The following is a 906,572-nucleotide window of genomic DNA, read 5'->3' as shown; positions in this document are numbered from 1 at the left end:
GCGCCCGCGGGCCGGACGCCGGGTGCCCCGGCCTGGACGGTCGTACTGGGACCGGTCGCGACGGCCGTCGCGGTGCTGCTCGCCGGGACGGCGATGAGCTCGGTCGTGCAGGGCGCGGCCTGGTTCGCCCACGCCGCCGTCGCGGTCGTGCTGGTCTCGCTGGTCGGCGGCCTGCTGCTGCCGCTGCGGGCCTGGCTGGTCGCGCCCGGCCAGCTGCTGGTCCTGGTCCTGCTGGTGACCGCGTGGTTCACCGGCAGCGGCGTGCTCGGGGTGCTCCCCGGGCCGTCGGCGTTCGCCGAGCTGTCGGGGCTGCTCGGCGGGGCCGGGCAGCAGATCGACAGCGGCCTGCCGCCGGTCGCGGCGAGCCCGGAGATCCTGCTGCTGGTCACCCTCGGGTTCGGCACGATCGCGATCGCGGTGTTCGGGCTCGCGGTGACCGTGGCCGCCCCGGCCGCGGCCGGGGTGCCGCTGCTGGTGGTGTTCGCGGTGCCGACGGCGCTGCAGCCGGGCCTGCTGCCCTGGTGGACCGTGGTCGCGGCGACGCTCGGCTACGGCGTGCTGCTGCTCCTGCGTCCGGACCGGCTGCGGCAGATCCCGGCCGGAGCCGCGGTCGTCGCGGTCGCCGTCGTGGGCTCGCTGCTGGCCGGACTGCTGGCATCGTCGGTGGGGACCTCGGGTCGCTTCGACGCCACCGGAGGGACCGGGGGCGACGCCGACGGCTCGATCGGGCTGAACCCGTTCACCTCGCTGCGCGGGCAGCTGACCCGCAGCGAGCCGCGGCCGCTGTTCGGCGTCCGTGGACTCCGGACCCCGACCTACCTGCGCGCGCTCACCCTGCAGACCTACGTGCCGCAGGAGGGCTGGAAGGCGGGGCGCCCGCTGCCGGGCGTGCCGCTGACCGGGCCGCTGCCGCCGTCGACGTCCGGGCCGGCCGCGTCGCAGGACGTGCAGGTCGAGAACCTGGGCTTCCGCGACTACTGGCTGCCGGTGTTCGGCGACCCGACCCGGATCGCGGTGAACTCACCGAGCTGGGCCTACGACACCGACGGCGGCATCGTCTACAGCGAGCGCGCACAGTCCGAGGACGGCTGGACCCAGTCGATGCGGCTGCCGGAGCCGTCGGCCGACCAGCTGCGCGCGGCGTCCGGGCCGACCACGGTCGACCGGGCCTACCTCGACGCCGACGGTGTCGACCCGCGGGTCACCGCGATCGCCCGGGAGGTGACCGCCGGGGCCACGACGCCGTTCGACCGGGCGATGGCGCTGGAGGACCACTTCACCGGGCCCGGCTCCCCGTTCACCTACAGCCTGGCGACCGCGCCGGGTGGCAACGGCGACGCCCTGGTCGACTTCCTGACCCGCGGCCGGACCGGCTACTGCGAGCAGTACGCCTCGGCGATGGCGGTCATGCTGCGCGCCGTCGACGTCCCGGCCCGGGTGGCGGTCGGTTTCACCGCAGGCGACGCCGACGGCTCCGGGGCCCGCACGATCACCACCGAGGACGCCCACGCGTGGGTCGAGGCGTGGTTCCCCGGCTACGGCTGGATGACCTTCGACCCGACCCCGCTCGCCGACGGCCGCACCATCGACCCGGCCTACGTCCAGCAGGCCCGGGAGCAGGACGGCGGCACGCCCGCCGCCGAGCAGACCCCGCAGCCCGAGCCGTCCGCGACGCCGCCGCCCCCCGAGGCCGGTGGCCCCACCCCGGAGCCTCCGCCCACCGAGGAGCAGGCGGCCGACCAGCCGTCGGCCGCGACCGGGTCCTGGTGGCCGCTGGTCGTGGCGCTGCTGCTGGCGGCCGCGGTGGTGCTGACCCCGGGCCTGTGGCGCCGGCACCAGTACTCCCGCCGGGCCGGGCTGGCCCGGGCGGGCGGCGACGGCGCTGCGGCGGCGGCATGGGACGAGGTCCTGGCCGCCTCCCGCGACCACGGGGTCCCGGTGCCGCCCGGGGACACCGTCCGCGCGGCCGCCGACCGCATCACCGAGCGGCACGGCCTGTCCGGGCGCCCCGCCGAGGCGCTGCGGGAGCTGGCGGGCCGGGTCGAGGCGAGCTGGTACGGCGGGATGCTGCCCGAGCCCGGCACGCTCGACGGCCCGGTGGACGAGGTGCGGACGGCGATCGCGGCCGGCGGGACGTCGTTGCGGGCCCGGGTGCTGCCGGCCTCGGTGGTTCCGGAGGCGGTCCGGCGCGGGCGCCGTCCGTCCGACGACGACCCGACGGCCGACGACGGCGCCGCCGACACCGACACGGCCGGAGAACCCGCCGAGCGGGGCTGACCCGCCCGGCGAGCGCCGTCGGCCCGCCCACCGTCCGCGCGATGATCCGCTCCGCGCGTGCGTCCGGACGCACGCGGGCCGCGGATCTCCGCGCGGGCGCGGGGTTCGCAGCCCCCAGCGCCCCGACCAGCGGCCGGCGTCCGGTCGGCGGCGTCACCCGGCCGACGGCGGTCGACGGCGCCGGTCCGGCCCGTGCGGCGGCTCCCGTCCACCGGCGACCGCTGGTGCCGACGGTCGGCACATCGGGCAGCCGGTGCCGGGCACACGACAGCGGGGCGGGTCACCGAGTCGGTGTCCCGCCCCGCCGGGCGTCGTACGGGCGGCCGGGTGGGCCGCCCGGTGTCACTCCTGCTCGAAGCGGCGCCGGAAGCGCTCCTCCATACGGCCGGTGAAGCCACCGCCGCTCTCGCCGGACTGCTTGTCCTTCGGGGCGGCCCCGCCCTGACCGGTCGTCTCCTCGCCGCCGCGACGGGCGCCGATCGAGGTGACCGCCAGCAGCGCGCCGCCGAGCATGGCGAGGAAGCCGACGATGCTGAGGATCGGCAGGTCGCCGAGCCAGAGTGCCCGGAAGGGAATCCCGGCGACGAGCAGCACGAGGCCCACCACGAACAGGACGGCGCCCTGGATGCGGCGGCGCCGGGCGGGCTTGCTCCGCCGGCTACCGCTGACCGAGGACGCGAACTTGGGGTCCTCCTGGTAGAGGGCGCGTTCGATCTGTTCGAGCAGGCGCTGCTCGTGCTCGGAGAGCGGCATGCCTTCACCTCCGGCACACGTAATCGGACGGTAGGCCGCAGTCGACCCGGGCCTCCTCGCCCCGGCCGGTACGACGGGCGCCCCAACCTGGGCGTCTGATGTCCAGAGTACGAGGCGAATCGTGCCGCGACCACCCGGACCGTCCAACCCGCTCGGCTGATCGTCGAGCGGACGGCGTGGCGCGGCGTGTCGTCGCTCACCCGGACTGTCGCAGACCCACCCGGACGGGGGTGGGCAGCCGGGTGAACGTCGGACGACCGGTCACCGACGGCAGCCGGAAGGCGACCGTCGGCCACCGGCGGCGGGGACGGGTGTCAGTACCGCCGGGCGAGCAGATGCAACCGCGGGGCGACCTCGGCGAGGGCGCCGACCTGCGACGCGAGCGCGTCCAGCTCGTCACGCTCGTCGCGGCCCGCCGTCTCGCCCTCCTGGCCGGGACCGGGCAGCCACGCCTCGAGGGTGCCGTCACCCTGCAGGATCTCGGTCCGCAGCCGTCCGGTCTCGGCGGTGAGCTCCTGCAGCCGGTGCGCGTCGAACCGGCGCAGCAGCCGGTCGTCGGTACCGGTGCGGCCCTCGGGGTCGGTGAGCAGGGCACGGGCCTCGGCGAGCCGGCCCGTGGCCAGTCGCCCGATGAACGCGCCGTAGCGCCCGACCGTCAGCACCGACACCGCCCCGCCCGGGGCGGCGGCCGCGGCGAGCGCGGCGAGCACCCGGCCCGGGCCGTCGACGACCTCGAGCAGCCCGTGGCCCAGGACGAGGTCGGCGCCGTCGGCCGGGGCGACCTCGGCGAGGGTGTCGACGTCGCCGTTCACCGGGGTGATCCGGTCGGTCACGCCGGCCTCACCGGCGCGCCGGGCCAGCGTCGCCAGCGCGTTGGGACTGGTGTCGACGACGGTCACCGCGCAGCCGGCGATCGCCAGCGGCACCGCCCACGTGCCGCTGCCCCCGCCGACGTCGAGCACCCGGGGCGCGGCCCCGGTGTCCCGGCGGACACGGTCGATCTCCCTGTCCAGCACCCGGAACACGGCGGCCCCGCGCGCTGCTCCGGCCTGCTCGCGTGTCGGCGATCCCACGGCACCGAGACTAGTGGCCCCCGCCGGTGCCCGGCCCGCCCGCCCGCCGGGACGCCCACGACCGGGCGCCCGACGATCACCTGCACTCCGCTCGGCGACCGTGCCGGACCGCACGGTACGTTGGGTGGGTGCAGGTCGTCGCCACGCTCAGTCTCAAGGGTGGCGTCGGCAAGACCACGGTCGCACTGGGTCTGGCCGGCGCGGCGCAGCGGCACGGCGTCTCCACCCTCGTGGTGGATCTCGACCCGCAGGCCAACGCCACCACCGCGCTCGACCCGGAGCCCACCACGGCGACCGTCGCCGACGTGCTGGACGAGCCGCGCCGCGCGGTGGTCGAACGGGCCATCGCGCCGTCGGCGTGGGGCGAGGGCCTCGACGTGCTGGTCGGCGCGGAGCAGACCGAGCGGCACAACCACCCCGACCCGGGGGCGGCGCAGCTGTACCGGCTGGACCGCGCCCTGCAGCGGCTGGCCGGCGAGCTGATCACCGACGACTCCGGTGGCTCCGAGCACGCCGAGGAGCGCTACCGGCTGGTGATCGTGGACTGCCCGCCGTCGCTGGGGCAGCTGACCCGCAGCGCGCTGTCCGCCGCGGACCGGGCGATCCTGGTGACCGACCCGACGATGTTCTCGGTGTCCGGCGTGCAGCGCGCGTTCGACGCGGTCCAGACCGAGCGCGAGCGGTCCAACGACCGCCTGCAGCCGCTGGGCGTGCTGGTCAACCGGGTGCGGCCGCGCAACACCGAGCACGAGTTCCGGATCTCGGAGCTGCGCGAGCTGTTCGGCCCCCTGGTGTTCAACAGCGTCCTGCCCGACCGCTCGGCGGTCCAGCAGGCCCAGGGCGCCTGCCTGCCGATCCAGGCCTGGGACACCCCGGGCGCCCGGGAGATCTCCGCGGTGTTCACCGCGCTGCTGGGCCGGGTGCTGCGCAGCGCCTCGCGCCCCGCCGCCTCGGCCTGACCGGCCCCTCCCGGTCCGTTCCTCGGCCCCGCCCGCTCCCGCTCTCCTGCCGTCCGCCGATCCGCTCCCCCGTGCGGCCCGCCGCTCCGGCGGACGGACCTCACCGGGGCAGCAGCAGCTGCACCCGGGTCACGAACTGCTCGGCCTGGCGCAGCAGGTCGTCGGCGGCACGCCGGTCGATGTGCCGCCCGATCCCGGCCTCGGCCTCGATCCGCAGCCGCGAGCACCCGGCGAAGAACGCCGCCCACTCCTCCAGCTCCGGAGCGACCTCGGCGAGGAGCCGCCAGACGTCACGCGGGGCGCCCCGGCGGGTCCGGGGCCGGGCCCGCATCGCCAGCACCGCCGCCCCGGCACGCAGCGCGGCGAGGTAGGCGGCCGGGTAGCGACGCAGCGGCTCGGTCTCCCGGTGCGCCTCGGCGAGCTGCTCGGCGGCCTGGCGCAGCAGCCCGAGCGCATCCCGCGACGGCGGGGCGGGCGCGGGCGACCGGAGGGGCACCGGCCCGGCCGGACGGGCCGCGCCCTCGTCCGACCCGGCAGCGCTCCCGGCCTGGCGGGCCGTGCCCCCGGCCGGACGGGCCGTGCCCCCGGCCGACCCCGCGGTGCTCCCGGTCCGCTGCGGGGCGCCCCCGTCCGCCGGCACGTATGCGCCCGGCAGGGGGATCACCTGCCCGGACCGGCCGGCGGCGCCTGTCTCCCCGGCCCGACCGGGCCGGCCGGTGCACCCGGTCCCGGCCGGGTCCGCACCGGTCCGGCCGCTCCCCCGCCGGGACGGCGCCGCCCCGGCGGCGGCCCCCGTACGGTCGGCGGCGCCCCGTCCCGCGCCCCGGGCCGCGCCGCAGTCCAGCGGCCACAGCCCGTCGGCGACCGGCCGCACCCGGCCGGACCGCCGCTCCGGCCGCGCGGCGCCCGCCGGGGCGTCGCCCGGCCGTCGCGCCCCGGCGGACCGCGGCGACGGCAGCGCCAGGTCCAGTTCCATCGTCCTGCTCCGCACGCGCACCTCCCGCATCTCCCGCACCTCTCAGTCGACCTTCACCAGGTCCCACACGCCCGGACCGGACCGCATCCGCAGCACCACCTCACGCGGCGGTTCCTGCGGGTCCTGCACCGACCGGGCGAGCACCCGCCAACAGCTCAGCCGATCCCCGCCCACCGGCATCGGCGACGGGAACGGCCACGGGGACTCCTCGATCCACTGGTCCCGAACCCCGGTGACCAGGAAATGTTCCCCGCGGCGCGACGGACGCCGCGAGAACTCGACCGGCTCACCGTTCTGCCAGCGCACGTCGATCGCCGCTGGCTGGCGGGACCGGAACAAACGCGAGAAGCCGCCCACTGGCATCACCACGCCCTCCACCCGGTGGCCGGGCCTCGGTTCCCACCACCGGAATCGGTCTCCGGGACGCCCGGCGACGGGGTGCTTCCCCCACTCCGCCCACCGGACGCCCGGCGTCGAACGCGCGTTCGACATACGTCAGTAGAACGCGTGTTCGATCGTCGCGTCAAGTCGGGTGACCGGGTGGCGCCACTCACCCACCGGCACCGTGGCGGGGTGCGCGGTCCGGACCCGCCGGGACCGGCCGGGCGTGGTGTGATGGGGACATGTACCCGGACACCGACCCCGCCCCGGCGCGGGCGTGCGGTCCCCGCCGGGGCCGGTGCTCGCGGTGACCGCCGCACCGTCACGGGCGCGCCTGGTCGGCCTCGGCCGCAGCGAGTTCGCCGACCGGCTGGGCGAGGCGATCGACGTCTACGTCACCGCGATGGGCTACCCGCGGTCGACCGCACGCCAGCGCCGCTCGCTGTGGCTCGAGCACTCCTACCGGCCGGGCTGGCGCTCGGTCGGCTGGCTCGACGAGCAGGACCGGCTCACCGGCATCGGCTACGGCTACTGGGGCGGCCCCGGGCAGTGGTGGTTCGAGGAGGTCCGCCGCGGGCTGCGTGCCCGTCGCGGGGAGCCCGGGGCCGTGAGCGCCGACTGGCTGACCGACTACTTCGAGCTGACCGAGCTGCACGTCCACCCGCAGGCACAGGGCTCGGGCATCGGCGAGTCGCTGCTGCGGGCGCTGGCCCGCGACGCCGCCCGGGCCCGGATGCTGCTGTCCACCCCCGAGTACGGCCGCGCCACGCCCGGCCGGGCGTGGCGGCTCTACCGTCGTGCCGGGTTCGTCGACGTGCTGCGCGAGCACCTGTTCACCGGGGACCCGCGCCCGTTCGCCGTGCTCGGACGCGAGCTGCCGCTGCTTCCCACGGATCACCCGACACACGCCCCCGAGTGACGCCGGGACCGTCGTACCCGGGTGGCACGATGACGCCATGCCGCCGCACCGCACCGCGCCGCCCGCACGCCGTCGATCCCGGACGCGTGCGCTCGTGCTGCTCGCGGTGCTGGCCCTCCTCGCGCTGACCGGTTGCACCCGGGTCCAGGTGGCCCTCGCCGTGCAGCCGGACGACACCGTCGACGGCACGATCGTCGTCGCGACGCCCGAGGGCGCACCGGACGGCCGCGGCCCGCAGCTGGAGGTCCCGGCCGACCTCGCGGGCGAGGTCGAGCTGTCGCCGTACGACCAGGACGGCTTCGTCGGCACCCGTGCGGCCTTCGAGAACCTGACCTTCGCCCAGGTCTCGCAGCTGAACCTGCTCGGCGGGAACGCGTCGGGACGGGCGAACCTGGAGCTGCGCCGGGTCGGGGAGCGGATCGCCGTGCAGGGCCGGGCCGACCTGACCACGATGCCGGTGGACCGGGCCGACGTGCGGCTCGCGATGAGTTTTCCCGGCGAGGTCGTCGAGTCCGACGGCGAGACCGACGGCGGCACCGTCACCTGGGAGTTCGTCCCCGGTGAGGTATCGCAGATCAACGCCTCGGTGATCTCGACCGATCCGAACGCGCCGTCGATCCTGGGCTGGTCGCTGCTGCTGGCCGGGCTCGTCGTCGTCGCGGCGGGGGCGGCCGTGCTGCTGGCCCGGCGCGACCGGAACCCGCCGATCCGGCGCTGAGGGCGCGCCGGACCGGCGGGGGTGGCCGACCGGAACCGGTCAGAGGTCGACCACGACCTTGCCCGTCGTCCCCGCCTCGACGGCCTCGTGCGCGGCGACGACGTCGTCGATCCCGAACCGGGTGACCGGCAGCGGGGTCAGCGCTCCGTGCGCGGCCGCGACGCCCAGCCCGTGGGCCGCGTCGGCCAGCACCGGGCGGGGCATGGTGTAGAGCAGCGCGAACCGCAGCACCGCGTTCGCCCCCATCAGCGCGCGGACCGGGATCGACGGATCCTGCGGGGTGGCGGCGTAGGAGACGACCGCGCCCCCGTTGCGCAGCACCGCGAGGTCCTGGGCCAGGTTGTGGGCGAGCGAGACCTCGACGATCCGGTCGACCGGTCCGGCGGCGTCGAGGATCGCGGCGCCGGGATCGCCGTCGCGGTAGTTGACGACGTGGTGCGCGCCGGCGGCCCGGGCCAGCTCGGCCTTCTCCGGACCGGACACGGTGGTCACCACGGTCGCCCCGGCCCAGCGGGCGAGCTGGATGCCGTAGTGCCCGACCGCGCCCGCACCGCCGGTGACCAGCACCGTCCGTCCGGCGACCGGGCCGTCGGCGAACAGGCAGTGGTAGGCGGTCATCGCCGGGACACCCAGGCAGGCGCCGAGGTCGTCCGGCGCGCCGTCGGGCAGCACCGTGGCCTGCTCGGCCGGCAGCACCGTGTACTGCGCGCAGGTGCCCCACTCGGCGAGCGCGGCGCCGCCGTCGCCGCCCGGCGACGCGAGCCAGGTCCAGACCCGCTGCCCGACCCGGGACGGGTCGACCCCCTCACCCACGGCGTCGATCTCGCCCACGCCGTCCTGGTGCGGGATGCGGACCCCGTCGAAGGGCCGTGACGTGGTGCCGTCGCGGGTCTTGGTGTCGGTCGGGTTGACCGCCGAGATGCGGACCCGGACCCGGACCTGGCCAGGACCGGGCTCCGGGGTGTCGATCTCACCGACGGTCAGGACGTCGCGGGCGGTGCCCTCACGGGAGTAGCCGGCTGCCTTCATCCGGGCCATCCTGCCGTCGCCGGTCCGGGCCCGCACCCGGTGCGGCACGACCGGCGTCAGGCGGCGTCGCGGCGCTCCTCGGCCAGGGCGGCGACGGTCTCGCGGGCGGCGGCCCGGCGGGCCTCGGCGCGACGACGCCGCACCCGCCACCCGACGACGCCGGCGACGACCACGACCGCCAGGACCACCCAGCCGGCGATCCCGAAGGCCTTCTCGAACTGCTCGGCGGCCTCGCGCAGCAGGAACCCGGCGGTCACGTGCACGGCCGACCAGACCGTCGCCCCGACGACGACGGCGGGCAGGAACCGCCGCAGCGGCAGACCGGACGCCCCCGCCGCGGCCGGGGTCATCGTGCGCACCACCGGCAGGAACCGGGCGCCGAGCACCGCCCACGGACCCCAGCGGCGCAGGGTACGGGCGGCGTCGTCCCAGGCGTCGCGGCCCATCCGGCCGATGATCCGCGACTCGCGCAGCCGCGGGCCGAAACGGCGGCCGATCGCGTAGCCGATCGCGTCGCCGCAGGCGGCGGCGACCGCGACCACCCCGGTGACCAGCACCGCGGCCGGGACGTCCGGGACGGCCATCGCGGCGGCGATGAGCACGGTCTCGCCGGGCAGGACCAGCCCGACGCCGATCGTGGTCTCGCCGAGGGTGACCAGCCCCGCGACGAGCACCACCACCCACAACGGGACGGAGGTCAGGAAGTCGATGATCTCGGTGATGGGAGGCTCCTCGGCCGGGGTGACGGGGCCGCGTCAGTCGACGCAGGGCACCCCGTCGGCGGTCAGCTCGGGCTGGGTGTCGGCGGGCGGGGTCGGGTCACCCCGGGGCGCCGCGGCCCGTCCGGTCCCGCTCTCCGCCGGGGCCGGTGTCGCCGGCGCGGCGGAGTCCGCGTCGTCGCCGTCTCCGGGGTCGGCCGGTGCCCCGGGCGCGGCCAGCCCGGCGAAGAACGCCGTGACCTGCCCCGGGTCGACCTTCACCGCGACACCCTCGCTGCCGGTCCGGTAGTCGGCCCGGCCGGTGGGGATGGTGCGGAAGGTGACCCGGTCACCGCGCAGCTGCGCGGCGTGCGCGAGCATCGAGGTGAGGTCCCAGCCCTGGTCGAGCACGACGGCACCGTTGACCGCCTGCATCAGGTCGGCGACGGCCGTCGGGTCGGTGAGGGTGCCCGCCGAGAGGAGCCGGTGGGTCAGTCCCGCGAGGAACGCCTGCTGGCGGCGGACCCGGTCGAGGTCCCCCTCGGGCAGCCCGTGCCGCTGCCGGACGAACTGCAGGGCCTGGGCGCCCTGCACGGTCTGCGGGCCCGCGGCGAAGTCGGCGCCGGAGTAGCTGTCGCGCACCGGGGCCCGGAGGCACACCGGGACGCCGCCGAGCGCGCGGGTGATCTCGGCGAACCCGGCCAGGTTGACCTGGGCGTAGTGGTCGATCGAGACGCCGGTGAGCTCCTCGACGGTGCGCACGAGCAGCCTGCTGCCCGCGGCGTTGGCCTCCCGCTCCAGGTCCGGCCCGCTCAGCCCCCGCCGGATCAGGTCCGGCCGGGCGATCGCCGCACCGCGCGCCAACGCAGAGTTGATCTTGTGTGTGCCGAGGCCGGGAACGTCGACCCAGGAGTCGCGCGGGATCGACACCGCGGAGGCGCCGAGGTCGGGGTCGTCCGGGATGCGGACCAGCATCAGGGTGTCGGTGTTGTCCTGGCCGTCGGCGTCGCCCGCGTCCAGGGCGTCGAGGACCTCGCGGGGCAGCGGGTTGCCGCGGGCGTCGACCCGGGAGTCGCTGCCGACCAGCAGGATGTCGGTCGCGCCGTCGGCGACGTGCGGTCCGGTCACGTCCGCGGTGGTCAGACCGCTGGTGCCGCCGACCATCGCCCAGCCGGCGCCGGTGGCGAGGAAGACCGCGACCGACAGTGCCGCGACGAGACCGCGGGCGCGGTGCCGCAACGAGGCGGGGGCGCGCTGCTCGGCGCGGGGCCAGGGGGCGACGGGGCGGATCGGGGTGGTGGGGCGGGTGCCGGGGTCGGCGGGCCGGGCCCGCGGGCCGGCCGACGCGGGGCGTCCGGCGGGCCGGGCCGGGCCGCCCGACGGAGCACCGGGGACCGCGCGCGACGGACGGGGGCCGGCCGGGGCGCCGGGGCGGGCCGCCGGCGGGCCGCCGGAGCGGGGCCACACGCCCGGCGACCGGGTGTCCCGCGGCGCCGTACCCCGGGTCCCGGCCCGCGGCGCGCCCGGAGCCGGCGGGACGCCGGGGACACGGGGTGCCCCGGCCCGGTCCGGACGCGGACGGTCCGGGGGCACCGGGCCCGGCGGCGGCGTCACGCGATCCCCCGCCCGCGGACGGCGCCCGGCTCACGCCTGCGGTCCTGCGCGGCCACCACGGTCCGGACCACCTCGACCACGCCGGCGTCGGCGATGACGTAGATCTGGTGGCGGCCCTCGCGGCGGGCACGGACCAGCCCGGCGAGCTTGAGCTTCGCCAGGTGCTGGCTCACCGTCGCCACCGGCTGGCCGAGAGTCGTCGCGAGGGTGCCGACGTCGCGCGGGCCGTCGGCGAGCAGCCAGACGATCTGCAGCCGCGAGGTCGCGGCGAGCATCCCGAACGCCGCGGCCGCGTCGGCCAGCAGCTCGGGGTCGAGGGGCTGCGGGTCCTCGGGGGCGGTCTCCACCGGGCCTCCAGACAGTTGCGTCACTTACGCAACTGTTACCGTACCGGGCGGCACCGGACGCGGTGCCGGGGACCGGAGGGACACCGTTGGACCGGACGATCGGGCGCGACGGTGCCGCGGCGCGGCCACCGCCCCCGCCGGCCGATCCGCCCGTCACGCCCGGCGAGCCCGCACTGCGGCACTGGGCGGGCGCCGACGCGTTCGCGCTGCTCCGGGGCCTGGAGTCCGCGCGCCGCGGCCTGTGCGAGGACACCGCCGCACTGCGCCTGCACGCCCACGGTGACAACGCCACCGATGCCGTCCGGCGCCCGGGCGCGGCCGTGTGGGCCCGCCGCGCGCTCGCCGGCCCGTTCTCCGGCCTGATGACCGTGCTCGGGGTGCTGCTCGCCGTCGCGGGCAGCCCCGGCAGCGCGACGCTGGTGCTCGTCGTCGCCGCGCTCGGCGTCGGGCTGCGCCTGTGGCACGCCGCCCGCAGCGACCGGCTGTCGCGGGAGCTGCGCGCGCACGCCGCGACCACCGTGACGGTCCGCCGCCGCCCGGCGCCCGGGACCGCACCGCGGGACAGCGAGGTGCCGCCGGAGGACCTGGTGCCCGGCGACGTCGTGCTGCTCGGCGCGGGCGACCCCGTCCCGGCCGACGCGCGGCTGCTGCACGCCCGGGACCTGCTGGTCGACCAGTCGTCGCTGTCCGGGGAGCTGCTGCCGGTGACGAAGGCGCCCCCGTCGTCGCGGGAGCCGCGCCCGGCGCCGCGGCGACGGCCGTCGCGGGCAGGGACCGACGACCGCCCGCTCACCGCGCTCCCGGCGCTGCTGTTCGCCGGGAGCACCGTGGTCCGCGGCACCGCGACGGCGGTCGTGCTGGCCACCGGGGCGCACACCCACACCGAGGAGCTGGCCGGGCGCGGCCGCCGTCCCCGTCCGGAGTCCGAGGTGGACCGGGGACTGCGGTCGGTGCGGCGGGCGCTGGTGCGCTGCATGCTGCTCGCGGCGCCGCTGGTGCTGCTGGTGAACGTCGAGGTGTCCGGTGACGTGCGGCAGGCGCTGCTGTTCGCCGTCGTCGTGACGGTCGGCCTGGCCCCGGAGCTGTTGCCGCTGATCGTCGGGACCACGCTGCTGCGCGGCGCGGCCCGGCTGCGCGAGTCCGGGGTGCTGGTGACCCGCCCGGAGGCCATCCACGACCTCGGCTCGATCGACGTCGCCTGCCTGGACAAGACCGGCACGCTCACGGAGGACCGGGTGGTGTTCACCCACTCCGTCGACGTCGACGGCCGCCCCGACCCCGCCCCGGCCGACGCGGCCGCGGTCGCGGTGCGCTTCCAGACCACCCCGCGCGACGGCCTCGACGACGCCGTGTCCGCCGCCGACCGGGACGGGTCGGCGCTGCTGGCCCACGGCCTGCTCACCCGGGTCGAGGAGCTGCCGTTCGACCACTCCCGGCGGCGCTCGGCGATGGTGCTGCGCGACGCGCACGACCCCGGTGAGCTGGTGATCGTGCGGGGCGACCCGGACACCGTGCTCCCCCGCTGCACCCGGGTCGCCCGCGACGGCGGGGCCGTGGAGCTGACCGCGTCGCTGCGGACCGCGGCCGCCGACGCCGCGGCCGGGCACCGCGCGACCGGGCTGCGGGTCGTCGCCGTCGCCACCCGCCGGACGCCGCTGCTGCGTCCGCTCGGCGCCGGTGACGACGACGACCCCGAGCGCGACCTGCTGTTGCTGGGCTTCGTCGGGATGGTCGACCCGGTGCGGGAGTCCGCGGCCCGCGCGGTGGAGCGCTTCGCCGAGCAGGGCGTCGCGGTGAAGGTCCTGACCGGCGACGACACCGCCGTCGCCGAGCAGGTGTGCGCGCGGGCCGGGATCGCGGTCACCGGGGTGCTCGACGGCACCGGGCTCGACGCCCTCAACGACGTCGCGCTGGCCCGAGCGGTGGCGCGCACCACCCTGTTCACCCGGCTCGGGCCGTTGCAGAAGGAGCGGGTCGTCGCCGCGCTGCAGGCCCGCGGGCACACCGTCGGGTTCCTCGGCGACGGCCTCAACGACGTCGGCGCGCTGCGGATCGCCGACGTCGGGATCGGCGTCGACGGGGCGGTGCCCGCCGCCCGGGCGGCCGCGGACATCGTGCTGGCCGACCGCAGCCCCGACGTCGTCGTCTCCGCGGTCGAGGAGGGCAGGCGGACCCTGGGCCGCGCCACCCGCTATCTGACCGTGACCGCGGCGCTGAACGTCGGCAACGCCCTGTCGGTGCTGGTCGCCTCGGCGGTGCTGCCGTTCCTGCCGCTGCTGCCCGCACAGCTGCTGCTGCAGGGCGTGCTGTTCGGGGTGGCCGCACTGTCGTTGTCGTTCGACCGGGTCGAGCCGGGCTGGACGGCGCGGCCCCGGCGCTGGGACACCCGCGGGATGCTGTGGTGCATGGCGGTCCTCGGGCCGCTGGCCTCGGCGTTCGACCTGGTCACGTTCTGGGCGGTGTGGCGCTTCCTGGGCCTGGACACCCCGCAGGAGCAGGCGGTGTTCCAGGCCGTCTGGTTCATGGAGGGGGTGCTGTCCCAGGTCCTGGTGCTGCTCCTGCTGCGGACCCGCGCCGGGCGCGCCGCCCGGCCGGTGGTGGCGACGGTGTCGGCCGTGGTCCTGGCCGGGCTGGCGGTGCCGTTCACGCCGCTCGCCCCCCTGTTCGGGATGGCGGCGCCACCGCCCGCGGTGTGGCCGCTGCTGGCCGCCGTCGTGCTGCCGTTCCTGTCGTGTGTGGCCGCGACGCGGCCGCTGTACCTGCGTCACGTGCTGGGGATCCGCGCCGCGGACCCCCGGCAGGAGAAGGAGAGGATCCGATGACCCCACCCGGACCGACCCAGCTGCTCGTCGTCCTGCTGGTCGTCGTGCTGCTGTTCGGCGCGAAGAAACTGCCCGACCTGGCCCGCTCGGTGGGCCGGTCCACCCGCATCCTGAAGTCCGAGCTGGGCGGGACCCCCGACGACGGCGCGGCCCGCTCCGAGGACCGGGCCCTCGAGGAGCGGCCCGCCGGGGAGCCGGCGGCCCGGGAGCGGGTCGCGGAGGAACGGACCACCGGCGAGCGCTGACCGTCGCGGGGCCGGGGACGCACGTCCCCGGCACCGCGGGCCGGTTCAGAGCAGCGAGGACCAGTAGGTCCAGAAACGCTGCAGGATCAGCCCGACGACCACCAGGAACCACAGCACCACCGGCACCGCGTGGTAGCCGGTGATCCGGGTGTGCAGCGCACGCGCGCCGCCGCCGAGGGCGTCCAGGGTCGCGAGCAGCGCGTACCAGAAGATCGGGATCGTCACCGCCCACACGACCATGCAGTACGGGCAGAGCGCGCCGATCCGGTACAGGCTCTGGACGATGAGGTAGTGCACGAAGAGGACGCCGAGCGCGGACCCGGCCGTCAGCCCCACCCACCACCAGCGCGGGAAGCGGGCCCCGGCCAGCAGGGCCGCACCCGTCGTCACCACGACCGCGAACGCCCCGATCCCGAGCAGCGGGTTCGGGAACCCGAAGAACGCCGCCTGCGGGGTCGTCATGACCGACCCGCAGGACAGCACCGGGTTGATGCTGCACGACGGCGTGTAGGCCGGGTCGATCAGCAGCTCGATACGCTCGACGGTCAGCGTGAACGCCGAGATCAGCCCCAGCACGCCGCCGACGACGAGCAGCCACGGCAGGAACCGCGGTACCGGCCCCGGCACGGCCGGGGCGCCGGTGGTGACACGGGAGAACTCCTCGGTCCGCGCCGTGGAGGGGACGCTCACCGGTTCACCGCGGCGTCGAGGGCGTCGGTGATGTCCTGCACCGAGCGGAGCTGCACCTTCTCACCGTTGACGAAGATCGTCGGGGTGCCCTCGACGCCCGCGGCGAGCCCGGCGTCCTTGTCGGCCTGGATCTTCGCGGCGGTCGCCGGGTCGGCGACGGCGGCGTCGTAGGCGTTCAGGTCGAGGCCGAGGTCCTGGGCGTAGCCGCGGAACACCGTCGCCGCGTCCGGGGACTCGGACCAGTCGCGCTGGGTCTGGAACAGGCGCTCGTACATCGGGTGGAACGCGCCCTGGGCGCGGGCGGCCTCGCCGGCGAGCGCGGCGGCCTCGGCGTTCTGGTGCATCGGCAGCGGGAAGTTGCGGAACACGAACTGCACGCGGTCGCCGTACTGCTGCACCAGCTGGTCCATGATCGGCTGGACCTGGCCACAGGCGGGGCACTGGAAGTCGGCGAACTCGACCAGGGTGGCCGAGGCGTTCGGGGCGTCGTTGAGGCGGGCGGCGTCGGCGGTGACGAGGCTGTCGGGCGCACCGGCGGCGGCGCCGGTCTCCGGGGTGCCGGGTCGCGTCGCGAACAGCAGCGCGGCCACGATCAGCGCGAACGCGCCGACGACGGCCAGGGAGATCTTGACGTTGCGGGTCATCGGGAGTCTTCCTCCACGGGGCCCGGCGCGGTGGCCGGGTCGGAACGGGTGCGGGGACGCGGTGGCGGGGTGACCGCACGCCTCAGTTGCGGTCCACGCAGAGGTGTTCCACCGGCGACGGCGCGCACAGCGTCCGTTCCGGTGCGGCGGGCGGCGCGGTGCCGGTGTGCCCGGCCGCCAGGACGGCGACCACGGCGACCGGCAGCAGCGACGGGGCGGGCACGTCGTCGTCGCGGCGGGGGGCCTGCTCGCAGTCCCCTGCGTGCATCAGCGTGAGCGGGTGCTGCGAGCAGTCCGAGCCGACGACGACCGCCGGGGCGGCGCCGTGGGCGCCCGGGGCGGTCGCGACGGCGGGGCCCGCGCACAGCACCAGGGCCAGGACCAGCAACGCCATCGGGGCGAGGACGCGCACGTGCCTCACCCCACCTCTCCGCTCCGACCACGGCCGGACGCCTCCGGCAGCGCCCACGACGATACCGAGGGGCCCTCGCCGCCCCGGTGCTCCCCCACGGCCCGCGCGGGTGGAGACCGGCCGCCGCGCCGGGACGCCCGGTCGCCGGACCGCTACGTTCGGTGCGTGAGCTTCCCCGATCCCGGCGCGGTGTGGCGCCCCGCCACGACCACCGAACGCGCCGTGACCTCCCCGACCGGCTCGTGGACCCGGTTCGCCGCACCCGGCGCGGAGGTCGGTGGCGGGTTCGGGCTGTTCGAGTCGTGGATCCCGGCGGATTCCCCCGGTGCGCTGCCGCACCTGCACACCGGGTTCACCGAGAGCTTCTACGTCCTCGACGGTGCACTGCGGGTCATGACCGGCGACACCTGGACCGAAGCCGGGCCGGGCGACCTGGTGCACGTCCCGCACCGGGGGGTGCACGCGTTCCGCACCGGCCCGGACAGCGACGCGCGGTTCCTCATCCTGTTCGTGCCCGGCGCACCGCGGGAGCGCTACTTCCGGGGGCTGGCGGAGTTCGCGGCGCGGGCGACCCCGCCGTCGGCGGAGGAGGTCGACGCGTTCGCGCTGACCTGCGACCAGATCAACCTGCGCGACCACCCCGGCTTCACCACGCCGCTCAGCTGACCAGGCCGGCCCGGAACGCCAGAGCGACGAGCTGTACCCGGTCACGCGACTGCGTCTTGGCGAGCAGGTGTCCGATATGGGTCTTCACCGTCGCCTCGGAGACGACGAGGTCGGCCCGGATCTCGGCGTTGGACCGGCCGTTGCCGACGAGGACGAGCACCTCCCGCTCCCGCGGGGTCAGGTCGGCGAGCGCGGCGACGGCGTCCACCGACGGCTCCGCGGCGGCCGGCTCGGGTGCGGTGAGCAGCGGCCGGGTGGCGCGCAGCAGCCGCCGGGTGGAGACGGGGTCGACGACCGAGTCGCCGCGGTGCACGGTGCGGACGGCCTCGATCAGGTCCTGCGGGGACACGTCCTTGAGCAGGAAGCCGCTGGCACCGGCGGCGATGGCCTCGGTGACGGACTCGTCGAGGTCGAAGGTGGTGAGCACCAGGACCCGCACCCCGGGGTGCTCGGCGACGACCCGGCGGGTGGCGGCGATGCCGTCGAGGCGGGGCATCCGTACGTCCATCAGCACGACGTCGACCTCGGTGCGGTCCAGCTCGGCGAGCGCGGCCTCGCCGTCACCGGCCTGGGCGACGACGGCGAGATCGTCGCACGAGTCGAGCACCATCGCGAAGCCGGTGCGGACCAGCTCCTGGTCGTCGACGAGCATCAGTCGTACGGGGTTCACCGTTCTCCTCGGGCCGGGGGTGTGAGGGGCAGGCGCAGCCGGACCGTCCAGCCGCCGTCGGCGTGCGGACCGGCCTCGACCGAGCCGCCGTGCAGGGCGGCGCGCTCCCGCATGCCGGTCAGGCCGTGGCCGCCGCGCGGCGGGGTGGGGACGGGGCCGCGGGCTCCCTCGTCGTGGACGCGCACGGTCAGCTCGTCGGTGGTCCACCGCAGGTCGACGTGGGTGGGCACGCCGGGCCCGGCGTGCTTGATGACGTTGGTCAGCGATTCCTGCACGATCCGGTAGACGGTCAGGCCGGGACCGGTCGGGAGCTCCCGCGGGGTGCCGATGGTCCGCAGGTCGACCGGCAGCCCGCCGGTGCGGACCTGCTCGACGAGTGCGGGGACGTCGCCGGCGCCGGGCTGCGGACGCGCCGGGTCGGTGTCGGTGTCGTCGTCCGGGCCGGTGTCGCGCAGCATCGACAGCAGCCCGCGGACGTCGGACAGCGCGGACCGGCCCGTCGACGCGATGCCGGAGAGCACCTCGACGGCCTTCGCCGGGTCGCGCTGCGCGGCGAACTGGCCGCCGTCGGCCTGGGCGATGATCCCGGACAACGAGTGGGCGACGACGTCGTGCACCTCGCGGGAGATCCGCGACCGCTCGGCCAGCAGCTCGAGACGGACCTCCTGGCGGCGGGCCTCCTGCAGCAGCCGGTTGCGTTCGCGCAGGTCCAGGGTGCGGCGGTGGGCGGCGCGGCGCAGCGACCCGAGCAGCCACACCAGCAGCGGGACCGTCGCCATCGCGCCGAACAGGGCCAGTACCACCAGCGGGGTCATGTCCGGGGAGGCGAACAGCGCCGCGGGACCGCGCGCCACGAACGGTCCGAACACCCCGACCGTGAGCACGACCAGCGCCAGCCAGCCGGCCCAGCGGGGCCCGTAGGCCACGGCCGAGTACCCCATGACCAGCGACGGCAGCAGGAACGCGGCCATCGTGCCGGGCAGCGCGAAGGAGCAGACCAGCGCGACGACCGCGGTGGCGATCGCGGCGGGCATCGGGTACACGCGGCGCAGCGGCACCGGCAGCGCCGCCAGCACCGAGACGACGAGCGCCTCGATCCGCATGTCCGAGCGGACACCCTTGCCCTCGAGGGTCCAGCTGATCGCGACCCAGATGAGCAGCGCGGCCAGCACGGCGTCGACGACGACGGGGTTGCGCCGCCCGAGGGCGACGGCCCGCTCGACGAGCGTGGGCGCCTCCGACGGGCTCGACCGGAGTGCGGGCAGCCGGCGCAGGGAGTCCCGCATCCGGGTCGCGATGCTCATCGCGCCTCCTCCCGCACCGGGTCCGATGATCCCCGGTACCCGATCGTGTCGGGCGCGCGGCCCGTCGTGCCGTTCTGCATGTCCCGAGCCTCCCGCGCCGCGGACCCGCCGGGCATCGGAGCGGGGTCCGATCCCCGGTCTCCGACCGTGGGCGGAGAACCGGCCGCGCGCACGGAGACGCTGTGCACCAGCGCCTCCAGCGGACCGCGCCCGACGAGCCCGCGCCAGGCCCACGCGGAGGCCACGGCCAGGCCCGCGACCAGCGCCGTCGCCGCCCACGGCGCGGTCTGCGGCCACTCGCCGAGCGAGGCGAGCAGCGCGATGTGCCCGGCGTAGAGGGTCAGCGCGAGCGCGCCGGTCGCCGTGAGCGGGGCGAGCAGCCGACCCCCGTACCGGGCGGCGAGCAGGCACAGGCCGAGCACGGCGACCGCGACCCCGGCGGCACCGACGACGTCGAACGGGCTGCCGCTGTGCGGGGTCGCGGCGAGCAGCCAGGCGGGCGTGGTGGTGGCGACCGTGCCCAGGGCGCTGCCGCCGAGCAGCTGCAGCGCGAGCTCGGCGGGGACACCGAGCCGGTCGGCGACGGGCGCGACCGACGCGAGGAGCGCGTCGCGGCCGCCCAGGACGTCCAGCGCCAGCCAGGACCCGCCGTACCCGAGCACCGCGCCGACGGCCCCGCCGGCGACCAGCCTGGTGCCCGCCGTGCGCAGGTCGAGCCGGCCGACCGCCATCCCGAGCAGCAGGAACGGCATCCAGGTCAGGACCGGGTAGGCACCGCTGAGCAGCACCGTGTCGAGCGCGTGCACGAGCCCGGCGGGCGAGGTGAGGTCGGCCAGGTGCACGGTCGCGCCGAGCACCGTCTGCCCGTCGGCGTCGGTCGGTGACCCGAACCGGGCGCGCAGCACCCAGGACAGCAGCGGCCCGGCGACCGCCCAGACCGCGGCGGCGACCGCCAGCGCCCGGGCCGGGGCGAACAGCACCGGCAGGAGCAGCCAGAACAGCACCCCGTAGACGACGAGGATGACCATCGGCCCGCTGCTGATCTCGGCCAGGAGCAGCCCGAGGACCACCAGGAGCAGTCCGCGGACCGCGATCCGGCGGCGCAGCCACACCCGGTTCCGCGCGGTCGGCGCAGCGAGGACGGGCGCGGCCATCAGGGCCAGCGACACCCCGCCGAGCACCGCGAACAGCACCGCCGCGCGCCCGTTCACCACCTGGACCGGCCAGGACGACCCCGCGGCGACGGCGACGTGCGCGACGATCATGCCGAGCACGGCGAGGCCGCGGGCGGCGTCGACACCGGCCACCCGGGCGCGCCCGGGACGGTGCCGGCCGCGCGGCCACGACCCGCTGCCCGGTCCGGCAGGTGGCGCCGACGGTGGGACGGGGGCCCGGTCTGTCGTAGTCATGCCGCAACGGTGCGGGCCGGGGCGCCCCGGGCGCGTCGGAGCGGGGAACGATCTGCGCTGTCCGACCACGGTCGTAGGGCCGCCCTCGTGGGCGACCCCTCCTCCGTGATGGTCGTCGCGCCCGGTCACGGTGCGCCGGCTGCACCTGCAGGCCCTGCGCACCGCCGCGGGCACACCGACGTCCTGGGGGAACAAGTGCCGGCGGCGGGCCGAGTCGCCCGCCGCCGCCCGTCCGTCGGCACTCCGGACTCAGGACCCTGATGGGGTCGTGGTGCCGCGGCCGCCGGTGCTGCCGCTGTCGGCGCCGCCGCCGGTCCTGTTGTCGCCGTCCCTGCCGCCGCCGTCCCTGCCGCGGCTGTCGGCGTTGCCCGCCTGCGGGGTGCCGGTCGACGGGCCGCCGCTGCCCGCGCCCTCGTCCGGTCCGGTGCCGGTCGCGTCCGGGGCGCCGTTCCCGGTACCCGGGCCGGATCCCGACCCCGATCCCGGTGCGGTGCCCGGACCCGAGGTGGGACCGGATCCCGCCGTGGGCTCGGGCCCCGGCGCGGTGCCGGGTCCCGCGCCGCCGTCGGAGGGCTGACCCGCGCCGGAGCCGCCGGGGTCCGACGGGCTCGTGCCCGCACCGGGTGTGACGGGCCCGCCCGGGTCCGAACCGCCCGGTGGGGTGCCGGGCGACCCCGGGGGCGCACCCCCGGCCGGGGCGCCGGGCTCTGCCGGGACGGTCCCGGAACCGCCGGGCGCCGGAGCGACCGGGCTACCCGGGCCGCCCGGGGCCGCAGGGCCGCCCGGGGCCGGTGCATCCGGTGCCGGCGGAGCGGCGGGTGCCGCCGGGGTACGGCGGACGCCCGGCGCCGGGCGCGGTGCCGTGGGATCGGCCCGCCGCTCCCCCGGGCCCGCGGACGGGTCCGGGCGGGACGCGCGGTCGGTGTCCGGGTCGGTGCGGCGCGGCTCCGGCGACACCGGCCGGTCGCGCTCCCCGGCCCCGGAGGAGCCCTCGGGCGCCGGGACGAGAGGAGCCGGGGCACCCGGGAGGCCGGCGGTCGCCCCGTCCGGGCGGGTCACCGCCGTCGGGTCGGTCGCGCCGGGCCAGCCTGCGCCGTCGCTCTGCTGGGAGGCCAGCGCGACCGCGCCCGCGGCCGCACCGGCGGCCGCGAGCAGCGACCCGACCAGCACCACGGCCGTGAGCCGGGGGATCGGGCGCGACGTGACCGCGGGGACACCGTGCAGGGTCGGGTCGGGGCCGGTCGTGGGCGGCCGGGGCGGGATCGCGTCGGGGGCCGGGACGGCCGTCGCCACGGTCGCGCCCGTCCCGGTGCTGCCCGGCGCGGCGGCCGCCGATGCCTTGCTCCCGGTCGACGGGATCGGGTCCGGGTCGGCGGGCACCGTCGTCCCGCTGTCCGGTCCCGTGGAACCGCTGCCCGATCCGGTGGAGCCGCTGTCCGGCGCCGTCGGCCGACCGGCCGGCGTGGGGGAACCGCTGTCCGGCACCGGGGGATCCGTCGTCGCGGCGCCCGGGGGCGCACCGTCCGGTACGACAGCACCCGACGGTGGGGCACCCGGGTGCTCCACGTCCGGATCCGGCGCCTGCGGGCCCGGGTCGACGGACCCCGGCGCGGTAGCCGGGTGGGCCGGCGTCGGCACGGCCGACACCGGCACGGCGGACGCCGGGTCGTCGGCGTCGGCTGCGAGGGCGTCCGGCGCTGCCGCGTCCGGCGCTGCCGCGTCCAGCGCTGCCGCGTCCAGCGCTGCGGCGTCCGGCGCTGCGGCGTCCGGCGCTGCGGCGTCCGGCGCTGCGGCGTCCGGCGCTGCGGCGTCCGGCGCCGGGCCTGCCGGAGCGAAGGTCGCCGGGTCCGGGGTTGCCGGGGCCGGCGTTGCGGCGCCCGGGGCCGCGGACACCGGGTCGGCAGGGGCCGGAGCACCGGGCACCGCCCGGGGTCGCGTCCCTCCCGCCCCGAAGGCCTCGATGCCCGGAGGACCGGGCTCGTCCGCGGGCGGTGCGACGGGTGGCGCCACCCCCAGGAACGGCGAGGTCGGCCGCAGCGGGGGCCGCGGAGGCGGCGGCCGGGACGGTCGGCGCGCGGGCCGTCCCGCTGGGTCACCGGTGGCGGGGTCGGCGCCGGTGTCTCGACGCCTCACCGCCCCTGCGTCGTCCGCGACCTCACCATCGGTGTGGTCGGCGTCCCCCTGCCCCGACACGAGGCCCCCTCTCCGCACGGCGTGCGCGCGATTGTCGAGCCCCCGGACACCGCACTCCAGGCCCCGCGACGGACGTGCACCCGTCCGGGGGCGTGGACCGCACGGCCGGGTGACCCCGTCCGGACGGGCCCGCCGACCTCGGACCGTCGGTACGCCTCCTGCGACGCACAGTGATCGGTAAGGGTGGCCTTCGCCTCGGATGCTCGTTCGGAGCGCGCGATACCACCGGTTACAGGTACGTTCGGTCACGATTCAGTGGGCCGTCCGGGTGAGTCCGGACGGTTCGTCGCGGCGAGGAGGGGAGGTCGGGTGTCCGTGGCCGACCGGCGAGTGACCGTCCCGCACCACGGTGCGGAGCGGTCGACGACGACCGCCGACCCTCTGCGCGAGGCCCTGCGCTCCCGTCACGACCGCGCCGCGACCGACGTGCGCGCCGCGGGACGCAGCGGCGACATGCCCGCGCTGCTGGACGCGACCCGTCGCGTCCAGCAGGTCCTCACCACCGCCCGTCGCGACCTCGGCCCGGACGACGCCGACACGCTCGTCGCCGAGGGGAGCCTCGCCGTCGCGCTGCTGCTGGGCTACGACCGTACCGGCGGGCTGGGGATCGCCACCCGCAACCTCGCTGCCCGCGAGGCGCTGCTGGGCCCGGACCACCCGGCGTCGCTCGCGGCCGCCGACGCCCTGGCCGCGGCCCACCGGGTGACCGGCGACGCCGAGGAGGCGGTCCGCCGGCACGAGGACGTGATCACCCGGCGGGCGCGGGTGCTCGGCGGGACCCACCCCTGCACGATCGCGTCCCGGGCCGCGCTGGCGCTCGCCCGTGCCGACACCGGCGACCTGCGCGGCGCGGCCGGCCTGCTCGCCGCCACGCTCGAGATCGCCGAGCGGGTACTCGGCGCCGGGCACGCGGTGACCGACGACGTGCGGGAGCTGCTCACCGACTGCCGCGCCGCGGCCGACACCGCGGGACACGTCACGGCACCCCCCACGGCGACCACCGATGGTCCCGCCGTGCGACCGGCCGCGGAGCCCACCGCCGGTCCCACCGCCGGTCCCGCCGTGCGGCCCGCCGGGGAACCCGCCGACGGGCCCGAGCCGCCCACGGGCGTCCTGCCGCAGATGCGCCCGCCGTCCGAGGAGCCCGAGCCCCCGACCGGCGTCCTCCCGCGGATGCGTCGTCCGCGCCGGGAAGCCGAGCCCACGACCGGGGTCCTCCCCCGGACCCCCGACCCGCGTGAGGAGACCCTCCCGCTGTTCTTCGACCGGCCCTCCGGCCCGCTGCCCGTGGTGCGCTGACCCGGCCCGGCGTCACGGACCCGCCGGCGAAGATTGACCATGGGGGCCGGTGTCGTCATCGTGGGCGGGGTCCGACACCGGTGTCGGCGACCAGGAGGTGGACCGGCCCGTGGGCAGGATGGACGACCGGACGGTGCTCGTCACCGGGGCCGGGCGCGGCATCGGCCGCGCCACCGCACTGCGGCTCGCCGGGGAGGGCGCCCGGGTCGCGGTGACCGACCTCGACGGCGACACCGCCGCCGCGACCGCCGCGGAGCTGGGCGGGGCCGGGACCGCGTACGCCCTCGACGTCGCCGACCCCGACGCCGTGCGCGACACCGTCGAACGGGTCCGCGGCGACCTCGGCCGGATCGACGTGCTGATCAACAACGCCGGCTGGGACAAGGTCGGCGCGTTCGTCGACTCCGACCCGGCCGACTGGGACCGGATCGTGCGGATCAACCTGTTCGGGGTGCTGCACACCGCGCACGCCGTCGTCCCGCATTTGATCGCGCAGGGGTCCGGGACGGTGGTGAACCTCGCCTCCGAGGCGGGCCGCGTCGGGTCCAGCGGCGAGGCGGTCTACTCCGCCGCCAAGGGCGGGGTCATCGCGTTCACCAAGACCCTCGCCCGCGAGGTCGCCCGGCACGGTGTCAACGTCAACTGCGTGTGCCCCGGGCCCACCGACACCGCGCTGTTCGCCGACGTCGTCGAGGGGAACGACCGGCTGCGCGACGCCCTGGTGAAGGCGATCCCCTTCCGCCGCCTGGCCCGCCCCGAGGACGTCGCCGCCACCGTCGCCTTCCTCGCCTCCCCCGACGCCGACTACCTCACCGGGCAGACCGTCAGCGTCAGCGGCGGCCTGTCCATGCTCTGACCGCAGCCCCCGGGAGGACCCCCATGACCCTCGACCCGAGCACCTACACCCAGCTGCGGTTCGAGCGCCGCGACGACGGCGTCCTGCTCATCACCATCGACAACCCGGCCAAGTACAACGCCGCCGACGAGGTCCTGCACGGCGAGCTCGCGCGGGTCTGGCGGGACGTGTCGTCCGACGCCGCCACCCGGGTCGCGGTGATCACCGGGGCCGGGAGGGCGTTCTCCGCGGGCGGGGACCTCGGCATGGTCGAGCGGATGGCCGGCGACCACGAGCGCGTCGCCCACATGCTCCGGGAGATGTCCGACCTGGTCTGGAACATCATCGACTGCGAGAAGCCGGTCGTGTCGGCGATCAACGGGGTCGCCGTCGGCGCCGGGGTGGTCGTCGCGCTGCTCGCCGACATCGCGATCGCCGCCGAGGACGCGAAGCTGGGCGACGGCCACGTGAAGCTCGGCGTCGCCGCCGGGGACCACGCCGCGATCATCTGGCCGCTGCTGGCCGGGATGGCGAAGGCCCGCTACTACCTGCTGACCGGCGAGATGGTCACCGGCGCCGAGGCCGAGCGGCTCGGGATGGTCGCCAAGGCGGTGCCGCGCGAGCAGGTCCTCGACGAGGCGCTGCGGGTCGCGCACGCCCTGGGCACCGGCTCCCAGCAGGCCATCCGGCTCACCAAGCGGGCACTGAACTCGTGGCTGCGCAGCGCCGGACCGGCCTTCGAGCAGTCCGCCGCCTACGAGATGTTGACCTTCATGGGCCCCGACGTGGTGGAGGGCGCCGCCGCGCTGCGCGAGAAGCGTCCCCCGAACTTCCCCTCGGCACGGGGCTGACCCTGGGGCAGGGTGGGTGCACGCGCGTCCCACCACACGCCAGGAGCACCACCGTGACCCTCACCGGATCGCCCGCGGAGACACCGCCCACCGACCCGGCAGGCCGCCCGGCCCTGCACGCCCTGCACGACCGGCTCGCCACCGCGGTCCGGCCCGCCGCCGTCGCCACCCGGGCGATCGACCGGCTCCGGATGGCGCACGACGCGTCGCACTTCGCCCGCACCCCGGCCGCGGTGGTGACGGCATCGAGCGCCGCCGAGGTCGCCGCGCTGTTCCGCGCCGCGGGCGGGGTGCCGGTGACCTTCCGCTCCGGCGGGACGAGCCTGTCCGGCCAGGCCGTCACCGACGGCATCCTCGTCGACGTCCGCCGCCACTTCCGCGGCATCGAGATCGAGGGCGACGGCGCCCGGGTGCGGGTCGGGCCGGGCGCGACGGTGCGCTCGGTCAACACCCGCCTGGCCCGGTACGGCCGGATGCTCGGCCCGGACCCGGCCAGCGAGGTCGCCTGCACCCTCGGCGGGGTCGTCGCGAACAACTCCTCGGGCATGGCCTGCGGCACCGCCGCGAACAGCTACGCGCTGCTGGACTCCGTCGAGTTCGTCCTGCCCTCGGGCACCACGCTGGACACCGGTGCCCCCGGCGCCGACGACGAGCTGCGCGCCCGCGAGCCCCGGCTGTGGGCGGGTCTGGCGCGGCTGCGCGACCGGCTCCGCGGCGACGCGGCGCTGCGCACCGAGATCGAGCGCCAGTTCTCGCTGAAGAACACCATGGGCTACGGCCTGAACTCCTTCCTCGACCACCACGACCCGGTGCAGATCCTGGCCCGGCTGCTCGTCGGCTCGGAGGGGACGCTGGCGTTTCTCGCCTCGATCACCATGCGCACCGTCCCGGTGCTCGCCCACACCCGCACCGGGCTGCTGGTGTTCGACGACCTCGCCGCCGCCAACCGCGCGCTGCCCGGCCTGGTGGACTCGGGCGCGGCGACGATCGAGCTGCTGGACGCGACGTCGCTGCGGGTCGGACAGGGCGATGGGGCTGCGGTCGACGCCGTCCCCCTCCTCGGTTCGCTGACCGTCGACGAGCACGCCGCGTTCCTCGTGGAGTACCGCGGGCACACCGTCGAGGAGGTCACCCAGCTCGCCGGGGACGCCTCCGGGCTGATCTCCGGGCTGCCGCTGCGGGGCCCGCGGGAGCTGTCCGCGGACCCGGTCGCGAAGGCCGGGCTGTGGACGCTGCGCAAGGCGCTCTACGCCAAGGTCGCCGGCGCCCGCCCGCCGGGCACCGCGGCGCTGCTGGAGGACGTCGCCGTACCCGTCCCGGACCTGCTCGCGACCTGCGAGGGCCTGATCGCGCTGTTCGCGAAGCACGACTACGACCACGCCGTGATCTTCGGGCACGCCAAGGACGGCAACGTCCACTTCATGCTCACCGAGGACCTCGACGACTCGGGCACGGCGGGCGGCCGGGACCGCTTCGGCCGGTTCACCGACGACATGGTCGACCTCGTGCTGGCCCACGGCGGGACGCTCAAGGCCGAGCACGGCACCGGCCGGATGATGTCGCCCTTCGTCCGCCGCCAGTACGGCGACGAGCTCTACGAGGTCATGCGGGAGATCAAGCGGCTCTGCGACCCGCAGGGGATCCTCTCCCCCGGCGTCGTCCTCGACGACGACCCGACCGCGCACCTGGCCGGACTCAAGTCCGCCCCGGCAGTCGAGTCCGAGGTGGACCGCTGCGTGGAGTGCGGGTTCTGCGAGCCGGTCTGCCCCAGCCGTGACCTGACCACCACCCCGCGGCAGCGGATCGTGCTGCGCCGCGAGATGGCCGCCGCCCGGGCCGCGGGCGACGAGGCCCTGCTCGCCGAGCTGGAGGCCGACTACGCCTACGACGGCGTCGACACCTGCGCCGTCGACGGCATGTGCGGCACCGCCTGCCCGGTCTTGATCAACACCGGCGACCTGGTGCGACGGCTGCGCGGCGAACGCGACCACGGCGCCGCGGGCGCGGGCTGGACCCTCGCGGCGAAGCACTGGGGCGCCACCACCCGGGCCGCCGGGCTGGCCCTCACCGTCGCGCGGGCCGTACCCGGCGCCGCACCCGTCTCGGCCGCGCTGCGCCGGGTCGCCGACCGCGAGCAGGTCCCGCAGTGGAGCCCCGACCTGCCCCGTGGCGGCGGGAACCGGGTCCCCGGCGGGCTCGTGTCCACCGACGCCGACCTCGTCCTGTTCTCCTCCTGTACCGGCGCCATGTTCGGCTCGGCGGGCACCGGCGCGGGCGAGGCGTTCGCCCGGCTCTGCGCGCGGGCGGGCCTGCGGGCGAGCGCACCCGCCGGCCTGGGGTCGCTGTGCTGCGGCACGCCGTGGAAGTCCAAGGGGCTCACCGAGGGCGCCGCGGCGATGGCCGAGCGGGTCCTCCCCGCGCTGTGGACGACGACCCGCGCCGGGGCGCTCCCGGTGGTGTCCGACGCGTCGTCGTGCACCGAGGGGCTGCGGGTGATGGTCGCGGCCGGGCCCGAGCGCTACCGCGGCCTGCGGGTCCTCGACGCCGTCGAATTCACCGCCGACCGGATCCTGCCCGCGCTCACCGTGCCCGCCCGGCTGGCCCGGCTCGTGCTGCACCCGACCTGTTCGGCCACCCAGCTCGGCCTGCTGGACCCGCTGCGGCGCCTGGCCGGGGCCGTCGCCGACGACGTCGTCGTCCCCGACTCGTGGAGCTGCTGCGGGTTCGCCGGGGACCGCGGGATGCTGCACCCGGAGCTGACCGCGGCGGCCACCGCACCGCAGGCCTGGGAGCTCGCCGGGGTCGACGCCGACGCCCACGCCTCCTGCAACAGGACCTGCGAGCTCGGCATGAGCCGTGCTACCGGGCGTGACTACGAGCACGTCCTGGAGGTGCTCGAACGGGTGACTCGATGAGCGATTCTCGTGATCCTGAGGCGTCTTTTTCGGTCAAGTCCTTGTTTAGACCCCCCGGGACCGGGGATGAATGTCCGTGATGCGCGTTCCGTCGGGGGTGACGCGCACCCGGAAGGAGTCCATGACCGTGACCGTGGTGACAGGTGGGGCCGCGGCGAACGCCGTGATGGCGGTCGTCCGGGTCGAGGCACCCGCGGGCGTCGAGGCGGACGTCGTGGAGGCAGAGCTGACCCGTGCCCTGTACACGCACCGCAAGCGTCCGATGACCGTCGAGCTGTCCCTGGCCGACGGCACCGGCCCCTGGCCGCGGCGCGGACCCGCCCGGTACGCCTTCGTCGCCGTGCTGACCATGTCCGGGTGCTCCGAGCCGGAGCGGCTCGCCGCCCGCATCGAGAAGACGGCCCGCAAGGCGATCCGGCGCCGTTTCGGCCGTCCGGCCACCGCCGAGGTCCGCACCGGGATCTCCGGCGCCGAGGCGGGCGCCTACTGGTTCAGCGTGCGGGGCACGCCGCACCGGCAGTGCTGACCCCCGCGGCGGGGTCGCGGCGTGAGACGGGCCACCGCTGTTTCCGTTCGGGCGCGCCCGTGCCGCATCCTGTGTGCCGCCGCCGGCCCGGGCGGGAGCCGACGAGACGGGGAACGACCACCGTGCTGACCATCCTCACCTCCGAGAACGGCGGTTGACCGCCGCCGCACCGCCTCCCCTCGTGGAGGCCGGCCCGAAGGGTCTCCGCACCGGAGCGCTGGGTCTGTGGGGCAACACCGTCATCGGGCTCGGCGCCACCGCGCCGGCCTACAGCCTGGCCGCGACGCTCGGCTACGTCGTCCTCGCCGTCGGCGAGAAGGCGCCCGCGATGTTCCTCGTCGCGTTCGTGCCGATGCTGTTCGTCGCCGTCGCCTACCGCGAGCTGAACCGCGCGGTGCCCGACTGCGGGACGACGTTCACCTGGGGCACCAAGGCCTTCGGGCCGTGGGTCGGGTGGATGGGCGGCTGGGGCGTCGCGGTGTCGGCGATCATCGTGCTGGCCAACGTGGCCGAGATCGCCGCCGTGTACACCCTGCGCGCGCTCGGGTTCGTCGCCGCCGCCGAGAACACGCTGGTCAAGGTCGGCGTCGGGGTGCTGTTCATCCTGGTCATGACCTGGGTCAGCCATCGCGGGATCGTGCTGTCCGAGCGGTTCCAGAACGCGCTGATCGTCTTCCAGATCGTGGTGCTCGCCGTCCTGGCCGCCGGGGCGCTGTGGCTCGTGTACTCCGGCGACGCCGGCCCGCAGGCCGTGCTGCCGAGCTGGAGCTGGTTCGACCCGACCGGGATCACCGGCTCCGCCGCCGCGCAGGCGCTGATCCTGTGCATCTTCGTGTACTGGGGCTGGGACGCCTGTCTGGCCGTCGGCGAGGAGACCCGCGGCTCGACGAGCACCCCCGGCCGGGCGGCGCTGCTGGCCACGGTGATCCTGCTGGCGATCTACGTCGTCGTCGCCGTCGCGTTGCAGTCCTACGCCGGGTTCGGCGCGACCGGGATCGGCCTGGCGAACCCCGAGCACTCCGAGGACGTGCTCACCCTGCTCGGCGCCCCGATGGGCGGCACGGTGCTCACCGCGGTGCTGCTGCTGACCGTCGCGGTGTCGGCGGCGTCGTCGACCCAGACCACAATCCTGCCCACCGCGCGCGGCGCGCTGGCGATGGCCGTCTACGGGGCGGTCCCGCGCCGCTTCGGCAGCGTCCACCCCCGCTACGCGACGCCCGGGTTCGCCACCGTCGTCATGGGGCTGTCCGCGGTGGTGTTCTACCTGGTGCTGGGACTGGTCAGCTCCGACGCGCTGCTCGACACCGTCGCCTCGCTCGGCCTGGCCGTGGCGTTCTACTACGGCATCACCGCCTTCGCCTGCGTCTGGTACTTCCGGCGCACCCTGCTCCGCTCGCCGCGCGACCTGCTGCTGCGCGGCCTGCTGCCGCTGCTCGGCGGCGTGGTCATGGTGTGGGCGTTCGTGCAGAGCTCGGTCGACATGCTCGACCCCGCCTACGGCGAGACCTCCTTCGGTCCGGTCGGCGGGGTGTTCGTGATCGGCGTCGGCATGATCGCGCTCGGTGTGCCGCTGATGCTGGCCTGCGCGGTGCGGCTGCGGCCGTTCTTCCGCGGCGAGACCCTCGACGAGGACACCCCGGTGCTCGTCCCGGAGACGGGGGAGCCGCCCTACGGCGGTTCCTAGGCCGCACGGGGTGCGCCGGCCCGGCCGGAGGGACGATGATCGGGCCGGTGAACGCCCGCATCCTGCTCGTCGAGGACGACCGCACGATCGGTGACGTCCTGCGCGGCAGCCTGACCGGGCACGGCTACGACGTCCGGTGGGAGCAGGCGGGCGGCCCGGCGCTCGCGGCGGCCGGGCACACCCCGTTCGACCTGGTCCTGCTCGACCTCGGGCTGCCCGACCTCGACGGCGTCGAGGTGTGCCGTCGGCTGCGCACGCTGCGCCCCGACGCGGTGCTGGTCGTGCTGACCGCCCGGACCGCGGAGATGGACGTGGTGCTCGGACTGGAGGCCGGCGCCGACGACTACCTGACCAAGCCGGTACGCCTGGCCGAGCTGCTCGCCCGGATCCGGGCGCACCTGCGGCGCGCCGGCGGCGACCGCACCGGGGACGTGCTGGAGGTCGGGGACCTGCGCGTCGACACCGGGGCGCGCCGCGCCACCGTCGCCGGGCGGGAGCTGGTCCTGCGCACCCGCGAGTTCGACCTGCTCGCCCGGCTCGCGACCGACCCGGGCACCGCGCTGAGCCGCGAGGTGCTGATGACCGACGTGTGGGACGCGCACTGGTTCGGCTCCACCAAGACCCTCGACGTGCACGTGGCCGCGGTGCGCCGCCACCTCGCCGCGCACGACGGCCCCCGGGTCCCGCTGATCACCACCCTGCGCGGGCACGGGTACCGCCTGGAGCTGCCCGGGGGCCTCCGGTGAGACGCCGCATCGTGCGCCTCACCCTCGTCGCGGTCGGGGTGACGCTGGTGCTGTTCGGGGTCCCGCTGGCCGTCGGGCTGGAGCGCTACACCGTCGCCCAGCAGCGCGAGTCGCTGCAGCGCATCGCGGACTTCGCCGCCCGCTCGGTCTACGACGACGTCGTCCACGACCGGGTCCCGGCCCGGCTGCCCGACGGCCGCGACGACGACACCGCCGTCGCGCTCTACGACTCCGACGGCGACCGCACCACCGGCGACGGCCCGCCGGAGGGCGACGAGGGCGTCGACCGGGTCCTGGACCGGGGTCTGTCGTCGTCCCCGCCGGGGCAGCTCGTCGCGGTGTCCCCGGTGACCGACGGCGACGACGTCGTCGGGGTGGTGCGCGCGGCCCGCCCGGCCTCGGCGGTGTGGTCCTCGCTCGTGCCGCTCTACCTCGGCATGGTCGCGCTGGCCGGGCTGGTGCTGGTCGCGGTGTGGGCGCTCGCGATGCGCCTGGCCGCGCACCTGTCGGCGCCGCTGGAGTCGATGGCCCGCGACGCGGCCCGGCTCGGCGAGGGCGACTTCGGGGTCCGTCCCGCGCCCACCGGCATCGGGGAGCTCGACCGTGTCGGGTCCGCGCTCGGCCACACCGCAGGCCGCCTCGACGACCTGCTGGCCCGCGAGCGGGCGTTCTCCGCGGAGGCCTCGCACCAGCTGCGGACGCCGCTGGCCGGGCTGCGGCTGCGGCTGGAGTCCGCGCTCGACGACCCGGCGCTGCTGCGGCCCGCGACCGTGGAGGACGGGCTGGCCTCGGTCGACCGGCTGGAGCGCACCATCGACGAGCTGCTGCTGCTCGCCCGCGAACGCAGCCGTGACGCCGTTCCGGTCGACCTCGCCCGGCTCTTCGACGAGGCGCAGGCCGAGTGGGGCGACCGGCTGTCCCGCGCCGGGCGGTCGTTCTCGGTGTCCCGCGACGGCGCCCTGCCCGATCCGCCCGCCTCCGCCGCGGCGGTCCGCCAGATCGTCGCCGCCCTGCTCGACAACGCCGTCCAGCACGGGGCCGGCGCGGTCGCGCTGACCGCGCGGGAGGCCGGGCCGGACGCCGTGGCCGTCGACGTCGCCGACGAGGGGCCCGGGGTGGCCGAGGAGGACCTGTCGGGCAGCGACGGCCGGCGCGGCCTCGGGGTCGCCCTCGCCCGGCGGCTCGCCGAGGCCGAGGGCGGACGGCTCACCGCCCGCCGGTCGCCGTCGGTGGTCACCCTGCTGCTGCCGCTGGAACCGGCCCGGGACGGCCGATCGCTTACCTCCTTCTAACCTCCACCTCATTCCCCGTGGCACACGGGCTCCCTACCGTCGGTACCGGACATGATCGACGACGGTCGGCACCGGGAGGCCCGCATGACCACGACGCCCGACCAGCGGATCCGCGACGCCCTCACCGCCGACCCGGTCCTGCGGACCCTCGGGTTCGACCACCGCTCCGTCGGGTCCGCGTCCCCGCCCGCGGGGCCGGGCATCGTGCTCGGCTGGTCCGGGCAGTGGGCGGCGTCGGGTTCGGCGGCGCTCGGCACGGTGGTCGTCGACGTCGTCGGCGTCGACGGACGCACCCGCACGGCGGTGCTGGCCCGGATCGAGGTCGTGCTGTCCGGGCTGCGCGACGGCCCCGTGCGACGGGTCGGGGCCGGGTCCCCCGCGGACGGTGTCACCGTGCTCGCCGGCACCGGCGAGCCCGCCGGCCGGACCGCAGCCGGCGCGACCGTCGGGTAGCGACCGGTCACCGCCCCCATCCGTGACGGGCCCGGCGGAACGGACACGACGGCGTATCCGCCCAGGTGGGGGGCCGTCACGGCGATCTTGACCTCGCGTACGGTGCGGCCCATGGCTTCCGACACGAGCAGGCCCACGGACGGCAGCACGGCGACCGGTACCCCGGAGACCGACGATGCGGCCGGCTCCGTCGCGACGGACCGGGCGACCGCCGACGGCCCCGCCACGACCGCCACCGACGCCGCCGACGGCGCGGCCACCGGCACGACGGCCACCGGCTCCACCACGGCGGGCTCCACCGTCACCGACGGCACCGCCACCGACGGCACCGCGACCGACGGCACCGCGACCGGCTCCGCCGCGACCGCGGGCGCGGCCACCGACGACTCCGCCACCACCGGCCGCGCCGCCCCCGTGCGCACCGCGGCCGCCACCCCCGCCGGGCCCCCGGCCGACACCGCCTCCGGCGGCGGCCTCGCCGGTGCGGGCGCCGTCGTCGCCGCGGGGCTCGGTCTCGCCTCGCTGACCGGCACCTCCGTCGGCGACATGCTGCGCGAGCGCGAGTCGCTCGTCGGGCAGATCCAGGCCGCGACCGGCAGCCCGGGCGACACCATCGAGTCCTTCTACGGCGCGCCCTGGGACGTCGCCGCCGTGGTCAACGGCGTCGTCGCGCTGGTCGCGGTCCTCGTCGGGCTCGTCCTGGTCCTCGGCCCGGCCGCCCGGCCCGCCGCGGGCGCCTGGGTCCGGCCGGTCGCCCTCGGCGGCCTGGTGCTCGGCGTCCTGGGGCTGCTGGTCTCCGGCGGCATGTACCTGGACCTGTTCGCCTCGACGCCGGTCCTCCCGCAGATGCCGGGCATCCCGGGCCTGGGCTGACCCGCCCCGGTCGGTGACCCGCGCCGGTCCCCGGACCCACCGCGGCACCGACCGGGTCACCCCGTTCACCCGCTCGATCGCTTCCGCTTCCGGTCGCCGCGGTCCCGTCCCTAGGTTCGGCGCAGGTCACCGCCCGGTGGCCCCGTCGCACCCGCCGACCGCGGGCGACCGGGAGGAACGCCGTGCCGCTTCGGTCCCCGTTCGCGACGACGCTCGTCGCCGTGGTCCTGCTGCTCGTCACCGGCGGTGTTGCCGCGGCCGGGCCGGCGGCGACGCCCGAGCAGCGTGCGGCCACCGCGGTCGAGGCCGCACTGCGCCAGATCGGGCTGCCGTTCGTGTGGGGCGGCAACGGGCCGGAGAACGGCGACCGCGGCTTCGACTGCTCCGGGCTGACCGCGTTCGCCTACGGCAAGGCCGGCGTCGTCCTGCCACGGACCGCGCACGCCCAGTACCGCCGCGGCCCGCGGGTCCCCGCCGGCTCCCCGCTGCGCCCGGGTGACCTGGTCTTCTACGGCACCGTCGACAAGGTCCACCACGTCGGACTGTTCGTCGGGCAGGACCGGATGGTGAGCGCTCCGACGTTCGGGCTGCCGGTGCAGACCTCCTGGTACCGGTGGCGCGGCGACGACTACCTCGGCGCGACCCGACCGGCGCAGGCCACCGACGGCGTCCCGGACCCGGCGGTCCGGGAGACGCCGGACCCGTCGATTCCGGACGAGCCCTGGTTCGACGCCCCCGCCGCACCGCGACTGCCCACGTCGCCGACGGCCCCGCGGCGGGCCCCGGCGACCCGCTGACTCCGCCGGTGGCACCGGGGGCGTGGAGCGGCGACGCCGGCACCCGCCCCGTCAGGACGCGTCGGCCACCGGGGTGTCGACCGCGACCACGGTGAGACCGAGGGAGGGCACCAGCCTCAGGGCCCGGGCCGCAGGCGCCGCCGGGTCCAGTACCACCACGACCGCGGTCCCGTGGGCACGGGCGCGGTCGGCGGCCGCGCGCAGGATCGTGACCCCGCGCAGTCCGAGGAAACGGACGGCGTTGAGGTCGAGTACGACCCGGCCACCCGCCGCGAGGTCGACGGCGGCGAGCACGCGCACCTCGACCGCGGGTCCGGTGGCGAGGTCGAGGTCGCCGGACACGCCGATGACGACGGTCGCGGCGGGACCGCACCCGACCTCGACCTGCGGGCCGGCGTGAGCGGGCTCGGGCTCGGGGACGAGGAGGAGACGACGGGATGGCGTGGGCGCGGTCATGGGTCCGCCAGGAGGGAGGTGGCCGGTCCCGTTGCGGGAACGGTCGGCCCGTGGTGCCGTCGGGGCACTGAGCTGTACCGGACGGCCGAACGGCGACGGCTCCGAGGAGGCGTCGCCCGAAGATGTGTCGAGCTGGACCGGGGTCGTCACGGTCGACGGCCCGGTCCGTCACCGTAGCCGTCGCCGGCACCGGGTGTCCAGGGTGCGGTCCGCTCCCCCGGCGGGCCGGCGCCCCGGCGGGGATACTCACGACGATGCCGACCGCACCGGAGATCCCCCGGGCTGCCGGGCCCCGACCGCCCGCCGGAGCCCGGTGACCGGGCCCGTCGTCGCCCGCCTCTGGCGTCCCGTCCTGCTCGTGGCGCTGGTGGGCGTCGCGGTCGTCGTCGCGATCGCCGTCGGGGTGCCCTCGGTGGAGCAGCTCCACGACGGCCTGGCCGGGACCGGATGGGCGGGACCGCTGCTGTGGGCGGCACTGTACGCCGGACTGTCGCTCACCCCGGTGCCGGTCAGCCTGCTCGCCGTGCTCGGCGGGGTGCTGTTCGGGTTCGGCGAGGGGCTGCCCGCCACGCTCGCCGGGAAGTTCGTCGGCGCGGCGGTCGGGTTCGCCCTGGCGCGGCGGCTGGGCCGGGACACGGTGCTGCGGCTGGTGGACCGCTCGGGCCGGGGCGCGGAGCGGATGGCGGTGGTCGACGACCTGGTGCGCCGTCGCGGCGTCCTGGCCGTGGTGGGGGTCCGGCTCGCGCCGGTCCTGCCGTACTCGGTGCTGAACCTGCTGTGGGGGCTGACCGCGGTCCGGTTCCGGCACTACCTCCTCGGCACCGTCCTGGGGGTCACCCCGGGCACGACGGCGCTGGTCGCGGTCGGCGCGTTCGGCACCGACCCCGGGTCGCTGCCGTTCCTGGTCTCGGTGGCCGGGCTCGGGGTCGTCGTGCTGACCGGGGTCGTCCTGGCCCGGCGCCGGCCGACCCGCTCGCGCGCCGACCCGCCCGCGAACGGCTGAGGGCTCAGCCGGGCCCGACCGTCGCGGCGACGGCGCGGTGGTCACCGACGTCGAGTGGCAGCACGGCCGGGTCCCGCCCGGTCAGGCGGCCGAGCGCGATCAGGTGGTCGAGCTGGGCACGCGGCGTCGCCGCCGGGAACGTCCGCCCGTCGACGAGCCGCCGGCCGCCGGTCACCATCGCGGGGAGCGAGCCGGGCAGGTTCAGGTCCCCGGCGACGACCACCGGCCCGGGCAGCCCCGCCGCCCAGCGCCGCAGCGCCCGGAGCTGGCGGACGGCCGTCGGCGGGGCGAAGGACAGGTGGGTCGCCACCACCGTGAGCGTCCCCAGCTCCGCGGCGACGGCGACGCGCGGCTCGTCGGGGAACCAGGCGAGCCGGGTCCCCCCGCCGGGGGCGGGCACCGGCACCGGCAGCCGGCCCCGTCCGGCCTCGAACCCCAGCACGTGCCACCGGCGCACCGGGAGCCGGGAGAACAGCGCGACGCCGTAGCGCGGCCCGGTCGCCGGGTCGCCGGGGCCGCGCAGGACCGGGGGGTCGAGCGGGGTCCACGACGGCAGCGGGTCCGGACGCGGCTCGCCGTGCATGGTCGCGGCGGAGCGCCAGTCCACGGCACCGAGCCCGGCCGCGAGCAGCGACGGCTGGTCGTCGCCCGCCGAGCGGGACTGGCCGGTGTCGACCTCCTGCACCGCGACGACGTCGGCGCCCACCCCGGCGACGGCCGCCCCGAGCGCGGGGCCGGTCAGGCACCGCCCGTCCGCCCCACGTCCGGAGGCGAGGTTCAGCGACGCGACCCGCACGGCCGCGGTCAGCGGGCCGCGGCGTGGCGTCCGCGGGCCCCGCGCAGCGCCGGGACACCGGCGAGGAGGCCGCGCTGCGGGATCCCGTCGACCGGTTCGGCGGCCGCCCCCAGCTCGGCGAGCACGTCGTTCGCGGCGAGCACCCCCGACATCGACGAGCGCTCCATCAGCCCGGCGAGGTAGGGCGTCTCCACGAAGTCACCGGCCACCCGCAGGCCGCGCGCGTCGGTCCGCACCCCCGGCCGGGTGCCCGCCGTCCCGGGCGGGAACGCGGGCGCGGTGGCCTCCAGCCGGTCGTACCGGTCGAGGACGGTCGCGTCCGCGGTCTCGGGCCACAGCACGGCCAGCTCGGCGCGCAGCGCGGCCGCGGCGGACGTCGCGTCGGGCTCGGCGCAGGAGTAGGAGTGCAGCTCCAGCACCGAGCCGCCGGTCGCGGCGGCCCAGCGGGCCGAGGGCTCCTCCAGCCGGGAGTAGACGGTGACCGAGTCCAGGGTCGGCTGGCCGCTGACGGCGCTGAACACCGCCCGTCCCGGGGCGACGTCGCGGTCCAGCCACAGTCTGCTGACCGCGAACGGGGGCGCGACGCGCAGCGCCGCGCACTGCGCGTGCAGCCGCGGCGCCGCCGCCGCCAGCGCGGGCGAGCCGGTGACGACCGCGCGCAGCGCGCCCGGGTCGAGGGCGAGCACGAGGTGCCGGGTGGTGGTCGCCGCGGGGCCCTCGATCCGCCAGCCGGCGCCGTCGGGGTGCACCGCGGTGACCCGCGCCCCGGTGCGGACCTGCGCCCCGAGGGAGGTGAGGTATCGCCACAGCGGCTGCCAGACGGCGGTGGCGTGGTCGGTGCACGGGGCGTCGAAGGCGATGCCCTCGGGGTTGCCGAGGAAGTAGTAGTGGAACATCGCGACGAGCTCGGCGGCGGACAGGTCGCCCTGGTTGCAGAAGAACGACCGGGCGAACGCCTCGAACAGCATGCTGCGGGTGCGCTCGGTCATCCCGAGCCGGTCGAGGAACGACGCGGCGTCGACGCCGTCGAGCTCGGCGGTGGTGGTGGCCCGGTCGTAGGCCAGCAGGGCGCGTCCGGCGTCGGGGTCGGCGGAGGTGAGCTCGCGGCGCGACAGGCTCCGGCTGCGCAGCGCCAGCGCGAGCAGGTTGAACGGCGGGGCGGCGGGCAGCCCCGACAGGTCCTCGTCGGGCCACCGCGCGGAGATCACCGGGTAGTGCCCGACCGGCCACAGGAACGACAGCTGCGGGTCGGCGCGGCGCAGGATCGACCGCCAGGTGTAGTACTGCCGGAAGAAGGCGTGGAAGCCGTGCTCGACCTGCGCGACGGTGCCGTCGGACAGGGTGTGCGGCCAGGCCCCGAGCCGTCCGCCGAGGTGGTCGGCCGCCTCGAGCAGGGTGACCCGCACCCCGCGTTCGGCCAGCACCACCGCCGCGGACACCCCGGCGATCCCGCCCCCGACGACGACCGCCTCCGACCCGGCGGGCACCTCACGCGGCAGCAGCGGGTCGGGTGTCACCAGCCGTCGTCGGCGCATGCGCAGCGGTGCGGCGCGGCGCCGCAGCGGGTCGGTCACAGGGTCCCTCCGGGACGGACGTGCGGACCGTGTCCGCCGGGGTGGCGGGCAGCGGATTCGTGGGCAGCGGAGTCGTGGGCAGCGGAGTCGTGGGCAGCGGAGTCGTGGGCAGCGGAGTCGTGGGCACCGCGGTGACGGGCCCCGGGGCGGTGGGCCGCGCGGTCGCGGCGCAGGACGAGCGCGTACGGGACCGCGACCAGCCCCATCAGCACCCCGCCGACCAGGGCCGAGCCGGGCAGGCCGAAGAACACCAGGTGGGCGAGCACCGAGGAGGCGTAGACCCACAGGTACAGCGCGGCCGCGGGCCCCGAGCGTCGTGGGCCGCCGGGCAGCGCACGGTGCAGCGTCCCGACGATCAGCAGCGAGACGACCAGCCAGCCGGCGTAGTTGGTCAGCGGGATGCCGGGCACCAGCGGGAGACCCGGGTCGGGGCGCGCCCAGACCCAGTGGCCCGCGTCGACCATCTGCGGGTCGAGGAACACGTCCCAGGCGGCCAGGGCGAACGCCCCGACGGCGACGACCCCCGGTCCGCGCCGGGCCAGCGCCCGGCCCACGACGAGCGCGGGCCAGGCCATCATCGTCCACGCCATGGGCACGACGAGCGGGACGCCTGCCACCTCGGCGCCGAGGGTGCCGGTGTAGGCGTAGTCACCGAACGGCCACCCCGTGGCGAGCCCGACGGACTCGGCGACCAGTCCCCCACCGCCGGCGACGCCGAGCAGCACCAGCCCGCCCCGGGTGCCGTGCACCCGGACGACGTCGGCGACCGCGGCCAGGAAGAACACCGCCACGCTCAGCACCGTCACCGACGTCCGCAGCGGGGCGGGGGTGAGCGGGTAGAGGATCTGTACGGTCACCGCTCCGGCGACCAGCACCCAGGCGGGCAGGGCCGTGCGCAGTGCCCGGGGGGAAGCGGCCAACGCCACGCGGGAACCTCCACACGGTCCGGTCGGGGGTGGTCCCACGGTGCCACCACCCGGGCACGCCCGCGCGTCGTCCGCGGCCGCGGCGACGTCGCGCGGCCGGGCCGCCCCCTCCGTAGGGTCGCCTGCGTGCTCCTCCGCCGGCCGCTGCGCGCCGTCCGTCCGCTCGTGGCCGCCGGGTCCGTCCTCGCCGCGGCCGGGACGGTGCAGGCCTGGGTGAACCGGGCCGGGCTGCGTCGCCCGCCCGCCGCGCCGCCCACGGTGACCGTGCCGGTGTCGGTGCTGGTCCCGGCCCGCGACGAGGCACACCGGATCGCACCGACGGTGCGGGCGCTGACCGGGCAGCGCGGGCTGGCCGACGTCGAGATCCTCGTCCTCGACGACGGCTCCACCGACGGGACCGCCGACGTCGTGCGCACCGCGGCCGCCGGCGACCCCCGGCTGCGCGTGCTCACCGGTACCCCGCCCCCGCCCGGCGTGGTCGGCAAGCCGCACGCCTGCGCCGCGCTGGCCGCCGCGGCCCGCGGCGAGATCCTGGTCTTCGTCGACGCCGACGTCGTCCTCGTCCCGGACGCCGTCGCGGCCGCGGTGGCGCTGCTGCGCGACCGGGACCGGCCGCTGGACCTGCTGTGCCCGTGGCCGCGGCAGGTCGCCTCCGGCCCGCTCGGCCGGCTGGTGCAACCGCTGCTGGCCTGGTCGTGGCTGACGACGCTGCCGCTGTCGGTCGCCGAGCGGTCCGGACGGGCGTCGATGGCCGTCGCGAACGGACAGTTCCTGCTGGTCGAGACGGCCGCACTGGCCCGGGCGGGCGGCTGGGCCGCGGTGTCGGGCGCCGTGCTCGACGACATCGGGCTGGCCCGGGCGGTCCGCGCCGCCGGGGGCCGGACCGGCATCGCCGACGGGTCGCAGGTCGCGTCCTGCCGGATGTACGCGTCCGGCGCGGAGCTGCGGGCGGGCTACCGCAAGTCGCTGTGGGCGGCGTTCGGCTCGCCCGCCGGGGCGGTCGCGGTCGGCGCCGGGCTGGTGCTGGTCTACGTGCTGCCCGCGCTCGCCGCGCTGACCGGGTCGCGGGCCGGGCTGCTCGGGTACGCCGCCGCCGTCGCCGGGCGGGTGCCCGCCGCGCGGTGGGTCACCGGGCCGTCGGGCGGCGGCGGCGCGGTCGACGCGCTCGCCCACCCGGTGTCGGTGCTGGCCCTGCTCGGGCTACTCGCGTCGTCGTGGGCGGGCAGGCTACGCGGCACGCTGAGCTGGAAGGGGCGTGCGCTGTGAGCCGGGTCGTGGTGGTCGGCGCCGGGCTGGGCGGGCTCGCGGCGGCGGCGCGGCTCGCCGCCGCCGGGCACGCGGTCACCGTGTTCGAGCGGGCCGACACCCCGGGAGGGAAGCTCGGCGTCGTCACCCGGGACGGGTTCACCTTCGACACCGGTCCGTCGCTGCTCACGATGCCGGACCTGCTCGACGACCTGTTCGCCGCGACCGGCGGTCCCGCGGACCTGCCGGTCACGCCGGTCGACCCGGCCTGCGGCTACGTCTTCGCCGACGGCACCCGGCTGGACCTCCCGCACGCCGTGGCCGCGGTCCCGGCCGCCCTCGACGCCGCCCTGGGCGACGGCGCCGGCGCGTCCTGGACGGCGTTGCACGAGCACTCGCGACGGCTGTGGGACCTCGTCGGGGAGCCGGTCCTGCGCCGCCCGCTCACCACGGCCGCGCTCGCCCGGATGAGCGCCCGCCCGGCCGACCTGCGCGCGGTCGCGCCGTGGCGGACCCTCGACGGGCTGGGCGCGCGGCTGCTGCCCGACCCGCGGCTGCGGACCTGGCTGAACCGCTACGCCACCTACTCCGGTTCCGACCCGCGCCGCACCCCCGCGGTGCTGGCGGTGACCGCCTTCGTCGAGCAGGAGTTCGGCGCGTGGTGGGTGCCGGGCGGGCTGCGCCGCATCGTCGACGCCGTCGTGGACCGCTGCGTCGCCCTCGGCGTCACGCTCCACCCGGGCACCCCCGTCGACGAGGTCCTCGTGGAACGCGGCCGTGCCGCCGGGGTCCGGGCCGGGGGCCGCGAAGTGCGGGCCGACGTCGTCGTGTCCGGGGTCGACGCGCACGTGCTGCACGAGCGGCTGCTCCCCCGCGACGTCGCGCGCCGGGCCCGCAGGCGGCTGCACCGCACGCCCCGCTCGACCGCCGGGTTCGTGCTGCTGCTCGGGCTGTCCGGCCGGGAGCCCGGGCCGGCGCACCGGGTCTGGTTCCCGCGCGACCAGCACGCCGAGTTCGACGCGATCTTCGGTCGCGAGCCCCGCCCGGTGCCCGACCCGACGGTGTACGTGCACACCCCCGACGACCCGGCGCTGCGCCCCGACGACGCCTCCGAGGGCTGGTTCGTGCTGGTCAACGCGCCCCTGCACGCCCCGGGGCGCGGTGTCGACTGGGACGCCCCCGGGCTCGCGGAGCGCTACCGGGACCGGGTGCTCGGCGTGCTCGCCGCCCGCGGCGCCGACGTGCGAGACCGCCTGCGGTTCGCCGAGGTCCTGACCCCGGCCGAGCTGGAGCGGCGCACCGGTTCGCCGGGCGGCGCGATCTACGGCACCGCCTCGCACGGCCCCCGGGCCGCGCTGCGCCGGCCCGCCAACCGCGGCCCGGTGCCGGGCCTCTACCTGGTGGGCGGGTCCGCGCACCCGGGCGGCGGCATCCCGCTGGTGCTGATGTCGGCCGAGATCGTCGCCGGGCTCATCGGCCCGGCGGGGACTCCGGGAACCGCGGCGGGGTCGTCCGGACCACGCCCACCGCGAGCTGCACCAGCCCGACCGCACCCAGGACCGTCCAGGTGAGGGCGAAGACGGTCCCCCACGACACCCCGACCAGTGGCGGGCCGGCCGGGAGCACCGCCGCACCGAGTGCGGGCAGGGCGACCACGACCAGCCGGGTCGGCCGCTCGGCGACGGTCACCGCGCCCACCCCCGGCATGCCGACCGACTGCGCGCGGGCCCGCAGGAACTCGTGCACGAAGACCAGCGCGAGCGCCGCGAGGACCCAGCCGGGCGCGGCGCCGAGCGCGACCAGCACCGCCCCGAGCAGCAGGTCCCCGAGGCGGTCGGCGACGGCGTCGACCACCGCACCCAGCGGCCGGGCCCGCCCGGTGCGCAGCGCGACGGCACCGTCGAGGCCGTCGAGCACCCCCGCCGCGACCACGAGCAGGGCTGTCACCGCCGTCCACGGCGCCCCGGCCGGCGCGACCGCCCATGCCCCGGCCAGCACGACCACGCCGGACAGCGACAGCACGTCCGGTGGGACCCGGGCGACCGGGCCCGCGGAGAGGACCCGCACCATCCGGAGCCAGCCGCGTACCACCGGGGAGGGCCGGATGCCGCCGTGCAGGGCCGACCAGCCGTCGTCGTCCCCGGTCGTCATCGGACCAGCGTGCCAGCGCCGCACGGGGGGCGCGCCGTGAACCGGGCCCGCGCCCTCGCCCGCCGGCTCGGGAACACCTTCCCCGGCAGCGACATCGCGCTGTGGGCCGCCGGTGCGACCTACTTCGGGGTGATCGGGCTGGTCCCGCTGGCGATGGTGGCGTTGTGGGGCGTCGGCGCGCTGGCCGGGCCGGGGACGGTGACCACGGCGATGGAGGCGGCGATCGGCGGGCTCCCCGGCGGGCACGGCACGCCCGAGGCGCTGCGCACACTGGCCGCGGTGTCGCTGTCGATGGCCTGGTGGCAGGCGCTGGTCGTGCTGTTCCCGGCCAGCCTCTACGGCGAGGGCCTGCGCCGCGCGTTCGTCCAGATGTCCGCAGCCCGCGACCGTCTCACCGGCTGGCGCGGCCGCGCCGGGCTGCTCGGGGTCGCGGCGGTCGCGCCGTTCCTCGTGCTGGTCGTGCTGGGCGCGGCGCCCTACGTCGGGCCGCTCTACGCCGCGGGTGGCTGGTCGCTGGTGTGGGGCGTCGTGGTCGCGTTCCACGTGGTGTGGGTGACGCTGTCGACCGCGCTGCTCGCGGTGTTCGGGCTGGTCGGGCCGGGGCGGCTGGGCCGGCGCGCGCTGGTGCTCGGCGCGTTCGGCACCGGGTCGGTGCTGGCCGGGTTCCTGCAGGGTTTCCTGCTGTTCCTGGCCATCCCGATCGAGTGGTCGGCGCCGTTCGCCGGGCTGCCCGTGGTCGGGACGGTGTCGGCGCTGGCGCTGTGGCTCTACCTGCTGCACATCCTGGTGCTGTGCGGGTTCCGCGCCACCGTGGTGCTCGACGAGGTCCTCACCGCCCGGGACCGGTGATCCCGGGCGGTGCGGACCTGCCGGTCACATGCCCATGCCGCCGTCGACCGGCAGGCCGGCGCCGTTGACGAACCGGGCGGCGTCGGAGGCGAGGAAGGTGACCGCGTCGGCGATGTCGGCGACCTCGCCGAGCCGGCCGGACGGGGTCAGCTCGACCACCGCCCCGACCGCGGCCTCGGGGCTCTCGAACAGTCCGAGACCGGCGGTCTCGACGGCGAGCTTCTGCCCCATCGCGGTCGGCACCAGCCCGGGGTAGACGCAGTTGACGCGTACCCCGTAGCCGAGCTTGCCCGACTCCATCGCCGCGACCCGGGTGAGCCGGTCGACGCCGGACTTGGTCGCGGAGTAGCCGGCGATCGCGGGGAACGCGATGGTGGCGGCGACCGAGGACACGTTGATCACGGCGCCGCCACGGCCCGCCGGGCCACCCGGGCGCATCGCCCGGAACGCGTGCTTGATGCCGAGCATCGTGCCGAGCAGGTTGATCTCGAGCATCCGGCGGACGTCGTCGGGCTCGGTGTCGACCAGCAGCTGGGTGACTTCGACGCCCGCGTTGTTGACCACGACGTCGAGGGCGCCGAACCGCTCCACGGTCTCGGCGACCGCGGCGGTCCAGGACGCGTCGTCGGTGACGTCGAGGTGCACGAACCCGTGCTGCTCGCCGAGGGACTTCGCCAGTGTGGCGCCTGCCTCGTCCTGCAGGTCGGCGACGACGATCCGGCCGCCGGAGTCGGCCATCGCGCGGGCCATCCCCTCGCCCAGTCCCTGTGCTCCTCCGGTCACCAGCACGGTGCGTCCGGTCAGGTCGATCTGCGTCACGGCGACTCCAGTGTCGATCGGTGATGGGGGCCACACCCTGCCGCGATCTCTGACCAGTTGTCAAGATATCGTCGGGCGGGCGTCCAGAACGAGGGCGTCGGAGGCGCAACGGTCGGTTACAGTGGCTGTCGAGCGGACGACGGGAGGGGGCCGCGTGGCACGGGCGAACCCGGTCGACAAGCACGACGCGCGCCGGCGCGCGCTGGCGGACTCGGCCCTGCAGACCCTCGGCGAGCTCGGCTACGCCCGGGCGTCGCTGCGCGAGATCGCGCAGAACTCCCCGTACAGCCACGGCGTCGTGCACTACTACTTCGCCGACAAGCTGGAGCTGATCGTCTACTGCGTGCGTCAGTACAAGGCGGTGTGCGTGACCCGCTACGACGGCGCCGTCGCCGACGCGACGACGGCCGACGGCCTGGTCACCGCGTTCGCGGACAAGCTGTGCGAGACGGTCGTCGACGAGGCCCCGATGCACCGCCTCTGGTACGACCTGCGCGCCCAGAGCATGTTCGAGCCGAACCTGCGCGAGGCCGTCGGCCAGATCGACCGCACCCTGGAAGACATGGTGTGGCGGGTCGTGACCCGCTACGCCGAACTCGCCGGCACCGAGGTCGCGCTGGGCCGGCACGCCGCCTACGGGATGGTCGACGGGGTGTTCCAGCAGGCGCTGCTCGGGTTCCTGAGCGGCGAGGACCCGCACGCGCTGGACACGCTGCGCACCGAGGTGCGCGACCTGCTGCCACTGACCCTGCGCCCGGCGCCGGTCGGCGCGGGCGCCGGGGCCTGAAGCCGGCACTCAGTCCGGCGCGGTGTCTTTCCCGCCGTGTGCCCGGGCGATGCCGTGCGCTGCGGCGCGCAGCGCCGGGACGAGGGTGCGGGCCCGGCCGTCGTGCGGCTGCACCGTCGACAGCGCCGCGACGACGGCCCCGTCCCGGCCGCGCACCGGGACCGCGACACCGGTCGCGTCGGGGTGCACGTGGCCCTCGGTGACGACGTGGCCGTCGCGCCGGACGCGGGCGAGTAGGACCCGCAGCCGGTCCGGGTCGGTCACCGTGGCGGGGGTCCGTCGTTCCAGGGGCGCCGCGAGCACCCGTTCCTGCTGCTCGGGCGGCGCGTGGGCGAGCAGCACCAGCCCCGATGACGAGACGTGCAGCGGCAGCCGCCCGGCGATCCGGGTCAGGTTGACCACCGCCCCGGGCGCGGAGAGCCGCTCCAGGAAGATGACCTCGTCGCCGTCGAGGACACCCAGCTGCACGTGGTGCCCGACGACCGCGTGCAGGTCCCCGAGGAACGGCAGGGCCGCGGCCCGCAGGGTCAGCGTCGGCGACGCCCGCTGCCCCAGCTCCCACAGCCGCATCCCGATCCGCAGCCGCCCGGAGCCGGTGCGGGTGAGCAGCCCCTGCTCGACGAGCTGCCCGACCAGCCGTGACGCGGTCGCGACGTGCAGCCCCGAGGCGCGGGCGATCTCGGCGACGCCCAGCTCGGCCCGCCCGGGCTCGAACACCGACAGGATCCGCACCGCCCGGGCCAGCACCGGTTCGCCCCCGACCACGGGTCGAGTCTGCCCCAGGGTGCCTCCCCGGTCACGCGGCCCGGTGGCGATCACCTGCCCGTGACGCCGCGACGGGCGGGCCGGCCCGGGCCCGTCGTCGCGGGTGCCCCGTACGGACCGTCGGACGGATACCGCCCCGTGGCTCAGCCCTGCGGGACGCGGAGGCCCGACATCCCGCCGTCGACCGCTAGGACGGCGCCGGTGAGAGAGCGCTGGTGCGGGTCGGCGAGGTGGAGGATGGCCCGCGCGACCTCCTCCATCCCCACGAGGCCCCCGGTCGGCTGGCGGCTGCGCAACGCCGCGAGCTCGGTGTCGGGGTCGGCGGCGGCGTCGAGCAGCCGGCCGATCCACGGGGTGTCCACGGTGCCGGGGCACACGCAGTTGACGCGGATGCCGTCGCGGACGTGGTCGGCGGCCATGGCCCGCGTCAGGGACAGCACGGCCCCCTTGCTCGCCGAGTACAACGCCCGGTCGGGCAGTCCGGCGGTGGCCACGATGGAGCCGACGTTCACGACCGAGGCCGAGCCCGCGCGGCGCAGTGCGGGTAGCGCGGCCCTGGTCGTGCGCACCAGCCCGAGCAGGTTCACGTCGAGAACCCGACGCCACTCGTCGAGGTCGTTGGCCTCGACGGTGCCGGCCGCGCCGACACCGGCGTTGTTGACCAGGATGTCGATCCGGCCGAACGCCGTCATGACCTCGTCGACGGCGGCGGTGACGGAGTCGTCGTCGGTGACGTCGGCGCGCACGCCGAGCAGCGGGCTCGGCACATCGCCCGGATCGAGGTCGAGCACGGCGACCCGGGCGCCGCGCGCCGCGAACAGGGCCGCCGTGGCTGCGCCGATGCCGGAGGCCCCGCCGGTGACGACGGCGGTCAGCCCGGCGAAGTCCGCGCGGGGGTCGGTGGTGGTGTCGGTCATGGCAGGGTCTGTCCTCCGTCGACGTGCCAGGACTGCCCGGTGACGAACCGGCTGGTGTCCGAGGCGAGCACCAGGGCCAGGTCGGCGACGTCCTGCGGGGTGGTGAGACGTCCCATCGGGATGCCGGTGCGGTACTTCGCGGGGTCACCGTGGATCTGGCGCTCCGGGCCGACGCCGAGCTCACGCCACTGGGCGCGTTGCAGCTCGGTGTCGCAGGAGCCGGGGCACAGCGTGTTGACCCGGATCTGCTCGGCGGCGAGTTCCAGCGCCAGGCAGCGGGCCATCATGTCCGTGGCCGCCTTGGACGCGCAGTACGCACCCAGGTCCATCCGCGGGGTCCGGGCACAGTTCGAGGTGACCACGACGATCGAGCCGGGCCCGCCGCGGGCACGCATGTGGCCCGCCGCGGCGCGCACCGACAGGAACGCCGCCCGGGTGTTGACGGCGAACTGGGCGTCCCAGTCCTCGACGGCGGAGGTGACCAGGTCACCGGCCCGCAGGATGCCGGCGTTGTTGACGAACACCTCGGGTGCCCCGAGCCGCTCGACGACCTCGGCGAACGCCCGGTCGACGGCGTCGGCGTCGGTGAGGTCGGCCGACACCGGGACGCCGCCGAGCTCCTCGGCGACCAACCGCGCGCCGTCGGCGTCCTTGTCGATCACCGCCACCCGGGCCCCGGCGTCGGCCAGCGCCGTGGCGATGGCCCGGCCGATGCCGCGGGCCGCGCCGGTGACGGCGGCGGTGCGACCGGTGAGATCGAGTGCGGTCACGACGCGACCTCCCCGGTGGTGTGGTCGGCGTACCGGGCCCGCATGGTGAGCAGGGACGCCAGGCTGATCACGGCGGTGGCGACGAGGAGCGCGGCCATCGGCCAGGACGCCTGGTCGTAGGCGACCAGCAGTGCGCTGGCCACGAGCGGGACCAGCCCGCCGAGCATGCCGCCGATCTGGTAACCCAGGGAGGCACCCGAGTAGCGGAGCGCGGGCGGGAACATCTCCGAGTACAGCGCCGCCTGCGGCCCGTACATCAACGGGTGCCCGATGCCCATGATCACGATGACACCGAGGAACAGCAGCGGTGTCGACATCGTCTCGATCAGCCAGAACAGCGGGAACGCGAACACCGCCACCAGGATCGCCCCGGCCGCGAACACCGGTCGTCGGCCGACCCGGTCCGACAGCGCGCCGAACAGCGGGACGGTGCCGCACATGATCACGGCGGCGACCAGGACGGCGGCGAGGAACGTGCCGCGCGGGATGCCCAGGTGCGACGTGGCCCAGGACAGCCCGAGCACGGTGACCAGGTAGAAGACCGTGTTGATCACGATGAACGCGCCGGCGGCGCCGAGCACACTGCCCGGGTGCCGGGCCAGTGCGTCGCGCACGGGCAGCCGTGCGGTCTCCCCGGCCGACTGCATCTGCGCGAACACCGGGGACTCCATCAGCCGCAGCCGCACGACGAGCCCGACGACGATGAGCAGCGCGCTGGCCAGGAACGGCACCCGCCAGCCCCAGGACAGGAAGTCCTCGTCGGGCAGGCTGCTCACCGCGGAGAACGCCGCGGTGGACAGCACGAGCCCGAGCGGGCTGCCGACCTGCGGCCACGACCCGTACCAGCCTGCTCTGCCGGGCGGCGCGTGCTCCACGGCCATCAGCACCGCACCGCCCCATTCGCCGCCGACGGCGACGCCCTGCACGAACCGGAGCGCCACGATGAGGACCGGGGCCAGGATGCCGATCTCGGCGAAGCCGGGGACCAGACCCATCGCCAGGGTCCCGAGGCCCATCGCGAGCAGCGAGACCACCAGCATCTTCTTGCGGCCGACCCGGTCGCCGTAGTGACCGAACACGATGCCGCCGAGCGGGCGGGCGGCGAAGCCCACCGCGTAGGTGGACAGCGAGGCGAGCAGGCCCGCACCCGGCGAGAACTCGGGGAAGAACAGTTTCGGGAACACCAGCGCTGCGGCGGTGCCGTAGATGTAGAAGTCGTACCACTCGACGGTGGTGCCGATCAGGCTGGCGAAGGCGACCTTGCTGCTCTGCCGCCGGTTGCCCGGTGGTGCGTGTACTGCGCTCACTGACGGCTCTGTCATGGCACGGGACCTCTTGTCGATCGATGTCAGGGGGTGGGGGCGGATCGAGCGCTGGGCGCCAGGGCGGCGTCGAAGGCGCTGGTGATGGCCTCGCGGGCCTTGCCGGCCCGGGCGGCGTCGCCGACGACGAGCACCGTGCTCCCGGGGTCGACGGGCAGTCGGCGGGCCAGTTCGGCGCCGCGTCCGGTGCGGAGCCGGTAGTAGAGCGCGTCCCGGATCCGCGGGGAGGCGAACAGGCGGGCAGCCGCCCGCGAGCGGGCGGCACGGGTGCGCAGCAGTCGGGGGACGACGGCGCCGAGGCCGAACCGGTAGTGCGCGCCGGTGGCCACGACCACCAGGTCGGCGCCGCGCAGGTCGTCACCGGCGGCTTCGGAGCCGTAGCGGAACCGGACGCCGCCGAGCCGGCAGGTCCGTTCCAGCTCGTCGATGTAGGCGGTGAACGTCGGTTCGGCCGCGGCGACGTCGTTGAACCGTGGGGCGAGCCCGGTGAGCCGGAACGCCCCGCCGGGGCGCTCCGCCCTGTCGATCACCGTGACGTCGTTGCCCTCGGCGACCTGGGAGGCGTAGGTCAGCCCGGCCGGTCCGGCGCCGAGCACCACGATCCGGCGGCCTCCCGGGGCGCTCGTGCCGGCGTAGACGTCCTCCCGGCCGGTCGCCGGGTTGACCACACAGGACAGCTGCGCGCCGGAGCGCATGTTCGTGATGCAGTGGTTGCAGGCCAGGCAACGCCGGACGGGGACTCCGGCCTGCGCCTTGGCCACCCAGCGCGGGTCCGCGATCAGCGGGCGGCCCAGGGCCACGATGTCGAGCTTGCCGTCGGCCACGGCGCGGGCGGCGAGGTCGGGGTCGCCGAGCCGCCCGACCCCGATCACCGGGACGTCGACGAGCTGCTTCATCCGTGCCGCGTACTCGACGAACGTCGCCGCGGGGTACGCCATCGGTGGGATCATCCGCTCGGCGGCGGGCAGGGAGCGGTAGTGCCCGGCGGTCACGCTGACCGCGTCGGCACCGTTCTGCTCCGCCCACCGGCCGACCTGCATGCCCTCGTCGGCGGTGAGCCCCCCCGGGAAGAAGTCCTCCACCCCGATCCGGAAGATCACCGGCAGGCCCGGGACCTCGGACTTGATGCGGCGCAGGATCTCCAGCCCGAACCGTGCCCGGTTCTCCAGCGACCCGCCGTAGGCGTCGGAGCGGGTGTTCTCCAGCGGGGACAGGAACTGCGAGATCAGGTAGCCGTGTGCGCCGTGCAGCTCGACCATGTCGAACCCGGCCCGCTGTGCGCGGGCCGCCGCGGCCACGTAGGCGTCGACCGTCTCGCGGATCCGGGCGGCCGACATGGCTTCCGGGACGGCGAGCTCGGCGTCGATCTCGAAGACCGGGGTGGGCACCGCCGACGGCGCCACGGGGGTGGTGCCGGAAACGACGGACCGCGCCCGGCTGCCGCCGTGCCCGAGCTGGATCGACGCCCGCGCCCCGGCCTCGTGCAGCGTGTCCACCAGCCGGCGCAGGCCGGGCAGGAACATGTCGTCGTAGATGCCCAGCTCGCGGAACCGGTGCTTGCCGGCGATCTCGGGTGAGGCCATCTCGACGGTGACCAGGCCGACACCACCGTCGGCGCGGGCCCGGTAGTAGGCGAGCGTCGCCTCGGTGACGTGCCCGGCGTCGTCCGCGAGGCGGGTGGTCATCGAGGGCAGCAGCGTGCGGTTGCGGAGCCGCACGCCCCCGATCTCGATCGGGTCGAACAGGCCGGGGACCTCAGCCACGGGGCAGCTCCGCCCGCTCGACGGCCGCCCGCAGCGTGGCCCGCTCGGTGTCGGGCACCGGCTGCAGGGGTGGGCGGACGTGCGCGGCGTCGATCCGGCCCAGCTGCGCCAGCGCCACCTTCATCCGGTTGTGCCCGTCCAGGAACGGATCCGCGTAGCAGGCCTCGGCGAAGGGCTGGATGCGGTCCCAGACCCGGCGTGCCTCACCCAGGTCCTGCTTCTCCACCGCGCGGAACAGCTCCACCTGCAGGTCCACGACGACGCTGCCGTGCCCGGAGAGGATCCCGTCGGCGCCGAGCACCAGGGAGGCGAGCAGCGAGCGGCTGAAGCTGGACAGCAGCGACACCGGCCGGTCCAGCGCTCGCAGCGCCCGCAGGTTGCGCTCGTAGGCGACGATGTCGTTCGACCACTCCTTCACCGCGACCACGCTGTCGATCTCGGAACAGATCCGGACCAGCGTGTCGGTGTCCAGCCGGAGTCCCGACGTCGCCGGGTAGACGAACGCGATCATCGGGAGCGACGTGGCATCGGCGATCGTGGCGTAGTGGCTCACCGCCATCTCCGGGCGCAGCTGTGCCCCGCCCTCGAACACGACTGTGGGGAACACGAGCAGCCCGTCGGCTCCGGCGGCTTCGGCATCCGCGGCGATCCGCGCGGCCTTGGCCGAGCCGTCCTGGTACACCCCGGAGATGACCGGGACCCGCCCGGCGACCTCGTCGAGGACGATGTCGAGCTGGCGGCGCTGCTCGTCCGCGGTCAGCGTGGCCACCTCGGAGGCGTGCGCGTTGGTCGTGATGCCCGCGACGCCCTCGACGTCGAGCAGCGCACGCAGGTGGCGGCGGAGGTTGGTCTCGTCGATCTGCAGGTCGTCGGTGAACGGGAGCAGATGCGCCGGGATCACCCCGTGGAAGGAGACCATCGTCGGTTCCGTCCTCTCGTCGTCGGCTCGGCTTCTCCTCGTCGGATCAGCGCGCTGACACCGACGCTAGGCCGGTCGACCATGCGGGATGAAATGCCGTTTCAGCACCGCTTATGCTTCCGGTGCATGACAGAGATTCCTGCGGAGCACGGAGTGGAGTTCCGGCATCTCCGCGCCTTCGTGGCCGTTGCCCGGGAGCGGAACTTCACCCGCGCTGCGCACCATCTCCGGATCACCCAGCCTGCTCTGAGCCGCACCGTCGCCTCGCTGGAACGACTGCTCGGCACCACGCTCCTGGCACGGAACCGCCGGACGGTGCAGTTGACCGCCGCCGGTCAGCAGGTCCTGCCACACGTGCACCGGGTGCTGGCGGCGCTCGACGAGGCGGTCGGCGCCGCGACCGGCGCACCTCCCACCCTGCGGGTCGGCTTCACCTGGGGCTCCACGGCCGAGTACACCGCGCCGATCGTGCGCGACTTCGAACGTGCCCACCCGGACGTGACGGTGGAGATCCGGCGTTACGACGACACCGTGGCCGGTCTGGCAGACGGGCGTACGCACGTGGGTTTCCTGCCGGGTGACCCCGGTGACCCCCGGTTCGGGACGCTGGTGCTCGCCGACGAGCCCCGCGTCGTGGCCCTGCCGGCGGACCACCGGCTGGTGGACGGCGGGACCGTGGTGCTGGACGACCTCGCCGACGAGGCGATCGTGATCAACGTGGTGTCGGGCACGACCACGCTCGATCTCTGGGAGCCGGCCCGGCGCCCGGACACCGTCGTGCATGTGCGGAACGTCGACGAATGGATGGAGGCGATCGCGGCCGGGCGGGGCGTCGGGCTCACCCCCGCGTCCACCGGACGGCTCTACACCCACCCGCAGATCCGCTACCGGCTCGTCTCCGACTCGCCACGGGTACCGATCACGCTGGCCTGGCCCCGGTTGGCCGCGCACCCGCTGGTCGCGGACTTCGTCGCCAGCGCCGAGCGCCTGCGACACCTGTCCGATCCCACCACCACCTAGGCCGGCGTGACCCGCAGCGGCATCGACGCCCAGGCGCGCATGGTGTTGTTCGGCCGTCGGCGCGGTGGCCCGGCGGGGGTGATCGTCGCGACCCGCGCGGCGAGCGCGGCCAGCACCGCCTCGGCCTCCAGCCGGGCGACGTGCTGGCCGACGCACTGGTGCAGCCCCATCCCGAACCCGACGTGGCCCGACGGGTCACGGTCGAGGTCGAAGGTGCCCGCGCCGGGGCCCCAGTGCCGAGGGTCCCGGTTCGCCGAGCCGAGGAACATCAGCACCTTGCGCCCGGCCGGGACCCGCACGCCGGCGAGCTCGGTGTCGGTCGCCGTCGTGCGGAAGAAGGTCTGTACCGGTGACTCCCAGCGGACCGCCTCGTCGAACGCGACCCGGGCGAGCCCGGGGTCGGCGCGCAGCCGCGCCCACTGATCCGGGTACCGGGCGACGGCGTGCAGCACCGCCGCGAGCCCGGTGACGGTGGTGTCGACCCCGGCCGACAGGAGCGACCGCACGACCAGCGGAGCCTGCTCGGCGGTGATGTCGCCGCGGTCGGCGGCGGCCCAGATGTCGGCACCGAACCCCTCCCCGGCCAGGGCGTCGCGGGCGCACTGGGCGTTCACCCAGGCCGAGAGCTCCCCGAGCCGCGGAAGCTTCTCCTCCAGCAGCGCGTTGCGCGGGCCGAAGGCGTTGAACAGCAGGTCGCCGTAGGGCAGCAGGTTCTCCCGGCCCTGCTCGGGCAGCCCGACGGCGTCGGGGAACACGCGCAGCGGGAACGCCTCGGCGACGGCGGGGACGGCGTCGAACTCGTACCCGCCGGCCAGCACCTCGTCGACGAGGATCTCGGCGTCGGCCGCCCAGCGCTCCCGCAGCACGCGCAACGCCCGGGGGCCGAGGACCTTCCCGAGCACGCGGCGGGGCGCGTCGTGGTGCGGCGGATCGGCCTCCAGCAGCAGCGACGGCGGCCGCCACGGTGGTTCGGTGTGGAAGTTCAGCATCCCGACCCCGGCCCCGGAACGGAAGGACTGCCAGTCGACGAGCGCGGCCCGGACATCGGTGTAGCGGCCGAGGGCGAGCACGTCGTAGCGGGTGAGCCGGACCAGCGGGCCCGCGGCGCGGAGTTCCTCGTGGAACGCGAGCGGGTCGGTGAGGACCTCGGGGGCGAACGGGTCGACGTCGGTGGTGGGCAGGTGGTCGAGCGCGGCCGTCATGGGCGCTGCCTTCCGGTCGGATCGGGTCGGGGTACGGCTCAGAGGTCGAGGACCAGTCGCGGGCCGACCGAGCGCGAGACGCAGACGAGCATGCAGTCGGCGGCGGCGCGCTCGTCGTCGTCGAGGACGGAGTCGCGGTGGTCCGGCTCGCCCGCCAGCACGGTCGTCTCGCAGGTCCCGCAGGTGCCCTGCCTGCAGGAGGACAGGACGTCGACGCCGGCGTCGGCGACCGCGTCGAGCACGCTGCGCCCGGGCGGCACGGTCACCTCGGTCCCGCGGCGGGCGAGGTGGACCGCGAAGGCGGTGTCGCGGACCGGGCCGGTCGCGCGCGGGACGAAGCGCTCGGTCCGCACCGTGTGCGACGGCCACCCGGCCGTGGTCTCGGCCAGCGCCGCGAGCAGCGGGGCGGGACCGCAGCCGTACACCCGGGTGTCCGGGGTGGGCCGCCCCAGGAAGCCGGGGAGGTCGAGCAGGCCGTGCTCGTCCTGCGGAACGATCCGGACCCGGTCCGCGTGGACCGCGAGCTCACGGGTGAACGCCATCGATGCGCGGGTACGGCCGCCGTAGAGCAGCGCCCAGTCCGCGCCGAGCAGGTCCGCCGTGGTGATCATCGGCAGGATCGGGGTGATCCCGATGCCGCCCGCGACGAACAGGTAGCGCGGGGCCGGGACCAGCGGGAAGTTGTTGCGCGGCCCGCCGAGACCGATCTCGTCCCCGACCGCGAGGCGGTCGTGGACCCAGCCCGAGCCGCCGCGTCCGGCGGGCTCGCGCAGTACGGCGACGCGGTAGCGGTGGGCGTCCCACCGGTCCCCGCACAGCGAGTACTGGCGGGTGTGCCCGCCGGGCAGGACGAGGTCGACGTGCGCACCGGGGGTCCAGTCCGGCAGCCGCCCGCCGTCGGCGGCGACCAGCTCCAGCGACACCACGCCGTCGGACTCCCGGTGGCGGCCCGCCACCCGGACCGTGCGGTTCTCGGCACCGGTCACCGCTGCTCCCCTCGTCGTCGAGGAGCCGAGCATCCGTCGCGAGGCCACCGTCCGGGAAGGCGACTCTCGCTCAGTGAGAGACCGGGTTCAGGCGGTTCCCGCCAGGCTCCGGCCGGCGGCCCGGCCGGAGAAGATGCAGCCACCGAGGAACGTGCCCTCCAGCGCGTTGTACCCGTGCACCCCGCCCCCGCCGAACCCGGCGGCCTCCCCCGCCGCGTAGAGCCCGGGGATCGGTTCGCCGTGGGCGTCGAGGGCGCGGGAGTCGAGGTCGGTCTGGATCCCGCCGAGGGTCTTGCGGGTCAGCACGTGCAGCTTCACCCCGATCAGCGGACCGGCGGCGGGGTCGAGGATCCGGTGCGGCGCCGCGACCCGCCCGATCCGGTCACCGAGCGAGCGGCGGGCGTTGTGGATGCCCTGGACCTGGGCGTCCTTGCTGTAGGGGTGGGCCAGCTGCCGGTCACGGGCCTCGATCTGGCCGCGGATCAGGGCCGGGTCGAGCGGCGGGGCGTCGGTGAGGGCGTTCATCCCCGCGACGAGCTCGTCGAGGGTGTCGGCGACGACGAAGTCCTCCCCGTGGGTCGTGAACGCCTCGACCGGGCCGGGCGCACCCCGGCTGAGCAGCCGTTCGCGGAGGAAGGCACTGCGGCGACCGGAGGTGATGTCGGGGTTCTGCTCGGAGCCCGACAGCGCGAACTCCTTCTCGACGATCTTCTGGGTGAGCACGAACCAGGAGTGGTCGTAGGGCGCGATGTCCGGGGTGGTGCGCAGGTGGCGCAGGGTGCCGAGGGTGTCGTAGCCGGGCAGGTACGGCGCGGGCAGCCGCCGCCCCAGCGCGTCGAACCACATCGACGACGGCCCGGGCAGGATGCGGATGGCGTGGCCGGGCCAGACCGGGTCCCAGTTCACGACGCCCTCGGTGTAGTGCCACATGCGGTCGCGGTTGACCAGCCGCACACCCGCGTCGGCGGCGATGTCGAGCATCCGGCCGTCCACATAGGCGGGCACCCCGGTGATCATCGACGACGGCGGGGTGCCCATCCGCCCGGGCCAGTACCGGCGGACCATCTCGTGGTTCGCGCCGATCCCGCCGGTGGCCAGGACGACCGCGGGCGCGGAGAGGGTGAACTCCCCGGTCACGTCGCGGTTGCTGGGTGCGCCGCGCGGCGAGTCGTCCGGGGCGAGGACGGCGCCGCGGACGCCGGTGACGGCGCCGTCGGTGCGGACCAGCCCGTCGACGCGGTGCCGGTGGTGGAAGGTCACCAGCCCGGCCTCGGCGGCGCGCAGGGCGGAGTCGACGAACGGTCCGACGACGCCCGTACCGGTCCCCCAGCTCACGTGGAAGCGGGGCACGGAATTGCCGTGGCCGGTGGCGGTGAGGTCGCCGCGCTCGGCCCAGCCGACCGTGGGGAGGAAGGAGATGCCCAGCTCGGTGAGGTAGGCGCGCTTCTCCCCCGCGGCGAACTCGACGTAGGCGCGGGCCCAGCGCGCGGCGTGGGTGTCCTCGTCGTCGAGGCGGTCGAAGCCGGCGCTGCCCTGCCAGTCGCTCCAGGCCAGCTCGACCGAGTCGTGCACCCGCATGCGGCGCTGCTCGGGGCTGTCGACGAGGAAGATGCCGCCGAAGGACCACCACGCCTGCCCGCCCAGGTCGACCGGCCCCTCCTGGTCGACGACGGCGACCCGGCGGCCCCGCCGGGTCAGCTCGTGGGTGGCGACCAGACCGGCCAGCCCGGCCCCGACGACGATCACGTCCGCGTCCATGCCACTCCCGTTCGTCGCCGGCCCACCGCACCCCGGCAGGGGCGGCCGGTACGCACAGAGGTATCAGATCCGCACCCGGGAACGGGTGACGGGCGGGTCGCGGCACCCGTGCGCCGCGACCCGCCCGCCGGGGCCCCGGGGTCAGCGCACGACGGTCGTGGTCACCCGTGTGGCGTTGTTGGCGAGCTTCGGGTCACGGACCTGCGACGGGGCGACGCCCGCGTCGAGGGTCCGCACCCCGGCCGCCGTGCGGTCCACGGTCACGGTGATCGTGAAGGTCCGCTCGGTGCCCGCGGCGATGCTCGGGACCAGGTAGGCGACGCTGCGGCCGCCGCTGACGATCCCGCCCTGGGCCGCGGTGGCCCGCAGACCGGTCGGGAGGGTGACGGCACCGGCGACCCGGGTCGCGGTGGCCGGGCCCGCGTTGCGGATGGTCACGGTGACGGGGGCGGTGGTGCCCGCCTTCATCGTGCCCGGCACGCCGAGCCTGATCGAGAGGTCGGCCTCCCGCGGGATCACCGGCGCGGGGGTCACGGTGAGGGCGAACGTGGTGCTCATCGTGCCGGCGGTGGCGGTGACCGTCACCGGGCCCGCGGTGTCACCGGCGGACAGTGCCGGGCCGGTGGCGACGCCGTCGGCGCCGGTGGTGGCGGTGGCGGTGGCCCCGCCGGGGAAGGCGGCGCTGCCGCCGGTCACCGTGAAGGTGACGTTCTGGCCCGCCACCGGGGCGTTGCCCGCTCCGGTGAGGGTGGCCGACAGCGGCTGGGCGAAGACGGTGCGGACCTGGGCGCTCTGCCCGTTGCCGCCGGTTGCGGCGAGCGCGGTCGGGACGACCGGGTTGTCGAAGTCCACCGTGGTGCCGTTGATCCGCAGGTTGTCGACGCCCGAGCGCAGCCCCGGGTTGCCGCTGCCCTGGTTGATCCCGATCCCGCCGATGACGACGGCGTCGGGCAGCGCGGCCTTCACCGCGGCGAAGTCGGCGGTGTAGGTGTCGAAGCCGTACCGGTTCGGCGTGCCGGTGCCGGTGATGCTGCCGCTGGCCCACCAGCCGCCGCTGCCCGCGGGGGTGCTCGACGCGGGCCACGTCTGCCACGCCCCGGTCTGCACCGGGGCGGTTCCGGTGTAGACCGGCTCGAACACCAGGGTCGTGAAGGTCGAGCCGTCCTTCATCGGGTTGACCGGGATGTTCAGGGCGGGTGCCTGCTGCGGGCCGCCCACCTGCTCGACGAGGGTCTGGTACTCGAGGTCGGTGATCTCCGAGAGCTTGCGCCCGTCGAAGGCCTGGGCGTACACGGTGACCTTGTCACCGCCGCCGGGGGTGTCCAGGCGCAGGTAGCCGTGTCCGGTGCGGGCCCTGGCATCGTCGACGACGGCGGCCGTACCGGCGTTGCGGACAGCCGTGCAGTACCCGGTCGGGCTCACCGTCGCGCCGCACGCCGGGATCTGGTCGTCGGAGACCCGGACGCCGTCGGCGGCGGCGGCGGTCCCGGCGACGAGCGGGACGAACCCGACCGCCGCCACCAGCGCGGCCGCCAGCAGGCGCCGTCCGCCCACCCGTGCTCCGTGCTCCCCGATCCGACGCGCCATGACTGCCTCCACCGCTCCGCCCGTCCCCGGGCCGTCGTCGCCGGGGCCTCTGCGCTCCCGACGGCCCCTGTGTCGTGGCGGCGGCTACGGTCGCTACACGACCTCATCAGAGCTGATGACCCACTCGGAGCATCACCAGGTGAGCCGGTCGGGGCACGGTCGGCTCCCACCGTCGACGCAACGACGACACGCAGACGGACACGCCGGACCGGTCGTCGGACACCGGCCACCGGTCCGCCCGCGGGCGGGGCCGGCCACCGACCGGACCGGGATTCGCAGCGCGTCACAGCGGTCCGGCCGACGGATCACAGGAGTGCCCTCTACCGTTGATCCGGTCAGCGGGACGAGCGTGGGAGGTGGACGTGCGGACCGACACCCGGCCCGGCCACGGCCCCTCCCGCCCGCGGTGGCACGTACCCGGGCTGCTCGGCGCCGCGCTCGCGCGGCCCGCGACCGGCGCCCTGTTCGACGGGCCGGCCGAGGACCCCGGTGACCACTTCTGCTCCGCCTCGGTGGTCGAGTCCACCACCGGCGACCTCGTCGTCACCGCCGCGCACTGCGTCGCCGACGGCGACGCGGACGCGACGACGGTGTCCGGCACCGCCGGGACGCTCGACGAGGACCAGTGGCAGCTCGACCGGCCCGGCCTCGACCAGGGTTCCAGCGGCGGCCTGTGGCCGACCGGCCCGGACGACTCGGAGATCCTGGCCGTCACCGGTGGCTACCAGCAGGGCGGGGACTCCCCCGACGTCTCCCACGGCGCCGACCTCGGCCCGGCCGTGCAGTCGGCGTACCGCTCGGCCGGGGGCACCGACTGAGCCGGCTCGTCGCCTGGTGGGACCGCCACCAGGTCGCGCTGTACCTGGCCGCGATCCTCGCCGGGGCGCTCCTCGGTCTCCTCGCGCCGCGGGTCGCGCCCGCGCTCGCCGCGTCGGTCACCCCGCTGCTCGCGCTGCTGCTGTTCGCGACGTTCCTCGCGGTCCCGCTCGTCGACCTCGTGCGGGCCCTGACCGGCACCCGATTCCCGGTCGTCGTGCTGGTGGCGAACGCCGTGGTGGTCCCGCCGGTCGCGATCGGACTGTCGCGATGGGTCGCCGACGACCGCGGCCTGCTCGTGGGCGTCCTGCTCGTGCTGCTGACGCCGTGCATCGACTACGTCGTCGTGTTCACCGGGCTCGCCGGCGGCGCCCGCGCGCAGATGCTCGCCGCGACGCCGCTGCTGATGGTCGCGCAGATGCTCCTGCTGCCCGGCTACCTGTGGCTCGCGGCCGGACCGGAGGTCCTCGCCGTGGTCGAGGCCGGGCCGTTCCTGCACGCGTTCCTCGTGCTGGTCCTGGCCCCGCTGGCCGCGGCGGCCCTGGTCCAGGGCCTGCGACGACGGCGCCCGACCGGCCGCGCAGCCCGTGTCGAGGGCGCCGTCGCCGGGGCGATGGTGCCGCTGATGGCGGCGACCCTGACCGCGGTCGTGGGCTCGCAGATCGCCGCCGTCGGGGCGCAGGCGCTCACCCTGGTGCGGCTGGTGCCGCTCTACCTGGCGTTCGTCGTCGCGGCCGTGGTGATCGGTCTGCTCACCGCCCGGGTGGCCCGCCTGGACGTGCCGGCCACCCGGGCGGTGGTGTTCTCGGTGACGACCCGCAACTCGCTGGTCGTCCTGCCGCTCGCGCTGGCGCTGCCCGGCGCGCTCGCCCTCGCCCCGCTCGCCGTCGTCACCCAGACCCTGGTCGAACTCGTCGCCCTGGTCGTGCTGGTACGGCTGGTGCCGGTGCTCGTCCCCGCCCGGTGAGCGGTCGGCCCGGTCACCGGGCCGGACCGCGCCCCGCCCAGCTCCACGCGTACGACGGGTCCTCGCAGGCCCGTCCGCCCTCACCGAGGGCCAGCGGCCGGAACGTGTCGACCATGACCGCGAGCTCGTCGAAGGACTCCGCGCCGAGCGCCCGCTCGACCGCGCCGGGCTGCGGGCCGTGGCTGTGCCCGCCCGGGTGCAGCGAGATCGACCCCTGCCCGATCCCGGAGCCCTTGCGGGCCTCGTAGTCGCCGCCGCAGTAGAACATGACCTCGTCGGAGTCCACATTGGCGTGGTAGTAGGGCACCGGCACGGCGAGCGGGTGGTAGTCGACCTTGCGCGGCACGAAGTTGCAGATCACGAAGCCGGAGCCCTCGAAGACCTGGTGCACCGGCGGCGGCTGGTGCACGCGGCCGGTGATCGGCTCGAAGTCGGCGACGTTGAACGTGTACGGGTACAGGCAGCCGTCCCAGCCGACGACGTCGAACGGGTGGGTGGGCACCACGTAGCGGGTGCCGGTGATCCCGTCGGGCCCGCCGCGGTGCTTCACCAGCACCTCGACGTCGGTCTGCTCGACGAGCAGCGGCGCCCCCGGTCCGTGCAGGTCGCGCTCGCAGTACGGGGCGTGCTCGAGCAGCTGGCCGTAGCGCGACAGGTACCGCTTGGGCGGGGCGACGTGCGACGACGCCTCGATCGCGTAGGCGCGCAGCGGCTCGGACCCGGTGGGGACCCAGCGGTGGGTCGTCGCCCGCGGGAGGACGACGTAGTCGCCCCCGGCCACGTCCAGCGCCCCGAACACGGTCTCCACGATCGCCGCCCCGGACTCCAGGTAGACGACCTCGTCGCCGACGGCGTTGCGGTAGAGCGGGCTGGTCTCCCCCGCCACGACGTAGGAGATCCGCACGTCGGCGTTGCCGAGCACCAGCCGGCGCCCGGTCACGACGTCGACCGACTTCCAGTCCGGGGTGCCGAGGTCGTGCAGCCGCAGGTGGCGCGGGAGGAGCGGCCGGTTGTCGGTCAGCGACTGGTCGCCCGGGTCCCAGGGGGTGGCGTCGACGATCGCCGACGGGACGCCCGCGTGGTAGAGCAGCGAGGAGTCCGAGGAGAAGCCCTCCTCCCCCATCAGCTCCTCGTAGTAGAGCGTCCCGTCGGGACGCCGGTGCTGGGTGTGCCGCTTCGGCGGGACGTCACCGGCTCGCCTGTAGTACGCCATCGTGGCCCTCCTCCGGTCCGTTCGATGTCCGTGCCCGTGGCGGTGGCGCCGTCGTGCCGCGGGCGGTCGCGCGGGCGAGGGCGGCCGCGACGTCGTCGCGGGACGGGGCGGCGAGCACGGCGGCGACGTGGGCGTCCGGGCGGAGCAGCCATACCTCGTCGGGCCGGGCGGCCAGGGCGGCCGTCACCGTCGGACCGCGTCCGTCTCCGTCCCCGTCTCCGTCCTCGTCCCCGTCCTCGTCGAGGGCTCCGGTGCCCGTGCGGCCGTCCAGCTCGGCGAGGGCGAGCACCCGGACCGGGCCGGGCGCACCGGCCGCCGCTGCGGCGACCGCGTCCGCGTCCGCCAGTGGGCCGGTGAGCAGCAGGAACCCGTCGCGGGCCAGCGCGCGCAGCCGTCCCGGACCGGCTGGGGAGCGCACCGGGGCGTCCGGGACGAGCACCCCCGGTCCCGCGGGCGGGACCTCGCCGCGGGCGGGGCGCCCGGCGAACGGGCGACGCGCGTCGGCGGTGGTCAGGGCGGAGTCGACGTACCAGAACGGCTCGGCCAGCCGGCCCGAGTCGACCCGCGCCCGGGCCGCGGGGTCGGTCGCCGCCGCGGCGAGGACCTCGGCGCGGGCCCGCACCCGCTCCGCGTCCCGCGGGACCAGGAAGTCCATCGTCGCGGTCGTGACGGCGACGTTCTCCCGGGCGGCCGCGTGCCGCTCGGCGTGGTAGCTCTCCAGGAGCTCCTCCGGCGCCCAGCCGCGGCCGACCCAGGCGATCTTCCAGGCGGCGTTCTCGGCGTCGGCGACGCCGGAGTTCAGCCCGCGGGCACCGAACGGGGACACCAGGTGTGCCGCGTCGCCCGCCAGCAGGACCCGGCCGCACCGCATCCGGTCCACCACGCGCGAGTGGAACCGGTAGACCGAGGACCAGACCACCTCGTGGTCGACGTCCCCGATGACCGCGCGGATCCGGGCGTCCAGCGCGCCGGACGCGGTCTCGGCGTCGAGGTCGTACCCGGCCGGGACCTGCCAGTCGATCCGGAACGTCGAGTCCGGACAGGGGTGGACCAGCACCTGGCGGCCCGGGTTCGCGGCCGGGTCGAAGTGGAAGCGGCGCTCGGTGGCCCACCCCGGGAGGTCGGCGCGGACGTCGCAGATCAGGAAACGGTCGTCGAAGCTGGTGCCCTCGAAGGTGACCCCGAGCAACTCGCGCAGCGCGTCGCCGCGGGCACCGGCACAGACGACCACGAAGCTCCCCGCGACCCGCCCACCGCCGTCGAGGGTGACGGCGGCACCGTCGGCGGACTGCTCCACGCCGACGACGTCGTGCCCCCAGCGCAGGTCCACCAGGGCCTCGTCGGCGATCCGCTCGTCGAGTATCTGCTCGGTCCGGGCCTGCGAGAGGTTCACGAACGGCGGGAACGCGGGCCGCCCCGGCTCGGCGAAGGTGTGGGCGAACAGCTCGGTGTCGCGGTGGAAGGTGCGCGCGGTGGTCCAGGTGACGCCCTCGTCGGCGATCCGGCGCCCGGCGCCGACGGACTCCCAGACGTCGAGGACGTCGCGCTGCTGACAGATCGCCTTCGACCCGGCCCGGTCCCGCTCCGGCCGGCGGTCCAGCACGACCGTCGGGACGCCGTGGCGGGCCAGCAGCAGCGCGGTGGTCTGCCCGACCGGCCCGGCGCCGAGCACCAGGACGGGCGACGACGGCCAGGCCGGCGCGGCGGACGTCGACATGGGGTTCCCTCCCCTCGCCGGTGCCTCAGCCCTGCAGCCGGGCCCAGACCTCCTGGTCGCGTTCCGCGGTCCAGATCACCGGACGCTCCACACCGGACAGCTCGTCCCACAGCCGGGAGACGTCGAACGGCAGACAGTGCTCGAAGATCGGCCAGTGCCCGTAGTCGTCGACGAGTGCGGCGTGGGTCGCCTCGAACGCCTCCTTCAGCGTGCCGCCGCGCCCCTGCACCGCGCCGACCTCCCGGATCATGACCTGCAGGAACCCGCGGGTCTGGGCGATCGCGGCGTCGACCTCGGCGCGGCCGCGGCTGACCGCGCCGCGCCCGCCGACGAGTTGCTCGGTGCCGAGCGCGGCGAGCCGGTCGAGGGTGTCGCCCGCCCAGTCGCGGTGGAACGCGTCACCGGTGTAGAGCGCGGCCCGGGCCTCCACGAGGTCACCGGCGAACAGGATCCGGTGCCGCGGCAGCCAGGCGGTGATGTCGCCCTCGGTGTGGCCGCGGCCGTGGAACTGCAGCACCAGCTCGCCGCGGTCACCGCCCAGGTCGAGGGTGAGACGGTCGGCGAAGGTGAGCGTCGGCCAGGTGAGTCCGGGCACGGAGTCGGCGGCCTCGGCCAGCCGCGGCATCCGCGCGAACTCCGAGGCCCAGTCCTCCATGCCACGCTCGGCGATCAGGGCCGCGGTCGTCTCGTGCGCGACGACGGTCTGCGCGTCGAACGCGCTCGCGCCCAGCACCCGGACCGCGTGGTAGTGCGACAGCACGAGGTACCGGACCGGCTTGTCGGTGTGCTCGCGCAGCATCGCGAGCCACTTCCGGGCGGCGACCGGGGTGGCGAGGGCCTCGAAGCAGACGACGAAGTCCTCCCCCTCGATCGCGCCGATGTTCGGGTCGCCCTCGGCGGTGAGGGCGTAGACGCCGTCCGCGAGCACCTCGAGGGTCTGCTCCTTGGCGGCGGTGTCGGCGGAGGAGGCGAAGGGCTTGGCCACGGCGGGTGTCCTCTCGGAGCCGGAAGACGGGCGGCGACCGCGGCGACCCGTCGTCGGGACCTCCGACCGGCCGGGCACCCCCGACGATCAAAGGTTGAATCACTTGTGCAGGACCGTAGAGGGCCGCGCCGCCCGGCGCCAGGGCCGATCCGGCGGCGCGCGCCGAGCGGTTCAGGTCCGCCGGTTGATCCAGTCCGCCCGGTGCGCCGCCCGGGCGAGGCGGACGAGCAGGGTGTTCAGGGCGGCGAGGTCGTCGGCGCCGAGCAGCGCCGCCCACTCCGACTCACGGCGGTTGTGGGTGCCGAACGCGGCGACCAGCCGGTCGGTCCCCGCGTCGGTCAGCGACAGGTGCACGGTCCGCCGGTCCCCGGCGGCGGGCGTGCGCCGGACCAGCTCACCGGCGGCGAGGGTGTTGGCCAGGCTGGACACCGCGGCCCGGCTCATCCCGCACAGCTCCGCCGCCCGGCCCGCCTCCTGCCCGCCCGCGACCCACAGCGTGAACAGCAGCCGGAACGCCGACCAGCTCCATCCGGCGGGGCGGTGCACGGTCGACTCGAGGTCGTAGACCAGGGAGCCGGCGATCCGGTGCAGGTTCAGCACCAGCGCCATGGCCTCGCGGTCGGTACCGGGGAGCCGATCGCCGGCGCGGGCGAGCGCGACGTCGGTGAAGGCGAGGAACCCGTCCGCGCCGTTCCCGCTGCCGTTCCCGCTGTCGTCCACGCTGCTCATGCTGTTGTCGGCCCCGCCCCGTGCGACCGCCTCCCGGCCCGGTGACCGCGCCCCGGCTGCCGGCGGGTCCCCGCCCGGCCCGGCGGTCCCGGCCCGGGCCGCGCCGCCGCCGAGCCCCGCGAGGAACGCGGCGACCACCTCGCCCGGCGCCGCCCCCGCTCCGCCCGGCCCCGGCGTGGCCCCCGATCCGCCCGACCCCGGCGACGTCCCCGCTCCGCCGGACCCCGGCTCGCCCAGTGCCTGCACCCCGTGGAGCAGGGCCAGCAGCTGCTCCACGAGCACCCCGTCGGGGGCCGGGGCGACGATCCCGCCCGCCCGCCGGCCCTCCTCGATCCGGGCCGCCAGCCGGGTCCGCCACCGCGCGGTCACCTCCGCGAGGACCGCGGCCGGCCCGGGTCCGGACGCCGCGACCCGGGCGAACGGCGTCCCGGTGTGCGCGATGACCTCCTCGCAGAACATGTGCAGCGCCGCCACCCCGGACAGCCCGGCCGCACGCCGCGCCACCCGGGCGTCGAGGTCGTCGAGGGCCCGCCGGAACGCGCACTCCACGATCGCGGCGCGGCCGGCGAAGTAGTGCGCCGGCGCCCCGTGTGCGACCCCCAGTGCCGCGCTGACCTCCCGCAGCGTGACCGCGTCCGGACCGCGCTCGGCGATCAGCCGCCAGGCGGCGTCGGCGATCTCGCCCCGGCGCTGCTCGTGGTCCACCCGCTTCGGCACGGCCGCTCCTCGTGGTAGCTCACGTTTTTTCTACACCAGGAGAACCATGCCGGGCCGTGCCAGATCCGGACGATCCTAGTCCATTCGGGCTAACGATGAGTCGTCGTCGCCCGTCACCGGGCTGCTCGGCCTGACCCTCGCGCTCGGCGGCTCGGACACCCCGCGCGAGGCCCCGCACGGCGCGAACACCGTCATGCCGGCCCGGCTGTTCGTGACGGTGCACGGCAGCGGGGGCGACATCGTCGACGCGCCCACCGGGCGGCCCCACCCCGACGCACCACAGGTGCACGTCGACGTCGAGCGGCGCCAGGTCGGGATCCGCGTGCCGCACTCCGCATGGGACCCCGCCGACGCGACGCACCCCGGCGGCGCCGTCGTCGGCGTTCTCCGACGCGGCCTTTAGGTTCCCCCAGCCCTTCGAGGCGCCCTACCGGAACCAGAAGCGCGCGATCGCGGACGGCGACCTCTCCGGGACGTTCTCGCCGGTCAACCCGTACCTGCGGGAGTTCCGCCACCTCGACGCGCCGGTCGACGCCGACGCCGAGGACGTGCTGGAGATCCGATCGGCCGGGGTCGGCACCGTGACCGTCGATCCGGAGCGCGCCGGCGTCGGGTGCGACGCCCGCCTCGACGTGCACACCGACGGCCCGCTGACCGTCATGCTCGACGACTGCGGCCGGACCGAGACCTTCGACGGCAGCGACTCCGGTGGCCTGGCGAAGCCGGCGACGTTCGCGCCCGCCGACCCGCTGGCGCCGCTCGGCAACCCGGCGCAGGGCACGCCGCTCCCGCCGGAGGTGGGCAACGCCCCGCAGGCGCCGCTGCAGGAGCTCCCGCCCCTGCGGTTCCCGCCGAACCAGCTCGGCCAGGACCCGGCGCCCGGTGACGGCGCACAGGAGTCCCCGACCGGCTGACCCTCCGCACGGGCACGGGCACGGGCACGGGCACGGGCCCCCGGGACACCCGGGGGCCCGCTCCGGTGGGTCAGGACGCGACTCAGGCCTTCAGCAGGGCCTCGGCCAGGGCGTCGGGGCGGGTGAAGCAGCCCTCGTGGCTGCCCGGCACGGTGACCGGGGTGACCCCGAGCCGCTGCGGGAAGCGATCCCAGCCGTACTCGCCGGGCGGCAGCGCGACGTCCTCGGTCGAGAGCACGTAGGCCACCGGCACCCCGAACGTCGCCGGGTCGATCGGTTCCACGGTCTCGGTGAAGTACTGCAGCGGCTGCGGCACCAGGAGCTCGTGCACCAGGCGCTGGACCGGCTCGTCGGCGTCGTTCATGAATGCGCCCTGCCACACCTCGAACGGCAGCGCCACGGAGTTGTCGCCCGAGGCGGCGGCCTGTCCCTCGAACAGCTCCCGGTACTGCGGGGGCACCTCGTCGTTGAGCGAGCGGCCCGCGGCGGGCACGAACGCGCTCCAGTAGACGAGCTTGCGCAGCCGGGGGGAGACCCGGTGCGCGGCACCGGTGATCACGTAGCCGCCCCAGCTGTGCCCGACGAGAGTCACGTCGGTCAGGTCGTGCGACTCGATCAGGTCGACGACCGCGTCCACGGTGTCGGACAGCCGGTAGCGGGTCGGGTCGTCACCGTCGTGCAGCCCCGGCAGGGTGGGGGTCAGCACGCGGTGCCCCGCCGCACGCAGCCGCTCGGCGACCGGGCGCCAGGCCCAGCCCCCGTGCCAGGCACCGGTCACCAGCACGAACGTCTCGGACATCGCTCACTCCTCGTCGAGGTCGGAACGGGGCAACGGCCCCCGGCGGGTGAGCCTGGCGGACCGGCGGGGCCCGGAGAAGAGGCCGTGCGGGTCGTGCCGAAAGGGGTCCCGACTGAGACGATCCGTGGAGAGATACCCCCTCGGTATCCGTGTCAGGATCAGAGTCATGGACGAATCAGTGGTGATCGTCGGTGCCGGGATCGGGGGCCTCTCGCTGGCCCTCTCGCTGCACGCCCGCGGCGTCCGGGTCACCGTGCTCGAGCGGGCGGCCGAGCTGCGCGAGGTCGGCGCCGCCGTCGCGCTGTCGGCGAACGGGCTGCGCCCGCTGGACGAGCTCGGACTGCTGGGCGAGTTGGAGAAGGTGTCCGCCCAGCCGACCGAGCTCATCCACCGCGGCTGGCGCGACGACGAGCGGGTGACCGCCTTCCCGGTCGGCTCCGACGGCAGCTACCGGCGCCGCTTCGGCGCCCCCTACCTGGGCATCCACCGCGCCGAGTTCCAGCGGGTACTCGCCGGCGCCTGCCCCGCCGGGATGGTGCGGCTCGGCTGCGAGGTGACCGCGGTCGACCCGGACGGGACGGTCACCCTCGCCTCCGGGGAGCGCGTCCGGGGCTCGGTCGTCGTCGGTGCGGACGGGGTGCACTCCCGGGTGCGCTCGGTCGTCGACCCCGCGGCCCGCCCCCACTACACCGGGACGTCGGCCTTCCGGGGGATCGTCGACGTCGCCGACGCCCCGCTGCTGCCCGACCCGGGCGCGATCCAGTTCTGGATGGGCCCGGACGCGCACGTGCTGCACTACGCGATCGGCCCGCACGCCGAGCAGATCAACTTCTTCGCGGTGCTGGAGGGCCCCGACCCGTGGACGGGCGAGACCGGGCCGACCGACACCGCCCCCGGCACCCTGGCGCGGGCCTTCGGCGGCTGGTCCCCGGGCGTCGTGCAGATGTTGACGGCGGTGCCGCAGTCCCCGCGCTGGCCGCTGTACACGCTCCCCCCGATGACGCGCTGGTCCCGTGGCCGCGTCGTCCTGCTCGGCGACGCCGTGCACACGATGCTGCCGCACCACGGTCAGGGCGCGAACCAGTCCATCGAGGACGCGGCGGTGCTCGCCGACCTGCTCGCCGCCCCCGGTGCGCTCGACGGCGGCCACACCGCGGTGTTCGACCGCTACCAGCGGCTGCGCCGGGCGCGGACCCGGTCGATCCAGCGCAGCTCGCTGGTCACCAGCGGGCTGCTGCACCTGCCCGACGGCCCGGCGGCCGACGCCCGCAACGCGGGGCTGACCGGGCTGGACCCGTGGTTGACCTGGATCCACGGCGTCGACGCGCGGGCCGGCACCCGGCCCGTACCGGCCTGACCCGGGATTCAGCTGATCCACCTCTGAATCGGACCCTTTCCGGTCTTTGTGTCTACAGAGTCGCGCGCCTACCGTCAGGTGACGCGCCGGATGCGAGGGAGGTGACGGGAATGGATCTGCGGCAGCTCCGCTACTTCGTGGCGGTCGCGGAGACGCGGCACTTCGGCCGCGCCGCCGAGCGGCTGCACATGGCCCAGTCCCCGCTCTCCCAGGCCATCCGCCAGCTGGAGAGCCAGGTCGGCGCCACCCTGTTCGAGCGCACCACCCGCCGGGTCGACCTGACCCCGGCGGGGGCGTCGCTGCTGGAGGACGCGCGGCGGATCCTCGCCGGTGTCGAGGACGCGCGCCGCCGCGTCGAGCAGGTCGCCGCGGGTACCGAGGGCGTGGTGACCGTGGGTGCCACCGACCTCGCCGCCTACCGGCTGCTGCCGCGGCTGGCCCGGGTCGCCGCCCGCCGGATGCCGGGCGTCTCGCTGCGGTTCCTGCCCGGGCTCCTCACCGCCGCCCAGGAGGACGCGCTCGACGAGCGCCGCATCGACCTCGCCGTGCTGCGCCCGCCGGTGGTGCGTCCGGAGATGTCGGTCCGCCCGATCGCCCAGGAACGGCTCCTCGCGGCGCTGCCGGCCACGCACCGGCTCGCCGGGGCCGGGACGGTCGCGCTGGCCGAGCTGCGCGGCGACGACTTCGTCGCCTACGGCGCCCCCGGGTCGGTGGTCGACTCGGTCGCCACCCAGGGCTGCCTGGACTCCGGGTTCCTCCCGCGGCGCCGCACCGAGGCCCGCGACACCCCCATCCTGCTCACCCACGTCGCCGCCGGTGCCGGGGTCGCGTTGCTGCCCGAGTCGGTGCGCGCCCTGGGCACCGAGGGCGTCGTCTACGCCGACCTGGACCGCGAGCTGCGCGTCGACCTGGCCCTGGCCTGGCGCACCGACGACGACTCCCCCGCCCTCGTCCGGCTGCTCGACGTGCTCGCCGAGCGCGCCCACGAGCTGGACCCCCGCCCCGCCACCGTCCCCGGAGGACCGCAGTGAAGATCGTGGCCGTCGAGGCGATCCCGTTCGCCGTGCCCTACCGCAAACCGCTGCGGTTCGCCTCCGGCGAGGTGCACTCCGCCGACCACGTGCTGGTGCGGGTGCACGCCGAGGACGGCGTCGTCGGCGTCGCCGAGGCCCCGCCCCGCCCCTACACCTACGGCGAGACCCAGGCCTCCATCCGCGCGGTGGTCGACACCGTCTTCGCCCCCGAGATCGTGGGCCTGAGCGTGTTCGAGCGGGAACGGATCCACGCCGTCCTGGACCGCACGATCGGCAACCCCACCGCGAAGGCCGCGATCGACATGGCCGTCTGGGACGTCATCGGGCGCCGGCTCGGCGTCGGCGTCTCCGAGCTGCTCGGCGGATACACCGACCGGATGCGGGTCTCGCACATGGTCGGCTTCGCCCCCGACGACGTGATGGTCGCCGAGGCGCAGCGGATGCGCGACGAGCACGGCGTCACCACCTTCAAGGTCAAGGTCGGCCGCCGCCCCGTCGCGCTGGACACCGGCGCCTGCCGGGCGCTGCGCGAGGCGCTGGGCCCCGACGTGGAGCTCTACGTCGACGGCAACCGCGGCTGGACCGCGTCGGAGGCGGCGCGGGCCCTGGACGAGATGGCCGACCTCGGCCTGACCCTGTCCGAGGAGCTCATGCCCGCCGACCAGGTGCTCGGGCGACGCTGGCTCACCGCCCGCACCACCGTCCCGACCGTCGCCGACGAGTCCGCAACCCGACCCGGCGAGGTGACCCGCGAGCTGCTCGACGGCGCCGCCACCATGATCAGCATCAAGACCGCGCGGACCGGGTTCACCGGCTCGCAGCGGGTGCTGCACCTGTGCGAGGGACTCGGCACCGAGGTGGTCATGGGCAATCAGGTCGACGGTCAGCTCGGCACCGCCTGCACGGTCGCCTTCGGCGCGGCGCACCGCCACACCAGCGCCCGCGCCGGGGAGCTGTCGAACTACCTCGACATGAGCGACGACCTGCTCATCGAGCCGCTGCGGATCAGCGGCGGCGAGCTGCGCGTCCCCGGCGGGCCCGGGATCGGCGTCGACGTCGATCCCGACAAGCTCGCCCACTACCGCACCGACACCTGAGCACCGCCCCACCACAGGAGAGAGACATGTCCGAGACCGCCACCGCCGCCGGCTCCGGCGCGAACGCCACCGCCACCTTCGCGAAGAAGGAGCGCACCGGCGCCGCCGCCGACCCGGCCCGGGTGTCCGCCATCGCCACCGACACCCTGCAGGCCCTGCACGAGGTCATCCGCAAGCACGAGGTGACCTATGCCGAGTACGACGCGCTCAAGGCGTGGCTGATCCAGGTCGGCGCCGACGGCGAGTGGCCGCTGTTCCTCGACGTGTTCGTCGAGCACGTCGTGGAGGAGGTCGCCAACGCCGACCGCCGCGGCGCCGTCGGCACCATCGAGGGCCCGTACTACGTGCCGGGCGCCCCGGTCATCGAGTCCGGGTCCGCGATGCCGATGCGTCCCGACGAGAAGGGCACCCCGCTGCTGTTCCAGGGCACCGTCACCGACCTCGACGGCACCCCGGTCGCCGGCGCGACGGTCGATCTCTGGCACGCCGACGACGAGGGCTACTACTCCCAGTTCGCCCCCGGCATCCCCGAGTGGAACCTGCGCGCGGTCGTCCACACCGGCGCCGACGGGCACTTCGCGTTCCACACCATGCAGCCCGCGCCGTACCAGATCCCGACCGACGGCTCGACCGGCGCGTTCATCGACGCAGCGGGCTGGCACCCGTGGCGGCCCGCGCACCTGCACCTCAAGGTGTCCGCGCCCGGCAAGCAGCCCGTCACCACCCAGCTCTACTTCGACGGCGGGGACTACGTCGCCGACGACGTCGCCCAGGCCGTCAAGCCGGAGCTGGTCCTGCACCCCGGCCCGGCCGCGAGCGGCACCGGCAACGAGGTCACCTACGACTTCGCGCTGGACCCCGCCTGATGGCCCGCTTCGCCGTCCGGATGGAGGTCGACCTCCCCGCCGACATGGACCCCGACGCCAAAGCCGACCTGCTGGCCCGGGAGAAGGCCTGGTCCCAGCAGTGGCAGCGGTCGGGTGAGTGGGTGAGCATCTGGCGCTGCGTCGGCGAGTACGCCAACCTCTCGATCTTCGAGGTGCGCGACAACGAGCAGCTCCACGAGATCCTGTGGGGCCTGCCGCTGTTCCCGTACATGACGATGCAGGTGACCCCGCTGGCCACGCACCCGTCGGACATCCACGCCTGAGCCCCGCCGGGGCGCCCGGACCCGGTGACGGGCGCCCCGGCGGCCACGCCGACGGCTTCACCGCCTCCGGGCACCCGGCCCGGGACCGGTTCGGCGAGCACCTGCTCGGCTGAGCCCGGCCCGTTTTTACCGTCGGCTTCCCCAGGGCTGTCCGCGGGCTGAGGTGGGGCGTCCTAGCGTCGGGGACACAGCGTCGACCGTCCCCGGAGGCCCGATGATCCAGCCGGATCTGCAGCTCGTCGGACCCGCCGAGTTCGCCCGCGACCAGACCCTGCTTCTTCTCGCCGGCGACCCGGCCCTCACCCGGTCCGGTGTCACCTTCGCGAGCGTCGTCGCGCTGCCGGGGATCGGCGGGTCGTACGCCGTGCCTGCCCGCGCGACCGAGGACGTGCTCGCCCTGACCTGGTCGCCGCCGCGCGCCGCGGCCGACGGCACGGTGTGCCAGCGCGTGTGCCTGTCGGTGGTCCCGTCCCGCGACGGGCACCGGCGCGGGGGCGCAGCGGTCCTGCGGGCCGCCGGGCGGGCACTGCTCGGTGCGGGCGGCTCGGTGCCCGGCGTCGCAGCGATCGGCGTCGCGCGGCCGCACATCCAGCGCTGCGTCGGCGACGGCGTCGTCACGACCGGGTTCGACGTCCTCAGCCGGGGCTGACCCCGGTCCCGCCCGGCCCGGCGGCGCCGCCGAGGAAGCCGCGGAGCAGCCACCCGGCCTGCGCGACCGCCGGCTCGGTGGAGTCCCCCGGTGACGTGGCGTGGCTGACCACCAGCCGCACCACCCCGTCGACGAGCCGGGGCAGGTCCACGACCCCGGCCAGGGCCGGGTGGAGCGCGGAGATCTCGCGCAGCAGCGCCGTCGCCGCCCGGTCGCGCACCACGTCGGGCCGGGCCGTCACCAGCGGGAGCAGGCTCTCCCCCACGCCGTCGTCGACGGTGAGGATCGACGTCAGGAGCGCGTTGCGCGCCCCGTACTCCAGCACGTCGCGGACCGCGGCCACCACGCCGGCGACGGCGTCCGCGGGGTGGGCGCGCATCTGTTCGCACATCACCGCGACGAACCCGTCGGTCTCGCGGCCGACCAGTGCGCTGCCCAGCTCCGCCTTGGTGCCGATCTCGTTGTAGAGGTGCTGGCGGCTGATTCCCGCACGCCCGGCGACGGCGCTCATCGTCAGCGACGACCACCCCGACTCCGTCGTGATGTCCCGCGCGGCGTCGAGGAGCCGCGTGCGGAGAACCTCCCGCCGCTCCCGCCGGAACGCACCCGAGCCCGCCACGCCTGCACTGTACAGAGCAACCACCGATGACTGATCTGTTGACAGATAACCCGTGATTGTCAACTATTCCTACGGGCGGTCGACGACGACCGCGCTCCGTCCGGTCAGGAGGCAGCCATGAGCACGGCGGCGGGAACCACACGCGAGGGAGCCGGCGGCGACCGGCCCGCGGACCCCGGGCGGCCCGTACCCACCCCGGGGATCACGCTCCCCGTCGTCGCACTGCCGACCCTGGCGTTGTTCCTGGGCTCGCTCGCGGCCTGGGTGGGGGCGACCGCCCTGGTCCTGACCGGGACCGACCCGTGGCGCTACCTGGTCACGGTGCCGGTGCACGCCCTGGTCACGTTCGCGATGTTCACGGTGCTGCACGAGACCGTCCACCTCGCGGGCGGACGCCTGCGGTGGGTCAACGAGGTGCTCGGCCGGCTGTCGATGCTGTTCGTGGTGGCCTGGGCCGCGTTCCCGATGCTGCGTTACCTGCACATCGAGCACCACCGCAACACCAACGAGGACACCTCCCGCGACCCCGACGCGTGGACCGAGTCGGGCCCGGCGTGGAGCTGGCCGCTGCGCTGGATGACCATCGACCTCTGGTACGTGCGCTTCTACCTGCCCCGGATCCCGAGCAGACCGCGGGCCGAGCTCGTCGAGCAGGCCGTGGTGTTCCTCGTCGTGGTCTCCGCGTTCGTCGCGACGGCCATGACCGGCCACGGCTGGGAGCTCCTGGTGATCTACCTGATCCCGCAGCGGCTGGGCATCGCGCTGCTCGCCTGGTGGTTCGACTGGCTGCCCCACCACGACCTCGGCGAGACCGCCCGGTCCGACCGGTTCGCCGCGACCCGCATGCGGGTCGGCTGGGAACGCCTGGTCACCCCGCTGATGCTCGGCCAGAACTACCACCTGGTCCACCACATCCACCCGACCGTCCCGTTCTACCGCTACCAGGACGTGTGGCGCCGGGCGATGTCGGACTGGCTCGACCGCCCGGTCCCGATCACGACGGTCCTCGGCTCGGACCTGTCCCCCGCCGAGTACCGGGCGTGGCGACGGCTGACCTCCCACACCGACCGCGACGCCGACCTCCCGACCCGCCCGCACCCGCTGCGCGTGACCGCGGTGGACCGGCTCACCCCGGACGCGGTCGCGGTCACCCTGGAGGTGCCCGGCGAGCTGCGCGACGTGTTCGCCCACCGCCCCGGCCGCCATGTCACCGTGGGTGCGCGGATCGACGGCGAGCTCGTGCGGCGCAGCTACTCGATCTGCTCCACCGACGGGTCGGCGCTGCGCATCGCCGTGCGCCGCGTCGACGGCGGACGGTTCTCGACGTGGGCGGGCTCCGCGCTCGCCGTCGGCGACACCCTCGAAGTCACGCCGCCCTCGGGGCAGTTCGTCCTGCCCGCCGGCCCCCGCGGGGACCGCACCGTCGCCGCGGTCGCCGCGGGCAGCGGCATCACCCCGGTCATCGCGATCCTCACCGCCGCCCTCGACGAGGACCCCGACCGCCGCGCCGTCCTGCTCTACGCCAACCGCGACACCGAGCACACGATGTTCGCCGACGAGCTCGACGCACTCGTCCGCCGCTCCGGGGGGCGGCTCACCGTCGTGCACCACCACTCGCGGTCCGGTGCCGCCGGGTCCGCCGACGGGTCCGCACCGGACGGCACGACGCGCACCGTCGTCCCGGGCCGCCTCGGCGCGGACCGGTTCGCCGAGCACCTCACCACGCTGCCGGTGGACGACGCGGACTGGTTCCTCTGCGGGCCGCCGCCGATGCTCGACGAGCTCGTCGGCGTCCTCGACGCCCACGGCGTCACCCCGGACCGGGTCCACCGGGAGTTCTTCGTCGCCCCCTCCGGCGACGACGGCGACGCCGTCCCGACCCGTCCGGCCGTGGTCACCGTGCGCCGCGGCGGGCGGGAGACCGTCACCCGGAGCCGGGGCACCGCGTCGCTGCTGGAGACCGCACTCGAGGCCGGGGTCGAGGCCCCGTACCTGTGCGCGGGCGGCATCTGCGGCACCTGCCGCGCGCAGGTCGTCACCGGCGCGGTGCACATGCAGCAGAACTACGCCCTCACCGACGACGAGGTGGCCTGCGGCGCGATCCTCACCTGCCAGTCCCGGCCCACCACCGACGAGGTGACCATCGACTACGACCGGTGACACGCGCATTCCGGTCGATTCCCGGGAACCCGGCAGCACCGGCGACCGCGGCACCGACCGGGGAGTGAGCGCGGTCCGCCGACCGGCCGGTCAGATCGCGCCGGTCAGCTCCCCGGTGACCACGCGGCGCTCGTTCTCCGTCCGCCAGGCGCGGTAGTCGGCGTCGTCGGCGGCGGTCCCGATCCGGGCGATGCAGTCGGCGCAGAGGTCCGCGACCTGCAGCAGGCAGTCCTGGCCGCAGTCCCGGCACGCGATGAGCTCAGCGATGGGGTCGTTCACGGTCGCTCCGGACATGACCCCGAGCCTACCGAGGGCGCCCGGCAGCCCCGGCGTGGCCGGTCCGACACGCGGGACCGGCCCCGGCGTCGACGCCGGTCCACGAGCCGGTCCGGCAGCGTCCCGGCGGGCGGCGTCCACGACCGCTCGGTCGCCACGGAGGCGCTCCGACCGAGGTGGTCGTGGGCGGGCGTCGGCGAACGGCCCGTCCGCCGCGTGGTCGAGCGGGCTGTCGAACGGCCCGTCGACGAGCCCGTTCACCTGGACGACGGTGTCGCAGATGCTGTCGCGCCGCGGAGACGAGTGGCGCACGTCCGGACGGGGTCGGCTAGGTTTTCCACGGCCGCCCGACGGGGCCGAGGAGGTGGTTCGTGCGCGGCGACGACGACGCGGTCGAGAGCACGCGGTCCGACCTCGTCCACGCCGCGATGGCGGCCCACGACTGGTCCTCCCACCCGCTCGGCCCGCCCGAGCGCTGGTCACCGGACCTGCGCAGCGTCGTCCGGATGCTGCTCGACTCCCGGTTCTCGATGTGGATGGCGTGGGGCCCGGACCTCACGATGTTCTACAACGACGCCTACCGGGGCGACACGCTGCGCGACAAGCACCCGTGGGCGCTCGGCCGCTCCGCGCGCGAGGTGTGGGCCGAGGTCTGGGACGACGTCGGCCCGCTGATCGGGTCGGTGCTCGCCGGCGGCGGGGCCACCTGGGACGAGGACCTCCTGCTGTTCCTCGAACGCAGCGGCCACCCCGAGGAGACCTACCACACCTTCTCCTACAGCCCGCTGCACGAGGACGGCGCCGTCGCCGGGATGCTGTGCGTGGTCACCGAGAACACCGACCGCGTGCTCAGCGAACGGCGCATGCAGACCCTGCGCGACCTCGCCGCCGACCTGGGGCCGACCCGCACCGGGGCGCAGGTGTACGCGGCGGTCGGGCGCGCGCTGGCCGGCAACCCGCAGGACGTGCCGTTCGGGCTGGTCTACGAGTTCACCGAGGACGACGGGACCCGGCTCGCCGGCTCCGCGGGCATCGCGGCCGACGCGCCCGGTGCCGATCCGGCCGGCTGGCCGCTCGACCCGGTGCGCGAGGGCGGCACCGCGGTCGTCGAGGACCTGGCCTCCCGCCTGCCGGGCCTGCCCCACGGCGCCTGGCACCGGCCGCCGTCGCACGCCGTGCTGGTCCCGCTCGCCGGGGCGCAGGGCGAGACCCGGATCCGGGGGGCGCTGGTCGTCGGGCTGAACCCGTTCCGGACCTTCGACGAGCGCTACCGGGCCTTCGTCGACCTCCTGGCGGGCCAGATCGGGGCCGCGCTGGTCGCCGCGGGTGCCTACGAGGCCGAGCGCGAGCGGGCCGAGGCGCTCGCCGAGCTCGACCGCGCCACGACCGACTTCTTCTCCAACGTCAGCCACGAGTTCCGCACGCCCCTGACGCTGATCATGGGACCGGTCGAGCGGCTGCGCGACGACCCGCCGGGGCCCGACCGGCTCGCCGCGGAGCTCGACGTCGTGCACCGCAACGCGCTGCGCCTCGGGCGGCTGGTCACCACGCTGCTCGACTTCTCCCGGCTGCAGGCCGGACGGCTGCGCGCCACGTTCGAGCCGACCGACCTCGCCGCCTTCACCACCGAGCTGACCAGTCTGTTCCGGTCGGCGATGGAGCGCGCCGGGCTGGACTACACGGTGGACTGCCCGCCGCTGCCCGGGCCGGTCCACGTCGACCGGGAGTCCTGGGAGAAGGTCGTCCTCAACCTGCTGTCCAACGCGCTGAAGTTCACCCTGGACGGCCGCGTCGCGGTCGCCCTGCGCGCCGACGGCGACGACGCGGTCGAGCTGACCGTCGCCGACACCGGGGCCGGGATCGCGGCCGAGGAGCTGCCCCGGCTGTTCGAGCGGTTCCACCGCATCGCCGGCGCCCGCGCCCGCTCGACGGAGGGGTCGGGCATCGGGCTCGCCATGACCCGCGAGCTGGTCACCCTGCACGGGGGGACGATCACCGCGGCGAGCACCGCGGGCGCGGGCACCACGTTCACCGTCCGGATCCCGACCGGCACCGCCCACCTCGCCCCGGACCGCGTCGCCGACACGGCGTCGGGCGGCGCACCGACCGCGACCTCGGAGGCGTTCGTCGGCGAGGCGCTGCGCTGGCTGCCCGGCCCGGCACCGGCGCCCGCACCCGTCGTCGAGGAGGGGGCGGACGCACCGGTCTCCGCGGGCCGGATCCTCGTCGCCGACGACAACGCCGACATGCGCGAGTACCTGCAGCGGCTATTGGCCGACCGCTACGAGGTCCAGCTCGTCGAGGACGGGAAGTCCGCGCTGACCGCGGCCCGGGAACGCCCGCCGGACCTGGTCGTCACCGACATCATGATGCCGGTCCTCGACGGCATGGAGCTGCTCGCGGCGCTGCGCGGCGACCGTCGTACCGCCGGGGTGCCCGTCCTGCTGCTCTCCGCCCGGGCCGGTGAGGAGGCCGCGATCGAGGGCCTCGGCGCCGGTGCGGACGACTACCTGGTGAAGCCCTTCTCCGCGGCCGAGCTCGTGGCCCGGGTCAACGCCCACCTGAAGCTGGGGCGGGTCCGCCGCGACGCCGAGGCCCGGTTCACCGCCATGCCGATCTGGCCCCGGCCCTGATCTGGGTCGCGGACCCGGACGGCGCGTGGACCTACGTCAACTCCGGCTGGCAGGAGTTCACCGGCCGGGAGGCCCCCGCGGACCTCGGCGACGGCTGGACCGACGGGCTGCACCCCCAGGACCGGCAGCGCTACCGCGACCGCGTGACCCCGGCGCTCGCGTCCGGGACGGGCTGGCAGATCGAGTACCGGCTCCGCCGCGCCGACGGCGCCTTCCGCTGGATCCTCGAGCACGCCGTCCCGCTGCACACCGGTACCGACGGCACGGTCACCGGCTGGGTGGGCAGCGGCACCGACATCAACGCCCGGTACCGCGAGTCCGAACGCCAGACGCTGCTCGCCCGGCTCAGCCGGGAGCTGGACGGCTCCGACGGCGTCGACGACCGGCTGCGGCGGCTGACCGCGCTGCTCGTCGAGACCCGGCTGGCCGACGTGTGCACGGTCCGCCGCGTCGACGACGCCGGGCATCTCGTCCGCATCGCCCGGTACGGTCCGGACGCCGCGACCGAGGAGGCGCTCGACGAGCGCCCCGCCGACACCTCGTTCGGCCTCCAGGTCCTCGACACCGGCGCCGCCGTCCTGTGGGACGACACCGCCCCCGGCGCGACGGTCCCCGGCTCCTCGATCCCCGCACGCTCCGCGATCGGGGTGCCGCTGTCCGCGCGCGGCCGGACGCTGGCCGTCCTGGTGCTGGTCCGGGGCCCGCGGACCACGCCGTACACCCCTGACGACATCGAGCTCGTCACCGAGCTCGCCGACCGGGCCGCGCTCGCGCTCGACAACGCGCTGCTGCTCGCCGACGAGCGGGCCAACGCCGACCGGCTGGCGCTGCTGCAGCGGGCCACCGCGCAGCTGTCGGCCGCCGCCGACCCGACCGAGGTGGCCCGGACCGTCGTCACCCATCTGACGGCGCTGCTCGGCACCTGCCGGATCGCGGTCTACGAGCTCGACCCGGCCGGGCAGCAGCTGCGGGCACTGGCCCTGCACGGCGTCGCCGACCCGCAGGCGTGGCGCGAGGTGCCGCTGACCTCGCCGGTGCCGGCGGCGGTGACCGCCCGCCGGGCCCGCGCGCTGTGGCTGGAACCGGGCACCGACTGGCGGGAGCGCCACCCGGAGATGGCCACCCTGCTCGACGCGCAGGGCCACGCGACCGTCTTCACCCTCCCGCTGGTCACCGCCGCCCGTACCGTCGGCGTCATCGCGGTCGCGTTCGGGACGCCGCGCCCGCTCACCCCGAACGAGCGCGCCACCCTGCTCGCCCTGACCGACCCGGCCGCGCAGGCGCTCGAACGCGCCCGGCTCTACCGCGCCGAGCGGGAGGTCGCCCACACCCTGCAGCGCACGCTGCTGCCCACCCGGCTGCCCGACCTCGACACCGTGGAGATCGCGGTGCGCTACCAGGCCGGCGCCGCGGGCACCGAGGCCGGCGGCGACTGGTACGACGTCGTCGACCTCGGCGACGGGCGGGTCGGGCTGTCGGTGGGCGACGTCGTCGGACAGGGCGTCGCGGCGGCCGCGGTGATGGCCCAGCTGCGTACCGTGCTCTCCGGGGCCGTCCGGCAGGGCCGCGACCCCGCGTCCGCGCTGGACCTGCTCGACGAGTTCGCGACCTGGATCCCCGGCGCCCGCTACTCGACGGCGGCCTGCGTGGTCGTCGACCCCGGCCGCGGGGAGCTGCGCTGGGCGCGGGCCGGGCACCTGCCCGTGCTGGTCGTCGACGAGAACGGCAGCCGCTACCTCGCGGGCGGCCACAACCCCGTCCTGGGCCTCCGCGGCCGGCCGCCCTTCGGCGAGGGCGTCGCCCCGATCGCGGCCGGGCAGACGCTGGTCCTCTACACCGACGGGCTCGTCGAGCGCCGCGGCGAGGTCGTCGACGAGGGGCTGGACCGGCTGGCCCGGATCGCCGCCGAGGTCGCGGGGCTGCCGCCCGAGCAGTTCGCCGACCAGATCGTCGGCCGGGCCCTGGCCGGGGCCGCCCACACCGACGACGCCGCGCTGGTCTGCGTCCGCGTCCTCCCGCCCGACATCGACCTCACCGTCCCCGGGTCCGCCCGGGAGCTGCCGGCGATGCGCCGCCGGGTCCGGCGGTGGGCCGGCCACGTGGGCCTGGGCGAGGACCTCGGCGACGACCTGGTCCGCGCGATCGACGAGGCCGCCGCCAACAGCGTCGAGCACGGCTACGCCGAGTTCGACCCGCCCGGCGAGGTGCACCTGCGCCTCGGCTACACCCCGCACGACGGCGTCCGGGCCCGGGTCGCCGACACCGGCCGCTGGCGGCCGCCGCTGCCCGACCCCGGCTACCGCGGTCGCGGCCTGCAGATGATCCGCGCCATCGCCACCACCGCCGAGATCGACACAGCGGGCGGGGGCACCGTGGTGCGCATGCAGATCACACCGGACCCGCGCACGCCCGCCGTGGCGCAGCAGCCCGCGCCGCCCGTACGGCCCTCCCCCGGACGCCGGCGCACCGAGCTGCACGACGACGGCCGCAGCGGCGACGCCCACCGCCTCACCCTGGCCGGCGACCTCGACCTCGCCGGGGCCGCCGAGATCCGCGACCGGCTCCTGGAGCTGGTCGCCGCCGGGCCGGTGCTCCTCGTCCTCGACGGACCGACCTACGTCGCGAGCAACGGCGCCGCCCTGCTCGCCGAGGCCGCCGACCGGGCGGGCGCCCGCGGGCACCGGCTGCGGGTCGAGGTGCCGCCGGGCCCTGCGCGGCACGCGCTGGAGCTCTCCGGGCTGCTCACGCTCCTGGGGTGAGGGCCCGTAGGCCCGGCACACAGCTGCCTGCCGAGCCGCCGCGAGCGGGTCAGCGGCAGACCACGTCGTCGGGCGGGAGTGTCCCGTCCACCAGGAACGACGTCGTGACCCCCAGCGCGCACGGGGTGTCCCCGACACCCGCGTAGACGCCGTGGCCGCTCCCGTTCTCGACGACGAGCCGGGCCCGGTCGCCGAACTTCTCCCGGAGGAGTTCACCGCCGCGCAGCGGGGTCACCGGGTCGTGGCGGTTCTGCACGACCAGCACGTTCGCCGGGCCCTCGTCGAGCACAGCGACCGGCGGCTCGGCGGGCTCGTACGGCCAGAAGGCGCAGGGCAGCACGTTCGCGCTCGCCGCGCCGTACACGGGGAACCGCTCGCGGTCCTGCGCCACCGCCCGCTGGTAGACCGCGACGTCCCGCGGCCAGGCGACGTCGTTGCAGGTGGTGGCGAGGAACGCCGTGTACGCGTTGTCCTGCGGCGACGGGCCCGCGGGCGGTGCCGGGGCGGGCGGCGCGTCGCCGGACAGCAGCGACTGCCAGGCCGCGGCGGTGCTGCCGTAGAGCGTCGGGCCGTACAGGCCGACGAAGGTGGCCGCCCGGAACATCCGGCCGTCGACCCCGCCCGACGGCCGGTCGTCGAGCCGCGCGGCGAGCCGGAGATAGGTCTGCCGCACCTCCTCCGGGGTGGCGCCCAGCCCGTAGGTGCCGTGCCGGTCGGCGGCCCAGCGGGCGAAGTCCCCGAAGGTCTCCTCGGCGCCGAGTGCGTAGCGGCGGATGCCGTCGGGGTCGAGGTGGGTGTCACCGACGTTGCTGTCGAGTACGACGCGGTCGGAGCGGTCGGGGAACAGGGAGGCGTAGGCCGCCCCGAGCGCCGACCCGTAGGAGAAGCCGAGGAAGCTCGCCTTCTCCTCGCCGAGCGCGGCGCGGATGCGGTCCATGTCCCGGGCGACGTTGGCGGTCGTGACGTGCCGCAGGTGCCCGTTGCGGTCGTTCGCCGCGCACCGCTGCGCCACCTCCCGCGCGACCTCGGCCGTCCGCAGGACCGCCGCGTCGTCGGCGGCGTACGGCGGGATGTTGCCGATGTAGTCCTGGTCGGTGGTGAACCCGCAGCTCACCGGGTCCGAGTGACCGACCCCGCGGGTGTCGAACCCGATGATGTCGTAGCTCTCCTGCACGCTCGCCGGCAGACCGCGCTTCACCAGGTCGTTCGCGAACGCCAGCCCGGACCCGCCCGGGCCCCCGGGGTTCAGGATCAGGATCCCGCGGCGCTTCTCCGGCTTCGTGCTCGCCAGCCGCGACACCGTGATCGTGATCTGCGCGCCGTCGGGGCTGCCGTGATCCAGTGGCACCGGGATCTGCGTGCACTGCAGCGCCACCAGCGGCGCCACCACGTCCGCGGGGCAGGGGCCCCACTCCGGCACCGCCGCGGGTTCCGCCGCCCCCGCGGGTGCGGCGACCGCCGCACCGATCAGCCCGGCCAGCAGCGCCGGCACCGTCGCCCGTACGAGCCTCCGTCGTCCTCGCATCGTTCCCGTCCCCTCGTCGCGGTCGGGACGGACGCTAGGAACGCCGTCCGGCTCCGCACATCGATCCGACGGCCACGGCCTCCGACCGAAGTCGTAGTGCGGGACCTTCGGCCGGGCCGGGCGTGCCGCCCGGCCCTGCCCTGCACCCGGCGTCCGGCGGAGCATCGGATCGGGGACGACGGAGGAGGTCACCATGGTCGAGGCCGGGGTGCGGGGGCAGTTCACGGTGATGGTCGCGCTGGCCGGCGCCGACCGGCGGTCGCTGGACACCGCGGCCGCGATCGGGACCGAGCTGGCGGGGCAGGGACTGCGGCCACTCCTCGTCCGGGCGGGCGACGCCCACACGCTCGCCGGGGTCGCCGGGGTCGTGCTCGTCGGGGCGTGGGGCAGGCCGTGGGCCCGCGCCGCCGCGAGCCGGTTCCTGCACCGGCACGCGACCGTGCTGCGGGTCCGTCCGCTGTGGATGGTCGACGCCGCGCCCGCCGGGGACGGGCACCCCCACCCGGTGCCGGCGCCGGATCTGGAGCTCCCGGTGCGGCTGCACACCGCCGGGACACACGACGGGCGGGAGTGGGCGGCCGGGCTCGCCGCCGCGGCGGTGTCGCGGTGACGGCGTCGCCGTCCGGGCCGGACGTGCTGCGGCGGGCGCTCGCGGCGGCGGTGCGCGCGCCCTCGGTGCACAACACCCAGCCGTGGCGCTGGCGGGTCACGACCGACCGGCTGGAGCTGCACGCCGACCCCGACCGACGGCTGCCCTACACCGACCCCGACCGGCGCGACCAGCTGGTCAGCTGCGGGTCAGCACTGGGCTTCCTGCACGTCGCGCTCGCCGCGCTCGGGGCGGGCCACGAGATCGTCCGGTTCCCGACCGGGGACCGGAACCACCTGGCGACGGTCCGGCTCACCGGGACGCCCCCGGAGCCCGCCGACCGCACGGTCGCGGCGCTGGCCCGGGCCATCCCGCGCCGTCGCACCGACCGGCGGCCCTTCCGCGAGGGCGTGGACTCGCGGCACGCGCGCGCGGTCCTCGGCGAGCACGCGGCGCGCTACGGCACCACCCTGCACAGCGTGACCGACGCGGTCGCCCGCGAGCATCTCGCCGCGCTGGAGGACACGGCCGCGCGGGAGATCCGCGCCCGCCCCGGCCAGGCCGCCGAGCTGCTGGTCTGGACCCACCGCTACCCGGGTTCCCACGACGGTGTCCCGGCCGGGTCGCTCCCCCGCGGCGCCCCGTGGCGGCCGGGCCCCGACCTGGGTGTGCGCTTCCCGGGCGGCTCGCTGCCGGCCCGGGCCGCCGCCCGCGACGAGGCCACGATCATGGTGCTGACCACCCACACGGACGACGACCCGGCCCGGCTCGTCGCCGGGGAGGCCGCCGGGATCGTGCTGCTCGCCGCCACCGCGCTCGGTCTCGCGACCTGCCCGCTCTCGCGGGTGCTGGAGACCTCGCGGACCCGGGCGGACCTGGCCCGGCAGGTCCTGCGCACCGCCGACCACCCGCAGCTGCTGCTGCGCGTCGGCCGGGCCCAGGACGACGCGGAGCTGCCGGAGACACCGCGCCGGAGCCCCGCCGACGTCCTGCTGCACTGACCGCCGCACCGGCTGCCGCGCCGGCGTCCCGGTGACGGGGAGCACCCGGGCGCCGGGACCTTCGGCCCGCCCGGTGTGCCCGGAACGCCGGTTAGCCTCGGTCCGACGACGACCCGGCCCAGGAGGACGACGATGACGATCTCGGTGTTCCTGCTCGACGACCACGAGATCGTCCGCCGCGGGCTGGCCCAGCTGCTCGGCATGGAGGACGACATCGAGATCGTCGGCGAGGCCGCGACCGCGGCGCAGGCCCTCGCCCGCGTCCCCGCCCTGCGCCCGGACGTCGCACTGCTCGACGTCCGGCTGCCCGACGGCGACGGCGTCTCGGTGTGCCGCGACCTGCGCTCCGCGGTCGTCCCACCGCCGGCCTGTCTGATGCTGACCTCGTACTCCGACGACGAGGCACTGTTCGGCGCGATCATGGCCGGGGCCGCCGGGTACCTGCTCAAGCAGGTCGCGGGCGTCGACCTCGTGGGAGCCGTGCGCACGGTCGCGGACGGCGGTTCACTGCTCGACCCGCGAGCGACCGCCGCGGTGCTGCAGCGGCTGCGCACCGGCGGCTCCGACGCCGACGCCGACCCCCGCTACGACACCCTCAGCCCACAGGAACAGCGGATCCTCGGGCTCGTCGCCGACGGGCTCACCAACCGTCAGATCGGCGCCACCCTGCACCTGGCCGAGAAGACCGTGAAGAACTACGTGTCCTCGATCCTGCACAAGCTCGGGTTCTCCCGGCGCACCGAGGCCGCCGTGTACGCGGTCGAGCGCCGCCACGGGCACTGACCCGCTCAGTCCAGCGGGACCCGCCACCGCAGCCGGGTGCCACCGGTCGCGACATGCTCGGCGACCGAGGTGCCGCCGAGCTCGGCGGCCCGGTCGGCGAGGTTGCGCAGTCCGCCGCGCCGGCCGGTGGGCGCGATGCCGCAGCCGTCGTCGGTGACCTCCACGGTCAGCTCCTGCCCGGCGTCCACCGACACGTGCAACGTGCTCGCACCGGAGTGGCGGACCGCGTTCGACACGGCCTCGCGCACCACGGCCAGCAGGTGCACGCCGACCTGCGCGGGCACGACGGTGTCGATCGGTCCCGCGGTATCGACGGTCGCGTCGATCCCCGATGCGGCCGTCGCGTGCGCGACCACGTCGAGCAGCTGCCGCCGCAGACCGCCCTCCTCCTGATCCGCGGTGTGCAGGTCGAAGATCGAGGTGCGGATCTCGCGGACCGTGCGGTCCAGCTCGTCGACGGCCTGACCGACCTGCTCGCGCACGCCGCCGCCCGCGGGGTCGTCGCCGAGGCGGCGCAGCGAGCCCTGCAGCGTGAGGCCGACCGCGAACAGCCGTTGGATGACGTGGTCGTGCAGGTCGCGGGCGATGCGGTCGCGGTCGGCGAGCACCGCGACCTCGCGCTGGGTCCGTTGCTTCTCCTCCAGCTCCAGGGCCAGCGCCGCCTGCTCCGCGAACGACACCAGCAGCGGCACCTCCGACGGCCGGAACGGCGGATCGCCGGGGGCACGGCGGGCGACCAGGACCCCGCTCACCCGGGCCATGGCCCCCATCGGCACTGCGACCACCGGCCCGCTGGCGCCGTCACCGCTGACCGCGGCCTCGGAGACGTCGGCCAGGACCGGCTGACGGAGCTCGACGGCCCGGTGCAGGAGTGCGTTCTCCGGGCCGCCGACGAGCGGCGGGCGGCCCGCGGTCGCGCCCTCCCGGAAACCGCCGTCGTGGTCGGGGCCCAGCGCGAGCAGCGTCCCGTCGGCGCGGGACAGCTCCAGGCTGCGCCGGGCGATGAGCGCGAGCGTGCCGGCCTCGCCGGTTCCGGCCAGCACCTCTCCGCGGATCTCGGCCAGCGCCTCCAGCCACTGCTGCCGGAGCAGGCCCTGTTCGAACAGGTCGGCGTTCTGCACGGCGATCCCGGCCGCGGCGGCGAGCGCCATCAGGATCAGCTCGTCGTCGGCGGTGAACTCGGTGCCGGTGCGCTTCTCGGTGAGGTAGAGGTTGCCGTAGACGGCGTCACGGACCCGCACGGGGACGCCGATGAAACTGCGCATCGGCGGGTGGTGCGGCGGGAAGCCGACGGAGGCCGGGTGCGTCGACAGGTCCTGCAGGCGCAACGGCCGGGGGTCGGCGATCAGCTGGCCGAGCAGGCCACGGCCCTCGGGCGGGCGCCCCAGCGCGGTACGGGTCGCCTCGTCCAGGCCGACGTCGATGAAGCGGGCGATGCTGCCGTCCGGGGCGAGCACCCCCAGCGCACCGTAGCGGGCGTCGACCAGGTCGACCGCGGACTGCACGATCCGTTGCAGCGTGGTGTCCAGCTCGAGGCCTGCCGCGACCCCGAGCACCGCGTCGAGCAGCCGCTGCGTCCGGCGCCGGGTGGAGGCGATCTCGGCGAGACGCTCCTGCACCTCGGCGATGAGGTGGTCCAGGCGCAGCCCGGCCAGGATCCCGGAGATCTCCCCGGCCCCGTCACCGGTGTCGTCGGTCGTCACTGGCACCGCCTCCCCGGGGAGGCCGCGTCCCGGGCCGCCCCACCCCGACGATACGGCCGTCGAGGACCGGGACCTTCGCACCTGTCCGACCGGAACCGGCAGCGCCGACCATCGCCCCCGCAGGCACCGGTGAACGCCCGGTCCCGGGAAGGACGCACATCATGGACACCGTCGGTGCGGACGCGCCGGTCACCCCGATCCTCGGTCTCGACGCCGCGACGACCGCCCGGGTGCTGGCCACGGCGGGTCGGGCGCCGTCGCTGCACAACGCCCAGCCGTGGCGGTTCCGGACCGGCGCCGACCACGTCGAGCTGCGGGCCGACCCCGCGCGACGGCTGCCGGTCGCCGACCCGACCGACCGCGAGCTGCGGATCGGCTGCGGGGCGGCGCTGTACTCGCTGCGTCTCGCGCTGACCGGGGCCGGGATCCGCCCGCTCGTCACCCGCCTCCCCGACCCGTCGGACCCGGAGCTGCTGGCGGTGGTCCGTCGCGGCGCGACGATGCCGCCCACCCCCGAGCAGCGACGGCTGCTGGAGGCGGTGCCGCGCCGGCACACGAACCGGCGACCGTTCTCCGACGTCCCGGTGCCGGCCCCGACCCGCACCGCGCTCACCCGCGCCGCCTACGAGGAGGGCGCCTGGCTGCAGCTGGTGACCGACCCGGACGACCTCGCCGTACTGGGCCGCCTCGCCCGCGAGGCGCACGCCCGCCAGTCCGCCGACCCCGCCTTCGTCGCGGAGATGGCGGCCTGGACCGGGCGGCACGGCGGCCACGACGACGGTGTTCCCGCCTCCGCGGGCGGACCGCTGCCGGCCCCGAACCACCCGTGGGTGACCCGGGACTTCGGCGGCCCCGCCCACCCGCGGCCCGCGCCGGCCGCGTTCGAGTCGGCGCCGCTGATCGCGGTGCTGACCTCGCACCTCGACGGCCCCCGCGACGACCTGCGCGCCGGCGAGGCCCTGGCGCGGGTACTGCTGACCGCGACCGCCGAGGGCCTGTCGGCCTCGCCGGTGTCCCAGCTGGTGGAGGTCCCCGACGTGCGGGAACGGGTGCGCCGCTCGCTCGCCCGGGACCGGCCCCCGCAGGTCGTCCTGCGCCTGGGCCACGGGGTCCCCGTCCCGGCGACTCCGCGGCGCCCGGCCGCCGACCTGATCGACCCGGGCTGACCCGGAGCACCGGCCCGGGACCTTCGTCCCGGGCCGGCGGGCCCTCCGGTGGGCCGCGGACCACCCTTCGCCCGGAGCCCCGTCCACCGGCGCGGACGACGATCGGGTGACGGGTCCACACGGGACCCGCCGGCTCCGGAGGGCGTGATGGACCTCGACCTCGCGCGGTGGCAGTTCGCGATCACCACCGTCTACCACTTCCAGTTCGTCCCGCTGACGATCGGTCTGTCCCTGCTCGTCGCGGGCCTGCAGACCACCTGGTACGCCACCCGCGACGAGCGCTGGCTCCGCGCCACGAAGTTCTGGGGGAAGCTGTTCCTGATCAACTTCGCGATGGGCGTCGTCACCGGCATCGTGCAGGAGTTCCAGTTCGGGATGAACTGGAGCGACTACAGCCGCTTCGCCGGCGACGTCTTCGGTGCCCCGCTGGCGATCGAGGGACTGCTCGCCTTTGGGATGTTCCTCGTCGCGATCAGCGCCTGGAACCTGGTGCGCGGCCGCCACCGGGAGGTGTTCCACCCCTCCATCCGGGTCGGGCTGTGGACGACGCTCGCCGGGAGCCTCGGCGTCGTCCTCACCGGGGACCTGCAGGCCCGGCTGATGACCCAGCAGCAGCCGATGAAGATGGCCGCGGCGGAGGCGCTCTACGACACCGTCGCGCCGGCGTCGTTCTCGGTGTTCACCATCGGCTCGCTCGACGGCACCCGGGAGCTGTGGAGCCCGCGGGTGCCACGGCTGCTGTCGTTCCTGGCCACCGGCACCTGGGACGGCGAGGTGGCCCCCGGTGTCGTGACCTCCGAGCTCGCCGCCGGCATCACCGACCCGACCGCCCGCGACGCCATGGCCGCCTACCGCAGGCACGCGATCGCACCGGAGGCCGTCGCCGACGCCGTCGCCTACGCGGTCGGCACCTCCCCCGAGATCGACGTCAACGAGATCCTCGTCCGGCCGGTCCGGCAGCGCTGAGCGCCGGCCGGGCCGTCACCGGCCTGGCCCCCCGCCTCCCCGACGATCACCGCCGACCCGGCCGACGCCGCCGCGGTGCACGAGCGCCGCAGGGCTGCCCCGTCGGCGGCGGCCCGCCGCGCCTTCCGGCCCGGCTCCTGAGGAGGCTCCCGGCCGAGCTGCGACCGGGCGTGGGCGTGCGGCCCGGCGACCCGTGTGTCACATTACGGAGGCGCGACCGTGCCGTCCCGTGGTGCGGTTCCGGCCGTTCCCGCACCGGCCAGGGTCGCGTGGTCGCTGTCTCGGCGGCTCGTTCCGACGCGTGAGCCGTGCGGTCGTGAGGACCGCCCGTCCCGTGTCCCGAGGGTCGACCGGAGAGCTCGCATGACTACGTCCCCACCCACCGGCACGTCCCCCCGTCCGACGACGGCGGGCGGGTTCGGCGAGCTGGCCGCCCTGGTGTCCGGGGCGGGTCTGCTGCAGGAGGCCCGTCGCACCTACCTGCTCCTGTTCGCGGCGAACGCGGTCCTGCTCGCCGGCGGCCTCACGCTGTTCGTGTGGCTCGGCCCGTCCTGGTGGCAGCTGCTGCTAGCGGTGTTCTTCGCGGTCGTGACCACGCAGCTGGCCTTCATCGGCCACGACGCGGGCCACCGTCAGATCTTCGCCGGCCGGCGTGCCAACGACGTCGTCGGCTACCTGCACGGCGGGCTGGTCGGGCTGAGCTACGGTGCCTGGGTCACCCAGCACACCGCACACCACGCCCATCCCAACCACGCCGACGACGACCCGGACATCGACATCCCGGTGCTCGCCTTCAGTCCCGAGCAGGCCGCCGCCACGCGGGGCCCCGTCCGATGGATGGTCGGCCACCAGGCGTACCTGTTCCTCCCGCTGCTGTTCCTGGAGGGGTGGAGCCTGCACCTCACCGCCGTCCGGGCGATCCTGCGTCGAGAGGTCCCCCGCCCGCGGCTGGAGGCGGCGTTGTTCGTCGCGCACGCCGTCGGGTACCTGGGGGCGGTGTTCTGGGTCCTCGCGCCGGTGCAGGCCGTCGCGTTCGTCGTCGTGCACCAGGGGCTCTGGGGGGTGTACATGGGTCTGGCGTTCGCTCCGAACCACAAGGGGATGCCGGTCATCCCGGCGGGACGGCGACTGGACCACCTGCACAAGCAGGTGCTGACCTCGCGCAACGTGCTCGGCGGCCGGGTGCTCGACGTCGCGCTGGGCGGCCTGAACTACCAGATCGAGCACCACCTGTTCCCCCGGATGCCGCGCCCGCACCTGCGCCGCGCTCAGCCGATCGTGCAGGAGTTCTGCACCACCCACGGCCTGCCCTACACCCGGACCGGTCCCCTGCGTTCCTACGCCGAGGTCCTCCGCCACCTGCACGAGGTCGGCGCCCCGCTGCGGCGACCCACCGGGCCACCGGCCGACTGACCCGTCCCCGGGTCCGCTCGGGGCGACAACCCCGAAGGAGAACCATCAGCATGGACGACCCGACCCCCTCGACCGCCTCACGCGACACCACCCCGGACGAGCTGTGCCCGGTCTGCCCGCACCCCTGGGAGGATCACGACGCGATCGACCGGAGGTTCTGCTCGGCGAAGATCGCGGGTGGGTCCTCGCAGGGGTGCGTCTGCGCGAAGAAGTGACCGCACCGCGCCGTACCGCCGCCGGGGCGGGGTGACTACGTCGCCACCAGCAGCTGCTGCCCCAGCGCCCGCAGCGGGTCCGTGTCACGGGGCAGCGCCGCGACCGGCCGTAGACCAGCGGCGGCGAGCTCGGCCCACCACTGCCGTTCGGTCAGGAAGATCCGGTCGGTGCCGGCGCGCAGGTCCCCGCTGCCGGCGGCGGCCGCGCCCGGACGCGCGGACATGAGGAACTGCATCGACACCAGCGCCGGGAGGTGCTCGCGGGTCGACTCGACCAGGGCGAGCACCCCGCCGGGGGCCAGCACCCCGCGGAGGGCGGCGAGCGTCGCGCGGACGTCGACGGCGTTGTGCAGGACGTTCGCCGCGACGACGAGGTCGTGTCGGCCGTCGTGGGCGGCCAGGTCGGTGGTGACGTCGAGCAGCGCGGTCCGCACCCCGGGGAACCGGGTCGCGGCCAGGTCGAGGAAGAACCGTGAGACGTCGGTGAACAGGTAGTCGACCGGCGCCTCCCCCAGGCCGTCGAGGACGGCGCGGGTGCTGCCGCCGACGCCGACGCCCAGCTCCAGGACGCGCAGCGGCTCCGCCCGGGTCCGTGCGGTGGTCGCGGCGAGGTGGGCCAGCGCCCCGTTGAGGTAGGTGTTGATCGTGTTGTCCTGGTAGCTCGCCAGGGCGGTGGCGATCTCGCCGTCGGGGAACAGCAGCGCCTGCAGCGGCACCTCGTCGCGCAGCAGCTCGGGCAGGTGGGCCATGGCGGCGGCGAAGAACTCGACCATCGCGGGCGGGTAGCCCAGGTCGGTGCAGGCCGCGTGCAGCGCGCCGTCCGGCTGCGGCCCGGGGTCGCCGTGCGCGGCGAGCTCGGCCCGCCACCGCCGCACCAGCCACGCGTGCCGCGGGGCGACGTCGGGGTCCCCCGCGTCGAACACCGAGGCCATGGCACGCAGCGCGACGGCGTCGAGCCGGGCGACCGCGTCGGCGGGGCCCGCGTCGCCGGCCGGTGCGCCGCCGGACAGCGCGGCCCGGCCCGCGGCGTCGGCCGCGGCGACGTCGTCCGGCCCGGCGACGGGCAGCAGGACCGTCGCGTCGGTGCCGGTGAGTCGCCGCGCGAGCGGCCCGACCCGGCTCCGCACGAACGCGGGGAACGGCTCGTGGGCCCGGCCCGGGCCGGCCAGCCCGGCGGCGGGCCGGGCGGCCGCGGCGGCGGGCCGGGCGACCGCCAGCAGCTCGGGGTCGTCCGGGTCGAGCAGGACAGCGCCGCCGGGCGCCGTCCCGCCACGTCGGGCGGCAGGCCGACCGCGCCCAGCAGCCGGACCGCCTCGGCGCGGGCGCCGGCGGCGGACAGGCCATGGAGCCGGCGCAGCGGGCGGGCGACGGCGGCCCCCGCGGTGCGGGCCGGGTTGAGCTCGTGGACGGGGTGCTGCCCGACCAGCGCGACGACGCCCGGGGTGCGGTCACCCACCGGCCACGGCGTGGCGGCACCGGCCAGTGCGAGGGTGCCCCCCGGCCGCACCCCGGCCAGTGCCCGGAGCAGGGTGGTCTTGCCGCAGCCGGACGGCCCGGTGACCACGGTCAGCCCGCCGGGCCGCACGGGAACGACCACGTCCGCGGCGGCCCCGGGGACGGCCGTGGTGACGTGCCGCGCGTCGAGGACCGGTACCGCGGTGGGCGACGGCCGTGCTCCTGCCCCGGACGGCGGCGGACCGGCCGGGGACGGCGGCGGCGCGGGGGCGCCCACCCGCACGACCCGGTCGGCGACCGCGGCGACGGCCGGGTCGTGGGTGACGACGAGGGTGACGCCGCCGCGGGCCCGGAGCAGCTCGACGACGACGGCGGTCGAGGCGGGATCGAGGCCCGCGGTGGGCTCGTCGAGCACGAGCAGGGCGGGGTCGCCTGCCAGCGCCCTGGCGAGCGCGACCCGGCGGGCCTGGCCCCCGGAGAGCCGGTCGGGCCGCAGCCCCCCGACGGCCGCCGGGTCGAGGCCGACCGCACGGAGCGCCGCATCGGGGTCGGGGACGGGCAGCTGGGCCCGGGCGTCGCGCAGCGGGTGCAGCGCCGGGTCCTGCCCCGGCTGGCCGCCACCCCCTCGGTGGACGAGCTGCGGTACTGACCCGGGCGCCCCGGACCGCGTCCGGGGCGCCCGCCGGGCTCACCCCTGGCCGGGGGCGACCGGCAGACCGGTCCGGAACAGCTCCTGCTCCAGCCACACCGCCGCGGCGACGCCGCTCCCGGCGCCCACGCTCACCAGTGTCACGCCGTCGGGCAGCCCGGGCTGACGGGCCGCGTCGCCGGCGGCGGAGACCCCCGGGACCGAGGTCCGGCCGCACTCGTCGACGGCGATCGTGCCGTCGTCGAGCACGGTCGCGCCGAGGCTCCCGGCCAGCGCGGTGCCAGGGCGGGTCGGGGCGCGGTGGTAGATGCCGTCGCGGGCGAGGGTGGTGCCGTCGGCGAAGCGGAGCTCGAGCGCGCCCAGGTCGCCGTCGATCGCCGTGATCGGGGACTCCACGACCCGCACGCCGCCCGCCTCCAGGTTCGCCGCGACCCAGCCGGGCAGCTCGGCGGGGCCGTGGGTGGCGAGGACGACGTCGTCGCTGAACCGGTCCCGCACGTAGGCGGCGAGCATCCCGGCCAGGCCGTTGCCGATCACCACGAGCGCCATGCCGGTGGTCTCGTAGCCGTGGCAGAACGGGCAGTGGAACACCGAGCCGCCCCACCGCTGCGCCAGCCCGGGCACGTCGAGCGGCTCGTCGACCTGGCCGCCGGCCAGCAGCAGCCGACGCGCCCGCACGACGGCGCCGTCGTCGTCGAGGTCGAGGGTGAAGTCGTCGAGGGCGCCGCGCACGCCGACGACCCGGCCCGCCCGGCGGGTCACCGTCGGGTAGGCGTCGACCTCCGCGCGGCCGTCGGCGAGCAGCTGCGCCGGGTCCGCGCCGTCGCGGCCGAGGTACATGTGCATCTCGGCGGCCGGGGCGTTGCGCGGCTCGCCGGCGTCGACGAGCAGGACGCGACGCCGCTGGCGGCCGAGCACGAGGGTCGCCGACAGGCCCGCGGGCCCACCGCCGACGACCACCACGTCGTAGGTGTCGTTCACGCGTTCTCCAGTTCCGTGCGGACGGCGGGCAGGACCTCGGTCGCGAGGCGTTCGACGTTGGCGAGCACCGCGTCGTGCTCGCCGGAGGACTCGACGTGCAGCAGCACCCGGCCGGCCCCGCTCCCCCGGACCAGGTCGACGAGCCGGCGGACACAGAGCTCGGGCGGCCCGATCGGCTGGCGGGCGAGGATGCCCGCGGCCAGCTCGTCGGGGGTGGGCCGCGGACCGCGGTACTCCTCGACCAGCACGTACTCGGCGTAGCCGGAGGCGAACACCGGCGCCAACCGCTCGTAAACGACCCGTTCGGCCTCGGCGACCGAGTCGGTGACATGGGCCAGGGCCCCGGTACCGTGCACCGGGCGCGCCGCGGTGAGCTGCTCGTAGTCGGCGACCAGCCGTGCCTGCTCGTCGGCGGTCTGAGAGAAGAAGAACAGCATCGGCAGGCCGTGCCGGGCGGCCAGCTGCACCCCGGTGGCCGAGGTCGCGGCCACGTGCACCGGCGGGTGCGGACGCGTGTACGGCTCCGGGCCGGGTGCGACCTCGCGGAACCGGTAGTGCTCGGAGTCGGCGGACACCCGCCCGGTGAAGGAGTCGAGGACGAGGCCGAGCGCCTCGGGCAACCCGGTGCGCCACCGCTCGATGCCGGTGCCGAGGACCTCGTGGTCCACCACCGGCCCGGCCCGGCCGACGCCGAGGTCGAACCGGCCGCCGGAGAGCTGGTCGAGCAGCGCCGCCTGCTCCGCGACGTGCACCGGCGGGTGCGTCGGCAGGATCGTCACGGCCGTGCCGACCCGCACCCGCCGGGTGCGGCCGAGCAGGAACGCGGCCAGCGTCGTCGCGGAGGGGTTGACGCCGTAACCGGTCAGGAAGTGGTGCTCGGTGGTCCACACCGACGCGAACCCGTGCGCCTCGGCCGCCTGCGCGACGTCTGCGGCCAGCGCGAACACCTCGGTCGCGCTCTGCCCGGGGAAGCGGTGGGTGAACAGCATGACGCCGAACGAGGGAGGAGCCACGCGCTAACAGTATCGGATGTCGTTATCGCCTGCTGACTTGTCGGCCCACACGACGGCCATCGACCGTGGCGCCGGACGCCCCGGACCCGGACGCCTACGTCGGCACGTCCCCGTCCCGTCCGCACCGGACGACGTCGGCCACAGCCGGATCCAGCCTCTCACCTGCCGACCGTCCGATCGAGGGGTTCCCGCCCGACGCCGATCGGCCCTGTTAACGTCCCGGCGGATGTCCGAGCGCGACGAGGGTCGACGGCCGGGGAACCGCAGGGCCACGTGATCGTGGACGCGATGGCGGCGCTCGCGGGCTGCTTCGGCGCGGGCCTACTGGTGGTCGCGGCGGTCGCACTGATCGCGGAGTCGGGCCTGCTGGTCGGCGTGGTGCTGCCCGGCATCAGCGTGACGGTCGGACTCGGCGTCCTGGCCGGGGCCGGCGCGGTGCCCGGTGTCGCCGCGGGCCTCACCGCCGCCGTCGCCGGCGCCGCCGGGCCGAGCCTGGGCTACTGGCGGGCTCGACGGGGCGGCCCGTCGGCGCTGCGCAGCAGGCGCGGCATGCCGGCCGCGGCAGTCCGGGTGCTCCGCCTCGCCGAGCGTCGTCCGGCGCTCGCGGTGGTGCTCGGCCAGTGGTTCGCGGTGGTCCGGACCCTGGTCCCGCGCGTCGCGGGCGGCGTCCTGCCGTACCACCGGTTCGCGGTGGTCAGCATCCCGGTGGCCGCCGCCTGGGGACTCGGCACGTTCACCCTGGGGTGCCTGCTCGCCCAAGGCTCGGCGACTGCAGCCCGGCTGGTGGCGGCGCAGCAGACGACGGCGACCGTGCTCCTCGCGCTCCTGCTGCTCACGGTGGTCGGAGTACTCGTCCGCGGGTTCGTGCGTCGACGCGCGATCCCGGGTGGGGCGCGCCCCGCGGCCGACGTCGCGGACCGGCCCGGCCGACGTCGTCACCGGCGGTGAGCCCGGACCGGCGCGGCCTGGCTCAGACCCCTCCGGCCTCCTCCGCTGAGGGTGACCGCGCTCCGTCGACCACCAGGGCAGGGCGGGCGATCACGTCGACGAGGTGCTCGGCGCGCGCGGCCAGGGCGGGCTGGTCGCCCAGCCAGGCGAGGCCTGCGATGAGCGCGAGCAGGTCGGTCCCGTCGAGGCCGCTGCGGGCCTGCCCGGCTTCCTGGGCCCGGCCGAGCAGTCGCGCCCCCGACGCGCGCAGGCCGACGCAGGACTCGTGCAGGGCGGAGCGGGCTCCTCGACCGCCGAGACCATGGCTTCGGTGACACCGCGGTAGACCGTGGTGAAGCGAACGCACTCGCGCACCCAGGACAGGAGCGCCTCCTCCGGCGCCGCCAATGGCAGTGGCGCTGAGCTGGCTGTTGCAGCGATCCCCGAACATGCTGCTGATCCCGGAGGCGACATCGGTGACGCACCTGCGCGAGAATCTCGCCGGCGCAGCCACCGTGCTGTCCGAGCAGGACGTAGCGGAGCTCGACACCATCGGGCGCTGACCCGGCTCTCTGCGACAGGGGGCCCGCTCGGCGAGCGGGGGGCTGCTGCGCGCGCATCACACCCGAGCGGGCCGGGCATCCGGAAGCGGGCCACCTCGATGTCGAGTCGATGGAGCTACCTGCCGACCCGGCCTGCTCCAGACCTTCTCCACCGCGCCCGCCGGCTCGGCGACCGCGGACGGCTGGGCCCGCCGCCGCTGAACGGCGCGACCGCGACCTGGCCGTCGCGCGCGCACGCATGGCGGCGCTCACGGTCGCAACGCCTGTGTACGTGCACCCGAGAGCATCGTGCTGGAGACCCGGACCGTCGCGGGCGCGCCCGGTGCGCCGGACGTCCCCGTCCTCGTCTTCTCCCCCGTGCAGGGCACGGCCAGGCCGGCGCTGGTCTACATGCACGGGGGTGGTTTCGTCCTCGGCGACGCCGCCGGCGACCAGGAGCTCCCGGCCCTGCTCGCCGCGGAGCTGGAGGCGGTGGTCGTGAGCGTCGACTACCGGCTGGCCCCCGAGAGGCCCTTCCCCGCCGCGATCGACGACTGCTACGCCGTCCTGTGCTGGCTCGCGGGCCACGCCGACGAGCTCGGCGTCGACACGACCAGGATCGGGATCGGCGGGGTGAGCGCGGGCGGCGGACTCGGCGCGGGCACAGCCCTGATGGCGCGACCGGGGCGGCCCCGCGCCGCGCTTCCAGTTCTCCGCCGTCCCCGAGCTCGACGACCGCCTGGAGACCCCGTCGATGCAGACCTTCGTGGACACACCGTTGTGGAACCGCCCGAACGCGGTCGAGAGCTGGCGCCACTACCTCGGCGACCGCGACCCGTCCGAGGAGGTGTCCCCGTACACCGCGCCCGCACGGGCGACCGATCTGGCCGGTCTACCGCTCACCTACCTGTCCGTGTGCGAGTTCGACCCGCTCCGCGACGAGGGCATGGCATACGCGCAGCGCCTCGTTCGAGACGGCGTCCCGACCGAGCTGCACCTGTACCCCGCCACGGCTCCGGTGGCCTCGTGCCCACTGCCGAGCTGTCACGGCGGATGCGGACGGAGTTCGTCGCCGCGATCGGACGTGGGCTGGACTCGAAACCCGCCCCCACCGACGATGCGGTCGTCGCACCGGGGTTCCTGGCTACGTGAGCAGGAAACCGGCGTCCACGGGCACGGTCGTCCCCGTGATCCGCTTCCCGGCGTCGGAGCAGAGGAACGCGATCACCTCGGACACGTCGGCCTCGGCCAGGGCGTCCCCCGGCATCAGGTTGAACCGCATGGCGTTGCCGAGCCCCTCGTACTCGGTCAGCCACTGCGGACGCGCGGACGCGCTCTGCGGCTGCCCGGATCCTGCCGGCGAGCACTGCAACAGCGGTCATGGATGCTGCACTCGACAAGCCAAGCGGTGGCCGCACCCTCTCCGGCCGACACGCCGCACGGCCTGCATCAACTCGACGACGGCAACGCGGCCTCCCGGAGCACCGCGCCGTCCGAGCAGGGCCTACTTCAGCATGAAGCCGGCGTCCACCCGCACCTCTGTACCGGTGACGTAGCGGGCGTCGTCGCTGACCAGGAACGCGATCATCTTCGACACGTCCTCGGGCTGTACCACGTCCACGGGCATCAGGTTGCCGCGCATCGGGCCGGTGAGCCGCTCGTGGGTGCCCATCCAGTCGACGAACCACTGGTTGTTGGACATCTCGGTGTTCACGCCGGTGGGGTGCACGACGTTGACCCGGATCATCTCCGGCGCCAGCTCCCACGCCAGCGTGCGCATCAGCGCGATCAGCCCGTGCTTGGCCACGTTGTAGTGGGTGCAGCCGGCCACCGAGCGCAGGCCGCCGGTGGAGCCGGTGAGCGTGATCGCCCCGCCGCGCTTCCCGGAGATCATGTGCGGGATGAACGCCCGGCAGACCTTCCAGCCACCCGTGACGTTGATGTCGAGCATGTCCTGCCACTGCTCGTCGCTGAGCTGCCACGTGCTGTCCGCGGCGCCCATGACGCCGGCGTTGGACACCAGCGCGTCGACGCGTCCGAACTCGGTCATCGTGACGTCCGCGGCACGCTGGACCGCCGCGGTATCGCGGATGTCGGCCTCGATCGCCAGGCAGCGCCGGTCGTGCTTCTCCACCAGCGCCACGGTCTCGGCCATGTCGTCGGCGGTGCTCATCGCGTAGTCGATGGTGGCGATGTCGCCCGGCGCGTCGAGGATGACGACGTCGGCGCCCTCGCTCGCGAGCGTGACCGCGTGCGAGCGGCCCTGCCCGCGCCCGCCGCCGGTGATCACCGCGACCTTGCCGTCCATGCGGCCCATGTCAGTTCCTTCCGTCTCTCTCACGCAGCGAAGAACTCACGCAGGACACCGGCCAGCTCCGCCGGCTGCTCCAGCGCCATGCTGTGTCCGCACTCGGCGATCTCGACGTAGCGCACGTCGTCGCTCACGCGCTCCATCTGCCGGCGGGTCTCCTCGCCGATGAACAGTTCACTGGCCACCGCGAGCACCGGCATGGGCAGCTTGGTCCGGCCCCACTCCTCGTCGAGCGCGATGTTGGTGAACGTGGCGCGGTAGACCTCGAAGATCGCCCGCAGCCCGCCCGGCGCGGACGAGCAACGCGTCCACTCGGCCACGCAGTCCGGAGTGATCGCGGCGGGGTTGTAGGTCTCGTTCTTCATCCACGTCGACCAGAAGATCTCCTCCCGACCGCTGATCAGCATTTCCGGGAAGTCCGGGACGTGGAAGAAGCCGACGTGCCACAGGAAGTGGCTGGACCGCACGTTGTCGGCGGTGAGCGCCGACCAGTCCTCCAGCCCGAAGCCGGGCAGCAGCATCTCGCCGTAGGACAGCTTGGTGACGCGCTCGGGGAACGTGGCGGCGACGGCGTAGGCGAACGCGGCGCCCCAGTCCTCGCCCGCCACGGCGAACGTCTCGTGGCCCAGCTCGGTGAGCAGCGCGCCGACATCCTCGGCGATCGTGCCCATGTCGTAGCCGCCCTCGGGCCGCTCGGAGTCGCCGAACCCGCGCACGTCGGGGGCGATCACGGTGAAGTGCTCGGTGAGCAGCGGGATGACGCGGTGCCAGTAGTACCAGGTCTTCGGCACGCCGTGCAGCAGCACGAGCGCGGGCCCCGACCCAGCGGTGACGTAGTGCAGCCGCACCCCGTTGACGGTCTTGCGGCCGTGCGTGACGGGGGTGCCGGCGTGGTCGGTGACGTCCAACATCAGTGCTCCCTGGTGGTGCGGTCGAACCGGGTCACGATCTCCACCAGCGCGGCCGGGTTCTCCTCGGCGATCCAGTGCCCGGCCTGCGGCACCGACTCGACGGTGACGTTCTCGGCGACCTCGCGGCCCATCTCCTCGGTGACGGAGTCGAACAGGCTGACCTGGCCGTGCAGCCCGAGCACAGGCATCGTCAGCTTCCCGTTCGCCGCCAGTGCCGCCCGCGTGTCGACGGCGTCCTGCTCGAAGGCGCGGTAGAGGTCGAACCCGGCGCGCATCGCGCCCGGCTCGGCGTACGCGGCGGCGAAGTGGTCGGTGTCCACCGCGGTGGGGCGGAAGCCGAGCTTGTCGTAGAAGTGCTGCAGATACCAGCGCTCGCGGCCAGCGGTGAGTGCCTCGGGCAGGTCCAGGATCGTGTGGAACGCGAAGTGGAACAGGGTGGGGTCGTTCTTCATCCGGTCGTGCACCTCGGTGCCGGGCAGCGGCGCCTCCCCGTAGCCCATGGCGCGGGTGTCGCCGGGGTAGCGGAGGGCGTACGCGGTGGCGAGTTGGCCGCCCAGGTCGTGCCCGAGCACGAAGGCGGGCCCGGTCAGCCCGAGATGGTCGTGCAGGAGCTGGTGGATGTCCTCCGCCATCTCCCGCTTGGTGTAGCCACCGGGAGGCAGGTCCTCGACCCGTGGGTCCACGGTGCGGCCGAGGTCCAGACGCGGGCGCGACGTGTTGCCCGCGCCGCGGTAGTCGGGCGCCACGACGTGGTAGCCCTCGGCGGCGAACATCGGCAGGACGTGACGCCACTGCCACGAGGTCTCCGGCCAGCCGTGCAGCAGCACCAGCGTGTCCTCGCCGGTCCCGGCCTCGTAGTAGTGCATCCGGACGCCGGTCTCCAGCAGAGCGGTCCCGGTCATCTCCGCGAGGTCGTTCATGCCGCCACCGCCTCCCCGAAGAACTCCAGATAGATCCGCGCCAGCTCGTCGGGCCGCTCCAGGGACGGGTTGTGCCCACACCGCTCGATCACGACGCTGCGGACGTCCTGCGCGACCGGCTCCATCTGGTGGCGGACCTCGTCGCCGAAGAACGCCTCGCCGCCGACGGCCAGCACCGGGATGGTCAGCTTGTGTTCGAACTGGGGTGCGTTCTGCTCGCCGTCGAGGTCGTTGGCCCGGTACACCTCGAGGATCGTGTGGGTGCCGCCCGGCGACTCCAACCAGCGGACCTGCTCGTCGACGTCCTCGTCGGTGGCTGCGCTGGGGTCGTACATCTCGCGCTTCATGAAGAACGACCAGAACTCGCGCTCCCGGCCGGGCATGAGCATCTCGGGGTAGTGCGGCACGTTGAAGAAGTCCAGGTGCCACATCGTGCGGGTGTCCTCCTTCTTCAAGGTCCTGGTACGACCCGCGACGTCGTCGCTGCCGTACCCGAGCCCCGGCAGGAGCATCTCCTGGAACACGAGTTGCTCCACGCGGTCGCGGTGGAACGCGGCCACCGCGTAGGCGATGGCGGCGCCCCAGTCCTCCCCGACGATCCGGAAGCGCTCGAAGCCCAGGTGGTCGGCGAGCGCGACGATGTCCTGCGCCATCGTCTGGGTGTCGTACCCGGTCTGCGGCCGCTCGGAGTCGCCGTAGCCGCGGCAGTCCACCGCGACGACGGTGTGGTGCGGGGTGAGCAGCGGGATCACCTTGCGCCAGAAGAACATCGTCTTCGGCACGCCGTGCAGCAGGATCACCGGGTCGCCGGAGCCACCCATCGCGTAGTGGATGTTCACGCCGTTGACCTCGGGGCGGCCGTGGGTGAGCCGCTGTCCGGCGTGGTCGGTCATGTCGTAGGTGCCCATGGGGACCTCCGTTCCGTCCTACTTGAGCATGAAGCCGGCGTCGATCGGCACGGTCGTCCCCGTGATCCACTTGCCCGCGTCGGAGCAGAGGAAGGCGACGACGTCGGAGACGTCGCGCTCGGGCAGCGCGTCCACCGGCATGAGGTTGAAGCGCATGGCGTTGCCGAGCTCCTCGTGCTCGGTGAGCCACTGCGGGAAGTAGTCGTTGTTCGACATCGGCGAGCCGACACCCGTCGGGTGGATCGTGTTGACCCGGATCGACTCCGGCGCCAGCTCGCGCGCCAGCGTCCGCATCAGGCCGACGATGCCGTGCTTGGCCGCCGTGTAGTGGGTGCAGCCGGCGACCGCGCGCAGGCCCGCGATCGACGACGTGATGAGGATCGTGCCGCCGTTGCCGCCCGCGCGGATGTGCGGGACGACGGCGCGGCAGGACTTGAAGACGCCCGTCAGGTTGATGTCGATCATGTCGTCCCAGGCCTCGTCGGTGAGCTCCCAGGTGTTCTCCGACAGGCTGAGGATCCCGGCGTTGGCCAGGTGGATGTCGATGCGCCCGAACTCGCTCATCGCCGTGTCGGCGAGGCGCTCCATGTCCGCGGTCTTCCGGACGTCGGCCTCGATCGCGACGCAGCGCCGGTCGAGCTTCTCCACCGCGGCGACGGTCTCGTCCAGGTCACCGGGCCGCCCCGTCGGGAACGGGACGGTGGCCACCTGCTGCGTGATGTCGCAGACGACGATGTCGGCGCCCTCCTGGGCCAGCCGGATCGCGTGGGACCGGCCCTGCCCGCGCCCGCCGCCGGTGATCACGGCGACCTTGCCGTCGAGCTGCCCCATGTCAGTCCTTCCCGTGCTGCGCGAGCGCGCGGCGGTTGTGTTCGGTGATGGCGTCGGTCAGGTCGCGGTAGGGCTCGTCCCACGGGTCCTTGAGCCCCCAGCCGCGGCCGCCGGTGTTCTCCACGTAGCCGCACCAGTGCCAGCCGGCGAACCACGGCTCGTCGAGCACGGCGTCCAGGGCGGCGCCGTAGTCGACCCCGCGGGCGGCGTGGTCGGGCAGCCCCTCGCGGTGCGGGTTGAGCTCGGTGGGCGTCCAGTTGCCGGTGTCGGCGACGATCACCGGCTTGCCCCCGCACTGTTCGCGCCAGCGCGCGAGGTCCGCGCGCAGCTGCGTGCGGGACTCCTCGGTCGGCTCGGTGAAGTACTGCACCGACAGCACGTCGACGAAGGGCTCCATCGCCCGCAGCACCGGCTCCGGGATGCCTTTGTTGCCGTTGAACCGGTCGCCGAGGATCAGGTGGTCGGGGTCGTAGCGGCGGATCGCCGTCACGATCGTCTCGTAGTAGCGGCTCGCGACGTCGTAGAGCTTCTTCTCCCGCTCGGCCGCGTCCAGGCCCTGGAGCTCGGCGAAGTCGGCGCCGGAGGCGTGCGGCAGCCAGGCCGGGATGTCGACGAGGAAGTAGCCGAGCAGGTCGGGCGAGTCGGCGTGCTCGGCGGCGATGCTGCGCGCGAGGTAGTCGCACCAGACCGCGAAGTCGTCGCCTCCGTGAGCAGGGTCCATGGGCCGGAACGCGGGGTAGCCGTTCCAGTCCTCGATCTCCTGCACCGGCACCTGAGCGACGTAGGGGATGCCCGCCCCGCGCAGCTCGGCGGCCGACCACGGGGTGGAGTGCTTGAGGTCGATCGGGTCGCCGAACCAGTCCAGCGCCTCACCCCAGCCGCCGGCGACGTACTCCTGCGTCCAGCCCAGCGTGTTGAACGACCAGTTCCGCAGGTCGGCGACGGCCCCGTCGGCGATCCAACGTTCGCGGGAGCCGTAGCGCTCCCGCCAGATGTCGCGGTTGTAGGGGAACTTGAGGTTGGTCTCGTCCACGTGGTTCAGGGCCAGGGACAGGAACGGTTCCCCGTCCGGGTCGACCAGCCGCCCGTCGCGGACTGCGAACGTCGCCATCTCTACAGCTCCCCGGCGAAGAATCGGAGGTAGTGCCCGGCCAGCTCGTCGGGCGACTCCTCGGCGAGCTGGTGGCCCCACGGCAGGGTCACCGCCCGCACGTCGTCGGCGACCTCGTGCATCTGCCGCTCGTTGTCGGCGCCGATGAAGTGCTCGCTGCCCACGGCCAGCACCGGCATCGGGAGCCGGGTCTTCGCGGACTCCCTGTTCTGGTCGCCGTCGGTGAGCGTGGCCCGGTAGATCTCGCACATGCACTTCACGCCGCCGGGCGAGGAGTAGCAGCGCACGTACTCGTCGAGCGCGTCCGGGGTGATCGCCGACGGGTCGTGCGTCTCGTGCTTCATGAAGTAGGAGAAGTACTCCCGCTCGTGCCCGCTGATCAGCATCTCCGGGAACTCGGGCACCGAGTAGAAGTTGATGTGCCAGAGCCAGACGTAGCTGCGGACGTTGTCCGGGGTCAGGAACGAGTAGTCCTCCAGCCCGAACCCGGGAAGGATCATCTCCTGGTAGACCAGTTGCTGGACGCGGTCGGGGTGCCGGGCGGCGAGCTGGTAGGCGGCCGCGGCGCCCCAGTCCTCGCCGACCACCCGGAAACGGTCGTGCCCGAGCTCGGTCATCAGCTCGGCGAAGTCCTCGGCCACGTTCGCCATGTCGTAGCCGCCGTCGGCGTGCTCGGAGTCCCCGAGCCCGCGCATGTCCGGCACCACCACCTGGTAGTGCGGCGTCAGGAACGGGATCACGTGCCGCCAGTGGTAGGAGGTCTTGGGCACCCCGTGCAGGAGCAGGACGGGCTCCCCCTCGCCTGCGGTCAGGTAGTGCAGACGCACGCCGTTGACGGTGGCGCGGCCGTGGCGGACGAGGTCCCCGTTGTGGTCGACGATTCTCATGGGCTTCCCTCTCAGAGCAGGTCGTAGACGGTGCGGTTGAAGTCCGCGATCGGGTCGACGTACTCGCCGTACGGCTCGTCCCACGGGTCCTTCATGCCCCACCCGCGCGAGAGGTTCTCGACGTAGCCGCACCAGTGCCAGCCCAGGAGCCACGGCTCGCGCACCAGGTCGGTGAACGTGTCGATGTAGTGGCGGGCGCGAGTGGCCTGGTCCGGGACGCCGTCCATCGTGCGGTGGGGGTTGAGCTCGGTAGCGGTCCAGTTGCCGATGTCGGGGATGAGGATCGGCTTGCCGACGCGCTTGTACAGGCCGCGGGCGTGGGTGATCATGTGGTCGCGCGAGGCCTGGTCGTTGCCCGGGTAGTACTGCACCGACAGCACGTCGATGTAGGGCTTCGCGGCCTCGAGCACCACGTCGGGCAGCTCGTTGTCGCCGTTGTAGCGGTCGCCCAGGATCAGGTGGTGCGGGTCGTAGGTGCGGATGTGGCGGTGGATCGTCTCGTAGTACCTGGTGGCGATCTCGAACAGCTTCGCCTCGCGCTTGTCCCCCTCGAGCCCCTCGAGCCCCGGCCAGTCCGCACCCGCGGGGTGGCGGAACCACAGCGGCGCGTCGACGAACGAGTAGCCGATGAGGTTCTTGCTCGCCGCGGCGTCCACGCAGATGCTGCGCGCGAGGTAGGCGCAGTGGTCGTCGAAGTCGGCGTCGAAGACGTCGGGGTAGTACGGGCGCCCGTTCCAGTTCTCGTTCTCCGCCAGGCGCATCTGGATGATGTAGGGCATCCCGGCGGCCTCCAGGTCGGCCACCGTCCACTGCGACCCGTGCTCGACGACCACGATCTGCGACCAGTCGAACTTCTCGCGCCAGCCGCCGCCGATGTACTGCTGGGTCCAGCCGATCGAGTTGAAGCCCCAGTTGCGTAGGTCGGCGACGACGCCCTCGGAGATCCAGCGCTCCCGCGAGCCGCCGTAGCGCTTCTGCCAGACCTCCAGGTTGTGCGGGTACTTGAGGTCGGAGTCGTCGATGTGGTTCAGGCCGACGGACAGGAAGCCGTTGCCCAGCGGGTCCACGAGCCACCACCGGTCGCCGTCGCGGTCGAGCCGGAACGCCCCGGTGGCGTCGAAGGTCCAGCGAGTCGAGCCGCCGTAGCTGTCGATCTCGGACAAGGTCTTCCCCTCAGCGCGGGAGGCACGAACGCACGTAGGCGTCGGCCTTGGCCAGTTCGTCGGTGATGTGGTGCAGGGGCCAGCCGCCGGTGCCGTGGCACTTGAGGCTGGCGGGGCCGGAGTAGCCGACGCGGGCGAGCGTCCCGAGCGGGACGGCGTGGTCGAGGGTGCCGCCGACGCGGGGCAGCTGTTGCTCCCCCGCCCCGAAGTTCAGACCGTCGACGCCGTGGCGGTAGGCCCGGTCGATGTCCCAGATGTAGTAGTAGAAGAGCTTCCGGCGCTCGGCGAGCCAGGTGATGGCCTCGCTGATGCCGTCCTGCATGACCCACAGGTGTGGCGGGGCGAGGCAGATCCCGAGGTTCGGGTGGTCGATGTCGCGTACCAACCGCTTGATCTGCGCGAGTGTGTCGACGCCTTCGTCCCAGCGCTGCTCCTCGCCGTGACCGGACTCGAAGTCGGCGTTGAACGGCACGGTGAGGTGGTTCTCCACGGCGATCCGGACGCCGTCGCGGGCGGCGGCCTCCACCAGGGTGGGGAGGAACGTCGCGACGAAGTCGGGGTAGTTGGCCTCGCAGTCGAAGATCACGGTGTCGATGCCGAGGTCGCGGGCGAACTCGATGCGCTCGAGCATCTCGTCCTGTGTCTTCCCGTACATCGTCAGGCCGCAGGGGCGCACGCCGTAGCGGTCGAGCACCGCGCGGATCGCCGACGGGTCGTCGCCCGGGGTCACGTGGTGGGCCAGCGGCGCGGCCGAGGACCACAGGTTGACCTCGGTGAACCCGAGCCCGGCGAGTTCGCGGATCGCCACCTCGAGCGGATAGTCGTGGTACGGCAGGATCTCTGCGGTGTAGCGCACTTCTCTCCTCACGCCACGATCAGCGGCCGCAGGGTGCGGTGGGCGACCTCCAGGCCGGTGTGGATCCGGTCCTCGGTGCCGCCCCAGACCGGGTCCTCGTGCTCGACCGAGAGCACGCCGTCGAAGCCGCCCTCGTAGAGGGTGTCGACGACCCGGCGCCAGTCGACGTCGCCGAGGCCGGGCACCCGGTAACGCCACCAGCCGACGTCGAACGGGTCCTCGCGCCGCACGGCCTTGCCCGGCCAGCCGTAGCGGTGGCGCTCGTCCGGGAAGAGCTGGATGTCCTTGGCCTGGGCGTGCGGGATCCTGTCCACGTAGGGGCGCAGCGCCTCGACCGGGTCGATGCCCATCCACACCAGGTGGCTCGGGTCATAGTTGAGGTAGAGCCCGAGCGAGAACATCCACTCCCACAGCTCGGGCGAGTAGGCGAGGTTGCCCGGGTAGCCGTCCGGGTGCCAGCCCTCCATCACGCAGTTCTCGACGATCAGCTTGACGCCGTGTTCGCCGGCCCGCTCCACCAGCGGTGGGAAGATCTCCTCGGCGTCGCGCAGGTTCTCCGCCACCGTCCGGCCGGGATGGCGCCCGACGAACGTCCCGACGGTCGGGCAGCCGAGCAGCGCGGCGGCGTCGATGCAGGCCGCGAGGTGGGCGTGCACGGCGGCGCGTTCGGCCGGGTCGGGGTGCAGGTTGTTGTCGTAGAACGCCAGCGAGCTCAGCGTCAGACCGTGCTCGTCGAACAGCGCGCGCGTGGTGTCGGCCTCGCGCTCGCCGAACGCGGCGACGTCGAGGTGGCTGGCGGTGAACGGCCGGTCGCCGATCGCCGGCCAGGCCGCCACCTCGAGGGCCTCGTAGCCCGCTCCCGCGGCCCATCGGGCGATCTCGTCCAGCGGCCGATCGGGCAGACAGGCGGTGAGCATTCCGAGTTTCACGAGGGCACCTCCACCCAGGTCGAGGACTCCGACGAGCGGATCACCGCGTCGGTCAGTGCGGCAGCACGCAGGCCGTCGGCGAACGTGGGCAGCCCGTCCGGTGCATCGCCGTGGACCGCGGAGTAGGTGTCGGCCACGAACGCGTTGAAGCAGTCCTGGTAGCCCTGCGGGTGGCCGGGCGGGAGCAGTGAGTACCGTGCCGCGGCCGGCGAGTACGCGGGCGTGCCGCGGTGCAGCACCCGGTCGCCGTCGCGGTCACCGATCCACAGCTGTTCGGGCGACTCCTGGTCGAAGCGGTAGGCCGCCCGCTCGCCGTCGAGGGAGATGCGCAGCGCGTTGCGCCGGCCGAGCGCGGTCTGGCTGACCACGACCGAGCCGGTGGCGCCGCTGTCGGTCTCGAACTGGACGGTGCTGGCCGTGCCCCCGCCCGCGGTCGCGGCGAGCAGGCGGGTGATCCGGTGCCCGCTGGTGAACTCGACCAGGTCGCACCAGTGCACACCGACGTCGGCGAACGCACGGTGCGCGCCGCCCTCGGCGGCGTCGCCGCGCCATCCGGCCGGCGCTCCGGCCGCCTGCCAGTCCTGGAGGTAGGCACCGTGCAGCAGGTGCAGCGGCCCGGCCCCGCCCGCGTGGACCCGGGCCCGGATCTCCCGGGCCGCGGGGTGGAAGCGGTAGACGAAGGGCACCGTCGCGACCCGGCCTCGGGCCGCGGCGACCAGCGCCCGCGCGTCGTCCAGCGTCGTCGCGAGCGGCTTCTCGCAGACCACCGTCTTGCCCGCGGCCAGCGCCCGGCGGGCCAGGGCGACGTGGGTGGAGTTCGGGGTGCACACGTGCACCACGTCGACGTCGTCGGCGTCGATCAGGTCGTCGCCGCTCACGGCCGCGGTGCGGGCACCGAGGCGGACGGCGGCCTCCTCCGACCGGTCGGGGCGCGAGGCCGCGACGCGGGTCACCTCGCCCCCGGCCGCCCGGACGGCGTGTGCGTGCACGCCGCCGATGAACCCGGCGCCGATGATCCCGGCGCGGAGCCTGTCCGCCATCGCTTGCTCCTGTCTCAACTCGTCGTCACGGTCAGCCCGGCCCGGTCCAGCGCGCCGTCGAGCCAGGCGCGGCTGATCCGGGCCGCCTCGGCCGGGTCGCCGTCGTAGGAGTCCAGCTCGACCACCAGCCAGTCGTCGTAGCCGACCTCGGCGACGGCGGCGAGCACGCCGTCCAGGTCGAGCGCGCCGCGGCCGAGCGGCAGGAACGTCGCACCGTCGGACCCGAGGTCCTTGAGGTGCACGTGCCGGATCCGGTCCGCGTGGCGGCGGATGAGCGCGGCCGGGTCGCCACCACCGGCGGCCAGGTGGGCGGTGTCCGGGCAGAAGCCGATCGTGGACCGGGAGAACACGGCCTCGATCTGTTCCGGGGACTGGCCGATCGTGCCCAGGTGCGGGTGGTAGCAGGCGGACAGGCCGTGTTCCGCCGCGATCCCGGCGACCGTGTCGAGGGCCCGGGCGAGCCGGTCGTGGTCGCCGTCGGCGATCCCCTGCGCTCGCGGCGCACCGCCACCGACCACCAGCTGTGCCGCGCCGAACCGGGCGGCGTCCTCAGCGGCCCGGCGTACCCGGTGCAGTTCGTCGGGCAGGATCTCGGGGTAGACGAAGTTCCCGCCCGTGTAGACCCCGACCAGCGACAGCCCGGTCTCGTCGAGCAGCCGGTGCAGTGAGCCGGGGTGGTCGTCGCGGACCTCGGCGAACTCGCGCACGTTCCCGTCGAACATCTCGACGCCCCGGTAGCCGGCGGCGGAGATCTCGCGCAGCGCCCGGTCCATGTCTCCGGGGACCCGGTAGACGAGGTCCTTGACGCTGGTCACCCCGGCCGCGGCGCCGGTGACGCCGCCCCAGGTGATCGAGTGATAGCCGAGACGCACGACCCACCTCCTTCGGTGCGGCCACGGCGCCGCACTTGCGATCGATGCGATGACAGTAAAGTTTGATCTACACAAAAGTCAATGGACTATCCTCGGAAGCCTGGCCGAGGCGGAACGAGGAGGTCGCCGAGTGGGACCGTCCGTGCAAGGGGTCGCGCCGGACCAGCTGGACACGCTGGTCACCGTGCTCGACCTGGTTCGTTCCGGCGGCGCGCGCACACGTCCGGAGCTGGCCCGTCGCTCCGGGCTGGGACGCACGGTCGTCTCGCAGCGGCTCGGGCAGCTGGAGGCAGCGGGCCTGGTGACCGAAGGCGACCTCGGCACGTCCACCGGAGGCCGGGCGCCGCGCGAGCTGCGCTTCCGTGCCGATGCGGGGGTGCTGCTGGTGGCCTCGCTCGGGGTGACCGGATTCGACGCCGGTGTGGCCGACCTGAGCGGACGTCTGGTCGACCACCGGAGTCGCGCCTGGGACATCGCCACCGGGCCGGAGGCCAGCCTGAGCCGGGTGGAGAGCCTGTTCGACGAGCTGCTCGCCGACCGGGGCGCTCCCGCCGTCTGGGGCGTCGGTCTGGGGGTGCCGGGCCCCGTCGAGTTCGCCTCCGGTCGGCCGGTGGCGCCACCGATCATGCCGGGCTGGGACGGCTACCCGGTCCGCGACCGGCTGGCCACCCGCTACGACGCGCCCGCGTTCGTGGACAACGAGGTCAACCTGATGGCGCTGGGCGAGTACCGGGCGGGCCGGGGGGTCGGGTCCCCGGACCTGGTCCTGGTCAAGATCGGTACCGGGATCGGCGCGGGACTGATCTCCGGCGGACGGCTGCACCGCGGCGCGCAGGGCTCGGCGGGCGACATCGGGCACGTCGGGTTGACCGGATCGGTCCCCGGCGCGGAGCAGGTGGTGTGCCGTTGCGGCAACGTCGGCTGCCTGGAGGCGTTCGCGGGCGGTGCAGCACTGGCCCGGGATGCGACGGCGGCCGCCCTGGACAACCGGGGGGAGCACCTGACCGAGCGGCTGGCGAAGGCGGGCGAGATCACGTCCGACGACGTCGTGCGCGCCGCCGAGTTCGGCGATCGGGTCGCGGTCGAGCTGTTGTCGCGTGCCGGTCGCCTGGTCGGCGACACCGTGGCGGCCATCGTCAACTTCTTCAACCCGTCGACGATCCTGCTCGGCGGCCGGGTCGGGACCTCCGGCGATCTGCTGTTGGCCGGGGTTCGCCAGTCGGTCTACCGCCGGTCTCTGCCGCTGGCCACCCGCGACCTGCAGATCGCGCGGGCGTCGCTGGGCGAACGGGCGGGCCCGACCGGGGCGGGCTGCATGGTCGTCGACGAGCTGTTCGGCCGGGACCTGCTGGCCCGGTGGATCCCGCACGGCAGCCCCGCCGGGATGCCTGGTCTGCATCCGAGCTCGCGCGCAGACGCCTGACGGGACAGCGGTCCACGGCCCAGCCGGCGCCGAACCGTCGGGGCCCGCGGCTCGCGCCCTGGCCCACCGCGCAGTCGGATGGCGAACCGGGCGTCGTGCAGCGGTGGGCGTGCCCCACCGATCCGGTTGCCGCGGCGGAGGGACGACGGGCGGTGTGTCTCAGGAGCGGTGCGTCTCAGGCACGGTCGGTCCTCCCCAGCAGAGCGTCGGAGATGATCCGCAGCTGGATCTCCGACGTCCCCTCGAAGATCCTGGTGAGCCGCGCGTCCCGCCAGTAACGTTCGGCCGGGAAGTCGGTGGTGTAGCCGGCGCCGCCGTGGATCTGCAGGCCCTCGCTGGTCACCCGCTCGGCCATCTCGGAGGCCACGAGCTTGACCATCGAGGCCTGCGTCGGGCTGGGCCGGCCGGCGTCGACCGCGGTGCACACCTGGTACATCAGGGCCCGCGCGGCCTCGACCTGCGCCGCCATGTCGGCGATCGTGAACCGCAGCGCCTGGTTGACGCCGATCGGGCGGCCGAACTGGACCCGCTCACCGACATAGGCGATCGAGTCCTCCAGCGCCCCGCGGGCCAGCCCGATCGCGCGGGCCGCGGTGTGGATGCGGGCGGTGTCCAGGTCGCCCATGGCGATGCGGAAGCCCTTGCCCGGTTCGCCGACGATCTCGCTCGCCCAGGCGCCGTCGAAGGCGAGCTCCCAGGTCCTCCAGCCGTGGTACCCGATCTTGCGGACCGGGGTGCCGGTGACGCCCTCGGGCAGGGTGCCCCGTTGCTTGGGCATGAGGAAGCAGGTCACCCCGCGCGAGCGGTGCGCCGGGTCGACGGGCTCGGTCCGCGCGAAGACCTGCAGGTAGTCCGAGCCGTCGGCGAAGGTGCACCACATCTTCTGACCGGTGATCCGCCAGCCCTCGCCGTCCGGGACCGCGCGGCAGCTCAGGTTGGCGACGTCGGAGCCCGCCTCCGCCTCGGACAACGCGAACGCGCTGAGGAACTCGCCGCGCGCCATGGCGGGCAGGTAGCGGGCGCGCTGGTCGGCGTCGAAGCCGGCGGTGAACTGCTGCCCGCGGGCGATCAGGCTGGCCACGCTCATCCAGGCGCGGGCCAGCTCCTCGACGATGATCGCGTACTCGGACAGGCCCAGGCCGAGCCCGCCGTACTCCTCCGGGATGAGGATGCCGAAGAAGCCCAGCCCGGCCATCTTCTCCCGCAGGGCCATCGGGATCTCACCGTGCTCGGGGTCGAGCACGTTGGCGACGGGCAGGACCTCCTTCATCGCGAACTCGCGGGCCATCGCCTGGATCGCCAGGCGGTCCTCGGTGAGGAACGGTTCGGTCATCTCTCCGTCTCCGTGGGTCGATCGCGCAGGTGGATCCCGAGCCCGGCCCGGCCGGTGGCGAGGTGGTCGCGCAGGACGAGGTCGTCGTCGTAGTCCCCGCCGTTCTGCCTGCGGAACGGGAGCGGGGTCGTGTGCGGGACGGCGAGGACCCGCTCGCACAGCTCCCTCGCGGCCGTGGCGAACTCGTCGTCGGACACCCGGTTCGCGCCCGTGACGACGACGGGCGGCAGGACCTCGTAGCCCACGTAGAACAGGGTGCCGTGCTGCAGGGGGAAGAGCAGCTCCTCGAGGTGCCCGTGGACGCCGCGGGGTCCGAGGTCCGGTCCACGCCCGCCGACGGTGGTCAGGACGAGGGCCCGCTTGCCGGCGAGCGGGCCCTCGCCGTAACGCAGCGTGCGGCCGGGGTGGTCGGGATCGACGACGCCGTAGGCGAAGCCCTTGAGGAACACGCGGTCGAACCAGCCCTTGAGGATCGCGGGCATGCCGTACCACCACAGCGGGAACTGGACGACGAGCGTGTCGGCGGCCGCGACCTTGTCCTGCTCGGCGCGCACGTCCGCGCTCAGCGTCCCGGCGGTGCGGGCCTGGGCCGACACCGGCCCGACCCGGAACCGCTCGTCCGGGTCGTGGCCGTAGTCCGCCGCCGTGACCACCGGGTTCCAGGCCATGGCGTGCAGGTCGGAGACGACGACCTCGTGCCCGGCCCGCTCGAGCGCGGCGACGCCCGCGTCCTTCAGCGCACCGTTCAGCGAGCGGGGCTCGGGGTGGGCGAGGACCCAGAGGACCTTCACGCCACGAGCTCGACGATCGCGGCCAGGCCCTGGCCACCGCCCATGCACATCGTCTCCAGGCCGTAGCGGCTCCCGCGGCGACGCATCTCGTACGCCAGGGTGGTGAGGATCCGGCAGCCGGTGGCGCCCGCGGGGTGACCGAGGGAGATCCCCGAGCCGTTCACGTTGAGCCGCGGCTCGTCCGAGGGGAGGCCCCATTCCCGCAGGCAGGCGATGACCTGGGCCGCGAACGCCTCGTTGAGCTCGATCAGGTCGATGTCCGCCCACTCCAGCTCGGCGCGCTGGAGCGCCGTGGCGACCGCGGGCACCGGCCCGATCCCCATCGTCCGCGGCGGCACGCCGGCCAGCGCGGAGGTCACGATGCGGAGGAACGGGGTGAGGCCCAGCTCGGCCGCCCGCGCGGCGGTGGTCACCACACAGACCGACGCCCCGTCGCTCTGCCCGCAGGCGTTGCCCGCGGTCACCGTGGCGTCCGGGTCCTCGTGGCGGCGGACCGGCCGCAGCCGCGCCAGGTCGTCCAGGGTGAGACCGGCGCGCGGGTGCTCGTCGAGGGTCACCACGGTCTCCGGCGTGCGGCGGGTGCCAGGCACCGTGACCGGCACGATCTCCTCGGCGAACCGGCCCTCCTTCGTCGCCGCGACGGCCTTCTCCTGCGACCGGAGCGCGAACTCGTCCTGCTCGGTGCGGCTGATCGCGTACTCGGCGCGCAGGTTCTCGGCGGTCTCGAGCATGCCGCCGGGGACCGGGAAGTGCACCCCGCCCGCGGTGGTGCGGCCCCGGGTGATCCGGTTGACCATCCGCAGCTCGTCGCCGCGGACCCCTTCCTGCAGGCCCAGCGCGTAGTACTCGGCCTGGCTCATCGCCTCGACACCGCCGGCGACGACCAGGTCCGCCCAGCCCTGCCCGACGGTGAGCGCCGCCTGCAGGACGGCCTGCAGCCCGGAGCCGCAGCGGCGGTCGAGCTGCATGCCGGCCACGCCGACGCCGAGGCCCGCGTTCAGGGCGGCGACCCGGCCGATGGCGGGCGCCTCGCTCGTCGGGTAGCAGTAGCCGAGCACGACGTCGTCGACGTCGCCCTCCCCCAGCCCGGTCCGGGCGATCAGCCCCTGCAGGGCCTGGGTGGCCAGGTCCGCGGCGGTCAGGGTGGCGAACACCCCGCCGTCGACGCCGACCGCCGTGCGCACCGGGTCGCAGACGACCACATCGGACGGGCTCACGTCGGGACCTCCGTGCTGCTGTACAGCCGCGCCGCGAGCTCGCGCAGCGCGGCAGCCTTGATCTTGGAACCGTTGGTGCCGACGGTGGTCGGCATCTGCTCGACGAGGTGCACGGAGTCGGGCACCTTGAACGTCGCGAGGGCCTGGGCACACCAGGCCCGCAGCGCGGCCGGGTCCGGGGTGGTGCCGGGCACGGCCTCGACGAACGCGACGGCCCTGGTGTCCCCGTCCACGGTGACGCCGACGACCTTGCTCCGGGCCACGTCCGGGTGCTCGGCGAGGCGGATCTCGATCTCGGCGGGCTCCACGAGGAAGCCGCGCAGCCGGAACGAGTCGCCCATCCGGCCCGCGTAGTCGAACGCGCCGTCCGGGTGGACCGTGCCCAGGTCGCCGGAGCGGAACCAGCCGTCGGCGGTGAACGAGCGCGCACGGATCGCACCGTCGGTGTCGCCGAGGTAGCCGTCGACCACGGCGTAGCCGCGGAACTGCAGCTCGCCGGGCTCGCCCGCGGGCGGCGGCCCGCCCGTGACCGGGTCGACGGCGCGCACCTCGATGTCCGGGGACACGGGTCGACCGCCCGCCCGCCAGCGCGCGGGCGCCGGGTCGTGCTCGTGCCAGAACGACAGCAGCGAGAACAGCTCGCTGGAGCCGAAGATCCCCATGGTCGGGGTGCCGGTCTCCTTCTCGGCCCATTCCGCGACCTGGATCGACTTGCCGTAGAAGTCCCCGATGAGCAGGCGGCGGCACGCGGACAGGTCGCCGCCGTGGGCGCGGTGGCTCTCCATCAGCCGCCCGGCCACGTCGTCCGCGCAGGCCAGGTGCGTCACCCCGAACTCGCCCATGTGGGCCACGACCAGGTCGTCGTCGAACGTGGGCTCCAGCAGCGCCGCCCCGCCGGCGGCGATCGCGGCGAGCGCCGGGACGTAGCCGAAGACCCCGGACAGCGGCAGCACGACCAGGCTGACCGACTCCGCGTCCCAGCCGCCCGCGGCGGCGACGTTCCGGGCGTGGGTGGCCACGCCGCTGCCGAGGTGGGCGGCGAGCTTCGGCATGCCGGTCGAGCCGGAGGTCGTGAACGCCACGGCCAGGGCGTCCCGGGTGCCGCGCAGCGCCTGCGGGTCGGCCGCACCCGACGGCGGGCCGGGCACCCAGGCCCCCGCGCCGACGTCGTAGGTCGCGGCGGCGGCCTGGTCCGCGGGCGGGCGGCCGGGTCCGGTCACGACGGCGATGCCGGGGGCGGGCACGTCCGCCTCGGCGACCGCCTCGCGCAGCCTCGCCCGCAGGTCCAGGCCGAGGAAGTCGTGGGCGATCAGCACCACCCGCGGCCGGGCCCGGTCCAGGACGTGCGCGACGTCCGCCACGCCGTAACGGGTGTTGATGCCGATGACGTGGGCACCGAGCGCGGCCGCGGCGAACTGCGCCACCAGCGACTCGGACCAGTTCGGCAGCCACACGCCCACGCAGTCGCCCTCGCCGACGCCGTGGGCCCGCAGGTCCTCGCGCAACGTGAGGACGCGTGCGACCAGCTCCGCGCGGGTGACGCGGCGCGGGGCGGGCCCGCCGTCGATGACCACGGTGCTCTCCGGGGCGGCCGCGGCGGTGTCGGCCAGCAGGTCGGCCAGGGTGGTCGCGCGGCCGGTCATGCGGCACCCCGGCTCTCGCGGGCGCCCAGCTCACCGAGCCAGCCGTGCAGGACGTCGGCGAAGCCCTCGACCTCCTCCATCGGATAGTGCCCGATGCCGTCCAGCAGGGTGTAGCGGGAGTCCGGGATGAGCTCGGCGGCGCGCCGGACGTCGGCGGGGTCGAGCCACAGGTCGTCGTCCCCGACGACGAGGTGGGTCGGGCAGGCCACGCCGTCGAGCTCCGCCAGCACGTCGTGGGTGGCCCAGCCGATGAGGTCGCTGGTGGAGATCTCGGGGTCCTCGCGGCGGTGCATGCGCGCGATCAGCTCCGCCCGCTCGGCCGCCACCCGCCGCCCGACGACGGCGAGCGTCCCGAGGTAGGTCCGGTCCGACCGGCTGGGCGCGGCCGAGTCGACCAGCTCACGTTCCAGCCCGCGGACGCTCAGCATGGCGGAGTCGGTGCCGCCGTGCGCCGCCAGCGCGACGGCGCCGGCCAGGCGCTCGCCGCGGCGCACCGCGAGCTGCAGGGTGATGGCGCCCCCGATGGAACAACCCACCACGAAGGGCCGGTCCATCCCGAGCCGGTCCATGAGCTCCTCGCACCACTGGGCGTAGACACCCAGGTCCCGCACCGGGCCGCCGGGGGCGGGCTCCGAGCGACCGTGCCCCGGCAGGTCCGGGACCACCACCCGGTAGCCCAGCTCGGCGAGCCGCGGCTGGACCTCCCGCCACTGCACACCGTTCTGACCCGCCGTGTGCAGGCACAGCACCGGCTGCCCCGCGCCCTCCTCCAGCACGAAGGCGCGGGTCCCGCCCACCTCGACGTAGTCGGCCCTCATCGTGTCCCCTCCGTGCGGGCGAACGCCCGCGCCTCGTCGACCAGCGCGACGACCGCCGCGGTCAGCCGCAGGTACTCGTAGGCACTGCCCTCGACCTCGAACTCGTCGCGCAGGGTCCGCTCGGTGAAGTCGTTCCGCGGACCGGTCAGCAGCCCGGCCCACACGACGTCGGGCGCGGAGACGACGAACGTCGGCCCGTCCGGTGTCCGGGTCCCGGCCTCGAGCACCCGTCCCTTGTAGACACGGAACACCACCAGGTCGCCGCCGAGGCGCAGGCCGAGGGTGCCGTCCCAAGTGCCGGTGGCCCGGGTGAACGCGGCCGACTCGCCGAGCGCGGGGGCCAGTGCCCGCGCCCACTCCACGGACGGGAAGGACCGGCCGAGCCGGGCGCGGCGGTCGTCGACCGCCTCGCGCGCCGTGACCAGCGCAGCCGACCGGCCCACCTGCACGATCTCGTCGTGCTGGTTGCGGACCACCACGTGCCTGCCGACGACACCGTTGCGCAGTGCCGACGTGCGACGGGTGCGGGTCACCGTCATCTCGTAGGTGACCGAGTCGCCGACGTGGATCGGCGCCACGAAATCCCAGTGCGTGTCGAACGCCGCCTCGACGTGCCCCGACAGGCCGCGCTCGTGGTGCCAGCCGAAGAAGCCGGCCAGGCCCAGCGGACCGTGGACCAGCGGGCGGCCGTCGGCGGACCGGCCGTGCTCGGTGTGCAGCGCGGCCCGGTCCCCGCTGACCTCGGCGAAGGCCGCGACCACCGCCGCGGAGAAGCTCCGTGCCGGGCCGGTGTAGACCTGCCCGACCTCGAAGTCCTCGAAGTGGGGCGCGGCCGCCCCTGCCCCGGGCCCACCGGCGTACACCGGCGACCCGGTGGTGGCACTGGTGCTCATCGACCGTCCTCTCCGACGGGCCGTCGCGATCGTCGTACCCGACGAGCTCGCGACGACACGAACGAACGTTCTTACGCCTGCCATGCAATCAGCAGCTTCCCGGCCCGTCAAGAGCAGGAGCGCCGTAGCGGGTGCGCTACCGTGAGCGACATGAACGACCGTTCCCCGACCCTGGTCGCCGAGACGGGGCGGCGGAACGAGGCCGCGATCCTCAACGCCGCGATCCACGCCTTCGGCACCCAGGGCTTCAACGGCGCCTCGATGCGCGACGTGGCCCGCGGCGCCGAGACCAGCCTGTCCAACCTCTACAACTACTTCCCGTCGAAGTCGAAGCTGCTCGCCGCGGCGCTGCAACACGCCAACGCCGAGTTGCGCAGCCGCGTCCTGTCGGCCGTGGAGCTGGCCGGCGACGACGCCCCGTCCCGCATGCGCGAGGCGGTCCGCGCGCACGTCGGGTTCGTCGTCGAACACCAGACGGCGACCCTGGTGGCGACCAACGAGCTCCGCTACCTCGACCCCGAGGACCGCGCCGCACTGGTGGAGGACCGGGACGCCACCCAGGACGCCTTCGAGCGCATCGTCGCCCAGGGCGTCGCCGACGGAGCCTTCCGCACGCCCTACGCCACCGACGCGGCACGCACGATCCTCGGTGCCGTCGCGGCGATCGCGAGCTGGTACCGCCCGGACGGCGCACTGGGCCGCGGCCAGCTCGCCGAGCAGTACGCGCGCTACGCCCTCGCCCTGCTCGAGGCCCCCCTCACGCACTGACGCCCGCCGCGGGGGGCGACCCGGCGAGATGCCTCTTGTCCGCTGTGACCCGAGTCGCTAGCGTCTTAAGAACGATCGTTCGTACTCGTGTCGGAGCCCCTCGTTCTCCGGCACCCTCACCGCCGCACCGTTGCGGCCTGGAGGTGGACCCGGATGGACCAGCACGCTCCCCCGAAGAAGATGGGCCGGCTCGCTGCCGCGGCGGTCTTCGCCACCGCGCTCGAATGGTTCGACTTCCTCATCTACGCCACGGCCGCCGCCCTCGTGTTCGGGCACCTGTTCTTCCCCTCGGTCAGCCCGGTGGCCGGCACCCTGGCCTCCTTCGCGACGTTCGCCGTCGGCTTCGTCGCGCGACCGCTCGGCGGCATCATCGCCGGGCACGTCGGCGACCGCTTCGGCCGCAAGCCCCCGCTGGTCGCCGCCATGCTGCTGATGGGCGTGGCGACGTTCGCGATCGGCGTCCTGCCCGGGTACGCGACCATCGGGATCTGGGCACCGATCCTGCTGGTGGTCGCCCGCCTGGTCCAGGGCCTGGGCGTCGGCGCCCAGTGGGGCGGCGCCGCGCTGCTGCTCACCGAGCACGCCCCGGTCGAACGGCGCGGGTTCTACGGGTCGCTCGTGCAGACCGGCGCCATCGCAGGAGCGGTCGCGGGCAACCTCTTCTTCCTCCTGCTGACCACCATCCTGTCCGAGGAGCAGTTCATCGCCTGGGGTTGGCGCGTCCCGTTCCTCTCCGGCCTCGCCCTGGTCCTGATCGGCGCCTACGTGCAGCTCAAGATCGAGGACACCCCGGTGTTCCACGACCTGCAGCAACGGTCGGCGGAGTCCCGGCGCGACGCCGGACTGCGCAAGGCACCGCTCGTCCAGGCCGTGCGGCACTACTGGCGCGAGATCCTCCAGGCCGCGGGCGCGTTCTTCGTCGTCAACGCCACCTTCTACATCCTGATCAGCGGGATGCTGAGCTACGCCACCACACAGGTCGGCATGTCCCGGTCGGCGATCCTGTGGTGCGTCATGGGCGCGGGCCTGACACAGGTCGTGTCGATGCCGTTCTTCGGCGGTCTGACCGACCGGATGGGCTCGCGGAAGAAGCTCTACCTCACCGGCACGGTGCTGATGGCGGTCTGGGCCTTCCCGATGTTCCTGCTGATCGACACCGGCTCGCTGCCGCTGGTGTTCCTCGCCCTGCTGGTCGGGTTCACCATCCACGCGACGATGTACGGCCCCCAGGCCACCCTGTACGCCGAGATGTTCCCGGCGGACGTCCGCTACTCGGGTGCCTCGCTGGGCTACCAGTTCGCCTCGGTGTTCGCCGGCGGTCTCGCCCCGTTCATCATGACCGCGTTGCTGGCGGGCACGGGTGCCTCCTGGTCGGTCGCGCTCTACATCATCGCCACGGCCGTGGTCACCTTCGTCGCGGTGGTGACGCTGAAGGAGCGCTACCGCCGCGACCTCTACGAGACCTCCGACGCCGAGGCGGCCGGATCCGTCGCCACCCCGGGCTGAGCGCTCCGCCGGCTCCCGGCCCCACCGCCGCACCGGGATCGACCGGATGCCCCGCGGCGCCGCCTCGGCGACATCGGGCGCGCACGGACCCGACCACCCGGCGGGCGCCGGCCGCCACGGGCCGAAGGTCCCGCTCTTCCCTGCCGTCCGATCCTGACCCCCGTCCGTCGCGGTGGCCTAGCGTCGCCCCGGTCGGAAGGACGGCAATGGACCGGATGGCTGTGCAGCTGCGGAACGTCATCGTCGCCAGCGACGAGTACCGGCGCGCGGAGGCCGCCGCCCTCGGCGTCGGCCTCACCGAGTCCGCGGCCCTCGGCGAGCTCTACCACCGCGGGCCGCTGCCGCCCTCGGCACTGGTGACCCGGCTCGGCGTGGCGTCGGCGAGCGTCACCACGCTGCTGGACCGGCTGACGGCGGCCGGGCTGGCGCAGCGCGTGCCGCATCCCACCGACCGGCGCAGCGTCCTCGTCGTGCTGACGCCGCGCGGCCGCCAGGCGACCGCGGCGATGTTCACCATGTTCACCGAGGACATCCTGCGCGCGGTGCACTCCGCGCAGCCGGAGCACGTCCGCGAGTTCACCGCCGTCCTGGCCCGGATCGCCGCGATGCTGCACCAGCGGGTCGCGGACCCGGCGACCGTGCTGGTCGTCGTCCTGAACACGACGGTCGGCGTCGCGCAGGAACGTCGGGCCACCGGGGCCGAGGCGGCGCTGCGGGTGCGGGCCGCCCCGCGGGCGACGGAGACCTGGCCCCGGCGGGGCGGGCCGAGCGGTTCAGCTGCTCTCCGCGCCCGACCCGACCGGCTCGGCACCGCAGGTGACCCGTGCCGCCGCCGGAACCACCAGCACCGGGACGTGGGTACGCCGCAGCACGGCCAGCGCCGTGCTCCCGAGCAGCTCCGTCCGCCAGGTGGACCGCCCCCGAGACCCCACCACGACGACCGACGCCGCCTCCCGACGGGCCGCCTCGGCCAGGGCGCGGGCGGTCGCCCGCGCCGGGCCGGGCACCGGGTGCGGGGCCGGCACCCGCCGCAGGGTCACCCCGCGGCCGTCGCCGTCGAGCGGCACCGCGCCCCGATCGTCGTCGCCGACGACGACGGCGACCCGGGGCCGTCCGGGGAACAGCGCCTCGGCCTCGTGCAGCGCCTGCGCCGCCCCCGGCGACCCGTCCCACCCGACGACCACCGGCCCCGTCCGGGCCCGCTCGCGTTCGTCGACGAGCATCGGGAACGGCACGACGAGCACCGGAACGGGGCTGTGCTGGACGACGAGGTCGGTCGTGCTGTCCAGCACCGCGGAGACGCCGCTCAGGCCGCGGGCCCCGACGAGCACCAGGTCCGCACCGCTCTCCTGGGCCACGGCCGCGAAGCGCAGGCCGTCGCCGCCGTAGCTGCGTGCCACCCGCGCCGTGGCCGTCCACCCCTCCGCCCGGGCGACGACGCAGCCGAGCCGTGCCACCCGTTGGGCCTCGGCGGCACCCTCCTGCTCGACGAGCCCCATCAGCTCGTCGACGGTGCGGGCCCGGTCGACGAGCCGGCGTCGCAGGACGTCCCCGGCGAAGGGTGGCGTCCACAGGTGCAGCACGGTCGCGTCGGCGCCGGGCAGCAGGTCGGCGGCCACCCCCAGTGCGGCGATCGCGGCAGGCGACCCGTCGAACCCGACCAGCACGCGGGGGCCGGCCGCCGCCGGACCCGTCATCCCGCCACCCGCCGGGAGACCTCGGGACGGACGACGGCCACCGGGCAGGCGGCGTGGTGCACCAGGGACTGGGCGACCGAGCCCAGGACGAGACCGGCGAGACCTCCCCGTCCACGCGCACCGACGACGACCATCCCCGCCTCGGCCGAGGCCCCCTTCAGGGCCGCCGCGGGCGAGCCGTGGGTCACGTGCGTCGTGACCGGTACGTCCGGGTACTTCTCGCGCAGCGCCGCCACCGCCTGCTCCAGCTCCTCGGCCTGCGCGCGGCGCAGCTCCACCGTGTCGAGCAGCACCGCGACCGCCGGATCCATGGCCGGTTCCCCCCAGGCCCGTACGGCGACCAGTGCGGTCCGCCGCTGCGCGGCCGTCTCGACGGCGTAGGCGAGTGCCGCCTCGGAGCCGTCCGACCCGTCCACCCCGACGACGACGGGGCCGTCGGCGGCCTCGTTCCCCCGTACGACGACGAGCGGGCAGTGCGCCGACGCGGTCAGTGCGACACCCGTCGACCCCAGCAGCAGACCGCGGAAGCCACCTCGTCCGCGGTTGCCGACCACGACGGCCGCGGCGTGCCGTGACTCGTCGGCGAGCACCGCGGCCGGTCTCCCGTCCCGGACGACGGTCCCGACCCGCTCGGGGGGCAGGAGCGGGGCCACCGCCGCGGCCGCCGCCCGGAGGTGGTCCTCGGCCGCCGCGACGGTGGCCGCCCTCAGCTCGGCCCACACCTGGGGTCCGGCGTCGGCAAGCAGCGGCGGGTCCGTGGCCACCGCGACCAGGCGCAGGGGGCGTCCGGCCGCGGCCGCGTCCCGGGCCGCCCACCGCACCGCCTTCAGCGCGGACTCCGACCCGTCGACACCGACGACTTCGGGGGACTCGTTCGCATCGTTCATCGGGCTCCCTCCCTCGTCCCCCAGGCTGGCCCACTGCCCGCCGTCCGCGCCCCGGCCGAAGGGCCCCCGCGGCCGGGCCGGAGGGCGCGTCCGGCGACGGACGGTGGCGCCGGGCTGAGCCGTCGGGACGCCTGCGGTCCGGCCACCACCGACGTCGAGGTCCGCCGGCTCCGACGGATCTCCGCGACGACGGTGTGGACGCCGGCGTAGCTGCCCTCGGGGAGGTCGGTCAGCCAGAGACGGAGGCTGCCGCCGACCCTCAGGCGTCGGCCTGCGCGAGGACGCGCCGGCGCGGCACCGGGGAACCGCAGCCCGTCGAGCACCCGGTACAGCGTCCACCCCAGGTGCGCGTCGAGTGCGACGTCAGCACCGGACGTGTCGTCCGTGGTGGTGCCGATCCGTCCCGGAGAAATGTCGCCGGAGAATCGTCGCGACCGGCTTGCACGGAACACATACCTCACGCCGTGCTGCAATCTCGGAATCGGAGAGAGCCGTTCCCCCGGCGCTCAGGGGAACACCGGGGCCGGCCACTCTCCCTGAGCGTGGCCGGCCCCGGCCCTCGTCCACCCGCCTGCTCCCCAGCGGCGGGTGGACGGCATCCCCCCGATGCCTCCATGGTGCTCGGGGCCGGCGGGGAGGCGAAGGGCCGAAAGGCCCGGGCCCGGTGGCGTCGGCCCGGAACCCTCTACCGGGGACCCGGGCGGCAGGGAGCGCGTCGGTACCCGGCAGTGAGTCGGCCGCTCACCTCGTCGACGAGGATCTGCAGGTCAGGGTCGTTCGGAGCCCCGTCCGGTCACCCACATCAGACCCGTGACGACGACCGCGAGCCAGGCTCCGCCGAGCGTCCAGCTGGTCGCGACGTCGGTGACCCAGTGCACCCCCAGGTAGAGCCGGCTGAGGCTGATCGTGAGGATCGCGGCGGCGGCGACGGCGCCGACCACGACCCGCCATCCGGGGGACCGCACCGCGCGCCCCAGGACCACGGCGACGATCCCGATGACCACGATCGCCCCGAGGGCGTGGCCGGAGGGCAGCGACAGGTCGGGCTCGACGACCAGCTGGGTCGCCACCGGTGGTCGGGTGCGGCCGTAGACGTCCTTGAAGGTCGGCACCAGCACCGCCACGCCGCCGGTCGCGACGGCGACGGCCACTGCGTCCCACCAGCGACGCATCACCAGCAGGACGGCGACGGCCGCCGCCGCGAGCAGCAGCGTCCCGTTCGTCCCCCCGTAGCGGCTGACCGCCTCCATCAGCGACGTCAGGTCCGGGGTGCGGTGGGCGACCATCCAGTCCAGCACCGGCCGGTCGGCCCCGGCGACGATGCGGTTCGGGGCGTCCTCCACCGCGTCGACGACGACGGCCTGCGCCATGTAGAACGCCACCGCCGCACCCGACCCCCACAGCACCGGGCCGGGGACACGGACGTCGCGACCGATCAGCGGGCCCGACGTCACCAGGCCCACCCGGTGGGCGAACAGGACGGCCGCGACGAGCAGCCATCCGAGTGTCAGGACGAGTCCCGCGGCCTGCTGTGCATCGGCGGTGTTCACCGCGCAACTGTCCCGCGCCGGTGCTGTGGCGGCGCTGAGAGCGCCGGCCCGGGACGTACGGGGACACCGGACGCGACCGTCCGGGCTCACGGCTGCGTCTGGTACTCCCGCGCGACGTCGACCAGCATCTGGTGCATCGCCAGCTCCGCCGGCGCCCGCAGCCGGTCCGGCCGGTGCGCCAGCAGCACCCGCCGCGACGGCGCCTCCCGTCCGAGGCCGAGCACCCGCACGTCGGGGCGGGGTGCACTGACCGCCGTCCGCGGGGCCAGCGCCACTCCGACGCCGACGCTGACCATCGCCTGCGCCTCCTGGTAGTCGTTCGCCTCGAAGGCGATGCGCGGTGAGAACCCGGCGGCCCGGCAGCTGCGTTCCAGCACCTCGGCCACCGGGTGGTCGTGCGCGCGGACGATCCAGTCCTCGTCGGCAAGCTCGGGCATGGTGACGCTGCGGCGGCGGGCGAGGCGGTGGTCGTCGGCGACGACGAGGACGGTCGGGTCGTCGAGCAGCGGGGTGAGCGAGAACTGCCCCGGGTCGACCCGGTCCCAGGCGTAGTCCCAGAGCAGCGAGATCCCGACCCGGCCGCTCTCCAGCATCGCGATGAGCTCGTCGTGGCGGGCGCTGCGGACGTCGAGCCGGATGTCGGGGTACTGGCGGCGGAAGCGGCTGACGACCCGCGGCATCAGCGCGCTCGCGATCGTCGGGAACGTACCGATCGCGAGCGTCCCGCGGCGCAGCCCGGCCAGCTCGGCGAGGTCCGCCTCGGCGGCCTCGAGGCGGCGCAGCACGTGCCGGGCGTGCCCGGCGAGCACCGCGCCGGCCTCGGTGGGGAGCACCCCGCGGGCCTGGCGCTGCAGCAGCGGCTGGCCGGCCTCCTTCTCCAGGCGGCGCAGCTGCTGCGACACCGCCGACGGTGAGTAGCCGAGCTGTTCGGCGGCCGCGGTCATGGAGCCGGAGTCGAGCACCGCGGCGAGCAGCGCGAGCCGTCGGACGTCGAGCACGGGGCCTCCGGGGGCCGGTCGGCCGCTCGAAGCGACCGATGACGAGGGGTCGGTGAATCGGCGTTGTACTGGGGGTCGTGCAGTTCTGCTTCACACAGCGGAGCTGGACGGTCTCGATCTGATGCCGGTCTGTCGCTCCGTTCCGGCCGTCACCAGCATGAAGCAGGACTTCACGAGGGTGCCACAACTCGTGATTGTGCTGCACGTCGGTCGGCGTCACCGTCGACGACGTCGCCGACCTCCGGCGGCCGCGCCGTAACTCCGGGAGCAGCCATGCGAGACATCTCCGCCACGTGGATGCGCGGTGGGACCAGCAAGTGCTGGGTCTTCGCCGCCGACGACCTCCGGGTCGACGGCCGCACCGCGGACGAGGTGCTGCTCCGGCTCTACGGCAGCCCGGACCCGCGCCAGATCGACGGCGTCGGCGGCGCGACGTCCACCACCAGCAAGGCCGTCATCCTCTCCCGCAGCACCCGCCCCGGCGCGGACGTCGACTACACCTTCGCCCAGGTCGGCATCGCCGACGGCCGGGTGGACCGGACCAGCAACTGCGGGAACTGCTCCGCGGTCGTCGGGCCGTGGGCGCTGCGCCGCGGGTGGGTCGTCCCCACCGGGGACGTCACCGAGGTCCGCGTCCACAACACCAACACCGGCCAGCTGATCGTGCTGGAGGTGCCGACCCCCGGCGGGCGCGTCGTCGAGGAGGGCCACGAGCACATCCCCGGGGTCCCGACCCCCGGCGTCGGCATCCGCATGTGGTTCGTCGACCCGGCCGGTCGCACGACCGGGTCGCTGCTGCCCAGCGGGAACCCGGCCGACGTCGTGCACGGCGTGCCGGTCACCCTCGTCGACGCCGGCGCCCCGGTCGTCGTCGTCCCGGCGGCGGCCGTCGGGATCACCGGGCACGAGTCGCCCGCCGAGATCGACGCGCTGCCGGGCCTGCTGGACCGGCTGGACGTGCTCCGCCGGGCCGCGGCCGTCCGCATGGGCCTGGCCGACACCCCGCGCGACGCCGCCCGCGCCGTCCCCAAGCTGGCGCTGGTCGCCGAGGGCGCGCCGGGCCGGTCCGACGTGGCCGTCCGCATGCTGTCGATGGGGCGCACCCACCCGGCACTCGCCGTGACCGGCAGCATCGCGCTCACCCTTGCGACCCGCACCGCCGGTACCGTCCTGCACGACCTCGTCGCGACGGAGCGGGAGGACCTGCTGATCGACACCCCGGCCGGCGTGATCGCCACCGTGTACGGCTGCCGTGACGGTCTGCCCGCGGTCGCGGTCCGCCGCACCGCGCGCCGGATCGCGGACGCGCTCCTGGCCCTGCCGGAGCCCGCGCCCGCCGCCACCGTCTCGACCGCCGCGGTGCACGCCGCCTGACACCGCCCCGGGACCGGCACCACCGGCCGGATCCCGCCCACACCCGGACCGCTCCGAGCCACGAAGGACAACGATGTCTCCGCAACTTCTCTCCATCCTGGTCCTGGCCGGCATGTTCGTCGTCGCGACGATGCTGCCGATCAACATCGGGATCCTCGCCTTCGTCGCCTCGTTCGTGGTCGGGACGTTCGCCCTCGGCCTCGACGAGAAGGAGATCTTCGAGGGCTTCCCGGTCTCGCTGTTCATCACGGTCGTGGGTGTCACGTACCTGTTCTCCGTGGCGAAGCTGAACGGCACCATCGACCTGCTCGTCGACGCCGGGATCCGCCTGGTGCGGGGCCGCGCGATCCAGGTGCCCTGGGTGCTGTTCGCCGTCGCCGCGGTGCTCACCGCACTCGGCACCTTCACCCCGGCCGCCGTCGCGCTGCTCGTCCCGGTCGGCATGAACTTCGCGTTCAGGTACCGCATCAGCCCGCTGATGATCGGCATGATGGTCATCTGCGGCGCGCACGCCGGGGCGTTCTCTCCGATGGCCGTCTCCGGGGCGCTGGTCTTCGGGATCGTCGCCGACTCCGGCCTCGCCGTGTCCCAGGCCGTGCTGTTCTTCGCCAGCCTCGCGTTCAACGCCCTGCTCGGCGGCATCACCTACCTGCTGCTGCGCCGTCGTGGCGAGGAGAGCTTCGTCGAGCGGCCCGAGCCCGCCGCCGACGAGCTCCCCACCGGGGGCGGCGGTGTGGCGACGATGGTCCGCACGCAGCCCCGCGTCGTGACCTGGCAGCAGCGCGCCACGCTCGTCGCGCTGGTCGGCCTCGTCGTCGGCGCCCTGGCCTTCCACCTGCAGATCGGCTTCCTGGCCCTGGCCGCCGGTGCCGTGCTGGCCCTGATGGACCGCGACAACCTCGGCAAGGCGATCGACGGCATCAGCTGGCCGACGATCCTGCTGGTTGCGGGCATGGTCACCTACGTCGGTGTACTGGAGCACGCGGGGACGATCGAGTGGGTCTCCGAGGGTGCCGTGCACCTGGGCGCCCCGCTGCTGGTGGCCCTGGTCCTGTGCCTGGTCGTCGGCATCACCTCGGCTTTCGCGTCCTCGACGGCGATCCTGACCGCGGTGATCCCGATGGCGATCCCGCTGCTGCTGACCGGGTCGCTGCCCGCGGCGGGCGTGATCGCGGCGATGGCCATCTCCACCACGATCGTCGACGTGTCGCCGTTCTCCACCAACGGCGCCCTGGTGCTGGCCAACGCCCGGGGTGTCGACCGCACCCGCTTCTACCGCCAGGTCATCACCTACACCTGCGGAATCGTGGCCCTCGGCCCGCTCGCCGCGTGGGCGGTCCTGGTCCTGCCCGGGGTGTTCTGACCCCGCAGGCCAGGACCCCCGACGACGTCGGGACGGGACCCCACCCACGCGACCGGGGCGTCCCTGACCGACCTCCGTGTGCCGGTACCCGCTCCCCGCGGGTGCCGGCACACGGCGTCCCGGGGCCGGGGCTGCCTGCCCGCCGACGACGACCACGCCGTCCGCGCCCGGCTGACGTCCGACGGATGTCCATCGGTGTCGATCGTCGAAGGCCGCCGCAACGGGGCAACAGCACCGGCCTCTGAGCTGCACCTCTGTGCGGCGGGCCGGGCTCGAACCGGCAACCTGACGGGTTATGAGTCCGCTGCTCTGACCAATTGAGCTACCGCCGCGGCGAGCCGGAGAGTACCGGAGCCGGGACACCCCGCACCCGCGTCACCCCGGTCCTCCGCCAGGGCCGCAGGGGACCCGGCCTAGGCTGCGACGCCATGCGGCTCGGTTACCTCACGCACGTCACCGGTGACGATCCGTCACGCGCCTACCGCGAGACGATCCGGTTGGCGGAGCGGGCCGAGGAGCTCGGGTACGACTCGTTCTGGGTGGCCCAGCACCACGACGGGCATCTCGGTGGGCGGCTGCCGTCGCCGCTGGTCCTGCTGGCCGCGGTCGCCGAACGCACCCGGCTGATCCGACTGGGGACGGCCGTCGTCGCGTTGCCGCTGGAGGACCCGCGCCGGCTCGCCGAGGACGCCGGCGTGCTGGACGCGCTCTCCGGCGGGCGCCTGGAGCTCGGCATCGGCGCGGGTGCCGACCCCGACGCGGCGCGACGCTTCGGGCGTCACCACGACGACCGGCACCGTGACACCGTCGCCGCGCTGGACGTCCTGCTGGAGATGCTGCCGCCCGCGCTCGCCGCGCAACGGGTGTGGTGGGCGACGGCGACGCCGTCGTCCGTGGACGCCGCCGCGGCCCGCGGGGTGGGTGTGCTGTCGGGCAGGCCGCCGTCGTCGGACGGCGACGTCGTGTCCGAGCTGGCCCGGTACTGGACCTACGCCCGCGGGGTCCCGCGCGTCGCGCTGTCCCGGCCGCTGCCGGCGGGCCACTCGACCGGCCGGATCATCGACGACCTGCTGGCCGACCCCGCCCTGCCGTGGGCGGGCGAGATCGTCGTGCAGGCTCAGCCGTCGACCGTGCGCGCCGACGTGCACGACGAGGTGATGGAGCGGGCCGCGCGCTTCGTGCGGCCGTTCCTCGGGGTGGCGGGGCCGGCGCACGGGCCCTCGGTCGTCGAGGAGGTCGACACCGACGAGCCCACGCCCGCGATGCGACCGCGGCCGGTGGTGCGGCCGCACCGGTAGGTCGTGGCGACCGCTCACCCCCGTCGCGCGAGCTCGGCCAGCCACTTCTTGAGCAGCACCGTCTCCGGCGCCCCGAGGACGTCGTTGTCGTCGGGCAGCGCGAGCAGGGCGGCCGCGGCGTCGCCGACCCCCGGCCCGCCGGGTGCGTGCTCCGCATGCCCACCGGTGATCGCGGCGAGGGTGGCCTCGCGCATGTCGGCCGACAGCCCGGGGTCCGGGCGCGCGGTGATGATCTGCCGCAGGGTGACGCCGACGTTGGCGGCGAGGACGTGGGCCGCGGCGCGTTCCGGGCGCACGGTGAGCCGGCCCCGGCGGTCGGCCTCCCGGGTCAGGCCGAGCAGGGCGGCGGCGGTTCCGTCCTGGGCGGACGGCCGCCGCCCGGGGGTGACCTGCCCGTACATCAGGGCGTAGAAGCCCGGGTTGGCGAGGCCGAACTCGACGTGGGCGTCCCACCCGTCGCGGATGTCCTGGATCGGGTCACCGCTGGACTCCTGGGCCCGCTTCGCGGACAGGTACTGCTCGAACCCGTGCTCGACCACGGCGTCGAGCAGGCCCTCCTTGCTACCGAAGAAGTGGTACAGCGTGGGGAGGCGGACGCCGGCGGCGTCGCAGATGGCCCGCAGCGGGACGGTCTCCCCCGGCGACGCCGCGATGAGGTCGGCGGCCGCACGCAGGAGCCGGTCCCGGGTCCCGACCTCGGCCGGTTGATCTGCCACGGGCCCACTGTAGGACGCCCGGCCGGGGCCGGGGCGCGGACCGTGGGCCGGCCACCGCCCTCCCCCGGCGCCCACCGGATCACCCTCAGCGCGTGGTGTAGCCGCCGTTGGCGAAGATCGTCTGGCCGGTGATCCAGCGCCCCTCGGTCGCGAGGAAGCGCACGATCGGCGCGATGTCCTCGATCTCGGTGAGCCGCCCGCCCATGGCCATCGACTTGTGGAACTCGACCCGCTCCGGAGTCTCCTGCGGGTAGAAGAACGGCGTGTCCATCGGGCCGGGAGCGACGTTGTTCACCGAGATGCCGCGGTCCGCGAACTCCTTGGCGGCCGCACGGGTGAAGTGCTCGACCGGGGCCTTGCCGCCGGCGTAGGTGGAGTAGCCGTCGGTGAAGGCCGCCAGCAACGACGTGACGACGGTGATGATCGCGCCGTTGTCGGCGAGACTGCGGCCCGCCTCCTTGATGAAGAAGTACGCGGCCTTGGAGTTGATGTCGAACATCGCGTCGTACTCGGCCTCCGTGGTGTCCACGATCGGCTTGCGGAGCACCTTGCCGACGGCGTTGACGGCGACGTCGATCGGCCCGAGCGACCCCGTCGCGTCGGCGAAGAGCTGCTCGACCTGCGCCGGGACGGTCAGGTCGCCCTGCAGGAGCACCCCTTCGCGACCCGCCGCCTCGACCGCCTTCAGCGTCTCCTCGGCCTCGGCGCGCGAGGACGCGGAGTTGTAGTGGATCGCGACGTTCGCCCCCGCCTCGGCGGCCTGGCGGCTGATGAGGCCACCGAGGTTCTTGCCGCCCGCGGCGACGAGCACGTTCCGGCCCTGCAACGACTGCGTGGTCATGCGTCCTCCCAGATCGAATGTATCGCTTGTATATTCCTGTGTATCAGTCATACAGAGCGATGTCGACCGGGGCCGCTCAGAACGCCCAGGTGCCGGTGATCAGCGCGACCCCCGTGACCGCCAGCAGCCCGACGACGACGTGCTCCCCCGTCCCACCCGTGCGGAACCGCAGCGCCCGCGGCCAGCGGATCCCCTCCAGCGGCCAGAAGGCGAACCGGTTGCCGTTCGAGGTCAGCTCGTCGCCGATCGCCCCGACCCAGCAGCCCGCGCCGGCCGCGACACCGGTCCAGACCGCCGTCTCCCCGGACAGCAGGAAACCGGTCCCCCACCACGCCAGCAGCCCGACCGCGGCCGCGAAGACCGGCGAGTGCGACAGGCCACGGTGCGAGACCCCGGTCGTCACCCGGGACAGCCACCGGATCGCCCGGCACAGGAGCCAGGTGACCGGTGGCAGCGACCGCGCGGCGACGCTCGACGGGTGGTCGAGGTCGGGCGCGAAGGCCGCCAGCGCGCACACCACCACGACCACCGGCACCAGTACCGGGGGCGGCGGGACCGCCGAACAGACCGCGAGCCCCAGCACCGCGCCCGACAACGCGTGCGTACGCCCCATCATCGTGACCCCAACCCCTTCCGAACGAACACGGAGGGTAACCGCGCGACACCGTGACGCCGGGCCGCCGACACGCGTGCCGGTCTTGACCGTGCCCGCCGGGCCGCGCAGGCTCGCAGCGTGACGGACCGGTGGCGCAACTGGGCGGGCAACCAGCGCACCCGTCCGATCAGGACGGTCCACGCCCGCGACGCCGACGACGTCGTCCGGGCGGTGCGCGACGCCGCCAGGAGGGACCTGCGGATCCGCCCGCTCGGCAGCGGCCACTCCTTCACCGGCATCGGCGTGCCCGACGGCGTCGCCCTCACCGTCCCCGCCGACCCCGCCGCGATCCGGCTCGACGGCGGGCTCGTCACCGTCCCGGCCGGGATCACCCTGCACACGCTGAACCGGTGGCTGTGGGCCCACGGCCGCGCCCTGCCCAACCTCGGCGACATCGAGGCCCAGACCGTCGCCGGCGCGATCTCCACCGGCACCCACGGCACCGGCGCCGGGTACCTCGGCATCGCCGACGGGGTGCGCGGGCTGCGCCTGGTCGACGGGCTCGGGGAGCTCCACGAGCTGGGCCCGGCCGCCCACCCCGACCTGTTCGACCTGGCGCGGGTGGGGCTCGGGGCGCTCGGTGTCCTGGTCGAGGTGACGCTGGCGACCGTGCCCGCGTTCCACCTGCACGCCCGCGAGTCCGCGCGCCCGCTCGCCGAGGTCCTCGACGGCCTCGACGACCTCGCCGCCGGCCACGACCACGTCGAGTTCTACTGGTTCCCGCACACCACGACCGCGGTGCTCAAGACGAACGACCGGACGGAACGGCGCTCGCCCGGGCGCGGCCGGGTCGCCGCGCTGGTCGACGACGAGGTGCTCGGCAACGGCGCGTTCGGGCTCGTCCAGCGCGTCGCCGCGCTCGCCCCACCGCTGGTCCCGCGGCTCAACCGGGTCATGGCCGGGCAGATGGCCGCCGGGGAGTACGTGGCCCCGTCGTACGCGGTGTTCTGCAGCCCGCGCCATGTCCGGTTCCTGGAGATGGAGTACGCCGTGCCGCGGGCCGCGCTGTCCGAGGCGTTCGACGGGCTGCGGGCCGCCGCCGCGCGGCACGCCCACGACGTCGCGTTCCCGGTCGAGGTGCGGATCCTGCGCGGCGACGACATCGCGCTGTCCACCGCGTACGGACGGGACACCGCCTACCTCGCCGTGCACGTCCACTCGGGACGCCCGCACGAGGCGTACTTCGGCGCCGTCGAGTCGGTGCTGTCCGCACTGGACGGACGGCCGCACTGGGGCAAGCTGCACACCCGCACCGCGGATCAGCTGCGGCCCCGCTACCCGCGGTTCGACGCGTTCGTCGCCGCACGTGACCGGCTCGACCCGGCGGGCCGGTTCCGCAACCCCTACCTCGACCGGGTCCTGGGAGTGCCGTGCACGTCGACGACCTGACCACACCCGCGCTGCTCGTCGACGCCGCCGCGCTGGAGGCGAACCTCGCCGACATGGCCGCGCTGCTGCCCGGCCCGCGGCTGCGCCCGCACGTCAAGGCGCACAAGACGACCGAGCTGGCCCGGCGGCAGGCCGCCCACGGCCACACCGGGTTCACCTGCGCCACCGTGCGGGAGGTGGAGGGCATGGCGGCGGCCGGGCTGGGCGCGGACCTTCTGCTCGCCAACGAGGTGCTCGACGCCCGCCGGCTCGGCGCCGTCGTCGGGTCGGGCGCGCGGGTCACCGTCGCGATCGACTCGGAGCAGACGTTGCGGGCCGCCGTGGACGGCGGCGTCCGCGAGGTGCTCATCGACGTCAACGTCGGCCTGCCCCGCTGCGGCATCGCGCCCGCGCGGGCCGGGGCGCTCGCCGACGCCGCCCGCGCAGCCGGGCTCGTCGTGCGCGGCGTGATGGGCTACGAGGGCCACCTGCAGATGCTCGACGACGCAGCCGAACGCGCCCGGCTCACCACCGAGTGCACCGACCGGCTGCTGGCCGCGCACGCCGACGTCGGCGGCGAGGTGGTCTCCGGCGGCGGCACCGGCACGCACGCGATGAACACCGCCTGCACCGAGATCCAGGCCGGGTCCTACGCCCTGATGGACACCGCCTACACCGCCGCCGGGCTGCCGTTCCGCCAGGCGCTGACGGTGCTGTCCACCGTGGTCTCGACGACCGCACCCGACGGCGACATGCCCGGCTGGGCGGTCGCCGACGCGGGCCTCAAGGCGTTCGGCATGGACCACGGCAACCCCACGGTGCCCGGTGGGAACGTGTGGTTCTGCTCCGACGAGCACCTGGTGTTCGCCGCCGACGCCCCGCCGCGCACCGGTGACCGGGTGCGGGTCGTGCCGGCGCACGTCGACCCGACCGTCGCGCTGCACGAGCGGATGCACCTCGTCGACGGCGACGAGGTGCTGGAGACCTGGGCGGTCGACCTGCGCGGCTGGTGAGGCCTACCGGCCGAACCTCTCCCCCAGCGCCGCCAGGCCCGCACCGAACACGCCGTTCGCGAACAGGCCCGCGAGGTCGCCCTCGTCGGTGCCGTCGGCGTCGAACTCGGTCCACCACTCGCCGAAGGTGTGCCCGACCGCGGTGACCGGGGCCAGCCGCACGGTGGAGACGTAGCGGCGCACCGGGAACGGCGACTCGAGGATCTCGTAGGTGAGGGCGTGGCCGCGCTCGTCGAGTGCGGTCAGCTCCTCGACGACGGTGCCGCCGCCGTCGGCGAGGGTCAGGCGTCGCTGCGCGCCGATCTCGCTGCCGGAGGCGCCGCGGATCAGCTCGCAGGTCGCGATCGCCGGGTGCCAGCGGTGCAGGCCACCGAAGTCGCGGACGTGCGGCCACACCTCGGCCAGCGGTGCCGTGATCACGGCACTGGAGTAGGGACGGGGCATCGGGGACTCCTCCTCGGGAGTGTCAGGACTGCCGGCGCAGGTGGGGGGCCTGCGCCGCGAGCTGGTCGAGCTGGCTGCGGACGTCGTCGAAGCCGCTGTCGACCCGCAGGTCCAGCGCGATCGACGCGGCCAGCTCCGCGGTGTCGTGGAAGGCGGTGCGGGCGACCTCGAGGCGGGCGCCCACGGTGCGGGCCACCTCGCTGCCCTGGCCCGCGCCCTCCAGGCTCTCCCCCATCCGCGCGGTGCGCAGGGCCTCGGCGAGCTCGGCGTCGAGGTTGCGGCCGATGTCGTGCAGCCAGTCCTTCGCCGGGCCGTCGGGCACCGTGCGCACGACGCCGTGGAAGGCGGTCACCGAGCCGACGCAGCCGGAGTAGGCGCGGGCCCAGCGCGACCCCGCGACGAGGCCGTCGGGCACGGAGGCGGGGGCGTTCCCGGCGGCCCGTCGCATGGCCTCGCGCTCGGCGGGGCTCGCGGAGCGCAGGTAGGAGCGGGCCAGCGCCTGGGCGGGCAGCCCGACGAACAGCACCGCCGGGACCGCGCAGAACACCGCCGAGGCGATCGCGTAGCCCAGCGTCCGGCCGAGCAGTTCGTCGGCCGGGTACTGCCCCACCTGCGTGATGCCGACGATCACCCCGATCAGCACACCGAGGGCCGCCCCGGCCAGCAGGAGCCCCAGCCACCCGTGCGCGGCGAGTGCGTGCGACACCCTGCCCCCGCGCACCGCCGTCCGTCGCCGCCAGTCCCCGCCGGGCGGCGGAGCGTCCATCCCGCGCGCCATCACCGCTCCAGCACGTTCTTGAAGGCGCGCGTCTGCTCGGTCAGCGCGGTCTCGGTCGGCAGCCGCTCCATCGACGAGGCCCCGTAGAAGCCGTGGCAGACCTTCGCCGTGCGGAGCACGTGCGCGGCGTCCTCGGGCATCGCGACCGGCCCGCCGTGGACGAGCACGAGCACGTCGTCGCGGACCTCCAGCGCCGCCTGCGCCCACTCGTCGACGAGCGCGACGCAGTCGTCGAGGGTCTTCGCGGTGCCCGCCCCGATCGCGCCGCCGGTGGTGAGCCCCATGTGGCACACCACGATGTCGGCGCCGGCCCGGGCCATGGCGCGGGCGTCGTCGGCGGAGAAGACGTACGGCGTGGTGAGCATGTCCTTGGCCCGCGCAGCGGCGACGAGGTCGACCTCCAGCGCGTAGCCCATCCCGGTCTCCTCCAGGTTGGCCCGGAAGGTGCCGTCGATCAGCCCGACGGTCGGGAAGTTCTGGATGCCGGCGAAGCCGAGCGAGGACAGCTCGTCGAGGAAGCGGTCGGTGAACAGGAACGGGTCGGTGCCGTTGACCCCGGCCAGCACCGGGGTGCGGCGGACCACCGGCAGCACCTCGGCCGCCATCTCGACGACGATGTCGTTGGCGTTGCCGTAGGCCAGCAGCCCGGCGAGCGAGCCGCGGCCCGCCATCCGGTAGCGCCCGGAGTTGTAGATGACGATGAGGTCGATCCCGCCGGCCTCCTCGCACTTGGCCGACAGCCCGGTGCCCGCGCCGCCGCCGACGATCGGCTCGCCGCGGGCGGCCATCCCGCCGAACCGCTCCATCAGCTCCGCGCGGCTGAACCGCCTCATCGCCGTACCTCCTGCCAGGCCGAGAGCACCGCGTCGGCGAACTCCGGGTCGTTGACGTGGTGCGCGACCCGCCGGACACCGTCCGGGGAGTCCACACCGGCCTCGATCGCGGCGAACAGCGCCGCGTCGGCCTCGGGATCGTGGAACGCCGCGCCCGGCGCGTCCAGTGCGGACACCCCGCCCAGCGGGAGCAGGAACCGCCACGGCCCGGTCAGCGCGTTCAGCTTCGCCGCCAGCCAGGCCCCGATCTCCCGGTTCTCGTCGACGGTGGTGCGCATCAGGGTGACGTTCGCGTTGTGCTCGTGGAACAGGCGGCCGGCGAAGCGTTCCGGGACGGTCGCGCGTGCGCCGAAGTTGACCATGTCCAGGGCGCCGCAGGACCCGACCCACGGCACCGCGGTGCGGGCGATCGCGTCGAGCCGGTCGGGGCCGCAGGCCATCACCCCGCCGACGAGCAGGTCCGCGACCTCGGTGGTGGTCAGGTCCAGCACCGAGTCGACCAGGCCGGAGTCGACGAGCTTCTCCATCGACGGCCCGCCCGAGCCGGTGGCGTGGAAGACCAGGGCGTCGACGTCGTCGCCGAGCCGTTCGCGGACCGCGGTGACCAGCGGCGTGGTCACCCCGAACATGGTCAGCCCGACGGCGGGCAGGTCGGCACCGGTCTCCGGCGGCGGGGCGGTGACGGCGGCGGCCAGCATGTGCGCGGCGTTGCCCAGTACCCGTCGCGAGATGCGGTTGAGGCCCGCGACGTCGGTGACGGCGTTCAGCATCGCGACGTCGCTCGCCCCCACGTAGGGCGCGGTGTCGCCGGAGGCGACCGTGGAGACCATCAGTGTGGGCACCCCGACCGGGAGGTCGCGCATCGCCGGGGTGACCAGCGCGGTCCCGCCCGAGCCGCCGAGCCCGAGGACGCCGCCGACGTCGTCGCGGCCGGCGAGGAAGGCCCGCAGCGCCTGCGCCATCGCCCCCACCGCGCTGCCGCGCTCGCCGGTGAACACCGCCTCGGCGCCACCGGGGTGGCAGGCGGCGACCTCGGCCGCGGTGACGTCCGGACCGGGGCACGCCGCACCGGAGGTGGACACGTCCACCCGGCGCACGTCGGCGCCGTCGGCGGCCATCAGCTCGGCCACCCAGGCCAGCTCGGCGCCCTTGGTGTCGAACGTGCCGATCACGTATGCGGTCCCCACACAGGAGTTCTACCCGGACCCGGGCACCCGGGGCGAGAGCCGGAGCCCGGACGGCGCAGGGCACCATGGACACGCCCCCTTCCGCCGGGCTCGTGACCTCGGGGCCCGTGACGTCGTTGGAGAGACATGCTCGGTCAACCGGACGACCCGCGAGGCATCGTGCTCCCGCTCGACGGGCGGCCCGGCGGAACGGAGACCGGCGCCCCCGACCGCAACGGTGGCCCGCGTCCCCTCCGCAACGGCGCCCCTCCCCCCGGCCCGGCACTGCTGCTGAGCTGGACCCCCACGCCGGCCGTCGACGACGACCGCACCTGGGCGACGCTGTCGGCGTCGAGCGAGCTGGCTCGGCGGCTCGCGCCCGACGCCGGCCGCGCACCCGCCGCCGGGCTCACCTTCCGGCTCGCGCTGCCCGAGGTGTTCGGCGCCGAGCCGCTGCTGCGCCTGGCCGGCGGCGAGACGGCCGCGGCGGCCCCCGGGTCGTCGGCGCTGGTACCGGTCGCACCCACCGCACCCGGTGACCGGCACGGCGCCGGGCTGGGCCTGCTCACCCTGACCACGGCGGCCGAGATCGCCGCGACGGGCACCCAGACCCGGGTGCTCGACGAGCTGACCGCCGCGGTCGACCAGCTGGCCCCGGCGTGCGTGATGCGGCTGGACTCGCGGCTCCGCGCGGCCGAAGAGTCGCTGCGCGAGGCCCAGACCGAGCTGCTCGAACGCGGCTCGCTCGTCGTCGACGGCGACGCGACCGGCAGCGGCTCCCCGTCGCGCGGGCTCGAGACGGCCGTCGCGAACCTGTCGGTCCTGCGCCACCAGACGCACGCCTGGATCGCGGGCTGGGAGCGGGTCGTCGCCGGGGCGGACCCGTCGGGCACGCCCGGCCTGGCGCTGCGCGACGCGCTCGGTGAGGTCGGCAAGCTCGGCTGGACCGGGTTCCCGGCCGCGGTGCACGGCGCCTACCAGGCACTCGTCCTGGACGCCCGGCGCATCCTGCTCACCGCGGCCGACCACCTGCTGCGCGCCCCGAACCGGCCGCTGACCGCGCTGCGGCCCCTGGTCGAGAGCGACCTCGCGGGCCGGGCCGCCGACGTCGCGCGGCTGCACCGGCTGCTGACCACGCTGTCGACGCTCCCGCAGACCGTGCGCAAGCGCTCCGGCGGGATGATGCCGAACCTGATCGCCGACCAGGCGGCGGCCAACGCACGCAGCCAGGCGCTGTTCACGCGGATGGCGAACGCGCTGCGCTCCCCGGTGTGGGACGGCCGGGTCGTCGTCGAGGTGCGGTCGCTCGACTCGGGCGAGCTGCAGGTGCTGCGTTCGGTCTGACCCCGGACACGTCACGGCCCTCCCGTCCGGCGCGGAGCCGGACGGGAGGGCCGTGGACGGGTGTCGCGGTGGGTCAGCGGGCGACGGCCTTGGCGCGCTTGCGCGCGTCCTTCGCCGACGCCTTGGCCTGCTTGGCGGCCTCGGCACCGGCCACCGACGCGCGGTCGGCCAGGTCCGAGCCCAGCTTCGCGGCCTGCGACTGGGCCTGGGTGACCAGGGTGGAGAAGCGGTCGGCGTACTCGGGGGCGCGCTTCTCCGCGCGGGCGGCGGCCTTGCGGGCCTGCTTCTCCCAGCGGACGCGGCGCTTCTCGGCCTCGCGCACCCACCTGTCACCGGTGCGCCCGGCGGCCTTGCGGTACCGGGCGCCCTTCTTGTCGACGACCTTCTCGAGCTGAGCACCGCGCTTCTCGGCCGCCTTCGCCAGCTTGGCGCCGCGCTTCTCGGCGGCCGCGGCCTGCTTCTGGGCGGCCTTCGAGGTGCGCTCGGCGGCGGCCGAGAGCTGCTCGGACCAGGTGGACGCCTTGTCCGAGGCGACCTCGGACAGGTGCGCGGCCTGCTCGGAGGCCTTGCCGCCCCACTCGGTGGCGCGCTCGCGCACGACCGGGCCGTACTCCTCGACGGCCCCGGTCAGCTTCTCCCGGCTGCCCGCGGCAGCCGCGGCGATCGAGGTACCCGCGCCGGCCAGTCCCGCGGCGAGCTGGGCACCGGTGTCGGAACCGGAGCCGGACAGCCGGGCCTGGGCCCGCCCGGCGGCCTGGCGCGTCCGGTAGGCGTGCGACGGCTTGCCGTGGGTGTCGGCGGCCGCGATGAGCAGCCCGCCGAGCAGGCCGACGTTCTTCAGGAAGTGGATCTGCTGGTCGGCGCGCTTCTGCTGGTCGGTCTCCTCCCAGAAGGGGTGCCCGGCCAGCGTGGTCGGGACGAGCGAGGCGGCCAGCGCGGTGGCCGACAGGCGGGGGAACTTGCCCAGCGCGAGCAGCGAGCCCGCCACGATCTTGACCCCGGCGTCGACCTTGATCAGCGTCTCGTTGTCCGGGCGCCGGTCCAGCGGGGCGTTCTCCACGACCTTGTCGATGGCCGGGGCGGCCTGGTCGAGGACGGGTTGTGCGGCGGGAGTCAACGCGTCGGCGTTCCGCAGCTCGTTGATTCCGCCGTAGATGAACACGGCCGCGAGGGCGGGTCGGGCTACACGTCGCAAGACTGGCATGGGGCACCTTTCCCCGGCTCGTCCGTCCGCAAACCCGGGGTGGGTGTGGCGTCACCGCCGTGGGATGGCAATCATGCCCGGGTGACGAACGGACGGCGGGCCATCGGGCTCGACATCGGAGGAACGAAGGTCGCCGGAGCGATCGTGGGCGAGGATGGCACGGTCCACGCCGAGCTGCGGCGCAACACCCCGGACACGTCCGATGCGGACACGATGACCACCCTGTTGCGGGAGATGGTCGAGGAGCTGCGCGGCGACGCCGAGGGGGCGGACGTGTCCGCGATCGGCGTCGGTGCCGCGGGGACCGTGGAGTGGCCGGTCGGCCGGATCCGCTGGGCACCCAACAACAACTACGAGAACTGGGACGTCCGCGGCCTGCTGGAGTCCGCGTGCGGGCTGCCGGTGGTCGTCGACAACGACGGCAACGTCGCCGGTCTGGCCGAGGCCCGGCTCGGCGGGACCCGCAACGACCACATGGTGCTGCTGACCGTCGGCACCGGCGTCGGGGCGGGGATCGTGCTCGACGGGAAGATCTACCGCGGCCCGCACGGGCTCGGTGCCGAGGTCGGGCACATGAACGTCAACCCGGACGGCCCGCAGTGCGGCTGCGGCAACTACGGCTGCCTGGAGGCGGTCGCGTCGGGAACCGCGCTGACCCGGATGGGCCGCAGCGCCGCCCTGCACGACCCGCGGGGCATGATCGCGACCCTGGCCGCGGAGGCCGGGGGCGAGGTCACCGGCCAGCACGTGACGATGGCCGCGATGGCGGGCGACAGCACGGCGGCGTCGCTGTTCCAGCGGCTCGGGCGGTCGCTGGGGATCGGCATCGCCAGCATCAACGCGATCTTCGAGTTCGAGGTCGTGCTGATCGGCGGCGGCCTGGTCGACGCGGGCGAGCTCCTGCTCGAGCCGGCGCGCCGGGCGGCCCGGGAGTTCCACTACGGCCCGCCCGAGGTCCGTCCGATCCCGCCGGTGCTGCCCGCCACCTACAAGGGCGACGCCGGGAAGATCGGCGCGGGGCTGCTGGCGCTCGAGGAGACGTGATCTCGCTCCGCGACCGGTTCGGGACACGACTACGCTCGGACGGGTGACACTCCTGCTCGGACCGGTGCTGCGGCACGTCGACGAGACCAGCGCACTGATCTGGGTGCAGACCTCCGACCCGTGCCGCGTCTCGGTACTCGGCTGCGACGCCGCGACCTTCGAGGTGGCCGGCCACCACTTCGCCCTGGTGCAGGTGACCGGGCTGACCCCGGGCACCCGCACCGCCTACGAGGTCCACCTCGACGGCGAGCAGGTCTGGCCGCTCCCGCACTCGCCGTTCCCGCCGAGCCTGATCGCGACGCGCGGCGCGGACACCGACGCACACCAGCGGATCGTCTTCGGTTCCTGCCGCTACGTGAAGCCGGCCGACCCGAAGCTGGCCCGGGAGTACGGCCTCGACGCGCTCGACGCCTACGCCGGCCGGATGGCCGGGCTGCCCCCGGAGACGTGGCCGACCACGCTGCTGCTGCTCGGCGACCAGGTCTACGCCGACGAGCTCACCCCACAGACCCGGCGGCGGATCGCCGGGCGGGGGGAGCGGCACCCGGACTGGCCCGACGACGAGATCGTCGGCTTCGACGAGTACTCGGGCCTCTACCGCGACACCTGGTCGGACCCCGAGGTGCGGTGGATGCTCTCCACCGTCCCCACCGCGATGATCTTCGACGACCACGACGTCCGCGACGACTGGAACACCTCCGGCGCCTGGCGCGAGCAGATCGCCCGCACGCCCTGGTGGTCCGAGCGCATCTGCTCCGGCCTGGCCTCCTACTGGGTCCACCAGCACCTGGGCAACCTGTCCCCCGCCGAGCTCGCCGCCGACCGGACCTGGCAGGAGGTGCAGGCCGCGGAGGGCGACGTCTGGCCGCTGCTGTCCGAGCGGGCCGCCCTGTGGGACCGCGAGACCGGCGACGGCGACGACACCCACAAGGACGAGCGGTTCTCCTTCTGCTGGGAACTGGGCCGCACGCGGCTGATCGTCATCGACTCCCGCAACGGGCGGATCGTCGAGTCCACACCGCGCCGGATGGTGTCCGACGCCGAGTTCGACTGGATCTCGGCGAAGGCGCTCGCCCCCGGCGACATGGACCACCTCGTCCTGGGCACCTCGGTGCCCTGGCTGATGCCCCAGGTCATCTCCGACCTGGAGGCCGCGACCGAGAAGGGCGCGAACGGGTCCGGCCGGGTCGCCGCCGTCGCCGAGTGGGCCCGCCAGGAGGCCGACCTGGAGCACTGGCCCGCGTTCGGGCACTCCTTCGCCCGGCTCGCCGAGCTGATCCGCGAGGCGTGCCGCCCGCGCGCCGGGGACGCCCCGCCGGCCACGGTGTCGGTGCTGTCCGGCGACGTCCACCACTCCTACGCCGCGGTCGCCGACGTGCACACCCACACCCCCGGGGACCGGCCGGGCCGCGGCCCGGAGGGCACCCGGGTCCACCAGCTGACCTGCTCACCGGTGCACAACGTGGTCCCCGCGGTGATGCGGGTGATGTTCCGGATCACCTGGTCGCGTCTGCTGGGCAGGATGACGACCCGCTGGACCCGCCGGACCGGGACCGGCAGCGCGGGCGTGGCCTGGGAGCGGACGACCGGTCCGCTGTTCGGCAACCTCGTCGCGACCCTGGAGACCGACGGACGACGGGCGTCGTGCCGGTTCGAGCGGCCGCGCTCGGCCGCGGTGCTCGACACCGCGGCCGAGGTCGTGCTGACCCCGCAGGCCCCGCCCATGGCGGCGCGGCAGCGGAGGGGGACCACCCCGGCGGTCTGACCGGGGCGGCGGCGACGGCCCGTCAGTACCCGGTACGGGCCAGCCAGCCCGTCCAGACCTCGGCGTCGCCGAGGACCTGGAGACGGTCGTCGTCGGCGGGGATGCGGCGGGTGACGCCCCGGAGCAGGTCGGCGGCGGTGCCTCGGACGGCGGCGTCGCCCTTGCCGTGCCCGTGCTCCCAGACCACGCGCCCGCCCGCGCCACGCACCATCCACTCCCCCGCCGCGTCCGGCACGTCGTCGGTGGAGTGCAGGTGCAGCGTGGCGCCGTCGGCGAGCGGTGGCTCGTCGGCTGCGGGGCGGGCGGCGAGCAGGCCCAGCCACTCCGAGACGCCGTCGGCGGCGACCTGCGGGTCGATCGGGAACGGCGCCCCGAGTGCGACGGCGGCGTCGGCGCGGTGCACCGTCGCCTCGTGCAGCCGCCGCCGCACCCACCACGCCGAGGGCTGCGGACCGGTGAAGGTCCACACCGGCGCGGTCGGCCCGGCCGCGACGACGGCGTCGAGCAGCTCGGTCGCACCGTCGCGCAGCCACTGCGCCGCGACCTCCGGGCCGCCCTCTGGCGGCTTCCCGCCGGGCACCTCGCGGGGGTCGAGGGCCTCGGTGGCGCCGGTGGCGACCATCCGGGCCGCCCACCGGTGCCCGCGCCCGACGTGGCGGAGCAGCTGCAGCAGAGACCAGCCCGGACAGGTCGGGACCGGGGTGGCCGGATCGGCCGTCGTCAGGAGGGTGGCCAGCCGGTCGTTCTCCGCGAGGAGGACGGCGGCGTACGGGTCGACCGCGGTGCGGTCCGGTGTCGTGGTCATGAATTCGTACCCCCGGTCGCGGAACATGTGGGCGGGTTGCGGCGAGTCGTGCATGACGATCGCGGAGTTCGGGTAGGTAAGGATCATGCCGCCTCATCGCGACTGGACGCGACGGGGCGCGGGGCGGGCACTGCTGTACTGGCCGTTGACGGCCTTCTTGTTGGTGGCCGCATTCCCCGCGTACTCCGTGGTGCTGGTCATCGCCTCCGGGATCCTGCTGCCCACCCTCGGGCTCGTCGCCGGGCTGGCCGGGAAGCGCTGGCGGGCGCGCAAGCTCGCCCGGGCGCGTCGTGCGCTGTCCGACGTCGTGGACCCCCCTCTACCCGCCGACGACGACCTCGTCGCGCACGAGGACGAGCCCGACGCGTTCGGCTCGGAGACGTCCTGGCCGACCGGCCGGCACGCCCGCCGGGTCCGCGAGCAGCCTGCTCCGGCCACCGGGGAGCCCGCGGCACGCGACGCGGCCTGATCCGCACCGTACGGCCCCTGTGACGCTCGCCGAGTTCCTTGTACGTCCGATACTAGGATGTCAAACTAAACCGGCCGGGACACCACCGTCCGCCCGGCGGGAGGAACGTCCCCGATGAGCACGGACACGAACGCACAGGCCGAGCTGCACGTCCCCACGCACCCGGTCCGTTTCGTGACCGCGGCCAGCCTGTTCGACGGGCACGACGCCGCCATCAACATCATGCGCCGGATCCTGCAGCGACAGGGCGCCGAGGTGATCCACCTCGGCCACAACCGCTCGGTCGACGAGGTCGTGACCGCCGCGATCCAGGAGGACGTGCAGGGCATCGCCATCTCGTCCTACCAGGGCGGGCACGTCGAGTACTTTTCCTACCTGGTCGAGCTGCTGCGCGAGCGCGGCGCCGGCCACATCAGGGTCTACGGCGGGGGCGGCGGCGTGATCGTCCCCGAGGAGATCGAGCTGCTGCACTCCCGCGGTGTCGCGCGCATCTTCTCCCCCGAGGACGGCCAGCACCTGGGCCTCCCCGGAATGATCAACATCATGATCCGGGAGTGCGACACCGACCTGACCGCCGAGGGCGCGTCGTCGGCGTCCGCGGTCGGCTCCGCCTTCGCAGACGGGGTGTTCTCCGGCGAGACCGCAACCCTCGCCCGCGCGCTCACGATGGCCGAGACCGGGACGCTGCCCGACGAGGTCCGCGAGCGCATCGCCGCCTCCGAGCGCCCGGTGCCGGTCCTCGGCATCACCGGCACCGGCGGCTCCGGCAAGTCCTCGTTGACCGACGAGCTGGTCCGCCGGTTCCGGCTCGACCAGGAGGACAAGCTCCGCATCGCGGTGCTCGCGGTGGACCCGACCCGGCGCAAGGGCGGTGGCGCGCTGCTCGGCGACCGCATCCGGATGAACGCGCTGTCCGGTGACCGGGTGTTCTTCCGCAGCCTCGCCACCCGCGGCAACGACGGCGGCTCGCTGCCCGAGCGACTCGGCGACACCATCGCGGTGCTCCGCTCCGCCGGGTTCGACCTGGTGGTCGTCGAGACGCCCGGCATCGGCCAGGGCGACGCGGGCATCGTCCCGTTCGTCGACCACTCGCTGTACGTGATGACGCCGGAGTTCGGTGCCGCCTCCCAGCTCGAGAAGATCGACATGTTGGACTTCGCCGACGTCGTCGCGATCAACAAGTTCGAGCGCCGTGGCGCCGAGGACGCCCGCCGTGACGTCGGCCGCCAGCTGGTGCGCAACCGCGAGGAGTTCGGCGCGACCTGGGAGGACATGCCGGTCTACGGCACCTCGGCCGCCACCTTCAACGACGACGGCGTCACCGCGCTCTACCAGCACCTGCGCGACCTGCTCGCCGAGGGCGGCCTGACCGTCGGCGAGGGACGTCTCCCCCGCGTCGACACCAAGACCTCCAGCGACTACGCGGCCGTCATCCCGCCGGAGCGGGTCCGCTACCTCGCCGACATCGCCGGTGCGGTGCGGGACTACCACGCCGACACCGAGACCCACGCCCGGGCGGTCCGCACCGCGCAGCACCTGCGCACCGCCGCCGAGCTGGTCGGCGGCGACGACCTGGACGAGGCGCTGCGCGCCGCGGAGAAGAAGGTCCCCGCCGAGTCCGCCGAGCTGCTGGAGTCCTGGCCGTCGCGGGTCGAGGACTACTCCGGCGACGAGTACGTCTACACCGTGCGGGACAAGGAGTTCCGCACGAAGCTGACCCGCGAGACGCTGTCCGGCAACCCGGTGCGCCGGGTCGCGCTGCCGAAGTTCGACGACGACGCCGCGCTGCTGCGCTTCCTGCGCCGGGAGAACCTGCCCGGCTTCTACCCCTTCACCGCCGGGGTGTTCCCGTTCAAGCGGGAGGGTGAGGACCCGGCCCGCATGTTCGCCGGCGAGGGCGACCCGTTCCGCACCAACCGGCGGTTCAAGTACCTGTCGGAGAGCTCGGAGGCCAAGCGGCTGTCCACGGCGTTCGACTCGGTCACCCTCTACGGCCACGACCCGGACACCCGCCCCGACATCTACGGCAAGGTCGGCACCTCGGGCGTCTCGATCGCGACCCTGGACGACCTCAAGGCCCTCTACGACGGCTTCGACCTGTGCTCGCCGACGACCTCCGTGTCGATGACGATCAACGGCCCGGCGCCGACGATCCTCGCCTACTTCCTCAACACCGCGATCGACCAGCAGGTCGACCGGTTCCGCGACGAGCAGGGCCGCGAGCCCGACGGGGGTGAGCGCGAGGAGCTCGTCGCCTACGCGCTGGCGAACGTCCGGGGCACGGTGCAGGCCGACATCCTCAAGGAGGACCAGGGCCAGAACACCTGCATCTTCTCCACCGAGTTCTCGCTGCGGATGATGGCCGACATCCAGGAGTGGTTCATCGCGCACAAGGTGCGCAACTTCTACTCCGTCTCGATCTCCGGCTACCACATCGCCGAGGCCGGGGCGAACCCGATCAGCCAGCTCGCCTTCACCCTCGCGAACGGGTTCACCTTCGTCGAGAGCTACCTGGCGCGCGGTATGGACGTCGACGACTTCGCGCCGAACCTGTCGTTCTTCTTCTCCAACGGCATGGACGCCGAGTACACGGTGATCGGCCGGGTCGCCCGCCGCATCTGGGCGGTCGCGATGAAGGAGCGCTACGGGGCCAACGAGCGCTCCCAGAAGCTGAAGTACCACGTCCAGACCTCGGGACGGTCCCTGCACGCGCAGGAGATGAACTTCAACGACATCCGCACCACGCTGCAGGCGCTCTGCGCGCTCTACGACAACGCGAACTCCCTGCACACCAACGCCTACGACGAGGCGGTCACCACGCCCACGCAGGAGTCGGTGCGCCGCGCGATGGCCATCCAGATGATCATCAACAAGGAGTGGGGTCTGTCGCTGAACGAGAACCCGCTGCAGGGCTCGTTCGTCGTCGACGAGCTCACCGACCTGGTCGAGGAGGCCGTGCTGCGCGAGTTCGAGTCGATCGCCGAGCGCGGCGGCGTGCTGGGCGCGATGGAGACCGGCTACCAGCGCGGCCGGATCCAGGACGAGTCGATGCTCTACGAGCACCGCAAGCACACCGGTGAGCTGCCGATCGTCGGCGTCAACACCTTCCTCAAGCCGGCCGACCCGGACGAGGCGCACCAGGAGATCGAGCTGGCCCGCGCCACCGAGGCCGAGAAGCAGTCCCAGCTCGACCGGCTCGCGGACTTCCAGTCCCGGCACCGCACCGAGGCCGAGCAGGCGCTGCGGCGGCTGCAGGACGTCGCGACCGGTGACGGCAACGTGTTCGACGAGCTGATGCGGGCCGCGCGGGTGTGCTCGCTGGGTCAGCTGACGACGGCGTTCTTCGAGGTCGGCGGACAGTACCGGCGCAACATGTGACGGCGGGCGGGGCCGGTCCACCCGGCCCCGCCTCCCTCACCAGCGGCCGCGCCGGTTCGGGATCCGCGCGGCCGCCAGGCCGACCACCGCGAGCGCCACCGCCAGCACCCCGTAGGCGATCCCGGCGGCCACGCCCGGGTCCTCGGCGGCGGTGACGGCGGCGGTCAGCACCGACACCGCGGCGATGCCGCCCATCTGCCGGAACATGATGCGCAGCCCGGACACCGCAGCGACCTCGTCGGGCACCAGGTGCATGCCGGCGTTGTTGGCGGCCGGCCCGGACAGGCCCGTGCCCAGGCCGAGCAGGGTGGAGCCGGCGAGCAGCCACACCGTGGGCCCGCCGAACAGGGGCGCGACCGCAGTGACCACCAGCCCGGCGACGACGGCGACCAGGCCCCCGAGCAGCAGCGGCCGGAAGCCCAGCCGGCGCAGCAGCGCGACCGCGGCCGCCGAGGTGACGATGGTGCCGATCGCGCGGCCGGTCAGCAGCGCTCCGGCGACGAACGCGGGCAGGTCGTAGCGGACCTGGGCGTAGAGCGGCAGGGTCGCCGAGAACCCGATCACCACGGCGCCGAAGACGACGTTGGTGACGTTCATGATGCCCAGACCGCGCCCGGCGAGCAGGTGCACCGGGACGACCGCGTCGGGCCGTCGCCGGGCGTGCCGGACGAACACCGCACCCGCCGTCAGCGCGACCACCCCGGCCAGGGCGGTCCAGCCGGGCCCCGACCCCGGCGAGCCGAGCCGGGTGATGGTGAGCATCGTGGCCAGCAGGGTCACGACGAGCAGCGCGATCCCGACGGCGTCGATCCGCGCGGTCCGCCGGTGCGGAGGGTCGTCGACCAGGGCCAGCCCGACGGCGACGAGCAGGATCCCGATCGGCACGTTCACCAGGAAGATGCCGTGCCAGGTCCAGGTGGTGAGCACCAGCCCGCCGACCAGCGGTCCGAGGATCGCGCCGATCGGGAAGACGCTGGTGAACAGGGCGAGCGCCCGGTCCCGGTCACGTCCGAACTGGTGCGCGACGATCCCGTTGGCGGCCGGCAGCATCACGCCGCCGGCGAGGCCCTGCACCAGCCGGCAGGCGATGAGCACGCCGATCGAGGGGCTGAGCGCGCTCAGCCCGGACATCACCGTGAACACGGCGACCCCGGCCAGGAACATCCGCCGGCCGCCGAAGCGGTCGGACAGCCAGCCGCCCAGTGGCAACGCCAGGATCTGCCCGACGGCGGCGACGGTCACGACCCAGCCGGTCCAGGCCAGGTCGGCGCCGAGGTCGCCGCTGATCGTCGTCAGCGCGGTGGCGACCGACGTCCCGTCGAGGGAGAACATCAGCAGCGCCAGACCGACGACGGCGAAGACCGGCACGCGCCGGGGCAGCGGGTCCTCGCCGGGTGGCCCGGCGGAGCCGTCCCCGGCCGGGCGGTGGGTGTCGTGGGCGGCGTCGGTCACGTGGTGGGCACACCTGTCTTCCCGGAGGAACCGGACATGATGTGCTTACCACAAGCTAAACAGTCGGGCGGTGGCAACGCCCACCCACGTCAGCGGCGGGACCGGCTCCGGCGACGCCCGCGGTTCCACCCGCCGAGGATGCCGATGGCCTCGACGAACGACTCGGCGGCCTTGGAGAGCTTGCGACCGGCCTTCTTCATCGGGGGTCCTCCCGGGGTGCTGCTGGGGTGGTGGGGGCTTCTCCACCGTGGCAGACGGCGGAGCGTGCCGGACGGCGGGGGTGTGCTCCACACGGGTGACGAAACGGACACATGTCCTCCCGTTCCGAAGACGATTCCACCTGCCCGGAGCACCGTCTCCCGGCGTGTCGCACACCTGCGTACGCGGACGGAGCAGCGCACCCCGTGTTCCGGAGCGTCACTCCTCCATGCGGAGGGACCTGCCCTTGTTCACCGCGCGTGATCGCCGGCGGGGCGGGATGCTGCTCGGACGGGTCTCGTCCCGGAGGGGGATCACCGATGTCACCGGACGTCATGCTGTGGGTCGTCGTCGCCGTCGTGGTACTGGTCGTGCTGGGCCTGGCCCTCGTGGTCGGGTCCCGGGTGCGCGGCCGCCGGAGGACCGCCGCCCTGCGCCGGCACTTCGGGCAGGAGTACGACCACGTCGTCGAGCAGTCCGGTGGGAAGGACCGCGGCGAGACCGAGCTGCGCCGTCGGCTGAGCCGGCGCCGGGAGCTGGACGTGCGCGACCTCGACGCCGACGAGCGCGAGCGGTTCGCCGGGGACTTCGCGGGTGCGCAGAACGCCTTCGTCCGCACCCCGCGGGCCGGGCTGCGCGACACCGACCTGCTGCTGCAGCAGGTGATGCGCACCCGCGGCTACCCGGTCGAGCACTTCTCCGAGCGCGAGGAGATGATCTCGGTCGACCACCCCGACCTGGTCGGGCACTACCGTGCGGCACACGCCGTCGCCGTCGCCGAGGACGACGCCGACACGGAGTCGCTGCGCCGGGCGATGCTGGACCACGGCTACCTGTTCGACGAGCTGATCGGCGCCGGGCACCCGGAGAGCACGCAGCGGACGCTGCCGGCGTCGTGAGCGGGACGGCCGAGCTGCCGGGCGCGGCCGGACCGGAACGCACCGACGAGATCCCGGCCGGCCTGCCGGGCGCGGGTGACGTGGTGGGCGGGCGCTACGAGCTGCGCCACGTGCTCGGCCGGGGCGGGATGTCGACGGTGCACCTGGCCCACGACCGGGAGCTGGACCGCCCGGTCGCGGTCAAGCTGCTGCTGCGCGCGGGCGACCACGGCGACGTCGCCCGGCTGCGCGACGAGGCCCGCGCCGCCGCCGCGATCGACCACCCCGGCGTCGTCACCGTGCACGACACCGGCACGACCGGGCACACGGCCTGGGTCGTCATGTCCTACGTCGAGGGCGAGACCCTCGCGCGGCGCATCGGGCGGACCGGCCCGCTGGAGCCGCGGGAGGTGACCCGGATCGGGGCTGCCGTGTCCGAGGCGCTCGCCGCCGCGCACCGGGCCGGGGTGGTGCACCGCGACGTCACCCCCGGCAACATCATCCTGCGCCCGGACGGGACCGTCGTCGTGACCGACTTCGGCATCGCGCGCCTCGGCGACGGCGCCGGGCGCACCCGGACCGGTCATGTGATCGGCACCCCGCTCTACCTGGCCCCCGAGCAGGGCCGCGGCGCCGCGCACCTCGACGGCCGTGCGGATCTGTACGCGCTGGCCTGCTGCCTGTTCACCGCGCTCACCGGACGGCCGCCGTTCACCGACGCCGACCCGCTCGCGGTGGTCGTGGCGCACCTGCGGGAGACGCCGCCACGGCCGTCGTCGCTGCGCCCGGGCGTCCCACCCGCGCTGGAGGAGGTGCTCCTGCAGGCCCTGGCCAAGGACCCGGACCGGCGCCCGCGCGACGCCGCGGCACTCGCCGCCCGGCTGCGCGCGGTGCACGGCGACCCGGCTCCCCCGCCGGTCGGCACCCGGGAGCGACCCGCCGGTGACGACACCGTCCCGGCCGCGCCGGGGGTACCCGGGGACGGGGCGGGGACGCACGCGCTGGACAGCACGCTGGCCGAGGTCGACCACGACGACGGTGCCGCCGCGGACCGCCGTCGCAGGGCCGGAGCGCTGCTGCTGGTGCTGGCCGCGCTGCTGCTGCTCGGCGCGGTCGTGGCCCTCCTGCTGTTCTGAACCGGGCTCAGGCGGGGGCCGGGGTGCGCCGCAGGACCAGGGCGAGGCCCAGCGCCCCGGCCAGCAGGGCGCTGACGTAGCCGACGACGCCCGCCCAGCCGGCGTGGTCGTAGGCGACCCCGCCGACGGCGCCGCCGATGCTGGACCCGGCGTAGTAGCCGACCAGGTAGAGCGACGACGCCTGGGCCGGCACCGCACCGGGCAGCATCGCCGAGCGCCGCCCCACCCAGGAGCTGGCGACCGAGTGGGCGCCGAAGAAGCCGACGGTCACCAGCAGCAGGCCGGCCAGGGTGGTGAGGAGCAGGTCGGGCAGGGTCACCCAGATCCCGCCGAGCGCGACCAGCGTCGCCACCCACAGCACCGGGCGGCGCCCGAACCGGTCCCCCAGCCTGCCCGCGCCGGTGGAGGCCCAGCTGCCGGCGAGATAGCCGAGGAACACCAGCCCCACCAGGGTGCCGGGCAGCGAGAACGGCGGGGCCAGCAGCCGGAACCCGAGGTAGTTGTAGACGGTCACGAACGCGCCCATCAGCAGGAACGCCATCCCGAACAGACAGAGCAGGCCCCGGTCGGTGAGGTGGCGGCGCAGCGGTCCACCGAGGTCGCGCAGGCGCGTGCGGGCCGGGGCGGGCGCCGTCGCGGGCGGCAGGAGCAGCCGGAACGCGACGGTCGCGAGCACCGAGACCGCACCGACGGCGGCGAGTCCGGCCCGCCAGCCGCCGAGCTCGGCGACCCAGGACGCGACGAGCCGCCCGGACAGCCCGCCGAGGGTGTTGCCGGCGATGAGCAGCCCGACCGCGCCGCCGAGGTGCCGCGGCGCGACCTCGTGGGTGAGGTGGGCCATCGACAGGGCCGGCAGCGCCGCGAGGGCGATGCCCTGCAGCCCGCGGACGACGACGAGGGTTTCGAAGGTGGGCGCCAGCGGGGCGAGCAGTGCGAGGACCGCCGACGCCGCGAGCGCCCAGGTCATGACCCGCGCGCGGCCCCAGGACTCGGTGAGCGCGGACAGCGGCAGTACGGCGAGGGCGAGGGTGCCGGTCGTCGCCGACAGGACCAGGCTGGCCGTCGACGAGGGCACGCCGAACTCCGCCGAGAGCGTCGGCAGCAGCCCCTGCACGCTGTAGACCAGCACGAACGTCGCCAGACCCGAGAGCCACAGGGCGATGCCGAGCCGCCGGTAGCCGGGGGTGCCGCGCTCGTGGGGCGGGGCGGACCGGGTGGCGGTCGGAGCCGGGGGACGCTCGGTCGTTGTCATCGCACACGACCGTAGGCGTCGGCGTCGGATGCGTCCAATGCATGTGTCGTCGAGGTAGCATGCATTGATGCATGAGTCGTTGGCACCGGCGCTGCACCGCTTCGTCGCGGTCGCGCGCGACGGTCACCTCACCCGCGCCGCGGAGCGGATCGGGGTCCCGCAGCCCACGCTGTCGCGGGCGATCGCCCGGCTGGAGAGCGAACTGGGCGTCGCGCTGTTCCGGCGGTCCGGGCGCGGGCTGGCGCTGACCGCGGCCGGGCGGACGCTGCTGCCGCGGGCCGAGGCCGCGCTGGCCGAGCTCGGTGCGGGCGTCGCCGAGCTGGCGGGCGACGCCGACCCGGTCACCGGCCGGGTCGCGCTCGGCTTCCTCGGGACGATGGGCACCTTCGCGGTGCCGGGGATCCTGCGGGAGTTCCGGGAGCACCACCCGCGGGTGCGGATCGAGCTGGTGCAGGTGCCGCACGCGGCACTGCTGGAACGGGTCCGTGACGGCCGGGTCGACCTGGCCCTCACCTCCCCCGTGCCCGACGAGCCGGGCCTGGTCGCGACCCCGCTGGCCGAGGAGGAGCTGCGCCTCGCGGTGCCGTCCGGGCACCGGCTGGCGGGCGCTGGTGCCGCGGACCTCGCCGAGGTCGCCGACGACCCGTTCCTGCTGTTCGCCCGCGGTTACGGGCTGCAGGGGGTGGTGGAGTCGTGGTGCGCGCAGGCCGGGTTCCGCCCGCGCCGGGCGTTCGAGGGCGGGGAGACGGCGACGCTGCGCGGTCTGGTCGGGGCCGGGCTGGGCGTCGCGCTGCTCCCCGCCGGGCCGGACGTGCCGGGGGTGGTGCAGGTGCCGGTGCGCAGCCCGCACACCGTGCGGACGCTGGGGATGGTGCACGCGGCCGACCCGCGGCCGACGGCGCCGGTGCGGGACCTGCGGGCGTTCGTCGTCCGGCACGGGCCACGGTGGCTGGCCGACCACGGGTGAACCGGGGTCGGCGGGCCCGGCGGACGGCCGCGGTGCTCGACGGGGACGCGTCCGGCCCGGCCCCGGGATACCGTCGGCCCCATGACTGCGCGGACTGCGGCACCGGTCGACGACGAGGGACGCGAGGTCGGAGTCCCGGGCAGCGTGCGGCGGGTCGTGTCGATCGTGCCGTCGCTGACCGAGGCACTGGAGGCGACCGCGCCCGGCATCGTCGTCGGCGCGACCGACTGGTGCACCCACCCCGGCGACCTCGGCGCGGAACGGATCCGGGGGACGAAGAACCCCGACGTCGAGCGGATCGTCGCGCTGGCCCCGGACCTGGTCGTCGCCAACCAGGAGGAGAACCGCCTCCCCGATCTGGACGCGCTGCGCGCCGCGGGGCTGCCGGTCTACGTCACCGACATCCGCGACGTCGACGGCGGCCTCGCCTCGCTGGGCCGACTGCTCGACGCCTGCGGGCTCGGCGAACCCGGCTGGCTGCGCGAGGCCCGCGAGCTGTGGGCCGACGTCGAGCCCGCGTCGCCGCGGCGGCGCGCCGTGGTGCCGATCTGGCGGCGGCCGTGGATGGCCGTCGGCTCGGACACCTTCACCGGCGCGGTGCTGGACCGGATCGGGATCGACAACGCACTCGCCGGCTCCCCCGAGCGCTACCCGCGGATCGACCCCGCGGCGCTGCCGGAGCACGACCTCGTCGTGCTGCCCGACGAGCCGTACCTGTTCACCGCCGACGACGGGCCCGAGGCGTTCGACGCGCCGTCGGCGCTGGTCAGCGGGCGGCTGCTGACCTGGTACGGGCCGAGCCTGGTGGAGGCGGCGCGGGAGCTGCCCGCCGCGCTCTGGACCCGCTGAGCGCCCCCGGGCGTCGTCACCGCGGCGGGACGAGCGCCGCGACGAGGGCACGCAGGTCGGCCGCCATGTCGAACCCGCCGGGGTCGGCCGGGGCGACCGGGGCGCCGCCGGGAGGGCGGTCGAGCAGCCACTGGACCTGCAGCCCGTCGGCCGCGGCCAGCAGCAGCCGGGCCACCCGGTCCGGGGTGAGCTCCCCGGCGGGCGCCGCGCCGGCTCCGGGGTCGGCACCGGGGTCCGCACCCGGACCCGCTCCGGGCTCCAGCTCCGCGGCGAGCGCGGTCCGCAGCCGGTCGTAGCGCCGGGCGAACCAGTCGTGGGCGGCGTGGCCCGGGTCGGTCGCCTCGGCCGAGGTGACCGCGTACAGCCGGACCAGACCGGGCTCGGACCCGTTGTCGCGCACGGTCTCCAGCAGCGCCTCGGGGCCGCTCCCGGGCTCGGCGCGCGCGGCGGCGGAGCGCTCGTCGCGGGCCTGCAGCACCGCGACCAGCAGCGCCTGCTTGGACCCGAAGTAGTGGAACAGGGTCGGCTCGCTGACCCCGACCCGGCGCGCGATCTCCTTCGTCGACGACGCGTGGAAGCCGCCGGTCGCGAACACCTCCAGCGCCGTGTCCAGGATCTGCTCCCGCCGCTGCCGCCCCTTGGCGTAGCGCCCGCGTCCCGTCGTCACCGGTCGAGGCTAACCCACGAATCCCGAGTGTCACTAGGTTTTCACGGGTACGGTGGCCCCATGCCTTCCGTCGACGAGGACCTGCTCACCACGCTCATCGCCCGGCTCGATCTGGAGGCGAAGGTCCGGCTGCTGACCGGGGCCGACTTCTGGTCCACCCCGGCCGAGCCCGCGATCGGGCTGCGCCGGATGGTGCTGTCGGACGGCCCGTCCGGGGTGCGCGGGGAGAGCTTCGACGAGCGGTCGCCGTCACTGTCGCTGCCGTCGTCGACGGCACTGGGGGCGACCTGGGACCCGGAGCTCGCCCGCCGCTACGGCTCGGCCCTGGGCGCCGAGGCCCGCCGGCAGCACGCCGACGTCGTCCTCGGGCCGACGATCAACCTGCACCGCACCCCCTTCGGCGGCCGCCACTTCGAGGCGCTGTCGGAGGACCCGCTGCTGACCGGCGAGCTCGCCGCGGCCTACGTGGAGGGGCTGCAGGCGCACGGGGTCGCCGCGACACCGAAGCACTACGTCGCCAACGACGCCGAGTCCGAGCGCTTCACCGTGGACAACGCGGTCGACGAGCGGGCGCTGCACGAGCTGTACCTGGCCGCGTTCGAACCGGCCGTCACCCGGGCCGGGGCGTGGGCGGTGATGTCGGCCTACAACGCCGTCAACGGCGCGACGATGAGCGAGAACCCGCTGCTCGCCGAGCCGCTCACCGGCGAGTGGGGCTTCGACGGGCTCGTGATGTCGGACTGGGGCGCGGTGCGCACCACGGTCGCGTCGGCGCGCGCCGAGCAGCACCTGGTGATGCCCGGCCCGGTGGGCGCCTGGGGCGAGCGCCTGGTCGCCGCGGTGCGCGACGGCGAGGTCGAGGAATCCGTCGTCGACGGCAAGCTGCGGAGGCTGCTGCGCCTGGCCGCCCGGGTCGGCGCGCTGGAGGGGGCACCGACGCCGCCCGCCGTCCCGGCCGCCGAGGACGGCGCCGCCGTGGCCCGCGGGCTCGCCGCCGCGGGCAGCGTCCTGCTGCGCAACACCGGCGAGCTGCCGTGGGACGCCTCGTCGCTCGGCACGGTCGCGGTGCTCGGGCACAACGCCGCGCTCGCCCGCACCCAGGGCGGCGGGAGCGCCACGGTCCGACCTGCCGCGGTCGTCGCGCCGCTGGACGGGCTGCGCGCCGCGCTCGGCGAGGACCGGGTGCGGTACCGGCTGGGCGCGCAGGTCGCCGAGGGCGTGCAGCCCTTCGACCCGGCCACGGTCACCGACCCGGTCACCGGGGAACCCGGACTGCGCGCGGTGTTCCGCGCCGCGGACGGCTCCGCGCTGCGCAGCGAGCACCGGCTCGGCGCCTCGCTGATCTGGATGGGCGCCGAGATCCCCGACGGCGCCGAGACCGTCGAGGTGTCGGCACGGTGGGCACCCGAGCCCGGGACGCACCGGGTCGGGGCCGCCGCCGTCGGGCACGTGACGGTGCACGCCGACGGGACGGCGGTGCTCGACACCGAGGCCGTCCTGACCGGCGACGAGGGTCCGGGCGCGGCGATCTTCGAGGCCCCCTCGGTGACCGGGGAGGTCGGCACCGACGGACCGGTCGACCTGGTGTTCCGGTTCCGCCCGTCCGGCGGCGAGGCCGGCATGGCACTGTTCGCGCTCACCGTCGGGACCGAGACCGTCGTCGCCGACCCGCAGACCGAGGTGGCCGCGGCGGCCGCGCTGGCGGCGGCCTGCGACGTCGCCGTCGTCGTGGTCGGGACCAGCGACCGGATCGAGAGCGAGGGCTTCGACCGCACCTCGCTGGCGCTGCCCGGCCACCAGGACGACCTGGTCCGGGCCGTCGCCGCGGCCAACCCGCGCACCGTGGTGGTGGTCAACTCCGGTGCCCCGGTGCTGCTGCCCTGGCGCGACGAGGTGGCCGCGGTGCTGCTCGGCTGGTTCGGCGGCGAGCGCTTCGGCGACGCCGTCGCCGACGTGCTGCTCGGGCACGCCGAGCCGGGCGGGCGGCTGCCGACCACCTGGCCCGCCACCGGCGAGGAGCGCTCGGTGCTCTCCGGGCGCCCGACCGGCGGCGTCCTGCGCTACGACGAGGGCGTGCACGTCGGGCACCGCAACTGGCTGCGCCACGGCGAGACGCCGGCCTACCCGTTCGGGCACGGGCTCGGCTACACCACCTGGACCCTCGACGACGCCGTCGCCGGGCCCTGGTCGGCCGACGGCGTCGCGGTGACGGTCACCCTGACCAACACCGGCCACCGGGCGGGCCGCCAGGTCGTGCAGGCCTACCTGTCCCGGCCCGGCTCCGACGTCGAGCGGCCCGCCCGCCGGCTGGCCGGCTGGGCGGTCGTCGACGCCGCCCCCGGCACGACGACGGCCACCGTGGCGGTGTCACGGCGCGCGTTCCGCCACCGTGCGGGCGGGACGTGGGCGACCGAGCCGGGGACCTACGACCTGCACCTCGGGTTCTCCGTGTCCGACACCCCGCTGCACGCGACGGTGGAGGTCGTCGGCGAGGGCTGAGCGGTCAGCCCGTGGCGGGCTCGAGCGTGACCTCGTCCACCGGACCGGCGCGACGCACGTGACGCTGGACAACTCCGCCGACGACGTCCCGGTCGACGACCTCGTCGACCGGCTCCTGGCGGCCCGTTCCCGGCTGAGCCGGGCCGGTCGGGTCAGCCGGCGTGCGCGGCCCGCACCAGGTCCGAGCTCTTCTCCCCGATCATCATCGTGGTGATGTTCGGGTTGATCGCCGGCAGGAAGGGCATCGCCGACGCGTCGGCGACCCGCAGACCCTGCACCCCGCGGACCCGCAGCTGCGGGTCCAGGACGGCGCCCGGGTCGCCGTCGGCGCCCATCCGCGCGGTGCACGCCGGGTGGTACACGGTGTTGTGGGTCTTGGTGATGTAGTCGGCGAGCTCGTCGTCGGTCACGGCGTCCGGGCCCGGCGCCAGCTCGGCGGCGATCCACTCCTTCAGCTGCGGCTGCTCGGCGATGCGGCGGGCCAGCCGGACGCCCGCGGTCATCACCCGCATGTCGTGGCCCTCGGGGTCGGTGAAGTAGCGCGGGTCGACCCGGGCCCGGTCCCGGAAGTCGCGGGTGCGCAGCCGCACGGTCCCCCGGGACCGGCCACGGGTGACGTTCGGGGTGAGGCAGAACCCGTTGTCGGTGGTCGGGTAGCCCCACCGCAGCGTGTTCATGTCGAACGGCACCGAGCCGTAGTGCATCATCAGGTCCGGCCGGTCCAGGGCCGGGTCGGTACGGGCGAACAGCCCGATCTCCCACCACTGCGTCGACTCGGTGACCATCGGCTTCGCCGCGTCCCAGAAGACCAGGCCCTCGACGTGGTCGTCGAGGTTCGAGCCGACGCCGGGCAGGTCCGAGCGGACCTCGATGCCGAACTCGCGCAGGTGCTCCCCCGGGCCGATGCCCGAGAGCATCAGCAGCTTCGGGGTGTCGATCGCCCCCGCGGAGAGGATCACCTCGCGCTCGGCGTGCGCGGTCTCGCGGCCCGGGCCGATCCCCCGCTGGTACTCGACGCCGGTGGCGCGGGTGCCGTCGAACAGCACCTGCGAGGCCCAGCAGTCGGTGCGCACCTCCAGGTTCGGGCGCGAGCCCAGGATCGGATGCAGGTAGGACACCGACGCCGAGGCGCGGGTGCCGTCGGGGAAGGAGTTGATCTGGAAGTACCCGGCGCCGTCGGTGACGGTGTGGCCCTCGTTGAACCGCACCGTCGGCATGCCGACCTGCGCGGCGGCGGCCAGCACGGCGTCGCCGCAGGGGTCCTTCGCGGGGATCTGCATGAGGTTGACCGGGCCGGAGCGGCCGTGGCCGTCCCAGTCGCCGTCGTTGGTCTCCAGGCGCCGGATCAGCGGCCAGCACTCGTCGGCGGACCAGCCGGTCAGGCCGGACGCGGCCCACTCGTCGAGGTCCTCGCGCGGGGTCCAGAAGGCGATGCAGGAGTTGTGCGAGCCGCAGCCGCCGAGCACCTTCGCGCGGGCGTGGCGCATGTGGGAGTTGCCGCGCTCCTGCGGCTCGACCGGGTAGTCCCAGTCGTAGCCGGAGTCGAGCAGCGCCATCCAGTCGGTGAGCCGCAGGATGTTCGGGTCGCCGACGTCGGACGGGCCCGCCTCCAGCAGCAGCACCCGCGCCGCGGGGTCCTCCGAGAGCCGCGCGGCGAGCGCGCAGCCCGCCGAGCCGCCACCCACCACGATGTAGTCGAACCGGTCGGTCACGCCGTCTCCCCCATGCCCTGCTCGATCTCCTTCGCCCGGTGCTCGGGCAGACAGCCCAGCCCGTGGCGGCCGCGCAGCCGGAACCACGCCAGCCCGGCCAGCGCCACGACCCCGATGAACAGGAACGCGATGAACCGCAGCCACCCGGTGCCGTAGACCTCCTCGCGCGGCCAGGCCAGGTTGATCGCCATCGCCGCGCCCCACAGCACCGCGAGCACGTTCACCGGCAGGCCGAGACGCCCCAGCGAGAAGTACCCCTTCTGGCCCTCGTCCGGCCACTGCCCGCGCAGCCGCCGCACCAGCATCGGCACCGTGACCAGCAGGTACGCGATGTAGATCATGATGATCGCGACGCTGGTGACCGCGGTGAAGACCTCGGGCACGCCGATGTTCGCGACCAGGATCAGGATTGCGACCAGCCCGACGACGATCGCCGGCACCACCGGCGTCTTGTGCTTCGGGTCGATCCGCGCCAGCACGGAGCCGGCGGGCAGTGCGTTGTCGCGGGCCATCGCGAACATCAGCCGGATCGCCGCGGTGTGCACCGCGAGCAGGCAGACGATCACCGCGATGCTGATGGTGATCAGGAAGACCCGGCCGATCGTGCCGCCGGCGACCTCCAGCAGCACGAGCTGCCCGCCGCCGTCCTTGCTGCCCAGGCGCGGGTCGGCCAGGTCCGGTGCGGCCAGGATGATCCCGAGCAGGATCAGCCCACCGAGCACGAACGACGCGACGACCGCGCGCAGGATCGCCGCCGGGGCGGTGCGCCGCGGGTCGACCGTCTCCTCGCCGAGCGAGCTGGCGGTGTCGAAGCCGTACATCACGTAGGCCGAGGCGAGCGCCGCGACCAGGAACGTGCCGAAGTAGCCGCCGCCGCCCGCCGCCGGCGCCGGGGTCTCGAACAGCACCGAGACGGGGTTGCGGATGCTCAGCAGCAGCGCCACGACGATGACGACGGCGGCGATCAGCTCGATGAACACCCCGGTGGAGTTGATCCGCGCCATCAGCTTCACCCCGACCGCGTTGATCACCGTGGTGAGCACGATCAGGATCGCGCCGAGCAGCACGCCGTTGACGGCGGCGTCGCCCGCGTCGGAGGCGTCGCCGACGAGCTGGAAACCCGACCAGATCTGCGGGAACGTCAGCTGCGCGGCCAGCGCGACCGCCGCCAGCGACACCACCGAGGCGGTGAACATCATCCAGCCGGCCAGCCAGGACACGGTCGGCCCGGCCAGCTGCTTGGACCAGTTGTAGACCGACCCGGCGACCGGGTAGCGCCCGGCCAGCTCGGCGAAGGACAGCGCGACCATGAACTGGCCGGCGAACACCATCGGCCAGGACCACCAGTAGGCCGCGCCGCCGGTGCCGAAGCCGAAGTAGAACAGCTGGAACGTGCCGGTCAGGATCGAGATGTAGCTGATCCCGGCCGCGAAGCTGGCGAACTTGCCGATGCTGCGGTCGAGGGTCTGGCTGTAGCCGAACTCGGCGAGCCCTCCCCCGTCGCCGTCCGCGTCGCGGGAGGGGTCCCGCCGGGTCGGTTCGGGAACGGTCATCGTGGACCTCCTGGGCCGTTGCGTCGCGTCATCATGGCGGCCTCAGCGGCCCGAGAACCATCCCTGGGGCTGCGGAGCGGTGTTGGTCCACACGTGCTTGATCTCCTGGTACTCGGCCAGCCCGGTCGGGCCCAGCTCGCGGCCGTTGCCGGAGCGGCCCATGCCGCCCCACTCCGCGCCCGGGAAGTACGGGTGGAAGTCGTTGATCCAGACGGTGCCGTGGCGCAGCGCGGACGCGACCCGGTGGGCGCGGCCCATGTCGGCGGTGAACACCGCACCGGCCAGCCCGTACTCGGTGTCGTTGCCCAGGCGGACGGCCTCCTCCTCGGTGGTGAACCGCTCGACGGTCAGCAGCGGGCCGAAGGTCTCCTCACGGATCAGCCGCGAGTCCGGCGCGAGGTCGGTGATCACCGTCGGCAGGTAGAAGTAGCCCTTCCCGAGGTCCGGGTCGTCCGGGCGGGCGCCGCCGCAGCGGATCGTGGCGCCCTCGGCGCGGGCGGCCGCGACGAAGTCCTCGATCTTGGCCAGGTGCGCGGCGGAGACCAGCGGGCCGACCTCGACGCCGTCGGTGAGACCGTTGCCGAGCCGGATCCGCTGCGCGCGGCGCACCACCTCGTCCACGACCGCGTCGGCGACCGAGTCCTCGATGATCAGCCGGGCCCCCGCGGAGCAGACCTGGCCGGAGTGCAGGAACACCGCGAGCATCACGTAGTCGACGGCGAGCTCGAAGTCGGTGTCGGCGAAGACGATGTTCGGGTTCTTCCCGCCCAGCTCGACGGCGGTGCGCTTCACCGTCTCGGCCGACGCCCGGATGATCTTCTGGCCGGTGGACAGGCCGCCGGTGAAGCTGACCATGTCCACGTCCGGGTGCTCGGTCAGCGGGGCGCCGACCGACGGCCCGTCGCCGAGCACGATGTTCACCACGCCGGGCGGGACCCCGATCTCCTCGCACAGCTCCACCAGCACGATCGAGGTCAGCGGGGTGACCTCGCTGGGCTTGATCACCATCGTGTTGCCGGCGGCGATCGCCGGGGCGACCTTCCAGGACAGCTGCAGCAGCGGGTAGTTCCACGGGGTGATCAGCGCGCAGACACCGACCGGCTCGTGCACGATCCGCGACACCACGGCCGGGTTGCCGGTGTCGACGATCCGGCCGGCGTCCTTGTCGGCGAGCCCGGCGTAGTAGCGGAAGACGGCGGTGACGTCGTCGACGTCCTGGCGGCCCTCCGCGATCGTCTTGCCGGTGTCGAGGGTCTCCAGCCGGGCGATCTTCTCCCGGTCCCGCACCAGCAGGTCGGAGATCCGCCCGAGGAGCGCACCGCGCTCGCCGGTCGTGGTCCGCCGCCACGGTCCGTCGTCGAAGGCACGGCGCGCGGCGGCGACGGCACGGTCGACGTCGTCGGGTCCGGCCTGGTCGACCTCGGTGACCGTCGAGGCGTCGTAGGGGTTGATCACCGGGGCGGTCCCGGCGGACCCGGTGGTCCAGCTTCCGTCGATGTAGAGGCTCGGCACGGCGCGAGCTTTCACCGGGAACCGGTCGGTGTGCAAACCCGGGCCGGACACCCGTGTGCAGGGACACGGTCACGCCTTCCAGCCGCCCCACGTGGCAACGTACGGAATGCCGGGTTAGGGTTGCGCAATGAGCAACACGGTGCGCGGACGGGAGCCCGGGGTGCAGTCGGTCGACCGGGCCATCACCCTGCTGACCCTGCTGGCCGACCGCAGCGAGGCGGGGGTCAGCGAGCTCGCGGCCTCGCTCGACGTCCACAAGTCGACCGCCTTCCGGCTGCTCGGGGCGCTGGAGGAGCGCGGCCTGGTCGAGCAGATCGCCGACCGCGGCAAGTACCGCCTCGGGTTCGGGCTGATCCCGCTCGCCGGCCGTGTCGCCGAGCGCCTGGAGGTCACCACCCAGGGCCATCCGGTCTGCGAGACGCTCGCGGAGCGGCTCGGCGAGACCGTCAACATCGCCATCCCCGACCGCGGGTGGGCGGTCAACGTCGACCAGGCCCGCGGCCCGTCGATGGTCACCACGTTCAACTGGCTCGGCCGGATCACCCCGATGCACAACACCTCCAGCGGCAAGGTGCTGCTCGCCTCGGTCGTCCTCGACGACCCGGGAACGATGCCGGACACCGTGCCGGAGCAGGGCCGCGACACGCTCGTGGAGGAGCTGCGCCGGGTCCGCCGGCACGGGTACGCGTGGTCGCTGGAGGAGCTGGAGACCGGCCTCAACGCCGTCGCCGCGCCGGTGGTGGACCACGGCGGTGCGGTGGTGGCCGCGCTCTCCGTGTCCGGGCCCGCCTACCGGCTCTCCGCCGAGCGGATCGAGCGGATCACCCCGGAGGTCGTCGCCGCGGGGCGTGAGATCAGCCGTCGCATGGGGTTCTGGCGCGACCGCTGAGCCGCGGGCCTACGGCGGCGGGGCCGGCGCGGGCCCCTGCAGGCGTTCCAGCACCGGCGGCAGGGTGCGCTCCAGCTCGTCGCCGTGCCGCTCGAACTCGCGCCGCAGGAACGGCGCCGCCAGCTTCAGCAGACCCTTGAGCCGTACCCGGGCGTGGAAGCTCACGACGCTCCCCCCACCCTCGGCCGGCTCGACGACGATCTCCTCGGTCGCGGTGACCGTCGGGTTCTCCCCGACGAACACGACCCGACCGGCCGTCAGCTCCCGCAGCGTGTGGTCGAGCTCGCTCTCCCGTCCGCCCCACACCGACACCGTGTGCCAGGCGGCGCCGACCGCGACCGGGCCGCCGCCGTCGGAGCGGGTGCTGGAGCGCACGGTGGGGTCCCAGATCTCGCTGTGCCCGTGGTCGGCCAGGTAACCGAGCACCGTCTCCGCAGGGGTGGACACCGTCATCACCCGCTGGACGCCGACCACGACGCTCCTCTCCCCGACCGGGCGCCGCTCGGGACCCGGCCCGCTGCTCCCGACCGGCGCAGATGGTCTCACGGCGACCGGTCATGATCGCGAGCCCCGTGCCGGTTTCCCCGGAACGCCCGTGCCGGGGGCGCGCGGCACGCACACTCCTCCCGACGCGGGCGGGCCGGGCGGGCCCGCCACCGACGACGGAGGTGCCGCGGTGCACGACCGAGACCGACCGGGGACGCCGTGGACGAGTGGCGGGCCCCGCCCCGGACCGCGCCCGTCGTCGGACGGGACGGCGCACTCCGACCCGGACGGTCTCGACGGCGCCGCGACGGCGCTCGACCGCGTCGCCGAGGGCCTCACCGGGGACGCGGCGCTCGTCGGCCCCGCCGTGCCGGTGCCCGGCTTCGCGGCCGGGACGGCCGCCGCGGCCTGGGAGGACGCGATGGTGCGGGCCGTCCGGGAGCACGCGGGGCACACCGCGTCGACGGCGTCGGCCCTGCGCGCGGCCGCCGCGGCCTGGCGCGCCGCCGACGACGACGCCGCGGTGGCGTTCGCCGGACGCGCCTCGTGAGCGCCGGGCCCGCGCTGGGCGACCTCGTGACCGCCGACCCCGGCGCGTGGCTGCGCCGCGCCGGCACCTGGGACGGGGTGTCCCGGGCCCTGTCCGACCGCGCGGCCGAGCTGGACCGCTGCGCACCGGGGTCGTGGAGCGGGGCCGACGCCGACGCGGCCGCGCTCGCCCGCGCCGAGCAGGTGCGCAGGCTGCGTGCCGACGCGGGTACCGCGTCCCGGGCCGCGCAGGTGTTGGGCACCCACGCCGGTGAGGTGCTCGACGCCCAGCGCCGGCTCGTCGTCGCCGCACTGGCGGTGCACCCGCAGTTCGTCGTCGACCTCGAGCGCGGCACGCTGTGCGCCGGCCTCGGCGCGCAGCCGCCGGGTGTGTGGCGACTGCCGGCGATGGTCGCCCGCTTCGGAGCGGACCTGGTCCGCCTGTCCACCGCGGTCGCCGACGCCGTCGGCGCCGCCGCCCGGTCCGACCGCGCCACGGCCGCCGCGCTCGACGCGCTCCGCCCCGCCCCCGCGGCGGTGTCCCGCCCGGTCGCGTCCGCCGCGGCGCCGCCCGCCGGTGCGGACGGCGGCGCCGTGCGGTCCTGGTGGACCGGGCTGCCCGGGGCCGACCGGGAGCAGCTGCTGCACACCCGGCCCGGGCTCGTCGGCGGGCTGGACGGTGTGCCGGTCGCCGACCGGGATCGGGCGAACCGGGTCCTGCTCGACGCCGAGCTGTCCCGGCTGCGGGCCCGGGCGGCGCTGCTGGACCGGGCCGGGGACACCGCGGGCGCGGACCGCGCCCGGCGGGCCTCGGCCGGACTGGAGACCACCCGTCGACGCCTGGACGCCGGCGACGCGTACCTGCTCCGCCTGGAGCGCGGGACCACCGGCGGGCGGCTCGTGCTCGCCGTCGGCGATCCGGACCGCGCCGCGCACGTGCTCACCCACGTCCCGGGGACGACCGCGGGCTGGGGCACGGTGCCCGGTGACCTGGCCCGGGTCGAGGCGACCCGCGCCGCCGCCCGGGCGGCCGCGCCGGGCGGTGCCGTCGCCGCGGTCCTGTGGACCGGCTACGACGCTCCCCCGGACCTGCTCGCGGCGGCGGACCCCGCTGCCGCCCGCGCCGCCGCCGGGGACCTGCGGTCCTTCCAGGACGGCCTGCGGGCCGGGCACGCCGGACCGGTGCACCTGACCGTCGTCGGGCACTCCTACGGCTCGACGGTGCTCGGGAACGCCGCCCGGGGCGGCGGCCTCGCCGCCGACGACGTCGTGTTCGTCGGCAGCCCCGGGACGGGCACGGGGCACGCCTCCGAGCTCGGCAGCGCACCCGGGCACGTCTGGGCGACGACCGCGCGGCACGACCCGATCGGCCGGGTGCCCGGGGTCGAGGTCTTCGCGACCTCGCGCGGTCTCGCCCCGACCGGGCTCCTGCACGGCCCGGACCCGGCGGCACCGGGGTTCGGTGCACGGGTGTTCGACTCGGCCCCCGGGTCGGCGCTCCCGCGCCCGGACGACCCGGCCACCCCGAACGACGAGTCCGCGTTCGCCGCCGCGCACGGCGGCTACTGGGACCCCGGCTCGCCGAGCCTGCGCACCCTGGGCCGGATCGTCGCCGGAGCATCCGTTCCGCCGTGACACTCCGTCGTGATCGATCCGCTTTGCGAGACCACCGCACGGCCGTCCGGCCGAACGAACGACCGCTCAACGAACCAGAGATGGGCCAGGTCACAGGTAGTCGTCAGACCAACCGCGACTAGCCTGTCCCGGACGTGGGCACGGGCAGTAGCATGCGGGCGTGACCGAGACCGAGAGCAGACCGGCACGGCGCACCGGCCGTCCGCCACTGACCGACCGCGCGACACTGCTGGCCGCTGCGCGCGAGCTCGGCTTCTCCGACCTGACGGTCGGCGCGGTGACCGCCCGGGTCGGCGTGAAGTACTCCACGTTCTACCGCCACTTCCCCAGCCTGGAGGCGCTCGTCGCCGCGCTGGTGGACGACGTGGTGACCGACGACGTCTTCCCCGCGACCGACGAGGGCCGGTGGCAGGAGCAGATGCTGGCGTTCGCGGCGGCGACGTTCGACGTGATGGCCGAGCACCCAGGCCTCGCCCCCGCGATGGTGCGGCTGCCGGAGTCACCCGACGCGATGATGTCGGCGTTCCGGCGACTGACCGACCGGCTGCTGGAGGCGGGCTTCACCGCCGAGGACGCGGCGCTGGGCGCCTCGACCGCCATCCACATGGGAATGCAGCCGTGGCTGACTGCCAGCTCCTCCGGCACCGGGGACGCGCGTCGGCGCGACCAGGTGCTGGAGTCGGCCGAGCCGTTCGACGCCCAGATCCGGGCGGTGTTCCGCGACCGGATCGACGACCCGCCGCGCAGCTGGACGCTGAGCCGCGTCGAGCTGGTCGTCGCCGGGCTGGAGACCCGTCTGGCGTCCTGACCCCCGACACGACGACGCCCGGGGTGCTTCGCGTGAGCACCCCGGGCGTCGGCGTCGGATCAGGCGGTCAGGTGGGAACGACCTGGTCCGCCTGCGGACCCTTCTGACCCTGGGTGACCTCGAAGGTCACGGTCTGCCCCTCGTCGAGGCTGCGGTATCCGGAGGACTGGATCGCGCTGAAGTGGACGAACAGGTCCTGCCCGCCTCCGTCCGGCGTGATGAACCCGTACCCCTTCTCCGCGTTGAACCACTTGACGGTTCCCTGTGGCATCCGGATGTCTCCTCGCGTCTTGCCGGTTCCTACGGGGTGGACATTAGCCGTACCGGAGCCCGCCGTGCTACACGCGACGTGCGATCGGGTACCGGCGCGTCGCGTCGGGCGTCCCGTTCGCCCGTTTTTCCGGGCCCCCGGCGCGCTCAGCCGAGGATCGCGGCCAGCACCAGTCCGCCGCTGGTCGCGACGAAGGACAGTCCGCTGACGACGCGGAAGACCGGGTGCCGGACGACGTCCGGTCTCCAGGCCATCGGCAGGAACAGCGCCGGGTTGACCCAGGTCCCGAACACCAGTACGGCCACGAGCCAGCCCGGCAGCTCCGGCGCGGCCAGCCCGACGGCGACCAGGATCAGCCCCATCAACACGACGTCGAGATGCGCCTGCAGCAGCCGGCGCGGCTCCACGATCCCGATCCGCCGCCACGCGTCGGGGCGGGTCACCGACACGACCACCGCCCAGCCCAGCATCGCACCGAGAGCGAGCTCGACGAGCCCGATCCGCACCATCGCGTCCATCCGGTGATCGTGACGGTCGACCGGCGACGGACCGGCACCGGCTCACCGGCGCGGGATCAGCCCGCCCGCGTAGAGCGCCCACGCCACCAGCAGCGGCTGCCCGGCCAGCCGCGCGGCGCGCTTCGTGTCGGTGTCGAGACCGAACCCGTCGACGCGGTTGCGGTACTGGGAGACGTTGCCGGGGACGATCGCGGTGAAGAACGCGGCGGCCAGGCCGCCGACCCGGCGGCGCTCCTTCGGGAGGCCGGCCAGCGCGGCGCCGAGCGCGATCTCGGCGGCCCCGGAGAGCAGCACGACGTCGTCGGTGTCCATCGGGACCCACGGCGGGACCTGGGCACGGAACTCGCGGCGGGCGAAGGTGAGGTGCGAGGTCCCGGCGAACACCAGCATCGCGCCGAGCGCGAGGCGGGCGACGTCCTGCCGGGTGCGGGTGGCCGTCGTGCGCGTCATGTTCCGACCGTGCCACGACCCGGGCGGGCGGGCGCGCCGGACCGCACCGCCGGGCGCCCCGTCAGGGACGCTCGCGCAGCTCGATTCCGGCCGGGGTGGTGGCCCCCGCCAGCCCGCAGACCAGGTCGAGCTCGGCGACGACGTTCTGCAGCACCTGCGCGACGCCGCGGGCCCCGTCCAGGGCGAGCCCGTGCACGAACGGGCGCCCCAGCAGTACGGCGCGGGCGCCGAGCCGGACCGCGGTCGCGACGTCGGCCCCGGTGCGCACCCCGGAGTCGAGCAGCACCGGCAGCGCGTCGCCGACGGCGTCGACGACACCGGGCAGCGCGTCCAGTGAGGCGACAGCGTGGTCGATCTGGCGGCCCCCGTGGTTGGAAACGACGACACCGTCCACACCGGCGTCGGCGGCACGGCGGGCGTCGTCGGGATGCAGGACCCCCTTGAGCAGGATCGGAAGCCGGGTCCGCGAGCGCAGGGTCGCCAGGTCCTCCCAGGACAGCCGCGGTCGCGAGTAGACCCGCAGGAAGGTCTCCACGGCCGCCCTCGGGACGGGCGAGCGCAGGTTGTCCCGGAACCGTCCGGGGGCGTTGCGGGTGATCTCGAGCAGGGTGCGCACGGCCTGCGGGGTGACCTTGGGCGGCGCCCCGGCCGACGGCGCGGCGAGGGTCTGTTCCACGAGGCCGCGGAACACCGGGTCGGAGGTGTACTGGGCGATCCCGATGCCGCGGGCGAAGGGCAGGTGGCCCAGGTCGAGGTCGCGGGGGCGCCAGCCGAGCATCGTCGTGTCGAGGGTGACGACCACGGCGTCGCAGCCGGAGGCCTCGGCGCGGCGCAGGAAGCTGTCGACGAGCTCGTCGGAGGTGGACCAGTACAGCTGGAACCAGGTGGGGCCACCGACCGCGGCGATGTCCTCCATCGGCGTCCCCGCCTGGTTGGAGATCACCATCGGGACCCCGGCGGCCGCGGCTCCGCGGGCGACGGCGAGGTCGGCGCCCCGCCGGACCAGGTCCAGCGCGCCGATCGGGGCGAGGAGCAGCGGGGCGGGCAGCGTGCGGCCGAACAGCTCGACGGTCAGGTCGCGCTCGCCGACGTCGCGCAGCACCCGCGGCACGATCTCCCGGCGGGCGAACGCCGCCCGGTTGGCGCGCATCGTGGTCTCGGCGCCCGCGCCGCCGGTGACGTAGGCGTCGGCGCGCCGGCTCATGGCCCGCCGCGCGCGACGCTCCAGCTCGTCGGGACCGGTCGGGACCCGGGGACGGGCGCCGGAGACGCCCTCACGGTAGATCCGTTCCTGCCGAGCCCGGCCCGGTGCCGTCATGGCGCCCTCCCCCGTCGTCGCGCGGTCAGCCTACGGGCCGTGCCGACCGCCCCGGACGGACCCGGGGCCGGACCGCGTCCAGGGGGCGGCGGGCCGGACGGTCACCGTCCCCGCAGGTCGGCCAGGGTCAGGACCTGCCCGCGGATCCCCCAGCCGCCATCGGCGACCTCGTCGACGAGGACCATGGTGTTGGCGCGGACGTCGTCGCCGAAGGTGGCGGCGTAGAGGTCGGTGACCTTCTCGACGAGCTCGCGCTTGGCGTCGGCGTCGAGCAGGCCCGCAGGGACCTTCAGGTTGGCGAACGGCACGGGTGTCTCCTGTTCCGGGTGGACGGTCGGGTACGGCGTGGTGGTCAGTGCGGGTCGGCCGCGTTGAGGCGGGCGACGACCTCGGCGTACTCGCCGCGGGCCTCCGCGTGGCGCAGCGGCAGCACCCGGTCGACGAGCACCTCCCCGCCCGGTGTCGGGGCCTGGAGCAGGGTCAGCACCTCGGCGACGAAGTCGTCGAGCGGCATCGCGATCGGGCTGTCCTGCTGGCCGGGCAGCAGCTCCGTCGCCACCGACGGCGGCACGATCTCGACGAGCTCGACGGTGGTGTCGGCGAGCTGCAGGCGCAGCGACTCGGTGAGCATGTGCACCGCGGCCTTGGTGGCGTTGTAGCTGGGCGTCGCGGCGAGCGGGACGAAGGCCAGACCGGACGACACGGTGACCACCGACGCGACCGGCCGTCCCCGCAGGTGCTCCACGAGCGCGCCGATCAGCCGGATCGGGCCGAGCAGGTTGGTGGTGACGACCTGCTCGGCCGAGGCGAGGAAGCCCTCGGGGCCGTGCCAGTCCTCGACCCGCATGATCCCGGCCATCGCGACGAGCACGTCGAGGTCGGGGTGCCGGTCGAGGACCTCGGTCACGGCCTTCGTGACGCTCGCCGGGTCGGCCGTGTCGATCTCGACGGCGTCGAGGCCGGGGTGGGCGGCGACGAGCTCGTCGAGCAGGTCGCGCCGCCGGCCGCCGAGGACCACGGTGTTGCCGCGCTCGTGCAGCGCCAGGGCCAGGGCGAGTCCGATGCCGCTCGTCGAGCCGGGGATGAAGACGGTGCGTCCGGTGATCTGCATGTCCCCACCGTCGCCGCGCGGCGGACGGGACGGCAGAGACCGGTCATCGGGGGATCGCCGGTCCCTGGTTGCCCGGCGGGTGCCCACGGATACTCGATGCCGTGGACCGAGCAGCCCTGGCCGACTTCCTGCGCCGGCACCGCGCCGGCCTCCGCCCCGGCGATGTCGGGCTCCCCGACGGGCCGCGCCGGCGCACGGCGGGGCTGCGCCGCGAGGAGGTCGCGGCGCTCGCGGTCATGTCGACCGACTACTACACGCGGCTGGAGCAGCAGCGCGGCCCGCAGCCGAGTGAGCAGATGCTGGCGTCGCTGGCCCGGGCGCTGCGGCTGGGCAGCGAGGAGCTCGACTACCTGTTCCGGTGCGCGGGCCGCAACGCGCCGGCGTCGGGCCCGGTGTCCGAGCACGTGGCCCCGGCACTGCTGCGGGTGCTGGACCGGCTGCACGACAGCCCGGCCCTGATCCTGACCGTGCTCGGCGAGACGCTCGTGCAGAACGACATGGCCCGGGCGCTGTTCGGCGACCACACCCACCACACAGGGCTCGCCCGCAGCGAGGTCTTCCGCTGGTTCACCGACCCGGACGCCCGGCGCATGTACCCGCCCGACGACCGGCCCCGCCAGAGCCGCGCGCAGGTCGCGACGCTGCGGGCGGCACTGGCGATGCTCGGGCCCCGGTCGCGGGCCGGGGAGCTGGTGGGGGTGCTGTCGGAGCGCAGCCCCGAGTTCGCCGCCCTGTGGGAGCTGCACGAGGTCGGGCGCCGGTTCGCCGACCACAAGACGCTGCTGCACCCCGAGCTCGGCGAGCTGGAGGTGGACTGCCAGGCGCTGTTCACCGAGGACCGGTCCCAGGCGCTGCTCGTGCTCACCGCGGCGCCGCGCAGCGAGACCGGACGACGCCTGGAGCTGCTCCGGGTGATCGGCAACGAGCAGTTCAGCGCGGGCTGAACCGGGTACCGGTCATGCGTTCAGGCGCACCGGGAGCGCCGTGAGCGCGTGGATCAGCGTGCTCTCCCGGTACTGCCCGGGGGCGCCGGCGAGCACCATGTCCGGGAACCGCGCGAGCAGCGTCCGGAACGCGACGTCGGCCTCGAGGCGGGCCAGCGGGGCGCCGAGGCAGTGGTGGATGCCGTAGCCGAACGCGAGGTGCCCGGAGGTGTCGCGATCGGGGTCGAACCGCTGCGGGTCCGGGTAGCGCCCGGGGTCGCGGTTGGCCCCGATCAGCGAGACCAGCACGACCTCGCCGGCCGGGATCGTCACCCCGGAGTACTCGACGGGCTCGTCGGTGAAGCGGATCGTGGCGAGGTTGACCGGTCCGTCGTAGCGCAGGAACTCCTCGACCGCGTGCGGAACGCGGTCGGGGTCGGCGCGCAGCCGGGCGTGCCGGCCGGGGTCGCGCAGCAGCGCCAGCATGCCGTTGCCGATGAGGTTGACCGTGGTCTCGTGCCCGGCGACCAGCAGCAGGAACGCCATCGCGGTGACCTCGGTGGAGCTGAGCGAGTCGCCGTCCTCCGAGGCGCGGACGATCTCGGACAGCATGTCGTCGCCGGGGTGGGCGGACTTGTCGGCGACGAGCTCGGACAGGAACTGCGCCATCGACGCGGCGGCCGCGGCGCGCTCCTCGTCGGGGCCGCTGGAGAGCAGCAGGTTCGACCAGTGCCGGAAGTCCTCGCGACGCTCCCCCGGGACGCCGAGGATCTCGGAGATGACCGTCATCGGCAGCGGGAACGCGAAGTGGTCCAGCAGGTCCAGCTCGGGACCCGCCTGCTCGGCGGCGTCGGCGAGCTCGGTGGCGATCTGCTCGATCCGCGGCCGCAGCCGGGCGATCGCGCGGACGGTGAACGCCCGCCCGACCAGCTTGCGCAGCCGGGTGTGGTCCGGCGGGTCGGCGTTGAGCATGTGCCCGACGAGCGAGTCGGCGAACTGGCGGAACGAGGTCGCACCGTGCCGCTGCAGCACCTCGGGCAGCCGCCGGGAGTCCTTCCGCAGCCGCGGGTCGTTCAGCGCGGCGCGGGCGTCGTCGTAGCGGGTGATCATCCAGAACGTCAGCCCGTTCGGGCCGGTCGCACGGGTGACCGGACGCGCGTCGCGCAGCTCGCGGTAGAGCGCATCGGGATCGTCGAAGAAGTCCTGGTCCAGCACCACCGGCCGGGTGTCGTGGTCGATCGTCATCGTCGGCTCCTCGTCCTGGGTGACCTCGGCTCTCGCCAGGATTACACTCCTCGTGCAAAAATGCACTCGTGAGGAAAGGGACGGAACGGCGGCCGTCGGCCCGGGAGCGGAACCGGCGGTCCATCCTGGACGCCGCGCAGGCCGTGCTGCGCGAGGACCCGGACGCCTCCCTCGACGAGGTCGCGGCCCGCGCCGGCGTCGTCAGGCGCACCGTCTACGGTCACTTCACCAGCCGTCACGACCTGGTGGTCGCACTCGTCCGGGCGGCGTCGGCGGACTTCGTCGAACAGGTCGGGGAGGTCGACCCCGACGCACCCGACCCGGCCGGCGAGCTCGCGGCCACCCTCCTGCGCACCTGGAGCACGTCGCGGCGCTACGGCCCGGTCATCGCACTGGCCCGCCGGACCGCCGACGACGAGATCCGCGCCGCGATGGCGCCGTTCCACACGATCATGATCCGGCTGCTGGAGAACGGGCAGCGGGCCGGTGTGTTCTCCCGGCACGTCGCGGCCCCGGTGCTGGCCGAGGTGCTGCAGGCGGGGTCGATGGCCTACCAGCACGCCGCACGGGACGGGCGGTGGGACGGCGACGAGGCCGACGTCGCCCTCGGGCACCTGCTGACCCTCGGGGTCCCCGTGGCCGACGCGCGTGCCGCGGTCGCCCGGGCGACCGCGGCTTGACCTCGACCCGACTCCAGCTCCTACGGTCGCCGGCATGTTCACCGACGAGGAGATCAGCTACCTGCGCGGCCGGCGGATCGGCCGGCTCGCGACCGCCCGACCGGACGGGACGTTGCAGGTCAACCCGGTCGGATTCGGCGTCAACACGACGCTGGGGACCATCGACGTGGGCGGGTTCCGGATGGAGCGCAGCCGCAAGTTCGGCAACGTCGCCGCCAACGGTCAGGTCGCGTTCGTCGTCGACGACGTGCTCTCGACGGACCCGTGGCGGGTGCGGTTCGTCGAGGTCCGCGGACGGGGCGAGGCGCTGACCGAGCCGACGGACTCCGCGGGGCAGACGACGAGGTCGGGACCGATCATCCGGATCCACCCGACGCGGGTCCTCACCCTCGCACTGTCACCCGAGGATCAGCAGGTGGATCCGCACGAGGCGGGGGTCCGGGCGCGCGACGTGGGGTGAGACCGCTACAGCATCGCGTCGATCTCGCTGCGGTGGAACGCGAGCGGCGTGGCGGGGAACCCGTAACGGTCCTGGTGTCGTGTCCCCGACCCGCACCACCCGCAGCGGCCCACCGCGTCGTAGACCGCCCGGCCCTCCAACTCGGCCCGGCGGGCCGTGACTGCACGGTCGGCGCGGGTCGGCCGCGGGGCCGACCGCCGCGCGGGGCGCGCCGTCGATCGGCCGGACAGGCGGGAGTACAGCCAGATGCCTGCCACCGGCAGCGCGACCAGACCGGCGGCGACCACGAGCCACTGCAGGACGCCGATCACCGTGCCGACGACGAGGACGGCGAGCACGACGATCCCGATCGCCTGGGCGAGCTTGAGCACGACGTTCGACATCGCGGATCCTCCACGTCCGGTGCGGGTGGTTGCGGTCCCGATCTCGGATCGCCGCGGTATCGCGTTACACCGCCCCGGCGGGCCCGTGCACCGTCGCGCGCGGCGGTCAGCCGCCCGGTTCGCGGACGTCCGTCGACGGGCTCGTGCAGCACCCGGGCCGCGCAGCCATCTCGGCAGATGGACGGGGCCGGCGGGCCGCTGGACCACGCTCTCCCGCGGCAGGGCGATCCGGTCGAGACGGTGTACCTCACGGCGGGTACTCCAGGGCTCCGGGCGAAGGGCGTACACGGGAGCGGCCGTGACCGCGGCCGTCCACGACCGCCGGATCGTCCCCGGAGACAGAGCGACCCCCGGAACCATCGGTATGGCTCGGGGGCCGATCGCGGGTGGCTGCCCGGGTCACCTGAGCGACCCCGGGAAATGCTCCTCCGATTGGACTCGAACCAATAACCGCCCGATTAACAGTCGGGTGCTCTGCCATTGAGCTACGGAGGACCGTTCACGCCGTTCCAGGTGGTGTTCCCGGCGACGAGAAGAACTCTACAACACTCCGTACAGCCCTCTCGCAACCCCCCGTTCGGCCGCTGTTCCCGCAGGTCGGAGCCCCATCCGGGTGGCGGTCGGACAGCGGCCGCGGTCCGGGTACGGTCGCGGTCGGAGGTGAGGGGAATGGTCAAATTCCTCGTGGGTGTCGCCGTCGGGTACGTCCTCGGCACCAGAGCCGGTCACGAGCGCTACGAACAGCTCGTCCGTGCCTATCACCGGGCGGCGGACCACCCCGCGGTGCAGGGCGCCGCGGGCGTCGCGCGGGCGGGTGTCGAGGGTGCGCTCGACAAGGTGCGCGGCGGCCAGAACACCGGGCACTGAGGGCTCGCCCCGTCCCGTGACCCGTCCCCGGGCCACGGGACGGGCGGGTCAGCGTGTGCGGGCCACCGCGAAGACGCGGCGGAACGGGAACCAGGTGCCGCCGTCGGCGCTCGGCGGGTAGGCCGCCCGCAGCCGGGGCGCGAGCTCGCGGACGAACGCGTCGTAGGCGTCGTCGTCGAGGGCGTCGCGGACCGGGCGCAGGGCGGTGCCGGAGATCCAGCGCAGGATCGGGTCGTCGCCGTCGAGCCGCTGCAGGTAGGTCGTCTCCCAGGCGTCGACGTCGGCGCCCGCGGCGGCCAGGATGTCGGCGTAGCCGAGCGGGTCGAGCACCGTCTCGGTGCCGCGCAGCAGGATCCGGTCCCGCCACTGCGGGAGCGTCGCGACCTCGCGGGTCAGCACGTGTGAGGGGGCGTCGAAGTTGCCGGGGACCTGCACCGCGATCCACGCGCCGGGCGCGAGCGAGGCCATCCAGCGGCGCAGCACGTCGGGGTGCTCCGGCACCCACTGCAGCACCGCGTTGGTGACGAGCACCCCGGTGTCGCGGGGCGGGGTCCAGTCGCGCACGTCGACCTGCGTGGCGTCGACGCCGGCGGCGCGGGCCGCGGCGACCATGTCCGGGGAGGAGTCGAACGCCTCGACCGTCGCCGTCGGCCACCGACGGGCGAGCAGCCCGGTCAGGTGGCCGGGGCCGCAGCCGGCGTCGACGACCCGGGTCAGCGCGGGGTCGGTCTCGCCCACCCGGGCCAGCAGGTCCAGGAACGGGCGCGAGCGGTGGTCGTCGAAGGCGCGGTAGAGCTCCGGGTCCCAGCTGGTCGTGGTCACGGTTCCTCCGGGAGGCGTGCGGCGATGCCCTCGGCCAGCCTCCGGGCGGCGACCGGATCGGTCCCCGGGTCGGGCCGGACCTGCAGCACCAGCCCGTCGCGACCGGGGACCCGGCGCTGCAGCACCCAGACCCCTCCCCCGGGCAGCTCACGCCGGTTGCGGGTGCGGATGGACTGGGTGACCCGCTCCTGCACGGCCTGCGGCACCTTCCCCGGTTCGACGAGGCGGAACCGCAGCGGGCGCCCGTCGGCGAGCAACTCGGTGCCGGGGGCGATCTGCTCGGCCGAGGTCGGTGTCACGACCAGGCTGGTCTTGTCCCAGGTGGCCTTCGCGATCTCGTGCCAGCCCAGCCGCTCGCCGCCGGGCGGCCAGATCCCCCACGAGGTGACCACGAGCATCCCGTCCGGGGCCTGCGCGGTGGCGACGACGGCCTCGGAGTCGGCGAGGGCGTCGGCGACCGCGTCGGGCACCGGCTCGCGGCCGAGCAGCCGTGCCCAGAAGCCCGTCACGACGCGACCCCGGACGCCTGCTCGCGCAGCTGGATCTTGTACTGCTCCAGCGGGACGAGCACGCCGAACAGGTCCATGTACTCGTCATGGTCGGTCTCGGCATTGGTGCGCTGCAGCTGCGACTTGAGGTCGGCGATCTCGCGCTCGACCAGGCCGAGCCGGACCCCGGCGAGGACGCCGTTGACGTAGCGGACCTCGTCGGTGTTGCGCTTGGGGAGCTCCAGGTTCTCCACGGCCAGCTCGCTGACCAGGCGCTTGACGTCGTCGCCCGCGCCCTCGGCGACGACGGCGTCGAGCCAGTCCGACCCGTCCAGCCCGGCGCACACCCCGCCCGCGGCCATGATCGCCCGGTGCACCGCGGCCAGCTGCGGATGGGTGAACCCGGCCTCGGGCAGCTCGTCGAAGCCGGGTCCGACGACGCCGGGGATCTGCAGGGCCGCCTTGAGCGCCTCGCGCTGCAGGTGCAGCTGGGTGTCGTCGCGCTTCGGGGCGGGCAGCGGGGCGCGGCGCCGGGAGCGGCCCCCCTCGGGCGACACGCCGGCGCTCTCGCGCACCCGTCGCACGACGACGGCGATGTCGTCCCAGCCGACCCAGCCGGCGAGGCGCCGCGCGTACTCGTCGCGCAGGTCCTCCCGCTTGATCTTCGCGACGATCGGTACGCAGCGCTGCAGGGCGGCGACACGGCCCTCGGCGGTGTCCAGCTGGAGCTTGTCCAGCTCGGTGCGGATGACGAACTCGAACAGCGGCTCCCGGCGGGCGACGAGGTCGCGCACCGCGGTGTCGCCGTGCCCGAGGCGCAGGTCGCACGGGTCCTGGTTGTCCGGCGCGACGGCGACGTAGAGCTGCGTGGCGAAGCTCTGGTCACCGTCGAAGGCCTTCTCGGCGGCCTTCTGACCGGCCGCGTCGCCGTCGAAGACGAACACGACCTCACCGCGGTCGAAGGAGTCGTCGCCGATCAGCCTGCGGATGACCGAGACGTGCTCGCTGCCGAACGCCGTGCCACAGGACGCGACCGCCGTGGTCACCCCGGCCAGGTGCATCGCCATGACGTCGGTGTAGCCCTCGACGACGACCACCTGCCGGGTCTTCGCGATCTCCCGTTTGGCCTGGTCGAGGCCGAACAGCACGTGGGTCTTGCGGTAGACCGGCGTCTCGGAGGTGTTGAGGTACTTGGCCTCGATGCCGTCGTCGTCGAACAGCCGGCGCGCGCCGAAGCCGACGACGTCGCCGCCCAGGTCGCGGATCGGCCACAGCAGACGCCGGTGGAACCGGTCGATCGCACCACGCCTGCCCTCCTTGGAGATGCCGGCCTTGATCAGCTCGTCCAGCTGGTAGCCCTGTGCCAGCAGGTGCTTGGTGACGGTGTCCCAGCCCGCCGGGGCGTAGCCGCAGCCGAACTTCTCCGCGGCCGCGGCGTCGAAGCCGCGGTCGGCGAGGAACTGCACGCCCGCCCGGCCCGCGGGGGTGGCGAGCTGCTCGGCGTAGAACGCCTGGGCCTTCTTGTTGATCTCCAGCAGGCGGCTGCGGGTGCCGCGGTCGCGCTGCACCGAGGACCCGCCGCCCTCGTAGGTCAGCCGGACCCCGCACCGCTCGGCGAGCCGCTCGACGGCCTCGGGGAACCCGATGACCTCCATCTTCATGACGAAGTCGATGACGCTGCCGTGCTCGCCGCAGCCGAAGCAGTGGAACGTGCCGTGCGAGGGGCGGACGGTGAACGACGGGGACTTCTCGTCGTGGAACGGGCACAGGCCCTTCAGCGAGCCCGCCCCGGCGCGGCGGAGGGCCACGTACTCCTCGACGATCTCCTCGACCCGCGTGCGGTTGCGGACCTCGGTGATGTCGGCGTCCCGGATCCGTCCTGCCACGCCGGCCAGTCTAGGCGTCCCCGGCCCGGCGCCCCGGTCCGCCCGCTGCCGGTGCGACGGCGTCTCCGTCCGGCTGCCCGGACGGGGCGGCGACGGCGACCACCCGGCGGCCGCGCAGGCCGGGCACCCGGCCCAGCCCGACGAACATGCCGACCAGGGCGATGCCCAGGCCCAGTACCGCCTGCACGGTGAGCGGCTCGCCGAGCACGGGCACGGCGACCAGCGCCGTCGTCGCCGGGACCAGGTTGAGCAGCGACGACACGAACACCGTCGAGCGGCGTCGCAGCAGCACGAACATCAGCACGAAGGCGCCCGCCGAGTTCACGACTCCCAGGAAGGCCACGGCCGCCCAGCCCGACGGCGCGCGGGGCAGCCAGTCCGCACCGAGGAACGGCCAGGCGACCAGGGTCGCGACCAGCGAGGTCGCCATCTGGACCACGACGCTGGTCACCACGGGCGTGCTGTCGTTGAACCGCTTCTGGTAGAGCGTGCCGGCCGCCAGCGACAGCATGCCCAGCACCGGGAAGACGAGGTTGCCGCCGAGACCGGCACCGAGGTCGTCGGCCAGCACGACGTAGACGCCGGTGGCGCCGATCAGGAGTCCCAGCACCGGTCCGACGCCCAGGCGGGTGGCCAGCAGCAACGGGGTCAGCAGTCCGACCAGCAGCGGCGCCATCCCGAGGATGAGACTCGACAGCCCGGCCGGGACGCCGGAGGCGAGCCCGCTGTAGACGAAGGTGAACTGCCCGACCTGCAGCAGCAACGCCGTGACCGCGAGGTGCAGCCAGGACCGGCCGCGCGGCAGGCCCGGTCGCAGCACCGCGACCGCGGCGAGCATCACGACCAGCGCGATCACGAACCGCCAGAACAGGACCGCGGGCACGTCGGTCGACCCGGTCGCGATCTTGCCCGCGATGAAGCCGGACGCCCACAGCGGGACGAAGAGCACGGCCAGCACCGGGACGAGCCAACGCGAGGAGGTCACGCCCTCACTCCATCGCAGTGCTAACGATCGGGGCAAGCCGGGGTGGCGGGAGCCTCACCCCCGGGTCCGGTCAGGCCGCGACGACGGCCGGCGGCTCCAGGTCGGCGAGTGCCGAGGCCAGGTCCGGGTGGTTGCGCATCCCGTGCAGGACCGCCCGGACGCCCGGCACCATGCGCGGCGCGACGCGTGCGGCGCCGATCAGCCGGACGTCCAGGCCACGGTTCCGCGCCACGTGGCGCAGGTGGTGCAGCGCCCGCGCCCCGCGCGCGGTGACCCCGGTGCCCAGGTCGACGAGGACGTGCCGCACCGGCGCCCACCCGGCGCCGGCGACGGCGAGGTGCGCGTCGACCTGGCGCAACAGCGACGCGCCCGCCGCCGCGTCCAGTTCGCCCTCCACGCGGATGCGGAGGACGTCCTCCCGGGGACGGTCGGTGCGGGCCCTGCTCTCGTTCATCACGCTCTCCTCCCGGATCGTCGTCTCCCTCATATCTGTAGCGCACGGTGAAAATTTTCGCCATTGAGTAGCTACACTCGGAGTCGACGGACGACCGGCCCGGGTGTCCGGGAGTGCGCCGCGGGCCGCGAGAGAGGACCGACCATGGCACTGGACCGACTCGACGACCCCGACTACCCGACCGTCGCGATGGGCCAGGCCGCGCACCTGCTGGAGGTCGAGCCCGCCTTCCTGCGCAGCCTGGACAGCGCGGGCGTGGTGAATCCGCACCGCTCCGCCGGCGGGCACCGCCGCTACTCGCGCAACCAGCTGGAGCAGGCCGCCCGCCTGCGCACCCTGCTGGACGAGGGACACCCCCTGGGGTCGGCGTCGTGGATCGACCGGCTGCGCGGGGAGCTCGCCGACAGCGAGGACCGCCTCGGCGCCGCGCACCGCGAGATCGAGCGGCTGCGCACGGAGCTCGCACAGCTGCAGCCCGAGCTCGGCGACACCGCTCGCTCGATCCCTTGACAGCAGAAAATCTGAAGCTATAACTGGAGATATCCGGAGCTCCTCTCCGGAGTACCGACCCGACGAAGGACGACGAGGAGTCAGCCGGCCGGTCGCGAACCGGCACGGCTGGAAGGGAGTGGTTCACGATGCTGCTGCGTACCGACCCGTTCCGGGCCCTGGACCGGCTCGCCGCGCAGGCGTTCGAGTCCGGCGGCACATGGTCGCGCCCGGCGGCGATGCCGATGGACGCCTGGCGTCACGGTGACGAGTTCGTCGTGGAGTTCGACCTGCCCGGCATCGACCCGGACGCCGTCGAGCTCTCCGTCGAGCGCAGCACCCTGACGGTCAAGGCGGAACGACGGCCCACCCACACCGGAACCACCGACCAGGTCGAGTGGGTCGCCTCCGAGCGGGCCTACGGCGTGTTCGCCCGTCAGCTGCTCCTGGGCGACAACCTCGACACGTCCGCCATCCACGCGTCGTACGACGCCGGAGTGCTGCGCATCCGCATCCCGGTCGCCGAGGCGGCCAAGCCGCGGACGATCACCGTGGAGTCCGGGCACGATGCCGACCGGCCGAGGATCGGCACCTGACCCCCGGTGCCCGGGTCCGGCCGACTGCCGGGCCCGGGCACCGGGCGGCCGCAGCCGTCACCGCGCCCGGGTCCGGGCCACCGCTCTGCGTGGGAGGCGGGCTGCCCTGCCCGTCCCGGCACGCGCCGGGCGGGCAGCCCGTCCTGGGCGTGCCGGGCCGGCCACGGCGCCATCTCGACGAGCGCGAGCACGAGTACCCCGAGCGTTCCCCCGGCCGCCCCGGCCGTGGTGGACAACAGGTCGATGAGCGTGATCACGCCCCCGCGGTCCGCCCCGACCCTGTGAACGGACCGGGAGCCTCCTGGCAAGCTACTTCACCCTGAGTGACGAACACGCGGCGTGTTGGCGCGGTTCCGGCGCGCGCGTTCGCGACCATCTACTGCGTGCGTGTACGAGGTGTGCGGGTCGCCGGGCTTCTGGCGACGATGATGGTCATGGCCGGGTGCGGATCCCCCGGGTCGTTCGTGGACGTGCTGGACGCGGCGCTCGACACCGGCGCCGTCGACGTCGGTGTGGTCGCCCCGGTGACACCCGGGACCGTGGAGGGCGCGGCCGCGGGCAGCGCGTCGACGACGCTGAAGACGCTGGCGGTGAAGGGCCGGGCCCCGAAGACCGGCTACACCCGCGAGCAGTTCGGACGCCGCTGGGCCGACATCGACCGCGACGGCTGTGACCAGCGCAACCAGGTCCTCTCCCGGGACATGGACCGCGAGACGTTCAAGGCGGGCACGCACGACTGCGTCGTGCTCACCGGGTCGCTGCGCGACTCCTACACCGGCACCACCATCTCCTTCACCCGCGGTCAGGGCACCAGCGAGAAAGTGCAGATCGACCACGTCGTCGCGCTGTCCGACGCCTGGCAGAAGGGCGCCCAGCAGCTCGACGCGACCACCCGGGAGAAGATCGGGAACGACCCGCTGAACCTGATCGCGGTCGACGGCCCGACCAACGGCCGCAAGAGCGACGGCGACGCCGCGACCTGGCTCCCGCCGGACAACCGCTACCGCTGCGCCTATGTCGCGCGGCAGGTCGCGGTGAAGAAGAAGTACAAGCTGTGGGTGACCAGCGCCGAGCGCGACGCGATCGACAGGGTTCTCGGGACCTGCCCGACCCGCGCCGTGACCAGCGAGGCCGACGCGGCGAAGCCCGCGGTCACCCTGCGCTGACCCCTGCCGACCCGGCCCCGCCGTCCGACCGGGCGGCGGGGCCGGTCGGCGTCCCGGGGCCGGTGTGGTCTCAGGGCCGGCAGAGCGTGCGGTGCCAGGCGTGCGCCTGCGGGTCGGTCAGCGTCGCGACCTGGTCGATCACGACGCGCAGCCGCGCCCGGTCGTCGGGGGCGGCCGTCCAGTCCTCCGCGCGGGCCGGGTCCAGGGCACCGGGCCCCCGGGCGCACAACGCCGCGACGAGGTCGTGCAGCAGGTCGCGCTGGCGGGACTGCATCTCCAGCCGCCGCGGGTCGCTCATCACGTAGCGGGTGGCCAGCGCCTTGAGCACCACGACCTCCGCCGCCGCGACGACCGGGACCACCAGGTCGGCGCGGTGCCGGGCCAGCGGTGCGTCGCCGTAGGTGTCCAGGGTCGCGTCGGTGGCGGCCAGCGCGAACCGGCCCACCAGCTCGGAGGTCATCCGCTTCATCGCGACCAGGTCGTCGCCCGCGGCGGTGGCGGCGTCGAACCCGCGGACCGCACGGACCACCGGCAGCGCGTCGAGCCGGGCGGCGGCCTCGGCGCAGGCGCCCTCGTCCTCGCCGAAGCGCAGCGACGCCTCCACCGCGAGCGCCGCGCGCTCCGCCGGCGAGGACAGCACGGCCAGGTCCATGCGGCCGGCGTGCACCGCGTCCTCGACGTCGTGCACCGAATAGGCGACGTCGTCGGCCCAGTCCATGACCTGGGCCTCCATGCTCCGCACCCCCGGCCGGGCCCCGGCGCGCAGCCACTCCAGGGCGGGCAGGTCGTCGGTGTAGGCACCGAACTTGCGCTCCGCGCCGCGCCGCGCCCACGGGTACTTGGTGGCGGCGTCCAGCGTCGCCCGGGTCAGGTTGAGCCCACCGGGGACGAGACCGTCGCCGGAGCGTGCCTTCGGCTCCAGGCGGGTCAGGATGCGCAGGGTCTGGGCGTTGCCCTCGAACCCGCCGCACTCCGCACCCGCGACGTCGAGCGCCCGCTCGCCGTTGTGCCCGAACGGCGGGTGGCCGATGTCGTGGGCGAGCCCGGCGGCGTCGACGACGTCCGGGTCGAGCCCCAGCTCCTCGGCGACGCCGCGGCCGATCTGAGCGACCTCCAGCGAATGGGTCAGCCGGGTCCGCGGGATGCCGCTGACCTCGGCGCCCTCCCCCGGCCCGACCACCTGGGTCTTGCCCGCGAGCCGGCGCAGCGCCGCGCAGTGCAGCACCCGGGCCCGGTCCCGGGAGTAGGGGCTGCGCCGCTCGACGCGGCCGCGCTCCCCCAGCCCGGACCCCTTCGGGGCCTCGGGGTGGCGGCGCTCCGCGTCGGCAGCGGTGTAGCCCGGATCGGCCGGGGCGTGCTGGACGCTCATCCCAGACCGCTGCTGGCGGTGTCGACCGAGGCGTGGGTCAGCTCGTAGAACAACAGCGCACCGGTCTCGCGGTAGATGTAGCGGAGCTGCGTCTCACGGGTCTGCACGATCGGGCCGCTGCGGGTCGGTGAGGTGTAGGCCTTCAGCCCGGCGTCGCGGGCCATGGTGCGGGCCCGCAGGCTGTGCCACGGGTCGGACACCAGCAGCGCCGAGGACCAGCCCTGCTGCCGCGCCGTCGCCGCGACCGCCTGCAGGCTGCCGAGCGTGTCCGCGCCCTCGGGCACGGCCTCGACCGCCGAGGACGGCACGCCCTGCTCGATCAGCCAGTCCCGGCTGGCCTCCGCCTCGGTGTAGCGGTCCCCCGTCCGCCCGCCGCCGACGGTGACGATCCGCGGGGCCACGCCGTCGCGCCACAGCTGCTCGGCGTGTTTGAGACGGTTGGCCAGCACCGCGCTGGGCTCGCCGTTGTACTGGGCGGCGCCGAGCACGACGACCGCGTCACTGGGGCGCTGGTCGTCGACCCGGGCGACCTGCCACACCCGCAGCGCGGTCACCCCGACCACCGCGACGAGCATGACCAGCCCGCCGACGAGCAGCCGCGCGCCCCAGGTCATGCCGGTCCGCACCGGGCGCCGCACGGTGCGCCGGTCCGGGCCGGGCTCCGGCGGTGCGCCGCCGAGCCCGCGCCGCGACGACGTGCCGGTCATCCGCCGATCCGACCGGCGGAGGAGGCGAGCGCCGACGCCGAGCGCCCGGCGCGCAGCGCGACGACCTGGGCGACGATCGACACCGCGGTCTCGGCCGGGGTGCGGGCACCGAGGTCGAGACCGACCGGCCCGTGGACCGCGGACAGGGCGTCCTCGGTGACCCCGGCGGCGAGCAGCCGCTCGCGGCGCGCGGCCTGGGTGCGCCGCGACCCGAGCGCCCCGAGGAACCCGCGGCCGTGGGCGAGGCCGTCGAGCAGGGCCGCGTCGAAGGCCGGGTCGTGGTCGAGCAGCACCAGCACGTCGGCCTCGGTGAAGGCGGCGACGGCGGCGCGCGCGTCGTCGACGGTGGTGACGGTGCGGGCGCTCCAGCCGAGCAGGCCCGCCTGGGCGTGCAGGGCGGCCCCGAGCGCACCCTCGCCGACGACCAGCACCGACGGGACCGGCACCAGCAGGTCGACCAGGACCGCGGTGCCGTCGACGTCGAGCCGCTCGGTGGCCGTGGCCCCCCGGCGCAGCAGGGCGCGGGCCTGCTCGGCCGCCGCGGCGGTGACCCCGCCGAGGTCACCGGTGGGCTCCTCCAGGCCGGGCCCGGTGAGCACGAGGGCCGCGCCGGTGTCCACGACCGACAGCAGCGCGGCGGGCCGACCGGCCTCCAGCGCCTCCCCCAGCGCGGCGGCGGGAGCGGCGGGCAGCGGGTGGGCGAGCAGCGTCGCCCCGCCGGCGCAGGCGAGTCCGGCCGCGACCGCGGAGGACTCCCCGACGTGCGCCTCGCGCACCGTGGCCGTCCCGGACGCCGCCTCGGCGGCGAGCGGGTGCGCGGAGTCGTCGAGGGCGCCGAGGTAGAGCAGGCCGCCGACCTCGCCGTCGGTGGTGCCCGCGACCAGCTGGCCGGACTCGACGGAGCCGAACCCGTGCCGGTCGAGCACCCGGACGACGCCGATCCCCGGGCCGCCGGTCACCGCCCAGCGGCGCAGGGCCGCGCCCAGGTCACGACGGGGGTCGGCCGGTGGCCGTGCCGCGGAGGAGGTCGCCGAGGTGCTCACGGTCGCCAGGGTAGCGACGGGGCCTGACGGTGAGCTGAGAACGGGCTACAGCGCGCCGCTCACGAGGACCGTCCGTCGCGGTGGCCCGATCTCGTCGGCGACGTCGGACAGTGCCGACCGCACGGTGGCGGCCGCGACCACCACCCAACCAGGACCAGCACCGCGAACAGCACCACCGCCGCCCCGACGACCGGGGGCAGCGCCGTCCGCGCGGCCAGCGCGTTCGTGCCGGGCACCAGGGTGCCGAACGGGACGGTCACCGCCCACCAGGAGGCGCTGAAGGGCATCCCCCGGCGCAGGGCGTGGCCGATCAGCACCGCCGACAGCACCGTCCAGCCGGCCGCGAAGCCCCAGGCGGGCGCGCCGTAGCGCAGTCCCGCACCGATCGCGAGGCCGGCGAACGGCTCGGGCAGCAGCCCCTGTGCCTCCCCCGCGAGCAGGTTCGCCGCCGTCACCGACTGCCCGAAGGGTCCCAGCACGATGACGACGGTCGGGGTGTCGGCCAGGGCGAGCCCGGCCGTGCCGAGCCGGACCAGCACCCGTCGCAGCACGCCCAGCGCCACCGGCGACGCCGCCGCGAGCAGCACAGCACGGTCCCCACGACGCGCAGGCCCGGCTCCGGCACCGGGAACGAGGTGGTCGCGACCGCGACGATCCCGGCCCCCGTCACCGCCCCGGACCAGGGCGGACCGGCCTGTCCCGGGCGGGACGTGATCACGGAGGGGATGACCCGCCCCGGCGTTGCACCGAACACCGGTACCGCCGTTCGGGTCATCACAGGGTGACCACCGCGACGGCTGCGTGCCGGAACCGTACGATTCCGGCACGCGTTGAACGCGTCAGACACCCATCAGACCGCGAGTCAGGAGTCATGGACCCCACCTGCAGTCCGCGCGCCGACCGTCCCCGTGACGGCCGGCGACCCCGCATCGTCCTCGTCCCCGCCCACGCCGTGCACATCCCGGCCGGGCCCGAGACCCGGGCGGTGACCTCCCGGTGATCGGCACGATCCTCGGCATCCTCCTGGGCATCCTGGTCGTCCTCGTGATCACCGCCCTGACCGGCTACTTCGTGGCCCAGGAGTTCGGCTTCATGGCCGTCGACCGCTCCCGGCTCAAGGCCCGTGCGGCCGAGGGCGACACCGGAGCGTCCCGTGCCCTCGACATCACCCGTCGCACCTCGTTCATGCTGTCGGGCGCCCAGCTCGGCATCACCGTCACCGGTCTGCTGGTCGGTTACGTCGCCGAGCCGCTGATCGGTAACGGCATCGGTGAGCTGCTGGGCCTGGTCGACGTCCCGCTCGGCGTCGGTGTCGCGATCGGCACCGTGATCGCGCTGCTGTTCGCCACCGTCGTCCAGATGGTGTTCGGCGAGCTGTTCCCGAAGAACCTCGCCATCGCACGGCCGGAGCCGGTCGCGCGGTGGCTGGCGCTGTCCACCAAGACCTACCTGGCGCTGTTCGGGTGGCTCATCCGGATCTTCGACGCGGCCTCGAACCTGCTGCTGCGTGCGCTGCGGATCGAGCCGGTGCACGACGTCGAGCACTCGGCCACCCCGCGCGACCTCGAGGCGATCATCGACGACTCGAAGGACTCGGGTGACCTCAACCCGGAGTTCGCGGTGCTGCTGGACCGCGCCGTCGACTTCGGCGACCGCACCGCGCGGGCCGCGATGATCCCGCGGCCGCGGGTGTCGTGGGTCCGCGCCGACGCGACCGTCGAGAGCCTGGTCGGCCAGATGGCCGTCCAGCACTCGCGGTACCCGGTGCTCGGGCCGCCCGCCGAGGCGACGGACACGGAGAACGCACTGGAGCTGGTGGGCGTGGTCTGCCTGAAGGATGTGCTGGCCCTCGCCGACCGCGACGACCGGCCGTTCGACGAGGTGCTGGTGTCGGACCTGATGCGGGCCCCGGTGCTGGTGCCCTCGTCCCTGCCGCTGCCGCAGGTGCTGGCCCAGCTGCGTGCCGACGACGAGGAGCTGGCGTGCGTGCTCGACGAGTACGGCGGCCTGGCCGGCGTCATCACCGTCGAGGACGTCGCCGAGGAGCTCGTCGGTGAGATCACCGACGAGCACGACCAGGCCGGGACGGATCAGGCACTGCGGTCCGACGACGGCTGGGTCGTGCCGGGTGACCGGCACGTCGACGAGGTCGGCAGGCTGATCGACGCCGAGCTGCCCGAGGGCGGCTACCAGACCGTCGGCGGTCTGGTCATGGCCGAGCTGCAGCGGCTGCCGGACGCCGGGGACGCGGTCGTCGTGACGATCCCGGCCGAGAGCCCGGACGACGGGGACCGCGCCCTGCGTCTCGTGGTGCAGGAGGTCGACCGGCGGGTCCCGTCGGCGGTCCGCCTGGAGTGGACCGAACCGGTGACCGCCGGTTCCGAGCAGGACAGCGACGAGCGGGAGGTGCGGGCATGAGTGCCTTCGAGATCGTGGTGTCGATCCTGCTCGTCGCGGCGAGCGCGTTCTTCGTGGCCGTCGAGTTCGCGCTCGTCGCAGCCCGGAACTACCGGCTGGAGGAGGCGGCGCTGACCTCGGCGTCGGCACGGGCGGCGTTGCGCAGCGCCAAGGACATCTCGCTGCTCCTGGCTGGGTCCCAGCTGGGCATCACGCTGTGCGTGCTGGGGCTCGGTGCGATCACCAAGCCGGCCGTGGACGACGCGCTGCGCCCGGTCCTGGAGGGCTGGGGCGTCCCCGGCGGGGTCGCGGGGGTGGCGTCGTTCGTCGTCTCGCTGATCGTGGTGACGTTCCTGCACCTGGTCGTCGGGGAGATGGCGCCGAAGTCCTGGGCGATCTCGCACCCGGAGCGCTCGGCGATCATGCTCGCGATCCCGATGCGTGCGTTCATGGTGACCGCCCGCCCGGTGCTGCTGCTGCTCAACGGCGCCGCCAACCGCTGCCTGCGCTGGTGCGGGGTGGAGCCGGTGGACGAGATGGCCTCGGGCCGCAACGCCGACGACCTGCGCCAGCTGGTCGACCACTCGGCGAAGACCGGCACCCTGGACCAGGGGCGCCGTGACCAGCTGGTCACGGCGCTGGAGCTGGAGCGGACCCCGCTGGGCGAGCTCGCCCGCGAGCCGTCCGCGGTGGCCGCGGACGACGACGTCGCGGCGATCCAGGCGACCTGCCGCCGGACCGGTCACCTCCGGCTCGTCGTGCGGGACGGGGACACCCCGATCGGGTACGTGCACGTCCGCGACACGCTGACGCGCGAGCCGGGGACCCGGGCCCGGGACCTGATGCGTCCGGTGCTCACCCTGCCGGCGGACACGCAGTACCACACTGCGGTGAACACGATGCGTGAGCAGCGTGCGCACCTGGCGCTGGTGGAGTCCGACGACCGCCCGGTCGGCATCGTCACCCTCTCCGACCTGGTCGAACGGCTCCTTCCCGAGCCGGTGTAGGAGCGACCCCGGACCGGGTACCCGCGCTGCGCCCGGTCCGGGGCGGTCCTACTCTGGGTCGCCTCCCGATCACCCACGGAGGTTGTGATGACCGCTCCGACGCTGCGCCCCGCCGATCTCGACGACACGGCGCTGGCCAGGCTCAAGCAGCTCGAGGACCGCATCGGCGGCCCACTCGTGGCCTACCGGCCCGAGTCGCCCTACGCCGCGCTGACCGCCGAGCAGCTGGAGGAGGTGCGCCGCGCCGAGTCCGAGCTGGGCGTGCAGCTGCTGGCCTACCGACGCTGACCCACTCACGACGAACGCCCCTGCCCGGATCCCGGGCGGGGGCGTTCGTGGGTCCGGAGCCTGCTCAGCAGCCGAGCAGGCGCGTCGCCAGGTAGGTCTCGACCTGGTCGAGGGCGACCCGCTCCTGCGCCATCGAGTCGCGCTCGCGGATCGTCACCGCCTGGTCGGTGAGGGTGTCGAAGTCGACCGTGATGCAGAACGGGGTGCCGATCTCGTCCTGGCGGCGGTACCGGCGGCCGATGGCGCCGGCGTCGTCGAAGTCGACGTTCCAGTTCTTGCGGAGCTGCGCGGCCAGGTCCTTCGCCTTGGGCGACAGGTCGGCGTTGCGCGACAGCGGCAGCACCGCGGCCTTGACCGGGGCGAGCCTGCGGTCGAGCTTCAGCACGACCCGCTTGTCGACGCCGCCCTTGGCGTTGGGCGCCTCGTCCTCGGTGTAGGCCTCGATGAGGAAGGCCATCATCGACCGGCCGACACCGGCGGCGGGCTCGATCACGTACGGCTTGTACCGGGTGTCGGAGGCCTGGTCGTAGAACGACAGGTCGACGCCCGAGTGGTTCGAGTGCGCCGTGAGGTCGAAGTCGGTGCGGTTCGCGATGCCCTCGAGCTCGCCCCACTCCTGGCCGGTGAAGTTGAACCGGTACTCGATGTCGACGGTGCGCTTCGAGTAGTGGGAGAGCTTCTCCTTGGCGTGCTCGTAGTGCCGCAGGTTGTCCGGCGAGATGCCCAGGTCGGTGTACCAGCGGGTGCGCTCGTCGATCCAGTACTGGTGCAGCTCCTCGTCGCTGCCGGGCTCGACGAAGTACTCCATCTCCATCTGCTCGAACTCGCGCGTGCGGAAGATGAAGTTGCCCGGGGTGATCTCGTTGCGGAAGCTCTTGCCGATCTGGCCGATGCCGAACGGCGGCTTCTTGCGCGAGGTCGTCTGCACGTTCAGGAAGTTCACGAAGATGCCCTGCGCGGTCTCCGGGCGCAGGTAGTGCAGCCCCTCCTCGGACTCCACCGGGCCGAGGAAGGTCTTGAGCATCATGTTGAACTCGCGGGGCGCGGTGAACTGCCCGCGGGTGCCGCAGTTCGGGCAGGGGACCTCGGAGAGGTCGTTCTGGTCGGCCTGCTCCGGGTCGCGGCCCTTGCGCTCGGCGAACTCCTCGGCGAGCTGGTCGGCGCGGTAGCGCTTGTGGCAGGACTCGCACTCGACCAGCGGGTCGGAGAAGGTGCCGACGTGGCCCGACGCGACCCAGGTCTGGCGCGGCAGGATGACCGAGGAGTCCAGGCCGACGACGTCGTCGCGGCCGGTCACCATGGTCTTCCACCACTGGCGCTTGATGTTGTCCTTCAGCTCGACGCCGAGGGGCCCGTAGTCCCACGCCGACCGGGTACCGCCGTAGATCTCACCGGAGGCGAAGACGAATCCGCGCCGCTTGGTCAGCGCGACGATGGTCTCGATCTTGGCGGAGGTGGGCTTGCTGGCCACTGGCGGTACTCCAGAGAAGGTGGTTCGGAGGTCCCCCGGATACGGGGTCTCCCAGATTACCGACCCGCCATGCATCCCCACCCCCTGCCCCGCCCCACCCCCCCGCTCACCTACCGGTCGCGCGCTCGTTGCGAGAACGCTTTCCCGATCGGATGCGCGTTCTCCGAACCCGAGCGCGTTCAGAGAACCGTGGTGAGGAGGGAGTGGAGGCGGGTGGTCAGAGGGGTGATGGGGTCCAGGTCGTGCCACGTCCAGCGGACGACGTGGCGGACCCCGGGCTGGGCGCGGAGGGCGTCCTCGCGGCGCTTCTCCCGTTCGACCGCGTCGCCGAGGCGTTCCCCCGGACGCAGCGAACGGCCGTACTTCTCCATGCCGTCGAACTCGCCGATGACGCCCGCGTGCTCCCACCAGAAGTCGACCCGCCCGACATGGCGGCCCCGGGCGTCGCGGACGACGTGCTGGAGCTCGGGTGCGGGCAGCCCCGCCCGGCGCATCCGGACCCTGCTGCGCGACTCCCCCGGGCCGTCGGCGCGACCGTCGGCGACGACCAGGACCGCCCGCGCCCGGGCGACACCGCGTCGCCCGGCCGCGGCCCCGACCGCGGCCGCGAGCTCGTCGACCGTGACGTGCCCCCGGAACAGGGCTGCGTCGGCCACGGTGACGGCGGACTCGAACGAGCAGCTCCGGGCGACGTCGACCACGGTCCGGGCGACCGCGGTCACCGGCGTCGTCCCGACCGTGACGACGTCTCCCGCGGGGAGCGGTGCGGCGTGCAGGTGGACGTGACGGCCGGCCCGGCCACCGGCGGGCAGGTCCCGGGTGAGGTGCATCCGCCGTAGCGCGATCCCCCACGACGGCAGGCCGTGCATCACCACCGCGGTGGCGTGGCTCAGTACCGCGCCCGGAGCGAGCAGCGGGAGGGTCGCCTCGACGAGCCGCCGGTGCCGGGCGTCGGCGTCGGGCCGGGACGGATCGTCGGGCTCGACGTAGACGCCGGGCCGGACCCGGGTCAGCCGGCCCGCCCGGATCGCCGCCCGGACGCCCTCGTCGGTGTGGCCCTCCGCGAGCAGGTCGCGACGGCGGTGCAGTGACCCCATGGGACGACCCTGCCCCGTCGACCGCCCCCACGACCCCACGACCACCGCCTCTGTGGACAAACCACCCCGTCCGAGGACGAACCCGCGGACGCGCGTGCGTTCGTGGAACGCGTGTCCGATCGGGCACGCGTTCTCCGGCCCCGGACGCGTTCCCGGGTGTCTAGCTCAGCAGGCTGGGGTGGTGGACGGGAGCGGCGCCGGCGGTCACCGTGATGAGGGACTCGTAGGTCGCCTCCGTGGTCGTGTCGGCCTCGGCCAGCAGCGGGTGCACGTGCTCACGGACCTCGAACGGCCCCAGGGCGCGCCGGTAGGCGTCGACGGAGTCGAAGCGGACGGTCAGGACCCACTGCCCGGCATCCTCGATCGCCCGGCCCGCCTCACCTCCGCGGCAGCCCGGCCGGGCGGCCAGGAGCTCCAGCGCGCGGGCCGCGCGCGCGGTGAACGCGGCCTCCTCGGAGGGGGACACGCGGAAGCGGCAGACCAGCAGCACGGCGCGACGATAACGAACACGCCTACCATGTGGGGTGCGGCCGGCACGGCACAGCAGCGCCGGGGGGTGTGGCCGCCGCCTCCGGGGAACGGACGGGTCCACCACATGTCTGCCGCAGCCCAGACCACGCACGCACCGGGAGCCGGCCCGGGTGCGGACGACGACCACCACCCCGCGCCCGAGCCCGGCCCGACCCGCGACCCGCGCACCCTGGCCGCCGCGGGCGACCTGCTGCGGGCACTCGCCGCACCGGTCCGGATCGCCATCGTCCTGCAGCTGCTGGAACACTCCCGGTGCGTCCACGACCTGGTGGACGCGCTCGGGGTCACCCAGCCCCTGATCAGCCAGCACCTGCGGGTCCTCAAGGCCGCCGGGGTGGTCGAGGGCGAGCGGAAGGGCCGTGAGGTGCTGTACTCGCTGGTGGACGACCACCTGGCGCACATCGTGGTGGACGCCGTCGCCCACGTCGAGGAGGACACGTGACGGAGACGACCGACCGGACGACCACGGCGACGATGACGCAGCGGTCCACCGCCGGGCCGCGCGGCATCCGCGCCACCCGGCAGCGGGCCGCCGTCACCGCGCTGCTCGACCGTCTGGAGGACTTCCGGTCCGCCCAGGAGATCCACGAGGAGCTGCGGCGCGCCGGTGAGGGCATCGGTCTGACCACGGTCTACCGGACGCTGCAGACCCTCGCCGACGGCGGCGAGGTCGACGTGCTGCGGGTCGCGTCCGGCGAGGCGGTCTACCGGCGCTGCGAGACCGAGCACCACCACCATCATCTGGTGTGCCGCCGGTGCGGCGCCGCCGTCGAGATCGAGGGCCCCGCGGTGGAGTCCTGGACCGAATCGGTCGCGCAGAAGCACGGCTTCACCGAGGTGTCGCACACCCTGGAGATCTTCGGCCTCTGCGGCCGCTGCTCGGCGGGGTGACTCCCGGGGCTCAGTCCCCGCAGCCGGGGACGGCCTGCAGCTCCCGGCCCCGGGCGAACGGGTCGGCGGGGCGCGGGTCCGGGGTGGGCGCCCACCGGCCGTCGACGAGGGCGTAGGTCCAGGCCGGACCGCGCCGCGCCAGGTCGGTCAGCGCGTCGACCAGGCGGTCGACGTCGGAGGGGCCGGTGCGCAGGCCCAGCGAGGCCCGCACCGCGTCGCCGCCGCCGGTGAGCCGCTCCAGCAGCGGGTGCGCGCAGAACCGCCCGTCGCGGACACCGATGCCGTACTCGGCGGACAGCGCCGCCGCGACGAGGCCGGCGGGCAGCTCGCCGAGGGTGAACGAGACGGTCGCGGTGCGGTCGGCGTCGGGCCCGTCGTCGAAGCAGGACAGGATCCGCAGGCCGCGGACGGTCGCCAGGCCCGCGCGCAGCCGGGCGGCGAGCTCGCGCTCGTGGGCGGGCACGACGTCGTCGATCAGGTCCTCGAGGGTGCGGCAGGCCGCGCCCAGTGCGGCGGCGCCGAGCACGTTCGGGGTGCCGCCCTCGTGGCGTTGCGGCGCGGGCAGCCACTCGGTGACGGTGCCGCCCGGGCCGTCGACGGCGTCGTCGGCCGTGACGCCGACCGACCGGACCGCTCCCCCGCCCGCGACGTGCGGCTCTGCGGCGTCGAGCCAGTCCCGGCGGCCGACGAGGACCCCGGCACCGAAGGGCGCGTAGAGCTTGTGCCCGGACAGCGCGACGTAGTCCGCGCCCCACCCGGCCAGGTCGACGCGCCGGTGCGGGGCGAGCTGCGCTGCGTCGACGCACAGCCGGGCGCCCGCGGCGTGCGCGATCCGGGCGATCTCGGCGACCGGGAGGAGCTCGCCGGTCACGTTGGACGCACCGGTGACCGCGACCAGCGCGGCGTCGGGACGGGCGGCGAGCTCGGCCCGCAGCGCGTCGAGGGTCGCGGCGATGCTGTGGCCGGCCCGCACGACCCGGTGCTCGGCGCCACCGGAACCGCCCCGCCAGGCCAGCAGCGTCGCGTGGTGCTCCAGGTCGAGGGTCACCACCGGGCCGGGCACGGCGCGCGCGAGCAGGCCGAGCGCGTCGGTGGTGTTGCGGGTGAACACCGCGACGTCGTCGGCGCGGGCCCGGACGAACCGGGCGACGTCGGCGCGGGCGTTCTCCACCAGGGCGGTGCAGACCTTCGAGGTCCAGCCGGCGCCGCGGTGCACGCTGCCGTGGTAGGGCAGCACCTGCGCAACGTGCGCGGCGACGCTCTCCAGCGCCGGCGCCGACGCGGCGGAGTCGAGGTCGCAGTAGCGGGCCCACCTGCCGTCGACGAGCGGGACGGTGAGGTCCGCGCCGACGACACGGGGCAGCGCGTGCTGGACGGGACGCGACAGGGCGAGGGTCATGATCGGGCCTCCGGCCGATCTCGGGGACCCGGCGTGGCGCACGGATCCGCGCTTGCCGACTGCGGGTGTCGCGTCGGCCCGGTCATCACCCGGGGCACCCCACCGCGGAGGAGGGTTGCCGTCCAGCGAGCCGGGGCTTCGCGCTGGCACTCGTGACCTTCGCGGCCGAAGCTAGCAGACCGTCTCAGAAGGAGACACCGTGACCGTCGCCACCCCGGATAGCGTCTGAACGATGACCGACACGCAACCCGCCCCGGGCACGGTACGGCGGATCGACGTCCCGGAGTCCGGCGAGCTTGCCCAGCTGGCGGCGGTGTTCGACGACCTGCAGTACGTGCTGCAGTGCTGCGAGCACCTGGTGACCGCGCTCGGCGGTCCGGAGTCCGGCCCGGTCCGGGTGGCCGCCGACCCGGCCCTGGTCGAGGCACTGTGGACCGGCGCGGTGATCGGCTACGTGCGCTGCTTCTCCGGCCGCACCAAGACCCTCACGAAGGACGACCTGTCCTCCCTGGAGCTCGAGGGTGACGTCACCGGGTTCCACGACATGATGTCGACGCTGCGCGACCACTACGCGTCGCGGCACGTCAACCCGCGTGAGTCCTACGAGATCGGCGTCGCCCAGTCCAACGACGGCGACCCGCGCGGTGTCGCGGTCGTCTCCACCCCGCGCCCCCAGGTCGACGAGACCACGGTGCGGCTGCTCGGCCGGGTCGCCTACAGCCTGTCCGGCCTGGTGGACGCGCGGATGACCAAGGCCCAGAACGACGTGCTGGGCGTGGCGCACGCGATGACCGCGGGCCGGCTGGCGGCGCTGCCGATCGTGCACCTCAGCGACTCCGGGGACTCCGCCGGGGAGACCACGGACACCGACGGCTGACGGGTGCGGCCGTCCGTGCATGGACGGCCGCACACCGGCTACCCGGTCACCGAACGTCCACGACGAGAGGTGACCCATGACAGCCCGTACGACGACCGCCGACGCCGTCCGCAGCGCCCTGCACGGTCTGGAGTTCCCCGCTTCCAAGGACGACCTGGCGTGGACCGCCGAGCGCAACGGCGCCGACGCCGCGACGGTCGAGGCCCTGCGGGCGGTGCCGGCCGAGGAGTACTACACCTCGATCGGTGCCGTGGTCTCCGCCACCGACCTGCGCGACGACGACCCGGCCGCGCAGACCGCGGGCGACACCGACGGGGAGACCCGCGAGGAGACCGAGCAGCTGCGCCGGCAGCGACGCACCGGACACAACGCCTCGGGCCTGTCGGAGTCCGGCACGGACGCCGACCCGGTCAACCCGATCGCCGAGGAGCTCGGGACCAACCGCAAGAAGTGACCGGGCCACGGCCGGGGGTGCGCCCCCGGCCGGGCGGTCTCAGCTCTCGACCAGCTCCGCGCGCATGCTCGACGCCGAGGACACGACCAGCATCAGCAGGGTGCCCATCGGCCCCTCACCCAGCCCGGCCGCGGGGAAGGCGTAGCGCAGGGTCACGTCCCAGCCGCGCTCGCCGCGCACCGCCCGGGGCGTGCCGAACAGGCCCTCCCCCACCCCGAGGCCGACCCGGCGCGGCACGTCGTGCTCCGGGTCGTCGGACTCCGGCAGGTCCCACGCGACGACGCAGGTCAGGTTGAGGACGGGCAGGCCCTCCTCCAACTCGGTGCCCTGCACCACGCACAGCACGCCGCCGTGGGCGAAGGTCAGCGCGCCGTCGTCGTCGGTGGTGACGTCGTGGAATCGCTCCAGCGCCCTCCTGGCGATGGTGAGCATCCCGGAGATCACATCGGTGGTCACGGTGTCACTCCATCGTTCGGGACGGCGGCGGCCGTGTCGATGCTCGAGCCCGGTCCGCGACGCTCGGAAGCTCCCCCGAAACGCCGGTCCCGGCGCGCGTAGATCTCGATCGCCTGCCAGATGTGGCGCCGGTCGAAGTCCGGGAACAGCGTGTCCAGGAAGACCATCTCGGCGTAGGCGCTCTGCCAGAGCAGGAAGTTCGACGTCCGCTGCTCCCCCGAGGAGCGCACGAACAGGTCGACGTCGGGCATGTCCGGCTCGTCGAGGTACCGGGCCAGCATCCGCTCGTCGATCTTGTCGGGGTTGATCCGGCCCTCCGCGGCGAGGCGGGCGAGATGCCGCACGGAGTCGACGATCTCGGCGCGGCCGCCGTAGTTGACGCACATGGTCAGGTTCAGCACGTCGTTGCCACGGGTGCGCTCCTCGGCGATCTCCAGCTCCTTGATCACCGACCGCCACAGTCGCGGGCGCCGGCCCGCCCAGCGGACCCGGACCCCCATCGCGTCCATCTCGTCGACGCGGCGGCGGATCACGTCGCGGTTGAAGCCCATCAGGAACCGGACCTCATCGGGGCTGCGCCGCCAGTTCTCGGTGGAGAACGCGTACGCCGACAGCCAGCGCACGCCCAGATCGATGCATCCGCGGGCGACGTCCATCAGCGAGGCCTCGCCCCGCTTGTGGCCCTCCGTGCGGGGCAGGCCGCGGGCGTTGGCCCAGCGGCCGTTGCCGTCCATCACCAGGGCGACGTGGCGTGGCACCAGCTCCGGCGGGATCTCCGGGGGCCGGGCACCGGACGGGTGCGGTGCGGGAGGCTGGAACGGCACGTCGCCGACCTTACGTCGGGGACGGCGGACGGGTTCAGTCGCGGTGGTCGGGCTGCGGCCAGGCCGGCACGGCCGGGTCCTCCAGCCGCTCGATGGTCTCGCGCAGCCGGCGCATCCCGCGGTGCCCGCGGATCCGGTCGGCCTCCGACATCGGCTCGGACTCGTCGGGCCGGATCACCGGCAGCATCGGGATGGCCGGCCACGCACCGTCCTCGGTGCGGGCCCGGACCTGACGCATCGCGCGGGTGGGCCCGTCCTGCGGGGACTCCGGCATCGCCTCGGTGCGGACCGGGAACTGCTGGGTCGGCGGCACCGGGATGCGCTGCGTGGCGGCCGGGAGACGGTGGGTGCGACCGGTGTGGTCGTCGTCCGGCGGCGGGGTGTGGGGTCGGTTCACGACTGCCTCTCCGACGGGGCTGGGGTCCCCTCGATCACAGGAGCGTAACGAGACCGCGGAACCGGTTGCCCATCGAAAGCGATGATCACCCGGTGGAGTCGGCGGAAGTCCCGTGCGACGCGACCGGCGGCACCACGACGGGCGGCGCGTCCGTACGTCAACCGCTCGACGAAGCGGACGGGCCGCTCACGGCACCCCACGCCGGGACACACGTCCGACCGGACTAGCCGAGGAGAGCGTCCGGGGGTGTCGCTTCTCCGCCGTCCGGCGGTTCCGGGGCGGGCCCCGGCACCCCGGGTGCGACGACGGCGGCGGGCCGGACCCGGGCGCGGCGGTCGACCAGGGGCAGCGAGCGCAGCTGCCGCTCCAGATGCCACTGCAGATGCGCCGCGACCAGGCCGCTGGCCTCACGCCGGGTCGGGGTGCCCGAGGCGTCCGCGGTGTCCCAGTCGCCGTGCAGCAGCGCGGACAGCAGGGCCACCGTCTCGGTCGCCGGGGTCACCGAGCCCGGCGGGCGGCAGCGCGGGCACACCATGCCGCCCCCGGCGACGGTGAACGACCGGTGCGGGCCGGGGGTCGCGCAGCGCGCGCACTCCGACAGCGACGGCGCCCACCCCGCGTGGCTCATCGCCCGCAGCAGGAACGCGTCGAGCACCAGGGCCGGTTCACGGGCGCCGTCGGCCAGCGCCCGGGTGGCGCCGAGCAGCAGCAGGTACACCCGCAGGCTCGGCTCGCCTTCCTCGGACACCAGCCGGTCCGCGGTCTCCAGGATCGCGCAGCCGCAGGAGTACGCCGACCAGTCCGCGACGATCGCCGGGGCGAACGCGTCGACCGTCTGGGCCTGGGTGACCACGTCCAGCGTGCGCCCGGTGTAGCACTGGACATCGACGTGGTTGAACGGCTCCAGCCGTGCGCCCCACCGCGACCGGGTGCGGCGCACGCCCTTGGCGACCACCCGGATCTTGCCGTGCCGGCGGGTCAGCATCGTGATGATCCGGTCCGCCTCGCCCAGCTTCTGCACCCGGAGCACGATCCCGGTGTCGCGGTAGAGCTGGGCCACGCACCCAGTCTAGGTCCTGCTCAGAACCCCAGCTTGCGCAGCTGCTTCGGGTCCCGCTGCCAGTCCTCGGCGATCTTCACGTGCAGGTCGAGGTGCACCCGGGTGCCCAGCAGCTTCTCGATCTGGCGACGGGCGTCGCTGCCGACCTGCTTGAGCCGGGCACCGCCCTTGCCGATCACGATGCCCTTCTGGCTGGACCGCTCGACGTAGATGATCGCGTAGATCTCCAGGAGGTCCTTCTTCTCGATCGTCTCCTCGACGACGACGGCGATCGAGTGCGGCAGTTCGTCGCGCACACCCTCCAGCGCCGCCTCCCGCACGAGCTCGGCGACGAGCACGTCGGTCGGCTCGTCGGTGAGGTCGCCGTCCGGGTAGAGCTGCGGGCCCTCCGGCAGCAACCCGACCAGCAGGTCCGAGAGCAGCGACACCTGGAAACCCGACCGCGCCGAGGTCGGCACGACCTCGGTGAACTCCATCAGGGCCGACACCTCGGTGAGCCGCTCGGCGACCTGCTCGGGGCGGGCGGTGTCGGTCTTGGTGACGACGGCGACCACCGGGGTGTGCGCGGCGATCCGCCGCAGCTCCTCGGCGATGAACCGGTCGCCCTTGCCGACCTTCTCGTCGGCGGGCACGCAGAACCCGACGACGTCGACCTCGGACCAGGTCTCGCGCACCAGGTCGTTGAGCCGCGACCCGAGCAGGGTCCGCGGGCGGTGCAGCCCCGGGGTGTCGACCAGGACGATCTGGGCGTCCGGGCGGTGCACGATCCCGCGGATCGCGTGCCGGGTGGTCTGCGGGCGCGAGGAGGTGATCGCGATCTTCTCCCTGACCAGCGCGTTGGTCAGCGTCGACTTGCCGGCGTTGGGCCTGCCGACGAAGCAGGCGAACCCGGACCGGAAGCCCTCGGGCTGTGCGCCGGTCACGCCGCACCCAGCCGGTCGAGGATCTCGCGGCCGATCGGCAGGGCCGCCGTCGCCGCCGGGGACGGTGCGTTCAGCACGTGCAGGATCGAGCCGGGGCGGCCCGCGCCGTCCGGACCGGCCTGGTCGAGGAACAGGAAGTCGTCGACCAGGGTGCCGTCGGCCTTCACCGCCTGGGCCCGCACCCCGGCGCCGGCCGGGTGCAGGTCGGCGGCGGTGACGTCGGGCAGCATCCGCTGGATCTGGCGGACCATCGCCCGCGTCGACAGCGAGCGGCGGACCTCGCCGATGCCGTAGCGCCAGTGCGTGCGCGCCACCTTGACCATGCCGGGATAGGTCAGCGTGCCCAGCAGCTCCTTCGGTCTGATCGTGCGCCAGTCGTAGCCCTCACGGGCCATCGCGAGCACGGCGTTCGGGCCGGCGTGGACGGTGCCGTCGATGCCGCGGGTGGCGTGCACCCCGAGGAACGGGAACGCCGGGTCGGGCACCGGGTAGATCAGGCCGCGGACCAGCGAGGCGGCCCGCTCGGAGAAGCCGGAGTACTCGCCGCGGAACGGCACGATCCGCACCCCGGGGTCGGCACCGGCCAGGCGGGCGAGCTCGTCGCAGCGCAGGCCGCCACAGACGACCGCGCGGGTGCCGAGCAGGTCACCGCGGGTGGTGCGCACGACGACGTCGGACGGGCGGCGGGCGAACCCGGTGACGGTGCGGCCCAGGTGGACCTCGCCGCCGTTCTTCTCCACCAGCTCGCCGAGCTTCTCCGCAACCAGCCGGTAGTCGGTGATGCCGGTCGAGGGCACCCACAGCGCGGCGAGACCGCGGACGTCGGGCTCGTAGGTGCGGATGCCGTGCTCGTCGAGGCGGTGGTTCTCCACGCCGTTGGCGGCGCCGCGGCGGGCCAGCTCGTCGAGCCGGGGCAGCTCCTCGGGCTCGGTCGCGACGACGAGCTTGCCGCACACCTGGTGCGGCAGGTCGTGCTCGCGGCAGAACGCGATGGTCTCGGCACACCCGGCGACGGCCAGACGTGCCTTGTAGCCGCCCGGCGCGTAGTACAGCCCGGAGTGCACGACGTTGGAGTTGTTGCCGGTCTGGTGGTTCGCCAGGCGCTGCTCACGCTCGACGACGGCGACGCTGAGCCCGTTGCGGGTGGCGGCGTACGCGGTGGCCAGGCCGACGATCCCACCGCCGACGACGACCAGGTCGTAGCGCGGTGTCGCGGGCAGCCCGGTCACCGGGCACGCTCCGCGGGGAAGGTCGTGCGGGCAGCCATCAGGTCCTCCTCGCGTCCCGCCCGTGGCGGGACGGTCACGTCCGTCGGTCGCTCCCCGTGGCCGGGGGCGGCCAGGTCAGTGCCGGTCGGCGCCGGCGTGCTCGGTGGGGTCGCCGGCGACGTGGTCGGGCACGTCGGACTCCCGGGCGTCCCCGCGCGGCTCGTCGTGGCCGGTGTCCTCGGTCTCGGCCGGCTCCAGCGGGCTGACCAGCACCGAGGTGATGCGGACACGGCCGCGGGCGTCCTTGCCGCCCTCTCCCTGCAGCCGCAGCAGGCCGTCCAGCTCGGCGGTGGCGCCGGGCAGCGGCACCTTGCCCAGCCGTTGGGCGAGCAGCCCGCCGACGGTGTCGACGTCGGCGTTCTCCAGCGCCTCGTGCAGCTCGTCCTCGCGCGGGGTGCCGCGGAACCGGCCGGCGAACAGCTCCTCGAGGTCCTCGGCGGGCAGCCGGGCGGAGACCCGGAAGGCGCCGTCGGAGGCCTCGGCGACCTCGGGCACCTCCTCGGTGTCGTACTCGTCGGTGATCTCGCCGACGATCTCCTCCAGGATGTCCTCGATCGTCACCACGCCCGCGGTGCCGCCGTACTCGTCGACGACGACGGCCATGTGGTTGCGGGTGCGCTGCATCTCGCGCATGAGGTCGTCGCTGCGCTTGGAGTCCGGCACGAAGGCCGCGGGGCGCAGGATGTCGAGCAGCGGGACCTCACGCTCTCCGCGCCGGGCCTCCTCGCGGGCCCGGACCAGGTCCTTGAGGTAGGCGATGCCGATGACGTCGTCCACGCCCTCGCCGAGCACCGGGATGCGTGAGTAGCCGCTCTTGAGCGCCAGGCGCAGTACCTTCTCCACCGGGGTGTCGCGCTCGGTCCAGATGAGGTCCGGCCGCGGCACCATGATGTCGCGGACCGGGGTCTCCCCCAGCTCGAACACCGAGTGGATCATCTTGCGCTCGCCCTCGTCGACCACGCCGCGGTTGCTGGCCATGTCGACGAGCTCGCGCAGCTCCACCTCGGTGGAGAACGGGCCGTCGCGGAAACCGGGGCCCGGGGTGATCGCGTTGCCCAGCAGGATCAGCAGCTTCGCCAGCGGGGACAGCACGACGCCGATCGCGCGGATCGGGCCCGCGAGCAGCAGCCCGATCCGGTAGGGGTGCTGGCGGCCCAGCGTCCGCGGGCCGACCCCGATCAGGACGTAGCTGGCGAGCACCATGAGAACGCCGGTGAGCAGCAGCCCGATCCAGGTGGCGGAGAACAGCGGCGCGAGCGCGACGGCCAGCAGGATGATCGCGACCGTCTCGCAGGTGACCCGCAGCAGCATCAGCAGGTTGACGTGCCGCGGCCGGTCCGCGACGACGGCGGCGAGCGCCTTCGCGCCGGCGCGGCCGGCGCGCACCACGGCGTCCACCCGGGCGCGCGAGATCGACATGAGGGCCGAGTCCGCGGCGGCGAACACCCCGGCCAGCAGCACGAGCAGGACCGTCGCGACGATCAGCCAGACGGTGGTCACTTCTGCTCCTCGGAGAACGTGGTCGTGGGTCTTCCGGTCACCGGCCGGACTCGTCCTCGAAGCCGGCGGCACCGAGCAGGCGGTCGTCGCTGCGCTTCTGGGCGTCCCGGGCGCGCTCGCGGGCCCGGTCGGACCGCCAGCGGACCAGCAGCCGGTTCTGCAGTGCGAACATCTCGCGCTCGTCCTCGGGTTCGAGGTGGTCGTACCCCAGCAGGTGCAGGATGCCGTGCACGGTCAGCAGGTGCAGCTCGTCGGCCAGGGTGTGCCCGGCCTTGCGCGCCTGGTCCCGGGCGAAGGCCGGGCAGAGCACGACGTCGCCGAGCAGGGCCGGACCCAGGTCCGGCGCATCGGGGCGCCGGGTGTCCTCGACGAGGGAGTCCATGGGGAACGCCATGACGTCGGTGGGGCCCGGCTCGTCCATCCAGCGGACGTGCAGCTCCTCCATCGCGTCCAGCCCGACGGCGGTGATCGCCAGCTCGGCGGACGGGCTCACCTTCATCGCGTCCAGCGCGTACCGGGCCACCGACACGATCTGCGCCTCGTCGACCGTGATCCCGGACTCGTTGACGACCTCGATGCTCACGCCGCCGCTGCCCTGCCCCTGCTCGCCGATACGGATGTAGGGGGCAGCCTAGACGGCCGTACCGACGGTCCCGGTGCCACCCGCCCCCCGGTCACCGCCGCCGGTCGGGACGCCGCGCCGGGCCGTTGCGGGGTGCGCCGTGGCCGACGGCCGCCGTGCGGTGCTCGGACGCGTCGAACCGGGCGTAGGCGTCGACGATGTCGGACACCAGGCGGTGCCGGACCACGTCGGCGCTCTCGAGCCGGGAGAAGTGCACGTCGTCGACGCCGTCGAGGATGTCCTGCACGACGGCCAGGCCGGACCGGGCGTTGCCCGGGAGGTCGACCTGGGTGATGTCGCCGGTCACCACGATCCGCGAACCGAAGCCGAGCCGGGTGAGGAACATCTTCATCTGCTCGGGCGTGGTGTTCTGCGCCTCGTCGAGGATGATGAACGCGTCGTTCAGGGTCCGGCCCCGCATGTAGGCCAGCGGCGCGACCTCGATCGTCCCGGCGGCCATCAGCTTCGGGATGGACTCGGGGTCGATCATGTCGTGCAGCGCGTCGTAGAGCGGGCGCAGGTAGGGGTCGATCTTCTCGAACAGCGTGCCGGGCAGGTAGCCCAGCCGCTCCCCCGCCTCGACCGCGGGCCGGGTCAGGATGATCCGGTTGACCTGCTTGGCCTGCAGCGCCTGCACGGCCTTGGCCATCGCCAGGTACGTCTTGCCGGTACCGGCCGGACCGATGCCGAAGACGATGGTGAAGGCGTCGATGGCATCGACGTAGCGCTTCTGGTTGAGCGTCTTGGGGCGGATGGTCTTCCCGCGCCGGGACAGGATGTCCAGGCTCAGCACCTCGGCCGGGGACTCGCCCAGGCGCTCGTCGGCGGTGTTCTCCGCCGAGAGCATCTGCACGGTGCGGCGCACGTCGTCCGCACCGACCAGCTGGCCGCGCTCGGCCAGGGTGATCAGCTCGGCGAACACCCGCTCGGCGAACGCGACGTCGCCCGGGTCCCCGGACAGGGTCAGCTCGTTACCGCGGACGTGGACGTCGGCGGTCAGCTCCTCCTCGGCCGCGCGCAGGCTGTCGTCGCGGGAGCCGAGCAGGGACAGGACCGCGGTGTCCGGCACGGCCATCCTCGACCGGACGGTCCCGCCCGGTGCCGCGGTGGACCGCAGGTCGGTCCGGGGGGTGGAGCCGGGTTCGGTGCCGGTCAAGAGTGTGTTCGCCTGCCTCGTACGTCGGGTCGCCGGACTGCGCCGATCGTACCGGTCGGACCGCCGACGGCACCCGCGGATTCTCCCGCGGATCAGGCGGGGGCGCTCAGCCGTTCCACGGCCTGCAGCGCGGCGGCCCAGCCGGGGTGGGCGACGTCGATGAGCTGCAGGTGGTTCGCGCCCTCGACCCGCACGAGCTCCGACCGGTCACCGGCGGCCGTCGCGGCGGCGACGAAGTCCTCGCTCTGGGAGAGCGGGACCACCTCGTCGGCGGTGCCGTGCACGCACACCGACGGCACCCCGAGCGGGACGGCCTCCAGCGGACTGGTCGCCCGGAAGCGGGCCGGGTCGGCGCCCGGGGTCGCCGCGACGAGGTCGGCGACGGCGCCGTCGCCGAGCAGCATCCCGCCGGCCAGGTCGAGCACCCCGGCCAGCGAGACCACCCCGGCCGGGCGGACCACGGGCGTCGCGCCCGGGTCGCCGGGGGCGAGCGTCGCGCGCATCGCCAGCCAGCCCGCGAGGTGCCCGCCCGCCGAGTGCCCGAGCACGACGAGCCGGCGCAGGTCGAGCCGGGTGGAGCGCAGGGTGGCGAGGTGGTCGGCGGCCATCGCGACGTCGTCGAAGGTGGAGGGCCAGCCACCGCCGGCGCCCACCTTCCGGTACTCGATGTTCCAGACCGCGAAGTCCGCCGCGACCAGCGCGTCGACGACCGGACGCATGATCGTGAGGTCGGTGCCTGCCCGCCAGAACCCGCCGTGCACGACGATCACGGTGCCGCGGGGCAGGTCCCGGCTCGCCGGGAAGGTCAGCTCGCCGAACTGGTCGGGCTGGCCGCCGTAGGCCATCCGCTCGGTCCGCGGGGCGGTCTCGTCGCGCGGGGGCCGCCGCGGGGCCGCGGGGGCGTCGTTGCCGCAGGCGCCGAGCAGTGGAGTGGCGGCGAGGCCTGCCAGCAGCGTGCGGCGTCCGATCCGGGGAGCGTGGTCACTCACGCGGCGGATGATGACACCCGCGCCCGGTCCCCGACGACCGGTTCGCCGGATCGTGACCGGCGTCCGCGTCCCTCCCCGCCCTGCTCCCAGGGTCACCCTCGTAGCGCTCTAAGCCCCGAAAGTGACACTGGGGGCGCCCTGGGACGGGTCGGCGAGGGGGCTCAGCGGGCCCAGCGGCCGGTGCGCACGGCGAGCGCACCGAGCGCGACGCAGGCCGCGGTGGAGGCCCGCAGCACCTCCGGCCCCATCCGGACCGGGACGGCGCCGGCCTCGGCGAGGCGGTCGAGCTCGGCGTCGTCGACGCCGCCCTCCGGTCCGACGGCGAGCAGCACCTCCCCCGCCGCGGGCAGCGCGACCGAGGCGAGGTCCTCGCCCGCGGACTCGTGCAGCACCAGCGCGGAGTCGGCGGCACCGACACGGGCGGCGAGCTGCGCGGTGGTCACCGGGCCCGCGACGTCGGGCTGCCACGGGCGGCGGGCCTGCTTGGCGGCCTCGCGGACGGTGGACCGCCAGCGTTCGAGGGCCTTCGCGCCGCGCGGGCCGTCGTCCCAGCGGGTGACGCAGCGGGCCGCCTTCCAGGGGACGAACCCGTCGGCGCCGGCCTCGGTGGCGGTCTCCACGGCGAGCTCGCCGCGGTCGCCCTTGACCAGCGCCTGCGCGACGACGACGCGGACCGCGGGTGCAGCCACCCGGGTCACCTCGTGCAGCCGCACGGTCAGCGCGCCCCGCCCGGCGACGTCGACGACCTCGGCGCGGGCGAGCCCGCCCCGGCCGTCGGACAGCACCAGCGCCTCGCCGGGGCGCAGCCGTCGCACGGTCGCGGCGTGGCGTCCCTCCGGGCCGTCGAGCACCGTGTCGGAACCCGGGCCCGGGAGGGAGCCGACGTCGTCGACCAGGAACAGCGGCGCCGTCGTCACCGGGTCAGCGTCCGGTCCAGCTGTCGCGCAGCTTGGAGAACAGGCCGTGCCCGTTGCGGGAGCCGCCGATCAGGTCCGGCTGCTCCTCACCGCGCAGCTCGGCGAGCCGGCGCAGCAGGTCGGTCTGCTCCTTGTCCAGCCGGGTCGGCACCGCCACCTCGACGTGCACGAGGAGGTCGCCGTGGCCGTCGATCCGCCCGGTGGAGCGCAGCCGGGGCATGCCCTTGCCGCGCAGCGTGCGGACCGTGCCGTGCTGGGTGCCCGCCTCGACGTCGATCTCGGCGACCGAGCCGTCGAGCAGCGGCAACGGCAACGTGGTGCCGAGCGCGGCCGCGGTCATCGGCAGCGGGAGCGTGCAGTGCAGATCGGCGCCGTCGCGGGTGAACAGCTCGTGCGGCGCCTCCTCCACCTCGACGTAGAGGTCACCGGCGGGACCGCCGCCGGAGCCGACCTCGCCCTGGCCGGACAGGCGCACCCGCATGCCCTCGGCGACGCCCGCCGGGATCTTGACGGCGACGGTGCGGCGCGACCGGACCCGGCCGTCGCCCGCGCACTGGCGGCAGGGGTCGGGGATGACCTCGCCGAACCCGCGGCAGGTCGGGCAGGGCCGTGCGGTGACGACCTGCCCGAGGAACGAGCGCTGCACGCTCTGGATCTCCCCGGAGCCGCCGCAGGTGTCGCAGGCGGTGGGGTGGGTCCCCTCGGCGCAGCCGGAGCCCTGGCACTGGGTGCACAGGACGGCGGTGTCGACGGCGAGGTCGCGCTGCACACCGGCGGCGCAGTCCTCCAGCGTCAGCTCCATCCGGATCAGCGCGTCGGCGCCGGGCTGGACCCGGCTGCGCGGGCCGCGCCCGCGTCCGCCGCCGGCGGTGCCGCCGAAGAACGCGTCCATGATGTCGCTGAACCCGCCGAACCCGGCGAACGGGTCGCCACCGCCACCACCCCCGCCGCCGCGGGCGTCGAGGGGGTCGCCGCCGAGGTCGACGACCCGGCGCTTCTCGGGGTCGGTCAGCACCTCGTAGGCGGCGCTGACCTCCCGGAACCGTTCCTGTGCTGCGGGGTCGGGGTTGACGTCCGGGTGCAGCTCACGGGCGAGCTTGCGGTACGCCCGCTTGATCTCCGAGGCGTCGGCGCCGCGCTCGACGCCCAGGATCCCGTAGTAGTCGCGTGCCACCTGGCTCTTTTCCTCTGGGAAGTACGTACAACAACGATGAAAGGTCTACCGACCGGTCAGGATCTCACCCACGTACCGGGCGACCGCATGCACCGCCGAGATCGTGCCCGGGTAGTCCATCCGGGTCGGTCCGACGACGCCCATCCCGCCCAGCGGGGTACCCGATCCGTACCCCACCGTGACCACGGACGCGGTGCGCAGGTCCTCGGCCTCGTTCTCCTCGCCGATCCGGACCGTGACCAGGCCGGAGTCCTGCGAGGCCGCGAGCAGCCGCATGACCACGACCTGCTCCTCCAATGCCTCCAGGACCTGACGGAGCGAGCCGGGGAAGTCGGTGTGGCTGCGGGTCAGGTTCGCCGTGCCGCCCAGCACCATCCGCTCCTCGGGGTGCTCGACGAGTGTCTCGATGAGCACCGTCGCGAGGTGCAGCAGCGGGGTGCGCAGGTCCTCCGGCGCGGTGTCGGGCAGCTCGGCGACGGCCGCGGAGGCCTCGGCCAGCTTGCGGCCGTTCAGCGCGTTGCCGAGCATCTCGCGCAGCCGGGCGACGTCGGCGTCGGCGAGCACGTCGCCCAGGTCGACGACGCGCTGGTCGACCCGGCCGGAGTCGGTGATCAGCACCAGCATCAGCCGGGCCGGGGTCAGCTGCACGACCTCGAGGTGGCGGACCGTGGAACGGGTGAGCGTCGGGTACTGCACGACGGCGACCTGGCGGGTCAGTTGCGCGAGCAGCCGCACCGAGCGGCGCAGCACGTCGTCGAGATCGACGGCGCCGTCCAGGAACGTCTGCACGGCCCGCTTCTCGGCCGACGACAGCGGCTTGACCTGCGAGATCCGGTCGACGAACTGCCGGTAGCCCTTGTCGGTCGGGATCCGGCCCGCGCTGGTGTGCGGCTGCGCGATCAGGCCGTCCTCCTCGAGGACGGCCATGTCGTTGCGCACCGTCGCGCTCGACACCCCGAGGTTGTGCCGGTCGACGATGGCCTTCGAGCCCACGGGCTCCTGCGTCGAGACGTAGTCGGCCACGATGGCCCGCAGCACGGCGAACCGCCGCTCGTCGGCGTTCATCTCCTCGCACCTCCCCCGCTGTGCCCCGTCCATCCTAGGCGCCCTCGTGGCCGCGCGGCCGGGGCACGCGGCGTGGCACGGTGGGTGGGGTGATGTCCGCACGCCGCTTCGGCCGGCGCTCCCTGCTCGTCGGTGCCGGTGCCGTCGCCCTGGTCGCGGTGGGTACGACCGACCGCTGGCTCCCCGTCGGCGACGTCGCCGGGACCCCGGACCCGGCCGCGCTGCGGGCCCGGATGCTGGCGGGTGTCGTCCCCCACTCCGGCCTGGCGACGGCGACCGGCCGGCTCGGGCTGCCCACCGTCGCGCCGATCGGGTCCGCGGCCCGGCTGCTGTCCACGACCACCCGGATCCGCGTCCAGGTCGCCGACGCGGGCCGCTGGCGGGTCGACGAACTGACGCCGGTCGGCGAGGTCGACACCTACCGCGACGGACAGGTCGAGCGGATCTGGGACTACGGCGCGAACCGGCTGACCACGGTCTCCCCGCTCGCCCCGGTGCGTTTCCCGCGGGCCTCGGACCTCGCCCCGGCCGACCTGGCCCGCCGGCTGCTCGGCGCGACCCCCGACGACCCGGTGACGGCGCTGCCGGCACGGCGGGTGGCCGGGCGGGCCGCGGCCGGGCTGCGGGTGACCCCGGCCGACCCGGACAGCCTGGCCGGGCGGATCGACGTGTGGTCGGTCCCCGTCGGCGACGGCGCCCTCCCGGTCGCGGTCGAGATCGCCGCCCGGGACGGCGCGGGCCCGCTCCTGGAGACGGCGTTCGAGGCGGTGGACACCGCCGCGCCGCGGGCCGCGGCGCTGGTCCCGGCGCCGTCGTCGTCGGCGGAGCGGGTGCGGGCCCGTCCCGACGACCTGACCGGCTCGCTGCGCGGGGCCGGCGCGGTGCCCCCGCCGGACCGGCTCGCCGGCCGGGACCGGGTTGAGCTGCCGGTGTCCGGGGACGTCCCGGCCGCCGAGCTGCTGCCCGGGGTCGGTGTCTACGGCACCGGGGTCGGCCGGTTCGTGCTGGTCCCGGCCGGGCCGGAGGTCGTCGACGGGATCGTGCGCGGCTCGGCCGCCGCGGGCGGGGTGGACGTGGCCGGCCTGCCCGGCGGCTCGGCCGCCCGGGTGGCGACGCCGCTGCTCAGCCTCGTCGTCGCCCGTCGGCGACGGCGCGGGGTGCTGCTGGCCGGGACGGTGCGGCCCGGTGTCCTGGAGTCCGCCGCCGTCGAGCTGATGGGGACCCGCCGGTGAACGACCCGGTGGTCGCGACGCACGCCCTGACCAAGCGGTTCGGCCGCGTCACCGCCGTCGACGGCGTCGACCTGGCGGTGCCCGCCGGCTCCCGGTTCGGACTGCTGGGCCCGAACGGCTCCGGCAAGACGACGCTGGTGCGGATGCTGCTCGGGCTGGTGCACGCCACCTCGGGGTCGATCGAGGTGCTGGGCTCGCCGATGCCGCGGGCCGCCCGCACGGTGCTGCCGCGGGTCGGTGCGCTGGTCGAGTCCCCTGCCGCCTGGCCGGGGCTGTCGGGCCGGGCGAACCTGGCCCTGCTCGACGCGGCGGGCTCGGTGGGCGGCCCGCTGCACCGGCCCGCCGACCGGCGACGACGCGTGCAGGAGGCCCTGGAGCAGGTCGGCCTGGGCGGGGTCGACCGCCGCCCGGTGCGGGCCTACTCGCTGGGGATGCGCCAGCGCCTGGGCATCGCCTCGGCGCTGCTGCGCGCCCCGGCACTGCTGCTGCTCGACGAACCGACCAACGGCCTGGACCCGCGGGGCATCGGCGAGATGCGCACCCTGCTGACCGCGCTGAACGAACGGGGCACGACCGTGGTGCTGTCCAGCCACCTGCTCTCCGAGGTGGAGACGCTGTGCACCCGGGTCGGGGTGATGGACGCCGGGCACCTCGTGCTCACCCAGGACCTCGACGAGCTGCGGGCACCGACCGGCCGGGTCGTCGTCCGCACCCCGGCCCCGGCGGCCGCGGCGCGGGCGCTCGGCCGGGCGCTGGAGTCCGCCGACGGCGACCGGCTCGTGGTCCGCGCCGTCGACCCCGCCGGCCTCAACGCGCACCTGGTGCGGGCCGGGGTGCCGGTGGCGTCGCTGGAACCGGAGCGCCGCACCCTGGAACAGGTGGTGCTGGAACGCACCGGTGACGGCTCGGACCGGGTGGCGACGGCCGGGCGGGCGGTGGCGCGGTGATCCTCGTCGAGCTGGCGCTGCTGCTGCGCCGCACCCGGGTGTGGCTGTGCTGGCTGCTGCTGTGCGCGCTGCCGGCGCTCGTCGCGGTGGTCGTGTCGGCCACCGGGATCCTCCCGCCGCCCGGGCAGGGGCCCGCGTTCCTGTCCGCGGTCGCGACGAACGGGCAGATCTTCCCGGCGTTCGCGCTGGCGCTGGTGCTGCCGATCCTGCTGCCGATCACCGTGGCGGTGGTCGCCGGGGACACCGTCGCCGGGGAGGCCGCCGCGGGGACCCTGCGCTACCTGCTGATCCGGCCGGTCGGACGGCTGCGGCTGCTGGTGGCGAAACTGGTGTCGGTGGCGTTCTTCGTGGTCACCGCGGTGACGCTGGTGGTGCTGACGTCCTACGCGGTGGGGATCGCGGTGTTCGGCACCGGCACCACCACCGCCACCGGTGGTCTCACCCTGCCCCCGGTCGACGCCGGGCCCGGCTCGGTCGCGTCGCTGTCCGGGACGGTGATCGAACCGGTGGACCTGGCGACCCGGACCGGGCTGACCGTGGCCTACCTGGCGCTGTGCATGCTCACCCTGGGCGCGCTGGGGATCTTCTTCTCCACCCTGACCGACTCACCGCTGGCGGCGGCGCTGGCGGTGCTCGCGGTCGTGGTGACCAGCGCGTCGCTGCAGGCCCTCGACGCCTCGGCCGCCTTCGTCGACTTCCTGCCGACGGCGCACTGGCTGGCCTGGATCGACCTCTACCGCGACCCGGTCCTCTACGACGCCGCCCGCACCGGGGCGTGGGTGCAGGCGGGCTGGGTCGCCGTCGCCGTCGGGGCGGCGTGGGCGAACCTGGCGACCAAGGACATCGCGAGCTGAGTGCCCGCCGCGCCGGACCGCCTCAGCCCGCGGCGCGCAGGGTGCCGCAGGCGGCCGGGGCCTCGTCGATCGGTGCGGTGGACAGGGCACGGACGACCAGGCCGATCACGGCGTCGTCGGCGGGCAGGCCGCCGTGGCCCACGGTCGAGCCCGGGCACAGCTGCTGCAGCTCCACGTTGACCGCGCCGTCGAGGCGGGCCGAGGTCGGCGGGGTGACGACCTGGTCACGGTCGGTCCACACCGACAGCCAGGGCACCGCCGTCCCGGCCCCGGCGAGCTCGCCCAGCAGTGCCGACCCCGGGGCGAGCTGACGGCACGCCTGCGGGCACGCCTCCGGGGACACGGCCGCGGCGGAGCCGGCCACCGTCGTCCCGGCCAGCGGGGAGCCGATCGACACGATCCGCCGGGCCCGGGCCGGGCCGTCGTCGCGGATCGCCCAGAGCCCCGCGACGACGCCGCCCGCGGAGTAGCCGACGACGTCGACCGACGGCGCCCCGGCGTCGGTGGCGACGGTGACCGCGCGGTCCAGCACCGCCACCTGCCGGTCGAGGTCGCCGGTGCCGTCGCCGTCGAGGGCCAGGACGCGCGCGTCGCGGCCCTGGGCGCGCAGGGCCCCGGCGAGGACCTCCAGGCCGGTGCGGTCGCCGCCGTAGCCGGGGACGAGCAGGACCGGGCCCGGCCGGTCCTGGGCGACGGGCCCGCCGGCGCCGCGGGGCCCCTCGGGCAGGGCCGTGACGACCGCGGCCACCACGCCCAGCGCGACCAGCAGTGCGGCGACGACCAGCAGCGCCCGGCGGCGCGGGCTCACCGGGCCCCCGCCGGGGTGCCGGCCGCCGCGATGTCGTCGGCGATCAGCAGGTCGGTGACGACCCGGTCGGCCAGCAGCCGTCCGCGGTCGGTCAGCACCGCACGGCCCGCGGCGTGCGCCGCCGGGTCCAGCAGCCCCTCGGCGACGGCGCGGGCGGCGGCCGCGCGACCGCCGTCGTGCAGCAGGGTCAGGGCCATGCCCTCGGCGAGGCGCAGCCGCAGCATGACCCGCTCGGTGTGCCGCTCGTCCGCGGTGAGCTCCTCGCGACCGCCCTCGGGGGTCTCCCCCGCGGCGAGCGCGCCCGCCCAGCGCGCCGGGTGCTTGACGTTCCACCAGCGCGTCCCGGCCAGGTGGGAGTGGGCGCCGGGGCCGATCCCCCACCAGTCGCCGTCGCGCCAGTAGCCCAGGTTGTGCCGGCACTCGGCGCCGGGCAGCGACCAGTTCGACACCTCGTACCAGGACAGCCCGGCGTCGCGCAGCCGCGCGTCGAGCAGCTCGTAGCGGGTGGCGGCGACGTCGTCGTCGGGGGCGGGCAGCTCCCCGCGGCGGACCCGGCGGGCCAGGGCGGTGCCGTCCTCGACGATCAGCGCGTAGGCCGAGACGTGGTCCACCCCCGCGTCGAGGACGGCGTCGGCGGAGGCGCGCAGGTCGTCGTCGGTCTCGCCGGGGGTGGCGTAGATCAGGTCCAGGTTGACGTGACCGAACCCGGCGGCCCGGGCCTCCCGGGCGGCGGCGACGGCGCGCCCCGGGGTGTGCGTGCGGTCCAGTACGGCGAGCACGTGCGGGGCGGCGGACTGCATGCCCAGCGAGATGCGGGTGAACCCGCCGGCCCGGAGCCGGTCGAAGAACTCCGGTGAGACCGACTCGGGGTTGGACTCGGTGGTGACCTCGGCGTCGTCGGCGAATGGGAGGTGCTCGCGGGCCGCGTCGAGCACCGCGACGAGCCGGTCGGCGCCGATCAGCGACGGGGTGCCGCCGCCGACGAACACCGTCTCCACGGTGCGGTCCCCCACCGTGCGGGCGGCGAGCGCGATCTCGGCGCGGGCGGCGGCGAGCCAGCCGTCCGGGGACGCGGCGTCGCCCGCGAGCTCGGAGGCGGTGTAGGTGTTGAAGTCGCAGTAGCCGCAGCGGGTCGCGCAGAACGGCACGTGGACGTAGAGCCCGAAGGCCGGCGGCACGGAGGTCACGTCCGGCGAGTGTGCCACCGCCGGGCCGGTCGGTGCCGGGCGCACCTCGGGCCCGGACCGCTCCCCGACAGGTCCGGGGCGCACGGGGCGGGCCGGTCGCGACGGGGTGGCATCCGGGGGCCCCGCGGTGGACGACGGGTTCCACCGGGCCCGTGACCCGGGGATTCCGGGTGAACCGGACACCGCGCGGCGAACGTCCGGACCTATCCGCCCCTCCCTCCCAGGATGCGAACATCACTTTGTGGCAGGTCCGGACACCGTGGCACCCTGTGTCCGTGCCCGCACTCCGTCTCCGCCTCGTGGCGCGTCGCCACGTGGATCTGAACCGGACTCGTAGCGCGCTCTGTCGTCGTCGCTGATCCGACGGCCCCTCCCGAACCGCCCCGGGCCGCTCCGTGCCCTGTCCCGGGCCGGGGTGTGCCCGGTTCGCCCGACATCGGAGCACCCACCACATGGCGCCCTCGAAGACCGCACCCCGCCGCCCGAAGGGGCAGGGGCAGTGGAAGCTCGGCCACCGCGAACCGCTGAACCCCAACGAGCGCAGCAAGCGCGACGACAATCCGCTGAACGTGCGCGCGCGGATCGAGAACGTCTACGCCCGGCGCGGTTTCGACTCGATCGACCCCGCCGACCTGCGCGGACGGTTCCGCTGGATGGGGCTCTACACCCAGCGCAGGCCCGGGATCGACGGCGGCCGCACCGCGGCGCTGGAGCCCGAGGAGCTCGACGACGAGTACTTCATGATGCGCGTGCGCCTCGACGGCGGGTCGGTGGACGTCGCGCAGCTGCGTGCGCTCGGTGAGGTCTCGCAGCGCTACGGCCGCGACACCGCCGACGTCACCGACCGGGAGAACATCCAGTACCACTGGATCCGCGTCGAGGACGTCCCGGCGATCTGGAAGCTGATCGAGCCGCTGGGCATGCAGACCACCGAGGCCTGCGGTGACTGCCCCCGTGTGGTCATGGGGTCCCCCGTCGCCGGAGTCTCCGCCGACGAGGTGGTCGACCCGACCCCGGCCATCGACGAGATCGTGCGCCGCTTCATCGGCGACCGCGAGCTGTCGAACCTGCCGCGCAAGTTCAAGTCCGCGATCTCCTGGCAGCAGGACGTCGCACACGAGATCAACGACATCTCCTTCGTCGGCGTCGAGCACCCCGAGCACGGCCCCGGCTTCGACCTGTGGGTCGGCGGCGGGCTGTCGACCAACCCGCGGATCGCCGAACGGCTCGGCGCCTGGGTCCCGCTCGCCGAGGTCCCCGACGTGTGGCACGGCGTCGTCCAGGTGTTCCGCGACTACGGCTACCGCCGCCTGCGCCACCGCGCCCGCATCAAGTTCCTCATCGCCGACTGGGGCCCGGAGAAGTTCCGCCAGATCCTGGAGGACGAGTACCTGGGCCGGAAGCTCGTCGACGGCCCCGCCCCGGCGGTCCCCGAGCGGCCCATCGACCACGTCGGCGTCCACAAGCAGAAGGACGGCCGCAACTACGTCGGCGTCGCCCCGCCGTCGGGCCGCGTGTCGGGCACGACGCTGCTCGCCGTCGCCGACGCCGCCGAGCGCGCCGGGTCGGATCGCATCCGGTTCACCCCGTACCAGAAGATCGTCGTGCTGGACGTGGCCGACGACAGGCTCGACGGGCTGATCGAGGACCTGAACCGGCTCGGCCTGCCGGCCCGGCCCTCGACCTGGCGCCGCTCGACGATGGCCTGCACCGGCATCGAGTTCTGCAAGCTCGCGATCGTCGAGACCAAGGAGCGGGCGATCCGGCTGGTGGAGGACCTGGAGAAGCGCCTCGCCGACGTCGTCCCGGACGTGCCGATCTCGCTGCACCTCAACGGCTGCCCGAACGCCTGCGCCCGCACCCAGGTCGCCGACATCGGCCTCAAGGGCCAGATCGTCACCGACGCGGGGGGCAACCAGGTCGAGGGCTTCCAGGTGCACCTGGGCGGCGGGCTGGGGCTGGACTCCGGATTCGGCCGCAAGCTGCGCGGGCTCAAGGTCACCAGCGCCGAGCTGGGCGAGTACGTCGAGCGCGTGGTGCGCCGCTTCGCCGAGCAGCGCGACGGCGACGAGCGGTTCGCCCAGTGGGTCCTGCGGGCCGACGAGGAGGACCTGAAGTGAGCGGGCGCGTCACGCCGTTCCACTGCCCGTACTGCGGCGAGGAGGACCTGCGCCCGGCCGAGCGGTCCGAGAGGGTCCCCGGCGCCGCCTGGTGGTGCGCCGGCTGCCTGCGCACCTTCGTCGTGACCTTCGTGGGGATCGGCGTCCCCGAGACCTCGGGAGCGGAATCATGAGTGTTGCCCTGGAGACCGACCTGCGCGCCACCGCCGAGCGCGGTGCCGCCGAGCTGGGCCCGGACGCGACCGCCGAGCAGCTGCTCGACTGGGCCGCGGAGACCTTCGGCGACCGGCTGATCGTCGCCTCCAACATGCAGGACGCCGTGCTGGTCGACCTGGCCCAGCGGGCCCGGCCGGACATCGACGTGCTGTTCCTGGAGACCGGCTACCACTTCGCGGAGACCATCGGCACCCGCGACGCGGTCGACGCCGTCTACCCGCAGCTGCGCATCGTGGACGCGCAGGCGGACCAGACGGTCGCCGAGCAGGACGCCGAGTACGGCAAGGACCTGTTCGCCCGCGAGCCGGACCGCTGCTGCGCGCTGCGCAAGGTCGTCCCGCTGGAGCGGACGCTGTCCGGCTACGACGCCTGGGTCACCGGTGTCCGCCGCGTCGAGGCCCCGACCCGGGCGAACACGCCGCTGGTCACCTACGACGAGAAATTCGGCCTCGTCAAGATCAATCCGATCGCCGCGTGGTCCGACGACGACATGGACGCCTACATCGCCGAGCACGGGATCCTGGTGAACCCGCTGGTCGACGCCGGCTACCCGAGCATCGGCTGCGCGCCCTGCACCGCGAAGCCGAAGCCCGGCGAGGACCCCCGCTCCGGCCGCTGGGCCGGACGTGCCAAGACCGAGTGCGGGCTGCACGCATGACGACCGTGGAGGAGACCCCCGTGACCGCCGCCGTCACGACCCCGGCGCTGGACGCCCTCGACGCACTGGAGTCCGAGGCGATCCACGTGTTCCGCGAGGTCGCCGGCGAGTTCGACCGCCCGGTGATCCTGTTCTCCGGCGGCAAGGACTCGACGCTGCTGGTGCACCTGGCCATCAAGGCGTTCGCGCCGGCCACGGTGCCCTTCGGCCTGCTGCACGTCGACACCGGGCACAACTACCCGGAGGTCATCGAGTTCCGGGACCGGATCGCCGCGCAGTACGGGCTCCGCCTGGAGGTCGCCCGCGTCGAGGACTACCTCGCCGACGGGCGGCTCGTCGAGCGCGCCGACGGCACCCGCAACCCGCTGCAGACCCAGCCGCTGCTCGACGCGATCGCCGAGCACCGCTTCGACGCCGTGTTCGGCGGCGGCCGCCGCGACGAGGAACGCGCCCGGGCCAAGGAGCGGATCATGAGCCTGCGCGACGCGTTCGGCCGCTGGGACCCGCGCAAGCAGCGCCCGGAGCTGTGGAACCTCTACAACGGACGGCACGCCGCCGGTGAGCACGTCCGCGTCTTCCCCATCTCCAACTGGACCGAGCTCGACGTCTGGCGCTACATCCGGCGCGAGGGAATCGAGCTGCCGTCGATCTACTACGCCCACGAGCGCGAGGTCTTCCAGCGCGACGGCATGTGGCTCGCCGAGGGCCCCTGGGGCGGAGCGCGCGACGGCGAGCAGCTGGAGCGCAGGTCCATCCGCTACCGCACGGTGGGCGACGGCTCGTGCACCGGCGCGGTCGAGTCCACCGCCACCACCCTCGACGAGGTCATCGCCGAGGTCACCGCGTCGCGGCTCACCGAGCGCGGCGCGACCCGGGCCGACGACCGGCTGTCCGAGGCCGCGATGGAGGACCGGAAGAAGGAGGGCTACTTCTGATGACGGGCACTGCCGACACCACCTCCCGGTCCCTGCTGCGCTTCGCCACGGCGGGCTCCGTCGACGACGGCAAGTCCACCCTGGTCGGGCGCCTGCTCTACGACACCAAGTCGGTGCTGGCCGACCAGATCGAGGCCGTCGAGCGCGCCTCGGTCGACAAGGGGATGTCGACGCCGGACCTGTCGCTGCTCGTCGACGGCCTGCGCGCCGAGCGCGAGCAGGGCATCACCATCGACGTCGCCTACCGCTACTTCGGCACGCCGACCCGGGAATTCGTCCTCGCCGACACCCCGGGCCACGTCCAGTACACCCGCAACACCGTCACCGGCGCGTCCACCGCCGAGCTGGCGGTGCTGCTGGTCGACGCCCGCAACGGCGTGGTCTCCCAGACCCGCCGGCACGCCGCGGTGCTGTCGCTGCTGCGCGTCCCGCGCCTGGTCCTGGCGATCAACAAGATCGACCTGATCGAGTACGACCAGGCGAAGATCGCCGACATCGAGCGCGAGTTCACCGAGCTGACCCGCTCGCTGGGCTTCACCGACGACGCCGTCCAGGTCATCCCGGTGTCCGCGCTGGTCGGGGACAACGTGGCGTTCCGCAGCGGGAACACGTCCTGGTACACCGGGCCGACGCTGCTGGAGCACCTGGAGTCGGTCCCGGTCGACGGCCCCGACGCCGACGCCCCGTTCCGGATGCCGGTCCAGTACGTGATCCGCCCCAGGAACGGTGCCGAGTCTCGCTCCGCTGACGCTTCGCTCGGTGACCTGCACGACTACCGCGGCTACGCCGGCCAGGTCGCCTCCGGCACCGTCCGTCCGGGCGACGAGGTCGTCGTCCTGCCCGAGGGGCACCGCACCACCGTCTCCGAGGTCCGGACCGCCGACGGCCCGCTGGCCGCCGCCGGGGCGGGCCTGAGCGTGACGGTGCTGCTCGCCGACGACATCGACGCCCCCCGCGGCGCCCTGCTCGCGGCCGCGTCCGACGTCCCGGAGGTCACCTCCGAGATCGATGCGACGCTGTGCTGGCTGGCCGAGAAGCCGCTGCTCCCGGGCGCGCGGCTGCTGCTCAAGCACGGCACCCGCACCACCCAGGTGATCGTCGGGACGCTGGGGTCGCGGCTGGACACCGAGAGGGTGTCCTACGCCGCCGCCCCGGAGAAGCTGGAGATCAACGACATCGGTCGGGTGTCGCTGCGCGTCGCCGACCCGCTGCCGGTCGACTCCTACGCCCGGGTCCGCACCACCGGCGGGTTCCTGCTGATCGACCCGCCGACGGGCAACACGCTCGCCGCCGGTCTGGTGGGCGACCCGCTCGCGGCGGTGCCGGCCGCCGGCTGACCGCTCCGCGCCGTCCACGGCCCCCGCACCCGCTCCGGGTGCGGGGGCCGTGTCGTGCCGGGCGGGGTGCCCGGGCCGGGCGGTCGTGGCCCGGGTCACCCGGACGCGCCGACGAGGCACCCGCCGCGGCGCGTCCCCGCAGCTCAGCGCCCCGCGGCGGCCACGTGTCCGGACAGGTTTCCCGTCGTCCCGACCAGCGGACGACGACTTGTCGACCCCCTCGATCCGTTCCACCATGGTCGGGTGACCACGACCGCCGCCCCCGCCGACCGGACCCTCGCGTCCGGCCGCGCGCAGTCGGACCCGGCGGTCTCCTGGCACCTCGTCGCGCACCTCGAGCGGTTCTGGCCGTCGCGCCGGCTCGACGCGTTCGACGAGTTCTGTCGCCGGGGTTGAGGCACCTCCCCCGACCGACCTCCCACCACGTACCGCGGACCCCTCGCACGGGTCACGGACGCTCCCGCACGCCCGGCGTGCGCAGGAAGCAGGATCATGTTCGACCCCTCGCTCGCGCTCGCCGGCCTGCTCGTCGGCTTCCTCGTCGGCCTCACCGGAATGGGCGGCGGTGCGCTCCTGACCCCGTTGCTCGTCCTGGTGTTCAAGGTCAACCCGCTCACCGCGATCTCCTCGGACCTGCTGACCTCGCTGGTGATGAAGCCGGTCGGCGCCGCGGTGCACGCCCGGCGGCGCACCGTGCACTGGCGGCTCACCGGGTGGCTGGTGCTCGGCGCCGTCCCCGCCGGGTTCGCCGGCGCGGTGGTCATCGGGATGATCGGGAAGGGCGTCGGCGTCGAGGACCGGCTCAAGGTGTTCATCGGGATCGCGCTGGTCGCCTCGGTGCTGACCACGCTGTTCCGGCAGGTCATGGACCGGCGCGGCAGCCGCAACGCCGTCGACGTCGACGCGCCGGTGGACGTCCGTCCGCTGCGGACGGTGCTGATCGGCGTCGTCGGCGGGCTGGCGGTCGGGATGACCTCGGTCGGCGCCGGGTCGCTGATCATCGCGATGCTGCTGCTCGCCTACCCGCAGCTGCACCCGTCGCGGCTGGTCGGCACCGACATCGTGCAGGCGATCCCGCTGGTCGCCGCCGCGACGGTCGGGCACCTGTTCTTCGGCGACGTCCAGTTCGGCCTCGCCGCGGCGCTGCTCGTCGGCGCCCTGCCCGGCGTGTGGTTCGGCGCGCGGCTGTCCTCCGGGGGCACCGGCCGGCTCATCAAGCCGGTCGTGACCGCGGTGCTGCTCGCCTCGGCGCTCGCGCTGCTCGGCGTCCCCGGCCCGTGGGTGCTGGTGGCGACGGCGATCGCGCTCGTCGTGACCGTGGCCCTGCTGCCGCGCCGCCGCCCGGTCGTCGCCGAGCCGGAGCGGGTCCCCGAGCCGGTCGGCGCCCGCGACTGACACCGACCGGGTCCGGCTCCCCCGGGACGGCTCAGGCCGCCGGGACGGCGCGGGACGCGGCGCCGCGCAGGGCGCCCAGCACGGCGCGGGCGACGGCGTCGTTGTAGCGCAGGCTCTGCGCGTTCATCCCGGGCCGGGTGAACGCCCCGGCGACCTTGACCGTCGTGTGCGGCCCGACGGCGAACCGTCGCTCGTGCACCCCGCCGTCCGCGGTGTGCAGCGCGCCGTCGGCCGGACGGACCGACAGCAGGCCGGTGTTGCGTAGCGGGGCGCCGTCGTCGTCGTACAGGACCTCCTCGACGGCCTCGCCGCGGGCGAGCAGGCCGCGCAGCAGCCCGTCCACCGTGCGCGAGACGCTCGGGTCGGGCAGCCGGGCGTCGACCAGGACCCGGGTCGACACCGGACCCGCCCCGGCCAAGGTCGTGCTGGTGGCGTGGAAGCCGTCGGCGTCGATGTCGACGCTCATCCCGGCGCCGAGGAACCGCAGGTACCCGGCACGGGACAGGGCGAGCATCTGGCGGACCCGAAAACCGGGTGGGCCGGAGGCGACCGAGTTGAAGAACGACTGCCACCACGGCATGTCCCTCGCCTGCGAGCGCGGCGAGAGCACCCCGGACCCGGCCAGGCGGGTGGTCTCGGTGTAGACCGACAGCATCGCGACGAACGCGCCGAGGTGCGGGGTGTGCCGCTCGTCGACGTGCCGGCGCAGGTCCTCGGCGATGCGTTCGCGCACCAGGGGTTGCAGGGCGTCGAGGTCCGGGGCGTGCACGCCGTCGAGCGGGCGGTCCAGCGCGGTCAGATCGAGCCGGTCGAGCGGGTCGGGCACCAGCTCGGCGATCAGCGCCGCCTCCTCGGGCGAGCCGTGCGCGACGGCGGCGAACCGCCCGGCGAACTCGTCCCACCCGGCGCGGACGCGGTCGGGGTGGCCGACGAACAGCTCGTGGTACCAGCCCCAGCCGATCTCCTTGGCCATCAGCGGCCACACCCGGGTGGCGACGTCGACCGGGCCGCCGGAGGCGATGAGGTCGTCGGTGACGTCGGGGCCGAGGAACCGCGGCAGCGGCGGAAGCCCGGCCCGTAGCTGGTAGTGGGTCTTGGAGTGGTAGGTCGCGCCGCGCGGGGACCCGCCGACGAGTACCGGCTCCCGCCCGCACGGCTCGTACCGCAGCCGGCCCGGGTCGGCGTCGTCCGGGTCGGCGACGAAGCGCCCACCGCGGCCCTCGAACAACAGCACCACGAGGTCGACGAACGCCAGCCCCAGCCCGCGGGCCAGCACGGTCTCGCCCGGCGCGATCACCGAGAGGTCGGAGTCGGAGGTCTGCTCCGGGGGCAGGTAGCGCAGGCCGAACTCGTCGGCGCGGGCGGCGAGCGCGATCTCGTCGTCGGTGGGGGTGGCGTCGAGGTGCCCGGAGGCGAGCACGACGGCGTCGCCACGCAGAACGGTGCCGTCGGCCAGGGTCACGAGCTGCCTGCCGTCGGCCTCGTGGAGGGCCTCGGCGGTGGTGCGGTGCACGTGCACCCGCATCCCGGCCGGCGCCCGGCCGACGACCTCGCGCAGCACCGCGGCGAGGTAGTGGCTCTGCAGCCGCCGCGACGGGAACGTCGACGCCGTGACCTGTGCCAGCTCGTCGGCGAGCTCCGGGCCGAGCTCGGCCCGCGGGTCGCCGTGCTCGCGCAGGTCCTGCGCCCAGTCCCAGAACGACGGGCCGGGTGCCACCGGGCCGTCGCAGACGACCGAGGAATCGGTCCACATCGTGACGTCGGCGGCCATCGAGTTCATCGCGAGCAGCGGGGACTGCGCGTGCCGCCAGATGCGACCCGCCCCGGCCGGGAACGGGTCGACGAGGTGGACGTCGACGCCGGGCCCGGCGAGGGCGTCGGACAGCAGCTCGGGCGCACTCGCGACCATGCGTTCCAGCACGCCGGCCCCGCGGGGGCCGGCGCCGACGATCACGACGGACGGGGCGTGCGGGCCATGGGACATCGGGGCGCTCCTGGGTCGGCGGGCGGAGGTTGACGACCCCTCACGGCGCCCACCGCAGGCGGCACAGGTCGACGTGCCTGCGCCTCACCAGCCGGAGACCCATGGATGCCACGGTAGGTCGCCTCCCTCGCCGTGGCCACCCGCCACGGTCGGTCCACCGGCCTCAACGCCGTACCGGGCCCCCGGGATTCCGCACCCCGCCCGCGAGCGCGGGACCGGTGGCGGCACGGTCGTCAGGCGGCCGGGCCGGCCAGGGTGACGTGCAGCGGCCGGTCGGTCCCCGCCGTCGTGGCGACGGCCTCGGCGAGGATCTCCAGGACCGTCGCGTGGGTGCCGGGGTCGGCCGCGGCGAGCGGACCGTCGGCGACGACGAGCTCGACCGGTCCGGCGGGCAGCCAGGACAGGTCGCCGAGGCAGTCCGCCAGCGCGTCGAGGTTGTGGCCGTAGTACTCGGGGAAGCTCAGCGCCCGGCCGAGGGCGGACAGGACCGCGGCGCGGTCCGCGACCCCCTCGACGACGGCGACGAGACCGGAGCCACCGGCCCGCCCCCGGGCCGCGTCGACGGCGGGGGCGGTTCCGGCGCTCTCACGGGGAAGGGTGCTCACCTCGAGACGTCTACCACGACGAACGAGGCGTAGTGGTCGGCCGTGTAGTAGTACTCCCCGCCCGATCCGGTGACGATCCGCCGGGCGCCGCGGGTGCTCGCGCCGGGGGTCGGCACGGTGAACTCCGTGTAGTAGCCCGAGGACGTCGCGGGCAGGATCCCCTCCCGGTTCTGGAAGGTCGTCCCGTCCTGGCTGTACGGGTACGGCCCACCGGAGCGGATCAGCCGATAGGTGTCGGTGGCCTGGGACGGCAGCGACGACAGCGCCCGCACCGGCAGCCCGGACTCCTGCTCCCCCGGCACGGCGGCCGGGGCGGCGGGAGCGGCGACGGCGGCCGGCACGGCCGGAGCGGGTGCGGCGGCGGCCGCGGCGGGCAGGGCGAGGCCGAGGGCGGCCAGAACGGCGACGAGTGCCCCGACGATCAGGGCACGCGTCCCGGACCGCGCATCCGGTCGAATGATCATGGTCCGGACGCTAGGTGGGGTCACCCGTTCGGGTACAGACGTCGCGACGAACCGCCACCGTCCCGTCACCCGCCGTTTCCACGGCTACCGCGACGACCACCCTCCGTTCGACCGCCGACCGCATCGGCGGGTCCGTGACGGGCCATGATCACGACCGGTCACCGCGTAGGTGCGCCCGGTCACCGTGTCCTGCGTCGCACCCCTGTTCTACGCGCAGTAAAAGTGCGTTGAAGCGGGTACAACGGAGCTCGAGAGACCAGGAACGACTGCGCATGACACGCCCCGATCCCGACACGTTCAACGGAGAACGTCGCATGACCGCAGAGCTGATTCACCCCCTGCCCGAGGCTCCCGCACCCGTGGAGCTCCCGGCACCCCAGGCCGGCCGCTCGACCGTGGACCGGCTGCTGGACTCGATCGACGACCTGGTGCGCCGGCACCGCGCGCTCGCCGCGCACGACGGCGCCTCCGCCGCCCTGCACGCCGAGCTGATCGCTGCCGAGCTGGACCAGCAGGTCGCGATCCTGCGGACGATGCCCCGCCAACCCGGCAGGTGACCGCGCGGGTCAGAGCTCCGCTGCCGCCGGGATGATCTCCGACCCGAACACCCGCAGCGGCTCGATCGCCGCCACGTCCGGCACCACGGTGTGCACGTGCTGCACACCGAGTGCCGCGTAGCCACGCAGCTCCTCGACCGCGGCCTTCGGGTCGGCCGGGTCGAGCCGTGCCATGACCGTCTTCTCGATCTCGTCGTAATCGCGCCCGACCTCCTCGCAGCGGGTGCGCAGCACGTCCAGCTTGCGCTCCAGCTCGGGGCCGCCGAACAGGTTGCACGCGTCGGCGTACTGCGCGACCAGGCGCAGCGTCTTCCGCTCCCCACCGCCGCCGATCAGGATCGGCGGGTACGGCCTGCGCAGCGGCTGCGGCGTGTTCAGCGTGGCGCCGAGCCGGTAGTGGGCGCCCTCGAAGGGACCGTCGTCGTCGCTCCACATCTGACGGGCGATGCGCAGCGTCTCCTCCAGCCGCTCGAACCGCTCCGCGGTCGGCGGGAAGAACAGCCCGAGCCCGGTGGCCTCCTCGTCGTTCCAGGCGGCACCGATACCCAGCATCGCGCGCCCCTTCGACAGCACGTCCAGAGTGGTCACGGCCTTCACCAGCAGGCCGGGGTCGCGGTAGGTCACCGCGGTCACCCAGGCCAGCAGGTCGACCTTCTCGGTGCGGGCGGCCAGGTAGCCGAGCACCGTGTACGCCTCGAGCATGTCGGTCTCGACCGGCCCGACCGGCCGGATCTGCCAGAGGTGGTCCATGACGCTCACCCGGGAGAAGCCCTGCTCCTCGGCCGCGACGGCGATCCGGGACAGGTCGTCGGCCAGGCCCGTCGGCCCGGCCGGGTAGGTGAAGTCCGCGATGTGCAGTCCGATCTCCACGGCATGTCCTCTCGTAAACGGAGCCAACTCCGTTTCGAGCGTAGCCCTCTCCCGGCGACCGGCGCCACCGCGCCCATCGGACCACGGGCGTCGCCGGTTCGGTCGGCTCCGTCACGTCGCGCACGACCGTTCGGTGCGGTTCACTGATCCCGTGATCGCGCTCGTGCGGAGGCTGCACATCGACCTGGGCCGGACGGCCGGGGCCCTCTGTCCCCGCTCCTGACCCCGTCCCCCGCACCCCCTCGTACAGGAGATCACCCATGCCTCTCGTCACCTTCGCCGTCAGCGGCCAGGGCACCGGCGTCGCGCAGACCGTCGCGGTCGACGGCGCCGGCTACGTCATCGAGACCGACGCCTACCCCGCCTTCGGCGGCAAGGACGAGCACCCCAGCCCGCTCGCCTACACGCTCGCGTCGCTGTCGTCGTGCAACCAGGTCACCAGCTCGATCGTCGCGAAGGAGCTCGGCATCACGATCGAGCACGTGCGCTTCGACGTCGCCGCCGACTTCAACCCGACGACGATGACCACCGGGACCCACCGCGACGGCGAGACCACCTTCCAGAACCTGCGGGTCGACGCCGTGATCACCACCGACGGCACCGACGAACAGGTCGCGCAGCTGGCCCGGGAGACCGAGCGCCGCTGCCCGGTGTCGCAGCTGTTCGCCCTGGCCGGGGTGTCGATCACCAGCACTTGGACGAAGGCCTGAGGTCCTAGTCTGCGGGGGTGGCAGACACCGTCGACTCCCCCGAGCTCGTCCACCTGGCCGTCGAGGCCGGGATCGCGACGATCACCCTGGACTCCCCGCGCAACCGCAACGCACTCTCGGCGCAGCTGCGCCGGGAGCTGATCGCGCACCTCGACGCGGCGATCGCCGACGCCGCGGTACGGGTCATCGTGCTGACCCACACCGGCACGGTGTTCTGCGCGGGCATGGACCTCAAGGAGTCCCGCGGCGCGGGCGCCGAGCAGCAGGGCGTCACCGAGGTGCCGCGGATCCTGACGACGCTGTGGGACTCCCCCAAGCCGGTCGTCGCCCGGCTGTCGGGCCCGGCCCGCGCCGGTGGGGTCGGGATCGTGGCGGCGTGCGACATCGCCGTCGCCGCCGAGTCGGCCACCTTCGCCTTCTCCGAGGTCCGGATCGGGGTGGTGCCCGCGGTCATCTCGGTGACCGTACTGCCCCGGTTGTCCGCCCGCGCCGCGCACGAGCTCTTCCTCACCGGGGAGACCTTCGACGCGCGGCGCGCGGCGGCCGTCGGGCTGATCAACAGCGCCGTTCCGGCGGAGGCCCTCGACGACGAGGTGACCCGCTACACCGGCATGCTGCGCCTCGGTGCGCCCGGCGCCCTGGCCGGGGCGAAGGCGATGCTGCGCCGCGAGCGCCCGGCGACGATGTCCGACGACTTCGCCGCGATGAACACGCTGTCCGCCTCGTACTTCGCCTCCGAGGAGGGGCAGGAGGGCATCCTGGCCTTCGGGGAGAAGCGGACGCCGTCCTGGGTACCGGAGGGCTGAGCCCCGCGCCCCGGCCCGGCTCGCCCCGGCCCGGGCCCGCTCCGGCTCGACCAGGCCCGGCTGGCCCCGCGCCGGCCCGGCTCGCCACGGCCCAGCTCGCCACGGCCCGGGTCCATCCCGGCCCGGACAGCCGAGTGGCACACCGGGCACCTCGGACCCCCTCGGGCAGGTTCACGGCGTACCACTCGTCGGTGCGTGGTCCAGCGCCCCGGCCGATCTCCGCGACGATGCGCCCGGGCTCGTCGCGCAGGTCGAACCGGGTGTAGCGGTAGATCCGCCACCCGGCGTCGACGAGGCGGGTCACCCTCGTGGCGTCGCGCAGGACCCGGTCGGGGCCGGTGTGGTCGGCGCCCTCGTACTCGATGCCGACGCGCGGCGCGGGATAGGCGATATCGAGCCACACCGCGCGGCGCCGGGCGTCGTCGAGCACCGGGTGCTGGACCTCAGGTTGCGGCAGGCCGGCCCGGACCAGGAGCAACCGCAGCCGGGTCTCGGGCGGGGACATGGCGCGCCGGTCGGCGAGCCCCAGGACGCCGGGAACGCCGGCCACCCCGCGCAGCCCCCGGTAGCGGACCGCGAAGTTCAGCAGCAGGTCCGGAGCGAACCCGTGCCGGAACGCCAGCGCGTCCACCGCGACGACGGCGGCGGTCTCGTCGCGACCCCGGGCCAGGTCGAACGCGGTCCGCAGCGGCGTGGTGACCCGGACCCCGTCGCACCACCCGATCTCACCGGGGTGCAGCCGGTCGCGGCGCACGCGCACCCCGGCCGGGGCCCGGGCCCGGACCGGGAGCACCACGTCGACCGGCGCCCCGGCCGGCGCGCACGGTGCGCCGGACAGCTCAGCCGCGGCCCATCCCGCGATCACCCCGCGACCGCCGGACCAGCGGAACACCGCCCGGCACCGGTCGGCGTGTCCGAGCGGGACGAGGTGCCGGGCGGCCCAGGTGTCGGGCAGCACCCGGACGAACGCCGGGCCCTGCAGCCGTCGCGCCGTCACGAGGCCCGCGCCGACGGCGGCCGAGCCACGGAAGATGAGGGGCCACCCCGGCACGTCCACCGACGCAGGATCCGGGGACACCGCGCCGGGCGGGGCCGTTCGGCGTCGCCGGTGTGCGATCGCGAACCGGTCCGGTCGCCGGAGTGCGCCGAGTGGCACACCACGGACCCGGGACCGGCCCCGACGGGTCCACGGTGTGCCACTCGGCAAAGCGGGCCGGGCGGCCCGGAGAGCCGGGGGGGGTGCTGCGAGGGGGTCCTGCTGCGGCTCGGCGAAGGGGTTCCGCGGCGGCGGGGCGAGGTGCGGCGGTGGGGCGGTGGGGCGGGCCGCCGAGGGGCGGGGAGCCACCGGGCGCGCCTACCCTGGAGAGCATGAGCGTCCCCGTCGTCAGCACCGACCCGGGCGCGGCACCGGACCTGCTCGCCGGGCGGCGCCTCGTCGTGCTCACCGGGGCCGGGCTGTCCACCGACTCCGGCATCCCCGACTACCGCGGCCCGGGCGCACGACCGCGCAACCCGATGACCTACTCCGAGTTCGTGTCCGGGGAGCCCGCGCAGCGACGGTACTGGGCGCGCAGCCACGTCGGCTGGGCCCGGATGCGTCGCGCCGACCCCAACCCCGGACACCGCGCGCTGGCCGCACTGGGGGCGGCGGGCGTCGTCGACGGACTGATCACACAGAACGTCGACGGCCTGCACTCCGTGGCCGGCAGCCGCGGCGTGGTCGACCTGCACGGGCGCATCGACGAGGTCGTCTGCCTGGACTGCCGCCGCATCACCCCGCGCGACGCGCTGCAGGCCCGGCTCACCGCGCTCAACCCCGGCTTCACCGAGGCGCACAGCGCGCAGGTCGAGACGGCCCCCGACGGCGACGCCGCGGTGGAGATCACCGACGGCTTCCGGATCGCGCCGTGCGCGTCGTGCGGCGGGGTCCTCAAACCGCACGTCGTGTTCTTCGGGGAGAACGTGCCGAAGGACCGGGTGGCGCGCTGCTACGCGATGGTGGCCGCGCTGACCCCCGAGGACGGCGCGCTGCTCGTCGCCGGGTCCTCGCTCACCGTCATGTCGGGGCTGCGGTTCGTCCGGGCCGCGCACCGGGCGGAGGTGCCGGTCGTGATCGTCAACCGCGGGGCGACCAGGGGCGACGAACTCGCCGACCTGCGCGTCGACGCGGGCTGCTCGGAGGCGCTGGCCGCACTCGCGGCCCAGCCGGTCTGAGCGCTCAGGCCCCGCCGTCGCGACGCCCGCGGGGGGTGTCGAAGCGCCGGGTCGCCCGGTCGGCACCGATCGCGACCAGCGCGCACGCGGGCAGGACCACCACCGTCACGAACACGACCTGCGCCACGAACGGCAGGCCGGTGAGCCACAGCTCGAACGCGTCCCAGCCGTCGATGATCGTGCGCACACTCCACACGGTAGTCCCCGGGCCCAGGCATTAGGTTCGGGGCCATGTTCGCTGTCTACGCGCAGGAGCCCAACGCCGACGCTCCCCTCGACTCCCTCGTCGTGGGCGAGCGGCCCGACCCGGAGGTCCCCGACGGCTGGGTCTCCGTCACCGTCTCCGCCGCCAGCCTCAACATGCACGACCTGTGGACGCTGCGCGGGGTCGGCATCAAGCCCGACCAGTTCCCCATGATCCTCGGCTGCGACGGCGCCGGGACCCTCGACGACGGCACCGAGGTCGTCCTCTACCCGATCATCGGCGACCCTGACTGGCGGGGCGACGAGACGCTCGACCCGAAGCGCACCCTGCTCACCGAGCGCCACCAGGGCACGATGGCCGACACGGTGATCGTCCCGGCGCGCAACGCGGTCCCCGCCCCGAAGGGCCTCACCCCCGGCCAGGGCGCCGTCCTGGGCACCGCCTGGCTGACCGCGTACCGGATGCTGTTCACCAAGTCGGGCCTGCAGCCGGGCCAGACGGTGCTCGTCCAGGGCGCCTCCGGCGGCGTCTCGACGGCACTGGTCCAGCTGGGCCGCGCCGCGGGCTTCCAGGTGTGGGTCACCGGCCGCGACGAGGAGAAGCGCGCACTGGCCGAGCGGCTCGGCGCGCACGCCACGTTCGAGTCCGGGGCGAGGCTGCCGGGCAAGGTCGACGCCGTCATGGAGTCGGTCGGCGAGGCCACCTGGAAGCACTCCATGCGGGCGCTGCGTCCCGGTGGCCGCATCGTCGTCTGCGGCTCCACCTCGGGCCCGAACCCGCCCGCGGACCTGCAGCGGCTGTTCTTCCTCCAGCTCGAGGTGGTCGGCGCGACCATGGGGACGCGGCAGGAGCTCGCGGATCTCGTGAACTTCGTGGCGACGGCCGGGATCGCGCCGGAGATCGGGACAGAACTGCCGATGGACTCCGCGAAGGAGGCGTTCGAGGCGATGGCCGCGGGGCGCACGGCGGGGAAGATCGTCCTGACCCGCTAGGGCGTTACGTGATCCGGGTGTGATGCAGTCGTGATGTCGTTGGTGAACGTCAAGCGGTCTACGTAATCGCTGGTCGTCGGCCTATCGGTCATCGCTGCGTGACGACCGCCCGGCGCTCGGGGGACGTTTGCCCAGGACAGGGTCGGATTTCGCCCGTTCGGCAAGTACAGTGCGTCATCGTGACCGAGCCTTTGAGTCGACGGGCGTCGGGGACTGCCACCATGGCTGCCCCGACGCCTGGAGCCGCGGGTGTCGTCGAGTTCCTGGACCGGGTCGACCACGCCGTGGCCACAGCCCTGTCCACCAACCCGTCCTCGACGGACGTCAGCCGTGACGGCTGGCGGGTCCTGTTGATGCTCGCCCGCGGCACCGGCCGCAGCATGGGCGAGGTCGCGGGACACACGTCGCTGCCCGCCCCCACGGCCACCCGGATCGTGGACCGCCTCGTCGAGAAGAAGCTGGCCTACCGGTCGGCCGACCCGCTCGACCGGCGCCGCGTGCTGGTGCACCTGTCGGCCGAGGGCCGGACGGTCGTCGAGTCCGTCTGCCAGCGGGTGCAGCGCATCCTGTCGCCGCGCCGTGCCCCCGCCGCCCGGCCCGCGCCGTGCGACGGGCCGATCCCCGGCCCCCGGGCGGGCTCGGTCATGTAGACCGCCCCCGCGCTCCCCCGCCCCCCACCACGTACACGTCGGGCCCGACCCCCAGCCGGGAGTCGGGCCCGCTTCGCGTCCGGGGGGCTACTTCTTGGGCTTCTCGGTGGCCGTCCCGCCACCGGTGGACAGCGCGGCGACGAAGGCCTCCTGCGGGACCTCGACGCGGCCGATCGTCTTCATCCGCTTCTTGCCCTCCTTCTGCTTCTCCAGCAGCTTGCGCTTGCGGGAGATGTCGCCGCCGTAACACTTGGCGAGGACGTCCTTGCGGATCGCGCGGATCGTCTCGCGGGCGATGATCCGGGCGCCGACGGCGGCCTGGATCGGCACCTCGAACTGCTGGCGCGGGATGAGCTCGCGCAGCTTGGTCGCCATCGAGGTGCCGTAGGAGTACGCCGACTCCTTGTGCACGATCGCGGAGAACGCGTCGACGGCCTCGCCCTGCAGCAGGATGTCGACCTTCACCAGGTCGGCCACCTGCTCGCCGGCCTCCTCGTAGTCGAGGCTGGCGTAGCCGCGCGTGCGGGACTTCAGGTTGTCGAAGAAGTCGAAGATGATCTCGCCGAGCGGCATCGTGTAGCGCAGCTCGACGCGGGTCTCGGACAGGTAGTCCATCCCGCCGAGCTGGCCGCGCCGGCTCTGGCAGAGCTCCATGATGGTGCCGACGAACTCCGACGGCGCCAGGATGGTGATCTTGGTGATCGGCTCGCGGACCTCGGCGACCTTGCCCACCGGCCAGTCGCTGGGGTTGGTCACCTCGATCTCCTCGCCGTCGTCGGTGGTGACCTGGTAGACGACGTTGGGTGCGGTGGAGATCAGGTCGAGGTCGAACTCGCGCTCGAGCCGCTCGCGGGTGATCTCCAGGTGCAGCAGGCCGAGGAAGCCGCAGCGGAAGCCGAAGCCGAGCGCGGCCGAGGTCTCGGGCTCGTAGGTGAGCGCGGCGTCGTTGAGCTGCAGCTTGTCCAGCGCCTCGCGCAGGTCGGGGTACTGCGAGCCGTCGATCGGGTAGAGCCCGGAGTAGACCATCGGCTGCGGCTCGCGGTAGCCGGTCAGTGGCGCGGTGGCCCCGTTGCGCTTGGACGTGACGGTGTCGCCGACCTTGGACTGGCGGACGTCCTTCACCCCGGTGATGAGGTAGCCGACCTCGCCGACCCCCAGGCCGGCGGACGGCTTGGGCTCCGGGGAGACGATGCCGATCTCGAGCAGCTCGTGCTCGGCACCGGTGGACATCATCTTGATCTTCTCGCGCGGGGAGAGCTTCCCGTCGACGACCCGGATGTAGGTGACGACGCCGCGGTAGGTGTCGTAGACCGAGTCGAAGATCATCGCGCGGGCGGGGGCGTCGGCGTCGCCGACCGGGGCGGGGACCTGCGCGATGACGGCGTCGAGCACCGCCTCCACGCCCTCACCGGTCTTGGCGCTGCAACGCAGCACGTCCTCCGGCTCGCAGCCGGTGATGTGCGCGATCTCCGCGGCGTAGCGCTCCGGGTCCGCGGCGGGCAGGTCGATCTTGTTCAGGACCGGGATGATGTGCAGGTCCTTCTCCATGGCCAGGTACAGGTTGGCCAGGGTCTGCGCCTCGATCCCCTGCGCGGCGTCGACCAGCAGGATCGCGCCCTCGCACGCCTCGAGCGCTCGGGAGACCTCGTAGGTGAAGTCGACGTGGCCGGGGGTGTCGATCAGGTGCAGGACGTGCTCGGTCTCGACGCCGTCGGCGTTCTTCGCGGTCCACGGCAGTCGGACGTTCTGCGCCTTGATCGTGATGCCGCGCTCGCGCTCGATGTCCATCCGGTCCAGGTACTGGGCCCGGGCGTCGCGATCGCTCAGCACCCCCGTGACCTGCAGCATCCGGTCGGCCAGGGTGGACTTCCCGTGGTCGATGTGGGCGATGATGCAGAAGTTCCGGATGCGCTCCGGCGGGGTGAACGTGCGGTCGGCGTACGTCGTCACTCGGCTGTACTCGGCTTTCGCTCATGCGTGGGGCTTCGGGCACTTCGGGTGCTCAGGGCACTCGGGGCTCGGGGCACTGGGTCCCATCGTCCCATGTCGGGCCGGGCGACCGCCGTGGTGGCACCGCAGATCGTCACACGCCGTTCACGCGGCGCGTCCCGGCGTTGCCGCACGCCCGCCGATCGCGGACGATCGAACGGGTACGCCACCCCCACCCGGAGGAGTCACCGTGTCGGTCACCCCCGTCCCCCCGCTCGACCGACTGGGCGCCGCCCGCGTCGTACTGGCCCGCAAGAAGAAGCTGGGCCTCACCTGGGACAAGATCGCCGAGGCGTTGGGCCACCCGGTCGAGTGGTCCACCTCGGCCCTGCTCGGACAGCAGACGCTGACCCGCGAGCAGGCCGAGACCGCGGGTTCGCTGCTCGACCTGGACCCCGACGTCGTCGACGCGCTCACCCTCCCGCCGGTCCGCGGCGCGGCCGCGGTGGACCTCACCGACCCACTGGTCTACCGGCTCTCGGAGATGGTCCAGGTGTACGGAACGACGATCTCGGAGCTGGTCCGCGAGGAGTTCGGCGACGGCATCGTCTCGGCCATCGACTTCGAGCTGGACCTGCAGCGGGTGCCCGACCCCAAGGGCGACCGGGCCGTGATCACCCTCAACGGGAAGTTCCTGCCCTACCGCGTCTGGTGACCCGGCACAGGGCGCGACGACGCCGCTGGTAACCTTGTGCGTCGAGCGCTCGGCGTGCTCGCCCGAAACGGCCTGGACCCTCTCTCCAGTGATGCTGTTCGGTGCCGCCGGAGCGGACCCGGACGAGAACACTCACCAGCCGACCAGCAGGCAGGAAGACCAGAGGCAGACGTGGCCAACATCAAGTCGCAGATCAAGCGAGTCAAGACCAACGAGAAGCGCCGGCAGCGCAACAAGTCGGTGAAGTCGTCGGTCAAGACCGCGATCCGCCACTTCCGCGAGGCCGCCGACTCCGGCGCCGACAACGTCGTGGAGCTGCAGCGCAAGGCGGCCAAGGCCCTCGACAAGGCGGCCGGCAAGGGCGTCATCCACCGGAACCAGGCGGCCAACCGCAAGTCGGCCCTGGCCAAGCGTCTCAACGACGTCCAGGCCTGAGCCACCCCGGTTCTTCCGACGACGGCGCCGCCCCACCCGGGCGGCGCCGTCGTCGTGTTTCCGGACCCCGGGCGGCCCGGCACGGCCGGTGTCCCCGGGGCCGAGCGGGGCGGCACCGTCGCCGCTCCCGGGTCCCGCGGGGCGGCACCGTTGTCGCTCCCGGGTCCCCCGGGGCGGCGCTGTCGGAGCGCTCGGTGGTCCGGCCGGGTCAGCGCGGGGTGCGCGCGGACACGACGGCCAGCACGGCCCGCTCCAATGCGTACCCCGCGTCCGCGGCGACGCCCTTGACGTCGGCGTTCACCCGCGCCGTCGCCGCGATGGCGACGCCGAGCTGCTCCGGGCGCCACTGCCGGACCGTCTGCTGGGCCTTGCGGATCTTCCAGGGCGGCATGCCCAGCTCCCCGGCCAGCCGGTTCGGGTCGCCCCGCCCGGCCGAGCCGACCTTGGCCAGGGTGCGCACCGAGTCCGCGAGCGCGTCGGCGATCAGCACGTGCGGGACACCGAGCACCAGCGCCCACCGCAGCGCCTCCATCGCCGCCCGCCGGTCCCCCGCGACCGCCGCGTCGGCCACCGCGAAGCCCGAGGACTCGGCCCGGCCACGGTGGTAGCGCCGCACCCCGGCCTCGTCCACGGCGCCGCCGGTGTCCGCGACGAGCTGCGCGGCCGCGGCCGCCAGCTCCCGCAGGTCCGACCCGACCGCCTCGACCAGCACCGCGAGCGCCCCGGGCGTGATCGTGCCGCCGTGGCGGCGGACCTCGTCGCGCACGAAGTCCGACCGCTCGTCGGCGCGGGTGATGCGGTTGCAGGTCACGGTGTGCGCCCCGGCCTTGCGCATCAGGTCCAGGACCGCCTTGCCCTTCGCCCCACCGGCGTGCTGGACCACGAGCACGATCCCGTCGGCCGGGTCCTTCACGTAGTCGGCGATGGCGGCGGTCATGTCCTTGTTCGCGTCCTGACCGTGGGTGAGCACGATCACCCTGCCCTCCGCGAAGAGCGAGGGGCTGAGGTGCCCGGCGAGCTCGCCGGGTGCCACCTCGGAGGTGCGGAAGCGGCGCAGCTCGGTCTCCGGATCGCGCTGCCGTGCGCGCCGGACCAGGTCGGACACCGCCCGCTCGGCCAGGAACTCCTCGTCCCCGACGACCAGCTGCAGCGGCCCCGGTTCGCTCGTGCTGCTCACACCCCCATGGTGGCCCACACCTCCGACAACGGGTGAGCCGCGTCCCGACCGGAGGACGCCGTCTGGCGGTGGGGCAGCCCGCTCGCGTACGGTCGTCGTCGATTCCGGCGCCCGGCGTCCGGAGCACCACAACCGCATATGGCTCATCCAGAGGGGCAGAGGGAACGGCCCGTTGAAGCCCCGGCAACCGGCGTCGCACGACGATCCGCCCAGACCTGCGCGTTCCGCGTGGCGAGGACGTCGACGAACACGGTGCCAATTCCGGCCCGCCACGTCCGGCGGGACAGATGAGGAGATCTCGTGACTCTCACTGCTGCGCCCGAAACCACCTCCGCCCACGACCTCGGTTCCGCGCGCGCTCTCGCGTGCCGCGAGTGCCGCCACGAGATCCCGCTCGCCGCGGAGTTCGCGTGCCCGCGCTGTTTCGGCCCCCTCGAGGTCGCCTACGAGTTCCCGACGGTCACCCGCGCCTCCATCGAGGCCGGGCCGAAGTCGATCTGGCGCTACAAGGACCTGCTGCCGGTCCCGTCGACCGTCGAGCAGCACGCGAACACCGAGCCCGGCCTGACCCGGCTGATCGAGGCCGACAACCTGGCCCGCGCGCTCGGCGTCCGCAAGATCTGGATCAAGGACGACACGGGAAACCCGACGCACTCGTTCAAGGACCGCGTCGTCGCCGTCGCGCTCGCCGCCGCCCGTGAGCTCGGCTTCTCGGTGCTGTGCTGCCCCTCGACGGGCAACCTGGCCAACGCCGTCGCCGCCGCGGCCGCCCGCGCCGGCTGGGACTCGGTCGTGCTGATCCCGTCCTCGCTGGAGCAGGCGAAGATCGTCACCACCGCCGTCTACGGCGGCACCCTGCTCGCCGTCGACGGCAACTACGACGACGTCAACCGGCTCGCCACCGAGCTGGCCGCCGAGCACGAGGACTGGGCGTTCGTGAACGTCAACGTCCGGCCGTACTACGCCGAGGGCTCGAAGACCCTGGGCTACGAGGTCGCCGAGCAGCTCGGCTGGCGGCTCCCGCAGCAGGTCGTGGTCCCGGTGGCGTCCGGCTCCCAGCTCACCAAGATCGACAAGGGGTTCACCGAGCTCGGCACCCTGGGTCTGGTCGAGCCCACCCCGTACACCGTGTTCGGCGCCCAGGCCACCGGCTGCTCGCCGGTCGCGCGGGCCTTCGAGGCCGGCCACGACGTGATCCAGCCGCAGAAGCCGGACACCATCGCGCGCTCGCTGGCGATCGGGAACCCGGCCGACGGCCCGTACGTCCTCGACTCGGTGCGCCGCACCGGCGGCTCGGTGGGACACGTGTCCGACGAGGAGGTCGTCGCCGGCATCCGGCTCCTGGCCCGCACCGAGGGCGTGTTCGCCGAGACCGCGGGCGGGGTCACCATCGCGACCACCAGGAAGCTGCTCGAGGCCGGGGCGCTCGACCCCGACGCCGAGACCGTCCTCATGATCACCGGAGACGGCCTCAAGACCCTCGACGCCGTCTCCGGCGAGGTCGGCCCGACGGCGACCGTGCCGTCGACGTCCGCCGCGGTCCGCGAGGCGCTGGCGAACCGGGGCTGACCGGCCCCGCCGGCCGGGCGCCGGACGGGGGTCGCCCCGCGCGACCACCGTCAGCCCGGCCGGGTCGTCGCCGGTCAGGGCCAGGTCGCCGGACCGGTCGGTGCGTGCGACGACGATCCCCGCCCCGGCGAGCCGGTCCACCAGCTCCGCGTTGGGGTGCCGGTAGCTGTTGCCGTTGCCGACGCTGATCACCGCCGCCCGCGGCGCGACGGCCGTGATCAGCCGCGGGACCACCTTGCGGGACCCGTGGTGGGGCATCTTCAGCACGTCCGCTCGCAGGTCGGCCCCGGAGTCGAGCAGGTCGTCCTGGGCGACCAGCTCGGCGTCGCCGGTCAGCAGGATCGTCGCGGCCGGGGTGGTCGCGCGCAGCAGCAGCGAGATGTCGTTGACCGCCGTCCCGTCGCTGCCGTCGACCGTCAGGGGCGGGTGGACCGGACCGAGGACCTGCAGGCGCAGCTCCGGCCAGCCCAGCGCCATCCCGCGCGCGAGCCCCACCACCGGGGCACCGGCCTCCTCGGCACGCCGGGTGATGTCACGCAGCCCGGACGCCGGTTCCCGTACCGGCCCGACGGCGATGCCGCCCGCGGCGCGGCCACGCAGCGCGCCGGCGAGTCCGCCGTCGTGGTCGGCGTGGAAATGGGTGATCACCACGAGCTCCAGGACCCGGACGCCGAGCCGGTCCAGGCAGGTGTCGACGGCGTCGTCGGTCGGCCCGGTGTCGACCAGGACGGCGTGCCCGGGGGTACCGGTGGCGAGGACGAGCGCGTCGCCCTGACCGACGTCGCAGGCCACCATCCGCCACCCGGCGGGCGGCCATCCGGGCGGTGCGAACCGGGTCGGGACGAGGACGACGAGCAGCCCGACCAGCAGGGCCAGCAACAGCGCCCGCAGCCGGGGCACCCGGCCCATCGCCAGCAGCACGACCAGCACCCCGGTGAGCAGCAGCGCGCCGCCCGCCCCCGCGGGCCACGGCACGGTGGCACCGGGCACCGCGGCGGCCCGGTCCCCGACCACCACCAGCCACCACACGAACGGTCCCGCCAACCAGGCGCAGCACCATGCGGCGGCCGGGCTCACCGCGGACAGCACCGCACCGAGCACGCCCAGCACCGTCGCGGGGGCGACGGCGGGCGCCGCGAGCAGGTTCGCCACCACGGTGACCAGCCCGACTCCCCCGTTGAGCCCGGCGATCACCGGCGCGGTGGCCAGGGCCGCGGCGACCGGGACGACCAGTGCCTCGGCCGGTCCGGACGGCAGCCCGCGCCGTCGCAACGCCGCCGTCCAGCCCGGGCCGAGCAGGACCAGTGCACCGGTGGCGACGACGGAGAGCACGAACCCGGCGTCGACGGCCAGGGCGGGGGCGGCCAGCAGCAGGCCGAGCACGGCCACCGCCAGCGCGGGCACCGCCGACCGGGCCCGGCCGGCCGCGAACGCGATCAGCACCACCCCGCCCATGACCGCCGCCCGCAGTACCGACGGTGACGGCCGGGCCAGCACGACGAACCCGACCAGGACGAGCATCGCCGCCGCGGCCGCGATCCGCGGGTCGGTCCGGAACAGGCGCAGGAGGAGCAGCACCGCCCCGGTGATGATCGCGACGTTGGCCCCGGAGACGGCGGTGAGATGCGCGAGCCCGGCGGTGCGGAAGTCCTGCTCGGTCTCGGCGAGCTGGGCGCGGGTGTCCCCGATCGCGAGCCCGGGCAGCAGTCCCGCGGGTGCCTCGGGCAGCGCGGAGACCGCCGCGTCGCGCAGGCCGTCGCGCAGCGCCCCGGCCCCGGTCTGCCACCAGGGCGGCGCGGTCACGTCCTGCGGCGCACCCCGGACCGTCAGCACGGCGACCGTGAGGTCGGGGCGCTGTGCGGGCATGAGCAGCCCGGCGGCGGAGACCTCCTGGCCGGGGAGCAGCCCGGTCCAGCTCGCCGCCGGGGCCAGGAGCAGGAGCTTCCCGCCGGTGGTCGCCCGGTCCCCGCCGACGGTGGCCGTGACGAGCTCGGTGGGTACCAGCGCCATCGCCCGGGCGGCGCCGGACTCGTCGCCACCACCGGTGGTGCTGCGCAGGACCCGGGGGTCGTCGGTGAGCCGGACGCGGACCTCGGCGGCGGCGCCGCGGTCGGCGGGTGCCCGCAGCGGGTGCGACGCCAGCGCGGCCGCGTGGACGGTGACCAGGACGGCCGCGACGAGCGCGCACCCGGCCGCGGCGAGCACGATCGAGGACGGTGCCGCGGCACGGGCGCTGGTCCGGGCGCGGAGCAGCGCGACCGGCAGGGCGAGCGCGGCGAGGGCGGCGGCGGTGATCCCACCCGCGGTGCCGCCGAGCAGTCCGGCGAGGACGGCGGCCCACGTGGCGAGCGCGGCGGGGACGAGGCGCAGGTCGGGTGGGGCGGGACGCTCGGCCTGCCCCTCGTGCTCGTCGTCGTGCTCCCCGTGGACCGGGTCGGCCCGGCGGGCTCCGGCGCGGGTCACACCCGCACCAGTTCCTGGAGCTGGGCGAAGCGGCGCTCGCCGATGCCGTCGATCTCCCGCAGCTGCTCGACCCGGCTGAAGCGCCCGTTGGCATTGCGCCAGTCGATGATCTTCTTCGCGGTGACCGGGCCGACGCCGGGCAGGGCGTCGAGGTCGGACGCGGTCGCGGTGTTCAGGTCGATCTTCCCGCCGGGGGCGCCGGGCGGGGCGGGGGCGGCGGCCGCGCCCGGTTCGGTGCCCGACGCGGGCTCGGAGCCCGGGGCGGGCAGGACCGGGGCGGCGTCGGCGGCCGGTGGGACGCCGACCGCGATCTGCTCGCCGTCCCCGAGCCGCCGCGCCAGGTTGAGCACGCTGAGGTCGACCTCGGGCAGCGGGCCACCCGCGGCGTCGAGGGCGTCGGCGACGCGCGACCCGTCGGGCACCCGGACGAGGCCGGGCCGGACGACCCGCCCGACGACGCTGACGACGAGCGGCCCCGCGGTGACCGGGGCCGCCGCGGCGGGTGCCGGTGCGCCCGCGTCCGCCGACCGGTCCGTCTCCCCGGCCGCCGCCCCGCCGGGCACCGCCGTCACCTCGGGGAGGCCGCCGACGGGCTGCACGGTGGGGCGGTCGAGCCACACACCCACCCCGGCGACGAGCGCACCGACGAGCACCACCGCCACCAGCGCGAGCGCACCGGGGCGGCCCGGGTCGACCCGCGCCCCGGCCAGCGACGACGGCAGCCACCGCTGGGCCCGGCGGCGCAGCCAGGAGGGGCGTCCGCCGTGCGGGCCGTCGTCGGCGAGGGTCTCCTCGGGCGGGGCGGGGTCGTCCCGGGCCAGCAGGGCCAGGGGGTGGCCGGCGTCGGGGTCGGCGGTCCACACCGGCCTCGCGTCCTGCGGGTCGGCGGGCCACTCCGGTCCCGCACCGTGCGAGGCGTCGGGGTCGGCGTGCCGGACAGGTGTCGCACGGTGCGGGGTGTCGTGTCGGGAGGCGGGCCGCATCGGACCCGGCGGAACGGCACCGCTGACATCGTGCGGCGGGAGTGGCCCGGGTGCGGGCGGTCGTCCGGGGCGTGACCCGGCCGGGCCGGGAGGCACCGGCAGCGCGGGCAACGGGACCGTCGGGGGATCGAGCCGGTCCGCGACCGTGTCCGGCCGCCCGCGCCTCCCGATCCCGGCGAGCCGCCGGGCCGGGTCGAGGGCGGTGTCGGTCCTGGTCACGCATCCGACGCTAGGTCCGTGACACCCGTTCCGACCGGCCGGTGTCCGGCCTGTGGACGGATCCGTCGCTTGGGGACCGACGGCATCCCGTGGGCCGTCACGGTGCCGGATCGTCGGCGGTCCGTGCTACACACCGGCGGGGCCCGTCGGCCCGTGGCAGGGCGGCCGGAGCCGGCCCCCTCGACGAGGCGGTCAGCCCGCCGGCACCACCACGACCCCCACCAGCCCCGGTCCCGCGTGCGCCCCGATCACCGCGCCGACCTCGGAGACGTGCATCCCGGCGGCGTCGGGCAGCTGTTCGCGCAGCCGATCGGCGATGTCCTCGGCCCGGTCCTCGGCACCGAGGTGGTGCACGGCGACGTGCGCCCCCGGGCCCGCCGCGGAGACCGCGAGCGCGACGAGCCGTTCGGTCGCGCGCGAGGTCGTCCGCACCTTCTCCAGCGGCGCGATCCGGCCGTCGCGCAGGTGCAGGATCGGCTTGACCGACAGGGCCGTGCCCACCAGCGCGGACGCGGCACCGATCCGCCCGCCACGGCGCAGCCGTTCCAGGTCCTGCACCGCGAACAGGACCCGTGCCCGTGCGGCGACGGCACCGGCCACGGCCTCGACCTCCTCCGGGGCCTCACCTGCCCCGGCGGCGTCGGCGGCGGCCAGCACGGCGAAGCCCAGACCCATCGCGATGGCGCCGGAGTCGACGACCCGGATCCGGTCCGGGGCGACCGCCTGTGCGGCGAGCCGGGCCGCGTCCCAGGTGCCGGACAGCTCCCGGGACAGGTGCACGGCCACGACGGCGGGGGCGCCGTCGTCGAGCAGGGCGGTGAAGCGCTCGGCGAACGCGGCCGGGGTCGGGCGCGAGGTCTGCACCAGCAGGGTGCGGTCGGCGAGGGCGGTGATCAGCTCGGCGGCGGAGACGTCGACACCGTCCCGGGCGGTGCGCTCGCCGAGCCGCACCTCCAGCGGGACGACGTGGATGCCCCGCCGTTCCGCGACGCCGGGCGGCAGGTGGGCGGTGGAGTCGGTGACCACGGCGACCGGCGAGGGGGGCACGGCCGGACCCTATCCACCCGTCGGGCGGAACAGCGGTGCCAGTGCCCGCTGCGCGGCGAGGTAGCGGCCGTGCGCGTCGTCGAGGCGGCCGCGGGTGCGCGGGTCGGGGGTGAACTCCCGGTCGACCCGCACCATGCGCCCGGCGAGCTCGTCGACCGAGGCGGCGTCGCCGGTCGCGAGCGCGGCGAGCATCGCGGCACCGAGCACGCCGGCGTCGCGCTCGGCGGTGCGGCGCAGCGGCCGGTCCAGCACGTCGGCCTTGATCTGGCACCAGAGGTCGCTCGCCGCACCACCGCCGCAGGCGGCGATCGTGTCGGCGCGACGGCCGGCGGCGGCCTCCAGCGGCCCCAGGACGTGCCGGGCGGCGTGCGCGACGCCCTCCAGCACGGCGCGGCCCAGCTCGGCGGACCCGGTGGCGAAGCCCGCGCCGAGCCAGTGCCCTCGCAGGTCCGGGTCCCACAGCGGGGCCCGTTCCCCGGCGAGCTGGGGCAGGAACAGGACCTGGCCCGGGTCGGCGCAGGCGGCGCGGTCCAGCAGCTCGCCCGGTGCGACGCCGAGCACCGCGGACGCCCAGGTCAGGGCGTCGCCGCCGGCCTGGGTGGGCCCGGCGTGCACGTGCAGGCCGCGCCACGACGGGAACGTGACGATGCCCGGGGCACCGCCGCCGGGCGTCGCGGCGAGGGCCAGGACCTCCGAGGTGCCCGCGATGTCGATCGCGTCGCCGGGGGCGGCGATCCCGCCGCCGAGCAGCGCCGCCCAGGCGTCCATCGTCCCGACGGCGACGGGCAGCCCGGCCGGGAGCCCGCCCGCACCGGTGGTCTTCCCCGCGACCGACGCGGGGTCGGCCAGGGGCGCCGGCATCGCGCGCAGCCCGGGGACGAGCAGGTCGAGCCAGTCCGGGTACCGGCCGTCGGGGCCGAGGAGCCCGGTCGAGGACAACGGGTCGGCCACGGCGGTGCCGATGAGCCGTTCGAGCAGCCAGTCCTTGGGGGCGAGCAGCCTCCGTGCGCGGGCCCACGCGTCGGGCCGGTGCGCGGCGAGCCAGGCGGCGCGGGCGGCCGCGTGCGAGGCGTCGACGGTGCCCAGCCCGCCCCGGACCCGGGCCCGGTCGGCGGGGATGAGCCGCTCGGTCAGTGCCGCCGCGACCGGGCCGCACCGGCCGTCCTGCCAGGTGATCGCCGGGTGCACGGGGGCACCGTCGTCGTCGACGAACAGATGGGTGTTGATCTGGGCGCACACCCCGACCGCCGTCACCCCGGCCAGTGCCGGGCCGAGCGCGCCGACCACCTCGGTGAGCCCGGACCACCAGTCGTGCGGGTCCTGCTCGGCGTGCCCGGGTGCGGGCCGCGCGGTGGGATGGGCGGCCCGGGCCGCGGCGACCCGGACGCCGTCGCCGGTGAACACCGCGGCCTTGACCGAGGTGGTGCCCAGGTCGATGCCGAGCAGGGTCACGGCCGGTCCCCCACGGCCGCGAGGAGCCCGGCCAGCGCCTCTCCGACGGCGGCGTGGCCCGCCCAGCCCCAGTGCAGCCCGTCGGGGTTGCCGTGTCCACCGAGGACGTGCTCGCCGACCAGGGCGGGCACGTCGAGCACCGTCACCGCCGGGGCGCCGGCCGCCCAGCGGTGGATCGCGGCGTCGGTGGCGGCGCGGTGCGGGTGGGCCAGGCCGTAGTCGGCGGCGCGGTGCACCGACGGTGCCAGCGCCACCACCGGCAGCCCGGGGCGCAGCGCGTGCACCCCGGCGCGGCAGCGTTCCAGGTAGGCGGCGGTGAGGCGGGGCGGCAGGGTCGCCGGTCCCCCGCCGGGCAGCCGCGCCAGTGCCGGGGCCAGCCGCGGCTGGGCGCGCCGGTAGGCGCTGCGGGCCGCGTGGCGCAGCGGGGCGGGCCGCAGTACCGGGATCAGCTCGCGCAGCGCGGTCGGCAGCGGAGACGGCAGCGAGTCCATCCCGGACACCCCGAGCACGACCGCTCCGACCCGCGGCAGCGCCGCCCACACCCGCGGGTCCCCGGTGATCGCCGACCAGGCGTGCCGGGCGGTCCACCCGGCACGCGCGACGATCTCGGCGCGGCCCCCGAGCCGGGCGGCGGCGATGTTGGGCCACAGCCTGGGCTCGTCGGCCGGGCAGGGCCGCTCGGGGCCGTGGAAGGCCAGCGAGTCCCCGACGACCAGCAGGTCAGGCACCGATGTTGTACCCCGACAGGCGCCAGCGGGGGTGGTCGTCACGACGGGCGACGACGGCCCAGCGGGTGTTGCCCAGCCCGCCGATCACCGGCCAGGACGACTGCGGCAGGTCGAGCAGCCCGCACACCATCCCGGCGATCATGCCGCCGTGCGCGACGAGCAGCACGGAGCGCTCCTCCGGGTCGGCGGCGTACTCGAGGTCCAGCTCCTCGACGACCGGCAGCGACCGGACGACGACGTCGACCCGGGACTCCCCACCGGGCGGGGTGAACCGCGGGTCGGACCGCCACTCGGCGATCGCGCCCGGGTCGTCGGCACCGATCTCGGCGATGGTGCGCCCCTGCCAGTCCCCGAGGTGGGTCTCCCGCAGCCGCTTGTCCACCGACAGCGGCAGCCCGACGGCCTCGGCCACGGCGGTCGCGGTGTCGTGGGCGCGGGTCAGGTCCGAGGTGATGATCCGGTCGAACCGCTCCTGCGCGAGCCGCGGCGCGACGGCCGCGGCCTGCGCGCGCCCGGCGTCGGTCAGCCGGGTGTCCAGGTGTCCCTGCATCCGGCCGACGGAGTTGTACTCGGTCTGCCCGTGCCGCAGCAGGGTGACCCGGCGCAGCGTCATGCAGTGCCGTCCGGGGCGCCCTGGGGGTCGGGCACCTCGATCGCCGGGCAGTCCTTCCAGAGCCGGTCCAGGCCGTAGAAGCCGCGCTGCTCGGTGTGCATGACGTGCACGACGATGTCGTTGAAGTCCAGCAGGACCCAGCCGTTGTCCTTGTCGCCCTCGCGCCGGGTCGGCTTGCTACCGCGCTCGCGCAGCTTCTCCTCGACCTCGTCGACGATGGCCTGGACCTGACGCTCGTTGGCCGCCGACGCCAGCACGAAGCAGTCGGTCAGCGCGAGCTGGTCGGACACGTCGAGCGCGACGATGTCGACGGCCTTCTTGTCGGCCGCGGCGGCCGCAGCCACCTTCGCCAGCTCGACCGCCTCCGGTGATGCCGTCACCACACTCTTCCCTTCACGACCACGATTGACCTCGACAGTGTGTCAGCCGGGCACCGGGGGCTTGGGCGGCGGGCACCGGGCGGGATAGGTTTCCGCCTCACGGTGGATCGTCGAAGGAGACTCCCCATGCCCCTGGCGCCCGATCTCGAGGGCACGCAGTGCGAACCGGTCAGCTTCGCGTGGGCACGGGACGACGTGCTCCTCTACGCGGTCGCCGTCGGCGCGGGGGGTGAGGACCCCACCGCCGAGCTGTCGCTGACCACGGAGAACACCGGGGGCGTGCGGACGGCGGTGCTGCCGTCGTTCGCGGAGATCGTCACGGCGGGCGCGAAGGTCGACCTCGGTGACGTGGACGCCTCGCGCGTCGTGCACGCCGAGCAGGCGTTCCGGGTGGTCGGCCCGCTGCCGGTGGAGGGGCGGGTCCGGGTGACCGCGACGGTCACCGAGGTGCTCGACAAGGGGTCCGGGGCGCTGGTGCGCACGGAGGCCGAGGCCGTCGACGCCGGCACCGGCGAGCCGGTGCTGACCAGCACGAAGACGTTGTTCCTCGGCGGCGAGGGCGGCTTCGGCGGCACCCGCGGTGACAGCGCGCCGAGCCCCGTCCCCGACCGCGCACCCGACCACGAGGTGACCTACCGGACCACGCCCGGCCAGGCCCTGCTGTACCGGCTGACCGGGGACCGCAACCCGCTGCACAGCGACCCGCAGTTCGCCGCGAAGGGCGGTTTCGACCGGCCGATCCTGCACGGCATGTGCACCTACGGGTTCACCACGCGTGCGCTGGTCGCGACCGTCTGCGACGGCGACGCCCGTCGCCTCGTCGCGATGGACGCCCGGTTCACCCGGCCGGTCGTGCCCGGGCAGTCCCTGACCGTCTCCGTGTGGGACACCGGCGACGGCACGGTCGCGTTCCGGACCGCCGTCGACGGCGAGGTGGTGCTGGACCGCGGCACCGCGGAGGTCACGGCGGCGGCCCCGTCCGCCTGAGCGATCAGGACGCCGCCGCGGTGACCCGCGGCGGCGCCGGGTCCCCCGGGTAGTCCTGACCTCCCCGATAGGCGAGGGCGCACAGCGCGTCGAGTGCCGCGAGCTGCGGGTAGGTCCGGTCCGGGTCGCCCCGGTGCGGCCACCGGTGGTCCAGGTGGCGGAAGGTCACGGCGCGGTGCCGCGTGGTGGCCAGGAAGCGCGGGTTGTCCCGCACGAAGCGGGCGTAGGCGTGCCGGAGCGCGGGGTGGCGGCCCAGCTCGGTGCGGACGAACCGGTCGACGTCGGCGCCGATCTCGTGGACGTACTCCCCGCAGGGGGCGACGACGAACGGCACCACCCACGCCTCGTGCACGCAGAGCAGGTCGCGCACGGCGCGCTGGCGGTGCCCGGCGTTCTCGCTGCGCGACATCCACGCGGCGACGACGGCGCGGCGGCGCGTGCCCATCCGGGCCAGTACGGCCGACGACGGCCAGGGGAACGACGTCCGGAACGGGATGTGGACCAGGTCGCCGTCGACGTGCACGTCGTGGTCGGCGACGCCGCCGCCGGAGTCCTGCACGAGCTGCGCCGACACCGCGCCCCACGGGGCGAGGGTGTGCATCGCGGCGTGGGCGTCCCGGCGGACGGGCTGCGGCACCGCGCGGAGCAGCAGACCGGCCACCGTCGGGGTGGGGACCTCGATCACGAGGATCACCGTAGCCCGATCGGCGCAGCACAGCGTGACCGATGGTCGACTATTGCACTGCGTCGTCACCCGTTCGGCGCTGCGTGATCGGCAGCCGGTAGAGCGCGGCGGCCGGCTCGCGACCGTCCGGGAAGCGCCATCCGGCGGGCGCGGCCCCGGTGCGGACCCAGCCGGCCGCCCGGTAGAGGCGTTCGGCCGGGACGGACTCGACGACATCGAGCACCCCGTCGCGGCCGCGGGCCGCGAGCGCGGTGGCGACGCCGGCCAGCAGGGCGCGGGCGTGCCCGGCACGACGGACCGCCGGGTCGACGAACACCCGGGTCAGCCGCAGCGCACCGGAGTCGCCCGCGCCGTCGACATCGTCGGCGACGAGCGCGGCGTGCCCGGTGACCCGCTCCCCCACCGTGACGACCAGTGCGGTGACCAGTCCCGGCGGGGAGAGGAACGCCGCCGGGTCGGCCGGCCAGGTCGACGGGTAACGGTCGGCGGCGTGCACGGCACGCAGTACCGCGACGCAGCCCGGCAGGTCGTCGTCGGTGCGGGGGCGCACGACCACGTCGGGACGCCGGGTCAGCGCGGACGCAGGACGTAGCCGGTGTAGCCGTACTCGGCGCCGAACCGTTCCCGCACGGCGATCTCGTCGCCCACCTCGTCCAGCGCCGCCGGGTCGACGCCATCCTCCCGCAGGGTCGCGATCCGGCAGGCCAGCGGCCGGTAGTAGGCGTCCCAGTCGGAGTCGGGGAGCAGGTAGACCGCCTGCACCGTGTACCCGGCGCGCTCCGCGGCGGCGACGTTCTCCGCGGTCGTCCGCATCCCCGGGTAGCTCCTGTCCCAGAACTCCCGCGCGCCGGGCGACGGCTCGGTGGTCGTCCACTCGGCCTCGGTGAGGACCAGCACACCGCCCGGGGCGAGCAGGCGCCGCCAGCCGGCCAGCGCGGCGTCGAACCCCATGATGTAGGCCGCTCCCTCGGACCAGACGAGGTCGGCCTCGCCGTCGGGCAGCGGGAGGTCGTCCATCGCCGCGACGAGCGGACGCACCCGCTCCCCCAGCCCGGACGTCGCGGCGCGGGTCCGCAGCCGCCGGAGGAAGGGCTCGTGCAGATCGACGGCGACGACCTCACCACCGGTCGCCGCGGCCAGCGGGAGCGTCGAGGGGCCCGTCCCGCAGCCGATGTCGACGATCCGCGGCCGCTCGGGCAGGTCACCGGCCAGCCGCAGCAGCAGCGCCGTCGTCTCCTCCGATCCCGGCGCCTCACGGGGCAGGTCGTCGTGGGCGGCCAGGAAGACCTGCTCCAGCGGTGTGCTCACGCCCGCGCATGATGCCCGCACCGGGCCGTCACCGCACCACCGGAACGTGTGCATGATGGAGTGGTGCACGTCGACATGCTCCTGATGGCGATCCCCCCGCTCGCGATCTACTTCCTGTGCGCGGGTGTGGTCGGGGTGGAGAGCATCGGGGTCCCGCTCCCCGGCGAGATCGTGCTGGTCGGCGCGGCGCTGCTGGCCGCGCGCCCGGGGTCCCACATCGACCCGGTCGCCGTCGCGGCGTCGGCGACGGCGGGTGCGATCGTCGGTGACTCGATCGGCTACTCGGTCGGGCGCCGCTACGGCACCGGCCTGCTCGACCGGCTCGGCCGTCGCTTCCCGAAGCACCTCGGCCCGGCCCACCTCACCGTCGCCCGCCGCATCTTCGACCGGCACGGGGTGTGGGCGGTGCTGTTCGGCCGCTTCGTGGCGATCCTGCGGATCCTGGCCGGGCCGCTGGCCGGGACGATGAAGATGCGCTATCCCGCGTTCCTCGCGGCGAACGCCACCGGTGCGGTGCTGTGGGCGGGCGGCACGGTCGCGCTGATCTACCTGCTCGGCATCGTCGCCGAGACCTGGCTGAAGCGGTTCTCCTGGATCGGGCTGCTCGTCGCCGTCGTGGGCGGGCTGTTGGTGTCGCGGTACGTGCGGCACCGGGTCGAGCGGGCCGCCGCCCGGGAGGAGACGGCGACCTGAGCGCCGATCAGCGCGGCGCGTGAGCGGTGTAGACGATCCCGCCGCCGAACGAGCGGGCGTCGAGGAGCCGTAGCCCCTCGGCGTTCCAGCCGTCGGGGAACAGCCGCCGGCCGGCACCCTGGACCACGGGGTGGTGGAAGAGCCGGAACTCGTCGACGAGCCCGGCGGCGATGAGCGTGTGGCAGAGCGTGATGCTGCCGGTCAGCACGATGTCGGTGCCCGGCTGCTCCTTGAGCGCCGCCACCTCGGCCACCGGGTCCCCGGACAGGATCGTGGAGTTCTGCCACTCCGGGTCGGTCAGCGTGGAGGACACCACGTACTTGTCGACCTGGTTCAGGTAGTCGGTGATGCCGGTGGCGTCGTCGGTCTGCGCGGGCCAGAAGCCGCGGAAGTCGCAGAACGTGCGACGGCCGAGCAGGGTCGCGTCGGACGCGGCGTCCTGGCGGTGCAGCTCGGCCAGCATGTCGCCGCCGTCGTCACCTCCGGACCCGGCGCTCGGGTCGAACCAGTCGCCGAGGAACTCGACGGCGCCGTCGAGGGTGATGTTCTGGGTGATCGCGAGGGTGCGCACGGGAGGTGCCTCCACGGTCGTCGGTGCGTCGTACACCGGGGTCGACCGCGGAGGCGTCCCGGACTCATCGCTCGCTCAGCCGTCGACGACGGTGATCGCCGACGCCGGGCAGCCGCGCGCCGCGTTGCGCACGGCCTGCTCCTGGCCGTCCGGCGGGGTGTCGGTGAGCAGCTCGACGACGGCGTCGGAGTCGCGCTGGTCGAACACGTCCGGGGCGGTGAGCAGGCACTGCCCCGAGCCGACGCACGCGTGCTGGTCGACCTCGACCTTCATCGCGCTCCCCTCCCTCACCAGCGGACCGGCAGGCTGCGGACGCCGCCGGTGATGTGGTCGGTGCGCACGTCGAGCTCGTCCATGCCGACGGCGAGGTCCAGCCCGGGAAGCCGGCGGGCGAGCGTCGCGAACACCGCGCGCAGCTCGGTGCGGGCCAGGCTCGCGCCGATGCAGAAGTGCGGCCCGTGGCCGAAGCCGACGTGCCCGCGCTCGGTGCGGTCGGGGTCGAAGGTCTCGGCGTGGTCGAAGACGTCGACGTCGCGGTTGGCGGCGTTGACCGAGAGGATCACCGCGTCGCCGCGCGCGATCGTGACCCCGGCGATCTCCACGTCGTCGTGGGCGTAGCGCAGCAGCCCCAGGTCGCCGGGCGCGCCGAGGCGCATGACCTCCTCGATGACGGCGTCGACCCGGCCGTCCGGGTCCGCGGCGAGCCTGTCCCACTCGTCGCGGTTGGTCATCAGGAACAGGATGCCGAGCCCGATCCGGTTCACCGTGGTCTCGTGGCCGGCGAACAACAGCCCGACACAGAGCCGGACCATCTCCGGGTAGCCGAACCCGGGGTCCTCGGCCTGGGCCTGCACGAGGTCGGTGATGACGTCCTCGCCCGGCTCGGCGCGCTTGCCCTCGGCGAGCCCGGCCATGTAGCGGCCGAACTCCTCGCGGGCGACGTGGGCGTCCTCCCCGGAGAAGGTCGCCATCCGGTCGGACAGGGCGCGGAAGTACTCGCCGTCGGACTCGGGGACGCCGAGCAGCGAGCAGATGACCGCCACGGGCAGCGGGAAGGCGAGGTGGGCGTGCAGGTCCACGGTGGCATCCGGGCCCGCGGCGTCGTGCTCGGCGACCATCGCGTCGACGTAGCCGTCGACGAGGTCCTGCACGTGCCCGGACAGCGTCCGCATCCGCTTGGCGGAGAAGGCCGGGGTGAGCAGCCGGCGCATCCGGCCGTGCTCCTCCGCCTCGTTCTCGTAGGTGCCGGTCGGCCCGTCCTGGACGGCGGCGGTGCTGATCCTCGACGCCTTCTCCGGCTCCGGGTGCGACCGGCCGAACCGCTTGTCCCCGAGCAGCTCGCGGACCTCGGCGAACCGGGTCACCAGCCAGGCCGGGTCCCCGGCCGGGGTGGTCACCGGCGCGATCGGCGCCTCGCGGCGCAGGACCTCGTAGAACGGCGCGAGGTCGAGCAGGTTCGGTCGGGTGAACGGCAGGCGGGGACGCTCGGTGGCGAGGGTCATCGACACTCCTGGGGTCGTGGTGGTGATCCCCAGCCTACGATTTATTGGCAGTATCTGCCACGAATGTGCCCGGAGTGCGCCGGACCGTCCCCGAACGGGCGGGTCGGGGACGGTCCGGGCCCGCGGTCACGCCGGGCTGTCGAGCAGCTCCTGCAGGTACTGGTCGATCTGCGGCATGTAGGTGGGCGCGACGCCGAACAGGGCGAGGTGCCCGAGCAGGTCGTCGACGACGCGGATCGTCGCGTGCGGGGTCAGCTCCAGCTCGGCCTCGTGGTCACGGACCGGGAAGAACATGTCCTCGTTGATCGGGATGACCCGGGCGACGGACTCGTTGCGCCCGAGCGCCTCGGCGAGGTCGCCGCCGGTGTGACGGGCGACGTCGCCCCGTTGCCACTTCCACGCCATGCACAGCAGGTCGTTGGGGTCCATCGCGGTGAAGTACGGCTCCAGGAAGCCGGCCATGAACGCCTCGCGGGACTCGAACTCCAGGGCGCGCCACACCTCCTGCTTCCAGAACTCGGTGGAGAACCCCATCACCGCCCAGATGCCGGCGTGCCGCTTCAGCCCGGCCTCGACCTCGGTGTTGCTGCGGTAGTTGCCGCCGGCGAAGCCGGGGTCGGAGGTGATCGCCTCGACCAGGGCCTGCGTGTAGAGGAAGTCGTGCGGGGTGTTCTGCGCGGTCCCGGCGATCGGCGCGGCGCGGCGCACCTTCTGCGGGAACCGGACCATCCACTCGTAGGTCTGCTGCGCGCCCATCGACCCCCCGACGACCAGCGCGAGCCGGTCGATCCCGTAGTGCTCGCGCAGGAGCTGCTCCTGGGCACGGACGTCGTCGCCGATGCGGACGTGCGGGAAGTTCGACATCGCGATGCCCGCGTTGGCACCCGAGGCGTTGTGCGGGCTGGTCGACAGACCGTTGCCGATCTGGTTGACCACGACGATGAAGTACCGCTCCGGGTTCAGCGCGTGGTCCGGGCCGATGTAGACGTCGCGGAAGATCTGGTGCGTGCCCGAGTACCAGGTCGTCACGAGGATCGCGTTGTCCTTCGCCGCGTTCAGCGTGCCGAAGGTGGCCACCGCGAGCTGCAGGTCGGGGATCACCCCGCCCTCCTCCAGCGCGAACTCCCCCAGGCTGATCAGGTCGTAGTCGCCGTGGAACTCGTGGGTGTAATAGGGATTCTCGATCGCCGTCGGCTGCGCTGTCGTCCCGGTCGTCACTGCTGTCACGCTCCTGCTTCGTCGAAGACGCGGACCGGGGCCGACTCTTCTCCCTTGTGACGCGTGGCACAAGATCCCGACCGGGCCGTGCTCAGCTCCAGGCGACGACGAGCACCAGCATCGTCACGACGATGCCGAGTCCCAGCACCGTCATCAGCAGCCAGGCCGCGGCGTTCGGTGGCGCCGCGGCGGGGGCCGGGTCGGTACTGCGGCGCAGCTCGGCGAGCTGGGCGGGGTCGAGGATGGGCACGGTCAGGTCGTCGGAGTTCATATGGTGGTAACGCGCGGAGACGGGTCGCAGGCACTGCGTCCCCGTCTCTCGTGTGCCGCAGGAAGATCGATGTCGCGGACGGTGGTTCACGTCCGCCCACCGGGCTCACTTTCCGTAGACCGGGAACACGCGTTGCATGACTCACCGTGATCGGTCGGGTCGCGGCGTCGCACCTCGCAGAGGCTTCCCGGACCTCGCAGCCCCCGCAATGGCTGCGAGGTCGGGGCACGGTGTGCGGGGTCGGGTCGCCACACGCCGGGCGGCGGGGACGCGCCGTCGATCCGGGCGGACAGCCAGTCCCGTGCGTACCGCAGCGCGGTCGCGGCGACCGGGGTGTCGTGCCCGGCGAAGCCGTGCGGGACGCCCGGGTGGACGCGCAGGTCGACCTCGGCCCCGGCCGTCGCGAGCCGGGCGGCCATCGCGAGGTCGTCCTCCAGCAACACGTCGTCGGTACCGACCGTCATCAGCAGCGGCGGCAGGCCGGTGAGGTCGGCGAACACCGGGGAGAGGTCCGGGACGGTCCGGTCGGCGACGTGGCCGGCGTGGGCGCGCAGGAAGTACTCGCCGGCGATGCGGCGACCGGCCGGGGTGCGGGCGCTCAGGTCGTAGGTGCCGTACCGCAGATCGGCCCCGGCGACCCGATCGGCCAGACCGCGGTCGCGCAACCGCAGCAGCGTCGTCACGGCCAGGGTGGCCCCGGCGGAGACGCCCGTGAACGCGACCCGGTCGGTGCCGAACAGCTCCGGCGCCCGGTCGAGCAGCCACAGTGCTGCGGTCGCGCAGTCGTCGGGGGCGGCGGGCCAGGGGTGCTCCGGGGCGAGCCGGTGGTCGACAGCGACGACCGCGACGCCGAGCGCCTCGGACAGCGCCCGGTTCCCGACGTCGTCCCGCGCGGCCGAGCCCAGGTAGGAGCCGCCGCCGTGGATCTGCAGGAGCACCCCGCGCGCCGTGCCCGGCGGGCGGCAGATCCGCACCGGCACCCGCCGGCCGTCGGCGACGGCGGTGTCCCCCAACGCGGGCGGCACCGCGGGCGGTGGCGTGCCGGCCGCGGCCCGGACCGCGCGCAGCTCGTCGGCGTCGGCGGGGCCGCGGCCCGCCGGACGGGAACGGTAGAAGGCCCGGGTCCGCTCGGCGTCGGCCGGCGGGACCGGCACAGTCAGGGCGTCGAGGGTGACACGCACGGACCGGTCAGTCCTGCCCGCGGCGGGTCAGCACCATGGGACCGTCCTCGGTGATCGCGACGGTGTGCTCGGAATGCGCCGTGCGCGAGCCGTCGGCGGATCGGATCGTCCAGCCGTCCGGGTCGAACACGATCTCGTCGGTGGTCCGGGCGAACCAGGGCTCGAGTGCGAGGGTCAGCCCCGGGCGCAGGGTCAGGCCGCGGCCGGCCCGCCCGGCGTTCGGGATGTGGATGTCGCCGTGCATGGTGCGGCCGAGGTCGTGCCCGCCGAACTCGGTGTTGACCGGGTAGGCGTAGTCGCGGGCGACCCCGCCGATGGCGGCGGAGATGTCGCCGAGCCGGTTGCCCGGCCGGGCCGCGTCGATCGCGGCCTCCAGGGCGTCCTCGGTGGCCCGGATGACGCGCAGGTCGCCCTCGTCGGCCGTGGTGCCGACGACGACCGTCCGGGCGGAGTCGGCGACCCAGCCGTCGATGCTGACGGCGATGTCGGCGCTGAGGACGTCGCCGTCGCGCAGGACGTAGTCGTGCGGGAGCCCGTGCAGCACGGCGTCGTTGACCGACAGACAGATGACGTTGCGGAACGGGCCGCGCCCGAAGGACGGGGCGTAGTCCCAGTAGCAGGACTCGGCGCCGCGTTCGGCGATCATGCCGCGCACGTGCTGCTCGATGTCGAGGAGGTTCACGCCGACGTCGGCGATCCGGCCGACCTCGGTGAGCACCTCGGCGACGAACCTGCCGGTCGTGTGCATCCGGTCGATCTCGGCCGGTGTCTTCAGTTCGATCACGGTATTACTATACCGGACCGTCACGGCTTGCCGGTACAGTAATACCGACCCTACGCTCGATGCATGGTCCGTCAGCCCCTCACGCCCGAGCAGATCGAGGCCGGCCGCCGTCTCGGCGCGCTGCTGCGCCGGGCCCGGGGCGACCGCGACCCGGTCGACGTCGCGCGGGCGGCCGGCATCTCCCCCGAGACGCTGCGCAAGCTCGAGACCGGACGGCTGCCGTCGCCCGGGTTCGGGACGATCGTGTGCCTGGGCGAGGCGCTCGGGGTGCCGCTGGAGGAGCTGGCGGCGGAGTGGCGCGGGAGCGACGTGGCCATGGAGGCGGCCGGGTAGCGGTGCCCGGGTCTCCCGGGGCCGTGCGCCGGTCGGCCACCCGTCCGGCGGGCCCTCGCCGTCGACGACGCACCGGCCGGCACCGTCGAGCCACCGGCGCCACACGACCCGGTCGGGCCGCCGGTGGACCGGCGGCCCGTCCGCGTCGGACGCCTCGCGGTGGAACCGGGACACGAGCGCGTCGGACACACGCTCGAACTCGACGGCCTCCACGGGTCCCGGGTACCCGACGCGGCCGGGTCCGTCGATCGGGTTGCGGCCCGCCGGAATGGCCGACGACGGGGCGAGGTTGACCGGAGCGGTGCCGGACGGCGCCGGACACCCGTGGGAGGAGCACGAGATGAGTGACGCGTCGGCCCCGTTCGACATGGCGGCGATGAACCGCGCCGTGATCGAGGAGTTCCGGGCGACCGGAGGACGGGCGGGCGGCATGTTCGAGGGCAAGCCGCTCGTGCTGGTGCACCACACGGGAGCCCGGTCCGGCACCGAGCGGATCGCACCCCTGGTCCCGCTCCTCGACGGCGAGCGGATCTTCATCTTCGCCAGCAAGGGCGGCGCCGACACCAACCCGGACTGGTACCACAACCTCCTGGCGAACCCCGACACCCGCGTCGAGCTGGGCACCGAGACCCTGCCCGTGCGGGTGCGGGAGGTCACCGGTCCCGAGCGGGACGAGGTCTACGCCCGCCAGGTCACACTGGAGCCGCAGTTCGGCGAGTACCAGCGCTCGACGAAGCGGACCATCCCGGTGCTGGAGCTGCAGCGGACCTGAGCCCGCCCCCCGGTTCAGGCCCGCCGCGTGGCCGGCCGGTCGCCTGTCGATCAGTACCTGAGCGCGCTCGCGTGGGGCGCGCACAGCACTCCTGTGCTGATCGACGGGGACGTCGTCGTCGCCCGGGGTGGGTGGGGGCAGGATCCGCACTTCTCCCCGGGCGCGGCGCAGAGGTGCACCGGTACCTCCACCGTGGCGATCACACCCGGCCCACCGACGGGCCGGCCGAGCTCCCGTCCACCCGGCGGCCCTCGGTCCACGCACCTGCGCACGCGAGTGGCCGGGCCCTGCACCGCACCCGGACGCCCGTCGACACCGTCGGTGCGGTTCCGCGACGATCCGGGTCGGGCGGTCACGTACCGGATGTGTAACCGCGGGATGCCAGTCGGAGAAACCGCAGGTCAGGCGTCCGGATTCAGGTAGAGACTCCGCTTGGAGATGTACTGCCGCTGGGGGAACATCGACCACCCGAAACGCCGCTCGTCCGGCCACTGACCTGCGAATTCACTGGTTATGACTGGTCGTCCTTGGGCGTCGCTGGTCAGGCTGGTTTGTACCGGATTTGTACCGGCCTGCCGTGTCCCACTGCTCCACTACGTCGCTGAGCGCGATCCCCGACCGTCGCGGGCGACAGTCTGAGCCTGGGCGTTGGACAACGCTTGTTTCGTCCCACCGGGAGACGTAGGCATCGACTGACAACCGGCCGGTCCGGTGGCGCCCCCGCTCGCGAGGCATGGCGTTGACAAAATTATTTGTCAACGGTCAGGATGAGGGCATGCACGAGGTGAGCACCATCGAGGACCCGGCCGCTGCGGAGGCGTCGCTGGATCCCCTGCGGCGTCAGATCCTCGGGGACCTGATCGAGCCGGGGTCGGCTTCCACCATCGCCGCCCGGCTCGGCATCCCGCGACAGAAGGTGAACTACCACCTGAGGGTCCTCGAGCAGCATGGCCTGGTCGAGCTCGTCGAGGAGCGGCGCCGCGGCAACTTCACCGAGCGGATACTGCAGGCCACGTCCGCCTCGTACGTGATCTCCCCTGGCGCGCTCGGGCGGCTCCAGCCCGACCCGGGCCGTGCCCCGGACCAGCTTTCGGCGCGGTGGCTGCTCGCCCTGGCGTCCCGACTGGTGCGCGACGTGGGCACGTTGCTCGCGGGGGCGCAGCGAGCGCGTAAGCCGGTGGCGACCTTCGCCATCGACGGCCAGATCCGCTTCGCCTCCGCGGCGGACCGGGCCGCCTTCACCCAGGAGCTCGCCGCCGTCGTCACCGAGCTGGTGGCCAGGCATCACACCGGCCAGGAACCGGGGACGGCCGGGACAGGCAAGCTCAACCGCCTGGTCGTCGCCCTGCATCCCGCCGTTCCCGACACCGCCGACGGCCACCTCCGCTGATCTCGTCCACCACCCGTCGAAGCACCCCTCCGGCCCCCATCGGAGCAGGTCGGAACCACCGCTGAGGAGCACCGCCATGTCCAAGAACTTCGAGATCCGCAAGGCCGTCGTCCTCGAGGCCACACCCGAGCAGGTGTGGCGAGCTATCGCGACCCCGGAGGGCCAGGCCGCCTGGTCCCCGGATCCCTACCAGGCGAAGGACGGGATGGAAGTCGAGGCCACTGAGAACGAGCGCTTGGTCGTGCGCACACCGAAGGCCGAGAACGGCGCCTTCCATGCGTTCGAGTACCTCGTGGCGGCCGACGACGACAGCACCACTTCCCTAACTTTCGTTCACAGCGGCTACCTCGGCGACGACTGGGAGGCCGAGTTCGATTTCGGTGAGATGAGCGGCTACGGCTGGGACATGTATCTGCACACCCTGGCCGAGTACCTGAAGCACTTCGCCGGACGGCCCGCCAATTTCGTCACCGCCCAGGGGCCGCCGTCCTCTGCGACGCCGAACTCGTGGGCGACCCTAGAGAAAGCCCTCGGCGTCGAGGGTCCGTTCGAACAGGGGCAGAATCTGCGTCTGACCCCGCAGGGCCTGCCCGCGTTGGAGGGGGTGGTCGACTTCGCCTACCCCGCGTTCGTCAACTTCCTCGCGTTGCGCACGGACGACGGTCTCTACCGCTTCCACGACAACTCGGCGATGGGCATGCCCCAGGCCGTGGGCCACTACATCTACGCTGCCATCGACCGTCAGGCCACCGAGCAGGCATGGTTGGACTGGCTCGAGCGCGTGTTCTCCTGACCGCCCCCGGGCCTCATCCGCGCGGACGCGGTCCGACCCGGCGTGCGGTTCAGAAGTTGAAGCGGAACGAATCAGCACGATCCACGGACGTGTGAGGTTTGCGATCGCACACGCCCGACCTGCGTGACATCGCTCTCGCGGCTGTCGCTGTCTATCGCCGTTGGTGGACGCGCTGACGAAGGATTGACGAACAGCTATCTCGCCGCTCGGTCCCCGGGCAGACTGCCGTGTCGTCTGCTCCCCCGCCGACCGAATCCGTCGTCGACGCGCTGATCGACAACCCCTCCCCACCGAGGACGTCCGTATTCTGGCGCCGGCGGTTCCGGGCCTCTATGCCTGGTGGTCTCCTCTACGTCGGCCTCGCGACGAGGCTCCGCACGCGGCTCGCCTCGAACCACCTGCGTCGGAGTGGCAGTTCAACCCTGCGCCGCACACTCGCCGGCCTTCTGCTCGACGAGCAGGAGTACCGGACGCGCTGGAGCGATCGCGTCGTCCTGGTCGACGACGACGAAGCTCGGCTCACTCAGTGGATGAGCGAGAACCTGCGCGTCCCCTGGTGCGAGTACCCGACCCCCCGGGCCGGTGAAGCTGATGTCATCCGGGCTCTCGACCCGCCCCTCAACGTCGACCACGCCAGGGGCCGCCACCAAGGTCGTCAGACGGCCCGACGGCACTACTACGACAGCGCCGGGCCGCGTCCGTCCGACGGACAGTCGTGGCCGGCTTGGAAGCCCACGCCAAACTGGCGCTTGTCGGCCCCGACCAGGAGATACGGCGGACGGATCGACCCGGGACCGAAGTCGCGCTCGGTCTCGCGACGCTGAGGGAGCATGACATCGCTCATGCGAGTGAGAACTGACCGCCGACCACGTGCGGCGGCCAGCGCCAAGACCCTGGCGACCCGAAGGAGCAAGTCAAGCACCGACGACTCCGCCGTCGTGTGGATCTACCGGAAGCAGACCCGGCCGGTGATCGACGACGGCGCGACGGCCATCAACGAGCTGGACGCCGTCGTGGGCGCGGGAGGCTGGTCGTCGGTGAGGGCGCCGAGGACGCGGACGGCGTAGGCGGGGTCCATGTGCTCGCGGACCTGGTCCGGAGTGAGCTGGACGACGTCGACCTCGACGCCGAAGAGGTCCGCGTCGTCCGCCAGATGAAGCGGATGGTCGGTGCTCCCGCCTACCTGGGCGAGCTGAAGTCACGGTCGAGCCGCCGCACGGTCGAGCTGCCGGACATCGTCGCCGACGCGCTACGCGACCACATCGCCACCTACCCGCCTGCGGTCGTCGAGATCGAGGACCGGACCGACCCGCGCAACGTCGTCGTGCGGCCGGCCCGGCTGCTGTTCGTCACGGGCAACGGGCTCCCGCTGCACCGTTCGAACTGGTCGACGGTCTGGCGCTCGGCCGTGCGCCGGGCACGCCTCCCCCAGGGGTTCGGGCTGCACGGGCTCCGCCACTACTTCGCGACCCTGTTGATCCACAACGGGGCATCGGTCAAGACGGTGCAGCTCGCACTGGGACACAGCTCGCCGATGATCACCCTGAACACCTACGCGCACGAGTGGCCGGACGCCCTGGACCGCACTCGGATGCTCGTCGACACCGCGCTCGGTGCGGCTCTGCGCTGACCATCCGAGTCAGGTGATCTTGTACCGGATTTGTACCCGCGGGGGTGACCGTCGGAGAATTCGCAGGTCAAGCGTCCGGATTCAGGTAGAGACTGCGCTTGGAGATGTACTGCACCACCCCGTCCGGCACGAGGTACCAGACCGGCCTCCCCGCACCCACGCGCGCCCGGCACTCGCTGGACGAGATCGCCATCGCGGGCACCTCGACCGTCGTCACCGACCCCTGGGGCAGGTGCCCGTCGGCCAGCTCGTACCCGGGCCGGGTCACGCCGACGAAGTGCGCGTAGCGGAACAGCTCGTCGACCTTGCGCCACGACAGGATCTGCTGGAGGGCGTCGGCGCCGGTGATGAAGAACAGCTGCGCGTCGGGCATGGCGGCGTGCAGGTCGGCGAGGGTGTCCGCGGTGTAGGTGGGGCCGTCACGGTCGACGTCGACGCGACTGACCGAGAACCGGGGGTTCGACGCCGTCGCGATGACCGTCATCAGGTAGCGGTCCTCGGCCGGCGAGACGTCGCGGCCGGTCTTCTGCCACGGTCGCCCGGTCGGCACGAAGATCACCTCGTCGAGGGCGAAGCGGTCCGCCACCTCACTGGCGGCGACGAGGTGGCCGTGGTGGACGGGGTCGAACGTCCCGCCCATCACGCCGATCTTGCGCTGCATCGACGCAGACTATGTCGGTCGCCCACCCGGCGGCATCCCCGGATACAGGTGGCGGAACTGGACGCTGATGCGCGGACCGCTGCGCGCCACCTTCGGCACGCTGTGCTGCCAGGTCCGCTGGCACGTCCCGCCCATGACCAGCAGGTCGCCCGAGGCGAGCGGGAACGACACCGACGCCCCGCCGCCGGTCGGGCGCAGCCGCAGCGGCCGCGTCGCGCCGAGGGCGACCAGCGCGACGACGGCCTCGGGCCGCTCGCGGGCGACCCGATCGCCGTGCCAGGCCACGCCGTCGGCGCCGTCGCGGTAGAGGTTCACGCCGATCTGGGTGAAGTCGTGGCCGTAGCGCTCCCCCAGCGTCCGGCCCATGTCGCGCAGCCGGTGGGGCACCGCGTCGTCGGGCAGGACCCAGCGGTGGGTGAGGCGCGGCTCGTCGACCACGCGGTCGTACATGCGGCGGCGGTGGCCGCGGAACGGCACGGTCGCGCGGAGCAGCGCGAACAGCTCGTCCGCATCGGGGGCCCAGCCGACCGCGACGTCGACCCACGCCCCACCGGTGAGCTCGTGCCGGTACGCCGGGGCCACACCCCCGGTCGCGAAGAGCGAAGCCTGCCCGCCGACGTCCACCTCCCGAACGCTACGCCCGATCGAACGAGAGTTCGAGCGACGTCTCTGCGACGATCTTCGTCATGTCCTCGCGTGCCGACGGTGCCGTGCTGTCCTACCTGGGTCTGCGGCGTGCCGTCGGCGTGATCGGGATCCTGCTCCCGTTCGTGCTGGTGACGGGCGACCTGGCCCTCGGCGGCGACGGGCTGCAGGACTCCATCAGCCGCTACTACTACTCGCCGATGCGCGACGTGTTCGTCGGCTCGCTGTGCGCGGTCGGCGTGTTCCTCTTCTGCTACCGCTACGAGCGGCCGGACAACCGGCTCGCCAACATCACCGGGACGGCGGCGATCGCCGTCGCACTGCTGCCCACCCGGCCCGACGGCGCGGCGACGACGGCGGCGACCGTCGTCGGGTACCTCCACCTGGCCGCGGCGACGGTGTTCTTCGCGGGCCTGGCCTGGTTCTGCCTGGTCCTGTTCACCCGCGGCGGATCCGGGACGCGGAGCAAGGCTGCCCGCAACCTCGTCTACCGGGTCTGCGGCGCGACGATCGTGACCTGCCTCGTGCTGGCCGCACTGGACGCGGCACTGGTGCCCGACGCCGTCGCCGAGCGGTTCCACACCCTGTTCTGGCTCGAGGCCGTCGCGATCCTCGCGTTCGGTGTCGCGTGGTTCGTCAAGGGCGACACGATCCTGAAGGACCCACCGACGCAGGACCCGGCGCCGGTGATCTGACCCGCCCGTACGGCACCGGCCCCGCAACGGCGGACGGGCCGGTCCGGACACCCCTCGAGGGTCCGGACCGGCCCGTCGCGGGACCGGGGTCGGTCAGCCGACCGGGGTCGCCGGCGCCGACGGCAGGTCGCCGCCGGTGGCACCGGTGATCATGTCGACGACGCTGTCCAGCGGGGCCGGCAGCGCGAGGTCGTGCTTCTTGTCGTCGTGCTTCTTGTGGTCCCACTTCTTGTGGTGACCGTGCTTCTTGTGGTGGCCCTTGTCCTTGTCACCCTCGTGCTTCGAGTGACCCTTGTCCTTGCCACCCTCGTCGTAGCCGGTGGTGCCGGCGAAGGCCGCGGCGGGGGCCGCGACGGCCAGGGGGAGCAGCGCTGCGCCGACGAGCGCGCCGCGAACGGACTTCCGCATCTCACAACCTCCATGGTTGGTCGTTAGACCGTCGCAAACGGTCTTGCCCACTCAACGAGGGGCGACCGCGCCCGCAACGCGCATTCACCCGTTCGCGTCACCTGCGGAGATAACTGATAGTCAGATGTCGACTACGGCAGGTGGGTGACCGGATCAGCCGCGCGAGCGAGCGGCGGCGGCGGCCAGGATCGGCAGGTACGCGTCGAGCACCCACGGGATCGACAGGACCGACGGCGCCGAGCTCGCCACCACCCGGTCGGCCCCGACGACCGGGGCGAACCCGCCACGGGCCATCGCCGGCAGCAGCCCGACGCCGGGCGCGCTCCGGAAGGCCTGCTCCTCGGCCGGCGTCGCGAAGAAGCCGATGACGAGGTCGGACTCGACGCGCGAGAGCAGCTCACCGCTGACGGTGTAGTAGACCTCCCCACCGCCCGGCGCGTTCTGCTCGACGTAGGGCGCCAGGGTGAGCCCGAGGTCGGTGACCAGCTGGACGCGGACGTCGCCCGCCCGGAAGACACCGAGCGCACCGGAGTCCATCCCTCCGGTGTAGACGAACGTGGCACCCGCCAGCTGCGGGTACCGCTGGGCCGCCGTGCGCAGGCGCTGCCCGGTGGAGTCGATCAGCTGCCGGGCCCGCGCCGGGTCGCCGAACACCTGACCGGCGATCCGGGTCTGGTCCTGCCAGCCGGTGGAGTAGGGGGCGTCGGGGTAGGCGACGGTCGGGGCGATCGCGGACAGCTGGTCGTACTCGGCCCGCGTCAGGCCCGAGTAGGTGGCCAGCACCAGGTCCGGCCGGGCCGCAGCGACCTGTTCGATCGGCGTCACCGACAGGTCGTCGGAGCCGATGACCTGCGGAAACGCGCCACCGTGCGCGGTGATCGCGTCGCGCACCCAGGGCAGCACACCCTCGGCGTCGCCGCCGTAGACGGTGCGCGGGATCGCGACCGGCAGCACCCCCATCGCCAGCGCGACGTCGGTGTTCGCCGCGCTCAGCGTGACGACGCGCTGCGGCCGGTCGGGGACGACCGTCTCCCCCAGCGCGTGCCGCACCGTCACCGGGTAGCCCTCCGCGGCCACACCGTCGGCGCCCTGCCCGTCCTGCGGCCGGGTCCCGCACCCGGCGAGGACCAGCAGACCGGCGGCGCCGGCGAGGACGCCGCGACGGCTCACGGAACGGGCGGACAGGGGTGCTGCGGCACGCGGCACGGCAGGCCTCCTTCGATCTGGGAAGGCGAGCCTAACCTGACCTGAATGTCGTCTCTGCGTGATCCGCATCGCTCGTTCGGCGCCCCGGGGGCCGCACCCGTCGCGCGGGGCCGACACCCCGGCCGGAGCGTCCGGACCCGCGGGTAGCGTCGCGACCATGCGTGCTCCGGACACCGGCGACCGGGCCGACCGCGACGCCGGCCCCCGCTCCCCCGCGCCCGGGCCCCCGGCCCCTCCGCCCGCGCCCGGCGGACGTCAGCGGCTGCACGAGTCCGCGGCCCCGCCGCCCGCGGGTCCCCCGGGTGCACCCGGCCCGGTGCTGTCCCCGCCCGCACCGCCGGTGCCCGAGGGCCGTCCCGTCGACCGGCCCGGCGAGCCGGCCGCCGTCGCGCCGGCCGGGCCGTGGCCGACCGTGCGACCGCCGTCGCTGCGGGCCGTCGTCATCGGCCGGGTCGCGGCCGGGGTCGCGGCGGCGTGGTTCGGCGTCGTCTACTCGATCACCACCGACGTCCACGCCCGCGCCGACCACCTGCTGGCCGCGATCGTCGTCGGCGGGCTGCTGAGCCTGCTCGGCGTGGTGCTGCTGTGGCTGTCGGCGTCGCGGATCCCGGTGCGGGTCGCCCCGTCCCGCGGGCCGGACATGGGACTGGTGCGCGACCGCGCGGCCGCACGGAAGGTGCTGCGCTCGGGAGGCACCCCGGACGGTGAGCAGCGCAGGCTGATCGCCGTCGACGTGCTCGCCGACGCCCGGCTCCCGCAGGTCGCGGGCGCGGTGTTCGCGCTGCTCGGCCCGCTGGTCATGGCGGCGGTCAACGCCTCGGGGCCGCTCGGCTGGGCCGGCCCGCTCACCGCCGGGCTGATCGTCGTCGTGCTGGTGCTGGTCGGATGGCGGACGTGGGCCGCGCACGCGCTGCACCGGCTCGCCGACCGCAGGCACACCGTCCCGCGCTACGAGGAGTCCGGCGCGCCCTGGCGCCCCTGGCCCTGACCCCCGCTCCGGGGGCGCCGCTACAGGCCCGCGGCGACGAAGGACAGCTCGGCCTCCATGTCGGTGCGGGCGTCGTCGCCGTGCCGGTCCAGGGCGTAGCGGTGCCCGATCGCCGCGGCCAGCAGCCGGGCGGCGCCGCGGATCCGATCCGGTGCCCCGCCGCCGGTGTGCAGCACCTCGTGCACCGCGTCCTCCAGCTCGCCGGAGCGGCGCAGCAGCGCGTCACGGACGACCGGGTGGGTGTCGGCCTCGCGCCACAGCAGGTGGGACAGGACCGAGGACGCGTCGAGCGCCCGGTCCAGCGCGGTGACCAGCGCACGCAGCCCGGCGAGCACGTCCCCGGCGACGGCGACGTCCGCCCCGCGCACCGGGTGCGGGAGCCGTTCGACGAGCGCTTCGAGCAGGTCGGGCTTGCGGCGGAAGTAGTAGTGCACCAGCCCCTTCGGCACCCCGGCACGCTCGGCGATGCGCGAGGTGGGCGTCGCGTCGAAGCCGTGCTCGGCGAACAGCCCCTCGGCCGCGTCGAGGATGCGGTCCCGGGCGGGTGCGTCCGGGTCGAGCTCGTGGTCCACGGTGCGATCCTCCCCCGGACACGGCGGGGGCCGCGACCCCTCCGGGTCGCGGCCCCTCACCTGGTCGTCGTGCTGCCGGACGGTCAGTGCATGGCGACCGTGCGGTGTTCCGCGTTCGCCGCGGGCAGCGCCGAGGCCGCCACGACGACCGCGAGGACGCCCGCCACCCAGGACGTCCACGACGCCCCGGTCAGCACGCTGTAGCCCATCACCCAGGGGGCGAGGAACAGCAGCACGCCGAGCACACCGTGCACCCATTCGCTCGCCACCGAGCCGGGCACGGCGAGCGACCAGAGCGACGTGGCGGCGAGCACCACGCCCAGTACGACCATCGTCCACGCGGCGGCGGCGTTCGTCGTCGTCACGAGAGGCGAGAGGGCCGTCAGCACACCGATCACGAGAGCGGCCCAGTCCTGCCACCGCTGCCAGGTACGACCAGTGGTCCCAGCCATCGTCAGTCACCTTCTCCTGTGAGGTCCCTGTGGGGATGCCTCCGGTCTACTCTTGGTTGGCCGGCCGGTCAAGGCCGGGCGAACGGTGGCACAAGTGAGGTGCAAGTCCCCGGCCGGCGGGTGGGCGCACGGTCTGCGGTGTCGAGAGACCGACCGCCCCGAACCCGTAGGAGACCCCGGTGACCACCGCCCGCGACACCCGTACCGCCGACCTGGTCGGCATCACCCTCGCCCACCGCGTCATGCGGGTCGACCTGCACCGGCTCGCCGACGCCGCCCGCGCGATCGCCGACGGTGCGCCCTGCCCGGACCGGCGCGCCCACGCGCTGCGGACCTGGCTGGAGCAGCTGGAGCACGAGATCCACGGCCACCACACCGCCGAGGACGACATCGCCTGGCCGGTGATCGCCCGGCACGCCGGGCACGCCGTCGACCTGGACGAGCTCAGCGACGACCACGGCCGCCTCGACCCGCTGCTCGCCGCGGTGCGGGAGGCCGCGGCCGCCGTCGTCGCCGCGGCGCAGGGACCGGCCCGGGCGCGGGCGGCGGGCGTGCTCGCTGACCGGCTCGCCGTCGTCCGCGACGAGATCGACGAGCACCTCGACGCCGAGGAGCGCGACCTGTTCCCGGTGATCGAGCGCCACGTACCCGCCGACGACTGGGACGCCGTCGTCGCGCAGGTGCAGAAGTCCGGGCCGGGCCTGCGGTTCATGCTGCCGCGGATCGTCGCCGTGACCACCCCGCAGGAGTGGGCCGGGATGCGCCGCGAGGCCGGGCCGGTGGTCGTGCTGATGGAGCGGCTGCTGCGCGGCGGCTACCGCAGGCGCTGTGCGCTGGTGTTCGGCACGTCCTGAGCCCCGGGAGCCGGTGCCGTCGAGTGGTCGGCGACGGCCGCCGGGAGCAGCCGCCGGGCGCGGTCGCGCCACACCGGGGCACCCAGCTCCGCGGCGACCCGCTCGGCCTCGCGCAGGTGGTGGACCCGGCCGCCGCCTGCCGGGTCGAGCAGCCCCTCCAGACCGGCGAGCACCAGGTCGGTGGGGCCGAGCGCGATCGTGCCCGACGACAGCCCCGCGACCGTGCCCGTCCACGGGCGCAGCTGCTCCCGGTACCGCGCGGCGACGTCCCGGTCGGCCAGGCCGACCGCCACCTCGGCGCGCACGCAGGTCCAGATCAGCCAGTAGTAGCTGCGGGCCAGCTCCGCGTCCGGCGCCCACACCTCGCGGGCCCGGACGGGGTCGCCCGCGTGCAGGTGGGCCAGCGCGAGGAAGTCACCGAAGGTCGGCGGCAGCGCGTCGCGGAGCGCCTCGAGCTCGGGGACCAGCTCGCCGAGGCGGCCCTGGTCGTACCGCACGACGAACCGCCCCAGCAGCCCCATCAGCGCCCCGTTGACCTGGCCGGCACCGACCAGCCGGGTCGCGAGCTCGGAGTAGCGCTCCTCGGCGGTGTCCAGCTCCCCCGCGACGAGTGCGCGCAGCGCCGCGAAGATGTAGGCCCAGCCGAGCGTGAACTCCAGCTGGCCGCCCGGGGCCCCGGCGACGGCGGCCTCCGCGTGCCGTGTCGCCGCGTCGAGGTCGTGGCGGCCGGCGGCGACCATGAGCTGCAGGTGGTGGGCCTGCGTGCGGTAGCCGGCGTGCCCGGCCCGGCCGCCGAGCTCGGCCAGCTCCTCCCCCACCGGGGCCAGCTCGTGCCACAGGTCCGGGGCGAGGACGGCGAAGAACCGGGCGTTGAGCGCCCGGCAGCGCAGCAGCGGGTCGACGCCGCGCCCGGTGAGCGCCATGGCCTCCGCCGAGGCGGAGCGGACCCGGTCGTCGTCGTGCCCCTCGATCTCGAACACCAGGGCGGCGAGCAGCCGCACCCGCCGGTCGACGGCGTCGGGCGGGGTCGCCGCGAGCTCGGTCTCGATGAGGTCGATCAGCTCGGCGTCGATGTTCTGGCCCGGCCGGATGGTCCAGCTGACCGGGGTGTCGTAGCTGGTCAGGACGGCGCCGAGCCACTGCGGTGCGGCGGCCGTCGCCTGGTCGACGGCGGTCCGGCGCTCGGTGAGGGCGGTGTGGCCGTCGCCGCCGCGGGCGAGCTCGGCGACCAGCGCGCAGCGCAGGGCGAGCTCGTCGTCGACGCCGGTCCCGGCCCGTCCGGCGAGCTCGACGGCGCGGCCGTAGAACCGGGCGGCCTCGCGGTGCGAGCCGAACCCGGCGGCGGCCGCGGCGGCGGCACGGACCGCGGCCAGGGCACGGTCCGGCTCGACGGCGGACCCGGCGGCGAGTGCGTGGTGGGCCAGCGGGACCGGGTCGTCGGGCCGCCTGCGGGTGAGGATCGCGTGGGCCGCGGCGTGCAGCCGGGCGCGACGCAGCTGCGGGATGTCGCCGTAGAGGGTGTCGCGGACCAGGTCGTGGGAGAACCGCAGCCGTCCCGGCCCGGGTTCGAGCAGCATCCCGCCGAGCACCGCGGGCTCCAGGGCGTCCAGCGGGTCGGCGCCGTCGGCGGAGGCGGCGAGGTCGAGGGCGTCGTCGGTGTCCAGGTCGCGGCCGAGCACCGAGACCCGGGCCAGCGCGGTGCGGGTGATCGCGGGCAGCCGGGCCAGGCGCCGGCGCAGCACCTCGCGGACCCCGGCCGGGACGGCGTCGGCCGCGGCGGACGGGCCCTCCGCGGCGACGAGGCGGGCCAGCTCGCGGACGAAGAGCGGGTTCCCGCCGGTCCGTTCGGTGATCCGGGCGACCAGCTCGGGCGCGGCGGCGGGCACGCCGTGCCGGTCCAGCATCCCGGCGACGTCGCCCGCGGTCATCGGCGCCGGCTCGATGCGGTCCGCCGTGGGCTCGGCGAGGGCGGCGAGCGCGGCCTGAAGCTCGGCACCCGCCTCGGCCGGGCGCAGGCCCGCGGCGACGAGCACGGGCAGCTCCGTGACCCCGGCGACGACCGCGCGCAGCAGGGCGAGGGTCTCGGACTCGGCGCGGTGCAGGTCGTCGAGGACCAGCAGCAGCGGCCGCTCCCGCCCCGCGACGGCGAGCAGCTCCACCACCGCCCGGGCCAGCCAGAACGTGACCTCGGCGCCGCCGGGCCCGGCCGGGGAGCGCAGCGGGGCGAGCCGCTCGCCCAGGTCGGCGGGCGGGTCGTGCGCCGTGACGAGCGCGTCGACGATCTCCCGCCACGCCCAGGCCGGCGGGGCGCCGTCGATCTCCGGGCACCGGCCGGTGACGGCCGTCCAGCCGTCGGCGGTCGCGGCGGCGGCGAACGCGGCGAGCAGCGTGGACTTGCCCGCGCCCGCGTCGGCGGCGACGAGCACCAGCTGCCCGCCGCCGCGGGCCCGCTCCGCGGCGGCGGTGAGCCTGCCGAGCTCGGCCGCCCGCCCGAGCAACGACGGCGTCCTCGCGGGCGGGTCGCCCGGTGCCGGTCCGGGCGGACGCGGTGCGGTCCCGGTCGCGGGCGCGTCGGCGCGGCCGGCGGGACCGACACCGGGACCCCCGCCGGTGCCGCCACCGGGGTCGCGGTGGGCGAGCACGTCCGCCTCGATCGCGCGCAGCCCGGGGCCGGGGTCGACACCCAGCTCGTCGGCGAGCAGGCGCCGGGTGCGGGCCAGCACGGCCAGCGCGTCGGCCTGCCTGCCGGTGCGGTACAGCGCGACGGCCAGCAGCCCGACCGCGTCCTCGCGCAGCGGGTGCTCCCCCGCCAGCGCCGTCAGGTCCGGGACGACGGCGTCGGCCCGGCCCAGCCGCAGCCGTGCGCGGGCCCGCCGCTCGACCGCGACCTGACGCAGCTCGTCGAGGCGTTCGGCCTCGGCGCGCGCCCAGGCGGCGTCGGCGAACTCGGCGTAGGCGGGACCGTCCCACAGCGCCAGGGCCTCGCCGAGCAGGGCGTCGGCCCGGTCCGGTGCGGCCGCGGCGGCGCGGTCGAGGAGGTCGGTGAAGGCGCGCGCGTCGAGCCCGTCGGGGCCGAGTGCCAGCGCGTAGCCGGGTGGGCGGCTGACCAGCACCGTCGGGACCGCCCGCGGGGACCGGTCGGGTTCGAGCACCCGTCGCAGCCGGGAGACGTGGACCTGCAGCCCGCCGTGCGCCTGCGCGGGCGGGGCGCCCTGCCACAGGTCCTCCACCAGCGTGTCGACGGCGACGACCTCGCCGCCGGCCGCGGCGAGCCGGGCGAGCAGCTCGCGGCGGCGGCCGGAGCCGACCTCGACCGCCGCGCCGCCGGCCGTCACACGGAGCGGGCCGAGGACCCGGACCGTGACCTTCTGCACCCCGGCAATCTAGGACGCGGCGACGCCGGTGTCAGCCCTCCCGGGGTGATCGCCCGGAGGATCAGACCGGCAGCAGCGCCTGGACGACGTCGGTGAGCTGCGCGGCGGTACGGCACTCGTGCATCGGGAGCACCTCGCCGTAGCGGGTGGCGGCCGAGTCGCCGGAGCCCCAGCTGCGCTCGGGCTCGGGGTTGAGCCAGTGCGCGTGCCGGACCCGCCCGGCCATCATCGCCAGCGCCCGCAGGTTGGGGTCGCGGTAGTTGGTGCGGCCGTCGCCGAGCACCAGCAACGACGTCCTCGGGGTGAGCGCGTCGCCGTGGTGCTCCAGGAAGTCACCGAACGCGCTGCCGTAGTCGGAGTGCCCGTCGAACGCGGTGAGCGTGGCCTCGCGCAGCACCCGCTGCATCACCCCGGACAGCTCCGCGCCGGGTTCGAACAGGTGCGTGACCTCGTCGGTGCGCTCGATGAACGCGAACACCCGCACCTTGGAGAACTGCTCGCGCAGCGCCTGGACCAGCAGCAACGTGAAGTGACTGAACCCGGCGACGGACCCGGACACGTCGCACAGCAGCACCAGCTCGGGGCGGCCGGGACGGCGCACCTTGTGCGCCGGGTCCATCGGCACACCGCCGGTGGACATCGACCGGCGCAGCGTGCGCCGCAGGTCGAGCCGGCCGCGGTTCGAGCGGCGCCGCCGCGCCGACAGCCGCGACGCGAGCCGCCGGGCCAGCGGCTGCACGGTGCGGCGCAGGTCGGCGAGCTGGGTGGCGTTCGCGGTGAGGAAGTCGACCTGGTCGGTCTGGGTGGGGGTGGTGGTGCGGGCGATCTGCTCGCGGCCGCGCTGCTCGGCGGTGCGGCGGCGGACCTCCTCGCGGACGACGTCGCGGAACCGGGCGATGCGGTCGCGGATCTCGCGGCGGCGGACCTCGGACACGAAGTCGGTGTCGCCCTCCTCCCGCAGCCCGTCGAGGATCCGGGCGAGCAGCGTGTCCGGGGACAGCGCGCCCAGCGCCTGGTAGGCCGACCAGTTCGGCTTCGCCGCCTGCCCGCGGACGCCCTGCCCGGCGGCACCGGAGGTCCCGATCGCGTCGACGGCGGCGCGGGCGAGCTCGCGCAGGGTCTCCTCGTCGCCGTCGCGGAGCAGGTCGGCGAGGATCTCGCGCAGCGCGTCGACGTCGACCGGGCCGGTGCCCTCCCCGGACTCGTCGTCGATCCGCGGGACGTCGACGTCGGACGACCCGGCGCCCAGCGCGGGCGGGAACCACAGGTCGAACAGCGCGTCGAAGGTGCCGCGCTGCCCGGAGCGGCGCAGCAGCGCCGCGGCGAGCCCCTCCCGCAGCTGGTCGCGGTGCAGCAGGTCCAGGGCGCCGAGCACGCGGGCCGCGTCGACGGTCTCCCCGGGGCCGACCGCGACGTGGTGGCGGCGCAGCGCGGAGACGAAGTCGACGAGGTGCCCGGGCAGGCCGTGCTCGGGGGCGAGCGCGGTGGCGGGCGGGGTCGTCACCGGTCCATCATGCGTGACGCGGGCGTGATCAGCGAGGGTGGCCGGCCCACCGTCCACAGGCTCCGGGCGTAGGACGCGGTGGTCTCGCCGGGCCAGGACCCGACCCCGGTCCGGCCGCCCGGGTCCGGGTGCCGGGTGCGGACGGCGTCGACCCCGCCCGAGTCGTCGCGGAGCACGTACACCGGCGCTCCGGTCGAGCCGCCGAGCCACGACCGGAGCGCCGGGGTGCACCGCGGTCCCACACCGCGGGGGTCCTCCGCCTAGAAGGCGGGGTCGATCGGCACCGGCTGCGGGGTGAAGGGACGGTCGCCCTCGACCAGGCGCAGTGCTCCGCCGTGGCCGCCGGGGCCGTTGGCGTAGTCGAGGATCTTCCGCAGGTCGCTGATGCCGTTCGTGCCGGGAGCCGGAGCCAGGTTCAGCGTCGAGAGGACGCCGAGGGCGCGGCCGTCGGCGGTCAGGTAGCCCGAGCCGGAGTCACCGGGCACGCCGGGCGGGACGGTGACGACGGTGTGCGTCCAGCCGCCGCCCCCGGTACCGGTCGAGGTGCCGGTCTTCGGCTTCAGCGCGCGCACGCCCTGGCGCAGCGAGGAGTTGCCGTAGCCGTAGACGATCCCGCCGGTCGCGACGCCGTCGGCGGCCACCCCGGTCGGGCCGCCGTAGAACGGCACCGTGGGGCTCGTGCGAGCGGCGTCGTCCGGGCTGAGCTCGACCAGCGCGAAGTCGTTGAACCGGCAGGTCTCCGGGTCGGTCTCGCCCCGCTCCTGCATGCTCAGCCAGGAGGAGTACACGAGCCGGCCCGGTGCGGCGGCGCCCTCGACCTCGACCGGGGTGCCGAGCGGGAGCGACCCGGCCTCGCACCCGTCCACCTCGGTGGATCCGCCGGTGCCCGCGCAGTGCGCGGCCTGCCCCAGGTAGGTCGCGGACCCGTCGGTGAAGACGAAGTTCGCGGTGCACTGCGCACCCTCGGGTCCGGTACGGGTCATGACCCCCGGGTGCACGCCGGCGTCCGGGGCGCCGTCCTGCGCCGACGCGGTGCCGGCGGTGGCGAGCCCGAGCGCGAGCACGGCGCCGGCGGCCAGTCCGGCGCGCAGCAGGCGGCCGGCGGTGCGGGGCAGTTCCGGGAGGGCGGTCATCGGTGGACCTCCGGTCGCTGGGGAGCGTGTAACCGGGACAACTCGCGCCACGCGTCCCGGTTACGCCCGGTGCCCCGATCGATCCGATCTTCACTCCATAGGGGTGCAGACCTTGACAGCCGATCAGCGGTGCGTGACTGGGCCGTTCAGTTCAGCCGCAGCTCGGCGGCGGCCTTGTCGGCGTCCGAGCGGTGCTTCAGCACGACACCGAGGGTGGCGCGGACGGCGTCGTCGTCGAGGGTGTCGAGGCCCAGGGCGAGCAGGGTGCGGCCCCAGTCGATCGTCTCGGCGACGCTGGGGGCCTTGCGCAGCTCCATCGCGCGCAGCACCCGCACGGTGCGCACCAGGGCGTCGGTGAGCTGCTCGGTCAGCTCCGGGACGCGGGTGAGCACGATCCGCCGCTCCAGGTCGGCGTCGGGGAAGTCCAGGTGCAGGAACAGGCAGCGGCGCTTGAGCGCCTCGGACAGCTCACGGGTGGAGTTCGAGGTCAGCAGCACGAACGGGCGCCGGTTCGCGGTGACCGTGCCCAGCTCGGGGATGGAGACCTGGAAGTCGGACAGGACCTCCAGCAGCAGGCCCTCGACCTCGACGTCGGCCTTGTCGATCTCGTCGATCAGCAGCACGGTCGGGTCGGTGCGCCGGATCGCGGTGAGCAGCGGGCGCGGGAGCAGGAACTCCTCGGAGAACACGTCGTCGCGGGTGGCGTCCCAGTCCGCGCCGTCGTCACCGCGCTGACCGGCGGTGATCCGCAGCAGCTGCTTGGCGTGGTTCCACTCGTAGAGCGCGCGGGCCTCGTCGATGCCCTCGTAGCACTGCAGGCGGACCAGCCCGGACTCCGTCGCCGCGGCCACGGCCTTGGCCAGCTCGGTCTTACCGACGCCTGCGGGGCCCTCGACGAGCAGCGGCTTGCCGAGCCGGTCCGCGAGGAACACCGTCGTCGCGACGGCGGTCGAGGCCAGGTAGCCGGCGTCGGCGAGCCGGGCGGTCACGTCCGCCACGGAGCCGAAGACCGGGCGGTGGGCGGGGCTGTCGGACGACACGCGATCATCCTGCACGCCCGGCCCGCCGCGCGTCGGACGGGTGGCCCGGCTCACACCCCGGCGGCCCGCGTCGGGTCGTTGTCGGGGGTCGGGTCCACCATGGGCGCCGTGACCACCGCATCGAGCACCGACCTGCGCGAGCGCGCCGAGACCGTCCTGCAGCAGCTGGCCGGCCCGCAGGCCCGGCTGCGCGAGGACCAGTGGAGGGCGATCGAGGCGCTCGTCGCCCAGCACCGCCGCGCGCTGGTCGTGCAGCGCACCGGCTGGGGCAAGTCCGCGGTCTACTTCGTGGCGACCGCGCTGCTGCGCGCTCAGGGCGCCGGGCCGACGGTGATCGTGTCGCCGCTGCTGGCGCTGATGCGCAACCAGATCGACGCCGCGATCCGCTCCGGGATCGTGGCGGTCACGGTGAACTCGGCGAACGCCGACGAGTGGGACGCGGTCTACGCCGACATCGCGAACGGCGACGTCGACGTGCTGCTCGTGTCCCCGGAGCGGCTCAACAACCCCGACTTCCGGGACCGGGTGCTGCCGGAGTTGGCGGCGAGCGCGGGGATGCTGGTGGTCGACGAGGCGCACTGCGTCTCCGACTGGGGCCACGACTTCCGCCCGGACTACCGGCGGCTGCGCACGCTGATCGCCGAGCTGCCGTCGGGGATCCCGGTGCTGGCGACCACGGCGACGGCGAACGACCGGGTCGTCACCGACGTGTCCGAGCAGCTCGGCATGGGGCGCGACCAGCAGGACACCCTGGTCCTGCGCGGCTCGCTGGACCGCGAGTCGCTGCGCCTGGCGGTGGTCCGGCTCCCGAGCCCGGCGCGGCGGCTGGCCTGGCTCGCGGCCAGGCTCGACGAGATGCCCGGCGCCGGGATCGTGTACACGCTCACCGTCCAGGCGGCCGACGACGTCGCCGAGTTCCTGCGCGAGCGCGGTGTCGCCGTGCGCTCCTACTCCGGGCGCACCGACCCCGAGGACCGCCTGGCCGCCGAGTCCGACCTGATGGAGAACCGGGTGAAGGCCCTGGTCGCGACCTCCGCGCTGGGCATGGGCTTCGACAAGCCCGACCTCGGGTTCGTCGTGCACCTCGGCGCGCCCGCCTCGCCGGTCGCCTACTACCAGCAGATCGGTCGTGCCGGGCGTGCCTTGGACCGGGCCGAGGTGGTGCTGCTGCCCGGCCGCGAGGACCGCGACATCTGGGCCTACTTCGCGTCGCTGGCGTTCCCGCCCGAGCCGCTGGTCCGCCAGACCCTCGCCGTGCTGTCGGACCGGCCGCAGTCCACTGCCTCGATCGAGACCCGGGTCGACCTGTCCCGCACCCGGCTGGAGATGCTGCTCAAGGTCCTCGACGCCGACGGCGCCGCGAAGCGGGTCAAGGGCGGCTGGGTCGCGACCGGCCGGGAGTGGGTCTACGACACCGAGCGACACGAGCGCGTGAACTCCGCCCGCCGGTCCGAGCAGCAGGCGATGCTCGACTACATCGCGACCACCGAGTGCCGGCTGGTGTTCCTGCGCCGCCAGCTCGACGACCCGGACCCGACGCCGTGCGGGCGCTGCGACACCTGCACCGGCACCGTCTGGTCCGACGAGGTGTCCGCCGACGGCGAGCAGGCCGCCGCCGAGCGCCTGACCCGGCCCGGGATCGAGGTCGCGCCGCGGAAGATGTGGCCGTCCGGGATGAAGGACATCGGGGTCCCGCTGTCCGGGAGGATCGGCGCGGGCGAGCAGGCCGCGTCCGGCCGGGCGATCGGACGGCTGTCCGACATCGGGTGGGGCACCCGGCTGCGCGAGCTCGTGACCGGCGGCGACGACCCGGTGCCGGCCGACGTGCTCGACGCGCTGGTCCGGGTGCTCGCCGGGTGGGGCTGGGAACAGCGCCCGGTGGGCGTGGTCGGGATCGGCTCACGCACCCGCCCGCACCAGCTCGACCACCTCGCCCGGCGGATCGCCGAGATCGGCAGGCTGCCGCTGCTCGGCACCCTGTCCCCCGCCGGCGAGCGCCCCGCGGCGACCGAGAACTCCGCCCAGCGCCTGGCCGCGGTGTGGGAGGGGCTCGACAGCGCGACCGTGCCGGACCTGTCCGGGGTGGACGGGCCGGTGCTGCTGGTCGACGACGTCGTCGACTCGGGCTGGACGATGACGGTCGCCGCGCGGGCGCTGCGGCGGGCCGGGGCTCCGGAGGTGCTGCCGCTCGTGCTGGCCGTCGACGGCTGACCGCGTCGTGACGACGACACTCCAGCAGGTTAGGTTAGGCAGACCTGATCTCATCGAGGAGTGTGCATGTCGCAGAGCCAGGCCCGTCGGATCCCGGTCCTCGTCGTCGTCCTCGCCGCCGTGCTGCTGCTCGCCGGGTGCGGCGGGCCGGCGGCCGCCCCCGCACCCGCCCCGGCCGGCACCGGCGACGGCACCTTCCCGGTCACGCTGACCCACGCGTTCGGGGAGACGACGGTCCCGGCGCCGCCGACCCGGGTGGTCGCGCTCGGCGCGAACGACCTCGCGGTGGCGCAGACGCTCGGTGCCCCCGTCGTCGGTGCGGTACGGAACCCGGCCGGGTCCACCCCGCACCTTCCCTACCTCGCCCCGCTCCCCGCCGAGGTGCTGTCGATCCCGGCCGAGCAGACGACCGTCGACCCGGAGCAGATCGCCGCCTTCCGGCCGGACCTGATCCTCGCGACGAGCGCTTACCAGATCGCCGACCGGGCGACCTACGACCGGCTCGCCCGGATCGCGCCGACCGTGGTCTACCCGCGGACGCTCTACGGCTCCCCCATGCAGGACGACGCGCGCCTGATCGGCCGGGCACTGGGCCGGGAGGCCGAGGTCGAGGAGCTCATCGGTGACGCGGACCGACGGGTCGCCGAGGTCCGCGACCGGTTGCCCGGCCTCGTGGGGAAGACCTACCTCTACGGACAGGCCCGCGGCGAGGTGCTGCCGATGGTCGTCGGCGAGCAGAACCTGTCGACGGTGTTCATGCGGTCGCTGGGCCTGCAGGTCCCGGAGTCCTTCCGGTCCGCACCGGCGTCGGACGCGCTGGCCCCCGGGACCGTCGGCGTCTCCTACGAGGAGGTCTCCCGGCTCTCCGAGGCCGATCTGCTCCTGATGACCTTCGCCGCCGCCGGTGACCGCGCCACGTTCGAGGGCAACGAGCTGGTCCGGCGGGTGCGCGCGGTCCGTGACGGCACCTACACCGCCCTCACCCTCGACCAGGCCGTCGCCCTGCAGGCCCCCAACGTGGTCTCCACCGGGTGGCTGATCGACCAGCTGCGGCCGTCGCTGGAGAAGATCGCCGCCACCGGCTGACCCGCCGCGACGACTACCCGCCGGTAGGGTCGTGGTCGTGAACCCACCCGACATCGCGCTGAAGGCCATGAACGCGGGCCACCGTCTGCTGATCCGGCTGACCGGTGGGAAGGTCGGCCACTCGGCGATGGGGATGCCCGTCGTCGAGCTGACCACCCGCGGCCGGCGCTCCGGCGAGCCGCGCACGGTGCTGCTCACGGCACCGGTCCACGGTGACGGGAGCTACGTCGTCGTCGCCTCCCGGGGCGGCGACGACCGCCACCCCGCCTGGTTCCTCAACCTGCGTGCGGACCCGGACGTCGAGGTCGCCGTGCAGGGCGGGCCACGCGTGCCCATGCGCGCCCGGATCGCCGACCCGGCCGACCGCGCGACGCTCTGGCCGCAGATCGCCGGGAAGTACCGCAACTACGCCGGCTACCAGCGCAGCACCACCCGGGAGATCCCGCTGGTCCACCTGGAGCCGCGCGGCTGACCGGCCACGCATCATCAGAGCAGATGATTCCGGAGATCCGGATCATCTTCGTAGGGTCGGGGTATGTCCGGTCCTGCCGTGCCTGCGGAGGCGGTCCCCCCGCAGGCGTCGTCACTGCAGCTCTCGGTCCTCGGTGGTGTGCGGGCGAGCCGTGACGGCGACGACCTGGCGCTCGGCGGGCCGCGCCCGCGGGCGCTGCTCGCCGCGCTCGTCGTCGCCGCCGGGCGTCCGGCCACCGAGGACCTGCTCATCGACGCCGTCTGGGACTCCGAACCCGCCCCGGCCTCGAAGCAGGCGCTGCACACCTACGTCGCCCGGCTGCGGGGTGTCCTGGAGCCCGGCCGCTCGGCCCGCGGGGCCGCGACGGTACTGGTCCGCGGCAGCGGCGGCTACGCCCTGGCCGTCCGGCCCGAGCAGGTCGACGTGTGGGCGATGCGCGAGCTCGCCGCCCGCGGCGCGACCGCGCTGGCGCAGCGACGCCCGCACGAGGCGGTGTCCGTGCTGGACCTGGCGCTGGCCACCGGCGACGGCACCCCGTTCGGCGACCTCGCCGACCGCGCCTTCCTGGCCGCCGAGGTGGCCGCGCTGACCGAGCTGCGCGCCGGGATCCGCGAGGACCGGGCCGCCGCCGCGCTCGCCACCGGCGAGGACGTGACGCTGCTCGACGACCTGGCCGCGCTCACCGCCGAGTACCCGCTGCGCGAGCGCGCGTGGGAGCTGCGGGCCCGCGCGCTCTACCGCGCCGGGCGCCAGGCCGACGCCCTCGCCGTCCTGCGGACCGCGCGGGACCTGCTCGCCGAGGAGCTCGGCGTCGACCCGGGGCCCGGACTCGCCGCGACCGAGCGGGCGGTGCTCGCCCACGACCCGGAGCTGCTGCACCGGGCCCCCGCCGCCGACGCCCCGGCGCCCGCCGCCGGGGCCACCCGCAGGCCGCTGCCGGTGCCGTCGACGGCGCTGCTCGGCCGCGACGACGACCTCGCCGGGCTGCGCGCCGCCCTCGACGCCCACCGGCTCGTCACCGTCGTCGGCCCCGGCGGGGTGGGCAAGACCCGCGTCGCGCTGGCCGTCGCCGCCGACACGGGCGGTCCGGTGTGGTGGACCGAGCTCGCCGACCTCGCCCCGGGGACCTCCGGCGCGCTGCTCGCCCCCGTCGTCGCCGAGGCCGCCGGGGTGCTCACCGCCCAGGGCGCCGACCAGCTCGCCGCCGCCCTGGCCGGCACCCCCGGCCTGCTGGTGCTCGACAACTGCGAGCACGTCCTCGACGCCGTCGCCGAGCTGCTCACCACGCTGCTGCCCGAGTGCCCCGGCGTGCGGGTGGTCGCGACCAGCCGCGAGCCCGTCGACCTGCCCGGTGAGCAGCTGCTGGAGCTCGCGCCGCTGTCCCCCGCCGCGGCCGAGCAGCTGTTCCTGGACCGCGCGTCGGCCGCGGCGCCCGGCGTGGCCCCCACCGGCGACGACCGGGCCCGCGTCGCCGAGGTCTGCGCCCGGCTCGACGGGCTCCCGCTGGCCGTCGAGCTGGCGGCCGCCCGCAGCCGCACCCTGTCGGTCGGGGAGATCGCCGACGCCCTCGACGACCGGTTCTCCCTGCTCGTGGGGGCCGGCCGGGGCACCCCCGCCCGGCACCGGAGCCTGGAGCACACCATCGCGCTGTCGGTCGACGACCTCGGCCCGGCCGATCGGTGGCTGTTCGGGGCGCTGTCGGTGTTCACCGGCGGGTTCGACTCGGCCGCGGCCGCCGACGTCGCCGGGGTGCCGGTCCGCGACGGGCTGGCCACGCTCGTCGCGAAGTCCCTGGTCGGCGTCGACACCGGCGCACCGGGCCCCCGCCGGTTCGCGCTGCTGGAGTCCCTGCGTGCCTTCGGCGACACCCTGCTCGACGACGCCGCGCATACGGCGGCCCGCACCGCGCACCGGCGCTGGGTCCTCGACGTCGTCACCGAGGCCGACGCCGCCTGGCTCGGCCACGACGCGGCCCGCTGGTTCGGGCGGGTCCGAGCCGAGCAGCCGAACGTGCGGGCCGCGTTCGGGGCCGCGCTCGCCGACGGGAGTACCGCCGCGGTCGACGACGCGCTGCGCCTGGCCGGGGTGCTGGGCTGGTACTGGTACCGCTTCGGCCGGGTCGCCGAGGGCATCGGGTGGGCCACCGCCGCGCTGGCCGCGGCCGGGCCGGACGCCGACCCGGAGGCCGTCGGGCTGGCGCACTTCGCCTCCGGTCCCCTGCGCTACCTGGCCGGTGACCCGGCCGGTGCGGCCGCCGACGTCGCCGCCGGGCTGGAACGGATGGACCCGGCCCGGCACCCGACGAAGGTCGCCCGCGGGCTCGCGTTCCGGGCCTACCTGGCCGCGGCGGCCGACCCGGCGGCCGCACAGGCCCTGCTGGGCGAGGCACTCGCGGTCTCGCGCGCGGCCGGGGACGGCCCCGGTGAGTCCGAGACGCTGATGGCCGCCGGGCACCTCGCGCGCCTCGGCGGGGACACGGCGACGGCGCTGGACGTGCTGCGGTCCGCGGTGGCCGTCGCGCGGCGGGCCGGGCACGGGTTCGCCGACGGGTCCTCGCGCTGGCACCTGGTGAAGACCCTGCTCGACCGCGGCGACCCGGCCGCGCTGGACGAGGCGGAGTCGCTCGTGCGGTTCCTCGGTGGCGAGCCCGACGTGACGTCCTGGCTGGTCGCGGTGCACGCCCTCGCGGGCGCGTTGGGGCAGTCCGGGGACGGCGTACGGGGCGCCCTGCTGCTGGGGGCGGTGTCCGCGGTCGGCGGCGAGGTCGGCTACCGGCCCGAGGAGATGGACCCGCAGGACTCCGAGCGCAACGTCGCCCTGGTCCGGGCCGCGCTCGGCGGCTCGGCGGAGCGGTACGCCACCGCGTTCACCGAGGGCGTCGCGGGTGGGCGGGCGGCGATCGCCGCAGTCCTCGACGAGCTCGGTGACGGCGGCACCGTCGCCACCCGGGTGGTGGGCCGGAGCGCCTGAGCCGCGCTCCGCGGGACCGCGTGCAGGACCCTGCAAGGCCGCTGCAAGTGGAGTGCCAGTGGCCCACCGCAGAGTTCGTGGTGTTCGCCCCACCGGCCGCCCGGGCCGCCGGGGCCACCACCCGAGGAGACACCATGAACGCCACCCTGCGCAGCCTCGCCCGGCTCGGCCTCATCGCCGCGGCGACGAGCACAGTCCTGTTCGGCACCACGGCCTGCAGCCTCGCCTCCGTCCCGGCGGACAGCGTCGAGCAGCAGATCGTCAGCAAGCTGGGCGCGCAGGGCGTCTCCCTCGACAACGGGAAGGCCGACTGCGCCACCGACCTCGACGCGACCGTCGGGGCGAGCCGGACCTGCGAGTTCCACTCCGGTGGCCAGCCGGTCGGCGCCGTCGTCACCGTCACCGCCGTCGACGGGGACACCGTCTCCTTCGACATCACCACCGAGCCCCGCCCGGTGCCGAAGGCGCTGCTGCAGGACACCGTCGGCTCGCTCGTCGCGCAGAACGCCGGCGTCCCGATCGACGCCACCACCTGCGACGGCGACCTCGCCCCCACCACCGGCCAGGCCGTCGGCTGCCGCGTCACCTCCGACGAGGACTCGATCGACGTCCGCGCGACCGTGACCGAGGTCCAGGGCGGTCTGGTCAACTTCGACGTCGAGCAGGTCTGAGCCGTGCGGACCGCGACCTGGCTCTCCGCGCTCGCACTGGTCCTCGTCGCCGGCGCCCCGCTGACCGCCTGCTCGACCGGGCCGGAACGGCAGGTGTGCGGGGTCCTGGAGGCCGACGGCGACGACTACCTCGAGGTGGACCCGGCCGCCTGCCCTGCGCCCGAGGCGGTCGTGTCACCGGCCGGACCGCGGTGGGTACCGGTGTCCGCACTCGACGACGACCACGACCACCACCGCACGGTCGTCGCCCGGTCCCCGGGTACACCGCGGACCTCCGCCGCGCGGACCCCGGCACCCCGGGCGACCTCGGCGCCGCAGACCACGAGGAGGACCACGACGAAGACGACGACGACGACGAGTCCGAAACGGACGACCCGGTCCCGGTGAGCACCGTGCCCCGGTCACCGCGGGCCGGCCGCCGGCGGGCGCGGGGTCCGCCGGCGGCCCGCCCGGGGACGCCGGGTGGGCCGGGGCACCGGGCCACGGGCTCCGCGCCGCCGCAGCGGTGCGGGACCGTGTCGCCCCGGGCCCGGCTCCGGGCCGTGACCCCGCGTGTCAGGCCGTGGCCGGACCCCAGCGCAGCGTCAGCCGGGTACCCGCGCCGTCCACCACCACGTCCGCCGGCCCGGCCCGGTCCACAACGGACCCGCGCTCCGCACCGCCACCGGGACCGGCGAGCGACGGGACGACCGCCTCGATCCGCAGGTCCGCCGCGTGCGGCCGGCCCGCGTCGACCCACCCCGCGACCAGCCCGGCCAGCCGTTCGGCGGCGCGGTCACCGTCCGGCCCGCAGGCCCGCACCGTCGCCTCCGGGTTCGCCAGCAGCACCGCGCACCCGTCGCCCGCGACCAGGCCCAGCGTCGCGCGGACACCACCGAGGTCGAACAGCGCCGGTGCCGCCCCACCCTCGGCCGGGCCGAACAGCCGCACCACCCCCGGGTCGGCGACCGCGCACCACAGCCCGAGCCCGTCCCACAGATCCGCCACCGTGCCCGCCGCTGCCACCGGCCGGTCGGAGCCCGCACCCGTGGTCGCGCGGGCCAGCGCCCGCGGGTCCGGGACGTCGGCGTCATCGGAGCCGCAGGCGGGCTGCACCCGCCACCGGCCGTCCGGCAGCGCGACCTCGGCGCCCGGGTCGGCACCCTCCCCGCGCAGCCGGACGAACGCGCAGCTGCGCACCGACCGCGAGTGCAGCCGTCCCGGAGCGGTGTGGACAAACGCCACCGACAGCTGGCTGCCGCGCACCGTGAGCGGCAGCAGCAGCCGGCCGCCGGGCGCGAGCTGGGCGACCCACTCCGGCCGAACGCCGGTGGAGCCGACGGTCAGCTGGATCCGGTCGTAGGGCGCCGCGGGCGGGTACCCGAGCGCCCCGTCCCCGACGACGACGTCGACGTCGTCGAACCCGGCGGCGTCCAGGTTCGCCCGGGCCCCGGCGACCAGGTCGTCGTCGATGTCGAGGGTGGTCACGGCCCCGTCCGGACCGACCAGCTCCGCCAGCAGCGCCGCGTTCCAGCCGGCCCCCGCACCGATCTCCAGCACCCGGTGTCCCGGCCCGGCCTCCAGCTGTTCCAGCATGATCGCGACCATCGACGGCTGGGAGACCGAGCTGACCGTGACGCCGTCGTCGATTTTGATCGGGACGGCGACGTCGGCGTAGGCCCCGCCGGGGTCGAGGGCCGGCAGGAACAGGTGGCGCGGCACCGTCTCCAGTGCCGCGCGGACCGCGGAGGTGCGCACCCGGCCGTCGCGGACCAGGGACGCGACCAGCGCGGAACGGGCGCGGTCGGCCGACATGCGGGCATTGTGCCCTGCCGCCGTCTAGAGCAGAACGAGGTCGTCCGCGTGGACGAGCTCGCGCCGCTGCTCGGGCGGCAGCTCGCGGGTCCGGCGGCCGATCATGTGCGGCAGCTCGGTCGCGTCGTAGGAGACGACACCCCGTGCGATGGCCCGTCCACCGGGGGCGAGCAGCTCGACGACGTCGCCGGCGTCGAAGTCACCGGACACGCCGTGCACCCCGGCGGCGAGCAGCGAGCGACGACGGCGGCGGACGGCCTCGACCGCGCCGTCGTCGAGGTCGAGGGCCCCACGGACGTCGGCGGCGTGCCGCAGCCAGAACCGGCGGGCACCCATCCGGGTCCCGGCGGCGCGGAACACGGTGCCGACCTCCGGGCCGTCCTCGGTGGTGGCCAGGGCATCGGCGATCCGGTCGGCGGAGGTCAGCAGCACCGGGATCCCGGCCGCCGACGCCATCGCGGCCGCCTCGACCTTGGTGGCCATGCCGCCGGTGCCCAGTCCCGACCCGGGGCGGGTGACGCTGACCCCCGCGAGCTCGGCCGGGTCGTCGACCTCGGTGATCAGCGACGTCCCGGGGTCGCGCGGGTGGCCGTCGTAGAGGCCGTCGACGTCGGAGAGCAGCACGAGCGCGTCGGCGCCGACGATGTGCGCGACGAGCGCGGCGAGCCGGTCGTTGTCGCCCACCCGGATCTCGGCGGTGGCGACGGTGTCGTTCTCGTTGACCACCGGAAGCGACCCGAGCTGCAGCAGCCGCTCCAGCGTGCGCTGGGCGTTGCGGTAGTTCGAGCGGCGGATCATGTCGTCGGCGGTGAGCAGCACCTGCCCGATGCCCTGCCCGTGCCGGGCGAACGACGCCGAGTAGGCGTGGGCGAGCAGCAGCTGCCCGACCGACGCGGCGGCCTGCTGGGTCGCCAGGTCACGCGGCCGGCGTCGCAGCTGCAGCGGCGCGAGGCCGGCCGCGATCGCCCCCGAGGAGACGAGCACGACCTGCGCACCGGCGGCGCGACGCCCCACCAGGGCGTCGACCAGGGCGTCGAGCCGGGCCGGGTCGAGACCACCGGTCAGGCTCGTCAGCGACGACGACCCGACCTTCACCACGATCCGCTTCGCCGCACCCAGTGCGGCGCGCGTGCTCACGCGGGTCTCACTCCTCGATCTCGTGGTCCGACGAGTAGCGGGCGCCCGCGGCGAGCTCGGCGTCGGACAGGTGGTTCCGGCGCGCGCCCCGGGCGCGCTTGCGCTCGGCGGCGCCGACCCGGTCGTTGCCCTCCAGCCGGATGTCGGTGCCGCGCCCGGTGAGCAGGGCGGCGACGCCGGCCGGGGTGGACGGCTCCCAGTCGAAGGTGACCTGGCCGACGGTGACCGGGCAGCCGGGGACGGCTCCGGCCTTGGCGAGCGCCTCCTCCACGCCGAGCCGGGCGAGCCGGTCGGCGAGGTAGCCGACGGCCTCGTCGTTCTCGAACGCGGTCTGGCGGATCCACCGCTCGGGGCGCTCCCCGCGCACGATGAACCCGCCGTCGAGCTCCGGGTCGGGCGTGATGGTGAAGCCGGTGTCGTCGACGGCGCGCGGGCGCAGCACGATCCGGCTCGGCTCGGCCTCCGGGCGCGCGGCACGGGCCGCGGCGACCCGCTCGGCCATCGCGAAGCTCAGCTCCCGCAGCCCGGCCCGGGACGCGGTGGAGATCGCGTACACCGGCCAGCCGAAGCGCTCGGTCAGGTCCTCGCGGACCATGTCGACCAGGTCCGCGGCGTCCGGGACGTCGATCTTGTTGAGCGCGACCAGGCGCGGGCGCTGGTCGATCCGCTCCCCCAGCGCGCTGGTGCCGAGAGCCTCGGCGTAGTGCGCCAGCTCGGTCTCCAGTGCCTCGATGTCGGACACCGGGTCGCGCTCGGTCTCGAAGGTCGCGCAGTCCACGACGTGCACCAGCACCGAGCAGCGCTCGATGTGGCGCAGGAACTCCAGGCCGAGGCCGCGGCCCTCGGCGGCACCCGGGATGAGGCCGGGGACGTCGGCGACGGTGAAGGTGTCGTCCCCCGCGCTGACCACGCCGAGCTGGGGCACGAGGGTGGTGAACGGGTAGTCGGCGATCTTCGGGCGGGCCGCGGACAGGGCCGCCACCAGCGAGGACTTGCCCGCGCTGGGGAACCCGACCAGGCCGACGTCGGCGAGGCTGCGCAGCTCCAGGGTCAGCTCGACCTCGTCGCCGGGCTCACCGAGCAGCGCGAAGCCGGGGGCCTTGCGGGCGGCGGAGGACAGCGCGGCGTTGCCGAGCCCGCCCCGTCCGCCCTCGGCGGCGACGAACCGGGTGCCGACACCGACCAGGTCGGCGACGACCTCGCCGCCGGCGTCGAGAACGACGGTGCCGTCGGGGACCCGCAGCTCCAGGTCCGGGGCGTTCGCGCCCTGCTTGAACGCACCCTGCCCCTGCGTGCCGTTCTTCGCCTCCGCACGGGGGCGGTGGTGGTAGTCGAGCAGCGTGTGCACACCCGCGTCGACGACGAGCACGACCGAGCCGCCCCGGCCGCCGTTGCCGCCGTCGGGGCCGCCGAGCGGCTTGAACTTCTCGCGGTGTACCGAGGCGCAGCCGTTGCCCCCGGCACCCGCGGTCGCGTGCAGCACGACGCGGTCCACGAACCGGGACATGACGGTGCTCCTGTCGTTGTCGTAACCGCGGCGGGGCCGCGGTGGGTGGTGACACGACGAACGGCGGGCCCCCCGTTACCGGGGTGACCCGCCGTCGGCGTCGCTGTGCTGGCGGGTCGCTCAGACCTCGGCCGGCACGATGTTCACGGTCTTGCGGCCGCGCTTGGAACCGAACTCGACGGTCCCGGCGGCGAGGGCGAACAGCGTGTCGTCCTTGCCGCGCCCGACGTTGACACCCGGGTGGGTGGCGGTGCCGCGCTGACGGATGAGGATCTCGCCGGCCTTGACCGACTGGCCGCCGAAACGCTTCACACCCAGGTACTGGGCGTTGGAGTCGCGACCGTTACGGGAGCTGGACGCACCCTTCTTGTGTGCCATGACGCGGGCTCCTTACTTGCCGATCGCGGTGACCTGGACCTTCGTCAGGGGCTGACGGTGCCCCTGACGCTTGTGGTACCCGGTCTTGTTCTTGAACTTGTGGATCCGGATCTTCGGACCCTTGGTGTGCTCGACGACGGTGGCCGTCACCGCGGAGGTGAGGCCGCTGGCGTCGGTGGTCACCTGGTCGCCGTCGACGAGCAGAACGGCGGGCAGAATGATCTCGGCGCCGGGCTCACCGTCGAGCTTCTCGACGGTGACCACGTCGTCGACGGCCACCTTGTACTGCTTGCCGCCGGTCTTGACGATCGCGTACATCGCTGACGCACGACTCCTGAACATCGGGGGCGCATCTGGTGCGCTCGGGCTTTCACAGCTCGCGCCGGTCCCCGGCGCGCACACCACGGCCCCCGTGCCGAACACTGTCGTGTGCAGAGGCGTGGCTTCTGTCGGTCAAGGTTACGCGACCCCGTCGGAGTGCTCTCCGCCGGGGTCGCCGTCACCCTCCGTCCTGGGGCGGACCCGCCGGACGGGAGGCCGCCCGGCGTGGACGGCGGGTACGGGTGACGGCCGCGGCGGGCTCCGGCTGCGCGGCGACGGCCGGAGCGGCCGCCGTTCCCGCGTCGGCCGGTGCCGTCGTGGCCGCCGGCGGAGCGGACTCCTCCGGCGTCGAGGCGGTCGTGATGACCACCGCCTCACCACCGCGGACCGGGGCGCCGCCGGAGCGGCTGACCCGGCGGCGGCGCGGTGCGGGTGCGTCGGGCTCCGGGGCGGCGGGGGGCGTCCCCGCCGGCTCCGGGGCCACGTCCTGGGCCGGGGCCACGTCCTGGGCCGGGGTCGCAGCCTGCGGGGCCCCGGTGGGCTCGGCGACCACCGGGGCGGCCGAACCGGTCAGCTCACCGCGCGGCTCGGCGACGACGGTCTCGTCGTCGGCCGGGGCCGGTGCGGGTGCGGCGTCGGTGACGGTGGTGTCGGCCGTGGCCGGCACGGAGACCCCGGTGGACCCGGCGGCCGCGCCGTCGTCGCCCTTCGGGCTTCTGCCCGCGGCGACGGCCGCGGCACCCGCGGCGGCGTCGACGCGCGCGGTGTCGCCGGAGCCGTCCCGGTCCCCGGCACGGTCGGAGCCGTTGCGGTGTCCGGAGCCGTTGCGGTCGGGAGCGTGGCGGTCGGCGTCGTGGCGGTCGGCGTCCCCGTTCCCGGAGCCGCCGTGGCCGGACTCGCCGTTGCCGGGCTCGCCGTTGCCGTTGCCACCGCGGCGACGACGGCGACGCCCGCCGCCGTCGGAGTCGCCGTTGCCGGCGTTCCCGGAGCCGGACCCGTTGCCGGATCCGCCGCCGTTGCCGTTCCCGTTGCCGGAGCCGTTCCCGTTGCCGGAGCCGTTCCCGTGCTGCCCGCCGTTGCCGGAACGGCCGTGCTGGTGATCCGGACCGGTGTCGGTCGAGACGATCACGCCCCGCCCGCGGCAGTGCTCGCAGGTGGTGGAGAAGTGCTCCAGCAGCCCGCCGCCGACCCGCTTGCGGGTCATCTGGACCAGACCGAGCGAGGTCACCTCGGCGACCTGGTGGCGGGTGCGGTCCCGGGCGAGGCACTCGGTGAGGCGGCGCAGGACCAGGTCCCGGTTCGCCTCGAGCACCATGTCGATGAAGTCGACGACGATGATCCCGCCGATGTCACGCAGCCGCAGCTGGCGGACGACCTCCTCGGCCGCCTCCAGGTTGTTGCGGGTGACGGTCTCCTCGAGGTTGCCGCCGGAGCCGGTGAACTTGCCGGTGTTGACGTCGACGACGGTCATCGCCTCGGTCCGGTCGATCACCAGGGTGCCGCCCGAGGGCAGCCAGACCTTGCGGTCCAGCGCCTTGAGCAGCTGCTCGTCGATCCGGTACTCGGTGAAGACGTCGGACGGGCCGGTGTGGCGGTGCATCCGGTCGGTGAGCTCGGGCGCGACGTGCCCGACGTAGCCGGACACGGTGTCCCAGGCGTCGGCGCCGGACACGATCAGCTTCGAGAAGTCCTCGTTGAACTGGTCGCGGACGACCTTGACCAGCATGTCCGGCTCCTCGTAGAGGAGCGTCGGGGCCTTGGGTGCGCCCGGGCCGGTCTTGTTCGCCTTCTCCTTGACGACCTCCCACTGCGCCTGCAGGCGGCGGACGTCGCGCTCGAGGGCTTCGTGCGAGACCCCCTCGGAGGCGGTCCGGATGATCACACCGGCGTCGGCCGGGACGATCTCCTTCAGCATCTCCTTGAGGCGCTTGCGCTCGGTGTCGGGCAGCTTGCGGGAGATGCCCGCGGCGCCGCCGGAGGGCACGTAGACCAGGAAGCGGCCGGCGAGGGAGATCTGCGTGGTCAGCCGGGCGCCCTTGTGGCCGACCGGGTCCTTCGTGACCTGCACCAGCACCTGGTCGCCGGAGGACAGCGCCTGCTCGATCTTGCGCGCCTTGCCGTTGAGGCCGGCGGCGTCCCAGTCGACCTCACCGGCGTAGAGCACGGCGTTGCGGCCGCGCCCGATGTCGACGAAGGCCGCCTCCATCGAGGGCAGCACGTTCTGCACGCGGCCGAGGTAGACGTTGCCGACCATCGAGCTGCCGGAGTTGCCGCCGGTGATGAAGTGCTCGACGAGGATGTCGTCCTCGAGCACGCCGATCTCGGTGCGGTCGGAGCGCTGGCGGATCACCATCTGGCGGTCGACCGACTCGCGCCGGGCCAGGAACTCCGACTCGGACAGGATCGGCGGACGGCGGCGGCCCGCGTCGCGGCCGTCCCGCCGCCGCTGACGCTTGGCCTCGAGCCGGGTGGAGCCGCGCACGCCCTGGACCTGGTCGTCGGAGGACGACCCGGAGTCCTGGCGGGACTCGCTCCGGGCCTCGCGGACCCGGGTGACGGTGTTGGGCGGGTCGTCCTCGGAACGGTCCTCGACGTCGGACCCCCCGCGACGACGACGGCGCCGCCGGCGGCGCGAGCCGCCCGGGGACTGCTCGTCGGAGTCGTCGGCGTCCTCGGAGTCGGAGTCCTCGGAGTCGGCCCCGGTGGAACCGGCGTCCTCGGAACCGGACTCGTCGGAGTCCTCCGAGTCGTCGCCGTCCTCGCCGGAGTCCTCGCCGCCCTTGCCGCGGCCGCGGCCACGACGGCCCCGGCGGCGACGACGGCGGTTGCCGTTCTCGTCCTCGCCGTCGTCGTCGGAGCCGTCGCCCCGGTCGTCGGCGTCGGTGGTCCCGTCGGGGTCGGCGTCGTCGGCCGCCGGGGTGGCGGCCCCGGAGTCCGCGGCCGGGGACGCGGTGGTGTCGGTGTCGCGGTCCTTGCGACGGCGGCTCTTACGGCCGCGGCGGGCGCCGCCGTCGGTGCCGTCCTCGCCACCGGGCTGCTCGGCCGCGTCGTCGACGGCGGGCTCGGCGGCCGCCGGGGCGGTCTGCGCGGCGCCCTGGGCGGTGGGGGCCTGGAACATCGGGACGGCGAAGACCGGCGCCAGTGCGGGCGCGGACCCGCCCCGGGAAGCACCGGAACCGGTGTCGAACGGGTTCGCCCGGACCTCGGTGGTCGCGTCCCCGGCGTCGGCCGAGTCGATGTCGAGCACGGCTGCGGCCTCGGCGAGTGCGGCGTCCGGCGTGTCGGCCGCGGGGGCGGCCTCCGCCGCGGCGGGCTCGGCCCCGTCGGTGGGGTCCGGGGAGGTGGCCCCGGCGGCGTCCGTGACCGGGCGCAGCGCCGCGACGACCTGCTCGGCCGTCGCACGGGTGATGCTGGACTGGGCGCTACGGACCTCCTGGCCCAGACCGACCAGGGTCGCCAGGACATCGCGGCTCGCCGTGCCCAGCAGCTTGGCCAGGGCATGGACCCGCATCTTCTCCGGCAGCTCGGAGAGCCCGCCGGTGCTACCGGCGGGCGCGTCGTTCACGGACATTCAGCTCCTTCGCCCCCGGGCGCCTCACGTCGGAGGCGGCCGCTCAGGGACCTTGCGCGTACGTTCCGCAGCTCGCGCGGGTTGCGCGGTACGGCACATCTGGTGTCGCTCCCCGGTCTTCGGGGATGGTGCTCGACGCCGGACCGGAGGCGGGAAGTGCCGTCCGCGTCAGGAACCGTCCGGCCGGGCCCGGGTCGCCGGGACCGCACCGAGCGGATCCACCAGGTCGCACCCGTCGTCGAGCAGGCCCTGCGCCAACCGGGTGGCCGTCACCGGTACCGGCGGCGCCAGGTCTGCGACGACGGTGAGCGCGCCCAGTACGTCATCGGGTCGGACGGTCGGTGTCGTCAGCCGTACGACCGCCGTCAGTATCGCACAGTCGGTGACCGAACCCGGGGAACCCGCCGCCCCGGACGGGACATGATCGGCCGGTGTGCCGCTCACCTGCGGTTCGACCGACAGAGTCACGACGGCGGCGCGCACGTCGATCTCCTTGCGCCCGGACGGGGTCACCCGGGTCACCACGACCGAGGTCTCGGCGAGGAACCGCTCGACCGCGGACCGCACCTCGGCGGGGTCGAGCCCGCGGATCTCGAGCCGCCAGCGGGCGGCGTCGATCCGGTCGGCCAGCGCGGGCGGCGTCGCGACCGCCGCCGCGACGACGTCGAGCCCGTCGGGCAGCGCCCGGTCCATGGCCTCCCGGACCAGCTCCGGGTCGACCTCGCGGGTCAGCCCCATCTCGACGTACTCGGCCTCGCTGGCCGCCCCGGTCGGGGCGGCACCGACCCAGGACAGCCGCGGGTGCGGGCTGAAGCCGTGCGAGTGCGAGACCGGGACACCGGCCCGGCGGACCGCGCGTTCGAAGCTGCGGGCCACGTCGCGGTGCGAGAGGAACCGCAGCCGGCCGCGCTTGGCGAAGCGCAGGCGGACCCGCTGCACCGTCGGGGGTGCCGGGTTCGCCGCAGCTCCTGCCTTCACGCGTGCCATGACCGGTGAGTCTAGGAGGCCGCCCGGCCGCCCCGACCGGGACGGTCTACTGCTCCAGTACCAGCAGCGCGTCGCCGGCGGGCCGGAACCCGGCACGCCGGTAGAACGCGGCGCTCCCCGCGGTCGGGGCGAGCATCAGCCGCCGGTACCCGCGGGCCCTGGCGTGCGCGACGACCGCCGACAGCAGCACCCGCGGCACCCCCGCCTCGGTGAACGCGGCGAGGACGAAGGCGTTCCCGACCTGCCCGGTGCGCGTGCCACGGCCCCCGGGGCGGGGCATCTGCACGGTCTCCAGCACGTTGATCGACCCGACCGGTGTCCACCCGGCGCGGTCGCTGCCCGCCTCGGCCACCCAGAACGCCCGGCGCGGCTGCTCGACCCGCCACCAGGCGGCGAACGACTCGGCGAACGACGGGTCCTCGACCGGCCGCCCGGCGCGCTCCTCCAGCCAGAGGCGGCGCAGCCGGGCGAGCGCGGCGACGTCGCGTTCGTCGGCGACCCGGACCCGCAGGCGTCTGCCGCCGTACTCCCAGGAGGACCCGTCGGCGTCGGCGACGGCCGGGTCCGGGATCGAGGACAGTCCGTTCTCAGCCACCCGGGTGTGCGCCCCCGAGCGACCCCGCGGCCGAGGCCGTCGGGTTGACCACGGTCAGCGGCAGCAGGGTGGTCCCGCTGGGGCCGACCTCGATGTCGGTACCGGTGGACGGGCAGACGCCGCAGTCGAAGCACGGCGTCCAGCGGCAGTCGTCCTGCTCGCGGCCGTCGAGCGCGTCCTGCCAGTCCTCCCAGAGCCAGTCGCGCTCCAGGCCGGAGTCGAGGTGGTCCCAGGGCAGGATCTCGTCGGCGTCGCGCTCGCGGGTGGTGAACCAGTCCAGCGACACCCCCTGCGGCTCCAGGGCCTCGGCGGCGGAGTCGACCCAGCGGCGGTAGGAGAAGTGCTCGGACCAGCCGTCGAACCGGCCGCCGTCGCGCCAGACCTTCTCGATGACGGCGCCGACCCGGCGGTCGCCACGGGCGAGCAGTCCCTCGATCAGCGAGGGCTCGCCGTCGTGGTAGCGCATGCCGATGTTGCGGCCGATCTTCCGGTCGGCGTTGACCGCCTCGCGCAGCTTGCGCAGCCGGGAGTCGACGACCTCGGGGTGGCACTGCGCGGCCCACTGGAACGGGGTGTGCGGCTTCGGGACGAACCCGCCGATGGAGATGGTGCAGCGGACGTCGTTGCGCCCCGACGCCCTCCGCCCGGCCTCGATCACCCGGTAGGCCATGCCGGCGATCTCCAGGACGTCCTCGTCGGTCTCGGTGGGCAGCCCGCACATGAAGTACAGCTTGACCTGCCGCCAGCCCTGGGAGAACGCCTCGGCGCAGGTCCGGATGAGGTCGTCCTCGGAGACCATCTTGTTGATCACGCGGCGGATGCGCTCGGAGCCGCCCTCGGGGGCGAAGGTCAGCCCCGAGCGGCGGCCGTTGCGGGAGATCTCGTTGGCCAGGTCGATGTTGAACGCGTCGACCCGGGTGCTCGGCAGCGACAGCGAGGTGTTGGTGCCCTCGTAGCGGTCGGCGAGGCCCTTGGTGATCTCGGCGATCTCGGAGTGGTCGGCACTCGACAGCGACAGCAGGCCGACCTCGTCGAAACCGGAGGCGCGCACCGACGCGTCGACCATCTCGCCGACGCCCTGCAGCGACCGCTCCCGCACCGGGCGGGTGATCATCCCGGCCTGGCAGAACCGGCAGCCGCGGGTACAGCCGCGGAAGATCTCGACGCTGGCCCGCTCGTGCACGGTCTCGGCCAGCGGGACCAGCGGCTTCTTCGGGTACGGCCAGTCGTCCAGCTCGATCGTGGTGCGTTTCTGCACGCTCGCGGGGACCCGCTCGTCGGCCGGGGTGACGGCGGCGATGTGACCGTCGTCGGCGTAGGTCACGTCGTAGAGGGACGGCACGTAGCAGCCGGGCGTCGACGACAGCCGCAGCAGCAGCTCCCGGCGCCCGCCCGGGCGTCCCTGCGCCTTCCAGTCCCGCACGACGTCGGTGATGTCGCCGACGACCTCCTCGCCGTCACCGAGCGCGGCGAGGTCGACGAAGTCCGCGACCGGCTCCGGGTTGAACGCCGCGTGCCCACCGGCGACGACGACCGGGTGGCTCTCGTCGCGGTCCCGGGCGTGCAGGGGGATCCCCGCCAGGTCGAGCGTGGTGAGCAGGTTGGTGTAGCCGAGCTCGGTGGAGAAGGAGACGCCGAGGACGTCGAAGTCACCGACCGCGTGGTGGGCGTCGACGGTGAACGACGGCACCCCCGACTCGCGCATCAGGGCCTCGAGATCGGGCCAGACCGCGTAGCAGCGCTCGGCCAGTGCGTCGGCGCGCTCGTTGAGGACCTCGTACAGGATCTGGACGCCCTGGTTGGGCAGGCCGACCTCGTAGGCGTCCGGATAGAGCAGTGCCCAGCGGACGGCCGCGGAGTCCCACGGCTTGACCTGCGAGTTCCCCTCACCGCCGACGTACTGCACCGGCTTGGCGACGCGGGGCAGGATCGGCTCCAGGGCGGGGAATACGGAGGTGGGTGCCACGCTGCACCAGGGTAGCCACGTCCGTTCGGGACGAACCAGCGGGTCGCGTCCGACCGAACGCGGGGTGTGGAACCCGAGCAGTACACCGACGTCGGCGCGGTCCGGCTGTGCCACCGGTCCTTCGGCGACCCGGCCGGCCCGGTGGTGGTTCTGGTGATGGGCCTGGGTCGTCCTTGGACTGGTGGCGCGACGACCTCTGCGCCGCCCTGGCCGGCCGCGGGTTCCGGGTGGTGCGGTTCGACAACCGCGACGTCGGCCGCTCGACGCACCTGTCCGGCCCCGGATCTCGGCCTGGGGGTTCCTGACGCGCCGGGCCCGGCCGGTCTACACCCTGGCCGACATGGCCGACGACACCGGCGGGCTGATCGCCCGGGTCGCGCCGTCCGGGGCGCACGCCCGCTGAGGCACGCGTCACGGCGGACCGGCGGGCCGGGCACCTACGCTGGCGCCGACCTGCTCCCCACGCGCGTCCCCGAACTCCCAGGAGACCCCCGTGCCCGTGACCGACGCCGAGCTGCACGCCCGGTTCCGCCCGCTGTTCGAGAAGATCGCCGCCGGCGCGGTGGAGCGCGAGCTGAGCCGCAGGCTGCCCGTCGAGGAGATCGCCGCCCTGCGCGACGCCGGGTTCGGCGCGGTCCGGCTGCCGGTGGAGGCCGGCGGCGCGGGGGCCTCGCTGCGTCAGCTGTTCGCGCTCCTCGTCGAGCTGGGCGCGGCGGACTCGAACATCCCGCAGGCGCTGCGGACGCACCTGCTGTTCGCCGAGCTGTGGTCGGCCGGTGCCGCCGACGACCCGGTGCTGCGCGGTCGGCTGGAGCAGGTCGCGGCCGGCAGGCTCGTCGGCAACGCCATCTCCGAGCGCGGCGGCGTCGTGCGCAACTCCTCCACCACGGTGCTGCGCCGCGACGGGGACAGGCTGCTGCTCGAGGGCGAGAAGTTCTACTGCACCGGCACGCTCTACGCCGACCTCGTCGACGTCGTCGCGCTCGACGAGGACGGCAGCCGGGTGAGCGTGCTGGTGGAGACCTCCGCGCCCGGTGTCGAGCGGGTCGACGACTGGCGCGGGTTCGGGCAGAAGCTGACCGCCAGCGGCACGACCCGGTTCACCGCGGTCGAGGTCGACCCGGCCCAGGTGCGACCCGCCCCGACCGATGCCCACCAGCCGGTCCGGCAGGGGTTCCTGCAGCTGGTGCAGCTGGCGGCGCTGGCCGGGATCGCCCGCCGCGCCGCCGACGACGCCGCCGCCTACGTCCGCGACCGGCGCCGCAACTGGCCCTACGGCAACGCCGACCTGCCCAGGGACGACCCGCTGGTGCAACAGGTCGTCGGGAAGGTCGACGCGGCCGCGTTCACCGTCGCCGCCGTCGTCGACGCCGCGGCCGCCTCGCTGGAGCGGGCGTTGTCCGAGCCCGGCCACGGCCCGGCCGCCGAGCTCGACGTGTACCGGGCCCAGTCGACGGTGCCGCAGCTGGTGCTGGACGCGACCTCGGAGCTGTTCGAGGTCGGCGGCGCGTCCACCGTCGACGTCGACCGGGCGCTGGACCGGCACTGGCGCAACGCGCGCACCCTCGCCGTGCACAACCCGATCGTCTACAAGCAGCAGGTGGTCGGGGCCTTCGCGCTGAACGGGACGGTGCCGGTGCTGTCGCTGTCCCCGGGCGTCGCGGGCTGAGCGGGGCTCACCGGCCGGCGCGGGCGGTGAGGGCGGCGCGCGTGGCGTCGTCGGCGGCAGGAAGGTCTCCAGCGCCAGCTCGGCGAGGGTGACGTCGCGCCGAGCCTCCGGTGGTCGGGTTCGACATCGTCGTGACCGACGGCGACGGCCGGATCGCGCAGGTGCACGGCTTCGACGTCCTCCCCGCCCTGTAGCGGGCCGGGCCGGTCAGTGGACGACCGGCCCCGACGACGGGCCGTGCGCCCAGGACGGCGGCGGGCCGGGTTCGGCCCGCCGCCGCGGGACGACGAATGCGGCCACGGCCGGCAGCCCGGCCAGGAGCATCCCGTGCTGCAGGCTCAGCAGGTAGCCGAGCCCCCGGCCCAGCGCGAACGGCGCCTGCGGGTCGAACAGCGTCCACGCCGAGCCGGCCAGGAGCAGTACGGCCCCGGTCAGCGGTGCACCCGGGGACAGACGGGCGGCGAGCACCACCGCGCCCAGCAGCAGCCCGCCGACGAGCAGCAGACCCGAGCCGGCGGGGACCCGGTCGAGGTCCATCCCCGCACCGGCGACGACCAGCGCCACCGCCGTCTCGACGAGCCCGACCAGGATCCCCACCAGGTGCCGCACGATCGCCCCTCCGCCGACCCGGACGGATCGGAAGCTATCAGCGCTTCCCGTTCGGCAGGGCCAGTCGGTTGATCGTGCCCAGGACCTGCATGTACTGCTTCCACAGCGGCCCGGTCGTGTACTCCAGCCCGTACTCCCGGCACAGCTCCCGGACCTCGGGGGCGATCTCGGCGTAGCGGTTGCTGGGCAGGTCCGGGAACAGGTGGTGCTCGATCTGGAAGGACAGCTGGCCGGTCATCAGGTGGAAGTACCGGCCGCCGTCGAGGTTGGCCGAGCCCAGCAGCTGACGGACGTACCACTCGCCGCGGCTCTCGTCCTCCAGCTGCTCCTCGGTGAACTGGACCGCGCCGGTCGGGAAGTGGCCGCAGAAGATGACCGCGTGCGTCCAGACGTTGCGCACCAGGTTCGCGGTGAGGTTGCCCGCGAGCACCGGCAGGAAGAACGGCCCGGCCAGCGCGGGGAACGCGACGTAGTCCTTGAGGATCTGGCGGCCGGTCTTGCGGCCGATCGCCTTGATCTGCTGCCAGACCCGGCTCAGCGGCTTCTGCCCCGCCACGACCTTCTCGACCTCGAGGTCGTGCAGCGCGACGCCGTACTCGAAGAACAGGCTGAGCAGGAAGTTGTAGAGCGGGTTGCCCAGGTAGTACGGCGTCCACCGCTGTTCCTCGGACAGTCGCAGGATCCCGTAGCCCACGTCGCGGTCCTTGCCGACGACGTTGGTGTAGGTGTGGTGCATGTAGTTGTGCGAGTGCTTCCACTCCGCCGAGGACGAGACGTTGTCCCACTCCCAGGTCGACGAGTGGATCTTCGGGTCGCGCATCCAGTCCCACTGGCCGTGCATGACGTTGTGCCCGATCTCCATGTTCTCGAGGATCTTGGCGATCGAGAGCATGGCGGTCCCGGCGATCCAGGCCGGGGGCAGGACACCGGCGAACAGCAGCGCGCGGCCGCCGATCTCCAGGGCGCGCTGCTTGCGGATGACGCCGCGGATGTACTCGGCGTCCGAGGCGCCGCGCTCGGCGAGGACGCGGTCGCGGATGGCGTCGAGGCGACGGCCGAGCTCCTCGATCTGCTCGGCGGTCAGGTCGGTGGTCGCGGCCACGTCCTCGCGGCGCGACGACGGCACGAGTTCCAGCACCGGGCGCTGCGGGTGCTGCTCGCGGCCGGTCTCCTCCGGGCCGGGCTCGGCGTGCGTGGGGTTCTCCAGGACGGCGGTCATGAGGACCTCCTTCGGTCGGAGCGGGTGGATCAGGGAAGGTCGATGCGGGCGGGCCCGCACGCGGAGTTGATGCAGGTCTGGACCAGGTCGCCGGGCTCGCCGTGCGCCTCGCCGGTGCGCAGGTCGCGCACCCGGCCCTCGCGCAGCGGCAGCACGCAGCCGAAGCAGATGCCCATCCGGCAGCCGCTGGGCATGAGCTTCCCGGCGGCCTCCCCCGCCTCGAGGAGGCTCTGGCCGGACTCGACGACGACGTCGTCGCCGCCGAGGTCGACGGTGCCGCCGGTGCCCTCGGTGGCGCGGGCCGGCGGGGTGAAGCGCTCGGCGGTGACGCCGTCCCAGGCACCTTCCAGGGCGTCGAGCAGGCCGTCGGGGCCGCAGGCGTACACGGCCCGGTCGGCCCTGTCGGCGACGGCGGCGTCGAGGGTCGTGGGGTCGAGCCGCCCGGAGACGGCGCTGTGGCGCAGCACGACCCGCAGCGACGGGTGCCGCGCGGCGAGGCCGGCCAGCTCGGCGCGGAAGATCGTGTCCTCCGACGTGCGGGCGCCGTGCACGAGCACGACGTCGGGCATCGTCCCGGCGCGGTCGAGCGTGCGCAGCATGCCCATCACCGGGGTGATGCCGCTGCCCGCGGTGACGAACAGCAGCTTCTCCGGGAGCGGGTCGGGCAGGACGAAACCGCCCGCCGCCTGGTCGAGCTCGACGATCGTGCCGATCGGCAGGTCGCGGACCAGGGTCGGCGACACGGCGCCGCCGTCGACCTCCTGCACGGTCACGGTGAGGTGCTCGGCGTCCTCGGGCGAGGTCAGCGAGTAGCTCCGGGTGAGCCGGACGCCGTCGACCTCGACGCCGATGCCGACGTACTGGCCGGCGCGGTGCCCGGCCCAGGCGCGCCCGGGCTCGATGGTCACCGAGACCGCACGGCCGGTCTCGCGGCGACGGGCGACGACCCGGCCGCGCAGCGACGTGGTCGACCAGAGCGGGTCGACCAGTGTCAGGAAGTCCTCGGGCAGCAGCGGGGTCGTGAGGGCGCTCGCGGCGGCCAGCAGGCCCCGGCGGCGCGAGGTCGTGCCAGGAGCGGATCGGAACATGACATCAACTGTGCACGGTTTGATGTCACATAGCAACCGGTGCCTCCTGGATCCTGTGTCACATGCTCGCCTGTTATTCTTCGTGTCATGGTCGAGGACCCGGAGTCGGCGGACTGGCGCACCATCGACGAGCTGGCGCGGTCCAGCGGTGTCACGGTGCGCAACATCCGCGCCTACCAGTCCCGGGGGCTGCTGCCTCCGCCGCAGGTCAAGGCCCGGACGGGCTACTACGGCCCCGGTCACGCGGCGCGTCTGGAGCTGATCCAGGACCTGCAGGACGAGGGCGTCAAGCTCGACACGATCAAGAAGCTGCTCGACACCACCGGTGGCTCCACCGAGCAGGTCGTGCAGTTCATCCGGACCGTCCGCGCGCTGTTCGCGCCCGAGGACCGGCAGATCGTGCACCTCGCCGAGCTCGCCGAACGGTACGAGAGCACCGACGTCGGCGTCGCCAAGCGCGGGGTCAAGATGGGCCTGCTGCGCGAGCTGGGCGACGACACCTACGAGGAGATCAGCCCGCGGCTGATGAACGCCGCGGCCGAGCTGACCGGTCTCGGCATCCCGATCACTCGCTCGCTCGACGTCGTCGAGCAGCTGCGCAAGCACGCCGACGCCGTCGCCCGGCTCTACGTCGATCTGTTCCTCGGCGAGATCTGGCAGCCCTTCGACGCCGAGGGCCGTCCCGACGACCAGTGGCCGCGTGTCTACGAGACGATCGAGCGGATGCGCCGCATCTCCGGCGAGGTCATGATCGCCGTGCTGGAGCTGGCCGTGGCCGAGCGGGTCGACGTCACCTTCGGCCGCGACATCGTGCGCAACGTGAAGACCACGAGCGCGGGTCCCACGGTCGCACCCGACGCCGCGGAGCCGTCCACGGACGGGGCGGAGCGGTCCTGACCACCGGCGCCGGTCAGCGCCCGCGCAGCGCGCGGGAGACCACGGCCCGGGTGTCGGCGGGGTCGATGACGTCGTCGATCTCGAACACCGTCGCCACGCCGAGCGCCTTGCCGCGCTCGTAGTACCCGGCGACGAGCTCGTCGTAGCGGGCCCGCCGCGCGGTCTCGTCGGTGATCGCGGCCAGCTCGTCGCGGAAGCCGAGGCGGACCGCGCCCTCCAGCCCCATCCCGCCGAGCTCGCCGGTCGGCCAGGCCACGGTGAGCACCGGCGCGTGCAGGTCACCGCCGGCCATCGCCATCGCGCCGAGGCCGTAGCCCTTGCGCAGCACGACCGTCACCAGCGGCACCGTCAGCCGTGCGCCGGCGACGAACATCGCCCCGAACCGGCGGACGGTCGCGGTGCGCTCGGCGTCCGGGCCGACCATGAACCCCGGGGTGTCGCACAGCGACACGACCGGCAGCCCGCGGGCCTGGCACAGCGCCAGGAACGCGGCGGCCTTGTCCGCGGCGTCGCCGTCGATCGCGCCACCGAGGTGCTCGGGGTCGTTGGCGATCACGCCGACGGCGCGGCCGTCGAGCCGGGCCAGTGCGGTGACCAGCCCCGCGCCGAACCCGCCGCGCAGCTCGACGACGGAGCCGGTGTCGCACAGGGTGTCGACGACGCGGCGGACGTCGTAGGCGCGCAGCCGGTTCTCCGGGACGAGGTGGCGCAGCAGCCGCTGGTCGGCGTGCCCGCCGGCCACCGGGTCCCCGGCGACGTGGCGCAGGTACCGGCGGGCCGCGGCGGCCGCGGCCCGGTCGTCGGGCACGAGCAGGTCGACCACGCCGTTCGCCCACTGCACCGGCATCGGGCCGACATCACCGGGGGCGACGACGCCGAGCCCGCCGCCCTCGATCATCGCCGGGCCGCCCATGCCCAGGCTGCTGCCCTCGGTCGCGACGATCAGCTCGCAGGCCCCGGCCAGGGCCGCGTTGCCGGCGAAGCAGTAGCCGGCGACGACCGCGACGGTCGGGACCCGGTCGCGCAGGCGGGCGAACAGCCGGAAGGTCGGCACGTCGAGCTGGGTGACGGCGGAGGTGTCGGTGTCCCCCGGCCGCCCGCCGCCGCCCTCGGCGAACACGACGACCGGCAGCCGGTCGCGCTCGGCGAGCTCGAGGAGCCGGTCGGTCTTGCGGTGGTTGAGCACGCCCTGGGTGCCGGCGAGCACGGTGTAGTCGTAGGCCAGCACGGCGACCGGGCGTCCGCCGACGGTCCCGGTGCCGGTGACGATCCCGTCGGCGGGGGTGCGGGCGACGAGCTCGGCGGTGCTGCGCCGGGCCCGCTGCGCCGCCAGGGTCAGCGCGCCGTACTCGACGAGGCTGTCGGGGTCGAGCAGGTCGGCGACGTTCTCCCGGGCGGTGCGCCGCCCTGCCGACCGCCGGCGTGCGACGGCGGCGGGCCGGCCGGCGTCGAGCCCGCCGTGGTGGCGGTCGCGGACCTCGGCCAGGTCGGGCCGGATCCGGTCGGGGTCGACGTCCTCGCCACGGCCGGGGGCGTCCGCGGCGTCGGCGTCGGCGAGGACGGCGAGCAGCTCCCCCGCCTCGACCGCGTCCCCGACGGTGACGACGACCGTCTCCACCCGGGCCGGCCGCTCCGCGATGACCGGGTGCTCCATCTTCATCGACTCGAGGACGACGACCTCGCCGCCCGCGGCGACGACCTGCCCGGCCGGGGTGGGCAGCGCCACCACGACGCCGGGCCGGGACGCGCGCACGGCGGTCCGGTCCGCGGGGACCTCGACCGCCGGGCCCGGCGCCGATCCGTTCCCGGCGGCGTCACCGGTCGCGGGCGCACCGGGCGCGGGCAGCACGGTCTCGCGGGGCGCCGCGGCCAGCTCGGCCAGGTGCCGGTCGACGAAGGTGGTGTCCAGTGTCCCGTCGACCAGCTCGGGGCGGGCGAGGACGGCCTGCAGCAGCCCCAGGGTGACCGCGACGCCGGCCACGTCGAACCCGGCGAGGGCACGCCGGGCGGCGGCGGCCGCGGCCGCCGGCGTCGCCCCGCGGGCGACGACCTTGGCCAGCAGCGGGTCGTAGCGGGGCCCGACCCGGTACCCGGCGTAGCCGTGGGTGTCGACGCGGACCCCGCGCCCGGCGGGCGGCTGGAAGCGGGTCAGGGTCCCGGCGGCCGGGACGAGGGTCCCGAGCGGCCCGACGGTCTCGGTCGTCACCCGGGCCTGCACCGCGGCCCCGCGCGGCGCGGGCGGGGTGGCGAGGCCGAGGTCGGCGAGCCGGGCGCCGTACGCGACCCGCAGCCCCAGCTCGACGAGGTCGAGGCCGGTGGTCTCCTCGGTGACGGTGTGCTCGACCTGGATCCGCGGGTTGACCTCCAGGAACGCGATGTCCTGCCCGGCGAGCAGGAACTCGACGGTGGCGAGGCCGCGGTAGCCGTCGCACAGGCGCAGCGCGGCCTCGTGCAGCCGCGCGCGCACCGGGGCGGGCACGGCGGGGGCGGGCGCGATCTCGACGAGCTTCTGCCGGCGGCGCTGCGCGGAGCAGTCCCGGTCCCCCAGCACGACGGCGCCGGTGCCGTCGCCGAGGACCTGCACCTCGACGTGCCGGGCGGCCGGGAGGAGGCGTTCGACCTGCACCGCACCGTCGCCGAACGCGGCGAGTGCCTCGGACGAGCAGCGGCGCACGGCGTCGTCGAGGTCGGCCGGGTCGGTGACCGGGCGCATCCCGCGCCCGCCGCCGCCGGAGCGGGCCTTGACCATGACGCCGCCGCCGGGGCCGAGGCGGGACAGCAGCGCGGCGCCGTCGGCGGGTTCGACGGCCTCCAGCACCGGTACGCCGAGCGCCCCCGCGTGGTCGCGGGCGGCGGCCTTGTCCCCGAACAGCTCCAGCGTCCGCGGCGACGGCCCGACGAACACCACGCCGGCGTCCGCGCAGGCCCGGGCCAGCGCCGGGCTCTCGGAGGCGAACCCGTAGCCGGGGTGCAGCGCACCGGCCCCGCCGTCGACGGCGGCCCGCACCAGCGCGTCGACGTCGAGGTAGGCGGCGGCGCCGGTGCCGGGCAGCGCGACGGCGGCGTCGGCGCGGGCGACGTGCGCGCAGGCGGCGTCGTCGGCCGCGTGCACGGCGACCGTGCGCACGCCCAGCCCCGACGCCGTCTCCATGATCCGGACGGCGATCTCGGCGCGGTTGGCGACGAGCAGCGCCCCGGGGAGCGCGGGGCTCAGGACAGCAGGCCCGCGGCCCGCAGCGCGGCGCGGACGTCCTCGTGGTGCCACTCGTCCAGCGGCACCAGCGGCAGCCGGATCCCGCCGGGCATGAGTCCCAGCTCGGCCAGCGCCCACTTCACCGGGATCGGGTTCGGCTCGGAGAACAGCGCCGCGTGCAGGCCCGCGAGGTCGGCGTCGAGCGCGGAGGCGGTCTCGGCGTCACCGGCGACGGCGGCCTTGCACATCCGGGCCATCGTCTCGGGGGCGACGTTCGCGGTCACCGAGATGTCGCCGTGGAACCCGGCGAGCATCGACGCGCGGGCGGTGCCGTCGTCACCGGAGTACAGCGCGAAGTCGTCCAGGCCCAGCGCGACGAGCTCGCGGACCCGGTCCAGGTCGCCCTTGGCCTCCTTGAGGCCGACGATGTTCGGGATCTCCGCCAGCCGGGCCACCGTCGACGGCAGCATGTCGCAGGCCGTGCGACCCGGGACGTTGTAGAGGTACTGCGGGATGTCGACGGTCTCGGCGATCCGCTTGAAGTGCTGGTAGAGGCCCTCCTGCGGAGGCTTGTTGTAGTACGGCGTCACGAGCAGCGCGCCGTCGGCGCCGGCCGCCCGCGCGGCGCGGGTCAGGTGGATCGCCTCGGCGGTGGAGTTCGCCCCGGTGCCGGCGATGACCGGGACCCGGCCGTTCGCGACCTCGATGGTGCGCCGCATGACCTCGGTGTGCTCGAGCACCGACAGCGTGGACGACTCGCCGGTCGTGCCGACCGAGACGATCGCCGCGGTGCCCGCGTCGACCTGCCGCTCGACGAGCTCGCCGAGGGCCGTGTGGTCGACCTCGCCGCTGTCGTGCATCGGGGTCACGATCGCGACGATGCTTCCGGTGATCATGCCGGGCCTCCCTGGTACCGCTGCTCCTGCCGGTGCGACCGTAGCAAGCGGGACCGACGTCCCGGTGCGGGTTTCCTCTCAGCCGCCGGCTCAGCCCAGGGCCAGCCGGGCCGGCTGGACCGACCGCGTGATCCGGCGCACCGCCTGCACCGCGATCATCCCCGCCGCGACGGTCGCGACGACGGTGACGGCGATCGGCCGGTCGTTGGCGACGACGCCCAGCAGCGCCCAGCACAGCGCCCCCGCGAAGCCCGCGAACCCGGCGGTGGAGCCGACGACCGACAGCACGACCGCGGTGAGGATCACGAGCAGCAGGATCGCCGCGACCTGCGGGAGCACCCCGTCTGACGGCAGCCCGACCGCGACGCCGGCCGCCATCAGCCCCAGCACCAGCGCGGCCGAGGACCAGCCGAGATAGACGGCCAGCGGCAGTCGCATCGCCAGCCGTTCCGCCCAGCCGTCGGCGACGCTGCGGGACAGCCGTCCGTAGACGACACCGAGCGCGACGACGAGCAGGACCAGCAGCACCTCGGCGGTGACCACCCAGCGGTTCGAGAAGGCCGCGATCCACAGCGGGTTGAGCACCGCGGTCGCCGCGACCCACCAGCCGACGCGGCGGTGCACCTCGCGGCCGCGCTGGCCGGGCAGCAGGGCGTAGCCGGCGTAGACCAGCACGCCCAGGTAGATCAGACCCCAGATCGAGAACGCCCATCCCGCGGCCAGCAGCGGGGTGTCGTAGTCGCGCGCGACGGCGCCGATCCCCGACCCCCCGGACGCCGACACGAGTACCTGCAGGATCGCCAGGACCGCCACGACGACTCCACGGACCAGGTCCGCGGTCGTCGGGCGCGGGGTGAGCACGGTCATGGCCCACATGGTGGACCGCGGGGACGGCCTCTGCCATCCGGCCGTCGGGGGGATTCGATCTTCCCGCGGGCCGGGGGTCAGCCGAGCGGCAGGAAGAACAGGTGGACGTCGCGCGCGTCCTCCGGGGAGAGCAGCACCCCGCCGGGCAGCCTGCCGTACTCGACGAAGCCGCGGGCGGCGTAGAACGCGGGCAGCGGGGTGCCGCCGCGGGCGCCGAGGGTCAGCATCGCCAGGCCCGTCTCCCGGGCGTGGGCGACGGCGGCGTCGAGCAGGACCGTGCCGAGACCACGTCCCTGCAGGTCAGGGCGGACCATGAGACGCTGCACGTCGGCGCGGTGCGCGGCGATGCCGGTGCCCGGGACCAGGAAGACCGTGCCCAGCGGGGCGGTGTCCTCCCCCAGCACGAACATCCGGGACGCGCCGGACCGGGCGGCGTCGACGGTCTCGACCGCCAGTGCGCGGACCTCGTCCGGGTCGGCGCCGGGCACGAAGTCCACGGCGCCGCCGGCCTCGGTCACGGCGATCCAGAGGTCACCGAGCGCGGCGGCGGCGCCGGGGTGGGGGTCGACGACCCGGCGGACGGCCGGGACGCCTGCGGTCACAGGTTCGGGAACCAGAGCTTGATCTCCCGGTCGGCCGACTCCGGGGAGTCCGAGCCGTGCACCAGGTTGGAACCGGTCTCCAGGGCGAGGTCGCCACGGATGCTGCCGGGGGTGGCCTTCTCCACCGGGTCGGTGCCGCCGGCGATCTGCCGCCAGGCGGCGATGGCGCGGGGGCCCTCGACGACCGCGGCCAGGACCGGGCCGGAGGTGATGAACGACAGCAGCTCCTCGAAGAAGGGCTTGCCGTCGTGCTCGGCGTAGTGCTGGGCGGCCAGCTCACGGTCCACCGTGCGCAGGTCGAGGGCCACCAGACCGAGGCCCTTGCGCTCGATGCGCGAGACGACCTCACCGACGAGCTTGCGCGCGACGCCGTCGGGCTTGACCAGGACGAGAGTGCGTTCAGTCACGCGCGACAGGGTAGCGACGACCCGCCGGGGGTCCGGCACCCACCGTCACGAGTGCGCCCGGACCGCCGTGTGTCAGTCCTGCTGCTGCGACGGCAGCGTCCCCGCCGCCATCCGGCGGGCCACCTCGCGCCGCATCCAGACCAGGACCGCCCACACGAGGATGAACACCACCGCGACCACGACCAGCGAGGACAGGAACACCAGCGCCGCGACGAGCAGCGCCACCTGCAGCACCAGCGCCGCGGTGAGCCCCCACGGCCGCCGCTGCACCCCGGACGCCAGGATCATGGCGACGGCGATGCCCGCCACCACCCCGAAGCCGAGCGCGGTCGACCCGGTGCCGAAGCGCGGGAGCACCAGCAGCGCCAGGAGGACGACGATCGCCTCCAGGATCAGCGTCGCGGCGAACACGCCGCGGGCACCCTTCATGGGGTCGGTGGGCGGCGGCCGCACACCCTCGGGCACACCCGGCACGTCGCTCACTCCGGTTCCTTCCCGAACAGCGCCCGCGCCTCGCCGACGGTGACGACCGACCCGGTGACGACGACGCCGACCCCGGACCCGCCCGCCTCCTCGGCGATCTCGCGGGCCTGCTCGACGGCCTCGGCCAGCGACGGCTCGACACTGACCCGCTCGGACCCGAAGACCTCGGCGGCGAGCGCGCCGAGTTCGTCGGGGTCCATCGCACGGGGCGAGGAGTTGGTGGTGACGACGACCTCGTGCAGCGCCGGCTGCAGCCCCTCCAGGATGCCGCGGGCGTCCTTGCCCTGCAGCACCCCGATCACGCCCACGAGCCGGGTGAAGCGGAACTCCGAGCCCAGCGCGCCCGCGAGCGCGGTGGCTCCGGCCGGGTTGTGCGCGGCGTCGAGCAGCACGGTCGGCCGGTCCGGCCCGCCCTCGACGGGCTCGAGCCGCCCGGGTGAGCGGACCGAGGCGAACGCGGCGCGGACCGCGTCGGGGTCGAGGGGCTGCGCGGTGCCGGCGCCGACGAGCGCCTCGGCCGCGGCCAGTGCGACCGCCGCGTTCGACGCCTGGTGCTCGCCGTGCAGCGGCAGGAAGATCTCGTCGTAGCGGCCGGACAGGCCCTGCAGCTCCAGGCGCTGCCCGCCGACGGCGAGCTCCCGCTCCACGACGCCGAATTCGGCGCCCTCCCGGGCGACCTGTGCGCCGACCTCGGCGCAGCGCTCCAGGAGGACCTCGGCGACCCGCTTGTCCTGGGCCGCGAGGACGGCGACCGAGCCCTCCTTGATGATCCCGGACTTCTCGCGGGCGATGTCGGTGATGTCGTCACCGAGGTACTCGGCGTGGTCGAGCCCGACCGGCAGGACGACGGCGACGTGCGCGTCGGCGACGTTGGTGGCGTCCCAGCGCCCGCCGAGACCGACCTCGATGACCGCGGCCTCGACCGGGGCGTCGGAGAACGCCGCGAAGGCCATCGCGGTGAGCACCTCGAACTTGCTCAGCGCGGGCGCGTCGCCGCGCCCGGCGTCGACGAGCTCGACCAGCGGCTCCACCTCGCGGTAGGCCGCCACGTAGCGCTCGGGTGTGACCGGGCGGTTGTCCAGGTTGATCCGCTCGGTGGCGCGCTGCAGGTGCGGGCTGGTGTAGCGCCCGGTCCGCAGCCCGATCTCGGTGAGCAGCGCGTCGACCATCCGGGAGGTGGAGGTCTTGCCGTTGGTCCCGGTCAGGTGCACGACCGGGTAGCCGCGCTGCGGGTCGCCCAGTGCGTCGCACAGCGCCTGCATGCGCTCCAGCGACGGCTCCATCACCGACTCCGGCCAGCGCCGGTCCAGCGCCGCGTCGACGGCGAGGAACTCGGCGTAGCCGGTCACGGTGGACTGGGCCGGGACGACGTCGGGGTCTCCCCCGCCGCGGATCTCGTCCAGGACGGCCGCGATCAGGGCCTCCTGGGTGTCCTCCGGCGCCGCGTCGGACGCCTCGGGGGCGTCGGAGCGGTCCTCGCCACCGGGCTCGTCGTCCTGCTCCTGCTCGGCGTCGCCGCCGGACGGCTCACCGTCGGGCGAGTCGCCGAACCCGCCCTCGGCCCACCGGTCGCCGCCGTAGGTCGGCGAGTCGGCCTCGGTGAAGTCGTCGAACTCGTCGTACTCCTTCGCCACGGCGGGATCAGGCCTCCGGGAGCGCGGCGAGCCGCGCGGTGATGCGGTCGATGTCGGCGACGGCGGTCGCGTGCCGGGCACGGATCCCGTCGACGACCTCGGCCGGTGCCTTCTCGGTGAACTTGGGGTTGTTCAGCTTCTTGTCCGCGGCGTCGCGCTCCTTCTCCGCGGCGGCCAGGTCGCGGCCGAGCCGGGCGCGCTCGGCGGCGACGTCGATCGCCCCCGAGGTGTCGAGCTCGACGGTGACCGGCCCACCGGAGGTGGCGACCTCGAAGCTCGCGGTGACGGCGAGGTCGTCACCGGCCGGGTCGAGCCGGGTGAGGAAGCGCAGCGCGCGCTCGTGCGCGGTCAGCCCGGCGGCGTCGAGGCCGGTGAGGCGGGCGGCGACGGCCTTGCGGTCGGGCAGGCCCTGCTCGGTGCGGAACCGGCGGACCTCGGTGATGACCTTCTGCGCGTCGGCGACCCGGGCCGCGGCGGCCGGGTCGACCGGCGCCCCGGTGCCGTCGGCCGTCGGCCAGGCCGCGGTCACGACGGTCTCGCCGCCGGTCAGCGCGGTCCACAGCGCCTCGGTGACGAACGGCGCGATCGGGTGCAGCATCCGCAGCAGCGCGTCGAGGACGTGTCCGAGGACGGCCCGGGTGCCCGGCTCGGTGGCCGGGTCGTCGAGCTGGGTCTTGCACAGCTCGACGTACCAGTCGGCCAGCTCGTCCCATGCGAAGTGGTACAGCCCCTCGGTCGCCTTGGCGAACTGGTAGCCGTCGAGCAGCTCGTCGGTCTGCTCGCGGACCTCGGCGAGCCGGCCCAGGATCCAGCGGTCGGCGTCGGTGCGGTCGGCCTCGACGGGCAGCGGCAGACTCGCGTCCGCGCCCTTGGCCAGCGCGAACCGGGTGATGTTCCACAGCTTCGTGGTGAAGTTGCGGGACCCGGCGACCCACTCCTCCGACAGCGACATGTCGGTGCCGGGATTGGAGCCGCGGGCGATGGTGAACCGCAGCGCGTCCGCGCCGTAGGAGTCGATCAGCGCCAGCGGGTCGATGACGTTGCCCTTGGACTTCGACATCTTCTTGCCGTGCTCGTCGCGGATGAGCCCGTGCAGGTAGACGTCGCGGAACGGGGCCTTCCCCATCACGTAGGTCCCGAACATCATCATCCGGACGACCCAGAAGAACAGGATGTCGTAGCCGGTGACCAGGACCGAGTTCGGGTAGTAGCGCTCCAGGTCCGGGGTCTCGTCCGGCCAGCCCAGCGTGGAGAACGGCCACAGGCCGGAGGAGAACCAGGTGTCGAGGACGTCGGGGTCCTGGCGCCAGCCCTCGCCCGACGGCGGCTCCTCGTCCGGTCCGACGCACACGACCTCGCCGGCCGGGCCGTACCAGACCGGGATGCGGTGGCCCCACCACAGCTGCCGGCTGATGGTCCAGTCGTGCATGTTGTCGACCCAGTCGAAGTACCGCTTGGCCTGCTCCTTCGGGTGCAGGACGGTCTCGCCGGAGCGGACCGCGTCGCCCGCGGACCGGGCCAGCGGCTCGACCTTGACGAACCACTGCAGGCTCAGCCGCGGCTCGATCGGGACCCCGGTGCGCGAGTCGTGCCCGACCGAGTGCAGGTAGGGGCGCTTCTCGGCGACGATCCGGCCCTGCGCGCGCAGCTCCTCGCGGATGGCCTCGCGCGCCTCGAAGCGGTCCATGCCGTCGAAGCGGGTACCGGTCCCGGCGATGGTGCCGGCCTCGTCCATGATCGTCGGCATCGGCAGGTCGTGGCGGCGGCCCAGCTCGAAGTCGTTCGGGTCGTGCGCCGGGGTGATCTTGACGGCGCCGGAGCCGAACTCCGGGTCGACGTAGTCGTCGGCCACGACCGGGATCCGCCGCCCGGTGATCGGCATCTCGACCTCGGTGCCGACCAGGTGCGCGTAGCGCGCGTCGTCCGGGTGCACCGCGATCGCGGTGTCACCGAGCATCGTCTCGACCCGGGTGGTGGCGACGACGAGCGAGGCGTCCCCGTCGCCGTAGCGCATGGAGACCAGCTCGCCCTCGGTCTCGATGTGGTCGACCTCGATGTCGGAGATCGCCGAGCGCAGCGCCGGAGACCAGTTGACCAGGCGCTCGGCCCGGTAGATCAGCCCGTCGTCGAACATCTTCTTGAAGACGGTGGCGACGGCGCGGGACAGGCCCTCGTCGAGGGTGAAGCGCTCGCGCGACCAGTCGACACCGTCGCCCAGGCGCTCCATCTGCCCGAGGATCGAGCCGCCGGACTCGGCCTTCCACTGCCAGACCTTCTCCACGAACGCCGCACGGCCGATCGTGTGCCGGTCCGGCTCGCCCGCGGCCGCCATCCGCCGCTCGACGACCGACTGGGTCGCGATGCCGGCGTGGTCCATGCCGGGCAGCCACAGCGCGTCACGGCCCTGCATGCGGGCGCGCCGGGTCAGCACGTCGATGAGCGTGTGGTCCATCGCGTGGCCCAGGTGCAGGCTGCCGGTGACGTTCGGCGGCGGGATGACGATGCAGAACGGGTCCTTGTCCGACGACGGGTCGGCCCGGAAGTACCCGGCGTCGACCCAGCGGCGGTACATGTCGCCCTCTACCTCGCCCGGGGTCCACTTCGCGGGCAGGTCGGCGGTACGCGCTGGCAGGGTCTCGGTCACATGTCAAGTCTACGAGTCGACACCGACACGATTCCCGGCCCCCGGACCCGCGCGCTCAGGACCGGAAGTGCGCCTTGGGGATGACCCCGTGCACCCCGACGGTCCGGTCCACCACCTGCGAGACCGCGAAGTCCGCCGCCGCGGAGAGGTAGGCGTAGGCCGTCGCGCGGTCCATGCCCCGGTCCTCCTGCAGGAAGTCGAGCGCGTTGACCACGGCCCGGCGCATCGCGACGTCCAGGTCGCCCTTCTGGCCGCCGACGCTCCCGTCCGGGTCGGAGAGCCCGATGGGCACCCAGGCGTGCGGGGTCTCGCCGAACGGGTGGCCGAAGGCCACCGACGGCGCCGTACCCTCCCCCGGCCGGCACACGGTGAGCCGGAACGTGGCACGCAGCGAACCCTCCAGCGCGGTCAGCGCGACCTCCCCGTCACCCATCGCCAGGTGCGGGTCGCCGACGTGGAACAGCGCCCCCTCCGCGCGGACGGGCAGGTAGAACGCCGAGTCCGGGCCGAGCAGCCGGATGTCGATGTTGCCGCCGCCCAGGGTCGGCGGGATCGAGTTCAGCTCCGGGGCGTTCTCGGCGTCGGCCGCGGCGTGGGCGACCCCCATGGTGCCCATGAACGGGCGCAGCGGGAACGACACCTCCTGGCCCTCGCCGAACGCCAGGTGGGCCTCGGGGCCGTCCGCCCCGTCGCGGACCGGGGTGAACACCGAGACGGTGCCGTAGCGCGCGGGGTCGCCGGTGGCGCGCCCGTCGGTGGCCGGCGCGGCATGACCTCGTCGAGGGCGATCCCGGCGGGCGGCGCGCCGGACGCGGTGCGCCCGAGCGCCCCCTTCCCGTGCCTGCTGGAGACGACGCCGTAGGGCACCCGGGGCACCGCGGACAGGGTCTCGACCTTCAGGACGTCGCCGGGGCGCGCACCCTCGACGAACACCGGCCCGGTGATGACGTGCGGGCCGTCGGCGTCGACGTCGCGCGGTGTGCGCCGGTAGTCCCGGGCGACCGCGACGGCATCGGAGAGCACACCGTCGGCCGCGACCCCGTGGCGCCCGAACCACGCGACCGGGTCCCGGCCCTGGTCCTCCAGGATGCCCTCGTGGGAGACGGTGTCGATGGTGACGGTCTGCCCCGACCGCATCGTCAGCACCGGAGCGGCCCCGATCGCCGGGACGTAGCCCCAGCGCACGTCGGCCGGGTCGGACCCGAGGTAGTGGTCGCCGGGGATGTCGCCCGCACCGGGCTGCAGCGGACCGTCCGGCAGCGTCGCCGCGACGGACCCGGGGACGGTGGCGGACGTGCCGCAGCCGGCCAGCCCTCCGGCCGCGGTGACGGTGGCGGCCGCGCGGAGGAAATCGCGCCGGCCGAGCGCGGCGAGCAGCGGGCGGGGATCGGGGGGAGCCATGTCCCCACCCTCACCCGCGTCCGTGACGTCCGGATCACCGCTCGTTTACGCCCGGCCCACGGGCAGCAGCAGACACCACGGCCGCGGCCACCCCAGCACCCCGCCGACGGCCGCCGGGTCGCCCCGCCGGAGCAACGCCGGGTCGAACGCCCGCACCCGGCCGCAGCCGGGCTCGTAGACGCGCCACCGGCCGTCGTCGTCGACGCCCAGGACCAGCACCCAGTGCCGCGGCAGCCACCGGGATCCGACCAGCAGCGGGACCGGACCGACGGCGGCGGGCACCGCGGCGAGCGCGTCGCGGGTCGCCGGGCGGATCCGGAACGGTCCCGCGGCGGGCGCGTGCCGGCGCAGCCACGCCCGCATCCCCCACGGCGTCGTACCCAGGGCGCGCGGCCAGAGCCGGTTGGCCTGGCGGTGCGCGGTCTGCTGGGCGGCGGCGAACCGGTCCGCCACCACGCCGGGCCACCCCGAGCCGGCCAGCACCGCGGTCACCACCAGCACCGAGGGTCCGCACGTGACGCCGTCGACCTGGCGGCCGAGCAGGGTGCCGGGTGTGAGCTCGTCCATGGCGGACACCCTCCCCCGGCGGCGGGCGACGCGGCACCCCCGGCGGGTCTTCGGGACCGCCACGCGGCTACGGCCACGGCTGCCTGCCGGCACGGCCCCGGCGGTGAGCGCGTGTGGTCGCGGCCGGTCCGGGCGGACCCGACCCGGTGTCGCCCGGGTGGTCGGGCGGGTTCTCGCCCTAGGCTCGGCGACATGCCCGTTCTCACACCCGACGTCGTCGAGTTCCTCAACCACGGCACCCGTACCGGAATGCTCGGCTGGACGGCGAAGGACGGGCGCCCGCTCGTCGCGCCGGTCTGGTTCCTCGTCGAGGACGACACGATCGTCTTCGACACCGGGGCGGACACCGCGAAGGGGCGGGCGATCGTCCGCGACCCGCGGGTCGTGCTCACCGCCGACCTGCCCGCGCCGCCGTACGCCTTCGTGCAGGTGCAGGGCGTCGCCGAGATCAGCACGGACCCCGACGAGCTCCTGCGCACCGCGACCGCGCTCGGAGGCCGCTACATGGGCGCCGACCGGGCCGAGGAGTTCGGCCGGCGCAACGGCGTCCCCGGCGAGCTCGTCGTCCGGATCCGCCCGTCGAAGGTGGTCGCCCACCTCGACATGACGGCATGATCGGTTGACCAGTCCGGTTCATCGTCCACCGTCGCGGCGGGCGATGAGTTCGGCCGTCGGCGTCGGTCCATCACCCCGAGAGGACGGTGGACCATGACGCAGCTCGACCTCCGGCACGGCACGCAACGGGTCTTCGCGCACCTGCTGGTGAGCACCCTGGTGGTGTCGGTCGTGAACTTCACGGTGTGGTTCGCCGTGACGTTCTGGGTGTTCCTGGAGACGGGGTCGGTCGCGGCGACCGGCATCATCGCCGGGATCTTCCTGGTGGCGACGGCGCTGACCGGGATCCCGTTCGGCGGGGTCGTGGACCGGTTCGGCAAGCGCGCGGTCATGCAGGTCTCGGCGGCGGTGTCCGCCGTGGTCTACGCGCTGTGCCTGGTCCTGCTGCTGCTCGCCCCCGAGGGGGCGTTCCGCGACCCGACGGACCCGTTGCTGTGGGCGCTGGTCGTCGCGCTGATGCTGGGTGTGATCGCCGGGAACCTGCGCACGATCGCGCTGCCGACGCTGGTCACCCTGCTCGTCCCGGCCGCGGTCCGGGACCGCGCCAACGGGCTGGTCGGGACCGCGACCGGGGTGAGCTTCCTGGTCACCTCGGTCGCGTCCGGGCTGCTCGTCGCGGTGGACGGGATGCGGTCGGTGCTCGTCGCCGCCCTCGTCGTGCTGGTCGTGTCGCTGGTGCACCTGTCACGGGTCCGGATCCCGGCCGTGCCCGCACCGGCCGGCCCGGCCGTCCCCGTGACCGTCGAGGAGCGGGGCGGCCTCGACCTGCGCGGCACCGTCCGGCTCGTCGCGGGTGTGCCGGGGCTGCCCGCACTGATCGTGTTCTCCTGTGTGAACAACCTGCTCGGCGGGGCGTTCATGGCGTTGATGGACCCCTACGGCCTGTCGATGATGTCGGTCGCGGCCTGGGGGCTGCTGTGGGGCGTGCTGTCCGCCGGGGTGATCGTCGGCGGGCTCCTCGTCGCCCGGATCGGGCTGGGCAGCCGCCCGGTCCGGACGTTGCTACTGGTCAACGCCGTGCTCTGGGCCTCGACGATGCTGTTCCCGCTGCAGGCCTCGATCCTGATGCTCACGCTCGGCATGGCGGTGTTCATGCTGCTCATGCCGTTCGCCGAGGCCGCCGAGCAGACCGTGCTGCAGCGGGTCGTGCCCTACGGGCGGCAGGGCCGGGTCTTCGGGTTCGCGCAGAGCGTGGAGCAGGCCGCGTCGCCGCTGACCGCGTTCCTGCTGGCCCCGTTCACCGAGCTGGTGGTGGTTCCCTACATGAGCGACAGCGGCGCCGGTGCGGCCGCGATCGGCTCCTGGTTCGGCACCGGCACCGCCCGCGCGATCGCCCTGGTGTTCGTGGTCTGCGGCGCCCTGGGCGTGGTGCTGACCCTCGCAGCCCTGGCGAGCCGCCCCTACCGTCGTCTGTCCGCCGCCTACGCGACCGCGCCCACCGGTTCCGTCACACCCGCCGCGGAGGGTGCAGCCACCGCGCCCGACAGGTCCGACGCGGCCGACAGTTCCGACGCGGCCGACAGTTCCGACGCGGCCGACAGTTCCGACGCGGCTGACAGGTCCGACGCGGCCGCCGGGCCCGACACGGCCGGTGCTACCGATGTGCCCGACGCGGTCACAGGGACAGGCACGGGCCCGGACGCCGGGCGGGCCACCCCGCCCGCGGCCCCTCCGAGCCCGGCCGCGGTCCCTGCGACCCCGGCCGCCGTGGCCGTGACCACCACCCCCGTCCCCGGACCGGCCACCACCGCCCGGCCCCCCGCGGAGCCGGACATCGCCCCCCGGCGCTGACCACGGAGCCGTCCCCTTGATCCACACCCCCTGGCGGGCTCCCACACCCGTCGCAACAGGTGTGGGAGCCCGCCGGAGGGTGTGGACGCGGCCGGAGACGTCGTCGCACCCCGGCGGGGGTCGGCGCACCGCTGCCGGCCACGCCGGAGGCTGCGGACGCGGTCGTCAGGTCCGGCGCAGGGTGGTGGTCCAGAGGGAGGCGCCGGCCTGGTCGCGCAGGTGGACCTCCAGGGTCGTCCCGTCGGGGGCGACGTCGAGCTCCCCGAAGTGCTGGAACCCCTCCAGTGGGCTCGCCCCCTGCCGGGACGGTCCGCGCACGAACTCCGCCCGCGGACCGAAGGTCGGGTCGAGCTCGTTCGGACCGAAGGCACCGGCGTGCAGCGGGCCGGACACGAATTCCCAGAACGGGTCGAAGTCGGTGAACGCGGCGCGCTCGGGGGCGTAGTGGTGGGCGGCGGTGTAGTGCACGTCCGCGGTCACCCAGACCACGTTGCGGACCCTCCGCCGGCGAATCCCGGCGAGCACCCCGGCGATCTCGGACTCGCGCCCGCTCGGCGGCCCCGGCACCCCGTTGGCGACGGCCTCCCAGGCGGTGTCGCCGTCGGGCACCAGTACCCCGATCGGCATGTCCGAGGCGACGATCTTCCACGTCGCACGGGAGGACGCGAGCGCGTCGACGAGCCAGCGGGCCTGGGCCTCCCCCAGGATCCGCTCGCCGCGTCCGGTGTTGGCGGAGTTCGCGCTGCGGTAGGTGCGCATGTCCAGCACGAACACCTCGACGTGCGGGCCGAACGGCACCCGCCGGTACACCCGTCCGTCGACGGCGGTGCGTGGGTCGACCGGCTGCCACTCGTGGAACGCGCGGAACCCGCGGGCCGCGAGCACGTCCACCCGCTTCTCGGTGTAGCGCTCCCCCACCTCACCGGTGAGGATCTCCCCCGGGTACCAGTTGTTGGTGACCTCGTGGTCGTCCCACTGCACGATCTGACCGACCGAGGCGGCGAACCGGCGCAGGTTGTCGTCGCGCAGGTTGTAGGCGAACTGGCCGCGGAACTCGGTCAGGGTCTCGGCGACCTTCGCCTTCTCGGGCGTCATCTCGTTGCGCCACACCCGGCCGTCGGGCAGCGTGACGGTCTCGGTGAGCGGGCCGTCGGCGTAGACGGTGTCGCCGGAGTGCAGGAACAGGTCGGGGTCGCGGTCGGCCATCGCGGAGAAGATCCGCATGCCGCCGGTGGCGCGGTCGATGCCCCAGCCCTGCCCGACGACGTCGCCGGACCACTGGATCCGCACCGGCTCGCCGCGCCCGGGGACCGCCCGGAAAGAGCCGGTCAGCGGCGCGCTCGCGGGACCGCCGTCGAGCGGCTGGGCGACGACGCGGTAGTGCACCCGCCCCCGCGTCGCCGGGACCCGCAGCTTCCCGGTGAGGTCGGTGTCCGGGGTCAGCACCGGGCCGGGGACCCGCAGCGCCCGCCGGAAGTCCGGCGAGCCCGCGACCTCCACGACCATCCGCGACGGCCGGTCGGCGCGCGTCCAGACGAGCCCGGAGCCGGGCCGGACGTCACCGGCGGCGACACCGTGGGTCAGGACCGGCCGGCCGGAGCGCACCAGGGCGGGTGCGGCCGCAGCCGCCCCCGGCAGGACGAGGGTCGCGGCGCCGGCGAGACCGCCGGCGGCCGCGGTGCGGAACAGGGAGCGTCGGGAGAGAACCACGCCCGCCGTTCTAACCCGGACGAGTGATGACGAACCGGACCGTCCGGGTGAACGGCGGGCGAAGACTCAGCCGAACAGGGCGGGGATCTTCAGGACGAGCTCGTACAGCCCGTAGGCGAACGGCACGCCGACCCACACCCAGGCCAGGACGGCCCCGATCCACTGCACCGGCCCCCAGGTCGACGACCCGCCGGTCTCGGCAACGCTGCTCACGCGGTCTCCTTCTGGGTCGGGGTGCGGGCCGCCTGCGCGGACGGCTCGTGGTGCTTCGCGTCGACCGGCTTGATCAGCTCGTTGCAGACGAACGCGATGACCAGCAACACGATCATGATGATGAACGCGGTCGTGTACCGGGCCGGGCCCTCGACACCGGCCTCGATCCGCGCGTCGGCGATCGCGTTGACGATCAGCGGGCCGAGGACGCCCGCGGTGGACCACGCCGTCAGCAGCCGGCCGTGGATCGCGCCGACCTGGTAGGTGCCGAACAGGTCCCGCAGGTACGCCGGGACAGTGGCGAACCCGGCGCCGTAGAACGACAGGATCAGCACCGCGGCGACGATGAACAGCGCCCGCGACTGGTTCGGGATCAGCGTGATCAGCAGGTACAGCAGCGCGCCGACGCCCAGGTAGATGCGGTACATGTTCTTGCGACCCAGCACGTCCGACAGCGACGACCAGGCGATGCGCCCGGCCGAGTTCGCCAGCGACAGGATCGCGACGAACCCGCCCGCCGCCGCGGCGAGGGTGGCGGTGGCCCCGTTCTCCGCGAAGAAGTCCTGGAAGATCGGCGAGGCCCGTTCCAGGATGCCGATGCCCGCGGTGACGTTGAAGCACAGCACGACCCACAGCAGCCAGAACTGCGGCGTGCGGATCGCGGTGTTCGCCGAGACGTTGCCGGTCGAGATCATCCCGCTCTTCTTGGCCGTCGACGGGTCCCAGCCCGGCGGCGTCCAGCCCTCGGCGGGCACCCGGATGAGGATCCAGCCGACCGACATGAAGACGAGGTAGATCAGGCCCATCGTGAGGAACGTGGACCCGATGCCGGCCGAGGTGGCCCCGTCACCGGAACCGCCGAACGCCGACAGCAGCGAGTTCGTCAGCGGGGTCGCGATGAGCGCGCCGCCGCCGAAGCCCATGATCGCCAGGCCGGTGGACAGGCCCGGGCGGTCCGGGAACCACTTGATCAGTGTGGAGACCGGCGAGATGTAGCCGATGCCCAGGCCGATGCCGCCGACGAAGCCGTAACCCAGCACGACCAGCCAGTACTGCTCGGCGTAGAGGCCGAGACCCGAGATCAGGAACCCGGCGACGAAACAGCTCGACGCGACGACCATCGCCCAGCGCGGGCCGTTGCTGTCGACCTTCGTGCCGAACAGCGCCGAGGACAGGCCCAGCATGATGATGCCGAGCGTGAAGGGCAGCGCCGTGGCGACGCCCGACAGGTCGAGTGCGTTCGCCAGCGGGGTCTTGAAGACGCTCCAGGCGTAGACCTGGCCGATCGCCAGGTGGATGGACAGCGCGGCCGGTGGGACGAGCCACCGGCTCCATCCGGGTGGAGCAACGATGCGCTCCCGCGTGAGAAATCCGGACATGTCGCCCTCCGTCGTAGTTGACGGAGCAACGCTAAGTAGTGCGGAGGGGCGCAGCAACCCGAGCGGGTCTCGAAACGACAACGCCGGTCCCACCTGCAGGTGGGACCGGCGTCGGGTCGGTTCTGGCCGCGGCTCAGGCCGAGCGGTCGCGGCGCTCCCGGCGCTGCGGCTGGCGCGGGACGATCGTCGGGTTGACGTTGTCCTTGACCGTCTGTGCCGTCACGACGACCTTCGCCACGTCGTCGCGGCTGGGGATGTCGTACATGACCGGGAGGAGCACCTCCTCCATGATCGCCCGCAGGCCACGGGCGCCGGTGCCGCGCAGGATCGCCTGGTCGGCGACGGCGTCGAGGGCGTCCTCGGCGAACTCCAGCTCCACGCCGTCCATCTCGAAGAGCTTGCGGTACTGCTTCACCAGGGCGTTCCGCGGCTCGGTCAGGATCTTGACCAGGGCGTCCTTGTCGAGCGAGGTCACCGAGGCGACGATCGGCAGTCGGCCGATGAACTCGGGGATCAGGCCGAACTTGATCAGGTCCTCGGGGAGGGTCTCGGCGAAGCGCTCCGCGGAGTCCAGGTCCTTCTTCGAGCGGATGTCGGCGCCGAAGCCGATACCGGACTGGCCGACCCGCTCGCCGATGATCCGCTCCAGCCCGGCGAAGGCGCCGGCCACGATGAACAGGACGTTCGTCGTGTCGATCTGGATGAACTCCTGGTGCGGATGCTTGCGGCCGCCCTGCGGCGGGACGCTCGCGGTGGTGCCCTCGAGGATCTTCAGCAGCGCCTGCTGCACACCCTCGCCGGACACGTCGCGGGTGATCGACGGGTTCTCCGACTTCCGCGCGATCTTGTCGACCTCGTCGATGTAGATGATGCCGGTCTCGGCGCGCTTCACGTCGTAGTCGGCGGCCTGGATGAGCTTGAGCAGGATGTTCTCGACGTCCTCGCCCACGTAGCCGGCCTCGGTGAGGGCGGTCGCGTCGGCGATGGCGAACGGGACGTTGAGCATCTTGGCCAGCGTCTGCGCCAGGTAGGTCTTGCCGCACCCGGTGGGGCCGAGCATCAGGATGTTCGACTTGGCGATCTCGATGCCGTCGGAGGCGTCGCCGCCCGCGGCACGGCTGCGCTCGCCTGCCTGGATGCGCTTGTAGTGGTTGTAGACCGCCACCGACAGCGTGCGCTTGGTGGTGGCCTGACCGACGACGTACTGGTCGAGGAACTCGTGGATCTCGGTGGGCTTGGGCAGCTCGTCGAGCTTGACCTCACCGGCCTCGGCCAGTTCTTCCTCGATGATCTCGTTGCAGAGATCGATGCACTCGTCGCAGATGTAGACGCCGGGGCCGGCGATGAGCTTCTTGACCTGCTTCTGGCTCTTCCCGCAGAACGAGCACTTGAGCAGGTCCCCGCCGTCGCCGATGCGTGCCATAGGTGTCGATCCCCAGTCCTGGTCCGGCGTTCTCGCGTCGCGCCCGTCGCCCCGTGCGGATTGACGGTACCTGCCCGCGGCCCGCACGGGGACCGGAAGCGGTGTCCGGTTCCCCGGCGGGTCGCCGGGCGGTCACCGGCGGCCGGAACCGGCCGCCGGTGACCCGGGTGTCACTTGCCGCCGGCGGTACCGGACAGCTTGCGGCTCTGCACGATCTCGTCGACCAGGCCGTACTCCTTGGCCTCCTCGGCCGTGAGGATCTTGTCCCGGTCGATGTCCTCGCGCACCTGGTCCGCGGAACGGTTCGAGTGCCGCGCGATGACCTCCTCCATCCGCTTGCGGATGCGGGAGATCTCCGCCGCCTGGATCTCCAGGTCCGACACCTGGCCGTACACGCCCTGCGTGGCCGGCTGGTGGATCAGGATGCGGGCGTTCTCGACCGCCATGCGGCGGCCCGGGGTGCCCGCGCACAGCAGCACCGCCGCGGCCGACGCCGCCTGCCCGAGGCAGACGGTCTGGATGTCGGGACGGATGAACTGCATGGTGTCGTAGATCGCCATCAGCGACGTGAACGACCCGCCCGGCGAGTTGATGTACAGCGAGATCTCGCGGTCCGGGTCGAGCGACTCGAGCACCAGCAACTGCGCCATGGTGTCGTTCGCCGAGGTGTCGTTGATCTGCTCACCGAGGAAGATGATGCGCTCCTCGAAGAGCTTGTTGTACGGGTTCGACTCCTTGACCCCGTAGCTGGTGCGCTCCACGTAGGACGGGAGCACGTACCGGGAGCGGGCCGGGTCCGGCGCCCAGCCTCCGGGGCCGCGCAGGTCGGTCATCGACTCCGGGTGGCGAGGGTCGAAGGTGCTCACTTGTCGCTCCCGTTCTGCTCGCCGATCCGCCCGGCGTGCGTCACGACGTGGTCGACGAAGCCGTAGTCCTTGGCCTCCGGCGCGGAGAACCAGCGGTCCCGGTCGGAGTCCCGCTCGATGGTCTCGACCGACTGACCGGTGTGCTGGGCGATCAGCTCCGCCATCTCCCGCTTGGTGCGGCGGAACTGCTCGGCCTGGATGGTGATGTCGGCTTCGGTGCCACCGACGCCCGCGGACGGCTGGTGCATCATGATCCGTGCGTGCGGCAACGCCGAGCGCTTGCCCGGGGTGCCCGCCGACAGCAGGAACTGCCCCATCGACGCGGCCATGCCCATCGCCGTGGTCGCCACGTCGCACGGGATCAGGTTCATCGTGTCGAAGATGGCCATGCCGTCGGTGACCGAGCCACCGGGCGAGTTGATGTAGAGCTCGATGTCCTTGTCCGGGTCCTCGGCCGCGAGCAGCAGCATCTGCGCCGCGATGCGGTTCGAGATCTCCGCGTCCACCTGCTGACCGAGCACGATGATGCGCTGCTGGAGCAGGCGGTCGTACACGGAGTCGGACAGCGACATCGCGCTGATGCCGGACCGCATCTGCGGCCCGGTGCCGCGGCCCGCGGACGGGCCGGTGTCCTGCTGGCTCACTTCACCCTGCTTTCCGAAGTCGGGCCCGCCCCCGTGGCGCGGACGCCGCGGGAGAGGGTCCCGGAGTCTTCCTCTGGATCGCTCTCGGTTCTCCGGTGTCGGGTCTTGCGAACCCGTTCACGGTCCGGTTGGGGACCGGTTCGGAGCCGACCCTACGCGGAGCGGATGCCCCGCGTAGGGAACGACGCCCGATGTTCGCCGACAGCGCACGACGAGTCGTGCGGGACCGCGCGACGACCGCCGATCAGGCCTTCGCGTCGGCCTTGCCGGAGGCCTCGTCGGCGGTGGTGTCCGCGGCGTCGTCGGCGGTGTCGTCGGCACCGTCCACGTCGGCCGCGGGGATCTCCTCGACGGTGGTCTCGTCCTCGTCCGGCCCGAGCAGGTCGGACAGGTCGACGGCCTCGCCACCCGGCAGGGTGACGGTGGCGGCGCGCACCGCGGTGATCAGCGCCTTGGAGCGGCGGACGTCCTGGTAGATCACGCCGAGCTGGCCGGCCTGCTGGATCTGCTGGACGAACTGCTCCGGGGCCATGCCGTACTGCTGCGCCTGGTAGACGATCCGCTCGGTGAGCTCCTGGTCCCCGACCGAGATCTCCTCGCGGTCGGCCAGGGTGTCGAGCACGAGGCGGTAGCGGACGGCCTTCTCGGCCTCCTCCCGCGTCTCGGTGTCGAACTGCTCGCGGGTCTTGTCCTGCGAGGAGAGGAACTCGCCGAATTTGTCCTCGTCGTGGTCGAAGGCGTGCACCGCGTCGTGGGTGCGGGTCTCGACCTCGGCGGCGACGACCGACTCCGGCAGCGGCACCTCGGTGTCCTCGACGAGCTTGTCCAGGAGACGGTCGCGGGCCTGCGCGGCCTGCTCCATCCGCTTGGACCGGCCCAGACGCTCGCGCAGGTTCTCGGTCAGCTCGTCGAGCGTGTCGAACTCCGAGGCCAGCTGGGCGAACTCGTCGTCGGCGTCGGGGAGGTGACGCTCCTTCACGGTGGTCACCTTGACGGTGATCTCCGCGTCCTTGTCGGCGTGCTCACCGGCGACCAGCTTCGAGGTGAAGGTCTTCTCCTCGTCGGCCGACATGCCCTCGAGGGCCTCGTCGATGCCGTCGATGAGACCGCCCTGGCCGACCTCGTAGGAGAAGCCGGTGGTGGTGGCCTCCTCGATCTCCGTGCCGTCGACGGCGGCGGAGAGATCGATCTGGACGTAGTCACCGGACTGCGCGGGACGCTCGACACCCGCCAGGGTGCCGAACCGGGCGCGCAGCTGGTCGAGCTGCTCGGTGACCTCGTCCTCGGTCACCTCGGTCTCGTCGACCTCGACGGTCAGGCCGTCCAGGTCGGGGAGGGTGATCTCGGGGCGGATGTCGACCTCGGCGGTGAACGCGATGCGCTCGCCGTCGGCGATCTCGGTGACCTCGATGTCGGGCCGGCCGATCGGCTTGACGTCCTCGGACGTCACCACGGCCTCCTGGTACTTCACCGGGATCGCGGCGTTCACGACCTCGTCCAGGACGGGGCCACGGCCGATCCGGGCCTCCAGGATGCGGGCCGGCGCCTTGCCCGGGCGGAAGCCGGGGATCCGGACCTGCTGGGCGATCTTCTTGTACGCGCGGTCGAAGTCGGGCTTGAGCTCGTCGAACGGCACCTCGACGTTGATCCGGACGCGCGTCGGGCTGAGGTGCTCGACGGTGCTCTTCACGGTGGAACTCCTTGGGCGGTACGAGTGCTGCAACGGGCCGCGGCTCGCGCGGCCCCCGGTCGGTGGCCCCGCCCGCCGGCGCCGGACGATCCCGGCTCTGCGCCGGGCGTCCCGTGCCACCGGCCGCCGGGTACGTGGGACGCGCCCGGTGACGGCGGGGCTCGCGCGAGTCTAGGCGAGCCCGGTCACCGTGCGACGGCCCGGGCGCGGGTCACGGTGCGACGGACCCGCCCGGAGCCTCGCCCGCACCGACGTCGGCGACGGTCACGTCCACGGCCAGGGTGTCGTCACCGAGGACGGCACGGACCCGGTCGGCGACCTCGTCGGCGACCACGGCGAACGGCCTGCCCAGCCGCAGGACGACGGCGATCTCCACCGGGTCGGCCAGCCGCACACCCTGGACCCGGTGCCCGGGCAGGTACGACGCGATCGAGCCGAACGGGCCGCCGTCGAGCCGCAGCACCGACGGGTGGGCGAGCACGGCGTCCGCGACGGCCTGCGGGCCGGGTCCTGCGGCGGGGTCGGTCACGGCTCGGACCCTAGCCACACACGACGGCGGCGGCACCCCGCTGCGGGGTGCCGCCGCCGTCGTCGTGCGCGGGTCAGCTCGTGAAGGTGTCCTTGAGCTTCTCGCCGGCCTGCTTCAGGTTGCCGGTGGCCTGGTCCGCCTTGCCCTCGGCCTGCAGGTCCTTGTCGTCGGTGGCCTTGCCGGTGGCCTCCTTGGCCTTGCCACCCAGCTCCTCGGCCTTGTTGCTGATCTTGTCTCCGAGACCCATGGGGCTCACCTGCTTCCTGATCGCGTGTCCGGCGGGCGAGGGTGCGAGCCGGTCGCTACCGTCGCTGACCGGGTGGACTACCCCACCCTCCACTTCCCACACCCCGACGGGGCGTCCATGGCGAACGCACAGGTCAGCGGCCCACCGGCCGCCAGGCCCCCGGGCCCCGGCGTGCCGTCGGCACGGCCGGCGCGGGTGCCGTCGCGGGCCGCGCTGGACGAGACCACGCTGGTCGTCCGGGCCCAGGACGGCGACGTCGGCGCGTTCGAGGAGCTGGCCCGCCGTCACCAGAACGCCCTGTTCCGGGTCGCGGTCCGGGTGCTCGGCGACGCCACCGACGCCGAGGACGCCCTGCAGGACGCGCTCGTCGACGCCTGGCGGCGGATCGGCACCTTCCGCGGCGAGGCGGCCTTCTCCACCTGGATGTACCGGATCGTCACCCACCGCTGCACCGCGCTGGTCCGGCGGCGGCGACGGACCGAACCGCTCCCGACCGACGACGGGCCCGGCGCCCCGGCCGACGACCGCTCCCCCACCCCGGAGCGGGCCGCCGAGGTGGACGCGGAGATGGCGGCCCTGTCGCGGGCCGTGGCGTCGCTGCCGGAGGACCAGCGCACGGCCTGGGTGCTGCGGGAGCTGGAGGGGCTGGGCTACAGCGAGATCTCGCAGATCACCGGGGCGGGTGAGACCGCCGTCCGCGGCCGGATCCACCGGGCGCGCGGGGCACTGGCGGAGAGGATGCGGGCATGGCGGTAGAGAGGAGCGGGGCGGAGCGCGTCGAGCCGCTGGCCTGCGGCCGGGACGCCGCCGACGTCTGGGACCACGCGGAGGCGGGCGTGCTCGACGAGCACGAGCTGACCTGCCCGCACTGTATGCGCGCGCACGCGGACCACGACCGGCTCGGCGGGCTGGTGGCGCGGATGGCGGCCGAGCCGCTGCGACCGCCGCCGTCGGTGCTGGAGCAGGTGATGGGCGCGGTCGTCGCGGACCTGCGCCCGCACGAGCTGCTCGCCCTGGGGCCGGACGCCTGGCTGGGCAGGCCGACCGCGGAGGCGGCGCTGCGGCACGTCGTGGACACGATGGACGGGCTGCGGGCCCGTCGGTGCCGGATCGAGCAGGTGCGCGCCCCGGACGGTTCCGGGGAGGACCCGGCCGCGGTGTGGGTGCGGGTGACCGTCGCGGCCCGGTTCGGGGTCGACCTCGCCTCGGTCACCGCGCGCGTCCGGCAGATGATGATCTCGGCAGGGGACCGCACGCTCGGCGTGCCGATCGCCGGGGTCGACATCCTGGTCGAGGACCTGTGGGAGGAACCGGAATGAGCGGGCGCACGACGGTCACCGTCTCCGACCTGGCCGTCGCACGGGTGGCGGCGCGGCGGGTCCGGCGGGTGCCGGGGGTGGCGGCGCTGATGGGCGACGTCGCGCAGACCCTGCTGGGGCTGGCCGCGGACTGGCTGCCCCGTGACCCGGTCCCCGAGGAACTGCGGGTGCAGGGCCTGGTCGCGTCGGTGCACGGGCACGAGGCCGAGATCCGGGTGACGGTCGGGGTGCGGTTCGGCACCCACTGCGCCGAGCTGGCCGAGCGGGTGCGCCGGGAGGTGACCGAGGAGGTCGCGACGGTCTGCGGCCTCGACGCCCGGGTGCGGGTGACCGTCGCCGACATCGCGCTGCCTGCCTGATCCCCTCCGCCCCCCCGCGCGGTGTGCGCGGGAGGACCCGGTCCGGTGGGTCCGGATCAGGCCCGGCCGACGAGCACGCAGTCGCCGCAGGTCCCGCCGCCGGGGGCGCGGACGTAGAGGCAGCAGGAGCGGCGCCGGAACGCCCACTCGGTGTCCGCGTCGGTGTCGTCGAGGCGGAGCAGCCGGCCGGTGGCCCCCGACGGCAGCGGCCCGCGCAGCACCGGGTGGTCGGCGAGCGCGTCGAGCAGGGCCAGATAGCGGCGCCGGTCCGGGCGTCGCATGGCCTCCATCACCCGTGCCGCCCCGCCGATCGAGGACACGACGTTGCCGCGCAGTACCCGCGGCGACACCACGGCCCGGGCGGCGACGGCGGCGTACAGCGGATCGAGGTGGGTGGCGGCGAGCTCGCGGGCGAGCAGGTCCGCGGCGCCCGCCGGGTCGTCGGCGACGTCCGGGGTGGCGACGCCGGTGGGCCCGGCGGACAGGCTCGGCGCCCACGGGTCGGCGGCGCCGGGGTCGCGGCGCAGCTCGCCGAGCGACGGGAGCACACCGTGCAGGGCCACGGTCGCGAAGGGCATCGACACGATCCGCGCCGCGAGCCCCATGACCGCCACCGAGGCCCCGATCCGCCGGTCCCCGCCGAGCGCGGTGGTGACCTCGCCGATCCGCCGGCCGAGCGGGTCCGGGCCGCCGGGGACCGGCGCGGCGTAGAGGTCGGCCCACCGGACGGTCCCGGAGGCGGCGGGTGTCGCCACCGCGAACCAGGGACCGATGGTCGCGACGTCGGCGAGTACCTCCACCACCCGGCCGCCGGTCACCCGCCCGGGTGAAGCTTGCGGCGGCCCGGGTGTGGCGACGCGGATCGGGGGCACGTTCACGAGGGAGCAGTCTGCCCGACCCGGGGACGCGCTGCGTAACGGTGCGGACGCCCCCGGCGATCCCATGCAGGAGAACGCCGCTCCCGACGGATGGTCACGCCTCGCTCACCGTCCGGACACGAGCCGGCAACGTCGACCTGCTCGCATGGTCAGCGATCCACATCACGGGACCGGTGGGCCGCTCTCAGTAGCGCATCGCGGTGGCGGCGTGCGACTCTGTGCACTCGCCAGACCGCACTCGCCGGGGTGTGTGGTCGAACCGTGCCGCAGGAATGGCCGGGTACTGGAAGTCAGCGCCCGGCCGCTCGGCGTGCCCGGAAGAGGATTCCGTCCGCCGGTCACCCACCCGGCGGCACGGTGCACCTGAACGGCCCTCGTCGCACGTCCCACTCGGGCTGCGCGCTGTATTCTGAGAACCTTCTTCGGACCGCAGCGAGCTGCCCGGTCCGGGTCGTCCGATGCGGGTGACTCCAGGTGCACCGAGACGACAGGAGGAGCAGTTGGCCGCGATCAGTGACCAGACGCGTCGCCCCTCGCCCGGTGGGCTGTACGCCGCCGATCACGAGCACGACGCCTGCGGTGTGGCCATGTTGGCCGACGTCACCGGCAAGCGCAGCCACGCCATCGTGCAGAAGGCCATCGAGGCCCTGCTGCGCCTGGAACACCGCGGTGCGCGTGGCGCCGAGTACAACACCGGTGACGGTGCCGGGATCCTGATCCAGGTCCCGGACGCGTTCTACCGCGAGGTCACCGACTTCGACCTGCCCGCGGAGGGCGCCTACGCCACCGGCATCGCGATGCTGCCGCGTGACGAGGACGAGGCCGCCGCGGCGATCGAGCGGATCGACGCGCTCGCCGCCGAGGAGGACCTCACGGTCCTCGGGTGGCGCGAGATCCCGACCGACCCCGACGCCGCGGACCTGGGCTCCATCGCCCGGGACGCGATGCCCGGCTTCCGCCAGCTGTTCGTCGGCGGCGTGGAGCTGACCGGGGACGCCCCGGAGAACGCGCCCGCCGGCATCGAGCTGGAGCGCCGCGCGTTCTGCTTCCGGAAGCGGGTCGAGCACGACACCGAGACCTACTTCCCGTCGCTGTCGCCGCGCACCGTCATCTACAAGGGCATGCTCGCCGAGCCGCAGGTCGCCGCGTTCTACCCGGACCTGAACGACGAGCGCGTGACCTCCGCGCTGGCGATCGTGCACTCGCGGTTCTCCACGAACACGTTCCCGGCGTGGCCGCTGGCGCACCCGTTCCGCTACGTGGCGCACAACGGTGAGATCAACACCCTGCGCGGCAACCGGAACTGGATGGCGGCCCGCGAGTCGCTGCTGGAGTCCGCGAACCTGCCCGGCGACCTGTCGCGGCTGACCCCGATCGTCACCCCGGACGCGTCGGACTCGGCCACCTTCGACGAGGTCCTGGAGCTGCTGCACCTGTCCGGGCGCAGCCTGCCGCACGCGGTGCTGATGATGATCCCGGAGGCCTGGGAGCACAACACCGAGATGGACCCCGCCCGGCGGGCGTTCTACGAGTACCACTCCACGCTGATGGAGCCGTGGGACGGACCGGCCCTGGTCGCGTTCACCGACGGCACCCAGATCGGTGCGGTCCTCGACCGCAACGGACTGCGCCCGGCCCGCTACTGGGTCACCGAGGACGGCCTGGTCGTGCTCGCCTCCGAGGTCGGCGTGCTGGACGTCGCGCCCGACAAGGTCGTCCGCAAGGGCCGCCTCGAGCCGGGCCGCATGTTCCTCATCGACACCGAGCGCGGCAAGATCGTCGACGACGACGAGGTCAAGGGCGCGCTGGCCGCCGAGCAGCCGTACACCGACTGGCTGCACGCCGGTCTGATCCGGCTCGACGAACTGCCCGCGCGTACCCGCGAGACCCCGACCCACGAGACGCTCAACCTGCGCCAGCAGGCCCTCGGCTACACCGAGGAAGAGCTCAACGTCCTGCTCCGCCCGATGGCGGTCACCGGGGCCGAGCCGATCGGCTCGATGGGCAACGACGCGCCGATCGCGGCCATCGCCGAGCGCCCGCGTCAGCTGTACGACTACTTCATCCAGCTCTTCGCCCAGGTCACCAACCCGCCGTTGGACGCGATCCGCGAGGAGCTCGTCACCTCGCTGTTCAGCCAGCTCGGCCCGGAGCAGAACCTCCTCGACGCGACGCCGGCGCACTGCCGCACGATCGTCGTGCCGTTCCCGGTGCTGACCAACGACGACCTGGCGAAGATCGTCCACATCAACGACGACGGGGAGTTCCCCGGCTTCGCCTCGCACGTCGTCCGCGGCACGTTCACCGCCCGCGACGGCGGCAAGGGCATGCTGTCGCGGCTGGCCGAGATCAAGCAGGAGGTGTCCCGCGCGATCGAGAACGGGGCCCGCCTGATCGTGCTGTCCCAGCGCGGGGTGGACGCCGAGCACGCGCCGATCCCGTCGCTGCTGCTCACCGGCACCGTGCACCACCACCTCGTCCGGGAACGCTCGCGCACCCGCGTCGGGCTGGTCGTGGAGTCCGCGGACGCCCGCGAGGTGCACCACATCGCGCTGCTGCTCGGCTACGGCGCCTCCGCGGTGAACCCGTACCTGGCGATGGCCACGGTCGAGGATCTCGCCGAGCGCGGCGACGTCCCGGGTGTCGACGGCCGGACCGCGGCGAAGAACCTGGTCAAGGCGCTCGGCAAGGGCGTCCGCAAGACCATGTCGAAGATGGGTGTCTCGACGGTCGCGTCCTACACCGGCGCGCAGATCTTCGAGGCCGTCGGCCTGGGCTCCGAGGTCATCGACTCGGCGTTCCGCGGCACCGCGTCGCGGATCGGCGGCGTCGGCTTCGACGTCCTGGCCGAGGAGGTCCTCTCCCACCACCGCCGCGCCTACCCTGCCGACGACGTCCGTGCCTCGCACCGGGCGCTGCCGGTCGGCGGCGAGTACCAGTGGCGTCGCGAGGGCGAACTGCACCTGTTCAACCCGCAGACCGTCTTCAAGCTGCAGCACTCCACGCGGGCCGGGCGCTACGAGGTCTTCAAGGAGTACACGAAGGCCGTCGACGACCAGGCGCGGAAGCTGATGACGCTGCGCGGCCTGTTCACGTTCAAGGACGGCCAGCGCGAGCCCGTGTCCGTCGACGAGGTCGAGTCGATCGAGTCGATCATGACCCGGTTCGCGACCGGTGCGATCTCCTACGGCTCCATCTCCCAGGAGATGCACGAGACCCTGGCGATCGCGATGAACCGCATCGGCGGCCGGTCCAACACCGGTGAGGGCGGCGAGGACCCGGACCGCTTCACCGCGGACCCGAACGGCGACTCGCGCCGCAGCGCGGTCAAGCAGGCGGCGTCCGGCCGGTTCGGCGTCACCAGCGAGTACCTGGTCAACGCCGACGACATCCAGATCAAGATCGCCCAGGGCGCCAAGCCCGGTGAGGGCGGCCAGCTGCCCGGCGGCAAGGTCTACCCGTGGATCGCGACCACCCGGTACTCGACGCCGGGCGTCGGCCTCATCTCGCCGCCGCCGCACCACGACATCTACTCGATCGAGGACATCAAGCAGCTCATCCACGACCTGAAGAACGCCAACCCGCGGGCCCGCATCCACGTGAAGCTGGTGTCCCAGGTCGGCGTCGGGACCGTGGCCGCCGGCGTGTCCAAGGCGCATTCCGACGTCGTGCTCATCTCGGGCCACGACGGCGGCACCGGTGCCTCGCCGCTGTCCTCGATCAAGCACGCGGGCGGTCCCTGGGAGCTCGGCCTGGCCGAGACCCAGCAGACGCTGATGGCCAACGGGCTGCGTGACCGGATCACGGTCCAGGCCGACGGCCAGCTCAAGACCGGGCGCGACGTCGTCATCGCGGCGCTGCTCGGCGCCGAGGAGTACGGCTTCGCCACCGCCCCGCTGGTGGTCTCGGGCTGCATCATGATGCGCGTCTGCCACCTGGACACCTGTCCGGTCGGCGTCGCGACGCAGAACCCGGAGCTGCGCAAGAAGTTCAACGGCAAGGCCGAGTACGTCGTGAACTTCATGAAGTTCGTGGCGCAGGAGGTCCGCGAGATCCTCGCCGAGCTGGGCTTCCGCTCGCTCGACGAGGCGATCGGCCGGGCCGACGTGCTCGACGTCGACTCCGCCGCCCAGCACTGGAAGTCCAAGCACCTGGACCTCTCGCCGATCTTCCGGATCGCCGACGTGCCGGACGACGCGCCGCGCAAGCGGACCCGCGAGCAGGACCACGGCCTGGACAAGGCGCTGGACAACACCATGATCCAGCTGGCCGAGGGCGCGCTGCGCAACGGCGACCGGGTCCGCCTGGACCTGCCGGTGCGCAACGTCAACCGCACGGTCGGCACCATGCTCGGGTCCGAGCTGACCCGGGCGCACGGTGGCAAGGGCCTGCCCGACGACACGATCGACATCACGTTCACCGGCGCGGCCGGGCAGAGCTTCGGTGCGTTCGTGCCCAAGGGCATCACGCTGCGGCTGGTCGGCGACACCAACGACTACTTCGGCAAGGGCCTGTCCGGTGGCCGGTTGACCCTGCGGCCGGACCCGTCGTCGCCGTTCGCCGCCGAGGAGAACGTCATCGCCGGCAACGTGATCGGCTACGGCGCGACCTCGGGCGAGATGTTCATCCGCGGTGTCGTCGGCGAGCGGTTCTGCGTCCGGAACTCGGGCGCGGTGGCCGTCGTCGAGGGCGTCGGCGACCACGGTTGCGAGTACATGACCGGTGGCCGGGTCGTCGTCCTCGGGCGGACCGGGCGCAACTTCGCGGCCGGGATGTCGGGGGGCGTGGCCTACCTGCTCGACATCGACAAGAACCGGGTCAACCCGGAGATGGTCGACCTCGACCCGCTCTCGGACGAGGACCGGTCGATCGTGCACGACCTCGTCGAGCGGCACCACGCCGAGACCGGCTCGGCGGTGGCGCACGCGCTGCTCACCGACTGGGACAACGCGGTCGAGCGGTTCGGCAAGGTCATGCCCAAGGACTACAAGCGCGTGCTGCTCGCGACGGAGAACGCCGAGCGCGAGGGCCGCGATGTCAACCAGGCGATCATGGAGGCTGCTCATGGGTGACCCCAAGGGCTTCATGACCACTCCCCGGCAGACGCCCACCCGGCGGCCGGTGGACCTGCGGCTGATGGACTGGCGCGAGGTCTACGAGGACTTCCCGGCGAAGACCCTGGAGTCCCAGGCCGGGCGCTGCATGAACTGCGGCATCCCGTTCTGCCACCAGGGCTGTCCGCTCGGGAATCTCATTCCCGAGTGGAACGACCTGGTCTACCGCCACGACTGGCGCGAGGCGATCGAGCGCCTGCACGCCACGAACAACTTCCCGGAGTTCACCGGGACGCTGTGCCCCGCCCCGTGCGAGGCGGCGTGCGTGCTGGCCATCAACGACGACGCGGTCACGATCAAGCAGGTCGAGATCGAGATCATCGACAAGGCGTGGGACGAGGGCTGGGTCACCCCGCAGGTGCCCGAGGTGAAGACCGGCAAGAAGGTCGCCGTCATCGGGTCGGGGCCGGCCGGGCTGGCCGCCGCCCAGCAGCTGACCCGGGTCGGGCACGAGGTCGTCGTGTTCGAGCGGGCCGACCGCATCGGCGGACTGCTGCGCTACGGCATCCCCGAGTTCAAGATGGAGAAGGCGCGCCTGGACCGGCGCCTGGAGCAGATGGTCGCCGAGGGCACCCATTTCCGGGCCTCGGTCGACGTCGGCACCGACGTCACCGTCGAGCAGCTGCGGGCCGACTTCGACGCGGTCGTCCTCGCGGGCGGTGCGACGGCGTGGCGAGACCTGCCCGCCGAGGGCCGCGACGCCGAGGGCGTCTACCAGGCGATGGAGTTCCTGCCGTGGGCCAACCACGTGCAGCAGGGCGACCTGGACGCGCCGCCGATCTCGGCCGAGGGCAAGGACGTCGTGATCATCGGCGGCGGTGACACCGGCGCCGACTGCCTGGGCACCTCGCACCGCCAGGGTGCGCGCTCGGTGACCCAGCTGGAGATCATGCCGACCCCGCCCGAGCAGCGCACCGACAACATGCCGTGGCCGACCTACCCGACGGTCTACCGGGTGTCCTCCGCGCACGAGGAGGGCGGCGACCGGCTGTTCTCGGTCAACACCACCGAGTTCGTGAAGGACGCCGACGGCAAGCTCGCCGGCATCCGGATCGTCGAGGTCAAGCGCGGGGACAACGGCTTCGAGCCCGTCGAGGGCACCGAGCAGGAGCTCCCCGCGCAGCTGGTGCTGCTCGCGATGGGCTTCGTCGGCCCGGAGAAGGGCGCCCTGCTGAACGACCTCGAGGTCGACCTGGACGAGCGCGGCAACGTCGCCCGCGACGACCGCTACATGTCCTCCGCCGACGGCGTGTTCGTCGCCGGTGACATGGGCCGCGGCCAGTCCCTGATCGTGTGGGCCATCTCCGAGGGCCGGTCCGCGGCCGCCGGGGTGGACGAGTACCTGACCGGGCGCACCGTGCTGCCACGCCCGATCGACCCCACCGACCGGCAGATCGCCTGATCCACCCGGCGTGACGACAGGGCCCGGCCGTTCGCGGCCGGGCCCTTCGTCGTCCCGGGATCGTCCCCGGGCTCAGTCGAGGCGTTCGAGCTCGTAGGCGTCGTCGCCGATCCAGATGCGCACGCCCTCGGCGTCGTCGGAGATGTAGCCGTCCTCCTCCTCGCCGAGCTCGCGGATCGCGCCGAGGGCGAGCCGGTCGAACTCCACGACGCCGTCGCCCACGTCGACCGGCCGGTACTCCCGGGCCAGCATCGCGGTGCGGCACTGCGTCGCCAGCCACGTCGCGTTCTCCGTACCGACCTCGACCCGCCACCGCTCATCGCGCATACGAGAAGTATGGCCTGGATCTCTCCGTCCGTCGCCGGTCTTCTACCGGCGATCGTGACGGAGTGCTCCTCATCGGACGCACACCGCGATCCGCTCCCGCCCGTCGCGGGGGCGGCGCCGCTCACGGTGGCGGGCGAGACAGGAGCCACTGCACCCACAACCCGACGGCGGGTCGGGCGTTGAACCCCGTGACCGGCATCTGCAGAACCGGGAGCCCCTGTCGATGCCGGGCACCATCGGGTCATCGGGTACCGCGGCCACGCGCCGCGGGCCCGATGCCCGGTGGTGTATCCCGCCCCGGTCGCCGCGCGAGGCGATGAGTTCTCCGGGGCCAGCCGGTCGTAGGCGGTGAGTGCTCCGGAACCGCCGGGGCCGTGCCCGCGGAGGCCACCATGACCGCCCCCTCCCCCACCCGTCGTATGCCGGTCGCCGCACATCGTGCGCTGTGGGTGCTGCAGATCCTGCTCGGCCTGTTCTTCGTCCTGGCCTCGGCGCTGCCGAAGTTCTGGGGCGACCCGTTCGCCGTCGCGATCTTCGACGGGATCGGCCTCGGCCAATGGCTGCGCTACGTCGTCGGGTTCCTCGAGCTGGCCGGCGGGATCGGCCTGTGCACCCGGCGCTCGGCCGTACCGGCCGCCACCGGGCTCGTCCTGCTGATGGTCGGTGCGGCGCTCACCCAGGCATTCGTCCTGCACGGCGGGGCGCTGGTCGTCACACCGCTGGTCCTCGGCGCCCTGACCGCCGTGATCGCGGTCGCGCGACGGAACGAGACGCTCACCACCCCTCGCTGACCTGCGTTTACGCACAGCGATCATCGGGCATCTCCGGGGAGAGAAGACCGATCCGGATACCCCGGTTCGCCCGAGTGAGTCCCGCAAAGGGGAGGAACCCGCCATGGCCGACCGCCACGTCAAGCCGGTCGACGACGGCTGGACCGTCGAGAAGGAAGACGCCCAGCGCCCGAGTGCCCGTACGAGCACCCAGGCCGAGGCCATCACCCGGGCGGTGGAGATCATCGCCAACGACGGCGGCGGCAACCTCGTCGTGTACGGCACCGACGGCTCGGTGCGCGAACGCCGCTCCATCGACGCCGACGCCGACGCCGGCACCGCCACGAAGGCCGTCGCGAGCACCACCGCCACCGCGGCCGGTGACACCGCGTCGAAGGCCGCCGAGACCACCGGCAAGGCCGCCGACAAGATCGGTGCCGACACGCGGACCACCGCCAAGAAGGTCGCCGGCGAGACCGGTGACAGCGCGGCGAAGGCCGGCGAGACCGTCAAGAAGGGCGCCGACAAGGTCGCCGCCGAAGCCCGCAAGGTCGACGACCAGGGCAAGGACCCGAAGAAGGCGGGCAAGGCCGCCGCCGAGGCCGCGAAGGCCACCGGCGAGCAGCTGGCCGGGAACGCCCAGCGCACCGGCAAGCAGGTCGCCGGCGAGGTGTCGTCGTCCGCGGAGCGGTCCGCCGCCACCGTCAAGGCCGTCGCCGAACAGGGTGCCGACTCCGCGGTGCGCACCGCGGACCGGACCGCGCGCGTGAGCGCCCGCGTCGAGGACGACCTGGACGACACCGGGGCCCGCCTGGCCCGCCGGCTCTACGAGAACGGCGAGCGGGCCGCCTCGCAGCTGGACGACTTCGCCCTGCGCGTCTACAAGCCGCTGAACCCGATCCGGTTCACCAGCCGCGTCGCCGCCGGGGCGGTCGCCACCGCGTTCGGGGTGACCGGTGCGGTCACCTCGCGTGCGGGCAAGCTGTTCCAGCGCGGGACCCGCAAGGCCGCAGGCCGCTGAGTCCCCGCAGTACCGCGACCGCGCCCCCGCCGACCACGTCGGCGGGGGCGCGGTCGTCTGCGGTCAGGACGTCGGACGCAGCACGTAGTCGCCGGTGTCGTCGCTCCACTCCATCGCGATGAGGTCCCGGGCGCGGGCCGCCTTCGCGAAGGACAGGAAACTGCCGAAGCCGTAGCGCTTCTCGGAGAAGTCCGGGACCCGCTTGCGGAGCTGGTTCTTCAGCCCGGACAGCTGCGGCGGGTCCCCGGCCGCGGCGATCCCGCGCACCACGTCGACGAGCAGCGCGAACGCGTCGTGGTCGGCGTCCGGGTCGTCGGGCAGCGCCACCTCGGGGTCACCCTGCGCCGCACCGGTGGTCAGCGTGACCGCACCGCGGTCCTGCAGATGGCGCAGCAGCTCGCCGAAACCGCGGAAGCCGTGGTCGGCCTCGTCGAACGTGGGGTCCTTGCGCAGGATCGCGCGCTTGAGCCGCGACGCCAGGACCGGGCCGTCGGCCTGGCGGGTCAGTCCGACGAGGGTGCTGACGACGAGGCCCGCGACGTCGCGTTCCTCGGCCCCGGTGGTGGCGGTGTCGTCGCGCCCGTCGGAGAACGTGACGTCGAACGGGTCCGGCGGAACGACCGGCTCCGGCTCCGGGACCGCGACCGGGGCGGGGGTCGCGACCGGTCCCGCGGCCGGGGCCGGGGCGGGGCGCGGACTCCCCCGGCGACGACGCGGCGGTGCGGGCGCCTGGGTCGGCTCGACACCGGGGAGCCGGTCGTAGAACAGGAACTCGTCGCAGGAGGGCGGCAGCAACGCCGAGGTCGAGGACTGCACCCCGATCCCGATCACGCGCTTGTCCAGCTCGCGCAGCTTGTGCATGAGCGGGGTGAAGTCCGAGTCGCCGGTGCCGATGGCGAAGGTGGTGATGAACTCCCGCTCGTAGGCGAGCTCGATCGCGTCGACGGCGAGCTTGATGTCCGCCGCGTTCTTGCGGGAGCCGCCGATCCGCTGCGGGATCTCGATGAGCTCCACCTGGGCGCGGGCCATCAGGCGGCGGTCCTCGTCGAAGGAGGACCAGTCGGCGTAAGCGCGGCGGACCACCACCCGCCCGCGTTCGGCGAGCGCGTCGGCCACCGGGCCGAAGTCGAAGGGGACGACCCCGAGCCCGTCGCGGGCGCCGATCGCGAGGTTCTCGTAGTCGAGCAGCAGTGCGATGCGTTCGTCCTCGTGGGCCACCGCGGAAGCCTAATGCGCTGGCCCGGGTGCCCGCCCGCAGGGCACGGTTCACCGATGCGCGCGGACGACGTCGAGAACGCGGTGACGACGATGGTCGGAGCCCTGGGGGCGGTACCCGACGACGGCTGGTCCGCCCCGGCCGGACCGCTGGACTGGTCGTGCCGCGACACCGTGGTGCACGTCGCGGACGACCTGTTCGGCTACGCCGCCCAGGTGGCGATCGCCCCGCCCGACGACTATCCGCCGTTCGAGATCGTGGTGCCCGACGCCGTCGGCACCGCCGGGCTGTTGCAGGTCGCCGCGACCGGCGGGGCGATGCTCGCCGCCGCCGTCCGGACCGCACCCGGCGGGGTGCGCGGCTGGCACCCCTACGGCGACGCCGACGCCGCCGGGTTCGCCGCGATGGGCGTCACCGAGGTCCTGGTGCACACCCACGACATCACCCGGACCACCGACCCGGCGTGGACGCTGCCGGCGGCGCCGTGCCGGGGCGTACTCGCCCGGCTGTGGCCGGACGTCGACGCGGGCGACGACCCGGCCGGGGCGCTGCTGCACCACACCGGCCGGGCGTCGTGGCGTGGTGTGCCCGCGCCGGCCCGGTGGCGCTGGCACGGCGCGCCACGCTGAGCGGCGCCGGGGTGTCAGGGGGCGGGCGGTCAGCCGCCGTCCGGTTCCCCCTGCGACCCGCCCAGCGGCTGCTCGGCGACCTGGCCGGTCCACGCGGCACGCGCCCCGGAGTCCCCGATCCGTACCGTCGTCACCACCGCCCCGACCGCGACGACGACGGCCAGCACGGCCACGACCACCGTCACGACGGTCCCGCCGGGCGCCGTCCCGGCCGGGACCTCCGGGGCCCCGCCGCCGTCCGTCGCGGGGACGCGACGCCCGGCCCGGACCGCCACGACGTGGCGCACCGCGACCACGACGGCGACCACGGCCGGCCCGGCGGCCCACGGCAGCAGCCCGTCGCCCAGCTCGGCGTGGTCCCGGATGAGCGGGGTCCGCGGCAGTCGGTGCTCCAGCCATCCCCCCGCCCCGGTGGTCACCGGGACCAGGGCCAGGGTGGCCGCGGCGAGCACCACGGTCGGCCAGACCAGACGCACCCGTGGCGCGGGCCGGCCGCGACCAGCACCGGTCCGAGGGCGGTCAGCGGGACCAGCACCACGACGCCGTGCACCAGCGGTATGTGCGCCGGCAGCCCGACGATCGTCGGCTCCACACCGGCGACGCCAGGACCGGCGTCACCGCTCCGGACAGTGGACTCAGCAGATCCTCACCGGGTTCTCACCCGGGACTCACAGCGGCAGGGGATGATCTCGCGGGCACGACACGAGGAGAGCGGTCCATGGACGCCGGTACCACCGGGATCGACGCGGTCCCGATCACCACGTGGCAGTTCGTGACGGGGTTCGTCCTCGCCGGTGTGGTGGTCCTCGTGCTGGTCGTCCTGGGGGTCCGGCGGGCCGGGCGGTCCCGGTACCGGTCGCTGCGGATCCTCGCCCGGCTGGGTGCGACGGGCGTCGTCGCGGTGGTGCTGCCGGCGAGCGCCCTGGTCGGGGTGAACGCCGGTCTGGACTACCTGCGGACCGTCGGCGACGTGGCCGGGACCGGACCGGTGGAGGGGATCGGGGTCGCCCAGCTGCTGCTGACGCGGAAGGTCCCGGCGACCGGTCAGGTCGTGCAGATCCCGATCCCGGGGACGGCGTCGCACTTCGCGGCCCGGCCCACGGTCGTGTGGGTGCCGCCCGCCTGGTACGAACGGCCCCGGCCACAGCTGCCGGTGATCGTGCTGCTGCACGGGACCCCCGGCCGTCCGGTGGACTGGGTGGACTCCGGGGGCGCCGCCGACGTCGCGAACGCCTGGGCCGCCCAGCACCACGGGGTGGCACCGATCCTGGTGATGCCCGACGTCAACGGCACCTACACCGCGGACTCCGAGTGCGTCGACACCCCGACGGCGAAGGTCGAGACCTACCTGACCCGCGACGTGCCCCGGGTGGTGAGCAGGCTGCTGGGGACGCGGCCGCCGGGGCCGTCGTGGGCGGTGGCGGGGTTGTCCGAGGGCGGCAGCTGCGCGGCGATGCTGGCGCTGCGCCATCCCACGGTGTTCGCCACGTTCGGTGACTACGCCGGACTGCTCGGCCCGCGGGTCGGGGACTCCAACGGCGGAGTCCCGGACACCGTCGCCGGGCTGTTCGGCGGGTCGCAGACCGCGTTCGCCGCACACGACCCGGCGACGCTGCTGGCCGCGAACCGGGCCCCCGGGATCGCCGGCTGGTTCGAGGCGGGTGACGCCGACACCGATCCGGCCGCCGCCGCGCACACGCTGTCGGCGGTGGCGACCCGGGCCGGTGTCGAGAACCGGCTGGTGATCGTGCCCGGGGGCGGGCACGACTTCGACCTGTTCTCCCAGGCCCTGTCGGACTCCTATCCGTGGCTCGTGGGACGGGTGTCGGTCCCCGTGCCCTGACCCGGGGTCAGGGGGCGCCGAAGCCGGCCGCCCCGAGGACCTGACGACCCTCGTCGCCGTTCACGAACTGCACCCACTTCTGCGCCGGCTCGGCGTTCTTCGTGTTCTTCAGGACGACGATCGGGTACTGGTTGACCGCCTCCGACGCCTGCGGGATGTCGACGCCCTGCGCCTGCCCCGTCGACGCGGCGACGTCGGTCCGGTAGACGAGCCCGGCGTCGGCGTTGCCGGTGGTGACCTTCTGCAGCACCGATTTGACGTCCTGCTCCTCGGAGACGGGCGTGATGTCCACGCCGGCGGCCTTCTCCACCTTCTCCGTCGCCGAGCCGCACGGCACCTGCGGGGCGCAGACCACGGTCCGCAGGCCGGGCCTGCTCAGGTCCTGCAGCGACGCGATCTGCTTCGGGTTCTGCGGCGCGACCGCGATCTGCAGGGTGTTGGTGGCGAAGACCTCGGGCTGCCCCTGGGCGTTGCCCGCGTCGGTCACCTTGGTCATGTTGTTCTGGTCGGCCGAGGCGAACACGTCGGCCGGGGCGCCCTGGTTGATCTGCTGGGCCAGGGCCGAGGACCCGGCGAAGTTGAACACCACGTCCGTGCCCGGGTTGGCGGCCTCGAACTTCTTCTCCAGGTCACCGAACGTGCCGGTCAGCGACGCCGCGGCGAACACCGTCAGCGTGCCGCCCTGCGCCTCGCCGCCCGGCTGCGCGGCGGTCCCGCCGCCCCCGGCTCCCCCGCCGCAACCCGCCGGCGCGAACAGCGCCGTCACCACCAGCGCGGCGCCGGCCACTCGTCCTCGGATCCTCACGAACACCCTCCCGGGATCGACTCCCCGCGCCGTTCGCCGATCACGAACTGCGGCTCCGCGGGCATCCTATGCACGCAGTCACCGGTTAAGCACCCCTGATCGGTACGCAGAACCGGATCTCCGCCGGGCGGCTCGACCGTGGACTCCCGGGGATCGCTCAGCGTCCTCTGGGCTTGCTCTGCGCAACGACCGGAAGGGGCACCCGCGGTGGCGGATCGTGCCGCCACGACGCAGGAGACGGTGCATGGCGCTGGAGACGCTGGTCCCGCCGGGGGCCCCGACCCCGGGGACGACGGCGGTGGGGCGACCCGCGGGCGGGACCGGTCCACCCCGGGTCCGGCGGTGCGGCGATGAGCGCGGTCGAGACCACCGTCGAGATCGCACCGGAGACGTCACGGCGTCGCCGCCGCAGGCGTCGGGCGGGTGCCGTGCCGGGGTGCTCGTGGTGCTGCTCGGCGGCGCGGGCGCCGGGGTGGGCGCCGTGACGTCGGCCGCGCCCCCCGGTACCGGGCCGGTCGAGGCGACTGCCGAGCGGGCCCGCGACCACGGACTGAACTGGCTGGTCGCCGGCCTGGAGCAGCTCCAGTACGCCGTGGACCCGCCGTCCGAGGGCGGTACCCGGCCGGCGGGATCCCGCGGGCTCCGGGTGCGCTGTCGGACCCGGCGACGACGCCGCCGGTCGCGGCGGTCGCGGCGGTCGCCCCGCTGCCCGGGGAGGGCGCGTGGTGCGGTCGTGACCGGGCGGGGGCCCCGTCCCGGGACGGTCAGTCCTCGGGCGGGGCCTCGCCCAGCTCGTCGGCCTCCGCACCGGCGGCGGCGATCTCCTCCTTGACCACCCCGTAGGCGACCCCGGGCCCGTAACCCTTGCGCGCGAGCATGCCGACCAGCTTGCGGGCGCTGGACTGCCGCTCCTCGCGGCTCCCGACGGGCAGGCTCCGCAGCCGCCGTACGACGAGCTCGCGGGCCCGGTCGCGTTCGGAGTCGTCGTCGATGCCGGTGAGCGCCTCGTCGGCGATCTCGCGGTCGACGCCCTTGCGGTGCAGCTCCATCGCGATCGCCCGCTTGCCGAGGCCGCGGTGGCGGTGGCGGGACCGGACCCACTGTTCGGCGAAGGCCTGGTCGTCGACGAGTCCGACCTCGTCGAACCGGTCGAGGACGCGGTGCGCGACCTCGTCGGGGATCTCCTTGCGACGCAGCGCGTCGCCGAGCTCCTTGACCGTGCGGGCGCGGTCGGTGAGCAGGCGCAGGCAGATGTCGCGGGCGCGGGTCTCCTGCTCCTGCGGTGTCTCGACGCGTGGGGTGACGTCCTCACCCCGACGTCTCCCCCGGCCACGGCCCTCTCCGCGGCGCCGGCCACGGGGGGTGGTGCTCTCCTCGACCGGGTCCGGCCCGGTGCCCTCGGGCACGGCGGCGGTGGCGTCCCGGTCGGTCGCGCCTGCCGCGGCGCCCGGACGCCGACGCGGGGTCGCGCGGTCGCGACGGGGTCCGCTGCGGCGGGCGCCCCGTCCGGACAGCTCCTCGAAGGAGACCACACGGGGTGAGCCGGGTCCCGCATCGTCGACGCCGTCGTCGGCGCTCCCACCGGAAGCCGGCTCGGGGTGGGGGTCGGGGTCGTCGAGGGTCAGCCTGCGGACCGGGGCAGGGGCCGCCGCCCCGTCCGTCGCGCCGTCCGCCGCCGGTCCCGTGGACCAGGCAGCCGGCGGATCGGTCGCCGTCGTGAGGGCCTCGTCGGCACCGCTCAGCGCGGCGAACGAGACCTGGTGGGGGCTCGTGTCCCAGCCGGGGACCCCCGGGGGCTCGGCGACGGACTCGTCCGGCTCACCGCCGGTCGGGTCGGCGGTCCGGATCGCGGGCGGATCCTGCTCGTCGGTGACCGACGGGGTCACGCCGAACAGGTCGTCGAGCGGGACGGTGCGGGGCCTGGTCGGCTCCGCACCGTCCCGTCCGGACGTGCCTCCGGACCCGTCGCGCTCGCCGGTCACGCTCAGAAGTCGACCGGGGCCGGGAGGGGCTCGACCGGGCTGGTCTCCTCGGCGTCGACGACGGCGCCGATCCCCAGCTTCTCCTTGATGCGCTTCTCGACCTCGGCGGCGACGTCCGGGTTCTCCTTGAGGAACTTGCGGGCGTTCTCCTTGCCCTGCCCCATCTGGTCGCCCTCGTAGGTGTACCAGGCACCGGACTTGCGGATGATCCCCTGCTCGACGCCCACGTCGATCAGCGAACCCTCCTTGGAGATGCCGACGCCGTAGAGCACGTCGAACTCCGCCTGCTTGAACGGCGGGGCCACCTTGTTCTTCACGACCTTGACCCGGGTCCGGCTGCCGACCATGTCGGTGCCGTCCTTCAGGGTCTCGATGCGGCGGATGTCCATGCGGACCGACGCGTAGAACTTCAGCGCCTTACCACCGGTCGTGGTCTCCGGGGACCCGAACATCACGCCGATCTTCTCGCGCAGCTGGTTGATGAAGATCGCGGTGGTGCCGGAGTTGCTGAGCGCACCGGTGATCTTCCGCAGCGCCTGGCTCATCAGCCGGGCCTGCAGGCCGACATGGCTGTCGCCCATCTCGCCCTCGATCTCGGCGCGCGGCACGAGCGCGGCCACCGAGTCGATGACGATGATGTCGAGCGCGCCGGAGCGGATCAGCATGTCCGCGATCTCCAGCGCCTGCTCACCGGTGTCCGGCTGGGAGACCAGCAGGTCGTCGGTGTCGACGCCGAGCGCCTTGGCGTACTCCGGGTCGAGCGCGTGCTCGGCGTCGATGAACGCCGCGACGCCTCCGGCGGCCTGCGCGCTCGCGACCGCGTGCAGCGCGACGGTCGTCTTGCCGCTGGACTCCGGGCCGTAGATCTCGACGACGCGGCCGCGCGGGATGCCCCCGACGCCGAGCGCGACGTCGAGCGCGATGGAGCCCGTGGAGATGGCACTGATCGGGACGCGGGTCTGGTCGCCCAGGCGCATCACCGATCCCTTGCCGTGGTTCTTCTCGATCTGGGCGAGGGCGAGTTCGAGCGCCTTGCCGCGGTCCGGAGCGGACATCTCTTGACTCCTCGCTGGTGGTCGACGATCGGGTCCTGCTGGTGTCTTTCGGGGAGGCACACCACAACGGTATGGGGTACCCCTGACAGTTACGGGCCCGGATCGGCGCCTGTGGACAACTCGTCCGACACCGCGCTGCAGGACCGGTACCGCGGGCCCTGGCGGAACCGTAGACGAACACGCGTTCGATCCGACACCGCGACACGCCGACCGGGCACCCACGGGAGCCGAGCGGTCACCACGACCGCCCGGGGCGCCGCTACCGCCGTGCGGGTGGGACCTCGTAGGCCGCGCAGACCGCGCGCCAGACCCGGCGCAGGTCGAGACCCGCCTCGATCGCCTGCTCGACGGTCCGGCCGCCGAGGTCGGCGAAGACGTGGTCGCGGGACAGCGACGCCGCCCGCACCGGCCCGAACTCGCCCTCCATCAGTTCCCGGAAGTGGCTCAGTCGCACGCCCGCGAGGGTAGACGGGTCACCCGTTCCGTGTGGTGTCCGCCCGTTGACGGCCCCGGAGCCGGTAGCCTGGGTGATATGTCCGAACTGCTCGCGACCGTCCCGGTCGACGTCGCCGACGAGGTCCTCGCGACGACCGGCATCGGGTCGCCCCTGGCGTGGCAGGTCGTGTCGCTGCTCGCGCTGCTGTCCGCGCTGGTCGTGCTGGTGCGCTGGTGGCTCCACCAGCGCCGTCGCTGAGGGGCCCGCTCAGCCGGCCGCCGGGCGTCCCGTGCGGGCCGAGCGTGCTGCCACCAGCAGGAACGGCACCGTCGCCACGACCACCAGCGCGCCGAGCAGCGCGTAGGACGACACCGTCACGAGCACCCCGGCCACGATCCCGGCGGCGGCGCCGACCAGGTTCATCGCCACGTCCACCGAGCCCTGCACCCGCGGCCGGTCGGCCACCGCCAGCGACGCCGTGAGCTGCGCCGACCCGCCCACCACCGCTGCCGACCAGCCCAGACCGAGCAGCACCAGGCCCACCGACAGCAGGCCGGTCGAGGTCGGCGCGGCGAGGGCGCAGACCACCCCCGCCAGCGGCAGCAGCACCCCGGCACCGGCCAGCACCCGCGCCGGTCCGAGCCGGTCGGCGAGCCACCCGAACAACGGGCTGAGCGCGTACATCCCCGCGATGTGCAGGCTGATCACCAGCCCGACGACCGACAGCGCCGCGCCGCCGTGGTCCATGTGCACCGGGGTCATCGACATCAGCCCGACCATCACCGCGTGCCCGAGCACGATGCCGACCGCGCCGAGCAGCGCGGGGCGCGAGGCCCGCAGCACCGCCCACGGCCGCACCGCCGCGGCCCCGGGTGCGCCGGCCGGGGTCCCCGCGCGCTCCCGGGCCCGCAGCAGCGGGTCGGGCCGCAGACCCAGCCACCCGGTCAGGGCCGCCAGGGCGAACGCGACCGCGCAGAGCAGGTACGGACCGGCGACACCGGGCAGCCCGGCCGACACGGCCACGGAGTCCAGCGGACCGAGCAGGTTCGGCCCGGCGACCGCACCGACCGTCGTCGCCCACACCACCAGCGCGAGCGCGCGGCCGGCCCGCGCCGGCGCGGCCAGGTCGGTGGCGGCGTAGCGCGCGGCGAGCCCGACCGCCGTCCCCGAACCGATCAGCAGCAACGACACCAGCAGCAGCGCCACCGAGCCGGTCGTGGCCGCGACGACCGCACCGACCGCGCCGAGCAGTCCCACCAGGTGACCGCCGACCAGCGCGGGACGCCGTCCCCGGGCCTGGGCCACGCGTGCGACGACGGCGGCCGCACCCGCCGCGCCCAGCACGCTCGCCGTCGACGCGACGCCACCGACCGCGGGCGAGCCGGACAGCCGGGACGCGACCAGCGAACTCGCGGCGATCGAGGTCGCCACGGCCGTCCCGCCGAGCACCTGCCCGATCGCGAGCACCGCCAGCAGGCGGGGCTGGGCGGGGTCCTGCGGCGGGGAGGCGGCGTCGGGTGCGGCGGTCACGGGCGGATGCTGCCGTGCCACGGCCGCCGCGCGCCAGGGCGTTACGCTCCGGCCCGGCCACACGAGCGGAGGACGGTGGACATGGCGGGCACGACCCCGAACACACGCAGGTCGGCGGGCACGGACGACGCGGAGCTGCAGAACGCCTACCGCATGGTCTCCGACGTGCTGGCCGGAGCGGTGCGCGAGACCCTCGCCGCGCCGGGGCCCGACCCGGCCCGGTTCGCCGTGCGCAGGCTGACCGCGGTCGACCGGGACATGCCGCCGGACGCCACCCCGCCCGGCTGGTCGCTGGCCTTCCTGGTGCTGGCCGACTGGTACGACGCCGCCCGCACCGCGCTCGCCGACCACGACGACCGCTCCGAGCGGGCACTGGGCTGGATCGGGAGCAACCTGGGCCCGCGCTACGCGGCCCGGGCCCGCTACACGGTCGCCCCGCTCGTCGACCCGGCCGACGCCCGCGAGACCTCGCACTACGTCGACGCGCTGGGCGTGGACTTCCTGGCGTCGATGGTCTGGACGGTCGCGGCGGTCGTCGCCGAGTTCCCGGCCGAGGACACCGCGGAGGTCTGGCCCCGCACGAGGGCCGACGCCGCCCGCTGACGTCGCAGGTCACGCCCGGTCCGACGGGCGCTCGACGGGTGACTGTCGGACCCCACCCGCATGATGGTCGGCGTGACCGCACTCGAGGGCTTCTCCCCCGCCACCCGCCAGTGGTTCGAGGGGGCCTTCGCCGCGCCCACGGCGGCCCAGGAGGGCGCCTGGTCCGCGGCGCAGGCCGGGCGCAACGCGCTCGTCGTCGCGCCGACCGGGTCCGGCAAGACCCTCGCCGCGTTCCTCTGGGCGCTGGACCGGCTCGCCGCCACCCCGCCGCCCGCCGAGCCGAAGCACCGCTGCCGGGTCCTCTACGTCTCGCCGCTCAAGGCCCTCGCCGTCGACGTGCAGCGCAACCTGCGCTCGCCGCTGACCGGCATCCGCCAGGCCGCACAGCGGCTCGACGAGCCGGTCCCCGACATCACCGTCGGGATGCGCACCGGCGACACCCCGGCCGACGAGCGACGCCAGTTCCAGCGCACCCCGCCGGACGTGCTGGTCACCACCCCGGAGTCGCTGTTCCTGCTGCTCACCTCGGCCGCGCGGGAGTCCCTGCGCGGGGTGACGACGGTGATCCTCGACGAGGTGCACGCCGTCGCCGGGACGAAGCGGGGGGCGCACCTGGCGGTGTCGCTGGAACGCCTCGAGGAGATCACCGAGGCCACCCCGCAGCGGATCGGGCTCTCGGCGACCGTGCGCCCGGTGGACGAGGTCTCGACGTTCCTGTCCGGCACCCGCCCGGTCGAGGTCGTGCAGCCCGCGATCCCCAAGACGATCCGGGTCGAGGTGCAGGTCCCGGTGCCCGACCTGGCCGCGCTCGACGAGCGGCCCGCCCCGGGCAGCACCGACGAGGAGGTCGTCGGGTCCGCCGCGGGCACGGCGCGCAAGCCCTCGATCTGGCCCGCGGTGGAGGAGCGGCTGCTCGGCCTGGTGCGCGAGCACCGTTCGACCATCGTGTTCTCCAACTCCCGCCGGCTCGCCGAGCGGCTCACCTCCCGGCTGAACGAACTCGCCGCCGAGCAGGAGGCCGCAGCCCTGGAGGAGGCCGCCGACCTCGACGCCGACGCCCCGGGTGCGTTCCCGGCCGAGGCGGTCGGGCAGTCCGGGGTGGGCGGCGGGGCCGCGCCGACGGTGGCCAAGGCCCACCACGGCTCGATGTCGCGCGACCAGCGGACCCTGGTCGAGGAGGAGCTGAAGTCCGGCGTGCTGCCGTGCGTCGTCGCGACGTCCAGTTTGGAGCTGGGCATCGACATGGGGGCCGTCGACCTGGTCGTGCAGGTCGAGGCGCCGCCGTCGGTCGCGTCCGGGCTGCAACGGGTCGGGCGCGCCGGGCACCAGGTGGGCGCGGTGTCCGAGGGCGTCGTGTTCCCGAAGTACCGCGGCGATCTCGTGTCCTGCGCCGTCGTCGCCGAACGGATGACGACCGGGTCGATCGAGTCCACGCGCTACCCCCGCAACCCGCTCGACGTGCTGGCCCAGCAGATCGTCGCGATGGTCGCGATGGAGTCGTGGCAGCTGTCCGACCTCGCCGCGACGATCCGCCGGGCGGCCCCGTTCGCGGCGCTGCCGGACTCCGCGCTGCACTCGGTGCTGGACATGCTGGCCGGGCGCTACCCGTCCGAGGAGTTCGGCGAGCTGCGCGCCCGCATCACCTGGGACCGGGTCACCGACGAGCTGCGCGGCCGCCCGGGCGCGCAGCGCCTGGCCGTCACCTCCGGCGGCACCATCCCCGACCGCGGCCTGTTCACCGTGATGACGCCGGGCGGCGCGGACGGCGCCGGGTCGCGGGTCGGCGAGCTCGACGAGGAGATGGTCTACGAGTCCCGCGTCGGGGACACGTTCCTGCTGGGGACCTCGTCGTGGCGGGTCGAGGACATCACCCACGACCGCGTGATCGTCACCCCGGCGCCGGGGGTGCCCGCCCGGATGCCGTTCTGGAAGGGCGAGTCGATCGGGCGGCCGCTGGAGCTGGGCCGGGCCGTCGGCGCGTTCGTGCGCGAGATGTCCGGGCTGGCCGACGCCGACGCCCGGGAGCGCGCCGCCGCGGCCGGGCTCGACGAGTGGGCCTGCGACAACCTGCTGTCCTACCTGCGCGAGCAGCGCGAGGCGACCCGGCACGTGCCGAGCGACCGCACGATCCTGGTGGAGCGGTTCCGCGACGAGCTGGGCGACTGGCGCCTCGTCGTGCACTCGCCGTTCGGGGCGCAGGTCAACGGGCCGTGGGCGCTGGCGATCGCCGCCCGGATGCGGGAGCGCCGCGGGGTCGAGGTGAGCGCGTCGGGCGCCGACGACGGGATCGTGCTGCGCCTCCCGGACGCCGTGGACGACAACGGCACCGAGGTCGTCCCGAGCGCCGAGGACGTGCTGCTGGAGCCGGGCGAGATCGAGCAGATCGTCGTCGCGGAGCTGGGGAACTCGGCGCTGTACGCGTCGCGGTTCCGGGAGTGCGCCGCGCGGGCGCTGCTGCTGCCCCGGCGCGACCCGGGCCGCCGCAGCCCGCTGTGGCAGCAGCGGCAGAAATCGGCGCAGCTGCTGAGCGTCGCGGGCAAGTTCGAGCAGTTCCCGATCACCCTGGAGGCGATGCGGGAGTGCGTGCAGGACGTCTACGACCTGCCCGGCCTGCGCGAGCTGATGGGCGACGTCGCCGCGCGGAAGGTGAAGGTCGCCGAGGTCGAGTCGTCGCAGCCGTCGCCGTTCGCACGCAGCCTGCTGTTCGGCTACGTCGGGATGTTCCTCTACGAGGCCGACGCGCCGCTGGCCGAGCGCCGCGCGGCCGCGCTGTCGCTGGACTCGACGCTGCTGGCGGAACTGCTCGGCTCCGAGGCGATCCGGGAGCTGCTCGATCCGGAGATGCTGGCCGAGATCGAGGGCCAGCTGCAGCGCACCGACCCGGACCGGCACGCCCGCGACATGGAGGGCACCGCGGACCTGCTCCGCTTCGTCGGTGACCTGTCCGAGGCCGACGGGCGGGCCCGCGGTGTCGACCCGGCGTGGCTGGCGCAGCTGGAGCGCGACCGCCGGGCGCTGCGGGTGCGGATCGCCGGCGAGGAACGGTTCGTCGCGATCGAGGACGCCGGCCGGATCCGGGACGCGCTGGGCACGGCGCTGCCGGTCGGGGTGCCGGAGGCGTTCACCGAGCCGGTGCCCGACCCGCTCGGGGATCTCGTGCTGCGCTGGGCGCGCACGCACGGGCCGTTCACCGCCGCCGAGCTCGCCCGCCGCTTCGGGCTGGGCGTGGCCGTGGTCGCCGGGGTGCTGGAGCGGCTCACCGGCACCGGTCGGCTGATGAAGGGCGAGCTGCGCCCGCAGGCGTCGGTGCCCGCCGGTTCCGGCGGCGAGCTGGAGTACTGCGACGCCGAGGTGCTGCGACGGCTGCGGCGCGCGTCGCTGGCGAAGCTGCGGCACGAGGTCGAGCCCGTCGAGCAGCGGGCGCTGGGCCGGTTCCTGCCGCAGTGGCAGGGCGTCCAGGTGCGGTCGGGCTCCGAGCGGCGAGGCCGGGTGCGCCGCGCACCGGGTGCCGAGGACGTGCTCGGTGTGGTCGAGCAGCTCGCCGGGGCGCCGCTGCCGGCGAGCGCGGTCGAGTCGCTGGTGCTGCCGGCCCGGCTGCCGGGCTACACCCCCGCGCTGCTCGACGAGCTGACCGCCTCCGGTGAGGTGACCTGGGTCGGGTGCGGCGCACTGTCCGGGCAGGACGGCTGGCTGGCGCTGGCCCCGGCCGACGTGGCGGATCTGCTGCTGCCCGCCCCCGACCTGGACACCGCGGGCACTCCGCTGCACACCGCGGTGCTGGCCGCGCTCGGGCTGACCGACCCGGCCGCGCTGACCGATCCGGAGGCCGCACCGGACTCCGGGGGCGGCGCGCTGTTCTTCCGCGAGCTCGCGACCCGGGCCGGGGTGCTGCTGACCGAGCAGGACGAACCGGCCCCTTCCGACGACGACGTCGTCGCCGCCGTCTGGGACCTGGTCTGGGCGGGTGCGCTCACCAACGACACGCTCGGCCCGCTGCGGGCCCGGCTGTCCGGGGGCGGCGGACGGCGTGGCGCGTCCGGGCGGCAGGGCGGGGCGCACCGCACGGCACGCCGACCGGCCCGCGGGCGCTATGCGCAGCTGCGTGCGGGGCGGCCGTCGATGCCCAGCCGGACCGGGCCGCCGTCGGTCGGCGGGCGCTGGTCGGTGGCCGTGCCGCGCGAGCCCGACCCGACCCGCCGTGCGCACGCCACCGCGGAGGCGTTCCTGGAGCGCCACGGCGTGCTGACCCGGGGCGCGTTGGGCACCGAACGGGTCACCGGCGGGTTCGCCGCGGTCTACAAGGTGCTCCGGGCGATGGAGGAGTCCGGCCGGTGCCGGCGCGGCTACATCGTCGAGGGGCTGGGCGCGGCGCAGTTCGCGGTACCGGGCGCGATCGACCGGGTCCGGGCCCTCGCCGGGACCGACGGCGGCCCCTCCCCCGCCCCGCCGACCGGTCCGCGCCGCCTCGGGGCCGGGCCGGGCGCGGTCGTCGCCGACCCCACCGACCGCGCCGGTTCCGCCGACCCGGCCGGGTCCGTGGACCCGACCGGGGACGGCGAGCCCCTGCCCGACGACCTCTCCGGCGACGCAGCCGGGTTGCCGGGCTCCGACCTCTCCGGCGACGTTGCGGGGCCCCAGCCGGGCGACGACCCGTACGCGGAGGTGCCCGACGACCTGCGCGGCGGCCTGGGCGGGCTCGGCGGCGCCGGCCGCCACGGCGAGTTCGACGGCGCCGGTCGCCGCCCGCAGGCGCCGCGGGAGGCGTGGCGCGAGCTGTCCCGGGTGGTGCTCGCCGCCACCGACCCCGCCCAGCCCTACGGCGCGGCCCTGCCCTGGCCGGACACGACCGGCGAGACCCGGCACCGCCCCGGTCGCAAGGCCGGCGCCCTGGTCACCCTGGTCGACGGGGCGCCCGCGCTCTACGTCGAACGGGGCGGGAAGTCGCTGCTGTCGTTCACCGAGGACCGCGACGAGCTGCGCGCCGGCGCCGAGTCGCTCGCCGGGGCGGTGCACGAGGGCTGGCTCGGGTCGCTCGCCGTGGAGCGCGCCGACGGGCAGGACTCGCTGGTCTCGGCGCTGTCCGAGGTGCTCACCGAGGCCGGGTTCCGGGTGACGCCGAAGGGGCTGCGGCTGCGGGCCTGACCGGAGCCGCCGGACGGGGCCGGGCCGGCTGTCGGACCGGCCGGGCGGGTCAGTACCGGCGGTTGGCCAGGACCGGGACCGCCCGGCGGGCCGCGGTCACCGCGTCGAGGTCGAGGTCCACGACCAGGGTCCCCGGCGCGGCGTCGAGCGCCGCGACGAGCGAGCCGGTCGGACCGGCGACCGCGCTGATCCCGATCCCGGTCGGGGCGCCACCGGCGACCGGACGCCCCGCCGCCTCCGGGTCCGCCTGGTCGCAGGCCGCCACGAAGGCCGTCGTGTCGAGGGCCCTCGCGCGCACCAGCAGCTCCCACTGCTCACGCTTGCCCGGCCCCGCGCCCCAGGACGCGGGCACCACGACGACCTGCGCCCCGGCGTCGCCGAGGGTCTGGAACAGGCCCGCGAACCGCAGGTCGTAGCAGGTCGCGAGGCCGACCGTCACACCGTCGACGGTGACCGTGACCGGCCGGGCCCCCGGGGCGACCGTGTCGGACTCGGCGAACCCGAACGCGTCGAACAGGTGGATCTTGTCGTAGTGCTCCTCCACACCGGGCCCGGTGGCGAGCAGGGTGTTGCGGACGCGGCCGCCGTCGGCGGGAGTGAACATCCCGGCGACCACGGTGACGCCCGCGTCGGCGGCGAGCTCGCGGACCCGGGACGCCCAGGCGCCGTCGAGGGGCTCGGCGACCGGGCCGAGCGGCACCCCGAACCGGCACTGGGTGGCCTCGGGGAACACGACCAGCCGCGCGCCCCGGGCGGCCGCATCGGCGACGCCGTCGGCGACCAGGGCGAGGTTCTCCGCCGGGTCGGTGGTGGCGGCGATCTGGGCGAGGGCGATCCGCATGCGTTCTCCTGGGGTGGTTCGGTGTATACGTGTCGTATGCCGACGTCACGGGAGTCCGGTCGCGAGCGCGCGTTGCACTACCTGCGCGAGACCGTCCTGGTCGATCCGGAGGTGCAGGGCACGTTCCTCAACGAGAACGAGCTCGCCGGCCGGATCGGGGTGTCGCGCACGCCCGTCCGTGAGGCGTTGCTGCTGCTCGTGGCCGACGGCCTGGTCGAGATGCTGCCCGGTCGCGGCGCCTACGTGCCACCGCTGACCGGCCGGCAGATCTCCGAGCTGATGGACCTGCGCGGGGTCCTGGAGCAGCACGCCGCCCGCGCGGCGATGGACGCCCACGGCGTCCCGTTCGAGGCGATGGACGCGGCCCTGGGCCGGCAGCGTGAGCTCGCCGGCGCCGGCGGGGACCCGGCCGAGTTCATCGAGCTCGACATGGTGTTCCACCAGGCACTGGTCGACGCCGCCGGCAACACCCTGCTCTCGCGGACCTACGCCGGACTGCGGGTGCGCCAGCGCCGGGTCGGGGTGACCGCTCTGTTCCGGACCGAGGGCCGGCGCCAGGCGGTCTGCGCCGAGCACGGCCGGATCATGACGGCGCTGGCCGGGGACGACCCGGACGCGGCGGCGAAGGCGATCGACGAGCACCTGCAGCTGACCCTGCGCGTACTGCTCAGGGCGTGACGGACAGGTAGGCCTCGTCCTCGGCGTGGTCGGGGTCGCGCCCCAGGACCAGCCCGGTGACGGTCAGGGCGCAGGCGACGGCCAGGTAGATCGCGACCGGCACCCAGTTGCCCGTCCCGCCGGACAGCGCGGTGAACGCCAGCGGCGCGATCGCCCCGCCGACGACACCGGCGATCGTGTAGGCGAGCGAGCTGCCGGTGTAGCGCAGCCGCGGCGAGAACTGCTCGGTCACGAACGCGGCCTGCGGCCCGTACATGAACGAGTGCAGCGCGAGCCCGACGACCACGCCGAGCACGAGCAGCCCGAACGAGCCACCGGAGATCATCGGGAAGAACACGAACGGCCACACCCCGGCGATCGCGGCGGCGACACCGTAGACCACGCGCCGGTTGACCCGGTCGGTCAGCGCGCCCGCCAGCGGGATCGCGGGGAGCTGGAGGGCCGACCCGATGAGGATCGCGCCGAGCACCTCCGAGCGGGAGAACCCGAGCCGGCTGGTGGCGAAGGTGAGCACGAAGACGGTGAACAACGCGTAGCTGACGTCCGGGCCGATCCGGCTGAGGATCCCCGCGAGCAGCGGGCGCCGCTCGGCGGTGAACACCTCGCGCACCGGCGCGGACGGCCGGTCACCGGACTCGGCGATCGCCCTGAAGACCGGGGTGTCCTCCAGCTTCAGCCGGATCCACAGACCGAACGCGACCAGCACCGCCGAGAGCAGGAACGCCAGCCGCCAGCCCCAGTCGAGGAACTGCTGGTCGGTGAGCAGCACGGTGAGCAGCGCGAGCACGCCGTTGGAGAGCAGGTTGCCCGCCGGCGGACCGACCTGGGCGGCCGAGGCCCAGAACCCGCGCCGGCGGGGGTCGCCGAACTCGCTGGAGAGCAGCACCGCACCGCCCCACTCGCCGCCGACCCCGACGCCCTGGGCGAAGCGCAGCAGCACCAGCAGGATCGTCGCGGCGACGCCGATGGTGCCGTAGGACGGCAGCAGGCCGATCAGGAACGTCGCGACGCCGATCAGCACGAGCGTGATGACCAGGACCTGCTTGCGGCCGATGACGTCGCCGAGGCGACCGAACACGACGCCACCGAGCGGGCGCGAGACGTAGCCGACGGCGTAGGTCGAGAACGCGAGCAGCAGACCGGTCAGCGGGTCCGCGGCCGGGAAGAACAGCACAGGGAACACGAGGGCCGCCGCCGCGGAGTAGACGGCGAAGTCGTACCACTCGAGCGAGGTGCCGGTGAGGCTCGCGACGAACGCCTTGCGCAGGTCACGGCGGTCGACCGGTGGTGACGAGGAGGCGGACGTCGAGGTCATCGCGGACTCCCGGGGTCGGTGGTGGTCGGTGGACGGGCCTCATACTTGCTGTATACACAGTGTGTGCGCAACCCTCGCGCACATCGGTTACGCGACGTACACATCTGACGGAGGTCCCCCGTGACGCTCGAACTGGCCCTGCCCGACGGCAGCACCCGCTCGGTGGAGGTCCACCGGGTCTTCAACGCCGGGTACGCCGGACGCGCCCAGGAGGAGGTCGCCGCGCACGTCGCCGAGCTGGCCGAGCTGGGCGTGCCGGCCCCGGACACGGTGCCGGCGCTCTACCCGGTCTCGCCGTACCTGGCGTCGCAGACCGACCGGGTCCCCGCCCAGCACGGCCGGACCTCCGGCGAGGCGGAGTGGGCGCTGGTCGTCGGTGACGACGTGACCGACCCGCTGCTGACCGTCGCCTGTGACCACACCGACCGCGCCCTGGAGGTGCACGGCGTCGCGTGGAGCAAGAACGCGGGTCTCGACGTCCTGGGCCGGAAGGCCTGGCGGCTGTCGGAGGTCGCCGACCGGCTCGACGACATCAGCCTGCGCGCGTGGGTCCGTCACGGCGGCAGCGAGGAGCTCGTGCAGGACGCGACGCTGGCCGCCCTCCTCCCGCCCGGATACTGGGTCGACCTGCTGCGCGAGCGCGGCTGGCTGGTGCCCGGCACCGTCCTGCTGTCGGGGACCGTCGCGATGAGGCCGGGGGTCGACCAGTTCGCCGACGCCTGGCGGGTGGAGCTGCACGACCCGGCCACCGGCGACACGATCGGCCTGACCTACGAGGTCGACCGGCTCCCGGAGCCGATCGGCTGACCGGCCGCCCGGCGGCGACCGGTCGGCAGGCCCGGTGGACGTGGCCGGGATCGCCCGCGGGCACCCGGCGCCGGCCGTGACGCCCGCCGCATCGGCGGGCGCGGCCGCCGCCCGTACCGGGTGGCACCATCGTCGTCATGCTCCGTCACTCCCCCGGCACCCCGTCCCGTGACCGGCGTCTCGCTCTCGGGCTCGCGGGGCTGCTCGGCACCGCCGCCGTCCTGCACGTGGTGCGGCCCGAGCCGTTCGACTCGATCGTGCCGCGCAGCCTGCCCGGGGAGCCCCGGTTCTGGACCTACGCCTCCGGGGCCGCCGAGGGCGCCGTCGCCGCGGCGGTCGCGCATCCGCGGACCCGGCGTGCGGGCGGCTGGGCCGCGGCAGCGCTGTTCGCGGCGGTGTTCCCGGCGAACGTGTCGATGGCGCTGCACTGGAACCGCAAGGACCCGCTGTACCGGGCGATCGGCTGGGGTCGGCTGCCGCTGCAGGTCCCGCTGGTGCTGTGGGCACTGCGGATCGCCCGCAGCCCCCCGCGCGGCTGACCGGAGGGTGGGCGGCCGGTAGACCGAAGTCGATCGTCCACCGCCCGATGCCCGCTGCGCCGGACGGACCCCCCGGGGTCTGATGGCGCCGGGCCCGGGACCGCCGGCGTCCACGTCGTCGCCCGGGGGGACACATGACGTCGTCGACCACGGTCCGGGACTCCGGCGCTGCGCCCACGGCGGTTCCGCGGCTCGCGCGGCTGCCCGTCGGGATCGTCGCCGGGGTGGTGGCCGTCGTCCACCTCGTCATGGGGGCGCTGGGGCGCGGGTACTGGTTCGACGAGGCGCTGATGCTGGCGATCGGGCGGCACCACCTCGACTGGGGGTCGGCCGACCAGCCCCCGGTCGCACCGGCGCTGGCCGGGCTCGCCGACGTCCTCGCACCCGGGGTGAACGGGGTGCTGCGGATCGTGCCGTCGCTGGCGACGGCGGGCGCGGTCGTCGTCGCCGCGTTGATCGCCCGCGAGCTGGGTGGCGACCGCCGCGCCCAGGTCCTCACCGCGCTCGCCCAGGCCACCGGGCTGTGGGTGACGCTGTTCGGGCACTTCCTGACGCCGTACTCGCTGGAGCCGCTGCAGTGGGCGCTGCTGCTGTGGCTGCTGGTGCGCTGGACCCGGGTCCGCGACGACCGGCTGCTCCTCGCTGTCGGCCCGCTCCTCGGCCTGGCCGCGCTGACGAAGTTCCAGGTGATCCTGCTGGGCGCGGTGCTGGTCCTCGCGATCGGCGTGGCCGGGCCGCGGGCGATGCTGCGGCGGCCCGCGTTCTGGTGGGCCGCCCTGCTCGGGGCACTGATCGCGTCACCGACACTGGTGTGGCAGGCCGTGCACGGCTGGCCGCAGCTGCGCATGACGTCGGTCGTCGCGCAGGAATCGGTGCTGTTCGGCGGGCCGGGCCCCAACGCGGTGGCGATGCTGCTGCTGGCCGGGCTGCTCGGCACCGTGCTCGTCGTGGTCGGGACGGTCGCGGCGTTCACGACGCCGCGGCTGCGGCCGTACCGCTTCGTCGCGGTGGCCTTCCTCGTGCTGTGGATCGTGTTCGCGGTGACCGTGGGGCGTGCCTACTACCTGTGCGGGCTGCACGGTGCCGTCGCCGCGCTCGGGGCGGTGTGGTTCCAGGAGCGGCGCGCGACCGGGCGACGGCGGTGGTCCTGGGTGGCGTGGCCGGCCGGGGTGCTGTCGGTCGCCCTCGCCGCGGCGATGCTGTCCGCGAGCGCCGGGGCGGCCGACCCCGCCGTGCCGGAGCGGATCGTCGGCGAGGTCGCCCGCGTCCGCGACGGGCTGCCCCCGGACCAGCGGGACCGCGCCGTCGTGGTGGGCGGCTCCTACATCTTCGCCGCCTACGTCGACACCGCCGACCCCGCGCTCGGCCTGCCGCCCGGGTACAGCGGCAACCGCAGCTACGGCTACTTCGACCCGCCCCCGGACGACCACGACGTCGTGATCTTCCTCGGCCGGGACCCCGGCCTGCTGGCACCCACCGGGGTGGTACTGCGACCGGTGACCGACCTCGGCGACGGCAACCGCATCTGGCTGGGCGAGGGCCTGACGCGTCCGTGGTCGCAGGTGTGGCCGCAGCTGCGGACCCTCGTCGTCGACTGAGCCCGGGCCGGACCCGGCCCGCCCGGGTAGCGTCGCGGACGTGCCCGAGGGAGACACCGTGTACCTGGCCGGCAAGCGGCTGCACACCGCGCTGTCCGGGCACGAGCTGCTGCGCGGCGAGCTGCGCCATCCGCGCCTGGTCGAGCACGACCTGGCCGGGCTGACCGTGACCGGCGTCGTCTCCGTCGGCAAGCACCTGTTCACCCGGTTCGACGACGGCCGCAGCCTGCACAGCCACTTCCGGATGGACGGCTCCTGGCACCTGTACCGGCCGGGCATGCGGTGGCGCCGGGTCGCGCACGAGGCGCGCGCGGTGCTGGAGACCGCCGACCGGGTCGCGGTCGGGTTCGCCCTGCACGACCTGGAGCTGCTCGCCACCGACGACGAGCACACCCTCGTCGGTCATCTCGGACCCGACCTGCTCGACCCGGACTGGGGCCCCGGCCACGACGCCGAGGCGCTGCGCCGGATGACCGCCCGGGCCGGCCACCCGCTCGGGCTGGTACTGCTCGAACAGCGGGTCATGGCCGGTCTCGGCAACCTCTACCGCAACGACATCTGCTTCCTGCTGGGACTCACGCCCTGGGTGCCGGTCCGCGACGTGCCCGACCTGCCCGGGGTCATCGACCTGTCGCGGCGGCTGCTGTCGTCGAACAAGGACCGCCCGGAGCAGACGACGACCGGCTCGCTGGCCGCCGGCGAGGCGCACTGGGTGTTCGAGCGGCCCGGACGCCCGTGCCGCCGGTGCGGGACCCGCATCCGGACCGCAGACCAGGGCGACGACCACCGGGCCCGGGTCACCTACTGGTGCCCGCGCTGCCAGACGGGACCGTCCCCGCGCCCGGTGCGCCGGGCGACAGGCCCGCGCCGCGGTGCCCCCGGGCGACCGCCACCCGGCGCCGCCCGCACCCGCTGACCCCTGCTGCCACGGGCGCCACCGGCGGCCGGGCCTGCGGACAGCCGCCCGGGCCCGGACACACGTCCGCCGCGGTCCCTGGGCGGGACCGCGGCGGACGGGACGGAACGGGCGAGCGGCTCAGGCGGTGCCGGGCTGCTGCTGGTTCTGGGTGTTCTGCTGCTGGGCCGGCGCCGGCGAGGACGGCAGCTGCTGCTGCGCCTCCCCCTGGCCCACCTGCGGGGCCTGCTGACCCCCGGCGATCGGCGCCCCCGACATCGACGCCCGGATCTGCTCCAGCCGCGACATGCCGGCCATGTCGGTGGTCGACTGCTGGACCTCCAGCATCCGGCCCTGCACCGAGTTCTGGGCCAGCTCCGCGGACCCGAGCGCGGTCGCGTACCGCTTCTCGATCTTGTCGCGGACCTCGTCGAGCGAGGGCGCGTTGCGCGGCGCGGAGAGCTCGCTCATCTGCTGCAGCGACTTCGCGGCCTGCTCCTGCATCTTGGCCTGCTCGAGCTGGCTGAGCAGCTTGGTCCGCTCGGAGATCTTCTGCTGCAGCATCATCGAGTTCCGCTCGACGGCCTGCTTGGCCTGCGCGGCGGCACCGATCGACTGGTCGTGCAGCGTCTTGAGGTCCTCGACGCCCTGCTCCGCGGTCACCAGCTGCGTCGCGAAGGTCTGCGCCGACTGCTCGTACTGCTGGGCCTTCTGCTCGTCGCCCTGGGAGCGGGCCTGGTCGGCCAGGACGAGCGCCTGCCGCGCCGACGACTGCAGCTTCTCGATCTCGCCCAGCTGCCGGTTCAGCTTCATCTCCAGCTGACGCTGGTTGCCGATCACCGCGGCCGCCTGCTGCGACAGCTGCTGGTGCTGGCGCTGCGCGTCCTCGATGGCCTGCTGGATCTGCACCTTCGGGTCGGCGTGCTCGTCGACCTTCGACGAGAACAGGGCCGACAGATAGCTGAAGAACTTGGTGAATCCGTTGGCCATCTCTGCGCGTCCTCCGCCTGCGTTCGCTCGCGACCGTGCCCGCCACCACGGCGGGCGTGCGGACCCCGGACCGACCCCGCGTTCCCCCCGTGGTCGGCACCGGACCTCCGGCCCTGTCCATCCTGGCATCGCTGCCGGTCTGTCCGCACCCTACCGCGCAGGAGCGGTCGGCCGGGGCGGGCCGTGCGATCAGGCGGCCGAGGCCACCGGCCCGCCCGAGGACGCCGGCGCGGCGACCACGGAACCCGGCCGCCCGGCCAACCGCAGCTCGGCGTGCCGCTGCCCGATCGGGACGAGCACGTCGTCGCGACGGCCCGCGGCCGCGGCGGACGTCGCCGTCGCCATCTCGGCGGCGACGATGGTCAGCAGGTCCGGCACGGAGACCCCGAGCGCCTCGCAGATCGCCGCGAGCAGCTCGCTGGAGGGTTCCTTGCGCCCGCGCTCGACCTCGGAGAGGTACCCGAGGCTCACCCGCGCGGCCCGCGAGATGTCGCGCAGCGTGCGCCGGCGCGCGGTGCGCACCTCACGCAGCCCACTGCCGATCGCTTCCCGCAGCAGCATGTGCCCTCCTCGACTGCTCCCCGGACACCCGGTGATGTCTCACCGTACCGACTTCCCCGGTTCCCACGCGCCGTGACGCTGTCCGCCCACGGCGAACACCTCAACGCCGCGCGGGCCCCGGATCGTCCCCGCAGGTCAGGCGGTCCGGGGGCGGACGGCCTTGCGGACGTAGTCGGCGCCGGTCACCACGGTGAGCACCAGCGCGACGGCCATCACCGCCCACTGGAGGACGAGCACGGCGGTCGCGGCGGCGCCGGGGCCCAGCAGCTCCGGCAGCGGGAGCAGGAACAGCCCGATCGCGACGGTCTGGGCGACGGTCTTGGCCTTGCCGCCGCGGCTGGCCGGGATGACCCCGCGACGGCGGATCACGACGAAGCGCAGCGCGGTGATGCCGAGCTCGCGGACGACGATCACGATCGTCGCCCACCAGGGCAGCACCCCGAGGATCGACAGCCCGATCAGGGCGGCGCCCATCAGGGCCTTGTCCGCGATCGGGTCGACCAGCGCACCGAACCAGGTGACGAGCCCGCGGCTGCGGGCCAGCTGGCCGTCGAGCCGGTCGGTGGCCGCCGCGATCACGAACACGGCGAACGCGACCAGCCGCCACATCACGTCCTCGCCGCCGTCGACGAACAGCGCGACGACGAACACCGGGACGAGCAGCAGCCGCAGGACGGTCAGCGCGTTCGCGATGTTCAGCAGCGGCGGGTCACCGACTCCGGCGGTGCCCCCGGCCGGGTGCGAGCTCATCCGGCTGCGGAGGCCGCCGGGACGGCCGCGGCCGGCACACGCGGGTCGAGCAGTTCCAGGGCCTCCACCAGCAGGTCGACACCCTCGGTGTCCACGACGCGGCAGCGGACCAGGTCACCGGGTCGCAGCGAGTCCGGCTCCGGGCCGTCCTGCGCCGCCCCGACGACGGTGGACTCGCCGTCGGCGTCGGGGCCCTGGTGCGCGGCGCGGCCGGTGCAGTCGTCCTCGTCGCTCTCCCCGGACTCGACGAGCACGACGACCTCGGTGCCGATGCGTTCCTCGGCGCGCTGTTCCATCAGCTCGTCGACCAGCGCGGAGATCCGCGCGACACGGGCCTGCACCTCGGCCGGGTCGACGTGGCCGTCGTAGCCCTCGGCCTCGGTGCCGTCCTCGTCGGAGTAGCCGAACACACCGACGGCGTCGAGCCGGGCGCCGGTGAGGAAGGCCTCCAGCTCGGCGAGGTCCTCCTCGGTCTCGCCGGGGAACCCGACGATGACGTTGGAGCGGATCCCGGCCTCCGGGGCGAGCGCGCGGATGCGTTCGCAGAGGTCGAGGAAGTCGGTGCGCGACCCGAAGCGGCGCATCCGGCGCAGCACCCGCGCCGACGCGTGCTGGAACGACAGGTCGAAGTAGGGCGCGACGCCCGGCGTGGTGGCGATGACCTTGAGCAGGTCGGGCCGCAGCTCGGCCGGCTGCAGGTAGGCGACCCGGATCCGCTCGACCCCGTCGATCCCGGCGAGCTGCGGGAGCAGGTCGACCAGCGCGCGGGTGCCGCCGGGGAGGTCCTTGCCGTAACTGGTGGAGTTCTCGCTGACCAGGACGAGCTCGCGCACGTCCTGCCGGGCGAGCCAGGCGGCCTCGCCGAGCACGTCGGCCGGCGGGCGGGACACGAAGCTGCCGCGGAAGCTCGGGATGGCGCAGAACGCGCAGCGGCGGTCGCAGCCCGACGCGAGCTTCAGCGACGCGACCGGCCCGCCGGAGAGGCGGGTACGCGCGATGTCGGGCACCCAGTCGTGACCGGGGACCGAGACGTCCGCGGTGGCGGCGGGGCGCTCCACCGGCGAGATCGGGAGGAGTGTGCGGCGGTCGGTGGGGACGTGCGGGGCGGGAGCGTGCCCGCCCAGGACGTCGCCGAGGCGCTCGGCGAGCTCGGGGTAGGCGTCGAAGCCGAGCACCGCGTCGGCCTCGGGCAGGTCGGCGGCCAGCTCGGCGCCGTAGCGCTCGGCGAGACAGCCCACGGCGACGACCTTCGCCCCCGCCGGACGGGCCACGTCCGACGCGGCCAGCACGGTGTCGATCGAGTCCTTCTTCGCCTGCTCGACGAATCCGCAGGTGTTGACGACGATGACGTCGGGGCTGCCGTCCTCGGCGTCGACCAGCTCCCAGCCGGACCCGGCCAGGCGGCCCGCGAGCTCCTCGGAGTCGACCTCGTTGCGCGCGCAGCCCAGCGTCAGCAGGGCGGCGCGCCGGGGTGCGTTCTCGGGGGAAGCCACGGGTACCAGGGTAGACGCCGGGTCCGACGGCCCCGGTCTAGGCTCTCCTGCCGTGCCCGAGCCCGTCCCCGCCCCGGTTCCCGACGTGATCGTCCGCCGTGCCCGCACCCGCGACGTCCGCCGGATCCGCGAGCTCGTCGACGAGTACGCGGGCACGGTGCTGCTGGCCAAGGAGACCGTGACCCTGTACGAGGCGGTCCCGGAGTTCCTCGTCGCCGAGGTCGACGGCACGGTCGTCGGCTGCGGCGCCCTGCACGTGCTCTGGGAGGACCTGGGTGAGATCCGCACGGTCGCGGTGTCGCCGTCGGTGCTGGGCCGCGGGGTCGGGCACCGGATCGTCGCCGCCCTGATCGACGGCGCGCGCGAGCTCGGGCTGGAGCGGCTGTTCGTGCTGACGTTCGAGAAGCAGTTCTTCGCCCGGCACGGCTTCGCCGAGATCGACGGGACGCCGGTGTCGGCCGAGGTGTTCGCGGCGATGCTGCGCAGCTACGACGCCGGCGTCGCCGAGTTCCTCGACCTCGCCCACGTGAAGCCGAACACCCTGGGCAACGTGCGGATGCTGCTCACCCTCTGACCTCAGCCGGTGGCGGCCCTCACCGCCGCGACCACGGCCCAGACCAGCGCGGCGACGATCGCGACGACCAGTGCCACCAGCAGCAGCACCGGCGCCAGCGCCACGACGACGCCGATCAGCACCTTCGCCGCGGTCCCGAGCGCGGCGAACCCGCCCTTGATCGCGCCCCACACCGGGTTGTCACCGCGGGCGAGGGCCTTGCCCGCGCCGAGCGCGGCGCCGAGACCGGGCCCGCCGTCGGCCGCCATCCGCTCCAGCGAGTCGGCCAGGCGGTCGACCTGGTCGCAGGCGAGCGCGGCGATCCGGTCGACGAGTGCGGCCAGGATCCGCTCCCCGGCGGCGCGCAGCTGCGTCATCGGGTCGGGCGGCGCCGGCGGGGTCGCCGTGCCCGGCTCCGGGGCCTGCGGGACCGCGGGGGCCTCCTGCGTCGCGATGCTCATCGGGTCCTCGCGGGGACGGCCATGACGATCGGTCCTCTCGGTTCCGGGTGTGTGTCGGTTTCCGCCCTCCCGGGCGGGGGAACGCTGCAGTCCATGCCGACGAGCGGAGGGAGCGCGGCCATGCGGCCACCGGACCGGTCGACGCTGGACCTGCTGCTCCTCGGCGCGGTGCACGACGCCCCTGGCGACGGGGCCGCGGTCCGCGACGCCGTGCTCGACCGCTCCGGCGGCGCGCTGGCCCTGTCGGCGGGCCCGGTGTACCGGGCGCTGCACCGGCTCGAACGGAACCGGCTGGTGCGACGCCCGGCCGGGAGCCGCGGGTACCGGCTGACGCCGGGCGGGGAGCGGGTGCTGCGGTCGCGGACCCGCGAGTTCGAGGCGCACGTGCGGGCGGTGCGGGCGGTGCTGCCCGGCGGGGGTGTCACGAGCGGTGCCGGGGCAGCAGCGGACCGAGCGGGCCGAGCTCGAGGTTCAGGTCCGCCGCGGTCAGACCGAACTCCGCGGTGAGCTCGTCCATCGCCTCCTCGAGGTGCATGAGGGCGCTGCCGAGGTCCTCGACCTCGTCGTCGGTGAGGTCGCCCTGCTCGACGCGGCGCAGCGCCTGGCGCTCCATGAGCTGACGCAGCAGCTCGACGATCGTCAGCACCAGCTTCATGAGGTCCCGGCGGACGGCGTCGCGGTCGATGTCGATCCGGCCGCCGGGGCGCGGGTCAGGCGTCATCGGGCGGCTCCTCCCCCGCCTGCCGCCCGGCCGGGGCGATCGACACGATCAGCGCGCGCAGCGAGATGCGGATCAGGTCCACCCCGGCCAGCGAGACGGTGACGTCCCCGGCCAGCACGACCCCGCCGGCGAGCAGCCGGTCCAGCAGGTCGACCAGCGCGACCTCGCGGTGGGCGAGGCCGGTCTCCCCCGTGCTCACCGCTCCTCCTCGACGAACGAGTACGGCACCCACGGCCCGGTGACCACGACGGTGAGCCCGGCGCCGTCCGCGGCCCCCGTGACGGCGGCGCGCCAGGTGTCGCGGTCGGCGTCGTCGACCAGGTAGGCGCCGTTGAGGACCATCGGCTCGGTGCGTCCGGTCAGCGCGGGGGCGTGCAGCCGGTGCCGTCGCGTCGTCACCGCGGCCCGCGCCGCCGCCTCGTGCAGCCGTTGCGCCGCGGCGTGGGCGGTGTCGTCGTCGCCCGCGACGCGGTCGAGCTCCCGGCGACGGCGGCGCAGGTACTCGGCCCCGGACGACGCCCGCCCGGCGTCGCGGCGCTCCGGCCGCGTCGTGGCGTAGGCCTTCACGCCCCACTCGGTGCGGCCCCGGAGCCGGTCCAGGACCTCGGCGAACGCGGTGTGCCGTTCGGTCAGCACGGCGCGGACCCGGTCGTCGTCGCGGTAGACCGTCGCGAGGGCGAGCGGCGCGACGACGGTGCGCGCACCGAGCGCGTCGACGACGGCGTGGTGCTCCCGCGCGGTGGTCGCCAGCCAGGTCAGGTCCTCAAGCCGGGCGGTCAGGGCGCTCTCGCCGAAGTCGGACTCGGGGACGGTGCCGGTGGCGGCCCAGAGCGCGTCGCCGCCGGTCACCGTGTGCACCGGGCGGCCGCCGATGCCGGTGAGCCCGGCCAGGTCGGGCGGGGCAGCGTCGCCCACGGCGTAGACGTAGGTCAGGTCCACGGCTCAGTCCTTCCCGCGTGCCGGGCGACGGGTGGTGGTCGTGCGGCGCCGCCGGGTGGCGGCGGGACGGGTGCGACGCGGTGGGGCCTCGGGTCCGTCCCCGTCCTGTTCCGCGCCGGCCCGGTCCCCGTGACCGGCCGGGTCGGGTCCGTCGTCGGGTTCGGCCTCGCCGGGTTCGTCCTCGCCGGGTCCGTCGTCATCGGTCTCGTCGGCCGGTCCGTCGGCGGCGTCGTCGGCGGCGGTCCCGTCGGTCTCGGCGTCGGTCTCGGCGTCGGCGACGGCCCGGTCGATCGACCTCTCGACGGCGGCGTCGTCGGCCCGGGCCGATGCCCCGTCAGGACCGTCGTGGGTGTCGTCGGACGGCGCGGAACGCTCGTCGGCGGGGAGCAGGCGTTCGAGGCGCTCCACCCGGTCACGCAGCCGTGCGTTCTCCTCCTCCAACTCGTCGCGGCCGCCCGACAGCGTCGGGTCGCGCTCCCACCAGTCGATGCCCATCTCCTTGGCGCGGTCCACCGAGGCCACGACCAGCCGGATCTTGATGGTCAGCAGCTCGATGTCGAGCAGGTTCACCTGGATGTCGCCGGCGATGACGATGCCCTTGTCCAGGACGCGCTCGAGGATGTCGGCCAGGTCGGTGCCCGACTGCTGGGGTGGTCGCTCGGTGCGGCGCTGCGGCGCACCGGGACTGCTCCAGCGGACGGCGTCGCTCATGGTCCTCCCTCAGTCGTCGTCGCCGCGGCCGCGCGGGTAGCGCCGGACCCGCTGGTACGACATCAGCTCGGCCTCGTCGTCGAGCTCGGCCTCGTAGACGGCGAGCACGTCGGAGGAGTCGGGGATGCGCTCGGTCTCGACGACCTCGACACCGACCAGCCAGCTGTCGTCCTGCCTGCGGACGAACGTGACCCCCTCCGGTGCGCGGCCGGTCATCTCCGCGATCTGTTCGACGGCGGCGCGGGCGGCCGCGCGGGCGCCGATGCGACGCCGGGGCGGGTCGGGTCGCGCCTCCGGCTCCGCGTCCTCAGGCTCCTCGCCCTCTGTCACCTCGTCGTCCGGTCCCTCGTCCTCGGGGGAGTCGTCCTCGTCGAAGCCGTCCTCCTCGTCGTCACCGAGCTGGTCCACGATCCCCTCGGGCTCGGGCTCCCCCTCCTCCTCGGACCCGGGATCGGGATCGGGCTCGTCGTCGGGCTCGTCGTGGGAGTCGAGGTCGGTCTCCCGGTCGTCCCCGGTATCGGTGTCGGCCTCGTCCCCGGTCCCGTCGTCGGCTCCCGTGTCGTCCAGGACCTCCTCGTCCCGGTCGCCCACCGGCTCCCGGTCCGGCTCGTCGCGGCCGGCACGTCCCCGCCGCGGGCCTCCGCCCGCCGGGCGACGCCGCCGCTGCGGGGGCTGCTCCTCCGTGTCGTCACGGCGACGACGCGGCGCCGCCGGGGCCCGGTCGTCGTCGCGGGGCCGGGTCCGGTGCGCGGGCCGCTCCCCGGTCGCACCGTCGTCGCCGGACCGGCGACGACGGGCGGGCTCGTCCCCGGCGGAGCGACGACGCACCGGCCGCTCGCCGGTGTCGCGACGCCGCTCGGACCCGCCGTCCCGTGCACCGCGTCCGCCCCGCTCCGACGGCGCGTCGGCGGCCCGGTCCTGCGCGGTGTCGGAGCGGCGGCGCGACGACCCACCGTCGGCCGGACGTCGCCGCCGGGGCGGTAGCTCCCCGTCCGCCGACCGACGGCGCGGCGCGGCGTCGTCGTCCACCGAGCGACGACGCGGCGGAGCATCGTCCTCCCCGGACCGACGGCGTCGTGGAGCCTCCCCCGCCCGTCGCCGCACCGGAGCCTCCGATCCGTCCCGCCGACGGGCCGGCTCTCCCGACCCGCGACGACGTGGTCGCTCGTCGGACGACCGGCCCTCCGGCTCAGCCACGGCCGTCCCCCGGTCGCCCCGTCAGCCGGGCCAGCAGGACCTCCTGACGCGCGTCGCGGTCGGCCTCGGAGATCTCCCCCTGCTCGTAGGCCCGTTCGGCCTCGTCGATCTGCCGGCGCACCGCGACCGGGTCGTAGAGCCGGGCGTGGGCCTGTTCCTGCAGCTGCTCCCCCACCCACACGACGCCGCGCAGCGGTGCGAGCGGCAGGCCGAGCAGGCCGCGCAACAGCCCCATCAGCCCTCGGCCTCGGGTGGTTCGGGCAGGAAGTCGTACGGTGCGACCGGGCCGATCAGGCGCAGCCGCACCCGCTCGTCCCACTCGTCGCCGAGCGCATCGACGGCCTGCTCGAAATCGCCCACCCGGTCGCGGTGCACCAGCAGCGCCAGCTCGACGGCGCCGTCCTCGGCGGCGGGCTCCTTCACCGACGTCGCGACGGCGAACGGGCCCAGCCGCTCCACGGCGAAGTCCGCGTCGTCGGACCGGATGCGCTCGACGTGGCCCGCGATCGCCTCACCGAGCCGGATGCGCTCGTAGTACGTGGCGTCCGGGTCCTTGCCGCGCACGGCCTCACCGAGCTCCTGGATCTCCCGGTCGGCCTCGACGATGTCCGCCACCAGGCGGTCGGAGTCGTAGCGGCCGGCCAGCACGAACTGCCGGCAGCCGTCGAGCTGCTCCAGCGCCCAGGCGAAGTACTCCTGGTGCGCGGCGAGGAGCTCGTCGACGACGGCGCGGTCGTCGTCGACGACGCCGCCGAACCGCATCGGCAGCACGGTCGTGCTCCCGGCCAGGGTGTTCACGGTGCGCTCGTGGGCCAGGAGGTCCTCGCGGCTGCCCAGCGGGGCGTCGCGCGGGACGTCGCTGACGACTGCGGCGAGCCGCCCGTGGTCGATCACCGCCACCTCCTCACCGCCGCCGACGGGGGTCAGCCCCTCGGGCAGGTCGATGTCGGCGGCGACGACGGCGTAGACGTAGGTCGCACTGCTCACCCGCTCCTCTCCTTCCGCGAGCGACGCTCACCCCGGAGGTCGTCGAACTTCTCCTTGCCCGCCTCGATCACTCCTTTGGTGGCTCCTTTCGAAACCCCTTTCGAGCCGCCCTCCGAGATGCCGCTGACCACCTCGCCGAGGTCCTTGCCGCCCTTCTGGTGCAGGTCGAGGCGGTTGGTGGCCTCCGCAAACCGCAGGTAGGTGTCCACACTGGCGACGACGATGCGGGCGTCGATCGTGACCAGCTCGATCCCGACCAGCGAGACCTTCACGAAGATGTCGATGACGAGACCCTTGTCCAGGATCAGGTCGATGACCTGGGCGAGGTCGCCCTGCGGGGCGCGGTCGACCCGGCCGCCGCCCCCCTGTCGATGGCTGACGGTCACGGTGTCCGTCCCTCCGTTCGCAGGTGCCGGGCCGGGTCAGCCACGCGAGCCCGCCGTGCGACGGCGACGGCTCCCGGCCCGTCGGCCGCCGTCCTCCTCCGGCTCGGGCTCCCCGGCCTCGGCGTCCTCCGGCTCGGCGTCGTCGTACTCGGCGTCGTCGTACTCCGGGTCGGGCTCGTCGGCCGGTTCCTCGTCCGCGGCGTCGGCGTCGGCGTCGAGGTCGTCCTCGTCGAGGTCCTCCTCCGCGTAGTCGTCGTCCTCGGCCGGTTCCTCCTCGGCGAGGTCGTCCTCCTCCGCGAGGTCGTCCTCGTCGAGGTCGTCCTCGTCGTACTCGGCGTCCTCGTAGTCGTCGTCGTACTCGGCGTCCTCGTCGTCGTACTCGGCGTCGCGCTCCTCCTCGAGCCCCTCCTCGTGGGTCTTGACGACCTCGCTGTCGCGGATCTCCCCGCGCCAGCCCTCCAGCTCCTCGCGATTGAGCAGGGTCTCGACCATCACGTGCCGGCCGTAGTGCTTGAACTCCAGCCGGGCCCGGCGGCCGACGGCGCGCCAGATGTTGCCGGTCTTCTCGAACAGGCCGACCGGGTAGTACTCGAGGATCAGCACGACGCGGGTCAGGTTCGGCGCGAGTTCGTGGAACGACACGCACCCGTTGGCATAGCCCTTGGCACCCTGCGAACGCCAGATGATGTGGGTGTCCGGAATCTGCTCGATGATCGTCGCGCTCCAGGTGCGCTTCGACCAGAACACCTGGGCCTTCCAGTTCGTCTTCTCGTCGGACTCCTGGTCGACCGACTGCACCTTCTTCATGAAGGTCGAGAAGTCCGCGAACTGCGTCCACTGGTCGTAGGCGACCCGCACCGGGACACCGACGTCGAGGTGCTCGACGATGTTCATGAACGTGAACTTGCCGCGGCCCCCGCCGGAACCACCGCCGCCGGCGCCGCCCTCGGAGTCCTCGGAGTCCTCGTCGCCGCCGAGCCCGACGGCCCCCATCACCTTGTCCTTGACGGCCGAGAACCCGCCCTTCACCGCGTTCGTCACCGGATTGCCCCCCTCCTCCGAGCCACCCCCGCCGAGAGCCGCGCCCAAACCGGTCCCGCCGTTCTCGGCGACGCCCGTCAGCCGCTCGGTGAGTCCCTCCACCTGGTTCATCGCGGCGCCGACCGCACGGTCGGCGGCGGCCTTCAACAGCAGCTGCCCGGCCTGTTTGAGGCGGTCGGTGGGCAGCTGGTCCAGCACCGAGGTGCTGCCGTTCTGCTCCTCAGCCATCGGCCCGCGCCTCCGACTTCCTCGTCGCACGCCCGCCCGAGCGCGGCGCCCGGCCGTTGCGCGAGCCGCCCTTGCCCGACGAGTCCGAGGACGAGGAGGACGACGACTCGGAGCTGCGGCCCGAGGAGGACCGCGCGGTCCGCCGGGCCGGGGCCGCGCGGCCCTCGGAGTCGGAGTCCGCGCCGTCCGACGACGACCGGCTCGACGATCCCGCACGTCCCGACGACGATCCCGAGCCCGACGACCGTCCGGTCCGCCGGCGCGGGGGGTCCTCGGAGTCGGCGTCGGCCGACCGCGGACGGCGCGCCTTCGACGTGGTGCCCGCGACCGCCCGGCCCGCTCCCCGCGTCGCCGACCCGGCCGCGCGGGTGCCGCTCTTCGCGGCCCGGCCGACCACCGGAGCCTCCCCGGCGGCGTCGCCGGCGGCGTCGGTCGTGTCCCCGACGGCGTCGGTCGCGCGCTCCGCGGTGTCCCCGGTGGCACCGGCGGCAGCACCGGCGCCCTCGACGGCCGCACCGGCCGCGTCACCGGTCTTCTCCACGCCCGCCCCGGCGGCGTCACCGGCGGCGCCGGCGACCTCCTCGACCGGCTTGCCGAGATTCTCGACCCGCTCGACGAGCGAGCTGGTCAGCGCCTCGAGCCGGTTGCCGGCCGCGGACACCGCGGCCTGTTTACCCGCCTCGAACAGCCGGCCACGCACGGCGTCGGACAGCCGGGTCAGCTCCGGCGACCCCGCCACCACCTTCGACGCCTGCGACACGATTCCGGCAGGCGTCAGATTCAGTTTCCGCCCGGCGAGCGCACCCCCGAGCATGATCGCCAGCTTGGCCTTCTTCGTTCTTCCCAACACATAGCCGCCGACGACGGCCATTCCGATCTTGGAGGCGTTGCTCATGACCCCGTCCCTCTCCATTGAGCGATTACCGGACAGCACTCCGGAACGCCCCGCGTTCCCCACCCTGAATCGGAACCATGACACACCACGAACCGATCTGCCTCCCCCGACGAATACGGATCGGAAGATCGTGCAATTCCGATCTTGCCCATCCGGTGACCATTCGATCACCACGGTGATCGAATGGACGTGGGATCGATTAAGGAAATGTTTCGTCCGAACGGAGCGATTGGGCGACGACCGCTCTAAGATCCATTCCGTGAAGGGCCCTGTCCGCTACGGCGGACGGCCGGGTGCGACAACCGCTCACTTTTCGGCCCCGCGGCCGTTCTCAGGATCGCCGGGCACCCCCGGTGGACCCCGTCGACCGTTCGACGAACGACCACGGAACACCTGGCGGCGCGGGCGCGTCCCGGCGTCGCCGACGACCGTCCGTTCCGGACTCCCGGCCGCCCCGTCCCGGCGGCGCTACCCTGGCCCGCATGTCCGACGGGGCCCGCCGCTGGCGTACCTCCGCCCGTCTGCGCCCGCTCGTGTCCGGGATCTGGTGCTGGTCCTCCCCCGCGGGCCCGGCGGGGACGCACCAGGGCGTGTCGAGCGCCCACCTGACCGTCGTGCTCTGCCTGGACGGTGCGGTCGACCTGCTCGCCGCCCCGGATCCGCGACGCGGCCCGGGCCGGTTCACCGCCTCGGCTGCCGGCCTGCACGCCGCACCCGCGGTGCTCGCGACCGGCACCCGGCAGGCCGGGATGCAGCTGGAGATGACCTGGCGCGGCGCCCGCACGCTGCTCGGGCTGCCCGCCGGCGAGCTGGCCGGCGACGTGGTCGACCTCGCACTGCTCCTCCCCGGCCTGGACACCCTGCTGGACCGGCTGCGCGCCGAGCCGGGGTGGGCGGGGCGCTGCGCACTGCTCGACACCGCACTGTGCGCCGTCGCCGAGGCCCGGGACCGTCCGGGCGACCCGCCGCCGGAGGTGGTGCGCGCCTGGGAGCTGCTGGCCCGCAGCGGCGGGACCGCGCGCGTCGCGGACGTCGCCGGGGAGGTCGGCTGGTCGCAGCGCCACCTCGGTGAGCGGCTACGACGCGAGACCGGGCTCGCGACGAAGGCCGCGGCACGGGTCCTCCGGTTCGAGCGGACGTGCACGCTGCTGCGCCGCCCGTCGGCTCCCCCGCTCGCCGAGCTGGCCGCGATCTGCGGCTACGCCGACCAGCAGCACCTGGCCCGCGACTTCCGCGACCTCGCGGGCACCACCGCGCTCACCTGGCGGGCCGAGCGGGTCCGGCCGGCGGCTCCGATTCGTCCACGACCGCGGCGCCCGTCCCCGGCACCCTCGCCCCCATGAGCGACCGGCCCGGCCTCTGGCCCAGTCTGTCCAGCCCCGGCCCGCGCGTCCTGGTCACGTTCCTGACCTCGGCACCGGACTTCACCGAGCGCGCCGTCCACACCGGCGACGACGGCGCGATCGTCCACGCCGAGCTGGTGCGCACCGGGTCCACCGGTGCCCCCGCCGCCGTGCTGCTCGGCCCCGCCCACGACGGGTGCCGCCCACCCGGCGGCGCGGCCGTCCACCTCGTCTGCGACGACCCGGACGCCCTGTTCGCCCGCGCCGTCGCGGCCGGTGCCACCGTCGTGCACGCGCCCTTCGACGCCGACGACGGCAGCCGCGTGTTCGCAGTCGCCGACCCGGACGGCAACCACTGGAGCGGGGGCACCTGGTACGAGTAGCGCGTGGTCCGCCTCGCCCTGCACACCCCGGAGATACCGCCCAACACCGGCAACGCGATCCGGCTCGCCGCGAACACCGGCGCCGAGCTGCACCTGGTCCGGCCGCTCGGCTTCTCCCTCGACGAGCGCGCGGTGCGCCGGGCCGGGCTCGACTACGCCGACCTCGCCGAGGTCGTCGTGCACGACGACACGGCCGCGTTCGCCGGCTGGGTGCGCGCCGCGGGGGCACGGGTGTTCGCGTTCGTGCCGGGCGCGCCGGTCCGCTACACCGACGTCGCCTATTCCGACGAGGACGTGCTGCTGTTCGGCCGCGAGTCGACCGGGCTGCCGCCGGAGGTGGCGGGCGCGGACTGGGTGACGGGCACGGTGGCACTGCCCATGCGGTCGTCGAACCGCTCGCTGAACCTGGCCAACGCCGCCGCCGTCGCCGTCTACGAGGCGTGGCGGCAGCAGGGGTTCAGCTGATCCCGTCGAGGAACCGGGCGATCCCGGTGTCGAGGATCCGCAGCAGGTCGTAAGGCGGGTCCCCGATCCGTCGCCGCGGCCGCTCCCGGGCTCGCCGAGCACCGGGCCGCGACCGCCGCGACGGCCCTCACGCTCCCGGGGTACCGAGCACCGGAGGTCAGGACTGCCGGATCGCCTGCACGTCGAGCTGGATCTGGATCGTCGACCCGACCACGGGCAGGCCCTTGGCGATGGTCTGCTGCCAGTTGAGCGTGTAGTGCTCGCGGTGCAGCTGGGTGGTGGCGATCGCGCCGACCCGGTCACCGTTCCACTCCGCGGCGCCCAGGAACGTGGTGTCCAGCGAGACGTCGCTGGTGAGGCCGTGCAGCGTGAGGTCGCCGTCCACGGTCCACCGGTTCCCGCCGTGCGCGACGAAGCGCACGCTGGAGAAACGGAGCTCGGGGAAGCGCTCGACGTCGAGGAAGTCGGCCGAGCGCAGGTGGGTGTCCCGGGCGGGGACGTTGGTGTCGACACTCGCCGCGTCGATCACGACGTCGACCGAGGACTCCTCGAACGGCTCGGCGATCCGGATCTGGCCCTGGAACCGGTTGAACCGGCCGTACACCTTGGACATGCCGATGTGCCGGGCGACGAAGCGCACCGAGCTGTGGTCGCCGTCGATCACGAAGACGCCGGGGCGCGGCGGGCGCAGCGCCGGGTCCTCGCCGAGGACGATGTGGCCCATGTCGGCGTGCTCGCCCCAGGACACCTCGACGACGTCGGTGACCTGCTGGTAGCCGCCCGCCTCGACGCGCACCCGGTACCGGCCGGGCATCAGCGACGCGGCGAACCGGCCGAACGGGTCGGTCTCGACGTACACCGCACGCCGGTCGGCGGGGTCCATCACGGACACCTCGGTACCGGCCAGGGCACCGCCCTGCTGGTCGCGGACCTGGCCGGACAGCACGCCGCCGGTCAGCGGAATCGGGACGAGCGCGTGCCGGTCGGTGGTGCCCCGCGCCGGGCGACGACGGTCCTTCTTCCTCCAGAACACCAGCCAGAACCTCCCCTGCCCGGCGACGACGGGCAGCACGACGTGCGGTCGCCGGCCGGCGACCCCTGGTCACTCTGGCACGAACGTGACCGTTCCGTTAACCCGTCGGCCCGAAAAGTCGATCACCGACGGTGTCGGGATCATCACCGCCCCGCGGCCGTCACCCGCGGCGTCACTCGTCGTCGTCGGCGATCTCGCCGCCGTCGGCGGTCCCGCCGCCGCGGATCAGGAGGAGAGCACCCTCCAGCTCGTCCGGCTTGACCAGCACGTCGCGGGCCTTCGAGCCCTCCGAGGGGCCGACGATGTTGCGGGTCTCGAGCAGGTCCATCAGCCGGCCCGCCTTCGCGAACCCGACCCGCAACTTGCGCTGCAGCATCGAGGTCGACCCGAACTGCGAGCTGACGATCAGCTCGGTGGCCTGCAGCAGCAGGTCGAGGTCGTCACCGATGTCGGCGTCGATCTCCTTCTTCTCGCCGGCCTTCTGCGCGGTGACGCCCTCGGTGTAGCTGGGCTCGGCCTGCTCCTTGGTGAACGCGACGACCTTGGAGATCTCGTCGTCGTCGACGAAGGCGCCCTGCATGCGGACCGGCTTGCCGGCGCCCATCGGCAGGTAGAGCGCGTCGCCCATGCCGATCAGCTTCTCCGCGCCCGGCTGGTCGAGGATGACCCGCGAGTCGGTCAGCGACGACGTCGCGAACGCCAGCCGGCTCGGGACGTTGGTCTTGATCAGACCGGTGACGACGTCCACCGACGGCCGCTGGGTCGCCAGGATCAGGTGGATCCCGGCCGCACGCGCCTTCTGTGTGATCCGGACGATCGCGTCCTCGACGTCGCGCGGCGCGGTCATCATGAGGTCGGCGAGCTCGTCGACGATGCACATGATGTACGGGTAGGGCCGGTACACCCGCTCGGACCCGGGCGGGGCGGTGATCTCCCCGGTGCGGACCTTGCGGTTGAAGTCGTCGACGTGGCGGACCCGGTTGGCCTGCATGTCCTGATAGCGCTGCTCCATCTCCTCCACCAGCCAGGCCAGCGCCGCGGCGGCCTTCTTCGGCTGGGTGATGATGGGCGTGATCAGGTGCGGGATGCCCTCGTAGGGCGTCAGCTCGACCATCTTCGGGTCGATGAGGATCATCCGGACCTCGTCCGGCGTGGCCCGCGTCAGCAGCGACACCAGCATCGAGTTGACGAAGCTGGACTTACCGGAACCGGTGGAGCCCGCGACCAGCAGGTGCGGCATCTTCGCCAGGTTCGCGACGAGGTAGTGGCCCTCGATGTCCTTGCCCAGCCCGATCCCCATCGGGTGCTGCTCGGCTCGGGCGTTGCCCGAGCGCAGCACGTCGCCGAGGCGGACCATCTCGCGGTCGGTGTTGGGGACCTCGATGCCGACCGCGGACTTGCCGGGGATCGGCGCGAGCAGCCGCACGTTGTCGTTGGCGACGGCGTAGGCGAGATTGCGCTGCAGCTGGGTGATCTTCTCGACCTTCACCGCCGGGCCGAGCTCGATCTCGTAGCGGGTGACCGTCGGGCCACGGGTGAAGCCGGTGACCTGGGCGTCGACGTTGAACTGGTCGAGGACCCCGGTGATCGCCTCGATCATCGCGTCGTTGGCGGAGCTGCGGGACTTCGGCGGCGGCCCGGCCTCCAGGGTGTCCGCCGGCGGCAGGATGTACTCGGTGTCGGACTGCGGCTCGCGGATCGCCATCGAGAGCTGCTCCCCCTCGAGCGGCTCGTCCGCGACCTGCGGCGTCTCGACGACGGGCTTGCGCGGCTTCGTCGCCGGCGGTGCGGCCGCGGCGGGGACGGCGGCGGGCACCTCCTCGTCCGGGACGCCGGGCAGCGACGGGTCCACCGGGGCCGGGGCGTGCTCGCCGTCCTCCGTCCGGAACGCGTCGGCCTCCGCGGCCCCCTGCCTGCGCCGCGCCGGGCGCCGCTTCTTCGGAGCCTCCTCGGCGTCCCCGGCCTGCCCGTCCCGCTCGGCGACGGCGTCGGCCACCGTGCGCGGGCGGCCCGCACCGGTGTCCTCCTCGTCGTCCTGCTCGGGCGGCAGCTGTCCGGTGAGCCTGCGGAAACGATCCGGCAGCTCCCGCACCGGGATGCCGGTGACCAGCAGGACCGAGTACAGCGTCAGGAGGACGAGAACGGGTACGGCCGTCCACAGGCTGAGCCCGGCCTTCAGTGGGGTCCCCGCGACGTAGCCGAGCGCGCCGCCCGCGGCACGCCAGGCGTCGGGCTCGGCGGGTGCTCCGGCACCCAGGTGCACCAACCCGAGCACGCCGAGGGAGAGCAGCAGGCTGCCGGTCACGATCCGCGGCCGGGCCTCCGGGTGCCCCTCGGTGGTGACCAGCACGATGCCGATACCCAGCAGGATCGCCGGCAGCGCGACGCCGGCCTGGCCCATCACCGCCTGCACCAGGAAGGTGAACCAGTAGCCGACCGAGCCGCCCGCCTGCCACCACAGCCCGGCGGCGGCGATGACGGCGAGCACGAGCATGCCGAAGCCGATGCCGTCACGGCGGTGCGCGGGGTCGATCTCGCGGGTGCGCCCGACCGCGCGCCCGGAGGCGCGGACGGTCTTCGCCACGCCCCGGCCGACCGCGTCGATCCCGCGGTCGACCAGGTCCGGTCCCTGGCGCCGGGCCGGCGGCCTGCGGCCTGCCGACGGGCGCTTGCGGGCGGTGGACGCGCGCGAGCCGGACCGCCCCGAGCCGCGGCCCGCGGCCGCAGTCGTGGTGGTCCTGCCCGTACCCGTGCGTCCCGCCATGTCACACACGGTAGCCCGGTTCGGTGATCGAACCGGGGACCGACGCGGGTGTGGAGGGGTCGACGACCCCTCCACACACTCAGACGGCGATGACCGTGGGGACGATCATGGGGCGGCGGCGGTAGGTGTCCGACACCCAGCGGCCGACGACGCGCCGCACGCCCTGGGCGATCCGGTGCGGGTCGGTGACGCCCTCGTTCTCCAGCCGGGACAGCTCGTCCTCGACCAGCGACTGGGCGGCGTCGAGAGCCTTCGGGTCGTCGGAGAACCCGCGTCCGGAGAGCGTCGGACGCGACAGCGCACGGCCGGTCTTGTGGTCGATCGCCACGTTGATCGCGATGAAGCCGCCCTCGCCGAGCGCGATACGGTCACCGAGAGTGGTCTCGCCCACGTCACCGACCGACAGCCCGTCGACGTAGACCTGCCCGACCTCGACCCGGCCGGTGATCGCCGCGCGGCCGTCGACGAGGTCCACGACCACGCCGTTCTCCGCGATGACCACCGACTCCTCGGGTACCCCCGTGCGACGCGCGAGCGCGGCGTTGGCCCGCAGGTGGCGCCACTCCCCGTGCACGGGCATGACGTTCGACGGGCGCACCGCGTTGTAGAGGAACAGCAGCTCGCCGGCCGGGGCGTGCCCGGAGACGTGCACCTTGGCGTTGCCCTGGTGCACGACTGTCGCGCCGAGCCGGGTCAGCCCGTTGATCACGCCGAACACGGCGGTCTCGTTGCCCGGGATCAGCGAGCTGGCCAGGATGATCGTGTCGTCCGGGCGGATCGTGATGCTGCGGTGGTCCCCGCGCGCCATCCGGGACAGCGCGGCGAGCGGCTCACCCTGCGATCCGGTGGAGACGAGCACGAGCTTCTCGTCGGGCAGGCGCATCGCCTCGTCGATGTCGACGAGCAGCCCGTCGGGGATGTTCAGCAGCGAGTGGTCGTCGGCCAGGCCCATGTTGCGGACCATCGAGCGCCCGGTCAGGCACACCTTGCGGCCGTGCGCCTGCGCGGCGTCGAGCACCTGCTGGACGCGGTGCACGTGGCTGGCGAAGCAGGCCAGGATGATCCGCGACGGCGCCCGGCGGACCAGGTCGGAGATGACCGGCCCGATGTCGGCCTCGGGGGTGACGAAGCCCGGCACCTCGGCGTTGGTGGAGTCGACCAGGAACAGGTCGACGCCCTCCTCGCCCAGCCGGGAGAACCCGCCCAGGTCGGTGAGCCGCCCGTCGAGCGGGAGCTGGTCGAGCTTGATGTCACCGGTGTGCAGCAGCAGCCCGGCGGGCGTGCGGATCGCGACGGCGACGGCGTCGGGGATCGAGTGGTTGACCGCGAAGTACTCGCAGTCCCACCCGCCGTGGGACACCCGGTCGCCCTCCTTGATCTCCTGCAGGTGCGGGGTCAGGCGGTGTTCCTTGCACTTGGCCGCGACCAGGGCGAGCGTGAACCGGGACCCGACGACGGGGATGTCCGGGCGCATGCGCAGCAGCCACGGCACGGCACCGATGTGGTCCTCGTGGCCATGGGTCAGCACGAGCGCGTCGATGTCGTCGAGGCGGCCCTCGAGGGTCCGGAAGTCGGGCAGGATCAGGTCGATGCCCGGCTCGGAGTCGGACGGGAACAGCACGCCGCAGTCGACGACGAGCAGCCGGCCCTCGTACTCGAAGACGGTCATGTTGCGACCGACCTCGCCGATGCCGCCGAGCGCGTAGACGCGCAGGCCGCCCCGTGCGAGGGCGGGTGGCGGGGCGTCCGGGAGCTCCGGGCGCTCGATGTTCTCCGGCGGCGCGGAGAGCGTCCGGCCGGGCCGGTTGCGTCGGTCGTTGCGCTGGGGACTCACAGGGGTTCGTGCCTCACATGGGTTCGTGTTCTCTGGTTCGTGTTCTGGGGCCCGCTCGGGTGCGGAGCCGGCGCACCTGCTCAGGTGCGGTGGTATGCGACCTCGGCGCCGACGTCGGCTGCGGTGCGTCCGCCCAGGGCGCCGTGGCCGGGCTGGTAGGCGGGGGCGTTCGGGCGGGCCTGCGGGTCCAGCGCCACCCCGGCGACGGCGAGGTCGCCGGCGATCGCCGCGACCTGGTCCTCGGTGGCGGGCGGCAGCGGCAGCCGGGTGTCGCCGACGTCGATGCCGCGCAGCCGCAGTGCCGTCTTGGCGAACACCGCGCCGCCGACCCGGCCCATCCCGCGGATCACCGGGAGCATCGCGTAGTGCAGCGCACGGGCCCGCTGGTGTTCACCGGCGTGGTAGGCGTCGATCATGGCGCGCAGCCGGTCGGCGACGACGTGGCCGATCACGCTGACGAAACCGACCGCCCCGACCGAGAGCCACGGCAGGTTCACCGGGTCGTCGCCGGAGTAGTAGGCCAGCGTGGTCGTGGCGAGCACCTCGGTGCCGACCCGCAGGTCGTTGCGTGCGTCCTTCACCGCGACGATGCGCGGGTTCTGCGCCAGGCGCTGGAAGGTGTCGACATCGATGCCGATCACGCTGCGCGGCGGGATGTCGTAGAGCATCACCGGCAGGTCGCCCGCGTCGGCGACGGCGGTGAAGTGGGCGAGCAGGCCCTCCTGCGGCGGCCGCGAGTAGTACGGCGTCACCACGAGCAGTCCGTGCGCACCGGCGCGCTCCGCGCTGCGGGCCAGCTCGATCGAGTGCGCGGTGTCGTAGGTGCCCGCCCCGGCGACGATCGTCGCCCGGTCCCCCACCGCCGACACGACGGCGCGGATCAGCTCCGACTTCTCGGTGTCCGACGTCGTCGGTCCCTCACCGGTCGTGCCGTTGACGACCAGCCCGTCGTTACCGAGATCGACCAGGTGGTTCGCCAGCTCCTCGGCCTTCGCCAGGTCCAGCTCGCCGTCGGCGTCGAACGGCGTGACCATCGCGGTCAGCACCTCGCCGAACGGTCGGCGCGGCGGGTGCTGCTGCCCGCCGGGGGCGGGCTCGGGACCGGTGCTCATGACTGGTGACGGTACCGCCCGGGGCCGACGGATCCCGGTCACATCCCGGACGGGGCGCCGCGGTAGGCCTCCACGTCGGCGGGCAGACCGGTCACCTCGACCCGCGCGGCGTCCCGGCCGAAGGCGTGCAGCACGAGCTCGGCGGGCTCGCCGGTCACCGTGACCACGCCGAAACCGGTCGCGACGACCTGGGTCGCGCCCTCCGGGCGGGCCAGGACCACGCCGACCGGGCTGCGCCGGAACAGCAGCTTGGCCTGGGTGTGCAGCAGGTTCCACAGCTGTCCGTCGCGCTCCGGGTCGGACGGGCGGGGCTCCCAGCCGGGCTCCCCGCGGCGCAGATCCTCGTGGTGGACGAAGAACTCGGCGCCGTTGGCGATCTCGTCGACCTTGCCGACCTTGAACGGCGACCACGCGGGCGGGCCCTTGCGCAGGTCGTCGATCATGTTCGGCCAGGCCGCGGACGCGTAGCCGTCCATCGCCTTGTCGGTCATGCCCGACAGGGCGGGCACCACGATCCCCGCGGCGTTCCACGGCTGCCGCTCCCGCACCAGCAGGTGGGTGAGCAGGTCCCGGGCGTTCCACCCCTCGCACAACGTCGGGCGGTCGGGGCCCGAGCGTTCGAATTCGGCACACAGGGCGGCACGTTCGGCGGTGGCGAGGCTCACCGCCCCCAACCTAGTCCGGCCCGCCCCGGGCCGCACCGCGCGACGAACGGTCGACAAACGGCTGACGGAACGCAGGCCATCTGTAGCCGGTGATACAGATCTCACCTGTCCGTGTCCGGATACTCCGGTCCGTCCCACTACACGCTTCTCGACGGGGAGAACACACGTGACGAACGCTGCCACCACGCAGCCGCCGCGGTCGATGCGCCGGATCGCGCTCGCGAGCATGACCGGCACGGTCATCGAGTTCTACGACTTCTTCATCTACGGCACCGCCGCGGCCCTGGTGTTCAACAAGGTCTTCTTCCCCGAGCTCGGGGCGGCGGCCGGTACCGCGCTCGCCCTGGCCACCTTCGGCGTCGCGTTCGTCGCGCGCCCGTTCGGGTCGGTCCTGTTCGGCCACTTCGGCGACCGGCTCGGCCGCAAGGGCACGCTGGTCACCACGCTGCTGCTGATGGGCTTCTCGACGCTGGCCATCGGCCTGCTGCCCACCACCGGCACGATCGGCGTCCTCGCGCCGATCCTGCTCGTGGTGCTGCGCATCCTGCAGGGCCTCGCCGTCGGCGGCGAGTGGGCCGGTGCCACGCTGCTGACCGCGGAGAACGCGCCGACCAAGGCGCGGGGCAAGTACGCCCTGTTCCCGCAGCTGGGCCCGTCGGTCGCGTTCGCGCTGGCGTCGGCGACCTTCCTGGTCACCGCGCTGACCATGAGCAACGAGGCGTTCCTGGCCTGGGGCTGGCGCATCCCGTTCATCGGGTCGGTGCTGCTCGTGGCCGTCGGGCTCTACGTGCGGCTCGCGCTGGAGGAGACCGCGGGCTTCAAGAACAGCGGCCCGGTCTCGACGAAGCTCCCGATCACCGAGGTCTTCACCAGCCGTCCGGCCGCGGTGTTCCTCGGCGCCGGCTCGACGACCGCGGTCTTCGCCTTCTTCTACATCGGCGTCACCTACCTGACCAGCTACGGCACCCAGCAGCTGCAGCTGCCGCGGCCGTCGGTGCTGGCCATGGGCATCGTCGGCGGCATCGTCTTCGCGCTGACGACGATCGCCTCGGCGATCCTGTCCGACCGGGTCGGGCGCCGGAAGATGGTCGTCGGCGGCAACATCGCCTCGGTCGTCGCCGGGCTCGTCGCGTTCCCGATCATCGACATCGGCACGGTGTGGTCGTTCGGTCTCGGCCTGTCGCTGGTGCTCGGCGTCGTCGGCATCGCCTACGGCCCGATCGGCGCCCAGCTGCCGGAGCTGTTCCCGACCCGCTTCCGCTACACCGGCGCCGGGATCGCCTACAACCTCGCCGGCGTCTTCGGCGGCGGCGTGGTCCCGCTGTTCGCCGCGGCGCTGGCCGCGTCGACGCTGGGCAGCCTCGGCATCGGCCTGCTGCTCTCGGCGGTCTCGCTGATCAGCCTGCTCTGCACGCTGGCCCTGCCGCAGACCGACGCGGACTCCCTCGCCGAGCAGGACGCACAGCTCGCGGCCGCCTGACCGGCCACCGGTGCGGCCCGTCCGGGCGGGCCGCACCGCACCCACCCGGTGCCGGCGGCCGCCGGCCGGCACCCCCGGACCCCGACGGCCCGGACGCACCCCTCGGCGTCCGGGCCGTCCCGCCTACCCGCAGGCGCCCCAGCCCGCTACCGTCCGGACGGACCATCGGCGACGGCCGGGAGGCGGGACCATGAGCAGCGGCGCGGCGCGGCGGCCCGACGGCTCCGTACGCGCCCTGCCCGCCCCCGATCTCGACGACCACCCGGTCTCGCCGTTCCTGACCGCCCCGTGGACGTCGCTGACCTCGCGGATCGCGCAGCTGGGCAGCCCCCGCCACTACGCCCGCGGCGAGCACGTCTACACCCAGGGCCAGCTGTCGTCGCGGTTCCACCTCGTCGTGTCCGGGCGGGTCCGGATCTACCTGCACCGGCCCGACGGCTCGGAACGCTCCCTGGCCTACGCCGAGCCCGGCGCCAGCCTCGGCGAGGCGGCCTGCGTCGACGGACGGCCGCGCCACCTCGCCTCGGTCTGCACCCGGCCGTCGGAGATCGTCTCGGTGACCCGCGACGCGCTGCTGAGCGCCGCCCGCGAGGAGCCGGAGCTCCTGCTCGAGATCACCCGCCGGATCGCCTACAAGCAGCGGGTCATGCAGCTGCACGTGCTGATCGAGGGGCTGCCCGCCCGCGAGCGGATCGTCCTGCTGCTCGGCCACCTGGTGGAAGCCTACGGCGAGATCGCGCTCGACGAGGTGGCCCGGCTGTCGATCCGCCCCGCCGTCGACGAGCTCGGACTGCTCGTGGGGCTCACCCGGGTCACGACCAGCCGTGAGCTGTCCCGGCTGGTCGCGGAGGGCCTGCTGGAGAAGGAGGGACGCGGGTTCGTCGTGCGGGACCTACCGGACCTGCGACGACGGGTGCACGCCGTCCTGGCCTGAGCCGGTGCTCGGCGCCGGTACCCGCTCGGTGAGCCTCGCTCAGCCCTCGGCCACCAGTGGGCTGGAGGCGATCTCGGTGCCGTCGGCGAGGGTCTGGATCTGGAAGTCCGCGAACACGTTCGGCACCTCGACCTGCAGCTGGCGCAGGCACTCGACGGCGAGGTTGCGGATCTCGACGTCGGCGGCCTCGGAGGCGCGCATCGCGATGAAGTGCCGCCACGCCCGGTAGTTCCCGGTGACGACGATCTTGGTCTCGGTGGCGTTCGGCAGCACCGACCGCGCGGCCTGGCGGGCCTGCTTGCGCCGCAGCGTGCCGTTCGGCACGTCGGCGAAGCGCGCCTCCAGACCCTCGAGGAGCTTCTCGTAGGACGCGAGCGCGTCGGCCGAGGCCTGCAGGAACAGCTCGTGCAGCTCCGGGTCCTGGGCGATGACGTCGGGCTCCACCATCGCGGCGTCACGCTCGGGGACGTAGCGCTGCGAGAGCTGGGAGTAGGAGAAGTGCCGGTGCCGGATCAGCTCGTGGGTCAGGGAGCGCGAGATACCGGTCAGGTAGAAGCTGACCGAGCCGTGCTCGAGGACCGAGAGATGCCCGACCTCGAGGATGTGGGCGATGTAGCCGGCGTTGGTCGCGGTGCGCGGGTTCGGCTTGGTCCACGACTGGTAGCAGGCGCGGCCGGCGAACTCCGCCAGCGCCTGGCCGCCGTCGGCGTCGGTGGACCACGGGACGTCCGCGGGCGGGGTGAACTCGGTCTTCGCGACGAGCTGCACGGTCAGCGGGACGGTCTTCGGCGCGGTCTCCGGCATGCCGCGAGGGTAACGACCGGCGTCTCCGGCACCCGCCGGGCCCCGCGCCCGCACCGACGGTGGCGGCCGCGGCACCCCCGGTGCGCTGCGACGTCGCCACCGACGCCACGAACGAGTGGCGTGATGTCAGGCGTGACGCCATAGTGGTGTCATGGACCTCACGCCGTATGTCGCGCAGCTGCGCGACGACCTCGCCGCCGCGGCGGCCGCGGGCGACGAGCAGACCCGCCGCACGGCGGCCCTGCTCGGCTCCGCGATCGAGCCCGCCGCTCGGCTCGCGATCATGAACGCCCTGTCCGACCTGGCCTCGGAGGCGACCGCCGCGCTCGGCGACCGCTCGGTCGAGGTCCGCCTGCACGGCCGGGAGGTGCGCGTGTCGGTGTCCGGGGGCGACCCGGAGCCGGGACACTCCGCCACCCCGGACCCGGCCCCGGCGAGCGAGGGGACCTCGCCGTTCGGCGGCTTCCCGTTCGGCGGCGGCGGCTCCGGTGGCCCGGCCTCCGGTGGCTCGCCGTTCTCCGGTGACGCCGGAGACATCAGCCGGGTCACCCTGCGCATCGTCGAGCAGATCAAGGCCCAGGCCGAGCGTGCCGCCCAGTCCCAGGGCGTCTCGCTCAACACCTGGGTGTCCCAGGCGGTGCAGGGGGCACTGGCCGGCGCGGAGGGACGCGCCGGCCGTCCGCACCGCGACGGGCGCAACCTGAGGGGATGGGTGCAGGGATGAGCGACGAGCGGACGGGCCCCGGGCCGGACGACGGCAGCGGTGACGCCACGCACGGCGGCGACGCCCACACCGGCTCCGACAGCGGCCCCGGCGGGAAGGACGGCGGCCCCACCGGGGAGGGCTGCGCCGACGGCGGCGGCACCGGTCACGCGCCGACCGGCGACACCGACAGCGCGGGCACCGGCGGCGCCGGCTCCGGCGGCGACCACGGTTCCACGGGCGGCACCGGCCCCGCCGACACCCCCTCCCGCAGCGAGCGTTTCGACTGCGCCGGCGCCGCCGAGATCGAGGTGACGACCGGCGCCGGCCGGGTCCGGATCGACCTGGTCGACGGGGCCGACGAGGTCCGCGCGGAGGTCACCGCCGACCGCAGCACCGCGCCGTGGTCCGGCGGCCTCGGCGGGCTGCTCGACTGGATCGGCAGCTCGATGACCGGCGGCTCCGGCGTGCCCCGGGCCGGGGCGGGCTGGTCCGGCCGCGGGTTCGACCCGATCGTCGGCGCCCCCTGGGAGGCCACCGGCGACCCGTCGGCGGACGCCGTCGACGCCGTCACCATCGAGTGGTCGGTCTCGTCGCGACGCCTGGTGGTCCGCGGCCCGGACGACCCGGCCCTGGGCGCGGTGCCGCTCGTGGTGACCGTCTCCGCGCCCGCCGGGTCGCGGCCCGCGGTACGGACCGGCGCGGCCTCGGTCGAGCTGACCGGCCGGGCGTCCTGGGCCGCGGTGCGGACCGGGTCCGGCGCGGCCCGGGTGGCCCAGGTGCACGGCGACGCCGACGTCACCACCGGGTCGGGGTCGATCGACCTCGGCACGTGCTCGGGCCGGGCGCATCTGCGTGCCGGCTCCGGCGGCGTCGAGGCCGGGTCGCTCGGCGGCGCGTCGCGCATCCGGACCGGCAGCGGCGACGTCCGCGTCGGCGAGCTCACCGCGGACCTCGAGGTGCGCTCGGGGTCGGGGGACGTCGTCGTCGCCGACGCGGTCTCCGGTGACGTCCGGCTCGGCACCGGGTCGGGGTCGGTCCGGGTCGGGGTGCACTCCGGTGTGGCCGCCGAGCTGGACCTGTCGACCGGGTCGGGCCGCGCCCGATCCGAGCTCGACGTCCGCCACGACACCCCGTCCACGGCGCCCGCGGTGCGGCTGTCCGGACGCACCGGCAGCGGCGACGTCCTCGTGACCCGGGCGTCGGCCGTCGCGGTCTGACCCTGCGACCGGTGCCTCGCTCATCGAGATGATCGGCGAGCGAGGTACCGGCGTAGGCTCGGCGGCGTGGACCGCACCGAGATCGCCGCGACGAACGCCTCCATGACCGCCCGGGTGCTGCAGATGCCCACCACCCCCGTCCCCGACGGTGGTTACGCCCTGCGCGTGCTGCGTACCCGCGGGCGGCGCAGCGGGGAGCCGCGCGACACCCCGATCGGTGTCGTCGGGCACGGTGGCGCCGGCTACCTGGTCTCCCCCACCGGTGGGCGGGACTGGGTGCGCAACCTGCGGGCGACGCCGGAGTGCGCGATCCGCTCAGTCACGGGCGACGAGCCGCACCGCGCGGTCGAGCCCGGGCGCGCCGAGGCCGCGGCCGTCGTCGTCGGCTACCTGCGGGCACTCGACGTGCCGTGGGCGCTGTCGGCGTTCCCGGTGCCGGCCGACGCCACCGAGGAGCAGGTCGCCGAGTACCTGGACGCGATCGCCGTGTTCCGCCTCGATCCCGCCTGACCCCTCACCGGGCGGCGACCTCGGCACGGAGCTCGGCGGCCAGGTCCCCCCGCTCCCCCACCGCGACGCCGTCGAGCCCGATCCAGCCCGCCATCGTCGCGAGCTCCCCGGCCAGCTCGGCCGCGATCCGCGGGCGCGGGGCGCTCGCCCCGGGCTCGGCGAACGCGCCGGGCACCCGCAGCACCCCGGCCGCCCGGTCGGCCTTGAGGTCGACCCGTCCGACGAGCTCGCCGTCGAGCAGGAACGGGAAGACGTAGTAGCCGTACTCCCGCTTCGGCTCCGGCACGTAGATCTCGATGCGGTAGCGGAACCCGAAGATCCGCTCGGTCCGGTCCCGCTCCCACACCAGCGGGTCGAACGGGCACAGCAGCGCCCGCCCGGTCACCGCGCGCGGCACCCGGGCCGCCGGGTCCCGGTAGGCGGGCCGGTCCCAGCCGCGCACGCTCACCGGCTCCAGGGCACCCGCGTCGACCAGCTCGGCGATCGCGGTGCGGGTGCGCTCCGGGCCGAGCCGGTAGTAGTCGCGCAGGTCGGTCTCGGTACCGATGCCCAGCGCGGACGCGGACCTGGCCACGAGCTCGCGCGCGGCGTCCGCCGGGTCCGGTACGGGCTGCGCGAGGACCTCCGGGGGCAGCACACGCGAGGGCAGGTCGTAGTGGCGTTCGAAGTGGACACGGGTGCCGACCGACAGCTCCCCCGTCGCGAACAGGTACTCGCAGACCCGCTTGACCTCCGAGCGTTCCCACCAGGTCGCGCCGGGCGGGCGCGGGCGCACCTCACCGGCCCGTCCGTGCGGGGCGAGCGCCTTCTCGATCGCACCGGCACCCAGCGGCCCGGACTCCGCGACGACGTCGAGGATGTCCCCGGCCAGGGCCGGGTGCTTCTCCAGCAGCGGGCCGTAGTGCTTCCACCAGCGCCGCGGCAACGCCTCGTGCGAGAGCAGCGGCATGTCCTGGACCGGGACCAGACTCGCCTCGTGCGCCCAGGTCTCCGCCAGCAGGCGCGGTCGCCGGGCGCCCGGCGACCACGCCGCGTCGTCGAGGAGGGCGGTCGGGTAGGCACCGAGCCTGCTGAACAGCGGCATGTAGTGCGCGCGCACCGCGATGTTGACCGAGTCGAGCTGCAGCAGCTTCACCCGGTCCAGCACCCGTCCGAGATGGCGCCGGGTGACCGGCCCGGACGGCCGTGGGTCGGTGAAGCCCTGGGCCGCGAGGAACGTCCGACGGGCGACATCGGCTGAGATCGTGCGCACGGCCGGGATGCTGCCACGGGGCACCGACAGGATCCGGTACCGCCCGGACCGGCGGCCGGGCCGCACCACACGGGCGGCACCGGACCCGCGGCACCGCGCCGGGTGACATCCGGCCGGTCAGCTGCCGGGCGGTGGGCCGCCGGGGCCGCCGGCGCCCGGCCCGCCCCCGCCCGGGGCGGCACCCGCGGTCGGCTCGGTGGACAGGTCGACGGCGGCGGTCAGTGCGACCGTGTAGCCCGTGGCCGGATCGCCGGTGACGGTCGCGAGCTGGAGGGCGCCGCCGTCGTCGCCGAAGACGTTGTCGGACGCCAGGCTCAGCTCGGCCAGGTTGGACACCGACTGCTCGTATCCCGTGGTGGCGTAGACGGTGTCGCAGTCGGCCTGCGGCAGGGCGACCTGCGAGGTGGCGACCGCGTCGGCGGCGTCGGTGATGTCGGCCTCGGAGGGGTAGACCTCGAAGTGGATGTGCGGCCAGCGCCCCTTGTAGCAGGCCGGGAAGATGCTGGTGAAGCGCACCTTCCCGTCGCTGCCGGCGACCTGGACCCCTCGCAGGTAGTTCTCGTCCTCCAGCCCCTCGGAGTACAGGGAGTACCGGCCGTCGCGATCGCAGTGCCAGACGTAGACCGCGGCACCCGCCATGCCCGCGGCGGCCATGTCGGTGATCGTCAGCTCGAGGGTCATCGGCACCCCGGCCGCGGTGGCCGAGCCGGTGCCGAAGCTCGACCGGATGTCGCTGCGGACCACCCCGGACTCGGTCAGCACGTTCGCACCGTTGGTGCCGTCACCGGGGTACGGGCCGGCCGTCTCGTCCGGGATCTCGCCGGTCGTGGTCGCGGTCGTCGCCGACGGGGCCGCGGTACCACAGGCCGCGAGCCCGGCGGTGACGGCGCCGACGCCGAGCACTGCCAGCATGCGGCGCCTGCTCAGCAGGGTGCCGAGGTCGAACCCGAGGCCCTGGTCGACGACCTCGTCGTCGGGGCGGGGCAGATCACGGCCCTGGTAGCGGGGCATGGCGGGTCCTCCGGTGCGTCGTCGTGCGGAACTGTCGTGCGGAACCTGTCGTACGGAACCGACGACGACGGTAGGAACCGGGCATGGGACGCGGATCGGAACGACCTGTGCGCCGCCTGTGCACCCGGGCGGTGACGCCGGCGACCGGGGCGCACGGTAGGCATGTCCCATGGCCACCGCGACCGTCCGCCCCGCCACCGACGACGACGTCGGCGCGATCATGGCGATCCAGGACCGCACCTGGCGCACCGCCTACGCCGGGCTGCTGCCCGAGGAGGCGTTCACCGGGCTCACCTCCGACGCCGCGCGCTCGCACTGGAGCGACGCCGTGCACGCCGGGGACGGCTTCCACCTGTTCGTCGCCGTCGAGGGGGACGAGACCGTCGGGTTCGCCGCCGCCGCCCGCTACGCCGGGGCCGACGGCATGGCGATCGCCGAGGTCAGCACCCTGCTCGTGGAGCCGCGCTGGGGCAGGCGCGGGCACGGCGGTCGGCTGCTCGCCGCCGCCGCGGCCGCGCTGCGGGAGTCCGGCTCGGACTCGGGGCGCACCTGGGTGGCCGAGGCCGACACCGCCTCACGGAACTTCTACAGCCGCGCGGGCTGGGCGCCCGACGGCGCGGTGCGCACGCTGGACACCGGCTCGTCGACGCTGCGCGAGGTCCGCCACGCCGGGACGCTGGACCTGCACCTGGTCGGCTGAGGGCTCAGCCGAGCCCGAGCAGCGGCTCCAGGCCGATCGTCAGGCCCGGGCGGTCGCGCACGGCGCGCACCGCGAGCAGCACGCCCGGCATGAAGCTGGTCCGGTTCATCGAGTCGTGGCGCAGCGTGAGGACCTCGCCGTCGGTGCCGAGGATGACCTCCTGGTGCGCGATCAGCCCGGGCATCCGGACCGCGTGCACGTGGACGCCCTCGACGACCGCGCCGCGGGCGCCGTGCGGGTCGTCGGTGGTGGCGTCGGGGACCTCGCCGAGCCCGGCCTCGCGTCGTGCCGCGCCGATCACCGACGCGGTCCGCGCGGCGGTACCGGACGGCGCGTCGACCTTGCCGGCGTGGTGCAGCTCGACGACCTCGGCGGAGTCGAAGAAGCGGGCGGCCTGCGCCGCGAAGTGCATCATCAGCACGGCGCCGACCCCGAAGTTCGGGGCGACGAGCACGCTGCCGGAGCCGCGCTCGTCGAGGATCGCGCGGACCTCGTCGAACCTGGCGGCGTCGAAGCCGCTGGTCCCGACGACGGGCGCGACCCCGCGCGCCAGGCACTCGCGGATGTTGGTGATCGCGGCGCCGGGGTGGGTGAAGTCCACGGCGACGTCGGCGCCGTCGAGGGCGGACAGGTCGTCGCCCGCGTCCAGTGCGGCGACCAGCTCGGTGTCCCCGGCGGCCTCGACCGCCCGGCACACCTCGGAGCCCATCCGGCCCTTCGCCCCGAGGACCGCCACCTTGATCGTCCCGCTCACCCGTACACCTCGCGCACCTCGACGTCGTGGACCGCCGGGGAGTCTATGCAGCGGCCCGCGGTGATCCCGGATGCGGCACCGGACCGGTCGCACGCCGGTGCGGACGCTGCCCGGTCCGCGACCGCGGGGCACGGTCGGCCGGGACTCAGCCGACGACCAGGCCGCCGATCCACACCGCGACCGTCACCAGCCCGGCGGCGAGCTCGATGAGGATGCTCCAGCCGACGGCGGTGAGCGCCTCGCGTGCCGAGCGCCAGGCGGTGGCGGCGTCGGGCAGCCGGGCCAGCTCGGCCAGCCACACCCCGAGCACGAACCCGAGGAACAGCCCGACGACGGGCACGACGAAGAAGCCGACCACCCCCAGCACGAGCCCCGCGAACAGGGTGCGGGTCGGGACCCCGGCTGCCTTGAGCCGGCGTCCCGGGAGCAGGTACTTCGCGACCTGACCGGCGACGGTGACGAGCACCGCGATGCCGAGCACCCACCAGCCGACCGCGTCGCCGCGCGGGACCGCCCAGACCGCCACCCCGCCGACGATCAGCAGCGGCCCGGGCAGCACCGGCAGCACGATCCCGGCCAGGCCGACGAGCATCATCAGGCCGGCGACGACGGCGAGGGCGGTCATGACGCCCAGCCTGCCAGCAGGTCACACGCGTCGAGCAGACGAACCCGCGGTGACGGCCGGCTGTCATCATCACGAATGGGTAAACGCTGTGAGCCGGGTCTACCGATTTCTGGTACTGCCGTGCCAGCCTCGATGTCACCCGAAACAGTGACACCCGCTCACCTGCGGTCGTCCCACCACCCGCGCGTGCCGGTCACCACCACCGCACCGCGGACGAACAGAGAAGAGCAGCGTGCTCCGGTACCTCCTGCGCAGGGGCGCCGGGTGGCTCGCGATGATCGTCGTCGCGACCAACCTGGTCTACTTCCTCGCGAACTCGTTCCTCGACCCCCGGGTCAACTACCTGCAGCTGCGGCCGCCGCGCACCGACGCGGAGATCGCCCGTTCGCTGGGCCAGTACAACCTGGACTCGAACGTCCCGGTCCTGGAGCGGTGGTGGATCTGGGTCACCGGGATCGTGACCCGGTGGGACTGGGGCACCAGCCCGATCGGCGACCCGGTGAACGCGCAGGTGGCGTTCCGCGTCGTGGTGTCCGGGCAGCTGGTGTTCTTCTCGCTGCTGCTGTCGATCGTGATCGGGGTGGCGCTCGGGGTCTACTCGGCCCAGCGCCAGTACCGGCTCGGTGACCGCGCCGCCCAGCTGACCTCGGTGTTCACCCTGAACATCCCGTCGGCGGTCGCGGCGCTGGCGGTCGTGTTCGTCGCCATCGCGATCAACCAGGGTGTCGGCGGGACGCTGTTCTACGTCGCGGGGTCCGAGTCGCCCGGGGTCACCGGGTTCTGGCCGCTGCTCCTCGACCGGGCCCAGCACCTGGTGCTGCCGACGATCTCGCTGCTGATCATCTCCTACGCGGGCTACCACCTGCTGCAGCGCTCGATGCTGCTCGACGTGGTCAACTCCGACTACGTGCGGACCGCCCGGGCCAAGGGGCTGACCCGCAGGCAGGCCATCCGCCGCCACGGGCTGCGCAGCTCGATGATCCCGGTCGCCACCCAGGTGGCGTTCGCGATCCCGGCGCTGTTCACCGGCGCGGTGATCACCGAGAAGACCTTCGCCTGGCAGGGCATGGGCGACTACTTCATCCGCACCATCTCGACCAACGACATCCACGGCGTCGTCGCCACGGCGGCGTTCGGCGCGGTGACGACGGCGGTCGGCGCCATGCTCGCCGACGTCGCGGTCGTCGCCCTCGACCCGAGGGTGCGGGTGGGCTGACATGAGCCTGAACATGCCCGAGCTCGCCCCCACGGTCGGCGACGGCGCCGGGGCCACCGCGCCCCGCCGTCGCCGGGGCGCCCGCGCCGCACTGGTCTGGCGTCGCTACCGGCGCAACCGGCCCGCGATGGCCGGCCTGGTCGTCTTCGGCCTGCTGGTGCTGTTCTCCCTGGTCGGCGGGTTCCTCTCCCCCTACGACCACACCGAGGTCGACTTCGCGGCGCTGACCGCGGCGCCGTCGCTGGACCACCCACTGGGCACCACCGCCGGCGGCAACGACGTCTACGCCCAGGCCGTGCACGGCCTGCAGCGCTCGCTGACCATCGCTGTCACGGTCTCGCTGCTGACCACCCTGATCGCCGCGGTCGTCGGGGCGGGCGCGGCCTACCTGGGCGGCGGGCGGACCTGGGCGCGGCGCGGCGAGCGCGCCCTGCTCACCGTCGTCCACTTCCTGATGGTGGTGCCGTCGTTCCTGATCCTGGCGCTGGCCTCGCAGTGGGGGGCGGGCGACTACCGGATCCTGATCGTCGCGCTGACCCTGCTGGGCTGGATGACCACCGCCCGCGTGGTCTGGACGGTCGCGACGACGCTGCGCGAGCGCGAGTACGTCTCGGCCGCCCGCTTCATGGGCGTGTCCGGGCCGGGGATCGTGTTCCGCCACCTCATCCCGAACATCGGCTCGCTGCTCATCGTCACGTTCACCCTGAATGTGGCGAGCACCGTGCAGAGCGAGACCGCGCTGTCGTTCATCGGGTTCGGCGTGCAGATCCCCGACGTCTCGCTGGGCACCATGCTCGCCGACGGCGGCTCCTCCATGGCGACCGCGCCGTGGATCTTCATCGTGCCGTCGGTGCTCCTGGTGCTGCTGACGGCGTCGCTCGCGTTCGTCGGCGACGGCCTGCGCGACGCCCTCGACCCGACGTCGCGCGCGGGAGGCAGCGCATGAGCACCCCCGTGCTGTCCGTGCGCGATCTGACCGTCGCGTTCCCCTCCGAGGCCGGTCGGGTGGAGGCCGTCCGCGGTGTCGGCTTCGACCTGCTGCCCGGGCGCACGCTCGGCGTCGTCGGCGAGTCCGGGTCCGGCAAGTCGGTGACCTCGCTGGCCGTGATGGGGCTGCTGCCCGACACGGCGTCGGTGACGGGCTCGATCACGCTGTCCGGCCGCGAGCTGGTCGGGCTGTCCGACGAGGCGATGTCCGGGATCCGCGGCGACGACATCGGGATGATCTTCCAGGACCCGCTGTCCTCGCTCACCCCGATCTTCACCGTCGGCGACCAGCTCGTCGAGGCGATGCAGATCCACCGCGACATCGGCCGGGCGAAGGCCCGCGAACGTGCGGTCGAGCTGCTCGACCTGGTCGGCATCCCCGACCCCCGGCGACGCGTGCGCGCCTTCCCCCACGAGTTCTCCGGCGGCATGCGCCAGCGCGTCATGATCGCGATGGCGATCGCGAACGACCCGACCGTGATCATCGCCGACGAGCCGACGACCGCCCTGGACGTCACCGTGCAGGCGCAGATCCTCGACGTGCTGAAGGTGGCGCGCGACGAGACCGGCGCGGCCGTCGTCATGATCACCCACGACCTGGGCGTGGTCGCCGGGGTCGCCGACGACGTGCTCGTCATGTACGCCGGGCGCCCGGTCGAGACCGCCCCGGTGGACGAGCTGTTCGCCGCGCCGCGGATGCCGTACACGATCGGCCTGCTGGGCGCGGTCCCCCGCGTCGACACCGTCGAGCGACGCCCGCTGGTCCCGGTGCCCGGCAGCCCGCCCGCACCGACCGACCTGCCGCCGGGCTGCCCGTTCGCGCCGCGCTGCCCGGTCGCCGTCGACGCCTGCCCCACCGCGGAGCCCCCGCTGGTGCCGGTCCCGGGCCGCGACGGTCACGCCGCCGCCTGCGTGCGGACCGGCGAGATCGTCGACGGCGCGATCGGTGGCGAGCCGGTGTTCGCCGTCCCCGACCTGCCCGTCGGCGACGACGACGCCGACGACCGCGAGACCCGTCCCGCGGTGCTGTCGGTGCAGCACCTGCGCAAGACGTTCCCGCTGATGAAGGGGTCCCTGGTGCGACGCCGGGTCGGGACGGTGCACGCCGTCGCCGACGTCGACCTCGACATCCGCCGCGGCGAGACCCTCGGCCTGGTCGGCGAGTCCGGCTGCGGCAAGACGACGACGCTGCTGGAGATCATGAACCTGCTCCCGCCGGAGGGCGGGACGATCGAGGTCGCGGGCACCGACGTCGCGACGCTGCGCGGCCGCGCCGACATCGCCGCGCTGCGCCGGGAGATCCAGATCGTCTTCCAGGACCCGATGGGGGCGCTCGACCCGCGCATGACGGTCGGCGACATCCTCACCGAGCCGCTGCGGGCGGCCGGCTGGACCGACCGGGGCCGGGTCGCGACCCGGGTCGACGAGCTGATGGCGCTGGTCGGCCTGGACCCGGAGCACGTGGACCGGTTCCCGGCGGCGTTCTCCGGCGGGCAGCGCCAGCGCATCGGGATCGCCCGCGCGCTGGCGACGAAGCCGTCGCTGCTGGTGCTCGACGAGCCGGTGTCCGCCCTCGACGTCTCGGTGCAGGCCGGTGTGCTGAACCTGCTCACCGCGCTGCAGCGCGAGCTGGGACTGAGCTACCTGTTCGTCGCGCACGACCTGTCGGTGGTGCGGCACGTCGCGGACCGGGTCGCGGTCATGTACCTGGGCCGGATCGTGGAGTCCGGCGCGGTCGCCGACGTGTTCGGCAACCCGCAGCACCCCTACACGCAGGCGCTGCTGTCGGCGATCCCGGTGCCGGACCCGCAGGTGGAGCGCACCCGGCAGCGGGTGGTGCTCTCCGGGGACCTGCCGAGCCCGACCGACGACGCGCCGGGCTGCGCGTTCCTGGGCCGCTGCCCCCTGGCCCGGACCCTGTCCGAGCACGAGCGGTCCCGCTGCGCCGGGGAGACCCCCGCGCTGACGGTCAAGGACGGCGCCAGCGACGCCGACTCCGACCACCGCAACGCCTGCCACTTCCGCTGAACCACCTCCCACCCCGACACCGGGGGACCGAACGAAGGAGAGACATGCGCAGACCGATCCGACGCGGGGCGATGACCGCCGCCGTCGCGGCGCTGGCCCTGGTGCTGGCGGGCTGTGGCGGGGGTGGCTCCGACGGGCCCGCGCAGACGGGCGAGTCGCTGTCCACGACGCCGTCGTACAACGCCCAGCCGTACGAGAACGTCAAGGACGGCGGACAGGTCACGCTGCCGTTCCGTTCGGACCTGAACCCGCAGTTCAACGTCTTCCAAGGCGACATGACCACGGACACCCGGCTCGCCTGGGGGTTCTACAATCCGATGGTCATCACGTTCACCCCCACCGGGGACCCGATCGTCAACCCGGACTACGTGACCAAGGCCGACGCCGTCGACAGCGGGGGCAAGACCACTGTCACGTACACGATCAACCCGAAGGCCGTGTTCAACGACGGCACGCCGATCGACTGGCGGGCCTTCGAGTCGACCTGGAAGGCCAGCAGCGGCAAGGACCCGGCCTTCATCCCGAACTCCACCGATGGCTACGACCGCATCGCGTCGGTGACCCGAGGTACCGACGACAAGCAGGCCGTCGTCACGTTCACCGGGCCCAACCCGTGGTGGCAGGGCCTGTTCAACCAGCTCCTGCATCCGAAGGCCGCCGCCCCGGACGCCTTCAACAAGGGGTATCTGAACAACCCGCACCCCGAGTGGGGCGCCGGGCCGTATGTCCTGTCGAACTTCGACAAACAGAACTCGACGCTCACCTTCGAGCGCAACCCGAAGTGGTGGGGCAAGAAGGGCAAGCTCGACCGGATCATCCTGGTGCAGATGGAGCAGCAGGCGAAGGTCAACGCGTTCCGCAACGGCCAGCTCGACGCGACCGAGGCCGAGTCGGCCGATTTCCTCGCCCAGGCCCGGTCCGTGCCGGGCGCGGACATCCGCACCTCCGGGACCCCGGCCAACTACCTGCTGACCCTCAACAGCAGCACGCCGGTCCTCAAGGACACGGCGGTCCGCAAGGCCGTGTTCGACGGCATCGACCGCAACCAGCTCGTCAAGATCGCCTTTCAGGGTCTCGACTACACCGAGGACCTCGGTGGGTCGCTGGTGCTGCAGCCGTATCAGAAGGGCTACGAGGACAACCTCACCGGCGCCGTCTCGTTCGACCCGGAGCGCGCGAAGCAGGGTCTCGACGCCGCGGGCTGGGTTCCCGGGCCGGACGGCATCCGCGCCAAGGACGGCCAGCCGCTGAGCTTCACGTACGTGCAGACCGGTGACACCCCGACCAAGCGGGCCTCCTCGGGCGCCATGGTGGCGATGCTGAAGAACATCGGCGTCGACCTCAAGGTCCGCGTCGTCCCGTCGACGGACTTCTCGAAGGTCATGGCGAACAAGGAGTTCGACATGGTCTTCAGCGGCTTCAAGTCCTCGGACCCGTACGGCGTCGCCTACATCTGCCAGATGTACTGCACGGACTCGACACTGAACAAGTCCGGCACCGGCACGGCCGCACTCGACGCAGAACTGCGGAAGGTGAACACCCTGCCGACCGCCGACGAGCAGTACGCCGCCGCGAACGCGGTGGAGAAGAAGGCGCTGGCGACCTACGGTCTGCTCCCGGTGTACTCGGGTCCCTCGATCTGGGCGACCAAGCCCGGGCTCGCGAACTGGGGCGCGAGCCTGTTCGCCTTCAGCCCGCTGCCCGAGACCCTCGGCTGGCAGAACGGCTCCTGATCGACGACTCTGTGACGAGCACAGAGCCCCGGGCCGCCCGGTCCGGGGCTCTGCCCGTCTCACCCACCACCCCGGATGCCCCGAGAGTCACTCTCGGGGCCGTAGAAGCCACGAAAGTGACCCTCGGAGCAGGTCCGGGGGAGGTCAGGCCAGGTCGCGCAGCGCGGCGGGGAGGTCGTCCACGTCGCCGTAGGGACCCACCACGGCCGCGGTGAGCGGCTGGGCCAGCAGCTCCCCCGCCAGTGCGGCGACCTCGGCCGGGGTGACGGCGTCGATGCGGGCCAGGCTGTCGGCCAGCGACCGCTGCCGCCCGTGGTCCAGCTCGGCGCGGCCGAGCCGGTTCATCCGCGACGCGGTGTCCTCGCAGCCCAGCACCAGTCCCCCGCGCAGGGCGCCCCGGGCGCGGACGACCTCGGCCTCGGTCAGACCGTCGGCCGCGACCTCGGCGAGCACGTCCCGCACGACCGCGACGACCTCGCCCAGCCTCTCCGGGGCGCACCCGGCGTACACCGACAGCGCGCCGGCGTCGGCGTAGCGGACGGTCGAGGAGTAGACCTGGTAGGCCAGTCCGCGCTGCTCGCGGACCTGCTGGAACAGCCGCGACGACAGTCCCCCGCCGAGGGCGGAGTTCAGCACCGCCAGCACCGGCAGGCCGCGTCCGGCGCGACCCGCGGTGGGCACGCCGAGCATCATGTGGGCCTGCTCGGAGTCGTCGTCGAGCAGGCCGAGGGCGCCGGTGCGCACGGGGCGGGCCCCGGTCGCCGTCCGCGGCGGCACCGGGCGCGCGCCGGTGTGGCCCTGCGCCGCACGGTCCAGCGCGGCGGCGACGAGCTCCGCGACGTGGTCGTGGTCCAGGTTCCCGGCCGCGGCGACGACCATCCGCGGCGCCGTGTACTCCCCACGCCAGAAGCTGTGCAGGGTGTCGCGGCTCATCGCCCGGATCGAGTCCTCGGAGCCGATCACCGGGCGCCCGAGCGGATGGTCGCCGAACAGGGTCTCGTCGAACATGTCGCCGAGCAGGTCCTCCGGGTCGTCGTCGCGCATCGAGATCTCCTCGAGCACGACGCCCCGTTCCAGCTCGACGTCGGTGTGGGCCAGCTCGGCGTCGGTGACGACGTCGGCCAGCACGTCCACCGCCAGCGCCACGTCGGTGTCGAGGACGTGGGCGTAGTAGCAGGTGTGTTCCTTGGCGGTGAACGCGTTCAGCTCACCACCGACGGCGTCCATCTCCTCGGCGATGCCTGCCGCGGTGCGCCGCCGGGTGCCCTTGAAGAGCAGGTGTTCCAGGAAATGCGCGGCGCCGGCCTGCTCGGGGGTCTCGTCCACCGAGCCGATCCCGATCCAGATGCCCAGCGCGACCGAGCGGACGCCGGGCACCGTCTCGGTGACGAGCCGGACCCCGCCGGGCAGATCGCTGCGGCGGACCGTGTCGGTGGTGTCGTCGGCGGTGGTCACGGGCGCCGGGGACACGCGGGCGGCGGCCCGGGAGGAGTCCCGGGCCGCCGCCGCGTGGTCGTTCTCAGGTGCCAACAGTTCAGCTCGGGTTGGCGGCCTCGGCCGGGGCCTCGGCGTCGACGGCGCCCTCGGCGGCCGGGGCCTCGGTGACGTCTGCGGAGGCGGACTCCTCCACGACCGGGATCAGCGAGATCTTGCCGCGGTTGTCGATGTCGGTGACCTCGACGCGCAGCTTGTCGCCGACCTTGACGACGTCCTCGACCTTGCTGATCCGCTTCCCGCTGCCGAGCTTGGAGATGTGGACCAGGCCGTCCTTGCCGGGGACGAGCGAGACGAAGGCACCGAACGCGGCGGCCTTGACCACCGTGCCCAGGAACCGCTCGCCGACCTTCGGCAGCTGCGGGTTGGCGATCGCGTTGATCATGCCGATCGCCTCCTCCGCGGAGGGGCCGTCGTTCGCACCGACGTAGATCGTGCCGTCGTCCTCGATCGAGATGTCGGCGCCGGTCTTCTCGGTGATCGAGTTGATCATCTTGCCCTTCGGGCCGATGACCTCGCCGATCTTGTCGACCGGGACCTTCACCGCGGTGACCCGCGGCGCGTACTTGCTCATCTCGTCCGGGCCGTCGATGGCCTCGCCGATCACCTCGAGGATGGTCAGGCGGGCGTCCTTGGCCTGGTTCAGCGCGGCGGCGAGCACCTCGGACGGGATGCCGTCCAGCTTGGTGTCCAGCTGCAGCGCCGTGACGAACTCCTTGGTGCCGGCGACCTTGAAGTCCATGTCGCCGAACGCGTCCTCGGCACCGAGGATGTCGGTCAGCGCGACGTAGCGCGTCTGGCCGTCGACCTCGTCGGACACCAGGCCCATCGCGATGCCCGCGACCGGCGCCTTCAGCGGCACACCGGCGTTGAGCAGCGACATCGTGGACGCGCAGACCGAGCCCATCGAGGTCGAGCCGTTCGAGCCCAGGGCCTCGGAGACCTGCCGGATCGCGTAGGGGAACTCGTCGCGGTTCGGCAGGACCGGGATCAGGGCCCGCTCGGCGAGCGCGCCGTGGCCGATCTCGCGGCGCTTCGGCGAGCCGACGCGGCCGGTCTCACCGGTCGAGTACGGCGGGAAGTTGTAGTGGTGCAGGTAGCGCTTGCGCGTCTCCGGCCCCAGCTGGTCGATCTGCTGCTCCATCCGGAGCATGTTCAGCGTGGTGACACCCATGATCTGGGTCTCGCCGCGCTCGAACAGCGCCGAGCCGTGCGCCCGCGGGACGACCTCGACCTCGGCCGACAGCGGCCGGATGTCGGTCAGGCCGCGGCCGTCGATCCGGACCTGGTCGGTCAGGATGCGGCGGCGGACCAGCTTCTTGTTCAGCGAGCGGAACGCGTTGCCGAGCTCGGACTCGCGGCCGACGAAACGCTCGCCGAGCTTGTCCAGCACCGACGCCTTGATCTCGTCGGTCCGGGTCTCGCGCTCCTGCTTGCCGGCGATGGTCAGTGCCTGCGCCAGCTCCTGCTCGACGGCCTCGGAGACCGCCTCGAAGGCGTCCGGCTGGTAGGCCGGGAACACCGGGTAGTCGGCGGTCGGCTTGGCCGCGACGTCGGCCAGCTGCTGCTGGGCGACGCACAGGCTGCGGATGAACGGCTTGGCCGCCTCCAGCCCGTCCGCGACGACGCCCTCGGTCGGAGCGGTGGCCCCACCGGCGACGAGGTCGATGGTGTTCTCGGTGGCCTCGGCCTCGACCATCATGATCGCGACGTCGTCACCGACGATGCGGCCCGCGACGACCATGTCGAACGCGGCGCGGTCGAGCTGGTCGTGGGTCGGGAAGGCGACCCACTGGGTGTCGGTCCCCGCCTCGTTCGCGATGAGCGCGACGCGGACGCCGCCGACCGGGCCGGAGAACGGCAGGCCGGCGAGCTGGGTGGACGCCGACGCGGCGTTGATCGCCACGACGTCGTAGGGGTCCTTCGGGTCGAGCGACATGACCGTCACGACGACCTGGATCTCGTTGCGCAGGCCGTCGACGAAGGACGGGCGCAGCGGGCGGTCGATGAGGCGGCAGGTCAGGATCGCGTCGGTGCCCGGGCGGCCCTCGCGGCGGAAGAACGAGCCGGGGATCCGGCCCGCGGCGTACATCCGCTCCTCGACGTCCACCGTGAGCGGGAAGAAGTCGAACTGGTCCTTCGGCCGCTTCGAGGCGGTCGTGGCGGACAGCAGCATGGTCTCGTCGTCGAGGTACGCGACGACGGACCCGGCGGCCTGGCGGGCGAGCCGGCCGGTCTCGAACCGGACGGTGCGGGTGCCGTAGGTGCCGTTGTCGATGACGGCGGTGCTCTCGTGCACGCCGTCCTCGGAGATGACGTCAGTCATACGGGGGTGTTCTCCTCGTCGTTGGGAGTGGTCTTCGTCTACCCCCACCACCGTGGCGCCGGCTCGATCCCCTGCTGGGCCGGTCTTCGATCGAAGCCCCCGGCCGCGCGTCGCGCTCCGGGGGCCACTACCGAGGACCGGCGGATGTCCGGTCGCCCGAGTGGCGGGCTCTGTTCAGTTGTGTCGTTCGGTGTCACGGAACGACCCGGCACCGGGAACCGGTGCCGGGTCGGCCGGGCGGGTCAGCGGCGCAGACCCAGCTTCTCGATCAGCGCGCGGTAACGGGTGACGTCGACCTCGCGCAGGTACTTGAGCAGCCGGCGACGACGACCGACCAGCAGCAGCAGGCCGCGCCGGCTGTGGTGGTCGTGCTTGTGCTGCTTCAGGTGCTCGGTCAGGCCGACGATGCGCTTCGTCAGCAGCGCGACCTGGGCCTCGGGGGACCCGGTGTCGGTGGCGTGGGTGCCGTACTGCTCGAGCGTGCTCTTCTTCTCGGCGGTGGTCAGTGCCACTGCTCAACTCCTTCATCCTTGAGACGGTCCGTGGGGCCATGACGTCCGACGACACCCGGATGAACCGGTGGGACGGCAGGAAGTCGGTCTCGGCCGCCACGGACTGCAGCCGGACCCGGTGTGAAACGGTACCAGCGACGGGTGCGCCGACCGCCTCCGACCCGTGTCACCCCGGTGTGCGGTCCGGTGTGCCGGGGCGGAGCGGGACCCGGTGGAGCACGGTGTAGCGGGCACCGGGCTCGCTGCGCACGAGCACCGCCTCCCCCGGTGTCCACCAGGGGCCCGCGGCGATGCCGTCGCCGCCCACGGTCGCGTCCCCGCGGCGCCGGTCCCACCGGGCCAGGGTGACGTGCGGGAGGTACGGCCGGGGCCCCGTCGCACCGGCCCGGGCGGCCAGGTCGGCGAGGGCGCCCGCGGCAGGGCCGTCGCGCTCCTCGACCCCGGCCCACAGCACGCCCGGGAAGGTGCCGGTGCCGGCGATCCGCAGCCGGGGCGCGACGGCACCGGCCAGGGCGATGTCCAGGGTCGCGGCGCGGGCGTCCGGGTCGTCGTCGCCGTGGAAACACAGCGTCACGTGCCAGGTCGACGGGTCGGCCCGGCGCGCGCCGTCCGGGAGCGGGGACGGAGCCCGGTCGAGGGCACGGGTCAGCGCCGCCACCGCCCCGGGCGGCGGCCACAGCGCGCCGAACAGCCGCATCCGCACAGCCTGTCAGCGCCGTCCGGCGGCGGCACGGCGCAGCACCTCCGCGATCTCCGGGAACGCCGGGGCCAGCTCGGCCGCCGCCGCGACGAGCCGGGCCGGCGCGCTCACCCCGCGCAGCGCGTCCTCCGCGGTCGGCTCGGCCGGGGCCCGTCGCGGCTGCGGCACCGCCGGCCCGGAGGCGGGGGCCTGCTCGGCGCAGCGGCAGCCGCCGGTGGGTCCCCACGGCGTCGGCTCCTGCCGGACCCGGGCCAGCAGCACGTCGCGCTCGGCGTCGGACACCGGGCCGTGCGCGAGCCGCCGGTCCAGCGCGGTCATCCGGCCCAGCACCGCCGGGTCCCCGATCTTGACCCGGCGCCCGCCCGCCAGCTGGGACAGCATCGCCGGGCTCAGCCCGACCGCGGCGGCGAGGCGGGCCTGGGTGATGCCGAGACCGGTCGTGAGCCGGCGGATGCGCTCGTCGAGGGGCTCGCCGTAGATCGCGCTCTGGCGGTCGCGGTTGCGCGCGATCTCCTGCGCCACCGGCTCCGCGGTGCGGGGGTCGTCCATGCCGGACAGCCTCGGCGACCACGCGGCGCGGGCGTGGTCGTTCGGCCCCGGCAGGGGGTTTTCACCTAACCCGGCGCCCCGTCGGGTCCGGTCGCGTCGCCGGCCGCGGTGAGGATCTCGCGGCAGGTCGCGACGTCGCGACCCATCTGCGCGACGAGCGCCTCGATGCCGTCGTAGTGCTCCTGGCCGCGCAGCCGCTCGACGAACTCGACGCCGACCTCGTGGCCGTAGAAGTTCTCGTCGACGTCGAGCACGTAGACCTCGACGGTGCGCACCCGCCCGGAGAACGTGGGGTTGGTCCCCACCGAGACGGCGCCCATCAGGCGGCGGTCGCCGATGCGGAACCAGCCCGCGTAGACGCCGTCGGCGGGGATCGCCGTGTGCGGTGGGCTGGCGACGTTCGCCGTCGGATAGCCCAGGTCACGGCCACGCTTGTGACCGTGCACGATCACGCCGTCCACCCGGTGCCAGCGGCCCAGCGCGTGCGCGGCGTCGCGGACGGCCCCGGCGTCGATGCAGGACCGGATGTAGGTGGAGGAGAAGGTCACGTCGTGGTCGGAGACGAGGTCGAGGGCCTCGCAGGCGAACCCGAAGCGACGGCCCAGCTCGGCGAGGGTCCCGACGTCGCCCTCGGCCCGGTGGCCGAAGGTGAAGTTGCTGCCCACGACGACGACGGCCGCGTGCAGCCGGTCCACCAGCACCTCGTGCGCGAACCCGGCGGGGGCCATCCGGGACAGCGCCTCGGTGAACGGGATGACGCAGAAGACGTCCGCGCCCGCCTCGGCCACGAGCTCCGCCCGCCGGTCGAGTGTGGACAGCCGGGCCGGGTGCGTGCCCGGCCGGATCAGCTCGGCCGGGTGCGGGTCGAACGTCACGACGACGGCGGGCAGGCCGCGCTCGTGCGCCCGTTCCACCGCGCGGGCGATCAGCTGCCGGTGTCCCCGGTGCACCCCGTCGAACACGCCGACGGTGACGACGCACCGGCCCCAGCCGGGCGGAACCGCCTCCAGACCACGCCACCGCTGCACGGTCGCGAGCCTAGGCGAACCGGGTGGGATCCCGTACAGCGGGCGACCGCGACCGGGCCCGGCCGTCAGCCCGCCGGGGCGAGCACGACGACCGGGCGGGCGGCGGCGCCGCGATCGGCCATCAGGGCCAGCGCGGCGCCGTCCGGGGCGAACACGCCGTAGGTGCCCTCGATCCCGGCCGCGGGCAGCGACTTGCCGAACCGCACGTCGGTGGCGGCGGAGGCGTCGAGGTCGACGCGGGGGAACGCCGTCGCGACGGCCGCGGCGAGGTCCAGCGACAGCCCGGGGTCCTCGGCGAGCTGCTCGACGGTGCGCGCGTGCTCCAGGGTGAACGGTCCGACCCGGGTGCGTCGCAGCGCGGTCAGGTGGCCGGCGGAGCCCAGCGCGGCGCCGAGGTCGCGGGCGAGCGCGCGGACGTAGGTGCCCGAGGAGCAGTCGACGGCGACGTCCAGGTCGCACCACGGCCCCTCGCGGCGCACCGCGAGCAGCTCGAAGGCGGACACGGTGACCGGGCGGGCCGGGATCTCGACGGTCTCGCCGTCGCGGACCCGCTGGTAGGCGCGCTTCCCGTCGATCTTGACCGCGGAGACCGCGCTGGGGACCTGCATGATCTCGCCCGTCAGCGCGGCCGTCGCGGCCCGGAGAGCGGCGTCGTCGGCATCGACCGGGACGGGCTCGCCGACGGGCGTGCCCTCGGCGTCGTCGGTGTCGGTGGCCTGCCCGAGGCGCACGGTGGCGGTGTAGGCCTTCGTGTCCAGCGACAGGTGCCCGAGCAGCTTGGTGGCCCGCTCGATGCCGACGACCAGCACCCCGGTCGCCATCGGGTCCAGCGTCCCGGCGTGGCCGACCTTGCGGGTGCCCATGATCCGGCGGAGCTTCCCGACGACGTCGTGACTGGTCGGGCCCCGGTCCTTGTCGACGATCACGAGTCCGGGCGGCGGGGGCGGGTTGCGTGCGGGCACGCCGGGACGCTAACGCGCCAGCCGGTACCCGACTCCACGGACCGTCACCACGACGTCGCGGGTGCCCAGCTTCGACCGCAGCGACGCCACGTGCGCCTCCAGGGTGCGTGCCGCGGAGGCGTCGGCGATCCCCCACACCTGCTCCAGCAACTCGGTACGCGGCAGCACCGCACCCTCGCGGCGGGCGAGCGCGGCGAGCAGGTCGAACTCCTTGCGGGTCAGCGCGACCTCGGCGCCGCCCGCGGTCACCGCGCGCCGGTCGAGGTCGACGACGACGTCGCCGACGCTCACCGTCGCGGCCACCGCCGCGCCGGTGGCACGACGCAGGACGGCCTCGATCCGGGCGACGAGCTCCTCGGTCGAGACCGGCTTGACCAGGTAGTCGTCCGCGCCCGAGCGCAGGCCCTGCACCCGCGCCGCGACGTCGCCGCGGCCGGTGATGGCCAGGATCGGCACCCGGGACCGCTCCCGGATCTCCCGGCAGACGCCGATGCCGTCGCGGTCGGGCAGGCCCATGTCGAGCAGCACCACGTCGGGCTCCCGCTCGGCGACGGCCGCGATGGCCGCGGACCCGCTGGTCACGAGGTCGGTCGGGTAGCCCTCGCGGACGAGGCTGCGGCGCAACGCGTCGCCGAGGATCGCGTCGTCCTCGACCAGCAGCACCCGCACGCGCACACCCTAGCCACGTTTCCTCAAAGCTTCCTCAAGCCCGGTGCCCCCGCGGTTGCCCCGCGAGACACCCCGGCCCCATCGTTTCCCCACCGCACACGTCGAGGAGGACGGACATGGCCGAGGTCGCCAACGCAGACGGCTCGTCCGGGACGGGGTCCACCACCCCCACCCGGACCAAGAAGAAGGTCTACACCCAGCTCTGGTTCTGGGTCATCGTCGGCATCGTCTCCGGGATCCTGGTGGGCTTCCTCGCCCCCGGGTTCGCCAAGGAGACCAAGTGGCTGGCCGACACGTTCGTCCAGATGATCAAGGTCATCATCGGCCCGGTCATCTTCTGCACCGTGGTCGTCGGCATCGCCTCGCTGGGCAACCTGGCCCGCGCCGGCGGTCTCGCCGCCCGGGCGCTGGGCTACTTCCTGGTCATGACCGTCATCGCGCTGACGATGGGGCTCATCGCGGGCAACGTGTTCCAGCCGGGCGCCGGATTCACCGGCCAGCCGAGCGCGTCCGACCTCGCGAAGGCCACCGACCAGGCCGCGACCGGCAGCCAGGAGTCGGGTGTCATCCCGTTCATCCAGGACTCGCTGCTCCCGCACAGCTTCTTCGGCCCGTTCGTCGAGAACTCGGTGCTGCAGGTCCTGGTGCTGGCGATCCTGTCGGCCTGCGCCATCTCCTCGCTGAACCCGGCCCTGCGCAGCCGCCTGGTCGGCGGCATCGAGGGCATCGCCCAGGTCATCTTCGGCATCATCAAGATCATCATGTGGGCCGCGCCGGTCGCCGCGTTCGGCGGCATGGCCTACACCGTCGGCCAGATGGGCGGCGGGTCGCTGGTCAACCTGCTCAAGCTGATGGCCGTGTTCTGGGGCACATGCGCGGTGTTCGTGGTCGTCGTCCTCGGCGCGGTCTCCTGGGCCGCCGGGTTCAACGTCTTCAAGGTCATCCGGCTGATCAAGGACGAGCTGCTGATCATCGTCGGCACCTCGTCGTCGGAGTCGGTGCTCCCCCGCTTCCTCACCAAGCTCCAGTCCGCCGGTGCGTCGAAGCAGACCGTCGGCATGGTCATCCCGACCGGCTACTCGTTCAACCTCGACGGCACCTGCATCTACCTGACCCTGGGTGCGCTGTTCATCATCCAGGCCGGGGGCGAGGTCCTGCCGATCGGCGCGCAGATCGCGCTGGCCGTGCTCATGGTGCTGACCTCGAAGGGCGCCGCCGGTGTCACCGGCGCCGGGCTGGTCACCCTGGCCGCGTCGCTGCAGGCCTTCGGCGGGGAGTTCTTCACCCCCGAGGCCATCGTCGTCGGCCTCGCGCTGATCGTCGGCATCGACCGCATGATGTCCGAGGGCCGCGCACTGACCAACGCGATCGGCAACGTCGTCGCCACCCTGGTCGTCGCCCGCTGGAACGGCGAGCTCGACCGTGAGCGGCTCGCCGCGGTGCTCGACGACCCGACGCTGGTCGAGGCCGACATGGAGGCCGCGCACGGTGGCGGGGCCGCGGACGCCGAGATCGACGAGGCCGCCGACGGCGCCGCGAAGCCGGACGCCGACGAGTCCCGTCGCGAGAAGGTCGGCGCGGGCTCCTGACCGGACACGTCCTCCTCCCATGACCGTCGCACCCCCGCGGAGCCCCGAGGCCCGCGGGGGTGTCGACGTCCCGGCCGGTGCACGGGTCCCACTGCCGCCCCCGCGGTGGCAGGCTGGGCCCGTGCGCCGGCCGCTCCGTTCCTCCCCGCCGCTGCGCCGCTCGCGGCTGGTGCGGCGGCTGTTCCTGCTGCAGGTCGTCACCGTGCTGCTGACCGTCGGCGGGCTCGCCGCGCTCGGCGGCTACGGGGCGAGCCGCCTGGAGCACGACGCCGCGGGCCGGCTCACCACCGGGATCGCGCTGTCGCTCGCCTCGGACCCCGAGGTCGTCGACGCCGTCCGCGACGGCGGCGGTCTCGCCGCCCTCTCCGCCCGCCTCCAGCCCATCGCCGAGCGGGTCCGGCGGGCCACCACCACCGGCTTCATCGTCGTGATGTCCCCGCAGGGCATCCGCTACAGCCACTACAACCCCGACGAGATCGGGCTGCCCTACCAGGGCAACATCGCCCCCGCGCTGGCCGGGCGGACCTCGACCGAGGTCTACACCGGCACCCTCGGGCCCTCGGTCCGCACCGTCACCCCGGTCCTGGTCGACGGCCGGATCGCCGCCGTCGTGTCCGTCGGCGTGCTGCAGACCCGGATCAGCGACCTCGCCCTGCGCTCGCTGCCCGGGATCATCGCGGCCGCCGCGGCGGCGGTGCTCGTCGGCTCGGGGCTGGCGGTGCTGCTGGCCCGGCGGCTGCGCCGCCAGACCCTGGGGCTGGAGCCCGAGGACATCACCGCCGCCTACACCCACCACGAGGCGGTGCTGCACGCCGTCGGCGAGGGGCTGCTGGTCGTCGACGGCGACGGGCGGCTCGTCGTCGTCAACGCCGAGGCCCGGCGGCTGCTCGGCCTGCCCGGCCACGACTCCCCCGACGACCCCGCCGTACCGGGGCGGCCGCTCGCAGGCCTCGGCATGGACCCCGCCGTCGCCGCCGTGCTCACGGGCGGGCTGCGCTCGGACCTGCGCGACCGGGCCGCCCTGGCCGGGGAGCGGGTGCTGCTGGTCAACAGCAGGCACGCCGGGCCGGCCGCGGGCCCGGGGACGCGGGTGTTCACGCTGCGCGACCGCACCGAGCTGGCCGGGGTGCTGCGCGAGCGCGACGAGGCCCGCGACACCGTCGCCGCGCTGTCGGGCCAGGCACACGAGTTCGGCAACCGGATGCAGACCGTCCTGACCCTGATCGAGCTCGGCGACACCGCCGACGCCGCGAAGGCCGGGACCGCCGCGCTCGACCGCACCCGCGGCCCCGCCGCGCAGGTCGTGGCCGCGGTCTACGACCCGGTCCTCGCCGCGCTGCTCGCGGACAAGGCGTGGCAGGCCGCCGAGCAGGACGTCACCCTGACCGTCACCGACACCTGCGACCCCGACGTCCTGCCGGACCTGCGGCTGCCGTTCGCCGCGGACGACCTGGTCTCGCTGGCCGGGAACCTCGTCGACAACGCGATCGAGGTGGTCGCCGGGCGCACCGGGGAGCGGTCGGTCGCGGTCGCGCTGAGCACCCCTCCGGACGGCCGCGAGCTGCGGCTGGAGGTCGCCGACAGCGGTCCCGGCGTGCCCGAGGACACCGCCCGCGAGCTGTTCACCTTCGGGTTCAGCACCCGGGCCACGCGCGGCGGCCGCCCCCGCGGCATCGGGCTGGCCCTGGTCGACCGGATCGCCCGCCGCCTCGGCGGGTCGGTGACGGTCGGTACCCGCGACGACGGCAGCGGCGCCGTGTTCACCGTGCGGCTGCCGCTCCCGGCCCCCGGGGACACCGGACCGCCGGAGGACTCCGGCGCCCCGGTACACCGGCCGGACGCCCGGGTGTATCGGCCGGACGATCCGGGCCACCGGTCGGAGAGCTCGGCCACCGGCCGGAACTGAACACCTGCCGCCAACGGATCCCGGCCCGCTGCGAACGCGACCGCGGCGCGGCACATCCGCCCGGTGCCCCGTCCCGGAGGCGCCGAGCGGTACGTGGTGAACCTCCGGGCCCCGCCACCGGGTGCCTGGTGTGCCACTCGGCCGCCCGGACTCCGTCGACGGGTCGCTCCACGCACCGCGGCAAGCGGGCCCCGTCGCCGCGCCGGGACCCGCAGCTCTGGGAGGGCCACATCGAGGGGCGCAGCGGGTCGGTCGGTCAGGCCCGGACCTCCCCCGGGACCGCCCAGCGCCCCGACCGCGCCCGCAGCCCCACCGCGACCAGGCGCACCACCATGAATGCGGCGAGCCCGGTCCAGATCCCGGCCAGCCCCCACCCGAACAGCAGCGACAGCCAGATCATCGGCAGGAACCCGCCGAGCGCGGCGAGCAGCGTCGTGGTGCGCAGGAAGGCCGCGTCACCGGCGCCGAGCAGCACGCCGTCCAGGGCGAACACCACCCCGGCGATCGGCTGCAGCGCGGTGAAGAACCACCACGCCGCGGGGATCGCCGCGAGGACCGCCGCGTCGCGGGTGAACACCGGCGGCAGGACGGGGTAGAGCGCGGCGAACAGCACGCCGAACCCGCAGCCGAGCACGAGGCCGTAGCGGGTGACCCGGGCGGCGAGCGACCGCGCCGGTCCGGTGTCCGCACGGTCGCCGTCCGCACCGTGTCCGCCGTCCGCGCCACCCAGGGCGGCCCCGACCAGCGACTGCGCCGCGATCGCGACCGCGTCGAGCACGAGGGACTGGAACACCCACAGCTGCAGCACGATCTGGTGCGCGGCGACGGACTCGGACCCGAACCGGGCGGCGACCGCCGTCGCGGACAGGAAGCAGGCCTGGAACCCCAGCGACCGCACGATCAGGTCACGGCCCATCGTCGCCTGCGAACGGAGCACCGCGGCGTCCGGGGCGAAGCGGACCGGGTCACCGGCGGGCGCGCGCCGGCGTTCGACGACCAGCGCCCGCAGGAACAGCGACGCCGCGACGGCCTGCCCCGCGACGTTGGCGATCGCCGAGCCCTCCAGCCCCCAGCCCGCCCAGTCCCCCGCCCCGTGCACCAGCAGCGGACAGAGCAGCGCGGACAGCAGGTTGCCGCCGATCACGATCCACATCGGGCGACGGGTGTCCTGCACCCCGCGCATCCAGCCGTTGCCGGCCAGCGTCACCAGGACCAGCGGGGCGCCGAACAGCGCGATCCGCAGCCACGACACCGCGCCCTCGGCGATCACCGGGTCCCCGGCGAGCAGCCCCGCCAGCGGTGCCGCGGCGAGCTGTCCGAGCACGACGACCAGCAGCCCGACGCCCAGCGCCAGCCAGGTCGCCTGCACACCCTCCGCCACCGCGGCCGACCGGCGCCCGGCACCGTAGAACCGGGCCGCGCGCGCCGTCGTCCCGTAGGACAGGAACGTCAGCTGGGTCGTGACCTGCGCGAACAGCACCGCCGCGACGGCGAGCGAGGCCAGCGGCAGCCCACCCAGCCGTCCGACGACGGCCGTGTCGACCAGCAGGAACAGCGGCTCGGCCGCCAGCACCGGGAGCGCGGGCAGGGCGAGCCGGAGGATGTCACGGGGCCCGCCCGCGATGGGGGCGGGCCGGGTCACCGACGGGGACGACGGCAGAGGAAGCAGAACGCGGGCGGCAGGTTGCGCCACACCGTTCGGGTCATCACGACCTCGTCGAACGTGTCGTGCAGGGCCGCCTTGAACCGCCGCGCCGAGGGCATCGGCAGGGTGTGGGAGTAGGCGAACGTCGCGAACGCACCGGTCTCCCCCACCGCCCCGACGACCTGGTCGAGGATCTCCTGCTGCATCGTCCGGTCGAACAGCGACCAGGGCAGCCCGGAGATCACCGCGTCGACCGAGGTGATGTCGCGCTCGGCGAGCAGCGCCCCCAGCTTGCGGGCGTCGCCGTTCACGACCTCGACGCCCGGGTGCCGGCTGCGCAGGTAGTCCGCCATCCGCGGGTCCAGCTCGACGGCCAGGTGCCGCCCCTCCGGGGACAGCCGGCGCGCGACCTGCGCGGTCACCGCCCCGGTACCCGGCCCCAGCTCCACGACGACCGGCGCGCCGTGACCCGGCGCGATACGGGCCAGCTTCGCCGACAGCCGCGGCGAGCTCGGCCATACCGCACCCACCTGGGCCGGGTTGCGCAGCCAGGCCCGGAGGAACTCCGGCCACCCGCTGGGCTCGTTGCCGTGACTGTCGTCGCCCCCGCGGGCCGCAGCGGGCTCGGATCGCACCGCTCACCTCCTGGTCTCGCGGGACACGCTACGTGCCCCGGTGCTGCGACACCGGACCGCCCCGAGGTCCATCCGATCGTGGTGTCGCGGCGATGTACCCCGGATGAACCCGATCAACCGGGCACGTGCTCAGCGGGCCAGCTCCGCCCGGAGCAGCTCCAGGAGCTCGTCGCGGGTACCGGAGCGCTCGAACCCGGCGGCACCGGTGTGCCCGCCGCCGCCGAGCGTCGTCGCCACCCGGGACAGGTCCGGGGACCCGTTGCCGCGCAGCGACACCGACCACTCCCCCGGTGCCGTCTCGGTCAGCAGCGCCGCCACCCCGCCCCCGGCCGCGGCCTGCAGCGGCCCGACCAGGGCGACCGTGCGGTCACGGAACCGGGTCGCGGTCGCCACGTCGACGGCGGCCCACACCAGGTCCGCCCCCGCCGCGACGTCCTCCTCCCGGTGGGCCCCGGCCAGCACCGTGGCCTGCGCGGCGAGCCAGGCGAACGGCACCGGACCGCCGATGTCCCGCAGCAGCGGAGCGGGCTCGACACCGGCGTCGACGAGCTCGGCGCCCAGCCGGAGCGCATCCGCACCACCACGCCGGAAACCGCCGGTGTCGGTGTAGAGCCCCGCGAACAGGGACCGGGCGAGGACCGCGTCCAGCGGGACGCCCAGCTCGGCGAGCACCGCCCGGACGAGAGTCACCGTCGCCGGGGCGCCCGGGTCGACGAGGTACCGGTCCGCGAACGCCACGAACGACGCGTGGTGGTCCACCGCCAGCGACGACCCGGACGTGTCCAGCACCGGCTCCAGGTCCCCCAGCCGGGGGGACGACGAGATGTCGCAACAGACCAGCAGGTCCGGCGCGCGCGGCGCGTCCACCGAGGCGACGACCAGCCCGGCGGGGTCGAGGGTGTCGACCAGCCCGGCGGGCACCGGGTCCGGCCCGCCGAACGACACGGTGACCGGGATCCCCGCGCGGTGCAGCGCCGTGGCCAGGGCCAGGGCGCTGCCCGCGGCGTCCGCGTCGGGCCGGACGTGCCCGACCACGAGCACGTCACGGGCCCGGCGCAGCACTGCCGCTGCCCCGGCCGGGTCGACCGGACCGGGACCCGGGACGGTCTCGTGCGCGCCGCCGGTCACTCGGCGTCGGTCTCCCGCGGGGCCTTGTACGGGTCCGCGTCCCCCGCCGGCGACGCCGTGGCCGCCAGCCGGGCCACCTCCTCGTCGGAGGCGCGGGTGCGGGCCAGCAGCTCCTCCATCCGGCGGGCCGTGTCCGGCACCGCGTCCAGCACGAACGCGAGGCTCGGCGTGTGCCGCACCCCGGTCTGCTGTCCCACCCGGCTGCGGAGCACCCCGCTCGCGCTCTGCAGCGCGGCGGCTGCCCCCGCGGTGTCCGGCTCCTCCTCCAGCGAGGCACCCATGACCGTGTAGAACACGGTCGCCTCGCGCAGGTCGCCGGTGACACGGGTGTCGGTGATCGTCACCATCGCCAGCCGCGGATCCTTCACCTCGTGCTCGAGGGCCTCCGCGACGATCTGCGAGATCCGCTTCGCGAGCTTGCGCGCGCGGGCCTGGTCGACCATGTCCTGCTCCTTCCAGCGGGTCGTGCGAGCCCGAGTCTAGGCACGGGTCGCGGGGTCACGCCGCGTTCGATTCTCGGTCCTGCCGGTTCGTCCCCCGACCGCCGGGACGCGGTGCCGCTGCGTCGTCTCCCGACCGCCGGGACGCGGTGCCGCTGCGTCCGTCCCCCGACCGCCGGGACTCAGTCGTCGTCGGGGCCGAACAGCCGGGTCCGGGCCGACAACAGCTCCAGCTCGGGGCGGGCGGCCACCAGCCGCTCGCACCGCTCCAGCAGGGCACGGACGTGCCCCGCGTCGGCGGCGACACAGCTCACACCGATCAGCGCACGCCGGTGCAGGTCCAGATGTCCCGCCTCGGCCGCCGCCACCTCGAACCGGCGCAGCTCGGCCAGCAGCGGACGCACCGCCGAGCGCTTCTGCTTCAGCGACCGGACGTCGCCGAGCAGCACGTCACACTCCAGGGAGCCGACGTACACACACACCTCCGCTGACGCCGACGGGGCGGCCGGTGACCGGCCGCCCCGTCGGAGCGCGTTCGTCAGCCGCTAGTCGCGCGGCTTCTCCCGCATCTCGAACGTCTCGATGACGTCGTCGACCTTGATGTCGCCGTAGGTACCGAGCGTCAGACCGCACTCGAAGCCCTCGCGGACCTCGACCACGTCGTCCTTGAACCGGCGCAGCGAGGAGATCGGGAGGTTCTCGTGGATCACCTTCGAGTCGCGCAGCAGGCGCGCCCGGGCGTTCCGGCGGATCTCCCCACTCATCACCAGGCAACCGGCGATCGTGCCGAACTTCGAGGACTTGAAGACCTCGCGGACCTCCGCGCGGCCCAGCTCGACCTCCTCGTACTCCGGCTTGAGCATGCCCTTGAGGGCCGCCTCGATCTCGTCGATCGCCTGGTAGATCACCGAGTAGTAGCGGATCTCGACGCCCTCGCGGTTGGCCAGCTCCGTGGCCTTGCCCTCGGCACGGACGTTGAAGCCCATGACGATGACGTTGTCCGCGATGGCGAGGTTGATGTCGCCCTCGGTGATACCGCCGACGCCGCGGTGGATGACCCGCAGCTCGACCTCCTCACCCACGTCCAGCTTCATCAGGGCTTCCTCGAGCGCCTCGACGGTGCCCGAGTTGTCACCCTTGATGATCAGGTTGAGGGTGTTGGTCTCCTTCAGCGCGGCGTCCAGGTCCTCCAGGCTGACGCGCTTGCGACGGCTCGCCAGCTCGGCGTTCCGCTCGCGGGCACGCCGCCGGTCGGCGATCTGGCGCGCGACCCGGTCCTCGTCGACGACGAGGAACGTGTCGCCCGCACCCGGCACCGACGTCAGACCGATGACCTGCACCGGACGCGACGGGAGCGCCTCGGTGACGTCCTGGCCGTGCTCGTCGACCATGCGCCGGACGCGCCCGGAGGCGTCGCCGGCCACGACCGAGTCGCCGACCCGGAGCGTGCCGCGCTGGACCAGCACCGTGGCCACCGGGCCGCGACCGCGGTCGAGGTGACCCTCGATGGTGACGCCCTGCGCCTCCATCTCGGGGTTGGCCCGCAGGTCGAGGGCCGCGTCGGCGGTCAGCAGGATCGCCTCGAGCAGGGCCTCGATGTTCGTGCCCTGCTTCGCGGAGATGTCGACGAACATGGTGTCGCCGCCGTACTCCTCGGCCACCAGGTTGTACTCGGTGAGCTGCTGACGGATCTTCTGCGGGTTCGCACCCTCGACGTCGATCTTGTTGACCGCCACGACGATCGGCAGACCGGCCGCCTGGGCGTGGTTGATCGACTCGACGGTCTGCGGCATCACACCGTCGTCCGCCGCCACCACGATGACCGCGATGTCGGTGGACTTGGCACCACGGGCACGCATGGCGGTGAACGCCTCGTGACCCGGGGTGTCGATGAACGTGATGAGCCGCTCCTCGCCCTCGAGCTCGGCCGCGACCTGGTAGGCGCCGATGTGCTGGGTGATGCCACCGGCCTCGCCCTCGCGGACGTTCGCCTTGCGGACCGTGTCCAGCAGTCGCGTCTTACCGTGGTCGACGTGACCCATGACGGTCACGACCGGCGGACGCGCCTCGAGCGCGTCCTCGTCGCCCGGGTCACCGAACTCGATGTCGAACGACTCCAGCAGCGCACGGTCCTCCTCCTCGGGGGAGACGACCTGCACGCGGTAGTTCATCTCCTGGCCGAGCAGCTCCAGGATCTCGTCCGAGACCGACGCGGTGGCCGTGACCATCTCACCGAGGTGGAACAACACCTGCACCAGCGAGGCCGGGTTGGCGTTGATCTTCTCGGCGAAGTCGGTCAGCGACGCGCCACGCGGCAGCCGGACGGTCTCGCCGTTGCCCTTCGGCAGGCGGACGCCGCCCACCGAGGGAGCAGCCATGGCGTCGTACTCCTGGCGCTTCTGCCGCTTCGACTTGCGACCCCTGCGGGCCGGTCCGCCGGGACGGCCGAAGGCACCCGCGGCACCGCCGCGGCCACCGGGACGACCGCCGCCACCGGGACGACCACGGAATCCACCGGCCGGGGGCGGACCACCGGGACCGCCGCCACCGGGACGGAAACCGCCGCCACCGCCACCGGGACGACCGCCACCGGGGCCACCACGGCCACCGCCGGGGCCACCACGACCGCCGCCGGGGCCACCACGGCCACCGGCACCGGCGCCGGGACGCCCGGCAGCCGGACGCGCGGGCATCATGCCCGGGTTCGGCCGCGGAGGCATGTTGCCCGGGTTCGGACGGGGACCGCCCGAACCCGGAGCGCCGCCCGGACGGGGCGGACGCGGCGGGGCCTCACCGGAACGCGCGGCCGGAGCCTCGGGACGGCCGCCGCCCTGCTGGCCGCCACCGCCCTGCTGGGGCTGCGGCGGGCCGGGACGCGGGCCCGGCTTGGGCGAACCCTGGCCGACGCCGAACGGGTTGTTGCCGACGCGCGGCTGGCGCGGGCCCGGACGGGCGCCACGCTCGCCGGGCTGGCCGGCGGGACGCGGGGCGCCGCCGCCCTGGCCACCCTGTCCCTGTCCCTGGCCCGGACGGGGCGCGGGGGCGGGCTTCGGCGCGGCCGGACCCGGCTTCGGGGCCGCCGGACCGGGCTTCGGCGCGGCGGAACCGGGCCGCGGCGCGGCCGGGGCCTCGGCGGCCGCGGCGGGGGTCTCGACGGCCGGAGCCGCCGGGGCCTGCGGGCCGGGCTTGGGCGCGGCCGGTCCCGGCTTCGGGACGTCGGTGCGCGCCGCGGGCTGCGCCGGCGACGGGGCACCCGGGGTGGGTGCCGCGGGGGCCGGCGGACCCGGACGCGGGCCGGGCTTGGGGGCCGGACCCGGGGTCGGGCGCGACGGCGACGGGGCGCCGGAGCCACCGGCGCGCGGACGACCGCCACCGGGCGCACCGGAACCGCGGCGCTGACCGCCGGCGGCGCCCCCACCGGAGGCCATCGCGTCGCGCAGCTTGCGCGCGACCGGGGCCTCCACGGTGGAGGAGGGGGACTTCACGTACTCCCCCAGGTCCTGCAGCTTGCTGAGGACCTGCTTACTGCTGATTCCGAGCTCTTTCGCGAGCTCGTGCACGCGGGCCTTGCCTGCCACTGCTCTCCTCATCCTGACCGGAGGCCGGGCGGCAGCATCCCGCTCGACCTCGAACCTAGTGTCGAAGCACGTTCATGGTGCGATCTTCACTGCTGGCTCATGACTGGTCGACCTTGCTTTCTTCCGATGACGGGTCCGAGAGGTTCCCGGGCCCCAGCGGGTCGCGCGACTCCTGCAGCCACCGCTTGACGGCGGTGACGTCCGGTGCCGAGCGGACGCGTAACGCCCGGGCGAACGCCGAGCGTCGCTCGGCCCTGTCCAGGCACCCCGTCGAGAGGTGCAACCAGGCACCCCGTCCGGGGAGACGGCGGCGCGGATCCGGAATGCAACGTCCGTTCTCCACGACCACCCGCAACAGTACGTCGGCCCGTTCCCGGGTCCGGCACCCCACACAGGTCCGGATCGGAACCGACCGGGTGTGCGTGGGCGACGGTCCGCGACCGCGGGCCGGTGACGAGTGTAGCGCAGAGCGGTCCTCGGGCATTCCCTCGCCCGGCCCCTGCTGTTGATCTCCGTCGGTCAGGACGGCTCCCCGGCGGGGTCGACCGGCCCACCGTCGGGGGTGACCGGGTCACGCGGGTCGGCGTCGCTGCGGATGTCGATCTTCCAGCCGGTGAGCCGGGCGGCGAGGCGGGCGTTCTGCCCCTCCTTGCCGATCGCCAGCGACAGCTGGAAGTCCGGCACGACGACGCGGGCGATCCGGGCGCGCTCGTCGAGCACGGTCACCGAGACCACCTTCGACGGCGAGAGCGCGTTGCCGACGAACTCGGCCGGGTCCTCGGACCAGTCGATGATGTCGATCTTCTCGCCGGCCAGCTCGCCCATCACACCGCGCACGCGGGCACCCATCGGGCCGATGCAGGCGCCCTTGGCGTTGAGCCCGGAGCGGGTCGAGCGCACCGCGATCTTGGAACGGAACCCGGCCTCACGGGCCACCGAGACGATCTCGACGGAGCCGTCGACGAGCTCGGGCACCTCGAGGGCGAACAGCTTCCGCACCAGGTTCGGGTGGGTCCGCGAGAGCGTGATCGAGGTGCCCCGCGGGCCGCGGTTCACGCCGATGACGAAGCAGCGGATCCGGTCGCCGTGCCGATAGACCTCGCCCGGCACCTGCTCGGCGGCGGGGAGCACGGCCTCGGTGCCGCCGGAGAGCTCGACCACGACGACGCCGCGGGCGTTGGCGCGCGCGTCGCGCTGCACGATGCCCGCGACGACCTCGCCCTCCTTGGTGGAGAACTCGCCGTAGGTGCGCTCGTGCTCGGCGTCGCGCAGCCGCTGCAGGATGACCTGGCGGGCGGTGGTCGCCGCGATCCGGCCGAAGCCCTCGGGTGTGTCGTCGAACTCCGGGCCGGGGGTGCCGTCCTCGGAGGCGTCGGCGGCGTCGCGGACCATGACCCGCACCACACCGGTCTTGCGGTCGATGTCGACGCGGGCGTCCGGGTGGTGGCCGTCGGTGTGTCGGTAGGCGGTGAGCAGCGCCGTCTCGATGGCCGAGAGGACCGTCTCGAACGGGATCTCCTTGTCCCGCTCGATCGCGCGCAGCGCGGGGATGTCGACGTTCACCGGTTCTCCTCGTCGCGGACGGTCTCGACGGCGCCGCCGTCGTCGTGGTTCGTGGGGGCCCCGTCGGCCCCGTCGGTGCTGCCGGACAGCGCGTCCGGGTCGAGCAGTGCGGTCTCCGCGGGCGGGGCGGGCTTGAACTCGACCTGCACCTGGGCGTGGCGGATCTCCGCGAGCGGGATGTCCCGGCGTTCGGGCGCCTTCCGGCCGGGGACCGCGACGGCGACCGTGTCGCCGTCGAGCCGGCCGACCCGGGCCTCGACGACGGTGCCGTCGGTCAGGGTGATCCGCGCCAGGCGCAGGTAGGCCCGTCGCCAGTGCCGGGGCTCGGTGAGCGGCCGGTCGATCCCGGGCGAGGTCACCTCGAGCGTGTACGAGCCCTCGATGAGGTGCTCGTGCGGGTCCAGCTCGGCGGCCGCGGAGCGGCTGAGCCGGGCGATGACGTCGAGATCGATGCCGGTCGCGGGCGAGGACTCGGGCAGGTCGACGACGAGCTTGACCGAGTGCCGTCGCCCGGCGGTGCGGACCTCCACGGCGTCGATCTCCAGCCCGGCCCCGTGGACCACCGGCTCGAGCACGCCGCGCAGCTGGTCTGCCAGCTGTGCGGGGTCCGGACTGCGCATCGGGTGACTCTCCTCGTGTCAGGGTGCCCGCCGGGGCGGCGGCCGGTCGGCGGGGCTTCGGGTGGGCGTCGATCGTGGTGCCGCGACCGCCGGTGGGCGGGCACGTCGGTCGCTTGCGGACGGCATACGACGGCGGCGCCGCACACCGCGACGCGTCCGGACGGGACCGGACGGTGCCGGTGACGGTGGGGACGGCCGACGAGCCTAGCGCGTCGGCCCGGCGGGCCGCCGGTCGGTGGCCCGTCGGTGGGCGGTCGTCCGCGGCCCGGGCGGGCACGGTCGGTGCCGGGCGGCCCGGCACGTGCTGGCAGCATGACCCGACGTGAACGACCGCGAGCCATCCGTGTCGCCCCGGGTGTCCCCGGCCGGGCCGCCGCCGTCGGTGACCCCGTCACCGGTGACCCGCCGCGGCGGTGCCCGCCCGACGCGGCGCCAGGTGCTGGCCACCACGGCCGCGGTGGCCGCGATGGTGCCGCTGGCGGGCTGCTCGAGCGCGACGACGCGCACCGAGGACGCCTCCGACGCCCTGCTCGCGCTCGCCGACGCAGCCCGGTCCGACGCCGCGCTGGTCGTCGCCGCGGTGACCGGCGACCCGTCGCTCGCGGGCCGGCTGGAGCCGCTGCGCGCGGCCCGGATGGAGCACGCCGCCGCGCTGGACCAGGCGGGCGGACGCACTCCGGGCCAGATCGCCGCCCCCGCGACACCGCCGTCGGGGGACCTCGCCGCGGTGCGCGACGCCGTCGCCGGGTCGGCCCGCAGCGCAGGCGAGGTCGTCCCCCGCGCCTCGGCGCTGCAGGTGGGTCTGGTCGCCGAGGTCGCCGCCTGCTGCGCCACCTACGCGGCGGTCCTGACCGGGGCGCCGGCGTGAGCGCGGGTCCGCGGCCGCGGCAGTCCTCCGACGACGAGCCGCAGGTCCCCCAGGTCACCGTCGAGGCGCTGCAGCGGGCACTCGCCTGCGAGCACGCGGCGCTGTGGGCGTACAAGATGGCGCTCGCGTTCATCCCGCCGGAGTGGGCGACCCGGGCCCGCGGCGACATCGAGGCCCACACCACCCTGCGCGGTCAGATCACCCAGACCCTGTCCGACATCGGGCAGCGGCCGGTCTCGGCGCAGCCGGCGTACGCGGCCCCGCAGCCCGTCGTCGACGGGGTGTCGGCCGGGGCGCTGCTGGTGTCGGCCGAGACCGACGCGATCGCCGCCTGGCGGTCGGTGACCGAGCGGTCGTCGTCGGTCCCGCTGCGCGAGGCCGGGCTCAAGGCGATGGTCGAGTGCACCGGCCGGCTCGCGTACTGGCGCGGGGTCACCGAGCGGTCCCCCGTCGTACCGGTGTTCCCCGGCCGCAGCTGAGGGGTCGCGGCGCTCAGCGGAGCGCCGCGGCGGCCGCCTCGACGTCGTCAGGGGTGGTCGACAGGTGGAACGCCAGCCGGGCGGCCCCGTCGCGCACGGCGGCGGTGACCCCGGCCGCGGCCAGCCGGTCGGCCGCCCCCTCGGCGCGCACCGACACGATGGCCGACCCGGCGGGCGGCATCCCGAGCCGCTCGCGCAGGGTGTCGGCGAGACCGACGCAGTGCGCGCGCAGGCCGTCGGCGTCGAGCGAGGCCAGCCAGGGCAGCGTCACCGCGGCGCCGGCGTGGGCGAACCAGACGGGGGCCTCCTCGCCGCCGGCCGGTCCGGGCCGCGCGGGCGGGTCCGGGGTGTAGAGCCCGCCGCCCCAGCGGTCCCGGGTGCCGTACCAGCCCGCGGAGTGCGGGACGGGCTCCGGCCAGCACGCCCCGGCGGGCGGCCCGTCCACCCACGACGGACGCCGGGCCAGCCAGGCGGTGCCGCGCGGCGCGAGCAGCCACTTGTACCCGGCACCGACGACGGCGTCGGCGTCGTGCAGACGCAGCGGGAGCCACCCGGCGGCCTGGGTGACGTCGAACAGAAGCCGCACGCCGCTGCGGGCGCGGGCGGCGAGCAGTGCGTCGACGTCGGCGATCGCGCCGTCGGCGGACTGCACCACCGACACCGCGACGAGGTCGTGGTCACCGGCGTGGGCCGCCAGCTCCGGGAGCGGCACCTCGGTCACCCGGACCCCGCGGTGGGCCTGCACCGCGAACGGCCGGGTCACCGAGGAGAACTCACCGCGGGCGACGAGCACGCGGGTGCCGTCGGGCACCGACGCGGCGAGCGGACCGATCAGGCCGGAGGTCGTGGCGCCCTGCGCGACGTCGGCGACCGGCACCCCGGTGATCGCGGCGAACCCCGCGCGGGCCGCCTCGACGTCGTCGTCGAAGTCCTTCGGCGAGGCCGCGCCGACCGCCCAGCGCGCCACGACGTCGGCGACCACCGCCGACGCCCGGAGCGGCGGGATGCCGATGCTCGCGGTGTTCAGGTAGCCGGGCCGGTGTGGCAGTTCCCACCCGGCGAAGGTGACTGTGTCGTCCACGCTGCCCGAGCGTAGTGAGCGTCCTAGTGTCGGGGTCGTGCACAGCGAGCTGATCGAGATCCGGACCGGTTCCGAGGAGACCGTCGTGGACCTGACGCACCGGATCGAACGCTTCCTGTCCGACTGCGGTGCCGGTGACGGCCTGCTCAACGTCTTCGTGCCGCACGCGACGGCCGGCATCGCCCTCATCGAGACCGGCGCGGGCAGCGACTCCGACCTGCTCGAGCAGCTGCGCGAGCTGCTCCCCGCCGACGACCGGTGGCGGCACCGGCACGGCAGCTCCGGGCACGGGCGCGACCACGTGCTGCCCGCGTTCGTGCCGCCGTCGACGACGGTGCCGGTGATCGACGGCCGCCCCGCGCTGGGGACCTGGCAGTCGATCTGCCTGGTCGACACCAACATCGACAACCCGACGCGTTCGGTGCGGCTGACGCTGCTGCCGGGCTGAGCCCCGCCGCACGCCCCGGACCGCCGGGCGACCGCGGTCGGCCGCCCGCCGGAACACCGCGTCGGGGTCGCGCGACACCGCCGTACGCTGCGCCGGTGACCTCCGGCCGGACGACGACGACCGACCGCCCGGCTCCCGCGACACCGTCGCGCCCGGGCGACCCCTCCCCCGGATCCGGGCGACGGCTGCGTCCCGCGCTGGCCGCCGCCGTCGCCGTGCTGGTCGTGGCCGGCGCGGTGGCCGGGCTCGGCGGCATCCGCCCGGACTCCACCACGGCCACCCCGGCCGCACCGGCCCCGGCCGCGGAGCCCGCCGCGTTCGCCGTCACGCCCCCGCCGGGGTGGACGGCCCCGACCGCCGGCGCGCCCGCCCTGGACGTGTTCGGGGTGCCGTTCGCCCGGCTCGCCGAGGCGCCGCCGTTCGCCGCGGGCGACTGCCCCGTCGGCGCCGCGCCACGCGGGGTCGCCGCGGCCGCACTCGTCGCCGTCCCGGCCGGGACGACGGTCGAGCAGGCCGCGCAGGCGTTCGCCCGCGGCGCCGGGGAGTCGGCCTACGCCGGCTCCGCACCGCAGGTGGCGGTCGGGCCGCCCGGACCACGTCCGGGCAGCGGTGAACCGGGGACGTGGGTCGAGGCCACGGTCCGCACCGACGGCACCGCGTCGGGGGCCGGCGGGTGCCGCGCCACCGACGGCGCGGTCGGTGTGCTGGCGGTCCCCCGCACCCAGGCCCGGGACGGGTCGGTCGGCGTCGCGATGCTGGTCGTCGCTGCGGATGCGGGCGGCGGTCCGGGCGACGCGGTACCCCGCTCGGCCCTCACCGACCTCGCCGCCTCGGCGGTCCGCCCCGGCTGACCGGAGGAACGCACGGAGCGGGCCTCTCCGGCGAGGGACCCGCCCGTGCGGTGGCGGTGCCGCTCAGGCCCCGCGGACGATCCCCGCGACGAGCTCGGCGGCACCGGCGCGGTCGATCTCGCTCCGCTCGCCGGTGGCGCGGTCCTTGAGCTCCAGCTTCCCGTCGGCGAGCCCCCGCCCGACGACGACGATCGTCGGCACGCCGATCAGCTCGGCGTCGGCGAACTTCACGCCGGGGCTCGCCTTGCGGTCGTCGAGCACGACCGACAGGCCCTGGGCCTCCAGCTCGGCGGCGACGGCCTCGCCGCCCGCCAGCAGCTCCGCGGACTTGCCCGCGACGACGAGGTGCACGTCGAACGGCGCCACCGACCGCGGCCACACCAGGCCGGAGCCGTCGTGGGACTGCTCGGCGATCGCGGCGACCAGCCGGGAGACACCGATGCCGTAGGAGCCCATCGTGATCCGGACCGGCTTGGAGTCCGGGCCGAGCGCGTCGAGGGAGAAGGCGTCGGCGTACTTGCGGCCGAGCTGGAAGATGTGCCCGATCTCGATGCCGCGGGCGGCCTCCAGCACGCCGGTGCCGTCCGGGGACGGGTCCCCGGCGCGGACCTCGGCGGCCTCGATCGTGCCGTCCGGGGTGAAGTCGCGGCCCGCGACGAGGTCGACGACGTGGTGGTCGGCCTTGTCCGCGCCGGTGACCCAGGCGGTGCCGGTGACGATCCGCGGGTCCACGAGGTAGCGGACGCCGTTCGCGGCGAGCGCGCCCGGCCCGATGTAGCCCTTGACCAGGAACCCGTTGCGGGCGAAGTCGGCCTCGTCGAGCAGCGCCACCTCGGCGGGCTCCAGCGACGCCTCCAGGCGCTTCATGTCGACCTCGCGGTCGCCGGGGACGCCGATCCCCAGCAGCTCCCACTCGTCCGCGCCGGGCTGCCGGGTCTTCACCAGCACGTTCTTCAGCGTGTCGGCCGCGGTGAAGGTGCGCTCGGTGTGCGCGTTGAGGAAGGTCACCAGCGACTCGATGGTCGGGGTGTCCGGCGTGTGGTGCACCTGCGCGGCGGGCAGCCCGTCGAGCGGGACCGCGGGGGGCGCGGGCGTGGTGACGGCCTCGACGTTGGCCGCGTAGCCGCCGGGACCGCGGACGAAGGTGTCCTCGCCGGTCTCGGACTCGGCGAGGAACTCCTCCGACGCCGAGCCGCCCATCGCACCCGAGGTCGCGGACACGATCACGTAGCGCAGCCCGAGCCGGTCGAAGATCTTCACGTAGGCGTCGCGGTGCTTGCGGTAGGACTCCGACAGTCCCTCGTCGGTGAGGTCGAAGGAGTAGGAGTCCTTCATGAGGAACTCGCGGCCGCGCAGGATGCCCGCGCGGGGGCGCTCCTCGTCGCGGTACTTGTTCTGGATCTGGTAGAGGATGACCGGGTAGTCCTTGTAGGACGAGTACTCGCCCTTGACCGCGAGGGTGAACAGTTCCTCGTGGGTCGGGCCGAGCAGGTAGTCGCCGCCCTTGCGGTCCTTGAGGCGGAACAGGTTCGGGCCGTACTCGGTCCACCGGTTCGTCGTCTCGTAGGGCTCGCGCGGCAACAGCGCCGGGAACTGGATCTCCTGGCCGCCCATGGCGTCCATCTCCTCGCGCACCACCTTCTCGACGCGGCGGAGCACCGTGAGACCGAGCGGCAGCCAGGAGTACACGCCCGGGGCCACGCGACGGACATAACCGGCGCGGACCAGCAGCTTGTGGCTGGGTACCTCCGCGTCGGCCGGGTCCTCACGCAGGGTGCGCAGGAACAGCGACGACATCCGGGTCAACACCTGCAGAAGGGTAGCGAGGGACCCCGGAGCCGCTCATCCCGGTTCCGGAGCGGGCAGACTCGGGGCATGGGAGACGAACAGCACGAGCTGCTCGCGGGGGCACGCCAGGGCGTCCTCGCGACGATCAAGCGCAGTGGCATGCCCCAGCTGTCGCCGGTGACGCCGTACTACGACCGCGCGGCCGGGACGGTGCAGGTGTCGATGACCGAGGGGCGGGCGAAGACCGCGAACCTGCGGCGGGACCCGCGGGCGGCGCTGTCGGTGGAGAGCACCGACGGCCGCTCCTGGGCGACGGCCGAGGGCCCGGTCGAGCTCGTCGGTCCCGACGACTCGCCCGACGGACCGGCCGTGCAGGCGCTGGTCGACTGGTACCGCGCCGCCGCCGGGGAGCACCCGGACTGGGACGAGTACCGCGAGGTCATGGTCCGGGACCGGCGGGTGCTGATGACGATGCGGGTGCAGCGCGTCTACGGGGAGAACCTGGGCTGACGGCGTTCCGGCCGTGGCCGCGCCCGGTGGACGCGGTCCCGGCGGCTCAGACCGCCTCGTCCAGCAGCTCGGCCAGCAGCCGGGCCACCGTCGGCGTCTCCACCAGGAACCCGTCGTGCCCGTACGGCGAGTCGATCACCTTGAGCGGGTCGGCGCGCGGGATGCCGTCGGCCAGCTCCTGCTGGTCGGCGAGCGGGTAGAGCCGGTCGGAGGTGACCCCGGCGACGTAGGTGCGGGCGCTCACCCGCGACAGCGCCGCGGTCACCCCGCCCCGGTCGCGGCCGACGTCGTGGTGGTTCATCGCCTGGGTCAGCCGCACGTAGGACGCGGCGTCGAAGCGGTGCACGAGCTTGTGCGCGTGGTGGTCCAGGTAGGACTCCACGGCGTAGCGGCCGCCGTCGAGCGGGTCCTCGCCCGGCTGCGGGCCGCGGCCGAAGCGGGTCGCCAGCTCGTAGCCCGAGCGGTAGGACAGGTGCGCGATCCGGCGGGCCACGCCGAGTCCGCGCCACGGCCCCTCCGGCGTGTCGTGGTAGTCGCCGCCGTGCCAGTGCGGGTCGCCGGTGATCGCCTGGATCTGCGGGCTCGCCCAGCCGATCTGGTCCGCCGTCGACGCCGCGGGCCCGGCGAGCAGGAACAGCCGCCGTACCCGGTCGGGCTCGGTGGCCGCCCACTCCAGGGACCGCATGGACCCCATCGAGCCGCCGATCACGCAGGCGAACGCGTCGATGCCGAGCGCGTCGGCCAGGTACTGCTCGGCGACGACCGTGTCCCGCACGGTGACCGTCGGGAACCGGCTGCCCCAGGTCCGCCCGTCCGGCGCGCGGGACGCCGGACCGGTGCTGCCCTGGCAGCCGCCGACCGCGTTCGGCGCGACGACGAACCAGCGGGCCGGGTCCAGCGGGCCGCCCGGCTCGATCAGCCCGGGCCACCAACCGGACGTCGGGTGCCCGGGGCCGGCCGGACCCTCCAGGTGCGCGTCGCCGGTGAGGGCGTGCAGGACGAGGACGGCGTTGGAGCCGTCCGGCGCGAGCTCGCCCCAGGTCTCGTAGGCCAGGCGCACGCCCGGCAGCTCCCCGCCGGCCGCCAGCTTCAGCGGCGCGGGCAGGTCGAGGAAGTGGCGGCGGCCGGGGTCGTCCCCCTCCCGCCAGGCGCCGCTGGCGGGAGGGAGCTCGAAGTCGTTCACGGACACCAGGTAATCAGATCCGCTCTCAGGCGCCCTTCGCGGCGCGGAAACCGGCGTCCAGGTCGGCCTTGAGGTCCTCGATGCCCTCGAGGCCCACCGACAGCCGGACCAGGCCCGGGGTCACGCCGGAGGCGAGCTGCTCCTCCGCGGAGAGCTGGCTGTGCGTGGTCGACGCCGGGTGGATGACCAGGCTGCGGACGTCGCCGATGTTGGCGAGGTGGCTGTGCAGCTCGAGGGCGTTCACGAACTTCTTGCCCGCCTCGACACCGCCCCGCAGCTCGAAGGCCACGATCGCGCCGCCGCCCTTGGGCAGGTACTTCTGCTGGAGGGCGTGCCACGGGCTGGACGGGAGACCGGCGTAGTGGACCTGCTCCACCTCGTCGCGGGCCTCGAGCCACTCGGCCAGCGCCTGGGCGTTCTGGTTGTGCCGGTCCATCCGCAGCGACAGCGTCTCGATGCCCTGGATGATCAGGAACGCGTTCTGCGGGGAGATCGCCGGGCCGAGGTCGCGCAGCAGCTGCACACGGGCCTTGATGATGTAGGCGATCGGGCCGACGGCGTCGGTGAACACCGCGCCGTGGTAGCTCGGGTCCGGGCTGGTCAGGCCGGGGAACCTGTCCTTGTTCGCGACCCAGTCGAACGTCCCGGAGTCGACGATGATGCCGCCGACCGAGGTGCCGTGGCCGCCGAGGAACTTGGTCAGTGACTCGACGACGATGTCGGCGCCGTGCTCGATCGGCCGCACCAGGTACGGGGTCGGGACGGTGTTGTCGACGATCAGCGGGACCCCGGCGTCGTGCGCGACACCGGCGACGGCGGCGATGTCGAGGATGTTGCCGCGCGGGTTGCCCAGCGTCTCGCCGTAGAGGGCCTTGGTGTTCGGCCGGATCGCGGCCTTCCACTCCTCCAGGTCGTCGGGGTCCTCCACGAAGGTGACCTCGATACCCATCTTCGGGAAGGTGTAGTGGAACTGGTTGTAGGTGCCGCCGTAGAGCGAGGCGCTGGAGACGATGTGGTCCCCGGCCTCGGCGATGTTCTGGACCGCCAGCGCCTGCGCGGCCTGCCCGGACGCGACGGCCAGGGCCGCGGCCCCGCCCTCCAGCGCGGCGACGCGCTGCTCCAGCACGTCCTGGGTGGGGTTCATGATCCGCGTGTAGATGTTGCCGAACTCGGCGAGCCCGAACAGGTTCGCGGCGTGGTCGGTGTCGCGGAAGACGTAGGACGTCGTCTGGTAGATCGGGGTGGCCCGGGCGTTCGTGGTCGGGTCGGGTGCGGCGCCGGCGTGCACCTGCTTGGTCTCGAACGACCAGTTGGCGGTGGTGTCGGGGTCGGTCACGGTGGGACTCCTCTTCGGGTCGACCGCCGGTGTGAGCGTGCCGAGGCGGGCCGGGCCCGGGTCGGTCGATCGCGGCGGCTACAGGGGCTGTGGCGGGGCGGACGCGTACGTGGGCCCTCGGACGAGCGCGGGTCAGCGGCAGGGGCGACAGGCCGCGCTCGTGATCCGCATGCAGTCGACGTGGATGCGCGCCACCAGGCAGGTCACGGGCCCGAACCTAGTGCGGTCCCCCGGCGGGCACAACGGCCGCGCGCGGCGATCACTAGTCTGATGCGCCGTGCTCGTCCTGCTGCCGCCCTCGGAGACCAAGCGTGACGGCGGCGACGGCCCGCCGCTCGACCTCGCCGCGCTCTCCCACGACGCCGACCTCGGCCCCGTCCGCACGGACCTCTGCGACGAGCTCGTCGCACTGGCCGGCGACCGGCCGGCCGCGCGCGCCGCGCTCGGGGTGTCGCAGCGCCAGGACGCCGAGATCGACCGCAACGCCGCGCTGCGCACGAACCCGACGCTGCCCGCGCTGGACCGCTACACCGGGGTCCTCTACGACGCCCTCGACGCCGGCTGCTTCACCCGCGCCACCCGGGACCGGGCGCGATCCCGGCTCGCGGTGTGCTCGGCGCTGTTCGGACTCCTCGGGGCCGACGACCCGATCCCGCCCTACCGGCTCTCGGCGGGCTCGAAGCTGCCCGGCTCGGGCACCCTGGCCGCGCGCTGGCGCCCGGCGCTCGACCCGCTGCTGACCCGCATCGCCGACGGCGAGCTCGTCGTCGACCTCCGTTCCGGCGGCTACTCCGCGCTCGGGACGGTCCCCGGCGCGGTGACGGTGAACGTGCTGGCCCGGCGACCGGACGGGAGCCGGTCGGTCGTCAGCCACCACAACAAGTCGCACAAGGGCGGCCTGGCCCGGCTGCTGGCGACCTCCCGGGCCGAGCCCGCCGACGCCGGCGCGGTGGCCCGGATCGCGCGGCGGGCGGGACACGTCGTCGAGCGCGACGGCGACCACCTGGATCTCGTCATCCCGGCCTGAACCCCGGACACCGAGTCGGACATACGGCATGATCCGGGCATGGTCGAGCAGCTGAACCTGTGGGTCGCCGCCCTGCACCCGGTGTGGCAGTTCCTGGCGGTGTTCGTGATCGGCGTGGTGCCGTTCCTGGAGTCCTACACGGGCACGCTGGTCGGGACGGTCACCGGCATGCCGGTGCTCCTCGCCGCCGCCGGGGCGATCGCGGGCAACGTGCTGGCCCTGGTCGTCGCGGTGCGGCTGGGCGACCGGGCCCGGCGGGGACTCGGCCGCCGCGCGTCGCGGCCGCCGTCGGAACGGCGGCAGAAGGTGATCGCCCGGGTGGACCGCTACGGCGTCCCGGTCGCGTCGCTACTGGCCCCGACCCTGATGGCGATCTCGGTGACCGCGTTCGGGATGGTCGCTGCCGGACTGGACCGGCGGCAGGTCGTGGTCTGGCAGGTCGTGGCCGTCGTGGTGTGGGCGGCGCTGTTCGCCGCGGTCGGGCTCGGCGCACTCAGCGCCTTCGGCTGAGCGCGGGGCCCGCGCGGGGCGGAAAACCGGTGGCGGGCCGGGACGGCGTCCGGCAGGGTCGCCACCGGCCGGAGGGACCGGTGGCGCGGCAGGGCCGCGCGGTGCGAGCGGGGGGGGTGCGTACCGATGGCCGTCCGTCGTGTCCGGGTGCGCAGCGCGTACCCGCCCGCACCGTCCCCGTCGCGCGGCACGGCCGGTCCCTGAGGTCCGGCTCCGCGCGGCACCCCCTGCCGCCTCCGGAGCCGCACGTGTACTCCTCCGACCGTCCCGATCCCGTCCGCCGTCGCCGCCGTTTCGACGACGACGAGCCCCGCCCCCGTCCCGGCCGCGCCGACACCGCCGCGCTCGCCCTGGACGGCCGGGCCGGGCACGACCCCGACACCGCCGAGGTCCCCGGCGGTGGTGACCGCTGGTCCACCTGGCCCGGGCTGCCCGCGGGTGCCCGTGGCCCGCACCCCCGCCCCGGCTGGCTGGTGACCGACGCCGGCGCCGTCGACCACGAGCGCGGGGTACTCAAGACCGGCAAGGAGGCCGACGTGCACCTCGTCGAACGCGGTCTCCCCCGCCACGACGGGGTGCTGCTCGCCGCCAAGCGCTACCGCGACCCCGCGCACCGCATGTTCCACCGCGACGCCGGCTACCTGGAGGGGCGCCGCGTCCGGCGCTCCCGGGAGACACGGGCGATGGCGCAGCGCACCGCGCTGGGCCGCGACCTCATCGCCGGGCAGTGGGCGGCGGCCGAGTTCGCCGCGCTCGCCCGGCTCCACTCCGCGGGCGCCCCGGTCCCCTACCCGGTGTCGGTCGACGGGACCGAGGTCCTGCTGGAGTTCCTCGGCACGCCCGACGGGCGCGCCGCACCCCGGCTCGCCGCGCTGCGCCCGGACGCGGGCGAGCTGACCGGGCTGTGGCACGACCTCGTCGACGCCCTCGGCGTGCTCGCCGACCTCGGCTGGGCACACGGCGACCTGTCGGCCTACAACGTGCTCGTCCACCACGGCCGGGCGGTGCTGATCGACCTGCCACAGGTCGTCGACGTCGTCGGGAACCCGCAGGGGCCGGAGTTCCTGGACCGTGACGTCCGACGCATCGGCGAGTGGTTCGTCGCCCGCGGGCTCGACCCCGCCGCACCCGGGCGGCTCCTCGCCGAGCTGCGGGAACGCACCCTGCTCGGCTGACCCGGCCCGCCGTTCCCCCGGGGCGCGACGCGTGACGCCGCGTCGCGCCCCGGCGGCCCGGCACCGGGTGGCACGGGTACGGCGCGTAGTGTGGATCGACGAGCGCCCGGCCGCCAGAGCCGCCGGGCCGAGCCCTTCCATCACGGAGCGCGCACCGCGACGACGCGCCGCCGCGCCCGGGCCCGTCGGCCGAGCACACCTCCAACGAGGTCTCCGCAGGACGTGCCACGTTCTCGAGGAGACCTGTCTTGACCAGGCCGCAGTTCCGCCCGCCGTCGTCCGACGCCGGCACCACGTCCGACCGTCCCGCCCGCCGGCGGGCCACCCGCCCGTCCGGCCCGTCCGGCGACGCCGGCGCCCACCGCGGGTCGGCCCGGCGCGACGACCGCCGCACCGAGACCCGCGGCGACGACCGCCGCGACCGTCCCGCCCGCGACGACGACCGCCGCGACGCCCCGCGTCCGGCCCGGGGCGCCCGCACCGGCGGCCCCGCCCGCGGCGAGCGCTCCGGCGCCCCCCGTGCGACCCGCCCCGCCCGGGGCGAGCGCTCCGGCGACGGCGGTGGCAACCGCGCCGAGCGTCGCGAGCACCTCCAGGACGGGAGCCGGGTCGACCGCGGCCCCGCCCGGTCCGCGCAGCGCGGCGGTGACCGTCCGGCCGCCCGCCGCGGCCGCCGCGGTGGTGGCGCCGCCGCAGCGTCGCGTCCGGCCCCGGCCCGCGCCGCCGCCGTCGCCGCCCCGAAGGCGGAGCCGGAGCCGCAGTGGGTCGAGCCCGAGGACGGCATGCCGTCGTTCGCCGAGCTGGGCCTGCCCGAGCGCCTGACCAAGGCACTGGCCGAGCAGGGCTTCACCGCCCCGTTCCCGGTGCAGGCGGCCACGCTGCCCGACACCCTCGCCGGGCGCGACCTGCTCGGACGCGGCCAGACCGGGTCCGGCAAGACCCTCGCCTTCGGGCTCGCGCTGCTGGCCCGCCTGGCCGGGGAGCGCTCCCGCCCGACCGCCCCGCGCGGCCTGGTGCTGGTCCCGACCCGCGAGCTCGCCACCCAGGTCGTCGAGGTCCTCGCGCCGCTGGCGAAAGCGGTCGACCTGCGGGTGACCGACATCGTCGGCGGGATGTCGATGAACAAGCAGGTCGCCGAGCTCCGGCGCGGGGTCGACCTGCTGGTCGCCACCCCGGGCCGGCTGTCCGACCACCTGCAGCAGCGCACCTGCGACCTGTCCGAGGTCACGGTCACCGCGCTGGACGAGGCCGACCGCATGGCCGACATGGGCTTCCTGCCCCAGGTCCGCGCGATCCTCGACCGCACCCCCGCCGACGGGCAGCGCCTGCTGTTCTCCGCGACCCTCGACGGCGACGTCGACACCCTGGTCCGGCGCCACCTGACCGACCCGGTGACCCGCTCGGTCGCCCCGCCGACCGGCAGCGTCGCGACGATGGAGCACCACGTGCTCGTCGTCGACCGCGACGACCGGTCCCGCGTCGTCGCCGAGATCGCCGCCCGGGAGGGCCGCACGATCCTGTTCGTGCGCACCAAGCACGGCGCCGACCGGATGGTGCGGGTGCTGCGCCGCGAGGGCGTCGCCGCCGGGCCGCTGCACGGTGGCCGCTCGCAGAGCCAGCGCAACCGCGCGCTCGACGACTTCCGCTCCGGCGCGGTGCCGGTGCTCGTCGCGACCGACGTCGCGGCCCGCGGCATCCACATCGACGACGTCGGGCTCGTCGTGCACGTCGACCCGCCCGCCGACCCCAAGGCCTACCTGCACCGTGCCGGGCGCACCGCCCGGGCCGGTGAGGACGGCGTCGTGGTGACGCTGGCGATGCCCGAGCAGCGCGCCGAGGTGGACCTGCTCACCCGCCAGGCCGGGGTCTCCGCCGAGGTCTCGACGGTCCGCCCGGGTCACCCCGACCTGGTCCGCGTGACCGGAGCGCGGGAGCCGTCCGGCGAGCCGATCATCGTCGCCAAGCCGCCGAAGCCGGCACCCCGCCGCCGCCCGGCCGCGGGCGGGGCCGCGCGCACCGACCGGCCGCGTCGCCGGCGCTGACCTCCACCCGGGTCGCGGCCGCATCGCCGGTCGCGCCCCGTGCGGTCAGCCCCGGCGCGCCTGCCGGCGCAGCTGCAGGATCCGGCCCGTCCCGGGCACGGCGACCAGCAGGATCCCGGCGATCGCGGCGAACAGCAGCGCCACCCCGGTGGGCAGCGTCCCGGTCAGCCACAGGAAGTTGATCGCGACCGGCTCGGTGTTCTGCAGGATGAACACCAGCAGGAAGATCAGCACGACCGCCGAGAGGATCAGCGCGGCCCACAGCCCGCCGGTGCGGGTGTGCGGGATCGCGCGCTTCTCGGTGGTGGCCTCGGAGTCCGGGCCGCCGCCCTCCACCGGCACCGCCACGGTCGGCTGATCGGCCGTGGGGTCGGGTGTGCGCAGCGCCGGATGGGTCGCCGGGTCCGCCGTCGGGTCCTCCGGTCCGACCCGCCCCCAGGCCGGGGAGTCGCCGCCCCGTCGGTCGTCGCTCATCCGTTCCGCCTCCCTCTCCCAGCGTGTCCGCTCGTGCGCCCTCCGGTCCCGGGCACGCGCGGGAGTATCGCGCACTCGGCGTCCCGGCGACGGCGACGCGCGGGGCACGCCCGTCGTCCGGTCGTGCCCCACCGGCCGAGGACCTGCCGTCGGGCCGGCAGCGACGCCGAACCCCGCGAGCAGCGCACGTGGACCACGCCGAAGCCGTCCGGATCTTCTTCGCCGCCGCACCGGACGGGGTCGGGCCGGCCGGCGCGGTGACCGGCGGCGCGCCGGCCCGCCGGCGGCGCGACGCGCTCGAACCGGTCGCGGTGCACGCAGGCGGGCCGCGGGCCGAGCCCCGCTCAGGAGCGGCGGCGCTCCATCGGGACGTGCGGGATGCCGTCCTCGACGAACCGCTCCCCCGCCGGCACGAATCCGTGCCGGGCGTAGAACGGCTCCTGGATTTCCTGGGCGTCGAGCACGCAGGGGCGGTCCCCGACCTCGGCGAGCACCGAGTCCATCAGCCGGTGCCCCAGCCCGCGTCCGCGCGCGTCGGCACGGGTGCAGACCCGGCCGATCCGCAGCACCCCGCCGGGATCGGCCAGCAGCCGCAGGGTCGCGACGACCGTGCCGCCGTCGGCCAGCCAGTGGTGCCGGGTGCGCGGTTCGAGGTCGCGCCCGTCGAGCTCCTGGTAGGGGCACTCCTGCTCGACGACGAAGATCGCGGTGCGCAGCGCGAGCAGCGCGTACAGGGTGGCCGGGTCGAGGTCGGCGGCCCAGGCGCGGTGCAGGGTCGGGGTCGCCGCCGCGGCCGGTGTGGGAACGGTCATCCGCAGAGGGGTACCAGAGCGTCGCGGGCCCGCGGAAGCGGTTAGCCTCGCGACGTGGCCCACCATGATCTGGTCGTCATCGGCACCGGTTCCGGAAACACCTTCATCGACGAACGCTTCGCCGATCTCGACGTCGCGATCGTCGAGCACGGGGTGTTCGGCGGGACCTGTCTGAACGTCGGCTGCATCCCGACCAAGATGTACGTCTACGCCGCGGACGTCGCCGAGACCATCCGGCACGCGCACACCTACGGCGTCGACGGCACCGTCGACAAGATCCGCTGGACCGACATCCGGGACCGGGTGTTCGGCCGGATCGACCCGATCTCCGACGGTGGGCGCTCCTACCGGGTCGACCGCAGCCCCAACGTCACCGTGTACTTCGGGCACGCCCGCTTCACCGGCGAGCGCGAGCTGGGCGTCGAGCGCACCGACGGCTCCGGCACCGACACCGTCACCGGCGACCGGATCGTCATCGCCGCCGGGTCGCGGCCGAGCATCCCGCCGCTGGTCCGCGACGCCGGTGTGCCGTTCGAGACCTCCGACACCGTGATGCGGATCGACGACGTCCCGCGCCGGCTCGCGATCCTCGGCGGCGGCTACATCGCGTCCGAGTTCGCGCACGTGTTCTCCGCGCTCGGCGCCGAGGTCACCGTGATCGCCCGCGGACCGAAGCTGCTGCGCCACCTCGACGACACGCTGTCCGACCGGTTCACCGAGGTCGCCATCGCCCGCTGGGACTGCCGGCTGGGCCGTCAGGTCACCGCGCTGTCCGGCGACGGCAGCGGCGGCCCCGGCGAGGTGGAGATCACCCTCGACGACGGCTCCACCGTCGTCGCCGACACGCTGCTCGTCGCCACCGGCCGGATGCCCAACGGCGACCGGATGGACCTGGACCGGGGCGGCGTGACCGTGCACGCCGACGGCCGGGTCGCCGTCGACGAGTACCAGCGCAGCGTCTCCGCCGCGGGCGTGTGGGCGCTGGGCGACGTGAGCTCCCCGCACCAGCTCAAGCACGTGGCCAACCACGAGGCCAAGATCGTCGGGCACAACCTGGCGCACCCGGACGACCTGCGCGCCACCAACCACGACGTCGTCCCGGCCGCGGTGTTCACCGAGCCGCAGATCGCCTCGGTCGGGATGACCGAGACCGAGGCCCGCGACGCCGGGTTCGACATCGCGGTCAAGGTGCAGAACGTCGGCGACGTCGCCTACGGCTGGGCGATGGAGGACCGCACCGGCATCTGCAAGCTGGTCGCGGAGAAGGGCACCGGACGGCTGCTGGGCGCGCACCTGCTCGGGCCGCAGGCGTCGACGCTGGTCCAGCAGCTGATCCAGGCGATGGTGTTCGGCCAGACCGTCTCCGAGATCGCGACCGGGCAGTACTGGATCCACCCGGCGCTGCCCGAGGTCATCGAGAACGCCCTGCTCGGCCTGGAGATCTGAGGCTGCTCAGCCGGCGGCGCGCTCGGCCGGGTCGAGCGGGTCGCCGGGCGCCTCCGGGCGCGGCCGCGCCTCCGGGTCGTACGGCGTCGCCGGGCGGGTCTCCTCGCGCAGCTCCTCGAGCAGCCCGGTCACCGCGTCCATGATCTTCGCGGTGGCCGCGTCGAGGGTGGTCTTCGTGAGCGGCTTCCCGGCGAACTCCGAGAGGTCCACCGGCGGGCCGAGCGCGACCGTGACCCGCTTGCGCGGGAACGGCGTCGGCTTCCCGTCGGCGGGCAGGAAGTCCTGGGTGCCCCAGTTCGCCATCGGGATCACCGGGGCGCCGGAGCGCAGCGCGATCCGGGCGACGCCGTTCTTCGGCTTCATCGGCCAGTGCCCGGGGTCGCGGGTGTAGGTGCCCTCCGGGTAGATCGCGACGATCTCCCCGCGCTCCAGGGCGTCGATCGAGCCGGTGAACGACTCCGCCGCCCGCTTCGACGAGCGGTACACCGGAATGTGCCCGCCGTGCCCGAGCACCCACTTCACCACCGGCACCGACCACAGCTCGCCCTTGGCCAGGAACCGCGGGATCCGGCCGTGCGCGGTGCCGAAGGCGATGTCGAAGATCGGGTCGGAGAACGAGACGTGGTTGCCGACCAGCAGGGCGCCGCCGGTGCGCGGCAGGTGCTCCGCGCCGCGCCAGCCCAGCCGGGTCCCGAAGACGACGAACGGCCAGATCACCGCGATCGCGAGCCCGAACCAGAAGCCCGACCCGCGACGCCGGCGTCGCACCGTCGCCACGACCTTCTGCCACACCGTCAGCTCCGGTGGCACGCCCATCGTCGTCCTCTCCCCGCCCGTCCGTCCGCAGCGCCCGGTCCCGGGCGCACGACCATCTTCGCCCCTCACGACGACCGGGTGCGCCCGTGGTCCTACCCACCCCGGCCGTGACCACCGGGGGTGATGCACACCTCACCCGTTCGACCGATCCCCACGCGCCGAGATGTCTCGACGAGCAAGGTACTGCGGACCCGATCTAGGGTCGACGGATACGCACCGGTCGCGGACCGTGTCCGGGCCGACCCGATGTGAGGACGGTCCCACCGACCGGCCACCACCGGGCCGTCGGACGAACACGCGCCGAGACCGTCCCGGTGCCCCGTGCACCCCGTCCCCTGCGAGGCGCCCCGTGCCCGATCCGAGTCCGTGGCTGGAGAACGCCGGCGACCGACACCCCGAACCGGCCGGTGTCGTGCTCGTCGCCCACGGCGGGAAGTCGCACTCCACGGCGCCCGCCCGGCGCGGGCTGGCACTGCTGCGCATGCTGCCGTTCGCGCACTCCCTGGAGCGCGGCGGGCGCGCCCACCGGACCGAGGCGGGCTCGGGCGTCGCGGTGCACCTGCTGCGCTACCGGCTGAAGGGCTGGAACGGCCCGGCCATGGACGCCTACCGCGACGCCGAGTGGGCCGTCCACGAGCTCGCGCGCCGCTACCCGGGACGCCCGGTCGTGCTCGTCGGCCACTCGATGGGAGCCCGTGCGGTGCTGCGGGCGGCGGGCGCACCCGGCGTCGTCGCGGTGTGCGGGCTCGCCCCCTGGCTGGAGGGCTCCGACACGGTCGACCAGCTCGCCGGGCGGTCGGTGCTGATCGCCCACGGCGACCGGGAGCGGATGACCGACCCCGCGGCGTCCTACGCGTACGCCCTGCGCGCCCGGTCCGTGACCGACCGGGTCGCCCGCTTCGACGTGCTCGGCGACGGCCACGCCATGCTCCGCCGCGCCGGTGACTGGACCTCCCTGGTGCGACGTTTCGCACTCGGCGAGCTCGGGGCCGAACCCCGTGACCCGGTCATCGCGAACGCCATGGCGGAACCCGCCCCGGCCGGGCTGCGGGTCGCCCTCGAAGGAGTTGACAGGTGAGTGCACCGCAGGCGCGTCCGACCGTCGCCGTGGTCGGCAGCGGGGTGTCCGGTCTGACGGCCGCCTACCTGCTGTCCCGCAGCCACGACGTGACGCTGTACGAGGCCGACGCCCGCCCCGGCGGGCACGCCCACACCCACGAGCTGGCGTCCTCGGACGGCGGGACCACCCACGTCGACTCCGGGTTCATCGTCCACAACGACCGCACCTACCCGAACCTGCTGCGCCTGTTCGGCGAGCTGGGGGTGTCCACCCAGGACTCCGACATGTCGATGTCGGTGCGCTGCGACGGCTGCGGGCTGGAGTACGCCGGTGCCCGCAAGCTGGGTGGTCTGTTCCCGCAGGCCTCCAACGCGGCCCGGCCGGCCTACCTGCGGATGCTCGGCGAGGTCGTGCGGTTCCACCGGCACGCACGCCGGGTCCTGGCCGGGGAGTCCGCAGGCGATGTGACGCTCGGGGCGTTCCTCGCGATCGGCGGCTACTCCCGCTACTTCGTGCAGCACTTCATGATCCCGGTGGTGTCCTGCGTGTGGTCGGCGGGCGCGGCGCTCTCGCTGGACTACCCGGCGCGCTACCTGTTCACCTTCCTCGACCACCACGGCATGCTCGGGATCGGCGGCTCTCCGCAGTGGCGGACCGTCACCGGCGGGTCCCGCTCCTATGTGGACCGTGTCGTCAAGCAGCTCCCGGCGGTGCGCACCGCGACGCCGGTCCGCTCGGTCCTGCGCTCGACCGCGGGCGTCGAGGTCCGCGACGACGCCGACGCCGTCGCCGCGTTCGACCACGTCGTGCTCGCGACCCACCCCGACCAGGCGCTGGCGGTCCTCGGCGACGGCGCCACCGCCGACGAGCGGGCCGTGCTGGGGGCGTTCACCTACTCCCGCAACGAGACCTGGCTGCACCACGACACCTCGCTGCTGCCGCGCCGGCCCGGCGCCCGCGCGTCCTGGAACTACCTCAAGCCCGCGTGCGCGGACACGGCCGAGGCGCCCGTGCTGGTCAGCTACGACATGAACCGGCTGATGCGCCTCACCGACCCCGACGACTGGGTGGTCACGCTGAACGGCGCCGGGCGGATCGACCCGGACGCCGTCGTCGCGCGGATGACCTACGAGCACCCGGTGTACACGCCGGATTCGGTGGCCGCCCAGCGCCGCCTGCCGGAGCTGAACACCCCGGTCACCGCCTACGCCGGTGCCTACCACGGCTGGGGCTTCCACGAGGACGGCTGCGCCTCGGGCGTGCGCGCCGCCCGCGCGCTCGGGGTGAGCTGGTGAGCACCCCTGCGCTCTACGACGCCGAGGTCCGTCACGCCCGCCGGCGCGACCTGGAGACGGCGTTCTCGCACCCGATCTACTACTGGCTCGTCGACCTGGACGCGCTGCCGCGGCTGCCGTTCTGGCTGCGCCCGTTCGCGCGCTTCGACGCCCGCGACCACCTCGGGGACCCGGAGCGCGGGATCCGGGAGAACGTCGACACCTACCTGGCCGCGCACGGCATCGACCTGGCCGGGGGCCGGGTCCTGATGCTCGCCCACGCCCGGGTGCTCGGCTACGTGTTCAACCCGATCTCGGTGTTCTGGTGCCACCGCGCCGACGGCACCCTCGCCTGCGTGGTCGCGGAGGTGCACAACACCTACGGCGAGCGGCACTGCTACCTGCTGCACCCCGACCCGTCGGGGCGGGCGGGCGTGGACAAGGAGTTCTACGTCTCGCCGTTCCTCACGGTCGACGGCCACTACACGATGCGCCTGCCCGAGCCCGACGACCGGCTCGGCATCGCGATCACGCTGCACCAGGACGGTGCGCCCGCGTTCGTCGCCACTCTGGCGGGGATCCGCAGGCCCGCGACCACCCGGCAGGTGGCGCGCACGGTGCTGCGCCGCCCGCTGGTCACCCAGCGGACCGCGGCGCTGATCCGGCGGCACGGCATCGCGCTGTGGACGAAGCTGCCGGTCGTGCCGAAACCGGCCCGGCCACCACAGAACCGCGCGGGCCTCCCCGACGAACACTCCACACAGGATCAGCACCAGGAAGGGGTCACGCGATGACCATGCAGCACGACGGGATCGCCGTGCCCACCTCCGGTGGCGCGCGCGGCACCCGGCCCCGCACGCACGCCGTGCCCCGCCCCAACGAGGGTGTGTGGCCCGGTCTGGCGACACCGCCCGTGGCTCCGGCCAAGGCCCGGATCGCGGAGTCGCTGTTCCGCAACGCGGTCCGGTCGCTGCCGGTGCGTGTGGTGTTCCCCGGCGGGGAGCGGCTCGGTGCGGGCGGCCCGACCTCGCCGGTCATGCGCATCGAGCGCCCGTCGGCGTTCTTCCACCGGCTCGGCGCGAACTCCAAGATCGGTTTCGGCGAGTCGTACATGGTCGGCGACTGGACGACCACCGACCTGCCCGGGCTGCTCACCCCGTTCGCCGCCCGGCTGTCGACGCTGGTGCCGCCCGCCCTGCAGCGGCTGGGCCGCCGGTTCGCCGAGGCCCGCCGGCCCACCGCCGAGGTCAACTCGGTCGAGGGGTCGCGGGAGAACATCCACCGCCACTACGACCTGTCCAACGAGCTGTTCTCGCTGTTCCTCGACGACACCATGTCCTACTCCGCCGGCTGGTTCGCCGACGGTTCCGACGACCTCGTCCTCGCCCAGGAACGCAAGATCGACGGCATCCTGGACATGGCGGGCGTCGAGGCCGGGATGCACGTGCTGGAGATCGGCACCGGCTGGGGCGGGCTCGCGACGCGGGCCGCGCAGCGCGGCGCCCGGGTCACCACGCTGACGATCTCGCAGGAGCAGAAGACCCTCGCCGAGGCGCGGCTCGCCGAGGCGGGCGTGGCCGACCGGGTGCAGGTGCTGCTGCGCGACTACCGCGAGGCCCAGGGCTCCTACGACGCCGTCGTGTCGGTCGAGATGATCGAGGCCGTCGGCGTCGAGTACTGGCCGACGTACTTCGCCGCACTGGACCGGCTGCTCAAGCCGGGCGGGCGGGTCGGCCTGCAGTCGATCACGATGCCGCACGACCGGATGATGGTCGCCCGCAACGACTACACCTGGATCCACAAGTACGTCTTCCCCGGCGGGATCATCCCGTCGGTCGAGGCCATCGAGGACAACCTCGCCCGGCACACCGGCGGGCTGCACGTCGCCGAGCGCCGGAGCCTGGGCTACGACTACGCCCGCACCCTGGGCCACTGGCGCACCCGCTTCCTCGCTCGGTGGGACGAGGTCGAGGCGCTCGGCTTCGACGAGACGTTCCGGCGGATGTGGGAGTTCTACCTCGGCTACTGCGAGGCCGGGTTCCGCGTCGGCTACCTCGACGTCGTCCAGTTCTCGCTGCAGCGCCGCCCGTCCTTCTGAGAGGTGCCCCCATGACCACCACCCCCGCGGAGCGCCTCACCTCGCTCCTGGAGGACGTCCTCGGCGCCCCGCTCCCGGTGCGGCTCCGCGCCTGGGACGGCAGCGAGGCCGGTCGGACCGGCACCCCCGCCGACCCGAACCCACCGACGGTGATCGTGAACCGCCGCCGGGCCCTGCGCCGGCTGCTGTGGGCGCCGGGTGAGCTCGGCCTGGCCCGCGCGTTCGTCTCCGGTGACCTGTCCGTCGACGGTGACGTCGCCGACGGGCTGTCCCGGTTCTGGGCGCTCGCGAAGCCGGGGACCGGTTCGGCGACGCTCGACCTGCGTCAGAAGCTGGGTGCGCTGGGCACCGCGGCCCGGCTCGGTGCCGTCGGCACCCCGCCGCGGCCGCCGGCGTCGGAGGCCCGGCTGGGCGGGCGGCGGCACAGCCGTCGCCGCGACCGCGACGCGATCAGCCACCACTACGACCTGTCGAACGAGTTCTACGCCTTCCTGCTCGACCCGCAGATGGCGTACTCGTGCGGCTACTGGACCCGCGACGAGGGCCCCGACTACACCCTGGTCGACGCCCAGCGCGACAAGCTGGACCTGATCTGCCGAAAGCTCGGCCTGGCGCCGGGGATGCGGCTGCTCGACGTCGGCTGCGGGTGGGCCTCGCTGCTCGTGCACGCGGCCGAGCACTACGGCGTGCACGCCACCGGCGTCACGCTCTCGGCCCAGCAGCGCGACTACGGCGTCGAGCGGGTCCGCCGGGCGGGGCTGTCCGAGCGGGTGGAGATCCGGTTGCAGGACTACCGCGAGATCTCCGAGCAGCCCTTCGACGCCGTGTCCTCCATCGAGATGGGCGAGCACGTCGGGCAGGAGAACTACGGCGTCTACGCCGCACAGCTGCACCGCATGCTGCGCCCGCACGGACGCCTGCTGCTGCAGCAGATGTCGCGCGGGTCGGTCGGGGCGAACACCGCACCGGGCGGCGGCGCGTTCATGGAGGCCTACGTCGCGCCGGACATGTACATGCGCCCGCTCGGTGAGACGCTCGGGTTCCTGGAGCAGGCCGGGCACGAGGTCGTGGACGTCCACTCGCTGCGCGAGCACTACGTGTGGACGGTCCGGCCCTGGCTGGAGACGCTGCAGGCGCACCGCGACACCGCGGTCCGGATGATCGGCGAGGAGCAGTGGCGGATCTGGCTGCTGTACCTGGCCGGTGCGGCGCTGGCGTTCGAGGAGAACCGGATGGGTGTGCACCAGATCCTGACCGTGCGCCCCGGCGCCGACGGCGCCTCCGGGCTCCCGCGCAGCCGCACCGGGATCCTGGGGCTCGACCCGGCCGTCGGGTCCGCCCCGGCGGGCGCGCCGTCGCCGGCCGCGACAGCATGACCGGAGTGAACCCGTTCCCCTGGGCGGCGTGGGCCGTCAACCTCGGCGTCACCGCCGTCGCCGTCGCCGTGCTCATGGCCCTCGCGTACGCGATCGGGGTGCGGCGCGGCCGGCACGACGGCGTCGACGTCGTCTGGGGGCTCGGGTTCGTGTGGGTCGCGTTCGTCACCGCGGCGACCGCGACGGCCCTCGACCCGACCGGCGACGGCTGGCGGCGCGCCCTGGTGGTCGTGCTCGTCGCGGTGTGGGGCGGGCGGCTGGCCCGCCACATCGCGCGGCGCAACCACGGGAAGCCCGAGGACCGGCGTTACGTCGACCTGCGCGAGCGCGGCTCGATCGGCCGGCGCGTTTACCTCACCCAGGGCGCGGTGATGTGGGTCGTCTCGCTCCCCGTGCAGGTCGCCCAGTACGGCACCGCGACCACCGGATGGCTGGTCGCCGTCACCGTGGTCGGCGTGCTCGTCTGGGCGGTCGGGTTCACCTTCGAGTCCGTCGGCGACGCCCAGCTGGCCCGGTTCACCGCCGACCCCGCGAACCGCGGCGAGGTGATGGACCGCGGCCTGTGGCGGTTCACCCGCCACCCCAACTACTTCGGCGACGCCTGCGTCTGGTGGGGCCTGGGCATCCTCGCCCTGCACCACCCGGCCGGGCTGATCGGCCTCGTCGGGGTCGCCGTGATCACGGCGAACCTGATGAAGGGCACCGGCGCGGCGCTGCTGGAACGCGACATCGCCGACCGGCGCCCCGGCTACGCCGACTACGTCCGCCGCACCAGCGGGTTCCTCCCGCTGCCCCCACGTTCCTGACCCACCCCGCACCCGCGACCCGAGGAGACACCATGGCCGTCGGCGACACCGCCACCGACTTCGAGCTGCCCGACGAGGCCGGCGCACCGCGTCGGCTGTCCGACCTGCTGGCCGCCGGGCCCGTCGTCCTGTTCTTCTACCCGGCCGCGATGACCGGTGGCTGCACCGCCGAGGCCTGCCACTTCCGGGACCTCGCGGCCGAGTTCGCCGAGGTCGGGGCGCAGCCGGTCGGGATCTCCTCGGACCGGCCGGACAAGCAGAACATGTTCGCCGCCGCGAACGGCCTCGGGTTCCCGCTGCTGTCCGACGCCGACCACACCGTCGCGAAGTCCTTCGGTGCCTACCGCGCCTGGCTCCCGGGGAACTTCCACACCCGCCGCAGGACGTTCGTGATCGGCCCGGACCGCGCGGTCCTCGCCGAGATCGGGTCCGAGACCGACATGAACAAGCACGCCGACGAGGCGCTGGCCCTCCTGCGCGAGCGCGCCGCCGCCTGACCTCCCACGCCGGGCGGACCCGCCTCAGGGCAGGGTCAGGATCTCCGCGCCGTCGTCGGTCACCACGATGGTGTGCTCGAACTGCGCGACCCACGACTTGTCCTGGGTGACGACCGTCCAGTCGTCGTCCCAGGTGTCGTAGTCGATGCCGCCGAGGGTGATCATCGGCTCGATGGTGAAGGTCATCCCCGGCTCGAGGACGGTGTGCACGTCGGGCTGGTCGTAGTGCAGCACGACCAGCCCGGAGTGGAACTCGTGGGCGATGCCGTGGCCGGTGAAGTCGCGGACCACGCCGTAGCCGAAGCGCTTGGCGTAGGACTCGATGACCCGGCCGACGACGTTCAGCTCACGCCCGGGGCGGACGGCCTTGATGGCGCGCATCGTGGCCTCGCGGGTGCGCTCGACGAGCAGCCGCGCCTCCTCCGACACGTCACCGGCGAGGAAGGTCGCGTTGGTGTCGCCGTGCACCCCGCCGACGAACGCGGTGACGTCGACGTTGAGCACGTCGCCGTCGTCGATCACGGTCGTGTCCGGGATGCCGTGGCAGATGACCTCGTTGAGGCTGGTGCAGCAGGACTTGGGGAAGCCTCGGTAGCCCAGCGTCGAGGGGTACGCGTCGTGGTCGACGAGGAACTCGTGGACCACGCGGTCGATCTCGTCGGTGGTGATGCCGGGGCGGACGGTCTCCCCCGCGAGCTGCAGCGCCTGGGCCGCGATCTTCCCGGCGTGGCGCATCAGCTCGATCGTCTCGGGCGTCTGGATGTCGCCGCGGCGGCTGCGTGCCGGGGCCGGCTTGCCGACGTACTCCGGACGCGGGATGTGCGACGGCACCTCGCGGCTTGGGGTCGGCGTACCGGGGACGAGCAGCGTGCGGGTCGACATGACCCCCATCGTACGTCCGGGGCCCTCAGCGGGTCGGGGTGCGCGGGGCCCGCATCCGCGCGACGGCGGCGGAGATCCCCCGCCAGCCCAGCAGCAGCACCGCCAGCGAGATCGTCGCGACGACGGCGAACGACAGCGGCAGCCGCCCCAGGAACCCCAGCCGCAGCACGAGCCCGACGACCACGGCCCCGGCGAGCACGACTGCCCCGGCGCGCAGCGACGCCGGCGCCGACCGCACCCACGGCGTCGCCCAGGCCGCCGCGGCCCCCAGCGCGAACGGCAGCGCGGTGCCGAGCAGGCCGAGCACGCTGTCGGCCTCGGCGTGGCTCAGCCTCCCGAGGGCGGCGAACACCACGACGGCGACGAGGTCGGCCACGAACGCCAGGGCGGGGATCCGGCTGGGGTGCACGACGACCAGGGTAGGGCGCCCGGCGCCACGCCGTCCCGCCGCCGCCCGGCCGGTCGCTCAGCGCGGGACGCCCGCCAGGAAGCGCGCCGTCATCTGCACCGCGGGCCCGGACGACCCGCCGTCGACGATGAGGGTGGCGAAGGCCAGGTCACCGCGGTAGCCGGTGAACCAGCCGTGCGAGCGGTTGCCGCCGTCGGGGCCCGCGTACTCGGCGGTGCCGGTCTTGCCGTACACCTCGCCCTGCCCGGCGGCGGCCCGCGCCGTCCCGGAGGTGACGACGGCCCGCATCATCGGGCGCAGCTGGTCGAGCACCGCACGGTCCGGGGTGCCCGGCGCGACGGCGGCCTCGGTCGTCGCCCCGCGGATCAGCGACGGCGTGACGGGCGCGCCGTGCTGGACCGTCGCCGACACGAGCGCCATGCCGAACGGGGAGGCGAGGACGTCGCCCTGGCCGAAGCCGTCGCTGGCCCGCTGCAGGTCGTCGGTGGCGGGCGAGACGGTGCCGGTGATCGTCGTCATCCCGGGGATCTTCCAGTCCGCGCCGAAGCCGAGCGCCTTCCCGGCGTCCGGGAGGCCGCCGGGGGGCAGGCCGAGGGCGAGCCGGGAGAACGTGGTGTTGCAGGACTGCGCGAACGCCTCGGTCAGCGGCACGGTGCCGAGCACGAAGGAGTCCTCGTTGGGGATGGTGCGCCCGTCGATGACGGTGGTGCCGGGGCACTCGACCGGGGACTGCGGGGTGAGGTTCTCCGCCGGCATCGCCCCGTACGCGGTGACGATCTTGAAGGTGGAGCCGGGCGGGTAGCGGCCGGTCAGGGCCAGCGCGCCGTCGCGGTCGGCGGCCGCGTTCTGCGCCACCGCGAGCACCGCCCCGGTGGACGGCCGGATCGCGACGATCATGGCCTGCCTGGAGTCGGCGTCGACGGCGGCCTGCGCCGCGTCCTGCACGGTGCGGTCCAGCTCCAGGGTGACCGGCTTCCCCGGCCCGGCGGGCTGCCCGGCCACCGAGCGGACGGTCTCGCCGCGGGCGCCGACGACGTCGACCGACCAGCCGGGCGTCCCGCCGGCGGCCTTCTCGATGTCGGCGCGGGCGCCCTGCATCAGCTGCCCCGCGAAGCCCTGGTCGGGCGGCAGCAGGCGCGTCGAGGACACGAACCGGACGCCGGGCAGGTCGTAGATCCGGTCGCGGACCCGCTGGTAGTCGGGCTCCCGCAGCACGACGACGGTGTAGGCCTGCCCGTCCGGCACGGCGTTCGCGCCCGCGGTGATGCTCGACGCCGTGATCGCGGGGTCGATCGTGCCCAGTGCGGAGCCGAGCCCACCCGCGGCCTGCCCGACCTGCGCCTTGTCCAGGGTGACGGTGACGACCGGGGTGGGCGCGAGCAGCGTGGCCCCGCCGGCGTCGAGGACGGGCGCCGGGGCGGCGGTCACGGTGCGGGTCACCGGGCGCTGGCCGTCGGTGAGCCCCGGCGCGAACGCGGCGGGCGACCAGTCGACCGCCCAGCCGGTGTCGTTGCCCGCGGCGTCGTCGGCGGCGACGAGCGGCAGGTCCAGGGTGTAGTTCCAGGCCCGGCCCTGCCCCAGGTCCCAGGCGACCTCCACCGTCGACGTCGCGCGGTCGCCGTCGGTGCGGGTGCCGGTCACCCGGGCGGTCATGCCGGCCGGGGCGAGGTCGTCGCGGGACTTCTGCAGGTAGGCGCCCGCCGTCTCCGCGTCCGTGGTGTAGACGGCCGCGCCCGGCGCGTCCCCCGCGGCCCAGGCCGTGACGTACCGCTCGGCGGTCGTCCCGGCACCTCCCCAGGGGCGCAGCAGCGCCACCACGACACCCACCGCGACGAGCACGACGATCGCGGCGGCCAGGACCAGGGGGCGCTTCCGCAGGGTGGCGATCACGATCAGCGAGTATGCCGCGCCCGGTGTGAGGCCCGGGTGTCCGGGCGCCCCGTCAGTCCTCCGCCGCGGCCAGCGTCTCCCGCACGGTGCGCAGCATCGCGGTCAGCTCCGCGGTCCGGCCCGCGTCGAGGCCGATCGCCTCCGGTGCGGAGAACCCCTGCACCAGCGGCCGGGCCCGCTCCAGCGCGGCACGGCCGTCGTCGGTGAGCTCCAGACCGGCCCGCCGGCCACGGCCGCCCGGCCCGTCGCGGCGGACGAGGCCGCGGGCGACGAGGTCGGTGACCAGCTCCCCCACGCTCTGCGGGCGCAGCAGCACGATCCGGGCGAGCTCGGCCTGCGACGGCGGCGGCCCGCCCGTCCGTTCGCGGTCGGCGAGCTCGGCGAGCACGCCGAAGCCGGTCGCGGTCAGGCCGGCCCGGGCGAACACCCGGTGGAATCCCCGGGCGACGACGTGGGCCGTCCGGATGAGCTCCCAGAGCGGCACGTCCTCGTCGGGCACGGACCGACGCTATCAGGCGCCTGGTAGCTGCCCGTCGCTCACAGCACCCCGGCGAACGCCAGCGCGACGACCTGGGCCATGGCGTTGTGCACCAGGTGCGTGACCACCCCCGGCCACACCGAGCCGCTGCGTCGCCGCAGCTCACCCGCGACCAGCCCGACGACCAGCGCCGTCAGGAACACCACGTTCAGCCCGTGCGCCAGCGCGAACACCACGGCGCTGCCCAGCACACCGACGACGGCGCCGTAGCGCAGCAGCGCCGAGGTGACCACCCCGCGGAACAGCAGCTCCTCCCCCAGCGGTGTCAGCACCGCGAGGAACAGCAGCGACAGCGCCACCGACCAGGCCCCGCCGCTGCCCGCGTCGGCGTAGGCGCCCTGGATGTTCTCCGGCTCGATCCCGAGCGCGACCATCCCGACCACCAGCAGCCGGCTGACGATGAACGCCAGGACCGCCCCGGCGGCGCCGAGCAGCAGCCAGCGCACGGTCGTCGCCCGCACGCCGAACTCCGGCAGCGGGCGACGCCGGACCGCGACGGCCGCGGCGAACCCGGCGATGCCCGCGATCCCCGACAGCGCCGCGAGGAACAGGCCCCCGGCGAGCGGACCGGGGTCGAGGGTCCGCAGCACCAGCGGTCCGCCCCCGTAGGCGACGGCGGCCAGCACGACCAGGCCGACGACGACCTCCACCCACCCCGGGCGCGGACCGGTCCCGGTGACGACCGGCGACGCGGAGCTGGAACGGGACACGACGACCTCCCTGCTCGTGGTGGCGCGGCGGATGTCCGCAGCTACGGCCGAGTCGACACCGTGCCGTTGCGGCACGGTCAAGCACCGCGACCCGATCGTGCTCAGAACAGGACGGTGGCGAACCGCGCGACCTGCACGAACCCGACCCGCTGGTACGCGGACCGGGCCGGTGCGTTGAAGGCGTTGACGTACAGGCTGGCGCGGCGGCCCATCCCGGCGAGCGCGACCGCGACCGCCGACGTCCCGGCCGTGCCGAGCCCGTGCCCGCGCCAGGCCGGGTCCACCCAGACCCCCTGGATCTGGCCGACGGTGCGCGATAGGGCGCCGATCTCGGCCTTGAACACGACCTCACCGTCGTGGAACCGGGCGAACGCCCGCCCGGACGTGATCAGCTCGGCGACCCGGGCCCGGTAGCCCGCCCCGCCGTCGCCCTCGCGGGGGTCGACGCCGACCTCCTCGGTGAACATCGCGACGGCGGCCGGCAGGTAGCGGTCGAGTTCGGAGATCCGGACCGGACGCACCCGGGCGTCGGGCGCGATCATCGGCGGCCGTTCGAGGGTCATCAGCGGCTGGTCGGGCCGGATCTCCCGGGCCGGGCCCCAGCCCGGTGCGAGGTCCTCCCACAGCGGCAGGACGAGCTCGGCCCGCCCCACCAGCGACGAGCACACCCGTCCGGCCCGGCGGGCCCGGTCGGCGAAGGCACGCAGCGCCGCCCGGTCACCGCGCAGCGGCACCAGGTTCGCCCCGGAGAAGCACAGACCGTCCGCCGGGGCCCCGTGGGACCACAGCTCACCGCCGAGCCGCCACGGGTCGAGGCCGACCGCCTCGATACGGGAGGCGACCATGCACGCGGCGACCGGGTCGGCGTCGAGCACGTCGTGCACCCCGGAGCGGTGACGATCGTCGAGAAGCCGTGCTCCGGCCACCCTCAGCACGGGTTCATGATGCCACGCCGACGCCCGTCCGGTACCGGCACTCGCTCAGCCGACGGTCACCTGCGGTTCACCCGTCGCACCGTCCACGCTCTCGCCCATCTCCTCGGCGAGCCGCATGGCCTCCTCGATCAGCGTCTCCACGATCTTGTGCTCGGGGACGGTCTTGATGACCTCGCCCTTGACGAAGATCTGGCCCTTGCCGTTGCCGGAGGCGACGCCGAGGTCGGCCTCGCGGGCCTCGCCGGGTCCGTTGACGACGCAGCCCATGACGGCCACGCGCAGCGGGACCTCCATGCCGGTCAGACCTGCGGTGACCTCGTCGGCGAGGGTGTAGACGTCGACCTGGGCGCGACCGCAGGACGGGCAGGACACGATCTCCAGCTTGCGCGGGCGCAGGTTCAGCGACTCCAGGATCTGCTGGCCGACCTTGATCTCCTCGACCGGCGGCGCGGACAGCGAGACCCGGATGGTGTCGCCGATGCCCTGGCGCAGCAGCGCCCCGAACGCCACGGCCGATTTGATCGTGCCCTGGAACGCGGGCCCGGCCTCGGTGACGCCCAGGTGCAGCGGGTAGTCGCACTGCTCGGCGAGCAGCTCGTAGGCCCGCACCATGACGACCGGGTCGTTGTGCTTGACCGAGATCTTGATGTCGTGGAAGTCGTGCTCGGCGAACAGGCCCGCCTCCCACATGGCCGACTCGGCGAGCGCCTCGGGCGTCGCCTTGCCGTACTTCTCCATCAGGCGCTTGTCGAGCGAGCCCGCGTTGACCCCGATCCGGATCGGCGTGCCGTGGTCCTTCGCGGCCTGCGCGATCTCCTTGACCTGGTCGTCGAACTTGCGGATGTTGCCCGGGTTCACCCGCACCGCGGCACAGCCGGCCTCGATCGCGGCGAACACGTACTTGGGCTGGAAGTGGATGTCGGCGATCACCGGGATCTGCGACTTCTGCGCGATCGCGGGCAGGGCCTCGGCGTCGTCGGCGGACGGGCAGGCGACGCGCACGATGTCGCAGCCGGCCGCGGTCAGCTCGGCGATCTGCTGGAGGGTCGCGTTGACGTCGGAGGTCAGGGTGGTCGTCATGGACTGGACGGAGATCGGGTGGTCGGATCCGACACCGACCGGGCCGACCTGCAGCTGCCGCGTCCTGCGGCGCGGGGCCAGGGTCGGCGCGGGCGCGGACGGCATACCCAGGGAGACGCTCACGACCTCCACTATCCCACCGCGCCGCAGGACCCGCCGTACCCGGTGAGCAGGGGCACTACGTGCGGCCCTGGTTCTCCTGCGCGTCCTGCAGCGTCGAGCTGTGCGGCAGCCAGGTCGCCAGCTCCACCGGCCAGCCGTCCTCGGTCAGCACCCGCACGACGGCGGGGTCGTCGTCGAGGATCATCGCGATCTCCCGCTCGCGGGCGAGCAGCCGCAGGACCTCGCGCTTGACGTAGCGGGCGGGGCGGTGGTCGTCGTCGGGGCGCATGAACAGCGGCCCGGTCGGCAGGCCGAAGCCCCTCAGCCAGGTCTCGGTCAGCCTGCGGTTCCGCTCGGGGCGGCCGGTCAGGTAGACGACGTCGTGCTCGTCCTGGGCCGCGCGCAGCCGGTCCGCGCCCTCGTCGAGCAGCGGGTCGGCGTGCGCGGCGGCGAAGAACTTCTCCCACCGGTGCACGTCGAGGTAGTGCAGCCGGTGCGAGACGTCGGCGAGGACGCCGTCGATGTCGAAGACCGCCAGCGGGCGTGCGCCCTCGGGTGCTGCGCTCACCCGAACAGCCGCACCGGGTTGACGATGTCGGCGATCGCGACCATGACCGAGAACCCCAGGAAGACGATCACGAAGACGTAGGCGACGGGCAGGAGCTTGGCCGCGTCGACCGGCCCGGGGTCGGGGCGTCCGAGCAGCTTCGCTGTGTTGCGCTTGATCGCCTCCCAGATCGCCGGGACGATCTGGCCGCCGTCCAGCGGCGGGACCGGGAGCAGGTTGAGCAGGAACAGCGACAGGTTCACCGCGGCGAGCATGTTCAGGAACAACGCCACGTCCTGCTGCCAGGGCACGTCCTGCTGAGCGAGGATCTCGCCGCCGATCCGGGAGACGCCGACGACGCCCATCGGGCTGTCCTGCCCGCGCTCCTCGCCGAGGAAAGCGGCGCCGAACAGCGCCGGGATACGCGCCGGGATCGCGACGACGGCCTCTGCGGTGCGGGCCACCCCGTCGCCGATCTGCGCGACGGTCTCCCCCGCCGTCAGCGGCTGGTAGCTGGTGTTGAGCAGGACCCCCAGGTAGCCCGCGGTCACGGTGGCCTGCGGGTCCGAGGAGTTCCGGTCCGGCAGGGTGTTGGGGATGACGTCCACGGTCAGCGGGATCCGCCGGTCGCCGCGCTCCACGACGATCGGGGTCGGCCCCGACGACGCGCGGATCGCGTCCTGCACCGCCATGCCGTCGTCCGGCCCGAACTGCTGCCCGCCGACCTCGACGATGCGGTCGTCGGGCTGGACACCCGCGGCCAGCGCGGGCGCCAGCGGCGCCCCGGCCGGGCACTTCTCCGGGGCCTGGCCCTGCACCGCCACCGCCGGGAGCACGCACTCCTCGAGCGCGGCGATCTGGGTGGTCGGCGCGACCATGCCGACGCCCATGAACGTCACGAAGAACAGCGCGATCGCCAGGATCAGGTTCATGAACGGCCCGGCGAACATGACGACGATCCGCTTCCACGGCGACCGGGTCCAGAACTGCCGGTCCGCGTCCTGCGGGAGCACGTCGGCCTGGCTCTGGCGCCGCGCGTCGTCCATCAGCCCCTGGAAGGGACCGGTGCGACGGCTGCGGCCCAGCGTCCCGCCCTTCGCGGGGGGCAGCATCCCGATCATCCGGACGTAGCCGCCCAGCGGGATCATCTTGATGCCGTACTCGGTCTCGCCGCGGCGCACCGACCAGAGGGTGCGGCCGAAGCCGACCATGAACTCCGGCACCTTGATGCCGAACCAGCGGGCCGTGGTGAAGTGGCCGAGCTCGTGCCAGGCGATCGACACCAGGAGCCCGACGAAGAAGATCGCGATCCCCACGATCGTCCAGACGACGGTCACGACGCCGCCTTCTCACGCGCGTGGGCCCGCGCCCAGTCCTCCGCAGCCAGCACGTCGTCCACGGTAGCCGGGTCACCCGTCCAGGCGTCGGCGGCCTCCAGCACCTCGCCGAGCAGGTCGGTGATCCCGGTGTAGCCGATGGTCCCCGCGACGAACGCCTCGACCAGCTCCTCGTTGGCGGCGTTGAGCACGGCCGGGAGGCAGCCGCCCGCGGTGCCGGCGGCACGGGCCAGCCGCACGCCGGGGAACGCGTCGTCGTCGAGGGGTTCGAAGGTCCAGCTCTGCGCGGTGTCCCAGCGGCACGGCGCCGAGGCGCCGGCGATCCGGTCCGGCCAGCCGAGCGCCAGCGCGATGGGCAGCCGCATGTCCGGCGGCGACGCCTGGGCGATCGTCGAGCCGTCGGTGAAGGTGACCATCGAGTGCACGATCGACTGCGGGTGCACGGTGACGTCGATGCGGTCGTAGGGCACCCCGAACAGCAGGTGCGCCTCGATCACCTCGAGGCCCTTGTTCACCAGCGTCGCCGAGTTGATCGTGATGACCGGGCCCATGTCCCAGGTCGGGTGCTTCAGGGCCTGCTCGACGGTCACGTCCCGCATCGACGCGCGCGACCGGCCGCGGAACGGGCCGCCCGAGGCGGTGAGGACCAGCCGGTCGACCTCGGACTCCCGTCCACCGCGCAGGCACTGCGCGAGCGCGGAGTGCTCGGAGTCCACGGGCACGATCTGCCCCGGCGCGGCCGCCGCGGACACCAGCGGGCCGCCCGCGACCAGCGACTCCTTGTTCGCCAGCGCGAGCCGGGCACCGGTGGCGAGCGCGGCCAGGGTCGGGCCGAGGCCGCGGGAGCCGGTGATGCCGTTCAGGACGATGTCGGCGCCGCAGGCGGTGACCAGCTCGGTCGCGGCGTCCGGGCCGTCGAGCACCTCGACGCCGGGCAGCTCCTCCCGCAGCCGCACCGCCGCCGCGGCGGACGCGACCGCGACCCGCCCGACGCGGTGCGTGCGGACCTGGGACACCAGCAGGTCCACGTCCGATCCGCCCGCGGCCAGCCCGGACACCGTGAACCCGCCGGCGCGGGTGATCACGTCCAGGGCCTGGGTGCCGATCGACCCGGTGCTGCCCAACACGACGAGTGACTTCATCACCGCACATCATCCTCGGCCCGCGAGCTGTGCGACGATGACCCCGCACGGAGCCGGAGCAGGAGGACACACGGTGGCCAGCAAGGCAGTGGCGCACAGCGCAACGACCAGCAAGACCCGCGAGATCGCGGTTGCGTCCGGGGTCGACCCGGCCGACGAGCCGTCGGTCGACTGGGGCTGGCACCAGAACTTCTCCAAGGGTCTGCCGATCGCGGCCGCCGTCGCCGGCATCGCGCTGCTGCTGTTCACGATCGGCCACCCGACCAGCTGGACCGAGTTCCTCTTCTCGGCCGTGCCCGCCGTCGTCTGCCTGATCGGTGCGGTCGCGCTCCCGGTCTACCAGCGGCGTCGCCGACTCTGACCCCGTCGGGTGGCCGCGCGCGGTGCGGGTGAGCCGGTCGAGCTGACGATCGGCGACCGCGTGGTGCGGCTGTCCAGCCCCGACCGCGTCTACTTCCCGGAGCGGGGCGAGACCAAGCGGGACCTCGCCGCGTACTACACCGCCGTCGGCGACGGCGTCGTCCGCGCGCTGCGCGACCGGCCGTGCATGCTGCACCGCTTCCCCACCGGTGTCACCGGGGAGAAGGTGCACCAGAAACGGCTGCCGCGCGGCGCCCCCGACTGGGTCCGCACCGTCCGCGTGACCTTCCCGCGGTACAACCGCACCGCCGACGAGCTGTGCGTCGCCCACCCGGCCGACGTCGTCTGGGCGGTGCAGATGTCCACCGTCGAGTTCCACCCCTGGAACTCCCGCGCCGCCGACGTCGAGTCCCCCGACGAGTGGCGCATCGACCTGGACCCGATGCCCGACGCGTCCTGGGCCGATGTCCGCCGCGTCGCCGGCGTGGTGCACGAGGTGCTCGACGAGCTGGGCGCGACCGGGTTCCCGAAGACCTCCGGCGGCTCCGGACTGCACGTCTACGTGCGCATCCCGCCGGACCACGGGTTCGCCGACGTCCGCCGCGCCGCGCACGCGTTCGCCCGCGAGGTGGAGCGTCGCTGCGACCGCGTCGACCTGTCCTGGTGGCGCAAGGACCGCGACCCGGCGACGGTCTTCGTCGACTACAACCAGAACGCCCGCGACCACACGATCGCCTGCGCCTACTCGGTGCGCGGCACCCCCGACGCGCGGGTGTCGGCCCCGGTGGCCTGGGACGAGATCGACGACTGCGAGCCCCGGGACTTCACGATCGCCACCGTCCCGGCCCGCTACGCCGAGCTGGGCGACCTGCACGCCGGCATCGACGAGGCCGTGTTCGGCATCGAGCCGCTGCTGGAGTGGGCCGACCGCGACGAGCGCGACGGTGCGGAGACGCCCGATCTGCCCGATCTCGACGGAGACGGCCGCTAGGCTCGGCGCCCATGGACGACGGGCCACGTAAGGACGGGTTGAACCGCCTCGGGTACGGGATCGGCGGTGGTCTCGCCGTCGGGTCCGCCGTGTGGGTGCTGTCCGGCACGTGGTGGTGGCTGCTGGTCTTCCTCGCCGTCGGCCTGGCGCTCGGGCTGTTCCTGCGCGCGACGACCCCGGAGTCCTAGCAGTACACCTGGCCCGGCCCCTGCTCCCGGGCGCGGGCCCGCAGCCGCGCGAACTCGGCGACCATCGCCGCGCGCGACCAGTGCGCGTTGAGCCCCGAGGGGTTCGGCAGCACCCAGATCCCGGTCGTCCCCAGCCGGTCGGGCTGCTCCCCCACCGCCGCGTCGCGCCGCCCGAACGCGGTCCGGTAGGCCCCGATCCCGACGACGGCCAGCCACCCCGGCGCCCGCGCCGCGACCAGCGCGCGCAGCCGCTCCCCGCCGGCGACGACCTCGTCGTCGGACAGCTCGTCGGCCCGCGCGGTGGCCCGGGGCGCCATGTTCGTGATGCCGAGCCCGAGCCGCGCCAGCTCGCCCTGCTCGGCCGGTGCCAGCAGGCGCGGGGTGAACCCGGCCCCGTGCAGCACCGGCCAGAACCGGTTGCCGGGGCGGGCGAAGTGGTGCCCGGTCGCCGCCGACAGCAGGCCGGGGTTGATGCCGCAGAACAGCACCCGCAGCGGCGGGTCGCCGGGCCCGGGCAGGACGTCGTCGATCGTCGCGTCCCGCGCCCGCTCCAGCGCCTCCCGGTCGGGCAGTCGTCCCACACCGATCAGTCTGGCGCACCCGGCCGGTCTCCCCTCGGACGGGCGAGCCGGGATGCTCGCGCCGACGATCGGGAGGAGACTCGTCCGCCGTGGACCTGCCCGTGATGCCCCCGGTGAAGCCGATGCTGGCCAAGCCCGCCCCGTCGATCCCCGAGGGCAGGCTCTACGAGCCCAAGTGGGACGGCTTCCGCTCGATCGTCTTCCGCGACGGCGACGAGGTGGAGATCGGCTCCCGCAACGAGAAGCCGATGACCCGCTACTTCCCCGAGGTCGTCGAGGCGGTGAAGGCGCACTTCCCCCCGCGCGCGGTCGTCGACGGGGAGCTCGTCGTCGCCTCCGGGAACGCACTGGACTTCGAGGCGCTCCAGCAGCGGATCCACCCCGCGGCCAGCCGGGTGACGCTGCTCTCGACCGAGACGCCGGCGTCGTTCGTGGCCTTCGACCTGCTGGCGCTCGCCGACGACGACCTCACCGCGCGCCCGTTCGCCGAGCGCCGCGCGCTGCTGGAGGAGGCGTTCGCCGGCGTCGCCCCGCCGGTGCACCTCACCCCGGTCACCGACGACACCGCCACCGCACGCCGCTGGTTCGAGAAGTTCGAGGGCGCCGGGCTCGACGGGCTCATCGCGAAGGACCCGGCCGGGACTTACCAGCCCGACAAGCGCGTCATGACCAAGGTGAAGCACGAGCGGACCGCGGACTGCGTCGTCGCCGGTTACCGGGTGCACAAGTCCGGCCCGGACGCCGTCGGGTCGCTGCTGCTGGGCCTGCACGACGCCCGCGGGGTACTGGTGTCGGTCGGGGTCGTCGGGGCGTTCCCGATGGCGCGGCGCCGCGAGCTCATGACCGAGCTGCAGCCGCTGGTCACCGACTTCGACGACCACCCGTGGGCCTGGGCGAAGCAGCTGGAGGGCGAGCGGACACCGCGCAAGTCCGAGACGAGCCGGTGGAACGCCGGCAAGGACCTGTCCTTCGTCCCGCTGCGCCCGGAGCGGGTGGTCGAGGTCCGCTACGACTACATGGAGGGCGCACGGTTCCGCCACACCACCCAGTTCGTGCGGTGGCGCCCGGACCGCGATCCTGCCTCGTGCACCTACGAGCAGCTGGAGCGCCCGGTGAACTTCGACCTCGCGGAGGTGCTCGCCGGGCGCGGGTGATCCTTCTCCGTGGAACCCGCACCGCCCTGCGGGGGGCCCCGGACTCCGCGGAGAAGGATCACGACTGCGAACGGCGCCCCCGCGTTCGCCCGTGGCGCGCGCGGCTCCCGGCCAGGGTGCGCCGCATGGACCTGGACACGGTGCTGCGCGGCCAGGACGGGGTGTTCTCCCGGGGGCAGGCGCTGGCGTGCGGGATCTCGGCGAGGGCATTGCGCGCCCGGGTCAGCCGCGGCGCCCTGGTGATCGTCGCACCGGGGGTGTACCGGGCGTCGTCGCACCGGCCCACCGCATGGGGACGGGTGGTGGCCGCCGCGTTGTGGGCCGGGCCGGGCGCCGTCGTCGACGGGCCCGCAGCGGCGTTCCTGCACCGGATGTCGGTGCCCACCACCGCGTTCCCGGTCGTGGGGGTGACCGTGCCCGCGCCCGCGCGGCGCACACCACCGGACGGGATCCGGGTCCGCCGGCGCACCCTGGACGCGGCGGACCGCACGGAACGGCGCGGTGTCGCCGTCACGGCACCGGCCCTGACCGCGCTGGAGACGGCCGTCGCCCTCACCGACGGCACCACCTTCCTCGACCGGGTGCTGCAGCGGGGGTTGCCCTTCCCCGAGCTGCTCGCCGCGTTCCAGCGCGGGGTCGGCGCCCACGGCTGGGCCCGGGCCCGCGAGCTCGTCGTCGAGGCCGCCGACCGGGCCGACTCGCGGGCCGAGCGGCGCCTCGTCGCGCACCTGCGACGGGCGGGGCTCACCGGGTTCGTCCTCGGGTGGCCCTTCGGTCCGTGGCGGGTGGACGTCGCGTTCGTGGCGGAACGGCTCGCGGTGGAGATCGACGGCTGGGCGTTCCACTCGGACCCGGCCCGCTTCCGGGCCGACCGGCGCAAGCAGAACGCACTGGTCGCCGCGGGGTGGACGGTGCTGCGGTTCACCTGGCAGGACGTCCGGGACCGGCCGGGCGACACGGTGGGCCGGATCCGGTCGGCGGCGCTGCGGTGATCCTTCTCCGTGGAGCCCGGGGCACCTTGCGGGACATCGCACGCTCCGCAGTGAAGGATCATGGTCGGCAGCCGCAGGACTCCCGGTGCACGAAGGTCGTCGGCAGCCGCAGCGAGCGCCGTTCCGCGTCGGGCTCTGCCATGCGCCGCAGCAGCAGCCGGACCGCCTCCCGGCCGATCTCGGCGAAGGGCTGCGCGACGACGGTCAGGCGCGGGCTGAACGCGTCGGCCCACGGGAAGTCGTCGAACGCGGCCAGCGCCAGGTCCCCGGGGATGCTCAGCCCCAGGTCGTGGGCCGCCTGGACGGCGCCGATCGTCATCGCGTTGTTGCCCGTGACCAGTGCGGCAGGCCGTCCGGGCGAGGCCAGCAGTTCGCGCACCGCGACGCGGGCGGGCTCGCTGTCCGAACGCCCCTCCACCACCGGTCCTGGCGGGAGGCCGGCCCGGCGCATCCCGAGGCGGTAGCCCTCCAGCCGCTCGACGGTCGTCGACAAACCGGGGAGGCCCATCACGAAGCCGATCCGGTCGTGCCCCGCCCCGCCGAGGTGGGTCACCAGCCCCGCCACGGGCTCCACGTTCTCCGAGCCGACCTCGTCCAGCCGCCCGTCCAGCATCCGGTCGACCAGTACCGTCGGCACGTTCTGCGCGGCGAGCGCCTCCAGGGTCGCGGTGGACCCCCCCGAGGGGGCGAACAGCACGCCGTCCACCCGGCTACGGAGCTGCGCGACGGCCGTCGCCTCGTAGCCCGGGTCGTCGTGCGGGTCGGCGAGCAGCAGGGTGTGCCCGGCCGCGGCGGACTCGTCCTCGATCGCGTGCAGCAGCTCGCCCAGGTACGGGTTGGAGATCGCCGACAGCGCGAGCCCGACGGTCCGGGTGCGCGCGGTCGCGAGCGAGCGTGCGGCGGCGTTGGGCGTGTAGTGCACCTGCGCCATCGCCGCCAGCACCTGCTCGCGGGTGGTCTCCCGAACGGGCCGGGTGCCGTTCAGGACGTGGGACACGGTCGCGGTGGAGACCCCGGCGAGCCGGGCGACCTCGGCCATGGTCGCGATCACGCACCTCCGAGGCGGGTCACGGGTTGGCGACAGCGTACAGGCAACCGGTTGCGCAAGCGGTTGCTCCACGCATACCGTGCACCGGTCATACTGGACGGACGTGTCCCGGACCACACCGTTGCACACCCGTCGGAGCCCTCGACGACGAGGAGAGTGTCCGTGCGCCCGAGAACCAGGTCGCGTCCCGCCGTCCTCACCGCACTGCTGGCGGTCATCGGTCTCGCCCTCACCGGCTGCGCCGGTGCCGGCACGTTCGGCCTGCCCGAGGGTACGCGGATCGTGACGATCGCGATCGTGTCCAACCCGCAGATGGAGGACGCGATCGAACTGAGCCCGCGGTTCGAGGCCGAGAACCCCGGCATCACCGTGCGCTTCGTGAGCCTGTCGGAGAACGAGGCCCGCGCCAAGATCACCGCATCGGTCGCCACCGGCGGCGACGAGTTCGACGCGGTGATGATCTCGAACTACGAGACCCCGCAGTGGGCCCGCAACGGCTGGCTGGTCGACCTCGACCCGCTGATGGACGCCACTCCCGGCTACGACCGGGACGACTTCACCCCGACCATCCGCGGCGCGCTCTCCGGCCCGGACGGACACATGTACTCGGTGCCGTTCTACGGCGAGTCGGCGTTCCTGATGTACCGCAAGGACCTGTTCGAGCAGGCAGGCCTGACCATGCCCGCGAAGCCGACCTGGGACCAGGTGGCGCAGTTCGCCGACCGTCTCACCGACCGCGAACAGGGCCGCGGCGGCATCTGCCTGCGCGGCAAGCCCGGCTGGGGCGAGGTCATGGCCCCGGTCGACGCGATGATCAACTCCTACGGCGGCCGCTGGTTCGACCAGGACTGGAACGCCCAGCTGACCTCGCCCGAGGTGCGCAAGGCGGTCAACTTCTACGTCGACCTGGTCCGCCGCGACGGCCAGGCCGGTGCCGCGGGCTCCGGCTTCTCCGAGTGCGGCAACCAGTTCAGCCAGGGCAACACCGCGATGTGGTTCGACGCCACCGTCGCCGCGGGCCTGCTGGAGAACCCGGACGAGTCCAACGTCGTCGGGAAGGTCGGCTACGCCCCGGCACCCACCGGCGTCGACGGGCTGTCCTCGGGCTGGCTGTACTCCTGGGCGCTGGCCATCCCCCGCACCACCGCGGACAAGAGCCCGGAGCAGGTCGAGGCGACCTGGAAGTTCCTGTCCTGGATGACCTCGAAGCCGTACCAGAAGATGGTCGGCGAGGAACTCGGCTGGACCTCCGTCCCGCCGGGCGCACGCCAGTCGACCTACGAGATCCCCGAGTACGTCGCCGCCTCGCAGGCCTACGCGCCGCAGACCATCGCGGCGATCAACGCCGCGAACCAGGACCGGCCGACCCGCGACCCCGTCCCGTACACCGGGCTGCAGTTCGTCGGGATCCCCGAGTTCCAGGACCTGGGGACCCGGGTCAGCCAGCAGATCTCCGCGGCCATCGCCGGGCAGCAGACCGCTGACGAGGCCCTCGACCAGGCCCAGCAGTACGCCGAGACCGTCGGCGAGTCCTACCAGCAGAGCGGGGGCGACCGGTGACGACCACAGAGGCACCACCGCAGGCGGCACCGGAACGGCAGACCTCACCGGCCGGGGAGCGTCGCGACGGCTGGATCCGCCGGGCACCGCTGCTGCCCGCGCTGATCTTCACGATCATCGTCACGCAGCTCCCGTTCCTGGTGACGATCTGGTACTCGCTGCAGTCCTGGAACCTGGTGCGCCCCGGCAGCCAGCGCTTCGTCGGGCTGGAGAACTACGCGACGGTGTTCACCGACTCGCAGTTCCGCGGCGTCGCGCTGAACTCGATCCTGCTCACCCTGGGCGCGGTCGCGATCGCGATGGTGCTCGGGCTGCTGATCGCGCTGCTGCTCAACCGCGCGTTCGTCGGCCGCGGCATCGTCCGGACGCTGATCATCACGCCGTTCCTGATCACCCCGGTCGCCGGTGCGCTGCTGTGGAAGTCGGTGCTGTTCGACCCCACCTACGGCTTGGTGAACTTCCTGCTCTCGCCGTTCGGCGCCGGGCAGACCGACTGGGTGTCCACCTTCCCGCGGGCCGCGGTGATCGTCGCGCTGGTGTGGCAGTGGACGCCGTTCATGATGCTGCTGATCCTCGCCGGGCTCGGCTCCCAGCCGCAGGAGGTCCTCGAGGCCGCCCGGATGGACGGGGCGACCGGGTTCGCGGTGTTCCGCGAGGTGACGCTGCCGCACCTGCAGCGGTTCATCGAGCTCGGTGTCGTGCTCGGCGCGATCTACCTGGTCAACACGTTCGACACGATCTACATGATGACCCAGGGCGGTCCGGGTACGGCGTCGGCGAACCTGCCGTTCTACATCTACCAGCGGGCGTTCCTGGGCTTCGACATCGGCGAGTCCGCCGCGATGGGCGTGGTCACCGTGGTGGCGACGATCATCGTCGCCACCCTGGCGCTGCGCCTGATCTTCCGCAGCTTCTCCGCCGCCGAGGAGGCGTGATGACCGCAGTCGCCGAACGGACCTCCACCCCCGCGACGACGACGCCGCGGAAGGCCCCGCGCGGGGCCGGGCCGCTGCTGAGCGTGCTGGCCTGGATCGTCGGGCTCGGGTTCTTCTTCCCCGTGCTGTGGATGGTGATGACCGCCTTCAAGACCGAGGCGCAAGCCGTCACGATCCCGCCGACGGTGTTCTTCGTCCCCACGTTCGACAACTTCGCCGAGGTGTTCGGCGGCGGGGTCGGGCCCTACCTGCTCAACTCGCTGTTCGCGACGGTCGCCTCGACGGTCCTGGTGCTCCTGCTGGGCACCCCGGCCGCGTTCGCGCTGTCGCTGCGGCCGGTGAAGAAGACCCAGGACGTGCTGTTCTTCTTCATCTCGACCAAGATGTTGCCGGTCGTCGCGGCGATCGTGCCGATCTACGTCGTCGTGAACTACCTGGGCGCCCTGGACAACATCTGGACGCTCGTCGTGCTCTACACGGCGATGAACCTGCCGATCGCGGTGTGGATGATGCGGTCGTTCTTCCTGGAGGTCCCCAAGGAACTCCTGGAGGCCGCGAGCATGGACGGGGCGTCGCTGTGGCGCTCGCTGCGCGAGGTCGTACTGCCGATCATCTCGCCCGGCATGGCCGCCACCGCGTTGATCTGCATGATCTTCGCCTGGAACGAGTTCTTCTTCGCGGTGAACCTGACCGCCTCGCGGGCCGCGACCGTGCCCGTGTACCTCGTCGGGTTCATCACCTCCGAGGGCCTGTACTTCGCCAGTCTCTGCGCGGCGGCCACCGTGGCCGCGCTACCGGTCGTCATCGCCGGCTGGATCGCCCAGAACAAGCTGGTCCAGGGCCTGTCCTTCGGGGCCGTCAAGTGATCGTGTTCGTGGACAGGATGGGAGCCCGCCGTGGCTGACGTGGTGTTCGACCAGGCATCTCGGATCTACACCCCCGGAGCCAAGCCGGCCGTCGACCGGCTGGACCTGACGATCGAGGACGGCGAGTTCGTCGTGCTCGTCGGGCCGTCCGGATCGGGCAAGTCGACGGCGCTGCGGATGCTCGCGGGCCTCGAGGAGATCGACAGCGGCTCGATCCGGATCGACGGCGAGAACATGGTCGGGGTCGCCTCCCGCGACCGGGACATCGCCATGGTGTTCCAGAACTACGCGCTCTACCCGAACAAGACCGTCGGGGAGAACATGGCGTTCCCGCTGAAGATGGCCGGGATCGACAAGGCCGAGCGGGCGGTCAAGGTCAAGGAGGCCGCCGAGATCCTCGGCCTGACCGACTACCTCGACCGCAAGCCGCGCGCCCTGTCCGGCGGCCAGCGTCAGCGCGTCGCGATGGGCCGGGCGATCGTGCGCGAGCCGCGGGTCTTCCTGATGGACGAGCCGCTGTCGAACCTCGACGCGAAGATGCGGGTGCAGACCCGCACCGAGATCGCGGCACTGCAGCGACGTCTGGGCGTCACCACCGTCTACGTCACCCACGACCAGGTCGAGGCCATGACGATGGGCGACCGCGTCGCGCTGCTCGCCGACGGGAAGCTGCAGCAGTTCGCCAGCCCGGCCGACCTGTACGACCGGCCGCAGAACGCGTTCGTCGCCGGGTTCATCGGTTCGCCGGCGATGAACCTGTTCACCGCGAAGGTGACCGAGCGCGGGGTGACCCTCGCCGGGCGGGAGGTCGCGCTGCCCCAGGACGTCCGGTCGACGATCGGGGCGCACCAGCTCACCGAGGTGACCCTGGGCATCCGTCCCGAGCAGTGGACGGTCTCCCCCGACGGCGGCGAGGGCATCCCGGCCCGGGTCGACGTCGTCGAGGAGCTCGGGTCCGACGCCTACCTCTACGGCACCCTGGCCGAGTCCTCCGGCGACCTGTCGGCGACGGCGTCGCTCACCGGCTCGCGCGACGACGCCGTCGTCGTGCGGACCGCGGGGCGCACCGGGGCGCGGCGCGGGGACCGGGTCGCACTGACGCCGTCGGCCGAGGGGCTGCACCTGTTCCACCCGGAGAGCGGCGACCGGCTCTGAGCTGGTCCGCCCGGCGACGCGAGGGGGTCGCCGGGCGGGTCGGCCCGGACGCGACGCGGCGAGCTGCCGAGGGGGTCGCCGGGCGGGTCAGCCCGGATGCGACGCGGCGAGCTGTCCGCAGGCCGCGTCGATCTCCTGGCCGCGGGTGTCGCGGACGGTGCAGGCGACGCCGGCCGCGCGCACCCGGCGCACGAACTCCTCCTCGACGGGTTTCGGCGAGGCGTCCCACTCGCTGCCCGGCGTCGGGTTCAGCGGGATGAGGTTGACGTGCACCCGGGACGTGCCGATGTGCTGCCGCAGGACCTTCGCCAGCATGTCGGCGCGCCACGGCTGGTCGTTCACGTCGCGGATCAGCGCGTACTCGATGGAGACGCGGCGGCCGGTCGTGGTCGCGTAGCGGCGGCCCGCATCGAGGACCTCGGCCACCTTCCACCGGTTGTTGACCGGTACGAGGGTGTCGCGCAGCTCGTCGTCCGGGCAGTGCAGCGAGATGGCCAGGGTGACCGGGATCCCCTCCGCGCGGAGCCGGTCGATCGCCGGGACGAGCCCGACGGTGGACACGGTGACCCCGCGCGCGGAGATGCCCAGCCCGTCCGGGGCCGGCTCGGTGATCCGGCGGACGGCGGCGACGACCCGCTTGTAGTTGGCGAGCGGCTCGCCCATCCCCATGAACACGACGTTCGACAGCCGGGTCGGGTCGTCCAGCACGCCGTCGCGGGCCTGGGCGGCGGCGCGGCGGACCTGGTCGACGATCTCGGCGGTCGACAGGTTGCGCTGCAGGCCGCCCTGGCCGGTGGCGCAGAACGGGCAGGCCATCCCGCAGCCGGCCTGGCTGGAGATGCAGACCGTCGCCCGGTCCGGGTAGCGCATCAGCACGCTCTCGGCGAGCACGCCGTCGTGGCCGCGCCACAGCGTCTTGCGGGTGGCGCCGCCGTCGCAGGCCTTCTCGGTCAGCGGCGTGACCAGCGGCGGGAGCAGCGGGCGCAGCTTCTCCCGGACGTCACCGCCGAGGTCGCTCATGGTGTCGAGGTCGTCGGTGAGACGACCGAACCAGTGGCGGGCCAACTGGTCGAGGCGGAACCGCGGTACGCCGAGCTCCTGCGCGACGGCGGCACGGTCGGCCGGGTCGACGTCGGCGAGGTGGCGGGGCGGAGTACCGCGGCGGGGTGCGTCGAAGACGAGCGGGAGGCTGGACATGGCACCTCCAGTGTGCCAGCCCGGCCGCGGGTCAGCGGATCCCGGGGATGCGCACGTTGTAGCGCCGGGAGAGGTCCTCCAGGATCCCGAGCCTGCGCGCGGCCGCGACCCACAGCACGATCCCGGCGCAGAGCCCGGTCACCGGCACGGCGGATCCGGTCCCCTGCCCTTGGTAGGTCAGGGCCAGGAAGGCGCCGAACGCGGCGACGAGCAGCACCAGGCCGCCGGTCGCGACGAGGCTGCGCTCCTCCAGCACGGTGGACGCCTGGATCAGCAGTACCCCGACGAGGGCGGCGGACAGGGCGGTGGCCAGCTCGCCGTAGTCGACCAGGGACAGCAACGACGGCAGCAGCACGACCCCGGCCACGCCGATCACGATCAGCCGCTGCATCCGCCGCTTCCGCTCGGGGTGCAGGGTCACCGCCATCGCCGCGTTGCGCCGGCGCACGATCCACAGGTACGCGGTCAGGAAGATCCCGAGCGCGACGAGGACGGTGGCGAACCCGTTCCCGAGACCGCCCGCACCGACCACCCAGGCCAACAGGCCCAGGACGATCTCCAGGCTCGGCACGGGAACGCCCAGCGACGGCTGGCGCATCGTGTACGGCATGCATCCACGGTAGCGAGAGCGGCCTGGGACACGGCGCGGGTGTGGCGGAACGACACACCCGTCCTCCCTCGAACCGCACATCGTGGGAGGCTCGTCACGTGCCCGGGTCCCCGAGCCCCGGGCCGCCACCACCACACCGCCGGGCCCCGCCCGGCCTCCCCCAGGAGAGCCATGACCCTCCCCACGACGTCCTCCACCGAGCCCGACCCCGCCCCGCGCGCCGGAGGGCCCGCCGTCGGCCGCCGCGCGATGATCGCCGGTGCCGGCGTGGCCGCGATCGGCGCGGTCGCCGCCTGCGGTGGCGGCGGTTCCACCACCACCGACAACGGCGGGCAGGCCCAGACCGGGGACGCCCCGCAGGGCTCCCCCGGCACCGTCCTCGGCCCGGCGTCCGCGGTGCCGGTCGGCGGCGGCGCGATCTACGCCGACGCGCAGGTCGTCGTCACCCAGCCGCAGCAGGGGACGTTCACCGGGCTGTCCGCGATCTGCCCGCACCAGGGCTGCACCGTCAGCCAGGTCACCGACGGCCAGATCGTCTGCCCGTGCCACAACAGCCGCTTCTCCCTCGACGGCGCCGTCGTCGACGGGCCGGCCCAGCGGCCGCTCGACCCGCGGCAGGTCACCGTCGCGGACGGGTCGATCACCCTGGCCTGAGGCCGCTCCCGGCGCCGCGGGCTCAGGGCGGCAGGACGAGGCCGTCGGCGCGGCGCCGGGTGTGGAGCCGGTAGCCCACGCGCACGGTGCGGTCGGCGACGTCGTCGATCGCCCGGCGCGCGGTGCGGGCGGAGAACTCGATGCGCAGAACCTCCTCCAGGTCCGCGCGGGTGTCGAACCGCCAGGTCGAGACGACCCGGCGCAGCGCGAAGCCGTGGGCGGCGAAGAACCGGTCGACCGCGGGCGGGTCGTAGCGGGGCAGGTCGGCACGCAGCCACGTCCCGTACGGCCGCACCGTGAAATCCAGGTCGACGACGGCGAGCACCCCGCCCGGGCGCAGTACCCGCTCGGCCTCGGCGAGCCCCGGTTCACAGCCCGGCCCGAAGAAGTACGCGGTGCGCGCATGGACCAGGTCCGCGCAGGCGTCGGGCAGCGGGAGCCGCTCGGCGCCCGCGGTGTGCAGGGTGATGCGGTCGTCTCCGGCGACCCGCCGTCGTGCCCGTTCGACCAGCGGCGGGTGCGGCTCGACACCGGTGACGGTGGCGGCCTGCCCGGCGAAACGCGGCAGGTGGAAGCCGTCCCCGCAGCCGACGTCGACGACGTCGGCCCCCGCCCAGCCGCCGGTCTCGGCCCACAGCGCGGCCCAGAGCTCGCCGTCGGCGTCCTGGGCGCGGTTCTCGGTCTCGTAGACCTCGGGCCAGTTCCAGATGTTCGGGCTGGGGATGGCCGGGCCGGGTTTCGGCCGGCCGCCGAACCCCTGGTAGGTGCGCTTCACGCGATCGGGACGACGATCCCGAGGATCGCCCAGGCGACGAACGCGGTCGGCAGCAGCGAGTCCAGGCGGTCCATCAGACCGCCGTGCCCGGGCAGCAGGTGCCCCATGTCCTTGACGCCGATGTCGCGCTTCACCAGCGACTCGACGAGGTCGCCCAGCGTCGCGGTGGCGACCAGCAGCGCCCCGACGAGCGAGCCCCAGTACCAGGCCGTGCCGAGCAGCAGCGCGGCGCAGAGCGAGCCGACGAGCATGCCGGCGACCATCGAGCCCGCGAAGCCCTCCCAGGACTTCTTCGGGCTGATCGTGGGGGCCATCGGGTGCCGGCCCGCGACGACGCCCGCCGCGTACCCGCCGACGTCGGAGGCGACCACGCAGAGCAGGAATGTGAGGACCCGGCCCACGCCGTCCGGGGCGACGGTCAACTGCACGGCGAAGGCCACGAGCAGCGGGACGTAGACGGCCACGAACAGCGACGCGCTGATGTCGCGCACGAAGTGGGCGGCGCCGCTGCGCATCCGCCACAGCAGGCAGCCCAGCACGGTCGCGGCGAGGGCGATCGCGGCGCCCCGCAGGCCGAACGGCCAGGACAGCCAGACGACGGCCTGGCCGCCGACCAGCAGGACGGGCAGCGACACCCGGATGTCGGCGCCGCGACGCAGCGCACCCGCGAGTTCCCAGGTGCCGACCGCGGTGACGCCGGCCAGGACCAGCACGAAGCCCTGCCGCTCGATCAGCAGGCTCACCAGGATGACGACGCCGAGCCCGACGCCGACGGCGATCGCGGCCACCAGGTTGCGCCCGATCCGGGAGCGCTTGTAGCCCCTCTGCCCACGGACCGGCTTCGGCTCGACCGGCACGCCGGCCGGACCGTCACCGGGGAGGTCGGAGGTCACGGGGACGGCGGCGTCGGAGGAGGAGGGCACCGGGCTCAGACCTCGAGGAGCTCGGATTCCTTGTTCTTGACCAGCTCGTCGATCTGCGCGACGTAGCGGTCCGTGACGCCCTGCAGCTCCTTCTCGGCGCGGGCGACCTCGTCCTCGCCGGCCTCACCGTCACGCTGGATGCGGTGCAGCTCGTCCATCGCCTTGCGGCGCAGGCCGCGGAGCACGACGCGCGCGTCCTCGCCCTTGCCGCGGGCGACCTTGACCATGTCCCGGCGCCGCTCCTCGGAGAGCTGCGGGATGATCACGCGGATGATCTGACCGTCGTTGGACGGGTTGACCCCGAGGTCCGAGTCGGCGATCGCCTTCTCGAGCTGCTTGAGCTGGCTGGCGTCGTAGGGCTTGATGACCGCCATCCGCGCCTCGGGTATCGACACCGAGGCGAGCTGGTTCAGCGGGGTCCACGCGCCGTAGTAGTCCACGACGATCCGGGAGAACATGTTCGGAGTGGCCCGGCCGGTTCGCACCGACGCCAGATCGTCACGGGCGACCGTGACGGCCTTCTCCATCTTCTCCTCGACGTCGAAGAGGGTTTCCTCGATCACGGTTGCATCCCCCGGCCTGGTCGTACTCGCTGGCGGTCACGATCCTCTCACCCTCCGCCCGGGCGGTGCGCGGAGCACCACCCGGGCGGGGGTGGGACGGATCAGTTCTGGCCGACCTCGAAGCGCACGAAGTCGTTGATGGTCAGACCCGCCTCGTCGGCGACGGCCTTGACCGACTTCTTCGGGTCGACGACGGAGGCCTGCTCCAGGAGCACGACGTCCTTGTAGTAGCCGTTGACCCGGCCCTCGACGATGCGGGGCAGGACCTGCTCGGGCTTGCCCTCCTCGCGGGCGGTCGCCTCCGCGATCTTCTTCTCGTTCTCGACGATCTCGGCGGGGACCTGCTCGCGGGTCAGGTACTCCGGCCGGGCCGCCGCGACCTGCATCGCGAGACCGCGGGCGGCCTCGGCGTCGCCGCCCTCGTAGGCGAGCAGGACGCCGATCTGCGGGGGCAGGTCGGTGGCGCGCTTGTGCAGGTAGACGGCCGCCTGGCCGTCGACCCGGGCGTAGCGCTTCAGCTCGAACTTCTCGCCGATGCGGGCGGACAGGGCCTGCACGGCCTCGCCCACGGTGCCGTCCTCGAGCTTGGTCTCGCGCAGCGCGTCGAGGTCGGCCGGCTTCTCGGCGACCGCGGCGGCCAGGATCTTCTCGGCCAGCGCGATGAAGTCGTCGGACTTGGCGACGAAGTCGGTCTCGCAGTCCAGCTCGACCAGGGTGCCGCCGTCGGCGACGACCAGGCCGTTGGCGGTGGCGCGCTCGGCGCGCTTGCCGACGTCCTTCGCGCCCTTGATGCGGAGCAGCTCGACGGCCTTGTCGAAGTCGCCGTCGGACTCCTCGAGCGCCTTCTTGCAGTCCATCATCCCGGAGCCGGTGAGCTCACGGAGCCGCTTGACGTCGGCGGCGGTGTAGTTCGCCATCGGGTGTCTCTCGTCCTCTGGGTCGTGACGGGAAGGGGGTCACCGGGTCGCACCCGGCGGGCCCGTGGTGTGCGGGCCCGCCGGGTGCGCGCACTCAGTTCTGGGTGCCGTTGCTGGTGGACGCGGGGGCGGTCGCGGCCGCCGCACCGTCGCCACCGGCGGCGGAGAGGCTGGCACCGTCGGAGCCGACCTCGTTGCCCGCCAGGACGTCCTGCTCCCACTCCGGGAGCGGCTGCTCCGTGGCGGCCTCGCCGCCCTCGCCCCGGCGCTGGCCACGGGAGACCAGTCCGTCGGCGGCGGCCTTGGCGATGACCTTGGTCAGCAGCGCGGCCGAGCGGATCGCGTCGTCGTTGCCCGGGATCGGGAAGTCGACCTCGTCCGGGTCGCAGTTGGTGTCCAGGATGGAGACGACCGGGATCTTGAGCTTCCGGGCCTCGCCGACGGCGATGTGCTCCTTCTTGGTGTCCACGATCCAGACGGCGGACGGGACCTTGGACATGTCGCGAATACCGCCGAGGGTCTTCTCGAGCTTGTCCTTCTCACGGGTCAGCGTGAGGATCTCGCGCTTGGAGCGGCCCTCGAAGCCACCGTTCTGCTCCATCGCCTCGAGCTCCTTGAGGCGCTGCAGGCGACGGTGGACGGTCTGGAAGTTGGTGAGCATGCCACCCAGCCAGCGCTGGTTCACGTACGGCATGTTGACCCGGCCCGCCTCTTCGGCGATGGCCTCCTGGGCCTGCTTCTTGGTGCCGACGAACATGATCGTCCCACCGTGCGCGACGGTCTCGCGCACGAACTCGTAGGCGCGGTCGATGTACGACAGCGTCTGCTGGAGGTCGATGATGTAGATGCCGTTGCGCTCGGTGAGGATGTAGCGCTTCATCTTCGGGTTCCAGCGACGGGTCTGGTGCCCGAAGTGCACGCCGCTGTCGAGCAGCTGCTTCATGGTGACGACGGCCATGGCCTGCGTTCACCTCTCGGTCGGGCGCGGCGGATGCCGCGCAGGCGGTTCGTGGGCCCACCGGTCGGCGGACCACCCTGGCGCCCGCGGCGGAGCCGGACCCGCCCCCCGGGTCGCACGTGCGTGCGACGTCAGATGGCAGGACCGCCCGGCCTCCGCTCCCGACGCCGTACCCTGGGGGAACGGCGCGACGGGCGAGCGGGCGCGCGAAGTCACCACGACGGACGTGGTGCGGCCTCCAGTGTACGCCGGGGCCTTCGGGCCGATCGCGGCGGAGCCCGGTTCCGGCGGCGGTTGTCCACAACCGGCCGGTACGTCCACAGGACGACGGTCCACCCCGGCGACGAGCGGTCGTCGCCGCAGGCTGGACGGGTGCCTCTCCCCTCGCCGTCCGCTCCCCCGCCCCGGGGCCCGTGTCACGCGTCCCTGCCGGGATGGCGGACCGGGCTACGGGCGGGGGCGGTGCTGCTCGCCGTGGTGGTGACCGGAGTGGCGCTCGTGCCGCCGGGGGCGGCGGTCGCCGCACCGGTGGTCCCTTCAGCGGTGGTCACGGCGCCGGCGGTCACGGCGCCGGCGGTCACGGCGCCGGCGGTCACGGCGCCGGCGGTCACGGCGCCGGAGACCGTCGTCCCGACCACGGAGCCACCTCCCGGGGCCGACGGCATCCCGCCTCCGCCCGGCGACGGGCCCGCTCCGGGCGGGCCCCCGGACGGAGCGGGCCCGGCGCCCACGCCGCCGCGGCCACCCGGAGCGGGGATCCCGGCCCCGGGGGCGGACTACGCGTGGCCGCTGCTCCCGCCCCCGGCGGTCACCGCGGTGTTCCGCAAGCCCGCGTTCCGCTACGGCCGCGGGCACCGCGGCGCCGACGTCGGCGGCTCCCCCGGGCAGGCGGTGCTCGTCGCACGGGAGGGGGTGGTGGTGTTCGCCGGGCGGATCGCCGGGCGCGGCGTCGTCTCCGTCGACCACCCCGACGGGTTGCGGAGCACCTACGAGCCGGTGACCGCCGCCGTCGTCGCCGGGACGCGGCTCGCCGGGGGCGACCCGGTGGGGACGCTGGAACCCGGGCACATCGGGTGCCCGGTCGCGGCCTGCTTGCACTGGGGCGTGCGCCGGGAGCGGCTCGACCACCTGGACCCACTGGTCCTGCTGCGGCCTCCCCGGGTGCGGCTGCTCCCCTGGGAGGGGGCGCCGGAGACCGCGGAGGACGCTCCGGACCGGGTCAGCCCGCCAGCGCCGGCTGCATCGACGCCCGCAGCCGGGTGATCACCCGGGCGTGGAGCTGGCAGACCCGGGACTCGGTGACCCCGAGGACCCCGCCGATCTCGGCCAGCGTCCGGTTCTCGACGTAGTAGAGACGCACGACCAGCCGGTCCCGCTCCCCCAGCAGCCCGATCGCGGCACGCAGCTCCGCCCCGGTCTCCCTCCGGACCGCCGCGGTCACCGGGTCCACCGAGTCGTCGGCCGGGAGCGTCCACAGCGGCGAGCCCGCCGGGCCGCCCGCGCCGAGGTCCTCGGCGCTGACCAGGTACATCGGACGCCGGGCCTGACGGAGGTCGCGCACCGCGACGCCCAGCTCCGCGGCGAGTTCGCCGTCGGTCGCGGGGCGCCCGGAGCGGAACTGCACCGCCTCACGGGCACGTTCGACCTCGCGGCTGCGCGCCCGCACGGTGCGGGGCACCCAGTCCTGGGAACGCAGCTCGTCGAGCATGGCGCCCCGGACCCGCTGGGCCGCGTAGGCCTCGAACCGGATCCCGCGGCCGGGGTCGAACCGGTCGACGGCCTCCATCAGACCGAACGTCCCGGACTGCAGCAGGTCGGCGAGCTCGATCGACGACGGCAGCCGCACCGCCAGCTTCGTCCCCACACCGCGTACGAGCGGGGCGTGGTGCTCGACCAGGCATCGTCGCGCGGCGGGGGCGCGGGTGGCGAGGAACTCGCGCCACAGCGGCACGACAGCCGGCTCGACGGTCTCGTTCAGGTGATCCGGTGCGCCGTCGGGCGTGTCGCGGTGCGCCCGGTCCGTCGCCGGGACGAGTGCGATGCACGCCGGGGCCACGCCCGCCGGCGGTCGTCCGGTGGTGACGTCGCGGGGGCCGCGACGCGGGTGCCCGGGTGGGTCGGGGACCGGTACGAGGACGGCCGCGCGGGGCATGTCGGCCCCCGCGGCCCTCCGGTCGAGGGCCGTGGCCAGGGCGGTGGGGAACGCGTCGGGACGGCGGGGCGTCGTGGGGGACGCCTCAGGCCCGAGGGTGCGCCTGGTCATGAACCACCTTCAACCGGTCGACGGTCACATGCGTGTAGAGCTGTGTCGTCGACAGCGTAGCGTGACCGAGCAACTCCTGTACGTAACGAAGGTCGGCTCCGCCCTCGAGCAGATGGGTCGCCGCGGCGTGCCGCAGACCGTGCGGTCCGACGTCGGGGACGCCCGGTACCGCCCGGATCGAGCGGTGCACGACGGTCCGTGCGACGCGCGGGTCCAGCCGCCCGCCCCGCACGCCCAGCAGCAGCGCCGGCGGCGACGACGGGGTCGCCAGCGCCGGTCGGCCGTGGTCGAGCCAGCGGCGCAGGGAGCGCGCGGCGGGGACCCCGAACACGACGGTCCGTTCCCGGTCGCCCTTGCCCCGGACCCGCAGCGTACGGGTGGACTCGTCGACCGCCCCGACGTCCAGCCCGCACAGCTCCGCGACCCGGATCCCGGTCGCGTAGAGCAGTTCGAGGACCAGCAGGTCGCGCAGCGCCTCCGGGGCGTCCTCCGCCGCGCCGGACGTCACGGCGGCCAGTACCGCCGCGGTCTCCGCCGCGGCAGGCACCTCCGGCAGGACGGTGCCCGCGCGCGGCGACCCGAGCCGGGCGGCCGGGTCGTGGTCGAGCCGCCCGGTGCGCACCGCCCAGGCGCAGAACGTGCGGGCCGCGGCGGTGCGCCGGGCGACGGTGGCCCGCCCGGCGCCTGCGGCGTGCGTCGCGCCGAGCCGCCGACGCAGGTGGTCCAGGTCGAGCGCACCGAGGCGGGGGAGCCCGCGGAGCAGGTCGGTGAGGTCCGAGCGGTAGCCGCGGACGGTGTGCGGCGAACGGTTCCGCTCGTGGCGCAGGTGCCCGGTGAACTCCTCGAGCGCGGTGGCGACGTCCGGCGCGAGCCCGTCACCCCCTGCTTCCCCGTCACCCCCTGCGGACCCGGCGCTCCCTGCGGACGCGGCGCCGGCGGCAGGGGCGCCCGCCGGGCCCACGGCCGGTCCGTCGACCGCACCGGGGACCGGTCCGGTGGTCGCGGGACCGGAGGACTCTGTGCGCGCCATGCCCGGACGGTCCGCCGCCGCGGGGCCCCGGTCAAGGACCCGCCCGGCGTGCCGGACGCTGCCACAGCCCCTGGTGGTACTCGGCGAGCCCACGGTCCTCCAGCTCGGTCAGCGCTGCGCGCAGCTCGTCGGGTCCGACGCCCGCGGCCTCCCCGATCCGTCCCGGCGGCCACGCGGCCCGGGCGGGCAGCGCGTCATGGACCGCCAGCACCCGCGGGTCGAGCCCGTCGGTCGGGCGGGACTCCCCCTGCGGCGGCAGGGCGAGGTCCACACCCAGCCGGCCGACGACCTCCAGGACATCCTCGGGCCGCCCGACGAGGCCCGCCTGGTGGGAGCGGACCAGCTCGTGGCAGCCGACCGACATCCCCGAGGTCACCGGGCCCGGCACCGCCATCAGCGGGCGCCCGAGCGCGGTCGCGTCGGCGGCGGTGCGCTTCGTCCCGCTGCGTGCCCCGGCCTCGACGACGAGGGTCCCGACACCGAGTGCGGCCAGCAGCCGGTTGCGGACGAGGAACCGCAGCCGCCCGGGGATCGTGTCGGGCGGGTACTCGGTGAGCACCAGACCGGTCGCGGCGATCCGTTCCAGGAGACCGGTGTGCGCGGCCGGGTAGACGCGGTCCGGGCCGCAGGCCAGCACCGCGACCGTCGCGCCGTCGACGGCGAGCGCTCCGCGGTGCGCGGCCGCGTCGATCCCGAACGCGGCGCCGGAGAGGACCGCGACGCCGCGCCGGGCCAGCGTCGCGGAGAAGTCCGCGGCCACGTTCAGCCCGTACGGGGTCGCGGCACGCGACCCGACGACGGTGACCGACCGGTCGGCGAGCGTCGCGATCTCCCCCGGCCCGCGGGCCCACAGCGCGATCGGGGGCGCGAGGTCGGCCCGCGGGGCCTCGGCGAACGACCGGAACGGCCACGACGGCCAGCCCGGGTCCTCCGGCACGAGCAGCCGGGCCCCGGCGGCCGCGGCCGCCTCCAGGTCGGCGCCGGAGCGGTCGGTGCCCCGGCGGGCCGCCGCGGCGCGCAGCAGCTCGTCGGGGACGGCTCCGCGACGCAGCCGGTCGGCCGCCTCGACCGGCCCGTACCGGTCGACCTGGGCGACGAGGTGCCGGTTCGGGGGTTCGACGCAGCGCAGCAGGTAGGCGCGGGCGCGCAGGACCTCCTCGGGCACCGTGCCGGCATCGGTACCCGGGCGGACGGCCGGGACCGGGGCGCTCACGCGGCACCCCGCTCGCGGAAGTACAGCGCCGCGTCGACCAGGCCTCGGTCGGGCCGTTCGGCCCCGGCGAGGTCGCTGAGCGTCCACGCGACCCGCAGCGCGCGGTCCGCGCCACGGGCGCTGAGATCCCCGGCCCGCAGCCGGGCCTCCAGCGGTGCGATCACCCGGGCGGGCAGTGGGAAGCGGGTCCGCAGGGCGGGGCCGGGTACCTCGGCGTTGCACCGCCACCCGTGCTCCGACCAGCGCGCGACGGCGGCGGCGCGGGCGTCGAGCACCCGGCGGCGGACGGTCGCGGTGTCCTCGCCCCGCTGCTCGGTCACCCGCAACGCGGTCACCGGCTCCATCGCCACCCGCAGGTCGACCCGGTCGAGCAGCGGGCCGGACAGCCGGGACATGTAGCGGCGGCGGACGTCGGGGCGGCAGGTGCAGTCGCGGTCGATCGGCGGTGCGCACGGGCACGGGTTCGCCGCGAGGACGAGCTGGAACCGGGCCGGGTAGCGCACGGTGCCGTCGGCGCGGGACAGCCGGACCTCACCCTCCTCCAGCGGGGTGCGCAGCCCGTCGAGGACCGAGGCGGGCCAGTGCGGGCACTCGTCGAGGAAGAGCACCCCGCGGTGGGCCAGCGACACCGCACCGGGCCGGGCGACGCCGCTGCCCCCGCCGAGCAGCGCCGCCGTCGACGCCGAGTGGTGCGGCGCCACGAACGGCGCACACGTACTGAGTGCCCCGCTGTCGCCGAGCCGGCCGGCCACCGAGCGGATCGCGGCGAGCTGCAGCGCCTCGGCGCGATCGAGCGCGGGCAGCAGCCCCACCACGCGCTGGGCCAGCATCGTCTTGCCGGTGCCGGGTGGGCCGACCATCAGCAGGTGGTGCCCGCCGGCGGCGGCGATCTCCAGGGCCCGCCGGGCGTCGTGCTGGCCGAGCACGTCGGCCAGCTCGGGCGCCGCGACGGCCCGGGCCTCCTCCTGCGCGCCGTCGTGCCGGTGCAGCAGCCGGTTGCCCGACGCCCAGTCCAGGACGTCGCCGAGGCTGTCGGCACCGAACGCCTCGATCCCGTCGACCAGCGCGGCCTCGGCGAGCGCGGCACGGGGCACGACGGCGCGGACCATCCCGGCGTCGCGCGCGGCGAGCAGACAGGGCAGCACGCCGAGCACCGGTCGCAGCCTGCCGTCGAGGGCGAGCTCGCCGAGCAGCGCGGTGCCGCGCAGCCGGTCGGGTGGCACCGCATCCGCGGCGACGAGGACACCCAGGGCCAGTGCGAGGTCGAACCGGCTGCCGGTCTTGCGCAGGGTCGCCGGGGAGAGGGCGAGCACGATCCGCTCGTTGGGCCAGGTGCGGCCGGAGTGCACGATCGCGGACCGGACCCGGTCCTTGGACTCGTTGAGGGCGGCGTCGGGCAGGCCCACGAGGTGCACGCCGGGCATCCCGCCGCCGATGACCGCCTCGATCTCGACGGGGACGCCGTCGACGCCGTGCAGCGCCACCGACCAGATCCGTGCCGGGGGCCGCATCAGAACGCCGCCGGGTAGTGGGTGAGCGTGACCGGCCGGCCGGGCCGGATCAGGACCGCCACGACGTCGAACCTGATCTCGACCCAGCTCACCCGGTGGGCGGCCATGAACGCCTTCGCCAGCAGCCGGATCCGGCGTGTCTTGCGGCGGGTCACCGCCTCGGCGGGCTCGCCGTACCGGAGCCCGGAACGGGTCTTGACCTCGCAGAACACCAGCCGTTGCTGCGGGTCGACCGCGACGATGTCGATCTCGCCGTGCGTGCACCGCCAGTTGCGGCTGAGCACGACCATCCCGTGTGCCCGCTCGAGGTACTCGGCGGCGGTGTCCTCACCGCGACGGCCGAGCTCGTCCTTCGCTGCCATGGGTCCACGATCGGGCCGGGTGGGCCGCCCGCGGGGGTGGATCGGCCGGCTGTGGACGGATCCGCCGGTTGGGGACGGGCACCGCCGGCCGCGCCGCCGGAGCGGCGGACCCGTCGGTGGGGTCTGCTACGCGCTCAGCCCGGGAACTGGTCGTCGTCGGGGAGCCGCAGGTCAGGGGTGTCGAGCTCCTCGATGTTGACGTCCTTGAACGTCACCACCCGCACGTTCTTGACGAACCGCGCCGGGCGGTACATGTCCCACACCCACGCGTCGGACATGCGGACCTCGAAGTAGACCTCGCCGTCGGCGTTGCGTGGGGCGACGTCGACGGAGTTGGCCAGGTAGAACCGACGCTCCGTCTCCACGACGTAGGAGAACTGGGCGACGATGTCGCGGTACTCCTTGTAGAGCGTGAGCTCCATCTCGGTCTCGTACTTCTCGAGATCCTCGGCGCTCACCGGCCCGCTCCTCCTGTGACGATCTCCAACGGCTCCCACGCCCCGACCGTGTCCTCCGGGTCTCCGGGGTCGGGTTCCTGCTCGGGGAGTGCCCCATTGTGGACCAGCCCCGCCGGGACCTCGCGCCCGGCCACCGCGGCGACGTTCGCGAAGGAGAACCGGTGCTCCGGACAGGGCCCGTGTGCGCGCAGCGCGGCCTCGTGGTCCGGGGTGCTGTAGCCCTTGTGCACGGCGAAGCCGTAGCGGTCGTGCTCAGCGTCGAGCGCGGTCATGATGCGGTCCCGGGTGACCTTGGCCAGCACGGACGCCGCCGCGACGCAGGACGCCACCCGGTCCCCCTTCGGCACGGCGAGGGCGGGGCGGCCGAAGCCGCGGACCGGGAAGCCGTCGGTCAGGACGTAGCCGGGCCGGACCGCGCCCAGCGCGGCCACCGCGCGGCGCATGCCCTCGATGTTGGCCACGTGCACCCCGCGGCGGTCGACCTCGGCCGCCGGGATCACGACGACGGCGTGGTCCAGCGCCCGGGCGCGGATGCGGTCGTACCAGTGGTCGCGGGCGGCCGGGGTCAGCAGCTTGGAGTCGGTCAACCCGTCGAGGGCCTTCGCGTCCGCGGGCCGCAGCACCGCCGCGGCGACGACCAGCGGTCCGGCACTCGCACCGCGACCGGCCTCGTCGACGCCGGCGACCGGGCCGAGCCCGTGGCGCTGCAGGACCGTCTGCAGGGTCCAGGTGCCGCCGTCGCGGACGACGGCGCGCGGCGGACGCAGCCCGTCGGGCAGGACCCGTACGGGACGTCGGCGGGCACGCGGCCGTCCGGTGGGACGGGCGCGGCTGGGCGGAACCGGCACGGTGCTCCCGGTCAGGCTCTCCGGCGCCACCCGTGCGGGGGGCGCGTCGCGGGCAGGAAACGCTCGGCCTCGGCACGGGCGAGCAGAGCGCGTCGCCGGCCGGCCGCGAGCGGCAGGGTCCCCAGGATGCCCAGCGCCAGCGGCACCCCGCCGGGCAGCCCCGGGAGCCCGGCCGCCTCGGCGGTGGTCTGCGGGTCGACCGCGCTGACCCAGCCGAACCGGTCGAAGGGCAGCACGATCAGCCGGACCTTGCCGATGATGTTGGCCTCGGGGATGGGGCCGTGCCCCGCCGCCCGGGAGTCCGCGGAGTTGTTCCGCGAGTCGCCCATCATCCAGTACTGGCCCTCGGGGACCGTGATCGGGCCGAACGGGATCTGCCGGGCCGGGCCCGCCTCGGGCAGGTAGTAGATGTAGGGCTCCTCCAGCGGCTGCCCGTCGACGACGACCTGGTTCAGCGCGTCGCAGCAGGAGACGGTCTGGCCGCCGACGGCGATCACCCGCTTGACGAAGTCCTTCTCGTCGGGCGGGGCGATGCCGACCAGCGAGCCGAGCGACTGCAGACCCTTGAGCAGCGGGTTCTCGCTGCCCTCGCCGCTGTAGGTCTCGCTGGCCCAGCCGTCGGTGCCGCGGAACACGACGATGTCGCCCGGGGTGATGTCGGTGAAGTTGTAGGTGACCTTGTCGACGAGCACGCGGTCGTTGTTGCAGCCGGTGCAGCCGTGCAGCGTCGTCTCCATCGAGCCCGACGGGATGACGTAGACCTTCGCGAGGAAGGTCTGGATGAGGACCGTCAGCAGAATGGCGACCCCGGCCAGGAGCAGGATCTCCTTCCAGAACGCCGTCTTGGGCTTCTCCTCGCCCGCCGCGGCCGTGGCGGAGCCGCGGCCGGTCAGGGCGGCGATCCGGCCGCCGACGCCGACGGGGCCGCTGCGGCGCGCGGCGCGGCCACCGGTGGCGCGCTCCGGCTCGTCCGACGTGTCCTGCGGGTCGGCGGGGACGTCGTCGGAGTCCTCTGCCGGTTCCGCCGGGGCGACGGCCGGGCGACGCCGGCGCGGGGGTCGCGCCGGCGCGTCGGCGCCGGGATACGGGACGGCGGCGGTCCCCGCGTCGACGTCGACGTCGTCGCCGACCGGGGCGGCGGCCGCGCGGGCGCGCCGCAGGTCGGCCTCCGGAGGCACCCGGCGACGCGTGGTCGCGGCGGCGTCGGGGTCCGGCGGGGCCGGGCGACGGGTGGTCGGGGCCCCGTCTGCGTTCGGTGGGACGGGACGGCGGGTCGTCGGTGCGGCACCGTCGACGGGCGGGCCGACGGGCCGGCGACCGGGGGCACCACCGTCGGGGCGGGGCTCCGGGCGGGCGCCGTCGGAGTACTCGGCGGACGGGCCGCGGACGGCCGGCCGGCCGGGGGCGCGACCGCGCGGGTCGGGGCGGCCGGGGCCCCCGGGCGCGTACCCGTCGGGCCCGTGGCCCTCGGGTGCACGACCGTCCGCCGGGTAGCCGTCGACGCCGTGGCCGCGGGGGGCGTGGCCGTCGGGGGCGCCGGGCGCGGGGACGGAGGGGCCGAAGCCGGGGGCGGCGGGGGGCCGGCCGTTGCGCCGGGGCGCATCGGGGCCGCGGAAGGGCGGTGCGGCGGACGGATCGAACCCGGCGGACGGGGCCGCGGACGGGTCGAACCCGGAGGCCCGGCGACCGGGTCTGCCGTCGGGGGCGGGCTGGCCGGGGCCCGGGCGGACGCCGTGACGACCGGTGCCCTCGGGGCGCCCGGCCGGCGGCGCCGGATGACGGGGGCCCGGGGCCTGCTCCGGGCGGCTGCCGGGCGGCGGCCACGGCCTGCCGTTCGGTGCGGCGCCGGGCTCGGAGGCGTCGGGCCGGTTCAGCCGGGCCGCGTAGCGGGCCCGCAGCGTGTCCGGGCCCTCGGTGGCCGGGGCGGGCCGCTCCTCGGGGAGCGGGCCGCCCGCGTCGACGCCGTGTCGCCCGGAACGTCCGGCGGCGAGTTCGTCGAAACCGTTGCGGTAGCGACGCCCGCGGGGACGGGCCTCGTCGGCGCCGTCCTCCGGGCCCGCGTGCCGGGTACGGACCCCGCGCGGTGCGCCCTCGGGCTCACCGTCCGCGAAGCCGTCCCGGGCCGGCACCCCGTGCTGCAGCGCGGTCCCGAGCAGCCACTGCTGCTCGTCGCCGCCCGGTTCACCACCGGCGGGCGGCGGGTCCTCGGGGGCCCGCCGCCGACCGGGGCGCTCGGGAACATCGCTGCCGCGATACCGCCGGGGGCGGGCCCGGCGGTCGTCGGGGAGCTCGGGGAAGGCCACGCGTCGAGATTACGTCACCGGTCCGTCACGACAGGGTGACGGTCAGGACGCGGTGGTCTCCCGACGCTCCTTGATCTTCGCGGCCTTGCCGCGGAGGTCGCGGAGGTAGTACAGCTTCGCCCGGCGGACGTCACCGCGGGTGGCGACCTCGATCTTCTCGATGTTCGGCGTGTGCACCGGGAAGGTGCGCTCGACGCCGACGCCGAACGAGATCTTGCGGACGGTGAAGGTCTCGCGGGCACCCGAGCCGTGGCGGCGGATGACGACGCCCTGGAAGATCTGAGTACGGGTGCGGTTGCCCTCGATGACCTTCACGTGCACCTTGAGGGTGTCCCCGGGCCGGAAGTTCGGGATGTCGGAGCGCAGGGTCTCCGCGTCCAGTGCGTCCAGGGTGTTCATGTCGACGGTCCGTCCTCGTGTGTCGTTCGTGCGGGTCGTGCGGTGCCGGTCCCGGGTCGATCCGGGATCGCGCCCGGGCCACGGGGCGTGTGCCGTACGGCGACGACGCTCCTCACGTGGCGGGCTCGGCACGGCCGGCACCACCGGCGGGGCCGGGGGCACACGTGACCGTCACCGGGCACCACACGCGGCGCTGGCAACCCGTCCATAGTGCCAGACGGGCAGATCGCTCCGGACACCCGGTGGTGCGAGGGCCCCGGAGCGGCTCAGCGGGCCCGGTCGTACCGGACGGACCGGGCACCGCCGGTCGCCGGTGGGGGCCCGCCGGGCGACGGCGGAACGGTCCCCCGCGCCGGCCCCGGAGCCGGGCCGGCGCCGCCCACCGGCGGGAACGCTCAGGCGGTGGGGGCGTCGGCGTCGTCGTCGGGGCGCCCGGCGGCGAGTGCGGCGCGGTCGGCGGCGTCCAGGGCGTCCGGCCCGAGCGCGTCGAGCAGGTCGGGACGCCGGTCCCGGGTCCGTTCCAGGGCCCGGTCGCGCCGCCAGCGGGCGATCGCGGCGTGGTTGCCGCCGCGGAGCACGTCCGGCACGGCCAGCTCCCGCCACACCTCGGGACGGGTGTAGGACGGGCCCTCCAGCAGCCCGTCGGAGAAGGAGTCCTCGGCGGCCGAGCGCGGGTTGCCCAGCACCCCGGGCAGCAGCCGGGCGACGGCTTCGACCATCACGAGCACGGCGACCTCCCCGCCGACGAGCACGTAGTCGCCGATCGACACCTCGTCGACGGTGATGCCGCGGGCCCGGGCGTCGAGCAGCACACGCTCGTCGATGCCCTCGTAGCGGCCGCAGGCGAACACCAGCCGCTCCTCGGCAGCCCAGGCGTGCGCGGTGGCCTGGGTGAACGGCCATCCGGCCGGGGTCGGGACGACCAGCCGGGCGGGCAGGTCGGGGGTGGCCAGCACGTCGTCGAGGGCCTCGCCCCACACCTGGGGGCGCATCACCATGCCCGGCCCGCCGCCGTACGGGGAGTCGTCGACGGCCTGGTGCACGTCGTGGGTCCAGTCCCGCAGGTCGTGCACCGCGACCTCGAGCAGCCCGCGGTCGATCGCCCGCCCCAGCAGTGCCTCGCGCAACGGCTGCAGGTAGGACGGGAAGATGGTGACGACGTCGATCCGCACGGCGCGGATCGTCGCAGGCGCCCGTCCCCCCGTGCAGAAGGAGGTCATGCGATGCCGGAATCCTGGGCCGAGCCACTCTGGTCGACGGCGGCGCAGTGGAGCCTGCTGCCGCCGGTGCTGCTCGCCCTGCTGCTGACGACGGCGATCGGCCTGGAACGCGAGGCCGGCGCGAAGAGCGCCGGTCTGCGCACGCACGTGCTGGTCGGCGTCGGCGCGGCGGTGTTCATGGTCATCTCGAAGTACGGCTTCGCCGACCTGCTCGCGACCGAGCACGTCGCGCTGGACCCGTCCCGGATCGCGGCCCAGATCGTGTCGGGGATCGGGTTCATCGGTGCCGGGCTGATCTTCGTCCGGCAGGACGTCGTGCGCGGGCTCACCACCGCGGCCACGATCTGGCTGGCCGCCGCGGTCGGGACGGCGTGCGGTGCGGGCCTCGCCCCGCTGGCCGTCCTGGCGACGGCGGCACACTTCCTGGTGACCCGGGGCCTGCAGCCGGTCGCGCGGGTGGTGCGGCGGCACCGTCGTCGCCCGCCGGTGCTGCGGATCCGCTACGACGACGGCTACGGCGTCCTGCGCGGGGTCCTGGAGCGCTGCACCGCGGCCGGATTCTCGGTGGCAGGGGTGGCCGTGCACCGCGGCTCGGTGGCCGCCGACGGCGTCCGGGTCGCGGCGCTGACCCTGCGTCTCGACGGCCGGGGGGACCTGCCCGGCCTGGCCGCCGCGCTGTCGGAGACCGACGGGGTGCGCTCGGCGGAGACCCGGGTGGACCCGACCGAGGACCCGGACGACCCCGACCGCGCCGACGACTGAGCCGACGACCGGGCCCGGCTCAGCCCGCCCGGCGGGGCCGCCGTCTTCGAGGACCCCTCGAACGGGATGTGCCCGGCCCGCCACCGTCCGCGGCGCGGGCGGTCGAACGCGCCGGGTCCGAAGCCCGCCTCCACCGCGCTCCGGACGGCGTCGAGAGCGGCACGAGAACGGCCCGGCACCACGGGGTGCCGGGCCGGGATCAGTCCTGCGGGTCGAGCAGCCCGTCGGGCGGGTCGAGGACCACGCGTCCGCCCGCCACGTCGACGGTGGGCACGATCGCCCCGACGAACGGGACGAGTGCCTCGTGCCCGGCCGGCCGCCGGACGACCAGCAGGGACCCGCCGGGGCCGTGGACGACGTCGGTGACGGTGCCTGCCTCGGTCCCGTCGACCAGCTCGGCCCGCAGACCGGTCAGCTGGTGGACGTGGAACTCCTCCGGGTCCTCCGGCTCGGCGAGCGCGGAGGTCGGCAGCCGGAGCTGAACCCCGCGCAGGGCCTCGGCGGCGTCGCGGTCGGCCACGCCCTCGAAGAGCACGAGCCAGCGGCCCGAGTGGGCGCGCGCACCGGTGACGGTGAGCGGCCCGGGGCCCGCCGCGCGGGGCCGGTGGCCCTGCAGGACGGCACCGGGCGCGAACCGCTCCGCCGGTGCGTCGGTGCGGGGCTCGACGACGACCTCGCCGCGCAGACCGTGCACACGTACGACGACGCCGACCAGGACCTGGCCGGCGTCGTCGGGTGCGGAGCTCGTCACCGGTCGGTGTCGACGACGTCGACGCGCACGCCGCGACCGCCCACACCACCGATGACGTTGCGCAGGGCGGTGGCGGTGCGGCCACCCCGGCCGATCACCTTGCCGAGATCGTCGGGGTGCACCCGGACCTCGAGGATCCGACCGCGACGCCCGGTGACCAGGTCCACCCGGACGTCGTCGGGGTGGTCGACGATGCCGCGCACGAGGTGCTCGAGCGCGTCCGCCATGAGAGTCACGACTGGGTCGACTCGGTGGCCGGCTCGGCCGCGTCCTTGGTCGCGTCGGCGACGTCGTCGCTCTTCGTCGCGGCCTCGGCCGGGGCGGCGTCAGCGGTCTTGCCGACGCGGTCGCCACCCTTCTTCTTCGGAGTGGTGGCCGCGGTGGTCGGCTCCTCGTTCGCCGCCGCCAGCGCCTCGTTGAAGCGGGCCAGCTTGTCGGCCTTCTCGGCCTGCGGCTTCAGGGTGCCCTCGGTGCCCGGCAGGCCCTTGAACTTCTGCCAGTCGCCGGTGATCTCGAGCAGGTTCTGCACCGACTCGGTCGGCTGCGCGCCGACACCCAGCCAGTACTGCGCACGGTCCGAGTCGATCTCGATCAGGCTCGGCTCGTTCTTCGGGTGGTACTTGCCGATCGTCTCGATGGCCCGGCCGTTGCGGCGCGTACGGGAGTCCGCGACGACGACGCGGTAGTACGGCTGACGGATCTTGCCCAGACGCATCAGCTTGATCTTGACGGCCACGCTGTGGTGCTCCTCGCGAATGTCGATTCGTGCTGCGATGAGTCAGCCGGCCTCGCGTGGGGTTACGGGCTCGCTCACTCGTAGGTGTCGGCCGTGGCAGGTAGAGGGCCGGCCACGGACCCGATCGGCCATTCTGCCAGACGTCGTTCAGACCGCGGGAAAGGCCCCGACCAGCATGAGGGCCAGGGCCAGCCCGGGCAGGAAGTTGTTGACCGCGTGCGCCACGATCCCGGCGGTGACGCGGCCGGTCAGCAGCCGTGCGACCCCCAGCGGCAGGGCGACGACGAACAGCAGCGGCGCGCGCAGGAACTCGAGGTGGGCCAGCGCGAACACCGCCGTGGTCAGCACGAACACGACCCATCGGTTGCCGACCCAGTGCGCGATGGCGTTCCACAGCAGGCCGCGGTAGACGATCTCCTCGCAGACCGGGGCGACCACCACGACGCCGACCATCACGGCCAGCGCGACCGGCCACGTCGTGCGGATGCCCTCGAAGGCGACGCCGACCGAGGTCGTCAGGTCCGGGCCGACCAGGTAGAGGTAGGCCAGCGCGGCCGGGATCGTCACGAACAGCCCGGCGACGCCGATCAGCAGCCCGATGCCGACGTCCTCCCAGCGGAACCGCAGGCCCAGGTCGGCCAGCGGCCCGCTGCCGAACACCCGGGTCCAGACGACACAGGTGAGCGCGGCCAGGATCGTCGGGACGACGATCGCGAGCAGGACCTCCTGCGCGGAGTCGACCTCCCCCAGGCCCAGCGCCAGCAGGAACGACGAGCCGAGGAACACGATCTCGACGACCAGGAAGGCGAGCAGCCCGCGGAACGGTCGCGGCGGGGGCGGCGACGGCTCGATCCCGAACAGCCCGCGCCGCGGCGGCGGACCGTACGGCGCGCCCGGTCCGTAGGGCGCCGGACCACCCGGGCCGTACTGCCCGGGTGCACCCGGGGTGCCGTACTGCCCGGGTGCACCCGGGGTGCCGTACTGCCCGGGCCCACCCGGGGTGCCGTACTGCCCGGGCCCACCCGGGGTGCCGTACTGCCCGGGCCCGGCGGGGCCGTACTGCGCCGGCCGGTCCGGCCCCCCCGAAGGCGGCGGACCGGCGGGCGGCGGACCAGCGGCGTCGGACGGGGTGGAGCCGGCCGGGTCGTCGGCGGAGGCTCCGGGCGGTCCCGGCGGCGACCCGGGCGAACTGCTCATGCCCCCGTTGATACCCGACGTCCGCGGATCAGGACCACCGACGGGGCCCGCAGCACGCCGAGATCCCCCCGCGGGTCGCGGTCGTACACGACCAGGTCGGCCGGCGCACCGGGCACCGGACCCGCCGGGCGGCCCAGCCAGGACCGCGCGGCCCAGCTCGCGGCGCCGATCGGGTCCGGGTGCCCGGCGCGGGCCAGCTCGGCGATCTCGTCGGCGATCCGGCCGTGCCGGATGCCGCCGCCGGCGTCGGTGCCCGCGTAGACCGGGACCCCGGCCTCGATCGCGCGTCCGACGGTCTCCCAGGCGTGGGCGTGCAGGTCGCGCATGTGGCCGGCGTAGCGGGGGTAGCGCGTCGCCTTCTCCGCGATCCCGGGGAAGGTCTCGACGTTGATCAGGGTCGGCACCAGGGCGGTGCCACGGGCGGCCATCTCCTCGATGAGCTCGTCGGAGAGCCCGGTGCCGTGCTCGATGCAGTCGATCCCGGCCCGGATCAGCCCGGGCAGCGCCTCGGTGCCGAAGACGTGCGCGGTGACGCGGGCGCCGGCCCCGTGCGCCGCGTCGATGGCCTCGGCGAGCACCTCGTCCGGCCAGAGCGGGGCGAGGTCGGCGTCGTCGGGGCCCGCCGCGCGGTCGATCCAGTCCCCCACGAGCTTCACCCAGCCGTCGCCGCGGGCGGCCTGGGCCCGGACCTCGTCGACGAGCAGGCGCGGGTCGTCGAGCTCGGCGGCGAGCCCGGGAATGTAGCGCTTCGGGCGGGCGACGTGCCGCCCGGCCCGGATGATCTCGGGCAGGTCCTCGCGGGCCTGCAGCGGCGAGGTGTCGACCGGGGACCCGCAGTCGCGCAGCAGCAGGGTGCCCGCGTCGCGGTCGGCGCGGGCCTGCGCCGCGCACTCCTCCAGGTCGGTGACCGGGCCGTCCGGGCCGAGCCCGACGTGGCAGTGCGCGTCGACCAGGCCGGGGACGATCCAGCCGTCGGTGACCAGGTCCTCCGCCCCGGGCAGCGGCTCCGGGCTGACCCGCCCGGAGCCGTCGACGTACAGGTCGGCGCCCGCGGCACCGTCGGGGCCCAGCAGCGTTCCGCGGAGCCGCCACCCCGCGGCCGGAAGATCGGTCATGGGTGGCGACCCTAGCTACTTCTTCTTGCCGAAGTTCAGCTTCGACGGGTCGAACCCGGGCGGCAGCTGGTCGAGGTTGCCCAGTCCGGGCGGGAGCTGCTGCAGGCTCGGCGGCAGGTTCGACAGGTCCGGCGCCCCGGCCGCGGCACGGTTCGCGGGGTTGCCGCTGCGCCGGCCCTTCTTGGCCTGCCGGGCCTTGCGCGGGTTCTTCGGGACCTTCTTGGTCGCGCTGCGCCCGCCGCCGCCGAAGCCGAACTGGCCGGCCATCTGCTTCATCATCTTGCGGGCCTCGAAGAAGCGGTTGACCAGGTCGTTCACATCGGAGACCGACACGCCGGACCCGCTCGCGATGCGCTGGCGGCGCGACGCGTTGATGATCTTCGGGTCCTCCCGCTCGGCGGGGGTCATACCGCGGATGATCGCCTGCAGGCGGTCGATCTGACGGTCGTCGACCTGTTCGAGCGCGGCCTTCGCCTGCCCGGAGTTCATCCCCGGGAGCATGTTCAGGATGTTGCCGATCGGCCCCATCTTGCGCAGCTGCAGCATCTGCTGGAGGAAGTCCTCCAGGGACAACTCACCGGAGCTGATCTTCGCGGCAGCGGCCGCGGACTGCTCCGCGTCGAAGACCTGCTCGGCCTGCTCGATGAGGGTGAGCAGGTCGCCCATCCCGAGGATGCGCGAGGACATCCGGTCGGGGTGGAAGACGTCGAAGTCCTCGAGCTTCTCGCCGTTCGAGGCGAAGAGGATCGGCTGGCCGGTGACCTCGCGGACGCTCAGCGCGGCACCACCGCGGGCGTCGCCGTCGAGCTTGGTGAGCACGACACCGGTGAAGCCGACGCCGTCGCGGAACGCCTCGGCCGTGGCCACGGCGTCCTGACCGATCATCGCGTCGACGACGAACAGGACCTCGTCGGGCTGCACCGCGTCCCGGATGTCGGACGCCTGGCGCATCAGCTCCTCGTCGACGCCGAGACGGCCCGCGGTGTCGACGACGACCACGTCGTACTGCTTGTCGCGGGCGTGCGCGATGCCGTCGCGGGCGACGCCGACCGGGTCGCCGGGGCCCTCGGGGAGCTCACCGGAGCCGGTGGCGCCGGGGTGCGGTGCGTAGGTCGGGACGCCGGCGCGCTCACCGACGATCTGCAGCTGGTTGACCGCGTTGGGACGCTGCAGGTCGCAGGCCACGAGCAGCGGGGTGTGCCCCTGCCCCCGGAGCCAGCGCGCGAGCTTGCCGGCCAGGGTCGTCTTACCGGCACCCTGCAGACCCGCCAGCATGATGACCGTCGGCGGTTCCTTGGCCAGGTGCAGCCGCCGCGTCTCGCCGCCGAGGATCGCGACGAGCTCCTCGTTGACGATCTTGACGACCTGCTGGGCCGGGTTCAGGGCCTGGGAGACCTCCGTCCCCTTGGCCCGGTCCTTGATGCGCGTGATGAACCCGCGCACCACCGGCAGGGCGACGTCCGCCTCCAGCAGCGCGATCCGGATCTCGCGCGCGGTGGCGTCGATGTCGGCGTCGGAGAGCCGGCCCTTGCCGCGCAGGTCGCGCAGCGTGGATCCGAGCCGCTCGGAGAGGGAGTCGAACACCCTTACCAGCCTACTTGGCCAGCGCCAGTCCCCCACGGGCACCGGAGCGATCGGTGCGACGGACCGAGGACCAGCCGGTCTCGGTGCCCGCCCGCAGGGCGTCGGCGGTGTCGCGGGCGCGCCGCGCGTGCGCCGCGAACGGGCGCGAACGGACCACCCGTCCGCGTGCGTGCTGGCCGTCGAGTGCCTGGTCGGGGGCGGTGTCGAGCCACAGCAGGTGCGGTGCGCGGCCGCCGAGACGGGCCAGCGCGCGGATCGCGGCGCGCACCCGGGGCGCGGTCGCGGGCAGGTGGACCACGACGGTGTCCGCGGGGCCGAGGGCCGCGGTGACCACCGACGCCCGGTGGGTCAGGTGGGTCAGCCACCGGTAGGCCGGGTACGGCGTCGCGGCCGGGAGCAGCCGCGCGAGCACGGCCCGGGTGGTCCCGGAGTCGAGGACCCGGGTACCCGCCGGGGCGTCGAGCCCGGCGAGCAGCGTGCTCTTGCCCGCCCCCGGCAGGCCCGCGACCAGCAGCAGCGACCGCCCCGGCAGGACGACGACCAGCGGCGCCGCCGGGCCGTCGTCGGACGGAGGGCCGGGGCGAACGGGCACGCCGGTGCCGTCGGTATCGGCGCGGCGGTGCTCGGTGGGGCGGTGCTCGGTGTCGCGGGTCGGCGGGACGGCGCCGGTCGGCACGGCACGGGCGGTGGTCATGTGTGGTGAAACGGTCCGGTCGCCCGGATCGTTCCGATCACCCGGTGTGTCCGGCCCGCCGCGGACCGTCCCCGGCCCGGTCCGCCAGGCCGCGAGACGCACGTTCCCGCCCTCCGCGGGGCGCGAACGTGCTGATCAACGCCCCGGTGCGGGTGGGGCGGGCGCGGGGTGGGCCGGGGCGGCGGGGCCGGTGATGATCACCCGGTCGGCCGCAGGGCTACAGGGCGTCGGAGCCGCGCTCCCCGGTACGGACGCGGACGACGTTCTCCACCGGGACGACCCAGACCTTGCCGTCGCCGATCCGGCCGGTGTGCGCGGCGTCGACGACCGCCTGCACGACCCGGTCGGCCTGCTCGTCGTCGACGACGACCTCGACCTTGACCTTCGGGACGAAGTCGACCGAGTACTCCGCGCCCCGGTAGACCTCGGTGTGGCCCTTCTGGCGGCCGAAGCCCTGGACCTCCGAGGTCGTCAGGCCCAGCACCCCGAGCCCCTCGAGCGCGTCCTTGACGTCGCCCAGGACGAACGGCTTGACGATCGCGGTCACCAGCTTCATCGGTCCCCCTCCTCGGTGATCCGCCCGGCCGGCCCGCGGCCCGCCGTGCGCATCGTGCTGAACTCGTACGCGGTCTCGGCGTGCTCGGCCTCGTCGATGCCGCCGTGCTCGTCGTCGGGGGCGGCGCGGAAGCCGATCGTCCGCGACACCACCCAGGCGATCAGCGCCGTCATCCCGAACGCCCAGACCGCCGCGACCAGCACCGACAGCGCCTGCCTGCCGAGCTGGGCGGGGCCGCCGCCGTAGAACAGGCCGTCGGCGCCCGCCGGGTTGACCGCGTCGGTCGCGACCAGACCCAGCATCAGCATGCCGATGACCCCGCCGATCCCGTGGATCGCGACGACGTCGAGCGAGTCGTCGTAACCGAACCGGTACTTCAGCCGGATCGCGAGCTGACACAGCAGCCCGGCGAGCACGCCGATCGCCAGCGCACCCCAGGTGTCGACGTAGCCGCAGGCCGGGGTGATCGCGACCAGCCCGGCGACGGCGGCCGAGGCGGCCCCGAGGCTGGTCGGACGGCCGTCGAGCCGGTCCTCCAGGACCAGCCACGCGACGACGGCGGCGGACGCGGCGGTCATCGTGGTGACGAAGGCGTTGGCCGCGGTGGCGCCGGCGGCGAGCGCGGACCCGGCGTTGAACCCGAACCAGCCGAACCACAGCAGGCCCGCCCCGAGCAGCACCAGCGGCAGGTTGTGCGGGCGCATCGGCTCGCGCGGCCAGCCGCGGCGGGCGCCGAGGACCAGCGCGAGCGCGAGCGCCGAGGCGCCGGAGTTCACCTCGACCGCGACGCCGCCCGCGAAGTCGAGGGCGCCGACGGTGTTGACCAGCCAGCCGCCACGCTGCGACACCGCTCCGTCGACGGCGAAGGTCCAGTGCGCGAGCGGGATGTAGACCACGACCACCCAGACCGCGACGAACAGCGTCCAGGCCCGGAACCGGGCACGGTCGGCGACGGCGCCGGACACCAGTGCCCCGGTGATCACGGCGAACATCAGCTGGAACATCGCGAACGCCTGCACCGGCACGTCGCCGACCAGCGCGTCCGGGTCGGTGATCCCGGCCAGCTCGAACCCGCCGATCAGCCCGCCGTGCGAGTCACCGAAGGCCAGCGAGAACCCGAACACGACCCAGACGAGGCCGATCACGCCGAGGCAGACGATGCTCATCATCATCATGTTGAGCACGCTCTTGGCGCGGACCATGCCGCCGTAGAACAGCGCCAGCCCCGGGGTCATGAGCATGACCAGGGCGGCACTGCCGAGCAGGTAGGCGGTGTTCCCGGTGTCCACGTCGACACTCCTCGTCGCACGCTGCACCGGGCGGGACCGCACCGGCGACGAGCATGATCGTCGCCGGGCTGCCGCTGTTGCAAGGCGACACGACCCGCGTCACGTCGTCGGTCGGGCCTCCCCGCGCCCGGCGGCCACCGCGAGGACCGCCTTCTCGATCTCGCTGCGGGCCGACCGGTCCGGGGACCCGCCGATGCCGAAGGAGTCGACGACCGAGGCGCCGAGGGTCTCGACCCGCGCCCAGACGAGGTCGACCCCGGTCCGTTCGAGGGCGGCGGTGACGTGGTGGAGCAGCCCGATGCGGTCGGTGCCGCGCAGCTCCAGCACGACCGCGCCGGTGGCCTCGTCGTCGAACCACAGCACCCGCGGCGGGGCGGTCCGTTCCACCTCCGGCGTCGACGGCGCGTAGTCGCGTTCCTTGCGGGCCAGCGCCTGCACCAGGTCCAGCGACCCGGCGCGCACCCGCACCAGGTCGGAGCGGACCAGCGCCGGGTCGGGCAGGCCGCCGAACCGCGGGGTCACCGCGAACGTCTCGACCGCGACCCCGTCGGACACGTTCACGTCGGCGGTGTGCACCTGCAACGAGTGCAGGGCGAGCACCCCGGCGACGGCCGACAGCACCCCGCGCCCGTCGGGCAGCGCGACGGTGACCGACGCGACGTCGTCGTCGCCTGCGAAGCGGACCTGCGGCTCCCCCGCCGCCGTGACGGCGCCGACCATCTCCCGGTGGGCCGGGTCCGGCGGGCCGGGCTCGACGAACGGGCGGCCGTCGAGCGCGGACAGGCAGCGCCCGGCCAGCCCCTGGATCAGGGTGCGCCGCCACGGGCTCCAGACGCCGGGCCCGGTGCCGAGCGAGTCGGCCTCGGCCAGCGCGCCGAGCAGCTCGAGGAGCAGCGCCACGTCGGCGTCGCCCCGGCCGGTCGGTGCGACCGCCTCGCGCAGCGTCTCGAGCACCCGCGACACCGTCGCCGGGTCCTCCGGGTCGCGACGGGTCGCGGTGTGGGGCAGCAACAGGTGGTGGCGCACCATCGCCGCGAGCAGCACGAGATCGCCCTCGCGCAGCCCGAGCCGCTCGCCGATCTGGCGCACCAGCGACTCGCCCACCACCGAGTGGTCACCGCCGCGGCCCTTGCCGATGTCGTGCAGCAGCGCGCCGACCAGCAGCAGGTCCGGGCGCGCGACCCGGGTGGTGAGCCGGGCGGCCTCGGCACAGACCTCGACGAGGTGGCGGTCGACCGTCCAGACGTGCGTGCGGTCCCGCGGCGGCAGGTCGCGGACAGCGCCCCACTCGGGGAACAGCCGCCCCCACAGCCCGGTGCGGTCCAGCGACTCGACCACCGCGACGGCGGCCTTGCCGGTCCCGAGCAGGGCGAGCAGCTCGGCCAGCGCCGTCCGCGGCCACGGTGCGCGCAGCTCCGGGGCGGTGTCGGCGAGCCGGGACAGAGTGCCCGCGGAGATCGGCAGCCCGGTGCGGGCTGCGGTGGCGGCGACCCGCAGGACCAGGGCCGGGTCCTTCGCCGCGGACGCGTCGCGGGCGAGCCCGACCTCCCCCGCGTGCTCGACGACGCCGGAGTCCAGCGGTCGGCGCACCGGCGGGCGGCGGAGCGCGGCGAGCCCCCGGCGGGGCAGCGCGTTGCGGGCCTGGCGCAGCCCGACCTCGGCCGCGAAGGCGACCGCGCGGGCCGCACCCGACAGGGCGCGGGCCAGGTCGAAACGGTCCCCGACCTCGAGGATCGTGGCGATGTCGTCGGCCTCCTGGGCGCGCAGGACGTCGCGGGCCCGGCCGGAGAGCCGGTGCAGCTCGGTGCGCACGTCCAGCAGCAGCGCACGGGCGGCGACGACGTCGGGCCCCGGCCGGTCGACGAGCTGGGCGGTGGCCAGGGCGTCGAGCAGCTGCACGTCCCGCAGGCCGCCGTGGCCGTTCTTCAGGTCCGGCTCGATGCGGTGGGCGACGTCGCCGTTGCGCCGCCAGCGGTCGGTGGTGGTGTCGACGATCTCGTCGAAGCGGCTGCGCATCCCGGCCCGCCAGGCCGCACGGACGGCGTCGCGGACCTTGCCGGTGAGCGTCGCGTCCCCCGCGACGTGCCGCAGCTCCAGCAGCCCGAGGGCCGCCCGCAGGTCGGTCGCCGCGATCTGCACGGCCTGTCCGGGGGTGCGCACCGAGTGGTCGAGCCCGATCCCGGCGTCCCAGAGCGGGTACCAGAGCTTCTCCGCGAGCGCGTCGACGTCGGTCCGGCCGTCGTACAGGAGCACGAGGTCGAGGTCGGACCAGGGGCACAGCTCGCGCCGGCCGAGCGCACCGACGGCCGCCAGCGCCGTCCCGCTGCCCTCACCGCCGACCCCGAGTGCCGCGCACCGGGAGGAGAGCCAGAAGTCGTGCAGGTCGACCAGCGCGGCCCGCAACGCCTCCGGGCCGTGGTGGTGCCGGCCGTTGGATTCCAGGAGGACCGATTTCGCCTTGACCAGGTCCGCCGCTTCGCCCGACCCGAGGACCGTCATCGCCCCGCGCCACCCGCTTCCTGTTCGTTCGAGTAGTGGACCGCTTACATGCCGTGATGTCCGATTCGAGTCCGGACGGCGGACGGCCCGCCGCACTCCGAGAAGGGAGCGCGACGGGCCGTCGCGAGGGACCGTCGGTCAGATGGCGTCGGCGCCGCGTTCTCCGGTCCGGACGCGGACCACGGTCTCGACCGGGGTCACCCAGACCTTGCCGTCACCGATCTTGCCGGTGCGGGCGGCCTCGACGACCGCGTCGACGACCTTGTCCTGCAGCGCGTCGTCGACCACGACCTCGACGCGGACCTTCGGCACGAAGTCGACCGAGTACTCCGCGCCCCGGTAGACCTCGGTGTGGCCCTTCTGGCGGCCGTAGCCCTGGACCTCGCTGATGGTCAGACCGAGCACGCCGATCTGCTCCAGGGCGCCCTTGACGTCCTCCAGGACGAACGGCTTGACGATGGCGGTCACGAGCTTCACGGGTCAGACCTCCTGCTTCGCGACGGGGGTGGCCTTCGCCTCGGTGGCGGGCTTCGGCGAGGAGCCGAGACCGCTGCCGCCGCGCAGGCCGGAGAACTCGTAGCCGGTCTCGGCGTGCTCCGCCTCGTCGATGCCGGCCTGCTCGGCCTCGTCCTCGACGCGCAGGCCCAGGGTGGCCTTGACGATGAAGGCGATGATCGCGGTCACGATGCCGCAGTAGACCAGCGTGGCGAGCGCGGCCACGGCCTGGCGCCAGAGCTGGTCGACGCCGCCGCCGTAGAACAGACCGTTGGTCTCGTCGGGGGCGATGTCGGTGGCGAAGAACCCGATGGCCAGGGTGCCCCAGAGGCCGGCGACGAGGTGGACGCCGACGACGTCGAACGAGTCGTCGTAGCCGAGCTTGTACTTCCAGCCGACCGCGTAGGCCGACAGTGCACCGGCGAGGACACCGATGGCGAGCGCGCCCAGCGGGGAGACCGAGGCGCAGGCCGGGGTGATCGCGACCAGACCCGCGACGATGCCGGAGGCGGCGCCGAGCGAGGTGGCCTTGCCGTAGCGGATCTTCTCGATCAGCAGCCAGCCGAGGATGGCGGCGGCCGTGGCGGCGATGGTGTTGGTGAAGGCGTAGGCGGCGGCCCAGTCGGCGGCACCGGACGACCCGGCGTTGAAGCCGAACCAGCCGAACCAGAGCAGACCGGCGCCGAGCATGACCATGGTCAGGTTGTGCGGGCGCATGGCCTCACGCGGCCAGCCGCGACGCTTGCCCAGGATGATGCAGAGGACCAGGGCGGCCATACCGGCGTTGATGTGGACGGCGGTACCACCGGCGAAGTCGAGCGCGCCCAGCGAGGTGGCGATCCAGCCCTGCTCCAGGTCGAAGACCCAGTGCGCGATCGGGAAGTAGACCAGGACGGCCCACAGGCCGGAGAAGAGCATCCACGCGCCGAACTTCATGCGGTCGGCGGCGGCACCGGCGATCAGCGCGACCGTCAGGATCGCGAACATCGCCTGGAAGCTGACGAAGGCCAGCTGCGGCAGCGTCTCGGCGGCCTGGTCGTTCGCCAGGATCGCGGTGAGGCCGAAGTAGGCGAACGGGTCGCCCAGCAGGCCGCCGCCGAGGTCCGGGCCGAAGGTCATCGAGTATCCGAACAGGATCCAGAGGACACCGACGAGGCCCAGCGAGCTGAAGCACATCATCATCATGTTCAGCACGCTCTTGGACCGGGCCTGGCCGCCGTAGAACAGCGCGACCCCCGGTGTCATGAGCAGTACGAGCGCGGCGCTCGCCAGGATCCAGGCGGTGTCGCCGCCGTTGAGGGCCTCTGCAGGCACTGTTCCTCCCATGTCCGTCCATCTGGCTGACTGGGGAGGAAGAATGGTGATCGCGTGTTTCGCATTCGGCGCCTGTCCGTTTCGTAACGGTTAACAGGCAGCCGCGACGGATGACGGTTGGGTTACCCAACCGGATCCGGAGGATCGAAGGTCATCCGGATGGTCCGGTTCGTGACATGGCGCACGGTGCGGGCCGTCCGCGACGGCCCGCACCGTGACCTCAGTCGAGCAGTGCCTCGACGAACGCGGTGGGCTCGAACGGGGCCAGGTCGTCGGGGCCCTCACCGAGCCCGACGAGCTTGACCGGCACCCCCAGCTCGCGCTGCACGCGGAACACGATGCCGCCCTTGGCGGTGCCGTCGAGCTTGGTGAGCACCACCCCGGTGACGTCCACGACCTCACCGAACACCCGCGCCTGGGTCAGCCCGTTCTGGCCGGTGGTGGCGTCGAGGACGAGCAGGACCTCGTCGACCCGGGCCTGCTTCTCGACGACGCGCTTGACCTTGCCCAGCTCGTCCATCAGGCCGGTCTTGGTGTGCAGCCGGCCCGCGGTGTCGAGCAGGACGGCGTCCACCCCGTCGTCGGTGCCGCGCTTGACGGCGTCGAAGGCGACCGAGGCCGGGTCGGCGCCCTCGGGCCCGCGGACGACACCCGCACCGGAGCGCTCGCCCCAGGTGACGAGCTGCTCGGCGGCGGCGGCCCGGAAGGTGTCGGCCGCGCCGAGTGTCACCCGGTGCCCACCCGCGACCAGCACCCGGGCGAGCTTGCCGGTGGTGGTGGTCTTGCCGGTGCCGTTGACGCCGACGACCAGCAGCACCGCGGGCCGCCCGTCGTGCGGCAGCGCGTGCACCGAGCGGTCCTGGCCGGTGCCGAGGGCCTCGACGAGCACGTCGCGCAGTGCGGCGCGGGCCTGCTCGGCGGTGCGGACGCCGCGGGTCGCGATCTGCTCGCGCAGCTTCTCGACGATCTCGGCGGTCGTCTCGGGGCCGAGGTCGGCCTGCAGCAGGGTGGCCTCGATGTCCTCCCAGGACTCCTCGTCCAGGTCACCGGCGCCGAGCAGGCCCAGCAGGCTCTGGCCGAGCCCGGAACGCGAGCGGGACAGCCGCCCGCGCAGCCGGCCGATCCGGCCCTCGGCCGGGGCGATGTCCTCGGTGGGCGCGCCCGGGGCGACCGGCGCCTGCGGGTCCGCCGCCCCCGGGCGCGCGACCGGCTCGGTCGGGGTGCTCGGTGCGGCCTCCGGGCGCGCGACCGGCTCGGTCGGGGCGCTCGGTGCGGCCTCCGGGCGCGCGACCGGCTCGGTCGGGGCACTCGGTGCGACCTCCGGGCGCGCGACCGGCTCGGTCGGGGCACTCGCGGCGGGTGGGGCCGGTACCTGCTCGGTGGTGCCGCCGTCGGGCGTCGCCACGGTCCCGGCAGCCCCGGAGGAGCCCTCGGCGCGGCGGAGCTGGCGGGTGGCCGGGTCCTTGCTGGCCTCGGCCGTGTCGATGACGCGGGCGTCCGGGGTACCGGTGACGGTCCCGGTCTGCTCGGTGGGGACGGTCGGGCTGCTGGGCGGCGCGGTCGACGGGACCGGCGGGGCGGTGCTGACCGGGATGCCCCCGGGCGGGGTGCGGGCCTCGGTCGCCCCGTCGACGACGGGGGTGCCGCCGGGCGGGGTCCGGACCTCGTCGGCGGTCGGTGCGTCGGCGGCCTCGGCGGGCGGCGCCGGCGCGGCCGGGGTGGCGGGGGTCGGTGTGGCGGCGGTCGGGGCGTCGTCGCCGGGGGCGCGCGGCCGCTCGGGCGCGGTGGCCGTCCCGGAGGAGAACGCGAACCCGCCCCCGGCCTGGTAGCTGCCGCCGGTGCGCGGTGGCTCGTCCGTACCGGTCCCGAGCTCGCGCTGCTGCTCGTCGGACCGCAGGCTGATGCGCCGTCGGCGGGCGATCACCAGCCCGGCGACGACGGCGATCAGCAACACCGCCACGACGATCGCGACGACGATCCAGAGGGTCTGCGTGGTCACGACGCCACCCTGCCACGCCCGGCCGACCCGCCGTGCAGGACGGGCCGGTCAGCCGGTCAGGAGGCGGGGCGCAGGCGCTGGGAGATGACCTGGGTGATGCCGTCGCCGCGCATCGAGACACCGTAGAGGGCGTCGGCGACCTCCATCGTCGGCTTCTGGTGGGTGATGACGATGAGCTGGCTGGTGGTGCGCAGCTCCTCCATCAGCGAGATGAGCCGGCGCAGGTTGACGTCGTCGAGGGCGGCCTCGATCTCGTCGAGGACGTAGAACGGCGAGGGCCGGGCCCGGAAGATCGCGACGAGCAGCGCCATCGCGGTCAGTGAGCGCTCCCCGCCGGACAGCAGCGAGAGCCGCTTGACCTTCTTGCCCGGCGGGCGGGCCTCGACCTCGATGCCGGTGGTGAGCATGTCGTCGGGGTCGGTGAGCACGAGCCTGCCGTCGCCTCCGGGGAACAGCGTCGCGAACACGGTCTCGAACTCGGCGGCGACGTCGTGGTAGGCGGTGGTGAAGACCTCGAGGATCTTGTCGTCGACCTCGCGGACGACGGTGAGCAGGTCACGCCGGGTGTTCTTCAGGTCCTCGAGCTGGGTGGACAGGAACTTGTAGCGCTCCTCCAGCGCCGCGAACTCCTCCAGCGCGAGCGGGTTGACCTTGCCGAGCAGCGACAGGTCCTTCTCGGCCCGCTTGAGGCGGCGCTCCTGGGTGGGCCGGTCGAACGGGACCGGCGGCGGCGCGGAGACCTGCTCACCGCGCTCGCGTGCGGCCTCGTACTCGGCGGTCTCGGCGGCCGACGGCGGCACCGGGACCTCGGGCCCGTACTCGGCGACGAGGTCGTCGACGCCGATGCCGTGGTCACCCAGGATCTTCTCGGTCAGCTGCTCCAGGCGCATCCGGGTCTGCTGGCGCACCATCTCGTCGCGGTGGACGGCGTCGGTGAGCTTCTCCAGCAGCGCGGTGAGCTTCGTCGTGGTGTCGCGGGCCTCGGTGTGGGCCCGCTCGCGTTCGGCGCGGGCGGCCTGGATCTCGTCGCGCTCGGCGGCCGCGGCGGCCAGGGAGCGTTCGATCCGCCCGGCGGCGACGTGCCCGGCGTCGACGACGAGCCGGGCGACCTCGGAGGCCCGCTCCCGTTCCGCGGCCGCGGCGGCGGCCCGGGACCGGGCGAGGCGCTCACCGTGCGCCTGGCGGCGCAGGGTCTCGGCGCGCCCGGCGATGGCGCGGGCCCGCTCCTCGGCGGTGCGCAGCGCGAGACGGCACTCGACCTCCTCGGAGCGGACCTGTTCGACCCGCTCGGCGGCCTCGTCACGCAGCTCGGTGTCGGGCTCGTCGTCGACCGGGGCGTCGGAGGCCAGCGACAGCTGGTGCTCGGCGGCCTCCAGCTCGATCAGTGAGTCCGACCGCCGCCGTTCGACGGTGTCGCGGCGGTCGCGCAGCCGCTCGGCCTCGGCGCGGGCGGAGGTGACGACCTGTTCGAGCCGCCCGAGCTGGGCGGCGGCGGCCGAGCGGCGCCGGTCGGCGTCGGCGACGGCGGCGCGGGCCGCGGTCAGGTCGGCCCCGCGGGCGGTCTCCTCGGCGCGGGCACCCTCGCAGGTGGGGCGCAGCGACTCCAGCTCGGCGTCGACGGCGTCGCGGGCGGTGACCGCGTCGTCGACGGCGGCCTGCAGCTGCAGCGCGCCCTCCCCTGCGCCGGTGCCGCCGCGGGCGGCGTGCGCGGTGAGCAGGTCCCCCTCGGTCGTGACCGCGGTCAGCCCCGGCCGGGCCCCGACGGCGGTGGCCGCCGCGTCCAGGCCGTCGACGACGACCACCCCGGCCAGCAGCTCCCCCAGCGCCGGGGCGAGCGCGGGCGGGGCGGTGACGAGCGCGGCCGCCCAGCGCCCGGCGGGCGGGGCGCCCTCGGGGACCGGGACCCGCACCCGCCCGGCGGAGCGGTCGGCCCCCGCGGCACCGGCGCCGACGAGCAGCGCGGCCCGGCCCGCGTCACCACGGCGCAGGGACCGCAGCGCGTCGGCCGCGGACACCACGGAGGCGACGGCGACGCCCTCGGCGAGCTCGCCCAGCGCCGCGGCGACCGCGGCCCGCCCGGACGGCTCGACCTCGACGAGCTCGGCGACGGCGCCGAGCACACCGTCGTCGCCGGAGTCGAGCAGGGCGCCGGTCCCGTCGCGGCGGACCAGGCCGACCTGCAGGGCGTCGACCCGGGCGCGCCAGTGCGCGCGGCGCTGCTCGGCGTCGCGTTCGGCGGCGACCAGCTCGGCGACCCGCTCGGCCGCGCTGCGGTGCGCGGCCTCGGCCTGCTCGACCCGGGCGGCGAGCGCGTCGGCGTCTGCGTCGTCCCCGGACACGCCGAGGGACTCCCGCGCGGTCTCCAGCTCGGCCTCGGCCTCGGCGGTGCGGGCGCCCGCCTCGGCGAGCGCCTCGGACAGCCGCTCGATCTCCTCCGCGGTCGCGGCGACGCCGGAGCGCAGCGCGTCGGCCTTCCCGGCGAGGGTGGCGATCCCGGCGCGGCGGTCGGCGATGGCACGCACGGCGGCCAGGTGCTCGCGCTCGGCGGCGGCGAGGGTCCGCTCGCGCTCGGCCTTCTCGGTGACGGCCTCGTCGAGCAGGCGCCGGGCGTCGGCGACGGCGGCGACCAGCTCGTCCTCCTGCTCCGCGACCGCGTCGGCCTCGGCCTCGGTCTCGTCCGGGTCGCGGCCGGGGGTGCGCCCCGCCTCGGCCGAGGAGGTGAGGTGGCGGACGCGTTCCTCGGCGAGGCGCACGGTGCCGCGCAGCCGCTCGGCCAGCGCGGAGAGCTGGTACCAGGTGTCCTGGGCGACCTGCAGCCGCGGCGCGTCCGCGGCGAGCGCGGTCTCCAGCTCGTCCTGGCGCTCGCGGGCGACGTCGAGCTGCTCCTCGACCTCGGCGCGGCGGCGCCGCGCCTGCTCCTGGGACGCCTCCTCACGCCGGGTCTCCTCGGACAGGGTCACGTAGTCGTCGGCGGCGAGGCGGAGCCGGGCGTCGCGCAGCTCGGTCTGCACGGCCTGGGCGCGGCGGGCGATCTCGGCCTGGCGGCCCAGCGGCTTGAGCTGGCGGCGCAGCTCGGCGGTGAGGTCGGTGAGCCGGGTGAGGTTGGCCTGCATCGCGTCGAGCTTGCGGAGCGCCTTCTCCTTGCGCTTGCGGTGCTTGAGGACCCCGGCGGCCTCCTCGATGTAGGAGCGGCGGTCCTCCGGCTTGGACTGCAGCACCCCGTCGAGCTGGCCCTGCCCGACGATGACGTGCATCTCCCGGCCGATGCCCGAGTCGCTGAGCAGCTCCTGCACGTCGAGCAGCCGGGCGCGGGAGCCGTTGATCTCGTACTCGCCGGCGCCGTCGCGGAACATCCGGCGGGTCACCGAGACCTCGGAGTAGTCGATCGGCAGGGCGCCGTCGGAGTTGTCGATGGTGAGGGTGACCTCGGCGCGGCCCAGCGCCGCCCGGCCGGACGTGCCGGCGAAGATCACGTCCTCCATCTTGCCGCCGCGCAGCGCCTTGGCGCCCTGCTCGCCGAGCACCCAGCTGATCGCGTCGACGACATTGGACTTGCCCGAGCCGTTCGGCCCGACGACGCAGGTGATCCCGGGCTCCAGGCGCAGCGTGGTGGCCGAGGCGAAGGACTTGAAGCCCTTCATCGTCAGCGTCTTGAGGTGCACGGGCGGGGATCTCCAGGGGCGCGGGGGCGACCAGGGTAGCCGGGCGGGCCGCCGTGCCCGACGGCCCGCCCGCGCACCCTCAGCCGGTGGGGGCGGAGGCGTTGACCAGCCAGCGGACGCCGAAGCGGTCGGTGAGCTGGCCGAACTCGTCGCCCCACATCTGCTTCTCCATCGCGACGTCGACGACGCCGCCCTCGGCGAGCCCGGCGAAGAAGCCACGCAGCTTGTCCGGGTCGTCGCCGGACAGGCTGACCGAGATGCCCGACGGCGGCCCCACCGGGCGCTGCGGGTCACCGTCGGAGGCCATCAGGGCGAAGCCGTCGGGGGTGCCGAGGTAGGCGTGCATGACGCCGTCCGGCGGCGGGACGGGGCCCTCGGCGCCCATGTCACCGAAGGTCATGATCTGCAGCTCGCCGCCCAGCACGGAGCGGTAGAACTCCATCGCCTCCCGCGCACGGTGGTCGAAGTGCAGGTACGGGGTCATCTGGACGGGCATCGGGACCTCCGGGGTCGGTGTGGGCACAGGTGTAGACCCCCGCACCGACAGAACTGAGCGGTCAGGCCTCGATGAACCCGGAGAATGCTCCGGACGGCTCAGCCCACTGCTCCGACACCGACGTCACCCGCCCCGGGGTGTCCCCGCCGCGCAGCAGCTCCAGCAGACGGTCGCAGGCGGCGCGGTCACCCTCCGCGGTCACCGCGACCCGGCCGTCGGACAGGTTGCGGGCCTGGCCGACGAGGCCGAGCTCGAGCGCCCGCGACCGCGTCCACCAGCGGAAACCGACGCCCTGCACCTGCCCCTGGACCCATGCGATCAGCCGAACGGTCGAATCCGTGTTGCCACTCACAGTGCTGGTACGTTACGCGGCCGTGACCCGACGACGCACACCGCGCGCCGCGAGCGCCGTGCTCGGCGGGGTGGGGGCCGGCGCCGTGCTGGCCATGGCCGCCCCGCTCGCCGCACCGGCGCTCACGGCAGTGGGCTCGCCCGACGCCGAACGGCCCGGTGGACCGGTCTCCGACACCCAGCCGCTCCGGGCGGTCGGCGCCGCCTACGCGACGACCGCCCCGGCCGGTGACGGCGCCCCGGTCGACGGCGCCGAGCTCGTCCGCGGTGCGCTCGCCGCCGCCCCGGCCGACCCGGGCTCCTCCGCCCGGACCGCGCTCGACGCGCTCTCCGCGCACGAGGCGGCCACCGCCGCGGCCGCCACCGCCGAGCCCGTCACCGGCCGCACCTCCGGGCCGGGCCCCGCGGCCCGTCCGGCGGTCCCGTCGGCGAGGGGCGCCGTGGCCGGGCTGTCCGGCGAGCTCGCCCGGGTCGTGGAGCTGACCAACGCCGAGCGGGCCGCCGCGGGCTGCGGTGCGCTGCGGGCCGACCCGCGGATCAGCGCGGCCGCCCAGGGCCACAGCGAGGACATGGCCGCCCGGGGCTACTTCGCCCACGACAGCCGCGACGGCCGGGACTTCGCCGACCGCATCACCGCGGCGGGCTACGACTCCCCCGGCGCGGAGAACATCGCGATGGGCCAGCCGGACGCGGCGACCGTCGTGCAGGACTGGATGGAGTCCCCCGGGCACCGGAAGAACATCCTGGACTGCTCGCTGACCACGATCGGCATCGGGCTGGCCGACGGGTACTGGACCCAGGACTTCGGCCGCTGAGGCCGGCTCAGCCGTCGAACCGGTACCCCATCCCCGCCTCGGTGATCAGGTACTTCGGCCGTGACGGCACCGGCTCCAGCTTGCGCCGCAGCTGGGCGAGGTAGACCCGCAGGTAGTGGGTCTCGGTGCCGTACTGCGGACCCCAGACCTCGCGCAGCAGCCGCTTCTGCTCGACGAGCTTGCCCCGGTGGCGCACCAGCAGCTCCAGGATCCCCCACTCGGTCGGGGTCAGGTGCACCTCGGCGCCGTCGGCGCGCGCGACCGTCTTGGCAGCGAGGTCGACGGTGAAGTCCGCGGTGGTGACCACGGCCTCGCCGTCGACGGTCGACACGGCGGCGCGGCGCACCGCGGCCCGCAGCCGGGCCAGCAGCTCGGACATCCCGAACGGCTTGGTGACGTAGTCGTCGGCGCCGGCGTCGAGCGCCCGGACCTTGTCGGTGGAGTCGGTGCGCGCGGACAGCACGATCACCGGCACCGTGCTCCACCCGCGCAGCCCCTCGACGACCTCGGTGCCGTCGAGGTCGGGCAGCCCCAGGTCGAGGACGACGACGTCCGGATGCCCGTCCGCGGCCGCCCGCAGCGCGGCCGAGCCGTCGGCGGCGACGAGCACCGTGTAGCCGTGCGCGGTGAGGTTGATCCGCAGGGCCCGGAGGATCTGCGGGTCGTCGTCGACGACGAGCACCCGCACCCCGTTCGCTGCGCCGCGCGCGGGCGCGTTCACGACGCCACCACGACGGCCGCGGCGGGCAGCGACACGACGACGGTGAGGCCCCCGCCGGGCGTGTCCTCGGCGGTGAGCTCGCCGTCCATCACCGCGGTCAGCCCGCGGGCGACCGACAGTCCCAGCCCGAGCCCGGCCACGGCGTCGCGGTCGCCGAGCCGCTGGAACGCCGCGAACAGCGCGTCCCGCTCGCGGGGGGCCACCCCGCGGCCGTGGTCGACCACCCGCAGCTCCACCCGGTCGCCGTAGGCGCTGGCCCGCAGCGCGACCTCGGACCCGCCGCCGTGGCGCAGGGCGTTGTCCACGACGTTGGCGACGACCCGGTCCAGGAGCCCGGCGTCGGCGAGCACGTCGGGCACGTCCTCGCCGATCTCCAACCGGACCCGGTCGGCGCCCTCCAGGCCGAGCAGCGCGGTCGCGGCGACCTCGTCGTAGCCGACCGGGGCGAGCAGCGGGGTCACCGCGCCCGCGGCGAGCCGCGAGGAGTCGAGCAGGTTGTCCACCAGCGCGGTGAGCCGGTCCGCGGACTCCTCGACGGTGGCGAGCAGCTCGGCGCGGTCGGCGTCGTCGAGGGGCAGGTGCTCGTCGCGCAGGCTGCCCGCGGCCGCCTTGATCGAGGTCAGCGGGCTACGGAGGTCGTGCCCGACGGCCGACAGCAGCGCCCCGCGGGTCTCGTTGGCCGCCGCGCGCCGCTCGGCGTCGGCGGCGCCGGCCTCGGCGCGCTGCCCGCGCAGCGCCAGCAGCGCCTGCCCGCCGACGACCTCCAGCAGCCTGCGATCCGCGGCGGGCAGGGTGCGGCCGGTCCCGACCAGGTGCAGCCCCTCGGCGACGACGACGTCGACGTCGGCCTGGTCGGGCCGCGCGCAGTCCCCGGCGTCGCCGGTGCAGGCGACCCGGCGCCACACCCGGTCCTCGCCGCGTTCGAGCAGCGCGACCGACCGCAGCGCCCACGTCTCGCGGACCTTGTCCAGCAGCCGCGGCAGCGGGTCGGAGCGGGTCAGCACGGTCCGCGCGAACGACGCCAGCAGCGCCGCCTCCGCCCGGGCCCGCGCGGCCTGCTCTGCGCGCCGCGCCGCCCGGTCGACGACCAGCGCGACGAGCACCCCGACCAGCAGCATCGTCGCGACGGTGAGGACGTTGCCCGGGTCGGCGATGACCAGGGAGTACAGCGGCAGGGAGAGGAAGAAGTTCAGCAGCAGCCCGCCGAGCAGGGCGGCGAGCAGGGCCGGGCCGAGCCCGCCGGCGAGAGCGGCGAGCACGGTGGCGAGGAAGTAGAGGACGACGTCGGTGGACAGGTCCACCCACGGTGACAGGACGACGCCCAGCACCGTCGCGACGGCCGGGCCCGCGACGGCGACGGCCCAGCCGAGCGCCTGGCGGGACGCGGGCAGAGCGGTGCGCAGTCGCGGCAGGCGCAGCGCGCGACCGGCCTCACGATGGGTGACCATATGCACGTCGATCGGCCCGGACTCCTGCACGACGCGTGCGCCGATGCCCGGGTCGAACACCCGCGCCAGGCGCGAGCGCCGCGACGTGCCGAGCACCACCTGGGTGGCGTTGGTGCCGCGGGCGAAGTCGAGCAGGGCGTCCCCGACCGACTCGCCGACGACGGTGTGGAACGACGCACCGACGCCCTCGGCCATCCGGCGCACCCGGTCGGCGGCGCCGACCTGGCCGCCGGACAGGCCGTCGCCGCGCAGCACGTGCACGGCCATCAGGTCCGCGCCGCCGGACCGTTTCGCGATCCGCGCCGCGCGCCGCAGCACCGTCTCCGACTCCCGTCCACCGGTCAGCGCGACGACGACGCGCTCGCGGGTCTCCCAGATCTCGTCCACCTGCTTCTCGCTGCGGTAGCGGCGCAGCGCGGTGTCCACCTCGTCGGCGATCCACAGCAGGGCCAGCTCGCGCAGCGCGACCAGGTTGGGGACCCGGAAGTAGTGGGCGAGGGCGGCGTCGATCCTCTCCGCGGCGTAGATGTTGCCGTGGGCGAGTCTGCGGCGCAGCGCCTCCGGGGTGATGTCGACGATCTCGATCTGCTCGGCGGCGCGCACGACGTCGTCGGGCACGGTCTCCTGCTGGCGGGCCCCGGTGATCGTCGCGACGACGTCGCCGAGCGACTCCAGGTGCTGCACGTTGACCGTGGAGATGACGTCGATGCCTGCGGCGAGCAGCTCCTGCACGTCCTGCCAGCGCTTGGCGTTGCGCGAGCCGGGCGCGTTGGTGTGGGCCAGCTCGTCGACCAGCGCGACCTGCGGGCGGCGCGCCAGTACGGCGTCGAGGTCCATCTCCTCCAGCCGGGTGCCGTGGTGCTCCACGGCCCGGCGCGGGACGGCCTCCAGCCCGTCGAGCAGCGCGGCGGTGCGGTCGCGGCCGTGGGTCTCCGCGACACCGACGACGACGTCGGTGCCGCGCCCGAGGCGGCGGTGGGCCTCGCCGAGCATGGCGAAGGTCTTGCCGACCCCGGGCGCGGCGCCGAGATGGATGCGGAGCTCACCCCTCATCCGGCCATTGTCGGCCCTGCTCACCCGCGCGCGTCCCGCACGGACAGGTTGAGTTCGGTGACGTTCACCCGCGGCTCCCCGAGGAACCCGAGGGTGCGCCCGGACGTCGCGGCGGCGACGAGCTCGCCGACGCGCGCGACGGGCAGCCCGGTGACCCGCGCGACGCGGGGCACCTGCAGGGCCGCGTACTCCGGGCTGATGTCCGGGTCGAGCCCGGACGCCGACGTGGTCACCGCGTCGGCCGGGACCGCCTGCGGCGCGACGCCCTCGCGGGCGGCGATCACCGCGCGGCGCTGGTGCACGGCGGCCAGCAGCCCGTCGTCGAAGCCGCCCTTGTTCGACCCGCCGGAGGTGGCGGTGTCGGCCGGGCCGAGACCGTCCTCGGCCTCCGCCGACGCCGCGGGCCGGGTGTGGAAGAACGGGTCGGCGGCCGGGTCGGGCGCGACCGGGTCGATCCCGATCAGCGACGACCCGGCGCCGCCCGGCAGCACCGAGCCCTCGGCCCGGGCCTCCAGGCCCGGGATCCGGGCGACGCCCCAGATCGCGAGCGGGTAGACGATCCCGCACAGGACCGTCATGACGAGGAGCACGCGCAGACCGGTGGCGGTCTGGCGGCGCAGGGTGGTGAGCATCAGATCCCCGGGACGAGACGGACGAGCAGGTCGATGAACGCGATCCCGGCGAACGGGGTGACGACCCCGCCGAGGCCGTAGACGAGCAGGTTGCGGCGCAGCAGCGACGCCGCCGAGGACGGCCGGTACCGCACCCCGCGCAGGGCGAGCGGGATCAGCGCGACGATGACCAGCGCGTTGAAGACGACCGCGGAGAGGATCGCGGACTCGGGCGTCGCCAGGCCCATCACGTTGAGCAGTCCCAGCGACGGGTAGAGCGCGACGAACATCGCGGGCAGGATCGCGAAGTACTTCGCGAGGTCGTTGGCGACGGAGAACGTCGTCAGCGCGCCGCGGGTGATGAGCAGCTGCTTGCCGATCTCGACGATCTCGATCAGCTTGGTCGGGTCGGAGTCCAGGTCGACCATGTTCCCGGCCTCCTTCGCGGCGGAGGTGCCGGTGTTCATGGCGACGCCGACGTCGGCCTGGGCGAGCGCGGGCGCATCGTTGGTGCCGTCGCCGGTCATCGCCACGAGCCGCCCACCTTCCTGCTCACGGCGGATGTAGGCGAGCTTGTCCTCCGGCGTGGCCTCGGCGATGTGGTCGTCGACGCCGGCCTGCGCGGCGATCGCCGCGGCGGTGCGCGGGTTGTCGCCGGTGACCATCACCGTGCGGATGCCCATCGCGCGCAGCTCGGCGAACCGCTCGGCCATGCCGGGCTTGACGACGTCGGACAGCTCGATCACTCCGAGCACGCGAGCACCGCGCCCGTCCGGGGCGTCGGCGGCCGCGACGACCAGCGGGGTCCCGCCGTCGTCGGACACGGTCTCGACGATGCGGTCGACCTCGGCCCGGTCGGCGGCCTGCGCCCACTCCAGGATCGCGGCCGCGGCGCCCTTGCGGACGACTTCGCCGTCGAGGTCGATACCCGACATCCGGGTCTGCGCGGTGAACGGCACGAACTCCGCGACGGCCTCCGCGGCGTCGGCCTCGGGGGCGAGCCCGTGCTCGGACGCGCAGAGCTCGACGATGCTGCGGCCCTCGGGCGTCTGGTCGGCCAGGCTCGACAGCCGGGCCGCGCGGGCGAGCTCGTCGGTCCCGGTGCCGCCCACGCCGTGCAGCGCGGTGGCGCGACGGTTGCCGAAGGTGATGGTGCCGGTCTTGTCGAGCAGCAGCGTGTCGACGTCACCGGCGGCCTCGACGGCGCGGCCGGAGGTGGCGAGCACGTTGCGCTGCACCAGCCGGTCCATGCCGGCGATGCCGATCGCGGACAGCAGCGCGCCGATGGTGGTCGGGATCAGGCAGACCAGCAGCGCGGTGAGCACGAGCAGCGGGACCTGCGTGCCGGCGTAGGCGCTCATCGGGGCGATCGCGACGACCGCGAGCAGGAAGATGATCGTCAGGGCCGAGAGCAGGATCGTCAGGGCGATCTCGTTCGGCGTCTTCTGCCGGGCCGCGCCCTCGACGAGCGCGATCATCCGGTCGACGAAGGACTCCCCCGGCCTCGTCGTGATCCGCACGACGATCCTGTCCGACAGCACGGTGGTGCCGCCGGTGACGGCGCTGCGGTCGCCGCCCGCCTCCCGGATGACCGGCGCGGACTCGCCGGTGATGGCGGACTCGTCGACCGAGGCGATGCCGTGCACGACGTCGCCGTCGCCGGGGATCGTCTCCCCCGCCTCGACGACGACGAGGTCGCCGAGGCGCAGCTGCGCGCCGGGGACCTGCTCCTCGGCGGCGTCGCGGTCGGCGGGCGCGTCGGTGACCAGCCTGCGGGCGACGGTGTCGCGCTGGGTGGCCCGCAGCGAGGCGGCCTGGGCCTTGCCGCGCCCCTCCGCGACGGCCTCGGCGAGGTTGGCGAACAGCACGGTGAACCACAGCCACACCGCGACGAGCACCGCGAACACGCTCGGGTCCGCGACGGCGAGCACCGTGACCAGCACGGACCCGACCCAGACGACGAACATGACCGGGTTGCGGGCCTGCACGCGTGGGTCCAGCTTGCGCAGCGCCTCGGGCAGCGCCGCCAGCAGCTGCCCCGGGGCGAAGGCCCCCGCGGCGACGGGCGCGGGCGCCGGGTCGGACGCCTGCGGCCCGGTGGTGGGCCGCTCGGTGGACACGGACACGTTCTCCTCCGGTCGGGGGATCCCCCCACCGCCGTCTGCTCCGAGGGTCACTTTCGTAGCGCTGTAAGCCACGAAGGTTCCCCTGGGGGCACCGCCGGAGGCGGGCGACGGGGTCGGAGTGGGGGCGGGGGGCGGGGTGGGACGCCGGCTCACGACAGGGCCTCGGCGATCGGGCCGAGCGCCAGCGCCGGGAAGAACGTCAGCGCCGAGACCAGCAGCACGGTGCCCCCGACAAGCCCGGCGAACAGCGGGCCGTCGGTCGGGAGCGTCCCCGCCCCGGCCGGGACGCGGCGCTGGCGGGCCAGCGAGCCGGCGAGCGCCAGCACCGCCAGCATCGGCACGAACCGGCCGAACAGCATGGCCAGCCCCAGGCCGGCCTGGAAGAAGTCACCGGTCGCGGTGAGCCCGCCGAACGCGGAGCCGTTGTTGTTGGCGGCCGAGGCCCAGGCGTAGAGGACCTCGGAGAAGCCGTGCGCCCCGTCGTTGTTCAGGGCGTCGGCGGTGCCCGGCAGGGCGATCGCCAGACCGGCCCCCAGCAGCACGAACGCCGGCATGACCAGGATCGACACCGCGGCGTAGGTGATCTCGCGGCGGCCGAGCTTCTTGCCGAGGTACTCCGGGGTCCGGCCGACCATCAGTCCGGCGAGGAACACCGCGATGACGGCGAGCACCAGCAGGCCGTAGAGGCCCGCTCCGACCCCGCCGGGGGCGACCTCGCCGAGCAGCATGTTCAGCAGCGTCACGCCGCCGGCGGCGCCGGAGTAGCTGTCGTGCATCGAGTTGACCGCGCCGGTGGACGTCCCGGTCGTCGACACCGCGAACAGGACCGAGCCGGGGATGCCGAAGCGCACCTCCTTGCCCTCCATCGCACCACCTGCAGCGAGCGCGGCGGGGCCGTTGGGGTGGGTCTCGGCGAGCCAGGCGGCGGCGAGCATGAGCGCCCACAGGCCGCCCATGACCGACAGCAGGACGACGCCCTGGCGGACCCGGCCGACCATGACCCCGAAGGTCCGGGTCAGCGCGACCGGGATCACCAGCAGCAGGAAGATCTCCAGCAGGTTCGCGACCGGGCCCGGGTTCTCGAACGGGTGCGCGGAGTTCGCGTTGACGATCCCGCCGCCGTTGGTGCCGAGCTCCTTGATCGCCTCCTGCGACGCGGCCGGGGCCAGCGGGAGGGTGTGCACCGAGCCGTCCACGGCGGTGATCTCCACCCCGGAGCGCAGCGACTGCACGACGCCGGTCGCGACGAGGGCGACGGCGGCGACGGCGGCGACCGGCAGCAGGATCCGGGTGACGCCGCGGGTGAGGTCGACCCAGAAGTTGCCGATGCGGCCGTCGTCGTCGCCGCGGGAGACGAACCCGCGGACCAGCGCGACCGCGACCGCCATGCCGACGGCGGCGGACACGACGTTCTGCACGGTCAGGCCGGCCATCTGCACGGTGTGGCCGAGCACCTGCTCGGGCACGTAGGACTGCCAGTTCGTGTTGGTCACGAACGACACCGCGGTGTTGAACGCCATCGCGGGCGACACCGAGGTGGCGCCGTCGGTGCCGCGGCCGAACCCGAGCGGGAGGAAGGCCTGCAGCCGCTGCATCAGGTAGAGCAGCGCGATCGAGACGAACGAGAAGCCCAGCACACCCGCGGCGTAGGTCGTCCAGCGCTGCGGGGACGCGGCGTCGATCCGGCAGACCCGGTAGACGAACCGCTCGATCCGCCAGTGCCGGGTGTCGGTGTAGACCCGCCCCATCCGGTCGCCCAGCGGCTTCCAGGTCACGGCGAGCAGCGCCACCAGCGCCGCCGCCTGCGCGAGCCCCGCCATCAGAACCGCTCCGGCCGGAGCAGCGCGATCACCAGGTAGACCAGCAGGGCCAGGGCGAGCACACCCCCGGCGATGTTCGCGATCACAGCTTCTCCATCCCGCGCAGGGTGAGCGCGAGGACGGCGAAGGACGCCACCAGCAACGCGGTGTAGGCCAGGTCGGCCACGGGACTCTCCTCGGTCGTGCCCACCCGCCGGCATGTCCGGCGGGCTGCGGGGATCGTGCGCCGCACCGGGGGTCGCGCCCGCGGCGATGACGGCGGATTGACGCCCACCGGGTCGCGCGTTGACGCGTTCTTGACGCCCGGTGGTGGCCATCACGTCCCCCGGACGGGCGGTCGATCTCAGGAACCCGTCACCACACGCGCGTGACGACGCCAACACCGCGTCAGGGGCCGGGCCGATCCGCTGCCGGGGGCGCACGCTCCCGCGCATGCTGCAGCGCCGCCCCGCCCGTCCGGTCCCGCCGCCCCTGTCCGGGGGCGCCGGGTTCGTCGCCGCGATCGCCACCGGCGTCGCCGCGGGGCTCGCCGCCGGTGCCGCGGGGGCCGCCGGTGGCGGGCCCGGCCTCGTCGCCGCGGTCGCGGTCGCCGTCGCGGTGGTGGGGACGGCGGCGCTCGCCGTCGCGACGACGGCGGCCGGTGCGTCGGCCGCCGCGGCGGTCTGCTGGGGGTTCGCCGACGGCTTCGGGCTGCACCGCCTCGCCGAGCTGCACACCGGCACGCGGGACCTGGAGCTCCTGGCCGGGCTGCTGGCGACCGCGCTGGTCGCCCACCTCGTCCCGGCGGTTGCGCGGGACAGCGCTGGTTACCCTGCTCGGTGACGGCCCGGGCACCCGCCCGGCCGGCCCGGCGGGGAGGTCTGTGCATGTCGGTGATCGACAACGCGGTCTACGTCGACGGCAAGCGGGCGGCGGCGCCCGACTCCGTCGACAGCGCGGTCGAGGCGCTGCAGGGCTGCCGTGCCGACCGCGGCGGCGACGCACCCGCGTTCTGCTGGATCGGCATGCTGCGGCCGGGCGTCGACGAGATCCACCAGGTTGCGGCGGAGTTCGGGCTACACGCGCTGGCGATCGAGGACACCGTCAACGCCCACCAGCGCCCCAAGCTGGAGCGCTACGGCAGCACCGAGTTCGTGGTGCTGCGCCCGGCCCGCTACGTCGACTCCGACGAGGTCGTCGAGATCGGCGAGGTGCACCTGTTCCTCGGCCCGGACTTCGTCATCACCGTCCGGCACGCCGCCGAGCCGCAGCTCGGCGAGGTCCGCGACCGGCTGGAGGGCGAGCCGGACCTGCTCTCGCACGGTCCGATGGCGGTGCTCTACGCGGTGCTGGACCGGGTCGTCGACGACTACTTCCCCGTCCTCGACGGTCTGCAGGACGACATCGACGAGATCGAGGTGCAGGTCTTCCGCGGCGACCCGAACGTGTCACGGCGCATCTACCAGCTGACCCGGCAGGTCATCGCGTTCCAGCGGGCCGTCGAGCCGCTGCAGGAGATCTTCGTCGAGCTGCGGGCCCGATTCGCCAAGTCCGGCGACGCCCCGGACCTGGAGCTGCGCCGGGCGATGCGCGACGTGATCGACCACGCCACTCGGGTGCGGGAGCGCGTCGAGGGGTTCCGCGACCTGCTCGGCAACATCCTGACGGTCAACTCGACCCTGGTCGCGCAGCGGCAGAACGAGGAGATGACCCGGCTCACCGAGGCGGGCTTCGCGCAGAACGAGCAGATGAAGCGGGTGTCGTCGTGGGCGGCGATCCTGTTCGCGCCGACCCTGATCGCCGGCATCTACGGCATGAACTTCGACGAGATGCCGGAGCTGCACTGGGCGCTGGGCTACCCGATGGCCATCGGGCTGATGCTGCTGCTCGGTCTGGGGCTGTACCTGGCGTTCAAGCGCAACGACTGGCTCTGAGGGCCGGGCGCACACCCCGCGGGTACGGCCCGGGTGCCGGGACGGCGGAGGTGGCCGCGGAGCGGCAGCAACCGTCGTCGACGGCCAGCGGACCCTGTGCGTGTCAAGGTGGCGCCAGTGGTGGCACCGGCGCCGTCAGGGCGGCGTAGCGGGAGCGGGCACGGAGGGGCCCGCGGGGTGACAACGGAGGGGCACGGCGCCCGCACCGGGCGCCCGCCACCAAGGAGTCATCCCGGTGACCCTCGCCGACCTGCTCCCCTCCCTCCGCCCGACGCTGGCCGCCCGCCTCGAGCCGGGCCTGTGGCCGGTCACGACCCGCGCGACCTCCGACGGCGCCCTGCAGATCGGCGGGGTCGACCTCGCCGGGCTCGCCGCCCACTTCGGCACCCCGGTGCAGGTGCTCGACACCGCCGACGTCCGGGCCCGCTGCCGCGCCTACCGGGCCGCGCTGCCCGACGCCGAGATCGTCTACGCCGGCAAGGCGTTCCTCTGCCGCGGGATGGCCCGCCTGGTCGCCGACGAGGGCTGCTCGGTCGACGCCTGCTCCGGCGGCGAGGTCGCGGTGGCCGCGGCCGCGGGGCTGCCCGGCGACCGGATCGTGCTGCACGGCACCGTCAAGACCGACGAGGATCTCAAGGCGGCGTTCGCCGCGGGCGTCGGGCGGATCGTGCTGGACTCTGCGGCGGAGGTCGACCGGATCGCCGCGCTCGCGCCGCACCGGCAGAAGGTGCTGCTGCGGATCAGCCCGGACGTCGACGCCGGCACCCACCCGGGGCTCACGACCGGCACCGCGTCGTCGTGGTTCGGGATGCCGCCCGCCGAGGCGTGCGAGGTCGCCGGACGGGTGCTGGCCCGCCCCGAGCTGGAGCTGGCCGGGCTGCACTGCCACCTCGGCTCGCAGGTGCCGTCGGTGTCGCGCTACGAGCGGGCCGCGGTCCGGATGGTGGGTGTGATCGCGGCGCTGCGTGCGCGGTACGGGATCAGCGTCGCCGAGCTGGACCTGGGCGGCGGGCACGCGGTCGGCTACGCCGAGGGCGAGCCCTGCCTGGACCCGGCGCTCTTCGGCCGGGCCGTGCGGGGCACCCTGGCCCGGGCCTGTGCGGCGCATGGGATCGACGAGCCGCGGCTGCTGGTCGAGCCGGGGCGCGCGGTCGTCGCCCGGGCCGGGGTGACGCTCTACCGGGTCGGCGCGGTGCAGCGCTGCGGCGACGGCCGCACCACCGTGCTGGTCGACGGCGGCATGAGCGACGACCCGCGCCCCGCCCTCTACGGCGCCCGCTACCCGGTCCGGCTCGTCGGGCGCGCCACCCGGGCGCCGCTGGAGACGGTCCGCGTGGCGGGGCGGCACTGCGAGTCCTCCGACGTGATCGCCGACGGCGTCCGGCTGCCCGCCGACGTCGCGCCCGGGGACCTGCTGGCGGTGCCGGTGTCCGGCGCGTACCACGCGTCGATGGCCTCGACCTACAACCAGGTCCCGCGCCCGCCGGTGGTCGCCGTCGCCGCGGGGGCGTCGCTGGCGCTGCTGCGCCGCGACACCCCGGAGGACCTGCTGCGCCGCGACTGCTCCTGACCCCCGCGTCGCTCAGCGACGCGGCCGCGGCGCCGGCTGGCACCGCGGGCAGGTGAACGACGAGCGGTTCATGAACGCGTCCCGGCGGATCGGGGTGCCGCAGCGACGGCACGCCCGGTCCGCCTGGCCGTAGACGTTCAGGGAGCGGTCGAAGTAGCCCGAGGCGCCGTTGACGTTGACGTACAGCGCGTCGAAGGAGGTCCCGCCCTGGGCGAGCGCCTCGTGCATGACGGTCGTCGCGGCGTCGAGGACGGCGTGACCCTGGGCCCGGGTGAGTTTCCCGGTGGGCCGGGTGCCGTGGAGCCGGGCCCGCCAGAGCGCCTCGTCGGCGTAGATGTTGCCGATCCCGGAGACGACGGTCTGGTCGAGAAGCGCCCGCTTGACCTCGGTGCGACGGCGACGCAGCGCCGCGACGGCGTCGTCGGCCGAGAACGCCGGGTCCATCGGGTCGCGCGCGATGTGCGCGACCGGCTCGGGCACCAGGCCGCCGCCCGCGGCCGCGGCGAGCGGGTGCACCGACAGCCCGCCGAAGGTGCGCTGGTCGACGAAGCGGAGCTCGGGGCCGTCGTCGTCGAACCGGACACGGACCCGCAGGTGCTTCTCGTCGGGCGCGTCCGGGGGCTCCACGAGCATCTGCCCGGACATCCCCAGGTGCGCGAGCAGTGCGTCGTCGCCGGGGCCCGCGGTGTCCAGCTCCAGCCAGAGGTACTTGCCGCGCCGCGCCGCCGCGGACAGCGTGCGACCGGTCAGCCGGCCGGTGAAGTCGTCCGCGCCGGTCGGATGCCGGCGTACCGCGCGCGGATGCAGCACCTCGACGCGGGCGATCCGCCGGTCCAGCACGTGGTCGGCGAGGCCGCGGCGGACGACCTCGACCTCGGGCAGTTCCGGCATCGACGGCTACCGCCCGGAGCCGGCACTCTCGTCGGACAGCGCGTGCCAGGCGATCTCGGCCGCCTTCTGCTCGGCCTCCTTCTTGGTGCGCCCCTCACCGCTGCCGAGGTCGCGACCCCCGACGACGGCCGTCGCGGTGAACACCTTCAGGTGGTCCGGGCCCTCCTCGTCGATCCGGTACTCGGGCACGCCGTGCCCGCCGGCGGCGGTGAGCTCCTGCAGGCTGGTCTTCCAGTCCAGGCCCGCACCGAGCAGCGGGGCACTGTGCAGCAGGTCCGCGAACAGCCGGTGGATCAGCTCGCGGGACGGCTCGAGGCCGTGCGCGAGATACACCGCGCCGAGCAGCGCCTCGGTGGCGTCGGCCAGAATGCTGGCCTTCGACCGGCCACCGGTCAGCTCCTCACCGCGCCCCAGGTACAGGTACGCGCCGAGGCCGTGCGGCCCGTCGTCCGGCGTCGGCAGCGCCACCGCGACGGTGGCGAGCGCGTGCATGTTGACCACGCTCGCGCGCAGCTTCGCCAGCTGCCCCTCGGGCAGGTCCGGGTGGTCCCGGTAGAGCCGCTCGGTGATCACGATCGACAGCACCGAGTCGCCCAGGAACTCCAGGCGCTCGTTGGTCGGCAGACCGCCGTGCTCGTAGGCGTAGGACCGGTGGGTGAGCGCCAGCGTGAGCAGCGCCTCGTCCAGGTCCACACCGAGTGCGGACAGCAGAGGTGACCGGTCCGTCACCGGACCGGTCACGCTCTTGTCGCCCACTGCTGCGATCAGGCCGGGCTGGTGACCTGACGGCCGTCGTACTGCCCACAGGTCGGGCAGGCGATGTGCTGCAGCTTCGGCTCACGGCAGGCGCGGTTCGAGCAGGCGACCAGGGTCGGCGCAGTGGCCTTCCACTGCGACCGGCGCGCACGCGTGTTCGACCGCGACATCCGGCGCTTGGGAACGGCCATGATGACACTCCTCGGTACTTCGAACGATCAGGTCTGCCCACCGGGGAGCGGGCTCACGTGGAGCCGCCGCTCAGTCGGTGGAGGGCAGACGCTCACGGAGCGCCGCCCAACGAGGATCCAGTGTCTCATGCCCGTGATCCGACGGGAGATCGGCCCACCTCTCGCCGCACTCGACGCACAGACCGGGGCAGTCCTCGCGGCACAGGGGCGCCATCGGGAGCTCGGTGACGATCGCGTCGCGCACGGTCTGGGTGAGGTCGATGCGCTCGTCGACCAGGCGCGGGATCTCGTCGGCGTCGGTGGTCTCCTCGGTGACCGAGTCCGGGTAGGCGAACAGCTCGCCGATCCGGACCTGCACGTCCTCACCGATCGGCTCCAGGCAGCGCGAGCACTCCCCCGCCAGCCGGGCATCGGCCGTGCCGGAGACGTAGACGCCCTCGGTCACCGACTCCAGGGACACGTCGAGCTCGACGTCGGACCCGCCGGGGACGGTGATCACCCCGGTCAGGCCGATCTCGGCGTCGCCCGACGGCGCGGGGACCGTACGGGCCACGGTGCGCTGGTTACCGGGGCGGCGGGCCAGCTCACGGGTGGAGAGGACCCAGGGGTTGTCGTCGGGACGGTTCTGGCTGCGCGCGGTGTTCATCTCACGGACCAGCGTACGCGGCCCGTTCAGTCGCGTCGTCGCACGTCGAACGCGTCGGCGACCAGGGCGCCCAGCTCCAGGAACGCGTCCGCGGTCGCCGGGCGGAGCCGGGCCGGGTCGACCCGGCCGCCGGTGGCCAGGTGCGGGTCGTGCGGGACCTCGACGACGCCGCGCACCCGCTGGGCGAAGTGCTCGCGGATCCGCGCGGCGTCGACCTCGGCGCTGCGCCGGTCGCAGGACAGCACGACCACCGCGTCGCGGACGAGGTCGCCGTGGCCGTGCGCGACCAGCCAGTCCAGCGTCTTGCTGGCCCGGCCCGCGCCGTCGACGGTCGGGGCCCCGACCACGACGACCGAGTCGGCGCGCGCGAGGGTGCCCTGCATCGTGGAGTGCACCATCCCGGTGCCGGAATCGGTGATGATGATGTTGAAGAAGCGGCCCAGGAGGTCGACCACGCGCTCGTACTCGTCGCGGGAGAACGCCTCGCCCGAGGCGGGGTCCTGCTCCGAGGCCAGGACCTGCAGGCGCCCGGCGAGGCTCGTGTAGCGGGACACGTCGGTCCAGGTGCCGACCGAGTCCAGATCGTTCAGCAGCTCGCGGACGGTGATCCGGGAGTCGCCGGTGAGGCGGTCGGCGAGCGTGCCGGCGTCGGGGTTGGCGTCGAGGACGACGGCCCGGTCCCCGCGGTGCTCGGCCAGCGCCTGTCCGAGGCAGGCCGCGACCGTGGTCTTGCCGACGCCGCCCTTGACCGACATGACCGCCACCCGGTGCGCCCCGGCCAGCGGCGCGCGGACCCGGGCCAGCAGCCCGGAGCGGAGCTCCTCGGCGTCGCTCGGGCCGGGGTTCACACGGCCGCCGGTGACGTCGTAGAGCGCGCGCCGCCAGCCGGTGCGCGGCCGGTCGGGCCGCGCGCGCAGCATGGTGTCCTCACGCAGGTCCGCCGCGGCCGCCCCGGGGTTCCCGCGCGGGGCCTCGGAACGTGGGAGCTCGGGACGCGGGACCTCGGGAGCCGGGGGCTGCGCCGGGTTCGTCACAGGGGGTCCTTCCAGCCGGTGCCCGTAGCGTGCCCACCAGGTCGTCGGGTCGGGTTCGGGCCGGCGTGCCATGCGCGGGAGGGTAGTACGGCGGGTGACCTGGATTCCTGCGTCCGGCGTATCCGACCACAGCAACTGCGCGTGGTGAAGCACCTTGCGTCGCAGCAGTACCCGTGATCACCCGGCCGCGCGGGCCGCCTGCCGGGTCGCGCCGGGCGTCTCGCCGAGCACCGCCCGGTAGCGACGGGTGAAGTGGGCCTGGTCGGCGTAGCCGAGATCGGCGGCCAGCCCGGCCAGTGCGGTGCCCGGGTCGGTCCGGAGTACCGCGGCGGCGTGCTGCAGGCGACGGCACTCGATCAGCCACAGCGGGGTCAGTCCGATGTGGCCGCGGACCAGGCGTTCCAGGGTCCGCGGTGCGACACCGACGAGCTCGGCGAGCTGGTCGGCGCGCAGGACGTCGGCGCGGGACTCGGCCAACGCGCAGGCCCGGTTGACCAGGCGTCCGGCGTCGGTGACCCGGTCCGCCAGCGGGGCGAGCCAGTCCCGCACCGTCGCGGCCGGGTCGCCGGCCGCCACGGCCGCGGTGAGCTCCGCCACCGGCGCGCCGCGGACCTTTTCGGCGGTCCCGCGCAGCGCGGCGGGTGCGGTGGCCGTGAACAGCGGGGTCGCGCCGGGCCGCAGCAGGACGCCGACGACCCAGGACCGCCCGGCCAGCTCCCGGACGTCGACGCCGGTGCGCGGCCCGTGCAGCGTCGCGGTGACCGGGTCGGTGACGAGGTTGAACGCCGGGTACTGCAGCACCCGCTGGCGCACCGTGCGCCCCGGCGGGAGGTCCCAGCGGGCGGTCCACACCCACCGGACGAGGTCGTCGAGCCCGATGGGCGCCCGGTCGAGCGTGACCTCGGGGGCACCCGGGTTCAGGTGTCCGCGCGACTCGACGGTCATCGACCAACCCCCCTGTCGGCAATGTTCAATCCGCGCCGTCGCGGGGCGGGGAGAGTCGTCGTATGGAGCTCACGAGCAGCGTCACCGGCGCCCACACCACCGACGGCCGTCCGCACGGGGTCACCTCGCTCACCCCGCACCTGGTGGCATCGCCCGCCCGCGCGGCGATCGAACTCTACTGCGCCGCCTTCGGGGCCCGGGTGCTCTCGGTCACCGAGATGGGCGGGATGGTCGGGCACGCCGAGCTGGAGCTGGCGGCCGGCCGGTTCACCGTCTCCGACGCGATGCCCGACCACGGCCTCGTCGCCGCCCCGGCGGGCGACCACCCGGTGTCGCTGTCGCTCGCGGTGTACGTACCCGACGTGGACGCGGCCGTCGCGACGCTGGCGGAGGCCGGGTCGACGGTGCGCGAGCCGGTCTCGACGTTCGTGTCCGGGGACCGGTTCGGCTCGGTCGTCGACCCGTACGGGGTGCGGTGGGCGGTGATGACCCGGGTGGAGGACCTGTCGCCGGAGGAGAGCGGGCGCCGGGTCGAGGAGTGGGCGGCGCAGCAGGGCTGAGGACGCAGCGGCCCGGTCGGCGCCGGCGGCGGTGGACGTCGGGGACGGGGCCGGCCGGCGTCGCGCTGCGGGGGCCGGTCGTCGGACGGTGTGCCGACGCCCCTGTGCTCCTGGACATCGTTGCGGAGCGCCTAGTCTCGGACGGTGATCTTCGCTGCTCTGCTGTCCGTCGTCCCGGCGACCTGAGACCGGTGTTCCGGTCCCGATCGTTCCCGCCGGCCTTCGCGACGGCATCGGTGTCCTTCGTGGTGGTCTGCGCCGCGGCCGGGGTGCCGGCACCGCTCTACGTCGTCTACCAGCGGTCCTACGGCATCTCGACGGTCGCGCTCACCGGCGCGTTCGCCGTCTACGTCGTGCCGCTGCTGGTCGCCCTGCTGTGCTGCGGCAGCCTGTCCGACCACGTGGGCCGGCGCCGGGTGGCGGTGCCCGCGCTGATCGTCGGCGCGGTGGCGTGCCTGGTCCTCGCCACCGTCGACTCGTCCGCACCGTTGATCATCGGGCGGGCGGTCCAGGGGGTGTCGGTGGGGCTCGCGCTGGCCGCGCTCGGCGGCTACGTCGTCGACCTGGCGCCTCCGGCGCGTCCCGGGCTGGCCGGGGCGATCACGAGCGGCGCGCCGCCGGGCGGCATCGCGCTCGGCGCGCTCGCCTCCGGAGCCGCGGTGCAGCTCGCGCCGGACGGTGCACCCGTCCGGTCCTTCGTCGTCGCGGCGGGACTGCTCGTCGTGGCCGCCGCGGCGCTCGCCCTGCTGCCGGAGACCGCGGCCCGGCGGCCCGGGGCGCTGCGGTCGCTGCGGCCGGAGGTCCGGGTACCCCGCGCCGCGCGCCGGCTGTTCCCGATGGTGTGTGTCGTCGTCGCGGCGACCTACGTCCTCGGCGGGTTCACCCAGGCGCTGGCCCCGTCGCTCGCGGCCTCCGTACTGGGCCGCGACGACCTGTTCAGCGGCGCCCTGGCCGTCGCCGTCTACCACCTCGCGGGACCGGCGGCGGGGCTCGTGGCCGCCCGGCTGCCCGCCGCACGCGCACTGACCGGCGGGGCCGTCGTGCTGGCGGCCGGCACCGCCGGCTTCGTCGGCGCGATCACCCTCGGGAGCTTCGCCGCCTACCTCGCCTCCGCGGTCGCGGCCGGGGCCGGGTTCGGCGTCGCGTTCGCCGGCGCGATCCGGGTCCTGCTCGACCGGAGCCCGGAGGGCACGCGCGCCGGCACCCTCGCCGCGGTCTACCTGTACTGCTACCTCGCGGCCGCCGTGGCGAGCCTGCTGGCGGGGGCGGCGGTCGACGTGTGGGGCCTGGCGCCGGTGGCGTCGGTCCTGTGCGGTGTGGTCGTGGTGATGTCGGTCGTGGGCGCCGCCGGGGCCGCGCTCCGGCTCCGCAGCTCGGTGGATCCGGGGTGAGCGCCGCGTCGGCGCCCGGCCGGGACTGCGCGAGCCGCCACGGCCGTCAGTCGATGAGGTCCATCCCGGTGCCGGTGCGGCCCTGCTCCGGGGGCCGTCCGCCGCCGTAGTTCGGGCCGTACTGGCCGCGCCAGATCTGGCTGCGCCCGCGCCCGACGACGCCGAGCGCGTTGTTCAGGGTGGTCTCCAGCTCGCCCAGGGTGGTGTCGACGTAGTCGTCGCACTCCCGGCGCAGCCGGTCGGCCTCGGCGTGCGCGCCGTCGACGATCCGGCCTGCCTCGGCGTGCGCGGAACGGACGACCTCGGTCTGGGACACCAGCCGGGTCTGCTCGTTCTGCCCGTCGGCGATGAGCCGGTCGTGCGCGGCCCGGCCGGCGTGGCTCATCCGCTCGGCCTCGTCCCGGGCCCGGTCGGTGACCTCGGCGTACTGGCGGCGGCCCTCGGCGACCGCGCGCTCCGCCTCGTGGCGGGCCTCGGCCAGGGTGCGCCCGGCCTCCTCCTGCGCCTCGGCGACGAGCCGCTCGGCCTCGGTGCGCGCGTTCTGCAGCGTCTCCTCGGCCTCGGCGTTCGCCGCGGTCCGGGTCTCCTCCGCCTCGCGCTCGGCCTCGGACACGACGTCGTCGCGCCGGTCGAGCACGTCCTGGGCGTCGTCCATCTCGCCCGGGATCGCCTCGCGGACGTCGTCGAGGAGCTCCAGCACGTCGCCGCGCGGGACCACGCAGTTCGACGTCATCGGGACGCTGCGCGCCTCCTCGACGATCGTCACCAGCGCGTCCAGCGACTCGAAGACCCGGTACACGAGACGGATCCTCTCACCGTCGCGGGCGCGGACCCGTTATTGGGCGCCGCTCCCGCGTGTCAGGCGAGCCGGTCCAGCAGCCGGGTGTGCACGCTCGGCGGGAGGAACGCGGTGACGTCGCCGCCGCCGCGGGCGACCTCCTTGACCAGCGAGCTCGACACGTAGACCTGACCGGGCGCACCGGGCAGGAACAGCGTCTCGACCCCGGTCAGGTGCCGGTTCATGTGCGCCATCGGGAGCTCGTAGTCGTAGTCCGTCGCCCCGCGCAGGCCCTTGACCATCGCCTGGGCGCCGCGCTCGCGGCAGTAGTCGACGACCAGACCCTGGAACGACTCGACCCGCACGCCCGGCAGGTCCGCGGTGATCTCGGTGAGCATCGCGACACGCTCGTCGACGGAGAACAGCCCCTCCTTGCGGGGGTTCACCAGGATCGCGACGAACACCTCGTCGAACAGCGCCGCGGTGCGGGCGATGACGTCGAGGTGACCGACCGTCGGCGGGTCGTAGGAACCGGGGCAGACGGCGCGACGGACCTCGGGCATGGCCGGAACCTATCAGCCGGTGATCACCGGTCAGGCCCAGCTGCGGTCCAGCGACATGTGCAGCTCGTAGCGGTCACCCCGGTAGCGCGACACGGTGTACTCGACCGGCCGGTCGCCGGAGCTGGAGGTCCGGTCGAACACCAGGATCGGGCGCCCGGCGGGGATCCCGAGCAGGACCGCCGAGGCCTCGTCGGCCTGCTGGGCGGCGACGGTCTGCTCGGCGCGGTCGATGGGGAGCCGGTAGTGCTCCTGCAGGATCCCGTAGACCGAGCCGCTGAGGTCGTGGACGTCGAGGTCGGGGACCTGTTCGGCGTCGTACCAGGCGTCGTCGATCGACATCGGCACCCCGTCGGCGACCCGCAGCCGCCGCAGGTGCCAGCACCGGCCGTCGGGCCCCTGGCCGAGCGCGCGGACGGCCTCCGGCGGTCCGGTGGTGAGCGCGACCTCGAGGACGACCGTGGTCGGGGTCAGCCCGAGCCTGCGCATGTCGTCGTGGAAGGACGCGAGGTGCAGCCGGGAGCGCGCGGTGCGGGCGGCGACGTAGGTGCCCTTGCCACGGACCCGGGTCAGCAGCCCGTCGCGCTCCAGCTCGCCGACGGCGGCCCGCACCGTCACCCGGCTCACGCCGTGGTCCAGGCACAGCCGGCGCTCGCTGGGGAAGGCGTCGCCCGGTGCGAAGTCCCGCGCGATCGTCTCCGCGAGCAGGATGCGGAGCTGTTCGTGCTTGGGCACGACCCCGTCGCCGATCCGGACCTCGCCGTTCATGGTGCTGTCCACCGTAGCCACTACCGCCCCCGTCCCGGTGCGCCGACCTGTCCGGTCGCGACGGGCCCGGCCCGCTCCCCGGCGGCCGCCCGGTCGAGCACGAGCGTGCAGCGCGGGTGGTCGCGCAGCACGGTCGCGGGCACGTCGGTCGTGACCGGTCCGGACACCGTCGCCGCCACGGCCGCGCGCTTGCCCGCCCCGGTCGCGACGAGCACGATCCGCCGGGCCTCCATGATCGTGGCCGGTCCCTGGGTGAGCACCCGGTGCGGCACGTCCGCGGGACGGTCGAAGAAGCGGGCGTTGTCGGCGCGGGTCCGCTCGGTCAGCGTCGCGACCCGGGTGCGCGAGCCGAACGCCGAGCCGGGCTCGTTGAACCCGATGTGCCCGTTGCCGCCGATACCGAGGATCTGCAGGTCCACCGGGCCGCACGCGGCGAGCAGCCGTTCGTAGTCCGCCGCGGCCTCGGCCGGGTCCGCGCGGGTGCCGTCCGGGGCGTGCACCGCGGCCGGGTCGATGTCGAGATGGTCGGTGAGCTCGCGGCGGATGACCTCGCGGTAGGACTGCGGGTGCCCCGCGGGCAGGCCCAGGTACTCGTCGAGCAGGAAGGCGCGGGCCCCGGCGAAGGACAGCCCCTCGTCGCGGTGACGGCGGACCAGCTCGGCGTAGGCGGGCAGCGGGGAGCTGCCGGTGGCGAGCCCGAGGGTCGGCGGCCGGCCGGTGCCGCGGGCCAGGACGTCGGCGACGGCGTCGGCGACCGCCCGCCCGCAGGCCCGCGGGTCGTCGAGGACCACGATCTCCATCACGCACCCCCGTCGGTGACGGGCAGGCCGGCGCGCAGCACCTGCTGCGGCCGCAGGTCCGCGTCGGTGACGAGCACGTCGGCGCGGTGGCCCGGGGCCAGCGACCCGACCTCGCCGTCGAGCCCGAGGAGCCGGGCCGGGGTGCGGGTCGCGGCGAGCACCGCGTCCTGCAGCCGCACCCCCGCGTCGCGCACCGTGGCGCGCACGACGTCGACCAGGCACGCGGTGCCGCCCGCGATGGGCCCGTCCGGGATCCGGGCGACGCCGTCGTCGACCCGGACCTGCATCGTGCCCAGGTGGTAACGGCCGTCGGGCATCCCGGCGGCGGCCATCGCGTCGGTGACCAGCGCGACCCGGTCCGGCCCGACCAGGTCGAACACCGCGGCGACGGTGTCGGGCGACAGGTGCACCCCGTCCGCGACGAGCTCCACGACGAGCTCGCCCCGGGCGGCCGCGGCCAGGCACGCCGCGACCGGCCCGGGCGCCCGGTGGTGCATCGGGGGCATCGCGTTGAACAGGTGGGTGGCGCTCATCGGCGCGCCGCCCGCCCGTGCGATCCCGGTCGCGGTGGTGCGGGCGTCGGCGTCGGTGTGGCCGATGCTCGGCAGCACCCCGTGCGTGGCGAGCACCGCGAGCAGGTCCGCCGCGTGCGCGGTCTCCGGCGCGTAGGTCACCGACGCGACGGCCCCGTCCGCCTTGGTGAGCAGCTCGTCGAGCAGCGCGGGGTCGCCCGGGAGGATCGCGCGCGGGTCGTGCGCGCCGCACCGCGCGGCGGCCAGGAACGGGCCCTCCAGGTGGATCCCGGCGAGGTCCCCGGCGACGACGAGCGGGCGCAGCGTCGCGATCCGCTCCGCCAGCACGGTCGGCGGGGCGGAGACCAGCGAGGCGACCGTCGTCGTCGTGCCGTGGGCGCGGTGGTGGGCGACGGCGGCCGCCGCCCCCGTCGCCGTCGCGTCCGGGAAGCCGTGCCCGGCGCCGCCGTGGTCGTGCACGTCGACCAGCCCGGGCAGCAGCAGCGACGACGACGCGGGCGGGAGCGGACCGTCGTACGCCGCGGCCGGGAGGACCGCGACGATCCGGTCCCCCGCGACCGCGACGACCGAGTCCGGGAGCAGCCGGCCGTCGGTGACGACGGTGCCGCGCAGCACGCGGTCACGCATCACGCGTCGTGGTCCGTCTCGAGCAGCGTCACGAGGCCGTCCAGCGCAGCAGGGGCGCCGTCGCCGTCGGCCCGCAGCACGACCTCGTCGCCGAAGACGACGCCGAGGGTCATGAGCCCGAGGACGCTGCGCGCGTCGACCGGGTCCTTCCCGTCGGTCGCGACGGTGACGGGCAGCCCGGTGGCGGCGGCGGCGCGGGCGAACAGCGCAGCCGGGCGGGCGTGCAGCCCCACCCGGGACGCGACGACGGCGGTGCGGGTGTGCACGGTGCTCTCCTGCTCCTCGGCGGCGGTCACCGGTCGGCCTTGCCCGCGGTGCCGGTGGTCTCGGTGGTGTCGGTGCCGGTGGTACCGGTGGCCTCGTCGTCCTCCCGGCCGGGGGTGCGCAGGTTCCAGCGACGGATCACGAAGCGGAACAGCACGTAGTAGACGACGGCGTAGGCGAGCCCGATCGGGATCAGCCACAGTGGCCGGGTGGACTGGCCGAAGTTGAGGACGTAGTCGATGGCGCCTGCGGAGAAGCTGAACCCGCTGTGGATGTCGAGCGCGTTCACCAGCGCCAGCGAGGTGCCGGTGAGCACCGCGTGGATCAGGTACAGCGGCCACGCCACGTAGACGAAGGCGTACTCGAGCGGCTCGGTGATGCCGGTGACGAACGAGGTCAGCGCGACCGAGACCATGATCCCGCCGACGACCTTGCGCCGCTCCGGACGGGCCTCGTGCCAGATCGCCATCGCCGCGGCGGGCAGCGCGAACATCATGATCGGGAAGAAGCCTGTCATGAAGGTGCCCGCGGTCGGGTCGCCCGCGAAGAACCGGGACAGGTCGCCGTGCACGCCGTTGAAGTCGCCGACCAGGAACCAGACGACCGAGTTGATGATGTGGTGCAGCCCGACCGGCAGCAGCAGCCGGTTGACCAGGCCGAAGACCCCGCCGCCGACGACGGCGTTCTCCCCGACCGCGTTGCCCAGCCCGGTCAGCCCGGCGTTGAACACCGGGTAGACCAGGCTCAGCACCGACGCGATCACCATCATCGACACGGCGGTGAGGATCGGGACCAGCCGGCGGCCGTTGAAGAAGCCGAGGAAGGTCGGCAGCGTCGTGCGGTGGAAGCGCTGCCACAGCAGTGCCGCGACCAGGCCCGCGACGATGCCGCCCAGCACCCCGAAGTCGATCGTGGCCTGCTCGCCCTTCGAGTCGAGCACCCCGGGCAGCAGCACCGGGGACAGCGCGGTGAACACGCCGTCCATCACGAGGTAGCCGACGAGGGCGGCCAGCGCGGTGGACCCGTCGGAGCGGCGCGCCCAGCCGATCGCGATGCCGAGCGCGAAGATCATCGGGAGGTGGTCGAACAGCGCGCCGCCTGCCGCGGCGAGCACGGCCGCGGGCTGCTTCAGCGCCTCGACGCCGCCGAGCAGGTCGTCCTGCCCGAGGCGCAGCAGCAGGCCGGCCGCGGGCAGGACGGCGATCGGGAGCATCAGGCTCCGGCCGAGACGCTGCAGGCCGGCCAGCCCGGCCCGTCGTCGTACCGGTTCCGCTGTGGAGGTGCTCATGGGCTCGCACTCCTCGTGAGGGTGTCGGCGACCGGGGCCGGTGCGCGGGCGTTGTGGAGCCGTCGCGTCAGCCGGTACGGTCTGGTTATAACCAGTGAGGGTGCGGGCTGGACGACACCCTGTCAAGACACTGGTCATAACCAGTTGCGACCAGAGGGAGACCTCCTATGAGCAGGGCCGACGACATCGTGGCGGGGCTGGGCGGGTCCGCGAACATCACCGACATCGAGGCGTGCATCACCCGGCTCCGGACCGAGGTCGGCGACCCCGGCCTGGTCGACGACGCGGCGTTGAAGGCCGCCGGGGCGCACGGTGTGGTCCGGTCCGGGACCGTCGTGCAGGTCGTGATCGGGCCGGAGGCGGAGAACCTCTGCGACGACGTCCGGGACCTGCTGTGACGTCCGTCGTCGCGCCGGTCGACGGCGCGGTGGTCGGCCCCGCGGGGGTGCCCGACCCGGTCTTCCGCGACGAGCTGCTCGGCGGCGGGACGGCCGTCGAGCCGCCCGCGGACGCCACCGAGGCGGTCGTGCTGGCCCCGGTCGCCGGCACCGTCGCGGCGCTGCACCCGCACGCCTTCGTGATCACCGCCGACGGTGGCCCCGGGATCCTGGTCCACGTCGGCATCGACACGGTCTCGCTCGGCGGGGCCGGGTTCACCACGCACGTCGCGAAGGGCGACGCGGTCGAGCGGGGCGCGCCGGTGCTGACCGTGGACCTCGCCGCCGTGCGGGCGGCCGGCCTCGCGCCGACCTGCCCGGTCGTCGTGCTGGACTCCCCCGCCGGCTCGGTGAGCGCCCCCACCGGGCACACGGTCCGCGCCGGCGACGAGCTGTTCCGCCTGTGACGGGCACCGTTCCCGACGGCGCCCCGGTCGTGTTCGACCTCGACGGCACCCTCGTGCGCAGCGAGCACGTGCACCGCCGGACCTGGGCCCGGTTCTTCGCCGAGTGGGACGCCGAGGTCGACGACGAGACCTACCGGCACCGGTTCATGGGCCGCCGCGCGGCCGACACGCTGCGCGAGGTCGACGGGCCGTGGCGCGACGCGGACCCCGACGAGCTCGCCGCGCAGCTGGCCGGGCACGGCTCCGCCCTCGCCGACGACGTCGACGTCGTCCCCGGCGCTCCCGCGCTGCTCCGGTCGCTGGCCGGGCGCGGGCACCGGCTCGCGGTGGTGACGAGCGCCCGCCGCGGCTGGGCCGACCGGGTGCTGGGCGAGGTGCTCGATGCGGCACCGCTGGTCGAGCTCGTCGTCACCGCCGAGGACGTCGTGCGCGGCAAGCCGGACCCGGAGGGCTACCTCACCGCGTGCCGTCGCCTCGACGCCGACCCGGCCGGCTGCGTCGCGTTCGAGGACTCCGTTGCCGGGGTGTCCTCGCTGGTCGCGGCCGGGATGGGCACCATCGTCGGGGTCCGGACGACGGCCGGGGACGCGGAGCTGACCGCCGCCGGGGCACACCGGACGGTGCCGGACCTGACGCCCGGCCGGCTGCTGGGCCCGGCGGCCTGATCCGGGCTCAGCTCCCGAGCGAGCCGTGGTGCAGGACGGTGTCGCCGTAGCGGCGGGACCGGCCCGCGGTGAACCCGGCGGGCCAGCCGAACTCCCCCGACGACTTCGCCCGCTCGACGACGACCGCCGCACCGGGCGCGAGCCAGCCGTGGGTGGTGGCGGCGGTCAGCCAGCCCGCGACCTCGTCGTCGGGCACCGCGTAGGGCGGGTCGACGAACACGACGTCGAACGCCCGCGGCGCGGGCCCGGCCAGCACCGTCCCGGCCCGCCCGGTGACGACCGACCCGCCGAGCCCGACCGCGGCCAGGTTGCGCCGCAGCACCCCCGCGGCCCGCTTGTCCGACTCGATGAACACCGCGTCGGTCGCGCCCCGGGACAGCGCCTCCAGCCCGAGCGCGCCCGACCCGGCGCACACGTCCAGCACGGCGGCACCGCCGAGACCCGGATCGTGGTCGAGCGCGGAGAACAGCGCCTCACGGACCCGGTCGGAGGTCGGCCGGGTCCCCGACGGCGGCACGGCGAGCCGTCGTCCGCCCGCCGTGCCCGCGATCAGCCTGGTCATGGCTCCATGGTGCCGTGCGGCTCAGTCCAGCTCGACCAGCAGGTCCCCGCCCTCGACCTGGGTGACCGTGCCGATCGCGAGCCGCTTGACGGTGCCGGCCCGGTGCGCGGTGATCGACGCCTCCATCTTCATGGCCTCGATGGTGGCGACGGTCTGGCCGTCGTCGACGGTGTCGCCCTCGGCGACCTGCAACGTCACGACACCGGCGAACGGGGCGGCGACGTGCGCGTCGTCGTCCTTGTCCGCCTTCTCCGCGGCCTTCACCTCGGTGGCGACCGACTCGTCGCGCACCGCCACCGGGCGCAGCTGCCCGTTGAGCGTGGTCAGCAGGGTGCGGTAGCCGCGCTCGTCGGGCTCGGAGACTGCCTCCAGCTCGATGATCAGGGTGACGCCGGGCTCCAGGTCCACGGTGTGCTCGAGGTCCTCCTCCAGCCCGTAGAAGAAGTCCTTCGACGACAGCACCGCGGTGTTGCCGTACTGCTCGCGGTGGGTGTCGAAGTCCTTGGTCGGGCCGGGGAACAGCAGCCGGTTCAGCGTGCGGCGACGCTCGTCCCGCAGCCCGCGACGGTCCTCGATGGACAGCTCCGCCTTCTCCGCCTCGGGGCTGCGGCCCTCCAGCGCGCGGGTCCGGAACGGCTCCGGCCAGCCCGCGGGCGGCGAGCCCAGCTCACCGCGCAGGAACCCGATCACCGAGTCCGGGATGTCGAAGCCCGCCGGGTCCTTCTCGAAGTCCGCGGCGTCCACCCCTGCCCCGACCAGGTGCAGGGCCAGGTCGCCGACGACCTTCGACGACGGCGTCACCTTCACCAGCCGGCCGAGCATCCGGTCCGCGGCGGCGTAGCAGTCCTCGATCAGCTCGAACCGGTCGCCCAGGCCGAGCGCGATCGCCTGCTGGCGCAGGTTCGACAGCTGCCCGCCGGGGATCTCGTGGTGGTAGACCCGTCCGGTGGGGCTGGCGAGGCCGGACTCGAACGGCGCGTAGACCTTCCGCACCGCCTCCCAGTACGGCTCCATGTCCCCGACCGCGGTCAGGCTCAGCCCGGTCGCGCGGTCGGTGTGGTCGGTGGCCGCGACCAGCGCCGACAGCGACGGCTGGCTGGTCGTGCCGGCCATCGAGGCGACCGCGCCGTCGACGGCGTCGACCCCGGCGTCGATCGCCGCGACCAGCGTCGCGAGCTGGCCGCCCGCGGTGTCGTGGGTGTGCAGGTGCACGGGGAGGTCGAACCGCTCCCGCAGCGCCGTGACCAGCTTCTTCGCCGCGGGCGGGCGCAGCAGGCCGGCCATGTCCTTGATCGCCAGGACGTGCGCGCCCGCGTCGACGATCTCCTCGGCCAGGCGCAGGTAGTAGTCCAGGGTGTAGAGCTTCTCGCCCGGGTCCGACAGGTCCGCGGTGTAGCAGAGCGCGACCTCGGCCAGCGCCGTGCCGGTGTTCCGGACGGCGTCGATGGCCGGGCGCATCTGGGAGACGTCGTTGAGGGCGTCGAAGATCCGGAAGATGTCCATGCCGGTGTCCGCCGCCTCCTGCACGAAGGCGTCGGTCACCTCCGTCGGGTAGGGCGTGTAGCCGACGGTGTTGCGCCCGCGCAGCAGCATCTGGGTGCAGATGTTCGGCGCCGCGGCCTTGAGCGCGGCGAGCCGGTCCCACGGGTCCTCGGCCAGGAAGCGCAGCGCGACGTCGTAGGTCGCGCCGCCCCAGCACTCCAGCGACAGCAGCTCGGGCATGGTCCGCGCGACGTAGGGCGCGACCGCGACCAGGTCCCGGGTCCGGATCCGGGTCGCCAGCAGCGACTGGTGGGCGTCGCGGAACGTCGTGTCGGTGACCGCGACCGCGGTCTGCTCACGCAGCCGGCGCGCGAAGCCCTCGGGCCCGAGCTCGCGCAACAGCTGCGCCGAGCCGTCCGGCGCGGGCGTCTCCAGGTCGACGCCGGCGGGCAGCTTGTCGACCGGCTCCACGACCAGCGGCCGGTCGCCGTTCGGCTTGTTGACCGTGACCTCGCCCAGGTACTGCAGGATGCGCGAGCCGCGGTCGGCCGACGGGCGGGCCTTGAGCAGGTGCGGGCGCTCCTCGATGAAGCTGGTGGTGACCCGGCCCTGCTTGAAGTCCTCGTCCTCCAGCACGGCGGCGAGGAACGGCAGGTTCGTCGCCACGCCACGGATCCGGAACTCGGCCAGCGCGCGACGGGCGCGCCGGGCGGCGTTGGCGAAGTCGTGGCCGTGACAGGTCAGCTTGACCAGCATCGAGTCGAAGTGCGCGGAGACCTCGGCACCGACGTGCACGGTGCCGCCGTCCAGCCGCACGCCCGGGCCGCCCGGGGAGCGGTAGACCGACAGCGTGCCGACGTCGGGCCGGAACTCGTTGGCCGGGTCCTCGGTGGTGATGCGGGTCTGCATCGCCGCACCGGTGAGGGTGATGTCGTCCTGGGTCAGCCGCAGCTCGGGCAGCGTCATGCCCGAGGCGATCCGCAGCTGGGCGATGACCAGGTCGCGGTCGGTGACCTGCTCGGTGACGGTGTGCTCGACCTGGATGCGCGGGTTCATCTCGATGAAGTGGTGCTTGCCGCGCTCGTCGAGCAGGAACTCCACGGTCCCCGCGTTGACGTAGCCGATCGTCCGCGCGAAGTTCACCGCGTCGGCGCAGATCCGGTCCCGCAGCCCCGGGTCCAGGTTCGGGGCCGGGGCGATCTCGACGACCTTCTGGTGGCGGCGCTGCACCGAGCAGTCGCGCTCGAACAGGTGCACGACGTTGCCGTCGGCGTCGGCCAGGATCTGGACCTCGATGTGCCGCGGGTTGACCACGGCCTGCTCCAGGAACACGGTGCCGTCGCCGAACGCGGACTCCGCCTCCCGGCTCGCGGCCTCGATCGCGTCACGCAGGTCGCCGGGCTCGGTGACCCGGCGCATCCCGCGTCCACCACCCCCGGCGACCGCCTTGACGAAGATCGGGAAGTCGATGTCCTCGGCCGCCGCGAGCAGCTCCTCGACGTCCGAGGACGGCTCGGAGGACTCCAGTACCGGCACGCCCGCCTCCCGGGCGGCGGCGACGGCGCGGAACTTGTTGCCCGTCAGGTGCAGGACCTCTGTCGGCGGCCCGACGAAGGTGATGCCCTCCTCGGCGCAGGCGCGGGCCAGATCGGGGTTCTCCGACATGAAGCCGTAGCCGGGGTAGACCGCGTCCGCGCCGGCCTTCTTCGCCGCCCGGATGACCTCCTCCACCGACAGGTAGGCGCGGACCGGATGCCCCGGCTCCCCGATCTGGTAGGACTCGTCGGCCTTCGCGCGGTGCAGCGAGTTGCGGTCCTCGTACGGGAACACCGCCACCGTCGAGACACCCAGCTCGAACGCGGCCCGGAACGCCCGGATGGCGATCTCGCCCCGGTTGGCCACCAGCACCTTGCGGAACATCGTTCTCCTCATCACGATCGGCGACGACGCCCGTGGCGGCGGGGGTTCCCGCGCGACGGACGCGTGATCCTGACACGACCGGCCAGGTCCCGACCACTGCTCGGGACAGGGTGCCCACACAGCGGGACGTCGTCCGGTCCCGCCGTGCCGGTGGTGCCCGGTGGCGTGGCACGACGTGCCGTCGCGGGGCCGGTGCGTGGCGAGATCCGGACACCTCGGGCACCGTGGGGCGGGTACCGGCCCCGTCGGCCGGCGCGGCGGGGAGGTGGTGGCGTGGTGGCCGTGGTGTTCCAGCTGCTGTCGTTCGCGCTGCTGGTGATGGCCGTGGTCGGCGCCTACCGGCGGCTGCGCGCCGACCGCGGCCCCGGTCCCGGCCCCGCCCCGGAACCGAGCGCACGTCCCGTGCTGTCGTCCGAGGCCGTTGCCGCGGAGCAGGCGTGGCGACGCGCGCGGGCGGAGTTCCAGCGGCTGCGCGCGGAGTTCGCCGCGCACGAGGCCGACCCGCTGGCCGTGCTGCGCCGCCCCGCGCTGTCGGACACCACGGTGGCGGCCACCGCCCGGTTCGTCGACGCGTTCGCCGAGGCCCAGGCGCTGGACACCGACGGCTACCCGGGCGAGCCGCACGCCGGGACCCACGTGCGCGCCGTCGACGCCGCCCGCCGCGCCTGGACCGCCGCGGTCGACGCCGCCGACCGGATCCGGCTCGCCGGGCTGGACCCCGGGGAGCGGCGCACCGTCGAGCGGGTGGTGAAGCTGCTGACCACCGCGCGGGACTCCGACTCCGAACCCGAGCGGCTCGCCGCCTACGGCCGCGCCCGCGTCGAGCTGGACCGGCTGGAACGGTCCGGACGGGTACACCTGCCCCGCCCGGCCCGCGCCCGGCTGGACGCCGCGGCCCGGGGCGAGCTCCCCGGGCCGTGACCGGTCAGGACTTGTCCAGGTAGGCGGCCCGCTCCTCGTCGCCGAGGGTCTCCCCCACCAGGTCCCGCAGCCGCGGGTGGCCGGCCAGGCCCGGGTCGTCGGCGACCAGGTGCCGGGCGTACACCTGGGCCTTCTCGATGACCTCGCCGTGGCGCAGCAGCGACAGCAGCTTGAGCCCCGAGCGGGAGCCGGACTGGCTCGACCCGAGCACGTCGCCCTCGCGGCGCAGCTCCAGGTCGAGGCGGGCCAGCTCGAAGCCGTCGGTGGTCCCGGCGATCGCGTCGAGCCGTTCGCGGGCGGCGGTCGCGGCGGGCATGTCGGTGACCAGCAGGCACAGGCCGGGTGCGCTGCCCCGGCCGACCCGGCCGCGCAGCTGGTGCAGCTGGGACAGGCCGAAGCGGTCCGCGTCGAGCAGCACGATCCCGGTCGCGTTCGGCACGTCGACGCCGACCTCGATCACCGTGGTCGCGACGAGCACGTCGAGCTCGGCGCGTTCGAAGGCCCGCATCACGGTGTCCTTCTCCTCCGGCGGGAGCTTGCCGTGCAGGATCCCGACCCGCAGCCCGGCCAGCTTCTCCTCGATCAGCGGGGCGATGTCGAGCACCGCGAGCGGGGCGCGCCGCTCCTCGCCGCCGTCGTCGTCCGGCGGGGGCTCCTCGGCGTCCTCCTTCTCCGTCCCGCCGACCCGGGGGCACACGACGTAGCACTGGTGGCCCGCCTCGACCTCCTCGCGGATCCGCTGCCACACCCGCTCGATCCACGACGGGTGCTCGGCCAGCGGCACGACCGTCGTCGCGACCGGGGAGCGGCCCTTCGGCAACCCCTTCAGCTCGGACACCGCCAGGTCCCCGTAGACGGTCATGGCCACGGTGCGCGGGATCGGCGTGGCCGTCATGACCAGCATGTGCGGGGCCTTCTCGCCGCGGGCGCGCAGCGCGTCGCGCTGCTCCACCCCGAACCGGTGCTGCTCGTCGACCACGACCAGCCCCAGCTCGGCGAACCCGACGGTGTCCTGGATCAGCGCGTGGGTCCCGACGACGATCCCCGCCGCCCCGGACTGCGCGTCGAGCAGCGCCTGCCGCTTGGCCTTCGCCCCCATCGACCCGGTCAGCAGTGTCACCGCGGTCGCGTCCTCCCCCGCGCCGAGCTCGCCGCCGCGACCGAGCGCGCCGAGCATCGCGCGCAGCGAGCGGGCGTGCTGGGCGGCGAGGACCTCGGTGGGGGCCAGCATCGCGGCCTGGGTGCCCGCGTCGACGGCCTGCAGCATCGCCCGCAGCGCGACGATCGTCTTGCCCGCGCCGACGTCGCCCTGCACGAGGCGGTTCATCGGGTACTCGCGGGCGAGGTCCGCGGCGACCTGCTCGCCGACCTCCTGCTGGCCCTCGGTCAGCGGGAACGGGAGGCCCGCGTCGAACGCGGCGAGCAGGCCGTCGTCGCGGCGCGGGCACACCGGGGCAGGCCGCGCGACGGCGGCCTCCCGCCGGAGCGCGAGCGCCAGCTGCACACCGAGCGCCTCGTCCCACACCAGACGGTGCCGGGCGGCGAACAGGTCGGCCTCGGTCTCCGGCACGTGGATGCGCCGCAGCGCCCGCCCCAGCTCGGGCAGCTTCTCCCGCTCGCGCAGCGACTCGGGCAGCGGGTCGGTCGGGTCGTCGATCTGCTCCAGGACCTGGCGCACCGAGCGCGCGATGGCCTGCGAGGTCACCTTCGCGTTCGCCGGGTAGACCGACAGGAACGGGCGCAGCGAGTCGCTCTCCTCGATCTCCTCGAACTGCGGGTGGGTCAGCTGCAGCCGGTTGTTGAACACCCCGACCTTGCCGGAGAAGACGCCGACGACGCCCTGCTTGATGAAGCCCTGCAGCTTCCAGCCGTTGAAGAAGGTGGCGTCGAGCTCGCCGCCCTTCTCGTCCCGGATGACGGCCTTGAGCATCTTCCCGCGCCGGTTGCGCATCTCCCGCAGCTCGGCGCGCGCCACCGCCGCGACGACGGTGACGTGCTCGCCCGCGACCAGCCCGGCGATCTCGGTGAGCCGGCCGCGGTCGACGTAGCGCCGCGGGTAGTGCCGCAGCAGGTCCCCGACGGTCTCCAGCCCGAGCGGGGCCAGCGCGTCGGCGGCCTTGCGCCCGAGCGGCCCGTCGAGCCTGCTGTCGAGGTCGAACCCGTCGTCCATCTACTCCACTCCCAGCACCAGCGGGTAGTCGCCCTGCTCCCCCCGGTGCACCACGACGTCGACCTCCGGGTGGGTGCGGCGCAGGTCCTCGGCGAACCGCTCCCCGAGCTCGTCGGGGGCGGCCGAGCCGAGCAGCACGGTCACCAGCTCCCCACCCGGAGTGAGCATGCGGTGAGCCAACCACAGGGCACCGACAGCGAGATCCGGGGCGATCAGCACGACCTCGCCGTCGGAGATCCCGAGGATCTCCCCCGGGCGGCAGGGACCGGCCCAGGTGAGCGCCTCGGCCTCCGCGACGGCCAGCCCACCGGTCCGGGTGGCGGCCGCGGCCTCGGCCATCGCGACGACGTCGTCCGGGGCGCGACGGGCCGGGTCGTGCACCGCGAGCGCGGCCAGGCCCTGCAGCACCGAGCTCGCCGGGATCACCACCACGTCGATGCCCTCGAACCGCACCCGCTCGGCCGCGGTCTCGGTGACCGTGCGCCGGTGCGTCGCGCACGGCAGCACCACGACGTGCTCGGCGCCGGTCGCGCGGATCGCGGCCAGGACCTCGTCGACGGTCGGGTCCGGGTCGGCGACCAGCACGTTCCCGCCCGCGGCCCGGGCCAGCGCCCCGGCCCCGCTGCTCTCGATCATCAGCAGGACCGCGCGGTCCCGGGTCGGCGGCGCCGGCGGCAACGCCTCGATCCGGATCCCCGACGGGCGCCCGACCGCCAGTCCCGCCTCGACCGCGGGCCCGGCCTCGGTGGTGTGCACGTGCACCATCACCCCGCCACCGCCGTCCCCGGCGAGACCGACCGAGTCCCCGAGCCCGGCGAGCCGGGCACGCAGCGTCTCCAGCGCGGCCGGGTCGGGCCCGGGCAGCCAGTAGGTGACCTCGTAGACCGGCTGGGGCACCCACGGCACGAGTTCGCCGTCGGCGGTGACCGTCGAGGCCGGACCGGGCGTCCCCACCTGCGACGACGGCGGCGGCCCCGGATCGCCGCCCGCCGCGGCGACCAGCGCGTCCAGCACGACGACCAGGCCCAGCCCGCCCGCGTCGACGACCCCGGCCCGCACCAGCTCGGGTGGGCGCCCGGTGGCCCGGGCCAGCGCGGCCCGAGCCGCGTCCGCGGCCACCCGGGCGGCCTCGGCGAGCGCACCGGTCGTGTCGAGGCCCCCGCCGTCGGGGTCGGCGCGGCCGGACGGGTCGGCGCGGCCGGACGGGTCGGCGCGGCCGGACGGGTCGGCGCGGCCGGACGGGTCGGGCAGGTCGGCGACCCGGGTGAGCTCCGCACCGGCGGAGGACGGCCCGGTGGCCGCCCCGGCCGCCACCCGCGCCGCCACGGCTGCGGCTGCGGCGTCGAGCACGGTGAGCGCGGTCCCCGGGCGCGGCGCGGACACCGCGACGGCCGCCAGCGCCGCGGCCCGCCGCAGCGCCCCGGCGAGCAACTCACCGGCCGGGGTGTTCGGCCGTCGTGCGGCCGCGGCCTCCAGCTCCTCGGCCAGGCCCCGGAACAGCTGGGACAGGATCAGACCGGAGTTCCCGCGGGCCCCGCGCACCGCGGCCGCGGCCAGGGCCGCCGCGGCACGCACCGGCCGGACGTCCTCGGCGGCGGGGTCCGCGGCGGGGGCATCGGCGGCCGGGGAGTCCCCGTCCAGCGGGGCCGAGGCAGCCGCACGGGCGGTCAGCAGCAGGTTCGACCCGGTGTCGTGGTCGGCGACCGGGAAGACGTTGATGCGGTCGATCTCGGCCCGGCCGGCGGTGAGCCGCTCGGCGGCGGCGTCGATCCAGCGGCGCAGCAGCGCGGGGTCGAACGGCGAGGCCACGGGCCCCACACTAGGTGCGCGGAGGCCTCCGGTGCCGCGGGACGGCCCCGCGCGCCGGTCACGACACGGGCGTGGCTAGAATTGAAGGCCGAGCCTCGGCACGTCCGTGCCGAGAATCTGTTCGTGAATCTGTTCGTCAACCCGAGGAGTGTCCGACGTGGCTGCCGTCTGCGACGTCTGTGGCAAGGGTCCGGGCTTCGGCATGTCCGTCTCGCACTCGCACCGCCGCACCCACCGCCGCTGGAACCCCAACATCCAGACGGTGCGCGCCGCGATCAACGGCGGCAACCGCCGTCGGATCAACGCCTGCACCTCCTGCCTGAAGGCGGGCAAGGTGACCCGCGTCTGAGTGCGCGAGACCCGAACCACGATCGAGGCCCGGTCCCCTGGGGACCGGGCCTTCGTCGTTCCCGGGCTCGGCTCAGCCGACCACGGAGCGCCACCAGCTGCGGCGTGCCCCGCGCACGGTGACCGAGCCCATGCCGACCTTGCCGTGCACCACGAGGTGCGGCCCGGCCGCCCCGGGCGTCGATGGCACCCGGGTCTTCACCTCGCCCCAGGACGCCTTCGTGCCGTCGACGTCGGCGGTGCCGCCCTCGGGCAGGACCAGCACGACCTCGCCCATCCCGAGTGCGACCTCGACGTCGATCCGCGGCGGCAGCGACCGCACCTCGGACAGGTCGAGGTGGATGGTCCCCATCGACGACGACAGGTGCAGCGCCGCGGGAACCTGCCAGTCCCCGGTGCGCTTGATCGTCCCCGCCGCGGTCGTCAGCCGCACCCGCTCCGACGGCGCGGGCGGACGGGCGGGGACGGGCGCCAGAGCGGTGACCGACGGCGGCAGCCCGCCCGGCAGGTCCGCCAGCGGCGGCTCCAGGTCCCGGGCGACGCGCGCGGCGTAGACCGCGTCGAGCCGTTCCTCCAGCTCGCTCAACGTGATGCGGCCCTCGCCGACCGCGTCGTGCAGCCGGCGGGCCGCCGCCTCACGGTCGGCATCCGATATGCGCATGTCCCCCGGGTCGTCCACCCGGTCCAGCCTAGGGCAGCTTCCAGTCGACGGGTTCCCCGCCGATCTCCTCCAGCAGGTCGTTGGCCCGGCTGAAGGGCCGCGACCCGAAGAAGCCGCGGTCGGCCGACATCGGCGACGGGTGGGCCGACTCGATCGTCGGCACGTCCTCCAGCAGCGGAGCGAGGTCGCGGGCGTCGCGGCCCCACAGGATCGCGACCATCGGCTCGGCGTCGCGGGCCACCAGGGCGCGGATCGCCTGCTCGGTGACCTCCTCCCAGCCCTTGTTGCGGTGCGAGGCCGGCTCCCCGGGGGCGACGGTCAGGCACCGGTTGAGCAGCAGCACGCCCTGCTCGGTCCACGGGGTCAGGTCACCGGAGGTGGGCGCCGGGTGCCCGAGGTCCTCGGCGTACTCGCGGAAGATGTTCTGCAGCGAGCGCGGCAGCGGGCGGGTCTCGGGGGCGACGGAGAACGACAGCCCGACCGCGTGGCCCGGGGTCGGGTACGGGTCCTGTCCGACGAGCAGCACCCGGACCTCGTCGAAGGGCTGCTGGAACGCGCGCAGCACGTTCGCCCCGGCGGGCAGGTAACGGCGGCCCGCGGCGATCTCGGCGCGCAGGAACTCGCCCATCGCGGTGATCGTCTCGGCGACCGGTTCCAGGGCCTGGGCCCACCCGGCCTCGACGACCTCGTTCAGCGGCTTGGCCATCAGCCCTCCAGCCGGCGCAGCTGCGACGCGAAGCGGCGGCCCCGGTCGACGTAGGACTCCACGGCGTACCGCCAGCGGTCGGCGGGCACCTCGTAACCGTCGCGGACGCGGGCGGGCACGCCCAGCGCCATCCGGTACGCGGGCACGTCGGCCTTCGGCGACACCACCGCGCCGGCGGCGACGACCGCGCCCTCGCCGATCGTCGAGCCGTTCAGCACCACCGAGCCCGACGAGATGAGCGCCCGGTTGCCGATGGTGGCCGCCTCGATGTGCACGTTGTGCCCGACGGTCACCTCGTCCCCGATGATCGTCGGCTCCCGCAGGGTCGTGTGGATGATCGACCCGTCCTGGATGCTGCTGCGGGCACCGACCTCGATCCGGCCGTCGTCACCGCGCAGCACCGCGGTGGGCCAGACGGTGGACTCCGGGCCCAGCGTCACGTTGCCGATCACGACGGCGTCCGGATGGACGTAGGCGGTCGGGTGGATGTCCGGTTCGGCGTCACCGAGCGCGTACAGAGGCACACCGCGAGGGTACGAAGCGCCCGCGGACCGCCACGCCGGGGGCCCCGAACCGTGTGCGTCGCCCCCCGGGGCGGCCGTCCTACCGCTCCGGTGCCCGGTCGACCCCGTCGACGCTGCGCGAGGACGGACCCGGCTCCGGCGACGACGGCTGAACCGTCCGCACCTCCCGGGCGCGCGCGTCGGCGTCGATGTCCTCCCCCAGGTCGTCGACGACGAGTGCGTCCCGGTCGATCGCGCCGCTGCGGTAGGCCGAGCGACCGACCACCTGCGAGATGACCGGCGCCGTCAGCACCTGGAACAGCACCACCAGGATCAGCGTCGAGGAGTTCTCGAACTCCAGGTTCACCGCGACGCCCAGCAGGATCAGCAGCAGCCCCAGGGTCTGCGGCTTGGTGGTGGCCTGCAGCCGGGCGGGCAGGTCCGGCAGCCGGACCAGCCCGAGCGCGCCGAGCAGGCAGGACAGCCCACCGGCAAGCATCAGCGTGGCGGAGACCACATCGAGCACGTCGTGCACGCCCATCAGCGGTGCCGCTCCCATCGTTCGACCAGGCGGGCCGCCGTCGCCGAGCCGACCAGCGCGATCAGCGCGACCGCGGCCAGCAGCGGGATGTTCGACCCGTCGGAGTAGATCGCCGCGTACACCGCGGCCGCCGCCACGATCAGCACGACGAACACGTCCAGGGCCGCGATGCGGTCCAGCGTGGTGGGGCCCTTCAGGAGCCGCCACATCGTCAGCGCCGCCGCGGCGGTCAGCATGATCAGTACCAGCGTGTGGACGACGGTCACCGGTCGTTCCTCCCCGCGTCCTCGGCGGTGACCGCGGCGGCGCACCGATCCCGGTCCTCCTGGCTGCCGACGGCGTCGATGACCCGCATCTGCAGCCGCATCATGTCCCGGCGAGTCCGTTCGACGGCGCCGGGTCGGTGCAGGCCGAGTGCGTAGACGTACCAGCGGTGCCGGGCGCGGTCGATCTGCAGCGTGAAGCTGCCCGGGGACAGCGCGCAGGCCGCGACGATCGTCGTCGCGGTGCGGTCCGAGCCGGTGCACAGCGGCAGCCCGACGATCCCGGACCGGGCGCGCGGCCCGTGCCGCAGCGTCACCATGCTGACCCGGATGCCGGAGACGACCAGGTCCGAGACCAGGAAACCCAGCAGCCGCAGCAGCTTCCACGGGCGGATCGGGAGCGGCTCGGGCAGTAGCGGCAGCGGGAAGACCGCCGTGACCGCGGCACCGACGAGCAGCCCGCCCACGATCGCAGCCGGGGAGAGACTCCCCCACAGCAGCACCCACACCAGCGCCAGCGCGAGCACCTGCGGGACCCGCCTGCGCACGCTCCCGCCCCGGGAGCTCGCACCCGTCGGCTCGGCGACGGAGTCGGGGGCCGGCGGGGGCACCCGGGCGGGGGTGGGGGCGTGGTCGGGCTCGGGCGGGTCGCCGACCTCGGCCGCTCCCATCTCGGCCTCCCGGCGAGCCTCCGGCGAGGACAGCACCCGGTCCTCGCGGTCGTCGCCGTCGGGGCGGTCCTGCGGGTCCGGGCCGTCGGCCGTGCCCGCGCCACCGCGGCTCGGGGTCTGCTCGCTCACGGGGTCACCTCCGGGGTGTCGCCGGCCGCGGTCCGCACGGTCGTGTTCCCGTCGACGTCGCCGGGCCGGCCGTCGGCGCTGATGGTCCCACCGCTGCCGGGGTCGGCGCCCGGCCCGAGGACGGCGTCGGTGTAGCCGGTCCGGTCGTGCAGGTCCACCCCGGCCCGGGCGGTCACCCCGGACAGCGGGCCGGCGAACAGGGCGATCGCGACGCTGACCACGACCAGCGCGGACGCGCCGACGTACATGCCGCGGGCGCTGCGCGCGGTCCCGACGACGAGCTCGTCGTTCGGGTCGTCGTCGGCGAGGGGCTCCTTGGGCGCGCCCCAGAACACCCGCACCCAGACCCGGGCGACGGCGTAGAGGGTCAGCAGGCTCGCCAGCACGACGACGGCGGCGACCAGCGCCCCGGCGGGGCCCGCGCCCGCACCGGCCTGCAGAAGCGCGAGCTTCGCGACGAACCCCGAGGTGGGTGGCAGCCCGGCGAGGGTGATCGCGGGGATCGCGAACAGCACGGCCAGGTGCGGTGCCCGCTGGGCCAGCCCACCCATCTGGGAGATCGACACCGTCCCGGTCCGCCGGGTGATGAGCCCGCTGACCAGGAACAACGTCGCCTGGACCGTGATGTGGTGGACGACGTAGAGCCCGGTCCCGGCGATGCCGTCGGGGGTGTGCAGGGCGAGCCCGAACACCATGAACCCGATGTGGCTGACCAGCAGGAACGACAGCAGCCGGTTGAGGTCGTCCTGGGCGACGGCGCCGAGTGCCCCGACCACCATCGTGACGGCGGCGATCACCAGCAGCAGCGTCGACGGGCTGTCCTGCGGGAACACCAGCGTCTGGGTGCGCAGCAGCGCGTAGATACCGACCTTGGTGAGCAGGCCCGCGAACAGCGCGGTGACCGGGGCGGGCGCGTTCGGGTAGCTGTCGGGCAGCCAGAAGTGCAGCGGCACGATCGCCGCCTTGATGCCGAACACCACGATCAGCACCAGGGCCAGGACCGCGCGCAGGCCCTCCGGCAGCGCGCCCATCCGCCCGGCGAGGTCGGCCAGGTTGACCGTGCCGGTGGCGGCGTAGACGAGCCCCACCGCGGTGAGGAACAGCAGCGACGAGGTCAGCGACACGATCACGTAGGTCATGCCGGACCGGATCCGCGACGCCGACGTCCGCCGGGTGATGAGCACGTAGCTCGACGCCAGCATGATCTCGAACGCGACGAACAGGGTGAACAGGTCGCCGGTCAGGTAGGCCAGCGACACCCCCGTCGACAGCAGCAGGAAGATCGGGTGGAAGGTGGTGCTGGCGGTCTCCCGGCCGTAGTCGGAGATCCGCTGGTCGATCGCGTAGACGAGCACCGCGAGGGTCACCACCGTCGAGATGAGCAGCAGCAGCGCCGACATCCGGTCGGCGACGAGCACGATGCCCATCGGGGCCGACCAGCCGCCGAGCTCGGCGACGACCGGGCCGTTCGCGTCGGCCGCGACCAGCAGCACGGCGGCGACGACGCACACCAGCGTCAGGGTCACCACGCCGATGACCCGCTGGGCCGAGGCGCGGCGGCTGACGACGACGCTGGTCGCGGCACCGAGCATGGGCAGCAGCACCGGCAGCGTGACCAGGGCCTGTAGCGGGGTCACCGGCGGCCCTCCTCGAGCTCGTGGGAGTCGGCGGTGTCCTCGGGCTCGGCGTCGGTCTCGTCCGCGGTGCCCTCCTCCATCGCGCCCTTGGGCTTCTGCCGGTCGGCGATGCGGCGGTCCTCCACGTCGTCCTGCACCTCGTCGTGCCCGACGAGCACCCAGGAGCGGTAGCCCAGGGCCAGCAGCAGCGTGGTGAGGGCGAAGGTGATGACGATGGCGGTCAACGCCAGCGCCTGCGGGAGCGGGTCGGTGATCTGCTCGGGCAGCACCGCGTCGAGGATCGGGGCGCGGCCGGGCGGGCCGCCGGAGACCTGCAGCAGCAGGTTCGCGCCGTGCCCGAGCACCACGATGCCGATCAGGATGCGCATGAGCGATCGCTGCATCAGCAGGTAGAACCCGACCGAGTACAGCACCGCGAGCACGATCGCCATGCTCAGGTTGATCGTGGTGTTCATCCGCGGCCACCTCCGCCCGGGACGTCCTCGCCGGCCTCGCGGGCGTCGCGGGCGATGCCGGAGCCGAGCGAGCGCAGCAGGTCGAGCACCACGCCGATGATCAGGAGGTAGACGCCGACGTCGAGCAGCAGGCTGGTCACGATGTCGAGGTAGCCGAACGGGCCGAAGGTGATGGTCCACTTGACCGAGGCGAGCACCGGATCGCCCCAGGCGACCGGGGCCAGTGCGGTGAGCACCGCGACGATCAGCCCGGTGCCGACCAGCACGGGCGGGCGGATCCGGAACCGGGAGCCCAGGTTGTCGTCGCCGCCCGCGATGTGGCGCAGCACGAACGCGAGCCCGGCGACCAGGCCGCCGGAGAACCCGCCGCCGGGGCCGTAGTGGCCCTCCAGCAGCAGGAACACCGAGAACACCAGCACCACGGGGAACAGCAGCCGGGCCGCGGCCTCTAGCACGAGGGTCCGCTCGCGGACGTCCGGGCAGGCGCCGGGGAGCATCCACCGCCCGCTGGGCTGGTCCATCCGGGCCCAGCTCTCGGCGTCCCCCGGCGGGGGTGCGGGCTTCTCCTGCGAGGCCGTCATCCGAGCACCTCCTGCTCGTGCTTCGGCGATCCCGAGCCGCTGCGCACGACCGTGCCGCCCTTCTTCTTGTCGTAACGGGTCGCGAGCACCAGGCTCGCGGTGCCGGCGGCACAGATCAGCAGCACGGTGATCTCACCGACCGTGTCGAGCGCCCGGAAGTCCACCAGGATCGCGCTGATCAGGTTGGTCGCGCCGGCCTCCGGCGCGCCGGCGATGAACGGCCCGGTGGTGGCGGGCGGCAGCGTGCGGGCCCCGGAGAGCACCACGGCCATCCCCGCGACGAGCAGGCCGCCGACCGCGGCGACCGCGGCCTTGGGGGCTCGGACGCGGCGCTCGCTGTCCGGCTCGTCGAAGTGGGCGGGCAGGCGTCGCAGCACGAAGACGAACGCCACCAGGGTGAGCGTCTCGACCAGGAACTGGGCGAGCGCCAGGTCGGGGGCACCATCGATGACGAACAGGCCGCCGATGCCGTAGCCGACGGCGCCGACCAGCAGCACCGCGGTGAACCGGCGGTGCGCCAGGCACAGCGCGATCGCCGCGACGATCACCATCAGCCCGACCGGGACCTGCATGATCGAGTGGTACGGCGCCTGGTCGGTCGGGAACGTGCCGGTCACGGCGAGGACCGGGCCGGGCAGCGCGATCAGTGTCGCGAGGATGCAGCCGAGGTAGACCGGCAGCGAGCCGATCTGCAGCCGGCCGGTGACCGTGATCGCCGAGCGCTCCAGCCCGGTCACGACGGCCTCGTACCCCCGCTGGGCGGACACGTGTGGCACCGAGAGGTGCCCGGTCAGGGTCTGTCCGTAGCGGTGCAGGAGGAGCCCGCCGGCCAGCGCGACGCCGGTGAACAGCAGCGGCAGCCCGGGAGTGTGCCACAGGGCCAGCTCGTAGCGGGCGGCGTAGGCGTCGCCGAGCGGGGGCAGCGACGCGGCGTAGGAGGCGGCGAGCTGCTGGACCAGCGGCGCGGCGAACCCGGCCGCGATCCCGGTCAGCGCGCACAGCCACGCCGGGCCGGACAGGCCGAGCGGGACCGGGTCGCCGCCGGTGGGGTGCAGCCCCTTGGTGGAGAACGCGCCCCACAGGAACCGTGCGGTGTAGGCGACGGTCAGCAGCGAGCCCGCGACCAGTCCGATCGCCGCGATCCAGCCGCGGACGCCGCCCTCGAGCACGAACGCCTCGAACGCGGCCTCCTTGCCGACGAAGCCGAGCATCGGCGGGAGCCCCGCCATCGACAGCCCGGCGAGCGTGGCGACGACGGCCAGCCCGCGCCGGCGGCGCCCGAGACCGCACAGCTCCCGCAGGTCACGGGTGCCGCAGGCCTTGTCGATAGCCCCGACCACCATGAACAGCGGCGCCTTGAACAGGCCGTGCGCCAGCAGCATCGCGATGCCGGCGAGCCCGGCCACCCGCGAGCCGGACCCGAACAGCACCATGAGGAACCCGAGCTGGGAGACGGTGCCGAAGGCCAGCAGCCGCTTGAGGTCGGTCTGGCGCATCGCGCGCCAGCCGCCCAGCACCATCGTCGCGAGGCCGAGCACCATGACCGGCGCCCACCACACGGGGTGCACCGAGAACGCGGGCCCGAGCCGCGCGACGAGCACGACCCCGGCCTTCACCATCGACGCCGCGTGCAGGTACGCCGAGATCGGCGTCGGGGCGGCCATCGCGTACGGGAGCCAGGGGTGGAACGGCAGCTGCGCGGACTTGGTCAGCGCGCCCAGCAGGATCAGCACGAGCGACACCGACAGCGCGACCGGGCTGTCGGGGGCGAGCGTCGCGGAGGTCGCGGCCGCGGTGATCTCCGGGATCGAGTACGTGCCGGCCAGCTGGCCCAGCAGCACGATCCCGAGCAGCATCGCCAGCCCGCCGAACACGGTCACGACGAGCGCCTGGACCGCGGCGCGGCGGTTCTCCCGGTACTGGCCGCCCTGCCCGACGAGCAGGAACGACGTCAGCGACGTCAGTTCCCAGAACACGTAGAGGGTCAGCAGGTCGTCGGCCAGGACCAGGCCGAGCATCATCCCGGCGAAGGCGACCAGCAGCGCCGCGGAGCGGGCCGCGTCGGTGGAGCGCGGTCCGAAGTACCAGGCCGCGTAGATCATGATCAGCGCTCCGACGCCGGAGACGAGCACGATCATCGCGATCGCGAGCGCGTCCATCCGCAGGCTCAGCGTCAGCCCCAGCTCGGGCGCCCACTCGACGCGGTCGGTCACCCCGCCGGAGAGTGCGGTCGAGGCCTGCGTCATCGCCCACACGAGGGTGGCGGCGAGCAGGGCGGCGCCGGCGCCGAACGCCAGCCGCCGGTGGTACCGGGCGAGCGCGGGCAGGCACAGCGCCAGGACGAGATGGGCGGCCACGACGGCGAGCACCGACACCTCCTGGGGTCACGGGGTCGTTCGGACCAGCGGTTCCGCTCACGTCACGGCCGGACCCGGGGAGCGCCGGAAGAGGCCGCCGCACGATCACCGGAAGGGACGCGGCGACGACGCCGGGGTCATCCTATCGGCGCAACCGGACGTTTCGCCCGTGACCGTACCGAGTCTCACGCCGGGAGCGGTTTGGCGAAGCACCGGGAGCGGGGGTCGTTCCGGTACGCACCGAAGTTGCTGGTCCGACGGTATCCGCTGGTCTCGTACAGCGCGATCGCAGCGGGCTGGCCGTCACCCGTCTCGAGGATCATGCGACGACGCCCGGCGGCGGCGGCCGCACGCTCCAGCGCGACGAGTACCGCCCGGGCGTGTCCCCGGCCGCGGGCGGCGGGCTCGACGTACATCCGCTTCAGCTCGGCGTCGCCGTCACGGCGCGCCGGGTCGGCCGGGTCGGCGTCGACGGCGCGCCACGCCCCGGTCGCGACGGGGACGCCGTCGTCGTAGCCGACCAGGAACAACCCGGACGGGGTCCGGAAGTCGGCCGGGTCGACGGGGGTGGCGTCGCCGTCGCCGTAGACCTCGCCGTAGAACGCCTGCAGCCGCCGCATCAGTGGCGTCACGTCCGGATGGTCGAGCCCCGCCACCCGCAGTTCGAGTTCCCCCACGTCCTCATGATCGGCCCCAGGTGACCGGCAGCGCACGCAGCCCTCCGGTGAGCACGTCCGAGCGCAGCTCCAGCTCGGTGCGCGGCACGGCGAGGCGCAGCGACGGGAACCGGGCGGGCAGCGCCCGGAACACCTCGGTCAGCTCGACCCGGGCCAGGCTCGCGCCCACGCAGAAGTACGGCCCGTGCCCGAACGCGAGGTGCGAGGACTTCCTCCCGGCGTCGAACCCGGTCGCCCCGTCGAAGTGCCGCGGGTCCCGGTTCGCCGCGCCCGGGGCGAGCAGGATCGCGTCGCCCGCCGGGATGTGCACCCCGGCGATGTCGACGTCGGCGTGCGCGTAGCGCGGGATGCCGCCGTTGCCCCCGCTGGGCACGGCCAGCCGCAGGACCTCCTCGACCGCCCCCGGGGCGCGCTCCGGGTCCGCGGCGAGCGCCGCCCACTCCCCCGGGCGGTCCAGCAGCAGGACGGTGCCGGTGTCGATCCGCCCGACCGTCGTCTCGTGCCCGGCGAACAGCAGTCCGGCACCGAGCGCGGCGAGCCGGTCGCGCTGCTCCGGCGCCGAGCCGAGCGCGGCGAAGTCCGACAGCACGTCCTCCCCCGGCTCGTCGTCCTTGCGGTCGACGAGGCCGCGGACGTAGGCGAACAGTGCCTGCGCGGCGGCCTCGGCGCGGGGCCGGTCGTGGAGCAGCCCGAGCTCGCCGGACCAGCGCCGGAACTCCTCGCGGTCGTCGTAGGGGACGCCGAGCAGCTCGCAGATGACCAGCACCGGCAGCGGGAAGGAGAACAGCTCGTGCAGGTCGGCGCCGGGACCGGCGGCCTCGACGACGTCGAGCTGCCGGGCCACCAGCTCCGCGACGTGCCCGGAGAGCCTGCGCATCCGGCGCGCGGAGAACGCGGGCGCGAGCAGTCTGCGCATCAGGGTGTGGTTCGCGCGCTCGGTCTCCGGTGAGTCGCCGCTCGGCCCGCCGAAGATCATCGAGTCGGAGATGCGCGCGGCCCGCTCCGGCTCGGGGTGGCTGCGGCCGAGCCGGTCGTCGGCGAACAGGGCGCGGGCCTCGTCGTAACCGGTGACCAGCCACGCGACATCACCGGCCGGGGTCCGGACCGGGGTGATCGGGGACCGCTCCCGCAGCCGGTCGAACAGCGGCGGGAGCTCGAGGACGTCGTGGCGCGGGAACGGGAGGCGCGGCAGGTCCGTGGCGTCCGGACCGGTGGTGGTGGTCACCCGCCCGACGGTACGAGCGCCGGCCGGTGGCCGCCTCCGTCCCGGGGTGGACATCGGGTTGATCCGTCCTCGCGGAGTCCCGCGCGCCCGGGAGGGCGTCGCGCACTCCGCGGAGAAGGATCACCGGCCACGGCCGGGTCAGGTCACCGCCGGCTGCTCCGCCGCGATCGGCGCCACCCGGCGCGCCCCCACCCACACCAGGCCCAGGCAGATCACCTGCACCCCCGCGACGACGACCAGCAGCACCGGGTACCCCGCGACACCGGTGAGCGCCGAGAGCAGCATGGGTAGCAGGAACCCCACGTAGGTCAGCGAGTAGAACACCGCGGTCAGCCCGGCCAGGTGCTCCGGCGCGGCGATCCGCTGCACCTCCTGCAGCCCGGACAGCAGGACGAAGCCGTAGCCCGCCCCCAGCAGCGCGGCGGCGGCGACGGCGGCCGGGACACTGCGCAGGCCCGCCGCGAGGGCGGCGACGAGCGTCCCCGCGACGACGAGCGCGAGCCCGACCCGGGTCGCGGCCAGCGGCGAGCGGGCGTCCACGAGACGCGCGGCGGACTGGGCCAGGACCCCGCAGCCGAGCGCGACGGCGGTCAGCAGTGTCGCGACGAGCAGCCCCCACCCCCCGGTGATCCCGTCGAGCGTGGTCGGCAGCACTGCGTAGGCGATCGCGGCTGCCCCGAACACCCACGGCGCGGCGGGCAGCACCAGCCACACGAACCGCGGGTGCGCGACGGCCGGGACGCGCAGATCCTGGCGCCAGGACCGGGAACGGCCCGGCTCGACCGTCTCCGGCGCGGCGAGCAGCCACCAGACGACCGGCACCGTCAGGACGATGTGCACCAGGTAGGGCAGCTCCATCGGCAGCGGCGCGGACTGCGCGAGCAGCCCGGCGACGAGCGGGCCGAGCCCGAACCCGGCGGTGAGCGCGAGCGCGGCGCGCCGGGCGCCCTGCCCGGGCCCGGACAGCTCCTTGACCCACGTCGTCGCCACCGCCATCGCGACGCCGACGCACACCCCGAACAGCAGCCGGCCGGCGAAGAGCAGTGCCTCGGAGAACGCGCCGAGGGCGAGGACGGCGCTGGCCGGGATCGACGCGGCCGTCGCGGGCACCAGCACCCGGCGGCGGCCCCAGCGGTCCGACGCGGGCCCGCCGACGAGCAGGCCCGGGGCGAGACCGAGCACGTAGACGCCGAAGAACGCGGCGACCACGGTCGGCGAGTAGTGCCCCTGCTCGCGGTACATGACCATCAGCGGGCTGAACTGGTTGGCGCCGTAACCGACGCCGAACAGCACGGCGGCCGGCCGCACCCACGGCTTCACGATCGGTCTCCTCCTCGGAACGCGACGACGCCCCCGGGAACCGGTCCCGGGGGCGTCGTCGTCGACGGTGGTGGTGGTGCGGCCTAGGCCGCGGCCTTGGCCCGCTGACGCCAGCGGGTGAGCGTCCGCTCGGTGTAGCCGTTGGGCTCGGCCGCCCCGCTGAACACCAGCTCCAGCGCGGCCCGGAACGACTCGCTGGACTCCAGGTCCTTCGCCATCGCGGGGTAGCCGTCCTCGCCGGCGTTCTGCTCGTCGACCACGGCGGCCATGCGGGCGAAGGTGTCGCGCACGGTCCCCTCGTCGACGACACCGTGCTGGAGCCAGTTCGCGACCAGCTGCGCGGAGATCCGCAGGGTGGCGCGGTCCTCCATCAGCCCGACGCCCTCCAGGTCCGGCACGGTGGAGCAGCCGATGCCCATGCCGACCCAGCGCACCACGTAGCCGAGGATCGACTGGGCGTTGGTCTCCAGCTCGTGGGTCACGTCCTCGGCCGACAGCGACGACGCGTCGGTCACCGGGACCTCGAGCAGCGTGCGCCGGTCCGCGGTGGCGCGGGAGGCGATCTCGTCCTGCACCCCGTGCACGTCGACGCGCAGGTAGTGCAGCGCGTGCAGGGTCGCGGCGGTCGGAGACGGCACCCAGGCGCAGTTCGCGCCGGCCTTCGGGTGGCCGATCTTCTGCTCGATCATCTCGGCCATCGCGGCGGGCTTGGCCCACATGCCCTTGCCGACCTGCGCGGTGTGCGCGAACCCGGCGGCCAGCGCGACGTCGACGTTGCGGTCCTCGTAGGTCTTCAGCCACGTCGTCGACTTCATGTCGCCCTTGCGCAGGACCGGGCCCGCGGTGAAGCAGGTGTGGATCTCGTCGCCGGTCCGGTCGAGGAAACCGGTGTTGACGAAGATGACCCGGTTCGCGGCCTCGGCGATGCAGGCGGAGAGGTTGACCGTGGTCCGCTTCTCCTCGTCCATGATGCCGATCTTGAGCGTGTTCGCCTGCAGTCCGAGGGCCTCCTCGACGGCGCCGAACAGCTCGACGGTGAGCGCGACCTCCTCGGGCCCGTGCTGCTTGGGCTTGACGATGTAGACGCTGCCCGCGCGGGAGTTGGTGTGCGGGCCCTTCCCCTGCAGGTCGTAGAGCCCGGCGACGGCCGAGACGAGCGCGTCGAGCACGCCCTCGGCGACCTCCTGATAGGCACCGTTGCCGTCGGCCGCCTTCACCGCGTTCGTCGTCATGTGGTGGCCGCAGTTGCGGACCAGCATCAGCGAGCGCCCGGGCAGGGTGAGGTCGGAGCCGTCGGCCGCGGTGTACTCGCGGTCCGGGTTGACCCGGCGGGTGACCGTCTTCCCGCCCTTGCGGAACTCGGCGGTCAGGTCACCGCGCAGCAGCCCGAGCCAGGTGCGGTAGGCCAGCGCCTTGTCCTCGCCGTCCACGGTCGCGACGGAGTCCTCGAGGTCGACGATCGTGGTGACCGCGGACTCGAGCACGACATCGGCGACGTCGGCGTGGTGCTGGGTGCCGACCTGGGTGGTCGGGTCGATCGTGATCTCCAGGTGCAGCCCGTTGCGGGTCAGCAGGACCGCGCCGCGGCCGTCGCCGTCGACCGGGCGGAACCCGGCGAACTGCGCGGGGTCGGCCAGCCCGACCGTGCCGGTCGCGCCGGTGTCGACGACGAGCCCGTCGGCCGAGGCCCGGTAGGCCGTGGCGTCGGCGTGGCTGCCCTTCGCGAGCGGGAACAGCTCGTCGAGCAGCTCGTCGGCGGCGGTGATCACCTGTGCGCCGCGGCGCTCGTCGTAGCCCTTCGCGAGCTCACCGTCCTGCGGGAGCGCGTCGGTGCCGTAGAAGGCGTCGAACAGCGAGCCCCAGCGGGCGTTGGCGGCGTTCAGCGCGTAGCGCGGCACGGTGGAGGGCACGACCAGCTGCGGGCCGGGAACCTCGGCGATCTCCGGGTCGACCCGGTCGACGTCGATCGTCGGGGACTTCTCCGGGAGCAGGTAGCCGAGGTCGGTGAGGAACTTCTCGTACTCCTCGACCGAGCCGGCCCCGTGCTCGCGGTGCCACTCGTCGATGCGCGCCTGGATCTCGTCGCGACGGGCCAGGGCGTCGGCGATCCTCGGGGCGAAGCGCTCCTGGAGCCGGGCCAGGGTCGCCCAGAAGTCGTCCGCCGTGAGGTCGACGTCGGACAGGAGCTCGCCCTCGACGAAGGACCTCAGGTGCTCGTCGACCTGCAGGCCGGCGGTGTCGGCCATCTGTGACCACCCTCTCCGTGTGGATGTCAGGACTGGTCGTATTTCTACCAGTGGATTATCTTTTCCGCATCACGGAAGTGACACGGCCCCCGTCCGTGACGTCGAACAGGCGTGGCGTCACCGTGTCGACGTACCCTCCCGTGAGCCCCGCCACGCGCAGCAAGGGAGTGCAGCGATGCCTCTGGCCCGCTCGATCCACGACGAGTTCGTCGCCCTCCTGGGCGCAGCGGACGTGCTCGACGACCCGGTCCGTACCCGGACCTACGAGTGCGACGGCCTGACCGGCAGCCGGGTCGTCCCCGAGCTGGTCCTGCTGCCCCGCACCGCCGAGGACGTCGCCGGGTGCGTGCGGATCTGCGCCCGGCACCGGATCCCGTTCGTCGCCCGCGGCGCCGGGACCGGCCTGTCCGGCGGCGCGCTGCCGGTGGCCGAGGGCGTCGTCATCGGGCTGAACCGGCTCAACCGGGTGCTCGAGGTCGACCCGGAGAACCGGCGCGCGGTGCTGGAGCCGGGCGTCACGAACCTCGAGATCACCGCGGCCGCGTCGCCGTACGGGCTCTACTACGCGCCGGACCCGTCGAGCCAGCAGGTGTGCACGATCGGCGGCAACGTCGCGGAGAACTCCGGCGGCGCGCACTGCCTCAAGTACGGCTTCACCACCAACCACGTGCTGTCGATGGAGGTCGTGCTCCCCGACGGCGAGGTGGTCACCCTCGGCTCGGACACGATGGAGCAGTCCGGGCCCGACCTGCGCGGGGTGTTCCTCGGCTCCGAGGGCACGCTCGGCATCGTCACCAAGGTCACCGTCCGGCTGCTGCGCACCCCCGAGGTCATGCGCACGCTGCTGGCGGACTTCCCGTCGGTGTCGGCGGGCGGCCGGGTCGTGTCCGACATCGTCGCGGCAGGGATCGTGCCCGCCGCGGTCGAGATGATGGACGCGCTGGCCATCGAGGCCGCCGAGGGCGCCACCGGCGCCGGCTACTCCCTCGACACCCCGGCCGCGCTCGTCGTCGAGCTGGACGGGACCGTCGAGGAGTGCGAGGAGCAGTTCGCGCTGGTCAAGGAGATCTGCGACCGGCACGGCTGCACCCGGCTGCACATCGCGGGCTCCCCCGAGGAGCGGGCGAACATCTGGCGGGGCCGCAAGGCCGCGTTCGCCGCGGTCGGCCGGATCTCGCCGGACTACATCGTCCAGGACGGCGTGGTCCCCCGGACCCGGCTCGCCGAGATCCTCGAACGGATCGACGAGATGGGCACCGACGCCGGGCTGCGCGTCGCGAACGTCTTCCACGCCGGCGACGGCAACCTGCACCCGCTGGTCCTGTTCTCCGCCGCCGAGGGCCAGACCGAGCAGGCCGAGCACCTGTCGGCGCAGATCGCGGAGCTGTGCGTCGAGATGGGCGGCTCGCTGTCGGGCGAGCACGGCATCGGCACCGACAAGGCCTGCTCCATGCCGCGGATGTTCGGCGAGGACGACCTGGCCGTCATGCGCCGCATCCGCGACGGCTTCGACCCCGACCACATCTGCAACCCCGGCAAGCTCCTGCCCACCCCGCGGCTGTGCGGTGAGAAGCCGGGGCTCTACCGGCCGCACCCGCTGGAGGAGGCGGGCCTGATCGAACGGCTGTGACCCGTCCGGCCGACCTGTCCGACCGACCCGTACGAGACCCGGAAGGGCCCGACGACATGACACGCGCTGCTCCCACCACGCTGCGCCCCACCTCGGCCAAGGAGGTCCGGGACGCCGTCCTGGACACCCCCGGCCGCCTCGCGATCACCGGCGCCGGCACCGCCACCGGCTGGGCCGGCCGCGCGGGCGACGACATCGCCGCGACGCTCGACCTCTCCGCACTGTCCGGGGTGATCCACCACAACCCCGGCGACATGACCGTCTCGGTGCACGCCGGGACCCCGGTCCGCGCGCTGCAGGAGCAGCTGGCCGAGCACGGTCAGCGCCTCGCGTTCGACGCCGCCCGGGTCGCCCGCGGCGCCACGGTCGGCGGGCTGCTCGCCACCGCCGACGCCGGCCCGTCCGCCCTGGTCTGGGGCGGTCTGCGGGACCTGGTCATCGGCACCACCTCGGTACTCGCCGACGGCACGATGGTCCGCTCCGGCGGGCACGTCATCAAGAACGTCGCCGGCTACGACATGGCCAAGCTCATGCACGGCTCCTACGGCATCTTCGGCCCGCTGGTCGAGGTCGTCCTGCGGCTGCACCCGGTCCCGAAGGCCGTCGCCTGCGTGGGCGTCGACGGCCCGGTGGCCGAGGCCGCGTCGCGGGTGCTGGAGCTGATGGCCAGCCCGCTGGAGCCGATCGCCGTCGAGTGGGTGTCCGGTGACCCGGGACGCCTGCTGGTCCGGTTGGAGGGCGGCGCCCAGACCCTGCCCGCACGGGTGGAGCGGCTGTGTGAGCTGCTCGGCGCCGACGCCCGGGAGGTGGGCGCGGACGCGTGGGACGCCCACACGTCGCTGACCGACGGTCCGCACGCCGGCGGTGACGGCGACGGACCCGCCCTCGACGGCGCCGTCGTCCGGATCGGGTGCGCACCGACCCGGCTGGCGCCGCTGGTGGAGCAGCTGCCCGCCACCGCCGTCACGGCCGGCCTCGCGACCGGCGTCGCGACCGTCACCGTGCCGGGGGCCGCCGTCGCGGAGGTGCACGACGCCGTCGCCGCAGTCGGTGGCACCAGCGTGCTGCGTGACCGGCCCGAGACCCTCGACGCCCCCGCGTGGGGCCCCGCACCGTCCGCACTCGCCCTGCTCAGGGCCGTCAAGACCCAGCTCGACCCCGAGGCCCGGTTCGCCGCCGGTCGCTTCGCTCCCTGGATGTGAGGCACGCATGACGAGCACCCACGAGCCCGCAGGCACCCCGACCGGGGCGGCCGAGACCAAGATCCCCCAGCAGGGCCCGAGCGCGTTCGACGACGTCCACCCGCCGCAGCGCGAGCTGCTCGACGACTGCGTCCACTGCGGCTTCTGCCTGCCGACCTGCCCCACCTACGTGCTGTGGGGCGAGGAGATGGACTCCCCGCGCGGCCGGATCCTGCTGATGGACCTGGCCGAGAAGGGCGACATCGGCCTCGACGGGCCGTTCACCGAGCACATGGACAACTGCCTGGGCTGCATGGCGTGCGTGACCGCCTGCCCGTCCGGGGTGCAGTACGACAAGCTGCTGGAGTCGGTGCGCCCGCAGATCGAGCGCAACGTGCCCCGCAGTACGTCGGACAAGCTGTTCCGCGACGCGATCTTCGCGCTGTTCCCCTACAAGCGACGGCTGCGGGCGGCCGCCCTGCCCGGCGCGCTGTACCAGCAGCTGCGGAAGGTCCCTGCGATCCGGAAGCTCGCCGAGAGGCTGCCCGGTCAGCTCGCGGCGATGGAGTCGCTGCTGCCGCCGGTCTCGGTGCGCGAGGCGTTCGCGACGCTCCCGGTGCACACCCCCGCGGTCGGCACCCGCCGGGCCCGGGTCGCACTGCTTACCGGCTGCGTGCAGGACGTGTTCTTCCACCGGGTCAACGAGGCCACCGTGCGGGTGCTCGCCGCCGAGGGCTGCGACGTGCTCGTCCCCCGCGACCAGCAGTGCTGCGGCGCGCTGGAGGTGCACGCCGGGCGCGAGGAGTCCGCGCTGGACCGGGCCCGGCGCACCATCGCCCGCTTCGAGACCCTCGACGTCGACGCGGTGGTCACGAACGTCGCGGGCTGCGGCTCGTCGATGAAGGACTACGGCCACCTGCTCGCCGACGACCCCGCCTGGGCCGAGCGCGCGGCGCGCTTCTCCGCCCGCTGCCGCGACGTGCACGAGGTTCTGGCCGACCTGTACTCCCGGGAGGACGACGGCGGCCCCCGCGCCCCGCGGACCCCGGTCACCGGCCGCATCGCCTACCACGACGCCTGTCACCTCGGGCACGCCCAGGGCGTCCGCAACCAGCCGCGCGAGGTGCTCCGGACCATCCCCGAGCTGGAGCTCGTCGACATCGCCGAGGCGTCGCTGTGCTGCGGCTCGGCCGGCATCTACAACATGGTGAAGCCGGACGCGGCCGCCGATCTGGGCGTGCGGAAGGCGGAGAAGATCCGCGACGCGAAGCCGGACGTCGTGGTCACCGCGAACCCGGGCTGTCTGCTGCAGATCGGCAAGTACCTGCCGAACGAGGACTTCGCCGACGTTCCGCTGCTGCACCCGGTGCAGCTGCTGGACGCGAGCATCCGGGGGGCGGCGGTGCCACGGCGCTGACCCCGCCCCTGTCAGGAGGGACGCCGCCGGGTACGGCCCACCGGGCGCCGGTGCGACCGGCGCCATGCCGTGGCGCCGGCCGTCCGGGTACGCCCGGGCGTCCCGCCGGCCGGGACCGGGGACCCGGGGTCACCTCCGGGGTGCCGCGGGACGGACGGGCCGGCACCGGTGGACGCGGCGGGGTCGGACAGCTCGTCCGGCCGCCGGTGCAACGCCCGCAGCTGGGCACGCAGCGCGACGATGTCCCACTTGCGGGCGGTGTGCTCCCGCTCGAGCCGCTCCAGCCGCCGGTGGGCCAGCACGAGCAGCACACCGGCGGCGATCCACCCCGCCAGGGCGGCCCACGCCACCACCGCCACCAGCCCCGACACGCCCGCTCCGTCCACCCGTCCCACCTGCTCGGCACTCACCGTAGCGAGCACCCGGGTCTCCGACGGCGTGCCGGGTGAGCCACCGCACACGTCTCCGGAGCACGTCACGTCGGTACCCTGGGTGTGCAGGCACCGCCGCCCCGCGCTCGCCTCCCGGGCCCGGCGGTGGCCCGTCCCGGATGCGGCCCGTGCGGGTGGACCCCGGCCCCGGCGGGTACGGGTCCCGGCGATGCGCCCCGCCCGAGACCGTGAGGAGGCCGGAGATGCAGCAGGCCGTCGGTAACGACCCGACCACCGCGAGCGATGGACCGGCCGTGGAGGAGACGACCGTGCACCCCGAGAAGACCCCGTCGCCCGATGCGCGCCACTTCCCCCAGACCCTGGTCGCGATGGACCCGCCCACCCTCCCGGCGGCCCACCTGACCCCGCCGCCCGCGGAGTTCCGGCAGTTCCCGGCCCCGCAGCGGTCGGTGCCCGGTCACCCGAGCCTGCGGAGCCGGCTGCGCCGGGTGCTGCTGTTCTGGCGTCGCGGCTCCTGATCCACACGACGACGGCCCGGACCCCGCAGCGATGGGGACCGGGCCGTCGTCGTCTCCGGGTCAGGCCGGCAGCCGGGTCGCCGCCCGCCGCAGGCCCACCACGATCGCGGCCAGTGTCAGCAGCACCAGGGTGAGCAGCACCGTGCCGGTGTTGAGCCCGACGCCGTGGATCAGCACGAACGCCAGCCCGCCCGAGAGCAGGCAGTAGTACGTCATCGGGATGATCGTCATCCGGATCACGTCGCCCTCCCGGCCGAGCAGCCCCACCGTCGCCGACGCGGCGACGACGTTGTGCACCGTGATCATGTTCCCGGCGGCGCCGCCGACCGCCTGGGCCGCGACCACCGTCTCCGGGGTGGCGCCGATGTTCTCCGCGGTCGCGAACTGGAACAGGGCGAACGTCAGGTTGGACACCGTGTTCGACCCGGCGACGAAGGCCCCCAGGGCGCCGATCCACGGTGCCAGGACCGGCCAGGCCGGCCCGGCGACGGCGGCGGCCCCCTCGGCCAGCGTCAGCGGCATCGAGGCCAGCCCGGTCGTGTTCAGCTCGGCACCGGAGTTGATCAGGATGCGGACCAGCGGCAGCGCGAACAGCAGCGCGACCGCGGCACCGGCGAGCTGGCGTCCCGACACGGCCCATGACGTCGCGACCTGGCGGCCGTTCATCCGGTGCAGGCCGTAGGTGACCAGGCAGACCAGCAGGAACACCGCGCCCGGCGAGTAGAGCGGCTGCAGCGTCTCGTCGATGCCGGTCCCGAGGATGTCCGCGGGTCCGACGGTGATTCCCGACAGCGCGTCCTTCACCGGCGCGACGGTGCGGGTCAGCACCAGCACCGCCGCGACGAGCACGTAGGGCGACCAGGCCAGCCAGGTGCTCATCCGGGTGCCGGTGACGCCGTCGTCGGCACCCGCGGAGATAGTGCCGGTCCAGCGGTCGAGCCACCGCTCGCGCGGCGGGAAGTCCCACACCGTGCGCGGCATGAGGAAGCCGCGGCTGGAGGTGAACATCACCAGCGCCAGCCCGACGAGCCCGCCGAGCAGTGACGGGAACTCCGGGCCGAGCAGGGCGGCGACCAGCACGTAGGGCACGGTCATCGCGAACGCGGCGTAGAGCGCGAACGGGGCGACCGCGAGGCCCTCGGCGAAGCTGCGGTTCTCCCCGAAGAAGCGGGTCAGCAGGCACACCAGGAACAGTGGGATGAGCGTCCCGGCGACCGCGTGCAGCGCCGCGACCTCGAACCCGATCGCGGACAGGTAGCCGGTCGCGTCCAGGCCGAGCGCGGCGGTGCGCGCGTCGACCTCCGCCGACCCGGACAGCCCCTGCCCGATGCCGGTGAGTACGGGCGTCCCGGCGGCGCCGAAGCTGACCGGCGTCGACTGGATCACCATGCCGACCAGCACCGCGGCCAGCGCCGGGAAGCCGAGCGCCAGCAACAACGGCGCGACGACGGCTGCCGGGGTCCCGAACCCCGACGCACCCTCGATGAACGACCCGAACAGCCAGCCGATGATGATCGCCTGGACCCGCCGGTCCGGGCTGATGCCGGTGAACCCGGCACGGATCGTCGCGAGCGCGCCGCTCTGGGTGAGCGTCTGCAGCAGCAGCAGCGCACCGAAGATGATGTAGAGCAGGCCGACCGCGATGATCAGGCCCTCGATCGTCGACGCGACGATCGCGGTGGTGCCCATCCCCCAGACCAGCGACCCGATCAGGGCCGCCGCGACGAAGCCGAGCGGCATCGCGTACTTCGCGGGCCAGCGCAGCCCGACCAGCAAAACCGCGACGACGAGGATGGGGGTGAGAGCGAGCAGGCTGAGTACGCCCAGGTTGTCCACGGTGACACCCCTCCGGTGCGGGGCGAATCGCGACACGTGCCCGAATCGCCCGATCGTGAGGGCACGATGTCACCCGTCCCGGCGCCGCGCAAGCACGATGTGGAATCAGTATTTCGCGAAGTGGACCCAGCCGCCGTCGCCGTCGTAGGGACGGCCGTCGACGGTGACCCCCGGGCCCGCCTCGTCCGGTGCCTCCACCGCCCCCACCTCGGTCCAGCCCTCGGGCAGCGGCGCGTCCCCGGGGAAGGTCGCCGCCAGCGCATGGTCCTCACCACCGGTCAGGACCCAGCGCAGCGGGTCCAGGCCCAGCGCGGACGCGATCTCCGCCATCCGCGGGGCCACCGTGAACGGCCGCGACCGCAGCCGCAGCGCCACCCCCGAGGCCCGCGCGACGTGTGCCAGGTCGGCCAGCAGGCCGTCCGAGACGTCGATCATGGACGTGGCGCCGGCGTCGGCGGCCTGCGGGCCGGCGGAGTAGGGCGGTTCCGGGACCCGGTGCGCGTCGACCAGCGCCGCCGGGGAGCGGAACCCGCGCCCGAGCACCGCCAGCCCGGCCGCGGACCAGCCCAGCCGCCCGCAGACCGCGATCCGGTCCCCCGCCCGGGCCCCGGAGCGCAGCACCGGGGCCCGGCCCTGCAGGTCCCCCAGCGCCGTCACCGAGACGACGATCACCGGCGCCGAGGTCAGGTCGCCCCCGACGAGCCCGGCCCCGGTCGAGCGGGCCTCGGCCCACAGCCCGTCGGCCAGCTGCTCGAGCTGCGCCGCGGGCGTCGACGAGGGGCACGCCAGCCCCACCAACAGCGACGTGGGCACCGCCCCCATCGCGGCGATGTCGGCCAGGTTCACGGCCGCGGCCTTGCGCCCGACCTGCTCGGGACTCGACCAGTCGAGCCGGAAGTGCACGCCCTCGACGAGCACGTCGGTGCAGGCGACGACCCGCCCGTCGGCGGCGGTGACGACGGCCGAGTCGTCCCCGGGACCGAGCTCCGTCGTAGCCGGTTGGACACGGTCCGTGGTGACCCGGTCGATCAGCGCGAACTCACCGACCTCCCGGAGTGAGACACCGGTCTCGGAACCGCCCTCGGGCGTGATCGCGGATGGGGACACGGGGGCGGCCTCCGGTAGGTTCTGCGTCCGACATTCCTGCCGCCAACCATCCGGCAGGTCGGCAGTTACCGGAAAGGGGCACGCCGTGGTGCAGGCATACATCCTCGTCCAGACCGAGGTCGGCAAGGCCGCCTCCGTCGCCTCCGAGATCGGGGGTCTGCCGGGCGTGGTCTCGGCCGAGGACGTCACCGGCCCGTACGACGTGATCGTGCGCGCCGAGGCGGACGACGTCGACGAGCTCGGCCGGCTGGTCGTGGCCCGGGTGCAGAACGTCAACGGGATCACCCGGACGCTCACCTGCCCCGTGGTCAAGCTGAGCTGAGACGGGCGCGGACGTGGCAGGGGCACGCATGTCACCACCGGTCGTGGTGGCGATCGCGCTGCCCCTGCTGCTCGCCCTCGTCGTGGCGGGGCTCGCGGTCTGGGCCCGCCTGACGACGGGGCCGGACACCGGCCCCCTGGAGCTTCCCGCGCAGGCTGCACCGCAGGCGTCGTCGACGTCGTGCGACGCGGTGCTGCGCGCGCTGCCGGCCGGCATCCCCGGCGACACCGGGGACCTCGCGCCGCGCGAGATCGACCCGCCGGTCCCCGGCGCGCGGGCATGGGTCGCCGAGCCGGAGCCGGTGGTGCTGCGCTGCGGCACCGAACGGCCGGCCGAGCTGGGGCCGACCTCGCCGCTGATCGTCGTCAACGGGGTGAGCTGGCTGCCGCTGGCGACCCCGCAGGGCGCGCTCGCGACGACCTACGCCGTCGTCGACCGCGGGGTGTACCTGGAGCTGTCCGCGCCCGCGGAGACCGGTCCGGGGCCGCTGCAGGCGGTGTCGGACGCGGTCGTCGACACCCTCCCGCCGCAGCCGGTGCGGGTCCGGTAGCTACCGCAGCCCGGTCCCGCGGGCCAGCGCGGTGTCGACCATGGTGCTGAGCAGCTCGGAGTAGTCGAGCCCGGTGACCGCCCACATCTTCGGGAACGCGGAGCTCGGGGTGAACCCGGGCATCGTGTTGACCTCGTTGACGGTGATGTCGCCGTCGTCGGTGACGAAGAAGTCGACCCGGGCCAGGCCCTGCACGTCGAGCGCGCGGAACGCGGTGATCGCCTTCCAGCGCAGCGACTCGGTGATCTCGTCGTCGAGCTTGGCGGGGATCTGCAGCTCGGAGGTGTCGAGGTACTTGGACTCGAAGTCGTAGAACTCGCCGTTGTAGCGCAGCTCGGCGGGCAGGCTGGCGCGGACGCTGCCGTCGGGGAACTCCAGCACCGCGCACTCGATCTCGCGGCCGGGCACGGCCGCCTCGACGAGCACCTTCGGGTCGTGCCGGCGGGCCTCGGCGACGGCGGCGTCGAGCGCGGCCGGGTCGGTGACCCGGGTGACGCCCATCGAGGACCCGGCGCGGGCCGGCTTCACGAACAGCGGCAGACCGAGCCGGTCGCGGTCGGCGAACCCGATGTCGGTGCCGGGGCGGAGCACGACGCCGTCGGCGACGTTCAGGCCCTCGGCGCGCAGCAGCTTCTTCGCGAACTCCTTGTCCATGCCGACCGCGGAGGCCAGCACACCGGCGCCGACGTAGGGCAGCCCGGCCATCTCCAGCAGACCCTGGATGGTGCCGTCCTCGCCGAAGGCCCCGTGCAGGATCGGGAAGACCACGTCGACCGAGGTCAGCGCCTCGCGCGCGTCGAGGCGGACCAGGCCGCGACCCGGTTCGCCGGGCAGCACCAGGGCCTCGGCGGTCCCGTCGACCTCGGGCAGCTCGCGACCCGAGATCGCCAGCCGGACCGGGTCGGACGGACCGACCACCCACGCGCCGTGCGGGGTGATCCCGACCGGGACCGCCTCGAACCGCTCCGGGTCGAGGTGGGTCAGCACGCTGCCCGCGGACACGCACGAGATCGCGTGCTCGGAACTGCGGCCGCCGAAGACGACGGCGACCTTGACCCGGTCGGCACTCATGGGGCCCGAGGGTAGGCGGCGGCTCCGCCGGGTCGCACAGCCGGGCGTCGGCCCGGCCACTCGGCACAGCCGGGCGTCGGCCCGGCCACTCGGCACAGCCGGGCGTCGGCCCGGCCACTCGGCACAGCCGGGCGTCGGCCCGGCCACTCGGCACAACCGGGCGTCGGCCCGGCCCTCGGCACGGCCGGGCGGGCCGCTCACCCCACCAGCGCCGCCAGCGCGGCGGTCAGCTCGGCCCGGGTCCCGGCGGCGTACCCGACGACCAGGCCGGACGTGCCGGGCCCGTCCCGGTGGTAGTCGGCCAGCCCGCGCACGGCGACGCCACGCCGGGCGGCCGCGGCGATCGCGGCCCGCTCCCCCTCGGGAGGGCGCAGCACGAGGTGCGCCCCGGCCGGGTCCCCCTGCGCGGCCCAGCCCGCCGTGCGGGCGGTGTCCAGGACCAGGGCCCGCCGCTCACGCAGCTCGCGGCGCAGCCGTCGCAGGTGCCGGGACAGGTCGCCGTGTGCGGCGAGCGCGGTGAGGACCAGCTGCCCCGCGGGCGACGGCCGGGTGCCGGTCCGGGCGCGCAGGTCCCGCCACGCGGCGACGACGGCGGGCGGCGCGACCGCCCAGCCGACCCCCAGCGTCGGGCTGAGGATCTTGCTCGCGGTGCCCAGGTGCACGACGTGGGCGGGCGCGAGCGCGGCGAGCAGGGGCAGCGGGGCGACGTCGTAGCGGAGCTCCCCGTCGTAGTCGTCCTCGATGACCAGGAAGTCCTCGGCGCGGGCACGCCCGACCAGGGCGACCCGGCGGGCGGCGGACAGGCGCACCGCGGTCGGGAACTGGTGCGCGGGCGTGGTGTAGACGGCCGCGCAGCCGGCGGGGACGGCGTCGACGACCAGGCCGTCGTCGTCCACGGGCACACCGAGGACCCGCAGCCCCGCGGCCCGCAGCGCGCTGACCGCCCGCGGGTACCCCGGCTCCTCGACGGCGACGGTGGCCCCCGCAGGCAGCAGCCGGGCCAGCTCGGCGACGGCGGCGGAGGTCCCGGCGGTGGCCAGCACGGTGCCCGCGGGCGGGGTGAGCCCGCGGTGACGCAGCAGGTGGCCGGTGACGGCGTCGTGGAACGCGCGCAGCCCGTCGGCGCGGGGCCGGTCGTCCGGGGGCGGATCGGCGGCGGCCCGCCAGGCGCGGCGCCACATCGCGGGGTCCAGCGCGGCGACGCACGGCCGCCCCGGGTCCAGCACCGACGGCTCGGCCTGCGGCCGGGGCCCGGCGGGCGCGGCCGGGCCCGCCGGGGCGGGCCCGGGGACCGCGGTCACGAACGTCCCCGCGCCGACCCGGCCGGCGACCCAGCCCTCGGCGAGCAGTTGGTCGTAGGCGGCGGCGGTGACCGTCCGGCTCACCCGCAGCGTCGTCGCGAGCCCCCGGGTCGACGGCAGCCGGTCGCCGGGGCGCAGTGCCCCGCCCACGGCCGCGGCGCGGAGACCGTCGGCGAGCTGGACCGCCAGCGGGGTCGCCGCGGCGCGGTCGAGGACGATCGGGAGATCCTGCACAGTGGCCTTTCGTCCGCGACCGGAAGTGGCCGTTCCAGGATGCCACTGTCGAGAGCCATCCTCGGCTGGTGACGCTCTCCCCCACCACCCGCAGCACGCTGGGCCGCAAGCGCGACCGGGCCGCCGTCGACCGGTCGGACCTGCACGCGGTCCTCGACGACGGCCTCGTCGCCCACCTGGGCTTCGTCCGCGACGACGCGCCCGTCGTCCTCCCGACCGCCTACGGCCGCGACGGCGACACGCTCTACCTGCACGGCTCGTCCGGGGCCCGCTACCTGACCGGGGACACGCTTCCCTGCTGCGTGACCGTGACCCACCTCGACGGCATCGTGCACGCCCGCGCGCTCATGCACTTCTCGATGAACTACCGCAGCGCGGTCGTGCACGGCGACGCCCGCCGCGTCACCGGCGACGACGAGCGTCTGCACGCGCTGCGGGTGATCGTCGAGCACCTCACCCCGGGCGCGTGGGACCACGCCCGCCGCCCGGACCGCCGGGAGCTGGCCGCCACCGCGGTGTTCGCGCTCGACCTGACCGAGGCCAGCGTGAAGAGCCGCTCCGGGCCGCCGTCCGACGACGAGGCCGACGTCGCCGCCGGTCTCGCCTGGGCCGGCGTGGTGCCGTTGCGGACCGTCGCCGGGCCTCCGGAGACCGCCCCTGACCTGCAACGACACCGGTCGGTTCCGGACCACGTGCGCGACCGTCGTCACACCGGCGGGTGACGTAGCCTCGGGGGTTCCGACGCAGCCCTCACCGCCCCCCGAGGAGGACTCGTGACCCCCGTCGTGCTGCCCGACGTACCCCTGCAGAACGTGACGCTGATGCCGGACTGCGTGCAGGACGCCGGTTCGTGGTGCGCCACGCTCTACCGCTGGACCAGCAACGACTTCCTGGCCCAGCACGCGGACACCCTGGTCAGCAGGACCGTGGCGATCACCGTGATCGTCGTGGTCGCGGTGCTGTTCCGGTGGCTGGCGCACCGGGCGATCGCGCGGATGGTCGACGGCGCGACCAACGGCCGGTTCACCGCGCTGGTGGGCCGGGCCCGCCGACTGCGTCCGGGTGGCGGCGCCGCCGTCGCGCCGGCGGCGGACCCGGGTACGCAGCGACGGGCGCAGCGGGCACGCACGATCGGCTCGGTGCTGCGCTCGATCGTCTCGGCGGTCGTGCTGCTCGTCGCGGTGATGATGGTGATGAACGAGCTCGGCTACCCGCTGGGCCCGTTGCTGGCCGGTGCCGGGGTGATCGGGCTCGCCATCGGTTTCGGTGCGCAGAACCTGGTGCGTGACTTCCTGTCCGGCATGTTCATGCTGCTGGAGGACCAGTACGGCGTCGGCGACGTCGTCGACGTCGGGGAGGCCGTCGGCACCGTCGAGGCGGTCGGCCTGCGGATCACCACGATCCGCGACATCAAGGGCACCGTCTGGTACGTCCGCAACGGCGAGATCCTGCGCGTGGGCAACATGAGCCAGGGCTACGCGGTCGCGGTGGTCGACCTGCCGATCGCCCACCACGCCGACGTCGAGGAGGCCACCGAGCTGGCCGGGAGCACCGCCACCGAGCGCGCCTCCCAGGACGACATCGCCGGTGACGTGCTGGAGGCCCCCGAGGTGCTCGGCGTCGACAAGATCGGCCCGGAGGGCGTCACGCTGCGGATCACCGTGCGGGTCAGTCCCGGCCGGCAGTGGGCGGTGCAGCGCGCGCTCAACGGCGCGATCACCGACGCGTTCGACGACCACGGCATCCCGCGGCCGATGGTCTACCCCGGCGCGGCCTTCGACGGCCAGGCGCAGAAGCAGAACTGACGACTCCTGGGAGACTGGTCGGCGTGAGTGCACCGCAGAACTTCTACGCCGAGGTGGGTGGCGCCCCGGTCTTCCACCGGATCGTCCACCGGTTCTACGAGGAGGTGGCCCGGGACGAGGTGTTGCGGCCGCTGTACCCGGAGGAGGATCTCGGCCCGGCCGAGGACCGCCTGCGGATGTTCCTGGAGCAGTACTGGGGAGGTCCGCGCACCTACTCCGACCAGCGCGGCCACCCCCGGCTGAGGATGCGGCACGTGCCGTTCACGATCGGCCCGATCGAGCGCGACGCCTGGCTGCGCTGCATGCGGATCGCCGTCGACGAGGAAAACCTCTCTCCGGAGCACCGCGAGCAGCTGTGGAACTACCTGCAGTACGCCGCGGCGAGCATGCAGAACTCGGAGTTCTGACCCGAGTAGGGGTATTACCACACACTGTGATCGCCGGCCCGGCCGTCCGGCGGCCATTCGAGTGGCATTCGGGCGCTTTCCGGGTTGATCCAGCGCTGAACGTGACCGAATGCGTCCGGTCTCGTTGGACGGGACGCCGCCCCGGCACGTCGGGCGGCTCGTAGTCACCCGTCTTGGGGGTTCATCGTGAGCGTCTCTCCCTCGCTGTCCGGTCCGCATCGGCACGAGCCGGTCGACGGGTCGTCGCGGCACACGCACCGCGGCGGTGACTCCGGGGCCCACCCCGACCGCCACGACGGCGAGGACGGCTCCTGGTTCACCGTCGTCCTGCGCGGCTACGACCGCGGCGAGGTCGACACCCGGCTGGCCGAGCTCGACCACCGCATCCACGACGAGATCCGCCGCGCGGACGCGGCCGAGCAGTCGCTGTCCGCGGCCCGCGCGCAGGTCCGGCGACTGCAGGAGCAGCTGGAGAACGACTCCGCCGCCCGGGCCGGTGAGGAGCGCCGCGCCGAGGAAGCCGGCTTCGGCCGCCGCGTCGAACGCGTCCTCCAGGCCGCCGAGCAGGAGGCGGCCGAGCTGCGCGATCGTGCGGCCGACGAGGCCGCGGAGATCGTGGAACGCGCTCGCCGCGAGGCCGAGGACCGTCGCTCCCGCACCGAGGAGGCGCTGCTCGGCCGCGCCGCCACCCTGGACCGCGAGTTCGCCTCCCGCAGCAGCACCCTCGACGACCGTGAGCACGACGCCGACCGCCGCGAGCGCGACCTCGCCGAGCGGGAGCGCACCGTGTCCGACCGGCTGTCCGGCGTCCGCACCGAGGCCGAGCGGATCCTCGCCGACGCCCGCTCCGACGCCGAGCAGACGCTGTCCACCGCGCGCGCCGAGGCCGCCGCGCTGCTGCGCGACGCCGAGCAGGGCGCCGGGGAGCGACGGTCGGCGGTCGTGCGCGACGTCGAGCGGCTCGCCGCGCTGCGCGACGACGTCCGGGACGAGCTGACAAGGGTGCAGCGCACCCTCGCCGAGGAGCTGGACCGTGAGCCGGTCTCGGCCGCCCTCGACGACGCCCTGTTCGGCCCCGCGCCCGTCTCCCTGCCGCCCGTCTCCCTGCCGCCCGTCTCCCTGCCGTCCTCGACCTCGGCGCCGGCGTCGGACGAGGGTTCGATCGCCTCGGTGTCGGAGCTCGGCAGCAGGCCGTCGGCCGACGCCGCCGGCTCGGAGGCCGGTGATCCCGCCGACGACGAGGACGAGGACGCGCCCGCCACCGGTTCCCTGCTCCTCGGTCCCGGGCACCGCCCGGCCGAGGAGGACCCCGACAGCACCACCGTCGGCCGCATCCCGCCGATCTCGCTCACCTCGATCGGGGTCCTCCCGTTCGGTGATCTCGGAACGGGGCGTGACCAGCCCCGGACCAGGACGGACGTCGCAGGTGGGACGACCAGGACGGGCCGGGGGGCCACCCGGGGTCCGGGCCCGGGGCGACGCTCGCGATAATCGAATCGTTATGTGCACCCGACCGCCGCAGAACGCATGACGTCGGCGCCCGGTCACCCGGGCCCCGACGACCGCTCCCCCCGGCGTGCCGACGGCCCGCCGGACCCCGAACCGAACCCCGACGGGCTCGGCGAGGCGATCCGGACCGGCCGCGTGCCGGTGGTCCCCGGCTCCCTGGTCGACCTGGTCATGCGGTCCGGCTCGGGCGAGCCCCCGGAGCCGGAGGCCACGTCCGAGGACGACGGCGCCCGGCGCGAGCCGACCCCGACCGGGTTCACCGAACTGGTGTCCCGCGAACGGGATCCCGCGCCCGCCCCACGTCCCACCCCGGGACCGCGGCCCGCTGCCCCCGAACCGCCGTCGGATGCGGGTGACTACGCCGATCTCGGCGACCTCGGCGACGACCCGCTGGGCGTCGGGCCGCTGCCCGACGAACCCGGCGACGACGGTCTCGACCCCCTGCACACCCCGGCGGACCGCTTCGCGCCGCCGCCGTCGTTCGCGCCGGGCACACCGGGCGGGACACCGCCCGCGACCGGCGGCATCCCGGCCGCGCCGACGCCCGGCCCGGCCGACGCCACGCCGGCGTCACCGCGGCCGGACCCGACGGACGGCGGCCCGGCGGCACCCCGTCCCGGCCCGGCGGACGCCGTTCCGGCGACTCCCCGGTCCGGCTCGTCGGACGTCTCCCCGTCGGCTCCCGGGGTGGACGCGGCGGGCACCGTCCCGTCGGCGCCCCGGCCGGACCCCACGCAAACGGGACGTCCCGGCCCCGGGCCCGGTGCGAACCGGCCCGACCCCGCCGCCACCCCCGCGGAGGGCGGTCGTCGCACCGATGCCGGTCCCGGGCCGGACGGTGTCCCGGTGACCGCACCCGCACCGACCGTCGTCCCGCCGATCGCGCCCACCCCGCGGCCGCTCGGCGACAGCACCCGCCCCACCGCCGGCTCCACCCCGGACCAGGACGCCGCCCCGTCGCCCTCGGCCGGGGACACCACGGAGTCCGGCGGCTCCGGCGCCGGGGACCGCGACGCCGCGGGACAGCACACCACCAAGCGGTGGCCGCCCCGCCCGGCGCGCAGCGGCGCCGACGGCCCGGAGACCGACATCCTGCCGCCCGGCGCACTGATCGGGCACTACCCGAGCGCGGACTCCTCCGACGACCGGACCGAGCAGCCGCCCGCGCGGCCCTCGACCCCGCCGTCCGGGAACCGACCGACGATGCCCGGTCGCAGACCTCCCGCGCCCGCGGGCCCGGAGCAGCGTCCGGTGCCCCGTCCGGCCATGGGTGGGGCCCCGTCCGGTCCGGCGATGGCCGGGCTGTCGGGCAACGACCTGTTCGCCACCGCCGGCGGCGACTCGGGCAGCGGCTTCGGCCGGCTCCCGGGCCGCGCCGACGACCCGTGGCGCTCCCGCGCCGACACCGCGGCCTCCGCGCCCGACAGCGACGGGCCCTCCTCCGACGACGTCCACCGTGACGACACCACCGGTGAGGGTTCCGCCCGGGACGACTCCTCGCGGGACGGCGATGCCCCCCGGGGCACGGCCTGGGGCCCGGACGGCGGTCCGGGTTCCTCCGTCGGCGGGCCGTCCGCGTGGGACCGGGACGCCCCGGCGTGGGACACCGGCCGTCCGCCCACGGACGACGCCGCACCGTCCCGCAACGTCGCGTTCCCGACGCCGGGGTCGTACGGCGACCCGCCGTCGCGCTCCGGGTCGGCCCCGGGTCACGCAGCCGCTGCGTTCTCCGGACCGGCGCGGACCGGGACGTTCCCCGCCCCCGGCGCGGGCCCGGACGAGCGGCGCGGCGGGCCGGGCACCGGGGCGTACCCCACCGACCGGCCCGGCGGACCGGGCACCGGCTCACTCCCCACCGACCGGCCCACGGGACCGGGCACCGGCGCGTTCCCGACCGACCGCTCCGGTGGTCCGGGCACGGGGGCGTACCCCGTCGACCGCCCCGGTGGGCAGGGCTTCGGTTCGTCTCCGACCGACCGGCCCGGTGCCCCGGGGGCCGGTGGCCGCCCGGACGGGCCCGGTACCGGCGCCCACCCGTCGAACGGCGCCCCCGGTGCCCGTTCCTGGGCCCCCGCCCCGGACCGCCTGGGCCCCGGAGGACCGGACGGGCGGCCCGCACCGCGACCGGACGCCCCGTCCGAGAACGAGACCACCGTCGTCCTGCGGCCCGTCGGGACCGACGGCGAGCCACCCACGCTGCAGGGCCTCACCCCAGTCACCGGACACCCGGACGCCCCGGCGGCGGACGACACGACCGGCCTCTCGGACCCGGACCGGTCGGACGCCTCGACGACCAGCCGCAACGCGGCCGCCGCGGCCTCGGTCGGGGCCGTCTCGGTGGCCGCCGCCCGCGCCGCGTCCGGCCGGGACGGCACGGTCAGCGACACCGGTCCGGGCACCGCGGTCCAGCCCGCGGCCGCGGAGGCCGCCGCCCACGCCGCGGTGACCGGCGAGAAGCCGCCGGTCACCCCGCGCCGCGAGGCGATCATGTCGGCGAAGCCGCGCAACGGCCGTCGCAGCCCGTCCGCGGCCGGGCTCGCGATCGCGCTGGCGATCGTGCTGCTCGGCGCGCTGACGCTGTGGGCGATGCTGTCGCCCAGCCAGTCCGACCCGGGCGCGAACGCGACCCGGCCCGCCGTCTCGGCCGGTCCGGGCACGGGGCCGCGTCCGGAAGCGGTCGCGTCCGGGGCGAGCCTGGCACAGCCGACGGTGCGGGCGACCGTGCCCCTCGGCGGCGCCCCGGTCGCCGTCGCGGCCGCCCCGGACGGCTCGACGGCCCTCGTCGCGGTCCGTGACGCGGACCGGCTCGCGGTCGTCGACACCGCGTCCGACGCCGTCACCGGGGAGATCGAGCTCCCGGCCGCCCCGCAGGGGGTGGTGACCTCTCCGGACGGCACCCGCGCCTACGTCAGCACCGCCGGTCAGGGCGGCGGGCAGATCGCCGTCGTCGACGTGCCGGGGCGGACCGTCGTCTCGACCGCTGCCGTCGGCGGGGACCCGGCCGCGGCCGCGGTGTCCCCCGACGGCCGGTTCCTCTACGTGCCGTCCCGCGCGGACGCCACCGTGGAGGAGCTCGACCCGAACGCGGGCACCGTCACCCGGACCGTGCCGGTGTCCCGCGACCCGTACGCGAGCGCCACGAACGACGCGGGAGACCGCGTCTACCTCGCCACCCGCGGCGCCGACCAGCTCACCGTCCTCGACCCGGACAGCCTCACCGTGCTCGGCAGCTTCCCGGTGCGTGGCGGCGCGGAGTCCCTGGCCGTCAGCCCCGCGTCGGTCCCGCGGACCGTGGTCGCGGTCGGCGGCCCGGAGTCCGGCACCGTGACCGTCCTGGACCCCGCCGACGGCCGCGAGATCGCGACCGTGCAGGTCGACGGCGGCGCCACCGGCATGGCCTTCGCCCCCGACGGCCGCCACCTCTACGTCGCGACCCGGCAGGCTCTCGTCACGGTCGACACCGGGTCCTGGCAGGTCACCGGGACCACCGACGTCGCCCCGAACCCGACCGCCGTCGCGGTCGCCCCCGACGGCCGCACCGGCTGGGTCACCGGCGACGGCGCGGTCAGCGTGCTGAACCTGACCTGACCCGTCCCGGCTGCGGGCTCGGACCGTCAGCGCGCGACCGACAGCGGCAGCGACACCACGCGCCGCTTCACCACCGCCCCGTACCGGGCGTCGAGCCGCATCCACGACCCCGACGCGGACACCCGCACCCGCGGCCCGTCGGTCTCCTGCGGCGCCGAGCCGAGGAAACCCATCCCGGACATCGCGAACAGCACCCGCATCGGCACGGTCACCGGGCGGCCCGCGTCCGGCGGGGACACCGTCAGTACCGTCTGGTCCAGCAGCGACGCCGGCGGCCCCATCGGGCCTGCGTGCTCGCGGGCCAGTGCCAGCCCCCGGTCGGCGAGCTCGTCGAGCTCCGCGGCGGGGACGTCGTCGACCCGGGACCAGCCGTCGTCGGGCGGGAGCTCGTCGAGCCACGGCGCGGGCGGGCCGGGGTCGACCGCGGCGGAACGGTCGACGGCCAGCGCCGTCAGCAGCGTCGACGCCTGCGCCGTGACCGGCAGCGCCGGGTCGAGCTCCCCGGCCACCGATCGGGTCACGAGCACGTCGAACGGGGTGCGGGCCCACGCGGTGACCCGGCCGGAACCGGCTGTGAGCCGGATCGTGGCGCTCTGGTCGAGCCGGGCGACGCGCGCGGTGAACGCGCCGAGGTCGTCGCGCTCGGTCGCGTCCGCCAGTCGCAGGGTCACGACACGCCTCCCAGGTGGCGCTCGAGGAAGTTCCGCTCGTCGACGGTGAGCCGGCGGACCCGGTCCGCCTCGAGGTCGTAGAGGGCCATCCGGGTCCAGGCGGTGACCGCGACCGGGTCGCCCGCGCCGGGCCCGTCGTGCAGGGCGTAGTCGAGGACGAACGACGCGGCCCGCAGCTCCCGCACGGTGATCGCGCACCGCAGCGGCTCGGGCCGCCACGGCAGCTGCCGCTTGTACTCCACGTGCAGCCCGGCGACGAGCAGCCCGGAGGAGAACCCGGCGAGCCCCTCCCGCCCGGCGGCGGTGAAGGCCAGCGCGACGCGGGCCTCCTCGACGAGCGTGACGATCCGGGCGTGGTTGACGTGGCGGTAGGCGTCCTGGTCGGTCCAGCGCAGCGGGACCTCGGCGACGAAGGCGGTCACGGGGAGCTCCTACCGGGCCAGTCCGCGCAGCTGACGCGAGATCACCGACAGGGTCGCGAGGTCCAGCGACGCCGACGCCCCGATCTCCTCCAGCGCGCTGCGGGCGCGCGCGAGCTTCGAGGAGTTCGCCTGCTCCCAGGCGGCGATCGCGTCGTCGACACCCGTGCCGGGCGGGGTCTCGCGCAGCGCGTCGAGGGTGATCGAGCGCAGCGACCCGTAGAGGTCGTCACGCAGCGCGAGTCGCGCCAGCGCGTGCCAGCGGTCCCCGCGGTCGAGCCGGGACACCGCGGTCAGCACCTGGTCGACGCCGAGGTGCTCGGACAGCGCGTAGTACAGGCGGGCCACCTCGGCGCCGGGCCGTGGTTCGGCCTCGCGGTCGGACAGCTCCACCAGCTCGACGACGTCGAGCAGCCCGTAGGCGTAGAGCGACAGCGCGGCCGACTCCACCATCTCCTCGGGCACCCCGCAGGCGCGCAGCTCCGCGGCACGTTCCTGAACCGCGTCGAGCTCGCGGCCCTGCAGCAGCTCGGGCAGCCGCGCCCGCAGCTCCGCGATGGGGCCGGCGAACCGGTTGACCTCCGCGCCGACGGCGAGCGGCTGCGGCCGGTTGGTCAGGAACCAGCGCGACACCCGGTCGAGCAGCCGCCGCGACTCCAGCACCACCGCGTCGGCGATCGGGACTCCGACCTCGGCCCGGCGGACGGCCTCCCACAGCGCGGGCAGCCCGAACACGCGGGTGGTGACGGTGTAGGCGCGCAGCACGTCGTCGGGGCCCGCGGAGATCTCCTCGCCCAGCCGGAACGCGTAGCTGATCCCGGCACCGTCGACCATGTCGTTGACCAGCGACGTACCGATGATCTCGCGACGCAGCGGGTGGTTGCGCACGGCGTGGTCGAAGCGCTCCCGCAGCGGGTGCGGGAAGTAGCCGGGCAGAGTCGGCGCGAACGCCGGCAGGTCGGGCAGGTCGGTCTGCAGCAGCCGGTGGGTGAGGTCGAGCTTGGTGTGGGCGAGCAGCGTCGCCAGCTCGGGGCCGGTGAGACCGAGACCGTCGGCGGCCAGGCGCGCGAACCCCGCCTCGTCGGGCAGGACCTCCAGCGTGCGGTCGAGCCCGGTGCGCCCGGCGAGGTCGGTGACCATCCGGGCGTGCACACCCACCATGCCCGGGGCGTGGGCGCGCGCGACGCCGAGCACCTGGTTCTGCGCGACGTTGTCGGCGAGCACGAGGGCGGACACCTCGTCGGTCATCGACGCGAGCAGCTCGTTGCGGGCGTCGCGGTCCAGGGAGCCGTCCGCGACCGGGCGGTCCAGCAGGATCTTGATGTTGACCTCGTGGTCGGAGCAGTCGACACCCGCGGAGTTGTCGATGGCGTCGGTGTTGACCCGGCCGCCGGCGCCGTCCGGGCCGCCGTGGCGGGCGAACTCGATCCGCCCGCGCTGGGTGAGCCCGAGGTTGCCGCCCTCGCCGACGACGCGCACCCGCAGGGCACGGCCGTCGACGCGGATGGCGTCGTTGGCCTTGTCCCCCACCTCGCCGTCGGTCTCGCCGGACGCCTTGACGTAGGTGCCGATGCCGCCGTTCCACAGCAGGTCGGCGGGGGCGAGCAGGATCGCGTGGATCAGCTCGGGCGGGGACATCGCGGTGACCGTGTCGGCCAGCCCGAGCGCGGCCCGGATCTCCGGCCCGACCGGCACCTTCTTCGCCGTCCGCGGCCACACCCCGCCACCGGCGCTGATCAGGGAGGTGTCGTAGTCGGCCCAGGAGCTGCGCGGCAGCTCGAACAGCCTGCGACGCTCGGCGTAGGAGGTCGCGGCGTCCGGGGTGGGGTCGACGAACACGTGCCGGTGGTCGAACGCGGCGACGAGCCGGATGTGCTCCGACAGCAGCATCCCGTTGCCGAACACGTCGCCGGACATGTCGCCGACGCCGACGACGGTGAACTCCTCGCGCTGGGTGTCGACGCCCAGCTCGCGGAAGTGCCGCTTGACCGACTCCCACGCGCCGCGGGCGGTGATGCCCATGGCCTTGTGGTCGTAGCCGACCGAGCCGCCGGAGGCGAACGCGTCGCCCAGCCAGAAGCCGTAGGACTCGGCGACGGAGTTGGCCAGGTCGGAGAACGTGGCGGTGCCCTTGTCCGCGGCGACGACGAGGTAGGAGTCGTCGCCGTCGTGACGCACCACGTCGGTGGGCGGCAGCGTCTCGGTGGCGCCGTCGGCGTGGGTCAGCAGGTTGTCGGTGATGTCGAGCAGCCCGGAGATGAAGGTCCGGTAGCAGTCCCGGACGTGCTCGGGCGCCGGCCCGGGCCTGCGCACGACGAACCCGCCCTTCGCCCCGACCGGGACGATGACGGCGTTCTTCACCGCCTGGGCTTTCACCAGGCCGAGCACCTCGGTGCGGTAGTCCTGCTGGCGGTCGGAGAAGCGCAGACCGCCGCGGGCGACCGGGCCGAACCGCAGGTGCACGCCCTCCACCGCGGGCGAGTACACGAAGATCTCGAACCGCGGACGGGGCAGCGGCATGTCCGGTACGGCGGCCGGGTCCAGCTTGAAGGAGAAGAACGGGCGGCCCCGGAACCAGTTGGTCCGCAGCGTCGCCTCGATGACGGCCAGCAGGCCACGCAGGATGCGGTCGGCGTCGAGGCCGGAGACCTGGTCGATCAGGGTGGTGACGTTCTCCAGTGCCCGCTGGTGGGCGGCATCGCGCTCGTCGGCGTCGGCCGTGGCCGGGTCGAACCGGGCGCGGAACAGGGCGATCAGACCCTGCGCGACCTGCGGGTGGGCGACCAGGACGCCGGCCGTGTACTGCAGGGTGAACAGCCCGCCGAGCTGGCGGGTGTAGCGGCTGTAGGCCCGCAGGACGGCGGCCTCGCGCCAGTGCAGACCGGCGCGCAGGACGAGCGCGGAGAACCGGTCGGACTCGGCGTCGCCCCGCCAGGCCGCGGCGAACGCCTCCTCGAACCGTCGCCCGGCGTCCTCGACGGTGACCGTCGGGACCGCGGGGGCTCCGGCGGGCTGCGGGGGCCGGAGCCCGAAGTCGTAGAGCCAGCAGCGACGGCCGTCGGGGCGGCGGAACTCGTAGGGCCGCTCGTCGACGACCTCGACGTCGAGCTGCTGCAGCAGCGGCAGCACACCGGTGAGGGTGACCGGGTCGTCGCCGACATAGAGCGCGAACCGGATGTCGCCCTCGATGCTGCGGTACAGCCGCAGGTCGAACGCGTCCTCGCCCTTCTCCCCCAGCGTCATCAGCCGCCGCAGGTCCTCGACGGCGCGCAGCGGGGTCACCGTCGCCTTGTAGGACTCGGGGACCCCGGCCAGCATCGGGCGGGCGGCGGGCCCGGCGTCTCCGAGCGCGGCGACGAGCAGGTCGTCCCACGTGCGGGTCGCCTCGGCGACGTGGACCTGCAGCTCGGCCAGGTCCACCGTGACCGGCTCGGCGCCGGGATCGGTGGTGATCGTCAGGTGCAGCAGCGCCAGCTCGACGTCGCCGACCTGCGCGGTGTAGCTGACGTCGGTGCCCCCGAGCCGGGTGCGCAGGATGTCGGTGATCTTCAGCCGGGTCGCGGTCGTGTAGCGGTCGCGCGGCAGGTAGACCAGACAGGACAGGAAGCGGCGGTACGGGTCGGGGTGGACGAACAGCCGCACCGCGCGGCGGGCGCCCGCCTCCAGCACACCGACGGCGGTGTCGTGCAGCCGATTCTGCGACGAGGTGAACAGCTCCGCGCGCGGCAGCTGGGAGAACACCTCGAGCATCTGCTGCCCGGAGTAGGAGTCGGCCGGGAAGCCCGCGCGCCGGATGGCGCCGCGGATGCGGCGGGCGACGACCGGGATGTCCAGGACCGACTCGTGCCGGGCCGGGACGGTCAGCATCCCGAGGAAGCGGTGCTCGCCGGTGACGGTCCCGTCGGCGTCGCGGGTGCGGACCCCCACGTAGTACGGGTGCACCGCACGCAGCACCCGGCTGCGCTCGCTGGCCCGGGTGAACAGGAGCAGGCCCGCGGGGTCGGCGGCGCCGGTCTCCTCGGGGAGGAAGACGTTCGCGCCGGCGTCGCCGGGGCGCAGCACGCCGAGACCGGTGTCGGTGTCGGGCCGCAGGCGCCCGTCCGGGCCACCCCCGTCATCGGTGCGTCGGGAGTAGTGGCGGTAGCCGACGAACACGAAGTGGTCGTCGACGAGCCAGCGCAGCAGGTCCGCGACCTCGGCCGGGTGCACGTCGTCCTCGTCGGTGTCGGCGGCCGTGGCGGCACCGGTCCCGGAGAGGTCGTCGGCGAGGGCGCGGGCGCGCAGGGTCATCGCAGCGGTGTCGTCGACGACCTGCCGGACCGCGGAGAGCGTGTGTTCCAGCTCGGCGTGCAGCGCGTCGGGGTCGAGGTCCCCGGAGGACACGAGGTCAACGTGCATCCACGACTCGACCGAGGCCCCCTCGGTGGGGTCGGTCGGGTCGGCGGCGGTGTCGACGCCGGTCAGCGTGCCGTCGGCGGCGCGGTGCACGACCAGGATCGGGTGCACGACGCGCCGCGCGGTGCCGCCGGCCCGGCCGATCCCGGCGAGCGCCGACTCGACGATGTAGGGCATGTCGTCGGTGACGATGTCGACCGTCACCGCGTCTCCCCCGGCGGCGGCCACCCGGACGGCGGCCCGGCCGGGTTCGCGGTGCGCGCCGAGCGCGAGATGGGTGTCGACGACGGTCGCCGGCCCGGGCAGCTCCGCGCCGCCGGTCGCGTCGGTCTCCGGGGTGTGCCGGGCGTAGAGACGGACGAGCTCCGCGGCGGCACCGCTCCCGGGGCGGGGATCACCGCCCGGCCCGTCGGTGCTCGTGGTGTTCCCGGTCTGCCCCGTCGTCCCGCTGCTCACGATCCACTCCGGCCCCGTGCGTGTGTTGACGGCCGTCACCCTATCCCGCGGTACCGACGCCATCGGCGGACCGGGACGGCCGCGTCCGCGCTGACCGGGCGAGCGGTTCCCGGCGGCCGGTCAGATCTCGCGGTAGGCCGCGAGGGCCCCGGCGAGCAGATCGGCGAGGCCCATGTCCTCGGGGATGCCTGCGGGCTCGGACGGGGCCGGCGTGGCCGGGGCGCCCGGTGTGCCGTCGCCCGGTGACGACGTCGTCCCCGGGGCGTCGGCGGCGCTGTCCTGCCGTCCGGGCGGCAGGGGTGACGCGCTGTCCCGCGTCGCGGGCGTCGCGGGCGGGGCGTCGTCGCGCGGGGGGCCGGTCGGCGGTTCGTGCCTCGTGGCCGGGCCGTCCTCCCGGATCGCGGTGTCCGACGGCTCCGATCCGTCCGCGGGGACCGCTCGGCGGGAGCGAGCCCGTCGGGTCGCGGTGCCGACGTCCGGCGTCCGCCCGCCTGCGTCCGGTCGGTTCCCGCCGGGTCGTAGGTCCGTCATCGGTGCGTGGACGGCGCCGGTCGACGGCTCGTCGTCGCCGGTCGCGGCAGCGTCACCGGTCGCGGCAGCGTCACCGGTCGCCGGGGCGAAGACGGCCGCCGCACCCCGCACCACGGTCGGTCCGGTCGCGGTACGCAACGTCCAGGTCCCCGCGCCCACGCCACTGCCGTCGGGCTCGCCGGACGCACGGTGGCCGCCGGCGGACGTGCTCTTGCCCCCGTCGAACAGACCGGCGGCCCCGCCGTGTCCGTCATCGGCCGGTGGGGTGACGACCCGCCCACGACGACGCGGCAGCGCTGACTCCCCCACTCCGCCGTCGTCGATCCCGGACCACCGCACCGGCAGCCCGGAACGTTCCCGGGCCGGGCCGTCGTAGCGGGAGGCGGCGCCATCCGGCACGGGGAGGTCGAGGTGGGCCCGGACTGCCTCGGCGAGGCGCCGGTCCGGTTCCGGGGGCAACGCGAACCGGGTGTCCAGCGGGTCCGGCACCGACGTGGGGTCCGCCGGGGCGGAACCGCCCCACACCTGCGACGGCTCGTCTGTCGCCCGCCCGGCGGAGTCGCCGCCCACCTCGTCGCGGGCCTCGTCGCGGGCCTCGTCGCGGGCCTCGTCGCGGGCGGAGGGGTGCGGCGCGGCGGGGTGTCCGGGGTCATGATCGCGGGCACCGGAGTCGTGGGCGGCCGGGGGCCGGCCGGTCCGGTCGCGGGCCGCCGGGTCCCGGACGGCTCCGTCGGAGCGCCGCCGCCCGCCGCTCCCGGGCCGGACGGTGAGACCGACGGCGCTCAACGACGCCGTCCCGTCGCCGGCGGCCCGTCGCCGCCCACCTCGGGCCGCTCGCTCGCCGGACAGGTCCAGCGGCGTCGCCAGCGCCGGCCCCGCGACCGGCTCCGGGGCGGCCGACAGCTCACCGGAACCCGGCCCCGCGGCGCCGGTCTGCGCGGCGCCGGGATGCCCGCCGGCCCGGGCCGAGGGGGCCTCGGGGAGGGGCGCCGGCGTGTCCGGCCCGGTCAGCTCGGTGACGATCTCGTCGCCCTCGACGCCGTGCGGTCCGACGGCCTGCATCCGCAGGGACGTCCCCGCCGGCAGCCCGCCCCGGCGCACGCGGCCGCCGAGGTGCGTCGCGAGCGACCGTGCCCAGAGCAGGACGGTGACGTGGTCGACGTCGGGCAGGGTGACCCGCACCGTGTCGTCGTCGCGACGTGTGGTTCCGGACGGCGGAACCAACCGGCGGGCCCGGGTGAGCATGTCGTGCAGGGCTCCCACCGTCGCCGTACCGGTGACGGTCTCGAGGTCGCCGTCGACGAGGTCGAGGACGATCGACCGCTCCGCCGTACCGGGTGGCCCCGTCGGGGCCGCGGGGGCCGTCGGTGCCGCAGCCGGGCCGCTGTCCCGGACACGGGCCGCGGCGGACGCGCTCGCCCGATCGGACCTCGTGTCGGCCTCCGGGGGGTTCGGCTCGCCCGCAGCCCGCTCGGCAGCCACGGTCGGCTCGCCCGCAGCCCGCTCGACGGCCACGGTCGGCTCGCCCGCAGCCCGCTCAACAGCCACGACCGGCTCCGGAGCGGGAGCCCCGTTCCGGCGGCTGTCGACGAAGCCTGGCCCGGCTGCCGGCTCGGCCCCGTGGCTGTCGCCGGGCCGGTGGGCCGCGTCGTGCCGTGCTCCGTTCCGCGGGGCGGCGTCGGCCGGGCCGTGGGACCCGTTGCGGTGCGCGGCCGCGGGCGGCTCGGGGGCACGCCACTCGGCCAGGAGGGCGTCGGCGAGCGGCGACCCGCCTGCCGCGTCGGGTGTCCACGACGGGCCGGTCCACGACGGGTCCCGGGGTGCCGTCGGTGCCGGCCCGTCCGCGAGGAGCCCGGATACGCCCAGCGGGTCGGCGGGGTCGATGCCCGCGGGTCGTCGACCTCCGGCGTTCGTCGTGTCGCCCGACGCCCGGTCGGACGACCCTGCGGCGTTCGCCGTGTCCGGCGTACCGGTGGTGTCCGTAGTGCCCGGCGTACCGCTCGCCGACGACGCATCCGCCGCGAGGCCGGCCTCGCCGGGACGATGACCGTTCCGGTCCGCGCCCGTGGATCGGCCCACGGTCCGGTCGTCCGGCGACGGGTCGGCGGATCCGGCGCCGTTCATCGTGCCGGGGTCCAGGAGCAGGCTCTCCGACGGCGCCCAGCGCACCGGGAAGCGTCCGGCCGCCGGGAGGCCGTTCGTGGCCCCGGCTCCCGTGGCGCCGTCGTTCCCGGGCCCGGTCGGATGGTCGTCCCCGGCCCCGGCTCCGTCCGAGCGACCGTTCCTGCTCTCCGTGCCGGTGAACCGGTCGTCCCCGGGCCGATCGTCGGTCGGGCGATCGTGGTCGGGCTCGGTGTGGCCGGTTCCGGCGGGTCGGTCGGTCCCGGCACCGACCTCGCCTTCCTCGACGGGCGTCCCGGCGGGCGGGGCGGCTCCGTCCCGCCGGTCCGCGCCGGAGGGCGGGTCCGCGCTGGCGGGGCGAGACGCGGCGAACCCTGGTTCCGGCGTACTGCGACCGGCGCTGTCCCGGTTACCGGCACCGGGCCCGCCCGTGGGAGCACCGGCAACGGTGCCTCCGGTCGCGGGCGGACGTTCGGCGGGTACGGCAGGTGACCCGCCCGTGCGCGGGAACGGGGTGGGTCGCTCGGTGGTGCTGGTGCGGACGGCGGCGAGCGGCAGCAACGCCGCCACCGCGGCGCGGAAGCGCGTCCCGCGGTCGCGGTCGACCTGGTCGGCCTCCGTCGCGGCGCGCATGGTCTCCAGGGCCTCGCGGTACCGGCCCGAGCCCTCGTGCAGCTCGGACTGGGCGGTTCGGCAGGCCGCGACCAGCGCGGGGACACCCGCCTGTTCGGCGCCATCGGCGGCCTCGACCAGGGCGCGGGCCGCGTGGTCCGCACGTCCCGCCTGCACCCGGGCGAGCGTGAGCCGCAGCAGCACACCCTGACGACCGGCGTCCCCGGCCTCGCGCTGCACGGCGGCCGCGGCGACCGCGTCGGGCGGGACGTGCCCGGAGTCGAGCAGCGCAGTGATCCACTGGCTGAGCAGTGCCGCGGCGAGGTGGGTCGACAGCGGGCGGGACCCGGGCCGTTCCGGTGTCCACCCGAGTTGGGCCAGACCGCGCAACGCGCGGTCCACGGCGGCATCGTGTTCGCGCCGGGCCCGATGCACCGACCCGACGACGAGGTCCGCGTACGCCGCGGGTTCGCCACCGAAGCCGGACCCGCAGTCGTCGACGTCGCGGCGCAGCCGCTCGAGCTCGGCGGCGGAGGCGCCGGCGAGTGCGCAGCGCACCTCGACCGCGAGCCGGTCGAGGCGTAGCAGCCCCGGGTCCTCGCCCGGGGCGTCGTCCGGCAGGCCGACGACGAGTGCCCGAGCCGCCTCGAGCTCTCCGTCGGCCTGGGCGACCCCGGCCAGCTCCACCCGCAGGCGGGCACCCTCGGGGCGGGTGAGGACCTCGGTACCGGGCGCGCGGACGGGCACGGGGACCGTGCTGTCACCCGGGGTGGCATGACCGGTCACCCCGGCGACGACGGCAGTGGCGACGTCGCGGGCGTCCCCACCGGCGGCGTGGCCGTCGAGCAGCCAGCCCGCGGCCTGCAGCCAGCGCAGATCGTCACCGTCTGCGACAGCTCGCGCGCACGCCTGCTCGGCCAGTTCCGCGGTGAGCAGGGGCCGCTGCCAGCGCAGGGCCGCCGCCGTGCGCAGTTCGGCCGTCGTCGCGCCGGCGGCCCGACCTTGCAGGTCGAACGTCACATCGCCTCCCGTGAGTGACACCACCGTCCGGACCTCCCGAGGGAGCCGGTCTCCCCGTCACCGGGGACCGGCCCGACCGGATGGGGAGGTCCGGACCGGGCGGTGATCAGTCGCGGGTGAGCTTACGGTGGGTGACCCGGTGCGGTCGCGCCGCCTCCGCGCCGAGCCGCTCCACCTTGTTCTTCTCGTAGGCCTCGAAGTTGCCCTCGAACCAGAACCACTCGGCCGGGTTCTCGTCCGTGCCCTCCCACGCCAGGATGTGCGTGCAGGTCCGGTCGAGGAACCAGCGGTCGTGGGAGATGACCACGGCGCAGCCGGGGAACTGCTCGAGCGCGTTCTCCAGCGAACCGAGGGTCTCGACGTCCAGGTCGTTCGTCGGCTCGTCGAGCAGGATCAGGTTGCCGCCCTGCTTGAGCGTCAGCGCCAGGTTGAGGCGGTTGCGCTCACCACCGGACAGGACCCCGGCCGGCTTCTGCTGGTCCGGCCCCTTGAAGCCGAACGCCGCGACGTAGGCGCGCGACGGCATCTCGGTGTTGCCGACCTGGATGTAGTCGAGCCCGTCGGAGACCACTTCGAAGACGGTCTTCTTCGGGTCGATCCCGCCGCGGTTCTGGTCGACGTAGGACAGCTTGACCGTGTCGCCGATCTTGACCTCACCGGAGTCCGGGTGCTCCAGACCGACGATCGTCTTGAACAGCGTCGTCTTACCGACACCGTTCGGACCGATCACGCCGACGATGCCGTTGCGCGGCAGCGTGAAGGAGAGGTCCTTGATCAACTGGCGGTCGTCGAAGCCCTTGTCGAGGTGGGAGACCTCGACGACCTGGCTGCCCAGGCGCGGGCCCGGCGGGATCTGGATCTCCTCGAAGTCGAGCTTCTTGTGCCGCTCGGCCTCGGTCGCCATCTCCTCGTAGCGGTCGAGCCGCGAGCGGCTCTTCGCCTGGCGGGCCTTGGGGTTGGAACGGACCCAGGCCAGCTCCTCCTTCAGGCGCTTCTGGAGCTTCGCGTCCTTCTTGCCCTGGACGGCGAGGCGCTCGGCCTTCTTCTCCAGGTAGGTGGAGTAGTTGCCCTCGTAGGGGAAGGTGCGTCCGCGGTCGAGCTCGAGGATCCAGCCCGCGACGTTGTCCAGGAAGTACCGGTCGTGGGTGACCGCGAGGACGGCGCCCGGGTAGTTCGCGAGGAACTGCTCGAGCCACAGGACGCTCTCGGCGTCGAGGTGGTTGGTGGGCTCGTCGAGCAGGAGCAGGTCGGGCTGGGACAGCAGCAGCTTGCACAGCGCGACACGCCGGCGCTCACCACCGGAGAGGTGGGAGACCTCGGCATCCCCGGGCGGGCAACGCAGCGCGTCCATCGCCTGCTCGAGCTGGGAGTCGATCTCCCACGCGTCGGCGTGGTCGAGCTCCTCCTGGAGCTGGCCCATCTCCTCCATCAGCTCGTCGGTGTAGTTGGTCGCCATCTCCTCGGCGATCGCGTTGTACCGGTCGAGCTTGACCTTCACGTCGCCGAGGCCCTCCTCGACGTTCCCGAGGACGGTCTTCTCCTCGTTGAGCGGGGGCTCCTGCTGGAGGATGCCGACCGTCGCCCCGGGCTTGAGGAAGGCGTCGCCGTTGTTCGCGTTCTCCAGCCCTGCCATGATCTTGAGGACGGTCGACTTCCCGGCGCCGTTGGGGCCCACGACGCCGATCTTCGCCCCCGGCAGGAAGCTGATCGACGCGTTCTCCAGGATGACCTTGTCGCCGTGCGCCTTACGCACGTTCCGCATCGTGTAAATCAGATCCGCCACGATGCGATGGTAGATCGGGCCCGCTCAGCCGCTCGAGGCCGGTGCGGTCGCCAGCCTCGCGAGCTCGTCGAGCTCCGCGTTCTCGCCCTCGTCCGGGGTGTCGCCGTACCCGTCGTGGTCCGGCTCTTCGATGGGCGGGGCGCCCCACCGCGTGGCGGCGTCGTCGGTGTCCCGGGCCTGCGGCACCGACGGTGCCTGTGACACCGACGGACGGGGCGCGACGGCCGCCGGGGAGAAGCGGATGTCGAGCCCGACGCTGGACGGCTCGATCCGGATGCTCTGCCGCACGTCGCCCTCCCTGCCCGTCCACTCCTCGACATACATCCGGCCGATGACGATCACGCGGTGCCCCTTCTCGAACGTCCGCACCGCGTGCTCGGCCAGGGTCCGCCAGCACGTCACCGTGTAGTAGGTGCACGCGACGTCGTGCCACTGCTCGGTCATCGGGTCCTTGCGACGGTGGTTGACCGCGACCGTCAGGTCCGTGACCGGGATGCTGTTCGGGGTGTAGCGCAGGACGGGGGTGCGGGTCAGGTTGCCGACGATGGTGGCGGTGTTGTCGCTCATCGGATCCTCCGAGGCTCTGGGTGTGTTGTCCCCATGAGCTTCACCCGCCCACGCCCTGTCGACGAGGTCACTTCAGAGCCTGTGGACAACCGTGCCCGTTGGGGATGACCGGCCGTTCCAACCCGGTTCGGCCACGACGACTGTCGGTCCGGTGTGCTTCTCCCACCCCGACCTGTCCCCGTGGCCGGCATCCCGCGGCGGTGGCACCGCGGCAGCGCGGATCCCGTAGTCACATCACCTATCCCCCTGACAGGCGGAGACACGGGCCCGACGGACCCCGCCGCCTGATCGGAGGGGACACCATCGCTCGCCCGGCACCTTTCCGCTCTCTCGCGGACCGGACGCGGACTCCGGATCGCACAGCATCGGGTGTCCGACGATCAGCGGGAAGCCCCGGCACGGTCCGTCGTAGGCCGCCGGCCGTCGACGTCACGGAAGCCAGGGGCGCCGCCCCGGTGGCGGAACCGTGCGAACGCCACGAGCCGGGCACCGCACCCGACCGACGTGTCCGGCAGCGCCCGACGGGCCCCGCGATGCACACAACGCTCTCCGGGCCACCGTGCGCCATCTCCCGCAGCCTTCGTCCACCTCGCACGCGCCGCGGGTGAGCGCAGCCGGGACGGACCCCTCGTCGCCACCGTCTCCGCTCTCGCCTGCGGCGGGACTCCCTCGGTGGAACGGGCCCCGACACCGCGCTCCGACGACCGAGCTTCTTCGTACGACGCACCGGGCGCCCCGCGTCGCACACGTTGCTGCGACCTCGCAGCCCCTGCAGAGGGTGCGACGTCACAGGAAGGCATGCGAGGTGCGCCGACCCCACCGGCAGGACGGGACCGGATGCGACTCCCCCCAGAGAGCTCCACGCCCCGACCACCGGCCCCGAGGGACCCGCGCCAGGGACCACAAACGGACACACTCATGCCCGGCCCGGGCCGGCATCACGCATCGGACCGAAAAAAGTCCGGAAATGAGAAATGCCCCGGACTCGACAGTCCGGGGCACATCCCATGAAGTTGAATGTCGGCGACGACCTACTCTCCCACACCCTGGCGAGTGCAGTACCATCGGCGCTGGAAGGCTTAGCTACCGGGTTCGGAATGGGACCGGGCGTTTCCCTACCGCAATGACCACCGACAACACTATCCAACTATCACCCCACCCCCCAGAAAACCCCGAGAGGCGGGGGTCGAGCACACAAACCGACCCCACGATCCCCGGATCACCGGGAACATGGACGGTTGTGGACTCAGGGTCACACAGTGGATGCGAACAACTCGTTGTGGCAAGCCCTCGGCCTATTAGTACCGGTCAACTCCACCCCTCACAGGGCTTCCATCTCCGGCCTATCAACCCAGTCATCTACTGGGAGCCTTACCCACTCGAAGGTGGTGGGAGACCTCATCTTGGAACAGGCTTCCCGCTTAGATGCCTTCAGCGGTTATCCCTCCCGAACATAGCCAACCAGCCGTGCCCCTGGCGGGACAACTGGCACACCAGAGGTTCGTCCGTCCCGGTCCTCTCGTACTAGGGACAGCCTTCCTCAAGTCTCCAACGCGCGCGGCGGATAGGGACCGAACTGTCTCACGACGTTCTAAACCCAGCTCGCGTACCGCTTTAATGGGCGAACAGCCCAACCCTTGGGACCTACTCCAGCCCCAGGATGCGACGAGCCGACATCGAGGTGCCAAACCATGCCGTCGATATGGACTCTTGGGCAAGATCAGCCTGTTATCCCCGGGGTACCTTTTATCCGTTGAGCGACACCCCTTCCACAAGGTGGTGCCGGATCACTAGTCCCGACTTTCGTCCCTGCTCGACCCGTCAGTCTCACAGTCAAGCTCCCTTGTGCACTTACACTCAACACCTGATTGCCAACCAGGCTGAGGGAACCTTTGGGCGCCTCCGTTACTCTTTGGGAGGCAACCGCCCCAGTTAAACTACCCACCAGGCACTGTCCCTGAACCAGATCATGGCCCGAGGTTGAGACACCCAATTCGACCAGAGTGGTATTTCAACAACGACTCCACCACCACTGGCGTGATAGCTTCACAGTCTCCCACCTATCCTACACAAGCCGAACCAAGCATCAATACCAAGCTATAGTAAAGGTCCCGGGGTCTTTCCGTCCTGCCGCGCGTAACGAGCATCTTTACTCGTAGTGCAATTTCGCCGAGTCTGTGGTCGAGACAGCGCCCAAGTCGTTACGCCATTCGTGCAGGTCGGAACTTACCCGACAAGGAATTTCGCTACCTTAGGATGGTTATAGTTACCACCGCCGTTTACTGGCGCTTAAATTCTCCGCTTCGCCCCGAAGAGCTAACAGGTCCTCTTAACGTTCCAGCACCGGGCAGGCGTCAGTCCGTATACATCGTCTTGCGACTTCGCACGGACCTGTGTTTTTAGTAAACAGTCGCTTGGGCCTGGTCTCTGCGACCGGCCGTCCCTAGCCCGCAAGGAGCCTCAAGACAACCGGCCCTCCTTCTCCCGAAGTTACGGAGGTATTTTGCCGAATTCCTTAACCACAGTTCGCTCGATCGCCTCGGTATTCTCTACCTGACCACCTGTGTCGGTTTGGGGTACGGGCCGCAACAGCACTCGCTAGAGGCTTTTCTCGACAGCATGGGATCACTCTCTTCGCCTCAATCGGCTACGCATCACCTCTCACCCTTTAATGAGCCCCGGATTTACCTAGGACTCGGGCTACAGGCTTACACCACGACAACCACCGCGTGGCGGAGCTACCCTCCTGCGTCACCCCATCACTTGCCTACTACCAGATCGGATCCCACGCTCCCCCACAAACAACACTCCCGAAGGAGCGAAGGTGGGTTCGGATGGTTAGCATCACCAGCCTCGGCATGGACGCACTATCACGAGCACGGGAATATCAACCCGTTGTCCATCGACTACGCCTGACGGCCTCGCCTTAGGTCCCGGCTCACCCTGGGCGGAACAACCTGGCCCAGGAACCCTTGGTCATCCGGCGGCAGAGATTCTCACTCTGCATTCGCTACTCATGCCTGCATTCTCACTCCCACACCCTCCACCCGTAAATCACTCCCGGGCTTCACCAGATGCAGGACGCTCCCCTACCCAACAACACCAAAGTGTCATTGCCACGGCTTCGGCGGTGCGCTTGAGCCCCGCTACATTGTCGGCGCAGGACCACTTGACCAGTGAGCTATTACGCACTCTTTCAAGGGTGGCTGCTTCTAAGCCAACCTCCTGGTTGTCCGGGCGATCCCACATCCTTTCCCACTTAGCGCACGCTTAGGGGCCTTAGCCGGTGATCTGGGCTGTTTCCCTCTCGACCACGAAGCTTATCCCCCGCAGTCTCACTGCCGCGCTCTCACTCACCGGCATTCGGAGTTTGGCTGACTTCGGTAAGCTTGTCGGCCCCCTAGGCCATCCAGTGCTCTACCTCCGGTGAGAAACACACGACGCTGCACCTAAATGCATTTCGGGGAGAACCAGCTATCACGAAGTTTGATTGGCCTTTCACCCCTACCCACAGCTCATCCCCCAGGTTTTCAACCCTGGTGGGTTCGGGCCTCCACGACGTCTTACCGACGCTTCACCCTGGCCATGGGTAGATCACTCCGCTTCGGGTCTACACCCCGCGACTCAGACGCCCTATTCGGACTCGCTTTCGCTACGGCTACCCCACACAGGTTAACCTCGCCACGAAGCATAACTCGCAGGCTCATTCTTCAAAAGGCACGCCATCACCCCGAAAGGCTCTGACGGCTTGTAAGCACACGGTTTCAGGTACTATTTCACTCCCCTCCCGGGGTACTTTTCACCTTTCCCTCACGGTACTTGTCCGCTATCGGTCATCAGGTAGTATTTAGGCTTGACGGGTGGTCCCGCCAGATTCACAGCGAATTTCACGGGCTCGCTGCTACTCGAGAACACGCCCACAACAGAACCCAGTGTTTTCGCGTACGGGGCTATCACCCACTACGGCCGACCATCCCAGAGTCGTTCCGCTAACACAGGCACTTGCTGTCCCATCCTCGGCAGAAGATGAACGACACGTCTCACAACCCCGCACCCGCAACGCCTGCCGGCTTGACACGGACACGGTTTAGCCTCTTCCGCTTTCGCTCGCCACTACTCACGGAATCACTATTGTTTTCTCTTCCTGTGGGTACTGAGATGTTTCACTTCCCCACGTTCCCTCCACGCACCCTATGAATTCAGGTACGGGTAACGCCCCATGACGGGCGCTGGGTTTCCCCATTCGGACACCCTCGGATCACAGCTCGGTTGACAGCTCCCCGAGGCCTATCGCGGCCTCCCACGTCCTTCATCGGCTCCTGATGCCCAGGCATCCACCATGTGCTCTTAACAACTTGACCACAACAAGATGCTCGCATCCACTATGCAACACTCAACCCACAACCACACCAGACCAAGAAGAAACCACCACACCCGGAACCAACCGGGGCGTTAGGACAACCCTCAACCTGAGCGGCCAAAGAAAACAACCCACAGGGCGTCTTCTCAGGACCCAACAGTGTGCCAAGCCAAACGGTTCGACGTGCTGCGTTCCACCCAACGCACCCGACCCACGAACGGGGCCGCAAATGCGATTCAATGAAGGAACCACAGACTCAGAATGAGCAGAACTCACAGAGCATTGTGGCGCCCCATCACATGATGGGACTCCTTAGAAAGGAGGTGATCCAGCCGCACCTTCCGGTACGGCTACCTTGTTACGACTTCGTCCCAATCGCCAGTCCCACCTTCGACAGCTCCCTCCACAAGGGTTGGGCCGCCGGCTTCGGGTGTTACCAACTTTCGTGACGTGACGGGCGGTGTGTACAAGGCCCGGGAACGTATTCACCGCAGCGTTGCTGATCTGCGATTACTAGCGACTCCAACTTCACGGGGTCGAGTTGCAGACCCCGATCCGAACTGAGACTCACTTTAAGGGATTCGCTCCACCTCACGGTCTCGCAGCCCTCTGTATGAGCCATTGTAGCATGTGTGAAGCCCTGGACATAAGGGGCATGATGACTTGACGTCATCCCCACCTTCCTCCGAGTTGACCCCGGCAGTCTCCCATGAGTCCCCACCATTACGTGCTGGCAACATGGAACAAGGGTTGCGCTCGTTGCGGGACTTAACCCAACATCTCACGACACGAGCTGACGACAGCCATGCACCACCTGCACACCAACCACAAGGGAAGCCCTATCTCTAGGGATGTCTGGTGCATGTCAAACCCAGGTAAGGTTCTTCGCGTTGCATCGAATTAATCCACATGCTCCGCCGCTTGTGCGGGCCCCCGTCAATTCCTTTGAGTTTTAGCCTTGCGGCCGTACTCCCCAGGCGGGGCGCTTAATGCGTTAGCTGCGGCACAGAAACCGTGGAATGGTCCCCACACCTAGCGCCCAACGTTTACGGCGTGGACTACCAGGGTATCTAATCCTGTTCGCTCCCCACGCTTTCGCTCCTCAGCGTCAGTATCGGCCCAGAGACCCGCCTTCGCCACCGGTGTTCCTCCTGATATCTGCGCATTTCACCGCTACACCAGGAATTCCAGTCTCCCCTGCCGAACTCAAGTGATGCCCGTATCGACCGCACGCTCAGAGTTAAGCCCCAAGTTTTCACGGCCGACGCGACACACCGCCTACGAGCTCTTTACGCCCAATAATTCCGGACAACGCTCGCACCCTACGTGTTACCGCGGCTGCTGGCACGTAGTTGGCCGGTGCTTCTTCTCCAGGTACCGTCAATTGCTCTTCGTCCCTGGCGAAAGAGGTTTACAACCCGAAGGCCGTCATCCCCCACGCGGCGTCGCTGCGTCAGGCTTCCGCCCATTGCGCAATATTCCCCACTGCTGCCTCCCGTAGGAGTCTGGGCCGTGTCTCAGTCCCAGTGTGGCCGGTCGCCCTCTCAGGCCGGCTACCCGTCACCGCCTTGGTAGGCCATCACCCCACCAACAAGCTGATAGGCCGCGGGCCCATCCCCCACCGAAAAAACTTTCCACCACCAACCATGCGATCAGTGGTCCTATCCGGTATTAGACCCAGTTTCCCGGGCTTATCCCAGAGTGGAGGGCAGGTCACCCACGTGTTACTCACCCGTTCGCCGCTCGTGTACCCCCGAAAGGGCCTTACCGCTCGACTTGCATGTGTTAAGCACGCCGCCAGCGTTCGTCCTGAGCCAGGATCAAACTCTCCAACAAAACCCTGACTTGCAACAAACAACTGGCCACAACACCCGACGGGATCGAATGCTGCAACCAAACAAACAATTTGGCACAAAACGCCAAACCGAATCAAAATAGCTCGACACACTGTTGAGTTCTCAAAAGACACCCGCACCGCACTCACCCAACCCCCTGAAAAGGAGGCGGGATCCTGAAGACGGATCGCCTTGACCCACCAAGACAACCACACCGAGAAACTCGGCGAACCACCGGGGGTCGCTGTCCGCGGGGCCTGTTGACCGGGCCTCTCAGGGCCCGTTCTGTCCGGCTCACTCGCTGACAGGAAGAAAGTTACGGCATGGCATTCGGGCACGTCAAACCGGGGTCGGAAACCCGCGCTGACCTGGGCAAACCCGTCTCCGGGCCGCACGGCACCACGGTCGAGCCCGACCCTGTCGAGCGACGAACGGTCGCCCTGACGAGCTCACTCCGGATAGTGGTTGACCAGCGCCGATCGCGCAAGTGGAAGCTCACGACGGGGGCCGGAACCGGCGCTCCACCCGTCGTTCGTCCCGCGCCCGCCTGCCCGCCAACTGATTTCAAGATTTTTTTCGACCGTCCGCCGCGGCGTCCGGACGCGACGAGCGGTCGGCAGGCGGGAGCTCGTCCCCGACGGGGACCGGCCGGGGCAGGTGATCACGATCGTCGTCCGCAGTTGGCCGTTCGTCGTGGTGCCCCGTGGGAGCCGTCCGTCGGCACGCGAGACTCGGCGCGTGCACCCCGACGGAGACGTCCTCCCGCCCGTCCTGCACCGGCTGCGTGCCGGCGCGGAGCTCACCGCGGCGGCCTGGTGCCGTACCCCGGGTGCGACGAGCCGGGTCCGGGCGACCGTCGTCGCCGGACGGCTGGTGGTGGAGGCGGGGGACAGCGAGCCCCTGTGGATCAGGTCGTCGCCCGTGGCGCTCCCGCTGCGGACGCGGTCGGTGGACCGCGTCGCCGTGCCGATGCTGCTCCCACACCTACGGGACATCGACGGTCTCTTCGCGGAGCTGCGGCGGGTACTCGCCCCTCACGGGCTCATCTCGGTCCTGGTGCCGGCGCCCCGGTCGTTCGGCTGGGGTGGGGGCGCGCTGCGGAAGGCGGTGCGTGACGCGTGGCGGCACCGGTCGGCCGTCGAACACCCGGAGTGGCTCGCGGCCGCCGCGGACTTCGCCGTACTCGCCGACGACCGTCTCGACTTCACCCTCGACGGGGCCGAGCCGTCGAAGGGGGCGGACGAGCTGTGCGCGGCCGGCGTCTACCCGCCCGATCTGCCGGAGCGGGCCCGGGCGGAACTCGCCGCGCACCGTTCGGCGGTCCGCACGGTGCGGCTGCGCCGGGTGGTGGCCCGGCGTTGAAGGTCAGTCCGCGGTGGCGATATCGGCGACGGCCCCGGCGATCCGCAGGTCCTGACCCGGGGCGTCGACGTCGGCGATCTCCACGACGTCGGCGACGATCGCGGTGATGTTGTCGGGCCCGCCGCCCTCGTTGGCGAGTGCGATCAGCTGGGTGACGACCTGGTCGGGCTCGGCGCCGGAGGCGAGCTCGCGGTGCAGGGCCTCGTCGTCGAGCACCGCGGTGACCCCGTCCGAGCAGAGCAGATAGCGGTCCCCGGCGAGGATGTCGACACGGTCGAGGTCCGGGTCCGGCGCATGGTCGGTGCTCAGCGCACGCATCAGGACGGAGCGGCGCGGGTGGTGCGCCGCCTCCTCGAGGGTGATCTGGCCCTGGTCGACGAGCTGCTGGACCATCGTGTGGTCGTGCGTGAGACGGCTCAGCTCGCCACCCCGCAGCAGGTAGATGCGCGAGTCGCCGATGTGGGCGAGCGCGAGTTGGTCACCGGTGAGGAGCAGCGAGACGACGGTCGTGCCCATCCCCCGCATCTCCGGCTCGTCCGCGGCGCGGCGGGCCAGCCGATCCGTGGCGTCGTTGAGCGCCTCGGTCAGCTCGGCGGCGAGGTCGATGTCGCTGAGGTCCTGCGGGAGGCGGGCCTCCAGCTCGGTGAACACCGACACCGTCGTCGCACTCGCGATCTCGCCGTGGGCGTGACCGCCCATCCCGTCGGCCACGATCAGCAGTCGGCCGGTCGTCGCTCCGGAGTCCTGGTTCGACGTCCGGCGACGGCCCACATCCGACCCGATCGCGGATCGCAGTCCCAGCACCATGGGGACAGTATGGACGTCACGGTCCGTCAGCGTCGCAGGCGAGGCCCGTTCGGCGTGTGCTTCAACCGGTCGGATGGCACTCCGTCCAGCACACGGGCCGGATCGGGTGGTTCGTGACGACGGTGCCGCAGCCGTGATCGCTTGCCCTCCTCGCTACGGTGGGAGCGCACCGGACGGGGTCCGGGGCGGCCGGCCCTCGTAGCTCAGCTGGATAGAGCAAGAGCCTTCTAATCTCTAGGTCGCAGGTTCGAGTCCTGCCGGGGGCACAGTTTCCGCACACGACCGTGCCCCGCCGGATCACGACGGGGCACGGCCGGTGGGGGTCCGCGGGTCAGCGCAGGCGCACACTCGCGTCCGGCTCGACGGCGCGGAAGGTGAAGCTCTCCTCCAGGAAGAGATGCACCTCGCGGGCGTCGTGGTCGGAGTAGCCGATCGCCAGGTCCTGGCCGACGTCGAGCAGGAAGTCCCCGCCGCGCTGGCTGACGACCACGGCCCCGTCGAGGCCGTGGGCGCGCAGGATCTGCCCGCCGAGGATGCGGCTCAGGTGCTCGAACAGCGGATAGCCGCCGTGCTCGGCGGTCTCCACGATGCGGGTGTAGCCCTCGGGCGCGATCGCCATCGCGTAGGGGCCCTCGATGCCGTTGCGGCGCAGCTGGTCCACCGCACGGGCGACGGCGCCGGGGTAGGTGTCGGGGTTGTCGCCCAGGGCCACGGTGTCGTAGGGCGAGACGTCCGCGATGCCCGCGAAGCCGGCCTCCGGCCAGCCGTGGAAGATCGCGCGGTTCTCGATCGCGGCGGCCGCGCGGGCGGCGCGGGCGAGGTCGTCGAACTCCGGGTCCTGCGCGCCGCGCTGCAGGTCGTCGATCTCGTCGCGGGACACCGTGAACGGGACCCGGAACTCGGCGAGCGGCTGCACCCGGCGCAGGCGGGCCGTGATGCCGTCGACGGCCACGCCCGGCGGCGGCCCGTCGAGCCGCTGCGAGCGACCGAGGTCGACCGACGACGTCTGCCAGCCCGCGGTCCCGGTCCAGTCGGCGAGGCGTCGCCCGGCCAGGAGCGGGGTCAGGCGCTCACGCGCCTCGTCGTCGACGGCCTTCCACGCGGTCGTGGGGATGGGTGCCTTCTCCCGCAGGAGGTGGTCGTGCACCGCCACGGCTACTTCCCCTTCAGGCTGCCGATGCCGAGCCCGTCACGGGTCGGATCGGACGGGTCGATCTCGGCCTGGACCTCGTCGACGTAGGCCTCGGGGTCCTTGTCGGAGTTGTCGAGGCCCGCGGTGGTGGGGTGGGCGTCGAGGAACTCGGCGAACTGCCGGCCGAGCGACTCGCGCAGGCCGGTGGTGGCGTTCAGGCGGAAGTTGGCGAGGCCCTCGTTCTCCTCCTCGCCCATGTGCTCGTCGTTGGCGCGGCGGGCGGCCCACACTCCCTCCCACCACTGGCCGCTGCCGACCGGGCTGCGCTCGGCCTGCGCGACGCCGTCGCGGATCTCGTTGTGGTCCCCGATGGCGTCGAGCGTCTCGTCCTCCGGGTCCTCCCCGTGCGCGAGGAGCTGCGGGTAGAAGATCTTCTCCTCGGCGAGGGCGTGCACGTCGAGACGCGCGGCGAGCGGCTCCCAGAGGCGGGCGAGCTCACGGGGGTCGGAGTCGCGGGCCTGGAGCTCGTCCAGCGCGGCGAACTGTCGGCGGAACCAGGCGTGGTCGTCGAGGATCAAGGTGGTGATGTCCGGCACCCGCGCAGGCTACGACGGTCCGGAGCCGTCGTCTCCCCGAAGTCCCGGCGGTCGTCGGGGGTGCCGGAGGCGGAGGGCGAGGTCGGCGGCGGCCGGCCGGTCCCCCGGGTGCCGGCGGGTCGAGTCGGACAACGCCCGGTGCAGCCGGGCCGGCAGCTCGTCCGGGACACGCGGAGGCCGGTGCAGCCGGGCGACGGCGGACTCCACCGTGGTCCCCGGGTACTCCCGCTCCCCGGTGAGCGCCTCGAGCAGGACCAGGCCGAGGGCGTGCACGTCCGCGGCGGGCCCGACGGTCTCACCGGCGACCTGCTCGGGCGCGAGGTAGGCCGCGGTGCCCAGGACGGCGTCGGTCCGGGTCAGCACGGAGTGGCCCAGCACGCGGGCGATGCCGAAGTCGGTGAGCCGCGCCCGGCCGGTGTCGGAACAGAGCAGGATGTTGGCGGGCTTCACGTCGCGGTGCACCACCCCACGGCTGTGCAGGTGCGCGAGCCCCGACGCGATGCCGGCGCCGATCGCGACGGCCCGCTCGACCGGCAGCGGGCCACGGGCCAGCCGGGCCGCGAGCGTCTCCCCCTCGACGAGCTCGGCCACCAGGAAGGGCCGGCCGCGGTCGACGCCCCCGCCCAGCAGCCGCACCAGGCCCGGGTGGTCCAGGTGGGCCATGGTCCGCAGCTCACGGCACTGCCGGCCCACGCCATCGGCGTCGTAGCGGTCGAGGAACAGCTTGACCGCGACCACCCGGTCCTCGTGCGGGTCCCACGCCCGGTACACCGTCGCCGTCGACCCGATACCGACGTGGGTCGCCAGGATGTAGCGGCCGGCGATCACGTCGGTCTCCGGGACCGGAGAGCGCATCACTGCCATGACAGACGGTGCCGACACCACCTGTGCACCTGTCCAGACCGGAGCCCGTCGGTCACTCTCACGAGCACCCGTAAACAACCCGATGAGGCCATTCCCGGGACTCGGAAGGCCTTGCGGGACAGTGGCAGGACGACGATCCCCCCGCGCTCCGCCGGTGCGGCCCGCCGTCCGCGACCGGACGACCGGGCACGGCCGGCGGTGCCGGTGCACCTGCGCCGCGCGACCGCCGTCGCGCCACCGGCCGACCACGCCGTGCGGGTCGTCGCACACCCCGGCCGCGGCCGGGCGGGTCGCCGCCGGGCCTGCGAGGCTCGGACCGACCCCGTCCACCGTCCGAGGGAGCCTCCAGCGCCATGGCAGTCGAGACGCCGGCCGGGGTCTCCGCGGCGTCGGCCCTGCTGGACGCGGGCACGGCGCCCGGGTCGGCGCTGCTGTTGCGCGCGCTGCTGGAGGCCGCGCGGCTGCGCTACGTCGGACGCCCGACGACGCTGCGTTCCCGCGGGTCGGAGGTACGGCTGGTGCCGACGGCCGTCGCGTCGTCGGGGCTCGGTGCCCGGGCGCTGACGACCGGGCGGTTCGCCACGGTCACCCTGGCCGCGCGCGACGTCGTCCGGCCCGGCCTCGCGCTGCGCGGACTCACCGTGACCGCCGCGGACGTGCGGCTGCGCCCCGGCCTCGCGCCGGAACTGGTGGCCGGTCCGGTGGGGATCGAGGCCGAGCTCGACCCGGACTGGGTCGCCGGGCGCCTGCGGGAGCACCTGCCGCAGGTCGAGGTGGGTGTCGACGCCGACGGCGTCGCCCGCGCCCGGCTACGTCGCCGTCCCGGACTCGGGGCCGCCGACCTCGCCGTGTCGGTGGACGGACACACCCTGTCCTGGAAGGTCACCGGTCTGACCGTCGCCGGGCGGTGGATGGGGCCACCCCGGTCGGCGGACACCCGTCGCTCGGTGCGGGCGATGGTCGACCGCAGCCCGCTGGCGGCGATCCGCTCGGGCCGGGTCGAGCTGCCCGGGCTGCCCGGTGCGCTGCAGCTGCACGGGATCGACCTGACCCCCGGGCGGATCCTGGTGCGCGGCGGGCTCGACGGGTGGCGCCGCACCGTCCCGCTCGCGCGGATCGACGACGTGCTGCGCGGCGCGCTGTCATTGCTGGACCTGAGCCGCTGACCAGGGGCGGTCAGCTCCGGCGGAGCCGCCGGGTGATGGCGCCCAGGCGCGAGGCCGGGCGGCGCGACGGGAGCCGGCCGGCGACGGCATCGTCGAGCAGGGACCCGACGGTCTCGGCCGCGCAGGTGCGGTTGGTGCCGATTCCCCCGGACGGGCCCCGCTTGATCCAGCCGACGACGTAGTGGCCGGGACGGCCCTCGACGCGGCCCGCGTCGTGCGGGACGACGCCGCGGTCGTCGTCGAAGGGCAGGCCGGCGACCGGGCGGCCGCGGTGCCCGACGGCGCGCACGACCAGGTCGGCCGGGATGTCGGTCCCGTCGGCGGTGTGCACCCCGCGGGCCCGGGTGGTGCCGTCGACCCGTTCGGGCGCCGAGTGGAACCGGAACACCACCCGCGGGCGCTCCGCGGGCACCGACCAGTCGATCTTCTCCCGGCGGGCGCCGCGCAGCAGCGCGTGCGACGGGGACGCGGCGGGGCCGTCGAGGGACTCGGCGATGCGGGGGTCGTGCTCGTCGACCACGACCTCGACCGTGCTGCGGCCCAGCAGCTCGCGCAGCTCCGGCGCGGTCGCGGCGACCGCCTCCGGGCCACGGCGGGCGAGCAGCACGACCTCGGTGATCGCACCGGTGCGCAGGGCGGCCAGCGCGGCGGGATCGATCGGGGTGCCCTCCAGGTCCGCGGCGGGCGCGGTGAGGACCCGGGCGACGTCGATCGCGACGTTGCCGGTGCCGACCACGACGACCCGACCCACCGCGGTGTCGACGGCGTCACGCGGCACGTCGGGGTGGCCGTTGTACCAGCCCACGACGGTGTCGGCGGCGATGCTGCCGACTCGCCCCTCCCCCGGCAGGCCCAGGTCGCGCGGCACGGGCGCCCCGACGGCCCAGATGACGGCGTCGTGGCGCTGCGCGAGCTCGTCGGCGGTGACGTCGCGGCCGACCTCGGTGCCCAGGCGCATCCGCACCCGCGGGTGGGTGTGGAAGCGGGCGAAGGACTCCCCGATCCCCTTCGTCGACGGGTGGTCGGGCGCGACCCCGAACCGCACCAGCCCGCCCGCGACGTCGAGCCGGTCGTAGAGCGTGACCGTCGACGACGTGTGCAGGAGCAGGTCCTGGGCGGCGTACATCCCGGCGGGCCCGGTCCCGACGACGGCGACGTCGAGCGGGGCCATGTCCGCGGGCAGCGACCGTGTGAACGTCAGCGGGTACCACTCGTGGAACAGCGGGGAGTCGCCCTCCAGCTTCCCGGCGACCGGCTTGCCCTCGTAGTAGTCCGCGTTGACCTCGGCGTACCCGGCGAGCGACGCGCTCAGCCTCTCCACCGGGAAGATCGCGTCGACCGGGCAGGCGTCGGCACACGCCCCGCAGTCGATGCACGACCGCGGGTCGATGTAGAGCATGTCGGTCGTGGCGAAGTCCGCCTCGTCGGGCGTCGGGTGGATGCAGTTGACCGGGCAGGCCGCGACGCAGGACGCGTCGGTGCAGCAGGTCTGGGTGATCGCGAAGGGCACGGCCGGCTCCGGGTCAGATCAGGTTCGCGCGACGGTAGAAGTACAGCGCGGGCCTGGTCAGCAGGCCGCAGGATCCCAGGAACTCCATGAGCCCGGCGCAGGAGGAGCGCAGCAGCGCCTTGTGGTGCTCGTTGGCGGCCGCCTCGCGCAGGGCGCGCCGGGTGTCGAGACCGACGTTGGCGTAGACCTCCTCGTTCCACATGCTGGTCACGATGAAGTACGCGGCCATCGCGACGGCCAGCGCCTGCCAGTGACGACGGACGGGGCCGGCGCCGCGCAGGTTCTCCTTGGTCTCCTCGCGGGCGAACTTCATGTGCCGCGACTCCTCCACCACGTGGATGTTGGAGATGGTCCGCACGAACGGGGCGACCCGCTCGTCGCGCATCCAGTCGCGCTGCATGACGTCGAGGACCTCCTCGGCGACCAGGATGGAGGCGTAGGCGGCCTCGCCCCGCCAGGTGGCGGCGCAGAAGCGGCCGAGCGCGACCGTGGAGCGCTTCGGGACGTACGCGGGGGCACCGAGCTTCGCCGAGCCGCGGGCGAACATGATCGAGTGCCGGCACTCGTCGGCGATCTCGGTCAGGGCCCACTGGAACGACGGGTCGGTCGGGTCCTTGGCGTAGAAGTCCCGCAGGACCAGCTGCTGCAGGATCATCTCGAACCAGATGCCGGTGGAGGCGACCGAGGCGGCCTCGTGGCGGGTCAGCTCCTTGCGCTTCGCCTCGGACAGCTCCGCCCAGTAGTCGGTGCCGTAGAGGCTGCTCCACTCCGGGCTCATGCCGTGGTCGTCGGGGTTCAGCGGGGTCTCCCAGTCGACCTGGGTGGACGGGTCGAACGACAGCTCCGCGGACGAACGCAGGAGACGCTCGGCGGTGTCGTGCCGGTCGGCGGCGTGCCGGACGTCCCCGGTCTCGAGCCCGTGCTCCGGAACGGTGGCGGTCATGTCGACTCCTCGCAGACAACGACGTCAATGCTGTAACCGGCGGTAACGTTACCACCGGTTACACGTGACGCAAGTCCCGGATGCGGCACGACACGATCACCGGCCGGCGAGACCGGTGCGGGTGACGCACCGTCCACTCGGAAGGGTTATCGTTGCGATGCGCAACTAACCTGGGAGGTCGTGACGTGACACCGGAACGGGACGGACCTGCGGTCGTCGGCACCGTGCGGGGGCGGTCCGGCACCCCCGTGCCGGGCGCGACCGTCACCGTCACCGACCTCGACGGGCGCCAGCACGGGCGGGCCGTCAGCGGCGGCGACGGCACCTACGCCGTGGCCCTGACCACCGGCGGGACCTATCTGGTGGTGACCCGCACCGACGGCGCCGGGCCCGACGCCGGGCTGGTCGCCGTCGTCGGCTCCCCCGCGCGGCACGACGTGACCGTCGCCGGCGGCGGCACGGTGCGGGGCACGCTGACCGACGCCGCGGGCCGCCCGGTCGGGGGCGCCGCAGTCACGCTGATCGACACCGCGGGCGAGGTCGTCGCGCACACGCCGACCGACCCGGCGGGCCGGTTCCTGGCCGAGACCCCCGGCACCGGCCCGCACACCCTCACCGCGACCGCACCCGGGCACGGGCCGCTGGCCCGCACGGTCGACGCCGACCCGGCCGGGCCGCCGGTGGAGCTGCGGTTCCCGGCCCTGGCCGGGATCGCCGGCGTCGCGCGCAGCGGCGACGGCCGCCCGGTCCCCGGGGCGCGGATCGTGATCGGCGACAGCGACGGGCGCACCGTCGCCGAGACCACCACCGGCCGGGACGGCAGCTACGAGCTGCACGGGCTCCCGCCCGGACGGCACGAGCTGACGGCGAGCGGCTGGGCGCCGGTCGTCGTCGCGGTGCAGGTGGCGCGCGGCGCGACCACACCGGTCGAGGTGCGCTTCGGCGCCCCGGACCCGACCGACGACCGGATCGGCGACCCGACGAGGACGGAGCAGGGACGTGGCTGAGCTCTACGGACGGCTGAGCACCCCCGACGGCTGGCCGGTGACCGGCGCGACGGTCACCGTCATGGACGCCACCGGCGTGCAGCGGGGCCGGGCGGCCAGCCGGGCCGACGGCGGGTTCGCGGTGGCGGAGCTGGCGGCGGGGCCGCACACGGTCGTCGTCGCCGCGGCGGGGTACGAGCCGTCCGCGCGGGCGGTCTCACTGGCCGGGGACGGCACCGACCTGGGCCGCGTCGAGCTCGCCCGGGCGGGCGGCGCGGTGCTGCCCACCCCGGGCCTGTGGCGGATCGACCCGCAGCACTCCAGCATCCGGGCCACCGCGCTGCACCTGGGGATGAGCCGCATCCATGGCAGGCTGCGCCGGTTCTCCGGCGACCTGCGGGTGGCCGACCCGTTCGAGGCCAGCTCGGTGAGCGTGTCGATCGACGCGGGCTCGGTGGACTCCGACGACCCCGACCGCGACACCCACCTGCGGACCGCGGACTTCCTCGACGTCGGGACCCACCCGGCCATCGGCTACGAGGGCGACGGCCTGACCCGCGTCGACGCCACCCGCTGGACGGTGCACGGGATGCTGGCGCTCAAGGGCGTCAAGGCCCCCGTCGACCTGCACATGACCTACGGCGGCACCGGCCCCGACCTGTGGGGTGGCACCCGGGCGGCGTTCACCGCCACCACCGAGATCTCCCGCGACGAGTTCGCGATCGACTGGAACCAGTCGGTGCTGGCCGGGGTCCTGGCCGTCGGCCGGACGCTGCGGATCGACCTCGACGTGCAGGCCGTCCTGCAGGAGGACTGACCCACCCCCGGCGCACGGCCGCCCCGCCCGGACACGTGGTCCGGGCGGGGCGGCCGGCTCGGCCCGGGCGGCCCTGTGCACAGCAGCCCGGGGCGGGTCTCAGCTCAGGCCGTCCAGCACGCCGAACGCGGGCGCGGTCAGGTCGACCGGCTTCAGCGGGTCCTCGGGCGCCGCCGCCGGGACGTCCTTCAGCAGGTACACCGGGGTGTTGCCGTCCGCGCGGTCGCCTGCGGACTCGTTGAGGTCGGCCGAGTCGGAGGGGTGGGCCTCGCCGTCGTGATGCCAGACGGAGCCGTCGTAGTGCGCATCGCCGTGGCCGTGGCGGCTGCCGTGGTGGCCCTCGTCGGCGTGCGCGAGGCCGCCGGCCAGGGTGGCCAGCGCCCCGGCCCCGGCGACGGCGGCCAGCGCGCGGACGGTCGTACGTGCGGTCATCGTGTGAACCTCTCTCGTGGGGGGAGCGTCCGGCCGGTTCAGCAGAGCGAGTCGGCAGGCTTGGGGTTGGTCAGGCCGAACAGCGGCCGCAGCCGCAGCCCGGCCCAGGTGCCGCCGAGTGCGACGACGGCCCAGATCCAGCCGTGCAGGCTGAACGAGGCGATGCCGGAGAAGTAGGCACCGATGTTGCAGCCGCCCGCGAGACGCGCGCCGTAGCCCATGGCGATGCCGCCGAGGACCGCGCCGAGGGCGAGCTTCCACGGGATCCGCTTGTGCAGCACGAACGCGCCGCCCACCGCGGAGGCCACCAACGCGCCGATCATGATGCCGACGTCGAGGTTGGAGATGCGGTCGGCCAGCACCGGGGCGGCCAGCGACCGCGCGTTCGCCGGGACCTGCCAGTACGCCAGCCCTGCCATGTCGAACCCGACGGCCTGCAGGAGCTTCGAGCCCCACAGCGCGAACGCCGAGGTCACGCCCCACGGGGCGGCGGAGACGAACAGGACCGCCGCGTTGAGCACGGCGAGCACGACCGCGCCGACCCACATCGGCCACGATCCGCGCAGGACCCGCGCGACGCCGCGCGCCGACGGCGGGCGCTCCACCGGCGGCGGGGTGCGGCGCCGGGCGACCACCCAGGTGACCGCGGTGATCGCGGCCGTCACGAGCAGGGTGACGGCGACGGCGCCGGGGTAGCCGAGCAGCTGGGCCAGGTTGACGCTCGGGCCCTGCGGCACGGTCTGCGTCCAGAAGGTGTGGGTGAACACCGCGAACATCGAGCCGACGACGAACCCGAGCAGGGTCAGCACGATCGCGGACTGCCCGCTGCCGACGGCGAACAGCGTGCCCGAGGCGCACGATCCGCCGACCTGCATGCCGACGCCGAACAGGAACGCGCCGACGACGAGCCCGATGCCGATCGGGTTGGTGAACCCCTTCGGCTCGCCGGCGAGGGCGAACCCGGACGAGAGGATCACCGCGAACAGCACCGACGCCGTCGCCAGCATGACCATGTGCGCGCGGATCGCGGCGCCCTGCCCGACGGCGACGAGCTGGCGCCAGCCGGAGGTGAAGCCGAACCTGGAGTGGAACAGGGTGAAGCCCAGGGCCAGGCCGAGCGCGGCGGTGCCGACCATCGTCGCCGGGGCCACCGTGCCCACCCCGACCAGGAACAGCACGGCCAGGACCAGGCCGACGGCGACGACCCGCCACTGCGGCGGGGCGGCGGCGCGGTCCTGCGGCCCGAACGCGGTGCGCCCGCTGCCGGGCAGCTCGCGCAACGCGCGGGCCAGTGTGCCCGGCGACCGGCCGGGCGGGTCCTTCGTGATCGACACGGGAGCCTCCTCGTGGGTGGTGCTGGTCAGGGGGTGGGTCCGGCGGGGGCGCCGGTCCCGGGGCCGGTGTCCGCCCGCCCGGGCCCGGTCGGCGCGGAGCCGATCCGGACGATCGCGCCGCCCGGGAACCAGGCGGCCTCGTTGGGGGCACCGTGGTGCCCGCCGTCGTCGGCGTCGGCGGTCATCGGCACGCTCACCGGGGCGGCACCGTACAGAGCCGGTGCCGGGTCGGTGTAGGCCTCTCCGGTCGTCGCCGCCCAGGAACGCAGCCCCGACAGCGACGGGGCGGACCCCGGTGCGATGGCGGCGAGCGTCCGGACGTAGCGCTGCGGGACCTGTTCCTGCGGGCCGAAGTCCAGCGGGAGCAGGGTGCCCGGGCTCTGCCCGAGCACTCCCCCGGTCAGCAGCCACGGCGCGAGGTAGGTCCCGCCGAGCGCGGTCGGCGTGGTCTGCGCCGCGCGGGCGGTGTCGCGGACCGCCGTCGCGGCGTGCTGCCAGCCGGACACGACGACCAGGGCGTCGTCCGGGCCGGGGGCCGGGCGCACCGGCAGCCCGGCGGCACCGGCTTCGGCACGGACGACGTCGGCGGCCGCACGGGAGCGGGGCGACACGTCACCGGCGATCGCCAGGCCCGGCGCCCCCTGGGAGGCGAGCGCGCTGACGGTGCCGCGCAGCGCCAGGGCGTCGGCCGGGTCGAGCCCCTCCGACGGGCACGGTCCGGGCGCGGGGTCGCCCCCGGCCAGGATCCGTCCGACGGCGGCGGACAGGCACTCCGGCCCGTCGGCGCCGGTCGCGCCGCCGGGTGCGGTCCGGTCGGTGCCGACGTCGACCGGCACCGCGCGGGCCAGTCCCCCGGCGGTGAGGGTGATCGAGGTGGTGCCCTCGGGCAGGTCGACCAGTGCCCAGCCGCCCGGGGCGCCGGAGCGGGCCGTGAACGGCACGTCCCGGTCCCCGGTGCGGACGGCGTAGCCGGCGGGGGCGCCGGCGTCCCCGTGCCCGGGCATCGTGGCGTCGGGCCCGGTCACGGTGACCCCGGCGCCGGTGAGCTGGACGAGGTTGGGGCCGGGGCGCATCGGGGAGACCGCCAGGGTGAGCGGTCCGGCGCCGAGGTCGACCGAGCGCAGCAGGGCCTGTCCCGGGACGGCCGCGGGCGCCGGCGCAGGGAGGGCGGCGAGCAGCGTCGCCGCACCGACGGCGACGACCGCGGCCAGCACGGCGGGGGTGCGGACGCGGTCGCGTACCTCGTCGGCGCGGACGCGGTGGCCCGCACGGCGGGTCAGCACGCTCTCGGCGAGCAGCAGGGCCGCGACCGCGGCCGGGGCCACGACCGTCACCAGCGCGGCGCGGCCGAAGCCGGTGCCGTGCGCGTCGGTGAGCGAGAACGGTCCGGCGACGGCGAGCCGCACCGCGGCGAGCACGGCCCCCACCGTGCCCGCCGCGATACCGAGCACGCGCACCCGGGCGGGCCGCGTGTCGTCGTCGGTGCGGGTGGTGACCAGGTGCACCGCCGCACCGGCGGCCAGGGACCCGGCGACGGCGTACCCGGCGTCGAGTGCGAACCACGGCGCGGCGCCGGGGGTACCGGCGAGCTGGAGGACCAGCAGCGCCGTCACGGCGAGCGCGGGGAGCACGGCGAGTACCGGGCGGGAACCGGCGAGCAGCGCCGGTACCGCGGCCGTGACCACGAGGAGGAACAGGGTCCAGCCGGTGAGCCCGGCGCCGGACCGGGTCACCGCGGCAACCGCGGCGGAGACGGCGACGAGCGCCGCGACTCCCGCGACGACCCGCTCGGCGCGTCCGGGCCCGCCGGCCAGGACCCGGACCAGACCGGTTCCGGCCACCACGGCGAGCGCGGTGAGCAGGACCAGCCGCAGGGCCGTGTCCGCGAACGGCACGCCGCCGGAGGGTCCTCGGGCGAGGACCGCCGGGGCGGCCCCCGCCACTGCACGGAGCAGGGCGGGGGCGTCCCCGGCCGGGCCGGCGGGCAGGAGCCCGCCGGCCGGCACGAGCGTCGCGATCGACGAGGGGGACATCATCAGTCCTTGATGTCCTCGTCGGCCGCGACGAACAGCATCGAGTGCGGCTTGGCGTTGCCGAAGTCGCCGTGCGGCCAGTGCCGGCGGTTGAAGCTCACGCACGTGTCGCCGGTGTCCTCGTCCGTGAACGACTCGTCCAGGCTCAGCGAGCCGTCCGGGGCGATGTCGGTCATGCACAGGCGGTGGTCGCCGTCGAGCCCGGTGCGGGCCACGAAGTAGTTCGCGGTCGCGAGGCGCGTGGGCCGGTCGGTGTGGCGGTAGTAGCCGTCGTCACCGCGCTCCAGGTTGTCCAGCGCGCCCCAGTGCGGGCCCGCGCCGGTCCGGTCCGGGTTGATGCCGACCGTGCCCTTGATCGTCGGGCAGTCGCTCTCGGCGCCACCGGCGGTGGTCTCCTCGATCGTGTCGATCGAGCACTGCGGCGCGTCGCCGGAGGCCAGGAGCTTCTCGATGTCGAGTGCGATGACCCCGCCCGCGGTGCCCTTGTCGTCCGGGCCCAGCGTGCCGGCCTTGCGACCGATCGTGGCGTGGTAGAGCGTCGTGTCGTCGGCGCTGGTCTGGATCCAGCCGCCGTTGGCGCTCGGGCCGCCGTTCTCGCCACCGACGCCCAGCTCGGGCGCGGAGGTCCCCAGGTCGAAGACCTCCTTCCACTGCGGGTTCTCGGCGGTGATGTCCGGCGTGTAGAAGATCGCGCCACCCTGCATGGTCTGGGCGAACGCGCCCTTGTTCTCCGGCCGGTTGGTGACCGTGGTCTCCATGACGGCGCGGTTCTCGTTGCGCAGCGGGTCGACCCCGTTGCTGCGCGGACCGGTCGGCAAGTACTGCACCGACGTGACCTTCGGCTTGTTCAGGTCGGAGATGTCCCAGGTCCGCACGGTGGGCCGGCGCAGGTACGGCGACGGGTTCTTCACCGGGTCGAGGATGATCGAACGCGGCTCCGCGTAGTCACTGGTGACCATGGTGTTCAGGTCCTCGCGGACCTGGATGCCGTGCGGGTTCGCGCAGGTGGGGTTGCCCAGGGCCGGCATGTTGAGGCACTGGGTCGGGTCCTCGGGCGTCTCGGTCGCGGCCGGGGCCTCGACGAGGTTCCTGCCCTCCTGGTCGAACCGGATCACCGAGCCGGGAGAGCCCGCGAAGCCGTTGCCGGTGCGGACCTCGCCGTTGGTATACCGGCACGGGCCCGGGGCGACGGGGCCGCCCATGTAGGTGCCGTAGGCGGTGCCGTCCTTGAGGACCCAGTACGCGTCCGGCACCGAGCCGCAGAGCGTCTGCGACGGCAGCGAGATGCCGGAGAGCCTGATCTCCGGCAGCGCCGCGACGTCGAAGACGTAGGTGGCCGCGGAGAACAGGCCGCCCGCGTAGATCTTGTCGCCCTTGCGCCACGAGTACTGCATGTGGTGCGGCTCGTTCTCCACGAGCGGGCCGACGGTCGCGGTGTTGACGACCTTGCCGTAGTCCGGGGTGCCCTTGGTGACGTCGACGACGGCCAGGAAGTCCGGACCGGGGAGTGCGTCGCGGACCTTGTCGACCGGGTCGAGCAGCGACCCCGGCAGGTTGCGCACGTCGGCGACCGCGGTGTCGGCGATGTTCTCGTCACCGGCCCAGACCAGCGCGTACTCCTTCCTGGGTCCGTCGGCGGACTGCCGGCGGGCCTCCGGCAGGAGGTTGTTCTCGACCCAGTAGTTCTTGCCGTCGGCGCCGGTGACCTCGGACTTGACCTTGTCGATAGTTCCCTGGGCCGACGCGGGGATCGCGACGACCCCGGCGACGACGGCGGCGCTCGCGAGGGCGATGAGCCCCCGCCGCGCCCAGCGGGACCGCGGGCGCAGGCTCATTCGCCCGCTCCGCCGGACAGGAAGGGCGGGGCGATCTGCTTCGGGGCCTTCGAGACGACGTCGACCAGGCCGGCGGCGGGGACGCCCGCGGGGGCGAAGTCGCGCAGCTGCTGGATCGGCTGGTCGGAGTCGAACGCCTCGTAGGACGACTCGATCGGGGGCGCCGTCGGCGCCGGGTCCGGCTGGTCGTCGTTCGCGGGCCCGGAGGAGTCGGAGCTGAGGATCGGTCCGAGGTCCGGGACCAGGTCCGGGGTGGCCGCCTGGGCCGCCCCGGACAGGCCGATCAGAGCGGTGCCGGCGAGAGCGGCGCCGCCGGCGATCAGCCGGGCCCGGGACGCGGACCGTGCGCGGTGCTGAGGCACGACGTGTCTCCTTCTTTCGTGACAGGGAGCGAAGTGGAGTCCGATGTGGACATCCGCCGAGCGGCGAGCCGCGGCGTCGTCCGTCGTGGACGGCGCCGCGGGGCGCGGGCAGGTGCGGGCGTGCGCCACGAGGGGCCGTCGGACCCCGCCCTCCCGGGCCGCCGGGAGGGCGGGGCGGGAGGTCCGCGCGGGGGCGCGGTGGTGTCGGGGAGTGCGGGGGCGGTCCCGTGGCTACCGCGGCTGCGGACCCCGTGCCGGGGACGGCGTGCGGCGGAGCGCGGGCGCGCCCCGGGAGCCGGGCGCGGTCAGACGCCGGAACAGAGCGCGCTCGCCTGGCGGCGCAGGTCGACGTGGCGCCGAACCGCGAACCGGGAGACGAGGTGCATGGGAATCAGTAAACAGACCCGTTCGGACCAACTCGACACCGGACAGGTCCACAACATGGGAACGGGGTCGCAGAGCCCCGAGATCGGGCGCGGGGAGTGACCTGGGCTACTCCGTACGGACCGGGACGACCCGCCCCGCGGTGCCGGAACACGGCGAAACGAATCACCTGATCGTGTCAACGACGTCGGGAACCGGTTCGCTTCGAGGCTCTGACCTGGGACGCCGTACGACGCGACGGGCCGTACGGGAACCCGTCCGGACAACCCGGGCGGCCGTCGATCCCGTGACCGGCACGAGAGAGGGGTCCGGTGCCGCATCCGGCACCGGACCCCTCACCGTCGACGATCACCCCAGTCCGAGCATCCGCACCGCGTTGTCCTTGAGGATCATCGGCCGGACCTCGGGCTTCATCTCGAGGGTCTCGAAGTCCGCGAGCCACCGGTCGGGCGTGATGACCGGGTAGTCCGAGCCGAACAGCACCTTGCGGCGCAGCATCGTGTTCGCGGCCCGCACCAGCTGCGGCGGGAAGTACTTCGGCGACCAGCCCGACAGGTCGATGTACACGTTGGACTTGTGGGTGGCGATCGAGATCGCCTCGTCCTGCCAGGGCACCGACGGGTGGGCGAGCACCACGGTGAGGTCGGGGTGATCGGCGGCGACGTCGTCGAGCAGCATCGGGTTCGAGTAGCGCAGTTTGATCCCACGTCCGCCCGGCAGCCCGGCGCCGATCCCGGTCTGTCCGGTGTGGAACAGCGCGGGCACGCCCAGCTCGGCGATGGCCTCGTAGAGCGGGTAGAAGCGCACGTCGTCAGGTTCGAACGCCTGCAGGCTGGGGTGGAACTTGAAGCCGCGGACCCCGTGCTCGGTGACCAGCCGGCGGGCGCGGGCGACGGCCGCCTTGCCGGTGTGCGGGTCGACCGAGCCGAACGGGATCAGCACGTCGTCGTGCGCGGCGGCCGCGTCGGCGATCTCCTCGCTGGACAGCGGCGGGTGCCCGGTGCCCGACGGTGCGTCGACGGTGAACACCACCGCGGCGATCCGGCGTGCCCGGTAGTGCTCGGCGATCGCGTCGATGGTCGGCGTGCGGTCCTGGTCGGCCTTGAAGTACTTCGCCGAGGCGTCGAGCAGCTCCTGGTCGAGGGCCAGGCAGCCGTGGCCGTCCTGTTCGACGTGGACGTGCACGTCGATGGCATCGACGGTGGCGGGGTCGAGCGGCATGGCGGTCCTCTCCACGGAGGGTCAGGGGAGCTCGGTACGGGACTTGGCCTCGAGCAGCGCGGCGAGGACGCTGTCGCGGCGGGCGGCGAGCGCGGGGCCGTCGAGGTCACCCAGCTCGTCGCGGACGCCGTCGACCAGCGTCGCGGCCAGCTCGGGGGTGAGCGTGACCTGGCCGAGGTCGCGCCACCACCGCTCGGTGGGCGGACCGAGATGCTCCAGGATGTGCGCGAGGCCGCCGGGGCCGCCGGACAGGTGCTGGTTGGCGAACGGGCCGAGCACCGCCCAGCGCAGGCCGGGGCCGTGGGAGATGGCGGCGTCGACGTCGGCGACCGTCGCGACACCCCGCTCGACCAGCGAGTACGCCTCCTGCCACAGCGCGGCCTGCAGCCGGTTGGCCAGGTGGCCCGGCACCTCGGCGCGCAGCCGGACCGGCCGCTTGCCCAGCGCGGCGTAGAAGGCGAGCGCGGCCTCGACGGCGGACTCCGCCGTCCGCTCCCCCGGCACGACCTCGACCAGCGGGATGACCTGCGGCGGGTTGAACGGGTGCCCGACGAGCACCCGCTCGGGGTGCCGGGCGGCGCCGCGGGCGATCGTCGTCGGCAGGAGGCCCGAGGAGCTGGAGGCGAGCACGACGCCGGGGGCTGCGGCGGAGTCCAGCTCGGCGAACAGGGTGTGCTTGAGGTCCTCGCGCTCGGGGCCGTTCTCCTGCACGAACCCGGCGGGCCCGGCGGCGTCACCGGCGCTGTCGGCGAACACCAGGTTCGCCACCGGCAGCGGGCCGTCGTGGCCGGGGAACGGGCCGAGCGCGGCGAGGTCGGCACGCAGCCGGTCCTCGGCGCCCGGTGCGGGGTCGAAGGCGCGCACGTGCAGGCCGCGGGCCAGGAACAGCGCCGTCCAGCCGACGCCGATCACCCCCGTCCCGACGACGGCGACGGTGCCGACCCCGGCCGCGGCACCGGCGCCGCCGGGGGTCCCGGGCGCGCTCACGCCGGCGTCCCGGAGGCGAAGTGGACGAACGCGTCGAGCGCGGTCGGGTCGGCGAGCACGTCGCGGGAGGCGACGTCGTCGACGGCCGCGCCGAGCAGGATGCGCTTCACGGGGACCTCCAGCTTCTTGCCGGTGCGGTTGCGCGGCACGACCGGCACCGCCTCGATCCGGTCCGGGACGTGGCGCGGGGTGAGCTCGCCACGCAGCGCGGTGCGGATCCGGGTGACCAGGGCGTCGTCGAGGGGGGTGCCGTCGGCGGGCTGCACGAACAGCAGCAGCGCACCGTTGCCGCCCGCGGGGTCCTCCAGGTGCACCACGAGCGAGTCCTCGACCTCGGGCAGTTCCTCGACGACGCGGTAGAACTCGGCGGTCCCCAGCCGGACGCCGCCCCGGTTGAGGGTGGCGTCGGAGCGGCCGGCGACGACCGCGGAGCCGACGGCCGAGAAGCGGACCCAGTCGCCGTGCCGCCACACCCCGGGCCAGGTGGCGAAGTAGGTGTCGCGGTAGCGGCTGCCGTCGTCGTCGCCCCAGAAGCCGACGGGCATCGACGGCATGGGGGCCCGGATGACCAGCTCGCCGAGCTCGTCGACGACCGGGCGGCCCGCGTCGTCGACGGCGGCGGCGTCGACCCCGAGACAGGGCCCGGAGATCTCGCCGGACCACACCGGCTGGAAAGGGCTCCCCTGCACGATGCCGGAGCAGACGTCGGTGCCGCCGCTGCCCACGTTGAGCAGTACCTCCGGGCCGAACTGCTCGGCCACCCAGCGGTAGCCCTCCGGCGGGAGAGGGCTCCCGGCGGCGCCGATCTGGCGGACCGCGGACAGGTCGTGCTCGGCGGCCGGGCGCAGGCCCGCGGCGCGCGAGGCCATGAGGAACCCGGGGCTGGCACCCAGCAGCGTCGCGCCAGTCTCGGCGGCGAGACGCCACTGCCACCCGAGGTCGGGGTGGGCCGGGTTGCCGTCGATCAGCACGATCGAGGCCTGCCGCAGCAGCCCGGACACCAGCGCGTTCCACATCATCCAGGCGGTCGTGGAGTACCAGAGGATCCGGTCGCCGGGGCCGAGGTCCCAGCTCAGGGCGTGGTTCTTGAGGTGCTCGACCAGGATGCCGCCGTGGCCGTGCACGATCGCCTTGGGCAGCCCGGTGGTGCCGGAGGAGAACAGCACGCACAGCGGGTGGTCGAACGGGACCGGGTCGGCGCCCGGCTCCGGGTCGGCGGCCAGCAGCTCGTCCCAGGTCATCGCGTCGGGCACGGTGTGCGGCCCGTACGGCACGGCGACGACGTGGCGCACCCCGGGCAGCCCGGCGCGCAGGGCGGCGACCTCGTCACGGCGGTCGACGTCGCGCCCGGCCCAGCCGTAGCCGCCGACGGTGAGCAGCACGACCGGGTCGACCTGGCCGAACCGGTCGAGCACGCTGCGGGCGCCGAACTCGGGGGCACAGCTCGTCCAGACCGCGCCGAGCGAGGCCGTCGCGAGGAACGCGACGACGGTCTCGGGCAGGTTCGGCAGGTACGCCGCGACGCGGTCGCCGCGGCCGACGCCGAGCCTGCGCAGCCCGGCCCGGGCGCGGGCGACCTGCTCGCGCAGCCCGCCCCAGGTGAGCTCCACCCGGTCGCGGGTCTGGGAGTACGCGACGACGGCGACGTCGCCCTCGGGGCCGTCCAGGGCGTGCGCGGCGTAGTTCAGCGTCGCGCCGGGGAACCACTCGGCGCCGGGCATCCCCCGCCGCCCGAGCACCGCCCGGGGCGGGGTGTCGAACCGGACGCCGAGGTGGGTCGCGACCGCGGACCAGAACGCCTCGGGCTCGGTCACCGACCAGCGGTGCAGCGCGGCGTAGTCGGGCAGGGTCAGGCCGTGCCCGCGCTCGACGGCGGTGACGAACCGGCCGATCTCCGTGGTCTCCCGGACGTCGTCGGCGACGGGGCGCAGCAGCTCGCTCACCGGCGCACCTTTCCGCCGCGGCCGTCGAGGAAGGCCCGCATCCGCTCCTGGGCCTCGGCGCTGGACGAGGCGACGGCGGCGACCAGCGACTCCATCATGAAGCCGTGGTCCGGGGAGGCCTCGGCGATCCGCGGCAGCGCCTGGAGCACCGCGACGTTGGTGATCGCCGAGTTCCCGGCGACGGTGCGGGCCAGCTCGCAGGCGCGGGCCAGGCCCTCCCCCGGGCCGGTGCGGTAGTGCGACAGGCCCAGCGTGTGGCCCTCGTCGGCGTCGAGGACGCGGCCGGTCAGCATCATGTCGGTCATCCGGTGCACGCCGATCAGCCGCGGCACCCGCACCGACCCGCCGCCACCGACGAACAGGCCGTGCTGTCCCTCGGGCAGCGCGTAGAAGGTGGAGTCCTCGGCGACGCGCAGGTGGGTGGCCGAGGCCAGCTCCAGCCCGCCGCCGACGACGGCGCCCTTGAGCACCGAGACGACCGGCAGCCGTCCCTCGGCGAGCCGGGCGAACGCGCGGTGCCACATCCGGGAGTGCTCCATCGCCGCGACGACGTCGCGGTCGCCGAGCTCGGACAGGTCCAGCCCGGCGCAGAAGTGGTCGCCCTCGGCGTCGAGCACGACGGCGCGCACCCCCTCGGGCGGGCGGGCGAAGAAGTCCTCGATACCGAGCACGGTCGCGTCGTCGAGGGCGTTGCGCTTGCGGGGCCGGGACAGGCGCAGCACGGCCACCTCGCCCTGGCGTTCCACGGTCAGCGACTCCGGCAGAGAACTCACGACAGCTCCTCGGCGACGGCCGCGGCCGCACGCAGGTCGACGCGCCGGACCTTGCCGGACGCGTTGCGGGGCAGCTCGTCGACGAACCGCACGTACTTCGGGACCTTGTAGCGCGCCAGCCGCCCGGCGAGCAGCGCGCGCACCGCGTCGGCGTCGAGGTCGGTGCCGGGGCGCAGCTGCACGTAGGCCGCGCCGACCTCGCCCCAGCGTTCGTCGGGGACCCCGACGACGGCGCAGTCGGCGATGTCGGGATGGGTGACCGCGACCGCCTCGACCTCGGCCGGGTACACGTTCTCGCCGCCCGAGATGATCATGTCCTTGACCCGGTCGACGGCGAACGCCCAGCCGTCCTCGCCGGCCCGGAGCACGTCGCCGGTACGGAACCACTCCCCGCGCCGCGACGCCGCGGTCTCGTCCGGGCGGTTCCAGTAGCCGGGGCTGACGTGCGGCCCGCGGACCAGCAGCTCGCCGGGCTCGTCGTCGAGGGGGGCGAGCTCGCCGTCGCGCTCGACGGCGACGTCGGTGAAGAAGTGCGGCACCCCGACCGAGGTCGGCGGGTGCGCAGCCGTGCCGTCGCGGGTCGCCATGTGCACCCCGGGCGAGGCCTCGGTCATCCCGTAGCCCTGCTGCAGGGCGACGCCGCGCTCCAGCCAGGCCCTGGCGACCCGCTCCTGCACCGGGGACCCGCCGTAGACCACGGTGCGCAGCGACGACAGGTCCGTGCCCGCGAACGACGGGGACTCGCACAGCATCTGCAGCATCGTCGGGACGGCGGCGAAGCTGGTGATCCCGGCCTCGGCGATCCGGCCCAGGACCGCCGCCGGGTCGAACCGGGCGACCAGCTCGACGCTGCCGCCCTTGAACAGCGTGGGCAGCGTGACCTGGGAGAGCCCGACGCAGTGGAACAGCGGCGAGATGCACAGCGTGCGCTCGTCGGAGCAGACGTCGACGTGGGCGAGCTGGTTGACCGTGTTCCAGGTCAGGTTGCCGTGGGTCAGCACCGCCGCCTTCGGACGGCCGGTGGTGCCGGAGGTGTAGAGCAGCACGGCCGGGTCGTCGAGACCGGCACCGGCGTCGTCGCGGGCGGGCCCGCGGGCGAGGTCCTCGACGCCGCGCACGACCGGGATCCGCGGCGCGGTCGCGGCGACGAGGTCGTCGGCGTCGGGGCCGTGCACGAGCAGCGTCGCGCCGCAGTCGTCGAGCATGTAGCCGACCTCGGCGGGGGCCAGGCGGTAGTTCAGCGGGACCGCGACCGCGCCGAGCCGCCACGCCGCGAAGCAGGTCTCCAGGGTGGCGACGGCGTTCACCCCCAGCCAGGCGACCCGGTCCCCCGGCCCGACGCCCCGCTCCGCCAGACCGCCGGCGATCCGGGCGGCGCGCCCGGCCAGCCCGGCGTGGTCGATCGCCCGCTCCCCGTCGGACAGGGCCGGGGCGTGCGGACTGATCCGCGCGCGGCGGGCGGGCCAGGTGCCCAGCCCGAGGCCGGGACCGGTGATCGGGCTCATGGGGCTCCCTCGCTCCTTCATATCAAGCAAGTTGATAGCAAGGTGCTTGCCATGGGGTCAAGCATCGCCGTCCGGCGGGATCCCGTCGCGACCGGCCAGGGCGGCGAGGCACCGTTCGAGGGCGTCGGCGAACACCTCGGCCTGGTCGGGCTCCAGCGCGTCGAGCATCCGGCGCTCGACGACCCCGGCCGCGGCGTGGCAGCGGGCCAGCGTCGCGTCGCCGTGCGGGGTGAGCCAGACCTGCAGGATCCGGCGGTTGTCCGGGTCCGGCCGGCGCTCGACGACCCCGTCGCGCTCCATCGCGGCGACGAGCTGCTGCATCGCCTGCGGGGTGACGAAGTGTCGTCGCGCGAGCTGCGCCGAGGACAGCCCGCCGCGGCGCTCCAGCACGCTGAGCGCGGTGTACTGGGCCAGCGTCACGCCCAGCGGACGCAGCGCCTCCTCCATCCGGGCCCGCTCGGCCATCTGCAGGCGCTTGACCAGGTAGGTCAGCCGCTGTCCCCGCGTCCCCGTCGGTACCGACGCCGCATCCGTCACGTGTGCGATCCTAACGATCGTGGCGCTGATCACAAGTAACTTGCTATAAAGCTGCTTTCCATCTCACGGAAGGCAGGGAGCTGCGATGACGCACCCCCGGTTCTCCTCGACCCAGCGCCGGCGCGCGGTCCTGTCGAGCTACCTCGGCAGCCTGATCGAGTACTACGACTTCCTGCTGTACGCGACGGCCTCGGCCGTCGTGTTCAACGCGGTCTTCTTCTCCGACCTCGACCCGCTGGTCGGCACCGTCGCCGCCTTCGGCACGCTGGCCACCGGCTACCTGGCCCGCCCGCTCGGCGGGATCGTGTTCGGCCACTTCGGGGACCGCGTCGGACGCAAGAAGATGCTGGTCATCAGCATGGTCGTGATGGGCGTGGCGAGCACCCTGATCGGCCTGCTGCCGACCTACGCGCAGGTCGGCGCGCTGGCCCCGGTGCTGCTGATCGTCCTGCGGGTCGTGCAGGGCATCGCGGTCGGCGGCGAGTGGGGCGGCGCGGTGCTGATGTCGGCCGAGCACGCGTCGTCGCGGCGCGGGCTGTGGGCGAGCTTCACCAACGCGGGCGCGCCGAGCGGCATGGTGCTGTCGACACTGGTGCTGGCGCTGTCGGCGTCGCTGACCGGGGACGCGTTCCTGACCTGGGGCTGGCGCATCCCGTTCCTGCTGAGCGTGGTGCTGCTGGGCATCGGCCTGTTCGTCCGGCTGTCGGTCACCGAGACCCCGGTGTTCGCCGCGGCGGCCGCCGCACAGCCGACGACGCCGGCCCGCGCCCCGCTGCTGGAGGTGCTGTCCCGGCCGCGCAACCTGCTGCTCGCCGTCGGCGTGGGGTTCGGGGCCTTCGTCGCCCAGGGGACGCTCACCACGTTCCTGATCTCCTACGCCGTCGGTGCCGGGTTCGAGCGCCAGACCGTGCTGAACGCGCTGACGCTGTCCTCGCTGGTCGCCATCGTGGGGATCATCGGCTTCTCCGCGCTGTCGGACCGGGTCGGACGACGGCCGGTCGTCCTGGGCGGGGCGGTCGCCACCGGGCTGTGGTGCGTCGCCGTCTTCCCGATGATCGACACCGGCTCGGCGGTGCTGCTCACCCTCGCCGTGGTGGTCGGTCAGGGCGTGACGCACGCGGCCTGGTTCGGGCCGTCCGCGGCGCTGTACTCGGAGATGTTCTCCACCGGCTCGCGCTACACCGGGGCCTCGCTGGGCTACCAGATCTCCGGGATGGGCGCGGGCCTCTCGCCGGTGCTGTTCGCATCGCTGCAGGCCGCCGGGTTCGGCACCGGGACGCTGTCGGCGGTGATCGGGGCGCTGGCGCTGGTCTCGGTCGGGTCGGTGCTCGCCCTGCGCGAGACCTCCCGCGACGGGCTGGACGACCCGGACGTCCCCGCCCCCGCCGGCACCACCGGGAGGACCGCGACCCGCTGACCCGGCGGGCGGGCCTCAGGCCCGGGCGTCCTGCGGGGCCTCGGCGGGTGCCGGCAGGCGGGACGCGGCCAGCGCGACGACCACCGTCACCAGGGACACGCCCGCCGCGACCAGGAAGGCCGCGTGCACACCGGCCGCGTCGACACCGGCGCCGGCCGAGGCCAGCGTCATCACGGTGATGAACAGCGCCGTCCCCGCCGCGCCGGCGACCTGCTGCAGCGTGGTGAGGATGGCGCTGCCGTGCGAGTACAGCTCGCCGGGCAGCGAGCCGAGCGCGTCGGTCATCAGCGGCGTGAACATCAGCGCCAGCGCCGCGGACAGGCCCACGTGCAGCACCACGACCAGCCAGATCGGCGTCGCCGCGGCCAGGGTGGTGAACCCCCACATCACGATCGCGAGCAGCACCGAGCCGGGCAGCACCAGCGGACGGGCGCCGACCCGGTCGTAGGCCCGGCCGACGAACGGGCCCAGCAGCCCCATCACGAGCCCGCCCGGCAGCACCACCAGGCCGGCGACGAACGCGCTGTCGCCCAGCACCTCCTGGATGTAGAGCGGCAGCAGGATGATCGCGCCGAACAGCGACATGAACCCGGTCGCGACGAGCACCAGCGACAGCGAGTACCGGCGGACCGCGAACGGGCGCAGGTCCAGCAGCGGGGCCGTGCCGGTGCCGCGCTGCAGCCGGACCTGGCGGTGCACGAACACCGCCAGCGCCACCGCCCCGAGCACCAGCGGCACCCACGGCGGCACCGCGGTGTGCGCGCCCCCGGCGGCGGACTCGCCGATCGCGGACAGCCCGTAGACGATCCCGGAGAACGCGACCGCCGAGATCAGGACCGAGGCGACGTCGAGCGGGGCCCGCGTGGTCTCCGCGGCCACCCGCAGCCGCAGCGCCCCCGCGACCAGGGCGAGCAGCGCGATCGGCAGCACGATCCAGAACATCCAGCGCCAGCCCAGCGCGGAGAGGATCACCCCGGACAGCGTCGGGCCGACCGCGGGCGCCACCGCGATGACGATCGAGATCGTGCCCATCGTCTGCCCGCGGCGGCTCGCCGGGACCAGGCGCAGGATCGTCGTCATGAGCAGCGGGATCATCACCGCGGTGCCGGTGGCCTGCACGACCCGCCCGGCCAGCAGGAACCCGAACGCCGGCGCGACCGCGCACAGCAGGGTCCCGGTGCTGAACAGGCCCATCGAGGCGAGGTAGACCGCCCGCGGCGGGAACCGCCCCAGCAGGTAGCCGGTGATCGGGATGACCACCGCCATCGTCAGCAGGAACCCACTGGTCAGCCACTGCGCGGTGGCCGGGGTGACCCGCAGGTCGGCGATCAGCGCGGGCAGCGCCACGCTCATGATCGTCTCGTTCAGGATCATCACGAACGCCGAGCCGACGAGCAGGGAGATGATCAGCAGGGCTCCGGCGGGCAGCCGCTCGGCGTCGCGGCCGGCGGCCGGCTCGGTGGTCACAGCGTGCTCCTCGGTACGTGACGGACGCGCCCACCCGCGGCGCCGGCACACGGCGCGGCCGGGCGACGGGGTGGCGGTGTGCGAGTGCACCACGGCCGGGCGGGCGGTGGCGAGCCGTTTCCGCCCGGGTGCGGAGGGGACAATGGCGCCATGTCCACCTACGACGTCGTCGTGGTCGGGGCCGGTCCCGCCGGCTGCGCCGCGGCACTCAACGTGTTGCGGCTGCGGCCGTCGGCGTCGGTGCTCCTGCTCGACGCCGCGGCCTTCCCCCGCGACAAGACCTGCGGCGACGGCGTCGCGGCCGAGGTGTTCGACCTGCTCGACGAGCTGGGTGCCACCGGGGTCCGGGCCCTCGGCGCCGCGGCACCGCGGCTGCGCCTGCGCACTCCCCAGGGCCGGGTCGTGCACCGCACCGCGCCCCGGCCGAACCGGGTCGTCACGCGGCTGGAGCTGGACGCGGCGCTGGTCGACGCGGCCGTCGCGGCCGGGGCGCAGCTGCGCCGCCACCGGGTCCGCACCGTCGTCCCGCACGGGGACCGGGTGCTGCTCGACGACGACATCGTCGCCAGGGCCGTGATCGGCGCCGACGGGGCCCACTCGGTGGTCCGCCGCGCGCTCGGCGCGCCGGGGGTGCCGCCGTCGTCGACGGCGGTGGCGATCCGCGGGTACACCCCGGTCGCCGCCGAGCCGGGGACGCTGTCGATCGAGTACGCCGGCGGCGCCGTCCCGGCCTACGCCTGGTCGTTCCCGATCGCGGGCGGCGGCGCGAACGTCGGCTACGGCGTGTTCGACGAACGCGGCGCCGGGAACCGGGCGTCGCTGCTGGAGCGGCTCGCCGCGCTGCTGCCCGGCCAGGAACCGGACCCGGCGACGCTGCGCGCGCACCACCTGCCGCTGTCCACCGCGCCCCGGTTCCAGCCCGACGGCCGGGTGCTGCTGGCCGGCGACGCCGCGGCGAAGGTGAACCCGCTGACCGGCGAGGGGATCTTCGACGCCGTCGCCTCCGGGATCCTCGCCGGGCGCAGCGCGCTGCGCGGCGACGACGCGGGCGCCGCCCACCGCGCCGCCATGGAGCGGACCTTCGCCCGCCACCACCGCCACGTCGGGGCGCTCGCCCGGCTGGCCGCGCGTCCCGCGTTCCTCGACGCCGCGATCGGCGCCGCCGCCCGGAGCCGGCGGGTGTTCGACTGCGCGGTCGGGTTGGGGCTGGCGCGGGGCACGGTCTCCCCCGCCGCACTGGCGGTCGTCGCCGCGCACCTGCCGGGTGCCGCGCTCGGCGGCGCGGTCCGGGGCCGCGCAGCCGCCCGCTCCGGGGTGTGAGCCGGTACCGGCCGACAGGCCGCGGCCGCCGGGCTCCGGTAGACAGGACGGCATGGAACAGGTCGTGCTGCTGGACGAGGAGGGCAACCCGGTCGGCGTCGCGGACAAGGCCACCGTGCACGGTGCGAGCACCCCGCGGCACCTGGCGTTCTCCTGCTACGGCGTCGACGACGCCGGCCGGCTGCTGGTGACCCGGCGTGCCCGCACCAAGACCGCCTTCCCGCTGGTCTGGACCAACACCTGCTGCGGGCACCCCGCCCCCGGCGAGGACATGGCCGACGCGGTGCACCGCAGGCTGGCCGACGAGCTGGGCATCCGCGCGACCGAGCTGCGGATGGTGCTGCCGGACTTCAGCTACCGCGCGTCGCAGGACGGGATCGAGGAGAACGAGCTCTGCCCGGTGTTCGTCGCCCGGATCAGCGGCGAGCCCGAGCCGCGCCCCGACGAGGTCGAGGACGTGGCCTGGTGGAGCTGGTCGCGCTTCCGCGCCGCCGCCGACGACCCGGCCTCCGGGCTGTCACCGTGGGCGCGGATGCAGGCCCCGCTGCTCGACGTGCTGGCCGACCCGCTGCTGGTCGGCGCCCGGGGCTGAGCCCGGGACTGGTGGAATGGGCGGGTGGTCCCCGACCTGTCCCCCGACCTGTCCGGCGCGCTCGGCGCCGCCCTCGACGACGCGCTCGACCGGGTCCCCGCCGCGCGGCTCGCGCCGGTGGTCGACCGGCTGATCCGCGACTACCGCAGCGGCACCGTGCCCACCGCGCCGATCCTGCGCACGGACGACGACGCGGCCGCCTACGCCGCGTACCGGATGCCCGCGACGCACGCGGCGGTCGTCGACGTGCTGGAGCGGGCCGCAGCGCGGGTACCGGAGCCGGTGTCGCTGCTCGACCTCGGCGGCGGGACCGGCGCCGCGGTGTGGGCCGCGGCGCAGGTGTGGCCGTCGCTGGAGCGGGCCACGGTGCTGGAGGCCGCGGCGCCGGCCCGGGCGCTGGGGCGCAGGCTCGCGGGCGGAGCTCCGTCGGCGCTGCTGCGCGGCGCCCACTGGGAGGCCGCGGTGCTCGGCACCGCCCCGGCGCTGCCGGACACCGACCTGCTGACCGCCTGCTACCTGCTCGGGGAACTGGCGGTCCCGGTGCGCGACGCCGTCGTCGACGCCGCCGCCCGGGCCGCGCGGGTGGTCGTGCTCGTCGAGCCGGGGACACCGGCCGGGCACGCGCGCATCCTCGACGCCCGTGCCCGGCTGCTCGCCGCGGGCCTGACCGTCGCCGCGCCCTGCCCGCACGACGGCGCCTGCCCGGTGACCGGTGACGACTGGTGCCACTTCGCCGTGCGCGTCGGCCGCAGTTCGCGCCACCGGGCGCTGAAGGCCGGCTCGCTGGGCCACGAGGACGAGAAGTTCTCCTACGTCGTCGCCGTGCGTGACGACGACGGCACCGTCGGACGGGCCCCGGGCCGGGTGGTCCGGCACCCGCACACACGCAAGGGACTGGTGACTCTGCGTGTCTGCGAGGCGGACGGGACGCTGCGGGACACACCCGTCCCACGCAGTCGCAAGGAGCTGTTCCGGCACGCCCGTGACACCGCGTGGGGCGACGCCTGGCCACCCGGGTGAGCCCTCCGGGTTGCTCGCAAGCGGGGGAGGCGAACGTCACAGACCGGACGCGCCGAGGAACGTTGTGAATCTGTAACACCGACCGGCATCGTGGGCGACTGACCGGGCGAGACGGCCATCAGGTGGGCCGCGAGCAGCAGCATTCTCACAGATCGAGCACGACCATGAACGACTTCGTCACCGGCGCCCCCGCCGACCGCCTGCCCACCCTCGTCCGCACCCGTACCGGATACCGCGTGTACGACCCGGCCCTGATCACCGGCACCGACTACGTCGTCGACGACGCGGGCGACCTCGTCTACACGAAGCTCCCGGCCGGTGCGATGACCGGCACCGCCGTCGTCGCCGCCGCCGTGGTGGCGCTCACCGTGGGTGAGAACAGCTGGTCCTGGTCGGCGCTGGCGTTCCTCGTCTGCCTGCCCGTCGCGCTCGGGCTGGCGATCGGGGTGCTCTCGATCATCCACGCGGTCACCGACCCGGTCCGGGCCTACCGCGCCCGCACCGGGCACACCCGTTTCGCCCGCGACATCGCCGCGACCGACCCCGCCTCCTGGCAACTCTGCGCACGCGCCGAGCGTCTCGCGGCGACGCCGTCGTGGCAGGCGGGACGGATCGACCCGACCCGCACCCTCGGTGTCCTGCTGTGGACCGCCGTGGCCGGTGGGGAGGCGTGGGCCGCCGACGCGCTGACCCAGCTGGCCGAGCCGGCGACGGGCCCGGACCTCACCCCGGTCTGAGCTCGGGTCTGCCCCCCGCCGACCGAGCCCCGCGTCGTGTCCCCAGGGTCACCCTCGTAGCGCTCTACGCCCCGAGAGTGACCCTCGGAGCAACAGCAGCAGAGGAGGACGGGTCAGACGGCGTAGCGGGCGACGGGGAGCAGGGCGTCGGCGTCGCAGCGGTCGGAGTCGGTCGCGACGCAGGCGCGCAGCGAACGTTCCAACGCGGCCTCGTCCAGCCCGGTCCCGATCAGGACCAGGGTGGTGCGGCGGGGCTCGTCGGGGTCCCACCGGCTCCGGCGGAACCGCACGTACCGGCCGACGGTGTGCAGGTCCCAGCGTTCCCGGTCCGGGGCGGCGGCGAAGCGCACCGAGCCCTTGATCCGGTACAGCCCGGACGGCCGGGCGTCGAGGAGGTCCTGCAGGCGGGCGGCGTCGAGCGGCTCGTCGCACAGGAACGTCAGGCTCTGGTAGCCGGCGTGCAGGTGGTGGGAGTGCGGCTCGTCGACGCGCTCGCCCAGCATCAGCTGGCGGCCCGGCACGATCTCGATGTCGAACAGCAGCGCCGGGTCCACCGCGCCGTCGCGGACCGGCACGATCGGGGCCCGCGGGTTCGCCTCGCGGCACAGCCGCCGGACCCGCCACAGCGGCCCCGGTCCCACCCGGTCGATCTTGTTCAGGACGACGAGGTCGGCCATGCCGACGTGCTTGTCGAGCTGGGGGTGGCGGCGCCGCGAGTCCTCGAACTCCGCGGCGTCGACGACCTCGACGAGCCCGCCGAAGCTCAGGTGCTGGCCCAGCGCGTCGAGCACGAGCTGGACCAGTGTGCCGGGCTCGGCGATGCCGCTGGCCTCGATGACGACGACGTCGATCTCGTCGCGGCGGCGGGTCAGCTTCTCCAGCACCGAGGAGACGCCACCCTCACCGACCTCGCAGCACAGGCAGCCGTTGCCGAGCCCGACGACGTCGCCGGCCTGACCGGCCACACGCATCGCGTCGATGCCGACCGACCCGAAGTCGTTGACGACCACGCCGATCCGCGCGTCCCCGCCCGCGGCGAGGAGGTGGTTCAGCAGTGTCGTCTTGCCGGCTCCGAGGAATCCGGCCAGCACCACGACCGGGATCTTCCGGGGCATCCGTCATGCCTACCACGTGCGTGTCGACGCACCGTGACGTGGTCGTGACCCGTCACGGACCTGTCCGGGGACCCCGATCGGGCCACTACAGTGCGGCCATGCCCGACACAGCTGCCGGACGCCCGCCACGCGGAGTGATCGCCGTCGCCGGAGAAGCCCTCGTCGACATCGTCCCCGTGACCGCGCAGCGGGAAGCGCAGGCGGACCGCGCATCGACACAGCAGTACTGGGAGCTCGCGCCCGGCGGCAGCCCCGCGAACGTCGCGGTCGGGCTGTCCCGCCTCGACGTGCCGGCCCGGATGCTGGCCCGGCTCGCCGACGACCTGCTCGGGCGCAAGCTGCGCGACCATCTCGAGGACAACGGCGTCGACCTGTCGCACTCGGTCGAGGCGGACGAGCCGTCGTCGCTGGCGATCGTGGAGCTGGCCGCCGACGGGCAGGCGTCCTACGACTTCCGGATCGCGGGCACCGCGGACTGGCAGTGGACCGACGACGAGCTCGCCGGCGCCCTCGACGACGGCCCGGCAGGCCCGGTCGTCGCCGTCCACTCCGGATCGCTGGCGCTGACCACCGCGCCCGGTCACGAGGCGCTGCGCGAGCTGCTCGCCTCCGCTGTGGACACCGCGACGGTGAGCTACGACCCGAACTTCCGGCCGCTGCTGATGGGCACGCCGGAGGAGATCCTGCCCGGCGTGCACGAGCTGCTCGGCGTGGCCGACGTGGTGAAGGTCAGTGAGGAGGACCTGGGCTGGCTGCACCCGGGCCGCGAGCCCGGCGACGTCGTCGGCGAGTGGCTCGAGCTCGGTCCGGCGGTCGTCGTGGTCACCCTCGGGGCGAACGGGGTGCTGGCCGGGACGTCGTCGGGGCTGCACCTGGTGCTGTCCGGCCGCACCGTCGAGGTCGTCGACACCGTCGGTGCCGGGGACAGCTTCTCCGCGGCGCTGCTCGCCGGTCTGCACCGGCGCGGGCTGCTCGGCGCGACCGCCCGCGACGACCTGTACCGCATCGACCGGCCGACCCTGGAGGCCGTGCTGACCGAGGCCGTCGCGGCGTCGGCGATCACCTGCTCGCGGCACGGCGCGAACCCGCCCACCCGCGCGGAGCTCGACGCCGCGGTCTGAGCCTCAGCGATGCTCGCGGGCGAGCATCGCGGTCTGCGCCTGCTGCTCGGGCTCCGACAGCTCGCGCGGCTTCCGGTCGGGGAAGTCGCGGGGCTGCCCGGTCGCGGCCGAGCCGGGCGGCAGGCTCAGCGTGGCCACGGTGCTCTGCGGCAGCGCCCACTGCCGGGCCCAGTCCATGTGCATCGCGGTGGGGCCGCCGGCGTTGCCGAAGTAGTCCAGCTGCATGGTCATGTTCATCGGGCGCGGCGGGAACTGGTCGGTGTCGGTGTTGGAGTACCACTCCTTCCCGTTCACGTACGCGGTGATCTTCTCCGGGGTCCATTCCAGCGCGTAGGCCGACCACTGCGTCGAGTCGTGCTCCACCGACCCGTAGTCCTGGTCGTTGCCCGGTCCGTAGTGGAGGAAGAAGCTGGTCTTCTGGCGGGAGTCGTCCATGATCTCCATCCAGTCGACCTCGCCGCCGACCGGGAAGTCCTCGGCCACCGGCCAGAGCAGCAGCAGCGCGTTGATCCCGCCCCGGCCCTCGTCCGACTTCACGCAGGCCTCCCAGCGGCCGTACTTCTGGCCGGGGTGCCAGCTGACGGCGCCGGTGTTGCCGTCGGCGTCGGCGGAGATGGTCATCGCCCCGTCGGCGACGGTGACCGCCTCCGGGGTGCGGGTGCCCTTCTTGTTGTGGCCGGGCTCGGGGCCGTAGGGGTGCCAGTCCGGCGGGACCGTGGTGCCGTCGAAGCCGGACTCGCGGGCGGGCGCGCCCCAGCCGAGCTCCTGCGCCGCGGTCTCGGTGCAGTGCGACGACGCCGGGGGCGCGGCGGGGTCGGCCGGGGTCGCCTTCGCCGTCCCGCCGGCCGGGCCGCCTCCCGGAGTCGCGGTGCCCGCGGCCGGGCCGGTCGGGTCTCCGCCGGCCGGGCCGGTCGGGGCGGGCGCGGCCGCGCCGCTGTCGTCCCGCGGGGGCGCCGGGTCGTCGGCGACGGTCCGGGTCACGGCGGCCGCCGGAGCCGTGGGTGCCGCCGACGCCGTCGACGCACCGGCCGTCGTGACCGCCGACAGCGCGAGCGTCGCGGCGAGCACCGCCACCGTCGTCCTGGTCCTGGTCCGCACCGTGGATCACTCCCGTCACTCGGTCACCTGCGGTCCCATCTCACGTGCGGTGGGTGAGGAGCACCAGTCGAACCACTCGTCCGGGGAGCGCGCGGACGGGTGGGATGCGGTCGCCCGTGGACGGACGGTGATCTTCCCGCGGGCACCGGTGACGTCGGGTGACCGGCCGGCGCGCGACGGCGGGTGTGGCACGCGTCGCCGCGCGGAGCGCCCCGCGCACGGAGGTCTCGCACCCCGGCGGGGGCTCACGCACCCGCAGCGACGGGTGCGGCGACCGCACCAGGGGTGCGACGCCGCGGGGCCGACGTTCCCGGGGCGCCACGAGGTGGGATCCGAGGACGGACGGCGCGTCCGCCTGCCACAGTGGCGGCGTGGCTCGCCCCGACCTCGCCGTCGCGCTGGACCTCGCCCCGCACCCGGAGGGTGGCTGGTACCGGCGGACCTGGACCTCACCGGTCGTCGTCGCGACCCCGTACGGTCCACGCCCCTCGGCGACGGCGATCCTCTACCTCCTCGACGCCCCCGGCCGGTGGCACCGCGTCCGGTCCACCGAGCTGTGGTGCCGGCACTCGGGCCCCGAGGCGGACCTGGTCCTCGGTGGTGACGGGCCGGACCCCGTCCCCGGGGCCCGGTTGCGCCTCGGGCCGGCCGGCCCGCAGCAGGAGGTCCCGGCCGGGGTGTGGCAGCGGGCGGAGCCGGCGGGGCCGGGGGCGGTCCTGGTCAGCTGCGTCGTCTCACCCGGCTTCGACGTCGCCGACTTCGAGCTGCGCTGACCCGGCACCGGAGGTCAGCGGCGCAGCAGGCCCGCGAGGTCGCGGGTGTTGCGGATCCGCTCCGGGTCCACCCCGCAGGCGACGGCGCGGGCGCAGCCGTGGTCGAGCCAGTCGAGCTGCCCGGGGGCGTGCGCGTCGGTGTCGATCGTGAATTCGCACCCGGCCTCGACGGCCAGGCGCAGCAGCCGCTTGGGCGGGTCGAGGCGCTCGGGCCGGGCGTTGATCTCCACGGCGACGCCGTGTTCCGCGCAGGCGGCGAAGACGGCGTCGGCGTCGAACTCGGACTCGGGGCGCGTGCGGCGGCCGGTGACCATCCGGCCCGTGCAGTGCCCGAGCACGTCGACGTGCGGGTTCGCGACGGCGGTGAGCATCCGCTCGGTCATCTCGTCGCGGGGCATCCGCAGCTTCGAGTGCACGCTGGCCACCACCACGTCGAGCGAGGCGAGCAGGTCCTCGGACTGGTCGAGGGCGCCGTCGTCGAGGATGTCCACCTCGATGCCGGTGAGCACCCGGAAGTCCGACCCGGACGCGGTGATCCGCTCGTTGAGCTGCGCGATCTGCTCGACCTGGCGCCGCAGCCGGTCCGCGGACAGCCCGTTCGCGACGGTCAGGCGCGGCGAGTGGTCGGTGACGACGAGGTAGTCGTGGCCCAGCCCGATCGCGGTCTCGGCCATCTCGGCGAGCGGGGAGCCGCCGTCGGAGGCGTCGGTGTGGCTGTGGCAGTCCCCGCGCAGGCCCTCGCGCAGCCGCAGCGCCGCCTCGGCCAGGGGCACCCCGGTGGCGTCGGCGCGGGCGACGGCGTCCTCCAGCCGTCGCAGGTAGACCGGTTCCTCCCCGGCGACGGACTCCCCCACGCAGCGCGCGGTCACCTCGCCGACACCCTTCAGGTCCGTGAGGCCGCCCGAGGCGTGCAGCCGGGCCAGCTCCTCGGCGTCGCGACCGCGCAGCGCGCCGGCCGCGGTCCGGAACGCGCGCACCCGGTAGGTCGACTCCTGGGCGCGTTCGAGCAGGAACGCGATCCGGCGGAGGTCGGCGACGGCGTCTCTCACCCCGCGCAGGCTAGCGGCGCATCCACCGGCGGGCGCGCCGCGTCCACGCCGTCTCCCACACCGTGGGCAGCCTGCGCTCCAGGTCGAGCATCGTCGCGGTGTCCCGGCCGTGCAGCACACCGAAGGTGAACCCGTTGTCCCGCTCGGCGCCGGCGCGGGCCCCGAGGGTCCGCAGGGTCTCCCGGGAGACGACGGCGTCCTGGTGCTCGCCGAGCACGTCGGAGACCTTCTTGAGCCGCTTCGCGAACGCCCGCGCGTCCTTCCCCACGCTGGGCCGGGCGACCTCGGTGGCGTAGCGGAGCTGCTTGCCGGTCTTGCGGGCGTCGTGCAGCGAGTCGGGGGCGACCTGACCGGCGTCGAGGTCGGCCAGCGCGCGTGCCATCCGCCGCTCCAGCTTGCGGGCCGTACGGCCCACCATCGCGGGAAGGACGGTGGTCGCGGGCTTGCGGGCCCGGCGCGACAGCGGCGGGTCGGCGAGCAGCCGGCGCAGCGCGCCCTGCAGCGCGGCGTAGCGCTCCCCGTCGACGACGTCGAGCACCGCCGCCCCGGTCTCGGCGCGGGTGCGGGCGAAGTGCCGGGTGACGGCGGCCTGCACCGGTCCCAGCAGCAGCTCCGGCTCCAGCGCGCTCAGCCGGGCGTTCAGGCGCTCCTCCTGGACCTCGGCGTCGCGTTCACCGGCCAGCGCCCGGCCCAGCCAGCGCAGCTCGGCGACCACGTGCGCGACCCGCGGGCCCTCCAGGAGCCCCGCGTAGGTACGCAGCGCGCTGCGCATCCGGCGGGCGGCGATGCGCATCTGGTGCACCGCGTCCGGGCGGTCGGCGCGCAGGTCCTGCTCGCGCGCGGCGAGCGCGTCGACCTGGTCCCCGAGGTAGCGCAGCAGCAGCGCACCGGCGCTGCCCGTGCGCCCGGTCCGCCGCGGCGGGTCGACGGGCGCCGCCTCGGCCAGCAGCGCGGTCAGCCGGGCGGAGCCGCCGCGCGGGGCACGGACGAGGCCGGTGGTGCGCAGGGCGTCGTCGAGCTGCTGCAGCAGGGCGGTCCCGGCCGTCCCCGGTTCGACGACGGCCTCGGTCCAGCTCTCGACGGTCGCCGACCCGCCCAGCGTCGCGACGTCGACCTGCTCGCGGGTCAGGGTGGCCAGGTCGCGCCCGGCGTCGTCGCGCATCCTGCTGACGGTGCGGGTGACGTGCACCCGGCCCACCGGCACCAGCGGCGCGCCGCCCCGGACCCGGCGGACGAGCGCGTCGATGCCGTCGGGGACCGACCGGTCGGCGACGCCCTCGACCTCGCTGCCGGACAGCGGGACGCGCAGGTCGTCGCCGGGGCCGGCGTCGGGCAGCCGCAGCACCCAGACCGAGCCGGGCGGCACCACCGAGGCCCGGTCGGGCACCACGTGCTCGACGACGAGCTCGATGCCCGCGGAGAACAGCCGCAGGTCGGCGGTGTCGAGACGTTCGACCTCGCGCACCTCGGCCGCCACCACCGGCACCACCTCGTGCACGCCGTCCACGCCGGACAGCCGCGGCGCACCGGTGTGCGCCGGACCCCGGTAGGTCAGGGCGAGCGCGGACGGGACCAGGGCCGGGTCGGTCGTACTCATCCTCCGGAGTTCCCCGGTGCGGGGACGATCACGCGCGGCCATCCGGGCGATGCGGCCGGTTCAGACGGCCTTGCCCGGGTTCAGGATGCCGTCCGGGTCGAGGGCCGCCTTCACCGCCCGCTGCAGGGCGAGCACCTCCGGGCCGAGCTCGCGCTCCATCCCGTCGCGCTTGAGCAGGCCGACGCCGTGCTCGCCGGTGACCGTCCCGCCCAGCTCGACGGCCGCGCCGATGATCTCGTCGAACGCGGCGCGGGTGCGGTCCCGGGCGTCCGGGTCGTCGTGCGGGGTGCGCGGTGCGGCCGGGCGGGCCGGGCGCAGCTTCACGGTGATCTCGGTGATGATCCCGAGCGTCCCCTCCGAGCCGACCATCAGCCCGGCGAGGTCGTAGCCGACGACCCCCTTCGCGGTGCGCCGCCCGAGCCGCACGACCTCACCGGTGGCGGTGACGACCTCGAGGGCGAGCACGTAGTCGCGGGTGACGCCGTACTTCACGCAGCACAGCCCGCCCGCGTTGGTCGCGACGTTGCCGCCGATCGTCGACCAGGGCGCCGACGCCGGGTCCGGCGGGTACCAGAGGCCCTGCTCCGCGCAGGCGGCCCGCAGGTCGTCGTTGACCACCCCCGGTTCGACGACGGCGAGCCTCTCCCCCGCCGAGATCTCCCGGATCGCGGTCATCCGTTCCAGGCTGACCAGGACACAGCCGTCGACCGCGTTCGCCCCGCCGGACAGCCCGGTGCCCGCACCCCGCGCGACGACCGGGACCCGGTGGGCCGCACAGGCCCGCACGGTCGCGGCGACGTCGGCGGTGGTCCGTGCCCGCACCACGCAGAGCGGCGTTCCGTACTCGGCCCACTCGGCCTCGTCGTGGACGTAGGGGCGCACGACGTCGGGGTCGGTGAGGACCCGGTCGGCGTCGAGCGCGGCGGCCAGCTCGGCGAGTACCGCGCGCCCGGCGGCGTCCGGGCCGGAGACGTCGAGCTCCGCGGGCGCGGTGGACCCGCCGAACGGCCGTCCCTTGGGCTCGACGACGACGGGGACGGCAGCGGTGGCGCGGTCGGGCATGCCCACGACGGTAGGTCGCCGACGCCGACGCGGCCAGGGCTCAGCGACCCAGCCGTCCCGCGAGCTCCCCGGCCAGCTCCAGCCCGGACAGCCAGGCCGTCTGCACCCGGGACCGGCCCCAGCCGTCCCCTGCCACGGCGACGCCGTCGTCGCCGAGGTGGAAGGTCTGCTCCCGCGTGCCGGCGGGGGCGGCGAGGCGCCAGCGGTGCACGTGCGTCCAGTCCGGCTCCCCGGTGATGCCCAGCAGCTCCCGGAGGGCGGCGGTCATCGCGGGCACCGCGCCGGCGGGGTCGGCGTCGTGGGCGCGGGCGAGGTCGCCGGTGGAGTGCGCGACGAGTACCGGGGCGTCGTCGCCGCGGCGGTCGCCGTCGTCGGCGACGAGGGACAGGACGGGGTGGTCGTTGACGAACGCCGCGGGCAGCCGCGGCCAGTCCCGCGCGGCGAACCCGGCGGTCAGGGCGAGCACCGGGTTCCACTCCCGCCCGGCGACCGCGGCGCCCGCGGGGGTGTCCGGGTCGAGCAGCCGTGCGGCCTGCGGGTCGGGCATCGCCAGCACGACGGCGTCGGCGCGCTCGCCGTCGACGGTCGGGCCGTCCGGGCCGGGGCGGACCCGCTCGACGGTGCGGCCGGTGCGGACGACGAGGTCACGGGCGGTGTCGGTGACCAGCGACCGCAGCCCGGCCGGTGCCGCGAACCGCAGCGGACCCGGGTTGTCCGCGCCCCGGACGGCGCCGTCGAACACCGCGAGGGTGTCGGTCCACCCGCGGACCAGGCCGTCGTCGCGCCAGCGGCGGACGCGGGCGTCGAACCGGTCGTCGGAGACGGTGAAGTAGGCGGCGCCGATGTCGGCGGGACGGCCGTCGTGGCGGTGCACCGCGAGCCGTCCCCCGGCTCCGCGGGCCCGCTCGTACACCGTCACGTCCACGCCGCGGGCGACCAGCTCCGCGGCGCAGGTCACCCCGGCGATGCCGGCCCCGATCACGATCACGCCCACACCGGGACCCTAGGCGGGGGTCGCCCCGGGAGCACGCCCACGGTTAGGGTGACCTAACAACGAGGGGGATGCGATGGAACACGTGACCGACGAGGCCAGGCTCCGGGAGATCATCGGCGAGGTGCCCGGGTTCATCCGGGACAAGGCACGCGACCGGGTCGATCCGGTGACCGCGGAGTTCCTGGCCGCGGCGCCGTTCTTCCTGCTGGCGACGACCGGGCCGGACGGCGTCGACGTCTCGCCCCGGGGCGACCCGGCGGGCTGTCTGCTGGTCCTCGGCGAGCACACGATCGCCTTCGCCGACCGCAAGGGGAACCGCAGGCTCGACTCGATGCGCAACATCCTGCACGACCCCCGGGTCGGGATGATCGTCGTCGTGCCGGGGTCGAACGACACCGTGCGGATCAACGGGCGGGCCCGGATCGTGCACCGGCCGGACTTCGCCGACCGGCTCACCGTGCAGGGCTCGACGCCCGAGGTGGCGATCGTCGTCGAGATCGACGAGCTGTTCCTGCACTGCGCGAAGGCGTTCCTGCGCTCGTCGCTGTGGGACACGGCGACGTGGCCGGGCAAGGGCGCGGTGCCCAGCGCCGGGAAGCTGGTGAAGGGCCAGTACCAGGTGCCCGGCCCGGCGCGGGCGATCGACGCGGCGCTGCGCCGCGACGGGCGGGTCAACCAGTACTGACCCGGCCGGCGCCGGTGGCCGCGTCGAGCAGGGCGGCGACGCGGTCGTGCCGGTCGCGCCACCACGCGGCACGGTCCGGGGCGGCGGCGACCGCGGCCCGGTGCACCGGCTCGGGCGCGACCCGCGGCACGGACAGGAAGCCCCGCTGCGGGGCGAGCGGCTCCGCGACGACGTCGGCGGCCAGCAGCGGGACCGTCCCGAGCCCGCAGGCGTGGTGCAGCTCCGGCAGCGCCCCGGCCAGCGCGAGTCCGGCGGCGAGCCCGACGCTCGACTCCACCGCCGAGGACACGACGACCGGCAGCCCGACCTCCTCGGCGATCCGCAGGGCCCGGCGCACCCCGCCCAGCGGCGACGCCTTCAGCACGACGACGTCGGCCGCCCCGGCCCGCACCACCCGCATCGGGTCCTCGGCGCGGCGGATCGACTCGTCGGCGGCGATCGGCACGTCCACCTTCCGGCGGACGGCGGCGAGGTCCTCGACCTCCCAGCAGGGCTGCTCGACGTACTCCAGTCCCCCGGCGGCCCGGTCCAGCTCGCCGATCGCGGCGACGGCCGTGTCGACGTCCCAGGCGGCGTTGGCGTCCACCCGGACCAGCCCGGCGGGGCCGAGCGCGTCGCGGACGGCGGCGACGCGCTCGACGTCCCCGGACAACGGGGCACCGGCGTCGGCGATCTTGACCTTCGCGGTGGTGCAGCCGGAGGCGCGCACGATCCGCTGCGCGTGCTCGGGGCCGACGGCGGGCACGGTGCAGTTGACCGGCACGCGGTCGCGCACCGGCTCCGGCCAGCCCACCTCGGCCGCCTCGCGGGCCGCGGCCAGCCATGCGACGGCCTCGCGGTCGTCGTACTCGGGGAAGGGGCAGAACTCCCCCCAGCCGGCCGGGCCGGACAGCAGGAGGCCCTCGCGCACGGTGATCCCGCGGAACCGGGTGGTCATCGGCAGGGAGTAGACGTCCATTCCCACTCGCTTCCTACCGCCAGTAACTTACTGCGGGTAAAGTCTCCGACGTGACCGCGCAGACCGTACCCGGCCCCCGCCGCCGCGTGCCCAGGGCGGAGCGGGAGCGTCAGATCGTCGACGCGGCCGTCGCCGTCTTCGGCGAGCGGGGCTACGCGGAGGTCTCGATGGAGCAGGTCGCGGAGCGGGTCGGGGTCACCAAGCCGGTGCTCTACACCCACTTCGGGTCCAAGGAGGGCCTGCTGCTGGCCGCGATCGCGCGGGCCCGGTCCGAGCTGCTCGACGCCGTCGCACAGGCGGCGGGGGCCGCGGAGTCGCCGGAGGCGATGCTGCGGGGCGGGACGCTGGCGTTCTTCCGCTACCTCGACCGGCGGGCGCCCGCCTGGCAGCTGTTCTGCTCCGAGGCCGGGGTCACCGACACCGCGCTGGAGGAGATCCGCGCCCAGCAGACCGACTTCACCGCCGCCCTGCTGGCCGCGCAGGTCCCCGGCACCGAACCGGCCCGGCTGACCGGCTGGGCGCAGGTGATCGTCGGGGCCTGCGAGCGGCTCGCCGTCTGGCGTGGCCAGGACGAGTCGGTCACCGCCGAGCAGGCCACCGAGTACCTGATGGACCTGGTCTGGACCGGCCTGGCGGGCCTCGGCCACCGGGCCTGAGCGCGTCCGGGACAATTCCCGGCCATGAGCACGACCGCACCACGCCTGCTGCAGGTGGCCCGCACCGAGCGGGTCACCCCCGGCATGGTCCGGGTGACCCTGACCGGCGAGGAGCTGGCCGGGTTCCCCGGGCACGGCCCGGACCGCCGGATCAAGATGTTCTTCCCGGTCGAGGGCCAGGAACGGCCCGCCGTCCCGCGCGCCTCGACCGGCGGACCGGTCTGGCCCGCCGGGGAGGCCCGCCCGGCGATCCGCACCTACACGGTGCGCCGCTTCGCCCCCGACGCCGGCGGCCACGGTGAGCTCGACGTCGACTTCGTCGTGCACGCCGGGCACGGCCCGGCCGCCGCCTGGGCCGTGTCGGCCGCCCCCGGGGACTGGGTCGGGGTGTCCGAGCCCGGCGGGCGCTGGGAGCCGGACCCGGCCGCCGTGCACCACCTCGTGATCGGCGACGAGTCCGCGCTGCCCGCCATCGCGACCGTCTGCGAGACCCTCGCCGAGGCCGCCCCCGGGGTGCCGGTCCGGGTCGTCGCCGAGGTCGCCGACGCGGGCGAGGAGCAGACCCTGCCCGGCGACGTCGCCGTCACCTGGGTGCACCGGGGCGACGCCCCGGCGGGTGAGCCGCTGGTCGCGGCGGTGCGGGCCGCACAGCTGCCGGGCGGGCGCGGCCAGGCGTGGCTGTCCGGGGAGTCCGCCGCGGTCAAGGAGCTGCGCGCGCACCTGCTCGGCGAGCGGGGGTTCGACCGGCGCGCCGTCTACGCCACGGGGTACTGGCGCGCCCGGTGAACCGACAGCCGGCGCACAGCTGTCGCACAGGTTCGTGCGGTGTGCTCCTAGCATGACCGAGGTGATGGACCGGGACGCCGACCCGCTGCGCCGCGCCGACGGCGGCCCGATCCGGGTGCTCGTGGTGGACGACGAGTCGACGCTGTCGGACCTGCTGTCGATGGCCCTGCGCTACGAGGGCTGGGAGGTCCGCGCCGCCGCCGACGGCATGTCCGCGGTGCGCCACGCCCGCGAGTTCCGCCCGGACGCGATCGTGCTGGACGTGATGCTGCCCGACGTCGACGGCTTCGAGGTGCTGCGCCGGGTCCGCGCCGACACCCCCGAGGTGCCGGTGCTGTTCCTGACCGCGCGCGACGCCGTCGAGGACCGGGTCGCGGGCCTCACCGCGGGCGGCGACGACTACGTCACCAAGCCGTTCTCGCTGGAGGAGCTGGTCGCGCGGCTGCGCGGGCTGCTGCGCCGCGCCGGGATGGCCGCCGCCCAACGCTCCTCGGAGCTGGTCGTCGGCGACCTGGTGCTCGACGAGGACGCGCACGAGGTGTCGCGCGCCGGCGACCCGGTGGAGCTGACCGCGACCGAGTTCGAGCTGCTGCGCTACCTCATGCGCAACCCGCGCCGGGTCCTGTCGAAGGCCCAGATCCTCGACCGGGTGTGGAACTACGACTTCGGCGGCCAGTCCAACGTGGTCGAGCTCTACGTCTCCTACCTGCGCAAGAAGATCGACGCCGGGCGCCGGCCGATGATCCACACGGTGCGCGGCGCGGGCTACGTGCTGCGTCCCGCGGCGGAGTGACCCGGTGGTCGTCACCCGCGTCTCCGGCCGGGTCCGCTCGCTGCGGGCCCGGCTGGTCGTCACGGTGCTGCTGCTGTTCACGGTGGCCTGCGTGGCGATCGGCGTCGCGACGACGCTCTCGCTCGACCGCTACCTGTCCACCCGGCAGGACCGCGAGCTGTCGTTCTCCCTGGAGGGCTTCGTCGCCCAGCAGACCGGGCGCGCCCCCGGGCGGCTGACCCAGGACGAGGGCGACGGGACCGGCACCCCGGCCGGGGACGGCGGCCGGCGCCCCGGCCCACCCGACGGGGTGTTCCTCGGGCCCGGCCCGAGCGCGAACGCGATCGGCGCGGTGTTCGACGACGGCCGTGTCGTCGTGGCCCGGCTCGCCCAGCGCGGCGGCACCAGCACCGCGGTGTCCGGCGACGACCTCGGCGCGCTCCGGTCGGTGCCCGCCGACACCGCACCGCACGACGTCACCCTGTCCCTGGGCGACTACCGGGCGATCGGCTGGACCGAGGGGACGACGACCTACCTGATCGCACAGCCGGACAACGCCGGCGCCACCGTGACCAGGCTCGTCGTCACCGAGCTCGTCGTGCTGGGCGGGGCGGTGGTGCTCGCGGGCATCGCGGCGGCCGTGCTGGTGCGTCGCGAGCTGCGCCCCCTCGAACGCGTCGCCGGCGTCGCCGCGCAGGTCGGGGACCTGCCGCTGGACCGGGGCGAGGTCCACCTCGCCGCCCGCGTCCCCGACCCCGACCCCCGCACCGAGGTCGGCCAGGTCGGCACCGCGCTCAACCACATGCTCGACAACGTCGAGGGCGCGCTCGCCGCCCGCCAGGAGTCCGAGACCCGGCTGCGGCGCTTCGTCGCCGACGCCAGCCACGAGCTGCGCACCCCGCTGACGGCGATCCGCGGCTACGCCGAGCTGTCGCGCCGCGAGCGCGACCCGGTCCCGGAGCGGACCACGCACGCACTGGCCCGGATCAGCTCGCAGGCCGAACGCATGTCCACCCTGGTCGAGGACCTGCTGCTGCTCGCCCGGCTCGACGCGGGCCGCCCGCTGGAGCGCGCCGAGGTGGACCTCACCCGGCTGGTCCTCGACGCCGTCGGGGACGCCCACGTGGCGGGCCGCGACCACCGCTGGCTCCCGCGGCTGCCCGATGAGCCGGTCACGGTCACCGGCGACGCCCACCGGCTCGCCCAGGTGGTCACCAACCTGTTCGCGAACGCCCGCACCCACACCCCGCCCGGCACGACGGTCACCGTCTCCCTCGACCGGCCCGCCCCCGGCCGGGTCCGGTTGCGTGTCGCCGATGACGGCCCCGGCATCGCCCCGGACGTCCTGCCGCGGGTGTTCGAGCGGTTTGCCCGCGGCGCCGAGGGACGCACCCGCGCCGGGAACGACACCCCCAGCACCGGGCTGGGCCTGGCGATCGTGGCCGCGGTCGTCGCCGCCCACGACGGGACGGTCGGGGTCGACAGCTCCCCCGGCCGGACGGTGTTCACCGTCGACCTACCGGTCTGAGTGCGGCTCCGCGGCCCCGGGGTCGACGGGCGGGTCGGCCGGGGCGAGATCGGTGGACAGCCGGCGGATGAAGTCGTCCATCGCCTCCTGCATCGTCTGGCGGAAGGCGCCGAGCAGCGACTGGGTGGCGACCGGCTGCAGGGCCTCGACCGCCGTGCGCAGGTCCGCGACGCCGCTGCGGGGCAGCCCGGCCGCGACGTGCGCCGCCCAGACCTGCTCCCGGAACAGCTCGACGAAGATCTCGGCGATCTCACGGGTGCGGGTCAGCAGCTCGTCGCCGACCTGCTGCACCGCCTCCGGCGCCAGACCGAGGGCGACGGCGTGCGCCCCGGACCGGACCATCGACGGGTTGAGCACGCGCAGCCGCCCCGGGCCGGTGCGCTCGATCATCCCGGAGGCGACCAGCTGCCCGACGAACTCCGGGGACGTCCGGGCGCCGGTCCACGCGGCCAGGTCCTCCTCGGCGAGCTCGACCGGCTCCTCCGGCTGCCACGGGGCGAGCATGCCGCGGTAGAGGCGCAGCGCCTCCTCCGCGCTGCCGGAGGGGGTCTGGTTGATCAGCACACCGATCGCGGCGAGCGAGAACCCGCGCCGCTGCAGGCCGGCGATCAGCTCCAGCCGGGCCAGGTGGACGGGGCCGTACCAGGCGGTGCGCCCGCGCATCTCCCCCGGCTGCAGCAGCCCGCGGGACAGGTGGGCACGCACGTTGCGGACGGTCATACCGGCACGCGCGGCGAGCGTGTCGATCGGGAACTCGTCCCCGGCCGTCGGCGTTCCGGACATCGGGGCGGATCCTACCCGGGGCAGCCGGGCGCGCACGGCGACGACGGGCGGGCCGCAACCACCCCGTGACCCGTGGCGACGACGGTCGCGGGCACTCACCCGACGATCAACGATGTCATCGGCTGCCCGATCCGCACCGCGACATCGAGCTGACACCGACCCACACCCGGTTCCTGCTGGTCATGGGCGCAGCGTAGCGGAACGTTGACACGAGTACGTGGCGGGATAGTACTGTTCATGGGTGTCGTCGTCATCACGGTCGACGCGCCCGACCCCGGTCGCATGCCCGCGACCGGTGCACGCCGGGCCGGCCGACGGGTCCCCCTCCCTGCCGGCCGGTCCGGTCCGGTCAGCGCGGTCCGTCGACGGCGCGACCGAGGTGCTCGCGCTGCAGCACCGCCATCCGGTACGCGTCGTGGTAGCGGCCGCTGGCGAAGTACTCCTCGCGCAGCTCGCCCTCGACGACGAAGCCGGTGCGTTCGTAGGCGCGCACGGCACGGGCGTTGTCGACGTCGACGACGAGGTACACCTTGTGCAGGTTCAGCACGCCGAAGGCGTAGTCGAGGGCCGCGGAGGTGGCGCGGGCGGCGAGACCCCGGCCCTGGAAGGCGGGGGCGACGATGATCTGGAACTCCGCGTTGCGGTGGATGTAGTCGATCTCCACCAGCTCGACCAGGCCGGCGCGCTCGCCCGCGCAGTCGATGACGAACCGCCGCTCGCGGTTGTCGTGCACGTGCCGGGCGAAGATCTCCTGCAGCTCGACGAGCGACTCGTAGGGCTCCTCGAACCAGTACGACATGATCCCGGAGTCGTTCGACAGCCCGTGGACGAACGGCAGGTCCTCGCGCTCGAGGGCGCGCAGCCGCATCTCCGGGGTGGGCGTACTCATGGGGCCTCCGCGGGCGACGGACCCGATGCCCGTCGACCCGGAAACCTACGAGGCCGGGGCGGTCAGCGCCCGGCGCGGGCCCGCTGCGGCGTGCAGGACGGACAGTCCCGCCACGGCAGGGCGCGCGCGTCGGCGGGCCGGGCCGCACCGCAGCGGCAGACGCCGGCGAGGCCGCCGAAGCCGGGCATCGACTTGGTCGGACGTCCCGCGCGGACCAGGGTGCGGCCGGAAGCGGACGTGCGTGTGGGCAGGTAGAGGCGCATCAGGATCCCCGACGGTGTGGTGGAGAGTTCGGCGACCTGTGGGTCACCGAGGGACACATCGTCTTCACCCTACGAAACATGACGGACATGCTCAGTGACCTCTGACACAGATCCCCGCACCGGACCCGGCGACCCGACGGGTGGCCCTGCCAGACTGCGCCGCATGGCTGGCTCCCCGCTGCTCCAGAACCTCTCCGGCACCGCCCGTACCGCCTACGAGCTGGGCAGCGGCACCGCCCGCGCCGCCGTGGCCCTGACCCGCTCGGGAGTCGTCCGCCCGCTCGGCCCCGGGAAGCTGTACGGGATGGGCCGGGCCCTGGTGCGCTACGGCAACAGCATCACCGCCGCGTTCGCCGTCGGAGCGGCCCGCCACCCGTACCGGCTCGCCGTCGTCGACGACGACGGGGTCACCACCTACGCCGAGCTGGAGGCCCGCACCGACAGCCTCGCGCTGGCGCTGCTCGACTCCGGCGCCGGGCCGGGCGCCCCGGTCGGCGTGCTGTGCCGCAACGCCCGCGCGCCGATCGAGGCGATGGTCGCGGCGGGCAAGGCGGGCGCCGACGTCGTACTGGTGAACACCGGGCTCTCGGCCGAGCAGCTGCGCGGGGTGCAGGAGCAGCAGCAGCTGCACACCCTCGTCGCCGACCCGGACTTCCTCGACATCGTCCCGGACGGGCCGCGCGTCGTGCTGACCCGCACCCCGGACGGGCCGCGCCGCGCGGGCGACCGCGCGCTCGACGACCTGGACGCGATGGTCGAGCGCGGCGGGCCGGGCGAGCTGCCGTTCAAGCCGGAGCCGTCCAAGCAGATCGTGCTGACCTCCGGCACCACCGGGACGCCGAAGGGTGCCAAGCGGCCGCACCCCTCGACCCTCGCCCCGGCGGCGTCGATCCTGTCGGCGATCCCGCTGCGCGCCGGTGAGCCGACGCACATCGCCGCGCCGCTGTTCCACACCTGGGGCAACGCCGGGCTGCTGCTCGCCTCGCTGCACGGCGCGACCGTCGTGCTGCGCCGCAGGTTCACCCCCGAGGGATTCCTCGACGCCGTGCGCGAGCGCCGGTGCACGACGGTGTTCGCGGTGCCGGTGATGCTGCAGCGCGTCCTGGAGTCCGACGCCGACGGCTGGGGCGACGGCGGGGACGACCCGGCGGGCCCGCGGATCGTGGCCGTCTCCGGGTCGGCGCTGCCCGGCGGACAGGCCAACCGGTTCATGGACCGCTTCGGCGACTGCCTCTACAACCTCTACGGCTCCACCGAGGTCTCCTGGGTCTCGATCGCCGGACCGGAGGACCTGCGCGACGCCCCCGGCACCGCGGGCCGCGCCCCGGCCGGGACCACCCTGGTCATCCTCGACGACGACGACACCCCGGCCGCGGCGGGCGTCGACGGCCGGGTGTTCGTCGGCAACGACCTGCCGTTCGAGGGCTACACCGGCGGCGAGGACGGCCTGGAGGAGCGCGACGGACTGCTCGGGACCGGCGACGTCGGGCACCTCGACGAGCAGGGACGGCTGTTCCTCACCGGCCGGGCCGACGACATGATCGTCTCGGGCGGGGAGAACCTGCACCCCGGCCCGGTCGAGGAGCTCGTCTCGGGGATGGACGGGGTGCTCGAGGCCTGTGTGCTCGGGGTGGACGACGACGAGTACGGCCAGCGGTTCGCCGCCTGGGTGGTGCTCGAGCCGGGAGCCGACGTCACCGCGGACGCGATCCGCAGCCGGGTGAAGTCCGACCTGGAGAAGTTCGCCGCCCCACGGGACGTGCACTTCCTGGACGAGCTGCCGCGCAACCAGACCGGCAAGGTCCTGCGCACGGAGCTCCCCGGCCGGGAGTGACCCGACCGGGCGTCCCGGGTTGAAGTCAGGGAAACCTTCCCTAAGATGGCCCGATGACGGTCACTGCGGCACGTGGCGCACTCGGCGGTCCCCCCGCCGGGGCGCCCGCCGGGGGCTGTGCCGGGCTGAGCGAGGCCGTCGGCGAGCCGATGACCGGCACCGCGCCGCACGTGCGCCGCCTCGTCGCCGTCGAGCACATCGGGGCGTGGCCGCGGAAGGTCGCCGACCACCCGGACCCGGCGGTCACCGCGCTCTGCGACCGGCTCCGCGCCGACGACGTCATCCTCCTCCTGATCCGCCGCCCCGGTCGCGAGGGCCGCTGCGACGCCGACGGCGACCGCACCGTCTACGTCGCCGACCTCGCCCCGGGCGGCTCGCGGGTGTGGGCGCGCACCGTGCGGGGCACCGACGACCTCGCCCGCATCGACCTCGACCCGGGTGCGGGTACCCCGGTCACCGACCCGGTGATGCTGGTGTGCGCGCACGGCAGGCGCGACGTCTGCTGCGCCGTCCGCGGCCGCGCGCTCGCCGGGGAGCTGGCCGCCGAGGGCGCCGACGTCTGGGAGTGCACCCACCTCGGCGGGCACCGGTTCGCGCCGACCGCGCTGGTGCTGCCCACCGGCTACGCCTACGGCCGCCTCGACACCGGCGGCGCGCTGGCCGCGTTGAAGGCCGCGGCCGGGGGCGGCGTCGACCCGTGGAGCTGCCGCGGGCACACCGGGCTGGACCCGGTCCGCCAGCTCGCCGAACTCGCCGTGCGCGAGCACACCGGCATCGGGGACGCGTCCGCACTGCTCGTCGATGCCGTCGACGGCCCGGGGGACGTGACCGTGCGGTCCCGCGACGGCCGGGTCTGGACGGTGCCGGTGGTCATCGACTCCTCGCTGCCGCCACGGCCGCCGTCCTGCGGGGCGGCCCTGGAGGCGGCGACGCCGCTGGTCGCGGGCACCCCCGTCGAGCACTAGCTGTACTGCCCGGACAGGTTGGTCAACCTGCTGATCGGTGGGAGACCACCGATGGCGGTGTGGGGCCTGTGGTGGTTGTACTCGTGCAGCCACCCGGGTAGCGCCTTTCGGCGTTGCGACTCGCCGGTGTAGAGCCGGGCGAAGGCCCAGCCGTCGGCGAGAGTGCGGTGGAACCGTTCGATCTTTCCGTTGGTCTGTGGGCGGTAGGGACGGGTGCGTTTCGGGGTGATCCGCAGCGCGTGGCAGGTGTCGCGCCAGGCGTGGGAGCGGTAGGCCGAGCCGTTGTCGGACAGGACTCGGCGGGTGGTGACCCCGCGGGCGGAGAACCAGGCCACCGCGCGGCGCAGCACAGCGATCGCGGTGGCGGCGGTTTCGCCGTCGTGGATCTCGGCGTAGGCCAGGCGGGAGTGGTCGTCGAGCACGGTGTGCACGAACGCCGTGCCCATCTTCGCCTGGTGGTAGGCGTTGCGAAGTTTCCCAGGGGTCGCGGCCCGGTTGCGGTCTCCCTGGGCGCGCCCGACATAGCGCCAGCCGCCGCCGTCGGGGATGTTGCCCAGCTTCTTCACATCCACGTGCAGCAGATCCCCGGGGGCGGGGTGTTCGTAGCGACGCACTGGTTCTCCGGTGGCGCGGTCGACATGGGCGAGGCGGTTGATCCGACACCGCACCAGCACCCGGTGCACGGTCGAGGCAGCGACACCGACCCGGTCGGCGATCTGGACCGGGCCCAGGCGCTTCTTCCAGCGCAGGTGCACGATCCGGCGCACCACCGGTGCCGGCGTCGCCCGCGGCGAGTGGTGCGGCCGGCTGGAGCGATCGGCCATGCCGGCCGGGCCGTCGGTGCGGTAGCGGTCGGCCCAGCGTTTCGCGGTCGGCCAGGCCACCTGGAACCGGGCAGCGGCCTGAGCGATCGGCACGTCGCCCTCGACGATCAGACGCGCCAGGCGCAGTCGGCCGCGTTCGGACAGTGGAGCGTTAGCGTGGACCACGAGGACCTCCTGTGGTTGTGGGTGCGGGTGCCTTCGACAGCTCCACACCCTCCGCAGGAGGTCCTCACCCTTCAAGATCAGCTAGATCGTGTCGTCACACGAGTTCGACCAACGTCTCCGGTCAGTACAACTAGCCGAACGCGCGCTCCAGGGCGCGGGCCAGGCCGTCCTCCGCGACGGTGCCGGTGGACTCGTCGGCGTCGGCGTGCACCTGCGGCGGGGCCTGCCCCATCGCGATCCCGCGGCCCGCCCAGCGCAGCATCGCGCGGTCGTTGTCGCCGTCGCCGACGGCGAGTACCTCGGAGCGGTCGACGCCGAGCCGGGCCGCGACCCGCGCGAGCCCGGACGCCTTGGACACCCCGGCCGGCACCAGCGTGACCCACGGCAGCTCGTGGTCCAGGGTCGGCTCGGTGCCGGGGACGTGCAGCCGGGCCGCCCGGGCGGCGGTCTCGTCCGGGTCGTGCCCCGGCCAGTACATGACGAGCTTGGGCGTCGGCTCGTCGAGCAGTCCGGCGCGGCCGACCTCGGTGACGGTGCCGGCGAGCACGCCGTCCGGGAACGGGGCGCTGACCCGCTGCCCGACGCCGACGTGCTCGCAGGCGAACACCGCCCCCGGGAACAGCTCGCTCATCGCGTCGAGGCCCGCGGTCACGGCCTCGGGGGCGAGCCGCTCCATCGCCAGGACCCGGCGGGTCGCGGTCTCCATCTCGACCGCGCCGTTCGAGGTCAGGGTGACGCCGTCGCGCAGCCCGATCGCGTCCAGCGCGCCGGCCACGCCGACGACGGTCCGGCCGGTGCACAGCATCACCTCGGCCCGGGTCCCGGCGAGCGCGATCGCGTCGAGGACCGCGGGGCTCGGGGGCCTGCGCCCGTGGACGATGGTGCCGTCGATGTCGAGCGCGACGAGCCTGATCACGGGGTCGACCCTACGTCGAGCCGGAACCGTGTGACGCCGTCGCGTGTCCCGGTGGGGCGCATCCCGATCCGCTCCAGCACCCGCTCCGAGGCGGGGTTGCCGGGCTCGACACCCGCGACCAGCGGCGAGGCCCCGGCCGTGCGGGCCAGCGCGAGCAGCAGGCGGGCGGCCTCGACGGCGTAGCCGCGGCCGCGGCGCGACGGCACCACGCCGTAACCGAGCTCGACGGCGGCCGGGCCGTCGTCGGGGGCGGGGAACAGGCCCGCGCCGCCGACGACCGTACCGCCGTCGCGTTCGACGAGCAGCCGGTGCCCGAGCTCGCCCCAGCCCGGCCCGGACGGATCGCGGGCGAGCAGCACCGCGACGATCCGGTCGCCCTCGGCCGGGAAGTCCGGCGCCCAGTCCGGGTGCCGGGTGCCGGCGACGACCGCGGCCGCGACCTGCGGGGTCCACCCGGGCAGCAGCAGCCGCGGGCCGGCCAGGACCGGCTCCGGGGTCGACGCGGGGACCGGCACGTCGCCGATCCTCCCCCGCACCCGCCCGCCCCGCACCGCGGCGCCGTCCCGCGTCACACCGCCCGCGTCCGCCCTGCGTCCCTGCGTCCCTGCGTCGATCAGTACATGAGGGCTGGCACGGCCCGGGCTCGCAGCGCTCAGGTACTGATCGACGGACCGGGGGGGTTGACCGGCACAGGTGGTTCACAGGTCGATCACCGGTTCCGCACAGCGCGGCGGAGCAGCGTCGCCCGGGTGACGAGCACCCTGTCCCGGCCCCGGCCCGCCCGCGCACCGTCCCCGCCGCCGACCCGCCGATGGCGGCACCTGCCGCTCGCGGTGCTGCTCGCCGCGACGGCCGCGCTGTACCTGTGGGGGCTGTCGGCCTCGGGCTGGGCCAACGCGTTCTACGCGGCGGCCGCGCAGGCGGGCGGGCAGAGCTGGTCGGCGTGGTTCTTCGGCGCCTCCGACGCGGCCGGCGGGATCACCGTCGACAAGGCGCCGGGTGCGCTGTGGCCGATCGGGCTGTCGGTGCGGCTGTTCGGGCTGTCGAGCTGGAGCGTGCTGGTGCCGCAGGCGCTGATGGGCGTCGGCGCGGTCGCGCTGCTGCACGCCGCGGTGCGCCGGGTCGCCGGGCCGGGGGCCGGGCTGGTGGCCGGGGCCGCGCTCGCGCTCACCCCGGTCGCGGTGCTGATGTTCCGCTTCGACAACCCCGACGCGATGCTCGTGCTCGTCCTGACCGGCGCCGCCTACTCCCTCACCCGGGCGGTCGAGCAGGGCCGCACCCGGTGGCTGGTGCTCGTCGGCCTCCTGGTCGGCTACGGCTCCCTCACCAAGATGCTGCAGGCGTTCCTGGTGCTGCCGGCGTTCTCCGCCGTGTGGCTGCTCGCCGCCCCGCTCGCCTGGTGGCCGCGGATCCGGGCGCTGCTCGTCGCCGGGGCCGCGCTGCTGGTCTCGGCGGGCTGGTGGGTGCTCGTCGTGGAGCTGTGGCCGGCCGCGGACCGGCCCTGGATCGGCGGCTCCCAGGGCGACAGCGTGCTGGAGCTGGTCTTCGGCTACAACGGCGTCGGCCGGCTCACCGGCGACGAGGTCGGCTCCGTCGGCGGCGGCGCGGGCGGACGTGCCGGTGGCTGGGGCGAGACCGGGCTGCTGCGGCTGTTCGGGTCGGAGATGGGCCGGGAGGCGTCCTGGCTGCTGCCCGCGGCGCTGGTGCTGCTCGGGGCCCTGCTGTGGTGGACCCGGCGGGCCCCGCGCACCGACCCGCTGCGTGCGGCGACCGTGCTGTGGGGCGGCTGGTTGCTGGTCACCGGGCTGACGTTCAGCCTGATGGCCGGGATCGTGCACAGCTACTACACCGTCGCGCTGGCCCCGGCCGTCGCCGCGCTGGTCGGGATCGGCGGGGCGACGCTGTGGCGGGACCGTGCGTCCGCGGCCGCCCGCTGGTGGCTGGCCGCGGCGGTCGCGGCGACGGCCGTGTGGGCCTACGCGCTGCTGCCCACGGCCTGGCTGGGGTGGCTGCGCCCGGCGGTGCTCGTCATCGGGCTCGGCGCGGCCCTCGCCCTGCTCGGGGTGCACCGGATGCCGCGGGTGCTCGCGGCGGGGGTGCTCACCGCGGCCCTGCTGGCGGGGGCCGGTGGGACGACGGCCTGGGCGCTGGGGACGGCGGCGACCCCGCACACCGGCGCGATCCCGAGCTCCGGGCCGGAGGGCTACGCGTCCGGACCGGGCGGGGCCCGGGGTGGCCCCGGAACGATGCGCGGGCCGTGGGCCGGTTCCGGGTCCGGCGCCCCGGGTGGCGCACCCGGCCCGGCCGGAACCGTCAGCGGTGGGGCCCCCGGGGCACCGGGCGCGACCGGGGGCGGCGCGGCTGCGGGTGCGGCCGGGAACGATGGGTCCGCGGGCGCCCCGGGTGCCGCGACGGCGGGCGGGCCGGGCGGCCGGTGGGCCGGTGGCGGACCCACCCGGGGGCCGGGCGGTGCCGGCGGGCGCGGCGGCGGCCCAGGGGGCATCCTCAGCGCCCCCACGCCGTCGTCGCAGGTCACAGGGTTGATCGCGGCGGACGCGGACGACTTCACCTGGGCCGCGGCCACGGTGACCTCGATGCAGGCGGCGGGTTACCAGCTGGCGTCGGGGGCACCGGTGCTCGCTGTCGGCGGGTTCAACGGCACCGACCCCTACCCGACGCTCGCGCAGTTCCAGCAGATGGTGGCGCAGCACCGGATCCACTGGTTCATCGGCTCCGCGGGCAGCGGGATGATCTCCACCGCCTCCGGCGGCAGCGACGAGGCGCGCCTCATCGCCGAGTGGGTCGCGGCGACGTTCCCGGCCCGCACCGTCGACGGCGTCACCCTCCACGACCTGAGCGCGTCGTGACCCGGCGGGCGGCAGACAGGCTCACAGCCGACGCACAGGTCGATCACACGGCCGCGACAGCGCAGGCCCCGATCGTCGATCCCATGACCACAGTCGTCGCCGGCCCCGCGACCGGCACCCACCCGGGCCACCCCGAGGCGCGTCCGTCCGACCGCGGCCGGACCGTGCTCGACATCGTCGTCCCCGTCTTCGACGAGGAGCGCGAGCTGGAGTCCTCGGTGCGGCGCCTGCACGCGTTCCTCACCTCCGGGTTCCCCTACTCGTTCCGGATCACCGTCGCCGACAACGCCAGCACCGACGCCACCCCGGTGATCGCCCGGCGGCTGGCCGCCGAGATCCCCGAGGTCCGCACGGTGCGCCTGGAGCAGAAGGGCCGCGGCCGCGCCCTGCGCCGGGTCTGGTCGGACTCCGACGCCGATGTCCTCGCCTACTGCGACGTCGACCTGTCCACCGACCTCGGCGCGCTGCTCCCGCTCGTCGCCCCGCTCGTGTCCGGGCACTCCGACCTCGCGATCGGGACCCGGCTGGGTCGCGGCTCGCGGGTGGTGCGCGGCCCGAAACGGGAGTTCATCTCGCGCAGCTACAACCTGATCCTGCGCGGTGCGCTCTCGGCACGCTTCTCCGACGCCCAGTGCGGGTTCAAGGCGATCCGCTCCGACGTGGCCCGGCGGCTGCTGCCGCTGGTCGAGGACACCGGCTGGTTCTTCGACACCGAGCTGCTGGTGCTGGCCGAGCGGTCCGGGCTGCGCATCCACGAGGTGCCGGTCGACTGGGTCGACGACCCGGACTCCAGCGTGGACATCGTGGCGACGGCCGTCGCGGACCTGAAGGGCGTGTGGCGGGTCGGCCGGGCACTGGCGACGGGTGCGCTGCCGCTGGCCGAGGTCCGCGCGCAGCTCGGGCGGGCGCCGCTGGCCCCGCCGGAGGTGCCCGGGGTGCCCCGGGCGATGCCGTTCCAGCTGGCCCGCTTCGCCGCGATCGGCGTCGCCTCGACGGCGGCGAACCTGGTGCTGTTCCTCGCCCTGCGGGGGGTGCTCGGGCCGATCGCGGCGAACGTCGTCGCGATGCTGTTGTGCGCGGTCGTGAACACGGCGCTGAACCGGCGGTTCACCTTCGGCGTCCGCGGCCGGGGCCGGGCGGTCACCCACCAGTTCCAGGGCCTTGTCGTGTTCGCCCTGGGACTGGGGCTGACCACCGGTGCACTCGTCGTTCTCGGAGTGGTCGCGCCCGGCGCGCACCCGGCCGTCGAGGTGGCGGTGATCGTCGGGGCCAACCTGGTCGCGACGGTGCTGCGCTTCGTCCTGTTCCGCGCCTGGGTGTTCCGTCCCCGGGCCTCCGCCACCATCCCGATGGAGAAGGCGACCCTGCAGTGACCAGCACCCTCGACCGGAACCCCACACGGTCCGACGCCTCCCCACCCCCGGCCGGCGGTTCGCACCGCCGGCTCCGGGCCGCATCGGTGATCGCTCTCCTCACCGGCACCGGCCTGCTCTACCTGTGGGACCTCGGCTCCTCGGGCTGGGCCAACTCCTTCTACGCCGCCGCGGTCCAGGCCGGGGCGAACGACTGGACGGCGTTCTTCTTCGGCTCGCTCGACCCGCAGAACGCCATCACCGTCGACAAGCCGCCCGCGTCGCTGTGGCCGATGGCGCTCGCCGCCCGGATCGTCGGGTTCAGCTCCTGGAGCCTGCTGGTTCCCCAGGCACTGATGGGCATCGCCGCGGTCGGGCTGCTCTACGCCGCGGTGCGCCGGGTGTCCGGGCACGGCGCCGGGCTGCTCGCCGGGACGCTGCTGGCGCTGACTCCGGTCGCGGCGCTGATGTTCCGGTTCGACAACCCCGACGCGCTGCTGACGCTGCTGCTCGTCCTGGCGGCGTACCTGCTGGTCCGTGGTCTGGAGGACGGCCGGACCCGGTGGATCGCCGCAGTCGGGCTGGTGCTGGGGTTCGCGTTCCTGACCAAGTCCCTGCAGGCGTTCCTGGTGCTGCCCGGTCTGGCTCTGGCTTGGCTGTGGGCCGCGCCCGGCCGTCCGTGGCGACGGGTGTGGCAGCTTCTCGTGGGCGGTGCCGGGATCGTCGTCGGCTCCGGCTGGTGGCTGCTCGCCGTCGCGCTGTGGCCGGTCGACGCCCGCCCGTACATCGGCGGGTCCGGGGACAACACCCCGCTCGGACTGGCGTTCGGCTACAACGGTCTCGGCCGCATCGTCGGCGGCGAGGGCGGCGGGCCCGGCGGTGGCGGGAGGCCCGGTGCCGCGTTCGGCGGCGGGATGCCCGACGCCGCCGGTCTCCCGGGCGGCGCGGCCGGTGCCGTGCCCGGGGGCGGCATGCCACCGGGCGGGCCCGGGGGCGGTATGGGCGCGGCCTTCGGCGGCCGGGCCGGGTTCCTGCGGATGTTCGGCGATTCCTTCGGCACCCAGGTCTCCTGGCTGCTGCCGGCCGCGCTGCTCCTGTTCGTCGCGGCGCTGGTGCTCCGTGGTCGAGCCGCGCGCACCGACGCGGTCCGCGGTTCGCTGATCGTGTGGGGCGGCTGGACGCTGGTGACCGTGCTGGTGCTGTCCTTCATGGAGGGCATCGTCCACCCGTACTACGCGGTTGCCCTCGCGCCCGGGATCGCGGCGCTGGTCGCGGTCGGCGCCCGCGAGCTCCTGCGGTACCGGGACCGCCGGTGGGTCCGTGGGGTGCTCGCCGTCGCCTCCGCCGGGACCGCGGTGTGGGCGTTCGTACTGCTCGGCGGGTCGCCGCAGTTCCTGCCGTGGCTGCGGTGGGTGGTGCTGGTGGCGGGCGTCGCCGCCGGTGCGGCGTTGCTGGTCCCCGCCCGGGGGCGACGGTGGCTCGCCGTGGTCCTCGGCGTCGCGGTCCTGAGTGGGGTCGCCGCGCCGGCCGCGTACGCGGTCCAGACCGCGGCGACCACGCACGAGGGCTCCACACCGATGGCCGGGCCGTCGGGCGCCGGCGCCGACCGGGGCATGGGCGGGCCCCGCGACCGACGGGGCGGGGCGGACCGGACCGACGGCACCGACGGCACCGACGGCACCGACGCGGGCATACCGGGGACCACGACCGGTGCCGGCCCGTCGGGCACCGGCGCCACTGATGCCGGTGGGCTGCCTGCCGGTGCCGCGCCGGATGGTGCCGGGCAGCCCGGCGCGGGCGGGCCGGGCGGGATGCCCGGTGGCGGTCCGGGAGGCGAGCGGACCAGCGCCCAGGTCGTGGCCCTGCTGCGTGAGGCAGGACCGGCCCGCTGGGCGGCGGCGACGATCGGCTCGCAGGGCGCGGCGTCGATGATGCTCGCCGCGGGCGGGGACAGCGCCGTCATGGCGATCGGCGGCTTCTCCGGCAGCGACGACTCCCCCACCCTGGAGCAGTTCCGGCAGTACGTCGCGCAGGGCGACGTCCGGTACTTCGTCAGCGGCGGCGAGCGGGGCGGCCCCGGCGGCGGCCGCGGCACCGGGGCGGAGATCACCGCCTGGGTCGCGCAGCACTACACCGCGACGACCGTCGACGGCACCACGGTCTACGACCTGTCCGCGCCGGCCCACTGACCGTCGTCGCCCGCCGAGTGGCACACCACGTACCCGGACCCGGATTCCGGACGCACGTGGTGTGCCACTCGGCGGCACCCCTCTGTCGGCCGCGCCACTCTGTCGGCCACGCCCCCCTTTCGGCCACAGTGGGGTCTCCGACGGCGTGCTCGGATGCTCCCGCCGGGTGCGGTTCGGCAGAGTGGGACCATGACCGCCACCGGCCCCCGCACCGGCGACCCCGGACCCGGGATCCCGACCGACGCGCTGCCGCTCCCGTTGCGCCCACCCGCGAACCGGGTCGACCCCCGCGCGATCTGGTGGTGGCGGCTCTCGGCGGTGCCGGTCCCGCTCGTGCTGCTCGCCGGCCAGGTCGTCGCGTGGTTCCTGCTGCCCGCGGTGCCGTGGCACGGGGTGCTGGTCGCGACCGTGGTGCTGACGGTGCTGTGGCTGCTGGTCGGGACGCTCGTCGTGCCCGGTCTGCGGTACCGGCTGCACCGCTGGGAGGTGACCGAGGACGCCGTCTACACCCGGTCGGGCTGGCTGGTGCGGGAGTGGCGGATCGCGCCGATCCCGCGGGTGCAGACCGTCGACACCGAGCACGGCCCGCTGCAGCAGGCGCTGCGCCTGGCGACGGTGACCGTCACGACGGCATCGGCCCGCGGCCCGGTCCGCATCGCCGGGCTCGACGCCGACGCCGCCGCCGAGCTCGCCCGCAGGCTCACCGAGACGACCGGGCGGCACAGCGGGGACGCGACGTGACCGAGCCCGTACCCGTCGCACCCGCGGACGGCACCGGCACGCCCCCCGAGGAGGTCGGCTGGCGACGGCTGCCGGGCCGGATGCTGCTCGTCGGCCCGGCCACCGCGCTGCTGCGGCTGGCCCCCGCGCTGGTCGTGCTGGTCCTGTTCGGCGCGGGCAGCGGCAACTCCACCCAGGTCTGGATCGCGGGGGCGGCGGTCGTCGTCGCGGTCGCGGTGGGCGTCGTGCGGTGGCGCACCACCCGCTACCGGATCACCGACGAACGCGTCGAGCTGCACAGCGGGCTGCTGAACCGGCAGCGCCGCTCGGTGCCGCGGGATCGGATCCGCACCGTCGACCTGACCGCACCGCTGCTGCACCGGCTCGTCGGGCTGTCGGTGGTGAAGGTCGGCTCCGGGCAGAGCGGGTCGGACGCGGGCCTCGACCTCGACGCCGTCACCACCGACGAGGCCGAACGGCTGCGCCGCGAGCTGCTCGCCCGCCCCGCCCCGGCACGCGGACCGGCCGCGGTCGCCGGCGGGACCGGGGCGGACCGGGCCCGGGTCGAGGGGAACGGTTCCGACGGGAACGGTGCCGACGGGGACGCGGCCGGCGGGGACGGGACCGTCGGCGAGGCGGATCCCGTCAACCCCGCGGGCGAGGAGCTCGACCGGATCGACTGGTCCTCGCTGCGCTTCGCCCCGCTGACGGTCAGCTCGCTGGCCGCGATCGGTGCGCTGGCCGGCGCCGGCTGGAACGTGCTCAACGAGACCGGCCTCGACCCGCGCTCGCTGCCCGGCGCGGACGCCGTCGCCGGGGAGCTGTCGGCCGCACCGGTCTGGGCGACCGTGCTCGTCTCGGTCGCGCTCCTGCTGCTGGTCATGGTCGCCGGCAGCATCGTGCTGTTCGTGGAGCGCTGGTGGGACTACCGGCTCAGCCGCGAGCCCGACGGCACGCTGCGGGTACGACGCGGCCTGCTGACCAAGCGGTCGCTGTCGGTGTCCGAGCAGCGGCTGCGCGGGGTGACGGTGTCCGAGCCGCTGCTGGTGCGGGCCCTGGGCGGCGGTGCCCAGGCCGGGGCACTGACCGTCGGGCTCGCCGGGGAGGACACGGACTCCGGCGGCGGCGCACTCGGCCCGCCGGTGCGCCGCGCGCACGCCCACGCCGTCGCCGCGACGGCCGCACGCGCGACCGGCCCGGTCACCGACGGCCCGCTGCGGGCGCACCCGGCCCGGGCCCGGGCCCGGCGCCTGGTGCGCGCGGTCGGCCCCGCGCTCGTCCCGGCCGTCGCCCTCGGGGTCTTCGCCTGGTTCGACGCCGCGGTCTGGCCGGTCGTCGTCGGCGTTGCGCTGGTCGTGGTGGCCGTGCCGCTCGCGCTGGACCGCTACCGCGCCCTGGGCCACCGGCTCGACGAGCGCTACCTCGTCGCCCGGCACGGGTCGCTGCTGCGCACGACGACCGCGCTGCGCCGCGACGGCGTCATCGGATGGCGGGTGCGGCAGAGCCTGTTCCAGCGCCGAGCCGGGGTGCTGACGCTGGAGGCGACCACCGCCGCAGGCGGCGGCGCGGTGCAGGTGCTGGACCTCGACCCCGCCGACGCCGTCGCACTGATGGCCGCGGTGACCCCGGACGCGGTCACCCCGTTCCGGGCCTGACCCGTGGGTCAGCGACGCCGGCGGGTCCCGAACAGGCTGCGGGTGATCTCGCGGGTCACGGTGTTGGTGAGCTGACGACCGGTCGGCGACTGCAGGAAGTCCCCGATCTTGGAGAAGAACCCGCCGCCCGGCGAGTCCTGCGGCGGGGGCGGCGGGGCCTGGCCCGGCTCCGGGGCGGGTGCCGGGGGCGCCTCGACCGGCGTCGCCTCGCCGCCCGGCCCGGCCGCGATGCTCGCGGTGAGCTTCTCGTAGGCGGACTCGCGGTCCACCATCTGCCCGTACTTCGCCTGCAGCGGTGAGGCGGCGGCGTCGGCGCGGACGTCGTCGACCGGCAGGGCCGCCATCAGCGAGCGCGGGGCCCGCAGCCGGGTCCAGGCGACCGGGGTGGGCGCGCCGCGCTCGGACAGCACCGTGACGACCGCCTCACCGGTGCCCAGCGAGGTCAGCGCCGACTCCAGGTCGTAGACGTCGGACTTCGGGTAGGTCCGCACGGTGCGCGACAGCGCCTTCTGGTCGTCCGGGGTGAAGGCCCGCAGCGCGTGCTGGATCCGCGCGCCCAGCTGGGACAGCACCTCGTTCGGCACGTCGGTGGGCAGCTGGGTGCAGAAGAACACGCCGACGCCCTTGGACCGGATGAGCTTGACGGTCTGCTCGATGCGGTCGAGGAACGCCTTCGACGCGTCGGTGAACAGCAGGTGCGCCTCGTCGAAGAAGAACACCAGCTTGGGCCGGTCGAGGTCGCCCGCCTCGGGCAGCTCCTCGTACAGCTCGGCGAGCAGCCACATCAGGAACGTGGAGAACAGCACCGGGTTCGCGGCGCGTTCGGCCAGCTCCAGCAGGGTGACGACGCCCTTGCCGTCAATCTGACGCATCAGGTCCGCGGGGTCGAACTCGGGCTCGCCGAAGAACTCCTCGCCGCCCTGGGCCTCCAGGTTGACCAGCGCGCGCAGGATGACCCCGGCCGTCGCCGGGGAGACCCCGCCGATGCCCTTGAGGTCGGCCTTGCCCTGGTCGGAGGTGAGGTGCTGGATGACCGCGCGCAGGTCCTTGGTGTCCAGCAGCGGCAGCCCGCGCCGGTCGGCCCAGTGGAAGATCAGGCCGAGGGTGGACTCCTGGGTGGCGTTGAGGCCGAGCACCTTGGCCAGCAGGATCGGGCCGAACTGGGTCAGCGTCGCCCGCACCGGGACGGCGACGCCGCCGTCGCCCAGCGACAGGAACTGCACCGGGTACGCGGTCGGGCTCCAGTCGTCGCCGGTGTCGGTCGCGCGGGCGGTGACCTTGTCGTCCGGCTCGCCCGCGCGGGCCATGCCGGACAGGTCGCCCTTGACGTCGGCGAGCAGGACGGGGACCCCGGCGTCGGACAGCTGCCCGGCCAGGGCCTGCAGTGTCTTGGTCTTGCCGGTGCCGGTCGCCCCGGCCACCAGGCCGTGCCGGTTCAGCGTCGCGAGGGGGATCCGGACCCGCGCCTGCGGGTCGCACACCCCGTCGACCATGACGGTGCCGAGCTCGAGCACAGCTCCGTCGGTGGCGTATCCGGCGGCGATGGTGCGGGCAGGTGTGTCGTCAGCCACGGCGCGAGCCTAGGGCACTCCCCCGACGGTGACGGCCGAGGCTCGCGCCGGTCGCGACGACGTCACCTAGGCTGTGACGATGACCGATCGGCTGGTGTGGATCGACTGCGAGATGACCGGGCTGGATCTGGGCTCCGACGCCCTGATCGAGATCGCGGCACTGGTCACCGACGGCGACCTCAACATCCTCGGCGAGGGCGTCGACGTGGTCATCGCCTGTGACGACGCGAAGCTCGACGCGATGCCCGACGTCGTGCGCGACATGCACGCCCGGTCCGGGCTGACCGAGGAGGTCCGGCGCGCGACGGTCACGATCGAGCAGGCCGAGAAGATGGTGCTCGACTACGTCCGCACCCACGTCCCGGACGCCCGCTCGGCGCCGCTGGCCGGCAACTCGATCGCGACCGACCGCGGCTTCATCGCTCGGGACATGGCCGAGCTCGACGGGTACCTGCACTACCGGATGATCGACGTCAGCTCGGTGAAGGAGCTGGCGCGGCGCTGGTTCCCGCGGGTGTTCTACGCGAAGCCGGAGAAGGGCCTCGCGCACCGCGCGCTCGCCGACATCCGCGAGTCGATCCGCGAGCTGGCCTACTACCGGCAGGCGCTGTTCGTGGCCCCGCCCGGTCCGACGACCGAGCAGGCGCAGGCCGCCGCGGCCGCGGTCGCGCACGTCGCGGCACCCCCGGAGGGCGGTACGACCCCCGCCTGACACCCCCCGGAGCGGGCGGGCTACAGTGGTTCAGCGCTTCCGGGAGTGCCCGGGAGAACGCATGGTGGGTGTAGCTCAGTTGGTAGAGCACCTGGTTGTGGTCCAGGGGGCCGCGGGTTCAAGTCCCGTCACTCACCCGGTCGCCGCCTCGGCGATCGATCCCATCGCACGCCCGGGATCGATCCTCCGTGCGTGAGCGAGGCACGACAACTCCACACGCGCCGTTAGCTCAATTGGCAGAGCAGCTGGCTCTTAACCAGCGGGTTCGGGGTTCGAGTCCCTGACGGCGCACGCAGGACCACAAGTGAACACATGCGCCGTTAGCTCAATTGGCAGAGCAGCTGGCTCTTAACCAGCGGGTTCGGGGTTCAAGTCCCTGACGGCGCACCGCCACGGCCGTCCTCCTCACACGGGAGGGCGGCCGTCGTCGTTCCCGGGTTATCGTCGCCCCAGATTGGTTAGCTCCGGACAAGGAGATGCCGTGGGAAACGACGTCGTCGTACCGGCCGGTCCCGCCGGACGCCGGCACCGGCTGCTGATCCTGGCCGTGCTGTGCACCAGCATCCTGATCGTCTCGATGGACGTCACGATCATCAACGTGGCGCTCCCCGCCCTGGTCACCGACCTGCGCGCCTCGATCACCGAGCTGCAGTGGACCGTCGACGCCTACACCGTGGTGCTGGCCTGCTTCCTGATGCTGGCCGGTGCGACGGCCGACCGGGTCGGGCGCCGCCGCGTCTTCCAGACCGGGCTCGTCCTGTTCGGGGTCGGGTCGCTGCTGTGCAGCCTGGCCCCGACGGTCGGCTGGCTGATCGGGGCACGGGTGGTCCAGGCGCTCGGCGGCGCGATGCTCAACCCGGTCGCCATGTCGATCATCACCAACGTCTTCACCGACGTCCGCGAGCGGGCCCGCGCGATCGGGGTGTGGGGCGCGATGGTCGGCATCTCGCTCGGCGTCGGCCCGGTGCTCGGCGGGCTGCTCGTGGACACCGTCGGCTGGCGGGCGATCTTCTGGGTGAACATCCCCGTCGTGCTGGCGGCCTGGATCCTGACGGCGCGGCTCGTCCCGGAGTCGCGGGCCGCCCGTCCGCGGCGGGCCGACCCGGTGGGGCAGCTGCTCGTGGTGGCGCTGCTCGGGTCGACGGTGGCAGCGGTGATCGAGGGGCCGCGGCTGGGCTGGTCGTCGGCGGGGGTGCTCGGGCTGGCGGCGCTGGCCGTCGTCGCGCTGGTCTCCCTGGTCGTCTGGGAGCGGCGCCACCCCGAACCGCTGGTGGAGCTGCGGTTCTTCCGGAGCGCCCCGTTCGCCTCGGCGACGGTGATCGCGGTCTGCGCGTTCGCGGCGTTCGGCTCGCTGCTGTTCCTGTCCGCGCTCTACCTGCAGGACGTCCGCGGGCTCGGTGCGCTGCAGGCCGGGCTGACCCTGCTGCCGGCCGCCGTCGCCACCACGGTGGTCGCGCCGCTGTCCGGGCGGATGGTCGCCGCCCGCGGGGCACGCCTGCCGCTGGTGCTGGGCGGGAGCGCGATGGTGCTGGTCGCGCTCACCTTCTCCCAGCTCTCCCCGACGACGCCGCTGTGGCTGATCCTGCTCGCGCACGGGCTGTTCGGCTGCGGGTTCGCCCTGCTCAACCCGCCGATCACGAACACCGCGGTGAACGGGATGCCGCCGGAGCGGGCCGGGGTCGCCGCCGCGGTGGCCTCGACGAGCAGGCAGGCCGGGCAGTCGTTCGGCGTCGCGGTCAGCGGGACCGTGGTCGCCACCGCGGCGAGCACCGCCGCCGGGGTCGCAACGGCGTGGGCGGTCGTGACGCCGCTGACGGTGGCGGTCGTGGTGCTCGGAGTGCTGGGGACGACGGCACGGGCCCGTGCCTCGGCGGCACGGGTCGCGGCGCTGTTCCCCGCGGCCCCGTCCCCCGCCCGGGCGTCCTGAGCGGGAGGAGCCTCCCCGACCTCAGACGGCGAAGAGCTGCCCGAGGTCGGCGAAGGCCTTGAACTCGAGCGCGTTCCCCGCGGGGTCGAGGAAGAACATCGTCCACTGCTCCCCCGGCTCGCCCTCGAACCGCACGTAGGGCTCGATGACGAAGTCGGTGCCCGCGGCGGTGAGCCGCTCGGCCAGCGCCCGGAACTCCGGGACGCTCAGGACCAGGCCGAAGTGCGGGACCGGCACGTCGTGGCCGTCGACGGGGTTGCTCCCGGCCACGCCGGCGCGCGGGGTGTCCGACGGCTCGCCGACCTGGTGGGTGACGACCTGGTGCCCGGCGACGTTCCAGTCCGTCCAGCGCTCGGCGGAGCGGCCGCGGCCGAAGCCGAGCAGCGTGCCGTAGAACTCCCGGGCCGCCTCGATGTCGTCCACCGGGATCGCCAGGTGGAAGGGCGGGCGGACGGACGTGACGGTCGCGGGGGTCGCGGGGGTCTCCGTGGTCGGTGCGGGCACAGCGGTACCTCTCCTTCGGTGTCGGGACACGTACAGCGTGCACGGACGCCCCCGGCGTCGCGCTCGACGGGTGCGGCGCCGGAGGACGCACGGTCGTCGCGGCCGCGGCGGGTGACCCGGGTCGCCCCGACATGACCGCGGAGCCCGCGCCCGCCACGATGGACCCCATGGCCCGACCCGACCACGCCGTCTTCCTCAAACGCTCGTTCTCGAAGATGGACCAGCTCGCGACCCCGTTCCTCACCGGACGGCGGCTGTGCCGCCAGCTCGCCGCCGTCGTCCCGCGCGGGACGAACGGCGTCGTCGTCGAACTCGGCGCCGGACCCGGGGTGCTCGCCGAGCCGATCCGCGAGCGGCTCGGGCCGCACGCGCGCTACCTCGCGATCGAGATCGACTCCGAGCTGGTCGCGCACCTGCGCCGGCACAAGCCGTGGCTGGAGGTCGTGCAGGGCGACGTCGCCGACCTGGACCGGATCCTCGACGAGGCCGGCATCACCGAGGTCGACGCGTTCGTCTCGACCCTGCCGTGGGCGGTGTTCCCCCAGACCCTGCGCCTGCAGGTCATGGGCACGATCGCGCGCCGGCTGGTCCCGGGCGGGGTGATGAGCATGATCATCACCTGGATGGCGCTGCCGAACCGGGTGCGGGTGCTGCGCGACCTGCTCGACACCCACTTCGACGAGGTCGTGGAGACCGCGACCGAGTGGCGCAACCCGCCGCCCGCCCGCACCTTCCTGTGCCGCCGGCCGCTCCCCCAGTTCAACTCTCTCGATGGACAAGACACTCGTTCGGTGAGCTAACATGGCCGGGTGACCGCGGAACGGACGATCGTCGCGGGCGGTGGCCCCGGCGGCATGCTGCTCGCCTACCTGCTGGCCCGGGCGGGCCTGCCGGTGACGCTGCTCGAACGCCACCGGGACTTCGACCGCGACTTCCGCGGCGACTCCCTGCACCCGTGGACCCTGGAGCTGCTCGACCGCCTCGGGCTGACCGGCCGGCTGCTCGCGCTGCCCCACGTGCCGGCCCGTCAGTTCCGGTTCCGCACGCCGAGGGGCGTGGTGACCACCACCGACTACGGCCTGCTCGACACCCCGTACGACTACGTGGCCCTGATGCCGCAGGCCCGCTTCCTCGACTTCCTCGCCGCGGAGGCCGCCGCGCTGCCGGCCTTCGAGCTGCGCACCGGGGCCGCCGTCACCGGACTGCTCGGGGCGGGCACCGCCGACGACCCGGTGCGCGGGGTGCGGCTGCGGTCCGGCGAGGAGCTCGCGGCGGGCCTGGTCGTCGCCGCCGACGGCAGGTTCTCCAGGATCCGGTCGCTGGCCGGGCTGACCGCACGGTCGCAGGGCGCGACGACCGACCTGCTGTGGTTCGCGCTCCCCCACCGCGACGGTGACCCGCCGGACGCCGACGTCGACCTGTTCCTGGGCACCCGCCACTACGTCGGGCTGCTCGGCGGCCCGGGCCGCTGGCAGGTCGGGCTGTCGTTGCCCAAGGGCGGCTACCCGGCGCTGCGCGAGGCAGGCGTGGAGTACGTGCGGCGCGAGGTGGCCGAGCGCGTGCCGTGGCTCGCCGACCGGGTCGGGCTGCTCACCGACCTCAACCAGGCGACGCTCCTCTCGGTCGACATCTCGCGCGTCCCGACCTGGCACCGACCGGGGCTGCTGCTGATCGGCGACGCCGCGCACGTCATCTCCCCGGTCGGCGGCAACGGGATCCTGATGGCCCTGCAGGATGCGCTCGCCGCGGCGAACCACCTGGTCCCCGCACTGCGGGCGGGCACGGTCGGCACCGCGACGCTCGCCGCGGTCCAGGCCGAGCGGGAGCCCGCGATCGTGTCCGTGCAGGCCCAGCAGGTCCGCATCGAGCGCGGGGTGGCACGGGCCCGCGGGCGCGGGCGCACCATCACCCCGCCGGCGTTCGTCCGGCTGCTGATGCGGGTGCCCGCGGTGCGCCGGCGCTCCGCCCGCGGCAACGCCTACGGCCCGGTACCGGTGCACCCGTCTCCGGAGCTGGAGCGGGCGCTCGGGCTCGGCCCGGCACCGGTTCCCGCCTGAGGCCGACGGCCGCGCCCCCGGTGCGGGACGTAGCGTCGGGCCGGTGAGCACCCCCGGACCCGCCACCGCGCCGACCGTCCCGCCCGTCCTCGCGGCCGCCGTCCCGCTGGCCGTCGTCGAGCGGGACGGCACGGTCGAGTCGGTGCACCTGGGCACCGTCGCGGTGCACCACCGCGACGGCACCGTGACCGGCTCCGGCGACCCGGACGTGGCGTTCCTGCCGCGCTCGGCGCTGAAGCCGGTGCAGGCGGTGGCGATGCTGCGGGCGGGGCTGGACCTCGACGACGAGCTGCTCGCGCTGGCCTGCGCCTCGCATTCCGGCGAGCCCGGCCACGTCGACGGCGTCCGGCGCATCCTCACCGGTGCCGGGCTCGACGAGGCCGACCTGGACAACACCCCGGACCTCCCGCTGGGGCCGGCGGCCGCGGCGGCCGTCCGTGCGGCGGGGGCGGGACCGTCGCCGGTGCTGCAGAACTGCTCGGGCAAGCACGCCGCGATGCTCGCCGCCTGCGTGTCCGCGGGGTGGCCGACGGCCGGCTACCGCGACCCCGCGCACCCGCTGCAGCGGCTGGTCCGGGAGACCGTCGCCGAGCTGACCGGGGTGCCGGTCGGCGTCACCACCGTCGACGGCTGCGGCGCCCCGCTGTTCGGCACCACCACGGCCGGGTTGGCCAGGGCCTTCGCGACGCTGGCGACGGCCGCCCCGGGCACCGCCGAGGGGCGGGTCGCGGCCGCGGTCCGCGCGCACCCGTGGTGGGTCGGCGGCACGGACCGGCCGGTGACCCGGTTGGCCGGCGCGGTGCCGGGCCTGGTCGCCAAGGACGGCGCCGAGGGTGTGCTGGCGGCCGCGCTGCCCGACGGACGGGCGTTCGCCGTCACCGTGCTGGACGGGTCGCCGCGACCACTGCCGGTCGTCGCCCGCGCCGTGCTGGAGTCCCTCGGCGCCGGGTCCGACGCACTCACCGCCGCGACCCGCACCGACGTGCTCGGCCACGGCACGCCCGTCGGCGCGGTCCGCGCCGTGGGCTGAGCGGTCCGGTCAGCCGCCGCCGTTCGCGCGCGTGTGGTCCGCGGCCCGCCCGAGGCGGGCGGCGACCGCGTCGAGGTGCTCCACCAGCTCGACCGGCTCGACCACCTCGAAGTCGACGCCGAAGAAGCACAGCCACACCGCCAGCGACTCCAGGGTCCAGGCCCCGGCCGCGAGCTCGCAGCGGTCCCCGCCGAGGTCGGTCACGATCCCCGACGCCGGGGTGACGTGCTCGGCGATCCGCTCCGCCGGGGCGTGGAACACGATCCGTGCCCGGTGCGGATAGGCACCCGAGGAGATGCCGCGCTGGGCGAACGCGGCGAGCCCGCCCTCCGGTTCCGGGCGCGGGACGAAGCGCGGCCCGGCGGGCAGCTTGGGCCGCATCCGGTCCACCCGGAAGGTGCGGCGGTCGTCGCGGCCGGTGTCCCAGGCGACGAGGTACCAGCGGCGCCCGGTGTGCACGAGGCCCTCGGGCTCGGCGACCCGGCGGGTCTCGGTCCCGTCCCCCGCGACGTAGTCGAACCGCAGGACCTCGTGGTCGCGGCAGGCGGCGGCCAGCGCGGACAGCACGTCCGCGTCGACGGTCGGGCCGCGCGCGGCGAGTGTGGACGTCGCGGTGCCCAGCGCGGCGACGCGGCGACGCAGCCGGTTCGGCAGGACCTGCTCCAGCTTGGCCAGGGCCCGGACCGAGGTCTCCTCGATGCCCGAGACCGACCCGCCCGCGGCGGTCCGCAGCCCGACCGCGACGGCGACGGCCTCGTCGTCGTCGAGCAGCAGGGGTGGCAGCGCGGCCCCGGCGCCGAGCCGGTAGCCGCCGGTCACCCCGGGGGTGGAGTGGACCGGGTAGCCGAGGGTGCGGAGCTTGTCGACGTCGCGGCGGACGGTGCGCACGTCGACGTCGAGGCGCTCGGCCAGGGCGGGCCCCGTCCAGTCGCGCGGCACCTGCAGCAGTCCGAGCAGGCGCAGCAGCCGCGCCGATGTCCCCATCACGACGACCAGTGTGCCGCCGATTCCGGTCCGATCCTGTCCTGGATGGCGGCGGACGGAGCGGAGTAGACCGGAACCAGGGCATCCGAGGAGATCGTCGGCACCACCTCCGGTGTGGAGGGGCGGCCGCGGCGACGCCGACGAGCCCGCGGGCTGAGCCCGCCCCGGCCCCGGGACGCCGGGAGGGGCCGTCTACGGTCGCCGCCGTGGACACGAGCGAGCGGGTCGGCCGGTACGTGCGGATGGTGGCCCTGGAGGGGCAGGGGACCGAACTGGCGGGCGCGCTGCTCCGCGTCGCCGACGACATGGCCGCCCAGCCCGGCTGCCTCGCCTACGTGGTGAACGCCACCCCCGACGAGCCCGACGTCGTCTGGGTCACCGAGATGTGGTCCGACGCGGCCTCGTCGGAGGCGGCACTGAGCCGCGACATCGGCGAGAGCGGCCTGGGCGACGTGCTGGCGCTGCTCACCGCCCCGCCGGACTACATCGAGGTCACCCCGCTCGGCGGGCCCGGCCTGACCGGCCTGCCCGGCTGAGCGCCGGGCCGGCCGGGCCGGCTCAGTCGCGGTCGGAGCGCTCCTTGCGGGCACGCAGCGACCCGGCGTGGGCGGTCATCGACGGGTCGTTGCGCGTCTTGATCAGGCTCGCGACGGTGACCACGGCGAGGATCCCCAGGATCACGACCAGGCTGGCCATGGTCGGGATCTCCGGGACGGCCGGGTTGATGTCGACGTGGGCCCAGTGCAGCACCAGCTTCACCCCGATGAAGCCCAGGATGACCGCCAGGCCGGTCGAGAGGTAGACCAGGCGGTCCAGCAGGCCCTTGACCAGGAAGAACAGTGCTCGCAGGCCGAGCAGGGCGAAGGCGTTCGCCGTGAAGACGATGAACGCCTCCTGGGTCACGCCGAACACCGCGGGGATCGAGTCGAGCGCGAACAGCAGGTCGATGCCGCCGATCGAGACCAGCACGATGAACATCGGGGTGGCGACCCGGCGGCCGTTGTCCCGGGTGAACAGCCTCCCGCCGTCGTACTCCTCGGTGACCGGGAAGAGCCTGCGCGCGCCCTTCACGACCAGATTGTCCTCGATGTCGGGGTCCTCGTCCTTGTGCCGGTAGAGCTGCACGGCGGTCCACAGCAGGAGCAGACCGAAGACCAGGAACATGAACGAGAACAGGTTCAGCAGCGTCGCCCCGACCGCGATGAAGATCGCGCGCATGATCAGGGCGAGCACGATGCCGAAGGTCAGCACCTTCTGCTGGTGCTCCTCCGGCACCGCGAACGTCGTCATGATCACGACGAAGACGAACAGGTTGTCGACCGACAGGCTCTTCTCGACGATGTAGCCCGTGAAGTACTGGGTGCCGAAGTCCCAGCCGTGGATCGTCGCGAACACCAGCCCGAACGCGATCGCGACCAGGATGTAGAACACCGACCAGGCGGTGGCCTCCTTGAATCCCACCCGGTGCGGCCGCAGCCAGCCCAGGACGAGGTCGAACGCGAGCAGCGCGATGATCACGCCGATCGTGACGGCCCATTCGAGGCCGCTGATCTCGAGCACCGGGTCCTCCTGCAGGTCACCACACCGACCACGCTGGTCGGTTGCGGAGCGCACCATATCGGGCAGTCAGGACACCGCGCCCGTCCTGAGGCCGGGCGCGGACCGCGATCAGCCCTTCGGACGCGCCGCGAAGACCCCCTCGGCGGGGAACGCCCCGTTCGCCAGGGCCGTCCGGACGAACGCCCCGCCGAGCTCCCCGAGCCGCGTGGCCCCGTCGGCGCCGAGCGCGGACCACGGGGCGGCGCCGAGGCGGTGGGTGTCGTTCTCGATCCGCTTGCGCAGTGCCGTGCCCTCCTCGGTCAGGACCGGTTCGACGGCGTCGTCCCCGGCCGTGTCGGCCGGCTGCAGCAGACCGCGGTCCGCGAGCCCGGCGACGGCGGCGTTCCACTCGGCGGCCGACCAGCCGCGGCTGCCGCGGGCGAAGGCCACGGTGAACCCGGTGCCCGTCGCGGTCGCGGTGACCAGCGCCTCCAGCCCGGACAGCCCGGCCTCGACCAGCAGCGCGATGTGCCCGTCGCCGCGGTGCTCGCGCAGGATCGACAGTGCGTGCCAGAGGACCAGGTGCGGCTCGGTCGGCCAGGGCACGTCGAGGTGGCCGGCGGCGAGCGGGCGCCCGTCGGGGGTGACGGCCCCGGCCGCGGTCCGGGCCAGCCCGGCGGCCTCGACCATCTCGGGCGAGGCGACGGCGTCGTCGCCCAGGGTGCGGCGCAGCGAGGCGTCGGCGACGGCGAACCGCACGTCGAGCAGGTCCGCTGCGGACACCAGCTCCCAGGCCCGCGGGACGGACTTCGCGACCAGGCGCGGGGAGAAGTTGTAGAACGTCGCGGTGACCACCGAGGCGCCGACCGCGCCCATCGGTGCGGCCCGCGGGGCGAAGTAGCTCATCCGGCCCGGCTCCAGCCCGGCGGCGGTGTAGGCCGGTTCGCCCTCGGGGGCGAAGTAGACCTGGGAGTGCAGCGGTTCCAGCCCACGGGCGAGGCGCCCGGCGGCGACGGCGGCGTCGTTCATGCCCGGACGTTAACCCGTTCAGAGCACTCCGGGCAGCACGAGCAGTGCCCAGGCCAGCAACGGCCCGACCAGCACGACCACGCCGGCGTAGGCGAGCATCTGCCGGTAGAAGCGGTCCCGGTCGACGTCGGCGGGCGCGTTGGCGAGCACCAGCGCCCCGTTCGTGGAGAACGGGCTGACGTCGACGACGGTCGCGGCCACCGCGAGCGCCGCCACCATCCCGACCGCGGACACCTCGCCCTGCTGCAGGAACGGCAGGGCCAGCGGGATCGCGACGCCGAGGATCGCCACCGAGGACGCGAACGCCGAGAGCACGCCGCCGACGTAGCAGAGCAGCAGCGCCGCGAGCAGCGGTGCGCCGATCCCGCTGATCCCCGAGGAGACCAGGTCGACCGCGCCGGCCTCCAGGAGCACGCCGACGTAGGTGACGACACCGCAGATCAGCAGGACGGTGGACCAGGAGATCCTCCCGACGACGTCCGGGCGGCGCGGGGCGACCAGCCGCAGCACGATCGCGACGGCGAGCGCGACGACGCCGACGTCCCAGCCGAACGCGGCGGAGCCGACGGCCATGAGCGCGATGCCGGCCAGCGTGATGCCCTGCTCCAGCCCGACCCGGCCGGCGACCGGGGCCTCGGTCATCGTGCCGGTCGCGGTTCCGGTCGCGGTGCCGGTGTCCCCGGCGGGGGCGGCGTCGGCGTCCGGCGCCTCGACCGGGTCGACCGTGCGCCCGACGAGCGACCGGCCGCCGAGCACCAGGAAGATCACGACGGCGATCACGACGTTGACCACGAGCGGGGTCAGGAACAGCGCGATCGGGTCGCTGGGCAGGCCCACGCCCGCCATCGTCGAGTTCACGAACGCGCCGTAGACGGTGATCGGCGAGAACGCCCCGCCGAGCGCGCCGTGCACGACCATCATGCCCATGAGCAGCAGGTTGATGCCGTAGCGCCGGGCGAAGGGCATCGCCAGCGGTGCGACGATCGCGACCGCGAACAACGCCCCGAGCCCCGAGAGCCCGCAGGAGATCGCGAAGAACACGAACGGCGCGAGCACCAGCCGCCCGCGGACGGCCCGCATCGCCCAGTGGACCAGCAGGTCGACGGTGCCGTTGGCCGTCGCCAGCGCGAACAGGTAGGTCAGCCCGACGAGCAGCAGGAACAGGTCTCCGGGGAAGCCCGCGAGGACGTCGTCGAGGCTCAGCCCCAGCACGCCGATCCCGACCGCGGCCGCGCCGAGCAACCCCAGTGCGCCGAGGTTGACCGGCATCGTCGTGGCGATCACGAACATGACCACCAGTACGGCGATCGCGATGATCTCGGGCCCCATCGGCCTCGCTCCTCGGTGTCGACCGGCCCGGACGGCGGTGACCGGGCCGGACGACACCGTGACAGATGACCCACATCGTGAGCAAGCGACCACATCGCGGTGTTCCGCAGTCTGGTCAACCGTTGACAGCCCACCGCGGACCGGCGCACGGTGCCCCCGTCGGTCACAGCGGGGTGGTACGGCGACGGCGTGGAGGGGCACCGGATGGGTCTGTTCGAGACGATGCAGCAGCGCTCCACACCGGTCCGGGCCGGCGTGATCGGTGCGGGCACGTTCGCGACGATGTTCCTGCACCAGGCGGCCCGGGTGCCGAACCTGCAGGTCAGCGCCGTCGTCGACCTCTCGGAGGAGCGTGGCCGCGCCGCACTGGACACCGCCGGGCTCACCGGGACCCGGGTCGCGACCTCGGTCGACGCGGTGCTCGGGGCCGACGACGTGGACGTCGTCGTCGAGGCGACCGGCTCCCCCGTCGCGGGCGCCGCGCACGCGCTGGGCGCGATCGAGGCCGGGCAGCACGTCGTGATGGTGACCGTCGAGGCCGACGTGCTCGTCGGTCCGGTGCTCGCGGCCCGCGCGGCCGAGCGGGGCGTGGTCTACACGATGGCCTCGGGCGACCAGCCCAGCCTGATCTGCGAGCTGGTGGACTGGGCGCGGACCAACGGCTTCGCTGTCGTCGCCGCCGGGAAGGGCACCAAGTACCTGCCGGAGTACCACCGCTCCACCCCGGAGACGGTGTGGGGGCACTACGGGTTCACCCCCGAGCACGCGGCGGGGTCCGGGCTGAACCCGGTCATGTTCAACTCCTTCCTCGACGGCACGAAGTCCGCGATCGAGATGGCCGCCGTCGCGAACGCGACCGGCCTGCTCCCGCCGGAGGACGGGCTCGCCTTCCCGCCCGCGGGCACCGACGACCTGCAGCAGGTGTGCATCCCGCGCGAGGCGGGCGGGGTGCTGGACCGGACCGGGACGGTGGAGGTCGTGTCGTCGCTGCACCGCGACGGGAGCCCGGTGGACCGCGACCTGCGGTGGGGCGTCTACGTGACGCTGGAGGCGCCGAGCGACTACGTGGCGGCCTGCTTCGCGAACTACGGACTGCGCACCGACCCCTCGGGCCGCTACACCGCGATGTACCGGCCGTACCACCTCATCGGGCTGGAGCTGGCGCAGAGCGTGTGCGCCGCGGGGGCCCGCGGCGCGGACTCCGGGCGGCCGCGGGGCTGGGTGGCCGACGTCGTCGCCACCGCCAAGCGCGACCTGGTCCCCGGGGACCGGCTCGACGGCGAGGGCGGCTCGACCGTGCACGGGGTCGTCCGCCCGGCCGCCGCGGCCCGGACCGGCGGGTTCCTGCCGATCGGGCTGGCCGACGGTGTCGTGCTGCGGCGCGCCGTCGCCGCGGGCGCCCCGGTGACCCGCGACGACGTCGAGCCGGTGACCGGGTCCGGTGTCGCCCACCGGCTGCGGGCGGAGCTGGAGGCCGGGTGACCGGCCCGACGCCGGAGGTCGGGGACCTCGCCGCGCATCCCGGCCTCGGCGACGCGGCGGCCGACCGGGTGCGGGGCCTGATCCTGTCCGGCGAGCTGCGCGACGGCGACCGGCTGGTCGAGCGCGAGCTCGCCACGCGGCTGGGGATCAGCCGGGGCCCGGTCCGCGACGCGCTGCGCAGGCTCGACGCCGAGGGGCTGGTCGTGCTGCTTCCCCGCCGCGGCGCCCGGGTCGCGATGCTGACCGCCGACGACGCCGAGGAGATCATCGCGCTGCGCGCCGCGACCGAGCCGCTGGCCGTGCGGGCCCTGGCCACGACCGGATCGGCGGGGCACGCCCGGGAGCTCGGCCGGATCGTCGACGACCTGCACGCCGCCTGCGCCGCGCGGGACAGCGCCGCCGCGGTGAGCCTGGATTTCGCACTGCACCGCCGGATCCACGAGCTCTGCGGACGACGACGACTGCTGCACATCTGGGAGACGATCTCGGCGCCGCTGCAGCACGTCTTCCGGCTGTCCCGCGACCTCTACGACGACCTGGGCGACATCGCCGACAGCCACCGCACGCTGCTCGACGACATCACCTCCGGCGACCCGGCCCGCGCCGAGGCCGCCGCGCGGGCCCACGTGACCCGCTTCGGACCGGAGCTGCTGCGGCGGATGCCGCGCGAGGAGGGGGACCAGTGACCGAACCGGACGCATCGACCGGACCGGGTGCGACGAGGGGGCCGGACGCGGAGACCGCCGCTCCGACCATGTCGGCGCAGCGCATCGCCGTCGCCAGCTTCATCGGCACCGCGATCGAGTTCTACGACTTCTACATCTACGGCACCGCCGCGGCCCTGGTCTTCGGCACGCTGTTCTTCCCCGACCTCGACCCCCTGGTCGGCACGCTGGCGGCGTTCGCGACCTTCGGCGTCGGGTTCGTCGCACGCCCGGTCGGCGCGGTCGCCTTCGGGCACTTCGGCGACCGGGTCGGCCGCAAGGCGACCCTGGTGGTCTCGCTGCTGACGATGGGGGTCGGCACCGTCGCGATCGGACTGCTGCCGACGTACTCGACGATCGGGATCGCCGCGCCCGTCCTGCTGGTGCTGTGCCGGTTCCTGCAGGGCTTCGGGCTCGGCGGCGAGTGGGGCGGTGCGGTCCTGATGGCCACCGAGCACGCGCCCGAGGGACGTCGCGGGCTGTATTCGAGCTTCCCGCAGGTCGGCCCGGCGGTCGGGTTCATCATCGCGAGCGGGGCGTTCCTCGCGCTCTCCGCAGCCCTGACCGACGCCCAGTTCGCCGCCTGGGGCTGGCGGGTGCCGTTCCTGGCCAGCGCGGTCCTGGTGGTCGTCGGGCTCTACATCCGGCTGCGGATCGCCGAGACCCCGGTGTTCGAGAAGGCGATGCGCGAGCAGGAGCGTGAGAAGGCGCCGGTCGCCGAGGTGGTGCGCCGCCAGCCCCGGTCCCTGCTCCTCGCGACCGGCGGGATGATCATCACCCACACGATCTTCTACACGGTCACCACGTTCAGCCTGTCCTACGGCACCTCCGAGCTCGGTCTGTCCCGTACGACACTGCTGGTCGCGGCCATGGTCGCGGCCGCGGTGATGGGCGTGGCGACACCGGTCCTCGCGGTGCTCTCGGACCGGGTCGGACGGCGCCGGGTGTGTCTGTGGGCCTGCATCCTGGCGGTGCTGTGGGCGTTCCCGCTGTTCTGGCTGCTCGGGACCGGTGACGGGGTCCTCATCGCAGTCGGCTTCTCGGTCGCGATGATCGCCTTCGCCGGCGTGTTCGCCCCGATGGGCGCGTTCCTGCCGGAGCTGTTCGCGACCCGCTACCGCTACACCGGGGCGTCGATCGGCTACAACGCCTCCAGCATCGTCGGCGGCGGCATCACGCCGCTGCTCGCGACGAGCCTGGTCGCCGCGACCGGCGCCTCCTGGCCGGTGTCGCTGCTGATCGCCGGACTGGCCGCCGTGTCCGGCCTGTGCGTGTGGGGCCTGCACGAGACCCGCACCGCCGACCTGACCGACGCCGGGGCGTTCACCCGCTGACCGCCCATCCCACCTTCACCGACGGCGGCCTCCGGCCGGGCGCCACGATCGCGAACCGCTCAGCGGAATCCGCAGTGGTGGACCGCCCGGTCTGCTACCGCTTCCCCATGCGGCGCGACACCTCCCACGACACGGCCCACGACACGGCCCACGACATGCTCGGCGGACCCGACCGGAGCTCCTGGGGTATCGCTGTTCCGCGAATTCGCTTACCGGGTAAGCGAATTCGCGGGAAGGGGTCGTCGGATCCGGCCGGCGGCTCCGACCCCGGCTCCGACCCCGGCTCCGACCCCGGCTCCGCCCGGCCACGCGGCGAGGACCGGTCGACCGTCGCGTCGGGTGGGGAGGTCCGCGGAACTCGCTTACCCGGTAAGCGAATCCGTCCGGACTCCACTCCGGGGAGCCCGCCTCCCGATGGCCTCGGATCATCGGAGGCCGTCCGAGACGCCGGGGGCACCGGGGCCGCCGGGGGCACCGGGGCCGCCGGGGACATCGGGGGCACCGGGGCCGCCGGGGACATCGGGGCCGTCGGACGGGACACGCGCGCGTGGCGGACGGAGGCGGAGGAGGACCGCCGGATCCGGGCCGAGACCGCGGAGGTGCTCGGACCGCTCCTCGCCAGGGCGGAGCTGCTCGGCTTCTACCGGATCCGGTCCGTCGCCGAGCGGTTCGGGCTGACGGTGCACGAGTACACGGTGCTCGCCGAGCTGCTGCTCGCCCGTCGGGCCATGACCGGCGCCGAGGTCGCGGAGACCGTCGGGCTCGCGACCGGAGGCACCACCCGGCTGCTCGCGCGGCTGGAGGAGCGCGACCTGATCGAACGCGAGCCGGATCCCGAGGACGGTCGCCGGCTGCTCGTCCTGGCGTCCGCCCGGGCCCACGAGATCCTCTGGGAGGACGTGACCGACACCGGCGCCCGGCGGATCGTGACCGGTGTCCCCGGGGAGTGGATCGACTGGTTCGCGCCGGTGACCGGGCGGATCCTCGACGTCGCCGTGCGCCGGTTCCAGGAGATGCGGGACCACCAGTACCGGGACCGGGTCCGCCGGCGTCGGCAGCGGGCGGCAGAACGCTGAGGCGTCCGCGGCACGTCCCCGCGAGGCTCAGTCCGGGCGCGCCCACCCCGTGCTCCGCTGCACCGCCCGCTTCCAGTTGTCGTGCTCGCGGCGGCGCAGACCCGGGTCCATCCTCGGCTCCCAGGCGGCCGCTCGGTGCCAGTTGCGGCGCAGCACCTCCGGGTCCGGCCAGTAGCCGACGGCCAGGCCGGCCGCGTACGCCGCGCCGAGCGACACCGCCTCCGAACCCAGGGGGCGTTCCACCGTGAGGTCCAGGACGTCGGCGACGCACTGCATGAGCAGGTGGTTCGCGGTCATGCCGCCGTCGACCTTCAGGCGGGTGACGGGAAGGCCGGAGTCGGCGTTCATCGCGTCGAGCACCTCACGGGTCTGCCACGCGGTCGCCTCCAGCACCGCGCGGGCGAGGTGGCCGCGGTGGATGTAGGAGGTCAGGCCGACGATCACCCCGCGGGCGTCGGGGTACCAGTGCGGGGCGTAGAGACCGGAGAAGGCGGGGACGACATAGCAGCCGCCGTTGTCCGGGACGGTCAGTGCGAGCGTCTCGATCCGGGCCGCCGTGGAGATCATGCCCAGCGCGTCGCGGAACCACTGGACCAACGAGCCCGTCATCGCGATGGAGCCCTCGAGCGCGTAGACCGGCCGGTCCCCGAGCAGGTAACCGACGGTCGGGATCAGACCGGCCTCGGACCCGGCGATGCGCGAGCCGGTGTTCTTCAGCAGGAACGCACCCGTCCCGTAGGTGCACTTCGCCTCGCCGGGCGCGAAGCACGTCTGGCCGACCAGCGCGGCCTGCTGGTCGCCGAGCGCCCCGGCCACCGGCACCCCGTCCAGCAGACCGGCACACCGGCCGTACACCCGGGAGTTCGGCACGATCGTCGGCAGCATCGCCCGCGGTACCCGCAACGCCGAGCACAGCGCGTCGGACCACTCCAGCGTGCGCAGGTCCATCAGCATCGTGCGGCTGGCGTTGGTGACGTCGGTGACGTGCACGCCGCCGTCGGGGCCGCCGGTCAGGTTCCAGATCAGCCAGGACTCCATGGTCCCGAACAGGACCTCGCCGCGCTCGGCGCCGTCGCGCGCACCGGGCACGTGGTCGAGCAGCCACTGCAGCCGGGGGCCCGCGAAGTACGTCGCCGGGCCGAGCCCGCTCACCCGGGCCCAGCGGGCGGCGTCGGCGTCGGCGGCAAGCCCGGCGACGATGTCGGTGGTCCGGGTGTCCTGCCAGGTGATCGCCCGCGCGAGCGGGACCCCGGTGCGGCGGTTCCAGACGACCGTCGTCTCGCGCTGGTTCGCGATCCCGAGCGCGACCACGTTCTGCGGCCCCAGGCCGGCGCGGCGCAGCGCGGCGGGCACGACCCGGGTCACCGCACGCCAGATCTCCGAGGCGTCGTGCTCGGCGCGGCCCGGGCTCGGGAAGTGCTGGCGGTGCTCGCGCTGGGCGACGGCGACCATCCGTCCCGAGCGTGTGAACAGCAGGCACCGCGTCGAGGTCGTCCCCTGGTCGATGGCGGCGACCACCCGCTCCCCCGCCGCGACCGTGCTCACGTCAGTCCCTCCAGCCCGTCGGCGATCTCCCCGGCCGCGGCGACAAGCTCGACGACGGGCTCGGGCCGGGCCCGCCCGTCGGCGGCGAACAGCTCCTCCACCGGCGCACCGATCCCGAGCGCCGCGACGGTCAGCCCACCCCCGCTGCGCACCGGTACCGCGAGGCCCCCGACCCCCGGTTCCCAGCCGCCTGCGTCGTCCGCCCAGCCGCGGCGGCGCGTCGTCGTGATCTCCCGGGCCAGTACCGCCGGGTCGGTCACGGTCGCGCGGGTGTAGGTCTCCAGCGGCTCGACCGCCCGCACCGACGCCGGCGCGAAGGCCAGCAGGCACCGCCCCCACGCCGTCGCGTGCAACGGCTGCGTGGTGTTGGTCCGCAGCCGCTGCGGTGTGTCGTCCGGCCGGAACACGTGGTGCACCAGGTCGACCCCGGCCCCGTCGGCGGACGGCACTCCCAGGTACACCGCGCAGCCGGTGCCCGCCGCCAGCGCATCGGCCCAGTTCATCGCCCGGGCGCGCAGGTCGTGCCGGTCCCACGGGGTGCCCAGCCGCCCCAGTCCCTCGCCCAGCAGGTAGCGGCCGGACGACGGCTCCTGCGCCACCAGGCCCTCCTCGCGCAGCGTGCGGAGCAGCCCGTGCGCGGTGGGGCGCGGCAGGTCCAGCGCCGCCGCCAGCTCGGCGAGCGCCAGTGGTCGCCCCGCACCGCCGAGCAGCCGCAGCAGCGCGGCCGCCCGCTCCACCGACTGGATCGCCCGCGCCACACCGCGATCGTAGGCCGTACGGACGCCATGTGTACTCGATCATGGGCCGATCGACCCGCAACGTTCGGCATCGTCGAACGGATCGCGTTGCCCGGCGCCCGGCGCGCTCCTAGCGTCGCGTCGCACACGGCGGGGCCGCCCGGCCCCGCGAGGGGGACTCACCCAGAAGGGGGTTCGATGACGAGCTCCGAGAACACCGCGGCCGCGCCCGCCACCACCGAGAAGGCGCCCTCGCTGCTCGGCGAGCTGAGCGCCGAGTTCGCGGGCACGATGATCCTCATCCTGTTCGGCGTCGGCGTCGTCGCGCAGGTGACGACCACGCCGGACGGCTCCAACGGCCAGTACGACTCCATCGCCTGGGCCTGGGGCTTCGGCGTCATGCTGGGCGTCTACGTCGCCGGCCGGATCTCCGGCGCGCACCTCAACCCGGCGGTCACGCTGGCCTTCGCCGTGTACGAGGGCTTCCCGTGGCGCAAGGTCGGCCCGTTCGTCCTGGCCCAGACCCTCGGCGCGTTCGTCGCCGCGCTGATCGTGCGGTTCGTCTACGCCGACTTCATCCGGTCGGTCGACCCGAACCTCACCGAGACCCAGGGCATCTTCTCGACCTCGCCGGGCGCGCCGACCACCATCACCACGGCGTTCTTCGACCAGGTCGTCGGCACCGCGATCCTGGTGTTCGTGATCTTCGCGCTGGTCCACCCCCGCAACAAGGGCCCGATGGCCAACATGGCGCCGTTCATGATCGGCATCCTGGTCGTCGGCATCGGCATGGCCTGGGGTGCGAACGCCGGCTACGCCATCAACCCCGCCCGCGACTTCGGGCCGCGGCTGGCCTCCTGGGTCACCGGCTACGACACCGCCTGGGTGACCGGCGACGGCACGCCCTACTGGTGGCTTCCGATCGTCGCTCCGCTGATCGGCGCCCTGATCGGGGGCGGCCTGTTCAAGGCCCTCATCGACCGATACATCCCCGCCGAGGACGCTCCGCAGGAGGTCGGGCGGGTCTGACCCGGCCGACCCCCGTCCGCCCGCCCCACCCCCGCCCCGATCCCCGCAAGAAGGAGAGCTCAATGGCCGAGTTCGTCGGCGCCGTCGACCAGGGCACCACCTCCAGCCGCTTCATGATCTTCGACCACAGCGGCAACGAGGTGGGTCGCCACCAGCTGGAGCACGAGCAGATCCTGCCGCAGGCCGGCTGGGTCGAGCACGACCCGATCGAGATCATCGAGCGCACCAACACCTGCCTGCAGCAGGCACTCACCAAGACCGGGCTGTCCGCGTCCGACCTGGTCGCGCTGGGCATCACCAACCAGCGTGAGACCACCGTCGTGTGGAATCGGCGCACCGGGCGCCCGTACTACAACGCGATCGTCTGGCAGGACACCCGCACCGACCGGATCGCGACCGCGCTCGACCGCGACGGCCGCGGCGACGTCATCCGCCGCAAGGCGGGCCTCCCGCCCGCCACCTACTTCTCCGGCGGCAAGATCCAGTGGATCCTGGAGAACGTCGACGGCGTCCGCGAGGCCGCGGAGAACGGCGACGCGGTCTTCGGCAACACCGACACCTGGGTCATCTGGAACCTCACCGGCGGCACCAACGGCGGGCTGCACGTCACCGACGTGACCAACGCCAGCCGCACCATGCTGATGGACCTCGAGACCCTCGACTGGGACGACGAGCTGCTCGGCTTCTTCGGCATCCCGCGCCGGATGCTGCCGGAGATCAAGCCGTCGTCGTCGGCGACCGCGTTCGGGAAGACCCTGGCGAACGGGCCGCTCGGCGGCGAGGTCCCCATCACCGGCGACCTGGGCGACCAGCAGGCCGCGACCGTCGGCCAGGTCTGCTTCGCCCCCGGCGAGGCGAAGAACACCTACGGCACCGGCAACTTCATGCTGCTCAACACCGGCACCGAGCTGGTCCGCTCGGAGTCCGGCCTGCTCACCACGATGTGCTACCAGTTCGAGGGCGAGCGTCCGGTCTACGCGCTGGAGGGCTCCATCGCGGTCACCGGCTCGGCCGTGCAGTGGCTGCGCGACCAGCTCGGCATCATCTCCGGCGCCTCGCAGTCGGAGTCGCTGGCCCGCCAGGTCGAGGACAACGGCGGCGTGTACTTCGTCCCGGCGTTCTCCGGCCTGTTCGCGCCGTACTGGCGTTCCGACGCCCGCGGCGCGATCGTCGGCCTGTCCCGGTTCAACACCAACGCACACCTGGCGCGGGCCACGCTGGAGGCGATCTGCTACCAGTCCCGCGACGTCAGCGACGCCATGACCCAGGACTCCGGGGTCACCCTGGAGACGCTGAAGGTCGACGGCGGCGTCACCCAGAACGAGCTGTGCATGCAGATCCAGGCCGACGTGCTGGGTGTGCCGGTCTCGCGGCCCGTCGTCGCCGAGACCACCGCGCTCGGTGCGGCCTACGCGGCCGGGCTGGCCGTCGGGTTCTGGAAGAACACCGACGAGCTGCGGGAGAACTGGAACGAGGCCCGGCGCTGGGAGCCGACCTGGTCCGAGGAGCAGCGCAACGAGGGTTACGGCCGGTGGAAGAAGGCCGTCGAGCGGACCCTGGACTGGGTCGACGTCCAGTAGGCCCCCCCCGGTGTCGCCCTCACCACACGTGAGGGCGACACCGGGCACACCCGCGATCGGACGGGTGTTCAACGGGTAGTCCCCCGGCGGGACAGCACGAGCACGAACCACTCAGGAAGGTCTGATCATGAAATCGGTGGCGCTCTCTCCGGAGGCCCGTACCACGGCGCTGCAGGCGATGGGCGACCGCGAACTGGACGTGCTGGTCGTCGGCGGTGGCGTCGTCGGCGCCGGTGCCGCCCTCGACGCGGCCACCCGTGGTCTGTCGACCGGGCTGGTCGAGGCCCGCGACTTCGCGTCCGGCACGTCGAGCCGTTCCTCCAAGCTCATCCACGGTGGTCTGCGCTACCTGGAGATGCTCGACTTCCGCCTGGTGGCCGAGGCGCTGCAGGAGCGGGGGCTGCTGATCCAGACCCTCGCGCCGCACCTCGTCCGCCCGGTGCCGTTCGTCTACCCGCTCAAGCACCATGTGTGGGAGCGCTTCTACGCCGGTGCCGGCGTCGCGCTCTACGACTCTCTCGGGCTGCTGTCCGGCCGGGCCCGCGGCCTGCCGCACCACCGGCACCTCACCCGTCGCGGCGCCCGCAAGGTCGTGCCCTCGCTGCGTCGCGACGCCCTGGTCGGGGCCCTGGAGTACTACGACGCCCAGGTCGACGACGCCCGCCACACCATGGAGATCGCCCGCACCGCGGCCGCCTACGGCGCGCACGTGGCGACCCGCGCCCGCGTCGTCGGACTGCTGAAGGACTCCGGCCGCGTGATCGGCGCGACCGTGCAGGACCTGGAGTCCGGGGACCGGTTCGACGTCCGCGCCAAGGAGGTCATCAACGCCACCGGGGTGTGGACCGACGACACCCAGGGACTCGCCGGCGAGCGCGGCCAGTTCAAGGTGCGCGCGTCCAAGGGCATCCACCTGGTCGTCCCCCGCGACCGGATCCGCGGCGACGCCGGGCTGATCCTGCGCACCGAGAAGTCGGTGCTGTTCGTCATCCCGTGGGGCCGGCACTGGATCATCGGTACCACCGACACCGACTGGGACCTGGACAAGGCGCACCCGGCGGCGAGCGCGGCCGACATCGAGTACCTGCTCGCGCACGTCAACGAGGTACTGGAACAGCCGCTGACCCACGAGGACGTCGAGGGCGTCTACGCCGGTCTGCGCCCGCTGCTGCACGGCGAGTCCGAGGCGACCTCGAAGCTGTCCCGCGAGCACGCCGTCGCCACGCCGGTGCCCGGTCTGGTCGTCGTGGCCGGGGGCAAGTACACGACCTACCGCGTGATGGCCAAGGACGCCGTCGACGCTGCCGTGCACTCGCTCGACGCGAAGGTGCCCGCCTCCTGCACCGAGAAGGTCCCGCTGCTCGGCGCCGAGGGCTTCACGGCGCTGCGCAACTCGACCCACCAGCTCGCCGCGCGCAGCGGGCTGCACCCGGTGCGGATCGAGCACCTGCTCGGCCGGTACGGCTCGCTGATCGACGAGGTCCTCGACCTCCTCATCGCCGACCCGACCCTGGCCGAGCCGCTCACCGGCGCCGAGGACTACCTGCGGGCCGAGGTCGTCTACGGCGCCTCGCACGAGGGCGCGCGGCACCTGGAGGACATCCTCGCCCGCCGCACCCGGATCTCGATCGAGACCTTCGACCGGGGCGTGGGTGCCGCCGAGGAAACCGCGACACTGGTCGCCCCGGTGCTGGGCTGGAACGACGAGCAGATCGCCCGCGAGGTCGACCACTACGTCAAGCGGGTCGAGGCCGAGCGGGAGAGCCAGAAGATGCCCGACGACGCCACCGCCGACGCCGCCCGGCTCGGCGCGCCGGACGTGGTACCGGTCAGCGGCTGAGCACCGCCGCGCCCCGTGAGCGAACCCGAGCGGACCCCGGACGGGCGGTACATCGTCGTCCGGGGCCGCCGGTGGCGCGCCACCGACCCGACGATCCCGGACGACGTGCGGTCCGCGCTGCAGCAGCACCTCGGAAAGGCCCGCGCCGAGGTCGGTGCCGGTAGGCGGACCGGCGACGACGACCGCGTCGCCGCCGCCCGGACGCGGGTGTCCGTGGCCAAGCACGGCCTCGGCGAGCGCGGCACGCCCTGGTGGGACCTGGACGACGACGTCCGCCGGGAGCGCTGGGAGACCGCGCTGCACGACCTCGGCGACAGACCCGCCGGCAGTTCCTGATCGAGGACCGGATCCGTCCGCGATCGGTCCTATCGTCGTTCCCGTCGGACCGGGACGGCCCCGGTCCGCGGACCCCGAGAGGCGGCCCCGGAGATGAACGCCACCGACGCGAAGCAGGCCCTGACCGGCGAGCGTGCCGAGCTGATCGCCACCCTGGAGCGGCACCGCGGCTTCCTGCTGCAGACCGCCGACGGACTGACCGAGGAGCAGGCGCGCACCCGCAGCACGGTGAGTGCACTGACGATCGCCTCGCTGCTCAAGCACGTCGCGGACACCGAGGAGCAGTGGTTCCGCTTCGCCGTCGAGGGCGCCGCCGCGTTCGGTGACGTCGAGGTCTACAACGACTCCGTCGACTGGGACGCCGTCGACGCCGAGGCCGGCGCGAACGGCGGTGACTGGTCCGCCTCCGGCGAGGAGTGGGTGGACACCCGGTTCGTCCTGGCCGACCACGAGACCCTGGAGTACCTGCGGGCCCGGGTCGAGCAGGTCGCCGCGCGCACCGAGGAGGTGCTGCGGACCGCGGACCTGGACTCGTCGCACGCCCTGCCGGTCGCGCCGTGGTTCGAGCCGAACACGTCCTGGTCGGTCCGCCGGGTCGCGATCCACATGCTCGCCGAGACCAGCCAGCACGCCGGGCACGCCGACATCATCCGCGAGGCGATCGACGGCGCGCGCACGATGGGCTGAGCCCCGGTACGCAGGCTCCGGGGGCGGCGTGGCTCCGGCGGCCCCGGACCGCGCGGGCCCGGCGCCGGGGTTACGTTGCGGCGGTGGCGGACCAGGTGAGCATCGCAGACATCGAGACGGCGGCGGAGCGGATCGCCGGGGGCGTGGTGCGTACCCCGACCGTCCCCTCCCCCGGGCTGTCCGCGGCCCTCGGCGCGCCCGTGCTGCTCAAGCTGGAGCACCTGCAGCGGGCCGGGTCGTTCAAGCCGCGCGGGGTCCTGGCCAAGCTCGCGTCGCTGACCGACACCGAGCGCGCCGCGGGCGTCGTTGCGGTGTCGGGTGGCAACCACGGGCTGGCCGTCGCCGAGGTCGCGGGCGCCGCGGGGGTGGACGCGGTCGTCGTCATGCCGCGCACCGCGCCGGCCCGGTCGGTCGCCGCGGCCCGCGCCGCAGGTGCCGACGTACAGCTCACCTCCGACATCGCGGCCGCGTTCGCGCAGGCCGGGGAGCTGCAGCGGGCCGGACGGACGCTGGTGCACCCGTTCGACGACCCGGTGATCGTCGCCGCGCAGGGCACCGTGGGGCTGGAGCTGGCCCGCGACGCCGTCGCTCTCGGCGAGCCGCCGACCGACGTGCTGGTCTCCATCGGCGGCGGGGCGCTGATCTCCGGGGTCGCCACCGCGGTCCGCGCGCTGCTGCCCGGCACCCGGGTGTGGGGTGTGGAGACCGTCGGCGCCGAGGCGATGTCCGCCGCCCTGGCCGCGGGCGGCCCGACGCCCGTCACGATCTCGTCGGCGATCACCACGCTGTCCGCGCCGTCGGCGTCGCAGCTGACCTACGACCACGTCCGTGCGCTGGTGCACGAGGTCCTCGTCATCGACGACGCCGAGGCCCACCGCGGCACCCTCACCCTCGCCGAGCACGCCGGGATCTGGGCCGAGCCGGCCGCGGGCTGCCTGGTCCCGGCCGCCCGCCGGATCGTGGAGCGGCACCCGGACGCCCGGCTCGCCCTGGTGGTCTGCGGCGGCAACGCCGACGTCGCCGACGTGGTCCGCGACGCGGCGCAGCCGTGATCACGGTCGTGGAGCGCAGCGCCCGCGAGGCGGGCGTGATGCTCCGCAACCGGTGATCACCGCGGGATGACCGTGTGCGGCCGGGGCGTTGGCCCGGGTGTGGAGCGGACCGGGGTCGTGGTGATCGGCGCGGGCCAGGCGGGCCTGTCGGCGGCGGCCGGGCTGCGGCGCGGCGGGCTGGAGCCGGGCCCCGGGTTCGTCGTGCTGGACGGCGAGGACGGCCCCGGCGGCGCGTGGCGGCACCGCTGGCCGACGCTGCGGATGCGCACGGTGAACGGCATCCACGACGTCGCCGGGGTCCGCTCCGGATTCGACGACCCCGGCGCCGACCCGGACCTCCCCGCGCGCGACGCCGTCCCCGCCTACTTCGGCCGCATCGAACGCGAGCTGGACCTGCGGGTCGTCCGCCCGGTGCACGTCACCCGGGTGTCCGACGCCGGCGGGTCCCCGGTCGTCGACACCGGCGGGTCACTGGCTGTCGACACCGACCGCGGCACCTGGGTCGCCGACCACCTGGTCAACGCCACCGGCACCTGGACCCGCCCGTTCGTCCCCGCCTACCCGGGCCTCGCGACCTTCCGCGGTACGAGCCTGCACGCCCGCTCCTACCCCGGCCCGCAGGCCATGGCCGGGAAGCGGGTCGTCGTGGTCGGCGGCGGGATCACCGCGGTGCAGCTGCTCCTGGAGATCGCCCCGTACGCCGCCGCGACGACGTGGGTCACCCGCCGGGAGCCCGAGTGGCACAGCACGCCGTTCGGGCCCGAGCAGGGGCGCGCCGCCGTCGCCCGGGTCGAGGAGCGGGTCCGGGCCGGGCTGCCGCCGCGCAGCGTCGTCGGCGTGACCGGGCTGGGGCTCACGGCCGGGGTGCGGGCCGGGATCGCGAGCGGGGTGCTGGCGCGCAGGCCGATGTTCACCCGGGTCGTGCCGGACGGGGTGGAGTGGTCCGACGGCACCCGCGAGCTCGCGGACGTGCTGCTGTGGGCGACCGGCTGGCGGCCCGCGCTGGGCCACCTCGCCCCGCTGCGGCTACGCGGACCGGGCGGCGGGATCGTCATGGGTGGGCCGCGCGACACCGGCGTCGTCGCCGACCCGCGGGTGCACCTGGTCGGCTACGGCCCGTCGGCGAGCACGATCGGCGCCGACCGGGCCGGTCGCGCCGCGGCGCGCGCGGTCCTGGAGCGGCTACCGGTCGCGGCCGGCGCCTGAGTCGGCGGCCTCCCGGCCGAGCAGCCGGTACTCCCGGATCACCATCACGATGATCGCGATGTCGAGCGCGGCGAGGAACGGCAGCACGACGGAGTGCGTGTGCCAGGCGTGGACCAGCTCGTACACGACGAACACCGCCAGGATCACCACCGCGGGCGGGTAGGCGGGGCGCCAGCGGGTCAGCAGCGCCGCGACCAGGCCGAGCTTGAGCACGCCGTGCAGCCCGAGGTAGACGATGACGAAGGTGCGGTCCCCGCCGGCGAAGCGGTCGACGCCCTCGGTCAGGTGCCGGGCCAGGGTGCCGTCCGGCGGACCGATCAGGTCGCGGGCCAGGATCTGCGCGACGACCCGGTGCAGCCAGTCCCCCGACACCAGCACCAGCACGACGGCGCCCAGCAGCTCCGCCGCCCCGTCGATGCCCTTCACGACCAGGGCGACGCGGAACAGCTGCTCGGTCCGGCGGGCCGAGGTCGTCGTCGCCGTCGGTCCGGCGGTCACCGGGTGATCCCGGTGTGGCCGAGGGGGTAGCGGCCGGGCTGCGGCCACATGCACAGCCCGTGCGGGCCGTCACCGACCGGGATCCGCCGGATCGGGTGGCCGTCGTCGGTGGAGAGCACGTACACCTCCCGGTCGTAGCGCCCGGACGGCCACAGGGTCCGGCCGTCGGCCGAGACGTTACTCATGTCGGGACCCGCCTTCCCGGGGATCCGCCGGAGCGCCTCCGTCACCGCGAGCAGGGCTGCGGCGGCCGCCGCGCGCAGCACCTCGCGCCCGGGACGTCCCGGCGGACGGCTCCACCCCTCTCGACCTCACGCCGCGGACTGTAGACCCTGCCCGACCTGCGAATTCGGTGACCCGAGGGAGGATCGGGACGGACCGGACGAGCCGGGCGAGACCATGGCGCGAACACGCGCCGGGGCGCTACAGTTATTAGCGATGCTCAACAAATCGGGACCGGCCGACCGGTACAAGTGGGTCGCACTGTCGAACACCACGATGGGCGTGCTGATCGTGACGATCAACATGTCGATCCTGCTGATCGCGCTGCCGGACATCTTCCGCGGCATCGGGATCGACCCGCTGGCGCCGGACAACATCGACTACCTGCTGTGGCTGATCATGGGGTACCTCGTCGTCACGGCGGTGCTGGTGGTCAGCTTCGGCCGGCTCGGCGACATGTACGGCCGTACCCGCATGTACAACCTGGGCTTCGCCGTCTTCACGGTGTTCTCGGTGCTGCTGGCCGCCACCTGGATGCAGGGCGACGCCGGCGCGGTCTGGCTGATCACGATGCGGGTGCTGCAGGGTGTCGGCGGGGCGCTGCTGCTCGCCAACTCGACCGCGATCCTCACCGACGCGTTCGGAGTCCACCAGCGCGGGCTCGCGCTCGGGATCAACTCCGTCGCGGCGATCGCCGGCTCGTTCCTCGGACTGGTCGTCGGCGGGGTGCTCGCCCCGGTGAACTGGCACCTGGTGTTCCTGGTGTCGGTCCCGGTCGGGGTGTTCGGCACGATCTGGGCCTACGCCCGGCTCCGCGACACCGGCGCCCGCCGCGCGGCGCGGATCGACTGGTGGGGCAACCTGACGTTCGCGGTCGGGCTCGTCGCCGTCCTGATGGGCATCACCTACGGCATCCAGCCCTACGGCGACGACGTCATGGGCTGGACCAGCCCGCTCGTCCTCGGCCTGATCCTCGGCGGGATCGCGGTGCTGGCGCTGTTCACCTGGATCGAGCGCCGGGTGCCCGAGCCGATGTTCCACGTCTCGCTGTTCTCGATCCGTGCGTTCACCGCGGGCAACATCGCGAGCCTGCTGGCCGCGCTCGGCCGCGGCGGGCTGCAGTTCATCCTGATCATCTGGCTGCAGGGCATCTGGCTGCCCGAGCACGGCTTCCCGTTCGAGACGACGCCACTGTGGGCGGGCATCTACATGGTCCCGCTGACGATCGGGTTCCTCGTCGCCGGACCGGTGTCGGGCATCCTGTCCGACCGCTACGGCGCCCGCGCCTTCGCCACGGTCGGGATGCTCGGTGCGGCCGCGACGTTCCTCGCGCTGCTGGCGCTGCCGGTGGACTTCGACTACCGGGCGTTCGCGCTGCTGCTGGCACTCAACGGCCTGGCGATGGGTCTGTTCAGCTCCCCGAACCGGGCGGCGATCATGAACTCGCTGCCCGCGCACCAGCGTGGTGCCGGGGCCGGCATGACCTCGACGTTCCAGAACGCGGCGACGGTGCTGTCGATCGGGGTGTTCTTCTCGCTGCTCATCGCGGGCCTGTCGACGACGCTGCCCACGTCGCTGCACGACGGGCTCGTGGCACAGGGCGTGCCGGAGCTCGCGGCGGACCGGGTCGCGGCGCTGCCGCCGGTCGGGATCCTGTTCGCGGCGCTGCTGGGCTACAACCCGATCGCGACGCTGCTCGGCCCGCAGGTCCTCGGCGCGCTGGCGCCCGCACAGTCGGCGTACCTGACCGGGCGGGGGTTCTTCCCGCAGCTGATCTCCGGCCCGTTCGCCGACGGGCTGACCTTCGCGCTCGGGTTCGCCGCCGTCGCCTGCCTGGTCGCCGCGGTGGCGAGCGCACTGCGCGGCGGGAAGTACCACCACGTCGACGGGCCCGTGGTGACCGACGGCGACGCGACCGACGGCGACGGAACCGGCGCGGCGCGGCCGGCGGCGACCCGCGGCTGAGGCCCGCCCGGCACACCGCGACCCCGGCCCGGCGGTGCCGGCGCCGGGGTGTCATGGCGCGGGGTCAGTCCGCGGCGACCTCGCTGCCGTCCTGGCTCCAGCGGGTGTGGAACTTGCCGTCGGCGTCGGTGCGCGCGTAGGTGTGCGCGCCGAAGTAGTCGCGCAGCCCCTGGATGAGGTTGGCCGGGCCGCGCTCGCGACGGTAGCCGTCGTAGTAGGACAGGCTGGAGGAGAACGCGGGGATCGCCACACCCTGCTCGGTCGCGGTCACCACGACCCGGCGCCACGCGTCCTGTGCGTTCGCGACGGCCTCGGTGAAGTACGGGACCATCAGCAGGTTGTCCAGGTCCGGGTGGGACTCGTAGGCCTCGGTGATCCGGTTGAGGAACTGGGCGCGGATGATGCAGCCGCCGCGCCAGATCCGGGCCATCGCGCCGAGGTCGAGGTCCCAGTCGTTGGCCTGCGAGGCGGCGCGCATCTGCGCGAAGCCCTGGGCGTAGGCGACGACCTTGGACGCGTAGAGCGCCTGGCGGATGTCCTCGACGAGCTCGTCGCGGTTCTTCCCCGAGCCCGGGGTCGGGCCGCCCAGAGTCGTCGAGGCCTCCCGGCGCTCGTCGCGCAGGTTGGACAGCGTGCGGGCGAACACGGCCTCGGTGATGCCGGTCAGCGGGACGCCGAGGTCGAGCGCGTCGATGGCCGTCCAGCGGCCGGTGCCCTTCTGCTCGGCCTGGTCGACGATCACGTCGACGAGCGGCTTCCCGGTCTTCTCATCGGTCTTGGCCAGCACGATGCCGGTGATCTCGATGAGGAAGGACTCGAGGTCGCCCGAGTTCCACTCCTCGAAGATCTTCCCGATCTCCGGCGCGGACAGCCCGGCGACGTGCGTGAGCAGGTCGTAGGCCTCGGCGATGAGCTGGATGTCGGCGTACTCGATGCCGTTGTGCACCATCTTCACGTAGTGCCCGGCGCCGCCGGGGCCGACGTGGGTGCAGCACGGGGTACCGTTGACGTTCGCGGCGATCGCGGTGAGGATCTCCTCGACCTCGCCGTAGGCCTCCTGCGGGCCGCCGGGCATGATGCTCGGCCCGTTGAGGGCGCCCTCCTCGCCGCCGGACACACCGATGCCCATGAAGCGCAGCCCGCGCTCCTCGCAGTACGCGGCACGGCGGTCGGTGTCGGGGAAGTGCGAGTTGCCGGCGTCGATGATGATGTCGCCGCTGTCGAGCAGCGGGGCCAGCTCGTCGATGACGGCGTCGACCGGCTTGCCCGCCTTCACCATGACGACGATCTTGCGCGGGGTCTCCAGCGCGTCGACGAACTCCTGCAGCGACTCGGTGCCGGTGAAGGCACCCTCGTCGCCGTAGTCCTTCATGAATTCGGTCGTCTTCGAGGTGGTGCGGTTGTGCACCGCCACCGGGAAGCCACGGCGGGCCATGTTGCGGGCGAGGTTCGCCCCCATCACCGCCAGCCCGGTGACCCCGATCCGGCTCTTCTCCGCCATCAGTGCTTCCTCCATGTCGTTCGGACGCCGCTGTACCCGACCCATCCTGGCCCGCGGCCCACGGCGGCGCAGCGAGGAGCGCGTGTCCCCTCGGTCACCCCGCGAGGAAGTCGGCGAGCAGCGCGCTCGCAGCCTCCGGCGCCTCCTCCGGGATCCAGTGCCCGCAGCCCTCGACGAGCTCGAAGCGGAAGTCGTCGACGTACGCCGAGGAGCCCCGCATCTGCCCCTCGGTGAGCGCGAGGTCGCCGTCGCTCCACACCCCCATCGTCGGCACCGTGATCCGCGGGGGCTGCGGGATCGTGGTGGGCACGAACGTCGCCGGGTCGATGTTGGCGCGGTACCAGTTCAGCGACGCCGTCAGGGCGCCCGGCCGGGACAGGTCGGCGAGCTGGCGGGCGGCCATCGGATGTCCCTCGGGCAGCGTCGCGTGCAGCCAGCCGCGCAGGAACTGCCAGTCGTCGGCCGGCATCACCTGCTCGGCGACGCCGGGGAACTGGAACCAGAGCATGTACCAGGACATCGCCTTCTGCCGGAACCCCGCGGTGGCGAACGCGGCCGGGTGTCCGACGGAGAACGCGGCGTAGCGGGTCACCCGCGGCGAGGCGAGGGTGAGGGCCCAGCCGAGGGAGGCGCCCCAGTCGTGCCCGGCGAGGGCGAACCGGTCGATGCCGAGCGCGTCCGCGACGCCGAAGACGTCGGCGGCCAGGGCCCGCATCCGGTAGTGCTCGACCTCGGCGGGCCGGTCGGAGTCCCCGAAGCCGCGCAGGTCCGGGACGACGACGCGGTACCCGGCCCCGGCGAGCGCGGCCGCCTGGTGGGTCCACAGGGCGGCCCGGTCCGGCCAGCCGTGCAGCAGCAGGACGGGGCTGCCGTCGCCGCCGGTGTCGTGCACGGACAGGGTGATCTCGGGCAGGGTCGTGCCGGGGACGGTGATCCGCTGCGGGGCCGGGAGCGTCATGGGCCGACCGTATCCCCGGTTCCCGCCCGCTGGGACGCCGCGCACGGCGGGGCCGCCGGTGGGGTGACACTGGCCCGATGGTCCGCCTCTCCCCCGACACGGACCGGGACGGCCGGGCCGTGCCGGTGGGCGTGACCGGCCTGGTCGGTGGCGTCGTCGGCGGGCTGATCGGCGGCGGCAGCGGAGTGCTGTTCGTGCCCGCGCTCGACCGGTTCACCGCGATGTCGCGGGCCCGGATCCACGGCTCGTCGACGATCGCGAACATCGGGGTCTGCGTCGCCGGTGCGGCCGCCTACGCGCTCGGCGGCGGGTCGCTGGACCTGCGGACCGGCGCCGGGCTGATCGTCGGTGGCACGGTCGGCGGGTGGATCGGCCCGAAGCTGCTGGCGCGCGCGTCGGAGACGCTGCTGCGGGTCCTGCTGGTGGCCGTGCTGGTGCTGACGGCGGCGAAGCTGCTCGTCGACGCGCTGGGCGTGCCGCTGCTCGGCGGGGCGGTGGTGCCGGCGTCGCTGGTCGCCGATCCCTGGTTCCTGTATCCGACGGCGACGGTGGTCGGCCTGGTCATCGGCGCCTGGGCGGGTGCGATGGGACTCGGCGGCGGGCTGCTCGCGGTGCCGGCGATGGTGCTGCTGTTCGGCACGGATCTGCACGTCGCGGCCGGGACATCGCTGCTGATGTTCATCCCGAACTCGATCGTCGGGACGGTCGTGCACCTGCGTCAGGGCACCGCGTCCGGGAAGTGGGGCACTGTACTGGCGGTGACCGCCGCGCCGGGCACGGTGGCGGGCGCGGTCCTCGGCCTGGCGCTCGACGCGGTCGTGCTGGGGCTGGTGTTCGGCACGTTCGCGACCGCGATGGCGGCGCGCGAGACCGTCGGACTGGTCCGCCGACGACGGAAATGAGTGCGCAGACGACCCGGAACGCGCTACCCTTCAGGGTGCGCTCAGAACACGAGAACGTGGACCAGCACCTTAAGTATAACACGGATGGCAAGACCCCGGCGACCTCCGCTTCCGCCTACGAGGCGGAGCTGACCCGCGAGACCCGGCACCTCCGCGGGCTGCACGCCCTGCTCGACGACGAGCTCGCCGCCGCGGGCGCGCAGGCCCGGGGCGCCGCCGCCGAGCGTGCCGGGGAGCAGCTCAGCGCCCGCTGGGAACGCGACGTGTCGGTGCACCGCGCCTCGGAGCGGGTGCGCACGCTCACCGCGGCCCGCGCGGGACTGTGCTTCGGGCGTCTCGACCACGTCGACGGGGCCGCCCCGACCCGGGTCGGCCGGATCGGGCTGACCGACCCGGCCGACGGCGAGAGCGCGCTGGTCGACTGGCGGGCGCCGGCCGCGCAGCCCTTCTACTGCGCCACCCCGGTCACCCCGCTCGGTGTGACCCGGCGCCGGCACTACACCGTCGCCGGCACCGCGCCGCACGAGCGGGTCGCCGGCTTCCACGACGACCTCCTCGACGGCGACGGGCCCGGCACCGGGACCGTGTCGGCGTCGGACCCCGCGCTCCTCGCCGCCCTCACCGCGCCGCGCGGGACCCGCATGCGCGACATCGTCACCACCATCCAGTCCGAGCAGGACGAGATCATCCGTCTGCCGCTGTCGGGCACCGTCGTGATCGAGGGCGGCCCCGGGACGGGCAAGACCGCCGTCGCGCTGCACCGGATCGCGTACCTGCTCTACACCCACCGCGACCGGCTCGCCCGCAGCGGCGTGCTCGTCGTCGGGCCGAGTGCGGGGTTCGTGCACTACGTCGGCGGGGTACTGCCCGCGCTCGGCGAGTCCGCGGTCGTGTTCACCACCCCCGGACGCCTCGCGCACGGCGTCGTGGCGGAGGCGACCGACCCGCCGGGGACGACCCGGCTCAAGGGCGACCTCGCGATGGTCGACGTGCTGCGCCGCGCCGTCGACGACCGCCAGGAGCTGCCCGGGGCACCGGTCGCGATCGAGATGGACGACGTCACCGTCGAGATCGGCACGGCGCCGGCCGCCGAGGCGCGCCGCCGGGCCCGTGCCACCGGGCAGCCGCACAACATCGCCCGCGCCACGTTCCGCGACACCCTCGGGCGGCTGCTCGTCGACCAGGGGCTGGAGCGGCTCGAGGTCGGTCTGGAGGACCCGCCGGAGCTCGCGGAGCTGCTGGCGGGGCTGGACATCCCGGAGATCGAGCCCGCCGGGGCGGCCGAGGTGTCGGCCGAGATGCGGGCCGAGCTGCGCGACGCGTTGCGCACCGACCCCCGGTTCCACGCGGCCGTCGAGCAGCTGTGGCCGGTACTGACCCCGCAGCGGGCCCTGGCCGAGCTGTACGCCGACCCGGACCGGCTGGCCGCCGCGGGTGCTCCGGAGTCGCTGCGGCGGGAACCGGGCACGCCGTGGACCGTGGCCGACGCGCCCCTGCTCGACGAGCTCGCCGAGCTACTCGGCCCGGTCCCCGACGGGACACCCGCCACGGCACCGGAGCCGGACAGCGCCTACGCCGCCGAGGTGCTGACCGTGCTGGAGTCCGCGGACCGGTCGCTCGCCGGGGAGGACCCGGACGAGCTGCGGCCCACCGACTTCGTGACCGCGGACATGCTCGCGCAGCGGCACGTCGCCGGGGTGCCGCTGACCGTGGCCGAGCGCGCGGCGTCGGACCGGGACTGGCGCTACGGGCACCTCGTCGTCGACGAGGCGCAGGAGCTGTCCGCGATGGACTGGCACGTGCTGCTGCGGCGCTGCCCGGCGCGGTCGATCACCGCGGTCGGCGACCTCGCCCAGCGCAGCGCCCCGGCCGGCGCCCGGGCCTGGGCCGACGTGCTCGCCCCGCACCTGGCCGGACGCTGGACGCACCGCACGCTGACGGTGAACTACCGGACGCCGTCGGAGATCATGGACGCCGCCGCGCGGGTGCTGGCGACCTACGCCCCGGACCGTCGCCCGCCGGAGTCGGTGCGCAGCACCGGTGAGCAGCCGTGGACGCGCACGGTCCCGGCCGGGGAGCTCGGCGCCGCGGTCCGCGCCGCCGTCGACGACGAGCGGGCCCGCACCGCCGACGGGACGGTCACCGTCATCGCCCCGCCCGGCACCGACCTGGGGGCCCCCGGCGTGCCGGTGCACACCCCGGTGTCGTCGAAGGGCCTGGAGTTCGACGCCGTCGTGATCGTCGACCCGGAGCGGATCCGGGCGGCCGACCCGGCGGACCTCTACGTCGCGATGACCCGCGCGACGCAGCGGCTCGGGCTCCTGGAGGTGACCGGCTAGAACGCCGGCCAGGGGATGGCCGGGCCGTAGCCGTCCGGGCCGGGGAAGCGCGGCTCGGCGAGCAGGTGGTCGATCCGGGAGCGCAGCGCCGCGACCTCGCGGCGGGTGACGTGCTCGCCGAGGACGTCGGCGAACTCGCCCGCCAGCCGGGCGCGCAGCTCCTTGAGGACGGCCGTGTGCTCCTCGCCGAGCTCGTCCCCGACCCAGCCCCACAGGACGGTGCGCAGCTTCGGCTCGGTGTGCAGGGTCAGGCCGTGGTCCACGCCGTAGACGTCGCCGTCCCCGGCGAGGATCACGTGCCCGCCCTTGCGGTCGGCGTTGTTGACGACGACGTCGAACAGCGCCATGTCCCGCAGCTGAGGGTGGTCGGCGTGGACCAGCACCACCGGGTCCCCCGCGCCGTCCCGGGCACGGAGCACCGGCAGCCAGCCGCCGGGGATCTCGTGCGGCTCGCACAGCTCGACCAGCGACTCGGTGGCGAGCTGGACGGTCTCCTCGGTGATGTCGCCGTCCAGCTCGTCGCCCGCGTCGTCGGCGGGTGGCTCGGACAGGGCGCCCTCGTCCCCCGAGGAGACCCAGGCCTGCACCATGCCGGTCCCGAACGGGGCCTGGTCGCGCAGCACCGTGGGCGGGACGACGTCGAGCCCGGAGATCTCGGAGACGAGGAAGGCACCGACCTCGCGCCCGGCGAGGGTGCCGTCCGGGAAGTCCCACAGCGGGCGCTCCCCCCGCACCGGCTTGTACACGCAGCGCAGCTCGACGCCGTCGAGGGAGACGGTGCCGAACAGGGTGGCGTTGGAGGCGTCGACCATCCGGCCCGTGATGTCCATGCGGCCGGTGCGCAGGACCTCGAACACGGCGGGGTCGCGCAGGTCGAGCGTCACTCCGTCCCGGCCACGGGGTTGCGGTCGTGGTAGCCGTTGAGGCGCACGCAGACGTGGCCCTCGGGGTCGAGCGGCTCGGCGCAGAGCGGGCACGGGGCACGGCCCGCGTCGACGACCTTCTCGGCGCGCTCGGCGAAGGCCTTGGCCGCCGTCGGGGACAGGAACACGCGCAGCGCGTCCGGGCCCTCCTCGGTGTCGTCGAGGACGACCGACTCGTCGATCTCCTCCTCGGTGACCGCGAGCAGCTCGACGACGATCGAGCTCGAGTCGGCGTCCCAGCCCAGGCCCATGGTCCCGACCCGGAACTCCTCCTCCAGCGGGACCGCGAGCGGGTCGCTGTCCGAGGACCCCGTGGCCACGGTCGCGCCGAGCAGGTTGTCCTCGCCGAAGCGCTTCGACACCTCGCCCAGCAGCGCCGTGATGCGTTCGGCCAGCACCGAGACCTGCTGTTTCTCCAGCAGCACACTGATCGTGCGGCTGCTCTCGATCGCCTGCAGGTAGAAGGCGCGATCGCCGGGCTCGCCGACGGTCCCGGCCACGAAGCGGTCGGGTCGGCGGAAGACGTGGATGACGCGTGCCATGACCCTTCCAGGGTAGGCGTATCCGGCTGCGGGGGCATCCCCGCGGTCACCTGTGGGTGCGTCCACCAGGGACGATGCGAGGTGGATCACCCCCCGCCTCACGCGTTCGTGGAACCCCCGACCACGGCGTCGGAGGCGTTCACCGGCTGTTCCTCGCCCTCGGCGGGCTTCGGCTTGGGGACCAGGCTCGCGACGTCGCCGGACTGCTCGTTCATCCGCGCGACGAACGGCCGCAGCTCGGTGTAGGTGACGACGCTCACCGAGCAGGTGTCGACGACGATCCGCTGGAAGTTGTCGAGGTGGCTGGCCAGCGCGTCGGCGAGGATCGCCTTGATCACGTCCCCGTGGCTGCAGGCCAGGACGATCGCGTCCTCGCCGTGCTCGGCCCGGACCCGGGCGACGTGGCGACGCACCGCCGCGACCGAGCGGGCCTGCATCCCGGCCAGGGACTCGCCGTCCGGGAAGGTCGCGGCCGACGGGTGCGCCTGGACGACCTTCCACAGGTCCTCCTTGAGCAGGTCGGTGATCTTCCGCCCGGTCCACGCGCCGTAGTCGACCTCGGCCAGGTCGTCCTCGACGACCGGCTCCAGCCCGCGGGCCGCCGCGAGCGGCGCGACGGTCTGGCGGCACCGCTCCAGCGGGGAGGTCACGACCGAGGCGATCGGCAGGGTCGCGAGCCGGTCGACGACGGCCGCCGCCTGCTCGCGGCCGCGGTCGTCGAGCTCCACGCCCGGGGTGCGCCCGGCCAGCACGCCCGCGGTGTTCGCGGTGGACCGGCCGTGCCGCAGCAGGATCAAGGTCGTCACGCCGACCGAGGCTACGGGAGTGACGGCGGTCAGTACGCGCTGACCGCGCCGAGCGACAGGGCGGCGAGCAGGGCGACACCCAGCGCGATCCGGTAGGCGACGAACACGTAGACGGTGTTGTTCTGCACGAACCGGAGCAGCCAGGCGATCACCGCGTAGCCGACGACGAACGCGACCACCACCGCCACGAGCATCTGCGCCCCGGACGGGCCGTCGCCGGCGAACACGTCGGGCAGCGTGAACAGGCCGGCCCCGAACACCGACGGGATCGCCAGCAGGAACGAGTACCGCACGATCGCGGGCCGGGTCAGCCCCAGGAACAGGCCGGCGGTGATCGTGCCACCGGACCGCGAGACGCCCGGGATCAGCGCCATGGCCTGGGCGAAGCCGAGCAGGATGCCGTCCTTGACGGTGATCCGTTCGACCGGCTTGACCTGCTTGCCGAAGCGCTCGGCCAGGCCGAGCAGGACACCGAACACGATCAGCGTGGTCGCGACCAGCCAGAGGTTCCGGGCGACGCCCTCGATCTGGTCCTTGAACAGCACCCCGAGCACCGCGATCGGGACCGACCCGATGATGACCAGCCAGGCCAGCCGGTAGTCGTCGGTGGCGCGGACCTCCGCGTCGCGGAACCCGCGCACCCAGGTGAGGAACAGGTGCCAGATGTCCTTGGCGAAGTAGACGATCACCGCGGCCTCGGTGCCGAGCTGGGAGACGGCGGTGAACGCCGCCCCCGGGTCCCCGCCGAAACCGACCGCCGAGACGATCCGCAGGTGCGCCGAGGAGGACACCGGGAGGAACTCGGTGAGCCCCTGGACGATCCCGAGGACGACGACCTCGAGCCAGCTCACGAACGGCTCCCGTCGCGGCCGCGGGCCGGGGCGCCCCGGTCCGGCGTCGTCCGGTCCTGGCGGCTCGGCTCCTGGATGATCACGGGCCGTCACCGTACTCGCCGAGACGGGGGTCACTCTGCGCGCCCTCACCGGTCCCGCGGGCCCGCGCGCCTAGGCTCGGCGACCGTGCAACGCAGACCGGTGGGCAGCAGCGGCCTCGAGGTGTCGCGGGTCGGCCTGGGCACCATGACCTGGGGCGAGGACACCTCCCCCGCCGATGCCGCGGACCAGCTGCGCGCGTTCGTCGACGTCGGCGGGACCCTCGTCGAGACCGCCGAGGACTACGGCGGCGGCGCCGCCCAGCAGGTGCTCGGCGGGCTGCTGCGGGGCACCGTGCGTCGCGACGACGTCGTCCTCGCCGGACGCGGCACGGCCGCCCCCGACGCGGGTGAACGGGCCTCGCGGACCGCGCTGCTGCGCTCACTGGACCGCACGCTGCGCCGGCTGGGCACCGGGCACCTGGACCTGTGGCAGTTCCCCGGCTGGGACCCCCGGGTGCCGCTGGACGAGACGCTGTCCGCGGTGCAGGTCGCCGTCTACTCCGGACGGGTGCGCTACGCCGGGCTGGTCGCCCCGGCCGGCTGGCAGCTGGCGACCGTCGCGGGTGGCGCCACCGCCGGGCCCGACCCGGCCGTCTGCCGTCCGGTGTCGGCGCAGGTGGAGTACTCGCTGCTCGCCCGGGAACCGGAGGCCGAGCTCCTGCCCGCCGCCCGGTACCACGGCCTCGGGCTGCTGGCCTGGGCTCCGCTGGGCCGGGGGGTGCTCACGGGCAAGTACACCGACGGCACCCCGGCGGACTCGCGGGGCGCGAGCGCGCTGCTGGCCTCGTACGTGGAGGCGCGCCGCACCGAGCACTCGGCGCGGATCGTCCAGTCGGTCCTCACCGCCGCCGACGGGCTCGGCACCTCACCGCTGTCGGTGGCGCTGACCTGGGTGCGGGACCGCCCGGGGGTGGCCTCGGCCGTCGTCGGGGCGCGGGATGCGGCCCAGCTGCGGGCCTCGCTCGCAGCCGAGGACCTCGTGCTGCCCGCCGAGATCCGCACCGCGCTCGACGACGTGAGCGACCCCGTCTGAGCCTCCCCCGCCGGCCCGGGTGCCCTTTACAGTGGGAATGCCCGACGCGACACCCACCGTTCACCCGGTGGGCACCGACGAGCACGGCACGACCGGGAGGCACGCATGACCGAGGGCGCTGGGAACGGGTCGGAGGACTCCGCCGCCGGGAATCGGGTGGCCGGGACTCGGGACGGCGACGGCTGGACCGACGACCGGTACGAGTACCGCCCGGTGCGCATCGAGGGGGACGTCTCCCGGCTGACGGCGTCGGTGCGGCTGGCGATCCAGGCCGAGTTCTCCGGCTGGGAGCTGTCCCGGCTGCGCCTCTACCCCGGCGGCGTGCGCAAGATCGTGCTGCGACGACGGCTCGGCGCCCAGCAGGGCCTGCTGCCCGAGCCCACCTTCTGACGGTCCCCGCCCGTCAGCCGCCGTAGGGCACCGTGATGAGCTCCAGGCGGTGCCCGGACGGGTCGTCGAAGTACACGCCCCGGCCGCCGTCGTGGGTGTTGATCTCGCCGGGACGGCTCCCGCCGGGGTCTGCCCAGTACTGCCGGCCGCGGGCGGTGATCCGGGCGAACGCGGCGTCGAACTCGTCGTCGGAGACCAGGAACGCGTAGTGCTGCGGGACGATCGTCGCCGGGTCGGCGTCCATGAAGTCCAGGTCGACGCCGTTGGCGACACGCACGACCCGGAACGGCCCGAACGACGTCGGCTCGGGCAGTCCCAGGATCTCGGCGAGGTACGCCGCCCCGGCGCGCTTGTCACGGGAGTGGACGATGGTGTGGTTCAGCTCGGCCATGCCCCCAGGATGTGACCTGCACCGCGGTTCAGGTCAAGACCCCTCTCAGGCGTCCTGCCAGCCGACCTCCGGCGGCGTGCCCGCCCCGCGCGGGCTGGGCACCCCCCGGAAGCCGTAGGGCGCGGGCTCGCGGCCGGGTTGCACGTACCAGCACTCCCCCGGCTCGCCCCGCTCCAGGATCTGCTCGACGGCCGCGGCGACGTCGTCGGCCCCCAGCAGCGGGAAGTCGCCGAACTGGGCGCGGACGTTGCCGATCAGCGGGGTGTCGGCGAACCCGGGGCACACGGCGGTGACCCGGATGCCCTCCCCCGCCAGCGCCGGGCCCGCGGCCCGGACGTAGCCGACGACGGCGTGCTTGGTCGCGGTGTAGAGCGCGTCGCCGGGCAGGCCGATCAGCCCGGCCAGCGACGCGGTCGCCACCACATGACCGCCCCCGGCGCGGCGCAGCGCCGGGACGGCGGCGTTGAGCCCGAACACCACGTGGTCGAGGTTCACGCCGAGGATGCGCCGGTAGCCGTCCAGGTCGAGGTCGGTGACGCCGGACTGGCCCGCCGTGATGCCGGCGTTGAGCAGCACGATGTCGAGCCGCCCGAAACGCTCCTCGGCCGCGGCCACCGCGGCGGCCATCGCCGCGGGGTCGGTGACGTCGGCCGCGTGGGCGAGCCCACCGGCCCTCTCCGCGACGGCCGCGGCGCCGTCGGCGTCCCGGTCGACGACCACGACCTGCGCACCTGCCGCCACCAGCCGGTCGACCGCGGCCGCGCCGATGCCCGACGCGCCTCCGGTGACCAGGGCGACCTTGCCCGAGAGATCCATGCCGCCACCCTTCCACCCGGCGGCCGGTGCCGTCACGGAGCGGGGTGCCGGGCCGGCCGGGCCCGGCGTCCCCGTCACACCGTGCGCAGGAAGCGGTCGAGCACCCGGGTGCCGAACCGCAGCGCGTCCACCGGCACCCGCTCGTCGATGCCGTGGAACAGCGACGCGAAGTCCAGCTCCGGGGGGAGCCGCAGCGGCGCGAAGCCGTAGCACTTCATGCCCAGCGTCGAGAACGCCTTCGCGTCGGTCCCCCCGGACAGCATGTACGGGACGATCTCGGCGGTCGGGTCCTCGGTGCGCAGCGCGGCCTGCATCGCGTCGGTCAGTGCACCCTCGAACGGCGTCTCGACGGCGGGCAGGTCGGTGACCCACTCGCGCTCGACGTCCGGGCCGAGCAGCTCGTCGACCTCGCGCAGGAACGCCTCCTCGCGGCCCGGCAGCACCCGGCAGTCCACGACCGCCTCGGCCGTCGACGGGATGACGTTGGCCTTGTACCCGGCGTCGAGCATCGTCGGGTTCGCGGTGTCCCGGACGGTCGCGCCGATGATCCGCGAGATCGGGCCGAGCTTGGCCAGTGCGCCCTCGAGGTCGTCCTCCGGGTACTCGACGCCGGTCAGCTCGGTCATCCGGTCCAGGAACGCCTGCACCGTGTCGGTGATCGTGAGCGGGAACGTGTGGTTCCCGAGCCGGGCGACGGCCTCGGCCAGGATGGTGACGGCGTTGTCGTCGTGCAGGAACGAGCCGTGGCCGGGCTTGCCCCTGGCCCGCAGCCGCATCCAGGCGATGCCCTTCTCCGCGGCCTCGATCAGGTACGCCCGCTGGTCCTCACCGAGGGTCAGCGAGAACCCGCCGACCTCTCCGACGGCCTCGGTGCACCCCTCGAAGAGATCGGGCCGGTGCTCGACCAGCCACTGCGCGCCCCACTTCCCGCCGGCCTCCTCGTCGGCGACGAAGGCCCACACGATGTCCCGCGGCGGGACGACGCCCTCACGCTTGAAGCGGCGGGCGACCGCCAGCATCATCGCGTCCATGTCCTTCATGTCGACGGCGCCGCGGCCCCAGACGTAGCCGTCCTGCACGGCCCCGGAGAACGGGTGCACCGACCACTCGCTCGCGTCCGCGGGGACGACGTCGAGGTGGCCGTGCATCAGCAGTGCACCGCGGGAGCGGTCGGCGCCCTCGAGCCGGGCGATCACGTTCATCCGCCCGGGCATACCGGACTCGACCAGCTCGACGTCGTAGCCGACCTCGCGCAGCTTGTCCGCGACGTAGTCGGCCGCCTCGGCCTCACCGACGAGGGTCTCCGGGTCGGCGGTGTTGGTCGTGTCGATCCGGATCAGCTCCGAACACAGCTGCACGACCTCGTCCTCGGCGCTGGTCGGGTCGTCGTTCGCTGAAGCGGTCATGGGCGTCGTTCTACCACCGGCGACGCGTGCCGACCCCGCCGCGACCCGGCCGCGGGCCTCGGCTATGCTTCCCCACGACGCGATCGAGAGATCGCGACGTCCGAGTGGCGGAATGGCAGACGCGCTAGCTTGAGGTGCTAGTCCCCGTATAAGGGGGTGGGGGTTCAAGTCCCCCCTCGGACACACATCCTCCGAAACCGGTCACGGTCCTCCGTGGCCGGTTTCGTGCGTTCCGGGCCCGTCGCCCACGTGTGAGGGAACGTCCCCGTGAACACCCGGGACGGGCACGGGCCCGCAGCCGGGTCAGCGCGGATCACGGACCCGGGTGCCGACGGCCAGCACCGCCCCCACCGCCGCGGCCCCGGCGAGCACCGCGAACAGCTGCGGGTAGCCCCCGAGCGGCCCGGCCAGCGCCGCCCCGGCCCACGGCGAGACCGCGACCGCCACCGGTCCGATACCGCTGTGGCCTGCAGCAGCGTCGTGATCCCGCGGGCCGCGCCGGTCAGCACCGCCGCGCCGACCAGCAGCCACGCCGGGCCGGGCAGCAGTCCCAGCAGCGCGGTCGACGCGGCCAGCGCCGCCAGGACGAGCACCGCCCGTGCCGGTGGGGCCAGCCGTCCCACGACGCGGGTGTAGAGGGCCCGCCCGGCGACCTGCCCGACCCCGCCGAGCCCGAGCGCCCAGGCCGCCGTCTGTACGTCGAGTCCCCGCTCGATGAGCAGCGGCACCTGGTTCACCGCGACCGCGAACCCGCAGAACGTGCCGAGGAACACCGCGGCCACGGTCAGCAGGAACGGGCGGCTGCGCGCGATCGCGCCCGGGTCGGCGTGCTCGGGCGGGGCGGGGGCCCCCGGCCACGGGCCGCGCAGCCCGAGCAGGTGCGCAGGGACCGTCACAACCAGCAGGACGGCGGCGAGCACCAGGTAGGTGCCGCGCCAGCCGAACCCGCCGAGCAGCGCCGCCGACAGCGGCGCGAACACCGTGCTGGCCAGGCCGCCGGCCAGGGTGAGCCCGGTCAGCGCGCGCACCCGGTCGCTTCCCCACCAGCGGGTCAGCGCCGCGAACGCGGGCGGGTACAGCGTCGCGGACTGCGCGAGCCCCGCGACCAGCCACGCGGCGAGGAACCACGGCCAGGACGGTGCGACGGCGATCCCGACGACGGCGGGCACCCCCAGCAGCGACCCGGCCGTCATCACCCAGCGCGGGCCCCACCGGTCCAACAGCCGTCCGACGACGATCCCGGCCGGCGCGGACACCCCGAGGCCCGCGGAGAACGCGCCGGTCACCGCGCTCACCGACCAGCCGGTGTCCGCCGAGATCGACGGGGCGAGCACCGGGAACGCGTAGTAGAGGACGCCCCAGCTGGTGATCTCGGTGAGGCACAGGACGAGCAGGACCCGGCGGCGGAACCCCGCGCCGGGCGCCGTCCGGACCTCGACCACCGTGCCACCTCGCAACGCCTGCTGCGGCGACCGTATCCCGAGGGTCGCTGGACCGCCCCGGGCCGCGTCGGCGACGATCGGACCGCAGGACCGACGCAGGACGACCCGGAAGGCGGCATCCGACGGTGCGACTCGACCCCACGACGGCGGCCGGCAGCGACTCCCCCATCGGTGCGGCCCTCGCGCTGGCCGGCGAGCGGGACCCGGCACGGAACGCGACGCACCCGTTGCTGGACCTGTCGCAGGCCGCGCCGCCGTACCCGCCGGCACCCGAGGTCGTCGAGCGCGTCGTCGAGGTCGCACGGGACCCCGGCCTGTCCGGCTACGCGCCGGTGCCGGGCATCCCGCCGCTGCGGCGGGCGATCGCCGACGAGCTGGCCCGCGAGCACGGCGGCGACCTCACCCCCGACGACGTCGTGGTCACCGCGGGCTGCAACCAGGCGTTCGCCGTGGTCGCCGACGCGCTCGCCGGTCCGGGCGACGAGGTGATCTCGCCGCTGCCCTACTACTTCAACCACGACATGTGGCTGCGGATGCGCGGCGTCACGCCGGTGTACCTGGAGCCCGACGCCGACCTGGTCCCGCGCGCCGCCGACGCCGAGGCGCTCCTCACCCCGCGCACCCGGGCGATCGTGCTGGTCACGCCGGGGAACCCGAGCGGGGTGACGGTCCCGCCCGAGGAGATCACCGCGTTCGCCGAGCTGGCCCGACGCCACGACATCGCGCTCGTCCTCGACGAGACCTACCGCTCGTTCCGCCCGGACACGACCGAGCCGTCGCACACGCTGTTCGCCGACCCGGCGTGGCGTTCGACCGTGGTCGGTCTGCACTCCTACTCCAAGGACCTGGCGATCCCGGCGTACCGGGTCGGGTCGGTCGTCGCCGGCCCGGAGCTGCGACGCCAGGTGCTCAAGCTGCTCGACTGCATCGCCATCTGCGCACCGCGGACCGGGCAGGAGGCCGCGGTGGCCGGGCTCACCCGCGCCGGGGTGTGGCGGGCCGACCGGGTCGCGGAGATCGCCCGGCGGCGGGAGTGGGTCGGTGCCGCACTCGCCGACCGCCCGGGCGGGTTCGAGGTCGCCGCGCTCGGCGGGTTCTTCGCCTGGGTGCGCCACCCGTTCCCGGACCGCCCGACCCTCGACGTCGTCCGGACGCTGCTGCTCGACCACGACACCCTGACCATCCCGGGCACCGCGTTCCTGCCCGACGACCGGCAGATGCTGCGGCTGTCGGTGGGGCGGGTGGACGAGGCGGGCGCGGCGCTGCTGGCCGAGCGGCTCACCGAGGCCGGGCGGCGGGCGGGGGTGGTCACCGGCTGACCCCGAGGCCCGGCGACGGAAGAGACCAGGACGTCCCGGTGTTCGCCGACCATGGACACCGGACTGCGCACCGGCACCGCGGCCGGCCGTTGGGTCATCACGGCCTGCGTGCTCGGCTCGGGCATGGCGATGCTCGACAACACCGTCGTCACGATCGCCCTGCCCCGCATCGCCGAGGACCTCGGCGCCGGATTCGCCGGTCTCCAGTGGACGGTCAACGGCTACACCCTGACCCTGGCCGGGCTGATCCTGCTCGGCGGCTCGCTGGGCGACCGGTTCGGCAGGCGGCGGATCTTCGTGACCGGGGCGGTCTGGTTCGCGCTGGCCTCACTGCTGTGCGGGCTGGCGCCGAGCGTCGAGGTGCTCGCCGCGGCCCGGGCCCTGCAGGGGGTGGGCGGGGCGTTGCTGACCCCGGGCAGCCTGGCACTGATCTCGGCGTCGTTCCACGGGGCGGACCGGGCGGCGGCCATCGGGGCCTGGTCCGGGCTCGGCGGGGTCGCGGGGGCGCTGGGCCCGTTCGTCGGCGGGACGCTCGTGGAGTGGTCGTGGCGGGCGGTGTTCCTGATCAACCTGCCGCTCGCGGCGGTCGTCGTCGCGGTGGCGGTGCGGCACGTGCCCGAGTCGCGTGACCCCGACGCCGCGCACCGGCTCGACGTCCCGGGCAGCGTGCTCGCGGTCGCCGGGCTGGCGTTGCTGACCTGGGCCGGGACGGCGGCCGGCGCCGGTGCATCGCCCGGACTGCAGGTGTGGGGCGCGGGCCTCGCCGGAGTGGCGGCACTCGTGGCGTTCGCACTGGTCGAACGGCGCAGCCGGTCCCCGCTGGTGCCACCGGAGCTGTTCACCGGCACCGGCGACGCCGGGGACGGGCGCCGGTTCACCGGCGCGAACGTCGTGACCGTCGCCGTCTATGCGGCGCTGGGGCTGCTGTTCGTGCTGCTCGCCGTGCAGCTGCAGATCGTGGCCGGGTTCTCCCCGTTGCTGGCGGGGACCGCGACCCTGCCGGTCACCGTGCTCATGCTGCTGCTGTCGGCCCGCGCCGGGCGGCTCGCGACGCGCACGGGCCCGGCACCGCTGGTCACCGGCGGGCTGCTGCTGGCCGCGGCCGGGATGCTGCTGGCGTCGCGGATCGGGCCCGGCGCGACCTGGCTCACCGACGTGCTCCCGGCGACGGCGCTGGTCGGGCTGGGGCTGTCCGCGGCCGTCGCGCCGCTGACCACGGCGGTGCTCGACGCGGCGGCGGACCGGCACGCGGGCGTCGCGTCGGGGGTCAACAACGCGATCGCGCGGGCCGCGGGCCTGCTCGCGGTCGCGGCCGTACCCGCGATCGCGGGGATCCGCGGGGACGCCCCCGCCGACCCGGCGTCGTTCGGGCCGGGGTTCACGAGCGCCATGTGGATCGGATCATCACTCCTCGTGATCGGTGCGGTACTTGCCGCCGCACTGTTACGGGGAGGGACCGAGACTCGCATCACACAGGCAACCGCTTAACCGTTCACACACGTATAACTCTGTGACAAGCGTTACTGCAAATGAGTGAGGCGTGAGTGATCAGTGCCGGGGACTCCACACTCATGCCCGGCGTCGCGCACCGCCCCTCACGGACCGTCACGAAGCCGCTGCTCGACGCGCTCGCCCTGGCGATCGAGGAGTTCGCCCTCGCCCCGTCCCGGGACCGGCCGATGGCGGTCGTCGGGCTCGTCCAGCGGTCGGAGTACCTCCGGCCGGCACTCGGCGTCTGGGACCGGCTCGCCGCCGTCTGCGGGGACGGCGCCGTCGTCGCCACCGTCGGCGACGCCCCCGACGGGTTCCCCGACGGCCTCGGGCACGTCCGTCTCACCGACGGCGAGGACGCGGCCCGCGAGTGGAGCGTCACCGTCCTGACGCCGCGGTCCGGGGCGACCGTCGTCGCCCACGACCTGGAGGCCGTCGACGGGGCGGCGCGCTCGCTGGAGCGGGGCAGGCTGTTCTCCGCCCGCTGGTCGTTCCGGCACGCCGACGCCCACTCCGAGCTGCTGCGGCTGCGTCACCAGCTCGGCGCGCGGCTCGGCTCGCGGCACACCGGCGGCCTCGACGAGGTGCTCTCCCGGGTCGTCCCCATCCCCGGCACGGCCACCGACCACCGTTACGACGCCGCCGCGGACGCCCTCGCCCGTGAGCTGTCGCTGGAACGCCGCCGCGCCGACGCCGCGCAGACCCGGCTCGACGAGCTCGAACCCGGCGCCGAGCGCGACCCGCGCAGCGGGCTGCCGACCCGGGCGTTCCTGGACCGCTGGCTCGACGGGTCCGCCCCGGGCACCCTGCCCCTGGGCCTGGTGCTGTTGCGGGTGCACGGGCTGGGGTCGATGACCCGGCGACACGGGTTCCGTGCCGAGACCGCGGTGCTCCGCGGGATCGCCCGGCTGCTCACCGGGCAGGTCGGGTCCGCCGGGCGGCCGGTGCGCGTCGGGCGCGAGGAATTCCTCCTCCTGCTGCCCGGCGCCGACGTCCGGTCCCTGGCCGCGGCCGCCCAGCGGCTCTGCGAGACCGTCGCCGGGCTGGCGGCGGTGTTCCCGTTCGTCCCGACGCCGTCGCACGCGGTGATCACCCGGACCCGGCACCGCCCACTTCCCCTCGAGGAGATGTGGGCGGCGCTCGACGACGCCGGGACCGGGGTCACGCTGCTGCGCGGCTGACCGCGCGGGCTCAGCCCCGGACGTCGGCCGCGATCAGCTCCGCGGTCCGGCAGGCCAGCGCGACCAGCGCCAGCGTCGGCCCGACCGCGCCGGCCGACGGGAACACCGCGCTGGAGGCGATGTGCACGTTCGGCGTGCCGTGCACCCGGCACTCCGGGTCCACGACGCCGGTGCGCGGCGACTCCGACATGCGCAGCAGCCCCATCTGGTGGGTGCCGTCGGTCATGTCCATGTCGTGCACGTGCTCCACGTCGGACAGGTCGACGTGGGCGAGCCCGGTCCGCTCCAGCTCCTTGCCGATCAGGGACAGCGACGTCACGATCGCCTCCCGGTCAGCGGCGGAGACCCGGTAGTCGACCCGCAGCCGGTGCTGGCCCAGCGCGTCGCGCTCGCGGTCGAGCGTGACCCGGTTCCCCGGGTCGGGGGTCTGCTCGGCGTCGAACCGCAGCCGGCAGTGCGCGGAGTCCAGCGGCATGAACGACGGCACCCGCCGCTCCCCGGTGATCCGCGGCCGGGCCCACCCACGGGCGAAGCGTGCCACCCGCAGCGGGTCGGCGGCGACGTTGCGCACGTGGTGGCCGATGTCGGTGGTGTGGCTGTACTGGGCGTGCGTCCCGGCGGCCTTGAACCCGGTGCGGAGCTTGCCCAGGCCCCAGTAGGTCAGCGCGAACGTCGACAGCAGCGCGTCGCCGTGCTCGGCGTCCTTCGGGTCGGCGAACCACAGCGCTGCCTTCAGGTTGCCCAGACGGTGGTCGGCCTGGACCTGCGGGGACAGCGAGAGCATCCGGCGGGCGTAGACGCCGTCGTCGGTGGGCAGGTAGCCCAGGCCCAGCGTGCGCCCGGCCGTGGTCAGCCGCAGCCGCCCGACCTCGCCCACCGGGTGGGTCATGTAGTGCCGCCCGACCTGGCCGTACTCGTCGCCGATCCCGGCTCCGGTCCCGGTGCCGCCGTAGCCGTCGGAGGCGAGCAGGATCCGGACCGACTCCAGGCCCCCCGCCGCGACGACGAAGTGCCGCGCCCGGATCCGGATGTCGCATCCCGGCCGCGGGACGACGACGGCCTCGGTCGCGGTGCCCGACACCGGGTCGCGCTCCAGACGGGCGACGGTGGCGTGCAGGAACAGCCGGATCCGCCCCGCCTTCGCCATGTTCTCCACGGTCGGTGCGAACGACGTCGGCGGGCTCCAGCGCCACAGGTCGTCCCAGCGCAGGGTGTCGCTGTGGATCCCGGCTGGGGCAGCCGGGAAGCCCGACTCCGGGGCCGAGTACTCGCAGGCGCCGGCGTCGAGGTGCCGCTGGGCGGCCGGGTACCAGGCGCGCAGCTCCTCGTGCCGGATCGGCCACGCGGCACCGGGCATCCACTCGCGGTCGGAGAAGTCGACGTCGTCGAGCGGGGCGCAGCGCCCGCCCCACACCAGGGAGGTGCCGCCGAGGCGTTTCTGCCGGACGGCGTCGACCGGGTCGTGCTTGCCCCGCCCGGTGATGCCCCGGTAGGTGTCGCGGGCGGTGCGGCTCAGACCCGGGCCGCCACCCTCCAGGACGACGACGCGCAGGCCGCGGTCGGCCAGCTCGGTCGCGGCCGCGGCCCCGGCCGGACCGCTGCCGATCACGCAGACCTCGGCCTCGAAGATGGAGCCGGGGAGCGCGCGCCGGGTGTCGATGAGCATGGAGGGCGGTTCCTTCCGAACGTGGTGCGGTACTGCCACCGATGGTGCCCCGGCTCGGCTGTGAGGACGCTGTGGCTGCTCCCGGCCTCCCGTCGCCGGGGGCGTGCCGACCCGCCCGGTACCGTCGTGTCCGGTTCACACGGTTCGCATCCGGAGGAGCACGGTATGGGACTCGCCGCCATGGCGACGACCGCACGGGGGATGGCCGCGACGGTCCGGGTCCTCGGGCGCGGGGAGCTGGGCCGCTTCACCGGCGGCGACCGCTCGGAGGTCGCACGGTTCGAGTCCGAGCTCGGCGGGTTCCTCGGGACCTCGCACGCACTGGCCGTCAACAGCGGGACCAGCGCCCTGGTCGCGGCACTCGTCGGCGCCGGGGTCGGCCCCGGCGACGAGGTGCTCGTCCCCGCCTACACCTGGGTGTCGACGGCCGCCGCGGCACTCGCCGTCGGCGCCGTGCCGGTCCTGGTCGAGGTCGACGCCTCGCTCACGATGGACCCGGCCGACCTCAAGGACCGGATCACCCCGCGCAGCCGGGCGGTGCTGCCGGTGCACATGCTCAACCATGTCGCCGACATGGACGCGATCATGGACGTCGCGGCCGCCCACGACCTCGTGGTGATCGAGGACGCCTGCCAGGCCATCGGCGTCACGTACCGGGGGCGCCCGGCCGGGTCGATCGGCCACGCCGGCGCCTTCAGCTTCAATCAGCACAAGAACATCCGCTCCGGCGAGGGCGGCGCCCTGGTCACCCGGGACCCGAAGCTGTTCGAGCGGGCGTCGATGTACCACGACGTCGGCAGCTACGAACGCGCCGGATTCGCCGGGGCCGACGCGGACCTGATCGTCGGGGTCAACCTGCGGATGCCCGAGCTGTCCGCGGCGGTGCTGCGTCCGCAGCTGGCCGGCCTGCGTGCGCAGCTCGCCCGGCGCGGGCGGCACCGCGACATCATGCTGTCGGCGCTGTCGGACCGGATCGGGCGCGACCTGGAGCCGGTGCCGCACCACGACCCGGCGCACGCCGCCGGGCTGGCGCTGGCCTTCCCGTCGGCCGAGGCGGCGGCGGAGTTCGGTGCCCGCCGCGGCGTGCACCGGCTCATCGACACCGGCCGGCACGTCTACACGAACTGGCGCTCGCTGCGGGCCCGCAACCCGCTGCACCCCGGGTTCGACCCGTACGCGGCCAACGGCACCGAGATCGACCACGGCCCCGGCGCCTGCCCGCGCACCCTGGAGATTCTGGCCCGGACCTGCGTGGTCGACCTCGCCCCCGAGCTGCCGACGCCGGCGTTCCGGCTGCTCGCCTCCCGCACCGCGGGCTGAGCCGCCCGGCGGGCCCGGCCCGGTCTCAGCCGGCCGGGGCCAGCACGGCCTGCACGTGGCCGTCGCGGGCGACGGTGCCGGTGACCGCGACCGGCACGTCGTGGGCGAACCCCGGCCCGCCGGTGACGAAGGTGTGGAACTCGCCGTTCTCCCCGCACGGGTCGACCCCCGGTGGCAGCGCGGCCAGGAACTCGGCGTCGAACACGGCCCCGGCGAGCCGCGCGGGGACCCGGCCCGGGTCGACGGCGACGACGACCGCCCGCAACCCGGCGTCGAGCATCCCGGCGGCCAGCGCACCGGTCGCCGCGCCCCACAGCGGGAACACCCCGGTGACCCCGGTGCCGACGAGGACCTCCTCGCGGAACGCACGGACGTCGGCCAGCGCCAGGTCGCCGTGCACCAGCCCGGTGACACCGGACGCGGCGGCCGGCGCGAGCGCGGCCCGCAGCCGGGCCCGGTACTCGCCGTCGGGGCACGACGGCGGCAACTCCACCCGGTGCAGCGGCAGGCCCAGCGCGTCGGCCTGGGCGGCGACGAGCGCGGCCCCCACGCCGTGCACCGCGATCTCCGCGCCACCGGGCCCTGCCGTGACGGTGCTGAGCAGCCCGGTCACCCGCGCTCCGGCCCGCCGCGCGGCGGCCAGCGCCGTCGCCGCGTCCTTGCCCCCGGACCAGCTGACCCACATGTCGGACACCCTGCGACGGTAGCGTCCGGACAGCACCGATCCGGTCACACACCGTGCTCCCACCGAGCGGACGGTGACCGGGTCGGGCTTCTGCCCCGCACGGCCGACGGCTACCGTGACCAGCGTGCCCGAACGCCACGACGACGCCACCGTGACGGCGTGGGCGTTGGCCGCGGGTGCCGGTGACACCGCCGCGCTCGCGGAGTTCGTGCGGGCGACCCAGGTCGACGTCCACCGCTTCCTCGTCCACCTCGCCGGCCGCGACGACGCCGAGGACCTCGCCCAGGAGACGTTCCTGCGGGCCCTGCGGTCGCTGCCCTCGTTCGCGGGCCGCTCCACCGCCCGCACCTGGCTGCTGTCGGTCGCCCGCCGGGTCGCCGTCGACGCGGTGCGCACCGCGGTCCGCCGGCCCCGCGTGCGGGACCTGGGCGAGGACACCCAGGAGGTGCTGGAGCGCGCGGCGCCTCGCACCGGCGCGCAGGAGGCCGTCCTGCTGCGGACGCTGGTCGACGCGCTGCCCGACGACCGTCGTGAGGCGTTCGTCCTGACCCAGGTCCTGGACCTGGGCTACGCCGAGGCCGCGCAGGTCTGCGGCTGCCCGGTCGGCACCATCCGGTCCCGGGTCGCCCGGGCACGCGAGGACCTGCTGCGCGCGCTCGGCGAGGACGGGACCGGGACCGCCGGGGCGGCCGCGCCCGGCGTCCGGCGCGCCGCCCGCCCCTGAGACCGCGCCGCACCCGACGCGTCCCACCGGGCCGCCGCCCCGACCACAGCGGCATCCGACCACAGCGGCATCCGGCCGCATACGCCCCCGGTCGCTGCACCCGACCGCCGCTGTACCCCGGGCCGTCGCGGCACCCGACCGCCGCCGCATCCGACCGCCGCGGCATCCGGGCCTCCGCGCCGCCCGACCACCGTGGTCCGACGGTCACGACGGGAGTGACCGGCGTCGCACCCACCGGACCGGTACGGGCGGGAACCGGACGGGCCCCACCGGCGACCACTTCCGGCGTGCGCCCCCGCACCTCCCCCGCCCCCGAGGAGTACCTGTGATCTCGTCGTTGCCGCTGGCCTGGGCCCTGACGGCGGTGTTCGCCGCCACCGGGTTCTACGCGCTGGCCCGCTGGGCCGCCGCGGTCTCGGAGCGCCGCTCCGCCGCGCACCGCACCGCGGAGCTCGCGCACCTGCTGATGAGCGCGGCGATGGTCGTCATGACCTGGACCTGGTACGGCAGCGCCGGGCTGTGGACCCAGATCGTCCTGTTCTCCGTGCTGGGTGCGTTCTTCCTGGTCACCGCGTCGCGCGGGGTGCCCTGCGGACCCTCGGGGCGGGTCGCGGGTGCGGCGCACGCACTGATGGCCGCGGCGATGGTCTGGATGCTCGCCGCGATGCCGCTGATCATGGCCTCACCGGCGGAGGCCGCGGGCGGCGGTGGTGCCCACGCCCACCACGGCGGCGGTGCCGCCATGGACATGTCCGGGACGGCCCGCGCGGCGGGCCCGGCCGGGTGGGCGATCGCGGTGACCGTGACGCTGTGCGCGGTGCTCCTGGCCGCCGCCGGGTACTGGGGTGCCCGCGCGCTGAGCCACGACCGCGACGCCGGGGACCCGCTGACGCCCGACGACGCGTCCACGACCGACCCGGCCGCCTGCGACTGCGCCGACCCCGCGGCGGCCCCGCAGACCGGTTCCGCGCAGCCGGCCCCGGCGGGGACGGCGACCACGGCCGGGACGGCGGGGGCGGCCACGGCGCTCGCCGAGCGGACCGGGGCCCCTGCGCGGACGGCGGGCCGGCTGGGCGCGCGCTCCGACGCCGCCTGCCACGCAGCCATGAGCGTCGGCATGGTCGTCATGCTCGCGGCGATGGTGGCGGGCTGGTGAGCGCCGGCCTCGACACCCGGCCCGGTGCGCCCGTCCCGCCGCCGGAGCGGCCCCCGCTGTTCCGGGGCCTGAAGGGACTCGTCACCCGGATCCACTTCTACGCGGGCCTGTTCGTCGGCCCGTTCCTGCTGGTCGCGGCGCTGACGGGGCTGCTCTACACGCTGTCGCCACCGATCGAGCGCTGGATGTACGCGGACGCGCTGACCGCCCCGGTCAGCAGCCCGGAGCTCCCGCTGTCCCGGCAGGTCGAGGCGGCCGTCGCGACCCAGCCCGGCCTGCCCGTCACCGAGATCCGGCCGTCGCGCGAACCCGGCGCGACGACCCGGGTGTCGTTCGACGCCGACCTGCCCGAGAGCTACAGCCGCACCGTGTTCGTCGACCCGTACACCGCGCAGGTGCGGGCCACCCTCGACACCTACGCCGAGTGGCTCCCGGCCCGCGGCGTGATCGACAATCTGCACCGCTCACTGCTGCTGGGCGCCCCCGGACAGGTCTACACCGAGCTCGCGGCGTCCTGGCTGGCCGTGCTCACCCTGTCCGGCCTCGTGGTGCAGGTGACCCGCCGGGTACGACGACGCCGGGAGCGGCTGCTGCCGCGGACCGGCGGGTCGTCGCGGTCGCGGCTGCGGTCCTGGCACGGCGCGGTGGGCGTCTGGGCCTCGGTCGGGTTCCTGTTCCTCGCCGCGACCGGCCTGACCTGGTCGCAGTTCGCCGGGGCCAACGTGGGCGCGCTGCGCACCGCCCTGGACTGGACGACGCCGTCGGTCAGCAGCACGCTGCCCGCCGCCGGTGGCGACGCGGCCGCGCCCGTGACGGGTGCCGCGACGGCACCGGTGGCCCCGCGGGCAGTCCCGGCCGTCGCCCAGCGGGTCCTCGACGCCGCGCGCGCCGACGGTCTCTCCGGACCGGTCGAGCTCACCCCGGGCGAGCCCGGCGGGGCCTGGACGGTCCAGCAGACGGTGCGCAGCTGGCCGTCGCAGCAGGACTCGGTCGCCGTGGACCCGGCGACCGGGACGATCACCGACCGGCTCGCCTTCGCGGACTGGCCGGTCGCGGCGAAGCTCGCCCGCTGGGGCATCGACGCGCACATGGGCCTGCTGTTCGGCACCGTCAACCTGGTCGCGCTCGCCGCACTCGCGTCGGCCGTGGTCGTGCTGGTCGTGTGGGGCTACCGGATGTGGTGGCTGCGCAGGCCGACCCGGCCGGACGGGTCGCGCGGACTCGCCGGGCCGCCCGGGTCCCGGGAGCGGCCCTCCCCCGCCGCGGTGGCGCTGGTCGGGCTCGCCGCGGTGCTCACCGGGCTGGTGCTGCCGGTGCTGGGGGTCTCGCTGATCGCGTTCCTGCTCGTCGACGCCCTGGTCGCGGCCCGGCGGGACCGGCAGACCGGCGAGCCGGCGGGCTGACCCGTCCGGGGCGCGGGCGCGCAAGGCCCCGCGCGAGCGGGTAGACCTGGGGTCCCGTTCCCCGCGAAGGAGTCCTCCCGTGTTCCGGACCTCACCCGCCCCCTGGACGACGGCGGACATCCCGCCCCAGCAGGGCAGGACCGTGATCGTCACCGGCGCCACCAGTGGCCTCGGGCTGGAGACCACCCGGGCCCTGGTGCACGCCGGTGCGCGTGTCGTGCTGGCCGTACGGGACACCCTCCGCGGCGAGGAGATCGCCTCCGAGCTCGGTGGCGCGGTGTCGGTACGCCGGCTCGACCTGGCCGACCTCACCTCGGTCCGCGAGTTCGCCGCCGGGTTCGAGGGCACCGCCGACGTGCTGATCAACAACGCCGGCCTGATGGCGGTGCCGTTCTCCCGCACCGCGGACGGATTCGAGACCCAGCTCGGGGTCAACTTCCTCGGCCACTTCGCGCTGACCGGTCTGCTGGCCGACCGGATCACCGACCGCGTGGTGACGCTGTCCAGCGTGGCCCACCGGATGGGCCGGATCGGCATCGACGACCTGAATTTCGAGCGCCGCCGCTACGAGCGCTGGACTGCCTACGGCCAGTCCAAGCTCGCCTGCCTGATGTTCGCCTACGAGCTGGAACACCGGTTCGTGGCGGCCGGGTCGCGGCTGCGGTCGATGGCCGCGCACCCCGGGTACGCGGCGACGAACCTGCAGTCGCGCACCGAGTCCGTCCAGGACGCGCTGATGGGCGTGCTCAACAAGGTGGTCGCCCAGTCCGCGGCGGCCGGGGCGCTGCCGACGCTGTTCGCCGCAACCGTCCCGGACCTGCCCGGCGGGGCCTACATCGGACCGGACGGCATCGGCGAGGCCCGTGGCAACCCGCGTCCGGTCGGGTCCACGGCGGCCTCGCACGACCGACGGATGCAGCGGGCGCTCTGGGAGCGCGCCGAGGAGCTGACCCGGGTCACGTACCCGCTGTGAGCGGACGGTGGTGCCGGGGCCCGGTCGCGCCGGGCCCCCGCACCACCGGGTGTCTCAGAGCTTCGAGACGCGGGTGAAGTTCTCCGGGACGATCAGGTCGTCGCGGGAGAGCTCGTGGATCGACTTCTTGCCCAGGCCCAGCAGCGCCTCGTCGATCCCCTTGTAGAGGATCGACAGGACGTTGGTGACCCCGCGCTCGCCCTGCGCGGCCATCCCCCACAGATACGCGCGGCCGATCAGGACCGCGCGGGCACCGAGCGCGAGCGCCTTGACGACGTCGGCACCGCGGCGGATGCCGCCGTCCATCACGACCTCGACCTGGTCCCCGACGGCGTCGACGATCGCGGGCAGCGCCCGGATCGCGGCCGGGGTGCCGTCGAGGTTGTTGCCGCCGTGGTTGGACACCGAGACCGCGGTGGCGCCCGCGTCGACGGCGCGACGGGCGTCGTCGGGGTGCATGATGCCCTTGATCATGAACGGGCCGCCCCACTTCTCGCGGAGCCAGGCGATGTCGTCCCAGGTCGGCAGCGGGGTGGTCCACCAGACGCCGTAGGCGCCGAAGAAGGTGGGGGCGTCGCCGCCGCCGGGGGGCGCCATGTTCGGGGCCTTGAGGTCCGGGATCCTCCCGGACTTCGCCCAGTCCAGCACGTAGCGCGGCTTGGTGATCATCTCGGGCGCGAACTGCAGCGCGGCCTTGACGTCGACCTTCTCGGGGATGGGCGGGCTGCCCCAGTCGCGGCGGGTGGCGAAGGTCCAGTCCAGGGTCACGATGAGGCCCTTGGCGCCCGCCCGCTTCGCACGCAGGGCGCGCTCGAGGATGTCCTCCTTCGACCCGGCCCAGTAGACCTGGAAGAAGACCTTGTCGTGGACCGCGCAGACGTCCTCGACCGAGCGGGACGCGAACGACGACAGGCCCATCGCCGTCGACACGGTCTGCTCGGGGTTGAGCGGATTCTGGATGTTGGAGCTGTGCGCGGCGCGCGCGACCGCGACCTCGCCCTCCGGGTCGACGGCCTGCACACCGGTCGGGGAGATCATGACCGGGAAGTCGATGTCGACGCCCATCACCGAGGTCTTCTGCTCCCGCTGCGGCGGCAGCCCCGCGATGTGCGGGCGGAAACCGAGCTCGTCGAAGGCGGCGACGTTGTCCGCCAGCGTGATCCCCTGCTCCGCGCCGGCGACCAGCGCGTAGTAGACCGACTTCGGCAGGCGCTTGCGCGCCCGTCGCTGCGCCTCCGCGACCGTCTCGAACCAGTCCTTCGTGCTCGCCATGCCTGCCCCTTCGCAGTCGGAGGTGTGCGCCCGGCCACCGTCGGTCGCGGCCGGCCCGACACGCCGACCGGGTACGAGACGGTCCCACGTGGCGGGTCTCACGGCACGGTAGCGTTTCGGCACCGAGTGCCACAATGACACCCGCCCGCAGCCCGTCCGATCGGCGGGGGAACGACCCTCCGCCCGACCAGCCACGACGCCGTCCCACGCCCGGAGAACGGACCGCGTCCACGACCGGCTGCCACGACTCGTGACGCTCCGCGGTCAGGCCCACTCCGAAGGCCCACCCCGGATCGTGTGGGACGGGAGGCCGGACCGGCCGTCGGTGACGCTCCGCTGTCTCGATACGGTGTGCCCGCAGTCACCGGTCAGCGGGCGGTGTGCCCGCGGCAAGGAGGAGCCGTGTACAGCCACGCGCGGGGTGGGCACGCTTCGGGCGCGACGCCCGCCGGCCCGGTCGGCCACGTGCTGCAACCCGGGTACGGCGCCGCGAGCAACCACCGGCCCATCGGGGTCCCGGGACAGCTCCGCGCCCCGGAGCCGCCGCAACCACCGCCTGCCGCCCCGGCGGGGACACGGCTCACCGTGCTCGCCGTCGACGACGAGGAACCGGCCCTGCTCGAGCTGGCGCACCTGCTCGGCGAGGACCAGCGGGTCGCGACCGTGCTGACCGCGCCGGACGCCACCGAGGCGCTGCGCATCCTGCACGGCTCGCAGGCCGACGCGAACACCCCGACCGTCGACGTGGTGTTCCTCGACATCCGGATGCCCGGCCTCGACGGCCTGGAGCTCGCCCGGGTGCTGAACGCGATGGCCGACCCGCCGCCGGTGGTGTTCGTGACCGCCCACGACGACCGCGCCGTCGACGCCTACGAGGTCGGCGCCGTCGACTACCTGCTCAAGCCGCTGCGCACCGAGCGCCTGTCCGGCTCGCTGGACCGCACCATGGCGCTGCGCGCGGCCCGCCGGACCGAGAGCGGCCCGCCGCCGGCACCGCCGCGCCACGGCGTCGAGCAGGGCGGCAGGCCCGATCCCGCGGCCGCCCGCCGGGGCGCCCCCGCCGCGACCACCGACGACGAGGTGGTGCCGGTCGAGCTGGCCGGCACCACGAAACTCGTCCCCCGCTCCTCGATCCGGTTCGTCGAGGCCCAGGGCGACTACGCCCGGCTGCACACCAGCGAGGGCAGCCACCTGGTCCGGATCCCGGTCTCGGTGCTGGAGGACCGCTGGGGCGAGGCCGGGTTCGTGCGGATCCACCGCGCCTACCTGGTGTCGCTGCCGCTCATCACCGAGCTGCGCATGTCCGGGTCGGGGTACGTGGTCCGCCTCGGCAACGGGCCGGGTGCGGTCGAGCTGCCCGTCAGCCGGCGACACACCGCGGGCCTCAAGCGGATCCTGCGCGGACGTCCGCCGCGTCCGCACCGCGGGCCGGAGGACGGCCCGGACGGACCCGTCGTCCCGCGCTGACGCGGGGTCGCCGACCGCGGCGGGTCACGGCTCGTCGCGTGGCCGACACGCCCGGTCACCTTCGGTTCTGCCGTGCGCGATCCTGTCGCCTAGCCTGGTGACCGGTGTCCATCTCGGGTGAGTCCTCGCACGTCCTGTCCGTCACCAACCGTCGTCGCCGCGCGCGTCCGCCTGCGCTGCTCGTGGCGCTCCTGACCGCGTGCGCACTGGTCGCGGGCTGCTCCGCGAGCGCCGCCGCCCCCGCCCCGGCTCCGGCCGCCCCGCCGTCCCCCGCGCAACCGGCGCCCACCTCCGCCGCGCCCGCGGTACCGGAGCTTCCCGGGGGTGGCACCGAGGTCTTCCCGGGCCGCCGGATGGCAGCGCTCTACGGCCACCCGGGCACCCCGTCGATGGGTGTCCTCGGCGAGCAGGACCTGCCGCGCTCGATCGCCCGCGCGAAGGACCTCGCCGCCGACTTCCAGCCGCTCGTGCGCGAGCCCGTCGTGCCGGCGTTCGAGATCATCACGACGGTCGCCGACCGCGCCCCCGGCCCGGACGGCGACTACTCGGCGGAGATGAGCGTCGACGAGCTGCGACCGTGGGTCGAGCAGGCCGGGAAGGCCGGCGTCTACGTGGTGCTGGACCTGCAGCCCGGGACCACCGACTTCCTGACCCAGGCCAAGCGCTACGCCGAGCTGCTCGCGCAGCCGCACGTCGGGCTCGCGCTCGACCCCGAGTGGCGGCTGGAGCCGGGCCGGCGCCACGGCGTGCAGGTCGGCTCGGTGACCGCGGCCGAGATCAACCGGACCTCGGAGTGGCTGGCCGGGCTGGTGCGCGAGAAGAAGCTGCCGCAGAAGGTGTTCCTCATCCACCAGTTCCGGGTCTCGATGATCTCCGACCGGCAGACCGTGGTCACCTCCCACCGCGAGCTCGCGACCGTGCTGCACGCCGACGGCTACGGCACCCGCCAGGAGAAGACCGAGACCTGGAACGCACTGCACGCCGCACCCCGTCCGCCGGGTCTGTGGTGGGGCTGGAAGAACTTCATCGACGAGGACGAGCCGACCTTCACCCCGCGCGAGACCTACGCCGTCCGGCCCGAGTCACCCGTCTTCGTGTCGTACCAGTGACGGGTATGTCCGCCCTGCCCGGCGCCACCCACCGGGGTGGGTGGCCGCTCACCGAGATCGTGATCACGGCAAGTACCCTCACCGGGACCCGAGCGTCGTCGTCGCCGCCGGGTGCGCAGGCACGTGCCGCGGCTCCTCCGCGCGGCACGGCCGCCCCGCCCGTGCCGACCAGTGAAGGGGGTGCCCCGGGTGGACGAACGACCGCAGGAGGGCTCCCGCCCGACCGGTCCGGACCGGCCACGACGACCCGGCCCTCCCGAGCGCGCCCGCCGCGACGACCGCCCGCACCTGCGGGACGAGGCCCGGCGCGGCACCCCGCCCCGGGACCTCGGTGAGACCCCGCCGCCGAACGACCGTCGCGACACCCCGCCGCCCGCCCGTGGCGGTGCCGCACCACCGCCCGGCCCCGCCGGGCCCCCGGCCCCGCAGTCCGGCAGGCCCGGTGACCGCAGGTCCCCGCAGTCCGGCAGGCCTCCCCAGGAGCAGCCGTCGGGCCCCCGGCGACGACCCGGTCCGCCCGCCCCCGGTACGCCACGGCCGCCCGCCGGTGACCCGCGCCGCGGAACCGGCCCCGCGGCGCGTCCCGGTGGCAGGCCCCCCGGCCCGCCGGACGGTGCCGGGCGGCCCGCCGAGGACGAGTCCTGGCTCCCCCGACGCGAGCGCGAGGCCCGGGCCGCGGCCCGGCGGGCCGCCGCCTGGTCGTCCCGCCCGACCCGGGAGGAGACCCCGGGCCGTGGTGGGCACAGCGACAGCAGGCCCACCGACATCCGTTCCATCCGCGCGACCCGTCGTGGCATCGGTGACACCGTGAAGGTCCCCGGCCGGCCGGACACCGCCGCGGAGCACCGGCGGCACCGCGCCTCCGAGCCCGACGCCCCGCCGGAGGAGCGTGACCGCGCGGCCCGGCTCAGCGGCGAGCTGCCGATCGTCCCGCGCCGGCCCGGTGGCCCGGTCTCCGGTGACGCAGTGCCCGGCGCCGCCGGTGCGTCCGCGCACACGGGTTCGCGTCCGGACGCACCGTCGCGCCCCGGGGGCCCCGCGGTCCCGAGCGGCCCGGGTCGGTCGGGTCCGGGCCAGGCGGGTCCGGGGCCGTTGCCGCCGGGTGGCCCCCGGCGCCCAGGTGAGACCCGTCCAGGTGCCCCCGACCTTCGGTCCGACGGCCGGCCCGACAGCGGCCCGCAGGCCGTACCGGGCCGTTCCACCGCGACCGGGCAGCCCGGCGGCGCCACCGCGCCCCCCTCCGGTGCGCGGTCGTCCGGCACCGCCCGCCCGGACGGCGCCCCCGGTCGGCCCGACACCGGCAGACCGGACGGACCGCAGGGGCGCCCCGCCGACACACGCCCGGCAGGTCCGGGCGGGTCCGCGCCGGAGGCCCCGCGCGACACCTCGCGTTCCGCTCCTCCTCGGCCACCGCACACCGGTCTCGCCGCCGGTGCCGCGGCAGGCACCGCCGCAGCAGGAACCGCCGCAGCAGGCTCGGCGGCGGGAGGCTCCGCGGCGAAGGCCCGGGGCGGCCGCGGTGAGAGGCGCGACGGGAACAGCACGCTGTCCCCGCCCGCCGGCAGGTCGGCCGCACCCGACCCCGCGCGGCGCACCCTCGCCGCCGCGCTCGGACTCACCGTGGCGTCCACCGTGGTGCCCGGCAGCGGACACCTCGCGCTGCGCCGCCGTCGTACCGGTGGGCTGATCCTCGGCACGGTGGTCGCGATCGTCGTCGGGCTGGCGGCGGTGGTGCTCCTGGCCCGGCGCTCGACGCTGCTCCAGAACCTGCTGTCGACGACCACGCTGACCGTCATCGCGGTGGCGCTGGTGGTCGCCGGGATCGCCTGGATCGCCCAGGTCGCGCGGACCTACGCACTGGCCCGGCCGCGCGGGATGCCGCTCGGCCGGAAGATCCTCGGCACCGGGACCGCGGCCCTGCTGTGCCTCACCGTCGCCGTGCCCTTCGGCTACGGCGTCGAGCTGATGAACTCCCAGCGCGGGCTGCTGAACTCGCTGTTCCAGGGCGGCGGGACCTCGGCGGCCGAGGCGCTGGGCAAGCCCCGGCTGAACGTGCTGCTGCTGGGCAGCGACGCCGGCGACGACCGGACCGGTACCCGTACCGACACCATGATGGTCGCCAGCATCGACACCCGTTCCGGCCGGACGACGCTGTTCAGCCTGCCCCGCAACATCCAGCGGGCCGAGTTCCCGCCGGGCAGCCCGGCCGCGGAGGAGTTCCCGGACGGCTTCCACGACCCGTCGCAGCCGTTGTCGGGCGACTACCTGCTCAACGCCGTCTACGCCTATGCCGAGCAGCACCCGGAGATCGCGCCGTCGGGACCGACGTCGTCGCCGGGCATCAACCTGCTCCAGTCCTCGATCGCGTACATGACCGGCCTGCCGCTGGACTACTACCTCGAGGTCAACATGGCCGGGTTCTCCTCGATGATCGACGCCGTCGGCGGAGTCACCGTGAACGTCGGGCCCGAGCCGATCCCGGTCGGTGGCGTCACCGCGTTCGGCAGGCACGTCACCCCGGACCGCTACATCAGCCCCGGGGTGCAGACCCTGGGCGGCGAGGACGCGCTGTGGTTCGCGCGCTCCCGCCGGGACGGCACCGACTACCAGCGGATGGGCCGCCAGCGCTGCCTGATCCAGGCGGTCATCTCGCAGACGACCGCGACCGAGCTGATCTCCCGGTTCCAGAGCATCGCCGCGGTGACCCGGGACAACGTCGCCACCGACATGCCCCAGCAGGTGCTGCCCGCGCTGGCCGTCCTGGCCGACGAGGGGTTCCGGCTGGAGAGCGTCGCGTTCGACCCGTCGCTGCCGGACCCGAACTCCTCGACGGGCTACTTCGTCACCGCCGACCCCGACGTCTCCTACATGCGCGAGGTCGTCCGCAACGCCATCGCCGACCCGGCCCCGGAGCCGGCGCCCGGGACCGCCCCGGCGCTCGCCGCCCCGACGGCGCAGCCGTCCCCGAGCACGGAGTCGTCGCGGTCGTCCTCGGCGAGCGCGTCGCCGACCCCCGACCCGGCCGCGGCGCTGCCGCAGTCGGTCGAGGAGTCCTGCGCGTCGACGGGCGCGGCCGACGTCCCCGCCGGGGGCGAGCCCGGCACGTCGCAGGACCCGTCCGCGACCGGTTCGAGCGGGGTCTCCGGCTCCGATCAGGTCGACGGCCTCCGTCCCGACCAGAACTAGCCCTCCGCGGCCGAGCCCGCCGCACCGGTCGGGCGACCGGGGCAGAGCGCCGCTCAGGCCGTCGCGAACGCCCCGAGCACGTGGTCCGGCCGGATCCCGTCGAAGTGGGAGCGCCAGATCCCGTGGTAGAGGACCTCCTCCTCGCTGCGCAGCGGCCAGGAGTCGGACGGGTGCTCGGGCACCCCGTCGGTGACCCCGGTGTCGGCCGCGGCGGCGGCCTTGCGGGCGGCCAGCTCGGCGAGCACGGTGCCGGCGCCGGAGCCGTCGCCGAACTGCTCCTTGCCGCGCCACAGCAGGTCCTCGGGCAGCCAGCCCTCGAACGCCTCGCGCAGGATCGCCTTCTCGGGGCGGCCGTCCGGGCACTGCTTCCACTCCGGCGGCAGCGCCAGCGCGGCCCGGACCAGGCCGGAGTCCAGGAACGGCTCGCGGGCCTCCAGGCCGAAGTACATGGTGGTGCGGTCGCAGCGCTGCAGGTTGAGGTGGTGCAGCTGCTCCAGCGAGCGGACCAGCTCGGCCTGCAGGGTGTCCGGGTCGGCGTACTCGGGGCCGTGGATGTAGGAGTAACCGGCGAACAGCTCGTCGGCACCTTCCCCGGTGAGCACGACCTTGACCTTCTTCGCCGCCTCGCGGGCGAGGATCAGGTTGGGCACCGCGCTGCGGACCAGGGCCGGGTCGTAGTGCTCGATGACCTCGACGGCGTGGTCGAGGGCCTCGGCGATGTCCTCGGGGGTCACCAGGATCTCGTGGTGGTCCGACCCGATGTGCGCGGCGACCTTGCGGGCCGCGATCAGGTCACCGGACTCGGCGGTCCCGACGGCGAAGGTGGGCAGCTGCTCGCCTCGGGCCCGGGCCTCCTGCGCGGCGATGGCCGCGACCAGCGCCGAGTCCAGGCCACCGGACAGGAACACGCCGACACCGACGTCGGACATCATCCGGCGACGGACCGCGGACACCACGGCCTCGCGCACCCGGGACAGGTCCGCGTCGTCCCAGCCGGGGCGGATCGCGCGGCGTGCCGGGCGGACCTCGACCGGCACGGCGTCGGCGAACCGCACCAGCCCCGACGACGGGCTCCACAGGCAGCCGGGCGGGAACGAGCGCACGTACGGGCGGTCCTCGGGGTCGAACGCGCGGAGCTCGCTGGCGAACAGCACCGTCTCCGACGGGTCCGGCGCGGTGTACGGGACAGCCCCGGACGCACCGCCGCCGCCGTCACGGAGCTCTGCCGGCGGCACCCAGTACAACGGCTTCACGCCGAACGGATCCCGGGCGACGAGCCCGGCGCCGTCGGTGCGCCCCATGGCGACGGCGAACATGCCGTTCAGCGAGGCGACCGCGGCCTGGCCGTCCCACATCACCGCGTGCAGCGCGGCCTCGGTGTCGGACTTGGTGCGCACCGTGCCGTCCGGGAACGCCTTGGCGATGCGCTCGTGGTTGTAGATCTCGCCGTTGCCGACGATCCACGCGGTGCGGGCGGCGTCGGACATCGGCTGGTGCCCGCCGCTGACGTCCATGATCGACAGGCGTTGGTGCCCGAGCCAGGCGTTCCCCACGACCTGCACGCCGGTGTCGTCGGGGCCGCGGTGCGCCACCCGGGCGAGCATCCGCTCGTACTTCCCGGGGTCGGCGGGCTCACCGCCCGGCCACGCCGTGGGTCCACCGAACGCAGCCACGATCCCACACATGGGCTCCATCGTCGCACGGTCGCGCGAACCCGCATCCCGGCTTCCGCTCCCCCACCGTGTGAGTTCGGACTCTGAAAGGCGTTTCCGGAGCGATCCGAATTGCCCCGGCGGCCGTGGGTTCGTACGGTCGGAGACCGGCCAGGACGGCCGCCGTCCACCGCCGACACCAGGACTCAGGGTCCGGAGGCGGGGACCGACACCGGCCATCGAGCAGGTGCGCGGTGATGCCGCGCCAGGACCGACCGACAAGGGGCGGACTCAGGTGAGCACGGCAGAGCACGACGAGCGGCAGGGCCGGCACAAGGTCGTGATCGTCGGCGGAGGGTTCGGTGGTGTGCAGGCCGCCAAGGCGCTCAAGGGCGCCGATGTCGACGTGACGATCGTCGACCGCACGAACCACCACCTCTTCCAGCCGCTGCTCTACCAGGTCGCGACGGGCATCCTGTCCCCCGGCCTGATCGCCCCGGCCCTGCGCCGGGTGCTGAAGAAGCAGAGCAACGTCCGCACCCTGCTCGCCGAGGTCGGCGACATCGACCTCGAGGCCAAGGTCGTCCACGCGGCCGCGCCGGACGGGCAGCGGATCGTGCTGCCCTACGACACCCTCGTCGTCGCCGCGGGCGCCACGCACGCCTACTTCGGGCACCCGGAGTGGGCCGAGCACGCGCCCGGCATGAAGTCGATCGAGGACGCCCGGCTGCTGCGCTCGCGCATCCTGGGTGCCTACGAGCTCGCCGAGGTCGCGACGACCGAGGAGGAGAAGCAGGCGTGGATGACCTTCGTGGTCGTCGGCGCCGGCCCCACCGGCGTCGAGCTCGCCGGTCAGCTCGCCGAGCTGGCGCAGTACGTGCTGCCGCGTGAGTACCGGTCGATCGACACCCGCTCCGCGCGGATCATCCTGCTCGACGCGGCGCCGGCGGTGCTGCCGCCGTTCGCGAAGAAGCTGCAGAACTACACGCGCAAGACCCTGGAGAAGAAGGGCATCGAGGTCCGCCTGAACACCATGGCGACCGGGATGGACGCCGACTCCATCACGGTGAAGGGCCCGAACGGCGAGGAGCGCATCACCGCCCGCACCAAGGTGTGGGCCGCGGGTGTCCAGGCCTCCCCGCTGGGCGAGCTGCTGGCGAAGGCCTCCGGCGGCGAGGTGGACCGCGCGGGCCGTCTCACCGTGGACCCGGACTGCAGCCTGCCGGACCGCCGCGACGTGTTCGCGATCGGCGACATGGTCTCCACCATCGACCGGCTGCCCGGCGTCGCGCAGGTCGCGATGCAGCAGGGCACCTACGTCGGCAAGCTGATCAAGGCACGGGCGAAGGGCGACGACACCACCCCGGCCCCGTTCAAGTACTTCGACAAGGGCTCGATGGCGACCATCGGCGCCCGCGAGGCCGTCGCCGACGTCCGCGGCATCAAGCTCACCGGCTGGCTCGGGTACTTCATCTGGTGCTACGTGCACGTGATGTTCCTGATCGGCTGGGGCAACCGCTTCGGCACGCTCTACAACTGGCTGCGGTCGCTGCGCTACGCCCGCTTCCGCGGGCACCGGCTGATCAGCGTCACCGCGTCCTACGACAAGGCGGTCGACCCGGAGAAGCCGCTGGGCGAGAAGACCGACGAGCGCGCCGAGCTGGACCCGCGGGTCTCGCCCGGCACGCCGCCCGCGCCCGAGCGCCCGGCCGCCACGGGCTGAGCCGGCCACGCACCACGACCGACGCCCGGGGGCACGTGCCCCCGGGCGTCGTCGCGTGCGCGGGTGGGCCGGGGCGTGGCACCGTGATCGGGTGACCCCGGCGATGCAGGTCCTGATGCGCGACATCGCACGGCTCTGGGACACCGCGGCCGACGCGCTCTACGACGCGGGCGACCCCGGCCCGGCGACGGCCGCGCTGGCCACCGACGTGAGCTGGACCGAACTGCCGACCGGCGCCGGGGGCCACGGCCGGGACGCGGTCGTCGCGCACCTGGCCGCCCTCGCCGCGGCCCGGCCGTCCGGGCTGACCCGGACCCGGGTGTCGCGCATCGTCGACGTCCGCCGGGTGGTCGACGAGGTCCGCGTCGGCTTCACCCACGACCGGGAACTGCCGTGGCTGGTGCCCGGGCTCGCCCCCACCGGACGCGCGGCGGAGGTGCTGGCGGTGCAGCTGGTGCGGGTGCGGCAGGGCCGGATCGACGAGGTCCGCACCCTCTGGGACGTCACGGGACTGCGCTCCGTGCTCGACGGGTGAGCCCATCGTCACCGCTTTCGCGCTTTCATGCCGCTGACCTGCGGCAACAGTCCCGCCCCCGCGCCGTGCGACGGGCGGTCGCCCGGGTGCGGTGAGCAGCGCCACGGACGGCGTCGAACAGGGCCGACACGCCCTGAGGAGGGGGTTCCCGCAGGTCGTGGCGATGTCTCTGCCAGTCTGTACCGCGATCGGAGATGGCAGTCCACCCCGGTGAGCGGGGTGCGTGAACCGAGAGGAGTTGTCAGCGATGGCTCTGCCCACCCTGACCCCGGAGCAGCGCGCCGAGGCGCTCAAGAAGGCGGCTGCGGCCCGTACCGCCCGCAAGGAGCTCCGCGACAAGATCGCCAGCGGCGAGGAGACCATCCCCGCGGTGCTGGGTCGCGCGAAGACCGACCAGATCGTCGGGAAGACCAAGGTCGCGGACCTGCTCAAGAGCGTCCCGGGCTGGGGCCCGGCGAAGGTCTCCAAGGTGATGGAGGAGGCCGGCATCGACGTGTCGCGCCGTGCCGCCGGCCTCGGCGACCGTCAGCGCGCCGCGCTGATCGAGAAGGTCGGCTGACCTTCCCCCAGCTCCTCGCGACGGCCCGGTCCGCACACTGTGCGGACCGGGCCGTCGCGCGTTCCGCGGGTCAGGCCCCGATGAGGCCGTGGCCGGCGAGGAACTGCTGGGCGACCGACGTGGCGCTGCGGCCCTCCAGGTCGACGAGCCCGTTGAGCTCGATCATCACCTCGACGGTGAGCAGCTCGCCCAGCGTCGCGGCCAGGGCCCGCAGCGGCGGGTACCGGTCCACGGTCTCCGCCCGGCAGGTCAGCGCGGCCAGCTGGGTGGTGAAGAAGTCCCGGTCATCGGCCAGCACGACGAGGTCGAGCGAGCGGATCCGCGCGTCGGTGGTGAACACCTCCGCGAGGTCGCACGGGCTGGACCGGGCGACGTTGACGAAGTTCAGCGCGAAGTCGTTCTGGTAGGTCTGCGAGGCCGGGAACGTGATGCCGTAGGCGGCCTGCATGTCGGCGAACTCGCGGTCGAGGAACTCCGCGGCCCCGCAGAACGTCGCCCGCGACTCATCGGCGGCGAAGTAGGGCCCCAGGTCGGACAGCGTCCGGACCTGCGCGAGCGGGCCGTCGGCGTCGCCGCGGCGGGCGACGGCGTACTGGTTGCCGAAGCGGGCGGGCCCGAGCCAGGCGACGTCGTTCCGCTCGAGGTCCTGGGCGGCGACAGCGTCGTAGAGCGCCCGCTCACCGGGGATGGTCGTGTCGTTGCCCAGGAACAACGTCCAGCCGGTGCCGGCGTACTCCCAGTAGACGTCGACGTCGCCCTGCTCCAGGGCCGCACGGACGATCGTGGAGCCGGACAGGCCGGTCCGGTCCACGGTGCGGGCCCCGCAGGCCTGCAGCGCCAGCAGGGTGATCGCGCCGAGCACCCGCTGCTCGGTGAACTCCTTCGAGCCGACGGCCAGCTCGGCGCCGGACAGGTCGACGTCGCGGGCCAGGGACCCGCCGCGCAGCTGCTGCGGCGACGGGCCGGCGACGGCGGCCGCGGCGCCGCAGCCCGAGACGAGTGCCGCGACCCCGGCGAGCAGGCCGGGCAGCGCGCGGCGCGGGAAACGGGTGGTCATCTCAGAGCCCCTTCGGATGCAGGACGTCCTCGGCGAGGCCCGCCAGCCAGTCGATGAGCAGCGCGAGCGCCGCGACCAGCACGCTGCCGGTGACCAGGACGAGGGTGCGGTTGGACGCCAGACCGTTGGAGATGATGTCGCCCAGCCCGCCGGCGCCGATGAACGTCGCGAGCGCGACGGTGCCGGTGGTGATCGTCAGCGTGGTCCGGACGCCGGCCAGGATCACCGGGACCGCGAGCGGCAGCTCGACGGAGAACAGCACACCGCGCCGGGTCATCCCCATCCCGCGGGCCGCCTCGATCACCGAGCGGTCGACCTGCTCCAGCCCGGCGATGGTGTTCCGGACGATCGGCAGGATCCCGTGGAGGACGAAGGCGAGCACCGCGATCACGGTGACCGGCAGGGTCAGGAACGCCACCGCGAACAGCACGATGAGACCGATCGACGGGATCGCCTGGCTGATGTTGGCCACGGTCAGCACCGGCCCGGCGAAGCGGCGGGTGGCCTCGCGGGTCAGCAGCACGCCCAGCGGCACCGCGATCACCAGCACCAGCACGGACACGACGGCGGTCAGCCAGACGTGCTGCCAGGTGCGGCTCGCGATGTAGGCGGCGTCGAGGCTGCGGGCCTCGATCGAGTCGAGCTCGCGGGAGGACACGACCAGGTACAGCGTCGTCAGCGCGACGACGACCACGAGCGGCCGGGCGAGCAGCGCCGCCCACCGCCGGGCCGGGCGGGCGGTCCCGTCCGGCCGCGGCCCGGTCGTCGCGCCCGGGCGGGCGGCGGTGACGGTCATCGGGCGACGCTCGGGGTGTCCTGGCCGGCCGGGGCCGCGCCCGCGGGCCGGTGCACGGTCGCCAGGATCGTGTCGAGGTCGAGCACGCCGCGGTGCACCCCGTCCCGGTCGACGACGGCCACGGCGTTCGCGTTCCCGGCGAGCATCGCGTCGAGCGCGGTGTGCAGGGTGTCCTGCGGCCCGATCCGCGTGACGACGGGCAACCCGTGGTCGAGCACGTCGCCCGCGGCGTCGCGGGGCAGCCAGCCCCGGGGGCGGCGCTCGCCGTCGAGCAGCAGCACGAACTCCCGCTCCCCCGCCCGCAGCGCGGCGACGCGCTCGTCGCGGGTGGCGTCGTGCCCGACCGTCGGCCAGTCGGCGAGGCCGACGTCGGCGACGCGGGTGAGGGTGAGCCGCTTGATCGTGGCCCCGGCCCCGACGAAGTCGGCGACGAAGTCGCTGGCGGGCTCGGTGAGCAGCCGTTCGGGGGTGTCGAACTGCTCCACCCCGGAACCGGCGTTGAACACCGCGATCCGGTCGCCCATCTTGACGGCCTCGTCGATGTCGTGGGTGACGAACACGATCGTCGTGCCGAGCTCGGCCTGGATGCGCAGCAGCTCGTTCTGCAGGGTCTCGCGGGTCAGCGGGTCGATCGCGCCGAACGGCTCGTCCATCAGCATCACCTCGGGGCCCGCGCCGAGCGCGCGGGCCACGCCGACGCGCTGCTGCTGGCCACCGGAGAGTTGCTTGGGGAAGCGGCCGCGGAACTCGCCCGGGTCGAGTCCCACCAGGGTGAGCAGCTCGTCGACGCGCTCGGCGATGCGGCGGCGGTCCCAGCCGAGCATCGTCGGCACGGTCGCGACGTTCTCGGCGACGGTGCGGTGCGGGAACAGTCCGGTCTGCTGGATGGCGTAGCCGATCCGGCGCCGCAGCTGGTCCGGGTCGACGGAGGTGACGTCGTCGCCGTCGAGCAGGATCCGGCCCGAGGTCGGCTCGATCAGCCGGTTGATGAGCTTCATCGTGGTCGTCTTGCCGCAGCCCGACGGGCCGAGGAACACGACGAGCTCGCCGCGCGGCACCTCCAGGTCCAGGCGGTCGACGGCGGGTCGCTCCTGCCCCGGGTAGCGCTTGGTGAGCTGTTCCAGCCGGATCATCGGCTCAGGCACGGATCCCCCTCGAGGTGGTCAGGCGGGTGAGCAGGGCGATCGCGGCGTCGAACAGGACCGCCAGCACGACGATCCCGGCGATGCCCTGCACGGTCAGGTAGATCGCGAACGGGGTGCCCGCGCTGGACAGGCCGGAGAGGATCAGGTTGCCCAGCCCCGGCCCGTTGACGGCCGCGGAGATCGCGGCGATGCCCAGCAGCAGCTGCGCGGCGACCCGGACCCCGGCGAGCACCACCGGCCAGGCCAGCGGCAGCTCGATGCCCAGCAGCAGCCGGGTGCGGTCCATCCCGACGCCGCGAGCGGACTCGGTGACCGCCGGGTCGACCGCGCGGAGCCCGACGATCGCGTTGCGGACCACCGGCAGCAGGCCGTAGAGCATCAGCGCGACGACCGCGGGCCCCCACCCGAGCCCGAGCAGCGGGATCAGCAGCCCGAACAGCGCGTAGGACGGCACCGTCATGATCAGCGACGACCCGTTGACGGCGGCCGCCCGGCCGAGGTCGGTCCGGTAGGTGGCGACGGCGAGCGGCACACCCACCACCACCGCGAGTGCCAGCCCCACCACGACGAGCGCGGCGTGCTCGAGGGTGTGACCGAGCACCTCGCCCCAGTTCGTGGAGAGATACTCCCAGAAACCCATGACCGGCATTCTCTACGCACACCGGACCAATCCCCCACCCGGTCGGCGGAGGCGGGTCGTCACCGGTCTGGCAGCCTGCGCATGTGGAGATCGCCGGCACCGTACGCGAGGTCGAGACCGAGCCGGGCGTGACCCTCTGGGTGCAGGACCTGCCCGCACACCGGCCGACGCCGGCGGCGCCGGTGCTGCTGGTGAACGGGGCGGGCTCGGCCGGGTACGGCTGGCCGGACGCGCTGGTCGAGGGGCTGCGCGAGCGGCACCGGGTGGTCCGCTACGACCATCGCGACACCGGCCGCTCGACCCACGCGTTCGAGGACCGGCCCTACGCCGTCGCCGACCTGGCGACCGACGCACTCGCGGTGCTCGACGGCTGCGGGATCGACCGGGCGCACCTGGTCGGGATGTCGCTGGGCGGGACGCTGGTCCAGCTGCTCGCGCTCGACGCGCCGCACCGCATGGTCAGCGCGACGCTGCTGTGCACCGCGGCGCTCGACACCGGCGACGCCGACCTGCCCGGCCCGACCCGGGACGTGCAGCGGATGTGGCAGGAGCTGGGCGACCCGCGCGACGAGGCCGGCGAGCTGGCCTGGCGGGTCGAGTACTGGCGACGCGTCTCCGGCGGGGTGCTGCCGTTCGACACCGCGGAGTTCGCCGCGCGGGAGCGGCGGATCATGGACCACACCGGGCGGGTCGAGCCGTGCACCGCGCACGCCCAGGCCGATCCCGACGGGCTGGACCGCGGCGCCGAGCTGGGCTCGGTCACGGTGCCGACGCTCGTCGTCGAGGCGCCGGAGGACCCGGTGCACCCGCCGCCGCACGCCGACCACCTGGCGGCGCGGATCGGGGCGGCCGCGCAGCTCGTCACGGTGGATGGGATGGGGCACGCCCTGCCGGACCTGCTGTGCGAGCCGATCGCGGCGGTGCTGCTGGAGCACGCGGCCGAGGCCGAGGAGGCGGAGGCCGGCCCAGTGGCACCGCAGGCGGGGGCCGACCCGGTGGCACCGCAGGCGGAGGCCGAGCCGGTGGCGCCGCGGGCGGAGGGGCTGCGGGAGGCCGGTCAGCCGACCCAGCGGTAGCGGCGCTCCGGGCGGCCGGTGCCGCCGTAGCGCAGCCGTACGGTGACCTGCCCGGTCGACACGAAGTGCTCCAGGTAGCGGCGTGCGCTGACCCGGGACAGCCGGGTGGCCTCGGCGCACTCGGTCGCCGACAGGTCCGCCTCCGCGTCGGTCCCCGAGTGCGCGCGCAGGGTGCCCGCGACGAGTTCCGCGGTCGGGGTGGTCAGCCCCTTCGGCATCCGTTCGGGGCCGCCGGGGGTGCGGGCCGGGGCGGCACCGGTGCCGCCGAAGAGCCGGTCGATGTCGGACTGGTCGCGGACCCGGTCCAGGTCGCGCCGGATCCGCGTCGCGCGGTGCACCTGGGCGGCGAGCGCGGCGGAGTCGAACGGCTTGACGAGATAGTGCAGCGCACCGCCGTGCAGGGCGGCGGCGACCGTGTCGGAGTCGTCGGCGGCGGTCACGACCAGCACGAACGGGTCGTCGGCGGCCCCGGTGCGCAGCCGCGTCAGCACCTCCAGGCCGGACATGTCGGGGAGGTAGACGTCGAGCAGCACCAGCTCCGGACGGAGCCGGGCGGCGGCGTCGAGGGCGTCGGCGCCGTTGTGCGCGACGCCGACCACGGTGCAGCCCTCGATCCGCTCCACGTAGCCGGAGTGGACCTTCGCGACCATGAAGTCGTCGTCGACGACCAGGACCCTCACACCCGCACCCCCGTCGGCGCCACCGGCAGCACCGCCTCGAACACCGCACCGACCCGGCCCGCCGGCGCCGGCCGCACCGCGATGGTGCCACCCCGGCGCAGACACGCCTGCCGGGCCAGGGCCAGGCCGAGCCCGCGGCCGCCGATCTCGGCGGCCTTGGTCGAGTAGCCGGCCCGGAACACCTCCTCGGCCAGCTCGGAGGCGATCCCGGGGCCGGAGTCGCGCACCTCGACCCAGACCTCGTCGCCGTCGGTGTCGCCGCCGCCGGCGAGCCCGATCTCGATCCGGCGCGGGCCGTCCCGCCCGGCGGTCGCGTCGATCGCGTTGTCGATCAGGTTGCCGAGCACGGTCACGAGGTCGGCGGACAGGTCAGGGTCGTGGTCGGGATCGGTCGGGTCGAGCCGGGACTCCGGGTCCAGGGCCAGCTCGACGCCGCGCTCGGCGGCCTGGCTGTTCTTCGCGACGAGCAGCGCGGCCGTCGCCGGGTCTCCGACGCTGGCGGTGACCTCGCGGCGCCATCCCTCCGAGGCGGCGACGATCCCGGCGACGAACCGGCGGACCTCGTCGTGCTCGCCGAGCTCGGTGAGCCCGGCGATGGTGTGCAGCCGGTTGGAGAACTCGTGGGCCTGGGCGCGCAGGGTGTCGGTGACGGTGTGCGAGGCGTCGAGCCGGTGCTGCAGGGTGGTGAGCTCGGTGCGGTCCCGCAGGGTGACCACGGCGCCCACGTCGCGGCCGTCGACGCGGATCGGGCGGCGGTTGAGCACCAGGGCCCGGGTGTCGCGCAGCACGAGCTGGTCCTCGCCGTCGGCGGCACCGGTGAGGACCTCGCGGAGCCGGTCGTCGAGGCCGAGGTCGGCGACGGCGTCGCCCTCGCGGGCGCCGGGCAGCTCCAGGAGCTCGCGGGCGACCGGGTTGAGCAGGGTGATCCGGTCGGCGGTGTCGAGCCCGACCACGCCCTCCTTGATACCGAGCAGCATCGCCTCGCGGCGCTGCACCAGCTCGACGATCTCGTCGGGCTCCAGGCCGAGGGTCTGGCGGCGGACCCGCCGGGCGAGCAGCAGCGACCCGAGGAGGCCGACGACCAGGGCCAGCCCCAGCAGCGCGCCGGTCTCCGCGCGGGCTCCGGCGAGGGACTCCCACGGCGACGGGGCGCGGATCCCGGCCGACACCAGTCCGGCGACGGCGCCGCGGTCGTCGATCACCGGCACCTGGGCGACGACGGTGCGCCCGTCGGGGTTGCCGACCCAGGCCCGGCCCTGCGGCGCGGTGCTGGCGCCGGGGTCGAAGCGCTGCCGGACCCGGGACGGGTCCGGTGAGGTGCGCACGACCAGCCCGGCGTCGACGATCTCGATCTCGTCGGCCCCGGACAGGTTCTCCGCGCTGCGGGCGAACGAGGGCAGCAGGTCGTAGCGGCGGGTCTGCAACGCCTCGCGCACGGTCGGTACGGACGCGACGTCCTCGGCGACCGACAGCATCCGGCGTCCCTGGGTCTCGCGGAACGACTCCGAGGACTGCACGGCGGCCAGCGCCGCGACCGCGCCGAGCAGTACGACCACGACCACCAGCTGCCAGACGAGGAACTGGCGGGCCAGCGGCCCACCCGTCCCCCCGGCGCGCCGTCGCATGCGCCCAGCGTAGGACGTGCGACGACGGCAGCGGCCACGCGAGGCGGTGGGGCCACGACGCGTCGCGCGGCCCACCCGGGGTGGACCGGCCCGGCCGCGGACGCGCAGACTCACCGGCGGCGGCACGGCGACGGGCGGGTGGGCATGGCGGGGACGGCGACGCGGCCCGGCGGGGCACCGATCGCCCGCCGCGCCCGCCGGGGTCCGGTCGTCTCGCTGGTCGTGGTGCTCGTGCTGGCCCTCGCCGCGGTCGTCGTCCCGATCGTGCTGACCGACGAGCCGCGGCCGCTGTCCGACCTGCGCATCCTGGTCCCCAACCCACCCGGCGGCGGCTACGACGTCACCGCCCGCAGCGCGGCCAAGGTGCTGTCCGACACCGGGATCGCCGGCCCGGTCGAGGTGTTCAACCTGTCCGGGGCCGGCGGGATCGCCGGGCTCGGCCGGGTCGAGGGCGAGGCGGGCAACGGCAGGCTGCTGATGAGCATGGGGCTCGGGATCGTCGGGGCGACCGCCTCCCGTGACACCCCGCTCTCGCTCGCCGGCACCACTCCGGTCGCGCGGCTGGTCGAGGAGTCGGAGATCGTCGTCGTGCCCGCGGACTCGCCCTACCGCGACGTCCGCGCGCTGCTCGACGCCTGGCGCGCCGCCCCCGGCGGGCTCACCGCCGGCGGCGGCTCGAGCGTCGGTGGGCCGGACCACCTCGCCACGATGCTGCTCGCCGAGGGCACCGGCATCGCGCCCGCCCGGGTCCGCTACGTGTCCTACGAGGGCGGGGGTCCGCTGCTCGCCGCGGTGCTGCGCGGCGAGGTGGGTTTCGCGGTGTCGGGGGTGGGCGAGTTCGCCGACCAGATCGGGTCCGGTGACCTGCGGGTGCTCGCGGTGACCGCGGGCGAGCGGGTGCCCGGCCTCGACGTGCCGACGCTGCGCGAGTCGGGGGTGGACGTCGAGTTCAGCAACTGGCGCGGGCTGGTCGCGCCGCCCGGGCTGCCCGACGCCGACCGCGCCGCGCTGGCCGACGCCGTCTCCGCGATGCGCGACACAGCCGAGTGGCGGCAGGTGCTGGCCGCGAACGGGTGGCGCGACGCCTGGCTCCCGGGCGCGGACTTCGCCCGGTTCACCGCCGCCGAGAACGAGCGGGTGGAGCACGTCCTGGGCGAGCTGGGGCTGCGGGCACGCTGACCCGCGCACCCGGTCCGCGGTGACCGCAACGACCACAACGACCGTTGTGGCCGTTACGGAGACATCGGACGGGTGACTCCGCACACTGCAACGCGTTCGCTTCGCAACGGTGAGATCGGACGCAGATGCCTCAGACGGCTCCTCCACGAATGCAGGACCGGCCCCCGCCGGACGCCCCCACGCCGCCCGTGCCGCGGCCCCGGGTCGGACCTCTCCTCGGCACGGTGGTGGCCGTGCTGGCCGCCCTGCTCCTCGTCCCGCCCGCGGTGGGCGCGATCGGGGGCGGCGGCGACGGCACCCAGCTCCGCGGGCTGCGGATGCTGGTCCCGAACGCCCCCGGCGGCGGCTACGACGTCACCGCCCGCAGCGCGGCCAAGGCCATGGAGGACGCCGGGCTGACCGGGTCGGTCGAGGTCTTCAACCTGCCCGGTGCGGGCGGCACGGTCGGGCTCGGCCGGACCGTCAACGAGGCCGGCGACGACCGGCTGGTGATGAGCATGGGCCTGGGCGTGGTCGGGAGCGTGTACTCCAACGACTCGCCGGCCACGCTCGAGCAGACCACACCGATCGCGCGGCTCACCGAGGAGACCGAGATCGTCGTCGTCCCCGGTGACTCGCCCTACCGGAACCTCGGCGACCTGCTGGCCGCCTGGCGGGCGGCCCCCGGGAAGACCCCGGTCGGCGGCGGCTCCTCCCCCGGCGGCCCGGACCATCTGGCCCCGATGCTGATGGCCGAGGGCGCCGGCGTGGACCCGCGCACGGTCAACTACATCTCCTACGACGGCGGCGGCGAGCTGCTCGCCGCCGTCCTCGGCGGCAAGGTCGCGTTCGGGGTGTCCGGGCTCGGCGAGTTCGCCGACCAGATCGCCTCGGGCGACCTGCGGGTGCTCGCGGTGACCGCGGGCGAGCGGATCCCCGGCCTCGACGCGCCGACGCTGCGCGAGTCCGGCATCGACGTCGAGTTCACCAACTGGCGCGGTGTCGTCGCGCCGCCGGGGCTGGACCCCGAGGGCATCGCCGAGCTGGAGCGCGCCTACGCCGAGCTGCACACGACGCCGGAGTGGCGCGAGGTGCTGGCACGCAACGGCTGGCAGGACGCGTACCTGCCGGGGCCGGAGTTCGGCCGGTTCCTGGCCGACGAGGACGCCCGCGTCGAGCGGGTACTGACCGGGCTGGGGCTGACGTGACGACCATCGGGGACACCGGGGACACCGGGACCGCTCGCTCCTGGTGGACGGAGCACTCGGAGCTGGGTGTGTCGGTGCTGCTGGCCCTCACCGGCCTGCTGGTGCTCGGCGACACCCTCGCCGAGGGCGGCGGCGGCAGCGCGTCCGACCCGCTCGGACCGCGCACCGTCGCGTTGGTGCTCGGCGCGGCGCTGCTGGTGCTGGCGGCGTTGCTGACCGTCGACGTCCTGCGCGGCGGCCGCGGCGAGGCCGAGGGCGGCGAGGACGTCGACCTCGACGTGCCGATGGACCTGCGCACGGTCGGGATGCTGGCCGGGGTGATCGTCGCGACGGCGGCACTCATCCCGCTCGCCGGCTGGCCGATCGCCGGGACCGTCCTGTTCGCCGGCGCCACCTACGCGCTCGGCTCGCGCGCGGTGCTCCGCGACCTCGGCATCGCCGCCGCGGTCTCGCTGCTGACCTGGGTGCTGTTCGACGCCGTGCTCGGCGTCGACCTGCCGGGCGGCCCGCTGATGGGGGTGTTCGGCTGATGGGCACGTTCGACCTGCTCATGAACGGGTTCGCGCACGCGCTGACCCCGCAGAACCTGCTGTTCGCCGCGTTCGGGGTGCTGCTCGGCACCGCGATCGGTGTGCTGCCGGGCATCGGCCCGGCGATGGCGGTGGCACTGCTGCTGCCGGTGACCTACGCGTTCGACCCGACCGGCGCGTTCATCATGTTCGCCGGCATCTACTTCGGGGCGATGTTCGGCGGGTCGACGACGTCGATCCTGCTGAACACCCCCGGCGAGTCCGCCTCGGTGATGGCGGCCATCGAGGGCAACCCGATGGCGAAGTCCGGGCGCGGCGCCCAGGCGCTCGCCACCGCCGCGATCGGGCACTTCATCGGCGGCATCGTCGGCGTGACCGGGCTGGTCCTGGTCGCCCCGCTGATCGCCTCGGTGGCCGTCGACATCGGCGCCCCGGACTACTTCGCGATCATGGTCCTGGCCTTCGTCGCCGTCAGCGGCGTGCTGGGCGCCTCGCGGGTCCGCGGGTTCGCCGCGCTCGCACTGGGCCTCACGATCGGCCTGGTCGGGCTCGATCCGATCTCCGGGCAGCCGCGGCTCACCTTCGGGGTGCCGCAGCTGGCCGACGGCATCGACGTCATCATCGTCGCGGTCGGGCTGTTCGCGATCGGCGAGGCGCTGTGGGTGGCCGCCCACCTGCGACGACGCACGCAGGAGGTCATCCCGGTCGGCCGTCCGTGGCTGGGCCGCGAGGACCTCAAGCGGACCTGGAAGCCGTGGCTGCGCGGCCCGTTCATCGGGTTCGGCTTCGGTTCGATCCCGGCCGGCGGCGCCGAGATGTCGACCTTCATGGCGTACGTGACCGAGCGGAAGCTCTCGAAGCACCCGGAGCAGTTCGGGAAGGGCGCCATCGAGGGCGTCGCCGGGCCGGAGTCCGCGGCCAGCGCGTCGTCGGCGGGGACGCTGGCGACGATGCTGACCCTCGGCCTGCCGACGACGGCGATCGCCGCCGTCATGCTCGCCGCGTTCCAGCAGTTCGGCATCCAGCCCGGCCCGCTGCTGTTCCAGAAGGAGCCGGACCTGGTCTGGACGCTCATCGCGAGCCTGTTCATCGGCCTGGTCATGCTGCTGGTGCTGAACCTTCCGCTGGCCCCGGCCTGGGCGAAGCTGCTGCGGATCCCGCGGCCGTACCTCTACGCGGGCATCCTGTTCTTCGCCTGCGTCGGCGCCTACGCGGTGTCCGGCCAGCCGGTCGACCTGCTGGTGCTGCTCGCGATCGGCGGCATCGGGTTCCTGATGCGCCGGTTCGGGCTGCCGGTGCTGCCGGCCATCATCGGCGTCATCCTCGGCCCGGACGCGGAGCTGCAGCTGCGCCGCGCCCTGCAGATCGCCGACGGCGACGTCACCACGCTGGTCTCCACCCCGCTCGCGATCGTCGTGTACTCGCTGATCGCGATCCTGCTGGTCGCCCCGGTCGTGCTCCGCGCGGTCCGCGCCCAGCGGGGCGATCGGGAGTCCGAGACGGTCTGACCCGGTCGGTGCTCCGACACGCCCCGCGGCCGCACCGGCCGCGGGGCGTCGTCGTCCGCGCGGTGATCCGTGCGCCGCGCGCGTCCGGACGCACGCGCGGCACGGATCACCGCGCGCAGCGGATCACGTCACGGCGCGGTGGGGCAGGATCGGGTCATGGGGTTCGACGCCGCCCGCGCGCTCGCCGAGACGCTGCTGGCCCACCAGCGCCCGGAGCTGTGGGAGCGCGCGCAGCGGGCGGCGATCGCGGCCCGCGCCGCCGCCGAGGACGGCGGGCACGACCGGGACCTGCTGATGACGGCCGCGGTGCTGCACCCCATCGGGCACTCGCCGGTCGCCCGCCGGACCGGGGACCCGCAGCGCGACGCCGCCCGGTTCCTCGAGGTCCGCGGCTACGACGCGCGGGTCGTCGAGCTCGTCGCCGGGCACGGCCCGCTCGCCGGTGCGCTGCTCGCCTGCACCGACGCGGCCACCCTCACCCCACCGGATACGGACGATCCGCCCGCAGGAGCGGCGCAGACCGTGTCGTAGCGCAATCCTGGGCCGGTGGCGATCACCGAGGCCCCGCGGCGGGTCCGCGACCCGTGTGGGCTCCTGCAGGACGCGCACCGCCCGACCGGCAGGGCCCGCACGCCCGGCCCGGACCGGAGCACCCGCGCCACGCCCGGTGCACGGTCACCGGCGGCGGCGAGGTCGCCCCGATCATCCGGGAGATCCTGCGGGAGGCCGGGCCCGACGTGGCCCGGCACCCCGTGGTGCACGTCGGCTAGAGCGGCCCGTAGTGGCCGGCGTGGGTCTCGCGGACGACGTTCTTGCGGATCTTCCCGGTCGAGGTGCGCGGCAGCTCGTCGGCGACGATCACCGCCTTCGGGACCTTGTAGGGGTCGAGGTGCCCGCGCAGGGCGGCCAGCAGCGCCTCCGGGTCGACCGTCGCGCCGGGCCGGGGCACGACCACCGCGGTGATCGCCTCGCTCCACCGCTCGTGCGGCAGCCCGACCACGACCGCCTCCGCGACGTCCGGTGCGGCCGCGTAGACGGCCCGCTCGACCTCCAGCGAGGCCACGTTCTCGCCGCCAGTCTTGATCACGTCCTTGACCCGGTCGGCGAACCACAGCACGCCGTCCTCGCCGAGCCGGCCGACGTCGCCGGAGTGGAACCAGCCGTGCCGGAACGCCTCGTCGGTCGCGGCGTCGTCGTCGAGGTAGCCGTTCATGGTGGACGGGCCGCGGTAGACGATCTCGCCCTCCTCCCCCGGGCCGAGCAGGGTCCCGCCGGAGTCCATGACCGCGACCCGGACCCCGGTGATCGGGGTGCCGACCGCACCGATGTGGGTCAGCTGGTGCTCGGGACGGAACAGGGTGGTGCACGGGCTCATCTCGGTCTGCCCGAACAGCAGCGCGAAGTCGCAGCCGAAGCCGTCCAGGCAGGCCCGGATCAGCGGCTCGGGCATCGGCGCCATCGCGTACACGGCGCGCCGCAGCGACGACAGGTCCCGCCCGGCGAACGACGGGTGCTCCAGCGCCGCCCGGTACATCATCGGCAGTCCGAACACCTGGGTGATCCGCTCGCGCTCGACGGTGTCGAGGAACGCGGCGGGCTCGAACCCCCGGGAGAGGTGGATCGTCGCCCCGACCAGCACCGCCGGGGTGCAGAACGCGTTGAGCTGCGCGGTGTGGAACATCGGCATCATCGCCAGGAAGCGGTCCGCCGCCGACCAGCCCGAGTCCAGCGCCGCGGAGAACGACTCCAGGGTGACCGCCAGGTGCGAGGTGACGACGCCCTTGGGGAACGACGTCGTCCCCGAGGTGTAGAGGTAGGACAGCGGGTCCCGGTCCTCGACCAGCACCTCGACCGGCCCGGCGCCGTCCCCTCCCCCGGCCTCGACGTCGGCCAGCGGGACCCGGGCGCCGGCCGGCCCGCCGGTTCCGGGCGCGACGAACACCTCGGTCACCGCGGGCACCTGCTCCCAGGCCGGCGCGAGCGCCGCGACCAGCTGCGCCTCGACGACGATCCCGCGGGCCCGGGAGTGGCCCAGGACGTAGGCGACCTCGTCCGGGCGCCAGCCCAGGTTCACCGGCACGCAGACCAGGCCGAGGCGGGCGCAGGCGTAGTAGACGGCGAGGAACTCGGCGCTGTTGCCCGAGGCCAGCGCGAGCGCGTCGCCGCGGGTCCAGCCGCGCGCGGCGAGCCCGCGGGCCAGCCGGTCCACCCAGGCGTCCAGCTCGGCGTAGGTCCAGGACCGCTCCCCGTCGACGACGGCGGTCCGCCCCGGCCGGGCGGCGGCGCTGCGGCCGAGCGCGTCGGCGACGTTGACCCGCCCGATCAGGTTCCGGTCGAGCTCGCCGGCACCCATCAGTACGACCTCGGCAGCCCGAGCCCGTGCTGGGCGACGTGGTTGAGGATCATCTCGCGGTTCACCGGCGCGACCTGCATGAGCCGGGCCATCCCCCAGTACGGGATCAGCCCGTACTCGCCGGCCAGACCGTTGCCGCCGTGGGTCTGCATGGCCGCCTCGACGGCGTGCGTCGCCGCCTCGGCCGCCGCGTACTTGGCCATGTTGGACTCCTCGCCCGCGGGCATCCCGCGGTCGTGCAGCCACGCGGCCTTGCGGGTCATCAGCGCCGCGAGCTCGGTCTCGATCCGGGCCCGCGCCAGCGGGTGCGAGACGCCCTGGTGGGCCCCGATCGGGGTGTCCCAGACCTGCCGGGTGCGGGCGTAGTCGGCCGCCTTGGCCAGCGCGAACCGGGCGATGCCGACGCCGAGCGCGGCGCCGGTGATCCGCTCGGGGTTGAGGCCGCGGAAGACCTGGCGGAACCCGTCGCCCTCGGCGCCGACCAGGTTGCCCGCCGGGACGCGGACGTCGTCGAAGTGCAGGACGTGCTGCTTGTCCGGGGCGATGAGGTCCACCGGCAGCGGGGTACGGGTCAGCCCGGGCGAGTCGACCGGCACGACGAACAGGCTCAGGCGCGCCTTCCCGTCCGGCGCCCTCCCGGTCCGCGCGACGACCAGCACGGCCTCGGCGTCGTCGGTGCCGGAGATGTAGTGCTTGGTGCCGGTGAGCACCCAGTCGTCGCCGTCGCGGTCGGCGCGGGTCGCCATCCGGTGGGTGTTGGACCCCGCCTCCGGCTCGGTGATCGCGAAGACCACCTTGGTGGAGCCGTCGGCGAGCCCGGGCAGCCAGCGACGGCGCAGCTCCTCGGAGCCGAACTCCCCGATCACCTCGGCCGAGATCGCCGCCGACACCAGCACCAGCAGCAGCGGGGCGCCCTGCGCCGCGGCCTCCTCGCAGACGATGGACAGCTCCACGAGCCCGCCGCCACCGCCCCCGTGCTCCTCGGCGACGTTGACGCCCAGGAACCCCGCCTGCCCCATCGCCTTCCACAGCTCGTGGGTGTGCCTGCCCTCCCGGGCGCACCGCAGGTAGTACTCGCTGCCGTAGGAGGCCGCGATGGCGGCGACGGCCGCCCGCAGGTCGCGTTCCTCGTCGGTCTCGGTGAAGTCCACGCCGACTCCCTAGTGATCCGTTGTTCACTTGTGGCGGACCGTACCGCGCGGATGCGATGCTGGAAAGATGCCGACGCGAACCAGCTCCGGAACCGCGGGACCCCCGCGGCGGCGCGACCCGGAACGCGGGGAGCGGATCCTCGAGGCGGCGGCCCGGCTCGCGGCCGGTCGCGGCTTCCACGCCGTCGGGATGGCCGAGATCGGCGCCGAGGCCGGCATCGTCGGGTCCGGGATCTACCGGCACTTCGCCTCCAAGGAGGCGGTCCTGCTCGCCCTGCTCGACCGCGGCATGGCCCGGCTGGAGGCCTCCGCGGCGGCGGCGCTGGCCGCGGGCACCCCCGAGCGCGAGACGCTGACCGTGCTGGTGGCCGACCACATCCGACTGGTGACCGAGAACCGCACCGAGTTCGCCGTCTACTACGGCGAGGTCCACACCCTGCCCGCCGAGGCCCGCCGCGACCTGCGGCGCCGTCAGCGCCACCACGTCGAGGACTGGGTGCACGTGCTCACCCCGCTGCGTCCGGACCTGTCCGACGGCGAGCTGCGCGTGCTGGTGCACGCCTGCGTCGGCGCGATCCAGTCGACGCTGTTCTTCCGCAGCGGCCTGGACCAGCACCGGCTGGTGGGATTGCTCGGCGGGCTGGCGCACGGTCTGCTCGGCGTCGACCCGGTCCACCGGTGAGGACCCGTGGTGATCTCCCCGGCATCCGGTTGACAACAACCCGCTCCCCCGGGTTCGGTGGAAGCGTGACCGGCTTCCTGCTGACCCGACGCCGTCACGTCGACAACCTCGTCGTCGTGAGCCAGGCCTGTCGCTGATCGCGTCACCGCAGGTCCGTTTCCTCCCTCTTCCCTCTCTTTCCGGCGCCGTCGTGTGCCCGTCTGCCGTTCCCGGCACACCCCCGAGGAGTCTCCCGTGTCCGATGCTCTCGCCACCACGCCCAACACCCGGATCCAGGAGCCGCTGAAGTTCGCGTACTGGGTCCCGAACGTCTCCGGCGGGCTGGTCACCAGCACCATCGAACAGCGCACCGACTGGGGCTTCGCGTACAACAAGAAGCTGGCGCAGACCGCCGAGAACAACGGCTTCGAGTACGCGCTGTCCCAGATCCGCTACATGGCCAGCTACGGCGCCGACCACCAGCACGAGGCCACCGCGTTCTCCCTCGCGCTGGGCCTGGCCACCGAGCGGCTCAAGGTGATCGCCGCCGTCCACCCCGGCCTGTGGGAGCCCTCGGTGCTGGCCAAGTGGGTCGCCACCGCCGACCACCTGACGAACGGCCGGATCGCGGTCAACATCGTCTCCGGCTGGCTGAAGGCCGAGTTCACCGCGATGGGCCAGCCGTGGCTCGAGCACGACGAGCGCTACCGCCGCAGCAACGAGTTCATCCGGGTGCTGCGCGAGATCTGGACCTCCGACGGCGGCGCCGAGTTCGCCGGCGACTTCTACCGGATCCGCGATTTCGACCTCAAGCCCCGCCCGGTCGACGTCCCCGGCCGTCCGCACCCCGAGATCTTCCAGGGCGGCAACTCCACCGCGGCCCGCTACAACGGCGGCGCCGTGTCGGACTGGTACTTCTCCAACGGCAAGGACTACGACGGCTTCTCCGAGCAGGTCGAGGAGGTCCTCGGCCACGCGAAGACCGCCGAGCGGCTGCAGCCCGTCCGGTTCGGCCTCAACGGCTTCATGATCGCCCGGGACGGCGAGAAGGAGGCCCGGGACACCCTGCGCGAGATCATCGAGAAGGCCAACCGGCCCGCCGTCGACGGCTTCCGCGACGCCGTCCAGCAGGCCGGCAACTCCACCGGCGACAAGCGCGGCATGTGGGCGGACTCCTCGTTCGAGGACCTCGTCCAGTACAACGACGGCTTCAAGACCCAGCTGATCGGCACCCCGGAGCAGATCGCCGACCGCGCCATCGAGTACAAGCGGCGCGGCGCGAACCTGCTGCTGCTCGGCTTCCTGCACTTCCAGGAGGAGGTCGAGCACTTCGGCGCGAAGGTGCTGCCGATCATCCGGGAGAAGGAGGCCGAGCTGGCCGCCCGCGAGCCGCAGCTCACCACCGTCTGACCGACACCGTCCGCACGGGCCCGGCGACCGTCGTCGCCGGGCCCGTCCGCGTTCGCGGGGCGCTCGAGACCGCGGCGCGCTTCACCCGCGAGCGGGCCGGGCCGTGGCTCCACGGCGGCCACGAGCGCGCCGTCGACGAGCCCTACCGGCTCGACCCCTACGGCGACCTGCACGCGAAGCTGTGGGCGGTCGAGGCGCTGGCCGACGCCGTCGCGCAGGAGATCACCTCGGGGATCCTCGAGGGCCTCGGGGCCCGCGCGACGACCACGGAACTGGGCTTTCGACCGGTTCCGGCGCAACGTCCGCACCCACACCCTGCACGACCCGGTCACCTACGAGCGGCGCGAGGTCGGGGCGTGGGTGCTGCGCGACGAGCTGCCCGAACCGACCTGGTACTCCCGACCGCCTGCGGACCCGGTCCCCCGGGACGACACCGCCCGCTCCGGTCGCGCCGGGGCGGGCGGTGTCGTCGCCGCAGTGGCGTCGCGGCGGGCCGCTCAGCCGACGGTCGTGCGGTCGCCCTCACCCGCGGGGGTGCGGTCGGCGCGGACCCGCGGGAGGAACCGGCCGGTCCGGGCGCGGTACTCGTCGTACTCGGCGCCCAGTGCGCTGCCCAGGCCGGGCTCGTAGACCGCACGGGCCTGGATCTGCACGGCGACCAGGATCAGCACCCCGGCGAGCACGCCGAGCAGGGTCGGGGCCATGAACAGCATCCCGGCGCACCCGACGATCAGGCCGGTCAGCGCGGGGTTGCGGACGCGGCGGTAGATCCCGCCGGTGGCGAGCACCGGGCGTCGCGCGGCGTCCGGGTCACCGGCCGCGGCCGCCCCGGCCTCGGTGGCCGAGCGGCGCCACACCGTGCCGAGCTGCAGCATCGCGACCGCGACGACGGCGAAGCCGAGCAGCAGCAGCCCCGCCCCGACGACGGCGACCGCCGGCCGGGCCAGCACCGAGATCGGCTGCAGGACGTCGAGGGCGACCAGCAGCGGCGCACCGAACCCGAGCACCGCGGCCAGCACGAACAGCGTGCGGGCCCACCAGGCCGGGCTGCCCGGGGTCCGGGCGACGTCGAGCCTGCGCTCCCCGCGGGCGCGGTGCGCACGACCGCGGAACCACAGCCCGGCGCCGACGGCGAGGGCCCCCAGCACCAGCGCGGCCCAGCCGAGCCCGTGGTGCCCGGCGACGTCGACCACGCGGCCCCAGGCGTCCTCGCCCCACACCTGCGGGACGGCCTCGTAGAGCAGCCAGGCGCCGAAGACGAAGAACATCACCGCGGCGCCGATCGAGATGGCCCGCTCCGGGAGCCGCTTGCCGAGCTGACGCCCGACGACGATGGCCAGCCCGTCCGCGGCGACCATGCCGACCGTGGACCCGGCCCAGATGCCGACCGACCCGGCGAGGGTGCCGTGCTGGGCGGCCAGGGTGATCGTCGCGAGCATCGTCTTGTCACCGAGCTCGGCGAGGAAGAACGCGACCGACGCGGCGACGACGGCGGACCCGCCGGCCCGCTTGGCCTTCGCCTCCTCGTCCTCGGAGAGGCTGTCGCCGCGCAGTGTCCAGGCACCGAACGCCAGGAAGGCGACCGCGGCGACCAGCGCGATCCAGCCGGTCGGGATCGATGCGCCCAGGCCGTAGCCGACGGCGACCGACACGAGGTGGGTCACCGAGGTGGCGATCGTGATCCCGATCAGGACCGGGATCGCGTTGAAGCGCGTCGCGAACGTGAGGGCCATGAGCTGCGACTTGTCGCCCAGCTCGGCCACGAAGATGACGCCGAAGCTGATCGCGAACGCGAACAGGAATCCGTCCATGTCCATCCCTCGATCTCGACCGGACCGAGGTTGGGGTGCCCTCGACCCGGTGTATCCGGATCGAAGGTCTCGCTCGCCTGGTGGTGGTCAGGCCGCTGCACCCGGGTCGGCCGTCGGAGTACGAGGCGGACCAGTATGTCGAGCGCAGCGTTGGGAGCTACTCCCCTTCGCGTACGCCGGAAACGGTACCTCATCGATCCAGAGCGTCTCGACACCTGATACGCATCCGGCGCTGTGATCGCCCTCTCAGCGCCGACCCCCTCCGATGGCTTAGCGTCGCGAACGAGTCGTGTCACCGGTGACCGAGGAGGACCCCCATGCCCGAGGCCGTCGTCTGTGCCGCCGTCCGCACACCGATCGGGAAGCGGAAGGGGTCCCTGGCCGAGGTCCACCCGGTCGACCTGTCCGCCGCCGTGCTGAGCGCCCTGGCCGAGCGGACCGGGATCGACCCCGCCGTCGTCGACGACGTCGTGTGGGGCTGTGTGAACCAGGTCGGCGACCAGGCCGCGCAGATCGGCCGCTACGCGCTGCTCGCCGCGGGCTGGCCGGAGACGGTGCCCGGGGTGACGGTGAACCGCGCGTGCGGATCGAGCCAGTCCTCGTTCGACTTCGCGGCCGGGATGGTGCTGGCCGGGCAGTACGACGTCGTCGTCGCCGGTGGGGTGGAGTCGATGACCCGGGTGCCGCTGGGCGCGGGGCGCGACCTGGGACGCCCCTACGGGCCGCTGGTGCGCGAGCGCTACCGCGCCGACCTGGAGTCCGGGGAGTTCCCGAACGGGGACTTCAACCAGGGCGTCGGCGCCGAGCGGATCGCCCGGGACTGGGGACTGTCGCGGACCCGGCTCGACGAGTACGCGGCACGCAGCCACGAGCTCGCCGCCGCCGCGATCGACGCCGGCGTGTTCGACGACCAGCTCGTCGACGTGCCCGGAGCGCCCGGGTTCACCGCCGACGAGGGCCTGCGCCGGGGCACCACCGCCGGCACCCTGGCCGCGCTGAAGCCGTCGTTCTCCGCGGACGGGGTGATCCACGCCGGGAACAGCTCGCAGATCTCCGACGGCGCGTCGGCGGTGCTCGTGACCACCCCGGAGCGGGCCCGCGAGCTCGGCCTGACCCCGATCGTGCGCTACCACTCCGGGGCCGTCTCCGGCGCGGACCCGCTGCGGATGCTGACCGGGCCCGTCCCGGCGACGCAGAAGGTGCTGAAGCGCTCCGGGCTGTCGATCGGCGACATCGGCGCGTTCGAGGTCAACGAGGCGTTCGCGCCGGTCCCGCTGGCCTGGCAGGCCGAGTTGGGCGCCGACGACGCCGTGCTGAACCCGCTCGGCGGGGCGATCGCCGTCGGGCACCCGCTGGGGGCCTCGGGCACCGTGCTGCTGACCCGCCTGGTGCACCACATGCGCGACCGCGGGATCCGCTACGGGCTGCAGACCATGTGCGAGGGCGGCGGCACCGCCAACGCCACGATCGTGGAGCTGGTCTCCTGACCTGCTAGGTTCCGCCCGTGCTGTGGGTGGGGATCGTCGCGCTGCTGGCCGGGGCGGCCTGCATCTGGGTCGCGGTCCGCACCCAGCGCCGGGTGCACGCGATGATGGCGGCCGAGACGCTGTCGGTGCCCGAGCTGCTCGACCTCGCGGGCGTCGCGGCGGAGCTCGCCGGGCGGCCGGGCACGTTCCGGAAGGTCTGTGAGGTCGTCGGGCAGACCGCGCCCGCCCCGGTCGGGGTGCTGCGCTCCGACCTCGCGGGCGTCGACTGCGTGTGGCACATGCAGCGGGTCGAGCGCCGGTTCGAGCGCCGTGAGCGCGACGACGAGGGCCGCACCCGGACGCAGACCCACACCGAGACCGTGTCCGAGCGGACGTCCCCGCACGGCTGGGCGCTGCTGCGCGACGGGCACACGATCGGCGTCGACCCGGGCGGGCGGCACCCGGACCCGGTGGAACGGGTGCTGGACCGGTTCGATCCGGCCGACGACCGGGGCCGGGGCGGGGACCGGACCGTCGGCTACCGCAACCAGGAGTGGGTGCTGCGCCCCGGCGTCGCGATGTACGTCCTCGGCGAGGTCGACGACCGGGACGGGCCACTGGTGATCCGGCCGCCGCAGGACGCCGGCGGGACCTTCGTGCTGTCCACCCGCACCGAGGCCGAGCTGACCGACTCCGACCGGCGCGCGCAGCGGCTGTGGGCCCGCGGCGGGGCCGCCCTCGCGGTGCTGGGACTGGTGCTCACGGTGGCCGGCGCGATCTCCTGACCTGCCCGGACCGCCGGCGAGGACCCGCGTGCCGGGCACTCTCACCCGATGCCCGAGCGATTCCCAGCGCGGTCACAGGGTCGTCTCAGGGTCACGGCGCACAGTTGCCCCATGACCGAGAACGGGCCGGGAACGGGCGAGTCGTCCGACGGACGGACCTCCACCGGAGGCGGCGCCACCGACCCCGTCCGGCCCGCGCGGCCTCACGAGGGGGCGGTCCCCGCCCACCCGGCCGGCGACGACGGCACCCACGCACAGGAGGCGACCACCGTGACCGACACCGACCACCGGCAGCAGGGCGGCAGCCAGGGAGGCGACCCGGGCGGCGGCCACGGGACCCAGACTCCGCCGCCGTGGGCGACGACGAGCAACCCCACGATCCCGGCCTACGGCGCGGGGAGCCCGCCCACCTCGGTGTACCCGCCGTTCCCGCAGCAGGGTCCGGCACCGAGGCCGCCGCGCCGGTTCGGTGCGGGCCTGGCCGCCGTCGCGCTGACGGCCGCCCTCGTCGGCGGTGCGGCCGGTGTCGGCGGCGCCTACCTGGTGCTCGACGGTTCCTCCACCCCGGCCACGCTGACCAGCGCCGCCGCCCCCGGCACCCCGGCCACCCCGGCCGACGGCTCGATCGCCGGTGCCGCGGCCGCGATCACCCCGAGCACGGTGGACATCCAGGTCCGCACCGCGCAGAGCGTCGCCGAGGGCTCCGGGGTCGTCCTGACCTCCGACGGCCAGATCCTCACCAACAACCACGTGGTCGGCAACGCCACCGACGGCGGCCGGATCACCGTGTCCACCGCCGACGGGAAGCAGTACCCCGCGACCGTCGTCGGCACCTCCCCCAGTTACGACCTCGCCGTCATCAAGTTGCAGGGCGCCACGGACCTGAAGCCCGCCACTCTCGGGGAGTCCTCGAGCGTGCAGGTCGGCGAGCAGGTCGTCGCGAACGGCTCGCCGCAGGGCCTGTCCGGTACCGTCACCGCGGGCATCGTCTCGGCGCTCAACCGGACCGTCACCGCGGGCGGCGACGGCCAGGCCCCGGTCGTCTACAACGGCCTGCAGACCGACGCCCCCATCAACCAGGGCAACTCCGGCGGTCCGCTGGTCAACCTGGCCGGGCAGGTCGTCGGCATCAACTCCGCGATCGCCACCGCCGGGCAGAGCTCCGGCTCGATCGGGCTGGGCTTCGCGATCCCGGTCGACACCGCGAAGCGGGTCGCCCAGGAGCTGATGGACTCCGGCGTCGCGACCAAGCCGCAGCTCGGCGTGCAGGGCTCGGTGTCGGCCTCCGGCGGCGCCCCGAGCGGGACCGCGGGCGCCCAGATCACGACGGTGGAGCCGGACTCGCCGGCGGCCGCCGCGGGCATCACGGCGGGCGACGTCGTCACCAAGGTCAACGAGTACCCGGTGTCGAGCTTCGCGGACCTGATCGCCCGGGTCGGCAACTTCACGCCCGGCCAGCAGGTCACGCTGACCGTCGGCAGCGGGTCCGGTGCCCGCGAGGTGCCGGTGACCCTCGGCAGCGTGCGCGACACCGCGGCCGCGACCGCCCAGAACGGGTCGCGCACCGTGCCCGAGGGCGGCGGTTCGACCGGTGAGCTGCCGTTCGGCATCAACCCCTTCGGCGGCGGCAACTGACCCGACCCCCCGGGGCGACGCCACGCCCCGGGCCCTGCTCCGGCCGGGCGCGACATCCCCCCTCCCGTCGCGCCCGGCCGGTTCCGTGTGGCGCTCCGTCGTGGCGCCCGCCGCCGGCGCGGGCGTCGCGATCCGGCCGGTGCACTCCGGGGTTCCTCCCGACGCTCCGAGCGCGGCACGGCCGGCGGGCTCGGCCCGACCACGCACCCTCAGCCGGTGGGATGCCGGGCCCGCAGCCGGGTCCGCACCCGCCCGGCCAGCGCCGTGACCAGTGCGACGACGGCGACCAGCCCGACCGCGAGCAGCGCGGCCACCAGCGGGGAGTCGGTGAGGTTGCCGGTCAGCACGCCGAGCACGCCGTAGAGCAGCGTCCACAGCACCGCCCCCGCCGCGACCGCCGGCACCAGCTTCGCCCAGGTCATCCCGGAGACCGCAGCCGCGATCAGGGTCGGCACCCGGCCCGCCGGGGCGACCCGTCCGACCAGCACGACCAGCCAGCCGCGCTCGGCGAACGCGCCGCGCATCCGTTCGATCCGGGCCGCGGTGCGCTCGCCGCCGAGCCGCCCGCCCGCGACCGCGGCACGGACCGGGTCCCCGGCCAGCCGGGCGACGGCGAAGGTGACCACGTCACCGAGCAGCGCCGCGGCGAAGGACAGCAGCAGCACGACCGGCAGCGACAGCGCGGAGCTGGTCATCGCCGTCGCGGCGGCGGCGCCGACGATCGCGCCGGTCGGCACGACCGGCAGCACCGACCCGAGCAGCACTCCCCCGGCGACGACGAGGTAGGCGATCCGCCCGGCGTCCGGGCTGAGCTCGGCGTCGAGCCACTCCTGCGCGGACGCGGCCAGCAGGTGCGGCGCGCTCACGCCGGTGTTCCGACGGCGGCGCCGGGCGGGAGCACGAGGGTGCGGGTGGGCAGCCGGGCCGCGGCGACGGCGTCGGCGAAGTCGTGCGGCGGGCGCACGAGCAGCTCCCGCATCCGGGACCCGGTCCGCCCCGGGACCGAGCACAGCCCGGCGACGGCGAGGGTGCCCCAGTGCACCGGCAGCGCGACGGCCGGTGCGAGCCGCCGGGCGGCCTCGGCGGCACCGGCCGGGTCGAGGTGGCCGGGTCCGAGGTTCGGGCCCCAGCCCCACACCGGCAGCGCGGCGAGGTCGATCGGGCCCTGGGCGGCGACGTCGTCGAGCCCGGGGAACAGGCCGGTGTCACCGGCGACGTAGACGCGCAGCCCGTCGCCCTCCAGCAGGTGCCCCATCGCGTCGGCCTGCGGGCCGTGGGTGAACCGGGGCCCCCACCGGTGTCCGGAGTGGTCGGCCGGTGTGCCGGTGACGCGCAGACCGTCGAAGACACGGGTCTGCCCCACGGCGAGCTCGGACACCCGGGCGACGCCGCGGCGGCGGAGCCAGTCGCCGGCGCCCGCGGGCACCACGACCTCCACCGCGCGCGGCAGCCGGCGCAACGAGGCGAGGTGCAGGTGGTCGGCGTGCAGGTGGGAGATCAGGACCAGGTCGGCCCCGGCGGGCCCCGCCGGGTCGACGGCCGGCGCGGTGCGGCGCAGCGGCCCGACCGAGGGCCCCAGCACCGGGTCGGTCAGGACGGTGCGCCCGCCGATCCGCAGCCGCAGGGTGCTGTGGCCGAGGAAGGTCGTCTCCGGCAGGTCCACACCGTCGAGTATCCCCTCAGGCGTTGCCGAGGACCCGGTCGACCGCGATCTGCAGCACCACCCGCGCGGGGTTCTCCCGGGGCTGCTTGTACTCGGCGGCGTAGCGGCGCTCGGCGTCGGCGACGACGTCGGGCTCGTCCCGCACGACGGCGCGGCCCTCCAGCGTGGACCAGGTGCGCCCGTCGACGACGGTGACGCTGACCCGGGCCCCGTCCGGCCCGGCCGCGGCGACGTTGCGCGCCTTCTGCGACCCGCCGCCGCAGATCACCCGGGCGGTGCGCCCGGCCACGTCGACGGTCACCCCCACCGGTACCGCGTGCGGGGTCCCGTCGCGGCGCGGGGTCACCAGGACGCACGGGCGGCGCTGGGACCAGAGCTCGACGAACGCGTCGGAGACACCGTCGTCGAGGGACCGGCGGCGGCGCCGGGGCGGTTCGGGGGTGGTCGTCACGGTCGCCATCCTGGACGTCGTGCCGGGTCCCGCGCGCCCCGGCACGCCGAGGCACCGGTCACTCCGGGCGACGCCACCCGCCCCGGTGATCCCCGTACGGGCGACTTTCCTGGCCCTGTCGACGGGGTGTCGCTTCACTCTCCGCCATCGGACAGGGCGTCGCGTTCGCCCCACCGGTCACCGGGATCACGTTCGTCACAGGGAGTGGATCATGACCGCACGTTCGCTCGTCCGCCGCACCGGCGCCGTCGCCGCGTCCCTCACCCTCGCCGCGCTCGCCGGGGTCCCGCTGGCCGGAGCGGCGTCCGCCGCGGAACCGGACGCCACCCCGGTGGCGAGCGCCGTCACGGCCCCGGCCGCCGTCGCCACCGCGGGCCCGGTCGTGACGGCCCCGGCCCAGGAGGACACCGAGGAGCCGCCCGCCGAGGAGCCCGCGGACGACGCGACGCCGGCCGACGAGGACCCCGGCGCCACCGCCCCGGACGCGACCGGTCCCGAGGAGACCGCGCCCGAGGAGACCGCCGCGGCCCCGGAGGCGACCACCCCCGCGGCCGGAGCTCCCGCGGCCGGGGCCCCCGCCGCCGGGCGCGGCAGCGACCTGGACTGCGTCGACCTCTCCCGGGCCCAGGCCCAGGCCGTGCTCGCCGCCGACCCCTCGGACCCGAACAACCTGGACCGCGACGACGACGGCCGGGCCTGCGAGGGCTCGGACCTCGTCGCGGCCGCCGGTACCGGGCAGGTCCGCGCGGTCCCGGGTGGTGGTGTCGAGGCCGGCGACGGCTCCGGCGGCGCCGGGGTCGACCCGACGGTGTTCCTGCTGGTCGGGACGGGCGCGGTCCTCGCCGCCGGGGCGGGCGTCGTCGTGTGGAGCGGGCGTCGCACCGGCCGCGCCGCGCTCCCCCTGACCACCCGCCACTCGTGACCCCCGCACCCGCCCCCGCTCCCGCGCGCCCGTGGGGACACCCCACGCGCGCCGCTCCGGAGAACGTGCTCCCGATCGGGAACGCGTCCTCCGGCCCCGCGCGCGTCCGGGGTCCGCGGGGGCCGCTCGGGCCCCGTGCCGTGCGACGGGTGTGGTGGGTGGTGCTCGTCGTGCTGGCACTGGCCGTCCCGCTCGGGGCGCCGCCGGTGGCGGTCGGCGGGGCGGTGCCGCCGCTGCCCACCACCACGCTCCGTCCGGCGGCGGCCCCGCTGCCGCCGTCGGAGCCGGTGCGGGTGCGGGCGCCCTCGATCGGGCTCGACAGCGGGCTCGTCCCGCTCGGCCTGACCGGGCGCGGAACCCTCGAGGTGCCGCCCGACGGCGCCGACACCGGCTGGTACACCGGCGCCCCCACCCCTGGCGCCCGGGGACCGGCGGTGCTCGCGGCGCACGTCGACTGGGACCACGAGCCGGGCCCGTTCCACCGGCTGCACGCACTGGCCCCCGGTGACCTGGTGTCGGTCGGCCGCGCCGACGGCACCACCGCGACCTTCGAGGTCCAGGCGGTGCGCCGCTACGCCAAGGACCGCTTCCCCACCGCGGCCGTCTACGGCGACCTGCCCGGCGCGGGCCTGCGGATGATCACCTGCGGCGGGACGTTCGACCGGGGTGTGCGCAGCTACACCGACAACGTCGTGGTGCTCGCCTCGCTGGTCGACCCGGGCCGCGGCCCGGTGTAGACGCCGGTCGGCCGGAACCGCAGACCGGGTTCGGCGTACTCCTCCAGGGCGTGCGCCACCCAGCCGACCGTCCGGGCGCAGGCGAACAGCAGCTCGCCCGCGTCCGGGCGCAGGTCGTGGGCGTGCATCAGCGCGGCGAGCGCGAGGTCGACGTTCGCGGCAGGGCCGTCGCCGCCGCGGTCCATCCCCGCGACGACGGCGTCGACGCAGGCCACGACGCCGTCCGCGGCCGGGTCGGCGCGCAGCCGGTCGAGCAGCACCGTGGCCCGCGGGTCGGTGCCCCGGTAGACCGAGTGCCCGAAGCCCGGGACCCGCTCGCCGGCCCGCAGCCGCTGGGCGAGCGCGCCGGACGGGTCGTCCAGGGCGTCGGCGAGGAAGCGGTGCGCGAGCCCGCTGACCAGTCCGTGCCGGGGCCCGTCGAGAGCGCCGAGCCCGGCCGAGACGACGGCGTGCACGTCGGCCAGGGTGCTCGCGGCGACCCGGGCCGCGACCGTCGACGACGCCAGGCCGTGGTCGGCGAGCAGGACCAGCGCGGCGCGGACGTGTCCGGCCGTCGCCGGCGCGGGTGCCCGGTCCGGGTCACGGACCAGTGCCGGAAGCAGCCGCTCCGCCAGGCCGGACCCGGCGACACCCGGCCCGCCCGCGGCTCCCGGGTCCCCGGCGAGCGCGGTCACGACCGTCCCCAGCAGCGACGACGCCGTCGCCACCACCGCTCCCGGCCGCGCGTCGGCGCGCAGCGGGTCGGCCGCGGCCACCGCGGCGACGGCGAGCCGGAACCGGTCGGTCGCCCGGGCCCCGGCGGGTGCGGCGGCGAGCACGGCACGCGCCGGGGCGAGCAGGTCCGGGTCGGCGTCGAACGGCACCCGGCCGGGGACCTCCCACAGCAGCGCCGCGACGTGCTCGAGGTCCTCCGACCCCGCGAGCGCGGGCACCGCCCGCCCGCGGAACCACGGCCCGCCGTCGGCGACGAGTGTGATCCGCGTCCTGATGCGCTCGACCGTCCCGGACGGCTCGCCCGACTCGCGGCCGCGCGCGGCGAGGGCCTCCACCTCGTCCTGGGCGAACCGGCTGCCCCGCCGCTGCGCGCCACGCACGCTGGTCAGCAGCCCGCGGCTGGCGTAGGCGTACACGGTCTCCCGCTTCACCCCGAGGCGTTCCGCGGTCTCGGCGACGGTCAGGTACTCCACGACGTGGACCGTATCAACATTGACTGGATCAATATTGACAATGGTTCCCGACGGGCGGACGGTCCGGTCATGACCAGCACCGACAGCATCGGCGCCGCCGCCGGGCAGGTCCCACCGGGCCTGCGCGGCGTCGCCGTCACCAGCACGCGCATCGGGGACGTCCGCGGCGACGAGGGCTTCTACCACTACAGCCGGTACTCCGCGGTCGACCTCGCGCGCACCCGCACCTTCGACGACGTGTGGTTCCTGTTCGTCCACGGCCGCCTCCCGGACGCCGGCGAGGCCGCGGAGTTCGCCGCCGCCACCGCGGAGCACCGTGCGCTGCCCGACGCCGTCGCCGCGCAGCTGCCCGCGATCGCCGACGCCTGCGGGCCCGACCTGCTCGCCGGGCTGGGCACCGCGCTGTCGCTGCTCGGCCCGCAGCACGGGATGCGCCCGCTCTGGGACGACCCGGCGGCGGGCACCCGCGACGCCGCCACCGTCTGCGCCGCGACACCGACCGTCCTCGCCGCGCTGCACCGGCTGCGGCACGGCCTCGACCCGGTCGGGCCGCGCACCGACCTGTCCTCCGCCGCGAACTGGCTGTGGATGCTGGACGGGGCCGAGCCCGCGCCGGCGCACGTCCGCGCGCTCGACGCCTACCTCGTCGCGACGGTGGACCACGGCTTCAACGCCTCCACCTTCACCGCCCGGGTGGTCGCCTCCACCGGCGCCGACGTCGCGTCCTGCGTGGTCGCCGCGCTCGGGGCGTTCGCCGGGCCGCTGCACGGCGGTGCCCCCGACCGGGCGCTGGAGAGCCTCGACGCGATCGACCGCGATGCCGGCGGCTCACCGGAGCGCTGGGTGGCCGACCGGCTCGCCGCGGGGATGCGGATCATGGGGTTCGGCCACGCCGTCTACCGCGGGCCGGACCCGCGCTCGGCACTGCTGCGCGAGGTCGCCGCGGAGCTGGGCGGGCCGCTGCCCGCGCGGGCCGCCGACGTCGAACGGCGGGTGGCCGCCACCCTCGCGGAGCTGCGCCCGGACCACCCGCTGTTCGCGAACGTCGAGTTCCACGCGGGCGTGGTGATGGAGGGCTGCGGGATCCCCCGCAGCATGTTCACGCCGACGTTCGCGGTCAGCCGGGTCGTCGGCTGGTGCGCGCACGTACTGGAGCAGGCCGCACAGCGACGCCTGATCCGGCCCTCCGCGGTCTACGACGGCCCGCCGCCGCCCGAGCCGGTCCCCGCACGCGGGAGGTGACCCGGCTTGCCGGACGGGTGACCGGCATGCTCATCTGATGGGTGACTCCCGCTTCAGCGGGGTCGTCCGCCGGCACGATCTGTCACCCACCACGGAGGTCGAGTGTTCCGGGCACGCCGTCCGCACCAGCAGCCCGAGAGCACCCACCCCGAGGGATCCGCACCGGTGCCGCCACGCCCCGGCGTCGCGATCGCCGTCCTGGCCTCCTGCGGGCTGCTCGTCTCGCTGGTCCAGACCATGGTCGTCCCGCTGCTCCCGCGGTTCCCGGAGCTGCTCGACGTCAGCGGGTCGACCGCGTCGTGGCTGATCACCGCCAACCTGGTCGCCGGCGCGGTGTCGGCGCCGGTGCTGGGGCGGCTCGGCGACATGTTCGGCAAGCGGCGGATGCTGCTGGTCGCGCTCGGCCTGGTCGGGGTGGGGTCGCTGCTCGGCGCGCTGGCGCCCGGGATCGGGCTGCTGCTCGTCGCCCGGGTGCTGCAGGGCGCCGCGTTCGGGGTGATCGCGCTCGGGATGAGCCTGATGCGCGACGTCCTGCCCGCCGACCGGGTCGGGTCCGGGGTCGGGCTGATGTCGTCCTCGCTCGGCTTCGGCGGGGCCATCGGGCTGCCGATCACCGGCGTCGTCGCCCAGTTCGCGAGCTGGCGCTGGCTGTTCGCCGGGGCCGCGGTGCTCGGCGTCGTGCAGATCCTGCTGGTCCGGTGGCTGGTGACCGAGTCACGGCTGCGCACCGGCGGCCGGTTCGACGTGCCCGGGGCGCTCGGCGTCGGCGGGGCGCTGGTGTGCCTGCTGCTGGCGATCTCCAAGGGCAACGACTGGGGCTGGGCCTCCCCGACCGTGCTCGGCCTGTTCGCCGGCACCGTGGTGCTGGTGGCCGTGACCGTCCGGTACGAGCTGCGCGTCCCCGCACCGCTGGTGGACCTGCGGGTCTCGGCACGGCCCGCGGTGCTGCTCACCAACCTGGCCTCGGTGCTGGTGGGCTTCGCGATGTTCGCCGGCTTCGTGCTCGCCACCCAGATCCTCCAGGCGCCGGTCACGACCGGCTACGGGTTCGGGCTCTCGCTCGTCGTCGCCGGGCTGGTGCTGCTGCCGATGGGCGGGTCGATGGTGGTGTTCTCCTCGGCCTCGGCGCGCCTGTCGCGGCTGCGCGGCCCGCGCACCACGCTGGTGATCGGCACGCTCCTGCTGGGGGCGGGCAACTTCGCCTTCGCCGCGATGCCCTCGACGGTGCCGCTGCTGATGGCCGCCTCCACCGTGGCCGCGGTCGGCGCCGCGCTCGCCTACTCGGCGATCCCGCTGACGATCATGCGTGCGGTGCCGGAGTCGGAGACCGCCGCGGCGAACAGCCTCAACACCCTGGCCCGCCAGCTCGGCACGAGCTCGTGCACCGCGGTCGTCGCGGCCGTGACGGCGACCTACGTGCTCGGCGACGGCGGACCCCCCTCGGCGACGGCGTACACGATCTCCTTCGTCGCGGCGGGCGCCGCCGGGCTGCTCGCCACGGTGCTGGTGCTGCTCACACCCGCACCGGCGGCGGAGACCGTCGCGGCCCCGGCCCCGGCCACCGCCCGCGGCTGAGCACCGGACCACCCGGGAACGGTGACCCGGAAACGGCGACCGCATTCCGCCGACGCATTCCCTCCCGGATGCCGCCCGCCGGTCCGGCCCGCCCGTCGCGACCCCGTGCAGGATCGTCCACATCGGAGGCTCGACACCGTCCTCCCCCGTTCGGACGATGGTGGACCCCACCAGGTGCGGGTGACGATCGCCGCGCGGACTGTGACGCCGACGACCACGCTCCCGCCTGCATGTGCACGCGTCGGGACCGACCGGCCACGCCCGGTGATCATTCCATTGTGGACGACCTCCGCCCGCCAACCTGCGGATCTGCGGAATTCTTTCGGGGAACCGACGAGTAGAACCGACCGGTAACATTCTCGCCGGTAACAGTCCGAGTTGACCGACCATCCGTGAGAGCGCACACTCGGCGGCTGGATCACATTCCGATCGTGACTGTTCATCGATAGCGTTGCAGGCACCGCAACCGATCCGATCGACCAGGCCGCACCGCGTCCCGCCTGGCGATTCCGCCGGTCGACGCCGCTGCTGGAGGTCGTCACATGAAACCGTTCGTGGTCAACAACCACGACCGACTGGTCTTTCCCGCCAATTTTCTCGGAGAACTCGATTTCTCCGTCATCGACGATATGGAGCAGTTCACCGCCATCGTCGGTCGCGATTTCGAGGCAAAGGCGCCCACCGGCACCGACATCCTCGAGCGGGTCACCAGCGGCGCCTACGAGAGCCGCTTCGCACTGCTGCGCGACATGAGCCAGAACCTGTTCTGGGTCAACCGGTACACGCTCACCATGTTCGAGAAGCGTCCGACCCGCTGGCGTGACCTCCCCCGCCACCGGAGCGACGTCTTCCTCCCGCTGCTCACCCCGTGGCGCGACGGTGACAAGAAGGTCCGGGCCGTCGCCGACGCCTTCGCCGCGCTCCCCAGCACTTGGGACGAGGCGACCGAGCGCCGCATCTTCGACCTCCTCTTCGACGTCTACGGCAACCGTCGCCACCACGCGACCGAGCTGCCGGCCGTCAAGCCGACCGTCGAGCAGTTCCTCACCACACCGGGGGCGCAGACCTTCGTCGTGCCGCAGCACGACCCGGACTACCCGGTCTTCTCCTTCACCGAGATCCTCGACGCCCACGCCGAGCGTCCCGAGCTCGAGGCCCTGACCCGCTGGGCCATGGTGCTGCACAACCAGTACCCCTGGGACCGTGCCGCCACCGAGCTGCGGACCGCCGACGAGATCGGCGACGACGAGTACGTCATCGCCTTCCACCCCCGCAACCGCGACGTCGAGCAGTTCCTGGACCGCGCCACCGGCACCCGCCCGGCGCGCCGGGGCCGGATCTCGACCCAGTCCGACCCGGTCGAGCCCGCCACCCCGCTGCCGCCGATCCGGGTCCGTGAGGCGTTCGCGGTGCAGCCGAAGGTCGAGGCGCTCGCCGTCGTCCGGGGCGAACACGTCTGCTCCAACGACGACGTCGTCCGCAACTCCGCGTTCTCCTGGTCGCCGATGAGCGCCGACGAGATCTCCGCCAAGACCGGGATCGACCAGCGCCGCTACACCGAGCTGGACATCGAGGACCTGGCCTGGGCCGCCGCGGTACGCGCGCTGGAGCACTCCGGCCGTGACCGCTCCGAGATCGGCGCCGTACTCGTCGCCACCTGCACCAGCGAGCGGCTCATCCCGTCGCTGTCGACGTGGCTGTCCGGGCGGCTCGGGCTGCTCCAGACGCACTGCTCGGCCGACATCGTCGCCGCCTGCGCCGGGCTGCCCTACGGCCTGTCCGAGGCCGTGCGCCAGCTGCAGGAGGTGAACCGGCCGGTCCTGCTGGTCTGCGTCGAGAAGTTCTCCGACAAGATCGGTAACGTCCGCACCTCGCGGATGATCTTCGGCGACGGCGCGGCCGCGATGGTGATCGCCCCGGCCGCCGAGGGCGAGCCCGGCGACATCGACCTGCTGCAGACCTACGCGTCGGGCCCGGACACCCAGGTGAACTCGATCATCTGGCCGAACCCCGAGTTCGACAACGACATCACCGTCTACGGCCCCGAGGTCAAGGCGCTCGTCGCCCGCTACCTGTCGCAGATGATCGGCGAGCTCACCGATCAGGCCGGCCCCGACGGCGAGGGCTCGATGCTCGACGCCGTCGACCTGATCGTTCCGCACCAGGCCAACAAGACGATGATCCTGCAGCTGGCGGGCAAGGCGGGGCTCTCGGCCGACCAGCTGTACTTCAACATCGAGTCGATGGGGAACGTCTCCGCGGCGTCCATCCCGATCGCGCTGTTCGACTCCGTGGCCGACGGCGTCGTGTCCGGCCGGACCCGGGTCTTCGCGCCCGGCTTCGGGGCCGGAGCGGTGGGCGGCTACGCGGTGCTGGAGGTCGACCCGGCCGTGATGGCACCGGAGGTCCACCTGGACCCGACCGCCGCCGCACTGGCCGAGCCGGCCGTCGCACCGACCTCGGACGACGTCCGCATCGCCTTCGGCGAGTAGCCACGACCGGGTGACACGGGCCACAGTGGGCGGGAAGATCCCTGTCCGAGAGGTGAGCCCGCCCGCATTCCGGCACCGACCGGGCCACCGTCCGCACCGACCCGCCGACCGCACGACGACGATGTCGATGCGGCACACCGCCGCCGTCCCGTCGCAGCACCCGTAGGAGCAGTGAAGCCCAGCCATGTTCTCGCGCATCGCCATCGTCAACCGCGGCGAACCCGCCATGCGGCTGATCAACGCCGTCCGTGAGTGGAACGCCCAGAACGGGCCCGACCGCCGCCTGCGCACGATCGCGCTGCACACCGCCGTCGACCGGCGGGCGATGTACGTCCGTGAGGCCGACGAGGCCGTCCTGATCGGGCCGGACGACCCGGACCACATGGGCACCAGCCCCTACCTCGACCACGCCGAGCTGGAGCGCGCGCTGCGCGCCACCCGCGCCGACGCGGTCTGGCCGGGCTGGGGCTTCGTCTCGGAGAAGGCCGACTTCGCCGAGCTCTGCGAGCGGCTGGGGATCACCTTCGTCGGCCCGTCGGCCGAGGTGATGCGCCGGCTCGGGGACAAGATCGCCTCCAAGCAGCTGGCCGAGTCGGTCGGCGTGCCGATGGCGCCGTGGTCCGGCGGTCCGGTGGCCGACGTCGAGACGGCGCGCAAGGCCGCCGAGACCGTCGGCTACCCGCTGATGGTGAAGGCGACCGCGGGCGGCGGGGGCCGCGGCATCCGTTACGTGCCGGGCCCCGAGCAGCTCGACGAGGCCTTCGAGCGGGCCGCGTCGGAGGCGTCGAGGACCGCCGGGGACGCGACCGTGTTCCTGGAGCGCGCGGTGTCGGGCGGACGGCACGTCGAGGTGCAGGTCGTCGCCGACGCCACCGGCGACGTCTGGACCCTCGGGGTACGCGACTGCTCGGTGCAGCGGCGCAACCAGAAGGTCATCGAGGAGTCGGCGTCCACCGCACTCGACGCCGAGCAGGAGGCGCTGCTGCGCAGCTCGGCGGCCGAACTGGCCCGCGCCGCGGGCTACGTCAACGCCGGCACCGTCGAGTTCCTCTACCAGCCCGAGGAGAAGCTCCTCTCCTTCCTCGAGGTCAACACCCGGCTGCAGGTCGAGCACCCGGTCACCGAGGCCTGCACCGGCGTCGACATCGTGAAGCTGCAGCTGCACGTCGCCGCGGGCGGCACCCTCGCCGAGGTCGCACGCGGGGTCCCGGCGGCCCAGGGCTGGGCGATCGAGGCCCGGCTGACCGCCGAGGACCCGGAGCGCGAGTTCGCGCCCGCCCCGGGGCGCATCGAGCACCTGGCGCTGCCGTCCGGTCCGGGCATCCGGGTCGACACCGGCGTCGCCGCGGGTGACGTCATCCCACCCCAGTTCGACTCCATGATCGCCAAGGTGATCGCCTGGGGCCGCGACCGCGACGAGGCCCGCGCGCGGCTGTCCCGTGCGCTGCGCCAGACCTCCGCGGTGATCGACGGCGGCTCCACGAACAAGGCGTTCCTGCTGGACCTGCTCGACCGCGACGAGTTCCGCTCGGGCGAGCTGCAGACCACCTGGCTCGACACGATGATGGCCGACGGCTACGCGCCGCCGCGCCGCCTCGACGTCGCGCTGCTCGCCACCGCCGTGCAGAGCCACGACGGCCACGTCGCCCGCCAGCAGGAGCGGCTGTTCCGCTCCGCCGAGGCCGGCCGGCCCGAGGTGGGCTACGAGACCTGGCACCAGACCGACGTCACCGTCGCCGGGCAGTCCTACAAGCTGACGGTCGCCCGCACCCGCGCCGGCCGCTACACCGTCGAGCTGGACGGCGTGTCGGTCGACGTCGACGTCGAGCGCAACGGCGCCTACGAGCGACGGCTCACCGTCGGCGACCTGTCCTGGACCGTGCTGTCGGTCGCGCAGGAGGCGGACTACCTCGTCGAGGTCGACGGCTCCGTGCACCGCATCTCCGGCGGCGAGGCCGGCATCGTCCGCGCCCCCGCCCCGGCGATGGTCGTCGCGCTGCCGGTCACCGCGGGCCAGACCGTGTCCGAGGGCGACACCCTCGCCATCGTCGAGTCGATGAAGCTGGAGACCTCGCTGCGGGCGCCGTTCGACGGCACCGTCGCCGAGATCCTCGTCCCGGCCAACACCCAGGTCGACGGCGGCACCAAGCTCGTGCGGCTGGAGCCGTCGGCCGACGCGGACGCAGCAGGCCCCAGCGGGGAGCGCGCCGACCTGTCCGCGTTCGCCGCGGCCGGCGCCGACACCGACGCCGCCGCGACCGCGGCCGACGCGCTGTCCGCGCTGCGCTTCCAGGTGCTGGGCTTCGACGTCGACGAGCGCCAGGCCCGCCCGCAGCTGCGCCGCCTCGCCGCCGCCCGCGAGCAGCTGGCCGCCGACGACCCGGCCGTGCTGGCCGGGGAGACCGCCGTCCTGCAGATCTTCGCCGACCTGTGCCAGCTCTCGCGCAACCGGTCCGAGACCGACGACGAGACCGGCGAGACCGAGCGCAACCCGCAGGAGTACCTCTACGCCTACCTGCGCTCCCGCGACGCCGACGACGAGGGCCTGCCCGAGTCGTTCCAGGCCAAGCTGCGCCGGGCGCTGGCCCACTACGGCGTCACCGAGATCGACGGCGGGACCGGCCGCGCCGACGACCTGGGCCCGGCGCTGTACCGCATGTTCCTGGCCCACCGCCGCGCGCCGCAGCAGGTGCCGGTCGTGCTGGACCTGCTGAACTGGCGGCTGCGCCACCCGGAGTCGGTCGCGAACCTCTCCCCCGCGGCGCGCGAGGACTACCTGCGCACCCTCGACGAGGTCGTCGTCGCCACCCAGCTGCGGCACCCCGTCGTCGGGGACACCGCGCGGCTGGCCCGCTACCGGGCGTTCGACGCCCCGGTCGTCGCCGCCGAGCGGGACCGGGCGCTGGCCGAGGTCCGGGAGAGCCTGGACGTGCTCGCCTCGGACCCGGAGACCGCGGACCGGGCCCGCCGGATCGACACCCTCGTCGGGTCCTCGGAGCCGATCCTGGGCGTGTTCGGGGAGCGGCACGACGCCGTGCTGCTCGAGGTCATGACCCGGCGCTACTACCGGGTGCGGGTGCTGCGCGACCTGGAGCTCGTCGAGCACGCGGGCAAGCCGCTGCTGACCGCCCGCTACCAGCACCTGGGCCGGGACCGCACGGTCTTCGCCTCGGTGATCGACAACAACGACCCGGCCGCCGCGCAGGCCGTGTCCGACGAGCTGCGCCGCCGCGTCGGCGAACTCGACGGGGACCGCACCGCGCTCGTCGACCTCTACGTCACCTCGACCAAGGCCGACGACGGCGGTGACCCCGACGCCCGCGCCGAGCGCGTCCGCGCCGCACTGGGGAAGGTGCCCGCGCACCTGCACCGGGTCGCCGTCGCCGTCCGCCCGAACCCGCGCGCCGCGGGGACGACGAGCGAGGAGGCCGAGCCGCCGACCTGGTTCACCTTCCGGCCCGACGAGACCGGCGAGCTGGTCGAGGACCGCACGCTGCGGGGCATGCACCCGCTGGTCGCGGACCGGCTGCGGCTGTGGCGTTTCCGCAACTTCGAGCTGCACCGGCTGCCCGCCGCCACCGACGTGCACCTGTTCCGGGCCACCGGCCGCGAGGTCACCGCCGACGACCGGCTGGTCGCGATGGCCGACGTCCGCGAGCTGACCGTGCTGCGCGACGAGGAGACCGGGAAGGTCCGCTCGCTGCCGCAGTTCGAGCGCGCGCTCGACGCCTGCATCAACTCGCTGCGTGCCGCCCGCGCCGGGGACCGCACCCTGGCCCGGATGTCGTGGAACCGGATCGCGCTCTACGTGTGGCCGGAGGTCGACGTCCCGCTCGCCGAGCTGGACTCGGTGGTCCGCCGGCTCGCACCGCGCACGGCCAACCTCGGTCTGGAGCAGGTCCTCGTCGAGTTCCGCACCGCCGACCCGCAGGTCACCGGCGGCCAGGGCGGTCCGCGCTCGATGCTGCTGCGCATGTCGCGCCCGCCCGGCGCGGGGCTCACGGTCAAGCTCGACCAGCCCCCGACCGAGCCGATGCGCGAGCTCGACGCCTACGACCAGAAGGTGCTCAAGGCCCGTCGCCGCGGCGCCGTCTACCCGTACGAGATCGTCCCGCTGCTCACCGCCCCGGTCGACGCCGGTCCGGGCACCTGGCAGGAGTACGACCTCGTCGACCCGGCCGACCCGGCGCTGCCGGTGCCGGTCGACCGCGCGCCCGGCGGCAACAGCGCCAACCTGGTGCTCGGCGTCGTCTCGGTGCCGACCCGGCGCTACCCGGACGGGATGAAGCGGGTCGTGCTGCTCGGCGACCCGACCCGGGCACTCGGCGCGATCGCCGAACCGGAGTGCCGCCGCGTGCTGGCCGCGATCCACCTGGCCCGTGAGCTGGACGTGCCGATCGAGTGGTTCGCCGTATCGGCCGGCGCGAAGATCGCGATGGACTCCGGTACCGAGAACATGGACTGGATCTCCCGGGTGCTGCGCGGGATCATCGAGTTCACCCAGGACGGCGGCGAGATGAACGTCGTCGTCACCGGCATCAACGTCGGCGCCCAGCCCTACTGGAACGCCGAGGCCACGATGCTCATGCACACCAGGGGCATCCTGGTGATGACGCCGGACTCGGCGATGGTGCTCACCGGCAAGCACTCGCTGGACTTCTCCGGCGGCGTCTCGGCCGAGGACAACTTCGGCATCGGCGGCTACGACCGGATCATGGGCCCGAACGGGCAGGCGCAGTACTGGGCGCCGGACCTGGGCGGCGCCGTGGGCGTGCTGCTGCAGCACTACGCCCACACCTGGACCCAGCCGGGCGAGCGGTTCCCGCGACCCGCGCCGACCACCGACCCGGTCTCCCGTGACGTCACCACGGCGCCGCACTCCGGGCCGAACTGCGACTTCACCACGCTCGGCGAGATCTGGGCGCCGGAGACCAACCGGGAGCGGAAGAAGCCGTTCGACATCCGCTCGGTGCTGCGCGGCGTCGCCGACGCCGACCACCCGACGTCGGAGCGGTGGGCCGACATGCACGACGCCGACTCGGTCGTCGCGCTCGACGCCCACCTCGGCGGCCAGCCGATCGCGATGATCGGCATCGAGTCGCGGCCGCTGCCGCGGCGCGGGCCGCGCCCGGTCGACGGGCCGTCGCAGTTCACCGCCGGGACGCTGTTCCCGCGCTCGTCGCGCAAGTGCGCGCGGGCCATCAACGCCGCGTCGGGCAACCGGCCGCTGGTCGTCCTGGCGAACCTGTCCGGGTTCGACGGCTCGCCGGAGTCGCTGCGCGGCCTGCAGCTGGAGAACGGCGCCGAGATCGGCCGGGCCATCGTCAACTTCGACGGCCCGATCGTGTTCTGCGTGGTCTCCCGCTACCACGGCGGCGCGTTCGTGGTGTTCTCCGGAACGCTGAACGACAACATGGAGGTCGCCGCGATCACCGGCTCCTACGCCTCCGTGCTCGGCGGGGCGCCCGCCGCGGCCGTCGTGTTCGCCGGCGAGGTCAACGACCGCACCGCCAAGGACGAGCGGGTCACCGACCTGGAGACCCGGATCAAGCAGGCCGTCACCGACGGGGACGAGGCGACGGCGGCACGGCTGCGCGGCGACCTCGCCACCCTCCGCCCCGACGTCCGCTCCGAGAAGCTCGGCCAGGTCGCGGACGAGTTCGACACCAAGCACTCCATCGAGCGGGCGCAGTCCGTCGGCTCGGTGCACCGGATCGTCTCCCCCGACCAGCTCCGGCCGTACCTGGCCGACGCGGTCCAGCGGGGCATGAAGCGCACTCTCGACACCCTTGGAGGAAACGCATGACCGCGATCACCGATACCCACCCGGAGCAGCGCGTCGCCATCGTGACCGGGGGTGCGCGCGGGATCGGCGCCGCGATCACCACCGCGCTGGCCCGCACCGGGGTGCACGTCGCCGCGGGGTACTCGTCGAACTCCAAGGCCGCCGACGAGCTGAAGGGCAAGCTGGAGGCCGAGGGCGCGTCGATCTCGGTGCACCAGGGCAACGTCGGCTCGCCCGAGGACTGCCAGCGGGTCGTCACCGAGGTCCTGGAGCAGCGGGGCCGCGTCGACTACCTGATCAACAACGCCGGCATCACCGTCGACAAGACCGTCCGCAAGCTGACCGTCGACGACTGGCACGCCGTGCTGCGGATCAACCTGTCCGGGGCGTTCTACATGACCAAGGCCGTGCTGGAGCACATGACCGGCAACGAGTTCGGCCGGATCGTGAACATCTCCTCGGTGATCGGCCAGACCGGGGCGATGGGCCAGGCCAACTACGCCTCGTCGAAGGCCGGCCTGATCGGCTTCTCGAAGTCGCTGGCCCAGGAGGTCGCCCGCAAGGGCGTCACCGTCAACTGCGTCGCGCCGGGCTTCATCGAGACCGAGATGGTCGCCGCCGTGCCGGAGAAGGCGCTCGAGAAGATCGTCTCGAAGATCCCGGTCGGCCGCCTCGGCCAGGCCGACGAGATCGCCCGCGCCGTGCAGTTCCTCGTCGACGACCGCGCCGGCTACGTGACCGGCTCGGTGATCAGCGTGAACGGCGGGCTGGACATGGCGTCCTGACCGTCGTTCTCCCCGGCCGAGGGCCTCGCACAGTGTCGTGCGGGGCCCTCGTGCGTGCTCAGGGGCCCGTGGTCGCCCGGGTGTAGCGGTCGGCCAGTGCGCGCAGCCGCGCCACCAGCTCCGGTGGCTCGGTGACGTGGAAGTCCAGGTCGAGCAGCCCGATGTACACCGCGACGGTCTCGATGCTGTCCGCCCCGGTCACGAGGACGCAGTGCGTGTCGTCGACCTCCTCGACCGCGCCGACGGCCGGGTTGATCCGGGCGAGCACCGTCGCCGCCGGTGCGTCGACGGTGATGCGGACGTGCACCTGCCACCCGGTCGACGCGGCCTCCCGCAGGACCAGGGCCGGGTAGTCCCCGCCGGGCAGCGGGTCCGGGACGAACCGGCGGCCGGTCGCCGTGCGCGGGCGGACCAGGTCGACCCGCCACGTCCGCCACCCGCCGTCGAGCCGCCCGACCAGGTACCAGCGGCCCTGCCAGGAGACCATCCGGTACGGCTCGACCGTGACCGGCCACTCCTGCCCGGGCAGGTCGAGCCGCACGCAGGTGTGGTCGCGGATCGCGGTGGCGAGCTCGGTGAGCACCGCCGGGTCGACCTCCGGATCCGGGTCGACGGTGTCGGTGTTGCGCGGCCCCGCGACGGTGCCGTCGTGGATGGCGGCGACGCGGCGGCGCAGCCGGTCCGGGAGCACCTGGTCGAGCTTGGCCAGGACGCGGTCGCCGCTGTCCCCCAGCCGCCCGCCGCTCGCGCTCACGGTGCGCAGCCCGATCGCCACGGCGACGGCCTCGGCGTCGTCGAGCTGCAGCGGGGGCAGCCGCGCGCCGGGCCCGAGCCGGTAGTGCCCGGCGCCGCCCCGGACGGCGTGCACCGGGTAGTCGAGTCCGCGGAGCCGGGCGACGTCGTTGCGGATGGTGCGGGTGCTGACGCCGAGCCGCTCCGCCAGCTCCGGCGCGGTCCACTCCGGACGGCTCTGCAGCAGCCCGAGGAGCGCGAGCATGCGGGCGGCGGTGTCGGCCACGAGAACCTCCGGATCCGGTCGCGAACAGGAAGAGAACGTGCCTGATCAACCGGCACCGTAGTACCCATGACGCCGTTCACCGTGCAGATCCCGCAGTCCGACCTCGACGACCTCGCCGACCGTCTGTCCCGCACCCGGCTGCCCCGTCCCGCGCCGGGCGACGACTGGACCTACGGCACCCCGAACGCGTGGCTGGCCGCGACCGTCGCGTACTGGCGCGACGGGTTCGACTGGCGGGCCCAGGAGACCCGGATGAACGCCCACCCGCAGTACCGCACCGAGATCGACGGCCAGGTCCTGCACTACCTGCACGTCCCCTCGGCCGAGCCCGGCGCGACGCCGGTGCTGCTGCTGCACAGCTGGCCCGGCTCGTTCGCGGAGTTCCTCGACGTGATCGGCCCGTTGACCGACCCGGTCGCGCACGGCGGCCGCGCCGAGGACGCCTGCTCGGTGGTGGTGCCGTCGTTGCCCGGGTTCGGCTTCAGCACCCCGCTCGCCGAGGGCGGCTGGACCACCGCCCGGATCGCCGCGACGCTGGACACCCTGATGCGCCGGCTCGGCTACCCCTCCTACGGGGCACACGGCAGCGACGCCGGGGCGCTCGTCGCGCGGGAGCTGGGCCTGCTCGACCCGCCCGGGTTCCTCGGGCTGCACGTGCTGCAGCTGTTCTCGTTCCCGTCGGGCGACCCGGCCGAGTTCGAGCGGCTGGGACCGGACGACCACGCCGCGCTGGAGTTCATGCAGTGGTTCTCCTCGGTCGGCGGCTACAACGGGATGAACGCCTCCCGCCCGCAGACGATCGGGGCGGCGCTGGCCGACTCACCGGTCGGGCAGCTGGCCTACTCCGAGCTGTTCGCGTCCTTCGGCAACGGCACCGCGCTGGTGACCCGTGACCAGCTGCTGACCCAGGTGTCGCTGTACTGGCTGACCAACACCGCGGCGACCTCGGCCAGGATCTACTTCGAGGACGCACGCGCCGGCGCGGAGCCGCGGGTGAACCACGCCCGGACCGGGGTGGCCGTGTTCGCCTCGGACTTCCGGACCGTCCGGGTGTTCGCCGAGCGCGACAACAGCCGGATCGAGCACTGGAGCACCTTCGACGAGGGCGGGCACTTCGCCGCCCTGGAGCGGCCGGCCGACGTGGCGGCCGACATCCGGGCGTTCTTCGCCGGTTGAGGGGCGCTCAGCCGCGGCTGCAGAGCCCCTTGGCCGCCAGCACCCGCGCGACGGCGGTGTCGTTGGCCTGCGCCGTGATCCGCCCCTCGCTCAGCGCCTTCTCCGCGGCGTCGAGCAGCGGGGCGACCGGGGTGACGTTGGAGAACAGCGCCATGTCCGCGCCGGCGGTCAGGGCCCGGGTGGTGGCCTCGGCGAGCCCGAAGCGATCGGTGATCGCCTTCATCGCACCGAGGTCGTCGGTCATGGCGAGGCCGTCGAACCGGTAGTCCTCGCGCAGCAGCCGGTAGGCGGCCGGGGCGATGCTGGTGGGCACGTCGGTGGTCAGGCCCGGGACGTCGAGGTGGCCGAGCATGACCCCGACCCGCCCGTCGAGCGGCTTCCCCGGTCCGACGAGGTCGGAGTAGGGCCGGAGGTCACCGGCACGCAGCTGGTCCAGCGGCGGCGTGCTCACCGAGCCCTTGTGCGAGTCACCGGAGCTGTGCCCGTGGCCGGGGAAGTGCTTGAGGACCCCGAACACCCCGCCGGCCTGCTGCCCCTCGGCCCAGGCCGCGGCGTAGCGGGTGACGGTGGCCGGGTCGTCGGAGAACGAGCGGTCCCCGATGACGGCGGTGCGCGGCTGGTCGGAGACGTCGACCGACGGCGCGAGGTTCCAGGTGACACCACGTGCCTTCAGCTGTCCGGCGCGCTCGCGGGCGATCTCGGTGACCTCCTCGGGGCTGCCGGACGCGGCCATCTGCCGGGCGCTGGGGACGTCGCCGTCGAGCTCGTCGATGCGCTGGACACGGCCGCCCTCCTCGTCGACGGCGACGGCGAGCGGCGTGCGGGACGCCTTCTGCAGCGCCGCGACCCGGTCGTCCTGCAGCAGCGCGGTCGCGTTGCCGCCGAGGAACACCCCGCCGACCTGCGACCCCCGCACGATCGCGGTGGCGCCGGCCGGGTCGGCGGCGTCCACCCCGACCATCAGGCGCTGGGCGAGCCGGTCGCGCGGGGACAGCGCCGCCACCATCGGGGCACAGGTGTCCGGGTCCGGCTGTGCCGCCGGCGCCGCCTGCGGCTGTGCACCCGGCGGGGCGGCGGCGGTGCTGTTCGCGGTGAGCTGCGGCCCGGCGACGGCGACGAGCCCCGCCGTCAGCGCGCCCACGACGGCGGCGGTGAGCAGTCCGGTGCTGCGACGGCGTCGCTGCCGGATCACGGGGTGGGGTCGTCCAGGCACTCGCATCGCGACCATCGTGACAGGCCCGTCCCGGCCCGGCGCCCCCGCCGCGCCGCGGTCACCGGCCCCCCGGCCCGATCCGCTGCGCCGGGTGCGGGGCTCAGCCGACCGCGGGGACCCGCTCGGGCTCCGGCGGCGGGCCGGGCGGGGTGCCGTCGCCGAACGGGCGCCCGCCCAGCTCCTCGCGGCCGTGCGCGGTCGTCCAGCCGGCGGTGTCGGGCCCGTTCGGGACGATCCCGGTCGGGTTCACCGACGCGTGCACGCCGTAGTAGTGCTGCTTGACCTGCTCGAAGTCGATGGTGTCGCCGAAGCCGGGGGTCTGGAACAGGTCCCGGGCGTAGGCCCACAGCACGGGGAGCTCGGTGAGCTTGTGCCGGTTGGCCTTGAAGTGGCCGTGGTAGGCGGCGTCGAAGCGGACCAGGGTCACCCACAGCCGGATGTCGGCCTGGGTGATCGAGTCACCGACCAGGTAGCGGCGCGTCGACAGGTGCCCGGACAGCTCGTCCATCCGCGACCACAGGGCGTCGTAGGCACGGTCGTAGGCGCGCTGGGACGAGGCGAACCCGCACTTGTAGACGCCGTTGTTGACGTCGTGGAAGATCCCCTTCCCGATCTCGTCGATCGCCTCCGGGTCGGTCCACAGGTCCGGGGCGCCCTCGCGGTGCAGCCCCCGCCACTGGGTGGACAGGTCGCGCTCCAGCAGCGCGTACTCGTTGGTGACGACCTTGCCCGAGGCGACCTCGACCATGGCAGGGACGGTGACACCCTCGTCGTAGCCGGGGACGGCCTTCTCGTAGGCCTCGCGCAGGTACTCGATGCCGAGCACGGGGTCGACGTTCCCCGGGTCGAGGTGGAAGCGCCAGCTGCGCTCGTCGTGCAGCGGGCCCGCGATGCCCATCGAGATCGCGTCCTCCAGCCCGAGCAGCCGCCGGGTGATGATCACCCGGTTCGCCCACGGGCAGGCGCGCGCGCCGACGAGGCGGTAGCGGCCCGCCTCGACCGGCCACGGCGACGACCCGTCGGCCGTGATCCGCTCGGCCACCCCGAGCGCCTCCCGTACGAACTCACCACTGTCCTGGTCGGTCCCCATGCCGCCGACGCTAGCCCTGTGGTCGGATGGGCGCATGGGCGTCGACGGTGACCTCGCACGCGGTCTGTCCGAGCTGGTCGCGCCGGGTTCCCGGGTGGCGCTGGCCGACGGCTGCGGGCTCCCCTACGCGCTCGCCCGCCCGCTCTCGGCGGTCGCGGCCCGTGCCGGGGGTGTGCGGCTCGTGCTGGGCTGGGTGCCCGGCCCGGCCCCGGACCTCGAGCCGGACGCGTTCGCCGACATCCGCACCGTCGTCGGGGGGCCGGGAGCGCGGGCGCTGATCGAGTCCGGGCGCGCGCACCGGGTCCCGGCCCGGCTCTCGGCGACGCCGGCCCTGCTGGCCGGTCCGCTGCGCCCGGACCTGCTGCTGGCGACCGTCGTCCGCGACGACCGCGGCGACCTGCGGTTCGGCGCGGAGGCGTCCTGGATGCGCGGCCTGTACGACGCCGGGGTCCCGGTCGCGGCGGTCGTGTCCCGCTCCGCACCGCACGCCGACGCCGGTCCCCCGCTGGCAGGGGTGGCGGTGCTCGGTGAGGTCGACGGACCGGGCGGGGCCCCGCACACCGTCGCCACCCCCGCGCCGGGCGACGCCGACCGGGCGGTGGCCGCCGCGGTCGCGAGTCTCGTCCCGGCCGGGGCGCGGATCCAGTTCGGCCCCGGGCGGCTGGCCGCCGCACTCGTCGAGGCCCTGCAGGTGCCGGTCGCGGTGGACTCCGGGCTGCTCGCCGACGCGGTCGTCGACCTGGACGAGCGCGGGCTGCTGCGCGGGACACCGTCGTCGACGGCGCTCTACGGCAGCCCCCGGCTCTACGACTGGGCCGACCGGCTGGGCCGGGCCGGCCGCGGCACGGTCCGCCCGGTCGAGCACACCCACGACGTGTCCCGGCTCAGCACCGGCCCGGGGCCGCTGGTCGCGCTGAACACCGCGCTGGAGATCGACCGGGACGGCCAGGTCAACGTCGAGGGCGTCGCCGGTTCGGCGGCCGGGATGATCGGCGGGCACCCGGACTTCGCGGCCGCCGCGGTCCGCGGGCCGGGGTTGTCGGTGATCGCGCTGCCCGCGGCGCACCGCGGGCGCCCGACGCTGGTCGAGCGGCTCGGCGGACCGGTGACGACGCCGTCGCACGACGTCGACGTGGTCGTCACCGAACGGGGCACGGCGGACCTGCGGGGGCTCGGCCGCGCCGAGCGGCGACGCGCGCTGAGCGCCCTGTGGGGCGGCGCCGTTACGCCAGACGTGTGAACTCCGATCCACGGTGTGACCGGAACCACAGATCACCCGGGGTGAACGGATCACCGACGTCCCGGCCGCGGGCCACCGCCGGCCGGACGGCAGTGAGACGGCGTCCACTCCGGACCCACGATGTGTGACGACCACATGACGCCACTGGTGGGCCCGCACGCCGCCGGTCACCGCCCGGGTCCGCTCGCCGCCGCCCGGAAAATCCCCGAATGACCGGCCGAGTTGCGCATAGCACAACCCCGGCGGCCGTTCCAGTCTCACCCTGGGTGAGGGGACAGGGGCCGCGGGGACACCTACCGTCAGGGCCGTCCCGCACCCGAGCGCCGAGGAGGCGCGCCCCATGACGGCAGACCACCGCAGCGGGCTCCGGGGGCCCGCCAGCACCGTGCAGGAGTTCGGCGACGCCCCCACGGAGGTCCGCGAGTCCACCCATTACAAGCACGAGTACGTGCAGACGTTCGTCGACAAGTGGGACGAGCTGATCGACTGGCGGGCCCGCTACGCCAGCGAGGGCAGCTTCTTCGTCGAGCAGCTCCGCAGGCGCGGTGTCACCAGTGTGCTCGACGTGGCGACCGGCACCGGCTTCCACTCCGTCCGGCTGCTGGAGGAGGGCTTCGAGACCGTCGTCTCCGCCGACGGCAGCGCCGAGATGCTGGCGAAGGCCTTCGACAACGGGATGAAGTTCGGCGGGCACGTGCTGCGCGTCGTGCAGGCCGACTGGCGTTGGCTCAACCGCGACGTCCACGGCGAGTACGACGCGATCATCTGCCTCGGGAACTCGTTCACACACCTGTTCTCCGAGCGTGACCGCCGCCGGGCGCTCGCCGAGTTCTACGCCATGCTCTCCCACGACGGCGTGCTGATCCTCGACCAGCGCAACTACGACGCGATCCTCGACAACGGCTTCAGCTCCAAGCACCAGTACTACTACTGCGGCGACGACGTCGTGGCCGAGCCGGAGTACGTCGACGACGGCCTCGCCCGGTTCCGCTACCGGTTCCCCGACGGGTCCCAGTACCACCTGAACATGTTCCCGCTGCGCAAGGACTACACCCGCCGCCTCATGCACGAGGTCGGGTTCCAGCGGGTCGAGACCTACGGCGACTTCCAGTCGACCTACGCCGACGACGAGCCCGACTTCTTCGTGCACATCGCCGAGAAGGCCTACCTCGACCAGGAGGACGCCGAGTGACACGGACGACCCAGGACGCCGCCGAGCACACCGCCCGGTCCTACTACGACTCCGACGACGCCGACACCTTCTACTCCCGGGTCTGGGGCGGCGAGGACATCCACGTCGGCATCTACAGCGCACCGGACGAGCTGATCTCGGTCGCCAGCGCCCGCACGGTGACCCGGATGGCCGAGGTCGCCGGGGTCGGCCCCGGCACCCGGGTGCTCGACCTCGGGGCGGGGTACGGCGGCGCGGCCCGCCGGCTGGCGGCCGCACACGGGGCCACGGTGCACTGCCTCAACCTCTCCCCGGTGGAGAACGCCCGCAACGAGCGGATGACCCGGGAGCAGGGCCTGGACGGTCGGGTCGAGGTGACCACCGGCAGCTACGAGGACGTGCCGGTCGAGGACTCCTCGATCGACCTGGTGTGGTCACAGGACGCGTTCCTGCACTCCGGTTCCCGCGAGACCGTGCTGGACGAGATCGCCCGGGTCCTGCGCCCCGGCGGGCAGGTGGTGTTCACCGATCCGATGGCCGTCGACGGGCTCGACCAGTCCTCGATCCAGCCCATCCTCGACCGCATCGCACTGTCCACGATGGCCACGCCCGGCTTCTACACCGACGGGCTGGCGCAGCGTGGCTTCAGCGGCGTCCACTTCCTCGACCACGCCGAGCACCTGCCGACCCACTACCGCCGGGTACGCGAGGAGCTCGTGGCGCACGAGGAGGAGCTCTCGTCGTCGATCTCGGGTCCCTACCTGAGCGCCATGAAGGCGGGCCTGCAGCACTGGGTGGACGGCGGGCGGACCGGGAAGCTCACCTGGGGGATCGTGCACGCGGTCCGGACCTGAGGACGGTGTCCGGCCCGGGCCTCGCGCGGGGCCCGGGCCGGACGCGCTCAGCCGTCGTCGGCGTCGTTGCCGCCGTCGTCGCCGTCCTGCCGGCCGTCCTGGTCGTCGTCGCCGTCGTCGTCGCGGTCGTCGTCCGTGCCCTGCTGCTGCTGCTGTTGCTGCTGCTGGGGGGCCGGCTCGGGGGTCGCGGACCCGCCGCCGCAGGACGCGGCGGTGGTGAGGACGAGCGCGAGCGCCGCGAGGGTGCCGAGCAGCGCCCGGAGAGGGGTGGTTCGTCGCATACGCACGAGTCTTCCCGATCGCCCGGTCAGCCGCAGAGGAAGGCACGCACCGCCGCGGTGGTGGCGGCGGGCTGCTCGTCGACGAGGAAGTGCCCGGCCCCGGTGACCGCCTCCCCGGTGACCAGACCGGGATCGGCGGCCGCGCGGCGCCAGACCTCCAGCGGGCTCTCGCTGTTGGCGCCGACGACGCCGCGCTCGCCCCACAGCACCAGGGTGGGCGCGGCGATCCGCTCGCCCGCCACGTCGGAGGCGGCGTCATGCTCCAGGTCGATCGAGGCGCCGGCGCGGTAGTCCTCCAGCATCGCGTGCCGGGCCGCCGGGTCGGCGAACGCGCGTTCGTAGGTGGCCAGTGCCTCGGGCGGGTGCGCGTCCAGTCCGGAGCCCCAGCCGCCGAGCAGCGAGTGCAGGTAGCCGATCGGGTCCCCGGCGATGAGTCGCTCGGGCAGGTCGGCGGGCTGGATGAACAGGAACCAGTGGTAGTACGCCGTCGCCAGCGCCCGGTCGGTGTGGGCGTAGACGTAGGCGGTGGGGAGGATGTCGAGCAGCGCGGCCCGCGCGACGCGCTCGGGGTGGTCCAGCAGCATCCGGTGGGTGACACGGGCGCCGCGGTCGTGGCCGACCACGGCGAAGCTGTCGAACCCGAGCCGCGCCATGACGTCGACCTGGTCGGCGGCCATCGCCCGGAACGAGTAGCCGGCGTGGTTCTCGCCCTCGGTGGGGCGGCCGGACTCGCCGTAGCCGCGCAGGTCGGTGGCGACGACGGTGTGGTCACGTGCCAGGTCCGCCGCGAGCGGCCCCCACATGGCGTGGGTCTGCGGGAAGCCGTGCAGCAGCAGCACAGGCGGCCCCTCGCCGCCGCGCACCCCGTGGACGACGACCCGCTCCTCGGGCGGGCCGACGGTCAGGTCGAAGGCGTCGAAGTCGACTGTTCCGGGCACGGGTGCCGTCCTCCCTGGTCGGGTCGCGCGCCGGCGGCGGCCGGCCGCGCCACATCGAACACCCAGAACCGCAGCACCGCGAACCGCAGCAGCCCGCCGGCGAGGCTGGCGACCGCGACGACCGCGGCCTCCTCCCCCGGCGTGGTGGCCCCGGCCAGCTGGTGCAGTGCGAGCAGCACCGCGGAGGTGTAGGTCGCGTAGAACGCGACGGTGCCCGCGTCCTGCACCCACTCGCGCAGCCGGTGCGCGGGGGCGCCGTCGAAGGCGAAACGGCGGCTGGCCTCGGTGCTGATCGCGGTGGTGAGGACCAGCGCGACCAGGTTCGCCGGGACGGCCGGGAGCACCGGGCGGCACAGCAGGAACAGCGCGGCGTTCAGCGCCGTCGCCCCACCGCCGACGGCGGCGTAGCGGGCGAGCTGCACGGCCAGCGGGTACCGCCGCGACAACGCGACGACGGCACCGTTCACGCGCCCGGGGACCCGGGCCGCGGAGGTCGCCGGGTCCCCGAACGGCACGTGTGCCGCCGACTGTGCTGCGTCCACCGGTCCTCCCGCCCCCCGCTGGGTAGATCTTCGCAGGAGTACCCCCGACGGATCACCGGGAATCAACCGGACGCGTCACACCTTCACGGGGTGATGCCCCGGGCGGGTGCGCGCGCGGCCGGGCACCGTCACAGTGCGAGGAACACCGTCTCGCCCTCGCCGCGCAGGCGGATGTCGAACCGGTACCGGCCCGGGCCCTCCGCGACGGCGACGAGCGTGTGCCGGCGCGCCTCCGGGACCGCGGCGAGCAGCGGGTCGGTGGCGTGGGCGTCGGCGTGCTCGGGGAAGTAGATGCGGGTGACGACGCGGTCGAGGAGGCCGCGGGCGAACACCGAGACGTTCACGTGCGGAGCCTCGGCGGAGCGCGCATCGGAACCGTGGGGTGCCTCGTCGGGCAGCGCACCCGGCAGCACGGTGCGGATCCACCACCGGCCCTCGTCGTCGGTGGGGCAGCGGCCGAAGCCGCGGAAGCCCTCCACCGTGGACTTCGCCGCGCCGCGCGGGTCGTCGGGATGGTCGAAGCGGCCGTCCGGATCCGCCTGCCAGGTCTCGACCAGCGCGTCGGGCACGAGCGCGCCGGTGCCGTCGACCACGGTCCCGCCGACGAGGACGGCACCCGGGGTGCCGTCGGGCACGACGTCCGGGCCGTCCGGCCAGGGCAGCCCCAGCGACAGGTACGGGCCGACGGTCTGGGTGGGGGTCAGCGGCAGGCTCATGCGTGGGGCTCCTCGAACGGGGTGGCGCCGCGGCCGCGCAGCACGATGTCGAAGCGGAAGGCCAGCGCCCACTCGGGGCGGGTCGCGTCGAGGTCGAAGGTGGACACCAACCGCCCGCGGGCCTCCTCCGGCGTCGCGTTGTAGATCGGGTCCTGGCCGAACAGCGGGTCGTCCGGGAAGTACATCTGGGTGACCAGCCGCTGGGTGAAGGCACGCCCGAACAGCGAGAAGTGGATGTGGGCGGGGCGCCAGGCGTTGTGGTGGTTGCCCCACGGGTAGGCGCCGGGCTTGATCGTGGTGAACGAGTAGTTGCCCTGCGCGTCGGTGAGGACCCGGCCGCCGCCGGTGAAGTTCGGGTCGAGCGGGGCGGGCCAGTTGTCCCAGCGGTGGGCGTAGCGCCCCGCGGCGTTGGCCTGCCAGACCTCGACGAGGGTGTCCGGCACGGGGCGGCCGTCGGAGTCGAGCACCCGCCCGGCGACGACGATCCGCTGGCCGAGCGCCTCGCCGCCGGCGCCGACGGTGAGGTCGTCGTCGCCCGGGCGGACCGGGCCGGTGAGCAGCGGGCCGGTGATCTCGGTGAGCCGCTGGGGCAGGATCACCGGCTGCTCGGACGGCGCCCGCAGCGCGGTGCTGCGGTAGTCCGGTGAGAGCAGCGGTGCGTGGGTCCCGGCCGGGACGGGGGCGTAGCCCTGCATCGGCGGTCCTTCCTCGTGGTGGGTGGGATCTAGACGGCGCCGTGCGGGAGGCCGACGTAGTTCTCGGCGAGGCTCGTCGCGGCGGCGCGGGAGGTCACGGTGTAGCGCAGCTGGGAGCGCTGCAGGCCGACGCCGAACGCGTCGCCGCCCTCGGTGGCGGGGTCGAAACGGTGGAGCATCGAGGTCATGAACCAGGAGAAGTGCTCGGCCCGCCAGACCCGGCGCAGGCAGGTGTCGGAGTAGGAGTCGAGGCCGCCGGTGTCGCCGTCGCGCAGCGCGCGGACGACCGCCTCGGCGAGCACCCGGACGTCGGCGATCGCGAGGTTCATGCCCTTCGCCCCGGTGGGCGGGACGATGTGCGCGGCATCGCCGGCGAGGAACAGCCGTCCGCGGCGCATCGGGGAGGCGACCATGCTGCGCATCGGGGTGACCGAGGGCTTCTCGAGGAACTCGCCCTCGTTCATCGTGAAGCCCTCGCAGGCCAGGCGGGTGTGCAGGGCGTCCCAGATGCGGGCGTCGGACCAGTCGGCCGGCCTGGTGTCGTTCGGGACCTGGACGTAGAGCCGGGTCACCTCGGGGCTGCGCATCGAGTAGAGCGCGAAGCCGTCGTCGTGGTGGGCGTAGACGAGCTCGTCGGTGGTGGGCGCGGCCTTCGCGAGCACCCCGAGCCAGGAGAACGGGTAGACCCGCTCGGCGATGTCCGGTGCCACCAGCGGGCGGGAGACGCCGTGGAAGCCGTCGCAGCCGGCGATCACGTCGCAGCGCAGGACGTGCTCGGCGCCGTCGGCGTCGGTGTAGGAGACCGACGGGGCGTCGGTGTCGACGTCGTGCAGGGCGACACCGGAGACGCCGAACTCGACCGGCAGGCCCGCGTCGTCGACGCGGTCGGCGAGCAGGTCCTTCACGACCTCCTGCTGGCCGTAGACGGTGATCCCGGTGCCGACGAGGTCGGCGAAGTCGATCCGGTGGTCGGCGGCGGGGGCGCCGGGGGCCTCGGCGAAGCGCAGCGAGATGCCGGTGTGCGGCATGCCCTCGCGGTCCAGCCGTCCGGCGACGCCCATCCCGCGCAGCAGCTCGACCGTGGGTGCCTCCAGCACCCCGGCGCGGACCCGGGCCTCGACGTAGGCGCGGTCGCGGGCCTCCAGCACGACCGAGTCGACACCGGCCAGCGCCAGCAGCTTCGCCAGCACGAGCCCGGCGGGGCCCGCCCCGACGATGCCGACCTGGGTCCGGGACTCGCGTCGCTGCGTCATGGGAGTCACCTTCCCGTTCCCGGCACGGCCGTTCGACCGGGCTTCCGCTCTACGGAAGAATGCCCGGCCATGACGACGCGTCCGGTCCGCTCGGGGGTCACCGCGCGGGTGCTGGACGTGCTGGGCGCGTTCAGCGCGCAGGACCCGGTGCTCGGGCTGAGCGACATCTCCCGGCGCACCGGGCTCCCGCTGACGACGGTGCACAGGATCGCCGGTGAGCTCGCCGCGGGCGGGGCGCTGGACCGCGGCGACGACGGCCGCTACCGGATCGGGCTGCGGCTCTGGGAGATCGCGCACCTGGCCCCGGCCAGCCACGGGCTGCGGGAGGCGGCGATGCCGTTCCTGGAGGACCTGCACGAGGTCACCCGGCACAACGTGCAGCTCGCCGTGCTCGACCCGGACGACGCCGGCGAGGTCGTCTACGTCGAGCGGCTGTCCAGCCGCGACGCCGTCTCGATCGTCACCCGGACCGGGTCGCGGCTGCCGTCGACGGCGACCGGGGTCGGGCTCGTGCTGCTCGCCCACGCCGACCCGGCCGCGGTCGAGGCCGTGCTGGCCCGCCCGATCCGCCGGTTCACCCCGTTCACGGTGTGCCGCGCCGACGGTGTCCGGGCGCTGCTCGCCCAGGCCCGCACCGGCGGGTTCGTCGTGTCCGACCGGCAGATCGAGGAGGTGTCGATGTCGGTGGCCGCCCCGGTGCGCAGCGGGGACGGTCCGGTGGTCGCCGGGCTGTCGATCGTCGTGCCGGCCGCGACGAACCCGCACACCCTGGTGCCCGCGGTGCGCGCGGCGGCCCGCGGGATCAGCCGGGCGCTCGCCGCATCGTGATCGTTCCGTGCCGTGGCCGGTACGCCCGTCGTGGCGTTCCGTGCCACCGTGACGACGTGCGCGATTTCCGGATCGAGATCCCCGACGCCGAGCTGGACGACCTGCGTGAGCGGCTCACCCGCACCCGCTGGCCGGACCCGGCGACCGTCGACGGCTGGTCCCAGGGCGTCCCGCTGGACTACGCCCGCGAGCTGTGCGAGTACTGGCGCACCCGCTACGACTGGCGCCGCGTCGAGGCCGAGATCAACGCGTGGCCGCAGTTCCGCACCGGTCTCGACGGCGGCGGGGACGACTCGGTCGAGATCCACGTGCTGCACGCCCGCTCGAAGCACCCGGACGCGATGCCGCTGCTGCTCACCCACGGCTGGCCGGGCTCGCTGGTCGAGTTCCTCGGCGTGCTGCCCGCGCTGACCGACCCCGAGGACCCCGCCGACGCCTTCCACGTCGTCGTGCCGACGCTGCCCGGGTTCGGGTTCTCCGGCAAGCCCACGACGACCGGGTGGGGGGTCGAGCGGATCGCCGTCGCCTGGGCACAGCTGATGGACCGGCTCGGGTACGAGCGCTTCGCCGCGCAGGGCGGCGACTGGGGCTCGATGATCACCTCGGCGCTGGGGACCGCGGCCCCGGAGATGCTGTACGGCATCCACCTGACGATGGCGCTGGCGCCCAAGCCCGACGACGCCGCCGGGCTCACCGCGCAGGAGAAGGCCGACATCCGCTTCTCCAAGGAGTTCTCCCGCTACGGCTCCGGCTACTCCGCCGAGCAGTCCACCCGTCCGCAGACCATCGGCTACGGGCTCGCCGACTCCCCCGCCGCGCAGTGCACGTGGATCGTGGAGAAGTTCTGGGACTGGACCGACTGCGCGGGCCACCCGGAGAACGTGATCAGCCGGGACCGGCTGCTGGACAACGTCATGCAGTACTGGCTGGGCTCGGCCGGCGCGTCGTCGGCGCGGATCTACTGGGAGAGCTTCGCCCGCCGCCGCCTCGACGACGTCGAGGTCCCGACCGGCGTCGCCCAGTTCCCGCACGAGATGGTGAAGCTCCCCCGGTCCTGGCTGGAGCGCCGCTACACCGACCTGCGCTGGTTCTCGCGTCCCGACGTCGGCGGGCACTTCCCGTCGCTGGAGCAGCCCGAGTCCTTCGTCGACGAGGTGCGGGGGTTCTTCCGCACCCTGCGCTGAGGTCTCAGACCACCAGCACGGACGCGGTGAACGCGTGCAGGTGGTTGCCCGGCCCGACCGGTCCGATCTCCCCGGCGGCGAAGAAGCCGGCCACCCGGGGGCCGGGCGCGTCGCCGGACCCGCCCGCGTGCGGGTCGAGGCCGACGCGCACGGCGTGCACGTCGTGGTCGGCGTCGCCGAACATGCCGGCGCCGCGACCGTTGCAGGAGAACAGCAGCGCGCCCGCGGCCGGCGCGGCGCGGCGCACCGGGGCGAGCAGCTCGTGCAGGTCCTGGGCGGCGCCCGCGGCGTCGCGGACCTGGAAGCGCACGGTGGTGCCGATCTCGACGACGTCGCCCGCGATGACGGCGCCGTCGCCGACGTCGACGGCCAGCACCGCGCGGACCAGGAAGTCCCCACGGTCGTGGGACTCGGCGTACTCGTCGACTGCGACGCCCAGGTGCAGCCCGGTCAGCGCCTGTTGCTGCTCCTCGGGCGGCAGCGCGGTGACGATCTCGCGCAGCCGCTCCGCCGCGGGCCGCCCGGCGAGCTCGGCGATCCGGTTCTGCTCGGCGCGGGTGACGACCATCGGCGGCCCGATCGGGCGGCATCCCTGACTGACGACGACCCGCGCGCCGGACGCGCCGCCGAGCAGCACACCGACCGCGCCACCGTGGTGCACGGTGCCGCCGGCGAACAGCCGGTTGGCCCCGGGGCCGCCGGGGCCGCTCGCCAGGCCGCCGATCACCGGGAAGCCCGGGTTCGTCGACGCGAGCCGGTCCAGCACCCCGCTGACCGGGAACGCGAACGGGTCGGCGAGCAGGACGGCGACGCGGTCGTCCTCGGCGGGCGGGACCAGGCCGCGCACGCCGATCGCGTCGCGGCCGTCCGGTCCGGCGCCGGGCCGGCGCTCGGCGACCGGGAAGATCGCCCGGACCCGGGTGCCGGGCAGCGATGCCGCCCAGACGGCGACGGCGGGCTCGCCCTCGACGCCGCGGCCGTCGGCCATCACGCCGTGCGCGGTGGTCCCGATCGTCGCGCCGGGCGCGGCGAGCTCCATCACCCGCAGCCCCGCGGCCTCGACCTCCTCGACCGGCGCGGCAGCTCCCACACCGGGGCAGACGAAGAACACCACGAGGTCGGGGACGACGCCGAGCGCGGCCAGCGCCTGGCCCGTCGCGACCTCCGCGGCGCCGACGAGATCCGGCCCGACGGCCAGCCCGTCCCCGACCTGCACACCCTCACCGGAACCCACGGACGGTGACGCTACGTCAGCACACGGCTCCCGCACCGGTTCGGGCGTCCCGCACGGGGCCCGGAGCGGTGGGGGACGCCGGGTCCCGTGCGGGGCTCAGTGGCGGGGTCCGGGGACCCGGCCGGGCCGGGGCCAGAGGCGGTGGCGGGCGACGGCGTGGACGGAGGCGGGGCCCAGGGTGGCCGAGTCCGTGGAGCCGAACGGGTTGTCGCCGCGGACGTGCCAGCCGTCGGCGTCGGGGTGCACGGCCCGCTTCACCGACAGCTGTCCGGGGCGGGACGCCCAGGTCACGAGGACGGCGTCGCCGGGCCGGACGGGCGCACCGAACCGGACCAGCACGACGTCGCCGTCGGACAGGGCCGGGGACATCGACGGCCCCCGCACCGTCACCCTCCGCAGACGCATCACGGACTCCCTCCAGAGTGGATCTCTCGTGACGTGGTCGTCCTGCCCGACCACCGCCGCGAGGGTAGGGTCGCCGGTGCCAGAACGATCACCCCACCAGGGAGGACACTCATGCGGCTGTCCCGCATTCTCCGTCCGCGACTGGAGGCCACCGCGCACTGCGACCTCCCCTGCGGCGTGTACGACCCGGCCCAGGCCCGGATCGAGGCCGAGTCGGTCAAGGCGATCCAGGAGAAGTACCAGGGTAACGAGGACGTGGACTTCCGGGCCCGCGCCATCGAGATCAAGGAGCAGCGCTCCGACCTGGTCAAGCACCACCTGTGGGTGCTCTGGACCGACTACTTCAAGCCGCCGCACTTCGAGAAGTACCCGGAGCTGCACGAGCTGTTCAACAAGGCCACCAAGGCCGCCGGCGCGTCGGGCACCAAGGGCTCGAACGACCCGGCCACCGGCCAGGAGCTGCTCGACTACATCGCCCAGATCGACAAGATCTTCTGGGAGACCAAGCAGGCTGCCTGATCACAGGCCCCGAGACGGCGCTGACCAGCGGGGATCTTTCCCCGTGGTCAGCGCCGTCGTCGTTTCCGGGTCGTGGCACGTATATGCCTTGACCGGCATATACCTGTCGTGGCATGTTCAGCGGGTGCGTGACTCCTTCGACGTCCTGGCGGACCCGACGAGACGAGCCATCCTGGACCGGCTGCGGACGCCGCAGGGCTGCGTCGTCGGCGAGCTCGTGACCGCGCTCGAGCTGAACCAGACCGCGGTGTCGAAACACCTGCGCGTGCTGCGTCACATGGGCATGGTCGACGTCGTCGTCGAGTCCCAGCGCCGACGCTACGTCCTCCGGGCGGACGCGCTGGCCGAGATCGAGACCTGGCTCGCGCCGCATCGCGCCTTCTGGGAGGAACGACTCGACGCCCTGGGCGCACACCTCGACTCCCTCGACAGCCCCCACGGAGAGGATCCGTCATGAGCATCCAGGTCACCGTCGATCCCGACGGCCCGGTCCTGCGCTTCGCGCGCCGCTACCCGCATCCGATCGAGAAGGTCTGGGCCGCGCTGACCGAACCCGCCCAGATGAGCCGCTGGTTCCCCTGCGAGGTGCAGGCGGAGATGCGCGTCGGGGGAACGATCACGCTGACCTTCGAGGGCGGCGAGCAGGACCACGCCGAGATCACCGAGCTCGAGCCACCGACGGCGTTCGGGTTCACCTGGGCCGACGAGAAGCTGCGCTGGACCCTCGAACCCGACGGCGACGGCTGCGTGCTGCGTCTCAGCAACACCGTGCTCGACCCCCGCTGGTCGGCGAACACCGCCGCCGGGTGGGACCGCTGCTTCGAGACACTCGCCGCACACCTCGGCGGGAGCGACCTCGTCACCACGACGGGCCCCGACGAGGCCCTCATCGCGCACTACCGTGCAGTGCTCGCCGACCGCCCGTCGTGACCCGCGGGGTCGGACCGGCTCGTCGTCGACCTGCGCGGTGCGGTCGGCCACCATCCGCCGAGCAGCCGGGTGCTGCGCGAGCCGGTGGGCCTCACCGGCGACCGCATCCGCGAGGCCGCCTCGCCCTTCACCCTCCCGGCCGCTGCGTGGACACGGCACCATTCCCGGCGTGCGTACCCACGTCGCGCTGTTGCGCGGGATCAACGTCGGCGGCCACGGCACGGTCCCGATGGCCGACCTGCGTCGGGCACTCGGCGGGCGCGGCTGCGCCGACGTCGTCACCCACATCCAGTCCGGCAACGTCGCCCTGACCAGCCCCGCGGGCGACGACGAGGTCGCCGCGACGGTCGCCGCGGCGCTGGTCGAGGAGTTCGGGGTCGAGCGCCCGGTGGTCGTGTTCGGCCGCGACGACTACCTCGCCGCGGTGGCCGCGAACCCGTACCCGGAGGTCACCGCCCCGAAGCAGCTGCACGCCCTGTTCCGGGCCGGCCCGGTGTCCGACGACGACCGCGAGCGGATCGTGGCCGCGCTGGCGGCCGAGCGGGCGAAGGGCGGACGGGGCGACGCCGTCGCCCGCGGGCGGGTGGTCTGGCTGCACCTGCCCGACGGACTGGGACGCAGCGAGCTCGCCACCCGGCTGGCCGCCCGGACGAGGGCCGGCGACCAGGGCGGGACGATGCGGAACCGGGCGACCGTGGTGAAGCTGGCCGAGCTCCTGGGCTGAGCCGGACACGCGACGGCACCGCGGCCGCGTCCGGTCGGACGTGACGCACGGCGCCGTCGACGGCGGACTCGAGCTGCCAGAACGATCCCCACCGTGTCGCCCGCATTTCTGCAAGTGACTTGCAGAAGAGTACATGTGGCGAATCGCTGCGTCCATGCGTGCGCGTCGCCCGTCGCGGGTAGGCGGCAGTTGCTACATAGTGGCAAATGACCGCGCGTGGCATCCCGCCGCGCATCCCCGACGAGGAGAGGCCCCATGGCCGAGTACACGCTTCCGGACCTGCCCTACGACTACTCCGCTCTCGCCCCGCACATCGCGCCCGAGATCATGGAGCTGCACCACTCCAAGCACCACAACACCTACGTCCAGGGCCTCAACACCACCCTCGACAAGCTCGCCGACGCCCGCGACAAGAACGACTTCGGCGCCATCGTCGGACTCGAGAAGACCCTCGCGTTCAACCTCGGCGGCCACGTCAACCACTCCGCCTTCTGGAACAACCTCTCCCCCGACGGCGGCGACAAGCCCACGGGCGACCTCGCCGCCGCCATCGACGCCGACTTCGGCTCCTTCGACGGCTTCCAGGCCCACTTCACCGCCGCCGCCACCACCATCCAGGGCTCCGGCTGGGCCATCCTCGGCCACGACCGGCTCGGCGACCGCCTGCTCATCCACCAGCTCTACGACCAGCAGTCCCAGCTCCCCGCAGGCCAGACCCCCATCGTCCTGCTCGACATGTGGGAGCACGCCTTCTACCTGCAGTACAAGAACGTCAAGCCCGACTACGTCAAGGCCTGGTGGAACGTCGTCAACTGGGCCGACGCCGCCGAGCGGTTCGCCGCCGCGAAGGGCTGAGCCTTCCCCCACCGCGACCACGCCCCGCCCGGGAACCCCGGGCGGGGCGTCGCACCCTCAGCGGTGCGCGCCCGGCCCGGTGACGCCGGTGGCGCGCAGCAGCAGGTGCATCGCCAGGTCGACCGAACGCTCGCGGACGTCGGCGCGCCCGCCGGGCAGCTGCGGGTCGCGCGCGATGACCTGGCCGTCGGCGGTGGTCACGCAGAAGCAGACGTAGCCGACGGGCTTGGCCTCGGTACCGCCGCCGGGTCCCGCGACGCCGGTGACACCGACGCCGACGTCCGCCCCGAACCGCGCCCGCGCACCGTCCGCCAGTGCCCGCGCGACCTCCGGCGACACGGCCCCGTGCGCCTCGATGAGCGCGGCGGGGACGTCGAGCAGCGCGGTCTTGGCCTCGTTCGAGTACGCGACCACGCCCCCGGCGACGTAGGCCGACGACCCGGCCCGGTCGACGAGCCGCCCGGCCAGCAGCCCGCCGGTGCAGGACTCGCCGGTCGCGACCGTCCAGCCCTTCGTGGCCAGCGCCGCGGCGAGCAGCTCGTCGGTGGTGCTGCCGTCGTCGCTGATGAGTGCGCGGCGGTGGCGGTCGACGATGCGGGCGGCCAGCTCGCGGGCCACGGGCTCGGCGCCGGGCAGCGGGTGCAGGTCGACCTCCAGCTCCGAGCGTCGCAGGCAGGTGGTCACCTCCACCCCGGACATGTCGAGCTCGGCCTCCAGGACGCGCAGCGTCTCGGCGATCTCGGACTCCGGCAGCCCGGCGAAGCGCAGGAGCGTGGCCTCCGCACGGGGCACCCGGGTCAGCAGCTCCGCCACGGGCGCCGACTCCAGCGCGGCGGGCCACATGCCCTGCAGCTCGCGCGGGGGCCCCGGCAGCACGACGACCAGCGGCCCGCCCGGCCGCGTCACGGCCAGCCCCGGCGCGGTCCCGACCGGCTCGAGGACGCTCGCGCCGCGCGGCACCCTGGCCTGTTTGGCCGTCGCCGCGTCGAGCGCGGGCCCGGCCCAGCCGGCGCGGCTCGCCCAGCCGGCGACCCGGTCGTGGATCCGGCCCTGCAGCGCGGTGTCGACCTCCATCTCCGCGCCCGCGAACCCGGCGACGACCTCGGCGGTCAGGTCGTCGGCGGTCGGCCCGAGCCCGCCCGAGGTGACGACGAGGTCGTCGGAGGCGACGAACTCCAGCGCCGAGCGCAGGTCCTCCGGACGGTCCCCCACCAGCAGGACCCGCGAGACGGCGAAGCCGAGCTCGCCGAGAGAGCGGGCGACGAAGGGACCGTTGGCGTCGGTGACGTGGCCGGTGAGCAGCTCGCTCCCGGTGACCAGGACCGACGCGGTGGGACGGGACTCGCTCATGATCCGAACCTACCCGTGCCGGGACGTCCGCACCCCGTCGTGCGCGGGCTCACCATCGGTGCAGGTCCGGGGCGTCGGGACACCGTCCGGTGTGGACTCTCCACCCGTTCGGGTGGTGATGGTGCACGACACGCCGGGAACCGGATCACTGCGGCGTGTCGTCGCTTCGCGAATGCCGCTCGTCGTGCCCCCGGGCGGCCGCGGACAACCGCCCTCCGCGGCCGCCGTCGTCACCCGTACGGCGCACGATCGGACGGCACGGCTCCGACCTGCACCGACGCCGTCCGTCGCACCACATCCGGTGAACTCCGCGACCGCGCACACGCACAGTGTCCGTTGTCCGGCAACCGCGCACTCTCAGTGTGACCACAGCGGGCATACCCGACACTGTGTCCCATGTCAGGGATGTCTGCGCCGAACGACGCCGCGACCTGGGTCGGTGAACTGGACCGGCTCGGCCCGCTGCGTGATCTGCGGGTCGACCCGGCCTTCCGCGCCGCCCGTCTGCTCGTCACCGTCGGTGGCACTCCACAGGGCCAGGTGACCGTGCCCTTGCGTGGCGGTCGCGCCACGATCGCGGAGCTGCGGTCCGCACTGATCACCCTGGGGTCGCCCGAGCGGGTGGCCCCGGCTCCGGTCGCGGGTGACCCGGTGACGGTGGTGATCGCGACCCGCGACCGGCCCGAGTCGCTGGCCCGCTGCCTGCGCGCGGTCCTCGCCTCCGACCACCCGGCGCTGTCGGTCGTGGTCGTCGACAACGACCCGCCGGACGAGCTCACCCGCGACGCCGTCGCCGCCGCCGGGTCCCCGCGGGTCCGCTACGTGCGCGAGCCCCGCCGGGGCGCGTCGGTCGGGCGCAACCGGGGCCTGGCCGAGGCCCGCACCGAGATCGTCGCCTTCACCGACGACGACACCGAGGTCGACCCCGCCTGGGCCTCGCGCATCGCCGGCGCCTTCGCCGCGGACCCCGAGCTCGCCTGCGTCTCCGGCCCGGTACTGGCCGCCCGCCTGGGCAGCCCCGAGGAGCGCGCCGCCGACGTCGCCCTGGCCTGGAACAAGGGCTTCACCCCACGCCGGTTCACCCTCGCCGAGCCCCCCGCGGACTCCCCGATCTTCCCGTTCGCCCCCGGCCTGTTCGGCATCGGCGCCAACCTCGCCGTGCGTGCCGGGGCCGCCCGCGCCGTCGGCGGCTTCGACGAGGCCATGGGCCCGGGCACCCCCACCCACGGCGGCGAGGACTGCGAGTTCCTCGTCCGCATGATCCTGGCCGGCAACGTCCTCGGCTACGCCCCGGGCGCCTACCTCTGGCACCACCACCGCCCTGACCAGGCCGCGCTGCGCAAGCAGATGGAGGGCTACGCCGTCGGGTTGGGCAGCTTCCTGGCGAAGGTGGCACTGTCGCCGCAGGGCCGGTCGGTCGCGCTGCGCCGGCTGCCGGCGGCGGTCGCCCGGCTGCGCCACATCTCCGACCGCGAGGCAGGCGCCGGCGTGGCGATGCCCGCCGACGCCGACCAGACGCGCAACCGGGGTCTGCTGAACGGCCCCCGGGCCTACCTCCGGTCGCGCCGCGCGGTGCGGCGGGCCGGCGGAGCGGTGCCGCCGCTGGTCGGGCCGGCGCGGGCCGGGACGACCGCCCCGCACAAGATCCTCGCGACCGGCGGCCACCCGGCCGTCACGCCCGCCCTGCCGCACGTCACCGGCGGGTACCCGGCCGCCGTACCGGCCCGGCCCCAGGGCACCGGGCGCCACCCGACCGTCGCGCCGCCCCGGCCCCAGGGCACCGGGGGCCACCCGGCCGCCGCCCCCGGGCCGCAGGACACCGGGGGGTACCGGGCCGTCCCCGCCCGCACCGGTGGCCCGTACGGCGCCGGCCCCGCCCGGCGCGGCTGAGCCGCCCGCGGGTCCGCGGCGACGACCCTCCGCCACGACCGCGCTAGGACGTGCTGACGTCCGGACCCGGCCCCAGCAGGGCCGGGTCCGACGACGCGGCGACGAGCCTGCCGTGCGGGTCGGCGACCAGCCGTCGCGTCGTGGTGTCGAGGACCCCGAGGGTGCACTCCACCTCGGCCGCGAGATCGTCCGTGCGGGCCCCGTCGGCCGCGGCCACCCGGACGATCCGGTGACTCATCGTGAACGGTTTGCGCGCCGTGAACGCGATCACCGAGTCGATCCGCAGTTCGTCGCCGGCGCGCAGCTCGGCCCGGAAGTGCACCGTCGTCGACAGCAGCACGATCGTCAGACCGTGTGCGCCGAGCGCGTGCTGGGACAGCCCGGCGGCACGGAAGTGCTCCATCCGGGCGTGCTCGCCGTACTGGTGGTAGACGGCATGGTTGACGTGCCCGTTCACGTCCATCTCGTAGCTGCGGACACCGATCCGGACCCCGAACGGCGGAGACTGCTCGACGCTCATGCTCCACACCCTGCCAGCCGGGCCGGACCACCCCGGGCAGCGCGCCCGACCGTGTCCCGGGACGTTTGTGCCACCTGCGACCGCGGTCGTAGGGTGGGTGACCGCGCTGACTAGGCTGGTGCGGAGGCAGCACGAGCGGTACGTCAAGCAACGGCGGCCGGTTGTCACTCACGGTGACGTCGATGGCGCGTCCGGGAACGGACCACGAGCACGTCGACGGCGCCGACGGCGACGACTCGCGAGGGAGCACGACACATGAGCAGTGAGACGCCCACCGGGGTGGGGGGAGACCAGGGCCCCGACGTCGGCGAGGTCGTCCGCTTCGAGGTGACCGAGCACGGTGACGGCGCCGTCGTCGTCGGAGTGCACGGCGAGATCGACACGATGACCGCGCCCGTGCTGAGCGAACGACTCACCGAGCGGATCGGCTCCGCGAGCCTGCTGGTGGTGGACCTGACCCGGGTCACGTTCCTCGGATCGGCCGGGCTGGCGGCGCTCGTCGAGGGCAAGGAGAAGGCGGAGAACGCCGGCAGCCGGCTGCGGCTGGTCTGCGGCTCGCACGCCGTCACCCGTGCGCTCGAGGCGACCAACCTGATGTCCCTGTTCGACGTGGCCGACGGCGTGCCGGAGGCGCTCCGCACGGCCTGACGACCTGGAGGCGTATGGGTGCCTGGTGGCCCCCGCGGTCTTCAACACCGACGTGGCCGAGCATCTCGGCCAGGCGGGTTCGATTCCCGTCCGCCTCCGCCGACCACCGCCCCCGACGACCGGGACGACGAGCCCCACCGCGATGAGCATCCCGCACCTGGACGAGCTGTCCCCCACCTCGGGTGACGGCCCGTCCGGCGTGCCGGAGCTCGCGGCCGCGGTACGCGAGGGGCGGCTGAGCGCGGCCACCGTCGCCGAGCGGCTCCTCGCCACCCCCGACGACGCGGTCCCCGTGGGCGCCGGGCTGGTGGTGGACCCCGGGCCGCTGCGCGCGGCCGCCGCGGCGCTCGACCGGCGCACCGACCGGTTCGCCCTGCCGCTGGCCGGGGTCCCGGTGGTGGTCGAGGACGGCATCTCCGTGGCCGGGCGCGGCGACGAGATCGTGCGCAGGCTGCGGGCCGCGGGCGCACTCGTCGCAGGGCGGGCGCGGACCGCCGAGCACGAGGTGGGCCTCGACGCCACCCCGGGTGGCCGGGCCACCGCGACCGTGGTCGCCTCCGGCGTCGTCCCGCTCGGGATCGGTGTCGACGGCGACGGCACGCTGCGCTGCGCCGCCGCCGCACACGGGATCGCCGCGCTCAAGCCGGGCCGCCGGGTGCTCCCGCTGCCCGACGCCGCCGAGCGACGCTGGTCCGGGCTGGCCGAGCCCACTCTGCTCGCCGGGCGCGCGGAGGACCTCACCGCGGTGCTCGACGCGCTCTCCCGCGGCACCGGCGGGCCGCCCGCGCCGTCGTCGGTGCTGCGGCTCACCACCCCCGCCGGTGCCGGCCCCGGGCCGGCCGCGGCGCCCGTCTCCTCGCTGGCCGCGTCGCTGCGCACCGGCCGTACCCGGCTCGCCGGGCCGGACTCGGCGTCCGCGGTGCACGCGGCGATCCGGCTGCTGCAGGACGCCGGGCTGGGCCTCGTCGCGGCCGACCCGCCGTACCGGGCCGTGCTGGTCGTGCACTCGGCCCGCCGCCGTCAGGCCGGACTCGCCCGCCGGGTGGAGGACCTCGGCCTCGACCCCGCCGAGCTGCCGCGCAGCGCCCGCAGCCTGGTCCGCCGCGGCCGCCGCGTCCGGCGCCTGGGCGGGCTGCGTCCCGCGACGCCCGCGTCGTGGCGGCAGCGGATGGTCGCCTGGCTCGACGACGCCGGCGCCGAGGCCGGTCTGCTGCCCGCCCCGCCCGGGGCGTCCGGGGCCGGGTCCACCGGGGTGGCCGCGTGGAACCTGGCCGGCCTGCCGTCGCTGGTCGCGCCCGTGTACCGGCCCGGGGAGCACGGCTGCGTGCAGCTCGTGGGCCGGCCCGGGTCGGAACGGCGGCTGCTCGCGACCGCCGCCCTGCTCGCCGGGGAATGATCCCCGGCCCGGCTCAGTCCGCGGGCGGGGACCAGACCCCCGTCGCGACGAACCGGTCGAGGGTCCGGGTGTAGGGCGCCAGGTCCATCCCCTGGGCGGCGACCCAGGCGTCGTCGTAGTAGCTGTGGCGGTAGCGCTCCCCGCCGTCGCACAGCAGGGTCACGACACTGCCCGCGCGTCCGGCGCGCAGCATCTCGGCGACGACCTGGTAGACGCCCCACAGGTTGGTGCCGGTCGACCCGCCCGCCCACCGGCCGGTGCGGTCGCGCAGGTGCCGGGCGGCGGCGACGCTGGCCGCGTCGGGCACCGGGACCATCCGGTCGATCACCGACGGGACGAAGCTCGGCTCCATCCGGGGCCGCCCGATCCCCTCGATCCGCGACGCCGCCCCGGTCGCGTACGCCGGGTCCCCCGCCGTCCACCCGGGCAGGAACGCCGACCCCTCCGGGTCGACGACGGCCAGCCGGGTAGCGAGCCGCCGGTAGCGCAGGTAGCGGCCGATCGTGGCCGAGGTGCCCCCGGTCCCGGCCCCGACGACGATCCACTCCGGCACCGGGTGCGGCTCCTCGGCCAGCTGGGCCAGGATCGACTCGGCGATGTTGTTGTTGCCGCGCCAGTCGGTCGCGCGCTCGGCGTAGGTGAACTGGTCGAGGTAGTGCCCGCCGGTGTCCGCGGCGAGCCGCTCGGCCTCGGCGTAGACCTCGCCGCCGTGGTCGACGAAGTGGCAGCGCCCGCCCTCCCGCTCGATCAGCGCGATCTTCTCCGGACTGGTCGAGCGCGGCATGACCGCCACGAACGGCACCCCGAGCAGCCGGGCGAAGTACGCCTCGGAGACCGCCGTCGACCCGGAGCTGGCCTCGACGACCGTGGTGCCCTCGGTGATCCAGCCCGACGCGAGCGCGTAGAGGAACAGCGACCGGGCCAGCCGGTGCTTGAGGCTGCCGGTGGGGTGCACCGACTCGTCCTTGAGGTAGACCTGCACGCCCCACTCGGCGGGCAGGTCCAGCACGTGCAGGTGGGTGTCGGCGGAACGGTTCGCGTCGGCCTGGACGCGGCGCATCGCCTCGTCGACCCAGGCGCGGGTACGGGCACAGGAACGGTCGACGGGCTGCACGCCCCCGACCCTAGGCCTCAGAGCCGGACCACCCCGGTCCCCTCGGTCACGGTGCCGATCCGGGCCGCGTCGTGCCCGCGCCCACGCAGCCACGCGACGGCCGAGTCGCCGCGGCCGGGGGCGGCGCCGAACAGCAGCCCGCCGGAGGTCTGGGCGTCGGACAGGACCAGCAGGTCCTCCTCGCCCGCGGAGCCCGCGACGACCCGGTCGTCGATCCAGGCGCGGTTGCGCAGCGTGCCGCCGGGGACGACGCCGTCGGCGACCAGCTCCCGCACCCCGCCGAGAAGCGGCACCGCAGCGACGTCGACGTGGGCGTCCACCCCCGAGGCGACGGTCATCTTCGTGAGGTGCCCGAGCAGGCCGTAGCCGGTGACGTCGGTGCAACCGGTGGCGTCCGCCTCGCGGGCGGCCGCCGCGGCGTCGGCGTTCGGAGTGGTCATGACGGCGACGGCGGCGTCGACGTCCGCGGGCACCCCGCGTTTCACCGCGGTGGTGGTCACGCCGATCCCGAGCGGCTTGGTCAGCACCAGCTCGTCACCCGGGCGCAGCCCGGCGTTGGTCAGGACCCGGTCCGGGTGGACCTCCCCCACCACGGCGAGGCCGTACTTCGGCTCCGGGTCGTCGATCGTGTGCCCTCCGACGACGGCGAACCCGCACCGCCGCCCCACCCCGGCGCCGCCCTCCAGGACGGCGGCCAGCACGTCCGGCCCGAGCTGCTCGGACGGCCAGCAGACCAGGTTCAGGGCGAACAGCGGGGTGCCGCCCATGGCGTAGACGTCGGAGACGGCGTTGGTGGCGGCGATCGCGCCCCAGGTCCCCGGGTCGTCGACGATCGGGGTGAAGAAGTCGGTGGTCGCGACCAGCGCACGGTCCTCGGACAGCCGCCAGACCGCGGCGTCGTCGCCGGTGTCGGTGCCGACCAGCAGGTCCGGATGGGACGGGGGCGTGACCGCCGCCAGGACCTCCCCCAGCTGGGCCGGTCCGAGCTTGCAGCCGCAGCCCGCGCCGTGGCTGAACTCGGTGAGACGACGGGCGACACCGGTGTCGGACATGCCCCCATCCTGGCAGCGTCGCTCCGTGGTCGCCCGCGTCACACACCGTCGACCGCCGGACTGCCGCCGTCCGCCGAACGGGGGCTGTCGGGCTGCGCCGGGGACACGGACACTGACGCACCGTGAACAGCTGCACGGGGGGTACGACGAGGTGACCGACGGTGTCACGGATACCGGCGCCGAGGTGACGGCCGAGGACGTACGCGACGACGAGACGACCCGCTCCGGGGACGCGGTCCCCCCGGCCGGGCCCGTTCCCGACGCCGTGCTCCCTCCGACGACGGCCGCCGGACTGCCGCAGCGCGCCCCGCGCGGCGGCGACGGCGCCCGCAGTGTCGGGCACACCGTCGAGGACCTGGTGGGCCGCCTCGCCGCGGCCGAGCACGCCCGCGACGCCGCCGAGCGCCGGGCCGAGGCACTCGCCGCCGCCCTCGAGGACGCCCGGTCCCGGCCCGCGGAGACCTTCGGCATGCGCGCGGACAAGGTGCTGCGGATGGCCGAGCACGAGGCCGCGATGCGGCGGCGCACCGCCGAGACCGAGGCCGCGCAGCTGGTGGACGCCGCCCGCGACGAGGCCGCCCGGATCGTCGACGACGCCCGCGCGGAGGTCGACCGGCTGCGTGCGGCCGGGGTGGCCGCGCGGCGGGACAGCGAGCTCGTCGCGGACACCGCGGCGTCGATGCACGCCCACGTGTCCGCGCTGCGGTCGTCGGTGCGCGAGGAGATCGCCCGGCTGCACGGGATGCTGGGGTCCGAGCTCGGCAGGCTCGATGCGCCCACCCGGGCCGCGCACGGCGCCGACCAGGGGGAGCGTGTCCGGCGCCCGGTGGGCGGCCCGGCGCACGCCCTGCGGACCGGGGAGGCCCCCGGGCCCGGCGAGCTCACGGCCGACGACGCCGCCGCGGTCGTGGACCCCGAGGAGGCCGTCGACCTGCCGGCTGTGGTGCTGCCCGAGCAGCGGGAGCCGGAGCCGCCGGCCGATGCGGCCCCGGCGACCGGCACCGCCGCCACCGCCGAGGGCAGCGGGCAGCGGACGTCCTGACCCCGGGCCCCGGAGCGCGACGGCCCGGAGCACGGGACAGCACGCTGTGACGGGGGTTACGGTGCACCGGTGACCCCCGCCGAGCCCGACCCGCGCCGGCGCGTCCCCCGGACCGACGTCGTCCTGGCCGACCCGGCGCTGGCCGGGGCCGCCGCACGGCTGGGCCGGCCGCGGGTCAAGCGCGCCGTCGTCGCGGCGCAGCAGGACGCGCGGGCGGGCCGGATCGCACCCGAGGAGGTCGCCGCCGTCGCCGGGGCGTCGCTGCCCGCCGCCGCGACCGGGATCCGGGCGGTCCTCAACGCGAGCGGCGTGCTGCTGCACACCAACCTGGGCCGGGCGCCGCTCTCGGCCGCCGCCGTCGACGCGCTGGGGGTGGCCGCGGGCACCTGCGACGTCGAGCTGGACCTGGCCACCGGGCGCCGCGGGCCGCGCGGCACGGACGCGCTGGCCGCGCTGCGCGACGCCGTCCCGGGTGCGGGGGCGGCCTGGGTGGCGAACAACGGCGCCGCCGCCCTCGCACTGGTCTGCGCCGCCCTCGCCGGCACCGGCCGCGAGGTCGTGGTCTCCCGGGGCCAGCTCGTCGAGATCGGCGACGGCTTCCGCATCCCCGAGCTGATCGAGTCCACCGGGGCCCGGCTCCGTCCGGTCGGCACCACCAACCGCACCCACCTGCGCGACTACGCCGGCGCGATCGGCCCGGACACCGCGTTCCTGCTGGTGGTGCACCCGTCGAACTTCGTGGTGACGGGGTTCGTCTCGGCCGTCGGGGTCCGGGAGCTGGCCGGGCTGGGGCCACCGGTCGTCGTCGACATCGGGTCCGGGCTGCTGACCCCGCACCCGCTGCTGCCCGACGAGCCCGACGCCGCGGGCACCCTCGCCGACGGCGCCGACCTCGTCACCGCCTCCGGGGACAAGCTGCTCGGCGGACCGCAGGCCGGTCTGCTCCTCGGCGGCGGGGGCCGCGGCGCCGACCTGGTCGAGCGGGTGCGGCGCTTCCCGCTGGCCCGGGCGATGCGCGTCGACAAGCTGACCCTCGCGGCGCTGGAGGCGTCGGTGGCCGGTCCGCCGACGCCCGTCCGGGAGTTCCTCGACGCCGACCCGTCCGCGCTGCGGGCGCGGGCCGACACGCTCGCCGCGGCCCTGGCCGCCGACGGGATCGACGCGACCGCGACGGACACCGTCGCCGGGGTCGGCGGGGGCGGCGCACCCGGGGTGGAGCTGCCCAGCGCCGCGGTCGCGCTGCCCGAGCGGTACGCGGCCGCGCTGCGCGCCGGTGACCCGCCGGTGCTGGGCCGGGTCGGCGACGGGCGCTGCCTGCTCGACCTGCGGGCGCTGCCGCCGTCGGCCGACGCGACGCTGGCCGGGGCCGTGCGCGCGGTGCCCGTGCGTCCGGAGACCTGAGCCGTGCACGTGCTCTGCACCGCGGGCCACGTCGACCACGGCAAGTCCACGCTGGTCCGGGCGCTGACCGGGATGGAGCCCGATCGGTACGCCGAGGAACGCCGACGCGGGATGACCATCGACCTGGGCTTCGCGTGGACCGAGGTGCCGGGGGCGGGCACGGTCGCGTTCGTCGACGTCCCCGGGCACGAACGCTTCGTCGCCACGATGCTCGCCGGGGCCGGTCCGGCCCCGGCGGCGCTGTTCGTCGTCGCCGCGGACGAGGGCTGGATGCCGCAGTCCGGGGAGCACGCCGACGCGCTCGCGGCCGCGGGCGTCACCGACGGACTGCTCGTGGTCACCCGCGCCGACCTGCTCGACCCCGAGCTGGCGCTCGACGACGCCCGCGCCGCGCTCGCCGCCCGTGGGCTCGGCGGCTGGCCCTCGGTCGCCGTCTCCGCCCGCACCGGCACCGGTCTCGACGCGCTGCGCGGCGCGCTGGCCGCGCTCACCGCACGGCTGCCCGCACCCGACCCGGACGGGCCGGTGCGGCTGTGGGTGGACCGGGCGTTCACCGTCCGCGGGGCCGGGACGGTCGTCACCGGCACGCTGCGCAGCGGCACCGTGCGCCCCGGCGACACCCTGGAGCTCGACGGCGACACCGGGCGGGCACCGGTGACCGTGCGCGGGGTGCAGGAGCTCGGCGAGCCGGTCGACGCCGCCGCCGCGGTCGCGCGGGTCGCGCTGAACCTGCGGGGCGTCCCCCGTGACCGGGTCGACCGCGGCGACGCGCTGCTCGGCCCGGGGGCGTGGCCGGTGACCGGGGAGGCCGACGTCGCGCTGCACGGGGTCGGCGGGCCGGTCCCGCTGCCGTCGTCGCCGGTCGGGCTGACCCTGCACGTCGGCTCGGCAGCCGTGCCGGTGCGGGTCCGCCCGCTCGGTCCCGGCCCGGCGGGTGGCGACCCGGTCGTGCGGCTGACCCCGGCACGGCCGCTGCCGCTGCGGATCGGGGACCGGGCGGTGCTGCGTGACCCGGGTGCCGGGCGGATCGTGGCCGGGGTGACGGTGCTGGACCCGGCACCGCCGCCGTTGCGCAGGCGCGGCGCGGCCCGCCGTCGGGCCGACGAGCTCGCGGGGGTCGGTGCCGTCCCCGACGCCGACGCCGAGCTCGCCCGGCGCGGCACCGTCCGGGCCGACGACCTGGTGCGCTGGGGTGTGCCCGCCGGCGAGGTGACCGCGCTCGCGGCCCGGGTCCCCGGCGCGGCGGGCCGGTTGCTGCACCCGGCCACCGCCGCGTCGTCGGCCGCCGCACTGGCCGCCGCCGTCGCCGCGCACGACGCCGAGGACCCCCTCGATCCGGGGCTGCCGCTCGCCGCGGCCCGGCGCGCCGCGGGGCTGCCGGACGTCGCGCTGGTGGAGGCCGTGCTGTCCGCCGTCGGCGGGGCCGGTCTCGTCCTGCGCGACGGGCGGGTGCGGGCCGCAGCGGACACCGGCCCGCCGGCGGCCCTGCGCGACGCCGCGGCCCGCGTGCGCGCCGACCTCGACGGGGCCCCGTTCGCCGCGCCGGGGGCTGCCCGGCTCGCGGAGCTGGGGCTCGGGCCGCGGGAGCTGGCGGTGCTCGACCGCGCCGGGGAACTGCTGCGGGTGGCCCCGGAGGTCGTGCTCGGCCCCGACGCGCCGGAGCGGGCGGTCGCCGCGCTCGACGGGCTCGACGGCGCGTTCACCGTCTCCGCCGCACGGGAGGTGCTCGGGAGCAGCCGCCGCGTCGTCGTGCCGCTGCTGGAGCTGCTGGCCCGCAGGGGCCTCACGGTGCGGATGCCCGACGGGACACATCGCCTGCGCTGAGCGGGCTCCGAGTGGCGACGCCGTGCCGCGGTGCCTACCGTCGACCCAATGACCGACCCCCGTCCGCCCGCCGCCGGCACCACCGACGGCTCGGGCGGGACGTCACCCGATGTCACCGACACCTGCGACGGGCTACGGCTGGAGACCTCCCGGCCCGCGGACGGGACGGTCGTCGTCGCCGTGACCGGTGAGCTGGACATGCTGACCGCCCCGGAGCTGCGGCACGCGGTGGCCGAGCAGATCTCCGCGGCCTCGCTGGTCGTGCTGGACCTCGACGGGGTCCGTTTCCTCGGCACCTCCGGGCTGGCGGCGCTGATCGAGCTGCGGGAGCAGGCCCACCGGGCCGGGGTCGAGCTGCGTCTGGCGTGTACCGAGCGGCGTGTCCTGCGCCCGATCGGCATCGCCGGGCTGCACCATCTGTTCGACATCCACGACGACGTGCAGGCCGCACTCGACTCCTGAGACAGTGACCTGAGTCACATCCTGGCGTGCCCGGATCCACCCGGCGGCCCGGCACAGCGCGCGGCGCGGAGGTGTGTGGCGGTGTCGTGAACAGGGGCGATGCCCGGTCCGTCCGACCGCGCGGCCGGCCCTGCACACCTCGCACGGCCCGTCGCTAGCACCGATCCCGACGTCGCGCAGGTTTGATCTCGAACCCCCTCGGGAACCGGGGTGAGGAGCCAACCCGGTCCTCCCGGGCCCCGAGCGACGAGGTGAGCACGTGAGCGACGTTTCCCGGCTTCCCGGCCCGATGGACGACGTGTGGCAGTGGCAGCGACTGGGTGCGTGCCGCGGCATGGACAGCGCCGTGTTCTTCCACCCCGACGGGGAGCGCAACCCCTCCCGGTCGCGTCGCACCGAGCGCGCGAAGCAGGTCTGCCGGGGATGTCCCGTGCTGCAGGAGTGCCGCCGCTTCGCGCTGGCCAGCCGTGAGCCGTTCGGCGTGTGGGGCGGGCTGGGCGAGTCCGAGCGCCGCGCCATCATCGAGCGTCGCGACGCCGAACACATCGTCGCCGAGCAGGGCCCCGGCCTCGCCGCGGTCGTCTGACGGACCACGTACGACGGATCACTGACGACGGATCACCGATCCGGCACGGCCCGCCCGGGTTCCGGGCGGGCCTTTCTGCTGCTCGGCCGTTCCGCCCGCTCGGCCGACGTCACACCGCCGAGGGCAGGGCCTCCGGCTCCGTGACGCCCTCCGCGACGGGTCCGGCGGGCCGGTAGGGCAGCACCGGCAGGCCGTAGACCCGGGCGACGCGGCGCACCGCGCGGCGGACCACCTCGATCTCCGGGTCGTCCACCGGCCCGGCGGCGGCCGGGGCCACGCACCAGGTGTCGTCGTCGGGGTCGAACCCGACCAGCTCCGAGAGCGCCGCGACGAGGTCCGCCTCGTCGCCGTCCTGCACCGCCCAGCGCAGCCCGAGCCGGTGCAGCCGCACCCGCTCGACCGGCAGCGCCTCGACCGGCACGTCCTCGGTGTCGTCCTCGGCCGCCAGCAGCTCCCGCGCCTCGGCCGGTGTGAGCGGGCGCCGGGTGGGGGCCGGGTCGTCCCGCACGACCAGCAGGTCGGTCTCCCCCGCCTCACCGGAGAGCGCCGCGAGCGGGCCCCCCGCACGGGCGGACTCCGCCGCGGTCAGTGCCACCGCGACCAGCCTCCGCGGTCGCGTCGTCCCCTGCCTCACGCTCGCCCCCGTCGATCCCACACGTCGTCGTCCGTCGAGTACAACGCCCGGATCCCCGATTCGGGTGCCGATTACCCACCCGGACGGACGAGTGGGGTCACCCGGTCCACGAGCGGGCGACGACCCCCTGTCCACAGCCCACGGACGGCGCCGACCGCAACACCACCGTGACCTCGGCCCGACCACCGGTAGCGCGGATGGGCCGGACGGTCGAACGCCGCAGGCCCGCCGCCGGGCGGAGCACCGCCGGTGGGCGGCCGCCCCGGACGGTCGACCCCGGACGCCCGACGCAGCCGGTAGCGGTCGACTCGGCCGGCCGGGACCGCCGACACGGCAGACCGGCCGCCGATCGGGTCGGCCGGTGCGGCCGATCGGGTCGCTCCGCGCAGCCGGGTCCGGGCGGGTGACGGTCCGGTCGACCGGACCGTCAGGCCGGGTGGTCCAGACGGATCGCGAGCAGGGCGATGTCGTCGTCGAGCCGGTCCGGCAGGCAGACCTCGAGCACCCGCTCCACCACCCGCTCGGGGTCGGCGTCGGACGGCAGCTCCTCCAGCGTGCGCTCGATGAGCTCGGTGCGGGCGTCGGCGTCCTCACCGATGATGTCGGTCAGACCGTCGGTGTAGAACACGAGCAGCGACCCGGCGGCACACGGGACCGTGGCGCCGCCGCGGTGTGCCCCGGCGGCCCGCCCGAACTCCGGCACCGCGCCGAGCATCGGCGAGTGGTGCGCGTCGAGCCGGTGCAGCCGGCCCTGCGGGTCGCGCAGCAGCGGCGCCGGGTGCCCGGCGTTGGCGTAGGTCAGCTCGCGTCCGCCGTCGGGGCCCACCGGCCCGAACCGGGCGTACACAGCGGTCGCCATCGCGGCGATGTCCAGGCCCTGCACCAGCTGGTCGCAGCGGTCGAGCACCGGCCCGGGCGCGTCGCCGCCCCAGGCGTAGGAGCGCAGCACACCGCGCAGCTGCCCCATCGCGGCGGCCGCCGACAGGTCGTGGCCGACGACGTCGCCCACCGCGGCACCGACCGAGCCGTCCGGCATCGGCAGCACGTCGTACCAGTCCCCGCCCACCTGGTTGCCGTCCGCGCCCACCAGGTAGCGGGCCGCGACCCGCATCCCGGGGACCTGCGGCAGCGCCGGGAGCAGGCTGTGCTGCAGGGTGGCCGCCGCGGCGCGCTCCACCTCGTAGAGCCGGGCGTTGTCGACGGCCAGCCCGGCGCGGCCCGCGAGGTCCGAGGCCAGGTGCAGGTCGCGCTGGGTCCAGCGACGGCCGTAGGGGAACTGGGTGGACAGCGTCACCAGGCCGAGCACCCGGCCGCGGCCGAGCAGCGGGACGACCATCGCCGAGCGCAACCGCAGCCGCTCGTAGGCGTCGGCCGCCTCCGGGTCGTCGGGGTGGACCTCGCGGCCGTCGTCGGGCAGCTCCTGCACCAGGTACGGCTTGCCGGTCCGCACCGCGGTCTCGGCCTGCTGCTCGATCCGCACGGCCCCCAGTGGACCGGACCGCGACAGCAGCGCCTCGTCGTCGGCGTCGCGGGCGGCGACGGCCATCCGTTCGCGGGTCGCCCCGTCGGGGGTGTCGAGCAGGTCCACCGTGCACAGGTCGGCCAGCTCCGGCACCACGATCCGGGAGAAACGGCGGCAGGCGTCGGCCACGTCGAGCGCCGTCGTCATCTGGGTGGTCGCCTCGGCGAGCAGCCGCAGCTGGGCCCGCGCGGCCTCGGCGTCGGCGAGCGCCGCCCGCCGCTCCTGCTCGACGACGACCCGCTCGGTGACGTCGCTCTGCACGCCGACGAAGTTGACCAGCTCGCCGTCGCCGTCGTGCACCGGCGAGATGGACACCTGGTTCCAGAACGCGGTGCCGTCGCGCCGGTAGTTGAGCAGCACCTCGGTGATCGCCCGCCGTTCCCGCAGCGCCTCGCGCACCCGGCGGACCGCGGACCGGTCGGTGTTGGGGCCCTGCAGGAACCGGCAGTTGCGCCCGGCCACCTCGTCGAGGGGGTACCCGGTCAGACGTTCGAACGACGGGTTCACCCAGGCCAGCGGGTCGTCCTCACGCTGTGGGTCGGAGATGGTGAACGACATCTCGGTGGCGAGCACCGCACGGTCGCGCAGGAACCCCATCCGGTCGCGGTCCCCGCCCTGGCCGGCCTCGGAGTCCGACAGCGGCAGCAGCACGGCCAGCGCCCGGCCGGGCCCGGTGGCCGAGGACTGCGCGTAGGTGCCCTGCCCCTGGGCTCCGGGGTCGGCCAGCGCGAACCCGGTCACCCAGACCAGGGTGCTGCTGGCCGTGGCCCCCTCCCCCGGGACCGGGACGCCGTCGCGGTCGGGCATGAGTCCCGGTCCGTGCAGCGCGACCGGCTCGCCGGACACCGCCTCGCCGGAGGCGATCCGGGCCAGTGGGGACCCCTCGCCGGTGTACGGACGGCCGTCCAGGTCGGTCAGCCGCGCGGCCTCGCTCCACTCGCGGACCCCGATGGGCAGCCGCACCGGGCGGTCACCGGCCAGCTCCAGCGCGGTGGTGTTGGCGTAGACGATCCGGCGCTCGGAGAGGTCGATCATCAGGACGGCCACCTGCGCCCCGCCGCGCACGTGCGGCATGGCCGGGGTGCTCGGCTGCTCCCCGAAGGACTCCACCGAGGTCGCGACCGCCTGGTCGACGGCCCGGTCCACCGCGTCGCCGGGGGGACCGGCCGGGGCGCCGGGGCCGAGATCGGAGTACCGCGTCACCCGGGCGAGCCTAAGGGCAGGCGCCGTGCCGGGCCCGCCGAGCCCGGCCGGTATCGTCGGGCCCGGTCTCCTGTCGTGGGTGGACCGGACCCGGCGCGGGCCAGGACGGCCCCGCCGCGGCCCCGGTGCGTCGTGCGGCGCGAGAAGACACCTGCCCGTCGAGAGCACGGCGGCGCTCCACAACGCTTCCGCGCCGTCCGGCGCCCGACACGGAGGTGATCACCCTGCCCGGATCCGCGCCGGCGCAACCGTCCCGGGGGGACGGGGACGCCGAGCTGGACGGCACCGACTCCGCCCACCTCGGCGTCGGCTTCTCCTCACCGCGCAGCGGCCTGACCGTGCTCACCGTGCGCGGCGAGGTCGACACCCTGACCGCACCGCGTCTCGAGACCGCCCTCGACGAGCTGCTGGACCGCGCCCCCGACGGCGACGGCCGCGACCTCGCCGTGGACCTGGAGGGCGTCACGTTCCTCGCCTCCAGCGGCCTCGGTGTGCTCATCCACACCGCCCGGCGGGCCGCCCGGGACGGACGGCGGCTGTTCGTCGTCGCCACCAACCGGGCCGTGCTCCGGCCGCTCGAGGTCACCGGCTCCGCCCAGCTGTTCACCGTCCTGCCCGACCAGGAGGGCATTCCCGGCGCCTGAGCGGGCACCCGGTCCTGCACACCCCCGCCGGAGGCGACATGATCCGGCCCGACACCCCGTCGCACGAAAGGACTCGTCAGCGTGGCCCAGGAGGACGTGGCAGGCACGGCGCACGGCGCCGGCACCGACAACACCGTCGAGATCAGGGTCGCGGCGCGGCCCGCGCTGATCCCCACGGTCCGTGCGGTGGCCTCCGACCTCGCCGCACGCGCGGACTTCGACCTGGACGCGGTCTCCGATCTGCGGATGGCCGTCGACGAGGCGTGCGCGACGCTGGTCGCGATGGCCGCTCCCGGCTCGCCGCTGCGGTGCACCTTCGCCGTCTCCGACGAGCGGATCGAGGTCACCGCCCGGGTCGAGACCGGCACCGGTGCGCAGCTGCCCACCGACTCCTTCGGCTGGCGGGTCCTGCAGACCCTGGCCGACCACGTCGCGGTCGAGTCCGGTGAGGAGGACGGCGGGCGCCCGGCCCTCACCATCCGCCTGCACAAGCTCGCGGGTCACGGGCTGTGACGTGACGTCGGACCCTCAGTACGCCCACCTCACCCCGCTGCTCGAGCAGTACGCGGGTCTCGACGACGGCGACCCCCGTCGGGAACAGCTGCGCGATCAGCTCGTCACCGGCTACCTGCCCGTCGCCCAGCACATCGCCCGCCGGTTCAACCACCGGGGCGAGCCCCTCGACGACCTCGTGCAGGTCGCGACGGTCGGGCTGATCAACGCCATCGACCGGTTCGACCCGGAGAAGGGCGGTGAGTTCTTCTCCTTCGCCGTGCCCACGATCTCCGGTGAGGTACGCCGGCACTTCCGGGACCAGAGCTGGTCGATGCGGGTGCCGCGGCGGCTCAAGGACATGCACGTGTCGATCAACGGCGCGGTGTCCGAGCTGTCCCAGACCCTCGGTCGCGCGCCCCGGCCCTCGGAGCTCGCCGAGTACCTCGACCTGCCCGTCGCCGAGGTCCTGGAGGGCCTGGAGGCCGCCGAGGCCTACCGCAGCTCCTCGCTCGACGAGATGCTGTCGTCGGAGGACGGCAGCGCCACCGTCGGCGAGCTGGTCGGCGACGCCGACGCGGAGCTGGACCGGGTCGACTACCGCGAGTCACTGCGCCCGCTGCTCGCCGAGCTGGCGCCCCGCGAGCGGACCATCGTGATGCTGCGGTTCTTCGGCAACCGCACCCAGACCCAGATCGCCCAGGAGGTCGGCATCTCCCAGATGCACGTCTCCCGGCTGCTCGCGCAGACGCTGTCCCGGCTGCGCAACCGGCTCGACCCGGAGGACCGCACCTTCTGACGCCCGGGCCGCGCGGCGACGCCGTGCCCCGTCCGCGAGGATCGGGGCGGGACCGGCGCACCGTCCGGGCCCGGAGCAGGGAGGTAGGAGATGAGCGTGCCGGAACACGTGCTGGTGGTCGGCGCAGGGCTGGCCGGACTGCGCACGGTGGAGAACCTGCGCCGGGACGGTTACGAGGGCCGGATCAGCCTGGTGGGGGCCGAGGAGCACCTCCCCTACGACCGCCCGCCGCTGTCCAAGCAGTTCCTGGCCGGTGAGTGGGAGCGCACCAAGGTCGACCTGTGCACCGCCGAGGACCTCGACGAGCTCGGCGTACGCACCCACCTCGGCCGCTCCGCGGTCGCCCTACGGCCCGCCGAGGACCCGGCCGACGGCTCCGAGGTCGAGCTCGACGACGGCACCGTCCTGCACGCCGACGCCGTCGTCCTCGCCGTGGGGGTCACCTCCCGGGTGCTCGACGACCAGCCCGACTCCGCGCACCTGCTGCGTGCCGTCGACGAGTCCGAGCAACTGCGCGACGCGCTGGCCTCGGCGTCGTCGCTGCTGGTGGTGGGTGCCGGGTTCATCGGGGCCGAGGTCGCGAGCACCGCCCGGGACCGGGGTGTCACGGTGACCGTGGTCGAGACCGGCAGCGTGCCGATGGCACGGCTGCTGGGCGAGCAGGCCGGTGCGGTCGTGGCCCGGCTGATGGGCGATGCCGGGGTCGACCTGCGTACCGGGGTGTCGGTGTCGGAGCTGACGGACTCGGGCGCCACGCTCTCCGACGGGTCGACGGTGAACGCCGACGAGATCGTCGTCGGCGTCGGCGGCATGCTCGACCTGGGCTGGTTGGAGGCCACCGGCGTCGACGTCGCCGACGGCATCCCCTGCGACCACCGCGGCCGGGTCGACGGGCTGCCCGGAGTGTGGGCGGCGGGCGACGCGGCCGCCTGGACCGACCCGGACACCGGCGAGCGCACCCGGCTGGAGCACTGGACCTCGGCGAGCGACCAGGCCGCCGCGGTCGCCGCGGACATCACCGGCACGACCCCGCCGCCCGCCGCGGTGCCGTTCTTCTGGTCCGACCAGTTCGGTATGAAGATCCAGCTCGTCGGGCGGCCGGACCGCGCGGACTCGCTGCTGCCGCTGCACGGCGAGGGTCTCGACGACGGCCCGGTGAAGGGCACGGTGCTCGGCTACCTGCGCGGCGACGACCTCGTCGCCGTCGCCGGGTTCGGCGCGGCCCGGCTCGTCGCCCGCTACCGCCGCCCGCTGGCCGAGGGTGCCGACCGCGCCGCGACGCTGGAGCTGCGCGACTCGCTGTCCTGACACACGAACGCCCGGCCGGTGCGGGCACCGGCCGGGCGTGGCGTGCAGGCGGTCTAGCGGAAGATCGAGCGGACGATCGCCAGCCCGACCAGCGCGCCGACCGCGATCAGCGAGTACTTGACCTTCGGGTCGGCGAGCCGCTCCGCGAGCTGCTCCTTGCCGCCCTCGATGAGGTTCTTCGGGTTCGCCCGGTCCGCCAGGGCGTCCAGACTCTCGGCCAGCGCGTCCCGGGTCTTCTCGATCTCGCGCTGGATGTTCTCGGGGTCGCGGGCCACCACGTCCACCTCCGGTTCGGCCGGTACGCGTCCGCGCCCGGGACTCCTGCTGCTCGCGCCCGACGCTGCCCCGACACCGACGTCCGGGCACCGCGAGCGGCGTGGCACACACCGTAGCCACCGCAGGGTCCGGTCCGCGCGCCCGGCCACCGGCGCGCCGCCGATCGGGTCGGCCCGATGGTCGTCCGCGCCGCATCCCGTCCACAACCGGCCGGTACGTCCACAGGCACCGCACTCGGCTCCGCGGCCCGCCCGGCGGGTGGCACGCTGATCGTCATGAGCACACGGCTGCAGGCGGGCGACACCGCCCCCGACTTCACCCTCGCCGACGCCGACGGCACGGCCGTCTCCCTGGCGGACTACCGCGGCCGCAAGGTCGTCGTCTACTTCTACCCGGCGGCGAGCACCCCGGGCTGCACGAAGGAGGCCTGCGACTTCCGCGACAACCTCGCCGAGCTGAACGGCGCGGGCATCGACGTACTGGGCATCTCCCCGGACAAGCCCGCCAAGCTCGCGACGTTCCGCGACAACGAGGAGCTGACCTTCCCGCTGCTGTCCGACCCGGACCGCGAGGTCCTCACCGCCTGGGGCGCCTTCGGTGAGAAGAAGCTCTACGGCAAGACGGTCACCGGGGTCATCCGCTCCACCTTCCTGGTCGGCGAGGACGGCACGATCGTCGACGCGCAGTACAACGTGAAGGCGACCGGGCACGTGGCGAAGCTGCGCCGGGACTGGAAGGTCTGATGCCCGTCCGGCCGGCGGGCGCGGGGTGAGCGGACGTGCCCCGCGCCCGCCGGTGGACCGACGAGGAGCTGGTCGCGGCGGTGGCGGTGTCGCGACGGTTGAGCGAGGTGTGTCACCGGCTGGGCATCCGGCCCGGGCGGTACGACCAGCTGCGAGCCCACATCGTCCGGACCGGCGCGGACGCGAGCCACATCCCGGGCGCGCTCGACCCCGGGCACCGCAACCACCGACGGCGCTACACCGACGGCGAGCTGCGGGCGGCCGTCGCGGCCGAGGTCAGCGTGCACGCCGTGCTCCGGCGGCTCGGGTACGAGCCCAGCGGCGGCATGTTCCGGGCGGTGGTCGCGCATATCCGGACGCTCGAGCTCGACACGACACACTTCACGGGGCGTTCCTGGGCCCGGGGCCGGACCTTCCCGGGGCGGCGGGCACGCCCGCTGGCGGACATCCTGGTTCGCGGGTCGAGCTACCGCAGCAGCGCGACCCTGCGCCGGCGGCTCGTCGCGGAGGGGCTGAAGGCCGCGCGGTGCGAGGGGTGTGGCCTGACCGAGTGGCAGGGACGACCCGTCCCGCTCCAGCTCGACCACGTGAACGGCGACCACACCGACAACCGGCTCGAGAACCTTCGTATCCTGTGCGCGAACTGCCACGCCCTCACCGATACCTGGTGCGGCCGAAAGAACTAGCCGGCGTACTCCAACTGGCAGAGAGACACGGTTTAGGTCCGTGCAAGTGCGGGTTCGAATCCCGCCGCCGGCACGCGTCGCGTCGCCCGCCTCACCCGGCGGGCGGCGCGGTCCGGGTCGGCTCCGCGCCCCCGGGCGCGACGGCGTCGGCCTCGTCCGGCAGTGGCCGCCGCGCGGCGAGCAGCACCCCACCGAGCCCGAGCACCGCGCAGATCCCGGAGACCAGCAGCAGGGCCGGCGGCACGTGCCCGGTCACCGCGTCGCCGAGGGCCACGACGGCGATGGTGCTCGGCGCCGACCCGATCACCGTCCCGACCAGGTAGGGCCAGAACCGCACCTGGGACAGCCCGGACAGGTAGTTGAGCACCGCGAACGGCACCATCGGGATCAGCCGCAGTGACGTCACCGCGAGCACTCCGTGGTGGTCGAGCCTGCGGCGCACCCAGACCGCGCGCGGGTGGCCGGCGTAGCGGGCGACGAGCCGCCCACCGGTGACCCGGACGAGCGCGAACGCCACGACCGCGGACAGCGCGGTCGCGAACAGGGTCAGCGCCGCACCGCCGACGGCGCCGAACAGCACCCCGGCGGACACGGTGAACACCGTCCGGGGGAAGGGCGGGACGTTCAGCGCGACCTGGAGCAGCACGAACACGACCGGGCCCCAGATCCCGGCGGACTCCACGGCCCGGCGCAGCTCACCGAACCGGGGGACGGCGGACAGCCCCAGGGACCGGGCCACGAGTACGACGAGTGCGGCCGCGAGCACCAGCCCGAGGCAGCCCAGCAGAAACCGCCACCACCGCACGGAGATCACGGTACCGAGACCCGTGCCGGTGCCGTCGGCCGCGGTCGTCGCACGTGACCGGGCTCCCCCGTGTGCGCCGCCGGCCGCAGCCGTCCGGCGTGGCCGGGCACCTCCGGACGCGCCACCGGCCGCGGTCGGCGCGCGTGCCGTCGCGGTCGGCCGTGAGAGGCTGCCGACCATGAGCGACTCGGGTATCGACCCCGCCGAACTGGACGCCGACGGGCTGGCCGTGCGCCGCGAGGTCCTCGGCTCGGACTACGTCGACGCGGCGCTGGGCCGCGTCGACGACACGACCGCGGACTTCCAGAAGCTGATCACCCGCTATGCGTGGAACGAGATCTGGACCCGCCCCGGGCTGGAGCGCCGGATGCGCTCGGCGGTGACGCTGACCGCGCTCGTCGCGCACGGGCACTGGGAGGAGTTCGAGCTGCACGTGCGGGCGGCCCGGCGCAACGGCCTGACCCGCGACGAGATCGTCGAGATCATCCTGCAGACCGCGATCTACTGCGGGGTCCCGGCGGCGAACTCGGCGTTCCGGATCGCGCAGCGCGTCCTCGCCGAGCCCGCTCCCGAGTAGTCCTCAGCCGTCGGCGAGCAGCGCCTGCAGGTGCGGGACGAGCGCGCGCAGCGCGGTCCCCCGGTGCGAGGCGGCGTCCTTCTCCTCGGCACTGAGCTCGGCCGAGGAGCGGCCGTCGCCCTCCGGGGCGAAGATCGGGTCGTAGCCGAAGCCGTTCTCCCCCCGCGGGGCGCGCAGCAGGGTGCCCCGCCACGTCCCGTGCACCACGGTGCGCCCGGGCACGGAGGCCTCCGCGTCGGGGCCATCGGTGCCGACGGTGTCGCCGGAGGCGGGGTCGGTGTCGGGGCCTGCGGTGGCCGCGTCGGGCGTCACCAGCGCGGCGGCGCACACGAACGCGGCGCCGCGGCGCTCGTCGGGGACGTCGGTGGTCTGCCCGAGCAGCAGCTGCAGGTTGGCCTCGTCGTCGCCGTGCCGGCCGGACCAGCGGGCGGAGAAGATGCCCGGCATGCCGTTCAGGGCGTCGACGGTGATGCCGGAGTCGTCGGCGATCGCGGGCAGCCCGGTCGCGGCGGCGGCGTCGCGGGCCTTGGCGAGCGCGTTCGCGGCGAAGGTCGCGCCGGTCTCGGTGGCCTCCGGGAACTCGGGGACGTCGGCGAGCCCGACGATCTCCACCCCGGAGAGCCCGGCGGCCTCGGTGATCCGGCGCAGCTCGACGAGCTTCTTGGCGTTGCGGGTGGCGAGCAGGATCCTCACGCGTCGCCCTCCCCCGCGGTGTCCGGGGCGTCGGCGGCCTGCGCGGCGATCTTCGGGTGCGGCGCGGCGAGCACCTCGACCTGCAGGCGGGCCAGCTCGGCGATCCCGGCGAGCGCGGAGTCCAGCATGGCGTCGAGGGTCGAGCGGGAGAACGTGGCGCCCTCGCCGGTGCCCTGAACCTCGATGAGGGTGCCGGTCTCGGTGGCGACGACGTTCGTGTCGACCTCGGCCCGCGAGTCCTCGGAGTAGGGCAGGTCGAGCCGGACGCGGCCGTCGACAACGCCGACCGACACCGCGGCGACCTGGCAGGAGATCGGCTTGGGGTCCGACAGCTTGCCCTGCTCGCCGAGCCAGGTGACGGCGTCGCACAGGGCCACGTAGGCGCCGGTGATGGCCGCGGTGCGGGTGCCGCCGTCGGCCTGCAGGACGTCGCAGTCGATCGCGATCGTGTTCTCGCCGAGCGCGCGCAGGTCGATGCAGGCGCGCAGGGACCGGCCGATCAGCCGGGAGATCTCGTGGGTGCGGCCGCCGATCCTGCCCTTCACCGACTCCCGCGACGAGCGGGTGTCGGTGGCCGAGGGCAGCATCGCGTACTCGGCGGTGACCCAGCCGAGGCCGGATCCCTTCCGCCAGCGCGGTACCCCGTCGGTGACGCTGGCGGCGCACAACACCTTCGTGTCACCGAACTCCACCAGCACCGATCCCGCGGGGTGCTTCTGGAAGCCCCGGGTGATGGTCACCGGCCGCATCTCGTCGTCGGTCCGGCCGTCGGCCCTGCCCTCTGTTCGTGTCACCCGGCCATCGTAGGAAGCCGGCTCAGACCTCGAACACCGCGTCGGGCCGGGCGAGCTCGACGGTCCCGCCGAAGGCCGCCTTGGCCTCGGCGCCGAGGGACTCGCGGTCGAACCAGGCCGGGACGTGGGTGACGACCAGCCGCTGCGCCCCGGCGGCCGCGGCGTGCTCGCCCGCCTCCCGTCCGGACAGGTGCACCCCGGGCGGCCCGGCCTCGGCGTGCGGCCAGCTGGCCTCGCAGAGCAGCAGGTCGGCGTCGCGGGCGGCCTCGACGAGCCCGGGGCAGGCGGCGGTGTCCCCGGAGTAGGTCAGGACCCGGCCGCGGTGCTCGAGGCGCAGCGCGTAGGCGGGGCAGACGTGCACGACCTCGTACGCGGTGACGGTGACGGCGTCCTCACCGGTGCCGACGGTGAACGGCTCCCCCACCACGAGGTCGTGGAAGGAGAAGACGTCGGTGAGATCGGTGCGGGCGTAGTCGGACTCGGTGACGGCGTCGGCGCGGGCGAAGCGGGCGTGCGCACCGGCCGGGGCGTGCACGACCAGCTTGCGCGCGGTCGCGTCGAACGGGGGCCGGGGGTGGTAGCGACGGTGCACCACCAACGACGGGAAGTCCGAGCAGTGGTCGGGGTGCAGATGGCTGAACACCGCGGCGTCGAGGGAGAACGGGTCGGCGTGCCGTTGCAGGGCGCCGAGGGTGCCGTTGCCGAGGTCGAGCGTGAGGCGGGTCGCCCCGGCCTCGACGAGGTAGCCCGATGCCGGGGACTCGGGTCCGGGGCCGCTGCCGGAGCACCCGAGAACGATCAGCCGCATGCGCGACCCTAACCCGTTCGTGAGGTACGCCGCAGCCACCAGAGCCCGACGAACGGCAGCACCAGCGGGACGAAGCCGTAGCCGGCGCCGAAGTGCGACCAGACCGTCTCGCGGGGGAAGTCGGCGGGGACGAACGTGGTGAACGCGCCGACGGCGAGCACGCCGACGAGCTCGAAGACCACGGCGGACCAGGCGAGGCGGCGGAAGCCGGGGCCGGTGCCCGCCAGACCGACGGTGGCCAGGATGTAGACGAAGCCGGCGAGCGCGGACAGCGAGTACGCGAGCGGCGCCTCGCCGAACCGTTCGGCGATCTGCACACCGGCCCGCGCCGAGGCCGAGAGCGCGAAGATGCCGTAGACGGCGATGAGGATGCGGCCGGGGCCGGTGGCGGTGGCGCGGGGCTCAGGCACCGGGCACCCCCGGGATCCACAGGCCCTGCAGGCGCAGCACGGCGACGAGCGTCCCGATCGCGCCGACGGCGATCACGGCGCCGCCCCAGCGGCTCGGCTCGGCGGTGGCGAACTGCAGTGCGATCACCGGGACGCAGACCGCGACGGCGAGGTAGATGAGGAAGGTCGACTGCTCGGGCAGGGTGACCCCGCCGAGCAGGACCCGGTACGCCGCGATCGCCGCCTGCACGACGATGAGCGCCACACAGATCCCGACGGCGACGGTGTGCACCCGGCTCGGGGGCCGGTTCAGCGCCGTTGTGACCAGCCCGAACAGCGCGGTGGCCGAGAGCGCCACGGTGATCACCAGGACGAGCGTTCCGATCACGGCGGGAACGCTACCCCCGCCTCCCCCGACCGCCGCGCCGGACCCGCCCGCGCCCGGTCCGCATCCACACCTGTCGACCGGTTCCCACACCTGCTGCGGCAGGTGTGGGTCCGGGGAAGCGGGTGTGGCTGTCAGGCGGACGGGAGCGCGGCGCCCGCGCGGCCCACGACCGAGCCGATCTCGGGGCCCAGGAACCGGCGGCCGAGCCGTGCGAAGGGTTCCGGGTCGCCGGTGGCGAGGAAGCGGTGCGGCGCGGGCGGAGTCGTGTCGTCGCGCAGCAGGTCGTGCGCGTGCAGGGTCCGGACCAGGGTGCGAGCCGTCTCGTCGGCCGAGGACACCAGCGTCACGTCCGGGCCGAGGACGATCTCCAGCACCCCGGACAGCAGCGGGTAGTGGGTGCAGCCGAGGACGACGGTGTCGACCCCGGCGCGCTGCAGCGGTTCCAGGTACCCCTGGGCGACGCCGAGGACCTGGCGTCCGCTGGTGGTGCCGCGCTCCACGAAGTCGACGAACCGGGGGCAGGCCACCGAGGTGATCTCGGTGTCGCGGGCGGCGTCGAAGGCGTCGGCGTAGGCACCCGAGGCGATGGTCGCGGCGGTGCCGATGACGCCGATCCGGCCGTTGCGGGTGGTGGCGACGGCGCGGCGCACGGCCGGGCGGACGACCTCGACCACCGGGACCGGGTAGCGCTCGCGGAAGTCGGCGAGACAGGCCGCCGAGGCGGAGTTGCAGGCGATGACCAGGGCCTTGACCCCGGAGTCGACGAGCTCGTCGCCGATGGCGAGCGCGAGGCGCCGGATGTCGGCCAGCGGGCGCGGCCCGTAGGGACTGTGCGCGGTGTCGCCGACGTAGACGATCTGCTCGGCGGGCAGCAGGTCGATGACCGAGCGGGCGACGGTGAGTCCCCCGACTCCGGAGTCGAAGATGCCGATCGGGGCGTCGATACCGGGCGCGTCGCTCACACCCTAGGAGGGTAGGCGGTCGGCCTTGGCCACCCAGTAGGCGGCGACGACGCCGCCGACCGCGCCGAACAGATGACCCTGCCAGGACACCGACGGGTCCGACGGCAGCACGCCCCAGAGGATCGAGCCGTAGAACAGGAAGAGCACGAGGGCGAGCAGGATCTGCCTGCCGTTGCGGGCGTAGAACCCGCGCACGAGCAGGAACAGGAACCAGCCGAAGACGATCCCGGACGCGCCGATCACCGGGGCCGGCGACACGAGCCACACCCCCAGCCCGCTCACCAGCCAGATCGTGGCGGTGACCGCGAACCACTGCACCGGCCCGCCGGACATCGCGAGGAACCCGAAGATCAGGAACGGCAGGCTGTTCGCGGCGAGGTGGGCCCAGTCGTCGTGGACCAGCGGCGCGGTGAGGACACCGGTGAGCCCCTCGGTGCTGCGGGGGTAGATCGCGGCGGCGGACTCGACCATGCCACCGGAGGCCTGGTCGACCGCCTCGAACACGTAGAGCGCGGCGGTGAACACCAGCATGATCACCGCGGCGCGCACCGGTGCCGGCGGCAGCACGCGGGCGGGACGGCCGTCCGGGAGCGCGGTCATGTCACCCACGGTACCGGCCCGGCCGCCCGATTCGCCCGTTACGTACCGGTTCGGCCCGGTCAGGCCCAGAGGTGACCGTCGATGCCCTGCGCGGCCGTGCCCAGGTCGCCGGAGTAGGCCCCGGTGGACAGGTACTTCCAGCCGCCGTCGCACACGATCATGACGACGTCGGCGCGCTGCCCGGCGTCGAGCGCCTTGTTCGCGACGCCGAGCGCGGCGTGCAGGATCGCGCCGGAGGAGATCCCGGCGAAGATGCCCTCCTGCTCGACGAGCTGGCGGGTGCGGCGCAACGCGTCGTAGGAGCCGACCGAGAACCGGCCGGTCAGCACGGTCTCGTCGTAGAGCTCCGGGACGAAGCCCTCCGAGAGGTTCCGCAGGCCGTAGACGAGCTCGCCGTACCGGGGCTCCGCCGCGACGACCTGCACGTCGGGCTTGTGCTCGCGCAGGTAGCGCCCGGCGCCGACGAGGGTCCCGGTGGTGCCGAGCCCGGCGACGAAGTGGGTGATCGACGGCAGGTCGCGCAGGATCTCGGGGCCGGTTCCGCGGTAGTGCGCGTCGGTGTTGGCCGGGTTGCCGTACTGGTAGAGCATCACCCAGTCCGGGTGCTCGGCCGCCAGCTGCTTGGCGACGGCGACGGCCTGGTTCGAGCCGCCCGCCGCCGGCGAGGAGATGATCTGTGCCCCGTACATCGCCAGCAGCTGGCGACGCTCCTCGGAGGTGTTCTCCGGCATCACGCAGATGATCTCGTAGCCCTTGAGCCTCGCGGCCATCGCGAGCGAGATCCCGGTGTTGCCCGAGGTGGGCTCCAGGATCGTGCAGCCGGGCGTGAGCAACCCCTGCTTCTCGGCGTCGGTGATCATCGCCAGCGCGGGCCGGTCCTTGATCGAGCCGGTGGGGTTGCGGTCCTCCAGCTTCGCCCACAGCCGCACGTCCTCCGACGGCGACAGGGACGGCAGCCCGACCAGCGGGGTGTCGCCGACGGCGTCCAGCAACGAGTCGTAACGCACGGGTTCTCCTCACACGACGGCACCGGGCGGGGACGCCGCCCGGTGCCGGGGTCCGGTGGGGCTCAGCGACCGCCGGCCACGGCCGGGAGGATCGTGAACGTGGAGGACTCGGAGACCGGGGCCTCCAGGCCGCCGGCGAAACGGATGTCCTCGTCGTCGACGTAGATGTTGACGAAGCGGTGCAGCTTGCCGTCGGTGATCAGACGGTCCTTGATGCCGCTGTGCCGCGACTCCAGGTCGTCGATGACCGCCGAGACGGTGTCGCCCTTCGCCTCGACGGTCTTCTCACCGTCGGTGTGCGTGCGAAGGATGGTGGGGATGGAGACGGAGACGGCCATCTCTGTGATCACTCCTGGTGGGTCGCTCTGGCGTGGATTTCTCACGCGCGACAACGCGGCCGGAGTACGGCGACATTCCCGCGCGACCTCCGGCGCGGGTGCGCGAGAGGGTCGATCAGGCCCGGTCGGGCACGTCGTCGGAGCCGGTGTGGGAGAACATGTAGGACTCCACGACCGCCAGCTCGTCCTCCACGACCTCGCCGTCGGCGAGGTGGTAGGAGCGCACCTCGGGCTCGGCGTCGGCGGTGGCGAGGCCCACGATCAGCCAGTGCTGGTCGGGGGTCCACTCCATCTGGGCGACGTCCTTGGGCGACGGGTAGGCCTCGGGCAGGCCGGTGTGCGCCACCGGGCGCCGCGGCAGCCGCGTGTGGGAGTGGACGACGAGCATGCGGCGCTCACCGGCCGCGTCCAGCTCGCGCTCCAGGCGGATGTCCTCGGCCGGGGCGAAGGCGAAGTCGCTCGCCACCTCGTCGGCGTTGGTCATCGGCACGTAGCGCTCGGGGTGCTCGCCGGTCTCGGGACCGACGAGCTGCCCGCACGACTCGACCGGGAAGTCCCGGCGGGCATGCGCGACGATCGCATCGACGAGGTCGGACCGGAGGACGAGCACGACCCGAGGATACGCGGCCACGGCCACGGCCCCGAACACCCGCCGGGCCGGAACCGCCCGTTCACGCACTCGACACCACGGTCGGTGATCCCGGCCACGGCCTCCCGTACGGGGGTGCGGCCATACTGCCCTGCGTGCCCTCCTCCGGTCGCCGTGTCGGACTCGTCCTCGCCGCCGTGCTCGTCGTCGTCCTCGCGGTGGGGGTCACCGTCGAGGCGGTGACGCTCTCGGGTCGCCCCGCCGCGGGCGCGCCGGGCTCCGGCACGGTGCGGCTCATCGCGCTCAACGACCTGCACGGCAACCTGGAGCCGCCCTCGGGGTCCTCGGGCCGGGTGACCGACGACGCCGGCGCGCAGGTCGAGGCCGGCGGCACCGCGTTCGTCGCCGCGCACGTCGCGGCGCTGAGGGCGCAGGCCCCGGCGAGCGTGGTGCTGTCCACCGGCGACAACGTCGGCGCGTCCCCGCTGGCGTCGGCGCTGTTCCGCGACGAGCCGACCGTCGAGGTCCTGGAGCGGATCGGCGTCGCCGCGTCCGCCGCGGGGAACCACGAGTTCGACGAGGGCATCACCGAGCTGCGCCGGCTGCAGCGCGGCGGCTGCCACCCGGCCGACGGCTGCCGCTTCACCCCGTCCTACGACGGCGCGTCGTTCCCGATCCTGTCGGCGAACGTGACCGAGGGCGGGAAGCCCGCGCTCGCCGCGTCGACGGTGGTGGAGGCGGGCGGCGCCCGGATCGGCGTCATCGGCGCCACCCTGTCCGAGCTGCCCGACCTGGTCTCCCCCGACGGCATCCGCGGCCTGGAGGTCGGCGACGAGGTCGCCGCGGTCGACGCGACGTCGCGCGAACTGACCGCGCAGGGGGTGCGGGCACAGGTGCTGCTGCTGCACCAGGGCGACGAGGCGACCGGCGACGGCGGCCCGGACGCCTGTGCGATCGAGCCCGGCGGGCCGGGGTCGCGGATCGCGGCCGCGGTGTCCGCCGACGTCGACGCGGTGTTCTCCGCGCACACCCACCAGCAGTACGCGTGCTCGGCGACAGACCCGGCCGGGAACCCGCGACCGTTCGTGCAGGGCCTGTCGTCCGGCAGGTTGCTGTCGGTGGTCGACCTCGCCCTGACCGGCGACGGCGACGTGGACCGCGGCGCGACGACGGCCCGCAACGAGGTCGTCACCCGCGACGTCGCGCCCGACCCGGCCGTCGCCGACATCGTCGACCGTGCGGTCGCGCAGTCGCGGCCGCTGGCCGAACGGCCGGTCGGAACGGTGACCGGGCCGCTGCTGCGTGCGGCCGCGCCGACCGGGCTGTCCCCGCTCGGCACGGTCATCGCCGACGCCCAGCTGGCGGCCTCGCGCGGTGACGGCGCACAGCTCGCGCTGACCAACCCCGGCGGGGTGCGCGCGGACCTGGTGCCGGGCCCGGGCGGGCGGGTCACCTACGGGCAGGCCTACACGGTGCAGCCCTTCGGCAACATCCTGCAGACCATGACGCTCACCGGCGCTCAGCTGCGCGCGGTGCTCGACCAGCAGTTCACCGTCGACGACGGTCCGACGGTGCTGCAGAGCTCGTCGAACCTGCGTTACACGGTGGTGGCCGGGAACCGGGTCGGTGACATCTCCATCGGCGGCGTCGGAGTCACCGACGACGGCCGCTACCGGGTCGCGACGAACAACTTCCTGTCCGCGGGAGGCGACGGCTTCGACACCTTCACCGCCGGGACCGAGCTGGTCGGCGGCCCGGTGGACCTCGACGCGTTCGTCGCGTACCTGGGCGCGAACCCGGGCCTGGCCGCGCCGTCGACCGACCGGATCGTGCGCCGCTGAGGGTCGGCCGGGCGGGTCAGAGCCCGCGGACGCGGACCCGGACCAGGGAGTCCTGCACGTAGGTCAGCCAGTGGTAGACGCCCAGGTGCTGGGCCCGCGGGTCGTCGTCGGACAGCTGCTCGGGCATGTCCTCGTTCACGTCGAGGGCGGTGCCGAGCGCGAGCCGCACGTCGTTGAGGGCGGCCAGCCAGGCGTCGACCTGGGCCTCGGTGAGCTCGAGCCGTCCGCCCGCCTCGGGCAGGGTGTCCAGGACGGTCGCCGCGGCGGTGTCCTTGGCCTCGATCAGCGACGGCTCGTGCAGCGAGCGCATCCCGCCGGCGAGGTCGGAGTCCTCGGTGGTGAAGTCCGGCAGCAGCCGGGCCAGCACCCGGTCGGTCGGCCGCGACGTCGGACCGGTGCGGATGCCGGTGAGTTCGGCCAGCTCGTCGGTGGGCGCGAGCTCGGCACGACCGGCGAGCATCTGGCGGATCTCGACGAACAGCCCCCGCAGGACGACGGCCTCCTCACCGGAGAACCCGGACGTGTAGCGGACGCGGTCGCCCCGGCCGCTGCGCTTCCAGCCGTTCACGCTCAGGCCCGCTGCATGGTGGCCCACAGGCCGGCCGCGTGGAGCTGGGCGACGTGACCCTCCACGGTGTCCTTGTCCCCCGCCGACACCGCGGCGCGTCCCTTGTGGTGCACGTCGAGCATCAGCGCGGTGGCCTTCGCCTCGGGGTAGTGGAACACCTTCTGCAGCACGTAGGTCACGTACGACATGAGGTTGACCGGGTCGTTCCAGACGATGGCCTGCCACGGCGTGTCGGGGCCGGCGGACTCGTCCAGGTCGGGCGTGACCTGCTCGGTGGGCGCCGGGGACGGCGCTGGGGACGGCGCGGACATGCACCCCATGGTGGCACAGGAGCCGTAGGCTCCCGGCCATGACCGGCACGGCCCTGCTGACCGACCGCTACGAGCTGACGATGGTGGCGGCGGCCCTCGCCGACGGCACCGCGGAACGCCACTGCGTCTTCGAGCTGTTCGCGCGCCGCCTGCCCGACGGGCGCCGCTACGGCGTCGTCGCCGGGACGGGGCGGCTGCTGGAGGCGCTGGAGAGCTTCCGGTTCTCCGCCGCCGACCTGGAGTTCCTCGCCCCGGTCGTCGACGCGGCGACCCTGGAGCGCCTGGGCGACTACCGCTTCTCCGGCGACGTCGACGGCTACCCGGAGGGCGAGCTGTACTTCCCCGGCTCCCCCGTCCTCACCGTGACCGGCACCTTCGCCGACGCGGTGATCCTGGAGACCGTCGCCCTGTCGATCTACAACCACGACTGCGCGATCGCCTCGGCGGCGGCCCGGATGGTGACCGCGGCGGCCGGCAGGCCGCTGATCGAGATGGGCTCGCGGCGCACCCACGAGGAGGCCGCCGTGGCCTCGGCCCGGGCCGCGTACCTGGCGGGCTTCGCGACGACGTCGAACCTCGCCGCGGGCGCCCGGCACGGCATCCCGACCGCGGGCACCGCCGCGCACGCCTGGGTCCTGCTGCACGACGACGAGCCGGCCGCCTTCGCCAGCCAGGTCGCCGCGCTGGGCACCGGCACCACGCTGCTCGTCGACACCTACGACATCCGCCGCGGCATCGAGCACGCCGTGGCGGCCGCCGGGCCCGGGCTGGGTGCGGTCCGCATCGACTCGGGCGACCTCGGCGAGCTGGCCCGCCAGGCCCGCGAGCAGCTCGACGCGCTCGGCGCCACCGGCACCCGGATCGTGCTGTCCGGCGACCTCGACGAGTACGCGATCGCCTCGCTGCGCGCCGAGCCGGTCGACTCCTACGGCGTGGGGACCTCGGTGGTCACCGGGTCGGGCTCGCCGACGGCCGGAATGGTCTACAAGCTCGTCGAGGTCGACGGACGCCCGGTGGCCAAGCGGTCGAGCGCGAAGGAGTCCCGCGGCGGGCGCAAGGCGGCGCTGCGCCGGTTCAAGCCGACCGGGACCGCGGTCGAGGAGGTCGTGTACCCCTACGGCACCGACCCGGTCCTCGGGCCGCACGACCGGGCGCTGCCGGTACCGCTGGTGCGGGACGGGAAGGTCGTCGCCGACGACGTCGTCACCGGGCTGGAGGCCGCCCGGGAGCGGCTGCGGACGGCGCTGGTCGCCGTACCGTGGGAGGGGCTGAAGCTGTCCCGCGGCGAGCCTGCGATCCCGACCACCTTCCTCACCGGGAGCTGAGCCATGGCACGAGCGTTGATCGTCGTCGACGTCCAGAACGACTTCTGCGAGGGCGGCGCCCTCGCGGTGACCGGCGGGGCCGCCGTGGCCGCCGGGATCGGGCCGCTCGCGACCGCCGGCCGCGACGGGCGGGTCTACGACCACGTCGTCGCCACCCGGGACGTGCACGTGGACCCGGGGCCGCACTTCTCCGACACCCCGGACTTCGTCGGCTCCTGGCCGCCGCACTGCCGCGCGGGGACGCCGGGCGCGTCGTTCCACCCGGCGCTGGACGTGGCGCCGATCGAGTGCGTCTTCGACAAGGGCGCCTACACCAGCGCCTACTCCGGGTTCGAGGGCGCCAGCGCGAACGAGTCGGGCACCCCGCTGGGCGACTGGCTGACCGAGCGCGGGGTGACCGAGGTCGACGTCGTCGGCCTGGCGACCGACCACTGCGTCCGGGCGACCGCGCTCGACGCGTCCCGGCTCGGGCTGGCGACGACGGTGCTGCTGCACCACTGCGCCGGGGTGGCCCCGGAGACGACGGAACGGGCGCTCGCCGCGCTGACCGAGGCCGGCGTGGAGCTGCGCACCGCCTGACCCCCCGGGGCGCCGCGCTGGGACAGCGTGCCCATGACGATCGACGCGGCGCCGGCGCCGGACACGAACAGCGCCAACGGCCCGGCCGGCACCATGGTGGTGTCGGACAGCAGGTGGATGCCCTGGGCGACGCCGGACACCGCGGAGAGGATGAACGCCGCGGTCAGCACGACGATGATCGTCGCGAGCACGCCGGCCCCCGGCACCCCGTCGACCCCAGCCGACGGTCTGCATGCCGCCGCCGATCTGGAACGCGCCGAGACCGAGGGACGCGGCCGAGCCGAACAGCGTTGCGACGATCGCGAGGATGTCGATCGCCCTGCCGATCGCCCCGTCGGCGGTCTTCTGCCCGATCAAGTGCCAGCGCGGCCCCGATCCCGAAGACCGTCCGGTCCGTGCGGGGGTGCTCCGGGGTCCTCGGTACACGACCGGGGATCGACCTGCGTCATGACGTCTCCACCTCTGTCCGGGTGCGGGGGAAGTGCGGTCCGTACGCCGCTCCGTGGGCCGTGCGGTCCCGCGGCCGGGATCGTCGACGCGACGGGTGGACGGGGAACGGGGCCCGCCGGCCGGCCCCGGGGGGCGGCGGACGTGCGGCGATCGGCCGGGATCGACACCCGGCAGCACCTACTCCTCATCAGATACTCGAGTAATATATCTGTGCACGTTACTCTGAGGCTGAAGCGGCGATCAAGACCCGATCAGCCGCCCGGAGTCCGACGACACCGGAGTCGCCACCGTGCCGCCGGCAGTTCCGTCGCCCCACCCGCGGCGACCGGTCCACACCCCGGGCCTGCACGAACACCACCGCCACGGCCCCTTGACACCGACCCGGGGGACGCGCTCCCATCGTGGTGCGCATAGAGCGACTCGTTGCTTGTTACGCAACAGTTTCCGGTATTTCTCGTGTGTTTCCGCGGCCCCGATCGGCGCCGTCGTCATCGCGTCGGAATCCCACTGCAGGAGTTGATCCGCTGTGCCGCAACGTTTCCACCGTGACCGCACGCCGGTCGCCTCCGGCGCCCGGCCGTCACGCGGGCCCCCGGTCCCGCGGCACCGGCCCCCGTCACACCCGATGCCGTCGCACCGATCCCGCGCTCGGCCCGCCGGGCACACACCCGTCGACGGCACCCGACCTCGCGTCAGACCCGCAGCCGCACGCCCGACCGTCGCCCACGAGGAGTACCGCCATGACGACCGGCGAGTTGTCGATCCCCGCCACCGAGGGGCAGAGCCTCCCGGACAGCCTGCGAGAGACCCTCGCCGGCCACTACTACACCGACCCCGCGATCTTCCGGGCCGAGCAGGACAACATCTTCCACACGACGTGGTTCTGCGCGGTGCTGGCCACGGACCTGGACAAGCCCGGCGCGTTCGAGACCGTCCGGATCGGACGGGAGAGCGTGATCGTCACGCGGGCCAGGGACTACTCCGTGCGGGCCTACCTCAACGTCTGCCGGCACCGCGGCGCGCGGCTGTGCACGGAGGACAAGGGCGAGGTCAAGCGCTCCTTCCAGTGTCCGTACCACGCCTGGACCTACGGCCTGGACGGCAAGCTCGTCGCGGCGCCGAACCTCAGCTCGATGCCCGACGTCGACAAGGTCGAGTACGGCCTGCACACCGTGCACGTCCGCGAGTGGCTGGGCTACGTCTGGCTGAGCCTGGCCGAGGTGCCGCCCTCGTTCACCGAGACGGTGATCGGTGACGTCACCACCCGGCTCGGCTCGCCGGACGCGATCGTCGGCTACGACGTCGAGAACCTGAAGCTCGGCCGGCGCATCTCCTACGACGTCAAGGCGAACTGGAAGCAGATCGTCGAGAACTTCATGGAGTGCTACCACTGCGCGACGATCCACCCCGAGCTCACCGAGGTGCTGCCCGAGTTCGCCGACGGCCTCGCCGCCCAGTACTTCGTCGGGCACGGCGCCGAGTTCGGCGAGGAGATCAAGGGGTTCACCGTCGACGGCTCGGAGGGGCTCGCCCGCATCCCGGGCGTCGCCCAGGAGCAGGACCGCCGCTACTACGCCATCACCGTGCGGCCGTCGGTGTTCATCAACCTGGTCCCCGACCACGTGGTGTTCCATCGCATGTTCCCGCTGACCGCCGAGCGGACCCTGGTCGTCTGCGACTGGCTCTACCTGCCCGAGGTCGTCGACTCCGGCGCCGACATCGACCGCTCGGTGGAGCTGTTCCACCGGGTCAACGTCCAGGACTTCGACGCCTGCGAGCGCTGTCAGGTCGCGATGGACTCGCGCTCCTACGAGAAGGGCGGCGTGCTCGTGCCCAGCGAGCACCACATCGGCGAGTTCCACGACTGGGTGCGCGACCGGGTGGGCTGACCCCCGCTCCGGCCCGCACCACCACGACCGCCCCGCCCGGCCCGCCGGCGCGGGGCGGTCGCGCACCCCCTTCCCCTTCCCCTTCCCCTTCCCGTCACCGGCACCGGCACCGGCAGGAGCGCACGGACGCCGTGGCACCCCACCAGAACGCGTGGCACCCCACGCACCGGGTGCCGCGAGACGCGCGGCGTCGCCGAGCCGGCCGGCGGCAGGCGAGGCACGACGGAGAGAGCGCGGAACGGCCCCGCCCCCGCGGTGCGGGGACGGGGCCGTGGGCTCGCGGAGCGGGCGCTACCGGAAGACGACCGTGCTGCCGCCGGTCAGCAGCACCCGGCGCTCGCAGTGCCAGCGGACCGCGCGGGACAGGGCGAGCGCCTCGGCGTCGCGGCCGACCATCTGCAGGGCCTTCGGATCGTAGGAGTGGTCGATCCGGATCACCTCCTGCTCGATGATCGGGCCCTCGTCCAGGTCCGGGGTCACGTAGTGCGCCGTGGCGCCGACCTGCTTCACACCGCGCGCGTAGGCCTGGTGGTAGGGACGGGCACCCGTGAAGCCGGGCAGGAACGAGTGGTGGATGTTGATCGCCCGGCCCTCGAGGGCCTTGCAGGTCTCGTCGGAGAGCACCTGCATGTAGCGGGCCAGCACGACCAGCTCGGCGTCGTAGGCGTCGACCAGCGACAGCAGCTGCGCCTCGGCCTCGGGCTTGGTCTCGGCGGTGACCGGGACGTGCACGAACGGCAGGCCGGCGGCCTCGGCCATCGGGCGCAGGTCGGGATGGTTGGACACGACCGCGACGATGTCGGCGCCCAGGCTGCCCGCCCGCCACCGGAAGATCAGGTCGTTGAGGCAGTGGCCCAGCTTGGAGACCATGACCAGGATCCGGGCGGGGGCGCCGTCGTGGAAGGTGAACGTCATCCCGAACTCGGCCGCGACCGCCTCGAAGTCCCGGCTGATCGCGTCGAGGTCCACGTCGTGCTCCGCGCCGACCCGGGTGCGCAGGTGGAGCCGGCCGCGCAGCGGGTCGTCGAACTGCTGGTACTCGCCGATGTCGCAGCCGTGCTCGAACAGGAAGGCGCTGACCGCGCGCACGATGCCGGTGCGGTTCGGGCAGCTCAGGGTCAGGATGAAGGAACGGGACACGGCGGCCTCTCCTCGGTCGGACGCGGTCCGCGGAAACCGCGGCACGGCGTAAACAGTGCATTGATATATCAGTCTTGGTCAAGAGGTGTGGGCACGTCCGCTGACTGTTAGGCACGTCCGTCGCGTTAATATGGGACCGTGACCGCTCTTCCCGACGACGCCGAGCCGGAGTACACGTCCCTCGCCGACAAGGCGTACACGGTGATCCGGGATCGGCTGATCATGCTCGACATCCCGCCGATGACGGCCATCGACGACGTCGCCCTCGCGAAGTCCCTCGAGGTCGGTCGCACCCCCGTCCGGGAGGCGCTCAAGCGGCTCGAGATCGACCGGCTGGTCGTCTCCTACCCGCGCCGAGGGACGTTCGCGACCGGCGTGGACATCACCGACCTCGCCTACATCTCCGAGATCCGTGTGCAGCTCGAGCCGCTCGCCGCGCGCCGTGCCGCCGAGTACTCCGGCCCCGCGATCCGGGCCGACCTCGCCGAGCTGGCCGACACGATCGACCGGATCGACGTGCGCACCCTGGACCGCGACGAGCTGATGCGCTGGGACCTGCACGTCCACCGGACGATCTACTCCGCAGCGGCCAACCCGCACCTCGAGGACACCCTGATCCGCTACGACAACCTGGCGACCCGGATCTTCTGCCTGTTCCTGGACCGGATGACGCACTTCGACCAGCACGTCGGCGAGCACTCGGGCCTGCTGCGGGCCATCGCGGGGCAGCAGGCCGACGAGGCCGCCGACCGGGCCCGGGCGCACGTCATCGGGTTCGAGAAGGCCGTCCGCGAGGTCGTCTGAGCCTCCGCGCGCCCGCTCAGACGTGGGGCGGGTGGGTCATCGGCGGATCTGCTCCCGTACGTCGTCGGTCACCGTGTCGGCCCGGCGCAGCAGGTCGTCGACGCCGGTCAGTGCCGCGGACAGCTCGTCGCGCGCCGGCGGGTCGGTGAGGCCGCCAGGTTGATCTCGACGTCGAGCCGGGCGGTGCCGGCCGCGGCCCGGGCGGCGTCGGCCGCGGCTCCCCCGTCGCTGATCACGTGGGGGTTGCCGATCGGCCGCAGCCGCTCGGCGAGGTCGCCCACCTGCTCCGCGGCGCGGATGACCTGCGCCGGGATCCGTCCCGCCTCGACCAGTGCGGCGGCGATCGCCGCGGTGCGGGCCCGACCCGCCTCCTCGGTGTCGCGCGAGCGTGTAGGCCGCGCCGAACGCGCGGGCGTCGTCCTCGGCGAGTCCGAGGCCGGTGATGCGCAGCGCGTCGGCCCGGTTGCGGATGTCGAGCACGGTGTCGGTGTGCCCGGCGTCTCGCTCGCCGTCGGTGTGGCGGGCGACCATGCCGAGCAGGGCGGCGGCCTGCGCGAGGTGCTGGCCCGCCGTCGCGCCGCCGCCCGGGGCGGGGACGCGGGCGGCCAGGTCCCAGAGGAACCGGTCGAGGGTGTCGGAACGCATGGGGTCCTTCCGTGCGGCGGTGCGACGGGGGTGGCACGTCGGGGCCCGGGGCCCCGGGGGGGCCGGCCCCGGGCCGTGCGGGTCAGCGCCGGATGCGGCTCATCTCCGGGTCGAACAGCGGCTCGGCCGCGACCGAGGCGCGGATCCGCCGGTCGAAGTACTGGATCTCGACCCCTCCCCCGACCGGCAGCCCGGCGGGCAGCCAGGCGTAGGCGACCGGGGTCCCCAGGGTGTAGGCGTACGCCGCGGAGGTGACGTAGCCGGCGGGCTCGCCGTCGACGAACACCGCCTCGTGGCCGAGGACGACGCTGCGGCCGTCGTCGATCGTGAGGCAGGTCAGCCTGCGGGTGACGGCGTCGGGGTCGATCTTCTCGACGGCTGCGCGGCCCACGAAGTCGCCCTTGGTGTGCGGGCGGACCGCGAAACCGAGACCGGCCTCGTACGGGTTGTGCTCGGTGGACATGTCCGCGCCCCAGGAGCGGTAGCCCTTCTCCAGCCGCAGGCTGTTGAACGCCGCGCGCCCGGCCGCGACGACGCCGAGCGGGCGCCCGGCCTCGTACAGCACGTCCCACAGCTTCCGGCCGTACTCGGCGCTGGTGTAGATCTCCCAGCCGAGCTCGCCGACGTAGGACAGCCGCATCGCCGTCACCGGGATGCCGGCGATGTGCGCGGACTTCGCGCGGAAGTACTTCAGCCCCTCGTGGGAGAAGTCGTCGCCCGACAGCGGCTGCACCAGGTCGCGGGCCAGCGGGCCCCAGACGCCGATGCAGCAGGTACCGCCGGTGATGTCGCGGACGACCACCGAGTGGTCGTCGGGCAGCGCACGCCGCAGATGGTCGAGGTCGAGGTGGGAGTTCGCGCCGACCTGGAACAGCTGCTCGCCCAGCCGGGCGACGGTGAGGTCGCTGCGGACGCCGCCGGCCTCGTCGAGCATGAGGGTGTAGGTGACGGCGCCGACGGACTTGTCCATCGTGCCGGTGGTCAGGCCCTCCAGGAACGCGCACGCACCCGGCCCGGACACCTCCAGGCGCTTCAGCGGGGTCATGTCGTACATCGCGACCGCGGTGCGGGTCAGCCACGCCTCGACCGCGACGACCGGCGAGTGGAACATCGCCGACCACGCGTCGCGGGACGGGGCACGCCACTCGGCGGGCAGGTCCTTCGCCAGCACCGCGTTGGCCTCGTACCAGTGCGGACGTTCCCAGGCGTGGGACTCCAGGAAGAACGCCCCGAGCTCGCGCTGGCGGTCCACGAACGGGCTGGTCCGCAGGTCGCGCGGGGACAGCTTCGGCTGCAGCGGGTGCAGCACGTCGTAGATCTCGATGAAGTTCTGCTGCGAGGTCTCGTCGACGTAGGCGTCGGTGGTCTCGACCTCGTCGAAGCGGTGCACGTCGCAGCCGTGCAGGTCGAGCTCGCTGCGGCCCTCGACGAGCAGCTGCGCGACCGAGCGGGCGACGCCGGAGGAGTGGGTGACCCACACGGCCTCGGCGATCCAGAAGCCGGCGACGTCGGCGGACTCGCCGATCAGCGGGCCGCCGTCGGGGGTGAAGGAGAAGACCCCGTTGAAGCCGTGCTCGATCGTGGAACGCTGCAGACCGGGCAGCAGCTGCGTGCTCTGCTCCCACTGCAGCGCGAAGTCGTCGGAGGTGAAGGGCAGCATCGAGGGCTGGGTGCGCTCGCCTACCTCGCCGTCGCCGACCTCGGGCAGGTCGGAGATCGACACCGGCATCGGGCGGTGGGCGTAGGAGCCGATGCCGATGCAGTCGTTGTGCTCGCGGTAGTAGAGGTCGGCGTCCTGGTGGCGCAGGATCGGCAGCCGCGCCTCGATCAGCTCGTCGTTGCGGCCGACGAGCTGCTCGACCTGGGTGGTGCGGGCGTACTGGTGGGCCAGGGGCAGCAGCGGCACCCGCATCCCGACGAGCTTTCCGAGCTCGCGGCCCCAGAACCCGGCGCAGGACACGACGATGTCGGCGGGGACGGTCTCGCCGTCGGCGGTCTCGACGCCGGTGACCCGGCCGCCGGACTGCGCGATGCCGGTGACGCGCACCGAGCCGCGGAAGACCGCACCGCGGGACTCGGCACGCCGGGCCAGCGCGACGACCGCGCGGGCCGCCTTGGCCAGGCCGTCGGTGGGGGTGTGCAGGCCGCCGAGGACCTGGTCGGCGTCGAGCAGCGGGTGCAGCCGCGCGCACTCGGCGGCGTCCACGACCGACGCCGGGACCCCGCGGGAGACCGCCCAGCCCCGCTTGCGGTGCAGGTCGGCGAGCCGCTCCGGGGTGGTCGCGACCTCCAGGCCGCCGACCTGGTTGAAGCACCAGCCGCCGTCGACGTCCAGGCTCTTCAGCTTCTCGACGGTGTAGGTCGCGAACGCGGTCATGGTCTTCGACCCGGTGGTCTGGAAGACCAGGCCGGGGGCGTGCGAGGTGGAACCGCCGGTCAGCGGCAGCGGCCCCTGGTCCAGGACGGTGACGTCGGTCCAGCCGCGGGTGGTGAGCTCGTCGGCCAGGTTCGCCCCGACGATCCCGGCTCCGATGATGACGACACGGGGGGTCATGGTGGTCTCCTTCTGCGTGGTCGTCGGGCGGGTCAGCCGGCGAGGGCCGGCGACGCGGCGGGGTCGGCGGCGGGGTCGTCGCGGAACTCCTGGGCGGCGTCGAGCAGCCAGTCGGCGAGGTGGCCGGCGAACGAGCTGCGGACGTGCACGTCGAGGACCGCTCCCCCGTCGGCGTCGGCGGCGGCGTCACGGGCCAGGAGGAGCACCCCCGCCCCGCCGAGCAGCGTCTGGGCGCTGCGCCCGGCCGGGAACGAGCGCGGGTGCAGGTCCAGCGAGCAGCCGAAGGACAGCAGCTCGCGGGCCAGGCGCCCACCGATCCGCAGCACGACCCGCTGGGCGGAGGTGTCGACGGCGGCGCCGCCTGCCTCCCCGGCGACGAGCGCGCGCAGCGCCGCCTCGGAGACCGCGGCGTTCCCGGAGCGGCTGGTGACCAGCCACTCGTCGGGTCCGAGCCAGACGACCTCGCCGTCACCGGCGGCGACCCAGGTGTTCGCACCTGTCGGCAGCGCGGTGCCGAGCGCGGCGTCGACACCGGCGCGGGCCGGGCCCGCCGGGTCGAGACGCAGGGTCACCGACTGCGCGGTCGGCAGGACCTCGACCGAGAGGCCGCCGTCGGTGTCCCGGGCGAGCCCGGTCAGTGCCGTGGCGTGGGTGTCGAGCGGGTGCGTGGTGGCGAGCTCAGCCGTCACGGCGGGCTCCTTCCGGGTCGACGAGGACGGGTCCGGTGATCTCGACCGGGACCAGCGCCCCCTGGTGCGGGACGTGCACGACGTCGCCGATGCGGTCGCGCCCGCCCTCGAGCAGGGCCAGCGCGAACGGCCGCTCCAGCTCCGCGGACAGGTAGCTGGACGTGACGTGGCCGAGCATCGGGACCGGCGGCGGGGGCAGGGTGCCGTCGGGCGAGAACTCCACGATCTGCGCCCCCTCGGGCAGCCGGGTGCCGCGGTCGGTGGGGAGCAGCCCGACCAGGTGCTTGCGCATCGGGTCGGTGTTGGAGGCGCGGGCGAAGGAGCGCTTGCCGACGAAGTCGACCTTCTTCTTCGACACCGCCCAGCTCATCCCCAGGTCGTGCGGGGAGACGGTGCCGTCGGTGTCCTGCCCGATGATCGGGTAGCCCTTCTCGGCGCGCAGCACGTGCATCGTCTCGGTGCCGTAGGGGGTGATGCCGTACGGCTCGCCGGCCGCGACCAGCCGCTCCCACACGGCCAGGCCGTACCGGGAGTCGACGTTGACCTCGAACGCCAGCTCGCCGGAGAAGGAGATCCGGGCCAGCCGGACCGGCACCCCGTCGAGCTCGGTGTCGCGCCAGGTCATGAACTCGAACGCCGCGGCGGAGGCGTCGACACCGGGGAACACTGCGGAGATCACGTCGCGCGAGCGGGGCCCGACGACCGGGAACACCGCCCAGTGCTCGGTGACCGACGTGAGGTTCACCTTCAGGTGCGGGACCTCGGTCTGGCGCCAGTCCTCCAGGTGGCCGAGCACCGAGGCGGCGCCGCCGGTGGTCGTGGTGAGCAGGAACCGGTCCTCGGCGATGCGGAGCACGGTGCCGTCGTCGGTGACCATGCCGTCGTTGCCGCACATGACGCCGTAGCGGACGCGGCCGACCTTCAGGCTGCTCATCAGGTTCGTGTAGACGAGGTCGAGGAACGTGTCCGCGTCCGGGCCCTGGACGTCGATCTTGCCGAGCGTGGAGCCGTCCATGATCGCGACGTCGCGGCGGGCCGCGGCGCACTCGCGCAGCACCGCGGCATCCATGTCCTCACCGGCCCGCGGGAAGTGGCGGGGCCGCTTCCACTGGCCGACGTCCTCGAACACCGCGCCGTGTGCGACGTGCCACGGGTGCACCGCGGTGGTGCGGACCGGGTCGAACAGGTCCCCACGCTCGCGGCCGGCGAGCGCGGCGAACGACACCGGGGTGTAGGGCGGGCGGAACGTGGTGGTCCCGAGGTCGCCCGCCGGGCGGCCCAGCAGCTCCGAGGTGATCCCGGAGGCGATGGTGCCGGAGGTCTTGCCCTGGTCGTGGGCGGTGCCGATGGTGGTGTAGCGCTTCACGTGCTCCACCGAGCGGAGCCCGGCGCCGACGGCCCGCTCGATGTCGGCGACGGTCGCGTCCCGCTGGACGTCGACGAACTGGCGCGCGGAGTCACCCGCGGTGCGCCACAGCACCAGGCCGGGGGTGCGCGCGGGCTCCGGGGCGCAGCTCGGGGCGTCGCCGCCCGCGCCCTCGGCCAGGCAGCCCGCCAGGTCGAGGATACCGTTCGCGGCGCCGACGACCTCGGTGCCCGCGATCGCGGCGCCGGGCCGGAACGCGCCCAGGCCGGCGTCGAAGACGAGCTGTCCGCGCACGTGGCTGAACAGGTGCGCGGTGGGCGTCCAGCCACCGGAGACCAGCAGCAGGTCGCACGCCAGCACCTCGGTGCCGTCGCCGGTCGCGACGTGCGCGGCGGACACCCGGCCCGCGGCGTCGCCGTCGGAGCCGACGACGGTGGCGCCGGCCGTCACGGTCGCCCCGGCCTCGGTGCACTCCCGCGCGCGCTCGGTGGGCGGCGTGGCGCGGGCGTCGACGAGGGTGACGCGCGCCCCGGCCCCGGCCAGGTCGGCGGCGGCGAGGTAGGCGGCGTCGTCGGTGGTGAACACGACGACCTCGCGTCCGGCGAGCACGCCGTAGCGGTGCAGGTACTCCCGCGCCGCGGACGCGAGCATGACACCCGGCCGGTCGTTGTCGGCGAACACCACGGGGCGCTCGATCGCGCCGGTCGCGACGACGACCCGCCCGGCCCGGATCCGGTGCACCCGCTGGCGGGACCGGTGGGTGGGGGCGGCCGCGCCGAGGTGGTCGGTGCGCCGCTCCAGGGCCAGGACGAACCCGTCGTCGTAGTGGCCGAAGGCGGTGGTGCGCTGCAGGTGGCGCACCTCGGGGTTCTCCGCGAGCTCGGCGACGACGTCGGCGACCCAGCGGTGCGCGGCGCGCCCGTCGATCCGGTCGGTCGGGACGAGCGCGCCACCGGCCTCCGGACGGTCGTCGACGAGCACCACGCGGTCGCCGCGGCGGGCCGCGGTGCGCGCGGCGAGCAGCCCGGCCGGGCCGGCGCCGATCACCAGGGTGTCGCAGTGGGCGTGGCGACGGTCGTAGCGCGCGGTGTCGGGCACCGTCGCGAGCCGGCCCTGACCGTTCAGGCCGCGGGCGACCAGGCCCTCGTGGAGCTCGACGGTGGCGGCCTGCAGCATCGGCTCGGGGAACGGCTCCTCGATCTGCACGAGGCCGACGGGGTCCTCGGTCCAGGCCCCGCCGATGCCGCGCGGGCGGCCGAGCTTGACCGACCCGCCGAGCACGCGCACGCCGTGTGCGAGCAGCGCCGAGGCCAGCGTGTCGCCCGGGTGCCCGGAGTAGTTCTCGCCGTCGAAGACGAAGTTCAGGGTGCGGGTCCGGTCGATGCGACCGTAACCGTCGACGCGGGTCATGCTCGGGCCCCCGGGATCTGCGGCCGGACCCCGCCCATCGGGTAGACGGCGAGGAACCGGTAGGTGTGGGTGTCACGGACGGCGTTGAACCAGCGGCGGCAGCCGGCGGAGTGGCTCCAGCGCTCGGCGTGCGGGCCCTTCGGGTTGTCCCGGAAGAACACGTAGTGCGCCCACTGCTCGTCGTCGAGCTCGGCCGGCGCGGCCGGGTACTCGACGTGGGCCTGGCCGCCGTAGTGGAACTCGACCTCCTCGCGGGGGCCGCACCAGGGGCAGTCGATGAGTTGCACGGTGGTGGCTCCTGGGGTCAGTGGGCGACGCCGGCGGCGCCGTGCTCGTCCACGAGCGCGCCGGTGACGAACCGGTCGAGGGAGAACGGGGCGATGTGCGGGTGCAGCTCGTCGGTGGCGATGGTGTGGGCCAGGCACCAGCCCAGCCCGGGCGTCACCTTGAAGCCGCCGGTCCCCCACCCGGAGTTGACCAGCACGTTGGAGTACGGCGTGCGGCCCACGATCGGCGATGCGTCCGGGGTGACGTCGACGATGCCCGCCCAGCTGCGCAACAGGTGCGCCCGCGCGAACACCGGGAACAGCTCGACGGCGGCGGCCATCTGCCGCTCGATGATGTGGAAGGCGCCGCGCTGCCCGTAGCCGTTGTAGGAGTCGACGCCGGCGCCCATCACGAGCTCGCCCTTGTGCGCCTGGGAGACGTAGACGTGCACCGCGTTCGACATGACGATCGTCGGATGCACCGGCTCGAGCAGCTCGGACACCAGCGCCTGCAGTGGGTGCGACTGCAGCGGGGTGTCCACGCCGAGCCGGTCGAGCAGGGTCGAGGTGTGCCCGGCCGCGCAGAGCGCGACCTGCCCGCACGCGATGTCGCCGCGGCTGGTGCGGATCCCGGTGACCCGGGCGTTCCCGTCCTCGACCGAGCCCTCGGTGACGAAGTCCAGCACCTCGCAGTCCTGGATGAGGTCGACCCCGGCGGAGTCGGCGCGACGGGCGAAACCCCAGGCGACGTAGTCGTGCTTGGCGATGCCGGCCCGGGGCTGGTAGGTCGCGCCGAGCACCGGGTAGCGGATGTCGTGCGAGACGTTGACGATCGGACAGATCTTCGCGACGTCGTCGGGGCCGAGGTACTCGGCGTCGATCCCGTTGAGCCGGTTCGCCTCGACCCGGCGGACCGAGTCGCGCACGTCCTGCTCGGTGTGGGCGAGGTTCAGCACGCCGCGCTGGGAGAACAGGATCGGATAGCCGAGGTCCTCCTCCAGCCCCTCCCACAGCTTCAGGGCGTGCTCGTAGATGAAGGCCGACTCGTCCAGGAGGTAGTTGGAGCGGATCAGCGTGGTGTTGCGGGCCATGTTGCCGCCGGCGAGCCACCCCTTCTCCAGCACCGCCACGTCGGTGATCCCGTGGTTCTTGACCAGGTAGTGGGCGGTGGCCAGCCCGTGCCCGCCGCCGCCGACGATGACCACGTCGTAGGAGCGCTTCGGCTCGGGGTTGCGCCACAGGACGTCGGGGTGCTCGGGCAGGTGCGCCCCGGGAGGCGTGTTCCCGGTGCCGGTCTTCTCGGTGCTCATGCCGTCAGCTCCGGGTAGAGGGGGTGGCGGTCGGCGAGGACGGTGACGCGGGCGGCGAGCTCGTCGAGCTCGGCGTCGCCCGCGTCGGGGCGCAGGGCGCGGGCGATGATGTCGGCGACCTCGGTGAAGTCCTCGGCATCGAAGCCGCGGGCGGCCAGCGCGGGGGTCCCGATCCGGACCCCGGAGCTCACCATCGGCGGGCGCGGGTCGAACGGGACGGCGTTGCGGTTGACGGTGATGCCGACCCGGTGCAGCCGGTCCTCGGCCTGCTTGCCATCGAGCTCGGAGTCGCGCAGGTCGACCAGGACCAGGTGGACGTCGGTGCCGCCGGAGACCACGCCGACGCCGGGCTCGGTCACCAGCCGCTCGGCGACGATCCGAGCGCCGGACAGGGTGCGCTGCTGCCGCTCGGCGAACGCGGGCTCACCGGCGAGCTTGAACGCGACGGCCTTGGCCGCGATCACGTGCTCCAGCGGCCCGCCCTGCTGGCCGGGGAAGACCTGCGAGTTGAGCTTCCTGGCGAGCTCGGCGCGGGCCAGGATGATGCCGCCGCGCGGGCCGCCGAGGGTCTTGTGGGTGGTGCTGGTGACGATGTCGGCGTACGGCACGGGCGACGGGTGCAGCCCGGCCGCGACGAGGCCCGCGAAGTGCGCCATGTCGACCATCAGGTACGCACCGACCGCGTCGGCGATCCGCCGGAACTCGGCGAAGTCGAGCTGCCGCGGGTAGGCCGACCAGCCGGCGATGATCAGCTTCGGGCGGCGCTCGTGGGCCAGGCGCTCCACCTCGGCCATGTCGACGCGGTGGTCCTCGGCGCGGACGTGGTAGGCGGCGACGTCGTAGAGGCGGCCCGAGAAGTTGAGCCGCATGCCGTGGGTGAGGTGCCCGCCGTGGGCCAGGTCGAGGCCCAGGATCGTGTCGCCCGGGTCGAGCAGCGCGGCCATGGCGGCCGCGTTGGCCTGGGCGCCGGAGTGCGGCTGGACGTTCGCGTAGTCGGCGCCGAACAGCGCCGTCACGCGGTCGATGGCGAGCTGCTCGATGACGTCGACGTGCTCGCAGCCGCCGTAGTAGCGGCGGCCGGGGTAGCCCTCGGCGTACTTGTTGGTGAGCACCGAGCCCTGCGCCTGCATGACGGCCAGCGGGGCGAAGTTCTCGCTGGCGATCATCTCCAGGGTGCCGCGCTGGCGACCCAGCTCGGCGGCGACGGCCGCGTGCACCTCCGGGTCGGTCTCGGCGAGCGTCCCGTCGAGGACCCCCGTCGCACCGTTCGACGGACCCCGATCCACGGCGAACGTCGTCATGGGCACCTCCAGATATCTTCTCCAGCAGACTGATATATCAACTGTCTGCGGTTAGCCTCGCACGGCACTCCCGGCAGGTCAAGCGCCTGATCGTGGTGCGCGCGAGCGGGTCCGGACACGCCTGCGGCGCAGGTCCTCGTGAGGACCTGCGCCGCAGGTGACGTGCCGGGTCAGGCGAGCCGTTTCGCCAGCTCCCGGCGCATCCGCCCGAAGGGCCGGGGACGGTCGACGCCGAGCACGCCGACGGCCTCCCCCGCGGCGTCGAGGAACACGGCGAGGAACCCGCCGTCGGCCCCGGGGTCGCCGTCGTCGATCCGGACCGAGCCGTCCGCGACCCGGTGTCCCGCGAACTGGATGCTGTGCCCGTACTGGTCGGACCAGAAGTAGGGCACCGCGTGGTGGGTCGGCAGCGAGTGCTCGGTCCCGAGCAGCGCCGCGGCCGCGACGGACGGCTGCTGCAGCGCGTTGGTCCAGTGCTCCAGGCGCAGCCGGGAGCCGGTGTAGTCGCGATGGGTGCTGGCGCAGTCCCCCACTGCGACGACGCCGGGCAGGGTCGTGCGGCCCGCGACGTCGGTGACGACCCCGTCGTCGAGGTCGAGGCCGGAGCCCTCCAGCCACTCGACGTTCGGGATCGCACCGATCCCGACCACGACCACGTCGGCGGGCAGCGCGCGGCCGTCGGTGAGCTCGACCCCGGTGACCCGGGGCGATCCGACGAGCCGGGCCACGCCCGTGCCGAGGTGCAGCGGCACCCCGGCGGCGGCGTGCAGGCGGCCGCAGGCGGTGCCCATCTCGGGCCCGAGGGCCCGCTGCAACGGCACCGGGGCGGCCTCGACGATCGTGACGTCCAGACCGAGGCCGTGGGCGGTCGAGGCGACCTCGGCCCCGACGAACCCGGCGCCGATCACCACCAGCCGCCGGCCCGGGACGAGGTCGGCGCGCAGGGCGCGGGCGTCGTCGAGGGTGCGCAGGGTGTGCACCCCGCCGGGCAGCTCACCCGGCAGGTTCCGGGCGCGGGCGCCCGTGGCGAGCACGACGGCGTCCGCCGAGAGGGTCGAGCCGTCGTCGAGGGTGACGGTCCGGGTCGGACCGTCGAGGGCGAGTGCGGTGCGGCCGAGGCGCCAGACCACGTCGAGCGCGGCGTCGTCGTCCTCGGTCAGGGCGATGGCGTCCTCGTCGGAGATCCCGGCGAGGAACTCCTTGGACAGCGGAGGGCGGTCGTAGGGGACGTGCTTCTCGTCGCCGACGACCGTGATCGTCCCGGTGAAGCCCTGGGCGCGCAGGGCTCGCGCCGTGGCGAGGCCGGCGAGCGAGGCGCCGACGACCGTGACGTCACGCATCAGGTGCCGACCTGTACGCCCGAGCGGACGCCGGTCGCGGCACCGGAGGCGGGGACCGACTCGACGACGTGGACCACACCGTCGGCGATCACCACCTGGTGTGTGCGGACGGGTGTCTTCGCGGGCGTTCCGCTCGGCATCCCGGTCCGCAGGTCGAAGCAGGCCGCGTGCAGCGGGCACTCCACCGCGCAGTCCTCGAGCCATCCGTCGGACAGCGAGGCGTCCTGGTGGGTGCACGTGTCGTCGATGGCGTAGAGATCGCCGTCGACGTTGAAGACGGCGATGGGCACCGTCCCCTGGACACGAACGGACTCCCCGACGGGGAGGTCGGACAGCTCGCCCACGAAGATCATGCTTCCTCCACTGTTGCCTATCGCGAAACTCGCCATGCCATGCGCAACCGTATGGTGAGGCCGCAGGTCGCAGCCGTCAACGAGCGATTTCTCGGCCGGCCCGGACGAGGCATCGGCGTCACGACGTGGAAATGTGAGCGGCTGTCCCCGGTGACCGGAAAGCCCCGAAAACCGGCACCGGCACACTCCGGGCCGCCCGTCGACGAAAGATATATCACTCGTGGACAGGTGACACCACGGCCGCGAGAATGATGGTGTGGCGATCCTGCATCGCCACGTCGGCGCGGCTGCCGCGGCGCGGCCGATCGATCCGAGGAGACCCCATGACCGACGGACCGCGCAGGCCCCGGCGCCGCGGCCCGGTCGCGGTCGCGGTCGAGGAGGAGCGCACGGTCCGACGGGCGGCTGCGGCGGCCTCGGTCGGCAACGTCGCCGAGTGGTACGACTTCGGCCTCTTCTCCTTCCTCTCCGCGGTGGTGCTCAACCGGGTCTTCTTCCCGGAGGCCGGCGAGTGGTCGCTGGTGCTGACCCTCGCCACGTTCGCGGCCGCGTTCGTCGTCCGGCCGCTCGGCGGGTTCGTGTTCGGCCCGCTCGGGGACCGGATCGGCCGCACCCGGGTGCTCGCGTTCACGGTCCTGCTGATGACCGTCGCGACGCTCGCGCTGGGTTTCGTGCCCTCCTACGAGACGGCCGGGATCGCCGCGCCGCTGCTGGTGCTGCTCATCCGCATGCTGCAGGGCTTCTCCGCGGGCGGGGAGTACACCGGCGCACTGACCCTGGTCGCGGAGTACGCGCCCGACCGGCGTCGCGGGTTCTTCGGCAGCTGGCTGGAGTTCGGCACGATCACCGGCTACACCCTCGGCGCCGGCGTCTGCGGTGTACTCGTCGCGGTGCTGCCCGAACAGGACCTGCTCGCCTGGGGCTGGCGGATCCCGTTCCTACTCGCCCTCCCCCTCGGGATCGCCGGCATCTACCTGCGGATGCGCCTGGAGGACACCCCGGCGTTCCGGCAGCTCATGGAGCGCTCCCCCGCGCTCGCGACGATGCCCTACCGGCGGGCGATGCAGATCCTGGTCCGCCGCTACCGGGCACCGGCCCTGGTGACCGCGGCGCTGGTGGTCGCCTGGAACGTCACCAACTACGTGCTGACCAACTACATGCCCACCTACCTGACCGGGACGCTCCCCCGGCACGGCCGGCACGGCGCCTCCGGGGCCGCCACCGGCGCCATGCTCGTCGCGGTCATGCTGGTCATGCTGTGCGTGATCACCGCGGTGGGCAGGCTCAGCGACCGGGTGGGCCGCAAGCCGGTCCTGATGGTCACGAGCCTGACGCTGGTGGCCGTCGGGCTGCCCGCGGTCCGGCTGATGCGCGACGGCATGATCGGCCAGTTCGTGGGCCTGCTGCTGATGGCCACGGTGCTGGTCGGCTTCGCCGCGGTGCTGCCGTCGACACTCCCCGCGCAGTTCCCGACGCTGGTCCGCTACGGCGGCCTGGGCGTGGTGTTCAACCTGTCGGTGTCGCTGTTCGCCGGCACCGCGCCGACGCTGATCGAGACCGCCGTGACCGCCACCGGCAACCTCGACTGGCCGGGGTACGTCCTCGTCGCCGCGGGCCTGGTCGGCGTGGTCGGCGTGGTGTTCCTGCCCGAGACCGCGGGCCGCCCGCTGGCCGGGGCCGCCCCGCTGACCTCCAGCGCGGACCTGCCCCCGCCGCCGCTGTCGCCCGAGGGCGTGCCGCTCGAGCAGCCCTACGACCACACGCACTGACCCGCCGCGGACCGACCGTCGCACCCCTCTTGGCATGATTGATATATCAGTCTAACATCGTCGCTATGACCAGAGCCCGGCGTGGATCGGAGCGGCCGTGAGCATCTCCGTGTTCGACATGTTCACGGTCGGGATCGGACCCTCGAGCTCGCACACCGTGGGCCCGATGCGGGCCGCGGCCCGCTTCGTCGCGCGGCTCGCCGACTCGGGCGAGCTGCCCCGTACCGCGTCGGTGCGGGTCGAGCTGTTCGGCTCCCTCGGCGCGACCGGGCACGGCCACGGCAGCGTGAAGGCCGTCGTGCTCGGGCTCGCCGGGCACGAGCCGCACCTCGTCGACCCGGTCGGTGCCGACCCGATGGTCGCCGACGTCCGCGCCGGGGGCCGGATCCGCCTCGGCGGGACCCACGCGATCACCTTCGCCCCCGACGACGACGTGGTCCTGCACCGCAACCGCCGGCTCGACTTCCACTCCAACGGCATGCTGCTGCAGGCCTTCGACGCCGACGGCGCCGTCCTGGACAAGCGCGAGTACTACTCGGTGGGCGGCGGCTTCGTGCTCGACTCCGACGAGGCGGGCCGCCCCGTCCTGGTGGAGGACGCGACCCCGGTCGCGTACCCCTTCACCACCGGCGACGAGCTCCTCGGACTCACCCGCACCCACGGGCTGTCGATCTCCGACATCATGCTGGCCAACGAGCTGTCCCGGCGCACCGAGGACGTGGTACGCAGCGAGCTGCTCCACATCTGGTCGGTGATGCAGGAGTGCGTCGAGCGCGGCGCCCGCACCGGCGGCACGCTGCCCGGCGGCCTGAAGGTCCGGCGCCGGGCGATGGCGCTCCGCGAGCGGCTGGAGGCCGCGACCGGCGAGCCGGACGCGCTGCACGCGATGGAGTGGGTGACGCTCTACGCCCTCGCCGTCAACGAGGAGAACGCGGCCGGCGGGCGCGTCGTCACCGCCCCCACCAACGGCGCCGCCGGGATCGTCCCGGCCGTGCTGCACTACGCCGAGCGCTTCCTGCCCGGCTTCGACGACGACTCCGTCGTCCGGTTCCTGCTCACCGCGGGCGCGGTCGGGGTGCTGTTCAAGGAGAACGCCTCGATCTCCGGCGCCGAGGTCGGCTGCCAGGGCGAGGTCGGGTCGGCCTGCGCGATGGCGGCCGCCGGGCTCGCCGAGATCATGGGCGCCACCCCGGAGCAGGTCGAGAACGCCGCCGAGATCGGCATCGAGCACAATCTCGGGCTGACCTGCGACCCGGTCGGCGGGCTCGTGCAGATCCCGTGCATCGAGCGCAACGCGGTCGCCTCGATCAAGGCCATCACCGCGGCGCGGATGTCGGCGCACGGCGACGGGATGCACCACGTCTCGCTGGACACGGCCATCACGACGATGCGGGAGACGGGCGCGGACATGCAGGACAAGTACAAGGAGACCGCCCGCGGTGGTCTCGCGCTGAACATCGTCGAGTGCTGAGCCGTGTTCTCCGGACAGGACGAGCTGGAGCGGTTCCTGCTGTCGCGCCCGGCCACCGGGCGCCGCAACGGCGCCGCACCCGACGCGCCCCGTGAGCGCACCCGCGAGGTGCTGGCCGGGCTGGGTGACCCGCAGGAGGCCGTGCGGACCGTGCACGTCGCGGGGACGGCGGGCAAGGGGTCGGTGTGCGCGTTCGTCGCGTCGCTGCTGACCCGGCACGGGTTCCGGGTCGGCGTGCAGGTCTCGCCGCACGTCCACGGCATCCGCGAGCGGTTCCGCACCGGTGACCTCCCGGTCCGCGCGGACGTGCTCGACGACCGGCTCGCCGCCGTCGCGCGTTCGGTGGCCGCGCTGGCCGCCACGGTGGCCGAGACCCACCCGGGACGCCCGGTGACCTGGGTACTGGCGCCGGCCCGGGACAAGGACCTGGGCGAGGCAGTCCGGGCGGTCGCCGGGGGTGAACCCGTCGTGGTGACCGGGTCGTTCCGGCTGCCCGGCGCGGTCGCGTCGCGTCTGGACCGCCGGGCCGTTCCCGAGGGGCAGCCCGCATGACGACCACCGAGGACGTGTTCGTGGACTTCGACAGCCCGCGGTCGCTGGCCGACCGGGCCTACGTGGCCATCCGGGACCGGCTGATCATGCTGGAGATCCCGCCGCTGGCCCCGATCGACGACGAGGCGCTGTCGACCCGGCTCGGCCTGGGCCGCACCCCGGTGCGCGAGGCGCTCAAGCGGCTGGAGACCGAGCGCCTGGTCGTGTCCTACCCGCGACGGGGGACGTTCGCGACCGCCGTCGACATCTCCGACCTGCGCGACGTGTGCGAGGTCCGGACCGTGCTGGAACCGACCGCCGCGCGGCGGGCCGCCGTCGTCGCCCCGCGGTGGCGGCGCGACGAGCTGCGTGAGCTGGCCGGGCGGGTGGCGTCGCTGGAGGCGCCGCGGATGGGCCGGATCGAGCTCATGCGGTGGGACGTGACGGTCCACCGGTCGGTGTACCGGGCCGCCGGGAACCCGTACCTGGAGGACACGCTCACCCGCTACTACCACCTGGCCACACGGATCCACTGCCTGTTCCTGGACCGCATGGACCAGGTCGGCCGCCACGTGCACGAGCACGCGGCGCTGCTGACCGCGATCGCCGACGGCGACGCCGACCGCGCCGAGGCTGTCAGCCGCGACCACGTCGTCGGCTTCGAGACCGCCGTCCGCGCGGTCCTCTGAATCGGCCCTCCGTCGCCGAGATGCAGCTCAGCGGGGTGTGGAGATCTATAACTCCCGCTGAGCCGCATCTCGGTGGATCGTGGCGGGGTCAGTCCCGGAAGCGGAACGGGGCGAGCTTCTCCGCGAGGAGGACCGGGTCGCCGTCCTCACCCGGGGCGTGGTGGAAGCCCTCGGCCTCGGCCAGGCCGATGAGCTCGCGGTCGTGGAACAGGCCGCAGACGTAGCGGACGGTGTCTTCGCCGATCTCGGTGACCGCGACGCGCATCTGGTAGATGCCCGGGTAGTGCACCTCGGCGAGGTACTGGACCGACAGCGTCGACGGGGAGAGCCCGTCGAGCGGGCCGCCCTCGGGGTAGCCCAGCACGTCGGAGTGCAGCTCGGCGAGGCCGTCGAGGTACCAGGAGGCCAGCGCGACGTTGTTCACGTGGCGGTTGGTGTCCAGGTCGGTGAAGCGGGTGCGGACGTCCCAGCGGAACGGGTAGTTCTCGCGGACGGTGCGGGCGTCGCCGCGCTCGGGACGGACCGGGGCGGGGGCCTCGATGCGCAGGGTGGTCAGCGCGCCGCGGACCTCGTCGGTCAGCGGGGTCGGGGCGTCGCCGTCGGTGTGCACCGAGGTCGACTCGCCGGTGGCGACGCACTCGTCGCCGGCGAAGACCGCGTACCGGTAGGAGAACGACGTGGTACCGACATGGCTGACGCCGACGCCGATCCGGTAGGACCCGGTGACCCGCAGCGGGGCCAGCACGTCCACCCGGATGGCGGCGAGCAGCAGCCGCACGCGGGACTGCAGGCGGGCGACCAGGTCGGCGCCGAAGGTGTCGCGCTCGACGGCGACGCGGGCGTCCTCGAACCAGCGCACCAGGGCGTCGCGGCCGATCCGGCGGCTCGGGTCGAGGTCGGCGTAGCGGGCCTCGTGCTCGATCAGCACCGGGAACATCCCCGGCTCGGGCACGGTCGGCGTCGTGATGGTTGCTGTCACCCCCCCATCGTGACGCTGTGTCGCCGCTCACCGGCAACCGGCCGTCCGGTATCACACCCGGTGAGCGGTCCGGGTACGCCGGGTGCGCGGTCCCGGGTGCCGGGCGGCACGGTCACGGCCGGACCTGTCGGGGGCGCTCGGTAACCTGCCGGACGTGCCTCCCCCCTCGACGGCCCCCGTGCGGACCCAGGACCTGCCCGGTGTGCACGAGCTGCTCGAGGTGGCCGTCACCTCGGTCGGCGGCTCCCGCCGCGAGGGCCAGGACCGGATGGCCGACGCGGTGCGCCGCTCGCTGTCGTCCGGAGAGCACCTGGCCGTGCAGGCGGGCACCGGCACCGGGAAGTCGCTGGCCTACCTCGTGCCCGCGATCCGGCACGCGATCGCCCGCGACACCACGGTCGTCGTCTCGACGGCGACGATCGCGCTCCAGCGCCAGCTCGTGGACCGGGACCTGCCGCGCGTCGCGAAGAGCCTGAAGAAGGTGCTGGGCCGCGAGCCCACCTTCGCCATCCTCAAGGGGCGGCGGAACTACCTGTGCATGAACAAGCTCCACGGCGACATGGACGACGATCCGGGCGACGAGCAACTGTTCGACGCGTTCGCCATCTCGGCGCTCGGGCGGCAGGTGAAGCGGCTGCACGAGTGGTCGTCGGACACCGGGACCGGGGACCGCGACGAGCTGGTCCCCGGCGTCCCGGACTCCGCGTGGCGGCAGGTGTCGGTGACCGCGCGGGAGTGCCTCGGCGCGAGCCGCTGCCCGGTCGGCGAGGACTGCTTCGCCGAGAAGGCGAAGGCCGAGGCGGGGCGGGCCGACATCGTCGTCACCAACCACGCCCTTCTCGCGATCGACGCCATGGGTGAGGCTCAGGTGCTCCCCGAGCACGACGTCGTGATCGTCGACGAGGCGCACGAGCTCGTCGACCGGGTCACCGGCGCGGCCACCGCCGAGCTGACCGCGGGCACCGTCGCGACCGCGGCCCGGCGCTGCGGAAAGCTCGTCGACCAGGACACCGCGGACCGGCTCGCGGAGGCCGGTGAGGGTCTCGCCGCGGTGCTGGAGGACATGCCCCCCGGGCGCTGGGAGTCGCTGACCACCGCCGCCGCGGGCGCACTGAACGCGATCCTGTCGGCCGGGGCGGGCTGCCGGCAGTCGATGGGCGCGAACAAGCGCAGCGACGACGCCGACCCCGAGGGCGCCGCCGCGCGCAAGCTCGCCCAGGCCGTGCTCGACGAGGTCGTCGACACCGCCGCGCGGCTGCTGGAGACGTTCTCCGAGACCGACGCGGCCACGCGCCGCGACGTCGTCTGGCTGGGTGAGCAGGGTCCCGACGGCTCCCGCCACAAGGTGCTGCGGGTCGCGCCGCTGTCGGTGGGCGGGCTGCTGCGCGAGCGGCTGTTCAACACCCGCACCACCGTGCTGACCTCGGCGACCCTGGCCCTGGGCGGGTCGTTCGACGCGCTGGCCCGTCAGTGGGGCCTGCCGGCCTCGCAGCCCAGGGAGGCCGGGGCCACCCCGCCGTCGAGCGTCGACGAGGGGCACGGCCCGGTCCAGGACCCGGAGGCGCCGCGCTGGCAGGGCCTCGACGTCGGGTCCCCGTTCGCGCACGCCAAGTCCGGGATCCTCTACCTCGCCCGGCGGCTACCCAGCCCCGGCCGCGACGGCCTCGCGCCGGAGACCCTCGACGAGATCGAGGGACTCGTCCGCGCCGCCGGGGGCCGCACGCTGGGTCTGTTCTCCTCGACCCGCGCGGCGAAGCAGGCCACCGAGGCACTGCGCGGCAAGCTCGACACGCCCCTGCTGTGCCAGGGCGACGACTCCACGATGCTGCTGGTCAAGCGGTTCGCCGAGGACCCGGAGACCTCGCTGTTCGGCACGCTGTCGCTGTGGCAGGGCGTCGACGTGCCCGGCCCGTCGCTGTCCTGCGTGATCATCGACCGGATCCCGTTCCCGCGCCCGGACGACCCGCTGATCGCGGCCCGGCAGAAGGCCACCGACGCGCGCGGCGGGAACGGCTTCCTGTCGGTGTCGGCGACGCACGCGGCGCTCCTGCTCGCCCAGGGCGCCGGACGGCTGCTGCGCGCCACCGACGACCGCGGCGTCGTCGCGATCCTGGACCCGCGGATCGCGACCGCGCGCTACGGCGGCTTCCTGCGGGCGAGCCTGCCCCCGTTCTGGGAGACCACCGACCGGGAGAAGGTGCACGGCGCACTGCGCCGGCTGCGCGAGTCCTCGTGACCGGCTCCACACGGCGGACGGGCCCCGACCCGATATAGGTTGTGTGCAACCAATCGAATCCGGAGGCGCACCCGTGGCGAACTACACGACCGAGGCCACCTCGACCGGCGGCGGCCGCGACGGCCACGTCCGCAGCGACGACGGCTTCATCGACCAGGACCTGACGATGCCGCCGGAGCTGGGCGGCCCCGGGGGCGCCACCAACCCCGAGCAGCTGTTCGCCGCGGCCTACGCGGCCTGCTTCCACGGCGCGCTGAGGCTGGCCGCCCGCACGGCGAAGACCACCGTCCCCGACGACACGCAGGTCACCGCCACCATCCAGCTGGCGCCCGACGATGTGAGCTTCCACGTGGCCGCCGACATCACCGCGCACCTGCCGGGTCTGGACCAGGCGGCCGCCGACGAGCTCGTCGAGGCAGCCCACCAGGTGTGCCCGTACTCCAAGGCCACCCGCGGCAACGTCGAGGTCACCCTCACCGCGACCGTCTGACCGCGGGGCCCGGGTGCTCACGGTGCCGGGGGGATCTCCGGCGCCGGGATCTCGAAAGCGTTCAGCAGCGCCGACACCGACAGGTACATGCCGGTGAGGTGCACGGTGTCGAGCACCCCGTCGCGGCCGAGCGCGGCCTCGGCCGCGGCGTAGGTCCCGTCGGACACCCGGTGGGTGCGGACCAGCTCGTCGACGAACCGGTGCACGACGAGCTCGTCGCCGGTCAGCACGTCGGCGGCGGCGCCGTCGTGCAGCGCCCGCACCGCGTCCTCGGTCAGCCCGACCGACCGGGCGACGGCGGTGTGGGCGTACAGCTCGTACGCCGCGCCCCAGGCCGCGCCGACGGTGAGGATCACGACCTCGCGCACGGTGGCCGACAGCGACGAGTCCCGCTGGTCGGTGCCGACCCATCGGTTGAAGGCCTTCCCGGGGCCGGGCCGCAGCACGAAGGCGTTGAACGGGCCGATGAGGCCGCCGTCGTCGTCGGTGGCGGCGAAGCCGGACTCCTCGGCCCACCGGACCGAGCCGGAGTGGAGCCGCTCGGCGGTGGCGCGCTGCTCGTCGTCGAGGTCGAGGGACTCGTTGCGGGGCAGCCGGCCGCCCCAGTCGCGGGCACCGGCGGAGGGGTGTGTGGTCACACCCGGTGGATCACCGCCCGGCGGTCCCGGCAAACGCGGCCCGGGCCAGCGCGAGGCAGGTCATGGTGCCCGGGTCGACCTCCGTGAAGCCGGCGTCCCGTACTCCGACCACGCCGTCGGTGCCGTCGTCGGCGACCGGGCACAGCCGGTCCCAGGCGGCCCGGTCCGCGGTCCGCACCGCGCACACCGGTGCCGCACCGACCGGCCAGCCGAGGGCCGCACCGAGCAGCATCGTGGCGTGCCCGACCTGCGCGGCCGCCTTGCCGACCGTCATCTCCGCGTACGGGGACAGCAGCACCAGCGGGGCGCCCGGATCGGGCGGGCCCGGCTCGTCGACGGGCAGCTCGGTGCCCCCGATCTGCAGCCGCGACACCACCTTCGGCGCTTCGTCGACCGGTCCGGGCAACAGCGCGCGGGCCTCGGCGTCGCCGACCTGCACCGTCACGCCGGGCAGCTCCTGGACCGCACGCCAGTGCGCGCCGCGCGCCCGGCGGGCGATCTTGCGGATGCGCCCGTCCACCCAGGGGGCGACGGCGTCGGACCACTCGCCGCCGGGCTGGGCCCGCGGGTCGGTGCAGACGGCGACCGCGGCCGTCGCGGCGGCCTCCAGCAGCGCGGTGCGTCCGGGGAGCGGGTCGCGCTCGATCCGCAGCACGACCGGCATAGCCCGGACGACGCCGTCGGCCTCCGGCGCGATGTCGCGCTCCCGCGCCCCGGACCCGTAGCGGCCCGCGAGCAGATCCAGGATCGGTGCGGGACCGGTCACGCCAGCGGGACCCGGCGGAGCACACCCTCGGCGGCGTCGGCGGCCTCGACCTCGGTGCGGGTGATGCCCAGGACGAACAGCACGACGTCGAGGTAGGGCACCGACACCGAGGTGTCGGCGATCTCGCGCAGCGCCTGCTTGGCGTTGAACGCCACCCCGAGCCCGGCGGTGGAGAGCATGTCGATGTCGTTCGCGCCGTCGCCGACCGCGACGGTCTGGTCGAGCGGGATGCCGTGGGCCTCGGCGAACCGGCGCAGTGCGACGGCCTTCCCGGCCCGGTCGACGACCTCGCCGACGACCCGCCCGGTGAGCTTCCCCCCGGAGATCTCCAGCTCGTTCGCGGCCACGAAGTCGAGCTTGAGCTCGCGGGCGAGACCGGCGATGACCTGGGTGAACCCACCCGAGACGACGCCGCAGCGGAAGCCGAGCCTGCGCAGCGTGCGGATCGTGGTGCGGGCGCCGGGGGTCAGCTCGATCCCGGCGGCCACCTCGTCGACGACGGAGGCGGGCAGCCCCTCCAGCGCGGCGACGCGGCGGGTCAGCGACTCGGTGAAGTCGAGCCTGCCCGCCATGGCCTCCTCGGTGACCCGCCGGACCTCGGCCTCGACGTCGGCCCCCGCGCGGGCGGCCAGCATCTCGATGACCTCGCCCTGGATCAGGGTGGAGTCGACGTCGAACACGATGAGCCGCTTGCTGCGCCGGGCCAGCCCGGCCCGTGTCACCGCGACGTCGACGCCCGCCTGCCGGGCCACCCGGACCAGCCGCCTGCGCAGCGTGCCGGGCGGGTAGTCGTCGGCGTCGCCCTCGGGGACCGGGGAGACGAGCAGCTCCAGCCCGGTCACCGGGTAGTCGGCGACCCGGCGGATGGAGTCGATGTTGGCGCCGACCGCGGCGAGTTCCGCGGCGATCGCGCCGAACGCGCGGGCCGTGATCGGCCTGCCCAGGACCGTGACGACGTGCGTCGACGGCGTCCGGGCGGCCTGACGGCCGTCACGCTGGATCTCGATGTGCACGGTCATGGCGATGGAGTCCATCGCCGCGCCCACCGTCTCCTGCAGGTCCTCCGGATCCCCTGCCGGCACGACGAGCGCGCCCAGGGTGAGCCGGCCGTTCACCACGACCTGTTCCAGGTCGAGCAGCTCGACGCCGGCCGTGGTGAGCGCGGTGAACAGCACGGAGCTGACACCGGGCCGGTCCGGCCCGGTCACCGTGACAAGCACGGTGGGCCGGGCCGGACCGGGAGGGACGGGGTGAGCCGCCGACACCTCAGGTCGACTTGGGGTCGTCGTCCGGCATGGACTCCTTGCCGACCTGCTGCGCGAGGACCTCGGTCGGGTGCGCCCGGTTGCCGACGTGCGCCTCGGCGCGCGCCTTCTCGACCAGGTGCGGGTAGTGCAGGTCGAACGCCGGGCGCTCGGAGCGGATCCGGGGCAGCTCGGTGAAGTTGTGCCGCGGCGGCGGGGACGAGGTGGCCCACTCCAGCGAGTTGCCGAAGCCCCACGGGTCGTCGACGGTGCAGACCCGGCCGAACCGGTAGCTCTTGAACACGTTGTAGAAGAACGGCAGCGTCGAGGCACCGAGGATGAACGCGCCGATCGAGGAGATCGTGTTCAGCGTGGTGAAGCCGTCCGAGGGCAGGTAGTCCGCGTAGCGACGCGGGTAGCCCTCGTTGCCCAGCCAGTGCTGCACCAGGAAGGTCAGGTGGAACCCGAGGAAGGTCAGCCAGAAGTGGATCTTGCCGAGCTTCTCGTCGAGGAAGCGGCCGGTCATCTTCGGGAACCAGAAGTAGATCCCGCCGAAGGTCGCGAACACGATCGTGCCGTAGAGCACGTAGTGGAAGTGCGCGACGACGAAGTAGGTGTCCGACACGTGGAAGTCCACCGGCGGCATCGCGAGCAGGATGCCGGTCAGGCCGCCGAAGAGGAACGTGACGAGGAAGCCGACCGAGAACAGCATCGGCGTCTCGTAGGTGATCTTGCCCTTCCACAGGGTGCCGATCCAGTTGACGAACTTGACGCCCGTCGGGATGGCGATGAGGAACGTGGTGAAGGCGAAGAACGAGAGCATGATCGCGCCGGTGGCGTACATGTGGTGCGCCCACACCGCGACCGACAGCGCCGCGATGGCGATGGTCGCGAAGACCAGGCCCTTGTAGCCGAAGATCGGCTTGCGGGCGAACACCGGGAAGATCTCCGAGACGATGCCGAAGAACGGCAACGCGACGATGTAGACCTCCGGATGGCCGAAGAACCAGAACAGGTGCTGCCAGAGCACCACACCACCGTTGGCCGGGTTGAAGATTTGCGCACCGAGGTGGCGGTCCGCGGCCAGCGCGAGCAGCGCGGCGGTCAGGATCGGGAACGCGATCAGGATCAGCAGCGCGGTGATGAAGATGTTCCAGGTGAAGATCGGCATCCGGAACATCGTCATGCCGGGCGCGCGCATGCAGACGATGGTCGTCACGAAGTTGACGCCACCCAGGATCGTGCCCAGGCCGGAGACGACCAGCCCCATGATCCAGAGGTCACCGCCCGGCCCCGGCGAACGCACCGCGTCCGACAGCGGGGTGTAGGCGAACCAGCCGAAGTCGGCGGCACCACCGGGGGTCAGGAAGCCGGAGACGACGATGAGGCCGCCGAACAGGTACAGCCAGTACGAGAACGAGTTGAGCCGCGGGAACGCGACGTCGGGGGCACCGATCTGCAGCGGCACGATGTAGTTCGCGAAACCGAAGACGATCGGCGTCGCGAACAGCAGCAGCATGATCGTGCCGTGCATGGTGAACAGCTGGTTGTACTGCTCGGTCGACAGGAACTGCAGTTCCGGCCGCGCGAGCTCGGCGCGGATCAGCAGCGCCATGACCCCGCCGACGGCGAAGAAGCCGAACGACGTCGTCAGATAGAGGATCGCGATGTCCTTCGGGTCCGTCGTCCTCAACATCTTGAGGAACGTGGATCCCTTGCCCTCACGCCGCGCCGGATACGGGCGCGTCGAGATCGGCTTGGGCTCGACGGCTGTCACCTGGGCCTCCATGCACTTGCCTGACCTGAGCACGTCCTCGCGGACGGGCAGACTCTACTTCCCGACCGGCGAGCGGCGCCCGTCCGGTCCGGGAGATCCACTCCGTGGGTCCCGGCTCGTCGCACGGCGCGCGCCGATTGTGCTCTACGGAGAGTAGAACCGACAGCCCCCGACCGCGCACTCAGGGCGCCCTTCACCCGGATCAACAGGTCGCCGGCGGTGTGCGACGGTGGAGATGTGGTGGTTCCGACACCCCCGCCGGGGACCCGTCGCCGGGAGCCCGGCTGGGACGTACTGCGCAGCACCTTCGTGCTGCTGGTCGTGCTCTACCACGCCACGCACCTCGGCCCGGTGCTCCACCCGGAGCTGGCGCCGCGCAGCGTCTCCTTCGACCACCAGGTCGGGGCGAGCCTGCTGCTGGTCGTCTCGGCCTACTTCGCCTGCGCGACGCTCGGCCGCCACTCCCCCGGGCGCTACTGGTGGGGGCGGGTCGCGCGGCTGCTGCCGGCGTTCGTCGTCGCGGTGCCGCTGGCCTGGGTGGCCCTGCGCTTCGTGTCCCCGCCGGACTGGGCGTCGCCGCCGGCCCGGGAGATGGTCGTCAACTGGCTGATGCTGGGGAACTGGGACACCGAGCGCTACCCGTGGCTCGACCCGGCGTTCTGGACGTTGCCCCTGCAGCTGATGGCGTTCACCGCCGCCGCGGTGCTGAGCGTGACGCGCTGGGGGTACGGGCCGCGGCTGCGGGTGCTGCTGTGGGCGATGGTGGTCGTCCCGCTGCTGCTGTGGCCGCTGCGGGCGCGGCCGGGCGACGTCGCCGACCCGCCGTGGTGGTACCGGACCGTCGTCGACGGGCTGGGGTTCCACCGGTTGCACCTGTTCGTGGCCGGGATCGCGGTGTGGCTGTGGTCAACCCGGCGGATGCGCACCCCGCACGCGATCGCCCTGCTCGCGGTGTGCGGCCTGGCCCAGTTCGTGCACGGCCTCGAGCCGGGGCCCGACGGCGTCGTGCGGATCGACATCGACCACCTCGACGCGGTCGCCGCCGCGCTGGTCTGCGCCGGGATCGCGCTCGTCGCCGTGGTGGCCCGGCTGCCCCGGCGGGGCTCGCGGATGCCCGCCCCGCTGGCGACGGCGGCGCGCAGGCTCGCCGGCATCTCCTACGGCGTCTACCTGGTGCACCAGACCGTCGGCTACGTGCTGATGCGCCGGCTGCAGGACCTCGGCGCCGGGCCGCTGCTGCAGTCCGCGGCGATGCTGGCGACGGCGGTGCTGCTCGGCTGGGTGCTGACCCGGCTGGTGGAACGCCCGGCCCACGCCGCGCTGATGCGGGCGTGGGACCGGCGCGCGGGCGTCACCTGAGCGGCTCGAAGACCTCGGTCCAGATCTCGGGCGCGGTGGCCGGGTTGGGCTGCGCGTCGACGATGTAGAACTCGGTGCCCAGCCCCATCGCGAACACCGGGTCCGGCATCGTCAGCATGAAGTGGTCGGGGCCCATCTGGCTGGCGTGCGCCCGCATCGAGGCCCGCTTGGTCTCGGCGTACTCGACGGCCTCGACCCGGTGGGTGATCTCGGACTCGGGCTTGCCGAACGACGGGTCGTCGGGGATGTCGAGGGAGAAGTCGGCGCCGCCGTCGGCGCGCAGCCCCTTCATCCCGCGCAGCAGCCAGTCCCGGTTGGTGGTGTTCTGCGCGACGACCGGCACCCCGGCGAGCTCGCCCGCGCGGGCGCCCACCCGGTGCACCTGGATGTGGTCGGGGTGGCCGTAGCCGCCGTTGTCGTCGTAGGTGGTGAGGACGTCGGCCTCCTCCTCCTCGAGGATCAGCGCGAGCCTCTTGGCCGCATGCTCCACCGGGGCCTGCCAGAAGCAGTAGGGGGCGTCGTTGCTGGGCTCGCCCATCATCCCGGAGTCGACGTAGCCGAGGAACTCCACGCGGGCGACGCCGAGGGCGCGGGCCGAGGCGTGGCACTCCGCGGAGCGGCGGACCGGCAGCTGCTCCCCTTCGGCCAGGACGCCGGGTACCGGCTCCCCCAGCTCGCCACGGGTGGCGAAGACGAGGACGACGCGGTGGCCGAGCGCGGCGGCCTTGGCGAGCGTGCCGGCGGTGCCGATCGACTCGTCGTCGGGATGGGCATGGAAGCTGACGAGGGTCCCCACGGACGGTGAGCCTAGGAGCCGGTCCCGGCCGCCCCGCACCGGCCCGTCGTCGATCTACACACCGTTGACGCGCCGTCCGATGTGTGTAGCATCACAGGTCCCCGAACCGGCACAGGAGCCACCCACCATGGCCGATGTCGTCAGCGTCGACAACGTCGATCCCGCCCACACCACCGTGCCCGTCCCCCGCAGCGCGCAGCAGGCGCCGGCGGCGTTCAACGCCGCCGCGCACCTCACCGCCGCGCGGGTCGAGGCCGGGGACGGACACCGCACCGCCGTCCGGTTCCCCGGTGGCTCGCTCACCTACGCCGCACTGACCGACCGGGTACGGCTCGTCGCCGGGGCCCTGCGCCGGGCCGGCGTGCGGCCCGAGCAGCGCGTGCTGCTCGTGATGCCCGACGACGTCGAGCTGTTCACCGCGATCCTCGCGACCCTGTGGGCCGGCGCGGTCGCCGTGCCGTGTTCGACGATGCTGACCGGACGCGAGCTCGCCGTGCTCGTCCGGGACTCGCGGGCGACCACCGTGATCGGCGGCGAGACGTTCGCCGAGCACCTCACCGAGGCCGTCGCGGGGGCGCCCGACCTGGAGCGCGTCGTACTGACCGGGGCCGACCCGCTGGTCGCCGGGGTCACCTCCCTGACCTGGGACGCCCTGCTCGACGGCGCCGACCCGCTGCCCGAGCCGCACCCGACCTGGGGGGAGTCCCAGGCGCTCTGGCTCTACACCTCGGGCACGACCGGCAAGCCCAAGGGCGCCATGCACCGCCACGACGACATCCGGTTCGTCGCCGACACCTACGGCCGCCAGGTCCTCGGAATCCACCGCGACGACGTCTGCCTGTCGGTCGCGAAGCTGTTCTTCGCCTACGGCATCGGCAACTCGATGTTCTTCCCGCTCTCGGTCGGCGCCTGCACCGTCCTGGAACCGTCCCGGCCGAACCCCGAGCACTACTCCCGCCTCGCCGAGCAGCACGGCGCGACGCTGTTCTTCGCCGTCCCCAGCTTCTGGGGCCCGATGATCGCCGCCGAGCTGCCGCGCGAGCGGTTCGCCACCGTGCGCCGCGGCGCGTCGGCGGGCGAGGCGCTGCCCGCGCGGATGTTCCACGGCGTCCTCGGCCGCTACGGCTTCGAGGTCCTGGACGGGATCGGCTCCACCGAGGCACTGCACATCTTCATCTCCAACCGGCCGGGCGAGGTCGTGCCGGGGAGCTCCGGCTTCCCGGTCCCCGGCTACGAGGTGGAGCTGCGACGGCCGGACGGCAGCGTCATCGACGGCCCCGGCGAGCAGGGCATGCTCTACGTCGCGGGCGACTCGGTGTGCACCGGCTACTGGTGCCGTACGGAGATCAACCGCGCGGTGTTCCAGGGCCGCTGGATGCGCACCGGAGACCAGTACGTCCGCGGCGAGGACGGGTCGTGGACCTGCCTGGGCCGGGCCGACGACGTCCTCAAGGTCGGGGGTATCTGGGTCTCCCCCGGCGAGGTCGAGACCCGCCTGCTGGAGCATCCGGGGCTCGCGGAGGCGGTCGTCGTCGGGATCCCGGACGACGACGGGCTGGACAAGCCGGTCGCGTTCGTCGTGCCCCGCGACCCGGCGGCGGCGCCGTCGGAGGCCGAGCTGGTCGCGTTCTGCCGCGAGGGGCTGGCCTCGTTCAAGCGGCCGCGCGCCGTGGTCACCGTCGACGAGCTGCCCAAGACCCCCACCGGGAAGATCCAGCGCTACCGGCTGCGCGCGCACGCCGCCGCGCTGCCGGGGGCCACGGGGCACCCCGGCGATCCGGAGACGGTGGTCTGAGGACCGTCCGGGGTGTCTCGATGTTGGACGTTCGCTCGACCCGGGCCGCTCCGCCGGGGTTCACTCGGCGGACACACCGACGGCGAGGAGGCCGGCGTGGACACGTGGGACTGGATCCCGGAGACCCCCGCGACCTGGGACGACCGGAAGGGCCGGGTGCTCGACGGTCTCGACCCCGCGCTGTTCGGCCTCGGCCGTCCCGGCGACGGCGACCCGCTCGGCGACGAGTGGTGGCGCGTCGAGGACACCGACGGCACGGCCGTCGCCTACGGCCGGCTCGACGGCAGCTGGGGTGACGCCGAGATCCTGGTCCTCGTCGCCCCCGCGGCCCGGCACTCCGGCGTCGGCTCGTTCGTGCTGGAGCGGTTGGAGGCCGAGGCGGGCCGGCGGCGGCTGAACTACCTCTACAACGTCGTGCCGCACGGCCACCCCGACCCCGAGCCGGTGACCGCCTGGCTCACCGCACGCGGCTTCGCCCGCAACGACGTCGGCGAGCTGCGCAAGCAGGTCCCGGCCGCGCTGGTGCAGAACCAGGGCTGAGCCGGCCGGGCCACACCCCGACACTCCACACTCTTCCGTCGCCACGTCATCTGGTTGTAGTCTTTGATGGCCGCAACGACGCGTGGAGGAGCGGAGTCCATGAGCAGTGCAGACCCGTCCGTCGACCCGGACGACGGAGACGTCCCGCCGGTGGACTTCGACCGCGACCCGTCGGGCTACCGGCACTGGCAGCTCGCGCTCGACCCGCACGACCCCAAGGTCGCGTACGTGAAGCTCGACGTCGACGAGGCGGGCGGCCTCGTCCCCGGCTACGAGCTGAAGATGAACTCCTACGACCTCGGCGTCGACATCGAGCTCTACGACATCACCCAGCGGCTGCGGTTCACCCATCCCCGGGTCAGGGCCGTCGTGTTGACCAGCGCCAAGGACCGCAACTTCTGCGCGGGCGCGAACATCCGGATGCTCGCCGGGTCCTCGCACCCGTGGAAGGTGAACTTCTGCAAGTTCACCAACGAGACCCGCAACGGCATCGAGGACGCGACCGCGTACTCCGGCCAGACCTGGATCGCCGCCGTCAACGGCACGGCCGCCGGCGGCGGCTACGAGATGGCGCTGGCCTGCGAGCGGATCCTGCTGATCGACGACAATTCCTCCACCGTCGCACTGCCCGAGGTCCCGCTGCTCGGCGTGCTGCCCGGCACCGGCGGCCTCACCCGCGTCACCGACAAGCGCCGCGTCCGCAAGGACCGCGCCGACGTGTTCGCCACGAGGTCCGAGGGCTTCGGCGGGAAGCAGGCCGTCGAGTGGAAGCTCGTCGACGAGGTGATCCCCAAGCGCCGCTGGGACGAGACCGTGGCCGAGCGGGCCGTCGAGGCCGCGGCGGCGTCGACGCGGCTGCCCGCGGACGACGGGATCGAGCTGCCCCCGCTGGAGCGCACCGAGACCGCCGACGGCATCACCTACCCGCACGTGCGCGCGGAGTTCGACCGTGACCGGGGCCTGGTGGAGATCACCGTCGACGGGCCGGGGGGCGGTGTCCCGGAGAGCATCGAGCGCGTGCACGCCCTCGGCGCGGACTTCTGGCCGCTGGCCATGACCCGCCAGCTCGACGACCTGATCCTGCGGCTGCGCAGCAACGAACCCGAGCTGGGCACCTGGGTGATCCGCACCCGGGGCGACGTCGAGGACGCGCTGGCCTTCGAGCGCGTCATCGAGCAGCACTCGGGCGACGACTGGCTGGTCAACGAGATCCGGCACTATTTCAAGCGCACGCTCAAGCGCCTGGACGTCACCAGCCGCAGCCTGATCGCGCTGGTCGAGCCGGGCTCCTGCTTCGCCGGTGCGCTGCTGGAGCTGGCCCTGGCGTGTGACCGCCAGTACATGCTCGACGGCACGATCGAGGGCGACGAGCAGGGCGACGAGGCCCAGATCATGCTCACGGCGTCGAACTTCGGCACCTTCCCGATGCCCAACGGGCCGTCCCGGCTCGCGAGCCGCTTCCACGGCGACGACGACCACGTCGCCACGCTCCGCAAGGAGGTGGGGCGCCGCCTCACCGCGGGCGAGGCGCTGGAGCTGGGCCTGGTCACCGACGCCCCGGACGACATCGACTGGGACGACGAGGTCCGCATCATGCTCGAGGAGCGGGCCTCGCTCTCGCCGGACGCGCTGACCGGGATGGAGGCCAACCACCGGTTCGTCGGGCCGGAGACGATGGAGAGCCGCATCTTCGGCCGGCTCACCGCCTGGCAGAACTGGATCTTCGTGCGCCCGAACGCCTCCGGGCCGGAGGGCGCACTGCGCAAGTACGGGACGGGCCGCAGGGCCGACTTCGACCGCAAGCGGGTGTGAGCCATGAGCATCGACTACTCCGAGAAGATCCCCAACAACGTCGACCTCGCCGGGGACCGCAAGCTGCAGCGCGCCCTGGAGTCCTGGCAGCCCAACTTCCTCACCTGGTGGAAGACGATGGGCCCGGCCGTGCCGACCCAGGACGTCTACCTGCGCACCGCCGTCGACGTCGGCAAGGAGGGCTGGGCGCAGTTCGGCCACGTCGCGATGGAGGAGTACCGCTGGGGCGTGTTCCTCGCCGAGCGCTCCGACGACCGCCGGATCGCCTTCGGCGAGAACCGCGGCGAGCCGGTCTGGCAGCAGGTGCCCGGCGAGTACCGCGCCGACCTGCAGCGCCTGATCGTCATCCAGGGCGACACCGAGCCGGCCTCGGTCGAGCAGCAGCGCCGCCTCGGCGAGACCGCCCCCAGCCTCTACGACCTGCGCAACCTCTTCCAGGTCAACGTCGAGGAGGGCCGCCACCTCTGGGCGATGGTGTACCTGCTGCACGCCTACTTCGGCCGCAACGGCCGCGAGGAGGCCGAGGCGCTGCTGCAGCGCAACTCCGGCGACCTCGACAGCCCTCGCATCCTCGGTGCGTTCAACGAGGAGACCCCGGACTGGCTGTCGTTCTTCATGTTCACCTACTTCACCGACCGGGACGGCAAGTACCAGCTCGGCACGTTGAAGGAGTCCGCCTTCGACCCGCTCTCGCGCACCTGCGAGTTCATGTTGAAGGAGGAGGCCCACCACATGTTCGTGGGCACCACCGGTATCGACCGGGTGATCCAGCGGACCTGCGAGCTGATGCGCTCCCACGACACCGCCGACATCGCCCCGCACGGCGGCATCCCGCTGGACGTGATCCAGAAGTACATCAACTTCCACTACTCGGTCAGCCTCGACCTGTTCGGCTCCGAGCAGTCGACGAACGCGGCGAACTACTTCACCGCCGGGCTCAAGGGCCGCTGGCAGGAGGAGCGGCGTCGCGACGACCACGTGCTGACCGAGGACGGCTACGGCATGGAGCAGGTCCGCGACGGCGGCGTCGTCACCGACGAGGTCCCGGCCCTGCTGGCGCTGAACCTGGACCTGCGCAACGAGTACGTGAAGGACTGCCAGTCCGGGCTGAAGCGCTGGAACCGCATCCTGGAGAAGAACGGGTTCGACGACCGCGTCTACCTCCCGCACGTCGGGTTCAACCGGCAGGTCGGGCTGTTCTCCTCCCACGAGCTCACCCCGAAGGGCGACCTGATCTCCGCCGATGTGTGGGCGTCCCGGCAGGACGACTGGCTGCCGTCGGAGGCGGACCGGACGTTCGTGCAGAACCTGATGCGCCCGGTCTACGAGCCCGGGAAGATCGCGGGCTGGATCGCGCCGCCGTCGAACGGGATCAACGGCAAGCCCTTCGAGTACGAGTACGTCCACCTCGCCTGATCGTCCACAGCGGACCGTTCACCGAGAGTGGTCACCGTTCGCCGAACGGGTGACCGTTCGCCGCCCGTCGCGCTCGCGCGCCCCCGGATCGGGCCCGTTGACTGAGCCCGTGATCACAGGACGGGGTGCGGCGGGCACACAACGCGACGGCGACACCGCCGACCGGGTCGACGACCGGGTCGGCGGCGCAGGTGTGGCCGCCCGGTTCGGCCGCGACGCCGCCGACGACGCGTCGCCCCCGGTGTTCGGCACCGCCCCGTGGGGCTACCGGCGGGCCGGGGTCGACGCCTGGGCGAGCTGGGTCGCCCGCCTCGTGGAACAGGGCCGCCGGGAGACCGTCCGGGCGGACAGCGCGGAGGCCACCCTGCAGGCGACCCTGCAACGCCTCGACGAGCTGGAACGACGGCACGACCCGGCCCCTGCGTCCCCGATCCCTCCGTCCCCGGAGGCCGCGTCCCCGGAGGCCGCGTTCCCCGAGGTCGCGGGTACGGGTTCACCGGACACGGGATCGAACGCTCCGGGCACCTCGGGCACCGGCGCCCCGGCCGCGCTGCCCCGGCGTCGTCCCGGTGCGGCGGGCGCCCCCGCGGCGCCCGGCGGCGAGGAGGGGCAGCGCCTGCGGGTGGTCGAGACGACCCTCGGCGAGGTCATGGCCCTGCTGCAGCGCCTGGCGCCCTGACCCGTCCGCCCCGCCCGACCGGACGCAGACCGCGCGCCCTGCGGGCCTCCCGACCCGGGCTCCCGACGCGTCGTCAGCCGAAGTTCTCGACGTGCACGCGCCGCTCCGGCACCCCGGCGTCGAGCACGGTGCGCCGGACCATCGCGGTCCACCGGCCGGGCCCGCACACGTACACCTCGCGCACCGCGATGTCCGGGATCCGGGTCCGCAGCGCGGCGAGGTCGTCGGCCCGGCCCGCGTCGGCGCCCCACCACGACCCCGCCCCCCGGCGACGCCCGGGCGAGGCCACCACGTGCAGGTTCCGCTCCCGGGCGAGGCGGGTGAACTCCCGTGCGAACAGCGGCTCGCGGGTGAAGCGGTGCACCACCACGACGTCGGCGGACTCGTTGAGGAACTTCTCCGCCAGCGCCCGCAACGGGGTCATCCCGACGCCCGCGCCGATCAGCGCGACCCGCGGGCTGGTCCGGGTGCGCGGGGTGAGCCTGCCGTAGGGGCCCTCGATGTAGACCCGGGTGCCCTGCCGCAGGTTCGGGACGGCGGCGCTGCCGTCGCCGAGCTGCTTGACGGTGATCCGCAGCGAGCGGGCCGTCGGCGGTGCCGACAGCGAGTACGGGTTGCCCGCGGGCCAGCCACGCCCGGACCGGAACCGCCAGACGAAGAACTGCCCGGCCGAGGCGCCGAGCTCGCGCAGCCGGTCGCCGGTCATGTGCACCGACACGCTGCCGTCGCCCTCGGGCAGCACCGCGGCGACGGTGATCCGGTGGCGGCGCGACCGGAGCACCGGGACCGCGACCCGCCAGACCACGACGGCGAGCACCGCGGCGGACCACAGCCCCCACCAGAACACCGTCCGCGACGGCGAGGTGGTGAACTCCCGCCCCGCCCACAGCTGGTGCGGCAGCGCGAGGAACACCCCGGCGTAGCCCCACAGGTGCAGCAGGTGCCACCACTCGTAGCGCAGCCGGGTGCGGATCCACCGCGCGCTGGTCACGACGACGAGCACCACCAGGACGGTGCCGAGCGAGGCCGCGACCATCCCGGGCCGGGTCCACGTCAGCTGCCAGAACCCGGCGGGGACGCGGCCCGCGCCGGCGGGGCCGTGCGCCCAGCTCGCGCAGCCGACGTGCGCCAGCATCCCGGCGAACGAGGCGATCCCGGTACCGCGGTGCAGTGCGATGAGATGCCGCTGGCCGAACGCGTGCTCCAGCAGTGGGATCCGGGCGGCGAGCAGCACCTGCCCGAGCAGCAGCAGCGACGCCAGCAGCCCGCAGAGCCGTCCGGTCTCGGCGACCGCGCGGGTGCCGCCCTCCAGCAGCCCGGCGGGGCCGCCGCCGTCGACCCACCAGGCGAGGACGAGCAGCACCGCCAGGGCGGCGAGCACCCCCGTCGCGCGGCGGACCCGGCGGTCGGCGCGGGCGACGTCGCGCGCGGGGACCGGTGGGTCCGGCTTGAAACGGCCACCGGGCACGCGCACGGTGGGGGCGAAGAGGGACGACACAGTGCCGTCATCCTCCCCGACGCCGGGCGTCGCCGTCGCCGGACCCGGTCCGGCGCACCGGGCCGACCGCCGGCCGCCACGACCGGGTGGCCGCCCGGGCCGTCCGGGGCCGGTCCGTGGGGCGGGGAGAAGGATCGTCGTCGATGTCCGACTCGTTCCTCACCCTGCTCGTGACCGTCCTCGCGGTCGTGCTGCCCGTCGTGCTCGCGGTCGTCGTCACCGTGTTCACCGTGCGGCGGATCCGGCGCGACCCCCGACGGCTGGGCAACGCCTACTGGCTGCTCGCCGCGGCGGTGAGCCTCGGGTGGGTGCTCGCGCTCGCCGGGTCGGGCGGCAACCCCGTGTTCGGTGCGCTCGTGCTCGCCGTGGTGCTGTCGCCGCTGATCACGGTGGTGTTCGCGGTGTTCTGCGTCCTCAACGGCGCGGTGATGCTGCGCCGGGAGCGTTTCTCACTCGGCAACTCGCTGTCGCTGCTCACCGGCCTGGCGATCATCGGGCTGCTCGTCGCGGTCTGGCCGGTGCTGGCGCTGCACTCGCTCGTGCTGCGCGCGCTGTGGCTGGCCTGCCTGGCGGCGGCGGCGTTCCTGGCGTTCCAGTTCGCCGCCTTCCTCGGCTACGCGCGGCTCTACCGGTGGCTGGTGCGCGACCGGCCCGCGGACTGGGTGGTCGTGCTCGGCTCCGGGCTGCACGGCAGCGAGGTGCCGCCGCTGCTGGCGTCGCGGATCGCGACCGGGATGGACGAGCTGACCCGGCGTGGGGCCGGACGGCTGGTGCTGTCCGGCGGGAAGGGCGACGACGAGCGGCTCGCCGAGGGCGAGGCGATGGCGCGCTGGGCCGCGGCGCACGGCGCCGACCCGGCGGTGCTGACCGCGGAGACCGACTCGCGGACCACCGAGGAGAACCTGCGGTTCAGCTCGGCGCTGGTCGGCGACGGCCCCGGGGTCATCGTGACCAGCAACTACCACGCGTTCCGGGCCGCGCTGCTGGCCCGGCGGCTCGGCGTCGACGCCCAGGCCGTGGGGGCGCCGACCGCCGGCTACTACTGGCCCAGCGCGGTGCTGCGCGAGTTCGTCGCGGTGCTGCGGGAGTACCGGGTGGCGAACGCGGTGCTGCTGGCCCTCGTCGCCGTCCCGGTGCCGCTGGTGCTCGTGCTCGTCGGCAGCTGAGCCGGCTGAGCCCGGCTCACCCGCCCGCGGCCGCCGGGGACGGCGGCGGCAGCGGCGGGCACTGCCGGTCCGACCGGTCCCCGCCGGTGCGCTTCGGCAGCGCGCCGGTGAGCAGGTAGTCGGCGACCGTGTCGTCGGTGCACGCGATCCCCGACAGCGACGACGAGTGGGTGTGCCCGCCGACGCCCTCGACCAGCGACGAGCCGGGGAAGGTCCGCCGGGCCTGGAGTGCGCCCTCGTAGGGGGTGGCGCCGTCGTAGGTCTCGGAGATCAGCAGCGGGCCGGTCCGCAGCGTCCCGGCGACCTTCGGTGCGGGCCCGGGCTTCACCGGCCAGTCCCGGCACGGCGCGTTGTACCAGGCGTTGCCCCAGGTCTCGAACGGCGCCTTCCGGTCGGTGGCCGTGTTGTCGCGCTTCCAGGTGGCCCAGTCGTGCGGGAACGGGGCGTCGGTGCACTGGGTGGCGAGGTAGACGGCGTAGTTGTTGTCGTCGGTGGGCGAGCCCGCCTGGTCGTAGGCGGCCTTGAGCGCGGCCGCGTCCTTCTTCGTGCCGGCGACGAACGCGTCGGCGACGGAGGTGTACTCCCCCACGTTGTAGCCGGCGCGCAGGAAGATGTCGGTCCACTCCGAGGACCCGATCCGCCCGCCCAGCGGGGCCTTCCGGAACTCCGCGGCGAGGTCGTAGAAGCGCTTCTCGACGGCGTCGCCGGTGGTGCCGAGGTGATAGGTGGCGTCGTTCTTGGCGACCCAGTCGAAGAAGGTCTCGATGTTGCGCTGGAACGCGACGTCCTGCTTCAGGTTGGCCCGGTACCACCAGTCACGGGGGTCGACGACGCCGTCGAGAACCATCCGGCGGACCTTGTCCGGGAACATCGTGGCGTAGACCTGGCCGAGCATCGTGCCGTAGGAGAAGCCGTAGTAGTTGATCTGCGGTGCGCCCAGGGCCCGGCGGATCAGGTCCATGTCGCGGACGGTGTCCTCGGTGCGCAGGTGCGCGAGCAGGTCGCCGCCGGCCTTGCCGCACGCCCGGGCGTAGGCCTCGGCCTTCGGCAGCCACGCCTTCTCGGCGCCGTTCTCCGGCCGGTAGTCGGGGCGGGCGTAGCCGCCGTAGTCGGCGTCGCAGGTCAGGGCGGGACGGCTCATGCCCACCCCGCGCGGGTCGAAGCCGATCCAGTCGTAGGCGGCGCCGGCGTTCTTCGGGACGGCGCCGCCGAGCCGGGACAGGCCCAGCCCGGGGCCGCCCGGGCCACCGGGGTTCACCAGCACGACGCCCTGGTACTGCGCCTGCGGCACGGTGTGCCGGATCCGCGACACCGCGATCTCGATCTTCTTGCCGGCGGGCTGCGCGTGGTCCAGCGGGACCTTCAGGAAGCCGCACTCGGCCTTGGCCTGCTGCAGCGACGGGCTCGTGCACGGACCCCACGTGATGCCCTGCCCCGGCGGCGGCGGCGCGGGCGCGGCCAGGGCCGGCCCGGCCGTCCCGAGCGTCACCCCGACGGCGACGAGCAGCGTGATGATCGTCCTGCGCACCGGCTCCACCTCTCCGGGCGCACGCGCCCGCCCCCCGACCGAGAGGCAGACGTTGCCATTGGCAACGCTGTGTCCACAATCGCCACGCCCGACGGTGCCCCGAACGGACCAGCGCGGGTCGGGACGGGCTCAGCGGCGTCCCCCGCAGCCACCGACGAGAGCGCACGCCGCACACAGCGCGGACGGCACCAGACCCTCGACGACGTCCGCGGCGGCCGCGGCCCCGCCGGCCGCGCGGGCGGTCGCCTTCTCCTCGGCGCAGCGGCGCGCGACCTCCTCCGACGAGGACACCCGCAGCACCGCCTCGCGCAGCGTCTCCGGGGTGACCGCGTCGGCGGGCAGGTGCTCGCCCACGCCGAGCGCGGCGATCCGGTCGGCGTTGCCGAACTGGTCCACCGCCTGCGGGACCGCGACCATCGGGACGCCGTGCCACAGCCCCTCGGTGCAGCCGCCCATCCCGGCGTGGGTGACGAACGCCGACGCGTGCGCCAGCACCGCCAGCTGCGGCACCCACTCCCGGACGGTGACGTCGTCGGGGACCGCGCCGAGGTCGGCCGGGGCGACGTGCGGGCCGGTGGCGAGCACGGTCTGCCAGCCGGTGCCGGTCATCGCCTCGACGGCGGCCCGCCAGAACTGCGGCCGGTCGGTGTAGGCCGAGCCGAGCGACACCAGCAGCAGCGGGGCCTTCGGCTTGGGCCACAGCCCCTGGTGCGAGCGGTCGCCGATGACCGGGCCGACGAAGGTGTAGCGGTCGCGGTCGACCCGGTCGAGCTCGGGCTGCATCGCCTCGGGGATCAGCGCCACCGAGCGGTCGGGGCGGCCGAGGAACTCCCGGTTCCCGACGCCGGCGCCGACCTCGTCCAGCCAGGCGTCCAGCTCGCCGCGCCAGGCGAGCCCCTCGGGGGTCTCCAGGAACGCGAAGGCCTCGGCCATGTCGGTCTCGAAGCCGTCCCAGGCCACCATGTGCGGGGACAGCTCCACCCGCGGGATGCCCCGGACCCGGGAGAACGCGTGCCCGGCCCAGCCGCTGCCGTCATAGCAGACGACGTCGGGGTGCTCGTACTGCAGCGCGTCGGCGATCTGGTCGTAGGCGGAGCGGGCCTCGGCGGAGAACAGCCGCATGGCCTCGATCCCGCCGTCGGGCCACTGCTCGCCCTTCGCCGGGTCGGGCAGGTCGGTGCGGATCCGCAGCGGCGTCGCCCCGGTCGCGGCGACGGCCTCGGCGAACCGCTCCGGGACCGGGTAGGTGACGCGGTGGCCGCGGGCGACCAGCTCGGCCATCACCGGCAGGTTCGGGTGGACGTGGCCGTGCGCGGCGGTGGTCGACATGAGGACGTGCACGACCCGAGTGTGCCTTGACCGGCCGGTCGCGCGCCGACGAGGATCACCGGAATGGCCCGGCTGCGCTGCGACGTCGTCGCCGACTCCCTCGGACTGGCCACCTCGGTCACGGTGCTGCTGCCCCAGCCGTCGCGGACCCGGATCGGCGCCGGGGTGCGCGACCTCGACGCCCCGCCACCGGTGCTCTACCTGCTGCACGGCCTGTCCGACGACGACACCGCCTGGACCCGCTACACCGCCGTCGAGCGGTACGCCGACGAGCTGGGGCTCGCCGTCGTCATGCCGCAGGTGCACCGCAGCTTCTACACCGACCAGGCCTACGGCGGCCGCTACCGCACCTGGGTGACCGAGGAGCTCCCGGCGCTGGTGGCGCGGTTCTTCCGGGTGTCGGCCGACCCGGCGGAGACGTTCGTGGCGGGGCTGTCGATGGGCGGCTACGGCGCGCTGTCCTGGGCGCTGGCCGAGCCCGGCCGGTTCGCGGCCGCGGCGTCGCTGTCCGGGGCGCTCGACCTCGCCGCGCTGGCCGCGGGCCCGCCCCGCGAGGAGGACCCCCGGATCTGGGAACGGATCCTCGACGGCGCCCCGGTGGCCGGCACCGAGGCCGACCTGTCCACCCTGCTCGCCCGGCTCGACCCGGCCGCGGCGCCCGCGCTGTACGTGTGCGCCGGCACCGAGGACCCGCTGCACCCGCAGTCGGTGCGCTTCGCCGAGCTGGCCCGGGCCGCCGGGGTGTCCGTGAGCACCGCGTTCGGCCCCGGCGAGCACGAGTGGGGCTACTGGGACGCCCGGATCCGCGACGTCCTGGACTGGCTGCCGCTGCCCCGCTGACCCGTCCCGGACCGGGCGCTGCGCTCCCGTGGTCGGCGGCACGGTTCCGCGACGCTCGACGACCGGCACCCGCGTCGAGGAGCACGTTCGCGCCCTCCGCGGGGCGGGAACGTGCGCCTCGGTGTCAGCGGGGTGCGCGCACCAGGCGCACGGGCTCGCCCGTCGCGGGGTGCAGGAGCAGGGCGTCGCCCTCGGTCTCGACGTGGACGGCCTCGGAGACCCAGCGCGCGACGGGCACGTTCTCGCAGCCGATCATCGTGCTGAGGCCCGCCGTCGCCCGCAGGGCACCGCCGTCGCCGAGGGTCCACTCACCGCTCTGGCCGTTGCAGCCGTCCGAGCCGGTCCAGGTGCCGTCCGGGGCGAACTCGGCGAACGCCCGGCCCTGCGCGGTGCCGTCGGCGGGCAGCCAGCGGACGCCGGTGAGGTCGGCGGCCGTGGCCGCGTGCGGACCGGTGGTGCCCGCACCGGCGGCCGTGGCGCCGCCGGTGCCGCATCCGGCCAGCAGGAGCGCGGCGAGGGCGGTGAGGGCAACCGTCCGGATCGTCACGCCCCAGGTGTACCGGATCGGAGCTCCCGGCCGCTCCCGCGGCGCGGCACCAGGCGCCGTCGTCGACCGCCGGGCCCCGGGCGGCGGCACGGGACCGGATCAGCTCCCGGGCTCGTCGTCACGGTGCGCGGCACCGATCTCGAAGGCGGGCAGGCAGACGGCCACGTACTCCGCGCCGTCGGGGCCGGGTGAGCTGTAGCGCACCCACTCCCCCGGCGCGGTGTGCACGGCCTGCCCGGCGGCGACGTCGAGCTCCCCGCCGTCGAACTCGACCCGCAGTGCGCCGCGCAGGACCAGGGTGTACTCGTCGAACTGCGGGGTCTGGCCGGGCTCGGCCCAGCCCGACGGGCTGCGCATGTGGGCGACCGAGACCCGGCCGTCGCCGGAGTTCACCCGCCCGACGTACTCGTCGATGGTCTTCGGCGGGGTCCCGGCGGCGGTGACCCGGCTGGCGTTCTCGATCAGCTTCGGCACGACACCATCCTGCCGCCTCAGCGCGCGGCGAGCGGCCGGGGTGCGGGCAGCGCCGGTGCGGGGCGCCCGTCCACCGGCTCGGCGGGGAACGGTCCACCGTGCGCGGACAGGTCGATGCACACCGACCGGGCGGGCGGCGCGACGAGCACCGTCTGGTCGGCACCGGGCCGCATCGGGTGCCGGTGGTGCGCGGCGACCCAGCTGCGGTCGCGCCAGTGCCCCTCGACCCGGACCACGCCGACCACCTCCCGCGGTGTCCCCGCGGGACGACCACGACGGTACCTCGCGCGACCCGGCCGCCGGGAATACCCTGGGGGGGTATAATCGCTGCAGCCGGTGTCCACGACGTCGGGAGGTAGACGATGCACGGCGAGCCACGGGCGGCCTCCGCCCCGCAGGAGCACGGGACGCACCCCGGCGGCGTCCCCGGGGCCCACGGCAGGCACGCGGGACACGGGCACGCGGACCACGCGGCGGTGTTCCGGGACCGGTTCGTCGTCGCGCTGGTGCTCGCCGTCCCCGTCGTCGGTTTCAGCGCGATGACCGGGATGCTGCTCGGGTACTCGCCCCCGGCGTGGTCGGCGTGGATCCCCCCGGTGCTCGGCACCGTGATCCTCTTCTGGCCGGGCCGGCCGTTCCTGGCCGGCGCCGTCGCCGAGATCCGGGCGCGCCGGCCCGGGATGATGCTGCTCATCGGCATGGCCGTGGGCGTCGCGTGGGTGGCGAGCCTGCTGAGCTCGCTCGGTGTCGGCGGGCTGGACTTCTGGTGGGAACTGGCGCTGCTGGTCGTGATCATGCTGCTCGGGCACTGGCTCGAGATGCGTGCGCTCGGGCAGGCGTCCGGGGCCCTCGACGCGCTGGCCGCGCTGCTGCCCGACACCGCCGAGCGGGTCGGCGCCGACGGCACGGTCGGTACGGTCGCACCGGCCGACCTGGTCGTCGGCGACGTGGTGCTGGTCCGGTCGGGCGCCCGGGTGCCCGCCGACGGCACGGTCGTCGACGGTGCCGCCGAGGTGGACGAGTCGATGATCACCGGGGAGTCCCGGCCGGTCCCGCGCGGCACCGGCGACCGGGTGGTGGCGGGCACCGTCGCCACCGATTCGGCGCTGCGGGTCCGGGTCGACGCCGTCGGCGAGGACACGGCGCTGTCGGGCATCCGTCGCCTGGTGGAGAACGCGCAGGGTTCGCGCTCCCGGGCCCAGGCACTCGCCGACCGCGCGGCGGCGCTGCTGTTCTGGTTCGCCGCGGGTGCCGGGGTGGCGACCTTCGCCGCGTGGACGCTGCTCGGCGACACCGCGCAGGCGGTCACCCGCACCGTCACCGTGCTCGTGATCGCCTGCCCGCACGCGCTCGGGCTGGCGATCCCGTTGGTCATCGCGATCTCCACGGCCCGCGCGGCACGCTCCGGGGTGCTGGTCACCGACCGGCTCGCGCTGGAGCGCATCCGCACCGTCGACACCGTGCTGTTCGACAAGACCGGCACGCTCACCACCGGCAGCCCGCGGGTCGTCGGGACCGCGGGCGCTGCGGGCACCCTGGCCCTGGCCGCCGCCGTCGAGGCCGACAGCGAGCACCCGCTCGCCCGCGCCGTCGTCGCCGCGGCGGACGGGCGTGCCGTCCCGGCCGCACACGGGTTCCACTCACACACCGGACGCGGGGTGTCCGCCACCGTCGACGGGCGGCCGGTCGCCGTCGGGGGTCCGGCGCTGCTGCGCGAGCGCGGTCTCGACGTGCCCGCCGAGCTGACCGGCGACGTGCACCGGTGGGGCGACGACGGTGCCACCGTGCTGTACGTGGTGGCCGGTGCGGACCCCGGCGAGGTGGTGGGCGCGCTCGCCCTCGCCGACGCGGTCCGCCCGGAGTCCCGGGCCGCGGTCGACGCCCTGCACGCCCGCGGCGTACGGGTCGTGATGCTCACCGGTGACGCGCGCCCGGTGGCCGAGGCGGTCGCCCGCGACCTGGGCGTCGACGAGGTGGTCGCCGAGGTGCTGCCCGAGGGCAAGGACGAGGCGGTGGCCCGGCTCCAGGACCGCGGCGCGGTCGTCGCGATGGTCGGCGACGGCGTGAACGACGCCCCGGCGCTGGCCCGGGCCGACGTCGGGATCGCGATCGGGGCCGGTACCGACGTCGCCGTCGCCTCGGCCGGGGTGGTCCTCGCCTCCTCCGACCCGCGCGGGGTGCTGTCGGTGATCGCGCTGTCCCGCGCCGGGTACCGGAAGATGCTGCAGAACCTGTGGTGGGCGGCCGGCTACAACCTGGTCTCGGTGCCGCTCGCGGCCGGGGTGCTCGCCCCGGTCGGGTTCGTGCTCCCGCCCGCGGTCGGCGCGCTGCTGATGAGCCTGTCCACGGTCGTCGTCGCGCTCAACGCGCAACTGCTGCGCCGGGTGGAGCTGCGCCCGGACCGGCTGGTCAGCTGACCCGGGGTGGCGCCGTCGTCGCCCGGAGCACCAGCCGGGTCGGGACCTCGACGTCGCCGGGGACGTCGCCGCCCAGCGCGGCGAGCAGTGCCCGGGCGGCGAGCTCGCCCTGGCGGCGGACCGGCTGGGCGACCGTGGTGAGCTCGGCGACGGCGGCCGAGTCGTGGTCGTCGAACCCGACCACCGACACCTGGCCCGGCACCGCCACCCCGGCACGGCGCAGGGTGCGCAGCACACCGACGGCGAGCTCGTCGGACATCGCGAACACCGCGGTCGGCATCGCCGGGAGGGAGAGCAGCTCGGCGGCCGCGGCGTCGCCGTCGGTCACCCCGGCCCCGGTGGCGACGACCGGGCCGCGGGGTCGCCCGGCCTCGGCGTGCGCGTCGGCCCAGCCGTCGCGCCGGTCGGTCGTCGTGGCGCGGCCGTTGGCCTCGTCGGGGTCGAACGACACCAGCGCGACGCCGCGGTGGCCGAGCCCGAGCAGGTGCCGGACGGCGGTGCGGGCTCCGGCGCGGTCGTCGATGCCGATCCGCGGCCGTCCGGGCATGTCCCCGCCGAGCACGACGACCGGGATGCCCAGCGCGTCCAGCGCCGCGGCCTCGGTGGTGTCGATCGCCGAGGCGACGACGATCAGCCCGTCGGCGCGCCCGCGCACCGGCAGCGTCGCGAAGAAGTGCGCCCGCGCGTCCGGGTCGCCGAGGTTGTGGAGCTGGGTGACGTGCCCGGCCGCGGACAGCACGCCCTCCACCCCGGCGACGGCCTCGGCGAAGAACCAGCGGGTCGGGAAGCGGGCGAGCACGGCGACCGTCAGCGGCCGGACGGGGACGGAGTAGCCGAGGGAGGCCGCCGCCCGGCGGACGCGTTCGCGGGTGTCGTGCGAGACGGGGGTGCCCTCGCGCAGGGCGCGCGACACCGTCGCCGGGGAGACCCCGGCGAGCTCGGCGACCCGCCGGACACCCACCCGGCGTACGACCTCGCGCACCGGCTCGTCCGTCACGGGGGTCATCGTGCCCGCGCCTCGACAGCGGTTGCAACCGGATGAAACACTCTGCAACACCGCCCCGCCCCACGATCCGCACCCGGGAGCATCATGTCCGTGCACGAGCAGGACTGGTGGCGCAACGCCGTCGTCTACCAGGTCTACATCCGCAGCTTCGCCGACGGGAACGGCGACGGGACCGGTGATCTCGCCGGTCTGCGCAGCAGGCTCGACCATCTCGCCCGCCTGGGCGTCGACGCGATCTGGATCAATCCCTGGTACCCGTCGCCGCTGGCCGACGGCGGCTACGACGTGGCCGACTACCGCGCGATCAACCCGATGTTCGGCGACACCGCCCAGGCCGAGGCCCTGATCGCCGAGGCCCACGCGCGCGACATCCGGGTGCTGCTCGACATCGTCCCGAACCACCACTCCGACGAGCACGTGTGGTTCCGGCAGGCGCTGGCCGCGGGCCCCGGCTCGCCCGAGCGCGAGCGCTACCTCTTCCGCGACGGCCGCGGCGAGAACGGTGAGCTCCCGCCGAACAACTGGGAGTCGATGTTCGGCGGGCCCGCGTGGGAGCGGGTCGTGGCCCCCGACGGGACGCCGGAGCAGTGGTACCTGCACCTGTTCGACATCCGGCAGCCGGACGTGAACTGGGAGCACCCGGAGGTCCGCGCCGACTTCGAGGAGACCCTGCGCTTCTGGTTCGACCGGGGCGTGGACGGGTTCCGCGTCGACGTCGCGAACTCGATGGTGAAGGAGCCCGGGCTGCCCGACGTCGTCGAGGGCGTGAACGACGCCCAGGACGGCGGCCACCCCTACCTCGACCGCGACGGCGTCCACGACATCTTCCGGTCGTGGCGCCGGATCGGCGACGCCTACGACCCGCCGCGGGTGTTCGTCGCCGAGGCCTGGGTGCCGGACCCGCAGCGCCTGGCCCGCTACCTGCGCCCGGACGAGCTGCAGACCGCGTTCAGCTTCAACTTCCTGACCGCGGCCTGGCTGGCCGAGGACCTGCGCGACAACATCGACGACGCGATCGCCGAGAACACCCGGGTCGGCGCGCCGGCGACCTGGGTGCTGTCCAACCACGACGTCTGCCGGCACCCGAGCCGGCTGGCCCGCAAGCCCGAGGCCGGGCGCGGCTGGAACCTCGACGACGTGATCGCCCTGCCCGCCGACCCCGAGCTCGGCCTGCGCCGGGCCCGCGCGGCGACGCTGCTCATGCTCGCGCTGCCCGGCACCGCGTACCTCTACCAGGGCGAGGAGCTCGGACTGCCCGAGGTCGAGGACATCCCGACCGACCGGCTCGACGACCCGACCTGGGAGCTGTCCGGGCACACGCTGCGCGGCCGCGACGGCTGCCGCGTCCCGCTGCCCTGGGCCGCGGGCGAGCCCGGCTTCGGGTTCGGCCCGTCCGGGACACCGTGGCTGCCGCAGCCGGAGGTGTTCGCCCGGCACGCGGCCGACGTGCAGGAGGCCGACCCGGAATCGGTGCTGCACCTCTACCGGGACGCCCTGGCGATCCGCCGCGCGCACCCCGCACTCGGCGGCGGCGCGCTGACCTGGCAGGAGTCGCCGGAGGGCACGCTGGCCCTGGCCCGCACCTCGGACTCCGGCGACGGCGGCTTCACCTGCCTGGTGAACGTCTCCTCGGCGCCGGTGTCGCTGCCCGAGGACGCCGAGGTGATGCTGTCCAGCGGCCCGCTCACCGCCCGCGGCGAGGTCCCCGCCGACACCGCGGTGTGGCTGCGCCACTGACCGGCGCGCCCGTCCCGGACGCCCCCAGGGGAACTCTCGTGGCTTTGAGCGCTACGAGGGTTCCCCTCGGGGCAGCCCCCCGGGGTCAGGCCACGATCGGCAGCCCGGCGAACCAGACCTCGCGCAGCGTGCGCTCGGTCCAGCGCCAGACCCGCCGCGCGGCGACCGGGTCCAGTGCGTGCGTGGCGACCCCGCCCGCCACGCCCGGCCCGGCCGGTCCCGCCTCCGCGAGCCCGGCGAAGTAGCGCCCGCTGATCCCCCCGACCAGCGGCGACGCCGCTGCCAGCACGACCGTGGCGGCCCCCCGCTCGGGGTCGGTCCCCGCCGGGCCGGGGTCGGCGGCGTTCACCGCGATCCCGTCGCCCGACCAGCGACGCGCGGCCTCGACCGCGTGCAGCAGCGCCGCGCTGCGGGAACGGGCGTGGGCGAGGTGGCCGTCGTAGCGCTCGTCGGAGAAGTGCGGGTCCTCCGGGTCGAACGCCGCGTCCCGGTGGGCGGCGGAGGTCACGGTGACCACCCGCGCGCCATCGACCGCCGTGAGCGCCCAGTGCAGTCCCGAGGTGAGCGACGCCGGCCCGAGGTGGTTGACGGCCAGGTGCAGCTCCCAGTCGTCGACGGTGCGGGTCAGCGGGGCGCCGGTGACGGCCGCGGCGTGCACGAGCATGTGCAGCGGTCCGTCCCACAGGCGCACGAAGCGGGCGATGGAGCGCTGGTCGGAGAGGTCGAGCTCGCCGACGGCGACGCGCTCGTTGCCGGTGTCGGCGACGATGCCGTCACGGGCGGCGGCACCGGCCTCGGCGTCGCGGACGGCGAGGGTGACCTCGGCCCCGGCGGCGGCCAGTGCGCGGGCGGCCGCGAGGCCGACCCCGGTGGTCGCACCGGTGACGACGGCGCGCCGGCCGGTGAGGTCGACGCCGGCGAGCACGTCGGAGGCGGTGGTCCCGGCCGGTGCGGCCGGCAGGATGACACGGGAGGTGGCGGTGGTGGACAGCGGACGGGATCGGTCGGTCGTGGAGCGGAACAGCATGGCGTGATCCCTTCTGAGCACCGGGTACGCGGTCGGTGACGTCGTCGTTGCGTCGCCGTGTCCCGGGGACAAGTAAACGGAGGATCCTCCGTATGACTCGGGACTCTATCCGGAGCATCCTCCGGATCGCAAGACGTATCGTGGGATCGTCAGTCCCACCCGAGGAGGCACCGTCATGGGCACCAGCACACGTTCCGGCCTGCGTGCGGACGCCGCGCGCAACCGTGAGCTGCTGCTGGCCGCGGCCGTGCGCGCGTTCACCGCGGAGAGCCGTGGCGGCCCCGCCACGACCCTCGACGGCATCGCGAAGGACGCCGGCGTCGGCATCGGCACGCTCTACCGGCACTTCCCGAACCGGGACTCCCTGGTCGAGGCCGTGTACCGCAACGAGCTCGACCGGCTCTGCGCCGCCGCCGAACAGCTGCGCACCGAGCTGCCCGCGGACCGGGCACTGCGGGCCTGGATGGACCGCTTCGTCGACTACGTGATCACCAAGAAGCACCTCGCGGACTCGCTGCACGCACTCGTGGCCTGCGGGCACAACCCGTTCGCGCAGAGCCGCGAGCGGATGGTCGAGGCGGTCCGCCTGCTCCAGAAGGCAGGCATCGCCGACGGCACCCTGCGTGCCGACGTCGACGCCGCGGACGTGCTCGTCGGCACCAGCGGGATCTGCATGGCCGTCGCCGACCCGCAGGGCCGCGAGCAGGCCGGACGCCTGCTGGACCTGCTCGTCGACGGCCTGCGCCCGCGCTGAGCCCCGGCCCGGCCACCCCGCGTGATCGTCCGGACACGTAGGATCTCCCGCGGACGAGGGCCCCGGCCCGGACGAGCACGGAGGCATGATGGGTGAGCTGTTGCGCGGCGGAACAGGCGTCGCACCCGCTCCCCCGGCCGACCTCGTCGCCGCCCCCGGCTACGGGGCGCGCCGGATGTACCAGGCCTACCTCGCCGCCTGGAGCCGTCACGTCGACCCGGTGCTGACCGGCCCGCAGTTCGCGGTGCTCTCGGCGATCCGTGCCTACCCGGAGTCCGACCAGAGCTCGTTGGCCGGCGCCGTCGCCCTCGACACCTCGACGATGGCCGACGTCTGCCGCCGGATGGAGCGCCGCGGACTGATCGAGCGCACCGAGTCCCCCCGCGACGCCCGGCGCAAGATCCTCTCCCTCACCGACGACGGCGCAGCCGCCCTCGTCGAGGTCACCCGCCGGACCCGGCGCCTGGACGCGGAGCTACTGGCCGCGGTGCCCGACGACCGGCGCTCGGAGATCGCCGGTCTGCTCAACACCCTCGGCGCCCACTGGGAGGCGGTCGCGGAGCGGACGTCGTTGCCCGGCAACGACTGAGCCCGGCCGCCCGGGTTACGTCCCGGTTTCCCTTCCGGGTCGTTCGCACGAAAACCTTGCGTATCCGGATAGTACGTGCTCGGATTACTTCTCGTGCGGGCCACGTCACAGGCCCGACGGACGCGAGGAGGTAGTCGTGGCACCCAGCCAGTCCCTGGAGATCACCATCACGGGCGGCGGTCTCGGCGGGCTGACCGCCGCACTGGCCCTGCGCCGTCAGGGCTTCCGGGCCACCGTGCTGGAGGCCGCGCCGCAGCTCGGCGAGGTCGGTGCCGGCATCCAGACCGCCCCCAACGCCAGCCGGATCCTGTTCGGCCTGGGGCTGCGCCGGTCGCTGGAGCGGATCCACACCGCCCCGCAGGACCAGGTGCGGCGCCGCTGGGCCGACGGCTCGATCATCGCCCAGCTCCCGCTCGGGCAGCAGGTCGTCGACACCTACGGCGCCCCGTACTGGCACTACCACCGCGCCGACCTGCACCGGATCCTGCTCGAGGCCTGCCTCGACCCGGACGGCCCCGGCCCCGCGGTCACCGTGCACACCGACGCGAAGGTCGTCGAGCTCGACCGCACCGACCCGGACCGCCCGGTCGCCGTCACCGCGCGCGGGCTGCGCGTCGCGGGCGACGTGCTGGTCGGCGCGGACGGCATCCGGTCCGGTGTCCGCGACCTCGCCGGGTTCGACGACACCCTCGTCTTCTCCGGCGAGATGGCCTACCGCGCCCTGATCCCCGGCGAGCTGATCGCCGCGGACCCGGCGACCCGGTTCCTGCTCGACCGCTACCACTCCACGATCTGGTACGGCCCCGGCAAGCACCTGGTGCACTACATGATCCGCCACGGCGAGTACCTCAACGTCGTCGCGATCGTGCCCTGCACCGAGCAGGTCGAGCGCGACTGGAGCGCCCCGGCGACCGCCGAGGACCTCGTCGCCGACTTCGCCGACTGGGACGACCGCGTCCCGGCGATGCTGTCCAAGGCCAAGGACGACGTCTCGGTGTGGGCGCTCCACCGCCGCCGCCGCGATCCGGTCTGGATCGACGGCCGGGTCGCCCTGCTCGGCGACGCCTGCCACGCCATGCTCCCCTACCAGGCCCAGGGCGCCTCCCAGGCGATGGAGGACGCCGCCGTGCTGGCCGAGGAGCTCGGCGCGGTCGGCCGCGGCGGGATCGACACCGCGCTCGCCCGCTACGTGCAGCGCCGCGCCAAGCACGCGGGCGTCGTGCAGGACGCCTCGCTGCAGAACATGGACTTCTACCACCTGCCCGACGGCCCCGAGCAGCGCGAACGCGACGAGAAGCTGCGCCGCTTCCAGGGCGAGTCCGACGTGTCGTACGACTGGCTGTGGCGGGGCTCCCCGCTGAACGACCCGGACGACGAGTCCGTCACCTACCCCTTCGCCCGATAGAGGAGCACCGACATGCGTACCGGAGACCAGGTCGTCCAGGACCTGCCCTGGCGCTGGGGCGTCCAGGGGAAGATCTTCCTCATCGGCGGCCTCGGCTACATGTTCGACGCCTGGGACGTCGCCCTCAACGGCTTCCTCACCCCGCTGCTCGGCGTCGAGTTCGACCTCTCGACCGGCCAGCGCGGCCTCGTCGCGACGGCCAACCTCATCGGCATGGCCGTCGGCGCCGTCGCGTTCGGCACGATCGCCGACCGGATGGGCCGCAAGCGGGTCTTCAGCATCACCCTGCTGATCTTCGCCCTGTTCTCGGTGCTCGGCGCCTTCTCCCCCAGCTGGGAGATCTTCCTGGCGCTGCGCTTCCTGGCCGGCATCGGGCTCGGCGGCTGCATCCCGGTCGACTACGCGATCGTCAGCGAGTTCTCACCCCGGCGCTACCGGGGCAAGGTGCTCGCCGCGATGGACGGCTGGTGGCCGGTCGGCACCACCCTCGCCGGGCTCTCGGCGACGCTGCTCGTGCCGGTCGAGGGCAACTGGCGCTGGATGCTCGCGCTGATGGTGCTGCCCGCGCTGCTGCTGTTCTGGATCCGCCGCGGTGTCCCGGAGTCCCCGATCTACCTGGCCCGGACCGGCCGCGAGGCCGAGGCCCGCACCGTCATCGACGACATGGTCCGCCGCACCGGCGCCCCGGTGGAGCAGTACGCGATCACCGCCGCCGCACCGGAACCGACCACCTCGCGGCGCCGCGGTCTCGGCGCGCTGGGCGAGCAGCTGAGAATGGTGTGGGCGTTCAACCCGCGCATCACCGGCGTCGCGTGGTCGCTGTTCATCACCGTCATGGTCGTCTACTACGCCGCGCTGTCCTGGATGCCGTCGATCCTGCGCGCCCAGGGCATGGGCGAGGTCGCCGCGTTCGCCTCCACCACCGTCATGAACGCGGTCGGCATCCTCGGTGTCATCACCTCGGTGCTGCTGGTCGAGGTCGTCGGCCGCAAGTGGGTCATCGGCGTCGCCGGTCCGTGCGCCGCGCTGTCGCTGGTCGTGTTCTCGCTGGTCATGGGCTCGCCGACGGCGGCGGTCGCGATGATCGCGGTGTTCGGGTTCTTCGCCCTGGTCGTCATCCCGGTGATGTACGCCTACGTCTCCGAGCTCTACCCGACCGAGCTGCGGGCCTCGGGCTTCGGCTGGGCGTCGTCGTCGAGCCGGGCGGTCACCGGGTTCGTCCCGCTGATCTTCGGCAGCCTGCTGTGGCCGGTGCTCGGCCTGCCGCTGACCTTCACCCTGATGGCGCTGCTCGTGTTCGCCGCCGTGACGTTCATGGCCCTCGGCGCCCCCGAGACCCGCGGCCGCGAGCTGGACCGCATCACCGGCGACGAGCAGACCCTCGACGCACCGGCCGTGGAGCGGGTGGAGAAGGCGTGAAGCCCGCCGCGTTCACCTACCACCGGGCGTCGTCGGTGCGCGGGGCGGTCGACCTGCTGACCGAGCTGGCCGACGACGAGCCCAAGCTGCTCGCCGGCGGGCAGAGCCTGGTCGCGATGATGAACTACCGGATGGCCCGGCCCGGGCACCTGATCGACCTCACCCACGTGCCGGGCCTGGCCGGCATCCACCACGCCGACGGGGCACTCCGGATCGGCGCGCTCACCACCCACCGGGCCGTCGAGCGGGCCGACCTCGGGCCGGACTTCGCGGTCCTGTCGGCCGCGATGCGCTGGGTCGGGCACCTGCCCATCCGCACCCGCGGCACCGTCGGCGGGTCGATCGCGCACGGCGACGCCACCGCCGAGTGGTGCCTGCTGGCCGTGCTGCTCGACGCCGTCGTCGTCGCCGAGGGGCCGGGCGGGCGCCGGGAGGTCCGGGCGCGGGAGTTCTTCCTCGGCCCGTTCACCACCGCCCTGGACCCCGACGAGGTGATCGTGGAGATCGTCTTCCCCCGTCCCGCGCCACGCGCGGCGCTCACCGAGTACGCCGACCGCCGTGGCGACTTCGCCGTCGTCGCGGCGGGGGTGGACCTGGGCACCGGGGAGGTCGTGCTCGGCGGGGTCGGCGCCGTCCCGGTGCGGGTGCCCGACGCCGGCACGCCGGCCGAGGTCGCCGACGGTCTGGAGCTGCGCGACGAGGCCGGGATCCCCGCGGAGTACCGCCGCGGGCTGGTCCGCACCCTCGTCGCCCGGGCCCGCGAGGAGGCCGCCCGTGGCTGAGCCCGGATTCCGCCGCGACGGCAGCTGGGTCGGCGCGTCCGTCCCGCGCCGGGAGGACCCGCGGCTGCTCACCGGCCGCGGCCGCTTCGTCGACGACATCACCCTGCCCCGGATGTTGCACGCGGCGTTCGTGCGCAGCTCCGAGGCGCACGCCCGGGTGGTCGACGTCGACCTGTCCGAGGTCCGGCAGGTGCCCGGCGTCGTCGCCGCGTTCGACGCCGCCGATCTCGCCCTGGGCGACATCACCGCACTCCTCGACCGGCCGCTCGAGGAGTTCGTCCCCACCTCGATGCCCGTGCTGGCCGGCGACAAGGTCCGCTACGTCGGCGAGCCCCTGGCCGTCGTGATCGCCACCGACCCCTACGCCGCCGAGGACGGGGTGGAGGCCGCCGTCGTCGAGCTCGACCCGCTCGACCCGGTGGTGACCGAGGCCGCCGCGCTGGCCGCGGCCGGTCCCCCGGTGCACGACGAGGCCCCCGGCAACGTGCTCGTCGACGTGTCGCTGTTCGCCACCGAGGGTATCGACGGCATCTTCGACGAGGCGCACACGGTGGTCACCGTGGAGGCCCGCACCGGGCGGCAGAACGCGCTGCCGCTGGAGACCCGCGGCGTCGTCGCCGACTGGGACGACCGCGACGAGCAGCTGGTGGTGCGCACCTGCACCCAGGTCCCGCACCAGGTGCGCACGGTCCTGGCCCGCTGCGCCGGGCTCGACGAGAAGCAGGTCCGGGTCGTCGTGCCGGACATGGGCGGCGGGTTCGGGCAGAAGTGCGTCGTCGGCCGGGAGGAGATCGCCGCCGCGGCCGCCGCGCGGCGCCTCCGCCGTCCGGTGAAGTGGATCGAGGACCGGCGCGAGGCGCTGACCGCGAGCTTCCTGGCCCGCGAGCAGCACTACACCGCCCGCGCCGCATTCACCGCCGACGGGGAGATCCTCGCCCTGGAGTCCGACGTCGTCTGCGACATGGGCGCCTACTCCTGCTACCCGTTCACGGCCGGGATCGAGCCGCTGATGGCCTCGGCGGAGATGCCCGGCGTCTACCGGGTCCCCGCCTACCGGGTGCGCGGGCGCGCGGTCACCACGAACAAGGCGCCGACCGCGCCGTACCGCGGGGTGTCCCGGCCGCAGTACGTGATGGTGATGGAGCGGCTGATGGAGCGCGCCGCCCGCGAGCTCGGGCTCGACGCGCTGGAGGTCCGCCGGCGCAACCTGATCACCGAGTTCCCCTACCGCGGGGTCAACGCCATCACCTACGACCCGGGCTCCTACCGGGAGTCCCTCGACCTGTGCGAGCAGGTGCTGCGCGACGAGGGCTGGCCCGGGCGCACCCTGCCCGACGGCCGGGTGCTGGGCATCGGCTACTCCTGCTTCTCGGAGCGCACCGGCTACGGCTCCGGCGCGTTCGCGGCGCGGAGGATGCAGGTCGTCCCCGGGTTCGACCTGTCCCAGATCACGATGGACCTCGACGGCACGGTCACCGTCACCACCGGCACGCTGTCGCACGGCCAGAGCCACGAGACGACCTTCGCCCAGATCGTCGCCGACCGGCTCGGCCTGCCCTACGACAAGGTCAAGATCGTCCAGGGCGACACCGACCGGATCACCTACGGCTGGGGCTCGTTCGCGTCCCGCTCGGTGACGATCGGCGGGTCCGCGGCGGCCGCGGCGGCGGTGAAGCTGGGCGACCAGCTGCGTGCGCTGGCCGCCCACCTGGCCGACGCCGACGTGGACTCGGCCGAACTCGACGGCCGCGGCGGGGTGCGCGCCGGGGACCGCACGTTCTCCTACGCCGAGCTGGCCGACGTCGCCTACCTGCGCGCGCACCTGCTGCCCAAGGAGGTCGGGCCGGGCCTGACCGCGACGGCGAGCTTCGACGTCGGCGGCGACGGCACGTTCTCCAACGCCACCCACGGCTGCGTCGTCGCGCTCGACCCGGGCACCGGCGGCGTGGAGATCCTGCGCTACGTCTGCGTCGAGGACTGCGGCGTCGCCATCCACCCGCGCGTCGTCGAGGGGCAGGCCCGCGGCGGCATCGCCCAGGGCATCGCCGGGGCGCTGTTCGAGCAGGTCGTCTACGACGAGCTCGGCCAGCCGCTCGCGCCGAGCTTCATGGAGTACAAGGTCCCGACCGCCGCCGAGATCCCCGACGTGCGGATCGAGCACCTCGAGACGCCGTGCGCGTTCACCGCCGACGGCGCGAAGGGTGCGGGTGAGGGCGGCACCATCGGCGCGCCCGCGGCCGTGCTCAACGCCGTCAACGACGCGCTGCGCCCCACCGGCGTCGAGCTGGACTCCACCCCACTGTCGCGCGCGGACCTGTTCGCCGCGCTGAACCGGGAGGCACCGTGACCGACATCCAGCTGGTCGAGCTGACCGTCAACGGGGAACGTCACGAGCTGGCGATCCCGCCGCGTCGCACGCTGGCCGACGTGCTCCGCCACGACCTGGGGCTGACCGGCACCCACGTCGGCTGCGAGCACGGCATCTGCGGGGCGTGCACCGTGCTCGTCGACGACGCGCCCGCCCGCGCCTGCCTGCTGTTCGCCGTGCAGGTGGAGAACGCCGCGATCCGCACGGTCGAATCGCTGTCCGGGCCCGACGGCGGGCTGTCGGACCTGCAGCAGTGCTTCGGTGAGCACCACGGGCTGCAGTGCGGGTTCTGCACGCCCGGGTTCCTGATGCTGGCCGAGGGCTACCTCGCCGAGGAGCCCGACGCGAGCCGCGAGGAGATCCGCGAGGTCGTGGCGTCGAACCTGTGCCGGTGCACCGGCTACCAGACCATCGTCGACGCCGTGGAGGACTGCGCGGGCCGCCGCCGCGCCGCGCTGCAGTCCGCACTGGACTCCGCCCCGCAGCACGCGACACAGTCCGCACCGCAGTCCGCACTGGACGGAGCATCCGCATGAGCCCGAACCCCACCGGTCTGCACGGGGCCGGTACCGACGCGACCTACGCGACCGCCGGGTTCGGCGCCGCCGCCCGGCGCGGGACCCGGCCCGCGGTCGTCGTCGTGGACCTGACGGTCGGGTTCACCGACCCCGCGCTGCCCACCGGCAGCGAACTGTCCGAGGTCGTCGCGGCGACCTCGACGCTGGTCGAGGCGGCCCGCACGCTCGGCGCGCCGGTGGTGTGGACGACGATCGCCTACACCCCCGCCGAGCTCGACACCCTGCCCTGGCTGGTGAAGGCGCCCGGCATGCGCTCGCTGGTCGAGGGCTCGGCCGCCGTCGGCTTCGACCCCCGGCTCGACGTCCGCGGCACCGACCACACGCTCACCAAGAAGGGCGCGTCGGCGTTCTTCGACACCGGGCTCGCGACCCTGCTCCGGTCGTCCGGTGTGGACACCGTGCTCGTGTGCGGGGCCACCACCTCGGGCTGCGTCCGCGCGAGCGCCGTCGACGCCGTCCAGTCCGGGTTCGGTGTGCTGGTGCCGCGGGACTGCGTCGGCGACCGCGCGGCCGGGCCGCACGAGGCGAACCTGTTCGACATCCACGCGAAGTACGGCGACGTGGTCGGTCTCGACGACGCGCTCGCCTACCTGAAGGGACTCCTGTGACCGTCACGTCCACCCTGGTCCGGCAGGTCCGCCAGGACGCGCTCGCCGACCTCGCCGACGTCCCCGCCGTGTCCCGCTGGGCCCGGCACGGCGACGTCGCGCTGCACGCCCTCGACTACGGCGGCGACGGCGTCCCCGTCCTGGTCCTGCCCGGCATCACCAGCCCCGCGGTGACGATGGACTTCGTCGCCCGCGAGCTCGTCGACCTGTGCCGCCCGGTGGTGCTCGACGTCCGCGGCCGCGGGCTGTCCGACACCGGGGGCTCATGGACCCTCGACGACTACGCCGGGGACGCCCTGGCCGTGCTCGACGCGCTGGAGCTCGGCCCCGACACCATCCTGTTCGGGCACTCGATGGGCGCCCGGATCGCCGCCGTCGCCGCGACGCGACGGCCGGTCGGCGGTGCCGTGCTCGTCGACCCGCCGCTGTCCGGTCCCGGCCGCGCGCCGTACCCGACGACGCTGGAGGCGTTCCTGGGTCAGCTGCACGAGGCACAGCGCGGCACCGACGCCGACGGGGTGGCCCGGTCCTGGCCGCGCTGGCCACGCCGCGAGCAGGAGCTGCGCGCGCGCTGGCTGTCCTCCTGCGACGAGGCCGCGATCGCCGCGACGCACGCCGGATTCGAGTCCGAGGACTTCTTCGACGCGTGGCCGCACGTCCCGGCGCCGGTGACCCTGCTCCACGGCGCGGACTCCCCCGTCGTGCCCGCGTCCGGGGTCGCCGAGATCGCCGCCGCCCGGCCCGACGCCCGGCTCGTCGCCGTCCCGGACGCCGGGCACATGGTGTTCTGGGACAACCCGGCCGAGGCGCTGGGGCTGCTGCGCACGATGCTCACCGGGCTCCTCAGGGGCTGACCCCGCCCTGCCCGCCCCGCACCGGCTCCCGGGATCGGGTCCCGTCCGGCCGGGGCCGGCCGGTCCCGCCCAGCCGGGGCCGGGCCGGAGCGGCACGATGATCGGCGCGGGCCTACCGTCTCGGTGTGCAACCGTGCCCGCGCCCGACCACGTCCCTGCTGCGGGCGGCCACCCTCCTGGTGGCCGCCCTGCTCCTCGCCGGCTGCTCCGCCGGCCGCCCCGCCGCCTCGTCGGCGCAGGACACCGAGCCCTGGCCGGGACAGACCGCCTCGGAGCGCGTCGGCGCCCCGGGGCTGGAGGCGCTGCGGACCAAGTTCCGCTTCTTCGCCCAGGACCCCTGCTGGTCGGGCGACCCGGCGACGGTCTTCCCGCGCTGCGGCCGGTTCACCACCGAGATCCGCAACGCCCTGCCCCAGGTCCGCCAGGACGCACCGGCCGCGGCCGCGCAGGCCGACCTCGTCGGGAAGGCTCTCGACGACTTCGCCGCGAAGGGCTGCCAGGCCGACCCGGGCACCCTCGCCGAGGGCGACGCCGCCGTCTGCGGCCCGGCCTTCCACGCGGTCCAGGAGACCGTCCAGGGCATGGCGACGGCCGCCGGCGCCGGGACCTGAGGGTCCAGCCCCGTCCATGATCACCGGTTGTGGAGTCCGGAGTGCGCTCGACGACCTCTGCGCTCCACAACCGGTGATCATGAACCGGTGGAGTCGCACCGTCACCCCGCGGCGGCCCCGGCGAGGAACGCGTCGAGCTCCGCCCGGGTCGGCGCGGTGGCCGGCCCGTACCGGGTGACCGCGAGCGCCGCGGCCGCACCGGCCCGCGCGACCGCCTCGGACCATGCGGTGCCGCGCAGCAGCTCCGCGGCCAGGACCCCGCAGTGGGCGTCCCCGGCCCCGTTGGTGTCGACGGCGTCGACCACCGGCGCCGGGACGGCCTCCACCGCCCCGTGGCGGACGACCACGCAACCCGCGGCACCGTCGCGGACGACCACGGCCGCGTCGTCGCGCAACCGCCGGGCCAGGGCCCCGGCGGCACGCGCCGCGGTCGGCTCCCCGGTGACCAGCCGCGCCTCCCGCGCGTTGGTGCTCAGCACCCCGGTGGCGGCGAGCATCCGCTCCCACAGCGCGTCCGGCACGTCCGTGACCAGGGGCCCCGGATCGAGCAGGACCGTCGCCGAGGACTCCTCGGCCGCGGCGACCACCGACGTGGCCTTGTCCGGGACGAGCAGGCTGTAGCCGGAGACGTAGAGCACGTCGTCGGCGGTGGTCGCCGGGAGCCCGGCGGGCGGCACCGTCTCGACCCCGCTGCCGGTGACGAAGGTCCGTTCCCCGGACGGGTCGACCAGCGTCACGCAGACGCCGGTGTCGCCGCCGGGATCGGGCGGCGCGGTCGCCGTGACGCCCTCCGCGGCCAGCGCGGCCCGCACGAGGTCACCGTGCGGACCGGTGCCGTGCCCGCCGGCGTAGAGGACCTCGGCCCCGGCCCGGGCGGCCGCGGCGACGACGTTGAACCCGCCGCCGGGCAGCATCGTGGTGCCGGTGGCGAGCACGTCGCCGCCGGGCGGGGGCAGCGCGGGCACCCGCATGACCAGGTCGACCAGGACCTGTCCGGAGTGGACGAGCCTGCCGGTCACCGCTGCTCCCGGGCCCCGCCCAGCGCGGCGTACACCCCGGCGGCGACGACGAAGGTGATGACCCAGGCCAGCCCGTTCTCGCCGAACCAGGTGCCGGCCAGCGGCCCGGTGAACCACGGCTGCGCCGACGGCCCGACGGTGGCGAACAGGTAGCCGACGACGATCGCCAGCGCCCAGGCCGCCGTCGCCCGCGGCTCGATCCCGCCGCGGTACCAGTAGCCGCTGCCGCGCGAGGTGTCCATCAGGGCCACCGGGTCGTAGTGGCGGCGACGCAGCATGTCGACGGCGAACACCCCCACCCAGGCGGTGATCGGGACGGCGAGGGCGCTGATGAAGGCGATGAACGGCGGGTAGAACCCGTCGGCGATCAGCATGAAGTAGATCGCGCCGGCGAAGGTCACCAGCACGTCGACGACGACGGCGTACACCCGCGGCAGCCGCACGCCCAGGGTCAGCGTGGTCAGCCCGGCCGAGTAGACCGACAGGTGGTTGGACAGCAGCAGCCCGCCGAACGCGGCGACCAGGTACGGGATCGCCATCCAGGCCGGGAGCAGGTCGCGGATCGCGGCGACCGGGTCGTCGGCCGTCGCCAGGGTCGGGTCCCCGGCGGCGAGCAGGCTGCCCAGCGAGATCAGCAGGACCAGCGGGATGCCCGCACCGGCCGCGGCCGAGGCGACCAGCGCACCGGCCCGCACCGACGGGGACTGGTAGCGCGACATGTCGGCCGAGGCGTTGGCCCAGCCGATCCCGGTGCCGGCGGCGATCACCCCGACCGCGGCGACGACCGCACCCGACGGGGCGGGGGCGGCCGCGGCGACCGCGGCCCAGTCGACGGTCGCGACCAGGAACCCGCCGACGACGATGTTCAGCGCACCGAACACCCAGGTCGCCCAGCGCTGCACCGCCACGAGCACCGCGTGCCCCAGCCCGGCGACGAGCACCGTGCACAGCACGAACACCGCGATGCAGGCGATCGTGATCACCGGGTGGTCCTTCGCCGACGGGCTGGTGCCCGCGACGATCGTGACCAGCGACAGCAACGCGAACGCGGCCGTGGTGGTGTTCACCGTCTCCCAGCCCAGCCGCGACAGCAGCGACACCAGGGTCGGTCCGATGTTGCCGCGGGCGCCGAACACCGCGCGCGACAGGGTCAGGCCGGGTGCCCCGCCGCGCCGACCGGCGATCGACACCGCGCCGACGATCGCGAACGACCCGACGCTGCCGAGCACCGCGGCGAGCACGGCCTGGGTGATGTTGAGCCCGGACGCGACCAGCGTCGCGCCCAGCGGGAGGCCGAGGATGGAGATGTTGGCGGCGAACCAGACCCAGAAGAGCTGGCCCGGGCGGCCGTGCCGCTCGGCGACCGGGACGGGCTCGATGCCCCGGGTCTCGAGCGTCCCGTTCCCGGCGGTGCCGGTGTCGGTCGTGCTGGTGGCCATGGCGGCCTCCTGTCAGGAGGGAAGGCGGAGGCGGAGCAGCCCCTCGACCACGTCGTCGAGGGGATCGAGCAGGGGCGCGTTGACCCGGCGGACGGTGCCGACGAGGTCGGCGGGCAGTGCGGCGGCGCCGTGCACCGCCCCGAGGACCGCGCCGCAGATCGCGGCGACGGTGTCGGTGTCGCCGCCGAGGGACGCGGCGGCGACCAGCGCGGCCCGCGGGTCGTCGCCGAGGGCGGCGGCGAGCCCGAGGGCGGCGACGACGGACTCGGTCGCGGTGACCGAGGTGCCGACGACGTCGGTGACGGTGTCGGCGAGCGCGACCCGGTCGAGACCGGGCAGGACCCGGAACGCGACGTCGAGGCGGGCGGCGACGTCGGCGCCGGCCGCCCAGCCGCCGCGTCGCGCACCGGCCCGGGCGGCGTCGAGCGCGGCGTCCAGCGCGGCAGGGAGCCCCGCGCCGGACACCCCGGCCGACACCGCGGCGGCCACCGCGGCGGCGGCCGCGATCCCGGGCGCGGTGTGGTGGGTGACGACCGCCGACTCGACCACGGCGTCGAGCAGCCGCGGGCCGGTGTGCGCGATGCCGACCGGCGCGACACGCATCGCGGCGCCGTTGGTGACGCCGTCGCGGCCGGCGAGCTCGGGGGGTTCGCCGTCCGCGAGCCGGGTCAGGGCCCGGCGGGTGGAGGGGCCGAGCAGGTCCAGCGACCCGCGCCGGATCATGTCCTGCTCCCACGTCTCCAGGGCACCGGCGAACACCCGGGCCGGGACGTGGCCGTCGTGGTCGAGCAGGATGCGGGCGAGCAGCAGCGCCTGCTCGGTGTCGTCGGTGACGGTGCCCGCCGGGAGCTTCGGGGCGATCGGCTGGTCGTCGGCACCGTCGAGGAGCCGGTCGACGACGCCGTAGCGCTCGGCGATCGCCGACCGGGACAGCGACTGGGTGGGCATGCCGAGCGCGTCGCCGACGGCCAGGCCGAGCAGCGCGCCGAGCGCGCGGTCGCGGGCCGGGTTCACCGCCCGCCGCCGAACTCGAGGTGGAACCGGAAGCGCTGCGGGTCCAGGAGGCTGACCACGTGCTCGACGAGCCCACCGGTCGCGTCCCGGGTGACGCGCACGGCCTGCAGGAACGGCTCGCCGGGGGCGCGTTCGAGGGTGGCGGCGTCCGCGGCGTCGAGCGGGGCCACCGAGATCCACTGCTCCCCCGCGACGCCGGTCAGCCCGGCGGCGGCGAGGGTGGCGGTGATCGAGCCGTCGACCAGCCCGGTCGCGGGCAGCTGCGCCAGCACGCCGGTGGCGGGCAGCGACGCCGTCTCCAGCGACACCGGGACGGTTCCGGCGCGGCGCAGCCGGCGCACGGTGACCAGCGGGCCGTCGTAAGCGGTGGGGCCGGGATCGCCGCCGGGCGAGATGCCGAGCAGCTCGGTGCTCACGGCCGCACCGGACGCGGCGAGCGCCTGCGCCCAGCCGAGCCGCTGGTCCAGGGGCGACCCGTCGAAGGTCACGAACGACCCGACGCCGGTCTCGGTGGTGATCAGGTCGCGCCGGGCGAGCTCGGCCAGCGCGCTGCGGACGGTGCCGCGGGAGACGGCGTAGGTGCGGGCGAGCTGGTTCTCCCCCGGGAGCTGCTCGCCGTGCGGCAACCGGCCGGAGCGGATCCGCCCGGCGAGGTCCTCGACGAGGCGTGCCCTCTTGGAACGCCCACCCTGTTCAGACATGTACAAACATGTACAGCACCGGGCCGGCCGCTTCCACCCCCTGTCCCGGACGCCCGGCACTCCGTGATCCTTCTCCGTGGAGCCGGGAGCGCCCTCCGGGGACGCCCGCACTCCCCGGAGAAGGATCACGTGGACGCCCGGCCCGCGGACACGACGAGGACCCGCGTGCCGGCGCGGCACGCGGGTCCCGGTCGTACGGCCTCAGCCGGCGAGCAGCGCCCCCGCCCCGGGGACCCGTGGCTCCAGCCCGAGCCCGGTGAGGATGCGGTACGTGGTCGCGGTGGCGGCGGACAGCACCGGGATGCCGGCCTGGTCCTGCACCGCCTCGATCGACGGCAGCGACGGCATCTGCACGCAGGCGCTGAGCACCAGCGCGTCGGCGCCGGTCAGGTCCAGCCTGCGCCAGTGCTCGCGCAGGTCGGCCGGATCGAGCCGGGCGACGGCGAGGTTGTCGGGCACCTGCAGCGACAGCGAGTCGACGACCTCGACCCCCGCGTCCTCGAGGTAGTCCACGACCGCCTTCGTCAGCGGCTCCATGTACGGGGTGATGATCGCGACCCGCGTCGCACCGAGCGCGGCGATCCCCGAGAGCAGCGCTCCGGCACTGGAGACGACGGGGGCGTCGGAGCCCTCCGCCCGCAGCGCGGCGGTGATGTCGTCCTCGGCGGTGCAGTGGTAGCCGGGGCCCTGCGCCATGATCGCGACCAGGCAGGCCGTCGCGACGACGTCCGGCCGGGCGTCGGCCAGCTCGGCCGCGGCCCGCTGGGCCTGGGCGTTCATCGCGCGCAGCTGCTCGGGGGTCACGTGCTGCATCCGGGCCCGCGCCGCGTGGAAGACGAACCGGTCGTCGGGCAGCACGTCCTCCCGGGCGCGCAGCATCCGCGGTAGCTCGGTCTCCATCGTCAGGTTCGAGGACGGGACGATCATGCCGATGTGGTGGTCGCGCGTCATCGGCGCGCCACCGGCTTCATCTCCGGCACGGTCAGCTCACCGGCGTCGACGATCAGCTCGTCGTCGAGGAACAGGGAGTTGCCGCGCATCGGGATGTCGAAGTGGCAGGCGGTGTCGTTCGGGCCGCCGAGCTCGTTGTTCGGGCCGATCGAGAACATGACGTTGCCGTAGAAGCTGCGCAGCTCCATGCCCATGCCGCCGCCGAACTGGGTCAGGCCGTGCCAGTGGGCGCGCTCGTCGAGACCCCAGCCGACGTGGCTCATGCCGTAGCCGCGCGGGTCGTCGAAGGACTCGATGTAGGAGCGGAGCAGGTCCGCGTCGAGACCGGAGGAGCCGGCGCCGCCGCGGATGTCGCGGATGAAGCCCTGCTCGATGGTGATCTCCACCGGGGTCTGCACGTAGGTGTTGAACGGCAGCAGCACGTCCCCGGGGGCGAGGACGATCTTCCCGTCGACGCCGTCGTCGGAGCCGCCGGTGAACACGAACGCCGCGGGCCAGTGGTCCCAGCGACCGGGGGTGTCGGTGTAGCCGTACTCGCTCAGCGTCGGGTACATGCCGAGCTGGTAGGTCACGTCGGTGCCGTGCGGGCTGGTGATCCGCATGGTCGAGGACTTGGCCAGCAGCTCCGCGCCGGTCTCGACGCGTTCGCGCAGCTCGGTGGTCGGCATCAGCCGGGCCAGCAGCTCGGGCGGCTCGACCGCGGTGAGGATGCGGGTGCCCGCGTCCTGGATCGCGAACTGCTCCTTGCTGAACAGCAGGAACGTGCAGTCCACGACCATGTCCGCGGCCTTGAGGGCGTCCACGGCCAGGGGGATGTTCCCCAGGCCGGAGTCACCGACCGCCCAGGCACCGCCCGCGCTCGCCGGCGACGGCAGCCGCATGTGGTAGCCGGTCGCGCCCAGCTTCTGGATCGCCCAGAGGAACGCGTCGGCGTACTCGGTCCGTTCCGCGCCCCGGGTGAGCACGACGACCGTCTCCCCCTCGTGCACGCCCGACAGCGTCAGCTGCTGCAGGCAGATGTCGTTGAACAGGTTCTGGTCCATCGCGCACCTCCGTGTCTCGTCCTATTAATCCGAGCACGTACTATCCGGATACGCAAGACCTTCGGACGGGCGGAAACGGCACCGTCACACGGGGCGGATCAGCCGGGGGCGCCGTCGCAGACGGACTTCAGCGACCGCCCGAGGGCGTTGCGGTGGACCTCGTCGAGCCCCTGCGCCTGCTCGACCGCGGCCTGGGCCAGGGTCGACGGGCACTCCTCGTTCGCCCGGGCCGGTCCGGCCAGCTTCAGGGCGGCCACGAGCTCGTCGCCGATCCGGTCGAGCTGCGGCCGCACCCGGGCCAGCTCGGGCCGCTGCGCCGGACGCGTGTCGGGCCGGTCGGTCCACTGCCGGATCAGGTCGTTCTGCACCTGGGTGCTCGCCGCGATCTGGTCGGCGACGACCCGGGCCGTCCAGTCGGGGTCGATGCCGTCGCGGGCCGCGTCCGCCCGCGCCTGCGCGACGACGGCCGCCTCCCGCGCCGGGTCGGTGACGGCCGCCCCGGTCCCGAACTTCGCCGCGGCGACCTGGTCGGAGACCTGGGCGCGCTGCGCGGACAGCTGCACGACCCGGATGAGCCCGTCGGCCGGGGACGCGCCGGGCGGCCCCTCGGTCAGCGGGAGGGGCTGGTCGCCGCACCCGGCCAGCAGGCCCAGGACCAGGAGCGCCCCGGCCAGTGCGGTACCGCGTGTGCCGATCACAGCGGCGAGCCTACGACCGCAGCGGTCGCGCCCCACCGCCGCCTGCGGCGATGCTGGCGGGCGTGGACACCGCGGTCATCCTGGAAGTGGCGCTGAACGGCACGACGACGCGGGAGCGCAACCCGCACGTGCCCCGCACCCCGGCGGAGGTGGCCGAGCAGGCCGTCGACGTCCTCGACGCGGGCGCGGCGATCGTGCACCACCACAACGACGAGCCGATGTTCACCGTCGACGGGGTGCACGCCGTCGAGCCGTACCTGGCGGCCTGGGACCCGGTCGTGGCCGCGCACCCCGACGCGCTGCTCTACCCGACGATGGCGGCCGGGGCCCGGGACATCCCGGTGACCCGGCGGTGGGCGCACGTCGAGGAGCTGGGCCGGCGCGGACACATGACGCTGGTCGACCCCGGCTCGGTCAACGTCGGCCTGCTCGACGACGGGACCTGCCCGGACGCGGCGGCGCCGGAGCCGTACCAGAACTCCTTCGCCGACACCGAGTACATGTTCGCCCGCACCGCCGAGCTGGGCGCCGCCCCCAGCATCTCGATCTTCGAGCCGGGGTTCCTGCGCACCACGCTGACCCTGCACCGGCACGGGCGGGTCCCGCCGGGCGCGATCGTGAAGCTGTACTTCGCCGACCGGCTGCAGTTCGGGCTGCCGCCGACGCCCGCCGCACTGGAGGCCTACCTGGAGCTGCTGGAGCCCTCGGGCCTGCCGTGGTCGGTGGCCGTGCTGGGCGGTGACGTCGTCGCCTCCGGGCTGGCCGAGCTGGCGGTGCGCCGCGGCGGGCACCTGCGGGTCGGCCTGGAGGACTTCGACGACGGCAGTGGCACGGCGCCGTCGAACCGGGAGCTGCTCGACGGTGCCCTGCGCGTGCTGGACCGGGTGGGCGCGACACCGGCCTCCCCCGCGGCCGCCCGCGACATTCTCGGAATCCGGCCCCGCGGGTGATCCTTTCACCGTGACACACCGCGGGGGCGTGTTTCCGGTCGACCCGGACACACACCCCCGCGGGGAATTCGGCGACGCCGGCCGTCAGTCGGTCCGCGGATTCCCGCGGCCGGCTCCGGCCGGCCCGGTCAGAACCAGGCCTTCCGCCCACCCACCGGACGTCCGATCGCTCCGAGGATCAACAGGACCACACCGACGATCACCAGAAGACCGCCGATGTAGTAGAGGAGCTGGATGCCGGCGAAATACCCCACCAGCAACAGGATCAGACCAAGAATGATCATTTCGTGTCCCCTCCCAGGAATGTGAGGGGAAAGTACTCACATACGGGTTCCCGTGCAGTGCGGGAATCGATTCCGATGCGCGTGTCGTGACCTGCGGTGCGCCGGACGGTGCGCGGGCGCCGTCACACGACGGAACGGTTCGGCCCGGTGCCGGACCGGGAACACGGCCCTCGCACCCCAGCGCGAGGAGGAACGACATGAGCCGCACCGTGGCCGACCAGATGATCGAGCTGCTGCACCAGGCCGGCGTCGAACGCATCTACGGGCTGGTGGGTGACAGTCTCAACCCGATCGCGGACGCGATCCGCCGCGACGGCCGCATCCGGTGGGTGCACGTCCACAACGAGGAGGCCGCCGCGCTCGCGGCCGCGGCGGAGGCCCAGCTCACCGGGCGGCTCGCGGTCTGCGCCGGCAGCTGCGGCCCGGGCAACACGCACCTGATCCAGGGCCTGATGGACGCCCACCGCACCGGTGCGCCGGTGCTGGCGATCGCCTCGCACATCCCGTCGACCCAGATCGGCACCGGCTACTTCCAGGAGACGCACCCGGAGCGGCTGTTCACCGAGTGCTCGGCGTACTGCGAGCTGATCTCGCGGCCCGAGCAGATGCCGCGGATGCAGCGGATCGCCATGCAGACCGCGCTCGCCGAGTCCGACGTGGCGGTGCTGGTCCTGCCCGGCGACGTCAGCGCGCTCGACGCGCCGAACGACACCGGCACCTCGCACCTGGCCCCGCCCACCGGCGTCGTGCGGCCGTCCGAGGAGCAGGTGGCCGAGCTGGCCCGGCTCGTCGACGCCGCGGACACCGTGACGCTGTTCGTCGGCGCCGGGATCGAGCACGCCCGCGAGCAGGTGCTCGCCCTCGCCGAGAAGGTGAAGGCGCCGATCGGCCACTCGCTGCGCGGCAAGGAGTGGATCCAGTACGACAACGCCCACGACGTCGGCATGTCCGGGCTGCTCGGCTACGGCGCCTGCTACGAAGCGACCCACGAGGCCGACCTGCTGGTCCTGATCGGCACCGACTTCCCCTACGACTCGTTCCTGCCGCAGGCCCGCACCGTGCAGATCGACACCGACCCCGCGCGCCTCGGCCGGCGCACGTTGCTGGAGCTTGGTGTGCACGGCGACGCCGCGTCCACCCTGGACGCGCTGCTGCCGCGGATCGCGGAGAAGACCGACCGCTCCTTCCTCGACCGGATGCTGCGCCGCCACGCCGAGGCGCTGGAGAAGGTGGTCGGCGCCTACACCCACAAGGTCTCCGACCTGCGCCCGATCCACCCCGAGCACGTCGCGGCGGTCCTCGACGAGGAGATGGCCGACGACGCGATCGCCACCGTCGACACCGGGATGTGCAACGTGTGGGCGGCGCGCTACCTGTCCCCCAACGGCCGGCGCCGGATCATCGGCTCCTACCGGCACGGGACGATGGCCAACGCACTGCCGCACGCGATCGGCGCCCAGCTCGCCCACCCGGACCGGCAGGTGGTGTCGCTGTCCGGCGACGGCGGGCTGACCATGCTGCTCGGCGAGCTGCTGACCGCGGCCGAGCACGACCTGCCGCTGACCGTCGTCGCGTTCAACAACGGATCGCTGGGCATGATCCGGCTAGAGATGATGGTGGCGGGCTACCCGTCCTTCCAGACCGACCACGGCCCGGCCGACCTGGCCGGGATCGCCCGCGCCGCCGGCCTGTACGCCGAGGCCGTCGACGACCCGTCCGACGTGCGCGCGGCGCTGCGCCGGGCGCTGGACCACCGCGGTCCGGCGCTGGTCGACGTGCGCACCGACCCGAATGCGCTGTCCATCCCGCCGCACATCACCGCGGCGCAGGTCCGCGGGTTCGCACTCGCCGCGACCCGCACGGTGCTCGACGGCGGCGTCGGGAAGATGGTCGAGCTGGCGCGCAGCAACCTGCGGTCGATCCCCCGCCCCTGAGCAGGGCGCCTCAGCCGGCGCGGGCGGCGAGCCCGGGAGCCGAGACCGCGTGGTCCAGCGCGATCGCGGCGGCCCCCCGGAGCACGCCGTCCTCGCCGTGCGCGTCGTCGTGCACCGGCGGCGCGACGGCGCGGCGGAAGGCCATCAGACCGTCGTCATAGGCGACGGCGAACGCCTCCGGCGCCGCGGCCCGCAGCGCGGGCCCGAGCCCGGCCAGCACGACGACCTCCGGGTCGTGCGCGTTGACCAGGCCGGCGACGCCGCGGGCCAGCGCCGCCGACGCGCTCGTCACCGCCGCCGACGGGCCGGACTCACCGGCCGAGGCGCGGTCGAGCACGGTGCGTGCGTAGCTGTACGGAGCGTCCGGCTCGGGCTCGCCCAGCATCCGGGCGAGCGCCCGGCCGTCGACGCCGGTGGTCCAGCAGCCGCGGGCACCGCAGGCACAGCGGGCGGCCGGGTCACCGAAGGGCAGGTGCCCCAGCTCCCCCGCCGCGCCCCGGGCACCGGCCTGGGCACGCCCGTCGAGCAGCAGCGCGCCGCCGATGCCCACCTCGACGGTGAGGAACAACGCCGTGCCCGCACCGGCCGCGGCACCGTCGCGGACCTCGGCGACGCCGGCCAGGTTCGCGTCGTTGCCGACCAGCACCGGCAGGCCCAGCCCGGCACCGATCCGGCGCACGTCCAGCGGACTCCAGCCCTGGCCGCCACCGGACTCGGCGAAATGCTCGTCGACCACGGTCGCAGCGACCCCGATCCCGACCGCCACCACCGGTCCGGGCGCCTGCGCGACCAGCTCGCCGACCACCCCGTCCAGCTCCGCCGCGACGGCGTCCGGGTCGCGACGGCGGTGCGGGCCCGACCGCAGCGTGGCCGGGACCCCGTCCAGCCCGGCGAGCCCCGCCCGCCAGCCCTCGAACCGCACGTCGACGGCGACGACCCCCGGCCCGTCCGGGTTGGGGGCGAGCGTCGTGGTCGGCCGCCCGCGCCCCCCGCAGGGCGCGCGCTGCTCGGTGACCCAGCCGAGGTCGCGCAGCCGGGCCGCGATCTCGGTGGCCGAGCCGCTGGCCAGACGCAGCCGCCGTGCCAGCTCGACCCGGGTGAGGCCGGGTTCGCGGCGGACCTCGTCCAGGACCTCCGCGGTGGCGCGCCAGCGGTCGGTCTCCGCGCGCCCCGGCGCATCCGTGGCGGAACGTGAACCGGCTGACATCGACGTCATCTGGTTTGACACCTCCGGCCTGCCTGGATTTATCCTCGTGTCGCGATGAAAAAGGCTCTCACCTCCTCCCAGTCTCCCACCACCGGGCCCGCGCTCGCCGCGATGGCCCTCGGCGGCTTGGCCATCGGCACCACCGAGTTCGCCTCGATGGGTCTGCTGCCTGCCTTCGCCGCCGACCTCGGCGCCACCGTGCCGCAGGCCGGCACGGCCATCAGCGCCTACGCGCTCGGCGTCGTCGTCGGCGCGCCGGTGCTCGCCGTGCTCGGCGCGCGGTGGCCCCGCAAGCACCTCGTCCTGGCCCTGGCGGGCGCGCTGGCGGTGACCAACGTGGCGTCGGCGTTCGCCCCGACCTTCGGCGCCTTCGTCGCCACCCGGTTCCTGGCCGGGCTGCCGCACGGCGCCTACTTCGGCACCGCATCGGTGCTCGCCGCCTCGCTGGTCCCCCGCGAACGACGACCCCGGGCGATCGCGACGGTCATGAGCGGGCTGATGATCGCCAACATCGTCGGCGTCCCGGGCGCGACCTGGCTCGGGCAGAACGCGGGCTGGCCCGCGGCCTACCTGACCGTCGGCGCCGTCGCGGCCCTCACGATGCTGGCCGTCTGGCGGCTGGTCCCCGACGTCCGCGACGAGCGCCGCGGCTCGGTGCTGGGTGAGCTGTCGGCACTGCGCCGCGGCCAGGTCTGGATCACGATGGCGGTCATCGCGACCGGGTTCGGCGGCTCGTTCGCCGTGTACAGCTACATCACCCCGGTACTCACCGAGGTGTCCGGGCTCGCCACCGCGGCCGTGCCGCTCGCGCTCGCCGTGTTCGGGGTCGGCATGACGCTCGGCAACCAGGTCGGCGGCCGGCTCGCCGAGACTGCGCCGGTCCGCACGATCGCCTCGGGGCTCGCCGCCGCCGCGGTGTCGATGGCCCTGTTCGCGCTCACCGCGTCCTCGCCGGTGTTCGCGCTGGTCACGCTGTTCGCACTGGCGTTCACCACCACCGCGACCACACCGGCGCTGGCGACCCGGCTGATGGACGCCGGTCGCGAGGGTCCGACTCTGGGCGCGGCACTGCACCACGCCGCGTTCAACGTGTCCAACGCCCTCGGGGCCGCGCTGGGTGCCCTGGTGCTGGCCGCCGGATGGCGCTGGACCGCGCCCGCCGCGGTCGCGACCGTGCTGCCACTGCTGGGGCTGGCCGCGTTGGGGGTTGCGGTTCGGATGGAGCGCTCCGAGCGGCGCGAGGAGCTCGCCCTCGCTGCCTGAGGACCGCCTGGTAGCTCACACAAGCGAGAGGTGTCGATCAGATCACCTCCGGGAAGCCTGCCCTCGAGTTGATCGTTGCGTAAGACAACGATCACGTCGAGAGGAGCTCGGACATGTCCGCCGATCTGGACAGCGCCACCGCGCCGCGCCACGGCGCCGCCACGCAGAGCGGGGCCGCCCTGCACAGCGACGTCGAGGAGCTCCTCGACGCCCTCGCCGCCGACCGCGGCCGCGAGGCCGTGGTGCACCGCGACCGCAGGATCACCGCGGGCGAGCTCGCGGACTCCGTGCACCGGCTCGCCCACACCCTCGACGGCCGGGTCGAGCCGGGCCGGGTCGTGGCGCTGCTGGCCGGTAACACACCCGGGGCGGTCGTCGCGCGGCTCGCGGTGACGCTGCTCGGGGCGGGCATCGCCCAGCCGCACGAGGGCCTGTCCGCCGCCGCGCAGGCCCGCATCGTCGACGACGTCGAGGCGCCGCTCGTCCTCGCCGACGCCGACGCCGCGACGACCGCCGAGCCCGTCCTCGCGCTGGTCCCCGGCGTCGACGTGCTCTGGCTCGGCCCGCACGGCACCGACACCGACGTGACGGCCGAGGCCGCGACGGCGTCCACCGAGCCGGTCCGGGGCCGCGCCCGGCCGGACGCCATCGAGCAGATCCGGCACACCGGCGGCACCACCGGCCACCCGAAGGGCATCACCTACACCTTCGACCACCACCGTCGCGGTGCCGCGATGCGCCGCGGGGCAGGCGGGTTCGGCAGCGGCGACGCCGGCGCGCGGCTGCTCGTCGCCACCCCGGTCGCCCACGTGGGCGGGTCGCTCGCCGACCGCACCCTGGCCGACGGCGGGACCGTCGTTCTCCAGGACGGCTTCGAGGCGGGCGCCTTCCTCGCCGCGGTCGAGCGGGAGCGGATCACCCACACCTTCCTCCTGCCGCCGCTGATCTACCGGCTGCTCGACCACCCCGACCTGGACCGGACCGACCTGTCGTCGCTGCGGTCGCTGGTGTACGGCGGGGCGCCGGCCAACCCGCGGCGCATCGCCGAGGCGCTGCGCCGGATCGGCCCGGTGTTCACCCAGTTCTACGGCCAGACCGAGGCCGGCGGGATCAGTGTGCTCACCGCCGAGGAGCACCGGGACCCCGACCTGCTCGGCACCGTCGGGCGGCCGATCCCCACCACCACGATCGCGATCACCGACGCCGACGGCCGCCCCGTCGCCCCGGGCGGGCGCGGTGAGCTGTGGGTGCACACCGGCATGGAGATGGACGGCTACTGGAAGCAGCCGGAGCTGACCGCCGCCACCGTCGTCGACGGGTGGGTGCGGACCGGCGACGTCGCCCGCCAGGACGCCGACGGCTACCTGCACCTGCTCGACCGGGTCAAGGACATGATCGTCGTCGTGGGCGGGCACGTGTACACCTCCGAGCTGGAGGACCTGCTCATGGAGCACCCGGCCGTCCGGCACGCCGCGGTCTTCGGGGTGCCCGACGACGACGGCACCGAGACCGTGCACGCCGCCGTCGTCACCGACTCCCCGGCGCCGAGCCCGGACGAGCTGACCGGCCTGGTCGCCGAGCGCGCCGGCGCGATGTACGTGCCGGACACCGTGGAGTTCGTCGAGCGGATCCCGCTGACCGGGATCGGCAAGACCGACAAGAAGCGGCTGCGCGCCGAGCTCGTCGGTCAGCCGCGCTGACGGACCGCCTCGTAGAGCACCACGGCCGCGGCGATCGAGGCGTTGAGCGAGTTGACCCGCCCGCGCATCGGGATGACCACCGTGGCGTCGGCCCGGTCGAGCCACGCGTCGGTCACCCCGGTGGCCTCGGTCCCGATGACCAGCGCGGTCGGCCCGGTCAGGTCGGTGCCGGCGAGCCCGGTCGTCCCGGCCGGGGTGGTGACGAGGGTGGCGATGCCGCGCCGGTCGAGCCAGTCGAGGACCTCGGTGGTGGACGCGGACGCGACCGGCACCGCGAACACCGTCCCCTTCGACGCCCGCACCACGTTGGGGTTGGCGAAGTCGGTGCCGCCGCGCTCCGGGGTCGCGATCACCACCGCGTCCACCCCGCACGCCTCGGCGGTGCGCAGCATCGCCCCGACGTTGCCGGGCTTCTCGACACCCTCGGCGACGAGCACGAGCGGGTCCGGGCCGAGGTACAGCTCGTCGAGCGGGCGGCCGGGGGCCGGCGCCACGGCGAGCCAGCCGTCCGGGGACTCGCGGTAGGCGATCCGGGCGAACACCTCGCGGGTCACCGAGAACACCCGCGCCGACGGCATCCGGGCCAGCAGCGCATCCGACCGCACGAGGTCCGGCGCCCAGTACACCTCGGTCGGCTCGACGCCGGCGTCGAGCGCGAGCGCCAGCTCGTCGTGCCCCTCGATCACGGTGACGGCCGCCGCGTCGCGGTGGCGGCGGGTGCGCAGCCGGACCAGGTTCTTGACACGCGGGTTGGCGGTACTGGTCAGGTCGGGCACCCGACGAGCCTAGGACGGCGGGGCGTCCGGGGACCGGCCGGGACCGGGTGCCCCGTCCGGGTCTCCGGAGCGGACCGCGAGCCACCCGGCGGTGACCGCGGCCGCGGCGGCGAGCACCGCCAGCGGGGCGGCGAGCGCCGTCGTCGCGACGAATGCGGTGGCCAGCCACGGCGCGGCGAACCCGGAGTAGGCGGCGGTGTAGAACAGCCCGTTCACCGCGCCCCGCCCGGACGCCGGCGCCAGCCGGCCGACGCGGGTGAGCCCGGCGTTGAGGCAGAGCCCGCCGCCCGCGCCGAACAGCACCCCGGCCACCGCGACACCCGCGACGGCGGCCGGTCCGGGTGGCGCGAGCAGCGCGGTGACCGTCGCGGCGGCGGCCCCGAGGGCGCCCAGCCCGGCCCCGGCGGGCCCGGTGCGGCGGCCGAGGCGGTGCGCGAAGGGCTGCACCAGCGTCCCGGTGCCCAGGGTCAGCGCGGCGAGCAGCCCGGTGAACGCGACCGCGCCGGAGATCCCGGGCAGCAGCAGCGGCAGCACGGTCACCGCGACCGACGGGAACGCGTACACGCACACCGCGGTCGGCACGACCACCCGCACGAACACCCGCCGCGCGGCCGGGGTCAGGCCCGGCCGGGGCAGCAGGCCGCGGGACGGCGGCCCGGCCGGGCGGGTCCCCGTCCCGACGGTGGCGAGCACCGCGGCGACCGCCACCACCAACAGGGCCACGTGCACGAGGTAGGGCAGGGCGAGCGGCAGCGGCCCGGAGGTCGCGAGCAGCCCGGAGGTCAGCGGCCCGAGGCAGAAGCCGGCGGTCTGGGCGACCGACGCCGCCCGCGCGGCCCGCGGCGCGCCGTCCGGCCCGGCGAGGTCCTGCAGCCAGGCGCTGCCCACCGAGAACACCGCACCGGACGCCAGCCCCTGCAGGAACCGGGCCGCGAACAGCAGCCACAGCGCCGACGCCCCGCCGAGGAACAGCAGCGACGCCCCGGCGACCCCGGCGGCGACCGGCAGCAGCACCCGGACCCGCCCGAACCGGTCCGACGCCGGCCCGCCCAGCAGCAGCGACGGCGCCAGCCCGAGCGCGTACACCCCGAAGATCGCGGCGAGCGTGCTCGCCGACAGATCGAGCTCGGCCCGGTAGACCAGAAGCAGCGGGGTCGGGACGTTCGTGCCGAAGGCCGTCGCGAACAGCAGCCCGCAGGCCGCGAGCCACGTCCGGTCCCCCCGGCCTCCCTGCCGCACGGCCGCATCCTGCCAGCCGGGGGTTACCTACCGGTAGCCTCCGCAGCGAGGACCGGCGACGAGGACGGAGTGACGCGACATGGGTGAACCGACGGGGATCGCGGTCGAGGTGGCGGACGGGGTCGCGCGGCTGCGCCTGGACCGCCCGGAGGCGGCGAACGCGCTGCACGAGCCGATGTGGTTCGGGCTGCGCGACGCGGTGCGCGAGCTGGACGCCGACCCCGCCGTGCGGGTCGTGGTGATCAGCGGCAACGGGCGGCACTTCTGCTCGGGCATCGACGTGTCGATGCTGGGCGGGCTGCGCGAGACCGCGTCGGACGACTCGACAGGACACGGCGCCGACGCGCTGCGCCGCACCATCCTCGACCTGCAGGACTGCCTCACCGCGATCGAGCGCTGCCGGAAGCCGGTCGTCGCCGCGATCCAGGGCGTCTGCCTCGGGGCAGGCCTGGACCTGGCCGTCGCCTGCGACCTGCGCTACGCGACCGCCGACGCGTCGTTCGTGCTGAAGGAGGTCGACATGGGTCTGGCCGCCGACGTCGGCGTGCTGCAGCGGCTGCCGCGGATCGTCGGCGAGGGTGTGACCCGCGAGCTGGCCTACACCTGCCGGCCGGTGTCGGGCACCGAGGCGAAGGAGCTGCGCCTGGTCAACGACGTGTACGCCGACGCCGACGCGCTGGAGGCGGGCGTCGCCGAGCTGGCCGCGTCGCTGGCCGCGAAATCGCCGCTGGCCCTGCGCGGCACCAAGCACGCGATCACCTACGCCCGCGACCACTCGGTCGCCGACGGGCTCGACCAGATCGCCACCTGGAACGGCGGCCAGCTGGTCTCGGCCGACCTGACCGAGGCCGTCAGCGCGTTCATGGAGAAGCGCCAGGGCGTCTACCGGGACTGACCCGGCCTACCGTCGCCCGACGACCTCCCCGACGACCGCGTACATCCCTACGGGTGGCTGCCCGTCCTCGGCCCGCCAGTCGCCGACGTCGACCAGGCCCGGTTCCAGCAGCTCCAGCCGGTGTCCGGGCCGGTCGACGAACAGCCTGCGCAGCAGGGCGCGGTCCCGGGAGCGCGCCGGCTGCGCGGTGTCCCGGGTGAACCGCTCGATGGTGCGCATCCGCTCGGCGGAGTACGGGTCGTCGACGTCGGTGCTGCCGTGCGACACGACGAGCATGCTGCCGGGCCCGAACGCCGTCACGTAGCGGTCGAACAGGGCACCGAGCAGGTCGTCGTCGCGGACGAAGTGCAGCACCGACACCGCGAGCACGGCGACCGGCTCGGCCGGGTCGAGCAGGCCCGCCACACCCGGCGCGGCGAGCACGGCCCCGGCGTCGGTGAGGTCGGCGGCGGTGATCGAGGCACCGTCCACACCGGTTAGGATCTGGCGGCTCATCGCGACCGACACCGGCTCGACGTCGACGTAGGCCACGCGCGCCGCGGGGTCGGCCCGGTGGGCGATCTCGTGCACCGGCTCGGCGGTCGGGATGCCGGACCCGAGGTCGAGGAACTGGCGCACCCCGCGGTCCAGGCAGGCCCGCACGGCCCGGCCGAGGAAGGCCCGGTTGGCGAGCGCGACCTCCCGGGTGTCGGGCAGGGCCGCGAGCAGGCGCTCGGCGAACTCCCGGTCGGTGGCGAAGTTGTGGGCGCCGCCGAGCATGTAGTCGTAGACGCGGGCCGGGTTGGGGAGCGTCAGGTCGATCTCGTCCACCGGGTCGGGCACGGGCTCCGAGGCGGTCATGGGCGTCACCCTCTCGCCGGTGTCTCCCGGGTCGCAAGTCCCGCCAGGACATCGTGCAGCTCCGCCGCGGTGCCGGGGGCGACGCCGGGGCGGCCGGCCAGCTCGAGCAGCCGCGCGACCGCGGGCGCCCAGGCCGGCCCGAGCCGGGCGTCGGAGAGCAGCGCGGCGTCGCCGAGGATCTGCGCGGCCGGGCCGCGCCGTACCCGCCCGCGCGCGACGACGGCGACGTCGTCGGCCCAGCGGTGGGCGAGGTCGACGTCGTGGGTGGACAGCACGACCGCGGTCCCGGCGCGCTGCAGGTCCGCCAGCACGACGACGAGCTCCTCCACCCCGGCCGGGTCCAGACCCGCGGTCGGCTCGTCGAGCACCAGCACCCGGGGCCGGACGGCGAGCGCCCCGGCGATCGCGACCCGCTTGCGCTGCCCGAACGACAGCCGGTGCGTCGGCCGGTCGGCGAGGTCGGCGATGCCGACGGCGGACAGCGCGTCGTGCACCCGGGCGTCGACCTCGGTCTCGTCGAGACCGAGGTTCAGCGGGCCGAACGACACGTCCTGCGCGACGTCGGCGGAGAACAGCTGGTCGTCGGGGTCCTGCAGGACGAGCTGGGCGGACTCGCGCAGCCGCAGCAGCCCGCGGCGGGTGCGGCGGACCGGCTCGCCGTCGAGCAGGACCTGTCCGGCCGACGGGGCGAGCAGCCCGAGCAGCAGCCGGAACAGGGTGGTCTTGCCGCCACCGTTGGGGCCGAGCACCGCGAGCCTGCGCCCCGGGTCGACGACGAGGTCCGCCCCGTCGAGCACGACCGGCCCGTCCGGGTAGGCGAAGACCAGCCCGCGGGCCTCCAGGACCGCGGTCACGGGACGACCACCAGGGCCAGTACGGGCACGGCGACGAGCAGCACCGTGCTCGCCGCGACGAAGGCGGGCGAGACGGTGCGGGCGGGTACCCGGACGCGCAGCGAGCCGTCGTAGCCGCGGGAGGCGAGGCCGGCCTCGAGGCGGCGGGCACGGTCGAAGGCGCGGACGAACACGGCCCCGCCCTGCCCGGCCAGCGACCGGAAGGTGGTCCGCCGCGTCCGGAATCCCATCCGGAGGGACTGGGCCTCCCGGACCGCGGTCAGCGAGTCCAGCAACAGGAACAGCATCCGGTAGACGAGCAGGGTGATCTCCAGGACGGCCGGCGGCACCCACCGCAGCCGGGGCAGGGTGTCGGCGAGCGGCGTCGTCGCGGCGAAGAGGATCAGGCAGGTCACCGCCGCCAGCGAGCGTCCGACGAGAGCGGCCGCCCGGGCCGGTCCGCCCGGCGCGAGCGCGAGCCACGGGTCCCCGCCGACGGTCACCAGCAGGGGCAGCGCCCCCACGATCACGAACCCGAGGGGCAGCGCGAGCAGCCGCAGCGCGGTCCGCCACGGCACCCGGGCCCCGCCCAGCAGCAGCGCCAGCGCCGCGGTACCGGTCAGCACGGCCCCCGGCCACGGTGGGAGCGCGACGGCGAGCAGCAGCAGCCCCAGGGCGAGGAACGCCTTCTCCCCGGGGTGCCGGGACCGCCAGCGGTTGGCGTGGGCGGTCTCGTCGATCAGCAGCATCAGCTCTGCCGCGCGGCCTTCTCCCGGCTGCGGGTGCGGGCGACGCCGATGCAGTAACCGAGCACGCCCGCGCCGGCCGCGGCCTGCATCGCGAAGATGCCGGACTCGATCTCGCCCGACGGCGGCTCCCACACCGGGCTGAACCACGGCCGGTAGCCGGTGGCCTCGATGGCCTCGCCCGCCTGGCCGTCGGACCCGGCGTACTCGCCGGGCACGAACAGCACCGGCACCGCGAACAACGCGACGACGGCGACGACCAGCAGGATGTTCACGACGGTCGAGCGGCTCACGCCGACGCCTCCTTCTCCGGGCCCTGTGCGGTCGCGGCCGGGGCGGGGCCGCCGGTGTCCGTTCCCGCGGCCGGGCGCAGCACGCCGAGGCGGCGCAGCTCGTCCGGGGTGATGCGCACGAGCAGCCGCACGACGAGCACGGTCAGCAGCCCCTCGGCCACGGCCAGCGGGATCTGCGTGATCGAGAAGATCGATGCGAAGGTGACGAACGCTCCGCCGAACCCGGAGGTGGGGTCGGGGAACGCGAGCGCGAGCTGCGCGCTGGTGATCGTGTAGGTACCGAGGTCACCGAGGAAGGCCGCGGCGAACACCGCGGGCCCCAGCGAGCCCCCGATCCTGCGGACCACGACGTAGGCGCCGTAGGCGATCCACGGCCCGGCGATCGCCATCGAGAAGGCGTTGGCGCCGAGCGTGGTGAGCCCGCCATGGGCGAGCAGGACGGCCTGGAAGAACAGCACCACCGTCCCGAGCAGGGCCATCACCGGTGGTCGGAACAGCACCGCGCCCAGCCCGGTTCCGGTCGGGTGCGACGACGACCCGGTCACCGACGGGATCTTGAGCGCCGAGAGGACGAAGGTGAACGCGCCCGCCGCGGCGAGCAGCAGCGTGGTGTCCGGGTCCTCCCGCACGCGGCGCACCACGGCGCGGGCGCCGTGCACGACGAACGGCGCGGCGACGACGGTCCAGGCCGCCGCGTGCAGCGGCGGCAGATAGCCCTCGGCGATGTGCACGGGCGAACGCTACGGCCACGTCGTTCGCTCGTGCAAGCCTGAACATCCGGTCAGGTGTGCAGGCCCTGACGCACGGGACGCCCGGACCCGGCCGGGTCCGGGCGTCGCCGGTGGCTGCGGTGTGCCGTCAGAGTCGCAGGCCGTTGGTGTGATGCACCTCGGCGGGGCGCTCGGCGGTCGCCTTGTGCTCGGCCGCGGCGGCCAGCCGGCCCGCCTCCTGCTCGGCCTCGCGACGTCGGTTCTCCCGCTCGGCGGGCGTGGTCTCGGGCGTACCGACCCCGCTGCCCGGCCGGCCGGCGACGACCTGCTCCTCCGCCAGCCTGCGGGCCTTCTTGTCCGCCTTCGCGGCGGCGTCGCGCTTGGCGACCTTCTTCAGCCGCGCGGCCTTGGCCGTCCTGGCGGCCTTCTTCTCCTCGGCCGCGGCCTTCTCCTGCTCGGCACGCTCGGCCTTCGCCTGCTTACGGGCCTTCTTCTCGGCCTTCTCGGCGGCGCGTACGGCCTTCTCGGCGTCCTTCTCCTCCTTGCGGCGAGCCTTCTTCGTGTCGGCCTTCGCGGCCTCGACGGCCTTCCGGCCGCCCTTCTTGTCCTTCTTGCCCTTCTTCGCGTCGGCCTTCTTCCCGGCCTTCGCATCCTTCGCCGACGGGCCCGACACCCCGGCCTCCTGGGCCGGGCCGGCGGCACCGGCCGCGATCAGCGCGGCCTGCTGCGCCTTCGCGGCGGCCCGCTCCGCCCTGGCGGCCGCCACCTCGGCGCGCCCGGCGGCCGCGGCCGACGAGCGCTCCGCCTGCTTTCGGTCACGCTCGGTGGCGAACGTCTTCTCCTGCACGGCCATACCCGGTTCCTCTCCTGTCGTCGCGACCGGCGGCACGGCACGGAACCGGTCGGTGGGGCACCGACCGGCCGCGGACGTGCGGGTGACGGGTCGCGGGACGACGGTCTCGCTGATGTCTCGGTGTGCGCGGCACCGTGGCCCGGTGGGCGGACGACGGCGTGCGCGGAACACGACAGGGTGCCCCGGGAGGCCGGTGGGGAAACGCGCAGGTGACGGCGAGGTGATCAGGACCGGTCCGGTTGCCCCGGTCGGACCACCACGGCTACCCGGTCGTCGTAGCCGGCAGGCGTCAGCCGGCCTCGGGGACCCCGTCGTGGTGGGTCTGCTCGTCGGCGAGGTGTCCGCGCAGGGTCACCAGGGTCCGGGCGAGCAGCCGCGACACGTGCATCTGCGACAACCCGACCTGGGCGGCGATCTGGGTCTGGGTCTGGTTGCCGAAGAACCGCAGCATGAGGATGGTCCGCTCCCGCTCGGGGAGCTTGCGCAGGGCGGGACGCAGCGACTCGCGGGCCTCGACCGCGTCCATCCCGGCGTCGATGCCCCCGACGATCTCGCCGAGCGGGTTGTCGGTGTCACCGACGAGCTGGTCGAGCGAGTCCGACCGGTAGGAGTCCTGGGCCTGCAGCCCCTCGATGACCTCCTCGCGGCTGATGCCGAGATGCTCGGCGAGCTCGGAGACCCTGGGGGCACGGCCGTGCCGCGAGGCCAGCTCCTCCTGGGCGCGGGTCATGCGGCTCTGGATGTCCTTGAGCCGCCGCGGCACGCGCATCGACCAGGTGCGGTCGCGGAAGTACCGGCGGATCTCCCCGGTGATCGTGGGGACGGCGTAGGCCAGGAACGGGGTGCCCTGGCCCGGGTCGAACCGGTCCAGCGCGTTGATCAGCCCGATCGTGCCGACCTGCTCCAGGTCCTCGACGGGCTCGCCGCGGTGCCGGTAGCGCCCGGCGATGTGCCGGACCACCGGGTGGTAGCCCCTCGCCAGCTCGGAGCGCAGCCGCTCCCGCTCCGGGTCGTCGGGCTCGGCGGCGGCGAAGGCGTGCAGGGGCGCGAGGAGGTGGGCGTACTCGTCGGGGCGGGCGTCCGCGGCCTCGTGGGCGGGCCCGGGGCCCTCAGGTGCCGGGTGCCCGGGACCGGCGTGCGCGGTCGCGACGTGCCCGGCCGTGCCGTCGGCGGTGTCGCCGCTCGTGCCGTCCACCGGGTCCCCCACCGTGTCGTCGGCCCGCGACGCCTCGGCTCCCTCGGCGTCCGTGCTCGGCTCAGCCATGCCGTCTCCGCGGCCGGCGATGATCGACTGCCATCACCGACCGACGGTAGGCCGGGTGGCGCGGGCCCGCACGTCGAACGTCGCGTGACCTGGTCGGCTGTCGATCGACGGTCACTCCGATGAGTTGCACGGCGACCTGATGGGTACTGCTCTGCCATGTCCCCGACTCTGTGTGTCGAGCTGCCCGTCGAACCCGGGTCGGCAGGTCGCTCCCGCCGGGAGACCGGGAGGTGGCTCGCGTCGCTGTGCGGGACCGACGAACAGTGCCCGACCGTGCAGGATCTCGTCCTCGCGGTGAACGAGGCCGTGTCCAACAGCATCGAGCACGCCTACGGGGCCACGGGCTCGGGCGGGGCCGCGACGGTTCTGCTGCGCGGGGACGCCGAGGGGTACCTGGTGCGGATGGAGGTCAGCGACCGCGGCCGCTGGCGCGACCCGCCCACCGACCCAGGCCACCGCGGACGGGGTATCGGGATGATCGAGGCGGTCGCGGAGGACGTACGGGTGGAGCCGGGTCCCGACGGGACCACCGTCTCGTTCCAGGGCCGGATCGGCCGCTGTCCGGGGCTCTGCATCCCGGCGTCCTGACCCGTCCCCGCGCTCGGGGACCCCTGCAACGACAGGGTCGCCGCACCCCACGCCCGAGGGCGGGTGACGGCGACCGGTTCTCATCGGGCCCGATCCGGCTGCGGACCGGGCGTGGTGGTGCGGTGGTCAGTCCCGCATGGAGGTGGACGGGTCGTCGGACCGGTGTCCGCGGTGCCCGGCACGGGCGACCGGGGTGTAGCGCCCGTCGTGGCGGGCCTGCTCGCTCTCGGGGTGGGGCCAGGTCGTGTTCGCGTGCTGCGTGCTGCTCTCACTCATGGACACAGAGTGCCCACCGGACGTTCCGGGCAAGCGGAGCGCAGGAGTCGGCTCGGTAACACCTGCGCCCCGCCCGGGTGAAGTCGCCCGCCGGTCAGCCCGCCTTCGTGAGGCTCTTGATCGAGGACAGGATGTCCTGCACGCGCTCCTTGGCGTCGCCGAACAGCATCTGGGTGTTGTCCCGGAAGAACAGCGGGTTCTGCACTCCCGCGTAGCCGGTGGCCATCGACCGCTTGAACACGATCACGTCCTTGGCGTCCCACACCCGCAGCACCGGCATCCCGGCGATCGGCGAGCCCGGGTCCTCCGACGCGGCCGGGTTGACCGTGTCGTTGGCGCCGATGACCAGCACGACGTCGGTCTCGGCGAGATCGTCGTTGATCTCGTCCATCTCCAGGACGATGTCGTAGGGCACCTGGGCCTCGGCGAGGAGCACGTTCATGTGCCCGGGGAGCCGCCCCGCGACCGGGTGGACGCCGAAGCGCACGTTCACGCCGGCGTCGCGCAGTGAGCGGGTCAGCTCCGCGACCGGGTACTGCGCCTGGGCGACGGCCATGCCGTAGCCGGGGGTGATGACGACGCTGTCGGCGTTCGCGAGCAGCTCGGCGACCCCCTCGGCGTCGACCTCGCGGTGCTCGCCCTCGACGGCGGCGGCCGCCGAGGAGGTGGCACCGAACCCGCCCGCGATGACCGAGACGAACGAGCGGTTCATCGCCTTGCACATGATGTAGGACAGGTAGGCACCGGAGGAGCCGACCAGCGCACCGGTGATGATCAGCAGGTCGTTGCCGAGCAGGAAGCCTGCCGCCGCGGCGGCCCAGCCGGAGTACGAGTTCAGCATCGACACCACGACCGGCATGTCACCGCCGCCGATCGAGGCGACCAGGTGCAGGCCGAGCAGCAGTGCCAGCACCGTGAGCACGGCCAGGATCCACATCTGCGGCGAGATGACGAAGACGACCGTCAGCACCGCGAACGCCACGAGCGCGCCGAGGTTGAGGACATTCTTGCCGGGCAGCATCAGCGGCGCCGACTTGATCTTCGCCGACAGCTTCAGGTAGGCGACCACCGAGCCGGTGAAGGTCACCGCGCCGATGAAGACGCCGACGGCGACCTCGGCGTGGTGGATGCCCAGCAGCGAGCCCTCGAGCTGTAGGTGACCGGACTCGACCTCCAGGAAGCCGTTCCAGCCGACCAGCACCGCGGCGAGGCCGACGAAGCTGTGCATGAGCGCGATGAGCTCGGGCATCCCCGTCATCTCGACGACGCGGGCCCGCCAGAGCCCGATCGCCCCGCCGACGACGACGGCGACCAGCAGCAGGGCGACGCCCAGCCCGGACGCCTGGCCGAGCGCGACGACGGCCGTGGCGACCAGCGCGATCGTCATGCCGGCGATGCCGAACAGCACCCCGGACTTGGCGGTCTCGTGCCGCGACAGCCCCGCGAGGCTGATCACGAACAGGATCGCGGCGATCAGGTACGCCGCAGTGGTCCACGTCTGCACGGCTCAGCTCCTCGTGAACATCTGCAGCATGCGGCGGGTCACCGCGAAGCCACCGACGATGTTGATGGCGGCGAGCAGCACCGCGACCGCGGCGAGCCCGATGACCAGGGCGTCGCCGCCGGTGCCGATCTGCAGGATCGCGCCGACGACGATGATGCCGGAGATCGCGTTCGTGACCGACATCAGCGGCGTGTGCAGCGCGTGGTGCACGTTGCCGATGACGTAGAAGCCGATGACGATCGCCAGCACGAACACCGTGAGGTGCCCGGCGAGCTCGGCCGGAGCCAGAGCCGTGACCGCGAACAGCGCCAGCGCGCCGACGATCCCGGCGGCGAGACCCGCGTACGGGGAACGCGGCTTCTCCGGCTCCTTCTCCTTCGGCTCCTCGGCCGGCTGGGCGGCGGGCGCCGCGCTCACCGTGACCTCGGGCGGCGGCCAGAGCGTCTCCCCCGCGTGCGCGGTGGTGATGCCGCGGACCACCGTGTCGTCGAGGTCGAGCGCGAGCCGCCCGTCCTTCTCCGGGGTCATGAGCTTGAGCAGGTTGAGCACGTTCGTGCCGTAGAGCTGCGAGGCCTGCGCGGGCAGCCGGGCGGCCAGGTCGGTGTAGCCGACGACCGTCACGCCGTGGTCGGTCACGACGACCTCGCCGGCCACCGAGCCCTCGACGTTGCCGCCCTGCGAGGCCGCCATGTCGACGACCACGCTGCCCGGGCGCATGGACGCCACGTCCGCGGCGGTGATCAGCTTCGGCGCGGGGCGCCCCGGGATCAGCGCGGTGGTGATGATGATGTCGCAGTCCGCGGCCTGCTCGGAGTAGATCTCGGCCGCGCGCTTGTCGTAGTCCGCCGAGGTGGCCTTGGCGTAGCCGTCGGTGGAGGCCTCCTGCTCGACCTCGACCGCCAGGTACTCGCCGCCGAGCGACCGCACCTGGTCGGCGACCTCGGAGCGCGGGTCGGTGGCCCGCACGACCGCGCCCAGGCTGTTGGCCGCGGCGATGGCGGCGAGCCCGGCGACGCCCGCCCCGGCCACGAGCACCTTCGCCGGCGGGACCTTGCCCGCCGCGGTGACCTGACCGGTGAAGAACCGGCCGAACACGTGGGCCGCCTCGATCACCGCCCGGTAGCCCGCGATGTTGGCCATCGACGACAGCACGTCCATCGACTGGGCCCGCGAGATCCGCGGCACCGCGTCCATCGACAGTGCGGTGACGCCCTGGGCGGTGAGCGCCTCGGTCCGCTCGGCCTCGAAGCGCGGCGCGAGCATGGCGATCAGCACGGACCCCTCGCGCAGCTTGCCGATCTCGTCGGGCTGCGGGGCGTTGATCCGCACCACGATGTCGGTGTCCCAGACGGGACCGTCGACGACGTCGGCACCGGCCTCGGCGTACGCCTCGTCGGTGAACCCGGCACGGGCACCCGCCCCGGACTCGACCGTGACGGCGTAACCGAGGCCGACGACCTTCGCGACCGTCTCGGGGCTCATCGCCACGCGGGTCTCGGGCTCCGCCTCCGCGGCCACGCCTATCCGCATCGCCGGTCCCGACGGGTCAGGGCTGTCGCTCATGCACTCTCCTCGATCTCGCGCGCGCTTCGTCGCTCACGCTGGTCGCGGGCCTTTCGGAAGGTAATGCCGGAACCGGGCGTGTGCAGTCACGACTGCGTCACAGGCCGGGATCCGACCCCTTCGTACGGGCAGGCGCGGCGGTATGAGCCCGACGCGGCGGCACCGTCGGCGGTTCCGCCCACGAGGAGGTGGGCCGGTTCGCCGACGGGCGCAGCGCCGGTGCGACCGACAGCAGGAGTGATCTATATCATATCGATGGCGGTCAGGGCCGGTCCGGGTCCTGCCGGACGTTCCCGGAGACCGGCTCGGAGTAGAACTGCCGGGCCCACCGCCGGTAGCGGCCGACGGGCCCATCACCCGGCGCCAGCTTCGGATGCTCGACGTAGATCTGGTGGTTCCACACCGGGAAGTCCGGAGCGGCGTCCCGGAGGGTGATGTGGTGCGCCAGGCGGCTGAACAGCTGCGAGAGCGGGTCGGTGATCAGCCGGCCCAGGACGTCGGGCACGAACGGGACCTTCTCCAGCGCCACGGTGGCGCCCAGGCGCAGGTGGAGCCTGCCCGGCGCCGTGGGGGTCGCGTGCAGCAGGACGTACATCTCGCCGAGCGGGCCGAGCCTCGCCACCGCCGCCAACGTCGAGAGCCCGACGACGGTCAGCTCGTAGGACGCGCTGGGGACCAACGCCCGCCCTCCCGCGGTCACCGGGATCGTGCAGGTGGGCTCCCCGATCACCGGATCGGCGTCGATGGTGAGCCCGCTCAGGCCGTGCAGCTGGGTGAGGTGCCCGAAGTCGAACGCGTTCTCGACGATCATCTGCGGATGGCCCGCGAGGTCGACCGTGGTGTGCCGGAAGACGCTGGGCCGCGGGCCGTGCAGGGCGGGCACCTCCCAGGTCGGCGGCTCTCCCAGCGCATGCCGCCACACGTAGACGGAGCTGTTCACCTCGCACACGTCGTACCGGGTCAGCGCGGCCTTCGGCGGCTGCAGCCCGTAGCCGGTCGCCACGCAGGTACCGCTCGGGTCGAAGGCGAACCGGTGGAACGGACAGACGATGTTCTCGCCCTCGACCGCGCCGCCCGCCCCCAGATGTGCTCCCAGGTGCGGGCAGTAGGGCCGCACGGCCCGCAGCACTCCCCCGCGGGTGCGGTAGAGCACCACCTCCTCCCCCATCAGCGTGCGGGTGAGGACGCCACCGGGCGGGAGCTCGTCGGAGAAGGCGAGGCAGAACCAGCCGTCGGGATAGGGCAGCGCGGTCGCGGTCAGCGCATCCGCGCGGGCGGGACCGGAGTCGTCGTGGACGTAGCGGGTGACACCGGACATCGCAGGTCCTCCGTGGTGGTGGGGGTGCTCACGGGCGGGGCCGCCGGCCCCAGGCGGAGATCAGCAGGAACGGCAGGTCGGCATGCCCGGGGTCGTCGAGCAGGGCGAGGCAGCCGGAGATGTCGTCGTCGGAGACGAGATCGTGCTCGCGCAGCAGCGGGCCGAACTGCTCCAGCGAGACACGGACGAGGCCGGTGGCGTTTCCGGTCGACCCCACGACGCCCGGGGTGCAGAGCACGCCGACCTCCACCAGCCCGGCTTCGGCGAGCATCAGCGGCAGGCCGGTGGCCCACCCGATGTCGGCGCCCATCCGGCCGGACGCGAGCCGGGAGAGCCCCTCCAGGCAGCGGTGGAAGGCGGTGCGGCTGCCGCCGGGCGGGGTGATGCGGAGCGTGGCGTCGACGCAGACCCACCCGCCCGGCGCGGTCCACCCCACCATCCTGGCCAGCGCGGCGGCCCGGTCGGGCAGGTGCTCCAGCAGGGCGCGGGCGTGCACGAGGTCGAACGAGGCGGCCGGGAAGTCGTCGTACAGGACGTCGTGCCGCAACGGCGTCAGGTTCGCGACGTCGGTCGGGAGCAGGGTGGTGTCGAGATCGGTGACCACCACCTCACCCGGCGCACAGCGCTGGGCCAGCCAGCGCCCGACCGACCCGGTTCCCCCGCCGAGCTCCAGGCACCGCCAGCCGGGCACCGGGTCCAGTCCGTCGAGGGCCCGTCGGGAACCTGCGTCGGCGAACTCCTCGTGGGCCCGGAGTCTGCGCAGCTCCAGCGGCTCGTCGTGGTCGAGGTGACCCGCTCCGTAGCCCGCCGTCATGCCGGGCACCCGGCCCCGGCCGAGGGCTCGCCGACCGCCGGTGCGGCGCCCCGTGCCACGACCCGCAGGGTCAGGCCGCGTGCGGTGATGGTGGCCTCCACCGCGGGCCGGAACGGCTCCGGTGAGAGCGGCTCGACGCGCCAGCGCCGGAGGACCGCGTGCAGCGCGGCGACCATCTCGGTCAGTGCGAACCGGTCGCCGATGCACTTGCGGGCGCCGGCGCCGAAGGGGAGGTAGGCACTGCGGTCGGGAGCCCGGTCGACCCACCGGCCGGGATCGAACCGATCGGGATCGGGGTGGAGATCGGCTCGGTGCTGGATCAGGTACGGGCTGACGGCGACCACGGTGCCGCTCGGCAGCGCGACGCCGCCGAGCTCGGTGTCGGACGTCAGGGTGCGGGTGAACAGCCACGCGGGCGGGAACAGCCGCAGGGTCTCGGTGAGGACCCGGCCGGTGACGCCGTCGAGCGGCGGCGGTTCCGCCCCTCCTGCCGCGCACGCCTCCGCCGCGACCTGGTCCTGCACCTCGGGGTGGGTGGCCAGCAGGTGGAGCGCCCAGGCGAGGGTGTTGGCGGCGGTCTCGGTACCGCCGATGAAGAACGTGAGCACCTGATCCGCCAGCTCGGCGTCGGTGAGCGTCTCACCGTCGTCCACCGCTCCCAGCAGCGAGGACATGAGGTCGCCGTGGTCGGTGGGGTCGGCGCGGCGGTTCGCCACGATCGTCGCGACGACGTCGAGCAGTCGTCCGCGGGCCTCGTCGAACCGGCGGTTGAACGGGATGGGCAGCCGGCTCAGCAGCGGCGGCGTGAGCATCCGCCGGAACACACCCCGCACGAGCGTCGTCGTGTCGTCGATGCTCCGGTCGACCACGTCCGCGGGCAGCTCACCGCTGAAGATCGTCTCCATGGTCGCGCGGGCGGTGAGCGTCATCATCTCGCGGGTGACGTCGAGGTGCTGCCCGGTGTGCCACGCGATGCTGCTCGCCTCGGCCGTCGCGGCGAACACCTCGGCGTAGCCGGGGAACCGGTCGCCCTGGAACGAGGGCTGGCACAACCGCCGCTGCCGGCGGTGGCTGCTGTGCGGGCAGGTCGACAGGCCGTTGCCGGCGACCTCGCGGATCCGCTCGATCACCGGGCCCTCCTTGTCGTAGGTGCGGTCGTCGAGCAGGACCTGACGGGTCACGTCCGGGTCGCAGGCCATGACGACCGAGAAGGGGCCCAGCCGGATCCGCGCCAGCGGCCCGAGCGCGGGCAGCGACGAGGTGAACGCGAGCGCGTCCCGCAGCAGCGGTACCGCGTGGCCCAGCACCGGCAGCGCGCCGGGTGCGAGCGGGATCGACGGGGGGCGGGGCATGGTCACCTCGTTGTCTCGGAGGGTCCGGTCACCACGTGACGGGCAGGTCGTGGACGCCGTAGATCAGGCCGTCGTGCTTGAACCGCACCTCGGACGGCTCGACGGCGAGGCGCAGGGTGGGGATGCGGCGGTAGAGCGTGCCGTAGACGACCTGCAGCTCGACCCGCACGAGCGGCTGCCCCAGGCACTGGTGCGGGCCGAAACCGAACGCCACGTGGTGCCGGGCGTCGCGGCGGATGTCGAGCCGCTCGGCGTCGGGGAAGGCCTCGGGGTCGCGGTTGCCGACGTCGTTGGGCAGCACGATGCCGTCGCCGGCGCGGATCGTGGTCCCGTCGGGGAGCGCGATGTCGGCCAGTGCCACCCGGCGCCGCGCGGAGTGCACGATGGGCAGGTACCGCAGGAGCTCCTCGGTCGCGCCCACCACCAGCGCCGGGTCCCCGGTCGTGCGCAACGCCGCGAGCTGCTCGGGGTGGCCGAGCAGCGCGAGCGTGCCCAGCGCGATCATGTTGGCCGTGGTCTCGTGACCGGCGACGAGGATCAGCAGGAGCATCGACGCCAGCTCGGACGAGGTCAGCTCACCGGTGGCGACGTGCCGGGCCGCCATCCTCGACAGGATGTCCTCGGCCGGGTCGGTGAGCCGCCGCGCGATCAGGTCCTCCAGGTACCCGACCAGCCCCCGCTGCGCGGCGAGCACCTGCTCCACCGTCGAGTACCGGTGGATGAGCACGTGGCTCGACCGCTGGAAGAACTCGTGGTCGGCGTAGGGCACCCCGAGCAGCTCGCAGATCACCATCGTCGGCACGGGCAGTGCGAAGGCCGCGACGAGGTCGACGGGACGCGGTCCGTCGAGGATCGCGTCGATCCGCTCGTCGACGATCCGCCGGATCGTGGGCCGGAGGGCCTCGACCCGCCGTACGGCGAACGGACTGGTCAGCATCCGGCGCAGCCGCCGGTGCTCCGGATCGTCCATGGTGATGAAGGAGCGCGCGTCGGCGTGGCGTGCCTTGATCCCGGCCGTGACGTGCGGATAGCCGTCGTTGGTGGGGTCGGCGCTGACCCGCGGGTCGCTGAGCAGCTCGCGCTGCAGCGCGTGTCCGGTGACGAACCACGGCGTGCTGCCGTCCCAGATGCGGACCCGGCCGACCGGCCCGCGCGCGTGCAGTCCGAGCAGCTCCGGCGGCGGGTCGAACGGGCAGCCGGCCGCACGCGGCAGGGGGAACTCGGGGATCGGGGCGGTCATGCCGCGGTCCGTCCGGGGACGGGCGCGGTGATCTCCAGGACCGCGGCGGTCCAGCGGAACCCGAGCCCGAAGCTCACCACGAGCACGCGGTCGCCGGGCACGACCGTCCCGCCACGGAGCAGCCGGTCGACGGCCAGCAGCAGGTCGCACGGTCCGGCATGGGCGACGTGGCGTCCGAACGTCCAGCTCGTGTCGGCCGCACGGGCGTGCAGCGGTGGCCCCGACAGCAGGACGTCGAGCACCGCCGACCCGATCGCGACGACGGCGGTGTGCGCGACGTCCGCCGGTCCGAGACCGGCTTCCTCCAGCACCTGCTCGACGCAGGAGCGCGTGGCCTCCTGCAGGGAGGTGATGTGCGGGGCGAGCCCCGTCTGCTCGACCGCCATGCGCCGGCCCGTCGCCCCGCCCGCGACGCCGGCCGCGGCCCTGCTCATCTCCTCCAGACGGGGCACCGCGGCGTGTGCGGTCGCCACCAGCCGGGCCCGGCCCGGCGCACGGGTGAGCACCGCCGCCCCGCCCGCGTCGCCGGCGAGGTAGCCGATCTCGTGGACGAAGTCCCAGCGTTCGGCGGGGAAGCGGGACCCCGCGGTGACCATCGCCGCCCGTGCGTCCGGACGTGCGGTGAGGTGCTCGGCCGCCGTGACCAGCGCGGCCGCACCGCCGTCACTCGCGGCGCCGATCTCCATCCCCGTCGCCACCGTGGTGCCCAGGGCGCGCAGCAGGTAGGGCGAGGGGGTGTAGTGGTCGACGTCCTGGAAGCTCGCGTGCACGAGCAGGCTCAGGTCGGAGCCGACGGCACCGGCGTGCCGCAGGGCCTTCAGCGCCGCGCGTGCCGCCATCCCGACGGCCGTGTCGCCCGTGGCCACGGCGGCGGAGCCGAACCCGTTGGCGTCGGCCGCCGAGGGGGTGTCCGGCCGGGCACCTGCCCGCGGCCGGATGGGCGGGATCCACGACCCGCTGCCCGCGATGTTCACGTCGGACCAGAGCACCAGTGCCTCCTCAGGCGGGGACGGGCCGGTGGTCGTCGGCCCCCGGACGGACCAGACGCCCCGGTTCGCTGCTCGAGAAGGCGGTGACGCCGCGGACCCGGACCAGCACCCGGCCGTCGGCGGCCGCGGTGAGCACTCCGGACGCGGTGTCGTGGCCGAGCCGGACGACCGGGTGGCGAGCGGCGAGGTCGCAGTCGTTGCCGGCGCACCCCAGATCGACCTCGGCGATACCGGCGAGGGGGCCCGGCACCGGTGGTCCGCCCTCGGCCCCGTCCCGCGGCACGAGCAGCAGGTGGGCGAGCGCGTCGATCAGGATCGAGGGCACCGTCGTCCCGCCGAGCTCGGCCGAGAACCCCGCGTGGTCGAACGAGAACAGTGCACTCGTCCCGTCCGGCCCGTGGGCGTGGGCCGAGGTCCCGGCGAACGGCCCGCTCAGCGCCAGTACGGGATGTCGGTCGTAGATCGGCATCCGGAACCCCGGGACGGGGGTGTGCGCCCGCAGGTCCGGCGCCGGGCCGAGGTGGGGGCGGACCGGGGCGAGCAGGACGTCCGCCTCGTAGCAGAGGTCGCCGAACCGGAGCACCTTCCCGGTCGCGCTGACCCGGTTCGTCGTGACCCGGACCGAGACCCGGGCCCCGGCGGGATCCTCGGTGGTCACCCGTGCGGAGACCGTGACGGTGCGGGGAGGACCGTCGGGCCGCACCGTCACCGAGGCGTGGCAGGCGAGGTCACGGAAACCGGTGACGGCCATCTCCGGCCGCAGCCGGGTCGCGGCGGCCGCGGCGGCCTCGAGCGCGAACGTGCCGGGGAGCACGACGGCGCCGTTGACCCGGTGGTGGCGCATCCACCGCCCGTCCCGCTCGTCGAGCGTGCGGGGGTCCCACGTCTTCGTCGCGACCACCCAGGACCGGCCCTCCATCGTGATGCCGTCGAGGAGCGGCGAGGCCGGTTCCGGACCCGGGACGGCGGGGTCCGGGACGTCGGGGGGCGGCATCGGCGGGGCGTCCGGTCCGATGCCCCGGCGGGCGAGCATGGCCCGTTCCGGCCCGCGCAGGAAGAACGTCAGCCCGTTCGCCGGCGGGTGGGCCAGCGACGAGAGGAACTGCGCGCACCCCTGGGCCGGCGTGATGTAGGCGTCCATGTTGTTGCGCCGCAGCGTCTCCTCCATGGCGACGCTGCTGGCCACGCCGACGTCCTTCCAGCCGCTCCAGAGGATCGCGATCTCCCGGTGCCCGGTGGGCAGGTCCCGGTCGGCGGCGGCCGTGGCGTACTCGAGGTAGGAGTTCACCGCGCAGTAGTCGACGTCGCCGGGCGCCGGCGCGACCGTGGCGAGGGTGCTGAAGGTGGCGAGGATCGTCGGTGGTCGTCCGGCGAGGGCGTGCTTCAGGTTGCGGTAGCCGGTGGCCTTCGTGGCCCGCACGGCCCGGAAGTCGGCGAGTGCCTTGGCGTGCAGCGCGCGGGGGCGCAGGTCGAGCACGGCGTTCACCACGAGGTCGACGCGGCCGTGCCGGTCGTGGATCTCGTCGAGGACGGCGGTGGTGGCCTCGCCGTCGAGCACGTCGCAGACGCGGTGGTGCACGCGGTCGGGACCGCAGACCTCGGCGAGCCGCCGCAGCGTCGCCCGAACCTCCCGGGCGGCGTCGAGACGGTCGTACCGCGCCTTGAGCTCGCGCAGGCTCAGCTCGGGATGCAGGCGTCGCTGCTCGGCGATGAACTCCGCCTGGGGTACCGGCTCGGTGGGCGGGCCGGCCGGGACCGGGGTGCGGCCGATCAGGTAGACGTGCGGTCGCTCGACGCGGACGGCGAGCGCGTGCAGCAGCTCCGGCGTGATCCCGCGTGCGCCGCCGAACGCGACGACGACCGAGCCCGGCCCCAGCGGGATCCCGCCCGGGCCGGCGGGCACGCCGTCCGGGCAGACGTCCATCCGGGCCCAGCTCCCGTCCCCGCGGGCCGCGACCGTGTGCAGCGGACCGGCGTCGCCGCTCGCGCGGGCCAGCTGGTGCAGTGCGGTCAGCGCGTCGGGCGCCGCGGTGAGCAGCGCGGCTCCCCCGCACTGGGTGATCTCGGCGCGGACCGAGCGGACGAACCCGGTGAACAGGCCGGCGAGCGGGTGCGGACGGTCGCCGGGCAGGGCGTCGAGCAGCGCGGCGCCGACGGTTCCGCCGTTGCGCAGCGCCGGGAGCAGTGCCTGGGTCGTGGTCAGGAGCAGGTCCTGCAGAATCTCGGCACGCTCGACGTCGGCGGGGGCGTCACCGCGGTCGGTGAACCGCGTCAGCACCCGCACGTGGGCCGGGACGAACGGGAGGTCCGCGAGAGCGCCGGCCGCGTCCTGCGCGGCGACGCCGTCGGTCGTCCACACGGCGACGTCGACGCAGCCCTCCAGTGCGGCCGCGAGGTCGGCGGAGTCGGTGACGACGACGGTGCCCGGCGGCACCGGGTGCGGCAGGGTCCTCCCGGGCGGAGCGGGCATGTCGACGAGGTCCACCGTGCCCCGGGTACCGATGTCCGGTTCCGGTGCGTCGGCGGGCCGCACCCCGGTGAAGCGCAGGCCCGGTGTGGCCGGGTCGCTCGCACCGACGAGCGTCTCGCGGCCGGTGACGACACCGTGCAGCAGCGCGAACAGCGCATCGACGGCGAGGTAGGTGCGATCGGGCGCGGGCGGCGCGGGCGGCGCCGCCCCCGGACCGGCCGACGCGACCGTTCCCAGGATCGGCAGACCGTGGCGCTCGGCGGTCGAGCGCCGGGCCAGTGCCACGACGGCGGCGCCCTCCGCGATCGTCGCCCCGTCCGGTACGAGCGGACCGAGATGTCCGTCCCAGCCCCGGACCGGTGCCACACTCACGGCCCCCACCAGCGCCAGCGCGCAGGCCCCGTGGCGGAGCTGACGCATCGCGAGGTCGAGTGCGGCGGTGCCCGAGTCCCGGTGGTCGTAGACGGCCACGCCGAACCCCTGCAGGTCGTCGTAGTTGGTCACCCGGCCGGCTGCGATGCAGGAGACGGCACCGGTGAAGTCGTCCTCGCTGATGTCGGGAGCGAACGCGTCGACGGCGGCGGTGAGCCGCTCACGCAGCGTCGCGACCATGCCGGGGTCGGGCAGCAACCCGAGCGCGTCGGCGCACTCGGCGGCGTGCACCCGGACGGCCATCCGGGTGGCGTGCCTGCTGGGCAGCGCCGACCCGATCAGCAGCGCGGTGTCGGGACGCAGGTCCCCGGCCGCGGCGCCCAGCTGCGCCAGCAGCGGGTCCACCGCCTGCAGCACCATCAGGTGGCTCGGGTCCATGTGCGCGGTGGTGCGTGGCGGGATCCGCACCTCGCGCGGCGACGGGACGGGGTACGGGTCGCCGAATCCTGCCGAGGGACCGGGCCCGGTACCCGCCAGCCAGGCAGCCGTCGCGTCGCGGTCGGAGCCGGGCAGGTGCGTGTTCCAGCCGACGACGACGAGGTCCTCGGGGGGCACCCTGGCGGGCCGCCGGGTCGGGACGCGGTCGGCCAGCACGGCGTGTGCGTCGGCTCCGCCGAGCCCGAACGACGAGACGCCGACGATGCGTGGGCGGTCCGAGGGCCGCCAGCCGACGTCGGCGACGGGCACCCTGAGCCGTTCCTCCCCCTCCAGCAGCGCGTGCGGGGCGATCCGGTCCGTCTGGGCCGGGATCGCCCCGTGCTCGATCGCGGTGAGCGCGTGCGCGACCGAGACGAGCCCGGCGAGCACACCGGTGTGTCCGAAGACCTGCTTGTTGGAGGTGAGCAGGCAGGTGCGCCGCCTCTCGCCGAGCCGCGCCAGCAGGGCCCGGGCCTCGACCTCGTCCCCGGTCGGCGTTCCGGTGCCGTGGGCCACGATCCAGTCGAGGTCGTCGGGTCCGACACCGGCGTCGGCCCAGGCGCGGGAGATCGCCAACTCCTGACCGCGTTCGGCCGGGGCGTGGATGCCCTTGCCCCGGCCGTCGGCGGCCAGGCCGGTACCGAGCACCAGCCCCCGGATCTCGTCACCGTCCGCGACGGCCTTGGCGTGGGTCTTGAGGACGAGCGCCACGGCACCCTCGGCGAGCAACGTGCCGTCAGCGTCCCGGTCGAACGGACGTACCCGGCCGCTGGGGGTGATGCCCTGGGCCTTGCAGAACAGGGTCAGCAGGGTCGGCTCGGCCACCGAGGTGCCGCCGGCGAGCGCGACGTCGCACGTGCCCTCCCGGAGGGCCTTCACGGCGGCGTCGAGCACGTAGAGGCCGCTGGCGCAGGCGGCGTCGAGCGTGAGGTGCCGGGCGTCGTCGGGCACGAGCCCGCCGAGTGCCACCCGTGAGACGGACGCGGGCTGGTGCATGAGCGGGTCGGCACCGCTGCCGGAGTAGTGGGCGAGCACGGCGTGCTCGGCCATCTCACCGAGCCAGTCCCCGCCCGAGTCGGCTGCGGTGGTCCCGCGGAGCATGCTCGCGTACTGCGCCCCCAGGACCGGGGCCCGGTCGCCGAGCCCGATGTGATCATGCGCTCCCGTGGTGACGGCGAGCCACCGGTCACCCGCTCCGCGGCGCACACCGTCGAGTGCCTGTACGGCGCAGTGCCGCAACCAGCGCGCGGTCGGTGCCACCCCGGGGTGGTCGCGCAGTCCGTGCGGCTCGCTGAGCGAGCGCGGATCCGGGACGAAGCCGGTGAGGTAGCCGGCCCGGCGGGCGTGGAAGCGGTCGGGCACCGTGGGGTCGGAGGCGTGGAAGTGCTCGAGCGCGAAGCCGGTCGGTTCGCTCGCCTGCAGCGTGGCCTCGCGCAGCCGGTCCCACAGCTCGCGCCGGTCGTTCGCGCCGGGCAGCGCCACCCCGATCCCGACGACGGCGACGGCGTCGTCGTCGGCAGCGACGGCCTCGGCGCGGGGCTCCTCGGAGGGGGTCCCGGCCACGGTCCCCGCCGGCTGGGGCCCCCCGCTCGGCGGTCCGGCGGGCGCGGGCGACGCCGACCCCCGCGCGGGAGCGGCGTGCGCGGCGAGGTTGCTGTGCAGCTGGAGCGTCTGCATCCCGGTGAGACCGATGCCGCCGTCGGCGACGAGGGTCTGCCCGGTGACGAACCCGGCGTGCGGGTGCAGGAAGTGGCAGATCAGGTCGGCCGCGTCCGGCGTCGAGATCGTGCGCCGGAGCAGCCGCTCGTCGTCGGAGCGGTCACCGATCGTGTCCGGGTCGGCGAGCGACCTCACGATGTCGCTCGCCACCGAGCCCAGCAGGACCGTGTTCACCCGGATCCCCCGCGGGGCCAGCTCCAGCGCCAGGTAGCGGACCAGCGACTCGGCGGCCGCCTTCGTCACGCCCCCGGGCCCGTAGCCGGGCACCGGTAGGTGGGACCCCACGGCGGACAGGCACAGCACCGCCGCGCCCGAGCGGCCGTCCATCAACTCCGCCGCCCGCCGCGAGCAGTGGTAGGGCCCCATCACGTTGGTGCGCCAGGCCCGTTCCCAGTAGACGTCGTCGACGTCGAGCAGCGGGAGGAAAGCGCCGGCCGCGGCGTTGTTCACCAGGATGTCGAGACCACCGTGCCGCTCCCGGACGAGGTCGAACATCCGGTCGACCTCGGCGGTCTTGGCCACCGAGGCGCGGATGAAATCGCAGGATCGGCCTGCGGCACGCAGCTCCGCCTCCAGTTCCCGGGCCGCCTCGACCGAGTGGAAGTAGTTGACGATCACGTGCGCGCCCCGGCGGGCCAGGCTCCGCACGATGTCGGCACCCAGACTGCGTGCCGCGCCGGTGACCAGCGCGATCCGCCCCGTCAGGTCGTCCGGGGAGCCCTCGTGCCCGTTCACGCGGCCTCGCCGACCGCTCCGCCGGCCACGACGGCGTCCGCGATGCGCCGCAGTGAGCCGAAGCCCAGCAACGAGGCGTTCGAGCGCAGGTCGGGCAGGTCGAACAGGTCCGCGACCTGCCCCACCAGTGCGACCTGCTTGAGGGACTCGACGCCGAGGTCGGCCTCCAGGCTGTCGTCCTCGCCGAGGAGGTCCGGCGGGTAGCCGAGGTAGCCGCCGTAGAGGTCACGCAGCTGCGCCAGGACGGCGTCGTAGTCGCGGGTTCCGCTGGAGGGTGCCGCGGCGGGTCCGCCAGGCTCGGGACGCGTCGCCGGCGTGACCTCCGCGGCCGGCGCCGGTGTCCGGACCGCGGCCGGCGGGTCCGCCGCGGGGGTGGGTGCAGAGACGGTCGGCTCGGAACGCACGGCGACCGGGGCCCCCGGGCGCGCGCCGTTCGATCGCGGGGTGCCGGTCGTGGGCCGGGCCGGGACGGCGGGAGCGTCGCGCTCGGCCAGCGGCACGGCGCACCGCACGCCCGGAACGCTCGCCTGGATCATCTTCGCGACGACCGCACGTTCGCCGCACTCGACGAAGACGTCCGCGCCGGCGGCGTGCAGCTCGCGGATCGTGTCCAGGATGCGCACGCGGGCGGTGAGGGCCCCGGCCATGAGCTCCACGGGGTCGTCGTCGACAACGTCACGGCCCAGCCACGGCGAACACACCCGCATCCGGCCTCCGCCGTAGGGCACACGGGGCGCACCGGCGCGGAGTTCCCTGGCCGACCGGGCCAGTGCGGGCGAGTGCGTGGGATGGGGCACGTCGAGCCGGTTCGTGGGCCACCCCGCGGCCGCGGCCACCCGTTCGATGTCGGCGGTGAGCGCGGTCGGACCGCTCAGCACGCTCTGATGGGGCGCGTTCTCACATGCCAGCACCAGATCGGGGTGTCCGAACAGGCCGGCGAGGTGCTCCGCCCGGCGGCCGTCCACCCCGACGGCGATCATCCGGCCCTGCCAACCCTGTCTGGTGAGCGCTCGGGACCGGGCCACCGCGAGCCGGACGGTGTCCTCGATCGAGATGTACCCGGCCGCGGCGAGTGCCCACAGCTCTCCGACGCTCTGCCCGACGACGGCGACCGGGTCGACGCCCGTCTCGACCAGCGCGCGTTGGGTGGCGATGCTGACCGCGAAGATCTCCACGTACTGCAGGTCGGGGCCCCGCTCGGGAGCCACCTCGCCGCCCTCGACGAGTCGGGGTGACACCGCTGGAAGGTCCAGTTCGCGGGCGGCGTCGTCGACGCGGGCGAGCACCTCGCGTACGCCGTGGTGCCGGGCGTGCAGATCGTGCAGGATCCCGCCACGCGGCGCGGGCACCGTTCCCGGCATGACGAGGACAGAGGTCGTGTTCACGCGTCGTCCCTCTCGGTTGGACAGACCGAACAGGTCCGATCCTCGAGGTCCACGGCCAGGGATTTCCTTAGTGATCACAAGAATCCGCAGCAGGTGTGGCTCTCGATTCGCACGTCCCCGTGACGTCCGGTCCCGCTGCCTGCGTCCGGTCGAGGGACGAGCAGGGACGCGGCGGTCTCGGCGGCTCGTCGGCGGGCCTCACCCTCGGCTCGTGTCCGGTGGTGGCCGAGGTCGCCGCCGATGACGGCCCCGTCGACCGAGGCTGTTGCTGCTCGTGCCCGGATACGCCCGATGGGGTGTGTTCGTCGGCCACGACGTCGTCATCGTCGCGATGGGACGGGCAACAAAAAAGCCAGGACCGAAGTCCTGGCTTTTCGTATCGGGTGGAGCTGAGGGGATTCGAACCCCTGACCCCTTGACTGCCAGTCAAGTGCGCTACCAGCTGCGCCACAGCCCCTTGCGACATGAAGAACACTACACGGGCCGGTTTCCGGCTCGGAAAGGGGGGTGCCCCGGGCGGCACCGGCACCTACCTTCGGCCCCGTGCAGCCCTCTGACATCGGACGACTGGTCACCCTCGGCGCCCCCGCGGTGTCCCCGGACGGCACGGTCGTCGCCGTCGCGGTCCGCCGCGTCGACCTCGGCGCCAACCGGTACCGCACTGCGATCTGGCTCACCCCGACCGACGGGAGCAGCCCACCGCACCGGCTGACCGGCTCCGAGCACGGCGACTCCTCCCCCGCCTGGTCGCCGGACGGGACGCGGCTGGCCGTCGTCACCGGGCGGGAGGGCGGCGGCGCGCAGCTGCGGGTGCTGCCGATCGGCGTCCCGGGCGAGCCGGTGGTGGTCTGCGAGCGTCCGGAGCCGGTGTCCGAGCCGGTGTGGTCGCCGGACGGCACGCGGATCGCGTTCGTGTCCCGGGACCGGGCGGCCCGCTGGGCCACCGGCGACGACGACCGGGCCCGCGAGCCGCGCCGGATCGACCGGCTGTTCAGCCGGTTGGACGGGGAGGGCTGGATCATCGACCGGCCGTCGACGGTGTTCGTCGTCGACGCCGGGGGTGGCGACCCGGTGGCCGTCGCCGGCGGGCCGTACGAGCACTCGTCGCCCGCCTGGTCGCCGGACGGGCGGACGCTGGCCGTCGTCGCGGACCGCGAGCCGGACTGGGACCTGGACGAGACCGCGCGGATCTACCTGGTCGACGCCACGGGTGGCGGGGGCGGGCCGCGGCGGCTCACCCGCACCGGCCGCCATCACACGCACCCGTCCTGGTCGCCGGACGGCACCCGGCTGGCCACCCTGGCCTCCGACGACCACCTGGCGTCCCCGGCACACGCGTCGCCGGCGGTGGTCGACGTCGCGACCGGACGGGAGGACGTCCTCGCGACCGGTGTCGACCGCACCTGGCGGCCGTTCCCCGGCGCCCGCGCCCCGATCTGGGACGACGGGCACCTGCTCGTGTCCTGCGAGGACCGTGGCGGGATCCACCTGTACCGGGTCGCGGCCGACGGCGCGGGAGCGGGCACCGCGCAGGCGCTGCTGACCGGCGAGCGGGCGGTGACCGCCTACGACCGCGCGGGCGGGACCACCGTCGTCCTGGTCACCGACCACGACCACCTCGGCGAGCTGCACGTCATCGACGACGGGTCGCTGCGCCGGCTCACCTCGCTCACCGAGCCCTTCCACGACGCCGTGCCGCGCGGGCGCACCCCGGTGCGGCTGGCCGTGCCGTCCCCGGCCGGGGACGGCGACGTCGACACCTGGGTGCTGCTGCCGGACGAGCCCGCCACCGGCGACGGCGGGCTGATCCCGGTGCTGCTGTCGATCCACGGCGGCCCGATGACCCAGTACGCCGACGCCTGGTTCGACGAGTTCCGGCTGTGGGCGGGCGCCGGCTACGCGGTCGTCTGGTGCAACCCGCACGGCTCGACCGGCTACACCCAGGACCGGGTCCGGGCGATCCGCAGCCCGCTGGCGGAGACCGCGCCCGGGACCGGGTGGGGCGGGATCGACGCCGACGACGTGCTCGCCGCGCTCGACGGCGCCCTCGCGACCTTCGACCAGCTCGACCGGGGCCGGGTGGGCGTGCTCGGCGGGTCCTACGGCGGCTACCTCACGTCGTGGCTGGCCGCCCACCACTCCGCCCGGTTCGCCGCCGCGTGCAGCGAGCGGGCGGTGAACAACCTGGAGTCGATGGAGTGGAGCTCCGACGTCGCAGGCGCGTTCCGCCACGACATCGGGGTCTCGGTGCTGGACGCGCCGGAGGAGTTCCGGCGGATGTCCCCGCTGCACCACGTCCGCGGCATCGACGTGCCGATGCTGATCCTGCACTCCGAGGACGACCTGCGGTGCCACGTCGAGCAGGCCGACGCGCTGTACCTCGCGCTGCGGCTGCTCGGGCGGCCGGTGGAGTACTGGCGGTTCCCGGAGGAGAGCCACGGGATGTCGCGCGACGGGTCGCCGCGCCACCGCGTCCAGCGGGCGCAGATCATCCTCGACTTCTTCGGCCGGCACCTGGGTGGGCGCAGGCCGGAGCAGGTCCCCGCCGGCTGAGCTGCGACGTTCAGCCGGCCCGGCTGCGCCCGTCCTCGTCGTCGCCCAGGTCCTCGATGTCGGCGCCCTGGTCGTCGGTCTCCGGGCCGACGGACCGCGGCGCGCCGTCGACGGCCCGGACCGGCTCACCGACGGGCTCGCGCAGCCGTCGCAGGGCGGGGTCGTCGACCCAGAACTCGTCGAACCCGTGCTCGGCGAACCGGTCGGCGACACGGTGCATCGCGATGTCGTGGCGCACGTAGAGGTGCGCGAGCAGCACCGCGGCCGGGTCGTCGGTGTAGAGGCCCCAGGTGCGGTCGGCGGTGAGCCCCCCGATCACGGCCTGGTCCCGGTCCGCGACGACGAGGAGCATCCGCCGGCCGAGGTTGTCCTCGACCATCGACGGGGCCGAGTAGCGGTGCTCGGTGTGCCAGCCGACCGGGTCGTCGTCGGCGCCGAAGACGACCGTGGCCACGTCGACGCCGTGCTCCTCGGCCCGGCGGATCGTGGGCTTGAGCGCCTCGACGTCCTCCGGCCAGCCGAGCACGTACAGCTCGGAGCGGGCCGCGGCGGCGACGTCCTCGGCCCGTTCGAGCAGCATCCGGCGCTCGGTCAGCGAGTGCACCAGCCGCACCTGCGGTGGCGCGGTCAGCCGCGGGATCTCGTTCTGCAGGATGCCCAGCGTGCGGTCGAAGTCGCGGCGCATCCGCTCCAGCAGCGTCGCGGGCGGCAACGGGACGTAACCGGTGCCGTCGGCGGCCCGCACCTCGAACGCCGCGCCGCGGCCGACGAGCTTGCCCAGCGTCTCGTAGACGGTGCTGCGCGGCACCCCCGACCGCTTCGCCACCTCGTAGCCGTTCACCGCCTCGCCGGCGCCGACCAGGGCGACGTAGGCCTTCGCCTCGTACCCCGACATGCCCAGACGTTGCAGTTCTTCCGTCACCCGCCGCACGGACATTGCGAGATCATCTCACTCATTCGGCACCGTCCCGCGACGTGGTGCCGCGGCCCCGTCGCGCACGACGGTCTCCCTATGATCGGTTGCGGACGACGGATTGATACGTCCGGATCCGCACCATCATCACAATCGAGGACCCGGAGCGCGCGCCACACCGGCCCGCATCGCCGCGTCCGCCTCACGCAGGATCTCGCGCATCGCCGCTCCGGCACCCGCCGGGTCACCGGACCGGACGGCGTCGGCGACGTCGCGGTGCAGCCGGATCGCGTCGGGCTCCGGCCGGCTGGGCATCAGGTGGTGCCGGGTGCGCCCGGCCAGCACCTCGGCGACGACGTCGCCCAGCGCGGCCACCATCTCGTTGCCCGAGGCCGCGAGCAGCGTGCGGTGGAACACGACGTCGGCCTCCAGGTAGGCCAGCAGGTCTCCGGACCGCCCGTGCACGGTCATGTCCATCACCGCGCCGACGAGCGCACCGCACTGCTCGGGAGTGGCCCGGTCGGCGGCCAGCTCCGCGGCCAGCGGCTCCACGCCGCAGCGCAGCTCGGACAGCGACCGCAGCTGCTCGTCGCGGCCGGGACCGTCCAGCCGCCAGCGGATCACCCGCGGGTCGTGCACGTTCCACTGCTCCCGCGGGGCGACCGTCGTGCCGACCCGGCGCCTGCTGCGCACCAGGCCCATCGATTCCAGTACGCGCACGGCCTCCCGGACGACGGTGCGCGACACGCCGTAGCGCGCGACCAGCTCCTCGGCCCGCAGGACCTCGCCCGCCCCGATGGTCCCCGCGGCGATCGCGGTACCGAGCCGGTCCAGGACGTCCCCGTGCAGACCCTCCGGTGCGCCACCCACGCCCCGAATCGTGCCACTGCATGGGCCCGGCGACGCGATACGACATACCTGAACCGATTCGGTGTTGAAAAAGTACTACGAATAACCGACGCTGGTCCCACCACGGTCCGGGTAGTCCCGGTCCGCGTGCCGATGCCGCCACACCCGTGAGGAGCCGATGCAGTGACGCACCAGCCGGCGACACAGCAGCCACCACCCCACCCGCTCGTCGTCGTGATGGGGGTGTCCGGCTCCGGGAAGTCCACCGTCGGCGCCGCCCTCGCCGACGCCCTCGGCGTCCCCTTCACCGACTCCGACGGCCTGCACCCGGCCGCGAACGTCGCGAAGATGGCCCAGGGGATCCCGCTCACCGACGCCGACCGCGAGCCCTGGCTCGACGCCGTCGGCGCCCGGCTGGCCGAGCACACCGGCACCGGGCTCGTCGTCGCCTGCTCGGCGCTGCGCCGCGCCTACCGCGACCGGCTGCGCTCGCACGCGCCGTCGACGGTGTTCGTGCACCTGTCCGGCGACGCCGCCGTGCTCGCCGAGCGCATGGGCGGGCGCTCCGGGCACTTCATGCCGACCGCGCTGCTCGACTCCCAGCTGGCCACCCTGGAGCCGCCGGCCGCCGACGAGGCCGCGACGACGCTGGACATCCGCCGGCCGGTCGACGAGATCGTCGCGGGCGCCGTCGCCGTCACCGGGCCGGAGGTGGCCCCGCGATGACACTGCACCCCGCACTCGTCCTGGCCGCGGAGCAGGCCCAGCCGGTCGCCTCCGCCGGTCGCCTGGTGACCGCCGCGCTGGTGGGCATCGTCGCGCTGGTCCTGCTGATCACGCAGTTCTCGCTGCACCCGTTCCTCGCACTGACCATCGGCTCGCTGCTCGTCGCGGGCGTGGCGGGTATGTCGATGGGCGACGCCGTGGAGGCCTTCTCCGACGGCTTCGGCTCCACCGCCGCGAGCGTCGGCACGCTGATCGCGCTGGGCGCGATGTTCGGCAAGCTGCTCGCCGACTCCGGCGGCGCCGACCGGCTGGTCGACACGATCGTCTCCCGCTCCGGCCCGCGGACGCTGCCGTGGTCGATGGCCGCCGTCGGCGCACTGATCGGCCTGCCGATGTTCTTCGAGATCGGTCTGGTCATCCTGATGCCGGTCATCTTCCTGGTCGCGCGCCGCGCCCAGGTCTCTCTGATCGCCGTCGGCATCCCGGCACTGGCCGGGCTCTCCGCCATGCACGGCCTGGTCCCGCCGCACCCCGGCCCGCTCGCCGCGATCGGCATCCTCGACGCCGACCTGGGCATCACCCTGGTCCTCGGCGTGCTCGTGTCGATCCCGGTCGTCGTCCTGGCCGGGCCGCTGTTCGCGAAGGTCGCGGCCCGCTGGGTCGACGTGTCCCCGCCGGCGCTCTTCGAATCCCGGGTCGCGGCCGGGACCAGCACCGCGTCCAGCGGATCGGCCGGTGCCACCACCGGCACCGACCCGGACACCGGCTCCGGCAGCGGCTCGGGCGGCGACGCCGCCGCCGCCGATCGCGACGCCCCGGACGGCGGGCCCACCCGGCGCCCCGGGTTCGCCGCCACCCTGCTCACCGTGCTGCTGCCGGTCGTGCTGATGATGGGCAAGGCCGTCGGCGACATCGCCGCACCCGAGGGCAACCCGGTACGCGCCGCGCTGGACTTCGTCGGTACCCCGCTGGTCGCGCTGCTGCTCTCGGTGCTGGTCGCGATGGTCACCCTCGGCACCGGATCCGGCATGAACCGCGCCGGGATCATGGGTTCGCTGGAGCGGTCGCTGCCCGCCATCGCCGGGATCGTGCTGATCGTCGCCGCGGGCGGTGGGTTCAAGCAGACCCTGGTCGACACCGGGATCGGCGCGATGATCGCCGGCTGGGCCACCGGCGCCGGCATCTCCGCGCTGTTGCTGGGCTGGCTGGTCGCGGTGGCGATCCGGCTCGCGACCGGGTCGGCGACGGTGGCGACGGTGACCGCCGCGGGCATCCTCGTCCCGCTGCTGCCGACGCTCGACCCGACCCAGACCTCGCTGCTGGTACTGGCGATCGGCGCGGGCTCGCTGTTCTTCTCCCACGTCAACGACGCCGGGTTCTGGCTGGTCAAGGAGTACTTCGGGCTCACCGTCGGCCAGAACATCAGGACCTGGTCGATCATGGAGACCGTCATCTCGGTCTCCGGCCTGGTCCTGGTGCTGCTGATCGACCTGGTGATCTGACCCCGCTCAGACGACGACGCCGGCCCGGGTCGCCGGGTCGGCGCCGGTCGTCCGGCCCGGCCCGGCGACGTCGCGGGCGGTGCGGGCCAGGCGCCGTACCGCCTCGGCCGTCACCGGACCGGGGTGGGTGAAGGGCACCCGCAACCGGTCGGTGAACGCGTGCCCGGCCCCGAACCGCGGGCCGGGCGCCAGCACCAGGCCGTGCCGCGGGGCGGCCGCGGTCAGCGCCGTCGAGACGTGCGCACCGAGGTCGCACCACAGCGCCAGCCCGCCGTCGGGAACGGTGAAGCGCCAGTCCGGCAGGGCCGCGGCGAGCTCGGCGACCAGCAGGTCGCGGCGGGTGCGCAGCACCCCGACCCGTTCGGCCCGCAGCACGTCGAGCCGCTCCAGCACCTCGACGGCGACGAGCTGCTCCAGCACCGGCAGGGCCAGCTGGGCGCGGGCCAGCCGTCGTCGCATCCGGGCGGCCCGCTCGCGGCCGGCCCGGATCCAGCCGATCCGCAGCCCGCCCCAGGCAATCTTGCTCAGCCCGCCGACGGTGACGACGTCGTCGGGACCGGCGGCGTGCACGGCGCACGGCAGCGGCCCCGTGGCGCCCTCGCGCAGGTCCAGCTCGGCGAAGGTCTCGTCGACCAGGGCGACCGTGCCCTGGCGGGCCAGGCGCTGCACGAGCCGGGCGCGGGCGTCGTCGTCGAGGAGGCGGCCGGTGGGGTTCTGGAAGTCCGCCATCAGGTACGCGACCCGCGCCGCGGTCTGCCGGGCGGCCCGCGGCAGCACGGTCTGCGGGGTCGCGTCGGCGCCGTCCGCCGACACCGGGACGGGGACCGCCCCCGCGTCGGAGACGACGTCGAGCGCCGACGGGTAGGTGGGGTGCTCGACGAGCACCCGGTCACCGGGCCCGGCCAGCTCGGCGACGACGATCCCGATCGCCTGCAGCGCCCCGCCCGTCACGACGACCTGCTCCGGTCCGGTCGGGAGCCCCCGGGCGGTGAACCGGTCGGCGATCGCGGCCCGCAGCGCGGGCAGGCCGTCCGGGCCGTAGCCGTGTCCGGCCAGCTCCGCGGCGCCCCGTTCGACGGCGCGGGCGACCAGGTCGGGCAGCACGGCGGGCGCGGCGGGCGCGGCGTGGGCGAGGTCGATCGTGCCGCGGTCCACCGGCCCGGGCGCCCAGACCCCGTCGACGCCCCCGGTGCGGTCCGGGAGCCGCACCCAGGTGCCCGCCCCGTGCCGGGCGTCGGCCCAGCCGTCGTCGCGCAGGTCGCGGTAGGCGCGGGCGACGGTGACCCGGCTGACCCCCAGCGCCTCGGCCAGCGCCCGCTCCGCCGGCAGCCGGGTGCCCGACGGCAGCCGGCCGTCGCCGGTCAGCACCCGTACGGCGTCGGCCAGCACCCGGTACGCCGGGCCGCGCCCGCCGTGGACGTCACCGCACAGCGCGGCGAGGCGCTCCGCCCCGGCCCCCTGCGTCATTCCCGATCCACTTTCGCTCGAGTGGCACGGTGACGACAGGCCACCGATCGAGGCAGCATGCCATCTCGTGACGATCGACAGCTCCCGCTGGTCGCTGCGGATGCCGCGGCGCACCCGGCGGCTCACCCAGCTCGTGGCCGGCCTGGTCGCCTACGCGGTCTCGATGGCGCTGATGATGCGCGCGGCCCTCGGCTCGATGCCGTGGGACGTGTTCCACCAGGGCGTCGCCGGTCGTACGGCCCTGTCGGTGGGCGCGGTGACCGTGGTCGTCGCGGTCGGGGTGCTGCTGCTGTGGATCCCGCTGCGGGAACGACCGGGGCTGGGGACGGTGGCGAACGTCGTCGTCATCGGGGCCACGGTGGACACCGCGCTCGCGGTGCTGCCCGCCCCGGAGGCGCTGTGGCTGCGGATGGCGTACGCCGTCGCCGGGATCGTGCTGAACGCGGCGGCGACGGCGGCCTACATCGGGGTCGGGCTGGGGCCGGGCCCGCGGGACGGGCTGATGACCGGGCTCGCGGCCCGCACCGGCCTGTCGGTGCGGCTGGTGCGGACCGCGATCGAGGTGACGGTCGTGCTCGTCGGGTGGGCGCTCGGCGGTGTCTTCGGCCCGGTGACGGTGGTCTACGCACTCGCCGTCGGGCCGCTGGTGCAGTGGTTCCTGCCGCGCTTCACCGTGGGTGCGGTCAGCCCGTCACCTTCGACAGCCAGTCCCCCTTGCTCAGATCCATCTTGACCCCGTTCACCATCACCGTCGGGGTCCCGAAGCGGCCGCCGGGCGCCACCGCCGGGTCGGCGACGGCCGCCTCGGTCGCGTCGGCGATCGCCTGGGTGTTCGCCTGGCGGGTGACGCAGCCCGCGAAGTCCCCCGTGGCCCCCAGCTCGGTGCCGAGCGCGGTCAGCTCCTGCACCGTCTTGCCGGCACTGCCCTCGGCGGGCTGGTCGGCGTACAGGCGGGAGTGGTAGGCGGGGAAGATCCCGGCGTCGGCGGCGCACAGCGCGGCGTTGCCGGCGCGGGTCGAGTAACCGGGCGGGGTCGAGCGCTCGTCGAGGATCACGACGTGGTGGTAGTTGATCTTCGCCTTGCCCTCGTTCACGGCGGTGGTGAGCTGGTTCCCGACACCGCTCTCCAGCTGTCTGCAGGCGGGGCAGAGGTAGTCCTCGTAGAGGTCGACGGTCACCGGGGCCGCCTGGTTCCCGGCCTTCACGACG

Annotated in this window: 846 protein-coding genes, 10 tRNA genes, 3 rRNA genes, 10 pseudogenes and 2 riboswitches (2 of these 871 cut by a window edge); of the genes and pseudogenes, 363 read left to right on the top strand and 506 right to left on the bottom strand. The window is 74.6% G+C overall.

Features of this window, described 5'->3' with window-relative positions; all coding sequences use genetic code 11:
- Positions 1–2,277, top strand: partial view of a transglutaminase TgpA family protein gene (locus ATL51_RS26025; protein ID WP_167410054.1) — the 3' portion only. 66 nt of this gene lie to the left of the window's left edge; only the last 2,277 of its 2,343 coding nucleotides appear in the window; its start codon lies beyond the left edge, outside the window; the stop codon is at positions 2,275–2,277.
- Between the two features lie 342 nt (positions 2,278–2,619).
- On the opposite strand, the gene ATL51_RS26020 is transcribed toward ATL51_RS26025, so the two are convergent.
- Together ATL51_RS26020 and ATL51_RS26015 are read right to left on the bottom strand one after the other, a co-directional pair.
- On the bottom strand, positions 2,620–3,030 hold the full coding sequence (locus ATL51_RS26020; RefSeq protein WP_100880227.1) for a DUF3040 domain-containing protein: 411 nt from the start codon (positions 3,028–3,030) through the stop codon (positions 2,620–2,622).
- Between the two features lie 314 nt (positions 3,031–3,344).
- Positions 3,345–4,103 carry a class I SAM-dependent methyltransferase gene (locus tag ATL51_RS26015; protein WP_073573929.1) on the bottom strand — a complete coding sequence of 253 codons (759 nt, stop codon included), beginning with the start codon at positions 4,101–4,103 and terminating at the stop codon, positions 3,345–3,347.
- A 128-nt stretch (positions 4,104–4,231) separates the two neighbouring features.
- On the opposite strand from ATL51_RS26015, the gene ATL51_RS26010 reads away from it, so the two are divergent.
- The gene (locus ATL51_RS26010) at positions 4,232–5,062 is read left to right on the top strand and encodes a ParA family protein (RefSeq protein WP_073573930.1); all 831 of its coding nucleotides are present in this window, start codon (positions 4,232–4,234) and stop codon (positions 5,060–5,062) included.
- 100 nt (positions 5,063–5,162) lie between these two features.
- Here the strand turns inward: ATL51_RS26010 and ATL51_RS28755 are convergent, their stop codons facing one another.
- Positions 5,163–6,038, bottom strand: coding sequence for an SAV_6107 family HEPN domain-containing protein (locus ATL51_RS28755; RefSeq protein ID WP_167410053.1), 876 nt, complete (start codon positions 6,036–6,038; stop codon positions 5,163–5,165).
- Positions 6,039–6,080: 42 nt separating this feature from the next.
- A complete protein-coding gene (locus ATL51_RS26000) occupies positions 6,081–6,344 on the bottom strand; it encodes a hypothetical protein (protein WP_301549197.1) in 264 nt (87 codons plus the stop codon).
- Between the two features lie 382 nt (positions 6,345–6,726).
- Between ATL51_RS26000 and ATL51_RS25995 the strand changes: the two genes are divergently transcribed.
- Entirely contained in the window at positions 6,727–7,338 is a 612-nt protein-coding gene (locus tag ATL51_RS25995) for a GNAT family N-acetyltransferase (protein WP_073574082.1), read from the top strand.
- 37 nt (positions 7,339–7,375) lie between these two features.
- Positions 7,376–8,056 carry an LppM family (lipo)protein gene (locus ATL51_RS25990; RefSeq protein ID WP_062402138.1) on the top strand — a complete coding sequence of 227 codons (681 nt, stop codon included), beginning with the start codon at positions 7,376–7,378 and terminating at the stop codon, positions 8,054–8,056.
- A 39-nt stretch (positions 8,057–8,095) separates the two neighbouring features.
- Here the strand turns inward: ATL51_RS25990 and ATL51_RS25985 are convergent, their stop codons facing one another.
- The 4 genes from ATL51_RS25985 to ATL51_RS25970 form a co-directional block, all read right to left on the bottom strand.
- Entirely contained in the window at positions 8,096–9,085 is a 990-nt protein-coding gene (locus tag ATL51_RS25985; RefSeq protein ID WP_100880946.1) for an NADPH:quinone reductase, read from the bottom strand.
- A gap of 56 nt (positions 9,086–9,141) precedes the next feature.
- On the bottom strand, positions 9,142–9,762 hold the full coding sequence (locus tag ATL51_RS25980; RefSeq protein ID WP_224402909.1) for a DedA family protein: 621 nt from the start codon (positions 9,760–9,762) through the stop codon (positions 9,142–9,144).
- A 78-nt stretch (positions 9,763–9,840) separates the two neighbouring features.
- A complete protein-coding gene (locus ATL51_RS25975) occupies positions 9,841–11,250 on the bottom strand; it encodes an LCP family protein (protein ID WP_100880225.1) in 1,410 nt (469 codons plus the stop codon).
- A gap of 143 nt (positions 11,251–11,393) precedes the next feature.
- Positions 11,394–11,744, bottom strand: a complete 351-nt coding sequence (locus ATL51_RS25970; RefSeq protein ID WP_301549196.1) for an ArsR/SmtB family transcription factor — start codon at positions 11,742–11,744, stop codon at positions 11,394–11,396.
- An 86-nt stretch (positions 11,745–11,830) separates the two neighbouring features.
- Between ATL51_RS25970 and mgtA the strand changes: the two genes are divergently transcribed.
- Both mgtA and tatA read left to right on the top strand, forming a co-directional pair.
- Positions 11,831–14,566, top strand: coding sequence for a magnesium-translocating P-type ATPase (gene mgtA / locus ATL51_RS25965; RefSeq protein ID WP_157818536.1), 2,736 nt, complete (start codon positions 11,831–11,833; stop codon positions 14,564–14,566).
- Entirely contained in the window at positions 14,563–14,811 is a 249-nt protein-coding gene (gene tatA, locus ATL51_RS29635) for a twin-arginine translocase TatA/TatE family subunit (protein WP_073573933.1), read from the top strand. Before mgtA ends, tatA begins: the two co-directional genes overlap by 4 nt.
- A gap of 45 nt (positions 14,812–14,856) precedes the next feature.
- On the opposite strand, the gene ATL51_RS25955 is transcribed toward tatA, so the two are convergent.
- The 3 genes from ATL51_RS25955 to ATL51_RS25945 all read right to left on the bottom strand — a co-directional run bounded on the left by ATL51_RS25955 (position 14,857) and on the right by ATL51_RS25945 (position 16,557).
- Positions 14,857–15,501 (bottom strand): vitamin K epoxide reductase family protein, encoded by a 645-nt coding sequence (locus tag ATL51_RS25955; RefSeq protein WP_322789693.1) that lies wholly within the window; start codon positions 15,499–15,501, stop codon positions 14,857–14,859.
- Entirely contained in the window at positions 15,498–16,145 is a 648-nt protein-coding gene (locus ATL51_RS25950) for a DsbA family protein (RefSeq protein ID WP_062402120.1), read from the bottom strand. Before ATL51_RS25950 ends, ATL51_RS25955 begins: the two co-directional genes overlap by 4 nt.
- A gap of 82 nt (positions 16,146–16,227) precedes the next feature.
- Positions 16,228–16,557: a hypothetical protein gene (locus ATL51_RS25945; RefSeq protein WP_073573934.1), complete on the bottom strand. Its 330-nt coding sequence runs from the start codon at positions 16,555–16,557 to the stop codon at positions 16,228–16,230.
- A gap of 165 nt (positions 16,558–16,722) precedes the next feature.
- Here ATL51_RS25945 and ATL51_RS28495 point away from each other — a divergent pair, with 165 nt between their 5' ends.
- On the top strand, positions 16,723–17,223 hold the full coding sequence (locus ATL51_RS28495) for a cupin domain-containing protein (RefSeq protein ID WP_157818535.1): 501 nt from the start codon (positions 16,723–16,725) through the stop codon (positions 17,221–17,223).
- Here the strand turns inward: ATL51_RS28495 and ATL51_RS25935 are convergent.
- The 4 genes from ATL51_RS25935 to ATL51_RS25920 form a co-directional block, all read right to left on the bottom strand.
- Complete coding sequence (locus ATL51_RS25935) at positions 17,216–17,893, bottom strand: response regulator transcription factor (protein ID WP_226356207.1); 678 nt, start codon at positions 17,891–17,893, stop codon at positions 17,216–17,218. The two genes, ATL51_RS28495 and ATL51_RS25935, sit on opposite strands and share 8 nt — an antisense overlap.
- Positions 17,890–19,197 (bottom strand): sensor histidine kinase, encoded by a 1,308-nt coding sequence (locus ATL51_RS25930; protein ID WP_208623072.1) that lies wholly within the window; start codon positions 19,195–19,197, stop codon positions 17,890–17,892. The genes ATL51_RS25935 and ATL51_RS25930 overlap by 4 nt, the downstream gene beginning before the upstream one ends.
- Complete coding sequence (locus tag ATL51_RS25925; protein ID WP_157818534.1) at positions 19,194–20,606, bottom strand: heparan-alpha-glucosaminide N-acetyltransferase domain-containing protein; 1,413 nt, start codon at positions 20,604–20,606, stop codon at positions 19,194–19,196. The genes ATL51_RS25930 and ATL51_RS25925 overlap by 4 nt, the downstream gene beginning before the upstream one ends.
- A gap of 249 nt (positions 20,607–20,855) precedes the next feature.
- Positions 20,856–21,986 (bottom strand): hypothetical protein, encoded by a 1,131-nt coding sequence (locus ATL51_RS25920; protein WP_157818533.1) that lies wholly within the window; start codon positions 21,984–21,986, stop codon positions 20,856–20,858.
- Positions 21,987–23,114: 1,128 nt separating this feature from the next.
- Here ATL51_RS25920 and ATL51_RS25915 point away from each other — a divergent pair.
- From ATL51_RS25915 to ATL51_RS29755, 11 genes are all read left to right on the top strand, one after another.
- Positions 23,115–24,098: a tetratricopeptide repeat protein gene (locus ATL51_RS25915; protein WP_157818532.1), complete on the top strand. Its 984-nt coding sequence runs from the start codon at positions 23,115–23,117 to the stop codon at positions 24,096–24,098.
- A 118-nt stretch (positions 24,099–24,216) separates the two neighbouring features.
- Complete coding sequence (locus tag ATL51_RS25910) at positions 24,217–24,954, top strand: SDR family NAD(P)-dependent oxidoreductase (RefSeq protein WP_100880943.1); 738 nt, start codon at positions 24,217–24,219, stop codon at positions 24,952–24,954.
- Between the two features lie 23 nt (positions 24,955–24,977).
- Positions 24,978–25,784 (top strand): enoyl-CoA hydratase/isomerase family protein, encoded by an 807-nt coding sequence (locus ATL51_RS25905; protein WP_100880219.1) that lies wholly within the window; start codon positions 24,978–24,980, stop codon positions 25,782–25,784.
- A gap of 53 nt (positions 25,785–25,837) precedes the next feature.
- On the top strand, positions 25,838–28,699 hold the full coding sequence (locus ATL51_RS25900; protein ID WP_301549195.1) for an FAD-binding and (Fe-S)-binding domain-containing protein: 2,862 nt from the start codon (positions 25,838–25,840) through the stop codon (positions 28,697–28,699).
- A 121-nt stretch (positions 28,700–28,820) separates the two neighbouring features.
- Complete coding sequence (locus tag ATL51_RS25895; RefSeq protein ID WP_073573941.1) at positions 28,821–29,225, top strand: hypothetical protein; 405 nt, start codon at positions 28,821–28,823, stop codon at positions 29,223–29,225.
- Positions 29,226–29,406: 181 nt separating this feature from the next.
- Positions 29,407–30,909, top strand: coding sequence for an APC family permease (locus ATL51_RS25890; protein WP_301549194.1), 1,503 nt, complete (start codon positions 29,407–29,409; stop codon positions 30,907–30,909).
- Between the two features lie 47 nt (positions 30,910–30,956).
- A complete protein-coding gene (locus ATL51_RS25885; protein ID WP_374210246.1) occupies positions 30,957–31,655 on the top strand; it encodes a response regulator transcription factor in 699 nt (232 codons plus the stop codon).
- Positions 31,652–32,947 carry a sensor histidine kinase gene (locus ATL51_RS25880; protein WP_100880217.1) on the top strand — a complete coding sequence of 432 codons (1,296 nt, stop codon included), beginning with the start codon at positions 31,652–31,654 and terminating at the stop codon, positions 32,945–32,947. Before ATL51_RS25885 ends, ATL51_RS25880 begins: the two co-directional genes overlap by 4 nt.
- Before the next feature lie 84 nt (positions 32,948–33,031).
- Complete coding sequence (locus ATL51_RS25875) at positions 33,032–33,400, top strand: hypothetical protein (protein ID WP_139282673.1); 369 nt, start codon at positions 33,032–33,034, stop codon at positions 33,398–33,400.
- A gap of 111 nt (positions 33,401–33,511) precedes the next feature.
- Entirely contained in the window at positions 33,512–34,273 is a 762-nt protein-coding gene (locus ATL51_RS28490; protein ID WP_157818531.1) for a hypothetical protein, read from the top strand.
- 182 nt (positions 34,274–34,455) lie between these two features.
- A complete protein-coding gene (locus ATL51_RS29755) occupies positions 34,456–35,070 on the top strand; it encodes a C40 family peptidase (RefSeq protein ID WP_073573946.1) in 615 nt (204 codons plus the stop codon).
- Between the two features lie 51 nt (positions 35,071–35,121).
- Here ATL51_RS29755 and ATL51_RS25860 read toward each other — a convergent pair whose 3' ends face one another.
- The gene (locus ATL51_RS25860) at positions 35,122–35,526 is read right to left on the bottom strand and encodes an STAS domain-containing protein (protein WP_073573947.1); all 405 of its coding nucleotides are present in this window, start codon (positions 35,524–35,526) and stop codon (positions 35,122–35,124) included.
- Positions 35,527–35,839: 313 nt separating this feature from the next.
- Between ATL51_RS25860 and ATL51_RS25855 the strand changes: the two genes are divergently transcribed.
- Positions 35,840–36,529: a TVP38/TMEM64 family protein gene (locus ATL51_RS25855; RefSeq protein ID WP_157818530.1), complete on the top strand. Its 690-nt coding sequence runs from the start codon at positions 35,840–35,842 to the stop codon at positions 36,527–36,529.
- 4 nt (positions 36,530–36,533) lie between these two features.
- Here the strand turns inward: ATL51_RS25855 and ATL51_RS25850 are convergent, their stop codons facing one another.
- Genes ATL51_RS25850 through ATL51_RS25840 form a run of 3 tightly spaced genes read right to left on the bottom strand, consistent with a single transcriptional unit; the run spans position 36,534 to position 39,825 of the window.
- Positions 36,534–37,325 carry an endonuclease/exonuclease/phosphatase family protein gene (locus ATL51_RS25850; RefSeq protein WP_100880215.1) on the bottom strand — a complete coding sequence of 264 codons (792 nt, stop codon included), beginning with the start codon at positions 37,323–37,325 and terminating at the stop codon, positions 36,534–36,536.
- Between the two features lie 8 nt (positions 37,326–37,333).
- On the bottom strand, positions 37,334–38,899 hold the full coding sequence (locus ATL51_RS25845; protein ID WP_100880214.1) for an FAD-dependent oxidoreductase: 1,566 nt from the start codon (positions 38,897–38,899) through the stop codon (positions 37,334–37,336).
- Positions 38,896–39,825 (bottom strand): carotenoid biosynthesis protein, encoded by a 930-nt coding sequence (locus ATL51_RS25840; RefSeq protein WP_100880213.1) that lies wholly within the window; start codon positions 39,823–39,825, stop codon positions 38,896–38,898. The genes ATL51_RS25845 and ATL51_RS25840 overlap by 4 nt, the downstream gene beginning before the upstream one ends.
- A 126-nt stretch (positions 39,826–39,951) precedes the next feature.
- On the opposite strand from ATL51_RS25840, the gene ATL51_RS25835 reads away from it, so the two are divergent.
- A complete protein-coding gene (locus ATL51_RS25835; protein WP_301549193.1) occupies positions 39,952–41,091 on the top strand; it encodes a glycosyltransferase in 1,140 nt (379 codons plus the stop codon).
- Entirely contained in the window at positions 41,088–42,641 is a 1,554-nt protein-coding gene (locus ATL51_RS25830) for a phytoene desaturase family protein (protein WP_083658024.1), read from the top strand. Before ATL51_RS25835 ends, ATL51_RS25830 begins: the two co-directional genes overlap by 4 nt.
- Here the strand turns inward: ATL51_RS25830 and ATL51_RS25825 are convergent.
- Positions 42,541–43,221 (bottom strand): CDP-alcohol phosphatidyltransferase family protein, encoded by a 681-nt coding sequence (locus ATL51_RS25825; protein WP_073573950.1) that lies wholly within the window; start codon positions 43,219–43,221, stop codon positions 42,541–42,543. The genes ATL51_RS25830 and ATL51_RS25825 overlap by 101 nt on opposite strands.
- A gap of 36 nt (positions 43,222–43,257) precedes the next feature.
- Here ATL51_RS25825 and ATL51_RS25820 point away from each other — a divergent pair, with 36 nt between their 5' ends.
- The gene (locus tag ATL51_RS25820) at positions 43,258–44,070 is read left to right on the top strand and encodes a YhjD/YihY/BrkB family envelope integrity protein (RefSeq protein ID WP_157818529.1); all 813 of its coding nucleotides are present in this window, start codon (positions 43,258–43,260) and stop codon (positions 44,068–44,070) included.
- A gap of 24 nt (positions 44,071–44,094) precedes the next feature.
- Here ATL51_RS25820 and ATL51_RS25815 read toward each other — a convergent pair whose 3' ends face one another.
- Positions 44,095–44,889, bottom strand: a complete 795-nt coding sequence (locus ATL51_RS25815; protein ID WP_073573952.1) for an SDR family NAD(P)-dependent oxidoreductase — start codon at positions 44,887–44,889, stop codon at positions 44,095–44,097.
- A gap of 154 nt (positions 44,890–45,043) precedes the next feature.
- On the opposite strand from ATL51_RS25815, the gene ATL51_RS25810 reads away from it, so the two are divergent.
- A complete protein-coding gene (locus tag ATL51_RS25810; protein WP_073573953.1) occupies positions 45,044–45,676 on the top strand; it encodes a TetR/AcrR family transcriptional regulator in 633 nt (210 codons plus the stop codon).
- Positions 45,677–45,685: 9 nt separating this feature from the next.
- On the opposite strand, the gene ATL51_RS25805 is transcribed toward ATL51_RS25810, so the two are convergent.
- From ATL51_RS25805 to ATL51_RS25780, 6 genes are all read right to left on the bottom strand, one after another.
- Positions 45,686–46,441, bottom strand: a complete 756-nt coding sequence (locus tag ATL51_RS25805) for an IclR family transcriptional regulator (RefSeq protein ID WP_073573954.1) — start codon at positions 46,439–46,441, stop codon at positions 45,686–45,688.
- Positions 46,442–46,584: 143 nt separating this feature from the next.
- The gene (locus tag ATL51_RS25800) at positions 46,585–47,358 is read right to left on the bottom strand and encodes an SDR family NAD(P)-dependent oxidoreductase (RefSeq protein ID WP_073573955.1); all 774 of its coding nucleotides are present in this window, start codon (positions 47,356–47,358) and stop codon (positions 46,585–46,587) included.
- Positions 47,355–48,128, bottom strand: coding sequence for an SDR family NAD(P)-dependent oxidoreductase (locus tag ATL51_RS25795; RefSeq protein WP_100880211.1), 774 nt, complete (start codon positions 48,126–48,128; stop codon positions 47,355–47,357). The genes ATL51_RS25800 and ATL51_RS25795 overlap by 4 nt, the downstream gene beginning before the upstream one ends.
- Positions 48,125–49,435, bottom strand: coding sequence for an MFS transporter (locus ATL51_RS25790; RefSeq protein WP_208623071.1), 1,311 nt, complete (start codon positions 49,433–49,435; stop codon positions 48,125–48,127). The genes ATL51_RS25795 and ATL51_RS25790 overlap by 4 nt, the downstream gene beginning before the upstream one ends.
- 41 nt (positions 49,436–49,476) lie before the next feature.
- Entirely contained in the window at positions 49,477–51,213 is a 1,737-nt protein-coding gene (locus tag ATL51_RS25785) for an oxidoreductase (RefSeq protein WP_100880210.1), read from the bottom strand.
- Positions 51,206–52,132 carry a dihydrodipicolinate synthase family protein gene (locus ATL51_RS25780; RefSeq protein WP_073573959.1) on the bottom strand — a complete coding sequence of 309 codons (927 nt, stop codon included), beginning with the start codon at positions 52,130–52,132 and terminating at the stop codon, positions 51,206–51,208. Before ATL51_RS25780 ends, ATL51_RS25785 begins: the two co-directional genes overlap by 8 nt.
- 126 nt (positions 52,133–52,258) lie before the next feature.
- Between ATL51_RS25780 and ATL51_RS25775 the strand changes: the two genes are divergently transcribed.
- Positions 52,259–53,152 carry a LysR family transcriptional regulator gene (locus ATL51_RS25775; protein ID WP_167410052.1) on the top strand — a complete coding sequence of 298 codons (894 nt, stop codon included), beginning with the start codon at positions 52,259–52,261 and terminating at the stop codon, positions 53,150–53,152.
- Here ATL51_RS25775 and ATL51_RS25770 read toward each other — a convergent pair.
- The 4 genes from ATL51_RS25770 to ATL51_RS25755 form a co-directional block, all read right to left on the bottom strand.
- A complete protein-coding gene (locus ATL51_RS25770; protein ID WP_073573961.1) occupies positions 53,149–54,354 on the bottom strand; it encodes a cytochrome P450 in 1,206 nt (401 codons plus the stop codon). The two genes, ATL51_RS25775 and ATL51_RS25770, sit on opposite strands and share 4 nt — an antisense overlap.
- Before the next feature lie 38 nt (positions 54,355–54,392).
- Complete coding sequence (locus ATL51_RS25765; RefSeq protein WP_301549192.1) at positions 54,393–55,340, bottom strand: PDR/VanB family oxidoreductase; 948 nt, start codon at positions 55,338–55,340, stop codon at positions 54,393–54,395.
- An 87-nt stretch (positions 55,341–55,427) separates the two neighbouring features.
- Entirely contained in the window at positions 55,428–57,098 is a 1,671-nt protein-coding gene (locus ATL51_RS25760; protein WP_073573963.1) for an FAD-binding dehydrogenase, read from the bottom strand.
- 141 nt (positions 57,099–57,239) lie between these two features.
- The gene (locus ATL51_RS25755) at positions 57,240–58,652 is read right to left on the bottom strand and encodes a CARDB domain-containing protein (RefSeq protein ID WP_157818527.1); all 1,413 of its coding nucleotides are present in this window, start codon (positions 58,650–58,652) and stop codon (positions 57,240–57,242) included.
- Between the two features lie 395 nt (positions 58,653–59,047).
- Here ATL51_RS25755 and ATL51_RS25750 point away from each other — a divergent pair, with 395 nt between their 5' ends.
- The gene (locus ATL51_RS25750) at positions 59,048–59,503 is read left to right on the top strand and encodes a hypothetical protein (protein ID WP_161151387.1); all 456 of its coding nucleotides are present in this window, start codon (positions 59,048–59,050) and stop codon (positions 59,501–59,503) included.
- Positions 59,500–60,468, top strand: coding sequence for an arsenic resistance protein (locus ATL51_RS25745; RefSeq protein ID WP_073574092.1), 969 nt, complete (start codon positions 59,500–59,502; stop codon positions 60,466–60,468). Before ATL51_RS25750 ends, ATL51_RS25745 begins: the two co-directional genes overlap by 4 nt.
- A 13-nt stretch (positions 60,469–60,481) precedes the next feature.
- Here the strand turns inward: ATL51_RS25745 and ATL51_RS25740 are convergent, their stop codons facing one another.
- From ATL51_RS25740 to ATL51_RS25725, 4 genes are all read right to left on the bottom strand, one after another.
- Positions 60,482–61,681, bottom strand: coding sequence for a homogentisate 1,2-dioxygenase (locus ATL51_RS25740; protein ID WP_073573966.1), 1,200 nt, complete (start codon positions 61,679–61,681; stop codon positions 60,482–60,484).
- The gene (locus ATL51_RS25735; protein ID WP_100880207.1) at positions 61,656–63,398 is read right to left on the bottom strand and encodes an FAD-dependent monooxygenase; all 1,743 of its coding nucleotides are present in this window, start codon (positions 63,396–63,398) and stop codon (positions 61,656–61,658) included. The genes ATL51_RS25740 and ATL51_RS25735 overlap by 26 nt, the downstream gene beginning before the upstream one ends.
- 25 nt (positions 63,399–63,423) lie before the next feature.
- Positions 63,424–64,383, bottom strand: coding sequence for an MBL fold metallo-hydrolase (locus tag ATL51_RS25730; RefSeq protein ID WP_100880206.1), 960 nt, complete (start codon positions 64,381–64,383; stop codon positions 63,424–63,426).
- A 171-nt stretch (positions 64,384–64,554) separates the two neighbouring features.
- Positions 64,555–65,829, bottom strand: a complete 1,275-nt coding sequence (locus tag ATL51_RS25725; RefSeq protein WP_100880205.1) for a TetR family transcriptional regulator — start codon at positions 65,827–65,829, stop codon at positions 64,555–64,557.
- A 193-nt stretch (positions 65,830–66,022) separates the two neighbouring features.
- Between ATL51_RS25725 and ATL51_RS25720 the strand changes: the two genes are divergently transcribed.
- Complete coding sequence (locus tag ATL51_RS25720) at positions 66,023–66,232, top strand: hypothetical protein (protein WP_100880204.1); 210 nt, start codon at positions 66,023–66,025, stop codon at positions 66,230–66,232.
- Between the two features lie 178 nt (positions 66,233–66,410).
- A complete protein-coding gene (locus tag ATL51_RS25715; RefSeq protein ID WP_157818526.1) occupies positions 66,411–66,743 on the top strand; it encodes a hypothetical protein in 333 nt (110 codons plus the stop codon).
- Positions 66,744–66,825: 82 nt separating this feature from the next.
- On the opposite strand, the gene ATL51_RS25710 is transcribed toward ATL51_RS25715, so the two are convergent.
- Entirely contained in the window at positions 66,826–67,542 is a 717-nt protein-coding gene (locus tag ATL51_RS25710; RefSeq protein ID WP_100880202.1) for an alpha/beta fold hydrolase, read from the bottom strand.
- A 166-nt stretch (positions 67,543–67,708) separates the two neighbouring features.
- Between ATL51_RS25710 and ATL51_RS25705 the strand changes: the two genes are divergently transcribed.
- The 6 genes from ATL51_RS25705 (at position 67,709) to ATL51_RS25680 (ending at position 72,829) form a co-directional block, all read left to right on the top strand.
- Positions 67,709–68,899, top strand: coding sequence for an FAD-dependent monooxygenase (locus ATL51_RS25705; protein ID WP_301549191.1), 1,191 nt, complete (start codon positions 67,709–67,711; stop codon positions 68,897–68,899).
- Positions 68,900–69,009: 110 nt separating this feature from the next.
- The gene (locus ATL51_RS25700) at positions 69,010–69,930 is read left to right on the top strand and encodes a LysR family transcriptional regulator (protein ID WP_100880200.1); all 921 of its coding nucleotides are present in this window, start codon (positions 69,010–69,012) and stop codon (positions 69,928–69,930) included.
- A complete protein-coding gene (locus ATL51_RS25695; RefSeq protein ID WP_100880199.1) occupies positions 69,927–71,030 on the top strand; it encodes a mandelate racemase/muconate lactonizing enzyme family protein in 1,104 nt (367 codons plus the stop codon). Before ATL51_RS25700 ends, ATL51_RS25695 begins: the two co-directional genes overlap by 4 nt.
- A gap of 26 nt (positions 71,031–71,056) precedes the next feature.
- Complete coding sequence (catA, locus tag ATL51_RS25690) at positions 71,057–71,896, top strand: catechol 1,2-dioxygenase (protein WP_100880198.1); 840 nt, start codon at positions 71,057–71,059, stop codon at positions 71,894–71,896.
- A complete protein-coding gene (locus ATL51_RS25685; RefSeq protein ID WP_073573973.1) occupies positions 71,896–72,180 on the top strand; it encodes a muconolactone Delta-isomerase family protein in 285 nt (94 codons plus the stop codon). The genes catA and ATL51_RS25685 overlap by 1 nt, the downstream gene beginning before the upstream one ends.
- 214 nt (positions 72,181–72,394) lie before the next feature.
- Positions 72,395–72,829: a hypothetical protein gene (locus tag ATL51_RS25680; protein WP_100880197.1), complete on the top strand. Its 435-nt coding sequence runs from the start codon at positions 72,395–72,397 to the stop codon at positions 72,827–72,829.
- Here ATL51_RS25680 and ATL51_RS25675 read toward each other — a convergent pair.
- Positions 72,816–73,448, bottom strand: a complete 633-nt coding sequence (locus ATL51_RS25675) for a TetR/AcrR family transcriptional regulator (RefSeq protein ID WP_167410051.1) — start codon at positions 73,446–73,448, stop codon at positions 72,816–72,818. The genes ATL51_RS25680 and ATL51_RS25675 overlap by 14 nt on opposite strands.
- Positions 73,449–73,565: 117 nt before the next feature.
- On the opposite strand from ATL51_RS25675, the gene ATL51_RS25670 reads away from it, so the two are divergent.
- Complete coding sequence (locus tag ATL51_RS25670) at positions 73,566–75,608, top strand: fatty acid desaturase (protein ID WP_100880195.1); 2,043 nt, start codon at positions 73,566–73,568, stop codon at positions 75,606–75,608.
- Positions 75,609–75,698: 90 nt separating this feature from the next.
- Here ATL51_RS25670 and ATL51_RS28485 read toward each other — a convergent pair whose 3' ends face one another.
- A complete protein-coding gene (locus ATL51_RS28485) occupies positions 75,699–75,902 on the bottom strand; it encodes a hypothetical protein (RefSeq protein WP_139282678.1) in 204 nt (67 codons plus the stop codon).
- A 353-nt stretch (positions 75,903–76,255) separates the two neighbouring features.
- Here ATL51_RS28485 and ATL51_RS25660 point away from each other — a divergent pair, with 353 nt between their 5' ends.
- On the top strand, positions 76,256–78,517 hold the full coding sequence (locus ATL51_RS25660) for a hybrid sensor histidine kinase/response regulator (RefSeq protein WP_301549190.1): 2,262 nt from the start codon (positions 76,256–76,258) through the stop codon (positions 78,515–78,517).
- Positions 78,502–81,276, top strand: coding sequence for a SpoIIE family protein phosphatase (locus tag ATL51_RS25655; protein ID WP_322789700.1), 2,775 nt, complete (start codon positions 78,502–78,504; stop codon positions 81,274–81,276). The genes ATL51_RS25660 and ATL51_RS25655 overlap by 16 nt, the downstream gene beginning before the upstream one ends.
- Before the next feature lie 49 nt (positions 81,277–81,325).
- Here ATL51_RS25655 and ATL51_RS25650 read toward each other — a convergent pair whose 3' ends face one another.
- Positions 81,326–82,801 (bottom strand): alpha/beta hydrolase, encoded by a 1,476-nt coding sequence (locus tag ATL51_RS25650; protein WP_100880192.1) that lies wholly within the window; start codon positions 82,799–82,801, stop codon positions 81,326–81,328.
- Between the two features lie 193 nt (positions 82,802–82,994).
- Here ATL51_RS25650 and ATL51_RS25645 point away from each other — a divergent pair, with 193 nt between their 5' ends.
- The 3 genes from ATL51_RS25645 to ATL51_RS25635 all read left to right on the top strand — a co-directional run bounded on the left by ATL51_RS25645 (position 82,995) and on the right by ATL51_RS25635 (position 85,174).
- A complete protein-coding gene (locus tag ATL51_RS25645) occupies positions 82,995–83,411 on the top strand; it encodes a hypothetical protein (RefSeq protein WP_100880191.1) in 417 nt (138 codons plus the stop codon).
- A complete protein-coding gene (locus tag ATL51_RS25640) occupies positions 83,408–84,391 on the top strand; it encodes an Acg family FMN-binding oxidoreductase (RefSeq protein ID WP_157818525.1) in 984 nt (327 codons plus the stop codon). The genes ATL51_RS25645 and ATL51_RS25640 overlap by 4 nt, the downstream gene beginning before the upstream one ends.
- Before the next feature lie 132 nt (positions 84,392–84,523).
- Positions 84,524–85,174 (top strand): response regulator, encoded by a 651-nt coding sequence (locus ATL51_RS25635; protein WP_100880189.1) that lies wholly within the window; start codon positions 84,524–84,526, stop codon positions 85,172–85,174.
- Positions 85,175–85,179: 5 nt separating this feature from the next.
- On the opposite strand, the gene ATL51_RS25630 is transcribed toward ATL51_RS25635, so the two are convergent.
- Positions 85,180–86,877: a sensor histidine kinase gene (locus tag ATL51_RS25630; RefSeq protein ID WP_100880188.1), complete on the bottom strand. Its 1,698-nt coding sequence runs from the start codon at positions 86,875–86,877 to the stop codon at positions 85,180–85,182.
- A 161-nt stretch (positions 86,878–87,038) separates the two neighbouring features.
- Between ATL51_RS25630 and ATL51_RS25625 the strand changes: the two genes are divergently transcribed.
- From ATL51_RS25625 to ATL51_RS28480, 4 genes and pseudogenes are all read left to right on the top strand, one after another.
- Positions 87,039–88,043, top strand: a complete 1,005-nt coding sequence (locus ATL51_RS25625) for an Acg family FMN-binding oxidoreductase (protein ID WP_301549189.1) — start codon at positions 87,039–87,041, stop codon at positions 88,041–88,043.
- 144 nt (positions 88,044–88,187) lie between these two features.
- A pseudogene (locus ATL51_RS25620) lies at positions 88,188–88,820 on the top strand (cytochrome ubiquinol oxidase subunit I); the annotation flags it as partial.
- A 552-nt stretch (positions 88,821–89,372) separates the two neighbouring features.
- Positions 89,373–90,422, top strand: coding sequence for a fatty acid desaturase family protein (locus ATL51_RS25615; RefSeq protein WP_100880187.1), 1,050 nt, complete (start codon positions 89,373–89,375; stop codon positions 90,420–90,422).
- A gap of 50 nt (positions 90,423–90,472) precedes the next feature.
- Positions 90,473–90,637: an RGCVC family protein gene (locus ATL51_RS28480; RefSeq protein WP_157818524.1), complete on the top strand. Its 165-nt coding sequence runs from the start codon at positions 90,473–90,475 to the stop codon at positions 90,635–90,637.
- A gap of 35 nt (positions 90,638–90,672) precedes the next feature.
- Here ATL51_RS28480 and ATL51_RS25610 read toward each other — a convergent pair whose 3' ends face one another.
- The 4 genes and pseudogenes from ATL51_RS25610 to ATL51_RS25595 all read right to left on the bottom strand — a co-directional run bounded on the left by ATL51_RS25610 (position 90,673) and on the right by ATL51_RS25595 (position 94,735).
- Entirely contained in the window at positions 90,673–91,764 is a 1,092-nt protein-coding gene (locus ATL51_RS25610) for a class I SAM-dependent methyltransferase (RefSeq protein WP_157818523.1), read from the bottom strand.
- Between the two features lie 176 nt (positions 91,765–91,940).
- Positions 91,941–92,588: pseudogene (locus tag ATL51_RS29965) on the bottom strand (ATP-binding cassette domain-containing protein); the annotation flags it as partial.
- A 192-nt stretch (positions 92,589–92,780) separates the two neighbouring features.
- On the bottom strand, positions 92,781–93,722 hold the full coding sequence (locus ATL51_RS25600; protein ID WP_100880185.1) for an NAD(P)/FAD-dependent oxidoreductase: 942 nt from the start codon (positions 93,720–93,722) through the stop codon (positions 92,781–92,783).
- Complete coding sequence (locus tag ATL51_RS25595; RefSeq protein ID WP_157818522.1) at positions 93,719–94,735, bottom strand: LLM class flavin-dependent oxidoreductase; 1,017 nt, start codon at positions 94,733–94,735, stop codon at positions 93,719–93,721. Before ATL51_RS25595 ends, ATL51_RS25600 begins: the two co-directional genes overlap by 4 nt.
- 288 nt (positions 94,736–95,023) lie before the next feature.
- On the opposite strand from ATL51_RS25595, the gene ATL51_RS25590 reads away from it, so the two are divergent.
- The gene (locus tag ATL51_RS25590) at positions 95,024–95,683 is read left to right on the top strand and encodes a DedA family protein (RefSeq protein ID WP_157818521.1); all 660 of its coding nucleotides are present in this window, start codon (positions 95,024–95,026) and stop codon (positions 95,681–95,683) included.
- 22 nt (positions 95,684–95,705) lie between these two features.
- Here ATL51_RS25590 and ATL51_RS25585 read toward each other — a convergent pair whose 3' ends face one another.
- A complete protein-coding gene (locus ATL51_RS25585) occupies positions 95,706–96,029 on the bottom strand; it encodes an SbtR family transcriptional regulator (RefSeq protein WP_208623070.1) in 324 nt (107 codons plus the stop codon).
- Between the two features lie 40 nt (positions 96,030–96,069).
- On the opposite strand from ATL51_RS25585, the gene ATL51_RS25580 reads away from it, so the two are divergent.
- The 3 genes and pseudogenes from ATL51_RS25580 to ATL51_RS29615 all read left to right on the top strand — a co-directional run.
- On the top strand, positions 96,070–96,225 hold the full coding sequence (locus ATL51_RS25580; protein WP_100880182.1) for an aldo/keto reductase: 156 nt from the start codon (positions 96,070–96,072) through the stop codon (positions 96,223–96,225).
- A gap of 390 nt (positions 96,226–96,615) precedes the next feature.
- A pseudogene (locus tag ATL51_RS29620) lies at positions 96,616–96,867 on the top strand (alpha/beta hydrolase fold domain-containing protein); the annotation flags it as partial.
- Between the two features lie 91 nt (positions 96,868–96,958).
- Positions 96,959–97,153, top strand: a pseudogene (locus tag ATL51_RS29615) (alpha/beta hydrolase fold domain-containing protein); the annotation flags it as partial.
- A 195-nt stretch (positions 97,154–97,348) separates the two neighbouring features.
- On the opposite strand, the gene ATL51_RS25570 reads toward ATL51_RS29615, so the two are convergent.
- The 13 genes from ATL51_RS25570 to ATL51_RS25510 form a co-directional block, all read right to left on the bottom strand.
- Positions 97,349–97,576: an SDR family oxidoreductase gene (locus ATL51_RS25570; protein ID WP_301549187.1), complete on the bottom strand. Its 228-nt coding sequence runs from the start codon at positions 97,574–97,576 to the stop codon at positions 97,349–97,351.
- Positions 97,577–97,708: 132 nt separating this feature from the next.
- A complete protein-coding gene (locus ATL51_RS25565; RefSeq protein ID WP_100880181.1) occupies positions 97,709–98,521 on the bottom strand; it encodes a mycofactocin-coupled SDR family oxidoreductase in 813 nt (270 codons plus the stop codon).
- 20 nt (positions 98,522–98,541) lie between these two features.
- Positions 98,542–99,426 carry an alpha/beta fold hydrolase gene (locus ATL51_RS25560; protein ID WP_100880180.1) on the bottom strand — a complete coding sequence of 295 codons (885 nt, stop codon included), beginning with the start codon at positions 99,424–99,426 and terminating at the stop codon, positions 98,542–98,544.
- Positions 99,426–100,346 carry an alpha/beta fold hydrolase gene (locus ATL51_RS25555; protein WP_100880179.1) on the bottom strand — a complete coding sequence of 307 codons (921 nt, stop codon included), beginning with the start codon at positions 100,344–100,346 and terminating at the stop codon, positions 99,426–99,428. Before ATL51_RS25555 ends, ATL51_RS25560 begins: the two co-directional genes overlap by 1 nt.
- Positions 100,343–101,254 (bottom strand): alpha/beta fold hydrolase, encoded by a 912-nt coding sequence (locus tag ATL51_RS25550; RefSeq protein WP_208623069.1) that lies wholly within the window; start codon positions 101,252–101,254, stop codon positions 100,343–100,345. The genes ATL51_RS25555 and ATL51_RS25550 overlap by 4 nt, the downstream gene beginning before the upstream one ends.
- Before the next feature lie 18 nt (positions 101,255–101,272).
- Complete coding sequence (locus ATL51_RS25545; RefSeq protein WP_100880178.1) at positions 101,273–102,085, bottom strand: mycofactocin-coupled SDR family oxidoreductase; 813 nt, start codon at positions 102,083–102,085, stop codon at positions 101,273–101,275.
- A 1-nt stretch (position 102,086) separates the two neighbouring features.
- Complete coding sequence (locus tag ATL51_RS25540; protein WP_100880177.1) at positions 102,087–103,196, bottom strand: glycoside hydrolase family 5 protein; 1,110 nt, start codon at positions 103,194–103,196, stop codon at positions 102,087–102,089.
- A gap of 2 nt (positions 103,197–103,198) precedes the next feature.
- Complete coding sequence (locus ATL51_RS25535; RefSeq protein ID WP_100880176.1) at positions 103,199–104,083, bottom strand: alpha/beta fold hydrolase; 885 nt, start codon at positions 104,081–104,083, stop codon at positions 103,199–103,201.
- A gap of 11 nt (positions 104,084–104,094) precedes the next feature.
- Complete coding sequence (locus ATL51_RS25530; protein ID WP_100880175.1) at positions 104,095–105,246, bottom strand: glycoside hydrolase 5 family protein; 1,152 nt, start codon at positions 105,244–105,246, stop codon at positions 104,095–104,097.
- Between the two features lie 10 nt (positions 105,247–105,256).
- Positions 105,257–106,102 (bottom strand): sugar phosphate isomerase/epimerase family protein, encoded by an 846-nt coding sequence (locus ATL51_RS25525; RefSeq protein WP_100880174.1) that lies wholly within the window; start codon positions 106,100–106,102, stop codon positions 105,257–105,259.
- An 8-nt stretch (positions 106,103–106,110) separates the two neighbouring features.
- Positions 106,111–107,031, bottom strand: a complete 921-nt coding sequence (locus ATL51_RS25520) for a sugar phosphate isomerase/epimerase family protein (RefSeq protein WP_100880173.1) — start codon at positions 107,029–107,031, stop codon at positions 106,111–106,113.
- Complete coding sequence (locus tag ATL51_RS25515; RefSeq protein ID WP_100880172.1) at positions 107,028–108,071, bottom strand: Gfo/Idh/MocA family protein; 1,044 nt, start codon at positions 108,069–108,071, stop codon at positions 107,028–107,030. Before ATL51_RS25515 ends, ATL51_RS25520 begins: the two co-directional genes overlap by 4 nt.
- Positions 108,072–108,085: 14 nt before the next feature.
- The gene (locus tag ATL51_RS25510) at positions 108,086–108,943 is read right to left on the bottom strand and encodes a sugar phosphate isomerase/epimerase family protein (protein WP_100880171.1); all 858 of its coding nucleotides are present in this window, start codon (positions 108,941–108,943) and stop codon (positions 108,086–108,088) included.
- 130 nt (positions 108,944–109,073) lie between these two features.
- Here ATL51_RS25510 and ATL51_RS25505 point away from each other — a divergent pair, with 130 nt between their 5' ends.
- On the top strand, positions 109,074–110,366 hold the full coding sequence (locus ATL51_RS25505; protein WP_253067187.1) for an ROK family transcriptional regulator: 1,293 nt from the start codon (positions 109,074–109,076) through the stop codon (positions 110,364–110,366).
- 175 nt (positions 110,367–110,541) lie between these two features.
- On the opposite strand, the gene ATL51_RS25500 is transcribed toward ATL51_RS25505, so the two are convergent.
- The 6 genes from ATL51_RS25500 to ATL51_RS25475 are packed head-to-tail and all read right to left on the bottom strand — an operon-like array spanning position 110,542 to position 117,061.
- Positions 110,542–111,699, bottom strand: coding sequence for an acyl-CoA dehydrogenase family protein (locus ATL51_RS25500; RefSeq protein ID WP_100880169.1), 1,158 nt, complete (start codon positions 111,697–111,699; stop codon positions 110,542–110,544).
- Positions 111,696–112,490: an NAD(P)H-dependent oxidoreductase gene (locus ATL51_RS25495; protein ID WP_100880168.1), complete on the bottom strand. Its 795-nt coding sequence runs from the start codon at positions 112,488–112,490 to the stop codon at positions 111,696–111,698. Before ATL51_RS25495 ends, ATL51_RS25500 begins: the two co-directional genes overlap by 4 nt.
- Positions 112,487–113,707 (bottom strand): acetyl-CoA C-acetyltransferase, encoded by a 1,221-nt coding sequence (locus ATL51_RS25490; RefSeq protein WP_100880167.1) that lies wholly within the window; start codon positions 113,705–113,707, stop codon positions 112,487–112,489. The genes ATL51_RS25495 and ATL51_RS25490 overlap by 4 nt, the downstream gene beginning before the upstream one ends.
- Positions 113,704–115,350, bottom strand: a complete 1,647-nt coding sequence (locus ATL51_RS25485) for an AMP-binding protein (protein ID WP_100880166.1) — start codon at positions 115,348–115,350, stop codon at positions 113,704–113,706. Before ATL51_RS25485 ends, ATL51_RS25490 begins: the two co-directional genes overlap by 4 nt.
- Positions 115,347–116,168 carry an alpha/beta fold hydrolase gene (locus tag ATL51_RS25480; RefSeq protein ID WP_100880165.1) on the bottom strand — a complete coding sequence of 274 codons (822 nt, stop codon included), beginning with the start codon at positions 116,166–116,168 and terminating at the stop codon, positions 115,347–115,349. Before ATL51_RS25480 ends, ATL51_RS25485 begins: the two co-directional genes overlap by 4 nt.
- On the bottom strand, positions 116,165–117,061 hold the full coding sequence (locus ATL51_RS25475; protein ID WP_073574009.1) for a hotdog domain-containing protein: 897 nt from the start codon (positions 117,059–117,061) through the stop codon (positions 116,165–116,167). Before ATL51_RS25475 ends, ATL51_RS25480 begins: the two co-directional genes overlap by 4 nt.
- A gap of 150 nt (positions 117,062–117,211) precedes the next feature.
- Between ATL51_RS25475 and ATL51_RS25470 the strand changes: the two genes are divergently transcribed.
- The 3 genes and pseudogenes from ATL51_RS25470 to ATL51_RS25460 all read left to right on the top strand — a co-directional run.
- Positions 117,212–117,829 carry a TetR/AcrR family transcriptional regulator gene (locus tag ATL51_RS25470; protein ID WP_100880164.1) on the top strand — a complete coding sequence of 206 codons (618 nt, stop codon included), beginning with the start codon at positions 117,212–117,214 and terminating at the stop codon, positions 117,827–117,829.
- Between the two features lie 153 nt (positions 117,830–117,982).
- Positions 117,983–119,335, top strand: coding sequence for an MFS transporter (locus ATL51_RS25465; RefSeq protein WP_100880163.1), 1,353 nt, complete (start codon positions 117,983–117,985; stop codon positions 119,333–119,335).
- A 206-nt stretch (positions 119,336–119,541) separates the two neighbouring features.
- Positions 119,542–119,739, top strand: a pseudogene (locus ATL51_RS25460) (hypothetical protein); the annotation flags it as partial.
- On the opposite strand, the gene ATL51_RS29610 reads toward ATL51_RS25460, so the two are convergent.
- From ATL51_RS29610 to ATL51_RS25440, 5 genes are all read right to left on the bottom strand, one after another.
- Positions 119,658–119,996 (bottom strand): hypothetical protein, encoded by a 339-nt coding sequence (locus ATL51_RS29610; RefSeq protein ID WP_301549186.1) that lies wholly within the window; start codon positions 119,994–119,996, stop codon positions 119,658–119,660. The pseudogene ATL51_RS25460 and the gene ATL51_RS29610 overlap by 82 nt on opposite strands.
- Positions 119,997–120,108: 112 nt before the next feature.
- A complete protein-coding gene (locus ATL51_RS25455) occupies positions 120,109–121,032 on the bottom strand; it encodes a universal stress protein (RefSeq protein ID WP_100880162.1) in 924 nt (307 codons plus the stop codon).
- A complete protein-coding gene (locus ATL51_RS25450) occupies positions 121,029–121,919 on the bottom strand; it encodes a universal stress protein (protein ID WP_073574018.1) in 891 nt (296 codons plus the stop codon). The genes ATL51_RS25455 and ATL51_RS25450 overlap by 4 nt, the downstream gene beginning before the upstream one ends.
- A 767-nt stretch (positions 121,920–122,686) precedes the next feature.
- The gene (locus tag ATL51_RS25445) at positions 122,687–123,469 is read right to left on the bottom strand and encodes a phosphatase PAP2 family protein (RefSeq protein WP_083658036.1); all 783 of its coding nucleotides are present in this window, start codon (positions 123,467–123,469) and stop codon (positions 122,687–122,689) included.
- Between the two features lie 86 nt (positions 123,470–123,555).
- Entirely contained in the window at positions 123,556–124,467 is a 912-nt protein-coding gene (locus ATL51_RS25440) for a LysR family transcriptional regulator (protein ID WP_100880161.1), read from the bottom strand.
- A gap of 273 nt (positions 124,468–124,740) precedes the next feature.
- Here ATL51_RS25440 and ATL51_RS25435 point away from each other — a divergent pair, with 273 nt between their 5' ends.
- Positions 124,741–125,841 (top strand): PrpF domain-containing protein, encoded by a 1,101-nt coding sequence (locus ATL51_RS25435; RefSeq protein WP_100880160.1) that lies wholly within the window; start codon positions 124,741–124,743, stop codon positions 125,839–125,841.
- Between the two features lie 73 nt (positions 125,842–125,914).
- Entirely contained in the window at positions 125,915–127,204 is a 1,290-nt protein-coding gene (locus tag ATL51_RS25430) for an SLC13 family permease (protein ID WP_100880159.1), read from the top strand.
- 257 nt (positions 127,205–127,461) lie between these two features.
- Here the strand turns inward: ATL51_RS25430 and ATL51_RS25425 are convergent.
- Positions 127,462–127,536 (bottom strand) — tRNA-Ile (locus ATL51_RS25425).
- A gap of 96 nt (positions 127,537–127,632) precedes the next feature.
- On the opposite strand from ATL51_RS25425, the gene ATL51_RS25420 reads away from it, so the two are divergent.
- Positions 127,633–128,502, top strand: a complete 870-nt coding sequence (locus ATL51_RS25420; RefSeq protein ID WP_100880158.1) for an LLM class flavin-dependent oxidoreductase — start codon at positions 127,633–127,635, stop codon at positions 128,500–128,502.
- A 14-nt stretch (positions 128,503–128,516) separates the two neighbouring features.
- On the opposite strand, the gene ATL51_RS25415 is transcribed toward ATL51_RS25420, so the two are convergent.
- The 3 genes from ATL51_RS25415 to ATL51_RS25405 all read right to left on the bottom strand — a co-directional run bounded on the left by ATL51_RS25415 (position 128,517) and on the right by ATL51_RS25405 (position 130,672).
- On the bottom strand, positions 128,517–129,218 hold the full coding sequence (locus tag ATL51_RS25415) for a TetR/AcrR family transcriptional regulator (RefSeq protein WP_100880157.1): 702 nt from the start codon (positions 129,216–129,218) through the stop codon (positions 128,517–128,519).
- Positions 129,219–129,303: 85 nt separating this feature from the next.
- A complete protein-coding gene (locus ATL51_RS25410) occupies positions 129,304–130,059 on the bottom strand; it encodes an SDR family oxidoreductase (RefSeq protein WP_100880156.1) in 756 nt (251 codons plus the stop codon).
- Positions 130,060–130,135: 76 nt separating this feature from the next.
- Complete coding sequence (locus ATL51_RS25405; RefSeq protein WP_157818520.1) at positions 130,136–130,672, bottom strand: metal-dependent hydrolase; 537 nt, start codon at positions 130,670–130,672, stop codon at positions 130,136–130,138.
- A gap of 120 nt (positions 130,673–130,792) precedes the next feature.
- Here ATL51_RS25405 and ATL51_RS25400 point away from each other — a divergent pair, with 120 nt between their 5' ends.
- Positions 130,793–132,103 carry a D-arabinono-1,4-lactone oxidase gene (locus ATL51_RS25400; RefSeq protein WP_100880155.1) on the top strand — a complete coding sequence of 437 codons (1,311 nt, stop codon included), beginning with the start codon at positions 130,793–130,795 and terminating at the stop codon, positions 132,101–132,103.
- Positions 132,085–133,095 carry an alanine racemase gene (locus tag ATL51_RS25395; RefSeq protein WP_073574027.1) on the top strand — a complete coding sequence of 337 codons (1,011 nt, stop codon included), beginning with the start codon at positions 132,085–132,087 and terminating at the stop codon, positions 133,093–133,095. Before ATL51_RS25400 ends, ATL51_RS25395 begins: the two co-directional genes overlap by 19 nt.
- Positions 133,096–133,098: 3 nt before the next feature.
- Here the strand turns inward: ATL51_RS25395 and ATL51_RS25390 are convergent, their stop codons facing one another.
- The 4 genes from ATL51_RS25390 to ATL51_RS25375 are packed head-to-tail and all read right to left on the bottom strand — an operon-like array spanning position 133,099 to position 136,337.
- The gene (locus tag ATL51_RS25390; protein ID WP_073574028.1) at positions 133,099–133,539 is read right to left on the bottom strand and encodes an SRPBCC family protein; all 441 of its coding nucleotides are present in this window, start codon (positions 133,537–133,539) and stop codon (positions 133,099–133,101) included.
- 22 nt (positions 133,540–133,561) lie between these two features.
- Entirely contained in the window at positions 133,562–134,305 is a 744-nt protein-coding gene (locus ATL51_RS25385; protein ID WP_157818519.1) for a hypothetical protein, read from the bottom strand.
- Between the two features lie 11 nt (positions 134,306–134,316).
- Positions 134,317–135,150, bottom strand: a complete 834-nt coding sequence (locus ATL51_RS25380; protein ID WP_073574030.1) for a phosphoenolpyruvate hydrolase family protein — start codon at positions 135,148–135,150, stop codon at positions 134,317–134,319.
- On the bottom strand, positions 135,147–136,337 hold the full coding sequence (locus tag ATL51_RS25375; protein ID WP_073574031.1) for a Tm-1-like ATP-binding domain-containing protein: 1,191 nt from the start codon (positions 136,335–136,337) through the stop codon (positions 135,147–135,149). Before ATL51_RS25375 ends, ATL51_RS25380 begins: the two co-directional genes overlap by 4 nt.
- 126 nt (positions 136,338–136,463) lie before the next feature.
- Between ATL51_RS25375 and ATL51_RS25370 the strand changes: the two genes are divergently transcribed.
- Entirely contained in the window at positions 136,464–137,660 is a 1,197-nt protein-coding gene (locus ATL51_RS25370; RefSeq protein WP_100880153.1) for a hypothetical protein, read from the top strand.
- Positions 137,661–137,733: 73 nt separating this feature from the next.
- Here ATL51_RS25370 and ATL51_RS25365 read toward each other — a convergent pair whose 3' ends face one another.
- Complete coding sequence (locus tag ATL51_RS25365; protein ID WP_100880152.1) at positions 137,734–138,864, bottom strand: DoxX family protein; 1,131 nt, start codon at positions 138,862–138,864, stop codon at positions 137,734–137,736.
- 81 nt (positions 138,865–138,945) lie between these two features.
- On the opposite strand from ATL51_RS25365, the gene ATL51_RS25360 reads away from it, so the two are divergent.
- Both ATL51_RS25360 and ATL51_RS25355 read left to right on the top strand, forming a co-directional pair.
- Complete coding sequence (locus ATL51_RS25360) at positions 138,946–139,908, top strand: ROK family protein (protein WP_083658039.1); 963 nt, start codon at positions 138,946–138,948, stop codon at positions 139,906–139,908.
- Between the two features lie 43 nt (positions 139,909–139,951).
- The gene (locus ATL51_RS25355) at positions 139,952–141,673 is read left to right on the top strand and encodes an alkaline phosphatase D family protein (protein ID WP_100880151.1); all 1,722 of its coding nucleotides are present in this window, start codon (positions 139,952–139,954) and stop codon (positions 141,671–141,673) included.
- Between the two features lie 22 nt (positions 141,674–141,695).
- On the opposite strand, the gene ATL51_RS25350 is transcribed toward ATL51_RS25355, so the two are convergent.
- The gene (locus ATL51_RS25350; RefSeq protein ID WP_301549185.1) at positions 141,696–142,565 is read right to left on the bottom strand and encodes a maleylpyruvate isomerase family mycothiol-dependent enzyme; all 870 of its coding nucleotides are present in this window, start codon (positions 142,563–142,565) and stop codon (positions 141,696–141,698) included.
- Between ATL51_RS25350 and ATL51_RS25345 the strand changes: the two genes are divergently transcribed.
- Complete coding sequence (locus ATL51_RS25345; RefSeq protein ID WP_167410049.1) at positions 142,564–142,947, top strand: hypothetical protein; 384 nt, start codon at positions 142,564–142,566, stop codon at positions 142,945–142,947. The genes ATL51_RS25350 and ATL51_RS25345 overlap by 2 nt on opposite strands.
- Before the next feature lie 114 nt (positions 142,948–143,061).
- The gene (gene icmF / locus ATL51_RS25340; protein ID WP_100880149.1) at positions 143,062–146,325 is read left to right on the top strand and encodes a fused isobutyryl-CoA mutase/GTPase IcmF; all 3,264 of its coding nucleotides are present in this window, start codon (positions 143,062–143,064) and stop codon (positions 146,323–146,325) included.
- A 36-nt stretch (positions 146,326–146,361) separates the two neighbouring features.
- On the opposite strand, the gene ATL51_RS25335 is transcribed toward icmF, so the two are convergent.
- The gene (locus ATL51_RS25335; protein ID WP_100880148.1) at positions 146,362–147,777 is read right to left on the bottom strand and encodes an MFS transporter; all 1,416 of its coding nucleotides are present in this window, start codon (positions 147,775–147,777) and stop codon (positions 146,362–146,364) included.
- Between the two features lie 518 nt (positions 147,778–148,295).
- On the opposite strand from ATL51_RS25335, the gene ATL51_RS25330 reads away from it, so the two are divergent.
- Both ATL51_RS25330 and ATL51_RS25325 read left to right on the top strand, forming a co-directional pair.
- On the top strand, positions 148,296–148,874 hold the full coding sequence (locus ATL51_RS25330; RefSeq protein ID WP_073574038.1) for a hypothetical protein: 579 nt from the start codon (positions 148,296–148,298) through the stop codon (positions 148,872–148,874).
- Entirely contained in the window at positions 148,871–149,989 is a 1,119-nt protein-coding gene (locus ATL51_RS25325; RefSeq protein WP_100880147.1) for a serine/threonine-protein kinase, read from the top strand. The genes ATL51_RS25330 and ATL51_RS25325 overlap by 4 nt, the downstream gene beginning before the upstream one ends.
- A 7-nt stretch (positions 149,990–149,996) precedes the next feature.
- Here ATL51_RS25325 and ATL51_RS25320 read toward each other — a convergent pair whose 3' ends face one another.
- A complete protein-coding gene (locus tag ATL51_RS25320; protein ID WP_073574040.1) occupies positions 149,997–151,241 on the bottom strand; it encodes an MFS transporter in 1,245 nt (414 codons plus the stop codon).
- Positions 151,242–151,308: 67 nt separating this feature from the next.
- Here ATL51_RS25320 and ATL51_RS25315 point away from each other — a divergent pair, with 67 nt between their 5' ends.
- Entirely contained in the window at positions 151,309–152,208 is a 900-nt protein-coding gene (locus tag ATL51_RS25315; protein WP_100880146.1) for a LysR substrate-binding domain-containing protein, read from the top strand.
- A gap of 81 nt (positions 152,209–152,289) precedes the next feature.
- Positions 152,290–153,057 (top strand): helical backbone metal receptor, encoded by a 768-nt coding sequence (locus ATL51_RS25310; RefSeq protein WP_100880145.1) that lies wholly within the window; start codon positions 152,290–152,292, stop codon positions 153,055–153,057.
- A gap of 16 nt (positions 153,058–153,073) precedes the next feature.
- Here ATL51_RS25310 and ATL51_RS25305 read toward each other — a convergent pair whose 3' ends face one another.
- Entirely contained in the window at positions 153,074–153,724 is a 651-nt protein-coding gene (locus ATL51_RS25305; RefSeq protein WP_100880144.1) for a TetR/AcrR family transcriptional regulator, read from the bottom strand.
- Positions 153,725–153,784: 60 nt separating this feature from the next.
- Here ATL51_RS25305 and ATL51_RS25300 point away from each other — a divergent pair, with 60 nt between their 5' ends.
- The gene (locus tag ATL51_RS25300; RefSeq protein WP_100880143.1) at positions 153,785–156,223 is read left to right on the top strand and encodes a glycoside hydrolase family 3 C-terminal domain-containing protein; all 2,439 of its coding nucleotides are present in this window, start codon (positions 153,785–153,787) and stop codon (positions 156,221–156,223) included.
- Positions 156,224–156,375: 152 nt separating this feature from the next.
- Here ATL51_RS25300 and ATL51_RS25295 read toward each other — a convergent pair whose 3' ends face one another.
- From ATL51_RS25295 to ATL51_RS25285, 3 genes are read right to left on the bottom strand one after another with little or no spacing between them, the layout of a single operon-like run.
- Positions 156,376–157,935: a GMC family oxidoreductase gene (locus tag ATL51_RS25295; RefSeq protein ID WP_100880142.1), complete on the bottom strand. Its 1,560-nt coding sequence runs from the start codon at positions 157,933–157,935 to the stop codon at positions 156,376–156,378.
- On the bottom strand, positions 157,932–159,488 hold the full coding sequence (locus tag ATL51_RS25290; protein WP_100880141.1) for an APC family permease: 1,557 nt from the start codon (positions 159,486–159,488) through the stop codon (positions 157,932–157,934). Before ATL51_RS25290 ends, ATL51_RS25295 begins: the two co-directional genes overlap by 4 nt.
- A 42-nt stretch (positions 159,489–159,530) precedes the next feature.
- Positions 159,531–161,000, bottom strand: a complete 1,470-nt coding sequence (locus ATL51_RS25285) for an aldehyde dehydrogenase family protein (RefSeq protein WP_100880140.1) — start codon at positions 160,998–161,000, stop codon at positions 159,531–159,533.
- 127 nt (positions 161,001–161,127) lie between these two features.
- On the opposite strand from ATL51_RS25285, the gene ATL51_RS25280 reads away from it, so the two are divergent.
- Positions 161,128–161,889 carry an IclR family transcriptional regulator gene (locus tag ATL51_RS25280; RefSeq protein WP_179760537.1) on the top strand — a complete coding sequence of 254 codons (762 nt, stop codon included), beginning with the start codon at positions 161,128–161,130 and terminating at the stop codon, positions 161,887–161,889.
- A gap of 9 nt (positions 161,890–161,898) precedes the next feature.
- Here ATL51_RS25280 and ATL51_RS25275 read toward each other — a convergent pair whose 3' ends face one another.
- Positions 161,899–162,363 (bottom strand): SRPBCC family protein, encoded by a 465-nt coding sequence (locus ATL51_RS25275; protein ID WP_073574048.1) that lies wholly within the window; start codon positions 162,361–162,363, stop codon positions 161,899–161,901.
- A gap of 202 nt (positions 162,364–162,565) precedes the next feature.
- Here ATL51_RS25275 and ATL51_RS25270 point away from each other — a divergent pair, with 202 nt between their 5' ends.
- From ATL51_RS25270 to ATL51_RS25260, 3 genes are all read left to right on the top strand, one after another.
- Entirely contained in the window at positions 162,566–162,925 is a 360-nt protein-coding gene (locus ATL51_RS25270; RefSeq protein ID WP_157818518.1) for a hypothetical protein, read from the top strand.
- The gene (locus tag ATL51_RS25265) at positions 162,922–164,538 is read left to right on the top strand and encodes an alpha/beta hydrolase (protein ID WP_100880138.1); all 1,617 of its coding nucleotides are present in this window, start codon (positions 162,922–162,924) and stop codon (positions 164,536–164,538) included. The genes ATL51_RS25270 and ATL51_RS25265 overlap by 4 nt, the downstream gene beginning before the upstream one ends.
- Positions 164,539–164,698: 160 nt before the next feature.
- Positions 164,699–165,346, top strand: a complete 648-nt coding sequence (locus ATL51_RS25260; RefSeq protein ID WP_073574051.1) for a TetR/AcrR family transcriptional regulator — start codon at positions 164,699–164,701, stop codon at positions 165,344–165,346.
- 67 nt (positions 165,347–165,413) lie between these two features.
- On the opposite strand, the gene ATL51_RS25255 is transcribed toward ATL51_RS25260, so the two are convergent.
- From ATL51_RS25255 to ATL51_RS25230, 6 genes are all read right to left on the bottom strand, one after another.
- Positions 165,414–165,617, bottom strand: a complete 204-nt coding sequence (locus tag ATL51_RS25255) for a cold-shock protein (protein WP_020624259.1) — start codon at positions 165,615–165,617, stop codon at positions 165,414–165,416.
- Between the two features lie 146 nt (positions 165,618–165,763).
- On the bottom strand, positions 165,764–166,135 hold the full coding sequence (locus ATL51_RS25250) for a hypothetical protein (protein WP_100880137.1): 372 nt from the start codon (positions 166,133–166,135) through the stop codon (positions 165,764–165,766).
- A gap of 42 nt (positions 166,136–166,177) precedes the next feature.
- Complete coding sequence (locus tag ATL51_RS25245) at positions 166,178–166,585, bottom strand: DoxX family protein (protein ID WP_073574052.1); 408 nt, start codon at positions 166,583–166,585, stop codon at positions 166,178–166,180.
- Positions 166,586–166,646: 61 nt separating this feature from the next.
- Positions 166,647–167,903, bottom strand: coding sequence for an alpha-hydroxy-acid oxidizing protein (locus tag ATL51_RS25240; RefSeq protein ID WP_100880136.1), 1,257 nt, complete (start codon positions 167,901–167,903; stop codon positions 166,647–166,649).
- 101 nt (positions 167,904–168,004) lie between these two features.
- The gene (locus ATL51_RS25235) at positions 168,005–168,211 is read right to left on the bottom strand and encodes a tautomerase family protein (RefSeq protein ID WP_062401599.1); all 207 of its coding nucleotides are present in this window, start codon (positions 168,209–168,211) and stop codon (positions 168,005–168,007) included.
- Between the two features lie 44 nt (positions 168,212–168,255).
- Positions 168,256–169,014, bottom strand: a complete 759-nt coding sequence (locus tag ATL51_RS25230; protein ID WP_100880135.1) for an SDR family oxidoreductase — start codon at positions 169,012–169,014, stop codon at positions 168,256–168,258.
- Positions 169,015–169,115: 101 nt separating this feature from the next.
- On the opposite strand from ATL51_RS25230, the gene ATL51_RS25225 reads away from it, so the two are divergent.
- Positions 169,116–169,958 (top strand): helix-turn-helix transcriptional regulator, encoded by an 843-nt coding sequence (locus tag ATL51_RS25225; protein WP_100880134.1) that lies wholly within the window; start codon positions 169,116–169,118, stop codon positions 169,956–169,958.
- Between the two features lie 12 nt (positions 169,959–169,970).
- On the opposite strand, the gene ATL51_RS25220 is transcribed toward ATL51_RS25225, so the two are convergent.
- Positions 169,971–171,182, bottom strand: a complete 1,212-nt coding sequence (locus ATL51_RS25220) for a cytochrome P450 family protein (RefSeq protein ID WP_100880133.1) — start codon at positions 171,180–171,182, stop codon at positions 169,971–169,973.
- A 68-nt stretch (positions 171,183–171,250) separates the two neighbouring features.
- On the opposite strand from ATL51_RS25220, the gene ATL51_RS25215 reads away from it, so the two are divergent.
- Positions 171,251–171,862 carry a TetR/AcrR family transcriptional regulator gene (locus ATL51_RS25215; RefSeq protein ID WP_100880132.1) on the top strand — a complete coding sequence of 204 codons (612 nt, stop codon included), beginning with the start codon at positions 171,251–171,253 and terminating at the stop codon, positions 171,860–171,862.
- Positions 171,863–171,896: 34 nt separating this feature from the next.
- A complete protein-coding gene (locus tag ATL51_RS25210; protein ID WP_100880131.1) occupies positions 171,897–172,322 on the top strand; it encodes a PPOX class F420-dependent oxidoreductase in 426 nt (141 codons plus the stop codon).
- Between the two features lie 5 nt (positions 172,323–172,327).
- On the opposite strand, the gene ATL51_RS25205 is transcribed toward ATL51_RS25210, so the two are convergent.
- Both ATL51_RS25205 and ATL51_RS25200 read right to left on the bottom strand, forming a co-directional pair.
- Complete coding sequence (locus ATL51_RS25205) at positions 172,328–172,705, bottom strand: hypothetical protein (RefSeq protein WP_100880130.1); 378 nt, start codon at positions 172,703–172,705, stop codon at positions 172,328–172,330.
- 423 nt (positions 172,706–173,128) lie between these two features.
- Positions 173,129–173,200, bottom strand: a tRNA-Asn gene (locus ATL51_RS25200).
- 174 nt (positions 173,201–173,374) lie between these two features.
- Between ATL51_RS25200 and ATL51_RS25195 the strand changes: the two genes are divergently transcribed.
- On the top strand, positions 173,375–173,572 hold the full coding sequence (locus tag ATL51_RS25195; RefSeq protein WP_073577971.1) for a hypothetical protein: 198 nt from the start codon (positions 173,375–173,377) through the stop codon (positions 173,570–173,572).
- 48 nt (positions 173,573–173,620) lie between these two features.
- Here the strand turns inward: ATL51_RS25195 and ATL51_RS25190 are convergent, their stop codons facing one another.
- From ATL51_RS25190 to ATL51_RS28470, 5 genes are all read right to left on the bottom strand, one after another.
- Positions 173,621–174,394 (bottom strand): trans-aconitate 2-methyltransferase, encoded by a 774-nt coding sequence (locus ATL51_RS25190; RefSeq protein ID WP_100880129.1) that lies wholly within the window; start codon positions 174,392–174,394, stop codon positions 173,621–173,623.
- A complete protein-coding gene (locus ATL51_RS25185) occupies positions 174,391–174,903 on the bottom strand; it encodes a hypothetical protein (RefSeq protein WP_073577973.1) in 513 nt (170 codons plus the stop codon). The genes ATL51_RS25190 and ATL51_RS25185 overlap by 4 nt, the downstream gene beginning before the upstream one ends.
- A complete protein-coding gene (gene dnaG, locus ATL51_RS25180) occupies positions 174,900–176,768 on the bottom strand; it encodes a DNA primase (RefSeq protein WP_073577974.1) in 1,869 nt (622 codons plus the stop codon). Before dnaG ends, ATL51_RS25185 begins: the two co-directional genes overlap by 4 nt.
- A gap of 10 nt (positions 176,769–176,778) precedes the next feature.
- On the bottom strand, positions 176,779–177,753 hold the full coding sequence (locus ATL51_RS25175) for a DMT family transporter (protein WP_167410048.1): 975 nt from the start codon (positions 177,751–177,753) through the stop codon (positions 176,779–176,781).
- A gap of 70 nt (positions 177,754–177,823) precedes the next feature.
- Entirely contained in the window at positions 177,824–178,207 is a 384-nt protein-coding gene (locus tag ATL51_RS28470) for an STAS domain-containing protein (RefSeq protein WP_157818517.1), read from the bottom strand.
- Between the two features lie 144 nt (positions 178,208–178,351).
- Here ATL51_RS28470 and ATL51_RS25165 point away from each other — a divergent pair, with 144 nt between their 5' ends.
- The 3 genes from ATL51_RS25165 (at position 178,352) to ATL51_RS25155 (ending at position 180,458) form a co-directional block, all read left to right on the top strand.
- Positions 178,352–178,717 (top strand): helix-turn-helix domain-containing protein, encoded by a 366-nt coding sequence (locus ATL51_RS25165; protein WP_100880127.1) that lies wholly within the window; start codon positions 178,352–178,354, stop codon positions 178,715–178,717.
- 128 nt (positions 178,718–178,845) lie between these two features.
- A complete protein-coding gene (locus tag ATL51_RS25160; RefSeq protein ID WP_073577978.1) occupies positions 178,846–179,292 on the top strand; it encodes an Hsp20/alpha crystallin family protein in 447 nt (148 codons plus the stop codon).
- Positions 179,293–179,675: 383 nt separating this feature from the next.
- Positions 179,676–180,458 carry an HNH endonuclease family protein gene (locus ATL51_RS25155; RefSeq protein ID WP_301549184.1) on the top strand — a complete coding sequence of 261 codons (783 nt, stop codon included), beginning with the start codon at positions 179,676–179,678 and terminating at the stop codon, positions 180,456–180,458.
- A 70-nt stretch (positions 180,459–180,528) separates the two neighbouring features.
- Here the strand turns inward: ATL51_RS25155 and ATL51_RS25150 are convergent, their stop codons facing one another.
- The 4 genes from ATL51_RS25150 to ATL51_RS25135 form a co-directional block, all read right to left on the bottom strand.
- Positions 180,529–181,827: a deoxyguanosinetriphosphate triphosphohydrolase gene (locus ATL51_RS25150; protein ID WP_073577979.1), complete on the bottom strand. Its 1,299-nt coding sequence runs from the start codon at positions 181,825–181,827 to the stop codon at positions 180,529–180,531.
- Positions 181,824–182,441 carry a YdcF family protein gene (locus tag ATL51_RS25145; protein ID WP_062404469.1) on the bottom strand — a complete coding sequence of 206 codons (618 nt, stop codon included), beginning with the start codon at positions 182,439–182,441 and terminating at the stop codon, positions 181,824–181,826. Before ATL51_RS25145 ends, ATL51_RS25150 begins: the two co-directional genes overlap by 4 nt.
- Before the next feature lie 89 nt (positions 182,442–182,530).
- The gene (locus ATL51_RS25140) at positions 182,531–183,577 is read right to left on the bottom strand and encodes an XdhC family protein (RefSeq protein ID WP_301549183.1); all 1,047 of its coding nucleotides are present in this window, start codon (positions 183,575–183,577) and stop codon (positions 182,531–182,533) included.
- Between the two features lie 59 nt (positions 183,578–183,636).
- Positions 183,637–184,164 (bottom strand): SLAC1 family transporter, encoded by a 528-nt coding sequence (locus tag ATL51_RS25135; protein ID WP_157818516.1) that lies wholly within the window; start codon positions 184,162–184,164, stop codon positions 183,637–183,639.
- Positions 184,165–184,573: 409 nt separating this feature from the next.
- Between ATL51_RS25135 and ATL51_RS25130 the strand changes: the two genes are divergently transcribed.
- The 3 genes from ATL51_RS25130 (at position 184,574) to ATL51_RS25120 (ending at position 187,269) form a co-directional block, all read left to right on the top strand.
- Entirely contained in the window at positions 184,574–185,995 is a 1,422-nt protein-coding gene (locus ATL51_RS25130) for a hemolysin family protein (RefSeq protein WP_100880125.1), read from the top strand.
- The gene (locus ATL51_RS25125; protein ID WP_100880124.1) at positions 185,992–186,981 is read left to right on the top strand and encodes a CNNM domain-containing protein; all 990 of its coding nucleotides are present in this window, start codon (positions 185,992–185,994) and stop codon (positions 186,979–186,981) included. The genes ATL51_RS25130 and ATL51_RS25125 overlap by 4 nt, the downstream gene beginning before the upstream one ends.
- 87 nt (positions 186,982–187,068) lie before the next feature.
- The gene (locus ATL51_RS25120) at positions 187,069–187,269 is read left to right on the top strand and encodes a hypothetical protein (protein WP_073577983.1); all 201 of its coding nucleotides are present in this window, start codon (positions 187,069–187,071) and stop codon (positions 187,267–187,269) included.
- A gap of 64 nt (positions 187,270–187,333) precedes the next feature.
- Here the strand turns inward: ATL51_RS25120 and ATL51_RS25115 are convergent, their stop codons facing one another.
- The 3 genes from ATL51_RS25115 to ATL51_RS25105 form a co-directional block, all read right to left on the bottom strand.
- Entirely contained in the window at positions 187,334–188,740 is a 1,407-nt protein-coding gene (locus tag ATL51_RS25115) for a glycine--tRNA ligase (RefSeq protein ID WP_100880123.1), read from the bottom strand.
- 179 nt (positions 188,741–188,919) lie between these two features.
- Positions 188,920–189,837 (bottom strand): hypothetical protein, encoded by a 918-nt coding sequence (locus ATL51_RS25110; protein ID WP_100880122.1) that lies wholly within the window; start codon positions 189,835–189,837, stop codon positions 188,920–188,922.
- Positions 189,838–189,997: 160 nt separating this feature from the next.
- The gene (locus ATL51_RS25105) at positions 189,998–190,327 is read right to left on the bottom strand and encodes an antibiotic biosynthesis monooxygenase (RefSeq protein WP_100880121.1); all 330 of its coding nucleotides are present in this window, start codon (positions 190,325–190,327) and stop codon (positions 189,998–190,000) included.
- 105 nt (positions 190,328–190,432) lie between these two features.
- On the opposite strand from ATL51_RS25105, the gene ATL51_RS25100 reads away from it, so the two are divergent.
- Together ATL51_RS25100 and ATL51_RS25095 are read left to right on the top strand one after the other, a co-directional pair.
- Entirely contained in the window at positions 190,433–190,810 is a 378-nt protein-coding gene (locus ATL51_RS25100; protein WP_020624590.1) for an ArsR/SmtB family transcription factor, read from the top strand.
- A gap of 32 nt (positions 190,811–190,842) precedes the next feature.
- Positions 190,843–191,259: a Fur family transcriptional regulator gene (locus tag ATL51_RS25095; protein ID WP_062404466.1), complete on the top strand. Its 417-nt coding sequence runs from the start codon at positions 190,843–190,845 to the stop codon at positions 191,257–191,259.
- A 10-nt stretch (positions 191,260–191,269) separates the two neighbouring features.
- Here the strand turns inward: ATL51_RS25095 and ATL51_RS25090 are convergent, their stop codons facing one another.
- Entirely contained in the window at positions 191,270–192,658 is a 1,389-nt protein-coding gene (locus ATL51_RS25090) for an aminotransferase class V-fold PLP-dependent enzyme (protein WP_100880120.1), read from the bottom strand.
- Positions 192,659–192,701: 43 nt separating this feature from the next.
- Positions 192,702–192,816: riboswitch (SAM riboswitch) on the bottom strand.
- 74 nt (positions 192,817–192,890) lie between these two features.
- Between ATL51_RS25090 and ATL51_RS25085 the strand changes: the two genes are divergently transcribed.
- Positions 192,891–193,535, top strand: a complete 645-nt coding sequence (locus ATL51_RS25085) for a hypothetical protein (RefSeq protein WP_100880119.1) — start codon at positions 192,891–192,893, stop codon at positions 193,533–193,535.
- Positions 193,536–193,611: 76 nt separating this feature from the next.
- Positions 193,612–193,989: a DUF2795 domain-containing protein gene (locus ATL51_RS29135; RefSeq protein ID WP_208623068.1), complete on the top strand. Its 378-nt coding sequence runs from the start codon at positions 193,612–193,614 to the stop codon at positions 193,987–193,989.
- A gap of 39 nt (positions 193,990–194,028) precedes the next feature.
- Here the strand turns inward: ATL51_RS29135 and ATL51_RS25075 are convergent, their stop codons facing one another.
- The 13 genes from ATL51_RS25075 to hrcA form a co-directional block, all read right to left on the bottom strand.
- Positions 194,029–194,445 (bottom strand): hypothetical protein, encoded by a 417-nt coding sequence (locus ATL51_RS25075; protein WP_301549182.1) that lies wholly within the window; start codon positions 194,443–194,445, stop codon positions 194,029–194,031.
- Positions 194,442–195,269: an isoprenyl transferase gene (locus ATL51_RS25070; protein WP_100880118.1), complete on the bottom strand. Its 828-nt coding sequence runs from the start codon at positions 195,267–195,269 to the stop codon at positions 194,442–194,444. The genes ATL51_RS25075 and ATL51_RS25070 overlap by 4 nt, the downstream gene beginning before the upstream one ends.
- 34 nt (positions 195,270–195,303) lie before the next feature.
- A complete protein-coding gene (locus tag ATL51_RS25065) occupies positions 195,304–195,666 on the bottom strand; it encodes a hypothetical protein (protein WP_062401510.1) in 363 nt (120 codons plus the stop codon).
- A gap of 223 nt (positions 195,667–195,889) precedes the next feature.
- Positions 195,890–196,726 carry a DNA repair protein RecO gene (recO, locus tag ATL51_RS25060; RefSeq protein ID WP_301549181.1) on the bottom strand — a complete coding sequence of 279 codons (837 nt, stop codon included), beginning with the start codon at positions 196,724–196,726 and terminating at the stop codon, positions 195,890–195,892.
- Between the two features lie 20 nt (positions 196,727–196,746).
- Complete coding sequence (era, locus tag ATL51_RS25055) at positions 196,747–197,649, bottom strand: GTPase Era (protein WP_100880117.1); 903 nt, start codon at positions 197,647–197,649, stop codon at positions 196,747–196,749.
- Entirely contained in the window at positions 197,646–198,878 is a 1,233-nt protein-coding gene (gene lhgO / locus ATL51_RS25050) for an L-2-hydroxyglutarate oxidase (protein ID WP_073577992.1), read from the bottom strand. Before lhgO ends, era begins: the two co-directional genes overlap by 4 nt.
- Positions 198,879–198,992: 114 nt before the next feature.
- A complete protein-coding gene (locus ATL51_RS25045) occupies positions 198,993–200,417 on the bottom strand; it encodes a hemolysin family protein (protein WP_100880116.1) in 1,425 nt (474 codons plus the stop codon).
- 37 nt (positions 200,418–200,454) lie between these two features.
- The gene (gene ybeY / locus ATL51_RS25040; protein WP_100880115.1) at positions 200,455–201,000 is read right to left on the bottom strand and encodes an rRNA maturation RNase YbeY; all 546 of its coding nucleotides are present in this window, start codon (positions 200,998–201,000) and stop codon (positions 200,455–200,457) included.
- 91 nt (positions 201,001–201,091) lie between these two features.
- Positions 201,092–202,156 carry a PhoH family protein gene (locus tag ATL51_RS25035; protein ID WP_301549277.1) on the bottom strand — a complete coding sequence of 355 codons (1,065 nt, stop codon included), beginning with the start codon at positions 202,154–202,156 and terminating at the stop codon, positions 201,092–201,094.
- Between the two features lie 131 nt (positions 202,157–202,287).
- A complete protein-coding gene (locus ATL51_RS25030) occupies positions 202,288–203,184 on the bottom strand; it encodes an alpha/beta hydrolase family protein (protein WP_253067070.1) in 897 nt (298 codons plus the stop codon).
- 161 nt (positions 203,185–203,345) lie between these two features.
- Complete coding sequence (locus ATL51_RS25020) at positions 203,346–204,101, bottom strand: 16S rRNA (uracil(1498)-N(3))-methyltransferase (RefSeq protein WP_100880113.1); 756 nt, start codon at positions 204,099–204,101, stop codon at positions 203,346–203,348.
- Positions 204,102–204,105: 4 nt separating this feature from the next.
- The gene (dnaJ, locus tag ATL51_RS25015; protein ID WP_073577997.1) at positions 204,106–205,275 is read right to left on the bottom strand and encodes a molecular chaperone DnaJ; all 1,170 of its coding nucleotides are present in this window, start codon (positions 205,273–205,275) and stop codon (positions 204,106–204,108) included.
- 45 nt (positions 205,276–205,320) lie between these two features.
- Entirely contained in the window at positions 205,321–206,340 is a 1,020-nt protein-coding gene (gene hrcA, locus ATL51_RS25010) for a heat-inducible transcriptional repressor HrcA (RefSeq protein ID WP_062401498.1), read from the bottom strand.
- 92 nt (positions 206,341–206,432) lie between these two features.
- Here hrcA and ATL51_RS25005 point away from each other — a divergent pair, with 92 nt between their 5' ends.
- Genes ATL51_RS25005 through ATL51_RS24995 form a run of 3 tightly spaced genes read left to right on the top strand, consistent with a single transcriptional unit; the run spans position 206,433 to position 209,373 of the window.
- Positions 206,433–207,572 (top strand): hypothetical protein, encoded by a 1,140-nt coding sequence (locus ATL51_RS25005; RefSeq protein WP_157818515.1) that lies wholly within the window; start codon positions 206,433–206,435, stop codon positions 207,570–207,572.
- Positions 207,569–208,519, top strand: a complete 951-nt coding sequence (locus tag ATL51_RS25000; RefSeq protein WP_301549180.1) for an ABC transporter ATP-binding protein — start codon at positions 207,569–207,571, stop codon at positions 208,517–208,519. The genes ATL51_RS25005 and ATL51_RS25000 overlap by 4 nt, the downstream gene beginning before the upstream one ends.
- On the top strand, positions 208,516–209,373 hold the full coding sequence (locus ATL51_RS24995) for an ABC transporter permease (protein ID WP_062401494.1): 858 nt from the start codon (positions 208,516–208,518) through the stop codon (positions 209,371–209,373). Before ATL51_RS25000 ends, ATL51_RS24995 begins: the two co-directional genes overlap by 4 nt.
- A gap of 22 nt (positions 209,374–209,395) precedes the next feature.
- Here the strand turns inward: ATL51_RS24995 and ATL51_RS24990 are convergent, their stop codons facing one another.
- Complete coding sequence (locus ATL51_RS24990; protein ID WP_100880111.1) at positions 209,396–210,181, bottom strand: lipase family protein; 786 nt, start codon at positions 210,179–210,181, stop codon at positions 209,396–209,398.
- A complete protein-coding gene (hemW, locus tag ATL51_RS24985) occupies positions 210,178–211,386 on the bottom strand; it encodes a radical SAM family heme chaperone HemW (protein WP_100880931.1) in 1,209 nt (402 codons plus the stop codon). Before hemW ends, ATL51_RS24990 begins: the two co-directional genes overlap by 4 nt.
- Positions 211,387–211,820: 434 nt before the next feature.
- Between hemW and ATL51_RS24980 the strand changes: the two genes are divergently transcribed.
- From ATL51_RS24980 to ATL51_RS24955, 7 genes are all read left to right on the top strand, one after another.
- Positions 211,821–213,488, top strand: coding sequence for a nitrite/sulfite reductase (locus tag ATL51_RS24980; protein ID WP_073578000.1), 1,668 nt, complete (start codon positions 211,821–211,823; stop codon positions 213,486–213,488).
- Complete coding sequence (locus ATL51_RS24975) at positions 213,485–213,661, top strand: Insertion element protein (RefSeq protein ID WP_073578001.1); 177 nt, start codon at positions 213,485–213,487, stop codon at positions 213,659–213,661. The genes ATL51_RS24980 and ATL51_RS24975 overlap by 4 nt, the downstream gene beginning before the upstream one ends.
- Complete coding sequence (locus ATL51_RS24970) at positions 213,658–214,362, top strand: phosphoadenylyl-sulfate reductase (RefSeq protein WP_073578002.1); 705 nt, start codon at positions 213,658–213,660, stop codon at positions 214,360–214,362. The genes ATL51_RS24975 and ATL51_RS24970 overlap by 4 nt, the downstream gene beginning before the upstream one ends.
- Positions 214,359–215,297 (top strand): sulfate adenylyltransferase subunit CysD, encoded by a 939-nt coding sequence (gene cysD / locus ATL51_RS24965; protein WP_073578003.1) that lies wholly within the window; start codon positions 214,359–214,361, stop codon positions 215,295–215,297. Before ATL51_RS24970 ends, cysD begins: the two co-directional genes overlap by 4 nt.
- Positions 215,297–216,634, top strand: coding sequence for a sulfate adenylyltransferase subunit 1 (locus ATL51_RS24960; RefSeq protein WP_100880110.1), 1,338 nt, complete (start codon positions 215,297–215,299; stop codon positions 216,632–216,634). Before cysD ends, ATL51_RS24960 begins: the two co-directional genes overlap by 1 nt.
- A 243-nt stretch (positions 216,635–216,877) precedes the next feature.
- The gene (locus ATL51_RS28465; protein ID WP_157818514.1) at positions 216,878–217,030 is read left to right on the top strand and encodes a hypothetical protein; all 153 of its coding nucleotides are present in this window, start codon (positions 216,878–216,880) and stop codon (positions 217,028–217,030) included.
- Between the two features lie 96 nt (positions 217,031–217,126).
- Positions 217,127–218,029 carry a sulfite exporter TauE/SafE family protein gene (locus ATL51_RS24955; protein ID WP_073578005.1) on the top strand — a complete coding sequence of 301 codons (903 nt, stop codon included), beginning with the start codon at positions 217,127–217,129 and terminating at the stop codon, positions 218,027–218,029.
- Positions 218,030–218,060: 31 nt separating this feature from the next.
- On the opposite strand, the gene ATL51_RS24950 is transcribed toward ATL51_RS24955, so the two are convergent.
- The 3 genes from ATL51_RS24950 to ATL51_RS24940 all read right to left on the bottom strand — a co-directional run bounded on the left by ATL51_RS24950 (position 218,061) and on the right by ATL51_RS24940 (position 221,082).
- On the bottom strand, positions 218,061–220,013 hold the full coding sequence (locus tag ATL51_RS24950; protein WP_100880109.1) for an FAD/NAD(P)-binding protein: 1,953 nt from the start codon (positions 220,011–220,013) through the stop codon (positions 218,061–218,063).
- 233 nt (positions 220,014–220,246) lie between these two features.
- Complete coding sequence (locus ATL51_RS24945) at positions 220,247–220,618, bottom strand: barstar family protein (RefSeq protein WP_073578007.1); 372 nt, start codon at positions 220,616–220,618, stop codon at positions 220,247–220,249.
- Positions 220,615–221,082: a ribonuclease domain-containing protein gene (locus ATL51_RS24940; RefSeq protein ID WP_100880108.1), complete on the bottom strand. Its 468-nt coding sequence runs from the start codon at positions 221,080–221,082 to the stop codon at positions 220,615–220,617. Before ATL51_RS24940 ends, ATL51_RS24945 begins: the two co-directional genes overlap by 4 nt.
- A gap of 314 nt (positions 221,083–221,396) precedes the next feature.
- Here ATL51_RS24940 and ATL51_RS24935 point away from each other — a divergent pair, with 314 nt between their 5' ends.
- The gene (locus ATL51_RS24935; RefSeq protein WP_100880107.1) at positions 221,397–221,639 is read left to right on the top strand and encodes a hypothetical protein; all 243 of its coding nucleotides are present in this window, start codon (positions 221,397–221,399) and stop codon (positions 221,637–221,639) included.
- A gap of 9 nt (positions 221,640–221,648) precedes the next feature.
- On the opposite strand, the gene ATL51_RS24930 is transcribed toward ATL51_RS24935, so the two are convergent.
- A complete protein-coding gene (locus ATL51_RS24930) occupies positions 221,649–222,509 on the bottom strand; it encodes an LLM class F420-dependent oxidoreductase (RefSeq protein ID WP_073578010.1) in 861 nt (286 codons plus the stop codon).
- Between ATL51_RS24930 and ATL51_RS29960 the strand changes: the two genes are divergently transcribed.
- The 4 genes from ATL51_RS29960 to ATL51_RS24915 all read left to right on the top strand — a co-directional run bounded on the left by ATL51_RS29960 (position 222,490) and on the right by ATL51_RS24915 (position 226,239).
- Positions 222,490–222,732 (top strand): putative leader peptide, encoded by a 243-nt coding sequence (locus tag ATL51_RS29960; protein ID WP_392567386.1) that lies wholly within the window; start codon positions 222,490–222,492, stop codon positions 222,730–222,732. The two genes, ATL51_RS24930 and ATL51_RS29960, sit on opposite strands and share 20 nt — an antisense overlap.
- A 37-nt stretch (positions 222,733–222,769) precedes the next feature.
- Positions 222,770–223,219 carry an OsmC family protein gene (locus ATL51_RS24925; protein ID WP_073578011.1) on the top strand — a complete coding sequence of 150 codons (450 nt, stop codon included), beginning with the start codon at positions 222,770–222,772 and terminating at the stop codon, positions 223,217–223,219.
- A gap of 17 nt (positions 223,220–223,236) precedes the next feature.
- A complete protein-coding gene (locus ATL51_RS24920; protein ID WP_100880106.1) occupies positions 223,237–224,025 on the top strand; it encodes an enoyl-CoA hydratase-related protein in 789 nt (262 codons plus the stop codon).
- 1,368 nt (positions 224,026–225,393) lie between these two features.
- The gene (locus tag ATL51_RS24915) at positions 225,394–226,239 is read left to right on the top strand and encodes an NAD-dependent protein deacetylase (protein WP_100880105.1); all 846 of its coding nucleotides are present in this window, start codon (positions 225,394–225,396) and stop codon (positions 226,237–226,239) included.
- Positions 226,240–226,243: 4 nt separating this feature from the next.
- Here ATL51_RS24915 and ATL51_RS24910 read toward each other — a convergent pair whose 3' ends face one another.
- Positions 226,244–226,426 carry a hypothetical protein gene (locus ATL51_RS24910; protein WP_062401450.1) on the bottom strand — a complete coding sequence of 61 codons (183 nt, stop codon included), beginning with the start codon at positions 226,424–226,426 and terminating at the stop codon, positions 226,244–226,246.
- 44 nt (positions 226,427–226,470) lie between these two features.
- On the opposite strand from ATL51_RS24910, the gene ATL51_RS24905 reads away from it, so the two are divergent.
- Positions 226,471–227,436, top strand: a complete 966-nt coding sequence (locus ATL51_RS24905; protein ID WP_100880104.1) for a zinc-binding dehydrogenase — start codon at positions 226,471–226,473, stop codon at positions 227,434–227,436.
- A 221-nt stretch (positions 227,437–227,657) separates the two neighbouring features.
- Positions 227,658–228,086 carry a MarR family winged helix-turn-helix transcriptional regulator gene (locus ATL51_RS24900; RefSeq protein ID WP_062401445.1) on the top strand — a complete coding sequence of 143 codons (429 nt, stop codon included), beginning with the start codon at positions 227,658–227,660 and terminating at the stop codon, positions 228,084–228,086.
- Positions 228,087–228,173: 87 nt separating this feature from the next.
- On the opposite strand, the gene lepA is transcribed toward ATL51_RS24900, so the two are convergent.
- The gene (lepA, locus tag ATL51_RS24895) at positions 228,174–230,036 is read right to left on the bottom strand and encodes a translation elongation factor 4 (RefSeq protein WP_073578017.1); all 1,863 of its coding nucleotides are present in this window, start codon (positions 230,034–230,036) and stop codon (positions 228,174–228,176) included.
- Positions 230,037–230,265: 229 nt separating this feature from the next.
- On the opposite strand from lepA, the gene cynS reads away from it, so the two are divergent.
- Both cynS and rpsT read left to right on the top strand, forming a co-directional pair.
- Positions 230,266–230,730 carry a cyanase gene (gene cynS, locus ATL51_RS29605; protein ID WP_253068178.1) on the top strand — a complete coding sequence of 155 codons (465 nt, stop codon included), beginning with the start codon at positions 230,266–230,268 and terminating at the stop codon, positions 230,728–230,730.
- Positions 230,731–230,901: 171 nt separating this feature from the next.
- Positions 230,902–231,165 carry a 30S ribosomal protein S20 gene (gene rpsT, locus ATL51_RS24885; protein ID WP_062401442.1) on the top strand — a complete coding sequence of 88 codons (264 nt, stop codon included), beginning with the start codon at positions 230,902–230,904 and terminating at the stop codon, positions 231,163–231,165.
- A gap of 208 nt (positions 231,166–231,373) precedes the next feature.
- On the opposite strand, the gene holA is transcribed toward rpsT, so the two are convergent.
- Positions 231,374–232,342 carry a DNA polymerase III subunit delta gene (gene holA / locus ATL51_RS24880; RefSeq protein ID WP_301549276.1) on the bottom strand — a complete coding sequence of 323 codons (969 nt, stop codon included), beginning with the start codon at positions 232,340–232,342 and terminating at the stop codon, positions 231,374–231,376.
- Between the two features lie 140 nt (positions 232,343–232,482).
- A riboswitch (SAM riboswitch) is annotated at positions 232,483–232,636 on the top strand.
- Positions 232,637–232,642: 6 nt separating this feature from the next.
- Between holA and thrC the strand changes: the two genes are divergently transcribed.
- Positions 232,643–233,911, top strand: coding sequence for a threonine synthase (gene thrC, locus ATL51_RS24875; protein ID WP_100880101.1), 1,269 nt, complete (start codon positions 232,643–232,645; stop codon positions 233,909–233,911).
- 240 nt (positions 233,912–234,151) lie between these two features.
- Here thrC and ATL51_RS29955 read toward each other — a convergent pair.
- The 7 genes and pseudogenes from ATL51_RS29955 to rsfS all read right to left on the bottom strand — a co-directional run.
- Positions 234,152–235,777 (bottom strand): annotated as a pseudogene (locus ATL51_RS29955) (ComEC/Rec2 family competence protein); the annotation flags it as partial.
- 593 nt (positions 235,778–236,370) lie between these two features.
- Positions 236,371–237,237: a helix-hairpin-helix domain-containing protein gene (locus ATL51_RS24865; RefSeq protein WP_301549178.1), complete on the bottom strand. Its 867-nt coding sequence runs from the start codon at positions 237,235–237,237 to the stop codon at positions 236,371–236,373.
- Positions 237,238–237,768: 531 nt separating this feature from the next.
- A complete protein-coding gene (locus ATL51_RS24860; RefSeq protein WP_100880099.1) occupies positions 237,769–238,623 on the bottom strand; it encodes a DegV family protein in 855 nt (284 codons plus the stop codon).
- A gap of 9 nt (positions 238,624–238,632) precedes the next feature.
- A complete protein-coding gene (locus tag ATL51_RS24855) occupies positions 238,633–240,075 on the bottom strand; it encodes a xylulokinase (RefSeq protein ID WP_167410047.1) in 1,443 nt (480 codons plus the stop codon).
- The gene (gene octT / locus ATL51_RS28460) at positions 240,072–240,803 is read right to left on the bottom strand and encodes a diglucosylglycerate octanoyltransferase (RefSeq protein ID WP_157818512.1); all 732 of its coding nucleotides are present in this window, start codon (positions 240,801–240,803) and stop codon (positions 240,072–240,074) included. Before octT ends, ATL51_RS24855 begins: the two co-directional genes overlap by 4 nt.
- Positions 240,796–241,416 (bottom strand): histidine phosphatase family protein, encoded by a 621-nt coding sequence (locus tag ATL51_RS24850; protein WP_100880097.1) that lies wholly within the window; start codon positions 241,414–241,416, stop codon positions 240,796–240,798. Before ATL51_RS24850 ends, octT begins: the two co-directional genes overlap by 8 nt.
- A complete protein-coding gene (gene rsfS, locus ATL51_RS24845; RefSeq protein WP_073578246.1) occupies positions 241,413–241,796 on the bottom strand; it encodes a ribosome silencing factor in 384 nt (127 codons plus the stop codon). The genes ATL51_RS24850 and rsfS overlap by 4 nt, the downstream gene beginning before the upstream one ends.
- Positions 241,797–241,922: 126 nt before the next feature.
- Here rsfS and ATL51_RS24840 point away from each other — a divergent pair, with 126 nt between their 5' ends.
- Positions 241,923–242,783, top strand: coding sequence for a MaoC family dehydratase (locus ATL51_RS24840; RefSeq protein ID WP_100880096.1), 861 nt, complete (start codon positions 241,923–241,925; stop codon positions 242,781–242,783).
- A gap of 4 nt (positions 242,784–242,787) precedes the next feature.
- Here the strand turns inward: ATL51_RS24840 and ATL51_RS24835 are convergent, their stop codons facing one another.
- The 3 genes from ATL51_RS24835 to ATL51_RS24825 are packed head-to-tail and all read right to left on the bottom strand — an operon-like array spanning position 242,788 to position 244,776.
- The gene (locus tag ATL51_RS24835) at positions 242,788–243,468 is read right to left on the bottom strand and encodes a hypothetical protein (protein WP_157818511.1); all 681 of its coding nucleotides are present in this window, start codon (positions 243,466–243,468) and stop codon (positions 242,788–242,790) included.
- A 49-nt stretch (positions 243,469–243,517) separates the two neighbouring features.
- Positions 243,518–244,024, bottom strand: coding sequence for a GNAT family N-acetyltransferase (locus ATL51_RS24830; RefSeq protein WP_157818510.1), 507 nt, complete (start codon positions 244,022–244,024; stop codon positions 243,518–243,520).
- 14 nt (positions 244,025–244,038) lie between these two features.
- Positions 244,039–244,776 (bottom strand): class I SAM-dependent methyltransferase, encoded by a 738-nt coding sequence (locus tag ATL51_RS24825; protein ID WP_073578028.1) that lies wholly within the window; start codon positions 244,774–244,776, stop codon positions 244,039–244,041.
- Positions 244,777–244,839: 63 nt separating this feature from the next.
- Between ATL51_RS24825 and ATL51_RS24820 the strand changes: the two genes are divergently transcribed.
- Entirely contained in the window at positions 244,840–245,469 is a 630-nt protein-coding gene (locus ATL51_RS24820) for a DedA family protein (RefSeq protein WP_073578247.1), read from the top strand.
- 7 nt (positions 245,470–245,476) lie between these two features.
- Here ATL51_RS24820 and ATL51_RS24815 read toward each other — a convergent pair whose 3' ends face one another.
- The 7 genes from ATL51_RS24815 to map (ATL51_RS24785) form a co-directional block, all read right to left on the bottom strand.
- Positions 245,477–246,040: a dihydrofolate reductase family protein gene (locus tag ATL51_RS24815; RefSeq protein ID WP_100880929.1), complete on the bottom strand. Its 564-nt coding sequence runs from the start codon at positions 246,038–246,040 to the stop codon at positions 245,477–245,479.
- A gap of 75 nt (positions 246,041–246,115) precedes the next feature.
- Positions 246,116–246,313, bottom strand: coding sequence for a ferredoxin (locus ATL51_RS24810; RefSeq protein ID WP_062404434.1), 198 nt, complete (start codon positions 246,311–246,313; stop codon positions 246,116–246,118).
- Positions 246,314–246,327: 14 nt separating this feature from the next.
- Positions 246,328–247,542, bottom strand: a complete 1,215-nt coding sequence (locus ATL51_RS24805; protein ID WP_100880928.1) for a cytochrome P450 — start codon at positions 247,540–247,542, stop codon at positions 246,328–246,330.
- Between the two features lie 126 nt (positions 247,543–247,668).
- Positions 247,669–248,769, bottom strand: coding sequence for an alpha/beta fold hydrolase (locus tag ATL51_RS24800; protein ID WP_301549177.1), 1,101 nt, complete (start codon positions 248,767–248,769; stop codon positions 247,669–247,671).
- An 82-nt stretch (positions 248,770–248,851) separates the two neighbouring features.
- A complete protein-coding gene (locus ATL51_RS24795; RefSeq protein ID WP_073578029.1) occupies positions 248,852–249,031 on the bottom strand; it encodes a hypothetical protein in 180 nt (59 codons plus the stop codon).
- An 86-nt stretch (positions 249,032–249,117) separates the two neighbouring features.
- Positions 249,118–250,212: an alpha/beta hydrolase gene (locus ATL51_RS24790; RefSeq protein ID WP_100880094.1), complete on the bottom strand. Its 1,095-nt coding sequence runs from the start codon at positions 250,210–250,212 to the stop codon at positions 249,118–249,120.
- A 7-nt stretch (positions 250,213–250,219) separates the two neighbouring features.
- On the bottom strand, positions 250,220–250,996 hold the full coding sequence (gene map / locus ATL51_RS24785) for a type I methionyl aminopeptidase (protein WP_100880093.1): 777 nt from the start codon (positions 250,994–250,996) through the stop codon (positions 250,220–250,222).
- 63 nt (positions 250,997–251,059) lie between these two features.
- On the opposite strand from map (ATL51_RS24785), the gene ATL51_RS24780 reads away from it, so the two are divergent.
- The 5 genes from ATL51_RS24780 (at position 251,060) to ATL51_RS29950 (ending at position 255,108) form a co-directional block, all read left to right on the top strand.
- The gene (locus tag ATL51_RS24780; protein WP_073578031.1) at positions 251,060–251,329 is read left to right on the top strand and encodes a helix-turn-helix domain-containing protein; all 270 of its coding nucleotides are present in this window, start codon (positions 251,060–251,062) and stop codon (positions 251,327–251,329) included.
- A 340-nt stretch (positions 251,330–251,669) separates the two neighbouring features.
- A complete protein-coding gene (locus tag ATL51_RS24775) occupies positions 251,670–252,101 on the top strand; it encodes a nitroreductase/quinone reductase family protein (protein WP_301549176.1) in 432 nt (143 codons plus the stop codon).
- Positions 252,102–252,876: 775 nt separating this feature from the next.
- Complete coding sequence (locus ATL51_RS24770) at positions 252,877–253,491, top strand: ArsR/SmtB family transcription factor (RefSeq protein WP_100880092.1); 615 nt, start codon at positions 252,877–252,879, stop codon at positions 253,489–253,491.
- A 76-nt stretch (positions 253,492–253,567) separates the two neighbouring features.
- Positions 253,568–254,284, top strand: a complete 717-nt coding sequence (locus tag ATL51_RS24765; protein ID WP_100880091.1) for an SRPBCC family protein — start codon at positions 253,568–253,570, stop codon at positions 254,282–254,284.
- Positions 254,285–254,616: 332 nt separating this feature from the next.
- Positions 254,617–255,108: a GIY-YIG nuclease family protein gene (locus ATL51_RS29950; RefSeq protein WP_392567411.1), complete on the top strand. Its 492-nt coding sequence runs from the start codon at positions 254,617–254,619 to the stop codon at positions 255,106–255,108.
- Positions 255,109–255,230: 122 nt separating this feature from the next.
- On the opposite strand, the gene ATL51_RS29595 is transcribed toward ATL51_RS29950, so the two are convergent.
- Positions 255,231–255,362 carry a hypothetical protein gene (locus ATL51_RS29595; RefSeq protein ID WP_301549175.1) on the bottom strand — a complete coding sequence of 44 codons (132 nt, stop codon included), beginning with the start codon at positions 255,360–255,362 and terminating at the stop codon, positions 255,231–255,233.
- Here ATL51_RS29595 and ATL51_RS24755 point away from each other — a divergent pair, their 5' ends adjacent.
- Positions 255,363–255,914 (top strand): site-specific integrase, encoded by a 552-nt coding sequence (locus tag ATL51_RS24755; RefSeq protein ID WP_157818509.1) that lies wholly within the window; start codon positions 255,363–255,365, stop codon positions 255,912–255,914.
- A gap of 67 nt (positions 255,915–255,981) precedes the next feature.
- On the opposite strand, the gene nadD is transcribed toward ATL51_RS24755, so the two are convergent.
- Both nadD and ATL51_RS24745 read right to left on the bottom strand, forming a co-directional pair.
- On the bottom strand, positions 255,982–256,575 hold the full coding sequence (nadD, locus tag ATL51_RS24750; RefSeq protein ID WP_100880089.1) for a nicotinate-nucleotide adenylyltransferase: 594 nt from the start codon (positions 256,573–256,575) through the stop codon (positions 255,982–255,984).
- A gap of 9 nt (positions 256,576–256,584) precedes the next feature.
- Positions 256,585–257,199, bottom strand: a complete 615-nt coding sequence (locus ATL51_RS24745) for an alpha-ketoglutarate-dependent dioxygenase AlkB (RefSeq protein WP_073578035.1) — start codon at positions 257,197–257,199, stop codon at positions 256,585–256,587.
- A 62-nt stretch (positions 257,200–257,261) separates the two neighbouring features.
- Here ATL51_RS24745 and ATL51_RS24740 point away from each other — a divergent pair, with 62 nt between their 5' ends.
- Entirely contained in the window at positions 257,262–257,915 is a 654-nt protein-coding gene (locus ATL51_RS24740) for a DUF998 domain-containing protein (RefSeq protein ID WP_100880088.1), read from the top strand.
- A 93-nt stretch (positions 257,916–258,008) separates the two neighbouring features.
- Here ATL51_RS24740 and ATL51_RS24735 read toward each other — a convergent pair whose 3' ends face one another.
- Both ATL51_RS24735 and ATL51_RS24730 read right to left on the bottom strand, forming a co-directional pair.
- Complete coding sequence (locus ATL51_RS24735) at positions 258,009–258,323, bottom strand: hypothetical protein (protein ID WP_100880087.1); 315 nt, start codon at positions 258,321–258,323, stop codon at positions 258,009–258,011.
- Between the two features lie 153 nt (positions 258,324–258,476).
- Positions 258,477–259,529, bottom strand: a complete 1,053-nt coding sequence (locus ATL51_RS24730; protein WP_157818508.1) for an ABC transporter substrate-binding protein — start codon at positions 259,527–259,529, stop codon at positions 258,477–258,479.
- 157 nt (positions 259,530–259,686) lie between these two features.
- On the opposite strand from ATL51_RS24730, the gene ATL51_RS24725 reads away from it, so the two are divergent.
- The gene (locus ATL51_RS24725; RefSeq protein WP_100880085.1) at positions 259,687–260,517 is read left to right on the top strand and encodes a hypothetical protein; all 831 of its coding nucleotides are present in this window, start codon (positions 259,687–259,689) and stop codon (positions 260,515–260,517) included.
- Between the two features lie 20 nt (positions 260,518–260,537).
- Here ATL51_RS24725 and ATL51_RS24720 read toward each other — a convergent pair whose 3' ends face one another.
- Positions 260,538–261,089, bottom strand: coding sequence for a TetR/AcrR family transcriptional regulator (locus ATL51_RS24720; protein ID WP_073578039.1), 552 nt, complete (start codon positions 261,087–261,089; stop codon positions 260,538–260,540).
- 83 nt (positions 261,090–261,172) lie between these two features.
- Positions 261,173–261,541 carry an SPW repeat domain-containing protein gene (locus tag ATL51_RS24715; RefSeq protein WP_100880084.1) on the bottom strand — a complete coding sequence of 123 codons (369 nt, stop codon included), beginning with the start codon at positions 261,539–261,541 and terminating at the stop codon, positions 261,173–261,175.
- 179 nt (positions 261,542–261,720) lie between these two features.
- On the opposite strand from ATL51_RS24715, the gene ATL51_RS24710 reads away from it, so the two are divergent.
- Complete coding sequence (locus ATL51_RS24710; protein ID WP_100880083.1) at positions 261,721–262,395, top strand: hemerythrin domain-containing protein; 675 nt, start codon at positions 261,721–261,723, stop codon at positions 262,393–262,395.
- Here ATL51_RS24710 and ATL51_RS24705 read toward each other — a convergent pair.
- From ATL51_RS24705 to ATL51_RS24685, 5 genes are all read right to left on the bottom strand, one after another.
- Positions 262,356–265,769, bottom strand: coding sequence for a BTAD domain-containing putative transcriptional regulator (locus ATL51_RS24705; protein ID WP_208623067.1), 3,414 nt, complete (start codon positions 265,767–265,769; stop codon positions 262,356–262,358). The genes ATL51_RS24710 and ATL51_RS24705 overlap by 40 nt on opposite strands.
- Positions 265,770–265,830: 61 nt before the next feature.
- Positions 265,831–267,273 (bottom strand): vWA domain-containing protein, encoded by a 1,443-nt coding sequence (locus tag ATL51_RS24700; protein ID WP_100880081.1) that lies wholly within the window; start codon positions 267,271–267,273, stop codon positions 265,831–265,833.
- The gene (locus ATL51_RS24695) at positions 267,270–267,455 is read right to left on the bottom strand and encodes a hypothetical protein (RefSeq protein ID WP_157818507.1); all 186 of its coding nucleotides are present in this window, start codon (positions 267,453–267,455) and stop codon (positions 267,270–267,272) included. Before ATL51_RS24695 ends, ATL51_RS24700 begins: the two co-directional genes overlap by 4 nt.
- A 78-nt stretch (positions 267,456–267,533) precedes the next feature.
- Positions 267,534–268,406 carry a serine protease gene (locus ATL51_RS24690; RefSeq protein ID WP_301549174.1) on the bottom strand — a complete coding sequence of 291 codons (873 nt, stop codon included), beginning with the start codon at positions 268,404–268,406 and terminating at the stop codon, positions 267,534–267,536.
- Positions 268,407–268,552: 146 nt separating this feature from the next.
- Entirely contained in the window at positions 268,553–269,446 is an 894-nt protein-coding gene (locus tag ATL51_RS24685; protein WP_062401366.1) for an AAA family ATPase, read from the bottom strand.
- A 108-nt stretch (positions 269,447–269,554) separates the two neighbouring features.
- Here ATL51_RS24685 and ATL51_RS24680 point away from each other — a divergent pair, with 108 nt between their 5' ends.
- From ATL51_RS24680 to ATL51_RS24655, 6 genes are all read left to right on the top strand, one after another.
- Positions 269,555–271,657, top strand: coding sequence for a RecQ family ATP-dependent DNA helicase (locus ATL51_RS24680; protein ID WP_301549173.1), 2,103 nt, complete (start codon positions 269,555–269,557; stop codon positions 271,655–271,657).
- A gap of 66 nt (positions 271,658–271,723) precedes the next feature.
- Positions 271,724–272,743, top strand: a complete 1,020-nt coding sequence (locus ATL51_RS24675) for an ABC transporter substrate-binding protein (protein WP_100880079.1) — start codon at positions 271,724–271,726, stop codon at positions 272,741–272,743.
- Between the two features lie 67 nt (positions 272,744–272,810).
- On the top strand, positions 272,811–273,215 hold the full coding sequence (locus ATL51_RS24670) for a nitroreductase/quinone reductase family protein (protein WP_062404411.1): 405 nt from the start codon (positions 272,811–272,813) through the stop codon (positions 273,213–273,215).
- Between the two features lie 63 nt (positions 273,216–273,278).
- Positions 273,279–276,185, top strand: coding sequence for a BTAD domain-containing putative transcriptional regulator (locus ATL51_RS24665; RefSeq protein WP_100880078.1), 2,907 nt, complete (start codon positions 273,279–273,281; stop codon positions 276,183–276,185).
- A 134-nt stretch (positions 276,186–276,319) separates the two neighbouring features.
- The gene (locus ATL51_RS24660) at positions 276,320–276,856 is read left to right on the top strand and encodes a DUF4333 domain-containing protein (protein ID WP_157818506.1); all 537 of its coding nucleotides are present in this window, start codon (positions 276,320–276,322) and stop codon (positions 276,854–276,856) included.
- A 3-nt stretch (positions 276,857–276,859) separates the two neighbouring features.
- Complete coding sequence (locus ATL51_RS24655) at positions 276,860–277,243, top strand: hypothetical protein (RefSeq protein ID WP_100880076.1); 384 nt, start codon at positions 276,860–276,862, stop codon at positions 277,241–277,243.
- A 168-nt stretch (positions 277,244–277,411) separates the two neighbouring features.
- Here the strand turns inward: ATL51_RS24655 and ATL51_RS24650 are convergent, their stop codons facing one another.
- From ATL51_RS24650 to ATL51_RS24610, 9 genes are all read right to left on the bottom strand, one after another.
- Entirely contained in the window at positions 277,412–278,650 is a 1,239-nt protein-coding gene (locus ATL51_RS24650) for a methyltransferase domain-containing protein (RefSeq protein ID WP_100880075.1), read from the bottom strand.
- 24 nt (positions 278,651–278,674) lie between these two features.
- Positions 278,675–279,787 (bottom strand): glutamate 5-kinase, encoded by a 1,113-nt coding sequence (gene proB, locus ATL51_RS24645; RefSeq protein ID WP_073578057.1) that lies wholly within the window; start codon positions 279,785–279,787, stop codon positions 278,675–278,677.
- A gap of 7 nt (positions 279,788–279,794) precedes the next feature.
- A complete protein-coding gene (gene obgE, locus ATL51_RS24640; protein WP_073578058.1) occupies positions 279,795–281,294 on the bottom strand; it encodes a GTPase ObgE in 1,500 nt (499 codons plus the stop codon).
- A 120-nt stretch (positions 281,295–281,414) separates the two neighbouring features.
- Positions 281,415–281,672, bottom strand: a complete 258-nt coding sequence (rpmA, locus tag ATL51_RS24635) for a 50S ribosomal protein L27 (RefSeq protein WP_020624745.1) — start codon at positions 281,670–281,672, stop codon at positions 281,415–281,417.
- 12 nt (positions 281,673–281,684) lie between these two features.
- Positions 281,685–281,990: a 50S ribosomal protein L21 gene (gene rplU / locus ATL51_RS24630; protein ID WP_020624746.1), complete on the bottom strand. Its 306-nt coding sequence runs from the start codon at positions 281,988–281,990 to the stop codon at positions 281,685–281,687.
- Between the two features lie 181 nt (positions 281,991–282,171).
- On the bottom strand, positions 282,172–285,564 hold the full coding sequence (locus ATL51_RS24625; RefSeq protein ID WP_100880074.1) for a translation initiation factor IF-2 N-terminal domain-containing protein: 3,393 nt from the start codon (positions 285,562–285,564) through the stop codon (positions 282,172–282,174).
- 168 nt (positions 285,565–285,732) lie between these two features.
- Positions 285,733–286,551, bottom strand: coding sequence for a TIGR03936 family radical SAM-associated protein (locus ATL51_RS24620; RefSeq protein ID WP_208623066.1), 819 nt, complete (start codon positions 286,549–286,551; stop codon positions 285,733–285,735).
- Positions 286,552–286,597: 46 nt separating this feature from the next.
- Complete coding sequence (locus ATL51_RS24615) at positions 286,598–287,146, bottom strand: GNAT family N-acetyltransferase (RefSeq protein ID WP_073578063.1); 549 nt, start codon at positions 287,144–287,146, stop codon at positions 286,598–286,600.
- The gene (locus ATL51_RS24610) at positions 287,139–289,112 is read right to left on the bottom strand and encodes a TIGR03960 family B12-binding radical SAM protein (RefSeq protein WP_100880924.1); all 1,974 of its coding nucleotides are present in this window, start codon (positions 289,110–289,112) and stop codon (positions 287,139–287,141) included. The genes ATL51_RS24615 and ATL51_RS24610 overlap by 8 nt, the downstream gene beginning before the upstream one ends.
- 493 nt (positions 289,113–289,605) lie before the next feature.
- Here ATL51_RS24610 and ATL51_RS24605 point away from each other — a divergent pair, with 493 nt between their 5' ends.
- Positions 289,606–290,781, top strand: a complete 1,176-nt coding sequence (locus tag ATL51_RS24605) for an acyl-CoA dehydrogenase family protein (protein WP_226365887.1) — start codon at positions 289,606–289,608, stop codon at positions 290,779–290,781.
- A gap of 207 nt (positions 290,782–290,988) precedes the next feature.
- Here ATL51_RS24605 and ATL51_RS24595 read toward each other — a convergent pair whose 3' ends face one another.
- From ATL51_RS24595 to ATL51_RS24585, 3 genes are read right to left on the bottom strand one after another with little or no spacing between them, the layout of a single operon-like run.
- Positions 290,989–291,390: a hypothetical protein gene (locus ATL51_RS24595; RefSeq protein ID WP_100880071.1), complete on the bottom strand. Its 402-nt coding sequence runs from the start codon at positions 291,388–291,390 to the stop codon at positions 290,989–290,991.
- 37 nt (positions 291,391–291,427) lie between these two features.
- Complete coding sequence (locus ATL51_RS24590) at positions 291,428–292,609, bottom strand: fatty acid desaturase family protein (RefSeq protein ID WP_100880070.1); 1,182 nt, start codon at positions 292,607–292,609, stop codon at positions 291,428–291,430.
- A gap of 29 nt (positions 292,610–292,638) precedes the next feature.
- Positions 292,639–293,697 (bottom strand): ferredoxin reductase, encoded by a 1,059-nt coding sequence (locus tag ATL51_RS24585; protein WP_100880069.1) that lies wholly within the window; start codon positions 293,695–293,697, stop codon positions 292,639–292,641.
- An 87-nt stretch (positions 293,698–293,784) separates the two neighbouring features.
- Between ATL51_RS24585 and ATL51_RS24580 the strand changes: the two genes are divergently transcribed.
- Positions 293,785–294,594 (top strand): MerR family transcriptional regulator, encoded by an 810-nt coding sequence (locus tag ATL51_RS24580; protein ID WP_100880068.1) that lies wholly within the window; start codon positions 293,785–293,787, stop codon positions 294,592–294,594.
- 13 nt (positions 294,595–294,607) lie between these two features.
- Here ATL51_RS24580 and ATL51_RS24575 read toward each other — a convergent pair whose 3' ends face one another.
- The 11 genes from ATL51_RS24575 to ATL51_RS24530 all read right to left on the bottom strand — a co-directional run bounded on the left by ATL51_RS24575 (position 294,608) and on the right by ATL51_RS24530 (position 307,288).
- Positions 294,608–297,859 carry a carboxyl transferase domain-containing protein gene (locus tag ATL51_RS24575; protein ID WP_301549172.1) on the bottom strand — a complete coding sequence of 1,084 codons (3,252 nt, stop codon included), beginning with the start codon at positions 297,857–297,859 and terminating at the stop codon, positions 294,608–294,610.
- Positions 297,805–298,683, bottom strand: coding sequence for a 4-hydroxy-tetrahydrodipicolinate synthase (dapA, locus tag ATL51_RS24570; protein WP_073578071.1), 879 nt, complete (start codon positions 298,681–298,683; stop codon positions 297,805–297,807). Before dapA (ATL51_RS24570) ends, ATL51_RS24575 begins: the two co-directional genes overlap by 55 nt.
- Positions 298,684–298,773: 90 nt before the next feature.
- Entirely contained in the window at positions 298,774–299,550 is a 777-nt protein-coding gene (locus ATL51_RS24565) for a hypothetical protein (RefSeq protein WP_100880067.1), read from the bottom strand.
- A gap of 77 nt (positions 299,551–299,627) precedes the next feature.
- Positions 299,628–300,152: a GNAT family N-acetyltransferase gene (locus tag ATL51_RS24560; protein ID WP_073578072.1), complete on the bottom strand. Its 525-nt coding sequence runs from the start codon at positions 300,150–300,152 to the stop codon at positions 299,628–299,630.
- Complete coding sequence (ndk, locus tag ATL51_RS24555) at positions 300,149–300,559, bottom strand: nucleoside-diphosphate kinase (protein ID WP_062404405.1); 411 nt, start codon at positions 300,557–300,559, stop codon at positions 300,149–300,151. Before ndk ends, ATL51_RS24560 begins: the two co-directional genes overlap by 4 nt.
- Before the next feature lie 72 nt (positions 300,560–300,631).
- Positions 300,632–301,042: a DUF4233 domain-containing protein gene (locus ATL51_RS24550; protein ID WP_308292812.1), complete on the bottom strand. Its 411-nt coding sequence runs from the start codon at positions 301,040–301,042 to the stop codon at positions 300,632–300,634.
- A complete protein-coding gene (locus tag ATL51_RS24545; RefSeq protein ID WP_100880066.1) occupies positions 301,039–302,676 on the bottom strand; it encodes a bifunctional folylpolyglutamate synthase/dihydrofolate synthase in 1,638 nt (545 codons plus the stop codon). Before ATL51_RS24545 ends, ATL51_RS24550 begins: the two co-directional genes overlap by 4 nt.
- 7 nt (positions 302,677–302,683) lie before the next feature.
- The gene (locus ATL51_RS24540; protein WP_100880065.1) at positions 302,684–305,320 is read right to left on the bottom strand and encodes a valine--tRNA ligase; all 2,637 of its coding nucleotides are present in this window, start codon (positions 305,318–305,320) and stop codon (positions 302,684–302,686) included.
- 55 nt (positions 305,321–305,375) lie between these two features.
- Positions 305,376–305,927: an acetamidase/formamidase family protein gene (locus ATL51_RS29130; protein WP_301549171.1), complete on the bottom strand. Its 552-nt coding sequence runs from the start codon at positions 305,925–305,927 to the stop codon at positions 305,376–305,378.
- The gene (locus ATL51_RS29125) at positions 305,879–306,721 is read right to left on the bottom strand and encodes a twin-arginine translocation signal domain-containing protein (RefSeq protein WP_208623065.1); all 843 of its coding nucleotides are present in this window, start codon (positions 306,719–306,721) and stop codon (positions 305,879–305,881) included. Before ATL51_RS29125 ends, ATL51_RS29130 begins: the two co-directional genes overlap by 49 nt.
- Before the next feature lie 45 nt (positions 306,722–306,766).
- Positions 306,767–307,288, bottom strand: coding sequence for a hypothetical protein (locus ATL51_RS24530; RefSeq protein ID WP_100880064.1), 522 nt, complete (start codon positions 307,286–307,288; stop codon positions 306,767–306,769).
- A gap of 192 nt (positions 307,289–307,480) precedes the next feature.
- On the opposite strand from ATL51_RS24530, the gene ATL51_RS24525 reads away from it, so the two are divergent.
- Both ATL51_RS24525 and ATL51_RS24520 read left to right on the top strand, forming a co-directional pair.
- Positions 307,481–307,903, top strand: coding sequence for a PPOX class F420-dependent oxidoreductase (locus tag ATL51_RS24525; protein WP_073578076.1), 423 nt, complete (start codon positions 307,481–307,483; stop codon positions 307,901–307,903).
- 93 nt (positions 307,904–307,996) lie between these two features.
- Positions 307,997–309,694: an MFS transporter gene (locus tag ATL51_RS24520; protein ID WP_208623064.1), complete on the top strand. Its 1,698-nt coding sequence runs from the start codon at positions 307,997–307,999 to the stop codon at positions 309,692–309,694.
- 165 nt (positions 309,695–309,859) lie between these two features.
- On the opposite strand, the gene ATL51_RS24515 is transcribed toward ATL51_RS24520, so the two are convergent.
- The 9 genes from ATL51_RS24515 to ATL51_RS24480 all read right to left on the bottom strand — a co-directional run bounded on the left by ATL51_RS24515 (position 309,860) and on the right by ATL51_RS24480 (position 318,395).
- Entirely contained in the window at positions 309,860–311,404 is a 1,545-nt protein-coding gene (locus ATL51_RS24515; RefSeq protein ID WP_100880063.1) for an alkaline phosphatase D family protein, read from the bottom strand.
- Between the two features lie 66 nt (positions 311,405–311,470).
- Positions 311,471–311,617, bottom strand: coding sequence for an MFS transporter small subunit (locus ATL51_RS28455; protein WP_157818505.1), 147 nt, complete (start codon positions 311,615–311,617; stop codon positions 311,471–311,473).
- Entirely contained in the window at positions 311,614–312,996 is a 1,383-nt protein-coding gene (locus tag ATL51_RS24510; RefSeq protein WP_073578078.1) for an OFA family MFS transporter, read from the bottom strand. The genes ATL51_RS28455 and ATL51_RS24510 overlap by 4 nt, the downstream gene beginning before the upstream one ends.
- A gap of 133 nt (positions 312,997–313,129) precedes the next feature.
- A complete protein-coding gene (clpX, locus tag ATL51_RS24505) occupies positions 313,130–314,419 on the bottom strand; it encodes an ATP-dependent Clp protease ATP-binding subunit ClpX (RefSeq protein WP_020625701.1) in 1,290 nt (429 codons plus the stop codon).
- A 170-nt stretch (positions 314,420–314,589) separates the two neighbouring features.
- On the bottom strand, positions 314,590–315,252 hold the full coding sequence (locus tag ATL51_RS24500; RefSeq protein ID WP_062404399.1) for an ATP-dependent Clp protease proteolytic subunit: 663 nt from the start codon (positions 315,250–315,252) through the stop codon (positions 314,590–314,592).
- A gap of 29 nt (positions 315,253–315,281) precedes the next feature.
- Complete coding sequence (locus tag ATL51_RS24495) at positions 315,282–315,878, bottom strand: ATP-dependent Clp protease proteolytic subunit (RefSeq protein ID WP_062404398.1); 597 nt, start codon at positions 315,876–315,878, stop codon at positions 315,282–315,284.
- Positions 315,879–316,173: 295 nt separating this feature from the next.
- Positions 316,174–317,619, bottom strand: coding sequence for a trigger factor (tig, locus tag ATL51_RS24490; protein ID WP_100880062.1), 1,446 nt, complete (start codon positions 317,617–317,619; stop codon positions 316,174–316,176).
- Positions 317,620–317,830: 211 nt separating this feature from the next.
- Complete coding sequence (locus ATL51_RS24485; protein WP_100880061.1) at positions 317,831–318,148, bottom strand: methyl-accepting chemotaxis protein; 318 nt, start codon at positions 318,146–318,148, stop codon at positions 317,831–317,833.
- A gap of 73 nt (positions 318,149–318,221) precedes the next feature.
- On the bottom strand, positions 318,222–318,395 hold the full coding sequence (locus tag ATL51_RS24480) for a CsbD family protein (RefSeq protein WP_073578081.1): 174 nt from the start codon (positions 318,393–318,395) through the stop codon (positions 318,222–318,224).
- 117 nt (positions 318,396–318,512) lie between these two features.
- Between ATL51_RS24480 and ATL51_RS24475 the strand changes: the two genes are divergently transcribed.
- The 3 genes from ATL51_RS24475 to ATL51_RS24465 are packed head-to-tail and all read left to right on the top strand — an operon-like array spanning position 318,513 to position 320,073.
- Positions 318,513–319,151 carry an RNA polymerase sigma factor gene (locus ATL51_RS24475; protein WP_100880922.1) on the top strand — a complete coding sequence of 213 codons (639 nt, stop codon included), beginning with the start codon at positions 318,513–318,515 and terminating at the stop codon, positions 319,149–319,151.
- Positions 319,142–319,714 (top strand): hypothetical protein, encoded by a 573-nt coding sequence (locus ATL51_RS24470; protein WP_100880060.1) that lies wholly within the window; start codon positions 319,142–319,144, stop codon positions 319,712–319,714. The genes ATL51_RS24475 and ATL51_RS24470 overlap by 10 nt, the downstream gene beginning before the upstream one ends.
- Positions 319,711–320,073: an Asp23/Gls24 family envelope stress response protein gene (locus ATL51_RS24465; RefSeq protein WP_073578083.1), complete on the top strand. Its 363-nt coding sequence runs from the start codon at positions 319,711–319,713 to the stop codon at positions 320,071–320,073. The genes ATL51_RS24470 and ATL51_RS24465 overlap by 4 nt, the downstream gene beginning before the upstream one ends.
- Before the next feature lie 56 nt (positions 320,074–320,129).
- Here the strand turns inward: ATL51_RS24465 and ATL51_RS24460 are convergent, their stop codons facing one another.
- Entirely contained in the window at positions 320,130–320,891 is a 762-nt protein-coding gene (locus tag ATL51_RS24460) for a (2Fe-2S)-binding protein (protein WP_157818504.1), read from the bottom strand.
- A 647-nt stretch (positions 320,892–321,538) separates the two neighbouring features.
- Here ATL51_RS24460 and gltB point away from each other — a divergent pair.
- Both gltB and ATL51_RS24450 read left to right on the top strand, forming a co-directional pair.
- Entirely contained in the window at positions 321,539–326,023 is a 4,485-nt protein-coding gene (gltB, locus tag ATL51_RS24455) for a glutamate synthase large subunit (protein ID WP_392567410.1), read from the top strand.
- Positions 326,016–327,467: a glutamate synthase subunit beta gene (locus tag ATL51_RS24450; protein ID WP_100880058.1), complete on the top strand. Its 1,452-nt coding sequence runs from the start codon at positions 326,016–326,018 to the stop codon at positions 327,465–327,467. Before gltB ends, ATL51_RS24450 begins: the two co-directional genes overlap by 8 nt.
- A 72-nt stretch (positions 327,468–327,539) precedes the next feature.
- Here the strand turns inward: ATL51_RS24450 and ATL51_RS24445 are convergent, their stop codons facing one another.
- A complete protein-coding gene (locus ATL51_RS24445; RefSeq protein ID WP_073578086.1) occupies positions 327,540–327,794 on the bottom strand; it encodes a hypothetical protein in 255 nt (84 codons plus the stop codon).
- Between the two features lie 392 nt (positions 327,795–328,186).
- On the opposite strand from ATL51_RS24445, the gene ATL51_RS24440 reads away from it, so the two are divergent.
- Positions 328,187–328,585 (top strand): DoxX family protein, encoded by a 399-nt coding sequence (locus tag ATL51_RS24440; RefSeq protein WP_100880920.1) that lies wholly within the window; start codon positions 328,187–328,189, stop codon positions 328,583–328,585.
- Positions 328,586–328,688: 103 nt separating this feature from the next.
- Positions 328,689–329,585 (top strand): DUF2188 domain-containing protein, encoded by an 897-nt coding sequence (locus ATL51_RS24435; protein ID WP_073578087.1) that lies wholly within the window; start codon positions 328,689–328,691, stop codon positions 329,583–329,585.
- Positions 329,586–329,648: 63 nt separating this feature from the next.
- Here the strand turns inward: ATL51_RS24435 and ATL51_RS24430 are convergent, their stop codons facing one another.
- On the bottom strand, positions 329,649–330,803 hold the full coding sequence (locus ATL51_RS24430) for a PIN domain-containing protein (RefSeq protein ID WP_073578088.1): 1,155 nt from the start codon (positions 330,801–330,803) through the stop codon (positions 329,649–329,651).
- Positions 330,804–330,857: 54 nt separating this feature from the next.
- On the opposite strand from ATL51_RS24430, the gene ATL51_RS24425 reads away from it, so the two are divergent.
- Complete coding sequence (locus ATL51_RS24425; RefSeq protein WP_208623062.1) at positions 330,858–331,430, top strand: maleylpyruvate isomerase N-terminal domain-containing protein; 573 nt, start codon at positions 330,858–330,860, stop codon at positions 331,428–331,430.
- A 29-nt stretch (positions 331,431–331,459) separates the two neighbouring features.
- On the opposite strand, the gene ATL51_RS24420 is transcribed toward ATL51_RS24425, so the two are convergent.
- Positions 331,460–331,906 (bottom strand): hypothetical protein, encoded by a 447-nt coding sequence (locus ATL51_RS24420; RefSeq protein ID WP_208623061.1) that lies wholly within the window; start codon positions 331,904–331,906, stop codon positions 331,460–331,462.
- A 242-nt stretch (positions 331,907–332,148) separates the two neighbouring features.
- On the opposite strand from ATL51_RS24420, the gene ATL51_RS24415 reads away from it, so the two are divergent.
- Positions 332,149–333,273, top strand: a complete 1,125-nt coding sequence (locus ATL51_RS24415; RefSeq protein WP_100880056.1) for an alpha/beta hydrolase — start codon at positions 332,149–332,151, stop codon at positions 333,271–333,273.
- A gap of 7 nt (positions 333,274–333,280) precedes the next feature.
- Here the strand turns inward: ATL51_RS24415 and modA are convergent, their stop codons facing one another.
- The 4 genes from modA to ATL51_RS24395 form a co-directional block, all read right to left on the bottom strand.
- The gene (gene modA, locus ATL51_RS24410; RefSeq protein WP_208623060.1) at positions 333,281–334,078 is read right to left on the bottom strand and encodes a molybdate ABC transporter substrate-binding protein; all 798 of its coding nucleotides are present in this window, start codon (positions 334,076–334,078) and stop codon (positions 333,281–333,283) included.
- Between the two features lie 764 nt (positions 334,079–334,842).
- A complete protein-coding gene (locus tag ATL51_RS29750) occupies positions 334,843–336,060 on the bottom strand; it encodes a regulatory protein RecX (protein WP_322789692.1) in 1,218 nt (405 codons plus the stop codon).
- Between the two features lie 2 nt (positions 336,061–336,062).
- A complete protein-coding gene (gene recA / locus ATL51_RS24400; protein WP_073578091.1) occupies positions 336,063–337,115 on the bottom strand; it encodes a recombinase RecA in 1,053 nt (350 codons plus the stop codon).
- 259 nt (positions 337,116–337,374) lie between these two features.
- Positions 337,375–337,569, bottom strand: a complete 195-nt coding sequence (locus tag ATL51_RS24395) for a DUF3046 domain-containing protein (protein ID WP_062401227.1) — start codon at positions 337,567–337,569, stop codon at positions 337,375–337,377.
- Positions 337,570–337,647: 78 nt separating this feature from the next.
- On the opposite strand from ATL51_RS24395, the gene ATL51_RS28750 reads away from it, so the two are divergent.
- Positions 337,648–337,809 carry a hypothetical protein gene (locus ATL51_RS28750; protein WP_167379121.1) on the top strand — a complete coding sequence of 54 codons (162 nt, stop codon included), beginning with the start codon at positions 337,648–337,650 and terminating at the stop codon, positions 337,807–337,809.
- A 9-nt stretch (positions 337,810–337,818) separates the two neighbouring features.
- On the opposite strand, the gene ATL51_RS24390 is transcribed toward ATL51_RS28750, so the two are convergent.
- On the bottom strand, positions 337,819–339,081 hold the full coding sequence (locus ATL51_RS24390) for an MFS transporter (protein ID WP_100880055.1): 1,263 nt from the start codon (positions 339,079–339,081) through the stop codon (positions 337,819–337,821).
- Positions 339,082–339,162: 81 nt separating this feature from the next.
- Here ATL51_RS24390 and ATL51_RS24385 point away from each other — a divergent pair, with 81 nt between their 5' ends.
- Both ATL51_RS24385 and ATL51_RS24380 read left to right on the top strand, forming a co-directional pair.
- Positions 339,163–339,684, top strand: coding sequence for a hypothetical protein (locus ATL51_RS24385; RefSeq protein ID WP_073578093.1), 522 nt, complete (start codon positions 339,163–339,165; stop codon positions 339,682–339,684).
- A gap of 60 nt (positions 339,685–339,744) precedes the next feature.
- Positions 339,745–344,826 carry an ATP-dependent helicase gene (locus ATL51_RS24380; RefSeq protein ID WP_100880054.1) on the top strand — a complete coding sequence of 1,694 codons (5,082 nt, stop codon included), beginning with the start codon at positions 339,745–339,747 and terminating at the stop codon, positions 344,824–344,826.
- Positions 344,827–344,875: 49 nt separating this feature from the next.
- Here ATL51_RS24380 and ATL51_RS24375 read toward each other — a convergent pair whose 3' ends face one another.
- Positions 344,876–345,667 (bottom strand): carbon-nitrogen hydrolase family protein, encoded by a 792-nt coding sequence (locus tag ATL51_RS24375; protein ID WP_100880053.1) that lies wholly within the window; start codon positions 345,665–345,667, stop codon positions 344,876–344,878.
- A gap of 36 nt (positions 345,668–345,703) precedes the next feature.
- On the opposite strand from ATL51_RS24375, the gene ATL51_RS24370 reads away from it, so the two are divergent.
- Positions 345,704–346,345 (top strand): GntR family transcriptional regulator, encoded by a 642-nt coding sequence (locus ATL51_RS24370; RefSeq protein ID WP_100880052.1) that lies wholly within the window; start codon positions 345,704–345,706, stop codon positions 346,343–346,345.
- On the opposite strand, the gene ATL51_RS24365 is transcribed toward ATL51_RS24370, so the two are convergent.
- Positions 346,335–347,660, bottom strand: a complete 1,326-nt coding sequence (locus ATL51_RS24365; protein ID WP_100880051.1) for an MFS transporter — start codon at positions 347,658–347,660, stop codon at positions 346,335–346,337. The two genes, ATL51_RS24370 and ATL51_RS24365, sit on opposite strands and share 11 nt — an antisense overlap.
- Before the next feature lie 120 nt (positions 347,661–347,780).
- On the opposite strand from ATL51_RS24365, the gene ATL51_RS24360 reads away from it, so the two are divergent.
- The 4 genes from ATL51_RS24360 to ATL51_RS24345 all read left to right on the top strand — a co-directional run bounded on the left by ATL51_RS24360 (position 347,781) and on the right by ATL51_RS24345 (position 351,520).
- Positions 347,781–348,467: a DUF2848 domain-containing protein gene (locus ATL51_RS24360; RefSeq protein ID WP_100880050.1), complete on the top strand. Its 687-nt coding sequence runs from the start codon at positions 347,781–347,783 to the stop codon at positions 348,465–348,467.
- Between the two features lie 137 nt (positions 348,468–348,604).
- A complete protein-coding gene (locus tag ATL51_RS24355; protein WP_100880049.1) occupies positions 348,605–349,006 on the top strand; it encodes a MauE/DoxX family redox-associated membrane protein in 402 nt (133 codons plus the stop codon).
- Between the two features lie 134 nt (positions 349,007–349,140).
- Complete coding sequence (locus ATL51_RS24350) at positions 349,141–350,604, top strand: glycosyltransferase family 39 protein (protein ID WP_100880048.1); 1,464 nt, start codon at positions 349,141–349,143, stop codon at positions 350,602–350,604.
- A gap of 40 nt (positions 350,605–350,644) precedes the next feature.
- Positions 350,645–351,520 (top strand): DNA-formamidopyrimidine glycosylase family protein, encoded by an 876-nt coding sequence (locus ATL51_RS24345; protein ID WP_100880047.1) that lies wholly within the window; start codon positions 350,645–350,647, stop codon positions 351,518–351,520.
- 120 nt (positions 351,521–351,640) lie between these two features.
- On the opposite strand, the gene ATL51_RS24340 is transcribed toward ATL51_RS24345, so the two are convergent.
- The 4 genes from ATL51_RS24340 to rimO all read right to left on the bottom strand — a co-directional run bounded on the left by ATL51_RS24340 (position 351,641) and on the right by rimO (position 355,293).
- Positions 351,641–352,489, bottom strand: a complete 849-nt coding sequence (locus ATL51_RS24340) for a PspA/IM30 family protein (RefSeq protein WP_073578099.1) — start codon at positions 352,487–352,489, stop codon at positions 351,641–351,643.
- A 189-nt stretch (positions 352,490–352,678) separates the two neighbouring features.
- Entirely contained in the window at positions 352,679–353,050 is a 372-nt protein-coding gene (locus ATL51_RS24335) for a helix-turn-helix domain-containing protein (RefSeq protein WP_073578100.1), read from the bottom strand.
- 135 nt (positions 353,051–353,185) lie between these two features.
- Complete coding sequence (pgsA, locus tag ATL51_RS24330) at positions 353,186–353,800, bottom strand: CDP-diacylglycerol--glycerol-3-phosphate 3-phosphatidyltransferase (protein ID WP_100880046.1); 615 nt, start codon at positions 353,798–353,800, stop codon at positions 353,186–353,188.
- Positions 353,797–355,293: a 30S ribosomal protein S12 methylthiotransferase RimO gene (gene rimO, locus ATL51_RS24325; RefSeq protein WP_100880045.1), complete on the bottom strand. Its 1,497-nt coding sequence runs from the start codon at positions 355,291–355,293 to the stop codon at positions 353,797–353,799. Before rimO ends, pgsA begins: the two co-directional genes overlap by 4 nt.
- Positions 355,294–355,345: 52 nt before the next feature.
- On the opposite strand from rimO, the gene ATL51_RS24320 reads away from it, so the two are divergent.
- Positions 355,346–355,867, top strand: coding sequence for an amino-acid N-acetyltransferase (locus ATL51_RS24320; RefSeq protein ID WP_100880044.1), 522 nt, complete (start codon positions 355,346–355,348; stop codon positions 355,865–355,867).
- Between the two features lie 2 nt (positions 355,868–355,869).
- On the opposite strand, the gene ATL51_RS24315 is transcribed toward ATL51_RS24320, so the two are convergent.
- Entirely contained in the window at positions 355,870–356,307 is a 438-nt protein-coding gene (locus ATL51_RS24315) for a hypothetical protein (RefSeq protein ID WP_100880043.1), read from the bottom strand.
- A 21-nt stretch (positions 356,308–356,328) separates the two neighbouring features.
- Here ATL51_RS24315 and ATL51_RS29945 point away from each other — a divergent pair, with 21 nt between their 5' ends.
- A complete protein-coding gene (locus tag ATL51_RS29945) occupies positions 356,329–356,814 on the top strand; it encodes a PadR family transcriptional regulator (protein ID WP_100880042.1) in 486 nt (161 codons plus the stop codon).
- Here the strand turns inward: ATL51_RS29945 and ATL51_RS24305 are convergent.
- The 10 genes from ATL51_RS24305 to ATL51_RS24260 form a co-directional block, all read right to left on the bottom strand.
- Positions 356,729–357,028, bottom strand: coding sequence for a gas vesicle protein K (locus tag ATL51_RS24305; protein WP_073578104.1), 300 nt, complete (start codon positions 357,026–357,028; stop codon positions 356,729–356,731). The genes ATL51_RS29945 and ATL51_RS24305 overlap by 86 nt on opposite strands.
- On the bottom strand, positions 357,018–357,227 hold the full coding sequence (locus ATL51_RS24300; RefSeq protein ID WP_062401191.1) for a gas vesicle protein: 210 nt from the start codon (positions 357,225–357,227) through the stop codon (positions 357,018–357,020). The genes ATL51_RS24305 and ATL51_RS24300 overlap by 11 nt, the downstream gene beginning before the upstream one ends.
- Positions 357,224–357,967, bottom strand: coding sequence for a GvpL/GvpF family gas vesicle protein (locus ATL51_RS24295; RefSeq protein WP_100880041.1), 744 nt, complete (start codon positions 357,965–357,967; stop codon positions 357,224–357,226). Before ATL51_RS24295 ends, ATL51_RS24300 begins: the two co-directional genes overlap by 4 nt.
- Positions 357,968–357,970: 3 nt before the next feature.
- A complete protein-coding gene (locus tag ATL51_RS29940) occupies positions 357,971–358,678 on the bottom strand; it encodes a gas vesicle protein (RefSeq protein ID WP_392567385.1) in 708 nt (235 codons plus the stop codon).
- 9 nt (positions 358,679–358,687) lie between these two features.
- Positions 358,688–359,707 (bottom strand): gas vesicle protein GvpO, encoded by a 1,020-nt coding sequence (gvpO, locus tag ATL51_RS29590; RefSeq protein WP_301549170.1) that lies wholly within the window; start codon positions 359,705–359,707, stop codon positions 358,688–358,690.
- A 160-nt stretch (positions 359,708–359,867) separates the two neighbouring features.
- Positions 359,868–360,110, bottom strand: a complete 243-nt coding sequence (locus ATL51_RS24280) for a gas vesicle protein GvpG (protein WP_100880040.1) — start codon at positions 360,108–360,110, stop codon at positions 359,868–359,870.
- On the bottom strand, positions 360,110–360,862 hold the full coding sequence (locus ATL51_RS24275) for a GvpL/GvpF family gas vesicle protein (protein ID WP_100880039.1): 753 nt from the start codon (positions 360,860–360,862) through the stop codon (positions 360,110–360,112). The genes ATL51_RS24280 and ATL51_RS24275 overlap by 1 nt, the downstream gene beginning before the upstream one ends.
- Positions 360,859–361,248, bottom strand: a complete 390-nt coding sequence (gene gvpJ / locus ATL51_RS24270) for a gas vesicle protein GvpJ (protein ID WP_100880038.1) — start codon at positions 361,246–361,248, stop codon at positions 360,859–360,861. Before gvpJ ends, ATL51_RS24275 begins: the two co-directional genes overlap by 4 nt.
- A gap of 36 nt (positions 361,249–361,284) precedes the next feature.
- Positions 361,285–362,517, bottom strand: a complete 1,233-nt coding sequence (locus ATL51_RS24265) for an SRPBCC family protein (protein WP_100880037.1) — start codon at positions 362,515–362,517, stop codon at positions 361,285–361,287.
- Entirely contained in the window at positions 362,510–363,412 is a 903-nt protein-coding gene (locus tag ATL51_RS24260) for a hypothetical protein (RefSeq protein ID WP_100880036.1), read from the bottom strand. Before ATL51_RS24260 ends, ATL51_RS24265 begins: the two co-directional genes overlap by 8 nt.
- 482 nt (positions 363,413–363,894) lie before the next feature.
- Here ATL51_RS24260 and ATL51_RS24255 point away from each other — a divergent pair, with 482 nt between their 5' ends.
- From ATL51_RS24255 to ATL51_RS24245, 3 genes are read left to right on the top strand one after another with little or no spacing between them, the layout of a single operon-like run.
- A complete protein-coding gene (locus ATL51_RS24255) occupies positions 363,895–364,755 on the top strand; it encodes a helix-turn-helix domain-containing protein (RefSeq protein WP_100880035.1) in 861 nt (286 codons plus the stop codon).
- Positions 364,752–365,138, top strand: a complete 387-nt coding sequence (locus tag ATL51_RS24250; protein WP_100880034.1) for a VOC family protein — start codon at positions 364,752–364,754, stop codon at positions 365,136–365,138. The genes ATL51_RS24255 and ATL51_RS24250 overlap by 4 nt, the downstream gene beginning before the upstream one ends.
- Positions 365,139–365,141: 3 nt before the next feature.
- Positions 365,142–365,603 (top strand): tRNA (cytidine(34)-2'-O)-methyltransferase, encoded by a 462-nt coding sequence (locus ATL51_RS24245; RefSeq protein WP_100880033.1) that lies wholly within the window; start codon positions 365,142–365,144, stop codon positions 365,601–365,603.
- A gap of 157 nt (positions 365,604–365,760) precedes the next feature.
- Here the strand turns inward: ATL51_RS24245 and ATL51_RS24240 are convergent, their stop codons facing one another.
- From ATL51_RS24240 to ATL51_RS24220, 5 genes are all read right to left on the bottom strand, one after another.
- Entirely contained in the window at positions 365,761–366,675 is a 915-nt protein-coding gene (locus tag ATL51_RS24240) for a YceI family protein (RefSeq protein ID WP_100880032.1), read from the bottom strand.
- A gap of 133 nt (positions 366,676–366,808) precedes the next feature.
- Positions 366,809–369,400: an FtsK/SpoIIIE family DNA translocase gene (locus ATL51_RS24235; protein WP_100880031.1), complete on the bottom strand. Its 2,592-nt coding sequence runs from the start codon at positions 369,398–369,400 to the stop codon at positions 366,809–366,811.
- Positions 369,401–369,479: 79 nt separating this feature from the next.
- Positions 369,480–371,168 carry a ribonuclease J gene (locus ATL51_RS24230; RefSeq protein ID WP_100880917.1) on the bottom strand — a complete coding sequence of 563 codons (1,689 nt, stop codon included), beginning with the start codon at positions 371,166–371,168 and terminating at the stop codon, positions 369,480–369,482.
- Positions 371,169–371,314: 146 nt separating this feature from the next.
- A complete protein-coding gene (gene dapA / locus ATL51_RS24225; RefSeq protein WP_100880030.1) occupies positions 371,315–372,346 on the bottom strand; it encodes a 4-hydroxy-tetrahydrodipicolinate synthase in 1,032 nt (343 codons plus the stop codon).
- Positions 372,347–372,384: 38 nt separating this feature from the next.
- On the bottom strand, positions 372,385–373,011 hold the full coding sequence (locus tag ATL51_RS24220) for a TIGR03085 family metal-binding protein (RefSeq protein WP_062401167.1): 627 nt from the start codon (positions 373,009–373,011) through the stop codon (positions 372,385–372,387).
- A 166-nt stretch (positions 373,012–373,177) separates the two neighbouring features.
- Here ATL51_RS24220 and ATL51_RS24215 point away from each other — a divergent pair, with 166 nt between their 5' ends.
- Both ATL51_RS24215 and ATL51_RS24210 read left to right on the top strand, forming a co-directional pair.
- Complete coding sequence (locus ATL51_RS24215) at positions 373,178–374,491, top strand: MFS transporter (RefSeq protein ID WP_100880029.1); 1,314 nt, start codon at positions 373,178–373,180, stop codon at positions 374,489–374,491.
- A gap of 190 nt (positions 374,492–374,681) precedes the next feature.
- Positions 374,682–375,425, top strand: coding sequence for a Crp/Fnr family transcriptional regulator (locus tag ATL51_RS24210; RefSeq protein WP_100880028.1), 744 nt, complete (start codon positions 374,682–374,684; stop codon positions 375,423–375,425).
- A gap of 39 nt (positions 375,426–375,464) precedes the next feature.
- On the opposite strand, the gene thyX is transcribed toward ATL51_RS24210, so the two are convergent.
- On the bottom strand, positions 375,465–376,229 hold the full coding sequence (gene thyX / locus ATL51_RS24205) for an FAD-dependent thymidylate synthase (protein WP_062401161.1): 765 nt from the start codon (positions 376,227–376,229) through the stop codon (positions 375,465–375,467).
- A 151-nt stretch (positions 376,230–376,380) separates the two neighbouring features.
- Between thyX and ATL51_RS24200 the strand changes: the two genes are divergently transcribed.
- From ATL51_RS24200 to ATL51_RS24190, 3 genes are all read left to right on the top strand, one after another.
- A complete protein-coding gene (locus ATL51_RS24200) occupies positions 376,381–376,953 on the top strand; it encodes a toxin-antitoxin system HicB family antitoxin (protein WP_073578114.1) in 573 nt (190 codons plus the stop codon).
- Complete coding sequence (locus ATL51_RS24195; RefSeq protein WP_100880027.1) at positions 376,950–378,152, top strand: DUF4097 family beta strand repeat-containing protein; 1,203 nt, start codon at positions 376,950–376,952, stop codon at positions 378,150–378,152. The genes ATL51_RS24200 and ATL51_RS24195 overlap by 4 nt, the downstream gene beginning before the upstream one ends.
- 66 nt (positions 378,153–378,218) lie before the next feature.
- A complete protein-coding gene (locus ATL51_RS24190; protein WP_100880026.1) occupies positions 378,219–378,662 on the top strand; it encodes a nitroreductase family deazaflavin-dependent oxidoreductase in 444 nt (147 codons plus the stop codon).
- Positions 378,663–378,666: 4 nt separating this feature from the next.
- Here the strand turns inward: ATL51_RS24190 and ATL51_RS24185 are convergent, their stop codons facing one another.
- Together ATL51_RS24185 and ATL51_RS24180 are read right to left on the bottom strand one after the other, a co-directional pair.
- Positions 378,667–379,914, bottom strand: a complete 1,248-nt coding sequence (locus tag ATL51_RS24185) for a winged helix-turn-helix domain-containing protein (protein WP_100880916.1) — start codon at positions 379,912–379,914, stop codon at positions 378,667–378,669.
- Between the two features lie 117 nt (positions 379,915–380,031).
- Complete coding sequence (locus ATL51_RS24180) at positions 380,032–380,925, bottom strand: dioxygenase family protein (protein ID WP_100880025.1); 894 nt, start codon at positions 380,923–380,925, stop codon at positions 380,032–380,034.
- 169 nt (positions 380,926–381,094) lie between these two features.
- Here ATL51_RS24180 and ATL51_RS24175 point away from each other — a divergent pair, with 169 nt between their 5' ends.
- Positions 381,095–381,625 carry a GNAT family N-acetyltransferase gene (locus ATL51_RS24175; RefSeq protein ID WP_100880024.1) on the top strand — a complete coding sequence of 177 codons (531 nt, stop codon included), beginning with the start codon at positions 381,095–381,097 and terminating at the stop codon, positions 381,623–381,625.
- Positions 381,626–381,629: 4 nt separating this feature from the next.
- Here the strand turns inward: ATL51_RS24175 and dapB are convergent, their stop codons facing one another.
- On the bottom strand, positions 381,630–382,379 hold the full coding sequence (gene dapB / locus ATL51_RS24170) for a 4-hydroxy-tetrahydrodipicolinate reductase (protein WP_073578118.1): 750 nt from the start codon (positions 382,377–382,379) through the stop codon (positions 381,630–381,632).
- Between the two features lie 145 nt (positions 382,380–382,524).
- A complete protein-coding gene (locus ATL51_RS24165) occupies positions 382,525–383,004 on the bottom strand; it encodes a DUF456 domain-containing protein (protein ID WP_020627871.1) in 480 nt (159 codons plus the stop codon).
- Between the two features lie 232 nt (positions 383,005–383,236).
- Between ATL51_RS24165 and ATL51_RS24160 the strand changes: the two genes are divergently transcribed.
- The 4 genes from ATL51_RS24160 to ATL51_RS24145 are packed head-to-tail and all read left to right on the top strand — an operon-like array spanning position 383,237 to position 388,968.
- The gene (locus tag ATL51_RS24160; protein ID WP_100880023.1) at positions 383,237–384,220 is read left to right on the top strand and encodes an ABC transporter permease; all 984 of its coding nucleotides are present in this window, start codon (positions 383,237–383,239) and stop codon (positions 384,218–384,220) included.
- Between the two features lies 1 nt (position 384,221).
- Positions 384,222–385,166 (top strand): ABC transporter permease, encoded by a 945-nt coding sequence (locus ATL51_RS24155; protein ID WP_100880022.1) that lies wholly within the window; start codon positions 384,222–384,224, stop codon positions 385,164–385,166.
- Positions 385,163–387,235 carry an ABC transporter ATP-binding protein gene (locus ATL51_RS24150; protein WP_100880021.1) on the top strand — a complete coding sequence of 691 codons (2,073 nt, stop codon included), beginning with the start codon at positions 385,163–385,165 and terminating at the stop codon, positions 387,233–387,235. Before ATL51_RS24155 ends, ATL51_RS24150 begins: the two co-directional genes overlap by 4 nt.
- Positions 387,236–387,279: 44 nt before the next feature.
- A complete protein-coding gene (locus tag ATL51_RS24145; RefSeq protein WP_100880020.1) occupies positions 387,280–388,968 on the top strand; it encodes an ABC transporter family substrate-binding protein in 1,689 nt (562 codons plus the stop codon).
- Between the two features lie 144 nt (positions 388,969–389,112).
- On the opposite strand, the gene ATL51_RS24140 is transcribed toward ATL51_RS24145, so the two are convergent.
- The 8 genes from ATL51_RS24140 to ATL51_RS24105 form a co-directional block, all read right to left on the bottom strand.
- Positions 389,113–390,423 carry a M16 family metallopeptidase gene (locus tag ATL51_RS24140; RefSeq protein WP_073578274.1) on the bottom strand — a complete coding sequence of 437 codons (1,311 nt, stop codon included), beginning with the start codon at positions 390,421–390,423 and terminating at the stop codon, positions 389,113–389,115.
- A 79-nt stretch (positions 390,424–390,502) separates the two neighbouring features.
- The gene (locus tag ATL51_RS24135; protein ID WP_073578121.1) at positions 390,503–392,788 is read right to left on the bottom strand and encodes a polyribonucleotide nucleotidyltransferase; all 2,286 of its coding nucleotides are present in this window, start codon (positions 392,786–392,788) and stop codon (positions 390,503–390,505) included.
- Between the two features lie 242 nt (positions 392,789–393,030).
- Complete coding sequence (rpsO, locus tag ATL51_RS24130; RefSeq protein WP_073578122.1) at positions 393,031–393,300, bottom strand: 30S ribosomal protein S15; 270 nt, start codon at positions 393,298–393,300, stop codon at positions 393,031–393,033.
- A 166-nt stretch (positions 393,301–393,466) separates the two neighbouring features.
- Positions 393,467–393,997 carry a 2'-5' RNA ligase family protein gene (locus ATL51_RS24125; RefSeq protein WP_100880915.1) on the bottom strand — a complete coding sequence of 177 codons (531 nt, stop codon included), beginning with the start codon at positions 393,995–393,997 and terminating at the stop codon, positions 393,467–393,469.
- Positions 393,998–394,009: 12 nt separating this feature from the next.
- Entirely contained in the window at positions 394,010–394,549 is a 540-nt protein-coding gene (locus ATL51_RS24120; protein WP_100880019.1) for a helix-turn-helix domain-containing protein, read from the bottom strand.
- Between the two features lie 65 nt (positions 394,550–394,614).
- Positions 394,615–395,577, bottom strand: coding sequence for a bifunctional riboflavin kinase/FAD synthetase (locus ATL51_RS24115; protein WP_100880018.1), 963 nt, complete (start codon positions 395,575–395,577; stop codon positions 394,615–394,617).
- A gap of 65 nt (positions 395,578–395,642) precedes the next feature.
- Entirely contained in the window at positions 395,643–396,539 is an 897-nt protein-coding gene (gene truB / locus ATL51_RS24110) for a tRNA pseudouridine(55) synthase TruB (RefSeq protein WP_100880017.1), read from the bottom strand.
- Between the two features lie 9 nt (positions 396,540–396,548).
- Positions 396,549–397,208, bottom strand: coding sequence for a response regulator transcription factor (locus ATL51_RS24105; protein WP_100880914.1), 660 nt, complete (start codon positions 397,206–397,208; stop codon positions 396,549–396,551).
- Between the two features lie 116 nt (positions 397,209–397,324).
- Here ATL51_RS24105 and ATL51_RS24100 point away from each other — a divergent pair, with 116 nt between their 5' ends.
- Both ATL51_RS24100 and ATL51_RS24095 read left to right on the top strand, forming a co-directional pair.
- Entirely contained in the window at positions 397,325–398,797 is a 1,473-nt protein-coding gene (locus tag ATL51_RS24100) for a cation:dicarboxylate symporter family transporter (protein ID WP_100880016.1), read from the top strand.
- Positions 398,798–398,918: 121 nt separating this feature from the next.
- Positions 398,919–400,703, top strand: coding sequence for a sensor histidine kinase (locus ATL51_RS24095; protein WP_167410045.1), 1,785 nt, complete (start codon positions 398,919–398,921; stop codon positions 400,701–400,703).
- Between the two features lie 256 nt (positions 400,704–400,959).
- On the opposite strand, the gene ATL51_RS24090 is transcribed toward ATL51_RS24095, so the two are convergent.
- The 9 genes from ATL51_RS24090 to rimP all read right to left on the bottom strand — a co-directional run bounded on the left by ATL51_RS24090 (position 400,960) and on the right by rimP (position 410,312).
- Positions 400,960–402,345: an MATE family efflux transporter gene (locus tag ATL51_RS24090; protein WP_100880014.1), complete on the bottom strand. Its 1,386-nt coding sequence runs from the start codon at positions 402,343–402,345 to the stop codon at positions 400,960–400,962.
- A complete protein-coding gene (locus ATL51_RS24085; protein ID WP_374210215.1) occupies positions 402,342–402,983 on the bottom strand; it encodes a class I SAM-dependent methyltransferase in 642 nt (213 codons plus the stop codon). The genes ATL51_RS24090 and ATL51_RS24085 overlap by 4 nt, the downstream gene beginning before the upstream one ends.
- 129 nt (positions 402,984–403,112) lie before the next feature.
- On the bottom strand, positions 403,113–404,111 hold the full coding sequence (locus ATL51_RS24080; RefSeq protein WP_100880013.1) for a DHH family phosphoesterase: 999 nt from the start codon (positions 404,109–404,111) through the stop codon (positions 403,113–403,115).
- Positions 404,108–404,554 (bottom strand): 30S ribosome-binding factor RbfA, encoded by a 447-nt coding sequence (gene rbfA / locus ATL51_RS24075; RefSeq protein ID WP_062401126.1) that lies wholly within the window; start codon positions 404,552–404,554, stop codon positions 404,108–404,110. Before rbfA ends, ATL51_RS24080 begins: the two co-directional genes overlap by 4 nt.
- Before the next feature lie 179 nt (positions 404,555–404,733).
- On the bottom strand, positions 404,734–405,027 hold the full coding sequence (locus ATL51_RS24070) for a DUF503 domain-containing protein (RefSeq protein WP_062401124.1): 294 nt from the start codon (positions 405,025–405,027) through the stop codon (positions 404,734–404,736).
- 69 nt (positions 405,028–405,096) lie between these two features.
- Positions 405,097–408,129, bottom strand: coding sequence for a translation initiation factor IF-2 (infB, locus tag ATL51_RS24065; RefSeq protein ID WP_083659083.1), 3,033 nt, complete (start codon positions 408,127–408,129; stop codon positions 405,097–405,099).
- 97 nt (positions 408,130–408,226) lie between these two features.
- Entirely contained in the window at positions 408,227–408,613 is a 387-nt protein-coding gene (locus ATL51_RS24060; protein ID WP_083659084.1) for a YlxR family protein, read from the bottom strand.
- A 35-nt stretch (positions 408,614–408,648) separates the two neighbouring features.
- Complete coding sequence (gene nusA, locus ATL51_RS24055) at positions 408,649–409,692, bottom strand: transcription termination factor NusA (protein ID WP_073578132.1); 1,044 nt, start codon at positions 409,690–409,692, stop codon at positions 408,649–408,651.
- Entirely contained in the window at positions 409,689–410,312 is a 624-nt protein-coding gene (rimP, locus tag ATL51_RS24050) for a ribosome maturation factor RimP (protein WP_073578133.1), read from the bottom strand. The genes nusA and rimP overlap by 4 nt, the downstream gene beginning before the upstream one ends.
- Positions 410,313–410,634: 322 nt before the next feature.
- On the opposite strand from rimP, the gene ATL51_RS24040 reads away from it, so the two are divergent.
- The gene (locus ATL51_RS24040; protein WP_100880012.1) at positions 410,635–411,180 is read left to right on the top strand and encodes a hypothetical protein; all 546 of its coding nucleotides are present in this window, start codon (positions 410,635–410,637) and stop codon (positions 411,178–411,180) included.
- Positions 411,177–411,659: a ferritin-like domain-containing protein gene (locus tag ATL51_RS24035; protein ID WP_062401114.1), complete on the top strand. Its 483-nt coding sequence runs from the start codon at positions 411,177–411,179 to the stop codon at positions 411,657–411,659. Before ATL51_RS24040 ends, ATL51_RS24035 begins: the two co-directional genes overlap by 4 nt.
- A 13-nt stretch (positions 411,660–411,672) precedes the next feature.
- Here the strand turns inward: ATL51_RS24035 and ATL51_RS24030 are convergent, their stop codons facing one another.
- A complete protein-coding gene (locus ATL51_RS24030) occupies positions 411,673–412,740 on the bottom strand; it encodes an aminotransferase class V-fold PLP-dependent enzyme (protein WP_073578136.1) in 1,068 nt (355 codons plus the stop codon).
- A 37-nt stretch (positions 412,741–412,777) separates the two neighbouring features.
- On the opposite strand from ATL51_RS24030, the gene ATL51_RS24025 reads away from it, so the two are divergent.
- Both ATL51_RS24025 and ATL51_RS24020 read left to right on the top strand, forming a co-directional pair.
- On the top strand, positions 412,778–413,188 hold the full coding sequence (locus tag ATL51_RS24025; RefSeq protein WP_073578137.1) for a secondary thiamine-phosphate synthase enzyme YjbQ: 411 nt from the start codon (positions 412,778–412,780) through the stop codon (positions 413,186–413,188).
- 95 nt (positions 413,189–413,283) lie between these two features.
- Positions 413,284–414,039, top strand: a complete 756-nt coding sequence (locus tag ATL51_RS24020) for a hypothetical protein (RefSeq protein ID WP_073578138.1) — start codon at positions 413,284–413,286, stop codon at positions 414,037–414,039.
- A gap of 63 nt (positions 414,040–414,102) precedes the next feature.
- On the opposite strand, the gene ATL51_RS24015 is transcribed toward ATL51_RS24020, so the two are convergent.
- A complete protein-coding gene (locus ATL51_RS24015; protein WP_073578139.1) occupies positions 414,103–415,848 on the bottom strand; it encodes a proline--tRNA ligase in 1,746 nt (581 codons plus the stop codon).
- 66 nt (positions 415,849–415,914) lie between these two features.
- Here ATL51_RS24015 and ATL51_RS24010 point away from each other — a divergent pair, with 66 nt between their 5' ends.
- Positions 415,915–416,337, top strand: coding sequence for a PPOX class F420-dependent oxidoreductase (locus ATL51_RS24010; protein ID WP_073578140.1), 423 nt, complete (start codon positions 415,915–415,917; stop codon positions 416,335–416,337).
- A 46-nt stretch (positions 416,338–416,383) separates the two neighbouring features.
- Here the strand turns inward: ATL51_RS24010 and metX are convergent, their stop codons facing one another.
- Together metX and ATL51_RS24000 are read right to left on the bottom strand one after the other, a co-directional pair.
- Positions 416,384–417,520 (bottom strand): homoserine O-acetyltransferase MetX, encoded by a 1,137-nt coding sequence (metX, locus tag ATL51_RS24005; RefSeq protein ID WP_073578279.1) that lies wholly within the window; start codon positions 417,518–417,520, stop codon positions 416,384–416,386.
- A gap of 25 nt (positions 417,521–417,545) precedes the next feature.
- Positions 417,546–418,856, bottom strand: a complete 1,311-nt coding sequence (locus ATL51_RS24000) for a bifunctional o-acetylhomoserine/o-acetylserine sulfhydrylase (RefSeq protein ID WP_073578141.1) — start codon at positions 418,854–418,856, stop codon at positions 417,546–417,548.
- Positions 418,857–419,133: 277 nt separating this feature from the next.
- Between ATL51_RS24000 and yaaA the strand changes: the two genes are divergently transcribed.
- From yaaA to ATL51_RS23970, 4 genes are all read left to right on the top strand, one after another.
- Positions 419,134–419,883, top strand: coding sequence for a peroxide stress protein YaaA (yaaA, locus tag ATL51_RS23990; protein WP_100880010.1), 750 nt, complete (start codon positions 419,134–419,136; stop codon positions 419,881–419,883).
- Between the two features lie 39 nt (positions 419,884–419,922).
- Positions 419,923–420,393, top strand: coding sequence for a hypothetical protein (locus tag ATL51_RS23985; RefSeq protein WP_100880009.1), 471 nt, complete (start codon positions 419,923–419,925; stop codon positions 420,391–420,393).
- A gap of 248 nt (positions 420,394–420,641) precedes the next feature.
- Positions 420,642–421,568, top strand: coding sequence for an RIO1 family regulatory kinase/ATPase domain-containing protein (locus ATL51_RS23980; RefSeq protein WP_100880008.1), 927 nt, complete (start codon positions 420,642–420,644; stop codon positions 421,566–421,568).
- Between the two features lie 248 nt (positions 421,569–421,816).
- Positions 421,817–423,610, top strand: coding sequence for a DEAD/DEAH box helicase (locus ATL51_RS23970; RefSeq protein ID WP_392567384.1), 1,794 nt, complete (start codon positions 421,817–421,819; stop codon positions 423,608–423,610).
- Between the two features lie 45 nt (positions 423,611–423,655).
- On the opposite strand, the gene ATL51_RS29585 is transcribed toward ATL51_RS23970, so the two are convergent.
- Complete coding sequence (locus tag ATL51_RS29585) at positions 423,656–424,084, bottom strand: LapA family protein (RefSeq protein ID WP_073578144.1); 429 nt, start codon at positions 424,082–424,084, stop codon at positions 423,656–423,658.
- 344 nt (positions 424,085–424,428) lie between these two features.
- Positions 424,429–424,896: a GNAT family N-acetyltransferase gene (locus tag ATL51_RS23960; protein WP_100880007.1), complete on the bottom strand. Its 468-nt coding sequence runs from the start codon at positions 424,894–424,896 to the stop codon at positions 424,429–424,431.
- 54 nt (positions 424,897–424,950) lie between these two features.
- Here ATL51_RS23960 and ATL51_RS23955 point away from each other — a divergent pair, with 54 nt between their 5' ends.
- On the top strand, positions 424,951–426,342 hold the full coding sequence (locus ATL51_RS23955) for a mycothione reductase (RefSeq protein WP_100880006.1): 1,392 nt from the start codon (positions 424,951–424,953) through the stop codon (positions 426,340–426,342).
- A gap of 6 nt (positions 426,343–426,348) precedes the next feature.
- On the opposite strand, the gene ATL51_RS23950 is transcribed toward ATL51_RS23955, so the two are convergent.
- Positions 426,349–427,158 carry a lysophospholipid acyltransferase family protein gene (locus ATL51_RS23950; protein ID WP_167410044.1) on the bottom strand — a complete coding sequence of 270 codons (810 nt, stop codon included), beginning with the start codon at positions 427,156–427,158 and terminating at the stop codon, positions 426,349–426,351.
- A 349-nt stretch (positions 427,159–427,507) separates the two neighbouring features.
- Here ATL51_RS23950 and ATL51_RS23945 point away from each other — a divergent pair, with 349 nt between their 5' ends.
- The 7 genes from ATL51_RS23945 to ATL51_RS23915 are packed head-to-tail and all read left to right on the top strand — an operon-like array spanning position 427,508 to position 434,269.
- A complete protein-coding gene (locus tag ATL51_RS23945) occupies positions 427,508–428,236 on the top strand; it encodes an alpha/beta hydrolase (protein WP_301549169.1) in 729 nt (242 codons plus the stop codon).
- On the top strand, positions 428,233–429,513 hold the full coding sequence (locus ATL51_RS23940) for an NAD(P)/FAD-dependent oxidoreductase (RefSeq protein WP_100880005.1): 1,281 nt from the start codon (positions 428,233–428,235) through the stop codon (positions 429,511–429,513). The genes ATL51_RS23945 and ATL51_RS23940 overlap by 4 nt, the downstream gene beginning before the upstream one ends.
- Positions 429,510–430,286, top strand: coding sequence for a DUF1365 domain-containing protein (locus tag ATL51_RS23935; RefSeq protein WP_100880004.1), 777 nt, complete (start codon positions 429,510–429,512; stop codon positions 430,284–430,286). The genes ATL51_RS23940 and ATL51_RS23935 overlap by 4 nt, the downstream gene beginning before the upstream one ends.
- Positions 430,283–431,590 (top strand): SAM-dependent methyltransferase, encoded by a 1,308-nt coding sequence (locus ATL51_RS23930; protein WP_083659087.1) that lies wholly within the window; start codon positions 430,283–430,285, stop codon positions 431,588–431,590. The genes ATL51_RS23935 and ATL51_RS23930 overlap by 4 nt, the downstream gene beginning before the upstream one ends.
- 11 nt (positions 431,591–431,601) lie before the next feature.
- Positions 431,602–432,966, top strand: a complete 1,365-nt coding sequence (locus ATL51_RS23925) for an SAM-dependent methyltransferase (RefSeq protein ID WP_100880003.1) — start codon at positions 431,602–431,604, stop codon at positions 432,964–432,966.
- Positions 432,963–433,772 (top strand): DUF1295 domain-containing protein, encoded by an 810-nt coding sequence (locus tag ATL51_RS23920; RefSeq protein WP_100880002.1) that lies wholly within the window; start codon positions 432,963–432,965, stop codon positions 433,770–433,772. Before ATL51_RS23925 ends, ATL51_RS23920 begins: the two co-directional genes overlap by 4 nt.
- Before the next feature lie 32 nt (positions 433,773–433,804).
- Positions 433,805–434,269, top strand: coding sequence for a peroxiredoxin (locus ATL51_RS23915; RefSeq protein WP_073578152.1), 465 nt, complete (start codon positions 433,805–433,807; stop codon positions 434,267–434,269).
- Positions 434,270–434,293: 24 nt separating this feature from the next.
- Here the strand turns inward: ATL51_RS23915 and map (ATL51_RS23910) are convergent, their stop codons facing one another.
- The 10 genes from map (ATL51_RS23910) to dxr all read right to left on the bottom strand — a co-directional run bounded on the left by map (ATL51_RS23910) (position 434,294) and on the right by dxr (position 443,841).
- Entirely contained in the window at positions 434,294–435,151 is an 858-nt protein-coding gene (gene map / locus ATL51_RS23910; RefSeq protein WP_100880001.1) for a type I methionyl aminopeptidase, read from the bottom strand.
- Between the two features lie 25 nt (positions 435,152–435,176).
- Positions 435,177–435,560: a DUF3054 domain-containing protein gene (locus ATL51_RS23905; RefSeq protein WP_301549168.1), complete on the bottom strand. Its 384-nt coding sequence runs from the start codon at positions 435,558–435,560 to the stop codon at positions 435,177–435,179.
- 57 nt (positions 435,561–435,617) lie between these two features.
- Positions 435,618–437,450, bottom strand: coding sequence for a penicillin-binding transpeptidase domain-containing protein (locus tag ATL51_RS23900; protein WP_100879999.1), 1,833 nt, complete (start codon positions 437,448–437,450; stop codon positions 435,618–435,620).
- 52 nt (positions 437,451–437,502) lie between these two features.
- Positions 437,503–437,949, bottom strand: a complete 447-nt coding sequence (locus ATL51_RS23895) for a MarR family winged helix-turn-helix transcriptional regulator (RefSeq protein WP_073578154.1) — start codon at positions 437,947–437,949, stop codon at positions 437,503–437,505.
- Positions 437,950–437,987: 38 nt separating this feature from the next.
- The gene (locus ATL51_RS23890) at positions 437,988–438,698 is read right to left on the bottom strand and encodes a CPBP family intramembrane glutamic endopeptidase (protein WP_100880909.1); all 711 of its coding nucleotides are present in this window, start codon (positions 438,696–438,698) and stop codon (positions 437,988–437,990) included.
- A gap of 101 nt (positions 438,699–438,799) precedes the next feature.
- Positions 438,800–439,633, bottom strand: coding sequence for a GNAT family N-acetyltransferase (locus ATL51_RS23885; protein WP_100879998.1), 834 nt, complete (start codon positions 439,631–439,633; stop codon positions 438,800–438,802).
- Positions 439,634–439,678: 45 nt separating this feature from the next.
- A complete protein-coding gene (gene ispG, locus ATL51_RS23880; RefSeq protein WP_208623059.1) occupies positions 439,679–440,836 on the bottom strand; it encodes a flavodoxin-dependent (E)-4-hydroxy-3-methylbut-2-enyl-diphosphate synthase in 1,158 nt (385 codons plus the stop codon).
- 55 nt (positions 440,837–440,891) lie between these two features.
- Positions 440,892–441,383 (bottom strand): phosphatase domain-containing protein, encoded by a 492-nt coding sequence (locus tag ATL51_RS23875; RefSeq protein ID WP_073578157.1) that lies wholly within the window; start codon positions 441,381–441,383, stop codon positions 440,892–440,894.
- Positions 441,380–442,699, bottom strand: coding sequence for a M50 family metallopeptidase (locus ATL51_RS23870; RefSeq protein WP_100879996.1), 1,320 nt, complete (start codon positions 442,697–442,699; stop codon positions 441,380–441,382). The genes ATL51_RS23875 and ATL51_RS23870 overlap by 4 nt, the downstream gene beginning before the upstream one ends.
- The gene (dxr, locus tag ATL51_RS23865; protein WP_100879995.1) at positions 442,696–443,841 is read right to left on the bottom strand and encodes a 1-deoxy-D-xylulose-5-phosphate reductoisomerase; all 1,146 of its coding nucleotides are present in this window, start codon (positions 443,839–443,841) and stop codon (positions 442,696–442,698) included. Before dxr ends, ATL51_RS23870 begins: the two co-directional genes overlap by 4 nt.
- 73 nt (positions 443,842–443,914) lie before the next feature.
- Here dxr and ATL51_RS23860 point away from each other — a divergent pair, with 73 nt between their 5' ends.
- Genes ATL51_RS23860 through ATL51_RS28450 form a run of 3 tightly spaced genes read left to right on the top strand, consistent with a single transcriptional unit; the run spans position 443,915 to position 445,380 of the window.
- Positions 443,915–444,202, top strand: coding sequence for a DUF2631 domain-containing protein (locus ATL51_RS23860; RefSeq protein WP_157818502.1), 288 nt, complete (start codon positions 443,915–443,917; stop codon positions 444,200–444,202).
- Between the two features lie 9 nt (positions 444,203–444,211).
- Positions 444,212–445,192, top strand: a complete 981-nt coding sequence (ligD, locus tag ATL51_RS23855; protein ID WP_100879994.1) for a non-homologous end-joining DNA ligase — start codon at positions 444,212–444,214, stop codon at positions 445,190–445,192.
- Positions 445,193–445,203: 11 nt separating this feature from the next.
- Entirely contained in the window at positions 445,204–445,380 is a 177-nt protein-coding gene (locus tag ATL51_RS28450) for a hypothetical protein (RefSeq protein WP_157818501.1), read from the top strand.
- Here ATL51_RS28450 and mug read toward each other — a convergent pair.
- Positions 445,377–445,961 carry a G/U mismatch-specific DNA glycosylase gene (mug, locus tag ATL51_RS23850; RefSeq protein WP_100879993.1) on the bottom strand — a complete coding sequence of 195 codons (585 nt, stop codon included), beginning with the start codon at positions 445,959–445,961 and terminating at the stop codon, positions 445,377–445,379. The genes ATL51_RS28450 and mug overlap by 4 nt on opposite strands.
- A gap of 89 nt (positions 445,962–446,050) precedes the next feature.
- Here mug and ATL51_RS23845 point away from each other — a divergent pair, with 89 nt between their 5' ends.
- Both ATL51_RS23845 and ATL51_RS23840 read left to right on the top strand, forming a co-directional pair.
- Positions 446,051–447,115, top strand: a complete 1,065-nt coding sequence (locus ATL51_RS23845) for an ATP-dependent DNA ligase (protein WP_100879992.1) — start codon at positions 446,051–446,053, stop codon at positions 447,113–447,115.
- A gap of 125 nt (positions 447,116–447,240) precedes the next feature.
- Positions 447,241–448,107 carry a type IV toxin-antitoxin system AbiEi family antitoxin domain-containing protein gene (locus tag ATL51_RS23840; RefSeq protein ID WP_157818500.1) on the top strand — a complete coding sequence of 289 codons (867 nt, stop codon included), beginning with the start codon at positions 447,241–447,243 and terminating at the stop codon, positions 448,105–448,107.
- 58 nt (positions 448,108–448,165) lie between these two features.
- On the opposite strand, the gene ATL51_RS23835 is transcribed toward ATL51_RS23840, so the two are convergent.
- Positions 448,166–449,158: a LacI family DNA-binding transcriptional regulator gene (locus ATL51_RS23835; RefSeq protein WP_301549167.1), complete on the bottom strand. Its 993-nt coding sequence runs from the start codon at positions 449,156–449,158 to the stop codon at positions 448,166–448,168.
- 159 nt (positions 449,159–449,317) lie between these two features.
- Between ATL51_RS23835 and ATL51_RS23830 the strand changes: the two genes are divergently transcribed.
- Genes ATL51_RS23830 through ATL51_RS23815 form a run of 4 tightly spaced genes read left to right on the top strand, consistent with a single transcriptional unit; the run spans position 449,318 to position 453,671 of the window.
- Positions 449,318–450,715, top strand: a complete 1,398-nt coding sequence (locus tag ATL51_RS23830; RefSeq protein WP_301549166.1) for an ABC transporter substrate-binding protein — start codon at positions 449,318–449,320, stop codon at positions 450,713–450,715.
- A complete protein-coding gene (locus ATL51_RS23825; protein ID WP_208623058.1) occupies positions 450,712–451,650 on the top strand; it encodes a carbohydrate ABC transporter permease in 939 nt (312 codons plus the stop codon). Before ATL51_RS23830 ends, ATL51_RS23825 begins: the two co-directional genes overlap by 4 nt.
- Entirely contained in the window at positions 451,650–452,516 is an 867-nt protein-coding gene (locus ATL51_RS23820; RefSeq protein WP_073578166.1) for a carbohydrate ABC transporter permease, read from the top strand. Before ATL51_RS23825 ends, ATL51_RS23820 begins: the two co-directional genes overlap by 1 nt.
- 30 nt (positions 452,517–452,546) lie before the next feature.
- Positions 452,547–453,671, top strand: coding sequence for an ABC transporter ATP-binding protein (locus ATL51_RS23815; protein WP_073578167.1), 1,125 nt, complete (start codon positions 452,547–452,549; stop codon positions 453,669–453,671).
- An 87-nt stretch (positions 453,672–453,758) separates the two neighbouring features.
- Here ATL51_RS23815 and rlmN read toward each other — a convergent pair whose 3' ends face one another.
- Both rlmN and ATL51_RS23805 read right to left on the bottom strand, forming a co-directional pair.
- Complete coding sequence (gene rlmN, locus ATL51_RS23810; RefSeq protein ID WP_100879989.1) at positions 453,759–454,868, bottom strand: 23S rRNA (adenine(2503)-C(2))-methyltransferase RlmN; 1,110 nt, start codon at positions 454,866–454,868, stop codon at positions 453,759–453,761.
- 31 nt (positions 454,869–454,899) lie between these two features.
- On the bottom strand, positions 454,900–455,478 hold the full coding sequence (locus ATL51_RS23805) for a hypothetical protein (protein WP_157818499.1): 579 nt from the start codon (positions 455,476–455,478) through the stop codon (positions 454,900–454,902).
- A 171-nt stretch (positions 455,479–455,649) separates the two neighbouring features.
- Between ATL51_RS23805 and ATL51_RS23800 the strand changes: the two genes are divergently transcribed.
- The gene (locus ATL51_RS23800; RefSeq protein ID WP_083659094.1) at positions 455,650–456,132 is read left to right on the top strand and encodes a Rieske (2Fe-2S) protein; all 483 of its coding nucleotides are present in this window, start codon (positions 455,650–455,652) and stop codon (positions 456,130–456,132) included.
- A gap of 22 nt (positions 456,133–456,154) precedes the next feature.
- On the opposite strand, the gene ATL51_RS23795 is transcribed toward ATL51_RS23800, so the two are convergent.
- The 5 genes from ATL51_RS23795 to rpsB form a co-directional block, all read right to left on the bottom strand.
- Positions 456,155–456,907, bottom strand: coding sequence for a class I SAM-dependent methyltransferase (locus tag ATL51_RS23795; protein WP_100879987.1), 753 nt, complete (start codon positions 456,905–456,907; stop codon positions 456,155–456,157).
- The gene (locus tag ATL51_RS23790; protein ID WP_083659095.1) at positions 456,904–457,830 is read right to left on the bottom strand and encodes a phosphatidate cytidylyltransferase; all 927 of its coding nucleotides are present in this window, start codon (positions 457,828–457,830) and stop codon (positions 456,904–456,906) included. Before ATL51_RS23790 ends, ATL51_RS23795 begins: the two co-directional genes overlap by 4 nt.
- Positions 457,831–457,835: 5 nt before the next feature.
- Positions 457,836–458,393: a ribosome recycling factor gene (gene frr, locus ATL51_RS23785; RefSeq protein WP_020622047.1), complete on the bottom strand. Its 558-nt coding sequence runs from the start codon at positions 458,391–458,393 to the stop codon at positions 457,836–457,838.
- A gap of 101 nt (positions 458,394–458,494) precedes the next feature.
- Complete coding sequence (tsf, locus tag ATL51_RS23780; RefSeq protein WP_073578170.1) at positions 458,495–459,310, bottom strand: translation elongation factor Ts; 816 nt, start codon at positions 459,308–459,310, stop codon at positions 458,495–458,497.
- A gap of 94 nt (positions 459,311–459,404) precedes the next feature.
- Positions 459,405–460,268: a 30S ribosomal protein S2 gene (rpsB, locus tag ATL51_RS23775; RefSeq protein ID WP_100879986.1), complete on the bottom strand. Its 864-nt coding sequence runs from the start codon at positions 460,266–460,268 to the stop codon at positions 459,405–459,407.
- A 462-nt stretch (positions 460,269–460,730) separates the two neighbouring features.
- Here rpsB and ATL51_RS29580 point away from each other — a divergent pair, with 462 nt between their 5' ends.
- The gene (locus ATL51_RS29580) at positions 460,731–461,531 is read left to right on the top strand and encodes a M23 family metallopeptidase (protein ID WP_301549165.1); all 801 of its coding nucleotides are present in this window, start codon (positions 460,731–460,733) and stop codon (positions 461,529–461,531) included.
- Here the strand turns inward: ATL51_RS29580 and ATL51_RS23765 are convergent.
- The 10 genes from ATL51_RS23765 to trmD form a co-directional block, all read right to left on the bottom strand.
- Positions 461,488–462,531, bottom strand: coding sequence for a FliA/WhiG family RNA polymerase sigma factor (locus tag ATL51_RS23765; RefSeq protein ID WP_100879985.1), 1,044 nt, complete (start codon positions 462,529–462,531; stop codon positions 461,488–461,490). The two genes, ATL51_RS29580 and ATL51_RS23765, sit on opposite strands and share 44 nt — an antisense overlap.
- Complete coding sequence (locus ATL51_RS23760) at positions 462,506–463,561, bottom strand: tyrosine-type recombinase/integrase (RefSeq protein ID WP_100879984.1); 1,056 nt, start codon at positions 463,559–463,561, stop codon at positions 462,506–462,508. Before ATL51_RS23760 ends, ATL51_RS23765 begins: the two co-directional genes overlap by 26 nt.
- A gap of 31 nt (positions 463,562–463,592) precedes the next feature.
- Positions 463,593–464,774, bottom strand: coding sequence for a DNA-processing protein DprA (dprA, locus tag ATL51_RS23755; protein ID WP_301549164.1), 1,182 nt, complete (start codon positions 464,772–464,774; stop codon positions 463,593–463,595).
- Positions 464,771–466,285: a YifB family Mg chelatase-like AAA ATPase gene (locus tag ATL51_RS23750; protein WP_100879983.1), complete on the bottom strand. Its 1,515-nt coding sequence runs from the start codon at positions 466,283–466,285 to the stop codon at positions 464,771–464,773. The genes dprA and ATL51_RS23750 overlap by 4 nt, the downstream gene beginning before the upstream one ends.
- Complete coding sequence (locus ATL51_RS23745) at positions 466,285–466,647, bottom strand: YraN family protein (RefSeq protein ID WP_062401027.1); 363 nt, start codon at positions 466,645–466,647, stop codon at positions 466,285–466,287. Before ATL51_RS23745 ends, ATL51_RS23750 begins: the two co-directional genes overlap by 1 nt.
- Before the next feature lie 134 nt (positions 466,648–466,781).
- The gene (locus ATL51_RS23740) at positions 466,782–467,105 is read right to left on the bottom strand and encodes a DUF2469 domain-containing protein (RefSeq protein WP_020627284.1); all 324 of its coding nucleotides are present in this window, start codon (positions 467,103–467,105) and stop codon (positions 466,782–466,784) included.
- Positions 467,102–467,872 carry a ribonuclease HII gene (locus ATL51_RS23735; RefSeq protein WP_083659125.1) on the bottom strand — a complete coding sequence of 257 codons (771 nt, stop codon included), beginning with the start codon at positions 467,870–467,872 and terminating at the stop codon, positions 467,102–467,104. Before ATL51_RS23735 ends, ATL51_RS23740 begins: the two co-directional genes overlap by 4 nt.
- Positions 467,873–467,964: 92 nt before the next feature.
- Positions 467,965–470,256 (bottom strand): signal peptidase I, encoded by a 2,292-nt coding sequence (gene lepB, locus ATL51_RS29575; RefSeq protein WP_301549163.1) that lies wholly within the window; start codon positions 470,254–470,256, stop codon positions 467,965–467,967.
- Between the two features lie 42 nt (positions 470,257–470,298).
- Entirely contained in the window at positions 470,299–470,655 is a 357-nt protein-coding gene (gene rplS, locus ATL51_RS23725; RefSeq protein ID WP_060714490.1) for a 50S ribosomal protein L19, read from the bottom strand.
- A 395-nt stretch (positions 470,656–471,050) separates the two neighbouring features.
- On the bottom strand, positions 471,051–471,827 hold the full coding sequence (gene trmD, locus ATL51_RS23720; RefSeq protein ID WP_100879982.1) for a tRNA (guanosine(37)-N1)-methyltransferase TrmD: 777 nt from the start codon (positions 471,825–471,827) through the stop codon (positions 471,051–471,053).
- A 51-nt stretch (positions 471,828–471,878) separates the two neighbouring features.
- Between trmD and ATL51_RS23715 the strand changes: the two genes are divergently transcribed.
- Positions 471,879–472,637, top strand: a complete 759-nt coding sequence (locus ATL51_RS23715; protein ID WP_073578175.1) for an MgtC/SapB family protein — start codon at positions 471,879–471,881, stop codon at positions 472,635–472,637.
- A gap of 199 nt (positions 472,638–472,836) precedes the next feature.
- Here the strand turns inward: ATL51_RS23715 and rimM are convergent, their stop codons facing one another.
- From rimM to ATL51_RS23635, 16 genes are all read right to left on the bottom strand, one after another.
- Positions 472,837–473,388, bottom strand: a complete 552-nt coding sequence (rimM, locus tag ATL51_RS23710; RefSeq protein ID WP_073578178.1) for a ribosome maturation factor RimM — start codon at positions 473,386–473,388, stop codon at positions 472,837–472,839.
- Positions 473,385–473,615 (bottom strand): RNA-binding protein, encoded by a 231-nt coding sequence (locus ATL51_RS23705; RefSeq protein ID WP_149663515.1) that lies wholly within the window; start codon positions 473,613–473,615, stop codon positions 473,385–473,387. The genes rimM and ATL51_RS23705 overlap by 4 nt, the downstream gene beginning before the upstream one ends.
- A 5-nt stretch (positions 473,616–473,620) precedes the next feature.
- Positions 473,621–474,124 (bottom strand): 30S ribosomal protein S16, encoded by a 504-nt coding sequence (gene rpsP / locus ATL51_RS23700; protein WP_073578179.1) that lies wholly within the window; start codon positions 474,122–474,124, stop codon positions 473,621–473,623.
- Positions 474,125–474,271: 147 nt separating this feature from the next.
- Entirely contained in the window at positions 474,272–475,321 is a 1,050-nt protein-coding gene (locus ATL51_RS29115; protein WP_100879981.1) for a CPBP family glutamic-type intramembrane protease, read from the bottom strand.
- Complete coding sequence (locus tag ATL51_RS23690) at positions 475,318–476,436, bottom strand: amidohydrolase family protein (RefSeq protein WP_073578180.1); 1,119 nt, start codon at positions 476,434–476,436, stop codon at positions 475,318–475,320. The genes ATL51_RS29115 and ATL51_RS23690 overlap by 4 nt, the downstream gene beginning before the upstream one ends.
- A gap of 15 nt (positions 476,437–476,451) precedes the next feature.
- A complete protein-coding gene (gene ffh, locus ATL51_RS23685; RefSeq protein WP_073578181.1) occupies positions 476,452–478,020 on the bottom strand; it encodes a signal recognition particle protein in 1,569 nt (522 codons plus the stop codon).
- Between the two features lie 10 nt (positions 478,021–478,030).
- Complete coding sequence (locus tag ATL51_RS23680) at positions 478,031–478,714, bottom strand: AAA family ATPase (protein WP_083659098.1); 684 nt, start codon at positions 478,712–478,714, stop codon at positions 478,031–478,033.
- Positions 478,715–478,931: 217 nt separating this feature from the next.
- Complete coding sequence (locus ATL51_RS23675) at positions 478,932–479,270, bottom strand: P-II family nitrogen regulator (protein WP_100879980.1); 339 nt, start codon at positions 479,268–479,270, stop codon at positions 478,932–478,934.
- Entirely contained in the window at positions 479,267–480,559 is a 1,293-nt protein-coding gene (locus ATL51_RS23670; protein ID WP_208623057.1) for an ammonium transporter, read from the bottom strand. Before ATL51_RS23670 ends, ATL51_RS23675 begins: the two co-directional genes overlap by 4 nt.
- 99 nt (positions 480,560–480,658) lie before the next feature.
- Positions 480,659–483,058, bottom strand: a complete 2,400-nt coding sequence (locus ATL51_RS23665; RefSeq protein WP_100879979.1) for a [protein-PII] uridylyltransferase — start codon at positions 483,056–483,058, stop codon at positions 480,659–480,661.
- Positions 483,059–483,196: 138 nt separating this feature from the next.
- Entirely contained in the window at positions 483,197–483,535 is a 339-nt protein-coding gene (locus tag ATL51_RS23660; RefSeq protein ID WP_062401001.1) for a P-II family nitrogen regulator, read from the bottom strand.
- A gap of 3 nt (positions 483,536–483,538) precedes the next feature.
- Positions 483,539–484,798: an ammonium transporter gene (locus ATL51_RS23655; RefSeq protein ID WP_237454072.1), complete on the bottom strand. Its 1,260-nt coding sequence runs from the start codon at positions 484,796–484,798 to the stop codon at positions 483,539–483,541.
- Between the two features lie 289 nt (positions 484,799–485,087).
- Positions 485,088–486,866, bottom strand: coding sequence for a signal recognition particle-docking protein FtsY (gene ftsY, locus ATL51_RS23650; RefSeq protein WP_208623056.1), 1,779 nt, complete (start codon positions 486,864–486,866; stop codon positions 485,088–485,090).
- 56 nt (positions 486,867–486,922) lie between these two features.
- Complete coding sequence (smc, locus tag ATL51_RS23645; protein ID WP_100879978.1) at positions 486,923–490,528, bottom strand: chromosome segregation protein SMC; 3,606 nt, start codon at positions 490,526–490,528, stop codon at positions 486,923–486,925.
- 79 nt (positions 490,529–490,607) lie between these two features.
- Positions 490,608–491,024, bottom strand: coding sequence for a VOC family protein (locus ATL51_RS23640; protein WP_100880899.1), 417 nt, complete (start codon positions 491,022–491,024; stop codon positions 490,608–490,610).
- Between the two features lie 61 nt (positions 491,025–491,085).
- Positions 491,086–491,376 carry an acylphosphatase gene (locus ATL51_RS23635; RefSeq protein ID WP_100879977.1) on the bottom strand — a complete coding sequence of 97 codons (291 nt, stop codon included), beginning with the start codon at positions 491,374–491,376 and terminating at the stop codon, positions 491,086–491,088.
- A gap of 22 nt (positions 491,377–491,398) precedes the next feature.
- On the opposite strand from ATL51_RS23635, the gene ATL51_RS29110 reads away from it, so the two are divergent.
- On the top strand, positions 491,399–492,190 hold the full coding sequence (locus tag ATL51_RS29110; protein ID WP_301549161.1) for a CAP domain-containing protein: 792 nt from the start codon (positions 491,399–491,401) through the stop codon (positions 492,188–492,190).
- A gap of 7 nt (positions 492,191–492,197) precedes the next feature.
- Here the strand turns inward: ATL51_RS29110 and ATL51_RS23625 are convergent, their stop codons facing one another.
- From ATL51_RS23625 to kdpF, 6 genes are all read right to left on the bottom strand, one after another.
- Positions 492,198–492,911, bottom strand: coding sequence for a response regulator (locus tag ATL51_RS23625; protein ID WP_301549160.1), 714 nt, complete (start codon positions 492,909–492,911; stop codon positions 492,198–492,200).
- Positions 492,908–495,412, bottom strand: a complete 2,505-nt coding sequence (locus tag ATL51_RS23620; protein ID WP_100879976.1) for a sensor histidine kinase — start codon at positions 495,410–495,412, stop codon at positions 492,908–492,910. The genes ATL51_RS23625 and ATL51_RS23620 overlap by 4 nt, the downstream gene beginning before the upstream one ends.
- 20 nt (positions 495,413–495,432) lie before the next feature.
- On the bottom strand, positions 495,433–496,044 hold the full coding sequence (locus tag ATL51_RS23615) for a potassium-transporting ATPase subunit C (protein WP_100879975.1): 612 nt from the start codon (positions 496,042–496,044) through the stop codon (positions 495,433–495,435).
- Positions 496,044–498,149, bottom strand: a complete 2,106-nt coding sequence (kdpB, locus tag ATL51_RS23610; RefSeq protein WP_100879974.1) for a potassium-transporting ATPase subunit KdpB — start codon at positions 498,147–498,149, stop codon at positions 496,044–496,046. Before kdpB ends, ATL51_RS23615 begins: the two co-directional genes overlap by 1 nt.
- Before the next feature lie 149 nt (positions 498,150–498,298).
- Positions 498,299–499,969: a potassium-transporting ATPase subunit KdpA gene (gene kdpA, locus ATL51_RS23605; protein ID WP_100879973.1), complete on the bottom strand. Its 1,671-nt coding sequence runs from the start codon at positions 499,967–499,969 to the stop codon at positions 498,299–498,301.
- A complete protein-coding gene (kdpF, locus tag ATL51_RS29570; protein ID WP_238590245.1) occupies positions 499,969–500,031 on the bottom strand; it encodes a K(+)-transporting ATPase subunit F in 63 nt (20 codons plus the stop codon). The genes kdpA and kdpF overlap by 1 nt, the downstream gene beginning before the upstream one ends.
- Before the next feature lie 370 nt (positions 500,032–500,401).
- On the opposite strand from kdpF, the gene ATL51_RS23595 reads away from it, so the two are divergent.
- The 3 genes from ATL51_RS23595 (at position 500,402) to lysA (ending at position 503,452) form a co-directional block, all read left to right on the top strand.
- Positions 500,402–500,791, top strand: a complete 390-nt coding sequence (locus ATL51_RS23595) for a hypothetical protein (RefSeq protein WP_100879972.1) — start codon at positions 500,402–500,404, stop codon at positions 500,789–500,791.
- A 44-nt stretch (positions 500,792–500,835) separates the two neighbouring features.
- Positions 500,836–501,882: a magnesium and cobalt transport protein CorA gene (locus tag ATL51_RS23590; protein ID WP_100879971.1), complete on the top strand. Its 1,047-nt coding sequence runs from the start codon at positions 500,836–500,838 to the stop codon at positions 501,880–501,882.
- 235 nt (positions 501,883–502,117) lie between these two features.
- Positions 502,118–503,452, top strand: coding sequence for a diaminopimelate decarboxylase (lysA, locus tag ATL51_RS23585; protein ID WP_100879970.1), 1,335 nt, complete (start codon positions 502,118–502,120; stop codon positions 503,450–503,452).
- 12 nt (positions 503,453–503,464) lie between these two features.
- Here the strand turns inward: lysA and mutM are convergent, their stop codons facing one another.
- From mutM to ATL51_RS23555, 6 genes are all read right to left on the bottom strand, one after another.
- On the bottom strand, positions 503,465–504,343 hold the full coding sequence (gene mutM / locus ATL51_RS23580) for a bifunctional DNA-formamidopyrimidine glycosylase/DNA-(apurinic or apyrimidinic site) lyase (RefSeq protein ID WP_100879969.1): 879 nt from the start codon (positions 504,341–504,343) through the stop codon (positions 503,465–503,467).
- Between the two features lie 6 nt (positions 504,344–504,349).
- On the bottom strand, positions 504,350–505,099 hold the full coding sequence (rnc, locus tag ATL51_RS23575) for a ribonuclease III (RefSeq protein WP_073578197.1): 750 nt from the start codon (positions 505,097–505,099) through the stop codon (positions 504,350–504,352).
- Positions 505,100–505,107: 8 nt separating this feature from the next.
- Entirely contained in the window at positions 505,108–505,290 is a 183-nt protein-coding gene (gene rpmF / locus ATL51_RS23570) for a 50S ribosomal protein L32 (protein WP_020626225.1), read from the bottom strand.
- Between the two features lie 70 nt (positions 505,291–505,360).
- Entirely contained in the window at positions 505,361–505,936 is a 576-nt protein-coding gene (locus tag ATL51_RS23565; RefSeq protein ID WP_062400972.1) for a YceD family protein, read from the bottom strand.
- 26 nt (positions 505,937–505,962) lie between these two features.
- A complete protein-coding gene (locus ATL51_RS23560; RefSeq protein ID WP_301549158.1) occupies positions 505,963–507,042 on the bottom strand; it encodes a MinD/ParA family ATP-binding protein in 1,080 nt (359 codons plus the stop codon).
- Between the two features lie 105 nt (positions 507,043–507,147).
- On the bottom strand, positions 507,148–507,915 hold the full coding sequence (locus ATL51_RS23555) for an AraC family transcriptional regulator (protein ID WP_100879968.1): 768 nt from the start codon (positions 507,913–507,915) through the stop codon (positions 507,148–507,150).
- A gap of 62 nt (positions 507,916–507,977) precedes the next feature.
- On the opposite strand from ATL51_RS23555, the gene ATL51_RS23550 reads away from it, so the two are divergent.
- Both ATL51_RS23550 and ATL51_RS23545 read left to right on the top strand, forming a co-directional pair.
- Positions 507,978–508,475 carry a VOC family protein gene (locus ATL51_RS23550; protein WP_100879967.1) on the top strand — a complete coding sequence of 166 codons (498 nt, stop codon included), beginning with the start codon at positions 507,978–507,980 and terminating at the stop codon, positions 508,473–508,475.
- 191 nt (positions 508,476–508,666) lie between these two features.
- Positions 508,667–509,866 (top strand): MFS transporter, encoded by a 1,200-nt coding sequence (locus ATL51_RS23545; RefSeq protein WP_157818498.1) that lies wholly within the window; start codon positions 508,667–508,669, stop codon positions 509,864–509,866.
- 46 nt (positions 509,867–509,912) lie between these two features.
- Here ATL51_RS23545 and ATL51_RS23540 read toward each other — a convergent pair whose 3' ends face one another.
- The 7 genes from ATL51_RS23540 to ATL51_RS23510 are packed head-to-tail and all read right to left on the bottom strand — an operon-like array spanning position 509,913 to position 515,484.
- Positions 509,913–510,665 carry a DivIVA domain-containing protein gene (locus ATL51_RS23540; protein WP_100879965.1) on the bottom strand — a complete coding sequence of 251 codons (753 nt, stop codon included), beginning with the start codon at positions 510,663–510,665 and terminating at the stop codon, positions 509,913–509,915.
- A gap of 59 nt (positions 510,666–510,724) precedes the next feature.
- Positions 510,725–511,207 carry a pantetheine-phosphate adenylyltransferase gene (gene coaD / locus ATL51_RS23535; RefSeq protein WP_073578201.1) on the bottom strand — a complete coding sequence of 161 codons (483 nt, stop codon included), beginning with the start codon at positions 511,205–511,207 and terminating at the stop codon, positions 510,725–510,727.
- A 30-nt stretch (positions 511,208–511,237) separates the two neighbouring features.
- Positions 511,238–511,984, bottom strand: coding sequence for a GntR family transcriptional regulator (locus ATL51_RS23530; RefSeq protein ID WP_301549157.1), 747 nt, complete (start codon positions 511,982–511,984; stop codon positions 511,238–511,240).
- Positions 511,985–511,992: 8 nt separating this feature from the next.
- Positions 511,993–512,772: a glucosamine-6-phosphate deaminase gene (locus ATL51_RS23525; RefSeq protein ID WP_073578202.1), complete on the bottom strand. Its 780-nt coding sequence runs from the start codon at positions 512,770–512,772 to the stop codon at positions 511,993–511,995.
- On the bottom strand, positions 512,772–513,932 hold the full coding sequence (locus ATL51_RS23520; protein WP_100879964.1) for an N-acetylglucosamine-6-phosphate deacetylase: 1,161 nt from the start codon (positions 513,930–513,932) through the stop codon (positions 512,772–512,774). The genes ATL51_RS23525 and ATL51_RS23520 overlap by 1 nt, the downstream gene beginning before the upstream one ends.
- A complete protein-coding gene (locus ATL51_RS23515) occupies positions 513,932–514,198 on the bottom strand; it encodes an HPr family phosphocarrier protein (RefSeq protein WP_062404348.1) in 267 nt (88 codons plus the stop codon). Before ATL51_RS23515 ends, ATL51_RS23520 begins: the two co-directional genes overlap by 1 nt.
- 26 nt (positions 514,199–514,224) lie before the next feature.
- Positions 514,225–515,484 carry a PTS transporter subunit EIIC gene (locus tag ATL51_RS23510; RefSeq protein WP_073578204.1) on the bottom strand — a complete coding sequence of 420 codons (1,260 nt, stop codon included), beginning with the start codon at positions 515,482–515,484 and terminating at the stop codon, positions 514,225–514,227.
- Positions 515,485–515,651: 167 nt separating this feature from the next.
- Here ATL51_RS23510 and ATL51_RS23505 point away from each other — a divergent pair, with 167 nt between their 5' ends.
- Genes ATL51_RS23505 through ATL51_RS23495 form a run of 3 tightly spaced genes read left to right on the top strand, consistent with a single transcriptional unit; the run spans position 515,652 to position 516,993 of the window.
- On the top strand, positions 515,652–515,882 hold the full coding sequence (locus ATL51_RS23505; protein ID WP_073578205.1) for a glucose PTS transporter subunit EIIB: 231 nt from the start codon (positions 515,652–515,654) through the stop codon (positions 515,880–515,882).
- Entirely contained in the window at positions 515,879–516,328 is a 450-nt protein-coding gene (locus ATL51_RS23500; RefSeq protein WP_073578206.1) for a PTS sugar transporter subunit IIA, read from the top strand. The genes ATL51_RS23505 and ATL51_RS23500 overlap by 4 nt, the downstream gene beginning before the upstream one ends.
- Positions 516,325–516,993 (top strand): HAD family hydrolase, encoded by a 669-nt coding sequence (locus tag ATL51_RS23495; protein WP_073578207.1) that lies wholly within the window; start codon positions 516,325–516,327, stop codon positions 516,991–516,993. The genes ATL51_RS23500 and ATL51_RS23495 overlap by 4 nt, the downstream gene beginning before the upstream one ends.
- A gap of 7 nt (positions 516,994–517,000) precedes the next feature.
- On the opposite strand, the gene rsmD is transcribed toward ATL51_RS23495, so the two are convergent.
- Together rsmD and ATL51_RS23485 are read right to left on the bottom strand one after the other, a co-directional pair.
- Positions 517,001–517,555, bottom strand: a complete 555-nt coding sequence (rsmD, locus tag ATL51_RS23490) for a 16S rRNA (guanine(966)-N(2))-methyltransferase RsmD (RefSeq protein ID WP_073578208.1) — start codon at positions 517,553–517,555, stop codon at positions 517,001–517,003.
- A 21-nt stretch (positions 517,556–517,576) separates the two neighbouring features.
- Positions 517,577–520,957, bottom strand: coding sequence for a pyruvate carboxylase (locus ATL51_RS23485; RefSeq protein ID WP_073578209.1), 3,381 nt, complete (start codon positions 520,955–520,957; stop codon positions 517,577–517,579).
- Between the two features lie 273 nt (positions 520,958–521,230).
- Here ATL51_RS23485 and ATL51_RS23480 point away from each other — a divergent pair, with 273 nt between their 5' ends.
- A complete protein-coding gene (locus ATL51_RS23480; RefSeq protein WP_100879963.1) occupies positions 521,231–521,878 on the top strand; it encodes a hypothetical protein in 648 nt (215 codons plus the stop codon).
- A 4-nt stretch (positions 521,879–521,882) separates the two neighbouring features.
- Here the strand turns inward: ATL51_RS23480 and recG are convergent, their stop codons facing one another.
- Positions 521,883–524,048, bottom strand: a complete 2,166-nt coding sequence (gene recG / locus ATL51_RS23475) for an ATP-dependent DNA helicase RecG (RefSeq protein WP_073578211.1) — start codon at positions 524,046–524,048, stop codon at positions 521,883–521,885.
- Positions 524,049–525,857, bottom strand: coding sequence for a DAK2 domain-containing protein (locus ATL51_RS23470; protein WP_167410041.1), 1,809 nt, complete (start codon positions 525,855–525,857; stop codon positions 524,049–524,051).
- A gap of 157 nt (positions 525,858–526,014) precedes the next feature.
- Here ATL51_RS23470 and rpmB point away from each other — a divergent pair, with 157 nt between their 5' ends.
- Entirely contained in the window at positions 526,015–526,206 is a 192-nt protein-coding gene (rpmB, locus tag ATL51_RS23465; RefSeq protein WP_020627372.1) for a 50S ribosomal protein L28, read from the top strand.
- A 72-nt stretch (positions 526,207–526,278) separates the two neighbouring features.
- Here the strand turns inward: rpmB and ATL51_RS23460 are convergent, their stop codons facing one another.
- The 14 genes from ATL51_RS23460 to ATL51_RS23395 form a co-directional block, all read right to left on the bottom strand.
- Positions 526,279–526,884 (bottom strand): DUF1707 SHOCT-like domain-containing protein, encoded by a 606-nt coding sequence (locus ATL51_RS23460; protein ID WP_301549156.1) that lies wholly within the window; start codon positions 526,882–526,884, stop codon positions 526,279–526,281.
- Positions 526,885–526,894: 10 nt separating this feature from the next.
- A complete protein-coding gene (locus ATL51_RS23455) occupies positions 526,895–527,575 on the bottom strand; it encodes a uracil-DNA glycosylase (RefSeq protein ID WP_100879961.1) in 681 nt (226 codons plus the stop codon).
- Positions 527,572–528,096, bottom strand: a complete 525-nt coding sequence (locus tag ATL51_RS23450; protein ID WP_100879960.1) for a gamma carbonic anhydrase family protein — start codon at positions 528,094–528,096, stop codon at positions 527,572–527,574. Before ATL51_RS23450 ends, ATL51_RS23455 begins: the two co-directional genes overlap by 4 nt.
- 79 nt (positions 528,097–528,175) lie before the next feature.
- Positions 528,176–528,634 (bottom strand): monovalent cation/H(+) antiporter subunit G, encoded by a 459-nt coding sequence (mnhG, locus tag ATL51_RS23445; RefSeq protein ID WP_322789691.1) that lies wholly within the window; start codon positions 528,632–528,634, stop codon positions 528,176–528,178.
- A complete protein-coding gene (locus ATL51_RS23440) occupies positions 528,616–528,882 on the bottom strand; it encodes a monovalent cation/H+ antiporter complex subunit F (RefSeq protein ID WP_062400930.1) in 267 nt (88 codons plus the stop codon). Before ATL51_RS23440 ends, mnhG begins: the two co-directional genes overlap by 19 nt.
- Positions 528,879–529,679 (bottom strand): Na+/H+ antiporter subunit E, encoded by an 801-nt coding sequence (locus ATL51_RS23435; protein WP_083659107.1) that lies wholly within the window; start codon positions 529,677–529,679, stop codon positions 528,879–528,881. The genes ATL51_RS23440 and ATL51_RS23435 overlap by 4 nt, the downstream gene beginning before the upstream one ends.
- Positions 529,676–531,271, bottom strand: a complete 1,596-nt coding sequence (locus ATL51_RS23430) for a Na+/H+ antiporter subunit D (RefSeq protein ID WP_202417703.1) — start codon at positions 531,269–531,271, stop codon at positions 529,676–529,678. Before ATL51_RS23430 ends, ATL51_RS23435 begins: the two co-directional genes overlap by 4 nt.
- 41 nt (positions 531,272–531,312) lie before the next feature.
- On the bottom strand, positions 531,313–531,771 hold the full coding sequence (locus tag ATL51_RS23425; protein ID WP_062400925.1) for a Na(+)/H(+) antiporter subunit C: 459 nt from the start codon (positions 531,769–531,771) through the stop codon (positions 531,313–531,315).
- Positions 531,768–532,352: an MnhB domain-containing protein gene (locus tag ATL51_RS23420; protein ID WP_073578217.1), complete on the bottom strand. Its 585-nt coding sequence runs from the start codon at positions 532,350–532,352 to the stop codon at positions 531,768–531,770. The genes ATL51_RS23425 and ATL51_RS23420 overlap by 4 nt, the downstream gene beginning before the upstream one ends.
- A complete protein-coding gene (gene mbhE / locus ATL51_RS23415; RefSeq protein ID WP_100879959.1) occupies positions 532,349–534,727 on the bottom strand; it encodes a hydrogen gas-evolving membrane-bound hydrogenase subunit E in 2,379 nt (792 codons plus the stop codon). Before mbhE ends, ATL51_RS23420 begins: the two co-directional genes overlap by 4 nt.
- Before the next feature lie 167 nt (positions 534,728–534,894).
- Positions 534,895–535,329, bottom strand: coding sequence for a GNAT family N-acetyltransferase (locus tag ATL51_RS23410; protein ID WP_073578306.1), 435 nt, complete (start codon positions 535,327–535,329; stop codon positions 534,895–534,897).
- Positions 535,330–535,390: 61 nt separating this feature from the next.
- Complete coding sequence (locus ATL51_RS23405) at positions 535,391–536,611, bottom strand: cytochrome P450 (RefSeq protein WP_301549154.1); 1,221 nt, start codon at positions 536,609–536,611, stop codon at positions 535,391–535,393.
- Between the two features lie 138 nt (positions 536,612–536,749).
- On the bottom strand, positions 536,750–537,931 hold the full coding sequence (locus ATL51_RS23400; protein ID WP_100879958.1) for an MFS transporter: 1,182 nt from the start codon (positions 537,929–537,931) through the stop codon (positions 536,750–536,752).
- A gap of 83 nt (positions 537,932–538,014) precedes the next feature.
- On the bottom strand, positions 538,015–540,177 hold the full coding sequence (locus ATL51_RS23395) for a malate synthase G (RefSeq protein WP_100879957.1): 2,163 nt from the start codon (positions 540,175–540,177) through the stop codon (positions 538,015–538,017).
- Between the two features lie 175 nt (positions 540,178–540,352).
- Here ATL51_RS23395 and ATL51_RS23390 point away from each other — a divergent pair, with 175 nt between their 5' ends.
- Genes ATL51_RS23390 through ATL51_RS23380 form a run of 3 tightly spaced genes read left to right on the top strand, consistent with a single transcriptional unit; the run spans position 540,353 to position 544,405 of the window.
- Complete coding sequence (locus ATL51_RS23390; RefSeq protein ID WP_073578219.1) at positions 540,353–541,807, top strand: FAD-binding oxidoreductase; 1,455 nt, start codon at positions 540,353–540,355, stop codon at positions 541,805–541,807.
- A 56-nt stretch (positions 541,808–541,863) separates the two neighbouring features.
- The gene (locus tag ATL51_RS23385) at positions 541,864–543,009 is read left to right on the top strand and encodes an FAD-binding oxidoreductase (protein ID WP_100879956.1); all 1,146 of its coding nucleotides are present in this window, start codon (positions 541,864–541,866) and stop codon (positions 543,007–543,009) included.
- Positions 543,010–543,016: 7 nt separating this feature from the next.
- Complete coding sequence (locus tag ATL51_RS23380) at positions 543,017–544,405, top strand: (Fe-S)-binding protein (RefSeq protein ID WP_100879955.1); 1,389 nt, start codon at positions 543,017–543,019, stop codon at positions 544,403–544,405.
- A gap of 11 nt (positions 544,406–544,416) precedes the next feature.
- Here the strand turns inward: ATL51_RS23380 and ATL51_RS23375 are convergent, their stop codons facing one another.
- The gene (locus ATL51_RS23375) at positions 544,417–544,791 is read right to left on the bottom strand and encodes a hypothetical protein (RefSeq protein WP_100879954.1); all 375 of its coding nucleotides are present in this window, start codon (positions 544,789–544,791) and stop codon (positions 544,417–544,419) included.
- Positions 544,792–545,039: 248 nt separating this feature from the next.
- Here ATL51_RS23375 and ATL51_RS23370 point away from each other — a divergent pair, with 248 nt between their 5' ends.
- Positions 545,040–545,315: a hypothetical protein gene (locus ATL51_RS23370; RefSeq protein WP_073578221.1), complete on the top strand. Its 276-nt coding sequence runs from the start codon at positions 545,040–545,042 to the stop codon at positions 545,313–545,315.
- 60 nt (positions 545,316–545,375) lie between these two features.
- On the opposite strand, the gene ATL51_RS23365 is transcribed toward ATL51_RS23370, so the two are convergent.
- Both ATL51_RS23365 and ATL51_RS23360 read right to left on the bottom strand, forming a co-directional pair.
- Positions 545,376–547,151, bottom strand: a complete 1,776-nt coding sequence (locus ATL51_RS23365; protein WP_073578222.1) for an L-lactate permease — start codon at positions 547,149–547,151, stop codon at positions 545,376–545,378.
- 105 nt (positions 547,152–547,256) lie between these two features.
- Positions 547,257–548,258, bottom strand: a complete 1,002-nt coding sequence (locus ATL51_RS23360) for a thiamine-phosphate kinase (RefSeq protein ID WP_392567383.1) — start codon at positions 548,256–548,258, stop codon at positions 547,257–547,259.
- A gap of 85 nt (positions 548,259–548,343) precedes the next feature.
- Here ATL51_RS23360 and ATL51_RS23355 point away from each other — a divergent pair, with 85 nt between their 5' ends.
- Together ATL51_RS23355 and ATL51_RS23350 are read left to right on the top strand one after the other, a co-directional pair.
- Entirely contained in the window at positions 548,344–548,580 is a 237-nt protein-coding gene (locus ATL51_RS23355) for an Lrp/AsnC family transcriptional regulator (protein WP_020627802.1), read from the top strand.
- Positions 548,581–548,608: 28 nt separating this feature from the next.
- Positions 548,609–549,130, top strand: coding sequence for a DUF3515 domain-containing protein (locus ATL51_RS23350; RefSeq protein ID WP_100879952.1), 522 nt, complete (start codon positions 548,609–548,611; stop codon positions 549,128–549,130).
- Here the strand turns inward: ATL51_RS23350 and ATL51_RS23345 are convergent, their stop codons facing one another.
- Positions 549,131–550,201: a D-alanine--D-alanine ligase family protein gene (locus ATL51_RS23345; RefSeq protein ID WP_073578224.1), complete on the bottom strand. Its 1,071-nt coding sequence runs from the start codon at positions 550,199–550,201 to the stop codon at positions 549,131–549,133.
- 197 nt (positions 550,202–550,398) lie between these two features.
- The gene (pdxR, locus tag ATL51_RS23340; protein ID WP_100879951.1) at positions 550,399–551,736 is read right to left on the bottom strand and encodes a MocR-like pyridoxine biosynthesis transcription factor PdxR; all 1,338 of its coding nucleotides are present in this window, start codon (positions 551,734–551,736) and stop codon (positions 550,399–550,401) included.
- Between the two features lie 68 nt (positions 551,737–551,804).
- Between pdxR and ATL51_RS23335 the strand changes: the two genes are divergently transcribed.
- The 5 genes from ATL51_RS23335 (at position 551,805) to ATL51_RS23315 (ending at position 559,045) form a co-directional block, all read left to right on the top strand.
- A complete protein-coding gene (locus ATL51_RS23335) occupies positions 551,805–552,458 on the top strand; it encodes a pyridoxamine 5'-phosphate oxidase family protein (RefSeq protein ID WP_208623055.1) in 654 nt (217 codons plus the stop codon).
- Positions 552,459–552,509: 51 nt separating this feature from the next.
- Positions 552,510–553,541: a mechanosensitive ion channel family protein gene (locus tag ATL51_RS23330; RefSeq protein WP_253069401.1), complete on the top strand. Its 1,032-nt coding sequence runs from the start codon at positions 552,510–552,512 to the stop codon at positions 553,539–553,541.
- 23 nt (positions 553,542–553,564) lie between these two features.
- Complete coding sequence (locus ATL51_RS23325; RefSeq protein ID WP_073578226.1) at positions 553,565–553,948, top strand: globin; 384 nt, start codon at positions 553,565–553,567, stop codon at positions 553,946–553,948.
- Between the two features lie 186 nt (positions 553,949–554,134).
- Positions 554,135–555,439, top strand: coding sequence for a coiled-coil domain-containing protein (locus ATL51_RS23320; RefSeq protein WP_100879950.1), 1,305 nt, complete (start codon positions 554,135–554,137; stop codon positions 555,437–555,439).
- Positions 555,440–555,475: 36 nt separating this feature from the next.
- On the top strand, positions 555,476–559,045 hold the full coding sequence (locus tag ATL51_RS23315) for a YncE family protein (protein ID WP_100879949.1): 3,570 nt from the start codon (positions 555,476–555,478) through the stop codon (positions 559,043–559,045).
- A 26-nt stretch (positions 559,046–559,071) separates the two neighbouring features.
- Here the strand turns inward: ATL51_RS23315 and ATL51_RS23310 are convergent, their stop codons facing one another.
- The 9 genes from ATL51_RS23310 to ATL51_RS23270 all read right to left on the bottom strand — a co-directional run bounded on the left by ATL51_RS23310 (position 559,072) and on the right by ATL51_RS23270 (position 577,816).
- Positions 559,072–559,716 (bottom strand): hypothetical protein, encoded by a 645-nt coding sequence (locus ATL51_RS23310; RefSeq protein ID WP_073578229.1) that lies wholly within the window; start codon positions 559,714–559,716, stop codon positions 559,072–559,074.
- Positions 559,713–560,138: an acyl-CoA thioesterase gene (locus ATL51_RS23305; RefSeq protein WP_073578230.1), complete on the bottom strand. Its 426-nt coding sequence runs from the start codon at positions 560,136–560,138 to the stop codon at positions 559,713–559,715. Before ATL51_RS23305 ends, ATL51_RS23310 begins: the two co-directional genes overlap by 4 nt.
- Positions 560,139–560,147: 9 nt before the next feature.
- The gene (locus ATL51_RS23300) at positions 560,148–565,049 is read right to left on the bottom strand and encodes an NAD-glutamate dehydrogenase (protein WP_100879948.1); all 4,902 of its coding nucleotides are present in this window, start codon (positions 565,047–565,049) and stop codon (positions 560,148–560,150) included.
- Between the two features lie 57 nt (positions 565,050–565,106).
- Entirely contained in the window at positions 565,107–569,270 is a 4,164-nt protein-coding gene (locus ATL51_RS23295; RefSeq protein WP_100879947.1) for a hypothetical protein, read from the bottom strand.
- Positions 569,271–569,376: 106 nt separating this feature from the next.
- Positions 569,377–571,053, bottom strand: a complete 1,677-nt coding sequence (gene ettA / locus ATL51_RS23290) for an energy-dependent translational throttle protein EttA (protein WP_100879946.1) — start codon at positions 571,051–571,053, stop codon at positions 569,377–569,379.
- A gap of 24 nt (positions 571,054–571,077) precedes the next feature.
- Positions 571,078–571,620 carry a single-stranded DNA-binding protein gene (locus tag ATL51_RS23285; RefSeq protein WP_100879945.1) on the bottom strand — a complete coding sequence of 181 codons (543 nt, stop codon included), beginning with the start codon at positions 571,618–571,620 and terminating at the stop codon, positions 571,078–571,080.
- A 1,018-nt stretch (positions 571,621–572,638) separates the two neighbouring features.
- A 5S ribosomal RNA gene (gene rrf / locus ATL51_RS23280) occupies positions 572,639–572,755 on the bottom strand.
- Positions 572,756–572,898: 143 nt separating this feature from the next.
- Positions 572,899–575,981 (bottom strand): 23S ribosomal RNA (locus ATL51_RS23275).
- A gap of 315 nt (positions 575,982–576,296) precedes the next feature.
- Positions 576,297–577,816, bottom strand: a 16S ribosomal RNA gene (locus ATL51_RS23270).
- Together the 16S, 23S and 5S rRNA genes form the textbook arrangement of a ribosomal RNA operon.
- A gap of 737 nt (positions 577,817–578,553) precedes the next feature.
- On the opposite strand from ATL51_RS23270, the gene ATL51_RS23265 reads away from it, so the two are divergent.
- Complete coding sequence (locus ATL51_RS23265; protein ID WP_167410040.1) at positions 578,554–579,177, top strand: methyltransferase domain-containing protein; 624 nt, start codon at positions 578,554–578,556, stop codon at positions 579,175–579,177.
- A 3-nt stretch (positions 579,178–579,180) separates the two neighbouring features.
- On the opposite strand, the gene ATL51_RS23260 is transcribed toward ATL51_RS23265, so the two are convergent.
- Positions 579,181–579,984, bottom strand: a complete 804-nt coding sequence (locus tag ATL51_RS23260) for a PP2C family protein-serine/threonine phosphatase (protein WP_167410039.1) — start codon at positions 579,982–579,984, stop codon at positions 579,181–579,183.
- A 192-nt stretch (positions 579,985–580,176) separates the two neighbouring features.
- On the opposite strand from ATL51_RS23260, the gene ATL51_RS23255 reads away from it, so the two are divergent.
- A tRNA-Arg gene (locus ATL51_RS23255) sits at positions 580,177–580,250 on the top strand.
- A gap of 65 nt (positions 580,251–580,315) precedes the next feature.
- Here the strand turns inward: ATL51_RS23255 and ATL51_RS23250 are convergent.
- From ATL51_RS23250 to ATL51_RS23240, 3 genes are read right to left on the bottom strand one after another with little or no spacing between them, the layout of a single operon-like run.
- On the bottom strand, positions 580,316–581,137 hold the full coding sequence (locus tag ATL51_RS23250) for a family 1 encapsulin nanocompartment shell protein (RefSeq protein WP_100879943.1): 822 nt from the start codon (positions 581,135–581,137) through the stop codon (positions 580,316–580,318).
- 2 nt (positions 581,138–581,139) lie between these two features.
- A complete protein-coding gene (locus ATL51_RS23245) occupies positions 581,140–581,712 on the bottom strand; it encodes a hemerythrin domain-containing protein (protein WP_062400887.1) in 573 nt (190 codons plus the stop codon).
- Positions 581,713–581,721: 9 nt separating this feature from the next.
- Positions 581,722–582,567 carry a serine/threonine-protein kinase gene (locus tag ATL51_RS23240; RefSeq protein WP_157818495.1) on the bottom strand — a complete coding sequence of 282 codons (846 nt, stop codon included), beginning with the start codon at positions 582,565–582,567 and terminating at the stop codon, positions 581,722–581,724.
- A gap of 362 nt (positions 582,568–582,929) precedes the next feature.
- Between ATL51_RS23240 and ATL51_RS23235 the strand changes: the two genes are divergently transcribed.
- Entirely contained in the window at positions 582,930–583,742 is an 813-nt protein-coding gene (locus tag ATL51_RS23235; RefSeq protein WP_100879941.1) for an LmeA family phospholipid-binding protein, read from the top strand.
- Positions 583,743–583,752: 10 nt separating this feature from the next.
- Here ATL51_RS23235 and ATL51_RS23230 read toward each other — a convergent pair whose 3' ends face one another.
- Positions 583,753–585,252 carry an FAD-dependent oxidoreductase gene (locus ATL51_RS23230; protein ID WP_100879940.1) on the bottom strand — a complete coding sequence of 500 codons (1,500 nt, stop codon included), beginning with the start codon at positions 585,250–585,252 and terminating at the stop codon, positions 583,753–583,755.
- A 13-nt stretch (positions 585,253–585,265) separates the two neighbouring features.
- Complete coding sequence (locus ATL51_RS23225) at positions 585,266–586,195, bottom strand: AurF N-oxygenase family protein (RefSeq protein ID WP_100879939.1); 930 nt, start codon at positions 586,193–586,195, stop codon at positions 585,266–585,268.
- A 185-nt stretch (positions 586,196–586,380) separates the two neighbouring features.
- Here ATL51_RS23225 and ATL51_RS23220 point away from each other — a divergent pair, with 185 nt between their 5' ends.
- Together ATL51_RS23220 and ATL51_RS23215 are read left to right on the top strand one after the other, a co-directional pair.
- Entirely contained in the window at positions 586,381–587,202 is an 822-nt protein-coding gene (locus tag ATL51_RS23220; RefSeq protein ID WP_167410038.1) for an MSCRAMM family protein, read from the top strand.
- Complete coding sequence (locus ATL51_RS23215; protein WP_062400883.1) at positions 587,195–587,998, top strand: YceI family protein; 804 nt, start codon at positions 587,195–587,197, stop codon at positions 587,996–587,998. The genes ATL51_RS23220 and ATL51_RS23215 overlap by 8 nt, the downstream gene beginning before the upstream one ends.
- A gap of 99 nt (positions 587,999–588,097) precedes the next feature.
- Here ATL51_RS23215 and ATL51_RS23210 read toward each other — a convergent pair whose 3' ends face one another.
- The 11 genes from ATL51_RS23210 to ATL51_RS23155 form a co-directional block, all read right to left on the bottom strand.
- Complete coding sequence (locus ATL51_RS23210) at positions 588,098–588,430, bottom strand: hypothetical protein (RefSeq protein ID WP_100879937.1); 333 nt, start codon at positions 588,428–588,430, stop codon at positions 588,098–588,100.
- A gap of 38 nt (positions 588,431–588,468) precedes the next feature.
- A complete protein-coding gene (locus ATL51_RS23205; RefSeq protein WP_301549151.1) occupies positions 588,469–589,764 on the bottom strand; it encodes a YeeE/YedE family protein in 1,296 nt (431 codons plus the stop codon).
- A gap of 26 nt (positions 589,765–589,790) precedes the next feature.
- Entirely contained in the window at positions 589,791–591,797 is a 2,007-nt protein-coding gene (locus ATL51_RS23200; RefSeq protein ID WP_157818494.1) for a hypothetical protein, read from the bottom strand.
- 2 nt (positions 591,798–591,799) lie between these two features.
- Positions 591,800–593,632: a hypothetical protein gene (locus tag ATL51_RS23195; RefSeq protein WP_100879935.1), complete on the bottom strand. Its 1,833-nt coding sequence runs from the start codon at positions 593,630–593,632 to the stop codon at positions 591,800–591,802.
- Positions 593,629–593,994 (bottom strand): hypothetical protein, encoded by a 366-nt coding sequence (locus ATL51_RS23190; protein WP_100879934.1) that lies wholly within the window; start codon positions 593,992–593,994, stop codon positions 593,629–593,631. Before ATL51_RS23190 ends, ATL51_RS23195 begins: the two co-directional genes overlap by 4 nt.
- Before the next feature lie 732 nt (positions 593,995–594,726).
- Positions 594,727–595,599 carry a 4-hydroxyphenyl-beta-ketoacyl-CoA hydrolase gene (gene couO / locus ATL51_RS23180; protein WP_100879932.1) on the bottom strand — a complete coding sequence of 291 codons (873 nt, stop codon included), beginning with the start codon at positions 595,597–595,599 and terminating at the stop codon, positions 594,727–594,729.
- Between the two features lie 21 nt (positions 595,600–595,620).
- Complete coding sequence (locus ATL51_RS23175) at positions 595,621–596,586, bottom strand: 3-hydroxyacyl-CoA dehydrogenase NAD-binding domain-containing protein (RefSeq protein ID WP_100879931.1); 966 nt, start codon at positions 596,584–596,586, stop codon at positions 595,621–595,623.
- The gene (locus tag ATL51_RS23170; RefSeq protein ID WP_100879930.1) at positions 596,583–598,529 is read right to left on the bottom strand and encodes an acetoacetate--CoA ligase; all 1,947 of its coding nucleotides are present in this window, start codon (positions 598,527–598,529) and stop codon (positions 596,583–596,585) included. The genes ATL51_RS23175 and ATL51_RS23170 overlap by 4 nt, the downstream gene beginning before the upstream one ends.
- Positions 598,526–599,302 carry a crotonase/enoyl-CoA hydratase family protein gene (locus tag ATL51_RS23165; RefSeq protein WP_100879929.1) on the bottom strand — a complete coding sequence of 259 codons (777 nt, stop codon included), beginning with the start codon at positions 599,300–599,302 and terminating at the stop codon, positions 598,526–598,528. The genes ATL51_RS23170 and ATL51_RS23165 overlap by 4 nt, the downstream gene beginning before the upstream one ends.
- Complete coding sequence (locus tag ATL51_RS23160) at positions 599,299–600,807, bottom strand: acyl-CoA synthetase (protein ID WP_100879928.1); 1,509 nt, start codon at positions 600,805–600,807, stop codon at positions 599,299–599,301. Before ATL51_RS23160 ends, ATL51_RS23165 begins: the two co-directional genes overlap by 4 nt.
- Before the next feature lie 57 nt (positions 600,808–600,864).
- Positions 600,865–601,344 carry a MarR family winged helix-turn-helix transcriptional regulator gene (locus ATL51_RS23155; protein ID WP_301549150.1) on the bottom strand — a complete coding sequence of 160 codons (480 nt, stop codon included), beginning with the start codon at positions 601,342–601,344 and terminating at the stop codon, positions 600,865–600,867.
- Between the two features lie 85 nt (positions 601,345–601,429).
- Between ATL51_RS23155 and ATL51_RS23150 the strand changes: the two genes are divergently transcribed.
- Positions 601,430–602,761 carry an MFS transporter gene (locus tag ATL51_RS23150; RefSeq protein ID WP_100879927.1) on the top strand — a complete coding sequence of 444 codons (1,332 nt, stop codon included), beginning with the start codon at positions 601,430–601,432 and terminating at the stop codon, positions 602,759–602,761.
- Between the two features lie 15 nt (positions 602,762–602,776).
- Here the strand turns inward: ATL51_RS23150 and ATL51_RS23145 are convergent, their stop codons facing one another.
- Entirely contained in the window at positions 602,777–604,228 is a 1,452-nt protein-coding gene (locus ATL51_RS23145; protein WP_100879926.1) for a DHA2 family efflux MFS transporter permease subunit, read from the bottom strand.
- Between the two features lie 150 nt (positions 604,229–604,378).
- On the opposite strand from ATL51_RS23145, the gene ATL51_RS23140 reads away from it, so the two are divergent.
- The 4 genes from ATL51_RS23140 (at position 604,379) to ATL51_RS23125 (ending at position 607,897) form a co-directional block, all read left to right on the top strand.
- A complete protein-coding gene (locus ATL51_RS23140) occupies positions 604,379–605,548 on the top strand; it encodes a geranylgeranyl reductase family protein (protein ID WP_100879925.1) in 1,170 nt (389 codons plus the stop codon).
- 52 nt (positions 605,549–605,600) lie between these two features.
- Positions 605,601–606,140, top strand: a complete 540-nt coding sequence (gene idi, locus ATL51_RS23135; protein ID WP_073577196.1) for an isopentenyl-diphosphate Delta-isomerase — start codon at positions 605,601–605,603, stop codon at positions 606,138–606,140.
- Between the two features lie 24 nt (positions 606,141–606,164).
- Positions 606,165–607,160, top strand: a complete 996-nt coding sequence (locus tag ATL51_RS23130; protein ID WP_301549149.1) for a small ribosomal subunit Rsm22 family protein — start codon at positions 606,165–606,167, stop codon at positions 607,158–607,160.
- Positions 607,161–607,324: 164 nt separating this feature from the next.
- Positions 607,325–607,897, top strand: a complete 573-nt coding sequence (locus ATL51_RS23125; protein WP_073577197.1) for a hypothetical protein — start codon at positions 607,325–607,327, stop codon at positions 607,895–607,897.
- A gap of 113 nt (positions 607,898–608,010) precedes the next feature.
- On the opposite strand, the gene ATL51_RS23120 is transcribed toward ATL51_RS23125, so the two are convergent.
- Complete coding sequence (locus ATL51_RS23120; protein ID WP_100879924.1) at positions 608,011–609,012, bottom strand: CobW family GTP-binding protein; 1,002 nt, start codon at positions 609,010–609,012, stop codon at positions 608,011–608,013.
- Positions 609,013–609,110: 98 nt separating this feature from the next.
- Here ATL51_RS23120 and ATL51_RS23115 point away from each other — a divergent pair, with 98 nt between their 5' ends.
- Positions 609,111–610,133, top strand: coding sequence for a carbohydrate kinase family protein (locus ATL51_RS23115; protein WP_073577199.1), 1,023 nt, complete (start codon positions 609,111–609,113; stop codon positions 610,131–610,133).
- A 3-nt stretch (positions 610,134–610,136) separates the two neighbouring features.
- Here the strand turns inward: ATL51_RS23115 and ATL51_RS23110 are convergent, their stop codons facing one another.
- On the bottom strand, positions 610,137–611,231 hold the full coding sequence (locus ATL51_RS23110) for a glycoside hydrolase family 16 protein (RefSeq protein ID WP_167410037.1): 1,095 nt from the start codon (positions 611,229–611,231) through the stop codon (positions 610,137–610,139).
- Between the two features lie 371 nt (positions 611,232–611,602).
- Between ATL51_RS23110 and ATL51_RS23105 the strand changes: the two genes are divergently transcribed.
- The gene (locus ATL51_RS23105; protein WP_073577202.1) at positions 611,603–612,004 is read left to right on the top strand and encodes a cupin domain-containing protein; all 402 of its coding nucleotides are present in this window, start codon (positions 611,603–611,605) and stop codon (positions 612,002–612,004) included.
- A gap of 14 nt (positions 612,005–612,018) precedes the next feature.
- On the opposite strand, the gene ATL51_RS23100 is transcribed toward ATL51_RS23105, so the two are convergent.
- Genes ATL51_RS23100 through ATL51_RS23085 form a run of 4 tightly spaced genes read right to left on the bottom strand, consistent with a single transcriptional unit; the run spans position 612,019 to position 616,706 of the window.
- The gene (locus ATL51_RS23100; RefSeq protein WP_100879922.1) at positions 612,019–613,053 is read right to left on the bottom strand and encodes a PHP domain-containing protein; all 1,035 of its coding nucleotides are present in this window, start codon (positions 613,051–613,053) and stop codon (positions 612,019–612,021) included.
- Between the two features lie 10 nt (positions 613,054–613,063).
- Positions 613,064–614,650: a CYTH and CHAD domain-containing protein gene (locus ATL51_RS23095; RefSeq protein ID WP_100879921.1), complete on the bottom strand. Its 1,587-nt coding sequence runs from the start codon at positions 614,648–614,650 to the stop codon at positions 613,064–613,066.
- A 60-nt stretch (positions 614,651–614,710) separates the two neighbouring features.
- Positions 614,711–615,712 (bottom strand): FAD-binding oxidoreductase, encoded by a 1,002-nt coding sequence (locus ATL51_RS23090; protein ID WP_301549148.1) that lies wholly within the window; start codon positions 615,710–615,712, stop codon positions 614,711–614,713.
- A gap of 40 nt (positions 615,713–615,752) precedes the next feature.
- Positions 615,753–616,706 (bottom strand): NAD(P)/FAD-dependent oxidoreductase, encoded by a 954-nt coding sequence (locus ATL51_RS23085; RefSeq protein WP_100879920.1) that lies wholly within the window; start codon positions 616,704–616,706, stop codon positions 615,753–615,755.
- Between the two features lie 73 nt (positions 616,707–616,779).
- On the opposite strand from ATL51_RS23085, the gene ATL51_RS23080 reads away from it, so the two are divergent.
- Positions 616,780–617,391 (top strand): MSMEG_1061 family FMN-dependent PPOX-type flavoprotein, encoded by a 612-nt coding sequence (locus ATL51_RS23080; protein WP_100879919.1) that lies wholly within the window; start codon positions 616,780–616,782, stop codon positions 617,389–617,391.
- Here ATL51_RS23080 and ATL51_RS23075 read toward each other — a convergent pair.
- Positions 617,378–618,349: an o-succinylbenzoate synthase gene (locus ATL51_RS23075; protein ID WP_100879918.1), complete on the bottom strand. Its 972-nt coding sequence runs from the start codon at positions 618,347–618,349 to the stop codon at positions 617,378–617,380. The genes ATL51_RS23080 and ATL51_RS23075 overlap by 14 nt on opposite strands.
- Positions 618,350–618,399: 50 nt before the next feature.
- Here ATL51_RS23075 and ATL51_RS23070 point away from each other — a divergent pair, with 50 nt between their 5' ends.
- From ATL51_RS23070 to ATL51_RS23055, 4 genes are read left to right on the top strand one after another with little or no spacing between them, the layout of a single operon-like run.
- A complete protein-coding gene (locus ATL51_RS23070; protein ID WP_301549147.1) occupies positions 618,400–619,005 on the top strand; it encodes a TetR/AcrR family transcriptional regulator in 606 nt (201 codons plus the stop codon).
- 24 nt (positions 619,006–619,029) lie between these two features.
- Complete coding sequence (locus ATL51_RS23065) at positions 619,030–619,791, top strand: siderophore-interacting protein (protein ID WP_073577208.1); 762 nt, start codon at positions 619,030–619,032, stop codon at positions 619,789–619,791.
- Between the two features lie 52 nt (positions 619,792–619,843).
- Positions 619,844–620,584, top strand: a complete 741-nt coding sequence (locus ATL51_RS23060) for a response regulator transcription factor (RefSeq protein ID WP_062400865.1) — start codon at positions 619,844–619,846, stop codon at positions 620,582–620,584.
- Positions 620,585–620,588: 4 nt separating this feature from the next.
- Positions 620,589–622,091, top strand: coding sequence for a sensor histidine kinase (locus ATL51_RS23055; RefSeq protein WP_100879916.1), 1,503 nt, complete (start codon positions 620,589–620,591; stop codon positions 622,089–622,091).
- Here the strand turns inward: ATL51_RS23055 and ATL51_RS23050 are convergent.
- From ATL51_RS23050 to ATL51_RS23040, 3 genes are all read right to left on the bottom strand, one after another.
- On the bottom strand, positions 622,080–622,874 hold the full coding sequence (locus tag ATL51_RS23050) for a MerR family transcriptional regulator (protein ID WP_100879915.1): 795 nt from the start codon (positions 622,872–622,874) through the stop codon (positions 622,080–622,082). The genes ATL51_RS23055 and ATL51_RS23050 overlap by 12 nt on opposite strands.
- Positions 622,875–623,223: 349 nt before the next feature.
- Positions 623,224–623,763, bottom strand: a complete 540-nt coding sequence (speG, locus tag ATL51_RS23045) for a spermidine N1-acetyltransferase (RefSeq protein ID WP_073577211.1) — start codon at positions 623,761–623,763, stop codon at positions 623,224–623,226.
- A gap of 62 nt (positions 623,764–623,825) precedes the next feature.
- Entirely contained in the window at positions 623,826–624,083 is a 258-nt protein-coding gene (locus ATL51_RS23040; protein WP_100879914.1) for a hypothetical protein, read from the bottom strand.
- Between the two features lie 106 nt (positions 624,084–624,189).
- Here ATL51_RS23040 and ATL51_RS23035 point away from each other — a divergent pair, with 106 nt between their 5' ends.
- Together ATL51_RS23035 and ATL51_RS23030 are read left to right on the top strand one after the other, a co-directional pair.
- A complete protein-coding gene (locus ATL51_RS23035) occupies positions 624,190–625,860 on the top strand; it encodes an AMP-binding protein (protein ID WP_100879913.1) in 1,671 nt (556 codons plus the stop codon).
- Between the two features lie 53 nt (positions 625,861–625,913).
- Positions 625,914–626,825: a sucrase ferredoxin gene (locus tag ATL51_RS23030; protein WP_100879912.1), complete on the top strand. Its 912-nt coding sequence runs from the start codon at positions 625,914–625,916 to the stop codon at positions 626,823–626,825.
- On the opposite strand, the gene ATL51_RS23025 is transcribed toward ATL51_RS23030, so the two are convergent.
- The 3 genes from ATL51_RS23025 to ATL51_RS23015 form a co-directional block, all read right to left on the bottom strand.
- Positions 626,822–627,814, bottom strand: a complete 993-nt coding sequence (locus ATL51_RS23025; RefSeq protein WP_100879911.1) for an IS481 family transposase — start codon at positions 627,812–627,814, stop codon at positions 626,822–626,824. The genes ATL51_RS23030 and ATL51_RS23025 overlap by 4 nt on opposite strands.
- Before the next feature lie 130 nt (positions 627,815–627,944).
- Positions 627,945–628,730, bottom strand: coding sequence for an HAD family hydrolase (locus ATL51_RS23020; RefSeq protein ID WP_073575405.1), 786 nt, complete (start codon positions 628,728–628,730; stop codon positions 627,945–627,947).
- Complete coding sequence (locus ATL51_RS23015) at positions 628,727–629,245, bottom strand: GNAT family N-acetyltransferase (RefSeq protein ID WP_100880890.1); 519 nt, start codon at positions 629,243–629,245, stop codon at positions 628,727–628,729. The genes ATL51_RS23020 and ATL51_RS23015 overlap by 4 nt, the downstream gene beginning before the upstream one ends.
- 234 nt (positions 629,246–629,479) lie before the next feature.
- Between ATL51_RS23015 and ATL51_RS23010 the strand changes: the two genes are divergently transcribed.
- The 5 genes from ATL51_RS23010 (at position 629,480) to ATL51_RS22990 (ending at position 637,513) form a co-directional block, all read left to right on the top strand.
- A complete protein-coding gene (locus ATL51_RS23010) occupies positions 629,480–631,597 on the top strand; it encodes a glycosyltransferase family 39 protein (protein WP_392567382.1) in 2,118 nt (705 codons plus the stop codon).
- An 83-nt stretch (positions 631,598–631,680) separates the two neighbouring features.
- A complete protein-coding gene (locus tag ATL51_RS23005; protein WP_100879909.1) occupies positions 631,681–632,970 on the top strand; it encodes a bifunctional glycosyltransferase family 2/GtrA family protein in 1,290 nt (429 codons plus the stop codon).
- A gap of 86 nt (positions 632,971–633,056) precedes the next feature.
- On the top strand, positions 633,057–635,138 hold the full coding sequence (locus tag ATL51_RS23000; RefSeq protein ID WP_301549146.1) for a glycosyltransferase family 39 protein: 2,082 nt from the start codon (positions 633,057–633,059) through the stop codon (positions 635,136–635,138).
- 189 nt (positions 635,139–635,327) lie between these two features.
- Positions 635,328–635,879 (top strand): PH domain-containing protein, encoded by a 552-nt coding sequence (locus tag ATL51_RS22995; protein WP_100879907.1) that lies wholly within the window; start codon positions 635,328–635,330, stop codon positions 635,877–635,879.
- Positions 635,876–637,513: a PH domain-containing protein gene (locus tag ATL51_RS22990; RefSeq protein WP_301549145.1), complete on the top strand. Its 1,638-nt coding sequence runs from the start codon at positions 635,876–635,878 to the stop codon at positions 637,511–637,513. Before ATL51_RS22995 ends, ATL51_RS22990 begins: the two co-directional genes overlap by 4 nt.
- Positions 637,514–637,521: 8 nt before the next feature.
- Here ATL51_RS22990 and ATL51_RS22985 read toward each other — a convergent pair whose 3' ends face one another.
- Positions 637,522–639,084: a helicase HerA-like domain-containing protein gene (locus ATL51_RS22985; protein WP_301549144.1), complete on the bottom strand. Its 1,563-nt coding sequence runs from the start codon at positions 639,082–639,084 to the stop codon at positions 637,522–637,524.
- 79 nt (positions 639,085–639,163) lie between these two features.
- Between ATL51_RS22985 and orn the strand changes: the two genes are divergently transcribed.
- The 5 genes from orn to ATL51_RS22960 all read left to right on the top strand — a co-directional run bounded on the left by orn (position 639,164) and on the right by ATL51_RS22960 (position 641,723).
- The gene (gene orn, locus ATL51_RS22980; RefSeq protein ID WP_100879906.1) at positions 639,164–639,796 is read left to right on the top strand and encodes an oligoribonuclease; all 633 of its coding nucleotides are present in this window, start codon (positions 639,164–639,166) and stop codon (positions 639,794–639,796) included.
- A 64-nt stretch (positions 639,797–639,860) separates the two neighbouring features.
- Positions 639,861–639,933 (top strand) — tRNA-His (locus ATL51_RS22975).
- A gap of 81 nt (positions 639,934–640,014) precedes the next feature.
- Positions 640,015–640,087: transfer RNA gene (locus ATL51_RS22970), tRNA-Lys, on the top strand.
- Between the two features lie 23 nt (positions 640,088–640,110).
- Positions 640,111–640,183 (top strand) — tRNA-Lys (locus ATL51_RS22965).
- 94 nt (positions 640,184–640,277) lie between these two features.
- Positions 640,278–641,723, top strand: coding sequence for an MFS transporter (locus ATL51_RS22960; RefSeq protein WP_301549143.1), 1,446 nt, complete (start codon positions 640,278–640,280; stop codon positions 641,721–641,723).
- Positions 641,724–641,744: 21 nt separating this feature from the next.
- Here ATL51_RS22960 and ATL51_RS22955 read toward each other — a convergent pair whose 3' ends face one another.
- On the bottom strand, positions 641,745–642,227 hold the full coding sequence (locus ATL51_RS22955) for a VOC family protein (RefSeq protein WP_100879905.1): 483 nt from the start codon (positions 642,225–642,227) through the stop codon (positions 641,745–641,747).
- 167 nt (positions 642,228–642,394) lie between these two features.
- Between ATL51_RS22955 and ATL51_RS22950 the strand changes: the two genes are divergently transcribed.
- The 3 genes from ATL51_RS22950 to ATL51_RS22940 are packed head-to-tail and all read left to right on the top strand — an operon-like array spanning position 642,395 to position 645,314.
- Positions 642,395–643,027: a class I SAM-dependent methyltransferase gene (locus ATL51_RS22950; RefSeq protein WP_157818493.1), complete on the top strand. Its 633-nt coding sequence runs from the start codon at positions 642,395–642,397 to the stop codon at positions 643,025–643,027.
- A 54-nt stretch (positions 643,028–643,081) separates the two neighbouring features.
- Positions 643,082–644,284: an FAD-dependent oxidoreductase gene (locus ATL51_RS22945; protein WP_100880886.1), complete on the top strand. Its 1,203-nt coding sequence runs from the start codon at positions 643,082–643,084 to the stop codon at positions 644,282–644,284.
- Between the two features lie 43 nt (positions 644,285–644,327).
- Positions 644,328–645,314 carry an asparaginase gene (locus ATL51_RS22940; protein ID WP_100879903.1) on the top strand — a complete coding sequence of 329 codons (987 nt, stop codon included), beginning with the start codon at positions 644,328–644,330 and terminating at the stop codon, positions 645,312–645,314.
- A gap of 9 nt (positions 645,315–645,323) precedes the next feature.
- Here the strand turns inward: ATL51_RS22940 and ATL51_RS22935 are convergent, their stop codons facing one another.
- Entirely contained in the window at positions 645,324–646,301 is a 978-nt protein-coding gene (locus ATL51_RS22935; RefSeq protein WP_167410036.1) for a helix-turn-helix transcriptional regulator, read from the bottom strand.
- A gap of 203 nt (positions 646,302–646,504) precedes the next feature.
- Here ATL51_RS22935 and ATL51_RS22930 point away from each other — a divergent pair, with 203 nt between their 5' ends.
- Positions 646,505–646,834, top strand: a complete 330-nt coding sequence (locus tag ATL51_RS22930) for a putative quinol monooxygenase (protein ID WP_100879901.1) — start codon at positions 646,505–646,507, stop codon at positions 646,832–646,834.
- A gap of 22 nt (positions 646,835–646,856) precedes the next feature.
- Here the strand turns inward: ATL51_RS22930 and ATL51_RS22925 are convergent, their stop codons facing one another.
- From ATL51_RS22925 to ATL51_RS22915, 3 genes are all read right to left on the bottom strand, one after another.
- Positions 646,857–647,858, bottom strand: a complete 1,002-nt coding sequence (locus tag ATL51_RS22925; RefSeq protein ID WP_100880885.1) for a TerC family protein — start codon at positions 647,856–647,858, stop codon at positions 646,857–646,859.
- A gap of 108 nt (positions 647,859–647,966) precedes the next feature.
- Complete coding sequence (locus ATL51_RS22920) at positions 647,967–648,866, bottom strand: SCO6745 family protein (RefSeq protein ID WP_073575438.1); 900 nt, start codon at positions 648,864–648,866, stop codon at positions 647,967–647,969.
- 18 nt (positions 648,867–648,884) lie between these two features.
- Positions 648,885–650,195, bottom strand: a complete 1,311-nt coding sequence (locus tag ATL51_RS22915; protein WP_100879900.1) for an SLC13 family permease — start codon at positions 650,193–650,195, stop codon at positions 648,885–648,887.
- A gap of 204 nt (positions 650,196–650,399) precedes the next feature.
- Between ATL51_RS22915 and ATL51_RS22910 the strand changes: the two genes are divergently transcribed.
- From ATL51_RS22910 to ATL51_RS28740, 4 genes are all read left to right on the top strand, one after another.
- Positions 650,400–651,677, top strand: a complete 1,278-nt coding sequence (locus ATL51_RS22910) for an NAD(P)H-dependent oxidoreductase (RefSeq protein WP_100880884.1) — start codon at positions 650,400–650,402, stop codon at positions 651,675–651,677.
- Positions 651,674–652,363 carry a GntR family transcriptional regulator gene (locus ATL51_RS22905; RefSeq protein WP_100879899.1) on the top strand — a complete coding sequence of 230 codons (690 nt, stop codon included), beginning with the start codon at positions 651,674–651,676 and terminating at the stop codon, positions 652,361–652,363. Before ATL51_RS22910 ends, ATL51_RS22905 begins: the two co-directional genes overlap by 4 nt.
- 68 nt (positions 652,364–652,431) lie before the next feature.
- Positions 652,432–653,715: an MFS transporter gene (locus ATL51_RS22900; protein WP_073575522.1), complete on the top strand. Its 1,284-nt coding sequence runs from the start codon at positions 652,432–652,434 to the stop codon at positions 653,713–653,715.
- Positions 653,716–654,314: 599 nt separating this feature from the next.
- Entirely contained in the window at positions 654,315–654,791 is a 477-nt protein-coding gene (locus ATL51_RS28740; protein ID WP_073575442.1) for a MarR family winged helix-turn-helix transcriptional regulator, read from the top strand.
- Between the two features lie 27 nt (positions 654,792–654,818).
- Here ATL51_RS28740 and glpK (ATL51_RS22890) read toward each other — a convergent pair whose 3' ends face one another.
- Together glpK (ATL51_RS22890) and ATL51_RS22885 are read right to left on the bottom strand one after the other, a co-directional pair.
- Positions 654,819–656,336 carry a glycerol kinase GlpK gene (gene glpK, locus ATL51_RS22890; RefSeq protein ID WP_100879897.1) on the bottom strand — a complete coding sequence of 506 codons (1,518 nt, stop codon included), beginning with the start codon at positions 656,334–656,336 and terminating at the stop codon, positions 654,819–654,821.
- Positions 656,333–657,094, bottom strand: a complete 762-nt coding sequence (locus tag ATL51_RS22885; RefSeq protein WP_073575444.1) for an IclR family transcriptional regulator — start codon at positions 657,092–657,094, stop codon at positions 656,333–656,335. Before ATL51_RS22885 ends, glpK (ATL51_RS22890) begins: the two co-directional genes overlap by 4 nt.
- A gap of 177 nt (positions 657,095–657,271) precedes the next feature.
- On the opposite strand from ATL51_RS22885, the gene ATL51_RS22880 reads away from it, so the two are divergent.
- From ATL51_RS22880 to ATL51_RS22850, 7 genes are all read left to right on the top strand, one after another.
- Positions 657,272–658,102, top strand: coding sequence for an MIP/aquaporin family protein (locus ATL51_RS22880; RefSeq protein ID WP_073575445.1), 831 nt, complete (start codon positions 657,272–657,274; stop codon positions 658,100–658,102).
- 62 nt (positions 658,103–658,164) lie between these two features.
- Entirely contained in the window at positions 658,165–659,682 is a 1,518-nt protein-coding gene (gene glpK, locus ATL51_RS22875; protein ID WP_073575446.1) for a glycerol kinase GlpK, read from the top strand.
- A 127-nt stretch (positions 659,683–659,809) separates the two neighbouring features.
- On the top strand, positions 659,810–661,522 hold the full coding sequence (locus ATL51_RS22870; RefSeq protein ID WP_100879896.1) for a glycerol-3-phosphate dehydrogenase/oxidase: 1,713 nt from the start codon (positions 659,810–659,812) through the stop codon (positions 661,520–661,522).
- 15 nt (positions 661,523–661,537) lie between these two features.
- A complete protein-coding gene (locus ATL51_RS22865; protein ID WP_100879895.1) occupies positions 661,538–661,858 on the top strand; it encodes a hypothetical protein in 321 nt (106 codons plus the stop codon).
- A 93-nt stretch (positions 661,859–661,951) separates the two neighbouring features.
- A complete protein-coding gene (locus ATL51_RS22860) occupies positions 661,952–662,545 on the top strand; it encodes a DinB family protein (protein WP_100879894.1) in 594 nt (197 codons plus the stop codon).
- A 95-nt stretch (positions 662,546–662,640) separates the two neighbouring features.
- The gene (locus tag ATL51_RS22855; RefSeq protein ID WP_100880883.1) at positions 662,641–663,597 is read left to right on the top strand and encodes a pyridoxal-phosphate dependent enzyme; all 957 of its coding nucleotides are present in this window, start codon (positions 662,641–662,643) and stop codon (positions 663,595–663,597) included.
- Positions 663,598–663,663: 66 nt separating this feature from the next.
- Entirely contained in the window at positions 663,664–664,803 is a 1,140-nt protein-coding gene (locus ATL51_RS22850) for a flavin-containing monooxygenase (protein ID WP_100879893.1), read from the top strand.
- On the opposite strand, the gene ATL51_RS22845 is transcribed toward ATL51_RS22850, so the two are convergent.
- Both ATL51_RS22845 and ATL51_RS22840 read right to left on the bottom strand, forming a co-directional pair.
- Positions 664,780–665,301 carry a DUF2127 domain-containing protein gene (locus ATL51_RS22845; RefSeq protein ID WP_100879892.1) on the bottom strand — a complete coding sequence of 174 codons (522 nt, stop codon included), beginning with the start codon at positions 665,299–665,301 and terminating at the stop codon, positions 664,780–664,782. The genes ATL51_RS22850 and ATL51_RS22845 overlap by 24 nt on opposite strands.
- Positions 665,298–665,486, bottom strand: a complete 189-nt coding sequence (locus tag ATL51_RS22840; protein ID WP_301549141.1) for a YncE family protein — start codon at positions 665,484–665,486, stop codon at positions 665,298–665,300. Before ATL51_RS22840 ends, ATL51_RS22845 begins: the two co-directional genes overlap by 4 nt.
- Before the next feature lie 253 nt (positions 665,487–665,739).
- On the opposite strand from ATL51_RS22840, the gene ATL51_RS22835 reads away from it, so the two are divergent.
- The gene (locus ATL51_RS22835) at positions 665,740–667,488 is read left to right on the top strand and encodes an MFS transporter (RefSeq protein WP_301549140.1); all 1,749 of its coding nucleotides are present in this window, start codon (positions 665,740–665,742) and stop codon (positions 667,486–667,488) included.
- Positions 667,489–667,552: 64 nt separating this feature from the next.
- Here the strand turns inward: ATL51_RS22835 and gndA are convergent, their stop codons facing one another.
- On the bottom strand, positions 667,553–668,989 hold the full coding sequence (gene gndA, locus ATL51_RS22830; RefSeq protein WP_100880882.1) for an NADP-dependent phosphogluconate dehydrogenase: 1,437 nt from the start codon (positions 668,987–668,989) through the stop codon (positions 667,553–667,555).
- Positions 668,990–669,083: 94 nt separating this feature from the next.
- Positions 669,084–669,947 (bottom strand): alpha/beta fold hydrolase, encoded by an 864-nt coding sequence (locus ATL51_RS22825; RefSeq protein WP_100879891.1) that lies wholly within the window; start codon positions 669,945–669,947, stop codon positions 669,084–669,086.
- 77 nt (positions 669,948–670,024) lie between these two features.
- Between ATL51_RS22825 and ATL51_RS22820 the strand changes: the two genes are divergently transcribed.
- Both ATL51_RS22820 and ATL51_RS22815 read left to right on the top strand, forming a co-directional pair.
- Positions 670,025–670,849 carry a sulfite exporter TauE/SafE family protein gene (locus tag ATL51_RS22820; protein ID WP_100879890.1) on the top strand — a complete coding sequence of 275 codons (825 nt, stop codon included), beginning with the start codon at positions 670,025–670,027 and terminating at the stop codon, positions 670,847–670,849.
- Between the two features lie 56 nt (positions 670,850–670,905).
- The gene (locus tag ATL51_RS22815) at positions 670,906–673,188 is read left to right on the top strand and encodes a UvrD-helicase domain-containing protein (protein WP_301549139.1); all 2,283 of its coding nucleotides are present in this window, start codon (positions 670,906–670,908) and stop codon (positions 673,186–673,188) included.
- On the opposite strand, the gene ATL51_RS22810 is transcribed toward ATL51_RS22815, so the two are convergent.
- From ATL51_RS22810 to ATL51_RS22795, 4 genes are all read right to left on the bottom strand, one after another.
- Positions 673,185–674,018: an SCO1664 family protein gene (locus ATL51_RS22810; RefSeq protein ID WP_100880881.1), complete on the bottom strand. Its 834-nt coding sequence runs from the start codon at positions 674,016–674,018 to the stop codon at positions 673,185–673,187. The two genes, ATL51_RS22815 and ATL51_RS22810, sit on opposite strands and share 4 nt — an antisense overlap.
- A gap of 50 nt (positions 674,019–674,068) precedes the next feature.
- Complete coding sequence (locus ATL51_RS22805; protein WP_073575457.1) at positions 674,069–674,653, bottom strand: DUF3090 domain-containing protein; 585 nt, start codon at positions 674,651–674,653, stop codon at positions 674,069–674,071.
- A gap of 98 nt (positions 674,654–674,751) precedes the next feature.
- Complete coding sequence (locus tag ATL51_RS22800) at positions 674,752–675,459, bottom strand: histidine phosphatase family protein (protein WP_100879888.1); 708 nt, start codon at positions 675,457–675,459, stop codon at positions 674,752–674,754.
- Between the two features lie 29 nt (positions 675,460–675,488).
- Complete coding sequence (locus ATL51_RS22795) at positions 675,489–676,310, bottom strand: undecaprenyl-diphosphate phosphatase (protein WP_100879887.1); 822 nt, start codon at positions 676,308–676,310, stop codon at positions 675,489–675,491.
- A gap of 168 nt (positions 676,311–676,478) precedes the next feature.
- Between ATL51_RS22795 and ATL51_RS22790 the strand changes: the two genes are divergently transcribed.
- Both ATL51_RS22790 and ATL51_RS22785 read left to right on the top strand, forming a co-directional pair.
- Positions 676,479–677,426 carry an aldo/keto reductase gene (locus ATL51_RS22790; RefSeq protein ID WP_073575460.1) on the top strand — a complete coding sequence of 316 codons (948 nt, stop codon included), beginning with the start codon at positions 676,479–676,481 and terminating at the stop codon, positions 677,424–677,426.
- 105 nt (positions 677,427–677,531) lie between these two features.
- A complete protein-coding gene (locus ATL51_RS22785) occupies positions 677,532–677,816 on the top strand; it encodes a DUF5703 family protein (protein WP_062400830.1) in 285 nt (94 codons plus the stop codon).
- A gap of 13 nt (positions 677,817–677,829) precedes the next feature.
- Here ATL51_RS22785 and ATL51_RS22780 read toward each other — a convergent pair whose 3' ends face one another.
- The 3 genes from ATL51_RS22780 to ATL51_RS22770 form a co-directional block, all read right to left on the bottom strand.
- The gene (locus tag ATL51_RS22780) at positions 677,830–678,207 is read right to left on the bottom strand and encodes a VOC family protein (protein ID WP_073575461.1); all 378 of its coding nucleotides are present in this window, start codon (positions 678,205–678,207) and stop codon (positions 677,830–677,832) included.
- A gap of 45 nt (positions 678,208–678,252) precedes the next feature.
- The gene (locus tag ATL51_RS22775; protein ID WP_100880880.1) at positions 678,253–679,023 is read right to left on the bottom strand and encodes an SDR family oxidoreductase; all 771 of its coding nucleotides are present in this window, start codon (positions 679,021–679,023) and stop codon (positions 678,253–678,255) included.
- Between the two features lie 74 nt (positions 679,024–679,097).
- A complete protein-coding gene (locus ATL51_RS22770; protein WP_100879886.1) occupies positions 679,098–680,429 on the bottom strand; it encodes a M20/M25/M40 family metallo-hydrolase in 1,332 nt (443 codons plus the stop codon).
- Between the two features lie 98 nt (positions 680,430–680,527).
- Between ATL51_RS22770 and ATL51_RS22765 the strand changes: the two genes are divergently transcribed.
- A tRNA-Leu gene (locus ATL51_RS22765) sits at positions 680,528–680,612 on the top strand.
- A gap of 120 nt (positions 680,613–680,732) precedes the next feature.
- Here the strand turns inward: ATL51_RS22765 and ATL51_RS22760 are convergent.
- Positions 680,733–681,871, bottom strand: a pseudogene (locus ATL51_RS22760) (MFS transporter).
- A 125-nt stretch (positions 681,872–681,996) separates the two neighbouring features.
- Between ATL51_RS22760 and ATL51_RS22755 the strand changes: the two are divergent.
- Genes ATL51_RS22755 through ATL51_RS22745 form a run of 3 tightly spaced genes read left to right on the top strand, consistent with a single transcriptional unit; the run spans position 681,997 to position 685,862 of the window.
- Positions 681,997–683,190, top strand: a complete 1,194-nt coding sequence (locus tag ATL51_RS22755; RefSeq protein WP_100879885.1) for an aminotransferase — start codon at positions 681,997–681,999, stop codon at positions 683,188–683,190.
- 51 nt (positions 683,191–683,241) lie between these two features.
- Positions 683,242–684,678: an MFS transporter gene (locus tag ATL51_RS22750; RefSeq protein WP_100879884.1), complete on the top strand. Its 1,437-nt coding sequence runs from the start codon at positions 683,242–683,244 to the stop codon at positions 684,676–684,678.
- A 56-nt stretch (positions 684,679–684,734) separates the two neighbouring features.
- Positions 684,735–685,862, top strand: coding sequence for a sensor domain-containing diguanylate cyclase (locus ATL51_RS22745; RefSeq protein WP_157818491.1), 1,128 nt, complete (start codon positions 684,735–684,737; stop codon positions 685,860–685,862).
- 10 nt (positions 685,863–685,872) lie between these two features.
- Here ATL51_RS22745 and ATL51_RS22740 read toward each other — a convergent pair whose 3' ends face one another.
- Entirely contained in the window at positions 685,873–687,528 is a 1,656-nt protein-coding gene (locus ATL51_RS22740; RefSeq protein ID WP_100879882.1) for an FAD-dependent oxidoreductase, read from the bottom strand.
- Positions 687,529–687,693: 165 nt separating this feature from the next.
- Between ATL51_RS22740 and ATL51_RS22735 the strand changes: the two genes are divergently transcribed.
- Positions 687,694–688,848, top strand: a complete 1,155-nt coding sequence (locus ATL51_RS22735; protein ID WP_301549137.1) for a DegT/DnrJ/EryC1/StrS family aminotransferase — start codon at positions 687,694–687,696, stop codon at positions 688,846–688,848.
- A 25-nt stretch (positions 688,849–688,873) separates the two neighbouring features.
- Here ATL51_RS22735 and ATL51_RS22730 read toward each other — a convergent pair whose 3' ends face one another.
- Positions 688,874–689,533 carry a Dph6-related ATP pyrophosphatase gene (locus tag ATL51_RS22730; RefSeq protein ID WP_073575527.1) on the bottom strand — a complete coding sequence of 220 codons (660 nt, stop codon included), beginning with the start codon at positions 689,531–689,533 and terminating at the stop codon, positions 688,874–688,876.
- Positions 689,534–689,657: 124 nt separating this feature from the next.
- Here ATL51_RS22730 and ATL51_RS22725 point away from each other — a divergent pair, with 124 nt between their 5' ends.
- From ATL51_RS22725 to ATL51_RS22710, 4 genes are all read left to right on the top strand, one after another.
- Positions 689,658–690,257: a sigma-70 family RNA polymerase sigma factor gene (locus tag ATL51_RS22725; protein ID WP_100880878.1), complete on the top strand. Its 600-nt coding sequence runs from the start codon at positions 689,658–689,660 to the stop codon at positions 690,255–690,257.
- 325 nt (positions 690,258–690,582) lie between these two features.
- Complete coding sequence (locus ATL51_RS22720) at positions 690,583–691,413, top strand: DUF5134 domain-containing protein (protein WP_100879881.1); 831 nt, start codon at positions 690,583–690,585, stop codon at positions 691,411–691,413.
- Positions 691,410–692,816 (top strand): PepSY-associated TM helix domain-containing protein, encoded by a 1,407-nt coding sequence (locus ATL51_RS22715; RefSeq protein WP_301549136.1) that lies wholly within the window; start codon positions 691,410–691,412, stop codon positions 692,814–692,816. The genes ATL51_RS22720 and ATL51_RS22715 overlap by 4 nt, the downstream gene beginning before the upstream one ends.
- A gap of 79 nt (positions 692,817–692,895) precedes the next feature.
- Positions 692,896–693,789 (top strand): oxidoreductase, encoded by an 894-nt coding sequence (locus tag ATL51_RS22710; RefSeq protein WP_100879880.1) that lies wholly within the window; start codon positions 692,896–692,898, stop codon positions 693,787–693,789.
- 54 nt (positions 693,790–693,843) lie between these two features.
- Here the strand turns inward: ATL51_RS22710 and mftD are convergent, their stop codons facing one another.
- Positions 693,844–695,061, bottom strand: coding sequence for a pre-mycofactocin synthase MftD (mftD, locus tag ATL51_RS22705; RefSeq protein ID WP_062400817.1), 1,218 nt, complete (start codon positions 695,059–695,061; stop codon positions 693,844–693,846).
- Between the two features lie 585 nt (positions 695,062–695,646).
- Here mftD and ATL51_RS22700 point away from each other — a divergent pair.
- The 3 genes from ATL51_RS22700 (at position 695,647) to ATL51_RS28440 (ending at position 700,823) form a co-directional block, all read left to right on the top strand.
- Positions 695,647–696,528, top strand: coding sequence for a LytR/AlgR family response regulator transcription factor (locus ATL51_RS22700; RefSeq protein ID WP_208623195.1), 882 nt, complete (start codon positions 695,647–695,649; stop codon positions 696,526–696,528).
- Between the two features lie 104 nt (positions 696,529–696,632).
- Positions 696,633–697,637: a hypothetical protein gene (locus ATL51_RS22695; protein WP_246352668.1), complete on the top strand. Its 1,005-nt coding sequence runs from the start codon at positions 696,633–696,635 to the stop codon at positions 697,635–697,637.
- Positions 697,638–699,257: 1,620 nt separating this feature from the next.
- Positions 699,258–700,823, top strand: coding sequence for an LCP family protein (locus ATL51_RS28440; protein ID WP_157818490.1), 1,566 nt, complete (start codon positions 699,258–699,260; stop codon positions 700,821–700,823).
- A gap of 53 nt (positions 700,824–700,876) precedes the next feature.
- On the opposite strand, the gene ATL51_RS22685 is transcribed toward ATL51_RS28440, so the two are convergent.
- Positions 700,877–702,517, bottom strand: coding sequence for an asparagine synthase-related protein (locus tag ATL51_RS22685; RefSeq protein ID WP_308292881.1), 1,641 nt, complete (start codon positions 702,515–702,517; stop codon positions 700,877–700,879).
- Between the two features lie 253 nt (positions 702,518–702,770).
- Between ATL51_RS22685 and ATL51_RS22680 the strand changes: the two genes are divergently transcribed.
- From ATL51_RS22680 to mihF, 3 genes are all read left to right on the top strand, one after another.
- Complete coding sequence (locus tag ATL51_RS22680) at positions 702,771–704,198, top strand: NAD(P)/FAD-dependent oxidoreductase (RefSeq protein WP_100879877.1); 1,428 nt, start codon at positions 702,771–702,773, stop codon at positions 704,196–704,198.
- A 91-nt stretch (positions 704,199–704,289) separates the two neighbouring features.
- Positions 704,290–704,733: a nuclear transport factor 2 family protein gene (locus ATL51_RS22675; RefSeq protein WP_100879876.1), complete on the top strand. Its 444-nt coding sequence runs from the start codon at positions 704,290–704,292 to the stop codon at positions 704,731–704,733.
- 247 nt (positions 704,734–704,980) lie between these two features.
- Positions 704,981–705,292 (top strand): integration host factor, actinobacterial type, encoded by a 312-nt coding sequence (gene mihF / locus ATL51_RS22670; protein ID WP_020621796.1) that lies wholly within the window; start codon positions 704,981–704,983, stop codon positions 705,290–705,292.
- Positions 705,293–705,362: 70 nt separating this feature from the next.
- Here the strand turns inward: mihF and ATL51_RS22665 are convergent, their stop codons facing one another.
- From ATL51_RS22665 to ATL51_RS22650, 4 genes are read right to left on the bottom strand one after another with little or no spacing between them, the layout of a single operon-like run.
- A complete protein-coding gene (locus ATL51_RS22665; RefSeq protein ID WP_073575473.1) occupies positions 705,363–706,349 on the bottom strand; it encodes a glycine betaine ABC transporter substrate-binding protein in 987 nt (328 codons plus the stop codon).
- A gap of 1 nt (position 706,350) precedes the next feature.
- A complete protein-coding gene (locus ATL51_RS22660; RefSeq protein ID WP_073575474.1) occupies positions 706,351–707,145 on the bottom strand; it encodes an ABC transporter permease in 795 nt (264 codons plus the stop codon).
- Positions 707,142–708,278, bottom strand: coding sequence for an ABC transporter ATP-binding protein (locus ATL51_RS22655; protein WP_100879875.1), 1,137 nt, complete (start codon positions 708,276–708,278; stop codon positions 707,142–707,144). The genes ATL51_RS22660 and ATL51_RS22655 overlap by 4 nt, the downstream gene beginning before the upstream one ends.
- 4 nt (positions 708,279–708,282) lie before the next feature.
- Positions 708,283–708,930, bottom strand: a complete 648-nt coding sequence (locus ATL51_RS22650; RefSeq protein ID WP_100880874.1) for an ABC transporter permease — start codon at positions 708,928–708,930, stop codon at positions 708,283–708,285.
- An 83-nt stretch (positions 708,931–709,013) separates the two neighbouring features.
- On the opposite strand from ATL51_RS22650, the gene ATL51_RS22645 reads away from it, so the two are divergent.
- The gene (locus tag ATL51_RS22645) at positions 709,014–710,006 is read left to right on the top strand and encodes an alpha/beta fold hydrolase (protein ID WP_301549135.1); all 993 of its coding nucleotides are present in this window, start codon (positions 709,014–709,016) and stop codon (positions 710,004–710,006) included.
- Here the strand turns inward: ATL51_RS22645 and ATL51_RS22640 are convergent.
- A complete protein-coding gene (locus ATL51_RS22640; RefSeq protein ID WP_073575477.1) occupies positions 709,988–710,686 on the bottom strand; it encodes a response regulator in 699 nt (232 codons plus the stop codon). The genes ATL51_RS22645 and ATL51_RS22640 overlap by 19 nt on opposite strands.
- Positions 710,683–712,311, bottom strand: coding sequence for a sensor histidine kinase (locus ATL51_RS22635; RefSeq protein ID WP_100879874.1), 1,629 nt, complete (start codon positions 712,309–712,311; stop codon positions 710,683–710,685). The genes ATL51_RS22640 and ATL51_RS22635 overlap by 4 nt, the downstream gene beginning before the upstream one ends.
- A gap of 144 nt (positions 712,312–712,455) precedes the next feature.
- Here ATL51_RS22635 and ATL51_RS22630 point away from each other — a divergent pair, with 144 nt between their 5' ends.
- The 6 genes from ATL51_RS22630 to ATL51_RS22605 all read left to right on the top strand — a co-directional run bounded on the left by ATL51_RS22630 (position 712,456) and on the right by ATL51_RS22605 (position 717,485).
- Positions 712,456–713,490 carry a Bug family tripartite tricarboxylate transporter substrate binding protein gene (locus tag ATL51_RS22630; RefSeq protein ID WP_100880872.1) on the top strand — a complete coding sequence of 345 codons (1,035 nt, stop codon included), beginning with the start codon at positions 712,456–712,458 and terminating at the stop codon, positions 713,488–713,490.
- Positions 713,491–713,723: 233 nt separating this feature from the next.
- Complete coding sequence (locus ATL51_RS22625) at positions 713,724–714,677, top strand: Bug family tripartite tricarboxylate transporter substrate binding protein (protein WP_392567381.1); 954 nt, start codon at positions 713,724–713,726, stop codon at positions 714,675–714,677.
- Complete coding sequence (locus ATL51_RS22620) at positions 714,674–715,207, top strand: tripartite tricarboxylate transporter TctB family protein (RefSeq protein ID WP_100879872.1); 534 nt, start codon at positions 714,674–714,676, stop codon at positions 715,205–715,207. The genes ATL51_RS22625 and ATL51_RS22620 overlap by 4 nt, the downstream gene beginning before the upstream one ends.
- Complete coding sequence (locus ATL51_RS22615; protein ID WP_100879871.1) at positions 715,207–716,715, top strand: tripartite tricarboxylate transporter permease; 1,509 nt, start codon at positions 715,207–715,209, stop codon at positions 716,713–716,715. Before ATL51_RS22620 ends, ATL51_RS22615 begins: the two co-directional genes overlap by 1 nt.
- 156 nt (positions 716,716–716,871) lie before the next feature.
- The gene (locus ATL51_RS22610) at positions 716,872–717,246 is read left to right on the top strand and encodes a hypothetical protein (protein WP_100879870.1); all 375 of its coding nucleotides are present in this window, start codon (positions 716,872–716,874) and stop codon (positions 717,244–717,246) included.
- Between the two features lie 53 nt (positions 717,247–717,299).
- Positions 717,300–717,485 (top strand): hypothetical protein, encoded by a 186-nt coding sequence (locus tag ATL51_RS22605; protein WP_100879869.1) that lies wholly within the window; start codon positions 717,300–717,302, stop codon positions 717,483–717,485.
- Here ATL51_RS22605 and ATL51_RS22600 read toward each other — a convergent pair.
- On the bottom strand, positions 717,482–719,068 hold the full coding sequence (locus ATL51_RS22600) for an AMP-binding protein (protein ID WP_100879868.1): 1,587 nt from the start codon (positions 719,066–719,068) through the stop codon (positions 717,482–717,484). The genes ATL51_RS22605 and ATL51_RS22600 overlap by 4 nt on opposite strands.
- Positions 719,068–720,219: an acyl-CoA dehydrogenase family protein gene (locus tag ATL51_RS22595; protein ID WP_100879867.1), complete on the bottom strand. Its 1,152-nt coding sequence runs from the start codon at positions 720,217–720,219 to the stop codon at positions 719,068–719,070. The genes ATL51_RS22600 and ATL51_RS22595 overlap by 1 nt, the downstream gene beginning before the upstream one ends.
- A 67-nt stretch (positions 720,220–720,286) precedes the next feature.
- Between ATL51_RS22595 and ATL51_RS22590 the strand changes: the two genes are divergently transcribed.
- A complete protein-coding gene (locus tag ATL51_RS22590) occupies positions 720,287–720,901 on the top strand; it encodes a TetR/AcrR family transcriptional regulator (protein WP_073575485.1) in 615 nt (204 codons plus the stop codon).
- A 270-nt stretch (positions 720,902–721,171) separates the two neighbouring features.
- A complete protein-coding gene (sfnG, locus tag ATL51_RS22585) occupies positions 721,172–722,290 on the top strand; it encodes a dimethylsulfone monooxygenase SfnG (protein ID WP_208623192.1) in 1,119 nt (372 codons plus the stop codon).
- Between the two features lie 497 nt (positions 722,291–722,787).
- Here sfnG and ATL51_RS22575 read toward each other — a convergent pair whose 3' ends face one another.
- Entirely contained in the window at positions 722,788–724,101 is a 1,314-nt protein-coding gene (locus ATL51_RS22575; protein WP_100880871.1) for a TMEM165/GDT1 family protein, read from the bottom strand.
- 317 nt (positions 724,102–724,418) lie between these two features.
- Between ATL51_RS22575 and ATL51_RS22570 the strand changes: the two genes are divergently transcribed.
- From ATL51_RS22570 to ATL51_RS22560, 3 genes are all read left to right on the top strand, one after another.
- Positions 724,419–725,588, top strand: coding sequence for a thiolase family protein (locus tag ATL51_RS22570; RefSeq protein ID WP_100879865.1), 1,170 nt, complete (start codon positions 724,419–724,421; stop codon positions 725,586–725,588).
- Between the two features lie 17 nt (positions 725,589–725,605).
- The gene (locus ATL51_RS22565; RefSeq protein WP_100879864.1) at positions 725,606–726,352 is read left to right on the top strand and encodes an E3 ubiquitin ligase family protein; all 747 of its coding nucleotides are present in this window, start codon (positions 725,606–725,608) and stop codon (positions 726,350–726,352) included.
- Positions 726,353–726,463: 111 nt separating this feature from the next.
- On the top strand, positions 726,464–727,987 hold the full coding sequence (locus ATL51_RS22560) for a S1C family serine protease (RefSeq protein ID WP_100879863.1): 1,524 nt from the start codon (positions 726,464–726,466) through the stop codon (positions 727,985–727,987).
- Positions 727,988–728,196: 209 nt separating this feature from the next.
- On the opposite strand, the gene ATL51_RS22555 is transcribed toward ATL51_RS22560, so the two are convergent.
- From ATL51_RS22555 to ATL51_RS22545, 3 genes are read right to left on the bottom strand one after another with little or no spacing between them, the layout of a single operon-like run.
- Positions 728,197–728,853: a DedA family protein gene (locus ATL51_RS22555; RefSeq protein WP_301549133.1), complete on the bottom strand. Its 657-nt coding sequence runs from the start codon at positions 728,851–728,853 to the stop codon at positions 728,197–728,199.
- Complete coding sequence (locus tag ATL51_RS22550; protein ID WP_301549132.1) at positions 728,850–729,650, bottom strand: MBL fold metallo-hydrolase; 801 nt, start codon at positions 729,648–729,650, stop codon at positions 728,850–728,852. The genes ATL51_RS22555 and ATL51_RS22550 overlap by 4 nt, the downstream gene beginning before the upstream one ends.
- A gap of 16 nt (positions 729,651–729,666) precedes the next feature.
- Positions 729,667–730,101, bottom strand: coding sequence for a TIGR03618 family F420-dependent PPOX class oxidoreductase (locus ATL51_RS22545; RefSeq protein ID WP_301549131.1), 435 nt, complete (start codon positions 730,099–730,101; stop codon positions 729,667–729,669).
- Positions 730,102–730,312: 211 nt separating this feature from the next.
- Here ATL51_RS22545 and ATL51_RS22540 point away from each other — a divergent pair, with 211 nt between their 5' ends.
- Positions 730,313–731,023 carry a hypothetical protein gene (locus ATL51_RS22540; RefSeq protein ID WP_100879860.1) on the top strand — a complete coding sequence of 237 codons (711 nt, stop codon included), beginning with the start codon at positions 730,313–730,315 and terminating at the stop codon, positions 731,021–731,023.
- Positions 731,024–731,181: 158 nt separating this feature from the next.
- A complete protein-coding gene (locus ATL51_RS22535) occupies positions 731,182–731,760 on the top strand; it encodes a class F sortase (protein WP_301549130.1) in 579 nt (192 codons plus the stop codon).
- On the opposite strand, the gene ATL51_RS22530 is transcribed toward ATL51_RS22535, so the two are convergent.
- Positions 731,700–732,947, bottom strand: a complete 1,248-nt coding sequence (locus ATL51_RS22530) for a citrate synthase (RefSeq protein ID WP_208623053.1) — start codon at positions 732,945–732,947, stop codon at positions 731,700–731,702. The genes ATL51_RS22535 and ATL51_RS22530 overlap by 61 nt on opposite strands.
- A 69-nt stretch (positions 732,948–733,016) precedes the next feature.
- Between ATL51_RS22530 and ATL51_RS22525 the strand changes: the two genes are divergently transcribed.
- The 5 genes from ATL51_RS22525 (at position 733,017) to ATL51_RS22505 (ending at position 744,826) form a co-directional block, all read left to right on the top strand.
- On the top strand, positions 733,017–734,189 hold the full coding sequence (locus ATL51_RS22525) for a citrate/2-methylcitrate synthase (RefSeq protein WP_100880868.1): 1,173 nt from the start codon (positions 733,017–733,019) through the stop codon (positions 734,187–734,189).
- Between the two features lie 165 nt (positions 734,190–734,354).
- Positions 734,355–735,764, top strand: a complete 1,410-nt coding sequence (locus ATL51_RS22520) for an MFS transporter (protein ID WP_100880867.1) — start codon at positions 734,355–734,357, stop codon at positions 735,762–735,764.
- A gap of 542 nt (positions 735,765–736,306) precedes the next feature.
- Positions 736,307–738,256: a 3-oxoacyl-[acyl-carrier-protein] synthase III C-terminal domain-containing protein gene (locus ATL51_RS22515; RefSeq protein ID WP_100879859.1), complete on the top strand. Its 1,950-nt coding sequence runs from the start codon at positions 736,307–736,309 to the stop codon at positions 738,254–738,256.
- A 184-nt stretch (positions 738,257–738,440) separates the two neighbouring features.
- Positions 738,441–744,062: an ATP-binding protein gene (locus tag ATL51_RS22510; protein ID WP_100879858.1), complete on the top strand. Its 5,622-nt coding sequence runs from the start codon at positions 738,441–738,443 to the stop codon at positions 744,060–744,062.
- Positions 744,059–744,826, top strand: a complete 768-nt coding sequence (locus ATL51_RS22505; RefSeq protein WP_062400793.1) for a beta-ketoacyl-ACP reductase — start codon at positions 744,059–744,061, stop codon at positions 744,824–744,826. The genes ATL51_RS22510 and ATL51_RS22505 overlap by 4 nt, the downstream gene beginning before the upstream one ends.
- 58 nt (positions 744,827–744,884) lie before the next feature.
- On the opposite strand, the gene ATL51_RS22500 is transcribed toward ATL51_RS22505, so the two are convergent.
- On the bottom strand, positions 744,885–745,844 hold the full coding sequence (locus tag ATL51_RS22500) for a helix-turn-helix transcriptional regulator (RefSeq protein ID WP_100879857.1): 960 nt from the start codon (positions 745,842–745,844) through the stop codon (positions 744,885–744,887).
- A 66-nt stretch (positions 745,845–745,910) separates the two neighbouring features.
- On the opposite strand from ATL51_RS22500, the gene ATL51_RS22495 reads away from it, so the two are divergent.
- On the top strand, positions 745,911–747,020 hold the full coding sequence (locus ATL51_RS22495) for an epoxide hydrolase family protein (RefSeq protein ID WP_100879856.1): 1,110 nt from the start codon (positions 745,911–745,913) through the stop codon (positions 747,018–747,020).
- 7 nt (positions 747,021–747,027) lie between these two features.
- On the opposite strand, the gene ATL51_RS22490 is transcribed toward ATL51_RS22495, so the two are convergent.
- Complete coding sequence (locus ATL51_RS22490) at positions 747,028–748,209, bottom strand: glycoside hydrolase family 3 N-terminal domain-containing protein (protein WP_392567409.1); 1,182 nt, start codon at positions 748,207–748,209, stop codon at positions 747,028–747,030.
- Between the two features lie 124 nt (positions 748,210–748,333).
- Positions 748,334–749,323 (bottom strand): glutathione S-transferase family protein, encoded by a 990-nt coding sequence (locus tag ATL51_RS22485; protein WP_100879855.1) that lies wholly within the window; start codon positions 749,321–749,323, stop codon positions 748,334–748,336.
- A gap of 34 nt (positions 749,324–749,357) precedes the next feature.
- Between ATL51_RS22485 and ATL51_RS22480 the strand changes: the two genes are divergently transcribed.
- From ATL51_RS22480 to ATL51_RS29740, 3 genes are all read left to right on the top strand, one after another.
- Positions 749,358–750,563 carry an acetyl-CoA hydrolase/transferase C-terminal domain-containing protein gene (locus tag ATL51_RS22480; protein ID WP_100879854.1) on the top strand — a complete coding sequence of 402 codons (1,206 nt, stop codon included), beginning with the start codon at positions 749,358–749,360 and terminating at the stop codon, positions 750,561–750,563.
- Between the two features lie 340 nt (positions 750,564–750,903).
- Complete coding sequence (locus ATL51_RS29745; protein WP_100879853.1) at positions 750,904–751,755, top strand: glycine/sarcosine N-methyltransferase; 852 nt, start codon at positions 750,904–750,906, stop codon at positions 751,753–751,755.
- The gene (locus tag ATL51_RS29740) at positions 751,752–752,588 is read left to right on the top strand and encodes a methyltransferase domain-containing protein (protein ID WP_100879852.1); all 837 of its coding nucleotides are present in this window, start codon (positions 751,752–751,754) and stop codon (positions 752,586–752,588) included. The genes ATL51_RS29745 and ATL51_RS29740 overlap by 4 nt, the downstream gene beginning before the upstream one ends.
- A gap of 47 nt (positions 752,589–752,635) precedes the next feature.
- Here the strand turns inward: ATL51_RS29740 and ATL51_RS22465 are convergent, their stop codons facing one another.
- From ATL51_RS22465 to ATL51_RS22440, 6 genes are all read right to left on the bottom strand, one after another.
- A complete protein-coding gene (locus ATL51_RS22465) occupies positions 752,636–752,869 on the bottom strand; it encodes a DNA primase (RefSeq protein WP_100879851.1) in 234 nt (77 codons plus the stop codon).
- Positions 752,870–752,895: 26 nt separating this feature from the next.
- Positions 752,896–753,807, bottom strand: a complete 912-nt coding sequence (locus ATL51_RS22460; protein WP_100879850.1) for an alpha/beta fold hydrolase — start codon at positions 753,805–753,807, stop codon at positions 752,896–752,898.
- Entirely contained in the window at positions 753,771–754,349 is a 579-nt protein-coding gene (locus ATL51_RS22455) for a GtrA family protein (RefSeq protein ID WP_157818489.1), read from the bottom strand. Before ATL51_RS22455 ends, ATL51_RS22460 begins: the two co-directional genes overlap by 37 nt.
- A gap of 128 nt (positions 754,350–754,477) precedes the next feature.
- On the bottom strand, positions 754,478–755,065 hold the full coding sequence (pcaG, locus tag ATL51_RS22450; protein ID WP_100879849.1) for a protocatechuate 3,4-dioxygenase subunit alpha: 588 nt from the start codon (positions 755,063–755,065) through the stop codon (positions 754,478–754,480).
- Positions 755,062–755,760, bottom strand: a complete 699-nt coding sequence (pcaH, locus tag ATL51_RS22445) for a protocatechuate 3,4-dioxygenase subunit beta (RefSeq protein WP_062400788.1) — start codon at positions 755,758–755,760, stop codon at positions 755,062–755,064. Before pcaH ends, pcaG begins: the two co-directional genes overlap by 4 nt.
- A gap of 29 nt (positions 755,761–755,789) precedes the next feature.
- Positions 755,790–757,013 (bottom strand): 4-hydroxybenzoate 3-monooxygenase, encoded by a 1,224-nt coding sequence (locus tag ATL51_RS22440; protein ID WP_100879848.1) that lies wholly within the window; start codon positions 757,011–757,013, stop codon positions 755,790–755,792.
- A gap of 69 nt (positions 757,014–757,082) precedes the next feature.
- Between ATL51_RS22440 and ATL51_RS22435 the strand changes: the two genes are divergently transcribed.
- Positions 757,083–757,841, top strand: a complete 759-nt coding sequence (locus tag ATL51_RS22435; RefSeq protein ID WP_100879847.1) for an IclR family transcriptional regulator — start codon at positions 757,083–757,085, stop codon at positions 757,839–757,841.
- 56 nt (positions 757,842–757,897) lie between these two features.
- A complete protein-coding gene (locus ATL51_RS22430; RefSeq protein ID WP_100879846.1) occupies positions 757,898–759,025 on the top strand; it encodes an epoxide hydrolase family protein in 1,128 nt (375 codons plus the stop codon).
- A 4-nt stretch (positions 759,026–759,029) separates the two neighbouring features.
- Here ATL51_RS22430 and ATL51_RS22425 read toward each other — a convergent pair whose 3' ends face one another.
- A complete protein-coding gene (locus ATL51_RS22425; RefSeq protein ID WP_208623052.1) occupies positions 759,030–760,259 on the bottom strand; it encodes an FIST signal transduction protein in 1,230 nt (409 codons plus the stop codon).
- A gap of 96 nt (positions 760,260–760,355) precedes the next feature.
- On the bottom strand, positions 760,356–760,718 hold the full coding sequence (locus tag ATL51_RS22420) for a S24 family peptidase (RefSeq protein WP_253068424.1): 363 nt from the start codon (positions 760,716–760,718) through the stop codon (positions 760,356–760,358).
- 57 nt (positions 760,719–760,775) lie between these two features.
- On the opposite strand from ATL51_RS22420, the gene sodN reads away from it, so the two are divergent.
- The 5 genes from sodN to ATL51_RS22395 all read left to right on the top strand — a co-directional run bounded on the left by sodN (position 760,776) and on the right by ATL51_RS22395 (position 763,692).
- Positions 760,776–761,183, top strand: a complete 408-nt coding sequence (gene sodN, locus ATL51_RS22415) for a superoxide dismutase, Ni (RefSeq protein ID WP_062400785.1) — start codon at positions 760,776–760,778, stop codon at positions 761,181–761,183.
- 124 nt (positions 761,184–761,307) lie between these two features.
- Positions 761,308–761,640 (top strand): ArsR/SmtB family transcription factor, encoded by a 333-nt coding sequence (locus tag ATL51_RS22410; protein WP_073575505.1) that lies wholly within the window; start codon positions 761,308–761,310, stop codon positions 761,638–761,640.
- On the top strand, positions 761,637–762,113 hold the full coding sequence (locus ATL51_RS22405; protein ID WP_073575506.1) for an SRPBCC family protein: 477 nt from the start codon (positions 761,637–761,639) through the stop codon (positions 762,111–762,113). Before ATL51_RS22410 ends, ATL51_RS22405 begins: the two co-directional genes overlap by 4 nt.
- Before the next feature lie 169 nt (positions 762,114–762,282).
- A complete protein-coding gene (locus ATL51_RS22400; protein ID WP_073575507.1) occupies positions 762,283–762,837 on the top strand; it encodes a DUF1697 domain-containing protein in 555 nt (184 codons plus the stop codon).
- Between the two features lie 255 nt (positions 762,838–763,092).
- Positions 763,093–763,692 carry a superoxide dismutase gene (locus ATL51_RS22395; protein WP_073575508.1) on the top strand — a complete coding sequence of 200 codons (600 nt, stop codon included), beginning with the start codon at positions 763,093–763,095 and terminating at the stop codon, positions 763,690–763,692.
- Between the two features lie 57 nt (positions 763,693–763,749).
- Here the strand turns inward: ATL51_RS22395 and ATL51_RS22390 are convergent, their stop codons facing one another.
- Positions 763,750–765,042 (bottom strand): competence/damage-inducible protein A, encoded by a 1,293-nt coding sequence (locus ATL51_RS22390; protein ID WP_073575509.1) that lies wholly within the window; start codon positions 765,040–765,042, stop codon positions 763,750–763,752.
- A 405-nt stretch (positions 765,043–765,447) separates the two neighbouring features.
- On the opposite strand from ATL51_RS22390, the gene ATL51_RS22385 reads away from it, so the two are divergent.
- A complete protein-coding gene (locus ATL51_RS22385) occupies positions 765,448–766,932 on the top strand; it encodes a glycosyltransferase family 2 protein (protein ID WP_167410035.1) in 1,485 nt (494 codons plus the stop codon).
- Positions 766,933–766,975: 43 nt separating this feature from the next.
- Here the strand turns inward: ATL51_RS22385 and ATL51_RS22380 are convergent, their stop codons facing one another.
- Entirely contained in the window at positions 766,976–767,452 is a 477-nt protein-coding gene (locus tag ATL51_RS22380; protein WP_073577814.1) for an acyl-CoA thioesterase, read from the bottom strand.
- 255 nt (positions 767,453–767,707) lie between these two features.
- Between ATL51_RS22380 and ATL51_RS22375 the strand changes: the two genes are divergently transcribed.
- The 3 genes from ATL51_RS22375 to ATL51_RS22370 all read left to right on the top strand — a co-directional run bounded on the left by ATL51_RS22375 (position 767,708) and on the right by ATL51_RS22370 (position 769,496).
- Entirely contained in the window at positions 767,708–768,100 is a 393-nt protein-coding gene (locus tag ATL51_RS22375; RefSeq protein ID WP_301549127.1) for an STAS domain-containing protein, read from the top strand.
- Positions 768,101–768,106: 6 nt separating this feature from the next.
- A tRNA-Sec gene (locus ATL51_RS28435) sits at positions 768,107–768,199 on the top strand.
- 43 nt (positions 768,200–768,242) lie between these two features.
- Complete coding sequence (locus ATL51_RS22370; protein WP_100879843.1) at positions 768,243–769,496, top strand: amidase family protein; 1,254 nt, start codon at positions 768,243–768,245, stop codon at positions 769,494–769,496.
- A 13-nt stretch (positions 769,497–769,509) separates the two neighbouring features.
- Here the strand turns inward: ATL51_RS22370 and ATL51_RS22365 are convergent, their stop codons facing one another.
- Positions 769,510–770,556 (bottom strand): L-cysteine desulfhydrase Cds1, encoded by a 1,047-nt coding sequence (locus tag ATL51_RS22365; RefSeq protein ID WP_301549271.1) that lies wholly within the window; start codon positions 770,554–770,556, stop codon positions 769,510–769,512.
- 71 nt (positions 770,557–770,627) lie between these two features.
- The gene (gene selD / locus ATL51_RS22360; RefSeq protein ID WP_100879841.1) at positions 770,628–771,662 is read right to left on the bottom strand and encodes a selenide, water dikinase SelD; all 1,035 of its coding nucleotides are present in this window, start codon (positions 771,660–771,662) and stop codon (positions 770,628–770,630) included.
- A gap of 184 nt (positions 771,663–771,846) precedes the next feature.
- Between selD and ATL51_RS22355 the strand changes: the two genes are divergently transcribed.
- The 5 genes from ATL51_RS22355 (at position 771,847) to ATL51_RS22335 (ending at position 776,977) form a co-directional block, all read left to right on the top strand.
- Positions 771,847–772,704 (top strand): DivIVA domain-containing protein, encoded by an 858-nt coding sequence (locus tag ATL51_RS22355; protein WP_157818488.1) that lies wholly within the window; start codon positions 771,847–771,849, stop codon positions 772,702–772,704.
- A 69-nt stretch (positions 772,705–772,773) separates the two neighbouring features.
- A complete protein-coding gene (gene selA / locus ATL51_RS22350) occupies positions 772,774–774,105 on the top strand; it encodes an L-seryl-tRNA(Sec) selenium transferase (RefSeq protein WP_100879839.1) in 1,332 nt (443 codons plus the stop codon).
- Between the two features lie 3 nt (positions 774,106–774,108).
- Complete coding sequence (locus tag ATL51_RS22345) at positions 774,109–775,929, top strand: selenocysteine-specific translation elongation factor (protein WP_100879838.1); 1,821 nt, start codon at positions 774,109–774,111, stop codon at positions 775,927–775,929.
- A gap of 48 nt (positions 775,930–775,977) precedes the next feature.
- Positions 775,978–776,391, top strand: a complete 414-nt coding sequence (locus ATL51_RS22340) for an STAS domain-containing protein (protein WP_062400770.1) — start codon at positions 775,978–775,980, stop codon at positions 776,389–776,391.
- A gap of 259 nt (positions 776,392–776,650) precedes the next feature.
- Positions 776,651–776,977, top strand: coding sequence for a WhiB family transcriptional regulator (locus tag ATL51_RS22335; RefSeq protein ID WP_100879837.1), 327 nt, complete (start codon positions 776,651–776,653; stop codon positions 776,975–776,977).
- A 109-nt stretch (positions 776,978–777,086) separates the two neighbouring features.
- Here the strand turns inward: ATL51_RS22335 and ATL51_RS22330 are convergent, their stop codons facing one another.
- Positions 777,087–777,572 (bottom strand): hypothetical protein, encoded by a 486-nt coding sequence (locus ATL51_RS22330; RefSeq protein ID WP_100879836.1) that lies wholly within the window; start codon positions 777,570–777,572, stop codon positions 777,087–777,089.
- Positions 777,573–778,038: 466 nt separating this feature from the next.
- Positions 778,039–780,336, bottom strand: a complete 2,298-nt coding sequence (locus tag ATL51_RS22325) for a GAF domain-containing SpoIIE family protein phosphatase (RefSeq protein WP_157818487.1) — start codon at positions 780,334–780,336, stop codon at positions 778,039–778,041.
- Positions 780,337–780,551: 215 nt separating this feature from the next.
- Between ATL51_RS22325 and ATL51_RS22320 the strand changes: the two genes are divergently transcribed.
- From ATL51_RS22320 to ATL51_RS22305, 4 genes are all read left to right on the top strand, one after another.
- Entirely contained in the window at positions 780,552–780,980 is a 429-nt protein-coding gene (locus ATL51_RS22320) for an STAS domain-containing protein (protein WP_202416284.1), read from the top strand.
- Positions 780,981–781,061: 81 nt separating this feature from the next.
- Entirely contained in the window at positions 781,062–781,493 is a 432-nt protein-coding gene (locus tag ATL51_RS22315) for an ATP-binding protein (protein ID WP_062400766.1), read from the top strand.
- A gap of 1 nt (position 781,494) precedes the next feature.
- On the top strand, positions 781,495–782,271 hold the full coding sequence (locus ATL51_RS22310) for a SigB/SigF/SigG family RNA polymerase sigma factor (protein ID WP_073577821.1): 777 nt from the start codon (positions 781,495–781,497) through the stop codon (positions 782,269–782,271).
- A gap of 90 nt (positions 782,272–782,361) precedes the next feature.
- Entirely contained in the window at positions 782,362–783,579 is a 1,218-nt protein-coding gene (locus tag ATL51_RS22305; protein ID WP_073577822.1) for an NAD(P)/FAD-dependent oxidoreductase, read from the top strand.
- Positions 783,580–783,632: 53 nt separating this feature from the next.
- Here ATL51_RS22305 and ATL51_RS22300 read toward each other — a convergent pair whose 3' ends face one another.
- Positions 783,633–783,854 (bottom strand): DUF3618 domain-containing protein, encoded by a 222-nt coding sequence (locus ATL51_RS22300; protein ID WP_062404273.1) that lies wholly within the window; start codon positions 783,852–783,854, stop codon positions 783,633–783,635.
- A gap of 276 nt (positions 783,855–784,130) precedes the next feature.
- On the opposite strand from ATL51_RS22300, the gene bcp reads away from it, so the two are divergent.
- The 3 genes from bcp to ATL51_RS22285 all read left to right on the top strand — a co-directional run bounded on the left by bcp (position 784,131) and on the right by ATL51_RS22285 (position 785,357).
- A complete protein-coding gene (gene bcp / locus ATL51_RS22295; RefSeq protein ID WP_100880865.1) occupies positions 784,131–784,598 on the top strand; it encodes a thioredoxin-dependent thiol peroxidase in 468 nt (155 codons plus the stop codon).
- Positions 784,599–784,633: 35 nt separating this feature from the next.
- Positions 784,634–785,284, top strand: coding sequence for an HNH endonuclease signature motif containing protein (locus ATL51_RS22290; protein ID WP_100879834.1), 651 nt, complete (start codon positions 784,634–784,636; stop codon positions 785,282–785,284).
- Positions 785,284–785,357, top strand: a tRNA-Leu gene (locus ATL51_RS22285). Before ATL51_RS22290 ends, ATL51_RS22285 begins: the two co-directional genes overlap by 1 nt.
- An 18-nt stretch (positions 785,358–785,375) precedes the next feature.
- Here the strand turns inward: ATL51_RS22285 and ATL51_RS22280 are convergent.
- Positions 785,376–786,089: a TVP38/TMEM64 family protein gene (locus ATL51_RS22280; protein WP_100880864.1), complete on the bottom strand. Its 714-nt coding sequence runs from the start codon at positions 786,087–786,089 to the stop codon at positions 785,376–785,378.
- Positions 786,090–786,267: 178 nt separating this feature from the next.
- On the opposite strand from ATL51_RS22280, the gene ATL51_RS22275 reads away from it, so the two are divergent.
- The gene (locus ATL51_RS22275) at positions 786,268–786,666 is read left to right on the top strand and encodes a carboxymuconolactone decarboxylase family protein (protein ID WP_062404267.1); all 399 of its coding nucleotides are present in this window, start codon (positions 786,268–786,270) and stop codon (positions 786,664–786,666) included.
- Between the two features lie 3 nt (positions 786,667–786,669).
- On the opposite strand, the gene ATL51_RS22270 is transcribed toward ATL51_RS22275, so the two are convergent.
- From ATL51_RS22270 to ATL51_RS22225, 10 genes are all read right to left on the bottom strand, one after another.
- The gene (locus ATL51_RS22270) at positions 786,670–787,359 is read right to left on the bottom strand and encodes a non-canonical purine NTP pyrophosphatase (RefSeq protein WP_100879833.1); all 690 of its coding nucleotides are present in this window, start codon (positions 787,357–787,359) and stop codon (positions 786,670–786,672) included.
- Positions 787,356–788,153 (bottom strand): ribonuclease PH, encoded by a 798-nt coding sequence (rph, locus tag ATL51_RS22265; protein ID WP_301549126.1) that lies wholly within the window; start codon positions 788,151–788,153, stop codon positions 787,356–787,358. The genes ATL51_RS22270 and rph overlap by 4 nt, the downstream gene beginning before the upstream one ends.
- A 22-nt stretch (positions 788,154–788,175) precedes the next feature.
- On the bottom strand, positions 788,176–788,961 hold the full coding sequence (locus ATL51_RS22260; protein WP_100879831.1) for an MBL fold metallo-hydrolase: 786 nt from the start codon (positions 788,959–788,961) through the stop codon (positions 788,176–788,178).
- 8 nt (positions 788,962–788,969) lie between these two features.
- Complete coding sequence (locus tag ATL51_RS22255; RefSeq protein WP_073576166.1) at positions 788,970–789,371, bottom strand: hypothetical protein; 402 nt, start codon at positions 789,369–789,371, stop codon at positions 788,970–788,972.
- A complete protein-coding gene (locus tag ATL51_RS22250; protein WP_073576167.1) occupies positions 789,364–789,738 on the bottom strand; it encodes a hypothetical protein in 375 nt (124 codons plus the stop codon). The genes ATL51_RS22255 and ATL51_RS22250 overlap by 8 nt, the downstream gene beginning before the upstream one ends.
- 131 nt (positions 789,739–789,869) lie before the next feature.
- Positions 789,870–790,700: a glutamate racemase gene (gene murI, locus ATL51_RS22245; RefSeq protein WP_062400757.1), complete on the bottom strand. Its 831-nt coding sequence runs from the start codon at positions 790,698–790,700 to the stop codon at positions 789,870–789,872.
- A gap of 3 nt (positions 790,701–790,703) precedes the next feature.
- Positions 790,704–791,300, bottom strand: coding sequence for a rhomboid family intramembrane serine protease (locus tag ATL51_RS22240; RefSeq protein ID WP_073576168.1), 597 nt, complete (start codon positions 791,298–791,300; stop codon positions 790,704–790,706).
- 59 nt (positions 791,301–791,359) lie between these two features.
- Entirely contained in the window at positions 791,360–792,307 is a 948-nt protein-coding gene (locus tag ATL51_RS22235; protein WP_073576169.1) for a PLP-dependent cysteine synthase family protein, read from the bottom strand.
- Between the two features lie 62 nt (positions 792,308–792,369).
- Entirely contained in the window at positions 792,370–792,645 is a 276-nt protein-coding gene (locus ATL51_RS22230) for a MoaD/ThiS family protein (protein ID WP_073576170.1), read from the bottom strand.
- A gap of 115 nt (positions 792,646–792,760) precedes the next feature.
- The gene (locus tag ATL51_RS22225) at positions 792,761–793,255 is read right to left on the bottom strand and encodes a Mov34/MPN/PAD-1 family protein (RefSeq protein WP_100880863.1); all 495 of its coding nucleotides are present in this window, start codon (positions 793,253–793,255) and stop codon (positions 792,761–792,763) included.
- A gap of 134 nt (positions 793,256–793,389) precedes the next feature.
- On the opposite strand from ATL51_RS22225, the gene ATL51_RS22220 reads away from it, so the two are divergent.
- On the top strand, positions 793,390–795,075 hold the full coding sequence (locus tag ATL51_RS22220) for a bifunctional metallophosphatase/5'-nucleotidase (RefSeq protein ID WP_100879830.1): 1,686 nt from the start codon (positions 793,390–793,392) through the stop codon (positions 795,073–795,075).
- A 16-nt stretch (positions 795,076–795,091) separates the two neighbouring features.
- On the opposite strand, the gene ATL51_RS22215 is transcribed toward ATL51_RS22220, so the two are convergent.
- Positions 795,092–795,643: a DUF2017 domain-containing protein gene (locus ATL51_RS22215; RefSeq protein WP_100879829.1), complete on the bottom strand. Its 552-nt coding sequence runs from the start codon at positions 795,641–795,643 to the stop codon at positions 795,092–795,094.
- A gap of 2 nt (positions 795,644–795,645) precedes the next feature.
- Entirely contained in the window at positions 795,646–795,954 is a 309-nt protein-coding gene (clpS, locus tag ATL51_RS22210) for an ATP-dependent Clp protease adapter ClpS (RefSeq protein ID WP_060710877.1), read from the bottom strand.
- 38 nt (positions 795,955–795,992) lie between these two features.
- Here clpS and ATL51_RS22205 point away from each other — a divergent pair, with 38 nt between their 5' ends.
- Together ATL51_RS22205 and ATL51_RS22200 are read left to right on the top strand one after the other, a co-directional pair.
- Positions 795,993–797,279 (top strand): nicotinate phosphoribosyltransferase, encoded by a 1,287-nt coding sequence (locus tag ATL51_RS22205; RefSeq protein ID WP_073576172.1) that lies wholly within the window; start codon positions 795,993–795,995, stop codon positions 797,277–797,279.
- A 3-nt stretch (positions 797,280–797,282) separates the two neighbouring features.
- Entirely contained in the window at positions 797,283–797,858 is a 576-nt protein-coding gene (locus ATL51_RS22200; protein WP_100879828.1) for an isochorismatase family protein, read from the top strand.
- A 77-nt stretch (positions 797,859–797,935) separates the two neighbouring features.
- Here ATL51_RS22200 and ATL51_RS29935 read toward each other — a convergent pair.
- Together ATL51_RS29935 and ATL51_RS29930 are read right to left on the bottom strand one after the other, a co-directional pair.
- Positions 797,936–797,998: pseudogene (locus ATL51_RS29935) on the bottom strand (hypothetical protein); the annotation flags it as partial.
- Between the two features lie 142 nt (positions 797,999–798,140).
- Positions 798,141–798,284: pseudogene (locus ATL51_RS29930) on the bottom strand (hypothetical protein); the annotation flags it as partial.
- Positions 798,285–799,048: 764 nt separating this feature from the next.
- Here ATL51_RS29930 and ATL51_RS22190 point away from each other — a divergent pair.
- Positions 799,049–800,197: an aromatic ring-hydroxylating oxygenase subunit alpha gene (locus ATL51_RS22190; protein ID WP_100879827.1), complete on the top strand. Its 1,149-nt coding sequence runs from the start codon at positions 799,049–799,051 to the stop codon at positions 800,195–800,197.
- Positions 800,198–800,488: 291 nt separating this feature from the next.
- Here the strand turns inward: ATL51_RS22190 and purU are convergent, their stop codons facing one another.
- Positions 800,489–801,337 carry a formyltetrahydrofolate deformylase gene (gene purU / locus ATL51_RS22185; RefSeq protein WP_100879826.1) on the bottom strand — a complete coding sequence of 283 codons (849 nt, stop codon included), beginning with the start codon at positions 801,335–801,337 and terminating at the stop codon, positions 800,489–800,491.
- 138 nt (positions 801,338–801,475) lie between these two features.
- Between purU and ATL51_RS22180 the strand changes: the two genes are divergently transcribed.
- Positions 801,476–802,141: a GntR family transcriptional regulator gene (locus ATL51_RS22180; protein WP_100879825.1), complete on the top strand. Its 666-nt coding sequence runs from the start codon at positions 801,476–801,478 to the stop codon at positions 802,139–802,141.
- A gap of 107 nt (positions 802,142–802,248) precedes the next feature.
- Here ATL51_RS22180 and ATL51_RS29560 read toward each other — a convergent pair whose 3' ends face one another.
- The 10 genes and pseudogenes from ATL51_RS29560 to ATL51_RS22135 form a co-directional block, all read right to left on the bottom strand.
- Positions 802,249–802,473, bottom strand: a complete 225-nt coding sequence (locus ATL51_RS29560; protein WP_301549270.1) for a cyclodeaminase/cyclohydrolase family protein — start codon at positions 802,471–802,473, stop codon at positions 802,249–802,251.
- A gap of 76 nt (positions 802,474–802,549) precedes the next feature.
- Positions 802,550–802,786, bottom strand: a pseudogene (locus ATL51_RS29555) (cyclodeaminase/cyclohydrolase family protein); the annotation flags it as partial.
- 82 nt (positions 802,787–802,868) lie between these two features.
- Complete coding sequence (locus ATL51_RS22170) at positions 802,869–805,340, bottom strand: GcvT family protein (RefSeq protein ID WP_100879824.1); 2,472 nt, start codon at positions 805,338–805,340, stop codon at positions 802,869–802,871.
- A 32-nt stretch (positions 805,341–805,372) separates the two neighbouring features.
- Positions 805,373–806,029: a sarcosine oxidase subunit gamma gene (locus tag ATL51_RS22165; RefSeq protein ID WP_100879823.1), complete on the bottom strand. Its 657-nt coding sequence runs from the start codon at positions 806,027–806,029 to the stop codon at positions 805,373–805,375.
- A complete protein-coding gene (locus ATL51_RS22160) occupies positions 806,019–808,805 on the bottom strand; it encodes a 2Fe-2S iron-sulfur cluster-binding protein (protein WP_100879822.1) in 2,787 nt (928 codons plus the stop codon). Before ATL51_RS22160 ends, ATL51_RS22165 begins: the two co-directional genes overlap by 11 nt.
- Complete coding sequence (locus ATL51_RS22155; RefSeq protein WP_100879821.1) at positions 808,802–809,092, bottom strand: sarcosine oxidase subunit delta; 291 nt, start codon at positions 809,090–809,092, stop codon at positions 808,802–808,804. The genes ATL51_RS22160 and ATL51_RS22155 overlap by 4 nt, the downstream gene beginning before the upstream one ends.
- Positions 809,093–809,109: 17 nt before the next feature.
- Positions 809,110–810,381, bottom strand: coding sequence for a sarcosine oxidase subunit beta family protein (locus tag ATL51_RS22150; RefSeq protein ID WP_100879820.1), 1,272 nt, complete (start codon positions 810,379–810,381; stop codon positions 809,110–809,112).
- Entirely contained in the window at positions 810,378–811,682 is a 1,305-nt protein-coding gene (gene glyA / locus ATL51_RS22145; RefSeq protein ID WP_100879819.1) for a serine hydroxymethyltransferase, read from the bottom strand. Before glyA ends, ATL51_RS22150 begins: the two co-directional genes overlap by 4 nt.
- 170 nt (positions 811,683–811,852) lie before the next feature.
- On the bottom strand, positions 811,853–813,022 hold the full coding sequence (locus ATL51_RS22140; RefSeq protein ID WP_100879818.1) for an NAD(P)/FAD-dependent oxidoreductase: 1,170 nt from the start codon (positions 813,020–813,022) through the stop codon (positions 811,853–811,855).
- Positions 813,022–813,375 carry a bifunctional 3-phenylpropionate/cinnamic acid dioxygenase ferredoxin subunit gene (locus ATL51_RS22135; protein ID WP_100879817.1) on the bottom strand — a complete coding sequence of 118 codons (354 nt, stop codon included), beginning with the start codon at positions 813,373–813,375 and terminating at the stop codon, positions 813,022–813,024. The genes ATL51_RS22140 and ATL51_RS22135 overlap by 1 nt, the downstream gene beginning before the upstream one ends.
- Before the next feature lie 323 nt (positions 813,376–813,698).
- On the opposite strand from ATL51_RS22135, the gene ATL51_RS22130 reads away from it, so the two are divergent.
- The 4 genes from ATL51_RS22130 (at position 813,699) to ATL51_RS22115 (ending at position 817,835) form a co-directional block, all read left to right on the top strand.
- Positions 813,699–815,144, top strand: a complete 1,446-nt coding sequence (locus ATL51_RS22130; protein ID WP_100879816.1) for an MFS transporter — start codon at positions 813,699–813,701, stop codon at positions 815,142–815,144.
- 97 nt (positions 815,145–815,241) lie between these two features.
- Positions 815,242–816,615: an L-serine ammonia-lyase gene (locus ATL51_RS22125; RefSeq protein ID WP_100879815.1), complete on the top strand. Its 1,374-nt coding sequence runs from the start codon at positions 815,242–815,244 to the stop codon at positions 816,613–816,615.
- A gap of 3 nt (positions 816,616–816,618) precedes the next feature.
- Positions 816,619–817,167 (top strand): folylpolyglutamate synthase/dihydrofolate synthase family protein, encoded by a 549-nt coding sequence (locus ATL51_RS22120; protein ID WP_100879814.1) that lies wholly within the window; start codon positions 816,619–816,621, stop codon positions 817,165–817,167.
- Entirely contained in the window at positions 817,164–817,835 is a 672-nt protein-coding gene (locus ATL51_RS22115) for a GntR family transcriptional regulator (protein ID WP_073576188.1), read from the top strand. Before ATL51_RS22120 ends, ATL51_RS22115 begins: the two co-directional genes overlap by 4 nt.
- A gap of 88 nt (positions 817,836–817,923) precedes the next feature.
- Here ATL51_RS22115 and ATL51_RS22110 read toward each other — a convergent pair whose 3' ends face one another.
- Entirely contained in the window at positions 817,924–818,814 is an 891-nt protein-coding gene (locus ATL51_RS22110; RefSeq protein ID WP_139282851.1) for a thioesterase family protein, read from the bottom strand.
- Between the two features lie 154 nt (positions 818,815–818,968).
- Here ATL51_RS22110 and ATL51_RS22105 point away from each other — a divergent pair, with 154 nt between their 5' ends.
- Positions 818,969–821,050, top strand: a complete 2,082-nt coding sequence (locus tag ATL51_RS22105) for an ATP-dependent DNA helicase (protein ID WP_073576295.1) — start codon at positions 818,969–818,971, stop codon at positions 821,048–821,050.
- A 73-nt stretch (positions 821,051–821,123) separates the two neighbouring features.
- Positions 821,124–821,540 (top strand): organic hydroperoxide resistance protein, encoded by a 417-nt coding sequence (locus tag ATL51_RS22100; protein ID WP_073576190.1) that lies wholly within the window; start codon positions 821,124–821,126, stop codon positions 821,538–821,540.
- A 17-nt stretch (positions 821,541–821,557) separates the two neighbouring features.
- Here the strand turns inward: ATL51_RS22100 and ATL51_RS22095 are convergent, their stop codons facing one another.
- Genes ATL51_RS22095 through ctaD form a run of 4 tightly spaced genes read right to left on the bottom strand, consistent with a single transcriptional unit; the run spans position 821,558 to position 825,965 of the window.
- Positions 821,558–822,178: a carboxymuconolactone decarboxylase family protein gene (locus ATL51_RS22095; protein ID WP_157818486.1), complete on the bottom strand. Its 621-nt coding sequence runs from the start codon at positions 822,176–822,178 to the stop codon at positions 821,558–821,560.
- A gap of 10 nt (positions 822,179–822,188) precedes the next feature.
- Positions 822,189–822,944 carry an aminoacyl-tRNA hydrolase gene (locus tag ATL51_RS22090; RefSeq protein WP_073576191.1) on the bottom strand — a complete coding sequence of 252 codons (756 nt, stop codon included), beginning with the start codon at positions 822,942–822,944 and terminating at the stop codon, positions 822,189–822,191.
- Complete coding sequence (gene serB / locus ATL51_RS22085; protein ID WP_208623051.1) at positions 822,941–824,164, bottom strand: phosphoserine phosphatase SerB; 1,224 nt, start codon at positions 824,162–824,164, stop codon at positions 822,941–822,943. Before serB ends, ATL51_RS22090 begins: the two co-directional genes overlap by 4 nt.
- A 46-nt stretch (positions 824,165–824,210) precedes the next feature.
- Positions 824,211–825,965, bottom strand: coding sequence for an aa3-type cytochrome oxidase subunit I (ctaD, locus tag ATL51_RS22080; RefSeq protein WP_073576297.1), 1,755 nt, complete (start codon positions 825,963–825,965; stop codon positions 824,211–824,213).
- Between the two features lie 240 nt (positions 825,966–826,205).
- Between ctaD and ATL51_RS22075 the strand changes: the two genes are divergently transcribed.
- A complete protein-coding gene (locus ATL51_RS22075) occupies positions 826,206–827,324 on the top strand; it encodes an acyltransferase family protein (protein ID WP_174565880.1) in 1,119 nt (372 codons plus the stop codon).
- Here ATL51_RS22075 and ATL51_RS22070 read toward each other — a convergent pair.
- Entirely contained in the window at positions 827,317–828,120 is an 804-nt protein-coding gene (locus tag ATL51_RS22070) for a PIG-L family deacetylase (protein WP_073576194.1), read from the bottom strand. The two genes, ATL51_RS22075 and ATL51_RS22070, sit on opposite strands and share 8 nt — an antisense overlap.
- Before the next feature lie 127 nt (positions 828,121–828,247).
- Between ATL51_RS22070 and ATL51_RS22065 the strand changes: the two genes are divergently transcribed.
- The 5 genes from ATL51_RS22065 to ATL51_RS22045 all read left to right on the top strand — a co-directional run bounded on the left by ATL51_RS22065 (position 828,248) and on the right by ATL51_RS22045 (position 834,362).
- Entirely contained in the window at positions 828,248–829,915 is a 1,668-nt protein-coding gene (locus tag ATL51_RS22065; RefSeq protein WP_100879812.1) for a benzoate-CoA ligase family protein, read from the top strand.
- Between the two features lie 96 nt (positions 829,916–830,011).
- Complete coding sequence (locus ATL51_RS22060; RefSeq protein ID WP_073576195.1) at positions 830,012–830,455, top strand: GNAT family N-acetyltransferase; 444 nt, start codon at positions 830,012–830,014, stop codon at positions 830,453–830,455.
- A gap of 99 nt (positions 830,456–830,554) precedes the next feature.
- Positions 830,555–832,267, top strand: a complete 1,713-nt coding sequence (boxC, locus tag ATL51_RS22055; RefSeq protein WP_167410034.1) for a 2,3-epoxybenzoyl-CoA dihydrolase — start codon at positions 830,555–830,557, stop codon at positions 832,265–832,267.
- A gap of 3 nt (positions 832,268–832,270) precedes the next feature.
- Positions 832,271–833,683: a benzoyl-CoA 2,3-epoxidase subunit BoxB gene (gene boxB / locus ATL51_RS22050; protein WP_073576197.1), complete on the top strand. Its 1,413-nt coding sequence runs from the start codon at positions 832,271–832,273 to the stop codon at positions 833,681–833,683.
- Between the two features lie 109 nt (positions 833,684–833,792).
- The gene (locus tag ATL51_RS22045; protein WP_073576198.1) at positions 833,793–834,362 is read left to right on the top strand and encodes a hypothetical protein; all 570 of its coding nucleotides are present in this window, start codon (positions 833,793–833,795) and stop codon (positions 834,360–834,362) included.
- 73 nt (positions 834,363–834,435) lie between these two features.
- On the opposite strand, the gene ATL51_RS22040 is transcribed toward ATL51_RS22045, so the two are convergent.
- A complete protein-coding gene (locus tag ATL51_RS22040) occupies positions 834,436–835,860 on the bottom strand; it encodes a ferredoxin reductase family protein (protein WP_208623050.1) in 1,425 nt (474 codons plus the stop codon).
- 143 nt (positions 835,861–836,003) lie between these two features.
- Here ATL51_RS22040 and ATL51_RS22035 point away from each other — a divergent pair, with 143 nt between their 5' ends.
- Complete coding sequence (locus tag ATL51_RS22035) at positions 836,004–837,026, top strand: YdcF family protein (RefSeq protein ID WP_083658732.1); 1,023 nt, start codon at positions 836,004–836,006, stop codon at positions 837,024–837,026.
- Positions 837,027–837,042: 16 nt separating this feature from the next.
- Here the strand turns inward: ATL51_RS22035 and ATL51_RS22030 are convergent, their stop codons facing one another.
- Both ATL51_RS22030 and ATL51_RS22025 read right to left on the bottom strand, forming a co-directional pair.
- On the bottom strand, positions 837,043–838,554 hold the full coding sequence (locus tag ATL51_RS22030; RefSeq protein ID WP_301549125.1) for an alpha/beta hydrolase: 1,512 nt from the start codon (positions 838,552–838,554) through the stop codon (positions 837,043–837,045).
- A gap of 129 nt (positions 838,555–838,683) precedes the next feature.
- On the bottom strand, positions 838,684–839,895 hold the full coding sequence (locus ATL51_RS22025; protein ID WP_301549124.1) for a macrolide family glycosyltransferase: 1,212 nt from the start codon (positions 839,893–839,895) through the stop codon (positions 838,684–838,686).
- 51 nt (positions 839,896–839,946) lie between these two features.
- Here ATL51_RS22025 and ATL51_RS22020 point away from each other — a divergent pair, with 51 nt between their 5' ends.
- Positions 839,947–840,723: an alpha/beta hydrolase gene (locus ATL51_RS22020; protein WP_073576200.1), complete on the top strand. Its 777-nt coding sequence runs from the start codon at positions 839,947–839,949 to the stop codon at positions 840,721–840,723.
- Positions 840,724–840,847: 124 nt separating this feature from the next.
- Here ATL51_RS22020 and ATL51_RS22015 read toward each other — a convergent pair whose 3' ends face one another.
- The 3 genes from ATL51_RS22015 to ATL51_RS22005 form a co-directional block, all read right to left on the bottom strand.
- Complete coding sequence (locus tag ATL51_RS22015) at positions 840,848–841,270, bottom strand: META domain-containing protein (protein ID WP_157818485.1); 423 nt, start codon at positions 841,268–841,270, stop codon at positions 840,848–840,850.
- A gap of 99 nt (positions 841,271–841,369) precedes the next feature.
- Complete coding sequence (locus tag ATL51_RS22010) at positions 841,370–841,744, bottom strand: cupin domain-containing protein (protein ID WP_073576201.1); 375 nt, start codon at positions 841,742–841,744, stop codon at positions 841,370–841,372.
- Between the two features lie 17 nt (positions 841,745–841,761).
- Positions 841,762–841,980, bottom strand: a complete 219-nt coding sequence (locus ATL51_RS22005; protein WP_157818484.1) for a hypothetical protein — start codon at positions 841,978–841,980, stop codon at positions 841,762–841,764.
- A 126-nt stretch (positions 841,981–842,106) separates the two neighbouring features.
- Between ATL51_RS22005 and ATL51_RS22000 the strand changes: the two genes are divergently transcribed.
- Positions 842,107–844,161, top strand: a complete 2,055-nt coding sequence (locus tag ATL51_RS22000) for a copper-translocating P-type ATPase (RefSeq protein WP_100879809.1) — start codon at positions 842,107–842,109, stop codon at positions 844,159–844,161.
- On the opposite strand, the gene ATL51_RS21995 is transcribed toward ATL51_RS22000, so the two are convergent.
- Positions 844,154–845,158, bottom strand: a complete 1,005-nt coding sequence (locus ATL51_RS21995) for a LacI family DNA-binding transcriptional regulator (RefSeq protein ID WP_208623049.1) — start codon at positions 845,156–845,158, stop codon at positions 844,154–844,156. The two genes, ATL51_RS22000 and ATL51_RS21995, sit on opposite strands and share 8 nt — an antisense overlap.
- Before the next feature lie 93 nt (positions 845,159–845,251).
- On the opposite strand from ATL51_RS21995, the gene ATL51_RS21990 reads away from it, so the two are divergent.
- The gene (locus tag ATL51_RS21990) at positions 845,252–846,904 is read left to right on the top strand and encodes a glycoside hydrolase family 13 protein (protein ID WP_100879807.1); all 1,653 of its coding nucleotides are present in this window, start codon (positions 845,252–845,254) and stop codon (positions 846,902–846,904) included.
- Between the two features lie 85 nt (positions 846,905–846,989).
- Here the strand turns inward: ATL51_RS21990 and ATL51_RS21985 are convergent, their stop codons facing one another.
- On the bottom strand, positions 846,990–847,931 hold the full coding sequence (locus ATL51_RS21985) for an SDR family NAD(P)-dependent oxidoreductase (RefSeq protein ID WP_100879806.1): 942 nt from the start codon (positions 847,929–847,931) through the stop codon (positions 846,990–846,992).
- Positions 847,932–848,106: 175 nt separating this feature from the next.
- On the opposite strand from ATL51_RS21985, the gene ATL51_RS21980 reads away from it, so the two are divergent.
- The 10 genes from ATL51_RS21980 to ATL51_RS21935 all read left to right on the top strand — a co-directional run bounded on the left by ATL51_RS21980 (position 848,107) and on the right by ATL51_RS21935 (position 857,899).
- Positions 848,107–848,685 carry a TetR/AcrR family transcriptional regulator gene (locus tag ATL51_RS21980; protein WP_073576207.1) on the top strand — a complete coding sequence of 193 codons (579 nt, stop codon included), beginning with the start codon at positions 848,107–848,109 and terminating at the stop codon, positions 848,683–848,685.
- 88 nt (positions 848,686–848,773) lie between these two features.
- Entirely contained in the window at positions 848,774–849,274 is a 501-nt protein-coding gene (locus ATL51_RS21975) for a MarR family winged helix-turn-helix transcriptional regulator (RefSeq protein ID WP_073576208.1), read from the top strand.
- Positions 849,275–849,410: 136 nt separating this feature from the next.
- Complete coding sequence (locus tag ATL51_RS21970; RefSeq protein ID WP_073576209.1) at positions 849,411–850,679, top strand: FAD-dependent monooxygenase; 1,269 nt, start codon at positions 849,411–849,413, stop codon at positions 850,677–850,679.
- A 12-nt stretch (positions 850,680–850,691) separates the two neighbouring features.
- Positions 850,692–852,098, top strand: a complete 1,407-nt coding sequence (locus ATL51_RS21965) for an MFS transporter (protein ID WP_100879804.1) — start codon at positions 850,692–850,694, stop codon at positions 852,096–852,098.
- A complete protein-coding gene (locus ATL51_RS21960) occupies positions 852,095–852,880 on the top strand; it encodes an FAD binding domain-containing protein (protein ID WP_100879803.1) in 786 nt (261 codons plus the stop codon). The genes ATL51_RS21965 and ATL51_RS21960 overlap by 4 nt, the downstream gene beginning before the upstream one ends.
- On the top strand, positions 852,873–855,227 hold the full coding sequence (locus tag ATL51_RS21955; protein ID WP_100879802.1) for a xanthine dehydrogenase family protein molybdopterin-binding subunit: 2,355 nt from the start codon (positions 852,873–852,875) through the stop codon (positions 855,225–855,227). Before ATL51_RS21960 ends, ATL51_RS21955 begins: the two co-directional genes overlap by 8 nt.
- The gene (locus tag ATL51_RS21950; RefSeq protein ID WP_062400706.1) at positions 855,224–855,784 is read left to right on the top strand and encodes a (2Fe-2S)-binding protein; all 561 of its coding nucleotides are present in this window, start codon (positions 855,224–855,226) and stop codon (positions 855,782–855,784) included. Before ATL51_RS21955 ends, ATL51_RS21950 begins: the two co-directional genes overlap by 4 nt.
- Complete coding sequence (locus tag ATL51_RS21945) at positions 855,781–856,434, top strand: isochorismatase family protein (RefSeq protein ID WP_100879801.1); 654 nt, start codon at positions 855,781–855,783, stop codon at positions 856,432–856,434. Before ATL51_RS21950 ends, ATL51_RS21945 begins: the two co-directional genes overlap by 4 nt.
- Positions 856,431–857,288 (top strand): alpha/beta fold hydrolase, encoded by an 858-nt coding sequence (locus ATL51_RS21940; RefSeq protein WP_100879800.1) that lies wholly within the window; start codon positions 856,431–856,433, stop codon positions 857,286–857,288. Before ATL51_RS21945 ends, ATL51_RS21940 begins: the two co-directional genes overlap by 4 nt.
- Before the next feature lie 125 nt (positions 857,289–857,413).
- A complete protein-coding gene (locus ATL51_RS21935; protein WP_100879799.1) occupies positions 857,414–857,899 on the top strand; it encodes a hypothetical protein in 486 nt (161 codons plus the stop codon).
- A 101-nt stretch (positions 857,900–858,000) separates the two neighbouring features.
- Here the strand turns inward: ATL51_RS21935 and ATL51_RS21930 are convergent, their stop codons facing one another.
- The 7 genes from ATL51_RS21930 to aroQ all read right to left on the bottom strand — a co-directional run bounded on the left by ATL51_RS21930 (position 858,001) and on the right by aroQ (position 864,764).
- Positions 858,001–858,918 carry a PfkB family carbohydrate kinase gene (locus ATL51_RS21930; protein WP_100879798.1) on the bottom strand — a complete coding sequence of 306 codons (918 nt, stop codon included), beginning with the start codon at positions 858,916–858,918 and terminating at the stop codon, positions 858,001–858,003.
- On the bottom strand, positions 858,915–860,357 hold the full coding sequence (locus tag ATL51_RS21925; RefSeq protein ID WP_100879797.1) for a purine-cytosine permease family protein: 1,443 nt from the start codon (positions 860,355–860,357) through the stop codon (positions 858,915–858,917). The genes ATL51_RS21930 and ATL51_RS21925 overlap by 4 nt, the downstream gene beginning before the upstream one ends.
- Before the next feature lie 12 nt (positions 860,358–860,369).
- A complete protein-coding gene (locus ATL51_RS21920) occupies positions 860,370–861,371 on the bottom strand; it encodes an ADP-ribosylglycohydrolase family protein (protein ID WP_301549123.1) in 1,002 nt (333 codons plus the stop codon).
- On the bottom strand, positions 861,368–862,072 hold the full coding sequence (locus ATL51_RS21915; RefSeq protein ID WP_100879796.1) for a GntR family transcriptional regulator: 705 nt from the start codon (positions 862,070–862,072) through the stop codon (positions 861,368–861,370). Before ATL51_RS21915 ends, ATL51_RS21920 begins: the two co-directional genes overlap by 4 nt.
- A 201-nt stretch (positions 862,073–862,273) precedes the next feature.
- Entirely contained in the window at positions 862,274–863,023 is a 750-nt protein-coding gene (locus tag ATL51_RS21910) for a maleate cis-trans isomerase family protein (protein WP_100879795.1), read from the bottom strand.
- On the bottom strand, positions 863,020–864,066 hold the full coding sequence (locus ATL51_RS21905; protein ID WP_100879794.1) for a M29 family metallopeptidase: 1,047 nt from the start codon (positions 864,064–864,066) through the stop codon (positions 863,020–863,022). The genes ATL51_RS21910 and ATL51_RS21905 overlap by 4 nt, the downstream gene beginning before the upstream one ends.
- 98 nt (positions 864,067–864,164) lie before the next feature.
- The gene (gene aroQ, locus ATL51_RS21900; RefSeq protein WP_157818483.1) at positions 864,165–864,764 is read right to left on the bottom strand and encodes a gamma subclass chorismate mutase AroQ; all 600 of its coding nucleotides are present in this window, start codon (positions 864,762–864,764) and stop codon (positions 864,165–864,167) included.
- 62 nt (positions 864,765–864,826) lie between these two features.
- On the opposite strand from aroQ, the gene ATL51_RS21895 reads away from it, so the two are divergent.
- Positions 864,827–865,714: a BKACE family enzyme gene (locus ATL51_RS21895; RefSeq protein WP_301549122.1), complete on the top strand. Its 888-nt coding sequence runs from the start codon at positions 864,827–864,829 to the stop codon at positions 865,712–865,714.
- 128 nt (positions 865,715–865,842) lie between these two features.
- Here the strand turns inward: ATL51_RS21895 and ATL51_RS28730 are convergent, their stop codons facing one another.
- Positions 865,843–865,998 carry a hypothetical protein gene (locus tag ATL51_RS28730; RefSeq protein WP_167410033.1) on the bottom strand — a complete coding sequence of 52 codons (156 nt, stop codon included), beginning with the start codon at positions 865,996–865,998 and terminating at the stop codon, positions 865,843–865,845.
- A 197-nt stretch (positions 865,999–866,195) separates the two neighbouring features.
- Here ATL51_RS28730 and ATL51_RS21890 point away from each other — a divergent pair, with 197 nt between their 5' ends.
- Positions 866,196–867,932: a pyruvate dehydrogenase gene (locus ATL51_RS21890; RefSeq protein ID WP_073576223.1), complete on the top strand. Its 1,737-nt coding sequence runs from the start codon at positions 866,196–866,198 to the stop codon at positions 867,930–867,932.
- A 10-nt stretch (positions 867,933–867,942) separates the two neighbouring features.
- Here ATL51_RS21890 and ATL51_RS21885 read toward each other — a convergent pair whose 3' ends face one another.
- Positions 867,943–869,148: an ROK family transcriptional regulator gene (locus ATL51_RS21885; RefSeq protein WP_208623048.1), complete on the bottom strand. Its 1,206-nt coding sequence runs from the start codon at positions 869,146–869,148 to the stop codon at positions 867,943–867,945.
- A gap of 45 nt (positions 869,149–869,193) precedes the next feature.
- Between ATL51_RS21885 and ATL51_RS21880 the strand changes: the two genes are divergently transcribed.
- Positions 869,194–870,402, top strand: coding sequence for an MFS transporter (locus ATL51_RS21880; RefSeq protein ID WP_100879791.1), 1,209 nt, complete (start codon positions 869,194–869,196; stop codon positions 870,400–870,402).
- 113 nt (positions 870,403–870,515) lie between these two features.
- Positions 870,516–872,102, top strand: coding sequence for an AMP-binding protein (locus ATL51_RS21875; RefSeq protein WP_100879790.1), 1,587 nt, complete (start codon positions 870,516–870,518; stop codon positions 872,100–872,102).
- Here ATL51_RS21875 and ATL51_RS21870 read toward each other — a convergent pair.
- Together ATL51_RS21870 and ATL51_RS21865 are read right to left on the bottom strand one after the other, a co-directional pair.
- Positions 872,090–872,878: a TrmH family RNA methyltransferase gene (locus ATL51_RS21870; protein WP_100879789.1), complete on the bottom strand. Its 789-nt coding sequence runs from the start codon at positions 872,876–872,878 to the stop codon at positions 872,090–872,092. The genes ATL51_RS21875 and ATL51_RS21870 overlap by 13 nt on opposite strands.
- A gap of 9 nt (positions 872,879–872,887) precedes the next feature.
- Positions 872,888–874,117, bottom strand: coding sequence for an MFS transporter (locus ATL51_RS21865; protein ID WP_100879788.1), 1,230 nt, complete (start codon positions 874,115–874,117; stop codon positions 872,888–872,890).
- Positions 874,118–874,196: 79 nt separating this feature from the next.
- Between ATL51_RS21865 and ATL51_RS21860 the strand changes: the two genes are divergently transcribed.
- The gene (locus tag ATL51_RS21860) at positions 874,197–875,012 is read left to right on the top strand and encodes a crotonase/enoyl-CoA hydratase family protein (protein ID WP_100879787.1); all 816 of its coding nucleotides are present in this window, start codon (positions 874,197–874,199) and stop codon (positions 875,010–875,012) included.
- Between the two features lie 6 nt (positions 875,013–875,018).
- Here the strand turns inward: ATL51_RS21860 and ATL51_RS21855 are convergent, their stop codons facing one another.
- The 7 genes from ATL51_RS21855 to ATL51_RS21825 form a co-directional block, all read right to left on the bottom strand.
- The gene (locus ATL51_RS21855; protein WP_100879786.1) at positions 875,019–875,852 is read right to left on the bottom strand and encodes an SAM-dependent methyltransferase; all 834 of its coding nucleotides are present in this window, start codon (positions 875,850–875,852) and stop codon (positions 875,019–875,021) included.
- A gap of 5 nt (positions 875,853–875,857) precedes the next feature.
- On the bottom strand, positions 875,858–876,706 hold the full coding sequence (locus ATL51_RS21850) for an energy-coupling factor ABC transporter ATP-binding protein (RefSeq protein ID WP_100879785.1): 849 nt from the start codon (positions 876,704–876,706) through the stop codon (positions 875,858–875,860).
- Positions 876,703–877,434: a cobalt ECF transporter T component CbiQ gene (gene cbiQ / locus ATL51_RS21845; protein ID WP_073576228.1), complete on the bottom strand. Its 732-nt coding sequence runs from the start codon at positions 877,432–877,434 to the stop codon at positions 876,703–876,705. Before cbiQ ends, ATL51_RS21850 begins: the two co-directional genes overlap by 4 nt.
- Complete coding sequence (locus tag ATL51_RS21840; RefSeq protein WP_073576229.1) at positions 877,434–877,724, bottom strand: energy-coupling factor ABC transporter substrate-binding protein; 291 nt, start codon at positions 877,722–877,724, stop codon at positions 877,434–877,436. The genes cbiQ and ATL51_RS21840 overlap by 1 nt, the downstream gene beginning before the upstream one ends.
- Complete coding sequence (locus ATL51_RS21835) at positions 877,721–878,455, bottom strand: energy-coupling factor ABC transporter permease (protein WP_100879784.1); 735 nt, start codon at positions 878,453–878,455, stop codon at positions 877,721–877,723. The genes ATL51_RS21840 and ATL51_RS21835 overlap by 4 nt, the downstream gene beginning before the upstream one ends.
- A 127-nt stretch (positions 878,456–878,582) precedes the next feature.
- Positions 878,583–879,287: a hypothetical protein gene (locus ATL51_RS21830; protein WP_100879783.1), complete on the bottom strand. Its 705-nt coding sequence runs from the start codon at positions 879,285–879,287 to the stop codon at positions 878,583–878,585.
- Positions 879,288–879,576: 289 nt separating this feature from the next.
- Complete coding sequence (locus tag ATL51_RS21825) at positions 879,577–880,551, bottom strand: RNA polymerase sigma factor SigF (protein WP_246352671.1); 975 nt, start codon at positions 880,549–880,551, stop codon at positions 879,577–879,579.
- A 156-nt stretch (positions 880,552–880,707) separates the two neighbouring features.
- Between ATL51_RS21825 and ATL51_RS21820 the strand changes: the two genes are divergently transcribed.
- Positions 880,708–881,139, top strand: a complete 432-nt coding sequence (locus tag ATL51_RS21820; protein ID WP_100879782.1) for an ATP-binding protein — start codon at positions 880,708–880,710, stop codon at positions 881,137–881,139.
- Positions 881,140–881,265: 126 nt separating this feature from the next.
- Here the strand turns inward: ATL51_RS21820 and ATL51_RS28425 are convergent, their stop codons facing one another.
- The 11 genes from ATL51_RS28425 to ATL51_RS21770 all read right to left on the bottom strand — a co-directional run bounded on the left by ATL51_RS28425 (position 881,266) and on the right by ATL51_RS21770 (position 897,810).
- Positions 881,266–881,415, bottom strand: coding sequence for a hypothetical protein (locus ATL51_RS28425; protein WP_157818481.1), 150 nt, complete (start codon positions 881,413–881,415; stop codon positions 881,266–881,268).
- Between the two features lie 94 nt (positions 881,416–881,509).
- Positions 881,510–882,919: a Re/Si-specific NAD(P)(+) transhydrogenase subunit beta gene (pntB, locus tag ATL51_RS21815; protein ID WP_100879781.1), complete on the bottom strand. Its 1,410-nt coding sequence runs from the start codon at positions 882,917–882,919 to the stop codon at positions 881,510–881,512.
- A gap of 3 nt (positions 882,920–882,922) precedes the next feature.
- Complete coding sequence (locus ATL51_RS21810; RefSeq protein WP_167410032.1) at positions 882,923–884,482, bottom strand: Re/Si-specific NAD(P)(+) transhydrogenase subunit alpha; 1,560 nt, start codon at positions 884,480–884,482, stop codon at positions 882,923–882,925.
- Between the two features lie 262 nt (positions 884,483–884,744).
- The gene (locus ATL51_RS21805; protein WP_100879779.1) at positions 884,745–885,800 is read right to left on the bottom strand and encodes a Rieske 2Fe-2S domain-containing protein; all 1,056 of its coding nucleotides are present in this window, start codon (positions 885,798–885,800) and stop codon (positions 884,745–884,747) included.
- A gap of 28 nt (positions 885,801–885,828) precedes the next feature.
- Positions 885,829–886,614, bottom strand: coding sequence for a class I SAM-dependent methyltransferase (locus ATL51_RS21800; protein ID WP_100880860.1), 786 nt, complete (start codon positions 886,612–886,614; stop codon positions 885,829–885,831).
- Entirely contained in the window at positions 886,611–887,966 is a 1,356-nt protein-coding gene (locus tag ATL51_RS21795; protein ID WP_100880859.1) for a cytochrome P450, read from the bottom strand. The genes ATL51_RS21800 and ATL51_RS21795 overlap by 4 nt, the downstream gene beginning before the upstream one ends.
- Before the next feature lie 28 nt (positions 887,967–887,994).
- Positions 887,995–889,206 carry a cytochrome P450 gene (locus ATL51_RS21790; protein WP_100879778.1) on the bottom strand — a complete coding sequence of 404 codons (1,212 nt, stop codon included), beginning with the start codon at positions 889,204–889,206 and terminating at the stop codon, positions 887,995–887,997.
- Positions 889,203–890,195, bottom strand: a complete 993-nt coding sequence (locus tag ATL51_RS21785) for a 3-oxoacyl-[acyl-carrier-protein] synthase III C-terminal domain-containing protein (RefSeq protein ID WP_100879777.1) — start codon at positions 890,193–890,195, stop codon at positions 889,203–889,205. Before ATL51_RS21785 ends, ATL51_RS21790 begins: the two co-directional genes overlap by 4 nt.
- 10 nt (positions 890,196–890,205) lie before the next feature.
- Positions 890,206–895,968, bottom strand: coding sequence for an SDR family oxidoreductase (locus tag ATL51_RS21780; protein ID WP_100879776.1), 5,763 nt, complete (start codon positions 895,966–895,968; stop codon positions 890,206–890,208).
- On the bottom strand, positions 895,965–897,353 hold the full coding sequence (locus tag ATL51_RS21775; RefSeq protein ID WP_157818480.1) for an acyltransferase domain-containing protein: 1,389 nt from the start codon (positions 897,351–897,353) through the stop codon (positions 895,965–895,967). Before ATL51_RS21775 ends, ATL51_RS21780 begins: the two co-directional genes overlap by 4 nt.
- A gap of 384 nt (positions 897,354–897,737) precedes the next feature.
- Positions 897,738–897,810, bottom strand: a tRNA-Ala gene (locus ATL51_RS21770).
- Between the two features lie 86 nt (positions 897,811–897,896).
- Here ATL51_RS21770 and ATL51_RS21765 point away from each other — a divergent pair.
- On the top strand, positions 897,897–899,906 hold the full coding sequence (locus ATL51_RS21765) for a S9 family peptidase (RefSeq protein ID WP_100879774.1): 2,010 nt from the start codon (positions 897,897–897,899) through the stop codon (positions 899,904–899,906).
- Positions 899,907–899,916: 10 nt separating this feature from the next.
- On the opposite strand, the gene ATL51_RS21760 is transcribed toward ATL51_RS21765, so the two are convergent.
- Both ATL51_RS21760 and ATL51_RS21755 read right to left on the bottom strand, forming a co-directional pair.
- Positions 899,917–900,801 carry a TrmB family transcriptional regulator gene (locus tag ATL51_RS21760; protein WP_301549121.1) on the bottom strand — a complete coding sequence of 295 codons (885 nt, stop codon included), beginning with the start codon at positions 900,799–900,801 and terminating at the stop codon, positions 899,917–899,919.
- Positions 900,802–900,966: 165 nt separating this feature from the next.
- Positions 900,967–901,689, bottom strand: a complete 723-nt coding sequence (locus ATL51_RS21755) for a FadR/GntR family transcriptional regulator (RefSeq protein WP_073578374.1) — start codon at positions 901,687–901,689, stop codon at positions 900,967–900,969.
- A 216-nt stretch (positions 901,690–901,905) separates the two neighbouring features.
- On the opposite strand from ATL51_RS21755, the gene ATL51_RS21750 reads away from it, so the two are divergent.
- Entirely contained in the window at positions 901,906–902,394 is a 489-nt protein-coding gene (locus tag ATL51_RS21750; protein WP_100879772.1) for a gluconokinase, read from the top strand.
- Positions 902,391–903,896 carry a GntT/GntP/DsdX family permease gene (locus ATL51_RS21745; protein ID WP_100879771.1) on the top strand — a complete coding sequence of 502 codons (1,506 nt, stop codon included), beginning with the start codon at positions 902,391–902,393 and terminating at the stop codon, positions 903,894–903,896. Before ATL51_RS21750 ends, ATL51_RS21745 begins: the two co-directional genes overlap by 4 nt.
- Before the next feature lie 6 nt (positions 903,897–903,902).
- Here the strand turns inward: ATL51_RS21745 and yczR are convergent, their stop codons facing one another.
- A complete protein-coding gene (gene yczR, locus ATL51_RS21740; RefSeq protein ID WP_100879770.1) occupies positions 903,903–905,363 on the bottom strand; it encodes a MocR-like transcription factor YczR in 1,461 nt (486 codons plus the stop codon).
- Between the two features lie 67 nt (positions 905,364–905,430).
- On the opposite strand from yczR, the gene yczE reads away from it, so the two are divergent.
- Positions 905,431–906,096, top strand: a complete 666-nt coding sequence (gene yczE, locus ATL51_RS21735; RefSeq protein WP_301549120.1) for a membrane protein YczE — start codon at positions 905,431–905,433, stop codon at positions 906,094–906,096.
- Here the strand turns inward: yczE and ATL51_RS21730 are convergent.
- On the bottom strand, positions 906,047–906,572 hold the 3' portion of the coding sequence (locus tag ATL51_RS21730) for a DsbA family protein (protein WP_100879769.1). The gene runs 212 nt beyond the window's last position; the window shows 526 of its 738 coding nt (coding positions 213–738); its start codon lies beyond the right edge, outside the window; its stop codon occupies positions 906,047–906,049. The genes yczE and ATL51_RS21730 overlap by 50 nt on opposite strands.

It is taken from the genome of Pseudonocardia alni, from assembly GCF_002813375.1.
Classification (GTDB): Bacteria; Actinomycetota; Actinomycetes; order Mycobacteriales; family Pseudonocardiaceae; genus Pseudonocardia; species Pseudonocardia alni.
The sequence above is the reverse complement of the archived record's forward strand: the minus strand, read 5'-3'. Positions and strand labels throughout refer to the sequence as shown.

What these genes read in the sequence shown, in the direction of transcription:
- ATL51_RS26020 (WP_100880227.1), bottom strand. Translation starts at nt 3,030, where the DNA reads ATGCCGCTCTCCGAGCACGAGCAGCGCCTGCTCGAACAGATCGAACGC.
- ATL51_RS28755 (WP_167410053.1), bottom strand. Translation starts at nt 6,038, where the DNA reads ATGGAACTGGACCTGGCGCTGCCGTCGCCGCGGTCCGCCGGGGCGCGA.
- ATL51_RS25990 (WP_062402138.1), top strand. Translation starts at nt 7,376, where the DNA reads ATGCCGCCGCACCGCACCGCGCCGCCCGCACGCCGTCGATCCCGGACG.
- ATL51_RS25985 (WP_100880946.1), bottom strand. Translation starts at nt 9,085, where the DNA reads ATGAAGGCAGCCGGCTACTCCCGTGAGGGCACCGCCCGCGACGTCCTG.
- tatA (WP_073573933.1), top strand. Translation starts at nt 14,563, where the DNA reads ATGACCCCACCCGGACCGACCCAGCTGCTCGTCGTCCTGCTGGTCGTC.
- ATL51_RS25950 (WP_062402120.1), bottom strand. Translation starts at nt 16,145, where the DNA reads ATGACCCGCAACGTCAAGATCTCCCTGGCCGTCGTCGGCGCGTTCGCG.
- ATL51_RS25930 (WP_208623072.1), bottom strand. Translation starts at nt 19,197, where the DNA reads ATGAGCATCGCGACCCGGATGCGGGACTCCCTGCGCCGGCTGCCCGCA.
- ATL51_RS25925 (WP_157818534.1), bottom strand. Translation starts at nt 20,606, where the DNA reads ATGACTACGACAGACCGGGCCCCCGTCCCACCGTCGGCGCCACCTGCC.
- ATL51_RS25910 (WP_100880943.1), top strand. Translation starts at nt 24,217, where the DNA reads ATGGACGACCGGACGGTGCTCGTCACCGGGGCCGGGCGCGGCATCGGC.
- ATL51_RS25905 (WP_100880219.1), top strand. Translation starts at nt 24,978, where the DNA reads ATGACCCTCGACCCGAGCACCTACACCCAGCTGCGGTTCGAGCGCCGC.
- ATL51_RS25895 (WP_073573941.1), top strand. Translation starts at nt 28,821, where the DNA reads ATGACCGTGACCGTGGTGACAGGTGGGGCCGCGGCGAACGCCGTGATG.
- ATL51_RS25875 (WP_139282673.1), top strand. Translation starts at nt 33,032, where the DNA reads ATGACCACGACGCCCGACCAGCGGATCCGCGACGCCCTCACCGCCGAC.
- ATL51_RS28490 (WP_157818531.1), top strand. Translation starts at nt 33,512, where the DNA reads ATGGCTTCCGACACGAGCAGGCCCACGGACGGCAGCACGGCGACCGGT.
- ATL51_RS25860 (WP_073573947.1), bottom strand. Translation starts at nt 35,526, where the DNA reads ATGACCGCGCCCACGCCATCCCGTCGTCTCCTCCTCGTCCCCGAGCCC.
- ATL51_RS25825 (WP_073573950.1), bottom strand. Translation starts at nt 43,221, where the DNA reads ATGACGACCGGGGACGACGACGGCTGGTCGGCCCTGCACGGCGGCATC.
- ATL51_RS25800 (WP_073573955.1), bottom strand. Translation starts at nt 47,358, where the DNA reads ATGACCGACACCACCACCGACCCCCGCGCGGACTTCGCCGGGCTGACC.
- ATL51_RS25780 (WP_073573959.1), bottom strand. Translation starts at nt 52,132, where the DNA reads ATGGTCTCCTTCCACGGGGTGATCCCGGCGCATCTGCTCCCGTTCACC.
- ATL51_RS25775 (WP_167410052.1), top strand. Translation starts at nt 52,259, where the DNA reads ATGACAGAGATTCCTGCGGAGCACGGAGTGGAGTTCCGGCATCTCCGC.
- ATL51_RS25770 (WP_073573961.1), bottom strand. Translation starts at nt 54,354, where the DNA reads ATGACGGCCGCGCTCGACCACCTGCCCACCACCGACGTCGACCCGTTC.
- ATL51_RS25760 (WP_073573963.1), bottom strand. Translation starts at nt 57,098, where the DNA reads ATGGACGCGGACGTGATCGTCGTCGGGGCCGGGCTGGCCGGTCTGGTC.
- ATL51_RS25740 (WP_073573966.1), bottom strand. Translation starts at nt 61,681, where the DNA reads ATGGCGTACTACAGGCGAGCCGGTGACGTCCCGCCGAAGCGGCACACC.
- ATL51_RS25735 (WP_100880207.1), bottom strand. Translation starts at nt 63,398, where the DNA reads ATGTCGACGTCCGCCGCGCCGGCCTGGCCGTCGTCGCCCGTCCTGGTG.
- ATL51_RS25720 (WP_100880204.1), top strand. Translation starts at nt 66,023, where the DNA reads ATGCCGGCCCGGCTGTTCGTGACGGTGCACGGCAGCGGGGGCGACATC.
- ATL51_RS25710 (WP_100880202.1), bottom strand. Translation starts at nt 67,542, where the DNA reads ATGTCCGAGACGTTCGTGCTGGTGACCGGTGCCTGGCACGGGGGCTGG.
- ATL51_RS25705 (WP_301549191.1), top strand. Translation starts at nt 67,709, where the DNA reads ATGGACGAATCAGTGGTGATCGTCGGTGCCGGGATCGGGGGCCTCTCG.
- ATL51_RS25700 (WP_100880200.1), top strand. Translation starts at nt 69,010, where the DNA reads ATGGATCTGCGGCAGCTCCGCTACTTCGTGGCGGTCGCGGAGACGCGG.
- catA (WP_100880198.1), top strand. Translation starts at nt 71,057, where the DNA reads ATGTCCGAGACCGCCACCGCCGCCGGCTCCGGCGCGAACGCCACCGCC.
- ATL51_RS25685 (WP_073573973.1), top strand. Translation starts at nt 71,896, where the DNA reads ATGGCCCGCTTCGCCGTCCGGATGGAGGTCGACCTCCCCGCCGACATG.
- ATL51_RS25680 (WP_100880197.1), top strand. Translation starts at nt 72,395, where the DNA reads ATGATCCAGCCGGATCTGCAGCTCGTCGGACCCGCCGAGTTCGCCCGC.
- ATL51_RS25670 (WP_100880195.1), top strand. Translation starts at nt 73,566, where the DNA reads ATGAGCACGGCGGCGGGAACCACACGCGAGGGAGCCGGCGGCGACCGG.
- ATL51_RS28485 (WP_139282678.1), bottom strand. Translation starts at nt 75,902, where the DNA reads ATGTCCGGAGCGACCGTGAACGACCCCATCGCTGAGCTCATCGCGTGC.
- ATL51_RS25650 (WP_100880192.1), bottom strand. Translation starts at nt 82,801, where the DNA reads ATGCGAGGACGACGGAGGCTCGTACGGGCGACGGTGCCGGCGCTGCTG.
- ATL51_RS25645 (WP_100880191.1), top strand. Translation starts at nt 82,995, where the DNA reads ATGGTCGAGGCCGGGGTGCGGGGGCAGTTCACGGTGATGGTCGCGCTG.
- ATL51_RS25635 (WP_100880189.1), top strand. Translation starts at nt 84,524, where the DNA reads ATGACGATCTCGGTGTTCCTGCTCGACGACCACGAGATCGTCCGCCGC.
- ATL51_RS25625 (WP_301549189.1), top strand. Translation starts at nt 87,039, where the DNA reads ATGGACACCGTCGGTGCGGACGCGCCGGTCACCCCGATCCTCGGTCTC.
- ATL51_RS25615 (WP_100880187.1), top strand. Translation starts at nt 89,373, where the DNA reads ATGACTACGTCCCCACCCACCGGCACGTCCCCCCGTCCGACGACGGCG.
- ATL51_RS28480 (WP_157818524.1), top strand. Translation starts at nt 90,473, where the DNA reads ATGGACGACCCGACCCCCTCGACCGCCTCACGCGACACCACCCCGGAC.
- ATL51_RS25590 (WP_157818521.1), top strand. Translation starts at nt 95,024, where the DNA reads ATGGCGGCGCTCGCGGGCTGCTTCGGCGCGGGCCTACTGGTGGTCGCG.
- ATL51_RS25580 (WP_100880182.1), top strand. Translation starts at nt 96,070, where the DNA reads ATGGCAGTGGCGCTGAGCTGGCTGTTGCAGCGATCCCCGAACATGCTG.
- ATL51_RS25565 (WP_100880181.1), bottom strand. Translation starts at nt 98,521, where the DNA reads ATGGGCCGCATGGACGGCAAGGTCGCGGTGATCACCGGCGGCGGGCGC.
- ATL51_RS25560 (WP_100880180.1), bottom strand. Translation starts at nt 99,426, where the DNA reads ATGTTGGACGTCACCGACCACGCCGGCACCCCCGTCACGCACGGCCGC.
- ATL51_RS25555 (WP_100880179.1), bottom strand. Translation starts at nt 100,346, where the DNA reads ATGAACGACCTCGCGGAGATGACCGGGACCGCTCTGCTGGAGACCGGC.
- ATL51_RS25550 (WP_208623069.1), bottom strand. Translation starts at nt 101,254, where the DNA reads ATGGGCACCTACGACATGACCGACCACGCCGGACAGCGGCTCACCCAC.
- ATL51_RS25545 (WP_100880178.1), bottom strand. Translation starts at nt 102,085, where the DNA reads ATGGGGCAGCTCGACGGCAAGGTCGCCGTGATCACCGGCGGCGGGCGC.
- ATL51_RS25540 (WP_100880177.1), bottom strand. Translation starts at nt 103,196, where the DNA reads ATGGCGACGTTCGCAGTCCGCGACGGGCGGCTGGTCGACCCGGACGGG.
- ATL51_RS25535 (WP_100880176.1), bottom strand. Translation starts at nt 104,083, where the DNA reads ATGAGAATCGTCGACCACAACGGGGACCTCGTCCGCCACGGCCGCGCC.
- ATL51_RS25515 (WP_100880172.1), bottom strand. Translation starts at nt 108,071, where the DNA reads ATGGCGGACAGGCTCCGCGCCGGGATCATCGGCGCCGGGTTCATCGGC.
- ATL51_RS25500 (WP_100880169.1), bottom strand. Translation starts at nt 111,699, where the DNA reads ATGACCGAACCGTTCCTCACCGAGGACCGCCTGGCGATCCAGGCGATG.
- ATL51_RS25485 (WP_100880166.1), bottom strand. Translation starts at nt 115,350, where the DNA reads ATGACCGGCCGCGCGACCACCCTGGCCGACCTGCTGGCCGACACCGCC.
- ATL51_RS25480 (WP_100880165.1), bottom strand. Translation starts at nt 116,168, where the DNA reads ATGAGGGCCGACTACGTCGAGGTGGGCGGGACCCGCGCCTTCGTGCTG.
- ATL51_RS25475 (WP_073574009.1), bottom strand. Translation starts at nt 117,061, where the DNA reads ATGAGCACCAGTGCCACCACCGGGTCGCCGGTGTACGCCGGTGGGCCC.
- ATL51_RS25470 (WP_100880164.1), top strand. Translation starts at nt 117,212, where the DNA reads ATGAACGACCGTTCCCCGACCCTGGTCGCCGAGACGGGGCGGCGGAAC.
- ATL51_RS25465 (WP_100880163.1), top strand. Translation starts at nt 117,983, where the DNA reads ATGGACCAGCACGCTCCCCCGAAGAAGATGGGCCGGCTCGCTGCCGCG.
- ATL51_RS25455 (WP_100880162.1), bottom strand. Translation starts at nt 121,032, where the DNA reads ATGACGGGTCCGGCGGCGGCCGGCCCCCGCGTGCTGGTCGGGTTCGAC.
- ATL51_RS25450 (WP_073574018.1), bottom strand. Translation starts at nt 121,919, where the DNA reads ATGAACGATGCGAACGAGTCCCCCGAAGTCGTCGGTGTCGACGGGTCG.
- ATL51_RS25435 (WP_100880160.1), top strand. Translation starts at nt 124,741, where the DNA reads ATGCGAGACATCTCCGCCACGTGGATGCGCGGTGGGACCAGCAAGTGC.
- ATL51_RS25430 (WP_100880159.1), top strand. Translation starts at nt 125,915, where the DNA reads ATGTCTCCGCAACTTCTCTCCATCCTGGTCCTGGCCGGCATGTTCGTC.
- ATL51_RS25420 (WP_100880158.1), top strand. Translation starts at nt 127,633, where the DNA reads ATGCGGCTCGGTTACCTCACGCACGTCACCGGTGACGATCCGTCACGC.
- ATL51_RS25410 (WP_100880156.1), bottom strand. Translation starts at nt 130,059, where the DNA reads ATGACCACGCAGTCGTTGCAGGGCCGGAACGTGCTCGTCGCCGCGGGC.
- ATL51_RS25405 (WP_157818520.1), bottom strand. Translation starts at nt 130,672, where the DNA reads ATGGGGCGTACGCACGCGTTGTCGGGCGCGGTGCTGGGGCTCGCGGTC.
- ATL51_RS25390 (WP_073574028.1), bottom strand. Translation starts at nt 133,539, where the DNA reads ATGCCCCGTCCCTACTCCAGTGCCGTGATCACGGCACCGCTGGCCGAG.
- ATL51_RS25385 (WP_157818519.1), bottom strand. Translation starts at nt 134,305, where the DNA reads ATGGACGCTCCGCCGCCCGGCGGGGACTGGCGGCGACGGACGGCGGTG.
- ATL51_RS25380 (WP_073574030.1), bottom strand. Translation starts at nt 135,150, where the DNA reads ATGAGGCGGTTCAGCCGCGCGGAGCTGATGGAGCGGTTCGGCGGGATG.
- ATL51_RS25370 (WP_100880153.1), top strand. Translation starts at nt 136,464, where the DNA reads ATGCTCGGTCAACCGGACGACCCGCGAGGCATCGTGCTCCCGCTCGAC.
- ATL51_RS25365 (WP_100880152.1), bottom strand. Translation starts at nt 138,864, where the DNA reads ATGCCAGTCTTGCGACGTGTAGCCCGACCCGCCCTCGCGGCCGTGTTC.
- ATL51_RS25345 (WP_167410049.1), top strand. Translation starts at nt 142,564, where the DNA reads ATGCCGCCTCATCGCGACTGGACGCGACGGGGCGCGGGGCGGGCACTG.
- ATL51_RS25350 (WP_301549185.1), bottom strand. Translation starts at nt 142,565, where the DNA reads ATGATCCTTACCTACCCGAACTCCGCGATCGTCATGCACGACTCGCCG.
- icmF (WP_100880149.1), top strand. Translation starts at nt 143,062, where the DNA reads ATGAGCACGGACACGAACGCACAGGCCGAGCTGCACGTCCCCACGCAC.
- ATL51_RS25330 (WP_073574038.1), top strand. Translation starts at nt 148,296, where the DNA reads ATGTCACCGGACGTCATGCTGTGGGTCGTCGTCGCCGTCGTGGTACTG.
- ATL51_RS25320 (WP_073574040.1), bottom strand. Translation starts at nt 151,241, where the DNA reads ATGACAACGACCGAGCGTCCCCCGGCTCCGACCGCCACCCGGTCCGCC.
- ATL51_RS25315 (WP_100880146.1), top strand. Translation starts at nt 151,309, where the DNA reads ATGCATGAGTCGTTGGCACCGGCGCTGCACCGCTTCGTCGCGGTCGCG.
- ATL51_RS25310 (WP_100880145.1), top strand. Translation starts at nt 152,290, where the DNA reads ATGACTGCGCGGACTGCGGCACCGGTCGACGACGAGGGACGCGAGGTC.
- ATL51_RS25300 (WP_100880143.1), top strand. Translation starts at nt 153,785, where the DNA reads ATGCCTTCCGTCGACGAGGACCTGCTCACCACGCTCATCGCCCGGCTC.
- ATL51_RS25290 (WP_100880141.1), bottom strand. Translation starts at nt 159,488, where the DNA reads ATGACCGTTCCCGAACCGACCCGGCGGGACCCCTCCCGCGACGCGGAC.
- ATL51_RS25280 (WP_179760537.1), top strand. Translation starts at nt 161,128, where the DNA reads ATGAGCAACACGGTGCGCGGACGGGAGCCCGGGGTGCAGTCGGTCGAC.
- ATL51_RS25255 (WP_020624259.1), bottom strand. Translation starts at nt 165,617, where the DNA reads ATGCCACAGGGAACCGTCAAGTGGTTCAACGCGGAGAAGGGGTACGGG.
- ATL51_RS25250 (WP_100880137.1), bottom strand. Translation starts at nt 166,135, where the DNA reads ATGGACGCGATGGTGCGGATCGGGCTCGTCGAGCTCGCTCTCGGTGCG.
- ATL51_RS25245 (WP_073574052.1), bottom strand. Translation starts at nt 166,585, where the DNA reads ATGACGCGCACGACGGCCACCCGCACCCGGCAGGACGTCGCCCGCCTC.
- ATL51_RS25240 (WP_100880136.1), bottom strand. Translation starts at nt 167,903, where the DNA reads ATGACGGCACCGGGCCGGGCTCGGCAGGAACGGATCTACCGTGAGGGC.
- ATL51_RS25230 (WP_100880135.1), bottom strand. Translation starts at nt 169,014, where the DNA reads ATGCAGATCACCGGACGCACCGTCTTCATCCCCGGCTCGACGAGCGGC.
- ATL51_RS25220 (WP_100880133.1), bottom strand. Translation starts at nt 171,182, where the DNA reads ATGACGATCGACCACGACACCCGGCCGGTGGTGCTGGACCAGGACTTC.
- ATL51_RS25210 (WP_100880131.1), top strand. Translation starts at nt 171,897, where the DNA reads ATGTTCACCGACGAGGAGATCAGCTACCTGCGCGGCCGGCGGATCGGC.
- ATL51_RS25205 (WP_100880130.1), bottom strand. Translation starts at nt 172,705, where the DNA reads ATGTCGAACGTCGTGCTCAAGCTCGCCCAGGCGATCGGGATCGTCGTG.
- ATL51_RS25195 (WP_073577971.1), top strand. Translation starts at nt 173,375, where the DNA reads ATGGTCAAATTCCTCGTGGGTGTCGCCGTCGGGTACGTCCTCGGCACC.
- ATL51_RS28470 (WP_157818517.1), bottom strand. Translation starts at nt 178,207, where the DNA reads ATGAACGAGAGCAGGGCCCGCACCGACCGTCCCCGGGAGGACGTCCTC.
- ATL51_RS25165 (WP_100880127.1), top strand. Translation starts at nt 178,352, where the DNA reads ATGGCACTGGACCGACTCGACGACCCCGACTACCCGACCGTCGCGATG.
- ATL51_RS25160 (WP_073577978.1), top strand. Translation starts at nt 178,846, where the DNA reads ATGCTGCTGCGTACCGACCCGTTCCGGGCCCTGGACCGGCTCGCCGCG.
- ATL51_RS25150 (WP_073577979.1), bottom strand. Translation starts at nt 181,827, where the DNA reads ATGAGCGTCCAGCACGCCCCGGCCGATCCGGGCTACACCGCTGCCGAC.
- ATL51_RS25145 (WP_062404469.1), bottom strand. Translation starts at nt 182,441, where the DNA reads ATGACCTGGGGCGCGCGGCTGCTCGTCGGCGGGCTGGTCATGCTCGTC.
- ATL51_RS25125 (WP_100880124.1), top strand. Translation starts at nt 185,992, where the DNA reads ATGAGTGCCTTCGAGATCGTGGTGTCGATCCTGCTCGTCGCGGCGAGC.
- ATL51_RS25120 (WP_073577983.1), top strand. Translation starts at nt 187,069, where the DNA reads ATGACCGCTCCGACGCTGCGCCCCGCCGATCTCGACGACACGGCGCTG.
- ATL51_RS25110 (WP_100880122.1), bottom strand. Translation starts at nt 189,837, where the DNA reads ATGGGGTCACTGCACCGCCGTCGCGACCTGCTCGCGGAGGGCCACACC.
- ATL51_RS25100 (WP_020624590.1), top strand. Translation starts at nt 190,433, where the DNA reads ATGTCTGCCGCAGCCCAGACCACGCACGCACCGGGAGCCGGCCCGGGT.
- ATL51_RS25095 (WP_062404466.1), top strand. Translation starts at nt 190,843, where the DNA reads ATGACGCAGCGGTCCACCGCCGGGCCGCGCGGCATCCGCGCCACCCGG.
- ATL51_RS25090 (WP_100880120.1), bottom strand. Translation starts at nt 192,658, where the DNA reads ATGACCCTCGCCCTGTCGCGTCCCGTCCAGCACGCGCTGCCCCGTGTC.
- ATL51_RS25085 (WP_100880119.1), top strand. Translation starts at nt 192,891, where the DNA reads ATGACCGACACGCAACCCGCCCCGGGCACGGTACGGCGGATCGACGTC.
- ATL51_RS29135 (WP_208623068.1), top strand. Translation starts at nt 193,612, where the DNA reads ATGACAGCCCGTACGACGACCGCCGACGCCGTCCGCAGCGCCCTGCAC.
- hrcA (WP_062401498.1), bottom strand. Translation starts at nt 206,340, where the DNA reads ATGAACGCCGACGAGCGGCGGTTCGCCGTGCTGCGGGCCATCGTGGCC.
- ATL51_RS25005 (WP_157818515.1), top strand. Translation starts at nt 206,433, where the DNA reads ATGTCCGCACGCCGCTTCGGCCGGCGCTCCCTGCTCGTCGGTGCCGGT.
- ATL51_RS24980 (WP_073578000.1), top strand. Translation starts at nt 211,821, where the DNA reads ATGGCGCCCTCGAAGACCGCACCCCGCCGCCCGAAGGGGCAGGGGCAG.
- ATL51_RS24970 (WP_073578002.1), top strand. Translation starts at nt 213,658, where the DNA reads ATGAGTGTTGCCCTGGAGACCGACCTGCGCGCCACCGCCGAGCGCGGT.
- cysD (WP_073578003.1), top strand. Translation starts at nt 214,359, where the DNA reads ATGACGACCGTGGAGGAGACCCCCGTGACCGCCGCCGTCACGACCCCG.
- ATL51_RS24960 (WP_100880110.1), top strand. Translation starts at nt 215,297, where the DNA reads ATGACGGGCACTGCCGACACCACCTCCCGGTCCCTGCTGCGCTTCGCC.
- ATL51_RS24955 (WP_073578005.1), top strand. Translation starts at nt 217,127, where the DNA reads ATGTTCGACCCCTCGCTCGCGCTCGCCGGCCTGCTCGTCGGCTTCCTC.
- ATL51_RS24950 (WP_100880109.1), bottom strand. Translation starts at nt 220,013, where the DNA reads ATGTCCCATGGCCCGCACGCCCCGTCCGTCGTGATCGTCGGCGCCGGC.
- ATL51_RS24940 (WP_100880108.1), bottom strand. Translation starts at nt 221,082, where the DNA reads ATGATCATTCGACCGGATGCGCGGTCCGGGACGCGTGCCCTGATCGTC.
- ATL51_RS24935 (WP_100880107.1), top strand. Translation starts at nt 221,397, where the DNA reads ATGACCGCAGAGCTGATTCACCCCCTGCCCGAGGCTCCCGCACCCGTG.
- ATL51_RS29960 (WP_392567386.1), top strand. Translation starts at nt 222,490, where the DNA reads ATGTGCAGTCCGATCTCCACGGCATGTCCTCTCGTAAACGGAGCCAAC.
- ATL51_RS24925 (WP_073578011.1), top strand. Translation starts at nt 222,770, where the DNA reads ATGCCTCTCGTCACCTTCGCCGTCAGCGGCCAGGGCACCGGCGTCGCG.
- ATL51_RS24915 (WP_100880105.1), top strand. Translation starts at nt 225,394, where the DNA reads ATGAGCGTCCCCGTCGTCAGCACCGACCCGGGCGCGGCACCGGACCTG.
- ATL51_RS24905 (WP_100880104.1), top strand. Translation starts at nt 226,471, where the DNA reads ATGTTCGCTGTCTACGCGCAGGAGCCCAACGCCGACGCTCCCCTCGAC.
- ATL51_RS24900 (WP_062401445.1), top strand. Translation starts at nt 227,658, where the DNA reads ATGGCTGCCCCGACGCCTGGAGCCGCGGGTGTCGTCGAGTTCCTGGAC.
- ATL51_RS24850 (WP_100880097.1), bottom strand. Translation starts at nt 241,416, where the DNA reads ATGACGCTGCGCCGGGTCACCCTGCTGCGGCACGGGCAGACCGAGTAC.
- ATL51_RS24840 (WP_100880096.1), top strand. Translation starts at nt 241,923, where the DNA reads ATGCCCCTGGCGCCCGATCTCGAGGGCACGCAGTGCGAACCGGTCAGC.
- ATL51_RS24810 (WP_062404434.1), bottom strand. Translation starts at nt 246,313, where the DNA reads ATGAAGGTCGAGGTCGACCAGCACGCGTGCGTCGGCTCGGGGCAGTGC.
- ATL51_RS24805 (WP_100880928.1), bottom strand. Translation starts at nt 247,542, where the DNA reads ATGACCCTCGCCACCGAGCGTCCCCGCCTGCCGTTCACCCGACCGAAC.
- ATL51_RS24795 (WP_073578029.1), bottom strand. Translation starts at nt 249,031, where the DNA reads ATGAACTCCGACGACCTGACCGTGCCCATCCTCGACCCCGCCCAGCTC.
- ATL51_RS24780 (WP_073578031.1), top strand. Translation starts at nt 251,060, where the DNA reads ATGGTCCGTCAGCCCCTCACGCCCGAGCAGATCGAGGCCGGCCGCCGT.
- ATL51_RS24775 (WP_301549176.1), top strand. Translation starts at nt 251,670, where the DNA reads ATGAGTGACGCGTCGGCCCCGTTCGACATGGCGGCGATGAACCGCGCC.
- ATL51_RS24770 (WP_100880092.1), top strand. Translation starts at nt 252,877, where the DNA reads ATGCACGAGGTGAGCACCATCGAGGACCCGGCCGCTGCGGAGGCGTCG.
- ATL51_RS24765 (WP_100880091.1), top strand. Translation starts at nt 253,568, where the DNA reads ATGTCCAAGAACTTCGAGATCCGCAAGGCCGTCGTCCTCGAGGCCACA.
- ATL51_RS29950 (WP_392567411.1), top strand. Translation starts at nt 254,617, where the DNA reads ATGCCTGGTGGTCTCCTCTACGTCGGCCTCGCGACGAGGCTCCGCACG.
- ATL51_RS29595 (WP_301549175.1), bottom strand. Translation starts at nt 255,362, where the DNA reads ATGGACCCCGCCTACGCCGTCCGCGTCCTCGGCGCCCTCACCGACGAC.
- nadD (WP_100880089.1), bottom strand. Translation starts at nt 256,575, where the DNA reads ATGCAGCGCAAGATCGGCGTGATGGGCGGGACGTTCGACCCCGTCCAC.
- ATL51_RS24740 (WP_100880088.1), top strand. Translation starts at nt 257,262, where the DNA reads ATGTCCTCGCGTGCCGACGGTGCCGTGCTGTCCTACCTGGGTCTGCGG.
- ATL51_RS24735 (WP_100880087.1), bottom strand. Translation starts at nt 258,323, where the DNA reads ATGCGGAAGTCCGTTCGCGGCGCGCTCGTCGGCGCAGCGCTGCTCCCC.
- ATL51_RS24725 (WP_100880085.1), top strand. Translation starts at nt 259,687, where the DNA reads ATGCGTGCTCCGGACACCGGCGACCGGGCCGACCGCGACGCCGGCCCC.
- ATL51_RS24715 (WP_100880084.1), bottom strand. Translation starts at nt 261,541, where the DNA reads ATGGCTGGGACCACTGGTCGTACCTGGCAGCGGTGGCAGGACTGGGCC.
- ATL51_RS24690 (WP_301549174.1), bottom strand. Translation starts at nt 268,406, where the DNA reads ATGACCGCCCTCCCGGAACTGCCCCGCACCGCCGGCCGCCTGCTGCGC.
- ATL51_RS24675 (WP_100880079.1), top strand. Translation starts at nt 271,724, where the DNA reads ATGTCGCAGAGCCAGGCCCGTCGGATCCCGGTCCTCGTCGTCGTCCTC.
- ATL51_RS24670 (WP_062404411.1), top strand. Translation starts at nt 272,811, where the DNA reads ATGAACGCGGGCCACCGTCTGCTGATCCGGCTGACCGGTGGGAAGGTC.
- ATL51_RS24665 (WP_100880078.1), top strand. Translation starts at nt 273,279, where the DNA reads ATGTCCGGTCCTGCCGTGCCTGCGGAGGCGGTCCCCCCGCAGGCGTCG.
- ATL51_RS24660 (WP_157818506.1), top strand. Translation starts at nt 276,320, where the DNA reads ATGAACGCCACCCTGCGCAGCCTCGCCCGGCTCGGCCTCATCGCCGCG.
- ATL51_RS24650 (WP_100880075.1), bottom strand. Translation starts at nt 278,650, where the DNA reads ATGTCGGCCGACCGCGCCCGTTCCGCGCTGGTCGCGTCCCTGGTCCGC.
- obgE (WP_073578058.1), bottom strand. Translation starts at nt 281,294, where the DNA reads ATGTCCCGGTTCGTGGACCGCGTCGTGCTGCACGCGACCGCGGGTGCC.
- rpmA (WP_020624745.1), bottom strand. Translation starts at nt 281,672, where the DNA reads ATGGCACACAAGAAGGGTGCGTCCAGCTCCCGTAACGGTCGCGACTCC.
- rplU (WP_020624746.1), bottom strand. Translation starts at nt 281,990, where the DNA reads ATGTACGCGATCGTCAAGACCGGCGGCAAGCAGTACAAGGTGGCCGTC.
- ATL51_RS24625 (WP_100880074.1), bottom strand. Translation starts at nt 285,564, where the DNA reads ATGTCCGTGAACGACGCGCCCGCCGGTAGCACCGGCGGGCTCTCCGAG.
- ATL51_RS24620 (WP_208623066.1), bottom strand. Translation starts at nt 286,551, where the DNA reads ATGGCACGCGTGAAGGCAGGAGCTGCGGCGAACCCGGCACCCCCGACG.
- ATL51_RS24590 (WP_100880070.1), bottom strand. Translation starts at nt 292,609, where the DNA reads ATGACCGCCGTCCTGGAGAACCCCACGCACGCCGAGCCCGGCCCGGAG.
- ATL51_RS24585 (WP_100880069.1), bottom strand. Translation starts at nt 293,697, where the DNA reads ATGTTCCGATCCGCTCCTGGCACGACCTCGCGCCGCCGGGGCCTGCTG.
- ATL51_RS24580 (WP_100880068.1), top strand. Translation starts at nt 293,785, where the DNA reads ATGGTCGAGGACCCGGAGTCGGCGGACTGGCGCACCATCGACGAGCTG.
- dapA (WP_073578071.1), bottom strand. Translation starts at nt 298,683, where the DNA reads ATGATCACCGGAAGCATCGTCGCGATCGTGACCCCGATGCACGACAGC.
- ATL51_RS24565 (WP_100880067.1), bottom strand. Translation starts at nt 299,550, where the DNA reads ATGACCGTGCTCACCCCGCGCCCGACGACCGCGGACCTGGTCCGTGGA.
- ATL51_RS29130 (WP_301549171.1), bottom strand. Translation starts at nt 305,927, where the DNA reads ATGGGGGTCGCCCACGCCGCGGCCGACGCCGAGAACGCCCCGGAGCTG.
- ATL51_RS29125 (WP_208623065.1), bottom strand. Translation starts at nt 306,721, where the DNA reads ATGGCTCCCCCCGATCCCCGCCCGCTGCTCGCCGCGCTCGGCCGGCGC.
- ATL51_RS24530 (WP_100880064.1), bottom strand. Translation starts at nt 307,288, where the DNA reads ATGGACGAGCTCACACCCGGCACCCTGCTCGGCCGCCAGGTCGACGGC.
- ATL51_RS24525 (WP_073578076.1), top strand. Translation starts at nt 307,481, where the DNA reads ATGCCCGTTCTCACACCCGACGTCGTCGAGTTCCTCAACCACGGCACC.
- ATL51_RS24520 (WP_208623064.1), top strand. Translation starts at nt 307,997, where the DNA reads ATGACGCAGCTCGACCTCCGGCACGGCACGCAACGGGTCTTCGCGCAC.
- ATL51_RS24510 (WP_073578078.1), bottom strand. Translation starts at nt 312,996, where the DNA reads ATGTCCGGATTTCTCACGCGGGAGCGCATCGTTGCTCCACCCGGATGG.
- clpX (WP_020625701.1), bottom strand. Translation starts at nt 314,419, where the DNA reads ATGGCACGCATCGGCGACGGCGGGGACCTGCTCAAGTGCTCGTTCTGC.
- ATL51_RS24500 (WP_062404399.1), bottom strand. Translation starts at nt 315,252, where the DNA reads ATGACCGACCTGCGCGGCCCCGGAGGCTGGGCGCCGGACCCGGCCCGC.
- ATL51_RS24495 (WP_062404398.1), bottom strand. Translation starts at nt 315,878, where the DNA reads ATGCGGTCCGGCATCAGCGCGATGTCGCTGTCCGACTCCGTGTACGAC.
- ATL51_RS24480 (WP_073578081.1), bottom strand. Translation starts at nt 318,395, where the DNA reads ATGGGTCTCGGAGACAAGATCAGCAACAAGGCCGAGGAGCTGGGTGGC.
- ATL51_RS24475 (WP_100880922.1), top strand. Translation starts at nt 318,513, where the DNA reads ATGGCGAACGCACAGGTCAGCGGCCCACCGGCCGCCAGGCCCCCGGGC.
- ATL51_RS24470 (WP_100880060.1), top strand. Translation starts at nt 319,142, where the DNA reads ATGGCGGTAGAGAGGAGCGGGGCGGAGCGCGTCGAGCCGCTGGCCTGC.
- ATL51_RS24465 (WP_073578083.1), top strand. Translation starts at nt 319,711, where the DNA reads ATGAGCGGGCGCACGACGGTCACCGTCTCCGACCTGGCCGTCGCACGG.
- gltB (WP_392567410.1), top strand. Translation starts at nt 321,539, where the DNA reads ATGTTGGCCGACGTCACCGGCAAGCGCAGCCACGCCATCGTGCAGAAG.
- ATL51_RS24450 (WP_100880058.1), top strand. Translation starts at nt 326,016, where the DNA reads ATGGGTGACCCCAAGGGCTTCATGACCACTCCCCGGCAGACGCCCACC.
- ATL51_RS24445 (WP_073578086.1), bottom strand. Translation starts at nt 327,794, where the DNA reads ATGCGCGATGAGCGGTGGCGGGTCGAGGTCGGTACGGAGAACGCGACG.
- ATL51_RS24440 (WP_100880920.1), top strand. Translation starts at nt 328,187, where the DNA reads ATGACCGCCCCCTCCCCCACCCGTCGTATGCCGGTCGCCGCACATCGT.
- ATL51_RS24435 (WP_073578087.1), top strand. Translation starts at nt 328,689, where the DNA reads ATGGCCGACCGCCACGTCAAGCCGGTCGACGACGGCTGGACCGTCGAG.
- ATL51_RS24425 (WP_208623062.1), top strand. Translation starts at nt 330,858, where the DNA reads ATGCGCGCGGACGACGTCGAGAACGCGGTGACGACGATGGTCGGAGCC.
- ATL51_RS24415 (WP_100880056.1), top strand. Translation starts at nt 332,149, where the DNA reads ATGGACGCCGGTACCACCGGGATCGACGCGGTCCCGATCACCACGTGG.
- recA (WP_073578091.1), bottom strand. Translation starts at nt 337,115, where the DNA reads ATGTCCGCTCCGGACCGCGGCAAGGCGCTCGAACTCGCCCTCGCCCAG.
- ATL51_RS28750 (WP_167379121.1), top strand. Translation starts at nt 337,648, where the DNA reads ATGTCCGAACTGCTCGCGACCGTCCCGGTCGACGTCGCCGACGAGGTC.
- ATL51_RS24385 (WP_073578093.1), top strand. Translation starts at nt 339,163, where the DNA reads ATGGCGGGCACGACCCCGAACACACGCAGGTCGGCGGGCACGGACGAC.
- ATL51_RS24380 (WP_100880054.1), top strand. Translation starts at nt 339,745, where the DNA reads ATGATGGTCGGCGTGACCGCACTCGAGGGCTTCTCCCCCGCCACCCGC.
- ATL51_RS24375 (WP_100880053.1), bottom strand. Translation starts at nt 345,667, where the DNA reads ATGCGGATCGCCCTCGCCCAGATCGCCGCCACCACCGACCCGGCGGAG.
- ATL51_RS24370 (WP_100880052.1), top strand. Translation starts at nt 345,704, where the DNA reads ATGCCGACGTCACGGGAGTCCGGTCGCGAGCGCGCGTTGCACTACCTG.
- ATL51_RS24365 (WP_100880051.1), bottom strand. Translation starts at nt 347,660, where the DNA reads ATGACCTCGACGTCCGCCTCCTCGTCACCACCGGTCGACCGCCGTGAC.
- ATL51_RS24355 (WP_100880049.1), top strand. Translation starts at nt 348,605, where the DNA reads ATGCTCCGTCACTCCCCCGGCACCCCGTCCCGTGACCGGCGTCTCGCT.
- ATL51_RS24350 (WP_100880048.1), top strand. Translation starts at nt 349,141, where the DNA reads ATGACGTCGTCGACCACGGTCCGGGACTCCGGCGCTGCGCCCACGGCG.
- ATL51_RS24340 (WP_073578099.1), bottom strand. Translation starts at nt 352,489, where the DNA reads ATGGCCAACGGATTCACCAAGTTCTTCAGCTATCTGTCGGCCCTGTTC.
- ATL51_RS24335 (WP_073578100.1), bottom strand. Translation starts at nt 353,050, where the DNA reads ATGCTGCTGCGGGAAGCGATCGGCAGTGGGCTGCGTGAGGTGCGCACC.
- pgsA (WP_100880046.1), bottom strand. Translation starts at nt 353,800, where the DNA reads ATGAGCTCGCACCCGGCCGGGGGCACCGCCGGAGTCGGTGACCCGCCG.
- ATL51_RS24315 (WP_100880043.1), bottom strand. Translation starts at nt 356,307, where the DNA reads ATGAGCATCGCGACGCAGGAGGCCCCCGCGGTCCCGCAGGCCCCGGAG.
- ATL51_RS29945 (WP_100880042.1), top strand. Translation starts at nt 356,329, where the DNA reads ATGACGATCGGTCCTCTCGGTTCCGGGTGTGTGTCGGTTTCCGCCCTC.
- ATL51_RS24305 (WP_073578104.1), bottom strand. Translation starts at nt 357,028, where the DNA reads ATGACGCCTGACCCGCGCCCCGGCGGCCGGATCGACATCGACCGCGAC.
- ATL51_RS29940 (WP_392567385.1), bottom strand. Translation starts at nt 358,678, where the DNA reads ATGAGCGACGCCGTCCGCTGGAGCAGTCCCGGTGCGCCGCAGCGCCGC.
- ATL51_RS24280 (WP_100880040.1), bottom strand. Translation starts at nt 360,110, where the DNA reads ATGGGGCTGTTGCGCGGCCTGCTCGGCCTGCCGCTCGCACCGCTGCGC.
- ATL51_RS24265 (WP_100880037.1), bottom strand. Translation starts at nt 362,517, where the DNA reads ATGGCTGAGGAGCAGAACGGCAGCACCTCGGTGCTGGACCAGCTGCCC.
- ATL51_RS24260 (WP_100880036.1), bottom strand. Translation starts at nt 363,412, where the DNA reads ATGAGCAACGCCTCCAAGATCGGAATGGCCGTCGTCGGCGGCTATGTG.
- ATL51_RS24255 (WP_100880035.1), top strand. Translation starts at nt 363,895, where the DNA reads ATGTCCGACGGGGCCCGCCGCTGGCGTACCTCCGCCCGTCTGCGCCCG.
- ATL51_RS24250 (WP_100880034.1), top strand. Translation starts at nt 364,752, where the DNA reads ATGAGCGACCGGCCCGGCCTCTGGCCCAGTCTGTCCAGCCCCGGCCCG.
- ATL51_RS24235 (WP_100880031.1), bottom strand. Translation starts at nt 369,400, where the DNA reads ATGGCGGGACGCACGGGTACGGGCAGGACCACCACGACTGCGGCCGCG.
- dapA (WP_100880030.1), bottom strand. Translation starts at nt 372,346, where the DNA reads ATGAGCACCGGTCCCGAGCCCGCCCCCGGCGGGCAGCAGCACCCGCCG.
- ATL51_RS24210 (WP_100880028.1), top strand. Translation starts at nt 374,682, where the DNA reads ATGAGCAGCGGCGCGGCGCGGCGGCCCGACGGCTCCGTACGCGCCCTG.
- thyX (WP_062401161.1), bottom strand. Translation starts at nt 376,229, where the DNA reads ATGCCGGAGACCGCGCCGAAGACCGTCCCGCTGACCGTGCAGCTCGTC.
- ATL51_RS24200 (WP_073578114.1), top strand. Translation starts at nt 376,381, where the DNA reads ATGGACCTCACGCCGTATGTCGCGCAGCTGCGCGACGACCTCGCCGCC.
- ATL51_RS24195 (WP_100880027.1), top strand. Translation starts at nt 376,950, where the DNA reads ATGAGCGACGAGCGGACGGGCCCCGGGCCGGACGACGGCAGCGGTGAC.
- ATL51_RS24180 (WP_100880025.1), bottom strand. Translation starts at nt 380,925, where the DNA reads ATGCCCCGCTACCAGGGCCGTGATCTGCCCCGCCCCGACGACGAGGTC.
- ATL51_RS24175 (WP_100880024.1), top strand. Translation starts at nt 381,095, where the DNA reads ATGGCCACCGCGACCGTCCGCCCCGCCACCGACGACGACGTCGGCGCG.
- ATL51_RS24165 (WP_020627871.1), bottom strand. Translation starts at nt 383,004, where the DNA reads ATGACCGCCCTCGCCGTCGTCGCCGGCCTGATGATGCTCGTCGGCCTG.
- ATL51_RS24155 (WP_100880022.1), top strand. Translation starts at nt 384,222, where the DNA reads ATGAGCCTGAACATGCCCGAGCTCGCCCCCACGGTCGGCGACGGCGCC.
- ATL51_RS24150 (WP_100880021.1), top strand. Translation starts at nt 385,163, where the DNA reads ATGAGCACCCCCGTGCTGTCCGTGCGCGATCTGACCGTCGCGTTCCCC.
- ATL51_RS24145 (WP_100880020.1), top strand. Translation starts at nt 387,280, where the DNA reads ATGCGCAGACCGATCCGACGCGGGGCGATGACCGCCGCCGTCGCGGCG.
- ATL51_RS24135 (WP_073578121.1), bottom strand. Translation starts at nt 392,788, where the DNA reads ATGACTGACGTCATCTCCGAGGACGGCGTGCACGAGAGCACCGCCGTC.
- ATL51_RS24125 (WP_100880915.1), bottom strand. Translation starts at nt 393,997, where the DNA reads ATGCGGCTGTTCGGCGCGCTGTGGCCGCCGCCCGGGGCGGTGGCGGCG.
- ATL51_RS24120 (WP_100880019.1), bottom strand. Translation starts at nt 394,549, where the DNA reads ATGGACGACCCCCGCACCGCGGAGCCGGTGGCGCAGGAGATCGCGCGC.
- ATL51_RS24100 (WP_100880016.1), top strand. Translation starts at nt 397,325, where the DNA reads ATGGCCGAGGTCGCCAACGCAGACGGCTCGTCCGGGACGGGGTCCACC.
- rbfA (WP_062401126.1), bottom strand. Translation starts at nt 404,554, where the DNA reads ATGGTCGACCAGGCCCGCGCGCGCAAGCTCGCGAAGCGGATCTCGCAG.
- ATL51_RS24060 (WP_083659084.1), bottom strand. Translation starts at nt 408,613, where the DNA reads ATGCCCGAGGACCGCTCTGCGCTACACTCGTCACCGGCCCGCGGTCGC.
- rimP (WP_073578133.1), bottom strand. Translation starts at nt 410,312, where the DNA reads ATGCGCAGTCCGGACCCCGCACAGCTGGCAGACCAGCTGCGCGGCGTG.
- ATL51_RS24010 (WP_073578140.1), top strand. Translation starts at nt 415,915, where the DNA reads ATGGGAGACGAACAGCACGAGCTGCTCGCGGGGGCACGCCAGGGCGTC.
- ATL51_RS23985 (WP_100880009.1), top strand. Translation starts at nt 419,923, where the DNA reads ATGGTCGAGCAGCTGAACCTGTGGGTCGCCGCCCTGCACCCGGTGTGG.
- ATL51_RS29585 (WP_073578144.1), bottom strand. Translation starts at nt 424,084, where the DNA reads ATGAGCGACGACCGACGGGGCGGCGACTCCCCGGCCTGGGGGCGGGTC.
- ATL51_RS23960 (WP_100880007.1), bottom strand. Translation starts at nt 424,896, where the DNA reads ATGACCGTTCCCACACCGGCCGCGGCGGCGACCCCGACCCTGCACCGC.
- ATL51_RS23950 (WP_167410044.1), bottom strand. Translation starts at nt 427,158, where the DNA reads ATGGGCGTGCCACCGGAGCTGACGGTGTGGCAGAAGGTCGTGGCGACG.
- ATL51_RS23930 (WP_083659087.1), top strand. Translation starts at nt 430,283, where the DNA reads ATGACCATGCAGCACGACGGGATCGCCGTGCCCACCTCCGGTGGCGCG.
- ATL51_RS23925 (WP_100880003.1), top strand. Translation starts at nt 431,602, where the DNA reads ATGACCACCACCCCCGCGGAGCGCCTCACCTCGCTCCTGGAGGACGTC.
- ATL51_RS23920 (WP_100880002.1), top strand. Translation starts at nt 432,963, where the DNA reads ATGACCGGAGTGAACCCGTTCCCCTGGGCGGCGTGGGCCGTCAACCTC.
- ATL51_RS23915 (WP_073578152.1), top strand. Translation starts at nt 433,805, where the DNA reads ATGGCCGTCGGCGACACCGCCACCGACTTCGAGCTGCCCGACGAGGCC.
- map (WP_100880001.1), bottom strand. Translation starts at nt 435,151, where the DNA reads ATGTCGACCCGCACGCTGCTCGTCCCCGGTACGCCGACCCCAAGCCGC.
- dxr (WP_100879995.1), bottom strand. Translation starts at nt 443,841, where the DNA reads ATGAAGTCACTCGTCGTGTTGGGCAGCACCGGGTCGATCGGCACCCAG.
- ATL51_RS28450 (WP_157818501.1), top strand. Translation starts at nt 445,204, where the DNA reads ATGGACGACGGGCCACGTAAGGACGGGTTGAACCGCCTCGGGTACGGG.
- ATL51_RS23840 (WP_157818500.1), top strand. Translation starts at nt 447,241, where the DNA reads ATGGACCTGGACACGGTGCTGCGCGGCCAGGACGGGGTGTTCTCCCGG.
- ATL51_RS23820 (WP_073578166.1), top strand. Translation starts at nt 451,650, where the DNA reads ATGACCGCAGTCGCCGAACGGACCTCCACCCCCGCGACGACGACGCCG.
- rlmN (WP_100879989.1), bottom strand. Translation starts at nt 454,868, where the DNA reads ATGTCCAGCCTCCCGCTCGTCTTCGACGCACCCCGCCGCGGTACTCCG.
- ATL51_RS23805 (WP_157818499.1), bottom strand. Translation starts at nt 455,478, where the DNA reads ATGCCGTACACGATGCGCCAGCCGTCGCTGGGCGTTCCCGTGCCGAGC.
- ATL51_RS23800 (WP_083659094.1), top strand. Translation starts at nt 455,650, where the DNA reads ATGACCCTCCCCACGACGTCCTCCACCGAGCCCGACCCCGCCCCGCGC.
- tsf (WP_073578170.1), bottom strand. Translation starts at nt 459,310, where the DNA reads ATGGCGAACTACACCGCCGCCGACGTCAAGCGGCTCCGTGAGCTCACC.
- rpsB (WP_100879986.1), bottom strand. Translation starts at nt 460,268, where the DNA reads ATGGCCGTCGTCACCATGAAGCAGCTGCTCGACAGCGGCGTGCACTTC.
- ATL51_RS23765 (WP_100879985.1), bottom strand. Translation starts at nt 462,531, where the DNA reads ATGACCAGGCGCACCCTCGGGCCTGAGGCGTCCCCCACGACGCCCCGC.
- ATL51_RS23760 (WP_100879984.1), bottom strand. Translation starts at nt 463,561, where the DNA reads ATGGCGCGCACAGAGTCCTCCGGTCCCGCGACCACCGGACCGGTCCCC.
- ATL51_RS23750 (WP_100879983.1), bottom strand. Translation starts at nt 466,285, where the DNA reads ATGCGGCCCCCGGCACGGATCTGGTCGGTGGCGCTGCACGGCGTCGAC.
- ATL51_RS23745 (WP_062401027.1), bottom strand. Translation starts at nt 466,647, where the DNA reads ATGGCAGCGAAGGACGAGCTCGGCCGTCGCGGTGAGGACACCGCCGCC.
- rplS (WP_060714490.1), bottom strand. Translation starts at nt 470,655, where the DNA reads ATGAACACCCTGGACGCACTGGACGCGGAGACCCTGCGCTCCGACATC.
- ATL51_RS23715 (WP_073578175.1), top strand. Translation starts at nt 471,879, where the DNA reads ATGCCGGAATCCTGGGCCGAGCCACTCTGGTCGACGGCGGCGCAGTGG.
- ATL51_RS23705 (WP_149663515.1), bottom strand. Translation starts at nt 473,615, where the DNA reads ATGGCGGACGCGCTCGAGCACCTCGTGCGCGGCATCGTCGACCACCCC.
- ATL51_RS29115 (WP_100879981.1), bottom strand. Translation starts at nt 475,321, where the DNA reads ATGAGCAGTTCGCCCGGGTCGCCGCCGGGACCGCCCGGAGCCTCCGCC.
- ATL51_RS23690 (WP_073578180.1), bottom strand. Translation starts at nt 476,436, where the DNA reads ATGACCGATCTTCCGGCCGCGGGGTGGCGGCTCCGCGGAACGCTGCTG.
- ATL51_RS23680 (WP_083659098.1), bottom strand. Translation starts at nt 478,714, where the DNA reads ATGACCACCGCCCGTGCCGTGCCGACCGGCGCCGTCCCGCCGACCCGC.
- ATL51_RS23675 (WP_100879980.1), bottom strand. Translation starts at nt 479,270, where the DNA reads ATGAAGCTGGTGACCGCGATCGTCAAGCCGTTCGTCCTGGGCGACGTC.
- ATL51_RS23665 (WP_100879979.1), bottom strand. Translation starts at nt 483,058, where the DNA reads ATGACGGTCCTCGGGTCGGGCGAAGCGGCGGACCTGGTCAAGGCGAAA.
- ATL51_RS23655 (WP_237454072.1), bottom strand. Translation starts at nt 484,798, where the DNA reads ATGACACCGGGGGTCGCGCTGTTCTACGGCGGCCAGGCCCGGTCCAAG.
- ATL51_RS23640 (WP_100880899.1), bottom strand. Translation starts at nt 491,024, where the DNA reads ATGCCCGTCCAGATGACCCCGTACCTGCACTTCGACCACCGTGCGCGG.
- ATL51_RS23620 (WP_100879976.1), bottom strand. Translation starts at nt 495,412, where the DNA reads ATGAGGGGTGAGCTCCGCATCCATCTCGGCGCCGCGCCCGGGGTCGGC.
- ATL51_RS23615 (WP_100879975.1), bottom strand. Translation starts at nt 496,044, where the DNA reads ATGCTCACCACCCTGCGCCGCCAGACCGCCACCGGTCTGCGCGTGCTC.
- kdpA (WP_100879973.1), bottom strand. Translation starts at nt 499,969, where the DNA reads ATGGCGGGGCTCGCGCAGGCGGCGGCGCTGGTGGCGCTGCTCGCCGTG.
- ATL51_RS23595 (WP_100879972.1), top strand. Translation starts at nt 500,402, where the DNA reads ATGCTGCAGCGCCGCCCCGCCCGTCCGGTCCCGCCGCCCCTGTCCGGG.
- ATL51_RS23590 (WP_100879971.1), top strand. Translation starts at nt 500,836, where the DNA reads ATGTCGGTGATCGACAACGCGGTCTACGTCGACGGCAAGCGGGCGGCG.
- mutM (WP_100879969.1), bottom strand. Translation starts at nt 504,343, where the DNA reads ATGCCGGAACTGCCCGAGGTCGAGGTCGTCCGCCGCGGCCTCGCCGAC.
- rpmF (WP_020626225.1), bottom strand. Translation starts at nt 505,290, where the DNA reads ATGGCCGTTCCCAAGCGCCGGATGTCGCGGTCGAACACGCGTGCGCGC.
- ATL51_RS23565 (WP_062400972.1), bottom strand. Translation starts at nt 505,936, where the DNA reads ATGAACACCGCGCGCAGCCAGAACCGTCCCGACGACAACCCCTGGGTC.
- ATL51_RS23560 (WP_301549158.1), bottom strand. Translation starts at nt 507,042, where the DNA reads ATGGCACGCCGGCCCGAACCCGACCCGACGACCTGGTGGGCACGCTAC.
- ATL51_RS23555 (WP_100879968.1), bottom strand. Translation starts at nt 507,915, where the DNA reads ATGACCGTCGAGTCGCGCGGACACCTGAACCCGGGTGCCCCCGAGGTC.
- ATL51_RS23550 (WP_100879967.1), top strand. Translation starts at nt 507,978, where the DNA reads ATGGAGCTCACGAGCAGCGTCACCGGCGCCCACACCACCGACGGCCGT.
- coaD (WP_073578201.1), bottom strand. Translation starts at nt 511,207, where the DNA reads ATGCCCGAGGTCCGTCGCGCCGTCTGCCCCGGTTCCTACGACCCGCCG.
- ATL51_RS23525 (WP_073578202.1), bottom strand. Translation starts at nt 512,772, where the DNA reads ATGGAGATCGTGGTCCTCGACGACCCGCGGGCCTGCGGGCGGGCGGTC.
- ATL51_RS23520 (WP_100879964.1), bottom strand. Translation starts at nt 513,932, where the DNA reads ATGCGTGACCGCGTGCTGCGCGGCACCGTCGTCACCGACGGCCGGCTG.
- ATL51_RS23510 (WP_073578204.1), bottom strand. Translation starts at nt 515,484, where the DNA reads ATGAGCACCTCCACAGCGGAACCGGTACGACGACGGGCCGGGCTGGCC.
- ATL51_RS23505 (WP_073578205.1), top strand. Translation starts at nt 515,652, where the DNA reads ATGAGCAGGGCCGACGACATCGTGGCGGGGCTGGGCGGGTCCGCGAAC.
- rsmD (WP_073578208.1), bottom strand. Translation starts at nt 517,555, where the DNA reads ATGACCAGGCTGATCGCGGGCACGGCGGGCGGACGACGGCTCGCCGTG.
- ATL51_RS23485 (WP_073578209.1), bottom strand. Translation starts at nt 520,957, where the DNA reads ATGTTCCGCAAGGTGCTGGTGGCCAACCGGGGCGAGATCGCCATCCGG.
- recG (WP_073578211.1), bottom strand. Translation starts at nt 524,048, where the DNA reads ATGGACGACGGGTTCGACCTCGACAGCAGGCTCGACGGGCCGCTCGGG.
- mnhG (WP_322789691.1), bottom strand. Translation starts at nt 528,634, where the DNA reads ATGGGAGCGGCACCGCTGATGGGCGTGCACGACGTGCTCGATGTGGTC.
- ATL51_RS23430 (WP_202417703.1), bottom strand. Translation starts at nt 531,271, where the DNA reads ATGCTCGGTGCCGCGACCAGCGTCGTCGTCAGCCGCCGCGCCTCGGCC.
- ATL51_RS23425 (WP_062400925.1), bottom strand. Translation starts at nt 531,771, where the DNA reads ATGAACACCACGATCAACCTGAGCATGGCGATCGTGCTCGCGGTGCTG.
- ATL51_RS23420 (WP_073578217.1), bottom strand. Translation starts at nt 532,352, where the DNA reads ATGACGGCCTCGCAGGAGAAGCCCGCACCCCCGCCGGGGGACGCCGAG.
- ATL51_RS23410 (WP_073578306.1), bottom strand. Translation starts at nt 535,329, where the DNA reads ATGCGGCGGCTGCAGGCGTTCTACGGCGAGGTCTACGGCGACGGCGAC.
- ATL51_RS23395 (WP_100879957.1), bottom strand. Translation starts at nt 540,177, where the DNA reads ATGGCCGACACCGCCGGCCTGCAGGTCGACGAGCACCTGAGGTCCTTC.
- ATL51_RS23390 (WP_073578219.1), top strand. Translation starts at nt 540,353, where the DNA reads ATGCCTCTGGCCCGCTCGATCCACGACGAGTTCGTCGCCCTCCTGGGC.
- ATL51_RS23385 (WP_100879956.1), top strand. Translation starts at nt 541,864, where the DNA reads ATGACACGCGCTGCTCCCACCACGCTGCGCCCCACCTCGGCCAAGGAG.
- ATL51_RS23380 (WP_100879955.1), top strand. Translation starts at nt 543,017, where the DNA reads ATGACGAGCACCCACGAGCCCGCAGGCACCCCGACCGGGGCGGCCGAG.
- ATL51_RS23370 (WP_073578221.1), top strand. Translation starts at nt 545,040, where the DNA reads ATGCAGCAGGCCGTCGGTAACGACCCGACCACCGCGAGCGATGGACCG.
- ATL51_RS23350 (WP_100879952.1), top strand. Translation starts at nt 548,609, where the DNA reads ATGTCACCACCGGTCGTGGTGGCGATCGCGCTGCCCCTGCTGCTCGCC.
- ATL51_RS23345 (WP_073578224.1), bottom strand. Translation starts at nt 550,201, where the DNA reads ATGAGTGCCGACCGGGTCAAGGTCGCCGTCGTCTTCGGCGGCCGCAGT.
- ATL51_RS23315 (WP_100879949.1), top strand. Translation starts at nt 555,476, where the DNA reads ATGACGTCGGCGCCCGGTCACCCGGGCCCCGACGACCGCTCCCCCCGG.
- ATL51_RS23300 (WP_100879948.1), bottom strand. Translation starts at nt 565,049, where the DNA reads ATGGCGTCGGTACCGCGGGATAGGGTGACGGCCGTCAACACACGCACG.
- ATL51_RS23285 (WP_100879945.1), bottom strand. Translation starts at nt 571,620, where the DNA reads ATGAGCGACAACACCGCCACCATCGTCGGCAACCTGACCCGCACCCCC.
- ATL51_RS23260 (WP_167410039.1), bottom strand. Translation starts at nt 579,984, where the DNA reads ATGGTGCTGGGACTGCGATCCGCGATCGGGTCGGATGTGGGCCGTCGC.
- ATL51_RS23240 (WP_157818495.1), bottom strand. Translation starts at nt 582,567, where the DNA reads ATGCGCTCTCCGGTCCCGGAGACCGACGTGATCGCCGGCCGCTACATC.
- ATL51_RS23235 (WP_100879941.1), top strand. Translation starts at nt 582,930, where the DNA reads ATGGCAGTCGAGACGCCGGCCGGGGTCTCCGCGGCGTCGGCCCTGCTG.
- ATL51_RS23225 (WP_100879939.1), bottom strand. Translation starts at nt 586,195, where the DNA reads ATGACCGCCACCGTTCCGGAGCACGGGCTCGAGACCGGGGACGTCCGG.
- ATL51_RS23210 (WP_100879937.1), bottom strand. Translation starts at nt 588,430, where the DNA reads ATGACCGCACGTACGACCGTCCGCGCGCTGGCCGCCGTCGCCGGGGCC.
- ATL51_RS23200 (WP_157818494.1), bottom strand. Translation starts at nt 591,797, where the DNA reads ATGTCCCCCTCGTCGATCGCGACGCTCGTGCCGGCCGGCGGGCTCCTG.
- ATL51_RS23195 (WP_100879935.1), bottom strand. Translation starts at nt 593,632, where the DNA reads ATGAGCCTGCGCCCGCGGTCCCGCTGGGCGCGGCGGGGGCTCATCGCC.
- couO (WP_100879932.1), bottom strand. Translation starts at nt 595,599, where the DNA reads ATGCCGCTCGACCCCGCCACCGTCGATGCCATCGACGTGCACGTCCAC.
- ATL51_RS23160 (WP_100879928.1), bottom strand. Translation starts at nt 600,807, where the DNA reads ATGAGCCCGATCACCGGTCCCGGCCTCGGGCTGGGCACCTGGCCCGCC.
- ATL51_RS23150 (WP_100879927.1), top strand. Translation starts at nt 601,430, where the DNA reads ATGACGCACCCCCGGTTCTCCTCGACCCAGCGCCGGCGCGCGGTCCTG.
- ATL51_RS23140 (WP_100879925.1), top strand. Translation starts at nt 604,379, where the DNA reads ATGTCCACCTACGACGTCGTCGTGGTCGGGGCCGGTCCCGCCGGCTGC.
- idi (WP_073577196.1), top strand. Translation starts at nt 605,601, where the DNA reads ATGGAACAGGTCGTGCTGCTGGACGAGGAGGGCAACCCGGTCGGCGTC.
- ATL51_RS23125 (WP_073577197.1), top strand. Translation starts at nt 607,325, where the DNA reads ATGAACGACTTCGTCACCGGCGCCCCCGCCGACCGCCTGCCCACCCTC.
- ATL51_RS23120 (WP_100879924.1), bottom strand. Translation starts at nt 609,012, where the DNA reads ATGCCCCGGAAGATCCCGGTCGTGGTGCTGGCCGGATTCCTCGGAGCC.
- ATL51_RS23115 (WP_073577199.1), top strand. Translation starts at nt 609,111, where the DNA reads ATGCCCGACACAGCTGCCGGACGCCCGCCACGCGGAGTGATCGCCGTC.
- ATL51_RS23095 (WP_100879921.1), bottom strand. Translation starts at nt 614,650, where the DNA reads ATGAGTACGACCGACCCGGCCCTGGTCCCGTCCGCGCTCGCCCTGACC.
- ATL51_RS23090 (WP_301549148.1), bottom strand. Translation starts at nt 615,712, where the DNA reads ATGCCCGACCGCGCCACCGCTGCCGTCCCCGTCGTCGTCGAGCCCAAG.
- ATL51_RS23080 (WP_100879919.1), top strand. Translation starts at nt 616,780, where the DNA reads ATGGAACACGTGACCGACGAGGCCAGGCTCCGGGAGATCATCGGCGAG.
- ATL51_RS23075 (WP_100879918.1), bottom strand. Translation starts at nt 618,349, where the DNA reads ATGGACGTCTACTCCCTGCCGATGACCACCCGGTTCCGCGGGATCACC.
- ATL51_RS23065 (WP_073577208.1), top strand. Translation starts at nt 619,030, where the DNA reads ATGAGCACGACCGCACCACGCCTGCTGCAGGTGGCCCGCACCGAGCGG.
- ATL51_RS23060 (WP_062400865.1), top strand. Translation starts at nt 619,844, where the DNA reads ATGACCGAGGTGATGGACCGGGACGCCGACCCGCTGCGCCGCGCCGAC.
- ATL51_RS23050 (WP_100879915.1), bottom strand. Translation starts at nt 622,874, where the DNA reads ATGTCCGGAACGCCGACGGCCGGGGACGAGTTCCCGATCGACACGCTC.
- speG (WP_073577211.1), bottom strand. Translation starts at nt 623,763, where the DNA reads ATGAGTACGCCCACCCCGGAGATGCGGCTGCGCGCCCTCGAGCGCGAG.
- ATL51_RS23035 (WP_100879913.1), top strand. Translation starts at nt 624,190, where the DNA reads ATGGCTGGCTCCCCGCTGCTCCAGAACCTCTCCGGCACCGCCCGTACC.
- ATL51_RS23030 (WP_100879912.1), top strand. Translation starts at nt 625,914, where the DNA reads ATGACGGTCACTGCGGCACGTGGCGCACTCGGCGGTCCCCCCGCCGGG.
- ATL51_RS23005 (WP_100879909.1), top strand. Translation starts at nt 631,681, where the DNA reads ATGACCACAGTCGTCGCCGGCCCCGCGACCGGCACCCACCCGGGCCAC.
- ATL51_RS22995 (WP_100879907.1), top strand. Translation starts at nt 635,328, where the DNA reads ATGACCGCCACCGGCCCCCGCACCGGCGACCCCGGACCCGGGATCCCG.
- orn (WP_100879906.1), top strand. Translation starts at nt 639,164, where the DNA reads ATGACCGATCGGCTGGTGTGGATCGACTGCGAGATGACCGGGCTGGAT.
- ATL51_RS22950 (WP_157818493.1), top strand. Translation starts at nt 642,395, where the DNA reads ATGGCCCGACCCGACCACGCCGTCTTCCTCAAACGCTCGTTCTCGAAG.
- ATL51_RS22945 (WP_100880886.1), top strand. Translation starts at nt 643,082, where the DNA reads ATGCTGCTCGCCTACCTGCTGGCCCGGGCGGGCCTGCCGGTGACGCTG.
- ATL51_RS22920 (WP_073575438.1), bottom strand. Translation starts at nt 648,866, where the DNA reads ATGAACGACGCCGCCGTCGCCGCCGGGCGCCTCGCCCGTGGGCTGGAA.
- ATL51_RS22915 (WP_100879900.1), bottom strand. Translation starts at nt 650,195, where the DNA reads ATGGGGCCCGAGATCATCGCGATCGCCGTACTGGTGGTCATGTTCGTG.
- ATL51_RS22910 (WP_100880884.1), top strand. Translation starts at nt 650,400, where the DNA reads ATGGGTCTGTTCGAGACGATGCAGCAGCGCTCCACACCGGTCCGGGCC.
- ATL51_RS22900 (WP_073575522.1), top strand. Translation starts at nt 652,432, where the DNA reads ATGTCGGCGCAGCGCATCGCCGTCGCCAGCTTCATCGGCACCGCGATC.
- ATL51_RS22880 (WP_073575445.1), top strand. Translation starts at nt 657,272, where the DNA reads ATGACGAGCTCCGAGAACACCGCGGCCGCGCCCGCCACCACCGAGAAG.
- glpK (WP_073575446.1), top strand. Translation starts at nt 658,165, where the DNA reads ATGGCCGAGTTCGTCGGCGCCGTCGACCAGGGCACCACCTCCAGCCGC.
- ATL51_RS22870 (WP_100879896.1), top strand. Translation starts at nt 659,810, where the DNA reads ATGAAATCGGTGGCGCTCTCTCCGGAGGCCCGTACCACGGCGCTGCAG.
- ATL51_RS22860 (WP_100879894.1), top strand. Translation starts at nt 661,952, where the DNA reads ATGAACGCCACCGACGCGAAGCAGGCCCTGACCGGCGAGCGTGCCGAG.
- ATL51_RS22850 (WP_100879893.1), top strand. Translation starts at nt 663,664, where the DNA reads ATGACCGTGTGCGGCCGGGGCGTTGGCCCGGGTGTGGAGCGGACCGGG.
- ATL51_RS22840 (WP_301549141.1), bottom strand. Translation starts at nt 665,486, where the DNA reads ATGAGTAACGTCTCGGCCGACGGCCGGACCCTGTGGCCGTCCGGGCGC.
- ATL51_RS22835 (WP_301549140.1), top strand. Translation starts at nt 665,740, where the DNA reads ATGCTCAACAAATCGGGACCGGCCGACCGGTACAAGTGGGTCGCACTG.
- gndA (WP_100880882.1), bottom strand. Translation starts at nt 668,989, where the DNA reads ATGGCGGAGAAGAGCCGGATCGGGGTCACCGGGCTGGCGGTGATGGGG.
- ATL51_RS22825 (WP_100879891.1), bottom strand. Translation starts at nt 669,947, where the DNA reads ATGACGCTCCCGGCCCCGCAGCGGATCACCGTCCCCGGCACGACCCTG.
- ATL51_RS22820 (WP_100879890.1), top strand. Translation starts at nt 670,025, where the DNA reads ATGGTCCGCCTCTCCCCCGACACGGACCGGGACGGCCGGGCCGTGCCG.
- ATL51_RS22810 (WP_100880881.1), bottom strand. Translation starts at nt 674,018, where the DNA reads ATGGACATCACGGGCCGGATGGTCGACGCCTCCAACGCCACCCTGTTC.
- ATL51_RS22805 (WP_073575457.1), bottom strand. Translation starts at nt 674,653, where the DNA reads ATGGCACGCGTCATCCACGTCTTCCGCCGACCCGACCGCTTCGTGGCC.
- ATL51_RS22785 (WP_062400830.1), top strand. Translation starts at nt 677,532, where the DNA reads ATGACCGAGGGCGCTGGGAACGGGTCGGAGGACTCCGCCGCCGGGAAT.
- ATL51_RS22780 (WP_073575461.1), bottom strand. Translation starts at nt 678,207, where the DNA reads ATGGCCGAGCTGAACCACACCATCGTCCACTCCCGTGACAAGCGCGCC.
- ATL51_RS22775 (WP_100880880.1), bottom strand. Translation starts at nt 679,023, where the DNA reads ATGGATCTCTCGGGCAAGGTCGCCCTGGTCACCGGAGGCGCGTCGGGC.
- ATL51_RS22770 (WP_100879886.1), bottom strand. Translation starts at nt 680,429, where the DNA reads ATGACCGCTTCAGCGAACGACGACCCGACCAGCGCCGAGGACGAGGTC.
- ATL51_RS22750 (WP_100879884.1), top strand. Translation starts at nt 683,242, where the DNA reads ATGGACACCGGACTGCGCACCGGCACCGCGGCCGGCCGTTGGGTCATC.
- ATL51_RS22740 (WP_100879882.1), bottom strand. Translation starts at nt 687,528, where the DNA reads ATGCTCATCGACACCCGGCGCGCGCTCCCCGGCTCCATCTTCGAGGCC.
- ATL51_RS22735 (WP_301549137.1), top strand. Translation starts at nt 687,694, where the DNA reads ATGGGACTCGCCGCCATGGCGACGACCGCACGGGGGATGGCCGCGACG.
- ATL51_RS22730 (WP_073575527.1), bottom strand. Translation starts at nt 689,533, where the DNA reads ATGTGGGTCAGCTGGTCCGGGGGCAAGGACGCGGCGACGGCGCTGGCC.
- mftD (WP_062400817.1), bottom strand. Translation starts at nt 695,061, where the DNA reads ATGGCGAGCACGAAGGACTGGTTCGAGACGGTCGCGGAGGCGCAGCGA.
- ATL51_RS22685 (WP_308292881.1), bottom strand. Translation starts at nt 702,517, where the DNA reads ATGGAGCCCATGTGTGGGATCGTGGCTGCGTTCGGTGGACCCACGGCG.
- mihF (WP_020621796.1), top strand. Translation starts at nt 704,981, where the DNA reads ATGGCTCTGCCCACCCTGACCCCGGAGCAGCGCGCCGAGGCGCTCAAG.
- ATL51_RS22665 (WP_073575473.1), bottom strand. Translation starts at nt 706,349, where the DNA reads ATGACCACCCGTTTCCCGCGCCGCGCGCTGCCCGGCCTGCTCGCCGGG.
- ATL51_RS22660 (WP_073575474.1), bottom strand. Translation starts at nt 707,145, where the DNA reads ATGACCGTCACCGCCGCCCGCCCGGGCGCGACGACCGGGCCGCGGCCG.
- ATL51_RS22655 (WP_100879875.1), bottom strand. Translation starts at nt 708,278, where the DNA reads ATGATCCGGCTGGAACAGCTCACCAAGCGCTACCCGGGGCAGGAGCGA.
- ATL51_RS22650 (WP_100880874.1), bottom strand. Translation starts at nt 708,930, where the DNA reads ATGGGTTTCTGGGAGTATCTCTCCACGAACTGGGGCGAGGTGCTCGGT.
- ATL51_RS22635 (WP_100879874.1), bottom strand. Translation starts at nt 712,311, where the DNA reads ATGCGACGGCGCGCCGGGGGGACGGGTGGGCCGCTGGCCCGCCAGTTC.
- ATL51_RS22630 (WP_100880872.1), top strand. Translation starts at nt 712,456, where the DNA reads ATGGCGGGGACGGCGACGCGGCCCGGCGGGGCACCGATCGCCCGCCGC.
- ATL51_RS22615 (WP_100879871.1), top strand. Translation starts at nt 715,207, where the DNA reads ATGGGCACGTTCGACCTGCTCATGAACGGGTTCGCGCACGCGCTGACC.
- ATL51_RS22610 (WP_100879870.1), top strand. Translation starts at nt 716,872, where the DNA reads ATGGGGTTCGACGCCGCCCGCGCGCTCGCCGAGACGCTGCTGGCCCAC.
- ATL51_RS22600 (WP_100879868.1), bottom strand. Translation starts at nt 719,068, where the DNA reads ATGGGTGCCGGCGAGCTCGACCGGAACCTGATCGGGCGGGTCAACGTC.
- ATL51_RS22590 (WP_073575485.1), top strand. Translation starts at nt 720,287, where the DNA reads ATGCCGACGCGAACCAGCTCCGGAACCGCGGGACCCCCGCGGCGGCGC.
- ATL51_RS22575 (WP_100880871.1), bottom strand. Translation starts at nt 724,101, where the DNA reads ATGGACGGATTCCTGTTCGCGTTCGCGATCAGCTTCGGCGTCATCTTC.
- ATL51_RS22570 (WP_100879865.1), top strand. Translation starts at nt 724,419, where the DNA reads ATGCCCGAGGCCGTCGTCTGTGCCGCCGTCCGCACACCGATCGGGAAG.
- ATL51_RS22560 (WP_100879863.1), top strand. Translation starts at nt 726,464, where the DNA reads ATGACCGAGAACGGGCCGGGAACGGGCGAGTCGTCCGACGGACGGACC.
- ATL51_RS22540 (WP_100879860.1), top strand. Translation starts at nt 730,313, where the DNA reads ATGACCGCACGTTCGCTCGTCCGCCGCACCGGCGCCGTCGCCGCGTCC.
- ATL51_RS22525 (WP_100880868.1), top strand. Translation starts at nt 733,017, where the DNA reads ATGACCAGCACCGACAGCATCGGCGCCGCCGCCGGGCAGGTCCCACCG.
- ATL51_RS22515 (WP_100879859.1), top strand. Translation starts at nt 736,307, where the DNA reads ATGAAACCGTTCGTGGTCAACAACCACGACCGACTGGTCTTTCCCGCC.
- ATL51_RS22510 (WP_100879858.1), top strand. Translation starts at nt 738,441, where the DNA reads ATGTTCTCGCGCATCGCCATCGTCAACCGCGGCGAACCCGCCATGCGG.
- ATL51_RS22505 (WP_062400793.1), top strand. Translation starts at nt 744,059, where the DNA reads ATGACCGCGATCACCGATACCCACCCGGAGCAGCGCGTCGCCATCGTG.
- ATL51_RS22495 (WP_100879856.1), top strand. Translation starts at nt 745,911, where the DNA reads ATGACGCCGTTCACCGTGCAGATCCCGCAGTCCGACCTCGACGACCTC.
- ATL51_RS22485 (WP_100879855.1), bottom strand. Translation starts at nt 749,323, where the DNA reads ATGGGGACCGACCAGGACAGTGGTGAGTTCGTACGGGAGGCGCTCGGG.
- ATL51_RS22480 (WP_100879854.1), top strand. Translation starts at nt 749,358, where the DNA reads ATGGGCGTCGACGGTGACCTCGCACGCGGTCTGTCCGAGCTGGTCGCG.
- ATL51_RS29745 (WP_100879853.1), top strand. Translation starts at nt 750,904, where the DNA reads ATGACGGCAGACCACCGCAGCGGGCTCCGGGGGCCCGCCAGCACCGTG.
- ATL51_RS22465 (WP_100879851.1), bottom strand. Translation starts at nt 752,869, where the DNA reads ATGCGACGAACCACCCCTCTCCGGGCGCTGCTCGGCACCCTCGCGGCG.
- pcaG (WP_100879849.1), bottom strand. Translation starts at nt 755,065, where the DNA reads ATGAGCCTGCCGCTGACCCCCACCCAGACCGTCGGCCCGTACCTGTCG.
- pcaH (WP_062400788.1), bottom strand. Translation starts at nt 755,760, where the DNA reads ATGCAGGGCTACGCCCCCGTCCCGGCCGGGACCCACGCACCGCTGCTC.
- ATL51_RS22440 (WP_100879848.1), bottom strand. Translation starts at nt 757,013, where the DNA reads ATGACGCAGCGACGCGAGTCCCGGACCCAGGTCGGCATCGTCGGGGCG.
- ATL51_RS22435 (WP_100879847.1), top strand. Translation starts at nt 757,083, where the DNA reads ATGACGACGCGTCCGGTCCGCTCGGGGGTCACCGCGCGGGTGCTGGAC.
- sodN (WP_062400785.1), top strand. Translation starts at nt 760,776, where the DNA reads ATGCGGCTGTCCCGCATTCTCCGTCCGCGACTGGAGGCCACCGCGCAC.
- ATL51_RS22405 (WP_073575506.1), top strand. Translation starts at nt 761,637, where the DNA reads ATGAGCATCCAGGTCACCGTCGATCCCGACGGCCCGGTCCTGCGCTTC.
- ATL51_RS22395 (WP_073575508.1), top strand. Translation starts at nt 763,093, where the DNA reads ATGGCCGAGTACACGCTTCCGGACCTGCCCTACGACTACTCCGCTCTC.
- ATL51_RS22390 (WP_073575509.1), bottom strand. Translation starts at nt 765,042, where the DNA reads ATGAGCGAGTCCCGTCCCACCGCGTCGGTCCTGGTCACCGGGAGCGAG.
- ATL51_RS22385 (WP_167410035.1), top strand. Translation starts at nt 765,448, where the DNA reads ATGTCTGCGCCGAACGACGCCGCGACCTGGGTCGGTGAACTGGACCGG.
- ATL51_RS22380 (WP_073577814.1), bottom strand. Translation starts at nt 767,452, where the DNA reads ATGAGCGTCGAGCAGTCTCCGCCGTTCGGGGTCCGGATCGGTGTCCGC.
- ATL51_RS22375 (WP_301549127.1), top strand. Translation starts at nt 767,708, where the DNA reads ATGAGCAGTGAGACGCCCACCGGGGTGGGGGGAGACCAGGGCCCCGAC.
- ATL51_RS22370 (WP_100879843.1), top strand. Translation starts at nt 768,243, where the DNA reads ATGAGCATCCCGCACCTGGACGAGCTGTCCCCCACCTCGGGTGACGGC.
- ATL51_RS22365 (WP_301549271.1), bottom strand. Translation starts at nt 770,556, where the DNA reads ATGCGCCGCGTCCAGGCCGACGCGAACCGTTCCGCCGACACCCACCTG.
- selD (WP_100879841.1), bottom strand. Translation starts at nt 771,662, where the DNA reads ATGTCCGACACCGGTGTCGCCCGTCGTCTCACCGAGTTCAGCCACGGC.
- ATL51_RS22340 (WP_062400770.1), top strand. Translation starts at nt 775,978, where the DNA reads ATGACCGACCCCCGTCCGCCCGCCGCCGGCACCACCGACGGCTCGGGC.
- ATL51_RS22305 (WP_073577822.1), top strand. Translation starts at nt 782,362, where the DNA reads ATGAGCGTGCCGGAACACGTGCTGGTGGTCGGCGCAGGGCTGGCCGGA.
- bcp (WP_100880865.1), top strand. Translation starts at nt 784,131, where the DNA reads ATGAGCACACGGCTGCAGGCGGGCGACACCGCCCCCGACTTCACCCTC.
- ATL51_RS22275 (WP_062404267.1), top strand. Translation starts at nt 786,268, where the DNA reads ATGAGCGACTCGGGTATCGACCCCGCCGAACTGGACGCCGACGGGCTG.
- ATL51_RS22260 (WP_100879831.1), bottom strand. Translation starts at nt 788,961, where the DNA reads ATGCGGCTGATCGTTCTCGGGTGCTCCGGCAGCGGCCCCGGACCCGAG.
- ATL51_RS22240 (WP_073576168.1), bottom strand. Translation starts at nt 791,300, where the DNA reads ATGACCGCGCTCCCGGACGGCCGTCCCGCCCGCGTGCTGCCGCCGGCA.
- ATL51_RS22230 (WP_073576170.1), bottom strand. Translation starts at nt 792,645, where the DNA reads ATGGCCGTCTCCGTCTCCATCCCCACCATCCTTCGCACGCACACCGAC.
- clpS (WP_060710877.1), bottom strand. Translation starts at nt 795,954, where the DNA reads ATGTCCGCGCCGTCCCCAGCGCCGTCCCCGGCGCCCACCGAGCAGGTC.
- ATL51_RS22205 (WP_073576172.1), top strand. Translation starts at nt 795,993, where the DNA reads ATGACCGGCACGGCCCTGCTGACCGACCGCTACGAGCTGACGATGGTG.
- ATL51_RS22200 (WP_100879828.1), top strand. Translation starts at nt 797,283, where the DNA reads ATGGCACGAGCGTTGATCGTCGTCGACGTCCAGAACGACTTCTGCGAG.
- ATL51_RS22190 (WP_100879827.1), top strand. Translation starts at nt 799,049, where the DNA reads ATGACGACCGGCGAGTTGTCGATCCCCGCCACCGAGGGGCAGAGCCTC.
- ATL51_RS22170 (WP_100879824.1), bottom strand. Translation starts at nt 805,340, where the DNA reads ATGACCCCCCGTGTCGTCATCATCGGAGCCGGGATCGTCGGGGCGAAC.
- ATL51_RS22160 (WP_100879822.1), bottom strand. Translation starts at nt 808,805, where the DNA reads ATGACCCGCGTCGACGGTTACGGTCGCATCGACCGGACCCGCACCCTG.
- ATL51_RS22150 (WP_100879820.1), bottom strand. Translation starts at nt 810,381, where the DNA reads ATGAGCACCGAGAAGACCGGCACCGGGAACACGCCTCCCGGGGCGCAC.
- glyA (WP_100879819.1), bottom strand. Translation starts at nt 811,682, where the DNA reads ATGACGACGTTCGCCGTGGATCGGGGTCCGTCGAACGGTGCGACGGGG.
- ATL51_RS22140 (WP_100879818.1), bottom strand. Translation starts at nt 813,022, where the DNA reads ATGCGTGACGTCACGGTCGTCGGCGCCTCGCTCGCCGGCCTCGCCACG.
- ATL51_RS22135 (WP_100879817.1), bottom strand. Translation starts at nt 813,375, where the DNA reads ATGATCTTCGTGGGCGAGCTGTCCGACCTCCCCGTCGGGGAGTCCGTT.
- ATL51_RS22130 (WP_100879816.1), top strand. Translation starts at nt 813,699, where the DNA reads ATGACCGACGGACCGCGCAGGCCCCGGCGCCGCGGCCCGGTCGCGGTC.
- ATL51_RS22115 (WP_073576188.1), top strand. Translation starts at nt 817,164, where the DNA reads ATGACGACCACCGAGGACGTGTTCGTGGACTTCGACAGCCCGCGGTCG.
- ATL51_RS22065 (WP_100879812.1), top strand. Translation starts at nt 828,248, where the DNA reads ATGGCCGATGTCGTCAGCGTCGACAACGTCGATCCCGCCCACACCACC.
- boxC (WP_167410034.1), top strand. Translation starts at nt 830,555, where the DNA reads ATGAGCAGTGCAGACCCGTCCGTCGACCCGGACGACGGAGACGTCCCG.
- boxB (WP_073576197.1), top strand. Translation starts at nt 832,271, where the DNA reads ATGAGCATCGACTACTCCGAGAAGATCCCCAACAACGTCGACCTCGCC.
- ATL51_RS22035 (WP_083658732.1), top strand. Translation starts at nt 836,004, where the DNA reads ATGTCCGACTCGTTCCTCACCCTGCTCGTGACCGTCCTCGCGGTCGTG.
- ATL51_RS22020 (WP_073576200.1), top strand. Translation starts at nt 839,947, where the DNA reads ATGGCCCGGCTGCGCTGCGACGTCGTCGCCGACTCCCTCGGACTGGCC.
- ATL51_RS22000 (WP_100879809.1), top strand. Translation starts at nt 842,107, where the DNA reads ATGCACGGCGAGCCACGGGCGGCCTCCGCCCCGCAGGAGCACGGGACG.
- ATL51_RS21990 (WP_100879807.1), top strand. Translation starts at nt 845,252, where the DNA reads ATGTCCGTGCACGAGCAGGACTGGTGGCGCAACGCCGTCGTCTACCAG.
- ATL51_RS21985 (WP_100879806.1), bottom strand. Translation starts at nt 847,931, where the DNA reads ATGCTGTTCCGCTCCACGACCGACCGATCCCGTCCGCTGTCCACCACC.
- ATL51_RS21980 (WP_073576207.1), top strand. Translation starts at nt 848,107, where the DNA reads ATGGGCACCAGCACACGTTCCGGCCTGCGTGCGGACGCCGCGCGCAAC.
- ATL51_RS21975 (WP_073576208.1), top strand. Translation starts at nt 848,774, where the DNA reads ATGGGTGAGCTGTTGCGCGGCGGAACAGGCGTCGCACCCGCTCCCCCG.
- ATL51_RS21965 (WP_100879804.1), top strand. Translation starts at nt 850,692, where the DNA reads ATGCGTACCGGAGACCAGGTCGTCCAGGACCTGCCCTGGCGCTGGGGC.
- ATL51_RS21945 (WP_100879801.1), top strand. Translation starts at nt 855,781, where the DNA reads ATGAGCCCGAACCCCACCGGTCTGCACGGGGCCGGTACCGACGCGACC.
- ATL51_RS21925 (WP_100879797.1), bottom strand. Translation starts at nt 860,357, where the DNA reads ATGGCCACCAGCACGACCGACACCGGCACCGCCGGGAACGGGACGCTC.
- ATL51_RS21915 (WP_100879796.1), bottom strand. Translation starts at nt 862,072, where the DNA reads ATGTCTGAACAGGGTGGGCGTTCCAAGAGGGCACGCCTCGTCGAGGAC.
- ATL51_RS21910 (WP_100879795.1), bottom strand. Translation starts at nt 863,023, where the DNA reads ATGACGCGCGACCACCACATCGGCATGATCGTCCCGTCCTCGAACCTG.
- ATL51_RS21905 (WP_100879794.1), bottom strand. Translation starts at nt 864,066, where the DNA reads ATGGACCAGAACCTGTTCAACGACATCTGCCTGCAGCAGCTGACGCTG.
- ATL51_RS28730 (WP_167410033.1), bottom strand. Translation starts at nt 865,998, where the DNA reads ATGATCATTCTTGGTCTGATCCTGTTGCTGGTGGGGTATTTCGCCGGC.
- ATL51_RS21890 (WP_073576223.1), top strand. Translation starts at nt 866,196, where the DNA reads ATGAGCCGCACCGTGGCCGACCAGATGATCGAGCTGCTGCACCAGGCC.
- ATL51_RS21885 (WP_208623048.1), bottom strand. Translation starts at nt 869,148, where the DNA reads ATGACGTCGATGTCAGCCGGTTCACGTTCCGCCACGGATGCGCCGGGG.
- ATL51_RS21880 (WP_100879791.1), top strand. Translation starts at nt 869,194, where the DNA reads ATGAAAAAGGCTCTCACCTCCTCCCAGTCTCCCACCACCGGGCCCGCG.
- ATL51_RS21875 (WP_100879790.1), top strand. Translation starts at nt 870,516, where the DNA reads ATGTCCGCCGATCTGGACAGCGCCACCGCGCCGCGCCACGGCGCCGCC.
- ATL51_RS21860 (WP_100879787.1), top strand. Translation starts at nt 874,197, where the DNA reads ATGGGTGAACCGACGGGGATCGCGGTCGAGGTGGCGGACGGGGTCGCG.
- ATL51_RS21855 (WP_100879786.1), bottom strand. Translation starts at nt 875,852, where the DNA reads ATGACCGCCTCGGAGCCCGTGCCCGACCCGGTGGACGAGATCGACCTG.
- cbiQ (WP_073576228.1), bottom strand. Translation starts at nt 877,434, where the DNA reads ATGCTGCTGATCGACGAGACCGCCCACGCCAACCGCTGGCGGTCCCGG.
- ATL51_RS21830 (WP_100879783.1), bottom strand. Translation starts at nt 879,287, where the DNA reads ATGGCCGTGCAGGAGAAGACGTTCGCCACCGAGCGTGACCGAAAGCAG.
- ATL51_RS21825 (WP_246352671.1), bottom strand. Translation starts at nt 880,551, where the DNA reads ATGGCTGAGCCGAGCACGGACGCCGAGGGAGCCGAGGCGTCGCGGGCC.
- ATL51_RS21820 (WP_100879782.1), top strand. Translation starts at nt 880,708, where the DNA reads ATGTCCCCGACTCTGTGTGTCGAGCTGCCCGTCGAACCCGGGTCGGCA.
- ATL51_RS28425 (WP_157818481.1), bottom strand. Translation starts at nt 881,415, where the DNA reads ATGAGTGAGAGCAGCACGCAGCACGCGAACACGACCTGGCCCCACCCC.
- ATL51_RS21810 (WP_167410032.1), bottom strand. Translation starts at nt 884,482, where the DNA reads ATGAGCGACAGCCCTGACCCGTCGGGACCGGCGATGCGGATAGGCGTG.
- ATL51_RS21805 (WP_100879779.1), bottom strand. Translation starts at nt 885,800, where the DNA reads ATGTCCGGTGTCACCCGCTACGTCCACGACGACTCCGGTCCCGCCCGC.
- ATL51_RS21800 (WP_100880860.1), bottom strand. Translation starts at nt 886,614, where the DNA reads ATGACGGCGGGCTACGGAGCGGGTCACCTCGACCACGACGAGCCGCTG.
- ATL51_RS21795 (WP_100880859.1), bottom strand. Translation starts at nt 887,966, where the DNA reads ATGCCCCGCCCCCCGTCGATCCCGCTCGCACCCGGCGCGCTGCCGGTG.
- ATL51_RS21790 (WP_100879778.1), bottom strand. Translation starts at nt 889,206, where the DNA reads ATGACCGCCCCGATCCCCGAGTTCCCCCTGCCGCGTGCGGCCGGCTGC.
- ATL51_RS21760 (WP_301549121.1), bottom strand. Translation starts at nt 900,801, where the DNA reads ATGTCGGGGTACGAGGCGAAGGCCTACGTCGCCCTGGTCGGCGCCGGC.
- ATL51_RS21750 (WP_100879772.1), top strand. Translation starts at nt 901,906, where the DNA reads ATGGGGGTGTCCGGCTCCGGGAAGTCCACCGTCGGCGCCGCCCTCGCC.
- ATL51_RS21745 (WP_100879771.1), top strand. Translation starts at nt 902,391, where the DNA reads ATGACACTGCACCCCGCACTCGTCCTGGCCGCGGAGCAGGCCCAGCCG.
- yczR (WP_100879770.1), bottom strand. Translation starts at nt 905,363, where the DNA reads ATGACGCAGGGGGCCGGGGCGGAGCGCCTCGCCGCGCTGTGCGGTGAC.